The sequence below is a fragment of the Microbacterium xylanilyticum genome (assembly GCF_054654695.1).
In genome coordinates this window covers 3138484-4040808 of the sequence record NZ_BAAIEN010000002.1, presented here as the reverse complement: position 1 = coordinate 4040808, position 902325 = coordinate 3138484, and the positions used below count along the sequence as shown (strand labels likewise).

Sequence of the window (902325 nt, the reverse complement as noted above, 5' to 3'; positions counted from 1 at the left end):
CCAGCGGGGCGGACTTGCCGCCGACGCGCACCGCCGGCGACCCCGCCCAGCGCTGCCCGGCGCGCACGCGCCCGAACACCGCGGAGCCCGGCGCCACCTCGGCGCCGCGGCCGATGCGCGTGCCGGGGGCGAGGGTGCTGCGCGCGCCGACGACAGCGCCGGCGCCGATCCGGATCCCGCCGATGCGCACCACGTCGCCGTCGATCCAGTAGCCGGAGAGGTCGACCTCGGGCTCGATCGCCGCACCCCGGCCGATGTCGAGCATGCCGGTCACCGGGGGCAGCGTGTGCAGGTCCACGTCCGGCCCGATCTTCGCGCCCAGGGCGCGGGCGTAGTAGCTCACCCACGGAGCGCCGGCGAACCCGACGGGGTCGATCTGGTGGCTCACCTGCTCCGCGAGCCAGAGCCGCAGATGCACGCCGCCGCCGCGCGGGTGGTCGCCGGCGCGCACCCCTGCGAGCAGCAGCCGGGCTGCGACCGCCGCGATCGTCATCCGGCCGAACGGCGTCGCGAACACCACCAGGCCCGCGACGATGAGCCACACCGGCGCGGTCGGCAGCCAGTCGAACCCGGGCACGACATGCAGGATCGCGCTCCCCGTCAGCAACCACAGCACCCAGCGGATCCCGCCCAGCACGAACAGCGGGACGCCGAGCACGGTCTGGATCCACTGCATGCGCCGCGGGGTCGGACGCGACTCGTGGAAGTCGCCGGGATCCGGCTCCTCGTCACCCGCCTCCGCCTCGACGGCGTCGGCCATGCGGCGCAGCCGGGGCAGGTCGTACACGTCGGCCATGGTGAACTCGGGTGCACGGGAGCGGATCCGGCTCACGAGCTGCGCGGCCGCGAGGGATCCGCCGCCGAGCTGGAAGAAGTCGGCGTCCTCGTCGAGCGGACGCGTGCCGAGCACGGCGAACCACTGCTCGGCGAGCCAGGCCGCGGTGCCGGTCAGGGTGGAGTCGTCGGCGTCCGGATCCGTCAGCGGCCAGGGCAGCGCCGCCTTGTCGACCTTGCCCGAGGTGCGCACGGGCAGGTCGTCCATGACCGCCAGCAGCGGGATGAGCGGTGCGGGCAGGGTCCCGGCGAGCTCGGCGCGCGCGGTCTGCCGGTCGAAGCCCTCGGTCGGCACGACGTAGCCGACGAGCAGCGGCACGCCGCCCTCGCTGCGCTGCACGGCGACGGTCGCGGCGGTCACCGCGGTGAGGTTCTGCAGGGCGGCCTCCACCTCGCCCAGCTCGATGCGCCGGCCGCCGATCTTCACCTGGTCGTCGGCGCGCCCCTGGAAGACGAGCCCCGCCTCCTCGTACCGCACGAGGTCGCCCGAGCGGTAGGCGCGGTCCCAGCCCAGCGACGGCATCGGCGCGTACTTCTCCGCATCCTTGGCCGGATCCAGGTACCGCGCGAGCCCCACCCCGCCGATCACGAGCTCGCCGACCTCGCCCTCGGCGACGCGGTTTCCCTCGCCGTCGACGACCGCGAGCTCCCACCCGCCCAGGGGCAGGCCGATCCGCACCGGCTCCCCCGCGCGCAGCGCCTCGCCGTCCATCTCGGCCGCGCAGGCGACGACGGTGGCCTCCGTCGGGCCGTAGGTGTTCCAGACCTCGCGATCCTCCCCCACGAGGCGCGCCGCGAGCTCGGGCGGCAGCGCCTCGCCGCCGAAGATGAGCAGCCGGAGGTTCTCGATCGCGTCCTGCGGCCACAGCGCCGCCAGCGTCGGCACGGTCGAGACCACCGTGATGCCGTGCCCGAGCAGCCACGGACCGAGGTCCTCGCCCGACCGCACGAGCGCCCGCGGCGCCGGCACCAGGCACGCGCCGTGACGCCATGCCAGCCACATCTCCTCGCACGAGGCGTCGAACGCCACGGACAAGCCTGCGAGCACGCGATCGCCGGGGCCGATCGGCGCGTGCTGCAGGAACAGATTCGCCTCGGCGTCGACGAAGGCGGCGGCGGAGCGGTGCGTGACCGCGACGCCCTTGGGCACCCCGGTGGATCCGGACGTGAAGATGATCCATGCGTCATCGAGCGGCAGGGGATGCGGCACCGTTCCGATCGCGACGGAGCTGGGATGCGGATCGTCGCCGTCGAACAGGCCGGATCCGGGCCCCCCGGTCCCTGATCCTGTCGCGGCCCCCGTCGCGGTCCCCGAGCCAGCCTCGGTCCCTGAGCCAGCCTCGGTCCCTGAGCCTGTCGAAGGGGCTGAGCCTGTCGAAGGGACGGCAGCCCCGTTCCCTGAGCCCGTCGAAGGGACCGAGCCCGGCACGGGCGCTGCGTCCGCCTCCGCGGCCCCCTCCCCCAGAGGCGTGAACACCCCGCCGGCGCCGATCACGCCGCGCACCTTCGCCTCGCCGAAGACCAGGTCGGCCCGCTCCTGGGGATCGTCGGCGTCGACCGGCACGTAGGCGGCGCCCGCAGCCATCGTGCCGAGGATCGCGAGGTACAGCTCGCGGCCGCCCGAAGGCATCCGGATCCCCACGCGGTCGCCGCGCAGCACGCCCTGCTCGCGGAGCCGCGTCGCGGTGCGCCAGACCTGGGCGAGCAGCTCGGCGTAGCTGAGGGCGCCGGCCGCATCCTCGATCGCGGAGGCGTCCGGGTGCCGCCGCGCGGTGTCGACGAGGATGTCGATCAGCGTGCGCGGCGTCGCCGCGAGCGCGGCGCGATCGAGGATGTCTTGCATCGGGTTCCGTTCCAGCGACGCACGCCGGGCGCGTGCGCGCTCAGGGTACCGCCCGCGGGGAAACAGCAGGTGAAGCGCCCCGGGCGCCGGGTCCGTGCGCTGCGGAACGTCGCTACTGAGGCGCGCCAGGCGCCTTCGCGGGGTCGTCCGAGGGCGGCAGGGCCGGTATGGGTCCCCCGATCACCCCGATGACCTGGATTCCCGCGCCGCCGATGGTGGTCTGCTGATCGGCTGATGTCGAGGACGAGGATGCGTCCACCTGCATCAGAAACGGCCCGACGTAGTGCGCCCCTGTCATCATCTCGCTCGCCGACGTGGACCACGTGCCTGTGAGGGTCACGTTGCGCACCAACAGCAGGGAGAGGGGCTGGCAGCGCACCGTGTCGGGATCAGAAGCCGCGCCGATCAGGTCGCCCGCGCTCATGCCGGGGACGCACCACTGCGTCGCCGCGAGAAGCTCAGGATGCCACCAGTGGATGCCCGAAGCGCTGCGCACGATCGTCACCAGGAGGTGCTCGAAGTGGATGTGCAACGAGCTGTCCTGCGCGGTGAGGGAGGTCGCGGTCGGCGCGTCCTGGAGGTCGTTGCGGTCGATCGTCGTGAGCAGCCGGGCGTCGTCGACCGTCGAGATCGCGTTCGCGACCGTGAAGAGCGAGGTCGCCGAGGCCAGGGCGCGCTCACGCGATCCGAGGACGCCGTCCTCGGATCCTTCGGTCGGCACCGACGCGTCGGGCACGAGGGCCGCCTCCGCGAGGCGGGTCGTGGCGAGTCGGCCCGGATCCGCACGTACCGCCAGCGGAGTGCGCAGCGCCATGGTTGCGATCGGATCGTTCACCGTCGCACCATCGAGCGGCGCTGCGTCGACGAGCGGCGCCGCAACATCGAGCGGCGCCGCGTCGGCGACCGGTGCCGCGTCGGCGACCGATCCGGCGTCGGCAGCCGACTGCGCGATCAGCGTGCGACGGGCGTCGCGCAGTGCGGGCAGGTCGAGCGCCGATGCCCGGTCCGAGAAGTCGATGCGGTCGCGATTGACCAGCACGCGCTGGGCCAGGCTCTCCTTCAGCGACTCCGGGATGGCATGAAGGCGCCAGAGGACCGGATCCGGGCGGCTCGGGGCGGTGATCGTCGAGGAGTCGTCGTGGTGACTCGAGACCACGGTGTCGAACGTCTGCCAGCCGGTCGCATCCGGCTCAGCGAATCCCTCGGGGAGGCAGCCGAAGGGAAGCGCCGCCGCGGAACCCTCGCCGACGTCCTTGCGCGCATCGGCGATCAGCGCCTCGATGCGGGCAAGCCCCGGATCGTCGGCGGCCAGGGTCGGCACGGCGAATCGCGCGGCGAGGGAGTAGCCGGTGCGCAGCGTCATCCCGGTCTGCACCGGCGTCACGATCGACGTGCCCGCGGCCGCCTTGAGGTCGAGGGGGAAGTCGTACAGCTCGCCCAGCCATTGCGACAGCTGCAGCGGGTTCGTCTGGCCGCCCTGCACGATCTCGTCGGGTACGGCCTGACCGGGGAAGAGCGCGAGCGCATGCCGCTCGTCCCCGGCCGGCACGTACGCAGCCGTGAGCGTGTCCAGGATCTGCTGCCCGAGCGCGAGCAGCTGATCGTCGTTCTCGTCCATCGGCTGCTCCTGCTCAGTTCGGAGCGCCCGCGGGCGCCGGTGCGGGGGTCGCTCCGGAAGCGGCAGCGGATCCGGTTCCGGCAGCTGGAGCGGAAGCGCCTCCGGAGGCGGCGCCCGAACCCCCCGGGGTGCCTGCCGCGGCCAGGCCCGGGTCGTCCTTCGCGGGGCTCGCGGGCTGGATCTCGCCGATCCAGCCGACGATCTGCGAACCCATGAGCGACAGCGTTCCGCCCTGCTCGGAGCGCGTGAAGCTCCAGCTGTTGGACGCGTCGGAATGCGAGGTGAACGCCCCGCTGTCCTGCGAGTCCGAGTGCTGGAAATGACCGCCGATGCCGCACCAGCCCACCGAGCCGCCGAAGGTGGTGGAGCTCGAATCGGTCTGCTGCGAGGCCTGATCCGCCGCCGACTGGAAGGCGTCGCCCATCGCGCCCCAGTTGTCCGCCGTGATGGTGACGTTGCGCACCACGAGGAACGCCTTGGGCACCATCGGCAGGATCCGGTCGGGTGCGTCGATCTGGCCCGTGATGGTGCCGTCGCTGATCGCGTTCTGCTTCTGCCCGACCATGTACCAGCCGGGGATGTGCAGCAGATCCAGCAGCGCCCAGTCGCGGATGCAGTTCGCCACGAAGTACTCGAACGTCACCGACGCCGACGTGCTGGAGTCCTGGAAGTGCTGCCAGCCCTGCTGACCGTCACTCTGCTGCCCGTCGTGATGCGCATCGCTGTGGCCCGCATCCGCCGACGCCCCGAACCCGAACATCGAGAAGCCGGCGCCGCCGGAGTTGCTCGAGGACGAGTCGTGGTAGAACGAGTTCGCGAAGCTGCTCGACGTGGACGCCGACGAGGTGGCGTAGTTGTCGCTGCTGGTGTCGATATGGAACACGCCGAAGTCGTTGTCCGTGTGGTCCCACCAGGAGACCGGGTCGATCGCCGACCACGGGATCTTCTCCGCGATCGCTCCGGCCAGGCCGACCTGATAGTCGTCGAACATCCGGCGCGCCTTGGCGATCAGCGCGGCGACCGCGCTGCCGCCCTTGGACTGCAGCGTGTTCATGGCGTCCTCGATCTTCTGGCCGCCCATGTCGCGGTAGTCGTTCCAGGCGTTGTCCACCGCCGCCTGCAGCGCGCCGCTGGCGACCGCCCACGCACCGCCGGCGGCAGGGTTCGCCATGGCGGCCGCATACCCCTGCGCATAGGCGGTGCGGGCGTCCGCGAGCGCCTTAAGGTTGTGACGGTAGGAGAGATACAGCGGGGTGTATCCGGTGTAGTTGCCCTGAGCGTCCATCAGATACAGCACCTGCTCGGCCGCGGCGATGCTCGCCTTCGTCTCATCGGACGGTTCCGGCACCGGCTCCGCCTGCATCCCGGTCAGCACCTCGAAGTACTCGATCGAGACCTTCCGATCCGGCCACGACTTCGCGATCCCCTTGTCGGTGACCATCAGCATGTCGTCGACGAGCCGGGCGGTGTTCATCGCCGAGTTGAGCGCTGTCGCGAGCTGCGCCGACGGCTGTGCCGCGGCCGCCTGCTGCCCGGGAGGGGCGGGCACGCCGCCCGGTGCCGTCGGCGCGGCGTCGGATGCAGCGGGCTGGGTGAACTGCCCGTCGTCGGACGACGCCTGGTAGACGAGGCCGGCGGGCGTCCACGGGTTCGCGTACATCTTGGGGTCGATCGATCGCCCGATCGGCAGGTGCATGTAGACGGCGCTGCCGGAGGGGCTGCCGTCGGGATTGGTCAGCTGCGCCGCGACGGCGCTGTGCAGCTGGTTGAGGGCGTCGAGCAACGCCTTGGTGATGCCTCCGGTGATCTGGAGGCCGTCGGTGACGTCAGGCATGAGATTCTCCGTGAAGTGCGTGATCGGGATGAGGTGCGGCGCCGAGGTCAGAGCTCGACCATCTCGCCGGAGCCGTCGCCGAGGATCTTGAACCCGTAGACCGAGGAGTCGACGACCCCGAAGATCGTCCGGGAGCGGACGACGTTGAAGGTGCCCGTGAGCATCGCCACGGGTTCGGAGCCGATGGGCGTGCCCGACTCGGCGAACTTCGCGGTGACGTCGAAGCTGTACGTCGCGGTGACGGATCCGACCTTCACGTACGCCTCCGCATCCTTGATGAAGCGTCCCTTGCCGTCGACCGATCCGCCGAACGTCCAGATGACGCCGAGGCTGATCACGGTGTCGCTCGCGAACGTCGGATGCAGGGCAGGCCAGGTGATCGTCATCACGAGCGGGTTCGTGACGCGTCGCCAGTTGCCTCCCGTCTTCAGCGGATCGACCCCGCGAGGCAGTGCGGTCGCCAGCGACCCCATGCTCTGCGTCTCGTTCGACTTCAGCAGCGTCACCGCCGATGAGGCGAGGTTGACGATGTCGGTGAGATCGCTCATGATCAGGCCACCCCTTCTTTTCCGTCGCCGATCCAGGACGTGTCGTAGTCGTTGAAGGCGACGGCGTCTTCCGGCAGCGTTCCGATGCTGGCCTGGGACAGGTCGACCTTGGCCGCACCCGTCTCGGTGTTCGTCGCCTGGTCACCGTCGCCGGTCGATGCGCCATCGGACGAGGTGCCGTCGCCGGATGACGTGCCGTCACCGGTCGACGTGCCGTCGGACGAGGTGCCGTCGGACGAGGTGCCGTCGCCGGTCCCGGTGGCGTCCCCGCCCTGCGTGTCGCCGCCGGCGCCGGAAGCGCCGTCCGTCGACGTGCCATCGCCCGTCGACGTGCCGTCGCCGGTCTCCGTCGTGCCGCCCTCGGACGACGTGCCGTCGGACGTGCCGCCGGTCGTCGTATCGTCCTCGGTTCCGGAGTCGCCCTGGGTCCCCGTGTCCGAGCTTCCGCCCGGGTCGGAACCGCCGGCGTCCGACGAGTCCGTCGGCGCCCCTCCGTCGGCCCGAGTCGCGTCCTGGGTGTCCCCGCCGCTCGTCGAGGAATCCTCGGCACCCGGGTCCGGGACATCTGACGTTGATGAATCGCTCACGATGATGCCCTTCCATCCATGGCAGCCGCCCAGTGCGGCTGACGAGGGAGAAGAGCCTCGACAGCAGGATCTGATACAGGATCCGGCGTGCCGCTGCTACCCGGCGGGAGGGGTGCGCTTGGAGTCGGCGAGCTCGTCCACCACCAGCGAGCGCTCGTCGATGGTGCCGTTGCGGTAGGCCTGGCGGCCGACCATGTGCGCCGACAGCGGCGCGGTGGCGAACTGCATGAGGACGACGGGCGCGACGAGCAGCAGCCCCAGCGCGATCCCGATCACCGAGCGCTGCGACAGTGCGATCGCCAGGCAGATCAGCAGCAGGCCGAGCACCTGCGGCTTGGTCGCGGCGTGCAGCCGGTTCGGGACGTCCCGCAGGCGCAGCAGCCCGATCGCTGCGGTCAGGCACAGCAGGGCGCCGATCAGCACGAGGATCCAGACGGCGGCGTCCACCACCGCATCGGGGATCCTCAGCTCGAAGAGGTTCATCGCTCCTCCCTCCTGCCTGCGCTGTTCATGAGGGCGTGTTGTCCCTGCGTGCGACATACCGTGCGACCGAGATGGATCCGAAGACGCCGACCGCGGCCACCACGATGAGCACGGGCAGCGTGCGGGTGTGGTGGTTGATCGCCATGTCGGCCCCGAGCACGCACATCACCTCGGTGAGCAGCACGTCGGCGGCGACTGCACGGTCAAGGATCGACGGACCGATGACGATGCGGATCACGGTGAGGATCGCCGCGACGGCGAAGACGATCATGATCACCAGCAGCAGCGGATTCATCGACGTCCCTCCTTCTCAGCGCGCTCGTCGGCGCGCAGCAGCGCCGCCTGCGCCGGCGAGCCGACCGCGCGGACGATGCGGCGCTCCCAGCGCAGCACGCCGGCGCGCTGCCGCTCCACGTCGTCGAGCGAGCGCACGCCGATCACGTGCAGGTACAGCGTGCGGGTATCGCGCTCCGCCTCCACCACGAGCGATCCGGGGATGAGCGACGACGTCACCGCGACGTGCGTCATGATCAGGTCGTCGGCGTAGCGCAGCGGCACGGCGATGATCGCCGACCGCGGCGCGCGGCGCGGGTTCAGCACCTGCGCGGCGACGCTGAGCGAGCCGTGCACGACCGCGGCGAGGAACTGCACCACCAGCACCGCGGTCCAGAGCAGGTTGATCCGCCCGGACAGCTCGATCGTCGGCAGCCGGAACACGCGGGTCACGATGAGCGCCACCACGACGCCGGTGACCGCCGCGAGCACGGTGACCTGGCCCCACAGCAGCATCCACAGCACGACGAGCCAGAGCAGGAACGGCAGCTGCACGCCGATCTCGCGCCAGCGGGTGCGCTTCACGTCGGGGCTCATGACGACGCCCCGTCCCCGTCGAGCATGTCGAGGTGCACGGGCTGCAGCAGGTTGGCGCCGATCCGCTCGCAGAGCCCGTAGATGGGGCCTGCGAAGACCGTGAGCGCCAGGGTCACGGCGACCATGCCGCCCGTGGCGAAGGTCATGATCGTGGGGATCCGGCGTCGCTCCTGCTGCTCGTCCGCGGCCGGCGCGCTGCCGAGATGGGCGATGCGCTCGTTCTCCATCTCCTCGGGCGTCTCGTCCTTGCTGCGCCAGAACGCGAGGTTCCAGGCGCGCATGAGCGCGTACAGCGTGAGCAGCGAGGTGAGCACCCCGCCGACGATGAGCACCCAGATCAGCGGCGTCGCGACCTGCGCCGCGGCCTGGAACAGGGCGAACTTGCCGATGAATCCTGAGAACGGCGGGAGGCCGCCGAGGTTGATCGCCGGCACGAAGTAGAGCACCGCGATCAGCGGCGCGGCCTTCATGAGCCCGCGCACCTTGAGGATCGACGTGCTCCCCGCCCTGCGCTCCACGAGGCCCACCGCCAGGAACAGCGTGGTCTGCACGATGATGTGGTGCACGATGTAGTAGACCGTCGCGCCGATCGCCGCCGGGGTCGCGATCGCCAGCCCGAACACCATGTAGCCGACGTGGCTGACCAGCGTGAACGACAGGATCCTCTTCAGCTCGGCCTGAGCGACGGCGCCGAGGATGCCGATCACCATCGTCGCGAGGGCCACGATCATGAGCAGCGTGTTGATGCTCGAGACGTTGAACAGCTGCGTCTCGGTGCGGATCAGCGCGTAGACGCCGACCTTCGTGAGCAGGCCCGCGAACACCGCGGTCACCGGCGCGGGCGCGGTCGGATAGGAGTCGGGCAGCCAGAACGACATCGGGAACACGGCCGCCTTGATGCCGAACGCCACCACGAGCATGAGGTGCAGCACGAGCTGCGTGCTCGGCGGGATCTCCTCGATCCGCTCGGCGATCTGCGCCATGTTCACGGTGCCGAGCGCCGCGTAGATCAGCGCGATCGCCACGAGGAAGAGCACCGACGACACGAGCGAGACGACGATGTAGACCGCGCCGGTGCGGATCCGCGATTCGGTGCTGCCGAGCGTGATGAGCACGTACGACGCGACGAGCAGGATCTCGAAGCCGACGTACAGGTTGAACAGATCGCCGGCGATGAACGCGTTGAAGATGCCCGCCGCGAGGATCAGGTACGACGGGTTGAAGATGGAGATCGGCGTCTCCTCGGCGCCGTCCGCGGCGCCCTGGCCCACCGAGAAGAGCAGCACCGCGACGAGCACGATGCTCGACACCAGCACCAGCAGCGCCGCGAGCCGGTCGACGTACAGCACGATCCCGAACGGCGCCGGCCAGCCGCCCACCATCACCGCGATCGGCTTGGCCTGATCGACCGCGACGAGCAGAGTGGCGGCGATCACCGAGACGGCGGCGAGCGTCGCGACGGTGACGATCACCTGGATCCGGGTGTTCCGACCGAAGACGAGGGTGATCGCGGCGCCCAGCAGGGGCAGCGCGACGAGCAGCGGGACGAGGGCGCTCATCGGCCCTCCTCCCCCGGCTCGCGTGGGTCGGCGTCGTCCTGCGGTCCGCCGCCGCCGGGCAGCGGGCCGGGATCCGGCCTGTCCACGGGGGCGTCGTCGAGGAGCGCGGCGTGGTCCTTCGCGTGCAGCACGCGGATCGGCGCGGTCGCGACGCCCACGAAGTCGGTGGTCGCGTCCTCGTCCTCGAGGTCGACCTCGTCGTCCATGAGGTCTTCCTCGATCTCCGTGCGCCCGCGCAGGGCGATGTCGGCCTCGTCGTCCTCGACCGTGTCGGCCTTGCCCAGCTGCCAGGAGCGGTAGATGAGCGCGAGCAGGAAAGCGGAGACCGCGAACGTGATGACGATGGCGGTGAGCGTGAGCGCCTGCGGCAACGGGTCGCTCACGTCGCCGGAGGCGCCGTAGAACGGCGCGCGTCCGGGCCGGCCCATCACGATGAGCAGCAGCAGGTTCACGGCGTTGCCGAGCAGCAGGAATCCGATGAGCACCCGGGTGAGGCTGCGCTCGAGCATCGCGTACACGCCGCAGCCGAACAGCACGGCCATGATCACGATGAGCACGAGGGAGACGTCCATCAGACATCCACCCCCCGCGCGCGCATCTCGAGCGTCTGCCGATCCACCTCGGCACCGAGGCTGCGCAGCACGTCGAGCACCAGCCCGATGACGACGAGGTAGACGCCGATGTCGAAGATCGTCGAGCTGACGAACTCGAGGTGGCCGATGACCGGGATCTCCGCCTCCCACACCGCGCTGGAGAGCGGGGCGAGTCCGAAGAACAGGGGCACGACCGCCGCGCCGACCGCGAGGATGAGTCCGCCTCCGAGCAGCCGCCCGGCATCGGTGGGCGCGGCGGCGCCGAGCTCCCACCGGCCGCCGGCGATGTAGCGCATGACCAGCGCCATGCCGGCGACGAGGCCTCCGGCGAAGCCGCCGCCGGGGGCGTTGTGCCCGGCGAACAGCAGGTAGATCGAGACCACGATGATCGTGTGGAACAGGATCCGCACGATCACCTCGAGCAGGATCGAGCGGTTCTCCGGCTTGACGTTGCCGCCGCCGACGAGCCACGCCCGGGGCGCCGTGTCACCGGCGGTCTGCACGCGCACGCCCTCGGTCGTCTCGACGAGCGGGCCGCGCCGAGCCCGCCGCGGACCCTCGGGCAGCGCCTTCGTGGCGGAGAGCCGGTCGGCGCGGTGGGTGACGAAGACGAGAGACGCGACGCCGGTGGCCGCGAGCACGAGCACCGACAGCTCCCCCATCGTGTCCCAGCCGCGCAGGTCCACCAGGGCCACGTTCACCACGTTCTTGCCGTGCCCGAGCTCGTAGGCGAGCTTCGGGAACGCCTCGGAGATGGGTTCGGCGACCCGGGATCCGGTGGCGACGATCGCCACGAGCGCCATCATCACGCCCGCTGCGATGCCGAGGATCGCGCGCGGCACCCGTCCGACCGACGCGTTGTGCTCCCCCATCCGGGCCGGCAGCCGCCGCAGCACGAGCGCGAACGTCACCAGGGTCACGGTCTCGACGAGGATCTGTGTGAGGGCGAGGTCGGGCGCGCCGCTGGTGCCGAACAGCACCACCATGCCGAGTCCGGTGACCGACACCAGCACGACGCCGGTGTAGCGCTTCTCCGCCCGGATGGCGAGGAGTCCCGCGCCGATCATGATGGGCGCCACCACCAGCTGCACCGGGGTGTGCCATGCGCTCAGCTCGGCGTTCGCGGGGCCGCCGGCGATGAGCGCCGTGGCCTCCCCCGCGATCACCACGACGAAGATGGTGCCGACGTAGATCGGCAGCGAACCGCGCTGCGTGATCGTGGTGGTGACGACGGAGAGCCGGTCGACGTTGCGCATGACGAGGTAGTACGCGTCCTGCGCGGTGAACGGCAGCAGGCGCGGGGCGCGGTCCCAGCCCAGCCGTCGCGAGAGGGGGAACAGGGCGAGACCGAGCAGCACGGCGGCGAGCGAGAGGAGCAGCGCGGGCGCGAGGCCGTGCCACAGCGCGAGATGACCCGGATCCAGCGGCGAGCCGTCGTAGGCGGGAGCCTTCGCGTCGTCGGCGTATCCGTGCAGCGCCAGGCTCACCGCGGACGCCAGCGGCCCGAGTACGACCGTGCCCGCAGAGAGCACGACCGGCGACACCAGGAAGCCGAACGGCGGAGCCGGCCATTCCGTATCGGGCATATACACGCCCCCTGCGTCCTTCTTGCGCCAGAAGGCGCCCCAGAGGAAGCGCGCTCCGTATGCCGCCGTGAGGATGGAACCGAGGATCACGCCGGCGAGCGCGACGATGCCCCACGGCGACCCCCGCAGCGCCTCGTCGAACAGCGCCGCGAGCGTCGACTCCTTCGCGACGAAGCCGATCGTCGGCGGGATCCCCATCATGGACCCCACCGCGAGGAAGCCGGCGGTCGCGAGCAGCGGGGCCTGACGCCCCACGCCGCTGATCTCGGTGACGTCGCGCGTGGAGAGCTGGCGGTCGATGACGCCCACGATGAGGAACAGCGACGACTTGAACAGCGCATGGCTGAGCACGAGGGCCAGCCCCGCGAGCATCGCGTCCGGCGTTCCGTAGCCCAGCACGATCGTGAAGAAGCCGAGCTGGCTCACCGTGCCGAAGGCGAGGATGCGCTTCAGGTCGGTCTCCCGCAGCGCCTGCACGCCGCCCAACAGCATGGTGAAGACGCCGAGTGAGATCGTGATAGGACGCCACGGACCCGACAGGGCGAACACCGGCGCGAACCGGGCGATGAGGTAGATGCCGGCCTTCACCATGGCGGCCGCGTGCAGATAGGCGCTCACGGGCGTGGGCGCGGCCATCGCGCCCGGCAGCCAGAAGTGGAACGGGAAGATCGCCGATTTGCTGAGGGCGCCGACGAGCAGCAGCACGATCGCCGCATCGACGAGAGGGCCCTTCGGCGCGATCTCCAGAATCCGGGAGATGCTCGAGGTGCCGGCGTCGACGGCGAGGAAGACCACGCCGATGAACATGACGAGCCCGCCGAGCGTCGTCACCAGCAGCGCCTGCAGGGCCGCACGGCGGCTCGCGCCGCGGCGGTGGTAGTACCCGATGAGCAGGTACGACAGGATGCTGGTGACCTCCCAGAACATCACCAGCAGCACGAGGTCGTCCGTGGTGACGAGGCCGTACATCGCGCCGGCGAACGCCAGCAGCACGGCGGCGAACTGGCCGAGGCCCTCCTTCGAACCGCGGAAGTACCAGCGGCAGTACAGCAGCACCAGAGCGCCGACCCCGGTGACGATCAGGGCGAGCAGCCAGCTCAGCTCGTCCAGCCGGAAGGAGAGCGCGATGCCGAGCTGCGGGATCCACTCGACCGACTCGTGCGGCAGCACGGCGGGATCCGCGGCGGAGCCGGTCAGCACCCGTGGCGTGAGCGCCACGGTGTGGATGAAGGCCGCGGCGGGGATGAGAGCGGCCACGGCGAACGCGCGCGCACCGATCCAGGCCACGAGCAGCGGCAGCAGCAGTGAGGCGAGGGCGAACACGGCGAGGAGCGTCAGCATGGCGGTCTCCTCTGGCTCGTCGGTCTCTGCAGTCTCGGCGTGGGCCGGGCAGGTCGACACAGGCGGGCGGGTTCGCATCCAGCTTAGAGGCTGAACGTTTCGCGACCGCGGATCCCGTCGTATGCCGGATCCGGAATCTAGCCGGCGGTGACGGGTGCAGGGCCGGTGGTGGTGCCCTCCCGGAAGGCGCAGGTGAAGCGGATCGACGCTGCCGGCTCCCCCGCCAGCAGGCGCGCGATGGCGTCACCCGCCGCGCGACCCTTCTCCACGGCGGGCTGCACGGCGGTGGTCAGGACGTGCTCGCCGAGGCCGTCCACCGCGATGCCGTCGAAGCCCGCCACACTCACGTCCTCGGGCACCCGCAGCCCCGCCTCCTCGGCGGCGCGGATGACCCCGGCCGCGAGCAGGTCGCTCTGGGCGATGACGGCGGTCGGACGGTGCTCGGGGTCGGCGAACAGCAGCCGCCCGGCCAGCACGCCCTCGTCGATGAAGCTGCCGCCCGCCGACACCACGCGGGCGTCGGCGAACACCGACAGCGTGCCGTCCAGTCGGTCCTTGGTGACCGGCGTCGTGATCGCGGCGATGCGCTCGGGCGTCGCGTCGCCCCGGATCCGGTCCCCGTCGAAGGACAGGGTCACCACACCGACGTCGCGATGCCCGAGTGCGCGCAGGTGGTGTGCGATCTGGGTGGCGGCCTCGACGTTGTCGAGCTCGATCCGCGGCACGCCCTCCCCCGCGTCGCCCTCGATCACCACGACCGGCAGTCCCCGGCTGCGCACGGCCTGGAGCGTCGCCCGCATGCGTCCGCTGCACCCGATGAGCACGGCCGCGTCGATCGGCGCCGTGGCGAGGGTCGGGGCGTCCGGCGCCGCATCCGGGTCGTCGCGCAGCAGCAGCACGCCGGCGCCGAGCTCGGCGAGGCCATCGGTGAGGCCGTCCATGGTCGCGGTCTTGACCGGATCCAGGAACGCCGTGCGCAGGTGCTCCTCGACCGTCACGGCGACGATGCCGCTCCGACCCCGGCGCAGCGACGCCGCCCTCGGGTCGGGACCGGTGTAGCCCAGGTCTGCGGCCACAGCGAGCACGCGCTCCCGCGTGGCTTCGGCGACGGGCGCCTTGCCGCTGAACACGACGGACGCCGTCGACGGGCTCACACCTGCGACGCGCGCCACATCGGCGATCGTCGCACGGCGCCGGGGCGCCCCGGCGTCCGGATCCGAGCTCATTCCTCGACAATAACACCCTTGGGAATACAGGCATCGAATCGATTCGATACACTGACCCGATGGACACCGCTCTCACCCGCTCCCAGTTCGTGCGCTGGCGCATCGCGATCTTCGCGATCTTCCTCGCCAGCGGTCTGTCCATCGCCACCTGGGCGTCACGGGTCCCCGACATCAAGGTGGCGCTGCATATCGACAACGCGCAGATGGGCGTCCTGCTGCTCGGAATGGGCATCTCCTCCATCGTCGGCATCTCGACGAGTCCTGCGGTGATGGCGCGCACCGGCGCCCGCCTCGGCATGCTCGTCACCATGCTGACCTTCGCCGTCGGAGTCGGCCTCGTCGGGCTCGGCACCAACGTGCTGAGCTCCCCGGCGGTGGTGATCGCAGGCCTCGTGCTGTTCGGCTTCGGCAACGGATCCCTCGACGTCATGATGAACGTCGAGGCCACCGCGATCGAGCAGCAGATGGGGAAGACGATCCTCCCCGTGTTCCACGCCTTCTTCAGCTTCGGCACGGTCATCGGCGCGGGCATCGGCGCCCTCCTCGTGCAGTCCGGGTGGAACGTCACGGCGCACACGCTGCTCATCGCCGGAGTGATCGCCGTGGTCGCCGTCGCGTGCTGGGCGAACGTGCCGAACCGCGAGGCGGCGCTCGATCCGCAGCCCGAGGAGAAGCCGCACTGGCGGGAACGGATGCACATCGCGCTGGAGGCGTGGCGCGAGCCGCGCACCTACTTCCTCGGCATCGTGATGCTGGGCATGTCGTTCGCCGAGGGCGGCGCCAACGACTGGCTCGCGCTCGGCGTCTCCGAGGACCATCACGCCGGACCGGCGCTCGGCGCCGCGGCTCTGGCCACGTTCTCCGTCGCGATGACGGTCGTGCGGCTGTTCGGCGGCCCCCTGGTGGACCGGTTCGGCCGCGTCGTGGTGCTGCGCACCCTCGCGATCACCGCCGCCGCCGGCATCCTGCTGTTCATCCTCGCGCCCAGCACCCCGCTGGTGTTCGTCGCCGCGGCGCTGTGGGGCGTGGGGGCATCCCTCGGCTTCCCGCTGGGCATGTCGGCCGCCGCGGACGACCCGGCGAAGGCCGCGGCACGCGTGAGCGCCGCCGCGACGATCGGCTACATCGCGTTCCTCAGCGGCCCGCCGGTGCTCGGCTTCATCAGCAACCACATCGGCCTGCTCAACACGCTGTACATCCTCGTGGTGCTGGCGGCGCTGTCCGGCCTGTTCTCCGGCGCCGCACGCCCGCTCCGCGTCGACCAGAAGGTGTCGGCCGACTGAGCGCCGCATCGCCGTCCCACGGAACCGGCTGCTCCCGCGACGTCTGCAGGAGCTGACGACGCGTGCACGACCGGATCCTCGGATCCGTCCCGCAGACGCAACGTGATCGTCCAGGCGTCGCAGCAGGGCGGGCTAGGCTCTTCGGGTGCGTCTCGTCATCGCCCGCTGCGCCGTCGACTACACCGGCCGCCTCAACGCCCACCTGCCCCTCGCCACGCGCCTGCTGGTGCACAAGGGCGACGGCAGCCTGCTCGTGCACTCCGACGGCGGCAGCTACAAGCCGCTGAACTGGATGAGCCCGCCGTGCCGTCTCGAGTCCGAGCAGCCGGGGGAGGAGGAGGCGTCCGCCGGCGTCACCGAGGTGTGGCGCGTGACGCACCAGAAGACCGGCGACGCGCTGCGCGTGCAGATCTACGAGATCCTGCACGACTCCGCCCATGAGCTCGGCGTGGATCCGGGCCTGCAGAAGGACGGCGTCGAGGCGGATCTGCAGCGCCTGCTCGCAGAGCAGGTCGACCGCATCGCCGACGGCGCGACCCTGGTGCGCCGCGAGTACCCGACCGCGATCGGCCCGGTGGATCTCATGGTGCGCGACGCGAACGGCGTCGCCATCGCCGTCGAGGTCAAGCGCCGCGGCGATATCGACGGGGTGGAGCAGCTCACGCGCTACCTCGAGCTGCTCGGCCGGGATCCGCACCTGGCGCCCGTCCAGGGCGTGTTCGCGGCCCAGGAGATCAAGCCCCAGGCGCGCGTGCTCGCCGAGGACAGGGGGATCCGGTGCCTCGTGCTCGACTACGAGGACATGAAGGGCATCTCCTCCGGCGCGCCCCGGCTGTTCTGACGCTTCATTCCGAGAGAGGCATGGACATGTCCGTTCCCCCGTACACCTGCGTCCTCTGGGACGTCGACGGCACGATCGCCGACGCCTCGGCCGGGATCCTGCCCCGCCTCATCGAGGTCTTCGCGTCCTTCGGGCTTCCCGAGCCGGCCGCCACGGAGCTCTCGCAGTGGATCGGCCCGCCCATGTTCGAGTCGTTCCGCGATCGCGCGGGGCTGTCCGTCGAGGACGCCTACATCGCGGTGCGGCGGTATCGCGAGCTCGCCGCCCGCGACGGCTACGCCGCGAGCGTGCGGATCTATCCCGGCGTGGCCGAGGCGCTGCGGGCGGTCAAGGCCGCGGGGGTCCCGCAGGCGACGGCGAGCTCGAAGCCGGAGAATCAGGTGCTCGCGATCCTCGAGCACTACGACCTCATGAACGACTTCGTCGTGGTCGCGGGCGCCCTGCCCGACGCCGCGGGTCTGCACGACGGCAAGGAGGCGGTGCTCCGCCGCGCCCTGCAGCGACTCTCCGACGCCGGCGTCGACATCAGCCGGCCCGTGCTGATCGGCGACCGCAAGCACGACATCGAGGGCGCCGCGCCGCTCGGCGTGCCGGTGATCTACGTGACCTGGGGCTTCGGCGAGCCGGGGGAGTCGGACGGCGCGGTCGCCGAGGTCGCGACACCGGAGCAGCTGCTGCGGCTCCTGCTCCCGCGGGCCTGAGCCGCGCAGGCCGGGCGCCCTGCGCAAAGAGAACTCCCCCGGAGCCGAAGCCCCGGGGGAGTCAGGAGTCCGTGTCGCTCAGAGCGGACGGATGTTCTCGGCCTGCAGGCCCTTGGGGCCCTGCGCCACATCGAACTCGACGCGCTGGTTCTCGTCGAGCGAGCGGTAACCGGACGTCGCAATGGCGGAGTAGTGCGCGAACACGTCAGCCCCACCGTCATCGGGGGAGATGAAGCCGAAGCCCTTCTCCGAGTTGAACCACTTAACCGTGCCCTGAGTCATGTACTGCCTTCTTGCTTGGGCTTACGTCGGAGCAAACGCGCCGACAAGGCTAACGCTATCCGAGAGGCGCCTCATCGCAACACCCCGGGTGACAAGGTGACGCAAATGTTGCACGGCGTGACGGGGCCGTATCCGCGTGGCGGCGGCGCGTGACGGGACGCGGTCCGATGCGGGTTCCCCGGAAATGGAGCGGGTCCCCACCGCGGGGGGAGCGATGGGGACCCAGGACGACCGGAGGGTGCGTCTAAGAACAGCATAACGCATGTTCAGAGAATTTGTCCCCCAAAAGGGGGACAAATTGTGGCCCCCGAGTCTACCATGCAATACATCGGAATACTGGGGACGAAGCGGCCCCCCGGGGTATCCATTGGGGACTGGATGCGCCGAGGGGGCCCATGCACGCACGGGCCGCCGGTCTCTGGGGAAGACCTACCGCCTTCGCTGGGGACGTCAGGCGGGAGCGACCCTCTTCAGGTGCGCGCGGTCCACATTAGGCGAGCGCATGCACGGGTGTCCAGGCGATTCCGTACGACGATCGGAATGCGCTCTCAAACGGTCAACGCGCGCCACTCCGTGGCCAGGAGGCCGTAGTTCATTCCGTCCATCCACTCGCCGCTGCGGTGCAGCGCCGTCTCACGGCTGTGCTCTTCGCGCCGCATGCCGAGGCGCTCCATCATCCGCCAGGACGCCTCGTTCGCCGCGAAGCAGCCGGCGCTGACCCGTCTCAGACCGAGCTCGGTGAAGCATGCGGCGATCACCGCACGCACCGCCTCGGTCGCATATCCCCGGCCCTGGTGCGCGGGATCCATGGCCCAGCCCAGTTCCGCCTGCACGCCGACAGCGCGGTCCCGCACCTCGGCCTGGGACCACGCGTCCTCGACGCGCAGCATGATGTCGCCGATCACGCCGGTGCCGGGCAGCTCCACGAGCAGCGTGACCGCCAGTCGCTCCGGATCCGCGAAGTGCGCACGGAACGCGGCGGCGTCCGGCGGGGCGGTCGTCAGCCACCGGTTGACCTCGTCGAGGCGCCGGTAGCTCCAGACCGCGTCGGCATCATCCGCCGTGCTCGCGCGGACGATGAGCCGTTCGGTGCGCAGCGGCAGGGCGAGCCGCTCCCCGGCGGGGGAGGTCACGCCTCCAGCGTAGGCTCCGGATCCGACATCCGCGCCGACCGCACGTCGACGAGGCCGTCCAGCGCCTGCAGCAGCCGCTCGGCGCCCGGGCGGTCCGGCGTGGTGCGGGTGTGCACGAGCACGTTCATGGCCGCGAGCACGAGGGACACCGCGCGCATCGCCTCGTCGTGATCGGCGGCGCGGCGCTCGGCGAGCTCCACGAGCTGCTCGCGGACGGATCCCATCCACTGCGAGAAGGCGGGCAGCAGCTCGGGGCGCCGCATCAGCAGCTCCTTGATCCGCTGCCGGTCCATGCCGACGTCCATCGAGGATCCCACGACCTCGCAGAGCGCGGGGACGAGTTCTCCCTCCGAACGCAGGAAGCGCGCCTCCACCTCCGCCTCGACGCCCGACTCGGGCAGCTTGAGCGCGGCGGCGGCCTTGGACGGGAAGTAGTTGAAGAAGGTGCGCGGCGAGACGTCGACGGCCTCGCAGATCTGCTCGATCGTGGTGCCGTCCAGGCCCTGCTCCTCGACGAGGCGCAGGGCGGCCTCGTGCAGCGCCTGACGCGTCTGCTGCTTCTTGCGCTCGCGCCGGCCTTCGCCGACGGTGTTCGCGATGCTCATCTTCTTCTCCTCGTGCGCGGAGCCGGGGCGGGACGTGCCCGCCCCGGCTGCATCGCTCAGGCGCTCTGGACCCTGATCGTACCGGTCTCGCTGACGCCGGCGGCGTCCGCCCGCTCCTGCAGCGCCGAGCGCGTCCGCAGCGGGGGCGCCTTGAAGAACCAGGTCAGCACGAAGGCGAGCATCAGCACGCCGAAGCCGACCCAGTAGATGACGTCGATGGCCTGCGTGAAGCCCGCCATGAACGGCTTGGTGAGGGCCGGATCCGCTCCGTTCAGGAAGGACGTGTCACTGACCGACGAGCTGGATCCGCTCGACGCCTTCGACGTGCCCTTGTCGATCTCCTTCACGATGTTCGGCACGAGCTGGTCGACCCAGTAGCTGCGCTGATCCTTGTCGGACCAGTCCACGACGACCTTGCCGTCCTTGACCGTGCCGTGAGCCTTGTCGGCCACGGCCTGCAGAGCCTTGGCCTCGGCGGCGGGAGTCGCCTCGGCGACCTTCTGGTCGATCACGCTCTGCGCGGCGGCCGCGGGGAGCTGCCCGGCGGCGACGGCCTGGTTCACGCCGGCCGTGACGGCGTCGGCGACCGCCTTGCCCGCCGCGGCCTTCGCCTCGGTGGTGCCCTTGTCGAGCTGCGTCTGGATGTTGGCCTGCAGGGGCCCCACGATCGGGTTCCACAGCTGCTTCATCACGGCCTGATTCTTCTTCTCCCCGGCGACGGCGGGATCCAGGGCCGCGTTCAGCGCGCTCGTCAGCGTGGGCTTGTCGGCCATGCTGTGCACGATGTTCGTCGGGAGCAGCGTGAACAGGATGGAGAGCATGATCGCGGTGCCCAGCGTTCCGCCGATCTGGCGGAAGAACGTGGCGGCGCTCGTCGCGACGCCCATGTCCTTGGCCTCGACGGCGTTCTGGCTGGTCATGACCAGGGACTGCATGAGCTGGCCGAGGCCGAGGCCGACCACGAACATGCCGATCATCATGTACCAGATGGAGGTGTTCGCCGAGACGAACGTCAGCAGCAGGAAGCCCAGGGCCATGATCAGCGTCCCCGTGCGCGGGAAGATCCCGTACTTACCGGTGCGCGCGGTGATCTGGCCGGCGGCCATCGAGGAGCCCATGAGACCGAAGACCATGGGCAGCATCGCGAACCCGGACTCGGTCGGAGTGAGCCCGCCGACGATCTGCATGTAGAGGGGGATGGTCATCATCGCGCCGAACATGCCGAAGCCGACGAGAACGCCGATGCCGGTCGCCCAGGAGAACGGGCGCGAGTGGAACAGCCGGATCGGGATGATCGCGTCGTCCTTCATCGCGATCTCGATGAGCACGAACGCGATCGCGCCGAGTCCGCCGATGATGTAGCAGGTGATCGCGCCGAAGGAGCCCCAGCCCCATTCGCGTCCCTGCTCGGCCACGAGCAGCAGCGGCACGAGCGCCACGATCACGGCCGTCGCGCCCCACCAGTCGATGCGCGGGTTCTTGTGCTTGCCGACCTTGGGCAGGTGCAGGAACGCGATCACCATTCCGAGCGCGATGATGCCGATCGGCACGTTGACGAGGAAGACCCAGCGCCAGCCGTTGATCCAGAGGATCTCGTTCGCGCCGGCGAACAGGCCGCCCACGAGCGGGCCGATCAGGGAGGAGACGCCGAACACGGCGAAGAAGTAGCCCTGGTACTTCGCGCGCTCACGCGGCGCGAGGATGTCGGCCATGATCGCGAGCGGCAGCGACATCAGAGCGCCGGCGCCGATGCCCTGGACGCCGCGGAACGCGGCCAGCATGAGCATCGAGGTCGAGAAGCTCGCCAGGATCGAGCCGAGGATGAACACCGAGATGCCGAAGATGAACAGCGGACGGCGGCCGAAGATGTCGCTGAGCTTGCCGTAGATCGGCACCGAGATCGTCGAGGTGATCAGGTAGGCCGTGGTGACCCAGGCCTGCTGGTCGAGACCGTGGAGGTCGTCGCCGATGGTGCGGATCGCGGTTCCCACGATGGTCTGGTCGAGCGACGACAGGAACATGCCGGCCATGAGGCCGTAGATGACGAGCAGGATCTGCCTGTGCGTCATGATCGGGGCGTTCTGCGCGTGCTCGGCGCGCGTCGCCCCTGTGGTTGCGGTTGCGGTGGACATGGAGCCCCTTCGAATGGTTCGAGGACGCCGGAGCCCGTCGTCGGCATGCGATGCGCGGGCGCCGACGTTGGCGGCAAGAATGTTGCAGCTCTGCAAGATTACATGATCGGAAAGGTTGCGCAAACGCAGCTTCGCTATGAGGTTGCTGGGTGCTGCGGTGATCCGTGTACTGTGTCGGTATCCACACGGGGGCCCTCGCAAGGGCTGAGATCGGGCTGACGCGGCCTGCGACCGTTCGAACCTGTCCGGGTAATGCCGGCGAAGGAAGTAGGAGCCCTCATGGGATCTCGCGATTCTGCGCGCTCGCTCGCGCATCTGCACGACTCCGCTCACGACCTGCACGTGCCGGTCACCCGGATCCGGCTGGATCCATCGCCCGACGGGACGGAGAACCCGCCGGTGACGATCTACCGCACCGAGGGGCCGGGCAGCGATCCGGTGGTCGGCCTGCCCGCACTGCGGGAGCGCTGGATCGCCGATCGCGATGACACCGACGAGTACGAGGGCCGGGCGCGGAACCTGCACGACGACGGCCGCTCCGCGATCCGCCGCGGTGCCGCGTCGGCCGAGTGGCGCGGCGCGCGCCGTCCCGTGCGTCGGGCGCGCCCCGGACGCACGGTGACGCAGATGCGGTACGCGCGGGACGGCGTGATCACGCCCGAGATGCGCTTCGTGGCGCTGCGGGAGAGCTGCGATCCCGAGCTCGTGCGCGCCGAGGTCGCCGCGGGCCGGGCGATCATCCCGAACAACGTGAACCACCCGGAGTCCGAGCCGATGATCATCGGCAAGGCGTTCCTGGTGAAGATCAACGCGAACATCGGCAACTCCGCGGTGACCAGCTCGATCGCCGAGGAGGTCTCCAAGCTGCAGTGGGCGACCACCTGGGGCGCGGACACCGTGATGGACCTGTCCACGGGCGACGACATCCACACCACGCGGGAGTGGATCATCCGCAACTCGCCGGTGCCGATCGGCACGGTGCCGATCTACCAGGCGCTGGAGAAGGTCGACGGCGACGCCTCGGCGCTCACCTGGGAGATCTACCGCGACACCGTGATCGAGCAGTGCGAGCAGGGCGTGGACTACATGACGGTGCACGCGGGCGTGCTGCTGCGCTACGTGCCGCTCACCGCCGACCGGGTGACGGGGATCGTGTCCCGCGGCGGGTCGATCATGGCCGGCTGGTGCCTCGCGCACCACCAGGAGAACTTCCTCTACACGCACTTCGACGAGCTGTGCGAGATCTTCGCGCAGTACGACGTGGCGTTCTCCCTCGGCGACGGGCTGCGGCCCGGATCGATCGCCGACGCGAACGACGCCGCCCAGTTCGCCGAGCTCGACACTCTCGCCGAGCTGACCAAGCGGGCGTGGGAGTACGACGTGCAGGTCATGGTCGAGGGTCCCGGTCACGTGCCGTTCCACCTCGTGCGCGAGAACGTGGAGCGCCAGCAGGAGCTCTGCGACGGCGCGCCGTTCTACACGCTGGGCCCGCTGGTGACCGACGTGGCACCGGGCTACGACCACATCACCTCCGCGATCGGCGCGACCGAGATCGCCCGCTACGGCACGGCGATGCTGTGCTACGTCACCCCCAAGGAGCACCTAGGCCTGCCCGACCGCGACGACGTGAAGACCGGCGTCATCACCTACAAGATCGCCGCGCACGCCGCCGACCTCGCCAAGGGCCACCCCGGCGCCCAGGCGCGCGACGATGCGCTCTCCAAGGCGCGCTTCGAGTTCCGCTGGCGCGACCAGTTCGCGCTGTCGCTGGATCCGGACACCGCCGAGGCGTTCCACGATGAGACCCTGCCCGCCGAGCCCGCCAAGACCGCGCACTTCTGCTCGATGTGCGGTCCGAAGTTCTGCTCGATGCGCATCTCGCAGGACATCCGGGACCGGTTCGGCGACGGGGCGGAGCAGGAGCGGATCGCCGGCATGGCGCAGAAGTCGGCCGAGTTCGCGGCGTCCGGGGGACAGGTGTACCTGCCGATGCCGACCGTCGGCGCCCGGTAGCCCGGGATGCTGCGTGATCGCGGCGGCGCGGACGGCGCCGCCCGCGTCGTCGTGGTCGGCGCCGGGATCATCGGGCTGAGCATCGCGTGGCGGATCGCTCAGGCGGGCCGGCCCGTCGTGCTGTGCGATCCGGATCCGGCCAGGGGCGCCACGTTCGCCGCCGCGGGGATGCTCGCGCCGGTCAGCGAGTTCCACTACCAGGAGGACGAGCTGCTGCCGCTGCTGCAGGCGTCGGCGGCGCGCTACCCGGACTTCGTCCGCGCCCTCGCCCCCGCGGGCCGGTCCGCCGCGGAGGCGACCGGCCACCGGCCCGGCGACACCCTGCTCGTCGGCGTGGACCAGGGCGACCGGCGTGCGCTCGCGGATCTGCACGCCGCGCACCTCGCGCGCGGACTTGCGGCCGAGCCGCTCACCGTGCGGGAGGCGCGCGCCCTCGAGCCGCTGCTCGGCCCTCGTGTCACGAGTGCGTACCGGATCCGCGGCGACCATCAGGTGGATCCGCGCGCTCTCGCGGCGCGGCTGCTGGGCGCCCTGGAGGAGCGCGACGCGGTGCGGATCGTGCGGGAGCGGGTGACGGGGCTGGTGCGCGGCGCGGGCGGCGCGGACGGTCCGGCGGCGGCCGCCCCGGCTGGTGCGAGCGCTCCGACGGCGGCGGCCACGGCGGCTGGGGCCGCACCGGGATTCGCGGTCACGGGCGTGCGGCTCGCCGACGGCACGGTGATCGAGGCGGACGAGGTCGTCCTCGCCAACGCGCTCGGCGCCGGTGTGCTGGACGGGCTGCCCCTGGAGCTGCGCGCCGCCCTGCGCCCCGTGCACGGCGACATCCTGCGTCTGCGGGTGCCGGAGCGCCTGCGCCCGCTGCTCGGCATGACCGTGCGCGGTCTGGTGCGCGGCGAGAGCGTGTATCTCGTGCCGCGGCGCGACGGCACGCTCGTGATCGGGGCGACTCAACGCGAGGACGGTCTCGACGGCGTCTCCGCCGCGGGCGTGCACCGTCTGCTCCGCGACGCCCAGGAGGTGGTGCCGGCCGTGGCCGAGCTGGAGCTGCTCGAGGCAACAGCACGCGCTCGGCCGGCGACGCCCGACAACGCGCCGCTGCTGGGGCGCGTGCGCGACGGGACCGGCGGCGACATCGCGGGCCTGGTCGTGGCGACCGGGTTCTTCCGGCACGGCGTGCTGCTCGCCCCGCTGGCCGCCGAGGTGTGCGCGGGCCTCGTCGACGGTCGCGCGGATCCGCTCGCCGCGCCATTCCGGCCCGACCGCTTCGCCGAGGCCGGGGCCGGACGCCCCGGATCCACCTGGCCGCCGCCCGCGGCCGTACCCGCACGAGAACCCGAAGGGATCCTCCGATGATCGCCCTCACCGTCAACGGTGCGCAGCATTCGGCCGCCGCCCCGCTCACCGTGGCCGACCTCGTCGCCGAACGCACCGGGATCCGCGTCACGACCGGGGGAGTCGCCCCCGGTCGCGAGACCCTGGGCATCGCGGTCGCGGTCAACGCCGGTGTCGTGCCGCGCAGCGCCTGGACCACCGCGCACCTGGCCGACGGCGACGCGATCGAGATCGTCACCGCCACGCAGGGAGGCTGAGCCATGGGATCCGACCTGCTCGAGATCGACGGCATCGCGCTGTCGTCCCGGCTGATCATGGGCACCGGCGGCGCGCAGAGCCACGCCGTGCTCGCGGAGGCGCTGGACGCCTCCGGCACCGAGCTGACGACCGTCGCGATCCGCCGCCACGACCCGTCCGCCGGCGGTTCGCTGTTCCGGCTGCTGTCAGACCGCGGCATCCGCCTGCTGCCGAACACCGCCGGCTGCCTCACGGCGCGCGAGGCCGTGATGACTGCCGAGCTGGGGCGCGAGGCGCTCGGCACGCACTGGGTGAAGCTCGAGGTGATCGCCGACGAGGACACGCTGTTCCCAGACGGCGCCGAGCTCGCCGCGGCGACCGAGCAGCTCGTCGCGCGCGGGTTCTCGGTGTTCGCCTACACGAACGACGACCCCGCGCTCGCCCGCCACCTCGAGGAGCTCGGCGCGGTCGCCGTGATGCCACTGGGTGCGCCGATCGGCACCGGCCTGGGGATCCTCAACCCCCACAACATCGCTCTCATCGTCGAACGCGCGTCGATCCCGGTCGTGCTCGACGCCGGCATCGGCACGGCCTCGGACGCCGCGCTCGCGATGGAGCTCGGCTGCGACGCGGTCCTCCTCGCGACGGCGGTGACGCGTGCCCAGGATCCGGTGGGCATGGCCACCGCCTTCCGCCACGCGGTGATCGCGGGCCGGCTCGCGGCGCGGTCGGGGCGGATCCCGCGGCGCGGGCGATCCCTCGCCTCGTCGCCGATGGACGGCAGGCCCGACCTGTGACCGGGATCACCGCGCGGCCGCCGCTCGCCGAGCCGACCGAAGCGCGGCTCGCCGCCGCGGCCGAGCCGTCGCCCACCGCACCCAGCGCGCCGCCGCTCGCCGCGCCGGCCGCGCCGCTGACGGACGAGGAGGCGGACCGCTACTCGCGGCACCTCCTGCTGCCCGAGTTCGGCGTGACCGGCCAGCGGCGGCTGAAGAACGCCCGCGTGCTCGTGATCGGCGCAGGCGGACTGGGCTCACCCGTGCTGCTGTACCTGGCCGCGGCCGGAGTGGGCACGCTCGGCATCGTCGACGACGACCGCGTCGAGCCGAGCAACCTGCAGCGGCAGGTGATGCACACCACCGCCGACGCCGGGCGGCTCAAGGTCGACTCGGCACGCGACGCGCTGCTGGCGCTCAACCCGCTGATCCGCGTGGAGGCGCACCCGGTCCGACTGACCGCCGGCAACGCCGTCGACCTGTTCCGGCGCTACGACCTCGTCATCGACGGCGCCGACAACTTCGCCACGCGCTATCTCGTCGCCGACGCGGCGGCGGCGCTCGGGATCCCGTGCGTCTGGGGTGCGATCCTGCGCTTCGGCGCCCAGGTCAGCGTCTTCTGGGAGCCGCACGGCCCGGGCTATCGCGACCTGTTCCCGGACGCTCCTCCACCCGGATCCGCGCCGAGCTGCGGGGAGGCGGGCGTCCTCGGCATGCTCTGCGGCGCGGCGGGCTCGCTGATGGCGGCCGAAGCCGTCAAACTCCTCACCGGGATCGGGCGGCCCCTGATCGGCCGCCTCTGCACGTTCGACCTCGCCGAGGCGCGCTGGCGGGAGCTGAGGATCGTGCGCGATCCCGCCCGGCAGGCGGGTGCACCGCCGGATCCGGATCTCGCGTGCGACGTGGAGGAGGAGCCACGGATCCTGGGCGTGCCGGCCCTGCGTGCGCTGCTCGCGGAACGGGAGGCCGGGCGGACGGCGTTCGCGCTCGTCGACGTGCGCGAGACGGAGGAGTCGGCGCGGGGGCAGATCCCGGGGTCGCTCTCCGCTCCGCTCAGCGCGCTGAGCGCCGGCGGCGCCCTCGACGGCGTGCCGCCGCAGAGCCGCGTGGTGCTGTACTGCAAGGCCGGGGTCCGCGCCCGCACCGCCGCGCGGATCCTGCGCGCGGCGGGGTACCGCGACCTGGACGTGCTCACCGGCGGCATGACGGCCTGGTCGGCGTCCATCGGCTGAGCCTGGTCGCGCAGCATCAGGCGGGCGACAGCCAGGGCCACCGACGCGAGCGCCGCTCAGGGAACCCGGGGAGAGCGCCAGAGCGCTCGCGCGCCTCAGCCGACGGGGGAGAGCGCGACGGTGCGGGCCGCGACGAGCTGCTCCACGGCCTCGAGCAGCCGCGCGGCACCCGGACGCTCACCGCCCGCGGCGGCGTCGTGCACGATCATGCTGAGCGCCGCCATGGTGAGGGCGACGGCCGCCAGGGCCTCGGTGTCGTCGGCGCGCTCACGCACCAGCGCGTAGTACTGCTCGCGCACACCGCCCATCCACTGCGCGAAGGCCGGCATGAGCTCGGGGCGGCGCAGCACCAGCGCCTTCATGCGCTTGCGGTGCTGAGCGTCGTCCATCGAGGCGCCGATGAGCTCGCACAGCGCCGGCACCAGTTCGCCCTCTGCGGCACGGAAGGCGTCGGCGCCGGCGGGGGAGATGGCGGAGTCGGGCAGGTCGAGGGCGGCGGCGGCCTTCGACGGCAAGTAGTTGAAGAACGTCCGCGGCGAGACGTCCACCGCCTCGCAGATCTGCTCGACCGTGGTGCCGTCGAGGCCGTTCTCGTCCACCAGCCGCAGCGCCGCCTCGTGCAGCGCGTGCCGGGTCTGCTGCTTCTTGCGCTCACGGCGTCCGCACGCCTCCGCGTGCACGTCCGCCGCAGCCGGATCCTCGATGTCCGTCATCTCTCCTGCCTCCCGGGAGGCGGGCGGACGCGCGTCCGCCCGGCCTCTCATGCCGAATGGGTCCTGATCGTGCCGGTCTCGGTGAGGCCGGCCTTGTCGGCCTGCTCCTGCAGGGCGGAGCGCGCGCGCAGCGGCGGCACCTTGAAGAACCAGGTCAGCACGAACGCGAGCAGGATCACGCCGAGCCCAACCCAGTACAGCGTCACGAGGCCCTGGATGAACCCGATCATGAACGGCTTGCTGAGGGTCGCGTCCGCGCCGGTGAGGAACGAGGTGTCGTTGACCGTCGTGTCGGATCCGGATCCGGCGGCGTCGTTCTCCTTCTTCTTGATCTCGTCCTGCAGGGTCGGCACGAGCTGATCGACCCAGTAGGTGCGCTGATCGTGATCGGCCCAGTCGACGGCGACCCGATCGCCCTGCACCGCGGCGTGCGCCTTCTCGGCGACGGTCTTCAGCACCTGCTGGTGCGCCGTCGCCTCGGCCGCGGGCGTCGCCTCGGCCGCCTTCTGCGCGATCACGGCGGGAGCGGCTGCGGCGGGCAGCTGACCCGCGGCGACCGCCTGATCCACGGCCTCGGTCACCGCGGCCGTGACGGCGGCGTCCGCGGCCTCCTTCGCCTTCGCGTCACCCTCGGCCACGCCCTTGTCGAGCTGCTCCTGGATGTTCTTCGTCAGCGGGCCGACGATCGGGCTCCACTGCTGCTTCATGATCGCCGCGTTCTCCGCCTTGCCGGCCTGCGCCGGATCCAGTGCGGTGCCGAGGGCTGCGGTCAGATTCGCCTTGTCCTCGGTGGCGTGCAGGATGTTCGCCGGCAGCAGCGAGAACAGCACGGAGAGCATGACGGCCGTGCCCAGGGTCCCGCCGATCTGGCGGAAGAACGTCGCGGCGCTCGAGGCGACGCCCATCTCGTGCGGGTCGACCGAGTTCTGGCTCGCGAGCGTGAGCGGCTGCATGAGCTGGCCGAGGCCGAGGCCGAGCACGAACATGCCCACGAAGATCTGCCACAGCGGCGTCTCGTACCGGATGAGGGTGAGCGAGAAGAACCCGACCGCGGTGAAGAGCGTGCCCAGCACGGGGAAGATCCGGTACTTGCCGGTGCGCGCGGTGATCTGGCCCGAGGTGAGCGAGGCGAGCATCAGGCCGATGATCAGCGGCAGCATGGACAGGCCGGACTCGGTCGGGTTCATGCCGACGACGATCTGCATGTACAGCGGGATCGTCATCATGGCGCCGAACATCGCGAAGCCGACGAGGAAGCCGAGCACGGTGGCCATCGAGAAGGTGCCGGAGCGGAACAGCTTCAGGGGGATGATCGCGTCATCCTTCATGAGCGCCTCGATCACGATGAACGCGACGAGTCCCGCTCCGCCGATCACGTAGCAGGCGATGGCCGCGGCGGAGCCCCAGCCCCACGCCCGGCCCTGCTCCACCACGATGAGCAGCGGGACGAGGGCCACGATCACCGCGGCGGCGCCCCACCAGTCGATCCGCGGGCCCTTGTGCTTTCCGACCTTCGGCAGGTGCAGGAAGGTGATCACCATGAACAGGGCGAACAGGCCGAGCGGGATGTTGATGAGGAACGTCCAGCGCCAGCCGTCGATCCACAGGATCTCCTTCGCGCCGGCGAACAGGCCGCCGACGAGCGGGCCGATCACGGTCGCGATGCCGAAGACCGCGAAGAAGTAGCCCTGGTACTTGGCGCGCTCGCGCGGGGCCAGGATGTCGCCCATGATCGCGAGCGGCAGCGCCATCAGTGCGCCCGCCCCGATGCCCTGGAACGCACGGAAGGCGGCGAGCATCATCATCGACGTCGAGAAGGCCGAGAGCGTGGATCCCAGGATGAAGACGACGATCCCGAGAATGAACAGCGGGCGGCGGCCGAAGATGTCGCTGAGCTTGCCGTAGATCGGCACGGCGATCGTCGACGTGATGAGGAACGCGGTGGTGACCCAGGCCTGCTGGTCGAGGCCGTGCAGGTCGTCGCCGATCGTGCGGATCGCGGTGCCGAAGACGGTCTGCGCGAGCGACGACAGGAACATGCCGCTCATCAGGCCGTAGACCACGAGCATGATCTGCTTGTGGGTCATGATCGGCTGCGCCGCGCGCGGTGCGGGCGGGGTGACCGTCGCGATGGTGTCGGTGGCGGTTGCCATGAGGTCCTTCCGGGGGAGCAGGGGGATGGAGCGGGGGCGGATCCGCCCGCGGACTCCGTCGATCGACGCGGGCGCCATCGCCGGCGCTAAAACTTGCAACCCTGCAATCTTACACCTTCGCAAGCTTTCCTGCACGCATGGATCGGATCCATGGGTCGGGACGCTCGGCTCGCCCGTGTCGCATGTCGGCGGCATCGACCACGATGGAGGCATGACCGACGGCTACCTGCCCGGATTCCTCGCCCTTCCGGTCGAGCTTCCACGCCCGGCGCGCGGGGTGCGCGAGCTCACCTATCCCCGGTTCACCGTGCTGCTGGACCCGGGCCGGCGGATGGCCGTGGCGACAGGCGTGAACATCGACGGCGCGACCATGCGCGATCTGCCGCGCACCGGCGAGTGGCGGCTGGATCCCCGAATCTCCGAAGACGAGCAGACCGGCCCGGCCGTCTACGCCGGCAACGACCTCGACCGCGGGCACCTGGTGCGCCGACGCGACCTGGGCTGGGGAGAGCCGAGCAAGGCGCGCGCCGCGATGGAGGCCACCTTCGTCTACCCGAACGCGGCCCCGCAGGCGGCTCGGTTCAACCAGGGGCCGGAGCTGTGGCTCGGCCTGGAGGACCACGTGATGGCGTACGCCGAGGCAACCGAGCAGCGGCTTTCGGTGTTCACCGCGCCCGTGCTCGAGGACGACGACCCGCCCTACCGCGGCATCCGGATCCCGCTGCGCTTCTGGAAGATCGCCGCCTGGGTGTCGTCGGGATCCCTCGCCGCCGCCGGGTTCGTGCTCGACCAGTCGGATCTCGTCGACACCCGCAGCGGCCTGCTCGCCGTCGCCCCGCTCGGGGGCTTCCGCACGTTCCAGGTGCCGATCGCGGAGATCGCCGCTCTCGCCGGCGTGGACGTGGGCCCGCTCGCAGCTGCCGACGTGCTCGCGCCGGCCACCGTCCGGGCGGGCGAGTGGCGCCTGCTCCACTCCGCGGACGACATCGTGCTCTGAGCACCGCGGCGCGGGGCGCGGCCGGAGTCATGAGGAGCGGCGGTCAGCCCGCCGGCAGGTGGTCGCAGTCCGGCGTCGGCGCCTTGCCGTCCCACCGGTCGAGGGTCCACTGCTCCAGCTGGGGCGTGAGCGGCGAGTCCGGCCCGACGAGCTCCACGTGCCCGAGGCCCGGATACGTGCGGTAGTCGATCGGGATGCCGGCGTCGCAGCGCCCCTGCACCCAGGCGTGCTGGATCGCGGGCTTCACGAGCGGATCCGCGAGACCCTGCGCGACCAGCAGCGGGGCGGGGAAGGGGCCGGTGGGCTCCTGCTCCTTGAGCTTCTCCCCGAACGGGCCGCCCAGAAGCGTGTTCGGGAAGATCTGGTTCGGCACCTGACTGCCGCGCAGGATCGCGGCGAGGCCGTCGTGCCCGTTGAAGCACAGCCCGCCGATGCGCTCGACCGGGCCGGCGGATCCGGGCGTCAGGTTCTTCTCGACCTCGAGCTCGGGGAACACCCGATCCCAGGTCGCGGCGATGTACGCCGACACCGTCTTGCCCGCCGTCTCGGTCTTGATGGCCTCGGCGAGCGCGTACAGGTCGGAGGCGGGCGCGAAGGCGACGATCCCCTTCACTGTGAACTCCGGCGCGTACGACGACGCGATCTGTCCCGTCCACAGGGAGCCCTGCCCGCCCTGCGAGTGCCCCCAGATCACGGTGTCGGTGGAGACCTTCACCGCGTCGAAGCCGAGCACGGCCTTCGACGCGTCCCAGACGTTGCGGGCCTCGGCGTCGCCGACGAGGTAGGGATGCGGCCCCTTGGTGCCGAGACCGATGTAGTCGCTGGTCACGGCGACCCAGCCGTGCTTCGTGACCATGTCGACCATCGCCGTGCGCGCGCCGTCGGCGGACGGCGCGGCGCTCAGCGAGGGCGCGCAGCCCGGCACGACGCCGACAGTGCCGTGCGCGACGGTGAGCAGCGGCAGCGGATCCGGCCCGGGATCGGCGGGCGCGAGCACGGTGCCGCTGGAGACCGCGGGGGGTCCGTCCGGGTGCGTCGTCGTATAGAGGATGCGCCACGCCTTCGCTCCCGCGGGGACGCCGATCGTCATCGGCTCGGACCGGATGAGCGTGCCCGGTGCGGACGGCACCGTGGCGGGCGGAGTGTAGAACGCGTCCGGCACCGGCAGCGGCGTACCGCCGAGCAGCGCACCGCTGCCCGCGGCGAGCGCGACCGCCAGCACGAGGGCGACGCTCGCGCCGATCGTGCGGAGCCACCGCACGCCACGGCTCGGAGTCGCAGAGTGCGGACGCCGAGACCGCCGCCAGAGCGCTCGCACGACGAGCTGCAGCCCGATGAAGACGAACCACGCGCCGACGCCGAGCCGGAACGCGACCAGGGTCAGCACCGGCCAGAACGCGGTGACCGCGGCGGCGGCCAGTGTCGCGATGGCCGCGATGATGCCCGTGACGCGCTGGTCGGCACCGGGCCGGAACGCCCGTATGGCGGTCGCGACGGCGAAGACGACCAGGGCGATCGTGAGCAGCTGCGCCAGCAGGGGCGCTCCCGCCGCCGGCCACAGCGCCATCCCGGCGCCGAGCAGCACCAGCAGCGCACCGAGCACCCGGCTGACGATCACCGGAAGCGACCGGGATCCGGATCCCTCCGCGCGATCGCCGGGCACGAGCAGCACCGCCACCCCCACGAGGAAGATGCCGAGCCCGGTGACGAGGGCGATCGTCTGCACGGTCATCGACACGAGCAGGAAGGCCACGCCCACGGCGGCGATCGCGAGGCCCAGGATGACCCGGATCGGCGTGCTCAGCCGGGCGAGGGCCTCGGCCGGGCGTCCTGCACGCGCCTGCCGAAGCCCCTCCGGTTCCGACGCTGTTGCGGTCTCGTCTCCGGCCACGGTGCCCCCTTCGCCTCGCGTCGCATCGGCCGCCGGCGCCACGCGCTGCGCGCGAACGCCGCCTCGACCCGGACGCTGAGGCCAACATACTGGCGTGCCGATACCCCTGTGAAGAGCGTGCGGCCAGCGCCCGATCCCGCCCGCGTCGCGCCCGGGATCGGGCGGATCGCGGAGGAAGGCGGTCCCTTCACCGCGGGTCGCTGCGGCCCTAGAATCGGCCCTGTGAAGATCGGGATGGTGCCGGACGCGATGCGCGGCACGACACGGAAGGTTCGCCCGACCGCCCCGTGATCCGCCTGTTCTCCTTCGCCCGATTCAGCGAAGGGAGGTGGATGCATGGACGAGAGGCTTCCCCGCACCGGTGACATGATCACCGCGACCGTGACGAAGACGCTGCCGTTCGGCGTTCTCGTGGAGTACACCGACGTTCCGGGTCTGGTCCGCGGCACGCAGAGCGAACCCGGAGCCCGACTGGCTCTGCGCGTGACCGACGTCGACGACGCGCTGCGCCGTTTCGCCGCCGAGCTCGCCTGAGGTCCCCCTGATCACCGAAACGAAGAAGGCCCGGATCTTACGATCCGAGCCTTCTTCATTCTGTGCGCGAGGGGGGACTTGAACCCCCACGCCGTTGCCGGCACTGGCACCTGAAGCCAGCGCGTCTACCTATTCCGCCACTCGCGCATGTCGGTCCTCGCGAACCAACCTCCCGAGAATATCACGCCCCGGGACCGGGTTCGAACCACGGCCGTCCGCGCTCGTCGCGGCGCCGGACGCCGTCGCGTGCCGCAGCGTGGCGTCCGGCGCTTCAGCGTTTCCTGCATGTCGCGCCGCGCCAGGGGTTCATTCAGGCCGTGTCGCTAACATGGGCCTACCGATCGGTGAGCCATGGGAGCCCAGTGGGACTACTAGACAGCTTTGAGAAGGGTCTCGAGCGTGCTGTGAACAGCGCGTTCGCGAAGACCTTCCGCAGCGGCATCCAGCCCGTGGAGATCGCTTCGGCTCTGCGCCGTGAGATGGACACGAAGGCCGCGGTCGTCAGCCGTGACCGGATCATCGTTCCGAGCACCTTCCTCGTGCACCTCAGCGGCGACGACGCCACCGCCATGCACGGTCTCGGATCCGCTCTCATCGACGAGCTGCACGTCCTCGTCAAGGATCACGCCCGCGCCCAGGGCTACAGCTTCGCGGGCCCGGTGGACATCGCCCTCGAGGCCGACGACAAGCTCGCGACCGGCACCGTGCGCGTGGAGTCCTCGTCGACGGCGACCGGCGGCCGCGTGACCTGGCAGGCCGAGATCGCCACCGGCGGATCGCGATATCCGCTGACCAAGGCCCGCACGGTGATCGGCCGCGGCAGCGACGCGGACATCACCATCAGCGACGCCGGATCCAGCCGCAAGCACGCCGAGGTGCTCTGGGACGGCGATCACGCCATGCTCCGCGACCTGGGCTCCACCAACGGCACCAAGCTGAACGGCCAGCGCGTGCGCGAGGCGCAGCTGGAGAGCGGCATGGTCATCACGATCGGTCGCACGGATCTGACGTTCCAGGTCGTGCCCGTGTCGTCGCCGTCCGGGGGTCGTCCGGCGTGAGCGAACTGACGCTGCTCCTGCTGCGCATCGGCTTCCTCGTGCTGATGTGGTTCTTCGTGTTCGCCGTGGTGTATTCGCTCCGCGCCGACCTGTTCGGCGTGCGGGTGCGCAAGATGCCCGAGGCGGCCGCGGCGAGCGCTCCCGCGAAGCCGGCCGCCCCTCCCGCCACGCCGAAGGCCGCCCCGCGGAGCAAGCCCGGGGGACCGGCGACGACGTCCACCGTCAGCAAACTCGTGATCACCTCGGGTCCCAAGGCCGGCCTCGAGGTTCCGCTCGGATCCGAGCCGATGTCGATCGGGCGCTCCAGCGAGTCCGGGCTCGTGATCCGCGACGACTACACCTCCAGCCACCACGCGCGCCTGATGCTGTGGGGCGACCAGTGGATGCTCCAGGATCTCGACTCCACGAACGGCACGTTCCTCGACGGCCAGCGCGTCGGCGCCCCGGTCGCGGTTCCGGTCGGCGCTCCCATCAAGGTGGGCGCCACGACGTTCGAGCTGCGGGCGTAACCGGCGACCATGGTCTTCGAGGGCTCGAGCGCCGCGATCTCCCACACCGGGAAGGTCCGCTCCAACAACCAGGACTCCGGTTACGCCGGGGCGAACCTGTTCGTCGTCGCCGACGGGATGGGCGGTCACGCGGGAGGCGACGTCGCGAGCAGCATCGCGATCCACCGGCTGCAGAACCTCGACCACGCCTATCCGTCCACGATGGATGCGGAGGCTTCCCTGCAGGCCGCGGCCACCACGGCGGCCGGCGACATGATCCGCGCCGTCAAGGACCGGCCAGAGCTCGCGGGCCTCGGCACCACGCTCGACGCGATCATCATGGTCGACGACTACGCGGTCATCGGCCACATCGGCGATTCGCGCATCTACCTCTACCGCGACGAGACGCTGACGCAGATCACCACGGACCACACGTTCGTGCAGCGGCTCGTCGACTCGGGCCGCATCACGCCGGAGGAGGCGCGCTACCACCCGCGCCGCTCGGTGCTCATGCGCGTGCTGAGCGACATGGACGCCGATCCCGAGCTCGACATGTTCGTCATGCCGACCTTCCCGGGCGACCGCTGGCTGCTCTGCTCCGACGGCCTCAGCGGCGTGGTCGACGAGGCGCACATGATGAAGACGCTGCGGCTCGGCATGGCGCCCGGCCGCACCGCGGACGGCCTGCTGAAGTCGGCGCTCGACGGCGGCGCCCCCGACAACGTCACCATCGTGATCGTCGACGTCGGCGGCCAGCATCCGGTCCGCTCCGGATCCGCGACGATCGTAGGCGCCGCGGCGAACCCGCAGGGCGTCGTGGTGCCGGCCGCCCGTCCGGCCCGCCCGAGCTGGCTGCACCCCGTGCGTCAGGCCGCGAACGAGCCCACGCACTTCGAGCCCGCTGCGGACTACCTTGAGGAGCTCATCGAAGAGGACCACCGCCGCGCCGTGCGCCGCCGGATCGGCTGGATCACCGGTTTGATCGTGGTGATCGCGCTCATGGCGGCCGCCCTGTTCGGCGGTTACGCGTGGACGCAGACGCGCTATTACGTGGGCATCGCGCCGGAGTCCGGCAACGTGGCGATCTTCCAGGGGATCCAGCAGGATCTCGGCCCGTTCCCGCTCTCGCACGTGTACGAGGACACCGGCATCAAGGTGTCGGATCTGCCCCAGTTCTACCAATCCGCCGTCGAGGAGACCACGAGCGCCAGCACGCTCGCCGCCGCACGGGCGACGGTCGAGAGCCTGCGCACCGCCGCAGGGACGGGGAAGACACCATGACCGCCACCGCACCCGCCCCCGGCGGCGTCTCCGCCGACACGGCCGTCCTCCGGGCATTGCGCCGGATCCGCGGCCCGCAGACGCAGCGCAACCGCGAGTTCTGGCTGCTGCTGTTCGCGATGGCCGTCGCGGGGGCCGCGCTCACCCTCGTGCAGCTGGGGGCGCTGCACCACATCGACCCGATGATCCTGATCATCGGCGGCGGCCTCGCCGTGCTCGTCTTCGCGCTGCACGTGGTGCTGCGCTTCGTCGCGAGCGATGCGGATCCGTTCGTCCTCCCGATCGCGACGCTGCTCACCGGCGTCGGCATCGCGGAGATCTACCGGCTCGACATCGCCGCGCACCGCGTCGGCTTCGACGCCTACTCCAACAAGCAGCTGATGTGGATGGCGATCTCGGTGATCGGCGCGATCGCCCTCGTGATCTTCCTGCGGAACTACCGCGTCCTGTACCGCTTCACGTACCTGTCCGGCCTCGCCGGCATCCTGCTGCTGATCCTGCCTTTCGTGCCGGGCCTCGGCGTCGCCGACGCGAACGCCGACGTCTGGATCAACATCGGAGGACTCGGGATCCAGCCCGGCGAGCTCGCCAAGATCTTCCTCGCGATCTTCTTCGCGGGCTACCTGGTGCGCACCCGGGAGAGCCTCTCGTCGGTCGGCAAGCGGTTCGCCGGCATCACCTGGCCGCGCATGCGCGAGCTCGGGCCGGTGATCGTGGTGTGGCTCATCTCTCTGGCCATCATCGTCGCCCAGCACGACCTCGGCACCGGTGTGCTCATCTTCGGCATGTTCATCGTGATGCTCTATGTCGCCACCGGCAAGACGAGCTGGGTGCTCATCGGCGTCGCGGGCGTGGTGGTCGGCGTCGCCATCGTGTCGCAGTTCCTCACCTACGTGCAGAACCGCTTCAACACCTGGATCAACGCGTTCGACCCCGACCTCATGGAGGATCAGAGCTACCAGCTCACGCAGGGGATCTTCGGTCTCGCGCACGGCGGCCTGATCGGCACCGGTCTCGGCCAGGGCCGCCCGCAGATCACGCCGGTCGCGGAGAGCGACTTCATCATCACGAGTCTGGGTGAGGAGATCGGCCTGATCGGGCTGTTCGCGCTGCTCTGCCTCTACATGGTGTTCGTGAGCCGCGGCCTGCGGATCGGCGTCGCCGGTCAGGACGACTTCGGCAAGCTGCTCGCCGTGGGCGTCTCGTTCACGATCGGCCTGCAGGTGTTCATCATGGTCGGCGGCGTCACCCGGGTGATCCCGCTGACCGGCCTCACCACGCCGTTCCTCGCCGCCGGCGGATCCTCGCTCATCGCCAACTGGCTCATCGTCGGCCTGCTGCTGCGGATCTCCGACGGCGTGCGCCGCCAGCCCCGGGTGGTGATCGGATGACCACGATCCATTCGCGGTTCCTGAGCGAGCGCAGCGAGACGAAGGACGCTCAGGGACCGTCGAGCACGACACCCCAGGGGGTGTCGCATGACTAAAGAGCTCCGACGGATCAGCATCCTCGTGCTGGTCATGTTCCTCGCGCTGTTCGGCTCCGTCAGCTGGATCCAGGTGGTGCAGGCCGACGCCCTCGCGCAGAACGACGCGAACCGGCGCACCCGGCTGGACAGCTACGAGATCCAGCGCGGATCGATCATCGCGGGCGGCGCCCCGATCGCGACCTCCGTGCCCTCGAACGACATGTACTCGTTCCAGCGGGTCTACACGGATCCCCAGATGTGGTCCGCCGTCACCGGGTACTACAACCCGGCCCTCGGCAGCGCGACCGGCATCGAGAAGTCGATGAACAGCGAGCTCAGCGGCACGGGCAGCTCGCAGTTCCTGTCGTCGATCGAGCGCATCATCTCCGGCCAGCCGCAGAAGGGCGCGAACGTGATGCTCACGCTCGACCCGGTCGCGCAGAAGGCCGCCTACGACGCGCTGCAGGGCTACCAGGGGTCCGTCGTCGCGATCGAGCCGAAGACCGGCCGGGTCCTCGCCATGGTCTCGACCCCCGGCTTCGACACGAACAGCCTCGCGGTGCACGACTCCAAGGCGGCGAACTCGACGTACGACGCGCTCGTCGCCGATCCGGGCAAGCCGCTGTCGAACCGCGCCATCGGCGGGAACATGAACCCGCCCGGCTCCACGTTCAAGCTCGTCGTGGCCACGGCGGCGCTCGACTCCGGCCGCTTCACGATGCAGTCGACGTTCCCCAACCCCGCCGCATACACGCTGCCCGGCACCAGCACCGCCGTGCACAACGCCTGGGGCGGCACCTGCGGCGACGGGCCGACGGTGACCCTCGCCGACGCGATCCGGCTCAGCTGCAACATCCCTATGGCGGAGCTCGCCGTGGAGCTCGGCGACGACGCCATCCGCGCCACCGCGGAGAAGTTCGGCTTCGACCAGGAGTTCTCGCTGCCGCTGCAGTCCTCCGCCTCGACCTACCCGAAGAACCTGTCCCCGGACAAGACGGGCCTGACCGGCTTCGGCCAGGGCGACGTGCGGGCGACGCCGCTGCAGATGGCGATGGTCGCGGCCGGGATCGCGAACGGCGGAGTGGTGATGAACCCCCGCATGGTCGACCAGGTGGTCGGCGACGACCTGTCCGTGCAGAAGCAGTTCCCGAACACCGAGTTCCGGCAGGCGGCGACCCGCGAGGAAGCGGCCGCGATCAGCGCCGCCATGCAGGCGTCGGTCTCAAGCGGCGCAGCCCAGGGTGCAAGAATAGACGGAGTCGACGTGGCCGGAAAGACGGGCACGGCGGAGAACGGCGACACGGCCCCTTACACGCTGTGGTTCACCGGCTTCGCGCCCGCTTCGAACCCGGAGATCGCCGTTGCGGTCGTCGTCGAAGACGGCGGTGGGCAGGGACAGTCCGGATCCGGTGACACGATTGCGTCACCGATTGCGAAGAAGGTCATGGAGGCGGTGCTGAACAGATGAGGCCGACGCAGGGTGTGCATTTCGGCGGCCGGTACGAGCTGCAGTCTCGGATCGCGATCGGCGGCATGGGCGAGGTGTGGGAGGCGACCGACCACGTCATCGGACGGACCGTCGCGATCAAGATCCTCAAGGACGAGTACATGGGGGACCCGGGCTTCCTCGAGCGCTTCCGCGCCGAGGCCCGGCACGCCGCGCTCGTGAACCACGAGGGCATCGCCAGCGTCTTCGACTACGGCGAGGAGAACGGCTCCGCCTACCTCGTCATGGAGCTCGTGCCCGGCGAGGCGCTATCGACCATCATCGAGCGCGAGGGCGCCCTCAGCGCCGACAAGACTCTGGACATCGTCGCGCAGACCGCGTCGGCGCTGCAGGCCGCGCACGCCGCCGGCCTGGTGCACCGCGACATCAAGCCCGGCAACCTGCTCATCACCCCCGACGGCCGCGTCAAGATCACCGACTTCGGCATCGCCCGCATCGCCGACCAGGTGCCGCTCACCGCCACCGGTCAGGTCATGGGCACCGTGCAGTACCTCTCGCCCGAGCAGGCGTCGGGGCACGCCGCCTCGCCGGCCACGGACATCTACTCGCTGGGCATCGTCGCGTACGAGTGCCTGGCCGGAAAGCGCCCCTTCACGGGCGAGTCGCAGGTCGCGATCGCGATGGCGCAGATCAACGACACCCCGCCGCCGCTGCCGGCCACGGTGCCGCAGCCGGTGCAGAACCTCGTGATGGCGATGATCGCGAAGAAGCCGGCCGACCGGCCGAGCTCCGCCGCCACCGTCGCCCGGGCCGCGCAGGCGCTGCGCCGCGGCGACCTGAACTCCGCCGCGATCGCGGTGCCCGCGGTGATCGCGGGTGTCGTGGGCGGGGCCGCGGCGGCGTCCGGCGACGACGCGATGACGCAGATCCTGGGGGCGACCCAGGGTGCCACCACGATCATGCCGACCACGGCGCAGATCCCGACCGAGGCCGAGCAGGCGCCGGAGAAGAAGAAGCGCAGCCCGTGGACGTGGCCGCTGATCGCGCTCATCGTGCTGCTGCTGATCGTGCTGGGCGGCACGTTGTGGGCGCTCCTGGCGAACCAGAAGGCCCCGGCTCCTGGACCCTCGACGGCGTCCTCGGCACCGGTCGTCACGCCGACGAAGACCACACCCGCACCGACGCCCCGGGTCGACGTCGACGCGCTCGGCCTCGTCGGCCTGACCTGCAGCGACGCCACCGCGAAGGCCACGGCCGCGGGTCTGCAGGCCACCTGCGCGGCCGGCGATCCCGCGCCGGCCGCCGACCAGGTCGGCAAGGTGTACAAGGTCAACCCGACGGGCACGGTGCCGCAGGGCTCGTCGATCGCGCTCACGGCGTACGCCGATCGCACGCAGCCGCCGAAGCCGGGATCCGCGCCGACCTTCTCCGGCGAGATGGTCGCCGGAGGCACGATCACGGTCTCCTGGGGAGCCGATTACGTGTGCCCCAACGGCACGTCCATCACCGGCTACATCGTCACCATCGACGGCGGGTCGTTCATGTCCGGCGGGCCCGAGTTCCCGGCGGGGACCACGAGAACCGAGGTGCGGCTCAGCCAGAGCGGCGACTTCACCGCGAAGTACTCGGTGCGGTGCGGCGACCAGCAGAGCCCCGACTCGGATGCGCGCACCGCGCAGATCCAGTCGCTTCCGACACCGCCGGTGTCCACACCGCCCGTGCCCTGAGCACCCGGGTACGCAGCAGAATCACGAGAACGAGGGGGGTCCTCCGTGACGACGACCACGCGCGTCATGGCCGGTCGCTACCGGGTCGATGACCTCATCGGCCGGGGCGGCATGGCCCAGGTGTACCGGGGGTACGACCTGACGCTCGGCCGCGAGGTCGCCATCAAGATCCTGGACCGGGAGCTCGCGCGCGACACGGCGTTCCGCACCCGGTTCCGGATGGAGGCGCAGGCGGCGTCGCGCATGTCGCACCCGTCGATCGTGCGCGTGTTCGACGCGGGGGAGGACGCCACGCCCGCGGCCGGCGGCAGCACCGCCGAGCCCGTGCCGTTCATCGTGATGGAGCTGGTGCAGGGCGAGCTGCTGAAGGACGTCATCGCCCGCGGCCCGGTGCCGACCGCCGACGCCGTGCGCTACGCCGACGGGATCCTCGAGGCGCTCGAGTACTCGCACCGGGCGGGCGTCGTGCACCGCGACATCAAGCCGGGCAACGTGAAGATCACGCCCGGCGGCACTGTGAAGGTGATGGACTTCGGCATCGCCCGCGCGGTGTCCGACTCGTCGTCCACGGTCGCCGAGACCACCCAGATCATCGGCACCGCCGCCTACTTCTCGCCCGAGCAGGCCAAGGGCGAGCAGGTCGACGCCCGCACCGACCTCTACTCCACCGGTGTCGTGCTGTACGAGATGCTCGCGGGACGCCAGCCGTTCCGCGGGGAGTCCCCCGTCGCCGTCGCCTACCAGCACGTGAGCGAGACCCCGCAGCCGCCGAGCGAGGTGCACGATGAGGAGCACTCCGCCGCCGAGCTCGAGCGCATCCGCGCTCTCGAGCCGATCGTGCTGCGCGCGATGGCGAAGGATCCGTTCCAGCGCTTCCCCGACGCGGCCTCGTTCCGCACCGCGCTCGACAACGCGGTGACCGGCGCGGCGCCCACGAAGAAGCAGCTCTCCTCGCTCACCAGCGAGCTGTACGGTCCCAGCCCCCGGCACGCGCAGGAGACCGCGCGCACGCTGCGCCAGCTCTCCTCCGACACCACCATGACGCGCACCCAGTCCGGACCGCCGGTCGCCTGGGTGTGGGCCGGCATCGCGCTGCTCGTGGTGCTGCTGGCCTCGGTGCTGATCTGGGTGCTGGCGATCAAGCCGACCACCGACGTGCCGGGCGCAGGCCGCACCGTGCCGAACGTGGTCGGTCAGAGCTACGACGCCGCGGTGGCGATGCTCGACAAGAACGATCTGCGCGCGATCCGCATCGAGCAGGCCGATGCGACGGTCGACAAGGGCAAGGTGATCAGCACGGATCCGGCGGCCGGCAGCAGCATGGACAAGGGCCAGTCCGTCACGGTCTACGTCTCCTCGGGTGCCGCAGAGATCGCGGTCCCGACGCTCGAGGGCCTCAGCGCCTCGGCCGCCAAGGATGCCCTGACGAAGGCCGGCCTGCAGCTCGGCTCGGTCACCCAGAAGAACGATCCGCGCACCCAGCACGACACCGTGCTGTCCGCGAGCGTGCCGGCCGGCACGAAGGTCGCGCCGGGCACCGTGGTCGATCTCGTCGTGGCCAGCGGCGTGGTGACGGTCAACGACCTCACCGGCTGGACCCTGGACGCGGCGACGCAGGCGCTCCAGGAGCTGGGACTGACCGCGAACCCGGTGGAGAACCCCGGCTGCAAGGCCACGGATCCGAAGAAGGTCGCCTCCATGTCCGTGGCACCCGGAGACGTGCCCGTGCAGTCGACGATCGACCTCAGCTACTGCACCGGCAAGTGACCCGGTCGTCAGGTCGCCGTCGGCGCCGGCTCGATGCTCACGTCACCGGGTGAGATCAGCGGACTCACCCAGGGGAACACCCAGAACATCAGCGCGTACAGCACGGCGGCGAGCAGGACGAGCAGGATGAGCAGCCGCACCCACCAGGGTCCGGGAAGGATGCGCCACAGCGCCGCGTACATCAGCCCACCGCCTTCAGCGAGGCCGGGGCGCCGAGAGCCCGCGGCTGGAAGCCCTCGAACACCCCGTAGGCCACGATGCGCTCGGCCAGGGAGTACAGCGGCGAGCACGCGGTCAGCGTGATGTAGCGACCGCCGGCGGGCGCGTCGGGCATCTGCGGCACGGGATCCAGCACGTCGACGCTGTCGGGGGTGACGTATTCGAGCGTCCGGAACCGGTAGGTGTACCAGCCCTGCTCGGTCTCGATCACGATGGCGTCGTTCAGGCGCAGCCGGTCGAGCTGGTTGAACGGCTTGCCCCACGTCGTGCGGTGCGCGGCCATCGACAGGTTGCCGACCTGCCCCGGCATCCCCGAGTTCGGGTAGACGCCGATCCAGCCGTGGTCGAGCGTGTCCGCTCGGGTGACGCCGCCCGCGATCGTCACCGCGTAGTCCGCCCCGAACCGGGGCACCCGCAGTACGGCCCCCCAGGGCACGCCGTCCTCGGGTGCCGTCATCTTCGGCGGCGCGTACCGCGGCTGCGCGGCGTCGACGCCGCTGCCGTCGTCGAGCACGGGCGGCAGCGCAGGCGCGGAGGCTCTCGCCCACTCCTGGGTGAGCTGGTGCCCCTTGTCGTTGGCCTCGGCGCTCATGATCAGATCGCCGATCCACATCTGCCACGCCACATAGAGCAGCACCACGACGCCCGCCGTGAGCAGCAGCTCGCCGAGCACGCCCGCGGGCGTCGCCCTGCGCGGCGGGCGTCGGCCGGTGCGACGGGCGGAGGATCGCGTCGCGTCGGTCATGTCGCGATCCTACTCAGCCGAGCTCTCTCTCCGTCCCGCTGTGCGATGCGGCCGTTTGGGTAGACTGTGCGCATGGCACGATCCCGCAAGACCGAAGAGGCCGTCGTCGAGAAGGTCGACGGCGACGCCGCCCCCAATGCCGTCTGGTTCAAGCCCGTCATGGTGGGCTTCATGCTGCTGGGCCTCGCCTGGATCCTGGTCTTCTACATCACGGGCATGCAGTACCCGATCCCGGGCCTGCAGTCCTGGAACCTGCTGATCGGCCTCGGCATCGCGCTGATCGGCTTCCTCATGACGACGCGCTGGCGCTGACGCCGCCGCACCCTTTCACCAGAGACGCCTCCGCTCGCGCGGGGGCGTTTCTGCATTCCGGACCTTTCGCGGACCTTGAGCGTCCGAAGCCGATTCCGCAGGGTTGTCCACGGATCCAGAGGGTTATCCACATTCTGGGGATGGATATGCACACCCGCTCCCCGGAGTTATCCACAGTTCTATCCCCACCTGGGGAGAATTACACCGGTGTTATTCACATCCCGGGGAGACGACGAAGGCCCCCGCCCGAGGGCGAGGGCCATGCGCTCCGAGTCGTCAGTGACCGGCCGTGATGATCAGCGGCGGCACGATCGCGACCACGACGAGCAGCACCAGCACGAGCGCCGCGACCAGCCCGACCCACCAGAACCGCGCGCTGCGACGTCGGGCTGCATTGATGTAGACGAGGGCGACCAGGGCTCCCACCACGAGCCCGCCGAGGTGCGCCTCCCAGGCGATCCCCGTGACGAAGAGCCCGTAGGCGAAGTTGATCACGAGCACGACGAGGATCCCGACCACGTTCGCACCGAGGTGCCGGCCGATGATGAGCAGCGCCGCCATCAGCCCGAAGATCGCGCCCGAGGCGCCGACCGTGGGCTGCCCGGGCGCGATGAGGGCCATGGCGACGGATCCGCCCAGTCCGCTCACGAGATACAGTGTGAGGAACTTCGCCCGACCCAGCAGAGGCTCGAGCTGCTGCCCGAGCATCCACAGGGCCAGCATGTTCAGGCCGAGATGCAGGATGCCGCCGTGCACGAGCAGCACGGTCAGCATCCGCCAGGGTTCGAACGGGAGCCCTGACAGCGCCGGGTACAGGTAGGCCCCGGCGAACTGCAGCGCCAGGGTGATCGACCCTCCGATGCCCGGCACCATCTGCAGCAGGCTCACCGCCGAGGTGAGTCCGAGGATCGCGTAGGTTGCGATCGGGCGCCCGCCGACCGCGGTCATGGATCGCGCGCCCCAGCGCCGCTCGGCCCGGCGCTGGGCCGGGGTGCGGCTGCGCCGCTGCTCCTGCATGCACTCGGGGCAGATCACCCCGACCGGCGCCTGCGTCTGACACTCCGGGCAGATCGTGCGCATGCACCGCTGACACATCACGAAGCTCTGCCGTCCGGGGTGCCGGTAGCAGAAGTTGTCGGGATTCGCGTGGAACTCCGGGGTCGTCATCGGTGCGCTCCGGAGTCCACGTCGACGGGATCGGTGATCAGGATCGGCCGCGATCAGTTCTCGACGATGTCGACGGAGTGCAGCACCACGTCCTCGACGGGGCGGTCGCCCGCGCCCGTGCGCACCGACGCGATCTCGTCCACGACGGCCTTGGACGCGTCGTCGGCGACCTCGCCGAAGATCGTGTGCTTGCCCTGCAGCCACGGGGTGGGGTCGGTCGTGATGAAGAACTGCGAGCCGTTGGTGCCCTCGACCTGGCCGGTGATGGCGTTGCGGCGCAGGCCGGCGTTGGCCATCGCGAGCACGTAGGGCTCGTTGAAGTTCAGTTCGCCGTGGATCTCGTCGTTGAACGTGTAGCCGGGTCCGCCGACACCCTGGCCGAGCGGGTCGCCGCCCTGGATCATGAAGTTCGGGATGATCCGGTGGAAGATGACGTCCTTGTACAGGGGTCCCTCGCCCGGCTTGCCGGTGGCGGGGTGGGTCCAGGATCCGGTGCCGTCGGAGAGGCCGACGAAGTTCTTCACCGTGCGGGGTGCGTGGTCGCCGTAGAGGTTGACGACGATGTCTCCGTGGTTGGTGTGCAGGGTGGCGACGTGAGTGGCGTGAGGCATGGATCCATTCTCGCATCGGAACCCCGGCACCTTCCGATTCCCCTGTGAACTCTCGGACGCACACCCGCCGCACAGGAGCATCTCTGGCAAGATGGGGAGTCCGAACCCCGTTTCGATTGGGAGGGCATCGTGAGCCTGAGCCGCAAGCGTCAGAAGGAACTCCGCAAGCTGCAGAGCGAGGCCGCCAAGCTGTGGGCCGCCCAGCAGGTCGTCGCCGGGGATGCGGCGAGCTTCGCCCGCGAGGCCGGCCGCCAGCTCGACAACTTCCGTCGTGAGCAGGTCGTCCCTGCCGTGCAGGACGTGTACGAGCACCGCGTGGCCCCCGTCGTCGACAAGGGCATCAAGATCTCCCGCGACGTCGTCGACCACAAGGTCGTCCCCGCGATCGGCGGAGTCGTCGGCACCGCCCTCACCGCGTGGGACATCGCCAACGCCAAGCGCACCGGAACCCCGTACACCCCGCGCACCCTGGTCGCGCCGGCCGCCCGCAAGAGCGGTCCCGGGATCGGCAGCGTGATCGCGATCATCCTGGGCGCCGCCGCGGCGGTCGGCGTGCTGGTCGCCGCCTGGCAGGCACTGCGCGCCGACGACGAGCTCTGGGTCGCGGACGACCCGCTGAACGCCCCCGAGGCGTGAGCACCGCCGTCCCCGAGCCGGCCGAGGGGCCGGCCGACGTCGAGGGCCCTGAGCCCGCCGCGGTCCCTGAGCCTGTCGAAGGGCCGCACGCCCGCGTGCGCGACGCCGCCGCCGAGCGCGGCCTCGACATCGAGATCCGTCAGCGCCCCGCGGCCCGCAGCCTGCATGAGGCTGCGGCCCTGCTCGGACTGGATCCCTCCGGCATCGTCAAGACCCTGGTGGTCAAACGCAGCGACGACACCTTCCTGTTCGCGCTGATCCCGGGCGGGCGCAAGATCTCCTGGCCGAAGCTGCGCGCGCTGGTCGGGGTGAACCGGCTGAAGCTCCCGGATCCGGAGGCGGCCCTCGCCGCGACCGGATACGAGCGCGGAACCATCGTCCCGATCGGCAGCACGACGGCCTGGCCGGTCTACGCCGACGAGTCCATCCGCGGGCACCGCATCGCGATGGGCGCCGGCTCCCACGGGTACAGCCTGTTCGTCGATGCCGACGCTCTGATCGACGCATACGACGCGACCGTCGCGGATATCTCCGAGCCCGAGTAGGTCGACGCCTCGCGGATCCGGCGTCAGCCGAGCAGACCGGCCATGCCCAGGGCGATGTCGACGAGCCGGACGCGCTGGAGGCCGCCGATCTCGTCCAGGCGGTACCAGGCCGCCATGTCCGTGGAGCCGTTCTTCTCGAACCGCAGCCGTCCGCCGGTGATGCGCGCGCGGTACACGATCCGCAGGGTGTGCAGCGGATCCGTCGCTCCGGGCGTCACCCGGCGTCGAGGCGGGATCACCCGGGAGTGGATCCCGAGCAGATCCTCGATGACGACCTTGTAGCCGGTCTCCTCGTGCACTTCGCGCCGTGCTGCGACCTGCGGATCCTCACCGGGCTCGAGCCCGCCGCCGGGCATGGTCCACGACACCCGCCGGCCCTCGGTCCACCGCGCCAGCAGCACACGGTCGGCGTCGTCGACGATGACCGCGTATGCCGCCACGCGCATGTCCATGAGTCACACCCTAGGCGGTGCACGGCGGTATGGCGCCGTCGGGCCGGGATCCGGGCGATCCGATCGATCAGTTCTGAAGAAGCGCGGCCGACCGCCCGTTCCTAGGCTGGTGAACGTCCCGGAGGACCGGGGCGATCGAACTGAGGATGACATGACCGAGACCACCGCGCCCGTGCTGAGCGACTTCGAACGCGCCGCCGTCAAGGAGGCCGCGAAGGAGAGCCGCACCCGTGCCGCACGCAAGAAGGCGAGCCCCGAGGAGCTGCGCGCCGCCGGCGAGACCGACGTGCGGGCGAAGATCGCCGAGATGGACGATGAGGACGGCCCCCTCGCCACCGCCCTGGCCCGGCTGGTCGCCGAGAACGCGCCGCACCTCGTGCCCAAGACGTACTACGGCATGCCCGCCTGGGCCAACGCCGCCGGCAAGGTCGTGTGCTTCTTCAAGCCCAAGGCGAAGTTCAAGGTGCGCTACGCCACGTTCGAGTTCGAGTGGCCCGCGCAGCTCGACGACGGCACGGTGTGGCCCGTCTCGTACGCGGTGACGGCGCTCACGCCCGCCGACCTCGCCTTCCTCGGCGAGCGCATCCGCACCGCCGCGCCCGCCGAGTGACGGGTGTTCCGTTCGTTCAGGTCGCACTTTCTGCGCCACCGGCTCCCGGGTGCAGCAGAAAGTGCGACCTGAACGACCGGATCCGGCCTGATCGGATCCGGATCCTTCACTCGCCCCTCAGGTGAGCGGCGGTGAGCTCGGCCATCTCCTCGTCGCTGAGTTCGTCCATGCCGCGCGACTCGCGGCGGTCGGAGCGGATCCACCGCATCATCAGGATGACGAGGATCGGCACGTCGACGATCTCGGCGATGAACCACAGCAGGTCTCCGGAGAGCTGCTGATCGCGCAGCGGGTTCGGGAACCACAGCGGCATCGCCCCGGACGCTGCCCCCGCACGGTCGAACACGACCGTGCCCAGGCGCAGCAGCACGCCCGGGATCGCGTCGAGCACGAGCTCCACGAACGCGAAGAGGAACTCGGCCACGATGAACAGGCTCGTGCGGGCGACCGTGTGCGCCGCCATCGGCAGCACCATCAGCAGCCCCAGCACGGGAACGACCGCGGAGATCGCCCCCTGCGCGACGGGGGAGAACCGCAGCGCCGCCGCGAGCGGGGTGAAGAAGACGGCGAACACGAGGCACGTGAACACCGGCGCCATGATCGCGTTGCCGAAGAACTTCGCGATCCACGATCGCAGGAAGCCGTTCATGAGCGCCCGCGGGCGCGCCGAGAGCACGGTGCGGGCGAGCGACACCGGCTTCCCCAGCGTCACGAGCATCGGCACGACGAAGAGCAGCAGGGCGATCCGGGTGGTGAACGCCCAGCGGAGTTCCGCGCTCCACGCTCCGAGGAAGCCGAACGACACCCACGCGTATGAGCCGAGGCCCAGCAGCAGATACATCAGCGTCAGCCGCAACGGCCAGCGGTGCCCGCGCCGGCGCAGCGCGATGACGCCGCTGAGGTAGAGCGCGGCGGCGACCAGCAGCACGACGAGCGCGGTGGGATCCAGGCTCCAGGTGCGGAGGAAGACGGGGACGGGAGGCGTGGCGGGCTCCGATCTGCAGATGCGGCCGCCGTGAGGCTACGCCCGGCGACTATGCGCGAGGTGGGATGCGCGACGACGGGATCCGGTCCGACCCGTCTTGACCGCCGGTGAACTCTCGCCGTCGAGTGGGCGAAACCCGCTGTCCCTGCACACAGAGCGCGGGATGCTGACCATCATGAGCGCCGAAGTGCTGATCCTCGTCCTGGTGGTCGTCACCGCCCTCGGCTTCGACTTCACCAACGGCTTCCACGACACCGGCAACGCCATGGCGACCTCCATCGCCACCGGCGCCCTCAAGCCCAAGGTCGCCGTCGCGCTCTCGGCGATCCTCAACCTCGTCGGCGCCTTCCTCTCGGTCGAAGTCGCCGCCACCATCACGAAGGACGTGCTGACCATCCAGGGTCCCCACGGCGACCTCGTGCCCGGACTCAACCCGGAGTCCGCGATGATCATCATCTTCGCGGGTCTCGTCGGCGGCATCCTGTGGAACCTCCTCACCTGGCTGCTGGGCCTGCCGTCCAGCTCCTCGCACGCGCTGTTCGGCGGTCTCATCGGCGCGGGCATCGCCGGCGCCGCCACCGTCAACTGGGCCGGCATCCTCGGGAAGATCATCGTGCCCGCTGTGCTCTCGCCGGTCATCGCCGGGGTGGTCGCCGCGGTCGCCACCTGGTTCGTGTACCGGCTCACCCGCACCGTGCACGCCAAGCACCGCGAGGCCGGGTTCCGCTGGGGCCAGATCGGCACCGCGTCGCTCGTCTCGCTCGCGCACGGCACCGGCGATGCGCAGAAGACCATGGGCGTGATCGCCCTCGCCCTCATCGCGCACGGCAGTCTCACCGGAGAGCAGATCCTCACCGAGGGCCTGCCGATCTGGATCATCGTGACCTGCGGCGCGGCGATCGCGCTGGGCACCTACCTCGGCGGCTGGCGGATCATCCGCACGCTCGGCAAGGGACTGGTCGAGATCGAGTCGCCGCAGGGGCTCGCGGCCGAGGCGTCGTCGGCGGCGATCATCCTGACCTCCAGCTCCATGGGCATGGCCCTGTCGACCACGCACGTCGCGACCGGATCCATCCTCGGATCCGGGGTGGGCCGGCCGGGCGCGCGGGTGCGCTGGGGCATCGCGGGTCGCATGGTCACCGCGTGGCTGATCACGATGCCCGCCGCCGGCGTGGTCGGTGCGCTCTGCTTCTTCCTCGCGCACGGCATCGGCGGGCTTGCCGGCGCCCTCACCGTGTTCGTGCTGCTGGTCGCGGCGGCGACGCTGATGTACCTGCGCAGCCGCCGTCAGAAGGTCGATCACCGCAACGTCAACGCCGACTGGGACGGCAGAGTCGTCCCGAGCACCGCCTCGCAGGGCGCGGCGGCCTGAACCGAAGGACGGAAGAGATGAACTTCGACATCGCGCAGATGGCGATCTCCGCCGGCCGCGTGCTGCTGGTCGGCCTGCTGTTCGGCGCCGGCCTGCCCGCGCTGTTCGCGATCGGCATGCGGCTGCAGTCGGCCGGAACCGGAGAGGTCGAGGGCGAAGCGCCCGGAACTCGACGCCCGCTGCTCACCGCGGCCGGGTGGATCCTCTTCGCCATCGTCATCGCGGCGGTGCTCGCCGGGGTGCTCTTCATCACCCGGCTGAGCATCTACCACTACTTCGGCATCTCCCTGTTCGGGGCGGGCAAGTGAACGGCAACGTCCTCACCCGCGTGCTCGATTGGCTGCGCGCCGGCTACCCCGAGGGCGTGCCGCCGAAGGACTACTCGCCGCTGCTCGCTCTGCTGCAGCGCACCCTGACCACGGAGGAGCTCGCCGCGGTGGTGTCCGCACTCGCGCAGCAGGAGACGGATCCGGTGCGCGTCTCGCAGATCCGAGCGGCCATCGCCGACGTCACCTCGGCCACCCCCGGCGAAGACGAGGTGCGCCGGGTCGCCGCACACCTGGCCGAGCGCGGTGTGCCGCTGAGCACGAAGGCGCAGCGGATCGCCGGGGATCGCCGCGTCCTCGCCGAGGCCGAATCCCCGGCGGCCGCGTCCGGGAACGTCGGGTCCGAGGCCGTCGACGCGGCCGATTCCGTCGGCACCGGCTCGGCCGACACCGACCCGAACCCGATCGCCCAGGCGCTGCGCTGGCTGGGCGCCGGCTACCCCGACGGCATCCCCGCCCACGACCGGGTGCCCATCCTCGCGCTGCTGCGCCGCCGCCTCACCGACGACGAGGTGCAGGAGGTGTGCGAGGCGGTGGCGGCGCAGAGCGGTGCGGATCCCGAGGTCTCCGTCGTCGACGCTCAGGTGCTCATGATGAAGGTGCTCGGCGAGCTGCCCGGCGATGACGATGTGGAGCGCGTGCGCGCCCGCCTCGAGGAGTCGGGCTTCACGCTGAGCTGACCATCCGTTCCCTGAGCGACCCCCGGTCCCCGAGCCCGTCGAAGGGCCCGGATCCGCGAGCCGACCTCCGGTCCCTGAGCCTTTCGAAGGGCCCGGGATCCCCCGAGCCGACCTCCGGTCTCTGAGCTCGTCGAAGGGTCCGCATCCCCGAGCGGATCGTCCATCGAGGATCGGCTCGGGAGGCATCGGAGAAGACGAATCCTCCCTCCTCCGCCCCGGGCGCGGCGGTTCATCTCGATCTCGGAATATGTCCCGCCGCGGGCCTGGCGCACCGCGCCGAACGACACGTAGCGTGGAGGGGTGAGCACCCCGTTCCCCGCCTCCGTGTACGCCGCCCGCCTCGACCGCGCCCGCGCGCTGACCGCCGACGCGGGGCTCGACGCGATCGTGGTCGGACCGGGCCCGGACCTGACGTACCTCGCCGGTGTCGAGGGAGACACCATCGAGCGGCTCACGGCGCTCGTGATCCCCGCGACCGGCGAGCCGACCGTCGTCGTCCCGCGCATGGAGCTCGCCAAAGTGCGCGACACCGCCGTGGGCGCGCTCGGACTCGTGGTGGCCGACTGGGTGGACGGCGAGGATCCGTACGCCCTGGTCACCGCGGCGATGGGCGGCGCCGTGGCCCGCTTCGGCGTCGCGGATGCGCTGCCGGCGCTGCATGTGGTGCCGCTGACGGAGCGCCTGGGGGCGCGCCCCGAGCTCGCGACGCCCGTGCTGCGCGAGAGCCGGATGATCAAGGACGCGGCCGAGGTCGCCGAGCTGCGGCGCGCGGGCGACGCGATCGACGCGGTGCACCGCCGGGTGCCCGGCCTGCTGCGCGCGGGCCGCACCGAACGCGAGGTCGCGGCCGACATCGCGGCAGCGCTGGTGGAGGAGGGGCACCGCACGGTCGAGTTCGTGATCGTCGCCTCCGGGCCGAACGGCGCGGATCCGCACCACGAAGTCTCCGACCGGGTGATCCAGGACGGCGACGTCGTGGTGGTGGACATCGGCGGCGCGGTGCCGAGCGGCTACAACTCCGACAGCACCCGCACCTACGCCGTCGGCACGCCGGACCCCGAGATCGCACGCCGGATCGCCGTGCTCCTGCGCGCCCAGCAGGCGGCCGTCGACGCGGTGCGCCCCGGGGTCACCGCAGAGCAGGTCGACGCCGCGGCCCGCGACGTGCTCGCCGCAGAGGGCCTGGCCGAAGCATTCCTGCACCGCACCGGCCACGGCATCGGCGTGACCACGCACGAGGAGCCGTACATCGCGCCCGGCAACACGCTGCCGCTGCGCGAGGGCATGGCGTTCAGCATCGAACCCGGCATCTACTTCCCCGGCGAGTGGGGCGCCCGGATCGAGGACATCGTCGTCGTGACCGCCGACGGCTGCACGAACCTGAACACGACCCCGCACGAGCTGACCCCCGCAGGATCCTGACAGCGCCGCCGACAGCCCCTTGTCGCTCGCCGACCGAGCACGCTGTCCCGGTCGGCAGAACCAATGGCGGGGTCTTCACCTCATGCCCCTCAGGGTGAGCACATGACGGCAGAGCGGACCAGGATCCCTTCACGCGTTCTGGTCGCAACAGGAGCCGCTCTCACGCTCCTGGGGATCTCGGGCTGCGCGGCGGGGAGCGTCACAGCGGACGAAAGCTCCTCTGCGCGACCGTCCGTGACAACGACGTCGCCCGCACCGAGTCCGACGGCCACTCCTGCAGCGACCGACAAGGTCGCCTGCGACACCTACTCGGACATGCTGACCATCCTGCACAACACCGACTACTCCTTCTACCGCGGTGCGATCAGCCCGCAGGAGCGAACCGGCTGATACTCCCTCGCCTTCCGCGTCATAGGACGCGCGCCTGTCGTCGGCGACGGACCGGTCGCCAAGGCGCTGGCGGCGCTGCAGGCGATCCAACCCCCGATGCAGGCCGATTCGACAACCCAGGATCCCACGAGCGTCGCCTGGGGCGAGGCCTCGCTGGCGCTGGCCGCGGCATGCCAGGCCGAGGGCTTCCCGACCGGGTCTCAAGGCTTCGTCGGAGGCTGACCCGACACGCACGCCCCATCCAGGCACATCGCGGAGAACGCCGCCCCGCCATGGGTCTCCCGGTGCGGGCGCAGGGGGCAGGCCCGCACCGGGAAGTCGATGTCGCCCTCAGCGCACCCGGTCGAGCGCCTCGGGGATCTCCGCGCGCCAGGACGCCGGCGCCTCCGACGCGGGAGCCGCGGGCAGCACGCCCTCGCCGTCGGGGTGCGGGATGGCGTCGAGCAGCGCCTCCGTGTAGGGGTGCACGGGGTTCGCCCACACCGCCGGGGTCGCGCCCGACTCCACGATGCGACCGCGGTACATCACGGCGACGCGGTCGGCCATGAGCCGCACCACGGACAGATCGTGCGAGATGAACAGCATCGCCGCACCCGAGGCCACGCAGAGCTCGCGCATCATCGCCGCGACCGACGCCTGCGCCGACGCGTCGAGCGCGGAGATCGGCTCGTCGGCGACGATGAGGTCGGGCTTCGCGGCGAGCGCGCGGGCGATCGCGACGCGCTGCCGCTGACCCCCGGAGAGCTGGTACGGGTAGCGGCTCTCCAGCGCGGGGGAGAGGCCGACCGCCTTCAGCCAGTGCGCGGGCGCCTCGGTGTCCGCACCGCGGGCGCGGGCCGCCCGGGATCCCTCCGCGATCTGCTGCGCCACGCGGATCCGCGGGTTCAGCGACGAGTTCGGATCCTGGAACACCATCTGGATGGCGGTGAGCTCCTTCGGCCGCGTGCGCAGTCCGAGCGGCTGCACGGGGCGATCGCGGTACCGCACCGTGCCGCCGGCCGGCTTCTCCATGCCGATCACGGCGCGGGCGGTCGACGACTTGCCGCAGCCGCTCTCGCCGACCAGGGCGAGCACCTCGCCGGCCGCGATGTCGAACGAGACGCCGTCGACGGCGCGGAACGCCGTGCGTCCGCCGTACTCGACGACGAGGGAGTCGACGTGCAGCACCGGCTTCTGATCGCTCATCGGTTCTCCTCGGAGGCTTCGGGGGACGGTGCGCCCTTCGTCTCGTCGCTGCGCTCCTCGCTCAGGGACCGGAGAGCGGGGCCGGGATCGCTGCGCTCGGCAGCCGCTCCGTCCACGAGCGAGTCCTGCGCGTCGGGCATGGCGTCGAGCAGCTCGCGCGTGTACGGATGCTGCGGATTCTGGAAGATCTGCTGGCGGGATCCGGACTCGACGATGAGCCCGCCGCGCATGACGGCCACCTCGTCGGCGATCGCGCTCATCACGCCGAGGTCGTGGGTCACGAGCAGCACCGCCAGGTCGCGTTCGGTGGCGAGGTCGCGCAGCAGGTGCAGGATGCCCGCCTGCACGGTCACGTCGAGCGCCGTGGTCGGCTCGTCGGCGAGCAGCACCTCGGGCTCGCAGGCCAGCGCGATCGCGATGGCGATGCGCTGCCGCTGCCCGCCCGAGAACTGGTGCGGGTACTTGTGCAGCGCCTCCTCCGGGTTCGGCACCCGGACCAGGGCGAGCAGCTCGGCGGCGCGCGTGCGGGCCTCGGCGCGGGAGAGCCCGAGGTGGGCGCGCATGCCGTCGGCCAGCTGGGATCCGACGGTGATCTGCGGGTGCAGGCTCGCAGAGGGATCCTGGAACACCATCCCCACGCGCCGGCCCCGCACGGTCCGGTAGGCCTTCGCCCCCATGCCGACGAGCTCGGTGTCTTCGCCGAGGACGATGGATCCGGATGCGGCGCCGCCCGCGGGGAGCAGGCCCAGGATCGCCATCGCCGTCATGCTCTTCCCGGATCCGGACTCTCCGGCGAGGCCCTGGATCCGACCGGGGACGAGGTCGAGTGAGATGCCCTTGACCACCTCGGTGCGGTTGCGCTTGCTCTGGCCGAGCTCGACCCGCAGGTCACGGATCGCGAGTGCGGTGGTCACTTCGGCTCCCTCCGGTCGCTCAGTGCGGCGGTCATCGCGCCACCTCCCCGGTCGCGGCCGCGGCCGACACGGCGGTGGGCGCCTCGGCCTCGCGCTCGCGCGCGGCGAGCGGGTCGAGGGCGTCGCGCAGCGAGTCGCCGATGAAGTTGAACGCCATCACGATGCTGAGGATCGCAAGTCCCGGGAACAGTCCGAGCCACCACGCCGAGGTGTTCTGCATGGCCGCCGCGATCATCGTGCCCCACTCGGGCGTGGGCGGCTGCGCGCCGAGCCCGAGGAACGACAGCCCGGACAGCAGCAGGATCGCGGTGCCGATGTCGAGGGAGGCGAGCACGAGCACGGGGCCGGCGATGTTCGGCAGCACGTCGCGCACGAGGGAGCGCAGCGGGGAGGATCCGAGCAGCCGGCCGGCGATGACGTAGTTCTGCGTGCGCAGACCCAGCACCAGTGACCGGGTGATGCGCGCGTACGGCGGCCAGGCCACGATGATGCCCGCGATCACGGCGTTCATGATGGACGGTCCGAGCGACGCGGCGATGACCATGGCGAGGATCACGGTCGGGAACGCCATGACCATGTCGGTGATGCGCATGAGCACCTCGTCGACCCAGCCGCCGAGGTACCCGGCGAGCGCGCCCACGATCGTGCCGACGATCATCGCGCAGACCACGAGCATGAGCGCGAGGGGGATCGTGGCCTGGGCGCCGAGCAGCAGCCGGGAGAAGACGTCGCGGCCGTTGACGTCAGTGCCCATGATCGCCTCGCCGCTGGGCGCGGCCAGGCGGGGCAGGTCCTGGGCGAGCGGGTCGTACGGGGCGATCCACGGGGCGAGGATCGCGACGACGATCCATGCGAGCGCGATCACGGTGCCCACCAGGGCGAGCGGCGTGCGCCAGGCGCGGGGCAGCCAGGGGCGCCGGCGCTTCGGGGCGATGGTCTCGGGGACGACGAGGTTCACGACAGCCTCACTCGCGGGTCCAGCACGCCGTAGAGCACGTCGACGACGAGGTTGATGACGAGGTAGATCACGCCGACGACGAGACCGACGCCGGTGACGGCGAGCAGGTCGAGGTTCTTCGAAGCGTTGTAGGCGTAGGTGCCGAGCCCCGGCCAGGCGAAGACGGCTTCGACGAGCACGGTGCCCGAGAGCAGGCTGCCGAACGCGATGCCGACGAGGGTGAGGATGGGCAGCGCCGCACCGCGCAGCACGTAGCCGATGACGACCCGCCGGCCGCTCAGCCCCTTGGCGCGGGCTGCGCGGGCGTAGTCCATGTCCAGCACCTCGAGCACGCTCGTGCGCACGAACCGGGTGAGGGTCGCAATCGTGAACAGGCTCAGCACGAGCACCGGCAGGGCGAGGTGGCCGGCCGCGTCGAAGAAGCCGACGGAGTCGCCGTTGAGGATGTAGTCGATCGTGTAGAAGCCCGTGATCCGCGGCGGCGGAGTGATCGCGGGGGAGATCCGGCCGGATCCGGACACCCAGTGCAGGTTCATGAAGAACAGCTGGTACGTGAGGATCGCCATCCAGAAGGTGGGGATGCTGAGGCCGATCAGGGTGACGACGCGGACGACCTGGTCGGTGACCTTGCCGCGACGGTAGGCGGCCAGGGTGCCCAGCACGATCGCGACCGCGAGGCTGATGAGGATGGCGTAGAAGGCGATCTCCGCGGTGGCCGGGACCGCCTTCGCGAGGTCGGCCGACACGGGCTGCCCGGTCTTCAGAGACGTGCCGAGGTCTCCGCGCAGCAGGTTGCCGACATAGATGAAGAACCGGATCCAGACGGGCTGGTCCAGCCCGAACTTCTGCCGGAACGCCGCCACGGTCGCGGGGTTCGACGCGGCTCCCTCGCCGAGGGCGGCCCGCACCGGGTCGCCGGGCACGATCACGGTCAGGGAGAACGTGACCAGGACGATCCCGAACAGCAGGATCACGCTCGTCACGGCCCGGCGGGCGAGGAACCGCAGCAGGGTGTGCTGCGACTGCCGCGTCCGGCGGGTGGCGATGGCTTGGGTCTCGGACAAGGTGGGCTTCCAGGTCTGCGAGGCGGTGGCGGGGTGGTGCTGCGGGGCCGGACCGAAGCGGGTCCGGCCCCGAAGGGCTCACTTGTCGGGGTGCAGCGTCCGCAGGTCCAGCGTCCAGGTCACGTTGTACTCGAGACCGGCGACCTTGGTGGAGCTGGCGAGGTTGATGCCGGGCACGATGAGCGGCACGAACGGACCGGACTCCTGCATCGCCTTGGCGTAGTCGCTGAACGCGGCGTTGCGAGCGTCGACCGTCGTCGCGTTCTGCGCCTTGGTCACCAGGCCCGCGATCGCGGTGTCGGCGTCTGCGGGCCAGCCGGCGCGCAGGCCGACCTTCTGGCCCGGGCCGAACGGCAGGAACGAGGACGAGTCGGCGTAGTCGGGGCCCCAGTACCAGAGCGAGAACGCCTCCTGCGCCTTGACGTAGGGCTGCACCTCGGTCGCGAAGGGGGCCGGAGCCAGGGTGGCGTTGATGCCGACGGCCTTCAGCTGCTCCTGCACGCGCTCGGCGACCGGGGTGAACTCCACGCCGCCGACCGGGTTGTCGTTGGGGAACTGCAGCTTGACCTCCTGGCCGGTGTAGCCGGAAGTGGCGAGCGCCGCCTTGGCCTTGTCCAGGTCCTGCTTCACGCCGGACTTGTTCGCGCCGGGGAACATCGGCGGGATGACGCCGGTGGCCTGCACGGATCCGGATCCGGCGAGCTCGAGCAGCTTGTCGTAGTCGAGGGCGTAGCGCACCGCCTCGGCGAACTTCGGGTTGGCGGTGACGCCGCCGACGTTCTTGTCCTGGTTGATGAGCAGGAAGAGCGTCTCGGCCGAGGGCGCGGAGTTCACGGTGAAGCCGTCACCGAGGTTCTTCACCTGGTCGCCGGAGAGGTCGACCGCCACGTTCGAGTCGCCGCCCTTGAGGTTGGTCAGCTGCGTCGAGGACTGCGAGATGTTGCGCACCACGATCTTGTCGTAGGCCGGCTTGTCCTGCCCGTCGTAGGTGTCGTTCTTCACGAGCACGACCTGCGTGGTGAGGTCGAGGGACTGCAGCTTGTACGGGCCGGATCCGGCGGAGTGGCCGTCGAGCCAGCTCTTCGCGCCGTCCTTGTCGTCGGTGGTGCCGCCGTTCTTCTTCACGAGCTTCGAGTTCAGGATCGCGAGCGACGGGTTGGTCACGATCGCGGGCAGCTGCAGCGACGGCGTCTTGGTCGTCAGCTTCACCGTCTTGTCGTCGACCTTGGTGACGGTGATCCCGGCCATCAGGAAGTTCGCCTTGGAGTCGGTGATGCCGGCGACGCGGTCGAGGGAGAAGACGACATCGTCGGCGGTCACCGGGGAGCCGTCCGAGAACTTCCGGCCGTCCTGGATCGTGAACGTGAACTCGGTCGCATCCGCGTTCTGCTTCATCGTGGCGAGGTCGGGCTTCGGAGTGCTCGAGTCGGCGCCCTGGAACGTGAGCAGGGTGTCGTAGACCGCGTGCAGGATCAGGTTGCCGGTCGGCACGTAGTTGCGACCGGGGTCGCCCGTCTCGAGCGAGAACGCGGTGTCGACCACGAGCGTGCCGCCCGAGGAGGATCCGCTCGAGTTGTTGCTCGCGGAGTTGCCGCCGGAGCAGCCGGCGAGCGCGATGGCGGCCGCGGCGATGAGCGCTGCGGCGACGTGGCGGTAGGAACGGGCCACGGCTTTCCTCCTCATTGAAAAATGGACAGGTCAGACGACCGGATCGGGTTTCCCGGCACTATATCCGACATTTCGCCGCGATTTCGAGCAATCCATTGTCACGCTTGCATCACTACGGCAATATGTCCAGCATGACCGAAGATCAGCCCGCCGCGTCTGGACGATCCGCGCCTGCGATCGACGAAATCGCGTACGACATCCTCCGTGCGCTCCGTCGCAACGGACGGATCTCGATCGCGGCCCTCGCTCAGGAGGTCGGCATCTCCCGGGCCAGCGCGTATTCGCGCGTCGAGTCGCTGACCCGTGCCGGCATCATCACGGGGTACACCGCGGAGGTCGACACCACGCGGCTGGGCCTCGGCGTGAGCGCGCTGGTGTTCTGCACGATCCAGCCGCAGTCGTGGACGTCGTTCCTTCAGGCGATCGGTGAGATGCCCGACGTCGAGTCGGCGATGGTCATGACCGGGGAGCACGACGTGATGCTCCTCGTGCGCAGCGTCGACATGGAGCGCATGCAGTCGCTCGTGATCGGGACGATCGCGGACCGCCCGGAGGTCACCAAGGTCGAGACCGCGATCGTGATGGGCGAGGTGTTCCGCCGCCCCTTCGTGCTGCCGGACGAGATCCCGGAGCGAGCCGCGATCGGGGTGGACAGCGGCCTGATGCGGTTCACCCGGACCGACGGCAGTCGCAGCACCCGGATCTGACCCGCCCGTCCCACCGGCTCCTGAGCGAGCCCGGCCCCGCCGGCTCCTGAGCGAGGCGAGCCCCACCGATTCCTGAGCGAGCCGAAGGCGACACGAAGGACGCCCGTCGCGGGCGCAGCGGCGGAAGCTCAGACCTGCAGGCAGATGCTGACGTGGTCGACGCCCTCGACGGCGAAGTCCTCGACGAGCCGGATCCGTCCGTCCTCGGCGCGCTCGGCGCGGCTGACCGCATCACCGCGCACGACGCTGCCATCGCTCACCAGCGCGTGCGCGAACGAGACCCGCACTTCGGCGCCGGCGACCTCGCCGACGAACCGGCCCGCCGCCACGGTGTCACCGGTGTATTCACCCCAGATGAGGCTGCCGTCCTGGTGGTAGTCGAAGGTCGTGGGTGCGTCGGCATCGACGGCGCTCGCGGTCGAGGAGACCATGGCGAAGCGCAGTCCATCGAGGGAGAGCGTGGAAGGCATGACGACGAGTATGGACCCGCGGCCGGGTGTCCGCGCAAACCGGCGGGCGCCCTCCGAGGCCGCGACAGTACCTCGCCTCGAGCGCGAGGCCGGAATCTCCAGGCACCCGGAATGACAATCCGGTTGGCGCCGGAATCTATTAACAGGTTCATCCACATGTGGATTACTCGGGGAATGCGGAAATGATCCCGTCCTCCCGCAGCCGGGGAGGTCGTGCTCCGGTATACCCGCTGTTCACCGGCTGTTTTCTCGTAGGCTCCCGGAAAGTGACTTGCTGCCCGGGAATTGCGCCGACCGATATTCCGGTCTCATGCGCCGGGGCGTGCGATCGGCTCCCTCTCAGGAAATCCGTCGGAAGAGCGAATTGCCCGCGGTCGCCAACGCGCTGCCCACAGCGAGGATCGCTGCGCTGCCCCCCGCGTAGGCGATCTGCAGGTGGCTGCCGTGGTTCTCGACAGTGATGAAGATGATGACGAAGGCGATTCCCGACGCGAGCGCGCTCGCGCCAGCCACCCACCACAGCCCCGGCAGCGAACGCGCCGGGACTGCCGCCTCCGGCACCCGCCACCACACCAGCGCCATTCCTCCGAGACAGCCGCATACCGCGACGAGCATGAACGCGGCGACCACGTCGCTGGGCCTGTGCCATTGCTGGATCACGAGCCCGATGCCCGTCAGCACGGAGAACGCTCCGCCGGCGACGGCGGCGATCGGTCGCCAGCGCGGCGGGCTGACGACGAACACTGCGAAGGCGGCGGCGGCGGCCACCGTTGCATGCCCGGACGGGAATGAGTTGTCGAAGAGGTCGGTGGCGCCGGTCTCCGCGCGCTCCAGGAACACATGCTTGGCGAGCTCCGCGGCGACCACGGCGACGGCGCCCGCGCCGAGCGCCACGACCAGGTGGCGGAAACGCCGAGTCGCGAGGCCGATGCCGACCGAGATCAGGATCCCGCCGCCGACCGCGACGACCGGCACATTGCCCAGAACGACTCCCGCGAGACGGTAGACGGCGTTGTGCTGCCCGGATGCGCCCACGAAGGCGCGCTCATCCACGATCTGTCCGACGTACGTGCGCACGAAGAACCAGTACGTCGCCACGAACGCCGCCGCGAGGACGAGAGCGGACAGCGCGAACGCTCCCGTTCCCCGTCTCGCCGCCATAGGTCCATCATGCAGGGTCCACCTGTGCGGGCGCTCACCCGTCGGCGCGGTCGATCACCAGTCGCTGCGGTCGCGGGCGGCGCGCAGGTCATTGCGGGCGCGCTCGTCGTCGTAGGTCGCGACGCCACCGCGCTGCAGGATCCGACGGGGGAACTGCGCGTCCGCACGGAATCCCCCGGTCGGCGTCCGGCTTTCCGGCGCCGGTGTCCCCGCGCGGCGCGCGCGGCGCGTGTCGAACAGCGGCAGGGCGATGTGCACGAGCGGACCGATCCCGAGGGCGAACACCACGGTGCCGATTCCTACCGTGCCACCCAGCAGCCAGCCGATCACGAGGACGGTCAGCTCCACGGTCAGGCGGGAGACCCAGATCGGCCAGCCCAGACGCGCGTGCATCCCCGTCATCAGGCCGTCCCGCGGCCCCGGACCGAAATGCGCACCGATGTACAGCCCGCTCGCGATCGCGACGACGACCACCCCCGCGAGGAGCACCAGCACCTGCGCCAGGAACCCATGGACCGGAGGGACGACGGTGACGGTCGCCTGGATCGCGGTGCCCACGAGGAGCACGTTCAGCACCGTGCCGAGACCGGGCTTCTGCCGCAGCGGGATCCACAGCAGCAGCACGAGCAGGCCCACGATGTTCGTGATCCAGCCCACGCCGATGCCCGTGTGGCGAGCCAGGCCCTGGGCGAACACGGTCCACGGATCGACGCCCAGACCGGCCGTGATCACGAGCCCGTCGCCCACTCCGTAGAGCACGAGTCCGATCAGCAGCTGCAGCACCCGTCGTGTCATGGATCCATGTTCCCGCACAACTGGACTGTTCCAAACAGTCCAATCGGCCTAAGCTGGCCTCATGAACTCCCGCCTCTCCGCGCGCGCCCTCGTCGACTTGCTCGGCCTGTGGCGGACGAGCGAGCCGGCCTTCGACGCCCTCGCCGACGCGATCCGCCTGCTCTGCCTGGACAACCGCATCGCTCCCGAGACCGCGCTGCCGGCGGAGCGCGAGCTCGCCGCGGCGCTGGGCGTGAGCCGCACCACGGTCGCCGCCGCGTACCGAGCGCTGCGCAGCACCGGACACATCGTGAGCCGGCAGGGATCCGGCAGTGTGACCCGACCGCTGGGACGCACCACCGCGTCGCGCTGGTTCGACCGCGACGGCATCGACCTCCAGCAGGCCAGCCCGCCCGCCTGGCCGGGACTGCCGGGGGTGGTGGCGGAGGTGGCGACAGCGGCGACCGCGCTCGTCTCCCGTTCCGGCTACGACATCCTCGGGCACTCGGAACTGCGGGCGGCGATCGCGGACCGGTACACCCGGCAGGGCATCCGCACGAGCCCGGAGCAGATCATGGTCACCAACGGCGCACAGCACGCCATCAACCTCCTCGCGTCGACCCTGCTGCGGCGTGCAGATCGTGTGCTGCTGGAGACGCCGAGCTACCCACACGCGATGGAGACGTTCCGCCGTGTCGGCGCGCGACTGGTCGGCGTCCCCGTGGACTCCGGTCAGGGCTGGGACCTGGATCGCGCGGCGCAGGCGTTCGCCCGCACCCGCCCGGTCCTCGCGTACCTCATGCCCGAGTTCCAGAACCCGACGGGGCGTTCGATGAGCGACGAGGAGCGGACGCTGTTCGCGCGCGCGGCGCACGACGCCGGATCCGTCCTCGTCATCGACGAGACCACCGCCGACCTCGACATCGACGGGCATCCGCGCCCTCAGCCGCTCGGCGCGGGGAGTGCCGGGACGATCCGGGTGGGCTCCCTGGGGAAGTCGGTCTGGGGCGGTCTGCGGATCGGCTGGATCCGCGCGGCGGACGAGGTGATCCGGCGCCTTCGCGCGGCCCGGACCACGCACGACCTGGGCACGCCCGATCTGGAACAGGCGGTCGCCACGCGCGTGGTGCAGCAGCTCGACGAGATCCTGCCGCAGCGCGCGGCGCTGCTGCGCGCAGGCCGGGACGCCCTGGGCGACGCCCTCGCCCGGGCACTGCCGGAGTGGTCGGTGCCCCGGGTGCACGGCGGGGTGGCGCTCTGGGTGGGACTCGGTGCGCCGCTCAGCTCGGCGCTCGTCATCGACGCCGGAGCGCACGGTCTGCACCTCAGCGCCGGCGGCCGCTTCGCCGTGGAGGGCGGGCAGGAACGGCACCTGCGGATCCCCTTCACCGCCGAGCCGCGTGAGCTGGAGCGCGCGGTCGACATCCTCGCCGCGTCGTGGGCGCGTGTGAGCGCCGGCTCCCCGCGGGTCTCACCGGTCGCGACCCTCGCGGAGGCGGTGGTCTGAGCCGGACCAGGCGCAGCGTCAGCCGGCGAACCACCCGGACGACGTGAGCTCGGCGCCGGTGCGCGGCGCGTACTGATCGAAGTAGATCCGGGAGATCAGCTCGCGACGACTGCGCACGCCTGCTTTGTCGAACACTGCCTTGAGGTGGTCCTGCACGGTGTACACCGACACGTGCAGGCTCGCCGCGATCGCCTTGGTCTCCACACCCTGCAGCACGAGGCGCGTGATGTCGCGCTCCCGCAGAGTCAGCCCGAACGCGGCGACCACGATCTCGATGATCTCCGGAGGGCGGGCCTCCTCGATCGTGACCACCACATCGCCGACGTCGCCATCGCGTCCGAGCAGCGGTGATGCGTGCAGCACGAGCCAGGCGCCGGACCGGGTGCGCACTCGGGAGCGTGGGAGCGGAGCATCGGGGGTGCGCGCCATCCGGCGGGCGGCCGCGACGAGCGCGTGCACGAGTGCGGTCGGATCCACGGCGGCGATTTCGTGTGCGTCGAGCCCCACCCGTTCGCGTCCGCTGCGGGCCAGTTCCACGAGCCGGCGCTCGGCGCTCAGGTTCACCTGCGCGATGCGGTCCTGCCGGTCGACGATGACCACGGCGGGAGCACGGTCCGCCTCTTCGATCTCCGCATCCGCGAGCCGTGTCAGCACGCCGGAGCGGGTGCCGCGGGCGAACGCCCCGGACAGCGTCGCCAGGTACGCGATCTCGTCAGCGGTGTAGGGATGATCGCCCGCGTCGCGGAACAGCGCCACCCCGCCCCACACGCCGTGGCCGTCTCGGAAGAGCATCCGCGACTCATCCGAGAAGCCGAACACGGGACGCACCAGCTTCTCGATGCGCGGGGACGGATCCCGGACCTCCTCGGCCATCCCCACGGCGAGCCGGCCGGCCAGCGCGAGCGAACGGAACGAGGAGAGCTCGTCGTCCTCGTACTCCAGCTGCACGAACTCGCGGTCCCGGGGGGCTTGATCCAGCAGCGCTCCGTACTTGCGCCCTCCCGTGAACATCATCGACACCGGATCCATCGTCGCCACGCAGGCGGCGGCGGAGGGAACGGCGCGCTGCAGCGTCCGGATCGCCTCGGCCAGGAAGTCGTCGAGCGTCAGTCCAGCACGCGACAGCACATCCAGGTCGCTGCGGACCCGCTCCTGCGTCAGCGCGGTGCTCATGGCCTCAGTATCTTCCGTCCGACGACGTTCGACCATCCCAGATTTCTGGAATCCCCGCACCCCTCGGCGCCGGGAAGTGGATTCCCTCCCCTTCTGGGATGGTCCCAGCCGGTGGCACGGCCCAGGCTCGGGTGCTGTGATCTCCACCATCGCCTCCGCCCCGGTCGACGACGACGGCGTCCTGCTGCATGCGGAAGACGCCGTCGCCCAGACCTGTCTGGCCGTGCGCCGCCTCGAAGAGCAACTCGCCACCCGCGGGATCCCTGCGACGGACCTGCGAGCGGTGCGCCTGCTCCTCCCTGCGGCCGTGACGGCCGGCGACATCGTCGGGATCGTGGCGGAGGAACTCTGCCGGCTTCACGCCGCGGCGACGATCGAGGTCGTCCGCGCGGCTCCGGATCCGCCGGGGGCGTTGATCGGCCTGCTGGCCGAGATCGTCGCCGACCATCGCACACCCTCAGGGTCCGACCCAGCGGTCGCACCCGCATCGAAAGGAATCATCATGACCATCCCCGCAACCGACATCAGCGCTCTCATGGCGCTGCGCTGCGTCCTGCTGCCCTGGGACGACGGTTTCGCCGAAGCCGCCCGACCCTGGAACCTCGCCGCACGCCAGGAACCCGCCGCGGTCGCGATACCCGAGAGCATCGCCGACGTGCAGCGCGTGGTGCGCATCGCCGCCGAACTCCGGCTGCGCGTCGTCCCGCAGAGCACCGGGCACCTGGCGACCGCGCTCGGCGACGTCGATCTCGCCAGTACGGTGCTGCTGCGCCTGCATGCCCTCACCGGCGTGACCGTCGACCCCGTCGCCCGTACGGCCCGGGTGCTGGGCGGCACGCTCTGGCAGGACGTGATCGCCGCCGCCGCTCCGCACGGGCTCACCGCCATGCACGGCAGCGCGGGGGACGTCGCCGTTGCCGGCTACGTACTGAGCGGCGGACTGTCCTTCTACGCCCGTGAGCACGGTCTCGCTCACAGCACGGTCCGCGCGTTCGAGGTGGTGACCGCTTCGGGCCTGCTTGTCCGAGCCAGCGCGACGGAGCATCCCGACCTGTTCTGGGCTTTGCGCGGCGGCGGCGGCAACTTCGGCGCCGTAGTGGCCATCGAGCTCGACCTGCTGCCGATCCCGGACATCTGCGCGGGGATGCTGCTGTGGGACCTGGACCGCGCCCCGGAGGTGCTCCCGGCGTGGATCGCGTGGACGAAGACGGCTCCGGAGTCCGCGACGACCAACCTGCGCCTGATGCGGTTCCCGGAGATGCCGGAGCTGCCTCCGTTCCTCTCCGGCCGGCGACTGGTCGTGATCGACGGCGCGGTCCACGAGGACGACGAGACGGCCGCCGCACTGCTGGGTCCATTGCGCGCGCTGGCGCCCGAGATGGACACGTTCACCCGGATTCCCGCGCAGGACCTGCTGCAGGTGCACATGGATCCGCCGATGCCGACCCCCGCCGTGAGCGCGCACCGGCTGCTGCGCACCATCGACGACGACGCGGTCGACGCGCTGCTGGCCGCGGCGGGGCCCACGGCCGACATCCCGCTCATGTTCGCGGAGCTGCGCCACTTGGGCGGGGCGCTGTCGCGGCCGGCCGACGCGGCGCTGTCGCACCTGCCCGGCGACTACGCAGTGCTCGCCCTGCAGATCGCACCGACTCCTGAGCTGGCCGAACTCGGCCGGGTCACCACGTCTGCGGTCGTGGAGGCGCTCTCCGCCTGGGCTCTCCCCGGCGCCGGATACCCCAACTTCGCCGAGCACCCGACGGATGCGGCCTCCATGTACGAGAACGTCGCCTGGGAGCGGCTGATCCGCGTCCGCGGACTCTACGACCCGCGCCGGCTCTGGATCGCCGCGCACTCCGTCGGCGGACGCTGACCTCTGAACCCACCTGACCGACCAACCACGAAAGGAATCACCATGAGAATCACCATCACAGCTGCCGCGACCGCGGTGCTCGCGATCGCGACCATCGCCACGACCGCCTCGGGCGCACAGGCGGCAAGTCCTTCGGACGCGACGACCGAGCAGATGGTGGCGCAGGTCCGCGCCGCCGCGGCGCACCTGAAGACCGCAGAGGACGCGATCGCCGCCGGTTACATCCCCCTCGGCGAGTGCGTCGAGGGGCCCGACGGCGCCATGGGAGTGCACTACCTGAATCCGGCGCTGGTTCATCCCGGTGTCGTCGACCCGTCGTATCCGCCGATGCTGACGTACGGCACGTCGGCGTCGGGACGGACCGAGCTGTGGGCCGCGGAGTTCTACGAGCCGGACCTGGGTCAGCCGACGCCGACGTTCGGCTCCCAGCCGTTCGACGGGCCGATGCCCGGTCACAGCCCGGGCATGCCGACGCACTACGACCTTCATGTGTGGGTCGGTGCGCACAATCCTGCGGGGCTGTTCGCCGACTTCAACCCGGCGGTGCACTGCTGAGAAGCAGGGAGGACGGGGCCGGCGACATCCGCCGGCCCCGTCCTCTGTGCGATAAACGACCCCTGCGGGACGCGGTCCGCGTCCCGCACTGGAAGGCCTCCTATCCGCAGGTCAGGTTCAGCCGGTCCAGGCTCACGCTGACGCTTCCGTCGGCGTTCATCACCCATACCGCCGTGTCGTGCGCCGTGATCGTGGAGCCGTCGGATCCGGTGGCGTGGATCGTGAGCGTGAACTCGCTGTTCGCATTCCTCTCGTTCATGTTGAGGTTGCCCCAGGCCGTGGCCCGGCCGCTGATCGTGGCACCGGTCCCGTCATCGACGCCCCAGATCGTGCCGGTCTCGGTGAACGTGAGCCAGACCTCGTCGCTGGCCGTGAAGAAGGTGATGTGGCCGACCATGTTGCCGTCGAACCGGATCCCTTGGCCGCCGTTGAACGTGTCCCCCGTGCACGGGTTGCTCGCCGCAGGCTCGTAGAAGACGCCGTGGTAGTTCTGCGTCGACGTGACGGTGCTGCCGTTCGGGCTCGCGGCGCTCGCAGGCCCTGCCGCCAGCGTCGCGACCGCGAGGCCCAGAGCTGCGGGCACGCCGATCCATCCCAGTTTTCTCATCGTGATTTCACTCCCCAGTGAGTTGATCTCGGACAACGGCCGGTCTCGATACACGATGTGCTGGATGCGTGATGGGACTGTTCGACTCAGGGGCCGCCCGCGCCCGCGCCCGCTGCGCACAGAATCCACCCGAAGGGATCCTTTGTCAAGAGCTTTTCCCGAGTCAGGGATTCGCGCCCGCGGGCCCGTCCGTTGCGCACCGAACCGGGCGACGAGGGGATCCGGGAACAGCCGCATCCTGCAGGGGAAAGGATGCCGCGGGAGGGAACTGTGGAGCCTAGGAGATTCGAACTCCTGACATCCTGCTTGCAAAGCAGGCGCTCTACCAACTGAGCTAAGGCCCCGTGCCTGAGACGGCGGGTTTCGACCGAATGAGCGGATCCGATTTCTCGGATCCGCTCATGTGTCGGTGGGGCTACCAGGACTTGAACCTGGGACCTCTTCATTATCAGTGAAGCGCTCTAACCGCCTGAGCTATAGCCCCGTATCAACCTCCAAGACTTTACCCGACGGCGGCGCGATCACGAAATCGAGGCGGCTCAGTTCCCCTCGCGGATCGTGATGCTGCCCGCGGACAGCATCGACTCGACCCGGTGCGACGACGACGGGTCGGTCTGGATCCGCGCGTCCAGGTTCCCCGCAGAGGTGTCCTTGGACAGGTCGTACCGCCCGGACGGCAGCGTGACGTCCATGGCCCCCGCGCTGACGTCGAGCCGGACGAGGTCGGGCTGGGACCCGGTGATGACGGCGTTCATGTCGCCGGCCGACATCGACAGATTCGCGGTGGTCACATCCTCCAGGCGCAGCGTCGCGGACCCCGCGCTGATCCGCGTGGTGACCGAGTCGGCACCGCCGTCGACGGTCAGCGATCCGGCGCTCACGGTCGCCGAGAGCGTGTCGAAGCGCCCCTCGGAGGTCAGGGATCCGGCGTCGAGCGACAGGTCGCCGGTCACCTCTCCCTCCAGCTCGCGGGGGAGGGTGAGCGTCATCTGCGGATCCGCCCCGAACCAGCCGCCGATCCACCATCCGAACGGCGCGCCGGGACGATCCACCCGGAGCACGTCGCCGTCGCGGCGCATCCTCCAGTCGCTCGCGCCCTGGCCGTTGACGGTCATCTGCGCCGCTGTCACATCGCCGAAGCGGATGGTCGCGTCTCCCCGGCCGACGTCGACCTTCAGCGTGGTGACGCCGCGGGCGTCAGCGGTCGTGCTGCTGCGGAACGAGCCGTCGCCCGTGGTGACCTGGTTCATCGCCGCGAAGGCCGAGGTGCCTCCGACGGTGACGAGCGCGCCGCCGCCGATGATCGCCGCGGCGATCGTGATGGCGGTGAGAGCGCCGCGAGCAGGCCGGGCCGCGGCCGCCGACGGCACGACCGACGTCTCCGGCGGCGCCGGAGGTGCGTCGTGCTCCGGCGCCTCGGCGCCGAGCGGATCCGGTCCGGGGGCAGGAGGAGTGAGGTTCGTCATCGGGTCGTTCCCGTCTGTGCGTGCCCGGCCGGGCCTGCGCCGAGGCCGGTGCTGGAGATGTGGGCGATCGCGGCGAGCACCCGGCGGTTGCCGGACTCGTCGGGTTCGAGCCCGAGCTTCTGGAAGATGGCGGTGATGTGCTTCTCGACGCTGGCCTCGGAGAGGAACAGCGTGCCGGCGATCGCCTGGTTCGACCGGCCCTCCGCGATCATCGCGAGCACGGTGCGCTCGCGCTCGGTGAGGCTGCGCATCCGGTCGTCCTGGTTGCGCCGGGTGAGCAGCTGCGCCACGACCTCCGGATCCAACACTGTGGACCCGGACGCGATGCGCTCCACCGACTCGATGAACTCGGTCACGTCGGCGACCCGGTCCTTGAGCAGGTAGCCGAGCGGCCCCGCGGCGCCCTGCGCCACGATGAGGTCGGATGCGTACCGCTCCTCGACGTACTGCGAGAGCACGAGCAGCGGCAGCTGCGGGAGGCGCCGGCGCAAGGACAGGGCGGCGCGGATCCCCTCGTCCACGAACGAAGGCGGCAGGCGCACGTCGAGGATGCAGAGCTCGGGGTCGGTGTCATCGACCGTCTCGTCGAGCGCGGTGGCGTCGGGGAGGGCGGCGACCACGGTGTGGCCCGCGTCCTCGAGGAGGCGGACGAGCCCCTCGCGCAGCAGCACGGAGTCCTCGACGATCAGGATGCGCACGGGACGCTCACCTCCAGGCTGGTCGGACCGCCCGACGGGCTGTCCAGGCGGATCGTGCCGCCCGCGGCGAGCACCCGGTTGCCGATCCCGTCGAGGCCGCCGCCGGGCACGACGGTCGCACCGCCCACGCCGTTGTCCTCCACGCGCGCCCACAGCGTGCCGCCGTCGCGCACCCGCACGACCACGCGGCACTCGCTCGCGCGGGAGTGCTTGGCCGCATTCGTCAGCGACTCCGCGATGGCGAAGTACACGGCAGCCTCGGCGTCGCGGGAGCAGCGCCCGTCGAGCCGCACGTCGAGGACGACGGGCACCGGCGACCGGCCGGCCAGCGCCGAGAGGGCAGCGTCGAGTCCGCGGTCGTCGAGCACAGACGCGTGGATCCCCCGCGCGAGCTGCCGCAGCTCGGTGATCGCCGCCTTCGTCGAGGTGTGCGCCTCGGCGATGAGCGCCTTCGCCGCCTCTGGATCCGTGTCGATCTTCTGCTGCGCCATGCCGAGGGTCATCCCCACCGACACCAGCCGCGGCTGGACGCCGTCGTGCAGATCGCGCTCGATCCGGGTGCGCTCCACATCGGCGGCGCGCACGGCGCCGGCCCGCTGCGCGGTGGTGGTGCGCACCTGCTCGCTGAGGTCGAGGTTGCGGTCCGGGGTCGCCACGATCCCACGGGAGATCACGCGGTGCAGCAGCGCCAGGCCGATCATGCCCGCGACCGCCGCGACCGCTCCGGCTCCGCCGATGAGCGGCGCCCAGGCACTCGGGTACCGCGTGCCCCAGCCGGTGTCGACGTCGCCGCCGGTGAACACGGGCGCGAAGGCCGTCACGGCCGACCAGCCGAACCAGGTCATGAGGCGGAGCACGAGGGATCCCAGTGCGCACGCGATGGCGAAGTTCGCCAGCGCCCGCCACATGCGGCCGTTGTAGGCCTGCCGCCAGAGCGAGAGCAGCCAGCCGCCGAAGCCCGGTCGTTCGCGGGGCCGCCAGCGCAGCGCCGGCAGGTCGAACCCGTACAGCCCGTTCAGGCGGGCGATCTCGAACCAGCCGATGCCGAACAGGGCGTACACGAGGCCGACCAGCACGATCAGCCCGACGCCGAAGATGCTCAGACCGAACCCGATGCCGAGGGCGCCGCCGAGGATCCCCACCACGGCAGAGCCGACGACGCCGAGGGCGGCGAGCTCCAAGATCGTGAGGAGCAGGCGCAGCGGGGTGCGCGCAGCCGGTGGGGGAGTCGGACCGGCCGGGGTCACTGGCGGCGGAGCGTAGGACGGTGCTGTAGGCATGGCTCCACGCTACGGGCGCGCCTGCGGGCGTGGAACGGAGGGATCCCGAGGATCGCGTTCGGGTTTTCCGTAAGCGGCGCCGCGGTGCTGAGCCCGTGAAAGCGTCCGCCCCGCGGATGCGGGCCCTTCGACGAGCTCAGGGACCGGATGTCACCGCATTCGTCCGGAACCCGGTCGGTTATGCATGCCTACCCTCGATGGACGAGCGCGCGCACACGTGCTTATTTGGATGCATGCACGCACAGGGCGATCGAGAGGAGGCCGTGGTGAGCCAGACGCACACCGACGAGCCGCACGGCACCGGGCTGGGACAGCGCCTGAACTGGCTGCGCGCCGGGGTGCTCGGAGCGAACGACGGCATCGTCTCGGTCGCGTCCCTCGTCGTCGGCGTCGCCGGTGCGACGACCGACAACGCGGCACTGCTGATCGCGGGCCTCGCCGGCCTCATCGGCGGCGCGATCTCGATGGCGCTCGGCGAGTACGTCTCGGTCAGCAGCCAGCGCGACAGTGAGCACGCCCTGATCGCGAAGGAGCGGGAGGAGCTGCGCACCATGCCGGAGCAGGAGCTCGCCGAGCTGACGGAGCTCTACCGGCAGCGCGGGCTCAGCGAGCAGACGGCGCACCAGGTCGCCGTCGAGCTCACGGCCCATGACGCCCTCGCCGCGCACCTCGAGGTCGAGCTGGGCATCGATCAGGACGACCTCGTGAACCCCTGGCATGCCGCGCTCTCCTCGGCGATCGCGTTCACGGCGGGAGCGATCCTGCCGCTGCTGGCGATCCTGCTGCCGCCGCCCGCGTGGCGTGTGCCGGTGACGTTCGCAGCCGTGCTCGTCGCGCTTGCCGCGACCGGGGCCCTCGCGGCGCGCATCGGCGGCTCCAGCCCGGTGCGCTCGTCGATCCGGCTCGTCATCGGCGGGGCGCTCGCCCTCGCCGCGACGTGGCTCATCGGCACGCTGCTGGGCACCACCGGCGTGGTTTGAGATCCATCGTTCAACCGGCGTGGTGCCGGCCGGGAACGACGAAGGCCCGGACCCCTCGACGAGCTCAGGGACCGGGCCTCCGCGACAGCGTCAGTTCGAGGTGAATCCGACCAGCAGTCCGCCGGTGATCTTCACGGCGAAGTTGTAGATGCCCGCGATGACCGCGCCCATCACGGTGAAGACGATGAGGTTCAGGATCGCGCAGACGGATCCGAAGGCGAGCACCTGAGGCAGGCCGATCACCGCGCTCAGCTTGGCGCCGTCGGCGATGCCCGCGACGAACTCGTCGGCCTTGCCCATCAGCCCGGTCGCATCCACCACCAGGTAGATCAGCAGGAACGACACGAGCGTGACGATCGCGATCGCGATCGCGCCCAGGAACGACAGCTTCACAGCCGACCAGAAGTCGATGTAGACCAGGCGCAGACGCACCTGCTTGCTGGAGGTCTTCCGGGACGACTTCTTCGCGAGCTTGTCGGCTACCGTGCTCATGCGTCAGTTCCTTCGGGGGCTTCGGGGGTTTCGGTCTCGGGGGCGGCACCGGAGTCCTCGGACTCATCGCTGTCGGCCAGGCCTCGCTCGGTGTTCCGGGCGATCGCAAGGATCCGATCGTCCTCGTCGGTCCGGGCGAAAACCACGCCCATGGTGTTGCGACCCTTCGCCGGCACCTCGGCCACGGCAGAGCGTACCACCTTGCCGCTGGCAAGAACCACAAGGACCTCGTCGTCCTCCTGGACGATCAGACCCCCCGCCAGAATGCCCCGGTCATCGTTCAGTTTCGCGACCTTGATGCCTTGTCCGCCGCGGCCCTGCACCCGGTACTCGTCGACCGAGGTGCGCTTGGCGTAGCCGCCGTCGGTGACGACGAACACGAAGCCGCCCTCGGTGACCAGGGACGCGGACAGCAGACTGTCGTCCCCGTTGAACCGCATGCCCTTGACGCCCTCGGTCGCCCGGCCCATCGGGCGCAGCGCCTCGTCGGTGGCGTGGAACCGCACCGACATGCCGTGCCGGCTGATGAGCAGGATGTCGTCGGTGGCGTCGGCGAGGAAGGCGCTGACCAGCTCGTCGTCCTCGCGCAGGCGGATCGCGATGACGCCGCCCTGGCGGTTGGTGTCGTAGTCGCCGAGACGGCTCTTCTTCACCAGGCCGCCGCGGGTGGCGAGCACCAGGTACTGCGCCGCCTCGTAGTCGCGGATGTCGAGGATCTGCGCGATCTTCTCCTCGGGCTGCAGGGCGAGGAGGTTCGCCACGTGCTGGCCCTTGGCGTCGCGGCCGGCCTCGGGGATCTCGTACGCCTTGGTGCGGTACACGCGGCCCTTGTCGGTGAAGAACAGCAGCCAGTGGTGCGTGGTCGTCACGAAGAAGTGCTCGACGAGGTCGTCGGCGCGCAGCTGCGCACCCTTCACGCCCTTGCCGCCGCGGTGCTGCGAACGGTAGTTGTCGCTGCGGGTGCGCTTGATGTAGCCCTCACGGGTGACCGTGACGACCATCTCCTCCTCGGCGATCAGGTCTTCCATCGACACGTCGCCGTCGAAGCCGTGCAGGATGTGCGTGCGACGCTCGTCGCCGAAGCGGTCGACGATCGCAGTGAGCTCCTCGCGGATGATGCCGCGCTGGCGGCCTTCGTCGGCGATGATCTCCTTGTAGTCGATGATCTGGGCCTCGAGCTCGGTGGCCTCGTCGATGATCTTCTGACGCTCCATCGCGGCGAGGCGGCGCAGCTGCATCTGCAGGATGGCTTCGGCCTGGTCGCTGTCGATGTCGAGGAGCTTCTGCAGGCCCTCGTTCGCCTCCTGCGCGGTGGGCGAGCGGCGGATCAGGGCGATGACCTCGTCGAGCGCATCGAGCGCCTTGAGGTAGCCCTGCAGGATGTGCATGCGCGCCTCGGCCTTGGCCAGGCGGAACTTCGTGCGGCGCACGATGACGTCGATCTGGTGGTCGAGCCAGTGCGTGATGAAGCCGTCGAGCGCGAGGGTGCGGGGCACGCCGTCGACGATCGCCAGCATGTTCGCGCCGAAGTTGTCCTGCAGCTGGGTGTGCTTGTAGAGGTTGTTCAGCACGACCTTGGCGACCGCGTCGCGCTTGAGCACGATCACGAGGCGCTGCCCGGTGCGGTCGCTGGACTCGTCGCGGATGTCGGCGATCCCGGTGATCTTGCCCTCGCGGGCCAGGTCGCCGATCTTCACCGCGAGGTTGTCGGGGTTCACCTGGTACGGCAGCTCGGTGATCACCAGGCACGTGCGGCCCTGGATCTCCTCGACGCCGACGACCGCGCGCATCGTGATGGATCCGCGTCCGGTGCGGTACGCCTCGTGGATCCCCTTGGTGCCGAGGATCTGGGCGCCGGTGGGGAAGTCGGGGCCGGGGATGCGCTGGATGAGCCCGTCGAGCAGCTCCTCGCGGGGGAGCCCCGGGTTCTCCAGCGCCCACAGCGCGGCGTCCGCCACCTCGCGCAGGTTGTGCGGCGGGATGTTCGTGGCCATGCCGACCGCGATGCCGATCGAGCCGTTGACGAGCAGGTTCGGGAAGCGCGACGGCAGGACGTCGGGCTCCTCGGTCTGGCCGTCGTAGTTCGGCGAGAAGTCGACGGTCTCCTCTTCGATGTCGCGCACCATCTCCAGCGCGAGCGGAGCCATCTTCGTCTCGGTGTACCGCGGGGCCGCGGCGCCCATGTTGCCGGGGGAGCCGAAGTTGCCCTGGCCCAGTGCGAGCGGGTAGCGCAGCGACCACGGCTGCACCAGGCGGACGAGGGTGTCGTAGATCGCCGAGTCGCCGTGCGGGTGGTACTGACCCATGACCTCGCCGACCACGCGGGCGCACTTGGAGAACGACTTGTCGGGGCGGAAGCCGCCGTCGTACATGCCGTAGATCACTCGGCGGTGCACCGGCTTGAGGCCGTCGCGCACGTCCGGCAGCGCACGCCCGACGATGACCGCCATCGCGTAGTCGAGGTACGACCGCTGCATCTCCGACTGCAGGTCGACCTGGTCGATCTTGCCGTGGTTGTGCTCGGATTCGTTTCGTTCGTCCGTCATGTCTTCTTCTCGTCCTGCCCGCCTGGGGCCCGGGCTCCGGGGTCTCACTGGTCAGGAGCAGAGCGGGTTCCTTCCCGCTTCGCGGGCCCCTCCCGATGCACCTGACCAGTGAGACCCCTGCGCCCTCCTCCGCCACGAAGGAGAAACTCCCGATATTCGCTTGTGTGGTGTGTGGTTGTGGGGGTCAGATGTCCAGGAAGCGGACGTCCTTGGCGTTGCGCTGGATGAAGCTGCGGCGCGACTCGACGTCCTCGCCCATCAGCACGCTGAAGATCTCGTCCGCCGCGGCGGCGTCGTCGATCGTGATCTGCCGCAGCGTGCGCGTGGTGTGGTCCATCGTGGTCTCCCACAGCTCCTTGGCGTTCATCTCGCCCAGACCCTTGTAGCGCTGGATGCCCGCATCCTTCGGGATCCGCTTGCCGTTCGCGAGCCCGTCCTGGAGCAGCGCGTCGCGTTCCGCGTCGGAGTACACGTACTCGTGCGGCGCGTTCGTCCACTTCAGCCGGTACAGCGGCGGCATCGCGAGGAACACGAAGCCGGCCTCGATGAGACCGCGCATGTAGCGGAACAGCAGCGTGAGCAGCAGCGTCGTGATGTGCTGGCCGTCGACGTCCGCATCCGCCATCAGCACGATCTTGTGATAGCGCGCCTTTTCGAGATCGAAGTCCTCGCCGATGCCCGTGCCGAAGGCCTGGATCATCGCCTGGACCTCTTTGTTGGCCAACGCCTTGTCCAGACGCGCGCGCTCGACGTTCAGGATCTTGCCGCGCAGCGCCAGGATCGCCTGGGTGTGCGGGTCGCGGCCCTGCACGGCGGAGCCGCCGGCCGAGTCTCCCTCCACGAGGAAGATCTCCGAGATCGACGGATCCTTGCTCGTGCAGTCCTTGAGCTTGTCGGGCATGGCGGCCGACTCGAAGACGCTCTTGCGCCGGGCCGTCTCACGCGCCTTGCGCGCGGCCAGGCGGGCGGTCGCGGCCTCGACGGCCTTGGTCACCACGTTCCTGGCCTGCTTCGGGTTGCGGTCGAACCAGTCGCCGAGCTGATCGCCGACGACCTTCTGCGTGAACGCCTTCGCCTCGGTGTTGCCGAGCTTGGTCTTGGTCTGCCCCTCGAACTGGGGCTCGCCGAGCTTGATCGAGATGACGGCGGTGAGGCCCTCGCGCACGTCGTCGCCGGTGAGATTGTCGTCCTTCTCCTTGAGGATGTTGTTGGCGCGCGCGTAGCGGTTGACGAGAGTCGTCAACGCCGCGCGGAAGCCCTCCTCGTGGGTGCCCCCCTCGTGCGTGTTGATCGTGTTCGCGTAGGTGAACACGTTCTCGGTGTACCCCGTGGTCCACTGCATGGCGACCTCGAGGGAGATCTTGCGTGCCGTGTCCTCAGACTCGAAGGCGATGATCTCGTCGTTGACCACATCGGCCTTGCGCACGTGGTTGAGGTACTCGACGTAGTCGACGAGCCCGCGCTCGTAGAAGAACACGTCGGAGCGCTGGCGGGTGACGACCGTGCCCTCGACCTCCTCATCGACCGTCGCTCCCTCGCGCTCGTCGTGCAGCTCGATGCGCAGCCCCTTGTTCAGGAACGCCATCTGCTGGAAGCGGGTGCGCAGAGTGTCGTAGTCGAACTCGACCGTCTCCTGGAAGATGCTCGCGTCCGGCCAGAACGTGATCGCCGTCCCGGTCTCTGTCGTGGCCTCGCCCTTCTCGAGCTGCTGCTGCGGGGCGCCGCCGTCGGCGAAGCTGTGCCGCCAGACGAAGCCCTTCTGCTTGACCTCGACCTCGAAGCGGGTGGAGAGCGCGTTCACGACGGAGGAGCCCACGCCGTGCAGACCACCGGAGACCGCGTACGCGCCGCCGCCGAACTTCCCGCCGGCGTGCAGGATCGTCAGCACGACCTCGACGGTCGACTTGGTGGGGTCGGAGGAGTGCGGGTCGACCGGGATGCCGCGGCCGTTGTCGATGACACGGACGCCGCCGTCGGCGAGCAGGGTGACCAGGATGGTGTCCGCGTAGCCGGCCAGCGCCTCGTCGACCGAGTTGTCGACGATCTCGTAGACGAGGTGGTGGAGACCGCGCGGCCCGGTGGACCCGATGTACATGCCGGGACGCTTGCGGACGGCCTCGAGACCCTCGAGGATCTGGATCGAGTCGGCCCCGTACTCCGCGGCCTGGCCTGCGGGAGCACTCGAACTGCTGCCGGTCTTCGCGGATCCGGGTGCTTCAGCCCCCGTCTGGGTCGATTCGTTCGCGTCAGAGGGGGTTTCAGGCGTCATCTGAGGGGTGGCTCCACATCGAAGATCTAGGCGCCCAGTCTATCGGAAAGACCCCTTCCTGTCTCGTTGTACGCGCTTCTGCGCGCCTTAACAGACCTGAAACAGGATGGATCCTGCCTCACCCGTAGGTATCGCGCGGACCGCGCCCTGGAGCGACTCTGGGACCCCATTTCCAGGAAGGGACGTCCGGCCCGACGAAGCGGATGTTCTCGACTCCGGCCTCCGGATACCGCCGACCGATCTCGGTGATGATCACGGCGCGCATATACTGCAGGTTCTTGGCCCAGGCCGTCGAGTCGCACTTCACGGTGAGCATCCCACCCTCGAGCGAGACCGGCTCCGAGTGCTTCGCGGTGTCGGGACCGGCGAGCTCGGCCCACTGCAGCACCAGGTCCTCGCGGCTCAGCGCGGCCTCCCAGCCGGCGTCGCGGGTGAGCTTGGCGAGCACGTCGCCGAGGGATCCCGGATCGCGGCCCGGCGTGAACGGCGCGTTCTCGTCGTCGACGATGCGCTTCTTGCGCTTCCAGTTCTTCGAGCTGGGCTTGAGCCCGCGCAGGCGCAGGTAGGTCGCGACGGTCTCCGGGACCTCGGGTTCGTCGTGCTCAGTCATCGTGCACCTCCCCGTCGTCCAGAGGCGCGGACTCGGTCGCTGAGCCCGTCGAAGCGACGGAAGGCGTGCGCGACGTCCCTTCGACGGGCTCAGGAACCGGGGGCTGATCCCGCTCGTCGATGATGGTGCCCGCGGAGATGCGGACCACATGCCGGTGCAGCACCTCGGGGATGTCCTCCTCGACGGCGGCGGTCACGAGGACCTGCTCGTACCCCGATGTGATGCCGGCGAGCCGCCGCCGGCGCTCGGCGTCGAGTTCGGCGAAGACGTCGTCGAGGATGAGCACGGGATCCCCGGCCGGCGACTCCGCGCGCAGCAGCTCCGCGGACGCGAGCCGCAGGGCGAGGGCGATCGACCAGGACTCGCCGTGCGAGGCGTACCCCTTGACCGGGAGGTCGCGCACCCGCAGCACGAGGTCGTCGCGATGCGGTCCGACGAGCGTCAGACCGCGCTCGAGCTCGGCCGGTCGCTTGGCGGCGAGAGCGGCGCGGAACAGATCCGCGGTGCTTCCGCCGATCTCCTCCGGTCCCTGAGCTTGTCGAAGGTCGTCGCCCTCCTCGGGGTCGCCGCCGCGGATCGACTGGGCCCAGTGCAGCCGCGGATCGTGGTCGGCGCCGGCGATCGTGGCATAGGCGTCGGTCAGTCCGGGCTGCAGATCCGCGGCGAGTCGGGAGCGGGCGTCGATGATCTCGGATCCGAGGGCGATGAGCTTGTCGTCCCAGACGTCGAGCGTGCTCAGGGCGTCGGCCTTGATGCCGCGCGCCCGCGCCGATTTGAGCAGCGCCGTGCGCTGTCGGAGCACGCGGTCGTAGTCGCCGAGCACGGCGGACATCCGCGGAGTGCGCTGGATCAGCAGCTGGTCGGCGAAGCGCCGCCGCGCGGACGGATCCCCCCGGACGATCTGCAGGTCCTCCGGGGCGAAGAGCACGACGTGGGCGTAGCGGGGGAGGTCCGCGGTGCGACCCGGTGCGCCGTTGATCCGCGCCTTGTTGGATCCCTGCCGGTTGATCTGCACCTCGATCAGCACTTTCCGCTGGCCGTGCGCGAGCCGTGCACGGACGATCGCGGCCTCCTGGCCGTCGCGCACCATCGGCGCATCGGACGAGACGCGGTGCGAACCCAGCGTCGCGAGGAAGACGATGGCCTCCGCGAGGTTGGTCTTGCCCTGGCCGTTGCGGCCGACGAGGACGTTCGGACCGCGGTGCAGCGCGAGCTCGGCGGTCGCGTAATTGCGGAAGTCCACGAGGCTGAGGTGCTCCACAATCACCCGAGCAACCTTACCCGCGGCCCCCGACAGCGCGGGGGGCGGATCCGGTGGCCGGGGCGGTGGTGATCACGCCGGCCGCGCGGGAGTCAGAGGTCGCGCGCGACGTAGACCATGCCGCCCTCGCGGCGCGTCTCGGTCATCCCCGCGCGGGCGAGCACGGCGAGCGAGGCCGCGTTGCTCTCCTCGGTGTCCGCGATGGCGCGCACGGCACCGTTCGCGGCGGCGATCCGGAGGCCCTCGACGACCGCCGCGGTCGCGAGCCCTCGTCCGCGCGCCGAGGGCACGAGACCGTAGCCGAACTCGACGGTGCCGCTCTCGTCGGGAGGGCCGAAGAAGCCGAAGCCGCCGACCGCGAGGCCGTCGTCGTCCCGGATCGCGTACAGCGTGAACACCGGATCCGCGCTGTCGCTCGCGGCCAGCGAGCGCAGCGGCACGAGCTCGTCCTCGAACGGGTACTCCGGATGCCAGTCGTCACCGGCGCGCTCTTCCCGGGCGACGATCCGCGCCGCCAACGCGGGATCGATCGGATCCAGCCGCATCAGCGCAGCAGCAGGTTGGGCTGCAGCAGGTACTTGAACGAGTCCAGCCCGGCCTTGTCGACCGAGGTCTGGCTGGTGATCAGTACGGGGCTGAGCTTGTTCGCGTTGTCGGAGGACGTGAACGTGACGCGCACGAACTCGCTCTTCACGGCGCCCAGGGCCTCCAGCAGGTACTGGGGGTTGAGGCCGAGCGTGACGTCCTCGCCGTTCAGGTGCGCGTCGACGGACTCGGAGGCGCGAGCCTGCTCGCCGCCCGACGCGTCCATCGTGACCGACGATGTGTCGAACGTGAACCGCAGCGGTGCGGAGCGGTCCAGCACCAGGGCCACGCGGCGCACCGCCTCGGTGAGGTCGGCGGTGTTGACGACGGCGTGGTGGTCGGTCTGCTCGGGGAAGAGGCGACGCACCGGCGGGAAGTTGCCCTTGATCAGCAGCGAGGTGACGGTCTTGTTGCCCGCGGTGAACGCGATGATCTCGCGGTCGCCGGCACCGGAGAACGAGATCTGGATGGTGCCGGCGTGGCCGAAGGTCTTGCCGACCTCCTGCAGGGTGCGGGCAGGGACGAGCGCGGTCTGCTCGGACGCCTCGCCGTCCCACGGCACGTCGCGCAGCGACACCCGGTAACGGTCGGTGGCCACGAGGCTCAGCGTGTTCTCGCTGACCTCGAGCTGCACGCCGGTCAGCACCGGGGTGACGTCGTCACGGGAGGCGGCGAAGGCGACCTGCGCGATCGCCGTGCCGAACTCCTCGGCCGGGACCAGGCCGCTGGTGCCGGAGACCTCGGGGATCGACGGGTACTCCTCGACCGGCATGGCGGCGAGGGTGAACCGCGCGGATCCGCAGCGCACGGCGACGCCGCCGTCCTCCTCGACCGCGATCTCGATCGGCGCGTTGGGCAGACGGCTCGCGATGTCGGACAGCAGCCGCCCGTGCACGAGGATCGTGCCGGGCTCGTCGACGGTCGCCTCGATGGTGGTCCGCGCCGAAGCCTCGTAGTCGAAGGCGGAGAGGGTGAGGCCGTCGTCGCCCGCCTCGATCAGCACACCGGCCAGGATCGGCTGCGGGTTGCGCTGGGGCAGGAGCTTGACGACGAAGGACACTGCTTCGCTGAAGACATCGCGATTGACCTGGAACCTCACCGGCGCTCCTCCGTCGTCTGAATCCGCGGGGTCGCGTCGAACGCGCCCACGGTCCGCTGGCACACACCAGGGGATCCCATGCTAATGCCACGTGGCGTCGCGTCCAGATCGGAGCCCTCCGGATCCGGATCCATCCCCAGCCCGGCTCCGGGAGGTGATCGATGGCCGGAGATTCGAATGGAGTTCTTAACGGTGTTAACGGCTGTGGATACTGTGGATAACTCTGGGGATGCTTTGCGGCCGTAGGGAACTACACGTCTGTGACTTGTGGAGATCATGCGGAAACACAGGGGTCGCAGGCGACGGCGGCAGGATCCTGTCCGCCGAGTTATCCACAGATCAGGGCATCGTGTGGGGAATCCACGCCGTGCGATCGGGGAGATATCCCCAAGTTATCCACATGTGGACACGCGGAGCGCGGGCATGCCAGAATGCGCCACCCGATCGCTGCTGTCGCGTCCACGGCCCTCCTGGGGCCGTTCGGGGGCGGATCCCTGTGCGAGGGGGATCCCTTCGAGGGCGGCGGGACGCCGTGGATGAGGTCCGGGTCAGCGCCGGCTGAGCTGGGCGGTGATCTCGGTCACCTGGTTGAAGATCGCCCGGCGCTCCTTCATGAGCTCGCTGATCTTCTTGTACGCGTACATCACCGTGGTGTGATCGCGGTTGCCGAAGAGCTGCCCGATCTTCGGCAGGGAGAGGTTGGTGCGCTCGCGGCACAGGTACATCGCGATCTGACGCGCCGTCGCGATCTGCTGCGACCGGCTGGATCCGTACAGGTCGTCCTCGGGGAGCTTGAAGTAGTTCGCCGTGGTGGTGATGATGTCGGTCGGCGAGACGATGCTGTCCTCGTCCTGGTCCACGATGTCGCGGAGTGCCGTCTGCGCGGTGGCGATGTCGAGGGCGGAGCGGTTCAGGTTCGCGAACGCCGTGGCGCGGATGAGGGCGCCCTCGAGTTCGCGGATGTTCGAGGAGACCTTGGTGGCGATGTACTCGAGCACGTCGTCCGGCACGTGCAGCTGCTCGCTCTGCGCCTTCTTGCGGAGGATCGCGATGCGGGTCTCGAGGTCGGGCGCCTGCACGTCCGTGATCAGACCCCACTCGAAGCGGCTGCGCATCCGCTCCTCGAAGCCCGTGAGGTGCTTGGGCGGCACGTCGCTGGTGATCACGACCTGCTTGTTGTGGTCGTGCAGCTGGTTGAAGGTGTGGAAGAACGCCTCCTGGGTCTCCGTACGCCCCTGCAGGAACTGGATGTCGTCGATCATGAGGATGTCGACCTCGCGGTAGCGCGCCTGGAAGGCGGATCCGCGGTTGTTCGCGATCGAGTTGATGAAGTCGTTGGTGAACTCCTCGCTCGACACGTAGCGCACCTTGACCCCGGCGTACAGGGACTGCGCGTAGTCGCCGATCGCGTGCAGCAGGTGCGTCTTGCCGAGACCCGGGCCGCCGTAGATGAACAGCGGGTTGTAGGCCTTCGCGGGCGCCTCCGCCACGGCGACGGCGGTCGCGTGGGCGAACCGGTTGGACTGGCCGATCACGAAGTTGTCGAAGGTGTACTTCGGGTTGAGCCGCGACTCGTGGCGGATCGGCGTCGGCTGCTGCTCGATGGGGGACTCGACGCGGGCCGGCTCCTGCCGGGCGGATGCGAAGTCGGCGACGGGGATGGGCACCGTCTGCTGCTCCACCATGTCGTGGTTCACGGTGACGCGGAAGGAGGTGACCTCGTCGCCGATCCGGGCGAGCGCCTCCATGATCGGGAGTCGGAGGCGCTTGTTGATCTGTCCGGCGGTGAGATCGTTGGGAACCTCGAGGTAGAGCGTCGCGGTCATCACGCCGGCGGGGACCGCGAGGTTGAGGAAGCCCTGCAGCGGGGCGGTGACGCGCTCGTCGCCGGCCAGCTCGGCGAGCAGCTCGTCCCAGATCGGGACGTCGGACGCTGCGGATGCTGACATGGTTCCCCCGGGTGACTCGGCACAGCGGCGGATTTCGATCTCGCTCCTGTGGATAACTGCTCGTGCCACGGTAGTCAGCGCGGGCCCCGAGGGCAAGCTGTGACGGGCGCTCAGCGGCGGCGTGTCCCTGTGGGCGGATCCGTCCACAGGTGTGGATAATGGTGCTTTCGCCCGCTCAGTTTGCGATGTGGGAAGCGACGTCGTAGCCTTAATCGGTTGACTTATGCCATTTCGGCAGTCTTTGTCCACCCGTCTCCGGCCGCATCGATCCCGGTGACAGCTTCCCTTTCCGGAGAAATCATGAGCAAGCGCACGTTCCAGCCCAACAACCGCCGCCGCGCCAAGAAGCACGGCTTCCGCGCCCGCATGCGCACCCGCGCCGGCCGCGCCATCCTGTCGGCACGCCGCTCGAAGGGCCGTGCCGAGCTCTCGGCGTAATCCGTGCTCGCCCGCCCGCATCGACTCACCCGCGGGTCCGACTACCGCACGGTGGTTCGGCGCGGGCGGCGATACGGCGGGCCCCGGTTGATCGTCTCGGTGCTCGACACCGGTGAGCAGCGCCCCGTGCGCTTCGGTTTCATCGTGAGCAAGCAGGTGGGGAACGCAGTGACCCGCAACACCGTGCGGCGACGCCTGAAGGATGCCTGCGCCCGTCAGCTTCCTCTGCCCGACGGCGTCGACATGGTCATCCGCGCTCTCCCGTCCGCGGCTGCGGCGCCCTTCGCCGAGCTGCTGGCGGACGTGGATCGCGCGGTCGCACGGGGTGTGCGATGAGCGCACTGCCGGCCTACTCGCGCGGCACGGCGCATCTGCACGCCGCAGACCTGCTGCGGGCTGCGCCGTTGCTGCCGCGGAACCTTGTGCTGGGCTTCCTCACCGCGTACCGCGCGGTCATCTCGCCGCTCTATGGCGATGTCTGTGCGTACTACCCCAGCTGCTCCGCCTACGCTGTAGGTGCGGTGCAACAGCATGGCGCGGTGAAAGGCGCAGGCCTTTCGGCGTGGCGGATACTGCGCTGCAATCCCTGGAGCCACGGCGGCGTGGACGACGTGCCGCTGCACAAGAACTTCCGACACGCCCTCACGCCTCGAGGATTCGTCGTACCCTCCCGAAAGGACTGATCAGTGGGTTCCGACCTCCTGTTTGCCGCGTCAACGACGCCCGCTGCCTCGAGCGGCGGCTTCGATCTCCTCGGCACCATCATGTGGCCGTTCAAGGCACTGGTCGAGGCGATCCTCGTCGCCTGGCACTGGCTGTTCACGTCGCTCGGGATGCAGGGCTCTGCCGGCCTCACCTGGGTGCTGTCGATCGTCGGCCTGGTGCTGGTGATCCGTGCGGCGGTCTTTCCGCTCTTCGTGCGGCAGATCAAGAGCCAGCGCAAGATGATGGAAATCGCCCCTGAACTGCGGAAAGTTCAGGAGAAGTACAAGGGCAAGCGGGATCAGCTGAGCCGTGAGGCGATGAGTCGCGAGACCATGGCCCTGTACAAGAAGCACGGCACGACTCCGATGTCGAGCTGTCTTCCGCTGCTGGTGCAGATGCCCTTCTTGCTCGGCATGTTCTACACGCTGAGCGACGTCAAGAAGCACGCGGAGGCCGGCGTCGGCGGCGTGTGGCTCCTCACCAAGGAGCTCACCAAGCAGTTCTATGACGCGACTCTCTTCGGAGTGGCGCCGCTGCACACCAGCCTCGTCGACGCGGTGCAGCACAAGCCGGCCGGCTGGGAAGCCACAGTCGCGATCCTCATCGTCCTGGTGGTCCTCATGATCGGATCCCAGTTCTTCACGCAGCTGCAGATCATCTCGAAGAACCTGTCGCCCGAGGCCAAGACCGGCCAGGCGTATCAGATGCAGAAGATCATGCTGTACATCCTGCCGCTGGGCTTCATCTTCTCGGGTCTGTTCTTCCCGCTCGGCGTGGTCATCTACTGGTTCGTCAGCAACCTGTGGACCATGGGCCAGCAGTTCCTGGTTCTGCGGGAGATGCCGACTCCCGGATCCGATGCGGCGAAGGCGCGCGAGGAGCGTCTGGCTCGGAAGGGCAAGGCCATCAACTCCGAGGGCAAGGTCGTCCCGATGTCCGTGTACGAGGCGGAGCAGCGGAAGATGCTGGAGGACGCGGAGCGTCTGCGCGCACAGCAGCCCAAGCGGCAGCAGCCGAAGAGCGCCAAGCGCGCCAAGAAGGAACAGGGGAGCAAGTCCCAGAGCGGAGATCAGTGATGAGCGAGCAGAGCCTGTCTGAGCCGACCGTTTCCGACCTCGAGCACGAGGGCGACGTCGCGGCCGACTTCATCGAGGGACTGCTGGACATCGCCGACATCGACGGCGACCTGACGCTCGACGTCAAGCAGGGCCGGGCTTACGTGTCGGTCGAGGCCGAGGGGGACGGGCTTCGGCTGCTCTCTGCACCCGAGACGGTGCAGGCTCTGCAGGAGCTGACGCGACTCGCGGTGCAGACCAGCACCGGCACGTTCTCCCGCGTGATTCTGGATGTCGCCGGCTCGCGAGACGCACGGCGCAGCCAGCTCGAGCGTCTCGTCGATTCCGCGGTGGCGAAGCTCGACGAGGGGGCGTCCCAGGCGTCGCTGCCGTCGATGTCGAGTTACGAGCGCAAGCTCGTCCACGACATCGTGGCGGAGCGTGGCCTCGTCTCCGAGTCGTACGGCGATGGACCGGCGCGCCACACGGTCATCCGTCGGCACTGACGTTTCACGTGAAACATGGCTGAGGTGGAAACCGACGTGTCGGGGCTCGAGCCCGAGCCCGCGGCCGCTGCAGAGCTGTTCGGCGACCGGATCGATCTCGCACGTGCGTTCACCTCGGCGCTCGCGGAGCAGGGGGAGGAGCGGGGCCTGATCGGCCCGCTGGAGGTCCCGCGGCTGTGGACGCGGCACATCCTCAACAGCGCCATCGCCGCGCCGCTCTTCCATGGGGACGTGGCGGATGTCGGATCCGGGGCAGGCCTGCCTGGAATCGTCCTCGCGATCGCACTCCCGGACGTGAACTGGACGCTCATCGAGCCGATGGAGCGCCGCGTCGCCTGGCTGGATGAGCAGGTGGCCGCGCTCGGCCTCTCGAACGTCACGGTGGTTCGCGGCCGCGCCGAGGACGTCGGCCTCAGCGCTCGCTTCGACATCGTGACCGCGCGCGCGGTCAGCGCACTGCGCACCCTGCTGCCGTGGACCGCGCCCCTGGTGCGCAACGGAGGAGAGCTGGCGCTGCTGAAGGGCGCCAATGCGGAGAACGAGATCACTGCCGCGCAGAAGCAGATCCGCAAGTACCTCCTCAGCGATGTACGCGTGGAGACTCTGGGGGAGGGCGTGCTCTCCGAGACGACTCGCGTCCTCCGCGCCACGGTTCGCGGCTGATCCGCGCCGCCCTGTGCGGCATTGCTGTGCGCGAGATCTCATGATGGCACTTCGGGAAGTCCCGAGTCGCTTCGTCGCGCGGTCTGCCGTACCGGATACTCCGTCGCACGTCCCATAAGAACCACCGCGGGGCCATGGAACGTGTGGCTTCGGAGAGGACAGTGGCATGCTGACCTCGTTCGTGGGACCTCGCCGCATACTCTCCGACGCCACACCCGCTTCACTCTTCCCGATGATCCGCTCTCACTGAGCCCGCCGGCGTGCCGCTCGCGGGCGAGCCGTGAGCGCATCGCTGCGGCGCACCTCACGCATGCAGGGCTTTGCGCTGCAACGTGGAGGTCTTGCAGGCGGCCTCCCGATTCACCGGACGCTTGCGACATTCCTGTTGTCGCAATCCTGCGCTTCTCGAGGGAGCCGCAGCTCCGGCGATTGCTCCCGTGTGGTTCGCCTGGGCGAGGCGCTCGCGCGGGGGCCACGCCCAGGCGCACACCGTTCGCGGCACGTTTCACGTGAAACCGGGTGTTTGGTGCTGGTGCTGGTGCTGGTGCCGGTGCTGATGCTGGTGGTGGTGGTGCGAGGGGCGGTTCCTGCGGGGAGTGGCGCGGCTCGTCGCGGCCGCGGCGCGGAGGCGCTGGTGTCCTGCCCCCGTGGTCGACCTGGTCTACGCGGTCGACCAGATCCATTGGGCTGGCTCGATGAGGCTGCCCCGACTGCTGGGCCCGTGGTGTGACGTCTCCCACGTTGAGTCCCCGTGGGTAGCGCACTCCAGAGTTGATGTGGTGGGGCACGGATGTTTCACGTGAAACGGTGCGTGATGCAGGGGTGCGTCACCGACCTGGTGCAAAACCGTGACCCGCGGCGCGGGTGCCAGGTGCCCTGGCAGTACCAGCAGGAGTGGTAGCCCCAAATGCGCCCGACCACGCGGCGCGCTGCCATGATCAGTCGGCCCCGCGGATCGGCGTCCTGTGTCCGGAGACGACCTGTAGTTGTGGCGTACCGCTTCGTCGTTCCGCAGATTCGTCGGGGCTCGCAGGTCGCGATCAACGTGATCTACCCGCATGGTCTGCACTGAGGTCGTTGCAGGCGAGTGTTTCACGTGAAACATCCATGATGCGGCCGGGTTGGCGGCCAGAGCGCGATCTCTGAGGGAGGATCAGTCGGCGCCGGCCCTACTGCCAGCGGGTCGAAGGTGGGCAGCCGGCGGCCATCGGGGTGGCGCGGTGGAAGCGTGAAGAAGCGAACCAGATCCAGGGACAGGCTCATTCAGTCCGGAACAGGGGTGAGCAGCGAGGGGAAGAGTTGTCTCTGCCGGTGTGTGGCGCGCGCTGCGGAGGGACAGCAGCAAGGTTGCGCACGAATTGTTGCCGGACGCGACAGTGATCGGTCCACACAGTCAGGTTTCACGTGAAACATCGCGCAGATCGCGGTCCGGGGGACGGGATTGTCAGCCGCGCCGGTTAGAGTGGAGATTCCGTCGTTCCCCGTCGGAGATCGTCGAAAGGAGTGGATGTTTCACGTGAAACAGTCCTCGAACACCTCGACTGCTGATTACGGCGTGGACACCCCTCTGGCACGGGAGATCGCGGATCTCGCCGCTCGCCGCAAAGCATTGGAAGCGGTCACCGTCTCATTCGATGGCCCTACACGCATCTTCACGATCTCGAACCAGAAGGGTGGCGTCGGCAAGACGACCACGGCGGTCAATGTCGCGTCAGCGCTGGCGGAACTCGGCGCGAAGGTCCTCGTCATCGACCTGGATCCGCAAGGAAACGCGTCCACAGCACTCGGCGTACCCCACACGGCGGACCTGCAGAGCATCTACGACGTGCTCATCAGTGACGTGCCGCTGGCCGATGTGGTGCAGGTGAGCCCGGAGTCCCCGAACCTCCTGTGCGCACCGAGCACCATCCACCTCGCCGGCGCGGAGATCGAACTGGTTTCCCAGGTCGCACGGGAACACCGCCTGCGCACCGCACTGAACGACTATCTCGCCGGACACCCCACGGACATTGTGATCATCGACTGTCCTCCCTCCCTCGGGCTGCTGACCATCAACGCCTTCACGGCCGCGACCGAGGTGATGATCCCGATCCAGTGCGAGTACTACGCGCTCGAGGGACTGAGCCAGCTTCTCGGCAACATCCGCATGATCCAGAAGCACCTCAATCCGCAGCTCGCGATGTCGACGATCCTTCTGACGATGTTCGACGGCCGCACTCGCCTCGCGCAGCAGGTCGCCGAGGAGGTGCGCGGTCACTTTCCGCACGAGGTCCTGGACACCGTGATCCCGCGTTCCGTCCGCGTCTCCGAGGCGCCGAGCTTCGGCCAGACGGTCATCGCGTACGACGGACAGTCGGTGGGCGCAGTCGCCTACCGCGAAGCAGCAGTGGAGATCGCCCGCCGGGCGAACGACGACAACGAGAAGGGGCACTGATGGCCAAACGCACGGGACTCGGCCGGGGGATCGGGGCGCTCATCCCCACTTCGGATGCAGCGGAGCGTCCCGTCGACGTCTTCTTCCCCGGTGCACGCATCGCCGAGGCGGTGAAGGAGTCCGCCCCGGTGGTGACCGCCACCGAGGAAGCGGATCTCGTCGCTGTTCCCGGCGCTCGCCTGATCCGCGTCGATCCGCGGGACATCGTCCCGAACCCGCGGCAGCCTCGCACCCACTTCAACGAGGACGATCTGGCCGAACTGGTGCACAGCGTTCGCGAGTTCGGCGTGCTGCAGCCCGTCGTGGTCCGCGAGAACGCCGAGGGCCAGTACGAACTGATCATGGGGGAGCGGCGCACGCGCGCCGCGCGCGAGGCCGGCCTCGACTCCATTCCCGCCATCCTCCGTGAGACTGCGGACGAGGATCTGCTGCGTGACGCGCTTCTCGAGAACCTGCACCGGTCGCAGCTGAACCCGCTGGAGGAGGCATCGGCCTACCAGCAGCTGCTCGAGGACTTCGGGATCACCCAAGAGGCCCTTGCCGCACGGATCGGGCGCTCCCGCCCGCAGGTGAGCAACACCATCCGGCTGCTGCGGCTGCCGGTCCCGGTTCAGCAGCGGGTCGCGGCCGGCGTCCTGACCGCCGGTCACGCACGTGCGATCCTGTCGCTCGACGATCCTGAGCTCATGCAGCGGCTCGCTGACAAGGTCGTCAACGAGGACCTTTCGGTGCGCGCCACAGAGGAGGCGGCGAAGACGATCGCCGCCGCCGGCGCCGTCACGAAGTCACCGAAGCCGCAGGCGGGAGCGCGTCGCGCCTATCTCGACGATGTCGCGGGCAAGCTGGGGGATCGCCTCAATACTCGCGTGCAGATCGCACTCGGCGCGAGGAAAGGCCAGGTCAAGATCGAATTCGCATCGATCCAGGATCTGAATCGGATCCTCGCCGAGATCGGTCAGGAGGGCTTCGGAGCCTGACGCCCGAGCACCCCACCTGCACAAGGCCCGGAGGCATTCGCTGAAAGCCGATTCCTTCCGGGCCTTCGTGTCGTCAGCCCCGCGTAGGCTTGGCGGGTGAGTGAATCCCCGACGCGACGCGCAAGCCTGGAAGTGCTGCGCGCGGAAGCGGCGGACGAGCTGGCCGTCCTCGTCCAGGAGCGGCTGCTCGGGGGAGAGGATCCCTGGGCCTTCATGGAAGAGCTGCCCAGCGTAGACGAGCTCGTGGTCTTCCTGCTGCGGGCCGACAAGATCGTCGAGAGCGGTGGCGTCCGCCCCGACGACGCCCGCAACTTCGAGGTCCTGCGCCGCATCGCCCTGGACTACCCGGAGCTGACGCCGATCGTGTGGGGCCTTCTGGGCGATGGTCCGAAGTACCGTCGCTGGGACCTCCTCGCCGACGACGCACGTTCCTAGAACACGCGCGTTCTCCAGCGGGTCATGGTTTCACGTGAAACCAAGTCGGTACCGCGTAGTGCGGCCGGGCTGCGGGGTGCGTACTTCAGGTGCAGAGCGGATTCCTTCCCGCTTCTCGGGCCCCTCCCGATGCCCCGGAGTAAGCGCCCCTCCGCCCCAGCCCGATGCGCGGCGGTGAGCCACACGAGACAGCACTGCGTGGCTGACCGTAGGGATGTTTCACGTGAAACGAACGGGCCGTAGAGTGCGGAACGCGGGGCGAGTGGGAGAAGCATCCACCATCTGTGCGCCACCAGGGAGGACGAGATGCCGGAGCAAGATCGGGTCGTCGTGCCGGACTTCGTCGGTAAGGCAGTCCATGTGGCGAGTGACGAGGCCGCACAGAAGCGCATCCTCACGAGCGACGACCCCGACAGCCCGAGCCTGCATGCGCGAACCTGGCCGGGGCTGTTCCGGGTCACGGCGCAGGACGTCCCTGCCGGCAGCCTCGTCGAGAGCTGGACGCGGGTCGTGGTGACCTATGTCGCGGAGGGCGGCACGCCCAGCGCGGTCGGGGCCCCGCCGAGTGATCCGTCTCCGGCCCTGTCCGCGCACGCGGATCCGGAGGACGACGCATCCGAAGTACGGGAGTAGCCAGCCGGGATGCGCTGCAGGGCACGAAAAAGCCCGCCCTCCAAGGGGAGGGCGGGCTTCATCAGCGTGTCGTCAGCCGAGGAACGCGGCCAGATCCTGCTCGAGCGCGAACTTCGGCTTGGCGCCGATGATCGTGGTCTTGACCTCGCCGCCCTGGAAGACCTTCATGGCCGGAATCGACGTGATCTGGTACTTCATCGCCAGATCCGGGTTCTCGTCCACGTTGAGCTTGAGGATGGTGATCTTGTCCGGGTTCTCCGACTGGATCTCGTCCAGCACGGGCGCGACCATGCGACACGGTCCGCACCACGCGGCCCAGAAGTCGACCAGAACGGGGCCTTCGGCCTGAAGCACGTCCTGCTCCCAGGTCGCCTGGCTGGTTGCCTTGGCAGTCATGATTCTCCTTGTTCGTGTGAGCGCGAGACGCTCGGTGAAGTCAACAGCGAGGGTGTCCGAACTGTTCCCGCTGGTCAGGCGAGCGCAGTTTCCGCCGCAGTTCCGTCCGACAGTGCGGCCAGGAAGTGCTCGACGTCGAGGGCGGCGACGGTTCCGGATCCGGCAGCGGTGACGGCCTGACGGTAGGTCGGGTCGATGACGTCGCCTGCGGCGAAGACCCCGGGCACGGAGGTGCGGGAGCTGCGGCCGTCGACCCAGATCGTGCCCTCGGGCGTGAGGTCGAGTTTGCCGTGCACGAGGTGCGTGCGCGGGTCGTTGCCGATCGCGATGAAGAGGCCGTCGACCGGAAGGTCGGTCACGCTGCCGTCCACCGTGTTGCGCAGGCGCACGCCGGCGGTCGCGTCCTCGCCGAGGACCTCCTCGACCGCGCTGTTCCAGATGAACTCGATCTTGTCGTTCGCGAACGCACGCTCCTGCATGATCTTCGAGGCGCGCAGAGTGTCCTTGCGGTGGATGACGTACACCTTGGAGGCGAACTTCGTGAGGAAGGTGGCCTCCTCCATGGCCGAGTCACCGCCGCCGACGACCGCGATCGTGCGCTCCCGGAAGAAGAAGCCGTCGCAGGTCGCGCACCACGAGACGCCGTGGCCGCTCAGACGCTCCTCACCGGGGATGCCGAGCGTGCGGTAGGCGGATCCCGTCGCGTAGATGATCGAGGCGGCCTCGAGCACCGTACCGCTGCCGAGAGTCACCTTCTTGACGTCGCCGTCGAGGTCGAGCTCGGTGACGTCGTCGTAGAGCACCTCGGTGCCGAACCGCTCGGCCTGCTCCTGCATCTTGGCCATCAGGTCGGGGCCCTGGATGCCCTCGGGGAAGCCGGGGAAGTTCTCGACCTCGGTGGTCTTCATCAGCTCGCCGCCGACCTCGACCGAGCTCGCCACGAGCACCGGGTTCAGGTTCGCGCGGGCCGCGTAGATCGCCGCGGTGAACCCCGCAGGTCCCGAACCGATGATGATGACCTGTCGCATTGCTTCTCCTTGCTGTCGCACGCTTCAACACATGGTACCGGCGCGGCATTCCGCGGACCTGGAGGTCGTCAGCGCACTCACGGCGGCAGGCCGACCCTGAGATTCAGGCGGGGACGTCGACGACGCGCGTGCCGCCGAATGCGGGTGAGAGGGCGCCGGCCGAGAGCGCGGCGAGGTCGTCGACCAGTGCATCGCGATCGGCGGCGGGGATCCACAGGGTGAACGAGGCGGATGCGCCGTAGGCGACATCGCCGAACGACGAGTCGTGCGTGGCAGCCCAGTCCCGCAGGGCGTTGTCGATCCGGCCCGCTTCGGCGTGCGGCACCTCGACGCGCGCCTCGAGGAGCTCCCGGCGGTGCAGCAGCACGGCGTCGTCCAGGGCATCGGAGACCGCGGTCGAGTACGCGCGGATGAGACCGCCCGCACCGAGCTTCACGCCGCCGAAGTAGCGGGTCACCACGGCGACCACATCGGTCAGGCCACGTCGGCGCAGCACCTCCAGCATCGGCATCCCGGCGGTGCCGGACGGCTCACCGTCGTCCGAGGAGCGCGCCTGGTCGCCGCCGAGTCCCGTCACCATGGCGGTGCAGTTGTGGCGGGCATCCCAGTACTGCCGACGCACGGCGGCGATGACGGCCTCCGCCTCGTCGACGGAGCGCACCGGCGCGACGCGCGCGATGAAGCGCGACTTCTTGACGACGAGTTCGCGGACGATCGGCGCGGCGAGGGTGTCGGGGTAGGAGCGCGTCATGGAGGGAGTGCTTCAGCGGCTCGGCACGAACCGGCGTGCGAGGCCCTTGAGGGCGTCGAGCTCGGGAGCGCGGAAGACGGCGAGGATGCCGATGTAGACGACGATCACCACCGCGGCGATGATCGCGCTGCCGAACACAGCCGGGATCTTGTCCGTCGTCGTCCAGCCGTGCGCGCCTCCCAGCAGGAGGAAGACACCCCAACCGGCAGCCGCGGCCGGGACGGCGGCGAGGGCGAACCGGCCGAGCGCGAGAACCCAGCTCGCCGTACCGATGCCCCGCAGACGGCGGTGCAGCAGCGCGCTCGCGACGATCGTCTGCAGGATGCTGGACAACGACTGTCCGAGCGCGAGCGTAGCCGCGAGGACCGACAGCGGGATCACGCCCGCATCGTGCAGAAGCTGGGTGCCGAAGGACGTGGCCACGATGAGCACGCACTGGAAGACCGTGAAGAAGAACGGCGTACGGGTGTCTCCGAAGGCATAGAAGGTGCGCTGCACGATGAACAGCACCGCCAGGGGCAGGAGCGCGACCAGATAGCCGACGAGTACGAGAGCAGCGGCCTGGGCTTCGCTTCGGTCGTCGGTGAAGATGCGTGATGCGGGGATGACCGCCGCGAGAACCGCGGCCAGTGCACCGGTGAGGAAGAACCCGAGCGCCCGGATGCTGCGGCCGATGTCGGTGCGGACGTCGTCGACGCGCTGCGCGTGCGCGTGCTCACTGAGCTGCGTGAAATAGGGGGTGCCGATCGATAGCACGATCACGGAGTAGGGGAGCATGAAGATCAGCCATGCGTTGTTCATGACGGTGAGCGACGCGTTGTCGCCCGATGCGCCGAACGCGACGCTGTGCTGGTAGAAGCCGGCGACGAGGCTGGACAGGGCCATGAGCATGGTCCAGCCGGCCAGCTTGCCGATGTTGCCGAGGCCCACTCCGCGCCAGCGGAAGTCGACGCGCAGTGCCAGGCGGGTTCGCGGCCAGAAGGCCAGGAGCACACCGGCCTGCACCGCGATGCCCAGTGTGGCGGTGCCGCCGAGCCAGGCGATGCGGTCGGCCGGCCAATCCGAGACGGCGGTCAGGGGTGTCCCGAAGAGGTATCCGATGACGAGGAACCCCACGATGGAAACCACGTTGTTCACAACGGGAGCCCAGGTGAACGGACCGAAGATCCTGCGCGCGTTCAGGGTCTCGCCGATCAGCGCGTAGAGGCCGTAGAAGAAGATCTGCGGCAGGCACCAATAGGCGAACGCGAGGGCGAGCTGCTGCTGCGCGACCGATGTACCGGCCTTCATGATGACGCTGATGATCCACGGGGCGGCCAGCATAGCGATCGCAGTCGCGGCGAGCAGCACGACTGTTCCCGCTGTGAAGATCTTCGAGATGAACGCGCTGCCGCCGTCTTCGCCGGCGACCGCCTTGACGATCTGCGGCACCAGGACGGCTGTCAGCACGCCGACCGAGATGATCGAGAACACGTCGTTCGGCAGCTGGTTCGCCAGGGCGAATGCGTCCGGAGCCTTGCCGACGGCTCCGATCACGCCGACAAGCACGATCGTGCGCAACAGGCCGGTGATCCGCGACACCATGGTTCCGGCGGCGAGGACGGCGCTCGCGCGGCCGAGACTACTCATGCGACTCCTCGCGGGGCGATTCGGATCCCGCCGCCGCGGATGACGCCGAAGCGGACCCGGAGGCCTCAGCGGTCAGCGCGCCATCCTCGTCCGGATCATCGTCGGATCCGTCCATGCCTTCGGCGGCATGCTTCTCGGCGGCTGCCTTCCGCCGGCGGATCGTGCGGAAGATGCCGGCGCCGATCAGGAGCAGCCCGAGGGTGCCGAACACGATCAGGCCGATCGTCTCCCACTCCGCGCGGATCGTCAGGCGCGCGGTCTGCTGCGGCCCGATCGCCACGCCGGTCGGGCTGGTCAACGACATGGACAGGGTGATCTCGGCGTTGGCCACGTGCGACTCCAGCGGGAGGCGCACCGGCGTGGTGCTGGACGGCAGCGCCTCGACATCCGTCGTCGGCGGCACGTCGATCCGGGAGTCGCTGGGCACGACGTTCAGCCGCACGCGCACGGGGTACGGCAGGTCGTTGCGCACCCACACCGGTACGTTCACCTTGGGACTGATCAGGATCGGGTTGGACGGCTGGATCCCGACCGCCTTCATGGTCTTCTGCGTCGCGGAACGGTGCGCGCTGAGCGCTGCGGCGAAGTCGTCCGGGCTGGTGTGCACGCCGACGCCGAGCAGCCGCATCATCGAGATCCGCTCACGCACCGTGAGGTCGGCCGGGCGCGCGAGGATCGTCGCGAACTGGGCCAGACGGTCGGCGTCCTGCTGCAGGGCGAGCACCGCCGCAGCGCGGTCTTCGGCGGACTCGGTCGCCACGGTGAGCTCAGCGGGCGGGGCGGACAGCACCCGGTCGAGGCGGCCGTCCAGCCCGCCGCTGAACGCGGTCACCGCGTCGGTCAGCCCCTGCGCCGGACGGCTGTCCGCGCGGGAGAGGCCGGCGAGCACGGTCGAGCCGGGGGCGTCGAACCAGAGCATCGCGTTCGTCGCCGTGAGCGCGTCTCCGCGCGCGGTCGGGTCGGACTGCTCCGCAGCGGCGCTCAGCGCGGCAGAGACTGCATCGTCGGAGACGAGTACGGCGGATCCGCCGACGGTGGCTCGCGGGGCGACCGCGCCACCCTCCGCACCCGCGGTGAAGGTCGTCGACGGGAGGATCGGGATGGTGGCGGATCCGGCCGCGCCGTAGTGCGACATCGTCGCGATCTGGGCGGGCGTCACCTCGCCGCGCGGCCAGAGGATGTCGGAGCGCGCGCCGCTGATCGCATCGGGCGACGACGCGGCGGATGCAGCGGGGTTCGCGGTCGCGGTCGGAGTCGGCGTGGGGGTGGACGGCGGGGTGCCCGCGGGCCCCAGGAACGGGGTGAAGTCGTCGACGGCGAGTGGCGCGGTGAGCCCGGCCGCGGCCTGGGCGGTCGCGTCCGCATCGCCGAACTGCAGGGTGAAGCGCTCGTTGGGCAGCGCTTCGAGGCGCGCCAGCCACGCGGTCGCGGTGGCGGGCGCCGCCGTGCCCAGAACGCGGATCGCGGCGGGGATCGATGGGTCCACCGCGAGCACGGCCGGGGTGCCGGCCACGCCGTTCAGTTGCGCGGTGAGCGCGCCCTCCGGCGCGGTCAGGGCGGTGAGCTCCGCAGCGCTCAGCAGGTCGCCTTCGGGGGCGGCCGTGATCGGCACCACGGTGATGACGGTCGCAGGCGCGCCCTGGGCGACGACCAGCACGGTGCGCGAGTCGGCTGCGGGGGCGGGGGAGCCCGCCGCCGCGGGCGCCTCGAAGCGCGCGCGCAGCGGATACACGCCCGGGGCGAGGGCACCGACGTCGGCCGCGGGCACGACGACCTGTGTGCGGGAGGTGCCACCGGCGCCTACGGCCGTGGTGCGCACGTCACCGATCGGGCTGAGCGCGGGCGCATCCGCGGATCCGTCCAGCCACGCGCTGACGGCGTGCCGGTCGCCCAGGGCGGTGCGCCCGAGTTCCAGGTGGACGGTGCCGGCGCCGAGGCCCGCAGTGGCGTCGTTGCGCAGCGCCAGCGTCGCCGTCAGCGGGGCGCCGGAGAGGTAGGAGCCGTTCGCGTCGGGAACCAGCGCGACCTGCAGGCCCTCGTGCTGGGGCGTCTGCGTGGGACTCGGGGTGGGGGTGCTCTCCGCGGCGGCCGGCGTCGGCACCACGAGCGGCAGTGCCAGTCCCAGTGCCACGGCGACGGCCCCCGCGGCGCGGCGGAGGCGCAGTCGGAGGGGGGAGTTCGCTGTCGTGGTCGCAGTCATGGGGATCCGTCGGGCGCGCGAGGCGCGGCGAGTGCTGGCCCTGAGATTCTAGGCGGCGCGCGCCGCCGATCCCTGGAGGCGGGCAGGGTGCGCGGTGGTGGGATGGGTGCGCATCGCCGGGCACGGTCCCCACGGAAACGACGGGAACGCTTCCGGGACGGTGGGGCTTGCCGCGAGGCCGGGCGGCCGCGGCAACGGGCAACGCCTCAAGGGCCACCGCGGCAACGGGCAGCGCGGCGCCGTTCAGCGCGGAGCCTGCGTCGGCCAGCGGAGCCTGCGCTGTTCCGCGCGTAGGCTGACGCCGTGGCCCGACACCTGACGCCCCGCCCCGACCCGCTGCTGTGCGCGGCGCTCGCCGCCGACCTGGACGCCGCCGATCTGCGCTCGGAGCCGCTGCGCGCCGCCTGGGGTGCGGAGGCCGACGACGCGCTCGCCCGCGGCGTGCGATCCCCGCTGCTGCGGGCCATCGCCGGACGCACCGACGCCCTGGCGACGCTGGGGCGGCTGTTCGTCCTCGGGATGCCGCAGCCGGAGGCGGAGGTCGCGGCGGCCCTCGCCCGCACCGGCATCGACGGCATCGAGGCGCTGGGTCTGGCATACCGTGACGGCGGGCTCGTCGTCCCCGCGGCGCTCATCCGCCCGCAGTCCTTCGTGGATGCGGATGGCGTGGGGGAGTGGTGGATCGCGAGCGATCTCGACGAGCTGGCGCTGCATCACCTCGACGCGGACGGCGTGCTTCCGTCCGATCACGTCCTCGGCGTCGGCGGTGCCTCGCGCACGCTCGCGTCGCTGGTGATGCCGATCGAGGTCGAGCGCGCCCTGGATCTCGGCACGGGCTGCGGGATCCAGGCGCTGCTCGTGTCGCGGCATGCCGGATCCGTCATCGCGACGGACATCTCAGCCCGGGCTCTCGCCTACGCCGAGCTGAACGCGATGCTCGCCGGCGTGCAGAACATCGAGTTCCGCCGCGGCAGCCTGTTCGAGCCCGTGGCGGGCGAGAGCTTCGGTCTGATCGTCTCGAACCCGCCGTTCGTGATCACGCCGCGCGGCGCCGATGTGCCCGAGTACGAGTACCGCGACGGGGGTCTCGTCGGCGATGCGCTCGTCGAGGCGTTCGTGCGCACGGCGCCCGGGCACCTCGTCCCCGGCGGGGCGGCGCAGCTGCTCGGCAACTGGGAGTCGATCGGCGCGGCGCTGGGCATGCGCCGGATCGAGTCGTGGATCGACTCGGCGCTCGACGCGTGGGTCGTGCAGCGCGAGACGCTCTCGCCGCTCGCCTACGCGGAGCTCTGGATCCGCGACGGCGGCACGACGCCCCGCGACCCCGGCTTCGAGCCCCTGCTGGATGCCTGGCTCGACGACTTCGCCGCCCGCGGGGTGACCGAGATCGGGTTCGGGTACGTGCTGATCCGGCGTCCGGACATGGCGGAGCCGGAGGAGGCGACCCCGGCGCCGCTGCGCCGCTTCGAGACGCTCACCCAGCCCGTCACCAGCGCCGGCCGGGCGTTCCGCGACGGGCTCGCCGGTCACGACGCGCTCGCCGACGGCCTGCCGGACGTGCTGCTGGTCGCCCCCGATGTCACCGAGGCCCGTCACCACATGCCGGGTCAGGATGCGCCGAGCGTGATCGAGCTGCGCCAGGGCGGCGGCTTCGGCCGCACCGTGTCGGTGGATCCCGCGCTCGCCGGATTCGTCGGCGCTTGCGACGGCGAGCTCACGGTCACCCAGATCGCCGCGGCGCTCGCCGACCTGTTCGAGGTGCCGCTCGCCGACCTCTGGGCCGATCTCGAACCGAGGCTGCGGACGCTGGTGACCGACGGCTTCCTGATCCCGGCGGGAGGAAGAGCGGAATAGATCCCGTATCTATGCGTTCGAATGGATCATGAAGGCTTTCGGATTCCTCTCCTTCGGACATTACGGCGACGTGCCCGGGTCCACGACCCGCACGGCCGGCGACATGCTGCGCCAGACCATCGAGCTGGCCGAGGGGGCCGACGAGATCGGGGTCAACGGCGCCTACGTGCGCGTGCACCACTGGGCGCGCCAGGCGGCGTCCCCGATGCCGCTGCTGTCGGCGATGGCGGCGCGCACCCGACGCATCGAGGTGGGCACCGGCGTCATCGACATGCGCTACGAGAACCCGTTCCAGTTCGCCGAGGAGGCGGCTGCGCTCGACTGGATCGCGGACGGGCGCATCGCCCTCGGCGTCAGCCGCGGCTCACCCGAGACCGCGCTGCGCGGATATGAGACCTTCGGCTTCCACGACGACGAGGATCCGGAGCGCGGCGGCGTGATGGCCCGCGAGAAGTTCGACCTGTTCCTGCAGGTGATCGATGGGGCCCGAGTGGCTCCCGGTGACCCGCGGATGGTCGGTGCGGGGCACTACCTGGCGATCGAGCCGCAGTCGCCGACGCTGCGCGACCACATCTGGTGGGGAGCGGGTTCCCGCGCCACCGCGGAGGAGACCGGGCGCAAGGGCCTGAACCTGATGAGCTCGACTCTGCTCACCGAGGCCACCGGTCAGCCGTTCCATGAGCTGCAGCGGGAGCAGATCGACCTGTTCCGCGCCGCGTACAAGGAGGCGGGCCACACCGGCGCGCCCCGGGTGTCGGTGAGCCGCAGCGTGTTCCCGCTCGTCTCGGACCGGGATCGCGCGTACTTCGGGCTGCGCTCGGAGGAGAACCACGACCAGATCGGCGTGATCGACGGCTTCCGCTCCACGTTCGGCAAGACCTATGCGGCGGAGCCGGACGTGCTGATCTCGCAGTTGAGCCAGGACGAGGCCGTCATGGCCGCGGACACCCTGATGCTGACGATCCCGAACCAGCTCGGCCCGGAGTACAACCTGCACGTGCTGCAGGCCTTCGCCGAGCACGTCGCCCCGGCCCTGGGCTGGAAGCCGAACACCGAAGGACCCGTGCAGGGCGACCCGGTCTGAGCGGGCTCGGTCGCGATCCAGGATCCGGTGCAGCGCCGCAAGCGCCTCAGCTGTGCGCTGCGACGGATGCAGGATCCGGTGACGCCTGCACGACCGGATCCCGTGAATCCGTCCTGCAGGCGTCGCGCGGTCCTGCAGGCGTGGCAGGCAACCCGGATAGGGTCGGAGGCGTGGCGGAATCGATGGACTACTCGACCGAGGCGCAGGTGCGGCGCATCTCCGCCGACTTCGCGCGCCGGCGGGCTCGGGTGTTCCTCGCGTTCGCGTGCATCGAGGGGCCCGTGCTGCTCGGCGCGATCGTGTTCGTGTACGTGCTGAAGCTGGTGGATCCGCAGTTCGGCCCGTGGATCTTCCTCGGTGTGGCCCTGCTCAGCGGGCTCTGCCTGAGTGCTCTGGTCATCAGCCATGCGAAGGCCGAGCAGCAGGCCATACGCGACGTGGGCGGCACGCCGTTCCCGCCGTCGAGCGGCCCGACCTTCTGACTCCCAGGGGAACGTCCGCCGGTCCCCGGGCCCGACGCCGGCCCGGACGCCCCGGTACCCTGGAACCCATGCTCAACATGGCCGAGTCCCTTGCGCGCCTGGGTGCCCTCGCCGAGGATCCGGTGGTCCGGATCCTCGCCGACGCCTTCGCCGACGCGGGGTTCGACCTCGCGGTGGTCGGCGGTCCGGTGCGCGACGCGCTGCTCGGCCGCGCCACGCACGACCTCGACTTCACCACGAACGCCCGCCCCGACGACATCCTGCGCATCGTCAAGCCGATCGCCACGGCGCACTGGGACATCGGTCGCGAGTTCGGCACGATCGGCGCCCGGGTGCATGGCGAGCAGGTCGAGATCACGACCTACCGCGCCGACGCGTACGACGGCGTGACCCGCAAGCCCGTCGTGGAGTTCGGCGACGACATCGACGGCGACCTGGTGCGCCGCGACTTCAGCGTGAACGCGATGGCGTTCCTGGTTCCGCAGCAGAGGCTCGTGGATCCGACCGGAGGCGTGGAGGATCTGCTCGCCGGGCTCCTGCGCACCCCGACCGACCCGCACGTGAGCTTCGGCGACGACCCGCTGCGCATGCTCAGGGCGGCCCGCTTCAGCGCGCAGCTCGGCTTCGGGATCGAGGAGCGCACCCTGGCCGCGATCGCCGAGCTGCGGCAGACGCTGACGATCGTCAGCCCCGAGCGGATCCAGGCCGAGCTCATCCGCCTGCTCCAGTCCGACGACCCGGTGCGCGGCATCCGCGTGCTCGTCGACACCGGCCTCATCGACGAGTTCCTGCCCGAGGTGAGCGCACTCAAGCTCGAGATCGACGAGCACCACCACCACAAGGACGTCTACGAGCATTCGCTCACCGCGCTGGAGCAGGCCATCGCCCTCGAGCACGCCCGGCATCCCGGTGAGCCGGCCGACGCCGTGCTGCGCCTCGCGGTCCTGCTGCACGACATCGGCAAGCCGCGCACCCGCAAGCTCGAACCCGGGGGTGCGGTGAGCTTCCACCACCACGACGTGGTCGGATCCCGCCTCGCGCGCAAGCGCCTGCAGGCCCTGCGGTTCGACAAGGAGACGACCGACGCCGTCGCGAAGCTCATCGAGCTGCACCTGCGCTTCTTCGGCTACGCCGAGGGGGCCTGGACCGACTCCGCCGTGCGCCGCTACGTGCGCGATGCCGGCGACCAGCTCGAGCGCCTGCACATCCTCACCCGCGCCGACGTCACCACGCGCAACAGGCGCAAGGCCGCGCGGCTCGCCGCCGCGTACGACGACATCGAGCAGCGCATCACCGCCCTGCGCGAGCAGGAGGAGATCGACGCGATCCGTCCCGAGCTCGACGGCAACGACGTGCAGCGGATCCTGGAGATCCCGCCCGGGCGCGAGGTGGGCGAGGCCTACCGGTTCCTGCTGGACCTGCGCCTCGACGAGGGCGTCATCGGGCGAGAGGCCGCCGAGCAGCGCCTGCGCGCCTGGTGGGCCGCGCGGGACTGACACCGTCGCCGGCGGGTCTAGCGTCCCGCCTGCAGGCGGAGACCGGCAAGCAGCAGGTCGAGCCCGCCGAGGAACTGGTCGCGGTCGTCGTGACCGTCGAACTCGTCGAGGATGTGGTGGACGAAGGGGTACTCGGTCGGATCGAGCGCGCGCCACTGCGCGGCGGCCGAGGCCAGGTACTGCTCGCGGCTCACTTCGCCCGACACGACGGCGGCAGGCGGCTCCTGGCCGAGGTCGGCGGCGGTGCCGATCACGTAGCCCACCACCGCAGACGTGGCATGGAACGTCTGGCGCGGCGTGAGGCCCAGCCGCATCACGTGCTCGCCGATCCGCTCGTAGAGCTGCAGGGAGTGGATCTGGCTCGTCGTGTCGCGGAGGGCATAGGCGCCGAGCCAGGGGCGGTCGACGATCGCGTCGAACATGGTGAGCGCGATGGTGCGGATGTCCTCGATCGGATCGGCGCCGCCGACGTCTGCTGTCGCCTCGAGCACGCCGGCGAGCACCGAGTCGGCGGCGAGGTCCAGCAGCTCGTCGCGTCCGGACACGTACCAGTACACGCTCGCGACGCCGCCGCCCAGCCGGGTGGCCAGTGCCCGGATGGTGAGCCCCTGCGCGCCGGACTCGTCCAGGATCTCGACCGCGCCGGCCAGCACCGACTCCAGGGAGTGGGAGGCGCGCGAGCGCGTGCGCGGACCGCGCGGCCGCGAGGGCCCGTCGCTCTGCTGCGGTGTGGATGCCATGGCTCCATCCCACCATGACGGGCCGCTCGGCGCGGGAGGCGCTTGCGCATCATCGAACATCGTTCTATCGTATCGAACGGCGTTCGGTTGTCGAACGTTGTTCGATCCACCTTCCCGATCCGGAGGAATCGCCCATGACTCGTGCATCCGTCCTCGCTCCCGCACGCACCTACTCCTCCCTGCGGGCGGCCTGGATCCCGCTCGCCGCGCTCTGTCTCGCGTTCTTCGTCGAGATGGTCGACAACACGCTCCTGTCGATCGCGCTGCCGACCATCGGACGGGAACTCGGTGGGGACACGACCTCGCTGCAGTGGATCACCGGCGCGTACTCGCTCACCTTCGGCGGTCTGCTGCTGACGGCCGGTTCGATCGCCGACCGATTCGGGCGACGCCGGGTGCTGCAGATCGGCCTGGGTCTGTTCGGGCTCATCAGTCTCGCCGTGCTGCTCATCAACACCACCGGAGAGCTCATCGCGCTGCGCGCTCTGCTCGGCGTCGCTGCAGCCGCGATGGCCCCGATCACCAACTCGCTGGTCTTCCGGCTGTTCGACGACGAGAAGCTGCGGATGCGCGCCATCACGCTCATGATGGTCGTCGGGATGTCCGGCTTCGTCGTCGGCCCGCTCCTGGGCGGCACGATGCTCGCGCACCTGCCCTGGCAGTGGCTGCTGCTCGTGAACGCGCCCATCGCGCTGATCGCCGCCGCGGGCGTCCGCTTCGGCGTGCCCGCCGACTCGGCCGACGGCCTCACCAAGGACCGGCTCGACCTGCCGGGCGCCGCACTCAGCATTCTCACGATCGGCCTCGCGTGCTACCTCCTCACGAGCGGCGTCGAGAACGGCTGGACGTCTCCGATCACTCTGGCGGTCGGGATCGGCGCCGTCATCGCGCTCGTGCTCTTCGTCCTCCGCGAACGGCGGGCGGCCGCGCCGATGCTCGATCTGTCCCTGTTCCGCAGCGGGACCGTGCGGGGCGCGGTCATCGCCCAGATCGGCACCTCGGTCGCGATGGCGGGCGTGATGTTCGCGCTGATCCTGCACTTCCAGTACGCGTGGGACTGGTCGCCGCTGCAGGCGGGCCTGGCCAATCTGCCGCTCATCGCCACGATGATCCTCGCCACGCCCCTCACCGAGTGGCTCGTGCGCAGGTGCGGGCACCGCATCGCGTGCCTCATCGGAGCAGGACTGCTTGCGGCGGGCCTCGGGCTGATGGCCTGGGCGGTCCAGCACGACTACCTGGCGATCGCCATCGCGATGGTGGTGATGACCGCAGGCCTGCGCACCGTCATGACGATCTGCGCCGTGGCGCTGGTCGGTGCGATGCCCGAGAACCGCACCTCGATGGGTGCGGCCATGAACGACACCGCACAGGAGCTGGGCGCCAGCGTCGGCACGGCCGTCGTCGGCACGCTCATCGCCGCGCTCGTGACGGTGTCGCTCCCCGCGGGAGCATGGGCTCCCGCACTCGTCGCGTCGTTCTTCCACGGAGAGCAGGTCGTGTTCGCGGTGCTCGCCGTGGGGGTGGGGGTCATCTCCGGCCTCGGCGCGCTCACCCTGACCGACGCCCGCACGGTCGACGAGCACGCCCTCGAGGACCACGAGCACGAGCCCGCGGTCTGACGGGGAACGCGGCCCTTCGCGGCGCTCCGCCGGCGGCATCGGCGACAGCCGGATCTCGTCGCCGTACACTGGATCCACTCCGTCGCCGACGATCGGAGACCTCGTGTCCTCGCCCTGGCAGCCCTCCCGGGAGCCCTCCCCGGCCGCGTCGCGCCTGCTGATCGAGCGCGCGCACGAGGAGCTCGTGGCAGGCAACATCGACGACCGCCGGCTGCAGAGCGTGCGCTCCCTGGTGCGGGAGTCGTGGGAGCGCTCCTGGCGGCAGCGCGTCGGCGCCGAGGGCCTGCCCCCGCTCGACTTCACCCAGGAGGCGCTCGACGCCTATCGGCGGACGCACCCGCTCGCCGGCGCGATGGACACGATCCGGGCGCTGCTGCTGCCGGGATCCGCGGACGACTCGGGTGTCATCGTCGCCGTCGGCGACCACGCCGGGCGACTGCTGTGGGTCGAGGGGGACCTGAACCAGCGGATCCTGTCGGGCGAGATGGGCTTCGTCGAAGGAGCGAACTGGTCGGAGCGGTCGGTCGGCACCTCCGCGCCCGGAACGGCCCTCGAGCTCGGCGCCCCGGTGCAGATCCACGGGGCCGAGCACTACAACCGGCTCGTGCAGCCGTGGTCGTGCACGGCGGCGCCTGTGTTCGACCCCGAGGACCGGCGCATCCTCGGGGTGATCGACGTGACCGGCGGATCCGAGGCGGCGAGCCCGCACGCTCGCATGCTGGTGGACGCCACCGCGCGGGCCGTGGAGGCGGAACTGCTCGTGGCGCGGCTGCGCGCCAGAGCGGAGCCCGCGCTTCCCGCGTCGGTCCCGCGCCGACGGCATACGCCGGCCCGGGCCGCGCTGCGGGTGCTCGGCCGTGACCGGGCGCGGCTCGAGGTGACCGGCGACGGCGGCGAGCGGTCCGTGGAGCTCAGCGCACGGCACGCGGAGATCCTGCTGCTGCTCGCCGTGCACCGCCAGGGGCTGTCCGCCGAGCGGCTCGCGGAGCTCGTGTACGGCGAAGGATCGTCGGCCGACACGCTGCGGCCCGAGATGGTGCGCCTGCGCAAGGTGCTGGAGCGGATCTGGCCCGCGCTCGTGCCGGAGTCGCGCCCCTACCGGCTGACGGTGCCGCTGGAGACCGACGCGCAGGACGTGCTGTCGCTGCTCGACCGCGGTGCCCACAGGGTGGCGCTGAGCGCCTACCGCGGCCCCGTGCTGCCGGACTCGACGGCGCCGGGCGTGGAGGAGTACCGCGAGTCGGTCCGCTCCACTCTGCGCGAGACCATGCGCACCGAGGCCAGCATCGACGTGCTGCTGAGCTACGCGGAGATCCCCGAGGGCGCCGACGACACCGAGATCCTGCGGCTCTGCCTGGAGCTGCTGCCGGCGCGCTCGCCGAAGCGGGCGGGGCTGGTGAGCCGGATCGAGCGGCTCGAGCAGGACTGACGCCCTTCGTCTCGCTTCGCTCGCTCAGGGACCGAGCGCGTCGGTCGCTGAGCCTGTCGAAGCGGCCGGGGTCGCGGGGTCCCTTCGACAAGCTCAGGCACCGGGGGCGAACGATCCCAGAGAAGCGCGCAACCGGATGCAACGTGACGCACCGGGGTGCAACGGGCGCGCGCCTACCTTCGAGGCACATCAACCCGCGCGGCATCGCAGCCGCGGTACGTCGAAGGAGACGCGATGACCATCATCGAGGAGAGCGTGTCGACCGCCTATGCGGCGCCGGGGCAGCCGGGCGCGCTCGCGAACTACCGCCCGCGCTACGGGCACTACATCGGCGGCGAGTTCGTCGAACCCGTCAAGGGGCAGTACTTCGAGAACGTCAGCCCCGTCAACGGCAAGCCGTTCACCGAGGTCGGCCGCGGCACCAGCGAGGACATCGACCGCGCCGTCGACGTCGCCTGGAAGGCCTTCGCCAGCTGGGGCAAGACCAGCCCGACCGAGCGCGCGAACATCCTGAACAAGATCGCCGACCGCATCGAGGAGAACCTCGAGATCATCGCGATCGCGGAGACCTGGGAGAACGGCAAGCCGATCCGCGAGACGCTCGCGGCCGACATCCCCCTCGCCGTCGACCACTTCCGCTACTTCGCCGGTGTCCTGCGCGCGCAGGAGGGCGGCATCAGCCAGCTCGACGACAACACCGTCGCCTATCACTTCCACGAGCCGCTGGGCGTGGTCGGTCAGATCATCCCGTGGAACTTCCCCCTGCTCATGGCCACGTGGAAGCTCGCTCCCGCGCTCGCCGCGGGCAACTGCGTCGTCATCAAGCCGGCGGAGCAGACCCCCGCGTCGATCCTGTTCCTGTTCGAGATCATCGGCGACCTGCTGCCGGCCGGCGTCGTGAACATCGTGAACGGCTTCGGCATCGAGGCGGGCGCGCCGCTCGCCCAGCACAAGCGGATCCGCAAAGTCGCCTTCACGGGTGAGACCACCACGGGGCGCCTCATCATGCAGTACGCGTCGCAGAACCTCATCCCGGTGACCCTCGAGCTCGGCGGCAAGAGCCCCAACGTCTTCTTCGAGGACGTCGCCTCGGCGAAGGACTCGTTCTACGACAAGGCGCTCGAGGGCTTCACGATGTTCGCGCTCAACCAGGGCGAGGTCTGCACCTGCCCCTCGCGCGCACTCATCCAGCGCTCGATCTACGACGGCTTCCTCGCCGACGGCCTGGAGCGCGTGAAGAAGGTCGTGCAGGGCAACCCGCTCGATCTGAACACCATGATCGGCGCGCAGGCCTCGAACGACCAGCTCGAGAAGATCCTCAGCTACATCGACATCGGCAAGCAGGGCGGGGCGCGCCTCCTCACCGGCGGTGAGCGGGTCGACCTGGGCGGCGACCTCAGCGAGGGCTACTACATCGCGCCGACGGTGTTCGAGGGCACCAACGACATGCGGATCTTCCAGGAGGAGATCTTCGGGCCGGTGCTGTCGGTGACGAGCTTCTCCGACTTCGACGACGCCATCTCGATCGCGAACGACACGCTCTACGGGCTCGGCGCCGGCGTGTGGAGCCGCATCGGCGACACCGCGTACCGCGCGGGCCGGGCGATCGAGGCCGGCCGGGTCTGGACGAACACCTACCACCAGTACCCGGCGCACGCGGCGTTCGGCGGCTACAAGCAGTCGGGCGTCGGACGTGAGAACCACCGGATGATGCTCGACCACTACCAGCAGACGAAGAACCTCCTCGTCTCCTACGCCGAGGGGCCGATGGGCTTCTTCTGATCCGGATCCCCAGGAACGGGCGGGCGCTCTGCGAAAGGGCGCCCGCCCGGCATCACGAGAGGAGCAGGCGATGCCCGAGTTCCACCGGGTCGACGTCACCGCAGAGGCGGCGGCGCTGCTGCGCGAGTTGACTGCGCAGCACGGACCCCTGATGTTCCACCAGTCCGGCGGCTGCTGCGACGGATCCGCACCCATGTGCTATCCGGTGGGGATGTTCCTCACCGGGCCGGGGGACGTGCTCCTCGGCGCCCTGGACATCGGGCTGGACGACGCCGTGCCGGTGTACATGTCCGAGTCGCAGTTCGAGTACTGGAAGTACACGCACCTCACGATCGACGTCGTCGACGGACGCGGATCCGGGTTCAGCGTCGAATCGCCCACCGGGAAGAGGTTCCTGACCCGCTCCCGGATGCTCGATCAGGCCGAGCTCGAGCACTTCGCCCTGACCTGACCGAGCATCCGCAGGTTCAGGCCGCCGCGTCGACGATGGGGTGGTCGGCGGGCGGGGCGACCCGGACGAACCGCGGGCCTTCGGGGCCGTACGCGTCGGCGGGCTCCGGGAACAGCAGCAGCGGGGCCGGGTACAGGATCAGCGCGCAGCCGAGCCCGAGCGGGATCGAGAGGTCGACGCCCCCGGCGAGGTTCCCCAGCGGGCCGACGAACTGCCCGGGCAGGTTCACGAAGCAGAGCCCCACCGCTGCGGAGAACAGCCACGCGCCCAGCCCGCGGAAGTTCCAGCCGTGCGCGAACCAGTAGCGGCCGCCGCGCTGCCGCCGGTTGAACACCTGCAGCGAGTCGGAGTCGTACCAGCCGCGCCGCACGATCCACCCGATCGTCATCACGATCATCCACGGTGCGGTGCACACCACGATCAGCGCCGTGAAGGTCGAGATCGACTGCACCACGTTGAAGGCGAAGCGCCCGACGAAGATGCCGATGATCGCCAGGATCCCGATGAACAGGGTCGCCTGCACGCGACTGAACCGGGGGAACACGCTCGCGAAGTCGAGACCGGTGCCGTAGAGCGAGGTCGTGCCGGTCGACATCCCGCCGATGAGGGCGATCAGGCACACCGGGATGAAGTACCAGTCCGGTGAGATCGCGAGCAGGCCGCCCGCGTAGTTGCCCTCGGCGATGAACTGCGGGTGCGCGCCGGCGATGATCGCCGCGGTGACGATGCCTAACAGGAACGGGATGATCGTGGCGATCTGCGCCGCGAACGTCGCGATCATGAGACGGCGCTTGGGCGTCTTGCGCGGGATGTAGCGCGACCAGTCGCCGAGGAACGCACCGAACGACACCGGGTTCGACATCACCACGAGGACGGATCCGACGAACGCCGCCGCGAAGCCCGGGTCTCCGGGGTTCACCGCGCCGGGGGCGCCGGGGTCGAACATGCCCGCGAAGGCGATCGCGCCCAGCACGAACAGCACGGTCGCCGCGATCACCGCGATCTTGTTCACGAGCAGCATGAAGCGGAAGCCGTAGATGCACACGATCAGCACCAGCACGGCGAACAGGCCGTAGGCGAGGCTGAGCGTGATGTCGTTCGAGGGCACCCCGATGGCGCGGTGAGCGGCGCCGACGAGCACGTCGCCCGACGACCACACCGAGATCGAGAAGAACGCGAACGCCGTCAGCAGCGACAGGAAGGATCCGACGACCCGGCCGTGCACGCCCAGGTGCGCCGAGCTGGACACCGCGTTGTTGGTGCCGTTGCGGGCGCCGAACAGCGACAGCGGGGAGAGGATGAGCGCTCCCAGGACGAGCCCGATCAGCGTCGCGAGCAGTGCGTTCCAGAACGACAGGCCGAACACGATCGGGAAGCTGCCGAGCACCACGGTCGCGAACGTGTTCGCGCCGCCGAAGATCAGCCGGAACAGGTCGATCGGCCGCGCCGTGCGCTCGGCGGCGGGGATCTCCTCGACGCCGTGCGGCTCCACCTCGGTGACGCCGGGCGCCGTGCCGATGGCGACGGTCTCGGTGCGCGGGAGGACGCCCTCCGCCTCGACGGTCATGCCGTCACCTCGGTCGCGGCACCCGCATCGGACGCGGGGTCTCCGGCGTCGGCGCCACTCGCGGGGGAGAGGTGCTCGTGCACGGCGATCAGTCCCGCGTCGGTGCGGGCGAACACGATCGACTCGCGCTCGTGCACGCTCTCGCGGATCCCGTCGATCTCGGTCACGGTGCGCACCGAGTGGGCGAAGACGGCGGTGTCGCCGACGACCGTGACGACGCGGTCGGAGCTCTCGCAGGAGACGACGCGCCATCCGGCATCGACCCACCCCGCCCAGATCCGCTCGTACGCGGCGCGGTCGGGGAGGATCTCCGGCTCGGTGTGGAAGAGGAACGTGGCGTCCTCGTGGAAGCACGCGAAGTACGCGGCGGTGTCGGTGGCGGCGAAGGCGGCGATCAGGCGATCGGCGGCCTCCAGCACCGGGGCGGGGTCGAGCAGGGCATTCATCGGTGAACGCTCCCTTCGGGTCGGGTGTTCGGCGGGTGTTCGGGACGGGTGGAAGGGCTCAGCGGGCGCGGTCGATCTGCATCGCGAGCAGGGTGATGAGCTCGTAGACCGCGTGACTGGCGGCGATGCCGGTCAGCTGCGCGTGGTCGTACGCGGGGGAGACCTCGACCACGTCGGCGCCCACGATGTTCGTGTCGCGCAGGCTCCGCAGGATCCGGAGCAGCTCGCGGCTGGTCAGGCCGCCGGCCTCGGGGGTGCCGGTGCCGGGGGCGTGCGCGGGGTCGAGCACGTCGATGTCGATCGAGACGTAGAGCGGCGCATCGCCGATGCGGGTGAGGATCCGTTCGATCGCGGCTTCGACCCCGTGCTCCTCGATCGCTTCGCTGGTGACGATGGAGAAGCCGAGGCGGGCATCGTCCTCGAGGTCGCTCTTGTCGTAGAGCGGCCCGCGCGTGCCGACGTGGCAGCTCGCGGTCATGTCGATGAGGCCCTCTTCGCTCGCGCGGCGGAACGGCGTGCCGTGCGTGATCGGGGCGCCGAAGTAGGTGTCCCAGGTGTCGAGGTGCGCGTCGAAGTGCAGCACCGCGACGGGACCGTGCTTGCGCGCCACCGCGCGCAGCAGCGGAAGGGCGAGGGTGTGGTCGCCGCCGATGGTGATGAGGCGGGACGCGCGCTCGCCGAGGGCGGTGGCGGCACGGTCCGTCTCCTCGACGGCCTCGGTGATGTCGAACGGGTTGAGGGCGATGTCGCCGGCGTCCACCACCTGGGCGCGGGCGAACGGCGAGAAGTCCTGGGCCGGGTTGTAGGGGCGCAGCAGGCGCGAGGACTCGCGCACGTGCGACGGTCCGAACCGCGTGCCGGGGCGGTAGCTCACGCCCGAGTCGAACGGCGCGCCGACCACGGCGATGTCGGCGTGGTCGACGTCCTCCAGCCGTGGCAGGCGGGCGAAAGTGGCGAAGCCCGCGTAGCGCGGGTTCACGGAGGCGTCGACGGGGCCGATCAGATCAGTCATGGCGTTCTTCCCTCTGGGGCGACAGCGGCCTGCTCGGGATCCGCTTTCGCCGGTGGTTCTCGGTTAGCGAGGATGCTAGGACCGCCGGCGAGTCGTGACAAGAGCAGAAGAACCGGCCAGATGGGTCATCGACCGATGATCTGAACGGCTTTGACGCCACATTTGACACTCTCCGCCAGTCAATCGGATCCTGTACCGTTGTTCTGGACATCATGGCCGTCAACAGCGGCGAATCCGGAGATTTCCGCGGAGTGCGCCAGGGAGGACGCATGGACTTCGACGACGAGCTCATCGCGGCGCTGCACGAAGACGGCCGGATCAGCATCCAGGACCTCTCCCGGTCCCTGGTCAGGCCGCGGGCGGCCGTCGCGGCGCGGCTGAAGGCGATCCTCGACGAGGGTCTGCTGCGGGTCGTGGCCATGGTGGATCCGGCGTTCTCCGGGCAGCAGGTGATCGGGCACCTCTCCCTGCGTCTCTCGGCGCCGGTGGAGCAGGTCGCGGGCACGCTGCGCGCCATGGAGGAGACGGTGCTCGTGTCCGCTGTCGGGGGAGCGCACGACATCGTCAGCGAGGTGCGCGCCCCTGCCCTCACCGCCCTGCAGGAGTCGATCGCCCGCATCCGCGCGATCCCCGGGGTGTCCGCCGTGAACACCCTCGTGTACACCGACGTGGTCAAAGGATTCTTCGTCTCCCGGTACCGCGGCGAGGTGACGATCGACCGTCTGGACGAGGCGATCATCGCCCAGCTGCAGCGCGACGGCCGGATGAGCTACCGCGCACTCGGCGAGGCGGTACGGCTGTCGCCGTCGGCCGTGGCCATGCGAGTGCGCCGTCTGCTCGACGGAGGGGTCATGGCGGTCGTGGCGGTCGAGGCCCGCAGCCTCGGCCACCGGCAGCTGTCGATGGGGGTGGGGCTCACCCTCACTGGCGACGGCGACGCGGTGCTCGCCGCACTGAGCGCGCGTCCGGAGGTCGACTTCGCCACGCGCACGATCGGCCGGTTCGATGCCGTGGTGACGCTGGTGCAGCCCTCGACGGGTGCGCTGCATGCGGCGCTGGAGCGGGTGCGGGCGCTCGACGGAGTGGAGCGGATCGAGACGTGGATGCATCTCTCGGTCACCAAGGAGGACTACACCCGGCCACTGCGTCCGGTCCCTCCGACGGGCTGACGGCCACGCGCCCGCCCGCAGGAAGATCTCCGGCCCAGGTCACGTCTCGGCGACGGAACTCACGCGAATCGCGCGGTCGTGCCTACAATCGGGTGTCCCGTGCGCCGTGTACCCCGACGGCCATGGATGTGTGGCCGCGACCAAGCGCGGCCTGGAACCGATACAGAGGTGTATATGTCATTCCACAGCACTCGAGGCCGTCTGGGCCTCGCGATCGGAGCGCTCGGAGCCACCGCCCTCGTCCTCGCGGGCTGCGCGACGAGCAGCACGGGCGGCGGCGGCTCGACCGGCGGATCCGGCGGCAGCACGATCACCGTCGGCACGACCGACAAGATCACGTTCCTCGACCCGGCCGGTTCGTACGACAACGGATCCTTCGCGGTGATGAACCAGATCTATCCGTTCCTCATGAACAGCAAGTACGGCACGGCAGAGGTCACCCCCGACATCGCGGAGTCGGCGGAGTTCACCTCCGCGACCGAGTACACGGTCAAGCTCAAGAAGGGCCTGAAGTTCGCGAACGGCGACCCGCTGACCTCGGCGTCGGTGAAGTTCTCCTTCGACCGTCAGCTCAAGATCAACGACCCGAACGGGCCGGCGTCGCTGCTGGGCAACCTCGCGAGCACCGAGGCACCCGACCCGACCACGGTCGTGTTCAAGCTGAAGAACGGCAACGACCAGATCTTCCCGCAGATCCTGTCCAGCCCCGCCGGTCCCATCGTCGACGAGAAGGTGTTCTCGGCCGACAAGGTCACCGACGATGACACCATCATCAAGGGCAAGGCGTTCGCCGGTCAGTACGAGATCACGGACTACAAGAAGAACCAGCTCATCGCCTACAAGCCGTACGCCGGCTACCAGGGCGAGCTCGGCAAGCCCGCGAACGCCGGCGTGAACGTCAAGTACTTCGCGGACGCGTCGAACCTGAAGCTCGCGATCGGCAAGGGCGACATCGACGTGGCGTTCCGCAGCCTCTCCGCCACCGACGCCGACGACCTGGCCAAGAACAAGAAGGTCAAGATCGTCGACGGCCCCGGCGGCGAGATCCGCTACATCGTGTTCAACTTCAACACGATGCCCTACGGCGCGACGACTCCTGAGGCCGACCCGGCCAAGGCGCAGGCGGTGCGTCAGGCGGCAGCCGACCTCGTCGACCGCGCGGCGATCGCGAAGGACGTCTACAAGGACACCTACAGCCCGCTGTACTCCTTCGTCGCCGACGGCATGGAGGGTGCCACCCAGCCGCTGAAGTCGATGTACGGCGACGGCAGCGGCGGTCCCTCGCTCGACAAGGCGAAGAAGGTCCTCACCGACGCCGGCGTGACCACCCCGGTGGCGCTGAGCCTGCAGTACAACGGCGATCACTACGGCCCGTCGTCGGGCGACGAGTACGCGGCGATCAAGGCTCAGCTCGAGCAGGGCGGCCTGTTCACGGTCAACCTGCAGAGCACCGAGTGGACGCAGTACTCCAAGGACCGCACGGCCGACGTGTACCCCGCGTACCAGCTGGGCTGGTTCCCGGACTACTCCGACGCCGACAACTACCTGTCGCCGTTCTTCACGACCGACAACTTCCTGAAGAACCACTACGACAACCAGGCCGTCAACGACCTGATCGTCAAGTCGCAGACCGAGACCGACAAGGACAAGCGCAAGGCCGACCTCGCTCAGATCCAGGACATGGTCGCCAAGGATCTGTCGACGCTCCCGCTGCTGCAGGGCAAGCAGATCGCGTTCACCGGGACGGACGTCAAGGGCACCACGCTCGACGCTTCGTTCAAGTTCCGCTACGCGCCGCTCAGCAAGTAGCGCATCCTCAGACGGGGCACCGCCGCACACGCGACGGTGCCCCGTGCTCGTCCGGGCGCAGCGCAGCGCCCACCCTCCTCACGAAGGTTCTCCATGTCCGTTGACGCCATCGCCGCAGACCCCGTGGCGACGCGCCCCGCCTCCTCCGGAGGAGGACTGTGGCGCTACATCCTGATCCGCCTGGTGCTGATCATCCCGACCGTCCTCATCCTGGTCACCCTGGTCTTCTTCCTGATGCGGATCACCGGCGATCCCATCACCGCAGCCCTCGGCGGTCGCCTCCCTCCCGACCAGCTCGCCGCACGCGTGCACCAGGCGGGCTACGACCGGCCCGTCCTGATCCAGTACTTCGAGTACCTGGGCAGGATCCTGCACGGTGACTTCGGCACGACCATCACCGACGGCCAGCCCGTCACCCAGGTGCTGCTGACCTACGGATCCGCCACGCTCGAGCTCGCGATCTACGCGCTCATCGTCGCGTTCGCGGTCTCGATCCCGCTCGGTCTGGTGGCCGCGCACCGCCGCGACAAGTGGCAGGACGCGTCCCTGCGGATCATGGCGATCCTCGCCTACGCCACTCCGATCTTCTTCGTCGGCCTGCTCCTGAAGCTGGTCTTCTCGGTGTGGCTCGGCTGGATGCCCGTCTCCGGCCGCGCCGGCACGCAGACCGAGCTTCTGATGAGCGGGGTGAACACCCCCACCGGCATCTACCTGCTCGACGCGATCCGGCTCGGCAACGGCCCCGCGATCGGCGACGTGCTGTGGCACGCGATCCTGCCGGCGCTCGCGCTCGGCCTGCTCACCGCGGGCATCTTCCTGCGGCTCATCCGCACGAACGTGATCGGCACCCTCGGCCAGCAGTACGTCACCTCGGGCCGCTCCCGCGGCGTGAGCGAGTACCGCCTGGTCACCAAGCACGCCTTCCGTCCCGCGCTCATCCCGATCATCACGGTGATGGGCCTGCAGATCGCGATGCTCCTCGCCGGCGCCATCCTCACCGAGACGACGTTCGAGTGGAAGGGCATCGGCTTCATGCTGAGCGAGTACCTGAAGGCCCGCGACTTCGTGGCCGTGCAGGGCATCGTCGTCATGATCGCGGTGATCGTCGCGGTGACCAACTTCATCGTCGACATCCTCGCCGCCATGATCGACCCGAGGGTGAGGTACTGACCATGACCGTCGACAACACCCCCGAACCCGTGATCGATCGCGACCTCCCCACCCCGGAGACCTCGGCGCTCGCCGCCCAGGCTCCGCGGAAACGGCGCTGGAGCGAGCGGATCCCGGTGGTCTCCCATCTGCGCCAGAGCGTGGGTCTGCAGCGCGGCATGCTGGTCGTCGGTCTCGTCATCACCGGCGTGTTCGTGCTGACCGCGATCCTCGCCCCGGTCATCGCGCCCTACTCCTGGGCGCAGCAGGCCGTGAACGGGGTGAAGTTCGGCACGCAGCAGCCGCCGAACCCCACCAACATCCTCGGCACGACCGTCAGCGGCTTCGACGTGTTCTCGCGCGTGATCTGGGGATCCCAGACCGCGCTGCTCGTGATCCTCGCCGCGATCGCCTGCTCGATCTTCATCGGCATCGCGCTGGGCCTGGTCGCCGGCTACTTCGGGGGCTGGCTCGACCGCACGCTCGTCGTCATCGCCGACGCGATCTACGCCTTCCCGTCGCTGCTGCTCGCGATCGTGATGTCGATCGTGATCAGCCACGGCCAGTCCAACCTGTGGTCCGGCATCATGGCGACCTCGCTGTCGATCACCGTGGTGTTCGTGCCGCAGTACTTCCGCGTCATCCGCGCCGAAGTGGTGCGCGTGCGCGCGGAGCCGTTCGTCGAGTCCGCGAAGGTGATCGGCGTGCCGACCACCCGGATCCTGATCCGCCACGTGCTGCGCAACTCCACGCGCTCGCTGCCGGTCCTGATCACGCTGAACGCCTCGGAGGCGCTGCTGACCCTCGCCGGTCTCGGCTTCCTGGGCTTCGGCATCGAGGCGACCTCGGCCGCGGAGTGGGGCTACGACCTGAACCGCGCCATCGCCGACGTCACCAGCGGGATCTGGTGGACGTCGATCTTCCCCGGCCTCGCCATCGTGCTGGTGGTGCTCGGCATCACCCTCGTCGGGGAGAGCCTGAACGACCTGAGCGATCCGCGACTGCGCACCCGCCGTCGCGCGGGAGGTGCGGCATGACCTTGACCACAGGACTGCCCGACGTGGCGGAGATCCGGAACCTCAAGGTGCGCTTCGCGACGGACGGCGAGCCCGTCGACGCCGTGAAGGGCATCGACATCCAGGCGCACGCGGGCGAGGTGCTCGCGATCGTCGGCGAGTCCGGATCCGGCAAGACCGTCACCGCCAACGCGCTGCTCGGCCTGCTGCCCGAGACCGCCACCATGTCGGGTGCGGTGATCGTGCGCGGTCGCGGCGGCGAGACCGACGTGGTGCACGCGTCGCACGCCAAGCTGCGGGCGATGCGCGGCCGCGACGCGGCGATGGTGTTCCAGGAGCCGTCCACCGCTCTGAACCCCGTGTACACGGTGGGCTGGCAGATCGCGGAGGGCCTGCGGGCGCACGCCGACGGCAAGCTCTCCAAGAAGGCGGCGAAGGCGAAGGCCGTCGAGATCCTCCGCAAGGTGGGCATCCCGGATCCGGACAAGCGCGTCGACGACTACCCGCACCAGTTCTCCGGCGGTCAGAAGCAGCGCATCGTCATCGCGATGGCGCTCGTGCTGAACGCCGGGCTCATCATCGCGGACGAGCCGACCACCGCGCTCGACGTGACGGTCCAGGCCGAGATCCTCGAGCTGCTGCGCGCGTGCCGTGACGAGTTCGGCGCGACGATCGTGCTCATCACGCACAACATGGGCGTCGTCGCCGACCTCGCCGACCGCGTGGTCGTGATGCTCCGCGGCGACGTCGTCGAGCAGGCCCCGGTGCGCGAGCTCTTCGCGAACCCCCAGCAGGACTACACCCGGGAGCTGCTCGCCGCCGTGCCGCACGTCGGCCAGGGCAAGTCGGCGCTGGGGACCACCTCGGGCGCTTCGACGAGCTCAGCGACCGTCGACGCGCCCCCCGCCGGAAGCCTCATCGTGGCGCGGGCGTGCGAGATCGGCTACCCCGGGCGGTTCGGCCGGGGCGGCGTCGTCGCCGTGAAGGGCGTCGACTTCCACGTCGGTCCCGGCGAGGTCGTGGGCCTGGTCGGCGAGTCCGGATCGGGCAAGACCACGATCGGGCGCGCGGTCGTCGGCCTCACCACGGTCGTCGGCGGATCCCTGACCGTGCTCGGCCAGGAGATGAAGGGCGTGAAGCAGCGCCAGCTCGCTCCGCTGCGCCCGGAGATCGGGTTCGTGTTCCAGGATCCGGCGACGAGCTTCAACCCGCTGCTGTCGATCGCCGAGTGCATCGCGGAGCCGCTGGTCGTGCACGGCCGGGCGTCCAGCGTGGCCGCGGCCCGCGCCCGCGTGGATGAGCTGCTCGACGCGGTGCGGCTGCCGACGAACTTCGGCGACCGCTTCCCGCACGAGCTCTCCGGCGGGCAGCGCCAGCGCGCCTCGCTGGCCCGCGCGCTCGCACTGGATCCGAAGCTGCTCATCGCCGACGAGCCCACCAGCGCGCTGGATGTCTCGGTGCAGGCGAAGGTGCTGGAGCTGTTCGTGCAGCTGCAGGCCGAGCTGGGCTTCGCGTCACTGTTCATCAGCCACGACCTCGCCGTGATCGATGCCGTCTCCAACCGCATCATCGTGCTGCAGCGGGGCCGGATCCAGGAGCAGGGCACGACCGCCCAGGTGCTGAACGATCCGTCGAACGCCTACACGCGGGAGCTGCTGGCAGCGCTGCCCGTGCCCGACCCCGTGGAGCAGGCCGAGCGCCGCGCCCTCTGGCAGGCGGTGCGCCGGGGCTGAGGTTCGCCACGCGGCACCCGCGACGCCCTTCGTCTCGTCGCTGGTTCCTGAGCGAGCGTGAGCGAGACGAAGGACTCGCTCAGGGACCGGTCTCCATCGGTCGCTGAGCGAGCGCAGCGAGACGAAGGGCGTTCTGCTGCCCGGGCGACGCGTCAGCGTGCGAACAGCATGCCCATGAGGGGGCCGATGACGTGGAGGAGGACCCAGAGCAGGCCGATCACGAGCGCCACCACGATTCTCCACGAGAAGCCGCGCTTGAGCCGGCGCCCTCCCGGGGCGACGCCGGGCGGGGGAGACCACGGCTGCTGACCGGGTGCCGGCGTGGGAGCCGCGAGCCCCGACGCCAGGAACCCGGCCGGGGCGCCGGGAACGGGCGGAACACCGGGCGCGCCCAGGACGGTGCCGGGACCGGCGGCGAGCTCCTGGCCCTGCGCCGCGGCCTGGCCGAGCCGCTCGTCGCGCCAGCGGGCCCACTGCGCGAGCTTGTCGATCACCGCGCCGACCGTCGCGAACATGCGCGCCCACGTCGCCGGATCCAGCGTCGACACCTGCTGCCGCTGCGCGTACAGGAACAGCCAGTCGTCCACGATCTCGACGTCGAACGCCGCCGCGCTGTCCATGAAGCGCGCCATGATGTCGGGCGTGAACAGGTACAGCGCGTCGCGCTCGTACCCCTCGGGGCAGTACAGCGCGAAGTACCGGTCGAAGTCGCCCTCGAGCGACAGTCGCTGGTGCTTCGCGTAGCGCGCGGGGAGGTTGGATCCGAAGAGTCCGTTGTTGCCGATGGCATCGAGCACGATGTTGGGAAGCGGCACGTCCAGATGGATCGCGATGTAGCCCCACGGGTGGGTCTGGCGGTCCTTGCCGGATCCGGTCGTGTACCGGTAGTTCGCGAACTCGACGAAGCGGGGCGAGGATCCGCGGACGAGGTCGGTGGAGACACGGCCGCTGCCGAGGCTGAAGATCATCCCGGGCAGCGCGGGGTCGCTCAGCGACGGCTCATAGGTCATGCCGTTCGCGGCCGCGAAGGAGGCGAGCCGGTACTGCCTGATCCGCCGGGAGCGCAGCCAGAAGACGATCGCCACCACGACGACGGCCACCGCGATCAGCACCAGCAGCACGGGGATGAGTCCGCTCGCCACGCCCAGCCGCGACGCCAGCATCGCCGCGCCGACCGTGCCGAACATGCCGAGCATCATCACGACGACCACCCCGGCGAAGACGGCGCCGAAGATCTGCGCGCCGCTCACGCCGGACCCGGAGGCCGCGGCCGAGCGTGCGTACGCCGCCAGCGCCGCGCGGTCCACCGGATCCGTCAACGGCCTCGCATCGAACGGATACGAGCGTGCGGGCTGGTTCACCGGGGTCGTCACCGTTCCACGCTATTGCGGGATCCGCGATTGCACAGCGGAAATCGCGGGCATCACTCCCTGCGGGCGATGACCGTGAACGTGCAGGGAACGAGATCGCGCTCCTCGTCCGGCCACACGAAGTCGCCGCCGGACGGCGCCATCCGCGGGGCGAAGCGCCACGGGAGGGTCTTCCCCTCGTCCATGCGCAGGATCCGCAGGCCCGCGCCGATGAGCGCGTTCACGACCTCCGAGATCGGATGCGGCCACTCGTAGGTGCGCGTGTGCGTGACGGTCCCGTCGCCGACGTAGGTGCCGGGCTCGTCCCAGGCCTGGGCGGATCCGTCGCCGAAGTACGGGTAGCGCAGCACGAGCTCGTCGCGGTTCTCGTCGAGGCCGTACAGCACGGGGTGGCCGTCGCGGATGTAGAAGAGCCCGCCGGGGCGCAGCAGGCCGGCGATCTGCCCGGCCCACCGGTCCAGGTCGCGCAGCCAGGTGATCGTGCCGATGCTCGTGTAGACGAGGTCGAAGTCTCCGGTGACGGCCGCGCGGGCGTCGAGCACGTCGGTCTGCACCCAGGCGGCCTCGAGATCCAGGCGCGCGGCGAGGGCGGACGCCGCGTCGAGCGCAGGCCGGGAGAAGTCGACGCCGGTGACTCGCGCGCCGAGCCGCGCGAGCGAGAGCGTGTCGGTGCCGATGTGGCACTGCAGGTGGCACACGTCCAGGCCCGCGAACCCCTCTGGCAGGAACGGGGCGAGGGCCGCCGCATCGGCGCGCACAACGTCGGAGAGATGCGCCGGGTCGTCGAAGGCGTCCAGGCCGTAGGCGTCGACGTGCAGCGCCGCCCGCTCGTCCCAGTTCTGCCGGTTCGCCTCGCGCGCGGGCTCCCACTCGATATCGACATGGTCCATGCGGGTCATGCTATCGACCGCGGACGGATCCGATTCGGCGCATTCAGGAGGATCCGCTAAGCTGTTCAGGTTGCCCGGGTGGATTCTGCCCCGGCACGTGCAACACACCCTCCTGCTTCCGGGAAAGTCCCGGAAGCCGTTCTAGTCCGAAGGAGGTGGGTAAGTGACGCACCAGTACGAGCTCATGGTCATTCTGACCCCCGAGCTGGACGAGCGCCAGGTTGCCCCCAACCTCGACAAGTTCCTGAAGGTCATCACCGCTGATGGTGGCTCGATCGACAAGGTCGACATCTGGGGCAAGCGCCGTTTCGCCTACGAGATCAACAAGAAGACCGAGGGCATCTACGCCGTCGTGAACTTCACCGCGACCAGCGAGGCCACCAACGAACTCGACCGCCAGCTGAACCTCAGCGAGCTCGTGTTCCGCACCAAGGTGCTGCGTGCCGAGGAAGCGATCGCCCAGGTCGCCGCCGAGGCCAAGCGCGTCGAGGAGAAGGCCGCTCGCAAGCCCAAGGTCGCGAAGGCCTAAGGCATCATGGCCGGCGAGACCGTCATCACCGTGGTGGGGAACCTCACCGCCGACCCCGAGCTGCGCTACACGCAGAACGGGCTGCCGGTGGCGAACTTCACCATCGCTTCGACGCCGCGCACCTTCGACCGCCAGGCGAACGAGTGGAAGGACGGCGAAGCGCTGTTCCTCCGCGCGTCCGTGTGGCGCGAGTTCGCCGAGCACGTGGCGGGATCCCTGACGAAGGGCATGCGGGTCATCGCATCCGGACGCCTGCGTCAGCGCTCCTACCAGGACCGCGACGGCAACAACCGCACCGCGATCGAGCTGGAGGTCGACGAGATCGGCCCCTCGCTCCGCTACGCGACCGCCCAGGTCACCCGTGCCGCTTCGAGCGGCGGCGGGAACTTCTCCGGCGGCCAGCAGGGCGGTGGGCGCTCGCAGCAGCGCGACAACGACGAGCCGTGGTCGACCCCCGGCTCCTCGAGCGCGGATGCGTGGAGCACTCCCGGCAGCTTCGGCGACGACACCCCGTTCTGACCCGAAGCAACACAAGATTCCGGATCCTGACGGATCCGAAAACCATTTCTCGTAAGGAAGACTCATGGCTGGAAAGTCGAGCGGCGACCGCCGCAAGCCGCGGAAGGGCGCGAAGAACGCCGCCCCCGCGAAGTCCATCCGCGTGGGTGTCATCGACTACAAGGACGTCGCGACCCTCCGCAAGTTCATCTCGGAGCGCGGCAAGATCCGCGCCCGTCGCATCACCGGTGTGTCCGTGCAGGAGCAGCGCCTGATCGCCAAGGCGATCAAGAACGCGCGCGAGATGGCTCTCCTGCCCTACGCCGGCGCCGGCCGTTAAGGAGCACCGACATGGCAAAGCTGATTCTCACGAATGAGGTCGCCGGGCTCGGTAGCGCCGGTGACGTGGTCGAGGTCAAGAACGGGTACGCCCGCAACTACCTCGTGCCGCAGGGTTTCGCTGTCGCGTGGACGCGCGGTGGCGAGAAGCAGGTCGAGCAGATCCAGGCCGCCCGAAAGGCGCGCGCGATCCACGACCTCGACGACGCGGTGGCGCTGAAGAACGCCATCGAGGCCACCAAGGTCCGTCTCACCGTCAAGGCGGGCGCCGAGGGCCGTCTGTTCGGCTCGGTCAAGACCGCCGATGTCGCCGCCGCCGTCGAGGCCGCGGGCATCGGTGCGATCGACAAGCGCAAGGTGCACATCACCTCGCCGATCAAGTCGGTCGGCGACCACGAGGCCACCGTCCGTCTGCACGACGACGTGACCGCTGTGATCACGCTGCAGGTCGTCGCAGCCAAGTAAGCGCCGACGCCCTGTCAGGGGCCGTCTCCTTCGGGAGGCGGCCCCTTTCGCGTGCCCGGATGGCGGCGCCGGACGCCGGCCCAGGTCACCGTCAGGTCACGGAAGTTTTTCTTAATGACCACAACCGGGGCCGTCCACGACCGGCCAGTACATTCGTCGAGTCCGGCAGCGCTGCCGGCTTCCGCAATCCGGCGAGGACGCCGGTGACACGTGAAAGGCATCTTCCGTGAAGATCTCGACAATCGCCAAGGCTGCCGCGGTGGGCACGGCTCTGCTGCTCGCCCTGACGGCGTGCAGCTCCTCGAAGGCGGACAAGGACGCCGCCGAACCGAGCGCCGCCGCGTTCGTCCCCCTCACCCGCGTCGAGGTGATCGCCCCGGCCGCACCCGGCAGCGGCTGGGATCAGACCGCGCGAGCCGCGCAGGCCGCACTGCAGACCGACAAGATCGCCAGGACGATCACGGTCAACAACGTCCCCGGCGCCTCCGGGACCGTCGCTCTCGCGCAGGTCGCGCCGAAGAAGGGCCAGAAGGATCTGCTGATCATGTCCGGCCTCGCCATGATGAGCGGCGTCGTCACCAACGGCACCTCCGTGTCGCTCGACGATCTCACTCCGCTCGCCCGCCTGGTCGGAGAGCACGAGGCGATCGTCGTGCCCAAGGACTCGCCGTACAAGACCATCGACGACCTGTTCGACGCGATCAAGAAGGATCCGAAGTCGGTCGCGATCGCCGGCGGGTCGGCCGGCTCCGCCGACCACCTCTTCATCGGCCTGCTCGCGCAGCACTACGGAGTGAAGCCGTCCGAGGTCAATTACGTGCCCTACTCCGGCGGCGGTGAGGCGACTACGGCGCTGCTCGGCGGCAAGGTGCAGGCCGGTATCGCCGGAACGGGCGAGTTCGCGGCGCAGATCACCAGCGGCGAGCTGCACGGGCTGCTCGTGTCCTCGCTCGAGAACGACGGCGAGCTGAAGTTCGCCCAGGCGGCGGGCGAGATCGACCCGAAGCTCGAGTTCGCCAACTGGCGGTCCGTGATGGCTCCGGGCGGCATCGACGAGAAGCTGCGGGCGCAGTACCTCGCGGCGCTGGACAAGATGCACGAGGGTGACGCCTGGAAGGCCGAGCTCGAGAAGAACGGCTGGATCGACAACTACATCGCCGGTGACGAGTTCTCCAGCTGGCTCAAGGAGGAGAACACGCGCGTCACGAGCGTCCTGAAGGATCTGGGACTCGCGAAGTGACACCACCCGCGGGAGGAGAGGCGGTGCGCCTCTCCTCCCCGCAACACGCGCGCCGGCCGGACGGGCGGCACACAGGAGAAGGAGATCGGGATGAGCGAGGAATCGTCGCCCGCAGTCCTCAGTGACGAGGACGAGGGCGCCCGCAGCGCGGAGCAGGCCATTGCGCCGCGGACCGGCGCAGGCATCGGCGAGTGGGTCGTCGCCGCAGCGGTGTTCGGCCTCGGAGTGGTCGTGCTGCTGGACGGGCTCGGTCAGCGGCAGTCCACCTCGGCGTCCGGCATCGGCGCCGGCTTCATGCCGATCGTCGTGGGCAGCCTGCTGCTGGCGCTCTCCGTGGCGCTGGCCGTGCAGCTCGCGCGGGGCAAGCACGGGGAGCCGGAGCAGGCCGAGGGCGATGTCGACGTGTCGCGCACCCATTGGGTCGCGCTGGCGATCGCGGCGGCGGGGCTGCTGTTCTTCCTGTTCACCGTGGAGCCTCTCGGGTTCATCCCCGCGACGACCGTGATGTTCTTCCTGATCTCGTTCGCGATGGGATCCCGCCGCTACCTGATCGCGTTGGTGATCGCGCTGGTCACCGCGTGCATCATCTTCTTCTCGTTCACGGAGCTGCTCTCGATCGACCTGCCCGCGGGGATCCTGGAAGGACTGATCTGATGCCCGGTCTCGAAGGACTCATGCACGGGTTCGAGCTGGCCTTCCAGCCGCAGAACCTGCTGTTCGCCCTGATCGGCACGATCGTCGGCACCCTCGTCGGCGTGCTCCCGGGCATCGGCCCGGCCCTCACGATCGCGCTGCTGCTCCCGCTGACCTACACGGTCGACCCGTCGGCGGCGTTCATCATGTTCGCTGGCATCTACTACGGCGCGATGTACGGCGGATCCACGACCGCGATCCTGCTGAAGACGCCGGGGGAATCCGGTTCCGTGATCACCGCGATCGACGGGAACCGGATGGCGCGGATGGGCCGGGGTGCGACCGCGCTCGCGACCGCTGCGATCGGATCCTTCATCGCCGGGACGATCGCGACGATGCTGGTGGCGTTCTTCGCGCCATGGATCGTGGACATCGCCGTGCAGCTCGGTCCGCAGGACTACCTCGCGCTGATGGTGGTCGCGTTCCTCACGGTGAGCGCGCTGGTGGGCAGCTCACCCCTGCGCGGCCTCATCGCCATGGCCGTCGGGCTCGCGATCTCCCTCATCGGCATCGACTTCCAGAGCGGCCAGCAGCGCCTCACGTTCGGCCTGCTCCCGCTGCTCGACGGCATCGACACCGTCGTGCTGATCGTCGCGCTGTTCGCGATCGGCGAGCTGTTCTACGTGGTCGCGCATCAGTCCACGCTGATCTTCAAGGTCATGCCGTTCGCCGGGAGGTGGATGAACCGTGAGGACTGGCGGCGCTCGTGGAAGCCGTGGCTGCGCGGCACCGCGATCGGCTTCCCGCTCGGGGTGATCCCGGCCGGCGGATCCGAGATCCCCACGTTCCTCTCCTACACGCTCGAGCGCCGGCTGTCGAAGCGCCCCGAGGAGTTCGGGCACGGCGCGATCGAGGGCGTCGCCGGCCCGGAGGCGGCGAACAACGCGAACGCCGCCGGCACCATGGTGCCGCTGCTCACCCTGGGCATTCCGACCTCGGCGACGGCCGCGGTGATCCTCGTGGCCTTCCAGCAGTACGGGATCCAGACCGGTCCGCAGCTGCTCGAGACCAACGGACCGCTGGTGTGGAGCCTGATCGCCAGCCTCGTGGTCGCCAACGCGATCCTGCTGCTGCTGAACCTGCCCCTGGTCGGGCTGTGGGTGAAGCTCCTGAAGATCCCGAAGCCGTACATGTTCGCCGGGATCGCGACCTTCGCCGTGCTCGGCGCCTACGCCGCGGGCGGCTCGACCTTCGACGTGGGCCTGCTGCTCGTGCTCGGCGTGCTCGGATATGTCATGCGCCGCTTCGGCTACCCGGTGTCGCCGCTCATCGTCGGCGCCATCCTGGGGCCGATCGCCGAGGTGCAGTTCCGGCGGGCGCTGGACATCGCCGGCGGCGACCCGGTCGCGCTCGTCTCGACGCCGTTCACCTGGGCGATCTACGGGACGCTGGCCGTCGTGTTCATCCTCACCTTCGCGCTGCGCGGGCGCCCGTCGAAGCGGCACGTGCTGGTCGAGGTGAGCGGGCTGCCCACGACGCTCACGCCGACGATCCCCGCGGACGACGGCACCGGCGCGCAGCAGGACGGCCGGGCCCAGCGGTCGGCGCAGGAGCAGCGCGACCCCGCGTGACCGGCAGGCAGACCCGGTCGGCCGGAGCGGCGGCCGGCCGCCGGCGCCGCACGGCCGCGTGGGAGAATGAGGCCGTGCGCCGGACGATGTCGTTGAGCACGCAGATGCTCGTGCTGCAGGTCGCCATCGTGCTGGTGCTCATCGTGGGCACGGGCGCCGTCGCCGCCTTCCTCGCCGCGCAGTCGAACCGGGAAGCGTACCGCGACCGGATGATCGCGATCGCGCAGTCGGTCGCCGGGCTCCCCACCGTCGTCGAGGACCTGCTGGCGAAGGATCCGGAGCACCAGATCCAGCAGATCGCCGAGGCCGTCCGCAAGTCGTCCGGGCTCAGCTACGTCGTCGTGACCGATGACCACGGGATCCGCTACTCGCATCCGAATCCGGAGCGGATCGGGGAGAAGGTGTCGACGGATCCCTCGGTCGCCCTGTCCGGGAAGGTGCAGATCGAGACGCAGACGGGCACCCTGGGCGAATCGTGGCGGGTCAAGGTGCCGATCCACGGGCCCGACGACGGAGTGATCGGCGTGGTCTCGGTCGGGATCTTCGAGGCCGACCTGCAGGCGCAGTTCTTCGACGACCTCCCCGGCCTGGTGATCGCTCCCATCGCGGCGGCCGTGATCGGCGTGATCGGCTCGGTGTGGACCGGGTGGCTGCTGCGCCGCCGGATCTACGGCCTCGAGTCGGAGGAGATCCGCACGATGCTGGAGACCCGCGAGGCGATGCTGCACGGCATCCAGGAGGGATTCATCGCCGTGGACGCCGCCGGGCGTCTCGTCGTGGTGAACGACGCGGCCGCACGCCTGCTGGACGTCGCGCCCGAGGAGATCATCGGCGCGGATGCGGCCGCGGTGCTGGACGAGGAGCTCGCCCGGTTCCTGCTCTCCGGGGAGACCGCCGAGACGCCCGTGCTCTCCGGGGAGCGGGTGCTCGTCGTGCATGGGGCGGCGGTGCGGGTGAAGGGTCAGGACGTCGGTCACATCGCGATGCTGCGCGACCGCACCGAGCTCGAGGAGACGCTGCGGGACCTGCGCGGGGCGCGCAACCTCGCCGACGACCTGCGGGCGCAGTCGCACGAGTTCTCCAACTCCCTGCAGGTGCTCAGCGCGCTGCTGGAGACGGAGCAGCACGAGGCCGCGCTCGCGTTCATCCACCGCATCGGCGGCGGCGGATCCCTGGCCACCGACCAGCTGCGGCACGGCATCGACGACGTGGAGGTGACGGCGCTGGTCCTGGCGAAGTCCGCGCGGGCGCAGGAGCTCGGCATCGAGCTGGAGCTGGATCCGGACTCGCATCTGCGGGAGGTCGAGCACGACGACGACCTGCTGACGATCGTGGGGAACCTGCTGGACAACGCGATCGAGGCCCTCGGCCCGCGCGGAGGCCGGATCGTGCTGTGCATCCGGGACGACATCGCCCCGGAGCGGATCGCCGTGAGCGTCGACGACGACGGCCCCGGGGTCCCGCGGCATCTGCGCGACGCCGTGTTCGAGATGGACGTGTCCGACAAGGGTCGGGTCCCCGGCAAGGAGCGCCGCGGCATCGGGCTCACGATCGTCAAGCGGGTGGCGCAGCGGCTCGGCGGCACGGCGATGGCCGACGCATCGCCCCTCGGCGGCGCCCGGTTCGTGGTGGACGTGCCGTGGCCGAAGGATGCCGAGGTGCGGTGGTGACCCGTGCGCGCGTCGTGATCGTCGAGGACGACCGGATGCTCGCCGCACTCAATGCGACGCTGGTCGACGCGCACAGCGGGTTCGAGGTCGTCGCCGTCGCGCACAGCGCGGCCGCGGGGCTGCGCCAGGTCGAGCAGCATCGGCCGGATCTGCTGCTGCTGGACGTGTATCTGCCGGATCTGAACGGGCTCGAGCTGCTGCGACGGCTGCGTACGATCCGCGCGGAGGCGGAGGTGATCGCCGTGACCGCGGCGCGCGACGTCGAGACGGTGCGGCGGGCGCGGGTGCTCGGCGTGCGGCACTACCTGGTGAAGCCCTTCACGCGTGCCGACCTGCATCGGCGCCTGGACGAGGTGCAGCGGGCGCTCAGCGCCACGGCCGGAGGCGCCGACCTCGATCAGCGCGCGGTGGATCTGATGCTGGGCGGCGCCGTGGGCGCGCCCGCTGCCCCCAAGAGCCTCTCCGCGTCGAGCCTGGGCCGGGTGAGCGCGCTGCTCGACGGCGCGGAGGGCGACATGTCGGCGGCGGAGATCGCGGAGGCGCTGGGGATGTCGAGAGTGAGCGCACGGCGGTACCTCGAGCATCTCGCCTCGATCGGACGGGCGGAGGTCGCACCGCGCTACGGTGCGGTGGGGCGACCCGAGAACCGCTACCGCACGGTCCGCCGCTGAAGAGCCGTCGCGCATCCGGCGGGCCTTCGTCCATGCGGGTCTGGCCGGATCCATTGCCCTCATATCGGAAGATCGGTATCGTTTGGCCCAAAGGTTGCACGGGCTGGGGCGTGGGCAACCGTCGACGGGGTGGGACCCGGCGATCTGGGGGATCGGCGCGTCGATGTGCACTCCGTGGACTTCCGCGCACCCGGATGCATGTGATCACACATCGATCACGAATCCGGGGGTACTGGGGACATGTCTCCGAACAGCAAGAGCGCTGGGGCGCTCCGCAAGGCCGCGTACGCGGCGGGCGCGATGTCGCTCGCGGTCGCGGGAATCCTGATCACGGTGCCGGCCGCCTCTGCGGACGAGGGCACCTGCACGCCGGCCGCCGCATACGACGAGCAGGTGCTCGTCACGCCCGCGGTGCCGGCGACACCGGGCACGCCCGCCGTCACCCACCTCGCGCGGTGCAGCGCTACTCGTGGACGGGCGGCCCGGACGGTCCTGGGGCCGGTGACGTCCCTCCGGGCGAGAACTGGCAGGCGAACACCGAGCACTACAAGGACGGAGAGCCGCTCGGCACGCCGTACCAGGCGGGCACGCCCGGCAACAGCGACTGGTTCTACTGGACGACGGAAGAGGTCGTCGACACTCCGGCCGTCCCGGGCACGCCGGAGATCCCCGCCGTCTACAAGACCGTGCATCATGACGCCGTGACCTGCCCGGTCACCGTCGTCACGCCGCCGACCGAGGTCACGCCGCCCGCGCCGGTCGAGGAGCCGACGCACACGGTGCCCACGACGGTGCAGACCGACGGCGACACCTCGTGGATGTCGATCGCGGCAGGCGGTCTCGGGGCGCTCGCCGCAGCGTCGCTCGGCGGGGCCGGACTGCTCATGCGCGGCCGTCGCAGCTGAGCGGTCCCGGGGGAGAGGAAGGGTCATCGTGATGCGCCGACGCCTCGCGATGGCCCTTCTCGCGGTCGCGGTGCTCGCCGGCGGCGGCGCGGTCGCGCTCGCCGGAGCGACGCGCGGGGTCGGCGCCGTGCCGATGAAGCCCGCGCCCCAGGTGAGCGCCTCGGCCTCGTCGGGGTCGTCTGGGCCGCTGCTCGCCCCGCCGACCGCCTCGCCGAGTCCCGTGCCGGCGGCGGCCGATCCTGCGCCGCTGCAGGACATCGACGGCTCGCCGGTCCACATCGCCGTGCTGGACCAGGGGGTGCCGCTCATCGACGCGGACGTCGACCTGATCCAGCTGAACGGGGACGGCTGGCTGAACCCGGATCCCGGGCTGGCCGGCTGGTACGGCCCGCCGCAGTGGCAGACGGTTCCCGGCAATCTCTCGGGGTATCGAGCCGTGATCGTGGGGCACAACGTCACGGGTGAGGGCATGAAGGACGTCTTCTTCGATCTCGGCCGAGTGAGGGCGGGCGACAGCGTCGTGATCACCTACGCGCTGCGCACCGGCGGCCTGGCCACGGCCCGGTTCGCCGTGGGCGCCGACGCGGTCAGCGCACCCAAGCAGGACGTGGTCGCCCAGGCGACGACCGCGTACCGGTGGGTCTGGCAGTCGGACGGTCCGCAGCGCACCCTCGCGCTCTTCTCCTGCGATCTCGACGCGCCGCACGTCGACGGTCATTCGGTCGACAACTGGATCGTGACGGCCACCCGGGTGTCCTAGCGAGCGGGACCTCCGTCCGCTCCGCTGCGCGCTACTGTCGAGCGGGAGGGGGGAACATGAGCGCCGAGACCGAGGATCCGATCCCGTATCCGCTGCCCGACAACTGGGACGAGCGCGGAATGGCCCCGGTGTCGACGGTCGCCTACGCGATCATGGCGATCACGGCGGCTGTGCTGCTGCTCCTCGGGACCGCGCGGGCTCTGCGGGGCGACACGGGAGGAACCGTGCTGTGGGCCGTCGTCTTCGGGGCCCTCATGGCGTGGCTCTCGGTCTCCCGGGAGGGCCCGCCGAGACGGTACCGGGGCCCTGTGCTGATGAACGCGGTCGCGTTGACGAGAGCCGACCAGCAGCCGCCCGACTCCTGGGTGCACTTCTTCCGGCAGCAGCTCGCGTCGTGGGGTCTCGGCTGGGCGCTGCTGATCGGCGGCGCCGGTTCGGGCGGTCTGCTCGTCGTGGCGGCGATCCGGGCCGTCGAGAGCGCCGGCGGAGGGTGGCTGCTGCTGATCGTGCCGTTGGCGCTGGGGGCGGCGCTGCTGGTGCTGTGCGGGGTGATCGCGCTCGTCGCCGCGTACCGCAGCGGGTCGTTCGGGCGGATCCCGATCGGCATCTCGATGGGGAGCTCCGGGTTCTCCCGGCACTACCTGGACGCGATCGACGTCGTGCCGTGGGAGCAGGTGCAGCGTGTCGTGGCGCTCGCTCGCGAGGAGGGTTCCACCGAAGGCGCACGGCGTGTACGGATCGAGCGCCACGGAAGCGAGCCCTTGGAGCTCAGCGTCGACCGCTACACCGTTCCGCCATGGGTGCTCTACGCGGCGCTGCGGTACTGGCACGAGCATCCCGAGCGCCGCGAGGAGGTCAGCACCACTGTCGCGCAGCAGCGGCTGGAGCGCTGGTGCGCGATGGGTTCGGTCCGCGTTCCGCATCAGGCTGCCGTGCGGCGCTAGCGGACGCGCGAGCCGGTTCCGGGCACCCCGACAGGGGCCGCCTCCCGCTGGGGAGAGGAGACGACCCCCTCATCGCCGCGCCCGGTGCTGGGGACACGGGGCGGGCGGGGGCCCGGTGGCGCGGCGATCACCCTCCGTCGACGCGGCGCGCCACCGGACCGGTCATCGGGTGCTCGTGCGGCGGATGAGCGCTCCCGCGCCCGTCGCAAGGAGCAGGAGCGCCGCGAGCAGCAGCGGCAGCGGCGACGCCCCGCCCGTCTGGGCGAGCCGTGTCGCGGTCTGCGCCATCAGCGCGCTCGGGGCCGACGCGGCGCCGTGACCGCCTGGGGCGCCCGGGGTTCCCGGGGCTCCGGGGGTGCCCGGTGTTCCGGGGGTGCCCGGGGTGCCCGGGGTTCCGGGGGTGCCCGGTGTTCCGGGGGTGCCCGGGGTGCCCGGGGTCCCGGGGGTGCCGGGCGTGCCCGGGGTGCCGGGGGTCACGGTGCTGGTGCCGCCGACGCTCACCGCGTTGCCGCCGATCGTGATCGGCGCGGTCACCGGCAGCACGATCTGAGTGCCGCCGAGGACCGATCCGTTCCCCGAGGTCGTCGCCCCGGGCGCCCCCGCGCTGCCGCCGATCGGGGGGCCGCTGGTGCCACCGCCGGTGACGGTGCTGTCGCCGAGGACCGCGATGGCGTTGCCGCCGACCGTGACCGGGGCGGTGACGGGCGCCACCACCTGGGCGCCGCCGAGGATCGCGTCGTCGCCACTGGTGGACGGGCCTGCGGGTGCAGTGGTGCCGCCGCCGGTGGTGCCGGATCCGGTGGTGGCGGTGCTTTCGCCGAGCACGGACACCGCGTTGCCGCCGACGGTGATCGGCGCGGTGATGGGGGCGACGACCTGGGTGCCCGAGAGGACGCTGTCGTCGCCGCTGGTGGACGGGCCGGACGGGCCGGTGGTGCCGCTGCCGGCGCCACCGCCGGCGGTGCCGGATCCGGTGGTGGCGGTGCTTTCGCCGAGCACGGACACCGCATTGCCGGAGACCGTGACCGGGGCTGTGACGGGCGCCACGACCTGAGTGCCCGACAGCACGCCGTCGTCGCCGCCCGTGCTCGCGGCGGCCGGAGCCGACGCCGTCGGAGTCGCCGCCGGTGCGGTCGAGGTGCTGTCCGCGGTGCCGAGGACGGCGATGGCGTCGTCCGTCACCGTGATCGGAGCGCTCACCGGAGCGACGACCTGGCTGCCGGATGCGGATGCCGTCGTCGCCGGACGTGGTGGCGGCCGGGGCGGGGGCGCTCGCCGGTGCGGCGGGGGCCGAGCCGGTGGACGTCGACAGGCCGAGCGCCGAGATGGCGTCGCCGGTCACAGTGACCGGGATCGATACGGGTGCGACGACCTGGGTGCCGGATCCGATCGCGTCGTCCCCGGAGGTGGTGTCGGCGGCGTTCGCCGCCGACGCGCCGAGCAGGGTGATCCCGCCGGCGATGAGCGTGCCCCAGAGGGCATGCTTCACGAAAGTGCGCATGATGTTGCTCCTGACGTCGAGAGTCGATGGGTTGAGGGCGCGCGTGAGCGCGCGGCTGCAGCTGCCCGCAGCGGGGCAGCACTGATCGACTCAGTCAGGAGAGACGTCGGCGGCGAACACCGGCGAGGACGGCAGAGCGTCGTCGTCCGCGGCGCCGGTCGGCGCGTCGGCGGGAGACGGGAAGACGAACGAGGCCAGGAACGGGGCGAACCACGCCGGCGCACCTGCACCGGAGCCCGCCCCTGGCGAGGATCCCGTGCCGGTCGGTGCTGCCCACGGCTCGGGCAGCACCGGATCCGGGGCCGCCGGAGAGCCCGGCGGCGATTCTGCGGTGCTGAGCAGCGCGGCGCGGGTGAACGCCATGATCGCTGGTCCGCGGGCCGATTGCCAGCGCGAGGCCGCTCCGGGCGGTGCCGAGCCGGCCACGGGCGGGTCGGGAGCGAAGGCCGCCGGCCCGGAGGATGGAGGGATCCCGGGAGGGGAGTCCGTGGGGCCGGTGCCCGGATCGATGCCCACGACGGGAGGGAGGGATCCGGTGAGATCGTCGATCGTGCCGACGAGTCCGCCGATCGCGGGCGCGACCCCGAGCGGTGCGATCGCGTCGCCGACGAGGGGCAATGCGGTCACGGCGTCGACCACGGGCGCGGTGACGGCGCCGAGCTGTCCGGACCCGAGCCCGGTCGACACCGAGGCCAGCACGTCGGGAACGTCCTGCGCGACGATGCCGGCGGTGTCCGCCACGACCTCGGACGGCGACGTGGCCGGATCCGGCGGGACGACGTCAGCGGCGCGCTGCGCCGTCTCCGCGATCGTGGACGCCGCCGATCCGACCAGGTCGGTCGCGGCCGGCACCGCGTCCGGCGCGGGGGTCGGTGCGGATGGGCCGGCAGGGTCCGCGATTCCGGCGGCTGCATGCAGCGTGCTGTCGACCACGGACACTGCGGACGAGCCGGAGTCGCTGAGTAGCCCCGCGGCTCCGTCGAGCAGTCCGCTCCCGTCGTCCGCGTGCGCCGATGACGATCCGAGGATCACGGAGAGCGCCGCCCATCCGAGCGCGAGGCATGCGCCCCCGAGCAGGCTCGCACGAAGCCGGCGACCGCTTGAAACGACCCCTTCCACGTGCATCACCCCCAGAACGTCGCTGTCCCGACCCCCGACGTTTCTTGGCGCAGACTGTACGCCTCGGAGCGGCGCGCGTCCAGGGGCTGTGAGATTTCTTCGGCAGCGGATCCACCGCGAGTCCGCCCTCGCGACACTCGCGAGTCTGAGCGTCGGCCGCGGCGCTGCGTGCTCATCTGAGCGACGCCACTCCCGCCGAACGGCTGACTTGACAAACGGGTGCGCGCGTGCGCCGTGTCCACGGAGTTGTACACATCCGCAGGACTCCCGCCGAACCTTAAAGAGGGACTTTAAACAGATTCTCATCCACAGGGTGAGAAAACAGGAAAACCCAGATCAAAGGGGATAAAAAAGTTGAGATTCCGAACACTCCCCACAGTTATCCCCAGCCGTTCTGCACAGACTCTCCGGACTTTCTCGCAATCCCTCCACACAGTTATCCACAGGCCTCTCGGGCGTGCCGGTAGCGTGGTGCAGCAACCCGATGTCGGTGGTCCGTGGTGCGATGTGCGCGCGGGGGGATGAGCTCCGTGAGACCGGATCCCGACCGGGATGGCCACGCCGGCGGGGTAGGAGAAGGGGGCGCGTGTGTCGATCGCGGATATCGCGGAAGAGCGGCTCGGTGGCGAGCGGGGTCCGGAGCGGACGCCCCCGCACGACCTCATGGCCGAGCAGTCCACGCTCGGCGGCATGCTGCTCTCGAAGGATGCGGTCGCCGACGTCATCGAGTCCTTGCGCGGATCCGATTTCTACATCCCCAAGCACGAGCTGATCTTCGACGCGATCCTCTCGCTGTACTCGCATGGCGAGCCCACTGACGTCATCGCCGTCACCGACGAGCTGATCAAGAACGGCAACCTGTCTCGGGCCGGCGGGGCGGACTACCTGCACTCGCTCACCTCGATCGTGCCGACCGCCGCGAACGCCGGGTTCTACGCCGGGATCGTCTCGGAGCGCGCGATCCTGCGCAAGCTCGTCGACGCCGGCACCCGCATCGTGCAGATGGGCTACGACGGCCAGGGCGATGCGGTCGACCTGGTGAACAGCGCGCAGGCCGAGATCTACTCGGTCACCGGCACCGAGCAGGCCGAGGACTACGTGCCCCTCACAGTCGCCGTCGACGCTGCCGTCGAGGAGATCGAGGCGGCCAGCGGCCGGGACGGATCCATGACCGGTGTGCCGACCGGCTTCCGCGAGCTCGACGAGCTGACCAACGGCCTGCACGGCGGCCAGATGATCGTCGTCGCCGCCCGTCCCGCCATGGGAAAGTCGACGCTCGCGCTCGACTTCGCGCGCGCCGCATCGATCGGGCACAACCAGCCGTCGATCTTCTTCTCCCTCGAGATGGGCAAGGCCGAGATCGCCATGCGCCTGCTCAGCGCCGAGGGCGCCGTGCCGCTGCAGAACCTGCGCAAGGGCACGCTCGACCAGCGCGACTGGACCACGGTGGCCGCGACGCGCGGGCGCATCAACGACGCCCCGCTGTACATCGACGACAGCCCGAACATGACGCTCGTCGAGATCCGCGCCAAGTGCCGCCGGCTCAAGCAGCGCGCGGGCCTGAAGATGGTCATCATCGACTACCTGCAGCTGATGACGAGCGGCAAGCGCGTCGAGTCGCGTCAGCAGGAGGTCTCGGAGTTCTCCCGCGCCCTGAAGCTGCTCGCGAAGGAGCTGCAGGTTCCGGTGATCGCGCTCTCGCAGCTGAACCGTGGCCCCGAGCAGCGGCAGGACAAGAAGCCCGCCATCAGCGACCTCCGCGAGTCGGGATCCATCGAGCAGGACGCCGACATGGTGATCCTGCTGCACCGTGATTCGGTCTACGACAAGGACGTGCGCCCGGGCGAGGCCGACCTCATCGTCGCCAAGCACCGTAACGGCCCCACCGCGACCATCCAGGTCGCCTTCCAGGGCCACTTCTCCCGGTTCGCCGACATGGCCAGCGACTTCCAGGGTGGCGTGTAGGTTCCGCGTGAACTTGGCACTTTCCACGACGAGATGGCATGCACTTGGCATTTGTGCCATCTCTCGTGGACAGCGACGGGACTGGGTTGCGTCCGGCAAGGTGGTGTACGGATCGGGTGACCGTGTCGCTGTGAATGTGGCGACGGTCACCGCGTGATCCTTCGAGAGAACTCTTCACATCCGTCTCGAAAGGAACCACGACGATGACCGTCGTACCCAGTATCGACCCTGCCCGCTTCCTCGAGGAGCACCTGTCCCAAGCCTCACCGGATCTGCTCCGGGAGATGCTGGGCACGTTCATCAATGCGCTGCTGTCCGCCGACGCCGACCAGGTCTGCGGCGCCGCTTACGGCATCGTCAGCGATGACCGGGTGAACCGGCGCAACGGCTACCGCCACCGCGACTTCGACACGCGCGCCGGCACCATCGACGTGAAGATCCCCAAGCTGCGGCAGGGGACCTACTTCCCGGAATGGCTGCTCGAACGGCGGCGCCGCGCGGAGGCTGCGCTGACCACCGTCGTCGCGACCAGCTACCTGCTCGGCGTGTCGACACGGCGGATGGACGACCTGGTGAAGACCCTCGGGATCACGGGGCTGTCGAAGTCGCAGGTGTCGGAGATGGCCCGCGACCTCGACGAGCAGGTCACCGCGTTCCGCACCCGCCCCCTCGACGCAGGCCCGTACTCGTTCGTCGCCGCCGACGCCCTCACTATGAAGGTCCGCGAGGGCGGCCGGGTCGTGAAGGTCGCGGTGCTGGTCGCGACCGGGGTGAACGCCGAGGGCTACCGGGAGATCCTCGGCCTGCAGGTCAACAGCAGCGAGGACGGCGCCGGCTGGCTCACGTTCTGGCGCGACCTCGTCGCCCGCGGCCTCAACGGCGTCAAGCTCGTCACCAGCGACGCGCACGCCGGGCTGGTCACCGCGATCGGGGCGACCGTCGGCGGCAGCTGGCAAAGATGCAGAACCCACTACGCGGCGAACCTCATGTCGGTGACGCCGAAGAGCTCGTGGCCATGGGTGAAGACCCTGCTGCAGACCGTGTTCGACCAGCCCGATAAGAAGAGCGTGCACGACCAGTTCGACAAGGTCCTCGACGCCCTCGAACACAAGCTGCCCCGCTCGTTCGAGCACCTCGAGGCCGCGCGGGAGGAGATCCTCGCGTTCACCGCGTTCGACAAGTCGATCTGGCGACAAATCTGGTCCAACAATCCCAACGAGAGACTTAACCGGGAGATCCGCCGCCGCACCGACGTCGTGGGCATCTTCCCCAACCGCGACGCGATCATCCGCCTCGTCGGCGCCGTCCTCGCCGAGCAGCACGACGAGTGGGCCGAGCAGCGCCGCTACCTCGGCCTCGACGCTCTCGCCGCCGCGCGACGCGTCGGCGAACCCGATACCGAGGAGGTGATCGAACCCGACCTGCGAGCCCTCACCGCATAACCCCCATCAACGAAGGATCACACGATCACCGATACACCACGCCCAAGGGCTTGACCCGGGACTGTCCCATTTCGGTCGAGGCGGAGTACCAGTGAGGGCCGTCGAGGGGGCTGCGCCACGGGTAGGTGTCGGTGCTTCTCCGTAAGGTCGGAGATGAGGATTGGTTTCTGAATCACGCTGGGGGCTGTGATGGGGTCGGATTTTCGGTTGTGGTCGGATGAGCCGTCGGCGACAGATTTACTGTCGTTTGACGCGATCGCGGACACGATTGTTGACGCGTTGTTCGACGTTGCTTTGGACCCAGTTGCCTTGGGTCTCGAAGGCACGTGGGGCAGCGGTAAGACGACGGTGCTTCATCTCATCGAGAAGCGGATCGGCTCGACGAATGACGATGACGAGAAGGTCGTTGTCGTTCGGTCTAACCCGTGGCAGTACGACCCCGCGACCGGTGCCAAGGAGAGTCTGGTCGCTGAGATCCTCGGTGCGTTGACCACGGAGTTCGACGACATGGATCCTGCAGGCAGCGCCGGAAGGGCCGCGCTGCGCGCGCTGGTAAAGCGCGTGAACTGGTCGAAGGCCGTGAAGATGGCTGCCCGGACGGCACTGACGTTGCAGCTTCCCACTATTGACCAGGTGTTCGAGCTGGTGAGTGACGATCCGGAGTCCTTGGACTCTCCGAAGGGTATGGCGTCCTTCAAGGGAGAGTTCGAGAAGCTGCTTGCGGACCCGGCGCTGGCACATGTGACCCGGGTGGTCGTTTTGGTGGATGACCTCGACCGGTGTCTGCCGCCGACCGTGGTCGAGACCCTCGAGACGATCCGGTTGTTCCTCTCTGTTCCCGGAATGTCGTTCGTAGTGGCGGCGGACGAGGCGCGTGTCGCAGAGGCGATACGGATGCAGTTGGGCACGCCGCCAGTCGGCGACGGGCAAGAGAGTATCGCGAGCCTGTACCTGCACAAGATCGTGCAGACGACGGTGCCGGTGCCCGCATTGAGCGCCTTCGACACGCGCGCGTACTTGTTCCTCTTGTTGGCGAGGCAGGAGATGGACGGCGATGCGCTCTTCGACGACCTGGTGCAAGCATGCGGGAAGCTGCGCATCGAAGCTGGGAGCCTGGACGATCTAGAGCTCCCCAAGTCGGGTCCATTGCAGTCGGCGATGCAGAGCGCGGCGCGACTGACACCGATCCTCTACGAGAAGCTCCAGGCGAATCCGCGTCGGATCAAGCGATTCATGAATGATCTGAATGTCAGGCAGTCGATTGCGAGCAGGAGAGGCATCACACTCGCGCCGGACGCTGTCGCGAAGCTGATGGTGCTGGAGCGGACGCTGCTGGCCGACTTCGAAACGTTGCTGGGGTGGCTCAGCGCGGGCGTTCTGCGTCCCCGGCTGGAGCGTCTCGCGGAGATCGCGGAATCCGGGCCGAGCAGGACTGGAGGCGAGGCATCGGGTGAGCCAGAAGATGAGCCGTTCTCCTCAACGATGGTGCGCTGGGCGAAGCTTCCGCCGACACTTGATGCGGCGGCTGTGGGTGGGTACCTCACATTGGCGGCCGCCTTCCACGGCAGACTGTTGGTCGACGAGGGACTGCCCGAGCAGCTGCGGGACATCGCAGCCGCTCTCGCCTCGCGGTCACAGGTAGAGAGGGAGGCTGTCTCGCAGGACGAGCTGCAAGCACTTCCGCTGGGTGATGTCTCCGTGCTGCTCGATCACCTCGGCCGCCGACTCCAGGACGACCCTGCTGTGCAGTTCGCCGCCGTGAACGCGATCATCACGCTGGTGAAGTTGCACCCAGAGGTTCTGCAAGAGGGTGTTGCGGCGCTGGGCCGCCTACGTGCCCCTGATGTGGCCGCGTCGACCGTGATGCTGTTCCGCTCTCTCGAGGGACAGTATGTCGATGTCCTCGAGGGATGGCGAGCGGGCTGTGATGCGGATTCCGATACGTCGAAGGCACTGACGTCGCTGCTGGGGACGGTGTGACCGGTGGGCACAAGCGGCGTATATAAGGGTGGCGGCGGGTCCGATGCGGCCGGGGTGCGAGACGCCCTCAGCGACTGGCTCGACGGCGCGTCCGCGCCATCTGCGCCCGGCACCGGTAATGGCGTCTCACACCTGGATCCGAAAGCGGTGGGTGGGGCGCTGCGCCTATGGTCCGGACCGACCGGCGGCGGTGGGGCGCGACGGACTGGCGGGTCGAGCGGCTCGTCAGGCCGCGGCCGGTCCAGTGGAGGCGCGCAACGCTCGGTCGCGCGTGTAGCGGGACCAGCCGGAAGCGCCGCGACGCTCTCGACCGCGTATCTGCGAGGTGAACGGGCGCCACTGGCGGCTGCTGGTCTCGACCTGGACGAGCTGAGGGCCCTCGACGACCCGCTCGAGGTGCGGCGCCGGATTGTCGATGCGGCATTCCAGACGGAGCCGGACAGCACGATCGCCGATGCCGAGGCCCGACTCGTCGTTGCGGACCTGGTGACATGGACGCTGCAGACGCCGCGGGATCCCGAGCAGATAGTTCGGCACACCGTTGAGCTTATGATCGCGAGGTCGATACTGACCGAAGTAGGCGACACTATTCGGCAGCAGCCCAGTGCCGCCCTGCGGCGGGAAGCCGAGAATGAGATCCGGCTAGCAGCGAAGGCGTGGGCGATGCGGTTCGACGTGACCGCCGTCGCACTCAACGGTCCCTCGATCAGCGCCGCGGTGGCTACGGGCGTGGCAGACCTTCTCGCGATCTACGGGGACGAATCGTGACCAGTATCGAATTGTGCCTGACAAGTGACCAGGCGCAGCGGAGCACCGCCGACGAAGTGTTCCTCTGGGATGGCACTGCGGGCGACTCGTTCCACACAGGCCTGCGCCCCGATCTTCGCCAGTTGGGCATGGTGCCGTCCGCGAACGCCGACTTCGTTCGTCTCGCGCTCACGGTGTACACCGCGGACCACTCGGTGCTCCGGCAGCACGGTGGATCGAACTGGAACGAGCGAGATCTCACGCTCACGGTGCCCGCCGTTCACCACGAGCAGTGGAACGCCGCCGCTGCGGGATTCGAGCGCACACTCGCCTTCCTATCCGGAGACTCGTGGACGTTGCAGTTCGTCCCGCTTCGGCCGCCGTCCGAAGACGCTCTCGTCCCTGACACCGCAGCGCGGACGGTTCTTGTCAGCGGTGGCGCGGACTCCGCCTCGGGCGCACTCGTGTCCGCAGCGACGCTTATGTCAGGACAGACACAGAGGTTGGTGTCTCACTCCAGCTCCGGTTCGGGCGCCAGCGCACCGCAAGCGAGGGTCGCGACAGCATTGGAGCAGTTGTATCCGGGTACGACCCTGCGTCATCACCAGGTGCATCTTCAGCGCAGATCACGGCGGCTGAGCGGCACCCGATTCCGGCAGGAGCCGTCCAGTCGCTCGCGTTCGCTGCTGTTTCTGGCTCTCGGGCTTGCGGTCGCCAGTCAGAGTGGGCGGGGTCTGTGGATTGCTGAGAACGGATTCGCCTCGATCAATCCGCCTTTGGGCCCAGAGCGGGTCGGCGCATTGTCCACGCGAACGACGCAGCCCTGGTTTCTGTGGCGGATCGGTTCGCTGGTGACAGAGCTCGGCGGGTTCGGGCTGATCGAGAATCCCTTCCAGGCGCTCACGAAAGGAGACGAATACCGCCGCGTCGCGGACCTCGTCGGCCGCGCTCGTGCCGCGGCATTCTTGTCAGCGACGAACTCATGCTCCCACAGTGACCAGCAGTACCTGGGCAAAGTGGCGAGTGGCACGCACTGCGGGAAGTGCTTCGGCTGTGTCCTTCGCCGTGCAGCCTTCGTCGCAGCCGACCTTCCGGACGCAACCACCTACCTTGCTGATCTCGGTGGCAAGTATGCCCAGTACGCGGAACAGCGATCAATCGAGAACGCCGTGAGGGACTTCGTCTCCAACGGCGTGGACGAGAGCTTCCTGATGACGACCCCGCTCCCGCCGCAGATGTCTGTCGTTGAGGCGCGGAGTTTGTACGAGCGGGGTCTGGCCGAACTGGGAAGCTATTTGGGATGAGACGTCTGCCACCGCTGGACACGCACGCGCATGTCGCGTTGGATATTGCACCGGTCGAACTCGAGAGGCTCGGGGCCGTGGTTCTCATTGCGACCCGTTCACTCGATGAGTTCCAGACAGTGCAGTCACGCACCGACCGCGCGAGCGTGTGGGGCGTCGGTTGTCATCCGTCACTCGTCGGCGCCCAGCGGGGATTCGATGCAGACCGCTTCGCGACGATGATCCGTTCGACGCCGTATGTGGCCGAGGTTGGATTGGACGGCTCGTCAAGGGTTCCGCGTGACGAGCAGGTCGGGACGTTCGCTGAGATCGTACGCGTGCTCGAGATGTCACCGCGTGTCACTTCGATTCACAGCTATCGTGCCGCGCGCCCCGTGTTGGACGTGCTCGACCAGTCGCGACTGCGAACGGGAGTCGTTCTCCACTGGTGGCTGGGCACAGTCGAGGAGACTCGCGAGGCGGTTGACCTCGGCTGCTACTTCTCGGTCAACTATTCGATGACTCGCTCACTGGAGCACCTCCAGGCGGTTCCGCAGAGTCGTCTCTTGGTCGAGACGGATCATCCGAGCGGCGACCGGTTCTCCCCGCACCCTCGTCGTCCCGGCGCGGTTGAGGCGCTGGAATCCCGGCTCGCGAAGGCGTTCAACGTAGATCCTGAGGCGATGCGCTCGTTGGTCTGGTCGAACTTCGCGACGTTGATTCGCGATACCGGGGTCGCCGCGCTGTTGCCTGGCGCTGTGCGTGAGATGACGCGGTCAGTTAGCTGAGAAGTCAGGGGACTACGAAGCAGTGCGCTCGTCCGGCAGGGTTCTCCGCTCGGCGCGGCGTCGGGCGGCATCCCACCATTCGTTGTCGCGAAGCTGATACAGGATGGTCCGTTCACCGGGTACTCGTTCGACGAACTCGATCCATCGCGCGCGGCGGAGCTTCTGTATGAGGGGGTGGACGATGCCAGGGGACAGGTGCGTGGCATCGGCGATCTGCTTGGAGGAGAACCTCTCGCCGTTCAGGCCGGCGATCTCTACGATGACGGCGGTCATGTGGCTGTTCCCGAAGATCAGCCGCGATTCCTCGGTCGCGCTCGGCTCCACCATCGTCATGTTCTTGAGTGTGACACACCCTGACCGTCAGGGCGCCGTCTTCCTCTATGTTTCCCCCGTATCCAACCCTATATTTGTACGTCTCAGATGCACTTTGTTGTGTATCTCGCATACACTACAGATGACTGTCACAATCATCACCTGATTCGTGACTCCGATATTACGATCAAGGCTGAAAGTCAATGGCTGAATCCTGAATCGTAAACGTCGAATATGTGTCGGATTCACGCATTTCTCTGATGCGTCCCGCGCTCGACGATGGGCCGCATGTTCACCGCTTGCTGGCCCGGCTTCGAAACCTCGCGCGGCAGCCGGGTAGCGCGGACTTGCTGCCCGCGACAAGGATCGCCCCGGCGATGAACGGGCCGACGTCGATGATCCGCATCCGCAAGGCGGAGGATCTGGTCGACGCCGTTCCTCTCGACGATGTGCGCCTCCGCATGTTCCACGCGGCGATCCCATGGCGTGTGTTCCGGTGGTACAAGAAGCAGCGCCACTTCTCGGGCACGTATTGGTCGGCGACGATGGAAGCCCCGGTCGGGTATGAGTCCCGTCTGGAATACGCCAACCTGGTGCTCCTCGACTTCGATCCAAGGGTCGATTTCATCCTGTCCCAGCCGTTCCTCGTCGAGGGCGATGACCATGGCACGGCCCGCAAGCACATCCCGGACTATCTGATTGCGCACACGGACCAGTCGGTCTGCGTGGTGGACGTGAAACCGGCGGACAAGCTCGTCGTGCCGAAGGTGCGCGACTCGCTGGACTGGTCGCGGCGGGTCTTCGAGGGGCACGGCTGGGAGTACCGCGTTCTCTCGGAGCCGGATCCCGTTGTCTTCGCGAACGTGCAGTTCCTGGCCGGCTACCGGCGACCGTTCCAGTTCTCCGAGGCCGAGGTCACCGCGGCCAGCGAGCTGGGAATGCCAATGGCCTTCGGGGAAGCGGTTCGCGCCGTGACTCCGATCGCGGGCGACCCGAGGTTCGCCCGTTCCCTCGTGCTGCATCTGCTGTGGACGCGGCGGCTGCGCACGGACCTCACCCAATTGATGAGTGCACGCAGCGTATTGGAGCCGACATGAACACGAACGAGGACCTCCGCCCGGGAATGCCATTCACCTTCCACGGTGAGCGAATGATCACCGCCCGCATCCTGGGAGAGACCGTCGCGGTCCGAGACAGGAGCGGGCACACCCGTTACCTGTGGGTCAAGCAGGTCCTGGAAGGGGTGGCCGTGGAAGCCGCTCGCGCTGACCAGGCGCGCGCATTCTTCGGGTTCACCCTCCCCACACCGCCGGTCCGAGCGACCACCACCTCACCCACCGCACGCCCTGTACGCGACATTGACGAGCGCAGCACCAACAGCGGTGCGATGAGCCTCGCCGCGGCACGCAGGCGTCGGCATGTCAGGCACATCGTCGCGCCGACCGACAACCCGCCACAGGCCGCGTGACAAGAGAAGGGAGACTGGAGATGAGCAACACGTGGACCCTGCAGCCGGGGTCGGACTTCGTCTACGACGGAGAGCCCTGCACCGTCGTCGAAATCTGCGACGGCGCAGTGATCACCCGCAACCGCGCCGGCAAGATGCGGCGCCTGCGCATGGTGGACGTGCTGCGACCGCGCAGCGAGGGCGGCGCCGCCCACATCCCCGGTCGCACCCGCGAGGAGGAGGAAGCGACGCCGATCGGTGTGATCTGGGCGGACGCGACCGACTCGGTGAAAGCGAAGTCCCTCGAGCGCGCCGACCACATCCGCGAGGTCCTCACCGGATACCGGTCCGGCACGCCGGAGATCGCCCGGGCGGGCGAACCCCGACTCGCCTACCACCCCGAGCGGAGCACAGCCGAGCGGATCGCGGCCAAGGCCGACGAGCTCGGCAAGGGGACCCGCACGATCGCCCGCTGGGTCGCCCAGTACAAGGACGCCGGCGAGGTGGGCCTTGTCGATTGCCGCAGCGCCCAGCCGGGGTATTCACTGGCCAACTTCGACGACCGATGGGTCAGCATCGCCAGAGAGATCGTCGACGAGCAGACCCCGGAGTCGAAGGTCGCGAAGAGCATCATCATCGCCCGCATTGCCGCGCGCGCAGAACGCATCCACGGGCCGGGTGTCGTGACCGCGCCATCGCGGAGCGCCGCGTACAAGGTCCTCGACGAGCTCACCCGCGGGCGGGCGACGTTTTCCGGCAGCACGAAACGGAAGCGGTCGAACGCGAACCGGCCTCCCGCACCGTACGGGCGACTGCATGCCGAGCGGCCTGCGCAGTACGTGCTGATGGACACGACCCCGCTGAACGTGTTCGCGGTCGCCCCTATCACCGGACGGTGGGTGTGCGCCGACCTGACCGTGGCGATGGACCTGTACTCCCGCTGCATCCTCGGTGTCCGGCTCACGCCCGGATCGACGAAATCGATCGACGTTGCCGGGGTGCTGATGGAGGCCTGTCAGCCATTCGAGTCTCCGGCGGACTGGGAGAGTTCGGCACGGTGGCCCTACCACGGGCTCCCGGGCACGGTGCTTGTCGACCCGACACGCACGAAGGTGTCGCGGTTCGTCCGGGCCGGGATCCTTCCCGAGACGGTGATCGTCGACCACGGTGCGCCGTACCTGTCCGACCATGTCACGAGCGCCTGCGCGCGGCTGGGGATCTCGATCCAGCCGGCACGGATCTACCAGCCGACCGACAAGAGCCCCGTGGAACGGTTCTTCAAGACCCTCGACACGTTCCTCCAGGAACTGCCGGGCTACAAGGGCGCCGACGTGTCCGGTCGTGGCGACGACATCGAGGGCGAAGCCGTCTACACGGTCGCGCAGCTGGAGCAGATCATCCGCGAGTGGATCGCCACGGTCTACCACCTGCGCCCGCATCAGTCCCTCAAAGACCCGCAGCTGCCCGGCGTCACGCTCAGCCCCGCGGAGCGGTACGACCAGGGCCTCGCCGTCGCCGGTGCCCTCCGGCTGCCGACCGACCGGAATGTGCTGCTCGAGTTGCTGCCGGTGGTGAAGCGGCAGTTCAACCATTACGGGGTGGAGATCCACAAGCTCCGATACACGGGGGAGTCGGTCGCGAAGTACCGCAACCGGGCGCGGTCCATCCACAAGGACAAGGGCACCCAGTGGCCGTTCGTGGTCAACCCCGACGACCTGTCGCAGATCTACTTCCATGACCCGGAGGACGGCACCTGGCACACCCTCGAGTGGGAGCACAAGGGTGCGTTCGATGTCCCGTTCAGCCTCGACGCCCTGGCCTATGCGAAGAAGATCGCGCTGAAGCAGGGCCGGCCCTCCCAGGTGGACGAGGTCGCCGCGCAGTTGCTCGAGGACTGGGGTGCGGGCCGGGCGCTGACCCCGGCGGAGCGGCGGATGAGCTCCCGGATGGCCGCGCAGCTGAATGACCAGAACCCCGACCCCGACGGGGTGTGGTCGCTGCGCACCGTTCAGAAGCTCCTGGACGCCGAGCTCACCGTGCAGTCCGACCTCGCCACCGAGCTGACCGGGTCCGTTGCCGACCCGCGGAAGCGCGTCGACGTGCCCGACGGGGGCGATGACGACGACGAGGACGACCTCGACGAACCCACCATCCGGCCGGACTACTACTTCGAACCCATGGAGATGCTGCGATGACCCCCAAGACCACACCGCCGCCCGTCCCGGCCGCCCGAGAGCAGCGAAGCCTGTCCACCTACGAGGGATGGGTGGCGTACGCGGAGCGACCCGCCCGCACCCGCCCTGACCAGCTCACGCGGGAACAGCGGGCCGCCCTCCCAGCCGCGCAGCGGACCGGGTACGACGAGGCGCGACGCGGCTGGCATGCGAACATCCTGCTGCGCACCCGGCAGGTGGAGGGCATCTACGAGGACCTGTGGGACCTGGTCGACTCGAACCTGCAGGACGCGGACCGGGTGAAGTCCGCCGCCGCGATCGAGGCACCCCCGGCGCTCGGGAAGTCGACGGCGGTGAACAACTTCGGCCGGATGTTCCATCAGCAGCGGATCGCCGACGCGGGCCGGTACCTGGACCCGGACGGCGACGTGGTGCATCTCCCGGTGTGCCACATCACCCTTCCCGGCCGCACCACGGTGAAGGGGCTGCACATGATGATCCTCGGGTTCTACGCCCACCCGGCCGTCGCGGGCATCTTGCATCGCAGCATGGCCGGCCGTGACCTGGCCCGTGCGGCGGCGGACTGCATCGAACGACACGACACCCGCCTGGTCATCGTCGACGACCTGCACTTCCTGAACATGCGCACCCGCGACGGTGTCGAGGTCGCGAACCAGTTCAAGTGGCTCGCGAACGAGTACAACGCCACGTTCCTGTTCGCGGGCGTCGCGCTGCGCGAACGGGGCCTCGTCGGGGAAGGCAGCACGGCGAAGGATGAGGCCGCGATGGCGCAGACGTTCCGCCGGTGGACGGTTCTCACCATGGATCCGTTTACGCTGCGTGACAAGCCCGGCCGGGAGCAGTGGGAGCGGCTGCTGTGGCACATCGAACAGGCCCTCGTCCTCACGGACGCCCGCGAGGGGATGCTGCTCGACCAGTCGCGGTACCTGTTCGCCCGATCGACAGGGCACATCGGGTCCCTGATGGACTTGATCCGTCGCGGCGCGTCCCGCGCGATCCGCACCGGCCGGGAAGTGTTGGACCGGCAGCTGCTGGACGGGATCCGCATCGACGAGGGTGCGGAGGCCGAGCGCGGCGAGTTGCAGGCACGACTCGACCAGGAGGCGCGCATCCAGAAGCAACGCCGCCGCCGCCCGCGTCCCCAACCGCCTGCCGAGCCGGACGTGCCCGGTCAGTCTGAGCGTCCGGCCGCCTGACATGCCCGCGACCGTGGGGGGTTCCGGTGAGGTGCGGGTGCTGCCGTTCCGGGTGCGGCCACTCCCGGACGAACCCTTCGACTCGTGGGTGGAGGCGATGGCCGCCGCGCACGGGGCGACGATGAACGAAACGGGATTCGCGCTCGGTCTGATCGACCAACGGGAAGGCGTCGCCGCCGCGACGACATCGTGGATGGCCAACGGGTGGGCGACCGAGCTCACCGATGCGCAGACGCGACGGCTGGAGGACGCGACGGGGATCCTGGCGGCCGAGTTCCACGAGATGACGAGGATGCGGTTCGCCCGGCACGCGATCCAGTACACCCGCCAGGGGAGGATCAGCGTCCGGTGCCCTGCCGGGGGAACCTCGGGCCGGTACTGCCCGGAGTGCCTCGCCGACTCCGGGGGCCGGTGGCGGATGTCGTGGCAGTTCCCGTTCGGGTTCGCGTGCCCGCGCCACAACCGCATCCTCGTCGACACGTGCCCGGGATGCGGACAGCCCCCACGCCGGATCGGCCACCCCCTGGCCCTGGTCCCCGTCCCGGGGCTGTGCCACAACCCGGGGCGTGGCGCCAGGACGGGACCCATCGCCGACCGGTGCCGGACCAACCTCACCGCCGGGATCCCCACACTGGCCGCGGGCGTGGCCGTTCTTTCGGCGCAGCGTCGGATGATGCGGATCGTCGCGACCGACCGGGCCTCGTTCGGGATCTACGCGGGCGCACCGCAACCCGCGATCCCGGCCCTGGAAGACATCCGTCTGCTGGCCCGCATGGCCCGGATCGCGCTGGCCGCAGACGACCCGATCGACACGAGCGGCGTCGACGCGGAGCTCCTCGACCTGGTCCGCCGGCAACGTCCGGAGACCGGGTGGACCGGCGCGACCACAGCGGTGGGCGCCGCAGTCGGCAACGCGATCGCTGTCACCGCCCTCGCCGACGCGGATATGGCCACCGATCTGCTCCGCGGCCGCATCGCGACCAGCACCTCCTACACCCAGCACACCCCTCAAGTGCAGACGCTGGTCGCGACCGCGCTGGGCCGGAGCAGGCGGCCCACCGCGTTCCTGCAATCCGCGACCGCCACCGCCGACCCCGTGCAACGCGCCCGGAAGGTGCCCGCCCTGCTGTGGGACGAGTGGATGGCCTGCCATGCCCCGCACCGGAGGAACCAGGCGATCGCCGCGTCGGCATTCGCGGCCGCGGTCGTGTTCACCGGCACCCGGCTCACCCACGCCGCCGCTCTCGCCCTGCTCGACCCCGCCGCCCCGCCGCGGCGGGTGACGCAGATGGTCCGGGAACTCGGCCGCGCACACCACGAGACGGACACCCTCCATGCGCTCCTCCGCCTCGTGGACTACCTCGACACCCACGACGTCCCCATCGACTACGCCCGCCGCCGCACCCTCGACTGCACCGAACTCCTCACCCCGGACCGGTGGGCCGACCTGTGTCGGGACCTGAACGTCCGCCCCGGCGCGGGACCACGATGGGCCCTCGCACGCGCCACCCTGCACCAGACGGTTACCGGCGGCGCACCGGCAACGCCCCATGACCCCGCGGAGCCGGTGCCGTCCCCTATCGAGATCCGGGCCTTCTCTGCCCGGCTGCCGGTCGCGGTACGGGATGCGCTGGCCGCGGAAGGCCGGCGTTTCCTCGCTGAGCACCGGATCGATGAGCCTCTCACCTGGACCCCACCCCTCGATCCTGAGCCGGGCACGGAACACGCGGCGCCTGCAACCCCTCCGGCACCGTGGGCCTCCGCACGTCCCGTACGCGGCGCCCTCACCTCCCAAGCGCGGGTCGCGGCCGACTATGCCGGTGGGGTCTCGACCTACGCGCTGGCCGCACGGGAGGGTGTCTCCCGGCAGACCGTCTCCCGCGCCCTCGCAGCCAGCGGGCAGCCGACCCGCCGCGGTCGGCCCGTGCGGCTGCAGCTCGACATCGAGCACCTCCGTCACTTGTATGAGACGGAACGGCGGAGCACCACCGAGATCGCCGCGGCCGTGGGCTGCAGCGCCATGACCGTCAGTCGCCGCCTCCACGCCGCCGGCGTCCTCCTCAGACCACGCGGAGGACCACACCCGCTGCCCCCATCCACACGGCGGTAGTCAGGCTCGGGCGCGAGCGAGGCGACGTGACTGTCGGGGAGCTTGTGATCGATCAGCCGCGGTGGGCGGTCAGCTGTTCCGTGAGCTGGTCGCGCGCCTGGGCGGTGAGGTATCCCTGGCTGCGGCCGTTGGTGATCGCCTGGCTGAGCAGATAGGTCGGCGTGCCTGACTCGATGCACTGGGCGATCGCGGTGGCCAGCGTCACGACCGGCACCTCCTCCCACCAGGCGAGCTGGGCCGGCTCGAGGTCCTCGAAATGGATCACGTACTGCTCGCTGCCCTGACGGCGCAGCCGACGACCCTTCCCGACGGTTACATCGATCACCGAAGGGTTCACGTCGCACACCTCGCGCACGTCGAGCGCGGTCTCGTGGCTGAGCACCGCCTCCGGCGCGCGCGTCCACAGCACCGCGAGCATGTACGGGGTGGCCCGGGAGAACGGATACCGCGGGAACCGGTAGACACCGAACGCAGCATGCTCCAGGGTGCCTCGCGCAGCGAGCTGATTCAATGCCCGCCGGGTGACCCCAAGATCGCCTGCCTGCTGCGCGGTGACATAACCATGCTGACTCGCTGCGAGCTCCCACAACACATCCCGCGCCAACACAGCCATGGCAGAAGAGTAACGAAACCGTGGACACTCTGACACCAACGCTCGAGAAGATGCCCGACTTCGTGATCTCCATCGGAGGCGGCTCATCGATGTCTAGTGAAATCTAGCGATGTCTAGCGGTCCGCCATACATCACTAGATCTTCCGGGGCGGGGACCTCGATTGGCGCGGAGCTGCTCATTGCAAGGTCTGCCATCCCTGCTGCGTCCCCACGGGCGCGAGGAGACTCGCACCTTGCGGTCCGCTGCCGGCGAGACGGACAACCCTCCCGACCGGGTGGCCCCTTTGCAATGTCGGCGGACGGTGAGAGACTTCTCGGTTCGCCGTCGCGAGGAGGGTGGAGCATGGACGAGGCCGATCAATACCGCAGGATGCTGGAGGAGCTCACGGAGGAGGCGCTGGCATCATCGCCGACGGAACCCGGTCTATACCGGCTCCCGTGCGGCGAATGCTACGTCGACTACTTCCTCACCCCCGGCGGCGACGAACGCTGGCTTATCCCGGGCGAGGAGCGCACCTACACGCGGCGGTCGATCGCCGCGATCTGGCACGGTGAGTTCACGTGGGAGCGCATGTACACCCTCGCCGACGCCGCGGCCGAACTCGCCGCACGCGCCGCACGCGACGATATGGACCTGGCCGCGTTGGTTGCCGGTCTCGCCGCCCGCCGGGGCGATGCCGAGCCGGACAAGGGCGGCGGCTGACAGGCAGGAGATCTCGAGGGCTGCTGCGACCGGTGGGCAACGCGACGGTCACCACTACGCAGACTTGGGCTTGTCGGGGCGTCCTTCGATCGCGTTGAGGAGCTCCTCGAGCACGACCCGCAGGCCGTCGTATCCCTGCATGTAGAACAGCTGGTCCATCTCTGGCCACGGCGTGTTGTCCAGATCGAATATGAGCGTGCGGGCTTCGCGGATCGCCGTCTCGAGCGGGGTCTCGTCTCGCGGGAGGCTCGCCAGCCACTCATCGATCACGGCGAACGGGATCGGGGCGTAGTCGTGCGCGTCGACACCGACGTGGAACTGGTGACCGTCCGCACCGTGAGTGCGGGCGTGCGTATGTCCGTGGATCAGCGGGACGCCCTCGTCATCCGGGCGATGCGTGCTGTGTCGGTCGACTTCCTGTGTATCGCCGCGGTATGGGTAGTGGCAGGCGAGCAGCGGGTATCCGCGCCGCGTGCCCTGGACGATCTCGGGGAGGATCGTCCACCCCGAGTCCTCGTACAGCGCTGTGAACCGTTCGATCGCGTGCTTCGACTGGGTGGCCGGTGAGACGCGGTCGTGGTTTCCCGGGATGAGGAACCGGCGCCCGTTCAGCTGCGCAGTGAGGGGCAGCGACTGGTCGATCGGGCCAAGCGCGACGTCGCCGAGGTGCAGGACGACGTCATCTGGACTAACGATGTCGTTCCAGCGCCGGATCAGCTCGGCATCCATCTCCTCGAGCGTGGCGAAGGGGCGACCAGCGAGCTCGCTGATCCGGGCGTGGCCGAAGTGCGTGTCCGAGGTGACGAAGTCGACCTGATCGAAATCGAACCATACATAGTTGCTCGTGGGTCGCTCCTCACCGGCGCCGTCCATTGGCAATCGATCCTGTCGGCGGGTCAGTTCTCAGCTTGCACGGCGTCGATGATGTCCGACAATGCGCGAGCGACCAGACCGCGAACAGTGTCCCAATCGCCTCCCCACGAGACCGGGATCGGAGTCAGGCCGAAGTGGCTACGTGCTCGTGCGCCCCGCGCGCGAGTCGCGTCCGTGTCGTGCTGAGCGGCAACGCGGAGATCCCGGACATCGCGGATGACACCAAGAGCCGCGCGCACCTGATCGGTATAGGGCGACTCAGTGACAATCTGGCCGAGGGCGTACTCGAGCCGCGCAACCGAACCGTTCGCTCCGCCGAATTGGCGGTTCGCCGTCTCAAGCGGGACGGCCGGGAGGGATAAGTGGTCGATGATCGTCCAGAGGCTACTAATCCGGTTGTCGAAGTCCGCGCCCGTGGCCGCGTCCTGTCCGAGAGCTGCGGCAGCGCTCAGGCTGCGAATCTGGATCAGATGCTCGGGATGTCCGCTAGCCTTCCAATGGTCGGTCGCCTCCAAGACGTATCCGAGGTAGTCGATCGTCTGGATGAGGGTGAGCGGAGACGGAGACACATCGCCGACGGCACGGTCACCGTCTCTCCACGCGACGGCCAGGTACTCCGGAGCCGTCGTCACCCCGAGGAACGGGCGAAGCCTTCGACCGCGAAGGTCGCACCGGTATCCGTCTGCGCTCTCGACAGACCGAACGGGCTCCGATTCGTTGTTGAGGATGGCGGCTATCGACCCGGCGCCGAGCGTCAGTGGGAGGACCGATCCCGGCGAGCGAACCCCCACGGTGAAGTCCATGAGGGGCGCCTGCCACGACGCGGCCTCATACGGCGTCGCAGGGATCTGCCCCGCCTCGCGAGCCAGTGCACCGTAGAAGGTGGCCAGCTGATCGGCCATCTCGCCCAGCTGCGGGTTGTGTGCGCGGACCGCATGGAGACCGGCGATCGTCAGCCCGAACGTGCTGCCGTCATTCGGGACGCCGTCCTGCGTGACGTCGAGGAGCCAATAGAGGCGGTAGGGGCCACGGTCATCGATCGCGCGGCCGATCGGAAGGCTCGCCAGCATCTCTTCCGGAGAATGCTCGGTCCCGTGCTCTCGTGCGAATGTCCGGGCAACGAAGTCCCACACTGGCCATCTTGCAGGCGCACCCAGATGACGGCTCAGACGGAACGGCTCGGCTGCAGCCGCCAACAGTGCCAGCTCATGCCCCGCGAGATCCCGGAACACCGCTTCGACCGCGTCCGTCATGTCGCAATTGTCCACCCGCGGTCGGGCGCGTCCCTGATTCTCAGGGCCGGGGTCGCCGCGATGCTCAACGTCCAGCCCGTTGAGACTCGTCGCTCGGTGCGCGCCGCGAGGCGCTGTGCGATTGTCGAGACCCCGCGCGTCGGACACGCCCTCGGACACGTCATCAGCGAGCATCTCTGGGCGTAGCGCGCACGATGACCGCATTAACCCACCGACTAGCAAGCGAGGCGAGTAGCCAATTGGTACCTCGGCGTCAGATGCGCCAGTCGGGCCGGGAGCTCTGAGCAAGCAGGAACGGGACTCGGAGCTCGAGGTCCATACTGGCCGATCCTCTGACTCGGATTGGTGGCCGCACGAGGTGATCGCCCACCCGCGGCTCCGCGTGGAGGAGCAGGTGTGCTGCGAGGCCGCTGAGATTCTCGTGCCCGTTCAGTCGTTCATGACCACGGAGACCGCGGTGGTGGACACGCCGGTGCGTTCCGCGACGTCGGCCATCGCAACCCTGGTATGTCTGAGTTGGTCCGTACGTCTCACAGTGCCGCGGCTCGACGACGCGGATTCGTTCGTCGCCCTGCGGTGGAGCGAGGTCGAGACCCCGACCAGATGGAGATGTCGAAGCCACGACCGGGTTAAAACCATCCCTGTGTCGACCACGTCGATGCACATGCTCCTCGTCGTTGCCCGCGAGGATTCGCGGGCCCGTCCCGGGAGCAGGAGACGTCCGGGCTCCAGATGACTCAGTCGGCGACTGGGACCCTCCGCCGATGGTCAGTCGGGTGATTCGTGCCGCAGGATTCCCGAATGATGAGCTCGGTCGGGAAGGATCGGTGCTCGTCGCTGGGCGCTGTGGACAGAGCAAGCTCGACCAGGGCGGTGGACATCTCAGCTATCGGTTGCCGCACGGTCGTCAAGGCCGGGATAGCGAATTTCGACTCGGCGGTGCCGTCGAACGAGATCACGGCGATGTCTTCCGGCACGCGCAGTCCGAGCTCGTGCAGGGCGGACAGGGCGCCGACGGCCTGCAGGTCGGAACTGATGAAGACCGCGGTGGGGTGTTCGCGCGCGCTGAACATGCGTTTCGCCGCTTCGTGTCCGCCTTCGCGGCTGAAGGCGGTGCGGATGATGGGCCCGGGGTTGACATGGGCATCGTCCAGCGCGCGAAGCCACCCCTCTTCGCGAGCTTCCAGGCTTGGCGAATTCACTCGTCCAATGATGAGGGCGACGCTTCGGTGTCCATGATCGATGAGGTGCGAGACGGCCGCATATGCGCCCGCAGTGGCATCGACCCCTACTGTCAGGTATCCGGGTCGGGGCATGAACACGTTCAGCAGCACCGTTCGGACGTTCGCCCGCTGCGCGACGGTGACGTCGGGGACGGGAAGAACGCTGCTGAGCAGGAGGCTGTCTACCCCGCGTTCTACGAGATTCTGGATCGCGTCGAGTTCGGTGTGCGGCTCGTTATTGCTGTTGGACAGTAGGACGGCGTAGCCGTGGAGGTTCGCGGCCGCCTCGATACTAAGCGCGACTTCGCTGAAGAATGGGTTGCCGATGTCGGGGAGGATTACGCCGAGCAGGCGGGAGGAGCCGGTCGCGAGGGCGCGGGCGCTGGCGTTGCGGCGGTATCCGAGCACCTCGATGGCGTTCTCCACGCGTTCTCGCGTGGCAGGAGCAACGGGTGCGGGGCCGTTGTTCAGAACGTAGCTCACGACGGCGGTGGACACGCCTGCGAGCCTGGCCACGTCTGCGCGGGTGATCCTGCGCGTGGTTTGCGGGTTTCGCATGGTCTGGCCTCGTGGGTTGTGGTGAGCTCGTCCCTGCGAGAGTAGCCGAGCTCGCCGGACGTGTCGGCTACTCTCGCAGGGCTTCGGTCGCCGCTGACGCTAGTTAGCCGACGGTGCGTCCCCGAAGTCGGGGACGGGGAGGCGTGCTCCGTCTTGGAGTGCGGACTGGTGTGCAACGATCCCCGGGAGTGTGTAGCGGGCGGCGACCCAGGCGTTCACCGGAGGGAGAGTTCGATCGACCATGGCACGGACGAAGTCGTCGACGAGGAAATGGTGGCTGCCTTCGTGCCCGTTAGGCAGCGGGCGCAACTCGACCGGCACTCGCTCGACGTCGTGGATCGGCGCATACCCGGATACGAACGCGCGGCGCAGTTCGGGGTCGACGTGTGCGAGGGACGGATCGTCGAGGTCGACGCTGGGTGCCGCCTCCAGCTGTTCGGACACGTCCACGATGTCGTAGCGGTCTTGCCACAGGCTGACCGTCGCGAGCTGTTCGAAGCTGGCTTCTGTGCCGAAGTAGCGGAACCGGGATTCCCGGATCGGGGCGGGGTAGCCGACACGCCTCATCTCGTTGATTCGCATGACGGTGCCGTTGTCGAGCTCGAACAGGGCGCTGGCGTTGGAGAAGTCGTTGTCGAACTGGCTGACCTGCTTGTCGAACACTCCGTCGCCGCGGTCGTCCTTGATCCCGAGGCAGCTCACGCTGATGGCGTGTCCGGGGATTGCGCCGAGAACTCCGCCGATCGAGTGCGTGGGGTAGAGCATGGGGGGATAGCTAGCGGTCGCGCGCCAGTCGTCGCCCCCGCTGTACTGGTAGGCCGCGTAGAAGCCGAGGTCCATGTCGTGGACGTAGTCGCCCTCCGCGTAGAAGATGCGGCCAAATGCTCCCTCGGCGACCTTCTGTCGTGCCAGGACCGTCGCGGGGTTGTAGTAGCTGGTCTCGCCCATCATGTAGACCAACCCCGTCGATTTCACCGCCTCGATGATCGCGCCGATCTCTTCGACCGAGATCGCCATCGGCACCGCGGAGTACACGTGCTTGCCGGCCTCGAGCGCACGGACCACGAGTGGCCCGTGCGTCCATCGCTGCGTGAACAGGGCGATCGCGTCGACGTCGCTGTCCAGCAGCGCGTCGAACGATTCGAACGTTCCGTCCAGGTCTTCGTGTTCGACGATGTCGGTCGCGCGCTCCGGGACGAGGTCGGTCACGAAGACCTTCTCGATGTCGGGGTGGGCTTTGAAGAGGGCCGCGAACTGGCCGGCGAACTGGCCGGCGCCCACGATTCCGATCGTTGCCATGGTGGTCCTTCCCGCGGGCATGGGCCCGCCTGGGTGGCACCCGACGCCGGGGGTCTGTCCTCGCCGTCGAGTGCGCTGTCAAGTCTTCCGGCGGACAGTCTTACACACAGGTTTATGCGCATCAACCCCTCCACGCGGGAAGTTAGGAGGTCTCAGGATCCTCCATGAGCCCTGTATTTCAGGGGTTCTATTGAGTGTCAGATCAAAGTGTTGCGAACCAGCAGTTTACGCGGGTAAAGTGCTGGACGTCGCCACGTTGGCGGCGGATTGCATCCAGAGACGGAAGGTCCCGACAATGACGTCACGTGTTTCACGCATCGTGTCGATCGCGGCAGTCGCAGCTGCCGGCGCGCTCATGCTCGCCGGCTGCTCAAGCAGCGGCGGCGGAAGCGACAGCGCCACTCTGCAGGTTCAGACCAACATGGCCGCCGGCTCACCCCAGCTGGCGGCGCTCACGAAGATGGCCGACAGCTTCGAGAAGGCGAACCCGGGGGTCAAACTCAACCTGATCCCGTCCACCAACACCTACGAGCAGGACCTGAAGGTGATGCTCGCCGCACACAACGCCCCAGACATCTGGCAGACCCACGGGTGGTCGCGCGACCGCTACTCGCAGTTCCTCGCGCCGCTGCAGGGGGAGAGCTGGAACAAGGACGTGAACAAGATCCTCGACCCGTCGATGCGGGACAGCAGCGGGAACATCTACGCGCTGCCGATGGTCGCGGACGTTACCGGCCTGCTCTACAACGCGGATGTGCTTAAGAAGGTCGGAGTCGACCCGGCCACGCTGACCTCGTGGGACGCGTTCGACGCGGCCGCGGCGAAGATCAAGGCCGCCGGTGTCACGCCGATCGCGGTGTCCGGCAAGGACAACGGACCCGCGGGCAACCTGATCGACTGGATGGCGCCCGGCTTCTACAGCCAGGATCAGCTCGCCAGCCTGAAGAAGGGCACCTTCCAGTCCGACGCCTACAAGCCCATCCTCGACCAGGTGCAGAAGTGGGCGAAGGCTGGATACATCAACCCCGACTACTCGTCGGCCACCTCAGCTGACGTGTCCAAGGCGCTCGGGGCCGGGCAAGCCGCGTTCGTGTTCAGCCAGAACACCTCGGCGCAGAACGCCTTCACGACTTCGCCGGACGCGAACATCGGCTTCTTCCCCATCCCGACCCAGTCCGGCACGCCGTACCTCATCGGCGGTGAGGGCATCGCGTACGGTGCGTCGAAGACGGGGAAGAACCTGGCTGACGCCAAGAAGTTCCTCGACTTCCTCGCTCAGCCCGCCAACCAGGAGACGTTCGCCGTCGCGGCTGGAGGCGTCCCGGGCCTGACCACCGCGAAGGTGGACCTCGGGAAGCTGCAGCCCAGCTACGACCAGTGGGTCGTCAAGGCCAAGTCGCCGCTCGTGCCGTACTTCGACCGGGTCTACCTGCCGAACGGCCTGTGGAACACCCTTGTCACCACCACTGACTCCGTGATCACCGGTCAGTCGACGCCGGCCGCGGGCACGGACCAGGTGGGCAAGGACTTCCAGAGCTTGTACGGGCAGAAGCAATAGGGGAACGGTCATGTCCGTCGCCTCTCGCGCCTCGGCGCCGACCCGGATCGGATCCCCGCGCAAGCGGGGGTCCGGCCCGGGCCGGGTGAGCCTGTTCTACCTCCCGGCGCTGCTGCTGCTGATCGTCTTCACCGCGTACCCGCTCATTCAGGGGTTCATCCTGTCCTTCCAGAACTGGGACGGATACTCGCCGACCTCGTCGTTCGTCGGCTTCGCCAACTACCTCCGCCTGTTCAGCGACCAGGTGTTCGGCACCGCGATGCTCAACACGTTCATCTACGGCATCGGGAGCACGATCATCCAGCAGGCGCTCGGGCTCGGGCTGGCCCTCGCGCTTGACCGCGGCCTGCGTGGTCGGAACACGCTGCGCGCGATCATCTACCTGCCCGTGCTGGTGTCGCCCGTGATCATGGGCACGATGTACTACCTGCTCTTCCAGTACAACGTCGGCACGCTCAACGACATCGTGGTCGCGCTCGGCGGGACCCGGCAGGCGTGGCTCGCCAACTCCACCGCCGCGATCGCGATCATCGTCGCGGTGAACTCGCTGCAGTTCGTCGGCATCTCAATGATCATCTATCTCGCCGGTCTGCAGTCGATCCCGACGATGTACCACGAAGCCGCGATGCTCGACGGGGCCAGCGGCTGGAACCGGTTCTGGCACATCACGATGCCGCTGCTGCAGCCGGCGTTCGCAACCAGCATCGTGCTCAACCTCATCGGCGGACTGAAACTGTTCGACGTCATCAAGGTGATGACCAACGGCGGCCCCGGATACTCCACTCAGTCCGTATCAACGCTGATCGGCAAGGTCTACTTCGACAACCAGGCCGCCGGCTACTCCGCCGCCATGGGCGTCGTCCTGTTCCTCGTCATCGTGCTGTTCACGGTCGTACTCAACGGCGCTCTCAACCGGCGTCGCCTCGAGGAGGTGTGACATGACCGTCGCAACCGAAACCCGTGCCATGATCCTGCCCGACTCGGCGGCCCCGGAACCGCGGCGGGGCTCCGGCCGCGCACTGAACGTGATTCTCTGGGCAGCACTCGTCCTCATGTGTCTCGTGCAGCTGCTGCCGTTCTGGATCGCCGTCACGACCGCATTCAAGTCACCCAGCGACACGTCCCCGCAGATCACGCTGCCGCTGAGCAGCATTACCTGGGAGAACTTCGCCAGCGCCATCACGGACGGCAACATCCTACGGGCGATCTTCAACAGCGTCGTGGTCACCGCGATCGGGACGACCGTCACCTGCGTTCTCGGTGCCTTCGCGGCCTACCCGCTGGCCCGCTACGCGACACGGTTCAACAAGCTCATCTACGCGCTGATCGTCGCACTGATCATGGTGCCGCCGCTGAGCATACTGGTCCCGCTCTACACGCTGATGGCGAACCTTGGGGGAACCAATTCGTACTGGGGTGTGATCGTCGTGATGGTGACCAGCCAGCTGCCGCTCGCGATCTTCCTCTACGCCGCGTTCATCCGGACGATCCCCATCTCGCTGGAGGAAGCTGCGTCGATCGACGGAGCGGGGCACATACGGATCTTCTTCCAGGTGATCTTCCCCCTTCTGAAACCGGTCACCGCCACCGTGATCATCCTCACGAGCGTGAACATCTGGAACGAATACGCCCTATCCGGCTACCTTCTGACCGACCCGTCGATGAGGACGATCGCCCCTTCGATCGCGTCGTTCTTCGCCACCCAGTCAAGCAACCTCGGCGCGGCGGCGGCATCGTCGCTGATCGCGGTCATCCCGGTGGTCGTCGCCTACATCTTCCTCCAGCAGTACTTCATCCGCGGCATGGTCGCCGGAGCAGAGAAGTGATGCCGGCCGTGATACTCCCGGATACCCGCATGCGAGTACTCGGCGCGCTCCCAACCTCAACCCCGCGGGCGTCGTTCGCGGGCACAGAAATGGATGGTGGCCGATGACCTCCCTGTCCTTCGATGTCTTGGCCGCAGGTCGGCTCGGGGTCGACCTCTATCCGCTGCAGAGCGGTGTGGGTCTCGCGGATGTCGACACCTTCGGCAAGTACCTGGGCGGCAGCGCGGCGAACGTTTCCGTTGCCGCGGCCCGGCACGGTCACCACGCGGCGCTGCTCTCTCGTGTCGGCGACGATCCGTTCGGGCGATATCTACTGCGCGAACTCGACCGCCTGGGCGTCGACAACCGATACGTTGCCGTCGACCCGAGCCTGAAGACGCCGATCACGTTCTGCGAGATCTTCCCGCCCGACGAGTTCCCGCTCTATTTCTACCGAGACCCCAAGGCGCCCGACCTCAACCTGGAGCCGTCGGACCTCGACCTTGACGCCGTCCGGCGCGCCCGCATCCTGTGGCTCACGGTGACCGGCCTCAGCCAGGAGCCGAGCCGCGCGGCGCACTTCGCGATGCTCCGCGCCCGCAATGGGGCCCAGCACACGATCCTCGATCTCGACTATCGCCCGATGTTCTGGGCGGATCCGGCCGACGCGGCGCCGCAGGTCGCTCACGCGCTCGAGCATGTGACGGTCGCGGTCGGTAACCGCGAGGAGTGTGAGGTCGCGGTCGGCGAGACCGAGCCGATGCGCGCCGCCGACGCACTGCTGGAACGCGGCGTCGAGCTCGCCATCGTCAAGCAGGGGCCGAAGGGTGTGCTCGCGAAGACCCGCGACGAGACGGTCGAAGTGCCTCCGCTCCCCGTCGACGTTCTGAACGGGCTCGGCGCGGGAGATGCTTTCGGAGGCGCGCTATGCCACGGGCTGCTCTCAGGCTGGGGGCTCGAGCACATCCTCCGCTTCGCAAACGTGGCGGGCGCGATCGTGGCATCGCGTCTGGAGTGCTCCACCGCGATGCCGACGACCGCAGAGGTCGAAGGACTCCTCGCCGTGGAGGTCGGATCATGACCGACGCCCTGGTGACCGACGCCGACTTTGCACGGCTCCGCGAGCTGCGAGCTCTTGAACCGGCGGCGCTTGGTCGGGCGCTCTCATCGCGCGGCCGCCGCGAGCTATCGCGCGGGGACGGGCGTCTGTTCATCGTCGCGGCGGACCACCCTGCCCGTGGAGCGCTCTCGGTTGGCCGTAACGCGACTGCGATGGCCGACAGATATGACCTGCTCGAGCGGATGGCGGTCGCCCTGAGCCGTCCCGGCGTCGACGGTGTGCTCGGCACCCCGGACATCATCGACGACCTCGCCGGCCTCGGACTCCTGGACGACAAGATCGTCGTCGGGTCGATGAACCGCGGCGGTTTGCGCGGTGCGAACTTCGAGATGGACGACCGCTACACCGGGTACGACGTGCCCACGATGGTCAGCAATGGCATCGACTTCGCGAAGACGCTGATGCGCGTGAACCTCGAGGATGCCGGCACCTCACCGACACTGCAGGCGACGGCGGATGCCGTCACGCAGGCGGCATCCGCAGGGCTACCGATCATGCTCGAGCCGTTCATGAGCCGGTGGGTCGACGGTCGCATCGTGAACGACCTGTCGACGGATGCCGTCATCCTGTCGGTCGCGATCGCGTCCGGCCTCGGCACTTCGAGCGCATACACGTGGATGAAGCTTCCCGTGGTTGAAGACATGGAGCGCGTGATGGCGGCCACCACGATGCCCACGCTGCTGCTGGGCGGGGATTCGGGCGTCGCCCCTGACGAGACGTTCGCGGCGTGGGAGAACGCCCTGTCGCTGCCGGGCGTGCGCGGCCTCACCGTCGGACGCACCCTGTTGTACCCGCCGGATGGGAACGTGGCCGCGGCGGTCGATATCGCCGCCGGCCTCGTGCACACCGCACTCTGACTCACCCTCGACGAAAGAAGCACATCCGATGAGCTCCACCCTCACTTCCCCCGTCCTCGCCGACGACCGGGCCGTGCCCGTGCTCGGCCACTGGATCGGCGGGGCGGCCGTGGCCTCGTCCTCGGGCCGCACCGCCCCCGTCTTCAACCCCGCGACCGGTGCCGTGCAGGCGCAGGTGGCCCTCGCGGACGACGCCGAGATCGCCGCCGCCATCGCCTCGGCGAAGGCCGGATTCCAGGTGTGGTCGGGCTACTCCATCGCCAAGCGCCAGGCGGTCCTGTTCAACTTCCGCGAGCTGCTGAACTCCCGCAAGGCCGAGCTGGCCGCGATCATCACCGCCGAGCACGGCAAGGTGCTCTCCGACGCGATGGGCGAGATCCTACGCGGCCAGGAGGTCGTGGAGCTCGCGACCGGGTTCCCGCACCTCATCAAGGGGGCGTACTCGGAGAACGCGTCGACTGGCGTCGACGCGTACTCGATCAAGCAGCCCCTCGGGGTCGTGGGGATCATCAGCCCGTTCAACTTCCCGGCGATGGTGCCGATGTGGTTCTTCCCGATCGCGATCGCCGCGGGTAACGCGGTGGTCGTCAAGCCGAGCGAGAAGGACCCGTCCGCCTCCCTATGGATCGCGGCCCTGTGGAAGGAGGCCGGCCTCCCGGACGGCGTGTTCACGGTCCTCCAGGGTGACAAGCAGGCCGTCGACGGGCTGCTCACGCACCCTGACATCGCCTCCATCTCGTTCGTCGGTTCGACGCCCATCGCGCAGTACATCTATGAGACCGCGTCCAAGCACGGCAAGCGTGTGCAGGCGCTCGGCGGGGCGAAGAACCACATGCTGGTCCTCCCCGACGCCGACCTCGACCTCGCCGCCGACATGGCGGTCAACGCGGGGTACGGGGCCGCCGGCGAGCGCTGCATGGCGATCTCCGTCGTCCTCGCGGTCGAGCCCGTCGCCGACGAACTCATCGCCAAGGTCACCGAGCGCATCGCGAAACTGCGCATCGGGAACGGCGCCTCCGCCCCCGAGCCCGACATGGGGCCGCTCATCACCGGTATGCACCGCGACAAGGTGTCCTCGTACGTCGACATCGCGGAGCAGGATGGCGCGACCGTCGTCGTCGACGGCCGCGGCCTGACGGTGGATGGCGCCGAAGACGGCTTCTTCTTCGGCCCGACACTGCTGGACAACGTGCCCACGACGTCCCGCGCGTACACGGAGGAGATCTTCGGCCCGGTGCTCTCGGTCGTGCGCATCGACACGTTCCAAGAGGGCGTCGACCTCATCAACTCCGGCCAGTTCGGCAACGGCACCGCGATCTTCACGAACGACGGCGGCGCCGCCCGCCGCTTCCAGAACGAGATCCAGGTCGGCATGATCGGCATCAACGTGCCGATCCCCGTCCCGGTCGCCTACCACTCCTTCGGCGGCTGGAAGCAGTCCCTGTTCGGCGACGCCAAGGCGTACGGCGTGCACGGCTTCGACTTCTTCACCCGCGAGAAGGCCATCACCAGCCGCTGGCTCGACCCCGCCACCCACGGCGGCATCAACCTCGGCTTCCCGCAGAACAACTGACCCCGTCCCGCGTCCGGCAGGCGCATCGCCCTGAACCCCTCGAACACAGGGCCGCAGGAGAAGGAAATGACCGAGCAGCACTGGTTCCATCGTCGCGGGCAGCTGGGCCGCGACGGGTGGGAGAGCGTCGTTGACGAGACGACCCCCGGATGGGAGCACACGGGCATCCGCATCGCCGACCTCGCCGCGGGCGATGAGCTCGACCTCGGCGGCCCCGGGGTGGAGCGGGTCGTGGTACCCCTGGCGGGCTCGTTCACGGTGACCCACGGCGGGGGCCGTGCGACGGGCTCAGTGACCACGAGGCTGCAGGGCCGCCCGAGCGTGTTCGCCGGGCCGACCGACGTGCTGTACCTGTCGTCGGATGCAACCGGCCGTCTCACCGGCACGGGCCGGGTCGCCGTCGCCGCGAGCCCCACCGACGTCGTGCGCCCGACGCAGTACATCGCGGCATCCGACACTCCAGTGGAGCTGCGTGGCAAGGGCGCGTCGAGCCGTCAGGTGCACAACTTCGGCACGCCGGCCGCGCTGGATGCCGCCCGTCTCATCGTGTGCGAGGTCATCACGCCGGCCGGGAACTGGTCGTCATATCCGCCGCACAAGCACGACGAGCACGTGCCCGGTCACGAGTCACGGCTCGAGGAGATCTACTACTTCGAGTCCGCGACGGTCGCGGGGGCGGATGCTGCGCCGGAGGCCGCCTTCGGGATGTTCAGCACCTACTCCTCGCCGGCGGGCGAGATCGAGATCGACGCGATGGTGCGCACCGGTGACATCGCGCTCGTCCCGTACGGCTACCACGGTCCCGCTGTGGCGGCGCCCGGCTATGACCTGTACTACCTCAACGTCATGGCGGGCCCTGACCCCGAACGCGTCTGGCTGATCAGCGATGACCCCGCCCACGCGTGGGTGCGGGCGAGCTGGGACGACCAGCAGCTCGACCCGCGCCTCCCCTTCACGAACGACACCCGGAAGGCCCGCACCCATGGCTGAGACCAAACGCATGACGGTCGGCCAGGCGCTGATCGAGTTCCTCGCCCATCAGTGGACAGTCGACGGCGACATCCGGGAGCGCACGATCCCCGGGATGCTCGGGATCTTCGGGCACGGCAACGTGGCCGGGATCGGGCAAGCGCTGAAGCAGGCCAACGTGACTGACCCCGACCTCATGCCGTACTACCAGGCCCGCAACGAGCAGGCCATGGTGCACGAGGCCGTCGGATACGCACGGATGCACCGCCGCCGCGCGACGCTCGCCGCGACCGCATCGGTCGGCCCCGGAGCGGCCAACATGCTCACCGCCGCGGCGCTCGCGACCTCCAACCGCCTGCCCGCCCTGCTGCTGCCCAGCGACACCTTCGCCACGCGCGTCGCCGACCCGGTGCTGCAGCAGCTGGAGCATCCGCACGACATCGGCATCCAGGTCTCCGACGCGTTCCGCCCCTTGTCGCGCTTCTTCGACCGGGTACAGCGTCCCGAGCAGCTCTTCTCGATCGCGCTGGCCGCGATGCGGGTGCTCACCGACCCGGTCGAGACCGGTGCGGTGACGATCGCGCTCCCCGAAGACGTGCAGGCCGAGGCGCTCGACGTGCCGGTGGAGTTCCTGCAGGACCGCGAGTGGCACCTTCGCCGGCCGCTTCCCGAGCACGGACCGCTGGCCCGGGCCGTGGCCGCGATCCGCGGGGCGAAGCGGCCGTTCATCGTCGCCGGCGGCGGGGTGCTGTACTCCGGCGCCGAGGATCGACTGAGGCAGCTCGTCGAGGCCACCGGCATACCCGTCGGCACCTCACAGGCCGGCGGCGGCCTACTTGCCTGGGACCACCCGCAGTACCTCGGCGGGGTCGGCGCGACCGGCACCCTCGCCGCCAACCGCGTCGCCGCGGAGGCGGATGTCGTCATCGGCATCGGCACCCGCTACAGCGACTTCACGACCGGCTCCCGCACCGCATTCCAGAACCCCGATGTCGTGTTCGTCAACATCAACGTCGCCTCGTTCGACGCGTACAAGCACGGCTCGCAGCTGCCGGTGATCGCCGACGCCCGCGAGGCCCTCGCCGAGCTGTCCATGGAACTCGAGGGCTACGAGATCGATGCCGACTACGCCGACCGCATCGTTCGGGAGAAGGCCCAGTGGGATGCCGCGGTGGATGCCGCGTTTGCACCGTCCGGCCTCGCGGTGCCCGGGCAACCCGAGATCATCGGGGCCGTGCAGTCGTCCCTCGACCCGGCCGACGTCATCGTGCAGGCCGCCGGATCCCTCCCGGGCGATCTGCACAAGCTGTGGCGTGTGCGCGACCCGCTCGGCTACCACGTCGAATACGCGTTCTCGTGCATGGGATACGAGATCGCCGGCGGCCTGGGGGCCAAGCGCGGGCTCCTTGCCGACCGCGACGAGCGCGAGGTCGTCGTCATGGTCGGCGACGGCTCGTACCTGATGCTCAACACCGAGCTCGTCACCGCCGTGGCCGAGGGCATCAAGCTCATCGTCATCCTCGTGCAGAACCACGGCTACGCGTCGATCGGGCACCTGTCCGAGACCGTCGGATCGCAGCGCTTCGGCACCAAGTACCGGGCCTACGACCCGCAGGCCCGCAACTTCCAGGGCGAGGACGTGCTCCCCGTCGACCTCGCCATGAATGCGCGCAGCTACGGCCTCGACGTCGTCGAGATCGAGCCCGGGGCATCCGCCATCGCCGACCTGAAGCAGGCGATCGCGTATGCCAAGGCATCCGAGCGCTCGACCTTCATCCACATCAACAGCGACCCGCTGGTCTACGCCCCCGACGGCGCCGGCTGGTGGGACGTGCCGGTGGCCGAGGCATCCACCCTCGAATCCACCCGCCGGGCACGCGCCGAATACGAAGAGCAGGCGGCCGCCCAGCGCCCCCTGCTCGGCTGACACCACCCACGGAGAACACCCATGACCGACACCATTCCCGCAGACGCCGGCATCCGCGTCAATACCGGCGCAGGCCTGCGCATCGGCACCGCCCCCGACTCGTGGGGCGTGTGGTTCCCCGACGACCCGAATCAGGTGCCGTGGCAGCGGTTCCTCGACGAGGTGGTCGCCTCGGGCTACACGTGGATCGAGCTCGGCCCGTACGGCTACCTGCCCACCGACCCGCACCAGCTCGAGGACGAGCTCGGCTCCCGCGGCCTGAAGCTGTCCGCCGGCACCGTGTTCACCGGCTTCCACAAGGGCGACGACCAGTGGCAGCGCGCCTGGGACCAGGCGCTCGCCGTCGCCGGGCTCGCCTCGAAGCTCGGCGCCGAGCACCTCGTCGTCATCCCCGATCTGTGGCGCAGCGATGCCACCAGCGAGGTGCTGGAGGCGCGCACGCTCACCGACGAGCAGTGGCGCAAGCTCGCCGCCGGCCACGACCGTCTGGGTAAGGCGCTGCTCGAGGAGTTCGGGGTGAAGCAGCAGTTCCACTCGCACGCCGACAGCCACGTCGGCACCACGCGCGAGGTGCTCCGCTTCCTCGACGAGACCGACCCGCAGTACACCAACCTGTGCCTGGACACCGGCCACTTCGCCTACTACGGCGGCGACAACGTCACGCTCATCCAGGAGCGCCCCGACCGCATCGGCTACCTGCACCTCAAGCAGGTCGACACGAGCCTGCTGTTCGACGTGCTCAAGAACGACACCCCGTTCGCCGAGGCGGTCGCCGAGGGCATCATGATCGAGCCGCCGCACGGCGTCCCCGACCTCGCGCCCATCATCGAGGCGGTCGCCGCGATCGACCCGGACATCTTCGCCATCGTCGAGCAGGACATGTACGGCTGCGACGTCGACCGTCCGTTCCCGATCGCCCAGCGCACGCGCGACCACATCTTCGCGTGCACCCACTTCGCCCGGCAGCACTGAAAACCTCAGGAGACACTGAAATGACCACGGATCTGCGCGTCGGCGTCGTCGGCGCCGGCCTCATGGGCGCCGACCACATCGCCCGCATCACCAACCGCATCTCGGGCGCCGTCGTCTCGGCCGTCGTCGAGCCGGATGCCGGCCGCGCGGCCGCCGCGGCCGAGAACGCCCCGGGCTCGCAGGCGTTCGGCCGCATCGAAGACGCCCTCGCCGCCGACGCCGTCGACGCGGTGCTCATCGCGACGCCGGGCAAGTTCCACGAGCCGGTGCTGGTTCCCGCGCTCGAGGCCGGGCTGCCGATCCTGTGCGAGAAGCCGCTGACGCCGGATTCGGCATCCTCGTGGCTGATCCTGCAGCTGGAGCAGAAGCTCGACCGCCCGCACATCCAGGTGGGGTTCATGCGGCGGTTCGACGCGCAGTACGCCGCCCTGCGGCAGCTCATCACCTCCGGCGACGAGGGCGAGCTGCTGATGCTCCGCTGCGCGCACCGCAACCCGTCGGTGCCGGAGAGCTACACGCAGGACATGCTCATCACCGACTCCGTCGTGCACGAGTTCGACGTGGTGCCGTGGCTCGCCGGATCCCCCGTCAAGACCGTCGAGGTAAAGTACCCGCGTCGAAACTCGCTGTCGCCGGAGCACCTGCGCGAGCCGATCCTGGTGATCATGGAGCTCGAGAACGGCGTGCTCGTCGACGTCGAGATGAACGTCAGCGTGCAGTTCGGCTACCAGGTCGCCACCGAGGCCGTGTTCGAGCAGGGCATCGCCCGCATCGGCCAGCCCGCCGGTCTCCAGCAGTGGCACGACGGCCGCTTCTCGGTCGGCGAGCACGTGAGCTTCACCACCCGCTTCGCCGACGCGTACGACGCGCAGATCCAGCGCTGGGTGAACGCCGTGCGCGCGGGCACCCTCGTCGACGGCCCGAACGCCTGGGACGGCTACCTCGTGGCCCTCGCGTGCGAGGCCGGGGTCCGTGCCCTGCAGGGCGGCGTGCAGACGGTGGATGCCGCAGCCCGACCGGCGTTCTACGCCTGACCGGAAGCGACCCAGACACCATGGTCCGCATCGCCCTCGACCCGACGCCCTACCACCACGACTTCGGCCTGCTGGAGTTCCCCGAGATCGCCGCGCGGCTCGGCTACGAGCACCTGCAGCTGACGCCGCACGCCGATTTCTCGCCGTTCTTCCGGTACCCGAAGGCCGACGACGATCTCGTCGCGAAGCTCAAGAAGGCGGCCGCGGATGCCGGTGTGAGCATTCCGGCCCTGCTTCCCGTGCAGCGCATCTCGTGGCCCGACGAGCCGCAGCGCGAAGCGGCGGTGCGCAACTACAAGCGCATCATCCAGCTCGCGGTGGAACTCGGGGTGCCGGTCATCAACACCGAGTTCTCCGGCCGGCCGGAACGCGCCGAAGATTCGGAAGCGGCGTTCTACCGGTCGATGGAGGAGCTGCTGCCGATCATCGAGCGCGAGGGGCTGCGCCTGAACATCGACCCGCATCCGGACGACTTCGTCGAAGACGGCCTCGAGGCGTGGCGCGTGCTGCGCGGCCTCAACTCGAGCGCGATCGGCTTCGTGTACGTGGCATCCCACACGTTCCACTACGGCGACCGCGCCACCACCCTCCTGCCCGAGCTCGGCGACCGGCTCGGCGCCGTGTACACGGCCGACACGTTCGACCACCGCCGCTCGCACGGCCTGCGGTACATCTCCAACCCGCCCGGCAACGCGGCCCGCATCCACCAGCACCTCGCCATCGGCGCCGGCGACGTGGACTGGGGCGAGCTGTTCGGCACCCTCGGGGCCATCGGCTACCTCGACCGCGACGACGCCCTGCTGGTGTCGAACGTGTTCGCGGAAGACGAGACCGCCGACGAGGTCTCGCGGTTCCAACTCGTGCGGCTACGCGAGCTCATCGACTAAAACTCCGTACACACACCAAGAATCCGGGGAGTCACGCTCGCTCGCGAGGCCCGAGACCTCTCGGGCGCCGGTTGGTCGCAGCCATCCGCTCGTCACAGAGGCGAATACGGGGGACGTGGAGGCATCCTCACCGGACCAAAACGGTCACGACGGCGACAAGAACTGTGGGCGCGATCACGAACCCGAGCAGGGTTCGCCACCATGGACCGCCGACCACCTACTTTGCGAAGCGACGTGTCGGACGGTCGATGATGGCCAGCTGACTTGTCCTTGCGATTGTTCGATCGGCGAGTGAGTCCACTGTATTCATTCGCGCTTGGCGGCCCGCGCGCGTGAGGTCGATCGCGATCCATACCCAGAAGACGTACGCGATTGCGCCGACCAGTGACGCGAGCAGCGGCCAGAGCTGGCCTTGAACGCTGGCCACGTCGGTGTCGGGCTTCGCTGCAACGCTCAGAGCGATGATCCAGGCAAGGGCGGTGTTGCCAAAGAAGGCGAGTAAGCCGATAGCGAGCTTGCCGAACCCGACGATGTTCTTGCCGAGGATCGAGACGTCGGCCAGCGGCTTCACCGGCGGCAGCTCGATGGCGATCAAGATGCCGATCGGAACTGAGACCAGTGCTACTGCGACAACGCCAATGACGAACAGTAGGTCCAACACCACAGCGAGGCCCGGAACGCTGATGATCAACGACCAGATCGCCGCGATGGTGATGACAGAGGTGGCGGCGACGGTGGCGCTCCGGATTCGCCCGGAGCGGACCGAGTTGTGGTGCCGATCAAGGCTAGGCGATCGGGAGGGAAGCATACGAGCCTTCAAACAGCTTGAGGGTTCCGTCGGCGGCCGTGAGCTGAAGACAGTAGAGCGACCAGTACTTGATCCACAGCACATCGTGAGGCGAGAGGTAGGTGATGTTGAGGCCAAGACCGCGAGCGGTCTCGTGGGAAATCATCTGCCCGTGCGAGTGCCAACGTTTCGTGTCGCTGAGCTGGCGGGCGATCTCGGCGGCTTCGGCTTTGTCCTCGACCATTGCGTCCATCAGGAGTGCTTCGGCGATCGCCTGCGACCGCTTTGTGACGCGCTCAAGCTTCCTCACCGTGGCCGGCTCCATCTTCGAGAGCATCAATCTCGCGACCGGATCGTCAGGATTCTCCTTGAGGTTCTCCGCGTGCAGGTAGAACGCATCGAGGTAGCTCTGGGCAGAGATGGGCTCGAGGTGCCCATTGCCATTTGGCAGCGCAACCTGAGGGTCGATCGCGCCGAGCTCGGAGGAGTCGGACATCAGGATCGTGTCTGCACCGAGGGCGATCAGGGTCGCAGCGCTCTTGGCGTAGTCGGGAATGATCACACGCACAGGTGCCATGCCGGCACGTTTGCGAATGAGCGTGATGAGCTTCTCGGCGGCGTCGATATTCCCGCCTGGCGAGTGTAAGAGGAGGTCGATGGGTGTGCCCGGCTTGGTGTTGTAGAGAAGATCGACCATGCCGACGACGTCGTCACGGCCGATCTCCAGCTGCGGAGAGACATAACAGATCAGCGTCGTCGCCGTGATCTGCTCGATCTCCTTGATCAAGTTTTGGCGGGCGTAACGCGGTGCATTCATGGCTTCGTACAACGGGGTGCGCGAAGGGACTCTGAAAGCGGGCGCGCCACCGGGCGCCGTCGTCGGCGTCCGAACGTAGGCGGGCGTCTGCGCGGACGGCTCTTCTGCAGCACCGTCGAATGCGGGCGTCTCTGATGATGTCATCGGTCTTTCCTTCCGACCCAGTTGATGCGGCCGTTTCGGACAATGTAGTGGCAATGGCCTGCTGGGCTGTGTTCGTCGACACTTGGGATGAGAGTCATCGGCATTGCGGTGACCAACCGCCACCGCGGATGGTGTGCATTGTCGAGATTCAGCATCACGCGGTGGCCCGCACCACAGGGGCAGTCGAAGATCAGCCATTTCGGGTGCGTCGGGGCTCCGACGACGATGGCGTGCCGTGTCCGGATTGCCTCGGGTGCATCGCTGACGGAATCGGCGTGCAGGTCTGCTTTCCACCGCCGCCAGCACCGGAGCCGTCTCAGGATGCCCAATTCAACCCCAGGAACATGTTGTGGTCGCTGCCAGTCTTCCCGCTCGCCGGATCGCAATAGTGCCCGGGTTGGGGCTCCTCGCAGTTGCCGCGGACGCCGCGGTCGTGGATGAACAGGATGAGCTCGGTGGGGCTCGGGGTGTCGCCGTATCCGACGAGGCGTTCGAGGAACTCGCTGACGGCCGTCGACGCAACGAGCGTGGTGAAGGGAACAACGGAGGGCTCGACGCCGGGAAGTGCGGGCGCGTAGCCCTCCTTCTCAAGTTGCTCCTGCTGCTCGCTGCTGCGGACTTCCGCGTCGGCAAGACGAAGGTCGATGCGGTCTCGGCAGATCAGGCACGACGCGCCGTGATGGAGCGTCGTGACGCGTCCGAAGATGCCGTTGATGACACCGTTCGCGTCGGCGTGGATCTGGATCCCGCAGTCGATCACCGGGATGAGGTAGTAGTACGGCAAGCGGGACAGCCGCAGCCGGCCGGCGTTGTCGTCTGTGCAGCCGAAGACCACATCCGCGCCGACCAGTGCGCGGGCTGTCTGTTCGTCGACGATCGAACCCTGAATTCGCTCGGCGCGGACGCCCACCGCAATGCGCTCGAGGTGGTCGCCCAGCACGTCGACCTTCGCCCGACCGACATCGGTGGGACTGGACCCGTACACCCGAGTGACGTTTGACGCCGACAGTGTGTCGGGGTCGACCAGGATGAACGACCGGACCCCGAGGCGGACCAGTTGCTCTGCGGTCGCGGATCCAGTGCCTCCCGCGCCGACGACAGCGATGGTGAGGAGGGAGATCGCGGACTGGATCCCGGTTCCGAAGGCGCGAATGTTCCGGTCGAACAGTTCGAGGTGCTCGGATTGAGGTGTGTCGAAGTCGCTGCGGAAGCTCCAGTGTTCGCCGACGACGGAGAGGCGGTCGATCGGACCGTTGACCGGTCCGGTGATGGCACCGGTGAATGTGAGCGCGCCGTCGCGGTGGCTGACGATGAGGTGCCCGTACTGTCCTGAGCCGGTGCGATCGCCGAACAGTTGCTCTAGCTGCTCGTTGACCTTCATGTCGTGCCGGCTCGGCCGGGGGATCGCGTGGTTCCCGGGGTGGCTGTGCACCCAGATGGCCATCGCTCCGCGCGCGGCTGCGGTCTTCAGCGCGTGGACGTAACCGTCGGACGTGACCTGCAGGGACTGGTCGGTGCGGACTTCGTACGCTTCGTCGGGCACTTCGAGCAGGTCGAGCCCTAGCAGCGCCGACCGGTCATGGTCGGTGGGGACAAGGCTGGCCATGAGCACGGCACCGGTCTCGACCGGGCTGGTCGCCATGGCGACGAGCCGGTCGTGGAGGTCGGTGGTGAGGCGGAGCGTAGCGGTCATGCGGCGGCGCTGCTCAGCTCGGTGCGCAACAGGCGCACGTAGCTTTCGAGACTGTCGATCCCGGACCGCCACGCGGCCGGGTCGAGGTGGCGCGACCAGCGCTGCCAGCTGCGGCCGTCGATGGTCTCGATCACCTCAGTAGCCGGAATGGCGCGTCCGCTGACAGGAGTCAGGTGCGGGATGATCCACCACATGTCGGGCGGGGTGTCCGGGTAGCTCGCGGAGAGGCGGAACAGGATGCTCGCGGTCCGGGCGTTGAGACCATCGGGCACGGGGAAGTCGAGGAGCTCGACGTTCAGCAATCCGTCCGCTTCGAACACCCGGTACGCGATCCCGCTGCGCTCGAGGTACTCGCGGTCCGCGTCGGGGAGCATCACGGGATCATCCCCGGGTTGATCCGTCCGGGGGCAGTGAAGAACCGCATCCCGTCCTTGAGGTGGACGACCTCGTCATCCTGGATCTTGACGTCGCGCTTGTCCGGCACATCGAGCCACAGGTCGCGGTCGGGCGCGACGGGCGGTGTCGGCACATTCCGCAGCTCGAGCCCGGTCATCTTCCGCTGATGCACGACGTACTCGGCGCGATCGATCCGGATCGTGATGCCGTCAGCATCGGTGAAGAACCGCATCCCATCGGATAGGTCGATGGTGCCGGCGGTCTCGAGAAGCTGGTCCTGTGCGTCGTCGATGTCCAGCCAGAGCTGGGCACTGTCGGGCAGGGGAGGCTTCCGGAGCTGCCTCACCGCGGTGACGGGCGTGGGGCCGGCAACGGTCTTGTAGTCCTTCCCGTCGATGTGGATGGTGATCTTGGAAGCGTGGGCTTCGGGATGTGCGCTCAAGGGGTCCTCCTCAGGATCGCGAGCTTGACTGCTTGATACCAAGCTACCACACAGTCACGACACCTTGTCAAGGATCGTGTTTGGTGGCAAGATGGAGGTATGTCGGGACAGAAAGCAATGACCATCCGTCTGTCGGCCGAGCAGGCCGACCAACTCGAGACTGTCGCCAGTGTCGAGAACCAGCCGGTCTCTGACGTGATCCGCGCCGCGATCGCGAGCCACATCGCCACGGTCAGCGAGAGCGAAGAATTTCAGGCCGGCCTACGTCAGCGCATCGAGCGCGCGAAGGGGCTCCTCCGCTGACATCCCTGAAGGATCCGGTCACCCGCGTGTCCGGATCCTTCACCTTTCTGCTCGGGTGCTGCCGCCCGATGAGTGGGCGCTTCAAGCAGCAGTGCGAACGTGAAGGAGGTGCCCGCATGGCGGGACAGCACGATTTCGTCGACCACCTCGATGTCCGGTCGTCGCGAACGATCCAAGGAACCCTGCGCGCTGGAGCGACTGTCCGATCCGGTGTGCAGTTGACCGTCCAGGGCGCGTTCGTTGGACAGGCGGTCGTTGAAGCGGATGCGATCCTGATGGTGCAGGGGAGCTTCAACGGGGACATTCAGCAGAACGACGGCACCGTGATCTTGTACGGCCAGGTGTCGCTCGACCTCACCCGTGCGGTTGGGCAGCTGGCGGTTGGAACTGATTCGCTGATCAGTACAGATAGCGGTCACTTCAGGCTCGCAGGTGACGGCGAGCTCATCGAGGTTCACGGGGGCGGGCCGGCCCAAAGTCTCACCGTCCAGACAGACAGAGTATGCGTGTATGACCAAAGCGAGGGGCGATTCCGCCCGCTCCCGTTCGGTGCGATCTAACGCGTGTCGAAGCGCCGATTCGCCATCTCCCTGAGTGGGTCGACCAGCTCAGCGCGGCCATGGCCCTTCTATTTTGTGCGCGTCGTGGGCGCCAGTCCGCGTCGGCGGTTCACCAGCTTGGCGTGCGCGAGGACCTGCGCGTCGGAAGAGTCGTACAGCAGTCGTAGCGAGAGGCAGAGGAATTCTGCACCCTGGAGCACGTCGGGCACGGTCAGCTGCGACTCGTGAGAGCCACTGTTACCGATCCACTTCACGCTTCCAGAGCGTCTGCGACGTCGCTGCGGGTGTGCCTGTAGCTTTCGATCCGCCGGTGGGTGGTTAGACGTACCCGTTTGCCCCTGCGTGTGGTTGTTGTCTTCGGCACCCGCTTGGCCGTCAGGAGTAGTTCGACTGCCTGCCGAAGGTGGTTGGCGGCACCGCTCGGGCTCAGCCACAGAATATGCGAGGCAGAGGCCAAGGCCTCCTTCACTGCCTCGGGCGTCTTACCGGGCGGCCGAATGATGGGGAAGGCAGGGTTCGCGTACTTGAGTGCGTAGAAGTCCTTGAACGCCTCGTGGCCGTGTTCCGCGTCGTAGTCGCAAGCGTGGATCCAGTTGCCCGCGATCGCGATTCGTGACTCGCACTGGCGGTTGTCGCACCGCAGGGTGCCGGTGAAGCTCCCGCTAAGCTCGTCCGGTGCTTCCAGTCCTCGGCGGACTCGATCCACGAGCTCGAGGGACTCGGCATCCTCGACCTTCTGGGACACTTCGAACGCCACCGAACCCGTCGTGCAGACTGGGCACTCGGTCCGCGGCCAGTCGGTCGAGGTGACCCAGGTCGCCAACGAACTCAGTGGTTGTGCCATGGACTCGACAGTATCGGCAGCCTTGCCAGCCCCCGGCCGCGTGGACGACAGTGAGTCCATGTGGGAACCGCGTGGTGGTCAGCGGAGCCGTGATCGACGAGAGCAGTGTAGGAATTCGCCATCTCTCGTGGAATCCTGTGCCCGAAACCACTGCCAACTGTCGTGGAATCCCGGCGATCTTCGCCATTTCGATCGGGAACCTACATGGCGGCGACTTCCACTGAGGGCAGACGGCTCGGGTTCGCGCGCGTGACCTCCGTCGAGGATCTGGTCGCGAGGATCGCGGATCCGCCCGTTCGTCGCGGAGTTCGCGATCGCGTGGACGCGCGCCGGAAAGAGACCGCCTCCGCAAAGGCGCCCCCCCGGCGACTCCGCGGTCGACCTGCCGCATCGTCGCCGCGTAGCCGTTCCCGCGGTCGCCGTCAAGCCCCTGCACGGGGCCGTGGGTCTCGCCTAACGTGGGCGCCGGGAAGGTTCCACGGCGCATGCGGGGGTCCCCAGGCTTCCGGCCACTCGCCAAGCCGTGGAACGCCGAGGAGCCCGGCCGGCTCGCCACCGGCCGGCTCCTCCTGTCGCGGATGAGCGTCGATCTCGCACGCGCACCTCGCGCCGGCTCAGCGGTATGCCGCGATGAGATCCTCGATCAGGGCGGCAGCCGGAGCGCTGGGCGTGCGGGGGCTGATGACGCTGAGATCCCAGTCGATCTGCTCGGCGAGAGCCACCGTCACGACGCCGTCGACGGGCGGGATGAGCAGCTCCGGCAGGAGCGCGATGCCGAGGCCCGTGGCGACGAACACCGGGATGGCGCTCGTCTCCGTCACCTCAGCCCGGATGTCGCGGACGATGCCCCGCACTGCCAGAGCGGAGTCGAGGACGTCGCGGTTGCCGAAGCCCACAGGCGTGTCCAGGAAGTGCTCCGCGGCGATCTCGGCCAGACCGATCTCCTCCCGCCGCGCGAGCGGGTGGTCCTCGGCGAGGACGACCCGGTACGGGGTCGTGGCGAGCCGATGCACGGCCAGGCCGGGAGCGGCCGCGGCGGGAAGGCCGAAGAGGCTGAGATCCACCCGGCCCCGCCGGACGGATTCGACCAACTCGCCGGATCCGCTCGAGTTCCCGCGCAGGCGGAGCTCCACCAGCGGGTGCGCGCGGTGGAAGGCCCCGATGACGCGCGGGACCGCCATGGAACTGATGCTGGTGAACATCCCCATGCGCAGCAGTCCCCGCAGCTCTCCTCGCGGATCCGCGGCCGCCCTCGCCCGCGCCTCGGCGTCGGCGAGCTCGCGCAGCACAGGCAGGACCGCCTCCCCGGCGGCGGTGATCCGCACGCCGCGCTGGTCGCGCTCGAACAGAGCGGCGCCGAGCTCCTTCTCCAGTGCGCGCACTCCCGCCGAGACGGTCGACTGCGTGGCGTACACGCGCTGCGCGGCCCGGGTGAAGCTCAACTCCTCCGCCACGGCGATGGCGTACGCGGCCTGACGGGTGTCCACGCGACCTCCCGGGTCATCGATCACAGCGATGGCATTGATTGATCATAACCGTTGGACTCGATGACGCCCGCGCCAGGACCATGGAACTGTGACCACCACGACAGCGTCCATCCCCCTCGTCCCCGCCCGGCGGCTCCCGCATCACGCCGGGTTCTGGATCATCGCCGTCGCCTTCCTGACCGAGATGGCCTTCTGCGCCGTGCCCACCCCGCTCTACGCGATCTACCAGCGGCACGACGGCTTCCCGACGATCGTGCTCACCGTCATCTTCGTCGCCTACGCGGTCGGGGTGATGCTGAGCCTGTACCTCGCAGGCCACGTCTCCGACTGGCTCGGCCGACGCCGGGTGATCCTCGCGTCCCTGCTGATCAACGTGCTCGCCGCCGTGCTCTTCCTCGTCTGGACGGACGTGGCCGGACTGATCGTCGCGCGCTTCGTCTGCGGACTGGGCATCGGCATCCTGACCGCGACCGCGACCGCGCACCTCTCCGAGCTCGGCATCGCGGCGGGACGCTCGGCCGGCCGATCGGCCCTCGTCTCCACGTTCGCGAACCTCGGCGGGATCGCCCTCGGCCCGCTCCTCTCCGCGCTCATCGCGACTTCATCGGACCAGCCGCTGGTGGCGCCCTACGGCGTGTTCGCCGTCATCCTCGCGGTCGAAGCCGTCGTCGTGGCCTTCGTGCCGGAGACCGTCGAGCGCCGGGAGGAGCGCCCCGCCTACCGCCCGCAGCGGGTGGCCGTGCCCGCCGCCGGGCGCGCCGCCTTCTGGTCCGCCGCGGCGGCCGCCTTCGGCGCGTTCGCCGTGTTCGGCACCTTCATGGGCCTCTCGTCGACGTTCCTCAGCGGTGTGCTCGGCGTGCACTCGCCGCTGCTTGTCGGCGTCGCGCCGTTCATCCTCTTCATGGCCGCGGCCGCCGCGCAGATGGCGACCACGGCGGTGCCCGCGCGCGTTCAACTGACGGGCGCGATCGTGCTGGCCGTGCTGGGGCTGGCCGGGGTGGCGGTCGGCGCCGCGGTCATGTCGCTGGCGCTGTTCCTGATCGGCAGCGGGGTCGCCGGCGCCGGGATCGGGATCCTGTTCCGCAACGCCCTCACCACCGCGGCTGCTGCCGCCATCCCGGAACGCCGCGGCGAGGCCCTCGCCGCCATCTTCCTCATCGCCTACGCCGGCATGACGCTTCCTCCGCTGCTCGCGGCCGCCGCCCTGAGCCTGTGGTCGGCGGTCGCAGTGCTCATCGGACTCAGCGCCCTCGCCGGCACCCTCGTGGTCGTGGCGGGCTCGAGGATGGCGCTGCGCTGAGGCGCCCGCGGCGTCACGGGTCCCGTGAGCCCGGGCGCCACGCGCCTCACTGGGGGGTGCGGTTCTCGGCGCTGACCATCCAGGAGAGCTGCTCGATCCGCTCCAGGATCGTATGCAGGATGTCGGCCGAGGTGGGATCCTCCTCGTCGACCTGGTCGTGCACCTCGCGGCAGGTGGCGGCGACGTCGTCGAGCCGCTCGGTCATGAGGTCGATCGCATCACGTGTGGCGATCTCGCCGTGCGGGCACTCGGGCAGCGTCGTGGTCTCGGCGACGACGTCGCTGCGGCCGTCGGGCAGCGCGTGCAGGGCGCGCATCCGCTCAGCGACCGTGTCGGCGAAGAGCCGGCTGGCCTCGATGATCTCGTCCAGCTGCAGGTGCGTGTCGCGGAAGTTGGTGCCGACCACGTTCCAGTGCACCTGCTTCCCCTGCAGCGAGAGCTCGATGAGATCCACCAGCACTCGCTGCAGGTTCTCGCTCAGCTTCTGGGAGGCGGTGAAGCCCTTCTCGGCGTTCTCCTCCTCGGTGCGGGCGGCTCCTCGGCCGGCCTTGCGGCGGTTCTTCGTGGTGGCCGTCGTCTGGGTGCTCATGAGACTCCTTCTTCGAAGCGGGCAGGCAGGCGACTCGCCTGCGCTGACCCCGGCAGGCTAAGCGGCCGCCCGGCGGCGACGGAACGGGCTTGCGCTTCCCGCGTTCGCGCACTATCCGCATCGGTTCCGCTGCCGGCGACCCCGGCCTAGACTCCTGCGCGAAGCCGCCGATCGCACCGGATCCCGGAGCGTGGCGGGTGCACGGAGGAGACGACATGCAGACCCTGACGATCGACTTCATCTGCTCCCTCGACGGCTACGGCGCCGCGGAGGGCTGGCCGGGCCTCTGGGGGATGGGCGGTCCCGAGTACTTCGAGTGGCTCGGCACGGCGCCCGACAAGGACTATCCGATCCTCATGGGCGCGACGACCTACCGGCTCATGTCGGCCTTCGCCGCCGCCGGCGAGGAGGGCGTCGACGTGCTCGACCGGATCCCGAAATACGTGTTCTCGTCCACGCTTCCCGACCCCCTCGGCTGGGCCGACTCGATCCTGGTCCGCGAGGATGCGGTGACGTACGTGCGCAGGCTGAAGGAGGAATCGGATCGGCCGCTGCGCACCCTGGGCAGCGTCTCCCTGTGCCGGTCGCTGCTGAACGCCGGACTCGTCGACCGCTACCGCGTCGTGCTCTTCCCCGTGATCACCGGGGCGACCGGCCAGGACCGGATCTTCGACGGCTACCCGGACGTGCGCCTCGACCTCGTCACGTCGCGCACCTTCGACGGGCGGCTCCAGCGGCTCGAGTACGTGCCGACCGTGCTCGACGGCCCGCCCGGCCGCTGATCCGGATGGCCGGGGCGTTCCGGCGGGGTCGGTCGCTCGCTCAGCCCTCCGCCACCGAGGCCGCGGCCTCGACGAGGTCGGCATCGGTCGCCGCACTCAGGTCGATCCGACGCTGGGCGATCACCGCGTCGGCGACCAGCGGGTGGTGATCGCGCAGGCGCTCGAGGAACATCGCCGCGGCGTCCGACTTGCCGTCGCCGTGCCCGAACAGCACGAACCGGCGGCCGAGGTACTCGTCCTGGAGCACCCGCGCCGTCTCCTCGAAGAAGGGCACCAGATCCTGCACGTCGTCGTGCCCGAGGCGGCGCTCGACGGTGCGGAGGTTGCGCGCCCACGGGTCGTCGTTGCGCACCCGCCGCTCCGAGTCGGAGACCGTGCGGCTGTGCAGGTCGAAGTCGAGGATCCGGGCCCGTTCGTCATCGAGGGTGACGACGAGAAGACGCCGCTCGTTCTCCGCTCGGATGTCCGTGTGGTCGGTCATGTCCACTCCCTTCGCTCCGATGCCGCGGGCGTCGCGCTCGCGCGCATCGCTTGGGGGAGGCTACGTCGCCGGTGTTCCGCCGGCGACCCCCTTGCGCGACACCGCTCCTCGGTGCGTGGGCGGCGACGTGCCGGGCCGCGTGAGGCGGAGGCGCGCGCTCGATGGGCGAGCCGGCCGCTCGATGGGTCAGGCGGCATGCCCTGCCCGCGCCCGGCCCGACTCCCGGGCGAGGAGCTCGATCGCCGAGGCGAGACCGCGGGCCGCTTCGGCCGGGTCGATGCGGGCCAGAGCGAACGCGGCGACGACGCTGCTGGTGATCGCGTCGACGAGCCGGTCGCGGTCGGCTGCGTCGAGATCGGGGGCGTATGCCTGCACGCCGCGCGCGAACGCGCCGCGGAGCTCCGCGCGGTAGTCGGCGATCACCCGGGCGACCTTCGGATCCTGTGCGATCGGCGCGCCGGCGGCGTTCACGAGCAGGCAGCCGTGGGACGCCGGCATCGAGGTCAGGGTGCCGAACGCGTCGTGCAGGCCCTGCAGGTAGGCGATGATCGCGTCGCGTGCGACCGGCTCGGCGGACAGCGGCTGGAGGCGGGGCCGGACGACCTCGTCGAGATAGCTCTGCACCGCGGCATCGAACAGGCCCCGCTTGGAGCCGAACGCGTTGTAGATGCTGGAGCGGCTGAGCCCGGTCGCCGACTCCAGCTCGGGGATCGAGGCGCTCTCGTAGCCGACGCTCCAGAACAGCGTGCGGGCCGCGCGGACCACGGTGTCGTGGTCGAAGCTCTGGGTGCGTGCCATGGTCGCTCTTTTCTGTAATGACCGATCCAGTATATATTGGACAGGTCGTTACAGAAAAGGTTTCACGCAGAGGAGTCCCATCATGGTCGTCGCAGGTCTGATCTTCGCCGCAGTCGCGGCGCTCGTGCACGTCTACATCTTCGTCATGGAGTCGCTGGCGTGGACCACGCCCCGGGTGCGCGCGACCTTCGGGACGACCGAGGACGAGGCGCTCGCGACGAAGTCGATGGCGTTCAACCAGGGGTTCTACAACCTCTTCCTCGCGATCGCGGTCTTCGCGGGGATCGTCCTCTTCGCCGTCGGCGCTCCCGTCGTCGGCGCGACGCTCGTGTTCACCGGAGCCGGATCCATGGCCGCCGCCGCGGTCGTGCTGCTGCTGTCCAGCCCGGACAAGCGGGGCGCCGCGCTCAAGCAGGGTGTGATCCCGGCGGTCGCGGCGATCCTCCTCGCGATCGGCCTCGTGCTCTGACGGCTCCCTCACCCCTCATCCGATCTCTCGTCCCATCCGAATCCCCCTCACGAAGGAGTTCCATGTCCCGTGCCCTGAGCACCCAGATCCAGCTCGCGAAGCGCCCGGTCGGCTGGCCGACGCCCGGCGACTTCCAGACCGCGGAGGTGACCTACGAGGCTCCCGCCGCCGGCGAGGTGCGTGTGCGCAACGAGTTCGTCTCCGTCGACCCGTACATGCGGGGGCGCATGAACGACGTCCGCAGCTACGTCCCGCCGTACGCCCTCGGCGAGACGATCACCGGCGGCGCGATCGGACGGGTCGTCGCTTCCAGCGCCGCGGAGCTGCCCATCGGCACGCTGGTGCTGCATCAGCACGGCTGGGCCGACGTGGTCCAGGCCGACGCGTCGACGTTCCGCCCCGTGCCGGAGATCCCCGGGCTCCCGTCGTCGCTGCGTCTGCACATCCTCGGGATGACCGGGCTCACCGCGTACGTCGGCCTCACCGCGATCGCGGGGATGAAGCCCGGCGACACCGTGTTCGTCTCCGGTGCGGCCGGTGCGGTCGGCACCGCGGTCGGCCAGATCGCCAAGCTCCTCGGCGCGGGCCGGGTGATCGGCTCGGCGGGCTCCGCCGAGAAGGTCGCGCTCCTGACCGAGAAGTACGGGTACGACGTCGCCTTCAACTACAAGGACGGCGACGTGCGCGGCCAGCTCGCGGCCGCCGCCCCGGACGGCATCGACGTGTTCTTCGACAACGTCGGCGGCGACCACCTGGAGGCGGCGCTCGACGCGTTCAACGACGGCGGCCGGGCGGCTCTGTGCGGTGCGATCGCGGGATACAACACCACCGACCGCACCCCGGGGCCGGACAACATGGCCAACATCATCACCCGCGGCCTCACCCTGAAGGGCTTCACGCTCGCGGCGCACCTCGGCCTTGCGCCGGAGTTCCAGGAGAAGATGACGGCCTGGTTCGCCGAGGGGCGGATCGCCTACGACGAGACGATCGTCGACGGCATCGAGAACACCGTGGACGCGTTCCTCGACATGATGCGCGGCGCGAACACCGGCAAGATGCTCGTGCGCGTCGCCCCCGCGGACCGCACGGCCGAGCGCGCCTGAGCTCACGGGGCCTGCGGAAGCGGCGGGGATCCCGAAACCCCCGCCGCTTCGGCGTCACTCCGCGAAGAACGCGAGGATGTCGTCGTCCAGCGCGACCTGGTAGTCGCCCCAGATGCCGTGCGACGCGCCCGGGTAGACCTTCAGCGTGCCCTGGGAGACGAGGGTGATCGCCTTCTCCGCCGCCGCGGCGATGGGGACGATCTGGTCGTCGTCGCCGTGCGCGATGAGGATCGGCACCTGCAGTGCCTCGAGATCCTTGGTGAAGTCGGTCTCGGAGAAGACCTTCACGCAGTCGTAGGCGGCGTTCAGGCCGGCCATCATGCCCTGGCGCTGGAAGTCGTCGACGAGGCCCTGCGAGCGCTTCTCCGGCTGGTGGTTGAAGCCGAAGAACGTCTCGGCGAGGTCCTTGTAGAACTGCGACCGGTCGTTGAGCACTCCGGCGCGGATGCCGTCGAAGACCTCGAGCGGCGTGCCCTCGGGGTTGGTCTCGGTCTGCAGCATGAGCGGCGGGACCGCGCCCGCCGTCGCGACCTTGGAGACCCGGCCGGCTCCGAGGGTCGCCGCGTAGCGGACCACCTCGCCGCCGCCCGTGGAGTGTCCGACGAGCAGGATGTCCTGCAGGTCCAGCTGCTCGGCGAGCGAGGCCAGGTCGGCGACATACGTGTCCATGTCGTTACCACGGTACGTGCGCGAGGAGCGGCCGTGACCCCGGCGGTCGTGGGCGATGGCGCGGTAGCCGGCGTCGGCGAAGAGCTTGAGCTCCTTCTGCCAGGCGTCCGAGTTCAGCGGCCAGCCGTGGCTGAAGATCACGGGACGGCCCTCGCCGAGCTCGGTGTAGTAGATTTCGGTGCCGTCGGGCGTGGTGATGTAGGGCATCGTGTGTCCTTTCCTGGGGAGGGGAGTGCGACGCGAGACGGCGACGGATCGCCGCGCCGTCGCGAGACACACGCTAGGCCGGGAGTGGACGCAGGAGGGAGGCCCGCGGAGTACTACCCTCCGGTGGGCCCGGTGGGCCCGGTGGGCCCGGTGGGCTCGGTGGGTCTGGCGGCGGGCGGCGTGGTGTGCGGCGCAGCCGTCGGAGGGGCTGTCTGCGCCGTTCCGGTGGAGAGCGGTACGGATGCGGCGAGGCCGGCGAAGAGCGTCTCGGCCTTCCCGTCGGGTCCGGCGGACAGCACGGTGAGCTGGTAGCCCGGGAGGCTGCGCACGGCGAAGTTGTGCGCATCGATAGCGACGTCGCCGAAGCCCTCGATCGCGATGTGGAACGTCGTGTCCTCCGGGCCCGAGACGTCGTGGCGATCCCAGATGCGGACGAAGTCCGGATCCGCCGAGAGGTCGCCGACCAGCTCGGCCAGGCGGGGCGAATCGGGATGCGCGTCGCGGCGGAGCGTGGCCACGGCGGAGCGGGTCATCTCCTCCCACTCCCGCAGGGTGCTCTTCATCCGGTCGTTGAAGAGCCCGGCGATCTGGTTGGAGCCCACGGCGAGCCCTCCGTGCCCCAGCGCCGTGGCGAGGGCGTTGGCCGCGACAATGTCCCGGTGCGGGTCGGAGATGTACGCGGGCGTGCGGTACCAGCGGGACAGCGTGCGTGCGATGCGCTCGGCGGTCTCCGCGTCGGCGGGCTGCGGTCGGTAGGGGCGTGCCGTGACGAGACGATGCAGGTGTGCGACCGACTCGTCGTCGAGGCGGAGGGCGCGCGCGAGCGCCTCCAGGACCTGCTCCGACGGCCGTCCGACGCGCCCTTGTTCGATGCGCAGGTAGTACTCGGCGCTGATGCCGGCCAGGTCGGCGACCTCCGGGCGGCGCAGCCCCGCGACCCGCCTCCCGGGCTGCCGGGTGAGCCCGACGTCCTCGGGCTGCAGCACTCCGCGTCGCGCGCGCACGTAACGGCCCAGGGCGTTGAGAGAGTCGCTCACGCAGATCCTCGGTCGGGGGCGGGAAGGGGATGCCCCCATTCTCCGTCACGGCATCCTGCACCCGGGCATGTCGAGCCGGAGCCCCGCCGGAGAGTTGAAGGTGCACCGCCCTCGTGACAGGCTGACCCTGCGTCGCGAACGCGCGCGGAGGGGACGGGATCCAGTGGTCACACAGCAGTTCGTCGCACCGCCGGCGCGCGCCGCGCTGTTCCTCGTGCTGACGGTGAACGAGGGCAGCGAAGAGGTCGTGCGCGACGTCCTGGCGGACCTCTCGAGCATCACGCGGTCGGTGTCGTTCCGGGTTCCCGACGACGAGCTGAACTGCGTGCTCGGCATCGGTGCCGACTTCTGGGACCGGATGTTCGCGCTGCCGCGTCCGCAGGGGCTGCACCCGTTCGTGCCCCTGGACGGGCCGCGGCACAGCGCGCCGAGCACGCCGGGGGATCTGCTGCTGCACGTGCGCGCCCACCACATGGATGTGTGCTTCGAGCTGTCGCGCCAGGTGATGGACCGGTTGCGCGGCCACGCCCAAGTCGTCGACGAGACCCATGGCTTCAAGTACTTCGACGAGCGGGATCTGCTCGGCTTCGTGGACGGCACTGAGAATCCGGAGGGCGCTGCGGCGCCGGCCGCCGTGCTCATCGCGGATGAGGATCCGGCGTACGCCGGCGGGAGCTATGTGATCGTGCAGAAGTACCATCACGACCTCGCGGCCTGGGGTGCCCTGTCCGTCGAGGAGCAGGAGCACGTGATCGGGCGCAGCAAGCTCGAGGATGTCGAGCTGCCCGACGCGGTCAAGCCGATCGACTCGCACGTCCACCTCAACACGATCGTCGACGCCGATGGCGTGCAGCGGCAGATCCTGCGGGACAACATGCCGTTCGGCCAGCTGGGAACCGAAGAGTTCGGCACCTACTTCATCGGCTACGCGGCGGATCCGGGCGTGATCGAGCAGATGCTGCGCAACATGTTCCTGGGCAGCCCGCCCGGCAACACCGACCGGATCCTGGACTTCTCCACCGCGCACACCGGCACCCTGTTCTTCGCGCCCTCGCTCGACTTCCTCGACGACGTGCCGCCCGGTCCCGCCGCGGCGATCGCTGCCGCGGCTCCCGCGCAGGAGGCCCCGGCGGCCGATGTCGCGGAGCCTGTTCCGGAAGCCCCGGCGGTCGCTGCCGCGGCGGCCGTCGCTGGGGCGGCCACGGATCCGGGGCTTGGTGACCTGCAAGCGGCTGACGTGCACTGACCGTCGGGCGGGGTCCTCGCGCGGGCGTGATCGCGCGGCCTCGCCTGCGTCAGAACGGTGGCGGCTGGTCGGGTGGTGGATCCGGTTCGGGGATGGTGAAGGTCACCGGTGGGGGTGGCTGGTCGATGTAGCTCGCCCCGGTCGGGCTGGTCCATTCCAGGACTCCCGCGCCGAGCTGTTTCACCGTCCACGCGGTCTGGTGTTTCAGGACGTGGTGGCGTCGGCAGAGCCCGCCCAAGTTCCCTTCCTCGGTCTGACCGCCGTAGGCGGCGTCGATCGTGTGGTCGAGGTCTTGAGTGACGGGTGGGAGCCCGCAGGTCACGAACCGGCACCGGGAGTCCCTTGCGTGCAGGAGCCGCCGCAGGTCGGCGTTGGGCCGGTAGCGGTCGACGGCTAGAATCGCCCCGGTGACCGGGTGGGTGAGCACCCGTTCCCACGCCGCGGCCCCGCCGGCGAGGAGCCGGGCGGTGTCCGTGTCGATGGGTTGCCCACCGGCGAGTTCGGCGGGCTGCTCGCTGCGGACACCGAACGGCGACCGCATAGTGGCGTGAGCACGGCCGGTGTCGGGTGCCATCGCCGTGAACGCCGGGATGGTGACCTCGACCCGCGCCTGGATCGCCGCGAGCAGCCCGGCGGTGGTGTCGTGTCCGGACGGGGTGCCGGTGAGGAGGGTGTCGGCGCAGAGGTCGGCGCGGAGTTGGTCGAGGGTGCGGTCATCGTCCGGGTCGCCGAGCTCGTCCGGGTCCGGGGTGGTTCCCGAGGCGGCGTCCTTCGCGGCTTTCGCGTTGGCGGTCTTGATCAGGCGGGCTTGTTGGGTGAGGCGGTCGTAGATCCCGTCGATCACCGCCGCGGAGTGCACCAGCCCCAGCGCCTTCTGTCCGTCGGGGAGTTCCTCCTGCCACACGGTCCGCTTCTCCTGCGCGGTGCGGTGCCGTTCCGTCAGCGACCGCGGGGCGAGGCGTTCGGCGATGCGTTCCACGATCCGCTTCGCCCGATGCGGCGTCTCACCCTCGCACGCCGCGACCGCGGCCCGTTCGAACTCGGCCCGCACCTCGTCGTCGAGGCGGGCTCCCGTGTCCTGGATCAGCCGCACGTGGGCGGCATTGATCCGCGCGTCGCTGAACGCCTGCATCGTGATCGGGTACCGGGTCATCAGCTCTGCCGCCCGCGCCATCCGGCCTTGCACGACCCGATCCGACATGTGCAGCACCGCCGCCAGCTCGGCAGCGACACTGCGCGCGGCCAGATCCACCGCCTCACCCCGCACCGGGCCGGAAGCCGAAGCGAGGTCCTCCGCGAGGCGTTGCGCGACGGCCAGGTGCGCGTCCCGCACCGCCTGCAGCCGGATGATCGACGCCTCCGTCGCCGCCAGCCCGGATGTCACCATGGCCAGCACGGCGACCGGATCCACCGGGTCCACCCCGGGATCCTCCACGATGCCCGCCGTGTTGGTCATGCCCCTATTCAACTCGGGGCCACCGACATTCCAGGATCGAAAAGGACCTGATCTAGGCGGAAAAGGTCACAACAAGATCACAAGATCCGGCAGCCGATTCCGGGGTGCGTGCGACGCCCTTCGTCTCGCCTTCGGCTCGCTCAGGGACCGGGTCCGCCGGGGCTCGGCCTGCCGCCGACCGCCAACCGGAGGCGTTACGGACGGACGTCGCCGCTGTCCGGCTCGAACCCCTCCTCGACCGTTTCGTCCGGCTCGAAGGAGGCGTCGTCGGTCTCGCTGTCCTCGACGGCGGCCTCGGCCTGCGCCCGCGCCTCCGCGAGCGCGGCCTCCTCGCGCTTCTCCTCGCGCTTCTCTCCGAACATCGCATCTCCTCTGCTCGCCTGCGGTGACCTCGCGGCAACCCTACGCCCGCCGGACCGCTGCCGATATGCTGGCCCGAGCATCGCGTGCCGGTGGCAGACCGTGTCAGGCATGGAGGCGCCGGACGGAAGGAGAGACGATGTCCTCGTCCCACCCTTCGCTCTCGCGTGACTGAGCGCGAGACGGCCAGGCTCATCGCCTGGAGCAGCGAACTGCGGCAGGCGCACGGCCGGCTGCGGGAAGCGCTGAACGTCGTGCACGCGAGCGTGCACGGATTCGAGCCGCAGAGCCCCGGGCGCGATCTGCTGCTGCACTGCCGAGGCTTCTGCACAGCACTCGATCAGCACCATCGCGGCGAGGACCGTGCGCTGTTCCCCGCGATCGAGGCGGCGCATCCGGAGCTCGCGCCCGTGCTCCGCACGCTCTCCGAGGACCACGCCATGATCGACGTGCTGCTCACGGCGCTGAGCGCGGCGATGGATGGCGGCCGTGCGCCGGCGGACCTCGACGGGCACCTCGACGGCATCGGCGCGATCATGGAGAACCACTTCGCCTTCGAGGAGCGGCAGCTGCTGCGGGTGCTCGAGACGCTCGCCCTCGACGCGGATCCGCACGCCGTGCTCGGCAGCCTCTGAGCTCCCTGACCGATCCGCCGTGGTTGATCGGCAGCCACTGAAGGCGATCCGGATCCGGCCCGCGCGGGTGCGGATCCGGATCCGCCGGAGGAGGATGTCGATCGGCGGGTCCTTCGATCGTCACCATGATGTCGACATCCTCACGAAAGGACGGATCATGCGTTACACGCTTCTGCTGCAGTACCCCGAGATGAGCGCCGAGGAGCTCGGCCCGGAGGCTCTCGCCGAAGGCATGCGCGCCTTCGACGTCTACGCGAAGGCACTGGACGAGGCCGGGGTGCTCCGCAGCGCCGAGGTGCTGCATCCCTCGAGCGCGACCACCACGGTGCGCGTGCGCGACGGTCAGCTCGTCATCCAGGACGGCCCGTTCGCCGACACCAGGGAGCAGCTCGGCGGCACCTTCGTCATCGAGGTGGACGACCTCGACACGGCGATCGCCTGGGCCCAGCAGGCCCCCTCGGTCGGCTGGGGCGCCGTCGAGGTGCGGCCGGTCGCGACGCGCTTCGCCGACGGCGCCTGGCAGGGCGCATCGCCGGTGCAGCTGCCCTGATGAGCGCAGCCGAGGAGGCGCGCACCGCCGCCGAACGCGCGGTGCGCGCCTCGTACGGCCGCCTGGTGGCCCTGCTCGCCGCCGGCACCGGCGACCTCGCGCTCGCCGAGGACTGCCTCGCCGACGCCCTGGAACGCGCCCTGCGCTCCTGGCCCGAGTCCGGTGTGCCGGACAACCCGGAAGGATGGCTGCTCACTGTGGCCCGCAACAGACTCCGCGACGTGTGGGGATCGGCGGCGCGCCGCACCAGCGCGCCGCTCGACGACGACGTCTTCCCGGGCGGCGCCCCGCCCGACGCCGGCATCGACGTCGCCGCCCTCGTCGAGCGCGGCGAGGCGATCCCCGACCGGCGCCTCGAGCTGCTGTACGCGTGCGCGCACCCGGCGATCGATGCCGGGATCCGCACGCCGCTCATGCTGCAGACGGTCCTCGGGTTCGACGCGGCGCAAGTGGCCCGGGCGTTCGACGTCGAACCGGCGGCGATGGCGCAGCGCCTCGTCCGGGCGAAGCGCAAGATCCGCGACGCGGGCATCCCGTTCGCGCTGCCGACCCGCGCCGACATGCCCGCCCGCACCGCCGCGGTGCTCGAGGCGATCTACGGCGCCTACGCCCTGGACTGGCTGGGCGAGCACGACGACGTGCGCACCTCGCTCGCCGACGAGGCCCGCTGGCTCGCCGTGCTCACGGCGACCCTGCTGGAGACGGATCCCGAGGCGTGGGGCCTGGCGGCACTGCTCACCCTCGCGCAGTCGCGAGCACCGGCGCGCGTGCCACCGGCGCCGGGGGAGCGCTGGCCCGCGCTCGCCGAGCAGGACCCTGCGCTCTGGGACCGCGCCCTCATCGCCGAAGGCGAGGCGCTCCTGCACCGCGCGGCGCGGCTCAGCGGCATCGCCGAGGGCGGCGCGCCGGGGCGGTTCCAGCTGGAGGCCGCGATCCAGTCGGTGCACTGCGATCGCGCGCGCACCGGGGTGACCGACCGCGAAGCGCTGCTGCGGCTGTACCGCGGGCTCGTGCGCATCGCGCCCTCCCGCGGAGCGGTCGAGGCGCTCGCCGCGGTGGAGGCGGGCGAGTAGCACGGGAGCAGTCCGCTGGATCCGGATCCGGCACATGCGGGATCCGATGCCTCCTCTTGGCGGGATCCGACGCCTCCCGCGTGCGGATCTTCGCCCTACGGGATCAGCAGGTACAGCGCGCCGAGGACGGTCAGGATGAGCACGATCCGGTCGAACAGCGCCTGGTCGATCCGAGGGATGAGCCAGCGGCCGAACAGCGCGCCGATCACCACCATCGGCACGAGCACGGCGTCCATGAGGAGCACGGCCACGGTGATGAGTCCGAGGCTCGCGAGCACCGGCACCTTGACGATGTTCACGATGGCGAAGAACCACGCGGCGGTGCCGAGGAAGACTTTCACGGGCGTGCGCATGGCGAGGAAGTACATCGACATGACGGGCCCGCCCGCGTTGGCCACCATGGTCGTGAACCCGCCCAGCGCGCCGTAGCCGAGCGTGGTGCCGAGATGGGAGGCGCCCTCGGGGGCGCTGCCCGTGCGCCTCCGCCGCCAGAGCGTGATCGCCACCATGGCGAGCAGGATCACGCCGATCACGGGCCGCACGATCGTGTTGCCGGCGAACGCCAGGAACACCGCACCGAGCGCGAGCCCTCCGACGACTGCCGGGGCGAGCCGCAGCAGCGTCGGCCAGTGCGCGTGGCGCCGCCAGGTGAGCAGGGCGAACACGTCGCCGACGATGAGCAGGAGCAGCAGCGCGCCGGTCGACGTGCGCGCGGGCAGCAGCGCCGCGAAGATCGCGATGGAGACGGTGTTCGCGCCCGGCAGCGCGGTCTTCGAGAGCCCGACGACCGTGCCGGCCACCGCCAGCAGGATCCACGCCCACGGCGCGAGATCGATCACGGGCGCACGCTCCGGAGCGGCAGGTGAACGGTCGCGGGGTGCAGGCGCATCCTCGAAACGTATCAGGGGATCTGGGGCAGTCCGGGCCCTTCGACGGGCTCAGGGACCGGGGGTGCGGTCAGGGCCGTTCGACGGGCTCAGGGACCGGGGGTGCGGTAAGGGCCGTTCGACGGGCTCAGGGACCGGGTGGGGCAGTCCGGGCCCTTCGACGAACTCAGGTGTCGGGCGGTGTCAGCGGGCGGTGTCCAGCAGCCCGCGCCGGAACCCCTCGGCGACGGCCGCGGCGCGGTCGCCGACGCCGAGCTTGCCGTAGATGCTGAGCAGGTGGGTCTTGACCGTCGCCTCGCTGAGGTGCAGCCGGTCGCCCGCCGCGCGATTCGTGGCGCCGTCCGCGATGAGGCCGAGGATCTCGAGCTCGCGCGGCGTGAGCAGGCTCGCCTCCGGCGTGCGGACCCGGCCGACGAGCCGCGACGCGACCTCGGGAGCGAGAACCGTCCGCCCGGCCGCTGCGGCGCGGATCGCGTGCAGCAGCTCATCGCGGGAGGCGTCCTTGAGCAGGTACCCGGTGGCCCCGGCCGAGATCGCCGGCAGCACGTCGGCATCCGCATCGAAGGTGGTGAGCACCACCACCCGGCTGGCGATCCCGTGCCGCGCGAACTCGCGCAGCGCCGTGACCCCGTCCATCCGCGGCATGCGCAGGTCCATGAGCACGACGTCGGGCGCGTGCACCTGGGCGAGGGCGATGGCCTCGGCGCCGTCGGACGCCTCGCCGATCACCGTGATGTCCTCGGCGGATCCGACCATGCCGACGATGCCGTCGCGCACCACGGGGTGGTCGTCGACGACGAGCAGCGTGAGCGCGGTCATGCCGGCACCTCCGCGCGCACCACCGTGCCGCGCCCGGGGCGGGAGTCGACCTCCAGCGCACCCGCCGCCGACTCGAGGCGCTCCCGCATCGCGATGAGACCGTATCCGCCCGACCGCCCGGGCTCGCGCTGCACGCGGTCGACCACGTCGAAACCGCGCCCGTCGTCGCGCACCTCGAGGCGCACCCGGCCGTCGTCCAAGCCGAGGGCGACCGTCACGCGGCGGGCGGCGGCGTGGCGCTCCACGTTGGCGAGCGCCTCCTGCGCCGTGCGCAGCAGGGCCACCTCGATCTCCATGGGCAGCGGCCGCGCCGTGCCGGAGACCGACACCGCGGCCGGGATGCCCGTGCGTGCGGACCACGACCGGGCGACGGCGGAGAGCGCATCGGCGAGCGAGGTCTGCTCCAGGGCGGTGGGTCGCAGCGCCTGCACGGAGCGGCGCGCCTCGGCGAGGCCGTCGCGGGCGAGGGCCAGCGCTGCATCGGCGTGACGGCGCCGAGCGTCGTCGTCGGGCGCCTGCTCGGCCGCCTGCAGCTGCGTGATGATGCCGGTGAAACCCTGCGCGAGCGTGTCGTGGATCTCGCGGGCGAGCCGGGCGCGCTCGTCCTGCACGGCGGTGCGGTGCAGGGTCAGCTCGGCCCGGTACACCCCGAACGACAGCCCGCACATCACCACGACGTTGAGCAGGACCACGGCGATCGCTCCGATCCTCCCAGCCGCGTCCGGACCGAATCCCGAGCTCTGCGCGAGGCCCGCCACCACGGCGGTGCCTGCGACGGGGAGCAGCTCCCACGGCCAGTCGGCGAGCGAGTACGCGAAGGAGAAGGTCGCGATCGCCAGGAATCCGAAGGTGCCCTCGCGCATCACCAGCACGAGGTTCAGCACGATCGCGCCGGCGAGGAACACCGCGATCGCGGCCGGCCGGTCCCGCCAGCGGAACGGCAGCGTGCGCATCACGAGCACCCACAGTCCGTAGGCGGCGCACAGGGCGAGAGTCGGCACGAGCCGATCCGGCCGACCCCAGTGGGCGAGGAGCTCGAAGACGACCAGCAGCGCCACCACGACGTACGGGGCGACCGCGAGCACGCTCCGCCAGCGCGAGTCCATCACGCGCCGACTTTAGGCCTTCGGCGCGAACAGCGCCCGCATGCGCGGCAGGTTCACCAGGACGGCGACGGGCAGCAGCAGGAGACCGCAGACCGCCTGCTCGACGCGCACCCAGTCGGGCAGGAATCCGGGGATCGAGACGATCACGACGACCGCCGCGACGATGATCGGGCTCACGATCCTCAGGCGCACCCAGGCGCCGCGGGAGCCGCGGGCGGCGGTGACCGCGATCGCCAGCACGACGACCGCGCTGGCGAGCACGAGCGAGCAGCGGATCCAGATCGCGCTCTCGAACCCGGCGCCGAAGGCGCTCGCGATGCCGAGGAACGCGACCATCGCGGCGCTGACCGCGACGAACGCCCAGGACAGCAGGATGACGGGCCGGAACGCCGCGCGGCGGGCGTGGGCGGAGGAGGAGACGGAGGACGAGGTGTGCAGTGCGGTGTTCATGTCTCCAGCGTCGCCAGCGGCGCACGCCCGGGGATCCACCGTTCGGTCATGGTCCAGCACCGATCGGTGGAGGCGAGCGGCCGCTCACCCGGGCCCTTCGACAGGCTCAGGGACCGGGTGGGGGCTCAGGGACCGGGTGGGGGCTCAGGTACCGGGCGGGGGGCTCAGGGACCGTCGGTGCGGTCAGGGCCGGACGCGCACCGTCCGATCCTCGTAGGCGACCAGGTCGCCGTCGACGAGCTGACGCCCGCGGCGGCGCTCAACCTCGCCGTTCACGCGCACGTATCCGTCGATGATCGCCTCCTTGGCGTCGCCGCCGGAGTCGAGCAGCCCTGCGAACTTCAGGAACTGGCCGAGCCGGATGCTCTCGCCGCCGATGGAGACGTCGTCACTCATGCGGTCCACGGTATCCGAGGATCCCGGCGCCGGGTCACGACGGCGACCGCGGAGCCTACTCCTGCCGGACAGGCAGCGGATCCGTTCGCCCGGATCCGGTGTCGCGCGACGTCACAGAAGCGGTCGGCGTCGTCACAGGATGTCGAAAACCGACACACAACGGCAGCGGATCCGGCACGCGTGCGAACGTGGCACATGCCGCGGCCACCCGTTCCGCGGCGCGTCCCGGCGTCGTACACAGCGCGGCGTCCGGACGGCACCGACCCGCGGTGCGACGACCGAAGGAGGCACCCTATGGCAAAGAACACTCGACGCATCGCGCTCGCCGGTCTCATGGCGGCGACCGCGGCCCTCGCGCTCGCCGGATGCAGTCTCTCCGCCTCGGCGAACGGACCGTCGGCCGGCGCCTCCGCGGGCAGCACCGTGTACTTCGGCGTCTCCTCGGCGACCACCGGCCAGTACGCGCAGTACGGGGAGCAGTTCAAGAAGGCGTTCGACCTCGCCGTCGAAGAGGTCAACAAGGACGGCGGCATCAACGGGCACCCCGTGGCGCTCAAGTACGAGGATTCGCAGTCCGACCCCAAGCAGTCGGTCACCGTGGCGCAGAAGTTCGTCAACGACCCGCAGATCTCGCTCGTGTTCGGCGACTACTCGTCGGCGGCGTCCATCCCGGCCTCCCCGATCTACACCGCCGGCAAGCTGCTGCAGTACGGCTTCAACAACTCCAACCCGGACTTCACGGCCAAGGGCACGCAGTACCAGTGGTCCAGCGCCATCACCACGAGCGCCAGCTACACCTGGACGGCCGACTACATCAAGAAGCAGGGCGTCGACTCGATCGGCGTCACCTACCTGAACACCGCCGACTGGGGGATCCCGGCCTTCCAGGCGTTCAAGGCCGAGGCCGACAAGATCGGCCTGAAGATCACCGACGCGGAGGCGATCGACCCCACCTCCGACGACTACCGTCCGTCGCTGACCAAGGCCGTCGCGGGCAACCCGAAGGCGTTCGCGCACGTCGGCTACGGTCCGGACGCCGCGAAGCTCGTGACGCAGCTGCGCGCGATCGGCTTCACCGGCACGTTCTACGGCGGCCAGGACGAGCAGTCCTTCGACGCGACGCCCGACGCCGAGGGCTCGATCATCGGCACCGAGTTCGTGGCCAGCAGCAAGGCGCCCGAGGTGCAGGCGTTCGTCAAGGCGTTCAAGAAGAAGTACCCGGACGAGAAGGAGGTCACCCTCTTCGAGGCCGGCGCCTACGACGCGCTGCACGTCGCCGTGGCCGCCGCGAAGAAGGGCGGCACCGACCGTGCCGGGATCCTCAAGGGCTTCCAGGAGATCCAGGACGTCCCGAGCGTCGTCTACGGCAAGCTCTCCTTCGACAAGGACACCCGTCGCCCGGCCTCGCCGCAGCTGACCCCCACCGTGCTGAAGAACGGTGCCTGGGTCGCGATCGAGGACTGATCCGCCTCCATGCTCGATACTCTGATCGCCGGCCTGCTCCGGGGGAACGTCTACGCCCTCGGAGCGGTCGGCATCTCTCTCGTCTTCGGCGTCATGAACGTCGTCAACTTCGCGCAGTTCTCCTTCTTCGGGCTCGGTGCGATGCTGGCGTGGTTCTTCGTGGCGCAGCTGCACCAGCCGTTCTGGATCGCCCTGCCGCTGGTGCTCGCGATCTGCGCGGTGCTGGGCCTGGTGATCAACCTCGCCGTGGTGCGTCCGCTCGCCAAGTACCTGCCGCTCGCCGCGATGCTGTCAACGTACGCGGTCGCGCAGATCCTGGACAACGGATCCCAGCTCGCCTTCTCCGCGCAGTTCCGCTCGTTCCCGCAGGTGCTGCCCACCGCGAACCTGCACATCGGGAACATGCGGTTCGGCACCTCGGATCTGGTGATGCTGGGCGTCACCGCCGTCGTCATGATCGCGATGTCGCTGTTCCTCAAGTACGGCCGCACCGGTCGCGCGATCCGCGCCACCGCGCAGGACCAGGAGGCGGCCCTGCAGATGGGCATCCCGGTCGGATCCGTGCAGAACATCTCGTTCGTGATCGCCTCGGCCCTGGGCGGCCTCGCCGGCATCTTCTTCTCGCTGTACATCGGGGTCGTCAACCCCGTCTCCGGGCTCAACATCGGCATGACGGCGTTCGTCGCCGCGGCCCTCGGCGGACTCGGATCCCTCGTCGGCGCCGTCATCGGCGGCTTCGTGCTGGGGATACTCGAGGCGTTCGGCATCTACTGGTTCGGCGACGCCACGCGTCAGATCATCGTCTTCGTCGTGCTGCTGGTGGTGCTGATCGTGCGCCCCGGCGGCCTGCTCGGCAAGGTGCCGCTCATCTCGACCGAACCCCTGACCGGCACCTTCCTCGGCAAGGGGCGCCCGCTGCGCATCCCGCGCTGGGTGTGGATCGCCGGCTTCGTGGTGCTGGGCGTGCTGGTGCCGGTGCTCGCCGACACCTACGTGCTCACCACGGGGACCCAGGTGCTCATCTACGCCATCATCGCCGCCGGGTTCACGGTCACCGCGGGGCAGGCCGGCGTGCTCGCGCTCGGCCAGGCCGGGCCCATCGCGATCGGCGCCTACCTCTCGGCGCTGCTGAGCGTGCACCTGCACCTGTCGTTCTGGCTCGCGCTGCCCATCGCCGGCATCGGGGCGGCCGTGATCGCCTCGGTCCTCGCCTCGCCGATCTGGGGAGTGAAGGGCCATTACATCTCGATCGCCACGCTCGGGCTCGGCATCGCGATCGTCGCCGTGATCCAGCTGCTCGTGCCCCAGGGCGTGTACGGCATCCCGGTGCCGTCGATCGCGGGGATCGACCTGAACACGCCGCTCGCGTACTACCTCATCGACTTCGTGGTGCTCGTGCTCACGCTGCTGGTGATGTGGCGGATCCGCCGATCGCACCTGGGCACGGTGATCGCCTCGGTCGGATCCGACGAGGTGGCCGCGCTCGCCTCCGGCGTGCGGGTGCGCGACTACAAGGCGCTGGCCTTCGCGATCTCGGCCTTCTTCGCCGGCATCGGCGGATCCCTCCTCGCGCATCAGTACACCTACATCGACACCACGATGTTCACGATGCCGATGTCGCTGCTCGTCGTCACGATCGTGATCCTCGGCGGCGTGGGCCTGCCCTACGGTGCGGTCGTGGGATCGGTCGTGCTCATCGGGGCGATGGAGCTGCTCCGGTTCACGCCGGAGTGGCGGATCATCGTCTACGGCCTCGTGCTCATCCTCGTCGTGCGCTTCCGGCCCGGCGGCGTCCTGGTGAGGAACTCATGACCGCCCTGCTCGACGTGAAGGATCTGCAGCGCCACTTCGAGGGCGTGCGCGCCGTGGACGGCGTCTCGTTCCAGGTGCAGCCGCACGAGGTGGTCTCGATCATCGGCCCGAACGGATCCGGCAAGACCACCACGCTCAACCTCGTCACCGGCACGATCCCGTCGCACGGCGGCGCGATCGCGCTCGACGGCGACCGGATCGAGCACGCGAAGACCGTGGACATCGCCGAGCACGGCATCGCGCGCACCTTCCAGAACGGGCGCGTGTTCGCGACGCTCTCGGTCGCCGACAACATCGAGGTCGGGATCCACTCGCAGCTGCGGGCGCACCGGCCGTTCCGTGGGCTCTCGCACGTGTTCCTGCTGCGCTGGATCCCGCTCCTCGCCGAGCTGTTCGTGGCGATCTTCGGAACCCCGGCGGCGCGCAGGGAGCGGGCCGAGATCGACGCCGTCGTCGACCTCGAGGTCGACCGGTTCGAGGCGCGGCTCGGGCCGCGGCGCAACGACCCGGCGTACACGCTCAGCTACGCCAACCGCCGCCGCACCGAGATCGCGCGGGCGCTCGCGCTGCAGCCGAAGCTGCTCGTGCTGGACGAGCCGACGGCCGGCATGAACCAGTCCGAGACCGCCGAGGTGCTCGCGCAGCTGCTCGAGCTGAAGGCCTCGGGGCAGGCGATCCTGCTCGTCGAGCACAAGCTGGATCTCGTGATGACGGTGTCCGACCGGGTCATCGTGATGGACGGAGGGCGGATCATCGCGTCCGGGGATCCGGAGAGCGTGCGCAACGACCCGGCGGTGATCGAGGCGTACCTCGGCCGACGTCGGGACTCCGGATCCGACGCCGCAGGCGAGGGGGGATCCGCATGACGGCGCTGCTGAGCCTGGACGCGCTGAACGTCTACTACGGCCCCTTCCATGCACTGCGCGGGGTGTCGATCGAGGTCGGCGAGGGCGAGATCGTGTCGCTCCTCGGCGGCAACGCGTCGGGCAAGTCCACCACGATGAAGTCGATCCTCGGCCTGAACCGGGTCAAGGACGGGCGGATCTCGTTCGCGGGCGCCGACATCACCCACCGCTCCACGGCGAAGCGGGTGCGGGCCGGCATCGCGAGCGTGCCCGAGGCCCGGCGGGTCTTCCCGCAGATGACCGTGGACGAGAACCTGTACGCCGGCGCCTACACCCGCCGCGACCGCGCGGGCATCGCGGAGGACATCGAGCGGATGCGGGAGCACTTCCCGCGGCTCGCGGAGCGTCGCCGGCAGGAGGCGGGGACGCTCTCCGGCGGCGAGCAGCAGATGCTGGCGTTCGCCCGGGCGCTGATGAGCCGGCCGCGGCTGATCTGCATGGACGAGCCCACCATGGGGCTCTCGCCCAAGCTCGTCGACCAGGTGCTCGACGAGATCGCGCGGCTCAATCGCGAGCTCGGGGTGGCCGTGCTGCTCGTGGAGCAGCAGGCGGAGCTCGCGCTGTCGATCGCGTCGCGCGGCTACGTGCTGGCGACGGGAGAGATCGTCGCCGAGGGATCCGCGCAGGAGCTCCTGCACGATCCCCGCATCCAGGAGGCCTATCTCGGAAGGAGCGGCTCATGACCGCAGCAACCGGCGCGGAACGCGCTTCTTCGGCACGACCCCGGCTCGGGTTCTTCACGCGGGTGCTCGACGACGCCCCGCCCGCCGAGCGCTACCGGCTGGCCCTCGAGCAGATCCGCACCGCGGAGCGGCTCGGCTTCGACTCCGCGTGGGTGGCGCAGCACCACTTCCACGCCGACGAGGGCGGCCTTCCCTCGCCGTTCGTGTTCCTCGCGCACGCCGCGGCCCAGACCACGCGCCTGGTGCTCGGCACGAGCATCGTGACGCTGCCGCTCGAGGAGCCGCTGCGGGTCGCGGAGGATGCGGCCGTGCTGTCGCTGCTCGCGGGCGGACGCTTCGAGCTCGGCGTCGGCAGCGGCGGCACCCCGAGCTCGTTCCCGCCGTTCGGGCACGACCCCAAGGAGCGCGGCGCCATCTACGCGCGGCACCTCGCGCGCCTGCAGGAGGCGCTGCGCGGCGAGCAGCTCACGGCCGACGGCGGCAGCCTGTACCCGGCGGCGCCCGAGGTGCTCGGCACCCTCTGGCAGGCCACCTTCTCGCCCGAGGGGGCGGCGCGCATCGGCGCGGCCGGATCCGGGCTCATGCTGTCGAAGTCGCAGCCGCACACTGCCGGATCCGGCGTCACCGCGCTCGCCGACACCCAGCGGCTCGTGATCGACGCGTACGAGAAGGCACTGCCATCCGGCGTCGCACCGCGCACGTTCGCCTCGCGCGGCCTGGTCGTGGTGGACGACGAGGCCGACGCCGCCCGGCTCGTGCGGCGCGGGATCGAGCGGTCGCTGCCCTCGGCCCGGGCGCTCGGCATCCACGTGCCGGACGGGGCGAGCGACGAGGAGCTGCGGATCCTGTTCGACCTGCACGTGGGCACCCCGGCGCAGATCATCGAAGAGCTCGCGCAGGACCACGTGCTCACCTCGGCCACCGACATCGTGTTCCAGTCGCACCCGGTCGACCCGCCGCACGAGGTGCTGCTGCGCTCGCTCGAGCTCATCGCCGCCGAGGTCGCCCCGGCGCTCGGCTGGAGCCCGGCAGGGTCCGAGGGCCGGACCCTGAGCTCGTCGAAGGGCCCAGACATCGCTTCGGGTGCTTCGACGGGCTCAGCAGCCAGTGACGACACCCTGACCATCGCAGAGGAGAGCCATGTCTGATCTCATCGACGACCTCGTCGGCATCGCGCCGGGCGACCCGCTCGACGCCCTGAGCGCCAAGCGCCCGGTCGCCCGCAGCGACGCCCAGGCCACCTACGACGGGCTCATCACGGCACCCGCCGACCTGACCAGGGCGACGGCGGCGGAACGGGCGGCGATCGGCTACTGGGTGGCGTCGCTGAGCCTCGCCGACCGCCTCGCCGACCATTATCGCGCGCTGCTGGATGCGGTCGACCCGGCGGTGCGGTCGGCGATCGACGACGCACTGCCCGGCGCGCTCACGACCGGCCCGTACGGGTCGTACCCGGAGGGTCCGCTGAGCGTCGAGGACGAGGACGGCCTGCACTGGGTCGCCCGCCCGGAGCTGCGCCACGGCGTGGGGGAGCGGCTCGCGGCGGCGCTCGAGCACGCGCACCTGCTCACCTACCGGCCGCGCGACGCGAGCCCGGACGCCCTGCAGAACCTGCTCGACGCCGGCTGGAGCACCGACGGGGTCGTCACCGTGTCGCAGCTCGTCGCGTTCACCCACTTCCAGCTCCGCGTGATCGCGGGGCTCAGCGTGCTCAAGGATCTCACCGTCGGCAAGGAGGCGATCTGACATGGCCGAGCAGGTTCTGCGTCACCCCGAGGTGACCCCGCCGCACGTCTTCACGCAGGAGGAGCTCGGCTGGGTGCCGTGGCTCGAGCCGAAGCCCGAGGCCGAGCTCACCGAGGACGACTACACCGCCCTCGTCGAGCGCTCCCGTGCGGCCAGCCCGTACTTCCGTCTGCTCGTGCGCGATCCCGTTGTGCTGGGGGCGCGCACCCGCGCCGACAACGACATCTTCTACAACACCGATGCCGGGCTCGGCCGCGCCGAGCGCGAGATCTCCGCCGCCGCGGCGTCGCGCGTCAACGGCTGCCTGTTCTGCGCCTCGGTGCACTCCCGATTCGCCACGATCCAGGCGCCCTCGCGCCGCGACGACGTGCAGCGGCTGCTGGACGAGGGCATCGACGGCGAGCAGGACGAGCGCTGGACCGCGATCATCGAGGCGGCCGCGGCGCTGACCGCCACCCCGTCACGGTTCGGCGCCGCGCACGTGCAGGCGCTGCGCGCGGCGGGCCTGGACGACCAGGCCATCGTCGACGTGGTGCAGAGCGCGGCGTTCTTCAACTGGGCCAACCGGCTGATGCTGTCGCTCGGCGAGCCGACGCCGCCGGCGCCGAAGGCCTGAGCCGGATCCGGGAGCCGGCTGGATCCTCCCGTCTTCCCTGGGGTCGTGCGAGCGCCCCGGGGCGGACGGGTTGCAGTGTCGCCGGGCCGGAGTAGCTTCGGGGCATGAGCACGGCAGCGGATCACCGGGAGCTGGCCGAGGAGCTGCGCGGCGCGGTGTCACGGGGCCTCGACCCCGACGCGACCACCGGCGCGATGCGGATCGGCGCGGGCGGGGAGGCGGACCTGGTGCCGCCGTACGCCGAGCTGGCCCGCACGATCGGCGCCGCCTCGTACAAGGTCACCGACGAGCAGGTCGCCGCGGCGCGACAGCGAGCCGGGTCGGACCGCGGCGCGTTCGAGGTCGTCATGTCCGCGGGCATCGGCGCGGCGCTGCGCCGCTGGAACGCCGCGATCCGCGCGATCGACGAGGCCGGCGATGCGGCTCGCTGAGGTCGAGCGCGGCGACTCCCTCGCGCGCCGGCTGCTGATCCGCGGGATCTCGCGCATGGCCGGGTACCGCCTGCCGGATGCGGCCCGCGTCGCGTTCTACGACCGGGGGTTCGCCGGCCCCGCGCTGGGGCGCTGGACGCAGCGGGCGATGCGCGGGCCGAGCGCGTGGTCGGTGTCGGAGCGCGAGCTCATGGCCGCCATGGTCGCGACCTGGAACGCGTGCCCGTTCTGCGTCGGCGCGCACCGCGCGATCTCGGTGCGGGGGATGGACCCCGCCGTCGCGGACGCGGTGCTCGCCGACTACCGCACGGCGCCGATCGACGAGCGGCTGCGGGCGACCCTCGCCTTCCTCGAGCGGATGACGAAGGATCCGGACGGGCTGTCGGCCGCAGATGCACGCGCCGCGCTCGACGCCGGCGTCACCCCCGCCCAGCTGGAGGACGCGGCGGCGGTCGCCGCGGTGTTCGCGGTGATCACCCGCAACGCCAACGCGCTCGACTTCGAGATCCCGACGTCGGACGAGTTCGACCGCGCCGCCGGCATGCTGCTGCGGCGCGGCTACTCCTGACCCGCACCGCCGGAAACGGCGCCGCCCTCTACTTCTTCTGCGCGGCGAACGGGGTGCCCAGCTGCTGTGCCAGCGCCTGGAAGATGCGGGAGGCGGGCGAGCTGCAGGGCAGGTCCGTCGGATTGTCCGTGAGGGTGCGGGCGTCGCTCGGGCAGCCGCCGGAGGGGATGTCGCTGTTCACCATGGTGACGATCGTGGTGTCGTCCTTCGTGCTGTAGAACATCGCCGTGTTGTACCCGGGAAGCTCGCCGGTGTGTCCGACCCAGCCGTTCTGGCAGCCCCAGCCGATGCCGTAGCCGCCGTTGCCCGGGCCGTTGAACTCGCGGAACGACGTGAGCCGCTCGATCTGCGCCTTCGCCGGCACGAGACCCGCCCCGGTCGCCTCCGCCCGGCCGAAGCGCAGCAGATCCTGCGCGCTGGAGATCAGCTCGCCCGCGGTCCAGCCCCAGGACGGGTTCCAGTTCGTCGTGTTCGCCGGGGCGTCCGGGGTGCCGTGCCCGCCCTGCAGAGTGAAGCCCTGCGCGTGCGGATCCGGGAAAGCACCGGATCCGGCCGGGAAGATCGTGTGCGTGAGGCCGAGCGGGGTGAGGATCTTCTCCGCCAGCACGTCCTGGTAGCTCTTGCCGGTCACCTTCTGGATCACGAAGCCGAGCAGGATCGTGTTGGTGTTGGAGTAGTCGAACGCGGTGCCCGGCGCGAAGTCCTGCGGCGGGAGTGAGATGCCGACCTTGAGCAGCTCCTCGGGCGTCCACACGCGCTCGGTCTCGGAGAAGAAGATCTTCTGCCACGCCGGATCCTTCGTGTAGCTCGTCACGGAGCTGGACATGTTCGCGAGCTCCCGGATCGTCACCTGGTCGCCGCGGGGCACGCCGTCGACGTACTTCGAGATCTTGTCGTCGAGGCTGAGCTTCCCCTCGGCCGCGAGCTGCATCGTCAGGGTTCCCGTGAACGGCTTGGTGATGGATCCGACGCGCTGATAGATGTCGGTCGTCATCGGCGCGCCGGTGGCCGGATCCGCCACCCCGTACGCCTTCAGGAACAGCCCCTTCGGCGACTGCACCGCGACGACCGCGCCCTTCGCCGACGTCTGCGCCCAGGCGGCCTGCGCCGTGCTGTCGAGAGTCGCGGCGAGGTCCGCGGGCGGCTCGGAGGTCGGCAGGTCGGCGGTGCGGGCGACCACGGCGGACGGATCCGCGACGCAGGTCGACACCGCCGGCACCGTCGAGGTCGGCGTGCTGCTGCCCGTCGCCGTGGGCCCGGTCGAGGGCTGCGCGGAGCAGCCCGCGAGCAGGAGCAGGGTGGCCGCGAGCGCCAGCGGCTTCGCGAGACGTGCGGTGACCATGACGGTGTCCCTCCGGCGATCGGCCTCTCCCACTCAGACTCTGGCACGCGCTCCAGGCGGGAGGAATAGACGTAGACCCATTCCGGCGTCGACCCGGCCCCGGGAGACTGGAGCACGCATGGGGATGCTCGAGAGCCGGGGGGTCCGTACCGCACGAGCGGTGCGGTGCAACCGTTCAGGAGGGTCGCGATGAGGGCAGGGGCCAGGAGAGGGGCGGCGTCCGCCACGCTGCTCGCGATCGCGGCACTCGTCGCAGGTTGCGCGGACGGCGGCGCTGCTGCAGGGCCGCCGCCCCCCTCCGCCTCCGCCGCGATCGCCGCCGACGCCGGCGCACTCCGGGCGCAGTTCGAGGGTCTCGCGACCGAGTTGGGCGTGCCCGGTGCGGCGATGCTCGTGCGCACCCCGCAGGGCGAGGTCACCGCCGTGTTCGGGGTGACGCAGCTGCACGGATCCACGCCCGTCTCCCTCGACGACCACATCCGGATCGGATCCAACACGAAGACGATGACCGGAACCGTGATCCTGCAGCTCGTGCAGGAGGGCCGGATCGCGCTCTCGGACAAGGTCGCGAAGTACCGCCCCGATGTGCCGAACGGCAACCGGATCACGATCGAGCAGCTGCTGACGATGCGCAGCGGGCTGGCGAACTACACGACCACGCTCGCGCTCAACACCGCGCTCGACGAGCAGCCGCAGCGGGCGTGGAACCCCGAGGAGCTTGCCGCCATGGGGCTGGCCGAGCCGCCGTTGTTCGCGCCGGGCGAGGGATGGGCGTACTCCAACACGAACACCGTGCTGCTGGGCCTCATCGCGGAGCAGCTCGAGCACAAGCCGCTCGCCGAGATCTTCCAGGAGCGGCTGTTCACGCCCCTCGGGCTGCGGGAGACCTCGTATCCGGCCGCGGACGACGCCTCCCTTCCCGAGCCGTACTCGCACGGCTACATGTACTCGACCAACGTCGCCACCATGCAGACGAGCGAGCTGCCGGCCGATCAGCTCGCCCAGGCGAAGGCCGGCACGCTGCTGCCGAACGACACCACGAACCTCAACCCGTCGTGGGCGGGTGCCGCCGGGGCGGGCATCTCGACCATCCGCGATCTCGCGCACTGGGTCGAGGCGCTCGGCGGGGGAGGCGTGCTCGGCCCCACGCTGCAGAAGGAGCGCCTGGCGAGCGTGCAGCCGGTGCCCATCCCGCTGCCTCCACTGCCCGACCCGCAGTACGGCTGGGGCATCGCCAAGATCGGGCCGCTCTACGGCCACACCGGGGAGCTGCCCGGTTACAACTCGTTCGTGGGGTACGACCCCGTGCAGAAGGTGACGATCGTGGTCTGGACCAACCTCGCTCCCGCCGCCGACGGACGTCCGCCCGCTGCCACGATCGCGACGGCGCTCATGAAGAGCATCTACGGATCCTGACGGTCCGAGGTCGGGGTCGTCCACGGGCTGTCGCGCGGGATCCGCGTCGGCTCAGCGGTACTCCTCGGCGATCGAAGCCAGGAATCGCAGCACCGCGAGAACGCGCCGATGGTCGTCGCCGTCCACGGGCAGGCCCAGCGCCGTGTAGATGTGCGAGGTGTGCTGCACGACCGCCTTTTCGGAGAGGAACAGGTCGCTCGCGATCCGCGCGTTGCTGCGCCCCTGCGCCATGAGCGAGAGCACCTCGAGCTGGCGCGGGGTGAGCGACCCGACGGCGCCGCTCGCGCGGCTCGCCCGGGTGACGAGCACGGCGACGACCTCCGGATCCAGTGCGGTGCCGCCGGCGGCGACGCGGCGCAGGTCGGCGGTGAAGGTGGTCACGTCGGCGATGCGCTGCTTCAGCAGGTAGCCGAACCCGCCGCGGTTCTGGTCGAGCAGCTCGGTCGCGTAGCGCCGCTGCACGTACTGCGAGAGCACGACGACCGCGATGCCCGGATGCGCCTCGCGGATCCGCAGCGCCGCGAGCAGCCCCTCGTCCGTGTGCGTCGGGGGCATCCGGATGTCGGTGATCACGAGCTCGGGCTGCAGCAGCTCCACCTGCTCCAGCAGCGCCACGGCGTCGCCGACGGCGGCGACCACCTCGAACCCGTCCTGCGCGAGCAGATGCCGCAGGCCCTCGCGCAGCAGCACCTCGTCCTCGCCGATGATCACGCGCATGGCAGCTCCACCCTCACCTCGGTGCCGTGTCCCGGATCCGATCGCAGCTCCAGCCGGCCGCCCAGCGCGTCCACCCGGTCCAGCAGGCCGCGCAGGCCGGCGCCCCGATCCAGGCTCGCCCCGCCGATGCCGTTGTCGCGGACGTCGATGTGCAGGCGCCCCGCATCGGCGCGCAGCGTGACGCGCACCCGCGACGCCTTCGAGTGCTTGACCGTGTTCGTCAGCGCCTCAGCGACGATGAAGTACGCCGTGTGCGCGGTCGTCGATGAGATCGCCGCGTCGTCGAGCTCGGCCTCCAGCGTCGCCGGGATCGCGAGCCGGTCCACGAGGTCCTCCGCTGCGGCGGTGAGCCCTCGCTCGGTGAGCGTGACCGGCAGCACGTTGTGCACGAGCCGGCGCAGATCCGCCGCGGCCTGATCGATGCCCTGCCGCAGCCGCGCCGACGCCTCGCTCGTGGCCGGGCTCGCATCGGGTGCATTGGCTATGGTCTGCGCGCCGAGGGCGAGCAGGACGAGCTGCACCTGGATCCCGTCGTGCAGATCCTGCGCGATGCGGGAGCGCTCGCGGTCCGCGGTCTCGACCAGCCGGATCCGGGACTGGCTGAGCGCCTCGTTGCTCGCACGCAGTTCGGCCGTGAGCCGCTCCCGGTCGATCGCGAGGGCGAGCACGTCCCCCGCGCGCCGCACCGGAGCGGGATCCGCGGTCAGCCGCGTGTCGTACATGATCGCCCCGACCAGACGCGGGCCGACGCGGATCTCGCACCAGCCGCGGTCGGCTCCCTGCTGCGCGGGATCGACCGGGACGCCCGTCTCATCGACGTACTCGTCGCGGTCCTCGGACCAGTACACGACGCGCAGCGAGTCGTCGCCGAGGGTGGCGGCCAGGGCGCGGGTGACCGCGGGTCCTCCGGCCCCGGTGGCGCCGAGCCAGGCGCTCAGCGGCTCCAGGTCGCCGGTGCGACGGAAGCCGCCGAGCAGCACTCCCAGCAGGAACGCGACCGGGATCGCGGCGGAGATGATCAGCTGCGCGACACCGCCGATCGCCGGATCCCACCCCAGCGCGCCGACGATCGTGGGCGTGAACGCCAGCAGCAGCACCGCCACGATTCCGTAGCCGAACAGGGGCAGCAGCACCCGGCGGTGGTCCCGGTCGGCGACGGCGAGGCGCCGGGCCAGCACGATAGCCGTCAGCACCATGACGGTGATCCCGAGGATCGTCTGCACGAGCGCGACGGCCGGCATCGCGGCCGGTGCGGTGAGGGACAGGAGCACGAGCGCCAGCTGGAACACCGGGCAGACGATCCAGCCCAGCACCACCGTGGTGACCGAGAGGCGTCCGCGCAGGCGCCCCGAGGGGAACGCGTGCAGCAGGTGCACGGTCATCGCCAGCGGGCTCGTCGCGAACACCGCGCTCAGCAGCGCCAGCCCTTCGACATCGAGGTTGCCGAGCCCGGAGAGGAACAGCGCGACACCGCCGATCACGAGCAGCACCCCGATGGCGTTGTGCGGCCGGCGCCACCACGCCAGCAGCCCCGCGGCCACCCAGACCCAGAACACCCCGGTGAACAGCCCCACCGCCCAGAGCGTGCCGGGGCTGCGCATCCCCACGGCGAGCTCGACCAGGCCCAGCAGGAGGGCGAGCACGGCGATGACGATGAGCGCGGCCGGGAGGGGGTGGCCCGGGCCGTGCCGGGCGGGCGACGCCGGCACGGGGGCGCGGGGCGCGGGTGCGCGGGGTGTGGGTGCGGCGGCGGGGTCGCCGTGCGCGGGCGCGGCGGAGGGCGGATCCACGATCTCCGGATCCGTCATCGCCGCCCCTTCCTCGTCCGGTTCGTCACGGCCTGCGGGTCCGCGGCGCGGCGTTCTGCTGGGGTGCGCGCGTCGGGCACACCCCATGATGTCGCGCCTCGTCGCTGTGGGCCATGGGTCTGAGTCCCGTGGTCACGGAGCCTGCGGGCAGGCCGGCGCAAGGGCTGGCCATCCGGCGAAGGTCAGCCGCGGCGCAAGGGTCGCCTGCGGTGCAGGGGCGCCCGTCAGGCGAAGCGGACCGTCTGCCGGATCCGGGTGCGCAGGTCGAACAGCTCCGTGCCGCCGATGGTGCGGGAGCCGGGCACGCCGGTGCGCAGCAGCGGGCGCAGGGCGCTGCGCCGCACGACCACCATCATGGTGCCGCGGATCGCGCCGAGCGGGGTCACCGCCTGCGCCAGGTCGTCGTCGGGCAGCACGAGGATCCCGCCGCCGAAGCGCACCCGGGCGGCCCGGGCGATCGTGCGGATCTGGGTCACCAGGGCGGTGACCGGGGCCAGGGATCCCGTGCCGTTGCCGATGATCTCGCCGCCGCGGAAGCGCGCGATCTCGCCGAAGTCCGCCGACATCAGGCCGTACAGACCGGAGGGACCGAGCACGATGTGGTCGAGGGTGTCGGGCGCCGCCTCGCGGGCGCCGGGCGCGGGCGCGCTCACCGGCACCGCCACGTCATGCCAGGCGGTGAAGCCCATGCCGAGGTCGGCCACGGTGCGCGCCGTGTGCTCCTCGGCGAGGGCGTTCGCGAGCAGGCGGCGCAGCTCGCGCGGGATCGTGCGCACGAACGCGGGGTCGTACGGATCCGCGACCTCCGCGCCCGCCCACTGCTGCACCTGCGCCAGATACGTGCGGCGGCGACTGTTGCCGGCCTCGCCATACGCCTTCGCCCGTGGCCGGGTGTCGGTGCGCGGCGCGGGAGCGCGCCAGCCGTCCCAGGAGGTCTCGTCGTCGGCGAACCCGTGGCCGCGGTCGTAGGCGGCGCGCAGCTCCGGGGTGCCCACGAGCTCCCACGCCCGCTGCACCTGGATGAAGACGGCCGCATCGCCGCCCGTGTCGGGGTGCGTGCGGCGCAGCTGCAGCCGGTACGCGCGGCGCAGCTCCTCGTCAGAGGCGGTGGCCACGACGCCGAGCACCTCGTACGCGGAGGCGGAGAGCGGGCTGTCGAACATCGCCCTCCTCGGGTCTCAGGCCACGGAACGGCGGGATCCAGGGTATCCCGTCGGTGCGCGGGGGGCGGTTCGGGCCGGCCGCCGCTCCCGCCCGGGTAGCATTCCCGGGTGAGATCCCCGATGAGCCCCGACCATCCGCTGCAGCAGGACTACGAGGTGCGCTTCGACTGGGCGCGGGAGGGGCTGCGCTCCGTCGCGCAGGGCGCCGGCGTGATCGTCGTGGTCGACGCCATCTCCTTCACCACGACCGTGGAGCGGGCCGTGACCGAGGGCCTCGAGGTGCAGCCGTTCCCCGGGAAGCGCCCCGATGCGGAGGCCGTCGCGGCCGCCGGCGGGTTCGGCGACGCGCGCCTGGCCGGTCCCCGCGGCGGGGCCGGGGTGACGCTGTCGCCGTCGAGCCTGACCGCCGAGAACGTCGCCGCGTTCGGCGCGAGCCGCGCGGTCGTGCCCTCGTTCAACGGATCCCGGCTCTCGGCCGCCGCTGCCGGCTTCGGCGTGCCCGTGCTGGCCGCCTCGCTGCGCAACCGCACGGCCGTCGCCCGCTGGATCCTCGACCGCCAGGTGGCGCTGGGGCGCCGGGTGAAGGTCGCCGTGGTCGCCGCGGGCGAGGTGCGCGACGACGACACGGTGCGCTTCTCCGTCGAGGATCTGCTCACCGCGGGGGCCGTGATCGACGCGCTCGGTGCACTCGGCGTCGACGCGTGCTCTCCCGAGGCCGCGGCCGCCTCTGCCGCCTACACCGGGCTCGCTCGGGCCATTCGGCACCTGTTCACCGCCTCGTCGAGCGGTGTCGAGCTGCGCGAGGAAGGCCAGGGCGCCGACGTGGCGCTCGCCGCCGAGGTCGACGTGTCGACGACCGTGCCGGTGCTCGTCGACGGCGTGTTCCGGGTGACGGATCCGGGCGATGTGGCGTAGCTGAGGGACCCACGGTCCTTGGATCCGCCGGAGATTCCATCTCTGAGCCGACGACGACATCTGCCACCACGCGGGCCAGACTGGAGACACCCCGATCGCCGGAAGGAGCCCGCATGCCCGCCACCGTGACGTCGCCGCTCGATGCCGCGCTGCTCGGCCCCGGCGTGCGGGTGGCGTCGCGCACGATCGACCGCTTCGCCCGGGCGCACGACGCGTCGCACTACCTGCTCGTGCCGGACGCGGTGCTCGTGCCCGAGGACGCCGAGGGGGTCGCCAGGGTGTTCGCCGCGGTGCGTGCGGCGGGGCGCTCTCTGACGTTCCGCTCCGGCGGCACGAGCCTCAGCGGGCAGGGCGTGACCGGTGACGTCATGGTCGACACGCGCTCGGCGTTCCGCGGCATCAGCGTCAGCCCTGACGGAACCTCCGTGGCCGCGCAGCCCGGCGCCACCGTGCGGCAGGTGAACACCCGCCTCGCGCGGTTCGGACGCAAGCTCGGGCCGGATCCGGCGAGTGAGATCGCGTGCACGATCGGCGGGGTGGTCGCCGACAACTCCAGCGGCATGGCGTGCGGCATCGTGGAGAACTCCTACCGCACGATCGAGTCGCTGCTGCTGGTGCTGCCCAGCGGCACGATCCTCGACACCGGCGCGCCGGACGCGGCCGAGCGGCTCCGCGAGCGCGAGCCCGAGATCGCCCGAGGGCTCGAGCACCTGCGCGACCGGCTGCGCGCCGACCCGGCCCTGAGCGCCGAGGTCGCACGCCAGTTCTCCCTGAAGAACACGATGGGCTACGGACTCAACTCCCTGCTCGACTTCGACGACCCGGTGCGGATCCTGGAGCACCTCGTGATCGGATCCGAGGGCACGCTCGCCTTCGTCGCCGAGGCGCGGTTCCGCACGATCCCGATCCAGCCCGAGATCTCCACGGGACTGCTCGTGTTCGACACCCTCTCCGACGCCATGGCGGCGCTGCCGGGGCTGACCGCGCTCGGCCTCGCCACGATCGAGCTGCTCGACGCGGCCTCGCTCCGGGTGGCCCAGGGGCTCAGCACGGTGCCGGGCGTGATCGCCGACATCGAGGTGCAGGGCCACGCCGCGCTGCTCATCGAGGTGCACGCCGCCGACGCGGCAGCCCTGTCGGAGCGCGTGGACAGCGTCCTCGCACACCTCGCCACGCTGCCGCTCACCACACCCGCGCGCATGACTCAGGATCCGGCCGAGCGCGGGGAGCTGTGGACGGTGCGCAAGGGGCTGTACACGGCGGTCGCTGGTGCCCGCCCGACCGGTACCACCGCGCTGCTCGAGGACATCGCGGTGCCCGTCGAGGAGCTGCTCAAGGTGTGCGAGGGGCTCACTGCGCTGTTCGCCCAGCGCGGCTACGAGGGATGCGTGGTCTTCGGGCACGCCAAGGACGGCAACGTGCACTTCCTCATCAACGAGCGCTTCGACGACCCGGTGGCGCTGCGGCGGTACGAAGCGTTCACCGAGGACCTGGTCGCGCTCGTGCTCGCGCACGGCGGCACCCTCAAGGCCGAGCACGGCACCGGCCGGATCATGGCGCCGTTCGTGCGGCGCCAGTACGGAGACGCCCTCACCGACATGATGTGGGAGATCAAGGGACTCCTCGACCCGGACGGGATCCTCAACCCCGGCGTCGTGCTGTCGGACGACGAGACCTCGTATCTCGCCGACCTCAAGCTCGTGCCGACCGTCGAGAGCGAAGTCGACCGCTGCGTCGAGTGCGGCTACTGCGAGCCGACCTGCCCCAGCAAGGATGTGACCCTGACGCCGCGGCAGCGGATCGTGCTGCGCCGGGACATGACCGCGGCGCTGCACCGGGGTGAGACCGACATCGCAGCGGACATCGCCCGCGACTACGACTACGACGCGGTGCAGACCTGCGCCGTCGACGGCATGTGCGGCGTGGCCTGCCCCGTCGACATCAACACCGGGGACCTCGTGCGCCGGCTGCGGGCCGAGGAGGCGGGCCGGCTGGAGCAGGGCGTGTGGAATGCCGCCGCGAAGCGGTGGGGCGCCGTCACCCGCGGCGGGAGCGCCGCCCTCGACCTGGCGAAGGCGATGCCGGCGCCCCTGGTGACCGCCGTCACCCGTGCCGGCCGTGCAGTGCTGGGCAGCGACGTGGTCCCGCTGTACGACGAGGGGCTGCCCGGAGGCGGTTCCCCGGCGCTGCCCGCGGCGGATCCGGCCGATGCCGAGGTGGTGCTGTTCGGATCCTGCATCGGGACGATGTTCGGGGCGGAGCAGGATCCGGACGGCGTGCAGGGGGAGGGATCCCGGGAGGCCCTGCGGGTGCTGCTGGAGCGGGCGGGGATCGCGTACAGCGTGCCGCCCGACGCCGGAGGGCTCTGCTGCGGCACCCCGTGGAAGTCCAAGGGCCAGCTCGACGGCTACGCCACGATGACCGCGCGCGTGCTGCCGGCGCTGTGGCGCGCCAGCCGGGAGGGCGCGCTGCCCGTCGTCTGCGACGCGGCATCCTGCACCGAGGGGCTGCACGTCATGCTCGCCAAGGCGGTGGCGGAGCGTCCGGAGTACGCAGGGCTCCGCATCGAGGACGCCACCACGTTCCTCGCCCGCGAGGCGCTGCCGAAGCTGACCGTGCGGGAGCGGATCCGCTCCATCGCGGTGCATCCGACGTGCTCGACGACCCAGCTCGGCGCCACCGGGGCTCTGCGTGCGCTCGCCGCGGCGGTGGCGGACGAGGTGTACGTGCCCGAGAACTGGGGCTGCTGCGCCTTCGCCGGCGACCGCGGCATGCTGCACCCCGAGCTGACCGCGAGCGCGACCGCCGTGGAGGCGGCCGAGGTCGCCGCGGCCGGCGCCGAGCGCGACTTCGACGCCTACGTCTCGGCGAACCGCACGTGCGAGCTCGGCATGAGCCGGGCCACCGGCCGGCCGTACCGGCACGTGGTCGAGGTGCTGGAGGAGCTCACCCGCCCGTGACGATGCCGGGCGTCTGCCTCAGCGGGCGTTCCGGGGCAGGTCGAAGTAGAGGTCCGCGTGCAGGGCGCAGCGCGGGTTGAACGGCGCCGCGCACCGGGGGCAGGCCGTGGCTCCGAGGTACTCGTGGATGGCGAGTTCCTCGCGGCACACGCCGCACAGCACGGCCTCGGCGTCGTGCTCGGCGACCGGCCATGGTCGGGACGGATGCCCCGCCGTCGCCTCGTGGCAGAGATGGCACGGGTAGTACTCGCCGCAGCAGGCGAACCGGATCGCGACGACGTCCAACTCGGTGCGGTAATGCACGCAGCGGGTCTGCGCGTCGACGGGGAGGCCCTTGATCTCGACGCGCTCGCTGCTCACGCCCCGATCCTAGGCGAGCTCCTCATCAGCTCGCGTGCTCGTCCGAGGCGCCGGTGCTGCACCGCGTTCAGGCCCCGTTCAGCAGTCCCAGGCACGGACCGATCACGACGATCCACGCCGCGGCAGCGATGATCAGCACGCCCACGCCGATCCCGCGAGTCTTCGGCCAGATGAGCAGCACCGCGCCGAGGATCAGCGGCAGGACGAACGCGCCGATCGAGAACGCCGTGCCGAGGTTCGCCAGGCCGAAGAACAGCATCAGGGCGATGAGCATGGATCCGCAGCCGACCGCCGTGCCGACGCCGATCCCCGCGCCGAAGCTCAGGCCGGAGCGCGGGGCGGGCGCGCCGGGCCACCCGCCGTGCGGGGCGCCGGGCGTCTGCGGGATGGGAGATGCGGGAGGAGTGGTCGGCGGGATGGGAGGCGCGGGCGGTCCGGTGGGCGGCTGCGGCGGCTCCGAGGGGTCCGGCCCCGGCGCAGGGGCGGGCGCCGGGGCCGGCGCGGAAGGATCCGGGTTTTCCGGCTGCTGCGGATCGGGCTCGGACGGGAGATCAGGCGTGCTGTTCACTCGGAGTCCTCCTTGCGGTGACCGGGAAGGCGCCGCGGCGGGCCTTCCAGACGATGCGGGCGATGAGAAGCGGGATGGTGACGATCAGGAACAGCTGCGGGCGGGTCAGCCCGAGCCAGGCGACGTCGTTGCCGCGGACGAACTCGACGAAGAAGCGGAAGATCCCGTACGCGGCGATGTAGAGGGTGAGGCTCTCGCCCGCGGCGATGTCGCGGTGCCGCAGCCAGAACCAGAGCAGGCAGAACGCGACGGCGTGGAAGACGATCTCGTACACGAAGCTCGGGTGCAGCGGGACACCGGCGGGCGACCCCACGCGGGCGGCCGCCGCCGGGTCGAGGACGATGCCCCAGCCGGTGCCGGTGGGCGATCCGGGGCGCTCGGTGAACAGGCAGCCGAAGCGCCCGATCGCCATCGCGATCGCCACGGCCGGGGCGAACAGGTCGCCGCTGCGCTCCCGGTATCCGACGATCTTCTTCGCCACGTGCACGCCCAGCCAGGCACCCACCAGCGCGCTCAGGATCGAGGCGTTGCCGTGGGTGAGCTGCGAGACGAGATCCCGGTTCTTCGTCAGGTCGATGTGCTGGGCCCAGGTGCCCAGGCGGCTCAGGATCGCGGCGCCCAGCAGCGCACCCAGCACGAGATACGCGATGCGGGGATCCGTCACGGCGCGCCGACGCCGCTCGATGAGGAAGACGATGCCCGCCGCGCCCAGCCCCAGCGCCACGAAGAAGCCGTGCGTCTCGAGCGGGGGCGCCCACGGCCCGAGCAGATCCTGCAGCGTCGGGAACATCAGAACCGCCCGATCCAGAACATCACCCAGAACGGCGTCGCGACGGCCGCGAGCACCGCGAGCACGCTCAGGTACGCGAGCACGAGCCGGGTGTCGCCGAGCTTGCACTTGGAGCGCAGCAGCCCCTGCCGGCGGGCGCGCGCGTACCCGGCGATCGCGATGAGCGCGAAGCCCAGCACCGCGATCGGCCCGAGCAGGCACGCGATGAGCGCCACGGTCGTGAACACGCACAGCCGCAGCGGATCGAAGGGCGGCGCCGGGGATCCGACCGTCTCGTCGTAGCGGTTCAGGCCGGCGAGGTCGAGCGGGGCGATGCCGGCGCCGATCGGTTCTCCGCTCTGCGCGGCGTGGAACGCAGTCGCTTCCGAGGTCTCGCCGGGGGAGCCGGCCGCGGTGGACCGGATCGACGGAGTCTCGGACTTCCGTCCCCGCCCATCGCCCCCCGCGACCATCGGCTCAGCGCCCTACCGTGAGCGGCAGCCGGGTGCGGCCGCCGGCATCGACGCCCGTCTCGGCGGCGCCCTCACCGGAGCCGTCGCCCGCGCGAAGGCCTGCGGATCCGGTCGCGGTCGAGATGCGCGTGCGCGACAGCGGCGCCCACGCCTGCACGGCGCAGAACGGGGCGCACTGGTGCGCGGCGGTCTCCTCGTTCGCGGTCGCGACGTGCACGCAGCACTGCGTGAGGCGCTCCTCGATCATCGTGTTGATGTCCATGAACGGCTTGACCGTGATGCGCTTGACGCGCTCGCCGAGGAACGCGCGAAGCCGCTTGTGCTGGCCGGGCAGGGCCGCCGTGGCGAGCTTGGTGAGCGTGCCGATGCCGAGGTCGCAGCCCGTGCAGATGTCCTTCCAGAGGGATCCGATCGACGGATGCGACAGTGACGACTGCTCGCTGAGCAGGTCGAGCAGCGACTGCTTCACCGACTCCTTGAGCTTCTGGTTGATGCCGCTGTCGGCGATCCGGTTGGCGATCAGATCCGGGTTGAGGTCGAGGAACTCCTTCAGCTTGTCGTGCCCGACGAGCTTGGTGAGGGAGTTCCAGGATCCGGAGTCGTCCTTGAGCAGATAGCCGACCGAGCAGCAGTGCGGGTGGCTGCAGGGCAGCGCGGTGAGGTCGTTCCAGGTGACCTCGCCGTCCGTCTGCGGTGCGAGCCGGGCCAGCACGCCCGTGTGCGTGAGGCGATCGTGCGGATCGATGCCCGCCGACCGGCCGGATCCGAACACCGGCTGGATCGTGACGCCGCCGACGTAGGGGGTCTCCATGGCGCGGCGGATCACCGCGCCGATCTCGCCGTCGTTGACGCCGAGGGCCGCGGTCATGGTCAGCGTGGTGAACACGCCGGCCTCGCTGAGCCGGGCGAGCGCGCGCTCCTTGAAGCGCCGGATGTCGGCGCCGCGGTGATAGGCCGACGCCTCGGCGCTCTCGCCGTCGTACTGCAGGTACACCTCGACCCGCTCGCGGTGCTTCTTGAGCGTCTCGACAAGGGCGTCGTCCTGTGCGATGCGCAGGCCGTTGGAGTTCAGCAGGATCCGCACGACCGGCCGGGCCACCAGGTGCTCGAGCAGCTGCTCCAGCCACGGGTACAGCGTGGGCTCGCCGCCGGAGAGCATGAGCACATCGATGCGGTCGTTCTCCCGCGCGAGGCGCGCGTCGACCGAGGCGAGCACCTCGGCGAGCGGGGCGATCGCGCTCGCGGCCGGGCTGGATTCGGCGAAGCACGTGGGACAGCGCAGGTTGCAGTGGTCGGTGAGGTCTTCGAGAAGGATGCAGGTGTGCTGGGTCTGCATCTCGGGCAGGCCGTCCTCGTACGCCGAGGGCACGGGCTTGAAGTTGCCGGCGAGGTCGGGCTCGTGCGCCTTCGTCGGCGCCGTCCACTGCTCCAGGTAGGTGAGGATCTCCGCCGACTCGTCGTACATGCTCCGCTGCAGCCCGTGATCGGGACAGCCGCGCTCCAGCCAGACCCGGTCGTCGCGCACGGCCAGCCAGCCGCTGAGCCGCCGGACGTCGGCGAGCGGGCGATCCGGATCCTCTTCGTGGCAGGTCGGGCAGAAGGCGTTGACGTAGCGATGGACGCGGTAGTCGCGCAGGGGCTGGCCCGACCCGGCGGGGCGGTGCGCTGACGCGGTGGAGGGCCGCCTCCCTGGGGAAGCGCCCCTCCGTGCGGTGAGGATCAGCGACGCTCAACGGCCTTCGCGACTGCGCCCGCTGCGAGCAGGGCCAGTCCGGCGAAGAGCAGGAACGGGTCGCAGAACCCGGTCTGCGCGAGAGCGCCGTTCCTCATGGTCGCGGCGCGCAGGCTGTGCGCCGCTCCGGTCAGTCCGTGCGCCACGTGGGACACGGCGTGCACCGTTCCGTTGCCGACGCCCGGGAGGGTTCCCCCGATGCCGGCGCCGGGGGTGCCGGTGCCCGGGGTGCCCGATCCGGTGCCGGAGCCCGGCGTGCCGACCCGGTGCCGGGCGTGCCGGTGCCGGGGGTACCCGGGGTACCCGGGGCTCCCGGAACGGTCGGCAGGCCCGGCAGCGAGCCGGTGATCCCGCCGATCGCGCCGGACAGCGTGCCCGCGACCCCCGCGACGACGCCGGAGAGCGTCGCCGGAAGGGATCCGGTGAGACCGTCGACGACGCCGGTGAGGTCGCCGACGGGCAGGGTGGGCAGGCCCGGGAAGGCGCCGCCGTTGCCCGGGGTGCCGGGGTTGCCGGTTCCCGGGAGTCCCGGGAGGTTCGGCAGGCCGGGCACGGTGGGCAGGCCGCCGGTCAGGTTGCCGATGGTCGGCAGCGTGATGGCGGCGTGTCCCGGCGTGGTGCCGGTCGTGGGCAGGGCTGCGTCGACGTAGACGTTGGTGGCGTCGGTGCCGATGCGGGCGGTGGTGCTCACTCCGTGGGGGCCGGCGGTGAGATCCCAGACGTCCTTGATGCCGAGGACGTTCAGGTTCTTGCCGACGTTGAGCCCGTCAGGGGTGGTGCCCGCGTGAATCGTGCCGACTCCAGGGATCGGAACCGTGATCACGCCCGGGGTTCCGCCGGTGCCGGGCAAGCCCGGGACGGACGGAATTCCCGGCAGACCGGGGAGCGACGGGACACCGGGGACGGTGGGCAGGCCGGGCAGGTGTCCGGTCAGTCCGCCGACGGTGTCGGTGACGTCGCCGACGGTGTCGCCGAGGTTCGGCACACCAGGGAGCGACGGGACGCCGGGAAGGCCCGGGAGGCCGCCGTCACCGGGGAGACCGGGGACGGACGGGACACCGGGGACGGACGGGACGCCCGGAAGGTGTCCGGTGAGTCCGCCGACGGTGTCGGTGACGTCGCCGATGGTGTCGCCGAGGTTCGGCAGGCCCGGCAGGGACGGCACACCCGGCAGGGACGGGACGCCCGGGAGACCAGGCAGGCCGCCGTCACCCGGGACACCCGGGACGGACGGGACGCCGGGAAGGCTGCCCGTGACGCCGTCGATCGTGTCTGATACCGGAAGCGGCGGCGTGCGTGACGCCGTCGACGGTGCCGCTGACGCCGTTCCCGGCCGCCTGGGCGACCGCGCCGACCGTGTCCGCAGCGCCACTGGCGGCAGCGTGCGTGACGTCGTCCACCGTGTTCGTCACACCGGTCGTGGCCGCCTCTGTGACGCCGCTGACGGTGTCGGCAGCCCCATCGGTCGCGGCCTCGGCGGCATCGACCACCGGGGTCGTGACGTCAGGGACGGACGGCACCGGCGGCAGTCCCGGACCCGTGCCGCCGTCCGGCGGAACGCTTCCGGTGACGGTGGACACGGTGTCGCCGACGAGATCGGTGACGTCCTGAGTGACCGCGGGAAGACCGCCGGTTCCTCCGCCGCCCTGCGACGGATCGCAGGCGCCGGCTACGAGGTTCGTGACGGTGTTGAGCGTGCTGCTGACGACGCTGCAGCCGCAGTCGGCGCCATTGGGTGGCGCCTCTGCGGCGTTCGCCGCCGTCGCGCCGGCGAGAGTGATCCCGCCCGCGATAAGCGTGCCCCAGAGAGCACGCTTGACGATGCGATTCATGTTCTCTTTCCTTCTGATCTGGGGAATGCGCGCATGCGCGATGACACGTGCCGTCGACGAGGACGGCCGTGCCCCGATCAGTCGGGAGAGGAGTCGTGGTCCGCGACCGGGGATGCCGGCAGGCGGTCGTCGCCTGCGGCTCCGGTGCGGACGGTCGGCAGACGGTCGTCCGCCGACAGGGAAGCGATGGTGCCGAGCAGCCGCAGGTCGGCTCCGCTGCCGCCGGTGGCGGAGCCGGTGCCGGGCGCAGCCGGTTCGAGACCCGGGGATCCGCCCGGCTGTTGTCCGGGCGCGGCGGGCGACGGAGACCCAGCGGGAGACGGCGACGCGACAGACGGGGAGAGCCGCGCGGTGTCGGCGAACCCGTCGAGCACGGGCACGTCGCGCAGAGCTGCGCCTGACGGTGTGGCTGCCGGAACGGGCGGCGAAACGGGGAGGACCGGGCCAGGCAGGCCGCCGGACGAGGCAGAGATCGTCGATCCGGCAGGAGGCGCGGAGACGGGGGGTACCAGGCCCGTCACATCCCGTGCGGTGTCGGCCACGGTGCTCACGGTGCCGTCGAGCGACTCCGCCAGCTGCGGGAGCGTCCCGGTCACCGCGTCGAGGGTCGGCGGCACGCTGTGCAGCACGGTGTCGACTGGTGCGAGCACCGGGGTGAGCGCCGGGGCGAGCGTGCTGGTGGTCGTGGCCACGGCATCGATCGCCGCATCCGCCGTCTGTCCGACGCCCTGCAGGACGGGGACGGCCGCATCCACGACGGGAGCCACCAGCGGCGCCGCGGGCAGTGCGATCTCAGCGGGCGCCGGGCTCGCGTCCGCGACGGGCGCTGCCGTGACCACGTCGGCGACGGGCGCGGGAAGCACCTGGGTGACGGTGTCCTGTACCGCGGACACCGTGTTCTGCACCGTGGCCGGGGCTTCGGCGACCGTGGCCTGGACCGCACCGACCGTGCTCTGCAGTGTGCCGAGGAGGCTCGGCGGCGGCGGAGTCTCAGCGGCCTGCGCGGATCCGGATCCGAAAGCGATCGACAGCGCCACCCAGCCGAGGGCGAGGAATCCGCCCGCGACCGCAGCGGGGGACGAATCCCCGTAGCGACCGCGCGCGACCCCGCATGAATACCCCCCGATATATCGCTGTTACCGCACAAGGTGTTCCTGTGGGGCCGCTGTGTCCAGACATATTTTCTGATGTGTCATGGCGGCGTCATCCGCGGGGCCGCTTCCTGCCGGTCGACCCCGAGCGGCCCGCACTGACGTAGCGTTGATACGTGAGTTCTCCCGCCCTCGATGTGGCCGCCGTCCGTGCGGACTTCCCCCTGCTCGCCGAGTCCGTGAACGGGTCGCCCCTGGCGTACCTCGACTCCGCCGCGACGAGCCAGAAGCCGCGCGTCGTGCTGGATGCCGAGCGCGAATTCCTGGAGCGCTCCAACGCGGCCGTGCACCGAGGTGCGCACACGCTCGCCGCCGAGGCGACCGAGCTCTACGAGGACGCCCGCGCTGCCGTCGCCGCTTTCGTCGGCGCGCACCAGGAAGACCTGGTCTGGACCCACGGCGCGACCGAGGGGCTCAACCTCGTCGCGTACGCGATCGGCAACGCCACCGCCGGCCGCGGAGCTCCGGAGAGCGCCCCCTTCGCCCTGCAGCCCGGCGACGAGCTCGTCGTGACGGAGGCCGAGCACCACGCGAACATCGTCCCGTGGCAGGAGCTCGCGGCCCGCACCGGCGCCGTGCTGCGCGTGATCCGGATCCGCGACGACGGCACCCTCGATCTCGATCACGCCGCCGAGGTCATCGGACCCTGCACGCGCGTGGTCGCCTTCACGCACGTCTCCAACGTGCTCGGCATCGTCAACCCGGTCGCGGAGCTCGTGGCCCTCGCCCAGGGCGTCGGGGCGCTCACCGTGCTCGACGCCTGTCAGTCGGCCCCGCACCTGCCGCTCGATCTGCCTGCTCTCGGCGTCGACCTCGCCGTCTTCTCCGGCCACAAGATGCAGGGACCCTACGGCATCGGCGGACTCTACGGCCGCCGTGAGGTGCTGACCGCGCTGCCGCCGTTCCTCACCGGCGGCTCGATGATCACCCGCGTCACGTTCGAGCGCACCGAGTTCCTGCCGCCGCCGCAGCGCTTCGAGGCGGGCACCCAGCCGGTGTCCCAGGCCATCGCGCTCGCCGCCGCGGTCCGCTACCTCGACGGACTCGGCATGGACGCGGTGCACGCGCACGAGAAGGAGCTCGAACGCCGGATCCGCGAGGGTCTCGCCGCGATCGACGGGGTGCGCCTGCTCGGCGCGGCCGACGGGGCCGAGCGTGTGGCGCTGCAGGCCTTCGTCGTCGACGGGGTGCACGCGCACGACGTCGGGCAGTTCCTCGACTCCCGCGGCGTCGCGGTCCGTGTGGGGCATCACTGCGCCGAGCCGGTGCACGCGCGCCTCGGGGTCACCGCCTCCGTCCGCGCGTCGGCGGCGCTGTACAACACGGCCGACGAGGTCGACCGGATGCTCGACGCCGTCTCCGGCGTGCGGGCCTTCTTCGGCGTCGCCGGATCCCCGGCAGCGCAGGAGGTGCGGGCATGAGCGGCCTCGAGGACCTCTACCAGGAGCTGATCCTGGATCACTCCAAGCGCCCGCACGGCAAGGGCCTGCTCGGCGCCGAGGACGACCCGCACACCGCGGAGTCGCACCAGCGCAACCCGATCTGCGGCGACGAGATCACCCTGCGCGCGCACGTCTCCGACGAGGGCGACCGCATCGCCGCGGTGAGCTGGGAGGGATCCGGCTGCTCCATCTCGCAGGCGTCGGCGTCGATGCTCACGGAACTGGTGGTCGGCAAGAGCCGCACCGAGGCCGGCGAGCTCATCGACGGTTTCCGCGAGGCGCTGCGCTCGCGCGGTGCGATGGAGCTGGACGAGGACGTGTACGGCGACGCCGCAGCACTGACCGGTGTCAGTCGCTACGTGGCCCGCGTGAAGTGCGCGATGCTCGCCTGGGTCGCCCTGGAGGACGCGCTGCTGCGCGCCTGAGCGGGCTCCGGCCGGCGACGGTGACGTGGTCTGCGACGGCCCCGATTCCGGATCCGGATCGCGATGGGGTATCTTGACAGCGTGACCCTGACCTGTCGTTGTTCTCTCTGAGCGCGTTCTGCGCATCTCCGACGACCACAGACAGCCCCGCGCCTCCGCGCGATCACCGTTCAGGACCTCTCCCGTGCGCTACTCCAGCCACGTCGCCGATCTCGTCGGCTCGACGCCCCTCGTCCGTCTCTCCTCCGTCACCGGTGCCACCGCCGACCGTCCCGCGATCCGCGCGACCGTGCTCGCCAAGGTCGAGTACTTCAACCCCGGCGGCTCCGCGAAGGATCGCATCGCCCGGTCGATCATCGACGCCGCCGAACGCGACGGGCTCCTCCGTCCGGGCGGCACGATCGTCGAGGCGACCAGCGGGAACACCGGCGTCGGCCTCGCGCTGATCGCCCTGCAGCGCGGCTACCGCATGGTGTTCGTCGTGCCCGACAAGTTCGATGGCCCGAAGGTCGCCACGCTGCGCGCCTTCGGGGCCGAGGTCGTCGTCACGCCCACGTCGGTGCCGCCCGAGCACCCTGAGTCGTACTACTCGGTCGCCGCGCGCCTCGCCCGGGAGATCCCCGGTGCATTCAACCCCAACCAGTTCGCGAACCAGAACGGCCCGCTCGGGCACTACGAGTCCACCGGACCGGAGATCTGGGCCGACACGGACGGGCGCGTCACGCACTTCGTCGCCGGCATCGGCACGGGCGGCACGATCAGCGGCACCGGACGCTACCTCAAGGAGGTCAGCAAGGGCCGGGTGCGCGTGATCGGCGCGGATCCGGAGGGATCGCTCTACTCCGGCGGTCCGGTGCACTCCTACCTCGTCGAAGGCGTAGGGGAGGACTTCCTGCCGGACACGTTCGACGGATCCGTCGTCGACGGGTACGAGCGCGTCTCGGACGCGGAGTCGTTCGCGATGACGCGCCGGCTCGCACGCGAGGAGGGCCTCCTGGTCGGCGGATCCAGCGGCATGGCCGTCGTCGCCGCCCTCCGGATCGCGCAGGATCTGGGTGAGCACGACGTGGTCGTCGTGCTCCTGCCCGACCACGGACGCGGCTACCTGGACAAGCTCTACGACGACGAATGGATGACCGGGCACGGGTTCGCCGTGGCGGCCCCCGAGCCACGCCCGGTCCCTGAGCTTGTCGAAGGGCCCGGATCCGCGGGCCGGACGCTTCGACAAGCTCAGCGACCGGCAGATTCCGAACCGCAGCCGCTGCCGACACGACCGACCGACCCGAAGGGATCCGAGATGACCATCGAGACCGACAAGACCGCCACCGCCGCCATCCACGCCGGCCAGGCCGCAGACCCGTACACGGGGGCAGTGATCCCGCCGCTGCACCTGTCCACCACCTTCGTGCAGGACGGCATCGGCGGTCTCCGTCAGGGCTACGAGTACGGCCGCAGCGGCAACCCGACGCGGGACGCGCTGCAGCAGCAGCTCGCCGCGCTCGAGGGCGGCACCCACGCGTACTCCTTCGCCTCCGGGCTCGCCGCGGAGGACACCCTGCTGCGCGCGATCCTGCAGCCCGGGGACCACGTGCTGCTCGGCAACGACGTGTACGGGGGCACGTTCCGGCTCATCTCCCGTGTGCTGGGCGGGTGGGGCGTGACGGTGCAGGTGGTCGACATGAGCGACACCGATGCCGTACGGGCGGCGGTCGCGGCCAAGGCGCCGCGCGTGCTCTGGGTCGAGACGCCCTCGAACCCGCTGCTGCGGATCTCCGACATCGCGGCGCTCACCGAGATCGGCCACGTGGCGGGATCCGTGGTCGTGGTAGACAACACCTTCGCCACGCCCGCGCTGCAGCGCCCGCTCTCGCTCGGCGCCGATGTGGTCGTGCACTCCACGACCAAGTACCTCGGCGGCCACTCCGACGTCGTCGGCGGCGCGGTGGTGCTGAAGGATGCGGAGCTCGCCGAGAAGGTCGGCTTCCTGCAGTTCGCCGTGGGGGCCGTGTCCGGGCCGTTCGACGCCTGGCTCACCACCCGCGGCATCAAGACCCTGCCCGTGCGGATGCGCCAGCACAACGCGAACGCCAAGGCCGTCGCGGAGTTCCTCGTCACGCACCCGCGTGTGGCGCGCGTGTACTACCCGGGCCTTCCCGAGCACCCCGGCCACGAGCTCGCCGCACAGCAGATGTCCGGCTTCGGCGGCATCGTCTCGGTCGCCCTGGAGTCGGGGGAGGCCGCTCGCCGCTTCGCCGAGTCGACCCGCGTGTTCCAGCTCGCCGAGTCGCTCGGCGGCGTGGAGTCGCTGGTCAACTACCCCGACGCGATGACCCACGCGTCCGTGCGCGGCACCGAGGCCGCCGTGCCCGTCGAGGTCGTGCGGCTCTCCGTGGGCCTCGAGGACCCGGCGGATCTGCTCGCCGACCTGGAGCAGGCGCTACGGGCCTGACTCGGATGCGGCGAGCGTCGGCACCGCCTGCCGCGGCTTCGAGGAGGCCGTAGCCTGGGCGTCATGACGGACATCGCCTGGTCGGACGGACACTGGACCCACGTCCCCGCGGCGCTCGCCGAGGAGGACGGCGACCTCGTCGTCACCGCGGTCGAGGGCAGCGACGCGTGGCGGTCCACGTCGTACGGCTTCGTGCACGACAGCGAGCACGCGCTGCTCACGCCGTTCGCCGTCGGCACCGCCGTGGAGGTGGAGTTCACCGCGGCGTTCTCGGAGCAGTTCGATCAGGCCGGCGTCTTCGTGCGCGCGTCGGCCGAACGCTGGGTCAAGGCCGGTGTCGAGTTCGCCGACGGTCGCCCGCAGGTCGGCGCGGTCGTCACCGACGGCATGTCGGACTGGTCGCTCGCCCCGGTGCCCGAATGGGCGGACCGCCGGATCCTGGTGCGGGTGAGCCGCGGCGACGACGCGCTCACCGTGCGCGCCGGGGTCGCCGGCGCGCCGCTGCAGCTCGTACGCGTGCTGCCCTTCCCCGCCGGGATCGCCGCCGAGGCCGGGCCGTTCGTGTGCGCCCCGACCCGGGCCGGTCTGGCCGTGCGCATCCACGCCTGGCGGTCGGTGGCCGCGGACGCCGCCTTGCACTGACCCGTCCCGGTTCCGTCTGGCGTGTTCGGGGAAGCCGCTGCACGCGTGCGGGAATACCCCTAGGGGGTATATGGTTGTCGATATCGGATACCCGCATGGGGTATCGGACGAAGGAGACGACATGAGCACCACCGAGTACCAGGTGACCGGCATGAGCTGCGGGCACTGCGAGATGTCCGTGCGCCGGGAGGTCGGCAGGATCGCCGGCGTCGAGAACATCGAAGTGAGCGCCGCCGACGGCTCGCTGGTCATCACGGCGAGCACTCCGGTCGACGACGCGAGCGTCATCGCCGCCGTGGACGAGGCGGGCTACCGGGCGGTCCGAGCCTGATGAACACGGCGGGACGACTGGGTCTGTACGGCGCTGGGCTGGCGGCGGCGTTCGCCGTGGCGTTCGGCGTCGCGGCGCTCGTCGCCCCGCACGGCGCGGCACCGCAGTCCGCGCAGCAGGAGGAGAAGGGCATGAACGGGCACGACATGCACGGGCACAGCACCACGGCACCGGAGTCCACCGGCCACGGCGGGCACGGCGACGGCGCGACCGAGGCGATCTCCGGGGTCTCGCTCTCCGCGGGCGGGTTCACCCTGACGCCCGTGTCCGCGCCGCGCGCGGCAGGAGAGGCCGGTGAGCTGAGCTTCCGGATCCTGGACGGGGACGGATCCCCGGTCACGGCGTACACGCCGCAGCACGAGAAGGAGCTGCATCTCATCGTCGTCCGCGGCGACGGCGCGGAGTTCCGGCACGTGCACCCGGTCCTCGACCGGGCCACGGGGACGTGGAGTCTGCCGTGGACCTGGGACGCGGCCGGCTCGTACCGGGTGTTCACCGACTTCGCCGCCTCGGGCGCGGATCCGGTGACCCTCACCCGCACGGTCGACGTGGCGGGGTCGTTCGCGCCGGCCGCCCCGGCGACGACCGCCGAGACCACCGTGGACGGGTTCGACGCCCGGATCAGCGGCGACCTCGTGCCGGGCTCCGGCTCGGAGCTCACCGTCACGATCAGCCGCGACGGCGCGCCCGTCACGACGCTGCAGCCGTACCTCGGCGCGTTCGGGCACCTCGTCGCGCTGCGCGAGGGCGACCTGGCCTATCTGCACGTGCACCCCGAGGGGGAAGCCCCTGCCGCCGGCGCGCTCTCGGGGCCGGACGTCCGCTTCGCCGCGCACGTGCCGACGGCCGGCCGCTACCTGCTCTACTTCGACTTCCAGGTCGATGGATCCGTGCACACCGCGGCCTTCGTCCTGGACGCGAAGGCGCCGCACGCGCACTGATCGGATCCGCCCCCGAGGGCGGACCGACAACCGAAACGGAAGGAGACGCACCCATGACCGCGAACAGCGTGGAGCTCGAGATCGGCGGGATGACCTGCGCCTCCTGCGCGAACCGCATCGAGAAGACGCTCAACCGGATCGACGGCGTGACGGCGACCGTGAACTACGCGACCGAGAAGGCCCGCATCGACCTCCCGGACGGCCTCGACCCGGCGGTGCTCATCGCCCAGGTCGAGGACATCGGGTACACCGCGGCGCTGCCGGCACCCGCGGAGCCCGCCGCGGCGGACGCCGCAGAGGAGGGGGATGACCCCGAGCTGCGCGCCCTGCGCACGCGGCTCCTCGTCAGCGCGATCCTGACCGTCCCGGTCGTCGCGATGGCGATGATCCCCGCGCTGCAGTTCACGTACTGGCAGTGGGCGTCCCTCGCTCTCGCCGCACCCGTGATCGTGTGGGGCGCATGGCCGTTCCACCGCGCCGCATGGCTGAACCTGCGTCACGGCGCGGCCACGATGGACACGCTCATCTCCATGGGCACGCTGGCCGCGTTCGGGTGGTCGCTGTACGCGCTGTTCCTGGGCACCGCGGGCGTGCCCGGCATGCGGCACGAGTTCACGCTGCTGCCGGAGAGCTGGGCGCTGCGGGCGGGCGACGGCACGGGCAGCATCTACCTCGAGGTGGGCGCCGGCGTGACGGTGTTCATCCTCGCCGGCCGCTACTTCGAGAAGCGATCCAAGCGGCGGGCCGGAGCAGCGCTGCGCGCACTGCTCGAGCTCGGCGCGAAGGACGTCGCGGTGCTGCGGCCCGCGCCCGGCCGGGAAGGCGACGGATCGGCCGGCGACGGATCCACGACGGATGGATCCGGGACCCAGGAGGTCCGGATCCCGATCTCGCAGCTCGCCGCCGGCGACGCGTTCGTCGTGCGGCCCGGCGAGAAGATCGCCGCGGACGGCGTGGTCGTCTCCGGGACGTCGGCGGTCGACGCGTCCATGCTCACCGGCGAGTCGGTTCCCGTCGAGGTCGGTCCCGGCGACGCCGTCGCGGGAGCGACCGTGAACGCGGGCGGGCGGCTCATCGTCCGTGCCACGCGGGTGGGCTCCGACACGCAGCTCGCGCAGATGGCACGCCTCGTCGAGGAGGCCCAGACCGGCAAGGCCGAGGTTCAGCGCCTCGCCGACCGCATCTCCGGCGTCTTCGTGCCGATCGTGATCGCGATCGCGGTGGCGACCCTCGGGGCCTGGCTGGGCGCCGGGTTCCCCGCGACCGCCGCGTTCACCGCCGCCGTCACCGTGCTCGTGATCGCGTGCCCGTGCGCGCTGGGCCTGGCCACGCCGACCGCTCTGCTCGTCGGCACAGGCCGGGGCGCGCAGAAGGGCATCCTCATCAAGGGCCCCGAGGTGCTGGAGTCCACCCGCAAGGTCGACACGATCGTGCTCGACAAGACCGGGACCGTGACGAGCGGCCGCATGGAGGTCACCGACGTCGTTGCTGAGGACGGCACGGATCCGGCGGAGCTGCTGCGCCTGGCCGGCGCGCTCGAGCACGCGTCCGAGCACCCGATCGCGCAGGCCGTGGCCCGTGCGGCCGTCCTGGCGGCCCGGGTTCCGGAGCGCCCTTCGTCTCATCGCTTCGCTCCTCGCTCAGGGACCGCTGCGCGAGACGAAGGGGCGCCGGTCGAGTCGTTCCAGAGCATCGCCGGCCGCGGCGTGCAGGGCGTGGTCGAGGGCCACACGGTGCTCGTGGGCCGCGCGGCGCTGCTCGCCGACTGGGCGCAGCACCTGAGCCCGCGGGTCGCGGCGGCGAAGGCCGAGGCGGAGGCGGGCGGCAAGACCGTCGTCGCCGTGGGATGGGACGGATCCGCGCGCGGCATCATCGTGATCGCCGACACCGTCAAGCCCACGAGCGCCGAGGCGGTCGCCGAGCTGAAGCGGCTCGGGCTCACGCCGATCCTGCTCACGGGCGACAACGAGGCCGTCGCCCGCCGGATCGCCGCCGAGGTCGGGATCGACGAGGTCTACGCGGAGGTGCTGCCGCAGGACAAGGCCGACGTGGTGGCGCGGCTCCAGGGCGAAGGGCGCGTCGTCGCGATGGTCGGCGACGGCGTCAACGACGCCCCCGCGCTCGCCGCAGCCGACCTGGGCATGGCCATGGGCACCGGCACCGACGTCGCGATCGAGGCGAGCGACATCACCCTGGTGCGCGGCGACCTGCGCACCGCGGCGGACGCGATCCGGCTCTCCCGCCGCACGCTCGGCACGATCAAGGGCAACCTGTTCTGGGCCTTCGCGTACAACGTCGCGGCGATCCCGGTCGCCGCCCTCGGGCTGCTGAACCCCATGCTCGCCGGGGCGGCGATGGCGTTCTCGAGCGTGTTCGTGGTCGGCAACAGCCTGCGCCTGCGCCGGTTCCGCTGACCCCGCGGAGGAGGATCCGGCAGGCGGATCCGCGAGGGAATCCTGAATCCCCTATCGCTTCTCCGAATCGATTCGATACCATGGAACAAGGCCCGCCGTGACCGATCACGGTGGGCCTTGTTCCGTCCCCCGCCATCCCCCGCCGAAGAGTCCCCGCATGGCCGTACCCCTCACCACTGGCCGCCCCTGGCGCGTCATCCTCGCGTTCGCCGTCCCCCTGCTGATCGGCAACGTCGTGCAGCAGCTGTACCAGTTCGCCGATGCGATCGTGGTCGGCCGTCACCTCGGCGTGGAATCGCTCGCCGCCGTCGGCGCGACCGGCAGCCTCATCTTCCTGCTCATCGGCTTCGCCTGGGGCCTCAGCAGCGGTTTCGCGATCCCGACCGCGCAGGCGTTCGGCGCCGGCGACCACGCGGCGGTGCGCCGCTCGGTCGCCACCGGCACCCTGCTCACGGCCGTGACCAGCATCATCATCTCGATCGGCGCGCCGCTCGTCACGGAGCCGCTGCTCGCTCTGCTGCAGACGCCGCGGGTGCTCATGCCGGAGGCGACGGCGTTCACGCAGGTCACCTTCATCGGCGGCAGCACGATCATGTTCTTCAACTACCTCTCGGCGGTGATCCGCGCGATCGGAGACTCCCGCACGCCGCTGGTGTTCCTCACCGTGTCCTGCGCCCTGAACATCGTGCTCGTCATCGTCATGGTCGGCACATTCGAATGGGGCGTCGCGGGCGCCGCCTGGGCCACGGTCGTCGCGCAGGGCGTCTCCGTCGTGCTGTGCCTCGTGTACGTGTGGCGCAGGCTCCCCGTGCTGCACGTGCACCGCGCCGACTGGCGGGTGAGCCGCGCCGACCTCGCCGAGCACCTCCGCCTCGGCCTTCCGATGGGCTTCCAGGCCTCGATCATCGCGATCGGCACGATCACCGTGCAGGTGGCCCTGAACGTGCTCGGCGCCGACGCCGTCGCCGCCTACACCACGGCGTCGCGCGTGGACAGCATCGCGGTGGCGTTCCTCTCCTCGCTCGGGCTCGCCGCGTCGATGTACGCGGCGCAGAACCTGGGCGGACGCCGGCCCGACCGGATCCGCCGCGGCGTCTCCGAGGCGATCTGGATGGCCGTCATCACCGCGGTCGTGCTCGGCGCGCTGCTGGTGCTGTTCGGATCCGCGATGGTGCGCGTGTTCATCGGATCCGGATCCGACGAGGTGGTCGCCCTCGCCGCGCTCATGCTGCTCATCAACGGGCTCAGCTACACGGCGCTCGGCGTGCTGTTCGTGCTGCGCGGCGTGCTGCAGGGGCTCGGGCACACCCTCATCCCGACCATCACCGGCGTCATCGAGCTCGTCATGCGCGTGGCCGCCGCGGTCGTGCTCGGCGCCCTCATCGGCTTCCCGGGCGTGGTGCTCAGCAACCCGCTGGCGTGGCTGGGCGCCGTCGCGCTGCTCATCCCGGCGTACGTGAAGGCGCATCGCGAGCTCGGGCGCATGCCCGTGGATCCGCTCCAGGTCACCCCGACGACGGCGATCCCCGTCGTCGGCCCGAGCGACGGCTCCATGGTGGTCGACGCCGTCATCACCGCCCCCGTGCCGGTGGTGAAGAACCGGCTGCGGCTCAAGGTCGGGCGCCGCTGACGGCCGTGCGCGGCTGCGGCAGGTGCCGCTCCGCGGGGCGGATCTTCCCCCGGCGCTTGCGGGGGAGACCCCCCGGCCTCCACCCTGGAGGAGTCCGGGGGGATCATCGACGTGCGAGGAGCTCTCCCTCATGACCCAGCGGATCGTCCCGAACATCTGGTGCGACGGCGACGCCGAGGAGGCGGGCGCGTTCTACGCCTCGGTGTTCGAGCGCGCCACGTCGCGGGTGGTCGCGCGATATCCGCAGGAAGGGCTGCTCGAGTTCCAGCGTCCTCTCGCCGGTCAGCCGCTCACGGTGGAGGTGTCGATCGACGGCTTCCGGATCACGCTCATCAACGCCGGGCCCGAGTTCGCCCCCAATCCGGCGCTCTCCTTCCTGGTGAGCGTGGATCCGCGTCGCTTCGCCGACGCGGATGCCGCGCGCGCCTGGATCAACCGCACCTGGACCGCGCTCGGCGAGGACGGCCTCGTGGTGATGGACATCGGCGAGTACCTGTTCAGCGGCCTGTACGGCTGGGTCGAGGATCGCTACGGGGTGAGCTGGCAGCTGAAGCTGATGGACCGCGACGCCGAGCCGGCGCCCCCGATCACTCCGATGCTGGTGTTCGGCGGACGCGTGCGGAACAGGTCGGAGGAGGCGATCGCGCTGTACGGCGAGCTGCTGCCGCCGTCGGGGATCACCCGCCAGGTGCAGTATCCGGTGACCGAGCCCCCGCACGTCACGGAGCCGATCGTGTACTCGGAGTTCCTGCTCGCCGGCCAGCGCTTCGCGGCCTTCGATTCCCCTGTCGACAGGGACTTCACGTTCACACCGGGGCTGTCCCTGCAGATCGACTGCGACGGACAGGACGAGATCGACCGGATCTGGGCGGCGCTGAGCGCCGTGCCGGCGGCCGAGCAGTGCGGCTGGCTCGTCGACCGCTTCGGAGTGAGCTGGCAGGTCGTGCCGGCGAATCTGGGTGCGCTGATGCAGCGGCCGAACGCCTACGAGCACCTCATGGGCATGAAGAAGATCGTCATCGCCGACCTCTGATCTTCTGCCTGTTGCCGACCCGGATCCTGAATCTGCTCATGTCGCAGTGACTCATCCGTCCAGGTCGCGATAACTGCGCTTCCCGGCGCCCGGAACAGCAGAAATCGCGACCTGAATGGATCCAGCTCGACGGGGTCAGCGCACCGCGAGGAAGCCCAGCACCGCGCTCGCGACGGCCAGCACGGCGAGGACGATCGCCGGGGCCGCCGGCTCCTTGCGACGCAGGTGCACGACGACGGCACCGAGCATGATGATCGCGAGCCCGGTGCCGGCAAGCGGGGTGAGGATCGGGGCGATCCCGGTCGCGAGCGGCAGGATGAGGCCGATCGCGCCGACGACCTCGAGGGCGGCGATCGCCTTGATCGAGCCTGCCGAGAAGTCGTCGGTCCACGCCATCCCGCGTTCGGCGAGCACCGGCTTCGGCGTGAACAGCTTCATCCCTCCGGCGCCCAGCAGGGCGAGGGTGAGCAACGCGTTGATGATCCAGAGGGCGATCAGCATGAGGTTCTCCTTGTTATCGATCGTCACCTTGTTACGATCAGTAAGTAAAGGATGGAGCATCGTGGAGACCCGTACAAAAGGCACATCGGTGTCACCGGCGCACAGCGGCGGAACCGTGACCGACCCGGCGCTCGCCGCCCCCGTGGACCTCTCCGAGTACGAGCGCTCGTGCGAGGGGCAACCTGGCGGCCCCGAGGTCGGGCGCATGATCCGGGACGTCCTCGACCGTGTCGGCGACAAGTGGTCGCTGCTCGTGGTCGCCACGCTGGGCGACGACGTGATGCGGTTCAGCGACCTGCTCCGGCACATCCCCGGCATCTCCCAGCGCATGCTGACCCTGACGCTGCGCCAGCTGGAGCGCGACGGGCTCGTGATCCGCACCGCCTACGCGGAGGTCCCGCCGCGGGTGGAGTATCGGCTCACCGCGCTCGGCAGCACGTTCGTCGAGATCGCGCACACGATCGCGCAGTGGGCGATCGCCAACCACGCGACGATCGAGCAGTCCCGCGCCGACTACGACGCACGCTGAGTCGCGACGTCACGCCCGTAGGACGGGCTTCTGTGATCGTCGACTTCTGAGCTGTTCCCGCAGGTTCCGGAACCGGCCGTCAGCGGTGGTCGCGGTCGTGGTGCTGGCCGGTCTCGTCGCCGGCCGCGACGCGCTCGGCCTCGCGGGCGCGCAGGTCGACCCGGCGGATCTTGCCCGAGATCGTCTTCGGCAGCTCCGGCACGAACTCGATGATCCTCACCCACAGGTGCGGGGAGAGCTGGCCGCGCGCGTGGGCGAAGATCGATCCGGCCGTCGCGACGAGATCCTCGTGCGCCGACGCGGTGAGGCAGACGTACGCCTTCGGCACCGCGAGGCGGGTGGGATCCGGGCTCGGCACGACCGCCGCCTCCATCACGTCCGGGTGCTCGAGCAGGACCGACTCGAGCTCGAACGGCGAGATCTTGTAGTCGGAGGCCTTGAACACGTCATCCGCCCGGCCCACGTAGGTGAGGTACCCCTCGGCGTCGCGGGTGGCGATGTCGCCGGTGTGGTGGAAGCCGCCCTCGCGGGAGCGCGCGGTCGCCTCCGGATCCGCGTAGTAGCCGGCCATGAGCCCCAGCGGGCGCTCGGCGAGGTCGAGGCAGATCTCGCCCTCCGCCTCGCCGTCGGCATCCCCCTCGACCCGTGCGCCCGTGACCGGATCCACCAGCACGACCGGATAGCCCGGCAGCGGGCGGCCCATGGATCCGTCCTTCACCACCTGCCCCGGGGAGTTGCCCACGCAGGCCGTCATCTCGGTCTGGCCGAAGCCGTCGCGGATCGTGCCGCCCCAGGCCTCGCGCACGCGGCCGATCACCTCGGGGTTGAGCGGCTCACCGGCGCCCACGAGCTCGCGCGGCGGGTGCGCGAGGCGGCCGAGGTCGGCCTGGATGAGCATCCGCCAGACAGTCGGCGGCGCGCAGAACGTGGTGACGTGGTGCCGCTCCATGACCTCCATGAGGGCGTTCGCGTCGAACCGGTCGTAGTTGTAGACGAACACCGTGGCCTCGGCGAGGAACGGCGAGTAGAAGCTCGACCAGGCGTGCTTCGCCCACCCCGGCGAGGAGATGTTCAGGTGCACGTCGCCCTCGCGCACCCCGAGCCACCACATCGTGGACAGGTGCCCGACCGGATACGACACATGCGTGTGCTGCACGAGCTTCGGGCGGCTCGTGGTGCCGGAGGTGAAATACAGCAGGCTGGTGTCGCCGGCCGGGGTGGGCCCGTCGGGCTCGAAGGCCTCGGCGGCGCCGTTCGACGCCGAGAAGTCGTGCCAGCCGTCGGACGCCGCGCCGCCCGGGACGTCGGGCACGGCGATGCGCACGAGGTCCGACGGCAGATCGGCGACGCGGTCGGAGAGGGATCCGAGCGTCACGATGCCGCGCGCCTCGCCCTTCTCGGCGCGGTACGCCAGGTCGGCGGGGGAGAGCAGCGTCGACGTCGGGATCGCGACCGCGCCGATCTTGGTGAGGCCGAGCATCGTCTCCCACAGGTCGATCGTGTTGCCGAGCATCACGATCACGTGGTCGCCGCGGCGGATCCCGAGCTCCTGCAGCCAGTTCGCCACCTGGTTCGAGCGGCGTGCCAGCTCGCCGTAGGTCCAGCTGCGGCTGGACAGGTCGGCGGAGACGATCTGCACCGCGGGCCGGTTCGGGGTCTCGCCGGCCACCACGTCGAACCACTCCAGCGCGAAGTTGAACTCGCGCAGCGCCGGCCAGCGGAACGTGGCGCGGGCGCCGGCGTAGTCGGTGGCGTGGGCGAGCAGCAGATCGCGGGCGGAGCGGATCGCGGCGGTCGCCGCGGTGGCGGAACGAGGCTCGGTCATGGAGCCATCCTCGCGCCGATCCCGCGGATCCGCGAGACTCCGTTTCCTGGGTGAGAACACACGCCTGGCGTGGAGTCCCACTCCGGAATGAGAGTCTCGCGGAACCGGGTGGTCCGCCGGCAAGAGGGCGTGCTCGATACGCTGGATCCGTCCCCCGCATCCTTCCCGAACGGAGACCCGCATGAGCGCGCCCGAGACCCCGCTGTTCGTCGAGATCGGCAATGTGCCCCGCGACTACGCCTGGGGACGCGTCGACGGCGTGGCCGGCGTGCTGGGCACGGCGGGCAGCGGCGGCCCCGAGGCGGAGCTGTGGCTCGGCGCGCACCCGGGATCCCCGGCCCGCGCGACCGGCGACGCACCGTGGGCGACGCTCCTGGACTGGGAGCGCGAGAACGGCGCCCGGCTGCCGTTCCTCCTGAAGATCCTCGTCTCCGGCGGGCCGCTGTCGCTGCAGGCCCACCCCACCACCGCGCAGGCGCAGGCCGGGTTCGCCGACGAGAACGCGCGGGGCATCCCGCTGGAGGCGGCGCACCGCAACTACAAGGACCCGTACGCCAAGCCCGAGCTCATCGTCGCCCTGGAGGACGGCTTCGAGGCGCTGTGCGGCTTCCGCCCGGTCGCCGACACCCTCGCCGACGTCGACGTCCTCGCGGCGCGCGCCGGATCCGATGCCCTCGCCCCCTGGCGCGCGGAGCTGGCCGGGCCCGACGGCCTGCGCGCGGGCTTCGCCTGGCTGCTGGGCGGCGGCGCCGAGGTCGACCTCGCCGTGGCGGCGCTCGTGGCCGCGGCCGCGGGCGACGACCGCTTCGAGCTCGTCACGCGCCTCGCCGAGGCGTACCCCGGCGACCCGGGCATCGCGGTCGCCCTGATGCTGCACCACATCACGCTCGCCGCGGGGGAGTCGCTGTGGCTGCCCGCTGGCAACATCCACGCCTACCTGCGAGGCGCGGGCGTGGAGCTCATGGGGCCGAGCGACAACGTGCTGCGCGGCGGACTCACGCCCAAGCACGTCGACGTCGCCGAGCTGAAGCGGGTGCTGACCTTCTCCGCGTCGGACGACGACCGCCTCGTGCCCGTCGAGCTCGCCGAGAACGTGCGCAGCTACCGGCCCCGCATCCACGCGTCCGGCGCCGACGTGCCGTTCGAGCTGCTCGCCGTCACCGGCGACGCCTCGCTCGAGCTGGCCGGCCCCTCGATCGCGATCGCGACGGACGGATCCTTCACGCTCGCCGGCGACGGCGCGACTGCGGCGGTGCCGCGCGGTGCTGCGGTCTTCATCAGCCGTGCCGCCGCAGTGCAGGCGACCGGATCCGGCCGGCTCTGGGTCGCCACCGCCGTGTCGCTGTGAACCGCACCGCCGCCCGCCGTGTGCTCGGGCTGTCGGTGCCGGAGTGGGCGCTCGTCGGCATCACGATGATCTGGGGCGCCACCTTCCTCGTGGTGCACACCGCGATGCAGCACTCCGGGCCGTGGTTCTTCGTGGGCTTCCGCTTCCTCGCCGCCGGGATCTTCGCCGCCGCGATCTTCTGGCGGTCGCTGCACGGCATGACCTGGCGCGAGCTCGGCGCCGGCGCCGCGATCGGCGCCGCGATCTACAGCGGCTACGGGCTGCAGACCGCCGGCCTGCAGACGATCGACTCCTCCACCAGCGCGTTCATGACGGCGTTCTACGTGCCGCTCGTGCCGCTGCTGCAGTGGCTCGTGCTGCGCAAGCCGCCGCGCGCGCTCACGCTGGTGGGCGCGGCGCTCGCCTTCGTCGGCCTGCTGTTCGTCGCCGGCATCGGATCGAAGGGGATCCAGCTCGGCACGGGGGAGATCCTCACCCTCATCAGCACGCTCCCGATCGCCGGGGAGATCATCCTGATCAGCCTCTTCGGCGGGCGGTTCGACGTGAGCCGGCTCACCGTCGTGCAGCTGCTGACCGCGTCGGTCCTGGGCTTCGCGACCATGCCGGTCGCCGGCGAGCAGGTCCCCGCGTTCGACCCCGTCTGGCTGTTCGCCGGCCTGGGCATGGGCCTGGCGAGCGGCCTCATCCAGCTCACCATGAACTGGGCGCAGCGCTCGGTGTCCGCCACCCGCGCCACGATCATCTACACCGGCGAGCCGGTGTGGGCGGGCGTCGTCGGCCGGATCGCGGGGGAGCGGATCCCGCCGCTGGCGATCCTCGGCGCCGGGCTCATCATCGCGGGCACCCTGCTCAGCGAACTGCAGCCGCGGCGCGCCGACGGCGGGACGGCGGAGGATCCGGATCCCGAGGACGCCGAGGACGAGGCGCGTCCGGAGGATCCGGCCCCGAGCGGGCGCCTAGGATCGCCCGCGTAGACTGGGAGGGTCCGCCCGCCCGTCGAGGCGGCGGCGAGCCCGCGATGCTGTTGCCCGGGCTCTCGAAGCTCAGGACCCGAGGATCCGTCATGTCAGCCCCCCGCACGCTCACGCTGCGACACGTGCAGCTCGCGCGCGCAGCTCTCGCCGCGGTCGCGGCGCTGATGATCACCTTCTCTGCGGACCACTCGGCGATCGTCGGGCTCTCCGTGTTCAGCGGCTTCGCCCTGGTCACCGCGCTCATCCACATCGTGGCGGCCTGGCTGGTCGCTCCGACGGGCTGGCGCTGGCCGTTCATCCTGCTGGCCGCGTTCTCGATCCTGACCGGCATGGCCGGGGGAGTGCCCGCATGGCGCTCGACGCCGCTGTTCTTCGTGGTGGTCATCGCCTGGGGTGCGCTGACCGGACTCGTCGAGCTCCTCGCAGGGCTCCGCGCGCGACGGCTCACCCGCACCGGATCCGCACCGGCGGTCGCCGCAGACGGCGCCCGCGATGCGATCCTGGTCGGCGCGCTGGGCCTCGCGCTCGCGGTCGGCCTGCTGTGCGTGCCCACGACCTACGCGCTGCGCTACACCATCACCGGGGCGGGGTCGTTCACCCTGACCGGCATCACCCTGGGCGTCGGGATCTTCGGCGCCTACGCCGCGATCGTCGCGGTGTTCCTGGGCATCGCGGGGCTCAGCCCGCGCCCCCGTGCCTCCGCCGACGAGGGCGCCGACACCGCCGCCGCCGGGACGGCGCCGGCCGAGAACGAAGGATCCGCATGACCGAGAAGACCAGGCGCCGGGATCTGTTCCGGCCCGTGCAGCTGATCGGGCTGTCGCTGCTGTGCGGCGTCTTCGCCGGGGTGGTGACCCTCATCGCGACCGGCGCGTTCACCGACAAGGTGATGCGCATGGTCGACAAGGGCACCTATGCGGGGATCCCGCCGTGGAACCTCGCCTTCATCGTCACCGGCGGCATCTTCATCGCCGCGCTGCTGATCCTGTCGATCCTGATCCTCGCGGTCGACCCCGCGGACTTCACGACGCCGCACGACCGTCCCGTCCTCTACGACAAGGTCGACGACGCGGCCGGCGCGACCGGGGCCGAGGGATCCGCGTCCGATGCATCCGGATCCGGGTCCGACTCGTCCGGACCGGCTGACGACGCCACCGGTTCTGCAGACGGCGACGCGCCGAAGGCGTAGTCGCCGGGAATAGCCGGCGCCCGTCCCGCCTTGATCCCGAGGTGAGCATGACGATCGATCGCGCCTCCGTGGGTCTCCGTTCCGAGCGCGGGCCCGTGCTGCTCTCGCTGATGCTGGCCACCGGCCTCATCGCGATGGACGCCACGATCCTGGCGACCGCCGTCCCCAGCGTGGTGCACGACCTGGGCAGCTACCAGCAGTTCCCATGGCTGTTCTCGATCTACCTGCTCGCGCAGGCGGTCAGCGTGCCGATCTACTCGAAGCTCGCCGACACCGTGGGACGCAAGCCGATCATCCTGATCGGCATCGGGCTGTTCCTGCTCGGATCGATCCTCTGCGGCGTGGCCTGGAGCATGCCCTCGCTGATCGTCTTCCGACTCGTGCAGGGCCTCGGCGCCGGAGCCGTCGCGCCGATGGCGATGACGATCGTCGGCGACATCTACTCCGTGTCCGAGCGCGCGGTCGTGCAGGGCTACATCGCCAGCGTGTGGGCGGTCTCCTCGGTCGTGGGTCCGGCGCTGGGCGGCGTGTTCTCGCAGCTCGACGTGTGGCGGCTGATCTTCCTCATCAACGTGCCGCTCTGCCTCGTCGCCGCGTGGATGCTGCTGCGGCACTTCCACGAGCAGACGGAGCGGCGCCGACACCGCATCGACTACCTCGGCGCCGCGCTGCTCACCGTGGGCCTGACCGGCCTCATCCTCGGCGTGCTCGAAGGCGGCAACGCCTGGGCGTGGCTGTCGGTGCCGAGCGTGCTCTGCTTCGTCGTCGGGGCCGTGGCGCTCACCGTGTTCGCGCTCGTGGAGCGCCGGGCGGCCGAGCCCATCATCGACCTGCGCCTGATCTCCAGCCGGCTGATCCTCACCACGACGCTCGCGTCGTTCGCGATCGGCGCGCTGCTGACCGGCGTGACCAGCTTCGCCCCCGCCTACCTCGAGGGCTCGATCGGCGTGCTGCCGCTGCTCTCCGGTCTCGCCGTGGCCGCCATGACCCTGGGGTGGCCCCTGTCGGCCGCCAACGCCGGGCGGCTGTACCTGCGATTCGGGTTCCGCGTCACCGCCCTCGTCGGGGCGACGATCGCCACCGTCGGCGCGCTCGGGCTCGCACTGATCGGGCCGTACCCCAACGCGCTGTCGCTGGCCGGAATCGCGTTCGTGATCGGCTTCGGCCTGGGCTGGACCGCGTCGCCGACGCTCATCGTGGCGCAGGCCTCGGTCGGCTGGGGCGAGCGCGGCGCGGTGACCGGGATGAACACCTTCGCGCGGTCGGCGGGTGCTGCGGTCGGGGTCGCCGTCTACGGTGCGATCTCCAACGCGGTGCTGGCCGCGGGCGGCGGCGAGCACGACCCGGCGACGGTGGTGCACGCCTCGACGTGGGTGTTCATCGCCGCGGCCGTGACGGCGGCGCTCATGCTGCTGGCGATCCTCGCGATGCCGAAGGACCGCGCCGGCGAGTACTCCGGCGCCCCGGCGGCGGTTCCCGCCGAGGCCTGAGCCGGGCTACTTCGCCAGGGTCTCTGCGAGCCCCACGTACGTCGCCGGGGTCAGCGCGAGCAGGCGCTGCTTGGCCTCGTCGCCGATCTCCAGGCCCTGCACGAACTCGGCGAGCTCCGCGGCGCCCACGCGGTGACCGCGGGTGAGCTCCTTCAGCAGCGCGTACGGATCCTGGATCGTGGAGCGGCCGGCGACGACCTCGGCGCGGATCACGGTCTGGATCGCCTCGCCGAGCACCTCCCAGTTCGTGTCGAGGTCGGCGAGCAGCACGTCGCGGGAGAGCGAGATCTCGTTGAGGCCGCGGCGCAGGTTGTCCAGGGCCAGCAGCGAGTGCCCGAACGCGACGCCGATGTTGCGCTGCGTGGTGGAGTCGGTGAGGTCGCGCTGCAGGCGGCTCGTGACGAGGGTCTGCGAGAGCGAGTTCAGCAGCGCGCCGGACAGCTCGAGGTTCGCCTCGGCGTTCTCGAACCGGATCGGGTTGATCTTGTGCGGCATGGTCGAGGATCCGGTCGCGCCGGCGACGGGGATCTGCGCGAAGTAGCCGAGCGAGATGTACGTCCAGATGTCGGTGGCGAGGTTGTGCAGGATCCCGCCCGCGTGGCGCACGTGGTCGTACAGCTCGACCTGCCAGTCGTGCGACTCGATCTGCGTGGTCAGGATGTTGAAGTCGATCCCGAGGCCCTCGATGTACTCGCGGGCGAGCGCCGGCCAGTCCACCGACGGCTCGGCCGCGAGGTGCGCGGACCAGGTGCCGGTCGCGCCGGAGAACTTCGCGAGGTACTCGGATCCCTGGATCCGCTTCACGACGCGCTCCAGGCGCCACGCGAACACCGCGAGCTCCTTGCCCATCGTCGACGGGGTGGCGGGCTGGCCGTGCGTGCGCGACAGCATCGCCGCGTCCGCGTGCTCGACCGCGAGCTCGCGGAGCTTCGCGATGACGTCCTGCAGGGCGGGCAGCCACACCCGCTCGACCGCGCGCTTGACGGTGAGCGCGTAGGAGGCGGAGTTGATGTCCTCGCTCGTGCACGCGAAGTGCGTGAGCTCGGCGATCGCGTCCAGGCCCAGCGCCGTCAGCCGGTCGCGCACGAGGTACTCGACGGCCTTCACGTCGTGGCGGGTGACCGCCTCCTTCTCGGCCAGCCAGTCGATCTCGGCCTGGCCGAAGTCGCGGTACAGGCCGCGCAGCCGCTCCTTGTCGTCCTCGGAGAGCGGCGAGGTGCCGAACAGGGAGCGATCGGTGAGCGCGATCAGCCACTCCACCTCGACCTCGACGCGAGCCCGGTTGAGGCCGGCCTCGGACAGGTAATCGGCGAGCGGGGCGACCGCGGCGCGGTAGCGCCCGTCGAGCGGGCTGAGGGGCTGGGCGGGGAGCGAGGCGGTCACGGGAGTCTCCGGGAGTCGTGGATCCGGGCCGCCCGTGTCACGGACGCGGCGGTCGGATGGCGGGTTCGAGCTGGCGGAAGAGGCCGTGGCTCGCGCTCTCGATCATACCGAGCACCTCGTCGAAGACCGGGGCGTCGGCGTAGTAGGGGTCCGGCACGTCCAGCGCGCCATGATGCTCGAACGCGCTGTCGGGGTGCTCGAAGGACAGCAGCAGGGTGACCTTGCCCTCCTCGGACTCGTCACGCGCCCACTGCTTCAGGATCCGCTCGTGCGTGCGGTCGAGCGCGACGACGAGGTCGTTGCGGGCGAAGTCCTCGTAGGTGAACTGCCGCGCGCGATGCCCGGAGCCGTCATAGCCGCGACGATCGAGCGCCTCGATCGTGCGACGGTCCGCCTGCTCGCCGACATGCCAGTCGCCGGTGCCGGCGCTCGTGGACACGATGCGGTCGCCGAGCCCCTGTCGCGTCGCGATGTCGCGGAAGACGACCTCCGCCATGGGTGACCGGCAGATGTTGCCCGTGCACACGAAGATCACGCGGAACGGGTCCGACTCGGTCATGGCTCCATTGTGCCGCACCGGTGCCACCGTCCGAGAGCGGGATGCGCCGCGCGCTATCGCCGCCGGCCGTCCTGCCCGCCCTCCGGGTGCGTCCTCCACAGCGCGGAGAGAGCACGCGGATCCCACGGCTTGCACGAACCCCGTCCCGCCGCTCTGCGCTCCGGCGCAGGCTGGGCGACATGTTGACGATCGCTCCTCCCGCCGCCGAAGGATCCTGGATGCTCGCCGAGGCGCTGCTGCGCTGCGGCAGCGTGCGCGAGCGGCTCGACCGGGCCCTCGCCGACTTGGTGGCCCTCTCCGGCGACTGCGCCTGGAAGGCCCGCGCGGTCGAGCTGATGCTCGATCGGTGCGCCGAGCAGCAGCACGCGATCGCGGGCGTGCTCGATCAGCTGGGCTGGGTCGAGTCCGGGCTGCGGGTGGGGTGACCGGTGGGAAGCGATGTGGAGATCTCCCACGGCGGGATCCTCGCTGTGGATCCGGACGCTCTGCGGGCGATGGCCGGGCGGCTGCGTGCGGACGCCGCCGCCGTGCAGATCGCCCGTGACGAGCTGCTCGAGATCCCGGGGCTCGTGGATTCGTCGTGCCTGCCGCCAGGGTCGCGCTCGGGTGCGGTCATGCCGGTGTGGCCGGCGGCGAACCGGCTGGACGCTGTGAACGCGGCGCTGGATGAGATCGCGAGCGGCACCGCCACCATGGCCGACATCTTCGAGATCGCCGAGCTCCGGGCGCAGCGGGCGACCTCGAGCGTGACGGATCCGGAGCTCGTGAAGCAGTCGCTGCATCGCATCGACGAGATCCTGCGACGGAACCCCGGTCTGCGCGCGACCGAGCGCGACCTGCTGCAGAAGTGGGCGCTCGGCGCGTACGACGGGTTCGTCCCTGCCCCGGGCGCTCCGCTCTCGGAGGCGCAGAGCGCGGGGTGGGACCTGCTCTCGACGCTGAGCCCCGGTCTGCAGCTGACGCTCATGAGCGCGGGGTCCGCGGAGGCGGGCGTCGCCCAGGGCGCCCTGATGCTGCTGCGGCTCTGCGCGCCCGGTCTCGGTCAGACGCCGCGCGGGCCGCTCACGCCGACGCCCGGCACGGTCCTCGTCGACGGCGTCCCAGGTCCGGGTGCGCCGGGCCGCGGTGCCGTCGGCCCTCGCCCCGGCGATCTGCTTCTCACCCGGGCCCGGACGCCCGCCCGCGTCTCCATGCCGCCGTCGACCCCCGGCGGTGCGCTGCCCGTGCCGCGGGCGCCGGCGTCCCTGAGCGACGTGGTCGCCCGGATCCCATACGGCGAGACGCCGCAGGTGCGCGTGGAGAAGTACGCCCTGGCGGATGGGTCGACCCGCTTCCTGGCGTACGTCGACGGCACGCGTCCCGGTGGGCCGGAGACGGAGCCCTGGGACATGGAGTCGAACCTTCGGGCGTACCTCGAACGGAAGGAGTCCGATTCCTACAAGGCGACGGTCGCCGCGCTGCGCGCCGCCGGTGCGGACGAGAGGACGCCGGTCGACCTGGTCGGCTACTCACAGGGCGGGATGGATGTCGACCTCGTGGCCCAGTCGCGAGCGTTCGACGTCCAGAGCGTCTACACCGTCGGCTCGCCCACCGAGCCCGCGCTGCCCTCCGACGTCGCGCATGTCGCCGTGCGGCACACAGACGACCCGGTCGCCGGGCTCACCGGCGGCGGACGACCGGACGGGCTGGGATCCACGCAGAGCCTGGTCATCACGCGGACCGCCGCACCGGGGCACGGTATCGATGTGAGCGTCCCCGCGCACCAGCTCGCCGCGTATCAGGAGACCGTGCGGCTGGCCGAGCAGTCCGGCGATCCGCGCATGGACGCGCTCCGGGAGCGGTTCGCCGCCTACACCGGAGCGACCCTGGTCGACTCCACGGACTTCACCGCGGCACGCGTGACGGAGGAGCAGTGACGCTCCGCATCGTCCTCCGGCTCGCGATCTCAGCGGTCGCGGCGGCGCTGACGCTGCGGGCGCAGGATCGCGTTGAAGATCGCGTTGATCACGGCGATGAGGAAGGCGGCGACGATCGTCCAGCCGAAGCCGCCGAGCGCCAGGCCCCACCCCCAGAAGCCGGTGATCCATGCGGTCAGCCAGAGGAGGAACCCGTTGATGACGAGGGAGATGAGCCCCAGCGTCAGGATGTACAGCGGGAACGCCACGATCTTCACCACCGTGCCGACGATCGTGTTCACGACCGCGAACACCGCGCCGATCGCGAGCAGCGTGACGAGCAGCGGCACCATTCCGCCGGGCGGGTACGGGGTGACCGTGACCTCGAGGACGGTGATCAGGCTCACGACCCAGATGGCGAAGGCGTTCACGATGACGCGGATGAGGAACCTCATGAAGCCGATTCTGGCACTCGGATCCGCGATCCGCAGGAGAGTTGCGCGTGGGCCGGTGATGTGGATGGACGTCCGTTCGCCACGGCCCGGCGGCGGGGCCGCGGCAGCCGGTGGTGGGACCGCGGCAGCCGGGTGCGGGCGCGGGCCGCGCATCTAGACTCGACGCGTGAGCGAAGAGATCCTGCCCCGCATCCGCGAAGAGATCGCGGCCCTCCCGCCGTACCGCCAGGGCAAGCAGGCCGGCGCCGACGCGTTCAAGCTGTCCAGCAACGAGAACCCGTTCGAGCCGCTGCCGTCGGTCGTCGCCGCACTGACCGTGGGGACGCCGATCAACCGCTACCCGGATGCCACCGCCGGCGCGCTGCGGGCGCGGCTGGGCGAGCGCTACGGCGTCGCCCCGGACGCGGTGCACGTCGCCTCCGGCAGCGTCGCGATCCTGTACCAGCTCGTGCAGGCCGCCGCCACGGTGGGGGACGAGGTCGTCTACGCGTGGCGCTCGTTCGAGGCGTACCCCGGCCTTCCCCTGGTGGCGGGAGCCACGGGCGTGCAGGTGCCCCTCACCGCCGACTCCCGGCACGACCTCGACGCCATGGCCGCGGCGATCACCGACCGCACCCGCGTGGTCATCGTGTGCACGCCGAACAACCCGACTGGTCCGATCGTGACGAGCGCCGAGTTCGCGGCGTTCGTCGCCCGGGTGCCGCGGGACGTGCTGATCGTGCTCGACGAGGCGTACGCCGAGTTCGTCACGGCCCCCGACGCCGTCGACGGCCTCGCGGAGCGCATCTTCGAGACCCACCCCAACGTCGTCGTGCTGCGCACTTTCTCCAAGGCGTACGGCCTCGCCGGGCTCCGGGTCGGATACGCGATCGGGCACCCGCGCGTTCTGGACGCGGCCCGCACCACGGCGATCCCGCTGTCGGTCACCGCGGCCGCCGAGCGTGCCGCGATCGCGAGCCTGGACGCCGAGGACGAGCTGCGCGCCCGCGTCGCGGTCATCGTCGAGCGCCGCACCGAGCTCGTCGCGGGCCTGCGCGAAGCGGGCTGGGACGTGCCCGACGCGCAGGGCAACTTCGTCTGGCTGCCCACGGGCGAGGCGACGGCCGACGTCGCCGCGGCGTTCGAGGAGGCGGGCCTGATCGTGCGCGCCTTCCCCGGAGACGGGATCCGGATCTCGGTCGGCGAGGCGGAATCGCTGCCCCGCGTCCTGGCCGTCGCCGCCGCGCAGCGCCCCTGATCGCCCGCACGCCGGCTGAACCGGCGACGCCTGCAGGATCGTGCGACGGATGCAGGGCCGAACCGCCGCATCCGGGCCCTGGAGCGCTGGGGCACGCTGAGCCTGGGCGAGGCGCTGAAGCCGGCCATCAAGGTCGCGGACCGCGGCTTCGTGGTGGACGACACCTTCCGGCAGCAGACGCTGGACAACAGGGCGCGCTTCGCGGCGTTCACCTCCACGAGCGCGCTGTATCTGCCGGGCGGGGACGCTCCCGCGGTGGGCAGTGTGTTCCAGAACCACGACCTGGCGGCCACCTACCGGCTGCTCGCGAAGGACGGCATCCAGGCGTTCTACAGCGGGCCGCTGGCGCAGGAGATCGCGCAGACGGTGCAGGCGCCCCCCAAGACGCCCGACACCACCCTGCCGGTGCCCGTCGGCTCGATGACGGCGGCAGACCTCGCCGGCTACTCCGTGGTGGATCAGGATCCGACGCACGTGAACTACCGCGGGCTGGACGTCTACGGCATGGCGCCGTCCAGCAGCGGCGGCACCACGGTGGGCGAGGCGCTCAACATCCTGCAGAACTATCGGCTCTCCGGGATGGACAGCACGCAGGCCCTGCACCACTACTTCGAGGCGAGCTCGCTCGCCTTCGCGGACCGTGGCAAGTATGTGGGCGACCCGGCCTTCGTGGACGTGCCGACCGCGGCGCTGACGGATCCGCTGTACGGCGCCGAGCGCGCCTGCCTGATCGACCCCGCGCACGCGCTGCCGAAGCCCGTCGCGCCGGGAGACGTGACCTCGTACGACGGCGTGTGCCCGGGCGCCGCGGCGTCGCCGGCCTCCGAGAAGGACACGGAGAACATCTCGACGACCAACCTCACCGTGTCCGACCGGTGGGGGAACGTGGCCGAGTACACGCTGACCATCGAGCAGACCGGGGGATCCGGCATGGTGGTGCCGGGGCGCGGGTTCCTGCTGAACAACGAGCTGACCGACTTCTCCACGGTCTGGAACGCCTCGGATCCGAACCGCATCGAGCCGGGCAAGCGACCGCGGTCGTCGATGTCGCCGACGATCATCCTGCAGGACGGCAAGCCGTTCCTGGCCTTGGGATCGCCCGGCGGATCCACGATCATCACCACCGTGCTGCAGACCATCCTGAACCGGGTCGACCTGGGCATGGACGTGTCGCAGGCGATCGCTGCCCCCAGGGCGGCGCCGCGCAACGGCACGAGCGTGGTGGCGGAGCCGGCGTTCATCGAGCAGTACGGCGCCGGCCTGACGGCCCTGGGTCACACGCTCGTGCCCTCGGGCGACTCGTTCACCTCGGCGTCCGAGATCGGCGCGGCCACCGCCATCGAGTTCCGGCCGGACGGCAGCACCTTAGCGGCGGCGGAACCGGTGCGACGGGGCGGCGGCTCGGCGATGGTGGTGTCCCCGACGCCCTGAGGGAGAGGGCCCCCGGGCGCGGGGCCCTGAGCCGAGAGGAACGGCATCCGAACGATGCAAGGCGTCCCACGTAAAAAGCTAGGGGGACCTGGCAAAAATGCGTGGGACGCCTGGATATCCGCGAGCCTGCATGCGTCCGTGGGGATCGTGACAGGACCCCGGGGATCGTTTGTGGCGACCCTCCACTGCACAACCGGAATCCTCGGTTAGCGTAGACAAGGTGACAGACGCCGATATCCCTGTCGTCCGCGTCCTCGACGCCGACGGCAGCTACGCCCCGAACGCCGCGGCCGAGGAGTATCTGCCCCTCATCGACACGCTCCCGGACAGCGAGATCGAGCAGTTCTACCGCGACATGGTCGCGATCCGCGCCATCGACAGCCAGGCCACCAACCTGCAGCGCCAGGGCCAGCTCGCCCTGTGGCCGCCGAGCCGCGGGCAGGAGGCCGCCCAGGTCGGATCCGCCCGCGCCGCCCGCCCGCAGGACACGATCTTCCCGTCCTACCGGGAGCACGTCGTCACGCGGATACGCGGCGTGGATCCGGTCGACATCATCAAGCTCATGCGCGGCACGTCGAACGGCGGATGGGATCCGACCGACCCCCGCAACGGCAACGCCCGCATCTACACGCTCGTGCTCGGCTCGCAGACCCTGCACGCCACCGGCCTCGCGATGGGACTCGTCTTCGACGGCAAATGCGGCACCGGCGACCCCGACCGCGATGAGGCGGTCATGGTCTACTACGGCGACGGCGCATCGAGCCAGGGCGACGTGCACGAGGCCATGGTGTTCGCCGCGAGCTACCGCACCCCCGAGGTGTTCTTCCTGCAGAACAACCACTGGGCGATCTCGGTGCCGGTGAGCACCCAGTCCCGAGTGCCCCTCGTGCAGCGCGGCATCGGCTACGGCATCGAGTCGATCCGGGTCGACGGCAACGACGTGCTCGCCAGCTACGCGGTCACCCGTCGGGCGCTCGACGAGGCGCGCGGCGGCGACGGTCCCCGCGCGATCGAGGCCGTCACCTACCGCATGGGCGCGCACACCACGAGCGACGACCCCACGAAGTACCGCGGCAGCGACGAGGAGCACGAGTGGGCGCTGCGCGACCCGATCGCCCGCATGCGCGCGTACCTCGAGCACCGCGGCGCCGGGGAGTCCTTCTTCGCCGACGCCGACGCCGAGGCGGCCGACGCCGCGGAGGACCTGCGCGTGCGCACCCTCGAGCTCGTCTCGCCCGGACCCGAGGTCATCTTCGACCACGTCTACACCGACCCGCACCCGCTCATGGCCGAGCAGAAGGCCTGGCAGGCGCAGTACGAGGCCTCGTTCGAGGCCGGCGCATGAACGCCGGCGCCTCGGAAAAGAGGATGATCCGCACTCTGCAGGAGATCCAGGACGGATCCGTCCTCGATTCCTGCGATCGTCCTGCAATCGTGAAGGGATCCCGCGCATGACAACCGTGGAGACGGCCGCCCGCATCGAGACGATGCCGTTCAGCAAGGCCCTGAACGCGGGCCTGCGCAAGGCCATGGAGGACGACCCGCGCGTCATCCTCATGGGTGAGGACATCGGCGCGCTCGGCGGCGTGTTCCGGGTCACCGAGCACCTGCAACGCGACTTCGGCCCGCAGCGCGTGCTGGACACCCCGCTCGCGGAGTCGGGCATCGTCGGCACCGCGATCGGCCTCGCGATGGGCGAATTCCGCCCGGTCGTCGAGATCCAGTTCGACGGCTTCGTGTTCCCCGCGTTCGATCAGATCACCACGCAGCTCGCGAAGCTCACCGCCCGCCACCAGGGCGCGGTGTCGATGCCGGTCGTGATCCGCATCCCGTACGGCGGGCACATCGGCGCGGTCGAGCACCACCAGGAGAGTCCCGAGACCTACTTCGCGCACACCCCGGGCCTGCGCGTGGTGTCGCCGTCGACGCCGAACGACGCGTACTGGATGATCCAGGAGGCGATCGCCTCGAACGACCCGGTGATCTTCCTCGAGCCGAAGAGCCGGTACTGGCCCAAGGGCGAGGTCGACCTCGCCGCCCCCGCGCTGCCGCTGCACGCCTCCCGCATCGTGCGCCGCGGATCCGACGTCACGCTCGTCGGGCACGGCGCCATGGTGTCGACCCTGCTGCAGGCTGCCGCGCTCGCCGAGGCCGAGGGTACGAGCTGCGAGGTCGTCGACCTGCGCTCGCTCTCGCCCGTCGACTACGGACCCATCCTCGACTCCGTGCGCTCGACGGGCCGGATGGTCTACGCGCAGGAGGCGCCCGGATTCGTGAGCCTCGGCAGCGAGATCGCCGCGACCGTGATGGAGCGCGCGTTCTACGCCCTCGAGGCGCCGGTGCTGCGGGTGTCCGGCTACGACACCCCGTTCCCGCCCGCGAAGCTCGAGGGCGTCTACCTGCCGGATCCGGACCGGATCCTCGAGGCCGTCGACCGGTCCCTCGCGTACTGAGGCTGTGAAAGGATCCCGACCATGAGCACCCAGACCTTCACCCTGCCGGACGTCGGCGAGGGCCTCACTGAGGCCGAGATCGTCACGTGGAAGGTCGCCCCCGGCGACGCGGTGGCCGTGAACGACGTGATCTGCGAGATCGAGACGGCGAAGTCGCTCGTCGAGCTGCCGTCGCCGCACGCCGGCACCGTCGGCGAGCTGCTCGTGCCGGAGGGGAAGACGGTCGACGTCGGCACCCCGATCATCACGTTCGTGACCGGCGCCCCTGAGCCTGCGGCCCCGGCGGCGCCGTCCGCCCCCGCACCGGCGGAGGGATCCGGATCCGTGCTCGTCGGCTATGGCTCCGGCGCGGAGGCCACGTCGCGCCGCCGTCGTCGGGCCGAGCGCCCCGTGCGCTCCACGGTGGGCGTGATCGCGAAGCCGCCGATCCGCAAGCTCGCCCGCGACCTCGGCGTCGACCTCACCCAGGTCACGCCGACGGGCGCCGACGGCGAGGTCACCCGGGACGACGTCATGAAGCACGCCGAGCAGGCGAGCGTGTTCCGCAACATCCAGACGCCCGAGTGGGGCGACGTGCGCGAGGAGACCGTCCCGGCGCCGCAGCCCGCACCCGTCGGTCTGGCCCGCGGCATCTCGCCCTCGCCGGCGCGCGCCGGAGCGGACGAGAGCCGCACCGAGTCCATCCCGGTCAAGGGCGTGCGCAAGGCCACGTCGTCGGCCATGGTGCAGAGCGCCTACTCCGCCCCGCACGTGACCGTGTGGAAGGAGGTCGACGCCTCGCGCACCATGGAGCTCGTGAAGCGGCTCAAGGCCTCGCCCGACTTCGCCGACATCAAGGTGTCGCCGCTGCTGATCATGGCACGCGCCGTGATCTGGGCCGTCCGGCGGACCCCGATGGTCAACGCCGCCTGGATCGACACCCCCGACGGCGCCGAGATCGCCGTGCGCCACTACGTGAACCTCGGGATCGCCGCCGCGACCCCGCGCGGCCTGCTCGTGCCGAACATCAAGGACGCGCAGGACCTGGGCATGCGCGACCTGGCCCGCGCCCTGAACCGCCTCACCGCCACCGCGCGGGAGGGCAAGACGACGCCCGCCGACCAGCAGGGCGGTACCATCACGATCACCAACATCGGCGTGTTCGGGATGGATGCGGGCACCCCGATCATCAACCCCGGCGAGGCGGGGATCGTGGCCATGGGCACGATCAGCCAGAAGCCGTGGGTCGTGGACGGCGAGGTGCGCCCCCGCTGGGTGACGACCGTGGCCGGATCCTTCGACCACCGCGTCGTGGACGGCGACGGCATGAGCCGCTTCATCGCCGACGTCGCCGCCGTGCTCGAGGAGCCCGCCCTCCTCGTCGACTGACGTGTCGGACCCCGCATCCTCGGATCCGGGTAGGAGAACGGCGGAGCTGCAGGCCGCCTGAGGCGTGTCGTGCCGGGATCTGCGCCCGACACGCCGAGCGCTCCTCGGTTTTCCGACGGTCGCGGACCCCGAGGTCGGCGTCAGCCGTGCAGGCGCCGGGCCGCGAGCCGCGGCAGGCCGACCGTCCGTGCGGCGGCGAGGGCCGTGGAGACCGCGCCGGCGAGCACGATGTCGGCGCCGAGCTGCGAGCGCAGGATCTTCGGCGCCGGCAGGTGCAGCATCGGACGCAGCGCCGTGCGCGCGGCGTCGAGCACGGGCTCGATGGCGTCGGCGATCGCGCCGCACACGATCACGCGCTCCGGGTCGTAGGTGCTCCCGAGCACGGCGACCACGCGCGCCAGGTGGGCGCCGGTGCCGCGCACGACCTCCGCGGCGGCCGGATCCCCGTCGGCCGCGAGGGCGAGGATCCCCTCGGCGCGGAGGCCCTCCGCGGCGAGCCGCGCCAGCGCGCCGTCGGCGGACGCCTCACCCGACGCCAGCAGCTCCCGGGCGATGCGGGTGACCGTGGGGCCGAGGCCGTCGGCCGATCCGACGCCGCGCACGTGGTCCAGCAGCACCATCTCGCCGACGCCGCCGTGCGCGCCGTGCAGCATGTGGCCGTCCACGACGGCGCCGGCGCCGAACCGTTCGCCCGCGATGAGGGCGATGTAGTCGCGGCACCCCACGGCCTCGCCCAGGTCGGCCTCCGCCGCGGCGGCGAGCACGGCGTCGTTCTTCACCTCGACCACGGGAGCCCATCCGGCGAGCACCTCGGCGAGGCCGGGGTTGGTGCGCTCCCAGAACCCGTCGGGGTGCGGCGGGGACGACCCGTTCCGCGTCACCGGCGCGGCGACGCCGGCGCACAGCGCCAGGATCTGCTCCCGCGGCACGCCGCTGTCGGCCAGCGCCGCCTCCAGGTGCTTCAGGATGGCCGTGCGCCGCTGGCCCACGGTGTGCTGCGGATCCAGGTCGGTGCGCAGGTGCGCCAGCGGCGTGCGCGCGAGGTCGGTGATGGTCACGCCGAGATGGGTGTCGCCGGCGTCCAGCGCGATCACGGCGCCGAGGTCGGAGGGCAGCTCGAACCGGCGTGCCGGACGGCCGCCCGAGTACTCGCCGGCGTCCCGGGCGTTCGCCAGTTCCCGGATGACGCCCGCCTCGACGAGGGTGTCGATCGCGTCGATCGTGGTGGACCGGGTGAGCGAGGCCCCGGCCATCGCCTCGGTGGCCGTGAACGGTCCTCGCCCCCAGGCGAAGTCCAGCACCTGGCCGAGGCTCGGACGCCCGACGGCGAACGCGGTCGCCGGGGTGGCGGCATCCGCGCCGGCCGGCGCGAGGGCGTCGCCGCCATCCATGGCGCGGAGCCGGGGCGGCGCGGGCGTTCTGGGCATTTTCTGCTTGACCTCTCGGGTGTACGTCTGTCAGAGTATCCCTCGCCCGAGTTAATTCGGGAACAAAATCTAATGGCCGGAACAAGGATCCGGGTCGTGCCGCGGGGGCAGGACCGGGTGGCGGATCCCGCCGGAAGAGATGAGGACGATGGTGTCTGGCAAGAGAACGCGGACGGCGCGGATGCTCGCGGTCGCCACGGCCCTCGCGATCGCAGGAACGGCTCTCGCCGGCTGCGCGCCCGCCGACGGCCGCGAGACGGTCCGCTTCACGTTCAGCAAGCGCGAGGCGATCGACTTCATGACGAAGGTCGTGGACGACTACAACGCCTCGCAGGACAAGGTGCGGGTGGAGATCGACACGTCCGGCGTTGATGTGGTCTCCGCCAGCTTCGTGCGCGGCAACCCGCCGGATCTGATGCTGGCGAACTACAACTTCGAGGTCGCCCGGTTCGTGCAGCGCTGCGCACTGACCGACCTGTCCGACACGGAGGCGGCGGGACGGATCCGCAAGGACCTCAAGCCGCTGCTCGATCAGTACGGGGTCTGCCCGGGCAAGACCACGGTGCTGCCCTACTCGGTGATGGCCGCCTCGGTGATCTACAACAAGGAGATCTTCGCGAAGTACGGCATCGAGGTTCCGAAGACCTGGGATGAGCTGATCGCCGCGTGCGACAAGCTCAAGGCCGCCGGCGTGGCGCCGTTCTACGCGACGCTGAAAGACAACTGGACGATCGGCCAGGGCTGGTACGACTACGCCGTCGGCGGCGAGGTGCCCGTCGTGGACTTCTTCAAGAAGATGAACGAGGAGGGCACGAACGTCGGCCCGAACTCGGAGACCTCCTTCTCGAAGGACTTCGCGAAGCCCGTCGACCAGATGACCCAGCTCATCAAGAACTACACGCAGCCGAACGCTCCGAGCCAGGCCTACGTCGACGGCAACCTCGCGTTCGCCCAGGGCAAGGGAGCGATGTACCTGCAGGGGCCGTGGGCGTTCGGCGAGATCGCCAAGACGTCTCCCGACCTGCAGCTCGGCAGCTTCCCGCTGCCGATGACCGACGACCCGAAGGACCTCAAGGTCCGCGTGAACATGGACCTCGCGGCCATGATCCCGACCGGATCGCATCACCAGAAGGCGGCCCGCGACTTCCTCGCGTACCTCTACCAGCCCCAGGTGATCGAGGCCTACAACGCGTCGCAGCTCGGCTTCGCGCCGACGACCGGCGCGAAGATGCCGACAGATCCGCGGATCCAGGGGATGATCCCGTACTACACCGACGGTGCGGTCTACCAGGGGGCGTCGGTGCTCGTGCCGAAGACGATCCCCGTCTTCAACTACGTTCAGGCGATCGCCCTCGGCGGCGACGTCAAGAGCACCTTGAGCACGATGGACGCGGACTGGGCGCGCGCCGCCTTCCTCGCCCCGAAGCTCCCGAGTGACACGAAGGGCAGCGCGAAATGAGCACCACGACCACCATCGTCACCCGCGGTGACCGCACGATCCGTCGCAGCAGCAAGCGGGTCGAGCCGATCTACTACCTGTTCCTGCTGCCGACGCTCGTGCTGTTCACGCTGGCGATCACGGTGCCCGCCGTGATGGGCATCTTCTTCAGCTTCACCGACTCGATCGGGATCGGAACCTGGAGCTTCAACGGGCTGACCAACTACATCGCGGCGTTCAGCGACCCGGCCATCCTGCAGAGCTACCTGTTCACGTTCGGGTTCTCGATCGTGACCGTGATCGTCGTGAACGTGCTCGCGTTCCTCCTGGCCGTCGGGCTCGTCTCGCGGATCCGGTTCAAGACCGGCCTCCGTGCGATCTTCGTGATCCCGATGGTCATCTCCGGAATCATCATCGCGTACGTGTTCAACTTTCTGTTCTCGAACTCCCTCCCGGCGCTCGGGACCGCGACGGGGATCCCGTGGCTGTCGACGAGCATCCTCGCCAACCCGGATCTGGCCTGGCTCGGCATCGTGATCGTGACCGCCTGGCAGGCGATCCCGGGCACGCTGCTCATCTACATCGCCGGCCTGCTGTCCATCCCCGGCGACGTGTACGAGGCGGCCGACCTCGACGGGGCGAGCAAGTTCCAGCAGCTCACCCGGATCACGGTGCCGCTCGTGGCGGGCTACTTCGTGATCAACGTCGTGCTCGGATTCAAGGGCTTCCTGAACGCGTACGACATCATCAAGGGCCTCACCGACGGCGGCCCCGGCACTTCCACCCGCAGCGTGGCGATGACCATCATCGCCGGCTTCAACGGAGGCGACTACGCCTACCAGATGGCGAACGCGACGATCTTCTTCGTCGTCGCGATCCTCATCTCCCTGCTGCAGCTGTCCGTGACCCGCGGAAGGAACGCACTCTGATGTCGACGCAGACTCTCCTCACCACCGAGGCCCTGACCACCACCGGCGGGCGCAAGCCGCGGATCCGCATGGAGCGGGTGAACTGGTCGGGCACGATCATCCTGATCCTGTGCACCGTCACCGTCCTGCTCCCGCTGTACGTGACGATCGCCATGTCGTTCAAGACGTCGAAGCAGTCGGTCGACGGCAACGCCTTCTCGTTCCCGGCGCCGTTCACGCTCGACGGGTTCGTGCAGGCGTGGAACCTCACCAAGTTCCCGGTCGGCGCCGGCGTCTCGCTGCTCGTGACCGCGGGAACCGTGTTCCTCACCGTGGTGCTGTCCGCGTTCGCGTCGTACGCGATCGTGCGCAACTGGGACCACAAGCTGTTCCGCTACTCGTTCTTCTACCTGCTCGCGGCGATGTTCATCCCGTTCCCGGTGGTGGCGCTGCCGCAGATCCAGCTCACCGGGCTCGCCCACCTGGACAACCCGTTCGGGGTGATCCTGCTCGCCACGATGTTCCAGCTCAGCTTCAGCGTGCTGCTGTTCACCGCGTTCCTGCGCTCGATCCCGCTCGAGCTGGAGGAGAGCGCGCGCATCGACGGCGCGGGCACCTGGCAGACGTTCTGGCGGATCATCTTCCCGCTGCTCGGGCCGATGAGCGCCACGGTCGGCATCTTCGCCTTCCTGTACGCCTGGAACGACTTCATGATGCCGTCGCTGATCATCTCGGATCCGGCTCTGCAGACCCTGCCGGTGCGGCAGAACCTGTTCCAGAATCAGTTCAGCAGCAACTACAACGTGGCCTTCGCCTCGTACCTCATGGCCATGGCGCCCGCGATCGTCGCCTACCTGTTCACCCAGCGCTGGGTGATGGAGGGCGTGACCCAGGGCGCTGTCAAGGGCTGAGCCCGAACCGGCATCCCCGTGAGAGCCTCGCGCCCGCACACCGAATCCACCAACCGCAGAAACCCGAGATCCAGAAGGGAACTCCTATGACCGTCGCCGCACCCGCTGCAGAGACGTCCTCGATCACCGCCGACGCCACCTGGTGGCGCCAGGCCGTCGTCTACCAGGTCTATCCGCGCAGCTTCGCCGACTCGAACGCAGACGGGCTCGGCGACATCCGCGGCGTCACGCAGAAGGCCGACTACCTCGCCGGACTCGGCGTGGACGCCGTGTGGCTCAGCCCGTTCTACCCCTCCGCACTCGCCGACGGCGGCTACGACGTCGACGACTACCGGAACGTGGATCCGCGACTGGGCACCCTCGCCGACTTCGATGAGATGGTCGCCGCGCTCCACGCCCGCGGCATCAAGGTGATCGTCGACATCGTGCCGAACCACTCGTCGGACCGGCACGAGATGTTCCGGGCGGCTCTCGCCGCGGGCAAGGGCTCGCCCGAGCGCGACCGCTACATCTTCCGCGACGGCCTCGGCGAGAACGGCGAGCTGCCGCCGGCCGACTGGACGAGCGTCTTCGGCGGCCCCGCATGGGAGCCGGTCGGCGACGGTCAGTGGTACTTCCACTTCTTCGCCCGGGAGCAGCCCGACTTCAACTGGGACAACCCGGACGTGCGGTCGGAGTTCCTGCACACGCTGCGGTTCTGGTCGGACCGCGGGGTCGACGGCTTCCGCATCGACGTGGCGCACGGCCTCAGCAAGGACCTGCCCGAGGTGCTGCCGAGCCAGCTCGAGCTCGACGCGCTGGACCGCACCACCGGGCTGCACCCGCTGTGGGACCGTGACGCCGTGCACGACATCTACCGCGAGTGGCGCCAGGTGTTCGACGAGTACGACCCGCCGCGCATCGCCGTGGCGGAGGCGTGGGTCGCGAACGCCGAGCGCCGGGCGAAGTACGCCCGCCCCGAAGGGCTGGGTCAGGCGTTCAACTTCGACCTGCTCGAGGCCGACTTCGACGCGGAGCAGTTCCGCCACATCGTGACCGACAACCTGGCCCAGAGCGAGGCGACCGGATCCAGCTCGACGTGGGTGCTCTCCAACCACGACGTCGTCCGGCACGCCACCCGCTACGGGCTGGCGCCGCTGAACGGGCGCAAGGTCAAGCAGGGCTCCGCCTGGATCCTGGCCGGCGGACCCGCCGATCAGCTCGATCTCGCGCGCGGAAGCCGCCGGGCGCTCGCGGCGTCGCTGTTCCTGCTCGGCCTGCCGGGCAGCGCCTACCTGTACCAGGGCGAGGAGCTCGGCCTGCATGAGGTGGCGGACATCAAGCCCGAGGACCGGCAGGATCCGGCGTTCTTCCGCGGCGCCGACCCCGACCGCGACGGGCTCGGCCGCGACGGCTGCCGGGTGCCGCTGCCGTGGACGAGCACCGGGTCGTCGTTCGGCTTCGGCGCCGACGGCGCGCACATCCCGCAGCCCGCGTGGTTCGCGGACTACGCGGTGGAGGCGGAGGACGCCGATCCGACGTCGTCGCTGAACACCTACCGTCGCGCGCTCGCGCTGCGGCACGAGCTGCAGACCGGCGAGACCCTGGAGTGGATCGAGACGGGCCGCGACGACGTGCTGCGCTTCACCCGCCCGAACGGGTGGCAGGTCGTGACGAACTTCGGCACCGAGCCGTTCGCGCTCGAGCCCGGCGCGCAGCCGGTGCTCGGCGAGCTGGTCGGCGGCGCCGTCGCCGGCGAGACCACGGTCTGGCTCAAGGGCTGACACGCCCGCCGGCGCCGGCGAGGCGTGACGGCGCCCGGGGGTGTGTGCCGCATCGACACGCACCCCCGAGGCGCCTGGCGTCGTCGGACGTTGCCGGTGAATGTGGGGCGGCGGGTGGACCGGTGGGCGCCGACCCACCCGGACACGCTCACAACCGGCCGAGCAGCTTCTGCATCGCGGCGATCTCCGCCGTCTGCGCTGCGATCACCGACTTCGCGAGAGCGATCGCGTCGGGGTTCTGCCCGCCGCGGACCTCCTGCTGGGCCATGTCGACGGCTCCCTGGTGGTGCGCGATCATCTGCGTCAGGAAGAGGCGGCTCGCGTCCTTCCCGTTCGCGGCGTTCAGGGCCGCCATGTCGCCGTCCGACATCATCCCGTCGCCCATCGAGCCGTGATCCATGCCGCCCATGCCGGGGGCGGTCTCCGTGACGCCCCAGGCGGTCAGCCAGCCTTTCATCCGCGAGACCTCGGGCCCCTGTGCGGCCTTGATCTGCTGAGCAAGGTTCGCGACGTCGGGATCCAGCCCGCTCTTGGCGAGCACGATGTCGGACATCTCGATGGCCTGCTCGTGGTGCGGGATCATCATCGTGACGAACATCGTGTCGTCGTCGTTCGCCTTCGTGGACCTCGATGCCGAGGTGGACGTCTCGGTCGTGGTGGGGGCGTTCGCGGTCGAGCATCCGGTGAGGCCGAGGGCAAGGGCGAGCACGCCGGTGCCCACGGCGAGAGGGAGCTTCTTCATGTCTGTTTCCTTCGATCGGTTCGGTTGAGAGTCACGTGCGCAGCGCCGCCTGTGCGGGGCTGCGTGCCGGTGCGGTGCGGACCGGCACGGTGTTTCTCAGGTGCGACTGATCGAGAGGATCAGGAGGGACGGCGGTCTGGGCGGATGGAGCCCGGCTGGCGGGTCGCTGGCCGGGACGCGCAGCAGATGGTGCAGGCCCAGTCGTCCGAGGAGCAGCGGGGGCAGGATCACGAGGAAGCCGGCGAGCAGTGCGAGCACGCACGCGGCGCCCATGGAAGGGTGATTCCCTCCGTGGCCTGTGGCGCACGAGTCATCGCAGTCTTGGGACGCCGCGGTGGCATCCGCCGTCATCGCATGCCTCGAATCGGGCGATCCGTCACGGACGACGGTGTGCGCAGCACTCATGGTCGCCGGGGTGCCGTGCCCCATCGCGTCACCGGTGAAGGTGTGCATGCCCAGGAGGCCGGCGATCAGCAAGACCGCCATCGCCAGGAGGAGCAGCAGCGCGTGCGGCGACGCGGACGCGGGCGCGCGGTGCGCGACGTTCATGCTCGACCTCCTCGGCGCACAGGCTAACACCAAATCCCGGAATACCCCTAGGGGGTATGTGGTTGCATCCTTTGCCCTGACACCGTGGACGGGATCCGCAAGCGGCCAGGGCGCTATCGAGGCCGGCAGAGGACGGGCCGCGAAGGGACGGGAATGATGAACGATCCGCACGACCAGCACGCCGGCGCAGTGGCGGGGCACGACCACGTCCACTCCGGGACCACGCCGTCCCATCCCGGGTCTGACCACCACGATGACGCGCATCGCGCGGAACACGGCGATGCCCACGACGCGCACGGCGCTCACGCCGGACACGGTGGCGACGCCGGCCATGGCGGGCATGCGGGTCACGGCGGGCATGCGGGTCACGGTGATCACGTCGCGCAGTTCCGGCGGCTGTTCTGGATCATGCTGATCCTCGCCGTCCCCACGGTCGCGCTGTCGGGGATGTTCGCGATGATCCTCGGCTACCCGGTGCCGGACGCGCCGGGGGTGTCCTGGGTGTCTCCCGTCCTCGGCACGGTGATGTATGTGTGGGGCGGGAAGCCGTTCCTCATCGGAGGGGCGTCCGAGGTCCGCTCCCGCCGCCCCGGGATGATGCTCCTCATCGCGCTGGCGATCACCGTCGCCTTCTTCGCGTCCTGGGGCGCGACCCTGGGCCTGCTGCATCACGACCTCGACTTCTGGTGGGAGCTGGCGCTCCTGATCGTGATCATGCTGCTGGGGCACTGGATCGAGATGCGCTCCCTCGCGCAGACCACGTCCGCTCTCGACTCCCTCGCCGCGCTCCTGCCCGACGAGGCCGAGCGCCTGGAGAACGGGCAGGTCGTCACGGTCGCGCCGGCCGACCTCGTCGTCGGGGACATCGTCGTGATCCGTCCCGGCGGCAGCATCCCCGCCGACGGCCGCATCGTCGAAGGCCGCGCGTCGATGGACGAGTCGATGGTGACGGGCGAGTCCCGCACGGTCTCCCGCACGATCGGCGACCCGGTCACGGCCGGCACGGTCGCCACCGACTCCGGCCTGCGGGTCGAGGTCACCGCGACGGGCGATGACACCGCGCTGGCCGGGATCCAGCGTCTCGTCGCCGAGGCGCAGAACTCGTCATCCCGTGCCCAGCGTCTCGCGGACACCGCGGCAGGCTGGCTGTTCTGGTTCGCTCTCGGCGCCGCCGCGCTCACCGCGATCGTCTGGTCCCTGATCGGCATGCCGGATGAGGCGGTCGTGCGCACCATCACGGTTCTCGTGATCGCCTGCCCGCACGCTCTCGGCCTTGCGATCCCGCTGGTGGTCTCCATTGCCACCGAGCGTGCCGCGCGGGGCGGAGTGCTCGTCAAGGACCGGCTCGCGCTGGAGAGCATGCGCACCGTCGACACCGTCCTGTTCGACAAGACCGGCACGCTCACCAAGGGTGAACCCGTCGTCTCCCACGTCTCGGTGATCGACGGCGAAGACGCCGACCGGGTTCTCGCGGCCGCTGCCGCCGCCGAAGCGGACAGCGAGCATCCCCTCGCGAAGGCGATCGTGCGCGCCGCGGCGTCGAGGAACCTCGCCGTCCCCCTCGGCCGCGACTTCTCCTCGTCCCCGGCCGTCGGCGTCACCGCCACAGTCAACGGCGCCACCATCCGCGTGGGCGGGCCGCATCTGCTCGCGGAGGAGGCTCAGCCCGAGCTCCCCGTGGCTGAGCAGTGGCAGGCGGATGGGGCGATCATCCTGCACGTCGTGGAGAACGGTCGCGTCATCGGTGCGCTCGAGCTCACGGACGAGGTCCGGGTCGAGTCGCGCGATGCCGTCGACGCCCTGCACGCCCTCGGCGTCCAGGTCGTGATGATCACCGGTGACGCGGAAGCCGTCGCCCGCACCGTCGCCCAGGACCTCGGCATCGACCGGTACTTCGCCGGCGTGCGCCCCGAGGACAAGGCCGCCACCGTGCAGCAGCTCCAGCAGGAGGGGCGCAAGGTCGCCATGGTCGGCGACGGGGTGAACGATGCGCCCGCTCTCGCGCAGGCGGACGTCGGCCTCGCCATCGGCGCCGGTACCGATGTCGCGATCGCCTCCGCCGGAGTCATCCTCGCCGGCGACGATCCCCGCTCGGTCCTCTCGGTGATCGAGCTCTCCCGAGCGGCGTATCTGAAGATGAAGCAGAACCTCTGGTGGGCGGCCGGCTACAACCTGCTCTCGGTCCCGCTCGCCGCCGGCGTGCTCGCCCCGATCGGATTCGTGCTGCCGATGTCCGTCGGGGCCATCCTGATGTCCCTGTCGACGATCGTCGTGGCCGTGAACGCCCAGCTCCTCCGCCGCCTCGACCTGCGCCCGGACGTCACCACGCGCGCGATCCTGCAGCGGTGAAGACGAGTCCGTCGGATCCGTTTTGATAATGATTCTCATTTAACGTACGCTCGAGGCATGACCAAGCCCCTCGCCGTGCTCGCCCTCGCCGCCGCCTCGATCCTGACCCTCGCCGGCTGCTCCGCCTCGGCGGATCCCGCAACCTCGGACGGGACGATCGCCGTGACCGCGTCGACGAACGTGTGGGGGGACATCGCGAAGAAGATCGGCGGCGACCACGTGAAGGTCACCTCGGTCATCGCCTCGCTGTCGCAGGATCCGCACGAGTACGAGGTCACCGCAGCCGACCAGCTGAAGGTGCGCGGTGCGAAGCTGATCCTCGAGAACGGCGGCGGCTACGACGCCTTCTTCGGCGACCTCGTCGCGAAGTCGGGGAGCAGCGCTCCCGTGGTGACCGCGGTGACATTCGCGCCGACCTGGCCGAAGGGCGAGGCCGGCATGAAGACCGTCGAGGGCTTCAACGAGCACGTCTGGTACGACACCGCGGTCGTCGACGGCGTGGCGAAGAAGGTCGCCGAGGAGCTCAGCGGCATCGCCCCCGCGCACAAGGCCGACTTCGAGAAGAACCTCGCGACGTTCGAGAAGGGGCTCGACGGGCTGAACGCCTCGCTCGCGACGATCAAGGGCGCGCACCAGGGCGAGAAGATCTTCGTCACCGAGCCGGTCCCGCTGTACCTGACCGCGGCGGCAGGCCTCGTCAACGTCACCCCCGAGGCGTTCAGCCACGCCGTCGAGGAGGGGCAGGACGTGCCGCCCGCGACGCTGCTCGAGGCGACGAGCCTCGTGGGATCCGGCGACGTCAAGGCGCTGTTCGCCAACGCCCAGGCAGGCGGCGCCGAGACTACCAAGCTCATCGGCATCGCGAAGGAGAAGGGCGTGCCCGTGCAGGAGGTCACCGAACTGCTTCCGGACGGCAAGACGTACCTGACCTGGATGACGGACAACATCGCCACGCTGTCCCGTAATCTCGACAAGTGACCTCTCCCGTCGCCTCCCCGGCAGCCCCGCTCCTGCGGATCCGCGGCGCCGGCATCCGCCGGGACGACCGCGAGCTGTGGAGCGGTCTCGACCTCGACGTCGGCCCGGGCGAGCTCGTGGCGGTGCTCGGACCCAGCGGCACCGGGAAGACCACGCTGCTGCGCGCGATCCTCGGGCTCCAGGAGCTCTCCGAGGGCACCATCGAGGCGATCGGCGAGCCCGTGCGCCGACGCGGGAACCGCCGCATCGGCTACCTGCCGCAGGCACGCCCGCTGCCGGCGGAGACGTCGCTGCGCGGCCGCGACCTCGTCGCGCTCGGCGTCGACGGGCACCGGTTCGGCTTCCCGATCCCGCGGCGCGGCGACCGCGCCCGGATCGACGCGCTGGTCGCGGCCGTGGGGGCCACGGCCTTCGCCGACCGGCCCGCGGGCACGCTCTCCGGCGGCGAGCAGCAGCGGCTGCGCGTGGGACAGGCGCTCGCCGACGATCCCCGGCTGCTGCTCTGCGACGAGCCGCTGACCAGCCTCGACCTGGCCAACAAGCAGGCCGTGGTCGAGCTCATCGACCGGCATCGCCGCACCGGCGCCGCCGTGCTGCTGGTCACCCACGACATCAACCCCGTGCTCGACGTGGTCGACCGGATCCTGTACCTCGCGAACGGCCGGTTCACGCTGGGCACGCCCCGCGAGGTGCTCACCACGCGGGTGCTCTCCGACCTCTACGGCGTGCCCGTGTTCGTGTCGGAGGTCGGCGGCCGCCTGGTCGTGGTCGGCGCGCCCGACGCGGAGAGTGCCGCGCACCACCACGACCACGACGGACCGGGCGGGGAGGCGGTCGCGTGAACCTCCCCGACATCCTCCAGGCCATGTTCGGCGGCCTGCCGCAGTACGGGGAGATCCTCGCCCTCGTCTCGAACTCGGTGTGGGCCGGTGCCGTGCTCGGCCTCGTCGGCGGCCTCATCGGCGTCTTCGTGATGCAGCGCGACATGGCCTTCGCGGTGCACGGCATCAGCGAGCTGTCCTTCGCCGGCGCCGCCGTGGCGCTGCTGGTCGGCGTCGACGTCGTCACCGGATCCATCGTCGGATCCCTCATCGCCGCCGCGATCATCGGCTGGCTCGGCGCCCGCGCCCGCGACCGGAACTCCATCATCGGCGTGCTGATGCCGTTCGGCCTCGGCGTCGGGATCCTCTGCCTGTCGCTCTACAACGGGCGCGCGGCGGGGAGGTTCAGCCTGCTGACGGGGCAGATCGTGTCCGTGCAGTCGGAGCAGCTGGGGTGGCTGGCCGGGATCTGCGCGGTCGTGCTGTTGGGGCTGCTGGTGCTCTGGCGTCCGCTGCGCTTCGACTCGCTCGACCCGCAGTCAGCGGCCGCCCGCGGCGTGCCAACGGTGGGCGTCTCGTTCGCCTTCATGCTGCTGCTCGGCCTCGTGGTGGCCGTCGCCGTGCACATCATCGGCGCGCTGCTCGTGATGGCCCTCGTGGTCACGCCGGCGGCCGCCGCGATGCGGGTGCGCTCCGGACCGCTCGCCGTGCCGGTGCTGGCCGCCGTGTTCGGCGTCGTCTCCGCGGTCGGCGGCATCCTGCTGGCCGTGATGGGCACCCTTCCGGTGAGCCCGTACATCACGACGGTCTCGTTCGCGATCTATCTCGTCTGCCGCGCGATCGGATCCCGCCGCGACCGCGTCGTGCGCGCGGCGCCCCAAGGAGCCTGACCGCCGCGCACCGCCACACGCCGCGGCGTACCGGCCGAACGGGGCGGGCGGGGGAGAATCACCCTGAATCCAGCGAGGAGACCGGCGGTGGGACACGGGCACGGGCATGACGCGGGCGCGCTCCGGCACGTGAGGGTCGCGCCGACGCCCCGGCGCATCCTGCTGATCGCGCTGATCATCGTCGCCGTGGCGACGATCGCCGGGCTGATGCTGCTGTGGCCCGCGGCGGGGCGCCCGGGCGGTCTGGCATCCGCGCCGTCCTCGACCCGGAGCGCGACGACCTATCCGACGGGCGAGATCCTGAAGCTGACCGACTGCGCGGACCTGCGACCGTCCGGCGGCGGCAGCGGCGGCAGCACCGGCGGCAGCGGTGGGACCGGCGGCACGGGCGGGACATCGGGATCCGGCGGCGCGACAGGCCCTGCCGCGGGCGGCGCGGCACCCGCCGCCTGCGCGATGGCGAAGGTCAGGATCGAGAGCGGCGCCCGTGCCGGCGACACCGTCACGATCATGCTGAACGGTCCGTTCGCCCGCGCCGGCCTGCGGCCCGGCGATCGGCTGGAGCTCATGGTGATCGCCCTGCCCGCCCGCCCGGGCATCGTGCAGCCGGGCGGTGTGGATCCGGGGATCTCGGCGTTCGGCGTGGTCAGGACGATCCCGCTCGCCGTATGGGCGGGGCTGTTCGCGCTGATCGTGGTCGTCGTCGGGCTGCTGCGGGGGCTGCTCGCCCTGGTCGGGCTGGTGTTCAGCGGCGCGATGATCGTGATGTTCCTGCTGCCTGCGCTGCTGCACGCGGAACCCGCCCTGGCCGTCGCCCTCGTCGGCGCGTCCGCGATCCTCTACGTCGTGCTGTACCTCGCGCACGGGCTCTCGATGCGCACGAGCGCGGCCCTCGCCGGAACGCTCGCCGGGGTCGCGATCACCGCGGTCCTCGCCCAGGTCGCGGTCGGCACGACCCGGCTCAGCGGCATCGACGAGAGCGCCGGATTCCTGGCTCCGATGGTGCCGCAGGTCGACTTCCAGGGTCTGCTCACGTGCGCCATCATCATCGCGGGTCTTGGCGTGCTCAACGACGTGACCATCACGCAGAGCTCGGCCGTGTGGGAGCTGCGCGCGGTAGCCCCCGAGCTCTCCCGGCGGCAGCTGTTCGGCCGGGCGATGCGCATCGGACGGGACCACATCGCCTCCACGATCTACACGATCGTGTTCGCCTACGTCGGGGCGTCGCTGAGCGTCGTGCTGCTGCTCTACGTCTACGACCAGCCGATGATGAACATGCTCGGGCTCGAGGACATCGCGACGGAGATCGTCCGCACCCTCTGCAGCGGCATCGGGCTCGTGCTCGCCGTGCCGCTCACGACCGCCATCGCCGTCGCCCTGCTGCCACCCGGATCCGCCATGACCGGGGATCCGATGCCCGCCGTCCTCGATGAGGACGACGCCGACACCGTCGCCTGGCTGCGCACGCTGCGCACCGTCGAGGTGCCGCCGTTCCCTCCGGCCGGCCCCCGGGCCTGACGCCTACGCGACCGGCTCGCCGTACCGCGCCGCGATGTCCTGGGAGCTGAGCCAGCGCGAGTAGGTGGGCGCCTGCGGCCAGCCCTCCGGCACGTCCTGCCACGCCTCCTGACGGCCGTAGGGCAGCACGTCGGAGATCGCGAACGCGACGCTGAAGCGCTCCGCGCCGCGGCCGTCCGTGTGCCAGGTGCGGTAGACGTCCTCGCCGTCGCGCAGGAAGACGTTGAAGCCGAAGCCCTCGCCCGGACCGGCGTCCACGTCGGCGCCGAACGACGACTCCGCGGACGAATACCACGTCATCTGGTTGCCGACCCGCTTCTTGTATGCGAGCACCTCGTCCATAGGCCCGTTCGTGACGATGACGAATCGCGCGTCCTGCGCCTCGATCTGCGCGGTGCGGGTCCACTGGGAGGTGAGGCCCGTGCAGCCCGGGCACTGCCAGCCGGCGCCGTCCGTCCACATGTGGTGATAGGTGACGAGCTGGCTCTTGCCGTCGAACACGTCGGCCAGGCTCACCCGGCTGCCGTCCTCGGCGATGAGCGTGTAGGCGGGCAGCTTCACGGCGGGCAGACGCCGCCGGGCGGCCGCGATGGCGTCCAGTTCGCGGGTTGCGGCCTTCTCCCGGATCCGCAGCTTCGCGAGCTCCTCGCGCCAGGTCTGCTCGTCGACGACAGGGGGCAGGGCGGTCATGACATCCTCCGATGGTCGGTCGCTCGGGCGCCGATGTTCACGGCGTCCACATCTGCTATGTTCACACCGTACACATCGTGCCGGGGCGGCTCAAGAGGCGGAAGGGGATCCGATGGCCTATCACCATGGCGATCTCGGCAGCGCCCTGGTCGAGGCGGCCGTCGCGCTGGGACGCGAAGGCGGCCCCGCGGCCATCACGATCCGCGAGGCCACGCGCCGCGTGGGCGTCTCGCCCAACGCGGCGTACCGGCACTTCCCGAACCGCGCCGCGCTGCTGGACGCCACGGCGGCCGCGATCCAGGAGGGTCTCGCGGCGGCGATGACCGATGCGCCGGAGGGCTCGCCGCTCGAGCGCCTGCACCGGATCGGTGCCGCCTATATCGCGTTCGCCCTCGACGAGCCGGGGTGGTTCGCGGTGGTGTTCTTCGGCATCCGGCCGCCGGATCCGGCGACGACCGCACAGGCTCCGGCGTTCCGCGCGCTGACCGCGGCGCTCGACGACCTGGTCGCGGCGGGGGAGCTGCCGTCGGCTCGCCGCGACGACGCCGCCTGGGCGTGCTGGGCCACCGTGCACGGCTTCGCCGAGCTGTGCCTGCGCGGTCCGCTCGCCGGCGTGGACCGGGCCGAGCAGACCCGACGCGGTGACGCGGCGATCCGTGCGGTGATCGCCGGGATCCAGCGCGACGCGGGCTGAGCGGCGGCCGCCGGATCCTGCCGGCTGCTCGTGGGCGCGGTCCGGCCGGATCCGGGAGCCGATCGTCCGCGGACCTCGGCGCGATCGTTCCGCGTCCGCACTCGCTGCCGCCCCCTGCCCACCGACGCGAGCGGGTTAGGATAGTCGGGACTCGCGCGGATCATGGCCCCGCACCCAGGGACGCCGGACGACGCGATCCCCCTCCGCATCCATCCTCTCCGGCGTTCCCCCCGCGCCCGGGAGCAGGAGGGGTGAGCAGAAAGGCGCCACCCGTGGCCGAGGCTACCGAGAACCGTGCACCCGAGGCGCCCCAGGGCGACTTCTTCGATCAGCTGCTGGAGCACCCGTCGACGCAGCAGGCGTTCACGATCGGGTTCCGCGGCTACGACAAGGCCGAGGTCGACGCGCACCTCACCGCCCTCAAGGAGGAGCTGCGCCGTGCCACCGACTCGAACGCGAAGACCGACGCCCACCTGCGCGGCGAGCTGGACAAGGCCGCGGAGAAGCACCGTCGCGAACTGGAGAAGGCCACGGCCGCGCAAGAGGAGCGAGCGGCTCAGCTCGAGTCCGACCTCGCCGCCGCCAACGCGAAGATCGCCGAGTCCGCGCAGCAGATCCAGTCGCTGAGCACCGCGCTCGCCGGATCCCAGGAGGACATCGACGAGGCCACCTCGCGCTCGCAGTTCGAGACCGTGCTGCGCGTCGCCGAGGAGCAGGCCAGCGTGCTCATCCAGAACGCTGCGGTGCAGGCGGAGCGTCTGCTCGAGGCGGCCCGGGACGAGGCCGCCGCCAAGCGCGCCGAGCTCGACGCCGAGGTCGCGCGCATCACCGCTCAGGCGCAGCGCGACGCCGACCAGGTGCGCCTGAAGATGGAGACCGAGTTCGCCGCGCACACCGCGCAGATCGAGCGCGAGGCCGCGCACGCCGCAGAGAAGGTGAACCACGCCGAGCAGGAGGCGCACTCGATCCGCACCGAGGCGGAGAAGGGCGCCGCGGCGCTGCGCGCGATGGTCACGCGGGAGACCACCGATCTGCGCGTGGCCGCCGAGCGCGAGGTGCGCGAGATGAACGCCCGCGTGCTGGAGCTGGAGGAGTCGCTCACCCGCCGCCAGGACGACGCGCAGCAGGAGTTCCTCGTGCTGCACAACCAGGCCGTCGCGCACGCCGAGCGGATCACCGCCGACGCGAACGAGCAGGTCGCGGCGGCTCTCGCGCACGCGGAGCGGATCTCGGCGAAGGCCGACGACTACGAGCGGCTGATGCGCTCGCAGGCCCAGGCGATCGAGGCCGAGGCGCAGGTCCGCGCCCGCGAGACGCTCGACCGGGCCCGCACCAAGTCGCAGAAGATCGTCGACATGGTCACCGCGCACACGGCGAACGTCGTGCGCGACGCCGACGACCGCGCCCGGCAGCTGCGCTGGCAGCAGCAGCAGCTCACCAGCTTCATGGCCGAGGTGCGCGAACTGATCCGCCCCGACGGCGCACTCGGCAGCGAGGGATCCGGATCCGCTCCCGCGGCCGAGGAGCGCGCGGCCGAGGAGCCGGCCGAGGAGCCTGGCGAGGCCTCCGCGGAGCGCGCCGACGCCTGAGTCGCTCGCGAGATGGAGAACGCCGTTCTCCGGTCCCCGGAGGCGGCGTTCTCCATCTCGGAGCGCTCGGAGCCCACGGATACGCCGCTCCCAGCCGCGGGCCAGCGGGCGGATCTAGACTCGAGGCATGGCTCAGCGGAACACGTGGCAGCGCGAACGCGTGCGGGAGGAGCTCTCCGACGCGCGCGGATTCGTCAGCGCGCAGACGCTGCACGCCACCCTGCGCGAGGCCAACACCGGCATCGGTCTCGCGACCGTGTACCGCGCGCTCGCCGGCCTGGCGGCCTCCGGTGAGGCGGACTCGCTGCAGAGCCCGGAGGGCGAGGCGCTGTACCGCGCGTGCAGCAGCACCGGCCACCACCACCACCTGATCTGCCGTTCCTGCGGAGAGACCCGCGAGATCGAGGCCACCGACGTGGAGCAGTGGGCGCAGCGCACCGCTGCGCAGCACGGCTTCCGCGACGCTGAGCACGTCGTCGACATCTTCGGACTGTGCGCGAACTGCGCCGCCGCCCAGGAGTGATCCCCGCGTGACGCTGACGACCCCCGGCCGCCGTGCGACCGCCGCGCGTGACGGGGCGGCCACCCCGCACGCGCTGCGCACGCCGCCGCCCCGACTGACCGGACGCACCGCGGCCATCGGCGCCGTGATCGGCGTCGTCGTGGTCGCCGCGCTCGTCGCGATCGACGTGCTGGCCCCGCACCTGTTCCCGACCCGGCTGCCCAACCGCCTGCAGGACGGGCTCACGCTGGCCCTGAGCGTGCTGTTCGAGGCGCTCCCGTTCGTGATCCTCGGCGTCGTCCTCTCGATCGCCGTGCAGGTGTGGCTTCCCGCCGGCGTGATCGAGCGGATCCTGCCGAAGCGCGGCTGGGCGCGGCGCGCCGTGCTGTCGCTGCTGGGCATGCTGATCCCGGTGTGCGAATGCGGCAACGTCCCGTTCGCGCGCGGCCTGATGATGCGCGGCCTGGGGCCTGCCGAGGCGCTCACGTTCCTCGTCGCCGCGCCCATCGTGAACCCGATCGTCATCCTCACCACGCATGCCGCGTTCGGGTTCGACGGAGGGATCCTCGTCGCCCGGCTCGTCGGCGGCTACCTCGTCGCCAACCTCATCGGCTGGGTCTACAGCCGGCACCCGGATCCGGACGCGCTGCTGACGGAGCGGTTCCGCGACACCTGCGAGGTCGTCGTGCACGAGCAGGGATCCGGGATCCGCCGCAGCCTCGCCCAGTTCCTCATCGAGCTGCGCGCGGTGATGCCCGCGCTGATCGTCGGATCCGCGCTCGCCGGAGCCGTGCAGGTGCTGGTGCCGCGCGATGTGCTGCTCGCGATCGGATCCAACCCGCTGCTGTCGGTCGTCGCGATGATCGCGCTGGCGATCTCGGTCGCGATCTGCTCCAACGTCGACTCCTTCTTCGCGCTGTCCTTCGCGTCGACGTTCTCGCCGGGGGCGATCGTCGCGTTTCTGCTGGTCGGGCCGCTCGTGGACATCAAGATGATGGCGCTGCTGCGCACCACGTTCACCGCCCGCACGCTCGGCGGGATCGTGGGCATCGTGGTCCTCTTCGGGTTCGCGGTGGGGATCGGGGTGAACGTCTTTGCCTGACGCGATCGGATCCCGCGCCTCCCGCGCGCAGGCCCTGGGCACCCGCTGGCTGGGCGCAGGGCTCGCCGCAGCGCTGGCCGTGGCCACGCTCGCCCTCGCGGCGACGGGGCGGCTCACGCTGTACATCAGCCCTGAGACGGTGTGGTTCGCCGTGGCCGCGGCGGTCGCCACCCTCATCGGCGTGGTGTGGTCGTGCGCGCTGCCGCTCGGTGCGGAGCAGGAGCACGGCCACGACCACGGCGGTGCGGGCCACGGCAGCGCCCACGAGCACGGCAGGTCCGGACACGATCACGCCGGGGAGCACGGGCATGATCACGCGGGCTCGCGGCCGTCTGCGCGCCGCGTCGTCGGCACCGTCGCGGGCGCGACCGGCGGGGTGATCGCCACGGGCGTCGTCGCCGGCGCGCTGCTGCTGCCTCCGGCGTCGCTGTCGGTGGATATGGCGATGCAGCGCGCCCCGATGGGCAACGTGCTCTTCGCGGGCGCCGACAACGTGGCCCTGGGCGCCAACACCGACACCAGCACGTTCGGGATCGGCGGCTGGGCGAGCGTGTTCGCCACCGGATCCCGGCCGGAGAAGTACGACGGATCCTCCGTCACGCTCACCGGCTTCCTCACCCCCAGCGGATCCGCGAAGGATCAGGCGCATCTGACCCGCATGGTCATCTCGCACTGCGTGCTCGACGCGCAGCCGGCGTCGGTGCCGGTGCAGATCACCGGCTGGCAGGGCCAGTACGCTGTGGGCGACTGGGTGCAGGTCAGGGGGACCGTCCGCGCGAGCGCCGACGGGAAGCTCTCGATCGTGCCGGCCAGCGTGTCGAAGATCCCGGAGCCGAAGGACCCCTATGAGCACTGACGACGCGGATCGTCCCCTCACCCGCGCCGAACTGCGGGCCCGCCGCGCCGCCGAGGAAGCGGCCGCGGCGACGCCCGAACCGCCGGTCGCTGAGCCCGTCGAAGCGCCCGGCCCGCGGACCGGGGTCCCTTCGACAGGCTCAGGGACCGGAGGCGGAGGCTCAGACCCCGGGACTGGATCCGGGTCCGACTCGCGTTCCGACCCGCGGTCGGCTCGCGCGACGACTCCGGAGGAACCCGAGCCGGCCGCCGCGCCGGAACCCGCCGCTTCGCTCGAACCGGTGTCCGCGGCCTCGGTCACCCCAGACGACACGCCGGTCATCGACCCGCGCGACATGCCCGCTTCGCCGGCGCCCGCCCCTGAGGTGCCGCCCGTTCCCGTGCCGCCCGACCCGGTCGACGTCTCCGCCGGTCCCGGTCCGCGACGCTCGGCGGACGACGCCGCAGGCGGGGCCGGGTCCGACCCGCGCTTCGAGCCGCCGGCGTGGGAGCCGCACCCGACCCCCGAGCCGGTCGAGGCCCGCCGCCGGTTCCCCCTGATCCTGGCGGCCGTGCTCGGTGTCCTCGTGCTCGTGGTCGCCGGATTCGGGGTGATCACGCTCCTGCAGGGTCCACGGATCAGCAGCGTGAAGGTCGACGCCCAGGCGGCGATCGACGCGTCCGGGACCCGGATGATCATCACCGCCAGCCAGCCGTTGGCGAAGGTGGCCGCGTCGCAGGTGTCGGTGAGCCCCAAGACGCCGTTCACGGTCGACACCTCAGGGCGCAACCTCGGGGTCCGCTTCACGGTGCCGCTCGACGACGATACGACCTACACGGTGACGGTGAAGGACGCGACCGGCACCGACAAGCAGCGGCGCAGCACCCTTCAGGCGACTTTCCAGACGCCGAAGTCGACCATGTACCTGCTGCAGCGCAACGCGGACGGCGACGACACGATCTTCCACACCGACCTCGGAGGCAAGAACGCCGTTCCGATGGTGCAGCACGAGAAGATCGACGACTTCCGCGCCACCGCCGATCACCTCGTGGTCGCCACCGAGAAGGACGGCGTCTCGTCCCTGCTCGTGATGGACCGGCAGGGCAAGAGCGAGCGCGAGCTGAAGCTGCCCGGTCCAGGGTTCGTCTCCTCGCTGCAGGTGTCGGAGCGCGGCAACCTCGTCGGCTACACCTTCACGGACAAGGGCGTCAGCGCGACCAGCGGCCGGGCGAGCGTGCTCGTGACCCAGTCGCTGACCGGCGACGGCGACCCGCAGATCGTGAGCCTCGCCGACAAGCAGCCGAGCGTGGGGCAGTGGGCGTTCGTGCCCGACTCCTCCTCGGCGCTGTTCATCGACTTCACCGGTGCGCTGTACGTCGAGGATCGTGCCGACGCGAAGGCCAAGCCCACCGCCCTCGGCGCCGCTCAGACCATCGAGGGCATCAGCCGCGGCACGTACACCGCGATCGTCAGCCGCGGCGCCGACCTGATCGAGCTGAACCTCGCCGACGGATCCGAGAAGCCGCTGGCGGCCTCGACGCCCGACTTCGGGGTTCCGGGCACGATCGCGCCGTTCCCCGGCGGAACGCTGCGCCAGGTCGCCACCCGCGACGCGAGCGGGCTGCCGACCGGGCAGATCGTGACGCGCGTGGCCGACGACGGCAAGGCGGTGAAGCTGTTCAGCGTGACCGGATCCGACGCGATCATGCAGGCCTGCCCGTCGCCGAGCGGCCAGTACAGCGCGATCGTGGTGGCGCCCAAGCTCGTGAACAACCCCTACGACAAGTCGCTGCTGCCGCTGCCCACGACGATGCAGACGCACATCATCGACACCAAGACGGGCAAGGAGCAGGTGGTGCTCGCGGGCTTCGACCCGTCGTGGTGCGCGCAGGCGCCGCACCGGTGATCCCGGCGGGGGACGACCGATGAGCGCAACCGGGGACGGGCTGCGGCGAGCCCGCCGCGAGGATCTCGTCGCGCTGCCCCTCGAGGTCGCGCCGACCCTGCTCGGCGCCCGCCTGCGCACGGTCGTCGACGGAGCGGAGGTGATCCTGCGCATCACCGAGGTCGAGGCCTACCACGGCAAGGGCGTCGGTGACCGGCACGATCCCGGGTCGCATGCGCGGATGGGCCGCACGGCCCGCAACGCCACCATGTGGGGCGAGCCGGGACACCTGTACGTCTACCTCAGCCACGGGATCCACTCCTGCGTCAACGTGGTGTGCGGACCCGAGGGGGTGGCCGGCGGTGTGCTGCTGCGCGCCGGCGAGGTCGTCTCGGGTGTCGACGTGGCGGCCGTGCGGCGGGGACGGCGGGAGCTGCGCGACCTCGCCCGCGGTCCTGGCCGGTTCGGTCAGGCGTCCGGTCTGCGGCATCCGCAGCACGACGGGATCGACGCCGTCACGGGCGCGGAGCTGGCCGGCGCGCGGGCGGAGCTGTGGCTGGGCGAGCCGCTGGCAGACGTCGCGACGGGCCCGCGGGTGGGCGTCGCCGGTCACGCCGGCACCGGCGCGTTCCCGTGGCGGTTCTGGATCCCCGGGGATCCGACGGTCTCGCCGTTCCGCTGGGGGCGGGGAGCGGCCGAGGCCGCGGCGGCTCTGGACACGCCCGGGATCGGATCCGTGCTAGAGTAGCTCTTTGTCTGCGCACACTCCTGTGCGCAGTTCGTATGCCTCCCCTTCTGAGCCGAGTCATCGGGCAGGGGAGAGGCGTGCAGACAAGGGATCTTGGGTGGGGCCGTCCGGCCTCACGGTAATGAAGGAGTCATCATGGCAGCAGTGTGCCAGGTGACCGGTGCTGTTCCCGGCTTCGGTCACAACATCTCGCACTCGCACCGCCGGACGAAGCGCCGCTTCGACCCGAACGTGCAGAAGAAGACCTACTACGTGCCCTCGCTCGGCCGGAAGATCACCCTGAACGTGTCCGCCAAGGGCATCAAGGTGATCGACGCCCGTGGCATCGAGAAGGTTGTCGCGGACCTCCAGGCGAAGGGTGTGAAGCTCTAATGGCCAAGAAGGCTCAGGACATCCGTCCGATCATCAAGCTGCGTTCGACCGCCGGCACGGGTTACACCTACGTGACCAAGAAGAACCGCCGCAACACCCCCGACCGCCTCGTGCTGAAGAAGTACGACCCGGTGGTTCGCAAGCACGTCGAATTCCGAGAGGAGCGTTGATCCATGGCTAAGAAGAGCAAGATCGCGCGCAACAAGCAGCGTCAGGCCGTCGTCGACCGCTACGCGGAGAAGCGCGCCGAGCTGAAGAAGACCCTCGTCGACGCGAACGCGACCGACGAGGCCCGCGAGGCCGCCCGCGTCGGCCTGCAGAAGCTCCCGCGCAACGCGTCGCCGGTGCGCCTGCGTTCGCGCGACGCCATCGACGGCCGCCCCCGCGGTGTCCTCACGAAGTTCGGCATCTCGCGTGTCCGCTTCCGTGACATGGCGCACCGTGGCGAGCTGCCCGGCGTGACCAAGTCGAGCTGGTAAGTCTCACCGTTCCCTGAGCTCGTCGAAGGGACGCAAAGGGCGGGGATCCTCGGATCCCCGCCCTTTCTGCATGTCCGGATCCCTGTCGCCGCTGCGCACGCTCGCCCCGCACTCGCTCGCGCTGATCCGGCGAGTTCTCACGGAGGGGAGGAGGATCCTTCGGGCTTTCTCCCGCTCGGGAGGAGAACTCCTGTTCGGGAGGATGATCGGGTTCTGCATCTCCTCCCGAGCGGGAGAAATCCTCCTGAAGGGGTGAGTGGCGAACGCGCCAGGGTCCCCGGACCCGGACGCGAGGGGCTGATGAGGCGCGACACGCCGCCGGAAAACGTCAAAAACCGCGAAATGACGCGGAAAACCGGGGTTTGGTTGATACATTCAAGGCGGTCGTTCGACCAACGGGGGGCATCCGCCCATCCGGAACTCTGATACGAAGCGACGGGATCCCCGTCGCTGGAGGATGAAATGGCTGACAAGTCCATCACCAAGACCGAGCTCGTCGCGAGCATCGCCAGCGCCACCGGCCAGAGCCAGGCTGCTGTCTCCGGCGTTCTCGACGCCCTGTTCGCCACGGTCTCGGACGCTGTTGCCAAGGGCAGCAAGGTCTCGATCCCGGGTTGGATCTCGTTCGAGCAGGTCGCGACCGCCGCTCGCACGGGCCGCAACCCGCAGACCGGCGCCGAGATCAAGATCCCGGCCGGCAAGCGCGTCAAGGTGACCGCCGGCTCCAAGCTCAAGGCTGCCGTCAAGTAATCCGGCTCCGCCTCGCGAGGCCGTCCCTCCGGGGGCGGCCTTCTGCGTGTCAGCCTGCCGCGGTGGGGCGACTCCCGGACGGCACGCACAGGCGGCGCGCCTAGGCTGGAGGGGTGAATCGCCCCTCCACCGGGGTCCGCCCCCAGGCGGGCGCCGACCGCACGTCCCTGCCCGCCGGATCCGCGACCCTGCGCATCGCCGGGCCTGTGATCCTCGTGGGCGCCGCGATCCTCGCCGTCCTCGCCGGGCTGGCCTTCGGCGGGGGCGCCGCGCCGAACCTCCTCCTCGACCCCGGCCCTGTTGTGCGCTGGGGTCTCCCGGTCGTGACGACGCTGAGCAACCTCGGCGCGGCGGCCATGCTCGGATCTCTCGTGCTCGCGCTCTTCGCGCTGCGCAGCGGGGCGCGATCCTTCGAGATCGCGCTGGACACCGCATCGATCGGCGCAGCCGTCTACACCGTGGCCAGCGCGGTGGCGGGGCTGTTCACGTTCCTGCAGACCCTCGGCGTGAAGCTCAGCGTCGGCCCGGAGTTCGGCGCCCAGCTCGGACGCTTCCTGCTCGAGCTCCCGCTGGGCCAGGCGTGGCTGATGACCGTGCTCGCCGGCGCCGTGATCACGATCGCCGCGTTCGCGTTCCGCGGCTGGACGGCGACGCTGTTCACCGCGGTCCTCGCGGCGGCATCGTTCATCCCCCTCGCGACGCAGGGGCACGCCGGCGACCTCAGCGGGCACGACGCGGCGGTGAACTCCCTGCTGCTGCACACCGTCGGCGCGGCGGTGTGGATCGGCGGACTGCTGCTGCTCATCGTGCTGCGCGGATCCGGCAGCGAGCTGATCGACGCCGTCGGCGCGAAGGCCGGTGCCCGCGGCAGCGCATCGGGCGCGAAGACCGCGAACACGCAGAAGACCGCGAAGGGCAAGAAGCCCCGTGACGGCGTCACCTTCGCGGCGGTCGTGCGCCGGTACTCCTCGCTCGCGCTCGTGGCCTACGTCGTGGTCGCCGTGTCGGGCGTCGCCCGCTCGATCGTCGCGGTGGGCGACTGGGCCGGCATGCTCACCCCGTACGGCGGGATCATCGTCGCGAAGGCGGTCGTCCTGATCCTGCTCGGCGCGCTCGGCGCCCGCTACCGCACCCGGCTCATCCCGAAGCTGGAGTCGGGCGGATCCGGTCCGTTCTGGACCCTCGTGCTGCTCGAGCTCGCCCTGATGGGCCTCGCCTCCGGGCTCGCGGCAGCGCTCGCCCGCACGCCCCCGCCCGCCGGCCTCGAGGCGCCCGCCGTGCGCAGCGCGGCCGAGATCCTCACCGGATCCGCCCTGCCGCCCGAGCTCACGCCGGTGCGCTGGCTGACGACGTGGAACCTCGACCTCATCTGGGCGGTCGCGGCGGTGCTCGGCGTCGTGCTGTACCTGCTCGGCGTGCGCCGCCTGCGGGCGCGCGGCGACGCCTGGCCGATCCACCGCACCGTGTTCTGGATCCTCGGCATGGCCGCGCTGGTCTGGGTCACCGGCGGCGCGATCAACGCCTACCAGGAGTACCTCTTCAGCGTGCACATGCTCGGGCACATGATGCTGTCGATGGCGATCCCGCTGCTGCTGGTCTCGGGCGCCCCGGTGACCCTGGCCCTGCGCGCGATCGACAAGCGCGGCGACGGCACCCGCGGCGGACGGGAATGGATCCTGTGGGCCGTGCACTCGCCGTTCTCCCGCGTCGTCACGAACCCGTTCGTGGCGGCCGCGATCTTCGTGCTGTCGCTGTGGGCGTTCTACTTCACCGACCTCGTGCGCTGGGCGATGACCGACCACATCGGCCACGAGTGGATGACGATGCACTTCCTCATCTCGGGCTACCTGTTCGTGCTCAGCCTGATCGGCGCGGATCCGGTGCCGCAGCGGCTGCCGTACGCGGGGCGTCTCATCACGCTCATCGCGGTGATGGCCACGCACGCCTTCTTCGGCATGGCGATCATGATGCAGTCCGGGCTGATGGTCGCGGAGTGGTTCGGCGCGATGGGGCGCACCTGGGGGGCGACCCCGCTGCAGGATCAGTACGTCGGCGGCGGCGTCGCCTGGTCGGTGGGGGAGATCCCGACTCTGATCCTGGCGATCACCGTCGCGATCCAGTGGAGCCGCAGCGATGCCCGCATCCAGAAGCGTGCGGACCGCGCCGCCGATCGCAGCGGCGATGCGGAGCTCGAGGAGTACAACGCGCGCCTCGCCGAGCTCGCCGAGAAGGACCGCCGCGCCGCCTCGCGCGGGCGCTGAGCGGCGGCCGGGACTCAGCCTTCGGATCCGGGCGGGTTCGCGGACTGCTCCGGCGAGGTGATGCTGATCGAGGCGGATCCGTCCGGCAGGAACCGGATGGATCCGTCCACCTGGAACGGGACGTCCTCGTCGACGTGCGAGACGGTGCCGTTGTAGAGCGACTTCACGTCGAGCGTGACGTGCGCGACGGCGTCGGTGGGCGGGATCTTCCATCCCTCGTCGTCGGGCTCCAGCGTGATGTCCGGAGGGCGCACCATGGTCCAGGTGGGCCCGTCCACGACGCGGTTCTGCACGGTCATGCCGAACGGGCACCCCGTGGGCTGCAGCACGGTCTGCGTCGTGCACTGGTCGAGGAACTCGTGGACCCGCTGCTGCACCACCTTCACGAACTCGGTCGTGGGCTTGGCCTGCACGTCGAGCGGCACCTCCGCGAGGGGCTTGTCGGCCAGCACGCCCATGCCATTCGCGGTGGCGGTCGACGTCTTCACCGACACGGAGTACAGCCCGGGGGAGAACACCAGCATCGGCACGGGCTCGAGGGCCGATGATTCGGCACCCTTAGCGGCCACCTGCCGGCGGTCGAGCTCGAAGCCGTTCACCGAGAAGCGGTCGGATCCGCGCACCGTGAGCGAGATGACGGAGAGCGGGCTCTGCGCGAACTCCCACGACGGTGCGACGCCGATCCAGCCGTCCTGCGCGACCAGGAACGTGCTCGTGCCGGAGTGGCCGCCGGCCTTGTAGTGCACCGTGACGGCGGTGGCATCGCCCTGCGGATGCTCGTCGGTGACCGTGATGTCGGTGAGCGAGCCCAGCGCGGCACGGCGCAGCAGCGCGTCGGAGGCGTTGCGGAAGGTGCTGTTGTCGAGATCGCCGTGTCCGATCGCCACCCCGGGCAGGCGCAGCGCATCGGCGGCGCGGCCCTCGGCGAGCATCGTCAGATACCGCGTGACGAACGCCGAGGGGCTGTAGAACTCCCGGTAGACGGTCAGCCCGCCGGCCGCGAGAGCGGCGACGAGCACGACGCCCACCACGGCGAGCAGGGTGAGGTCGGCCCACAGCGGGGCGCGACGTCGCGCGGTCCGCGCCCGGCGCGTCCGCACACCAGGCGCCAGCACCCCCGCCGACTGCACCATGTGCGTCAGTCTACGAAAGCCCGCCTGCGGGAAGCCCGAGTGCGTCGGACGTGGTCGCGCGATGTCGGCACGGGGGAGAGCCGGCTCGGCCGGGCGCCGGTAGAATCCGAAGACCGTGAGCACGCCGACCCTCTCCGCCGAACAGGAAGAACTGTTCCGGCTGATCGAGGACACCCGGGAGCACGTGTTCATCACGGGCCGTGCCGGCACCGGCAAATCGACGCTGCTGCAGCACTTCGCCTACAACACGCAGAAGCAGATCGCCGTGTGCGCGCCCACGGGCGTCGCCGCGCTCAACGTCGAGGGCCAGACGATCCATTCGCTGTTCCGCCTGCCGATCGGCCTCATCGCCGACAGCGAGATCGACCAGTCGGATGCGACCCGCAAGATCCTGAACGCCATCGACACGCTCGTGATCGACGAGGTCTCGATGGTCAACGCGGATCTGATGGACGCGATCGACCGGTCGCTGCGGCAGGCTCGGGGCCGCAGGGGAGAGCCCTTCGGCGGGGTGCAGGTCGTGATGTTCGGGGACCCGTATCAGCTCGCGCCCGTGCCGCCGCGGGGTGACGAGCTGCGGTACATCCAGGATCACTACCGCTCGTTCTGGTTCTTCGACGCGAAGGTGTGGACCGGCGGTCAGGCCTCCGACGGCCTGCTCGACATCGGGGAGCACGGCGCGCAGCTGCACGTGCGCGAGCTCGTGCACATCCACCGGCAGTCGGATGCCGGGTTCAAGGCCATGCTCAACGCGGTGCGCTACGGCCGGGTGACCGCCGAGATCGCCGAGGCCCTGAACACCGCCGGTGCCCGCACGCCTCCGGATCCGGCCCCCGGCGAGATCCCGATCATCACCCTCGCCACCCGCAACGACATCGTCAACGGCATCAACGCGCGGCACCTGGCGGCCCTCCCCGGCAAGGTGCAGAAGGCGAAGGCCGACATCTCCGGCGACTTCGGCCGCGGCGAGGCGAACTACCCGGCCGACGCCGAGCTGCAGCTCAAGGAGGGCGCGCAGGTGATGTTCCTGCGCAACGACGTCTCCGCCGCCCCCGACCCGCCGCGCTGGGTGAACGGCACGATCGGCACGGTCGTGCGGATCCTGGGCGACACGGTGCGGGTCGAGATCGACGGCGAGGAGGTCGACGTCGAGCCGGCGGTCTGGGAGCGCTATCGCTACATCTACAACCCGGGCACCAAGACGCTCTCGCGGGAGGTGGTCGCCGAGTTCACCCAGTTCCCGCTGCGGCTCGCCTGGGCCGTCACGATCCACAAGTCCCAGGGCAAGACCTACGACCGCGCGATCGTGGATCTCGGATCCGGCGCGTTCGCGCCCGGGCAGACCTACGTCGCCCTGTCGCGGCTCACCTCGCTGGACGGCCTCTACCTCACCCGTCCGCTGCGCCCCCGCGACATCCGCGTCGATGAGGACGTGCGCCGCTTCATGCGCGCCGCCTGGGAGGCCCGCCAGGGCGACTCCACGCTGCAGGTCGGACGCTGACTCGCACGATTCATCGTGGGATCAGGCGATCACGCCGGATCAGGCCGGGAGGATCCGGATCCGCCTGTTCTCGCGCGATCGCCTGATCCCGCGCGGGAGCGAGCAGGTCTCAGCGACCGGCGTGCGCGGAATGGCAGCGCGCGCGGATCTCCACCCGTCGGACGGCGATCTCCACCCGCGGGTGGTGCCGCCGGATCCGGGATCCGAGGAGCATCGAGGACATGAACCTCTCCGTGCTCTCCAACGTCCTGCTGATCCTCCTTGCCGTCGGCATCATCGCCGTGCGGCAGATGACCTGGCGACCCGTGCTCGGCGGCCGCGACTGGATGTTCCCGGGGATCGCCGCCGTGGCCGGCAGCGCCTTCCTGCTGCAGTCGCTGAACGGCCGTTCGCTCGGGGTGATCGACGTCGTCGCGTTCGTGGTCGAGGTGGTCATCGCGCTGGGCGTGGGGCTCGCGATGGGGGCGATCGCGCACATCCGCCCCATCGCCCGGCCGGCCGGCTACGTGGCGGACACCACCGGGCTCTCGGCGAAGGGGGCGGCGCAGGCCGTCGCGGAGTTCGAGACGCGGACGGGGCCGTGGGGTCTCACGCTGTGGGTCGTGCTGATCGGGATGCGCGTGGGGCTCACGTTCGCGTTCGAGAGCCTCGGATCCCACCTGGGCGTCTCCACCGGGCTGATCCTGCTGGTGCTCGCCGCGAACCGTGCCGCGCGCACCGTCGTGCTGCACGGGCGGGTCGACGGGCTGCGCCGCGGCGGCACTCGCGGCGCAGCGGCGCGCATGATGGTCTCGTGACCCCCTTCCGTCTGCCGCCCGTCGCGGGGACGACACCGTGGAGCGCCGGCATCAACCTCGCCGGCGCTCTCGCCGTGCTCTACGGCCTGTGGCGCGGGGCACCGCACTTCGCGCCGTGGGTTCTCGCCGTGACGGCCGCAGGGCTCGTCGCCTGGGTGGCGCGCACGATGCTCGCGGTGCGGCAGGGTGCGCTCCCGCGGCAGGGTGCGCTCGAGTCGGAGGCTCCTGACGCGGGTGCGCACCCCGCAGCGCACCCCGCGCCGCAGAACGCCGCGGTGCGTGTGATCGGGGCGCTGCTGCTGGCGCTCATGCTCCTCGGCGGCGGGTTGACGGCCGTTCCCACGCAGGGCCTCGGCACAGCGCTGCTCGTGGTGGCCGTGATCGTGGTGACGAGCGATCCGGCGAACTCCCCGGTGGTGTGGGGCGCGGCTGCGCTCGCCGCAGGCCTGGCGATCGCAGCGGGGGCCGCGCTCACGATCGCCGGGCTCGCCGGCGCGGGCGGTGTGAACGTCCTGGGCGTGCTCGCCGTGATCGCCGGGCTCGTCCTGGCGGTGGTGGTGGGCCTCGGCCGTAGGGCGCAGCGCGTGCTGGCCGCGGAACGGGAGCGCGCGAACGCCGAAGCCGTGCGGGCGCAGGCCACGGCGCACCGCGTCGCGATCGCCCGGGATCTGCACGACGTGCTCGCGCACAGCCTCGGCGGACTGGTGGTGCAGCTCGACGCGGCGGAGGCGCTGCTCGAAGCGGGCGAGACCGAACGGGCGGCCGCACGTGTGACGGCCGCACGGCGGCTCGCGGTGGAAGGGCTGGACGAGGCCCGCGAGGCCGTGCGCGCCCTGCGCGGACCCGAGCAGGACGAGCCGGGCCCGGCGGCGACGATCCCGGGGGCAGCCGCCGGAACCGCGGCGACGGTGGATCCGTCCGCGCTCTCGGCACGGATCGCAGGGCTTCTCCCCGGGCACGACACGGCGACGGTGCAGGTCGAGGAGCGCGGCGAGCCCCGCGCGGTCTCTGCGGCGCTCGCCGAGGCGTTGGTCCGTGCCGTGCAGGAGGGCCTGAGCAACGCCCGCAAGCACGCGCCCGCCGCCGAGGTGCGGATCCGCCTCGTCTGGCATCCTGACCGGGTGGAGTGCACGATCGAGAACGGGCTTCGGGCTTCAGGCGGCGAGCTGCCCGGGAACGAAGGGGAGAGCCGCGGTGCGCTCGCTGCGACCGGCGGCGGCTTCGGCCTGCGCGGGGTGCGGGAGCGCTTCGCGGCGGTCGGCGGCACGGCGACGGCGGGGACGATCCGCACGGGGAAGGCCGAGCTCTTCCGGCTCCGCGTGGAGGCGCCGGCGTGAGCGCCCGCATCCGGATCGTGCTCGCCGACGACCAGGCGATCATCCGCGACGGACTGGAGACCGTGCTGGGGCTCATCGACGACTTCGAGGTCGTGGGCACGGCGGCCGACGGCGCGGAGGCGGTGGCGCTCATCGCGGCCGAGCGTCCCGACGTCGCGCTCATGGACCTGCGGATGCCCGTCCTGGACGGCGCCGCCGCGACCCGGCGCGTGACGGCCGAGACCCCGGAGACCGCGGTGCTCGTGCTCACGACCTTCGCCGACGACGCCGACATCGTGACGGCCCTCCGCGCCGGCGCTCGCGGCTACCTCACCAAGGATGCGGGCCGCGCGGAGCTCGCTGCGGCGATCCGCGCGGTCGCCGCAGGTCAGAGCACGTTCTCGGATCCCGTGCGCGAGGTGCTGCTGGGCAGGATCGGCGTGTCGTCGACGACAGGACCGGACGCGGTTCCGGGATCCCTTGCGGGACAGGAACCGGGATCCCCGCCGGGTCCGGATCCGCTCTCCGCCGAGGTGCTGGCGAAGCGGTTCCCCGCGCTCACCGCACGGGAGCGCGAGGTCTACGCGCTCGTGCTGCGGGGACGATCGAACGCCGAGATCGCCGCGACGCTGTTCGTCGGGGTCGCGACGGTGAAGACGCACATCAACGCGCTGTTCGCGAAGCTGGGCGTGCGCGATCGGGCGCAGGCGATCGCGCGAGGGCTCGGCACGACGTCGGGTTCCTGATCCGGCGCGTCCGCCGGCGCGGTGCACCGGCCGGCACGCCACGGTCAGAGGCGAGCGCGGTTCGTGACGATCCGTGGCCGCCGAGGCGGATCATCCCCAGGGATGACGTCCGGCGAAGACGGCCCGTTTACAATCGTGAGGAACGTCAGGGGGGCGTATGGGTGGGAAGATGAGGCGGCGAGCCGGCGCGCTGGTCGCCGGCGCGATCGCGGCGGCGCTCGTGCTGAGCGGATGCGCCGGCGACGCGGCCGTCCCCACGTTCAGCCCGAAGCCGCAGGTCGAGGGCGCCCTGCCCTCGGATGTGCAGGATCAGCTGAAGGGCGCCGTCGAACGCGCGATGGCCGCGAGCGGGTCGAGCGGGGCGATCCTGGGCGTGTGGGTGCCGTGGAGCGGTTCGTACGTGACGGGCCTCGGCACCGTGGCGGTCGGGGACAAGACGCCGGTCAGCACCGACATGTCGTTCCGCATCGGCGACGTCACCCGGCTGATGACGTGCGACGTGCTGTACGCGCTCGCCGACCGCGGCACCGTGAAGCTCGACGCCAGCATCACCGAATACGTCTCCGGCGTGCCCGACCTGCAGGGCGTCACCCTGCTCGACCTGTGCAACAGCACGGGGGGCATCGGTTCGTCCGAGCCGACGGTGATGCCGATGTGGCTGAACAACCCGGAGCGCCAGTGGGAGCCGAAGGAGCTCGCCGCGTACGGACTCGCGCAGAACCGCACCCCGCCGCACACGGGATTCCGCGACTCCGATGCCGGATACCTCCTGCTCGGCCAGGCGCTGGAGCGCGCCACCGGGCAGACCGCGGCGCAGCTCATCCGCCAGTACGTGACCGCGCCGCTCGGGCTCAACGCCACGTCGCTGCCCGCGCCCAAGGCGGCTGCTCCGAGCCCGGCGCCCGCGCTGCAGGGCTCCTACCTCGCGCAGGTCGACGGCGCCTATCAGTGCGCCAAGCCCACCGACATCACGGTGAGCTCGTCCAGCAACGGGTACACCGACTCCGGAGTCGTCTCCACGATCAAGGATCTCGGCCGGTACATGCAGGCCGAGGCGGCGCAGGCGCTGCGCCTGAAGAAGACGCCCAAGCGCTTCGGATCCCCGCTCCCCGTCGCCGACGGCGCTCCGAGCTGGTACCAGGCGACCGGAGGCGGCTACCTGGTCGGATCCATGATCGGCCAGCACGGCGGGACGCCCGGCTACCTCACCGCCGCCTACGCCGACCCCGCGACCGGCTTCACCGTCGTGGTGGTGCTGAACGACTCGACCGCCGGATCCGGGTTCATCGGGAATCTCGGCTTCGAGCTTTCCGCGATCGCCTCCAAGGCGGCGGCGGGGAAGGGCCGGGCCGCGCCGGAGTTCGCACTGCCGTTCACCGCGGAGGACTACGCTAAGGCGGTCGACGGCGCGGCCGTCTGTCCGCTGCCGCAGGGCTGACCCGGGCCGTTCGACGCCTCCCTCGCGCCGAGGGGGTCTGTCATCGCCGTCCGCCGTGGAGCCTCTCGGGGCGCGGCGGCCGGCCGCAGCCTCCCGAAGCGCGGCATGACCCGAGGAGCAGCCATGGCCATCGTCGACAACGGCATCTACGTGGACGGTGTCCGCACCGACACCCCGCACACCCTGACCGAGACGTTCCGGCTCATGCGCGATCGCGACGGCATGGGCTGGATCGGCCTGTACCGGCCCAGCGAGATGGAGGTGCGCCAGGTCGCCGCCGAGTTCGGCCTGCACGAGCTGGCCGTCGAGGATGCGCTGACCGGCCATCAGCGCTCGAAGCTCGAGCGCTACGGCGACACCCTGTTCGTCGTGCTGCGACCCGCCCGCTACCTCGACGCCACGGAGGAGGTGGAGTTCGGCGAGCTGCACGTATTCGTCGGGCCGAACTTCGTCGTCACCATCCGGCACGCCGAGACGCCGAGCCTGAGCCGCGTGCGCGGGCGCATGGAGCACGACCCCGAGCTCCTGGCGCGTGGTCCCGAGGCCGTGCTGTACGCGATCCTCGACGAACTGGTCGACGAGTACTCGCCGGTGCTGGCAGGCGTGGAGAACGACATCGACGAGATCGAGGCGCAGCTGTTCGTCGACGACTCCGACGTCACGCAGCGCATCTACGAGCTGTCCAGCGAGGTCATCGACTTCCAGAAGGCGACTCAGCCGCTGCAGCCCATGTTGGAGAACCTGCTGCGCGGATCCGCCAAGTACGCGGTCGACCTCGAGCTGCAGCGCTATCTGCGCGACGTGCTCGACCACATCATCGCGCTCGCCGAGCGGGTGGCGACCTTCCGCGCCAATCTCGACAACGCGCTCACGGTGGAGGCCACGATCGTCGCCCGACGCCAGAACGAGGAGATGCGCCGGATGACCGAGGAGAGCATCCGCCAGGGCGAGGAGGTCAAGAAGATCTCCAGCTGGGCCGCGATCTTCTTCGCTCCGACGATCGTCGCGGGCATCTACGGGATGAACTTCCACGGGATGCCGGAGCTCGCCTGGCCCTTCGGCTATCCGATGGCGATCGGTCTCATGGTCGGCGGCGCCTTCGTGCTGTACCTCGTCTTCAAGAAGCGCGGCTGGCTCTGACGCGCGACGCTCAGCGGCCCGAACCGGTGAGCGCGATCACCGCCAGCGCGGTGGCGGTGACCAGGATCCACAGGATCGCGCCGAGCAGCAGCGGGCGCCAGCCGGCGCGGCGCAGGGCCGCCGCATCCGTGGACAGGCCGATGCCCGCCATGGCCGTCGCGATCAGGAAGCCGCTGACGTGCGCCATCGCTTCGCGGACGCCCGGCGGGATGATGCCGAGGGATCCGAGCACTGCGACGGCGAGGAATCCGACGAGGAACCACGGCACCAGGCCGATCGCCCGTCGCACGGTCATGCGCTGCCCGCTCAGCGAACGGCGCGACTCGATCACGGAGAGCCCGACGGAGATCGGGATGATCATGAGCGTGCGCACCAGCTTCACCACGACGGCGAACCCGAGCGCCGAGGCGCCGAAGACGCTCGCCGTCGCCACCACGCTGCTGGTGTCGTTCACGGCGGTGCCCGCCAGCAGGCCGAACGTGTGCGGATCCATCCCGAGCGCGTGCCCGAGCAGGGGGAACAGCACCACGGCGAGGACGTTGAACACGAAGATCGTGGACACCGCGTAGGAGATCTCGGCGCTCAGCGCGCCGATCACCGGGGACACGGCCGCGATCGCCGAGGCACCGCAGATCCCGGTGCCCACGCCGATCAGCGTGCGCAGCCGCGGGGCGACGCGCAGGGCGCGGCCGATCACCGCAGTGCCCAGCAGGCACACGGTGAGCGTCGCGAGCATGATCGGCAGCGACTCCGCGCCGACCCTCAAGATCGCATCGAGCGACAGCTGCGCGCCCAGCAGCACCACGGCGACCTGCAGCAGGAACCTGCCGGAGTAGTCGATGCCCGGTGCGAACGTCGCGCCGGGCCGCCGGATGACCGCCACCGCCACCCCGATCACGATCGCGGGCAGGGCCGAGCCGAGCACCGGCATCAGGGCTCCGATCACGGTGGACACGGCCGCGATCGGCACGGTGAGCGCGAGCCCGGGCAGCACCTCGGCAGCGCGCATGGCGAGCCGGGACGGCAGCGTGCGTGCGGGACGGAACATCATGTCTCCACGCTCTCGCGCCGCCGCGCCCGGCGGTATCCGGTTAGGCTCGATAGGGATACAGGCGGAGACTGTGGGGTGGCCAGCATGGACGGATCGATGCCGGATCTCGGCTCGCTCGAGCTGCTGGTCGCCGTCGTGCGCACCGGATCCATCTCGGCCGCGGCGCGCGAGACCGGCGTGACCCAGCAGTCCGCCTCCGCACGCCTGCGCGCCGTCGAGCGCCAGCTCGCACTGTCGCTGTTCCACCGCACGCCCTCCGGCACCCGCCCCACGCTCGAGGGCGAGGTGGTCGCGTCCTGGGCCGATGACGTCCTCGCGGCGGCGGGGCGGTTCCAGGCGGCGACGCGCACCCTGCGCGGCGAGAGCACCGCGCGGCTCACGGTCGCCGCGAGCCAGACCGTGTCGGCCCGGCTGCTGCCGCGGTGGCTCGTGGCGCTGCGCCGGCACCAGCTCGCCGCGGGGCGCACGCCCACCGCCGTGCAGCTGCTGTCGGGCAACAGCGCCGACGCCGAGACGCTCGTGCGCGAGGGGCGCGCCGACCTCGCCTTCATCGAGTCGAGCGAGGTGCCGGACGACCTCGGCTCCACCATGGTGGACCGCGACGAGCTGGTGCTCGTCGTGGCCCCGGGGCATGCGTGGAGCAGCCGCGGACCCGTGGCGTTCGAGACGGCCGCCGCGGAACCGCTGGTCGCCCGCGAGCAGGGCAGCGGCACCCGGCGGGCGTGGGAGGACGAGGTGCGCCGACGGCTCGACCGCGCCGCCGCCGAGCCGGCCGTGGTCCTGCCGACCTCCGCCGCGGTGCGCTCGGCGGTCGCCGACGGACTGGGCGCCGCCGTGCTGAGCCGCCGGGAGGCCGCCGACGACATCCGCCTCGGCCGGCTGCGCGCCGTGCGCACGACCGGGGATCCGATCGTGCGGCCCATCACGGCGCTCTGGCGCGGGGGAGCCCGCGACCTCTCCCCGGTCGGACGGGAACTGATCGACGTGGCCGTGCGGACGGCGCGGCAGGAGGCTGCGCCCTCCAGCGCCCGCCCCGCCGGTTCCTGAGCGAGCGCAGCGAGACGAAGGACGCCCGCCCCGCCGGCCCTTCGTCTCGCCTTCGGCTCGCTCAGGGACCGAGGTGCGCCCGCCCCGCACGCCCGGTTCCCGTGCGGGCGCGGCGAGACGAACGACGCCCGCCCTGCGCCGCCGCTCAGGGGTCGGAAGGGGCCTCTCCGCGGTACCCTCTGATCGTCGCCCTGGAAGGAACCGGATGCCCCCGCTCGTGCTCTTCGGCCTCGCCGCCGTGCTGCTGTGGTCGCTGGTGTCCCGGCGCTTCGAGCGGTGGGGCGTCGCGGGGCCGGCCATGCTGCTCGTGCTGGGTGCTGCGACCACGGTGTGGGATCTGACCTCGTACGGCGCCGCGCTCGACGCTCCGCTGACCGAGAAGATCGTGGAGGTCATCCTCTCGCTCCTCCTGTTCGCGGACGCGACCGAGGTGCGCGGCGGGATCTTCGGCGGAGAGGGCCGGATCACCGCCCGGCTCGTGCTCATCGCGCTGCCCCTGTCGCTCCTGCTCACGGCGATCGCGAGCGTGCTGCTCATCCCGGAGTCCTTCGTGGTGATCGGCGTGATCGCCTGCGTGGTCATGCCCACCGACTTCGCCCCCGCAGCCCGGCTGCTGCGCACGAGCCGGCTGCCGGAGCGGATCCGGGGGATCCTCAACGTGGAGAGCGGCTACAACGACGGGCTCGTCTCGCCGATCTTCGGGATGGCCCTGCCGATCGCCGTCGTGCTCGCGCCGGTGTGGCACGAGGCGGTCGCAACAGGATCCGACTCGGTCACCATCACGGACAAGGAGCTGGACCACAACGGCGAGAAGATGGCGGAGGCGTTCCTCAACGCCGTGCCGGCCACGCTCTGGGCGATCGCGATCGGCGTCGTGCTGGGCGGCCTCGTCGGCCTGATCCTGCGCATCGCGCGCGACCGCGGCGTCGCGAGCGAGGGCGGTGCGCGATACGCGATGATGCTGCTGCCGCTCATCGCCTACGGGATCGCGACCATCCCGGCCCTCGAGGCGAACGGCTTCGTCGCCGCGTTCGTCGCGGGGCTGATGTACCGCGTCGCCCGCACCCGCGGCATGGAGGTGCGGGTGATCCCGCACGCCGAACTGCTGCTGGTCGAGGAGGTGGGCACCCTCACCGCGAACTTCGTCTGGTTCATGCTGGGCGGTGCGGCCCTGCTCGCCTTCACCGAGTCGTTCGACTGGCGCGTGCTCGTGCTCGCGCTGCTCGCCCTCACGCTGCTGCGGCTCGGGCCGGTGTACCTCTCGCTCATGGGCAGCTCCGTCGGACGCGGCGACCGGGTGCGGATCGGGCTGCTCGGGCCGCGCGGCACCGCCACGATCGTGTTCGGCCTGCTCGCGTACAACGCCCTCCCCGACGAGGAGGGCGACCTGGTGCTGCTCGTCATGGTCGTCACCGTCGTGGGCAGCATCCTGCTGCACGGGGTCGTCGCGCCGTTCGTGCTGCGGCGGCTCGCTCCGGCCGGCCGTTCCGCCGAGACGGCCGGAGTGCCGTCGCCCGAGGCCTGATCGGCGCCGCGTCGCGTCGCCGGAACCCGGGCGTCCTGGATCCGGCGGTGCTCAGCCCTGCGCGGGCTGCCGCGTGTAGACGCCGCGCATGAGGGGCGCGAGCGCGGCGTCCGCCGGAACAGCGGAGTCCAGCTCGACCGCCAGCCGGTCTCCGTCGGCGCGCAGCCGCATCACCGTGCGGCCCCGGTCGGAGCGGCGCTCGAGCACCAGGTTCTCGTCGACCCACTCTGCGGATCCGGGAGCGGCGGGCGTGAAGCCGTAGGTGTCGAACCACCAGAAACCCGTGCCGGCCACGACCGCGTGGGCCACGAGCGGAGCGCCCTGGGCGCCGTCGCGGGACTCGACGTAGTCGAGCAGGATGCCGTCGGGACCCGGCTCGACGCTGAGCGCCCCGCGGGCCGTGCCGGCCTCCGTCCACGCGGTGGGGAACAGCTCCTCCGTCCCCGTCCAGTCGCCGAGCAGTGCCATCAGCCGAGAATCCGGTGCCATGCTCCGAGCCTACGCGGTGGCGGTACGGCGTTGCCAAGGAGCAAAGATCCGCGTTTCTTTGCGCGTAAAATCCCGAAAAGCCAGGGGATCCGCGCCGCCCCGCTCAGTACTCTGAGCAGGTTGTCCGGCGAGGGTGCCGCATAGTGCGCAGCGCACACCACCCGTCATCGCCGACGGCATGGAGGAGGTAGCTATGGCAGTCATCGGCATCGTCCGTGAGCCCGAGGGCGAGGCGCGCGTCGCCGCGACCCCGGCGACGATCGCACAGCTTCGCAAGCTCGGCCACGAGGTGGTCGTGGAGCGCGGCGCGGGATCGGCCGCATCGTGTCCCGACGACGCCTACGCGGACGCCGGAGCGACCCTCGTCGACCGCGCCCAGGCGTGGGGCAGCGAGGTCGTGCTGGCGATCACCGCGCCCGGCCCTGAGGAGATCGCGCTGCTCGCCGACGGGGCGACGATCATCGCCCTGCTGTCGCCGGCGCTGCGTCCCGACCTCGTGGAATCGCTGGCGCAGCGCGGCATCACCGCCCTGGCGCTCGACGCGGTGCCGCGCATCTCGCGCGCCCAGTCCATGGACGTGCTGAGCTCGATGGCCAACATCGCCGGCTACCGCGCCGTGGTGGAGGCCGCGCACGAGTTCGGCCGGTTCTTCACCGGTCAGGTGACGGCGGCGGGCAAGGTGCCCCCGGCCAAAGTGCTCGTGGCGGGGGCGGGCGTCGCCGGTCTCGCCGCGATCGGCGCGGCCTCGAGCCTGGGCGCGATCGTGCGCGCGACGGATCCTCGCCCGGAGGTCGCCGACCAGGTCACCTCGATCGGCGGCGAGTACCTCCCCGTCGACGTGGCGGTGGAGGAATCCACGGACGGCTACGCCAAGGCGACGAGCGAGGCGTACGACCGCCGTGCGGCCGAGATCTACACGGAGCAGGCCGCAGACGTCGACATCATCATCACCACGGCGCTGATCCCCGGCCGCGCCGCGCCGCGGCTCATCACCGCCTCCGACGTCGCGCGGATGAAGCCGGGCAGCGTGATCGTCGACATGGCCGCCGGCCAGGGCGGCAACGTCGAGGGATCCGTGGCGGGCGAGCGCGTCGTGACCGACAACGGCGTGATCATCCTCGGATACACCGACCTCGCCTCGCGGCTGGCCGCCCAGGCCTCGCAGCTGTACGGCACGAACGTGGCGAACCTCGTGGCGCTGCTCACCCCCGGCAAGGACGGGGTGCTCACGATCGACTTCGACGACGTGGTGCAGCGCTCGGTCACGGTGGTCCGCGACGGCGCCGTGACCTGGCCGCCTCCGCCCGTGCAGGTGGCCGCGGCGCCCGTCAAGGCCCCTGTGGCGTCCCTTCGACAGGCTCAGGGACCGGAGGGGGAGGCGCCCGCGAAGAAGGGCCTCTCGACGGGACGCAAGGTGCTGCTCATCGTGCTCGGCATCGCGGCGCTGTTCGCGGTGAACGCGTTCGCTCCGGCCCCGCTGCCGCAGCACTTCACCGTGCTGACGCTGTCGGTGGTGATCGGGTTCTACGTGATCGGCAAGGTGCACCACGCGCTGCACACCCCGCTCATGTCGGTGACCAATGCGATCTCCGGCGTCATCGTCGTCGGGGCGATGCTCCAGATCACCGATCCGAATCCTGTCGTGCAGCTGATCGCCGCGGTCGCGGTGCTGCTCGCATCCATCAACATCTTCGGAGGGTTCGCGGTCACCCGCCGCATGCTCGCCATGTTCACGAACGGCGGCCAGAAGTGACCGTCGGAGCTCTCTCCACTGCCGCGTACATCGTCGCGGCCCTGCTGTTCATCCTCAGCCTCGCCGGCCTCAGCAAGCACGAGACCGCGCGCTCCGGGGTGGTCTTCGGCATCTCCGGCATGACGATCGCACTGCTCGCGACGGTCTCGCTGACCGTGGCGAAGGCGTGGTCGGCCGGCGCCGTGATCGGGCTCGTGTTCCTCCTCGTCGCCGTGCTCGTCGGCGCCGGCATCGGATTGTGGCGCGCGCGGGTCGTCGAGATGACCGGGATGCCCGAGCTCATCGCCCTGCTGCACAGCTTCGTCGGCCTCGCCGCGGTGCTGGTCGGCTGGAACGGCCACCTCGCGCACGCGGACATCGCCCCGGCTCTGGTCGGGATCCACAACGCCGAGGTCTTCATCGGGATCTTCATCGGCGGCGTGACCTTCACCGGATCCATCGTCGCGTTCCTGAAGCTGTCGGCGCGGATATCCTCCAAGCCGCTCATGCTCCCCGGCAAGAACGCGCTGAACATCCTCGCGCTGGTCGCGTTCGTCGTGCTCACGGTGTGGTTCGTGATCGACCAGCAGCTGTGGCTGCTCATCGCGATCACCGTGCTCTCGTTCGCGCTGGGGTGGCACCTGGTCGCCTCGATCGGCGGCGGCGACATGCCCGTCGTCGTCTCGATGCTGAACAGCTACTCCGGCTGGGCCGCGGCGGCCGCGGGCTTCCTGCTGAACAACGACCTGCTCATCGTCACCGGCGCGCTTGTCGGATCCAGCGGTGCCTACCTCTCCTACATCATGTGCCAGGCGATGAACCGGTCGTTCCTGTCGGTGATCGCCGGCGGCTTCGGGATCGTCGCCTCGGCGTCGGGCGACGAGGAGCAGGGCGAGCATCGCGAGATCACCGCGGAGGGCGCCGCCGACATGCTCACCTCCGCGAAGAGCGTGGTGATCACCCCGGGTTACGGGATGGCGGTCGCGAAGGCCCAGTATCCCGTCGCCGACCTGGTGTCCAAGCTGCGCGAGCGCGGCGTGGACGTGCGCTTCGGCATCCACCCCGTCGCGGGCCGCCTGCCCGGGCACATGAACGTGCTGCTGGCCGAGGCGAAGGTGCCGTACGACATCGTGCTGAGCATGGAGGAGATCAACGACGACCTCGCGCACACGTCCGTGGTGCTCGTGATCGGCGCCAACGACACGGTCAACCCCGCCGCGGCGGAGGACCCGGGCAGCCCCATCGCAGGGATGCCGGTGCTGCGCGTGTGGGAGGCCGAGAACGTGATCGTGTTCAAGCGCTCCATGGCCGCCGGCTATGCGGGCGTGCAGAACCCGCTGTTCTTCCGCGAGAACGCGCAGATGCTGTTCGGCGACGCCAAGCAGCGCGTGGAGGACATCATCGCGGCGCTCTGAGCGGGTCCAATTCGGTGACTCGCGGCTAGGCGATTGCGGATCCCGCCCGGAGGGCGTACGAACGAACCACGGAGTCCGTCGGACGAAGTCATGATCCGGGGGGACCGTGCATCTCGAAGGAGAGGACACGACCATGAGCGAGTTCGCCGCATCCGCCGATGAGCCATCGATCTACGGGGAGGAGGACGTCGGCGACGGCAAGCGCATCGTTCAGATCGCCTCGGTCGCCGCGCTCGGCGGCCTGCTCTTCGGGTACGACAGCGCCGTGATCAACGGCGCCGTCGCCTCGATCAAGACCGCGTTCGGCGTCAACGACGCCCTGCTCGGCTTCGCGGTGGCGTCCGCCCTGCTGGGCGCCGCGGTCGGGGCGATGACGGCAGGGCGCCTGGCCGACCGGATCGGGCGCGTGCGGGTCATGCAGATCGCGGCGCTGCTCTTCCTCATCAGCGCCGTGGTGACCGGCCTCGCGCCGGAGCTGTGGACGCTGGTGATCTTCCGCGTGGTCGGCGGCGTCGCGATCGGCATGGCCTCAGTGATCGCGCCGGCGTACATCGCCGAGACCTCGCCGGCCCGGATCCGCGGTCGGCTGGGATCGCTGCAGCAGATGGCGATCGTCACCGGCATCTTCCTGTCGCTGCTGGTCGACTGGCTGCTCGCGACGGCGGCCGGCGGCGCCGACAAGGCCTTCTGGTTCGGCCTGCCGGCCTGGCGCTGGATGTTCCTCGCCATGGCGGTGCCGTCGATCCTCTACGGTGTGCTGTCGGCGACCATCCCGGAGTCGCCCCGCTACCTCATCGCGAAGCATCGGATCCCCGAGGCGCGCAAGGTGCTGACGATCCTGCTCGGCGAGAAGAACCTCGAGGTCACGATCGGCCGGATCCACGAGAGCATCGACCACGACGTCAAGCCGAGCTGGCGGGACATGCGCAAGCCAGGCGGCGGGGTGTACGCGATCGTCTGGGTGGGCCTGCTGCTGTCGGTGTTCCAGCAGGGCGTCGGCATCAACGTGATCTTCTACTACTCGAACATCCTCTGGGAAGCGGTCGGCTTCAAGGAGAGCGCCTCGTTCGGCATCAGCGTGTTCACCTCGGTCGTGAACATCGCCACCACGATCGCCGCGATCCTGCTCGTCGACCGCGTGGGCCGCAAGCCGCTGCTGATCATCGGCTCCTCGGGCATGATCGTCACGCTGGCCACCATGGCGGTGTGCTTCGGCACGGCGCCGCTGACCCCGCAGGGCGACCCGCACCTCGTCGGCGCCGCCGGGCCGATCGCCCTCGTGGCGGCGAACCTGTTCGTGGTGTTCTTCGGGATGAGCTGGGGCCCGGTGGTCTGGGTGCTGCTCGGCGAGATGTTCCCGAACCGGTTCCGCGCGGCCGCCCTGTCGCTGGCCGCGGCCGGACAGTGGGCGGCGAACTGGGTGATCACCGTCACGTTCCCGCCGCTGAAGAGCCTCTCGCTCGGCCTGGCCTACAGCCTGTACGCCGCGTTCGCGCTGCTGTCGCTGCTGTTCGTGGCGAAGTTCGTGAAGGAGACGAAGGGCATGTCGCTCGAGGAGATGGACGCCGCGACCGGCGTGGTCCCCCTGCACCGCAAGGACGGCGCGGCCGGCGCCGTGGCCGGGGAATGACCGAGGGACGAGCGCGACGACCGCGGCGACCGCGGCGGACGGGAGGAACGCGTACACTGCGGCGGGGTTGACCCCCTTCCGGTACAGGTACTGGCTGCCCGGCACCGTTCGGTACAGGTCCGCGACGTTGATCCTGCCGCGCTGGAGCAGGTAGCAGTCCGTCATGATGATCGCGTACAGCGGCCCGAGGAACGCCGCGAGGCCGCCGAGGAAGTAGTTCACCGCGACCGGGTTGGCGTAAACACTCCACGGCAGGATCAGCACCGACAGGATCGCCGTGATGATGCCGCCGCGCCGGAACGAGATGTGCTTCGGCGCGGCGTTGGCGAGGTCGTAGGCCGGGGAGACGAAGTTCGCGACGACGTTGATGCCGATGGTCGCGATGACGAACGTGATCGCGCCGATCAGGATCGCCACGGTGCTGTCGATCCTTCCGACCAGTTCCACCGGGTCGAAGATGTACTTCCCGAAGATCGCGAGGCTGCCGCCGGTGACGACGACCGACACGATCGAGAACGCGATGAAGTTCACGGACAGGCCCCAGAAGTTCGCGAGCCGCACCGCGCGCGTGTTCGGGGCGAAGCGGGAGAAGTCGCAGTAGTTGAGCATCAGCGTGGAGAAGTACGCGACGGTCAGCGAGATCGACGCGAAGAAGCCGTAGACCACGCCGCCGAAGTCGGCCTGCTTCGTGGAGAAGTTGAAGGCGATGTTGCCGCCGGACTTGACCAGCACCCACACCGCCAGGCCGAGCATGACGACCCAGATCGCGGGTCCGGCGAAGTCGACGAGCTTGCGCACGGCGTTCATGCCGCCGCTGAACAGGGCCAGCTGCAGGGCGGCGAGCACGAGGAACGCGATCCAGCCCAGCGGGGAGAGCCCGAGGACGCTGCCGTGGGTCATCGGCGTGAGCTGCGGCCACACCCGCAGCAGCAGCACGATCAGGGCGACGGAGGCCAGCCAGGTCTGGATCCCGTACCAGAAGACCGCGATCACGGCCCGGACCAGGGCCGGGATGTTGGCGCCGAAGACGCCGAAGCTCGCGCGCGCGAGCACCGGGTACGGCACGCCGGTGCGCTGGCCCGCGTAGCCCATCCAGTTGATCGCCACGTTCACGAGCGCGATGCCGATGATGAGCGCGACGAGCACCTGCCATCCGACGAGGCCGAAGGCGAAGAGGCCGGCGGCGAAGGTGTAGCCGCCGATCGAGTGGACGTCGCTCATCCACATCGCGAAGAGACTGTAGGTCTTCCAGTTGCGATCCTTGGCCGGCGCCAGGTCGTCATTGAGAAGGAACGGGCTCGTGTCCGTCGGCAGCTCGGTGTGGGTCGTCTCTGGCATCGTTTATCCACATCATGGAAATTCAATCTCTCAATGCGGGATCTTGACGCCAAGGGTCGCACCGGCGCCGGTCGCCGTCAAGGGATCCGCGGGCAATTCCGGCCGCAGACTCACTCCCCGGCGTGCCGCGCGACGATCGCCGATGCCGCGCGGGTCGGCACCCCGCCGTAGAGGAACCCGCGCGCCACCCCGGTCCGCGTCGCGACGAAGGCGTCGGCCACCGCCGCCGGGGCGTGGCGCAGCAGCAGCGACCCCTGCAGCGCCACGGCAAGCGACTCGGTGAGCCGGCGCGCCCCCGCCTGCGCCTCGGCGGACGCGGGATCCCGCTGCGCATCCCGGAGCAGCCGCACAGCCTCGTCGACGTGGGCATCGAACCGGGCGTCGGCGCCGCCGGCGAGGCGCACCTCGGCGAGGAACGCGTCGGCCGTCTCCGGCTCGCGGGCGATCGCGCGCAGCACGTCCAGCGCGATGACGTTGCCGGATCCCTCCCACACCGCCATCACCGGCTGCTCCCGATAGCGGCGCGCGAGCGGGAACGCCTCGGTGTAGCCGTTTCCGCCGAGACACTCCAGCGCCTCGTACGCATGGCCGGGCCCGCGCTTGCAGATCCAGTACTTCAGCACGGCGGTCGCCAGCCGCCGGAACGGCTCGTCCGCGGCGGGCGCGTCGGCGTCGTAGGCGGCCGCGACCCGCAGGGATGCGGTGATCGCGGCCTCCGTCTCGACGGCGAGGTCGGAGAGCACCTCGGTCATCGCGGGCTGCTCCACGAGCCGCGCGCCGAACGCCGCACGATGCTGCGCGTGCCAGATCGCCTCCGCCGTCGCCTGCCGCATCCCCGCCGCAGTGCCGAGCATGCAGTCGAGCCGGGTCTGGTTGACCATCTCGATGATCGTGCGCACGCCGCGGCCCTCGTCGCCTACGAGCCAGCCCACGGTGCCGTCGAACTCGACCTCGCTGGAGGCGTTCGCGCGGTTGCCGAGCTTGTCCTTGAGGCGCTGGATGAGGAACGGGTTGCGGGATCCGTCCGGCAGCACCCGCGGCACCAGGAAGCAGCTGAGCCCGCCGGGTGCCTGCGCCAGCACGAGGAAGCCGTCCGACATCGGCGCCGAGCAGAACCACTTGTGTCCGGTGAGGATCCAGGATCCGTCCGCCGCCGCGACGGCGGCGGTGCGGTTCGCGCGCACGTCGGATCCGCCCTGCTTCTCGGTCATCGCCATCCCGAACAGGGCGGAGGTCTTGGCGGGTGAGAGGTCGGGGGAGTAGTCGCGGGAGAGCAGCCGCGGGATCCACCGCTCGCGCAGTTCGGCCGCCGCGAACTGCTGCAGCGCCGGCACGACCGCGTGCGTCATCGAGATGGGGCAGGCGTGGCCGGGCTCGACCTGCGCGAACAGCAGGAACTGCGCTGCCCGCGCCACCTGCGCGCCCGGACGCGGGTCGGCCCAGGCGGCGGTGTGGGCTCCAGCGGCGGCCGCCGCGCCGATCACCCGGTGATAGGAGGGGTGGTACTCGACCTCGTCGATGCGCCGGCCCCAGCGGTCGAACGCGGTGAGCACCGGCTCGTGCGTGTTCGCGAGCTCGGCGTCGCGCTGGAATCCCGCCGACCCGACGAGCCGTCCGGTCGCGGCGAGCTCGGGCTCGGCCCACGAGGCGCCATGACGCCGCACTGCTTCGACGAGGGGCGCGTCCAGAGCGAACTCATCGACGTCGACGCGCGGCGGAGCCTGGTTCGTGACGGTGTGCGTCGCCATGGGGATCCCCTTCGATCACGGTCCGTTCCGACGCTACGCCATCGCAGAGGGCGGACGACGGCGCTGTCAAGACCCTGGGCGCACGGTGGCCCGCGGGGTGACATGGGAGTCCGGCGCCGCACCGGGCGCCGCGAAGGAGGATGAGATGAGCGAGCAGGGCAACCCGACGGATCCGGACGAGGAGACGCGGCGGACGACCGGCTCGGGCGATCCGAACGACGACCGGGCGTATCTGCAGGACGAGCCGCCGGCGCAGGCCGAGGAGCGCCACCCGACGGCGGTCGAGGAGGATGAGGATCCGATCGCGCATGATGCGGAGGCGGCCCAGGAGGGCGGGGCGTGATGGCCATCCACCCGAATCCTCTCGCCGTGCAGGAGCACCTCTCCGGCGTGGCCTACCCGGCGTCGCGGGACGACCTGGTCGCCGCGGCGAAGGACCGCGGTGCCGCCGATGTGATCGTCGATGCTCTCGCCGGCCTGCCCGATCAGCGCTACGAAGGGCCCGTCGAGGTCATCGAGGAGCTGTTCGGCGACCGCTGATCGGTCGCTCCGGCTCAGCGGGCGTCGAGCGCGGCGCGCCACTCGTCGCGGAGCAGACCCATCCGCACGATGTCCTCGTAGTGCCCGCGCACCCAGGCGTGCTCGCGCTGGCGCCCTTCCACGACGAAGCCGGCCTTCTCGTACACCCGGATCGCCCCGGCGTTCGAGGCGATCACCTCGAGGTGCAGGCGGCGCAGGTTGGCGCGCACGAACCCGAACTCGACGATCTGCCGGATCGCCTCCGAGCCGATGCCCCGGCCGCGTGCCGGTGCGGCGAGTGCGATGCCGACCTCCGCCGTGGCGGTGAACCCGTCGATGTCGAAGAGACTCACGGTGCCGACCGCCTCGCCGTCGACGTCGACCACGAAGCTGAGGTTCCCGTCCGGGTCGGCGTCGTACTCGGCGACCCGGGCCTCCCACCCCTTCCGGGTCATCGCCGCGGGGCGGAGCGGGCTGCGCTGCTCCCAGGTGTCGAGTTCGGCGGCGAGCGCGTAGAGCGCGTCGTAGTCCGCGTCGGTGCGTGGACGCAGCGTGACCGCGGGGTCCTGGATCATGAACTACACGCTACCCAGGGGCGCCGACAGCGGGCGTGCCGAGCTCGGATCCTCGTGGGTCTTGTCAATCCCGGGGTCGCGGCATAGCCTGCCGACGAAAGACCGGATCCGGGTCGGCCGCGGCCGATCGACGCCGTTCTGCTCCGGATCCGCCATCGCGAAGGAGGACGGGATGGGACGTGACGAGGACGCCGAAGAGGTCGACGAGCAGCAGGACGCGCTCGACGAGGACATGACGGACGTGGACGAGGAGGGCCGCCCGCTGCCGCCGCCGGACGTGGAGACGACCCTCGGCTTCGAGGGATCGATCGAAGGGCTCTGACGGATTCCGCGCGGCGACTACGCCGGGCGGGACTCCGAGTAGATCCGCTCACGAAGAGCGCTGAGGGCGCGGTTGACGCGGTCGACCTGATCGGCCGTGATGTCATGGCCATTGACGGGGTGGATGATGAGGTCGTTCAGGCTCCCCATGCCGCCGTAGGCGCGCCTCACGACCGACGGATCCGCTCCGGCTGCCACGCGATCGGCCGTGGTCGATGCCCAGCTCGACCAGTGCTTCTCGCCGACCGTATCGAGAAGGGCGGCCAGTTCCCGCAACGACTTCAGCAGACGCTCATCGACTCCCACGAGGAGAGTCTTCCATCCATCCATCCATCCAGCCGCGCCGGCGGCGATATCCGACGAGGTGTCGCTTACCACCCGGGCGGCCGACCTGAACCGCGAGGAGATCGATCGGCTCCGCAGCGACGCCCGCGCCTGAGGATCGCGGGCTCGAGAAGGGCCGCAACCCTTGCGGGGCTGCGGCCCTTCTGTCATGCGGCAGAGCGAGCGCTCAGTGGAACACGCTGAGCTTGCCGAACTTCTCCGCGAGCAGGTAGTAGACCGTGATGCGGCTCTTGGTGCGGTCCGCCTTCATCGTCTCCTTGACCTCGTCGAGCGCGGCGTCGAGCGCCTCGTCCGACTCGGTGAGACCGAGCTTCTTCTTGAGGAAATTGGTCTTGACGGTCTCGAGCTCTGCCGCGTCCGAGAACGCGACGTACGCCGAGTCCTGGCTGCCCATCACGAGCCGGTAGGTCTTGAGCAGACCCTCGATCGCGGCTTCGTCAGCGTTGGGACGGTAGATCTTGACGTCAGCGGCCCAGTCGGCCATAGGGAACTCCTTCGCTCCGGCTCGGCTCGGTTGCGCCGCGCTCGCCAGAGATACTAGACGCCCCGATCGAACGGGAACAGACATCATAGGGAACTGACAGGGAGGCGCCGCGCCGGCATCGCGACGGGTCGTGGCCGCTCGCGATCCGCAGCGTCCGGACGATGAAGAAGGGCCCCCGCCTGCGGCGAGGGCCCTTTTCCGATGGAGGGGCTGACGGGAATCGAACCCGCGCTGTCTGCTTGGGAAGCAGAAGTTCTGCCATTGAACTACAGCCCCGTGCGTCATCGACGCCTGGCCAGCATAACAAACGGCGAGCCGTGCGCGTTCCGGAGTCATCCTCGCGGCTTCCCCCGCGTCATCCTCCAGACGGATGCGATACGGCATGGCCGTTGCGTAGCGTCGAAGGCATGATCACCGCAGAGGGCCTCAGCAAGACATACGGACCCAAGACCGCCGTCGACGACGTGTCGTTCACCGTGCGTCCCGGCACGGTCACGGGCTTCCTCGGCCCGAACGGGGCCGGCAAGTCCACCACCATGCGCATGATCGTGGGGCTGGACCGGCCGAGCGCGGGCCGGGTGACCGTGAACGGTCAGGAGTACCGCGGGTTGCGCGCGCCCCTCACCGAAGTCGGCGTGCTGCTCGACGCGAAGGCCGTGCACACCGGCCGCACCGCCCGCAACCACCTTCGTGCGATGGCGGCGACCCATGGGATCCCCGCTTCCCGCGTGGACGAGGTGATCGAGATCACCGGCATCGGATCCGTCGCGCGCAAGCGCGCCGGCGGGTTCTCGCTCGGCATGGGGCAGCGGCTCGGCATCGCGGCAGCCCTGCTGGGCGACCCGCACACGCTCATCCTCGACGAGCCGGTGAACGGCCTCGACCCGGAGGGCGTGCTCTGGGTGCGCAACTTCGTGCGGCACGCGGCCTCCGAGGGGCGCACCGTGCTGCTGTCCAGTCACCTCATGAGCGAGATGGCGCAGACGGCCGACCACATCATCGTGCTCGGCCGCGGACGGGTGCTCGCCGACGCGCCGCTGTCGCAGCTCGTGGAGCAGTGGACGACCGCACAGGTGCGGGTGCGCAGCCCGCGGGCCGCTGAGCTCGGCGAGCTGCTCGTCGCCGCCGGCGCGGTGGTCACCGCATCCGGATACGACACGATCGAGGTCACCGGCCCGGAGGCGTGGTGGATCGGCGACCTCGCCGCCGAGCGCGGCATCGCGCTGCACGAACTGACCCCTACCAGCGGCTCGCTCGAGGACGCCTACCTCGCCCTCACCGGCGACGCCGTCGAGTACCGCACCCGCGCCGTGCCGGAAGCCGGCGCCCCGATCCCGGAGGTGGTCGCATGAGCGCCGTCGCCCCCGCCGTTCCCGCCGTCGCGGGCGGTCGTCGTCTATCCCTGCCGCGCACACTGCGCAGCGAGGGGATCAAGCTCACCACGCTGCGCTCCACGTGGTGGTCGATCGCGATCACGGCCGCGCTCACGATCGGCATCGGCGTGCTCATCGCGTTCGCCCTCACCTCCTCCGGCGAAGCGCCGCGCGGGCTGAACGGCATCATGGCCGTGGTCTCGCCGATCCAGTTCACGGCGCTGCTGGCCGGGATCCTGGGTGCGATCGCGGTCACCGGCGAATACTCCACGGGCATGATCCGCTCCACGCTCACGGCGGATCCGCGTCGCGGCCGGGTGCTGGTGGCCAAGGCCACAGTCCTCGCCGTCTTCCTGTTCCTCGCCTCGCTGGTCATGTTCCTGATCTCGGCCGTGCTCGTCTCGACGATCCTCGGCGCGCACGGGCAGGGCCTGGAATGGGGGACACCGGACAAGGTGATCCTGCCGATCCTCTCGGCCGCGGTGACGATGTCGGTGTGCGCGCTGATCGGCGTCTCGTTCGGCTTCCTGCTGCGCTCGGGCGCCGGCGCGATCGCCGCCACGGTAGGACTGCTGTTCGTGCTCCCGATCATGTCGACGTTCTTCGCTTTCGCCGGGGAGTCGTGGAAGTGGGTGCTCGACGCCGCGAACTACCTGCCGCTGTCGGCCGCCCAGAACGCGATCATGCCGAGCGACACCGCTCCGCTCTCCGCGGGAGCCGCCTTCCTCACCCTCGCCGCGTGGGTCGCCGCAGGGCTGCTCGGATCCTGGGTGGTGCTGCGCTCGCGCGACGCCTGATCCGCACCTCGGCTAGAAGCGCCGCCGGATTCGCCCTCTTCGCACTGCGCGAAGAGGGCGTCTCCGTGTCCGGATCCACGTCGCCGGGCGCGTTAAGGGATCATCCCCGCGGTTTCAAGGGGGCTGCGGGGATCGGGTCAGGGGGTTGTGTGCCGCGCAGGACCGGGAGAAGTCTGGTGTCCCGGACGGCGCGAGCGCCTCGACGATCATCACCCGCATCGCGCAGACCGCGATCATGGTCTTCTTCGCGATCATGGCGACGCGGCTGCTCGGGTTCCCCGAGATCACCCATCTCCTCGACCAGGTGCTCGTCGTGGCCGGGCGCGTGGTCTTCGGCGGCGCCGTGATCGCCGCCGGGTTCCTCATCGCGTCGATTCTCGGACGGATGCTCGGCACCGGGACCCTGTCGAAGGTGCTGCGCTACACCACCATCGTGCTGTTCGCCGCGATGGGCCTGAAGGCGATGGGTATCGCCGACTCGATCATCAACCTCGCCTTCGGCGCCGTGGTCGTCGGGGCCGGCCTGGCCGCGGCTCTCGCCTTCGGCCTCGGCGGGCGCGAGGCGGCCAGCCGCACCCTGAACCGCCTCGCCGACAGTGCCGAGAAGGCGCCGGCTGCGACCGCGCCCACTTCCCGCCGCTCGGCGCCGGCCGCGAGCACCGGAACCACCGATGCCGGCGGTGCGACCGGAACGGCGGAACCGGGCGGCCCGGCGATCTGATCCGCCCGCCGTCCGTCGCTTCGGCGTCCCGCGCCCGGCCCGTCGGTCGAGGCGCGGGACGTCGATGTGCGCGCCGTCACCGCGCCGTCTCGAGCTCGTCACCGGCCGACTCGCCGGATCCGCACCGGCTACGCTGAGATCGTGCTGCTGAGCGACAGAGACATCAGGGCGGGGCTGGACGCGGGGCGGATCGGGCTGGATCCGCTGCAGCCCAGCATGATCCAGCCGTCGAGCATCGACGTGCGACTCGACCGCTACTTCCGGCTGTTCGACAACCACAAGTACCCGTTCATCGATCCGGCCGAGGACCAGCCCGAGCTGACCCGCCTCATCGAGGTCGATCCGGACGAGCCGTTCGTGCTGCACCCCGGCGAGTTCGCACTGGGCGCCACGTTCGAGCAGGTGACGCTGCCCGACGACATCGCCGCTCGGCTCGAGGGCAAGTCGTCGCTCGGTCGCCTGGGCCTGATCACGCACTCCACGGCCGGCTTCATCGACCCCGGCTTCACGGGGCACGTCACCCTCGAGCTCGCGAATGTCGCGACGCTGCCGATCAAGCTGTGGCCGGGCATGAAGATCGGTCAGCTGTGCTTCTTCCGGCTGTCGTCCCCGGCGGAGAACCCGTACGGATCCGGCCCGTACGGCAATCGCTACCAGGGTCAGCGCGGCCCGACCGCCTCGCGGTCGTTCCAGAACTTCCATCGCACCGATGTCGGGGTCACCGACGCGGGATCCACCGGAGGCTGACATGGCGGGCGACGAGAAGGATCCGATCGCGGGCGGCGAGCCGGCGAAGGAGACCTCTGCGCCGCCGCCCCCGGGGTTCCGGCCGCTCGACGATCCGCCCGTGCCCCCGCCCCCGCCCGCGCCCGCGGTCCCTGCTGGCCCGACCGCTCAGCCGCCTGCGGGCGACACCGAGCTGGCGCCCGCACCGGTCGAGAGCGAGGGGCTCGCCGACATCCTCGCCGACCCCGAGATCGCGCCGGCCGAGGAGAGCGCCGCGCTCGCGGACCTGCTGGCGACGCCCGAGGAGGCCGCGCCTGCCGAGGAGACGCCCGGCCTCGCCGCGATCCTCGCGGACCCGGATCCGGCCCTGTTCGGCGAACCGGCGAGCGAGCCCGAGACGGATGCCGCGACGGGTGACCCGACGCCAGCGGCTGAACCTTCTGCGCCGAGCACGGCCGGGACCACGCCCGCCGCGGAGCCGGCGACGGCGCCTTCGCCGTCACTCGGGGATACACAGGAGCCCGGCACCGGGTCCGCGGCCGCGGAGCCCCCGCAGGGGACGGCGTCGCCGACCGGGCTGCCGCCGCTTCCCGCGCTGCCGCCGGAGCGGCCCGGCCCTGCGCCGGTGCCCCAGCGGGGCGGAGGCGGCTACGGCGGCCTCGTGGCGCTGGTGTTCCTCGTCCTCGCGGTGCTGCTCATCGGCGCGATCGTGCTGATCGCCGTGCTCGTGGCGAACGGCGCCTGGCCGTTCCCCGCCGCCGACTCCGCGCTTCCGGCTGTGGTGCCCCTGGTCTGATCACCGGGGCTGCCGCTGCCTGGCGGCGACCCGGACGATCGGCTGTGCGACACCTGCAGGATCGTGCGACGTCTGCAGGACGTTTCCGCCGGATCCGTCCTGCATTCGTCGCACAGTCCTGCATTCGTCGCACAGTCCTGCATCCGTCGAGTGACAACAGGTCCTGCCGCAGGCCGATCGCGGTCTCGCGTGACAACGGCGCGGTCGCGGGCCAACCGGTCCTGTCGCGGGCCACCTGCCGCGGCAACCGGGGTCGCCGCGGCAGGGAATTGATCCGGACGATCGGTCGGATCGGCCGGACGCATGATCGGGCGCGCAGCCGCCAGACACGGAAGGGTGGAAGCATGACCACGACCGCCCCTGTGCCCCTCGCCTCAGGCGTCCGCCCGCAGCCGATGCGCTACAGCGCGCTGCTCGTCATGATGGCGACGGCCTTCCTGCTCGTGACCGCCGAGTTCCTCCCCGGCGGGTTGCTCACCGACATCGCCGCCGAGATCGGCGTCACGCCGGGGCAGGCGGGGCAGATGGTCACCGTGACGGCGCTCGCCGGGCTCGTCGTCGCGCCCACGATCGGGCTCATGCTGCCGCGCCTGGACCGGCGTTCGCTGCTGGTGTGGATGGCGATCGGCGCGACGGTGTCGAACATCGTGGTCGCGATCGCTCCGAGCCTGCCCCTGCTGCTGATCGCCAGGGTGCTGCTCGGTGGAGCACTGAGCGGCTTCTGGTCGATGTCGGTGACCGTCGCTGCGCGGATCGCCGGGCCGGAGCGCCTCGGCCGGGCCATGATGTTCACGTCCGCCGGGGTGTCGGTCGCGACCGTCGCCGGCGTGCCGCTGGGCGTGCTGCTCAGCCAGGCGCTGGACTGGCGGGGCGTGTTCGCGATCGCGGCTGCCGGCACCGGCCTGCTCGCGGTCGCCCTGCGGGTCGCGCTGCCGAGCGTCCCTGCCGAGGGTGCGGCGCGTCTGTCGACGCTCGTGGAGACGTTCCGCCGCCCGGGCATCGGGCTCGGCATCGTCGGGCACGTGCTGGTGGTGCTCGGGCACTTCCTGGCGTACACCTATATCCGCGTCGCCCTCGAGCGGGTGCACGACGGGGGTTCCGTGATCACGCCGGGCACGATCATCCTGCTGCTCGCGCTGTTCGGCATCGGCGGGTTCATCGGCAACATCGCGATCGGCGTGATCGTCGACCACAGCTACCGGATCCTCGCCGTGATCACCCCCTTCGCGATCGCCGCGATGGCTCTCCTCATGAATGCGTTCACCGGATCCCTCCGGGCCATCGGCGTGGTCGTCTTCGTGTGGGGCTTCTTCTTCGCCTCGTGGCTGCTCATCGTGAACACATGGATCGGCCACCGGATGCCGGACCGGCTCGAGGCGGGCGGGAGCCTGGTCGTGATGGGATTCCAGGCGGCGATCATGACGGCCGCGGCCGTCGGCGGCGTGCTGGTCGATGCCATCGGCGTCACCCAGGTCTACGCGATCGGCGCCGCGGTGCTCGTCGTCGGCGCGGTGCTGTTCGGCCTCTCGGACCGGCTCGGCCGCCGCTGACGCCGCCCGTCGCCGGGGAGCCAGGCCTCAGGCGGTGCGGGCCTCGCGCCAGGCCGTCGGGGTCTGCCCGGTGCGGCGGCGGAACGCGCGGCTGAACCCCTCGTCCGAGCTGTAGCCGAGGTCGCGGGAGATCTCGCTCACCAGGCAGCCGAGCACGAGCCGGTCCTGCGCGGCGCGGATCCGCACCTCCGTCACGTAGCTCGCGGGGGAGGTGCCGAAGGCGACGCGGAACCGTTCTGCGAACACGGTGCGCGACATGGCGCCCACGCTGGCGAGGCCTTCGACGCTCCAGTCCCGGCCGGGGTCGGCGTGGATCGCCTCGACGACCTTCTCCAGGAAGGGGTCGCTCGTGCGCCCCGGCCATCCCGCGGGCGCGCAGCCGTGCGCGGCCCAGGCGCGGATCACCGAGGCGAGCACGGTGTTCGCCATCATGCGGCAGATCACGGCGTCGCCGGCGCGCCCGGAGGCCTCGATCTGCGCCGCGTCGACCGGAAGCGCCGTGAGGTCGAGCCCAACCTGGGAGGCCAGTGCGGCTGCGGCCGGCTCGTGGTGCGCGAAGTCGCGCACGAGCGCCACGTCGGGCAGGGCGTCGGCGACATGCGCGGCGTGCGGCATCAGGGTGAGGGTGGACACGAGGATCCGGCTTGCCGGATCGGTCTTGACCGACATCGGTACACGTCCGGGCGTCAGCAGGGCGTCGCCGTGGGCGAGCGACGTCGGCTTGTCGCCGCAGCGGGTGTGCGCGGCGCCCTCGATCACGTAGACGATCGTCAGCGCATCACGGTCGAGCGCGATGGTCTCGTGCGGATCCGGTGCGATGCGCACCTGCCGACGCAGCCGGACGTCGACCACCGACAGGAGCGCCTCGACGGGACCGCCGGTCGACGCGACCGCGCCCTTCCGCGCCGCCGTGCCCGCCGTCCGTGCGACCGCGTCCGGGACGGCGACATCGGACGATGTCGGGCCGGGAGCGGTGAGCGTCATGTGAAGGAGGAACCGCACCCGCCGGGAGCGTATTCCGGGGAAGACGGATCCGGCCCCCGCCGCGGAGCGCGGACGAGGGCCGGAGGGAGGGGATCAGCCGTCGCGGCGGCCGTGGTGCAGGTGGATGTGGATGTGTTCGGCGCGGCGGTGGTCGCGCCCGCGCGGACCCATGCCGTGCCGGCCCCCGCCACGCGTGTGCTCGCCGTGCTCGTGGCCGCCGCGGAACGGCAGGCGCTCCCCGGGGAACCGGGCATGCTCGCCGTGCTCACCGGGGAACCGGGGGTGCTCGCCGTGCTCGCGGTGCGGCCACTCCCGGCCGAAGCGCGGGTGGCCCACGAAGCGGTCGTGGGCGCGGTGGCCGAAGGGCTCGCCGTGGGGAGAGCCCGCATGCCGGCCGTGCCCGCCGTGGCCGAGACCGTGACGGCGATGGTCGTCGGCGTGGCGACGTCCGCGCCCTCCGTGGGCCCGGTCCGACCCGTCGCCGCGCCGGGCCCCGGGTCGGCGGGGAAGGCGCATGCCGTCCTCGTAGCCCAGGCCGCGGGCGAGCTTCTCGAGCGACGCCGCCATCGCGGTGAATTCGTCGGCGCCGAGGATCCCTGCCACTTCGGCGCGGATCTCTTCGACGGCGCTGCTGAGTCGCGCCTTGGCGGACGTTCCGTCCGGGGTGAGTGCCCAGCCGTCGGCGGTGCGCTCGATCCAGCCGAGGCCGGCGAGACGCTGCAGCTTGCGGTCCCGGAGCGCGCGGCCCGCCGGAACGGAGCCGTCGACGATGTTGAGGATCCGCCAGTCACGGCGGGTGATCCCCTCGTCCTCGAAGGCGGTGGCGAGGCGGGCGGCCGTCAGGCGGTCGACCGCGGTGACCCAGAAGCCGAACGGGCGGCTCTGGTCGGAGGGTGCGTTCTCTGATGTGTTCTCGGAGGTGTTCATGATGATTCCTGTTCTGGTCTGGGGGATGACGTCGGATCGGTCCTTCAGTGGCGCCCGCCACTTCGGGGGCTCAGGTGCGGCGGGGAGGGATCCTATTACTTGTCATGTGTCATGCACATGCAGTGTGACATGCATTCCGGATCCATGTCAAGTCGCATGTAAAATCGGCTCGTGCCCCAGAACGCCGACGCCCAGGATCCCCTCGACGCGATCATCGCCGCGCTGAGTCTGCTGCGCGGGCGTGGACCGCGTCCGTCGCGGGAGCACGGCAACGGCGGCCCTCATGATGGCGAGGCCGCGCACGGCGGCCGGGGTCACCGCGGGCGCGGGCACGGCGGTCCGCACGGCGAGTTCGCCGGGCACGAGGGCATGCCTGGCGCCCACGGGCCGCGCGGCACGGAGCCCTGGGGCGGTCCCTGGGCGGGCCCGCGCGGGGAGGCGCCGGCCCGGGTGCGCATGCTCGAGGCGCTCGCATCGGGGCCGCTCAGTGTGAGCGCGCTCGGCGAGGCGATCGGCGTGGATCAGCCGCGGGCGTCGCGTCTCGTGCAGCAGGGCGTGGAGCGCGGGTGGCTGCGGCGTGAGGCGGATCCGGACGACGCGCGCCGCACGCGCATCGTGCTCACCGATGAGGGGCGGCGCCTGGGCCGCGGTGTCCGGGGCGACCGGCGCGAGGCGCTGCGCCGGGCGATGTCGGCGCTGACCGAGGACGAGCAGGCCGAGTTCGCCCGCCTGCTCGCCAAGGTCGCGGCGAACTGGCGCTGACCGCTCAGGCGGCGCCGGGCCCTCTCGCGGCGCCGGACGCTCTCACGGCGCGGTGATCACCTCGGGTGCCGGTGCCGGTGCCGGTGCCGGTGCTGCCGCAGGTGCGGTTGCCGGTGCCGCGGCTGCCGCCTGCTCGCGCACGGGCCCGGTGACCCGCCGCGCGGGTGCGTTCGTGGAGGTGCCCCGGTCGTGCACGAGGTCCGGCACCGCGTCGAGCACGGCGTCGTCCTGGAGCACGCGGTTGTGGCCGAGGCCCTCGGTGCGCAGCAGCCGGAACCGGCCCGCGTGCGCCGCATGCACCCGCAGCGCATCGGCGTCGGGCATCCTGCGATCGGCGCGGTCGTGCACCACCAGGAGCTCGGTGCCGCGGGGCAGCGGATCGCGCACCGCATCGAAGGCGGCGGTGACCCCCGCGGCGTCGAGTCCGAACCGCGCGGCGAACCGGCGCTCGAAGCGCGCGGCCACGGCCGGGGGCAGGTGGAGCGCCCGGGCGAACTCGGACAGGTACGCGGTCGCCGAGCCCGCGCCCGCGATCACGGCGACGTGCGGGGCCGGCACGGTCGTCCGTGCCGCCGTCAGTGCGGCGAAGCCGCCGAAGGAGTGCCCGACGAGCGCATGGAACGGCCCGTCCGTGCGTTTCAGGAGCTCTGCGGCGGTGACCCAGTCGCGCACGTCGGTGCGGCGGCCGCCGGAGTCGCCGTGCGCCGGTGCGTCGAACGAGATCACGCGGAACCCGTCCGCGACCAGCTCGCGCACGAGTGGTGCGAACTGCGAGGCCCGCCCCTGCCAGCCGTGCAGCAGAAGGACGGTGCGCTCGCCACGGCCCCAGCGGTAGACGACGACCTCGGCGTCGCGCACCCGGATCCGCTCGCGCCGCGCGTCCTCGTGGGTGGCGCGATCGGCATCGCGCACGGACATGCGCGGTGTCGCGGTGAAGAACAGGCTCAGGGCCAGGCGCGCGGACAGCGCCGGGGTGAGCAGGCCGACCGGACGGACGGCGGCGGCGACGAGGCGGGCGGAGGCGGGCATCGGTACTCCTTCGGACAAAGAATACGAACGATCATTCGTATAATAACCGTACGATCGTTCGTACACTAGAGCTATGTCGGATCCTCTCGCCCACGACCGCCTCCGGGAGACCGCGCCGCCGTCGCCGCCGGACGGGCGCCGCCAGCGTGGCGACGCCTCGCGCCGCGCGGTTCTGGAGAGCGCGACCGACCTCGCCTCCGTGGAAGGGCTCAACGGCCTCACGATCGGTCGCGTGGCCGCCGCGTCCGGCCGGGGCAAGAGCAGCATCGCGACCCTGTTCCAGAGCAAGGAGGGTCTGCAGCTCGCGACGATCGCGGCCGCCCGGGAGATCTTCACCGCGCACATCCTCGAGCGGGCCCGCACGGAGCCGCGCGGCGTGCGACGGCTGTCGCTGCTGCTGCGCAACGCCCTGGACTACTCCCGTGATCGCGTCTTCACGGGCGGCTGCTTCTTCGCCGCGACCGCCGCCGACGTGGACTCCAAGCCGGGGCCGGTGCGGGACGCGGTGAGCTCCGCGCTCGCCGACTGGTACGGCTACATCGAGGCGCAGTGCCGGTACGCGATCGAGGCGGGTGAGCTGACGGCGGGCACGGATCCGGAGCTCCTCGCGTTCGAGCTCGCGGCCCTCAACGACGAGGCGAACTCGCGGTCGCTGCTCCTCCAGGACGTGCGGCCGTACGAGCTCGCCGCGCGCGCGATGCACGCTCGGCTGCACACCGCCGGTGCACCGGAGGCCCTGCTGGCGGCGCTCGACGCGTAGCGGATCCGCTTCCGGTCGCGATTTCTGCGGTTCCGCGGCGCTTTTGGCGCCGAAAATGCGACCTGAGCGGAGGGCTCGCGCCCGAAGCGCTACCGCGTCAGGCGGACGCTCTGGCGCGCCTCCTTCACCGGCAGGAGCAGCAGCAGCCCCGCCAGGAGCACGGCGACGATGCCCAGGATCCCGAACTTCGTGTTGCCGGTGAGGACGATGAGCACCGTCCACGCGCCCTGGGCGATCCAGCTGGCCGCGCGGCCGGTGGTGGCGTAGAGGCCGAACACCTCGCCCTCGCGGCCGGCCGGGGTGACGCGGGCCAGGAACGAGCGCCCGGCGGACTGGGCCGGTCCGACGAACGCGCACAGGATCAGCCCGCCGACCCAGTAGGCGATCCGTCCGATGTCCACCAGGGCGAACACCGCGGTGCCCGCGACGCACATGCTGCCGAGCGAGATGAGGATCAGTCGCTTCGGACCCCAGCGGTCGTCGAGGCGCCCGGCGAGGATCGTGGAGACCCCGGCGATGAGGTTCGCGGCGACGCCGAAGATCACGAGCTCGATGAACTTGAATCCGAAGACCGTGCTGGCGATCACGGCGCCGAACGTGAAGACGGCGCCGAGTCCGTCGCGGAACACGGCGCTCGCGACGAGGAACCAGAACGTCGTGCGGGTGCCGGGGTTCCGGTAGAGGCCGATGACGTCCTTCACGAGCAGCGCGTACGACGCGAAGAAGCCCACCTTCCGGTCCGCCCGGCCCAGCGACGGCTCGGGCACGTTCAGGAAGATCGGGATCGAGAACGCGATGGCCCACACCGCGCAGCCGACCGCGATGAGGCGGAAGGGCAGGCCGCCGTCGGCCGACAGGCCGAACCAGTTCGCGACGTAGAACACGATCACGAGCACCAGCGCCACGATGCCGCCGAGGTAGCCGAAGCCCCAGCCCAGGCCCGAGATCCGCCCGACCGTCTTGGGACTCGCGATCGAGATGAGCATTGCGTTCGAGTTGACCGAGGCGATCTCGCTGAACACCACACCCGCCGAGATCAGCGCGACCCCGACCCAGAACAGGGCGGGAGTCGGCGTGACGAACCACAGCCCGAGCATGCAGAGGATCAGGGCGCCGGTGCCGATGCCCAGCCACAGCTTCTGACGCCCCGCGGCGTCGGCGCGCTGGCCGAGCACGGGGGCGAGCAGGAGGATCGCGAATCCGGCGATCGTCCCGCCCAGGCCCAGACCGCTGGTGAGCTCGGCGATGCCCGCCACCTTGGCGGGGTCCTTGTCGGCGAGCGAGGCGAGGTCGGCCGGGAGGAACGCGTCGGTCGTGAGGTACAGCGCCGTGAAGATGAAGGTCAGGATGACCGAGTGGAACGGCTGCGTCGCCCAGTCCCAGAGCGCCCAGGAGTAGATCTGCTTCTTCGGCGCCGGCTCGTCGCCGCGCAGCTCGAGGCCCACCACCGCGACGGCCCCGCTGTTCGCGGTCGCCGGGGGGTCGGGGTGATCGCCGTTGCTCATGCAGGAAGTCTCCCGGGTGCCGGTGAACGAGAGGTAGCGGCGCGCCGGGGCGGGATCCGCGGCGGCTCCGTCCTCGTGGCGGCAGCGCCCGGTACCGTCGGGACATGGTGCTGCCCGTCGTGCTCGTGGAGGGGGAGAGCGACCGTCTCGCTCTCCTGGCCGCCGCCGAGGTGCGCGGAGACGACCTGCGCGCGCACGTCGTCTCCCTCGGCGGGATCACGAACCTGCGGGCGTGGCTGGAGCGGCGGGATCCGGCGGTGCCGCTGCTCGGACTGTACGACGCCGCCGAGCTGCGGTACGTCGTCGGCGCGCTCCGCGCAGGGGGCCTACTCCCGGCGGATCAGGCGGATCAGGCGGATCAGGCGGATCCGGATCCGGATGCGGTGCGGCGGGCGGGCTTCTTCGGCTGCGAGCGGGATCTCGAGGACGAGGTGATCCGCGCGGCCGGCCCGGATCTCGTGCTCCAGACGCTGGCGGACCGTGGGGAGCTCGCGCTGTTCCGGGTCTTCCAGGGGCAGCCCGCGCAGCGGGTGCGCTCGGTCGAGGCGCAGCTGCACCGCTTCGCGAGCACCGCGAGCGGTCGCAAGACGCGCTTCGCCGCCGATGTCGTCGCCGCACTGCCCGCGGACCGGATCCCGGAGCCGCTCACGGCGCTGCTGGACGCGGTCGCGGCGCTCGCATCGCGGGCCTGATTCGACGGGGCGCACGTCAGGCGGCACGCGCTCCTGAGGACTCCTCGCTCTCGGGAGGAGAAGATCCGTGGATCGGTCCTCCCATCCGTGAGAACTCCTCCCGAAGGGTGCGCTGCGGGATCCCCGGACCTCCGGTCAGTGCGCGGTTGCGACGCCGATCGAGTCGTGGATCATCACCGCAGCCACGCGGGCTCCCGCGCCGGCGGCGACGATGAGCTGCTGCGGGCCGGGGGAGGCCACGTCGCCCGCCGCGTACAGTCCGGGCACGCTGGTGCGGCCGGCGCGGTCGACGGCGAGGTGGCCGTGCGCGTCGCGATCGAGGGCCAGCGCCGGCAGGAATGAGAGGTCGGTCTCCCACTCCGGACGAACGAAGCCGCCCTCGACGGCGTGCTCCGTGCCGTCGGCGAGGGTGATGCCGGTCAGCGCCCCGCGCTCTCCGTGCAGCTCGGCGATCGGGCTGCGCTCGACGGCGATCCCGGCGGCCGCGAGCTCGGCCTCCTCCGCGGTGTCGACGGTGTCGGCGCCGTTCGTGAACACCGTGAGGCGCGTGGTCCAGCGGGCGATGAGCCGGGCGCGCGCGGTGAGGTCGGGCGTCTCGCCGATGAGCGCGAGCGGGCGGTCCTGCAGCTCCCAGGCGTCGCACGCGGCGCAGCTGAACAGGGTCACGCCGTAGAAGCCGCGCAGGTTCGGCACCTCGGGCAGCGTCTCGCGCAGGCCGGTGGCGAGCAGCACGCGGTGCGCGCGGACCGTGAGCTCCGGGGCGCGACGGCCGATCTCGGCGGCGAAGCCGGATCCGTCCGCCTCGATCTGGAACACTCGCTCGCGGGAGCGGATGGTGACGTTCGGGTAGGCGGCGAGCTCCGCGCGCGCCAGGCGGCGCAGCTCGTGCGGGGGGATCCCGTCGCGGGTGAGGAAGCCGTGCGAGATGAGGGTCGCCGCGTTGCGCGGACGGTCCGCGTCGACCACGAGCACCCGCGCCAGGGAGCGGGCCAGGTTCAGTGCGGCGGAGAGCCCGGCGGGGCCCCCGCCGACGATGAGCACGTCGTAGACGTCGTCAGCAGTCCCTTCGACGGGCTCAGGGACCGGACCGTCAGTCATGGCCGTCACCCTGCCCTTCGACAGGCTCAGGGACCGGGAGCGCGGCCACGAGCGGGTGGTCGAAGGCGTACGGCCCGACCTTCGCGGCGCCGCCCGGGGATCCGATCTCGTCGAAGAACCCGACGTTCGCGGTGTAGTAGTCGGCCCACTCGTCGGGGAGGTCGTCCTCGTAGTAGATCGCCTCGACCGGGCACACCGGCTCGCAGGCGCCGCAGTCGACGCACTCGTCGGGGTGGATGTAGAGCGAGCGCTCACCCTCGTAGATGCAGTCCACCGGGCACTCGTCGATGCAGGCCCTGTCCTTGACGTCGACGCAGGGCAGGGCGATCACGTACGTCATCGGGCGAGCGCTCCCGTGTCCGACAGTGCGGAGCTGCGCGAGATCTCCACCTGCTCCTCGCGGGGCACGACCTTCACGCGCTCACGGGTGTGCACGTGCGCCGCGCCCAGGGCGCGCTCGTGCGCGTCGAGCGCGAGCCAGCCGTCCCACGTGGTCACCTCGACCTCGCGCTCGGCGAGCAGGTCGAGGATGTCGGCGCTCTCGGTGGGCGCGCTGAGGCGCCCGGCCTCGGCGTCCTCGAGCAGGTGCGCGATGGTCTCGGTGGCGTCGGACTTGGTGTGCCCGATCAGGCCGACCGGCCCGCGCTTGATCCACCCGGTCGCGTACACGCCCGGGGCGCCGTCGACGCGGCCGCCCTCGTTCGGCACCACGCCGCGGCGCTCGTCGAACGGCACGTCCACGATGGGCGAGCCGAAGTAGCCGACCGCCCGGTAGACGGCCGTGACCGGGTAGTCGCGGAACTCGCCGGTGCCGGACACGGATCCGTCGGCGTTCGGCGCGGTGCGCTCGAATCGGATCCCCTCGACGCGCTCGGATCCGGTGATCTCGACCGGTGCGTGCCAGAAGTGCAGGTGCAGACGCCGCGGGTTGCCCGTGGCCTCGCCGCGGTTCTCGGGCCGCTCGCGCCACGCGTTCAGGGTCCGCAGCATGATCTTCAGTTGGTTGGTGGAGGCGGCGGCCGGATCCACGCCCTCGAAGTCGGCGTCGTCGAGGATGATGTCGACGCCGGCGACCTCGCCGAGCTCGCGCAGCTCGATCGGGGTGAACTTGATGTCGGCAGGACCGCGGCGGCCGAACACGTGCACGTCGGTCACGGCCGAGGCCTCGAGGCCGGCGAGCACGTTGTCGGGCACCTCGGTGCTGCGCAGGTTCTCCGGCAGCTTCGCGAGGATGCGCGCGACATCGAGCGCCACGTTGCCATTGCCGATGACGGCGACCTGCTCGTCGACGAGGGGCCAGGTGCGCGGCACATCGGGGTGGCCGTCGAACCAGGAGACGAAGTCGGCGGCGCCGTAAGATCCGGGAAGCTCCACGCCCGGGATGGGCAGGGCGGCGTCGCGGATCGCGCCGGTCGCGAGGACGACCGCGTGGTAGCGGGCCTGCAGCTCGTCGATCGACACGTCGCGGCCGACCTCGATGTTGCCGAGGAGGCGGATCACGCGGCGGTCCGCGCCCTCGGCCTGGGCGTCGAGCATCTCGTGCAGCGAGTTCACGATGCCCTTGATGCGGGGGTGGTCGGGGGCGACGCCGTAGCGGATGAGGCCGTAGGGCGCGGGCAGCGACTCGAACAGGTCGATCTCGACCGAGGATCCGTCACCACGGGCGGCGACGGCGTTCGCGAGGATGTTGCCGGCGTAGATGCCGGCGGGGCCGGCGCCGACGATCGCGACGCGGAGCGGGGCGGAAGGGTGAAGGTGGGTCACGGCTGCAGGGTCTTTCGGTCGGATCGGGTGGAGACATCGGGGCGGGGGACGTCCTTCGTCTCGCTGCGCTCGCTCAGGAACCGGATGTGTTCCGGTCCCTGAGCGAGGAGCGGCGCGACGAGACGAAGGGCGTCCTGCGAGGGGGCGGCGTGCGGGCTCAGCCGCACCACGTCGCCCACCACGACGACAGCGGGGTTGCGCACCTGGCGCACGGCGGCGAGGGCGGCGATCGTGCCGAGGGTGCCGACGGTGACGCGCTCGCCGGGGCCGTAGCCGTCCTCGACGATCGCGACGGGGCAGTCGGCCCCGCGGTCGCGGCGGGCGAGAATCCCGGCGGTGTGAGCGAGGGTGCCGATGCCCATCAGCAGCACGACGGTGTGGTCGGATCCGCCGGGCAGCTGCTCGATCGGGTCGTGCGCGCTGGCGACGGTGAACGCCGTGGCGACACCGCGGTGCGTGAGCGGGATGCCGGCCACGGCGGGCACCGAGATCGCGCTCGTCACCCCGGGGACCACGTGCACGGCGATGCCCTCGGCCTCGCAGTACAGCGCCTCCTCGCGGCCGCGGCCGAGCACGAACGGATCCCCGCCCTTGAGGCGCACGACCTGGCGGCCGGCGCGCGCGTGCCGCACCAGCAGTGCGTTGATCTCGTGCTGCGGCACCGGGTGGTGACCGGGCGTCTTGCCGACGTCGATCACGTCCGCGGTGAGGACCACGCCCTCGTCCGCGAGCTGGTCGAGCACGGCGCGGGCGCCGAGCCGGTCGGCGACGATCACGTCGGCGCGCTCGAGGGCGCGCAGGCCGCGCAGGGTGAGCAGGCCGGCGTCGCCGGGGCCCGCTCCCACCAGGGTGACGGTGCCGAGGGTGGAGGCGGTCATCGGGCACCTCCGAGCAGGAATCCGCGGCGGCGCAGCACGGCGCGCTCGATCGGCGCGAACAGCACCAGCTCGACGAGGATGCCGATCGCCAGGATGAGGAGGATGGTGGCCAGCACGCCGGGCAGGTCGGCGAGCTGGCGCGACTGGTCGAGCATGGATCCGAGTCCGAACCCGATGGATCCACCGGTCGCGATGATCTCCGCGGCCATGAGCGAGCGCCAGGAGAACGCCCAGCCCTGCTTGAGGCCCGCCAGATAACCGGGCAGGGCGGCGGGCAGCACGATCGCGGTGGCGGCCTGCCACCGGTTCGCCCCCAGCACCGTGCCGACCCGGCGCAGCTGCGGCGGCACCTGGTCGATGCCCGCGAGGAGCCCGTTCACGATCGACGGGATCGCACCCATCAGGATCACGAAGTACACGGTCGCGTCGGACAGGACGAACCAGATGATGGCCGCGGGGACCCAGGCGACCGAGGGCAGCACCTGCAGCCCCGAGATGAGCGGACCGGCGGCCCGGCGCAGGAGCTTCCACTCCGCCAGCAGCAGCCCGAGCGGGGTGCCGACGGCGATCGCGATGACGAAGCCGATGCCGCCGCGCTCGAGGCTGGTCAGCACGGCCTCCTGCAGCCGGCCGGCCTGCCACGCGTCGCCGAGCGCACCCAGCACCTGCAGCGGGCTCGGGGCCTTGTCGGGGCGCGGCTGCGCGATGAGGATGTAGAGCTGCCAGGCGGCGAGCAGCACGATGAGCAGCCCGATGGGCGGCAGCACCGCGCGCAGGCGCTCCCGCGTGCGGGATCCGGATCCGGATGCGGTCGCGGTCGTCTGCAGCCGGTCCAGGCCCGCTTCGAGGCGGGAGAGGTCGTCGTCCGTGCGGCGTCCGCCCTTCGTCTCGTCGCTTCGCTCCTCGCTCAGGGACCGGCCCGTGTCAGCGGTCCCTGAGCGCCCTTCGTCTCGTCGCTTCGTTCCTCGCTCAGGGACCGATGCGCGTTCGGGCGGAGTCGGGAGAGTCTTCTCAGTCGGCATTGCGGCGGATCTCCTTCCGCAGCTCGACGGTGATCTCGGCGGCCAGGGCCGAGACCTCGGGGGATTCGATGCGGCGCCCGCGGGTGCGGGTCACCCGCCACTCGCGCGAGATGCGGCCGGGACGGCTGCCGAGCAGCACCACGCGCTGGCCGAGGCGGGCCGCCTCGCGCACGTTGTGCGTGACGAACACGATCGTGCGGCCGGTCTCGCGCCACACGTTCTCCAGCACCTCGTGCAGCAGGTCGCGGGTGATCGCGTCGAGCGCGGCGAAGGGCTCGTCCATGAGCAGCACGGGCCGATCCTGGGCGAGCGCGCGGGCCAGCGCCACGCGCTGCCGCATGCCGCCCGAGAGCTCGTGCGGGCGCTTGTCCGCGGCGTCGGCGAGGTTCACGATCCCGAGCAGCCGCAGGGCCTCTGGCTTCCGATCTGCGCGGGGCACCCCGCGCAGGCGCAGCGCCAGCTCGACGTTGCGCCGCGCGCTCAGCCACGGCATGAGCGCCGCGTCCTGGAACATCACGGCGGCGCCCTCCGCCGGGGCCGTCAGCGATCCGGAGGTCACGGGCTCGAGGCCGGCGATGAGGTTCAGCAGGGTGGACTTGCCGCACCCGCTCGCGCCGAGCAGGCACACGAACTCCCCCGGGGCGATGTCGAGCGACACGTCGTCGAGCACGACAGGTCCGGATCCGTATCGCTTCGTGACGTGCGCGAGGCGCACCGCCGGATCCACCGGATCCGAGACCGGCAGGACGGGGGCGATCGAGTCGAAGCTCGGCGCGAGCGGTGCGGTCATTTCTTCGCGCCCAGCCCGCCGTCGCTCACGGCCTTCTCGCCGCGCTCCTTGAGGAGCGCGTTCAGCGCGGCGAGGTCGAAGAGACCGTCGATCGAGCCCTTGGTCTGGGTGCCCGCGGTGACGCCGTTCTTGACCAGGGTCGCGAACGCCTTCGCATTCGGATCCGGCGAGAACGACACGTTCGCCAGGGACTTCGTCAGCACGGCGTCGGCCAGCGGCTTGCCCGTCGCCTTCTGCAGCGCCGCGTTCACCACGCCGCCGACGTCCTTGGGGTTCTTGGCGATCCAGTCGAGCGCGTCGAGGTGGCCCGCCAGGAGCTCCTTCACCGCGCCGGGGTGCTTGTCGGCGAAGTCCTTGCTGACCAGCAGCACGGTGGTGGGGAACTTCCCGTCCGGCCACAGGTCGCGCTCGTCCTGCAGCACGTGACCGCCGGCCTCGACGACCAGCCGGGACGCCCACGGCTCGGGCACCAAGGCGCCGTCGAGCTGTCCGTTCTTGAACAGCGTCAGCGTCTGCGCGTTCTCGGTCGGCGTGATGTTCACGTCGCCGCCCCCGGAGACGCTGGTCTTCAGCCCCTTCGACGACAGCCAGGTGCGCAGCGCCACATCCTGGGTGTTGCCGAGCTGCGGGGTGGCCAGCGTCTTGCCCTTGAGGTCCGACGCGCTCGTGATGCCGTCGCGCACGACGAGCGACGCGCCGCCGCTGGTGGCGCCGGCGATCACGCGCGCCGAGGCGCCGCCCGACTTGATGAACGTGTTGATGGCCGGGTTCGGGCCGATGTACGCGGCGTCGATCGCCCCGGCGGAGAGCGCCTCGATCGCGGCGGGACCCGCGTTGAACACCTCGGTGTGCAGCTTGGTGGATCCGAGCTCCTTCTGCAGGAAGCCCTTCTCCACGCCCACGAGCGCGGGGGCGTGCGTGACCGTGGCGAAGTAGCCGAGGCGCAGCGTGTCGAGCTTGTCGCCCTTGTCGGCGGCGGCCGCCTGTCCGGAGGCGCAGCCGGCGAGCATCGCCATCGCGAGTCCGAGAGAGGTGAGGGCCGTTGCGATACGGGTCTTGCGATTCACTGTCGCCTCCTTAGGCGTTTCCTGGCGGGGGTTTTCTCGTGGTCGTGTCGCGCCCTTCGTCTCGTCGCTTCGCTCCTCGCTCAGGGACCGCGGACTGGGTCCGGTTCCTGAGCGAGCGAAGCGAGACGAAGGACGCTCGACGACCCCTATGTCGCGGCGACGACGGTCGCGGCGGCCAGGGTCGCACCGTCGACCGGGTGGATCAGCAGCAGTGCGCCGCCCTCCCGGTCGTCGGCGTAGGGCTCCAGGGGCAGGGCTGAGGCGAAGCGGATCCGCACGCGGCCGATCTCGTTCACGGACAGCTCGGCCGCGTCCTCGAGGGCGAGGGTGTCCAGGTCGCGCCGCGAGAGCACCTGGGTGACGATCGCCTGCACGGTCGCGGTGCCGTGCTTCGCGAGCACGCGGGCACCGGGGACGATCGGCCGCACGTCGAGCTGGAAGATCTCCACCTCGGCCTCCTGGTGCCCGGTCGGCACGGTTCCGGCGGCCGCGATGAGGGCGCCGCGGGCGGCGTCGACCTCGTCCGCGAGCGTCACCGCGATCGACTGCGCGGTGTGCGCGGCCTCGGCGGCGCGGCCCGCGACGCGGATGCCGGTGACGGTGGTCTCGTGGCCGCCGGGGAACACCTGCACGCGGTCGCCGACGCGGACGGATCCGCTCGACACGCGCCCGGCGAAACCGCGGTAGTCGCGCAGTGCGGCAGCCTCGTCCGCGTCGAGCAGCGGCGAGACGCCGCCCTGCGGACGGATCACCGTCTGCACCGGCAGCCGGAAGGCCGCGTCCTCCTCGGCCTGGCGGGCGGGGAGCGTCTCCAGCAGTTCGCGCAGCGTCGGACCGTCGTACCAGGGGGTTCGCTCGGACGGATCCACGATGTTGTCGCCCTCGAGGGCGGAGACGGGGATGACGTGCGTGTCGATGAGGCCGAGCTCGGCGGCGACCGCGAGCGCCTGCTCCTCGACGGCGCGGTAGCGCTCCTCGTCGAAGCCGGTGAGGTCGATCTTGTTCACCGCGACGATCACGTGCGGCACGCGCAGCAGCGACACCACGGCGAGGTGCCGGCGGGTCTGCTCCACGACGCCCTTGCGCGCGTCGATGAGCACGACCACGGCGTCGGCGGTCGCGGATCCGGTGACCATGTTGCGGGTGTACTGCACGTGTCCGGGGCAGTCGGCGAGGATGAAGCTGCGCGCGTCGGTGGCGAAGTAGCGGTACGCCACGTCGATCGTGATGCCCTGCTCGCGCTCGGCCCTCAGACCGTCGGTGAGCAGCGCGAAGTCGAACTCGCCATGCGCGAAGCCGCGGTCGGCGGAGGTGCGCGCGACCTGCTCGAGCTGGTCGGCGAGGATCGCCTTCGCGTCGTGCAGCAGCCGGCCGACCAGGGTCGACTTGCCGTCGTCGACGGATCCGGCCGTCGCGAACCGGAACAGGGTGGTGTCGCGCAGCAGCGCCGGAGCGGTCTCGATCGGGGTCATCAGAAGTATCCGTTCTTCTTGCGGTCCTCCATGGCGGCCTCGCTGATCCGGTCGTCGGCGCGGGTGGCGCCGCGCTCGGTGAGCGTGGAGCGGGCGACCTCGGCGACGACCTGGTCGACGGTCGCCGCGTCGGACTCGACGGCGCCGGTGCAGCTCGCGTCGCCGACGGTGCGGTAGCGGACGGTGCGGCGCTCGACCTGCTCGCCTTCGCGGGGCTGGGCGTGCTGGTTCACCGCCCACCACATGCCGTCGCGGCGGAACACCTCGCGCTCGTGTGCCAGGTACAGCGGCGGCAGGGGGATCCGCTCGCGGGCGATGTAGCGCCACACGTCGAGCTCGGTCCAGTTCGAGATCGGGAAGGCGCGCACGTGCTGGCCGGGCGTGTGCCGGCCGTTGTACAGGCTCCACAGCTCGGGGCGCTGGTTGCGCGGATCCCACTGCCCGAACTCGTCGCGCAGGGAGATGATGCGCTCCTTCGCGCGCGCCTTGTCCTCGTCGCGGCGGGCGCCGCCGAAGACCGCGTCGTGCTTGCCGGCGGCGATCGCGTCGAGCAGCGGCTGCGTCTGCAGCACGTTGCGGGTGCCGTCGGGACGCTCGACCAGGCGGCCGTCGTCGATGTAGTCCTGCACACGCGCGACCTCGAGCTTCAGGCCCAGCCGCTCGACGGTCTCGTCGCGGAACCGGATGACCTCGTCGAAGTTGTGCCCGGTGTCGACGTGCAGCACGGGGAACGGGATCCGGCCCGGGGCGAAGGCGCGGGCGGCGAGGTGCAGCACGAGCACGGAGTCCTTGCCGCCGGAGAACAGCAGCACGGGGCGCTCGAACTCGGCGACGACCTCGCGGATGATGTGGATCGCCTCGGCCTCGAGCAGGTCGAGACCCGTGAGGGATCCGGCGTCGGTGGCCGCGGGGGCGGGCAGCGTGTCGATGATGCTCATACGTGGAGTCCGCATTCGGTCTTGGCCAGTCCGGCCCAGCGGCCGGAGCGGGGGTCTTCGCCCGGAGCGACGGGCTTGGTGCACGGGGCGCACCCGATCGAGGGGTACCCGTTCGCGACGAGCGGGTTCACGACGACGTCGTTCTCGGTCGTGTAGGCGATGAGGTCGTCGAAGGACCACGCGGCCACGGGGTTGACCTTGACCAGGCCGTTGCGCTCGTCGAACGTGATCAGCGGCGTGTTCGCGCGGGTGGGCGCCTCGTCGCGGCGGACGCCGGTGAACCACACCTCGTAGCCGCCGAGCGCCTTGTGCAGGGGTGCGACCTTGCGCATCTCGCAGCACAAGGCCGGATCCCGCGCGAACAGATCCTTGCCGAACGCCGCGTCCTGCTCGCGCACGGTCTGCTCGGGCTTCACATCCACGATCCGCACGTCCAGCGTGCGGGCGACCTCGTCGCGGGTGAACGTCGTCTCGAGGAAGTGGTATCCGGTGTCCAGGAACAGCACGTCCACCCCGGGGATGGCCTCGGCCACGAGGTGCGGCAGCGCCGCATCGGCCATGGAGCAGGCCACCGCGGCCAGGCGCGGGGAGACGTTCGCGGCGACCCACGCGACGACCTCGGCGGGGGACGCCTCGTCGGGCGCTCCGCTGCGCAGCTCGGCGGCGCCGCGCTCGGCCAGCGCGCGCAGCTCGTCCAGAGAGCGGCGGGCGGGCCGCAGGTCGAGGTCGACGACGGCGCTCACTGCAGGGCCTCCTCATCGGCGCGGTGCGCCCAGGTGGCGAAGGTCTCGTCGGGGTGGATCCGGTCGGCGAGGTAGCGGCGGATCACGCGCTCGGCGTAGTCGGCGATGCCGTCGGCGGGCACCTTGAGGCCGCGGACGGTGCGGCCGAGGCCCGCCTCGGCGCGGTCCGCGTTGGCAAGGCCGCCGCCGAGGTGCACCTGATAGCCGGGCACCTGTTCGCCGTCGATCGTGACGAGCTGCCCCTTGAGCCCGATGTCGGCGGTCTGGATCCGGGCGCAGGAGTTCGGGCAGCCGTTCACGTGCAGCGTGATGGGGCGGCCGATCTCGGGCTCCAGCGCTCCGAGCCGCTCCTCGAGCTGCTCGATCGCGCGGGCGGCGTTGACCTTGGTCTCCACGATCGCGAGCTTGCAGAACTCGATGCCGGTGCACGCGATGGTGGCGCGGCGGAACAGGCTCGGCCGCGCCTGCAGGCCGAGGGCGTCGAGCCCGGTGATGAGCGGTTCGACCCGATCCTCCGGCACGTCCAGCACGAGCACCTTCTGGTACGGCGTCGTGCGGATCCGGGCGGATCCGTGCTGCTCGGCGAGGTCGGCGAGGGCGGTCAGCGTCGCGCCGGAGATGCGGCCGACGGCCGGCGCCGCACCGACGTAGAACAGGCCGTCCTTCTGGCGGTGCACGCCCACGTGGTCGCCCTGGCCGACCGGCTTCGGGGCGGCCGGGCCGTCGGGCAGCGGGGAGTCGAGGTACTCGGTCTCGAGCACTTCGCGGAACTTCTCGGTGCCCCAGTCGGCGAGCAGGAACTTCAGGCGCGCCTTGTTGCGCAGCCGCCGGTAGCCGTAGTCGCGGAAGATCCTGGTGACGCCGAGCCACACCTCGGTCACGCGGTCGGGCGCGACGAACACGCCGAGGCGCTCGCCGAGCCGCGGGACGGTGGACAGTGCCCCGCCGACCCACAGGTCGTAGCCGATGCCGAGGGTGGGGTGCTCGAGGGCGACGAACGCGCAGTCGTTGATCTCGTGCACCACGTCCTGGCTGGGATGCCCGGTGATCGCGGTCTTGTACTTGCGCGGAAGGTTCGCCAGCGACGGGTCGCCGATGTACTTCTCGGAGATGTCGCGGATCTGCGGGGTCGGGTCGATGAGCTCGTCGGCCGCGATGCCGGCGACGGGGGAGCCGAGGATCACGCGCGGCACGTCGCCGCAGGCCTCGGTCGTGCTCAGCCCCACGGACTCGAGGCGCCGCCAGATCTCCGGGACGTCCTCGATGCGGATCCAGTGCAGCTGGATGTTCTGCCGATCGGTGAGATCGGCGGTGTCGCGGGCGAACTCGGTCGAGATCCCGCCGATCACGCGCAGCTGCTCGGTGGTGAGCTGCCCGCCGTCGACGCGCACGCGCAGCATGAAGTACTCGTCCTCGAGCTCGTGCGGCTCGAGCTGCGCGGTGCGGCCGCCGTCGATCCCGGGCTTGCGCTGGGTGTACAGGCCCCACCAGCGGAACCGTCCGTGCAGGTCGGTCGGATCGATCGACGCGAAGCCGCCGGCCGCGTAGACGGCCTCGATCCGCTCGCGCACGTTGAGGCCGTTGTCGGCGAGCTTTAACTCCTCGTTGCCGTTCAGCGGCTCCGTGCCGTCGACGGCCCACTGGCCGTGCGGCTTGGTGGGCACGCGGGCGGTGCGGGTGCGCGCACCGCGCACGGGCGCGGCGGGCACAGCGGTGGTCGGTTCGGGAGACATGCCGACAAGCTACGTGCGCACCCGCCGGATCCGCCCGTGTGTGTCATCGCCTCCGACACGCAACGTCATTGTTCGACATGGTCCAGTTTCCTCCGGGGAGGATGCGGTTCAATGGAGCGCCCGCTGTGCGGAGCCGCGCCGTCCGGAGCCGCACCGTCCCGCGCGACGCCGCCCGGCGAGAAAGACGGAAGACGCCGCTCCCGCGTGGCGGTGAGCGACGTCTTCCCTGTTCCGATGCCGGGCTCAGTGCGCGACGTACGGGACGCGCTCCCAGCTCAGCACCTGGTCGGCGCCGGGCCGGTTGATCGTGACCCGCAGCCAGTCCTTGTTGTTGGAGGATCCGTCGACCGTCAGACGGGTGAGGTTGTCCGCGGAGCCGGTGACACCGTAGGTGGCCAGCCAGTGCGAGCCCGCGGCGAGCGGGTGGTCGTGGTTGAAGACGTGACTGTCGCCGTTGACGAGGTAGACCTCGCCGTCGAATGCGCTCGACTCGTCCACCAGCGCCTGCACGAGCGGCTGGAACGCCGAGATGTCGCTCCACGCGGGCGTGTAGGTCGGGTCGAACATGTCGGCCTGCAGCAGCACCATCACGGCGCGGTCGTGCTTCTGCTTCGCGGTCGCGAAGGTGCTCTTCACGAGCGAGACCGCGTTCGCCATCCGTGCCTGCTCGGCGGCGAGCTGCTCCGGACGCGGTGCGGTGTCGCCCAGACCGGTCCACGGCTGGACGCCGTCGTTGCTTCCCACGACGTGCACCACGGCGAAGTCGACGCCCTCGCGGCGCAGCGACACGTTCTCGGGGAATCCGGCGGCGGTCTGCGCGTCGACCTTGACGGGGTTCCGGCCCAGGGAGATGCCGGGGTTCGCGAAGAACACCGAGCGGTCGTAGGCCAGGCGCTCCAGCGGGTTGTACGCCCCGTTGTTCGCGCGGTGGCAGTCCGTCCACTCGTTGTCGCCGGGGCTGTAGATCAGCGGGTTCGTGAAGGTGTCGAAATCGCCCTTGATCTGCTGGTACAGCGCATCGTCGCAGCGGCTGGATCCGTTCTTGATGTCGCCGACGTGGAACGTCATCGCGGGATCCGCGGCGTTGATCTCCTGGATCCACTGCGGGAACAGCGCCTGCTGCGCGGCGCCGTAGGGCACGTCGCCGATCACGGCGAACGAGTAGTGGCCGGGCTTGTCCTGGCCGGCGCGTCCGCAGCGAGAGCGGGCGAGGCGCCGGCGGCGACGAGGGCGAGGGCGGCGGCCGATGCCGCCGCGAGGGTGCGGGGGAGGTGCATGCGGTGTCCTTCGTTCGGGGCGTCAGGGCGGACGCCGTACCCACCCTCGCGCTCGCCGGGTCGGGGCGGGTGGACGCCGCGTGAACGGACGGCGAACAATGCCGGTGCGGCACGTGCGCGGTCGCGGCGGACCGTGGCGCGGAGGCCGTCGATTGGCGAGGGACGCGTCGAACGCGTACTCTCCCTGCACCGGCGCGTGCGCCGGAAGCGATGCGCAGGAGGGGGCGGCATGGCGAGCAGGGACGCGAGGTCATTGGGGGAACAGGTCTTCCATCGGATCGCGGAGGCGATCGTGGCGGACGATCTCCCGCCGGGCATGCGCGTGCGGGATGTGGCCCTCGGCCAGCGCTTCCACGTCTCGCGTTCTCCTGTGCGCGAGGCGCTGCATCGGCTGGAGCGCATCGGGCTGGTCGAGATCCTTCCCAGCCGGACCACCCAGGTGACGATCGTGAACGACGAGACGATCGCGCAGACGCTGGCATACGCGGGCTACCAGGCCGGGCTCGCGGTGCGACAGAGCCTGCCCAGGCTCACCCCGTCGGAAAGGCGGCAGGCGCTCGAGCTGATCGATGAGGTGGCGCAGCAGACGGACGACCCGGCGCGCGGGTCCGCCGCCCGGCGGGCGCTCTTCTCCTTCTTCTCCGCGCATTCGGGAAACGCGGTGCATCACGCCCACATGCGCGACATGGAGTACGCGTTCGAACGCACCCTCCGCAGCGCCGTGCTCCCGCTGGGGCCGATCGACCGGCAGTGCCTCGCAGGTCTGCGGGAGGCGACGCGGCGCGGCGACGGCGAGGACGGGGAGCGGTGGGTGCGCGTGCTGCACGGGCTGGCGCCCCTTCCGGACTCGGAAGAGGATCCCGGAATATCGCACGAAGCGCCGGAACCGCCCGCCGTGCGCCCGTAGCATCGAGATCGCCGGGGGGTCGCGTCCGCCTGGGGGACGGGTTCGCCGGGGGACCGTCGCGGACGCGGGTGGGGCCATGGGGACGCGCCCCACCCCCGCGCCGGGGCCGTCATATCCCCGGGTGACCGCGCCGTCAGTCGCGGGCGGTGGTCGCGCCGTCAGTCGCACCGGGTGGTCGCGCCGTCGGTCGCACGCGGTGACCGCGTCGTCAGCCGCACCGGGTGACCGCGCCGTCAGCCGCGCGCGGCGGCGGCCAGCGCGGCGGCTCCTGCCCGGTAGCGGTCGACCACGACGTCCACGAGCGGCGCCGGGGGCTCGCGGTCGTCCAGCAGGGGCTCCGTGAGCACCGCGGATCCGGCGTCGCGGCGCGCCACGTCGAAGAAGTAGCCGTGCGCGAGCAGGTAGGTCGCGACCGGGGCGCCGGGCCGGGCCCGCACCGCATCGGCGAGGCTCGGCTCACGCGCGGCGAGGTATGCCGGCACGACCTCCCGCCCGAGCCGTTCGGCCAGCAGCGCCGCCGCATCCTCGGCGTCCGGCAGGGAGCGCGGGTCACGGGATCCGGCGACGGCCAACACGACCGGGGTCGCATCCGCGGGGTCGCCGGCCTCGGCGAGCCGCAGCGCGAGCACCTCCGCGAGCCGGGGATCAGGTCCGAGCGGATCCGTCACCACGGCGTCCGCACGCTCCGCCGCGGCACGACCGAGGTCGACGCGCACGTGGAAGCCCTGCGACAGCAGCAGCGGAACCACCACCACGGGGCCGGACACCGCGGCGAGGGCGGTGGGGGCGTCGGGCTGCTGGACGTCGACGAATCCGGAGTGCACTGCGACGCGCTGGGCCTCGTCTTCGCTGTGCAGCCGGTCGGCGACCCGCTGCACGAGCAGGGCGATCGCCGCGGCTCCGGCATCGTCGCTCGTCCCGTGCGAGACGGCGAGCAGGGCGGGGCGGGTCATGGTCGGAGTTTACGCGGATCCGGCCGGGCGGTCCGGGCGCCGCGTCATCCGCGGAAAGACGACCCTCTCGAGCTCGCGAGAAACCGGATCCAGCATGAGACCTCATCGCAGGCGTGGTGTCTCATGCCGAAAGTGGTTTCTCGCGGGCGTTCGCCGACCGTACGACGACGCTGCCGCGTCAGAAGCTCGTGACCAGGTCGCCCAGCACCGCGCCGACCTTGGACGGATCCGTCGCGTCGTAGAAGTGCGCGCCCGAGGCCGAGGAGATCGCGCGCAGCGTGTCGGCGTCGGCGTCCGCTCCGTAGGCCAGCGTGAAGATGAGCACCGGCGTCGAGTGGTGCAGCGCGGCGACGTCGTCGAGCATCGTCTGCTTGGGGGTCGTTGGCACCGCGGTCAGGTCGGCCCCGTCGCTGAGCAGCACGACGGTGGTGATCCGGTCGGGGTCGTACGAGGCGGCCATCTGCTTCGCGTACGTGTCGACCGCGGTGTACAGCGGCGTGTACGCGTGCGGTGTGAGCGCCCGGACCGCGGCCACCAGCGACGCGCGGTTCGTGGCGATGTCGGCGACGGGAGCCACGATGCCCGGGGTGATCGTGCCGTCGCCGGCCGAGGAGAAGGCGGCGACGCCGACCTGGTCGCCTGGCGCGAAGTGGTCGAGCGCCTGGATCAGGGCGGCCTTCGCGGCGTCGAGCTTGCTCTGCCCGCTCGGGATCGGATCCGCCATCGAACCCGACACGTCGATGAGGAACAGCGCCGATGCGCGCTTGCGCACCTGCGGGAAGGCCGTGTCGATCGCGGCGATGACGTTCTGGCGCGGGAAGGCCAGCACACCGTGCAGGGTCTCGGTGAGGTGCCCGGTGCTGCGCACGCCGCCGTCGAACTGCCCGTTGAGGTCGCGGTAGCCGGTCTCGCGCACCAGCTGCTGGCCCTGGGCCGTGCCCGCATAGCGGATGAAGTCCGCACCGGCGGCTTTGATGGTGTCGTCGACCCAGTCGCCCTTGAGCACCACCGCGGGGTTGTCCGCGACATAGAAGCCGTCCTTCGGATAGACGGGGACCATGGCCTCCTTGGGCGGGTCGCCCTGCGTGACGGTGACGCCGTCACGGCTGACGATGCCGCGGTCGTAGTCCCAGACGGCCTTCTCGTCGACGATCACGGCGGAGAAGAACTCGGCGGCGGAGCCGGTCTGCTCGGCCTGGCGGGCGTGCCAGAGGAAGTGCTCGGGGGTCGCCATGTAGTGGCTCGTGGCGAGCTCGTTCTTCTTCACGGCGGCGAGGATCTTCGGATCCGCCATCTCGCTCGCCGTGACGCGTCCAACCGAGCCGGAGGCGGCGCCGAACGACGCGAGCAGCGCCGCCTCGCCGGAGCTCGCGACCTGGGGGCTCGTCTTGCCGAGCTTGAACGCGCCCCACTCCGGATGCCCGAGCGTGGACCACACGTCCTTCTTGGCGGACGCCGCGAAGACCTCGGACCAGGTCGGCGCCTTCTTCGTCCACCCGATCGCATCGGCGAGCGGCTTCGGCATGGCGAGCACGATCGCGGACTGCCCGAGGCTCGTGCCCGTGGAGGGCACGGCGGCGGCCCCGTCGGCGCGGGCCGCGGAGAGCCACGAGCTCGCATCCGGGATCCACACGGCCGGCCGGGATGCGGCGGGGAGATCCGAGAAGCCGGCGGCGGCGCGCGTTGCGGCGACGCCGGACTTGTCCTTGGTCGCGACCGCCGTCACGCAGTGCCCGGCCACCGCGCGCGGCTGCGCGTTGTACCCCGTGACGAGCTGCTCGACCATGGCGGCGTTCTCCAGGGAGGACAGCACGGTGAGCGTCGTGCACGGCGAGGGCCCGGCGACGGCCGCGGGCTTGTCCTGCGGGAAGGTCATGGTGGGTGACGGAGTCGGCGTGCCGGACACGCCGTCGGCGTTCGCGTGCGGCTTCTGCATGATCGCGAAGCCGACCGAGCCGAGGGCGATGACGAGCACGGCGATGACCCCGCCCAGCACCCACACCAGCGGCTTCGGCCGCCGCGTCCGCGGTCGGGGCTCGACCATCACCAGGCCGCCGGCGCTCGTGCCGGGCGGATCCGAGGGCACGCGCCCGCCGACCGGCGCCATCGGCTCCGGCGCGGCGCCGGAGGCAGACGGCTGCTCGCTTCGGCGGCGGCGCTGGCCCGGCTCGGGGGTCGCCCCGTCTGCGTCTGTCATCGTCGGCTTCTCCTGGTGTCGTGGGCGGATCCGCGTCGCTGCGGATCCCGTGTCGTCATGCGGGCGCGTGCGCCGCCGTGTTCAGCGTCCCGACCAGCACCGCCGTCCACCAGGCGACCTGGGAGAGCGCTCCGCTCGCGATCGACCACACCCGCAGCCGTCGGGGCGCGCGGCGGAACGGGAGGTCGCCGGGAAGACGGTCGAGCTCGGTCGCGAGCCTCTGCACGGCGACGCCGTTCATGCCCACCAGCAGCACCGCCGCGAGTTTGATCGCGGTGGGCGGGCTGTGCGGGTCCGGTGCCAGCAAGGCTCCGGTCACCAGCAGCCCCGCGTAGCCGGCCCACGCCGGCACGGCGAGGCGCGCCTCCGTGTGCAGCAGCGCCCGCAGCGTGCCCCGTCCGATCACCCAGAGCACGCCCGCGTACTCCACCATGACGGCCGCACCCAGCCCGATCGTCAGCGCCGCCAGGTGCAGCAACAGCACGAACGCGCGCAGTGAGGGGTTCGCCGGGACCGCGTAGCCGACCAGGAGCGTCGCCCACCACCCGAGCATGATCAGCGCATAGCCGATCGCCCGCACACGGCGTGCTCGCCGTCTGCGCTCGCGCAACACGAGCATCCCCAGTCACCGTTCTCCCGCAGACGCGCGGCTCGGGTGCCGCACAGAACTCGCGGATCCCACTCCGCGCACAGCAAACTCTACCGGGCGCGTCGTCTCGCGCCAGCGCCCGCCGGCGCGGAATCGCCGGATGAGCGCCGGCAGCGGCCGTCCGGGAGAAACCGTCCGAAAGGTGGAGGCCGCGGGCAGGCGGGCCGCCGGGCCCCCTCAATACGCTGAGAGCACCCGACCCGAGGAGAGACGTGTTCACCAGTCCCGCCCGCCTGTTCCGCGTGCTCGCGATCGCCGAGGCCATCACCTGGACGCTGCTGATCGGCGCCCTCATCGGCCGCGCCACGGGCCTGCCGCCGGTGCTCGTCACCGTCGCCGGCTCGATCCACGGCTTCGTGTTCCTCTCCTATGCGGCCACGGCGGTGCTGCTCGCGTTCCACCAGCGCTGGGGCGTCGGCGTCGCCGTGCTCGCGATCGCCAGCGCGATCGTGCCCTACGCCACCATCCCCGCCGAGATCTGGCTGCACCGCAGCGGCCGTCTCGCCGGAACCTGGCGCCTCGAGCAGACGGACGACCCGCGCGACGCCGCCTGGTACGACCGCACCATGCGCTGGTTCCTGCGGCGGCCGTGGGTGCTCGCGCTGCTCATCCTCGCCGCGGTCGCCGCGCTGTTCGCGGTGCTGCTGCTGATCGGCCCGCCCGGCGGATCGCACTGAGCACGCCGGCCGGCGGTCCCCGAGCCCGTCGAAGAGTCCGGGGGCGATCGCGGTCAGTGCACGAGGATCGGATCCTTCTCCACGATCTCGTCCGCGACCGTCGAGGCGCTGCCGTCCGTGCAGTCGAGGATGAAGTACAGGCCGACGCCGGCCTTCTCGAACACCCGCGCCTGGATGACCCAGCTCGCCGGGTCGTTGCCGCCTTGCACCGTTCGCGAGTCGATGTCGTAGTCGCCCGTGGTGGCGTTCTTGAGCCCGAGGTCGGACGCCGCCGCGGTGACGTCGTCGATGGTGGCCTGTGTGAGCGTGGCGAGCATGAGATCGCTGGCGCCGCGGTCGTTCTTCGCACCGCTCGACGTCGTGGTGCCCTGCCAGAACTGCACGGTGCACAGGCCGTCGACCGTCGTGTACGACCAGTGCCCGTTGCCGTCGTCCGGCTTGTCGACCTTCCAGCCGTCGTCGGCGATGAGACCGTCCGACCATTCGACGCGGCCTCCCTTCGGCAGGGTGTCGCCGTCGAACGTGAGGCCGCCCGCGCCCGAGGGCTCGTCGGTGGCGGCGTCCGTGCTCGTCTCGCGGGGCTGCGGCGAGGCCGTGCCGTCCTCAGCGCCCACGCGCACCGCGCCGCCGGCGTACGGGGTGAACGGGAATCCGCATGCGCTCAGCGGCAGCGCGGCGGCGAGGAGCAGGCCGGCGGCGCCGAGGCGGAGCGCGGGGGAGGCGATGCGGGAGCGACTCGTCATGAGGGCGATCTTAGGGATCCGCTGAATGCCGCGTCGATGGGGAGCCGGTCCATGCGCATGAGGTGCGGCTTCGATGCGCCGCGGCCTGCGGCCTCGCGCGGGACGCGGCAAAAGTTGAGTGAAGCCGTATCAACTTTGTTGACATCGCTTGACACTGGGCGTATCCTTGAGTCATCGCGACTCAGGTTTAGCGGGGCGTCTCCCCGCGGGCCTTGCGGCCGCGCAGACTTTCCCGTACTTCCGATTGAAGGAGAAACAAATGGCACGTGCTGTCGGTATCGACCTCGGTACGACGAACTCCGTCGTCAGCGTCCTCGAGGGCGGCGAGCCCAAGGTCATCGCGAACGCCGAGGGCTTCCGGACCACCCCGTCGGTGGTCGCGTTCACCAAGGACGGGGAGGTGCTCGTCGGCGAGACCGCGAAGCGCCAGGCCGTCACCAACGTCGACCGCACGATCGCGTCGGTCAAGCGCCACATGGGCACCGACTGGTCGTTCGACGTCGACGGCAAGAAGTGGACGCCGCAGGAGATCTCCGCGCGCATCCTGCAGAAGCTGAAGCGCGACGCCGAGGCGTACCTGGGCGACACCGTGACCGACGCGGTCATCACCGTCCCCGCGTACTTCAACGACGCCGAGCGCCAGGCCACCAAGGAGGCCGGCGAGATCGCGGGCCTGAACGTCCTGCGCATCATCAACGAGCCCACCGCGGCCGCCCTGGCCTACGGCCTCGACAAGGGCAAGGAGGACGAGCTCATCCTCGTCTTCGACCTCGGTGGCGGAACCTTCGACGTGTCGCTGCTCGAGGTGGGCAAGGATGACGACTTCTCCACGATCCAGGTGCGCGCCACGGCCGGTGACAACCGCCTCGGCGGCGACGACTGGGACCAGCGTCTCGTCGACTACCTGATCAAGCAGTTCAAGGACTCCACCGGCGTCGACGTCTCGAACGACAAGATCGCGCTGCAGCGCCTCAAGGAGGCCGCGGAGCAGGCGAAGAAGGAGCTCAGCTCCTCGACCTCGGCGTCCGTCAACCTGCCCTACCTGTCCCTCACCGAGAACGGCCCCGTGTCGCTGAGCGAGACGATCACCCGCGCCAAGTTCGAGGACCTGACCAAGGACCTTCTGGACCGCACCAAGAAGCCGTTCGAGGATGTCATCCGCGAGGCCGGCATCAAGGTCGGCGACATCGCGCACGTGGTGCTCGTGGGCGGTTCGACCCGCATGCCCGCGGTCGCCGAGCTCGTGAAGCGCGAGACCGGCAAGGAGCCCAACAAGGGTGTGAACCCGGACGAGGTCGTCGCTGTCGGCGCCGCCCTGCAGGCCGGTGTCCTCAAGGGTGAGCGCAAGGACGTGCTGCTCATCGACGTCACCCCGCTGAGCCTCGGCATCGAGACCAAGGGCGGCATGATGACCAAGCTCATCGAGCGCAACACGGCCATCCCGACCAAGCGCAGCGAGACCTTCACCACCGCCGACGACAACCAGCCGTCGGTCGCGATCCAGGTCTTCCAGGGTGAGCGCGAGTTCACCCGTGACAACAAGCCGCTGGGCACCTTCGAGCTGACCGGCATCGCGCCGGCTCCTCGCGGCATCCCGCAGATCGAGGTCACCTTCGACATCGACGCGAACGGCATCGTGCACGTGTCCGCCAAGGACAAGGGCACGGGCAAGGAGCAGTCGATGACGATCACCGGCGGATCCTCGCTGTCCAAGGAGGACATCGACCGCATGGTGCGCGAGGCCGAGGAGCACGCGGCCGAGGACAAGAAGCGCCGCGAGTCGGCGGAGACCCGCAACCAGGCGGAGACCCTGTCCTACGGCGTCGAGAAGGTCATCTCGGAGAACGAGGACAAGCTCCCGGAGAACGTCAAGACCGAGGTCAAGGCCGACATCGACGCGCTGAAGACCGCGCTGGCCGGCGATGACGACGAGGCCGTGAAGACCGCGTTCGACAAGCTGACCCAGTCGCAGAGCAAGCTCGGCGAGGCGATCTACGCGTCGCAGCAGGCCGATGCGGCCGCCGACGGCGCCGCGGAGGACGCCGCTCGCGAGTCCGGCTCCGATGAGGACGTCGTGGACGCCGAGGTCGTGGACGACGAGGACGAGAAGAAGTAATGACGGATCCCAAGGACTTCGAGGAGCCCGAAGAGGGCCGCGAGGTCGGCGGTCAGGGGTCGGACGCCCAGGCGTCCGGCCCCGGGCCGGCTCCGACCGGCGGACCCGCGGACGGCGCCGACGACGACGAGCTCACGGTCGACGACATCCTGAACATCGCGCAGAGCGATGACGCGCTCGCTGAGGACGCCGCGGAGGACGCGGCCCTGGCGGATGCCGAGCACACTCTGCTCGTCGACCTCAAGCGCCTGCAGGCCGAGTACGCGAACTACCGCCGGCGCACCGAGGAGCAGCGCGGTGTCGAGATCCAGCGCGCGAAGGGCGAGGCCGCCAAGGGCCTCATCCCCGTGCTCGACGACCTCGACCGCGCCGCCGCCCACGGCGACCTGGAGGAGGGGACTCCCTTCGCCGCGATCGCCGAGAAGATCCGTGCCGTCGTCGAGCGGCTCGGGGTGGTCTCCTACGGCGAGAAGGGCGAGGATTTCGACCCCCAGCAGCACGAGGCGATCTTCCAGCAGCCCACGCCGGGCGTCGAGAAGGCCGTCGTGCTGGAGGTCGTCGAGGTGGGCTACCGACTGGGCGGGATCGAGCTGCGCCCGGCGAAGGTCGTCGTCGCCGTCCCCGTGGAATAGGGGGTGATCGATGGCTAGCCAGGACTGGTTCGACAAGGACTTCTACAAGACGCTCGGCGTCGCGAAGGACGTCTCCGAGGCGGATCTGAAGAAGACCTATCGCAAGCTCGCGCGGAAGTACCACCCCGACTCCAACCCCGGCGACGCCAAGGCGGAGGCGAAGTTCAAGGAGATCAGCGAGGCGTACTCGGTGCTCTCCGACAAGGAGCAGCGCGCCGAGTACGACCAGATCCGCGCCATGGGCGCCGGAGGGGCCCGCTTCACCGCGCCCGGCAGCGCCGGCAACGGCGGCTTCGAGGACGTCTTCAGCGCGTTCAGCCGGGGCCGCGGCGGGCAGTCCGCCGACTTCGACGACATCTTCGCGATGTTCAACCAGGGCGGCAGCTCGTTCGGGTCCGGCCGGTTCGGCCAGGCGTCCGGCGGGTTCCGAGGGTTCGGCGGCCCGACCAAGGGCGCCGACGTCACGGCCCGGACGACGCTGTCGTTCGCGACCGCGGTGAAGGGCGAGACCGTCACGCTGCAGGGCGACGATGGCCGGCCGCTCAAGGTGAAGATCCCCGCCGGCGTGCAGGACGGGCAGAAGATCCGTCTGCGCGGCCGTGGCCGGCCCTCGCCGGACGGCGGGGAGAACGGCGACATCGTCGTGCAGGTCACGGTGCGGCCGCACCCCGTGTTCACGCGGGACGGGCTCAACCTGCGCGTCACCGTGCCGGTCACCTTCACCGAGGCGGCCCTGGGCGCCACGATCGAGGTGCCGACGCTCGGCGGCGACCCGGTCAAGCTCCGGGTCGCGGCGGGAACGCCGTCCGGCCGCGTGCTGCGGGTCAAGGGCCGCGGCGTCACGACCTCGAAGGGCAGCGGCGATCTGCTCGCCGAGGTGCAGGTGGCGGTGCCGGGACACCTGGACGAGGCCGCGCGCGAGGCGCTCGAGCGCTTCCGCGAGGTCGAGCCTGCGGAGAACCCGCGTGCCGAGCTTCTGGCGAAGGCGCGGGCGTGATGCACCTGTGGTCGTTGAGCGTCCTTCGTCTCGTCGCTGCGCTCCTCGCTCAGGAACCGGTTCTCCGGTCCCTGAGCGAGCGCAGCGAGACGAAGGGCGCCTGGCGGCATCGAACGGCAGCGGAGACGCGCCATGGCCGATGAGCGCATGAGCGCCGACACCCCGGTCTTCGCGATCGCGGTGGCGGCCGAACTCGCCAGGATGCACCCGCAGACCCTGCGGCAGTACGACCGGCTGGGCCTGGTCGTGCCGGGCCGCACCCGCGGCGGGTCCCGCCGCTATTCGATGCGCGACATCGAGAAGCTGCGCGAAGTCGCCCAGCTGAGCAGCGAGGGCATGAGCCTGCCCGCGATCGCGAAGCTGCTCGACCTCGAGGACGAGGTGCGCACGCTCCGCCGCCGCGTCGTGGAGCTCGAGCACGACCTGCGCGAGGAGCGCGCCAATCGCCCCGGCGTGCGGGTCTTCGCCGCCGGCGCGACCGGATCCATCATGGCGGTCCCGTCCGGTCGCCGGATCCGGCGGTCCACCGAGATCGTGCTGTGGCGGCCGTGGCTGGGCCGCCCCGAGGCGTCTGACGCCGAGTTCGCCGAAGACCCTGACGACAGCGAGCGCTGACCCCGCTCGCGGGTGACGCGTTGCGCGAGGCGCGCGGCTGGGCTGTCAGCCCAGCGGTTCGACCACGAAGCGGAGGGGCGCGCCCTGGCGGAACGGCTGCACGACCTCGACGTTCTCGAATGCCGGCCCGCCCGGGATCTCCGAAGCGCTCGCCCAGTACGACCAGCGCCCGTTGACCTGCGCGCGCAGATCCGGATCCGGGTCGTCGACCCGCCAGGTCTGTCGCATCCGCTGTCCGATGAAGCGCCAGTGCTCGGCCGTATCGGGCGCGTACGCCGCCGACCACGGGTCGACCTCGTCGCCGACCGCCGCGACGAGCACCGCGTCCCCGTCGCGGACGAGCTCGTCCAGCGCGAACGACGCGTGCTCCGCGAAGCCCGTGCCGGTGAACCCGGGCCAGAGCTCCGCCGGCGTGACGACGCGGTGGGCGAGCTCGAGGCGCCGCAGCCGCGCCCAGTTCCCCATGGTCGCGGTGAGGATCAGCCGCCACTTCCAGTGCATCACCTGGGGCAGGGGAACGACGGCTACGTGTACATCTACGGCACCGGGTTCCAGCGCGACAAGGGCATCGTGCTGTACCGGGTGCCGCAGAACAGCATGACGACCCTGTCGGCGTACCAGCCGTGGGGGTACGCGAACGGCGTCTGGGCCTGGGGCAACCCCGCCACCGAGGTGCTGCCGGGCAAGTTCGGCGAGATGTGTCTGCGTCCGCTCGGCGGCAAGTGGATCCTGACCTGGTTCAACGCCGACGCCTACCGGATCGACGCCATGGTGCTGAACACCCCCACCGACAACCTCTACACGGCGACGAAGACCACCCTGCTGTGGGGCGGGAACTGGGGCGCCGAGGACGCGACGCACGTCGCCCAGCTCTACGGCGGGTACATCATCCCCGGCTCGACCCTGTCGGATCTGCATCTCACCGTGAGCCAATGGAACACGGGCGACAACAGCGTCTACCACGTGGAGCAGTTCCGGATCCAGGGGCTCATCTGACGGCGGTGGTCATCCTGCCGTGCCGACGCGGACCACGGTCGACTGCCATCCGGTCGAGCCGTTCGGTGCGATCGGGGTGCGCTCCTGCTCCTGCATCCGGCCGTGCCGATCGGTCGCGCGGACGACGAGGGTGTGACTCCCGCTCGTCGCGTTCCAGTCGAGGAACCACTGCACCCAGGTGTCGACGCTGACGGGAGCGGACAGCGTGGCGGTCTGCCAGGGGCCGCCGTCGATCTGCACCTCCACGCGGGCGATCCCCACCGTCTGCGCCCAGGCGACCCCGGCGATCCGGGCCGCGCCCGGCGGGATCTCCTTGTCGATGCGCGGGGTGTCGATCCGGCTCGACAGCTTGATCGGTGCCTGCGCGCTGTACCCGCGCGGCGTCCAGTACGCCTGATCCTTCTCGAACGTCGTGACCGTCATCCGGGTGAGCCACTTCGTCGCCGAGACGTATCCGTAGAGCCCCGGCACGACCATTCGCACGGGGAATCCGTGCTCGGGCGGCAGGGGCTCGCCGTTCATGGCGACGGCGAGGATCGCGTCGCGGTGCGGATCCGTGAGCGCATCGAGCGGCGTGCTCGCGGTGAACCCGTCGATGCTGCGCGAGAGGACCATGTCGGCGCCCGTCTCCGGAAGGGCGCGGGCGAGCACCTCGCGCACCGGCACGCCGAGCCAGCGCGCGGTGCCGACGAGGTCGCCGCCCACCTGGTTCGAGACGCAGGTGAGGGTCACGGCGTACTCCCGCAGGCCCATCCGCAGCAGCTCGTCGAAGCTCAGCTCGACCTTCCTGCCGACCATGCCGTCGACCGTCAGCCGCCAGTCCGCCGGGGCGATCGCCGGCACCGAAAGCGCCGTGTCGACGCGGTAGAAGTCGGCGTTCGGAGTGAACAGGGGAGACAGGCCGGGGATGTCCAGCTCGGCGCCGGCGGGCACGGTGACCCGCGACAGCGGCTCCGGCAGCCGCAGCGCCTTGCGTGCGGCCGCGATCGAGGTGGTCGCCGCGGTGCCGAGGCGTGCGCCCACGCCGGCGAGGACGGCGGCGGCGGCCCCGACCGCGGTCAGCACCAGGAAGCGCCGGCGATCCGGGCCTGCCTCGACGCCGGCCGCGGGGACGCGCCAGCGGTGCAGCGCGCGGATCGAGAGGGTCAGGAACGTGCAGCCCGCGATCGCGCCGACGAGCGGCGGCAGGGCGGAGGCGCCGCTCGCCCCCGCGCGCGTCACGGTCGCCAGCAGCCCGGCGACGCCGGCGAGGGCGAACACCGCGACGCCGGCCCAACGGCGCCGACGCTCGAGAAGACCCGCGACCGCCGCGAGCAGGAGCACGCCGACGCCCAGGGTCAGCAGGAGGAAGAGCTTGTCGTTGGCGCCGAAGAGCTCGATCGCCAGCTCCTTCGCCCACTGCGGCACGATGTCGATGACGAACGAGCCCGCCGCGAGCAGCGGACTCGCGTCGCGCGCCACGAGGAAGGCCGTGATCTCGGCGGCGGCGACGAACACCGCGCCGCTCACGACCCCCGCGACCGCGGCCCAGATCCGTGCGCCTGTCTTCCCTGTGCTCTCACCCATGTCCCTGGTTCGTCGCGATCGGCCGATCGGATGGCGATCGGACCGGATCCAATCCGGTGCGGGTGCGGCTCCGAACGCATCGTGTCGGCCGATGAACGGTCGCGATGCACCAGTCAAAGGAGAAAGATCATGCGATCCACTGTTCGCCTGCACGCCAGGGCGTCGCTCGCCGCCGCCAGCCTGCTCGCCGCCGCGGCCCTGGCCCTCACGGGCTGTTCGTCGATGTCGGGCTCGTCGTCCGGCTCGTCCTCGGAGCCCGCCACCAGCGCGCCGGCCGCGTCGCCCACCCAGACGATGGATCCGGCGGCCGACCTGGTCGGTCCGGGATGCGCCGCCTACGCGCAGCAGGTCCCCTCCGGCGCGGGCTCCGTCGCCGGGATGGCGCAGGACCCGGTCGCGACGGCCGCCAGCAACAACCCGCTGCTGACCACGCTGGTCGCGGCGGTCTCGGGCAAGCTCAACCCGAAGGTCAACCTGGTCGACACGCTCAACGGGAGCGAGTTCACCGTGTTCGCCCCCGTCGACGACGCGTTCAAGAAGATCGACCCCGCGACGATCGACACGCTGAAGACGGACGCGGGAGCCGACACGCTCAGCAAGATCCTGACGTATCACGTCGTCGCCGGTCAGATCTCGCCGAAGGACATCGTCGGCACGCACAAGACCGTGGAGGGCGGCGAGGTGACCGTGACCGGCTCGGGCGACAGCCTCAAGGTGAACGACGCGAACGTGATCTGCGGTGGCGTGCACACGGCCAACGCGACGGTGTACCTCATCGACTCCGTCCTGATGCCGCCGGCCCAGTAAGGGCGGCGCTTCGCCGGGCCGCCCGGGCCGCGTCCGCGCAGACATCGTCTGAGCGAGCGGTCCGGTCGGCCGGTGAACGGGACGCGGGAAAGGTTGGCGACGCATTGCCGCGACCAGGCGCGGAGGTGGGGCATGCTGGACTCGATGGTTATCGACGACCGCGAGCACGCGGAGCAGGACGGCGGCGACGACCCCGCGTCCGCGCTGCTGGTGCGCGTCGCGCAGGGCGATCAGTCGGCGTTCGCCGAGCTCTACGACATGCTGTCCTCGCGCGTCTTCGGCCTCATCCTCCGCGTGATCGTGAACCGGGCGCAGAGCGAGGAGGTGCTGCAGGAGGTCTTCCTCGAGATCTGGCAGACGGCGTCGCGCTTCTCTCCCGATCGGGGACGGGGGAGGACCTGGATCCTGACGATCGCCCATCGTCGTGCGATCGACCGCGTGCGGGCCTCGCAGTCCAGCGCCGACCGGGACACGCGGATCGGCGTGCGGGATCTCGACGTCGCGCACGACAGCGTCGCCGAGCAGGCGGAGCTCTCGATCGAAGCCGAACGGGTGGTGGGCGCCCTCTCGGCCCTCCCCGAGACGCAGCGCGAGGCGCTGGTGCTCGCGTACTACGGCGGCTACTCGCAGAGCGAGATCGCCACCATCACGGGTTCGCCGCTGGGAACGGTGAAGACCCGCATGAGAGACGGACTCACGCGTCTGCGGACGCACTGGGGGGTGAACGCATGAACGAGCAGGAGTTCGCCGAGCTGGCCGCAGGGCACAGCCTCGGGTCGCTGTCGGCCGAAGACGAGCGCCGCTATCGGGCCGCGCTCGCCGCGCATCCGGAGTGGGCGCCGATCGCCGAGGACGATGCGGACACCGTGACGCTCCTCGCCGAGGGGGTGCCGCCGGTCGCGCCGCCGCCGGCGCTGCGCGACGCGCTGCTCGCCCGCATCGCCGTGACGCCCCAGGATCCGGATGCCGGTCGCGACGCGGGCGTGGAGAAGCCGGAGCTCGCACCGGCGCCGGGTGTCACGCCGTCGATCGCGCGCCCGGCGAACGACGACACCGCCGACGCGGACGCCGTCGAGGCGGGGACGCGACGCCGCCCGCGCAGGCTCCTGTTCGCGCTCGCCGCGTGCCTCGTGCTGATGGTCGGACTCGGCGCGGGCGCCGCGGTCGTCATCCCGCAGCTGCTGCGCCCCGCGGCCGTCGTGGCGCTGGACCGGATCGAGAGCGCTCCGGACGCGGCGCAGAAGACGGTCTCGCTTCCCACCGGAGGTCGCGCGACGGCGCACTGGTCGGCATCGATCGGCGCGGCCGTCCTCGTCTCCGACGGGCTCGAGCCGCTGGACGGGGCGCGCACCTACGAACTGTGGTTCGTGCGCGGCGACACCCCCGTCTCCGCCGGGGTGTTCGACGCGGAACCCGGGACCACCACGGCGCAGTTGCGCGGGAGCATGCACGCCGGAGACGCGATCGCCGTCACCGTGGAGCAGGCCGGAGGCTCGCCCACCGGCAAGCCCACGACCCAGCCGATCGTCGTCATCCCGACCTCCTGAGGTCGCTCGCCCGGAACGCGCTGTCGCGAGGTGCCGAGCCCGTGTTCAGAGACATGACAGGCGGCGCTCCGTAGCGTGGGAGGACGGGGCGGACGCCCCGAGCCGCGCCCGCCGCGGTGTCCTGCCGCGAAGGAGCTGTCCGGAATGACGAACACCACGAAGCCCGCCGCCTCTCTCGGACTCCTTGTCCTGCGCCTCGTGATCGGCGGCGTCTTCGCCGCGCACGGCGCGCAGAAGGTCTTCGAATACACCCTGCCCGGCACCGTCCAGGCCTTCGCCGGAATGGGCGCGCCGCTGCCCGAGATCGCCGGCCCGGCGATCGCGTTCCTCGAGCTCGTCGGAGGGATCCTGCTCGTCGCCGGGCTGTTCACCCGTCCCGTCGGCGTGCTGCTCGCCGCCGACATGGCGGGCGCCATCGTGCTCGTGCACCTCGGCAACGGCATCTGGGTCGGCGACGGAGGGTGGGAGTTCGCCGCCGTGCTCGGCGCCGGCGTCCTGGCCCTCGTGTTCACCGGCGCGGGTCGCTACGGTCTCGACCGCGCCGTGCTGCGCGGACCGGTGCGCGCCCTGGCCTGAGCCCGGTCGGCGCCGAAAGACGGAAAACGTCGCTCCCGGAGCTGCGGGAGCGACGTTTTCCGTCTCGACGCGGGATCCGTGGACCCGCGAGGCGTCAGGGCACCCGGACGAGCGCGACGTCGTCCAGCTGCATCCAGATGTCTCCGCTGTTCGTCCACACGCCCCCGTAGAGCTGCACGGTGTCGCGGTCGCCGGAGTCGAACGTCACCGTGAAGCGCGTCCACGCGCCCACCGAGACGAAGTGCGCCTCCGAGATCACCGTGCCGTCGAGCGAGCGCGCACCGAAGTAGCCGACATCGCTGTTGACCGAGGTGCGCAGGAAGCCCGTCGGCCGGTAGCTCGTGTGCGGCTGCACGGCCACGTCCTGCCAGAGGTCGCGCCAGCCCTGGTTGTAGCGCACGAACGCGCGGTGGTCGCCCGTGAAACCGCCTGCCGGGACGTTGTCGATCCCCGAGTTCGGCTTGCCGCCCCAGGTGCCGTTCGTGCCGTCGCCGAGTGTCGTCGCGCGTTCGAAGCTCGGATCCGACACCAGGTTCGGATCGACGATCGTGCCGTTGCGATCGATGCGCAGATGCATCAGATACACGTTGTACGGGTTCCACTGCGACATCGTGAATTAGATCTCGCCGTTCTTGTTCCACGGATGGAAGTAGCCGCCGTAGAGCGCGGGGTAGTCGGTCGAGCTCGCCACGGTCTGCGCCGGCGTCCACGGGCCCTCGGGGCTCTGCGCGGTGCGCAGGACGATGTCCTCACCGGACAGCGTCATCATCAGGAACCGCTTGCTGTAGTCGTCCCACTGCACCGACATCTCACTCATCGGCGCCTCGAGGACCGGCTTCGCCGCCGACTCGTCCTTGTTCCAGGAGGAGCCGTCCCAGTACCGGTACGAGGACTTGTCGAGCAGCTTCTGCGCGGGCACCTTGGCCACCGACGCGGGTCCGTTGCGGCCGTTCTGCGTGCCGAAGACGCAGATCGTGCCGCCCTTCTGCGCGTACGCCTGCATCTGGAAGGGATCATGTCCGTCCGGGTTGTCCCAGCGGGTGTCGGACACGGTCCAGGTCTCACCGTCGTCGTCGGAGTAGGCGATGCCGGCATGGTTGGTGTCCCACACGCCGGGCGGACCCCACTGCCGCACCGACATGAACCCGAGGTACTGGCGGCCGCCGACGGAGATGCCCGACGTCGGGATCACGGTGATCTCGTCGCCGTCGATCTTCTTCGACGGGATGATCTGCTTCGCGATCCCCGCCGGATCCTGCACGGCGTGATCGAGCAGCATCCCGTCGGACAGGTCGGTGTCGCTCGAGCGCAGCAGCACGTTGCTGCGCCAGTTCCCGTTGGGCGGCGCACCTCCGCCGGGCCGGTCCAGGAGTTGCCGAACGTGTCGCCGAAGGCGGTGAGCACGTGGCCCGATCCGTCGTCCCACATGATGCCGAGGTCGGTGGCCTTCACGTCCCACTGTCCCCAGGTGTTGCTGGGGGTGTCGGGGCCGGTCACCTTCGCGACCACGGTCGCAGGCGTGCTCGCCGTCGTGGCGACGGCGGATGGCGGCGTCGCTCCCGCGAAGGCGACCGCGGCCAGGGAGGCGACCGCGGCGCCGGCGATCGTCGCGATGGTCGTCAGGGGCTTCATCGCCCTCTCCTTTCTTCGCGTCGCCGGCGCTCGCCGTGCGACGGGGTCAGCTGCGCGGTGCGCGCGGGGGAGTGGATCCGAGGTCGGGCACGGGGGCCGTTCCTAGGTGCACCTCCATGTCGTCGGCCGAGGGCGCCTTCGGGCGCCGTGCCGTCGGACGGTCGAGGTAGAACATCGCGGTGGAGGCGATGTCGTCCCGCAGCGGCAGGTAGCGCCAGCCGCTGCGCCACCCGAGCGCCTGGATGTCGACCTTGGGCAGCCCGGTGGAGAAGTGGATCGGATCCGCGAGGTGCCAGCGGTACATGCCGAAGCGCTGCTGCGACACGTACAGGCCATCGGGGCGGATCACCTGGGGCATGCCGAGGTAGGGGGTCGAGAACTCGGTGTAGCCCTGCCCGGGGATGTCGAAGTTCCACGCGCCGCCGAAGTAGTCCTCGGTGCCGGTGCCGCAGATCGTGGCGTGGTCGGTGTCGTCGTCGAGGTAGAACTTGATCTCGCCCTCGCCCCACCACCCGTTGGAGTTCACGCCCCAGGCGATGTAGGTGCCGACGTACTGGCCCTGGCCCTCGATCCCCTCGAGGATCGTGTGCGGCACGAGCTCCTCGAGCGGGTTCGAGCGACGCCACTGCGCGTGGAAGTAGCCGTCGCCCGCGTAGTCGCCGCCGATCTCGTAGGTCACCTGGTAGTAGACGCGCACGTCGACGACCGAGGTGTTCTCGATGGTGAGGCGCGCTCCTTCGCGGAACGGCATCGGCCAGTACGAGTTGAACCCGCCGTGCGGGTTCGCGGCGATGACCTGCGAGTTCACCTGCGCGAACACGCCCCAGCCGTTGCAGAAGAAGTCGCCGTAGGGCACCTCGACGGCGGGCTCGTCGGCGCCGTCCCAGTACGCCCGCAGGACGAGAGTGCGCCAGTTGTCGGTGTGCGTGGTGATCCAGATGTGCGTGATCTTGCCGGCGCCTTCGATCGCGGCGAGCTCGAAGGTCTCGCCGGCGGCGATGTCCACGCTCGGCGAGATCTTCCAGCCGGGTCCGAGGTCGCGGGCGCAGTCGGCTCACGTGCCCTCGGTGGCCCGGGCGCCGCCGCCGACCGACCCGTCGAAGTTCTCCGGGGAGATCGACCGGGTCTGCACGCGCCGGAGGGCGGAGATCGCGTTCAGGTCGGAAAGAGTCATGGCGGGGGCACGTCCTCGAGTCGGGGGTGGGCGGATCCGTGCGGGATTCCGCAACGGCGTGCGGCCACCCCACCGATTCACGGCGACTGTTGCAATCGATTTCATCGCGATAGTGTGTCCTCACCGACAACAGAAGGCAGGGGCGGGATGGCGACCATCTACGACGTGGCACGCGTCGCCGGCGTGTCCCCTGCGACGGTGTCGCGCGTGTTCAACGGCGTGGGCGTCTCGGAGGAGAAGGTCACGGCGGTGCGCCAGGCGGCCGCGCAGCTGAAGTTCTTCCCGAACCGCACCGCACGGACGCTGCGTCGGCAGAGCTCGGAGGTGATCGCGCTCGTGATCCCCGACATCGAGAACCCGTACTTCACCGAGATGGCGCGCGGCGTCGAGGACGTCGCCTCCGAGGCGGGATACTCCGTGGTGCTGTGCAACACCGACGCCCAGGTCGAGAAGGAGCAGACCTATCTGCGCATCGCGATCGCCGAGCACATGTCGGGCGTGATCCTCGCCGCGGCGTCGGATCGCACGAGTCTCGACGAGATCATGGCGGCCGGGCGCCCCGTGGTCGCGGTCGACCGCACCACGGGTTACGACATCGACGGTGTGATGATGGCGAACCGAGACGCCGGCCGCAGCGCCACCGAGCAGCTCCTCACGGCCGGGTATCGCCGGATCGCGCACATCGCCGGCCCGGAGCACATCGAGACGGCGGTGGAGCGCGCCGACGGCTGGCGTGCGGCGCTGAAGGCGCACGGGCTCCCGGTGGATCCCGATCTGCTGCGGTTCTCGACGTTCCGCGTCGACGGCGGCCGCGCGACCATGGAGGAGCTGCTGGCGCTCCCGGAGCCGCCGGACGCGGTCGTGGCCGGCAACAACCTCATCGGCGTCGGCGCCATCCAGGTGCTCACCGAGCACGGACTCACCCCGCCTGCGGTGGGAGTGGCCGTCATCGGCTCGCTGCCGTTCACGACCCTGTCGCCGAGCGTGGTGACCGTCGTGCGTCTTCCTGCCCGCCACATGGGTGTCACTGCGGCCCGCATGCTGCTGGACCGCATCGGGGGCGATGACCAGCCCGCCCGCACGGTCGTGCTGCGCAACGAGATCCAGGCCGCGACCGTCACCCGCTGAACTCGGTTTCACGAAACCTGAGCCTGGCGCCCGTCTGCCGTACGAGCAGGCCGCGTCGTTTCGCGCGATTGCGCTTGAAATCGATTTCGCGTAATGTGATCGCCGTCCGACCAGGACGAGCGATCGAGGAGGATGCGCGTGCGGTGCACCATCGGTGTCGACATCGGCACCTCCAGCAGCAAGGGCGTTCTCGTGGACGCGCGCGGGGAGATCCTCGCCCAGGCGGCCCGGACGCACGACGTGAGCCGCCCGCGCACCGGCTGGGTGGAGATGGACGGCACGATCTGGTGGGACGAGTTCGTCTCCCTCGCCCGCGAGCTGCTCGCGGCGGCCGCCTCGGTTCCCGGCCCTGTCGAAGGGCAGGGACCGATCGAGGTCGCCGCCGTCGGCGTGAGCGGCATGGGGCCCTGCATCCTGCTCGCCGACGACGCGGGCGCTCCGGTCCGGCCCGCGATCCTCTACGGCGTGGACACTCGCGCCGGTGCGCAGCTCGCCGCGATGACCGAAGAGCTCGGTACGGCCGAGATCACCCGGGTGGGCGGATCCGTGCTCACATCGCAGGCGGGCGGGCCGAAGATCCTCTGGGTCCGGGAGGAGGATCCGGACGCCTGGGTGCGCGCCCGCCGGCTGTTCATGCCGGCCTCCTACCTCGCGCACCGCCTCACCGGCGCCTACGTGCTGGATCACCAGTCGGCCAGCCAGGTCTCGCCGCTGTACGACATCGAGGGCGAGCGCTGGCACGACGCCTGGTGGGAGCGCTACGCGGCACCGGTGGAGCAGCCCGCGCTGCTGTGGGCCGGCGACGTCGCCGGCGCCGTGACGGCCGAGGCCGCCGCCCTCACCGGGATCCCCGAGGGCACGCCCGTGATCGCCGGGACGATCGACGCCTGGACCGAGGCGGTCAGCGTCGGGGCGCACGGCGTCGGAGACCTCATGCTGATGTACGGCACGACCATGTTCCTGGTGGCGACCGGCGAGCAGACGCTGCGCACCCCCTCGATGTGGACCACGGCGGGCGCCTTCGCCGGCACGCGCAACCTCGCCGGCGGTCTCTCGACGTCCGGCGCTCTCACCGGGTGGCTGAAGGGGCTCACCGGCTCCGACTACCCCGAGCTCCTCACCGAGGCCGAGGCGTCGGGGCCGGGCGCGCGCGGGCTCGTGATGCTGCCGTACTTCGCGGGGGAGCGCACCCCGATCCAGGATCCGGACGCGCGGGGCGTGATCGCGGGTCTCACGCTCGCTCACGGGCGAGGCGACCTGTACCGCGCCGCGCTCGAGGCCACCGCGCTCGGCGTGCGGCACAACGTGGACACCATGCGCGCGGCCGGAGCCGACATCCGCCGCATCGTCGCGGTGGGCGGGGGCACGCAGGGCCGGCTCTGGCTGCAGATCGTCTCGGACGTCACCGGGCTCGTGCAGGAGGTGCCGGAGGTGACGATCGGCGCGAGCTACGGCGCGGCCTTCCTCGCGGCCGGTGCTGTCGCGGATCCGGCCCCGAGGATCGAGGAGTGGAACCTGGTCGTCACGACGATCGTCCCGGATCCATGTCTCGCCCCGATCTACGACGCGCTCTACGACCGCTACCTGCGGCTGTACGCCGGCACCGCCGATGTCGTGCACGAGCTGGCCGCGCAGCAGAAGGCCGATGACGCGAAGGAGGCGTCCGCATGACGCGCCGCGCCCGCCCGATCCCGCACACGTCCGAGCGGGCAGCCTTCCTGCTCGGCGGCATCGGCACCGGCAACGTCTCGCTCGGCGCGCGCGGCGAGCTGCGCGACTGGGAGTTGGAGAACCACCCGGACAAGGACCGGCGCAACCCCCGCACGTTCTTCGCGATCCATGCCGCACGGGACGGATCGGATCCGGTCACCCGCGTGCTCGAGGCGCGCGTCACCGGACGGCGCGACTGGGACGCCGGCTTCTCGTTCGACGACCTCGCGGGGCTGCCGCGCCTGGACGCCGCGACCATGCACGGCGAGTACCCCGTGGTCGACATCGACTTCGCCGACCGGGCGCTGCCGGTCGAGGTGTCGCTGCACGCGTTCACCCCGCTCGTGCCCCTCGACGCCGACGCCTCGGGCATCCCCGCGGCCGTGCTGCGCTACCGGGTCGCCAACCCCGGTGCCGTGCCCGTCGCCGTCACGATCGTCGGCAGCGTCTCGCACACGGCCGGACGCGGCGAGCCCGGTCCGGACGCGCCCTGGGGCATGCGCGGCACGCAGACGGTGCGCTGGCGCGACGACGGCGAGGTGCGCGGCCTGGACTTCGGCATCGACCTGCCCGAGGACGACCCGGGCTACGGCACGCTCAGCCTCACCACGACCGACGCGTCCACGACCGTCAAGCCGCAGTGGGTCACCAGCTATTGGCCCGACGGTGCCCGCATGTTCTGGAGCGACCTCACCGCCGACGGCCTGCTCGAGCCCGAGCCCCGGCTGACGCTCGAGGATCGCCCGCGCGGCCTGTTCGCCGAGCCGGGGGACCGGTCCCTGAGCCTGTCGAAAGGCAGGGGCGGGGATCCGGATGCTCCGCCGCTCACCGAGGAGGAGATGCTCGCGAAGCTGCCGCGGCTGCGCACCGGATCCATCGGCATCGTGCACACGCTCGCGCCCGGCGAGGCTCGCGACTTCGAGTTCGTGCTGAGCTGGTCGTTCCCGAACCGGCGCCGCGGGTGGCACGGCCACATCATCATGGACGACGCGCCCGAGGACCGGTCCCTGAGCGAGCGCAGCGAGACGAAGGGCGCCCTGCCGCCGATCGTGCGCAACCACTACGCGACGCTCTGGCCCGACGCCTGGGCGGCCGCCGTGCACCTGCACCGCGAGCTGCCGGCGCTCGAGGCCGCGGGCGCCCGGCGATCCCGTTCGTCTACTCGGACGAGGTGTGGACGGGCGTCGAGCACCAGGTCGCCGCGTCGCTGCTCTACGCGGGGCGGGCCGACGACGCCCTGCGCGTCGAGCGCGCCCTGCGCGCCCGCTACGACGGCGTCCACCGCAGCCCGTGGAACGAGATCGAGTGCGGCAACCACTACGCCCGCTCCCTCGCATCGTGGGCGCTGCTGCTCGCCGCGAGCGGTGCGCAGTGGGACGGGGTCGCCCGGACGCTGTCCTTCGCACCGGTCTCCGGGGCCTTCCTCGAGGGCGACGAGCAGCGCTTCCTCTTCACGACCGGCACAGGGTGGGGGGCGCGCGGACATCCGCGGCGACCGCCTCGTGCTGCACCTCGACGGGGGAGCGCTCCACCTCGCCGAACTGCGGCTGCACGACAGCGTGCTCGCGCGCGACCTGCGGCTGCACGACACCGTGCTCGCGCGCGACCTGCGGCTGCGCGCCGGCGAGTCGCATGCCGCGCCGATACCCACCTCACCGGCGTCCGCCGATCCCAGACCATCACCCAGCAACCGGAGAATCCCATGAGCTACGCCATCCCCGCCCCGACCGAGCGACCCGCCTCCGCGCCGAAGACCGCCTACCTGATCGCCTCCGGAGACCTCCGCGAATCCGCGAACACCGCCGGGTGGGCGACGCAGGTCGAGCTGGAGAAGGGTGTCACCGGCGTCCTGAACGACCTGGGCTGGTCCGTCATCCGGGCCAACGACGTGGATCCGGAGACCGGGCATGGCTTCATCTCCAGCCAGCGCATGGGCATCGAGGTGTTCAAGAACATCCCGGTCGACGCGCCGCTCATCGTCGCCGAGGCGGTCTGGCAGTATTCGCACCACGTGCTCGCGGGACTCCGCACCCATCAGGGCCCCATCCTCACCGTCGCGAACTTCGCCGGCGACTGGCCGGGCCTCGTCGGCCTGCTCGGCCTCAACGCGGGGCTCACGAAGATGGGCAAGCCCTACGCCACGATCTGGTCGGTCGACTTCACCGACGCGTGGTTCCGCGAGGGCCTTGCGGAGTGGACCGAGACCGGGCGCATCACGCATGACGCCTCGCACGTGCGCGCGCTGCCCGAGCTCCCCGACAGCCCGGAGAAGCAGCTCGGCGAGGCGCTCGCCGCAGAGCTGCTCGCGGACAAGGCCATCATCGGCGTGTTCGACGAGGGCTGCATGGGCATGTACAACGCGATCTTCGACGACGAGCTGCTCAACAGGACCGGCATCTACAAGGAGCGCCTGTCGCAGTCGGCGCTGTACGCGGAGATGCTGAACGTCACCGACGCCGAGGCCGACGCCGCCTACGACTGGCTCGTCGCGCACGGCATGACGTTCCGCTACGGCGAGGATCCGGCCACCGAGCTCACCCGCGAGCAGGTGCAGTGGCAGCTGAAGATGTACATCGCCGCGCTGCGCATCGCCGACGACTTCGGCCTCGACGCGGTCGGGATCCAGTACCAGCAGGGACTCAAGGATCTCGTGCCGGCATCGGATCTCGCCGAGGGGATCCTCAACTCGACCGAGCGTCCGCCGGTGACCTCGCGCGATGGATCCCGGATCCTGCACGAGGGCCGCGCGTTCCCGCACTTCAACGAGGCCGACGAGGGCGTCGCGGTCGACGCGCTCGTGACCGACCGGGTGTGGCGGGCGATGGGCCTCGTGCCCGACAACACGCTGCACGACGTGCGCTGGGGCGAGCGGTTCGGCGACGACTTCGTCTGGGTCTACGAGATCTCGGGGTCCGTGCCGGCGTCGCACCTGGGCGGCTGGCAGAACGCGGAGGGCTGGCGGCAGGGGCACGTGTTCTTCCCCGCCGGCGGCGCCACGATCAACGGCGTGTCGAAGCCCGGCGAGGTCGTGCTCTCGCGCATCTACATCGCCGACGGCGTGCTGCAGGCCGACGTGTTCCGCGGCACGGTCGTCGAGCTGCCCGCGGAGGAGACCCAGCGTCGCAAGGACGCCACGAACCCGGAGTGGCCGATCGCGCACGTGGTGCTGCACGGTCAGACCCGCGACCAGTTCATGGCCCGGCACAAGGCCAACCACGCGCAGCTGGTCTACGCGCCCGACGCGGAGACCGCGGACAAGGCGCTCATCGCGAAGGCCGCGATGCTGAACGGCATGGGGATCCGGGTGAACCTCGTCGGCGACGTGAACATCTGACCCGGATCCGGCGGCGAACCGCGGCTGAGCCGCGGTCGCGAGTCTGAGTCCGAGCGACGCCTGCAGGACCGTGGGACGGATGCAGGACGGATCTGCGGATCCGGTCCTGCATCCGTCACCGGGTCCTGCAGGCGAACTGCGGCGAACAGCGAACCGCCGCCGCTCACGCCCGCGGCAGCAGTCCGGCGACGAGCGCGTCCACCACGTCGTCGGTCGGCGTCTCCGGATCGATCGACGACGTGAGCCGGTCGAACACGAGGCCCTCGATCGCGTAGTGGAACAGGGCGATCTCCGCGCGGCCGCCGGGGAGGCCCGCTGCCTCGTTGAACGCGACGTCGCCCTCGAAGCCCGCACGCTGCCATTCCTGCAGGGCCGCGGCGAGGTCGGGCCGCCGCGCTGCCTCGAGCCGCAGCTCGAACAGGGCGAGCGTCACCTCGCGCTCGCCCAGCAGCCGGCGCACGATGTCGCGCATGTAGTCGGCGAACAGGGCGCGACTCGGCCTCTGCGCGGCGCGGTGCGCGAGCTCCTCCGGCGTCGGGGCGAGCCTCTCCCCGATGCGCAGGAACAGGCCGGCGATCAGCGACTCTCTGCTGCGGAAGTAGTTCGAGGCGGTGCCCGTGGGCACTCCGGCTTCGTCGTCGATCGCGCGATGGGTGAGCCCGCGCGATCCCTCTCGCGCGAGCACCGCGATGCCGGCATCGGCGAGCGCGGCGCGGCGGGCTTCGTTCTTGGCCATGGTCTCAGAGTAGCGCAACCACGACACCTGTTGTAGTCTCTGACCACTGCACCTGTCGTGAATGGTGCGCGAGGATCGGAGGACCTATGCGAGAGCTCACCTATTACGTCGCCGTCACCCTGGATGGCTTCATCGCCGGTCCTGACGGGCAGTTCGACGCGTTCGTGTTCGAGGGGGACCACATGGCGGCGATCACCGGCCGGTTCGCCGACGCGATCCCGACATCCTTCGCCCAGGCACTGGGCATCGCCCAGGACCGCTCGACGTTCGACACCGTGCTGATGGGGTGGAACACCTACGCGGTGGGCCTCCCCGACATGCCCTCCCCGTACGCGCACCTGCGCCAGGTGGTCTTCACCCGGCGGGATCCGGATCCGGTCGACGGCGTCGACTTCACGGATGCCGATCCCGTCGAGGTCGTGCGCGAACTCAAGGCGCAGGACGGCGCGGGGATCTGGCTGTGCGGCGGCGGTGCGCTCGCCGCGTCGCTCGCCGGCGAGATCGATCGCCTCGTGCTGAAGGTCAACCCCGTGCTGTTCGGCGACGGGATCCCGCTGTTCGGGCGCAGCGGGTACGCGCCGTCGTCGTTCACCCGCACCGCGGCGACGCCGTTCGACTCCGGCGTGACGCTGCTGGAGTTCGCGCGCGTCTGAGCCGGTGGGGCACAGCCGCGCAGTCGCGGGACGGATGCAGGATCGGGCGACGGATGCACGACGGATCCGGCCTTCAGGTCCTGCACCCGTCGCAGGGTCCTGCATCGGCCGCCCCTTGAACCGCGTCCCGGGCGGGCGGAGGATCGGATCCATGGCGACGATCGACGATGTGCGCGACCTGGTGCTCGCCCTCCCCGGCGTCGAGGAACGGATGGGCGGCCACACCGGCGAGCCGGCCTGGCGCTGCAACGGCGGTCAGATCGCGTGGATGCGGGGGCCGCGGAAGACGGATCTGGCCCAGCTCGCCGAGCTCGGCCGCACCTGGCCGGACGGGCCCGTGCTCGCGGTGCGCACGGAGAACGTCGCGCTCGCCGAGGCGCTGATCGCCGCGGATCCGAAGGTCTTCTTCACGATCCCGCATTTCGCCGGCTACCCGGCCGTGCTGCTGCGCCTCGACGTCATCGCGCGCGACCACCTGGGCGAGCTGCTGGCCGACGCCTGGCTACTGCGGGCGCCGAAGGCGCTCGCCCGTCAGTGGCTGGAAGAGCGCGGGTTCGCCTGACCGCGGCGCCCCGCCTCCGCGGAGGGTCAGGCCGGGGGCAGCCGCAGCACCGGCCCGGACTCGCCGACGGACAGGTCGTCGACGGTGCGCAGGGTGCGCGCGATCTCGTCCACCGCGCCGATCACCGTGCCGAAGCGCTCGCGATCGGCGCACACCGCCTGCAGGGTGATCAGGTGCGTGCCCGTGTCCCAGGTGTAGGTCGCGAACGGCGGTGTGCCGGGCTCGACGGGCAGCGGAACGACGAGCTTCTCGCCCGCGCCGAGGTACGGGTTGCGGAACTCCTCGGTGTCGTCGTACTCCATCGGCATCATGGCGCGGGCGGTGCGCAGCTGCGGGGTGAGCTCCTGCGCGCTCGCCATCGCGACGATGAGCTCGGGCTCCGCCTTCCAGGTCCACACCAGCACGCGCCCGTCGGCCTTGCGCATGAGGAACGGCGCGGCCTGGCTGAGCGCCCACGCGCCGAATCCCGAGCCGGGGCGCGGCGCCGCGCCGACCCCGCCGCTGAGCTGTCCCAGGAGCATCCCGATCGCGGCCCTGCGGTGCCGCCGGCCGCGGAAGCCCAGGGATCCGGTCACGGGGATCCAGCGTTCGGGGTCGGCGTCGGCGGCAAGGCGCATGCTCAGAGCGTACGGGTCGCAGGTGAGCGCGAGCCGTGCGTCCCCGCGGCAACCGTTCTCAGGACGGGTTCGTTCGGAGGGGTCGCGAGCCTGGCCGGATCGCCGTCGAGAGTCGGATCCTGTCCGAGAACGGCCGCCGTGAAATATGTTCACCGGCTCGACTATTCGGATGGGAAAGCGTATACCGTAGGGCGCGAATCCTTCCCCGATCGACCCGGAGGCCGACGATGTCCCCCCTTGAGATGAACCGCCGCACCGTGCTCGGACTGCTCGGAGCAGGCGCACTCGTCACGCTCGCAGGCCAGCCCGCGAGCGCACACACACCCGGAGTCGCCTTCGCGGCGACCGACGATCCGCTCGCGAGCCTCATCGAGCGTCGCCGGATCATGCTCGCGGGGGACGGCAGCGCGGCGTCCGTGCCCGAGCTCGCCGGCGTGCTGAGCACCATGAGCACGAACGCCTCCGCATCGTGGACCGCGATGGTGCGCCCAGCGGCGTCGCCGGGCATCTGGAGCGACCTGCCGCTCGCCGGGGTGAGCGGCACCGTGCTGTCCGGCAACATGGGCGTGACCTTCAACCGCCTCTTCGACCTGGCGCTCGCGTACTCGACGGCGGGATGCGACCAGCACGGCGATGCCGCGCTCGCGGGCGATCTCGTGGCGGCGCTCGCCTGGCTCAGCGCGAACATCTACAAGGCCGGCGCCTCGCCGGTCGGCAACTGGTGGTTCTGGGAGATCGGCGTGCCGCGCAAAGCCGCCGACATCTGCGTCCTGCTGCACGACGCGGTCCCCGCCGACGTGCGCACGGCTCTCCTCGCCGCCGTCCGGTACTTCACCCCCGACCCGAACTGGCGGGGCCGCGGCACGAGCCTCGCCGAGACCGGCGCGAACCGTACCGACAAGGCGCTGTCCTGCGCGCTCCGGGGAATCCTCGACGGACGGGCCGACGAGATCGCGCTCGCTCGCGACGCCCTGAGCGACACGGTGCGGGCGGGGAGGAACAGCGTCTTCGGCTACGTCACGAGCGGTGACGGGTTCTACGCGGACGGATCCTTCGTGCAGCACAGCTATCTGCCCTATGTCGGCACCTACGGCGTGGTCACCCTGGGTGGCATCGCCGAGATCCTGGGCCTGCTCGGCGGCAGCGAATGGGATGTGACGGATCCGAAGAAGTCGGTGATCCTCGACGCGGTCGAGGCCTCGTACGCGCCGTTCATCTGGAACGGCCGGATGATGGAGACCGTGCGCGGCCGTGCCGTGTCGCGGCAGTCCGAGCCGGACTACGTCGACGGCGCGGCGGCGATCACCGCGATCCTGCTGCTCGCCCAGGGGGCTGGCGAGCCGTATCGCGGCCGCTACCTCTCGCTCGTGAAGGGCTGGCTGCAGCGCTGCACCGACGAGAAGCTGTACGGCCTTCCCACGCAGACCGTGGCCAAGTCCCTCCTGGTGACCTCGATCCTCGGCGACGACAGCGTGACCCCGGCCGACCCGCCGGTCTCGACGACGGCGTTCGGCGATCAGGACCGCCTGGTGCACCACCGGCCGAACTTCAGCGCCGTGGTCAACGTGTCCTCCAAGCGGATCGGCCGCTACGAGTGGGGCAACCGGGAGAACAACCTGGGCTGGTACCAGGGCGATGGCATGACGTTCTTCTACAGCCCAGCGGATCCGGCCCAGTACAGCGCCGACTTCTGGCCCACGGTCGATCCGTACCGGCTGCCGGGAACGACCGTGACCGCGGCGCCGCGGTCCAGCGGAGCCGCGGACGGCACGGGCATCCCGCGGGCGTTCCAGGCGTTCGGGGGCGGGCTGGCGCTCGACGGCCGCTGGGGGATCCAGGGCATGGACCACCTCAACTTCGACAAGTCGCTCAGCGCACGCAAGTCGTGGTTCTTCCTCGACGACAAGGTCGTGTGCCTGGGGGCGGCGATCGCGTCGAGCTCCGGGCACGACGTGTTCACGACCATCGACAACCGCTCATTCGCGCCCGGCACCGTGCCGAACGTGCGTACCGACAACCGCAACCGCGTGCTCACCGCGGCGGACGGCGCGATCACGGTGAAGCGCAACGTGCACATCATGGGTCACGGCGGTTACGTGTTCCTCTCGGGCGAGAACGTGAGCGGCACGGTCGACGTGCAGGTCGTGCCGCGATCGGGCGACTGGCAGACCATCAACTCCGGATCCGACACGGGCGGCACGACCGAGGTCAAGAACCGGGACTACGTGACGATCACGCATCACCACGGCACGGATCCCACGGGCGGCGGCTACGCATACCTGGTTCTGCCGAACGTGGAGCACTCGGTGACGTTCACCGAGTCCGACGCGCCGACGGTCGAAGTGGTCGCCAACAATGCGCAGGCGCAGGTGATCCGGGTCACGAGCGAGGGGCTGACGCTCGGCAACTTCTTCCAGGCCACGCCCTCCGATGAGTCGCCCGCGTACGGGGTGACGGTGAGCGGGCCCTGCTCGCTCGCGGTCCGCACCGATGCCGGGCGCACCACGATCGCCGTGTCCGACCCGAGCCGCACGCAGACGACGGCGAGGGTCGTGCTCGCCGGCGTCGCCGAGTCGACGGTGCTCGAGGCGGACGACGGGGTGCGCGTCGTCGGAACGGCGCCGCTCGCGCTCGAGTTCGACCTCGACGGGCACGGGCACGCCAAGCGCATCGTGCTCGGAGCCTGAGCCGGGTCGCGGGGGCGGTGCCGTGCGCGCGCCTCCGCGACCCTTCTCAAGGGCGGGATCACGTGGGCCGCCGAGATCGCCGCCGGATCGGCCTCCCCGGGATCCTCAGGGCGCTCCGGTAGAGTGGCGTGCGCCCGATCCAGGCCACCTCCGCGGCGCACACCGAGCCGTCCGCGGCCCAGCAAAGGCAGCAACCACGTGACTTCATCCGGCGATCATCGCCCTTCGGACACCCCGGAGCCCTCGACCGCAGAACACGCACCCGGCGCGCCCGCGCGCCCGCTGCGCATCCTCATCGGCGCCGACACGTTCTCGCCGGACGTGAACGGCGCCGCCCGGTTCACCGAGCGCCTCGCCGCCGGCCTGGTGCAGCGCGGCCACGACGTGCACGTGGTCGCGCCGAACCAGGTGTACCGCACGGCGAAGCCGCGCACCGAGGTGATCGAGGGCGAGGCGATGACGCTGCACCGGCTGCCGTCGGTGCGCTGGGCGCCGCACGACTGGCTGCGGTTCGTCTGGCCGTGGCGGGCCAAGCACTACGCCCGCAAGGTGCTGGACGAGGTGCAGCCCGACGTGGTGCACATCCAGTCGCACATCGTCATCGGCCGCGGGCTGTCGCGCATCGCGTATCAGCGCGGCATCCCGGTGATCGCCACGAACCACGTGATGGCCGAGAACATCCTCGACCACACGACGATGCCCAAGTTCATCGACGACATCGTGCTGAAGTTCGCCTGGGCCGACGCCGCGCGCACGTTCGCGCTCACCCGCGCCGTGACCACGCCGACCCGTCGTGCCGCCGACTTCCTCGAGCGCACGATCGACGTCGAGGGCGTGATCCCGGTCAGCTGCGGCATCGACCGCACCCAGTACACGCCCGTCATCGGCCCGCGCGAGAAGAACCGCATGGTCTTCGTCGGCCGGCTCACGGCGGAGAAGCAGGTCGAGGTCATCCTCAAGGCGATGGCGAAGTTGGATCCGGCTCTCGACGTGACCTTCGACGTCGTGGGCGGCGGGGATCAGCGCAGGCAGCTCGAGGCGCTCGCGCATCAGCTCGGCCTGGGCGACCGGGTCGTGTTCCACGGACGCACGACCGACGCCGAGCTTCGGGCGCTGCTCAGCCGCGCCTCCCTGTTCGTGATCGCCTCGATCGCGGAGCTGCAGTCGATCGCCACCATGGAGGCGATGGCGTCGGCGCTGCCGATCGTCGCCGCGGACGCGGTGGCGCTGCCGCACCTCGTGCACGACGGCGAGAACGGGTACCTCTTCGAGCCGGGCAACATCAACGAGCTCGCCGCACGTCTCACCGACGTGCTCACCGCGGGTCCCACCGAATACGAGCGCATGCAGCGCGCCTCGCTCGAGGGCGTGGTCGTGCACGACATCAACCGCACGCTGGACACCTTCGAGGCGCTGTACCGCGACGAGCCGCTGCCCGAGTAGGCCGGGATGCACATCGTCTTCTTCGCCGACCAGCACGCCGAGACGCTGGGCGGCGCCCAGGTCTCGATGCGCCTGCAGCGCAAGTACCTGGAGCGCGCAGGGCACACGGTGACGATCGTCGCGCCGAGGACCCACTCGCCGCGACCCGCCCTGCACGGGGCCGACCTCGCGGATCCCGGCTACCTCGACCTGCCGTCGATCCCGATCACGGCCGACCGCGAGTACGCGATGACGTTGCCGGCACGGCGCACCGACCGGTTCCTCGACCGCGCGCTGACGCGGCGCCCCCCGGTCGACCTCGTGCACGTGCAGGCCGACTTCTGGGGCGCGTTCATCGGCCACCGCTTCGCGCACCGCCACGGGGTGCCCGCCGTGCACACCATGCACAACCGCGTCGACGTCGGCATCGCCGCCGTCACCCCGCTGCACCGGCCCGCGCTCGCCGCGCTCAACGGCTGGCGTCGCACGGCGCTCCGCGACGTCGGCGCGCAGCCTGCGGGATCGGACGGGTGGGCGTATCTGACCGGGATCGCCGCGGAGTCCCGCGCGGTGACCGCGCCCTCGGGGCACTTCGCTCGGCGGCTCGAGCAGCGCGGCGTGTTCGGATCCGTCGACGTGATCTGGAACGGCATCGACGACGAGGTGCGGGCCGAGGTGCTCGCCGCCGCGCCGGCCTCCCGCCCGGCCGGGCGGCCGCGCTTCATCTGGCTGGGCCGGATGAGCCCGGAGAAGCGGTTGCTGCCGTTCCTCGAGGCGGTCGTCGCCAGCGACATGGACGCCGACGTCGAGATCGTCGGGGGAGGGGCGCAGCTCCGCGCCGCCGAACGGATCGCCGCCCGTGCGCGGCGCCCCGGGATCCGCTTCGCCGGACGGCTCGGGTACGCGGAGGTGCTGGCGCGGATCGCGGCGGCCGATGCCGTCGTGCAGACCTCGATCGGCTTCGAGACCCAGGGGATGACGCCGTTCGAGGCGGCGACCCTGGGCACGCCGACCGTCGTGAGCGATCCCGACATAGCGGGGGAGCTGCGCGGCGGGCTGTGGGCCGTGCCGGATGCCGGGGCCGATGAGCGACGCCGGATCGCCGCTCTCGCGGACACGCTGCGCATCGCCGCGGCGGACATCGCGGCCGGGCGGGCGCCGGAGCCGGATCCGCAGGTCGCCGCCGACTTCCGGCAGTCGTCGCGCACCGCCGCGATGCTCGCGGTGTACGAGCGCGCGCTGGCCCGCTGAGCCCGGCGGACGCGCCGAACCTGAGGGCGCGCCGGCCCGCTGAGCCGACCGGGACGCGGATCCGCGCTCAGCGGTAGAGCAGCGGCGTCAGCATCGACAGCAGGAAGCCGATAGCGAGGTTGAACACGCCCACGCCCCCGACACCGATCGCGATTCCCGCCATCAGCTTGCGGTCGCCGCGCGCGGCGAGGATTCCCAGTGCGAGCGCCGCGGCGCAGCAGAGGAAGAGGAGGACGTTGGATCCGAGGGTGAGCCCTTCGACGACGTGCAGCGAGAGGCGGAACCGATTCGCCTGGACGTATAAGACGACCCGGACGATCGATGCCAAGGCGGCAAGTGCGACGCTGACGACGGCCAGGATGAACGCGACGCGTGCGACGCCGCCGGAGCCGCTCCGGGTGGGGACGGGGTAGTCGGACTGCGCCGCGCCGCTGGCGGGCCCGGACGGGGCCGAGGCCTGCGGTGCGGTTCCATACGGCGGTGGCACGCGCGACGCTGCCGTGGGCGCGGTGCCGGGCGCGGGCGGGTACTGCTGCTGCGGATCGCTCATGTCGCCGACGCTACCCGCACCGTCGGAGTCGCGGCATGGGCAGAGCTGCCCATGCCGTCCGCCGATGGCCGGTCGGTCGCACGGCCGGCGGCCGGCCGTGCAGGTCATCGGCGGCACCGGTCCGCAGCGTGCGGGCAGCCGCTGGGCCGGGCCCTCGCACCGCGGTCAGGCGATGAGCGCCGCGGCGAGCGCCTCCTCGACGTCCTCGCGCGAGACCGCCGGAGCCTCGGTGAGCATCGACCCGAACGTGCGCGGATCCCAGTCCAGTCCCAGCGCGGCGTTGGCGTCGGTGAGCACCGCGACGAAGCGGTCCACCTCGCCGAATGCCAGCATCCCGCTGAGCAGCCGGGCGCCGCGCACGCCGCGCTGCGAGGTGCCGACGAGCTTCACGGAGCCGCGGGCGTTGATGCTGTATTCGCCGGGGCAGTACTCGCCCGGCACCTCGCCCAGCCGGGCGTCGACGCCGAGCCCGCGCAGGGCGTCGACGACGGTCCGGCCGGCCTGCGCGAACAGCGCGGAGGGGTCGGCATGGGCGTCCTCGCGTTCGACGAGGTCGAAGACGAGGCACGTCTCGTCGTAGGCGACGGCGCGGCCGCCGGTCGGGCGGATCGCCGGCGTGAACCCGAAGAGCTCGGCGGCGACCACGGCGGCGCCGTAACCCGGCATCAGGCTCTCCCGCCGGGTCAGCGCGAGCGTCGGCGCCGGCGTGTAGAGGCGCAGCACCCGTGCGGGGCCGTCTCCGGACGCGACCTGACGCAGCAGGGCGACGGAGTGCTCGAGATCGTCCGGCTGCGGGGAGGCCTGCCGGATCAGCCGGCCCGGGACGAGGGCGAGGCCGGGGCCGGAGTCGGAGGCGAGGCCGTCGGAGGATCCGGTCGGCATCGTCAGCCCCACAGCGCCGGCGCCGGCAGGGTGTGGTCGCGCAGGTCGACGCCTTCGATGCCGATCGCCGCGGTGGCGTAGAGCAGCGACTGCGTGGGGTAGCCGTGCGGACGGTTGTCGCGGATGATCGCGCGGTCGTCGGAGGGATCCAATGTCGCGGTCTCGGCGAGGAGGTGGATCCAGGACTCCGGCCAGTCGTCGGAGTCCGCGGGACGGGCGCGGAACTCCGGCAGCCAGCGGGCGATGCGCGCCGTGCCCGGATCGTCGAGGTCGTCGTGCGCGATCATGTGCACCCCGGCGGGCACGGGCGTCTCGCGCAGCGTCGCCCCGTCCCAGGACAGCACGCGGGCGCCGGCAGGGGAGACCTCGAGCAGGTTGAACCCGTGCATGCGCGGCGAACCCGAGGGCGAGACGCCGGCGACGGAGGCGAGTGCCAGCGTGCCGCGCGAGATCGCCTGGTCGTCGGGGAGGTCGAGCACGTCGGCGCGGTTCAGCAGCACGGCGAGACGGCGGGTCGACGGATCGGCGGCGAGCCAGGCACCACCCGCGCGACGATCGCGGATCCCGACGACTCCGGGCTGATCGGGCCACCACTCGCCGAGCGCATCCCACTCGCGCTGCGGATCCTCGTCCCGCACCGCCAGCAGCCGCGGCCCGGGGCCCCCGGCCCGCTCGGCGGCGCCGACCTGGATCACGACCGTGCACACGCGCCTCAGTCTAGGCACGCGCGGGACCACGGGGCGCGTGCCGGGCGCATCCCCGCCCGGCCGGCGGCCGCGTCGGGTCCCGGCGGAGCAGCGGCCGGCACGCGGGACCCGAATGGCAGAATCGAGGGATGGACATCGTGGTGGGGGTCTCCGGTGGCATCGCCGCATACAAGTCGGTGCACCTGGTCCGGATCCTGGTGAAGGCGGGCCACGACGTCACGGTCGTCCCGACCGAGGACGCCCTGCGCTTCGTCGGCGCGCCGACCTGGGAGGCGATCAGCCGCCACCCGGTCACCACGAGCGTGCACGACGACGTCGCGAAGGTGCGCCACGTCGCCCTCGGCCAGGGCGCCGACCTCGTCGTCGTCGCTCCGGCGACCGCGAACACGCTCGCCCGCATGGCGGCCGGCATCGCCGACAACCTGCTCGGCACGACCCTGCTCGCCACGACCGCACCGGTGCTCGTCGCCCCCGCCATGCACGCGGAGATGTGGACGCACCCGGCGACGCAGGCCAACATCCGCACGCTGGTTGAGCGCGGCGTGCACGTGATCGGCCCCGACGACGGCGAGCTCGCCGGCGGCGACACGGGGCCTGGGCGCATGAGCGAGCCCGAGGCGGTGGCCGAGGCGGCGCTGCGCCTGCTCGCACCGCAGGATCTGGCGGGCCTGCGGGTCGCGGTCTCCGCGGGCGGCACGCGGGAGCCGATCGATCCCGTGCGCTATCTCGGCAACCGCTCCAGCGGCCGGCAGGGCGTGGCACTCGCGGTCGAGGCCGCCACCCGGGGGGCCGAGGTCGACCTCATCGCCGCGAACCTGGCGGGCGACGTGCTCGCTCAGGCGGCGCATCCACGGATCCGGATCCGCCCGGTCGCGACGGCCGCCGAGCTCGCGACGGCGATGAAGGAGACGGCCGCGACGGCGGACGCCGTGGTCATGGCGGCAGCGGTCGCCGACTACCGCCCGGCGCAGGCCGCCGCGCACAAGCTCACCAAGGAGGACGGGATCCTCGATCGGATCGACCTCGTCGAGAACGAGGACGTGCTCGCCGCGCTCGGCGCCGCCCGCCGCGACGGCGCGGGCCCGGACGGGCAGCTCCTCGTCGGGTTCGCCGCGGAGACCTCGGCCGATCCCGAGGCGCGCCGCGAGCGCGCGCGCCGCAAGCGCGAGCGCAAGGGCGCCGATCTGCTCGCGGTGAACCTCGCCGACGCCGAGCACGGGTTCGAGAAGCCCGACAACGCCGTGGAGATCATCGGGCCCGACGGCGAGGTGGTCGCCGAGGTCGCCGGATCCAAGCGCCGCGTCGCCGCCGCCGTGTGGGACGCGGTGCTCTCCCTGCGACGCTGACGCGCGGCGCCGCCGCCCCAGGCTGGCAACCGCGACCCCGTAGCCGTTACTCTTTTCATATCGCAAGAATCAAGTTTCGTAGGATGGAATGAAATGAACGCTCCGCTTCCCCCGGCCGGCCCGCGCGAGATCGCGCCGGAGCTGGCGCGCTCGTGGCTCCTCGTCGCCGCGACCAAGCCGGAGACGTTCGACGACGCCGCGCGCTCCCACGCCGACGCGATCGTGCTCGACGTGGAGGACGCGGTCGACGCGAGCAAGAAGGACTCCGCCCGCGACGACGTCGTGCGCTGGCTGAACGGCTCCGCCGCGGACGGACGGCCGAACCGCGCCTGGGTGCGCATCAACGACGCGACCAGCGAGCACTGGTCGCCCGATCTGGACGGGCTGCGCGACGCCCCGGGGCTCCAGGGCGTGATGCTCGCCAAGGCCGAGTTCGGCGGACAGGTCATGGACACCTACAACCGCCTCGGCGCCAAGGTGCCCGTGGTGGCGCTCGTCGAGTCGGCGGTCGGGATCGAGAACGCCACCGAGATCGCCCGCGCCAAGGGCGTGTTCCGGCTCGCGTTCGGCAGCGGCGACTTCCGCCGCGACACCGGTATGTCGGCCGACCGCGAGGCCATGGCCTACCCGCGGGCGCGCCTGGTGATCTCCAGCCGAGCCGGGGGACTCCCCGGCCCCATCGACGGCCCCACGGTCGGATCCAGCCACCCGATCCTGCGCGAGCAGTCGGCGATCACCGTGTCGATGGGCATGACCGGCAAGCTCTGCCTCTCCGCCGACCAGACGCCGGTCGTCAACGAGGTGATCAGCCCCACCCGCACAGACGTCGACTGGGCGTACGAGTTCCTGGCCGACTTCGACGCGCGCGGCCGCATCGTCCGCGACGGCAGTGACCTGCCCCGCCTCGGCCGCGCCCGCAAGATCATGCAGCTCGCCGAGGCCTTCGGCGTGCTGCCCGTCGTCCCCTGAGCCCGGAACCTGAGCCGTCGAAGCCCGGATCCGCCGATCCGGGCCCTTCGACGGGCTCAGGGACCGGATCCCGACCCACATCCGAACGGAGACATCATGACCACTCGTCTGACCCCCGGTGACACCGCCCCCGCCTTCGCCCTCGAGGACGCCGACGGCGCCCGCGTCGCCCTCGACGACTACCGCGGCCGCAACGTCGTCGTGTACTTCTACCCGAAGGCGGCCACCCCCGGCTGCACCACCGAGGCCTGCGACTTCCGCGACAACCTCTCGTCGCTCGACGCCGCCGGCTACTCGGTGATCGGCATCTCGCCCGACGAGGTCGCCGACATCCGCGCGTTCTCCGACGCCGAGGGGCTGACCTTCCCGCTGCTCGCCGACACCGACGCCGCCGTCGCGAAGGCGTGGGGCGTGTGGGGCGAGAAGACGGTCGGCGACCGCACCTTCGACGGCGTCATCCGCTCCACGTTCGTGCTGGACGGCGACGGCGTCGTGCAGCGCGCCGAGTACGGCGTCGACGCGACCGGCCACGTGGCGCGCCTGCGCGAAGAACTCGGCGTCTGAGCCCGGTCCAGGATTCGGCCCCTGCGGGCCGGATCCTTGATGTCGAAGAGGGAGAACGCACCTCCGGTCCGTCCGGCAGGTGCGTTTTCCCTCTCCCGGGAGCCCGGCGGGGCGTGACTGAAGGGGGACGTCTTTCGGATCCGCTTGACAACTTCACATCCGCTCCGCAGAATAGTTGCACATGCTGAAATAACAGTTCCGAACTATGGAAATCTCCTGGAAAACAGGAGGAGGGATCCTCTCGGTAGGATCCGTCCGTAAGCACGACACGCCGGATGCCAGCATGACTTGAGGATCAAGATGTTGCTCGAGGAGTTCAACACGGCCGACCGCGCCGCCGCGGCCGCTGCTGTGAAGCCCGCACTGGACATCCCCCGCTGGATCGACGCGATCGTGGACGGCCGTCCCTACGCCTCGGTCGATGCGCTCTCCGCCGCCGCACTCGAGGTCGCCGCTCCGCTGAGCGAGGCCGAGCTCGACGGAGCTCTGGCGCACCATCCGCGCATCGGGGCGAAGGTCGACGGCACCAGCGCCGAGGCGGCGCATTCGCGCCGCGAGCAGCCGAGCGTCGACGACGTCACGGCCGCCGCGCTGGCCGAGTGCAACCGCGCCTACGAGGAGCGGTTCGACCGCGTCTTCCTCGTGCGGGCCGCGGGCCGCACCGCCGAGGCGATCCTGGGCCTGCTGCAGCAGCGGCTCGGGCACACCGACGAGCAGGAGCTCGCCGTCGTCGACCAGCAGCTGCGGGAGATCGCGGCCCTGCGTCTCGCGGCGGCCATCCAGACCGAAGGAGCAAGCGCATGAGCGTCTCCCACGTGACCACCCACATCCTGGACACCACTCTCGGGCGCCCCGCGCCCGGTGTCGCCGTCGTGCTCGAAGCCCGCGACGGCGATGCGTGGACCGAGATCGGTTCGGGCTTCACCGATGCTGACGGGCGGGTGAAAGAGCTGGGCCCGGAGCGGCTGGAGAGCGGGATCTACCGCCTCCGGTTCGACACCGCGGCCTACTTCGCCGGCATCTCCACGGACTCCTTCTTCCTGGAGGTGGTGCTGACCTTCCAGGTCGACGCCGGGCAGGCGCACTATCACGTGCCGCTTCTGCTCAGTCCGTTCGCCTATTCCACCTACCGAGGAAGCTAAGAGGAATCCGAGATGACCAACATCATTCTGGGCAAGAACCAGTACGGCAAGGCCGAGGTCCGCGTCGTGCGCGTGACCCGCGACACCCCTCGCCACGAGATCGAGGACCTGAACGTCACGTCGCAGCTGCGCGGCGACCTGGACAGCGCGCACTTCGACGGCAACAACGAGCACGTCGTCCCCACCGACACGCAGAAGAACACGGTCTACGCCTTCGCCAAGGACGGCGTCGGCAGCCCGGAGGAGTTCCTGCTCCGCCTCGGCAAGCACTTCACGAGCGAGTTCGAGTGGATCACCGGCGGCCGCTGGGAGGCCGAGCAGTACACCTGGCAGCGCATCGAGGGCGACAACGGCGAGCACGACCACGCGTTCGTCCGCGGCGGCACCGAGACCCGCACCTCGGTCGTGCAGATCGACGGCGACGACACGGTCATCATCGCCGGCCTGCAGGACCTCAAGGTCCTGAAGTCCACGCAGAGCGGCTTCGTCGGATACCCGAAGGACAAGTACACGACCCTTCCCGAGACCGAGGACCGGATCCTCGCGACCTCGGTCACCGCGAAGTGGCGCTACAACCGCAACGACATCGACTTCAACGAGGTCTACGCCGACGTGCGCCGCCTGCTCCTCGCGGGCTTCTCGCGCAACTACTCCTACGCGCTCCAGCACACGCTGAAGGAGATGGCCGAGGCCGTGCTCGAGGCGCACCCGGAGATCGACGAGATCCGCTTCTCCACTCCGAACAGCCACCACTTCGTCGTGGATCTGACGCCGTTCGGCCTGGAGAACCCGAACGAGGTGTTCTACGCCGCGGACCGCCCCTACGGGCTCATCGAGGCGTCGTTCCTGCGCGAGGGCGCCGACACCGACCACTGGTCGTGGGACGGCATCGCCGGCTTCTGCTGAGCGCACGCCGCTGCCGATTCGAGAATGCGGGGTCCGGTTCGCCGGGCCCCGCATTCGTCGTCTCCGGAGGTTCCGCGGCCGCTCGCAACCTTGACAAGCGGCCCGCGTCGGAGGAGACTAGTTACGCAATCTGAAAGAAAACTTCCAGGATCTGGAATCAACAGGGTCCGGGATCGAGCAGGAGTCCCACGGCCTCGGCAGAGGGGACGCGGGGACGAGGAGGTCCGCCGATGATCGCGAACCCCCGCGGTCCCTCAGCCGCGCCCGCCGAACGGCATCCCGCTCGCGGTGATCGTGAGGGCGCCGATGTTGGCCTCCGGCGGCAGGTCCGCCATGAACAGCACGGTGCGCGCGGCGTCGTCGACGGAGAACGTGGGCTCGACCTTGCGCGTGCCGTCGGCCTGCAGAGCACCGGATCCGACGCCGAGCTCGTCCATGATCTCGGTGCGGGTGTTGCCGATGTCGATCTGACCGCAGGAGATGCGGAACGGCCGTCCGTCCAGGTCGATGGACCGGGTCAGCCCCGTCAAAGCATGCTTGCTCACCGCGTACGCCACGGAGAGCGGGCGGGGAGCCTGAGCCGAGATGGATCCGTTGTTGATGATGCGACCGCCCTGCGGGGTCTGCGCCCGCATCACGCGCATCGCCGCCCGGGCGCAGAGCAGGGCGCCGGTGACGTTCACCGCGATCGTCTGCTCCCAGTCGGCGAGCGCGATGTCCGCCGCGGACACGGCGGGTCCGAACGCGCCGGCGTTGTTGAACAGCACGTCCACGCGGCCCCACTCGCGCACCACGCGGTCGAACAGGGCGTCCACCTCCGCCTCCACCGTCACGTCTGTCGGGAGCACCAGCGCGTGCGGATGCCCGGCCGCCGTCTCCGCCAGCGCAGCCTCGCGCCGCCCGGCGAGCGCGACCCGGTACCCGGCGGCCAGCATGGTGCGCGCCACGGCGCGTCCGATCCCGGATCCCGCCCCCGTCACCACAGCGATGCGCCCGTGCATCCCCACTCCTCCCGACTCGACTGCGCTGCCGGACCGGCAGCACCCTCCATCTAACAGGTCACCCCGACTTCTCACAGAAAGGCCGAAGATGCACGAACAGAGCACCTCCGCCGTCGCAGGATCCGCCACCGCGGATCTCGATCCCGAAGAGACCGCCGAGTGGCTCGAGTCGCTGGACGCGCTCGTCGCGCAGCGCGGACCCGAGCGCGGCGAGCACATCCTGCGCTCGCTCGCGGCCCACGCCGGCTACACGCCGGAGCCGACGGCCACGACCGACTACGTCAACACGATCTCCGCCGCCGACGAGCCCGCCTACCCCGGCGACGAGGAGCTCGAGCGCCGCTACCGCGCGTGGATGCGCTGGAACGCCGCGATCCTGGTGCACCGCGCCCAGCGCCCCGGCATCGGCGTCGGCGGCCACATCTCCACCTATGCGGGCGCCGCGACCCTGTACGAGGTCGGGTTCAACCACTTCTTCCGCGGCAAGGACCACCCCGGCGGCGGCGACCAGGTGTACTTCCAGGGCCACGCCTCGCCGGGCATGTACGCCCGCGCGTTCATGGAAGGGCGCCTCAGCGAGGAGGACCTGGACGGCTTCCGCCAGGAGAAGTCCCGCGAAGGGCACGCGCTGAGCTCCTACCCGCACCCGCGCCTCATGCCGGAGTTCTGGGAGTTCCCCACCGTGTCGATGGGCATCGGCCCGATGAACGCGATCTACCAGGCCCAGTCCAACCGCTACGTGCACAACCGCGGCCTCAAGGACACCAGCGATCAGCACGTGTGGGCGTTCCTCGGCGACGGCGAGATGGACGAGCCGGAGAGCCGCGGCCTGCTGCAGCTCGCCGCCAACGACGGCCTCGACAACCTCACCTTCGTCGTGAACTGCAACCTGCAGCGTCTCGACGGGCCCGTCCGGGGCAACGGCAAGATCATCCAGGAGCTCGAGGGCTTCTTCCGCGGCGCGGGCTGGAACGTCATCAAGGTCGTGTGGGGCCGCGAGTGGGACGACCTGCTCGCCCGCGACACCTCCGGCGCGCTGCTGGACATCATGAACACCACCCGCGACGGCGACTACCAGACGTACAAGGCCGAGTCCGGCGGGTTCATCCGCGAGCACTTCTTCGGCAAGGATCCGCGGGCGCTCGCCCTCGTCGAGAACCTCACTGACGAGCAGATCTGGGGGCTCAAGCGCGGCGGCCACGACTACCAGAAGGTCTTCGCGGCGTACCAGAAGTCCCTCGAGCACAACGGCAAGCCCACGGTCATCCTCGTCAAGACGGTCAAGGGCTACGGGCTCGGGCCGCGCTTCGAGGCGCGCAACGCGACGCACCAGATGAAGAAGCTCACGCTGCAGGACCTCAAGGACTTCCGCGACCACCTGCGGGTGCCGATCAGCGACGCCCAGCTCGAGGCCGACCCCTACCAGCCGCCGTACTACCACCCCGGCCAGGACGCACCCGAGATCCGGTACATGCAGGAGCGCCGCCGCGCGCTCGGCGGGTACCTGCCCGAGCGTCGGCCGAACGCGTCCGGCGAGATCGCCCTGCCCGACGCGAAGGCGTACGAGGTGGCCGCGCGCGGGTCCGGCAAGCAGCAGGCCGCGACCACGATGGCGTTCGTGCGGGTGCTGAAGGACCTCATGCGCGACCCCGAGTTCGGCAAGCGCATCGTGCCGATCATCCCGGACGAGGCCCGCACCTTCGGCATGGACGCGTTCTTCCCGACCGCGAAGATCTACAACCCGAACGGGCAGAACTACCTCGCCGTCGACCGCGACATCGTGCTCTCGTACAAGGAGTCGACGGCCGGACAGATCCTGCACGTGGGCATCAACGAGGCCGGATCCATCGCCGCCTTCACGGCCGCGGGCACCGCGTACGCGACGCACGGCGTGCCGCTCGTGCCGGTGTACGTGTTCTACTCGATGTTCGGCTTCCAGCGCACCGGCGACTCGCTGTGGGCGGCCGCCGACCAGATGGCGCGCGGCTTCCTCATCTCGGCCACCGCGGGGCGCACCACGCTGACCGGCGAGGGGCTGCAGCACGCGGACGGGCACTCGCCGCTGCTCGCCGCGACGAACGCCGCCGTGGTGACCTACGACCCGGCGTTCGGCTACGAGATCGGCCACATCGTGCGCGCCGGCATCGAGCGCATGTACGGGCCGGACTCGACCGACCGCAACGTCATCTACAACCTCATGGTCTACAACGAGCCGATCGTGCAGCCGGCCGAGCCGGCCGACGTCGATGTGGCCGGGATCCTCGGCGGCATCCACAAGATCGCGCCCGTCGAGGCGCCGAAGGCGCACCTGCTCGCCTCGGGCATCGGCGTGACCTGGGCCCAGGAGGCGCAGCAGCTGCTGGCTTCCGACTGGGGCGTGCAGGCGGACGTGTGGTCGGTGACCTCGTGGACCGAGCTGCGCCGCGACGCGGTCGCCGCCGAGGAGGACGAGTTCCTCGGGCGCGGCTCGCGGGAGCCGTTCGTGCGGCAGCAGCTGGCGGACGCGCACGGCCCGATCGTGGCGGTCAGCGACTACGCGAAGGACCTGCCCGACCAGGTGCGCCAGTTCGTGCCGAACGACTGGGCGACCCTCGGCGCGGACGGCTTCGGCTTCTCGGACACCCGTGCCGCCGCCCGACGGTACTTCAAGATCGACGGCCCCTCGGTCGTGGTGCGCACGCTGCAGCTGCTCGCCAAGCGCGGCGAGGTGGATCCGTCCGTCGCCGCGGCGGCTGCGGAGAAGTACCGCCTGCTCGACGTGAACGCCGGCACGAGCGGCACCGACGCGGAGTAACTCCGCGGCTGGGGCCGGCATGACGTCATGAAAAAAGGACGGATGCGATTCCGGAGGACAGGATCCGGGGATCCATCCTGCAGAGTCGCATCCGTCCTTCAGGCTGAGGGCCGTGTGCGGGTCGGCCCGGGCCTACGGCTCCAGGTCGGCTGCGATGGCGGCGGCAGCGTCGCGCAGCAGCGGCACGGCGCGCTGACCGAACTCCTCGGTGACGCGCGCGATCGGGCCGGAGACCGAGACCGCGGTCGGCGTGGGAGCGCCGGGCACGGCCATCGCGTAGCAGCGGACGCCGATCTCCTGCTCCTGCTCGTCGATCGAGTAGCCGCGCTCGCGGATGACGTCGAGCTCCTTCAGCAGCGCGTCGACGGTCCCGATGCTGTACGGGGTCGGGGTCGACATGCCGGTGCGGCCGACGATGCCGCGCACGGTGTCGTCGTCGAGCTGGGCGAGGATCGCCTTGCCGACGCCGGTGTCGTGCACGTTGGCGCGGCGGCCGACCTCGGTGAACATGCGCATGGAGTGCTGCGAGGGCACCTGGGCGACGTAGACGACCATGTCGCCGTCGAGCACGGCCATGTTGGCGCTCTCGCCGAGCGCGTCGACGAGCGTCTTCAGCTGGGGGCGCGCGAGCGCGCCGAACTGACGGGATGCGCCCTCGCCGATCCGGATCAGCCGCGGGCCGAGCGCGTACCGCCGGTTGGGCAGCTGACGTGCGTAGCCGAGGGAGACCAGGGTGCGCAGCAGGCGGTGGATGGTGGGGAGGGGCAGATCCGTCGACGCAGACAGCTCGCTCAGCGTCACGTCGCCGCCGGCGTCGGTCACGAGCTCGAGGAGCTCGAAGACGCGCTCGACAGACTGCACCCCGGATCCTGCGCTCTTGCCCGCCTTCTGACCGGCGTCCTTCGCCTGTGAAATGTCGGTCATCTCTGCTCCCGTCGTCGTGATTATTCCATCATGCGAGAGCCGCGCGCCGGAAATCCGAGTGGATCCGGACCTCGCCTTGCGCAAGACTTCCACGATAGAGATAATAGTGTCCACAATACGAAAGTTGTAAAGAAGTTCATCACCGCAACCAGCGCCCGCGGCTCCGCCCGGGACGCCTCGATGAGGAGGAATCATGGCGAACCCGGGTCCCGGCAATTCGATCACGCTGCGCATCGACGCGCCGTCCAACTTCCACGTGACCAGCGAGCTCGCCGCGGCGGCCGCGGCGGCCGGCGCCGCCGTCACCGCACTCGACGTCGTCGAGTCGCACCCGACCACGATCGTGGTCGACCTGACCTGCAACACCACGGGCGAGGAGCACGCCGAGCAGATCCGCGACGCGATCGAGGCGCTCGAGGGCGTCACCGTGCGCGCCGTCAGCGACCGCACCTTCCTGATGCACCTCGGCGGCAAGCTCGAGGTCGTCCCCAGCGTGCCGCTGCGCAACCGCGACGACCTGTCCCGCGCCTACACGCCGGGCGTCGCCCGCGTCTGCATGGCGATCGCCGAGGACAAGAGCAAGGCCCGCAACCTCACCGTCAAGCGCAACACCATCGCGGTCGTCACCGACGGCACCGCCGTGCTCGGCCTCGGCGACATCGGCCCCGAGGCCGCCCTTCCGGTCATGGAGGGCAAGGCCGCGCTGTTCAAGCAGTTCGCCAACGTCGACGCGTGGCCGGTGTGCCTGGACACCAAGGACACCGAGGAGATCATCAAGATCGTCAAGGCGATCGCCCCGGTCTACGGCGGCGTGAACCTCGAGGACATCGCCGCACCGCGCTGCTTCGAGATCGAGGCCCGCCTGCGCGACGAGCTCGACATCCCCGTCTTCCACGACGACCAGCACGGCACCGCGATCGTCACGCTCGCGGCGCTGCAGAACGCGCTCAAGGTCGTCGGCAAGGCGATCGGCGAGGTCAAGATCGTGGTCTCGGGCGTGGGTGCCGCGGGCAACGCGATCGTGCAGCTGCTGCTCGCCGAGGGCGCCGTCGACATCGTCGCCTGCGGCCGCAACGGCGCGATCCACCGCGACGAGGAGTACGCCGACACGCACCGCAAGGAGCTCGCCGCGACCACCAACCCGCGCGGCGTGAAGGGCACGCTCAAGGAGGTGCTCGTGGGCGCCGATGTGTTCATCGGCGTGAGCGCGCCGAACATCCTGGACGAGGCCGACATCGCCGGCATGGCCGACGACGCGATCGTGTTCGCGATGGCGAACCCGACCCCCGAGGCCGACCCGATCGTCGCCTCCAAGCACGCCGCCGTCGTGGCGACCGGGCGCAGCGACTTCCCCAACCAGATCAACAACGTCCTCGCGTTCCCCGGCTTCTTCCGGGGCCTCCTCGACGCCGGCGTGTCGGACATCACCCCGCCTATGCTGGTCGCAGCCGCGCAGGCGATCGCGGACCGCGTCGGCGACGACGAGCTCAACGCGAGCTTCATCATCCCGAGCGTGTTCGACCCGCTCGTGGCCGGCGCCGTCGCCGAGGCGATCGTGCGCGTCGTCGAGTCGTCGAAGGAGTGAGCCTCTTGTCCGCAGGCACCCTGGGCGAGGACGACCTCGCCGCCGTCGACGCCCGCCTCGCGGGCACCGACACGCTGCTGAAGACCGAGTACCCGGGCGATGACGGATCCCGTCAGCCCGTGCACACCCTGTACGTGCCGGCCGACCGGTTCCGCCCCGACCTGCCCGCCGCGTTCGGGCGCACCGCGGCGGAGGCCGTCGCCGCGTTCGGAGGCACGGTCGCGCTCGCCCAGGCCGTCGGCCTCGGCACCCTCGCCGAGGAGCTCGCGCCCCTCGTGGACGCGAAGCTCGAGCGCGAGCCGATCGAGGATCTGCGCCTCGACTTCGAGGACGGCTACGGCGCCCGCCCCGACGACGAGGAGGACGCGGATGCGGTCCTCGCCGCCGAGCGTGTCGCGCAGGCGGTCGCCGCGGGCGTCGCACCGCCGTTCATCGGCATCCGGTTCAAGTGCTTCGAGGCGCCCACGCGCCGCCGCGGGATCCGCACGCTCGACCTGTTCCTCACGACGCTGGCGAACAACGGCGGGCTCCCGGACGGCCTCGTGCTGACGCTGCCCAAGGTGACCACGGTCGAGCAGGTCGAGGCAATGGTCGCCCTGTGCGAGGTGTTCGAGGAGCGCCTCGGCCTGGCCCACGGGCGCCTGCGCTTCGAGGTGCAGATGGAGACGCCGCAGCTGATCGTGGCGGCGGATGGATCCGTCCCGGTCGCGACGCTGCTTCATCGGGCGGACGGCCGGGTGGGCGCCCTGCACTACGGCACCTACGACTACAGCGCGTCGCTGCAGATCGCCGCCGCGTACCAGTCCATGGAGCACCCTGCCGCCGACTTCGCCAAGCAGGTCATGCAGGTCGCCGTCGCGGAGACCGGCGTGCGCCTCTCGGACGGATCCACGAACGTGATCCCCGTCGGAGAGCCGGACCATGTCGAGGCGGCGTGGAAGCTGCACGCCCGCCTGGTGCGCCGCTCGCTCGAGCGCGGCTACTACCAGGGCTGGGACCTGCACGCCGCGCAGCTGCCGACCCGGTACCTGGCGACCTACGCGTTCTACCGCGAGGGGTTCGCCGCCGCGGCGAAGCGCCTGGACAACTACCTGCACGGCAGTGACGCCACGATCATGGACGAGCCGGCGACGGCGCGCGCCCTGGCGCGGTTCGTCGTGCGCGGTCTGGAGTGCGGCGCGCTCACGGCCGACGAGGTCCGCTCCGCGACCGGATCCGAGCCCGCAGAGCTCGTCCGGCTCGCCCACCCCAAACTCGCAACCAAGGAGGCCGTCTCTTGAGCACCCGCACCTACTACACGCCCGCCGGCGGGTTGCCCCCGCAGACCGACCTGCTGACCGACCGCGCGGTCGTCAAGCTCGCCTACACCTTCATCCCGAAGGGCGTGCTGCGCGACATCGTCACGAGCAGCCTGCCCGGGTTCACCAACACCCGCGCCTGGATCATCGCCCGCCCGACGCCGAGCTCGGCGACCACGTTCTCGCAGCTCATCGTCGAGATCTCGCCCGGCGGGGGAGCGGCCAAGCCCGAGCCCGAGGCCGGCGTCGAGGGCGTCGTCTTCGTCACCACTGGGAAGCTCACGCTCACCCTCGAGGGCGAGAGGCACGTGCTCGAGGAGGGCGGCTACGCGTTCCTCGCGCCGGGGGCGAACTGGTCGCTCGCGAACGAGGGCGACGAGATCACCAGCTTCCACTGGATCCGCAAGGCCTACGAGTGGCTCGAGGGCGTCGACGCCCCCGCGTCGTTCGTCACCCGCGACCAGGACATCGAGCCCGTGCCGATGCCCGACACCGACGGCGTCTGGGCGACCACCCGGTTCGCCGATTCGAATGACATGGCGCACGACATGCAGGTGAACATCGTCACCTTCAAGCCGGGCGGATCCATCCCGTTCGCGGAGACCCACGTCATGGAGCACGGCCTGTTCGTGCTGCAGGGCAAGGCCGTGTACCGCCTCAACGACGACTGGGTGGAGTGCGAGGCCGGCGACTACATGCTGCTGCGCTCGTTCTGCCCGCAGGCCTGTTACGCGGGTGGCCCGGAGGACTTCCGCTACCTGCTGTACAAGGACATGAACCGGCAGATCAAGCTCACCTGATCCGGATCCGGATCCGCGAACGCCGCTCCCGGTCGGGGCGGCGTTCGTCGTTTCCGTGCTCTGGGCGTTGCGCGCTCAGCGACCCCGGCGGGATCCGGATCCGGAGCCGTTGACATCCCGGCCACGTCGGCCTAAACTTTCATCAATCAAGATTTTCTTTCCATAATTCGGAAGAACCCGAGACAGACATCAAGGACGATCTCATGAGCTACACCGTCAACGCCTCGATCCTGCTGACCGAGCTGCCGATCCTCGAGCGCCCGGCCGCCGTGAAGGCTGCGGGCTTTGACGCCGTGGAGTTCTGGTGGCCGTTCTCCGTCGCCGTGCCCGCGCAGGACGAGGTCGACGCGTTCGTCGCGGCGATCCAGGACGCGGGCGTGCAGCTGACCGGACTGAACTTCTTCGCCGGCGACATGCCCGGCGGCGACCGCGGCCTGGTGTCGTGGGTCGGCCGCGAGGACGAGTTCGCCGCCAACATCGACGTCGTCGTCGAGATCGGGCGCCGCCTCGGCACCAAGGCCTTCAACGCCCTGTACGGCAACCGCCTCGAGGGCGTCGACGCGAAGGCGCAGGACGACCTCGCCGTGAAGAACCTCGCCGCGGCCGGTCGCGCGGTGGCCGAGCTCGGCGGTGTCGTGCTGCTCGAGCCGGTCAGCGGCATGGAGACCTACCCGCTGAAGACCGCGGCCGACGCGCTCGCGATCATCGAGCGCGTGAAGCAGGAGGAGGGCGTCGACAACGTCAAGCTCCTGGCCGACTTCTACCACCTCGCCGTCAACGGCGACGACGTGCCCGCGGTGATCGCCGGCCACGCCGCCGAGTTCGGCCACATCCAGATCGCCGACGCCCCCGGTCGCGGCGAGCCCGGCACCGGCGAACTGCCGCTCGCGCAGTGGATCGCCGACGCCCAGGCCGGCGGCTACGACGGCGTCATCGGCCTCGAGTACAAGGCCACCGAGGCGGATCCCTTCGCCTGGATCACCACCGCGGCCGCTCAGGCCTGACCGCACAGACTTCCCGCGAAGGAGCGAAGACATGACCCGCATCGCATTCATCGGCCTCGGCATCATGGGCCTGCCCATGGCCAAGAACCTCGTCACCGCCGGCTACGACGTCGTCGGCTACAACCGCAGCCAGGAGGCGATCGACAAGCTCGTCGCCGCCGGCGGCACGGGCGCGACCGGCATCGCCGACGCCGTGAAGGACGCCGACGTCGTCATCACGATGGTGCCGGACTCCCCGGATGTGGCCGGCGTGGTGCAGGGCCCGGACGGCGTCTTCGCGAACGCCAAGGCCGGCGCGCTGTGGATCGACAACTCCTCGATCCGCCCGGACGTGGCCAAGGAGCTCGCGGAGGAGGCCGTCGCCGCCGGTCTCGGCGCCGTCGACGCCCCCGTCTCCGGCGGCGAGCAGGGCGCGATCGACGCCGTGCTGTCGATCATGGTCGGCGGGTCCCCGGAGGACTTCGCCAAGGCCGAGCCCGTGCTGAACGCGATCGGCAAGACCATCGTGCACGTCGGCCCGTCCGGCGCCGGACAGACCGTGAAGGCCGCCAACCAGCTCATCGTGGCCGTCAACATCCAGGCCCTGGCCGAGGCGGTCGTCTTCCTGGAGGCGTTCGGCGTCGACACGGACGCGGCGCTGACCGTTCTCGGCGGCGGTCTCGCCGGATCCAAGGTCCTCGACCAGAAGGGGCAGAAGATGCTGAACCGCGACTTCGCGCCCGGCTTCCGTCTCGCCCTCCACAACAAGGATCTGGGCATCGTCACCTCGGCGGCGCGTTCGGTGGGGGTCACCGTCCCCCTCGGCGCCGCTGTCGCACAGCTCGTGAACGCCCTCGTCGCCCGTGGCGACGGCGGCCTCGACCACTCCGGTCTGTTCAAGCTCACCACCGAGCTCTCCGGCCGCGACTGAACCACACTTTTCGGGGTCGCCCAGGCGTCCTTCGTCTCGCTCCGCTCGCTCAGGAACCGACCAAGTCCGGTCCCTGAGCGAGGAGCGTCCTTCGTCTCGCTCCGCTCGCTCAGGAACCACGAGACAAGGGCGGCCCCGACCACATCGAACTAAGGAAACTCCCATGACCCGCATGCGCGCAGTGGACGCGATCGTCCAGATCCTCATCAAGGAGGGCGCGGACGAGGCGTTCGGCCTCCCCGGTGCCGCCATCAACCCCCTCTACTCCGCGATGCGCGCCAACGGCGGCATCCGGCACACCCTCGCCCGCCACGTCGAGGGCGCGAGCCACATGGCCGACGGCTACAGCCGCACGGCCGACGGCCGCATCGGCGTGTGCCTGGGCACCTCCGGCCCTGCCGGCACCGACATGATCACGGGCCTGTACGCCGCGATCGCCGACTCCATCCCGATGCTCTGCATCACCGGCCAGGCGCCGGTGGCGAAGCTCGACAAGGAGGACTTCCAGGCCGTCGACATCGCGTCGATCGCGAAGCCCGTCACGAAGTTCGCCAAGACCGTGCTCGAGGGCGCCCAGGTGCCCGGCGTGTTCCAGACCGCGTTCCAGATCATGCGCTCCGGCCGCCCCGGACCCGTGCTCATCGACCTGCCGTTCGACGTGCAGATGACCGAGATCGAGTTCGACATCGACACCTACGAGCCGCTGCCGGTGGCGAAGCCCGTCGCCACCCGCGCGCAGGCCGAGAAGGTGCTCGACCTGCTCGTGGCCGCCCAGCACCCCGCGATCATCGCGGGCGGCGGCGTGGTGAACTCCGGCGCCTCGGAGAAGCTCGTCGAGCTGGCCGAGACCCTCGGCGTGCCCGTGTTCCCGACCCTGATGGGTCGGGGCGTGCTGCCCGACGACCACCCGCTGGCCGCCGGCCTCGTCGGGATCCAGACCTCGCAGCGCTACGGCAACGCGAGCTTCCTGGAGAGCGACTTCGTGCTCGGCATCGGCAACCGCTGGGCGAACCGCCACACCGGCGGCCTGGACACCTACCGCAAGGGCCGCACCTTCGTGCACGTCGACATCGAGCCCACCCAGATCGGCCGCGTGTTCGCGCCCGACTACGGCGTGGTGTCCGATGCGGGCGCGTTCATCGACGCGCTGCTCGAGGCCGCCCGCGACCGCGTCGCCGAGCTGCCCGACTACAACGGCTGGGCGCAGGAGTGCCGCGACCGCAAGGCGCGCCTGCAGCGCAAGACGAACTTCGACAACGTGCCGATGAAGCCGCACCGCGTGTACCAGGAGATGCTCTCGGCGTTCGACCGCGACACCACCTACGTCACCACGATCGGCCTGTCGCAGATCGCCGGCGCGCAGCTGCTGCACGCCTACGGCCCGCGCAAGTGGATCAACGCCGGCCAGGCCGGCCCGCTGGGCTGGACCGGCCCCGCCGCCCTCGGCGTCGTGCGCGGCAAGCCGGGCGAGCAGGTCGTCGCGCTCTCGGGCGACTACGACTTCCAGTTCATGATCGAGGAGCTCGCCGTGGGCGCGCAGCACAAGCTGCCCTACATCCACGTCGTGGTGAACAACAGCTACCTCGGCCTGATCCGCCAGTCGCAGCGCGGCTTCGAGATGGACTACGAGGTGTCGCTCGCGTTCGACAACGTGAACACCCCGCAGGACTCCTCCTCGATCGCCACCGGCTACGGCGTGGACCACGTCAAGGTCGCCGAGGGCCTGGGCGCCAAGGCGCTGCGCGTCGAGCGTCCCGAGGACCTCGCCGCGGGCTTCGCCGAGGCGCAGCGTCTGCGCGACGAGTACCAGGTGCCGGTGGTGGTCGAGGTCATCCTCGAGCGCGTCACCAACATCGCCATGGGCGCGGATCTCGACACCGTGAACGAGTTCGAGGACCTCGCCGCATCGCCCGCCGACGCCCCCGAGGCGATCTACGCGCTGCTCGACTGAACCCTGCCAAGGTAGACGCATGCGCATCCTGATCGCCTCGGACAAGTTCAAGGGCTCCGCCACGGGGCCGGAGGTCGCCGCCGCACTCGCCGCGGGGATCTCGGAGGCCGCGCCGGGCACCGTCATCGACGCGGTCCCCGTCGCGGACGGCGGGGAGGGCACGGTCGACGCCGCGCTCGCCGCCGGGTTCGAGGCGGTCACCGCGACGGTGACCGGGCCCACGGGGCAGCCGGTCGAGGCGCGGTTCGGGGTGCGCGGCGCGCAGGCGATCATCGAGATGGCCGCCGCGAGCGGGCTCGACCTGCTGCCCGGCGGCGTCGAGGATGCGCTCGGCGCCACGAGCCGCGGCACGGGAGAGCTGATCCGCGCGGCGCTCGACCATGGGGCTGTGAGCATCGTGCTCGGGATCGGCGGCAGCGCGAACACCGACGGCGGCGCGGGCATGCTGCAGGCGCTCGGGGTCTCGCTCCGCGACGCCGACGGCGACGAGCTGCCGGGAGGCGGCGGCGCGCTCGCCCGCATCGCGGCGGTCGATGTCTCGGATCTGGATCCGCGGCTCGCCGGCGTCGAGATCGTGCTGGCGAGCGACGTGGACAACCCGCTGCTCGGCGAGCGCGGCGCGGCCGCGGTGTTCGGGCCGCAGAAGGGCGCGAGCCCGGACGACGTGGCCGCGCTGGACGCGGCCCTGGCCCGCTACGCCGCGCTGCTCGAGCAGCAGCCCGGCGTCCGCCCCGCCACTGAGCTGCCTGGCGCGGGGGGCGCCGGCGGCGTCGGCTACGCGGCCCTTGCGGTGCTCGGCGCCCGGCGCGAGCCCGGCGTCGAGGTCGTGCAGCGCCTCACCGGACTCGCCGAAGCGCTCGGCGCCGACGACACCAGGGCCGACCTCGTCATCACCGGGGAGGGGAGCCTCGACGACCAGAGCCTGGGCGGCAAGACTCCGCTCGGCGTCGCCGCGGCGGCGCGCGAGGCAGGGATCCCCGTCATCGCGGTGTGCGGCCGATCCACGCTGACCGCGGAGGCCGCGGCCGCCGCGGGCTTCGAGCGGGTCTACGCGCTCAGCGAGCTCGAGCCGGATCCGGCCCGCAGCATGGCCGAGGCGGTCCGGCTGCTCACCGAGGTGGGCCGCCGCATCGGCGCCGAGATCGGGCAGCTCGCCCCGCAGACCTGAACCGTTCCGCGACGCTGAGCCTGTCGAACCGTCCGGTCCACGTTCTCCGGGCCCTTCGACAAGCTCAGGGACCGGAGGGCGGGCTCAGGGCCGCAGGGCCCATATTCCGACCGGATCCGCCCCGCCGGATCCGGAGCACAATGAAATCCATCCAGTCACGACCGGCTTCTGCCGGAGGAAAGGATCCGACCGACATGTCGCAGGATCAGCACGACCCCTCGGGTACGCACTTCGACCTGGTGATCCGCGGAGAGCGGGTCCTCACCAGCTCCGGGATCCGTCCCCGCGAGGTGGGTGTCCGCGACGGCGTCATCCTCGCCATGGAGCCGCTCGGCAACGGCCTCCAGGGCGACCGGATCATCGAGCTCGCCGACGACGAGACGCTGATCCCCGGGCTCGTCGACACCCACGTGCACGTGAACGAGCCGGGCCGCACGGAGTGGGAGGGCTTCGCGTCCGCGACGAAGGCGGCCGCGGCCGGCGGCGTCACCACGATCCTCGACATGCCGCTGAACAGCATCCCCCCGACGGTCGACGTGGAGGCGCTGGAGATCAAGCGCGATGTCGCCCGCGACCAGGTGCACGTCGATGTGGGCTTCTGGGGCGGAGCCGTGCCCGGCAACCGCGACAAGCTGCGCGGGCTGCACGACGCCGGCGCGTTCGGGTTCAAGTGCTTCCTGCTGCACAGCGGCGTGGACGAGTTCCCGCCCCTGGACCCGGACGAGCTCGAGGAGGACATGCGCGAGCTCGCCACCTTCGACTCGGTGATGATCGTGCACGCCGAGGACTCCCGTGCCATCGACCGCGCCCCCAAGCCCGACGGCGACGACTACGCCAAGTTCCTCGCCTCGCGCCCGCGCGGTGCGGAGAACCTGGCGATCGCGGAGGTGATCGAGCGCGCCCGCTGGACCGGAGCGCGGGCGCACATCCTGCACCTTTCCTCGTCGGACGCGCTGCCCATGCTGCGCTCGGCCAAGCACGACGGCATCAAGCTGACCGTCGAGACCTGCCCGCACTACCTCACCCTCACCGCGGAGGAGATCCCGCACGGCGCGACCGCGTTCAAGTGCTGCCCGCCGATCCGCGAGGCCGGCAACCGCGAGCTGCTCTGGCAGGGGCTGGAGGACGGCACGATCGACTTCATCGTGTCCGACCACTCGCCCTCGACGCTGGATCTCAAGGACCTGGAGAACGGCGACTTCGCGGTGGCCTGGGGAGGCGTCGCGTCGCTGCAGCTCGGCCTGTCGCTGATCTGGACCGAGGCGCGCCAGCGCGGGCTGTCGCTGGAGACCGTCGTCTCGTGGATGAGCGAGAAGCCGGCGCAGTTCGCCGGTCTCACCGGCAAGGGCCGCATCGCGCCGGGCTACGACGCCGACTTCTCGATCTTCGCGGCCGACGACGCCTACATCGTCGACGTCACGAAGCTGCACCACAAGAACCCGCTCACGCCGTACAACGGCAAGGCGCTCGCCGGACGGGTGCGCAAGACCTACCTGCACGGCGAGGAGATCGACTTCACCACGCCGCGCGGCCGCCTGCTGCGACGCGGCATGGCAGAGATCGGCTGACTCCACGGCACTCGGCTCGCCGACGATGCGCGGACAACGGCGTCCCCATCGTCGGTGGATCTGCCGCGGCGGCGGGTTGCCCGCGTCCGCGGCGGTCCTGGGCGTGCGATCGGATCCGAGTCGCTCTCAGATGCAGATCGGATCGCCGAGGTCGATGCTCCTGCCGTCGAGGGTCTCCGACCCGACGGCGCACAAGCGCGTCTGCGGCGAGGGGCGCACGACCAGGGTCGTGTACGCGCTCTGCACGCCGGGCTCCGTGGCGCTTTGCCGATCGGGGCCGTTCGGTGAGGTCTCCGGGTAGATCGCGATCGTCACGGAGTTGCCCTCGGCCTTGCCGTCGTAGCGCGTCACTCGGCCCCAGCCCGCGTAGCACTTGTTCGACCAGATGATCTCGAGCTTGGTGTTGTTCGTGCGGTTCTCCGCGGCGACGACCTTCGCGTCGTTGACGCACGGCGTCTGGGCAGGATCCACCCCGTTCGAGACATTGACCTGCGCGTGCGGGCTGACCGGGGCGTCCAGGATGTCCTTCTTGGCCTGCGCGACCGCCTCGGTGCGGACCTCGTCGACGAGCGTGCTGGCGATGGCGTAGCTCACGCCGCCCGAGATGACGATGCCGACGAGGAACGCCGCCGCGGCGAGGAGCATGACTGTCCGGGGGCGGATCCAGCTCGTCGTGGGCGTCGCGGCCGTCGCGGCGGGCAGCGGCTCCTGGTCCTCTGCAACGGCGTCCGTGCCGTCCCCGGCGGAACCCGTCAGTTGGGCGAGGCGATCGCGCCGTGCGATCCACTCCGTCGGGTCGGCCTCCAGCGCTCGAACGATCCGGTTGACCGTGCGCGCGGTAGGCAGACGCTGTCCGCGGAAGGCGTCGGAGATGGTGGTCTTCGAGATCGACGTCGAGTGCTGCAGGCTGAACAGCGTCGGGCTGCCGGCGCTGAGGCGCAGGGCCCGCAGGTCGGCACCGAAGCGTTCGACGGAATCCGGCCCGTCGGGCGTGCCGGGGTCGTCGGCGGCGGGGGAAACGTCGGAATCGGGGATGTTGCTGGTCATCGGACTGTTCTGGGGGAGGAACGAAGGGGCGCTGGGTCGGCGCCCGCTGAGGTGCGGGTAAACATGTTGTACCACTCGAATGCGTCCAGGACGGGTCGCAGAGCGCGCCGCGCTTCCCTGGATTACGGGGCTTGCGTTCAGCGCCCGGCGTCGAGGACGGTCACCGCGACCGCGGTGGATCGTGTCGGAGTGGTGCGACCGACGGACGCGATCCGGATGTTCCGGATCGGAATTTCCGCATGTTTCCGCACACTTTTCGGGGTCGTCGGGCAACCGGCGCCGGATAGTGTTCCCCGCAGAAGCTCCGAGTGCGCCTCCCGACGCGAAGGAGCAGGGACGAGTGTGCCTCGCGTATGGGGGATATTCCCCATCGCGGTTCGGCGTGCGTTCCGGTTCTGTCGGATCAGAGCATCGCGTGGGGTGATGCGAGAAAGGCTGGGGGGATTCGAGGTGATGCAGATGCCGAGGCTCGTCGGGTGGATGAGGAGGCGGCGGGCGGCGCTGGCCTCGGGCGCGACGCTGACCGCGGCCGCGGTCGTGCTGTCCACCCTCGCCGTGCTCTACCAGGGCATCCCGACGGCGGATCTCAAGCTCGACGACGGCGGTGTCTGGGTCACCAAGTCGAGCGACCTCCTCGTCGGTCACCTCAACTACCCGTCTCGTCTGCTCGACGGCGCCCTGCGCACCACCGCTCCCGACTACGACGTGCTCCAGGACGGCGATCGGGTCGTGGTCTTCGACCGCGCCAACGCCGTGCTCGCGCCGATCGATCCCGCCACCAACGAGTTCACCGGGCAGCAGGCTCTGCCGGGCGGGTCGAAGGTGGTTCTCGGCGGCGACGAGATGGGCGTGCTCGGCGGCGGCCGGGTGTACGCCGTGCCGACCGGCCACGTGATCGGTGCGCGCTTCGAGAAGAAGCACGCGCTGGCGACCGTCGGCGACGGCGCCGCGGTCGCGATCACCCACGACGGCTCGTCGCTGTTCGCGGTCGCGCCGGCTAAGAAGCGGCTCATCACGATCGACACCGCGTCATCGAACGTGCGCACCGACACGCTGGACGGACTGCCGGCCGACGCGCAGGTGCAACTCGCGGCCGTCGGTCAGACGCCAGTCGTGTTCGATGCCCGCAGCGGTGTGCTGCGCGCGAACGGGCGCGCTATCACGATCCCGAAGTCCTCGGGCGCCCGCCTGCAGCAGACATCCGCCGACGGCGACGCCGCCTATCTGGCGACGGGAACCGCGCTGATCCGCCAGCCGCTGGACGGCTCGAAAGCGGAGGTCCTGCGTGCAGCCGATGCCGGGGGCGCCGCTGCCCAGCCCGTGTGGCTGAACGGCTGCGCGTATGCGGTGTGGAGCAACGGGGCCTATCTGCGCCGCTGCGACGGGCAGGCGACCGTGCAGGTCAAGCTCGACGTGCCGGCGACCGCAACCCCGGTGCTGCGAGTCAACCGACGCGTCGTCGTCGTGAACGACACCCGTGGCGGCATGGTCTGGGTTGTCACGAACAAGGCCGAGATCGTCCAGAACTGGGACGATGTGATCCCGCCGCCGGACGACAAACAGCAGCAGGACCAGAGCGACGAGCAGCAGCAACAGCTGGAGCTACCCAAACGCGACGCCGAAAACCACAAACCGACCGCGGTCGACGACTCCTACGGGGTGCGACCCGGCCGCGCCTCGGTGCTGCGGGTCACCGAGAACGACAGCGACCCGGACGGCGATCTGCTCTCGGCGTCTCTCGTCGGCGACCCGCCCGCGGGCATGACGGTCACTCCGGTCCTCGGCGGGGCCGCGCTCCAGGTCGCGGTGCCGGCCGCGGCCACGGGCACCGCCAGCTTCCGGTATCAGGTGGACGACGGTCGCGGCGGCACGGACCAGGCGACGGTGACCCTCACGATCCACCCCCTCTCGGAGAACTCCGCGCCGGTGCTCGAGCGCCCGCAGACGATCCAGGTCGAGGCCGGCGCGAGCATCACCTATGACGCGCTGCAGGGCTGGAAAGATCCGGACGGCGACGACCTGTTCCTGCAGCACGCCGAGGTTGACGGCGGCGACGTGGTCACCACGCGCACGAACGGCGTGATGGAGTTCCGCGCCGCGAGCGGGGTCACCGGGATCAAGGACGTCTCGCTCACCGTGTCGGACGGCCAGGCCACGGCGACCGGCGTGCTCAAGGTCGACGTGCGGCCCAAGGGCTCGCTCGCGCCCGTGGCGAACGCCGACCACTACACGGCCACCGCCGGCGTGCCGATCACGCTCTCGCCGCTCCAGAACGACATCAGCCGCTCCGGGGAGCCGCTGCGCCTCGCGCGCAACGACTACGCGCCCGGCGCCAAGATCACGCCGAACTACAGCACCAACACGCTGTCCTTCGAGGCGGACGCGCCCAACACGTATTACGTGCAGTATCTGGTCACGTCGGGAGCCCAGTCTGCCGCGGGGCTCATCCGCATCGACGTCGTCCCCGCGAGCGGGAACGGGCATCCGCCGATCGCGGTGCGTGACACGGCGCTGCTGCCCACGGGGCGCAGCGTGCTCGTGGATGTGCTCGCGAACGACGAGGATCCGAGCGGCGGCGTGCTCGTCGTGCAAAGCGTGCACCTGCCGCAGGGCTCGCCGGTGTCCGCCGAGGTGCTCGACCACTCCGTCGTGCGGGTGACCGACGTCGGCGGTCTGCACCAGCCGATCACCGTCGGCTACACCGTCTCGGACGGGCTGCAGAGCGCGGAGGGCGAGATCCTCGTCGTGCCGGTGCCCCTGCCGGCGACGCTGCGCCCGCCGGTGACCGTGCCCGATACCGCGGTGGTCCGGGTCGGCGACGTGGTCTCGGTCGATGTGCTCGCCAACGACTACTCGCCCGACAACGACACGCTGAAGCTGCTGCCGGATCTCGTCGATGCGAAGGTCGGCGACGGGGCGGCGTTCGTCGACGGCAACCGGGTGCGCTTCCAGGCCGGGTCCAAACCGGGCCCCGCCTACATCACGTACGAGGTGACGGACGGGCAGGGCAACCGCGTGGCCGGGTACCTGACGATCCAGGTGCTCGCGGTCGACGCTGCGGCGAACTCCGCTCCGCTGCCGAAGCCGGTGATCGCCCGGGTGATCGCCGGGACGACGGTGCGCATCCCGATCCCGCTGGACGGGATCGATCCGGACGGCGACTCCGTCGAGCTCGTCGGCACCTCGTCGAGCCCGGCGCTGGGCCGGGTGACGGTGGGCGACGCCTGGCTGACCTACACCGCCTACGACACCTCGCAGGGGCGCGACACGTTCACGTACGTGGTACGCGATCGGCTGGGTGCCACGGCGGAGAGCACGGTCACCGTAGGCGTCGCACCTCCGGGCGCCGACAACCAGGCGCCGTACGCGGTGAAGGACGTCGTGCAGGTGCGCCCGGGACGAACCGTCGCCGTACCGGTGACGGCGAACGACAGCGACCCCGACGGCGATCAGATCTCGCTGGTGAAGAGCGGGCTCACCGTCCCCGCGGGGATCAAGGCCTCCGTCGCCGGCGGACGCGTGGTCGTCACCGCGCCCGACAAGCAGGGCCAGTACACCCTGACGTACACGATCGCCGACACCTACGGAGCGACGGCACAGGCACCGCTCCTGCTGGACGTCACGAACGATGCGCCGTTGAAGGCCCCGGTCGCCCGCGACGATCACGTGCCCGCCTCGGCCGTGTCGCGCTCCGACAGCGTCAAGGTCTCGGTGCTCGAGAACGACGAGGATCCCGACGGCACCGCCGATCGGCTGGCCGTCAAGACGTTCTCGCCGAACGCGAAGGTGCTCGCCGGCGGCGTCGTGCAGGTGAAGGTCACTCCGGATCCGCAGGTGATCCGCTACCAGGACACGGATCCGGACGGCCTCACGGCGCAGGCGTTCGTCTTCGTGCCCGGTGCGAAGGACGCGGTGCCGACCGTCGCCGACACCACGCCGATCGTCGTGAAGAGCGGCGAGAGCGTCTCGATCGCGCTGGCCGATCACATCGTCGTGCGCAGCGGCAGGTCTCCGCGCGTCGCGGTCGCGGACTCGCTTCGTGCCGGGCACGCCGACGGCTCGCCCCTCATGAAGGACGCGCAGCACCTGCAGTACACGTCGGCGAAGGGCTACTTCGGTCCCGACGCCGTGGGCGTCCGCGTCACCGACGGCACGGGACCCGACGACCCCCAGGGGCTGTCCGCGTACGTGACGATCCCGATCCTGGTGCAGCCGGTCCAGAACCAGTCGCCTACCCTGCGCAACGCCGCGATCAGCCTGGCCCCGGGCGAGGCGGGTGTGACGCTCGATCTGAAGCGGCTCACGACGGATCCGGATGCGGGTGACCTCGACCGCATGCGTTACGCCGTGGACGGTTCCGCGCCGAACGGCATCGACGCCTCGATCTCGGGCAGTTCACTGACCGTGAAGGCGGCCTCCGACCTGAAGCCGGGCGCGACGCTGTCGCTCAAGGTCACGGCGGACGACGGCAAGAGCAAGCCCGGCCAGGGCACGGTGACGATCTCGATCATCACGACCCAGAGGCCGATGCCGGTCGCGAACGACGACCTCGTGCCTGACGCCAAGCAGGGTGTCGCGAGCGCCGTGGACGTGCTCGCGAACGACTTCAACCCATTCCAGGGGGAGAAGCCCCTGAAGATCGTTTCGGTGCACATCGACACCCCCGGATCCCACCGGGCCGTCGTGCAGGGCGACAAGGTGTCGGTGACGCCCGCCTCCGACTTCTTCGGCACGCTCATCGTCACCTACCGGATCGCCGATGCGACGAACTCGCCGGATCGGCAGGCCGAGGCGAAGATCGTGCTCACGGTACGCGGCAAGCCGGGGGCGCCCGGCGTCCCGACGGTGACCTCGATCCAGGACCGCACCGTGGTGCTGTCGTGGGCTCCGCCGTCGAACAACGGCTCGCCGATCACCGGCTACGAGGTGACCTCGCAGAACGGGTACTCGAAGCAGTGCGCATCGACGACCTGCACGCTGGACGGGCTCACGAACAACGTGGTGTACCGCTTCCAGGTGGTCGCGGTGAACGCGATCGGGAAGTCGGACCCGTCCCCGACCTCGGCGGACGCACGGCCGGACGCGCGGCCCGACATGCCCGCGCCGCCGAGCCTGGCCTTCGGCGACAAGAAGCTCGCGGTCGCGTGGACGACGCCGAACTCGAACGGCTCTCCCGTCACGAACTACGACCTGCAGATCACTCCGCAGCTCGGCGCTGCCGGCGACAAGCTCGGCGTCTCGGGCAACAGCCTCACCTGGGAGGGCCTGCAGAACGGCGTCTCGTACCAGGTGCGGATCCGCGCGCACAACCTCGCGCCCGACCCTTCCGAATGGAGCGCGTGGTCGGCGCCGATGGTGCCGGCGGGCGTGCCGGATGCGCCGGGACAGCCGCAGACGTCTCCGGCCACACCGGTCGGATCCCAGGCGCAGATCGCGGTGAGCTGGGCGCCGCCGGGGAACGACAACGGCGACGCCGTATCGGGATACGCGCTGACCGTCAAACAGGGCGGATCCGTCGTGCAGACGATCCCGGTGTCGGGGACCTCGCAGAACGTCGTCGTCGACACGAGCCAGACGGACTACACCTTCTCGGTGACCGCGCACAACAAGGCTGGCGACTCGGCGCCCAGCGCAGACTCCAGCCCGCGTCGTGCGGCGAACGCCCCTGGTGCACCGACCGGGGTGACTCTCAGCCCTGCGGACGGCAGCGCGGTGCTCGCGTTCACGCCCGGTGCGCTGAACGGCAACCGTGACGCGGAGATCACCTACAACTACCGGGTCAATCAGACCGGCGCACAGGGAACCGTGCCGGCGGGCGGCGGGACGATCGGCGGGCTCTCGAACGGCACGTCGTACACCGTGAACGTGTGGGAGACGTCATCGGTGCAGGGCGTCTCGCCGGGGCCCGAGGCGACCTCCACCGCGGCGGTGCCCTTCGGGAAGCCGATCATCAGCCTCCAAGGCATCGATCGGATGGATAACGCTGTGCGGTTCCGCTGGACGGTCAGTAGCAACGGAAGCCCCCTGACCTCGGCCAGCTATGGCCAGGAGGGCTACAACGAGCAGACGGTGACGGGACTCGCGCCCAGCCAGTCGACGTCGATCACCGTGTCGTACGGCAATCAGGCCGGGACGAGTTCGGCGACCTGGAGTGGGCAGGCGAACGATCCGCCGCCCAAGACGATGACTATCGATCAGCCCGGTGGAGGGATCGGTGTACATCTCGCGGTTCAGGGGTTCGAACCGAATCGCACGATGTCGGTCCAATGCTGGGTGACGCCCAACTCGAACGGTCAGGGCGGACACACGATCGGAGCGTTCACGGTGACGACCAACGGCAGCGGCAGTGGCGACTGGAACTGGCCCGCAACGTGCCAAATGACCGGGGGAGGGTATGGAAACCTCCGCGTGGGGCCCAACGAGATCTGGTCGAACACGATTCGACTCAACTAACGAAAGACATCGCGACATGACTCTCACTCAGGAACAGGCCACCTGGTTCTCCCAGACGTTCGCGCAGCTCGCGGAGAACGTCGGGCAGGCGGTGCTCGGCAAGCAGGAGGTGATCCGGCTCGTGCTGACGGCGCTCGTCGCCGAGGGGCACGTGCTCCTGGAGGACGCGCCGGGCACGGGCAAGACGCAGCTGGCCAAGGCGCTTGCGGCGACCGTGCAGGGCACGCACGCACGGATCCAGTTCACCCCCGACCTGCTGCCCAGCGACGTGACCGGCATCACGATCTACGACCAGCAGCAGCATCGGTTCGAGTTCCACAAGGGGCCGATCTTCGCGTCGATCGTGCTCGCGGACGAGATCAACCGAGCCTCGCCGAAGACCCAGTCGGCGCTGCTCGAGGTGATGGAGGAAGGGCGCATCACCGTCGACGGCACCTCGCACGAGGTCGGCCGCCCGTTCATGGTGATCGCGACCCAGAACCCGATCGAGCAGGCGGGCACCTACAAGCTGCCCGAGGCGCAGTTGGACCGGTTCCTGATCAAGACGTCGATCGGCTACCCCGATCTCGCGGCCGCCGCCGAGGTGCTGCGCGGATCCGCCACGAAGAACCGAGCGGCCTCGCTCAAGCCGATGATCACGACCAGCGCGGTGACCGACCTCGCCGAGCTGCTGTCGACGGTGCACGTCGACGACGCGGTGCTGCATTACGTCGCGCAGCTGGCGGAGGAGACCCGGCGCGACCCGAGCACCCGCCTCGGGGTCTCGGTGCGCGGCATGGTCGCGATGATGCGCGCCGCGAAGGTGTGGGCCGCGGCCGAGGGGCGCACCTACGTGATCCCCGACGACGTCAAGGCCCTCGCGGTGCCGGTGTGGGCGCACCGCATCGTCATGGATCCCGACGCCGAGTTCTCCGGGGCGAGCGCCGAGGGCGTCATCGCCCGGGTGCTCGCCGACGTCGCCGCCCCGCAGTCCCGGGCGACCGCGGCATGACCGCCGACGCTCCCGTCGCCTCCCGGGCGGCGTTCTCCGGCACGAGGGGAGGCCGGGTGCTCGCGCGTGCGCGTTCCCTGGCGGGAGCGTCTGCAGAGCCGATCCGCCGTGCAGCAGGCCTGATCGGCCGTCGCCTGCGTATCGCCACCGCGCTCGGATGGGCCCTGGTGGCCGTCGCCGTGGTCGCGCTCACCGGGGGCCTGATCTGGGGCTGGGCCGAGCTCACCGCTGTCGGCGCTGCGTGCGTGCTGGTGCTGCTGCTGGCGATCCCGTTCGTGATCGGGCGCGCGCAGTACGCGGTGGCGATCGAGCTCGCCTCGCCCCGCGTCGTGGTCGGCGAATCGGCCGTGGGACGGGTGGTGGTGCGCGCCGCGGGCCGTCGCGGATCACCCTCCGCCTGGATCGTGCTGCCGGTCGGGCAGGCACGAGCCCAGTTCCGGGTGCCGCGGCTGGCGGCCGACGGCGAGCACGACGAGCTGTTCCAGATCCCGACCCAGCGACGGGCGGTGCTGACGCTCGGCCCGGTGACCTCGGAGCGCACGGATCCGATCGGCGTGCTGCGACGCGAGGTCGCGTGGACGGAGCCGGGCGAGCTGTACGTGCACCCGCGTACCGTGTCGCTGGACGGCGACACCACCGGTCTGCTGCGCGACCTCGAGGGGCTGCCGACCCGCGACCTCGCCGACGACGACGTCTCGTTCCACGCGTTGCGCGAGTACGTGCCCGGGGACGACCTGCGCTACGTGCACTGGAAGTCGACCGCCCGCACGCAGAAGCTCATGATCCGCCAGTTCGAGCAGACCCGGCGCTCGCAGCTCGTGATCGCCCTTTCGACCCGCGCCGACGAGTACGCCGACGACGACGAGTTCGAGCTCGCGGTCTCGATCGCCGGCTCCATCGCCGTGAGCGCGATGCGCGACGGCAAGGATGTGCGCGTCGCGGCGTCGGACCGGCTGCTGCACGCGCCGACCCCGGCTGCCCTGCTCGATCTGCTCTCCGGCGTGGAGCGCACGGCGTCGGCGGCCACGGTCGCGGAGACGGCGCGCACCGTGGCGACGAAGGCGCAGGCCGTGTCGATCGTGGCGTTCGTCGTCGGGTCGACGGTGGTCCTGCAGCAGCTGCGCCGGGCTGCCACCCGGATTCCCCCTGCGGCTCGGGCGATGGCGCTCCGCGCGACCCCCGCCGACGAGCTCTCCCGTCGTGTGGTGGGTGATCTGGTCGCGGTCGACGTGCCCGAGCTCGGCGATCTGCGTCGCGCGATGAACGCGGTGGCGGCATGAGGCCCCGGTCCTGGGCGGACCTCGCGGTCGTCGTCGCCCTGCTCGTGCTGGCACTGGCACCGCTCGCCTCGGCGTTCGAGAGCGTCGGGTTCTGGGTGGCCGCCGGGGCGGGCATCCTGCTCGGTGCCCTCATCGCGCTGCTCGGCGCCTGGCGTCGCTGGGGGGTGCTCGTGGTCGCCGTGCTCGTCGTCGCCGGCTACTTCCTGGTCGGCGGGGCCATCGCACACGGCGACCTCGCGCTGTTAGGCCTGGTCCCCACGCTCGAGGTGCTCGGCGCGCTCGCGCGCGACGCCGTACAGGTGTGGCGGCAGCTGCTGACCCTGCCCGCGCCGTTCGAGGGCTTCGGATCCCTCGTGATCGGCCCGTTCATCGCGGCGCTCATCGCCTCCACCGTGGCGTGCAGCCTGGTGCTGCGCGCCCGCCGTGTGCTCTTCGCGCTGATCCCCGTGGCGGTGCTGCTCGGCTTCGCGATCGCGTTCAGCACGTACCTCGGGTACTTCCCGGTGGCTGTGGGCGTCGCGTTCGCGCTGCTCGCCGTCGGCTGGGCGGCATGGTGCGTGCAGCGGGCTCGACGCACCAATGAGCTGCGCGTCGAGGGCGGTGAGGCTCCACACCGCGCGGGACGCGTGGCTGCGGCGGCACTGGCCGGTGCGATCGTGGTGGCCGCTGCGGCCGGCGGCGGGGCCGTGGCCGCCGTGGCCGCCCCGAACCGCGACGTGCTGCGCGACCACGTCATCCCGCCCCTCGAGCTGCACGACTACGCCTCGCCGCTGATGAGCTTCCGCAAGTGGACGCGGGACGGATCCGACTCCACCCTCTTCGAGGTCAGCGGACTCCCGGACGGGGTGCCGGTGCGCCTGGCGACGCTCGACCTGTACGACGGGATCGTGTACAAGGTCTCCGGCAGCGGCGGACCCGGATCCGGAGTGTTCAGCCGCCTCGGGCGTTCGGTCGACGACACGGCCGCGGGGAAGCACGCGCAGGTCTCGGTCACCATCGACGACCTCGGCGGAGTGTGGATGCCGACCGTCGGCTACCTCGACCGGTTCCGTGTCGGGGGCCGCGTCGACGCGGGGGCCGTGAACTACAACGCAGCGACCGGCACGGCCGTGGTCACCACGGGCCTGAGCAAGGGGTCTCGTTACACCCTCGACGTGACGGTGCCGTCCGCGCCTACCGACGCCCAGCTCGCCAAGGCGCAGATCGCGAAGATCAGCATGCCGACGCCGGCGAAGGTTCCGGATGCGCTCTCCGGCATCATCGGCGACGCGGTGCCGTCGACCGGCACCCCGATCGAGCAGATCAAGGCCCTGGAGGCGTTCTTCCGCAAGGGGTATTTCAGCCACGGCCTGGCGGGGCAGGCGGCCTCGCGCTCGGGGCACTCGCTGAACCGGGAGCAGGCGCTGGTCGGGCAGGAGCAGATGATCGGCGACGACGAGCAGTACTCCGTCGCGATGGCGCTCGCCCTCGCCCAGATGGGCGTGCCCTCCCGTGTCGTGCTCGGCTTCACACCGGCGGCGGGCAAGACCGCCGTGACCGGCAAGGACGTGCACGCCTGGGTCGAGGTGCCCTTCGACGGCGCAGGGTGGGTCGCGTTCCACCCGACGCCGCCGGAAGACCGCATTCCCACCGTGCAGGCCCCCAAGCCGCGTCAGAAGCCGCGGGCGCAGGTGGCTCAGCCTCCGCAGCAGCCGCAGGAGCCGGCGCAGCTGCCGCCCGCCCCGCCCGTCGAGGACTCGCAGAAGGGCAGCCAGCCGCTTGACCTGGCCTGGCTGTGGGCGGCGCTGCAGATCACCGGTATCTCGCTGGTGGTGCTTGTGGTGCTGTTCGGCCCGTCGATCGCCCTCGGCGTCCTGCGCGCCCGACGGCGCCGGGGCCGCGAGGGCAGCGGGGCCGTGAGCCGGGTCGACGGCGGATGGGCCGAGCTCATCGACACCGCGGGCGACGTCGGCTACGACATCCCCCGCGGCGGCACCCGGCGCGAACAGGGTGCCGCACTCGATGCACACGTGCCCGAAGCGGGGGCCGTGGCGCTCGCGCAGAGGGCGGATGCGGCCGTGTTCGGCGCCGGCGAACCGGTCGACGTCGAGGCGTCGCAGTACTGGACCGACGCCGAGCAGGCTCGTGCGCTGCTCGCGCGGGCCATGCCCTGGCATCGCCGCCTGCGCGCCCGGTTGTTCCCCGCATCGGTGCTGCGCGCGATCCGGCGTCCGAAGCTCTCACTCCCGCGCCGGCGTCGACGCTCGGAGCCGTCATGATGCGCCTGAACGGTGTGGAACTCGCCTGGGGATCGGCCTCGGACCGCGGGTTGCGTCGTCAGCGCAACGAGGACGCGCACCTCGCGAAGGCCCCGCTCTTCCTCGTCGCCGACGGCATGGGCGGCCACCAGGCCGGTGCCGAGGCGAGTGCGCGTGCGATCGCCGAGTTCGCCGGGCTCGTCGGGGCCAGGGTCGCACCCGATGCCGTGCAGGAGGCGTTCGCGCGCGCCGTGCGCAGCGTCGACGAACTGGGATCCGGATCCTTCCCTCCGGGCACCACGCTCTCCGGTGCCGTGCTCTGCGAGCAGGGCGGGGAACCGTACTGGGTCGTCCTCAATGTGGGCGACTCGCGTACGTACCGGCTGTGGAACGGCGTGCTCGCGCAGATCAGCGTCGACCACTCCTCGGTGCAGCAGCTCATCGACGAGGGCACGATCTCGCCTGCCGAGGCGGAACGTCACCCGCAGCGCAGCGTCATCACCCGGGCGCTCGGCGCCGGATCCACGGCGACGCCCGACTACTGGCTGCTGCCGGTCGCGGCGGGGGAGCGGCTCCTGGTCTGCTCGGACGGGCTGACGAAGGAGCTCGGCGCCGACGACCTCACCCGAGTGCTTCATGCGGAGTCCTCGCCGCAGGCCGCGGCCACGCGTCTCGTGCACGAGGCGCTGCTGCGCGGCGGGCGCGACAACGTCACGGTCGTGGTGGTGGACGTGGTCGAGGCGCTCGTCGCCGGGGAGGACGAGGACGACACCGCGGGGGTCACCGTTCCGCGCGCGGAGGATCGGGAAGGATCGGAAGGGGTCGCGCATGGTCAGCTATAGCCGCGGTGATTGGAATGCAGTGGTCGGTGCAGGCGCTGCGGGGCTGTTCTCGGCCGAGATGCCCGCTGAATCGGTGCGCGAGATGTGGGCGGCGCTGTCGGCCGAGCCCGGACCGGGAGCCGTGATCCAGGTGCTCGTCGGTTCCTTCGGATCGTCGCTCGGCGCGCTGCCGTCGTTCGCCGTCGCGTTCGCGGATGCGGGCGCCGAGGAGGTGCGGCTGATGGTGCGCGGCACCGCGCGCGTGCGGCTGACCCGCGCCGACGGCTCGACCGAGGAGATCGGCGGCCTCGGGGTGGCGACCTGGAGCGAGCGCACCGTCGCCGACGTCGCGACCGTCGAACTCGCCGGCGCCGGGGACGAGCCCGTGCTGTACCCCCTCGGCGACGGGGTCGCGGCCGCGGGGCGGGTGCGCTGGGAGTTCCAGCGCCTCACGGTCGAGGCCGCCGCGGGGCCGGTCCCAGGCGATGTCGGCGTCGAGGCCGCAGGCGAAGTCGTCGAGGCCGCAGGCGAGCCGGATCCGGATGACGAAGTCGTCGCGGATCCGGATCCGATCGCGGTGATCGATCCCGTTGCGCCGGTCGAGGAGTCCGAACCCGACCCCGAGTCCGAGATCGCTCCGCCGGCGCTCACGCACGAGCCGGATCCGCTCGAGGACGAGCCTGCCCCTGCTGCTGCCCCGGACGAGGCCGCTGCCCCTGCCCCGGACGAGGCCGACGACCTCCCGGCTCCCGTCGAGCAGGCTCCGGCCGAGGCGGCGGACGAGACCCTCGGCGCTGTTCTCGGTCAGACCTACGTCGCCCCGCTCGACGCGACGTTCAGCGAGACCTCCGACGAGGTGCTCGGCGACGTCGTGCGGCCGGGCGACGAGGCCGACGACTTCACCACCGGCTACGACCACCTGCTCTGGGGCGAGACGCGGGCGCAGTCCGTGGAGGCGGCCGCCGTGCGCCCCGACGCCGAGGCGGTCGCACCGGTGATGATCACCGGGATCCCTGCGACGTCCGCAGCGGTGCCGCCGGTCCCCGCCCCGCCGATCCCGCCGGCGGTGCAGCAGGGCGACCACGACGGTGAGACCGTGTCGGCCGAACAGCTGCTCGAACTCCAGCGCCGGATCGCCGGAGGCGACCCCGGTTCCGCGCCGCCCGTGCCGATGCCGTCCTTCGCCGCTCCCACCTCCACGGCCACGCTGGTGGTGTCTTCGGGGGACCGGCTCGTGCTCGACCGCGGCGCGGTCGTCGGACGCCGGCCCCGGGCGGTACGGGCGACCGGCGCGATCCCGCATCTGGTGACGGTCGACAGCCCCAACCAGGACGTGTCGCGCAGCCACGTCGAGCTGCGCGTGGAGGGATCCGACATCGTCGCGACCGACCTCAACACCACCAACGGCACTCGTCTGCTGCGGGTCGGTGCCGAGCCCGTGCGACTGCATCCCGGTGAGGCGACGCTGCTCGTGAGCGGCGACCGACTCGACCTCGGCGACGACATCGTGCTCTCCTTCGAGGGGCTCTGATGGCTCAGCGACCTCCTTCCACGCCCCCCGTCATCCCGGGCTTCGAGAGCATCCGGCTGCTCGGATCCGGCGGCTTCGCCGACGTCTTCCTCTACCAGCAGGCGCACCCGCGCCGGCCCGTCGCGGTGAAGGTGCTCCTCAAGGAGCGCATGGCCGCGTCGACCATCGCGAGCTTCACCGAAGAGGCGAACGTGATGGCGCAGTTCGCCAACCACCCGTCGATCGTCGCCGTCTACCAGGCCGGAGTCTCCGACGACGGCCGGCCGTACCTCGTCATGGAGTACTGCTCCAAGCCCAACCTGCAGATGCGGCATCGCACCGAACGGTTCGGGGAAGCCGACACCCTGCGCATCGGGATCCAGATCGCGGGGGCCATCGAGACCACGCATCGTGCCGGGATCCTGCACCGCGACATCAAGCCCGCCAACATCCTCGTCACCGAGTACGGCAAGCCCAAGCTCACCGACTTCGGCATCTCGGCTGCGGGCGGCCAGGAACTCGTCGGCATGAGCATCCCCTGGTCGCCGCCGGAGTCCCTTGCGGTGCCGCCGACGGGCACCGCCGCCAGCGACGTGTACTCACTGGCGGCGACCCTATACACGCTTCTGGTGAATCGCACGCCGTTCCAGATCGCCGGTGCATCCAACAGCGAGATCGACGTGATCGCGCGGATCCAGACGGCGCCGGTGCCGCCGCTCGGTCGCGCCGACGTCTCGGAGGACCTCGAGGCCGTACTGCGCCGAGCGATGGCCAAGCGCCCCGAAGACCGTTATGCGAGCGCGCTCGAGTTCGCTCGGGCCCTGCAGCGCGTGCAGATCGGGCTGGGCATGCAACCCACCACGATCGACGTCGTCGAGGAGGAGCTGGCCGCGACGCCGCACGAGGACGGCGAGGAGGAGACCCGGTTCCGCGGCATCATGCGGATCGACGCGCAGACCGGGACGACCGCCCCCTCCGGCGCGGCGCCGTCCCTGTCGCCCGCCGGCCCGGGACTCGTGCCTTCCGCGACGCCCGCTGCCGAGGCCGTCGGGAGCACCGAACCGCGCGTGGCTGGATCCGTCCCGTCGGCCTCCATCGGGGACGCGACCGTCGTGCGCCCGGTGGGCTCCGGGCCGCAGGTGCCATCCGTGGCGGGGCAGCACTTCGGCTACGCCGCGGGCCCTGCGCTGGGCGACCCCGGACCGTTCGCCGCCCCGCCCGCGCCCGCGATCGACGCCACGGTGGTGCGCGAGGTCGCCGAGCCGGAGGCCGAGGTGCTCCCCGCGGCGACGGCGCCGAAGCGCGGCCGTGGGCTGAGGACCGGCCTGCTCGTGGGCAGTGTGGTGCTCCTGGCGGGGATCGTCACCACGGCGCTTGTGCTGGCACCGCAGGGCGCCGGCAGTCCGAAGGCGAGTTCCTCGCCCGACCCCATCGACGCAGTCGGCGGCGACCAGCCCGTCGACGTGAAGGATCTGCAGGGAGCCGTCAGCGGAGGCAACGTCGTGTTCACCTGGAAGGATCCGGATCCGAAGACCGGCGACACGTATCGCTGGCGGCCCGTGATCTCCGGTCAGGAACCGCCGGCTTTCCAGACCGCGACCGAGCCGTCCGCCACCGTGCCGGTCGCCGCAGGCGAGCGAACCTGCATCCAGGTGCTGCTCGTGCGCGCATCGGGTGTCGCCTCGGCCGACGGAGTGCAGGGGTGCGCGCCATGACCTCCTCGATCGCGATCGTGACCGACATCCCGGCCGATCCGCAGGAACCCGCGCTGCACGTCGAATACTGCGGAGAGTGGCATCCGCTCGTCGCCGGCGCCAGCATGACGATCGGCCGCGAGGCCGACCTCGTCATCGACGACAACCCGTTCCTGCATCGGCACCTGCTGGACGTGAGGCAGGTGGAGGGCCTCTGGGTGCTCTCGAACGTGGGATCCCGGCTCGCCGTGACCGTCACCGACGGCGCCGGACGTCTGCAGTCCTGGCTCGCTCCCGGTGCCCGGTTGCCGCTCGTGTTCGGGCTGACGACGGTCGTCTTCACGGCCGGCCCGACCACCTACGAGCTCTCGGTGCACCTGGCTGAGCCCGCGTTCGCCGAGGCTGCGCCGAGCCCGCTGCACGGCATCACCACCGTCGGCGATGTCACGCTCACGCCCTCGCAGAAGCTCGTGATCCTTGCGCTCGCCGAATCGATGCTGCTGCGCGACGGCGTCGGCATGGGCGAGATCCCCACAGGCGCGAAGGCCGCGGCCCGGCTCGGCTGGAACGTCACCCGGTTCAACCGCAAGCTCGACAACGTCTGCGACAAGTTCGACCGCCTCGGGGTGCGCGGACTGCGCGGCGGCATGCGCGCATATGCGACCAATCGGCGGATCCGCCTCGTCGAGTACGCGATCGCCGCCCGCATCGTCACGCGCGCCGACCTGCCCCTGCTCGACATGAGCCAGGAGGATACGGAGTGAAGCTCAAGGTCACCCTGCACGCGGCGGGCGCGCGCACCGACCTCGCGATCACCGTGGATGCGACCGCCACCGTCGGAGACGTCGCACGGCGGCTGGTGCTGTCGGATCCGCGTGGGACCGGATCCGTGCCCCCCGCGGGCGAGGTGTCGCTGCGGATCCTGGACGCCGCGGCCCCCCAGAGTGCACGGCTGCTCGCGGCCGACACCACCATCGCCGATGCCGGGCTGCTCTCGGGCATGCACGTCGAGGCCGTGCACGCTCCGACGCAGGAGCGCTTCGCGCCGAGGGACCGCGGCCCCGCAGTTGCTCGGCTGCGCGTGCTCGCGGGCCCCGACACGGGTGCCGAGTTCGCCCTCCCCGAGGGGGCGACGGTGCTCGGGCGCGACCGCGACGTCGACGTGCGCCTCGGTGATCCGCTCGTCTCCAAGCGTCACGCGCGCATCAACGTCGCCGAGCAGATCGAGATCATCGACCTCGGATCCGCCAACGGCATCGTGGTCGAGGGGGCGCGCATCGGCCGGGTGACGGTCGGCCCTACGGACACGTTCACGGTCGGCGACTCGGTGCTGGCCGTCTCGCGGATGCAGCAGGGCGGCGCCGCCGCGACGCCGCAGGTCGACCACATCCGCTCTCCGCGCGTCGTGCCGCGTTTCACCGGGGAGAAGGTGCAGGCGCCGGCGCCGCCGCAGCTGCCGCAGCGCCAGCGCTTCCCGTACATCGCGCTGGCCGCGCCCCTCGTCATGGGGGTGGTGCTCTGGGCCGTGACCGGGCAGCTGCTCGGCGTGATCATGATGGCGATGAGCCCGCTGCTGCTCGTCGGCGCGTTCATCGACCAGTCGCTCGTGGGACGGCGCACCCTCAAGGCGCAGAAGAAGGCGTTCGCGGGGGCCATGCAACTCACCCGCGAACGGCTCGACGCGCTGCACGTGCGTGAGCGCGCTGTGCGCGAGGAGGAGCTGCCGGGGTTCGCGGCGCTGCAGCAGGATGCCCTGCGTCTCGGGCCCCTGCTCTGGACGGAGCGGAGCGAATCCGACACGTTCCTCGCCGTGCGGACCGGAATCGGATCCGATCGCTCCCGCACCGAGGTCGAATCCCCTCCGGTGCAGCAGACCCTGCCGGAGAGCCTGCGCGAACTCGACGAGCTTCGCGAGCACTACGCGACGATCACCGATGTGCCGGTACCGGTGGCGCTGCGCGAGTCGGGGTCGATCGGCGTCGCCGGATCCCTCGCCCGCGACGTCGCGCGCGCGATGCTCGCGCAGCTCGCGATCCGGCACGCGCCCACCGAGGTCGCGATCGCCGCGCTCGTGCCGCCGGCGGCGGCCCCGGAATGGCAGTGGCTGGCATGGCTGCCGCACACCAGCACGGCGCACAGTCCGCTCGGCGGCGTGCACCTCGCCGACGGTCGTGGTGCCCTCGGCGGGGTCCTCTCGCGCATCGAGGAGGCGATCGACGCTCGGATCGAGAAGGTTGCGCTGCGCGGCGCGATCGACGAGTCGAAGCAGTCCGAGCTCCCGGAGCCGCGCGTGCCGGCGCTCATCGTGTTCGTCGAGCACGGGGTGCCTGCGGACCGCGCCCGCCTCACCCGCATCGCCGAGCGCGGACCCGACGCCGGCGTGCATCTGGTGTGGTGCGCCCCGCGCGCCGAGCAGCTGCCCGCCGCGTGCCGGGCCGTGCTGCTCGTCGACGACCACGGCGCCGCGGCGACCGGGCAGGTGCGCCGGGGCACGTTCTCCACCCCGATCCTGCCGGAGCGACTCGACATCGCCGGCGCCGAGTACCTGGCCCGTCAGCTCGCCCCGGTCGTGGATGTGGGCACGCCCGATGTCGACGACTCCGACCTGCCGCGTTCGATCGGCCTGCCGGCGCTTCTGGGCGACGACGTGCTCGACGAGGCCGATGCGATCGTCGACCGATGGCGGCAGAGCGGATCCATCACCGTGCGCGATGCGCCGCCCACGCCGCGCAAACGCGAGGGCACCCTGCGCGCCGTGTTCGGTCATGCCGGATCCGAGCCCTTCTCCCTCGACCTGCGCGCAGACGGCCCGCACGCGCTCGTCGGCGGCACCACCGGCGCGGGCAAGAGCGAGTTCCTGCAGTCGTGGGTGCTCGCGATGGCCGCCGCGCACAGCCCCGATCGGCTCACCTTCCTGTTCGTCGACTACAAGGGTGGCGCCGCCTTCGCCGACTGCGTGCAGCTGCCGCACACGGTGGGCCTGGTCACCGACCTGTCACCGCACCTGGTGCGCCGGGCGCTCGAGTCGCTGCGCGCCGAGTTGCGGCACCGCGAGCACGTGCTCAATGCGGCCGGTGCGAAGGATCTCGCCACGATGGAGCGCAGCGGGGATCCGGCCTGCCCGCCGAGCCTGGTGATCGTGGTCGACGAGTTCGCGGCCCTCGTGCAGGAGGTGCCCGAGTTCGTCGACGGCGTCGTCGACGTCGCCCAGCGCGGACGCTCGCTCGGCCTGCACCTGGTGCTCGCGACGCAGCGCCCGGCCGGCGTCATCAAGGACAACCTGCGTGCCAACACCAACCTGCGCATCGCGCTGCGGATGGCCGACGCGGACGACTCGACCGACATCCTCGGCGACCGGATGGCGGCGTTCTTCGACCCGTCCGTGCCCGGTCGTGGTGCCGCGAAGATCGGACCGGGCCGGCTCATCCCCTTCCAGACCGGCTACGCGGGCGGGCACACCAGCGGCGAGCCGCCGAAACCTCGCATCGACGTGGCCGAACTCGGGTTCGGCGCGCACACCGAATGGGAGGAGGCACAGGTCGAGCAGGTCGCGGTCGACCGCGGCCCGAACGACATCACCCGCATCGTGCGCACGATCGGCGAAGGCGCGGTGCGCGCGGGCATCCCCGCGCCGCGCCGGCCATGGCTCGACGAGCTCGCCGAGGTCTATCGGTTCGATCGGCTGCCCAATCCGCGCACCGATACCACGTTGCCGCTCGGCGTGATCGACCAGCCCGGGTCGCAGGCGCAGCCGGCGTTCTTCTTCGAACCCGACGACGGCAACCTGGTGATCTTCGGCGCGGGCGGATCCGGCAAGAGCACGGCACTGCGCACGATCGCGGTGGCCGCCGCCGCGACCTCCCGCCACGGCGGTCCGACCCATGTCTACGGGCTCGACTTCGGCTCGCGAGGGCTCAGCATGCTCGCCGGGCTGCCGCATGTCGGCGCGATCATCCAGGGTGACGACGAGGAGCGGGTGGTGCGGCTGCTGCGCCTCATCCGCGACATGGTCGACGAGCGCGCGACCCGGTACGCGGCGGTGAACGCGGGATCCATCTCCGAGTACCGCACGCTTGCGCAGGCGCCCGAGGAGCCGCGGATCCTGCTGCTCGTCGACGGGATCGGAGCGTTCAAGGAGCAGTACGAGTTCGGCGCCGCGCACCTCGGGCCGTGGTTCACCGCCTTCGCGCAGATCGCCTCGGACGGCCGAGCGCTCGGCGTGCACGTCGTCGCCACCGCAGACCGGCCGAATGCGCTGCCGACGTCGATCGCGTCGACCATGCAGCAGCGCATCGTGCTGCGGCTCGCGCACGAGGACGACTACCTCATGCTCGGCGCGCCCCGTGACGTTCTGAGCCCGGTCTCGCCTCCGGGGCGCGGCATCGTCCGGGGGCTCGAGGTGCAGATCGCCGTGCTCGGCGCGAGCGGCAACATCGCGGAGCAGGCGCGCGAGATGGAGCGCCTCGGGCGCAGCCTTGGACGCGGGGCAGGACCCCGGCCCGCCCGGATCGGCAAGCTGCCGGAGCAGGTGCTGCTGGCGGATCTGCCGGTGGGATCCGCCGAGACACCCGTCATCGGCGTCGACGACGTCACCCTCGGTGCCGCCACGGTGCGCTCGAACGGACCCTTGCTGCTCGCAGGACCTCCCGGGAGCGGGCGGACCACGGCCGTCGCCACGCTCGGTGCGGCGGTGCGCAGGGCTGATCCGACGCTTCCCACCGTGCTGCTCTCCTCGCGACGCAGCGCACTCGCCGGCGCAGGCTGGAGCCGGCGGGCCGAGGGGGCGGAGGCGGTGCTTGAGCTCGCCTCGGAGCTCGTCCCTCGGGTCGAGGCGAGAGAGCGGATCGCCCTGTTCATCGAGGGGCTGCCGGAGTTCACCGGCACCGAGGCCGAATACGAACTCGACCGCCTCGTGAAGGCCGCGGCGCGTGAGGAGCTCTTCGTCGTCGGGGAGGGCGAGTCGTCCACCTGGTCTCAGGCGTACACGCTCGGGCAGCCGTTCAAAGCCTCCCGAAGGGGGCTGATCCTGGTTCCTGGCGAGATGGACGGGGACATGCTGCTCGGAACACCCCTCGGCCGGATTCGCCGCGCCGATTTCCCCGCTGGCCGGGGATTCCTCATCGCCGGTGGCCGTGCGGCAAAGGTGCAGGTGGCACATGTCTAGGGGTCTTCGGATGGGGCATGTTCTCCATCGACAGCCCCGCCGCGCCGCACCTACCTTGTGGGTATCGCAACCGCGAGAAGACGTCGGATCACCCGATCCGCAGACGAAAGGAACATGACATGGCCGTATGGGGACTCGATGTCCAGCAGGTTCGACAGCTGAGCACACAGCTCAGCCAGAAGGCGTCGGACATCGACTCGATTCTGAGCAGCCTCACCGGCGCGCTCAACAACACGCAGTGGGAAGGACCCGACGCGACGAAGTTCCGCAACGACTGGTCGGGCCAGCACACGTCCGTACTGAAGCAGGTCGCCCAGGCGTTGCGTGACGCGTCGCAGAACGCTCAGCAGAACGCCGCTCAGCAGGAGCAGGCCTCGCAGTAAGCCATCCGGATCCGGTCCGGCAACGGTCCGGATCGGCCCGCCGGGACACCTCCCCGGCGGGCCGGCACGACACAGAAGGGATCGCACCATGGCGATGTACGGTGCGGATGTTACGCAGCTGCGTACCCTGGCTCAGCAGTTCGAGCGCCAGGCGCAGCAGTTGGACGCGCATCGGATGACGGTGGGCAATGCGATCCAGATCTCGGCCTGGGCCGGGCCCGTTGCGGTGCGCTTCCGGCACCAGTGGGAGTCGCAGTACAGCCGTCAGGTCCACAGCGCCGCTGAGCGGCTGCGCGGTGCGGCCGGCGATCTGCGCCGCAACGCGGACGAGCAGGACCGCGCGAGCGCCGCCGACGCGGGGGGCTTCAGCGGCGGCGGTGGAGGAGGCCGGGGCTGGGGAGACACGTCTCGCGAGACCGATCCGTGGTACGTCGACCTGTCGAAGACGTTGCTGCCGGCGCTGGAACGGTCTTACGACTTGCTCTCGAAAGCCGACGGCGGGATGGAACTGATAGACAAAGTAGGAGAGTGGGCGCGGGGCGACAAGGTCACCGCGCTGTCTCTTGCCAAGGTCTCCAAGCTCGGGATTCTCACCTCGGGATACGAGATCGCGCACGGTTGGCCTGAGACGTGGGATGACATCCAGAGTGGAAACATCTGGCGCTTCACCAAGGCGATCTTCCGGACTGGATACACGGCGGCGAAGGCGATTCCGGTGGTCGGACTTGTCGACACCGCGGCAAACGTCGGCATCGATGTGGGCAAGGGCATCATGGACACCTTCCTCGGCCCAGGGGCGAGTGACCGAGCATTCAATGACGTGGGTCGACAGATCGACGGTGTCGGAAACGCGATCAATGATGCGGGCGCCAAGGCGGGGAAAGCTGTTGCGGACAGCATTTCGTCAGGCGTTCGTTGGCTGAAAGGACTCTTCTCATGAATCAGGCGATCGGCGCGGATGCCGGCGTCCGCGAACTCATCTTCACGCCGACCGAGATCGCTTTTCTTGCGGGGGCTGGAGGCGCCACCCGGACCCTTGTGACCGAGATCCTGAGCGGCGAACCGCTGAGCGAAGTGGTGCAGGCTTCGGTGATCGGCGGCCTCATCATCCGGCAGTGGCTGTGGCTGGACGGCGACGAGATGCGTGTTGATGGTGCCTTGAACGGCTTGGCGGACGTCATGGGGCACGCCGAACGTGTTGTCCTGTTGAGCCTTCTTGACCGCGGATCAGCTCTCAACGCGATGCTCTTCCTCAATGAACCGCTGACGGCGGTCGCTATGAGTCGTGGTGCAGGAGTGCTGGAGCTCGCCGCCATGCAGTCCCAGGAGGAAGCGACGGACTTTCTCAGAGCAATGCTGCATGGCGCGGCGACCGGGGGGCTCAAGGCCGTGACCCTGCGCGAGGTGTGCGGCGAGGTCGTGCGTGAGTTTGCGGCCACTTCAATCAACGAAGGCTGGGCTGTCGCAGCGAAGGAAGCGCCCGGGGATGCTGAGCTGGTGAGCAATGCGGACGATGCGGTCGCCCGACTGCTGGGTTTCCTCTGAACGGGCGGGGATACTCCCGGCTCCCGCGCAGAATGAGCGGAGCGATCCGCTGCCGCGTCCTACGTGGGACCGAGCGTCAGGGCGATCGCGACCCGTTCGGCGCTGCGCGCGAACCGGCGGATGTCGTCGATATCGCCGCGCTATCGCAGTGGGATCGGTGTCGGGCGGAAAGTTCGAGTGCCGCGAACTGGGGAATGTTCCCCATCGCACCGCAGCCGCGGTCCTCGCGAGAATGACGGCACTCGGGAAGGAACCTCCGGGTACACGCGTCGAAGGCCGCATGGTCTTCGAACCGCATCGCCCGGCTCCGCAAGCAACCGAGAGCAGCGTCTGAACAAGAAGATGCTCGAGCGCGAGCCGCGGATCGGCTCGCGTGCTGAGAGGAGACCCCGATGACCTACAACAGACCGCCCGCGCCTCCGCTCGACCAGCCGTACTACGGGATCCCGTTCCTCGAGGCGCAGAAGCGCCTCGTGCAGAAGGCGTTCGTGTACACCGGGCGGGCGAGCCCGTCGGAGTACTGGTTCGGGGCGCTGGGGATCTTCCTGGCGATCATCGCGGGCGAGATCGTCTTCGCGCTGCTGACGTCCCTTCTGACGTGGATCGGGTATCAGACCAACTCGTACGGCCTCATGGCGCTGGTCACCGGGCTGCTCGGGCTCTGCCTGTGGATCCTGATCATCGCGCTGGCACTCGCCCAGATCTCGCTGGCGGTGCGGCGTCTGCACGACGCCGGCGATCCGGGCACCTACTACCTGTTCAGCCTGATCCCCTTCGTCGGGGGGATCATTCTGCTGGTCTTCGTCCTGAAAGCGCCGAGTCCGCTCGGCCAGCGGTACGACCTTCCCCCGGGGATGACCCGCGGTTACCTGTTCATCCCGAAGAGCACAGCATCGGTGGCTGGGCAGAGCTTCGGCGTGCCGTCGCCGCAGGGATACTCGGCGACACCGGAGTACGCGGCACCGGCGGTGCCGTCTCAGGGCTTCGCGCCGAGCAGCGGATACACGGCGCCCGTCGTTCCGGCGCCTGCACAGGCGGTCCCTCCGATTCCGATGCCGTCCAGTGCGACAGCCGCCGTCGTTCCGGCGGTCCCTCCGGTTCCGGTTCCACCCGTTCCGGAACCGGGGGCGCTGGTTGTTCCTCCCGTCCCGGCGGCTTCCGCGCAGCTGGTCCCGCCGGTGCCCGCCGCGCCGAGCGTGGCACCGGCGAACCCCGCGAATGCCGCAATTTCGATGCCCGCAGGCCCGATCCAGGCTGTGCCGGGGCTCGCCCCGAGCGTTCCTCCGGTGCCCGTCCCGGCTGCTGCATCCGCGGTGGCCCAGGCGGCTCCGGTCGACGATGACGACCTCGATGCGACCCGGATCACGGCATATCCGACGGGATCGTGGCGGATCGTGCTGGCCGATGGTCGTCAGATCCCACTCGGATCCTCAGCACGACTGGGGCGCGACCCGGGCGCCGATCCGTCCGATCCTTCTGCCCTGCTCATCCCGGTGGACGATCCGGCGAAGTCGATCTCGAAGACGCATGTCTCGGTGACTGTCGTCGATGGCGGAATCCTGATCACCGACCTGCACTCCACGAATGGCACGGTCGTCCGTGCCGCGGACGGCTCGCAGACGGCGCTCGCACCGGGCGCGGCTTACCGGGTCGCGTCGGATGCCGATGTTCGCATCGGCGAATACCCGATCCAACTACGACACGAGGGTGCCTGATGGCAAAGCAGCACAAGCTCGCGAACGCGCGGATCGAGATCGACACCGCGCTGCCGGTCGAGCAGGTCATCCGGATCGCGCGCCAGGCCGTCGGCATTCAGAAGAGCCTGCGGATCACGGGGGAGGCGCCCGACGGGATTCGCGTATCGGTGGGATCGCTTCTGCACTTCACGGTGACCGCCGAGGCGGTCGGGGGCCGCACACGGTCGGTCAGCAACATCGAGCAGTACCGCACGACGCAGACCACCCTGTATTTCGTGATCCCCGTCGGACCGAAGTCGATGGAAGGAATCGGCGTGTATCGCCGGTTCATGGCCGCCTTCGGACAGGCGATGCAGGCAGCGGACCCGACGGCGCAGATCCAGATGATCGAGCGCGAGGACCGAGCGCCCTCCGTCTCGGCGCCGTCCGCCTCCACGCCGACGACGCCTGCGTCCGCGCAGTCCGTGGTTCCCGTTCCGCTCCCGTCCGTTCCCATGCCTCCCGCCTCCCCATCCGCGAACGGCGCGTCGGCGCCGTCAGTGCCCCTGCCGGAGCCGACGGCACCGGTGGTGTCCGCGACCCCTGAGGCGATCCCTCTCCTTCCCGCGCCGACCGGCGCGACCCCTCCGGTCCCTCCGGTCCCCGAACGGTCCGCGCCGGCTGCGCAGGCCGCCGGTGCGGGTGTCTCCGGTAACGGCGTGAGCACCGGGAGGACGGGCAGCGAGTCGAGCGGCCGGATCGCCCAGATCGTCGGCGGCATCATCCTTGTCGCGGGGTTCATCTTCTGGCGGGTGACCCCGGTAGACGTCGTCGTCGGCCCGATCCTGGTGATGGTGCTCGGCGCGATCATCGCGGGAGTGGGCTTCCTCATGGTGCGCAGCGCGAACTCGGCCGCGGCGGACGACCTCGCGGCGAAGCTGCGCCGTGAGCGCGCGCTGAACGGCGCTGAGGGACCGACGGCGGTCCAGCCTGCTGTTGACCCGGTCCAGCCCGGACTGGTGCCCCCGGCCGTCACCCCGCTGCCGAGTGGTGCCTCCTCGTCACCGGTGCAGGAGGCATCTCCGATGCCTGCGCCGACCGGAGCCCCCGTCGCCTTTTCCGTCGGCTCGATCCCGCCTGTCCCGTTGCCACCGGCCGCGGCCGTGGCCGCGCTGTCCGCAGAACCGCAGCCGCTCCCGTCGGCGCTGCAGCCGGTCGCGCCCGCCGTGCAGCCGGTCGTCCAACCGCCCGCGTCGGCCACCCACGCGACAGCACCGATCGCGTCGATCCCCGGCTTCGTCTCTCCGGTCCCGACGCCGGATGCATGGTCGGAGCCTGTACGTGGCGCGTCCGCCGTGGCCGATGACGACGATCTGGAAGTCACCAGGGTCTCTCCGTCGGCAGCCCGCGCGGGCTGGCAGCTCGTTCTGCCCGACGGACGAACGCTGTCGGTCGAGTCCGCTCTGCGCTTCGGTAGGGATCCGATCGGGGACCCGGCGAGTCCCGGTGCGGTCCTGGTTCCGATTCAGGATCCGGCGAAGTCGATCTCCAAGACCCACGCGCAGGTCGAGGTCAGCTCGGGCGAGCTGATCGTGACCGATCTGCATTCGACCAACGGCACCGTGATCGTTGCGGATGGAACCTCTGCGCGGGTCCAGCCCGGTCAGCCGCGCGCTGTCGCCGCTGACGCCGAGCTGCGCCTCGGCGACTATCCGATCCAGGTGCGCAGCACGACGGGTACGCGAGCTCCATGAACATCCCGATGGCTGTGGCGCTCCCCGCAACCCGCCCAGTACGCCGCCTATCACGGTGGCTGAGGAGTTCGCGATGCCGATGAGCCGAGAGGCCGCGTGGGCGGCGCTGCACGACGCTGCCACGCCGGCAGCGAGTCTCGCCGAGATCGCCCGGCAGCACCCGGAGTTCGCCGATGCGATCGCCCGCCATCCGAACAGCTACGACGAGTTGCGGGGGTGGCTCGCGGCCTACGCCGCGGCCGAGGCGGCGCAGCGACCCATGGGCGGGGCCGCGCAGGACTCTGCGACCGCAGCTCCGCATGAGCTTGTGACCGATCCTGCACCGACCGTGGCGGACAGGGCGACCACGCCTGCCGCGCCGTCGGCTCCGCGGTCCCCTGGATCATCGCGTTCGCCGTTCGCCCGCAGACACGTGCTGTTCGCGGCGATCGCCGCAGCGGTGCTCGTGATCGGCGGCGGCACGTGGGCGGCTATCGCCCTCACCGCGTCTGCGGCACCATCGACCGGGTCCGCCGCGCCGGCGACCACGGCAACGACAGAGCCTTCGCCGGAGCCGCTGGTCTGCCCGACGATGAACCCGATCCGACCCGACGGATCGCAGGGAGCGACGGCCTCGCCCGTCGAGACTGTGATCGGACCGGATGCGACACGAGCGGATCTGATCGCGGCGTTGACGCCGCTCACGAAGCAGGGGGCGGGCGTAGCGACGAAGATCGCGGCGTTGCCGGCCGGAATCACCAAAGGCGTCGACGCGCTGCGGGCCGTGATGTTCACGGATCCCGCGTCCGTCCAGACACTGCAGAAACTCGATGGGCGGCTCAGTGGCGAATGCGGAGGGCATCTGGTTGCGGACATCGGCGCTCTGGTCGACCAGGTGCCGACCAAGACCGGGGATCGCGTCACCCACACCGACGAGACCTTCGGGCTGTGCAGCGGATGGAACCAGGGGGACCGAAGTCTTGGATGGACCGGATCCGCACAGGTCTTCTCCTGCCAGACCGGTCTGCTGGCGCTGGACTACGCGAAGCACACACTGTCGAGCTACCTCATCGTGACGAGCGGTGACGCGAAGGACGAGTCGAGTCCCGCCCCGACCCTCACTGGTTCCCGGGTGGTGTGGACGCAGACGACGAAGAAGGAGCAGAGCGGCCTCACTCAGCCGCTGTTCACGGGGACGTTGTACTCGTGGGATCCCGCGACGGCCACACCGCAGTCGGCAGCGGTCTTCACCGACCTGCCGGCGCCGGCGACTCCGGAGTTCTTCGTCACTGCGGCTGGCGACGGGTTCGCGGCACTCGGTGACCGGGGGGACTCGAGCTACTACGGCAACAGTCGGACGGCGCCTCGTGTCCTCTACGACGTGCGCGGGAGTGCGCCGAAGAAGCTCGACCTCGCACTGCCCGATTATCACGGGCAGCAGATCGGATGGGGGCAGTGGGCGGTCGACGGAGCGCTCGTGCCGCTCTGGCAGACGACCGGCGGCGCGATGGTCTATCTCGACTCCGCATCCGAGAAAATCCGCCTGGGTGGCCAGGCCGACTCGCTCAGCGGCAAGATCGACGATGGCGGATGCCAGCGCGTTGCCGCCGCCCGAGATCCCTCGGAATCCGGAAGGCTGAACCTGGGCGACATGCGCAGCGAGAAGTACGAGGCGCTCGTGAACTCGTCAACCGGGCTCGTCGGCGCACAGTTCGCCTGGCAGCACGCGCAATTCGACGAGGCGATCGGCGTCGGATCGGCGGGGCTCCTCGCCAAGACGGATCAGGGCACCAGCCTCGTCGGATTCGACGGCACCGCGCGGTGGTCCATCCCGACGACGGTGGCCACGATGCACACCCGTCTGCTCGGCCGGATCCTGATGACCAACGCGTCGAACAAGGCAGTCGTGGTCGACGAGTCGAGCGGCAAGGAGATCACGGATCCGAAGGACGAGGTGGCCGCGCTCATGCGCGCTGTCGCCGCGGAGACGCCCGACGAGCCCGGATCCGGGAAGTTCGCCGTGGTGCAGGCGGGGGACGAAGTCGTGTTCACCGCGCAGTCAGAGACCGACGGTCAGGTCGCACTGGTCCTTCAGCGCGCATCCCAGTGTCCTGCGGTCACGGTGCCCGGCACCGCCGTGCCGCTCGATCAGCTGCTCCCGGTGACGCCGTGATGAACAAGAAGAAGGAACCATGCCTCTGACCCGCACCGCGCTTGTCTGGACTCTTTCCGCCGTTGCTGCGGCAGCACTCCTGGTCACGGGCGGAGCGGTGTGGGCGATCACAGCTGCACATCCGACGGGCGGCACCACATCTGACGGGCCAGTACCGGACCCCTCGGCGACGAGCGTCCCCGCGCTGTACACCGGCGACGAGTTGGAGTGGTTGTTGCTGCCGGACGACCAGCTTCAGTCGCTGCTGGGCGCGACGGACATCCAGTCCAACGGTGCGTCCTACCTGTCGTCGGGCGAGTCGGAGGGCGTGCACACCGCTCCGGAGGAGTGCTTTCCGCTCGTGATGGAGGACGCCTCGGGGATCATCGGCGTGCGGGGCGAGCGCTGGACGCAGGGGAGCGGCGTGGGCCACCTGACCGTTCGCCAGTTCGCCTCGGCAGCGCAGGCGCAGAGTTGGGCTGCATCGTCCTCGAGCGTCCTCGATCGTTGCGCCTCGTTCGCCGTGCTGTCGTACGACGGTGCCACTATCACCACCGATACGCTTTCCAAGGTGACCAAAGCCTCCGGCGCCGACACCGAGGTCGTCGTCTACGACCACGACGTCACACCGCAGGATCAGTACAACGCGAACGCGCTGGACGCGATCGTCGTGCACGGCAACCTCGTGATGACCCTGTCCACGCCTCCGGCCGACGATCTCGAGCCGAAGAAGCTGGCAGATGCCCTGATGGCGCAGGCCGGGTCCGCCCGCCGCCGGCTGGTTCAGGAACTGGGCTGATCCGACTGACGATCAGGGGTTGTGCCCTGCGCGCCATTGGCGCACGGGCTACTTCGCCCTCCGTGTCCACTGGCCGTTGCTCAGCGTGTGCCGGAACCACCCGGTCGCTGCAGCGACATCGGCGGGGCTCATTTCGTCGTCGTAGATCGGCACTTCGTGGGTGATGATGTCGTGCCCGTCGAGCTGGACGGGGTCCTGCTCGTCGTTGATGAAGAGCCCCTGCGCCCCGGATGCCGTGGCGAAGGATCCTCCGAAGATCGGGTCTCCGATCCTCTTCGGTTCCGGCCCGCTCACGTCCAGTGCGATCACCGCATCCAGGATCGAGGCACGCCCTGCGCAGCATTGCGCCTTGGGCGTTCCGCTGCACTGGATCACCAGGACGGCGTCATCGACACCGTCGCCAGTCAGGTCGACGCCTCCGACCAGCCGGGCGCCGAGGATGCTGGCACCTCCACTTCCATCGCCGGGCGGGAATGCCTCTCCGCTGCCGTCCTGCAGTTGGATCGGCAGGGACTGGTTCCAGCCCACGTCCTTTCCCGAGCCGCAGGATCCGGCCGGGATCAGCAGCTGCTTCGCGTAGTCGGACGTGATGCTCACGCCCGACTTCGGTGCCGGGGTGACGGGCGCCGGGATCGGGCTTGCGGACGAAACCGGGTCGCCCCAGGGATACTGCACCTTCGTGGAATCGGTGAGCTCGAAGCCGCGCACCAGGCTGCTGTCGGGGCCGTCGGGGTTCTGCAGCGGGGCGCCTGCGCCGACCATGGTGAGCGTTGCTCCGCCACGGGTGGCGATCGTGTAGTTGCTGATCCCGGCGGCGAGGATCCGGAAGTTCGTGCCTTGAGGGATGATGTTGCGCACGGTCGCGCCGGTGTCGCCGAGGCGGATCCCGCGCAGGTTCGGGAGCTTCGCGCCCGCGGCACTCAGATCATCGGATCCCGCTGACCAGTCCTGATCCGTCCCGAGGAGGATCGAGACGATCCGTCCCTGGAACCATCGGACGCGCAGGTCGGGCACACCGGGCAGCGGCTGCATGGTCGGCAATGGCTGTCCGGTGCCGGTCTGCACTGCCCCGGAGGGCGCGGAATCGTCTGCCGCGACGGATCCGGGCAGTGCCGCGAGCATCTCCTTCGTCGTCATTCCCAGACGGAGCGGCCCGACACCCGCAAAGGTGATGTCCCAGTCGGCCAATGACGCGGCGGTGCTGATGCCGGTGCAACGGCACAGCACGATCCGCTTGATGGTGCCGCTGCCGTACACCGCATAGCCGTAGGGGCTGCCCGTCGAGACCGCGTACACCTCGTAGGATCCCAGGTCGTCCTTGCCCTTCGCGACGGGGGCGCCGTAGATCTCCACGGCCCTGTCGACCGCTCCGCCGACGGCCAGCCCGTCCAGCGTGGGGGTATCGGCAGCGGGGCGGATCGCGTACACGAGCCCGCCGCGGAACTCGACCGTGCCCCAGCCGCAGTCGACGTACACGATCTCGACGCCGTCAACGGTCTTCTTGCCGGTGACCTTGTACGAACCGCTTCGGGCACGCACCTCGTCCTCGGTCATGCCCAGCCGGACGTCGTGGAAGCCGTCCGCAGAGATGGTCTTCGCGGTGTCGGTGCCTTTCACGGCGGCGGTGATGCGCGAGCTCAGCTGGTCGACGCTGCTGGCGGGCAGGTAGCTGCCGCCGCCGACCTTGCCGATGCAATCGAGTTGCTGCTTGGCCTGCTCGTCCTTGTCGACGCCGAAACCGACGGCATGGATGGTGAGCGCGTCGTTCGCCCCGTGCAGTTCGGACGCGACCTCGCATGCGGGCGGCGGGGAGCAGGTGTCCACGCCGTCGGAGACCAGCACGATCGTACCGGCGGCGTGCTCCGGCAGCATCCGGGCGGCCGTACGCAGCGCCGGGCCGATCGGGGTGTATCCCGATGGCTTCACCGCCTTGATGCTGCCGCCCAGTGCCTTGCGATCGAGCGTACCCAGCGGGGTGACGGTCTTGACGTCGGTGCACCCCGCGGCCTGCTCGGCGTCGCTGTTGCCCGTGCCGGTGCCGAAAACGAGCAGTGCCACCTGGGAGTCGTCGGGAAGATCTTCGACCACCTTGAGCAGCGCGTCGCGCGCGTCGTCCATCCGCGTGCGACCCGGTCTGGTCTCGCGGACCATGGATCCCGAAGCGTCCAGGATCAGCACCACCGGTGCTTGCCCGCCGCCCTTCGCGGCCACGGGTGCCTCGCTTGCGCCCGAGGTCGACCCCGCTCCAGGACTGGAGCTCACTCCGCCAGAACCGGTCGCGGCCGACCCACCGGACGTCGACGAGCCGGACCGGGACCCGGAGCCGGCGACCGGATCCGCTGCGCGATCCGCGGAATCGGCCGTGCTGTGCGTCGCGTCGGGTGCGCGGTTCGCCTGGATCACCGCAGCCGTGGTGGTGATCCCCGCGGTGACGAGGAGGAGGGCGGCGACGCCGGCGAGGACCGGGACGAGCAGCCGTCGACGGGGCGCGTCGCGGGCGGTCAGGGTCCGCGCGGGAGCGTCGGTGGACGCGAGGCTTCCGGGGACCGTCGACGGCCGCGGTGCGTCCCCGACCGCGGATCCGGCGACCGGGGGAGCGGCCTCGAGGAGTGCGGCCTGCTCGCGTTGCCGAGCGAGTGCATCCGAGTACTGTTCGACCCAGGTGACGAGCTCCGGGTAGGCGTTCGGGTGTGCGGCCGCAGTCGGCCCGAGTTGAGGGAACGCCTGCGTGATGTGCGCGAGCGTGGTCGGATCGGTTCCGGGATACGCCAGAGCCCGGCGTGCAGCTTCGAGATCGTCCAGCATGCGGCCCTCCTCCGCTCATCCTTCTCGGCCACGGTGCTTTGCGCGATGGGGGATATTGCCCATCGCGCGGGGTGCGCGGGTGCGGTGAGATCGGGGTCAGAACGACCCCGGGCCAGCAACCGGGAGAGGCGGAGAGATCTGACATGACCACGATCGACGACGCGGCTCGTGAGGCAGCGGACCCGACGACGCCACCGGCGCGGCTGGCCGAACTGCTGAGCACACGGCCCGACCTCGGTGCGATGATCGCGTTGCACCCGCAGGCGTATCCGGAGATGCTCGCGTGGATCGGGCAGCACGGAGAGCCCGCCGCTCGTGCTGCGGTGCTGACCAGGCTGGCCCCGCCGGCCCAGCCGCAGGCGGTGCCTGCGGCGTCTCCCACAGCACAGGCAGCACCGAATCTGCCGGCCGTTCTGGCGGGCGGGGGCGCTTCGGCTGCGCCAGCCCCTGTGATTCCTGCGGCGGGCGACCCGGCGACGTCGAGCGCCGCACCTGCGCGCCGCAAGCTCCGCCGCCCGGCGATCATCGGCATCATCGCCGGTGTGGCCGTCCTTGCCCTTGCCGGCGGGGCGTTCGCGGTTGTGAAGACCCTCACTGGGGGAGCGCCCTCGCCGGAAGCGGCGGCGCAGAAGCTCGTCGACGGAGCGCTCGGCGGCGACCTGCTCTCGCTCGCCACCGCGTTCGCACCGAGCGAGACCCAGTACCTGCGCCCGATGCTGGATGAAGCGGCGAAGATCCCGGGTACCCAAAAGGACGCGCCCGGAGCAGCGGACGCCGTCACCCGGATGCGCGATGCGGCGAAGATCACCGTCAAGGACTTCACCTTCGTGAGCGAGCGCATCGCCGACGGAGTTTCCGTGGTCGAACTGCAGAGCGGCACGGTGCGGATCGACGGCGACCCGAAGGCGTTCGCATCCGCGTTCGTTGACTTCGAGGTCGCTATCGAGCCGACGTCCGCTCGCGGATCCTCCGCCTCGGAGATCGAGCAGCAGAAGGCGGAGATCTCCAACCAGCTGCGCACGACCTTTCCGATCACCTGGGAGGCCAAGGACTTCGTGCAGAAGCAGAAGGCCGATGGCGGGTTCAACCCGCTCCGTGTGGTGGCTGTCGATGAGGGCGGATGGTATGTGAGCCCGCTGCTGACCGCGACGGACTTCTACAACCGCACTTTTCGCAGCCGCTCCGCGTTCGGCGGATCCCCGGACAGTATCCCCGCTCTGGGTGATCGAATCGTTGAGGCGGCTCATTTCGACACCCCCGAGGCTGCGCTCAAGGGGATCGCCGACGGTGTGAAGGCGATGGACGAGCAGGGGGATTGGAAGCCGCTCGCACAGGCGCTCCCGCTGCCCGAGCGCCGGCTGCTCTCCGTCTACGGGCCACAGATCACCAACGGCTGGGAGCAGTCCGCATTGCAGCGCAATGCGCACGCGACGATCACGACAGACGTCGACCGCACCGAGGCTGACGGATCCACGATCCTCATCCCCCGGAGGATCACCGCGACGTTCGCGTCGAACGACAACTCCCAGACGCTCATGATCACGAAGGACTGCGTCTCGGTGACGTGGTCGGGCGGCAACCCGTTCTGCCTCTCGAGCGTGCCGACCCTCGCCAAGCTCGACATCACCGAGTTCCATGTCGTCGCCACGCAGGAGAACGGAGGCTGGCTTGTCAACCCGCTCGCGACGATCTCGCAGCAGGGCGTCCTGTCGATCCGCGCCTACGCGAAGTACGCGGCGGACGGGCGGCTCGACGACCTCTTCGGAGGGAGCGGCGGTGAGTGACGCGGCAGGCGCGGAAGCTCAGCGCGCCGATTGGTATCCGGATCCCCTGGATGCGGGGTCGATCCGCTACTGGGACGGCGCCAGCTGGACGTCGCACACGGCGCCGAGACCGCAGCAGGTCTCCGCGGCAGCGACCCCATTGTTCGAAGAGGTTCTCTCACCCGCAGCGGCATCATCGTCACCGGCCGCGGGCGACGTGTCCGAGCCGCGACGCCCACGCAAGGGTCTCATCGCCCTCATCGTCGTGACCGGCTGTCTGCTGCTGGCGATCGGGGGTGGCCTCATCGCAGCGAAGGTGCTCGACTCCGGGCCGCGGTCAGCCGTCGCCGCCGTGAAGACCTACCTCGATGCGGTGGCCTCAGGGGATGCGAGCACCGCGAATCAGCTGGCCGATCCGGGGGTGCCGGAGGCGTCTCGGAAGCTGCTCACGGATGAGGTCCTGGGCGCCGCGGACGCGCGCATCTCCGTCGGCGACGTGACCCTGATCCGTCAAGACGATTCGAGCGCCACCGTCGACGCCGTGCTCTCGCTCGACGGGAAGGGATCCACCCACCGCTTCACGCTGCGCAAAGAGTCGAACGATCTGCTCGTGCTCGACAACTGGGCGTTGCGCGACGGCCTCGCCCTGCCGGTCCAGACCACGATCGCCGGTCCGGGCACCATCACCGTGGGGTCGCAGCAGGTCTCCGTGGGCAAGCAGTGGATCTATCCGGGCGTGTACACCTTTCACGTCACGAAGAGCGCCTACTTCGAGGAGCGCAGCGAGAAGATCACTGTGGTCCCCGAACGCGGTCAGACCTTGGACGTGACGTTCGACCTCACGCCCACGTCCGCCCTCGTGGACAAGGTGCTTGCCGCCGTGAAGGACCGCGTCTCGGCGTGCGCAGGCGTTCCGACGAACATGGATGACATGTGCCCGGCCGCCGTGCGCAACACCGACCTCGCCGCGCTCTCCGTGGCGACCCAGCCGAGCGGACTGGCTTCGCTGTCGGCGGATCGATTCGAGAGCGAGCAGGCGGAGATCGTCACGCAGTCGAACTCCCACGCGTCGTACACGCCGCCACCGCGGCGCACAGCGTTCACGCTCAGCGGCGAGATCTCGTGGCAGGGCGGGGAGCCCGAGATCAGTTTCGACTCGCAATGAGCGTCTGAGGGCGACGAGCGTCGGGGGACGCACAGGGTGCCGAGGCGGCGAGATCGCTTCGGCACCCTGCTTTGCACGGCCCGCGCCCGACGCGGTCCACCTGACCCGGTCCGCCCGGCGCCGTGGGGGAAGCGGCCGAGCGTCATCGACGCCGCGGCGCCAACGACGGTGCGCGTGCGGGATCCACTCGGCTCCGCCAGGCAAGCCCTTCGCGTGGTCGCCGCCGTTGCCTCTTGTCCACCGGCGGCCGATCCGCTAAACTTGAGTCGAATCAACTCAACTTTGAAGGGCGGACCGGATCCGACTCTTCCGCATCACACGCAAGGAGACTTCAGGAGGACGAATGGCCACCCCTCAGACGGCACAGCAGGACGAGCAGCAATCGGCGCTCGAGCAGTTCGGCATCAATCTCACGGACCGCGCCCGGCAGGGCAAGCTCGACCCGGTGATCGGACGCGACACGGAGATCCGTCGCGTGAGCCAGGTGCTCACCCGCCGCACCAAGAACAACCCGGTGCTCATCGGCGAGCCGGGCGTCGGCAAGACCGCCGTCGTCGAGGGGCTGGCTCAGCGGATCGTCGCGGGGGACGTGGCCGAGTCGCTGAAGGACAAGGAGCTCGTCGCCCTGGACATCTCCGCACTCGTGGCCGGCGCCATGTACCGCGGCCAGTTCGAGGAGCGCCTGAAGAGCGTGCTCAAGGAGATCACCGAGTCGGACGGCCGCATCATCACCTTCATCGACGAGCTGCACGTGCTCATGGGCGCGGGTGGGGGCGAAGGATCCGTCGCCGCCTCCAACATGCTCAAGCCCATGCTGGCCCGCGGCGAGCTGCGCCTCATCGGCGCCACCACGCTCAACGAGTATCGCGAGTTCATCGAGAAGGACGCCGCCCTCGAGCGCCGCTTCCAGCAGGTCTACGTCGGCGAGCCGTCCGTCGAGGACACCATCGCCATCCTGCGCGGCCTGAAGGGCCGCTACGAGGCGCACCACGGGGTGACCATCTCCGACAACGCGCTGGTCGCGGCGGCGGCGCTCTCGAACCGCTACATCCCCAGCCGTCAGCTGCCGGACAAGGCGATCGACCTGATCGACGAGTCGATGTCGCGGCTCAAGATGGAGATCGACTCCAGCCCGGTCGAGGTCGACCAGCTCAAGCGCCAGGTCGACCGCATGAAGATCGAAGAGCTCGCCCTGAAGAAGGAGAAGGATCCGGCGTCGAAGGAGCGTCTCGGGCACCTGCGCGAGCAGCTCGCCGACATGGAGAAGGAGCTCGCCGACCTCGAGGCCCGCTGGGCCCGCGAGCGGCAGGGGCTGAACCGCGTCGGCGAGCTCAAGAAGCAGCTCGACGACGCCATCACGCAGCGCGACCTGGCCATGCGCCAGGCCGACTACGCGCGCGCCTCCAAGCTGGAGTACGAGACCATCAAGCGCCTGGAGCGCGACATCGCCGAAGCCGAGCAGGCCGAGGCCACCGTCGACGCCCAGCAGGGCCGGATGGTCAACGAGCAGGTCACCGACGAGGACATCGCCGCCGTCATCGCCGCCTGGACCGGGATCCCCGTGGGCCGGCTCATGCAGGGCGAGACCGAGAAGCTGCTGCACCTGGAGAGCGAGCTCGGCAAGCGCCTGATCGGCCAGAAGGACGCCGTGCGCGCCGTCTCCGACGCCGTCCGCCGGTCCCGGGCCGGAATCAGCGACCCGGGTCGCCCCACCGGCTCGTTCCTCTTCCTCGGCCCCACCGGCGTCGGCAAGACCGAGCTCGCCAAGGCGCTCGCGGAGTTCCTCTTCGACGACGAGCACGCCATGGTGCGCATCGACATGTCGGAGTACGGCGAGAAGCACACCGTCTCGCGCCTCGTCGGCGCCCCTCCGGGGTACATCGGCTACGAGCAGGGCGGTCAGCTCACCGAGGCGGTGCGCCGGCGCCCGTACAGCGTCGTGCTGCTCGACGAGATCGAGAAGGCGCACCCCGAGGTGTTCGACGTGCTGCTGCAGGTGCTCGACGACGGCCGCCTGACCGACGGCCAGGGTCGCACCGTCGACTTCTCGAACGTGATCCTCATCCTCACCAGCAACATCGGATCCCCGATCCTCATCGACCCGGTGATGTCGCCCGAGGACAAGCGCGAGGCGGTGATGGCGCTCGTGCGGCAGTCCTTCCGCCCGGAGTTCCTGAACCGGCTCGACGACATCGTGATGTTCGCGGCCCTCACCGAGGACGATCTGGCGCAGATCGTGGAGCTCGCGGTGGACCAGTTGCAGCGCCGCCTGCACGATCGCCGGCTCACGCTCGGCGTCACCCCGGATGCGCGGTCGTGGCTCGCCGAGCGCGGCTACGACCCGGTGTTCGGCGCGCGGCCCCTGCGCCGCCTCATCCAGACCGAGGTGCAGAACAAGCTCGCCACCGCGCTGCTCAGCGGCCGCGTGCGCGACGGCGACATCGTGCGGGTGGACGTCGCGGCGGACGGATCCGGGCTCGTGCTCACCAGCGAGGGGCCCGCGGATCCGGTGGCGCCGCCGGCGGATCCTGACGAGGTGATCGAGGCCGAGCTGCTGGACGACTGACGTCGGCATCGGTTCCTGAGCGAGCGCAGCGAGACGAAGGACGAAAGGGGCCCGGATATCCCTGATCCGGGCCCCTTTCGCGTGTTCCGGCGCCGAGGCGATCCGCGCAACAATATCCGGATAATGGAAATCACGATCCGAGATTCGGAAAAAGTTCTTGACTCGCGCGGGGGTGCCGCCGTAGCCTGAGGGAGTCTCCAGAGCCGGAGACGCACCTGGACCCACAGCAGTCCGTCCCGCACGTCGCGACGGACGGAGCGCCCGCGCCGTATCGCCGCACAGGCGCTGCATGCCGGCCGGCGCTCGGCTCACCCGGTGCGCTGCCCCACGACGAAGAGGTCGAAGTGACTACCAAGCAGAAGAAGGAGGTCGCCCGTCCCGAGGACGAGCGACTGCCGATCGGCGCGACCATCGGCTACGGCATCCAGCACGTGCTGACGATGTACGGCGGGATCATCGCTCCGCCGCTCATCATCGGGCAGATCGCCGGCCTCAAGCCCGGCGAGATCGGCGTGCTCATCGCCGCCTGCCTGTTCATGGGCGGTCTGGCCACGATCCTGCAGACCGTGGGCGTCCCGTTCTTCGGATCCCAGCTCCCCCTCGTGCAGGGCGTCTCGTTCGCCGGCGTGGCGACCATGGGCGCCATCGTCACGAACGGCGGCGGGCTGCCGGCGGTGTTCGGATCCGTGATCGCGGCGTCGGTGATCGGCCTGCTGATCGCCCCGGTGTTCGCCACCGTGATCCGGTTCTTCCCGCCGGTCGTGACGGGAACCGTGATCACCACGATCGGACTCAGCCTGCTGCCCGTGGCCGCGGGCTGGATCGTCGGCACCGGCGAGGGCGGGGCCGCGAAGGGTGCGCCCGCCGACAACCTCCTGCTCGCCGGCATCACTCTCGTGATCGTGCTGATCCTCAGCAAGATCCCCGTGGGCGCGATCTCGCGCCTCGCGATCCTGCTGTCGATCGCGCTCGGCACCATCGTCGCGGTCTTCATGGGCAAGGCCGACTTCAGCAAGGTCGGCAACGGCCCGATCTTCGCCCTTCCGCAGATCTTCGGGTTCGGCCTGCCGACGTTCGAGATCGCCGGCATCATCTCGATGTTCATCGTCATCCTGGTGACGCTGACCGAGACCACCGCCGACATCCTCGCCGTGAGCGAGATCGTGGGCACGAAGGTCGACTCCAAGCGCATCGCCGCGGGCCTCCGCGCCGACATGCTCTCCAGCGCCGTGGCGCCGGTGTTCGGCACGTTCACGCAGTCCGCGTTCGCCCAGAACGTCGGCCTGGTCGCGATCACCGGCGTGAAGAGCCGCTTCGTGGTCACCGCCGGCGGTGGCGTGCTCGTCATCCTCGGCCTGCTGCCCGTGCTCGGCCGCGTGGTCGGCGCGATCCCCTCGCCCGTCCTCGGCGGCGCCGGCCTCGTGCTGTTCGGTTCGGTCGCGGCGTCGGGCATCCGCACGCTGGCCCGTGTCGAGTACAAGGACAACATGAACCTCGTGATCGTCGCGACGTCGCTGGCCGTGGGAATGCTCCCGATCGCGGTGCCGTCGATCTACACGCAGATGCCGGCCTGGTTCATCACGATCTTCCACTCGGGCATCAGCTCGGCCGCGGTCACCGCGATCCTGCTGAACCTGCTGTTCAACCACCTCGGCAGCGCCAAGCGCAAGAACGCGTTCGTCTCCGCGCCGACGCGCAGCATCCCGGTCGCCTACCTGGACGCCTTCGAGGACGGCGACTCGATCGTCGACGGCAAGATCGTCGACCGCGACGGCAACGAGGTCCCGGTGGAGCATCCGGCGCACTGACGCCCACCCCGCGGGGGCACCTGGATCAGCAGACAGGTCAACACTGAGCTGGCCCCCGCGGGGCCATCCGGCTCCGCGCTTCCCGTGAAGGAGCCGCACAATGTCCGCACCCACCCGCACCCTCTGGCTGAAGAACCCGCTCGGGATCCACACCGGCGACAGCGCCGACGCCCGGGGCGGCCTCGTCGTCACGGGATCGCGCATCCTCGAGGCGGTGCCCGCCGGAGGCGCTCCCTCCGCTCCCGTCGACGAGACCGTCGATGCGTCACGGCACGTGATCATCCCGGGTCTGGTCAACACGCACCACCACTTCTACCAGACCCTCACCCGGGCCTGGACGCCCGTGGTCAGCGCCGAGCTGTTCACGTGGTTGAAGGGGCTGTACGGGGTCTGGGCGGGGCTCACCCCGCGCGACCTCGAGCTCGCGACCACGGCCGCGCTCGCCGAGCTGCTGCTGAGCGGCTGCACCACGGCGGCCGACCACCACTACCTCTTCCCGGACGGCCTCGAGGACGGCATCGACGTGCAGGTCGACGTCGTCCGCCGGCTCGGCATGCGGGCGACGCTGACGCGCGGATCCATGTCGCTGGGGGAGAAGGACGGAGGGCTGCCGCCGCAGAGCACCGTGCAGGACGCCGACGTCATCCTCGCCGACAGCGAGCGCCTCGTCGGCGCGTATCACGAGCGCGGCGAGGGCGCCTTCGTGCAGATCGGCCTCGCACCGTGCTCGCCGTTCTCCGTCACCACGGGGGTGATGCGCGACACCGCGGCGCTCGCCGAGCGTCTCGACGTGCGGATGCACACCCACCTCGCGGAGACCATCGACGAGGAGGACTTCTGCCGGGAGCGGTTCGGGCTGCGCACCGTGGACTACCTCGACAGCGTCGGCTGGCTGGGGGATCGCACCTGGCTCGCGCACGGGATCCACTTCGACGACGCCGAGATCGCCCGCCTCGGCGCGGCCGGCACCGCCGTCTCGCACTGTGCGACCTCGAACATGCGTCTCGCTTCCGGCGTCGCGCGGGCCGTCGAGCTCGAGGCGGCCGGTGTCGCGGTCGGGCTGGGCGTGGACGGATCCGCGTCGAACGACGGCTCCAACATGATGATGGAGGTGCGCCAGGCGCTGTACCTGCAGCGCCTCCGCTACGGCGCCGCGGCGGTGACGCCGGAGCGGGCGCTGGACTGGGCGACCCAGGGCTCGGCGCGGGCGCTGGGCCGCAGCGACATCGGCGTGCTCGCCCCGGGCAAGCAGGCCGACCTCGCGATGTTCACGCTCGACGAGCTGCGGTTCTCCGGGAGCCACGACCCGGTGGCCGCGCTGCTGCTGTGCGGGGCCGAGCGCGCCGACCGGGTCATGGTGGGCGGCGTCTGGCGCGTGCTCGACGGGCAGATCGTGGGACTGGACGTGCCGCAGCTCATCGCCGAGCACAGCGCGGCCGCGCGGCGCCTGCTCGCCCGCCACGCCTGACAGGTGTTGCCGACGAGGCGTCCTTCGTCTCGTCGCTGCGCTCCTCGCTCAGGAACCGGCGCGCGACTGGTTCCTGAGCGAGCGCAGCGAGACGAAGGACGTCGGTGCGCTCTCGCTCAGGACGCAGTGTGCGGAACGCAGGAGGTGGCCCAGTCCTCCGGTCCGCGCGATCCGGCCGCGTACTCGTCCATCGGCACGGCGCCCGACTTCCAGGCGTCCAGGGCGGGCTGGATGATGCGCCAGCACTGCTCCGCGGCGTCGCCGCGCACCGAGAGCGCCACGTCGCCGTCCAGGATCTCGCTGAGCACCTCGGTGTAGGCGAGCAGGGTGCCCTTGCCGAGCTCGGTGGACAGCACGTCGCGGCGCAGGGCGAACGGGTCGTCGCCGCCGTTCACGTTCAGCTCGAGCTCGATCCGGTCGGGACCGAGGGAGAAGCGCAGCACGCCGCCGTCGTTCGGGCGCCCGGTGAGTCCGCCGGGGATGTGCCGCACCGGCCGGAACGTGACTACGATCTCCGCGCAGCGCTCGCCGAGCGCCTTGCCGCTGCGCAGGGTGAACGGGACGCCCGCCCAGCGCGCGGTGTCGACCTCGCAGGTGATCTCCGCGAGCGTCTCGGTGCCGCGAGAGGGGTCGACGCCCTGCTCGTCGGTGTACGAGGGGATCGACCGGTCGCCGATCGCGCCGGCCGTGTACCGGGCGCGGCGGGTGGAGCGCACAGGGTCCCCGTCGACGATCCGGGTGGCGCGGAGCGCCGCCGCCATCGCGTCGCGCAGATCGATCTCGTCCAGATCCGCGGGCTGCTCCATCGCGAGGATCGCGAGCACCTGCAGCAGGTGGCTCTGGATCATGTCGACCAGCGCGCCCGCCTTGTCGTAATAGCGCGCCCGGTTCTCCAGCGCGAGCGCCTCGTCGTAGCGCACCAGCACCGACTCCACGTGATCGGCCGACCACACCGGCTCCACGAGGCGGTTCGCGAACCGCACGCCCATGATGTTGAGGATCGTCGACCGGCCGAGGAAGTGGTCGACGCGGAACACCTGGTTCTCCGGCACGATCCGCGTGACGAGGGCGTTCAGCGCGGCCGCGCTCTTCTCGTCGCTGCCGAAGGGCTTCTCCAGCGCCAGCACGGTGCCGGCCGGCAGCGGGATGTCGACGAGCTCCTCGCACGCCGCCTCGGTGACCGCAGGGGGAAGCGCGAAGTAGATGACGAGGGATCCCTCGACGCCGGAGATGAGCCCGGCCAGGGCGTCCTTGTCGGTGACGTCGGCCTTCGTGTAGGTGGTGCCGGAGACCCGGGCCAGCTGGTCCTCGGCGTCGACCGTGGCGAACGCGGTGCGCACCGCCTCCTGCCAGCGCTCGTCGGACCAGTCGTCGGATCCGGCGCCCCGCAGCACGAGCGCGCGGTCGGGCTGCCGGCGCAGCAGCTGGGCGATCGCGGGCAGGAGCAGGCGCGAGGTGAGGTCGCCGGAAGCGCCGAGGATGAGCAGCGTCGTGGGGGTGGTCATGCGCCCACGATACGTTCCGAATGAGGATCCGTCCCGGATCTTGACGAGCTGCCGATTAGGGATCCTGAGCCTGTCGAAGGGTTCGGAACGGCGCGGACGGTGCGAGACTGCAGAGGTGCACAACGCTCCGATCGAGGACTACGCGCTGCTGAGCGACGGCCGCACGGCGGCGCTCGTGTCGCGCGCCGGCAGCGTGGACTGGCTCTGCGCGCCGCGGCTGGATTCCGCCTCGCTGTTCGGCGCTCTGCTCGGCGGGCGGGAGCAGGGGCACTGGAGCCTTCGCCCGGACGACCCCGAGGCGACCGCGACCCGCCGCTACGACGAGGACACGTTCTGTCTGGTCACGCGCTGGGAGACGGCCGGCGGCGTCGCCGAGGTGCGGGAGTGGATGCCGATCGTCCCGAGCGGGCCCTACCGGCCGGGCACCGGGCAGCCCGCGCCCGAGCCCGGAGCGCAGGATGTGCCCGCGCCGGATCGGCCCGCGCCGGACCGGTCCGAGCAGGACTCGCCGGGCATGGCGGAGACCGCGCCGGGGGAGCGCACCGACGTGGTGCGCCGCGTCTCGGGGATCCGCGGCACGGTGCGGTTCGTGCAGGAGCTGCGGATCCGCTTCGACTACGCCCGGGCCATGCCGTGGATCCACCAGACCGGCACCGCGCCGGCTCCGGAGATCACGGCGACGGCGGGGCCCGATGCGGTCGTGGTCCGCGGGGCGGCGCTGCGGCCCGCCGGGCACAGCCACACGGGCGAGATCACCGTGGCGAAGGGCGACACCGTCGACCTCGTGCTCACCTGGTTCCCGTCGTACCGCCGCACGCCGGAGCGGTTCGACGTCGACGACTCGCTGCGCCGCACGGCGGCCTGGTGGCGGGACTGGGCGTCCGGCATCGCGCACGCCGGCCCCCATCAGGACGCGGTGCGGCGCTCGCTGCTGATCCTGCGGGCGCTCACGAACCGCGACACCGGGGGCATCGCGGCGGCGGCGACCACCTCGCTGCCGGAGGACTTCGGCGGGGTGCGCAACTGGGACTACCGCTACGTGTGGTTGCGCGACGCCGCGCTGACGCTCGAGGCCCTGCTCGCGCACGGGCTCGCCGACGAGGCCCGCGCGTGGCGGGACTGGCTCGTGCGTGCGGTCGCCGGGGATCCCGCCGACGTGCAGATCATGTACGGGCTCGCGGGCGAGCGTGAGCTGATCGAACGCGTGATGCCCTCGCTGCCGGGCTACGGCGGATCCGTGCCCGTGCGGGTCGGCAACGACGCCGCCCGCCAGTACCAGGCCGACGTGATCGGCGAGGTGATGGTGACGCTCGCCGCGGCGCGCCGGGCGGGGCTCGCGGAGTCCGCGCGGTCGTGGTCGCTGCAGCGGCTGCTGCTGGGGCACGTCGAGGAGCTGCTGGACCGGCCCGACAACGGCATGTGGGAGATCCGTGGGGATCCGCAGTTCTTCACGCACTCGCGGGTGATGCTCTGGGCCGCGTTCGATCGCGGGGTGCGCGCGGTCGAGGAGGAGGCCGCCAGCGGACCCGTCGAACGCTGGCGGCAGGTGCGCGACCGGCTGCGGAGCGAGATCGACGAGCTCGGCGTGCACCACGGCTGGTTCGTCCAGCACCGCGCCACGGACGAGGTCGACGCCTCTCTGCTGCTCATTCCGCGCACCGGCTTCTGCGCGCCCGACGATCCCCGGATGCTCGCGACCGTCGAGCGCATCGAGCAGACCCTGATCCACGACGGGCTCGTGAACCGGTACCGCAGCGGGACCGGGGTCGACGGCCTGCCCGGGGGCGAGCACACCTTCCTCGCGTGCTCGTTCTGGCTCGTCGAACAGTACGCCGCGACGGGCCGGCGGACCGAGGCGCAGGAGCTGATGGACCGGCTGTGCGCGCTGCGCAACGACGTCGGCATGCTCAGCGAGGAGTACGACCCGGTCGGCCACCGACATGCCGGCAACACCCCGCAGGCGTTCTCGCACCTCTCCCTGATCCGCGCCGCCGACGCGCTCGCCTCGGAGCGCCCCCGCAGACGCTGACGTCTGCGCCTGCAGCCCGCGCGGTGGTGCGGGTGGGTGCCCCCCGGATCTGCGGCGACCGAGATCGGGTTGGTCGACCGAGATGAGGTGGATATCTCCGGATCCGCCTGTTCCGGGGCGATTCGCCTGTTCTCCGTCGATTCGGTGCGGCCCGGAACGACGAACGCCCCCTCCGCGTGGGAGAGGGCGTTCGGATCCGGTGATCAGTCGTTGACGATGACGGTCTCGCCGATCGGGCGGCGCTCGCGGGGCGCGTTCTCGCGCTGCTGCATCTCCTCGCTGGCGGTGCGGATGTCGCCGAGCTCGCCGACGGCCATGACCGAGATCGGGGTGAACTCCGCGCCCAGCCCGAAGCCGGCCGAGATCGCGTCGCGGTCGAAGCCGCCCATCTGGTGGGTGGACAGGCCGTTGGCGTGCGCCTGCACGGTGAAGTGCGCGGCGGCCTGGCCGGTGTCGTAGAGCGCCCACGGCATGGGCTGGTCGTCGCGCGTGGTCTCGGCCACGAACACGACGAGCAGGGCGGCGTCGCCGGCCCAGGCGCTGTTGAAGCCCATCAGGCTGCTGAGCACCTTGGCGTGCGCCTCAGAGCCGCGGCGGGCGACGATCGCGCGCCAGGGCTGGGTGTTCGCGGCGGTCGGCGCCCAGCGGGCGGCCTCGAGCGCGCTGGCGAGGGCGTCCTCGTCGATGGCTGCGGTGGCGTCGAAGATGCGGGTGCTCCAGCGCTCGGCGAGGACGTCGAGGATGGGGGCGTCGGTGACCGCGGTGCGGTCCAGGGCGGGCGTGCTCATCGCGATGAGGCCTTTCGGATCGATGGTTCGGATGCCGGACCCCGTCGTCCGCCTGCAAGACCTCAACGATCTATGCCCGTGAATATTCCCGGATCCGGATCCGCATCCGTCACCGCCCTCTCGGCTGCGGTTGCGGCGTCCAGGATCACTCAGCGTCCGGAGAGCGCCTCCGCGAGCTTCACCCGCGCTCCCATGCGCAGCAGCGAGTTCTCGTAGATCTTCGCGGCGACGAGGATGGCAGCCACACAGGTCGCGAGCAGGATCACGAGCGACAGCAGCGGCTCCCACCACTGCGCCTCGCCGACGAACAGCCGCACCGGCATGGCGACCGGCGCCGAGAACGGCACGTACGACAGGATCGTCATCACCACGGGGTTGTCGTTGAAGATGATCACGAGGATGTACGGCGCCATCACCAGCATCGTGATCGGCATGGTCGTGGATCCGATGTCCTCCTGCCGCGACACCAGCGCGGCGGCGGCCGCGAACAGCGATGCCAGCAGCACGAACCCGAACAGGAAGAACACGGCGAACCACACGAGCGGCGAGCCGAGCCCCTGGAGCACCGCGTTCTGCCCGGTGACGATGAGCCCTACCACGGCGATCGCCGCGAGTGCGAGGATCTGCGCCATCGCCAGCACGGTGTTGCCGAGCACCTTGCCGGCCAGCAGCACCCGCGCCGGGATCGCCGCGAGCAGCAACTCCACCACGCGGGTGGACTTCTCCTCGACGACGCTCTGCGCCATGGTCGCGCCGAACGTCGACGCCGCCATGAGGAACACCACGCCGAAGCCGATCGCGACGAGGTAGCGCAGCAGCGGGTTCGTGGTGTCGGGCTCGAGGATCGTCACCTTCGGGGTCTTCGCAAGGAGCGCCTCGAGGCTGCTCGGCGCGTCCTTGAGCACCACGACCTTGTAGCCGAACGCGGTGTCGCCGGAATCCGGGATGAGCGCCGCCTCGACCGTCCCGTCGCGCACGAGTTTCTCGGCGGCGGTCGCGTCGGCGACCTCGGTCGGCTTCAGGCCGGGAAGCCCGTGCACCGCCTGCGCGGTCTCGGCGGTCACGGCGATCTTCGTGTCGGAGACGTTCTTGCTCATGAAGCCGCCGATCAGCACGCCGGCCAGGGCGATGAGCAGCAGGATCCCGGTGGAGATCAGGAAGGCCTTGCTGCGCAGCTTGGATCCGATCTCGCGCTCGGCGACGAGGAGGATGCCGCTGCCGGTGGTGAGGGCGCCCGAGTCGGGGGCGGTGGCGGTGCTCACTGGATGACCTCCTTGAAGATCTGGGCGAGGGAGGGATGCTGCGGGGTGAAGGCGTGCACCGCGCCGTGACCGAGGGCGGCGCGCAGCACGCGCTGGGCGTCCTCGGGGGCGGCCGCGTCGAAGACCGCCGTGCCGCGCTCGAAGTCGACGACCGTGATTCCCGGTTCGGACCGGATCCAGCCCGCGTCGGCGTCGGATACGAGCTCGTAGCGGGGCACGGAGTGCTGGGCGCGGAGCTCCTCGCGCGACCCTGCGGCGCGGATGGTGCCGCCCGCAATGATGACGAGGTCGTCGCACAGGCGCTCCACCACGTCGAGCTGGTGGGAGGAGAACAGGATCGACGCGCCCTGCGCCGCCCGGGACTGCAGCACGCCGGCCACCACGTCGACCGCGAGCGGATCCAGTCCGGAGAACGGCTCGTCGAGGATGAGCACCTCGGGGTCGTGCACCAGGGCGGCCGCGATCTGGGCGCGCTGCTGGTTGCCGAGAGAGAGCGACTCGATCGTGTCGTGCAGGCGCTCGCCGAGGCCGAGCTCGGCCAGCAGCGCCTCGGCACGGGCGGTGGCGTCGGCCTTGCCGAAGCCGTGCAGGCGGGCCAGGTACGCGACCTGCTCGAGCACCTTCATCTTCGGGTAGAGGCCGCGCTCCTCGGGCATGTAACCGAAGTGGCGGCGGTCGGCGGATGCGACCTCGTGTCCGCCGAGGCGCACCGTGCCGGCGTCGGCGCCGAGGACGCCCAGCACGATCCGCATCGTGGTGGTCTTGCCCGCGCCGTTGCCGCCGACGAAGCCGGTGAGGCGTCCGGGCACGACGCGGAACGAGACGTCGTCGAGCACGCGCCGGGATCCGTAGCTCTTGGTGAGGCCCTCGAGTTCGAGCAGGCCGGTGGTCCGGGTCGTGGTTCCCTGGGGGAGCACTGTGGTCATGAGAGCCACGCTATTGAGTGGCAAGTCCCGGGGCATCCCCCGCAAGGCGGATCCGGACGCGGAGTTGCGGATCCGCTGGTCCCGCTTGCGACGGACCGGGTCGGAAAACGGAGAGGGGTGGATGCATCGACGGCGTGTCGCGGTCCACCGCGGGGCGACACGCCGGACCCCCTCTCCGTTTTCCGACGCGCGCCGGAGCGTCGGAAGCGTCCGCAGGGTCGGTCAGCGCCGGCCGAGGTGCAGCGCGGCGCGCACGAGCAGGCCCGCGAGGAGCGCCCAGAACGCGGCGCTCACTCCCCAGAACGCCATGCCGCTCGCGGCGAAGAGGAACGTGACGACGGCGGGGGTGCGCTCGCCGAGGTCGTCGATCGCCTGCTGCACCGCCGAGCCGAACGCGCCGAAAAGGGCGAGGCCGGCGACCGCCGGGATGACCGCGACCGGTGCCAGCACCACGAGCGCGGCGAACGCGGCCGAGAACACGCCGAGCACCAGGTAGGACACCCCGGTGGAGACGCCGGCGATCCAGCGGCGCTTCGGATCCGGCTCCGCGTCGGGCGCGGCGGCGAGGGCGGCGCTGATCGCGGCGAGGTTGATCGCATGCCCGCCGGCGGGGGCGCCGAGGGCGCTGCCGAGGCCGGTCACCAGCATCGCCGGACGCCACGGCACCTCGTAGCCGAAGCTGCGCATCACGGCCACGCCGGGCACGTTCTGCGACGCCATCGTCACGATGAACAGGGGCAGCGCGATGCCGACCAGGGACCCGATCGTGAACGTCGGCATGGTCAGCTCGACGTGCGGCAGCAGCACGGCGGGATCCACGACGGGCCCTGAGTCGGTCGAGGCGCCGGTCGCGATCCCCACGACGATCACCACGGTCGCCGTGAGGAACGCCAGCGGCACGGCCCAGCGCGGCGCCAGCCGGGCGAACACGAGCCAGGTCAGCACGACGGGGATCACGCCCCACGGGTTCTTCGCGAGCCCGGTGATCGGGGCGAGGCAGAGCGGAAGCAGGACGCCGGCGAGCATCGCCTGCGCGATCGACGGCGGGATCGCCGCGATGAGGGATCCGAGCTGCGGCACGAGGGCGGTGAGCAGGATCAAGCCGGCCACGATGAGGAATGCGCCGACCGCCGCCGGCCAGCCTCCGTCGATCGCGCCGCCCGCGCCTGCCGCGCCGCCGCCCGCCACCCCGGTGGCCGCGAGCAGCGCCGCGCCCGGGGTCGACCAGGCCGCGGTGATCGGCATGCGGTAGCGCCAGGCCAGCACGATGCAGGCGACGCCCATCGTGAGGCTCAGAGCGAGCAGTCCGCTCGCGGCCTGCGTGTGGGTCGCTCCGACCGCGCCGAGGCCGGTGAGCACGACTGCGAACGAGCTCGTGAACCCGACGAGCGCGGTGACCACGCCGGCCATGATCGGGCGGGACAGCGGCGTGCGGGGGATCGGCGGGCTCGCGGTTTCGGCCATGGGGAGAGGCTATCGGGCACACGGCATGCGGCCGGCCGGTCGCGGTGGCGCCGGGCGGGGGTCGCGGAGGCGCCGGGCGGGCCCGGGGGTGGCGCCGGGCCCGAAGGCTTACGCCAGGCCGAGCCGGTGCGCGAGCACGACCGCCTGCACGCGGTCGCGCGCGCCGAGCTTCTGCAGGATCCGGGAAACGTGCGTCTTCACCGTGGCCTCGCCGATGAACAGCTCGGCCGCGATCTCGGCGTTGCTCCAGGCCTCGGCGACCAGCCGCAGCACCTCGGACTCGCGGTCGGTGAGCGGCTCCGGCAGTGCGGCGCTGGGCAGGGCGGCGCTGGGCAGGGCCGGCAGGGCAGACCCGGACGCTGAGCTCGTCGAAGCGCCCGAGGCAGACGGGGTCCCTTCGACGGGCTCAGGGACCGGTCCGGAGGGGCGGGTCCCTGCGGCAGGCTGGGGAACCGGTCCGGGGGTGCGAGTCCCTTCGACGGGCTCAGGGACCGATGCCGCGGCGAAGCGCTGCAGCACCCGCCGGGTGACCTCGGGGGCGAGCATGCCGTCGCCGGCGGCGAGCGCGCGCACCGCGGCGACGAGCTCCTCGGGGCCGGCGTTCTTGAGCAGGAACCCGCTCGCGCCGGCATCGAGCGCGTCGAACAGGTAGTCGTCCCGGTCGAAGGTCGTCACGATCGCGATGGATGCGCGGATCCGGTCGTCCGCGCGGATCCGCCGCGTCGCCTCGATCCCGTCCATGTCCGGCATCTGCACGTCCATGGTGATCACGTCGGGCAGCAGGGATCCCGCGAGCGTCACGGCCTCGGATCCGGTGGCCGCCTCGCCGATGACAGCGATGTCGGGCTGCAGGTCGAGGATGGTGCGGAACCCGGTTCGGAGCATGGCGTGGTCGTCGACGAGCAGCACGCGGATCGGTGCGCTCATGCGGTCCCCTCCGCGTCGCCCGAGGTATGGCCCGCGGACGCCGGCACGGGAAGCGTGGCGCGCACCCGGAATCCGCCGGCGGGGCGCGGGACGAGCTCGATCGTGCCGCCGGACGCCGTCGCGCGCTCGCGCATGCCGAGCTGGCCGAGGCCGGGACGCAGCCCGGTGACGAGCCGCCCCGTGTTGACGACCTCGAGCTCGACGGATCCCGGCTCGTACCGGATCCGCACGTCCGCCTCCGCGTCGGGACCGGCGTGTCGCCGCGCGTTCGTGAGCGACTCCTGGGCGATGCGGTACAGGTTCACCGCGGTCACCCGCGGCAGCGGCACCGGTTCACCGATCACCTGAAGGCGCGTGGGCAGGCCGGCCGCCGTGGAGGCCTCGGCGAGCTCGGCGATGTCGTCGACGTCGACCGTGGAGGCGGCCTCCTCGCTGTCACCGGGCGCGCGCAGCGTGTCGAGCAGCTGGTGGAGGTCGCGGATCGCGGCGCGGGCGGATTCCTCGATGCCGGCGACGATCCCGGCGGCGGCATCGGGATCCTGCGGGATCGTCATCCGGGCCGCCCCTGCCTGCACGCCCATGACGGAGACGTGGTGCGCCACCACGTCGTGCAGCTCGCGGGCGATGCGCACACGATCGAGGGCGACGGCCTGGGCGGCGCTCAGGGCGCGCTCCTGTTCGAGCTCGGCCGTGCGCTGCTCGAGCGCGGCACGCTGGCGGGCGGCGTTCCAGCTGCGCTCGCCGAAGTAGTAGGCGCCGCCGAAGTACAGCACGTTCAGCAGCACCTGCAGCATGAGGAACGCCACGAGCGGCGAGAACATCCCGGCGCTGACATCGGCCTTCGCGGCCTGCTCGATCGCCTGCCGGTACATCTCGACGACGAGCCACGCCGCCATCACGACCATGATGCCCGCGCGCACGAAGAACGCCCTGCGGCGGGAGCTCATCCAGGCACCCACCGTGTAGAGGGCGATGAACATCGCGATGTTGCCGCCGTAGATCTCCGGCACGCGCAGCGTGGTGGCCACGACGAACGCGAGCGACACCACGACGGCCACGACAGCCGGCCGGCGGCGGCGCACGGCGAGGGCCGCGGAGAAGACGGCGACGTACGGGATCGCCGTCCACAGCGGGGCCTGCTCCGCGCCGTAGACCTTCGCGATCGCCGACAGCGCCGCACTGAGGATCCCGCCGACGAACAGGATCGCGGCGAGGAGCACGTCCTGCCGGAGCTCGCGCGGCGAGGGCGTGCGGGTGAACGGCATCCCTCCACCGTAGGACGGGCGCCGGTCCGCCGGCATCCCCCGCACGGCGGACCCTTGCCTGTCTCATCGCACCACTTGCTCTTGACAAGCTTGCTTGTTAAAAGCAAGCTTGCAGCATCGGGTCCCGGACAAAGGAGTCATCATGACCGACGTCTTCATCAGCCTGCCCACCTCGGACCTCGAGCGGGCGAAGACCTTCTACACCGCGCTCGGCTTCCGGATCCGCCCCGACTTCTCCGACGAGAACGGCACCTGCTTCGTCGCGGAGGACAACCTCTTCCTCATGCTGATCACGCGCGAATTCTTCGCGACCTTCACCGACAAGCCGATCGTGGATCCGGCCGCGGCGGCGCAGGTGTCGATCAACTTCTCCCGCGATTCGCGCGAGGAGGTCGACGCCATCGTCGCCAAGGGCGTCGCCGCGGGCGGCGCCGAGCCCAAGCCCGCCCAGGACTACGGCTTCATGTACATGCGCGACCTCGACGACCCCGACGGCAACTCGCTCGGCTTCCTCTACTCCGTGCCCGAGGACGAGGCAGCGGACGGCGCCGAGCAGGGCACCGAGGCGCAGCCGCAGCCGGCCGGGGCCTGATGCAGGCGAGGGGCTGACGTGGCCGCGCGCAGTTACGGCCAGTACTGCGGCGTGACGACCGCGGTCGAGCTGATCGGGGAGCGCTGGGCGCTGCTCATCGTGCGCGACCTGCTCGTCGGCTCGCGCCGGTACACCGACCTGAAGCAGGGCCTTCCGCGGATCCCGACGAACATCCTGTCGTCCCGGCTCAAGGAGCTGCAGGACGGCGGGGTGGTGCGGCGGGTGCCGCTGCGCAGCTGCGGGCTCGTGTACGAACTCACGCCGTACGGGCGTGCCCTGGAGCCGATCGTGCTCGCGCTCGGGCGCTGGGGCTTCCAGGCGATGGGCGATCCCGACGTCGGCGACGTGGTCACGCCCGACTCGCTCACCATGGCGCTGCGCACCTCATTCCGGCCGGATCGGACCCGCGACCTCGACATCGAGCTGCACGTCGGCGACGTCGCGCTGCGGGTGATCGTCCGCGACGGGACGCTCCAGGTGGCGCAGCTCGCGCCGCCCGCCCCGCCGATCGGCGGCGTCCTGCCCGCCGGCGAACCAGAGGCCGTCGTGGTGGCCGGGCCCGGGATCCGCCACCTCATCGCGGGCGACGTCGCCCCTGCCGAGGCGATCGCGCAGGATCTGGTCGCGGTCGTGCGGGGCGAGGAGCGGATCCTGGACGCCTTCGCGCAGGCCTTCCACATCGATCCGATCGCGGCGTAGCGTCGCGAAGGGGCACCCACCGCCGGTCCCTGAGCGTGTCGAAGGGCCCGGCCCGCGAACCATCGCCGGTCCCTGAGCACGTCGAAGGGCCCGGCCTACGGAAGAGGACATCATGACCGGACGCATCATCATCGACCTGTTCACCACGCTCGACGGCGTCACCCAGGCGCCGGGAGGCCCGGAGGAGGACCCCTCGGACGGCTTCCGCTTCGGCGGCTGGCAGGCGCCGCTGCCGAGCGAGGCCGTCATGCGCAGCGTGATGGCGGGGATGGAGACCCTGGATGCGCTGCTGCTCGGACGGCGCACCTATGACATCTTCGCCGGCTACTGGCCGAAGCACACCACCGGCCCCGAGGGACCCATCGGGCAGCTGTTCGACCGCGTGCCCAAGTACGTGGCGTCGCGGAACGCCGACATCCAGCTCGGGTGGCAGGGCAGCAGCAGGGTCGGCGCGGATCTGCCGGCCGAGCTCGCCGCACTGCGCGAGAAGCACCAGGACGTGCACGTGATCGGCAGCGTCGATTTCGTGCAGACGCTGCTGGACGAGCAGCTCTACGACGTGCTGCAGCTGTGGGTGTACCCGATCGTGCTCGGCCAGGGCAAGAAGGTGTTCCCCGACGGCGCGACCCCGCACAATCTGCACCTGCTGCATGCCGAGTCCGGCGACGGCGGCACGCTGCTGTTGCGGTACGCGCCGGCTCCCGGCGAGGTGGAGACCGGCACGATGTGAGCACGGTCCGCGTCCGTTTCCCATTCGTGACCGGAATATCGCGGATCCCTCTGGTCGCAGGTGCGCCGTGAAACTACAGTCCTGCTAACGCGTGGGGACGTTGAATGGACAGCCGCACTCTGGGGAGTGCGGCTGTCCCCATGTCCGGGCGATATTCCGGCAGTTCCCTCTTTCCTGGGAGAACACCGGCTCCGTGCGCCGTTCAGCCGGCCAGCATCCGCTCCAGCGCCGCCGCCACGCCGTCGTCCGCGTTCGATGCGGTGAGGTCGTCGGCCGCCGCGAGGGCCTCGGGCTCGGCGTTCGCCATCGCGACACCACGACCGGCCCAGCGCAGCATCTCGACGTCGTTCAGCGCATCGCCGAAGGCGAGCACCTCGGTGCGGTCGATGCCGAGCACGGCGCAGAGCTGCGCGAGCCCGGTGGCCTTGGTGACGCCCTCGGCCATGACCTCCACGAACGGCGCGCCGGAGAGCGTGGCCGCGAAGCCCGACTGATCCAGGGTGCCGAGCACCGCGAAGATCTGCGCGGGCGTCATGGTGCGGTGGCGGATCACGAGCTTCAGGCTGGGCGCGCTCAGCACCTCGGCGAGCGGCACGGCGCCCATCGTCCGCGGATCCCGCTTGTGATCGCTGAGCGTCGCGACCTCGGCGTACCCCTCTTGCGCCACGAACACCTCGCCGGCCTCGCGTACGCTCGCGAACAGCAGATCCGGGATCCGCTCGCCGAGCTCCTGCGCGATCCGCTGCTGCACCGGCACGGCGATCCCGGAGGCGAACAGCTGCTCGTGGGTGCCGAGGTGGATCCCGTACGCGCCGTTGCCGCACAGCGCCCAGCCGTCGAAGCCGGCGTCGGCCGCGATCGCGCGCAACCCGATCGGCTGCCGCGCGGTGACGGGGACCACGACGATGCCCGCGGCGCGCGCGGCGTCGAGCGCGGCTCTGGTGCGGATGGTGACCCGCCCGGACGGGTCGAGGAGAGTGCCGTCGAGGTCGGTCGCGATGAGCCGGATCCGGGATCCGGTCGCTGAGTCTGTCGAAGCGAGCGCCCCTCGACCGTGCGTCCCCTGGACAGGCTCAGGGACCGAGGCGGGGACGGGCTCAGGAGCCGGGGCGGCGTCGGCCGGGTCCGCGACCGTGCTCATCAGGCGAAGATCATCGGCAGATCGTCGTCCTCGGCGGCACCGGCCAGATCGAGGTCGACGACCACCGGCACGTGGTCGCTGGGCTGCTCGCCCTTGCGCTCCTCGCGGTGGATGGAGGCACCCTTCACCGCGTCGGCGAATGCCGGGGATCCCAGCACGAAGTCGATGCGGATCCCCTCGTTGCGCGGGAACTTCAGGCGCTGGTAGTCCCAGTAGGTGTAGCCCTCGGGCAGCAGCGGGCGCACCACGTCCTGCACGCCGGCGGACTCGAGCGCGAAGAAGGCGGCCCGCTCCTCGGGGGAGACGTGGGTGGAGCGGCCCACGACGATGTCCGGATCCCCATTGTCGTGGTCGAACGGGATGATGTTGAAGTCGCCGACGAGGGCGAGCGGCAGGTCGGGCTTGGCGGCGAGCTCGGCCTCGGTCGCGGTGCGCAGGGCATCGAGCCAGTGCAGCTTGTAATCGAGGTGCGGGTCGCCCAGGGCGCGCCCGTTGGGCACGTACAGGCTCCACACCCGCACGCCGTTCACGATCGCGCCGAGCGCGCGCGCCTCCTGCGGGGCGTCCGGTCCCTCGTGGCCCTTGGCGAAGCCGGGCATGCCGTCGAACGCGGTGCGCACGTCGGTCATCGGCTCGCGGCTCGCGATCGCGACGCCGTTCCACTGGTTGAAGCCGTGCACCTCGACGTGGTAGCCGGCCTCCTCGAACGGCGCATAGGGGAACTGCTCCGGCTTGCACTTGATCTCCTGCATCGCGAGCACGTCGATGTCCTCGCGCACGGCGAACTCGACGGTGCGGGCGACGCGGGTGCGGATGGAGTTGACGTTCCAGGTGGCCAGGCGCATGGATCCAGCCTACGGGCGGGTGGGGACACCGATGATCGCCTGCATCGGCGTTCGGGAAGCGCAGGGATCCGGCTCGGAGCCGTTCGGATTCCGTAGGGACCGACGTCGGGGCGACGGAGGCGGCGCACAGTGAGGACATGGTCATCGAACAGCGATCCGTGCCGTCACCGCGTCACCCCGTCGCGCCGGCAGCCCACCGGCCGCGCCCGCACTGGGGGTACCTGTCGCGCTCCGTCAGCCGCTACGGCGTCGTCTCGAGCACGCTCGTCATCTATGCGCCCGACTCCCCGGAGCGGGAACGGCGCTGGGCGGAGCTCGCCCGCGGATACGGGGTCTTCGCCTTCGGCGGCGGTCTGCTGCTCTGGATCGGCTGCGCGGCGGCCGGGGTGGCGCCGCTGGCGGCGATGATCCTGATCGCCGCGGTCCTGACTCCGGTCGGCATCGCGATCGCCGGCCGCACGCGCGGAGTGCGCCGGGCCGCCGCGGTGGTCACCTCGTGCTGCTCGGGGCTGCGAGTCGACGGGGAGGACCGCGACGCTCAGCGCCGGCTGGACGCGCTCGCCGATTCGATCCAGGGCGCCAGCGCCGCCTACCGCGCGGGAACCCTCGACCGCGACGGATTCGAACGCGTATGGCGGGCGGCGTACGCGCACGCCAGGTCCTGACCGCCCCGCGGCCACCGTTCACAGCGCGCAAATGGCTCCATCCGAGGGGCGGATGGAGCCATTTGCGCGCTTCTAAACGGAACGGGTCAGCCCCGCGCGGCCTGCTCGGCCTTCTTCTCCCGGCGCAGGCCGTGCAGCAGCGGCTCGGTGTAGCCGCTGGGCTGTGCGGCTCCCTCGACGATCAGACGGCGGGCCGCGGTGTACGCGATGCCCGGCTCCTCGCCGTCGGCGAACGCGAGCGCCTCGTAGTTCGGGTCGCCGGCGTTCTGCTCATCCACGACCACCGCGAGGCGGCGCAGGCTGTCGTCGACCTGGTCGACGGTGATCACGCCGTGGCACAGCCAGTTCGCGAGCAGCTGGCTCGAGATCCGCAGCGTCGCGCGGTCCTCCATGAGGCCGATGCCGTGGATGTCGGGCACCTTCGAGCAGCCGATGCCCTGGTCGATCCAGCGCACCACGTACCCGAGGATCGACTGCACGTTGTTGTCGAGCTCGTCGGCCACCACCTCGGGCGTGAGCGCGCCCTCGGGTGCGAGGGGCAGCGTCAGCAGGTCGGCGAGGGATGCGCTCTCCTCGACGGCAGGCAGCGTCTCGCGGACGGCGAAGGCGTCGACCTGGTGATAGTGCAGGGCGTGCAGTGTGGCGGCGGTCGGCGACGGCACCCAGGCCGTCGACGCTCCAGAGCGCGGGTGCGCGATCTTCTGCTCGAGCATGTCGTGCATGAGGTCGGGGGCGGCCCACATGCCCTTGCCGATCTGGGCGCGCCCGCTCAGGCCGGAGGCCAGTCCGATCGCGACGTTGCGGGCCTCGTACGCGTCCATGAACGGCGTGCCGCGGAAGTTCGCCTTGGGCGGGAACGGCCCCGCCTCGATGGAGGTGTGCATCTCGTCGCCGGTGCGGTCGAGGAACCCGGTGTTGATGAACACGACCCGGTCGCTCGCGGCGGCGATCGCGGCGGCGAGGTTCGCCGAGGTGCGGCGCTCCTCGTCCATGATGCCGACCTTCATGGTGCGCGCGGGAAGGCCCAGCAGCTCCTCGACCCGGCCGAACAGCTCCACGGCGAACGCGACTTCGTCCGGGCCGTGCATCTTCGGCTTCACGATGTACATGGATCCGGTGCGCGAGTTGGATCCCTTGTTCGCGCCCTCGAGCTCGGGAAGGGATCCGAGCGCGGTCATGATCGCGTCGAGGATCCCCTCGAACACCTCGTCGCCGTTGCGGTCGAGGACGGCAGGCGTGCGCATGAGGTGGCCGACGTTGCGGACGAACAGCACGGCGCGACCCGGCAGGGTCACCTCGCCGCCGTCGGCGGTGCGGTAGGTGCGGTCGGGGTTCAGGGCGCGGGTGAAGGTGCGGTCGCCCTTGGTCACCGTCTCGGTGAGGGTGCCGTCCATGAAGCCGCGCCAGTTGCGGTAGCCGAGGGCCTTGTCGTCGCCATCGACGGCGGCCACGGAGTCCTCGAGGTCGAGGATCGCGGTGAGCGCGGACTCCAGGACGATGTCCTGCACGCCCGCCGCATCGGTGCGGCCGATGGCGCCGGCCCGGTCGATGAGGACCTCCGCGTGCAGGCCGTGGTGCACCAGCAGCACGGTCGCGGGGGCGTCCGGCTCGCCGGTGTAGCCGACGAAGACCGCGGGGTCGGCGAGGCGGCGGTCGCCCGTCGCAGTGGACACGACGAGGCCGTCCGCGTCGACGCGGTACCCGGTGGCGTCGCGGTGCGAGCCCTCGGTGAGCGGGGCGATCTCGTCGAGCAGCTCACGGCCGAACGCGACCACGGCCGCGGCGCGCTTCGGGTTGAACTCCTTGCCCGGGGCCAGCTCGCCGGTGCGCTCGATGGCGTCGGTGCCGTACAGCGCGTCGTACAGCGAACCCCAGCGCGCGTTCGCGGCGTTCAGCGCGAAGCGCGCGTTCAGCAGTGGCACGACGAGCTGAGGGCCGGCCATCGTCGCGATCTCGGGGTCGACGTCCTCGGTGGTGACGGCGACCTTCTCGGGCACCGGCACGAGGTAGCCGATCTCGGTCAGGAACGCGCGGTACGCGTCCGGATCCGGCTGGCCGGGGTGCTGGCGGTGGTACTCGTCGATCTGCTGCTGCAGCTCGTCGCGGCGGGCGAGCAGCGCGGCGTTGCGCGGCACCAGGTCGTGCATGATCTCGCTCACGCCCGCCCAGAACGCGGTGGCGTCGCGACCGGAACCGGCAAGCGACGCTTCAGCGAACTCGACGATCGGCGCGGCGACCGACAGGTCTGCGCGGGAGAGGTACGAGGTCATAGTTCCATTCCTTCTGTGCGTGCGCCGAGGCGCTTCAGGGTTTCCAGGGCGATCTCCGCGTCGAGCGCGGGCGGACCGCCGGCGATGCCGAGGCCGCCGACGTGGTGCTCGCCGAAGAAGATCGGCACGCCCCCGTCGATCGTGGTCATGGTGCCGCCCGTTCCGAGCGGCAGGGTCGCGGCCAGAGCGGCCGGGATCTGCCCCGTGCGGCGGCGGATCGAAGCGCTGCTCTTGGCCTTGCGCTGAGAGGTGTCGGCGCTGTGCGGGGTCGTCCCGTCGGCCATGCCGTAGGCGATGAGGGTCATCGACGGATCCGCCACGGCCGCGACCGTGGGCAGGTCGCGCTCGGCACCGATCTCGAGCGCCAGCGCCACGGCGCGCGCAGCCGTCTCGTACGTGATCGTGACGGTCTGTCGGTGCGTGGACATCGGCGTCTCCTCGGCGTGATTTATCTCGATGTCGAGATTACCTCTCACGAGGAGATTATCACAATGTGAATCTTGGATTCCACATCTCGAAAGAACAGGATCCGGAGGCGTGTCGATCCGGGTCCGCTCAGCGCTCTGCCGGATCCGCCGTCCCGACGAGGATCCCGCGCGCCAGCACATGGAAGTGCCTGTTGAATCCCAGATACGCGGGCGTCTCGTCGCCGCGCAGGTCGATCTCGTCGATGTCCAGCGCGTCGACCGTGATGACGTAGCGGTGCACACCGGTGCCCGCGGGCGGAGCAGCCCCGATGTAGCGCTGCAGGCGCGCCTCGTTGGGCAGGGTGACTGCCTGTGCGGGCAGGGAACCCGGCTCGCCGTCGCCCGCACCCGCGGGGAGGGAGCGCACGTCGGCGGGGAGGTTGGCGACCGCCCAGTGCCAGAAACCGGATCCGGTCGGGGCGTCGGGGTCGTACACGGACAGGGCGAAGCTCTTCGTGCCTGCCGGCGGCTCGCCCCACACCAGGCCGGGGGAGCGGTCGCCACCCCCGCGGGACTCGGACCACGCCCACACCGGCAGCGGTCCGTCCGGGTCGAAGTCGGGGCTGGAGAGCTCCAGCGGCGGCACCGGCTTCAGCCGGGCGAGGGCGGCGTACGTGTCGACGTCGAGCATGCGGGATCCTCCTCGTGTGCACGGATACGGAAACTCTAGACTTGAGCCGTGACGCTCAGCACCCCCGAACTCGAAGCCGACCGCCAGGCGCTCATCGCCCTCATCAAGGACGAGGCGGTGTTCCACGGCGACTTCACGCTGGCCAGCGGCAAGAAGGCGACCTATTACGTCGACATGCGCCGCCTCACCCTCGACCATCGTGCCGCGCCCGCGATCGGCCGCATCGTGCTCGACCTCATGCAGGGCCTCGACGGCATCGCCGCGGTGGGCGGCCTCACGCTGGGCGCCGACCCGATCGCGAACGCGGTGATGCACGAGTCGGTGCGCGCCGGGAAGCCGGTCGACGCGTTCGTGGTGCGCAAGGAGCCCAAGGACCACGGTCGCGGCCGCCAGATCGAGGGCGCCGACGTCGCCGGCAAGCGCGTGGTCGTGGTCGAGGACACCTCGACGACGGGCGGCTCCCCGCTCAAGGCGGTCGAGGTGCTCCGCGCCGCCGGCGCCGAGCCGGTCGCCGTGATCTCGATCGTCGACCGCAAGACCGGGGCCCAGGCCGCGGTCGAGGCGGCAGGTCTGCAGTGGCTCGCCGCGATCGACCTCGACGACCTCGGGCTCGACCCGCAGTGACCGCGGCATCGCGCCCCCTCCGCTGCAACTGCACGATCGCGCGACGGCTGCAGGGCCGATCTGCGGATCCGGTCGTGCAGCCGTCGCGGGATCCTGCATCCGTCGCCGACGCATGACCCCGCTGTGCCCGCCGTTCCATCCCGCTGAGATGAGGAAAGCCGCATGACCGGATCCGCTTCCGAGGACCGTCGCGTCGCCCTGGCCGTCGACGTCGGCGGCACCAAGCTGGAGGCCGCCCTGGTGCGCGCCGACGGGACCGTCGTCGACGGCACCCGCAGCCGCCGCCCGACCGGGCCCGACGCCACGTTCGACTCGCTGAGCGCCGCGGTCGAGGAGGTCGTGGCGCACGCCGTCGCAGGCCGCGGCCCCGAGGACGAGCTCGTCGGCGCCGGCATCGGGAGCGCCGGCCCGGTCGACCGCGAGCAGGGCACGATCAGCCCCGTGAACATGCCGCAGGCGCGCGGGTTCGACCTGCGCGGCGCGGTGCGCGATGCCGCGTCCGCTGCGCTCGGCGGGCCGGTGCCGACGGTCCTGGCCCACGATGGCGGCTGCCTCGCGCTCGCCGAGTCGTGGCTGGGTGCCACCCGGGGTGCGGCGGCGTCGCTGTCGATCGTGGTGTCGACCGGGGTCGGCGGAGGGTTCGTCGTGGACGGGCGGTACCTCCCCGGGTCGTCGGGCAACGCCGGCCACCTGGGCCAGGTGCACGCGACAACGGAACTCACGGTCGAGCAGGTCGCGTCGGGACCCGCCAGCGTGGCCTGGGCCCGCACGCAGGGCTGGACCGGCGCGCAGGGGGAGGACCTGGCCCGGGACGCGGCGGCCGGGGATCCGATCGCCCGTGCCGCGATCGAGCGCTCGGCGCGCACGGTCGGCGCCGCGCTGGCCGACGCGTCGACCCTGGTGGACCTCGAGGTCGTCGCGATCGGCGGCGGCTTCTCCCGGGTCTCCGCCGACTACGTCGAGCTCGTGCAGGCGGCGCTCTCGGCGACCGCTGCGCACGACTACTCCCGCCGCACCCGCGTCGTGCGCTCGGGGCTCGGCGACGAGGGCCCGCTCATCGGCGCCGCCGCGCTCGTGCTGCGGGCGTAAGCGCCGCCCTTCGTCTCGTCGCTGCGCTCCTCGCTCAGGGACCAGCTGCGGTTCCTGAGCGAGCGCAGCGAGACGAAGGACGTTCGCCTGTGCCGGCGTGGTCCGGCACAGGACCCGGCGCGCCCACGGCCAGGCCGTCTCAGTGCTCCCGCGGCGGATCGTCCTCGTCCCAGGGGCCTTCCCACCACGCGCCGCGGTCCCGGGCCGAACCGCCGCGGCGGTTGCGCACCAGCTGCACGATCCACGCGGTGAGCGTGCCGAGCGCGATCACCAGCGCGACCCACAGGATCGGATTCGTGCTCACGGCCGCTTCCCCTCTGCCGCGTCGGCCACGATCTTCGCGATCCGTGCGGCCCTCGTCTCGGGGCGCTTCGCCATGGCGATCTGGGTGAGGCCGAGCTTCTTCGCCGACGGCGGGAACGCGTCCCACCCGGCGCGGCTCGCGGGCGACGCGTCGAGGGCCGCCGCGAGATCGTCCGGTTCGATGCCGGCCTCGGGGCCGTCGAGCACGGTCCAGGCGCCGTTCGCCTTGGCGACCTCGATCGCGCGGATCCCGGCGGCCTCGAGCAGCCCTGCCTCCTCCAGCAGCGCCACGCGGGCCTTGTTCGTCGCGGCCCAGCCGCTCGAGGCCCGGCGCGGGGCGAACCACAGGCCGCCGATGCGGTCGTCGAAGCTGCGCACCGGCCCGTCGACCCACCCGAAGCACAGCGCCTGCAGGATCGCGTCCTCGTAGGGGACGTGCACATCGTCGTTGCCGGGGCGCGGGCGCACCAGCCAGGCCCCGGTCGACGTCGCGTGGTTCTCGGCGAGCCAGGCCCGCCAGGCGGCGACGTCCTCCGCCACCACCCGTACGCCGTCGTCGAGGGCGCCCATCCTCAGCCCTTCGCGGCCTTCCCCGCCTTCTGGGGGATCGTGCGGATCGTGTCCGTGATGCGCGGGATCAGGTCGGCGACCGACTGCACGACCTCGTCCGGACGGAACGGGTACTTCTCGATCTCCGCGGTGTCGCTGATCCCGGTCAGCACGAGCACGGTGTGCAGGCCCGCCTCGATGCCCGCGACGACGTCGGTGTCCATGCGGTCGCCGATCATGCCGGTGCGCTTGGAGTGGGCGCCGATCTTGTTCAGCGCCGAGCGGAACATCATCGGGTTCGGCTTGCCGACGACATACGGATCCTTGCCGGTCGCCTTGGTGATGAGGGCGGCGATCGCGCCGGTGGCGGGCAGCGGTCCGTCAGCGCTGGGGCCTGTGGCGTCGGGGTTGGTGACGATGAACCGCGCGCCGTCGTTGATGAGGCGGATCGCCTTGGTGATCGCCTCGAAGGAGTAGTTGCGGGTCTCGCCGACCACGACGAAGTCCGGGCTGGTCTCGGTCATGATGAATCCCGCGTCGTGCAGGGCGGTGAGGATCCCGGCCTCGCCGATCACGAATGCGGATCCTCCCGGGACCTGCTGCTGCAGGAAGTCCGCCGTGGCCAGCGCGGAGGTCCAGATCCGCTCCTCCGGCACGTTCAGTCCGCTGGTGCGCAGGCGCGCGGACAGGTCGCGCGCGGTGAAGATCGAGTTGTTCGTGAGCACCAGGTAGGGGATGTCGTTGCTCTCCCAGCTGGCGAGCAGTTCGGACGCGCCGGGGATGGCGTCGTTCTCGTGCACGAGCACACCGTCCATGTCGGTGAGCCAGCATTCGATGTCGTCGCGTTGTGCCATGCGCCCAGCCTAGAGGTGCCGGGGTTACGAGCGGATGACGAGGTCGGGATGGGGGCAGGGATCGTCCCGGTCGACCGCTGTCGGGGCGCTTCTCGCTCAGTGCTGCGCCGGAGTCACCTGGCTCATGAGCGCGAGCGTGTGGCCGTCCGGGTCGGTGAAGAAGGCCATCCACTCCTCCATGCCCGATTCGTGGCGGTGGATCAGGTGCGGCGGGTCGGTGAAGACCACCCCGCGCGCGGTGAGGTATTCGCACGCCGCATGGATGTCGTCGACCCGGAAGTACAGGATGGACTCGCCCTTCTCCCCGGCGCCTTCGTCGATCGCGCTGAGGAACAGCCGGGTGCCGCCGGCGTCGAAGAACGCGAGATCGCCGAAGGTGTAGAGATGCGGGAGCCCCAGCACGTCGCGGTACCAGGAGACCGCGGCATCGATGTCGCTCACGCGGCGCGAGATCTGTCCGATGGGTCCGAGCGTCGTGCCGGTCATGTCCTCTCCTTCCGCTCGCGGCGCACGTCCGCGAGCCCCGTCCGGCGTCAGGCGGAGAGCCAGACCACGTCGGTCGCGCCTTCGGGCAGGGCCACCTCGGCGCCGCCGATCCGCAGGCCGTCGGGGATGACGACCACCTCGCCGCCGATCACCAGGCCGGCCGACTCCAGGGTGCGCAGCAGCTCGGGATCCCGGTCGTCCACGCGCAGCACGCGACCGGCGTGACCCGGAGCGGCGTCGGCGAGCAGCACGAACGGCTCTCGCTCGATGCGGCCGGCGGCGTCGGGGATCGCGTCCCCGTGCGGGTCGAAGCGGGGCCGGCCCAGGCGCGCGTCGATCCCCTCGAGCAGGCGGTCGCTGATGGTGTGCTCGAGCACCTCGGCTTCGTCGTGCACCTCGTCCCAGGCGTAGCCGAACTCGCGCACGAGCCAGGTCTCGATGAGGCGGTGCCGCCGGACGATCCCGAGAGCGCGCTGCTCCCCGTCCTCGGTGAGGCGCACGGCGCCGTACGGCACGTGCGAGACCAGGCCTGCGGCGGCCAGCTTCTTCACCATCTCGGTGACGCTCGACGGCGCGATGCCGAGCTTGGCGGCCAGCTGCGACGGGGTGATCGGCGCCGGCTGCCATTCGGTGTGCGCGTACACCGTCTTCAGGTAGTCGTCGGCCGCGGGGGATTCCACGGATCCACCTTAGGGCGTGGTTCAGCCGCCGACCGCTGAGCCTGTCGAAGCGTCCGCCCCGCGGGTTGCGGCCCGCGGCAAGCTCAGGGAGCGTACGCCCTGTTGCTATCCGAGCGAGGACAGCACGGCGAACGCGGCCTGCCCGGCGAAGAACATGATCGCGAACCCGGCGAGGGCGCCCACCAGCGAGAGCCGGCCGTCGAAGCCCTCGATGCCGCGCATCCCGATCGCCCGCGCGCGGAAAGCGAGGATCAGAGTGAGCGCGCCGAGCGCGAGCTGCACCCACGGACTGCCGACCGGCATCAGCTTCGGAACCGCGACGAGGAGGATCCCGAGCACGGCGGTGACGAGTGACGCCCAGGTGCAGATCCGCACGGCGCGGCGGGCGGCGGCCTGCGCCTGCGCCTTCTCGGCGGCGCGCTGCGCGGCGGACGGGCGGCGGGATCGGGCCATCCCTTGAGCCTACCCGCGGCGCCTGTCCGTCCGATCCGGCCGGGGTCCTCCGTTCGGTGGATCCTGTGGCTTCAGGGCGCGCTGAAGGTCCGATTCGTCGGCCGATGCAGCGTTCTGCGCGCTGTGAAACCGTTCCGACTCAGGTGCCGGTCAGCAGCAGCCAGAGCAGCACGGCGTTGAGCGCGATGAGCAGGGCCGCGGCGACGATGCCGGCGATCGTGGTCCAGGGGCGGTTCGCGTAGCGTCCGAGCGTTCCCCGGCGTGCGGTGAGCGCGATCAGCGGGATGAGGGCGAACGGGATCCCGAACGACAGGGCCACCTGGCTGAGCACGAGGGCGAACGTGGGGTCGACGCCGAGGCCCAGGATGAGCAGGGCGGGGATGAGCGTGATCAGCCGCCGCACCGGCATCGGGATGCGCACCCGCAGCAGGCCGTGCATGATCTCGGCGCCCGCATACGCCCCGACGGCGGTCGACGCGAGGCCCGAGGCCAGCAGGCCGACCCCGAACAGGGTGCCGATGAGCGGGCCGAGCTGGGCGGTGATCGCGGCGTGCGCGCCCTCGAGCGAGTCGGTGCCCGCCACCCCGGGGAGCGTGGCGGCGGCGAGCAGCAGCATGCCCAGGTTCACCGCGCCGGCGACGACCATCGCAAGGGTGACGTCCCACCGGGTGACCGTGAGCAGCCGGGCGATCGGGGTGCGCACCAGAGGCTCGGGGTCGCCGCCGGGATGCACGGGCACCGCGCCGAATCGGTCGCGGGCGAGGGCGGAGTGCGCGTAGATCGCGTGCGGCATGATCGTCGCGCCGAGGATCGACGCCGCCAGCAGCACCGAGCCGGAGTCGGCGAAGCGCGGCATCAGCCCGCCCACGGCGGCGGACGGATCCGGCGGGGCGACCAGGAGCCCGGCGAGGAAGCCGACCGTGACGACGGCGAGCAGCCCGATCACGACGAGCTCGAACGGACGCGCGCCGCGCCGACCCTGCACGGCCAGCAGCGCCATCGATACGGCTCCGGTGATCAGGCCGCCCAGGAGCAGGGGGATGCCGAACAGCAGTTGCAGGGCGACCGCGCCGCCGATGACCTCGGCGATGTCGGTCGCCATCGCGACGAGCTCGGCCTGCAGCCAATAGGCGCGGCGGGCGAAACGGTGGTGCAGGCGGTCGCCGAGCAGCTCCGGCAGACTGCGGCCGGTGACGACGCCGAGCTTCGCGGAGAGGTACTGCACGAGCCAGGCGATCACGTTCGCGACGAGCACCACCCACACCAGGAGGTAGCCGTAGCCGGCGCCGGCGGTCATGTTGCTCGCGACATTGCCGGGATCCACGTAGGCGACCCCCGCCACGAGCGCGGGGCCGAGCAGAGCCACGCCGCGCACGGACGCGGGCGCGCCCGGCCGGGGTGCGGCGACGGTCGTGGACGTTTTCGGCATATCGAAAAGCTACCCCATTTTTAGGTCTCCCGAAATATGCGAGCCCGCGCTCACCGTGCTGTTGCGCCCCACCTCGGGCTGAGCGGGCGCGGCGCGACGCGGTGCGCACTCCGGTCCCTGGGCGAGCGCAGCGAGACGAAGGGCGGCGCTGTTCGCAGCACCGCCGCCGGATACGCTGGCGTGATGCAGGATCCCGAGCCCGCCGCCGCATCCGACGCCGAGTCGGCGGCGGCGCCGGAGCCGCGTGCTCAGTCCATGGCCGAGCCCGAGGCGACACCGGATCCCATGCCCGAGCGCGAGGTCGAGGCGGCGCACGGCGTCGGGCCGTGGCCGGGCGGCCCTGCGGAGTGGCCGGCGGGTGAGCGCTTCGACCCCGAGCTGCTCGCCCACGGCGACCGTCGCAACGTCGTCGACCGCTACCGCTACTGGCGCATGGAGGCGATCGTCGCCGACCTCGACGCCCGCCGGCACGCGTTCCACGTCGCGATCGAGAACTGGCAGCACGACATGAACATCGGCTCCATCGTGCGCAGCGCCAACGCGTTCCTCGCGGAGACGGTGCACATCATCGGCCGGCGGCGGTGGAACCGGCGCGGCGCCATGGTCACGGATCGCTACCAGCACGTCGTGCACCACGAGACGGTGGCCGACTTCGCGGCCTGGGCCGCGGCGGAGCGGATCCCGATCATCGCGGTCGACAATCTCGAGGGAGCTGTGCCTGTCGACCGGGCGGAGCTGCCCGAGCGCTGCGTGCTGCTGTTCGGCGCGGAAGGCCCCGGGCTCTCCGACGAGGCGCTCGCCGCGGCCTCCGGGCACGTCGAGATCACGCAGTACGGATCCACGCGCTCGATCAACGCCGGCGCCGCGGCGGCCGTGATCATGTACGAGTGGTGCCGACGGCACGCGGGCTGATGGCGGGCCGGGTCGCGTCACGCCAACCGGGGGACGGCGGATGCGGTCAGTCGCGGTCGATGCCGAACGTGTGCTTCATCAGGGCGTTCACGTCGCGATCCAGGCTGCGGATCTCTGAGCGCAACTCCGCGATGTCCCCCTTGATCTCTGCGCGCAATGAGCCGATCTCGCCACGCACCACCCGGACGAACATGGTCGACACGATCGTGATCATGCCGAACATGCCTGCTGCGAACACGCCGATCAGCGTCCACACCTGCGGTTCGTTCATGGTCAGCACCCCTCCAGTGTCGCTCTGATCCGATCGGGATGCCAGGACGAGTCGCGATCCTGACGGCCGCCGCCGGAACCTGTGCACAGGACGGCACGGATCCGCCCTGTGCGGATCGGATCCGAGCACGCCGCGGTGGAGGATCTCATGCGGTCGGTCCCACGCTTCCCGCGGCGGCAGAGGGGAATGTCGCCGACCTTCCCTGGATGCGGATCATCCTCACGGGTGAGGACGCGGCGCCGGGACCCGTGCCAGCATGGGGACCGTGCGAAGCGCGACGGGGGTGAGCGGTGGCGCGCGCCGCAACGGCGTCGGCGCCCTGATCGTGGCTCTCGTCGCCCTCGTCGTGCTGCTGCCGGTCAGCCTGTCGGCGCTCGCCTGGCCCGGACCGGGCCCGGGCGTCGTCGCGGTCGTGCTCCTCGCCCTCGCGTTCGTCGCGCTGCACGGGGCGTCACTGCTCGCCGTGAGACGTCCCGTCGCCGGCTTCGCGGTCGCGAGCGCCGTGATGCTCGCCCTCGTCGCGTTCCCCGCGGCTCGCGACGCCTCTGCGGCCATGTACCCCTCGGCGCTCGCGTTCGTGCTGTGTCTCGCGCAGGTGGCGGTGCGACGGCGGATCCCCCTGTCCGCGGCGGCGCTCGGCGTCGGCGTGTTGGGGGCAGGGCTCATCGCGCTCGTCGAGCCGGCCTTCGGGACGCCCGCTCCGGGGCTGGATCCGGTGCTGCTGCGACTCGGGGCGTTCCTCGGACTCACCGCGGCGGTCACGGCGGCCTGGGCGTGCGGGCTGCTGATCCGGTCCTCGACGGCGCGGGCGGAGGAGCGCATGCGGATGCGCGTCGAGCAGGCGATCGCCGAGGAGCGGGCGCGCATCAGCGGCGAGCTGCACGACGTCGTGGCGCACGCGATGACCGTGATGATCGCCCAGTCCGAGGTCGCGCGCGCCGTGGTGCGCGAGGATCCCGGCGTCAGCGAGCGGGCGCTCGGCGTCGTCATCTCCACCGGGCGCGAGGCGCTGCGCGGGATGCGCTCCATCGTCGCGGCGGAGGGATCCGCGCCGATCGAGCCGATCCCGACTCTCGACGCGCTGCCGGCGCTCGTCGATGCCGTGCGCAGTCCCACGTGCGAGGCCGTGTTCACGGAGACGGGCGATCGACGGCCGCTCTCCGCGGCGGCCATGCTCGCGCTGCACCGCGCGATTCGTGAGGGGCTCACGAACGCGGTGCGCCACGCGGCTCCGCCGGTGCGGATCGAGGTCGCCGTGACCTGGACGGCCGCTCGCGTCATCGCCGAGATCTCCGACGACGGGGGTTCCGGGGCGGGCGACGCCGGGCTCGGCGCCGGTACGGGTCTCGTGGGCTTGGCCGAGCGGATCCGGCTCGCCGGCGGGGAGTTCCGGGCGGGAGCCGGCGGGTCCGGCGGATGGTCGGTGCGGGTCGAGCTCCCCGTGCTGGAGGGGGACGCGTGAGCGGGCTGCGGGTGCTCGTCGTCGACGATCAGGAGCTGTTCCGGGAGGCGGTCGCGATGATGCTCGGGCGCGACCCGCGCATCGTGGAGGTGGTGACGGCCGCCGACGCGCATGAGGCGATCGCGCACGTGCACGCCCACGTGGTCGACGTCGTGCTCATGGACATCCGGATGCCCGGCATGGACGGGATCAGCGCGACGCGGGAGATCCTGCGGCTGAAGCCCTCGTCCCGGATCCTCATCCTCACGACCTTCGACCTCGACGCATACGTGCTCGACGCGATCCGCGCGGGCGCCAGCGGCTTCCTCACCAAGGACGCGAGCCCGCAGGAGCTCGGCGACGCGATCGCCGCGGTGGCCGACGGGGATGCCGCGATGTCGGCGCGCGCGACGACGGCGCTGCTCGGGTTCGTGCGCGACGGGGCGCCCTCGTCCGACCCGGAGGCGGCGCTGGCGCCGCTCAGCGGTCGCGAGCGGGAGGTCGCTCTGGCGCTCGCCGCCGGATCCTCGAACGAGGAGATCGCGAGGATGTTGTTCCTCTCCGAGAACACCGTGAAGACGCACGTGAAGGCGATCCTCGCGAAGCTCGGCCTCACCGATCGCGTGCACGTCGTGATCTGGGCGTACGAGAACGGCGTACGCTGGCCGGGGCGCTGATCGCGACCCGTGGGCCCTGCGGCCCACGGCACCGCATCGTCCTGGTTCACCCGCGCGGGTGAGGGGGAACCGCCTCGGAGGGCGAGGCGGTGGGTATGCCCGGATCCGTAGCGTGCGGGGCATGAACTCGAGAACCCGCTTCACACTGCTCCTTGTCTCGGCCGCGCTCGGAGCTGTCGCGTCCGTGCTCGGCGCGCTCGCGCTGCTGCTTCCGCAGGTGCTGCCGCACTCGACCATCCCCGGCCTCGCCGAGAGCCTCGTCGGTGTGAGAGCCGCCGCCGTCGTCGATCTCGCCGCCGGCCTCGCGGCCGTCGCGGTCGCCGCGCTCGCCCTGCGTCGGCCGACCGCATCCCCCTCTGCACCGACAGCACTGCGGATCGCTGCCATGACGGTCGCCTTCCTCGTCGCGGCGTGCACGCCCGGTGGGATCATCCCGGCCGCCGGCTACAGCTTCGTGCTCGTCGTCGCGGCAGGGGTGGTGGCGATGCTGGTGCTGCTGTTCCTGCGGCGCCGGCTCATCGGGATCCTCATGCTCGCCGTGGGCGTCAGCGGCGTCGTGCTCGTTTCGCTGTGGCTGCCGCTGGGCGAGTGGCTGCCGCTCGTGCTCGTCTCGCTGGGTCAGCGGGGGCCTCTGCTGCTCGTCTCGGTCGCGCATCTCGCGACGGCCGGCGCGCTGGCCGCTTGGGTGCTCGGTGACCCGCGGGCGCGCAGCGGATTCGCTCGCGGGGTGCGACGGCATCGCACGGTCCTGACCGTCGCCGCAGCGCTCTGCGCCATGCCGTACGCGGTGGCGCGCGCCAGCTGGCTCACGCCGTGGAAGCTGTTCGGGGGCGACGCGGCCGCGCTGCAGCCGATCATGCTGCTGACCGGGCTGCTGCTGGGTTCGGCGATGCTGGCGGCCGGCGTGCTGACGCTGATGCTGTGCCTGCCGTGGAGCGACCGCTTCCCGCGCTGGATGGGCGGGATCGGCGGCCGGCCGGTGCCGGTCGGACTGGTGGTGATTCCGGCGTCGTTCGTGGCCGTGATGTTCACGACCGGCGGCTGGGAGATGGTGTTCTGGCAGATCGGCCGCGCGCCGCTCGGGATCAGCACGGTCGAGCTGCTCCTCGTGCTGCCCTTCTGGCTGTGGGGCCCGCTGCTCGCGCTCGCGACATGGGGGTACGCGCTGCACCGCGGTCACACGAGCGGATCCCGGCAGCAGCGTTCGCCGCGGGCAGTCGGGGATCCGGGACTCTCCGAGGCGCTTCAGGCCCGGGCGACGCGGGAGCTCGAGACGATCGAGCAGCGGGAGCCGCAGCGGGGCTGACCCGCCTCCTGTCGCCGCAGACGGCCGCCCGGACGTCGCCGTCCGGCCGGCCGTTCCGCGGGACCTCTGCGCGCCGAGCTCAGACGTCGATCGCGAGCCAGCGGCCGGTGCGTACGCGGAGTCCGAGAGTGGTCAGGCGCGCGCCGAGGTACACGATGAAGAACGCGATCGCGAGCCAGACCAGCCCTGCCAGGCCCGCCACGCCGGTGGCCACGATGATCGCGAGCGCGGGGAGGAACGGCACGAGGTTGAGGCCGCCGGCGAGGGCCAGGTAGCGGGCGTCTCCGGCGCCCATGAGAACGCCGTCGAGCACGAACACGACGCCGGCGATCGGCTGGGCGACGGCGAGCACGATGAGCGCCGGCTGGATGAGGGCGGCGAGCGCGGCGTCGCCGGTGAAGGCGAGGCCGATGACCGCGGAAAGGGCGGCGATGAGCACACCGACGATCACGCCGAACCACGCGCCCCAGGCGACGGTGCGGGCGAGCACGTGCCGTGCGCCGTCCGGGTCCGCTGCTCCCAGGCTCTTGCCGATGAGGGCCTGCGCGGCGATCGCGAGGGCGTCGAGCGCGAAGGCCGCGGCCGAGAACACGGTGAACACCACCTGCCAGCCGGCGAGCTCGCGGGTGCCGATGTCCGTCGCCACGGCCACCGTCGCCAGCAGGGCGACGCGCAGGCTCACGGTGCGCAGGAACAGCCAGCCTCCGGAGCGTGCGGATCCGCGGATCCCGCCCAGCTCGGGCGAGATCGACGCATCGTGCCGGCGGGCGAGGCGGCCGATCACGATCACGTAGGCGCCGACCATGCCCCACTGCGCGACGACGGTGCCGAAGGCGGATCCGGCGATGCCCCAGCCGAAGCCGTAGATGAAGAGGGCGTTCAGGAGCGCGTTCGCCGCGAACCCGATGCCGGCGATCCACAGCGGCGTCATGGTGTCCTGCACGCCGCGCAGCAGCCCGGTTGCGGCGTAGACGACGAGCATCGCGGGCAGGCCCCACATCGACGGGGCGAGGTAGGCGGTGGCCTGTGCGGCGACGGCCGGGGTCGCGCCGAACAGGGGGATCACGGCGGGCGTCAGCAGGGATCCCAGGACGGCGAGCACGGCCCCGAGCCCGAGCGCGAGCCACATGCCGTCGATGCCGACCGACACGGCGTCGCCGTGCTCGCCGGCGCCGAACCGTCGCGCCACCGCGGGCGTCGTCGAGTACGCCAGGAAGACCATCAGCCCCACGATGGTCTGGAGGATCGCCGACGCGATACCCAGGCCCGCGAGCGGCGTGGTGCCGAGGTGGCCGACGAGTGCCGCGTCGACCATGAGGAACGCAGGCTCCGCCACGAGAGCGCCGAGCGCGGGAACCGCCAGCCGGAGGATCTCGCGGTTCAGCGTGGAGGCCGGCTTCGGGGCCGGCCGTCCGTTCGGGGTTGCGCGCGACGGACGGCCCGGGGTTCCGTTGGGGGTTTCGTTCGGGGTCGGCGAGGGCACCGTTCGAGCCTAGGGGCGAGGACGGACACCCGGGATGCGCGCTGCCGGGATCATCCCGAGCTGGGGCGCCCGGGTGGTGCTCCGGCGTGGGTGAGGTCGCTGTGGATGCGGTGGGGGTCGCCGGTGCGGGTGCGGGGGCGGTGCCAGTCCCGGTAGGGGTCCCACCATGCGGGGCCGCGGAGTTCGGGGACACCGTGGTGCATGCGGATCTGCCATCCGGAGGTTTCGAGGGTGCGGTGGTGGTGCCAGCACAGGGCGACCCCGTTACTGGTGAGTTCGTAATATGACCGTCATGGAGAAGCCACGTTCCGCAGCGGTCTACGCGCGGATCTCGTCCGACCCGACCGGCCTCGCGCTCGGTGTGCAGCGGCAGTTGGAGGATTGCCGCAAGCTTGCCGCGGATCGCGGGTGGACGGTAGGGGCGGAGTATGTCGACAACGACGTGTCCGCGTTCTCGGGCAAGGTCCGCCCGGAGTATGAGCGGATGCTTGCGGATGTACGAGACGGGCTGCGGGACGCGGTGATCGTGTACAACATGGACCGGCTCACGCGCCGTCCAATCGAGTTGGAGCAGTTCGCGCAGGTCTGCAAGGCGGCAGGGGTACATCAGGTCGCGACCGTCACCACAGACGTGGACCTCGGCACGGACGATGGCTTGTTCACCGCGCGCATCTTCGCGGCGTTCGCGGCGAAGGAGTCCGGCCGCAAGTCGGAGCGGTTGCGGCGCAAGGCGCGGCAGAACGCCGAGCAGGGCAGGCCGGGCGGTGGCGCGAATCGTCCGTTCGGGTACGAGGCGGACAAGATCACGATCAACCCAGCAGAGGCGCAGATCGTGCAAGAGATGGCCGATCGGTACATCAGCGGGGAGTCGACGCGGTCGATCGCGACGGATCTGGAAGACCGCAGCGTTCCCACGTCCAGCGGGGCGGCGTGGCGATCCACCACGGTCCGGAACCTGCTGCACAGTGCACGGATCGCGGGGTTGCGCTCGCATCTGGGTGAGGTTGTCGGCAAGGCGATGTGGGATCCGATCATCAGCGTTGAGGACCGCGAGCGAATCCTCGCCGTCGCGGTGGCGAAGAAGGCGGCTGGACGACGAGCCCCGCGCCGTTACCTGTTGTCGGGGATGCTGCGGTGCGGGAAGTGCGGCGGGAAGCTGTTCTCCTCCGCTCGCGGCGATGAACGCCGCTATGTGTGCATGTCGGGTCCGGATCATCGCGGATGCGGCGGGGTTACGGTCGCTGCGCCGCCGGTCGAGGAATGGCTCACCGCTGCCGTGCTGTACCGGCTCGATACGGCCGACATGGAAGCTGTGCTCACCGGCCAGCAGGCGCAAGACACTCGACATGCGGAACTCACCGCCGAGCGGGAGAAGCTGCAGGCGCGGATGGTGGAGTTGAGCGAGATGTTCTCCGAAGGCGAGATCTCACGTATGGAGTGGAAGGCTGCACGGGATCCGTTGGAGCGACAGCTCACGATGATCGATCAGCAGCTCGCCCGCGCCGCTGGGGGCCATGCGCTGGCGCAGATCATCGGCCAGGGCGACGCGTTGCGCGTCGGATGGGCGACCATGAACCTGGAGCGCCAACACGCGATCATCAGGACCGTGCTCGACTACGCCACGATCCAGCCCGCGGAGCGTCTTGGTCGGTTCTATCCCGACCGGATCATCCCGGTGTGGGCGGTGTAGGAGCCACCGGCCGGAGCGCGCCCCTACGGGGCCCCGCTCCCGGCCCGCCGGCTCCTACCACCCTCCGCACCTGGGACAGCACGCCCGGATCAGAAACGAACACCGGCACCCCCTGCGTCTGACAGGTCCGCGCCACCCACGCGGCGACAGCGAGCGGATCGATCGCGGCCATCATCGCCCCCACTGTGCCCAGACCGTCGGCGGGCCCGGCCACTGCTCCGACTCTGCCGAATCCCACACCACACCCGGAGCGGACCCCAAATGCGCGGACGCCTGCTCGAGCACCGCATCCCGGCTGGGGCCTGTGAACCGGACCCGTTCAGGTTGGAATCCCTCCGCGACGTCGTATCGGTGCGAGCCGAGCTCCCGGCCCACCGGGTCAGCGAACGACTTCGCGACGTACTTCGCCAGATACCCGCCCGCGATCCGCGCCTCGGACAGCTTCGTTGATCCGACCGGCAAGTTCCCGAGCAGCTTGATCGAGACGAACCCGTGCGGCCACGCTGCCTCGATCATGCTGCGCTTGATGAACCGGCCTAATGCGAAATGCGCGTGCAGCCCGTGGCCGGTCTTGTGCCACTCCGGCACCCACGCATACGGGAACGAGTCCCCACCGAGCGACGCCCGTAGATCACGGAAGAACGCGCCCAGATGGTCCCGTACTAGCGCCGAATCGTGGTTCCCTTCACCGCGATAGGTGAGGGTCCCAAACCGGTTCAGCACATTCGCGGCGCAGTATCGGCGCAGTTTCGAGCGAGCACGCCGCGCTGCTTCCGCGGCCGCGCGGTCGGGATCGGACGCCTCACCGCGAGCCACGTACTCGGGAACACGTCGGAGAGACGAGCGGAACGAGCCGCCGCCCTCACCGGCAGCAGGGACAAGAGTGAACGACCAACCTGCATCGGGACGAGCCAACGACCAGGAAGCCGGGGACAGCTCGGACACCATCGAGAGACCTCACACAGACAGCACGACAGAGACGCGAACGGCCCACTTGTCATGTCAGGGTTGGCCCGGCTGTGGAGGCCTGCGTTGTTTGTCTGCGTTGTGAGGCTTGTTAGATGCCGAAGCGCTTGAGTTCTTACTCTGTGTGAGTTCCAGCCACCGTTCACCAGCAGGATAGCCAGCGAATCACAGGCGTGTCATTCGAGGAAGGCAAGCTCACAGCGACCGCACAGGCGCCGCGCTGCGGCGCGCCTGCCGCGGAATCGCTCCGCGATTCCTTGCCGACGACGCCACAGTCGCGACCCCGAGTTATGTTGCAGATTCAAGTCCAGGCGCGGCTACGCCGCCCGAGACAATACGCTTGGCTCCATGGCGCTTGGATCCCACAATGAAGTTGCCCTCACGATCGAGGAAGTGAGGAAGCACGCGCGCATCCTCGTAATTGATGATCACGTGTTTCCGGCCGAAAAGACCTTCACACGGGACGGGTACCACGTTGAGCGGTGGCCTTACATAAAGAACCTCTCCCAGTTGACCGACGGTCACTACCAACTCATCCTGCTGGACGTCCAAGGCGTGGGGATGGCAGAGAGTCCGGACAAGCAGGGCCTCGGAATCCTCGAGCACATCAAGAAGACGAATCCAGCTCAGGCGGTTATCCTGTACTCCTCCGACACTTATAGTGTGTCTTCGAGTCGGTACATCATTTTGGCTGACGCATTCCTTGACAAGAGTTCAACTTACGTGGAGTACAAAGACGAAGTCGATCGACTTTTGCTTACACAGTCCTCACCCGGGTACTTTATCTCGCGGATGAATCAACAATTGGGAACGAGCGCGGCGATGGCTCCCAAGGCCGTTCGGTATGCCAATGCAGCTTTCCGAAGTGGAAACACTGCTCGTCTGGAGCGTTACCTCCGCTCCCGTCTTCCTGATGCGACGCAAGTTGACACGGCGCTTCGGGTCGTCACCGTTGGAATCTCGATCATTGCGTTGTTCCTCAAATGAGCGCCGACGTCTGGCAGTTGTTTCCATTTCCGACGCTTGCAGACGGGACGTTCTCTGACGGCACCCTGTTGGATGTACATCCTGATTGCTCGCGATGCCCAACCCGGATGTGCTCCACCGATGACAAGGCGCCTGTCGGAGAGCCGAAGATCTGCCGGTATGGACTCACCTACGCGCGAGTGGACGACAGCCGTCTGGTCGTGGGAGTTCTTGCCACGGATGGCGTCGATCTGGGTTCGCGGGCACGAAAGCGACTTCGTACCGAAGCTGAACGGCGGTTCTCAGCAAGACGAATCGCCCATTCGGTCGAGAGCGCGCGCGCCCTCGGCGCTGGCGTTACAACCGACCTAGATGTACTTAAGGCAGAGGTCCTCGAGAGGCTCGAGCGCGAGCCAGAGATGCACGAAGTTCTCGTCGACCAGCTTAGGCGGGACTTCGAACGAAACGTACAACAGAGTCATGACTTTCTTCAGCTGGCAAAGCTAGTCCAGGGTCACGCTGAAGCTCTCCTGGCAGAGAAGTATCCAGGGATGCCCGCACAAGACGCGGCAGAGCGATCGCCGATCGAAGGGTCGATCTACTTCACGACTCAGTTGATGGTGTTGAAGCTGGATTCGCTGGTTTTTCTGCAGGATCCACAGCGCGCCAACGAGCGGCGCTCTAAGTTCAAGATCCACCCGATGATCCTGAAGTACGCGCGCATCTATCGATATCAAGCAAGTCAGAAGGAACTGAACCTGCGTCTAGAAGGTGAATGCCATGCCAGTGCGACATACAACTCGCAAGCGATTGGTGCCGTCGTGCAGGGGATATTGGACAACCTCGTGAAGTATGCGCCTGGCGGGTCGGATGCGGTAATCCGCTTCGACCAGCACGGCTCCGATGTCGAGATCAGTTTCAATTCCCTTGGACCACGGATTGAACCCTCGGAGCGTAGCCGCATCTTTCTCCCCGGATTCCGCGCCGCGGCCGCGCGCAATGTCGAGAGCACGGGGCAAGGAATCGGTCTCGCTACGGCAGAGCGGGTGTCGGAGGTTCTAGGGCTCGGACTGTCAGTAGATCAATCTGACGACGAGCCTCGACGCTTCCCAGGGACCTACAGCACCACGTTCAAGATGACGATACGCGTCAACGACTAGGGGCGGCTTTCCAACTTGCGCCGTTGCTGGTGTGGGTGGGGCCGCCGTCCGCCCATTCCCGGACGTGGTGGATCTCGCACCAGGTGGCGGGGATGTGGCAGCCGGGGATGATGCATTCCCGGTCGCGGAGTTGGATGGCGCGGCGTTGCAGGGCGGTGAAGATGCGGGCGGTGGTCCCGATGGACACGATCTGCCCGTGCTCGTCGAACAGCACCCGTTGGATCCCGCCGGCGCAGGCGCTGTGCCGGGCCACGGACAACGGAACGTCGTCGCCGGTGCCTTCGATGAACGCCCGCCCGTGTCCGGTCGCGTACGCCTCCGCCGTGACGGACACCACGAGCGTCGGCGCGGCACCACCCAGGTCGGGCATGGCGCCACTCGCTGCAGCCGCGGCGAGGATCATCGTGAGGTTGTCGTGGTTGCGTTGCGCGCGGGTGCGGAGATCGTCCGGGGTCGGAAGCCCATCGATGTCGTCATCGTCAGGGTCGCTGTCGGGTTCGAAGTGCACACCGCCGACGTTCGGGGAACCTTCCGGGCCGTCCGCGTCACCACCGGCCGGGCCGGCATCGGCACCGAGGTCGGGTGACTGGCCCGCGGCGGGGTTGTTCAACGCGTCCAGGAGCCGTTGCAGCAGCCCGGCGACTTCGGGGAGCAGCCCGCCGCCGATCGGGTGGACGCCGCCGCGGAGTCTCCCGATCCAGAACCCGCGATTGCGGTCGGCTTTCGCATCCTCGGGTTCCGCACCGTCCGGATCCAACGCCAGCATCACCGCCCGGGCGTATTCGGCGAGCTCATCCGTCGACGGCGCAGGTCCCGGACGGCCCCGCTCGTCGCGGAGATCCTCACCGCGGGCGGTCGCGGCGAGCAGCGCGTCGACCGCTTCCCGCTCCTCGGCGGTGATCCGGTTCCCGGCGCGTTCCACCGGCCCGATCGCGGCCAGCAGCCCCGGCACGGACACGACCCCGTCCCGCAGGGCAGCGGCCATCGCCGGGTACCGCGCCGGCGCGAGATCACCGCTGGACAGCTGCACGTCCCGGTGGCTGGCTCGGGCGGCACGGACGAACTGCCTGGCGGTCCCGACGTCCGTCCGCAACGCCCTCCGCAGCAGCTCAGTCACATCCCGGCACCCCACCGTCGGGGACACCCGTTCGGCGGACAGGCGACGGTCCCGGTCCTCGACCTGCCCCACCAGTCCGGTGATCACCGCGTCCAGCAGGCGTCGCACGGCGCCGGCGGCTTGCAGTGCCGGCACCAGATCCGCGCCAGTGAGACCGTCGAAGCACGTCGACATCTCCGGTGACGCGCACAGCTCTTCCAGCAGTCCATCCAGCTGCTCGAGAACCTGTGCCGCGGTCGATGTCATACCCCCATTCAAGCGGGGGTCACCGACATTCGAACACCAGATCACATGCCAAAACGGAACCTGTGAAGAACTCGTCCAGATACCCACCTGTGGAGGACAATCGACGGCTACCCGCGGGTCGAGTCAAGCCCTGCAGGGGACCGCGATGTCCCTTCGACAAGCTCAGGGACCGATGAGGCGGCGACCAGTCGGGGAGCGCGACCCCGAGCCCCCGCGGGCCACGCAGCAGCACGTACGCTGGAACGACCCGAGGTCCGACGAGAACCGGAGGAGCGCGATGGTCGACGAGCAACAGCGGCGTCGTTCGCACGCCGAGCGGCTGCTGGGCCGCGGAGCCGGCGAGGCCACGCCCCCGCCGTCCACGCTGAACGCCGAGACCATGCCCGCGATCGTCGAGACGGCGATCCAGGTCGCGATGCGCCAGGGGAAGTTCGACGATCTGCCGGGCGCCGGCAAGCCCATCCCCGGGCTCGGCGATCACCACGATCCGGACTGGTGGATCCGGCGCAAGATCGAGCGCGAGAACCTCACCGGTCTTGGCCCGCCCGCGCTCATGCTGCGCGTGGAGGACCGCGAGCTCGAGGCGCAGCTGGACTCGCTGCACCGCGAGGCGGACGTCCGCGCCGTGCTGGAGGACTTCAACCGCCGCGTGATCGAGGCGCGGCGTCAGCTGCTCGGCGGTCCGCCCGTGGTGACGAAGCCGCGGGACGTGGTCGCCGAGGTCGACGCCTGGCGGGAGCGTCGCGACGCGGCCGCGACGAACGAGCCGGCCGCTGCGGCCGAACCGAAGAAGCGCTGGTTCCGTCGCGGCTGAGCCAGCGCAGACCCGGCGGCGGAAGCCGGGCTCGGGTGGGTGCCGCGTTTCGTCTCGGTCGCGCTGCGCGCGTCCTCGCTCACCGACCCCGGGGGCGGGCCCGGCGTCGCCGCCACAGCCACGCCACCCCGAGCCTGCCGCCCCAGGGCAGGGCCAGCACGACCGCCGACAGCAGCGTCATCACGGGGTACTGCGCGATGAGCTGGTCCGACGACCAGTACAGCATCAGCGTGGCGACGGATCCGAGCGCCGCGAGCGTGGTCAGCACGCGCCCGAACCCGAGCACGAGCAGCACGGCGAGCGCGACCTCGAGGGCAGGGATCGCGAACCCGAACAGCGCGGGCGCGGCCTGCATGAGCGCCCCCAGTGGCCGGAAGTAGAACGGCACCCGGCTGTTGCCGGAGGATCCCTGCGCGACGAGCAGGATGTCGGCGGATCCGAATCCGGCGCGGTACTTCAGCGAGCCCTCGCCGAGCCACAGCACCCCGACCGCGATCCGGGCGAGCGCGCCGACCACCGCCCCCGCGCGGAGCAGGCCCGCCCCGCGCCGCGCCTCCGGCCCGGCCGGATGCGACGGCGCGGCCGAGGGCCCACCCGCGGCCGAGGGCCCACCCGCGGCAGACGGCGCCCCCGCGGCGCCGGTCCCCACGGCGGTCATGACAGCGGAGCGGCCCCGAACACCGCCTTGGCCTTGTCGCAGTGGATGACGACGTCGGTGTACTTCGACGTGTCGACGCCGTTCAACATGAACGACTGGGAGTCCTTGTCGAACGCCACCGGATCGATCTGCATCCCTGCCGAGACCGCGGCCTCGTCGGTGCCGTTCGTCAGGTAGACGTGCAGGTCGGGCCCCTCGTCGGAGGAGAACCCGGCGAGCGTCAGCTCGGATCCCGAGATCGTCACGGTGCCCTTGACGGACTTGCCGTTGAGGCCCATGAACGTGCCGGTCTTCGACATGTGGTCCATCGGCGACGCCGACGGCATCGGCGAGTGGGACATCGTGTCGGCGGAGGGCGAGGATCCGGTCGGCGTCGAGCTGCAGCCCGCGAGGGTCAGCCCGAGGGCGAGGACGGCGACCCCGAGCGAGGCGGGGACGAGTGCGGTCTTGCGCATGATTGCTCCATTCCTGGGGGAGACCGGCGATGGATCCGCCGGTCGAGAACGGATCCGACGCTAGGCACGCCGGAATGGCCGCGGGGGAGTTCTTTCGAGGCCGTAAGGAACTCGGATCCGGCTCTCGCGACAGGGATAGTCTCTGAGCATGGAGACGCCCGGAACCTCCGTGCCCCGGGTGGTGCTCGTCGAGGACGACCCCACCGTGCGGGTCGCGGTCGAGCGCTACCTCGGCGCGAACGGCTACCTCGTCGACGCGTTCGGCGACGGGGTGTCGGCGCGGCGTGCCGTGCGTGCGGATCCGCCCGACGTCCTCATCGTGGACCGCATGCTGCCCGGGATCAGCGGGGACGAGCTGGCCCGCGACGTGCGAGGGCGCTCCGCCGTGCCGATCATCATGCTCACGGCGCTGGGCGAGGTCGAACAGCGCATCGAGGGGCTCGAGAACGGCGCCGACGACTATGTGGTCAAGCCGTTCGCGCTGCGTGAGCTGCTGCTGCGGGTCGACGCGCTGCTGCGCCGGTCGCGGGCAGCGGCGGCGCCGACGCGGGAGATCGTGCGCGGCGACTTCCGCCTGGATCCGGCCCGCCGGCGGGTGCACGTACGCGGCGAGGAGGTGGTGCTGGCGGCGCGGGAGTACGAGCTGCTCGCGCACCTCGTGCAGCACGACGGCGAAGTGCTCTCGCGGGACGACATCCTGCGGGAGGTGTGGGGGTGGTCGTTCGGCGAGGGCTCCACGGTGACCGTGCACGTGCGGCGGCTGCGGGAGAAGATCGAGCGCGATCCGCGCAACCCGGCGCACCTGCTCACCGAGTGGGGCGCCGGGTACCGGTTCTCGGCGGATGGATCCGGGTCGATCCGGCCGGGAACGACCGAGGTGGCCGGGGAATGAGCCGGAGGCGGAGTGTGAGGCGGGGCGTGGAGCAGGGTGTGGAGCGGGGCGAGGAGATGGATTTCGTCGTTCGTGGGGCGTCCGCAGGAGCGTTTTCCATCTTGAGCGCGCCTGCCGGGCGGCGCGGAGATGGATTTCGCTGCTCCGAAGGCGCTGGCAACGGCGTTTTCCATCTCGCCGCCGGCCGGGCGGGCGTGACCGCCGGCGACCCGCGCCGCGCCGCCGACCCGCGCCCCGCCGCCGGCCGGGCGGGCGTGACCGCCGGCGACCCGAGGCACGGAAGCGGAGCGCGCTCATGATGCCGCTCGGCGCGTTCGACGTGCTGCTCATCGTGCTGACCGCACTCGGATGCGCGGCGGTGGTCACGCTCGCCGCCGTGCTGGTGCTGCGCCGGGCGCGGCGGGCAGGGCTCACGTTCCGGCTGGTCGTGGTCGGGGTCGCGTCGGTGCTCGCCCTGGCGACCGGGGTGCTCGCGATCTCTGCCGAGATGTACCTGTCAGCGCACGACTTCACGGTGCTCGTCTGGGTGCTCGGCGCGGCGCTGCTGTGCGCGCTCGCGACGGCCTGGATCACTGCGCGTGCCGCGCGCAGCTCGGTGCAGCACCTATCCGCCGCGGTGCGACGGGTCGGCGAGGGTGACGTCGTCGACGGCGGATCCAGCGGCTGGCGCGAGTTCGACGACCTGTCGGCCGAGCTCGCCGAGGTCTCCGCGAAGCTCAGTGACGCGCGGGCAGAGCTCGAGCGCCTCGACTCCGACCGGCGCCGGTTCCTCGCCTGGATCTCGCACGACCTACGCACCCCGCTCACGGCGATCCGCGCGCTCGCCGAGTCAGCCGAGGCGGGGCTCGCGGATCCAGCCGCGTTCCCCGCGCAGGTGCGCGCCCAGGTCGACACGATGGGGCGGATGGTCGACGACCTGTTCGAGCTGTCGCGCATCACGTCGGGGTCGCTGCGACTGCGCACCGAGCAGGTCGAGCTGCTCGACGTCGTCTCGGATGCGGTCGCCGACGTGCGCGCCGCCGCGGGGCAGCACGGGGTGCGGATCGCGCAGCAGGGGATCGAGGGGCACGTGTTGTGGGCGGATCCGCATCAGCTCACCCGTGTGATCGTCAACCTGCTCACGAACGCCGTGCGGCACGCGCCGGACGGATCCGAGATCCTCGTGTTCGCCGAGGCGCCGTCGCCGCATCGGCTCGTGCTCGTCGTGCTCGATCACGGCAGCGGCGTCGCGGTCGAGGATCTGGACCGGATGTTCGAGGTGGGGTGGCGGTCGGATCCGTCTCGCACCGCGGGCAGCACGCCTGATGCGGTTGCCTCGGGTGCGGGGCTGGGGCTGGCGATCGCGCGTGGTCTCGCGCGGGCACACGGTGGCGACGTGTTCGCCGAGCACACCGACGACGGCTTCTGCCTGAAGGTGGAACTGCCCATCGGGGCGCCCGCGGCCTGACTCCTGACCGTCCGGTCCCTGAGTCCACCGAACGGATCGGTCGACACGCGTCCCCCCGCATCAATCCGAGATAGTATCAATAGAGATACTATGCACGTATGGCGGGGTAGAGAAGCTGCTGATGCAGATGCGCGCCAGTGCTCTCGGAGTGCGGTTCGCGGACCTGGCGAAGGTGTGCGATCACTACTTCGGGGAGCCTCGGCAGCGAGGAACCTCCCATCGGGTCTATCGCATGCCGTGGCAGGGCGATCCCCGGGTGAACATCCAGGACGATCACGGCATGGCGAAGCCCTATCAAGTGCGACAGGTACTCGCCGCAATCGACAAGCTGGAAGGGGAAACGCGATGACCAAGGTGAATGCAGATCACTACACCTATCGGGTCCGCTGGTCGGCTGAGGATCATGCGTTCGTGGGTACCGTGGCGGAGCTGCCGTCGTTGTCGTGGATCGCGGACGTTCAGCGCGAGGCCTTCGATGGCATCCGCGACCTGGTCGCGAGCGTTCTCGAGGATATGGAAGCGGCCGGTGAGAGCGCGCCGGTGCCGGTCGCGGATCGGGCGTACTCCGGCAAGTTTATGGTGCGCTTGACCCCGGAGGCGCACCGTCGGCTTGCGCTCGATGCCGCGGAGCAGCACGTGTCGCTGAACCGCCTCGCGGCGAATCGCCTGATCGGGACCTGATCCGACACCGACTGCATGGATAGCCGCGATTAGTGATGTACCTGGGGAACTCGCACGTCGAATCTCGTGATCAGTCCCGTCAGCGCTCGCCCGGCGTCCAATCTCGAGGGCCGGGCTGCCGGCCGCCCGGCTCCACGAAGCCCGAGCGATCGACCGGGCCGACCGCGCCCACACGGCCCGAGAACGGCTGCGGCGTCGGCGGCAGCGGGCGCGGGACGATGCCGTGCCGCGCAGCGGAGCGGACTGCGCGATTGAGCCGGCGCTGCGCGCTCGGCGCGACGGACCCGACGCGCCGGAGAGTCGCGCACGATCGCGTTGACGACGACGAAGATGGCGAGCGTGGTCAACGCGCCGAGCACCGCTCCGGCGTACACGTAGCCCGCCTCGGCCGTGCGGAGAACTCCCCAGAACTCCATGGGGAGCACCCTAGCGGAAGCGCGCGGCAGGCACACCGCGCCATCGGGTTTGCCCGTCGAGTTCCGCAGCCGCTCGGTCCTCAGAATTCCGAAATAGCGGTTTCGTCATAAGTCTTGCGCTGGGGCTCGATTGGGTCCATTCTGTGTCCAGGATGAGAGCTCGGGACAGCTCGATTCTGAATCTGGGGACCGGAACTATCCGGGCTATTGGCGTAGGGGACGCGCCGGTTCGCAGAGTTGGGCGTGAGGAACGAATCGGTGACAACTGATCGTTAGTGCCGGGAGGCGCTGGCGGGAAGGATGTCATCATGCCCGGTCCCTATCCCAGAGAGTTCCGCGAAGACGTTGTCGCGGTTGCTCGCAGCCGCGAGAGCGGCGTCACCATCAAGCAGGTTGCGACCGACTTCGGTATCAGCGAGGCGACGTTGCAGAACTGGCTCCGTCAGGCCGACGTCGAGGAAGGCAACCGTCCTGGTCAGACCGCCGCGGACGCTGCCGAGGCACGTGAACTGAAGAAGCGGATCCGCCTCCTCGAGCAGGAGAACGAGGTCCTCCGGCGAGCGGCGGCGTATCTGTCGCAGGCGAACCTGAGACTCGGTGGCTCCCCAAAATGACGTACCCGCTCGTATCTGAGCTCGCCGACGCGGGGATTCCCGTGACGGTGTCGTGCCGGGTCCTCAAGCTCGCAAGACAGCCCTACTACCGGTGGCGAAACGATCCCGTCAGGGACGCGGACATGCTCCGCGCGTATCGGATCAACGCGCTGCATGACGCGCATCACGACGACCCGACGTTCGGATACCGATACCTCGCCGACGAAGCCCGCCGGGCGGGATGGCGGATGAGCCGGCGCACGGCGTGGAAGCTGTGCTCGCAGGCCGGGATCCTCTCGTCCGCGCAGCGCCGGCGACGTGGGAAGGGCAAGAAGACCGGCCCGCCGGTGTTCGACGATCACGTGCAGCGGGTGTTCCGCGCCGATGCCCCGAACCGGCTGTGGCTCACGGACATCACGGAGCATCGGACGAGCGAAGGCAAGCTTTACTGCTGCGCGATCAAGGATGTGTTCTCCAACCGCATCGTCGGCTACTCGATCAGCGACCGGATGACCGCGAAGCTCGCCGTCGATGCCGTCCGCAACGCCGTCTCTCGTCGCGGTGAGGTCGCCGGGTGCATCCTGCACGCTGACCGGGGCAGCCAGTTCCGCAGCAGGGCGATGGCCCGCGAGCTGCGCCGTCATGACATGGTTGGATCGATGGGTCGCGTCGGCGCCGCCGGAGACAACGCCGCCATGGAGTCGTTCTGGTCGCTGCTGCAGACGAACGTCCTCAACCAGCAGCGGTGGGCCACCCGGCAGGAACTGCGCCTCGCGATCGTCGTCTGGATCGAGCGGAAGTATCACCGCCAACGAGCACAGGACACCCTCGGCGGGTTGACGCCGATCGACTTCGAAGCCAAGCTAACCGAGCCGCAATCTCTCGCGGCCTAAACCGAATCTGTCACCGATTCCTGCTTCACGCCCGAGTGCACCTCAATGGCGGAACGTTTACCTGCGCACCTATGGGCTGGGATCCGTCATTCAAGAACCTCGCGTGCGGGGTTACCGGAAACGGTGGGATATTCGACCCCAATAAGACGACACAGACGGTGGGCACTACGGTGTCTGCGCAGAGCGAAGGATGATCGCGATGATCGCCTTGCTCCTTGTCTTCGCGGGCCTCTACGGCCTCGTCATCGGGTCCTTCCTCAACGTCGTCGCGTACCGCGTGCCGGCAGGGGTGTCGCTGCTGCGGGAGAGCCGCTGCCCACAATGCAAAGCTCCGATCCGGTGGTGGCAGAACGTCCCTGTGGTGTCGTGGCTCGTGCTGCGCGGGCGGTGTGCGAACTGCCACGCCCGGATCAGCGCGCAGTATCCGGTGATCGAGGCCATGACGGGGGTTGTGTTCGCGGGTGCGACGTGGTGGGTGCTGACCGGAGTGCGTTTCGTGCCGATCGGCACAGGGACGACCTCGCCGCTGAGTCAGCAGGTCTGGATCCGGATGGCGGATCCGTTGTTCTGGATCGTGCTCGTCGCATTCCTGTTCTTCGCCGCCGTGTCGATCGTGCTGACGATCATCGACCTCGAGACGAAGCGACTGCCGGACGCGATCGTGCTGCCGAGCATCGCCGTAGGCGTCGTCTTGCTGGCTATCACCGCCGCTGTCGGAGCGTGGACGCCGCCGGCGCCCGACACGGCTGGGTCGGCGATCGGGTGGGACGACTTCCTCCGGGCCATCGCCGGCGGAGCGATCCTCTACGTCTTCTACTGGATCGTGCGCTTCGTCAGCCTCCGCGGGATGGGCGGCGGCGACGTCAAGCTCGCCGCCCTCGTCGGGCTGTACCTCGGCTGGTCGGGATGGGCGGCGCTCGCCGTCGGCGCATTCGCTGCGTTCGTGTTCGGCGGGCTGTACAGCCTCGTCCTGATCGTGCTTCGCCGAGCGAAACGCAAGACGGCGATCCCGTTCGGGCCGTGGATGATCTTGGGCGCCTGGGCTGGGATCGCGGTGGGTGAGCCGATTGGGCGCTGGTATGTCGGAATGCTGGGACTGAGCTGAACCCGCCTGGGGCGGGAGCGGAGGACTTGGGGAGAGAACATGGCGAGATCGCATGTCGGTGTGGAGATCACCGAAGAGAGCGTGCGCGCGGTGGAGGTGTCCGTTGAGCGACAACCGCAGGTGGTCGCGTACGGCGAGGTGGCGCTGCCGCCCGATGCGGCGCACGACTCCGAGGTGCTCGACCAGGGCGCGGTCGCGACCGCGATTCGCGACCTGTGGAGCGTGGCGAAGATCCGTGCCAAATCGGCAACCCTCGGCATCGCCAATCGCCGCGTGCTCGTGCGTGAGCACAGCACGGCGGCGATCGCGCCCGAGCTGCTGCGCCAGGCGCTGCCGTTCCAGGTGCAGGACCTGTTGCCGGTCCCCGTCGCTCAGGCGGTGCTCGACTACTACCCGACCGGGCAGCAGGGCGATCAGCTGCACGGGCTGCTCGTGGCTGCCGTCTCCTCGACCATCGAGGACATGATCACCGCGTTCGGGCGAGCCAAGATCCGCATCGACGGCGTCGACCTCGCCACTTTCGGCCTTGCCCGTGCCGCTGCGCTCGTCGCTCCGGAAGGAACGGCGGCGGCGATCCACATCGGCGACCACACGACGCAGATCGTGATCCTTCGCGACGGCATCCCCGACTTCGTGCGGATCACGCCGGTCGACCTGGAGACCCTCGCCGTGCGTCGTCGCAACGCCCAGATCGCCCCGGAGGACGGCACCTTCGTGGCGACGCGCGTGGATCCGACCCGCATCGCCGCAGCGGAGCTCGTGGGCGCGGCGGGCATCGTGCCGATGGGCGCGCTGCGCGTCGACGCGAGCAGCAGGCCGGTCACGGAGGTCATCGGCCGGATCCGCAGCACCTTGGCCTTCTACCTGAACAAGGACGGGATGCCTCCGATCAGCCAGGTGCTGGTCACCGGCGCGGGCGCCGCCGTCGATGGCGTCGCGCAAGGACTCGCGGCGACCCTCGACGCACCGCTGCGCACCATCGTGCTGCACGATGTGCTGCCGCTGCAGGTCGCCGACCCGACGGGTGATCTCGCCCTCAACCTGGTGAGCACCGCGGGACTCGCCCTCGGAAAGGACCGCTGATGGCACGCATCACCGTCGCGACCCCGGGCGGTACGCCCCGGGTCGATCTGCTGCCCCGCTCCGAGGTCGAGCGCCGTGAACGCGACGCGCTCGGGCGCACGTGGGTGCGGGTGGGCCTGCTCGCGATCCTGCTCGCCGTCGTGCTCATCGCCGCGGCATTCGCCGCGAACCTGTTCGCGCAGCAGCGCCTTGCCGCCGAGCAGGCGCGGTCGACCCAGCTGATCGGGCAGATCGCGGGCCTCTCCGATGTCAGCAACGCGCTGAAGACCGAAGCCGACCTCACCCGGTTCCGCGCCGACGCGATGGGATCCGACCTGTCCTGGACCTCGATCCTGGATCGGATCCGCGGCACGCTCCCGGCCGACACGAGCCTCGTCGGCTTCGAGCTCACCACCGGCGCCGCTCCCGCTGCCGCCGGCGACGGGAAAGCCGACGACAAGGCGGCGAAGACCGCGGTCGGGCTGACCGGAACCCTCACCCTGGACAGCGGCACGGCGCTCGATCTCGGCGCCTACGTGCGAAGCCTGCGCACGGTCGACGGCGTGCTCACCGCCGATGCCAACTCCACCACCTCGGGCGCGACGGCGGCCGGCCGGTTCACCTACAAGGTCGACATCACGTTCGATCAGACCGTCTACTCCGGCAGCTACACCAAGGCGGTGGCGAAGTGACCAAGTCGCTCATCAACCTCGTCGGCGCTCTCATCACCATCGCCTCGGTGGCGCTCGCCGTCGTCTTCGGGGTGCTGCCGCTGCTCGGCCAGACGTTCACCGCGTTCGGCGACACGGCTCAGGCCGGCGCCACCAACACCGCCTACGAGGCGCAGATCTCGGCTCTGCAGAAGCAGAAGGCGCGCAAGGGCGAGATCGACGCGGCCGTGCAGGACCTACGGGCGCAGATCCCTGCGGTGCCCGACCTGGATCGTGCGTTCGACGTCATCGCCGAGTCGGCTCAGAACTCCGGCGTGGTGATCACCTCGATCGTCCGGGAAGACCTCGCGCCCTATGCGCCGCGCACCGCTCCGGTTCCGGCCGGGCCGGCGTCGGCGGCCGCCGCGAAGGCTCAGGCCGCCCCGCAGCCGACGCCGCAGCCGACGGGCGGATCGGATCCGGTGGGCCAGGCGAAGAACACGGCCGCCCAGGCGAGTGCCAACGCAAACCAGACGTCGCAAACCGCAGGCGCGAACGGGAGCAGCGCGGCCGGCGGCTCGGCGGGAACGGGCGCAGCGGTCGATGCGCGGGAGCAGATCCCGCTCACGGTCACGGCCACCGCCGCCGACCTGACCGCGGTGCAGAGCTTCCTCGACGGACTTCGCGGATCGGGTCGTCTCCTCGGCGTCGACAAGGTCACGGTGCAAGGCGCGAGCGGCAGCCTCACCATCAACCTGGCGCTGCTCGCGTTCGTCGCCCCGGCGACCACGACCGGAGCCTCGAAATGAGCGCCGCAGAGCTCACGGGCATCCTCGCGGTCGGCGCCCGGGCGGGTGCCAGCGATGTGCACGTCACCGCGGGGTTCCCGCCGCTCATGCGCGTCGACGGTGACCTCGTCGCGGTGCCGGGGCACGAGGGGCGGCTCAGCCACGACTGGGTCGAGCAGGCCGCGTACGACCTCATGACCGACTCGCAGCGCGGGGAGTTCGCCACCCGGCGCGAGGTCGACCTCGCCCATGCCGCCGAGGGGGTCGGACGCTTCCGCGTGAACGTGTTCCGCCAGCTCGGTGACATCGCCATGGCGCTGCGGTACATCCCCGACCGGGTGTTCACGCTCGAGGAACTCGGCGCCCCGGCGATCGCGGCCGACCTCGCCCTGCGTCCGCGAGGGCTCGTGTTGCTCACCGGTCCCACCGGATCCGGCAAGTCCACCACCCTCACCGCGATGGTCGACATCATCAACAACACGCGTCCGGTGCACGTCGTGACGATCGAGGATCCGATCGAGTTCCATCACACCAGCAACAAGGCGCTCATCCACCAGCGCGAGGTCGGATCCGACACCGAGTCGTTCGCCGAGGCGCTGCGCCGCGTGCTGCGGCAGGACCCCGACGTGATCCTGGTCGGCGAGCTGCGCGATCCGGAGTCGATCTCAACGGCCCTGTCGGCCGCGGAGACCGGGCACCTCGTGCTCTCCACGCTGCACACTCAGGGGGCGGCAAAGTCGGTCAACCGCATCGTCGACGTGTTCCCGGCCGATCAGCAGCACCAGATCCGGACGCAGCTCGGCGACACCCTGCAGGGCATCATCAGCCAGACGCTGCTGCCCCGCGCGCAGACCGCGGGGCGCACGATCGCGACCGAGGTGCTCATCAACACCCCGGCGGTCGCGAATCTCATCCGCGAGGGCCAGGTGTCGCAGCTGTACTCGACGATGCAGGCGAGCCAGGCCGTTGGCATGCACACGCTCGACCAGGACCTGCGCCGCCTCGTCGGCGAGGGGATGATCGCTGCGCACGTCGCCCGCACCTTCGCCGTGGACCCGAAATCGATCGACGGTGTGCACGTGCAGCCGGCCGATATCGACGCCGAATCGTGGTCGACTTTCGCCGGTGGTTCGCAGCTCAAGGAATGGGGTTCCTGATGGCCGGTGTACGAGAGTACGAATACCAGGCGCTCGACGTCGCGGCCGCTCGCACCGTCAAGGGCTCGATGGACGCATCGAGCGACAGCGTCGTCGCCGCCAAGCTGCGCGCGCAGGGTCTCACGCCGCTGCATGTGGCGCCTGTCGCGAAGACGGGTCTGCACCGGGAGATCACGCTGCCGTCGTTCCGTCGGGGCGTCTCAGCCAAGACCCTGGCGATCTTCTCGCGGCAGATGGCGGCGCTCATCAACGCGGGTCTGCCGCTGCTGCGCACCCTGACCGTGCTCGCCGAGCAGGCCGATGACAAGAAGCTGCAGCAGGTGCTCGTGACCGTGCAGGGTGACGTCGAGTCAGGCTCGTCGCTGTCGGCGTCGATGGCGCGGCACCCGCAGGTGTTCCCGCCGCTCATGGTGTCGATCATCCGGGTCGGGGAGGCCGGCGGCTTCCTCGGCAAGGCGCTCAACTCCATTGCCGAGACCTATCAGAAGCAGGCCGACCTGCACGCGAAGATCCGCGCCGCGACGACCTATCCGCTCGTCGTGCTGATCATCGCGATCCTGGGCGTCACCGCGATGCTGATCTTCGTCGTGCCAGTGTTCAAGAACATGTTCGAGGGCCTCGGCACGGGTCTGCCGCTGCCGACGCAGATCCTGGTCACGGTCTCCGAGAACATGAAGTGGATCGCGCCTGTCGTCGCCGTGCTCGTGATCATCGTGTGGATCTGGTGGGCGCGCAACCGCTACACCGACGCGTATCGCAAGGTGGTGGATCCGTTCCTGCTGAAGCTGCCGATCTTCGGCAAGCTGCTGACCAAGATGGCGGTGGCGCGGTTCACGCGCAACCTGTCGATGATGCTCGACGCGGGCGTGCCGATCATCCAGGCGCTGTCGATCGTGGGGCAGGCGTCGAACAACTGGAAGGTCGAGCAGACCGTGCGCGACATCCAGGAGTCGATCCGCAGTGGACGCTCCTTCTCGGCGCCGCTCGCCAAGGCCGAGGTGTTCCCGCCCATGGTGTCGCAGATGGTCGCGGTGGGTGAGGAGTCGGGCACTCTCGCCGAGATGCTCGGCAGCATCGCCGACTTCTACGAGGACGAGGTGGAGACCGCCACCGAGCAGCTGTCGTCGCTCATCGAGCCGGTGCTGATCGTCGGTCTCGGCATCGTCATCGGCGGCATGGTGATCTCGCTGTACCTGCCGATCTTCACCCTGTACGGAGATCTCGCGAAGCAGCACTGAACGTCAGCGGTACACCTCGCGGCGATGCGCGATGCGGAGGACCAGGATCTCGAGTCGATCATCGATCACGTCGTAAACGATGCGATACTCGCCAACGCGGATCCGAAACTCGCCTTCGCCTCCCGTGAGCTGGAGACAGCCGCTTGGACGTGGCTCGATCGCGAGATGCTCGATGGCATCCTTGATGCGCTGCCGGTCCTGCGGGTGGATTCCTCGAAACGCCTTCGCCGCGGCGCGGCTGTAGAAGATCGCGTAGCCCACGGAGGCGTCAAAGCCCGAGTTCGGTCATCAGGTCCGCATGCGAAACACGCTCGGGGTCTGCGCGCGCCTCGGCGGCGGCTCGGATATCCGCCTGATCCTCCAGCGCCTTTACGGCGCGATCATAGAAGTCCGGGGAGACGACGACGGCCCGGCGCCCAGCGCCGCGCGACGTGATCTCGACGGGCTGACGCTGCGCCAGCGCGATGTAGTCGCTCTGGTTACTGCGGAATTGGGAGAGAGTTGCGGACGTCATTGATTAAGAATACATCTTGTACAAGATGTACTCAACGGTCGCGAGTTGCCTCTCGTCAGGTCACACCGAGACGCGCAGCACCTCTTCGATCGTCGTGATGCCCTGGGCGACCTTGGCCCAGCCGTCGTCGCGGAGCGGGATCATCCCCTGCTCCAGGGCGATCTCGCGCAGCTCGCCGCCGGTGGCGCGGCCGACGAGCGCCTGCTCGATGCGATCGGTGACCTCCATCGCCTCGTGCAGGGCGACCCGGCCGCGGTAGCCGGTGTTGGAGCACACCGCGCAGCCGACCGCGCGGTGCACGGTCGCGTTCTTGATGAGGTGGGCCGGCATCCCCACGCTCTTGAGCATCCCGGGATCGTGATCGAGCGGCTGACGGCACTTGGTGCAGAGCAGACGGGCGAGCCGCTGGGCGACGACCGCGCTCAGCGCAGTGGCCACGAGGAACGGCTCCGTGCCGATCTCGACGAGCCGGGTGAGCGCGCTGGGCGCGTCGTTGGTGTGCAGGGTCGACAGCACGAGGTGACCGGTCAGTGCGGCCTCGACCGAGATCGCCGCGGTCTCCCGGTCGCGGATCTCGCCGACGAGCACCACGTCCGGATCCGCGCGCAGGATCGACCGCAGCGCTGTGGCGAAGGTGAGCCCGGCGCGGGGGTTGACCTGGATCTGTTGATGTCCGGGATCCGGTACTCGACCGGATCCTCGACGGTGATGACGTTGACGCGCGGGTTCGCGACCGCCCGCAGCGCCGTGTACAGGGTCGTGGACTTGCCGGATCCGGTCGGCCCCGTCACGAGCACCATGCCGTGCGGGCGCGAGATCGCCTGCGTGAAGCGCTCCTCGTTGCGCTCCGAGAACAGCAGATCCGACATGAGCATGACCTGGCCGCTGTTGTCGAGGATGCGCATCACGATCTTCTCGCCCCACACCGTCGGCAGGGTCGCCACGCGCAGGTCGACGCTGCGCCCCTCGTGCAGCACCGAGATGCGGCCGTCCTGCGGCACGCGCTTCTCGGCGATGTCGATCGACGACATGATCTTCAGGCGCGAGATCACACCGTCCTGGATGCTGCGGTCGGCCCGCTGCATCTCGTGCAGCACGCCGTCGATGCGGAACCGCACGGTGAGCCGATGCTCGCCCGGCTCGATGTGGATGTCGCTCGCCCGGTCGTTGATCGCCTGCGTGATGAGCAGGTTCACGAACCGCACCACGGGCGCATCCGCGTCCTGGTCGTCGAGCTGCTCGGTGAACACCACGTTCGACGCCCCGGACGCCTCGCCGATCTGCTCCGAGAGATCGGTGAGCTCCTCGTCGGAGCGCAGGTAGCGCTCGAACGCCTGGTTCAGCGCCTCGTCGGTGACGACCACCGGCGTGACGCGCAGGTCGGTGAGGCTGGCGACGTCGTCGAGGGCGATGATGTCGGTCGGATCCACCATCGCGACGGTGAGCTGGTCGCGGTTGTGGCGCAGCGGGATCATCCGGTAGCGGCGGCAGAGCTGCCCCGGCACGAGCGCGATGACCGTGGGATCCAAGGGGTAGGTGGAGAGGTCGACGTATGGCGTGCTCGTCGCCACCGACACCGCCTCGGCGAGCTGCACCTCGTTCACGAGCCCGCGCCTCAGCAGGTAGCCGGGCAGCGCATCCCCGTCGCCGACGGCCGACACGGCGGCGGTCACGTCCTCGGCGCGTGCCGCGCCGGTCAGCACGAGCATCTGTCCCAGACCGCGCATGGGATCCCCAATCCGAGCAGCTCCCCAAAGCCGCTCTCCGCTCATCCTAGAGCGGCGCGGGCCCGCGCGGCAGAGCGATATTCCGGTTGCCTCTCCCGAGTCGTGCGGCCCGCTTCCGCGGGGGCGTCGACGACCCGTCCCGAGGTCTTCCCGCGGCTGCCGCGAGGCAGGATAATCGCCTCATGCCCGCCGCTTCCCGGACGATCGAGATCGCCGCTCCCATCGAGACCGTCTTCGCGTTCTTCACCGATCCGAGCAAGGATCCGTCCTGGCGCAGCGGCGTCAAGGAGATGCGCGCAGAGGGCGCTCCCGCGGCGGGCGGGATCGTGCACCAGGCGATCGCCGGACCCGGCGGGCGCTCGATCACCGCCGACATCCGGATCACCGAGTACGTCGTGCCCAGGCGCTACGCGTTCGTGACGATCGCAGGTCCCGTGCGACCGATCGGCGCCTACACCTTCGCGGAGACGCCGCGCGGCACGAGCGTCACGTTCGAGCTGTCGGCCGAGGTGACGGGGCTGAAGAAGCTGCTCATGGGCGCTGCCGTGCAGAAGAGCATGGACGCGGAGATGGCGGCACTCGACAAGGCGCAGGCGCTGCTCGAGTCCTGACGCTTCGCGGATCGCGATGGCGCCCCCGCGATGTCGACCGCGCCGCATAGGCTGATGCCCATGACCGACGTTCTTCCCTCCGGGCTCGCCATCGGCGACTTCGACCCCGCGATCCGCCCCCAGGACGACCTCTACCGGCACGTCAACCACACGTTCCTCGAGAACACCGAGATCCCCGCCGACAAGGCCCGCTGGGGATCCTTCCACATGCTGGCCGACCAGTCCGAGAAGGACGTCCGCGCCATCATCGAGGAGGCGCAGACGGCCGAGCCCGGCACCGAGGCACGCAAGATCGGCGACCTCTACGCGAGCTTCATGGACACCGAGCGCATCGCCGCGCTCGGCACCGCGCCGCTGGCCGAGCCGCTCGCCGCCGTCGACGCGATCACCACCATCGGCGAGTTCCTCGCGACCGTCGGATCCTTCGATCGCCAGGGCATCGCCGCGCTCATCGGCGTCTTCGTGGAGCCGGATCCCGGCGACCCCGAGCGCTACGTCCCGTTCCTGGTGCAGGCGGGGCTGTCCCTGCCCGACGAGAGCTACTACCGCCTGGACAACTTCGATGGCACCCGCACCGCGTACCGGGCGCACCTCGAGCGGATCCTGACGCTGGCCGGCGTCGCCGACGCTTCCGACCAGGCGGAGCGCGCGTTCGCCCTCGAGCACGAGATCGCCGCGCACCACTGGGACAACGTGGCGAGCCGCGACGCGGTCAAGACCTACAACCTGAAGTCGTGGGCGGAGCTCCAGGAGCTCGTCGGGGTGGACCTCGCCCCGTGGCGCGATGGGGTCGCCGGGCCGGCAGGATCCGCCGCCTTCGACGAGGTCGTCGTCTACCAGCCGAGCTTCTTCGCCGGCCTCGGATCCCTGCTCGCCGCCGAGCGTCTCGACGACTGGAAGGCCTGGCTGCGCGCGAAGGTCGTGCACGGTCTCGCGGCCTACCTCACCGACGACATCGTGCAGGAGAACTTCTCGTTCTACGGCACCGAGCTCACCGGCGTCCCCACGATCCGCGAGCGCTGGAAGCGCGGCGTCTCGCTCGTCGAGGGCTCGCTCGGCGACGCGGTCGGCAAGGTCTACGTCGAGCGGCACTACCCGCCGTCCGCCAAGGCCGCCATGGACGAGCTCATCGCGAACCTGCTCGAGGCGTACCGGCAGTCGATCACGACGCTGGAGTGGATGAGCCCCGCCACCCGCGAGAAGGCTCTCGCGAAGCTCGACACGTTCACCCCGAAGATCGGTCACCCCAAGACCTGGCGCGATTACTCGAGCGTCACGATCGACGCCGGCGATCTGGTCGGCAACGCCGGCCGCGCCGCGCAGTTCGAGCATGACCGCCAGATCGGCAAGGTGGGCAAGCCCATCGACCGCGACGAGTGGTTCATGCCGCCGCAGATGGTGAACGCGTACTACAACCCGCTCATGAACGAGATCGTGTTCCCGGCGGCCATCCTGCAGTACCCGTTCTTCGATGCGGGGCGTGACGCGGCGGCGAACTACGGCGGGATCGGATCCGTGATCGGCCACGAGATCGGCCACGGCTTCGACGACCAGGGCAGTCGCTACGACGGCGACGGCAAGCTGCAGGACTGGTGGACCGACGAGGACCGCGCCGCCTTCGAGCAGCGCACGGCGTCGCTCATCGCGCAGTACGACGCGCTCGTCCCGGAGGGGCTCGCCGCGGAGCACCACGTGAACGGCGCCCTCACGATCGGCGAGAACATCGGCGACCTCGGCGGCCTCGGCATCGCGCTCAAGGCCTACGAGATCGCGCTCGGCGGCCAGGAGGCGCCCGTGGTCGACGGGTACACCGGCGTGCAGCGGCTGCTGCTCAGCTGGGGTCAGGTGTGGCAGCAGAAGAGCCGCGAGGCCGAGACGATCCGCCTGCTCACGATCGACCCGCACTCGCCGAACGAGTTCCGCTGCAACCAGATCCTCCGCAACATCGACGCGTTCTACGACGCGTTCGACGTGACCGAGTCGGATCGGCTCTGGCTCGCCCCCGAGGAGCGCGTCACGATCTGGTGACTGTCCGATCTCGGCCGACGCCGTCCGGGCGCCGACTTCGGCGACGTGCCGGGGCGGCGCTGCGGCGACGACGTGCCGGGGCGGCGCTGCGTCGACGACCCAGACAGCGCACGCCGCAGCTCTGAGCTCATCCCGGATCAGCCCGAGTAGGTGCTGGTGCAACGCGGGCGTTGTACCATGGACGTAGCCCGCCCCGCTGGGGGAAGGGAAGTAGAAGCCGGGACCCCCGCCCCAGTTGGACGGGACCCGGCTTTCGCGTATCTAGAGCTCGATTCGATCGACAGTCGTCGACCGCCGTACGGCGTCGAACCAATCACTCCGTCCGCCGACGAGCGACTCCCCCAGAGCTCCGAGCACCTGGTCGGCGATCCACAGCATCGGCTCGGTGCTGGGCTGCGCGTGGTCAACGCGCAGCCCTTCAGGAAGCGCATGCTTGCTGCGCAGCACGTCGATGGTGCGCCGGTCCTTCTTCATGAGCTCGGAAGGACGTGCCTCGAGCGTGAGAAGCTTCACACCGTGCCCGTCGAGGTGCCAGGCGAGCCGTTCGAGACAGTACGCACGTGCGCGTTCCTGACGGCGCGGATCGACCGGCGCCGCCACGACGACCATGTGGTAGGCGTCGAAGCCGCTGATCGCATCGATGGCCGTGCGCCTCGCTCTGTCGTCCAGGTCCCGCCAGTGCAGCTTCGGCCCGCGGCGAGGCAGCGTGAGCATCTGCTCACGGAGCGCGTCACATGTGGACGGTTCGGCGACCACGGCCCCGAGAAGATACGAGGGACGGTCGATGCGCACGCTGCGCATGCTCTCGTCGCGCTAGGCCTGCAGTACGAACGGATCCACCTGGCAAGCCTCCCACGGCAGACAAGCGCTGTTTTCGCTCATCTCGCCGGCGCCACACCACCATCCCATGGCGATCAACTCGTCGTCGGGAGTCCGCCCCTGCGCGGGGGCGCGGGTCAGTGGGCGCGGCGGATGAGGATGCGCCAGCGCTCGGGGCCGCGGTCGAGGTAGCGCGTCGTGAACGCGTCGCCGGAACGGGCCTCGAGCTGGGTGAGCAGCGGCACCGGGTCGTGCGTGGCGGACACGATCATGCCCGCGCCCGGCCGCATCCCGTCGATCGCGCCGAAGATCGCGGCATGCCGGATCGCGTGCGGAATGGTCTGCACATCGAGCTCGGGCAGCTCCTCGTCGGCCTCGCCGCACGTGCAGCCGGCGGTCGGGTTCTGGTCCACCGCATCGTCGCGCGTGCGGTGGATCTCGATGTTCGCCATCTTCTGCTCCCGTCGTATGGTCGGATCCTGCGAGTTTATTACAATGAAACCCGTGGAAAAGACTTCGGGTGACGAGCGCAGGGTCGCCGCAGGCGGTCGCGTGCACTCCCGCGCGCGGGAGAGCGTGCTGCGCACCGTCGAGGCGCAGCACGCGCCGGTCTCGATCGGCGCGCTCGCGCAGTCGACGGGGCTCCATGAGAACACGGTGCGGGGCCATCTCGAGCAGCTCCTCGCCGACGGCTACGTGCGCCGCGAGCGCGAGCGCGAGCCGCGCACCGGACCGGGCCGGCCCGCGTGGCTGTGGCGCGCGACGCACTCCGCCGGCGACGCGGTCTACGCGGGACTCGCCACGGCCCTCGCCGCGACGGTCGCACGCAGCGCGGATCCGGTCGGCGACGCGCATGCGGCCGGACGCGCCTGGGGTGCGGAGATCGCCCAGCGCCGCGGCGCCGCATCCCCCGCGCCGTCGCCCGGTGACGCCTCCGCCAGCCAGGGCGCCGGACGTGCCGCGGTCGTCGCCGTCATGCGCGAGCACGGATTCGACCCCGTCGACCTCGGCACCGAGGTGCAGCTGCGCCGCTGCCCGCTCATCGAGGCGGCGACCCGCAACCCCGAGGTCATCTGCGCCGTGCACCAGGGCATGGTCGACGGGATCCTCCTCGCGCAGGGCGCCCCCGCCGGCAGCGAGCTGCTGCCCTTCACCGCTCCCGGGATCTGCACGCTCCGACTGCCGAGCGCATCATGACGCCCCCGACCACCGGTGCGGCGCGTGCGGTCGGCACCCGCTCGGGCGCAGCAGGTCATCGTCCCGGCTGGCGGCTCGGCTGGATCCTGCCCGCGGGCCTCGCCCTGCTCGCGGGTCTCGATGCGGCCCTGCTGCTCCTGGGTCTGCCGGCGCCGGTCAGCGGGGCGCGGCTGGCGCAGATGCACGGTGCGTTCATGGTGTTCGGGTTCGTCGGCACCCTGATCGCGCTGGAGCGCGCGAGCGCCCTGGGACGCTGGTACGGCTATCTCGCGCCGGCCCTGCTGGGGTCGGGAACGATCCTGCTGCTCATCGATGCGGTCCCGCTGATCGCGGCGAAAGCGGTGGTGGCGGCGGGGATGGCCGCGTTCACGCTGGTGTACATCCCGCTCTGGCGGCGGCAGTACGACGCGCCCCTGCTGACGCAGCTGCTCGGCGCCGCCCTGGGCTGCGCGGGTGCGGTGATCTGGCTCGGGCAGGAATCGATGGATCGGATCCTGCCCTGGCTCGTCGCGTTCCTCGTGCTCACCATCGCGGCCGAACGCGTCGAGCTGGCGCGGATCACGATGGGACCCGGCGCGGGGACGCGGCTGCTCGCGCACGCGTGGGCCGTCGCGCTCGCCCTGCTGGTGAGCGTCGCGCTGCCCGGCCTCGGCGCGATCGCGCTCGGGATCGCGCTGCTGTCGCTGGTGGCCTGGCTCGTGCGGCACGACGTGGCGCGGCGCACGATCCGCACGACCGGAGCCACCCGGTACATGGCGGCGTGCATCCTGTCCGGCTACGTCTGGCTCGCCGTCGCGGGCATCGCCCTCCTGTTCGGCTGGCCGCGCGACGCGGCGGCCGTCGACGCCGTCGCACACGCGGTGTTCCTGGGCTACACGATCTCGATGATCATGGCGCATGCGACCACGATCCTGCCCGCGGTGCTGCACGTCCGATTGCCGTACACCCGCGCGTTCTGGGTGCCGGCGGCGCTGCTGCAGCTGAGCCTCGTCGTCCGGATCTGGTTCGGCGACATGCTCGCGATGTCCGTCGCCTGGCGGATCGGCGGCGTGCTCGGCGAGATCGCGCTGCTCGCCTTCCTCGGCGTGGCCGTGGCCCGCGCGGTCTCGGGAGGAGGCGGTCGTGCCCGCGCTCGGTCCTGAGCGGCCGGATCCGCCCGACCGGCCGAGGGGCGAGGCGCCGAACCGCCCCGCGGACCGCGTGCCGGACCGTCCCGCGGACCGCGCGCCGAACCGCGGGTTCTCGGCGCTGCGGGACATCCCGACCGTGCTGTGGCTGCTGCTCGTGGTGGCCGCGGCGCTCGTGCACCGCTCGCTGCCGGTCGCCGGCTGGCTCATGCTGCACCTGCTGCTGCTGGGCGCGGTCACGCACGCGATCCTGGTGTGGAGCCAGTACTTCTCGTTCGCGCTGCTGCGCATCGCCCCGCGCGTCGGCGATCGTCGGACCCAGGCGTGGCGACTCGCGTTCGGCAACGGCGGAGCGCTGCTGGTGCTCGCCGGCGTGGTGCTCGGGATCTGGCCCGTCACGCTGGCCGGCGCGGCCCTGCTGGTGGCGGCGGCGACCTGGCACGGGGTAAGCCTGTGGCTGCGGATGCGGCGCAGCCTGCCCGGCCGGTTCGGGCGCACGATCCGCTACTACATCGCCGCGGCCGCGATGCTCGTGGTCGGCGTCGGACTGGGCGCCTGGCTCGCGCGCGATCACGCCGACCACGATCTGGTGCTCTCGCACGCGCTGCTGCACGTGTTCGGGTGGATCGGCCTCACCGTCGCCGGAACCGTGGTCACGCTGTGGCCGACGATGCTGCGCACGCGCGCCGACCCGCGGTCCGCCGCGGGGGCGGTGCGGGCGCTGCCGGTGCTGGCCGGGGGCGTCGCGGTCGCGGCGGCTGGGGCCGCCGCCGGGCTCGCGCCGGCCGTCGCGCTCGGCCTGCTGGCGTACGCCGCGGGGCTCGCGATCATCGCCGTGTCGTTGTGGCGTGCGGCGCGCCAGGCCGTTCCGCACAGCTTCGCCGCGCTGTCCGTCGGCGCCGGGCTGCTGTGGTGGATCGGCTGCCTCGCCGCCCTCGCCGTGGCCGCGATCACGAGCAGCATCCCCGCGGTCGCGCAGTCCGCCGGATCGCCACGCGACGGCATCCGGATCCGCTGCGCCGTCGGCGCTCGATGCTGCGTCGTCGGCGCTCGGCGCCGTGCAGAGCACGCTCGGACCCGTGCAGAGCACGCTCGACGCGGTCGCGCCCTTCCTCGCCGCGGGGTTCGCCGCCCAGGTGCTGATCGGCGCGCTCAGTTATCTGGTGCCCGTGGTGCTCGGCGGCGGGCCGGGCCCGGTGCGGGCCGGCACCGCGGCGTTCGACCGCCGCGGCCCGCTGCGCGTCGTCGTCGCGAACGTCGCGCTGCTGGTGTGCGCGCTGCCGGTCTCCAGCGTCATGCGGGGTCGCCGCCTCGGTGCTCTACCTCGCTTCCGCGGCCTCGTTCCTGCCGATCCTGGTGCTCGCCATGCGCGCCCAGCGGGCGCGCCAAGGCGCGGCCGGTGCCCGCCGACGCGTCCCGCCGCGGACCGATCGTCCCGGAAGGCGCGCAGCCGCCCGGTCGCCGCGCAGGGCAGGCCGTCGCCGGTCTCCTCACGGTCGTCGCGGTGGTGGCGGGTGCCGCCGCGCTCGACCCGCTCTCGCTGGGGTGGTCGGCACCCGCGCCGGTGGTGGCGGCCGACGCTCCGGTGAAGGTCGTGACCGTCCACGCCGCGAACATGCGCTTCACACCGAACCGCATCGAGGTGCCGTCGGGCACGCACCTGAAGATCGCGCTCACCAACACCGACGCCTCCCAGGTGCACGACCTGGTGCTCGCGAACGGCACCGGCGGCACCCGGCTCGCCCCGGGGCAGTCCGAGACGATCGATGCCGGCGTGATCACGGCGCAGCTGGACGGCTGGTGCTCGATCATCGGGCACCGTCAGGCGGGCATGACGCTCACGATCGTCGCGACCGGATCCGGCTCCTCGCCCGCCCCCGACGCGTCGCCCTCCGGCGCCATGCCCGGGATGCCGGGCATGGCGGGATCCGGATCCGGCGCGATCGACCTCAACGCCGAACCCGGATCCGGATTCCGCCCCTACGACGCCGAGCTGAAGCCTCTCGCACCCGCCACGGGGCCGGTCACGCGGCGGGTCACCCTGACCGTCGCGAACCGCGTGGTCGAGGTCGCGCCGGGCGTCACGCAGACCCTGTGGGAGTACGACGGGAGCGCACCGGGCCCGGTGCTGCACGGCAGAGTCGGCGACACGTTCGTGGTGACTCTCGTCAACCACGGCGACATGGGGCACTCGATCGACTTCCACGCGGGGGCGGTCGCGCCGGACCAGCCGATGCGCACGATCCCGCCGGGGCAGAGCCTGACCTACACGTTCACCGCGACCCGATCCGGGATCTGGATGTACCACTGCTCCACGATGCCGATGAGCGCGCACATCGCGAGCGGCATGTACGGCGCTGTCGTCATCGAACCGGCCGACCTCGCCCCGGTCGCCCGCAGCTATGTGCTGGTGCAGGGCGAGTACTACCTCGGCTCGCACGACGGCGGACAGGTCGACACCGGCAAGGTCGCCGCAGGTACCCCGGATCTGGTGGTCTTCAACGGCTACGCGAACCAGTACGACCACACGCCGCTGACCGCGGCCGTCGGCGAGCGGGTGCGGGTGTGGGTGCTCGACGCCGGCATCGAACGGGCCAGCAGTTTCCACGTCGTGGGCGGGCAGTTCGACACCGTGTGGTCGGAGGGGCGCTATCTGCTCGATCACGCGACCGGCACCGGATCCCAGGCGCTCGGCCTGAATCCGGCGCAGGGAGGATTCGTGGAGCTGGCGTTCCCCGAGGCCGGGCACTACCCGTTCGTGTCGCACTACATGGTCGACGCGGAGCGCGGCGCGCACGGGGTCTTCGACGTGAAGGCTCCGCCGCGCCCCGGTTCCTGAGCGCGGTCGTCAAGCGGACGCTCCCCGAGGCGCAGTCCGCGAAGCCTGCGCTGCTCCGATCTCCTGACGCGATCCATCTGGCCACCGCGATCGCGGTCGGCGCGGGAGAGCTCTGGACGTACGACGATCGCCTCGCCGTCGCCTCGGTCTCCGCGGGCATCGCCGTTCGCGCGCCCCGGTGATACGCCGGATCCGCGACGGACATCGCTCCCCGGACGAGGGGCGATGCCTGCCTACGCCGCCGGATTCGCGCCGATAGGATTGACCTGTCCCGAAAGCTCTGTCACAGAGCCGACTTCTGGGACATTCCCCGCCTCCTCGCGACCATTGGAGCCACCGTGGCCGAACAGTCCCGTCTTGACAAGGTCATCGCCCTCGCCCGCCACCGCGGGTTCGTCTTCCAAGCGGGTGAGATCTACGGCGGTTCGCGGTCGGCCTGGGACTACGGACCCCTCGGCACCGAGCTCAAGGAGAACATCCGCCGCCAGTGGTGGCAGACGTTCGTGCGCGGCCGCGGCGACATGGTGGGCCTGGACTCGTCGATCATCCTGCCCAAGCGCGTGTGGGAGGCCTCGGGCCACGTCGAGACGTTCACGGATCCGCTCGTCGAGTGCCTGCACTGCCACAAGCGCTTCCGCGCCGACAACCTCATCGAGGACTTCGAGGCGCGCAAGGGCCGCCCCGCCGAGAACGGTCTGGCCGACGTGCCCTGCCCGAACTGCGGCACCAAGGGGCAGTACACCGAGCCGAAGGCGTTCTCCGGTCTGGTGAAGACGTACCTCGGTGTCGTGGACGACGAGTCCGGCTTGTACTACCTGCGCCCGGAGACGGCCCAGGGCATCTTCGTGAACTTCTCGAACGTGCTCACCGCGAGCCGCAAGAAGCCGCCGTTCGGCATCGGCCAGGTGGGCAAGGCGTTCCGCAACGAGATCACGCCCGGCAACTTCATCTTCCGCACCCGCGAGTTCGAGCAGATGGAGATCGAGTACTTCGTGCCGCCGGCGGAGGCGCAGGAGTGGTTCGAGCACTGGGTGCAGGAGTGCTGGAACTGGTTCGTCGACCTTGGCATCGACCCCGAGAACATGCGCCAGTTCGACGTCCCCGAGGAGGACCGCGCGCACTACTCCGCCGGCACCATCGACGTCGAGTACCGCTTCGGCTTCGCCGGCAAGGAGTGGGGTGAGCTCATGGGCGTCGCCAACCGCACCGACTACGACCTCTCCAGCCACAGCGAGGCGTCGGGGTCCTCGCTCAGCTACTTCGACCAGGCGTCGGGCGAGAAGTACGTCCCGTACGTGATCGAGCCGTCGTTCGGCCTCACCCGCTCGATGATGGCGTTCCTCGTGGACGCCTACGTCGAGGAGGAGGTGCCGAACGCCAAGGGCGGCACCGACGTGCGCACCGTGCTGAAGCTCGACCCTCGCCTGGCCCCGGTCAAGGTCGCCGTGCTGCCGCTGAGCCGCAACGAGCGCCTCTCGCCGCTCGCCCGCGAGGTGGCCGACACGCTGCGCGGCCACTGGGCCATCGACTTCGACGACGCCGGTGCGATCGGCCGCCGCTACCGCCGCCAGGACGAGATCGGCACCCCGTACTGCGTCACCATCGACTTCGACTCGCTCGAGGACGACGCGGTGACGGTGCGCGACCGCGACACCATGGCCCAGGAGCGCGTGCCTCTCGCCGGCCTGGACGCCTACCTGTCGGAGCGCCTCAAGGGCGCCTGAGCGGGCCTGACGAAGGGGCCGCGATTCATCCGGTGAATCGCGGCCCCTTCGCTGTCTCTCTGTGAGAGCTCAGAAGTCCTCGCCCTCGGCCTGCGAGGGGTGCTTCTCGAACCAGACCGGGCGGCCGATGTGCAGCAGCGCGTCGGTGTCGAAGAGTTCGGGGTCGCGTTCCATGGGAATGCTCCTTTGCGTACGGGAGGGGGTCTGGATCCAGTTTCACGCGCATTCGCAGGCTCTTATCGCCGATCTGACTTGAAAGAAGCGCGGATCCTTCGCAATGTGCAAGGAACCACGTCAGCGGGCGAGCGGCGCCGCCGCGTCGAGGGCGGACAGCTTGCCCGGGTTCGCGACGGAGAACACCTGCGTGATGCGGCCGTCCTCGACCGTGAAGCTCACGGCAGCGAGCAGCTCGCCGCCGACCCGGATCCCCGCGGCGAGCATGCCGTTGACCCGCAGCGGCACGACGGTGAACGCCATGTCGAGCTTGGCGATGCTGCCCTGCAGGAACGCCACCACCCGATCCGCGCCGTGCAGCGGGCGGCGTGCCGCGTGCCGCACGAGCCCGCCGCTGTCGGTGACCGACACCACGTCGGGTGCCAGCACGTCCATGAGACCCTGCACGTCGCCGGAGTTCATCACCGCGATGAAGCGCTGCACCGCGAGGTCGTGCTCGGAGGCGTCCACTGCGACCCGCGGGCGCCGGGCGGCGACGTGGTTGCGCGCCCGGTGCGCGATCTGGCGCACCGCCGCCGGAGTCTTGCCGACGGCCTCCGCGATCTCGTCGAACGCGACGTCGAACACCTCGCGCAGCACGAACACGGCGCGCTCGGTCGGTCCGAGCGTCTCCAGCACCGTGAGCATTGCCACGGACACGCTCTCGGCGAGCACCACGTCCTCGGCCACGTCCGCGGTGGTCAGCAGCGGCTCCGGCAGCCACGGGCCGACGTACTCCTCGCGCCGACGCGACGCCGCCCGGAGCAGGTTCAGCGCCTGCCGTGTGACGATCCGCACGAGGTACGCCCGCGGATCCTGGATCCGCTCCCGATCCACCTCGTCCCAGCGCAGCCACGACTCCTGCAGCACGTCCTCCGCGTCGGCCGCGGATCCGAGGATCTCGTACGCCACCGTGAACAGCAGTCCGCGGTGGGTGACGAACGGATCCTCGGACTCGGCCCCCGGCACGCTGGTCATGCCTGCGACGCTACGCCGGTCGGGGCGGCGGTCGCCAGCGGCGCCAGGCCGCACGCGTCCGCGAAGCCGTCGGAGCGGATGCCCAGCGCGATGTTCGTGCGGGCGGTCGCGTTGAGGTAGCCGACCTTCGCGGCGAGCTCGAGAAGCGCCGGGGCGCCGATCTCCGCCAGCAGCGCGTCGGACAGCTCGTCGGTCACCGCGGGCGGGGTCTGACTCATCGCCTCCGAGTACTCCATCACGAGCCGCTCCAGGTGTGTGAACCGCGTCGACTCGCGCCAGATCGGCACCTCGCGGGCCTTGTCCTCGTCGAGGCCGTGGTCGTGCGCCATGAAGTAGTGCAGGTCGAGGCAGAAGCTGCAGCCGACGGTCGCGGCCGCCGCCATGGTCGCCAGCGTCGAGAGCCCCTTGTCGAGCTCGTGCCACTTCTCGGTCTTGCCGCCGAAGCTCATCATGTCCATCATCACTGGGCGGTGCTGCCACATCACCCCGAGCGAGTCGGGCACGAGGCCGAGCTTGCGTCGCGCGATGGTCTTCACCAGCGCACCGAACGGGCCGGTCACCTCGACGGCCGGGATCCTGGTCGTGTTCGTCATGATCTGCTCCTTCCACGGCGCGTCTCTCACGCCTTCGCACATGGAGACACCGCCGGGCGCCGAAGTGTGACATCCGGATCCGGATCCGCCTCATGGGACGATGGATCCGTGGAGACGACGACCTTCGCCGCGACCGACGGCTTCCCGCACACAGCTCTGGTCGGGGTGACGGGCCCCGAGCAGACGCTCGCCGTACAGGGGGATCCGCAGGCCGTCCTGGCCCTCGCATCGGTGACGAAGCCGCTCACCGCCTGGGGCGCGCTCGTCGCCGTCGATCGCGGGCTCGTGGATCTGGATGAGCCCGCCGGTCCGGCCGGTGCGACCGTGCTGAACCTGCTCGACCACACCAGCGGCCTGCCCATGGAGGGGGAGGCGCCGTTGCGCCCGGTCGGTGAGCGCCGGATCTACTCGAACGCCGGATTCGACGCCCTGGCCGCGCACATCGCCGACGCCGCGGGCATGGACTTCGTCGACTGGATGCTCCGCGAGGTGACCCTCCCGCTCGGCCTGGACCGCACCGACGTGACCGGACGGCCGTCCGCGGGCGCACTCGCCTCGATCGAGGACCTGCTGATCTTCGGTCGCGAGGTGCTGCGCCCCACGCTGATCCCGGCGGCGCTGCGGGACCTCGCGCTCACCGTCTCCCACCCGGGCCTGCGCGGCATCGTGCCGGGCTACGGGTCGTACGCCGACAACCAGTGGGGCCTCGGCTTCGAGCTCAAGGGCGTCAAGTCGCCGCACTGGCTGGCCGACACGTTCCCGCCCGAGACCGCCGGGCACTTCGGCGCGCTCGGCAGCTTCCTCTTCATCGACCGCTCCCGCGACATCGCCGCCGCGTTCCTCTCCGGCGTCCCGTTCGGCGAGGAGCACAAGCGGATCTGGCCCGCGCTCACTCAGGAGATCGCCGACCGTTACGGCCGCTGATCAGGATCCGGCCACCGCGCGGGCATACCGCTCCGACAGCACCCGCAGGCGGGGGATCAGCTCCGGCGGCGACTCCACGGTGAAGTCCATCATGAGCATCCCGATGTACGCGGCCACCGTGTCCAGGCTGTCGGCACCGGTCACCAGGACGCAGTGGTCGTCGTCGACGGGTTCGACCACGCCGACGGCAGGGTTGATGCGGTCGAGCACCGTCTGCGCCGAGGCGTCGATCCGCAGACGCGCATGCACCTTCCAGCCGCTCGCCGCGATCGTGCGCATCGCGAAGGCGGTGTAGTCGCCGCCCTCCAGCGGCTGCGGATCGAATCGCCGCCGCGTCGGCATGCGCAGCGACATCCAGTCCACCCGGTAGGTGCCCCAGGCTCCGCTCACCGGATCCCGGGCGACGAGGTGCCAGCGCCGCTGCCAGCTGAGCAGGCGGTAGGGCTCCACGAGCACCGGCTCGCCCTGATAGTCGAAGCGCAGCCATTCCACGTCGCGGATGGCGGCCGCCACGGCGCCCAGCACCGAGGCGTCGACCTCGGGATCCGGGGCGTCGGTGCCGGTGTTCTCCTGGCCGCGGTCGATCGTGGATCCGAGCGCGTCGACCAGGGGTCTCAGGCGCGAGGGGAGCACCTGCTCGAGCTTCGCGAGCGCGCGCGCCCCCGACTCCTCGACCCCGGTCACCCCCGCCGCCATCTGGAGCCCCACGGTGACGGCCTCATCCGGTGAAGACGTATCCGGCTTGCTCGCGCTGTTCCGTGCGTTCGGCCTGGTGCGGCCCCTCGCGGTCGTCTTCCTCGGGGTCCTCGCGATCGTGCTGGGAGTGCGGTCCGAGCCGGGATCCGTGCCCGTGTACTCCTCGGCGAGCTCTTGACCCGTCATCGTGTTGCGGGCGGCGGCCCTCGCCTGCGGCAGGCGGGGTAGCCTCGGATCCGGGCCGGGTCCGGCCCCCCCGCCGCCACCCGAAGGAGATCCGTCATGGCCGAGGTCGAGAGCTTCACCCTGGACCACACCGCCGTCAAAGCGCCCTACATCCGCCTGATCGGCGTGGAGCAGGGGCCGCGCGGCGACGAGATCTCGAACTTCGACGTGCGCTTCGTGCAGCCGAACGAGGGCGAGATCCCGACCGCCGGACTGCACACCATCGAGCACCTGCTCGCGTCGCTGCTGCGCGACCGCGTGGACGGCGTCATCGACATCTCGCCCTTCGGCTGCCGCACCGGCTTCCACCTCATCACGTGGGGACGGCCCGAGGTGCCCGCGCTCGTCGACGCGATCACCGACAGCCTGCGCTTCATCGCCGAGAAGGCCGAGTGGAGCGACGTGCCGGGCGTCAGCGCCGTCGAGTGCGGCAACTACCGCGACCACAGCCTGCACAGCGCGCGCGAGTGGTCGGCGCGGATCGTGGAGCAGGGCATCAGCCGCGACGCCTTCACGCGCGTACTGGGCTGAGCACCACGCGCCGGGCGGACCGCGCCGCAGGACCCGGGAGAAGGACGGGGTGGGCAGCGCTCCCCATCGGCGGCTGACGACGCCCCGGGATACCGTGGTCCGGTGACGAACGAGACGCCCGCCACCCCCGCTCCGAGCAATCCCGCGCCTCAGACGGCGCATGCCCCGAGCGCCGGCGTTGCCGACGCCTCCACGGCGGGCCCGGCCGCTGCCTCTGCGCCGGTCCGCGACGTCCGGGCCGGGCTTGCGCAGCTCCGGGGACGCGTGGGCCCGGCGGTTGGCGGCGCGGATGTCGCGAAGCGCCTGCGCGCCTTCGAGGACGGCACGCTCTACATCGACTCGACGAGTTCGGCGGCGTTCGTCGCGTGGCTCGTCGACGCGGTCCTCGTCAACGGCATGGCCATCGGCCTGGCCGTCCTCTACGGCATGCGGTCGACGGATCCGTATGCCGCGGCCGGGGCGGGCGTGATCGCGCTCGCGCTGCTGGTGCTGCTGCCCCTCTGCTACGGCTGGGCATACCGGAACGGCCGCGCCCTCGGCGGGCTCCTCACCGGCACGCGCCTGGTGCGGATGAAGGACGGATCCCGGATCGGCTTCGCGAAGGCCGGCTGGGCGATGCTGATCCGCACACTGCTCATGCCGATCGCGTTCTGGGCGACGCTGGACGGCCTCAGCCAGGTGCGCGTCAGCATCGATGACGCCGCGACCCAGCGGCTCCGCGCCGCCGGCTTCGACCGCCTTCCCGCGTAGCCCCCGGGTCGGCCTCGCGGCACGTCCTCTCTGTCCGCCGAAACCCCCACGGTCCCCCGAAACCCCCACGCTCGCTCGCGCGCACGTGGGGGTTCCGGCGGGGCGGAGGGGTCTCGGCGGGTCAGGCGCGGGCGATGCGCAGCGTGCGCACCTCGAAGGGCCGCAGCGACAGCGCTTCGCCGGTGCGCGGCGTCTCCAGCTCCTGCTCGATCAGCGACACCTCGCGGATCCCGCCGTGATCGAAGCCGACCGACACGGATCCGCTCGCGCGCCGGCCGAGCGACTCGTACACACGCACGATCACGTCGCCGGAGCGGTCGTCGGCGAGCTTCACGCTCGACACCACGATGCCCTCGCCGTCCACGGAGACCAGCGGCTCGACCTCGTTCGCACCGCGGACGACGGTTGCCGGCGCGTTCAGCGCGATGCCCTCGGCGGTCGCGATCGCGGCGTCCGCGCCGATCACCAGACCCACTCGGATCTCGTGCCGGCCGTGGTCGGTGTCCGGGTCGGGGAAGCGCGGGGCGCGCAGCAGCGACAGCCGCACCGTGGTGGTGACATCGTCGCCGTCGACGTCGCGCGTCGTGTCGTACCCGTAGATCGAGTCGTTCACCAGCGCGGCGCCGAACCCGCCGTCCTCCTGCACGAGCACGAAGCGGTGCATCGAGGTCTCGAACTTCGCGGCCTCCCAGCTCGTGTTCACATGCGTGACGCGGCGCTGGAAGCCGAACTGCGTCTCGGCGGCCGTCTCCCGCGCGAACACGTCCAGCGGGAACGCCAGCTTCAGCAGCTTCTCGGTCTCGTGCCAGTCGATCTCGTTGCGCAGGTGCACGGTGCGGGATCCGGGAGCCAGCGTGATCGTCTGTCGCAGGCTGGACTGCGAGAACGGCCGCTCCACCACGACCGTCGCGACGCCGTCCTCGACCGACGCGGAGATCGACGCCACGGCGGTGAGGTCGTCCACGCGGTTGCGGTAGTACTTGTCGATGTCCCACGCGTCCCACATGTTGGGGAAGTCCTGGTGCAGCTGGAACAGGTTCGCCGGACGGCCTGCGGGGATCGTCTCGCGACCCGACGCCTTGTCGATCGCCGAGGTGATGAGGCCCTCGGCGGAGATCATGACGGTGACGAGGTCGTTCTCGAGACGGAAGCTGGATCCGGTCTCCGTGAGGGAGACGCCCTTCGTCTCGCTGCGCTCGCTCAGGGACCGGGCCGCGGCGCCGAGCGCGCGGGCGCCGGATCCGACGCCGACGGACGTGGGCGTGAACACCAGCTCCACTTCGCCGGATCCCGCCAGCGCCGCACGGGCGGCGTCGGACAGCGCGCGCGCCTCCGCGAGCACACCGGACAGCACCGCGACGGCCTCCCGGTGCACCCAGGCGATCGACGTGCCCGGCAGGATGTCGTGGAACTCGTGCAGCAGCACGGTCTGCCACAGCCGGTCGAGCGCGTCGTGCGGATACGCCGTGCCGAGGCGCACCGCGGCGGTGGTCGCCCACAGCTCCGCCTCGATGAGCGCCTGCTCGGCCCAGCGGTGCAGCGCCTTCGTGGCGTGCTGGCTGGTGAGGGTGCCGCGGTGCAGCTCGAGGTAGAGCTCGCCGACCCACACGGAGGGATCCGGCAGCTCCGCCTTGGCGGCGTCGAAGAACTCGTCGGGATGGATCCACTCCACCCGCGCGCTGCCCTCGAGGTCGGCGAGGCGGGCGGCCTTGCCGGTCATCTCGCGGGTCGTGCCGCCGCCGCCGTCGCCCCAGCCGACCGGGGCGATCGAGCGGGTCGCGACCCGGTTCTCCTTGAACTGACGGGAGGCCTTGGCGACCTCCATGCCGCTCAGCTGCGAGTTGTAGGTGTCCATCGGCGGGAAGTGCGTGAAGATCCGGGATCCGTCGATGCCCTCCCAGTCGAACGTGTGGTGCGGGAACACGTTGCGCTGGTTCCAGGAGATCTTCTGCGTGAAGAACCACTCGAACCCGGCCCGGCGCATGAGCTGCGGCAGGGCGGGGGAGTAGCCGAAGCTGTCGGGAAGCCAGACGCCCTTCGAGCGGATCCCGAACTCGCGCTCGAAGAACCGCTGCCCGTGGGAGAACTGGCGCACCAGCGACTCGCCCGTCGGCATCACGGTGTCGGACTCGACCCACATGCCGCCCAGCGGCAGGAAGCGGCCCTCCGCGACGGCGGCCTTGATCCGCTGCCACACCTCCGGGCGGTGCTCCTTCATCCACGCGTACTGCTGCGCGCTGGACATGCCGTAGCGGAACTGCGGCTGCTCCTCGATCAGGCTCGTCATCGACGACGTGGTGCGGGCGACCTTGCGCACCGTCTCGCGCAGCGGCCACAGCCAGGCGGAGTCGATGTGCGCGTGCCCGATGGCGGCGATGCGGTGCGCGCTCGCGTCTGCGGGCGCGGCCAGCACCTCGGCCAGCTGCCCGCGGGCCTCGCCGGCGGTCTCCACGATGCTCTGCAGATCGAGCACGTCGAGGGCATTGTCGAGCGCCTGCAGGATCCGCATGCGGCGTGGGCTGGTCTCAGGCAGCTCCGCCTGCAGCTCGAGCAGCACCTCGAGGTCGAGGGAGAGTTCGAACACCTCGGCCTCGAACACGGCGAGATCCATGTGCCGGACGCGGTAGAGCGGATCCGGGGAGGAGGTGAGGATGTCGCCCTCCTGCGTCGGCAGGAAGGGGTGGTAGTCCAGCAGCACGGGGTTGGACGCTCCCTCGAGGAACAGCTCGACGGTCTCGCCGCCCTCGGCTGCCTCGGCGATCGGCAGCCACTGGTTGCGCGGGTTCAGGCTCTTCACCGGCACGGGCTCACCGTCGGGTCCGATGCGATAGGCGAGCGCCTCGCACTGGAAGCCGGTCATGTTGATGTCGAAGCCGAGGTCGACGAGCGCCTCGACGCGCTTGCCGGCCCAGTCGGCGGGAACGGTGCCGCGGAGCCGGAACCAGGTGGTGCCCCACGCGGGTCCCCACTGCTGACCCGCGGCGAAGGGCGCGTAGTCGAGCGCGAGTCCGTCGGCGGGCGCGATGGGTTCGCCGGGGAGGGCGTGCGCGGCGATCTCCAGCGGGACGCGGGCGGAGTGGACGGCGGGGCGCACCCGCTCGGTGAGCACGCGGATGACGCGGCCGACGGTGAGCGAGGTCTCTTCGTGCACGGGGGTGCTCCTTCGCGGTGCGAGAATGTGAGGACGCCGGGGCATCCTGTTCCCCAGGTCCAACTAAAACGATCTAGTACGGTGAGTCTATGTCACAGGCGAAGCGCATCACCATCGCCGATATCGCGCGCCTCGCCGGTGTGTCGCCGGGCGCCGTCTCGTTCGCGCTGAACGGGCGCCCCGGTGTCAGCGAGCAGACGCGGCAGCGCATCCTCGAGATCGCCGAGCAGCACCAGTGGCAGCCGAGTTCGGCCGCCCGCGCACTGGTCGGATCCCGCGCCGGGGTCGTCGGCTTCGCCGTCAACCGCCCTGCGCGCACCCTCGGCACCGAGGCGTTCTTCACCGACCTCATCGTCGGCGTGCAGTCCGCGCTCGCCCTGCACGGCATCGCCCTGCAGCTCGTCGTGGTTTCCTCCATCGAGGAGGAGATGGCGACCTACCGGCGCTGGCGCAGTGCGAACCAGGTCGACGGCGTGATCGTCATCGACCCGCGCGACGACGACCCGCGCCTGGCGCTGCTGCCCTCCCTCCCGCTGCCGGCCGTCGTGATCGGCAGCAGCGACTCCGCCGGCGATCCGCCGACGATCTGGCTCGACGACGAAGCAGCCGCGCACGCCCTGTTCGACTACCTCGCCGCGCTCGGGCACCGCCAGATCGCCTACGTCTCCGGCCCGGCCGAGTTCCAGCACACCCGGATCCGCTCCGACGTGCTCGCCGCGCTCGCGGGTCGCGGCGTGACGGGGGAGACCCTCGTCACCGACTTCTCCCCGGCGGCGGCGACCGCGGCCACGCGCACGCTGCTGAGCCGTGCCGCGAGGCCCAGCGCCATCGTCTACGACAACGACGTGATGGCGATCGCGGGCCTCAGGGTCGCCCAGGAGATGGGCGTCGCTGTGCCGCGCGCGCTGTCGGTGGCGTCGTTCGACGACTCCGTGGTCACTGGGCTGGTGCACCCGTCCATCACCTGCCTCACCCGTGACACCTTCGCCCTCGGCGAGCAGGCGGCGACCTTCCTGCTGGAGCGGATCGGATCCGCCGAGCCGCTGCCCTCGCGCCGCGGCACCGCGCCCGCCCTCACGATCCGCGAGAGCACGGCCGCGCCCGCGGAGTGACGCGGCGCGGGCCGAGGGCTGCCGCGTCGGGCGCTTCCGGGAGGCGGCCGCTCTCCGGAAGCGTGCGGGCCGGTCGGATAGGATCTCCCTACGCCCGACGAGAGGAACCGCAGATGACGCCGGACGCCGCGAAGAAGCACCAGGACTACAACCCGGGCCCGCGCGTGGGGATCACGTTCTCCACCTTCGACCTGCTGCACGCAGGCCACATCATGATGCTCGCCGAGGCCAAGCGGCAGTGCGACTACCTGATCTGCGGTCTGCAGATGGATCCCACGCTCGACCGCCCGGAGAAGAACGCCCCCACGCAGACCGTGGTCGAGCGCTACATCCAGCTCCGCGGCTGCGAGTACGTCGACGAGATCGTGCCGTACTCCACCGAGCAGGACCTGGAGGACATCCTCCGCTCCTTCAAGCTCGACGTCCGCATCGTCGGCGACGAGTACCAGGACCGCGACTTCACCGGCCGCGCCTACTGCGAGGAGGCGGGCATCGAGCTGTACTTCAACCGCCGGGACCACCGCTTCTCGAGCTCCGGCCTGCGCAAGATCGTCGCGGCCAAGGAGGCCGAGCGGGTCAACGGATCCGCCGGAGCCTGACCACCGGACCCCGTCAGGATCCGGTTCGGGCCTCCACGACGGTGTTGTTCGAGGAGTAGGTCCCGGATCCGGTGCTCAGGTCGGGTCGGATCAGCTCGGTGATGCCGCGCGCGGCGAGGGCTGCAGGATCCGCCGCGACGTGCGAGGTCACGAACGCGGGGTCGAGACCCGATCCGCACGCGTCGACCCAGGCCTGGAAGATCGCGCCGCCGGGGCTCATCGCGGCACGGCTGACCGGTACCTCCTGCTCGTCGACCTCGACCACGATCGCGGTCGGGCGTGCAGGCGCGGGACGTCGCTCGCGCAGCTCGGGGATGATCTCGGCGAAGCGACGCCCGATCGGCTTCGCCGTCCCGGTCTGATCGATGAGCCCGAGGGAGTACTCCAGCTCCGGGTAGTCGGCGAGCGCACGGCTCACATCGTGCGAGCACCACCACGTGACGCCCCAGAGGTTCTCCGTGCGCGCTGCCGCCCGCACCGTCGCCTCGAGGAAGCCGGGGGTCTGCTCGGGCTCCAGGCAGTTCGACGGGGCGCCGACCTCCTGCAGCCACACCGGGCGGTGCGGATCCGTCGCGAACGCCCGGGAGAGCTCGATCATGTACTCCGCGTGCCGGTCGCTCGCGGCGCTGCGCCCGCCGTAGCGCTGCGCGGTGCCGTTGAAGATCCAGGAGTGCACCGTGGTCATCGCGCCGATGCGGCTCGCATGCGTCGGCACGAACCCGTGCCCGTCCATGTACCACGCGGCGTCGTACTCGCTGTGCACGTGCGGCAGCCCGGGCGCCGAGCGCTGGGCGGCGTCCAGCAGCGTGGTGAGCCAGCCCGCCGCCTCGTCAGGGGTGACCGGCCACGGGTGCGGGTGGACCGCGGCCGAGAACTGGTTCACCTCGTTGCCGAGCGTGAAGCCCAGGAAGCCCGGGGCGTCGCGCAGGGCCTCGCCCAGGCGCTCGACGAGCGCGACCTGGCCGCTCAGCGCCTGCGGGTGGGTGAACAGGTTCTTGTCGTGCCAGGTGAACAGCCACGACGGGATGAAGTCGAAGCTCGACAGATGCCCCTGGATGACGTCGACGCTCGCGTCCAGACCGAACTCGGAAGCCGTGTCGACCACCGCTCGCACATCGGCGATCGCCTTCTCGCGGATGAGGGTGCGGTTGGGCTGCAGCACGGTCCACAGCGGGAAGATCCGCACATGGTCCAGGCCGAGCGCCGCGAGCCCGGCGAAGTCGCGCCGCACGGCGTCGAGGTCGAGGTCGAGCCAGGCGTGCATCCACTCCTGCGACGGCGTGTAGTTCGCACCGAACCGCACGGGGGTATGGGCAGTGGCGGGCGTGGTCACGCGGGGTCCTCTCGGAGACGTCCAGGCCTGTGAGCGTAGTGCATCGGCGCGGGGGCGGAGATCCATCAACTATAGGGGTTTAGTCACCATCTGGGTCAAATGACCCAAGGCTAAGGATGTCGTCATCGGTCGCAATGACCAGCAGAACGCGGGAAATCAGGGATTGTTCGACGGGGTGCAAGCTGCGACTGGACGAGGCATTCCGGGTGTGGCAAGGTTTCGGCTATAGCGTTTCAGTATGTACGTCGCCCTCCCGGCGACCTGCACATCGACCTGGTCCCGTCCCTGGACATGCCGGGGCACCTGCGGCACGTGCTGACCGCGCATCCGGAGCTGTGGCTGCCGGAGGCGCCCGGCCTCGCCACCGATCATGCCCTCGACATCACCCGCAAGGATCCGATCCGCTTCGCCCTCGCGCTCATCGACGACCTGATCGCCGTGTTCCCGCACAGCACCCGCTGGAACTTCGGCGGCGACGAGTTCGTCGATTTCGACCGTATGGCCGAGTTCCCCGGTCTCGCGGCCGCGGCGCGGGAGCGGTACGGGCCCGCCGGGACCGGCTTCGACCTGCTCACCGCCTTCGCGAACCGCGTCGCCGCCCATCTGCGCGACCGCGGCCTCGAGGCGCGCGCCTGGAACGACGGCCTGCTGCGCAGTGCGGTCGAGCTCCTGGATCCGGAGATCGTGCTGACCTGGTGGACGAACTGGCACGCGCACATGCGCCCGGTCGCCGATGCGCTCGCCGCGGGCCACCGGATCGTCAACGTCAACGACGCGCTGTTCTACTACGTGCTCGGCGAGAACGCCGGCTACCGGTACCCGACGGCCGCGCGGATCTGGGCGGCGGACTGGCATCCGGGGGTGTTCCCGGCACTCTGGGGTCCCGCGGGGCAGAGCACCGTGCCGCAGGAGTTCCCGCGGCCGTACCCGGACTGGCTGCTCGGCGTGTCGTTCGCGGTGTGGTCCGACCGGCCCGAGGCGCAGAGTCTCGCGGAGGTCGCCACGGGCATCCGCGCTCCGCTGCGGGCGATCACTGAGCGCGCGTGGAACGCCGGATCCGCCCTGTCCCTGACCGAGTTCGAGCAGCTGGACGCCGCGATCGGCTCGGTCGCGACCGCGGTCTACGCTGAGACCCTGTGACCCCCATCTCCGCGCAGACCGCGGCGCTGTGCCCCACGCCCGCTCAGCTGCGGTGGCAGCGCGCGGGCACGGGCGTGTTCCTGCACTTCGGGCTCAACACGTTCTTCGGAGTCGAGTGGAGCGACGGCACCCTGCCCGCGTCCGGCTTCGATCCGGCGCAGCTGGACGCCCGCCAGTGGGTGGCCGCGGCGCGCACCGCGGGCGCAGCTTACGTCGTGCTCACCGCGAAGCACCACGACGGCTTCTGCCTGTGGCCGACCGCGACGACCGACTACTCCGTCGCGTCGAGCCCGTGGCGGGACGGCCGCGGCGACGTCGTCCGGGAGCTGGCCGATGCCTGCGCCGAGGCAGGGATGGGTCTCGGCCTGTACCTCTCGCCTTGGGACCGCCACGACCCCCGCTATCCGGATCCGCAGGCCTATGACGACGTCTACTGCGCTCAGCTCACTGAGCTCGTCACGCAGTACGGCGACCTCGTCGAGGTGTGGTTCGACGGCGCGGGATCCGCTGGCCGCGTCTACGACTGGGAGCGGATCGCCGGCATCGTCCGCCGGCACCAGCCCGATGCCGTGATCTTCAACATGGGCGATCCCGACATCCGGTGGGTCGGCAACGAAGACGGTCTCGCGACCGATCCCGTCGAGTACGTCGTCGACGTCACGCCCAACGACGTGCACACCGACGCGATGCTCGGCCTCGGCGGGGCGCGCTACCTGCCGCCGGAGTGCGACGTGTCGCTGCGGCACGGCTGGTTCTGGCAGCCCGGCGACGAGCCGAAGGGTCTCGAACACCTCCTCGGGATCCATTACCGCTCGCTCGGCCTCGGCGCGAACCTGCTGCTGAACGTGCCCCCGAACCGCGATGGTCTCATCGACCCGGCCGATCTCGCGCGGCTCGGCGAGTACGCGGCAGAGCTGAGCCGGCGCTTCGGCTCTCCCCTCGAGGCCGCGCTCACGCCGTTCGGCGACGGACGCTGGCGCGTCGACTTCGGCGCGGACGTCATGATCGACCACCTCGAACTCGTCGAGCGCCTCGAGAACGGGCAGCGGATCGTCGGGCACCGTGTGACCGACGAGGGCGACGAGGTCTGCGGTGGGGGAACCGTGGGGATCCGCCGGCTGCACGCCTTCCGCCGCCGCACCGTCCGCACGCTCGAGATCGTGCTCGACGGTCCTGCTCCCGTGCTCGCCGCCGTGCGCGGCTATCTCACCGGCGCCGAGTCGGAGCCGGCCATCCCCGCGACCGAGGAGTACCGCGCCCACGACGGCGACATGGTCATGATGTGAGCGCGATCAGGCCTTCGCCTTGGCGGCGGCCTTCATCGCGCGCTTGTGCTCGCGGACCTTCGCGAGCGACTCCGGCGAGACGATGTCGGCGACCGAGCGGAAGGATCCGTCCTCGCCGTAGGGTGCCGACGCCTCCCGCCAGCCCGCTCCGGTGAAGCCGTACTGCTTGCCGAGGAGTGCGAGGAAGATCTTCGCCTTCTGCTCGCCGAAGCCCGGGAGGGTCTTCAGGCGGCGCAGCACCTCGGGGCCGTCCGGCCCGGTCTCCGAGCCCGTCGAGGGGCGGGTCCACAGGTTCGCGGCGTCGCCGCCCCAGTCGTCCACGAGCGTCTGGCACAGCGTCTGCACGCGCGCCGCCATCGAACCGGGGAAGCGGTGCACCGACGGCGACTGCTTGAACGCCGCGAGGAATTCGTCCGGGTCGTAGGACGCGATCGTCGCCGCGTCGGTCGCGCCGGTGCGCTGCTCGATCTTGAGCGGGCCGGCGAACGCGGTCTCCATCGCGACCTGCTGGTCCAGCAGCATCCCCACGAGAAGGGCGAGCGGGTTGTCGGTGAGCAGGGCGTCGGCGGCGGTGTCTCCGGTGATGTGAAGGGCCATGGATCCAGTCTCCCATCGCCGCCGGATCCGTGAAGAAGAAGTGCTTGACATATTCGTCTAGACGAATGCATCATGGATCCATGAACGAGATCATCGAACGCACCGTCACCGCCACCCCCGAGCGCGTCTGGGAGCTCTGGACCACTCCCGAGGGCATCTCGCGCTGGTGGGCGCCGGACGGCTTCCGCACCGACGTGACCACTCTCGACCTGCGTCCCGGGGGCGCGCTCGAGTACACCATGACCGCCGTGGCACCTGAGCAGGTGGCCTTCATGGAGCAGAACGGGATGCCGCTGTCGACCCCGTCGCGCAAGCGTTTCACCGAGATCGAGGAGCCGACCCGGCTCGGCTACGCCTCGATCATCGACTTCGTGCCGGGCCACGACGAGTACGAGCAGCTCACCGAGATCGAGCTGCACGCGACCGACGACGGCGGCACCCGCATCGTCATGCACGTCGAGCCGCTGCACGACGAGGTGTGGACCCAGCGCCTGCTCGCCGGCCGGGCGAACGAGCTCGAGAACCTCGCCGCCCTCGTCGCTGCGGAGTGACCGTGGCCCGATCGTCGTCCGAAGTCGCGGGTGCGCCGGAGCCCGGGCCCGCGGGTGCGCCGGAGTCTGCGGGTGGGCCCGTCGCCGGGCCGGATCCGGCGCTCACTGCCGACCACCGATCCGGAGATCCCGACCCGCAGCGCGCGTTCGCCGCGATGGGGGAGCCGACCCGCTACCGCATCCTCGAGGTGCTCGCGCAGAACGCCAGCACCGTCGGCGGAGTCGCGGAGGCGATCGGCGCGCTGCAGCCGCAGACCACCAAGCACCTTCAGGCGCTCGAGGCGGCCGGGCTGATCACGGTGCACAAGCTGGGGCGGCGCCGTGTCGCCCAGTTGGACCGCGCCGCGTTCGCGGCCCTGTCCGCGCACCTGGGCGCGTGGTCCCGGGACGACGCCGATGACGACGCACTCGCCGCGTACGCACAGGGGATCGCTCGCGAGGACGCGGATCCCGGTCGTGCCCGCGCGCTGACCCTCCGCACCGGAGTTCCCGCATCCGCCGACGCCGTGTGGCGAGCCTGGACGGACCCGCGCCAGGCCGCGCGATGGTGGGCGCCTTCGCATTTCGAGGTGCGCGAGCTGGAGATCGCGCCGGAGTCCGGTGCGCCCATCCGGTTCGCCCTCGGCGAGCCCGGCGGGGCGACCTACCGCTCCGAGGGGCGCGTGCTCGAGGTCGAGCCCTGCCGGCGCCTGGTGTTCGCGCTCGCGCCCCTCGACGAGGCGGGGCAGGCGCTGTTCGACGCCGTCTACTCGGTCGAGCTGGACGACGAGGGCGCTTCGATCGCATCGAGTGGCGACGGCGCTGCCACGGCGGTCGCGCTGCGCATCGACGTCGACGGCGTTCGCGCGGGTGCCGCCGAGGCGGTCGCGGGACTCGAACCCGGATGGACGCAACTGTTCTCCGGGCTCACCGCGCTTTTCGCCGGCGGATCCGCGGACTGACGGTCAGTTGATGATCTCGCCGCGCTCGTCGTCGAGGACGGCGGCGAGCCGGTCGCGCCAGGCCTGCAGCGCCTCGGCGCTCAGGCGGGGCCAGTCGTGCACCTCTGCGACCACCCGCAGCGGCTCGGTGCTGCGGTAGGAGCGGGTCGGGTTGCCCGGGGACTTCTTGTCGGTGACGTTGGGGTCGTCCTCGAACGGACCTGTCGGCTCGACGAGATAGACCCGCGGCTCGCCGTCGCCCGCCGCGAGCTCGGCGGCGAGGCCGGCGCCGTCGCGCAGCGCCGTGAAGTAGATGTGGTTCATCACGATCTCGGGGCGGTAGTTCGAGCGGAACCCCGCCGTGAGGAGGTCGCCCGGCTGGAGGTCGGCCCTGGTGCCGTGGAGGAACGGTCCCTCGTCTGTCACGTCGCTCACCGTCCCAGGCTAACCGGGCGTGGGCGACGCGGTGCGCGCCCATGTCGGGTTCGTCGGCGATCCGTCTCGCCGCACCGATCCGCGAGATGCAGGAGCGGATGCGCGAAATGCAGGATCAGTCCGCGGGCCTGATCAGGCCGTGGCGGCGTCGGCCTGCCCGGAGTCGCGCTCTGCCGCAGGTTCGGCGGTGAGCCCGTAAAGCGTCTCGACGGCGGCGATGAACTCGGATCCGCGGCCCTGGGCGGCGAGCTCGTGCGCGCGGCTGGTGGGCGTGTGAAGGAGCACACCGGCGAGGTGGCGCATGGCCTGCTCCACCCGGCCGTCCTCGTCGCCGCGGCGACGCGCGCGCTCGATCTCCGCCTCCAGCAGGTCGAAGATGTGCCCCCGCAGGGCGACGACGGCCGGGGTGACGCTCTCGCGGGCGCGCACTTCGTGGAACGTCGCGGCCGCGGCGCGCACGATCGACCGCGCGGCGTCGGTGGCCTGAAGCTCCTCGAGCGGCGCGTGCAGACGGATGGTCTCGAGGTCGAGCAGGGCGACGCCCTCCACCTCCGCGACATCGAGGGAGACGTTGCGCGGCATGCCGAGGTCGACGATCAGCTGCGACGGCGCGGATCCGGCGGCGCCATGATCGGGAACCGGGCACTCGGCGGCGGCCTCGGCGGGCAGCGCCGCGAGAGCGGGGGCCCGGCCTGCGCGCAGGATCGCGGCGTCGAGCACCGGATGCTCTGCGCTGGTGCAGGTGATGACGATCGTGGCGTTCGCCGCGGCGCGGGCGTACTCGGCCTTCGGCAGTGCGCGGATGCCGTGCTTGGCGGCGAACGCCGCTCCGCGGCCCGAGGGGGAGTGCACGCTGATGTCGTGCGCACCGCGCTCCCGCAGCGTCGCCAGCGTCACCGCGGCGTAGGCCCCGGTGCCGACGAGCAGCACGCGGGCGGCGCTCCAGTCGGCGATGCGGCTGTCGGCGAGCTCGAGCGCCAGGCGGACGAGTGAGCGACCGGCGCGACCCAGGGCGGTGTCGTTCTTGACCTTGCGCTGCGCCTCGCTGGCGCGCTGGAACAGCCGCTCCAGTTCAGGGGAGGTGGTGCCGTGCTTGCGGGCGGAGGTGAGCGCGCGGCGCACCTGTCCGGCGATCTCGCCCTCGCCCGACACGACCGACTCGAGTCCGGACGCCACCGAGAAGAGGTGCTCCACGACGCGCGGGCCGGAGTGCACCGACGACGACGCGGTCAGGGTGTCGGCGGGGATCCCGCTGCGGTCCGAGACGGTGCTCAGGATCCGGGCCACGTCGCGCTCGTCGGCCGTTCCCTCGACGTCGACATAGGCCTCGAAGCGGTTGCAGGTCGCAAGCACGACGGCGCCCTTGGATCCCTCGGCAAGGGACCCGGCCAGGTCATCCGGGGTGCGACTGAGTCGTTCGAGGAGGTCGAAGGGGGCCGTCTTGTGATTGGCCGTGACGCAGAGCAGCACTCTGTCAGTGTACGCGCCGCGTGCTTTGCGGATCCTGGAAGCGGTCGGCGGCGACGTCCGGGTTCCGCGCCCATCCGCCGCTAAGCAGGCGTCGGGGAGAATGGATCCATGCCCCTCGACGACGCCCCGCTGCTGCGCGCCCTTGCCGGAACCCGCCCCGAGACGACCCCGGTGTGGTTCATGCGCCAGGCAGGGCGCTCGCTGCCCGAGTACCGCGACCTGCGCGTGGGCACCCGCATGCTGGACGCCTGCCTCACCCCCGACCTGGCGGCGGAGATCACGCTGCAGCCGGTGCGCCGGCACGGCGTCGACGCGGGCATCTTCTTCAGCGACATCGTGGTGCCGCTGAGGCTCGCCGGCGTCCAGGTCGAGATCGAGCCCGGCCGCGGCCCGGTGTTCGCCGACCCGGTGCGCACGGCGGCCGACGTCGCCCGGATCACGGCGATCGATCCCGCATCCCTCGACACGACGCAGATCGAGGAGGCCGTGCGGCTCGTCGTCGCCGAGCTCGGCGATCGCACGCCGCTGATCGGCTTCGCCGGTGCGCCGTTCACCCTCGCCGCGTACCTCGTCGAGGGAGGCCCGTCCAAGGAGCACCTGCGCGCACGCGCCATGATGCACACGGATCCGGAGTCGTGGAACCGGCTCGCGGGCTGGCTCGCCCGGGTGTCGCAGACGTTCCTCGCGGCGCAGCGCGCGGCCGGTGCGAGCGCCGTGCAGCTGTTCGACTCGTGGGCGGGATCCCTCAGCCCCGCCGACTACCGCACCTTCGTCGCGCCGCACTCGGCGGCCGCGGTGGAGGGCATCGACGCGCCGGTGATCCACTTCGGGGTCGGCACGGGGCCGTTCCTCGCCGACATGCGCCTGGGCGGGCGTGCCGACGCGGTCGGCGTGGACTGGCGCCTGCCGCTGGACGAGGCCGCGGCACTGCTCGGTGGCGACGTCACCGTGCAGGGCAACATCGACCCGGCGCTGCTGACGGCGCCGTGGCCCGTGCTGGAGGCGCACGTGCGCGAGGTCCTGCGGCGCGGCACGGCGGCGCGGGCGCACGTCCTGAACCTCGGGCACGGCGTGCCGCCGGAGACGGATCCGGCCGTGCTCACCCGCATCGTGGAGCTCGTGCACGCCGTGCGCATTCAGCCCGTCGGGGCGCTGTGATGACCGACCCGCGTGCGGTGCCCGGCGACGGGGAGGACGGGGGCGTGCCCGCAGAGGCTCAGCAGGCCGGCGCACCCGCCCTCGAGCTGGCTGAGCGCGCCGCACGCCTGCGGGTCGCCGTGGTGGGTGGCGGCATCGCCGGGCTCGTCGCAGCCGAGTCCGTGGCCGCGATCGGCGCGCACGTGACCGTCTTCGAGGCGCAGGATCGCGCAGGTGGCGCCGTGCAGGCGGGCGAGGCGGACGGGCTCGTGTTCGACGCCGGAGCGGAGAGCTTCGCGGTGCGCGGCGGCCACGTGCGCGCGCTCATCGACGACCTCGGCCTCGGGGCCCGCGTGGTGTCGCCCGAGCCCGGCGGCGCGTGGGTCGCGGGCATCCCGGGCGGAGCGGCTCCGCTGCCGAAGGGCGGGCTGCTCGGCATCCCCGCCAATCCTTTCGCGGAGGACGTGCGCCGTGTGATCGGCTGGCGCGGCACGTGGCGCGCGTGGGTCGATCGGCTGCGCCCGCCGCTCACGATCGGGCACGACCACAGCCTCGGGCGGCTCGTGCGCAAGCGCATGGGCGCCCGCGTGCTCGACCGTCTGGTGGCCCCCGTCGGCACCGGCGTCTACTCGGCGCACCCCGACGAGATCGACGTCGACGTGGCGGCGCCCGCGCTGAACGCGGCGCTGACCCGGGCCGGCTCGCTCTCCGGCGCCGTCGCCGAGCTCACCGGCGGATCAGGGCGCGCCCCGGGGGCTGCAGTGCAGGGGCTCGACGGAGGCATGGCGGGGCTCGTCGACGCGCTCATCGCGCGCATCGAACTGCTCGGATCCGAGGTGCGCACGGTCGCGCCGGTCGAGCGCCTCGACCGCGACGGCGACAGCTGGATCGTGCATCTGGACCCGTCAGCGTCGCCGATCGAGGACGGAGATGAACGGGACGACGCGTCCTCGACCATCGGAGCCGAGGAATCCGCGCCATTCGACGCCGTGATCGTGGCCGCCGACGAGGCGACCGCCCGCCTTCTGCTCGCGCCGCACGTGCCCGAGCTCGCCGCGGTGGCGGCCGGATCCTCTCCGCGCATCGAGATCGTCACCCTCGTGCTCGACGCCCCGGAGCTCGACGCCGCCCCGCGCGGATCCGGTGTGCTCACCGTTCCCGGCACGCACACCGCGAAGGCGCTCACTCACAGCACCGCGAAGTGGGCGTGGCTGCGCGAACGGGCCGGATCCCGGCACGTCGTGCGGGTGTCGTTCGGCTCCCAGGATGAGGAGCCGGCCACCGCCGCGCTCGACGACGAAGGCGCCGCCGCGCTCGCGCTCGCCGAGGCGTCCGCACTGCTCGGAGTCCCGCTGCGCCCCGACCAGCTGCGCGGCAGCCACCGCTCCCGCTTCGTGCAGGCGCAGCCGTCCGCGGTGCTCGGGGCGGCCGAGCGCAGGACGGCCGCGGCCACCGCGATCGCCGCCGTGCCGGGCGTCGCCGCGACCGGGGCATGGCTGAGCGGCACCGGACTCGCCCAGGTCGTCCCGCACGCCAGGGCCGAGGCGGAGCGGATCCGACACGCACTGCTCTGGGGCTGAGCCGCACCGGATAACGGCCCCGTGCAGCGTTCAGGTCGCAGAATCTGCGCCACCTGCAGGCGGGAACCGCAGATTTCGCGACCTGAACGCTGGATCCAGTGCGTGCGAGGGCCGAATAACGGCGGCTGACGGACGATAGATGCCGAGAACGGCATACAGGGTTACGCTGGAGGTCCGGAAAGACCGACCACAACGTGAGGGGACCCCATGAAGGGGAAGATCGGACTCGTCGTCGGACTCGGCGTCGGCTACGTGCTGGGCACCCGTGCAGGGCGCGAACGGTACGAGCAGATCAAGAAGCAGTGGCTCAAGGTGTGGCACCTCGACCCGGTGCAGGCGCAGGTGCACAAGGTGCAGGACTTCGCGAAGTCGCAGGCGGCGGCCGTGCCGCAGGCGCTGTGGACCGGCGCGGTCAAGATCGTCAAGGCGGCGACGTCCGACGGCACGCCCGGCCAGCGCGTGGACTCGACGATCGCCAGCGGCAAGACGGTGGCGGCCGAGGTCAAGCAGGCCGCGGAGGAGACCGTCGCCGCCGCGGAGGCCACGGTGGCCGCGGCCGACGGCAAGCCGCGTTCGACCGCTCGCAAGAGCGCGCCGAAGAAGCCGGCCGCAGAGGCCTGACATGGTCAAGGACTACCGGGACCGCGCCGACGACAGCCTGCTGACGCTGCTCGGCGATCTGCCCGAACTCGTCACCAACCTCGTCAAGGCGGAGATCGACGCCGCGAAGACCTGGGTCGCGCGCACCTCGAAGGACGCCGGGATCGGCAGCGTCTGGTTCCTCGTCGCGCTGTTCTTCCTGTTCTGGGCCGTTCCGGTCGTGCTCGTGTTCTCGATCGCCGGGCTCTCCTCGTGGTTCCCGGTGTGGCTCTCCGCGATCATCACGTTCGGGATCCTGCTGCTCGCCGTGCTCGTGTTCGCGCTGCTCGGGATCCTGAAGTTCCGCCGGGTGCTGCGCCGGGAGAACCCCGCGCAGGCCGTGGCCACCGACGTCCGCATCGTGAAGGAGGCCGGCGATGGCCGTTGATCCGGTGAACATCCCGCGCACGGCGGTGCCCGCAGGCATCGTCGACCCGGTGGCCTCGGCACGCGCCGAGCTGAAGGCGGCGCTGCTCGCCATCGAGGACAAGACCAACGTGCCGCGCCAGCTGCAGAAGGCCGGGGGCAGGGCGCGCACGTTCGCGCAGCGCAACCCGGTCGGAGCCGTGGCGGCGGCCGCCGGCGTCGCCGTGGTCGTCGGCGGCCTGGTCTGGGCGATCGCCCGCAGCATCGCGCGCTGATCCGACCGCGCGCGGATCCGGTCGGATCCGGTCGGATCCGTCATGCGCCCCTGCCGCATAGGCGGAGGGGGCAGACTGGTAGCCATGGCTGAAGCTGCAGAAACACCCGTGCTCGCCGCCGACTCCGACGCCTCTCCGCAGGGCTACGCCCTGTGGGCCGTGTGGCGCCGCGACCCCGCCGCACCCGTTCTCGAGACCGACTCCACCGAGCTGGAGGACATCGTCCGCCACATCGAGGACGGCGGCATCAGCGTCCGCGGCTTCTACGACGTGTCCGGTCTGAAGGCCGACGCCGACCTCATGGTGTGGCTGCACGGCCCGAGCCCGGAGGAGCTGCAGAAAGCGCTGCGCCGCCTGCGCCGCACCGAGCTGCTGCGCAGCCTCCTGCCGACCTGGAACGTGATGGGCGTGCACCGCGACGCCGAGTTCAACCGCGCCCACGTGCCCGGCTTCCTGCGCGGCGTCGAGGCCAAGGGCTGGCTGTGCCTGTACCCGTTCGTGCGAACCCCGGAGTGGTACCTCATCGAGGAGGACGAGCGCCGCCGCATGCTCGCCGAGCACGGACGCAAGGGCGCCGCGTTCCGCGGGGTCATCGCCAACACCGTCGCCGCGTTCGCGCTGGGCGACTACGAATGGCTGCTGCCGCTCGAGGCCGACGACCCCACCGAGCTCGTCGACCTCATGCGCGACCTCCGCTACACCGACGCGCGTCGGTATGTGAAGGAGGAGGTGCCGTTCTACACCGGTCGCCGGCTGCGGTTCGACGAGATCGCCGAGGTCCTGCAGTGACCTCTGCCGCCGGCGCGATCCGCCTCGGCACCCGCCGCAGCGCGCTCGCCCAGGCGCAGTCCGGGCAGGTGGCCCGGGCACTGGAGGAGGTCTCCGGCCGCCGCGTCGAACTCGTCCCGATCACGAGCGAGGGCGACACGAACCGCGCGTCGCTCAGCGAGATCGGGGGCCGCGGCGTGTTCGCCACCGCGCTCCGCGAGGCGCTGCTCCGCGGCGAGTGCGACTTCCTGGTGCACTCCCTGAAGGACCTGCCCACGGCCGTGCCGGACGGGCTCGTCATCGCGGCCACCCCTGCCCGCGCCGACGCTCGCGATGTCGCGATCACCCGAGACGGGACGCCCCTGCACGAGCTGAAGAGCGGATCCGCGATCGGCACCGGCTCGCCGCGCCGCATCGCCCAGGTGCACGTGCGCAACCCGCACCTGCACACCGTGGACCTGCGCGGCAACGTCGACTCCCGCGTCCAGCGGGTCGCGAAGGGCGAGCTCGACGCCGTGATCCTCGCCGCCGCCGGGCTGTACCGGCTGGGTGACGGCCAGGAGGAGACCGGTGTCCTCGGCGACCTCAGGGCGGAGCCCCTCGGCCTTGCGGAGTGGCCGACCGCGCCGGGACAGGGCGCCCTCGCCGTGGAGACCACGGCCGACGCGCCGGCCGAGCTGCTCGCGGCACTGGCCGCGCTCGACGATGAGGCGACGCGCATCGCGGTGACCGCGGAGCGGGCCGTGCTGGAGGGGCTGGACTCCGGCTGCCAGGCGCCGATGGCCGCGCACGCCGAGCTGTCCGGCGGCGATCTGCGGGTGCGCGCGGTGGTGTACGCGCCGCACGACGGCTGGCGGATCGGGATCGACGTCACCGAGGCGCTGCGTCCAGGAAGCGTTGAGGCAGCGGGCCTGGCCGAGGAGTATATTCATCGGGACGGCAGGGGCAACGGTGCGGACTCTGCCGATGGTGCAGACCCGATCTCCGCAGCTCGTGAGATCGGGTTGTCTGTTGCCCGTCGGCTGCTCGAACGTGGGGCGGCCGATCTTCTTCCGCGCCCCTGAACCCGATGATGATGACTGAATCGAAGCAAGAGGCCAAGCCGCTCACCGGCTGGCGCGTGCTCGTACCGCGCGGCGGTCCCTGGGGCGACGGTGTCGCCGCGAGCCTGCGGGCCCAGGGGGCGGTGCCCGTCGTCGCGCCGCTGATCAACTTCGCGCCCACCAACGACCAGGCCGCTCTCGACGATGCGCTCGTGAAGCTCGCCGCCGGCGAGTTCGACTGGCTCACGGTCACCAGCGCCACCACCGTGGACGTGCTCTTCGCGCACCGCGCCGAGATCCCCGCGTCCACCAAGATCGCCGCCGTCGGCGAGACCACGGCCGCGGCCCTGATGGCGGTGGGCTACCACGTCGACCTCGTGCCCGAGGACGACAACTCCGCGGAGGGGATGGCCAGGCAGATCATCGCCCTCGAGCCGGAGCCCAAGCGGATCCTGACCCTGCGCAGCGAGATCGCGAAGCCGCTGCTGACCAAGTCGCTCAAGAAGGCCGGGCATCACGTGTCCAGCGTGGTGGCCTACCGCACGGTCGGCGTGCCGGTCACCGAGCGGATCATGCGCGATGTGCAGAACGGGCGCATCAACGCGATCCTCGTCACCAGCGGCTCCGTGGCGCAGCAGGTGCGCGAGCAGTTCCCGGACATCCCGGACACGACGCTGCTCGCGGCGATCGGCCCGCGCACCGCGAAGGACGCGAAGAAGGCCGGCCTGCCGATCACGGTCGTCGCCGACGCGCAGACCGTGGACGCGCTCATCGACGCTGTCTCGCAGTTCACCCTTCCGCACGCGGCAGACGAGTTCGCACCGTGACCGGCGGACTTCGCTCCGGCGCCGCCGGGCTGGGCGCGTCGGCCGGCTTCCCCGACGTCCGCCCCCGCCGTCTGCGCCAGTCCGCCGCGGTGCGCTCGCTCGCCCGCGAGACGGACGTGCTCCCGCGGCACCTCGTGCTCCCCGCCTTCGTGCGCGAAGGCATCACCGAGCCCACGCCCATCGGATCCATGCCCGGCGTGCAGCACCACACGGTGGATTCGCTGCGCCGCGCTGCCGTGGAGGCGGCCGAGGCGGGCGTCACCGGGATCATGCTGTTCGGCGTGCCGACGGTGCACGACGCGATCGGATCCGGGGCGGATGACCCCGACGGGATCCTGAACGTCGCGACTGCGGCGGTCGCCGCGGAGGTCGGCGACGTGCTCGTCGTGCAGACCGACCTGTGCCTGGACGAGTTCACCGACCACGGGCACTGCGGGGTGCTGGCGGCCGACGGCTCGGTCGACAACGACGCCACTCTGGAGCGGTACGTCGCCATGGCTCTCGCCCAGGCGCGGGCCGGATCCCAGCTGCTCGGCCTGTCCGGCATGATGGACGGCCAGGTCTCCGTGGTGCGCCACGCGCTGGACGCCGAGGGCTTCCAGGACGTGCTGCTGCTCGGCTATGCCGCGAAGTTCGCGAGCGCCTTCTACGGCCCGTTCCGCGAGGCCGTCGACTCCCAGCTGCAGGGCGACCGCCGCGCCTACCAGATCGACCCGGGCAACCGGCGCGAGGGTGTGCGCGAGGCGTTGCTGGACGAGGCCGAGGGCGCCGACGTCGTCATGGTGAAGCCGGCGATGGCGTTCCTGGACGTGCTGCGCGAGGTGCGCGACGCCGTGCACGTGCCGGTGTGGGCGTACCAGGTCTCCGGCGAGTACGCGATGATCGAGGCCGCCGCCCGCAACGGTTGGCTCGACCGGGAGCGCACGATCCTGGAGTCGCTGCTGTCGATCCGCCGCGCCGGCGCCGACGCCGTGCTGACGTACTGGGCGACCGAGGCCGCCCGCTGGATCGCCCGCGGCTGAGCCGATCCACGTGCTTTCGAAGCGCGCAAATGGTTGGCTCCGGGGCCTGGATGGAGCCAGTTGCGCGCATGGAAACGATGAGGAGCGGCACAGGCTCCCTAGAAAGAATGGATCCATGACCGACCGCAATGACGACCTGTTCGACGCCGCCCGTGCCGTGATCCCCGGCGGGGTGAACTCGCCCGTGCGCGCCTACGGCTCCGTCGGCGGCACGCCGCGGTTCCTGGCGAGCGCCGAGGGGGCGACGGTCACCGACGCCGCGGGCAACCGCTACCTCGACCTGGTCGCCTCCTGGGGACCGGCGCTGCTCGGGCACGCCCACCCCGAGGTCGTCGCGGCGGTGCAGGAGGCGGCGACCCGCGGCCTGTCGTTCGGGGCGCCCACCGAGGGCGAGGTCGAGCTCGCCGCGATCATCGCCGACCGCGTGCGGCACGGCGACGTGCGCCCCGTCGAGCGCGTGCGCCTGGTCTCCACCGGGACCGAGGCCACCATGACGGCGATCCGGCTCGCCCGCGGCGTGACCGGACGCGACCTGCTGGTCAAGTTCGCCGGGCACTACCACGGGCACTCGGACGGGCTGCTGGCCGCGGCCGGATCCGGTGTCGCCACGCTCGCGCTGCCGGGATCCGCGGGAGTCCCCGCCCCGATCGCGGCGCAGACGCTCGTCATCGACTACAACTCGCCGGAGGCGCTCGAGGCGGTGTTCGCCGAGCACGGCGACCGGATCGCGGCGGTGATCGTCGAGGCCTCCGCGGCGAACATGGGTGTGGTCGCCCCGGAGCCGGGCTTCAACCGCCTCATCGCGGAGACCGCGCACGCGCACGGCGCCCTGATGATCCTGGATGAGGTGCTCACCGGCTTCCGCGTGCACTCCGCCGGCTTCTGGGGTCTGCAGCAGCAGGCCGGAGAGCAGTACCTGCCCGACATCATCACGTTCGGCAAGGTCGTGGGCGGCGGCATGCCCCTCGCGGCCCTGGGCGGCCGCTCCGAGGTCATGGACCAGCTCGCGCCGACGGGTCCGGTGTACCAGGCCGGCACCCTGAGCGGGAACCCGCTCTCGGTCGCCGCGGGCCTGGCGACCCTGCGGCTGGCGACGCCCGAGGTGTACGCCGGGATCGACGCCGCAGCCGCGCGCCTGTCCGCGGCGCTCGACAGCGCGCTCACCGCGGCGGGCGTCGTGCACGCGGTGCCCCGCGCGGGCAACCTGTTCGGGGTCGCGTTCGCCGACGCGGCGCCGCGCGACTACACCGAGGCCCAGGCGCAGCAGGCGTTCCGCTACGCCCCGTTCTTCCACGCCATGCGCGAGCAGGGGGTGGCGCTGCCGCCGAGCGTGTTCGAGGCGTGGTTCCTCACCGCCGCGCACGGCGATGCCGAGCTCGCCGCGATCGAGGCCGCGCTCCCGGCGGCCGCCGAGGCCGCGGCCCGCGCGACGGCCTGACAGCCCGGCCGAGGTCGCCCTGGCCGCGGATCCGGATTGTGGATCCCGGCCAGCGCGATCGTTGCCGTCCTGTGAGATGCCTCGCGGGCGGATCCGAGACGACGCTGGCAGACTGGAGGAATGGTGACGCTGCTGCTGGATCGGACCCGCCTCGAGGTGGAGCTGTCTCCGCTCGAGCGCGCCGTCTCGTTCCGCCGCGACAACCTGCACATCGCCCGCGAGGCGATCGTCAAGGTGCAGCTCACCGATGATGCCTGGACCTGGCTGCGCGGCGTCGGCAGCCCGGGCACCCACGTGCCGCTCGTGCTGGCGGCGGGAACCTGGAAGTCCGCGAACGGCAACGACTTCGTGCTGATCAGACGGCACAAGCCGAGCGTGGTGATCGACCTCGAGGGCGCGGAGTTCCAGCGGCTGATCCTCACCACCCGGCACGGACTCGCGCTGGCGCAGGCGCTGCGCCTCGACGCGACCAGCGAGCTCGCCGAGGTCACCGACATCGCCGCCACCGGTGCGATCCCCGTCGTCGAGCCGGCGCACCCGGCCCGCAAGCGCAAGCCGGCGGTGCGTCCGGCCTGAGCGCCGCGGGCGCCGGGGCGCCGCCGGGCGCGCGCTCCCCGGCACGTCCCCGGTGCGTGCCCCCATGCGTGCGGTCCGTGCAGTGCCGACCGTGGTTCGCCCGGAGAACGCCGAAGCGGCGACCGTCCTCAGACGATCGCCGCTTCGCACGCGGAACGCGGATCAGCTCCCGTGGTGCTCGTGGTGCTGGTCGCCGTCGTGGTGCCCGTCGTGGTGGTGCTCGTCGCCGTCGTGGCGCTCACCGTCGCGCTGCTCGTCGTCGCCGTGCGGCTCCGCGGTCGGCCGCTCCTCGGCGTCCTCGTCGCGGGTGGGCCCCCGGGGTGTACGAGGGAGCGTCATCGGTGAAGAACGCCCGCGCGGCCGCGGCCAGCGACGCGCTGACGGCGGCGGCACGCGGATCCTCGTCGTGGTGGATCTCGCCCTGGGTCACGTCGTCCTCGAGGTCATCGTCCTCCTCCGGGGTGTCGCCGAGGATGACCTGGATCTCCTGGGTGCGCCCCTCCTCGAGCGCCGCGAAGATCTCGATGCCGGCGATCTCGGTGGTCTCCGTGGTGGGCTCGGGCGTGACGAACTCGTCCTCGGCCGGCGGCGTGGTGATCACCGTGGTCGCGGCTGTCGGGGCGTCGTCCACCGCATCCTGCCCGGCGTCGTCGCCGGCGTCGTGCGGCGCGTCGTCGTCCTGCTTCTGCGCGGCGTCGTCCTGCGCCTGATCGCCCTGCGCGTCCTCGCCCCGTCCGTCCGCGCCGTCGGTGTCGGCCTCGCCAGTCTCCTGCACGGCGGAGGGCACGCCCGTGATCAGCTCGTCGAACGACACCGGGGTCGCGGCGGAGGGGATGGTCAGCGCGGCGGTCTCGAAGGAGCCGAGCGCCACGCCCTGCTCGTCCGTGTCCTCGGCGGCGTGGGTGAGCGGAGCCTCGGGACCGTCGCCGGAGCCGTCCTGACGATCGTCGGCGCCCTCCGCCTCGGCCGCGTCGGTGTCGGCGTGCGGCTCGCCGGGCGTGTAGTCGGCCACGATCGGAGCGGTGAGCGCGACCCCCGCGGCGATCGCGCTGCTCTCGTCCGTGGTCTCGCCGTCGGCGCGCTCTGCGTCGGCCTCCTCGACGGAGTCGCGGGGCTGCTCCTCGGGGGCCACCTCCGCCGTCTCAGTCTCTCCGCTGGACGGGATCTCCTCGGATCCGCTCTCGTCCTGCGTCTCGATCTCGCCGGTGTCGTCGTGAACGGATCCCTGTGACTCCTCGGAGCCGTCCGCGTCGCCCTGCGAGCCTTCGACGTCGGAGCCCTCGGCCGTCACGTCGGCAGCGCCCTCGGCGTCTTCGGTGGCCTCGCCCGCAGCCTCGGTCGTCTCCGCCTCGGTCGCGTCGCCCTGCGCGGCGTCGGCCTCGCCGGAGTCCGGAGCCTCGGATCCGTGATCGCCAGGCTCATCCGTCGTCACCGACTCGCCTTCGGGCTCGCCGCCCTCGGCTCCCGTGTCGGCGGCGCCCGCACCCGCAGCGCCCTCATCACCGGCGGCGCTCTCCTCGGCGATCCCCTCGCCAGCCGTGTCCGCGCCCTCGGCGGCGCCTTCGTCGGTTCCATCGGCCCCGGCCCGCTCGGCGTCCTGGGCGCTCTGCGCGGCGGCGAACTCGGCGGCCTCACGGCGCGTGGTCGGGATCGCGACGGTGCCCGCCTCGGCCGAACCCGCCCCGAACAGGCCGGCGACCCCGGCGCCCGCGGCGGCGACCACCGGCGCGGCGGCGGCGCCGAACAGCCCGGCTGTGGGTGCGTCGCTCTCGCCGGTACCCTGCTCGTCGGTGTCCTGGGCGGGAGCGGTCTCGTCCGCGCTCCGGTCACGCGATGCGCCCTCTGCCGCGGCGCCTCCGTCGGAAGCGTCCGCGGAGGCCTCGGCTGCGTTGCCACCGTCCGAACCCTCCGCGGAGCCCGCGTCGGGCGCGGTCAGCACGGGGATCGACCCGGTGAGCGGGTCGCGGCGGCCGTGCACCAGGTCGAGGAAGACCTCCTCGAGGCTCGGTCCGCGCTGCTGCAGCGTGTGAGCGCCAGCCCCGCGGCCGCGGCGACGGCGCCGACCGCGGCGGCGTCGGTGTTGTGCACCGTCAGGCCGGAGCGCAGCACGTCGAAGCTCAGTCCCGCCTTGCCCAGCGCAGCAGTGAGGGCGTCGCGGTCCTCGGCGTCGACGACCACGGAGCCCGTGGTCGGATCCGACAGTGTGCCGATGCTGCCCGCGTACACCAGACGGCCCTTGGAGAGCACGAGCACGTTGTCGGCGATCTGCTCGATCTCGCTCAGCACGTGCGAGGAGACCAGCACCGTGCGTCCCTCGTCGGCGAGGCGCCGCATGAGCAGGCGCATCCAGCGGATGCCCTCGGGATCGAGGCCGTTCGCGGGCTCGTCGAGCACGAGCGCGCCGGGGTCGCCGAGGAGCGCGCCCGCGACGCTCAGCCGCTGGCGCATGCCGAGCGAGTAGGCGCCGATGCGCGTCTCGGTCTCGTTCTGCAGGCCCACCAGGGCGAGCACCTCGTCGACGCGCGAGAGGGGGATGCCGTTCGCCTTCGCCGCGATCGTCAGCTGGCGAGGCGCGGTGCGCCGGGGCGGTAGACCGCCTCCTCGAGCACGGATCCGATGGTGCGCAGCGGGTGGCGCAGCTCGGAGTGCGGCACGCCGCCGATGGTCGCGGTGCCGGAGGTCGGACGGATCTGCCCGAGCAGCATCCGCAGCGAAGTCGTCTTGCCTGCGCCGTTCGGCCCGAGGAACGCGGTCACCGCGCCGGGCTCGATGCGGGCGGAGAGGTCGTCGACAGCGGTGAGAACGCCGAAGCGCTTCGTCGCATGCGAGAACTCGAGCACTTGTCCGTCGGTCATCCGCGGCCTCTCATAGATACAGCAGTACCCCTCTATCCTGCCGGATGGGGAGTGAAAACGCAGGTTGATCCGGGCCATTCCGGCTGATTGCGCGGGGTAACGTGGCATCCGTGAGCACTGTCGAAGACGCCCCGTCCGCCGCCGTCGAACCCGAGGTGCTCGTGCGCGCCGAGGGGGCGCTGGGCAGGATCACGCTGAACCGGCCGCGCGCGCTGAACGCGCTGAACGTCGGGATGATCCGCGCCGTGCACGCGGCGCTCGACGCCTGGCGCGACGACAGCGACGTGGAGATCGTCCTCATCGACGGCGCGGGGGAGCGCGGCCTGTGCGCCGGCGGCGACGTGCGCGCGCTGCGGGAGCAGATCCTCGCCGGCCGCAGTGACGACACCGTGGAGTTCTTCCGCGAGGAGTACGCGATGAACGCGGCCATCGCGGAGTACCCCAAGCCGATCGTCGCCATCGCCGACGGCATCACCATGGGCGGCGGCATCGGCGTCGCCGGTCACGCGGCGATCCGCGTCGTCACGGAGCGGTCGCAGCTCGCGATGCCCGAGGTGCGCATCGGATTCACGCCCGACGTGGGCGGCACCTGGCTGCTCGCCCACGCCCCCGGCCGCCTCGGCGAGTACCTGGCGCTGACCGCCGGCACGATGGACGGCTCCGACGCGCTCTACGCCGGGTTCGCCGACTTCTTCGTGCCGTCCGAGCGCCTCGACGCGCTCCGCGACGCCCTCGCGCATCGGGCGGATCCCACCGGGACGAGCGAGATCGTGATGTTGTTCGACGAGACGCCGGATCCGTCGCCGCTCGCGGCCGCGCGCGCGTGGGTCGACGAGGCGTTCTCGGCCGACACCGTGCCGGAGATCGTCGCCCGGCTGCGGGCGATGCCGGACGACCTGGACGGTCCCGCGGCCACCGCCGACCTGCTCGAGTCGCTCGCCCCCACCGCGCTCGTCGTCACGCTCGACGCCGTCCGCGAGGCCCGTGCGATGGCCTCGGTGCGCGACGCGCTGGCGGGGGAGTACCGCCGAGTGCTGTGGTTCGTGCACCACCACCCGGATCTCGTCGAGGGCATCCGCGCCCAGCTCGTCGACAAGGACCGCCATCCGCACTGGGACCCGCAGACCCTCGCGGATCTCGCACCGGACGCCGCGGCCGAGGCCCGCGACTACGTGCCGCCGGTGCCCCTCTGGGCCTGAGCGTCGGCCCCGACCGCAGGCGCGGCCTCACGTCGCCGCACCTCGCCCTCGGGCGTTGAGGCCGAAACCGCCAGTTCTTCGCCCGATCCGGAAATAGCACCGGAGCAGGGATTCGTTCGCCCTCAGCGAAGATCGCCGCGGATCCTCCTCATGGGGGATGTGAATGTCCGAGCCGCGTGGCAGGGTGTGTCGTGGCCGACTTTCGGCTCATCCCCTTCTTCCCTCCGGGAAGTCCGCTCCCACAAGGAAAGTGCGCCTGTGCTCGGAAAGATCCTGTTCCGCTACCTGTCGCGGTACAAGTGGCTGCTGCTCGGCGTGCTGGTGTTCCAGTTCGCCAGCGCGCTCGCCTCGCTGTACCTGCCACGGCTCAACGCCGACATTATCGACAAGGGCGTCGCGCGCGCCGACACCGGGTTCATCTGGTCGCACGGCGTCCTGATGCTCGCCGTGTCCCTCGGCCAGATCATCGCCTCGATCATCGCCACCTACTTCGCGGCGCGCGCCGCGATGGGAGCCGGCCGTGACATCCGCGCCGACGTGTTCTCCCGCGTCAGCGGCTTCTCCGAGCGCGAGGTGTCGCAGTTCGGCGCCGGATCCCTGATCACCCGCAACACGAACGACGTGCAGCAGGTGCAGATGCTGGCGATGATGGGCTCGACGATGTTCGTCACGGCTCCGCTGCTCGCGATCGGCGGCATCGTCATGGCGGTGCAGACCAACCTGCAGCTGAGCTGGCTCATCGCGGTCTCGGTGCCCGTGCTGCTGATCGTGGCCGGCCTCATCATCGGCCGCATGGTCCCGCTGTTCCGCAGCTACCAGGGCAAGCTCGACAACGTCAACCGGATCATGCGCGAGCAGCTGACGGGCGTGCGCGTGGTGCGGGCGTTCGTGCGCGAGCGCATCGAGGAGGAGCGCTTCCGCGGCGCCAACACCGACATCATGGTCGTCGGGCGCAACGTCGGATCCCTGTTCGTGCTGCTGTTCCCGCTGTTCATGCTGATCCTCAACGTCACCATCGTGGGCGTGATCTGGTTCGGCGGCATCGAGGTCGACAAGGGCGACGTCGAGGTCGGCACGCTGTTCGCGTTCATGCAGTACATCGGCCAGATCATGATGGGCGTGATCATGTCCAGCTTCATGGCCATGATGATCCCGCGCGCGGCGGTCTCCGCGGAGCGCGTGGGCGAGGTGCTCGACGCGGAGCAGACGATGACCCGTCCGGTCGACGGCGTGGTCCGCTTCCCGGCCCCGGGCGCCGTCGCGTTCGACGACGTCGAGTTCACCTACCCGGGTGCCGAGTCGCCGGTGCTGACCGGCATCAGCTTCGGCGCCGAGCCCGGCGAGACCGTCGCGATCGTGGGATCCACCGGCGCGGGCAAGACCACGCTCGTCTCGCTCATCCCGCGTCTGTTCGACGTGACCGGCGGCGTCGTGTCCGTCGGCGGCACGGGTGTGCGCGAGGCCGACGTCGACGCGCTGTGGCAGAGCATCGGGCTCGTGCCGCAGCGGCCGTTCCTGTTCAGCGGCACCGTGGCCTCCAACCTGCGGTTCGGCCGGGAGGACGCCACGGACGACGAGCTGTGGGCCGCGCTGGAGATCGCCCAGGCGAAGGACTTCGTCTCGGAGATGCCGAAGGGGCTCGACTCGCCGATCGCGCAGGGCGGCACGAACGTGTCCGGCGGCCAGCGTCAGCGCCTGGCGATCGCCCGCGCGATCGTGCACCAGCCCGAGATCCTCGTGTTCGACGACTCCTTCTCGGCGCTCGACCTCACGACCGACGCCCGGCTGCGCCAGGCGCTGTGGCGGGAGCTGCCGCACGTCACCAAGATCGTCGTCGCGCAGCGCGTGTCGACCATCACCGACGCCGACCGCATCGTCGTGCTCGAGGGCGGCACCATGGTCGCCGTCGGCACGCACGAGCAGCTGCTCGAGACCAGCGACACCTATCGGGAGATCGTCGAGTCGCAGCTGGGGGTGGACGCATGAGCGACAACGTGGACAAGAAGGCCGCACGCGCCGCACGCATGGAGGCGCGCCGCGCCAAGTACGCCGGCGGCGCCGCGACCGCGACGGCCGAGATGACCGACGAGGAGCGCGAGGAGGCCGAACGCGCCGAGAAGGCGCGCCTGCAGGGCGGCGGCATGTTCGACGGTCCCGCACCGGGCAAGGCGAACCAGTTCGGGCCCAGCTTCAAGCGCATGATCGGGCTGCTCAAGCCGAGCGCCGTGTGGTTCGTGCTGGTGTCGGTGTTCGGCGCTCTCGGCGTCGTGCTCTCCGTCGCCGCGCCCAAGGTGCTCGGCAACGCGACGAACATCATCTACGAGGGCGTGATCTCCAAGACGCTCGGCCAGCCCAACGGCGACTTCCCGGGATTCCCCGCGGGCACGCCGAAGAGCCAGGTGGTCGAGACGCTGCGCCAGGCCGGGCAGAACCAGTTCGCCGACATGGTGGCCGCGTTCGGCGACTTCCGCGTCGGCGACGGCATCCACTTCGACCAGCTGCGCTGGGTCATCACCGCGGTCTTGGCGATCTACGTCGGGTCCGCGCTGCTGAGCTGGATCCAGGGCTACGTGATCAACGTGATCATGGTGCGCACCATGTGGCGCCTGCGCGAGCAGGTCGAGGCGAAGATCAACCGCCTGCCGCTGTCGTACTTCGACAAGGTGCAGCGCGGCGAGCTGATCTCGCGCGTCACCAACGACATCGACAACATCACGCAGACCATGCAGCAGTCGCTGTCCGGGGCCCTCACCTCGGTGCTCACCGTGATCGGCGTGCTGATCATGATGTTCTCGATCTCGTGGCAGCTGGCGCTCGTCGCGCTCGTCGCACTGCCCCTGATGGGCGTGATCTTCGGGGTCATCGGCCCGCGCTCGCAGAAGGCGTTCGGGATCCAGTGGAAGAAGGTCGGCCGCCTGAACGCCCGCGTCGAGGAGGCCTTCTCGGGCCACGCGCTGGTCAAGGTGTTCGGTCGCGAGAAGGACGCGCTGGAGAAGTTCCAGACCGAGAACGAGGAGCTGTACCAGGCCGCGTTCAAGGCGCAGTTCCTCTCCGGCATCATCATGCCCGCCATGACGTTCGTCGGCAGCCTGACCTACGTGGGCCTGGCCGTCCTCGGCGGGCTCATGGTCGCCAGCGGCCAGATCCGCCTCGGCGACGTGCAGGCGTTCATCCAGTACTCGCAGCAGTTCAGCCAGCCGCTCAGCGAGCTGGGCGGCATGGCGGCGGTCGTGCAGTCCGGCACCGCCTCGGCCGAGCGGGTCTTCGAGCTGCTGGACGCGGAGGAGCAGGATCCGGACGCCGAGGACGCGCCCACCGTCACCGACGGTCAGGGCGTCATCGAGTTCCAGCACGTCGCGTTCTCGTACAGCGAGGACCGCCCGCTCATCACGGATCTGTCGTTCCGTGTGGAGCCGGGTCAGACGGTCGCGATCGTGGGCCCGACCGGTGCCGGCAAGACCACGCTGGTGAACCTCATCATGCGGTTCTACGAGCTGAGCGGCGGTCGGATCCTCCTGGACGGGCAGGACATCGCGGAGATGACCCGCGAGGACCTGCGCTCGCGCACCGGAATGGTGCTGCAGGATCCGTGGCTGTTCGCCGGCACCATCCGGGAGAACATCCGGTACGGCAAGTCGACGGCCACCGACGAGGAGATCATCGAGGCGGCTAAGGCGACGTACGTCGACCGGTTCGTGCACGCCCTCCCGGAGGGCTACGAGACGACCCTCGACGAGGACGCGTCGAACGTGTCCGCCGGTGAGCGCCAGCTGATCACGATCGCCCGCGCGTTCGTCGCCCAGCCGTCGATCCTCATCCTGGACGAGGCCACGTCGGCCGTCGACACCCGCACCGAGCTGCTGCTGCAGCACGCCATGGCGGCGCTGCGGCACGGTCGCACGTCGTTCGTGATCGCGCACCGCCTGTCCACGATCCGCGACGCCGACCTGATCCTGGTGATGGAGCACGGCGACATCGTGGAGAAGGGCACGCACGAGGAGCTCATCGCGGCCGAGGGCGCGTACTGGCGGCTGTACCAGTCGCAGTTCGAGCAGGCCGCGAGCGACGCCGACGCGGACGCCGCACTGGTCACCGGCACCGTCACGGTTCCCGCGGACGGCGCGGCCGGGTCGGTCTCCGCGCTCGTCGAAGGGGCGGAAGCCGGCTCGGCCGCAGTCCCCGGCGCAGGCTCGGCCCCGGTCGCCGTCGCCGAGCGCATCGCGGAGTCCGCGGAGACCCCGGACGCCCCGGCGGTAGAGTTCGGCGACGACAAGGTCTGACCCGCGGTCCCACGACGAAGCGCCGTCGTCCTGCTCATCCAGGGCGGCGGCGCTTCGTCGTTGCGTCGTCCCGTCGGTGCGAGGTGCGGGATCGATGCCGCTCAGGTCGCACTTTCTGCGCTTCCCGGCGGCTCTTGACGCAGAAAGTGCGACCTGAACCAGGGCAGGGCCTCTCGGCATCGGCCAGGGGGATCCGAGTCCTATCTGGTCAGGCCGAACAGCTCCAGGGGGTGGGTCAGCCGCCACCACAGGCTCGGCCCCTTGAGCGCGGTCCGCAGCTCGAGCGGCACGGTGGTCGCATCGAGCGGGCCCTTGAGGGCGAGCGTCCCGGCCTTCGCGCCGGCCTTCCAGTTCTCGCCGAGTGCGAACTTCGTCGTCGCCGATGCGGAGGCGCCGTTCCACAGCGTCACTCGGCCGTCCGCGCCGGCGACGATCTGCGACGTCTCACCCCAGGCCGTGTCGACCGTGCCGAGCGTGGCGCCCTTCGCCACCGTCTGCGGCTGGTTCTTCAGCGCCGCCTCGACGCCCGCGTAGAGCGTGCGCGACACGTCGACCCGGCCCTCGTCGCTGTCCTGCCCGAGGGCCGCGACGTAGATCCGCACCCTGGTGTCCCCGTCGGTCACGTCCTTGGCGGAGAGCAGGTTGTAGCGGGTGGCGTCGCCGTCGCCGATCGTGCCGGTCTTGATCCCGACGATGCCGGCGTCGCCGATCAGGCCGTTCGTGTTCTCCACGGTTCCGGCGCCGGGCAGCTCGACGCTCTTCTGCTTCACGATCTCCGCGATCACCGGGTTCTTCTCCGCGATCTCGCCGAGCTGGATGAGCGCACGCGGGGTCGCGACGTTGCCGAAGTCGAACCCGGACGGGGTCACCACCCGGATCTCCCCGAGGTCGTGCTGGCTCAGCCACTGGTTCGCGGCGGCGGCATAGTTCTCGTCCGAGCCCCAGACCTCGCGCGCGAGACGATCGGCGTAGTTGTTCGCCGAGCCCAGCAGGATCCCCTCGAACAGCTGATACTGCGTGAGGGATCCGTCCACGGGGACGTCCAGCGCCGATTGATCCCGCCGCAGGTAGCTCCAGTAGTCGTCGCTGTCGGCCTGCGTGAACGCGAACGACCGGCCCTGCTCGCCGGGCTTCAGCGGCAGCTTGTCGAGGGCGGCGAGCACCGTCACGAGCTTGGTGATGCTCGCCATGGGCACCTGCTGCTCCGCGGAAGCCACCGTGCCGATTCCCTGCACGCTCACCGCGGCGCTTCCCGTGCTGGGCCACGCGACGGCGGCGGCCGGTGCGGCTGCCGGCTGGAACGCCACAGCTGTGGTCACGGGACGGACGGCGTTGAGCGGCCAGAGCGCCGTGGTGGCGCCGTATGCGAGGGCGACGACCAGCAGGCCGGCGGGCGGAAGGAGAACGGCCGGCCGGACGAGGCTGCGCCGCGGTGCGTCGTCGAGCAGCGTGCGTGTCGCGGCGGGCTCCGGGGCGCCCGCCGACGCGCCCACGCGCGTGACGTCGACCCACGCGAGAGCCGCCGTCGGGGTGCGGTCGGGCCCGCGGACGAGGGGGGCGGAGGGCAGCGGCCGGGCCTCGGGGCGAGGAGCGGGGATGGTCGCGGCGGCGGCGGCGGGGGCGGCGTCGGCGGCCGCGGCACCGGGGGCGGGGGCGGTCGCCGGCGCGGACGCGGGGAACAGCGGCGGCTCGACCGGGCCGTCGTGTCGCGGGAACAGAGGACCGGCCTCCGGCAGAGGCTTCGACACCGGGAACAGCCCCGCGGGTTCGACGGCATCCTCAGGGGAGGTGTCCCGCTCCGCCCCCGGGGCGGCGTGGTCCGACGTCGTGTCCGAGTCCGGGTCGTCCGATGCGCGGTCGGACGCCGTGTCCAGGTCCGCGCCGTCCAGCGCGGCGTCGACGGCGGTCGCGACCTCCGCCTCGGTGGCCGCGGGAGCGTTCAGCGTGGCGACAGCCGGGCCTGCTTCACCCCCGGCCGTCTCGACCGGCGCGTCGACGAGCTCCGGCACGCCCGGAGCGGCCGCCGGGCCGTCGTCTTCGTTCACGCTCCTACCGTATCGGGCGCCCGCGCGGTTCGGCCGTATCCCGGGCTCCCGCCGCGGGGAGGGGGGGCAGGGGCGGGCAGCAGCGCACGCGATGTCATCCTGGCGACGATCGGTCGCGGTGCATCCGTGACGGGGCTAAAATGAGCGGATCACCACGGGAGTCCGGCGAGCCGGGCTGAGAGGGAGCGAATCGCGCTTCGACCGTCGAACCTGATCCGGATCATGCCGGCGCAGGGAGGAGTTTCCATGATGCATTCAACGGCAGCCGCACCGAACGCGAACAGCGGGGCGGTCGCACCAAGGCTCACCTGGCGGGTCGTCGACATCGTCGTCGCCGCGGTGCTGGGCGTCGTGATCGGCCTGGTCTTCTGGGTCTGGAACACGATCGGCTACGCCTGGTTCACCGCTGCCGACGGCCTCACCCCGGGGCTCGGCGGCATCGCCGTCGGGATCTGGCTGCTGGGCGGCGTGGTCGGCGGGCTCGTCATCCGCAAGCCCGGCGCAGCCCTCGTGGTCGAGGTCGTGGCAGCGGTCGTGTCGATGCTGATCGGCAACATCTGGGGCGTCTCGACGGTGCTCGAGGGCATCGCCCAGGGACTCGGCGCCGAGCTCGTCTTCGCCCTCTTCCTGTACCGCCGGTTCTCGCTGCCGGTCGCGGCTCTCGCCGGCGTGGGCGCGGCGGCCGGGGCCTGGCTGTTCGAGCTCTTCTACGGCAGCTCGCCGAACATCCTGAAGTCGGCGGTCTTCAACGGGATCTACCTCGGCACCCTCGTCGTCTCGGGCGCGGTGCTGGCCGGCGTGCTCGGCTGGCTGCTCGTGCGCGCGCTCGCCGCGACGGGCGCGCTCAGCCGCTTCGCCGCCGGACGCGAGCTGCGCCACGAGGTCTGACATGACCGCGGGTGCGGCCCGCGTCGTCGCGGACGGGTGGGGCTGGCGCTACGCCGGCCGCCGTCTGCCCGCGGTCAGCCAAGTGTCGTTCACGATCGAACCCGGGGAGCGCGTGCTGCTGCTCGGCGCATCCGGCGCCGGCAAGTCCACGCTGCTCACCGGGATGGCGGGTCTGCTCGGGGATGCCGAGGAGGGGGAGCGCACCGGCACGCTCCTCGTCGACGGCGCCGCCCCCGAGAGCCGCCGCGGCCGCATCGGCCTCGTGCTGCAGGATCCGGATGCCGGCGTCGTGCTGAGCCGGGTCGGCGACGACGTCGCGTTCGGCTGCGAGAACCTCGGCGTCCCCGCGGAGCGGATCCCGGCGCGCGTGCGCGAGGCGCTCGACGCGGTCGGCCTCGAGGTGCCCCTGGACCACCGCACGGCCGCGCTGTCGGGCGGACAGAAGCAGCGGCTCGCCCTCGCCGGCGCCCTCGCCATGCGCCCGGGTCTGCTGCTGCTCGACGAGCCGACCGCCAACCTGGATCCGGACGGGGTGCGCGAGGTCCGCGCCGCCGTCGAGCGGGCGGTCGAGGCCACGGGCGCCACGCTCGTCGTCATCGAGCATCGCACCGCGGTCTGGGCCGACCTGATGACACGCGTGATCGTGGTCAGCGCCGACGGCGGCCTCCTCGCCGACGGCACCCCGGAAGACGTCTTCGGCGTGTACGGCGACGCCCTCGCGGATGCCGGGGTGTGGGTGCCCGGGCACCCGGTGGACCTGCCCGTGCTCCCCGCGATCGAGGTTGCTCCCGCGGGTCGCGACGGTGCCGTGCTCACCACCCGCGACCTCGCGATCACGCGCGACCGCCGCGCGGCCGTGCAGACCGGGCTCGATCTCTCGGTGCCGGACGCCGGGGCGACCGTGATCGTCGGCCCGAACGGCGCGGGCAAGTCCACGCTCGCCCTCACGCTCGCCGGCCTGCTGGATCCGCTGCACGGCAGGGTCGAGGCGGCGGAACGGCTGCGCGGGCGGCGCGGGCTGGATCCGGTCCGCTGGACTTCGCGCGAGCTGCTCACCCGCATCGGGACGGTGTTCCAGGATCCGGAGCACCAGTTCCTCACGCAGACCGTGCGGGACGAGCTCGCCGTCGGTCCTCGGGCGCTCGGGTGGGACGCTGCCCGTGTGGACGCCGTCGTGGACGCGCTGCTCGAGCGGCTCGGCCTGACCGCGCTCGCCGCGGCGAACCCGTTCACGCTGTCGGGCGGGCAGAAGCGGCGGCTGTCGGTGGCGACGGTGCTCGCCGCCGCCCCCGCCGTCGTGGTGCTGGACGAACCGACGTTCGGGCAGGACCGCCTGGGCTGGATCGGCATCGTGAGCCTGCTGCAGGAGGAGATCGCCCGGGGCACCGCGGTCATCGCGGTGACCCACGACGTCGAGGTGATCCATCACCTCGGCGGGCACCGCATCGAACTGGTGCCCGCCGTGGCCGGATCCGCGGGGGTGGCGGCATGAGCACCGGGTTCGAAGAGCGCAAAACGCTCGATATGTCGACCGGAAGCAGCCAATTGCGCGCTTCGAAAGCGGAGCCGGCCTCGCCGGCATGGATCGACGGCGTGAACCCGGTCACGCGGGTCGGTCTCTCGCTGCTGCTGTCGATCCCGCTGTTCGCGTCGATCGACGTCACCAGCGGACTCGTCGCGATCGGGCTGCAGCTGCTGTGCCTCCCGCTCACCGGGCTGCGTCTGGGCACGGTGCTGCGCCGGCTGGCGCTGCTGCTCGCCGTGGCTCCGGTCGCGGGCGTGAGCATGCTGCTGTACGCGGCGCCGGGCGGGCACGTCTTCTTCAGTCTCGGCGTCGCGCACATCAGCGAGGCGTCGATCCAGCTCGCGATCGCGGTGTCGATCCGCGTGGTGGCCCTCGGACTGCCGAGCATCCTGCTGTTCGCCCGGATGGATCCGACCGAGCTCGCCGACGCGCTCGCACAGGTCGCGCACCTGCCGAGCCGGTTCGTGCTGGGCGTGCTGGCCGGCACGCGCATGCTGGGGCTGTTCCTCGACGACTGGCGCACGATGTCGCTCGCGCGCCGCGCCCGCGGAGTGGGCGACCGCGGGGTGCTGCGCCGGTTCTTCACGATGTCGTTCGTGCTGCTCGTCTTCGCCGTGCGCCGCGGCACCAAGCTCGCCCTCGCGATGGAGGCGCGCGGATTCGGATCCGACATCCCGCGCACCTGGGCGCGCCCGTCCCGGCTGAGCGGACGGGATGCGATCGCGCTCGCCGGAGGAACCGGCATCATGGCGCTGTCGATCGCGGCGGCTGTGCTGCTCGGCACGTTCCGGTTCGTCTGGTCCTGATCGGGGGCGACGAGCGTCCTTCGTCTCGCTGCGCTCGCTCAGGAACCGGCGGCGCGACGAAGGACGCTCGACGACCTCGGGGACCTCAGAGGGACAGGCCGTGCCCGAACCGGAAAAGCGGGTCGGCGGTGTCGAACGGCACGTCCGAGCGCGAGGCCACGACGCCACGCGCGCGCGGGGAACGGCGTGCCCAGGATCTCCTGGTCGGTGACCAGGCCCCAGTCGGTGCAGACGATCCCGTCGAAGCCGTAGCGCTCGCGCAGCAGGCCCGTGAGCACCGACCTGTTGAAGCCGAAGCCGACTTCCTCGTACTGCGTGCCGACCGGCATGCCGTAGTAAGGCATGATCTGGCGGCCCCCGGCCTCGAAGATCTTCTCGAACGGCGTCAGGTGGTGCTCGAAGTTGTCGCCGGGGTAGACCTGCTCGCGGCCGTAGGCGAAGTGCGGGTCCTCGCCGTCCAGCTGCGGGCCGCCGCCGGGGAAGTGCTTGGTCATGGTCGAGACGGATCCGGATCCGAAGGCGGAGCCCTGGAAGCCGCGCACGTATGCGGCGCCGAGCGTGCCGGACAGCTCGGCGTCCTCGCCGAAGGTGTGCAGCTGGCGGGCCCAGCGGGGCTCGGTCGTGAGGTCGACCTGCGGGTGCAGGGCGACGCGGATCCCGACGGCGAGGTACTCCTGGCGGGCGATGTCGCCGAAGCGTTCGACGAGCTGGGGATCGGCGGTGGCGGCGAGGCCGAGTGGCTCGGGCCACTGCGAGAACGGGCCGGCGAGCAGGGCGGCATCGGGGTTCTCGGTGAACCCGTGCCGCGGATCCGTCGAGATCGTCACGGGGATCCCGAGCCGGGTCGCGAGCGCGGCCCGCTGCAGCTCGTTGTACCAGCGGGCGAGAGCGCTCGCGGTGGCGGGCACGCTGAGCAGGTTGAAGTGCGACATGTGCCGGCCGGTGAGGTACTCGTCGGTCGACGGCAGGCCGAAGGCCGCGTCGCCCTCGGACAGCCCGCCGTCGGGTCCGACCATGATCATCGTGTGGAAGAACAGCCCGGCCTTCTCCTCGAGCGTCATCGCGCCCAGCAGCAGCTCCACGCGCTCGTCGACGGGAAGGGCGGCGTCGAGCCAGGGCTTCTCGATGTCGGTCATAGGGTTCGCTCTCCCGCTCTCGGGCATCGGCGCGATGCCGTCTGCTGGGAGCCTAGTGGCGAAACCCTGAACGTGGAAGGTTTTCAGGATGCGGGCAGCCAGAGCGTCATCCGCACGCCGTCCTCCGGCAGGTGCAGCACCTCGTAGCGCCGCGCGGTGACCGTGCCATCGGCGCTGCGCACGTGCGTGATGTCGCCGCGCCGCCGCTGCACGAGGTGGCCGCTCCACCAGGTGCGGAACAGCGGGCTGGCAACGCTCAGCTCCTCGACGAGGGCGACGAGCTGTGGATCCTGCAGGTCGTCCACGTTCGCTGCGCGCAGGTGCGCGACTGCGCCGCGGGCCAGCTCCTCCCATTCCACGAAGGTCTCGCGGGCACGGGGGTCGAGCAGCAGCGACCGGCAGGTGTTGCGCTGCGCCGGCGGGAGGTCGGCGAGGCCCTCGTGCAGGGCGAGGCCCTCGGGGTTCGCGGCGACGACCGTGCTGAGCCGGTCCAGCACGTACGCCGGATTCGGGCGCACCGCATCGACCAGCATCGTCATCCGGGCCACGAGCGCCTCGTCGTCGGCCGGGCTGGTGGCGGCGTCGGGGCGGGTCGCGCCGGGGTGGGCGTCGCGCAGCCGCCGCAGGTGATCGGCGGCGTCCCGGTCGAGTTGCAGGGCGCGGGCCAGGGCGTCGAGCACGGCGTCGCTGGGGTGCGTCTCCCGGCCCTGCTCCAGGCGCGTGTAGTAGTCGGCGCTGATGCCGGCGGCGGTCGCGACCTCCTCGCGGCGCAGCCCCGTGGTGCGACGGCGGCCACCGGACCGTGGCGCCCCGGCCTGCAGGCGGGCGTCGGTGCGCCGGGCGCGCAGGAAGTCGCCGAGTGCGTTCGACATCCACAGCCTCCGGTGCTCAGCAGGACGGGATCCGCGCCGCGGGGGAGGGTGCGGCGCTCCTAGGAAGACTACGGTCTTCCCGCGCCGTGCATCGAACCGGGACGCTGGGGTGGAAGACCCGACCCGGAGGAGAGCCGATGGCCGCCTACACCCACGGACACCACGAATCGGTGCTGCGATCGCACCGCGGGCGCACCGCGCAGAACTCGGCCGCGTATCTGCTGCCGCACCTGCGCGCGACCGATCGTCTGCTCGATGTCGGCGCCGGGCCGGGCACGATCACCGCGGACCTCGCCGGCCTGGTGTCCGAAGTCGTGGCGACCGAGATCGGCGAGGCCGAACTGCAGCTGAGCCGCACCACCGCCGCCGACCGGGGCCTGAGCAACATCGACTTCCGCGTCGCCGATGTGCACGCCCTCGACTTCCCGGAGGACAGCTTCGACGTGACCCACGCGCACCAGGTGCTGCAGCACGTCGCGGATCCCGTGCAGGCGCTGCGCGAGCTCGCCCGGGTGACGAAGCCGGGCGGGATCATCGCGGTGCGCGACAGCGACTACGGCGGCTTCCGGTGGTGGCCCGCCGTGCCGGCGCTGGACGACTGGCTCGACCTCTACTACCGCGCCGCCCACGCGAACGGCGGCGAACCGGACGCCGGGCGGCGGCTGCTGGCGTGGGCGCACGCGGCAGGTCTCACCGACGTCGTCGCTACCTCGAGCACCTGGTGCTATGCGAACGCGGAGGACCGCGCGTGGTGGGGCGGCATGTGGGCGGATCGGATCCTGGGCTCCGCGATCGCACCCCAGCTGCTGGAGTCCGGCGCCGCGACGCGCGAGGACCTGGAGCGCATCAGCGACGGCTGGCGGGAGTGGGCCGCGTCGGACGACGGCTGGATCTCGCTGCTGCACGGCGAGATCCTCTGCCGCGTGGGCTGAGCGCACTGGATCCGGTTAGCGGCACCGAGAGATGGAAAACGCCGCTCGGGACGGGATCCGAGCAGCGAAAAGCATCTTCTGCGTGTCGGACGTCGCCGCTGAAGCGGGGAACGTTGCTCCGGGTCGCCGCAGAGCAGCGAAAGGCATCTCCGGGCGGATCCGGGGTTCAGTGCCGACTCAGTCGCCCGCCGCCGCGGCAGCGGAGCGCTCGCCGTCGTGTGTGGCGGCCCAGGACGCGAGCAGACGGAGCCGCTCGGCGGAAGGGGATCCGGGTTCGGCGGTGTAGACGAGCATCACGTTGCCGGCCTCGGCGGTGAGAGCCAGCTCCTCGTACGCGAGCGTCAGCTCGCCGACGGCGGGGTGGTGGAAGCGCTTTGTTCCCGCGCCGTGGCGACGCACATCGTGCGCGGCCCACAGCCGGCGGAACACCTCGCTCCGGGTCGACAGCTCGCCGACGAGCTCCTGCAGCGCCGCGTCGTGGGGATCCCGCCCGGCCTCGGCGCGCATGACGCCGACGCACATGTGCGCCATCACGTCCCAATCCGGGTAGAAGTCACGCGAGGCGGGATCCAGGAACTGGAAGCGGGCGAGGTTGGGCGTGCGGCCGCCGTCGCCGATCACCGGCGCGTAGAAGGCGCGGCCCAGGGCGTTGGTCGCGAGCAGGTTCTGGCGTGGATCGCGGACGAACGCGACGGCGTCGGTGATGGAGGACAGCGCCCACTGCAGGCTCGGCCGCAGCGGTCCCGGGCGGTTGGCGCGCCGTCGCGCGCGCCCGCTGGTGGGAATGCCGTCGGCGGCGCGGGCGAGGTCCAGCAGATGCGCGCGCTCGGCGTCATCCAGCCGCAGGGCGCCGGCGAGCGCATCGAGCACCGCAGCGGAGGCGCCGGCGATCGCGCCGCGCTCGAGCTTCGCGTAGTACTCCACGCTCACGCCGGCGAGCGCTGCGACCTCGCTGCGCCGCAGCCCGGCGACGCGCCGGTTCGGGCCCGCCGGGATCCCCGCCGCGTCTCGGGAGACACGCGCGCGACGCGTCATCAGGAACTCGCGCACCTCGGCCCTGTTGTCCATGAACAGCAGGCTATGCCGATCCGGTGCTGCCCGGGGTGCCCTGTCGGTACACCTCTCGCCAGGGACTCCCGCGCCTGCGTGCAGACGAGGACAGTGGAAGCCATGACCACTCCCGACACCACCCGCACCGCGCATTGGGGCGGCGTCTTCGCCATGACACTCTGCGTCTTCGCGCTGATCGCGGCGGAGTTCATGCCGGTGAGCCTGCTCACCCCGATCGCCGCCGGTCTGCAGGTCACGGAGGGAGCCGCTGGGCAGGGGATCGCGATCTCGGGCTTGCTCGCAGTGATCACCAGCCTTTCGATCTCACGGCTCGCCGGCGGGTTGAACCGCAAGACCCTGCTGCTCCTGCTCACCGCCGTGATGACGCTGTCGAGCGCGGTCATCGCCGTGGCGCCGTCCTATCTCGTCTACATGATCGGCCGGGCTCTGATCGGCGTCGTGATCGGCGGGTTCTGGTCGATGTCGATCTCCGCGGCGATGCGGCTCGTCCCCGACCATCACGTGCCCCGGGCGCTCGCGATCTTCAACGGCGGGAACGCCCTCGCGGCCGTCGTCGCCGCCCCGATCGGCAGCTTCCTCGGCGCTGCCATCGGCTGGCAGGGGGCGTTCTGGTGCCTCGTCCCGGTGTCGCTGCTGGCACTCGCCTGGCAGTGGATCAGTCTGCCCTCCATGCCGGCGCCGCCGCGGACCGCTGCGCATGTTTTCGGCGGGCTCCGCTCCCGGACGGTCGCCCGAGGCATGGCCGCCTGCGGAGCGTTCTTCGCCGGTCAGTTCCTGCTGTTCACGTACGTCCGACCGTTCCTCGAGCGCGTCACCCGGCTCGACCCGACGGCCGTCGCGCTCGTCCTGCTCGCCGTCGGCATCGGCGGCCTGCTCGGAACCGTGCTGATCGATCGGGTCCTTCGACACGGGCTGCACGCCGCCCTCGTGGTGATTCCCGTGCTCATGGCGCTCATCGCGACGGCCCTCGTGCTGGTCGGATCCTGGCTCGCCCCGGTCGCCGTGCTGCTCGCACTATGGGGCGTGCTGGGCACCTCCGCTCCGGTCGGCTGGGCCAGTTGGGTCGCACGCACCATGACCGAGGATCCCGAGGCGGGCGGTGGGCTCCAGGTGGCCGTGATCCAGCTGTCGATCGCCTTCGGATCCACCGTCGGCGGCATGATCTTCGATCAGCTCGGCCACCTCGCCACGTTCCTGACCAGCGCCGCGGTGCTGCTGCTCTCCGCAGCGCTCGCGGCGTCCCTCCGACCCCGCCGAGGTGCCAAGACCGGTGCCCCCGCGGTCACCACCACGATCTGAAGGAGAACACCATGCGTGGAGTCGTCCTGCACGCCCCCGGCGATGTCCGGACCGAGGAACTCGAGATGCCCGTCATCGTCGAACCGACCGATGCCATCATCCGCGTCACCGCCACCTGCATCTGCGGATCCGATCTGTGGCCCTACCGGGGCGCCGAGCCGATCCATGGTGGAGGGCAGCGGATGGGACACGAGTACATCGGCGTCGTCGAGAGCGTGGGAGGCGCCGTGACCCGGATCCGCCCGGGTGATCACGTCGTCGGATCCTTCGTCGCCAGCGACAACACCTGTGAGATCTGCGCGGCGGGCTATCAATCCCGCTGCGTGCACCAGGTGATGATGGGTTCGATCGGCACCCAGGCGCAGTACGCCCGCATCCCGCTGGCCGACGGAACGCTCGTGGCGACGCCCGGAGAGCCGCCGGCGGATCTCGTGCCGTCGCTGCTGGCCGCCTCCGACGTGCTCGGCACCGGGTGGTTCGCCGCAGTGGCCGCCGAGGCAGGGCCGGGTAAGACGATCGCGGTGGTCGGCGACGGTGCGGTCGGCCTGCTCGGCGTGCTCGCGGCGAAGCATCTCGGTGCGGAGCGGGTCATCGTGATGTCGCGCCACGCCGACCGCCAGGCGCTGGCCCGGCGCTTCGGCGCGACCGACATCGTCGAGGAGCGCGGAGACGCCGGGATCGCGCGCATCAAGGAGCTCACGGAAGGGCTCGGCGCGCACTCCACGATCGAGGCCGTCGGCACCCAGGAGGCGATGGACCAGGCGATCCGCGCCACCCGGCCCGGCGGTCACGTCGGGTTCGTCGGGGTGTCGCACGACGTGTCGCTCGACGGGTCGGAGCTGTTCTTCTCGAGCGTGCACCTGCACGGCGGACCCGCGCCGGTCCGCCGATTCCTGCCCGAGCTCATCGCGTTGATCTGGGAGCGCCGGATCGATCCTGGCGCCGTCTTCGACCTCACGCTCTCGATCGAGGACGCCGCAGAGGGCTACCGCGCGATGGACGAGCGCCGCGCCACCAAGGTGCTGCTCACCACCTACTGATCGACGAACTGAAGGAGGATCCGTCGTGCAGATCGAAGCCATCACTCCCACCGTCAAGAACCCGCCGGATCAGTTCCACGGCGACGTCTGGCTCGAGCGCATCGCGGCACCGCACACCGCGGATCAGCGGATGACCGTCGCTCTCGTACGCTTCGCCCCGGGCGCGCGCACCGCGTGGCACTCCCACGCCCGGGGGCAGTACCTGCGCGTCGTCAGCGGCGTCGCCCTCGTCGGCACTCGCGACAGGGCCGTCGTCCAGGTGCGCCCAGGACAGACGCTCTACACCCCGCCGGGTGAGGATCACTGGCACGGTGCGGCCGCGGACTGCTTCATGGAACACCTTGCAATGCTCGAAGCCGGAGACGATCCGGCGACGACGACCGTGTGGAAGGAGCACGTGACAGACGCCGAGTACGCGGCACGCTCCTGACCGGCGGGCCCGCCGCCGCGACAGCGACATTCCGCACACGATCGCCTCCCGACGTCCCTCTCCGCAATCCCTGCCGAACAGGGTTCTCGCCAGAGGTGGCCGGGAGGCGATCATTCGAGACGGTTCAGGCCTTCTCACCCTGGTCGTCGTCGATCAGCGCGAGAAGATGCTTCAGCGCGTCCTCGATGCTGCGGTGGTGATACTGGCCGGCGCGGCTCTCGCCGGAGATCACGGCGCAGCGATGCACGTCGGTGAAGTCGCCGTACGGGAACAGATGACGGCCCTTCGTGCCCTCGTTCTCGTCGGTGTCCTCGCCGAGGAACCAGAGCGCGTACTCGTCCATGCCGTGCGCATCGATGTACTCGTTGCCGTCATCGGCGCTGGGCGCGTGTTCGCTCCAGTCGTCCCGCTGATCGTGCACCACGTGCTTGTCCCGCACGAGCGATTGCGCGTGGTGCAGAGCCTTCTCGTTGAGCTTCACGGTCATCGGCGGCTCCTTCCGCGTCTCGTCGGATGGCGGTCAGGGCGTACGGCTCCCGGTGATCGAGCGGATCAGCCACGCGATCACGGCGAGGACGAGCAGCACCAGTCCCACCCAGAGCAGGAAGTTCAGGGACTGCACGAGCCCACCGGTGATGGCCAGGATGATGGCGACGACGATGATGATGATGAAGAGGATGTTCATGACGGACTCCTTCCACGGGGCCGCGGGTGCGACCGACGATTCACCGTAGGCGGCGGCCGGGCCGCTCGCCCAGGGGCTTGACGGCGGGGGTCTCGCGGTGGCAAGGGGCCCGGGTCAGGCGGGTTCGCCCGCCAGATCGGCCGAGGACGGGGCGCTGCGCACGGCTTCGAGCACATCGGCGACCGTCGCGTAGCGGCGTCGAGCCGTGACGGGCCGGAGCCAGACCACCTCGACCTGGTCCGCCGACACGCGGCTCACGCACGCGACGGTGTGCCGCGCATCCGTGCAGTCGAATCGGTCATCCAGGATCAGCCACTCGCTCTCCGTGAGGCGGCGCATCTCGAATCGGGGGCTTGTCATCGTCGACATGTCGTTCCCATCTGTTGGGGCCAGCATGAGCCGGCAGGGCCGTCGACGTTATGCCTCTTGACAGCGCTCCCCGGCGAGGGCTACCGGTGCACGCACACCCGGACGACGGCGCTCACCGGAGGTCCTCTCCCTCCTCGTCGTCAGCCCGATCCGCCGCCTCGAGCGCCTCGTCGATCGCGCGCTCCCTCTTCGCCCGCTCCTCCTCATCGGCGCCCCGGGCCTCCAGATCCTCGTCGCCGAGCACCCTGTCGATCTCGCGCTTGGTCCTGCCGGCGAGTTCCTCCACCCGATGCCGGGCCTCATCACGCAGTGCCATGTCGCTCCCTTCGTCTCGTCGCCCACGGTCGCACCGTGCGGGTGGCTGCGCGAATGGGTTGACAGGATCCGCCGCCGCGTCCTCCGTCCCCTACGCATCGCCCGCGCGGGCGTCAACCCCCTCGTAGGGCGCCGCCCGTGCGCTTAACGTGCCGGGCATGAGCCACAGGACCATCGATTCGCGCACCATGACCGATCCACGAACGAAGTACGCCCCGCTGGCGGATCCCCTGGAACCGGGGAACAACCAGCCGGGGCTGCTGGACGAGACCCATCCGCGGCCCGACCACGGTGAGGAGAGCTACCGCGGGTCCGAGCGACTGCCCGGGCGCCGCGCACTGATCACCGGAGGCGACTCCGGGATCGGGCGAGCGGTCGCCATCGCCTTCGCCCGCGAGGGGGCGGATGTCGCTCTCAGCTATCTCCCCGAGGAGCAGGAGGACGCGGAGGAGACCGCGGAGTGGATCCGCAAAGCGGGACGTCAGGCCGTCCTGCTTCCGGGGGACCTCACCGAGGAGCAGCAGTGCCAGGAGGTGATCGCCGACGCTGCGGAGAGCCTCGACGGGCTCGACATCCTCGTGCTGAACGCCGGGTATCAGCGCAGCCGCGGGGAGGTCGACGAGATCCCGACCGCCGAGTTCGACCGCGTGATGCGCACCAACCTCTACGCGCCGTTCTGGCTGGCCCGCTCCTCGCTGCCGCACCTGCCCGCCGGGGCCTCCATCATCGTGACCACCTCGATCCAGGGGTACGACCCGTCGCCCGGTCTGTTCGACTACGCGTTGACGAAGGCGGCCCTCGTCGCATTCGTGCAGATGCTCGCCGAGCAGCAGGGCCCGCACGGCATCCGGGTGAACGGTGTCGCACCCGGCCCGATCTGGACGCCGCTGATCCCTGCGACGGGGTGGCCGAAGAAGCTGCCCACGTTCGGAGAGGACACCCCGCTGGGGCGCGCCGGACAGCCCGCCGAGCTCGCCGGCGCCTACGTGTACCTCGCCTCTGAGGATGCCTCGTACGTCTCCGGCGGCATCATCCCGGTCACGGGAGGACGGCATCTCTGAGCCCGCACAGACCCCCGACGTTCCACGCGCCCGTCTCGGCGATCCACGGAAGGAAGACGACATGAACGACACCCAGGAGCAGACCGGACCGACGACGCACGCGGGATGGGGCGCGGGACACCCCCGCCTGCTGGTCTCGTCGCAGGACAGCCGTCTCGTGTTCGACATCCCCGACGACGGGGCACGGATCGGCTCGGCGCAGGACTGCGATCTCTGTCTTCCCGGCACCGATCCGGTGCACGCCTCGATCCGCCACGACTCCAACGACGAGTACGTGCTCTCCATGCACGGAGAGGGCGAGACGAGCGCGAACCTGGAGAAGGCGCAGGACGAGGAGCGCCGCAGTGACGAGATCCTGCGCACCGGAGCCCGGTTCACGCTGGGACCGTGGCGCCTCGTGTTCATGCGCGACGAGTTCGCCGACCATGGCCGGCCCTTCGGCGGCCGACTGGGCGGCGAGTACTCGGACCAGACCATCCAGCCGCCCCGCCCCGACTACCGGGAGCAGTCGCCCGGCGCCCGCGCCGCCTCGCGCGAGGAGCAGGGCGAGGTGGCGGACGGGGAAGGCCCCGCCGACCCGGACGCGGGCCGGCCGTAGCCGAGCGGTCGCCGTCAGCAGTCGCAGGTGATCGCGTTCAGCGGCGCGGTCAGCGGGTCCTTGGCGCGGACGACCGGACCGTGGTCGTCCTCCACCGGGTAGCCTTCCCGGGCCCAGTACTCGAAGCCGCCGATCATCTCCTTGACCTGGTATCCGAGCTTCGCGAACTCCAGCGCGGCGCGGGTGGAGCCGTTGCAGCCGGGACCCCAGCAGTACGTCACGACCGGCACGTGCGGCGGGATTTCCCGCGGTGCGCGGTCAGCGATCTCCGCCGTCGGCACGTGCACCGCGCCCACGATCCGTCCCTGCGCCCACGCGGCCTGGCCGCGGGAGTCGACCAGGGCGAATGCGACACCGCTCTCCTGGTCGGCGTGCACGTCGGACGCATCGGTCTCGAAGGACAGCTTGCCGGCGAAGTGGGAGATGAGCAGGTCCGTGGGGAGGGCGGTGATCGTCATGGCTGAAACGCTATTCACGCACCCGCGCGATCTGAAGGCCCGATCCACGGCAGACGGAGCGGATCGGCGTGGATTTGATGGCAGTCTTTCCTCATGGCCGTGAATCTCCCGTTCGAGCCCGACAAGGTCGACACCGCGATCCTGAAAGCCCTGCAGGCCAACGGCAGGCAGAGCATCGCGGACCTCGCCCGCGGGATCAACATGAGCCACAGCGCTGCCGCGGAGCGGGTGCGCCGGCTCGAGGAGGCCGGGGTCATCAGCGGCTACGCGGCACAGGTCGACCCCGAACGGCTCGGCTTCACGATCCTCGCCTACCTGCGCCTGCGCTATCCCAGCAGCGTCTACGAGCCGCTGCACACCCTTCTCGCCGGGATCCCGGAGGTCGTCGAGGCGCACCACGTCACGGGCGACGACTGCTTCATCATGAAGGTCGTGGCGACCGGGATGAAGCACCTCGAACAGATCAGCGGCCGGATCGGCACGCTCGGCAGCGTCACCACGAGCGTGGTCTACTCATCACCGCTGCCGCCGCGTCCCCTGCTCCCGCCCGGTTGAGCACTCCGGGGTCGCCGCGGTCATCGCGGCACCCGTCAGTCGACCATCTCCTGCTGGGTGCGGATGAACCTGCGGTCGCCGTCGCTGAGCCGCGCCGACGGATCGACGGTCGCGCCGGTGATCCGCTCGATCTCCTCGCGGACCTCGTCGGGCACCTGGCCCTCGTCCGCATCCTCGAGCAGCTGCTTGGAACGGGCGGACAGCCGCGGCCACCACTGGTGGATCTCGGGCAGCATCGGGATCTCTGGCTGGGACATGGTGTGCTCCTCTCGTGGCGGGACCGGGGCGTTCACAGCGGGACGGGCGGCTCGGACTCCTGGCCGTCCTCGACGCGATGCTTGAACTCCAGCAGGTCGCGTTCCGCGATCTGCCGATCGATGCCGAGCCGGGCGCCGGTGCGCTCCAGGAACGACTCCGGCACCCACACCAGGCGCAGCTCGAGGCGGGTGCGATCCGGGCCCAGGGGAGTGAACATCACGATGCCGTTGTGCTGCTTGCCTGCGTCGCTGGTCCAGCTGATCTGCTGGTTGGGGATGTCCTCCACGGTCGTGGCATAGAAGGATCGGCGCAGCCCGCCGACCCGGGCATCCCAGTGCGTGACGTCGTCGTCCACGCGCTCGACGCGCTCGACGCTGGGCAGAAGGGCGGGGAGATCCTCGAAGTCGGTCCAGCGGCGGTACACCTCGTCCGCCGGCTTCGCGATTTCCACCGCGGCATCCATCGTGCTGATCATGATGCTCTTCATGGCGCCACGCTAGGCCCCGACGCCGCTTCGCGCGCAGGGGTTCCGGTGGGCGGCGGGGCGACGTATCATCGCCAATCCGAAGGTCTAGCCCGAAGCGCTTCGCAGATCAACCCCCTGTCCGGCCAACTGCAGTCCTGCCATCGTGCGGTTCACACCCCGACGGAAAAACGGATGATGAGAGCTCGGGCAGGGCGGAAGGCGGGAGCCGTCGCGGTGCTGGCGCTGGCGATGATCGCGAGCGGCTGCGCCGTCGGAACGGGCGGCGCCTCAGGCGGCGACGTGAAGTACTCGCGGGATGAGGCGCTGCACGGCGACCTGACGATCATGGGGTTCTCCGGCGTCGACGAGATCGCGACGACGCCAAGAAGGGCCTCGGCGGCGTGACCGTCAAGGCCGCGGAAGGCGACTTCGATCTTCAGCAGTTCCTCTCGGCGGTCGCGGCAGGGAAGCCGCCGTCCCTCATCTACGTGAGCCGCAACCAGGTCGGATCCCTCGCGGCGCGCCGTGCGATCCTCCCGCTGGACGCGTGCGTCGACGGGGAGAAGATCCCGAAGGACGACTTCATCCCCTCCGCCCTCGCGCAGGTCACCCTCGACGGGCACGTGTACGGGATCCCCGAGTTCGACTCGGTGCAGATCGTGATGGCCAACCGCTCCCTGCTCGACAAGGCGGGCAAGAAGCTCTCCGACGTGAACGGCAGCGACTGGGAGGCCATGAGCAAGGCGGCCACGGCGCTCACCGCGCACGCGGGATCCGGGCTCTCCGTCATCGGCGTCGACACCAAACTGCCCGAGTTCCTGCCGCTGTGGGCGAAGGCCAATGGGGCGGACCTGATCTCGGCCGACGGCCGGAAGGCGCAGCTCGACGATCCGAAGGTGGTCGAAGCCCTCACCTGGGCGGCCTCGATCTACAAGGACGAGGGCGGGTTCGGCGCGGTCAAGGCGTTCCGCGACTCGGCCGACTTCTTCGGCGCAGGCAACCAGTTCGCGACCGGCACGCTCGGTGCCATGCCGATGGAGCAGTGGTACGTGAACGTGCTCAACGAGGTCTCGCCGAACGCGCCGATGGCCTTCGACACGGTGCACGCGCGCAAGGGCGGCCCGATCGCCTTCGCCTCCGGATCCGCCTGGGCCATTCCCGCCAAGAGCGCGAACCCGCAGGCCGCGTGCCGGTTCGCCCGCATCATGACCTCGACGCAGGCGTGGATGGATGCGGCGAAGGCGCGCGCGGACGCCCGGACGAAGGGCGGCAAGGCCTTCACCGGCGTGCTGACCGGCAACCGTGCCGCCGACGAGAAGATCAAGCCGATGACCGAGGGGGCGGGCGAGCCCTGGGCGTCCGCGATCTCCGCGATGTACACGGCGGACCAGCACACCTTCTCGCTCCCGGCGAATCCGGCGGACGCGGAGTTCACGGCGGCGATGAACGACGCCGTCAACGCCGTGCTGAACGGCCAGAAGTCGCCGAAGGAAGCGCTCGCCGCGGCCCAGAAGCAGGCGCAGCAGGCGCTCGACAAGGGCTGGGCGGCGCTGGAGAAGAAGAAGTGACCACCGGTGCCGCCGCGCTCGTCGCGGCCGCGCCGCGGTCCGCGCGACGCCGCACGCCCCGCGAGAGCCGTGGGCGTCGCGGCCGCGGCCGGCGCCGCGACACCGCTGCGGCGTTCCTGTTCCTGTCCCCGTGGCTCGTCGGCTTCTGCGTGTTCACCGCCTGGCCGCTGCTGTACAGCGTGGTGCTCTCGTTCACCGACTACGACGTCATCCAGGACCCGTCGTTCGTCGGCGGGGAGAACTACGCGCAGCTCGTGGCGGATCCGAAGGTGCTCACCTCGCTGGGCAACACGTTCGTCTACACGGCGCTCATGGTGCCGCTGCACGTCCTCGCCGCGCTCGCTCTGGCGCTGCTGCTGAACCGCGCGGGCCGGACCGCGGGCTTCTTCCGCACCGCGTTCTTCCTGCCGAAGATGACGCCGCCGGTCGCCGTCGGCGTGCTCTTCCTGCTGCTGTTCAACGGGCAGAAGGGCGTCATCAACGGGGTGCTGTCCTGGTTCGGGATCCAGGGACCCGCGTGGACGACGGATCCGGCATGGGTCAAGCCGGGCCTGGTGCTGATGAGCCTGTGGAGCGTGGCGGCGTCGGTCGTCATCCTGCTCGCCGCGCTGCAGGCGGTGCCGCAGGAGGTGCTCGACGCCGCGGCCGTCGACGGCGCCGGATTCTGGCGCCGCACGTTCGGGGTGGTCGTGCCGATGATCAGCCCGGCGCTGTTCTTCGTCATCGTGGTCAGCACGATCGCGGGCCTGCAGACGTTCGACGAGGCCTACGCCGCGTTCTTCGGCGCAGGCAACACCACCTACGGCAACGACGCGGCGCTGTTCTACGTCATCTACCTCTTCCAGCAGGCGTTCCAGTTCCTGCACATGGGATACGCCTCCGCCATGGCCTGGCTGCTGTTCGTGCTCATCATGGCCGTCACCGCCGTGCAGGTCGTGCTGTCGCGCCGCCTGGTGCACTACGAAGGGCGCGAGTCATGGTGAGCACGACAGCGGCACCCCGGGTGGGGCCGGCGACCCCGTCGGAGCCCGCCGCCACGAGCCTGGCGCCGCGGGCGCGACGGCCGCGCCTGCGCCGCCTCGTCGGGCGCGTCCTCACGCTGACCGCGCTCACCGCGCTCGCGGTCGTCTTCATCTACCCGTTCCTCTGGCTGATCAGCGCCTCGCTGAAACCGCGCGGCGATGTGTTCGACAACCGGCTCATCCCGCGCACGCTCACGCTGGACAACTACGTGCGGGTCTGGCAGGAGGCGCCGGTCGGGCTGTGGCTGCTCAACACGGTGATCGTGACGGTGCTCGCCGCGACGACCGTGACGCTGAGCAGCGCGATGGTCGCCTGGGCCTTCGCCTACTACCGGTTCCCCGGGCGGAACCTGCTGTTCGGCCTGGTCCTGGCGACCATGATGCTGCCGGGCGCAGTCACGATGATCCCGACCTTCCTCATCTGGAACGCCGTGGGGGCCGTCGGCACCCTGGTGCCGCTGTGGGCGCAGAACCTCTTCGGCAGCGCGTTCTACATCTTCCTGCTGCGGCAGTTCCTGCTCGGGATCCCGCGCGACTACTTCGATGCCGCGCGCGTGGACGGCGCCGGCCACCTCACCGTGTTCTGGCGCATCGTGCTGCCGCTGGCGCGTCCGGCCCTCGCGGTCACCGCCGTCTTCGAGGTGCAGGCGGCGTGGACCGACCTCATGCGCGGGCTCATCTACCTGCGCGATTCCTCGACGTACACGATCCCGCGGGGGCTGAAAGCCCTGATCGACGCGTTCGGATTCGGCGGAGAATGGCACTGGGAGATCATCGTGACCGCCAGCGTCATCACCACCGTGCCGCTGCTCGTCCTCTTCGCCATGGCACAGCGGCAGATCGTGCAGGGGCTCAGCGCGGGCGGTCTGAAGGGCTAGCAGGAAGGATCCGACATGAGCATGAACAACCTCGACGACGAGCGGCCGGCCGATCCGGATGCGGATCTCCGTCCCGCCGACGAGCGCGAAGCCTTCGTCGACGACGAGCGCCGGGACGGGCTGCCGGATCAGGATCCGGCCGACGTGCCGCCGCTCGACGAGTCGGAGTCGCCCGACGACCTCTGAGTGGAGGTCTTGCCGCGGAGCACGTGCTCGGGCTTGAGCGCGATGCCCCCGGAGGTGTTCGCAGAGGCGGCGAGATCGCGGATCAGCGTCGCGTCCAGCTCCGGCCCGACGGGCTCGTCGAAGACGAAGCGGAGCGGGATCGACGGGTGCAGCCAGATCGTGGTGCGCCCCCTCGGCTCGCCTTCGCCGTGCTGGAAGGAGAGGGTGAAGCTCTCGTTCCGGCGCAGCTTCGTGGCGATCACGATCTTGAGGTGCGCCAGCACGCCGTCCTCGATGTGGATCGGCGTCTCCGCGCCGCCGTAGTAGATGACTCCCATCACGACCTCCTGTCGGGCTGCGGTTCTCGTTCCCCATCTGGGGTTCTCATCTTCTGACGCGATCTGCGTCTCCCGCGCGCGAATAGCACGCGGGTGGATGGGCCGCCGAGGGGCTGTCGGGTCGACGGCGGCCGGACCAAGATAGAAGGCGGGGATCGCGGCCGATGCGTGGGTGAGTGAGGAGACAGAGAACGACAATGGGCAGATTCAGTTATGAGGGGCAGACGCACGTCGATCTCGACGATCGGGCACTCGCACATCTGCAGATGGTCGTCGCCAACAAGCTCCGCCGGGGCGAGCCGTTCTACTTCACGTGGAAGGACGACCCCAGCATCGGCCACGGCCGCACCTCGGTGTGGGTGCACCCCGGCTGCAACATGGTGTTCACGTACCACGGAGGCCGCCGCCCGCCGCTCAACCGGGTCTGGATCGAGGCGCTCAGCCAGCTCGCGAACACACCCGCGGGACTGCGACTGATCCCCGAGCCCGCCCAGGTCGACGAGATGCAGTTCGACGACAGCGGCCACGTCCAGTGACCCGCGGGTCCCGGGGCGGTCAGTCCGGCGGCTCCGCCGTTCCGGCCGTCCCGGTGCCCGAGGTGCCGGTTCCCACGGCGCCCGTCGCGTCCGTTCCGCCTTCGCCCGCTTCTCCGTCGTCGGAGGAGCGTTCGGGCTTCGGGGCGGTCGTCGCCGGCTCGGCGGGCTCGGCATAGGGGTCGTCGCCCTCGGTGGCGTACGGATCGTCCGTGCCGCCCTGGCCCCCGCGCCGCGCATCGCCCGCAGGTTGCCGCGCCGCATCGTCCTGGCGCGGATCCTCCCGGGGCTCGACGTCCTCCTCGACGCGTTCGCGGTCCGCCTCCTCATCGGGGCGATCCGGCTTCTCCGGCCGCGCGTGGTGCACGTTCGGGGGCAGCAGCCCCTCGTCGTAGATCTCGCTCATGATCGGTCCTCCCTCGTGTCGTCCGTCTCGACCCGCTCGCACCAGGATCCGTGATCGCCGACATCACCGCGAGGACCTTGACAACGGGGCGCGCTCCGTCACGGCCGTCTCGTGCCCGTGCTTCGAACGCCAGACGTGCGCATGCGCCGGCAGCACCCAGATGAGGATCCCCGCGATCAGTGCGATGACGCCGGCGACGAGGGCGGCGACGCCGCCGAGCACCACGTCGAAGATGAACACCGCCACGCCGATGGCGAGCAGCGTGACCAGCAGCAGCAGGGCGATGAGGATCCGCGAGCACGTCGCGACGAGCCGTCGGTCGGGGTCGCGTTCCGACCGTTTGCGATGCTGCACGACCGGGAGCAGCCCCAGCAGGGTCGCGACGCAGGCGAGCACCACGAGCACGAGGTAGATCGCCCTGGCGTGCCCGGGGAGCTTCGTGAACATCTGCTGGAACGCGACGGAGAGCAGGAATCCGGAGATGATCTGGGTGCCGGTCTGGGTGACCCGCAGCTCCTGCAGGATCTGCTCCCAGCGCCGCGAGACGTCCTCCTGAGACGCTCCCGCCAGTGCGGTGACACGCGGGCGGATCATGATCCGGTCACCAGTGCGTAGATGCCGAACGCGCCCGCGATGCACATGATGACCGCGGTCGCCCAGCCGAGGATGTGTGCGAGAGGCCCGTTGCGGTGCTCGCCCATGAGCCGTCGGCTGCCGGTGACGAGCATCAGCACGATCACGAACGGCCCCGCCGCGATGGCGTTGATGACGGCGGCGACCACGAGCAGGCTGATCGGATCCACGCCGATGAGCGCCAGCACGATGGCCGCGACGAGGCTCACCAGCAGGAGCGCGTAGAACGTCTTCGCCTTGTGCGGGGGCCGGTCCAGGCTCCACGGCTTGTCCAGGAGTGCGGCGAACCCCGCCGACCCGGAGGCGGCGAGCACCGGCACGGCGAGCATTCCGGATCCGATGAACCCGAGCGCGAACAGGATCGAGGCGTAGTCGCCGGCGATGGGCTGCAGCGCCTTGGCGGCCTCCGCCGCCGAGGTCACCGTCTTGTGATGCGCTCCCAGCGTGGCCGCCGAGCCGACGATGATCGCGAACATGATCGCCACCGAGAACAGCATGCCCGTGATGACGTCGAGCCGGCCGAGGAGCAGCATGCGACGCGCCTTGGCGGGCGGCCGCTCGTCGAGGCGGGGCGGATCGTCGCCCTTGGCGCCCTTGCGCAGCATCTCCTCGCGTTCCTCGGTCTGCCAGAAGAACATGTAAGGGCTGATCGTGGTGCCCAGCACCGCCGCGACGAGGGCGAGATACCCCGTGTCCCAGCGGAACCCGACGCCGAGCAGGCCCGCGCCGACGTCTCCCCAGTCGACATGCGCCACCGCGAGCACGGCCACGTACGCGAAGAGCACGAGGCAGAGCCACTTGAAGATCCGGGCGATCCATTCGAACGACCCGCGCACCACGACGATGCCGATCACGATGCCCAGGATGAGCGACCACAGCGGTGCGGGCCCGGCGTGCAGCAGCTGCATGCCCTGGCCGATCGCGACGAGGTCCGCGGCAGCGTTCACGGTGTTCGAGACCAGCAGCGCGGCCACCAGCACGGCGACCCAGGTGCGCGTGCCGCGACGGAAGCGCTTGCGGATGAGGGCTCCGAACGAGTCGCCCGTCGCGAGCGTCATCCGCTCGCATGCCTCCTGCACCACGATCATCAGCGGCAGGGTGAGCGGCACGGTCCACAGCAGCGCCGAACCGTACTTCGCGCCGGCCTGTGCGTATGTCGCGATGCCCGAGGGGTCGTCATCGGCCGCGCCCGTGACGACGCCCGGTCCGAGGCTGCGCAGCACACCGGAGATCCGTCCCGGCTTCCGGCTGGCGTCGTCGGCGTTCCGGTCGTTGTCGTCGCCGCGGCCGGTGTCGGCGTCGTCCGGTCGGTCCGCGGGCGGGCGCTCTGTCGCAGTGGGGTCTTCCATGGCGTCAGGCTGGCCCGCGACGCCGCGCTCCACCAGCGTCTTGACGCACGCCGCGCGACGTGGCAAAGGGGCGGCCCGGTTTGTCAACCCCGTCGCAGCCCCGAGCGGGCCTCCGTAGCGTGGCGAGCCCACGAGAGGAAGGAGATCGGCATGCCCCGTCAACCGGAGCTCAAGGACCCCGAGCTCTACGAGAAGCTGCGCGACGAGGGGAACTCGAAGCAGAAGGCGGCCCGCATCTCGAACGCGGCCGCCAAGGAGGGCCGCGGCACCGTCGGACGGCGCGGCGGCGAGTCCGGCTCGTACGACGAGTGGACCGTCGAGGAGCTGAAGCATCGCGCCAAGGAGCTCGGCCTGCACGGCTACTCCGACAAGCGGAAGCAGGAGCTCATCCACCTGCTGCGCGATCACTGAGCACGTCGGGCCGGATCCGCGGATCCGGCCCGAGAGAACGAGAACGCGAGAAGGAGAATCAGCATGACCACCGCTCAGGACATCATGACGCCCGCGCCGCAGTGCGTCCGTCACGACCAGACCCTCGTCGACGCCGCCCGGATGATGGCGACCATGGATGTGGGTTCGCTGCCGATCTGCGGCCCCGAGGGCAAGCTCGTCGGCATGCTCACCGACCGCGACATCGTGGTCCGGTGCCTCGCGGCCGGAGACGATCCGAGCGCCGTCACGGCCGGGGAGCTCGCCGAGGGCAAGCCGACCTACGTCGCCGCGGACGCCGACATCGGCGAGGTGCTCCGGGTCATGCAGGAGCAGCAGATCCGCCGGGTCCCCGTCATCGAGGACCACGAGCTCGTCGGCATCATCAGCCAGGGCGACATCTCGCTGAGCGCCGCGCCGTCGGCGACCGGGGAGACCGTCGCCCAGATCTCGCAGTGATGCGAGCGCCGGTAGCGGTTCGCCGGAACGCGACCGGGCGGATCCGTCAGGTCGCGTTCCAGAGGTCGCGGTAGTAGGCGAGGCGCTCGGGGTCCGGCTCCACGCCGTACGCCTCGATGAGCAGGTCCTCGTACCCGGGGCCGTAGTTCCAGCCCGTGCTCATCGCGGCGACGGCGATGTCGGCCCAGCGGTCGGCCACGCCGAGCGCGGCGAGGTCGACGTGCGCGACGGGGCGGCCCTCGTCGTCGAGCAGGGTGTTCGGGGCGCATGCGTCGCCGTGGCAGACCACGAGGCGGTCGATCGGGGGTGCGTCGTGCAGCCGCGTGGGGACGACGACGCCGCGCCGCGCCGCGTTCTCGAGCCGGTCCGCCACGTGCCAGCTCCAGGGGCACTCCGCGACGGGCAGGGCGTCGTGCAGCCCGCGCAGTGCCGCGCCGAGCGTGCGCACCGCGATCTCGGGGCGGGCGACCCAGTGCGGATCCACGGCGGAGCGCGCCGGCAGCGCCGCCGTGACGAGGTACTCCTCGTCGGCGGTCTCGCCGTGGTCGAGCACCTCCGGGACGGCCGTCCATGCCGCCGCCCAGCGCATCCGCTCCGCCTCGGCGGCCATCGAGGCCTCGAGGTTGCGCGGACCCCACTTGATGACACGTCCGTCGTCGGTGCGGAAGGTGAGACCGCCGATCGCGTTCTCCCACACCGGGGTGAGCGCGGCGGATCCCGCCAGGCTCCTCACCCGGTCGGGCACGGGCAGCGAGCCGGCGGGGATGGTCATGGGTCCATCCTGCCGTGCTCCCGGCTCGGGCCGTGCTGCCGTTGCGCAGCGTCAGCCGTCGAGCGCGCCGCGCAGCGCCTGCTCGAGCACGACGGCGTGATTGTGCACGGGGTCGTGCGCGGCATACACCAGGGTGACGACCGGGTGCGGACGCAGGGCGTCCGCGAGCGCGGCGAGTGCCGGGGCTGACTCGTGCGCGAGCTCGTCGCGGTAGCGATCCGCGTACGCCTGCCACTCGGTCGCCGGGGCGTGGTGCCACTCCGTGCGCAGCTGCGGCGACGGCGCCGTGTCCTTGGCCCAGAGGTCGATCTCCGCGCGCTCCTTGGAGATCCCGCGCGGCCACAGGCGGTCCACCAGCACTCGGAAGCCGTCGTCCGCGGCCGCGGGGTCGTAGGCTCGTTTGCGACGCAGATCCATGTGCTCATCAAACACCCGATTCACCGTCCGCGCGAGCGCGGATCGTGCCGGAGTGAGACCCAGACTCACGTAAGCTGAGACTCAGTTGCAGGTTCGAAGGAGAACAGACATGCAGATCCAGGGATCCGGAGCGCTCGTCACGGGCGGTGCCTCGGGACTCGGCCTCGCCACCGCGCGCCGCCTCGCGGCTGCCGGGTCGACCGTGACGATCGTCGATCTGGCGAGCTCGCCGGGCGCCGAGGTCGCGGCGGAACTCGGCGGGGTGTTTGCGCCGGCAGACGTCACGAGCGTCGAGGAGGTGGCCGCGGCCGTCGCCGCGGCACAGGCCGCCGCACCGCTGCGGATCGTCGTCAACTGCGCGGGCATCGCGCCGCCCGCGAAGGTGCTGGACCGCGACGGCAAGCCCGCCGACGTGGCGGCGTTCGAGCGGATCATCCGGATCAACCTCATCGGCACGTTCACCGTGATCGCCCAGGCCTCCGCGGTCATCGCGAAGAACGATCCGACCGAGAGCGGCGACCGGGGCGTCATCGTGAACACCGCGAGCGTCGCCGCGTTCGACGGCCAGATCGGCCAGCCCGCGTACTCGGCGTCGAAGGGCGGCGTGCACGCGATGACGCTGCCGATCGCCCGCGAGCTCGCTCGCCACGCGATCCGCGTGTGCACGATCGCCCCCGGCATCATGGAGACCCCGATGCTCGCCGGGCTGCCGCAGGCCGCGCAGGACTCCCTGGGCGAGCAGGTGCCCTACCCGGCCCGGCTCGGCCGCCCCGACGAGTACGCGTCGCTCGTGCAGCAGATCGTCGAGAACGGCTACCTCAACGGAGAGACGATCCGCCTCGACGGCGCGATCCGGATGGCGCCGAAGTAAGCCGTTCCTCTCGTTCAGGTCGCAGAATCTGCTGTTCCCGCCGCGGATTGGAGCAGAAAGTGCGACCTGAACGGAGGCGGGGGAGCCGCCGGCGCTGAGACGAACACCACGAATCCGAGGAAGACATGACCGAGAACAAGCCCCTCGCGGGCAAGACCATCCTGATGTCCGGCGGCAGCCGCGGCATCGGCCTCGCGATCGCCCTGCGCGCCGCTGCCGACGGCGCCAACATCGCGCTGCTCGCGAAGACGGACGCCCCGCACCCCAAGCTCGAGGGCACCGTGCACTCCGCGGCGGAGCAGATCCGGGCCGCCGGCGGCAAGGCGCTCCCGATCGTCGGCGACGTGCGCGACGACGAGAGCGTCATCGACGCGGTCCTGAAGACGCAGGGCGAGTTCGGCGGCATCGACATCGTCGTCAACAACGCCAGCGTGATCGACCTGTCCGGATCCCTCGATCTCGCCGCGAAGAAGTACGACCTCATGCAGGACGTCAACGTCCGAGGCACGTTCATGCTCTCGCGGGCGGCGGTGCCCGTGCTCAAGGAGGCGCCGAACCCGCACATCCTGTCGCTGTCCCCGCCGCTGAACATCACGCCCCGCTGGCTCGGCGCGCACACCGGCTACACGCTCGCGAAGTACGGCATGACGATGGCGACGCTCGGGCTCGCGGCGGAGTTCGCGACCGATGGCATCGCCGCGAACACCCTGTGGCCGCGCACCACGATCGCCACGGCCGCGGTGCAGTTCGCGCTCGGCGGGGACCGCATGATGAAGGTCAGCCGCACGCCGGAGATCTACGCCGACGCCGCCTACGCCGTGCTCACCAAGCCCGCGCGCGAGTACACCGGGCAGACGCTCATCGTGGAGGATGTGCTCGAGGCCGACGGCGTCACCGACTTCTCGGGCTACGCGGCCGTGCCCGGCACGCCGGACGATCAGCTGTTCCCGGACATCTTCCTGGACTGAGGACCCGGCGGGCCCGGTCCCTGAGCCTGTCGAAGGGCCGGACCCGCGCGTCCCGGGCGCTTCGACAGGCTCAGCGTCCGGCCGCTCGCTCAGGAACCGAGACGGGCTCCGGCCTTGTCGATCTCGGCGACGATCGCGCGGTAGCCGCGGGCGGCGGCGAGGTCGCGCGGCAGCACGCCGTCGCCGTCGCGGATGGTGACGTCGGCGCCGCCCGCGACGAGCGTGCGCACGATGTCGACGTAGGTCTGCGAGCCGTCGCCGAGCACGATCGCCTCGTGCAGGGCGGTCCAGTGCAGGTTGTTGATGTGGTTCGGATCCACGCCCGCGGCGAGCAGGATCTGCACGGTGCTGAGGTGCCCGCGCTCGGAGGCGGGGATGAGCGCGGTGCCGCCGTAGCGGTTCGTGCTGCGCAGGTCGGCGCCGTGGGCGAGCGTCGCCCGCAGGATCTCGTCGTGCCCGCGCGCTCCCGCGTAGAGGTAGGCGGAGTCGACGATGTCGTCCTTGGCGTTGACGTCGGCGCCGGCGTCGATGAGCGCGAGGGCGGCATCGATCCGGTTGCCCTTGGTGGCGGCGATGAGCGGGGTCATCCCGCCCGCGCCGCGCGACTCGAGGTCGGCGCCCTCGGCGACGGCGGCGCGCACGGCGGAGGCGTCGCCTTCGGACGCGGCGGCGAACAGGCGGGAGTTCAGTGCGGTCATCTCGGCCTCGGTTCTCGGCGCGGTGGGGGAGGGGGTCGCGATCGCGGGCGGCGTGCTGGTGACGGTCGGAGTGGCCGCGGGTGCCGTGGAGCTGCACCCGGCGAGCAGCAGCGCGGCCGCGGCCAGCGCCGCCACGCCGGTGGCGCGCGTCCGGATCGGCAAGGGGAAGATCATGGAAAATGGTATACCACGATGGGTCCGGGAATCCGCTGAGCGGGAGGATCCGTAGAATCGAGCGGATCCGGCGAGGATGCCGAACGCGACCCGACGAAGGAACCCGCATGCTCAACGGCGACGTCTCGCACTGGTGGCACCAGCTCGGCGCTCCGAGACCGCGCCCGGAACTGCCCGGAAATCTCACGGCCGACGTGGCGATCGTCGGCGCCGGCTACACCGGGCTGTGGACGGCGTACTACCTGAAGCAGGCGCAGCCCGCGCTGCGGATCGCGATCATCGAGCAGCGGCACGCCGGCTACGGCGCGTCCGGCCGCAACGGCGGCTGACTCACGAACTCCGTCACCGGCGGCCGCGAGCAGTACGAGCGGACGCACGGACGCGACGCCGCCGAACGGCTCCAGCGCGCGCTCAACGACACCGTCGATGAGGTGATCCGCGTCGCCGCGGAGGAGGGCGTCGACGCCGACATCGCCAAGGGCGGCGAGTTCACCGTAGCCCGGACGCCGGCTCAGGAGGCGCGGCTGCGGGCGTTCGCCGCCGCCGAGCAATCCTGGCGATACACCGACGTCGCTCTGCTCGAGGCGGCGGAGGCCACGGCGAAGATCGATGTGCGCGGCACCAGGGCCGCGGTGTGGCATCCGCACGCCGCCCGGATCCAGCCCGCGAAGCTCGCCGCAGGGCTCGCCGACGTCGTGGAACGGCTCGGCGTGGAGATCTACGAGCGCACCACCGTGCACGAGATCGCGCCGTACCGGCTGCACACGGATCACGGCACCGTCACGGCGGACCACATCGTGCGCGCCACGGAGGGCTTCACGGCGAACCTGAAGGGGCTGCACCGCCTCTGGCTGCCGATGAACTCGTCGCTCATCGCGACCGAGCCGCTGCCGGCCGCCGTGTGGGACGAGCTGCACTGGAGCGAGGGCGAGGTGCTCGGCGACTTCGCGCACGTGTACATGTACGCCCAGCGCACCGCGGATGACCGGATCGCGATCGGCGGCCGGGGGAAGCCGTACCGCTACGGATCCCGCACCGACACCGACGGACAGACGCCGGCGTCCACGGTGCGGACGCTCGAGGGCATCCTGCATCGGTTCTTCCCCGCGACCGCGGGTGCTGAGATCGCGCACGCCTGGTCGGGCGTGCTCGGCGTTCCCCGCGACTGGGCGGCCACCGTCGGGCTGGACCGGCGCACTGGCATCGCCTGGGGCGGCGGATACGTGGGCACCGGCGTGACCGCGACGAACCTCGCCGGTCGCACGATCACCGACCTCATCCTGGAGCGCGACACCGAGCTCGTGAGCCTGCCGTGGGTGAACCACCGGGTGCGCCGCTGGGAGCCCGAGCCGCTGCGCTGGATCGCGACGACGGGACTGTATGCCGCGTACGGCATGGCGGCTCGGGCCGAGGCCGCCGGGAGGGCGAAGACGTCGCCGATCGCCCGCGTCGCCGACGTGATCACCGGGCGGCACTGATGCGCGGAGCTGCTCGCTCGGAGAGTGAGACGGATCCCCTCCGGTCGCGGGCGCCGGTGGGATCCCGGGTCAGCGCCAGGAGTCGACGGCGTCCTTCGCGTCCTTGAGGCCGAGACCGGTCGCCTGGCGCAGCGCCTTGATCGCGAGGATCTTCTGACCCGCCGCGACCAGCCGGTCGATCTCGGCGCGTTCGGCGGGGGAGAGGTGCGTGAGCGCGTCCGCGGCGGGCATGCCGTCCGCGTACGAAGGCGCTCCCGCGGGCCGGGACGTGGAGCCGACGAGCGACACCGGCACAGCCTCCGCCGTACCGGACGCCGACGGCACCCATGCGTCGATCTGGTCCTTGGCCTCGCGCAGGGACAGGCCGGAGTGCTCGCGCAGCACCTTGATCGCCGAGATCTTCTGCTCGTTCGCGACCAGCGCGTCGATCTCGGCGATGACGGCCGGGCTCAGCGGATCCGCGGGGATCGGGGCCGGGCGCCGAGGCGGCTGGACCGCGGCGGAGGCCGGTGACAGGGGGGCGAAGGCCGTGTCGAGGGGCTCCGGCGCCTTCGGACGGATCGCGCGCAGGGTCGTCACGATCACAACGACCAGGACGACGATCACCGCGGCCAGGAGGATCCAGATCCACAGCTCCATGCCGCCAGCGTACGGCGTCGTCGCGCGCAGGTTCGCGGGCAAGGCGCCCAGGACCTTCGCAACCGCGAGGCTCTACCCTGGAAGACATGTCCGACACTCCTGCGTCCGTGCGCTCCGGCGCGCCCTCGAAGCGCGCCCAGGTGCGCCCCGCCACCGAAGGATGGACGCAGAAGAAGGACGCCGAGGGGCGCCCGCTGCTGCAGTTCGCCAGCCCGCGCCGCGGCAAGCCACCGGTGCACCTCGCCGACCTCACGCCCGCCGAGCGCATCGAGAAGGTGAAGGAGCTGGGTCTGCCGGGCTTCCGCGCCAAGCAGCTCGCCACGCACTACTTCACGCACTACACGTCGGATCCGGCGCAGATGACCGATCTGCCGGCCGGCCAGCGCGACGAGCTCGTCGCGGGCATGCTGCCGCCGCTGCTCACCGAGGTGCGCCGGCTCGAGACCGACCGCGGAGACACGATCAAGTTCCTCTGGCGGCTGCACGACGGCGCCCTCGTCGAGTCGGTGCTCATGCGCTACCCCGGCCGCATCACCTTGTGCGTGTCCAGCCAGGCCGGCTGCGGCATGAACTGCCCGTTCTGCGCGACCGGGCAGGCCGGCCTCACTCGCAACATGTCGACCGCCGAGATCGTCGAGCAGATCGTGCGCGCCAACCGCCTCATCGCCGAGGGCGGACTCGGCGGCAAGAAGGCGGGCGACCACTCGATGGAGCGCGTGAGCAACATCGTGTTCATGGGGATGGGCGAGCCGCTCGCGAACTACAAGCGGGTGATGGATGCGGTGCGCGTCATGATCGCCCCGCAGCCCGACGGTCTCGGGATGAGCGCTCGCGGCATCACCGTCTCGACGGTCGGCCTGGTGCCGGCGATCAACAAGCTCGCCGACGAGGACATCCCGGTCACGTTCGCGCTGTCGCTGCACGCGCCGGACGATCAACTCCGCGACGAGCTGATCCCGGTGAACTCGCGGTGGAAGGTCGACGAGGCGCTGGACGCCGCCCGCGGCTACTTCGAGAAGACCGGACGCCGCGTCTCGATCGAGTACGCGCTGATCAAGGACATGAACGACCACGCCTGGCGTGCCGACCTGCTCGCTGAGAAGCTCAACGCCCGCGGTCGCGGCTGGGTGCACGTGAATCCGATCCCACTGAACCCGACCCCCGGATCCATCTGGACCGCGTCGGAGAAGCACGTGCAGGACGAGTTCGTCCGGCGCCTCAACGACGCCGGGATCCCGACCACCCTGCGCGACACCCGGGGCAAGGAGATCGACGGCGCCTGCGGCCAGCTGGTCGCCACGACCGAGGACGAGGCCGCGGCAGCCGCGATGGCCTGAGTCGCGCCTGTCGGCTGCTGAGCGGGCGCCCCGTCCCGTCGCATCCTCTCTGCCTGCCGCCGAGCCCGCCGGTCCCGCCCCGGGCCCCTGGTCCCGCCCCTTCGGCACCTCCGCCGAAACCCCCGCAGAGCGCCCGAACCCCCACGCACATACGTCGCCGCGGCGGGGTTTGGGCAGCGCGTGGGGGTTTCGGCGGACGCGGCGTCGGCTCGGCGGATGCGGCGTCAGCTCGGCGGATGCGGCGTCAGCTCGGCGGATGCGGCGTCAGCTCGGCGGACGAGGCTCTCAGTCGTGCGGGGTGCGCAGGAGGCGCAGCCGGCCGGATCCCTCGATCAGCTCGGCCCAGGAGTCCACATCGACGGCGCATTCGGCGACCGCGCAGGTCGGGAACTCGACGTACGAGCCGGTGAGCTCGGCGACCGCGTGGGTCATGCCCGGGTTGTGACCCACGAGCATCGCGATCCCGATCTCGTCGGGCAGGCCGCTCGCGACCTGCAGGATCGTCGAGGCCGTCGCCCCGTAGAGCTCCGGCTCCTGGATCACCGAGAGCCCGAAAGCCACCGCATACGCCTCCGCCGTGCGGCGCGCCCGGACGGCGGTGCTCGATACGACCCGCTGCACCGCGACCCCCTCGTCGCGCAGGCGCCGGGCCATCGCGGGGGCGTCCTGGAGGCCGCGCGCATTCAGCGGCCGTTCGTGGTCGCGCAGGCCCACGGCGTCCCAGTCGGACTTGGCGTGGCGGGCCAGGAGCAGCGTCTTCATGGTCACCAGAGTGCCACCGGGGCGGCTCCGGCGCACCCTGTTCCGGGCGTCGTCACGGTCGCCCGCCGAGCAGCTGCGGGCGGACCTCCTCCAGCCGCGCCTGCAGTGCCTGGAGGAACGCGGCGATCGCGGGCTGGTTCAGCGCCTCGGGGCGCGCGATGAGCCAGTACGGCAGCCGCTCGTCGATCCGCTCGGGCAGCACGCGCACCAGGTCGTCGTGCTGATCGGCGAGGAAGGCGGGCAGCAGACCGTATCCGGCGCCGCCCCTGGTCGCGTCGACGTGCACGTACACATTGGTGCTCGCGACCGAGTCGACCATCCCCGGCACCGCCCGGCGCGCGTCGTCGAGGGAGTCGACGTGCAGCATCGACTCGATGAAGTAGACGAGCGGCTGCCCGGCCAGCTCCTCGGGATCCCGCGGGGCGGGATTCCGCTCCAGCCAGTCGCGGCTGGCGTACAGCCCCAGCGCGTAGTCGGCCAGGTGGATGGCGCGAGCGCGGCGCACCTGCGGCCGCCCCACCACGACCTCCAGGTCGGCGCCTGTGCGCTGCTGCGACGCCTGCCGGGTGGACGTGATGACCTCCAGCGACACGTCGGGGTGGATGCGGCGCAGCGCCGCCATCGCGGGGGCCGCCACGAATCCGCTGAAGCCGTCGGTCGCGGAGAGCCGGATCAGCCCGCCGATGCGGCCTCCGTCGCGGTCGTCCAGGCGACCGAGCGCGCGCTCCACGCCCTCGGCGGCCGCGAGCGCGCGCGACCCGAGCGGGGTGAGCTCCCAGCCCGCGCCCTCGCGGGAGAGCACGCGCCCGCCGAGCTGCGTCTCGAGTGCCGCGATGCGCCGGGCGACGGTCGTGTGGTTCAGTCCGAGCTGCTGACCTGCGGTGGTGAACCGGCCGCTGCGGGCCACGGCGAGGAGCACGAGCAGGTCGTCGGCGCTGAGCGGCGGTGCGGGGAAGTGCGTGTCCATATGTGCAGTTTTGCATAACCGGATCCCTTCCTCGCGTGCGCTTGCGTGAAGTACCGTGCTGAGCATGGCGGAACAGCGAGGCCCCGGCAACAGCACGGATCTGGCGGGGCGCACCGCGCTCGTCACGGGAGGCGGAAGCGGGATCGGGGCTGCGTGCGCGCGGGCGCTGGCGCGCAGCGGCGCGCACGTCGTCGTGATCGACCGGGATGCCGACGCGGCCGCTGCCCTTGCCGCCGAGATCGACGGGGAGGCTCTCGCGCTGGACCTCGGCGACCTGGACGCCCTGGCCGTGCGCAGCTTCGACGCCGACATCCTCGTGAACAACGCGGGGATCCAGACCGTCGCGCCGATCGTCGACTTCGACCCGGCGACGTTCCGGCGCATGCTCGACATCATGGTGACCGCGCCGTTCCTGCTGACCCGCGCCGTCCTGCCGGGCATGTACGAGCGAGGCTGGGGGAGGATCGTCAACATCAGCTCGGTGCACGGCCTGCGCGCGAGCGAGTACAAGTCCGCCTACGTGACCGCCAAGCACGCGCTGGAGGGGCTCTCCAAGGTCACCGCGCTCGAGGCCGGCCCGCACGGAGTGACGAGCAACTGCCTCAACCCCGGGTACGTGAACACCCCGCTCGTGCAGAAGCAGATCGCCGACCAGGCGCGCACCCACGGCATCCCCGAGTCGGAGGTCATCGAGAAGGTCATGCTCGCCGAGTCGGCGATCAAGCGCCTGCTCGAGCCGGGGGAGGTGGCGGATCTCGCCCTCTGGCTGTGCGGGCCCATGGCCGCATCCGTCACGGGGGCGTCGTACACGATGGACGGCGGGTGGAGCGCGCGCTGAGGCATAGCCCGCCCTACGGATCCGCTGGGCTCCCGTCCAGGGTTCGCCCACCGGTTCCCCAGGCGGTTTTTCGTACTGTGGAGGGATGTCCTACTCCGCTCATCGACCCGGTCGCATGGATTCCCAGGGCCGGATCGCCTTCGACGTCGACGGACAGACCGACCTCGAGAACCCCGCCGACCCGACGGCGGAGGATCCGTTCATCTTCGTGCGCGACTACACGCCGACCGGCTCCGAGCGGGCCGAGGCAGACGTCGCGACGACTCCGATCGAGCCTGTCGCGCCGGCCCGCCCGCCCGAGCCGCAGGCCGTGGCGGAGCGCGCTGCGGTCGTCGCGGATCCCGCTCCGGCGGTCGCGGCGCCCGTCGCCGCCCCGAAGCCCGTGAAGCCCCCGAAGCAGCCTCGGCCGCCGCGGCCGCAGGGCTGGTTCTGGCGCCGGCTCGCGATCCTCGGCGGCGCCGACGGCGCGATCCTCGACCGCGTGCCGAGCGAGCAGCCGCGCTTCGTGCAGATGTTCTTCGTGCTGGCGGGCACCGCCCTCGTCTCGGCGCTGTCGATGCTGTTCGCGCTCACGACCGGTGTACAGGTGCTGGTGTGGATCGCGGTCCCGCTCGCCGTGGTGTGGGCGCTGCTGATCTTCAACCTCGACCGCTTTCTCACCTCCACCATGCGCTCCACGCGGAGCGTGTGGCGGCTGCTCGGGCTCGCGATCCCGCGTGTGCTGATGGCGGCCATCATCGGATTCGTCGTGGCCGAGCCGATCGTGCTGCAGGCGTTCCACAACGACATCGCCCGCGAGGTCACCGCGACCAATCTGGTGCAGGCGCAGAGCGACCAGAAGGCCGTCACCAGCGGCCCCGAGAAGAAGGCGCTGGATGCCGCATCCCAGCGCCTCGCCGATCTGCAGAACCAGGCCTCCACGGGAATCGTCAAGGGCACGTCGAGCGACTCCGCCTCGCAGAAGGCCGCGCAGGACACGGTCGCCAAGATCACCGCGCAGATGGCCGATCAGCAGAAGGTCATCGACCAGGCTCGCGCGCTCTACCAGTGCGAGCTCACCGGCCAGGGCGCCGGCACCGTCCCCGGATGCACGGGCGTGCAGGGCAACGGCGCCAGCTCCGACGCCGCCAAGTCCCAGCTCGACCAGGCGCAGCAGACCTACGACGCGCTCGCCGCGCAGCTGCGCCAGGCGAACACCGACCTCGAGTCGGCCGACGCGTCGTCCAAGTCGGCCACCTCGGCCTCGGAGGCGCAGAACCGTCAGCAGGCGAAGGACCAGCTCCCCGCCGCCGAGCAGGCGTACAAGACGGCGCTCGACGCGTACAACGCCCGCGCGGCGGAGGTCGCCGGGACGAACGCCGGCGCCGTGGGCCTGCTCAGCCAGATCTCCGCGCTGGACCGCCTCTCCGCGAAGGAGCCGGTGCTCGGCTTCGCGCACTGGCTCATCGCCGCGCTGTTCTTCATGATCGAGCTGCTGCCGGTCATCGTGAAGGTGCTCACCAGCTGGGGCGACCCGTCGCTGTACGAGAAGGCCGAGGCGATCGCGAAGCAGGTCGAACTCGACCGCGTGACGTCGAAGGGCTACCGCGACCGCGCCGCGATCATCGCCGAAGAGGCGAAGGACCGCGCCTTCGCCGACGCGCACGAGGCCGAGGTCACGGCTGCGTCGGCGGATCCGGCTCCTGCGCCGGTCCCGGACGCCGACGTGGCGGCGTCGCCTGCGGCAGCCCACGACGGCACCCCCTCGCATGTCGCCACGCCGCCGCGCGTCGCCACCGCGCCCTCCTGGCCGGTGCCCGCGCATCCCGGCGCCGCCGCGGCGCATCCCGCTCCGGCATCCGCGCACCCGAGCGCGCCCGCCGGCCGCACCGCCCCTGCGGAAGCCGCCCAGGCCTGATCCTGTGAGCGGATCCGACCCGGCCGTGACCGGACACACCTAGCATGGAGCCATGGTCAACTATCGATACCTGGGCAACAGCGGTCTGAAGGTCTCCGAGATCACCTACGGCAACTGGGTCACGCACGGCTCGCAGGTCGATGACGGCGCGGCGATCAAGACCGTGCACGCCGCACTCGACGCCGGCATCACCACGTTCGACACCGCCGACACCTACGCGAACACCGCCGCGGAGGTCGTACTCGGCAAGGCGCTCGAGGGGCAGCGCCGGGAGAGCCTCGAGATCTTCACCAAGGTCTACTTCCCGACCGGCCCCAAGGGGCCCAACGACACCGGCCTCAGCCGCAAGCACATCCTCGAGTCGATCAACGGATCCCTGAAGCGTCTCGGCACCGACTACGTCGACCTCTACCAGGCGCACCGGTTCGACTACGAGACACCGCTCGAGGAGACGTTCCAGGCGTTCGCCGACGTGGTGCGACAGGGCAAGGCGCTCTACATCGGCGTCTCCGAGTGGACCGCGGAGCAGCTGCGCGAGGGGCACGCCCTGGCCAAGCAGCTCGGCGTGCAGCTCATCTCGAACCAGCCGCAGTACTCGATGCTGCACCGCGTGATCGAGGGCAAGGTCGTCCCCGCCTCCGAGGAGCTCGGGATCTCGCAGATCGTCTGGTCGCCGATGGCGCAGGGCGTGCTGAGCGGCAAGTACCTGCCCGGCCAGCCCGTCCCCGAGGGCTCCCGCGCCACGGATCCGCACTCCGGCGCGCACTTCATCCAGCGCCTCCTGCAGGACGACATCCTCACCGCGGTGCAGCGGCTCAAGCCCATCGCCGCACAGGCCGGGCTCACGATGCCGCAGCTCGCGATCGCATGGGTGCTGCAGAACAAGAACGTGGCCGCGGCGCTCGTGGGCGCCTCGCGCCCGGAGCAGCTCGCCGACACGGTCAAGGCGTCGGGCGTGGTGCTCGATGCGGACACCCTCGCCGCGATCGACGAGGCGCTCGCGGGCGTCGTGAACGACGACCCCGCCGACACGTACGACGTGTCGCCCAAGGAGCGCCTGGTCTGAGGGCACGCCGCCCTTCGTCTCGTCGCTGCGCTCCTCGCTCAGGGACCGGTTGGTCGGTTCCTGAGCGAGCGCAGCGAGACGAAGGACGCCCCTCAGCCGACGGTGATGTCGACCTGGAGGTCGTGCGCGATCCGCTCCAGGGCGCTGCGCAGCGCCTCGGGATCCGCGTCAGCCGGCACCCGGGCGACGATCGACGCCTCGAACAGGCGGCCCCCGGCCATCGCGGCGTCCCGGGTCTCCGTGGTCATGCTCTCGATGCTCAACGCGCTCGCGTTCAGCACCGACGAGATCTCGCGCACGATGCCCGGCTGGTCGTTGCCGAGCACGCGGATCGACAGCTCCTGCGGGGTGTGCGTCGGCTCGGAGCCGGATCCGGGATGCACCGCGATCGTCAGCAGTCCTTCGAGGCCGCTGAGCGACGCGCGCAGCTCCTCGACGCGGTCGATCGGCACCGACACCTGGATCACGCCCGCGAACGTGCCTGCAAGCTCCGCCAGCCGGCTGTTCTCCCAGTTGCCGCCGTGCTCGTCGACGATGTGGGCGACGGTCGCGACGAGGCCGGGGCGGTCGGATCCGACGACGGTGAGGATGAGCGTGGTCATGCCGCCAGCGTAGCGAGCGGGATCCGCGCGGTCACGCCCGGATCCCCGATCGCCGCGGCCCCGTCGCTCGCGCCCAGTGAGGGGGCGCCTCGGGAGGGCGGACTCAGTCCTCGGCCCACTCGCCGGTGGCGAGGAAGCGCTCCATCCGCTCCCGGTGCGGAGCGAGGTCCCAGCCGCGGCCGGCGACCCACTCATCGGAGTAGTACGTGCCGAGGTAGCGCGCGCCGCCGTCGCAGATGAGGGTGACCACGCTGCCGCGCTCGCCGTCGCGCAGCATCCGGGCGATCAGCTGGAAGGCGCCGACGAGGTTGGTGCCGGTGGATCCGCCCGCCCAGTGCAGGGTGCGCTGCTTGAGCAGCCGGATCGCAGCGATGGATGCGGCGTCGGGCACCGGGATCATCTCGTCGATCACCCCGATGACGAACGACGGCTCCACACGCGGGCGCCCGATGCCCTCGATGCGGCTCGGGGTCCCGGTGGTGTGCGTGCGGTCGTCGTCGCGCCAGCCGCCGTAGAAGGCCGAGCCCTCCGGATCCACGACGGCGATGCGGGTGGGGTGGCGGCGGTAGCGCACGTACCGTCCGAGCGTGGCGCTCGTTCCGCCGGTGCCGGCGCCGACGACGATCCAGCTCGGGATGGGATGACGCTCGCGCGAGAGCTGGCTGAAGACGCTCTCGGCGATGTTGTTGTTGCCGCGCCAGTCGGTCGCGCGCTCCGCGAACGTGAACTGGTCCAGGTAGTGCCCGTTGCACTCCGAGGCCAGGCGCTCCGCCTCCGCGTACATGTCCTCGGCCCTGTCCACGAAATGACAGCGTCCGCCGTAGAACTCGATGAGGTCGATCTTCTCCTGGCTCGTCGTGCGGGGCACGACGGTCACGAACGGCAGGCCGAGCATCCGCGCGAAGTAGGCCTCGGACACGGCGGTCGAGCCGCTGGACGCCTCCACCAGGGTGGTGTCCTCGCGGATGCAGCCGTTGACGAGCCCGTACAGGATCAGCGAACGGGCCAGGCGGTGCTTGAGGGATCCCGTGGGGTGCACGGACTCGTCCTTGAGATAGAGGTCGATGCCCCACTCCGCCGGCAGCGGGAAGACGTGCAGATGCGTGTCGGCGCTGCGGTTCGCATCCGCCTCGAGCAGGGCGATGGCGGATCCGGTCCAGTCGGAGGTCATGTCTCGAGCGTAGCCGGACGGGGATCGGCGCCGTTCGGGACCGGCGCCCCGCGCGCGGCTACTGCTCGGGGCCCTCGTTGTAGCGCTCCAGGAGGGCGGCGAATCCGGCGATCTCCTCGGCGGTCCAGTCGCGCATCCGCGCGGCGGTGACGGCGCGGATCTCGGCGGCACGGTCGGTCAGGAGCTGCTCGCCGGCGGGGGAGAGCCGCAGCGGCTGACCGCGCCGGACTTCGCCTCCGTCGTCGGCGGCGTCCGCGATCAGTCCCGCCGTGCTCAGCGCGCCGATCTGGCGGGAGACCGTGGAGCGGTTGAAGCCGAAATGCTCCGCGATGTCGATCGCCCGCGTGCCGGGGTGCTCCGCGATGAACCGCAGCAGGGACTGGTCGACGGGTGACACCGCGTCCTCCCGGCGCACCCGCGCGGAGCCCCGTCGGGCGATGGTCGTCAGCGCGGTGTGCACGCGCTCGATGGCGGGGATGCGTCCGGCGGGCGGAGGGATGCGGGACATGGATCCACTGTAGGCGCCTGTGTTGCAGCATGCAACGGTGTAGACGTATGATGCATAATGCAACGAAACAGAGAAGAGGTCCGGTGACCGCCGTTCAGCACTCCCCCCAGCCGTCCCTGCGTGCGATGGGAGCGGGTCGCCCCCGCCCCGCGGCGCGGATCCCCTCCGCCGCGACCTGGCGTGCGATCGGCGCGCACCTGATGATTCCGCTGTTCCTCGCACTGGGGATGGCGTTCGCCTACCTCGGCGCCTTCCACGCGCCGTCGCCGAGCCACGTTCCGGTGGCCGTCGTCGGCGAGGGCCCGCAGACCGCGGTGTTCGCGCAGGCCATGAACGACGAGGCGGACGGCCGGCTGGCCGTGCGCACCGTCGCCGATGCGGCGCAGGCGAAGCGGCTGATCCTGGACCAGAAGATCGTGGCCGCGTACGCGGTCGACGGGGCGAACGCGACGCTCTACGTGTCGAAGGCGGCCTCCGAGGCGGGCGCGTCCGTCGCGCAGACGGTCTTCCTGCCGATCGCGTACCAGCAGCACCTGCCCGTGAACATCGTCGACGTCCGTCCCGGCACACCTCAGGACCCCGGTGGGCAGACCCTGTTCTTCCTGCTCGTGGCGCTCAGCGTGGGCGCATACGCGAGCGCGGTCGCGATCGCGGCGGCGACGGCGCGGCTCGCCGTGGGCTGGCGGCTCGGCATCGGGGCCGTCGTCGCGATGGCGATCTCCGCGATCGGCGTCCTCATCGCCGGCGCGGTGTATCACGCCCTGAACGGCAACGAATGGAACATCTGGCTGCTCGGCGGGCTCTACGTCTTCGGAATCGTCTCGATCGGCATCGGACTGCATCCGTTCCTCGGCAAGTGGACGACGCCGGCGCTGACCCTGCTGTTCGTGATGCTGAACTTCACGAGCTCGGGCGGTGTCTATCCGGCCTCGCTCGCCCCCGGCTTCTTCGCGGCGCTGAACAGCTTCTGGAACGGCGCAGCCTGGCTCGACGCCGCCCGCGGTCTCACCTACTTCCCGCAGCAGAGCATCGGCTTCGACGCCCTCCGACTGGCGCTGTGGGCCGTCGCCGGCGTGGCCCTGGTCGTGGTCGCGGCGCTCGCCGAGCGCTCGCGCCGCGCCGTCGCCGATGCGTCCCGGGATGCGCAGAGCGCGGAGACGGACCTCCTCGTCGCGGGCTGACGCGGATCAGGCGCCCGGGGGCAGGCTCACCAGACGTGCCTGCGAGTGCTCCTCGCCGAGCGAGAACTCGAAGCGCGACCGGTCGCCGCGGTGGTGTGCAATGAAGAACTCGATCGGACGGTCGTCGGCGCCGCGGCTCACACTGCGCAGCCGCAGCAGCGCGGATCCGGCGCTGACGCCGAGGAGCAGGGCCTGATCGTGCGTCGCGACGGTCGCTTCGGCCGACCGTACGCCATGGGTCGCACGGATGCCGTGCTGCTCGAGCAGCCCGTACAGCGAGATGTCGCCGAGGTCGGCACCGAGGGTGACCCGGCCGACCTCCTCCGGCATCCAGGTCGTCGACAGCGACCACGGCTCGCCGTCGACGAGGCGCAGGCGCTCCAGCAGGACGACCGGGCTGCCGACGGGGACGGCGAGCGCGTCCGCGACCTCCTCATCCGCGGAGACGACCTCATGGCGGCGCACATCGCTGTGCACATGTCCACCGCGGCGTGCGACGTCGTCGTACAGGCCGATGAGCGTGTGTACGAGCGATTCGCTGGTGCGAGGGGGCGCGACGAACGTGCCCTTGCCCTTCACCCGTTCCACGATCCCCTCGTGCTCGAGCTGCGCCAGAGCCTGGCGCACGACGGTGCGCGAGATCCCGTACTGCTCGCACAGTCGGTGCTCGCCGGGCAGCGGGTCGCCAGGCTGCAGCCCGTCTTGCGCGATGCCGTCGATGATCAGTCGGCGCAGCTGGTCGTACATCGGAGCCGCAGAGCGGCGGTCGATCGCGTCGTCGAGTGCCGCGGACATCAGTACGCCACCCCGGCGTGCAGGATGACGTTGGCGTAGGGCGTGAACTCGCCCGAGCGCACGAACGCCCTGGCGGACGCCGTGCGCCTCTTGAACTCGCCGTGCGGGACGAGCTCGATCTCGAAGCCCTGCCCGGCGAACCGCTCGCGGAGGGCGGCCAGGATCTCGGGGCTCGCGTCGGCGACCTCGGCGGAGACGGTCGCGCCTTCGACGACGAGCTCGCCCAGCACGGTGTCGAGCACGTCGAGGAACGCGGGCGCCCCGGGGCGGTAGGCGAGGTCGATCCGTTCGGATCCCGGAGGGATCGGCAGGCCGGCGTCGGTCACGACGATGAGGTCGGTGTGGCCTGTCTCGCTGATCACGCGGGACAGGGCGGGATTGATCGTGGTGGCGGTCTTTCGCATGGCGGATCCTTCTCGGACGGCTCAGGAGACGGCGGCGCGGAGTGCGCGGCTCTCGGGGTGTTCGGCGCGGAGCGCGTCGACCTCGGCGCGGGAGGGGATGCTCGGCGACGCGCCCTGGCGGGTGACGGCGAGGGCTCCGGCTGCCGCGGCGATGCCCGTGGCCTCCGCGAGGCTCCGGCCCTCCGCGAGCGCCGCGCCGAGGTAGCCGGCATAGGCGTCGCCCGCCGCCGTCGTGTCCACGGCCTCGACCGGGATAGGCTCGACGAGCGCGGATCCCTCGGGCGTGACCACGACGGATCCGCGCTCCGCGAGAGTGATCACGGCTGCGCCGACGCCCTGGTCGAGGAACCAGCGTCCGGCCTGTTCGGCCGAGGCCGGGTCGGTCACCGCGATGCCGGACAGCAGGCTCGCCTCGGTCTCGTTCGGGGTGACGATGTCGACGTTGCGCCACACTTCGGCGTCCAGCGGAGCGGCCGGGGCGGGGTCCAGCACGACGGTCATGCCGAGCTCCCGGCCTCGCGCGGCGATGTGCCTGGTGAGCGCCGACGGGGTCTCGAGCTGGGTGAGCAGCACCGAGGTGCACGGGGCGAGTGCCTCGAGCGCGGCGTCGACCTGTGCCTCGTCGAGGAAGTCGTTGGCGAGCGGGACCATCACGATGTCGTTCTGCGCCGAGGCGTCCACGCGGATGTGGGCGATGCCTGTGGGGCCGGGAACCGTGCGCAGGTGCGCCAGGTCGACGCCTGCGGCGGAGAGCCCGTCCACGATCAGGTCGTGGAAGAGGTCGTCGCCGACGCAGCCGACGAAGCTCGTGCGCGCTCCGGCGAGGCCGGCGGCGACCGCCTGATTGGCGCCCTTCCCGCCGAGCAGCAGCGTGAACTGCTCGCCGAGGATGGTCTCGCCGCGCGCGGGGAGCCGCTGCGAGAAGGTCGTGACGTCCGCCGTCACGCTGCCGACGATGACGACGCCGGAGCGATCCTGGGTCTCGGCCATGGGCACGTGTCCTCCGATCGGACGAGGGAGTGCGCTCCGTCGCCTTTGACGTGGACGGAGCCCTGTCATTACATTATCCGCATCGCGACCTGTAACGACAGGTCGCCGGAGGGAGATCCCGCTCATGTCCGCTCACGCCGTGGGAGCCCCGCGCCTGTATGTCGACAGCGCCGACACGGGGCGCGTCGGCGCCCTGCTGCGCTCCGGCCTGGTGCACGGGGTGACCACCAACCCGACGATCCTCGAAAGACACGGTCACCGTGTCGCCGACCTGCCGGAGCTGTACCGGCGCTGGGTGGAGGAGGGCGCCCGCGAGGTGTTCTTCCAGGCCTGGGGAGAGGACGCCGCCGAACTGCGTGCCTGTGCCGAGCAGATCGCCGGGCTGGGGGAGCGCGTCGCCGTCAAGATCCCCGCCACGCCGGAGGGCTTCGCGGCCGCCGCGGCGGTCGTCGCCGGCGGCACGCCCGTGCTGCTGACCGCGGTCTACTCGGTCGCGCAGGCGCTCGCCGCGGCGAGCATCGGCGTCGCCTACATCGCGCCCTACCTGGGAAGGATGCGGGACGCGGGGATGGATGCGGATGCGATGATCCCCGCCATGCAGGCCGTGTGCGCGGGAGCGGGCACCGACGTGCTGCTGGCCAGCCTGCGCACACCCGCCGATGTCGTCGCGATGCGCCTCGCCGGCATCCGCCTGTTCACCGCCGCGCCCGACGTACTCGATCAGATGCTGCAGCACGAGGTGAGCGCGTCGTCGGCCGTGGAGTTCGAGGCGGCGATGCGGCGCATCGGAGGCTGAGCGGCTCCGTCTGCGGGCTGCGGGGTCAGACTGCACGGCCGGCTCGGCTGGCCGCGCCGCGTCACGGCGCCTTGGGGGAGCCGACGGTCGACTCGCGCACCACGAGCTCGGGGGCGAACGGAGTCACCGACGGCGGGGGTGCGGCGGGGTTCGCGAGCTGCTCCAGCAGCGAGCGCGCCGCCGCCGCGCCGATCTCGTATCCGGGCTGGCGGATCGTGGTGAGGGGGATCACGGCCTGGTGCGCCTGGTCGACGTCGTCGAAGCCGATGATCGCGATGTCCTCGGGAACCCGCACGCCGGCGCGCAGGAAGGCGGTGAGCGCGCCGATCGCGAGCATGTCGTTCGCGGCGAAGACCGCATCCGGGCGCTCCTGAGGTGCGCGGGCCACGATCTCCTGTCCCGCGGCGATCCCCGCTTCGATCGTGAGACCCTCGGCGCGCACGGTCGACACCGCCGGTCCCGCGGCGTCGATGAGGCCGGCGAGGCGGTCGGCCGTCTGGCTGACCGTGCCGGGGTCGCCGAGGAAGGCGATGCGCCGACGCCCGAGCTCGTGCAGGTGGGTGCCGGCGAGACGCCCGCCGGCGCGATCGTCGAAGAGCACGGATCCGACCCGCTCGGACGCGATCGAGGGTCCGATGACGACCGACCGGACGCCCTTGTCCGCGAGGCGCTCGAGCGCCGGCACGACGTCGCCGAGCGGGTAGATCACGATGCCCTGAGCGCGATGGGCCTCGAACATCTCCAGATTGCGGGCCTGGACCCCCTCGTCGCGCGCGCTGTTGCTGAAGAACAGCGACCAGCCGCCGGCGCGCAGCACGTCCTCCACGCCGCGGGAGAGCTCGTTGAAGTAGGGCAGCCAGGCGTCCAGGAGGATCAGCGCGATGGCCTTCCCGGCGCCCGCGCGGAGTTGGCGCGCGGATTCGTTCGGCACGAAGCCGAGCTGCTCGATCGCGGCGCGCACGCGCTCGCCGGTGGCAGGGCTCAGCACGTGGGGATGGTTCAGATAGTTCGACACCGTCGAAGCGGACACGCCGGCGAGCGCGGCGACGTCCTTGACGCTGGCGGACATGCAGTGACTCCCGGGTGCTGATGCGGACCCGCTCAGACTAACCCACGGCCGGGGCATCGACCGCACGGTCGGATTTCCCGGGAAAACAGCTATTGACACGTTGCAAGAGCGTGCCGTACGGTGTCCCTCATCAGCAATTGCAACGTGCCAAATGCACGATCGAGCAAGGGAGCTCCTCTCATGAACATCGGATGTCACGCCCTCGTCTGGACCGGGGAGTTCGATGCGTCCGGCATCCGCTCCGCGGCCGAGCGCACGCGCGCCGCCGGCTTCGACCTCATCGAGTACCCGCTGATGGATCCTTCCGCCTTCGACGCGGCCGTCGCGGCGGATGCCGTCGCCGAGCATGGTCTGGCGGTCAGCGCGTCGCTCGGACTGGCGGAGGCGACCGATGTGACGAGCGAGGACCGCGCCGTCGTCGCCGCGGGCGAGGCCCTGCTGCTGCGCGCGGTCGACGTGGTCGCGGAGATGGGCGGCGGGCACTTCTGCGGCGTGCTGTACAGCGCGATGAAGAAGTACATGCAGCCCGCCACCGCACGAGGACTGGAGAACAGCCGACGCGCGATCGCCCGCGTCGCCGACCATGCCGCCGAGCGGGGGATCCGCGTCTCCCTCGAAGTCGTCAACCGCTACGAGACCAACGTGCTGAACACGGCCCGCCAGGCGCTCGCCTATCTCGCGGACGTCGACCGGCAGAATCTCGGGATCCACCTCGACACGTATCACATGAACATCGAGGAGTCCGATATGTTCGCGCCCGTCCTCGATGCCGCGCCCCACCTGCAGTACGTGCACATCGGCGAGAGCCACCGCGGCTACCTCGGCACGGGGTCCGTGGACTTCGGCACGTTCTTCAAGGCGCTGGGCCGGATCGGCTACGACGGTCCGATCGTGTTCGAGTCGTTCTCTTCAGCGGTCGTCGCACCGGATCTCAGCCGCATGCTGGGGATCTGGCGCAACCTCTGGACGAACGGCGACGAGCTGGGTGCGCATGCGAACGCCTTCATCCGCAACAAGCTCGTCGCGATCGACTCCCTTCGGCTGCACTGAGCCGACGGAGCGCCCCAGGCGGGCGGCGAGGGGTCGCCGGCCGCCGAGACCGAACCGTGATGAACCTGTTATTACAGGTCATCGCGGAGTGGAACGTCAATAGATACATTTAGATACAACTTGCATCGGCCGTCAACGGCCGTCAAGATTGATCCGATGTTTGAAAAGGATTTCAAACGATTCGGATCCGACCTTCAAGGAAGCAGGTGAGGCGATGAGCGAGCCCATCCTCGTGGTGGAAGGCATCAGCAAGGGATTCCCCGGTGTACAGGCGCTCAAGGGGGTGAACCTGGAAGTGCGTGCCGGTGAGGTGCTCGTCCTCGTCGGTGAGAACGGCGCCGGCAAGTCGACGCTGATGAAGATCCTCTCGGGCATCTACGCCAAGGACGAGGGCACGATCACGTTCGAGGGGCGGGAGGTCGAGCTGACCAGCCCGCTGCAGGCGCAGCATCTAGGGATCACGATCATCCACCAGGAACTCAACATGATGCCCGACCTCACGGTCGCGCAGAACATCTACGTCGGTCGCGAGCCGCGCACCGGGCCGTTCCTGTCGGAACGGCGCCTGAACGAGCAGGCCGCCGAGTTGCTGAAACGACTCGGCATCGACCTCGACGCGAAGCGCCGCGTCGGCGACCTCACCGTCGCGGAGCAGCAGATGGTCGAGATCGCCAAGGCGCTCTCGTTCAACGCCAAGGTGCTCATCATGGACGAGCCGACCTCCGCGCTCACCGACGCCGAGGTCGAGACCCTGTTCCGCCTCATCGAGCAGCTCAAGGCCAAGGGCACCGGCATCGTCTACATCTCGCATCGCATGGACGAGCTGCGCCGGCTGGCGGACCGGGTCACGGTGCTGCGCGACGGCGCCTACATCGGCTCGCTCGAGAAGGCCGAGATCGACATCTCGAAGGTCATCGAGATGATGGTCGGCCGCCATGTCGACGAGTCGACCCGGCCCGCCGTGAAGGACTTCAGCGCGGAGCCCGTGGTGCTCGAGGTCGAGGGGCTCAGCACGAAGAGCCTGCTCGCCGACGTCTCCTTCGACCTGCGCCGGGGCGAGATCCTCGGCTTCGCAGGCCTGATGGGGGCGGGGCGCACCGAGACGGCGCGGGCCGTGATCGGAGCCGACCACCGGGACGGCGGCACGATCCGCATCGCGGGACGCCCCGTGCGGATCCGTCAGCCCGAGGACGCCGTCAAGCACGGAGTCGGCTACCTGTCCGAGGACCGCAAGCTGCTCGGACTCATGCTCGACCAGGACGTCACGTTCAACACCGTGCTCGCCTCGCTCAGCTCGTACACGAACGCGCTGGGGTGGATGGGCGACCGCAAGGCGAAGAACCAGACGAAGCAGTACGTCCAGCAGCTCCGGGTGAAGACGCCCTCCGTCAACCAGGTCGTCAAGCTCCTCTCCGGAGGCAACCAGCAGAAGGTCGTCATCGCCCGGTGGCTGATGCGCGACTGCGACATCCTCATCTTCGACGAGCCGACCCGAGGGATCGACATCGGCGCGAAGGAGGAGATCTACCGGCTCATGCAGCAGCTCGCTGACGCCGGGAAGTCCATCATCGTCATCTCGTCGGAGCTCCCGGAGATCCTGCGCGTCGCGAACCGCATCGTGGTGTTCGCGAACGGGCGGATCAAGGGGACGCTGCGCAACGAGGAAGCAACCCAGGAGAAGATCATGCACCTTGCAGCCCACGGGGAGGAGAACCGATGAGCGCTCCCGAGCCCTCTGGCTCCACGACCAACGTCATCCAGCAGGCCGTCACCGAGAACACCGACAAGCGCGACTTCGGCGCCGTGCTGAAGCGGCAGCTGCAGCAGTCGCTGGCCTTCGGCACACTGATCGTGCTGGTGGTGTTCTTCTCGCTCGCCAGCGGCCACTTCTTCGAGTGGTCCAACCTGTCCGGGATCCTGCTGTCCACCGCCGTGATCGGCATCCTGGCCCTCGGCACCACGTTCGTCATCATCACCGGCGGCATCGACCTCTCGATCGGCACCGGCATGGCCCTGTGCGCGGTCATGGTCGGCGTGTTCGTGCAGAACCTCGGACTCCCGGTCTGGCTCGGCGTGATCGGCGGCATCCTCACCGGCGTGCTGATGGGGCTCATCAACGGCCTGAACGTGACCTTCCTGCGACTGCCTCCGTTCATCGCGACGCTGGCGATGATGATGGTCGCCGGCGGCCTGGCGCTGATCGTGTCGGGCGTGCGCCCGATCTACTTCACCAAGGCGCCCGACTTCCAGAAGATCGCGCTCGGCACCCTCATCCCCGGCCTGCCCAACGGCGTGCTGATCACGGCGGTCCTGGCGGTGTTCGCCGCGATCGTGCTGTCGAAGACCCTCCTCGGCCGCTACACGTTCGCGATCGGCTCCAACGAGGAGGCCACCCGGCTCAGCGGTGTGAACACGCGGCGCTGGACGATCTTCATCTACATGTTCGCGGGCGCCTTCACCGGCGTCGCGGGCGTGGTCATCGCCTCCCGCCTCGGCTCCGCCCAGCCGCAGATCGGCACGGGCTACGAGCTGCAGGCCATCGCCGCCGTCATCATCGGCGGGACCTCGCTGCTCGGCGGCCGCGGATCGATCCTCGGCACCGTGATCGGCGCGCTCATCATGAGCGTGCTCGTCAACGGCCTGCGGATCCTGTCCATCCAGCCCGAGTGGCAGAACGTCGTCGTCGGCATCGTGATCCTCATCGCGGTGTTCTTCGACTCGCTGCGCAACCGGCAGCGGACCTGATGCGTCGGTCTGGCCGGACGGTCACCCGTTCGGCCGGACCGCTCGGCCCCGGCCGAACCGCGGAGCGATCCGCAAACCCCTCACCCGAATGTCCACAAACAACGGAGTTCTCATGAAATTCGGCAAGAAGACCGCTTTCGCGGCCGTCCTGGCCGCCACGGCGATCGCGATCGCCGGGTGCTCGAGCAGCGGATCCACCGGCGGCGGCTCGTCGTCCGGCGGCGGCAGCGGCAAGATGACGATCGCGCTCGTCTCCAAGGGCTTCCAGCACCAGTTCTGGCAGGCCGTGAAGAAGGGCGCCGACGAGGAGGGCCAGAAGCTCGGCGTCGACGTCACCTTCGACGGACCCCCCGCCGAGACCGATATCGACCAGCAGTTGCAGATGCTGCAGACCGCGATCGACAAGAGCCCGGCGGCGATCGGCTACGCCGCGCTCGACCCCGAGGCGTGTGTCGCCCCGCTGCAGCAGGCCAAGGAGAAGAAGATCCCCGTGGTCTACTTCGACGCCCCCTGCAACGGCGATGCGGGTCTGAGCCTCGCCGCGACGGACAGCAAGAAGGCGGGTGCCCTCGCCGCCGAGCACATGGCCGAGCTGATCGGGAAGAAGGGCGAGGTCGCGATCGTCGGCCACTCCCAGATCAACTCGACGGGTGTGCAGCGCCGTGACGGCTTCGTCAACAAGATGAAGAGCGACTACCCCGACATCAAGATCGTCGACATCCAGTACGGTGACGGCGACCACCTGAAGTCGGCCGACATCGCCAAGGCGATGATCGCTGCTCACCCGAATCTGAAGGGCCTGTACGGCACGAACGAGGGCTCGGCGATCGGAATCGTCGACGCGGTCAACGAGCTCGGTCTGGCCAAGGGCAAGATCACGATCGTCGGCTTCGACTCGGGAGCCGCGCAGATCAACGCCATCAAGGACGGCACGATGGCCGGAGCCATCACTCAGGACCCGATCGGCATCGGCAAGCGCACGGTCGAGTCGGCCGTCGCTGCCGCGAAGGGCGAGAAGATCGAGAAGTTCTACGACACCGGTTCGTACTGGTACGACAAGAGCAACATCGACGACCCGAAGATCGCCGCGGTGCTCTACCAGTGATCTGACAGATGCGGAAGAACGGCCCCCTCTCGCGAGGGGGCCGTTCTGACGTCCGCGCCGTTCAGATCCGCTGCAGGAAGGTGAGCTGCGAGGAGGGCTCGACGATGAGCTCCTGCAGCGCGGCGTTGAACGGTCCGCCTGCGGGGTTGGCGAGGTGCGCCTGGAACGCCGACTCGTCGCGGTAGACCTCGTACACGAAGAACCGGTCGGTGTCGTCGACGAGGCGAGTGGCGTCGAAGACGACGCATCCCTCCTCGCGGCGCACCTCCTCGGCGAAGCCGGCGAGCAGCGCGGCGATCCGTTCGGCCGAGCCGGGGCGGGCGGTGAACGTGGCGTGCAGGATCGTGGGGTCGGTCATGGGATCTCCTTCGGATGGGGGCGGAGCGGCGCCTGATCGGGCGACGAACCCGCCCGATCACCGCGGCGCGCGCGAGGATCGGGCGAGGAAGAGGGATCAGCCGGCGCGACAGGCGGCCAGCGCGGAGGAGAAGCGCCGGGCGCGCGCTTCGAGGTCGTCCCAGTCGCCTGCGGCGATCGAGGCGCTGTTCGCGAGGTCGCCGCCGGCACCGACCGCGACGGCGCCGGCCCCGAACCAGTCGGCGAGGTTGTCCGCGGTCACACCGCCGGTGGGCATGAGCGGCGCGTGCGGGAACGGTCCGCGCAGCGCGCTCAGGTATGCGGGGCCGCCGAGGGAGGCAGGGAAGATCTTCACCACGTCGACCTCGAGTCGCAGTGCCGTCATCACCTCGGTCGGGGTGAGCGCGCCCGTCATGATCACGGCGCCCGTGGCGCGCATCGCCGCGGTGAGGTCGGGGAGCGTGCCCGGGCTCACCAGGAAGGCCGCACCGGCGTCCGCCGCCGCCTCGGCTTCGGCGGACGTGGTCACCGTGCCGGCGCCCACGTAGGCGCCCTCGCCGTGCCGGGCGATGAGCTCGCGGATCACCGCCGGCGCATCCGGGGTCGAATAGGTCACCTCGATCCCCGTGACCCCGCCGCGGATGAGCGCGTCGGCGGTGTGCAGTGCCGCGTCTGCGGAGGGGGTGCGGAGCACGGCGAGCACCCCGGTGGCGCGGGCGCGGGCGAGACGGTCGGTCATGGATCCTCCGGATCGGGTCGGTCGGGTCGGGTCGGTCGGGTCGAGTCGGGTCGGGTCAGCGCGACAGGGTCAGCAGGCGCGCCGGATTGGACACGAGCATCGTGTTGGCGGCGGCGTCGCCGATCTCCGCCCGCAGCCGGGGCAGATAGCGCTCGCCGAGGTACGCGAGCCCTGGCATCCCGCCGTACGCGATGTAGCGGGTGCGGCGGGCGACGTCGCCGCCGAGGAGCACCCGGTCGCCGGCGCCCGCGGCGACCACCGCGGCGGTGAGCGTGAGCAGCTCCGCGTCGCTGCGGGTGCGCGGGCGTGCGAACCCGTCGTAGCCGAGGTACGCCCCGCGTTCGGCGAGCGCGACGTGGAGCCCCGGATCCGGGTCACGGTCCGCGTGCGCGAGCACCACCCGCTCTGCCGGGACGCCCTCCGCGGCGAGCAGATCGAGCACCTCGTGCGCCGCGGTGCAGAACTCCAGGTGCACCATGATCGCGGCGCCCGTGGCCCGATGCGCGGCGGCCAGGGCGAACAGCGTGGTGCGCTCGAACGGACTGATCCGCCAGTAGTCGACGCCGCCCTTGAGGATCCCGGCGCGCACGGGCGAGCCGTCGGGGGAGAGCGCGACGGGGCCGTTCGGATCCGCATCGTCGCGGGGCTGGCCATGCGCGATCTCGGCGACGAGGCGCCGCTCCAGCGTCGCGGCGTCGTCCGCGCGGGTGGGGTGGCCCGGCGTGTAGTGCGCCTCGCGATGGCGCCCCGCGGCCGCCACGATGCGCAGACCGGTGGCCGCGGCGATCCGGGCGACGCCCGCGGGGTCGCGGCCGAGCCCGGACGGGGTCGCGTCGATCATCGCCGCGAACCCGCTGTCGCGCAACAGCTCGGCCTCCCGCGTCGAGGCGGGTTCGTCGTCGAGCTCGTCCCCCGGCAGCAGCGGCGTGACCTGGAACAGGTGCTCGTGGTAGTCCGTCGGTCCCCAGTCGGCGGCGTCGACATCGCCGAGCACCGTGCGGATGACGCCGCCGGTGCTCATCGCCGCACCGACTCCGCGGCCTCGGCGAGCCGCTCGACGGTGGAGGCGTCGAGGTCGAGCTCGAACACGTCGGCGACGACCTGCGACCAGCCGTGGATGAAGTAGCGCCAGCCGTCCACCACGGTCAGCTCGCGCGATCGCCGCTGGGCCGTGGCCTGGTGCAGGAACTCGAGGGATCCGCGGTAGTTGAACTCCCAGACCACCGCCCGCTCCGGGAACACCACGGCGTCGGTCAGCGGGGATCCGGGGCGGTCCTTGCCGAGCCCGGTGGCGTTCACGATCACGGATCCGGCCGGGGCGGCGGCGACGATCGCGTCGGCATCCTCCGGCGTGGCGGTGCGCACGCACCGGATCAGGCCCTCCGGTGTGCCGTGCTGGCGGTGCACCTCGCGCAGGTGGTCGAGTTTGTCCTCGCTGCGGGCCGTCACCGTGATCAGCGCGGGGGCGTCGGCGCGCTCGGCCAGTGCCCAGCTCAGCGCGGTGCCGGAGCCGCCTGCGCCGAGGATCACGACCTCCGCACCGGTGCGGGCGAAGTAGTCGTCAGGGATGATCTCGCGCAGAGCGAGATCGACGGTGAGCGGATCCTTCGCCTGACCGATCAGCCGATCGGCGCCGTCCGGACCGGGGCGCTTGGAGATGCTGGAGATCTCCGAGCAGGACACCGCGAACGGATCCAGCTCGTCGAACAGGTCGGAGGCCGCGGCGAACACGTTCATCTTGTGCGTGGTGACCAGCGCGCCGCGGTGATGCGGATCATCGCGGATCTGCTCGACGAGCTCTCGGTACCGCTCGGGTGCGGCATCCATCGGCAGGTCGTGCCCGACGAGGGTGCGCGTGGGCAGCCCGAGCACGTCGGCCCACAGCGGGAACACGCTCATGATCGAGGAGGATCCGGTGGTCACGCCGACGAAGCCCATGCGAGCGGCGGCGGGGGTGTCGGCAGGGGCGGGGATGCGGGTCATTCGGGCTCCAGCGGGTGGGGCGGTCAGCGGACCGGGTGGATCGGATCCTCGCCGCGCAGGATGGCGAGGGCGTTGTCGAGGGCCATCCGGCCCATGTTGTCGACGGCCTGGGTGGTCTGCGCCCCGAGATGAGGGGTGACGGTGACCCGGTCGTCGAGATCCGCGGCGAGGAGCGGGCTCGCGCTCGCCGCGGTGTCGCCGTCCAGCGTGTCGGCGGCGTACGCGGCGAGCCCTCCCGTGCGCAGGGCCGTGGCGAGCGCCGCCTCGTCCACGAGGTCGGGGCGGGCGGTGTTGACGATCACGGTGCCGGGGCGGAGCGCGGCGAGCCGTGCCTCGTCGACGAGGCGCTGTCCGCCGGGGGCGTGCAGCGTGATCACGTCCGCAGCGCGGAACAGGTCGTCAAGAGGTGTGGGCTCGGCGCCGGCACCTCGCACGGCATCGTCGGGGAGGAATGGATCCGAGGCCAGGACCCGGGATCCGAATCCGCTCAACCGCTTCGCGACGCCCTGGCCGATGCGGCCGAAGCCGACGATCCCGACGGTCGCGGCGCCGAGCTCGCGCCCGCGGCGCACGGCCCAGTCGCCCGCACGCACGCGGCGGTCGCCGTCGGCGATGCCGCGCAGGGCCGCGAGCATGAGACCCACGGCGTGGTCGGCGACGGCGTCCGCGTTGGCGCCTGGGGTGTTGGTGACCGGGATGCCGCGGCCGCGTGCGGCGGCGAGGTCGACGGCTTCGGTGCCGACGCCGTAGCGTGCGATCACCGCGAGCCGAGGTGCGGCGGCCAGGTGCTCGGCGGTGACCGGGCCGGTGCCGGCGATCCAGGCGTCCGCGTCGCGCAGCAGGGGGCGCAGCTCGGCGAGGTCGTGGTGCGCGGGGCCGCGCACCACACGATGGCCCGCGGACGCGGCACGGGAGACGAGGTCGAGTTCGCCGTCGGAGAACGAGCGGCTGGTGACGAGGATGACGCCCATCAGACCTCCCCGTCGCCGACGTGACCGGCGAACCACGGAGCGAGCGCGGTGTACGCCTCGGTGAAGCGCCGGTGCCGTCGCTCGTGCTCGGCGTGCCGGGTCGGATCCGGGAGGAACTCGGCGGTGATCTCGCTGAGACTGCGGGCGACGGAGAAATCGGCGAGGTCCAGTCCGACCGCGGCGGTGACCGCGGCGCCCAGGCTGTTGGCCTCCTCCACGATCGTGCGCCGGCGCACGGGCACGCCCCAGACGTCGGCGAGGACGGCGAGCCACGCATCGGACTGCGCCCCGCCGCCGACCGCGTCGATGCGGTCGATCACCGCACCGGACTCGCGGAAGGCCTGCAGGCAGGTGAAGAGGTTGTATGCGACGCCCTCCAACACCGCGCGTACGAGGTGCTCTCTGCGGTGGTGGCGGCCGATGCCGACGAAGGCGCCGCGTGCGTGCGGATCCCACAGCGGCGACCGCTCGCCGAGCAGGTATGGAAGGAAGTACAGTCCCTCGGTGTCGAGGTCGCCTCCCGCGTCGGCTGTAAGGCGCGCGGTCTCGGGGTGCGACGGGTCCGGGCTGAGCGCCTCGGCGATCCACTGCACCGAGGCTCCGCCAGCCTGCATGGTCGCGGTCGGCACGTAGCTGCCCGGCACCACATTGTCGAAGGTCATCGTGCGCATGCCGGCGTCGTGCAGCGGTGCGCCGGCGGCGAAGGAGATCCAGGACGACGTGCCCAGACACACGTACGCGCCGTCCTCCGGCGCCACGACGCCGGATCCGACCGCGGCCATTGGGCCATCGCCTCCGCCCATCACGACACGGGTCGACACGGGCAGGCCGAGCGCGACGGCCGCGTCCGGGGTGAGCGTGCCGACGACGGACGTCGACGCGAGGATCTCGGGGAACAGGGCCGGATCCAGGCGGGCGGCGGCGAGCACCTCACCCGACCAAGCCCCCGCGATCTGGTCGTAGGCGTTGGTGCCGCTCGCGTCCGAGCGGTCTGTGGCGAGACGTCCGGTCAGGCGCAGCACGATGAAGTCCTTCGCGACGCACACGCGCCGCACGCGCTCCCAGTTCTCGGGTTCGTTGTCGCGCACCCACATGACCTTCTCGACGGAGTAGGTGGGGTTCAGGCGATGCCCCAGGATCCGATACGCGTGCTCCATGCTCAGAGCGGACTCGAGTTCGCGCTGCTGGGCATCTGAGCGGGTGTCGGCCCAGATGATCGCAGGGCGGACCGGCGCGCCCTCGCCGTCGAGCAGCACGGCGCCCATCATCTGGCCGCTGACCACGACGCCCGCCACGTCGGACGGCGTCGTGCCGGTGCGGGCGAGCAGGTCGCGGGTGGCGGCGACGACGGCGTTCCACCAGTCCTCGGGGTTCTGCTCGGCGACGCCCCCGTCGGCGAAGTGCGCCGGATAGGCCACGGTGACGGCGGCGACGAGGCGCCCGTCATCGTGATGCAGGGACGCCTTGTTCCCCGTGGTGCCGAGGTCGTGTGCGATGAGCATGGCGCGGTCTCCGCTCAGGCGCCGGCGTACGGGCGCAGCTCCACGCCGTCGGCGGTGCGGTGCGCGCGGGCCCCCATGCCGTGCTCAAGCACCCAGCCGTAGTCGTGGCCGGCTCCGCCGGGGTATACGGCGAGGAAGGCGTACGGCTCGTCGCCCGTGTTCACGGAACGGTGCGCCCAGCCCGGCGGGATGTATCCGATCGTGCCGGGAAGCATGTCCAGCCACTCTGTGCGCTCGCCGTCGAACATGAGGAGGCCGCCCGTGCCTTTCAACGCGAGGTAGATCTCGCCCTGGTGGTCGGGGTGCTGGTGTCCCTTCGTCATCCACAGCTCGCCGGCCGTGGTGCCGGGCATGATCGTGGTGATGGACTGGGGCAGTTCTCGGCCGAGCTCGGGGACGGGGGAGCTGGTCACGGTGTAGACGACGGGGTTCTCGCCCTCGGCGGCCTCTCGCCATGCCCGCTCATCGAGGAACAGCCCCTCCAGGTCGGACATGCGACGGGTGAGTGTGGGCCCCTCGGGCGAGAGCGTCAGCGTCTCAGCGTCGAACGTGATCGCGAACGGCGCGATCGGTGGGGTGCGGAACGCGGGCATCGTTACCTCCGGGCCGGGCGCGACGCGCCTCCTGTCATTACAAGTGAGAGCATACCTGTTATTACAGGTTGGTGTCCAGCGTCCTGCCGGGCCCACCGCATCGGTCGCGGCCGTGCGCGCTGCGCGGCATCCCCGTCAGCGCGGTGCGAGATCCACGCCCCGAGAACGGGCCAGCCGATGCGCGCCGCGCGCCTGGTCCAGGTGCGCCCGCCCGGCTTCCTCGAACTCGCGCGTCAGACGCTCGCGCCCGGGGTACACGGCGTGGCCGGCCGGCAGCACGGCGAGCTCGAGCGGGCCCGCGGACCGGGCCACCGCGTTCGCGATCGCGAACTGGCCCTGCGGCGGGACGTTCGCATCCCAGAGGGCCGCTTCCACGCGCACCGGGATCCGGTTCAGCAGCATCGCCGTGGAGGCGTCGAACAGCCGCAGCACGTCGCGGGCGGCAGGGTGGGCCTGCACGTGCCGGCGCAGGGCCTCGCCGCTGCCCAGACATCGCACGGCGAGCCGTTCGTCGTGCTGCCCGAAGCTCGGCACGATGAGCGTCGCCGCGATGTAGCGGTCGTCCCAGGGCAGCGCCAGCGCGCCGATCCCGCCGCCGAAGCTCTCGCCGACGTACGCGAGAGGCAGCGGCCCGGCGAGCGTGCACAGCGCATCGGCGGCGAGCCACAGGTCGCGCGCGCACAGCCCCAGCACGGACCGGTCGGGATCCTCGAGTCCGGCGACGACGTGGTCGTCCCGCGTCGAGGGGGCGCCCACGCCGGTGTTGAGCGCGCCGAGACCCCGCGCGACGGGGAAGATCACGGCCGCGTCGTCGGGCACCCGGGCGAAGTCGGGTGCGGCCCGCCCGCCGTAGCCGTGCCCGTGCACGACGCCGATCCGCGCCGGGCCGTCGATCGGCTCGGCGAGCCAGGCGCGCAGCCGGGTGCCGTCGGCGCCGGCGTGCTCCACGATCGACAGGCGACGGCCGTCCTGCTCGCCGACAGGGGTGCGCTCCGGCGAGGCGTCCATGCGCTGCGCCTGCGCGCGCCACGCCCGCCAGCGGTCCGCGAAGCCGTCCGGCACCGGCACCGGCTCCACGCGTCGCAGTGCGGGCAGATCGAAGCCGTAGGTGCCGTCGAGCTCCGCCTCGGGGAACCAGTCGCGATACGGGGCGGGGATCGTCATGGGCGGATCCTCCCGGTCCGAGCCAGGGCCGGCGGCCGCATGGCGGAGCCGGCGGCGCATGCGCCACGGCTCGCCGAACCGCGGGGCGGGCGCATGGCAGACTGGAGCCGCGATCGGAAGGAGCGCAGGTGCTGGTATCGGAGCGACGTGAGCGCATCCTCGCGCACGTCCGCGAGCGCGGCACTGCGACGATCCCCGAACTGGCCGGGATCCTCGGCGTGAGCCCGATGACGATCCGCCGCGACATCGACCTGCTGGCCGACGAGGGCGCCGTGCGCAAGGTGCGCGGCGGGGTCAGGGCCGCGCCGCACGCCGGATCGCTGCGTGCGTCGGCAGGAACGGTCAGCGCGGAGCGCCGGGCCGTGGCGGCGCTCGCCGCGGGTCTCGTCGAGCCGGGCATGGCCATCGGGATCTCCGGCGGGACGATCTCGCTCGCGCTCGCCGAGGCGCTCGCCGGGGTGCCCGAACTGACCGTGGTGACCAACTCCCTGCCCGTGTCGGAGCTGTTCGCCGGGCCGGAGCGCGCCGACGAGCCCTACACCCAGACCGTCGTGCTGACGGGCGGGGTCCGCACGCCGGCGCAGGCGATGGTGGGTCCCGTGGCCGTCCGCGCGCTCGAGCAGCTGCACTGCGACGTCGTGTTCCTCGACGTGCACGGCCTGGACGTGCAGGCCGGGATGACGACGATGAACCTGCTCGAGGCGGAGACGGATCGGGCTTTCATGGCCGCAGGGCGCGAGGTCGTCGTGCTCGCCGACCACGGACGCTGGGGAACCGTGGGACTCACGACCATCGCCGACCTGGACGAGATCGACCGCCTGGTGATCGACGCCCGGCTCGAGGAGAGCGCACGGGCGCAGCTCGCCGAGCACGTGGGGGAGCTGCTCATCGCAGACCTCGGCGAGGGCTGAGCGCGCGGCGGTCATCCTCGGCTGGAGCTGGAGCTGGAGCTGGAGCTGGAGCTGGAGCGCGCGTCCGGTTCGGCATGTGCACCCGAGCCGGTGCGTGCGCGTCGACGGCCCGGCTCGGATCCCCCGACCGTGCTCCGGCGCTCGATCAGCCGGAAGCCGACGGTGACGTGCCGCACGGGCAGGTCCGCACCGGGCGGAGCGGTCAGCTGACGCTCCAGTTCCGTGAACGCGGCGTTCACGAGCTGCTCGTGATCGGGGGCGACCGTGGTGAGGGCCGGGATCGCGAAGCGTGCCGCGCGGATGTCGTCGATGCCGGTCACGGCGACGTCGTCGGGCACGGTGCGCCCCGCGGCGTGCAGTGCGGCCAGCGCGCCGAGCGCCACCGAGTCGTTCGCGCAGACGATGCCGTCGAGGTCGCCGATCACGCCCAGCATCTCGGCCGTCGCCCGTTCGCCCTCCTCGGCCGAGAACGCGGCCACCTGGGCGACGGCTGCCGGATCCACGCGCACGCCGGCTGCCTGCATGCCCTCCATGTACCCGGCGTGGCGGCGATCGGCGGCGTCGGAGGGGCGCGCGTCGCGGCGACCGATGAACGCGATCCTGCGGCGGCCGAGACCGAGCAGGTGCTCCGTGGCGAGGCGGGCGGCGGCGCGGTTGTCGATCGTGACGTGCGTGAACGGGCTCGCCTGGATGTGCTCGCCGAGCAGGACCAGGGGGCCCGGGGCCGTGCGCCGGGTGAGGTCGCTGACCGTCAGCGACCGGGGGATGTGGATGAGCCCGTCGATCGGGGGCAGTCCCACGCCGTCGGCCACGGCGATCTCGCGGGCGTGGTCGCCCTCGGTCTGCACGATGAGCACGGCGAGCCCGCGCTCGTCGGCGCGGCGCACGAGCAGCGACGTCAGCTCCGCGAAGTACGGTTCCTCGAGGTCGGGCACGGCGAGCGCGACGAGCCCGGTGCGCGGGGCCCGGATCACCGGAACGGCGCGCTGCGCATCGGTCCGGTGCGGGTCGGTGGAGCGCATGACGGGCCTCCTCGCGGTCGTGCGTCGCGCCGGGAGCGATCGCCCGGCGCCCCTCACGTTAGCGCCGTCGGTCACGACTGCACCCGGAACGCGATCACGCGGGCCTCCGGCGCGCCGTTCGTGGACGTCACCACGAGCCGGGCCGCGACGAAGGGACCGGTCCCGTCGGGGATCGGGTGCACGCGGAGCCGATGCCGGTTCGCCGTCTCCTCGGCGATGACCGTCCACTCGTCGGATCCGGCCCGCCGCACCTCGACGCGGTAGTCGCGCACGAGCTGCGGCAGGATCTCGTCCGGGCTGCGGTGGTGGTGCAGCGTGTTCAGCTCGAGGTCGACGTCGTCGTCGAAGACGAGGCGCACCTCGCGCGCGGTGACCGGATCCGGCCAGTCCAGCCGCAGCCACGCAGGCTCGTCCGCGAGGGGAGCGGACGCCCACATGTTCGGGCCGCCGAACGGGCGGTTGAAGCCCGACACGGCGCGGGCGGGCGCGAGCGCCTCGCTCTCCGGCTCGGCGCGGAACACGACCGCGCGCCCGCGCAGCGGCTTCGTCGGCCACTGCACGAGCAGCTCGTCCTGGCTGATCTGCACGTTCTGGTCGTCGTTGTCGGGCCGATGCACGAGCGTGAGCACGCCCGGCGCGAGCGGGACGCCCTTCGGCGTGAGGTGGACCCGCACGGCCGGGTTCGCGCGCAGCACCACCACGGCGTTCTCGGGCGTGGCCGGGGCGAACGGCGTGTCCACCCGGATCCAGCCGGGTCCGCCTGCGGGCATCCGGACCGTCGTGGCGTGCTCGAGCCGCGCAGGGATCACGTTCTGCTTGCGCCCCGTGGAGTGCACCTCGACGGTGAGCTCGGTGTCCTCGTCCGCGGAGAGCAGCAGCTGCACCGCGTCCAGCCGCGGGTGCGCCGGCATCACGAGCCCGAGGTCGTCGAGGAGCGGATGCGCCTCGGGATCCGGCGCCTCGGCGGCGATCACGGATCGCGTCGACGACGCCGTGACCTCGGCGATGCGCGCGAGGTCGTCCGGATCCTCGTTCGCGACTCCGATGAGGCTCGCGTCGGCGCGCAGCAGCAGCTGCCGCAGCTCGCCGCGGCGGGTGGCGTGCAGCTCGCGCGGCGTGAGGGCGTGCTCCACGCACATCGCCGCGGCCGTGCCGGCGGCCTCGCCCATCGCCGCGCAGGTCGCCATCACCCGCGCGGCGCCGAACGCGATGTGCGTCGCGGACACGTTGCGCCCTGCCATGAGCAGGTTCTCGACGTTCACCGAGTACAGCGAGCGGAACGGGATCTCGAAGACGCCCTCGCTGAAGCGCTGCAGAGCCCCGGCGCCGGTGGCGTACATGCCGTCGGCGGGGTGCAGGTCGATCGACCAGCCGCCGAACGCCACGCCGTCGTCGAAGGAGGTCTGGCCGAGCACGTCGTTCTGGGTGAGCGTGTGGTCGCCGATGAAGCGCCGGTACTCGCGCTTGCCGGGCAGGTTCCCGATCCACTCCAGGGTGAGGTTGTCGGCGTCGAACTCGCCGGAGTTCTTGATGTGATCCCAGATCCCCAGGATCACCGAGCGCAGCTCGTCCCGGATCCGCTCGTTGTCGTGGACGATGTCGAGGCGCCCGCCCCACTCGATCCACCAGTAGTGCGCGCCGCTGTCGCCGGAGCGGATGATGCGCGACGACGGGATGGGGGTCGTCGTGATGTCCTTCGCGGATTCCGGGGCGACGTACTTCACCGGATGCCCGACGTCCTTCGTGTAGAAGAGCAGGGTCGATCCGAGGAACTCGCGCTCCGGCTCCTCCGGCGCCCACTCCTCGCCGAACTCGTCCCGGCCCTCCTTGCCCAGGCGGTGCCGCGCGCCCACGAGCGCGCCGACGAGACCGTCTCCGGTGCAGTCCAGGAAGATCGGCGCGGTGAAGGTCGTGCGGATCTCGGATCCGAGCGTCCAGCCGGTCACGGAGCGCACCCGCCGGGCGTCGTCGGGGCCCTCGGCGCTCGCCTCGATCACCTCCGTGTTCAGGAAGAGGTCGATGCCGGGCTCCCGGCGCACGGCGTCGAGCACCACGTCGTCCCAGTAGACGGGGTTGCCGTCGGGGTTGCGGTACTGGTTCTCCCGGTACAGCTCGCCGATGATCCCGGTCTCGCGCGCCCAGCGCTGGTTGCCGTGCGCGGTCGCGCCGCACACCCACACCCGCACCTCCGACGACGAGTTGCCGCCCAGCACGGGGCGGTTGTTGATCAGCACCACGCGGCGTCCGAGCCGGGCCGCGGCCACCGCCGCGCTGACGCCGGCGAGTCCTCCTCCGACGACGACGATGTCGGCATCGACGGTCTGCGTGCGCATGGGTTGTGCTCCTGAAGGGTCTGGTTCGCGTAGGGAGGGGGAGCGCGGGCGCCGGTGGGCGGCGCCCGCGCTCGGGGTCATGGCGCCACGGCGATGGCCTCGACCTCGTACACGCGCGCCACGTTCGTGGTCGACGCGGAGGGGGTCTGGATCACCAAGCGCACCGCGTCGGCGACGACGCCGCCGGCGTTCGCGGTGACGGTGCCGGCGGTGTTCCCCGTGAACGATCCGATCTGGGTCCAGCCCGCCGCGGTGCGCACCTCGACGGCGAAGTCCCTGAGCACGGACAGTGCGGGGTCGCCCACGGAGTAGCCGCTGCGCACCCGTACGAGCTCGAGGGGCTGCGCCTGCGCCCAGGTGACCGTGAAGGTCGGGTGCGCGTCGCCGGTCGCGGAGATCCACCGGCTCGCGTCGGTGCAGACGCCGTCGATCGCGCGCTCCGGGCCGGTGTCGGTGCGCAGCTGGGAGGACGCCGTCGCCGTGCCGGTGCGGGCGAGATTCACGCCGCCCGAGTCGCCGCGGATCCCGGCCACGACGTCCGCCACGGTCGCGGACGACGACGGGGTGCCGGTGCGCGGCACGCGAGCGTAGGTCAGCGTGCCCTTCTCCGGCGCGGAGAGGTAAAGCACGTCGCTGCCGTCGGCGGCGGTGGCGGCACGCAGGCGCTGCTGGCCGGACACCGGGGCGCCGATCGCCGTCGCCGACCATGCCGACCCCGTCGAGGACAGCATCACGACCTGGCTGCGGGCCGTGCCGCAGTCCGGCATCGACAGGACGGCGTAGACGCGGGTCTCGGAGCCGGAGTGGGTGGCGTCCACGGCGGCAATGGTGTCGATCCCGCCCCCGAGGGCGTGGGTGTCGATCAGCGTCTGGTCCGTCCAGCCCGCGCCGCTCCACGTCGCCCAGTGCACGTCGAACGCCGTGGAGCCCTGCTGCGCGTAGCGATACGAGACGCCGACGAGCTGTCCGTCGGCGATGGCCATCTTCGCCGTCTGCACCGCGGGCGCATCCGGAGAGACGGTGTTCACCGTCTCTCCGGGCGCGAACGTCCGCCACACCGTCGCGCCCGGATCCGTCGGCCGCACGGGCGCGGTGAGCGCCGTGCCGGCGACGTCGCGGAAGACCTTGGTCGCCGGGTCGTAGACGACGTACGAGCCGAGGTGGCGGTACGGTCCGGCCGGCCAGGGCCCCCACTCCCAGAGGATGTGCACGCGGCCGCTGCCGTCGACGGTGAGGTCGTCGGCGTAGAACGAGTAGCCCACGGCGGACGCGATCATGGTCTCCCTGGTCCACGTGCCGGTGGCGAGCGAGTAGTGGTACAGCACGCCGTCGCGGCGCCCCTGCGGGTCGGCTCCGACGCGCACCATGAGCCAGGCGTCGCCGTTCGCGCCGGGCGCGGTGACCGGATAGGAGATCGCGGCGCCCTGGTCGGGCATCTCGGCGCTCACGTCGACGAGCGAGGTCACGTCGCCCGCGACCGTCGAGCGGAAGTAGTGCCATGGTTCGTGATGCATCGAGACGAACGCGTGGATCCGGCCAGAACCGTCCACGACGATCGAAGGCTGATTGTGCCCGTTGTCGTCGAGGAAGTCCGCGCAGGCGCCCGCGGTCGTGCGCAGGCATCCGGTCGTCCAGGTGCCGTCGGCGGCGCGGGCCGCCAGATGCACCTGGTGCCGGCCGGTCGTGGCCGTGACGTTGTACGCGAAGTACGTGGTGTCGCCGACCACGGCGAGCGGGTTCCACCAGCCGGACTGGTTCGAGGCGTCGACGGTGACGGGCACGGTCTCCAGGGACGGGGAGGACGGATCGGCGACCGCCGCGGGAGCGGCGAGCACGGAGAGTGCCACGACGGCAGCGGCCGCGATGCCGCCCCAGGTGCGCAGAGTCATCGCGAGCCTCAGCCGATCAGCTTCTGGGCCGCCTCGCCCGCCTGCGCCATCGCGTCCTTCGGGCTCTGCTGGCCGATCAGCACCGCCTGCACCCGCTCGGCGACGACCGTCTCGACCTGCGCGTACTGCGCGTACACCCAGAACGGGTTGGTGGTGGCCGTCTTCGTGATCCGGTCGGCGAACTGCTTGCCGAACGTGTCGGCGGTCACGGTGGGCGAGGACTGCGCCTCCTTCGTGACCGGCGGCAGGCCCCGCATCTTGTAGTCGCCGAGCACGGCGTCGAGGTCGCTCGTCGACCACTGGCCGAAGTCGGCCGCGGTGCGGGTGCCCTTGTCGTCGCCGACGATCACGACCGCTCCGCCCCAGACGAGGGCGCGCGGCGTGTCGCCCTTCTTCAGCACCGGACGCGACTGCGCGACCAGCTTGCTCGCCAGGTCCTTGTCCGGGGAGTCCTTGGTGACGGCCGCGCGCCCGACCGGGGCGTCGTCGTAGATCGCGGTGCGGCCCTGGGCGAACAGCGAGCGGGCGTCGAAGCGGTCGACGTCCGCCGCGATGAGGCCCTGGTCGTACAGCGCCTTGTACCAGGTCACGGCTTCGACGCTCTCATCGTCGCCGATCGTGACCTTGCCGTCCTTGACGAGGGGGCTGCCGAAGGTCTGCATCCAGATCAGGATGTCCTTGAGCTGCGCCGCCTTGGTCGAGGCCGCATAGGGGATCAGCCCGTTGCCGAGCGCCTTGAGCTTCTTCAGCGCCGCCTCGTAGTCGTCGACGGTGACGGGGAACTCGTCGACGCCCGCCTTGGCGAGCAGCTCGGAGTTCGTGACCAGGCCGATCGCGCCGATCGTCCACGGGAACCCGTACTGCACGCCGTCGAACTGCGCCGCCTTGAGGGCGGCCTCGGTGTAGCCGCGCCCCTTCGTCAGACCGGACACGTCCTGCAGCTTGCCGAGGGCGGCGAGCGAGGCGAGCCATGCCACGTCCACATGGGCGGCGCCGGTGAACTGCCCGCCGCGCACCTGCAGCATGAGCTGCTTGAAGTACTCGTTGTAGGGGAACGAGACCTCGGTGATGGAGACCTTGTGCGTGGCCTTGTAGCCGTCCAGCAGGGCCTTGATCGCCGGCGCGGCGGCCTCTTCCGTGAGCGACCAGCTTGCGAAGGAGAAGTCGGCGGGGGTGAAGGATCCGGCGGCGAGGCCCGACGGGGCCGCGCTCGGGCCGGCCGCGGCGCCGCCGCTCGGCATGCAGCCGGCGAGTGCGATGCCGGCTGCGCCGAGCCCGGCGAGGGAGAGCAGCTGGCGGCGTGAGATCGGGGTGGAGGACATGCGTTTCTCTCTTCTTCGAGGGGGCGGGTCGGCCAGCCCTTGACGGCGCCGGCGGTGAGGCCGCCGACGAGGTACCGCTGCAGGGCGATGAAGGCGATGGCGACCGGGAGGGACACCACCAGGGAGGCGGCCATCAGCTCGGGCCAGGCGGTGGCGGCCTCTCCGATGAACGTGTTCACGAGCCCCGGCGGCAGGGTCTGCTTGTCGGGACCGGCGAGGGTGAGGGCGAAGATGAAGTCGTTCCAGCCGCGGACGAACGCGAACAGCCCTGCGGCGACGAGCCCGGGCGCGGCCAGGGGCATCACGACGGAATGGATGATCCGCAGACGCGAGGCGCCGTCCATCCGTGCGGCCTCGATGAGCTCGTCCGGGATGGTGTCGAAGAAGCCCTTGAGCATCCACACGCACAGCGGCAGCGTGAAGGTGGTGAACGACAGCACGAGCGCCGTGTACGTGTTCAGCAGGCCGTACGCGGAGAACACGGCGTACAGGGTGATCAGCAGCAGGGCCTGAGGGAACATCTGCGACGCCAGCACGAAGTACATCAGGCTGCGCCGGCCGCGGTAGCGGAACTTCGAGAAGGCGTAGCCCATGTACGCGGACACGATCACCGAGAGCACCGCGGTGATCACCGACACCACGACGCTGTTGCGCAGGTAGCCGAACAGCGCGGGGTTCGCGGCGAGGGCGGCGTAGGCGTCGAACGTGATCTCGGCCGGGAACGGCTTCGGCGGATAGGAGAACACCTGACCGCGAGGCGTGAGCGACGTCGCGAGCAGCCAGTACACCGGCAGCAGGGCGAACCCGCCGAAGACGACGATCGCGATCCAGGCGCTGACCGTGACGGCGCGGCGGTCGCTGCGGCCGCGGCGACGGCGGGGCGCGGGGGCGGTGGGCGCGGCGGCAGGAGCGTGCTGCTCGAGGACGGCGGTCATCGCTTCTCCCCTCTCTCCGAGAAGCGGACGTAGACGACGACGAGGCCGAGGAGCAGGATCATCCAGAGCAGGCCGATGGCGCCCGCGTGCCCGAGGTCGAATCCCGTGAAGGCGGTCTCGTAGACGGCGGTGGCGAAGGTCTGGGTGGCGCCGGCGGGGCCGCCGCCGGTGAGCACATAGATGATGTCGAAGTGCTGGAAGTTCCAGATGAACTCCAGGAGCAGGACGAGGCCGATGATGCCCCGCATCTGCGGCACGGTGATGGCGAAGAAGCGGCGGATCGTGCCGGCGCCGTCGATCTCGGCCGCCTCGTGCAGCTCGTGCGGCACGGTCTGCAGGCCGGCCAGCAGCATGACCATCATCCAGGGGAACGACTGCCACGTCTTCGCGACGATGACCGCGATCATGGCGGTCGCGGGATGCGCGAGCCACGCCTGCGGCTTGTCGATGAGCCCGACGCCCTCGAGCAGCGCGTTCATCACGCCGTAGTTGGCGTTGAAGATCCACATCCAGAGGAAGGACACGACGACGCCCGGGATGAGCCACGGGATGAGCATGACGCCGCGCAGCACCTTGGTGCCGCGGATCTTCGTGCTGAGGGCCAGGGCCAGGCCGAATCCGATCACGAACGGCGCGAGCGTCGTGCCCATGGTGAACACGAGCGTCTGCCCGAGCAGGCGCAGGAAGTCTCCCTGCAGCACGTCGACGATGTTCTGCAGTCCGACGAACTCACGGCCCGGCGTGACGAGGCTCTGCTTGAAGAACGCGGTCACCAGGGCCGTGATCAGCGGATAGACCACGACGGCGAGAAGCAGCGCGAGGCCGGGAACCGTGAGCAGGAACGCGAACATCCCATCGCTGAGGCGACGAGGCTTTGTACGTGATGCAGAGTGTGAAGAAATGGTTGCTTCTGTCATCGAGGACATCCTTGGCCGGGAGAGGGATGAGCGGCGGGTCGGGTGCCGCTGCTCGGTTTCCTCAGTATTTCCGGCAGTGCTTGTTCACGTCAACATGGAATGGTCACGATAAGGTAACGAGCAAATGTGGTAACTCGACTGTGAAGTCTGTGATCTTCTGTTGCGATGCGTCTCGCAGGCAGACGATCTCACGCCTGGTGCGACCAGTCGGCTCAGATCGATGCTTGATCGTCGATTATCGATTGCGCTAAGGTCCTGAACGTCGCGAAGATGCCACGACCGGCCGGCCGGATCCTGGCGCGGAGCGACGGCAGTCCCTTCCAGACCGGTACCGCCCCCCAGACATCGGAGACGCGATGAAGCGTGCACTGACCACCCTCGCCCTCGCCGCCCTGCTCGGCACCGCCCTCGTCACCGGCGGCACGGCCGCCGCGGCCGCCGCCGCAGACGGCGCCCTGTACATCGCGCCGGGCGGGGACGACACCGCCAGCGGTGCGATCGACGCCCCGCTCGCGACCCTCGAGGGCGCGCGCGACCGGATCCGCACGCTCAAGGCGTCCGGCTCCCTGCCCGGCGGAGGCACCACCGTCTACCTCCGCCAGGGCACGTATCAGCGCGACGCGTCGTTCCAGCTCGACGCGCAGGACTCCGGCACCGCGGATGCCCCGATCACCTATCGCTCCTATCCGGGCGAGCGCGCGACGCTCAGCGGCGGCAGGACGCTGCCCCGGGACGCCTTCACCGGCGTGACGGATGCGGCCGTGCGCGACCGCATCGTCGAGGCGTCGGCGCGCGACAAGGTGCAGCAGATCGACCTGCGCGCCCTGGGCATCACCGACTACGGACAGCTCAGCCGGCACGGCTACTGGAAGGCGAACGACGTCAGCACCACCCCGCCGATGGAGCTCTACATCGAGGGACAGGGGATGACGCTCGCGCGCTGGCCGAACGCGGACGCCGTCAAGCCCACGGTGCAGATGGGCGACATCGTCGACCCCGGCCCCACCAGGAAGGACGCCGACCTGCAGGATCGCGGCGGAACCTTCACCTACGGCTACGACCGGCCGAAGTACTGGACCCAGGCCACGGACGTGTGGCTGGACGGGATCTTCGGCTACAGCTGGGAGTGGTCGTACAACAAGATCCAGGCGATCGACACCGAGAAGAAGACGATCACGCTCCGCTACGGGGAGATGAGCGGACTGCTGAAGAGCTGGTTCCCCGACTTCCACTTCGCGCAGAACCTGCTCGAGGAGCTGGACGCGCCCGGCGAGTACTACATCGACCGGGACAGGGGCGTGCTCTACCTCATGCCCAACGCGGCCTTCGCCGCCGGTCGCGGAGACATCACGGTCACCACGCTGAAGGATCCGATGCTGCGCACCGACGGCGCCTCGTACGTGACCTTCGACGACCTCGTCCTCGAGTACGGGCGCGCCACGGCCGCCGTGATCCTCGGCGGGTCGCACGTGACCGTGTCGCACAGCGACATCCGCAACTTCTCCGACGGCGGCGTGCTCATCAACTCGCCCGGCCGATACACCTACGACGGCATCCCGGTGAACCGCGGCGGCGTCGACCACGCGGTGACCGACAGCCGGCTCACGCACATCGGCGGCATCGGCGTGGTGCTGCAGGGCGGCGACAAGACGACGCTCGCGCCCGGCCGCAACCGCGTGGAGAACTCCGAGATCGCCGACTTCGCGTACTACCACAAGGCCTACAACCCGGGTGTGATGTTCGACGGCGTCGGGAACATCGCGAAGAACAACAAGATCCACGACGCGCCGCACCCGGGCATCATCGTGTACGGCAACGACCACCTGTTCGAGCGCAACGAGGTCTACGACGTCTGCAAGCAGTTCCACGACCTCGGGGCGATCTACATGAACTCGGGCAAGACGCCCCAGCAGCGCGGCCACGTCTTCCGGGAGAACTACTTCCACGACATCGGCGTCGGCATGGCCGGCGTGGAGGGCATCTACGCCGACAACTTCACCTGGGATCTGGAGATCACGAAGAACATCTTCGTGAACATGGGCAACTCGGGGATCAAGAGCGGCTCCGCCGACTACATCGAGGCGCGCAACAACATCTTCATCGACAACCTCGTGCCCTACGACAACTACGAGCAGTGGATGGGCGACCAGGAGGGCAACGTGGTCGACCGAGACTACATGCCCGCGTGGAAGCAGGTCTTCGCCGACAACAACGACTTCGTCGGCACCCCGTATCTGGAGAAGTATCCGGAGCTCGCGCACTTCTTCGAGGACAACCACTACTACCCCGACCACAGCACGTTCGCGCACAACGTGGTGTGGAACCCGCACCGCACACCCTCGGGACTGAACGCCCAGGGCGCCAAGGACGGCAAGAACCTGCTGAACTACGACACCAACATGGTCGCCACCTCCGATCCCGGCTTCGTCGACGCCGCGCACGGCGACTACCGGCTCAAGCCGGACGCGGCGGTGTTCACGCAGATCCCGGGGTTCCAGGACATCGCCTTCGACAAGATCGGGCTGCAGGGGAGGGTCGGGCAGTCCCAGTCCCCGGAGCGGGTCGCGCTCGAGGCGATCGCATTCCAGACCGACGCGGTGCGCGTCGACGTCGGGCACGACGTGCGCGCGGCGGCCGTGCCGCTGCCCTGGAACGCCGCCGACGCCGCGGTGACCTACGCCTCCGCCGACACCACGATCGCGACCGTGCGCGCCGACGGCACGATCACCGGGGCCGCTCCGGGGACCACGACCGTCACGGCGACGTCCGTCGCGAACCCCTCGCTCACGGCGACCATCGCGGTGACCGTGGATGAGGGCGACGGCGTGCTGCACTTCACCGACTTCGAATCGGGCGCGAACGGCTGGCCGACCGACCCGAACCGCAAGATCGTCGACGACGGCACGGGCGATCACGTCTACCGGATCGTGAAGGGCGCCAATGCGCAGCTGCCGAGGGACTTCACCTCCTTCGTCCTCGACGTCGACGTGACCACGCCCGCCGGAGCCGCACCGGCCGGATCCGGCTTCGTGATCTACGACCGCAACGGCAAGGGCGGCGGATACATCCGGTACCGCAACGCCGCCGCGGGCCCGACCTGGACGATCTTCGACGACGCCTGGAAGGTCGTCGCCGAGAACGTGCTCCCCGCCGATCAGGCGCTGCCCGACGGGAAGACCTCGCACGTGCGGGTGGCGGTCCAGGACGGCAGGATCCGCATCTCGGTCGGCGGCGCGCTCGTGATCGACGGCGCGGACCCCGCCCCCGGTGCCGCCGGACGGGTCGGGTTCTACGTGGAGGGGTACCCGTCGCTCGACTTCGACGACATCGGCTTCTCGATCTCCGCGGTGCCGGTGACGGGGCTGACCGTCGACGTCGCCTCCGCCGCGATGAACGTCGGGGAGCGCCGCACGGTGACCGCCAAGATCGCTCCGGAGGACGCGAGCGACCTGCGCGTGGCCTGGAGCAGCGCCGACCCGTCGATCGCGACGGTCGACGCGGCCGGCCGCATCACCGCGGTCGGGCCGGGCTCGACGACGATCACGGCCGCCTCGGTCGCGGAGCCCAGCGCCACGGCCTCGGTCGCGGTGACGGTCGTGGACGCGGTCTATCCGACGACCCGGCTGGACGCGCAGCTCAAGGACGCGGCGAACTGGAGCGCCTCCAGCGTCATCTCGGTGACCGACGCCGGCGTCTCGATCACCGGCCAGGGCGTGCACGGCTACAAGGCGGAGCGCTTCGGCGACACGCTCCTGCAGTTCGACGCCGACTTCGGCGCCTTCGACGGCGGCTGGTACGGGTTCCAGGTGCGATCGGACCAGACCGGGATCCCGGCGTGGCAGAACTCGAACACGGGCTACCTGTTCCTCATCAAGCAGGACACCTTCGAGTTCCAGAGCTGGACGCCCGGCCAGACGATGCTCGACGTGATCCCGAACACCGTCATCGCGCCGAACAGCACGCACCGGATTGAGGTCGGCGCCCTCAAGGAGGACGCGGGCACCCGCCTGGTGCTGCGGGTCGACGGCAAGACCGTGTGGAACACGCTCGACGCCCGCCAGAACCTACGCATCGGAGCGGACGGCTACTTCAACCTCTATCACTACGCCAAGACGAACACCCTCACCGTGCGGCCCACGCCGGTCATCACAGGCATCTGCTGGGCGGCCGAGGCGGATCCGAAGACCCGCTACGCGGTCGGCGATCCGCTCGACGTCACCGGCATGGTGCTGGGCGTGCGCTGGAGCGACGGCAGCCTCACGACCGCGCAGGTCGCGGAGGATATGGTGAGCGGATTCGACAGCAGCAGGGTCCACCCGCGCCAGACGCTCACGATCGCCTACGAGGGGCAGTCGACCACGCTGGACATCTCGGTGCGGCCCAAGGTCAAGCAGGACGAAGCGGAGGTGCCCCGATGCGGGTGACGTTCATCGGAGACTCGATCACGGACGCGGGCCGGGACAGGACGGATCCGGGCTCCTTCGGCGACGGCTACGTGTCGCTGCTGGCGCCGGGGCTGACGGCGGGCGGCGCGATCGTGCGCAACCTCGGCATCGCCGGTGACCGCGTGGCCGATCTCGCCGCCCGGTGGGATGACGAGCTCATGCCGACCGCTCCGGAGCTGCTGACCGTGTACGTCGGGATCAACGAGGTCTGGCGGCGCTTCGACAGCGGCGACCCCACGCCCACGGCGGTGTTCGAGGAGACGTACCGCTGGCTGCTCCGACGAGCCGCAGAGGTGCACGCCCCGAAGCTCATCCTCATGGAGCCCTACCTGCTCCCGGTGCGGGCCGAGCAGGAGGGCTGGCTCGACGAGCTCGCGGAGAAGCGGGCGGCCGTCGCGCGACTCGCCGCGGAGTTCGGCGCGGCGCACGTGCCGCTGCACGACGTGCTCACCGCGGCGGCTGACGGGCGCGACCCGGCCGAGCTCGCACCCGACGGGGTGCATCCGACACCGGCAGGATCCCGTCTCATCGCGGACGCTTGGACGGCCGCGTCGGGCATTAGCGATAGTCGATAATGGATCTAGAATGAGCAGCATGACGGATGCGCTGGCCTCGACGACCCTGCAGCGGGGGCTGCTGTCGGATCAGATCTACTCGATGATCAAGGGGATGATCAAGGACTCCACCCTGGCCCCGGGGGAGCAGCTCGTGGAGTCGCAGCTGGCGCGCCAGCTGCAGGTGAGCCAGGCACCCGTGCGCGACGCGCTGAAGCGGCTCACGCACGAGGGGCTGGTGTCGCAGGTGCGGCACCTCGGCAGCTTCGTCGCGAGCTACTCCCCGGAGGAGGCGGCGCAGGCAAAGGTCGCCCGGGTCGAGCTGGAGGCGCTCGCGGGCCGGCTGGCCTGCGGGGCGCTGGACGAGGAGCGGCGCGGCACGCTCGCCGCCCTCATCGCCGAGATGCACGAAGCCGCCGAGGTCGCCGACCTCTCGCGCTTCCGCGAGCTGGACTTCGTGTTCCACCGCACCGTGATCGAGGCCAGCGGCAACGTGTACCTGCCGCGCATGTGGGATCTGCTGGAGCCGAGCCTGCGCGTCATGCACGTGCTCGGCGACCCGGCCTTCACCGGCGACTGGCACGAGGTCGCCGACTGGCACAAGGGCCTGCTCGACGTGCTCGACGGCGGCGACGCCGAGGCGGCCTCCGCGCTGTTCCGCGCGCACGCAGCCGGCACCCTGCTGAACGACTGACCCCCGCCGCCTCGGCGGTCCTGCGCCCCGCCGGGGCGCGCCGTCGGGGCGTTCGGCTGCTGGCGCGGGAGCGTCAGAGTCGGTACAGCCGGGCGGCCGTGCCGGACCAGAGCGCCGCGGCACCGGCGGAGGAGAGCGGCGGCAGGGCGTCCGCGATGCGTTCCGCGATCTCGGCGTAGGGCGTGTGCCGCGCCGAGATCGGCCAGTCGCTGCCGTGCAGGAGACGGTCCGGGCCGAACGCGTCGAGGGCAGCGTCGAGGAGGCGCCCGAGCTCCGCCGGACCGCGTCCGGGGTGGACGAGCCCTGACGTCTTGGCGTGCGCGTTCGGCTCCGCCGCGACGGCGGCGAGGTCGCGGAACCACGCCGCGTCCGGATCCGCCGTCCCGAGCCCCAGATGGCACACGACGAACGTCGTGGCCGGGTGGCGGTGCGCCAGCGCGGCCGCACCCGGCAGCTGCTCCGGACGCAGCAGGAGCTCCAGCACGAGGCCGGCCTCCCCGACCGCCGCAGCGAGGGCGTCGAGCCCGGCGACATCGGACAGGTCCGCCGCGAACTGCGGCACGGCCGCGCGGAGGCCGGCGACGGCGGGCGCGCCGGGGTGCGTCGCGGACGCGAGCATTGCGGCCGTGCGCCCGAGCGGCAGGCCCGGCGCCTGCTCGTACTGCAGCACCGCGCGGCGCACGAGCGGATGCGCGACGGCGATCCCGGTTAGCCACTCGGCCTCGGCCACGGAGTCGGCGGCCTGCACGGCGACCGCGGCCGAGACGCCCGATGCGCTCAGCAGCGCACCGAGGGTCCCCGGCAGGGCGTGGCGGGGGAGGCCCAGGTCCTCGCGGAACCAGGGCAGCGGGACGACGTCGACGTCCCAGAGGTGCACGTGCGCGTCGATGATCCGCATCAGGCCGCGGCGGTCCCGTCCTGGCCGAGCCGGTCGAGCTCCGGCCACAGCGCCTCGGGGATCGCGACGTCGCGCCCGTGGACGAAGGCCGCCACCTCCGCGGGGGTGCGCGCCCCGATGACGACGCCTTCCGCGCCCCGGCGCAGCGGGAACCGGGCGGCCGCGTCGGCCAGTTCGACGCCGTGGGCGCGGCACGCCTCCTGCAGGGCCAGGGCCCGGGCGACGAGCGCGGGCGGCGCGGGCTTGTATTCGTAGTACGGCGCGGTCTGCGGTGCGACGAGGATCCCGGTGTTGTACACGCCGGCGGCGATGATGCCGACCTCGCGCGCGGCGGCGAGGGGCATGAGCTCGTCCTCCGCGGTGCGGTCCAGCAGCGTGAGCCGGCCCGCCTCCATGATCACGTCGACCGGCGCCTCCGCGGTGAAGCGGATCAGCGGCGGGAGCTTGCCCATGCCGACCCCGATGGCGCGCACCACGCCCTGATCGCGCAGCTCGACGAGTGCGGCCATCGCCCCGGCGAGGCCCGCGTCGACGTCGAGCGGGTCGTGCAGGTGCAGCAGATCGATCCGGTCGGTGCCCAGGCGCGTCAGGCTCGCCTCGAGGCTGCGGAGCACCCCGTCGCGGCTCAGGTCGGCGATCGTGTCATGACCGCTCGCCGACCCGGGGACCGGATCCCCGGACGCGTCGACGATCCGGCGGCCCACCTTGGTGGCCAGCACGTAGTCGTCGCGCGGCACGCCCTGAAGCGCGAGCCCGAGCCGGCGCTCGCTCTCGCCGGCGCCGTAGTGCGGGGCCGTGTCGAAGTAGCGGACCCCGGCGTCGAGCGCCGCGCGCACGGTCGCCACCGCGTCGTCGTCGGCGACCGGCGTGTAGAGGTTGCCGATCGGCGCGCAGCCGAGGCCCAGGTCGTCCCGCAGCGGGACGCCGCCGACCGGGGCGGGATTCAGCGGACGGAGCTCTGCACGGAACGCCATGCCTCGTACTCCTCGCGGGTGTCGGGGGTGAGCGGGTAGTAGTCGCTCAGCCGGGCGCCGTCGTCGAGGCGCGCGCGGCTGAACACCTCCCACTCCTCATGATCGCGCGCGGAGTCGATCACCTGGGGAGCCATCGCCTGCGGCACCACGACCGGGCCATCGTCGTCGGCCACGACCAGGTCGCCCGGCATGCAGAGCGCGCCGCCGACGGCCACGGGCACGTCGTACGCCCAGGGCACGAGCTCCGACTGCGACGCGTAGTGCGGCGTCGTGCCGGTGGACCACACCGGGATCCCCAGCTCGCGGATGCGGCGGGCGTCGCGGATGCGGCCGTCCACGACGATCCCGGCACCGCCCTTGCGCGCGAAGTAGCGCGCGAGGATGTCGCCGATGCAGCCGGAGAAGCGGCTGCCGTACGCCTGGATCACGAGCACGTCGCCCGGCTGCACGGCCTCCAGCACGTGCCAGAGCGCGGTGTGCCGCTCCGCGTACTCCTGCCCCTGCCCGGACGCCATGTCCTCGCGCTGCGGCATGAACTGCAGGGTCAGGGCGGATCCGACCACGCGGCTGCCCGCCGTGAGCGGCTCGGGTCCGTCGATGTAGCTGCGACGGATCCCGAGACCGTGCAGCTTGGCGCACGCGGTGGCGGAGGAGATGCCTTCGAAGTCGTCGAGCAGCTCACGACCGGGACGGGCGTACGCCGCCCCGCGGACGGGCAGGGCGAAGTCGGGGCGGATCAGGTCGGTGCTCATGCGGCTCCTCCGGAGGGGTGCAGGCGGGGCGTTCCGGCCCCGCGGGCGATGGTCAGGTCGAGGTCGGCGCCGTGCGCCGGGGGCAGCTCGATGACGACGTCGTCGTCGCAGCCCCAGGTGATGGTGCGCGGGGGGTTCTCGGGGGCGCGGTACGAGCCGGACGGGCCGGGGAAGCTTCCCGGGGTCTCGGCGGTCGCGGACACCCGCACGATGCGGTCGGCGCCGAAGCGGCCGCCGCGGATCCGCACCGTGCGGGTGTGCACGACGGACGTGTTGACCAGGCGCAGGCCGATCCCGGAGCCGTGGATGGTGTGCACGAGCGCGGCCACGTCGCGCGGGAGGCCGGGGCGGCCGCGCTGGACGTCCTCGTAGCGCAGCGCCGTGAACGGCAGGCCGCCGTTGTAGAGCATCTGCGGGGCGCCGCCGACGAGCTGCGTGAGCACCTCGGTCACCACGGGGTTCACGCGCTGCCAGAAGTGCAGGTGGGCGGCGTCGGGGTCCGCGTCGTCGCCGAGCATCATCGCCACACGCCGCGACACCTGGCCGAGCGCCATCTCGAGCGCCCGCTCCGGATACTCCGGCAGCTCGCCGCTGAGGTACGCGATCCATCCGGCCTCGTGGCCGGCCTCCTCCTTGTCGCGGAACGGCGCCACGAGGTCGGTGCCCGGGGGCAGGCCCGCGATGGCCCGGTCGAGCATCACGCGGTCGTCCTGGCTGCGGCTCCACCACCACAGCCACACCGGCACGTCGAGCTGCAGCGGGCCGAAGTCGAACCAGCCGTCGATGCCGTGGCGGTACGGCACCAGCACGCCGGGGGTCGCCGCGGCGGCTCCGAGACGGGCGCGCCAGCCCCCGCGCAGGCTGTAGGTGGAGTCCTCGACGGATCCGATCTGCGCGTGCGCCAGCACGGTGTCGAGCGCGGGGCGCACCAGGTCGAGGGCGTCGTCGCGACCGGTGACGAGGGAGTGGTTGATCGCGCCGATCAGGGCGCTCATGGCGACGGAGTGGAAGCCGTGCGGCCAGGCCCATCCGTAGTGGCCGCCCCACCAGCGGCCGTCCTGCAGGGCGCCGACCGTGCCGTCCGGCCCGACGTTGTCGGGCACGAGGCCGCCGTTCGCGCGGGCGCGGGCGAGCCACCCCTCGACGTAGCGGCGGATCCACGCGGCGGACTCCTCGTCGCCGTCGTCGAGCCAGCGCAGCGCGGGCAGCGAGGTCGCGGCGAGGTTCACCGGCACGTCGCCCGCCGCGCGGCGCTGCATCTCGTCCGCCATGCGCTGCGCCTTCTCCGGGTCCGCGAGGTCCTCCCACACGGCGATCCCGTCGAGGCCGTGGATGGGCAGCCCGTAGGGGCGCATCTCGGCGCGGTCGGCGGAGTAGGGGCGCACCCGGCCGGCGAGCGGGGTGCCCTCCGGCTGCGGATCCTCGAGGCCCTCCCTAGCGCCCAGCGCGCCGTTGTGCGGGGCGCGGATGATGTTGCGCTCGGCGTCGTAGTTGCCGTGCGCGGGGTCGGTGAACAGCGCGGCGAACCGGCGCGCGCGCTCGGCGAACGCGGCGTCGCCGGGGTCTGCGGCCCTGATCCCGGCGAACAGCAGCACCGACTCGCCCTGATGGAACCAGTCGTAGCCGTTCTCGTACTCGTCGGTGAGCATGCCGGCCTCGGCGAGCTGGGCGGTCACGCCCTCCCAGCAGCGCTTGGCGTCGGCGAGCGCCGCGTCGTCGCCGCCGAGCGCGTAGAACGCCGGCCAGTTGAAGAACGGCTCGTAGAGGTCGTCCACGCCGTCGCGGTCCTCGAACTCCGCGACGCCGCGGAGCCGGCCGTCGGGCAGCGTGTACCGCTCGGCGAACAGGCGCCTGGCCTCCTCGACCTCGTCGAACAGGCGGCGCTGCAGCACGGCCCAGGCGGGGATGGCGCGCAGCGGCGTGGTGATGGGATCCGTCATCGTCAGCCCTTCGTGGCTCCGGCGGCGAGCCCGCCGATGATGTGCTTCTGCATGAGGACGAAGAAGATCAGGGCGGGAGCGATGGCGAGCAGCAGCGTGGGGAACACCTGCGTGTAGTCCGTGGAGAACTCGCCGACCGCCGCGTACACGCCGGTCGTCACCGTGTAGATGCCCGAGCTCGGTCCGAGGATGATCTGCGGGCTCACGAAGTCGTTCCACACGCCGATCGAGTTCAGCACCACGACGGTGGCGACGACGGGGCGCATGATCGGGAAGATGCAGGTCCAGAACGCGCGGATCCGGCCGGCGCCGTCGAGCGCCGCGGCCTCGTCGATGTCGCGCGGCACCGAACGCAGATAGGCGGAGAACAGGAAGATCGTCACCGGGAGGGTGGCCGCCGTCTCGAACAGGATGAATCCGGGGATGGTGTTGATGAGCCCGAGCACGCGCAGCACGAACACCACGGGGATGAGGGTGACCTGCCCGGGGATGAACAGACCGGAGACGAACAGCAGCAGCAGGCCCATGTGCCACTTCGAGCGGCCGCGGGCGATCACATAGGCGACCGGGGCCGACAGCAGGATGCAGCACACGTTGACGAGCACGACGAACAGCAGGGTCACGCCGTACGCGGCGATCACGTTGAACTTGCTGCTCGTGATGGCGGCCCAGAGGAACTCCGGCGTGAAGCTCTGCGGCGTGATCAGCAGCGGGTTCTCGATGATCTCCTTCTGCGGCTTGAACGCGTTGATCACCATCGTGTACAGCGGCACGACCATGACGACCGCGACCGCGGTCAGCACGATCCAGCGGGCGAGCCGGGCGACGAGCGGCGCCCTGGTGCGGCCGCCGGAGCGACGGGATCCGGTCCGCTGCCGAGAGCCCTGCGGGCGCACGGCGGGGTTGAGGCTGGTGGCGGTGCTCATCAGTCGTCCACGACCTTCTGCTCAGCACGGCGGCGCACGAGGGTGACCGCCAGGCCCACCGCCGCCGTGACGATGAGCAGGATGACGGACTGCGCCGCGCCCATGCCCAGGGCCGAGCGCGCGAACGAGTCCTTGAGGATCTGGTACACGATCGTCTGCGTGGATCCTGCCGGCCCGCCGTCGGTGAGGGCCAGCACGACGTCGTACGCCTTGAGCAGGCCGACGAGCGTCAGCACCAGGTTGACCGTGAACACCGGCGCGATGAGTGGGAACGTGATGCTGCGGAACTGCTCGCCGCGCCCCGCGCCGTCGACCGTCGCGGCCTCGTAATACTCCGCCGGCACCGACTTGATGCCGGCGAGGAACAGGATCATGTTGAAGCCGAAGTGCGACCACACGATCGTGAGGATGACGCTCGTCTTGGCGAAGGCGGGGTCCGTGAGGAACGGCAGCGGGCCGAGGCCGATCGCCCCGAGGACGCCGTTGACCGCGCCCTGCGGAGCGAGCATCGCCGACCACAGGAAGCCGATGATCAGGCCGCTGATCACGTAGGGATAGAAGAACACGGTGCGCAGGAGCGCGTTCGCGCGACCGGATCCCGAGATCAGCGCGGCGATCGCGAGCCCGACGCCGTTGCACAGGATCGTTCCGGTGATCGCGATCACCCCGGTGAACAGCGCCGCCTGCGCCGAGCGCGGATTGCGGAACGCGTGGACGTAGTTCTCCCAGCCGATGAAGGTGAAGCGCAGGCTGTAGCCGTTCCAGTTGGTGAAGCTCAGCACGCAGGCCAGGATCATCGGGATCACGAACATGGCGATGAACACGGCCACCGCCGGGGCGCTCATGAGGAACCCGGGCAGGGCGCGCTGCAGACGGCGTGCCGTGTTCACCCGCCGGTGCGCCGGGGCGGTCGCAGGGGTGCGTGCAGCGCTGCTCATGGGCTCCTCCTCGGGTGCGGTGGCCCGGGGGCGGGCAGCCGTGGCCGTCCCGCCCCCGGATGAACGTGTCATCGTCACGATCTCATCGCTTCCCGGCGTCAGTTCGCGTTGGCGGCGAACCAGTCGTCCATGCTCTTGAGCACGTCGGCCGCGGGCGCACCGCCCAGCAGCGCCTGGGTCTGCGTGTTGATCTCACCGGAGTAGCCGGTCGGCATGGTGCGCTCGCCGTAGCCGCCGCCCGTGGGGGTGTACGACGACGCCTTCGTGTCGGAGACGATCTTCTGCAGCTCCTCGCCGAGCGGGGTCATCTCGTAGGTGTAGCCGTCGCGGTAATTGCCGTCGACCTTGAGCTGCGAGACGACGGCCTCCTTGTCGGTGGTGAGGTACTCGATGAGCTTCGCCGCGGCGTCCTGGTGCTTGCTGGTGTTCAGGATGGAGTACGGGCTCGCGATGTTCGCGCCCATCGCGGGCGTCTCCGAGCTCTTCTCGGCCGGGGCGCGGAACACGCCGATCTCCGCCGAGCCGGCGGCCTTGGCCTGGCTGCCGACGAACCAGCTGCCCATCGGGTAGATCGCGCTCTTGCCGCTGAGGAAGGCCTGCTCGGCGTCCGGGTACTTGATGCCCAGGGCCTCCTTGGGGATGTATCCCTTGGACACCCACTCGGCGTAGGTCTCGACCGCCGGTCCGTACGCCTTGCTGAACGTGGTCCTGCCGCTGGAGATGTTCTGGAAGAACTTCGGATCCTTCGACACGATCGTCGGCAGCCCGAGCACCTGGAGCGTGTGGCTGGTCATCCAGTCGCCGCCCGTCTGCACCGGGACCCCCCAGCCCGCGGCCTTTATCTTGCCGAGGTCCTCGGTGAGCTCGTCGACCGTCTTCGGCGGGGCGGAGATGCCGGCGTCGGCGAACGCCTTCTTGTTGTAGAAGATGAGGCTCTGCAGCTGGACGCCGATGCCCGCCATGTAGTTCTTGCCGTCGATCGAGTACTGGTCGGCGAGCGGGCTCTTCTTCGCCCACGCGTACTTGGACAGGTCGACCAGCTCGGGGGCGAGTTCGGTCGTGGGCACGAGGGACTGCACCACGTCGGGGGCGTCGCCCGACGCGAGCAGACGCGGGACCGCCGCGGCGACGCCCTCCGCGCCGGGGTTCTGGATGACGACGTCGATGTTCGGGTTCTTCTTCTCGAAGGGCTTGACGAGGGAGTTCCAGTACTCCTCGGTGAGGTTGGGGGTGACGTTCACGAGCATGTGCAGCGACACCTTCTCGGTGCCGGACGCGTCCGAGCTCGAGGGCGCGGCGGCGCCGCTGCAGCCGGCGAGCGCGACGGCGGCGATGGTGGCGATGCCGGCGGCGGGGATGAGGCGGCCCTTGATCATCGTTGATCCTTCCTGATGCGGGTGGTGGGACACCGGCGACGATACACTAATCGATAATCGTTTGTGAAGACGTGGCGCGAAATTTGGTAAGCGTTTTCCCGCGGATCCGCGTGTGGTGTGCCGGCGCGGCACCTGTCGCTGCAAGGGGCGCCGCTCGGGTGGGGCCCGACGCGAGCGCGCGGAACCGCCCGAGCCTCGGGGCGCGGACCGGCTCAGGCCTCGGCGCGACGTGCGCGGTACGCGGCGACGGCGTTGCGGTTGGCGCAGACCGTGGAGCAGTAGCGCTTGGAGCGGTTGCGCGACAGGTCGAGTGCGATCGCCTCGCAGGTCTCGTCGGCGCACACGGAGATGCGCGAGCCCTCCTCGGCGCGGATCACGTCGATGAGCGCCATCGCGGTCTCGGCGAGCACGCGCTCGGGAAGTGGCCGGTCGTCCGCCACGGCGTGCAGGTGCCAGTCCGTGTCGCCATGCCGGGTGAGGCGGAGCGCCAGCGGGATGTCGGCCAGGGCGGCGTTGGCGGCGACGGCCATGTCGTCGCGCGGCGCCAGCAGCATCCCGCGCAGGCGCGGGCGCAGGGCGCGCAGCCCTGCCACCTCGGCCTCGTCGCGATCGATCCGGCCGGTGTAGCCGAACTGGCTCAGGAAGGCCTCCTCGTCGGCGGGCGTGATGAGGCCGTCGGGATCCTCGGCCGAGTTGACGAGCCAGACGGCGGCCCGCAGCGACTCCTCGGTGTCATCCGTGAAGATCATGTTGACATCTTACAGGTGCCGCGAGTAGTGTCACATGTCATGAGCACTATGGCGAATGACGCGCGTACGGTCGGCGGACGCTCCGGCCTCGTCTTCGCGATCGGGGCCGCGCTCTCCTTCGGGATGAGCGGGGCCTGGGCGCGCGGGCTCATGGATGCCGGGTGGAGCCCCGGCGCCGCCGTGACCGCGCGCATGTGGGTCGCGGCGCTGGTGCTGCTCGTGCCGACGCTGCTCGCCCTGCGCGGACGCTGGGGCGCGGTGCGCAGGAACGCCGGCATGATCCTCGGCTACGGGCTGCTCGCCGTCACCGCGGCGCAGCTGTGCTTCTTCCAGGCCGTCGCCGTGCTGGACGTCGGCATCGCGCTGCTCATCGAGTACACCGCGCCGATCGCGGTGGTGCTCTGGCTCTGGCTGCGGCGCGGGGAGCGGCCCGGTGCCCGCGGCATCGTCGGGGCCGTGATCGCGTTCGTGGGCCTGGTGCTCATGCTGGAGATCTTCACCGGATCGCGGGTCGACCCGATCGGCATCCTGTGGGCGCTCGGCGCGATGGTCGGCGCGGCCACCTACTTCCTGCTGTCCGGGCGCGGCGACACCGGGCTGCCGCCGATCGCCCTGGCCGGGCTCGGCCTGCTGATCGGCGCGACCGGCCTCAGCATCGCCGGCGCGGTCGGGGTGCTGCCGATGACGTGGAACACCCACGACGTCGCGTACCGCTTCGGCAGCCTGCCGTGGTTCGTGCCCGTGCTCGCCGTCGCCGTGATCGCGACCGCCCTGGCCTACGTGCTCGGCATCGTGTCGACCCGCCTGCTGGGTTCGCGCGTGGCGTCGTTCGTGGCGCTGTCCGAGGTGATCGCGGCGCTCCTGTTCGGCTGGCTGTTCCTGGGCCAGCTGCCGGATCTGGTCCAGGCGTTCGGGGGAGCGCTCGTGCTGGTCGGCGTCGTGCTCGTCAAGCTCGGCGAGCCGGTCGTCGACGAGGTGGATCCGGACGCCGTGCCCGAGCCGGTGGAGGCGCTGCGCTGACGCGCAATGTATACGAAGGCCGCGTGGATTCGGATCCGGATCAACCATCGAGCGATTTTGTGTATACACTGACGGCGTGACCATCATCGCCGAAGGCATGCGCGCGGGGGAGTTCGCCTATCGCGCCCTGCTCGAGGAGATCCAGTCCGGATCCCTCGCCGCCGGCACCGTCCTCGGCGAGGTGGAGCAGGCGGAGCGGCTCGGAGTGAGCCGCACGCCGCTGCGCGAGGCGCTGCGCCGGCTGACGGCGGACGGCCTCGTGGAACAGGTGTCGCCGCGCGTCACCGTGGTCGCGGCGATCGACGCCGCCGACATCCGCGACCTGTTCGTGCTGCGCCGCGCGCTGGAGGAGACCACCGCGCGCGCCGCCGCCGCAGCTCCCGACAGGGCGGAGTTCACCGCGCTCGCCGGCCGCTTCGCCGAGGCTGCACGCGCGCTCGGCGACGAGGACGGGCGGGCGCGCTACTACGCGCTCATCGCCCGCTTCGACGAGGCGCTCGACGCCGCCGTCGCGAACGACTACCTCACGGCCGCGCTGCGCACCGTCCGCACGCACCTCGTGCGCGTGCGCCGCATGGCGAAGGACAAGCCGGACCGCCTTGCCGCGAGCGCCGGGGAGCACCGGCTCATCGCCGAGGCGATCGGCGCCGGCGACGCCGACCTCGCCGCGCACGCCACGCACGTCCACCTGCACAACGCGCTCGCGAGCATCCTCGAGTCGCTCGGCCACCCCGGTGCCGAGCGCCCTGCGACGGGCTCGCGGAGTGCGCAGCGCGACGAAGGATCCCCCACGACCGAAGGAAAGAAGGCCGGAGCATGACCGTCATCCACCACCTCCGTGTGCACCGCAGCGACGAGCAGCTCGCCCGCGAGGGGCAGCTCGCCTGGCGCATCGCCGAGCTCGCCGCCGACCCCGTGGAGGTCGACGCGGACGTCGTCGACATGATCATCAACCGGGTCATCGACAACGCGGCGGTCGCGGCCGCCTCGCTCACCCGCGCCCCCGTCAGCGCCGCCCGCCAGCAGGCGCTCGACCACCCCGTCTCGGTGAACGGATCCGGATCCACCGTGTTCGGCTGCGCGCTCGAGCGCCGTACCAGCCCGGAGTGGGCGGCGTGGGCCAACGGCGTGGCGGTGCGCGAGCTGGACTACCACGACACGTTCCTGGCCGCGGAGTACTCGCACCCGGGGGACAACATCCCGCCGATCCTCGCGGTGGCGCAGCACGTCGGCGCCGACGGGCGGGCGCTGGTACGGGGCATCGCCACGGGCTACGAGATCCAGGTCGATCTGGTGAAGGCGATCAGCCTGCACGCGCACAAGATCGACCACGTCGCGCACCTCGGCCCCTCGGCCGCGGCCGGCATCGGCACGCTGCTGGGACTGAACGTCGAGACGATCTACCAGGCCGTCGGCCAGGCGCTGCACACCACCACCGCCACCCGGCAGAGCCGCAAGGGCGAGATCTCCACGTGGAAGGCGCACGCCCCCGCGTTCGCCGGGAAGATGGCGGTCGAGGCCGTCGACCGGGCGATGCGCGGCGAGACCTCGCCGAGCCCGATCTACGAGGGCGAGGACGGCGTGATCGCCTGGATGCTCGACGGGCCCGACGCGGCGTACGAGGTGCCCCTCCCCGCCGACGGCGAGCCGAAGCGCGCGATCCTCGACACGTACACGAAGGAGCACTCGGCCGAATACCAGGCGCAGGCGTGGATCGACCTCGCCCGCAAGCTGCACAACGAGCGCCCCGAGCTGGCCGACCCGGCGAACGTGGAGTCGATCGTCATCCACACCAGCCACCACACGCACTACGTGATCGGATCCGGCGCGAACGACCCGCAGAAGTACGACCCGCACGCCTCCCGGGAGACGCTGGACCACTCCATCCCGTACATCTTCGCGGTGGCGCTGCAGGACGGCACCTGGCACCACGTCGACTCCTACGCGCCCGAGCGCGCGCAGCGCGAGGACACCGTGGCCCTCTGGCGCAAGATCACCACGGCGGAGGATCCGGAGTGGACCCGCCGCTACCACTCGATCGAACCGGCCGAGAAGGCGTTCGGCGGACGCGTGGAGATCCGCCTCACCAACGGCGAGACCGTGACCGACGAGATCGCGGTGGCCGACGCGCACCCGCTCGGGGCGCGTCCGTTCGCGCGCGAGGACTACATCCGCAAGTTCCGGATCCTGGCGGAGCCGGTGCTGGAGCCGGGCGAGATCGAGCGCTTCCTCGGGCTCGCGCAGCGCCTGCCCGAGCTGACCGCCGACGAGGTGGGCCAGCTGTCCATCGTCGCGAAGCCCGGCGTGCTCGCGTCCGCCCCCGCCCCGAAGGGGCTGTTCTGATGCTGTACTCCACCACGCCCGCCGCCGAGAAGCGGCGGATCGTGCGCGAGCGGCTCGCGGCGGGGGAGCTGCTGCGCTTCCCCGGCGCGTTCAATCCGCTGAGCGCGCGGCTCATCGAACGCAAGGGCTTCGACGGGGTGTACATCTCGGGCGCCGTGCTCTCCGCCGATCTTGGGCTGCCCGACATCGGCCTGACCACGCTCACCGAGGTGGCGGGACGCGGACAGCAGATCGCCCGGATGACGGAGCTGCCGGCGATCATCGACGCCGACACCGGCTTCGGCGAGCCGATGAACGTCGCCCGCACGATCCAGACCCTGGAGGACGCGGGCCTCGCCGGCACGCACATCGAGGACCAGATCAACCCCAAGCGCTGCGGCCACCTCGACGGCAAGGCGGTGGTGGACGAGTCGACGGCGACGAAGCGGATCCGCGCCGCGGTCGACGCCCGGCGGGATCCGAACTTCCTCATCATGGCGCGCACGGACATCCGCGCCGTGGAGGGCATGGATGCCGCGGTCGACCGAGCGAAGGCCCTCGTCGACGCCGGCGCCGACGCGATCTTCCCCGAGGCCATGCGCACGCTCGCCGAGTTCGAGCGCATGGCGTCCGAGCTCGACGTGCCGATCCTCGCCAACATGACCGAGTTCGGCAAGAGCGACCTGTTCACGACGCAGCAGCTGAAGGATGCCGGCGTGAGCATCGTGATCTGGCCGGTCTCGATGCTGCGGATCGCGATGGGTGCGACCGGGCGCGCGCTGGATACGCTGAACGCGGAAGGGCATCTGACCTCGAAGCTCGGCGAGATGCAGCACCGGGCCGACCTTTACGACCTCATCGACTACGAGTCCTACAACCACTTCGACACGAACGTCTTCAACTTCACCATCGACAAGGAGCTCGGTCTCTGAGCCTTCTCGGAGACCGCGCACGAAGGAGTGACATGAGCGACCCCGACATCAAGAAGGGCCTCGCGGGCGTCGTCGTCGACACGACGGCGATCTCGAAGGTCAACCCCGAGACGAACAGCCTGCTCTACCGCGGCTACCCCGTGCAGGAGCTCGCCGCGACCCAGCCGTTCGAGGCCGTCGCCTACCTGCTCTGGAACGGCGAGCTGCCCACCGCGGAGCAGCTGGCCGACCTGCGCGCCACGGAGCGGCAGCATCGCGCGCTCGCCGAGAACGTCAAGGCCGCGATCGATCTCGTGCCGGTCGAGGCGCACCCGATGGACGAGATCCGCACCGCGGTGAGCCTGCTCGGCGCCTCGGACGCGGCGGGATCCGGATCCGTCCTCGACGCGAGCGGGACGCCTGAGCAGAACCTGGAGCGCAGCGTCCGCCTGTTCGCTGCGCTCCCGGCGATGGTCGCCTATGGACAGCGCCGCCGCCGCGGCGAGGAGCTCGTGCCGCCGCGCGACGACCTGGACTACTCCGCGAACTTCCTCTGGATGACGTTCGGCACCGAGCCGGATCCGGTGGTCGTCGACGCGTTCAACCGCTCGATGATCCTGTACGCGGAGCACTCCTTCAACGCCTCGACGTTCACGGCGCGCGTGATCACGTCGACCCTGAGCGACCTGTACTCGGCGGTGGTCGGCGCGATCGGCGCGCTCAAGGGGCCGCTGCACGGCGGCGCCAACGAGGCCGTGCTGCACATCTTCGACGAGATCGGCGAGGCGTCGAACGTGAACGCCTGGCTCGACACGGCGCTCGCGGAGAAGCGCAAGATCATGGGCTTCGGGCACCGCGTGTACAAGAACGGCGACTCGCGGGTGCCGACCATGAAGGCCGCGCTCGACACGCTCGTGGAGCACTACGACCGCCCCGACGTGGAGGAGCTGTACACGACGCTCGCCGACGAGTTCGTCGCGCGGAAGGGGATCCACCCCAACCTCGACTACCCCTCGGGGCCCGCGTACAACCTCATCGGCTTCGACACGCTGACCTTCACGCCGCTGTTCGTCGCCTCGCGGGTGACCGGCTGGACCGCGCACGTCATGGAGCAGGCCGCATCCAACGCGCTGATCCGCCCGCTGTCCGCCTACGACGGGCCCGCCGAACGGCACGTCCAGGTCTGACGGGACAGGTCTGCGAGCCTGACGCGTTCACAGGACGATCGTCATTCTGCAGGAGGATCCGAGAGGATCCGTCCTGCGGAATGGTGATCGTCCTCTGTTCTTGACGCCCGCGATCAGCTGTTCAGCCAGCGGCGCAGTGAGCGGGTGACGAAGGGCAGCACCCAGTACGTCATGATCGGGGTGAGCACGACCGTGGTCGCGAGCACGCGCAGCCAGATCGGCAGGCCGTTCCAGCCCGGCACGGGGCTCATCAGGTAGCTGAAGACGAGGTTCACCGGGAAGAACCCCAGCCAGATCGACACGGCCTGCTTCCAGCGCGGCGGCGACGGCGCCACCATGACCGTGGTCGTGCCGGTCGTCGTCGGCAGGGAGATCGTCTCGGTGGACGGCTCGTCGAACCACCCCTCGATTCCGGTGCGGCGACGCACGTGCGCGCTGCGCACGAACGGCTCGCCCATCGACAGCCACCAGGCGCGCTCGCTCGACGCCTCCCACGCGTCGAGGGCCTTCTCGTCGGCGAAGCGGTAGAGCATGTGCCAGTGGTGCGAGTCCTCGCCGTCGCGTACCCAGCCGGATCCGAGGAAGCCCGGGTGGGCGCTGGCGAGGTTCACCCCGGTCTGCACCCAGGCCGTGGCCTCGGCGATGCGGGTGGGGTCGACCTCGCGGCGGATCGACACGGTGATGGGTGCGGATGACGGCGTACCGGACATGGGGTGGGTCCTTCGGGGAAAACGTGCTTGTGGCGTCCCCGAGTGTACGCATCCCGTGTTTCCCGGATGTTGCCGATGCCCGGACCGGACGCAGGGCTGCCGGGCGCTGGCTGATGGATCCGGTCCCGTTGATGGCGTTCAGGTCGCATTTTCGGCGCCAAAACGAGCATCTTGGCGCCGAAAATGCGACCTGAACGAGAGGTGCCCCCCACTGGGGCTCCTCACGGGGAGTCCTGCGGCGGCGGTCAGTGCGCCTGCGCGACGGCGGCGGCCTGCCGGGCGGCGCCGAGCGCGACGTACTCGCCCGGCTCCGGGACCTCGACAGGCACGCCGAGGATCTCCGGCGCGATCCGGCGCACCGCCTCGGACTGCGCACCCCCGCCGATGAGCAGCGCGCGCTCGAGCGGGATGCCGAGGCCGCGGAGGGCATCGAGCCCCGCTCCGAGCCCCCGGAGCATGCCCTCGACGGCCGCGCGGGCGAGGTTCGCCCGCGTGGTGGACGCGAGCGTCATGCCGGTGAGCGACGCGGTGGCGTCGGGGAGGTTCGGGGTGCGCTCGCCCTCGAAGTACGGCAGCAGGGTGAGTCCCTCGGCGCCGGGCGGGGCCTCCAGGGCGAGGTCGCTGAGCTCGTCGTGCCCGACCGCGAGCAGGGCCGCGGTGACGTCCAGGACCCGGGCCGCGTTCAACGTGGCGACGAGCGGGAGGAAGTTCCCCGTGGCATCTGCGAAGCCCGCGACCGTGCCGGAGGGATCCGCGATCGGGGTGCGGCTGACGGCGCACACCGTGCCCGAGGTGCCGATCGATACGACCACGTCGCCGGGCTGCGCGCCCAGGCCGAGCGCGGCGGCGGCGTTGTCCCCGGCCCCGGGAGCGACCCGGCGCCCGGCCGCATCCGCGACCCGATCGGCCGGGCCCAGCACGCGCGGCAGCACGGCGTCGTGGCCGAGCGCGGCGACCAGCAGGGCGCGGTCGTAGCTGCCGTCGGCGGGGTTCCAGTAGCCCGTGCCGCTCGCATCGGAGCGGTCGGTGACGAGCTCCTCCAGCACCGGGCCGAGCGGCGACGCCCCGGCCGGGCCGTAGCCGCGCAGCCGCCAGGTCAGCCAGTCGTGCGGCAGCGCGACGGCGGCCACGCGGGCGGCGTTGTCCGGCTCGGCGTCGCGCAGCCAGCGCAGCTTGGTGATGGTGAACGACGCGACCGGCACGAGGCCCGTGCGGGCGGCGAGGTCCTGAGCGCCGAACTCGGCGATGAGGTCGGCGGCCGCCCCGGCCGAGCGGGTGTCGTTCCACAGCAGCGCATCGCGGATCACGGATCCGGACGCGTCGAGTGCGACCAGGCCGTGCTGCTGGCCGCCGATCGACCATGCCGCCACGTCGTCCAGGCCGCCGGCCTCGGCGATCGCCGAGTTGAGCGCCTGCCACCACGCCTCCGGGTCGACCGCCGTGCCGGCCGGATGCGCCGCCCGCCCGGTGCGGACGACGGATCCGGTCTCGGTGTCGATGACGACGACCTTGCACGACTGCGTGGACGAGTCCACGCCCAGCACGAGCGGCATGTCGGGTTCCTTCCGTGGAGTTCGATGGATCGAGACCCCTCCGTGGCGCCGAGACCCCCTCTGCGCAACGCGTCTGCGTGGGGGTTTCGGCGCTAGGTGGGGGTTTCGGCGCCGGGTGGGGCCGCGGGACTCAGCGGGCGCCGAGGAGGTGCTCGGTGGCCAGCTGCTGCAGGCGCACGAAGCCGAAGCCCTTGCCGCCGAAGTAGGCGTTCGCGTCGAAGTCCTCGTAGGCCGAGCGGTCGGCGAGGAAGTCGTCGTAGCTCTCGCCCTGCCCGAGGGTCGGGGTGGACAGTTCGTCGACACGGGCGGCCGCCAGCGCCTCCTGCACCTCGGGGTCCGCGCGGAAGGCCGCGGCGCGCTCCTTGAGCAGCAGGTAGGTGCGCATGTTCGCGCTCGCCGAGTCCCAGACGCCGTTCTCGTCCTCGGTGCGGGAAGGCTTGTAGTCGAAGTGACGCGGGCCGTCGTAGGCGGGGACGCCGCCGGGGCCGCCGTTCTCGAGCAGGTCGACGAGGGCGAACGCGTTGTGCAGATCGCCGTGGCCGAACACCAGATCCTGGTCGTACTTGATGCCGCGCTGGCCGTTCAGGTCGATGTGGAAGAGCTTGCCGTGGTACAGCGCCTGCGCGATGCCGGCGGCGAAGTTGAGCCCGGCCATCTGCTCGTGGCCGACCTCGGGGTTGAGGCCCACGAGCTCGGGGCGCTCGAGCGAGTCGATGAACGCGAGCGCGTGCCCGAGGGTGGGGAGCAGGATGTCGCCGCGGGGCTCGTTCGGCTTCGGCTCGATCGCGAAGCGGATGTCGTAGCCCTTGTCCGTCACGTAGTCGCCGAGCAGGTTCACGGCCGCGCGGTAGCGCTCCAGCGCCGCGCGGATGTCCTTCGCGGAGTCGTACTCGGCACCCTCACGGCCACCCCACATGACGAAGGTCTTGGCGCCCAGCTCGGCGCCGAGGTCGAGCTGGCGCAGCACCTTGCGCAGCGCGTAGCGGCGCACGGCCCGGTCGTTAGAGGTGAAGCCGCCGTCTTTGAAGACCGGCGCGCTGAAAAGGTTGGTGGTGACCATCGGCACCACGAGGCCGGTGTCGGCCAGCGCCCCCTTGAGGCGGTCGATCTGGGTCTGCCGCTCCGCCTCGGTGGATCCGAACGCGAACAGGTCGTCGTCGTGGAAGGTCAGGCCGTAGGCGCCGAGCTCGGCGAGCTTCTCGACGACGTGCACGACGTCGAGCGCCGGTCGGGTCGGTCCGCCGAACGGGTCGGCGCCGTTGTAGCCGACGGTCCAGAGTCCGAACGAGAACTTGTCCTCGCGAGTGGGGGTGAGTGCCATGATGATCCGCCTTCAGCGTCCTCGATGAAAAGTTGTAGTTGAGAACATATCAGGGGATCCGGGCGCTCGCAACGCCGTCTCGCGCCGCGTTCCAACGCGCCGCGCTTGGCCGGCCGCGTTCGGCCGCGAGACTGCATCTGCGCGACGAGACTGCCGTCGACTGTCGCAGTCTCGTCGCGTGGTTGCAGTCTCGCGGTCTGAGGGGGCGCGACCGGGGCGAAGCGTCAGCGCGTGGGGGAGGCCGTCGAGCCGCGGACGATGAGCTCGGCCGGCATCCGCACCTGCTCGTGCGTTCCGCCCTCGAGCGTCGCCAGCAGCAGGCGCACCGCCTCGGCGCCCATCGCTGCGAGCGGCTGGCGCACCGTGGTGAGCTGCGGCGTGTGCGCGGTCGCCTCGGGCACGTCGTCGAAGCCCACCACGGAGAGATCCTCCGGGACCCGCAGCCCGCGCTCCACGGCGACGCGGATCATCTCCATGGCGGACAGGTCGTTGGCGGCGAACACCGCTGTGGGTGCGTCGGGGAGCTCGAGGAGGGCGTGTGCGCCCGCCGTCGTCACGGCGGCGCGATAGCCGCCGTCGACCACGAGCGCGGGATCGAAGGGGATCCCGGCGGCGTCGAGCGCGCGCCGGTAGCCGCGCTCGCGCTGGTGCGCCGAGGCGAGGTCGGTGCGCCCGCGCACGTGCGCGATCCGGCGGTGCCCCAGTGAGACGAGGTGCTCGGTCGCCGCGTACCCGCCCTCCTCATTGCGCACGCTGACCGTCGCCGGGCCCTCGTCCGTGCCCGCGGAGGGGTCTATGGCCACGAACGGCACCGGGGCCTCGGCCGGCATCGTCGTCGGCGTGACGAGGATGGCGCCGTCGATGAGCGTGCCGCCGAGGCGGGACAGTGAGCGGCGCTCCCATCCGAGGTGCTCTCCCGCGGAGACGCTTCCCGCGTACGCGAGCACGTCGAACCGGGTCCCGTGCAGCGCGGAGGAGACGCCCTGTAGCAGCTGGACGGCGAAGGGCTCGAACTCCGCGACCAGCACGCCGATGACGTCGGTCCGGCGTCGCCGCATGGATGTCGCCACGAGTGAGCTCTCGTAGCCGAGGCGTGCGACGACCTCCTGCACGTGCTCCAGTGTCGCGGGGGAGACGCCGTCGCGGCCGTTGATCGCCTTCGAGACGGTCGCCACAGAGACGCCTGCCGCCTGGGCGACGTCATGGATCGTGATGCGTCGGCTCATGGATCCAACTTAGCGATGGAAAACGTTATCGATATCGTTTGACATGCGCGGGATCGCGGTGTCAGAGTAGGTCCACGGCACATTCGCTGTAGCTGACAACAAATTGTCGGCCGCGGTGCTGGAACTCGACGATGAGGAGAAACACAGCATGAAGATCCGCAAGGTGCTGACCGCCGCCGTGGCGCTCGCGGCCGTGGGGGCGATCACCCTCACCGGCTGCTCCGGAGGCTCCGGCAGCGGCAACGAGGGCGGCAAGCAGACGCTGACCCTGTGGCAGAACTCGACCACGGGCGACGGCAAGAAGTTCTGGACCGACGCGGCCGAGGCGTTCCACAAGGCCAACCCCGACGTGACGATCAAGGTCACCTCGATCCAGAACGAGGACATGGACGGCAAGCTGCAGACCGCCGTCAACTCGGGTGACATGCCCGACATCTTCATGGCCCGCGGCGGCAGCAAGCTCGCCGACGTCGTGGCCGCCGGCAAGGTCAAGGACCTGACGGACAAGATCGACCCCGACGTCAAGAAGGCGATCGGCGACGCGGCCTTCAGCGCCTTCACGGTCGACGGCAAGATCTACGGCGTCCCCACCGCGGTGCTGCCGGGCGGCATCTTCTACAGCAAGGACCTGTTCGCCAAGGCTGGCATCACCGAGACCCCGAAGACCCTGGACGACCTCGAGGCCGACATCACCAAGCTCAAGGCGGCCGGCATCGCCCCGATCGCCCTGGGGGCGAAGGACGCCTGGCCGGCCGCGCACTGGTACTACTTCTTCGCGGTGCGCGCCTGCGGCAAGGACCTCATCACCAACCTCGCCACGAAGAAGGACTTCAAGGACGGCTGCTGGCTGACCGCGGCGGACAACCTGCAGAAGTTCGCGCAGGTCGAGCCCTTCAACGAAGGCTTCCTCACCACGTCGGCGCAGCAGGGCGCCAACTCGTCGGCCGGCCTGGTCGCGAACCACAAGGCGGCGATGGAGCTCATGGGCGCCTGGGATCCGGGCGTGATCGCCAGCCTGACCCCCGACCAGAAGCCGCTCGCGGATCTGGACTGGTTCCCGTTCCCCGAGGTCTCCGGAGGCAAAGGCGAGGCGGGTGCGATGATGGGCGGCCTCGACGGCTACTCGTGCTCCGAGAAGTCGCCGTCCTCCTGCGAGAAGTTCCTCAACTTCGTCTCGTCCAAGGAGTGGCAGGAGAAGTACGCCGTCGCGTTCCAGACCATCCCGGCCAACCAGGACGCCAAGGGCGCCGTCGACAACGCGTCGCTGAAGCCCCTGATGGCGGCCTACGGCGAGGCCCCGTACGTCGCGCTCTGGCTCGACACCGCCCTGGGGCAGAACGTCGGCAACGCGCTGAACACCGGCGTGGTCGAGATGCTCGCAGGGCAAGGCGACCCGAAGACCCTCATCCAGAAGATCACCGACGCTGCGGCGAGGGGCTGAGCAAGAGCGATGACTGGCACCCAGGCGATGGCCGGGGCCGTGGCGGAGAGCGGCCGCCGCACCGGGACGGGGACCTCCCCGGCTCCGGTGCGGCGGACTCGCGCCGACTGGCGCAAGCGCGGGGAGATCGCGCTGCTCTCCGGACCCGCCCTGCTGATGTTCGTCGGATTCGTCATCCTCCCTGTGGTGATGGCGTCCGTCTACGGCTTCTTCAAGTGGAACGGTTTCGGCTGGCCGACGCAGTTCGTCGGCTTCGACAACTACATCCACATGTGGCAGGACCACACGTTCCGCGACGCGGTCGTGCACAACTTCGTGATCGTCGTGCTCTCGCTCGTGCTGCAGGGGCCGATCGCGATCCTGTTCGCGCTGCTGCTGAACCAGAAGTTCCGCGGGCGCTCGCTGATCCGGGTGCTGATCTTCGTGCCGTACGTGATCTCCGAGGTCATCGTCGGCACCGGCTGGAGCCTGATGATGCAGGACTCCGGCGCCGTGAACTCGCTGCTCGGGAAACTCGGCCTCGGGTTCCTCAAGCACTCCTGGCTGGCGGATCCGAAGCTCGCCCTCTGGACGCTGATGATCATCATCACCTGGAAGTACATCGGCTTCGCGGTCATCCTCATGCTCGCCGGAATGCAGTCCATCCCTGAGGAGCTGTACGAGGCCGCGGCCATCGACGGCGCGGGGTTCTGGAAGATCCAGTGGCACATCACGGTGCCGCTGCTCGGGCCGACGATCCGGATCTGGGCGTTCCTGTCGATCATCGGCGCGCTGCAGCTCTTCGACCTGGTCAACATCATCTGGGGTCAGTACATCGCGGCCACGGCCGGCACCTCGACCATGGCGACCTACATGTACCAGAACGGGCATCTCGCCGGCAGCTACGGCTACGGCAACGCCGTCGCCGTGATGCTCTTCCTGATCACCCTCGTCGTCGCGCTGATTTATCAGCGGTTCGTGCTGCGGCGCGACACCGAAGGCGCCCTCACGGGCGACAGCCGAAAGGGCCGCAGATGACCACCGACACCCTCCGCACCACGGCGATCGTGCAGCCGCGCGACCGCAGGGGCGCCCGCCGCTCGCCCAAGGCCCCGTGGGGCAGCCCCGGGCTGTACCTGATCGCGATCGTGCTCGTGACGATCTGCATCACGCCGGTGCTCTACATCATCATCGGCGGCTTCCGCACCAACTCGCAGATCACCAAGGATCCGTCCGGCTTCCCGGCACCGTGGCAGTTCGGCAACTACTCGGACGTGCTCGCCGGATCCGAGTTCTGGACCGCCCTGGTCAACTCGACCATCGTGGCGATCGGCACGACCCTCGGCGCGGTGCTGCTCGGCGTGATGGCGGCGTACGTGCTCGCCCGGTACGAGTTCGCCGCCAAGCCGGTCATGTACGCCCTGTTCGCGGCGGGGCTGATGTTCCCTGTCACGGTCGCGATCACCCCGCTGTACCTGCTGATCCGCAACCTCGGACTGGTGAACAGCCTCGCCGGGATCATCGTGCCGCAGATCGCGTTCGCGCTTCCCGGCACCATCGTCATCCTCGTGCCGTTCCTGCGCGCGATCCCGAAGGAGCTCGAGGAGGCGGCGGCGATCGACGGCGCCTCCCGCCTCGGCTTCTTCTGGCGGATGGTGGTCCCGCTGAGCCTGCCGGGCGTCATCACGGTCGGCATCCTCGCGTTCGTCGGATCCTGGAACGGGTACATGCTGCCGCTGTTCATCCTCAACGACCCGAGCCTGTTCACCCTGCCGCTCGGCGTGCAGAACTTCTCCTCGCAGTACTCGGTCGACACCGCCCGCGTGCTCGCCTACACCTCGCTGTCGATGCTGCCCGCGCTCATCTTCTTCAGCCTCTTCGAACGCCGCATCGTGGGCGGCCTGACCGGCGCGGTGAAGGGCTGAGCATGACTTCGGACACGTCGCTGGAGACCGTCGTCGCGGGCGAGGAGCTTCCCGCCTTCCCGATCGCCGGTGAGCGGGTCGGCGAGCTGCTCGCCCGGATGACCCTCGAGGAGAAGGCCGCGCAGCTCGTCGGATACTGGCTCGACCAGGGCGGCGAGGTCGTGGCTCCGCTGCAGAACGAGATGGCGGCGGCGGGCCGCCACGACACGCTCGCCGAGGTCACCCGCGACGGCATCGGCCACTACACCCGCGTGTACGGCACTCGGCCCGTCGAGCCTGCGGAGCGCGCAGCGTGGCTCTGGTCCGAGCAGCGCCGGCTGAAGCGCGAGACGCGGCTCGGCATCCCCGCGCTCGTGCACGAGGAGTGCCTGACCGGACTCGCCGCGTGGAAGGCCGCGACCTTCCCGACGCCGCTGGCGTGGGGCGCCTCGTTCGATCCCGATCTGGTCGCCGAGATGGGTGCGCTCATCGGGGAATCGATGCGCGGCCTCGGCATCCACCAGGGGCTCGCGCCGGTGCTGGACGTCGTGCGCGACCCGCGGTGGGGGCGCGTCGACGAGTGCATCGGCGAGGACCCGTATCTCGTCGGCACCATCGGCACCGCCTACGTCCAGGGCCTGCAGTCGGCCGGGGTGCACGCCACCCTGAAGCACTTCCTCGGGTACTCCGGCTCCGGCGCCGGCCGCAACCACGCTCCGGTGCACGCAGGGCCGCGCGAGGTGGCGGACGTGTTCCTGCCGCCCTTCGAGATGGCGATCCGCGACGGCGGCGTGCGCAGCGTGATGAACAGCTACGCCGAGATCGACGGCGTGCCGGTGGCGTCGGATCCGGCGCTGCTCACCGGCCTGCTCCGGGAGCGGCTCGGCTTCGACGGGGTCGTCGTCGCCGACTACTTCGCCGTGGCCTTCCTCGAGGTCATGCACGCCGTCGCCGCGGACCGCGGCGAGGCCGCGGCGCTCGCGCTGCGGGCCGGGATCGATGTCGAGCTGCCGTCGGGTGACGCCTACCTCGAGCCGCTGGTCGAGCGGGTGCGCAGCGGCGCGATCGCCGAGGCATACCTCGACCGGGCCGTGATCCGGGTGCTGACGCAGAAGGAGCAGCTCGGCCTCCTCCACCCCGGCGCCTTCGAGGACGAGCCTCCCGCCGAGATCGACCTCGACACGCCACGGCACCGCGACGTCGCCCGGCGGCTGGCCGCGGAATCGCTCGTGCTGCTGTCGAACGACGGCGTCCTGCCGTTGGCGGCGTCCGCGCGGCGCATCGCGCTGATCGGTCCGAACGCCGACCGCTCCGACGCCCTGCAGGGCTGCTACTCCTTCGCGAACCACGTGCTCGCGCACCACCCCGAGTTCGAGACGGGGATCGCCATCCCGACGGTGCGCGAGGCGCTCGCCGCCGCCGTGCCCGACGCGGAGCTCGTGCACGTGCGCGGCGCCGACGTCGAGGGCGCCGACACCTCGGGCTTCGCCGAGGCGGAGCGCGCCGCCGCCGACGCCGACGTCGCGATCGTCGTGGTCGGCGACCAGGCCGGTCTCTTCGGGCGGGGCACCGTGGGCGAGGGCAACGACGCGGAATCCCTCGACCTCCCCGGCGTGCAGCGCGAGCTGGTCGAGCGCGTCGTGGCGACGGGAACGCCGGTCGTCATGGTCGTGCTCTCCGGCCGCCCCTACGCCATCGGCTGGGCGCTCGACGACGGCGCGGCGCGCCCCGGCGCCGTGCTGCAGGCCTTCTTCCCCGGCGAGGAGGGCGGCACCGCGATCGCCGACGTGATCACCGGCGCGGTCTCGCCGTCGGGGCGGCTTCCGCTGAGCCTGCCGCGATCCTCGGGCGCGCAGCCGTACAGCTATCTGCATCCGATCCTCGGCGGTCCGTCGGAGGTGACCTCGGCGGATCCGACGCCGCTGCGGCCGTTCGGGTTCGGGCTGTCGTACACGAGCTTCGCCTACGAGGGGTTCGCGGTCTCGGCCGAGGCCCGCACCGACGGCGCCTTCACGGCGACCGTGACCGTCGCGAACACCGGCGCGCGGCGCGGTGCCGAGGTGGTGCAGCTGTACGGACGCGACGTCGTCGCGAGCGTCACCCGGCCCGTGGCGCAGCTGCTCGGCTACGCCCGCGTGGAGCTCGACCCCGGCGAGCGCCGCACGCTGCGCTTCGACGTGCCGGCCGCGCGGTTCGCGTTCAGCGACCGCACCCTGGCCCGGGTCGTCGAGCCCGGCGATGTGCACGTCTGGGCGGCGGCGCACGCCGAGGCCTCTGCGCCCGCCCCTGGGACCGAGAGCGCCGAGGTCGGCGACGTCACCGGAGGCGCCATCTCCAACGAGCGGGCGCAGGTGCACCGGGTGCTCCCCGGCGCGGCCACGGCGCCGCTGCCGGTGCAGCTGACCGGCGATGTGCACGAGGTCGGCGCGGCGGACGCCCGGCAGGTGGCGGTGTCGATCGCGTGATCCAGGTCGCGAACCCCATCCTCTCCGGCTGCCATCCGGATCCGTCGATCTGCCGGGTGGGCGAGTGGTACTACCTGGTCACCTCGACCTTCGAGTACCTGCCGGGACTGCCGGTGCTGCGCTCGCGGGATCTGGTGCGCTGGGAGACCGTCGGGCATGTGATCGACCGCCCCGGGATGCTGGACTTCGACGGGATCGGATCCTCCGGCGGCCTCTACGCACCGACCATCCGGCACGGGCGCGGACTGTTCTGGGTCGCGTGCACGCTCGTCGACCGGGAGGATCCGTCCCGAGGCGGCAACTTCCTCGTGACGGCGACCGACCCGGCGGGCCCGTGGAGCGATCCCGTGATGCTCGACGCCGTGGGCATCGATCCGTCGATCGCCTTCGACGACGAGGGGCGCGTCTGGGTGCACGGCACCCGCCTCGCTGCCGAGCCCGAGTGGCACCACCAGACCGAGGTCTGGGTGCGCGAGTACTCGCCGGAGCAGCGGGCCCTCATCGGCGACGAGCACGTGATCTGGCGCGGCGCCGTGCGCGGCGCGGTGTGGGCCGAGGGTCCGCACCTGTACCGGCTCGACGACGGCTGGCTCCTGCTCGCGGCCGAGGGCGGCACCGAGTTCCACCATGCGGTGAGCGTGGCGCGCGCCGACGAGATCACCGGTCCGTACGGCGGCAACCGCGCGAACCCGGTGTTCACGCATCGGCACCTGGGGCGGACGAGTCCGGTGATCGGCGCCGGTCACGCCGACCTGGTGCAGGCGCCGGACGGATCCTGGCTCGCCGTGATGCTCGCGATGCGCGCCGAGGACGGCCGGCACTACCCGCTCGGCCGGGAGACGTTCCTCTGCCCGGTGGCGTGGGAGGACGGCTGGCCCGTGTTCGCCCCGGGCGAGGGGCTGCTGCCCGCGACGGTGCCGATCCCCTGGGCGAGCGAGGACGCGCCGTCCGGATCCTGGCAGCCCGACGACCGCGTGGCGGGCGTCGTCACCCCGTCCGATCCCCGGTGGACGGCGCTGCGCGTCCTGCCTGCGGAGGTCGCGGCGGCGGACGGCGACGCCTGGCGGATGCCTGTGCGCGCGGCGACCCTGCACGACGCGTCGTCGCCGGCGTTCCTCGGGGTGCGCCAGCAGCACGCGGACGTCGACGTGCGCTGCGTGCTGGACGTGCGCGGTCTCGCCGAGGGCGAGAGCGCCGGCCTCGTGCTGCGGCAGTCGGAGCAGGACCACGTCGCGGTCGCCGTCACCCGCACGCCGGACGGACTGCGCCTCGCGTCCGACCGCTGCCACGGCGGGGAGACCGAGCAGCGGGAGATCGGCGCGCTGCCCGAGGCGGACGAGGTGGAGCTGTCCCTGCGCGGCCGGGGGTTCGACTACGCGCTCCGCTGCGGAGATGCCGACGTGATCGAGGCCGACGGGCGCGAGCTCGACGCCTCGTCGACGGGCGGGTTCCTCGGGCTGTGGATCGGGGTCTGCGCCACGAGCGCCGGCGCGGAGCCGCGGGGCGAGGTGCGCATCACGCGGTTCGAGTACGCGCCTGCGCGCGGGGGGAGCGGCGATCGGTAGCCTGGAGTCCCACCGCGTGCAGGAAGCGAGACGACGCATGAACCAACGCGCCACGACCGTCGAAGGGGTGCGGCGCACCAATCTCGCCGAAGTCCTGCGTCTCGTGCATCACTCGGGGCCGCGGTCGCGGGCCGTGATCACCGGGGAGACCGGGCTGAACCGCTCCACCGTGTCCGATCTGGTCGGGCGGCTGGTCGAGGCGGGCCTCGTCGAGGAGCACGAGCCCGATCCCACGCGGCGTGTGGGGCGCCCGTCGCCGGTCGTCGTGCCGAGTCCGGACGTGGTCGCGATCGGCGTCAACCCCGAGATCGACGCCGTCGAGATCGGCGCGGTCTCACTCGGCGGCGCGGTGCGGGAGCGGGTGCGGATCCCGGTCGAGCAGCCGGAGGTCGCGGACGTCGTCGAGATCGTGGACCGCGTCGTGGGCGAGTGGCGCGGCGGAGTGCTGCGCGGTTGCCGCATCGCGGGCGTCGGCGTCGCCGTCCCCGGGCTCGTGCGCGCGTCGGACGGCCTGGTGCGGTTCGCCCCGCACCTCCTCTGGCGCGACGCCGACATCGCCGGCCCCCTCCGCGCCGTCCTGGGCGTCGACGTCGTCGTGGGCAACGATGCCTCGCTCGGCGCGCGTGCCGAGCGGCTGTTCGGCGCGGCCAGGGAGCACGAGGACGTGGTGTACCTGAACGGCGGCGCGAGCGGCATCGGCGGCGGCCTCATCCTGCACGGCACGCTCATCGGCGGCGTCGGCGGGTACGCGGGGGAGTGGGGCCAGACCGCCGCGAGCGTCGCGGACGCGGCGGACCGGCGCGCGGAGGGCGGCGTGCTCGAGGACGAGGTGAATCGTGCGCGGCTGGTGCAGGCGACGGGTCTCGCCGAGCCGGACGACGAGGAGCTCCGGGCGACGCTGGCGGGCTCCGGTGCGGGCTCCGGTGCGGCCGCCGAGGTCGCGCGGCAGCGGCGCATCCTCACCGCCACGCTCGGCAACGCGGTGAACGTGCTGAACCCGGCGATGATCGTGCTGGGCGGCTTCCTCGCGATCCTGCGGGACCTGGATCCGGAGGCCTTCGACGACGAGGTCCGGCGCCGCGCGCTCGCCGCATCGGCCGAGGGCCTGCAGATCTCCGCCGCCGCGCTCGGCGCGGACCGCCTGCTGATCGGCGCCGCGGACGCGGCCTTCGAACGGCTGCTCGCGGATCCGCTCGGCTGACCCCTTCCGGGGGCGTCGGGCGTCCTTCGTCTCGCTGCGCTCGCTCAGGAACCGGGCGTTTCAACCGGTCCCTGAGCGAGGAGCGCAGCGACGAGACGAAGGGCGTGGCCGGGTCAGCTCCGGGTGACGTCGAACTCCACCGCCGACCAGGACAGCGCAGGCAGGGTCAGGCGCACCGCGCCGTCATCGACGGCCACGCCGTCCAGCGGCCGCAGGCCGACCGCGTCCGGCGTCTCCTCGAGGTTCGCGGTGAACCGGTCGCCGCCCTCGGGCACCGTGAGCACCTCCGCCGAGCGGACCGCGGTCGCGCGCAGGCCCTGCAGGTCGAGGTCGACGGTCGCCTCCGAGTCCAGCGAGCGGTTCGCGATGAACAGGGCGAGCCGGCCCGACGCCTCGTCCCACGTCGCTACGGCATCCACCTCGTCCACGTCGCCGTACTTCTCGGTCGCGCCCTTCGTGGACGATACGGCGAGTCGCATGATCCGGCCCTGCGCCATCCGCGCCATCCGGGCGAACGGCCAGAACGTCGTCTGCCGCCACGCGGGCCCGCCCTCCTCGGAGCGGATCGGCGCGATGACGTTGACGAGCTGCGCCTGGTTCGCGATCTTCACCCGGTCGCCGTGCCGCAGCAGGCTGTGCAGGAAGGTGCCCACCACCACGGCGTCCGTGACGTTGTACGTGTCCTCGATGAGGCGGGGATGCTCGCGCCAGCCGGCCGCGGCCACCTCGCCCTCCTCGACGTCGTTGAACCGATCGAAGTCCCACACGTTCCACTCATCGAAGGAGATGTTCACCTCCTTCGAGTGCTTGCCCGCCGCCTTGACCGCGTCGATGGTGGCGACCACGCCGTCGATGAACGCGTCCATGTCGACGGCCTCGGCGAGGAACGACGCGGCGTCGCCGCTCTGCTCCCGGTAGTACGCGTGCATCGAGATGTAGTCCACCTCGTCGTAGGCGTGCGTGAGCACGGTGTGCTCCCAGGTGCCGAAGGTGGGCATGCCGCGGTTCGAGGATCCGACCGCGACGAGCTCGATCTCAGGATCCACGAGCTTCATCGCCTTGGCGGTCTCCTGTGCGAGCCGGCCGTACTCGTGCGCCGTCTTGTGCCCGATCTGCCACGGGCCGTCCAGCTCGTTGCCGAGGCACCACAGCTTGATGCCGAACGGATCCTCGGCGCCGTTGCGACGGCGCAGATCCGACCAGTACGTGCCGCCGGGGTGGTTCGCGTACTCGACGAGCGAACGCGCCTCCTCGACGCCGCGGGTGCCGAGGTTGATGGCCTCCATGACCTCGACCTCGGCCTCCCGCGACCAGTCCATGAACTCGTGCAGGCCGAACGCGTTCGTCTCGATGGTGTGCCAGGCGCCGTCCATGCGCACGGGGCGATCGGCTACGGGGCCGACCCCGTCCTCCCAGCGGTACCCGGAGACGAAGTTCCCTCCGGGGTAGCGGACCACCGTCGGGCCGAGCTCGCGCACGAGCTCGAGCACGTCGGTGCGGAACCCGCGCGCGTCCGCCGTCGCATGTCCGGGCTCGTAGATGCCGGTGTAGACGCAGCGGCCCATGTGCTCGACGAACTGGCCGAACAGGCGGCGGGGGACCTCGGCGATCGTGAAATCGCGGGCGATGGTGATGCGTGCGTGGGCCATGGGGATCCTTTCGGGTCGGGTCACTGACCGCCGAAGCCGCTGGTCGCGACTCCCTTGACGATCTGCTTCTGGAAGATGAGGAACACGATGATCAGCGGCAGTGCGGCGAGCACGGCCTGCGCCATGACCTGGGCGTACTGCACGCCGTAGGCGCTGATGACCGTCTGCAGGCCGACCGGCAGGGTCATCAGGCTGGTGTCGTTGATCACGAGGAACGGCCACAGGAAGTTGTTCCATGCGCCGATGAACACGAAGATCGCGACGGAGGCGAGGATGGGGCGGCTGAGCGGCAGCACGATCGACCAGAACACCCGCAGCCTGCTGGCTCCGTCGACGCGTGCCGCATCCTCGAGCTCGATCGGGATCGCGTCGAAGAACCGCTTCAGGATGAACACCATCGCCGGCGCCACGACCTGCGGCAGGATGAGGCCCCAGTGCGTGTCGACGAGGTTGAAGGCGAGCATCTCGTAGAACAGCGGGATGATCAGCACCTGCGGCGGCACCACGATCGCGGCGATGATGACGACGAACAGCCACCTCCGCCCGCGGAAGTCGAGCCGGGAGAACGCGTAGGCGGCCAGGGCCGAGATCGTCACGGTGAGGACGGTCACGGCGGTCGCGGTCCACAGGCTGTTCCACGCCCACAGGTACACGTTGCCCTGCGTGAGGATCGCGGAGAACGCCTGCACGGTCGGTCCGCTCGCGCCGATCCAGCCGGGGTCGCCGGAGGCGGCGTCGGTCTCGGTCTTGAACGCCGTCGCGACCGCCCACAGGAACGGCAGCAGCCAGCCGATCGCGAGGATCAGCAGCACCGCGAACGCGAGAACGGTCAGGACGGTGAAGCGGCGGCCGATCGGCCGGCGGGTGCGGACGCGCGCGGCGCCCGGGGCGACGAGGGTGCGGGTCGCAGTGGTCATCGGGCGTCCTTCCGCCGACGGGTGATCAGCGCCTGCGCGACGCCGAGGATGATGATGATCGCGAAGAACACGTACGAGATCGCGGCGGAGTAGCCGAACCGGTAGCCGACGAAGCCGGTCTCGTAGATGTACTGCACGATCGAGCGGGTGGTGTCGCTGGAGAGGCCGCCGAGCATCTGGTACGCCTGGTCGAACAGCTTGAGCGACGCGAGGATCTGCAGCAGCGCGATGAGCGTCGTGGCAGGTCCCAGCTGGGGGAGCGTGATCGACCAGAACTGCCGCCAGCCGCCCGCGCCGTCCAGGGACGCCGCCTCGTACTGCTGCTGCGGGATGTTCTGCAGGGCCGCGAGGTAGAGCAGGAAGTTGAAGCCCACCGTCCACCACACCGTGGCGATCACGATCGCGAGCATGTTGACTTTCGGATCCTGCAGCCAGGCGATCGGCTCCAGGCCGAAAGCCTTCAGCACGTTGTTCGCCGCGCCGATCTGCGGGTTGAAGATCCAGATCCAGATCTGCGAGATGACCGTGGAGGCCAGCAGATACGGCATGAAGAACGACAGCCGCCACAGCCACTGGCCGGGAAGGCCGCGGTCGACGAGCACCGCCATCAGCAGCGCTATCACGACGAGCGGGATCGTCGACAGCAGCGTGAACCACACCGTGTTGCCGAACGCGCCCCACATCACCGGATCGCCGAGGGCCTCGACGTAGTTCGCGACGCCGACGAAGCCGCCGCCGGATCCGGTGAGGGACTGGTCGGTGAAGCTCAGATACAGGCCGTGCAGGATCGGCCAGACGAGGAACAGGGCGAACGCGATCAGGAACGGCGCGAGGAACGCCCAGCCGATCAGCTGCTCGCCGCGGTGGCCGCCGCCGGCGTGCCGGCGGGTGGCGCGGGTCGCCGCGCGCCCGGTGACGATGGTCGTGGTGGTGGGAGCCGTCGTGGTCATCTCCGTGCTCCTTCCGGGTCGGCGGGGTTGGGTTGGGCGAGGAAGCGCTTCACCGCGTCCTCGAAGCGGGACACGGCGTCGGCGGCGCTGCCCCCGCCGAGAAGGGCGGGCTGCGCGGCTGCGCCGAACTGGCCCTGGAAGTTGGATCCGGATCCGGTGAACCACGCGGGCGGGTCGTAGCGGACGAACTTCGCGGCTTCCGCGTAGTGCGCCTGGGGCAGCAGGTCCGCGTACTTCGGCGCCTGGGTGACCGGCAGGTACGCGGGGATGTGCCCCGCCTCCGCCCAGCCGTAGGAACCCTTGAGCAGGTCGGCCACGAAGCGGTAGACGAGGTCGCGGCTCGCGGCGTCGGGGTGCGACTGGTGCGGCAGCACGAACGAGTGCGAGTCGGCGTAGGCGGTGCGGGTGCCGAACACGGGCGGGATCATCGCGATGTCGAGGGGGATCTTCGCGGCCTGCATCGTGCGCAGCTCCCACACGCCGCTGAGGAACATGCCGCTCTTGCCGCCGGCGAACTCCGCCACGGCGGTGCCGTAGTCGGCCTGCTTCGCCGCGCGCTTGCCGTCGAGGAGCTTCTGCATGAACTCCAGCGACGCGACGGCCGCATCCTTGTCGATCACCGCAGGACCACCCTGCGGCATCTCCATCTCGATCCCGTGCTGCGTGTAGAACGTGTAGAACAGACGCCACATCTGGGACCCGTCGCCGAGGTACCCGTAGGAGAGGCCGTGCCCGCCGGTCACGCCGGCGACCGCGTCGACCATGGCGAGGAACTCGTCAGGGCTCGTCGCCTCCTTGAGTCGGCCGTCCGGGCCGAGCATTCCGGCCTTGCGGCAGATGTCCGTGTTGTACATCAGGACGAAGGGGTGGGCATCGAGCGCGATGCTGAGACGCTTCCCGTCGACCTCGCCCTTCTTCCAGATCGGATCCGGGAAGGTCGACGCGTCGACGCCGAGATCCGCCAGGCGCGTCGTGTCCCAGGCGTCCAGCAGGCCGCCCGGTGCCCAGCCCAGCACGCGCGTGGCGTGCATGATCGCCACGTCCGGCGCCCGGCCGCCGGCCGCGGCCATGGCGAGCTTCGTGTAGTACGGCGTGCCCCAGGCGAGCACGGTGGGGCGGATCCGGTAGGCGGATTGCTTGCCGTTCGCCGCGTCGAGCAGGCCCGACATGGTGACGCCGTCGCCGCCGGACAGCAGGTGCCAGAACTGCAGCGTGCGCGGTCCGGTGGTGGCCGCAGCGGGGGCGCAGCCGGCGAGCAGCGCCGCGGAGGCGGTGAGACCGGCGGCGCCGAGGAACTGCCGCCGGTTCAGATCGAGAGGTGGGGTCATCGTCACTCCTTCGTGGACGATCGGGGGAACTCCGACATCATTACATCGATGAAATGGGCGACGCAAGACTTCTTCTGAGACCGGTCACGGACCCGTGTCGCCCGGGCGGCCTTCCCCGGGGGCGGTCCGGATCCGTTCAGGTCGCGAAATCTGCGGTTCCTGGGGAGTTTTGCCGCCGAAAGTGCGACCTGAGCCGGGGCGGGATCCCGCTGGTCAGTGCTCCGGGGTCCAGCCGCGAGGCGAGGCGGCGGTGCTGTCGCGGATGAGGAGCCGGTGCGGCACGGTGACGGAACGGGGCGTGCCGGTCGGATCCGCGATCCGCTCGACGAGCAGGTCCACCGCGGCGGTCGCGAACAGGGCGCGGTCGATCTGCACGGTCGACAGCGCGGGCCCGGTGAAGCGGGAGAGCTCCACGTCGTCGAAGCCGGTCACCAGGACGTCGTCCGGCACGCGGATCCCGCGCTCATGCAGCACGTGCAGCGCGCCCGCGGCGAGGGTGTCGGTGAAGCCGATGACGGCGTCGAACGGGATGCCCCGATCGAGCAGCTCGGTCATCGCCGCCGCTCCGCCGCTCATGGTCCAGTCCGCGTGGTTCGCGGTGAGCCGGGGATCCGCGGGAAGCCCCGCCTCGGCGAGGGCCTGGCGCACGCCCTGCAGCCGGAGCCGGCTCGTGGCGGTCGCGATCGCGTGCTGGTCGTCGCCGCCGACGACCGCGATGCGGCGCGCGCCGCGGGCGATCACGTGCCCGGTCATCTCCGTGGCGCCGGCGACGCTGTCGATGCCGACATGGTCGGCGAGCTGGTGCTCGACCTCGCCGATGAGCACCACGGGCAGCTGGCGGTCGTCGTCGGTGAGGGCGCTGTCCTCCAACCGGATCGGGTTCAGGATCAGGCCGTCGACGAGGTGCGCGCGGGCGCGGGAGAGCAGCTCGCGTTCGCGACGCGGCTCGGATCCGGTCTGCTCGACCTGTACGGCGAGGCCCTTGACGCGCGCGGCCTGCACGATGTGGTCGAGCAGCTCCGCGGAGAACGAGGTCGCCAGGTAGGGGAGTGCGAGGGCGATCACGCCGGAGCGCCCGTTGCGCAGGCTCCGGGCGCTCAGATTGGGGACGAAGTCGAGTTTGCGCATCGCCTGCTCGACGCGCTCCCGGGTGTCGTCGCGCACGAAGGCGGCGCCGGTGACGACGTTCGACACGGTCTTCGCCGAGACGCCGGCCAGCGATGCGACGTCGCGCATGGTTGCGCGCGTGCTGCCTCCCATGCGCTCAGCCTATGCCCGCGGGACGCGCGGACCCGGCTACGCGGCTTCTATCGATGTAACACGCGATCTGCAGGGAGGGTGTCGGCCCCTAGGATGTGCCGATGGGCAACGAGACGAACTGGGCCGGAAACGTGTCGTACCGCGCGGCGGCAGTGGTGCGCCCGCGCACCCGCGACGAACTCGATCGAGCACTCGAGACACCGGGTCCGCTGCGTCCGCTGGGGTCTCGCCACAGCTTCAGCGGCATCGCCGACACCACGGGCACCCTCATCGACCTCGGCGCCATGCCCGCGGTCGTGGAGCAGACGGCGTCCGACGTGGTGCGCGTGTCCGGCGGGATGCGCTACGGCGAGCTCGGCGCGGAGCTGCACCGTCGCGGGCTCGCCCTCGGCAACCTCGCCTCGCTGCCGCACATCTCGGTGGCCGGCGCGGTCTCCACCGGCACGCACGGATCCGGCGACGCGATCGGATCGCTCGCCACGGCCGTCCGCGCGGTCACCTTCGCCGGCCCCGACGGCGAGCGCACGCTGCGCCGGGGCGACGCCGACTTCGACGGCGCCGTCGTCTCGCTCGGCGCGCTCGGGCTCATGGTGGAGCTGGAGCTCGACGTGGAGCCGACGTACGACGTCGCGCAGACCGTGCACGAGGGGCCGGACTGGGATGCGCTCCTCGCCGAGTTCGACCGGGTCACCGCGCTCGGCACCAGCGTGAGCGTCTTCAGCCGCTGGACCGACCGCGACCGCGCCGACCAACTGTGGGTCAAGAACCGCGCCGACGGCGCCGCCCTCGATGAGGCGCTGCTGGCACGGCTCGGCACGACCCCGGCCACGGTCGCGCGGCATCCGATCCTCGGTGCCCCGGCGGAGGCGTGCACCCCGCAGCTGGGGGAGGCCGGGCCGTGGCACGAGAGGCTGCCCCACTTCCGTCTCGCGTTCACGCCGTCGGCGGGGGAGGAGCTGCAGAGCGAGTACCTCGTGCCCCGGCGCGACGCGGTGCGCGCGATCGAGGCGGTGCGCGGTCTGTCCGACCGGATCGCGCCGCTGCTGCTCGTGAACGAGATCCGCACCGTCGCCGCCGACGACCTGTGGCTGAGCTCGTCCTACGGCGAGCCCGCGGTCGGTCTGCACTTCACCTGGCGCCGCGATCAGCCGGCCGTCGAGGCGCTGCTGCCGGCGATCGAGGCGGCGCTGCCCGACACCGCCCGCCCGCACTGGGGCAAGGTCTCCACGCTGGATCCGGCCGAGGTCCGCCGCCGCTACCCGCGCTGGGACGACTTCGCCGCCCTCGTGGGCCGCATGGATCCCGCCGGCCGCTTCCGAAACGCGTACCTGGAGCGGCTCGGGCTCTGACGCCGATCCTCTCGGGTCCGGTGGATCCTCTCGGATCCGGGATGCTCTCGGATCCGGGGATGCTCTCGGTCCCGTGGATCCGTTCAGGTCGCAATATCTGCTCTTCCAGCACGTGGTTTGCCGCAGAAAGTGCGACCTGAAGCGACGGATGATCGATAGGCCGGATCCATGACATCGTGTGCCGGACCGTCCGCAGGGCGGCGCCCCGGGCCCGTACACTCACAGGCGTGAGTGAGTCGAAGCCGCAGCGCGCCGTCGGAGTGCGCGACGTCGCAGCGCGCGCGGGCGTCTCGCGGCAGACGGTGTCCCGCGTGCTCAACGATCATCCGGATGTGGCGCCCGAGACGCATGCTCGCGTCGTGGCGGCGATGGAGGAGCTCGGCTACCGCATGAACAACGCGGCGCGCGCGCTCGGCACGCACCGCACCCGCACGATCGGCGTGCTCGCGTCGGACGCGCTGCAGTACGGTCCGTCACGGAGCATGGCCGCGATCGAGGCCTCCGCACGCGCGGCCGGCTATTGGATCACGGCGGCGTTCGCCGACTCCGGCGACGAGGCGTCGGTGACCGCCGCGATCGAGCACCTGCGGGCGCAGTCCGTGGACGGGCTGATCGTGTTCGCGCCGCACGCGCGGACCCTGGACGTGCTGGACGCCCTGCGCACCGGGATCCCCACCGTGATCCTGCACGCCGCCGAGCGTGCGGACTTCACCGTGGACCAGCGGGCCGGCGCACGCCTGGCGGTCGCGACGCTGGCGGATGCCGGCCACGAACGGATCGCGCACCTCGCCGGCCCCGCGGACTGGCTCGAGGCGGAGGCCCGGGCAGCCGGGTTCGCCGAGGAGCTCGCCGCGCGCGGCCTGCCCGCCGGGGCGGTGTTCGACGGCGACTGGAGCCCGCGCTCCGGGCACGAGGCGGCATCCGCCGTGATCGCGTCGGGCGCGACCGCGGTGTTCGCCGCGAACGATCAGATGGCGCTCGGGCTGATCGGCGGCCTGCGTGCCGCCGGCGTCGCGGTGCCCGAGCGGATCAGCATCGTCGGCTTCGACGACGTGCCCGAGGCCGCCTACGCCTGGCCGCCCCTGACAACCGTGCGGCAGGACTTCGAGGAGCTCGCGCGGCGCGCGGTGGCCCGCGTCATCGCCGACAGCGGATCCGGCCCGGCGACCGTCCCGACCGAGGTGAAGGCCGATGCGTCCGCGGCCACGGCGGCCGAGGCGGATGCGGCCGCGGTCGCGGCAGTGGCGGATCCGATCGCCCCCGTGCTGATCGCGCGCGATTCGGTGGTTCCGCCCTCGGCCTGAGCCGACGCCATACGACGCTCAGGTCGCACTTTCGGCTGTTCCCGAAGGCGGTTGGAGCAGAAATTGCGACCTGAACGCGGCGGCGGACGTCTTCCTGTGGACAACCCGCACGGGCCCGCCGGAACTGCCACGGTGGAGGGGTGCCGCGCCGTATTCCACTCCCCGATGATCTGGGGCCAAGCTTCACGATCCGTGATGCTCGGGCGGCTGACATCAAGCCAGGGCGGCTGCGCAGCGCCGACCTGACCCGGCCGTTTTCGGGAGTGCGGGCACGTCCTGCCTCGATGGGCCTCGCGCACGATGAGGATCCTTTCGCCGCCCAGCGCCGGGAGCGCATAGAGCGGGCGGTGCTTTACGCGCCGCGCCTCCGGCCGGGCCAGTACTTCAGCCACGACACGGCGGCTGCGATCTACGGGGCGCCCCTTCCCCTCGAGCGGACGAGCGACGGCGAGATCGCGCGCGGCGACGACCTTGCGCTGCACGTGAGCACCATGGGCGACCGGCCGCTGGTGCGGACGAACGGGGTCGTGCACCATCGCGGCGACCCACGCCTCGTCGTGGTCACCGCGCACGCCGGCCTCGCCGTTCCGACCGCTTCGTCGACCTGGGCGCAATCGGGGGCGCACTCGGTGTCGGCGCTCGTCGCGCTCGGCGACTACTTCTGCCGGGCTTGGCGGCCCGGGGTGGGGCGCCGTGATGTGGGCCGCGCGCCGTTCGCGACGGTCAGCGAACTGAACGCCGCGATGTCGGCAGGGCGCAGGATCGGCGCCGCGCGGCTTCGGGAGGCGATCATGTGGATCCGCGAGGACGCTTGGTCGCCTCGCGAGTCGGAACTGAGATATCTGCTCGTGAGTTCCGGGATCCCCGAGCCGGCGCTCAACATCGACCTCTTCGATGAGGACGGCGGGTTCCTCGGTTGCTGGGACATGGTCTTCTTCGCGCAGAAGGTCGCGGTCGAGTATCACGGTCGGCAGCACGCGGATTCGTGGGGTGCGGATGTCGAACGGGCGGCACGACTGCGCGCCGCCGGATGGGTCATCATCGATGTGACGGCGGAGTCGCTGAGGTCGCCTGAGGCGCTTCTCCGGCGGATATGCCGGGCGCTCAGCCGCTGATTCGACGGGTCTCGTGGCACGTTCCGCGGCCCTGTTTCGGCTGTTCGTCGGCCTTCAGGTCGCAATTTCGGCTCTACCCGGGAGCGGGAACCGCAGTTATTGCGACCTGAACGATTCCAGCGCCCTGCCACCCTCGCGGTCTTGACGTGCCGGTCGCGGCGGTGTCACAATGACCGTGACCGGTCACAGTCGCCCAGGACGAGCCTCGGCCGTCACGAGAGGATCCGCATGACCCCCTTCGCCCCCGAGGTCGAGCAGGCCATCGCCGCCGTGCGCGCCGACGTCGCCCGGCTGCACGCCGAGCTGGTCCGCTACGGGCTGGTGGTCTGGACCGGCGGCAACGTGTCGGGGCGGGTCCGCGTGGGCGACGACCCGAGCCAGGATCTGTTCGTCATCAAGCCCTCCGGTGTGAGCTACGACGACCTGGCGCCGGAGAACATGATCCTCTGCGACCTCGACGGCGCCGCGATCCCCGGCACTCCGGGCAGCGACCGCAGCCCCTCGAGCGACACCGCCGCGCACGCCTACGTCTACCGGCACATGCCCGAGGTCGGCGGGGTCGTTCACACCCACTCCACCTACGCCGTGGCCTGGGCGGCGCGCGGCGAGGAGATCCCCTGCGTGATCACCGCGATGGCCGACGAGTTCGGCGGGCCGATCCCCGTCGGCCCGTTCGCGATCATCGGCGACGACTCGATCGGCCGCGGGATCGTGCAGACTCTGCGTGAGCACCGCAGCCGTGCGGTGCTCATGCAGAACCACGGACCGTTCACGATCGGCGTGGACGCGAAGGACGCGGTCAAGGCCGCCGTCATGGTCGAGGACGTCGCGCGCACCGTGCACCATGCGCGCGAAGCCGGCCCGCTCATCCCGCTGCCGCAGGACGCGATCGACAGCCTCTTCGACCGCTACCAGAACGTGTACGGCCAGAACACGGACGCCCGCCGATGACCCTGCGACGCAGCTCAGGGAGCGCCCGCGACGACATCCTCGCGGGACGGACGAGCCTCGGGATCGAGCTCGGATCCACCCGCATCAAGGCGTGCCTGATCGGATCCGATCCCGCCGTCGTGCTGGCGAGCGGATCCTCCTCCTGGGAGAACCGGCTCGAGGACGGGCTGTGGACCTACGACGTCGACGCCGTCTGGGCCGGGCTCCAGGAGGCCTACGCCGCCCTGGTCGCGGACGTCCACGACCGCTACGGCGTGCGGCCGACGACGTTCGGCGCGCTCGGGATCTCCGCCATGATGCACGGCTACCTCGCCTTCGACGCGGCCGGCGAGCTGCTCGTGCCGTTCCGCACCTGGCGCAACACCAGCACGTCGGTCGCGGCGGCCGAGCTCGCCGACCTGCTCGGCGTCAACATCCCGCTGCGCTGGTCGATCGCGCACCTGCACCAGGCCGTCGTCGACGGCGAGGAGCACGTGCCGCGGATCGCGAGCGTGAACACCCTCGCCGGCTACGTGCACGAGCGCCTGACCGGGCGGCGCGTGCTCGGGGTCGGCGACGCGTCCGGCATGTTCCCGATCGATGCGGTGACCGGTGGCTACGACGCCGCCATGGTCGCCGCCTACGACGCGCTCGCCGGGGCGCGGCTGCCCGCCCCGCTCGTCGAGCTGCTGCCCGCGGTGCTGCCTGCGGGTGCCGAGGCCGGCACGCTCACGGCAGAGGGCGCGCTGCTGCTGGATCCGTCCGGTTCCCTCGCCCCCGGGATCCCGCTGTGTCCGCCCGAGGGCGATGCCGGCACAGGCATGGTCGCCACCAACGCGGTCGCCCCGCGCACCGGCAACGTCAGCGCCGGCACGAGCATCTTCGCCATGGTCGTGCTGGAGCGTCCGCTGGCCGGAGTGCACCACGAGATCGACCTCGTCACCACGCCGTCGGGCGACGCCGTCGCCATGGTGCACTGCAACAACGGCGCCAGCGAGCTCGCCGCCTGGGCGGGGCTGTTCACGCGCTTCGCCGCGGCGGCCGGCGCGCCCGTGAGCGACGACGCCGCGTTCGAGGCGCTGTTCCGCGAGGCGCTCTCCGGCGAGGCGGACGCCGGCGGCGTGCTCGCCTACAACCACCTCGCGGGGGAGCCGATCGCCGGCCTCACCGAGGGGCGGCCGCTGGTCGTGCGCACGCCCGGCAGCGCCTTCACCCTCGCGAACTTCATGCGGGCGCAGCTCTACGGCGTGTTCGGCACGCTCGCGCTCGGCATGCGCACGCTCGCCGCCGAGGGCGTGCGACTCGACCGGATGTTCGCGCACGGGGGCATGTTCCGCACGGCCGGGGTCGCGCAGCGGTTCCTCGCCGGAGCCCTGGGCGCGCCCGTCGCCGTCGGCGAGGCCGCGTCCGAGGGAGGGGCGTGGGGGATCGCCGTCCTCGCGTCGTACCTCGCGCACGCCGACGCGCTGAGCCTCGGCGACTACCTCGACCAGCGCGTGTTCGCGTCGGCGGACATCGCCGTCGCGGATCCGGATCCGGTCGACGTCTCCGGATTCGCCGCCTACCTCGACCGCTACGGCGCCGGCCTCGCCGTCGAGGCGGCCGCGGTGAGCGCCCTCTGAACCATCCACGACACGAACGACGATCGTGCGGATCCGTGATCCGCATCCCATGAACGGAAGACCCCGATGACCCGCACCCCGCTCACCACCTCCCTCGACGGCTACGAGGTCTGGTTCCTCACCGGCAGTCAGCACCTGTACGGCCCCGAGACGCTCGCGCAGGTCGCCGAGCAGTCGCAGCAGATCGCCGGGATCCTGGATGCGGCCGGGGACGTGCCGGTGCACATCGTCTGGAAGCCGGTGCTCACCGACTCCGCCGCGATCCGGCGCACCGCGCTCGAGGCGAACGCCGACGACCGCGTGATCGGCCTGATCGCCTGGATGCACACCTTCAGCCCCGCGAAGATGTGGATCGCGGGCCTGGACGCGTTGCAGAAGCCGCTCGCGCACCTGCACACCCAGGCCAACGTCGAGCTGCCCTGGGCCGACATCGACTTCGACTTCATGAACCTGAACCAGGCCGCGCACGGCGACCGCGAGTTCGGCTACATCCAGACGCGGCTCGGGGTGCCGCGCAAGACGATCGTCGGCCATGCGTCCGACCCGCGCGTGCAGCGCGAGCTCGGCACCTGGCAGCGGGCGGCGGCCGGTCTCGCCGCGAGCCGCGACCTCAGGCTCGCCCGCTTCGGCGACAACATGCGCTACGTCGCCGTGACCGAGGGTGACAAGACCGAGGCCGAGCTGCGCTTCGGCGTGCAGGTGAACACGTGGGGCGTGAACGAGCTCGCCGAGGCGGTCGCCGCGGCGGGCGAGGCCGACATCGACACGCTCGTCGCCGAGTACGAGGAGCTCTACGACGTCGTGCCCGAGCTGCGCAAGGGCGGCGAGCGGCACCAGTCGCTGCGCGACGGCGCGGCGATCGAGCTGGGTCTGCGGTCGTTCCTCGAGGAGGGCGGGTTCAGCGCGTTCACCACGTCGTTCGAGGACCTGGGCGCCCTGAAGCAGCTCCCGGGCCTCGCCGTGCAGCGGCTCATGGCCGAGGGGTACGGCTTCGGCGCCGAGGGCGACTGGAAGACCGCGGTGCTCGTGCGCATCGCGAACGTCATGGGCGCAGGTCTGCCCGGCGGTGCGAGCCTCATGGAGGACTACACCTACGACCTCACCCCCGGGGACGAGCTCATCCTGGGCGCCCACATGCTCGAGGTCTCGCCGTCGCTGACCACGCAGAAGCCGTCGCTGGAGATCCACCCGCTCGGCATCGGCGGCAAGGACGACCCGGTGCGGCTGGTGTTCACCGCGGATCCGGGATCCGCCGTCGTCGTCGCGCTCAGCGACATGCGCGACCGCTTCCGCCTCACTGCGAACATCGTGGAGAACGTCGCCCCGCGCGCCGCCCTGCCGAAGCTGCCGGTCGGCCGCGCCGTGTGGAAGCCGCAGCCCGACTTCACCACGTCGGCAGCCGCCTGGCTGACCGCGGGCGCCGCGCACCACACCGTGATGTCGACGGCGGTGGGGATCGAGGCGTTCCGCGACTTCGCGGAGATGGCCGAGGTCGAGCTGCTCGTGATCGACGAGAGCACCACGCTGCCGGCGTTCCAGCAGCAGGTGCGCTGGAACCAGGCGTACTACCGCCTGGCTCAGGGGCTGTGACGATGACGGATCCGGCGCTCCCGGTCCCTGAGCCTGCGCTCCCGGTCCCTGAGTCTGCACTTCCGGTCCCTGAGCCTGTCGAAGGGACGCCGCGCGCTGTGAATGCTGCGACGGGTGCGGCGTCGGAGGCCCTGATCCCGCGCTCCGGACGGCAGATCCGGCTCGCGGCGCACGGCTATGAGGCCGACATCGCCTCGGTGGGCGCGACGCTGCGCGCGCTGCGGTTCGAGGGGCGCGACCTCGTCGTGCCGTTCGCGGCAGACGAGGTGCGACCGAACTACCGTGGAGCGACGCTCGCGCCGTGGCCGAACCGCATCGTGGACGGGCGCTACCGCTTCGCCGGCGTCGAGCATCAGCTGCCGCTCACCGAGCCCGAGCGCGGTCAGGCGCTGCACGGGCTCGTCGCCTGGAGCGCGTTCGAGGACCGCATCGTGGATCCGGATCGTGTGGTGCTCGCGACGACCATCGAGCCGCAGGCCGGGTACCCGTTCCGCGTCGAGGTCGTCGTGGAGTACCGTCTGGGCCCGGACGGTCTCACGCAGACCGTGACCGGACGCAACCTCGGTGCGAATTCCGCACCCTGGGGCACCGGACCGCATCCCTACCTGGTGGCAGGGCCCGCCCGCGACGACTCCGCACCCGTGAACGGGTGGACGCTCCTGCTCCCCGCATCGGCCGTGCTGACGGTCAGCCCCGACCGGCTGAGCCCGGTGGCCCTCGAACCGGTCGACGCTCATCCGGAGTGGGACTTCCGCACTCCGCGGCGCATCGGCGACACCTTCATCGACCACGCGTTCACCGCCCTGGCGAGCGCCGACGGCGTCACGACCGTGGAGGTGCGCGACGGCGACGGCGGTGGCGTCGCCCTGCACTGGGACACGGCCTGTCCGTGGGTGCAGATCCACACGGCGGACACTCCGGCGGACGCCGCCACGCACCGGATCGGGCTCGCGGTCGAGCCGATGACCTGCGCGCCGGACGCGTTCACCTCGGGCGCCGGGCTCGTGGTGCTCTCCCCGGGCTCCGAGCACCGCGCCTCCTGGCGCATCCAGGCCCTCCAGCGGTGAGGCGGGTACGCGGCGGCGGCTCCGCGGGGCGGGTAGAGCTGCCCATCGAGCCGCGCCGCCGCGCTGAGTATCGTGGATCCCATGGCAACTGAGGGGGAACCGCTGCAGGGCGGGCATGAACTCGATTTCGGATCCGCGTCGCACGATCAGACGCCGCCGCAGCCCGAAGCGCCGGCGGTTCCACCCGCGGACGCACCGGCACCGGCCGACGCGACCCCGCAGGCCGGCACCGGCGAGGAGGCTGCTGCCCCGGAGCCCGCCGCGGAAGCTGCTGCCGTTCCCGAAGCCGCAGCGGAGGCCGCACCTGCCGCGGCGCCGGAGAACCCGACCGAGGCCTATCCCACGCAGGCGTTCCCGCCGCCCGAGGCGCACCCGGCGCAGGGTCAGGAGTACGGGGCGCAGGCGTACCCGGGGCAGTCGTATCCCGATCAGCAGCACGGTGTGCAGCCGGGTCCGGTCGCCCCGGGCCAGGCCGCCCCGGGGCAGTCGTACGGCGCGCAGCCGGGGCAGCCCGCTCAGCCGTACCCGGGACAGGCGTACCCCGGGGAGCCCTATGCCGGGCAGCCGTACGGTGCGCAGCCCTACGGCACGCCGTCGGCGCAGCCCGGGCAGCCGTATCCCGGCCAGGCCTACGGCACGGCGCCGGGACAGCCCGGGCAGCCGTATCCCGGCCAGCCGTATCCGGGCCAGCCTTACGGAGCCCAGGCGGGCCAGCCCTATGGCGCGCAGCCGGGCCAGCCCTACGCCGCCCAGCCCGGCCAGGGCTACGGCGGGCAGCCGCCGAAGAAGACCTCGAAGGGCCTGATCTGGGGCCTCGTCGGCGGTGGCGTGGCCGTGCTGCTCGCGGTGATCCTGGTCGTCGCCCTGGTCGTGGTGCCCGCGATCACCCGCTCCTCGGTCTCCGCGGCCGACACGGTGAAGGCATACCTCACGGCCGTCTCCACGGGCGACGCGAAGACCGCGCTGGGCTACCTCGCGAGCGTCCCGAACAAGGACCTCCTCACCGACGCCGTGCTGAAGGAGTCGAACAAGCTCGCGCCCCTGGCTCACATCTCCGTCGCGCAGGGCTACAAGGGCTCGTCTTCGAGCACGGTCGCCGCGACGTTCACGCTCGGCGGCAAGACGGTCGCCGCCGAATACAACGTGTACAAGGTGAAGGACCAGTGGCGGATCTCCAACGGCGTCCAGCCGCTTCCGCTGGACGAGCTGAAGGGCGTCGGCGCCACGATCAACGGCGTCTCGGCGGACAAGCTCAGCGATCCGTACGTATTCCCGGGGACGTACGAGCTGTCGCTGTCGTCGAAGTACTTCTCGATCGATGGTGACGCGACCTTCACCGTCGTCCGCGACAACGACGGATCCGCGCTGTACGACGTGCGCACCAAGCTCAACGACGCGGGCGTCTCCGAGTTCCGCTCGCTCGTGCGCTCCGCGGTCGAGGCCTGCGTCGCCATGAAGACGCTGTCGACTCCGTGCGGCATGGACATCACCGCGATCGACCTCTCCGGTGCGAGCCCCGTCGAGGGCACCGTCACCCGCACGCTCACGACCGAGGGGAGCGCAGCGCTCGACTCCCTGCAGCCCGAGAGCAACGGCTCCTCGCCGACGGTCGTGTCGGCCTACGACTACATCTCGGTCGACATGGAACTGCAGGGCAGCGACGGGCAGACCTACACGGTCACTCTCGGCGGATCCCTCGACACCCCGACTGTCGACCTCGGCGCGTCGGATCCGCAGGTCACCTGGCAGTAGCCACCCGAACGCCGTGAACGAGAGGACCCCCGCCGACCCGATTCGGCGGGGGTCCTGGCGGTTCGTGACCGCTGGATGCCCGGCGAGACGGCCGAGCGGATCCCATCGTGCGCGGGAAGACGAGGCCCCCGATCCGGTCAGCGTCTGCGTCCTGCGCGTCATCCGTTGTACGTGCCGAAGGTGACGGGCAGGTGAACTCGCCGTCAGATCTCGATGAATTACATGGAAGCCCTACTAACTAGATGGATGGCCATGTAATCTGGATCCAGCGTCGACGACGACGCAGAACCAGGAGCACACGATGGTCCGCGACATCACCCATTTCATCGGAGGATCCGCGATCCCCGGCAGTCCGGAGGCGAACGGCGGGCGCTGGGGCGACGTGTTCGATCCGTCGACCGGCGCCGTGCAGGCGCGCGTCCCGCTGGCGAGCGCGCACGAGGTGCGGGCCGCGATCGCCGACGCCGAGGCGGCGCAGCCGGAGTGGGCGGCGACGAATCCGCAGAAGCGCGCCCGCGTGTTCATGCGGTTCCTGGAGCTGCTCCGCGACGAGGCCGAGGAGCTGGCGGCGCTGCTCTCCAGCGAGCACGGCAAGACGCTCGACGACGCCAAGGGCGACATCCAGCGCGGCGTCGAGGTGATCGAGTTCTGCATCGGCGCCCCGCACCTGCTGAAGGGGGAGTACTCCACAGCGGTCGGCACCGGCATCGACGTGTATTCGCTGCGCCAGCCGCTGGGCGTGGTCGCCGGCATCACGCCGTTCAACTTCCCGGCGATGATCCCGCTGTGGCAGATGGGGCCGGCGATCGCCGCGGGAAACGCGTTCATCCTCAAGCCCAGCGAGCGCGACCCGTCCGTGCCGGTGCGGATCGCCGAGCTGTTCCTGAAGGCGGGTCTTCCGGCCGGGATCCTCAACGTCGTGCACGGCGACAGGGAGGCCGTCGACGTGCTGCTCACCGATGAGCGGGTGCGGGCGATCGGGTTCGTCGGATCCACGCCGATCGCGGAGTACATCTACACGACGGCGACCGCGCACGGGAAGCGCGCGCAGTGCTTCGGCGGTGCCAAGAACCACCTCGTCGTGATGCCGGACGCCGACCTGGATCAGGCGGCGGATGCGCTCATCGGCGCCGGCTACGGCTCGGCGGGGGAGCGCTGCATGGCGATCTCGGTGGCGGTGCCGGTGGGCGAGGACACCGCCGACGCGCTCACGGCGAAGCTCGTCGAGCGCATCGCGAAGCTGAAGGTCGGTCCGTCGCGCGAGCCGGGGATGGACTACGGTCCGCTGGTGAACGCCGCCGCGGTCGAGCGCGTGACCGGCTACATCCAGCAGGGGATCGACGCCGGCGCCGAACTCGTCGTCGACGGCAGAGGGTTCACGGTTCCGGGGCACGAGGAGGGCTTCTACCTCGGCCCGACCCTGTTCGATCGCGTCACCACCGACATGTCGATCTACCGCGAGGAGATCTTCGGCCCCGTGCTCGTCATCGCCCGCGCGGCGGACTACGAGGAGGCGCTGCGGATGGCGTCCGAGCACGAGTACGGCAACGGCGTGGGCATCTTCACCCGCGACGGCGACGCCGCGCGCGACTTCGTGGCCCGGGTGAACGTCGGCATGGTGGGCGTGAACGTGCCGATCCCCGTGCCGATCGCGTACTACACCTTCGGCGGCTGGAAGCGCAGCGGGTTCGGCGACCTCAACCAGCACGGCGCCGACGCCTTCCGCTTCTACACGAAGACCAAGACCGTGACGAGCCGCTGGCCCGCCGCCGGCGTCCGCGAAGGCGCCAGCTTCGTCATCCCCACGATGCACTGATCCGGCCCCCACAAGGAGCAGACCATGACCACCGTCACCACCCCCGTCACGATGACCGCCGAGGAGCGCGCCGCCATCCTCGGCGCCGTGCGCGAGTTCGCCGAGACCGAGCTCGCCCCGTTCGCCGCCGAGCGCGACGAGAAGCACATCTTCCCCCGGGACACCCTGCGCCGTGCCGGCGAGCTCGGCCTCGGCGGCATCTACGTGCGCGAGGAGTCCGGCGGCACCGGCCTGCCGCGCGTCGACACGGTCGCGATCTTCGAGGAGCTCGCCAAAGGCGACCCCACGATCGCCGCGTACATCTCCATCCACAACATGGTCACCTGGATGATCGACACCTATGGCACGGATGCCCAGCACGAGCGCTGGCTGCCCGAGCTGATCGGGATGGAGGGCGTCGGCAGCTACTGCCTCACCGAGCCGGGAGCCGGATCCGACGCCGCCGCCCTCGCGACGAGCGCGACCCGCGATGGCGACGAGTACGTGCTCACCGGCGTGAAGCAGTTCATCTCCGGCGCCGGCGAGGCGGCGGTCTACATCGTCATGGCCCGCTCGGGCGGGCCCGGCCCGCACGGCATCTCCGCGTTCCTCGTGCCCGGCGACGCCGCGGGGCTGAGCTTCGGCGCGCCGGAGAAGAAGATGGGCTGGCACGCGCAGCCCACCCGCCAGGTGATCCTGGACGGCGTGCGCGTTCCCGCGACCAGCATGCTCGGATCCGAGGGGCAGGGCTTCGCGATCGCGATGAGCGCCCTCAACGGGGGGCGGCTGAACATCGCCGCCTGCTCGCTCGGCGGGGCGCAGTGGGCGCTGGACCGGGCCGTGCAGTACGTGCACGAGCGCGAGGCGTTCGGCGAGCCGCTCGCCGAGAAGCAGTCGATCCTGTTCGCGGTCGCCGACATGCGCACCGACCTGCAGGCCGCGCGGCTCATGGTGCGCGACGGCGCGCAGGCGGTCGATGACAAGGCCCCGGACGCCACGATGCGCTGCGCGATGGCGAAGCGCTTCGCGACCGATGCCGGATTCGACGTCGCGAACCGTGCCCTTCAGCTGCACGGCGGCTACGGGTACCTTCAGGACTACGGGATCGAGAGGGTCGTCCGTGATCTGCGGGTGCATCAGATCCTGGAAGGGACGAACGAGATCATGCGACTCATCGTCGGACGCGAGATGCTGCGTCCCGCCGGGTCCGCGTCGATGCGATCCGCGGCGCCGGCCGAGATGCGGAGCGCATCATGACGCGCATCGCCTTCCTTGGCCTCGGCCACATGGGCCTTCCCATGGCGAAGAACCTCCTCAAGGCGGGGCACGACGTCGTCGGTTTCGACGTGGTCCCCGCCGCGGTCGATGCCGCCTCGGACGCCGGCGTCCCCGTCGCCCAGTTCGGGGTGGACGCGGTCGCGGGCGCCGAGGTCGTCATCACGATGTTCCCCGCCGGCAAGCACGTGATCGCCGCCTACCAGGACGAGCTGCTCGGCGCCGCGGATCCGGGCACGCTCTTCATCGAGAGCTCCACGATCGCTGTCGACGAGGCGCGGACGGCGCACGCCCTCGCGGTCGAGGCGGGCCACCGCAATATCGACGCGCCGGTGTCGGGCGGCGTCGTGGGTGCGGAGAACGGCACGCTCGCCTTCATGGTCGGCGGCTCCGACGAGGACTTCGCCGAGGCCCTGCCGCTGCTCGAAGTGATGGGCAAGCGGATCGTGCACTGCGGCGGGCCGGGGCTCGGGCAGGCCGCCAAGGTGTGCAACAACATGATCCTGGGCGTCTCCCAGATCGCGGTCGCCGAGGCGTTCGTGCTGGGCGAGCGGCTGGGGCTCGAGCACCAGGCGCTGTTCGACGTGGTGTCGCAGGCGTCCGGTCAGTGCTGGGCCCTCACGACGAACTGCCCGGTCCCCGGGCCGGTGCCGACCAGCCCGGCGAACCGCGACTACCAGCCCGGTTTCGCGGGTGCGCTCATGGCGAAGGATCTGGGACTCGCGCTGCAGGCGATCGAGGGCACCGGCACCGAGGCGCGGATGGGGCGCCTCGCGCAGGAGATCTACGCGGCGTTCGCGGCCGGCCCCGGCGCCGGCCGCGACTTCTCCGGCATCATCACCGACATCCGCGACGCGTCCTGACGCCTGCCGGATCCGCGACGCGTCCTGACACGCGCCGGATCCGCGACGCGTCCTGACACGCCGGGTCTGGGGTGCGTCGCTCGGATCCGCCCGTTCCTCTCGCGGCCGCCGTTCGCCGAAACCCCCGTCTGGCGCCGAAACCCCCACGGACAGACGCGGCCAGGTGGGGGTCTCGGCGCTCAGCGGGGGTCTCGAGTCGAGCGGGCAGGCCTGGCTGGTGGAGGGGGACGGCGCGGGAAGCGCGGCCAGGAGGGTGCGCGGACACCGTCCGTTCACCGGCATCGGGGATACTGGAAGAGCCACGAAGAAGCGGCGAAGGGATGGACATGGCCGAGTACGAGACGATCCTCACGGAGCAGCGCGGACGAGTCGGCTGGATCACCCTGAACCGTCCGCAGGCGCTGAACGCGCTGAACGCGCAGATCGCCGAAGAGGTCACGGCGGCCGCCACCGCGTTCGATGCGGATGAGAGCGTCGGCGCGATCGTGGTCACCGGGTCGGAGAAGGCGTTCGCCGCGGGTGCCGACATCAAGGAGATGGAGTCGATGTCGGCCGCTGAGATGGTGGAGACCGACCACTTCGGCATCTGGCGCGACTTCGCCGCGGTGCGCACGCCCGTGATCGCCGCCGTATCGGGCTTCGCCCTCGGCGGCGGCTGCGAGCTCGCGATGATGTGCGACATCATCCTGGCCGCCGACACCGCGAAGTTCGGGCAGCCGGAGGTGAACCTCGGGGTGATCCCCGGCATGGGCGGAACGCAGCGGCTCATCCGCGCGGTCGGCTACTACAAGGCCGCCGAGCTCGTGCTGTCGGGCCGCATCATGGGCGCCGAGGAGGCCGAGCGGGCGGGACTGGTCTCGCGCATCGTGCCCGCGGCCGAGCTGCTGGCCGAGGCGTCGGCGCTGGCCGAGACGATCGCGTCCAAGTCGCTGCCGTCAATCCTCGCCGCCAAGGCCGCCCTCGATGCGGCGATGGAGACCCCGCTCGCGGCCGGGCTCGACATCGAGCGCGAGGCCTTCGCCGCGCTGTTCGACACCGTCGACCAGAAGGAGGGCATGGCCGCCTTCCGTGAGAAGCGCCCGCCGCAGTTCGTGAACCGGTGATCGACATGGCAGACATCCGCGCACTCGGATCCACTCCGGATCCGCACCGGACCGCATCCCTCGACGCCTTCGCGGAGGCGTCGAACGTGGTGCCGCTGTTCGCCGACGGCGCGCTGCCCGACGTCACCGACCTGCGCCTCAGCGAGGACGACCGGCGCGAGCTGGTCGGCTGGACCATCGCGTGTGCCGAGCGGCTGCTGCCGCTGTTCCAGGCGGAGCGGCCCGACGACGACCGTCCGCGGGAGGCGCTCGCCGCAGCGGAGGCGTTCCTGCGCGGCGAGCTCGATATCGACGCCGTCCGCGAGAAGGCCTTCGCCTGCCACGAGGCCGCCCGGCAGGCGCGGGATCCGAGCGCCGTGGCCGCTGCCCGCGTGTGCGGGCAGGCCGTCGCCGTCGCGCATCTCGCCGGGCACAGCCGCCAGGTGCCGCGGCACACGGCGCGCGCGTTCCCCGGCGATCGCTCCCGCCGCGACGAGGAGCTCGCCTGGCAGCGGATGAACATACCGGCGCGGTTCGACGCCTACGTCTACGAAGGAGACTGAGCGCGCCGGGTTCACGCACGCGCCCCTCTCCGTTTTCTGGCGGAGAGGGGCGCGTGGACCGGGTGTCAGGACGCGGGATCAGTCTTCGGAGACGACGACCGTCACCTCGATGTTGCCGCGGGTCGCGTTCGAGTAGGGGCACACCTGGTGCGCGGCGTCGGCGAGTGCCTGGGCCTGCGCGAGCTCGAGGCCGGGGAGCACGACGTCCAGGCGCACGGCCAGCTGGTAGCCGCCCTGGCCGTTCGGGCCGATCTGCACGCGGCCGGCGACCGAGGAATCGGCGATGGCGACCTTCTGGGTGCGGGCGACGGCCTGCAGCGCGGAGTGGAAGCAGGCGCTGTATCCGGCCGCGAAGAGCTGCTCGGGGTTGGCCCCGTCGCCGGATCCGCCCATCTCGCGCGGGATGGCGAGGTCGAGGTCGACGCGGCGGTCGGTGGTGACGACGCGGCCGTTGCGGCCGGCTCCCGTCGCGATGGCTTCGGCGGTGTAGAGGACGTCCATGGGTGATCTCCTTCTGATCGGGGTGCGGATGCGAGGACTCAGTCCTCTGCCATGCGCGCGGCGACCGCGTGCATGGAGGAGGAGATGTCGTGCAGCCGGCGGATGAGGTCTTCGGCGGTGGTGCGGTCGGGGAGGGCGAACCCTTCCGCGATCTGCCGGGGGATGTCGCGGAGCTCCGTGCGCAGGCGCCGCCCGCGCTCGGTCACGGCGATCGAGACGACGCGCTCATCGGGGGAGCGGCGTTCGCGCACGATCAGGTCGTTCTGCTCCATCCGGCGCAGCAGCGGGGACAGCGTGCCCGAGTCGAGCTGCAGGCGCTCGCCGAGCGAGGACACGGTCTGCTCGCCGTCCAGCCAGAGCGTCACCAGCACGAGGTACTGCGGGTAGGTGAGGCCCCAGGGGGCGAGCAGCGCCCGGTACGCCTGGGTCGTGGCGCGCGTCGCGGCGTAGAGCGCGAAGCACACCATCTCGTCGGTTGCGGCCATGAGGAAAGCATTGCACACAAGAGAGTTTTGCACAACTTAACGGGGATCCATGGTCGTCGGCTGAGATGGATGGTGGCAGTGCGTCCTCAGCCCCGGAGCTCGTCCAGCGCCTTGGCGATGCGGCGCTCGCGGGTCGCCTCCTGCTTGGCGTCGGCGACGGAGCGCGCGATCTCCTTGCGCTGCGTGTAGTTCAGCGCCTCATAGGCGGCGGTCAGCCCGGCGTCGGCGAGGGCGGAGGTCAGCGCTTCGGGAACGTCGACCGTGCGCTCCGCGGTGTCGGCGGTGATCACGGCGTCGAACTCGTCGCCGAGCTCGAGCCCCACCGCGGCGCGGTTCGCCTTGCTGAACCCGATGAGATTCCTTCCGCCCATCCGGGCCAGGCGCAGTCGTGCGGTCTTCTCGCCGACGATGACCGCGACCGGGAACGCCTTCGCGCTGCTGAGCTCGGCGACCTGGGCGTCGGTGAGCACGATGGCTCCGGCAGGGCCCATGGGCTCGAGGGTGGTGCGGATCCGGAGTTCGCTCATGCCGGCCAGCCTACGGCTGCTCCGCCTGGCGGGCGAGGGCGTCGTTGCGCTGCTCGATGAGCCGGATGAGATGCCGCCGCATCACGAGCGCGTCGACGAGCCGCCCGAGCGGGCCCAGCGGCGACCGGAAGTCGATCTCGTCGCGCATCAGGGTGCCATCGGGCGCGGGCGTGAACGTGTGCCGGTGCCGGAAGGCGGCGAACGGGCCGCGGGAGAGTGCGAACACCCGCTCCGCGGGTGCGGCGATCATCCGCTCGAGGGCGAACGACGCCATCAGAGCGGATCCGGCTGCGGGCGCGGGTCGGCGAAGTCGCCCGCCGCCTTGCGCATGCGCGCCACGATCGCCACCAGATCGGCGGTGTCCTGCGCGGAGATGCCCGGATTCGCGAACACCTCGTCGTTGAGCGCTGCAGTCGCGCGCTCGACCAGGTCGCGCCCGGTATCGGTGAGCTCGAGCAGCGCGGCGCGTCCGTCGTGGGGGTCGCGGTGCCGCGCGATGAGGCCGTCGCGCACGAGCCGGTCAGCGGTGCTGGAGACGCTGGTCGCGTGCACCTGGAGGCGCGCCACGACGCTGGACAGCGGGAGGGTGCCGGTGCGGCTGAATGCGAGCAGGCGCAGCACCTCGTACCGGGCGAACGACAGCGTGAACGGCCGCAGCGCCGCATCGACGCGGGCCAGCAGCAGCTGCTGCGCGCGCATCACGGAGGTGACGAGCGACATGCCGTCGGCGGCCTCGGTCCAGCCGTGCGCCAGCCACTGCCGCTTCGCCTCGGCGAGCGGGTCGATGGGCAGCGGGTGCGGGCGGGCCATGCCCCTACGTTACCGGGGTCGACGCCGGTTCTCCGTTGCCTCGCGGAGGTGCTGCGGGTGGTCGCAGAACGACGTTCCGGATCCTGTTCGGTGAGACTGAATGTCATGGATCTTGAGATCGAATGCCACGCATGATGCCCGCTAGACTCGTCACAAGCGCAACGGAGGTTCGATGAAGATCTACGTCCTGGTGAAAGAGGTGCCCGACACGTACGGGGACCGCAAGCTCGACCTGGAGACGGGTCTGGCCGACCGCGGCGCGGGCGAGGTGGTGCTCGACGAGATCACCGAACGCGCGCTCGAGGTGGCGCTGAGCTACGCCGACGCGAATCCGGGCACCGAGGTGGTGGCGCTGACCATGGCGCCCGAGTCGGCGACCGCATCGATCCGACGGGCTCTCGCCATCGGCGCCGGATCCGCCGTGCACGTCGTCGACGACGCGCTGCGGGGCGCCGATCTCGGGCTCACGGCCGCGGTGCTCGCAGCGGCCATCCGGCGCGGCGAGCCCGACCTCGTGATCACGGGCAACCTCTCCACCGACGGATCGGGCGGGGTGATCCCCGCGATGCTCGCGGAGCACCTCGGGTTCGCAGAGGCCACCGCGCTGAGCGCGGTCACGATCGGCGCCGACGCCGTCACCGCGACGCGGGCGACCGATTCCGGATCCCAGCAGGTGACGGTTCCGCTGCCGGCGGTGATCTCGATCACGGAGGCGCTGCCCGACGCGCGCTTCCCGAACTTCAAGGGCATCATGGCCGCCAAGAAGAAGCCGCTCGAGGTGCTCTCCCTCGCCGACCTCGGCGTGAGCGCGGACCCGGCCGAAGCGCCGCAGACCATCCTCACGGCGGTGGCGGAGAAGCCGCCGCGCGCGGCGGGTGTGAAGATCACGGACGAGGGCGACGCGGCCGCGCAGCTCGTCGAGTTCCTGGTGCAGAACAGGCTGGTGTGACCATGGCGTACCCCGACAACGCGATCCTCGTCCTCATCGACGTGACGCCCGCGGGCGCCGCGTCGCCGTCGACCGCGGGCCTCCTCGGCGCCGCCGCGCAGCTCGGCGCCCCGGTGGCGCTGGTGGCGGCCCCCGCCGGGACCGCCCAGGCCGCCGTGGACGCGGCCGTCGCCGCCGGCGCGCAGGTCGTGCTGACGGCCGAGATCGACGGCGGTGCGGTGACCGTGCCCGTCGTCGACGCGCTGCAGGCGGCGTACCGCGCGGTGCGTCCGGACGCGGTGCTCGTGTCGAACTCGATCGCCGGCCGCGACGCCGCGGGGCGGCTCGCCGTGCGCGAGCACCTGGCGCTGTCCGTCGACGCGATCGGCGTCTCCCGCGACGACGACGGCGTTCTCGCGCACCACTCCGTCTACGGCGGAGCGTTCCTCACCGACTCCGCGCCCACGTTCGGCGCTCCCGTCATCACGGTGCGCCAGGGGGCGATCGACGCCAGGGCCGAGGCCGCCCCCGATGCCCGCGTCGAAGCGCTCGCCGTGGAGCCCTCGGGTGCACCGGCGGCGACTGGCGAGGCGATCGAGGCCGTCGAGGCGGCGTCCTCCCGCCCCGAGCTGCGCGGCGCCAAGGTCGTCGTCTCGGGCGGCCGCGGACTCGGATCCAAGGAGAACTTCGCGCTCGTGGAGGAGCTCGCCGACGAGCTGGGCGGCGCGGTCGGGGCCTCCCGGGCAGCCGTGGACGCGGGGTACATCCCCTACGCGCACCAGGTCGGGCAGACCGGCGTTTCCGTCTCGCCGCAGCTCTACATCGCGCTCGGCATCTCCGGCGCGATCCAGCACCGCGCCGGCATGCAGACCGCGAAGACGATCGTCGCGATCAACAAGGATCCCGACTCGCCGATCTTCGACGTCGCGGACTTCGGCATCGTGGGCGACCTGTTCACGGTCGTGCCGCAGGTGATCGAGCAGCTGCGCGCGCGGAAGAAGTAGCCATGACGACCTTGCGCAGGGGACTGCCGCGCACCCGCGGCGGCGAGCCCTGGCCGCCCGCCGTCGAGATCTCGGGGGACGCCTCGGTCGCACCCTCATCGGTCCCTGAGCTCGTCGAAGGGGCCTCGCTCCGGTCGGAGCCGATGGCGGACCCGGCCCCCGTCCTGGCCCCGGGCGCTTCGCTCCCCACGTCCCCCTCCGAGACGCGTGGGCCCGGCTCAGCGACCGGGCACGTGACTGCGCGCGGATCCGCCTTGCGCCGCGGCCTTCCCCGGCTCGCGGGCGGGGAGCCGTGGCCGCCCGCCGGCGCCGCACCTGGTGCGAGCTCTCCGACCGCGATGCCCATCCCGGTCCCTGAGCTTGCCGAAGGGAGACGGCTGCAACCCGAGCAGCCGCCCGCTGCGGCTCCGGCTGTGGTCGCGGGCGCTGCGACGGGCTCAGCGACCGAGGGTGTCCCCGCACCGGCAGCCGAATCCGCCCTCCGCCGCGGACTGCCGCGCGTCTCCGGCGGGGAGCCGTGGCCGCCCGCCGGCGTCGCGTCCCGCTCCACGGTCCCTGAGTTTGTCGAAGGGACCTCGCCGCGCGCGGAGGCGGAGGCTGCCGTCGTGCTCCCCAGCGCTGCGGCGGACGCAGCGACCGGGTCACCGGCGACCGCCGTCGCCCGGCGCCCCGACGTGTCGGCGCCGCTGCCGTTCACCCGCACCGTGTGGAACGGCTCGGCGCCGCGTCACGTGGCCGCCGAGCCGGCGCCCTCGAAGCTCCGGCCGACCTGGCCGCAGGCACTGGGCGGGCTGTTCGCGGCGGCGGGTCTCGCCGTGCTCGCGGGCGCGGCGATCGCGATCGTGCGCGCGTTCCTCAGCCTCCCGTTCATGCAGGACTTCCTCGCGGCGTACCCGGGGGAGTACCACCTGCCCGCGGGCGCCCCGGTGGGCCTGCCCGGATGGGTCGGCTGGCAGCACTTCTTCAACGTGTTCCTGATGACCCTGATCATCCGGTCGGGCCTGCGGGTGCGCACGGAGAAGCGGCCGACCGCGTTCTGGACGCCGCGCGGCAATCCGAAGGGCAAGATCAGCCTCACGCTCTGGTTCCACCAGGCGCTGGATCTGCTCTGGATCCTGAACGGCGCGATCTTCATCGTGCTGCTGTTCGTCACCGGGCAGTGGATGCGGCTCGTGCCGACGAGCTGGGAGGTGTTCCCGAACGCCCTCTCGGCGGCGCTGCAGTACGTCTCGTTCGACTGGCCGACGGAGAACGGCTGGGTGAACTACAACAGCCTGCAGCAGCTCGCCTACTTCAGCGTCGTGTTCCTGGCGGCCCCCGTCGCGATCGCCACCGGATTCCGCATGTCCGGGCTGTGGCCGAAGAAGGCCGCGGGGCTCTCCAAGGCGTACCCGATCGAGCTCGCCCGCGCCGTGCACTTCCCGACGATGCTGTTCTTCGTGGCGTTCATCGTGGTGCACGTCGCTCTCGTGCTGCTGACGGGCATGCTGCGCAACCTGAACCACATGTTCGCGGCGCAGGACGCCGTGACCTGGACCGGCTTCTGGGTGTTCCTGCTGTCGCTCGCGGTGATCGCCGGCGGCTGGGTCGCCGCGCGTCCGCTCGTGCTCGCCCCGATCGCGAAGCTGTTCGGCCAGGTCTCCGGGCGCTGACCCCGCGGCACAGGATCCGCCCGCGCACCGGCCTCGCAGGATCACCAATGCCGAAACCCCCACGACGCGCCGAAACCCCCATCGAGCAACGCGGCTCAGAGGGGTTTCGGCGGGCTGTGGGGGTTTCGGCGGATCGCGGAGGAGGGGCGGCGAAGCGGCTCCGTCGAGGAAAGCGGCTCAGCGGACGAAGCGGACTTCCTTGATCGTCTCGCCGAGGAACGGCTCCTGCTGCGAGGCGCCGTCCAGTGTGAACCCGTTGCGGGCGTAGAAGCGGTGCGCGCGGGGGTTGTCCTCGGCGACCCAGAGGTAGCAGTGCTCGTCGGCGGCGACCGCGGCATCGAACAGGCGCTGGCCGATGCCGCTGCCGTGCCAGGCGTCGAGCAGGTAGATGAAGAACAGTTCACGCTCGGCCGGAGGGTTCTCGTCGCGGGCAGGTCCGGATCCGACGAATCCGACGATCTCGCCGTCGACGAGAGCCGCGCTCATGCGGTACTCGGGACCCTGCGACGCCCAGTGCGTCCACAGCTCCGCGAGGCGCTTCGGCGACACCGCTTCGAGGGTCGCGGTGCTGATCAGGTGGTCGTAGGTCTCGTGCCAGCACTTCGCGTGCACACGGCCGAGCGCTTCGGCATCCACATCGCGAACGGGCCGGACGGTGACGTTGGGAAGGGCTTCGGCGCTCATGATCGTGACTCTACGCGCGCGGTGCGCTGACGCGAAATCGAGGGTGGCACTCTGTTTCGCGGTGGTTTCCGCCTCTTCATCGGCTGTGCGGATCCGACAAACGTTTCCCGGGATCCGTGCCGGATTCACTACGCTCCCGGTGTGAACGTGATCTGGCGCACCCTCCTCGTCTTCCTCGCCGCACGCCGGCGCGTCCGCCGCGGCCTCTCGCTCGCCCCGACGGCGGTCAGCCGCGTGCGCCTGACCACACTCCCCACGGACATCGATCTCCTCCGGCACATGAACAACGGCCGGTACCTGTCGCTGTTCGATCTGGGCCGCTGGGATCTGATGGTGCGCACCGGGCTGTTCGACGCGATGAGGGAGCGCGACTGGTACGCCGTCGTCTCGAACGAGACGGTGACCTTCCGCAAGTCGCTGGAGCTGTGGCAGCGCTTCGAGGTCGAGTCCCGCTTCATCGGCCACGACGACAAGGCGATGTTCATGGAGCACCGCGCCGTGGTCGACGGAGAGGTGTACGCCCGAGCGATCGTGCGCGCGCGCATGCTGCGTCGCGGCGGCGGCACGGTCCCGCACGAGGAGTTCTTCGGCGCCGTCGGCCGCCCCGACGACGTGCCCGGCGTCGAGGACTGGATCCACGACTGGGCCGCAGCCTCCGCACTGCCTCCGACCAAGGCTGCCGCGCCCAGCGTCTGGGACGACTGAGCCCCCTGCGGGCCCGTCCCCGCGCGGTAATCTGTGCCCGTGGGGGCGATACTCAGGACGACCGGGCGGGTGCTGTGGATGCGCTGGCCGGCGCTGCTCGCCTGGTACCTCGCAGGCACTCTGGGGCACTACTGGGTGAACGAGCTGGCGGGCTTCGTCGGCGCGTACACCTCCGTCGGCGGCCTGCTGATCCTGCCGTTCGCGGTGCTCGCGCGACTGATCAGCCTCGTCGGCATGCTGCTGGCGATGCGCGACGGCCTGCGCGCACTGCAGACCGTGGCGCCGGTGCCCGAGTCGACCGCGGAACGGCGCCGCAGCTTCCTCACCGCCCTGCTCGCCAGCATCCTGCCGTTCTTCGCCGTGTACGCCGCCCAGGGCCTGCTGCGTGAGGACATCCAGGACTACGGCCTGCGCGCGCTCGCGAAGAACACCGAGGAGATCGGCGCCACCCTCGGCACGGATCGCACCTTCGACCCGGGCGACAACGTGCTCGAGCTGTCGTTCAACGTCTGGACGGTGCTGATCATCGTGGCGGCCTTCGCCGCCCGCTGGGCCTGGGGGCGCTGGTCGAGCCGGCTGCCCCGCGCTCTCGCGCTGCTGGCGGTCTATTGCGAGGTCGTCTGGGTCTTCTTCTCGGTGCTGCTGCTGAAGGACATCACCGATGCCGCGACGGCGTGGATCGACAGCCGGGCCGCCATGGTGTGGCTGGGTGAGGTGCGCACCGCCCTGGCGGGCTGGCTGCCGCCGGTCGTGTGGATCGGCGACGGCGTCGGCTGGCTGATCGCCCAGGCGGGGCCGGTGCTGCTCGCACCACTGGCGTGGCTCACTGTCGCCGGCGTCGTCTACGGGCAGGCGATCGTGGCGGAGAAGCTGCAGATCCAGCACCGCCTCGTCGCGCAGATGCGCGAGCGCGTCGCCCGCGTGCCCAATCCCGTGATGCGTCGGCTGCGCGACTTCGGCACCGAGCTCGGATCCCGGTTCGTGCCCATCTGGCGCGCGATCCTGCTGATGTGGCGCGCGGGGCCCCTGATCATCGCGTCCTACGCGCTGCTGTACGCCGTGGTGATCGTGGCGCAGTCGTGGCTGCGCTACGGGGTGAGCCGCTGGATCGGCCCGCACGACACCGACCTGTTCTGGGCGGTGTACTGGCCGGTGATCTTCCTCATCCCGCCGCTGATCATGGAGCCGATCCGGCTCGCCCTGGTCGCGGGCGCCTACGACACCACCTTCGGGATGCTGCGGCGCGCCCAGGAGGCGCGGACGGATGCGGCGGCGCCCCGGACGGAGGAGGAGGCGGATGCCGCGGCCATCACCGCGGCCGCCGGCGCCCTGCCCACCGCCGCCCCGCGCACCACCCCCGCGGTGCCCCACGCGGTGCTGCCGCCCGGGGCTCCGGTGCCGCCCGCGGTGCCGCCGGCCTGAGCGGTCCCCGGAGCGGGCGGCCCGGCGCCACCGGCAGGATGCCGCCGCCTGGCACCACCGGTACGACGACACCGGCACGGAGCCACCGGCAGGGAGTCGCCCGGGCCGAGCGCGCTCAGGGGTCGACGCTGAAGCGCACGTACCTGGACTTGGCGAAGAGCGGTTCCACGTCGACCCAGAACGGCCCGTCCACGTCGTCGGGTACGACGTACGGCAGCACCAGCTGGTACGGCGCGGCACTCTCGCCCTCCAGCGTGGGCACGCAGCGTTCGGGCTCCTCGTCGTTCCACAGCAGGCCGAGCTGCGTCCGCGCCGAGAGCCACACGTGCCCCGTGCTCTTCTGCACGAGCTTCGGCGACGAGCATCCCGGGCCCTTGTCGCCGGTGGCATCGACGGGGACCACCACGAGGATGAGCTTCGCGTGCTTCGGCATGTCGAGGCCGCTGGTGTCGGTGATCTCCTTGGCCTTGACCGGACCCCAGACCGCGCCCTGCAGCCGGACCGTGCCCGACTTCCCGGGCTCGACGGCCCACACCGGCATCCCCGAGTCGGGGTACGCGTACTTCCACTTCCACCAGCCGATGCCCAGCACCGTGGCGGGCAGCAGCACCGCCAGCACGCAGAGCGCGAGCGCGTTGCTGCGCCACCAGCCGCGTCGCACCTGCGTCGCCTCGCCCGTCATCTCGCCCAACCCATCGGATCCAGTTCCGCCTCGTTCTGCAGGGGCACGTCGTCGAGATCGACGTCGACCTGGATCACGCCGTCCGCGGTGGTGCTGTAGTCCGAGGCGAACTCGAGCGTCGCCGCGCCCTCGAGCGAGCCCTCCGGCACCTCGAAGGCGATGCTGCCGTGCCGGGGGACGCCCGTGATGAGGACCATGCCCTTCGCAGTGTCGCCGCGTTCCGTGGCGGAGTAGACGCGGTCGCCGAGGTGGAGCTCCGCCGTGGCGAGGAGTGCCCCGAACTGGTCCTCGACGGCCGCGGCGTCGAGATCGACCACGAGCCAGGTGCCGTCGGCGTGCCAGCCCTTCCCGTCGGACACCGCGTGCGCCGCGCGGACCCGTGTGACGGTCACGGCCAGGTTGCGGGTCGCGGCGGGTGCGCCCACCGTGCTGCGGCTCACGAAGCTCTCGTAGGGGGCGTCCTCCGGCTGCTGCACCTGGGTGAGGCCCCATGCCGCGACGACCAGGGCGAGCGACAGCGCCCAGACGCCGGCGGTGCGCAGGCGCGTACGCCGGCGGTCGGATGGCGACGCGGCGGGCGGCACGGCGGGCGGCGGAGCGGGCATGGCGGGCGGCGGCGGAGGGACGGTCATGACGGCGCCTCGTCCTCGGACGGCAGCTCGTCGACCCGGACCGCGGCGTACGCGCCCGGCCGGACGTCGGTCCAGTAGTCGCCGCGGGTGAACAGCTGGCCGACCGCGTGCGTCGAGTCCGGCAGCACCACGCGGATCTCGTCCCCCGGGGCGACGTCGGCCGCATCCACCAGCCAGGCGATCCGCACGCGCGTGGGGACGTCCGGCTGGAGATAGGAGACGTTGCTGCCGTCGGCGACCCGGTCGGCGCTGAAGCCGTCGAGCGTCACATCCTTCACGGCGACGCCCTTCAGCGCGTCCTTGCCGGAGGCGAGTCGTGGCTTGCGGAACACGTTCTCGACGTCGAGCACGACGACCAGCGTGCGCTGGCCCGCGGCAGGGGAGAGGTTCGTGCCGCGCACCTCTCCGCCGACCGCGGCGCTCACCACAGACATGTCCAGATCGGATCCGACGAAGTGCTGCCCGGTGTGCAGCTCGGGCGGCGCGGGCTTCGGCACGTCGGCGAGGCCCCCGAACGCGGCGGTCGAGGCGAGCAGCACGGCGCCGGCGCCGCTGATGAGCCAGCCCGTCGGCACACGGTCGGCCATCTTCCTGGCCCACGTCGTGAGGCGCGCCTCCGATGCCGCGCGCGTGGCCGCCTCCGCCGCGTCCTGCGACGCCGGCTGCGGCTGGTCCCGTTCCCCCACGCGTACAGCATATTCAGGGTGCGCAGGCGGGCGTGCCGCGTCTTTCTGCGGCCCTCAGGGCGCCATGCTGGAGGTGAGCACTCGCGCACCCACCCGTCAGCGCGAGGAGGGAGGACCCCAGCACATGCCGCAGTGGCTGAACGCCGCGCAGACCGAGCGCGCCCGCCGGGCCGTGGCCCTCGCACAGCGCTGGATCGACGAGGCCGCCGCGGCGCATGCGGATCCGGCCGCGGAGCGCCTGTCCGGTGTGCTGCAGGACCCGCACGGACTCCCGTTCACGCTGGGATTCGTGGACGACGTGATGCGCCCGGAGAGCCTGGGAGCGGTCGCCTCGGGGCTGCACCGCGTGGCGCCGCTCGTGCCGGGCTTCCTGCCCTGGTACCTGCGCGCCGCGGTGCGCGCCGGCGGGCTGGTGGCGCCGGGGCTGCCCTCGCCGACCGTCCCGATCGCCCGCACCGTGCTGCGCGAGCTGGTCGGGCACCTCATCGCCGACGCGCGCCCCGCCAAGCTGGGCCCGGCGATCGCGAAGCTGCGCGCCGGCGGCGCCCGGCTCAACCTCAACCTGCTCGGCGAGGCGGTGCTCGGCGAGGAGGAGGCGCAGCGCCGACTGGACGGGATCCACGAGCTGATCCGCCGGGACGACGTCGACTACGTGTCGGTGAAGGTCTCGTCCGTGATGAGCCGCATCTCGATGTGGGCTTTCGACGACGTCGTCGAGCGGGTCGCCGAGAGGCTGATGCCGCTGTACCTGTCGGCCGCGGGTGATTCACGGCCCTCCACGAGCCCGAAGCGCGTGCAGACGTTCATCAACCTCGACATGGAGGAGTACCGCGACCTCGACCTGACCATCGCGGTGTTCACCCGGATCCTGGAGGATCCGCGGCTGAAGCACCTCGAGGCGGGGATCGTGCTGCAGACCTACCTGCCCGATGCGCTTCCCGCGCTGCGCGAGCTCACCGCCTGGGCGAAGGACCGCGTCGACCACGGCGGCGCCCCGATCAAGGTGCGCCTGGTGAAGGGCGCCAACCTCGCCATGGAGCGGGTGGAGGCCGCCCTGCACGGCTGGACCCCGGCGCCCTACGACACCAAGATCGACACGGACGCGAACTACCTGCGCTGCCTGGATGCGGCGCTCACCCCGGAGGCCGTGCGCGCGGTGCGCATCGGCGTCGCCGGGCACAACCTCTTCGACATCGCGTACGCCTGGCTGCTGGCCGGCGACCGCGGCGTGCGCCCCGATCCGCTCCCGCCGGTCCCTGAGCCTGTCGAAGGGCCCGGAAACCCTGCCACCCCTTCGACGAGCTCAGGGACCGGAGACGGCAGCTCAACGACCGCGAGATCCGGATCCGCGCCGCTCGAGTTCGAGATGCTGCTCGGCATGGCGCAGGGACAGGTCGAGGCGGTGAGCCGGGAGGTCGGCCACGTGCTGCTCTACGTGCCCGTGGTGAAGCCGAGCGAGTTCGACGTCGCGATCAGCTATCTCGTGCGCCGGCTCGAGGAGAACGCGTCGAAGGAGAACTTCCTGTCGTCGGCCTTCCGGCTGCATGAGGATCCGGACGCGCTGGACCGCGAGATCAACCGGTTCGCGCTCTCCCTGGAGCGCTCGGCCGATCCGGCGCTGCCCACCGGCCCGCGACGCCGGCAGAACCGGCTCGCCCCCGTGCACGAGTCCGCCGCGCTCACCACGGATCCGGACACCCAGGCTGCCGCGCTCACCCAGGCCGTGCTGGGGATCGCCGAGGCCGCCGACCCCGGCGACACGTTCGTGGAGACCGCCGTCTTCGCCGCACGGGAGGACGACTCCGCCGTCGCCACCGGCGCCCCCGGCTTCCGCAACACCGCCGACACCGACCCGGCGCTCCCGGCGAACCGGGAATGGGCGCGGGGCATCATCGCCCGCATCCCCGGCAGCGCCGCGGGGGTGGGCCTCGTCCAGAGCGCGCGCGTCGCCGACCCGGCCGAGCTCGAGCGCATCATCGCCCGGGTGCGCGCGGCGGCGCTGGCCTGGGGCACCCGCCCCGCCGTCGAGCGCGGCGAAGTGCTGCTCCGCGTCGCCGCCGTGCTCGAGTCGCGCCGTGCGGAGCTCATCGAGGTCGCCGCCGCGGAGACGGGCAAGGTGCTGTCCGAGGGCGACGTCGAGGTGAGCGAGGCCGTCGACTTCGCCCGGTACTACGCCGCCCGGGCCAGGGAGCTCGACGCCGTGCCCGGTGCCGCCTTCGTGCCGTCGCGGCTCACCGTCGTGGCGCCGCCGTGGAACTTCCCGCTGTCGATCCCCGCGGGAGGAGTGCTGGCCGCGCTCGCCGCAGGATCCGGTGTCGTGTTCAAGCCGGCCCCGCAGGCACGGCGGTCGGCGGCGGTGATCGCCGCGGCGCTCTGGGACGCGGGCATCCCGCGCGACCTGCTGGCCTTCGTCGACATCGCCGAGGACGAGCTCGGCAGGGAGCTCATCGCCCACCCCGATGTGGACCGGGTGATTCTCACGGGATCCTTCGAGACCGCGGCCCTGTTCCGCAGCTGGCGGCACGACCTGCCGCTGCACGCCGAGACCAGCGGCAAGAACGCGATCGTGATCGCACCCTCCGCCGACCTGGACCTCGCGGTCGCCGACCTGGTCAAGAGCGCCTTCGCCCACGCCGGGCAGAAGTGCTCGGCGGCGTCGCTGGCCATCCTGGTGGGGCCGGTCGGGCGCTCCAAACGGTTCGCGCGGCAGCTGCTCGACGCCACCCGCTCCCTGCACGTGGGCTGGCCGGAGGATCCGCTCTCGGAGGTCGGCCCCGTGATCGAGCCGCCTCAGGGCAAGCTGCACTGGGCGCTCACCGAGCTCGACGCCGATGAGAAGTGGCTCCTGAAGCCGCGCGAGATCCTCGGATCCGACGGTAGGCTGTGGACCCCCGGGATCCGCCTCGGCGTGCAGCCGGGATCGCGCTTCCACCGTGAGGAGTTCTTCGGGCCCGTGCTCGGCATCATGCACGCCCCCACGCTGGCGCGCGCGATCGAGCTCCAGAACGCCGTCGAGTACGGCCTCACCGCGGGGCTGCACACGCAGGATCCCGACGACCTCGCCCTCTGGCTCGACCGCGTGCAGGCGGGGAACCTGTACGTGAACCGCGGCATCACCGGCGCGATCGTGCAGCGCCAGCCGTTCGGCGGGTGGAAGCGCTCCTCGGTCGGGGGCGGTGCCAAGGCCGGCGGGCCGAACCACCTCATCGGGCTGGGCTCGTGGCGCGACACGGGCGGCGCCGGATCCAGCACCCTGCATCTGCGCGGGCTCGACTCGCGCATCACCGCGCTGATCGAGGCCGCCCAGCCGTCGCTGGACTACACGGCGTTCGAGTGGCTGCGCCGCGCGGCGCTGTCGGACGCACTCGCCTGGGACCGCGAGTTCGGGCGGGTGCGCGACGTGTCGCGCCTGGGCGTGGAGCGCAACCTGTTCCGCTACCGCCCCGTGCCGGTCGCCGTGCGCGCGACCGGCACGGCGCCGCTGCGCGTCCTGCTGCGGGTGGCGATCGCGGCGATCCGCAGCGGTGGCGCGTTCACGCTCTCGTCCCCGGTGGGGCTGCCGGCCGCGGTGCGGCGCGTGCTGGGCGAGGCCGGGGTCACCGTCTTCGTGGAGAGCGACGAGGAGTGGATCCAGCGGTTCACCGCGCCCCGGGCGGCCGAGCCCGTGGCCGCGTCCGGCCCGCTCCCGTGGCAGAAGGCGCGGGTCGCTGATGCGCAGGCAGGCGGGGATCATCACGGCGAGGCGGAGGCACCGCAGCGCCCCGAGCGGGTGCGCATCGTGGGGACCGCGGAGGATGTCGCCGCCCTGCACGCCGCACTCGCGGAGGCGGTGCAGGGGGATCCGGACCTGGCGATCTTCGCCGGCGAGGTGACGACGGCAGGACGCATCGAGCTGCTGCCGTTCCTGCACGAGCAGGCGATCGCGATCACCGCGCACCGGTACGGCAACCCCGACGACTGGAGCGCCGGGGTGATCTGACCGGCACGAACGCGGCGAGCTGGCCACGCTCAGACTCGGGTGCGACAATGGACGACGGCGTGCCCGTGTCGCATCTTCTCCGCACAACGGATCGAAGGACCGCCGGGCCTGAGGACAGCGTCCGCCGCATCCAGGATTCCGAGGAGCCTCATGTCGACGCCCGACACCGCCACCACGACCGCCCCGGCCCGCACCGCGCACCACCGCCGGTACCTGATGTGCAAGCCGGAGCACTTCACGGTCAACTACAGCATCAACCCGTGGATGGAGCCGGCGAACCCGACCGACACCGCGAAGGCCGTCGCGCAGTGGCAGAAGCTGTACGACCTCTACCTCGAGCTGGGCCACGAGGTCGAGCTCATCGAGCCGCTCGCCGGCTACCCCGACATGGTCTACACCGCCAACGGCGGCTTCGTCATCGACGGCCGCGCCTACGTGCCGTCGTTCCGCTTCGTCGAGCGCCAGGGCGAGGCCCCCGCGTTCGCCGAGTGGTTCCGCACGCACGGCTTCGACACCGTGCTGCCCGAGGAGGTCAACGAGGGCGAGGGCGACTTCCTGCTCGCCGGCGACGTGATCCTCGCCGGCACGGGGTTCCGCTCCACGGGTGACAGCCACCGCGAGGTGGGCGAGGTGTTCGGCCGCGAGGTCGTGTCGCTGAACCTCGTCGACCCGCGCTTCTACCACCTCGACACCGCGCTCGCCGTGCTCGACCCCGTGGTGGGCGAGGAGAACGGCGGCCCGGCCGCCGCGAACATCGCGTACCTGCCGCACGCCTTCGACGACGCCAGCCGCGCGATCCTCGAGGAGCGCTTCCCCGACGCGATCCTCGTCTCGGACGAGGACGGCGCCGTGTTCGGCCTGAACTCGGCGAGCGACGGTTACAACGTGATCATCTCGCCGCGCGCCAAGGGCTTCGAGAAGCAGCTGCGCGAGCGCGGCTACAACCCGATCACGGTCGACCTCAGCGAGCTGCTCCTCGGCGGCGGCGGCATCAAGTGCTGCACGCTGGAACTGCGGGGTGTCAAGTGACAGCCGCTGAGCTCACCGTCGACGCCGCCGCGACCGCGGCGGAGCCCCACGTCGCGCGCAACTACGCGCCGCTCGACGTGACGATCGCCCGCGGCGAGGGCGCCTGGGTGACCGACGTCGAGGGCAAGCGCTACCTCGACCTGCTCGCGGCGTACTCGGCCGTGAACTTCGGCCACCGTCACCCCGCGCTCGTCGCGGCGCTCGAAGAGCAGCTGGGCCGTGTCGCGCTCACCAGCCGCGCGTTCCGCAACGACCGGCTCGAGCCGTTCGCCGCAGCGCTCGCAGAGCTGTGCGGCAAGGACCTGGTGCTGCCGATGAACACCGGCGCCGAAGCGGTCGAGACCGGCATCAAGGTCGCCCGCGCCTGGGGCTACCGGGTCAAGGGCGTGCGCCCGGACGCAGCCCGCATCATCGTGGCGCACGGCAACTTCCACGGCCGCACCACGACGATCGTCGGCTTCAGCGACGACGAGTCCGCGCGCGACGGCTTCGGACCGTTCGCCCCCGGCTTCGACGCCGTGCCCTATGGCGACGCCGACGCCATCGCAGCCGCGATCACCGACGACACCGTCGCCGTGCTCATCGAGCCGATCCAGGGCGAGGGCGGCGTGATCATCCCGCCCGACGGGTACCTGCGCCGGATCCGCGAGATCTGCGACGAGCGCAATGTGCTGTTCGTCGCCGACGAGATCCAGTCGGGTCTCGGCCGGGTGGGCGAGACCTTCGCCTGCGACCGTGAGGGCGTCGTTCCCGACCTGTACCTGCTCGGGAAGGCGCTCGGCGGCGGGATCCTGCCCGTCTCGGCCGTCGTCGGCAACGAGGACGTGCTGGGCGTGATCCGCCCCGGCGAGCACGGATCCACGTTCGGCGGCAACCCGCTCGCGGCGGCCGTCGGGCTGCGCGCGGTCGAGATGCTGGCCTCGGGGGAGTTCCAGGAGCGCGCGAAGGCGCTCGGCGCGCACCTGCGCGCGGGCCTGGACGCGCTCATCGGGCACGGCGTCACCGCGGTGCGCTCGGCCGGCCTGTGGGCGGGCGTCGACATCGACCCGTCGCGCGGGACCGGACGCGAGATCGCGGAGAGGCTCCTCGACCGCGGTGTGCTCGTGAAGGACACGCACGGCCAGACCATCCGCATCGCGCCGCCCATCGTGGTGCGCGCGACCGAGCTGGACTGGGCGCTCGAGCAGCTCCGCCTCGTGCTCGAGGGCTGAGGCGCAGTCCGACCCCGCCGCGGCGCCCGCTGGTGCGCTGCCCCGAGGGCCCCGCTGCCCGACATCGCCAGACCCCCACGGCGCGTCGCCCGGACGCCCGCTGCCTCGACATCGCCGAGACCCCCACGGCGTGTCGAAACCCCCACACGCGAGCGCCGCTGCGCGGGGGTTTCGGCGCCACGTGGGGGTTTCGGCGCAAGGAAGGCGCACGTAAGCGCAAGGAGGGAAGCCCCGGCCTCACTCGGTCAGGCGGCGCTCCGCGCGGTACGACTCCCACTCGTCCACGAGCTCGGGCATCCGGCGCGCCATGAAGCGGAAGAACTCCGCCATCTCCGAGGCGCGGTCGCGGGCGGCGTGATCCTCGTCGTGCTCCGCGCCGATCGCCTCGATGTGCGCGGCGAGCCGCTCGTAGATCGGGCCGTTGTTGGTCATCAGCCCGTACCAGGTGTCGGGGATGATGACGTAGTGGTCGCGGCGGCGATCCGGCCGGGAGACGCGGCGGATGACCTGGATCGTCTGCAGGTAGCGCACCGCGCCCGACACCGCGGCTGCGCTGACGCCCAGCCGGTCCGCGAGCTCCGCCGCCGTGTAGCCGTCCGCCGGGGCGGCGATGAGCGCCATCATCACGCGCCCCGGCATGCGGGGGAAGCCTACGGCGGTGATCATCGCCGCCGCCTCCTCCGCGGCGTCGACTCCGTGATGCACCGGCGGGGCCGGATCCTGCGCGCTCATGACCCCATCATCCCGCGGGCTGCAGCTCGCGACGGCGCATGAGGGCGAGCGATGCGGCGGCCCCCGCCACGACCACGAGCACCAGCCACACGGTGCCGCGCAGGTCGGTGTCGCCGTTCGAGACGATCGGGGTGACCGAGAACGGCGAGAACCGCGTGGTCCACTCCGGCAGCCCGAACAGGGGGCCGAAGAGCCCGAACACCGTGGCGAGGAGCACGAGCGCCCAGGCGATGCCGACCGTGCCGCGGGGGAGCAGCACGAACACGAGCCCGGTGAGGACCGTGAACACGCAGGCGGCGAGGCCCTGACCGAGCCCGACGACGACGACCACCTGGGCGAGCGACGACACGTGCGCGTTGCCGGCGAGCCCGGCGAAGGCGGCGAGCATCGCGGCCGCCACGATGATCGCGATCGCGAACGTCGCCACGAGCAGGTAGTCGGCGAGCCACCGCACCCGTCCTACCGGCAGCGCCAGCACGTTCTCCGCCGTGCCGTGCGCCTCCTCCTGCCGGGCGCGCACGACGATCTGCACGGCTGCGCAGGCAGCGAGGATCCCCAGCATCGTGAAGAACACGGAGACCACGGTCTCCTCGAGGTTCCCCGCCTTGCCGATCTTGTCGAGGATCTGCTGCACCGCGGGGTTCTGCCCGGAGATCTCGCCCGCCAGGCCCGAGAGCTTCGTCGCCAGCAGTCCGGTGAGCGCGCCGCCGACGGCCCAGCCGACGATGGCGCCGTTCGTCAGCCGCCACACCAGTGCGTGCGGCGTCGACAGCGCGGGCCGGGCGTGGATGCGGCCGGGTCGCGCCGGGATGAAGCCCTCGCCGATGTCGCGCGCGGACTGCAGCGCCACGGCCACGATCGCGAGGACGAGGCCGAACGCGACCCCGAGCAGCGCCGGCCAGCCGTCATCCGTGTCGTAGGGGCGCGCCTGCTCCGCCCAGCCGAACGGCGACACCCACACGAGTCCGGAGCTGGTGATGCGGGTGAGGTCGTCGCTCGGGGTTCCCGCGACGTTGCCGATCCCGTTGATCAGGAACGTGCCGACGAGGATCCACACGGTGAGCGCGTTCGCCCCGCGGGAGGTGCGCATGAGCTGCGCGGCAATGAGGCCGATGCCGAGGAACGCGATCCCGGTCGTCGCCGAGGTGGCGCCCATGAGCCAGGAACCGGTGGCGTCGAGCTTCGAGCCGATCAGCGAGAGCGCCACCAGCACCCCGAGGACGAGGTTCGCCGCGACGCCGTGGATGATCGTCGCGATCGTCGGCAGGGCGCGGCCCAGCGCGGTCGTGGCGACGAGCTCGGTGCGGCCCGCCTCCTCGTCGCCGCGGGTGTGCCGCACGGCGAGGAACGTGCTCATGAGTGCGGCGAGCATCGTCAGCCACGGCAGGACCTCGAAGGAGAGGAACTGCCCCTCGGAGGCCCCCGACGGGAGGCCGCGGAACATCATGATGACGGGGTTCGCCATCACCGCGGCGAGCACCTCGACGCGGTCCTTGACCGTCGCGTAGGACTGGGTGACGCCCGCGAAGCCCGAGTACGCCATCAGCACGGTGGCGAGGATCCAGAGCAGCAGCTGCAGCCAGTCCCGGCGCAGGCGCTGCCGCAGTAGGGTGGCCAGCATCATGACTCCCTCGCGGCGACCCGCCGGGACGTGCGGGTTCCCGCACCGGCCGAGCCGTCGTCCTCGGCGGTCCGGAGCGCGGCGAGGTCGTCGCCGTAGTGCCGCAGGAACAGCTCCTCGAGGGACGGCGGCTCGATCCGCAGACCGGCCACGCTGCGCTGGGCGAGCACCGGCAGCACCGCGGGGACGGCGTCGCTGTCGACGGTGAACCGGGCCCGCCCGTCGTCCAGGACGCCGTCGTGCGCGCCGGGGATCCCGGCGAGGGCGGAGGCGTCCGTCGCCTCGAAAGACACCTCGGTGCGGGTGAGGTGACGCAGCTCCTGGAGCGTGCCCGATTCGACGATGCGTCCGGCCCGGATGATGCTCACCCGATCGCACAGCAGCTCCACCTCGGAGAGGATGTGGCTGGAGAGCAGCACCGTCGCTCCGTCGCGGCGGATCCGCTGCACCTCGTCGCGGAAGACGACCTCCATGAGCGGGTCCAGTCCGCTCGTCGGCTCGTCGAGGATGTACAGGTCCGCGGGCACGGCGAACGCCGCGATGAGCGCGACCTTCTGCCGGTTGCCCTTGGAATAGGCCCGGCCCTTCTTGCGCGGGTCGAACTGGAACGCCGTCATCAGCCGCTCCCGCTCGGCGCGGTAGGCGGGATCCTTCGTCCTCGCACCCCGCAGCCGCGCCAGGAAGTCGATGGCCTCGCCGCCGGACAGGTTCGGCCAGACGCTGACGTCGCCCGGCACGTAGGCGACCCGGCGGTGGATCTGCACGGCGTCGCGCCAGGGATCCTGGCCGAAGACCGCCGCGGATCCGCCGGTCTTGCGGGCGAGGCCGAGCAGGATCCGGATGGTGGTGGACTTGCCGGCCCCGTTCGGGCCGAGGAAGCCGTGCACCTGGCCCTCGTCGACGCTGAGATCCAGTCCGTCGAGCGCATGCACGCGGCCGTAGTGCTTGGTGAGGCCGTCGGTGCGGATGATCGTGTTCATGGCGGCGATGCTACGCCGATTTCACAAATTCGTGAAGGAAGTGAAGCGCATGGATTCCGTGAGGATCGCGTCGGACTCAGCGGCTCGGTGCTGTGGCGTCCGCGGAGTCTGGATCGCTTCGGTCTGTGGAGAGCAGATCGCGACGTCGGATGGCCGGAGTAGCGTTCAAGCAATCGATGAGGGGGCTGGATGGACGACGGCGACGTAAGAATCGAGATGTACGAAGGTGCGGGCCTGACCATCGAGGTTCGTGCAGAGGAGGACAGTGTGTGGCTGTCCTTGGACCAGCTCTCGGCGCTGTTCGCGCGCGACAAATCGACCATTTCGCGTCACGTGCGCAACGTCTTCGCGGAGGGTGAGGTTGAGCGTGAGGCAGTTGTTGCAGATTTTGCAACAACTGCCTCGGATGGCAAGACCTATCGCGTCACGCACTACAACCTCGATGTCATCATCTCGGTCGGATACCGGGTCAAGTCCGCAGAAGGCGTCAAGTTCCGGCAATGGGCGACCGGGATACTTAAGGCCTACATGCTCGAAGGAGTCGTTCGCAACGAACGGCGACTCGAGGAACTCGGATCCATCGTCCGGGTGCTCGGGCGCTCGTCGGACGATGTCGTGGCGGGAATTGCCGACATCGTCTCCGGCTACCTGCCGAGCCTGCGGACTCTGCGCGACTTTGATGCAGGCGCGATCGACTCGGCGGCCGGCGCGCCCGAAGTTTGGGTCCTGACGATCGAGGAAGCGCGTCGTGTGATCGACGGCATGCGCGAGGAGTTCCCTGACGACACTCTCCTCGGCAAGGAGCGCGGCGAGGGTCTGGCCGGAGTGATCGGCGCGATCTACCAGGGATTCGCTGGTCAGCAGATCTATCCGACAGTGCAGGAGAAGGCCGCCAACCTGCTCTATCTGATCGTAAAAGACCATCCCCTTACCGACGGGAACAAGCGATCGGCGGCGGCGCTCTTCGTGCACTTTCTCGCCAAGAACGACGCACTCCTGGACGAGGCCGGAGAAACCCGCGTATCGAACAATGCGCTTGCGGCGCTCACGCTCTTGATCGCCATGAGCGATCCAAAAGAGAAGGAGTTGTTGATCGCGCTCGTGCTGCGCATGCTCAACGGCGAGCCCGTCTGACCTCGGGACTGCCCGTGCGTGGGCCGTCAGGCGTTCACGGTCACGCTGACGCTGTGCCAGCCCGTCGCGCCGTCGGGCGCCGGGGGAGCGGTGTCGGCGGTCTGCACGGTGCCGTCGGCGCCGGTCGCACGGCAGCGGAGCGCGTGCTGCCCCGTCGTCGCGTGCCAGGGGAGCCGCCACTGCACCCAGGTGTCGGCGGAGATCGCCGGCGCGAGCTCGGCGCGCTGCCACGGCCCGTCGTCGACCTGCACCTCGACCGCGGAGACGCCCACGTGCGGCTGCCAGGCGACGCCGGCGACGACGGTGTCGCCGGCGGGGATGGTGCGGCCGGCGCGGGGCACGTCGATGCGCGACTCCAGCTTGATCGGGCCCCGGGCGGACCAGCCGCGCGACGTCCAGTACGCCGTGGCGCGGTCGAAACGGGTGACCTCGAGGTCGGTGACCCATTTCGTCGCGGAGACGTAGCCGTAGAGGCCCGGCACGACCATGCGCACGGGGAAGCCGTGCTCGACGGGCAGCGGCTCGCCGTTCATGCCGATCGCGAGCAGCGCGTGGCGGTCGTCGGTGAGCGCCTCGAGCGGAGTGCCCGCGGTGAACCCGTCCACGGAGGTGGAGAGCACCATGTCGGCGTCGGCCGCGGGCTGCGCCTTCGCGAGCAGCTCGCGGATCGGATACCCGAGCCACACGGCGTTGCCGATGAGGTCGCCGCCGACTTCGTTCGACACGCAGGACAGCGTGGCGGGGGCCTCCACGAGGGGGAGCGCGAGCAGCTCGTCCCAGGTGAGCGTCACCTCGTGGCCGACCAGGCCATGGATCCGCAGCCGCCACTGCGTCGGATCCACCTGGGGCACGACGAGCGCCGTGTCGATGCGGTAGAAGTCGGCGTTCGGGGTGATCAGCGGGCTGAGGCCGTCGACCCTCAGAGCGGCGCCCGCGGGGATCGGTGCCGAGGGCACGGCCGGCTTCGGCAGGCGCAGGGCGCTGCGCACGGTGGCGACGGCGACGGATCCGGCTCGCCCGGCGGTGGCCGCCACCGCCGCGAGGACCCCGAGGGCCGCCGTCGCCCCCGTCCAGGCGAGGAAGCGCCGCCGGGACGGCCCGTCCGGGGCGGCGGACGGAGGGTCGGTCGATCGTGCGGCATCGACGGACCGCGAGACTGCACCTGCGCGACGAGACTGCAGCAGAGAACGGCTGTCTCGTCGTGCCGTTGCCGTCTCGCGGTCAGGGAGGGTCGTCTCGGGGGCGGGGAGGGCCGTCTCGGGGGCGGGGAGCCGCCGCATCAGGGCGCGCAGGCAGAACGCCGCCACGACGCCCGCCACGAGCGCGGGCAGCCAGGACAGCGCCACGGCGCCGGCGCGCAGCGGCGCCAGCAGGGCGACCGCCGCGCCGAGCACCACGAGACCGGCGACGCCGACATGGCGCCAGCGCCGTTCGCACACGCCGAGTGCGCCCGCGACGACGACGAGCACCACGGCGATCCCGGTGAGCAGCGCCGCCTTGTCCCCCGTGCCGAACAGGGCGATCGCGGTGTCCTTCGCCCACGCCGGCGCGGCGTCGATGAGCACGCCGCCGACGACGGCGAACGGACTGGACTGCGGCGCCACCAGCGTCGCGACGAGCTCGCCCGCGCCGATGCCGAGCAGCGCAGCGGCGATCCCGGCGGCGGCCGCCCGCGCCCTGCGTCGCCACGCGGATCCGGTCATGACCTCAGCGTAGGAACCGCGCGGGGGCGGGCGGCGCGAAGATCACGGATTCGTAAGAAGTTCGCGGAATCGGATCCGGTTCACTCGTCATCCGCGCCGCGGCGGCGTTCCGGCAGGGTGTCGCGCGACGGGGTCGCCTCCTCCGTGCGGATCGGCGTGGTCGCGCTGGTGATCGGCGGGGTGGCGGCGCGCTCCATCGCATCCACCACACGCAGGGGGCGGGTCTCGTCCAGGGTGAGCAGGAAGCGCGCGTTCTCACGGCGGTGCAGGCGGCCGGAGTACGCCATCCAGCCCGCGCCGATGGCGAAGGCGAGCAAGCCCGCTGCCGCGCCGACGGTGATCGCGGCGCGCGGCCCGAAAGCATCGGCCACCCAGCCGGCGATCGGCGCGCCGATCGGGGTCGCGCCCATCACGACCGCCATGTACAGCGCGAGCACGCGCCCGCGCAGGGCCGGATCCGTCGTCGTCTGCACGTAGCCGTTCGCGGTGGTGAGCATGGTGACGGTGGAGAAGCCGACGAAGACCAGGGTGATCGCGTACGCGACGTAGGTCGGCATCTGCGCCGAGATGAGCGACGCGACCCCGAACCCGCCCGCGGCGAGCATGAGTACGCGCACCCGCGCGCGGTCGCGTCGCGCCGCCAGCAGGGCGCCGGTCAGGGATCCGATCGCGAGCACCGAGCTGAGCACGCCATAGCCGTCCGCCTGCCGGTGGAACTCCAGCGCCATCGTGGAGGCGAAGATCGGGAAGTTCATGCCGAAAGCGCCGATGAGGAACACCATGACGAACACGACCATCAGATCCGGCCGGCTGCGCACGTAGCGCAGGCCCACGAGGAGCCCGCCCGCCCGCCGGTTCTTCGGGCGCGGGATGAGCTCGCGGGTGCGGATGAGCAGCAGCGCCACGATCATCGCGAGGAACGTCGCCGCGTTCGCGACGAACACCCATCCGGATCCGAGGGCGACGATCGCCAGGCCGCCGACCGCGGGCCCGATCAGCCGGGCCATGTTGAAGGAGGCCGAGTTCAGGGCGACCGCGTTCGACGCGTTCTCCATCGACACCATGTCGGAGACGAATGCCTGGCGCGCCGGGGCGTCGAACGCGTTCGCGATGCCGAAGCAGGCCGCGAAGGCCAGCATCAGCGGGAGCGTCATCACGTGCGTGAGCAGCAGCACGGCGACGCACAGCGCGAGCACCATGAGCGTCGACTGCGTGACGAACAGGATCCGCCGCCGGTCGAACCGGTCCGCCACGCGGCCGGTCAGGCCGACCAGCACCAGGGGAGGGCCGAACTGCAGCGCCATCGTGGCACCCATCGCCGTGGCGTCGTTGTGGGTGAGCTCGGTCAGCACCACCCAGTCCTGCGCGGTGGACTGCATCCAGCCGCCGATGTTCGAGATGATCGCGCCGAAGAACCAGATCCGGTAGTTGAACGCCGCGAACGAGCGGAACATCTGGCTCACAGCTCGGCCAGCTTCCGCATCAGGATGCTCGCGCGGTGCAGCAGGTCGAGCTCGTCGACCGTGAAGTCGAGCTCGGTGATCTCGGCCATGAGCAGGCGGGTGCGGCGCTCGAACGTCTCCGCGACCACCTGCTCGCCGGCCGGGGTGATCTCGACGTGCACGCGGCGCCGGTCCTGGTCGTCGGGGATCCGGGTGACGTAGCCCTGCTCCTCGAGGCCCGTCACGAGCGCGCTCATCGTGGGGGCGGTCACCCGCTCGCGATCGGCGAGCGCGGTGAGGGAGTGCCTCCCGTGCGCGCGCAGCGCTGCCAGGGCGCCGAGCTGGGCGTCGCTCATCGCGGTGTTGCGGCTGTCCACGGCGCGCACCGAGCGCAGGCGGCGGGCGAGACGGAATGTGGCGAGACGCAGTTCGGTCGCGGTCTCGTGCAGTCTCTCGTCGTCCATCGCTTAGATAGCCTAACTAAGTTTCTGGAGAATCGGATCCTGATCCGCCATGTCGCAGGCGCGTCATCCGCCGACGCCGAACCGCGGGCGCGGTGCCGGATCCGTAGACTCGGGGGCATGGCTGAGTCCCGCACCGCCGAGTTCACCGACGCACACGGCATCGCGATCGTCTACGACGTGCACCCCGTCCCCGACGGCGTGACCCCGAGAGGCGTCGTGCAGCTGCTGCACGGGGTGGGGGAGCACGCGGGCCGCTACGGCGCGCTGATCGCCGACCTCACCGCCGCGGGCTTCATCGTGTACGCGGACGACCACCGCGGGCACGGCCGCACCGGCATGAAGCAGCACGGCGACGCGTCCCGGCTCGGCCGGCTCGGTCCCGGGGGACTGCGCGCGGTCGTCGCCGACGAGTGGCAGCTCACCGAGCTCATCCGTGCCGAGAACCCCGGACTCCCGCTCGTGCTGCTCGGGCACTCCTGGGGCTCGTTCCTGTCGCAGATGGTGCTCGACGCGCACCCTGACGCGTACGACGCAGTGATCCTCTCCGGCACCGCGCACCGCACGCCGCGCGACCTGAACTCCCTGCCGTTGAACGCCCGCTGGAAGGGGCCGGACGCCCACGGACTGGAGTGGCTGTCCCGCGATCCCGCGGTGTGGGCCGACTTCCGCGCCGACCCGCTCACGACCGAGGTGCCGCTGCTCAAGCTCTTCGGTCCGATCGAGGCCGCGCGCCTGTACGGCCGCCCGGGCAAGGACTACCCGCGGGACGTGCCGGTGCTGCTCATGGTCGGCCGCGACGACCCGGTCGGCGGGCCGCGCAGCGTGCACCGCCTGGCCGACGACTACCGCAACCGCTCCGGCCTCAGCGACGTCACGACGCTGGTGTATCCGGACGCCCGCCACGAGATCTTCAACGAGCTGCAGCAGGCCGAGGTGCGGGCGGACCTGCTCGCCTGGCTCGACAAGCACGTCCCTGCTCGCGTCTGAATCGCCGAGCGGATCCGCGCCGCCGCCGTGCGGAACCGTGCGCAGGGCTCGGCCTGCGGATCCGTGCGCGCACGCCGCCGCGTAGGCTGGAGCGGTGCACGGTGAGTACAAGGTTCCTGGCGGCAAGCTGGTCGTCGTCGACTTCGAGGTGACCGACGGTGCGATCGCCGATTTCCGGCTCGCGGGCGACTTCTTCCTCGAGCCGGATGACGCGCTCGACGACATCAACGCCGCGGTGACCGGCCTCCCCGTCGAGACCGACGCCGCCGCCATCGCCGCCGCCGTGCGAGCAGCCCTTCCGGCGGGTGCCCAGCTCCTCGGCCTCACGCCCGAGGCGGTCGGCACTGCCGTGCGCCGCGCCCTCGTGACCGCGCCCGGCTGGCGCGACTTCGACTGGGAGATCCTGCACGAGAAGGCGGTCTCCCCGCGCATGAACCTGGCGCTCGACGAGGTGCTCACCACTCGGGTCGGCGAGGGGCGGCGCCGTCCGACCCTGCGGATCTGGGAGTGGGACGAGTCGGCGGTCGTGATCGGATCGTTCCAGTCGTACCGCAACGAGGTGGATCCGGCCGGGGCCGCCAAGCACGGCTTCGACGTGGTCCGGCGGATCTCCGGCGGCGGCGCGATGATGATGGCCGCGGGCCAGATCATCACCTACTCGCTGTACGTGCCCGCGTCGCTCGTGCAGGGCATGACCTTCGCCGACTCCTACGCGTTCCTCGACGACTGGGTGCTGCAGGCGCTGCGCTCGCTCGGGATCGACGCCACCTACCAGCCGCTCAACGACATCGCCGGCCCCAGCGGCAAGATCGGCGGCGCCGCGCAGAAGCGGCTCGCCAACGGCGGGGTGCTGCACCACGCCACGCTGTCCTACGACATCGACGGCCAGATGATGACCGAGGTGCTGCGGATCGGCCGCGAGAAGCTCAGCGACAAGGGCACCGCCTCGGCGGCCAAGCGCGTGGATCCGCTGCGCAGCCAGACCGGCCTCACCCGCGCCGAGATCATCGAGCGCTTCAAGGACACCTTCCGCGGCGTCACCGGTGCCGAGGACGGCACGATCGCGGACGACGAGTACGCGGCGGCCGAGGAGCTGGTGCGCACCAAGTTCGGCACCGAGGCGTGGCTGCACAGGGTTCCGTGAGCCCGGAGGCTAAGGCGAAGGCATCGGTCGCTGAGCCTGTCGAAGCGCCCGCCGAGGGTTCTGCGGTCGCTGAGCCTGTCGAAGCGCCCGGGGCCGGCGGGGTCCCCTCGGCGGGCACAGGGACCGGAATCGGCGCCGTCGAGATCGTGCACGGGGAGGCGCTCGACGTCGCCCGCACCCTGCCGGACGGATCCTTCACCCTCGTCTACCTGGATCCGCCGTTCAACACCGGCCGCACGCAGGAGCGGCATGCCGTCTCCAGCCGTCGTGCCGACCGCCCGGCTGACGCAACGCAGGATGGATCCGCCGAACCGGCCGATTCCGGGCCTCGGAACGGCTCCTCGATGAAATCCATCCTGAATTCGGTCGGGTCATCGGAGGCGACCCGCGCCCCCGAGGTGAACCACGGCTTCCACGGGCACCGCTACGAGCGGGTGCGCGAGCTGCTGCACGCCTACGACGACCGCTTCGACGACTACGGCGACTTCCTCATGCCGCGGCTCGAGGAAGCCTGGCGGCTGCTCGCCGACGACGGCACGCTGTACCTGCACCTCGACTACCGCGAGGCGCACTACGCCAAGGTCATGCTGGACGCCGTGTTCGGCCGCGACTGCTTCCTGAACGAGATCATCTGGGCCTACGACTACGGCGCGAAGCCGCGCACCCGCTGGCCCACGAAGCACGACACGATCCTCGTCTACGTGAAGACCCCCGGCGGGCACGTGTTCAACGTCGACGATGTCGAGCGCGAGCCCTACATGGCGCCGAGCCTGGTCAGCGCCGCCAAGCGCGAGCGCGGCAAGCTCCCCACCGACGTGTGGTGGCACACGATCGTGCCCACCACCGGGCGCGAGAAGACGGGATACCCGACGCAGAAGCCCGAGGGGATCCTGCGCCGCATCGTGCAGGCGTCCAGCCGCCCGGGCGACCGGGTGCTCGACCTCTTCGCCGGATCCGGCACCACGGGCGCCGTCGCCGCGGCGCTCGGCCGCGACGCCCTGCTCGTCGACGTCAGCCCCGAGGCCGTGCGCGTGATGCGGCACCGCCTCCCGCACGCGACCGTTCGCGAGGGCTGAGCGCCCGGGTGTCGGCGCCCCGGCCGTTCAGGCGCCGCTCGACGTTCGAGCGTCGGCTGGCCGTTCAGGTCGCAATTTCGGCGCTTCCCGAGGTCTGTTGGCGCAGTTCTTGCGACCTGAACGCACGTGTGGCGGCTCAGTGACGCCGGCCCAGGTCAGGCGGCCCGCCCCGGTCGCCGGTGCTGCGCGAACGCCTCCATCAGGGCCGCGCGGACGGCGCCGATCGCCTCGGAGCCGCGCGCCGACTCCCGCACGGCCGTGAATACCTCGCGCACAGGGTATCCGGGAAGCTCCGCCAGGGTGACGCCGGCCGGGGCGTCGCCCCAGATGAGATCCGGCAGCATGCCGACCGCGTGGCCCGCCTCGATGAGGCGCACGTGCGCGGTGAGGTCGGCGGCCTCGAACCGCACGTCGGGCTCGAACCCGGCCGCCCGGCACTGCTGCACCGCCCACTGCCGTGCCGCGGATCCGGTCGGCTCCATGACCCACGGGCGATCCCGCAGCCGGTCGAGCGAGAGCGCGGGCTCCCCGGGCGGCAGGACGAGGCGGATCCGATCCTCGCCGATGAGCTCGTGCACGTTGCCCGGGTGCCGCTCGCGGGTGTGCCCTGGGTACTGCTCGGCGATCACGAGGTCGAAGCGCCGGGCGGTGAGCTCGAACAGCCCCTCCTCGGGCGGCGCTTCCGTCATCTCGACGCGCAGCTGCGGATGCGTCACCGTGAGGGCGGTCAGGGCGGCGGGCACGATCGTCTCGGCGGCGGTCGGCATGGCGCTGATCCGCACCGCCTCGGCCGGAGCCTGGCTGAGCGCCTGCCTGGCCTGCTCGTCGAGCTCCAGGGCGCGGGCGGCGTGTGCGGCGAGCACCCGGCCCTCGGCGGTCAGCCGGATCCGGCGTCCATCGGGCTCCAGCAGCGCGACCCCGGCCTCGCGTTCGAGGAGCGCGAGCTGCTGCGACACGGTGGACGGGCTGTACGACAGCGATCGCGCCACCTCGGCCACCGTGCCGCGCAGGGCGAACTCGTGCAGCAGCCGCAGCCGGCGCAGCTCGAACACGGGTGCTCCTCTCTCTCCGCGCCCGTTGTCGGCGTCACCTGACGGCCAGACGGCAACTCCGCGACGAGACTGCGACTCTCGGGTGCAGTCTCGTCGTTCAGCTGCAGTCTCGCGGTGAGGGGGACCGACGCGAAAGCATCGATTCTATCGAATAATATCCGTCATAAAACGTTGCTTTTCCTGCAGGGAGATCGGATCCATCCTGGGAGCATCCCCGCGCGCGTGCGCGATCCCGAACCCCACGAGGAACCATGACCGCCACCGAAACCGCGACCGGCGCCGCCGCCGGCCTCGACGATCTCTCCGCCCTCGCCGACGACGCCGTCGCGCTCGTGAAGACCTGGCTCGTGGAGAGCCGCGAGGTTCCCGTCGACGCGGCCGGACAGCGCCTCGCCGGCGTGCTGCGCGACCCGAACGGCCTCGACTTCACGGTCGGCTTCGTCGACGGCGTCGTCCGCCCCGAGGACCTGAAGGTCGCCGCAGCCAAGCTCAAGGAGCTCGTGCCGCTGACCCCCGGCTTCCTGCCCGCGCCGATGAAGGCCGCGATCGGTCTGGGCGGCGCGACCGCCGGCATGGTCCCCGGCGTCGTCGTTCCCGCCGCACGCGCCGTGCTGCGCCAGATGGTGCGCCACCTCATCGTCGATGCGCGCGACGAGAAGCTCGGCAAGGCCATCGCGCACATCCGCGAGACCCAGGGCGTGAAGCTCAACATCAACCTGCTCGGCGAGGCGATCCTCGGCCGCGAGGAGGCGAAGCGCCGCCTCGAGGGCACGCGCCGTCTGCTCGAGCGCGACGACGTCGACTACGTCTCGATCAAGGTGTCCTCCACCGTCGCCCCGCACAGCCCGTGGGCGTTCGACGCGGCCGTCGCCGACGCCGCCGAGGCGCTGCTGCCGCTGTACCGGATCGCCGCGAAGGGCATGCCCGACGGCTCGCCGAAGTTCATCAACCTCGACATGGAGGAGTACAAGGATCTCGACCTCACGATCGCGGTCTTCACGTCGATCCTCGACCGCCCCGAGTTCAAGGGCCTGGAGGCCGGCATCGTGCTGCAGGCCTACCTGCCCGACGCGCTCGGCGCCATGATCCGCCTGCAGGAGTGGGCCGCGAAGCGCGTGGCCGACGGCGGCGCGCCGATCAAGGTGCGCGTCGTCAAGGGCGCGAACCTGCCCATGGAGACCGTCGACGCCGAGTCGCACGGCTGGCCGCTGGCGACCTGGTCGACCAAGCAGGAGTCGGACGCCTCCTACAAGGCCGTGCTCGAGTACGCGCTGCGCCCCGAGCACATCGGCAACCTGCGGATCGGCGTGGCGGGCCACAACCTCTTCGACATCGCTCTGGCCTGGCTGCTCGCGCAGAAGCGCGGCGTCACCGAGGGCGTCGAGTTCGAGATGCTGCTCGGCATGGCCTCCGCGCAGGCGCAGGTCGTCAAGCGCACCGTCGGATCCCTGCTGCTCTACACGCCGGTCGTGCACCCGGACGAGTTCGACGTCGCGATCGCATACCTCATCCGCCGGCTGGAGGAGGGGGCGTCGCAGGAGAACTTCATGTCGGCGGTCTTCGACCTCGACGCGGATCCGAAGCTGTTCGAGCGCGAGAAGGAGCGCTTCCTCGCCTCCGTCCGCAGCATGCCGACCGAGGTCCCCGGCCCGAACCGCGTGCAGGACCGCACCGCTCCGGCGCCCGCGACCGACCCCGCCGACTACGTGTTCGAGAACACCCCGGACACCGACCCGTCGCTCGCCGCGAACCGCGCCTGGGGCGACGCCATCCGCGCCCGCATGGCCGACTCCGCGCTCGGGAACGACACCGTCGCGGCGAACACGCTCACCACGCCGGAGCAGGTCGACGCAGCCATCGCCACCGCGGTCGCCGCGGGCGAGGCCTGGCGCGCACTGGGCGCCGAGGGGCGTGCCGCGATCCTGCACAAGGCCGGCGACGTGCTCGAGGCGCGCCGCGCCGAGCTGCTCGAGGTCATGGGATCCGAGGCCGGCAAGGTCATCGAGCAGGGCGACCCCGAGGTGTCCGAGGCGATCGACTTCGCGCACTACTACGCCGAGAGCGCCCGCAAGCTCGCCGACGTCGACGGCGCCGTCATGCAGCCCGTCGGGCTCACCGTGGTCACCCCGCCGTGGAACTTCCCCGTCGCGATCCCGGCCGGATCCACGCTGTCCGCGCTCGCCACCGGATCCCCGGTGATCATCAAGCCCGCCCGCCAGGCCCGCCGCTCCGGTGCGGTCATGGTCGAGGCGCTGTGGGAGGCCGGCGTGCCGCGCGACGTGCTGAAGTACGTGCAGTTCGACGGCCCCGCCCGCAACGACCTGGGCGCGAAGCTCGTGAGCGACACGGCCGTGGGGCGCGTGATCCTCACCGGCGGCTACGAGACCGCGGAGATGTTCCGCGGCTTCCGCAAGGATCTGCCGCTGCTCGCCGAGACCAGCGGCAAGAACGCGATCATCGTGACGCCGTCGGCCGACCTCGACCTCGCCGCGAAGGACGTCGCGTACGCCGCCTTCGGGCACGCCGGGCAGAAGTGCTCCGCTGCGTCGCTCGTGGTGCTCGTGGGCTCGGCGGCGACCTCCGAGCGGTTCCGTCGCCAGCTCGTCGACGCCGTGCGCGCCTACGACGTGGGCTCGCCCGAGGACGGCTCCAACCGCATCGGCCCGCTCATCGGCCCGGCCGAGGGCAAGCTGCTGAGCGCGCTCACCACGCTGCATCCGGGGGAGAGCTGGCTGCTGAAGCCGGAGAAGCTCGACGACACCGGGCAGCTGTGGCGCCCCGGCATCCGCGACGGCGTGAAGCGCGGATCCGAGTTCCACCGCGTCGAGTACTTCGGCCCGGTGCTCGGCATCATGACGGCTGGATCCCTCGCCGAGGCGATCGACATCGTCAACGACATCGACTACGGCCTGACGAGCGGACTGCACTCCCTCGACGAGGACGAGATCCAGCAGTGGCTCGCCTCGATCCAGGCCGGAAACGTCTACGTCAACCGCGGCACCACCGGTGCGATCGTGCAGCGCCAGCCGTTCGGCGGCTGGAAGAAGGCCGCCGTCGGCGCCGGATCCAAGGCCGGCGGTCCGAACTACCTCGTCGGACTGTCGGAGTGGGTGGATGCGCCCGTCGCCACGACCCGCGAGCTCGACGGTCTCGCGACCTCCGCGGTCGGCGCGCTCGCCGCGTCCGGCACGGCCGACGACGACATCGCCTGGCTGCGCGGCGCGCTGGCCACCGACATCGACGCGTGGGCCGACGAGTTCGGCGTCGTCCGGGACGCCACCGGGCTGGTCACCGAGCAGAATGCGCTGCGCTACCAGGCCGTCCCGGTCACGGTGCGCTTCGAGGGCGCGCGCATCGCGGAGCTCGTGCGCGTGGTCGCCGCCGGACGCCGTGCCCGCGCGCGCGTCACGGTCTCGACGCTCGCGCCGCTGCCCGGTGCCGTGGCCACGTGGCTGGGCACCCAGGACGTGGCGGTGGCCACCGAGGACGCCGCCGCCTGGGCCGCGCACGCGCAGCGCCTCGCCGCGCGCGGGGGCCGGGTGCGCCTGATCGGCGCCGGCCCGGCGTCGACGGCCGAGGCCGTGGACGGATCCCCCAGCCTCGCGCTGTACGCCAACCCGGTCGTCGCGGCGGGCCGTGTGGAGATCCTCCCCTTCCTGCGCGAGCAGGCGGTCTCGGTCACCGCGCACCGCTTCGGCACCCCGCACCGCCACGAGATCCCGATGCTGGATCCGATCGACTGACCGGATCCCCCCCGAACCCGCCGCCCGGCTCCCATGGGCGGCGGGTTCGTCGTGTTCGCGCCTCCGCCGCCGTCCCGCCCCGCGGAACTTCCCGCCGTCGGAAAACCGGGGAGGGGTTCGGCGTGTCGGGCGCCGAAGGACCCTTCTAGCCCCGACGCGCCGAGAAGCGTCTCGGTTTTCCGGACTGGACCTCCTTTCCCGTGTGGGGTTCGTGGCGCCGATCGCTACTCGAGTGGGAACAGCGCGGCCCAGGCTGGCCCCGTCTCCGATTGCACAAGCCGCTCCCGAGGAACGGACTCGTCGTGTATGGGATCGATTCGCGCAGTGTCTACGAGAGGTCGACCGCTTGGAACAGTCCTCGATCGTCGCGTTCGAGCCTTCCGGTCTCGAGCCCGCGCTGAAGTCCGGCGTCCAATCTTGACGAGACGCCGTCGGTGAGGCGCTTGCCGCCGAAGAGCGCTAGCGCCTGTCTCTTGAGCTCGTCCTCGTTCATGCCACCCCCGAGTTCGGCGACGATGGCCATAGCGTTGGCGATCTCCTCCAGCGGAACGTGGTCGATGTTGCGACGGTCTCCCGGGTTGCTTCGACGTACATCTCGCCAATTGAGCGGATCGAGTCCTGTCGGCCACGCACAGGAGCGGTCGGTCGTGCGGAGATTCTCGTGTGGCAGGCAGCGCAGAATCGCATCCGCGCGGGCTGCTGCGACTCGATTCAATCCGAACGCCTCAGCGGCAAGCCTCGCCAGCCGCATCTTGTGAATGGGGCCCTCCTTCTGCACGATCTCGCGCAGTACTGAGCGCACCTTCTCGGCTGCGGCGTCGTGCGGCAAGCGATCGAGCGTGTCGGTGGTGCCAAATCGCTTCGGCTCCCACTCGACGTACTGTCGCAGACGCGGATGGTGCAGCCCTGCGCCGATCGGAGCGGCCGCATCGCTCGGAGAAGCCGAACGGAGCAGTGCTGTCGAATCGGCAGCTGCGTGCGGAACGACGGGATCGGCTGTAAAAGACGTCACGGAAGCCGGGCCAGTGTTGGCCTTCGATTGTTCGAGCCGCAGCGCAGCGCCAGCCTTCAGGACAGCTGCGGCGAGCCGTGCGAGCGTCAGGTCACGTTCCTGCAACCACTCCGGCAACCACACCCGCTCGACACAGGGCCACTTCATCAGGCCCTTGAGAACTTCGACCGGGAGACCATCGCGGTCCGCAACCGTCCGGCGGGCGCGCCAGCTCTCGCCGTCAAGGAGCACTGCGACTAGGGGGCGCCCCGGGTCGGCTGCGTCGGCGATCGAAATGTCGACACGGAAGTCGGACAGTCCGATGTCAGTCTCGACGGCAAACCCGCGATAGCGCAGCTCGTTCGCGATCTCGTCCCGGTGCCGATCGACCAGCCGATCGCGATGCGCGCTTTCGGTTGTCGATCCAACCCCGGATGCGGCGAGCTCTAGGTATCCCTTGAGGTGCTTGATCCCGATCGACGCCGTCTCTTCTGCGCGCAACTCGGATGGGTCGAAACTGGCGAACAGAATCACCTGCCTGCGCGCGCGTGTGATCGCCACGTTGAGCCGCCGCTCGCCGCCAGCGCGAGAGAGCGGACCGAAGTTGAGGGGGATCGCTCCTCGTTCGTTCGCGCTGAACGCAACGGAGAACAGAATGGTGTCGCGCTCGTCACCTTGCACATTCTCGAGGTTCTTGACGAATAGGCCGTCTCGTTCGTCCAAGGCATGAGCGATCCGGTCGTCTGGAGTCTCCCGCAGCAGAGTTTCTATGAGGGTGCGCTGTTGGGCGTTGAAGGTGATGACTCCTAGGGATGGTGTGTGATCCGGCGAGTTCGCGAAGCGTCGCACCACTTCCCGGACGATGGCTTCGGCTTCGACGGCGTTTGTTCGGAGGTCCCGGCCTCGCCCAGAGCGATTGAAATGACCCGCGACCCGCACAAGGGAGATTCCGTGGTCGGGATCGATAGCGGAGTCTTCCGCGGGCCATGGAGCAGGAAAGGATGAGAGCCGACTGTCGTAGTACGCGTGGTTACTGAACGCGATGAGCGCCTCGTCCTGACTGCGGTAGTGCCACGACAGCCACTTGCGCGGGACGCGCGCCTGCACGCACTCGGAGAGGATGGACTCCTCATCGGCGACGACATCGGCGATAGGCGAGGCGTCCATATCGATGTCGGTGCTTACCTCGGCGAAGTTGGACGGTGGCATCTGCTTGCTGTCTCCCACGACAACGACTGAAGAACCGCGGCCCATCGCCCCGACGGCGTCTGCTACGCGGATCTGAGAGGCTTCATCGAACACGACGATGTCGAACATCTTCGCCCTCGCGGGGAGGAAACGGGCCACTGACTCGGGGCTCATGAGAACGCAGGGGGCGATCTGAGTGATGAGATCGCTGTAGTTCTCGAAGAGTGCTCGTACCGTCATCCCACCGCGCTGGCGTCCGAGCTGTCGCTTGAGCTCGCCCATCATTCCGCCTTCATACGCAGGGTCGATCCGCCGGTTGGCGATAATCTCGGCGGGGATCCACCGGGGCAGAGCGTCTCGAATTGCAGTGGTGCTCGAGGTGAACCGATCGATCGTGCGATTGTGCGCGGCGACGTCGAATGCAACCATCGCCTGCGAGTCCGCTCGCTCTGCAATCGATGCTTGGGCGATGCCCTTGTCGAAGGAGAGAGAAGCGAGGTCCGCGGGCAGTGCGCCAGTGAGGAGCGCATCATGTGCGGTCGTCATACCGAAGCGGATAAGCGGCTCAAGATGCCGTCGGAAGGCAACCCATCGATCCAGAGTGACGGGCTCGATCGTCGTGAGGTTGCGGGCATCGGCCGTGGCCTTCCACGTGGCGAAGAAGCCCTCCGAACGCGCCCAGCTGGCGAAGACGTCCGTTCCGTCCCCCGAGGGCTCTACTACGCCACTCGCTGCGGCGAGCGCTCGCCACGCGATCGCGACTCGGGTGAGGGCGTTGGCAAGGTCAGGATCTGGGCGACTGGCCGAGTAGTACCTTCGGAGCGCTTGACGAAGGTCTGGGTTTCCGTTTCCAGATGACAACACAGAGCTCAACCAGACTCCCCACGCCAGGGCTGCCTTCGCCGGCTCCACGCCTTCTCGAAGGTAGGGATTCCAGTCAGGCGACACGAGGGGAAGCGGCAGGGTTGCGAGGGCCGCGCGCAAGGCCCCGATCTCATCAGCTGCGCGTGCCACCTCGGCGGTGAGCGGTGTGACGTCGCGTGCGGGGAACGAGCGGGCGTCAGCCCGCAGGGCTGCGCCGTAGCCTGCGAGGACTGCGCGCTGACGCTTGCGACGTCCGAAGAAGCCCGAGGCGTCCGCGGCTGCCGCCGCCCGGTGGACGGAGTGGACGTCTCCATCCAGTGCCTCAGGGCTCACGGTGGAAAACCACGGGCGAGCGGCGTTGCTGGTGATCAGCCGACTCTGCAGAGACTGCACCTCGCCGGACAGGGCACGCGCATGCAACGCGTCGATCGCGTCAAGCGGGTGTCGGGGCGCGTTAGCCAGTGTTGCCCAGCATTCGAGGTGCCACGGCGCGGACGTGAGAGCGACTAGCTCGGGATCCGGCTGGCGAGCGGTGAGGACGCTGAGCGCATCGTCGAAGTCGCGCGCCGCGTGGTGGAGTCGGCGCGTATCGAGCGGGTTCGCTGCGGTGCTCGTCACAAAGCCCCACGGATGCAACGGGGCCGGATGAGCGAGATCGGCAGTCTCGGGCAATGTGCGCAACAGCCGGCGAAGGTACTCGAACTGTTCTTCGGTGCCTTCCGCGACCAGCGTCGCCGGGACGTCGAGCGGGTCAAGGTCTTCCGCCGCCGCCAGAAGTTGAGCGCGCGCAGAGTAGAGCGACAAGCCTGCCGAATTCGGCTCGTGGAGCCGATTCGCATATCGTTTGAGTGCTCCACGACTCGTCGCGGCAGTCTCCGTATCTGCCTTGAGCGCCGCGCCGTCCGGCCGGGCGATTGCGTCGATGGCCGCGCGGATCTGCGCGCGTACTGCGGTCGGACGTGCGCCCTTGTCATGCAGGTCGAGCGAAAACGGTCCGAGACCAACGGCATCCAACCGGTCTTTGACCACATCGAGGGCTGCGCGCTTCTCCGCCACGAAAAGCACCCGCTTTCCGTTGGCGAGCGAGTGCGCGAGCAAGTTGGTGATCGTCTGCGACTTTCCCGTGCCAGGAGGGCCTTCGAGCACGAACGTGCGTCGTGCTTCCGCCTCGGCAACAGCTTCAAGCTGCGAAGAGTCTGCCGGCACCGGGACTGCGTTATTCAGTGCGTCGAGGTCGACCGAGGCCGGCGCCGAGAACGGGTCGACGAACTCTGCAGTCGGCGTATGGATCAGGTGGTTTACGAGAGAATTGCTGGCTAGGTCCTGCCAGTTCTCGTCCAGATCCTTCCACAGTCGATATTTCGCGAACTGCAGGATCGAGAGATCAACCGTATCTTCGACAGTGAATGACAGGCGGGCCGACGCGAGGGCCTGCCGCGTTGCGGCGAATGCGGCGGCTAAGTCGATCCCCGATTCATCCTTCAATGGATTGGCGAGCCCGGGGATGTCGAGGCCGAAGGTAAGCCGCAACTTCTCCAGGAGGCAGTAGTTCGGCGTGGACTCTCCGGATTCATCGATTCGCAGGCGGAACGTGTTGCCGCCACCGGTCGCCTCCAAGCTGACGGGCACCAGGACGAGCGGCGAACGCAGTTCGCGGTCGTTGAACGTCCAGCGCAGCATCCCGAACGCCATGTACAGGTTGTTGGCGCCCGTCTCTTCGATGATCGTGCGTGCCTTGTAGGCCAGTGCCCGCAGCCCTGTCGTGTACGTGGCTCCCGTGACGCCGATGAAGACTTGTTTCCGCTCGGACAGCATTCCTGCGCGGGAGGACTCCGGGAGGTCCTGACCGAAGCGGATGCCACGACTGCCGTCAACCACTGGTATCCGGTCGTTCGGCACCAGCGTGACTGCGGCGCCGCTGTTGATCATGTCCTCGAAGCTCGCGAGTGACGGCTGCGGTACAGCGAGCGGGTACCCCGACTTCTCCCCGTAGTTGATGAGTCTGTTCCGCAGACTCAAGTCGAGCAACGCGTTCTTCCAGAGCGCGACTCGAGGAGGGATGTCGCGCGCGACTCCCCCGGCAACCGCATGGGCGGATGGCGCGTAATGCAAAGCCTCCGGCACCTGAGCGACGGTGTACTCGAAGATCCGTACTTCACCCGATTCGTCGACCGCGCGACTCGGTAGGGGATAGATCCTGGCAAGCCGCGCTTGCATGATGTCAGTGATTCCCTGGACCGACGTGACGTCGCCGGCGAGCGTGGTGATGTGATGTTGCCGGCGCGCCTCGGCGAACGGTTTCGACGCAGAGCCACCGGTGAGGAACGTCGTTTCGACGACCTCGATCTGTCCGATACCGACGTAGTTCACCGCCTCGGCCGGATCCAGCTGGGCCGGCCCGTCGAGGCTGGCCTCATCGCGCCAGTACCCGAGGAAGATGTGCCCGGGCAGGAGCCACAAAGTTGAGTTGATACCGGCTTCCTCAAGAGCCGCCGCGAGCGTGACGGTGGTATCGAGACATGTGCCGAGTCGCCCTTCGAGCACGTCTGCTGGAGTGCGCACCTTCTGACCTTCGAGTCCCCAGCTCGCCGGCGGCTCGGCATAGCGGATATCGCGAGCGCGCATGCTTTCATAGATGGACTCAACGATTGCGTCTACTCGCTCCCGCGAGCCTTGCTGATAGCCGTCGAGTGCCGGATTACCTGTCTTCTGCTGCAGGCGGTCTGAAGCCTCCACCAGCAATGGCTCGATGGCAGGCGAGTTGGGCTGCACAAAGGACGCAAGCAGCTCGAGGCTCAGCTGCGGGGGATTTGCGCGCCACTGATTAGCGGCGAGCACCGTGACGGCTGTGTCACGGTGTGCAATCACTGTACCCATGGCGTCGCGCAGTGTGACTCGCACAACCCCCTGGGTGGGGTATTCAATCGCCAACATCCGTGCTGGATCGAGCACGAGGTCGGCATTGCGCAGCGTTGTCGGAGTGGTCCCGTCGAGATCTGCGATGACGATCTTCGGGTCCCCCAGGGACCCGAGCTTGGAGATCGCTTCCACTTCGACTGAGGCTCCGCGCAACTCCTCGCCTTGATAGTCGACCGTGATTTCGTCGACGATCGCGATCGAGTTGCGCGCATGGGCGTAGCTCAGGTCAGGAAGCACGCTGATCGAGATCGCTGCGGTCCTGCCGGGGGAGGAGGGAGCCACGGCCTCTTCGAAGACAGGAGCGGCGACGGACGTAGTTGTTTCGGCGAGCGGAATCGCGGGATCGTCCCTGGGTGCGCCGAGCGCGGGCGCGGGGATCGCGGCACTCGAATCCGCAGCCATCGCCGCGAGCACCGGCGTTTTGAGCGCCTGCACCCGGCCCGCTTGCGCGTCGGCCCCGAGGCTGCGAAGGAGCATCTCCGCCGTATCGAGCGCGCGATATGTTTCCGCGACTGTGAACTCTTCGTGGTGGGCCCAGCCGTTGCGAACGTTGCGGAGTTCGCTCGCCCAATTCTGCGCCTGGCGGCCTACGATTCCGGCGAACGCATACCCAATCGAGCCGAACGACTCGGTAAACGCGCGGAGGAGCAGGGATAGATCTCGGGGGTTGTATCGACTGAAGCTGCGCCCCGCTTGCCGGTCCTTCTGAGCGAGGATGTCAGTCCAGTCAGCGACCGAAGGCGCGAGTTCCTGGAAGCGTGCCGTCACCAGCGGGCGGAGTCCTTCGCTCAGGGCCTCGAGCGCTCCTTCGATCTGGTCTCGAGCATCGAACTCTGCCATCGCACTCCTAGCAAACTCAACCCAGGGTATCCCGGTGGCGGCATCATCGCCGGATCCCATATTCACGCATACATTGCCTACGGCGCGAAAGGCGTACGTTCTGGACGGGCGCTCAGGCCAGCGGCAGCGCGCCGTCGTAGGCCGTGTTCGACACGGCCGGCTCAGCGGGGCCGGCGCCGAAGACGCGGCTGAGCCCGGGATCCGTGCGCCACTGCGGCCAGCCGGGGTCGCCCTCGGCGACGAACCGCACGGCGGTGGCGTGCATCTCGGTGGCGAGGTGCTGCGGGGGCGTGGGCCCGGCGAGGCGCTCCACGAACGGGTCGTCGAGCACGTCGAACCAGAACGGCACGTCGAGGCAGTGGCACGACCACCCCTTCGTGGGTGACACCCAGGCGAAGCGGTACGCCCAGGTGGCGGCGTCACCGCGGGCCTGGGCCGTGCGCACCACGAGCGCGCGGAACACCCGGTCGCTCACGAACCGTCCGATCAGGGCGGGCGTGCCGCGGCGGCGCTGCACCCGGTTCGCGGCGAGGTAGGAGCGTCGCATCGCGCGGTCGCGGCTGAGCAGGAGCAGCGCGAGGGCGGCCGGCACGAACCGCAGCACCCCGGGCGCACGGTCGAGCGTCATCGTGAACTCGTCGTCGGTGGCGCCGATCAGCAGCGGCTTGTCGGATCCGATCCCGTCGCGCAGCGCCTGCACGGCCGGCCGCGGCAGGACGTCGCCGTCGATCACGGGGCCCCAGGGCAGGCCGTCGACGAGCGGTGCCAGCAGCGCGCGCAACCGCGTCGCCCCGAGCAGGGCGGCCTTCGGCTGGGTGCGCTGCAGCGTGCGCTCGGGCACGGTGCGGAAGCCGTCGGCGTCAGGAGCGCACTCGAGCAGCTCGCCCAGGGTGCGGGTGCGCCGGCGCGCGAGATCGGGGTCGATGTCGGCGAGCGCGGGGGAGAACGCCATCGCCGCGTGGAACAGGTGCTGAGCGCGCTCGAGGCCGAGGAGCGTGAGCACCGCGCCGCCGCCGGCCGACTGCCCGGCGATCGTGACGCGGCCGGGGTCGCCCCCGAACGCCGCGATGTTGCGCTGCACCCACTCGAGTCCCGCGATCCAGTCCAGCACGCCGCGGTTCGCGGGCGCGCCGTCCATGAGCCCGAAGCCGTCGAAGCCGAGGCGGTAGGAGATCGACACGGTGACCACGCCGTCGCGGTTGAACGCGGCGCCGTCGTACCAGGGGCTCGCCGGGGAGCCGTCGACGTAGCCGCCGCCGTGGATCCACACCATGACGGGCAGTCCGGACCTTTCGACGGGCGCGGGGCCCGGCAGCGCCGGGGTGAAGACGTTCACGTTCAGCGTCGAGGATCCGGGGATGCTGGGCTCCGGGATCAGCGTCTCGCCCTTGTCGCCGCGCTGCGCGGTGGGCCCGTAGGCCGTCGCGTCGCGCAAGCCGGTCCAGGGCTTCGGTGGCTGGGGCGCGGCGAAGCGGCGCTCGCCGACGGGCGCGGCCGCGAACGGGATCCCGAGGAAGGCGGCGGACGCTCCTGGCGTTCCGGGCTCGCCCCGCCAGAACCCGCGCACGGCACCCGTGTCGGTCTGGGCGACGGGCGCGTCGGCGGTCACTGCGTCGGCGGTCACCCGTTCAGCGTATCCGGCCGCCACGATGGGTTCGCCGCGCCCTTCGTCTCGCTGCGCTCGCTCAGGGGCCGGCCATCGCGGGACACCCGAACCCGGTCCCTGAGCGAGGAGCGCAGCGACCAGACGAAGGGACGCGCTCAGGCCCGCAGCAGGGCGAAGAACTGCTCGACGTCGGCGGCCATGTCGATGGTCGGATCCAGCATCCACGCGTTCTGCAGCCCGTCGGCGAGGGCGTGCCCGGCGCGGATAATCCACTCGGGATCCAGGTCCGCACGGATGAGCCCCTCTTGCTGCTGCGCGAGGATCGTGGCACGGGCCGCGGCGTGCACCGTCTCGGTGCGTTCCAGGAAGTACGCGCGGGCGGGGTGGTCGGGGTCGCCGACCTCGGCCTGCAGCTGGGTGTAGAGCTGGACGAGCCCGGGGACGTCGCGGTTGTGCCGCATCACCGCGAGGAACGTGGTGAAGAAGTCGCCGTCGTCCTCGGTCTCGATGTCGTGCTGATCTCGGGCGCGCAGGATCTCGACGAAGAGCTGCTCCTTGGTGCCGAAGTAGTGCAGCAGGCCGGCGGGGCTCAGCCCCACGGCATCGGCGATCTCGCGCACGGAGGCGTTGCGGTAACCGAACCTGCCCACGATCTCGAGGGCCGCCTCGAGGATCTCCTCGCGCTTGACGACGCCTTTCGCGTATGCGCCTCGTCTGGCCATGGAGCCAGGGTAGCCGCCGCCGGCGAAACACGAACGCCGATCGGGTTGTTCCGGCAAAACCCTTGCACTGTTCGGTTTTCGGTGCCACAATCGTCCCGATTCAGATTCCAAACATCGTTCGGTATTCGGATCCGCCGGGATCCGCGCACCGCCGCCCTCCGTTCCCGATCCGCTCAATGAGGAGCCGTCATGACCATCACCCCGCAGGATCCCGCCGCGGACATCGCGCCGACCGGCGTCATCCGCACCGAAGCGCCCGCGGCGGGAGAGCCCGCCGCCAGTCCTCCGGCGAACCGGCGACTGCTGCCCAGCCTGCTGATCGCGTCGATGACCCTGTTCGCGACCTACGGCGGGCTCATCGCGATCCTGCTGCCCACGCAGATCCTGCTGCTCGACGAGAAGCACAAGGTCGCGAACCTCGCGATCGTGACCACCACGTCGTTCGTGTTCACGCTGTTCGCGCAGCCGATCGCGGGCGCGCTCAGCGACCGCACCCGCTCGCCGTTCGGCCGGCGCATCCCGTGGATGGTGCTCGGCGCGCTCGTTGGAGGCGTCCTGCTGCTCGGCATGGGCTCGCTGCAGGACCTGATCTGGATCACCGTGTTCTGGGTGGTGATCCAGGTCGCCCTGAACTTCCTGCAGTCGCCGCTCACCACCATCACGGCCGACCGGTTCCCGCGCGCCAAGCGGGGCGGCGCGAGTGCCATGATCGGCCTCGGCACGCAGCTCGGCATGACGGTCGGCGTCATGCTCGCCGTCGGGCTCGGTGCGCAGCTGGGACTCGGCTATGCGGTCTTCGGCGTCGCGGTGATCGTCGTGACGATCCTGTTCGCGCTGCTCAACAAGGACTGGTCCTCGAGGGATGCGGTCGTCGAGCCGTTCCGCTGGGGCGCGTTCTTCCGCGGTTTCTGGATCAACCCGCGCCGCCATCCCGACTTCTTCTGGGCGTTCACCGGCCGCTTCCTGCTGATCCTCGGCTACTTCGTCGTCTCGGCGTACCAGCTCTACATCCTCACCGACTACATCAAGCTCCCGCTGCAGGAGGCCCAGGGCGCGGTCATGACCCTGACGCTCGTGGCGTTCGTGCCCACGCTCATCGCGATCGCGCTCTCCGGATGGTGGAGCGACCGGGTCGGCCGCCGCAAGGTGTTCATCTACGCCGCCACCGTCATCATGGCGGCAGGGCTCGCCTTCCCGCTGATCATGCCGACCATGACCGGGATGATCCTGATGAGCATCGTCAACGGCGTCGGCTTCGGCCTGTACATGTCGGTGGACGCGGCGCTGATGACCGAGGTGCTGCCGAACGAGGGCAGCTCGGCCGGCAAAGACCTCGGCATCCTCAACGTCGCGACCAACATCCCGCAGGCCCTCAGCGCGCCGATCGCCGCCGTCATCATCGGATCCCTCGGCGGCTATCCGGTGCTGTTCGTCTTCGCGATCGTGTTCGCGGTGCTCGGCGCGATCGCCATCGCCCCGATCAAGGGCGTCAAGTAGCACGGCCCGCCCGCGGCCGGTCCGCCGCCGCGCTTCCGCCTCCACGAAAGGACTCCCGATGGAGAACACTCAGACCGCCGCTCTGGACGACACGGCGGCCGATGCCCTGACGCACCCCGAGGTGCAGACCCTCGCCGGCCGCGTGCGCGGACGCTGGCGCGACACCACCGCGCCCGGAACCGGCCCGCGCGGCCACCTGCGCTCCGCGGCGTTCCTCGGGATCCCGTTCGCCGAAGCCCCGGTGGGCGAGCTGCGGTTCGCCGCGCCCGTGCCCAAGGCGCCGTGGCAGGGCGTCCTCGACGCCGCGGAGTTCGGGGCGACCGCGCAGCGCGGCGACCCCGGCGTGACGCTCATCCCCGAGCCCAGCATCGAGGGCGATGCCACGCTGAACGTCAACGTGTACACGCCGGCGATCCCCGCGGGCGACGGGACGGATGGACCTAGCATGCCCGTGCTCGTGTACATCCACGGCGGCGGCTACTTCGCCGGATCGCCGGCCAGCCCCTGGTACGACGGACGCAACTTCACCCGCGACGGCGTCGTGACGGTCACGATCTCCTACCGGCTCGGCTTCGACGGCTTCGGCTGGATCCAGGACGCCCCGTCGAACCGCGGCGTGCGCGACTGGCTGCTGGCGCTGGAGTGGGTGCAGCAGAACATCGCGGCGTTCGGCGGCGACCCCGCGCGTGTGACCATCGCCGGACAGTCCGCCGGCGGCGGGGCGGTGCTGACGCTGCTCGGCATGGAGCAGGCGCAGCACCTGTTCCACGGCGTGTACGCGATCTCCGGCGCCCTCGCCGACGTGCCGGCCGAGCGCGCGGAGGCGTTCGGCCGGTCGCTGGCGGAGGCTGCGGGGGTCGCGCCCACCCGCGCCGGCTGGTCGACGCTGGACGAGGACCGCGTGCTCGCACTGCAGAAGAAGGCGACCGCCTTCGAGGGCGGCGACATGGGTGACATCGTCGAGAACGGCCTGCCGCTCGGTCCGGTCGTCGACGGCGACCTCATCCCGCGGCCCACTCCCGAGTCGTTGCGAGCCGGAATCGGATCCGACAAGCCGCTCGTGCTCGGCGCCACCGACGACGAGTTCACGATGGCGATGGGCGACGCCGCGAAGGCGCTGCGCTGGGTGCCGACGGGCCTGCTGCTGGGCAAGCTGGGTGTCGCGAAGCCCGCGCGGAAGGCGTACCTCGCCGCGAACGCCGACGTCGTGGCGAAAGGCAAGGCGCGCCTGGCCGGACGGGTGCTCACCGACAGGATGTTCCGCCGCGCGATCCTGCGCGTCACCGCCGATCGCGGCACCGCGCCGACCTGGGTCTACCGGTTCTCCTGGCCGTCGGGTGCCTTCGGGTTCGCCGAGCACTGCCTCGACGTGCCGTTCTTCTTCGACTGCCTGGACGGACCGGCCATCGAGCCGCTCGCCGGGGCCCACCCTCCGCAGGCGCTCGCCGACGAGGTGCACGCCGCCGCGGTCGCCTTCATCGCGGGCGGGGATCCGGGCTGGCCGCGGTACGACCGCGACGGCATCGCCCGGGTGTTCGACACGCCCTCGCACGATCTGCCCGACGCCTACGCGTCCGTGCGACCGCTGCTGTGAGGATGACGGCGTCCTTCGTCTCGTCGCTGGTCCCTGAGCGAGCGCAGCGCCCGCCCGGTTCCTGAGCGAGCCGAAGGCGAGACGAAGGACGGGGTCCTGCCTCGCGTCAGCCGGCGTTGCGGCGGGCCTCCCAGCCGGAGCGCACCATCTCGTCGACGGTGTGGCGCATCTTCCAGTCCAGGTCGCGCGCGGCGAGCTCGCCCGTGGCGACGATCCGGTCGGGGTCGCCGGGGCGGCGCGGCCCGATCTCGGGCGTGAAGGCGATCCCGGTCACGCGCGCCATGGCGTCCATGATCTGGCGCACCGAGAGGCCGTCGCCGGATCCGAGGTTGTAAGCGGGCTCGATCGGCTCGCCTGCGATCATGCGCTGCGCCGCCGCGACGTGGGCCAGCGCGATGTCGCCGACGTGCACGTAGTCGCGCACGTTGGTGCCGTCCGGGGTGGCGTAGTCGTCGCCGTTGATCCTCGGGGTCTCACCCGCGAGCAGCTTCTCGAACACGATCGGGAACAGGTTGTGCGGGCTCACGTCATACACCGTCGGATCCGCGGATCCGACGACGTTGAAGTAGCGCAGCGAGGTGTGCACGAGAGGCGTGTCGGATCCGGCCGTCGCGACGGCCTGGTCGCGCAGCAGCCACTCGCCGATGAGCTTGGACTCGCCATAGGGGCTCGCCGGACGCTTCTCGGTGTCCTCCACGACGAGCGGCACGTCGGGCGTGCCGAAGACGGCGGCGCTCGAGGAGAACACGATGTTCGCGACGCCGGCGGCGGCCATCGCCTCGAGGATGACCCGGGTGCCCTCGACGTTCTGCGCGTAGGTGTGCAGCGGACGCTGCACCGAGACGCCGGCGTACTTGAACCCGGCGACGTGGATGACGCCCTCCACCGCGTGCTCCCGCAGGGTGCGCTCCACGAGGTCGCGGTCGAGGATGCTGCCGCGCACGAACGCCACGCCCTCGGGCACGAACGACGCCACGCCGCTGGACAGGTCGTCCAGCACGACCGGGGTGAGCCCGGACTGCGACAGTGCGCGCACGACGTGCGATCCGATGTAGCCGGCACCGCCGGTGACAAGCCAGGACATGGGTCTCCTTCCGTTGCGCGTGTGCGCGGGTCTCATTCTGGCAGGGGCCTTGCTGGGGGAACGCCGGGGCGGAACAGGGATCCGGGATGCGCCCCGGGGCCGTCAGACGTCGCGACGCGGGCCGTCGGAGGGGACGACCGTGAACAGGTGCGGCTCGGCGAAGCCGGCTGCGGCGAAGGCCGCGCGAACGGCGTCGGACACCGCGGCGACGCGATCGTGGTCGACGAGTGCGATCGCCGCTCCGCCGAAGCCGCCGCCGGTCATCCGCGCGCCGGCCGCCCCGTGCGCGAGCGCGGTGTCGACGGCGGTGTCGAGCTCCGGGATCGAGATCTCGAAGTCGTCCCGCATCGACGCGTGCGACGCGACCAGGAGATCGCCGATCGCGCGCGGTCCGTCCGCGGCGAGGGCGGCCACGGTGTCGAGCACGCGCTGGTCCTCGGTCACCACGTGGCGCACGCGGCGGAAGTCGACGTCGTCGAGCAGCTCCGCAGCGCGCGGCAGATCCGCCGGAGTCACATCGCGCAGCGCGGCGACGCCCAGGGCGGCGGCGCCGCGCTCGCACGAGGCGCGGCGCTCGCCGTAGCCGCCGGTGGAGTGCGCGTGCTTCACGCCGGTGTCGATCACGAGCACCTCGAGCCCGGCCCCGGCGAACCCGAGCGGGACCGAGTGGGTCTCCAGCGAGCGACAGTCCAGGAACACCGCGGCGTCGGCGTGGCCGAGCATCGACGCCATCTGGTCCATGATCCCCGTCGGGGCGCCGACCGCCTCGTTCTCGGCGCGACGACCGACCTGCGCGAGCGTGACCGGATCCAGGCCCAGACCCCAGAGCTCGTTCAGCGCGGACGCCGCGGCTCCCTCGATCGCGGCGGACGACGACAGCCCGGCACCGACCGGCACATCCGAGGCGATCGCGAGGTCAACGCCGGGCAGTGTGCCGCCGGCCCAGTCCGGGATCAGCGCACGCAGCGCCCAGGCCACGCCGAGAGGGTACGCGGCCCATTCCGGAACCGAGGGAACCGCGGACGCGGCGGGCGCACCAGGCGCACCGGCCCCTCGGCCCCCTGCGGGGAACAGCGCGTCCAGGTCGGCGAGCGCGACCTGGACCGGCTCGGCCGCGAGGGTGGATGCGACGCGGATCCGCCCGTCGGCGCGCAGCCGGGCCGCGGCGGCGGTGCGGTGCTGGATCGCGAACGGGAGCACGAAGCCGTCGTTGTAGTCGGTGTGCTCGCCGATGAGGTTCGCGCGCCCGGGTGCGGACCAGACGCCCTCCGGCTCGGACCCGGTGAGGGAGCGGAACAGGTCCGTGGCGCCGGCGACGGCCTCGCCGGCGGGGGTGCGGGTGGCGGCGGGGCCGGTCATCGGGTCTCCTCGGCGGGCTCGGGGACGGAGGCGATCGCGTCGCGCAGGCGCGCGGCCGCATCCTCGGGCAGGATCTCGGCGGTCCACGCCGACATGGCGGCCTCGGATCCGGCGAGGAACTTCAGCTTGTCCGCGGCGCGGCGGGGGCTGGTGAGCTCCAGGCGCATCCGGATCGTGTCGCGGCCGACGTGCACGGGGGCCTGGTGCCAGGCCGCGATGTAGGGCGTGGGCGAGTCGTAGAGCGCGTCGACGCCGCGCAGCAGGCGGAGGTAGAGCGGCGCGAGCTCGTCGCGCTCGGCGTCGTCCAGGGCGGCGAAGTCGGGCACGTGGCGGTGCGGGAGCAGCTGCACCTCCAGCGGCCAGCGCGCCGCGAACGGCACGAACGCGGTCCAGTGCTCGCCCTGCAGCACGACGCGCTCTGATCCCTGCTCGGCGTCGAGGATGCGCGCGAACAGGTCGTCGCCGGCCCGGGCGATGCTCTCGCGCAGCCGCTGCGTGCGCGGCGTGACGTAGGGGTATGCGTAGATCTGGCCGTGCGGGTGGGGCAGCGTCACCCCGATCGCCTCGCCCCGGTTCTCGAACGGGAACACCTGCTCGATGCCGGGCAGGGCGGAGAGCGCGGCCGTGCGGTCGGCCCAGGCCTCGATCACCGTGCGGGCGCGGGTGACCGACTGGGTGCCGAACGAGCCGGAGTGCTCGGGGCTGAAGCAGACGACCTCGCACCGGCCGACGCTGGTGCGGGTGCGCCCGAGCCCGAGCGACTCGAGGTCGGCGAGACCCTGCGGCGGATCGACCGCCTCCGGGGCGGTTCCGACGGCCTCGGCGAGGGCGGGACCGAACGACGGGGAGCGGTTCTCGAACACGGCGACGTCGTAGCGCGACGGCACCTCGGACGGGTTCGTCGCCGACTGCGGTGCGAGCGGATCCGCATCCGCGCTCGGCATCATCACCCGGGTCTGGCGCTTGGTGGCGAAGGTGATCCAGTCGCCGGTGAGCACGTCCTGCCGCATGGTCGCAGTCTCGGGACGCGGATCCAGGATCCGTGCATCGACGCTCCGCTGCGGGTCGAGGGCGGTGCCCGGGTCGTCGTAGTAGACGAGATCGCGTCCGTCGGCGAGGCGCGTGGAGCGCTTCACGACGCCGGCGCCGAGCGTGGTCACGGCGAGGACGGCGTCGGTCGCTGAGCCGTCTCGCGATGCGCCATCGGTGCTGGGGACGGCGGCCGATCCGGCCGCGCCGATCTCAGGAGAGGGATCCATGTTCACGTAAACACGATAGGGCATGTCGCGTGATAGCGTCAACACTCCGGAGAACGGTACGCTCGGGACCGGCAGGGGAGAGGCGGGGCGATGGCGAAGGACGACGACGAGCTCGAGGAGCTGCGCCGGATCGCCGACGGCGTTCCCGATGGCGCTCCGGCGGGTCGCTCCCGTCGCGGACCCAAGCCCAGCGGCCGGGTGTCGATGGCGACGGTCGCCGCGCGCGCCGGGGTCTCCGGCCAGACCGTGTCGCGCGTCGTGAACGACAGTCCGCGAGTGGATCCGGCCACGCGGGAACGGGTCGAGGCGGCGATGGCCGAGCTCGGCTACCGCCCGCACCGGGCTGCACGCGCCCTGCGCACCGGGCGGTCGATGACGATCGGCGTGGTGGCGCAGACGCTCGCCACGGTCGGCAACTCCGCGCTGCTGCAGGCCGTCGCTCAGTCGGCGGAGGCGCGCGGCTACGCGCTCGCCGTGGTGACGCTCGGCGCGGCCGGTCGCATCGGCGACGCCTTCGACCGGCTCCACGACCAGGGCGTCGACGGTGCCATCGTGCTGAACGAGGCGTCCGCACTGGCCCGCGACGCGGATCCGGCCGGCCTCGCGCTCGTCGTCGTGGACGCCCCGGCCGACCCGCGGTTCACCGTCATCGGCACCGATCACGCCGAGGGCGCCCGCATCGCCACCGCGCACCTGCTCGACTGCGGCGCTGCGACCGTGCACCACCTGGCCGGCCCGGCCGATTCGTTCGCCGCGGCGGAGCGCGAGCGCGGCTGGCGCGAGGAGCTGGCGGCGCGCGGTGCGCGGATCCCGGAACCGCTGCGCGGGGATTGGAGCGCCGGCTCCGGGCACGCGCTGGGAGAGGCGCTCGCCGCGGACCTCGCGGTGACCGCGGTCTTCGCGGCGAACGACCAGATGGCGCTCGGGGCGCTGCGCGCCTTCGCCGACGCCGGGCGCCGCATCCCCGAGGACGTCGCGGTGCTCGGGTTCGACGACATCGCCGACGCCGCGCAGTTCCGCCCGCCGCTGACGACGATCCGGCAGGACTTCGCCGCCCTCGGCGAGCGGGCCGTGCGGATCCTCATCGACCGGGTCGAGGGTCAGGACGTATCGGATCCGGCGCTGCTCGTGCCGACGCTGGTCGTGCGCGCGAGCGCCTAGCCGTTCGCCCGCCCCTTCCGGGTCGATCACCTGCCTTCAGGTCGCACTTTCTGCTCTTCCCGCGGATTCTTGGCGCAGAAATTGCGACCTGAACGCCAGTGGCGCCCGCGTGGGTTGCCGACCACCGTGGCGACGCCGGCCCCGGAACCACAGTCCGCGCCCCGCCGGCGCTTGCGGAAAGCGCATTCCTATGTCACCATGGCTCAGAAGGGAAAGCGCTTACCCATCCGGCGACCGAAGAGCGGATCGCCCGGAGCGCACGAGACGGAGGAACCATCGTGGCGGAGAGCACCACCCGCGAGATCGGCATCATCATGAACGGCGTCTCCGGGCGCATGGGCTACCGGCAGCACCTGGTGCGCTCGATCCTCGCGATCCGCGAGCAGGGCGGCGTCGAGCTGCCCGACGGATCCCGGGTCACCGTCAAGCCGCTCCTCGTCGGCCGCAGCGAGCAGAAGCTCGCCGAGCTCGCCGCCAAGCACGGCATCGCCGACTACACCACCGACCTCGACGCGGCGCTCGCGGATCCGCAGTGGGAGATCTACGCCGACTTCCTCGTGACCAAGGCGCGCGCGACCGCGATCCGCAAGGCCATCGCCGCAGGCAAGGCGATCTACACCGAGAAGCCCACGGCCGAGTCCGTCGAGGAGGCGCTCGAGCTCGCCCGCCTCGCCCGCGAGGCCGGCGTCAAGACCGGCGTCGTGCACGACAAGCTCTACCTGCCGGGCCTGCAGAAGCTGAAGCGGCTCGTCGACTCGGGCTTCTTCGGACGGATCCTGTCGGTGCGGGGAGAGTTCGGCTACTGGGTGTTCGAAGGCGACTGGCAGCCCGCGCAGCGCCCCAGCTGGAACTACCGCGCCGAGGACGGCGGCGGCATCATCAGCGACATGTTCCCGCACTGGAACTACGTGCTGGAGAACCTGTTCGGCGAGGTGAAGAGCGTGTACGCGCAGGCCGCCACGCACATCCCCGAGCGCTGGGACGAGAAGGGCGAGCGCTACACGGCGACGGCCGAGGACGCCGCGTACGGCATCTTCGAGCTCGACGGCGGCATCATCGCCGAGATCAACTCGTCCTGGACCGTGCGCGTGAACCGCGACGAGCTCGTCGAGTTCCAGGTGGACGGCACCCACGGATCCGCCGTCGTTGGCCTGTTCGGCGCCAAGATCCAGCACCGCAACGCCACCCCGAAGCCGGTGTGGAACCCCGACCTCGCCGACGACCATGACTACGACGCCGACTGGGCCGAGGTCCCCACGAACGACGTGTTCCTCAACGGCTTCCGGCAGCAGTGGGAGGAGTACCTGGCCTCCTACGTGCTGGGCACCGACTACGCCTTCGACCTGCTCGCCGGCGCACGCGGCGTGCAGCTCGCCGAGGCGGGCCTGCAGTCCTCCGCCGAGGGGCGCAAGATCGCGCTGCCCGCGCTGAGCCTGGCCGCGCCGAACGAGCACTGAGGCCTGCCATGACGACGATCCGGCTCCTCTCCGCCGACGGCGCGACCTCCGACGTCGCGCTCAACGACTCGGGCGCGTACACCCGCCCCTCCGCTCCGCTGCAGAGCCGCGTCGCCTACGCCGCCGCGCATGTGGTGCCGAAGGTGCACGCCGACAACACCCCGGGGCAGCCCGCCGACATCGACTGGGACGCCACGCTCGCGTTCCGCCGCAACGTGTACTCGTGGGGGCTCGGCGTCGCCGACGCCATGGACACCGCGCAGCGCAACATGGGCCTCGACGCGGCCGCGACCCGCGAGCTCATCGCCCGCAGCGCCGAGGTGGCGCGGGAGGAGGGCGGATCCGTGGTCGTGGGCGTCAACACCGACCACGTCGACGAGGAGCGGATCCCGCTGTCGCAGGTGATCGACGCCTACGTCGAGCAGCTGCACTTCACTGAGGAGCAGGGCGCCGGCCCCGTGCTGATGGCCTCGCGCCATCTCGCCCGGGTGGCGGAGTCGCGCACCGACTACCTGCGCGTGTACGCCGCGGTGCTGCAGCAGGCGACGACCCCGGTCGTGCTGCACTGGCTGGGCACGGCGTTCGACCCGCAGCTGGAGGGCTACTTCGGATCCTCCGACTGGCGCGAGGCCTCGGCCGCGCTGCTGCGCATCATCGCCGAGAACCCGGGCAAGGTCGCCGGCGTGAAGATGAGCCTGCTGAACGCCGAGTCCGAGGTCGCGGTGCGCGAGCAGCTCCCCGAGGGCGTGCGCATGTTCACCGGCGACGACTTCAACTACGTCGGCCTGATCGGGGATTCGGTCCCTGAGGCTCTCGAAGGGCCCGCATCGCCGCGCCGCAGCCACTCCGACGCGCTGCTGGGCGCATTCGCCGCGATCACACCGGTCGCTTCGGCCGCGATCCAGGCGCTCGACGCCGGGGATCCGGCCCGGTACCTGGAGCTCCTCGGGCCGACCGAGGAGCTCAGCCGCCAGGTGTTCGCCGCGCCCACGTTCTACTACAAGACCGGCGTCGCCTTCCTGGCGTGGCTGAACGGCCACCAGCCCGCGTTCCAGATGGTCGGCGGGCTGCACTCCGCGCGCAGCCTGCCGCACCTCAGCCGCATCGTCGAGCTCGCCAACGTGTCGCTCGCGCTGGAGGATCCGGAGCTCGCGCGCGAACGCTGGCACGGCATGCTGCGACTGAACGGGGTGGACGCATGACCGCCGCCGTGGATCCGCGCCTGTCCATCAACCAGGCCACGATCAAGTACGCCGATCTCGCCACCGCGTTGCGGGTCACCGCCGAGGCCGGCGTGCAGGGCATCGGGCTGTGGCGCGAGCCGGTGAACGAGGTCGGCCTCGACGTGGCCGCGCGCATGCTGGCGCATTCCGGCCTGCGGTTCACGACGCACTGCCGCGGCGGGTTCTTCACCCTGCCCGAGGGCCCGGAGCGCGTCGCCGCGCTCGACGACAACCGGCGCGCGATCGAGGAGACCGCGACGCTCGCCGCCGCCGGGGCCGACGGGTCGACGGCCGTGCTCGTGCTCGTCGCCGGAGGGCTGCCCGAGGGCTCGCGCGACCTCATCGGCGCGCGGGAGCGGGTGCGCGACGCGATCGGCGTGCTGTCCGCCGACGCGCAGGCCGCGGGCGTCACCCTCGCGATCGAGCCGCTGCACCCGATGTACGCGTCGGACCGTGCGGTCGTGTCCACGCTGGGCCAGGCGCTCGACATCGCCGCCGACTTCGACCCCGCCGTGGTCGGCGCGGCCGTCGACACGTTCCACATCTGGTGGGATCCGCAGGTCCTCGAGCAGATCGCCCGCGCCGGTCGCCAGGGCCGCATCGCGACCTACCAGGTGTGCGACTGGAAGACGCCGCTGCCCGCCGACGTGCTGCTCAGCCGGCACTACCCGGGCGACGGGGTCATCGACTTCGGATCCCTGACCCGGGCGGTCGTCGCGACCGGCTACGACCGCGACATCGAGGTGGAGATCTTCAACGCCGACATCTGGGCGCAGGATCCGGCCGAGGTCGTGCGCCGCACCGCGGAGACCTTCGGAGCGGCGGTCTCGCCGCACCTGGCCTGACCCGCCCTCCGTCGCGCGCCCGAACGCATGAGAGGCTGACCCCATGAGCATCCGACCCGGACTGTGCTCCGTGACCTTCCGGCAGCTGGATCCGGCCGCGATCGCGGCGCTCGCGGCCGCCGCCGGACTCGAGGCGATCGAGTGGGGCGGCGACGTGCACGCGCCCGCCGGGGACACGGCGCGCGCGGCCGAGGTGGCGCGCATCACCGCCGACTCGGGCCTCGCCGTCGCCTCCTACGGCTCGTACTTCCGCGCCGACGCGGGGGAGGAGATCGTCCCCGTGCTCGACGCCGCGGAGGCCCTCGGGGCCGACCGGATCCGGGTCTGGGCGGGGCGGATCGGATCCGCCGACGCGACGGCGCAGGAGCGGGCGGCGACGATCGACGCGCTGGCGGCCGCTGCCGAACGGGCCGGTGCGCGCGGGATCTCGCTCGCGCTCGAGTTCCACGGCGGCACCCTCGCCGACGACGCGGAGCAGACGCTGCGCGTGCTGGACGAGGTCGGCAGCCCGCACCTGTCCACGTACTGGCAGCCCACGGTCGGCGCCCCCGATGACGTCGCCGTGGCCGGGTACCGGCGGCTGGCCGACTGCGTCTCCGCCGTGCACGTGTTCTCGTGGTGGCCCGCCGCCGAGCGCCTCACACTCACCGCGCGCGACGGGCTGTGGCGGGCGTTCGCCGCCGCCGCGTACGCCGCCCCGGTGCCACCGCGCGACGCGCTCCTCGAGTTCGTGCCGGAGGACGACCCGGCAGCGCTCGCCGCCGAGGCCGCCGCCCTGCGCGCCTACCTCGACCCGCAGGGTCTCCCCGGCGCCCCCGCGGGAACTATGCTCGGGGCATGACACCGGAAAGCCCTTCCCTGCGCACCGGATCCGGTGCCGCGCACGCGGTGACACTGCAGGACGTCGCCCGCGAGGCCGGTGTCTCCCTCGCCACGGCCTCGCGCGTGCTGAACGGCTCGGAGCGCAAGGTCGCCGAGGGCTACCGGGAGCGGGTCGAGCGGGTCGCCCAATCGCTCGGGTACACGCCCAACATGTCGGCCCAGGCGACCGCCCGTGGGCATTCTCCGATCATCGCGCTCCTCGTGGCGGACATCGCCGACCCCTACTTCGGCCAGATCGCGGCGGGTGTCGCGCGCGGCGCGGACGAGCGCGGCCTGGTCGTGACGATCTCCATCACCGAGCGGGATCCGGAGCGCGAGAACCGGATCCTGCGCGCCCTGCGCGGACAGCGGCCGCAGGGGATCATCCTCGCCGCGTCCCGCGCGGACCGCGGTGTCGAGGAGGGCGCGGCGGACGCCGCCGACGCCGAGCTGGCGGCGTTCGAGCGCTACGGCGGGCGCGTGGTCGCATTCGGGGAGCGCCCCGGCGGCAGCGGCACGCGCGCGATCGTGATCGACAACGCCGGCGGGGCGGAGGAGCTCGGCCGCCGGATGGCCGCGCTCGGTTACCGCACGGCGATCGGCATCGGCGCCGCGGAGGGCGTGCGCACCTCCGACGACCGCCTGAACGGCTTCGCCCGCGGGTTCGCTTCGGGCGGGGGCCGCATGGAGCGGATCCATCGCGGCGACTTCCGGCGCGAATCGGGGGCCGCGGCGATGGCGGCGGCACTGGCGGAGGGTGTCGAGCCCGGCACGCTCGTGTTCGGGATGAGCGATGTGGTGGCCCTCGGCGCGATGTCGACGATCCGCGACGCGGGCCGCGAGGTGGGTGCGGACATCGCGGTGTGCGGGTTCGACGACGTCTCCGCGAGCGGCGACGTCAGCCCCGCGCTGACGACCGTGCGGGTGCCGCTCAACGACGCCGGGTACCAGGCGTTCCGCGCCGTCGTCGACGAGGACTGGACCCAGGCGCCGCTGCCGGTCGAGGTGATCGTGCGCGGCAGCACCCCCGGCATCCGCTGATCGTCCTTCGTCTCGCTGCGCTCGCTCAGGAACCGCTCGATCGCGCCCAGCTGGCGCCGGCGAACACCGGTCCCTGAGCGAGCCGAAGGCGAGACGAAGGGCGCTCGACGACCCCGGGGGCCGGACGCGCCTCAGCCGCCGAGCGCGGCGCTGACGACCGCGCGGGCCTCCTCCTGCACCCGGGCGAGGTGCTCCGCCCCGAGCAGCGACTCCGCGTAGAGCTTGTACACGTCCTCCGTGCCCGAGGGGCGCGCGGCGAACCAGGCGTGCTCGGTCTGCACCTTGAGGCCGCCGATCGCCGCGCCGTTGCCCGGCGCGTGCGAGAGCTTCGCCGTGATCGGCTCGCCGGCGAGCTCCGTGGCCGACACCGACTCCGGCGACAGCTTCGACAGCGCGGCCTTCTGCTCCGGCGTGGCGGGGGCGTCGACGCGCTGGTAGGCGGAGGCGCCGAAGGCCTCCTCGAGCTCGCGGTAGCGCTCGGACGGCGTCTTGCCCGTCACGGCGATGATCTCCGCGGCGAGCAGGCAGAGCAGGATCCCGTCCTTGTCGGTCGACCACACGGATCCGTCCTTGCGCAGGAACGAGGCGCCGGCCGACTCCTCGCCGCCGAACGCGACCGAGCCGTCGAGCAGACCCGGCACGAACCACTTGAACCCGACGGGCACCTCGAGCAGGCGCCGGCCCAGTGACTCGGCCACGCGGTCGATGATCATCGACGAGACCAGGGTCTTGCCGATGGCCGCGTTGCGGTCCCAGCCCTCGCGGTGCGAGAAGAGGTAGTCGATGGCGACGGCCAGGTAGTGGTTGGGGTTCATCAGCCCGGCGTCGGGGGTGACGATGCCGTGCCGGTCGGCGTCCGCGTCGTTGCCGGTGAGCACGTCGTAGTCGCCCTTCTTGGCGACCAGCGACGCCATCGCCGACGGCGACGACGGATCCATCCGGATCTTCTCGTCCCAGTCCAGCGTCATGAAGCGCCAGGTCGGGTCGACCTCGGGGTTCACCACGGTGAGGTCGAGGCCGTGCATCTCGCCGATGAGCGCCCAGTACTCCACCGAGGCTCCGCCGAGCGGATCCGCCCCGATCCGGACGCCGGCCTTCTTGATCGCCTCCACGTCGATGATCGACGGCAGGTCGCGCACATAGGCGTCGCGGAAGTCGTAGGTGCCGAGGCTGCCGGTGTCGATGTCGGCGAAGCGGGTGCGCTTGACGCCCTCGAGGCCGGCCTCGATGAGCTCGTTCGCGCGGTTCGCGATCCACCCGGTCGCGTCGGTGTCGGCGGGGCCGCCGTGCGGCGGGTTGTACTTGAAGCCCCCGTCGCGGGGCGGGTTGTGCGACGGGGTGACCACGATGCCGTCGGCGCGGCCGGGCTCGTCGTCGCTGCGGTCGCGGTTGTAGGTGAGGATCGCGTGGCTGAGCGCCGGCGTCGGCACCCACGCGTCGCGGGAGTCGACGAGCACGTCGATGCCGTTCGCGACGAGCACCTCGATCGCGCTGCGCTCGGCCGGGCGGCTCAGTGCGTGCGTGTCGCGGCCGAGGAACAGCGGACCCGTGATGCCCTGCGCCGTGCGGTAGTCGACGATCGCCTGCGTCGTGGCGAGGATGTGCTGCTCGTTGAAGCTGCCGCTCAGCGACGAGCCGCGATGGCCGCTCGTGCCGAACACCACTCTCTCCGTGGACACTTTCGGATCGGGGATCCGGTCGTAGTAGGCGGCGATCAGCTCGTCGACGTCGATCAGGTCGCTTTCCTCCGCGGGGAGGCCGGCACGGCTCGTCATGCCGACAGTCTGCCGCGTCGGGACGAGGTTCGCATCATGATTTCCGCGCGCACGCCGCCGAACGGCCGATCTTGCGTCGAACGGATCCGGGCCGGTCATGGACGCCGGAGCGTCCGGCGGCGCGGACTAGGCTGAACGCCGTGACCGATGCCGCCCCCGCCCGCCGCACCTACAGCTATCTGGGTCCCGCGGGCACCTTCACCGAGGCTGCGCTGGACCAGGTCCCGGAGGCGCGCGGGCAGCACTGGCGCCCGGTGCACAACGTCGGCGAGGCGCTGTCGGACGTGCTCGAGGGGCGCAGCGACGCGGCGATGATCGCGATCGAGAACTCCGTCGAGGGCGGGGTCACCACCACCCTCGACGCGCTGGCGACGCTGCCGGGGCTGCGGATCGTCGGCGAATACCTGGTGAAGGTGGACTTCGTGCTGGTCGCCGCCCCCGGGACGCGCATCGACGACGTGACCGTGATCGCCGCGCATCCGGTGGCCTATGCGCAGTGCTACGGCTGGCTCGGCGAGCATCTTCCGCGGCACCAGCACGTGCCCGCCGCGAGCAACGTCGCCTCGGCCCTGGGGATCCTGGACGGATCCCTGCCCGCCGACGCCGCGATCGCCGCGCCCGGCATCGTGCAGCACCACGAGCTGGAGCTGCTGGCCGACGGCATCGGCGACAACGACAACGCCGTCACCCGCTTCGTGCTCGTGGCCCGGACCGTGGCCCCGGCGCCGCCGACGGGCGCCGACAAGACGTCGCTCATCGTCGAGCTGCCGGAGGACCACGCCGGTGCGCTGCTCGAGCTGCTGGAGCAGTTCTCCACCCGCGGCATCAACCTGTCCCTGCTGCAGTCCCGCCCGATCGGCGACGAGTTGGGCCGGTACCGCTTCGTGCTCGACGCGGACGGGCACATCCAGGACGAGCGCATGGCCGACGCACTGCTCGGCATCCGCCGGTTCAGCCCGCGCGTCGTCTACCTCGGCTCGTACCCCCGGGCCGACCGCCGCATCGTGAAGTACCCCGAGCGCTACGCCGACGACGTGTTCGTCGAGGCGCGCGACTGGCTGCGGGGCCTCATCGCCGGCGAGCCCGAGGCGTAGGATCCGGGTCCGCGGGTAGCACCGGCGTTCAGGTCGCAATTTCTGCGGCAAGGCGCTGGGTTTGGAGCAGAAAGTGCGACCTGAACATGGATCCGGAGTCGCTGACCCCCGAGTCCGTCCTCTGGGGTCGTTGAGCGAGGCCGCTGCAGGCGACCGAGACGAAACGCGGCAACCCGACGCTGCCGCGTTCAGCGCACCGGCACGATCAGATCCGCCTCGTCCTTGCGGGCGCGGATCCGCTGCGCGTTCGGCTCGTCGACCGATGCGACCCAGGCCTCCGCTTCGGGGAGCGACTTGCCGAACGCGAGGTGCCGGGCCACGAGGCGCCGGATCCGCAGATCCTGCGGGACGTCGGCGTACCAGATCTCTGCGGCGACCTCGCGCACGAGCGGCCACGGTTCGGTCTCGTCGAGCAGGTAGTTGCCCTCGGTGAGCACGAGCGCGGCGCCAGGCGGGATCACCCGGTCGGCGGCGATGGGCTGCTCGAGCGTGCGCTCGAACCCCGGCACGTAGACGGGGTGGTCGATCTCGGTGAGCACGCGCCGCAGCGTCGCGAGGTAGCCCCAGCCGTCGAAGGTCTCCACCGCGCCCTTTCGCCGGCGCAGCCCGAGGGCGTCGAGGCTGCCGTCGCCGAGGTGGAAGCCGTCCATCGGCAGCCACGCCGCCGAGACGCCGCGGGCGGTGAGCGCCGCGAGCAGCGCCGTGGTCAGCGTGGTCTTGCCGGCCCCGGGCTCGCCGACGATGCCGAGCACCACCCGGTCCGCGCGCTCTGCGAGCGCAACCGCGCGGTCGACGAGGGCGGGGTCGAGCTCGATCACGCTCGCACTCTAGCGGGCGCGGCGCATCTGTGGAGGAGTCGGATCTCGCGGATCAGCCGGCGAGCAGCTCCAGGGTCTGGATGCGGCCGGGCGTGCGGTGCGGATCCTCGGCGGAGAAGGATCCGGCGACGGGCGAGATCATGATCTCGTCGACGCCGTGCTGCGCGGCGAAGGCCTCCAGCGACGCGCGCACCGAGGCGGCGTCGCCGACGAACCAGTTCGCGAGCGCTGCGGCGTGGATCTGCTCCTCCTGCGGATCCGGGTTCGCGGCGAGGGCGGCCCGGGCCTGCTCCACGGTCTCGAGCGCGGTGAGCGGACGGTTCAGCCGCAGCCGCGCCATCATGCGCAGCTGCGGGATGGCGCGCTCGGCGGCCTCCTCGGCGGTGGGTGCCGCGACGACGTTCGCGGTGAGGAAGGTGCGCGGCTCGGGGTGCGCCTCGGTGGGGCGGAAGCCGTCGCGGTACAGCGACAGGGCGCGGTCGAGGCCGTGGCCGGAGAAGTGGTTCGCGAACACGTACGGCAGGCCGAGCGAGGCGGCGAGCTGCGCCGAGTAGTCGCTGGATCCGAGCAGCCACACCTCGGGCGCGCCGGTGGCGGCGGGCGTCGAGCGCACCGCGTACTCGCCGCCCGACGTGAACTGCGCTGCGTTGTTGAAATGCACAACGGCGCCCTCGGGCTGCAGCATGAGCGCGATGTCCTGCACGTGGTCGGGGAAGCGCTCCACATCGCCGGCCGTGCCGGAGGCGCGCAGAAGCTGGGTGATCACGGGGTCGCTGCCCGGGGCGCGGCCGATGCCGAGGTCGATGCGGCCCGGGGCGATCGCCTCGAGCGCGGCGAACTGCTCCGCGACGATGAGCGGCGCGTGGTTGGGCAGCATGACCCCACCGGACCCCACGCGGATGCGCTGCGTGCGCGCCGCGGCGGCGGCGATGAGCACCGGCGGGGCGGTCGAGGCCACGGCCGGCATGTTGTGGTGCTCGGCGAACCAGTACCGCCGGTAGCCGAGTTCGTCGGCGCGCACGGCGAGGGCGAGCGACGCCGCCACCGCCTGGGCGCTGGTCTGCCCGGTGCGCACCGGGACGAGATCGAGGACGGAGAGCGCGAGAGAAGACATCCCTCGTGGCAACGCGACCGGATCCCGGGGCATTCCGGATCCGGTCGGGTCTGCCGGGCCCTCAGTCCCTTGACCCCGCCGCGCCGTCGGCGTAGTCCGGAGGCATGGACCGCTTCGTGGATCGCGCCGACGCCGGACGCCGACTCGGCGCGCGGCTTGCCGCCGACCCGGCGTGGAACGGCGCGCGCCTTGCCGCCGACCCCGCGTGGAAGGGCGCCGCGGGCGCGGGTGCTGCAGCAGGCGCGGCCCCGGCCGCCCCGACGCCGGGCGCCGCCACACCGCAGCCCGTCGTGCTCGGCCTGCCCCGCGGCGGGGTGCCCGTCGCGGCCGAGGTGGCGCGGGCGCTCGACGCTCCGCTCGACGTGCTCGTGGTGCGCAAGGTCGGCGTGCCCTGGCAGGCGGAGGTCGCGATGGGCGCCGTCGGCGAGGAGGGCGCGACCGTCCGCAACCCCGAGGTGGTGCGCGTCGCCGCGGTCGACGAGGAGACCGTGCGCGCGGGGGAGCGCCGCGAGCGCGCCGAGGTGGAGCGCCGAGCCCTGCTGTTCCGCGGCGGGCGCCCTCCGGTGCCGCTGACCGGACGCACCGCGCTCATCGTCGACGACGGCATCGCGACGGGGGCCACCGTGCGTGCGGCCTGCGCGATCGCGCGCGCCCGGGGCGCCGCGCGGGTCGTGGTGGCGGTGCCGGTCGCCGCGCCCGACGCGCTCGCCGCGCTGCGCGCCGGCCCGGATCCCGACGCCGATGCCGTGGTGAGTCTCGCGGCGCCCGACGACTTCATGGCGGTCGGCATGCACTACCTCGACTTCCGCCAGACCTCCGACGAGGAGGTCATCCGGATCCTCGCCGCGGAGACCGGAGGCTGAGGCGGAGACCATCCGGCTCCTCGCCGCCCCACAGCGAGGGAACCGGATCTCGAGCCGCCGGCTTCGGGATCCTCGCCGCCCCACCTCGCCGAGCGTCCTTCGTCTCGCTGCGCTCGCTCAGGAACCGGAGCGCGCGCGACACCGGAGCCGGAGACAGCACCACGACACCGGAGCCGGAGACAGCACCACGACACCGGAGCCGGCGACAGCGCCGCGACGGCGGAGCCGGCGACAGCGCCGCGACGGCGGTGCGACGGAGCCGCCCCGGTAGCCTGGCGCCATGGACGCCGAGATCTTCTACGTGCTGGTCGGATCCGTCATCGTCGCGGCCGTCGCCCGCTGGCGCGGCTGGCCGGCGCCGCTGCTCGTCACGGTCGTGGCGCTCGCGGTGTCGTTCATCCCCGCGGTGCCGAACCTGCGCATCGAAGGGCACGTGCTGCTGGCGTTCGTGCTGCCGCCGCTGCTCTACTCCGCGTCGCTCGACGTGTCGGTCGTGAGCTTCCGGCGCAGCCTGCCGCAGATCCGTCGGCTCGGCGTCGACCTCGTGATCGTCACGACCGCGGCCGTCGGCCTCGTGGCGTGGCTGATCATGCCGTCGCTGACGCTGCCCGGCGCACTGCTGCTCGGCGCGATCGTGGCGCCGCCCGACGCGGTGTCCGCCGCCGCGATCGGTCGCCGGCTCGGTCTTCCCCGCCGGGTGATGACGGTGCTGTCGGGGGAGAGCCTCATCAACGACGCGACCTCGCTGACCCTGTACCGGGTGTTCGCGCTGATCCTCGCGGGCACCACCGTGACGGTGGGCAGCGGCCTGAAGGACTTCGTCGTCGCCGTGGTCGCCGGCGTCGGCATCGGCATGGTCGCCGGTCTCGGCATGCACCAGCTGCGCATGCGGATCTCGGATCCGGTCGTGATCGGCACGTTCGGGCTGCTCGCCCCGTTCGGCGTGTACGCGATCACGGAACACCTGGAGGGATCCGGGGTGCTCGCGGTCGTCGCGATGGGGCTGGTCGTCGGTTACAACGCGCCGCGCACGAGCTACGCGACGCGGATGCAGGAGACGCCGATCTGGTCGTCGGCGGACTTCCTGCTGGAGTCGTTCGTCTTCGCGTACATCGGCCTGCAGCTGCCGCCCGTGCTCGCCGAGCTCGGCGCGACGCAGGTGGGCGGCGTCCTCTGGCTCGCCGCGGCGGTGTTCGTCGTGGTGCTGCTGGTGCGGCCGATGTTCGTATACCCGGCGTCGGCGTGGGGCGCGTTCTGGTCGTGGCTGCGGCTGCGCCGGTTCGAGAAGGCGCTGGCGTCGGGGGAGCTCCAGAAGCGCGTCGACGCGGTCGCCGAGAAGCAGCGGCGGCTGGGGCGACCCGGTCGCCGCGCGACGGAGGCGGAGCTGCGCGAGCGCTTCCGGGAGTCGCAGCTGACCTGGCGCGACAACGCGGTGATCTCGTGGGCCGGGATGCGCGGCGTGGTGACCCTGGCGACCGCGCTCGCCGCGGCCGACCTCGCCGGGCTCGACACCGAGGCGTCGCACGCGATCGTCGTCGTCGCGTTCCTGGTGACGGTGGGCACGCTGCTGCTGCAGGGGCTGACGCTGCCGCTGCTCATCAAGGGGCTCGGCGTGGCCGACGTCACCGACGAAGAGGAGGAGGACCGCCGTCAGCTGGCGCAGGTGCGCGCCCGCACGCGGGAGGCCGGCAAGGTCTTCCTGGACGAGAAGCGCGCCGCGTGGGAGCAGCAGCACGGGGCGGCGTCGCTGGGCTGGTTCGACCGCTTCGCACAGCGGTTCACCCGGGTGGAGCGCGACACCGAGCCCTTCGACAGGCTCAGGGGCCGGCAGCGCGACGAGGACCGCATGCCGCGCCCGAGCCGCGACGAGCTCGTCGGCCTGTCGAAGGGCTGGCTGCAGGTGCGCCGCGACGTGCTCATCACCGAGCGCGACGCGGGCACGTTGAACGAGGAGGTCATGCGCGAGCTGGTCCACGCGATGGACGCCGAGGAGCTCGCCCTCGACGCTCGGGTCGCGACCGGTCCCGCCGAGCGCTGACGCCGGATCCGGATCCCTCCCCGTCGTTCAGGTCGCACTTTCGGCGCCAAACGACGCCGGGAAGCGCAGAAATCGCGACCTGGAGCCATCCGGGACAGCAGGTGACCCCCGGATCCGGAAGGATCCGAGGGTCGCATGCCGTGTGCGCTCAGGCCATCGCGGGGACGCGCTCGAACGCGCTCCCAGCGCGGGACAGCGCGTGGCGCACGTGCCAGCGGGCGCTGTAGGTGCCATCGGGCAGGGTGCTCAGCAGGTCGCGGTCGGCGAGAGCGAGGCCGTCGTGCAGGGCCTCACGCATCAGGTCGTCTCGCGACGCCGGGTACTCCATGCCCGCGAGGAACCGGTCGAGTGTGGATGGAAGCACCATCTCTCTTCTCCTCTCGTGGTGGGCAGATCGCGGTCAGGCGTCGATCTGCTGCTGGTCCAGGGAATTCACGGCGATGCGGCGCGGCTTGGCGCGCTCGCTCACCGGGATGATCACCGTCAGGACGCCGTTGTCGTAGGAGGCGTTGATGCCGTCGAGGTCGACGCCGTCGCCGAGGGCGAATTGCCGGAGGTACGAGCCCGCGTCGCGCTCGCGCGTGAACCAGCGCACGTTCGCCTGCCCGCCCATGGTGCGCTGGGCGCGGATCGAGAGCTGCCCGCCGTCCACATCGACGTCGATGGAGCCCGGGTCGACACCCGGCATGTCGGCGTGCAGCACGTACCGGTCGCCGTCGCGGTAGAGGTCCACGGGCATGCGCCGGAGCGCGCGCGGGGAGTCGAACACGCTTGCTGCGAAGCGATCGAGCTGGCTGAGAGGATCGAAACCGAGGGTCATGTCTACTCCTTTCCTGTGCGGCCCGTCAGGGCGTGCGGTCGTGAGGATGCAGGAGCTGCACGAGGATGCAGGATCTGCATCTGAAGGTGTAGATTTGTTATAGAACAGTGTTTGGAAAGTTGCAAGTGCTGAGGAGAACCCGCATGGCAGAGCGCGATTCCACGACCCCCGTGTACGGCATCGCCGTGGCTGCGGAGCTCGCGGACATGAACGCGGCGAGCCTGCGGCTGCTCGAGCAGAAGGGCCTGCTGACCCCGGCCCGCAGCCACGGGGGCACGCGCCGGTACAGCGACGACGATGTCGCCCGCCTGCAGCGTGTCGCCCGCCTGCGGGACGAGGGCATGAACATCGCGGGGATCGGGAGGGTGCTCGCCCTGGAGGACGAGAACGCGGGCCTGCGGGACGAGCTCGCGGCCGAGCGCGCGGAGAGCGCCGAGCTGCGCCGCCGCGCGTCCGAGCAGGCCTGACTCGCGGCCGCGGTGGCTCCGGCGCGGAGCATCCCAAAGCGGGATGCAGGAGAATAGAATGGCTGCATGAGCACTCAGATCGCTGTGCGGCTGCCGGATCCGGTCGTCGCGTTTCTCGACGAGGAGGTCGCTGCGGGCCGCGTCAGCAGCCGCGCCGCGCTGGTCGCATCCGCACTGGAGCGCGAGATGCGCCGGCTACTCGCCGAGCGCGATGTCGAGATCCTGCAGACAGACGGCGTCGCGGATGACCTCGACGGCCTGGTGGACTGGTCGGCGAATCACCTGGACGTCGGCGACTGATGCGGGAGATCTGTCTCGCCCGGCTGGACAAGACCCGGCCGGTGCTGGTGCTCACTCGAGAGGTGGCACGGCACGCGATGACCAAGGTGACGGTCGCCCCGATCACCTCGACGGTCAAGGGCCTCAGCAGCGAGCTGCCGGTGGGGCCGCGCAACGGGCTCGATCACGACTGCGCGGTGTCGCTCGACAACACCCTGACAATCCCGGTGGACCGGCTCGGTCGCACCATCGGATACCTCGGCGAGGAGCAGGAGCGCCTCCTCGCTCGCGCCGTGGTGCTGGCGTTCGACCTCGATATGCCTCTCATGGAGTCCTGAGGCCCCGGCCGAGCCCAGCCGGATCCGCCCCACTCGGTCCCTGAGCCTGTCGAAGGGACGGGAGCCACGGCTTGCCGACCTCACCGCACGAGGCCGCCGGATCGCGAGAGATCCGGGGGCCTCGTATAAGAAGGAGCGTCAGCGCGTCGCGGATCCGACCGCCGCCTCGTCGGCGGCGGACTCGACGGCCTCGGGCGCCTCGTCCTCGATGTCCTCGGCGAACGGCAGACCGTTGCGGGGAGCGTCGTAGAGGTCGAGGTCGAGGATGCCCTCGCGCTTGGCGACGATCGTCGGCACCAGGGCCTGGCCCGCGACGTTGACCGCGGTGCGGCCCATGTCGAGGATCGGGTCGATCGCGAGCAGCAGGCCGACGCCCTCGAGCGGCAGACCCAGCGTCGACAGGGTGAGGGTCAGCATCACGATCGCGCCGGTGGTGCCGGCGGTCGCGGCGGATCCGACCACCGAGACGATGACGATGAGCAGGTACTGCATGATGCTCAGGTCGATGTGGAAGAACTGCGCGACGAAGATCGCGGCGAGCGCCGGGTAGATCGCGGCGCAGCCGTCCATCTTGGTGGTGGCGCCGAGCGGCACCGCGAACGAGGCGTAGCCGCGGGGCACGCCGAGGTTGCGCTCGGTGACGCGCTCGGTGAGGGGCAGCGTGCCGATCGAGCTGCGGCTCACGAACGCGAGCTGCACGGCGGGCCACACACCGGAGAAGTACTGCTTGATGGAGAGGCCGTGCGACTTCACCAGGATCGGGTAGACCACGAACAGCACCAGGGCGAGTCCGAGGTAGATCGCGCCGGTGAACCAGGCGAGCGAGGTGAGCTTGTCCCAGCCGTAGTTGATGACGGCGGATCCGATCAGGCCGAACGTGCCGAGCGGGGCGATGCGGATGATCCACCACAGCACGCGCTGGATGACCTTGAGCAGCGACTCGGTGAAGGCCAGGAACGGCTCGGCCTTGCGGCCCGCCTTGAGCGCGGCGATTCCCACCGCGACAGCCACCACGATGACCTGCAGGATGTTGAAGCTCACGCCCGAGACGAAGGTGCCCTCGGCGGGGCCGGCGGTGGTGTTGACCGCGAGGCCGAGGAAGTTCTGCGGGATGAGGCCGAGGAGGAAGTTCCACCAGGTGCCGACGGTGGGCGGGGCGCCCTTGGCGAGGTCGGTGCCCGCGTGCGCGCCCGGCTGGATGGTGATGCCGAGCACGATGCCGATGGACACGGCGATGAATGCGGTGATCGCGAACCAGAGCAGCGTCTGGCCGGCGAGGCGCGCGGCGTTCTGCACGCGGCGCAGGTTGGAGATGCTCGCGACGATCGCGGTGAAGATGAGCGGCACCACGGCCGCGCGCAGCAGCGTGACGTACGAGCCGCCGATCTTGTCGAGCGTGTCGGACAGCACCGTGTGGTTGTCGTGCGTGGCGCCGAGTTGGCGGCCGATGAGGCCTGCGGCGATGCCGAGCACGAGCGCGGCGATGATCTGGAAGCCGAAGGACGTCAGCAGCTTGCGGACGGGTCCGCGCGTGTCCGGCGCCTTCGGGCGCCGTGCGGTGGTGTTGGTGCTCATGAAGACTCCAAGTCGGTGCGCTGGGTGCGCCGGGAGGATCGGCGCCGTTCGCGCCGGGACGATGGGCGCCGTGGCGCCGGATGTCTTCAACGCTATGAGTCCGCTGGTATTCCATTCGCGGCTATGACGAACGATGACGATCCGTAGCTCCCTGAGCCTGTCGAAGGGCCCGCCCCGGCCCACCGCCGGTCCCTGAGCTCGTCGAAGGGCCCGGCCCGCGCCGCTTCCGGGGTCGTTGAGCGAGCACCGGCGCAGCCGGCGCGAGACGAAACGCCGCGCGTCGCGGATCCGTCCGGCCCCGGTCCCTGAGCGAGCCGAAGGCGAGACGAAGGGCCACCGCCCCAGGCGGGCGCTACGCCGTCGTGCCCGCGGTCGGGATCCCCAGTGCCGACCACGCCCGCAGCAGCGTGCGGTCGCCAGAGACCGCGACGAAGTCCTGCGTGTCCACCGCGAGCGCTGTGGCGCAGTGCATCGCGTCGTACCCGCGCAGCCCGTGGGCCGCGGTGAGGTCCGCGGCGGTGCGGATGATCGCCTCGGACGGAGAGACGTGCGCCATCGCCGTCCACCGCTCGTCGAAGACCGCAACGGCAGCGCGACGGCGGGCGTCGTCGATGCGACCCATTCGCTGCGCCAGAGCCAGCGCGGCATGCACTTCGACGAGCGTCAGCGCCGAGGTGACGACCAGATCCGCGGCATCCCACAGCTGCGCACAGCGCTCGCTCGCAGGCTCGGCGATGATCAGCGGCACCACGGCCGACGTGTCGAAGTACGCGAGCACTCAGTACCTGCCTGAGCTCTCCGCGATCAGGTCGCTTACGAGCCCGTCGGTGGCGATCGGGGCCGTGAAGTCGGTGCGCCGCGGTCCCGCGGGCATCGTGGCGAGGCCCGCGCGGGCGAGTGCCTCGATGCCGGATTCCGTGGTGAACGGGACGATGCGGGCGATCGGTCGGCCGTGATCGGTGACCACGATCTCATCGCCGTGGCGCACATCCGCGAGGTGCCGGCTGAGCGCGTCGCGAAGCTCCCGGATCCCGATTGTGGCGACATTCATAGGCCAATTGTAGCCACACATCAGATGCGTTGGACCTGCGGCGACCATCGGATGTCGTCGTCCGGCTGGACGTAGTGCCGGTCAGCTCGCGCGACGCCGCTTGTCCGTCGTTGATGCCGGGAACATGTCGAGCGTGAGGTCCTCGAGGAAGTAGCCCGCCGGCGTCTTCAGCGCCTCCGCGAGCCGCACGAGCGTCTGCACGTTCGGCAGCGCACGCCCCGCCTCGTATGCCCGCACGTTCGACGAGTCGATGTCGCTGTACGCCGCGAGCTGGTCCTGCGTCATCGTCGACGACTCCCGCGCCCGCCGGATCCGAGCCCCGATGTGGGCTGCAGCGGCGGACGGGACTCGAGGCACCCCTCAAGCGTCGGGATTGTCCGTGACTTGTGCCAGGGTTAACGCACCCGGGTACAAGTACCGCGCCCGGGTGAGGACTCGTGCATTCCCCGCACTCCTCTGTCGCCGCGCAGGAGGAACGAACATCCATGTCACCGACGACCAAGGAAGCGCAGCGGGCTGAGCTGCACAAGACGATCTGGCGCATCGCGAACGACCTGCGTGGATCCGTCGACGGCTGGGACTTCAAGAGCTACGTGCTCGGCTTGCTCTTCTACCGGTTCATCTCCGAGAACTTGACCGCGTATATCAACAAGGGGGAGCACGACGGGGGCGACCTCGAGTTCGACTACGCGCACCTTCCCGACGAGGCCGCCGAGTTCGGCCGCCGGACTACGGTCGAGGAGAAGGGCTTCTACATCCTGCCGTCGGAGCTCTTCGTCAACGTCCGGGCACATGCGGCCGGCAACGCGAACCTGAATGAGACGCTCGAGCGGGTCTTCCGGGACATCGAGGCATCCGCGCTCGGCACCGCCAGCGAAGACGACTTCAAGGGGCTGTTCGACGACATCGATGTGAACAGCAACAAGCTCGGTGCCACGGTCGCGAAGCGGAACGAGAAGCTGGTGAAGCTGCTCGACGCGATCGGCGATCTGCCGCTCGGCAACCTGCAGGACAACACGATCGATCTCTTCGGTGACGCCTACGAGTACCTCATGCAGATGTACGCCGCAAACGCGGGTAAGTCGGGCGGTGAGTACTACACGCCGCAGGAGGTTTCCGAGCTGCTCGCGCGGATCACGGTGTTCGGCAAGACCGAGGTGAACAAGGTCTACGACCCTGCCTGCGGCTCCGGATCCCTCCTGCTGAAGTTCGCGAAGGTGCTTGGTGAGAAGAACGTCCGCCAGGGCTTCTACGGCCAGGAGATCAACCTGACCACGTACAACCTCGCGCGGATGAACATGTTCCTGCATGACATCGACTACGAGAAGTTCGATATCGCGCATGGGGACACGCTTCTGGATCCGATGCACCGGGATGCGGAGCCGTTCGAGGCGATCGTCTCCAACCCGCCGTACTCGGTGAAGTGGGATGGTGATGCGGATCCGCTGCTCATCAACGACGAGCGCTTCGCCCCTGCCGGTGTGCTCGCGCCGAAGTCGAAGGCTGACCTCGCCTTCACCATGCACATCCTGAACTCGCTTTCAGTCAACGGGACCGCGGCAATCGTCGAGTTCCCCGGTGTTCTCTATCGCGGCGGCGCCGAGCAGAAGATCCGCAAATACCTCATCGACAACAACTACGTCGATGCGGTGATCCAGCTGCCGCCGGATCTTTTCTTCGGCACGACGATTGCGACGTGCGTCATCGTGCTGAAGAAATCGAAGTCCGACAACGCCGTGTTGTTCATCGACGCATCCGCCGAGTTCACGCGCGTCGGCAACAAGAACAAGCTCACGCCGGACCACCAGCAGAACATCATCGACCTGTTCGGTGCAAGGCGGAGCGTCGACCACGTTGCGGCCCTCGTGTCCAACGCCGACATCGGGGAGAACGGGTACAACATCGCGGTGTCGAGCTACGTCGAGGCGCGGGATACGCGTGAGGTGATCGACATCACGGAGCTGAACGCTGAGATCGAGCGCATCGTCGCGCGGCAGGCGGAACTGCGGCGCTCGATCGACGCGATCGTCGCCGAACTGGAGGGCGCACAGTGACCACGGAGATGCCCAACTGGGAAGGATTCATGATCCCGACCCTTCGGGTCCTCAGCGACGGGGGCGTCAGGCACTGGCGAGAGTTCCAGCCGCTCGTGGCGGACGAGGTGAAGCTCACTGACGAGCAGCGCAAGGAGATGCTGCCGTCGGGGAGCCAGGTGAAGTTCGAGAATCGCATCGGATGGGGCGTCTCGTTCTTGACGAATGTCGGCGCCCTCGATCGCCCAAAGCGCGGCCACTACGTGATCACCGACGCGGGCCAACAGCTCCTCGCGATGTTCCCGAACGGGGTGCGAGAGCGAGACGTTCAGGCGCTAGGCAAAGACCCGAACTCCCCGATTAGGGAGTACCAGAAAGCAGAGCACAAGAAGTCGGACGGCGCTACGCGGTCGGTAGCGGGTGAATCGATGACGCCTACCGAGCAGGTGTTGCAGGGCATAACCCGCATCAATGACGAGGTCGCCGCCGAGTTGCTCTTGCGCTTGCAGGGCAAGGAGCCAGGCTTCTTCGAACAGGCCGTGGTGCAGTTGCTTCTGGCTATGGGATATGGCGGCACGACGGGCAGCGGCAATGTCACACAATTGAGTAACGACGGCGGCATCGACGGTGTGATCGACCAGGACGTTCTCGGCCTCAGCCGTGTCTACATTCAGGCGAAGCGCTACGCGGACGACAACGTCGTTGGTCGTCCCGACTTGCAGGCGTTCGTCGGAGCGCTCGCGGGCAAAGCGGATGGAGGCGTCTTCATCACGACCAGTCGGTTCTCTGAGGGCGCGCGAACGTACGCCGATGCGATTCCGGCGCGCATCATCCTGATCGACGGCAAGCGCCTCACGAGCCTCATGATTCGCTACGGCGTGGGGGTGCAGGTGCGCAACACCTACAAGATCGTCGAGATCGACGAGGGGGACTGCTGCACGGATAGGTGACAGGTTATAGTCACGCCGCCAGTGCGACGGTCGTGTTCATGATGGTCTCGAACTCGATGGGCGTCAAACGGCCCAGGCGTGCCTGGCGTCGGCGACGGTGGTAGGTCCGTTCGATCCAGGTCACCATCGCGATGCGGAGTTGCTCGCGGGTGGTCCAGGTTCGGCGGTTGAGGACGTTCTTCTGCAGCAGCGCGAAGAACGATTCCATAGCTGCGTTGTCTCCGCTGGACCCTACTCTGCCCATGCTCCCGACCATGCGATGCCGGCTGAGGGCGCGGAGCATCTTCCGGCTTCGGAACTGAGATCCCCTGTCGGAATGCACGATGCATCCGGCGACGTCGCCGCGCATCGCAACAGCGTTCTCGAGGGCTTGGACGGCCAGACGGGACTTCATCCGGGAGTCGATCGAGTACCCGACGATCCGTCCCGAGTAGACGTCCTTGATGGCGCAGAGGTAGAGCTTGCCCTCCGCGGTCCGGTGTTCCGTGATGTCGGTCAGCCACAGTTCGTTCGGCGCCTCCGCTGTGAACACGTGCCGCACACGCCCGTCCTCGTCGACGACCGCGCACAGGTCGTCGTGGACGGGAGGGCCGGGTCGGCGGCCCTTGCCGCGCTTGGGCTTGCCGAACGCGCTGAACCAGCCGTTACTCGACGCGATCCGCCACGCCGTCCGATCCGACATCGCCTCTCCGTTGTCGCGGGCCTCGTCGGCGAGGAGGCGGTGCCCGAACTCGGGGTCGTCCTGGTGCGCGTCGAATAGCGCGTTCGCGCGATACGCCTCCACCACCTCACTATCGGTGATGGGGTTCGCCAGCCAGCGGTAGTAGGGCTGGCGGGAGAGCTTCAATACCCGGCACGTCACCGTCACAGGAATCCCTGCGGCGGCGAGCTCCGTCACGAGCGGGTAGAACCTTTTCCCGGCAGGTTCGCCTGCGACAGATACGCCGCCGCACGCCGCAGGACCTCGTTCTCCTGTTCGAGGAGCCGGTTTCGCTTCCGCAATTCGCGGATCTCGGCCGCCTCGGTTCGGGACTGGCCGGGCTTGGCTCCCTCGTCGATGTCGGCGCGACGCATCCACTTCTGCAACGTCATGGGGTGAACACCGAAGTCTTTCGCGATCTGCTCGATCGTCACACCGGGCTCACGATTTCGCGCGACGCGCACGACATCGTCACGGAACTCAGTGGGGTAGGGCTTCGGCACAGCAACATCCTTCCAGGCCAACCCCTCGGGCAAGCCAGATCAGATGTCACCTATTCGTGCAGCAGTCCCATCTCATCCGAGAGCACGGTCGTCGCCGAGTACGTTCCCGAGCCGCAGGACGCGACCGCATACCAGTCGGAGGCGGAACTCGAGCGGGAGACGATTCGGCTCCTGCAATCGCAGGCGTACGATTACCTTCCGATCACCACGGAGGCGCAGCTTGTCGCGAACCTGCGCACCCAGCTCGAGCTTCTCAACGACATCACGTTCAGCAACGGCGAATGGGAGCGATTCTTCACCGACAAGCTCGCCAGCAAGAACGACGGGATCGTCGAGAAGGCCGTGCGGATCCAGGAGGATCACGTCCAGATCCTCAAGCGTGATGACGGTTCGACGAAGAACATCACGCTCATCGACAAGACGAACGTCCACAACAACCGTCTGCAGGTCATCAACCAGTACGAAATCGGCAGGGGCGGCGACGGCGGCGGGAAGTACGCGAACCGCTACGACGTCACGGTGCTGGTGAACGGCCTGCCGATGGTGCACATCGAACTGAAGCGCCGAGGCGTCGACCTGCGTGAGGCGTTCAACCAGATCGATCGCTACCAGCGGGACAGCTTCTGGGCCGGATCCGGTCTCTTCGAGTACGTGCAGCTGTTCGTCATCAGCAATGGCACACTCACGAAGTACTACTCGAACACCACCCGCACCCGTCATCTCGACGCAGACAAGAAGGCAAGGCGCGGCAAGAAGAGCAGCAACTCCTTCGAGTTCACGTCATGGTGGGCCGATGCGCAGAACAAGCCAATTCAGGAGTTGACCGCGTTCGTAAGGACCTTCTTCGCGAAGCATGCCTTGCTCAATATCCTCACTCGTTATTGCGTGCTCACCGAGGACAAGAGCCTGCTCGTCATGCGTCCGTACCAAATCGTCGCGACAGAGCGGATCCTGCAGCGCATCGAGATCGCGACCAACTACAAGCGCCTAGGGACTGTTGCCGCGGGCGGGTATGTCTGGCACACCACCGGTTCGGGGAAGACGCTGACCTCGTTCAAGACAGCTCAGCTCGCCTCGAAGATGCCGAGTGTCGACAAGGTGCTGTTCGTCGTGGATCGCAAGGATCTCGACTACCAGACCATGCGCGAATACGACCGGTTCGAGAAGGGCGCCGCGAACTCCAACGGATCCACCGCTGTGCTGAAGAGGCAGCTCGAGGATTCGGGCGCGCGGATCATCATCACGACGATTCAGAAGCTGTCCAACTTCGTCCGGGCAAACAAGGGCCATGAGATCTACTCCGGCCACATCGTGCTCATCTTCGACGAGTGCCATCGGTCGCAGTTCGGCGACATGCACTCCCAGATCACGCGCGCGTTCCGACGCTACAACCTCTTCGGCTTCACCGGTACGCCGATCTTCTCGGCCAACGCCGGAACCGGTGGAAACCCGCTTCTGAAGACGACGGAGCAGGCGTTCGGCGACAAGCTGCACACCTACACAATCGTCGACGCCATCACGGACAAGAACGTCCTGCCGTTCCGGATCGACTATCTCAACTCAGTGCAGGTCGGCGCGGTCATCGACAAGGAAGTTGCCCGTATCGACAGCGAGAAGGCGCTGCTGGACTGGGATCGCATCGGCAAGATCGTCGCCTATACACTCGAGCATTTCGACCAGAAGACGCGACGATCCTCGAGCTATGAGCACGCCGTCGTGATGAATGTCGCGGATGCAGTGCGAAGGCGGCAGAAAGTCGAAGCGATCATAAAGCCCCGGCGTGTGAGGGGGTTCAACGCGATCTTCGCAACGGCGTCGATCGACGCGGCTCGTCGCTATTACACGCAGTTCCAGCTTCAGCAGGAAGAGTTGCCGCCGGCGCGCAGGCTCAAGGTCGGACTCATCTATTCATACGGCGCGAACGACGCCGTTGATGACGTGTTCGACGACGAGGAGTTCGACACCGAAGGTCTGGCCGGCGACGCGCGCGACTTCCTCGAAGACGCCATCCAGGACTACAACGACATGTTCGGGACGAGCTACGACACGAGCGCGGAACGTTTCCAGAACTACTACAAGGATCTGTCGCAGCGGATGAAGAACTGCGAGATCGACCTGGTCATCGTCGTCAACATGTTCCTCACTGGTTTCGACGCCACGACCCTGAACACCCTCTTCGTCGACAAGAACCTGCGATCGCACGGCCTGATCCAGGCGTTTTCGCGCACGAACCGGATCCTCAACTCGGTGAAGACGTACGGCAACATTGTGTCGTTCCGAAATCTCGAGGAACAGACCAACGCCGCACTGGAACTCTTCGGGAACAAGGACGCCCGAGGTGTCGTGCTCCTGAAGCCTTACCGGGAGTATTACGACGCGTACACGGAGAAGGTCGCGACCCTGGTGCAGGCATTCCCGCTCGGGCAGCCGATCATCGGCGAGGCAGCGCAGAAGGAGTTCATCGAGCTGTTCGGCGCCATCCTGCGGCTGCAGAACATCCTCGTCTCGTTCGACGAGTTCGCGGAGCAGGATCCGCTGTCGCCACGCGAAGCGCAGGATTACCGGAGCATCTATCTCGACCTCTACGCCGAGTTCCGCAAGAACCGGGACGCCGACAAGGAATCGATCAATGATGATGTCGTCTTCGAGATCGAACTGATCAAGCAGGTCGAGATCAATGTCGACTACATTCTCCTGCTCGTCGAGAAGTACCGTGCGAGTTCGGGGGACGGCGAGGACAGGGAGATCCGTGCGCAGATATCGCGCGCCGTCGATTCGAGTCCGACCCTTCGCAGCAAACGCGACCTTGTCGAAGACTTCGTCAACTCCATCACCATGGACGGTGCCGTGGACGATCAGTGGCAGCGATTCATCGCGGCCAAGCGCGAAGCCGAACTGGAAGCGCTCATCTCTGAACAGGGACTGCGTGCCGAACAGACGCGGGCGTTCGTCGAGTCGGCCTTCCGCGATGGCCGGTTGAGCACCTCCGGCACGGCGATCACCGCGATCCTGCCGCCCGGGTCACGATTCGCGCCTGAGGGCGGCCACGGCGAGAAGAAGCGGCGCGCGATCGATGGGCTCACGAGATTCTTCGAGCGCTTCCTCGGGTTGGGAGCCGCGGCCGAGGACGAAGTCGGATGAAAGTCATCCTGCTCCATTCGGTTCGGACCAGGCCGTACGGAAAGCTCGAGCCCGTTGGCGTCTGGGAGATCGCAGACGAAGGCCATCGGTGCTTCTACCCGGATGGCAACGAGAAATACGAGGCTCGGGGCTCGAAGGCGCTCTTTGACCAGCCACACGTTCCTCCGGTCGAATGGGCGCTCTATCGTGCGGACACCTCTCCGAACTGGCGAATTCTTCCGCCCGCGGACGCGCTGTTCGATGAAGATAGGCCGGTCGATTTGGCAGCGCTGCTCGAGGAAGCGAAGGGAAAGTTCCAGCAGGCTGTCGTGCCTTCGCGTTACCCCTTGCGACCACAGGCCGTGCCACACCTCGCCGCGTCCTCGGAAGCGAAGTCGGTTAACGATGCGCGCACCGTCGCGAACTCCTGGTGGCTTGCGGGGGAATTGGTGCGCCGGCACCCGGAACTCGTCGCGTATGAGATGCATCCAGGTGGCGGAATGTACGACGTGCTGAGGGTCGCTCATCCTCGTGAGGTGTCTCCCGGAGCGACCCGCGAGGGGCCGCAAATTGTCATGAACCGAGCGGGATCGTTGCACTTGAGTGCTCCTGCAGGCGAGGGAAAGAACATCGACTGGGCGGCCGTGGACGAACGTCGCTATGACGTCCTGCCGAAGTTGGAGGAGGCCCTGGGCTTCGTCCCGAGTGCACCCGCTGCGGCAACCGGACGCAGCCTGGCATATCGCTTCTTCGCCAGCGCGCTCGACCTGTTTGTAACCGACGGGCACTGGTGGGATGTTCGCTGCGAGTTCCTCGACACGTCAGATGCGTATGGGAACGACGATCCAGGGCACATCCGTGAATTTCCGTCAGCTGTGAGGGATCAGCGCTCGATCGAGCAATTGGGCATCTACGGTGAGCCGCTGAGCCACTTCTTCACATTGCTGCGTGACGGCGATCCCGTCGCAGTCGTCTCGCTGGAAGGGCGCCTCTATTGGAAGAAGGGTGCCCCAGTCGATCTCGCACTGGCTTACGCCAAGCATGATCGCCGGGTCCGTTGGATGACGGCGTCGCTGCTTCGCAACTGGCTGTAGCCAGGCCCTACGATTGCAACATTCGCCCCATGCATCCTCGGTCCCCTCGGCGTCCGGAGTTCGCTATCACCGCGGCGGTCGCGCTGCTCCACGAGCGCGGGATGCAGGGCGTCCGGATCAACGCGAACTTCTACGCGACCGGGCACTGGCGTTGCCGCGTATTCGTGCCGGAGCCGGGCGACGCGGAAGAGCGCAACGTCGTGCTGAGCTACTCGAACGCGTCCCGATGGGAACCGTTCCCCGAGCCGAAGGTTGATGGAATCGCGGACATGCTGGCGCTGGCGGTGGGCGAATACCCTGGGCACGTCGGGCGGATCCGGAGTACGTCGCCTGGCTAGCGGAGCTGCGGGAACGCACCGGTGGCGGGAGCTTCGTCATGTGGGAGGACGCCTTCACCGCGGAGCGGATGTGGCCGCAGCGCGGGCTGGTGCGCCTGCTCTACGCGGATCCTGACACCGCACAACGCGACAGAGCCGCGCACGATGGGGTGGACGAGTATGGATGGTCGCTCGCGGGAACGATGCCGGTGCCGCCGGTGTGACGAGGGCGAGGGAGGGCGATTAACCCGGGTTAATCGCCCGCGAGGCCGGCCCGAGAGGTTGCCGCGTTTCGTCCGCTCCCTCGCTCAACGACCTCGGTGAACGGCCCCCGGAAGCAGTGTCCGATAGCGCGCTACGGGAACAGCTGCTCCAGCGTCGGCCAGTCGCCGTCGTCCAGAGCCTTCGTCGCTGCGGCCTGGGCTTGGGGTGAGACGTGACCGGAGAGCGCCTTCGCCCAGAGTGCGCGAGCCGCATCCAGGTCGTGGGTGCGCACCGCCGCCCCGATCTCATAGATCGTGCTGTTGTACTCCACCGTGTTCGTGCCCGCCACGGCGTCGAAAGGGGCGTACGGATGGATGAACGGGATCGTCGGATCCGGACGAAGGATCAGCTGCGCGCCGGGTTGGATCGCGTTGCTCAGCACGTGATTGAAGAAGCGCAGCGACGTGAAGTCGAAGCAGAGGCGCTCGTCGATCGAGATCAGATTGTCGTTCGGGACGACGATGTACGCGAACATCTCATCGCCGTGCCACACCACCTCTCCGCGAGCACCCGGCCGAGAGCCGTTGTCGCGCATCGCCTCCGGGTTGATCAGCTTCGGGATGACGGGCGCGTCGCCCTGGGACTCGAACAGGAGCGATGCCTCGCTCGCGCACCCGCCGGCGCTCGAGGTCGGCGACGGCGTCGGTGACGGGGACGTCGTTGGATCGGCGACCGGCGCGGAGGTCGACTCGGTCTCCGTGGCCGCGCGGCTGACCCCCTGTTCGAAGCTCCTGATCGCGGCGAATGCGGGGTAGGCGAGCGCGACGAGGCCGGCGACGACGACCGCCGCGCCGATTCCGGTGGCGATCTTGGCTGCGCGGCTCACGAGGATCAACGTACAGCGGCAGCGGATCCCGACGCCAGGGTTGTTGGCGCGGGAACCAGACAGGGCGTTTCGTCCCACTTCGCTCGCTCAACTTCCAGTGGAAGCGGATCCTCCTCCTGCGACGACAGCTCGGCCAGGCGACCGTCTCACTCCTCGCCGTCGCGTGCATCGAGGGCTTCCTCGAGGAGGTCGTGAACGTCTTCCCACTCCTCCGGGTCGCGCGAGTTCTCGATGCGGAAGTGCACGTAGGCGTCGAGCGCCTCCAGCGCCTCGTCGAAGAGATCCGGATCCGCACCTCCTGCCGCGTCGTCCGCGAACATCAGCTCGATGAGCTTCTCCATGTGTTGCGGGACATCGGGCCGCAGCCCCTCATCGCGCATCACGACCAGGATGCTCTCGAACATGTTCATCGTGTCTTCGAAGAACTCAGGGGTGAAATCGGGCTGATGCACGAGCCACCTGGCGAACTCGTGGGCAGACGGACCGAACTGCGGCTGGCTCGATGGCGGCACGAACTGCGCGCCGGCGGCTCCGGTATCCGCGGCCGCGCTCGGCTCGGATCCGGCGTCGTCGGCGGATCCGGCGGGCTTGCGCCGGGGCTCGTCGCCGGGATCGAGTTCGTCGGACGGGTCGGTCATCAGGTCAGCGTAGGACGACCGGCGGTCGCGTCGGAGCGCCTGTGCACAACCTCGCCTCTCTGCCTGTGCTCCCGGTGGGCGGCATCGATTCGCGGGGCCTGACCCCTGACGGTTGATCCAGACCGAGTGAGCGTCCTGCCGCCCAGATGCTGGGCGGGAAGGCTCGACAAGGACATGGCAACCAGAAAAGGCCCAGCCCGGAGCAGGTCCAGCGGTCTTTGCCGCTGCCTGCGCCCGCCGGTGATCAACGCTGCTCAAGCCCGAGCCGCGTGCGCCTGTGAGGGCGTGAGAAAGTGGTGGCATGAGTTCGCCCCAGACGCTGAGCGAGGCAGACCGGCGGGTCCTGGCCGCGTGGGCGGCCGACTGTGCAGAGCGGGTGCTGGCCGTGTTCGAGGCGGAAGCCGCCGGTGACGACCGCCCTCGCGACGCCATCGCCCGGGCTCGGGCATATTCGCGCGGCGAGCTGGACACCGCCGGCGAGATCCGCCGGCGATTCGTCGCTGGGCGTTCGGCCCGAGACGTTCGCGCTCCCGCCGCAGTGGCGGCCGCCCACGCCGCCTCCCACGCCGCAGCTGTCGCCCACATGGGTGCACACGCACTCGGCGCCGCCGCGTACGCTGCGAAGGCCGCTGGACTGGCAGCCCCAGACCATCCGGACGCCGCCGGCGAGGAAATCCGCTGGCAGCTCGCCCACCTGTCGGGCACAGCCAGGGCCGCCCTGAAACAACTGCCGCCGGTCGGTGAGAACTCCTCAGGCCCGCTCGGACCCGGCCTGCTTTCCGCCGGCGTTCTCGGCTCGATAACCGGCGAACTCCAAGCCGCGCTGACCGACCGCAGCGACTGACAGGCTACGACGCGACCGGTTGATCGACTCTCAAACGATGTGGACCGGGCTCCGGGGTCCGGTCAACAGGACATTCCCAGGATCCAGCCTGTGGATAAATGTTCGAATGTCGGTGGTCGCTGAGATCATGAGATATGGCTTCCTTCGACGAGATCGCATCGCTGATCCCCACCCTCCGGGGTCGGCTCGGCGCGGGTGCGAGCCTCGAAGACGCGTTGTCCGTGATCCTCGGGTTGAGCGATGAGGAGCTGGTGCCGACGATCGGGGAGACAGCCGAGCTCGGTGTGCTGATCGAGCAGCTGCAGGCGATCGAGGCGGGCGTGCTCCACGCGCGGTCGTCGTGGCGGGCGGGACATGAGGGGCTCGCACAGCGGCTGGGGCATCGGTCGGCGGCGTCGCTGATGCAGGACCTCGGCGGCATGAGCAAGGCGGAGGCGTCCCGGCGTGTGCGCGTGGGCGAGGCGCTTCTCGATGAGGGGCCGGAGCCGGAACCCGAGAGTGCGGCGGACGCGGATCCAGGGTCTCAGGGCGGGGACCCGGGGCCGGGGCCGGACGGCGAGGATGCGGGGCCGGAGCCGAACTTTGGAGCAGATCCGGGGTTCGAGGGTGCGGACGAGCCGGCGGCGCCGCGGCCGGATTCGGATCCGGTGCTGCCCTGGTTCGAGTCGTTGCGCGCGGCACTGCGGGGCCGGAGCCTCACCTCGGCGCAGTTCGACGCGATCCGTCGCGGGCTGGGCGAGCCGCCCGCGGGGTCCGAGGAGGCGTGGTCGGCCGCGGCGGCCCAGCTGGTGGCGGAAGCTTCGAGGCGCACCGTGGAGGAACTCATCGCACACGCCCGGTGCGTGCGGGACCTGCTGGATCCGGTCGGCGCCGAGGAACGGGCGCAGGCGCGGTACGAGAGGCGGGCGTTCCGCACGTGGCTCGACGCCGAGGGCACCCGACGCGGGAGCATGGTGTTCGACGACGAGGGCGGTGCGTTCTTCGAGGCGATCTTCGCTGCGGCGTTGCGGCCGCGGCGGGGTGGTCCGCGGTTCGTCGACGCGGACGAGCAGGCCGCCGCAGCCGACCTGACCGCGGACACCCGCACCAATGATCAGCTCGCCTACGACCTGCTGCTGGACGTGGTGCGCGCCGGCGTGCTGGCCGACGCGTCGACGGTGTTCGGCGCCAGGCAGGCCGGTCTTCGGCTCGTGCAGACCCTCGGCCGCGACGGCGCGTTCGGGCGCGTGGCGGTCGCGGAGGACGGCCTCACCGTGGTGCCTGCCGCGGTCGCCGAGCGGCGGCTGTGCGAGGCGGGTGCGATCGTGGTGACGGTCGACTCCTGCGGCAACCCGCTCGATGTGGGCCGGGAGGAGCGCCTGTTCACGCCCAGGCAGCGCATCGGGCTGGCCATGCGCGACGGTGGATGCCGATGGCCCGGGTGCGACCGGCCGTCGTCGTACTGCGAGGCGCATCATATCGACGAGTGGCATCGCGATCAGGGCCGCACGCACATCGACCGGGGGATCCTGCTCTGCAGGTTCCACCATATGGAGCTGCATCACGGCGGGTGGCGGATCACCCGCGAAGGGACTGGCGACTTCGTGCTGCGCGGCGCCGACGGGAGCGCCACGACTCTGGTCCAGCGGCTGCCGCTGCGGTACCTGTGGGGCGACATCGACCCGCCGCCGAAACGGTTCCGCCCCGCCGCCTGACCGCACCCGAGAAGGGCCCGCGGCCGGGCGGGCCGGAGTGTGTTCGGCCGGGGCGGGTCCCCTCGGCGAGGTCAGCGACCGGGAGCGCAACGGGCCGGGCGCGGTCCGTTCGGCGAGGTCAGGGGTCGGGGTGCGCGACGGCCGGGGCGGGCCGGGGTCCCTTCGACGGGCTCAGGGGTCGGGGTGCGCGGCGGCTGGGCGGGTCCCTTCGACGGGCTCAGGGACCGGGGTGCGCGGCGGCTGGGCGGGTCCCTCCGACAAGCTCAGAGAGCGGGGTACGCGGGAACCGCAGGGCTCAGTTCACGCAGGGGACGTTCCCCGACTGCAGCGGCGTCGACGAGTCCGTGTAGACCGGGTGCGGCGCCGGCGTCGAGCCGGACGGCCCGGAAGAACCAGAACCCGAAGACGGCGAACCGGATCCGGAAGCCGACGGCGTCGGAGAAGCAGTCGGCGTCGCCGTCGGCGGGTTCAGCAGATCATGCACCTGCGCGCGGATCGCATCCAGGTCGACGATGTTCACGTCCTGACCATCGACCGTGTCGAAGTGATCGATCGGCAGGGTCACGAACGAGATGTTGCCGCCGGCCAGACTCTGCGCCTGCTGGGCGAACGACAGCAGATCCAGATCCGAATCGAGCGCCACATCCTTCTTCGCCACGTCGATGAGCTTCTGCAGCTTGCCGAAGTCGGTGAACGTCGACGCCTGCTTGAGCTTCACCGCCAGCGACACGATGAACGCCTGCTGGCGACGCGTCCGATCCAGATCCGTCAGCTCGAAATCACTCGACGTGGTGTCGCGACGCTGCCGCACGAACGCCATCGACTGCGCAGCGTTCAGCTGCTGCACGCCGGCGGGGAAATCAGCCCCCGAGAACGTGTCGGCAGTCGCGTGGTTCAGACAGACTGTGATCGGCTGCACCGCCTCGGCCACCTCGTAGAAGGCGGCCATCGTCACCTCGACGAAGTGATCGATCCGCACCCCGCCGAGGAACGCCGACACCGTCTTGATCGTGCTCTGACGAGCCGCCGTGCGGGACTGCTGATACGCGTCCGCCTCCGGCACGCCCTTGTCCGCGAGCTTCTGCAAGGAGGCGTTCATGGCGTCGCCGTACGCCTCCTTGATCTTCCCCTTCTCGACACCACCCGGCGCATCCGGGAAGTCCACGTAGTCGTCGCGCGGGATCGAGATCCCGACGGCCTTGCCGCCGTTCGCCGGGATGTGGATCAGCATCAGCACGTTGGTGTTGTACCCGCCGACCGACGCGTCCTCCGCGTGGATCTGGTCGTAGATCGCCTGCGGGAACGGCTTGCCGTTTTCATCCACCCGGCTGTCCAGCCCCATGATCAGGATGTTCGACTCACCCGTGTTCTGCTTCGGGCCGGTCACGCCGGCGATCGACGAGCGGCGGATCCCGTTGTTCGCATCCACATAGGTGATCACGGCGAACGCCGCCGCCGCGATGAGCGCGAGCACGATGACCGCGACGATCCCCACGATCCAGCAGCGTCGTCGGTACATGCGGCGCCGGGCTGCGTGCTGCGGGCTCATCGTCATCGTCCGGATCCGTTCCTGTCGGCGGACTTCGAGCCTCTCGCGCCCACCTGTGCGGATTCCGGGAGGAGGGATGCGCCGGATCCACCGCCCGTGCCACGATGAGCGCATGTTCATGGTGACGACCAACGACGTTCCCGGCTACCGCGTGACCCAGGTGCTCGGCGAGGTGATGGGCCTCACCGTGCGTTCGACGAACTTCGGACAGGGGTTCACGGCCGGATTCCGAGCCCTCGGCGGCGGCGAGATCCCCGAGTTCACGAAGCTCATGTACGAGAGCCGCTACGAGGTGATGAACCGGATGTGGGCCGAAGCCGTGCAGCGCGGCGCCAACGCCGTGATCGCCATGCGCTTCGACTCCGGATCCCTCGGCAGCTTCAGCGAGATGTGCGCCTACGGCACCGCCGTGCTGATCGAGCCGATCGCCGCGCCCGCACCCGCCGCGGCGCAGCCGGCCCCCGCCGCGCAGCCCGCCCCGCCCGCACCGGCACAGCCCGCGCCTCCGGCTCCGCCCGCCCCGCCCGCCGCCTGATCCGCGACGCTCCTCAGGACGATCGCAACTCCGCAGGACGGATCCGCTCGGATCTTCCTTCCGAGTTGCGATCGTCCTGCGTTCGTGAGGTGGATCCGGGTCTGCTCACGGGATCCGTCCCTTCGACATGCTCAGGGACCGGAATAGGCCATAGCCCCTCACTTCGAGGCTCAGGGACCGAAAAGGGCCTGGGCCCGTCCCTTCGACAGGCTCAGGGCCGGATCCGTCACGATCCGTCGCAGGGGTCAGCCCACGGCGAACAACGGCATCCGGCTCTCGCGCGGTCGTTACTCTCGATGTATCCGGCACGAACTGTGCCATCGCCCGCACCACGGGCAACGAACAAGGAGTGACATGTTCGAGAGATTCACAGACCGAGCCCGTCGTGTCGTCGTCCTCGCCCAGGAAGAGGCGAAGATGCTCAACCACAACTACATCGGCACCGAGCACATCCTCCTCGGCCTCATCCACGAGGGCGAGGGAGCCGCGGCAAAGGCACTGGAGTCGCTGGGCATCTCCCTCGAGTCCGTGCGCGAGCAGGTGCAGGACATCATCGGCCAGGGTCAGCAGCAGCCGACCGGCCACATCCCCTTCACGCCGCGCGCGAAGAAGGTGCTCGAGCTGAGCCTGCGCGAAGCGCTGCAGCTCGGCCACAACTACATCGGCACCGAGCACATCCTCCTCGGCCTCATCCGCGAGGGCGAGGGCGTCGCCGCCCAGGTGCTGGTCAAGCTCGGCGCCGACCTGAACAAGGTGCGCCAGCAGGTGATCCAGATGCTCTCCGGATCCCCGGGGCGCGAGCCCGCCGCCGTCTCCGGCGCCGCGCACGACAACGCCCAGCAGGCTGCGCAGGGGTCGCAGGTGCTCGACCAGTTCGGGCGCAACCTCACCCAGGCCGCGCGCGAAGGCAAGCTCGACCCGGTGATCGGGCGCGAGAAGGAGATCGAGCGGGTCATGCAGATCCTCTCCCGCCGCTCCAAGAACAACCCGGTGCTGATCGGCGAGCCCGGCGTCGGCAAGACCGCCGTCGTCGAGGGCCTGGCCCAGGCGATCGTGAAGGGCGACGTGCCCGAGACGCTGAAGGACAAGCAGCTCTACTCGCTCGACCTCGGATCCCTCATCGCCGGATCCCGCTACCGCGGAGACTTCGAGGAGCGCCTGAAGAAGGTCACCAAGGAGATCCGCACGCGCGGCGACATCATCGTCTTCATCGACGAGATCCACACCCTCGTGGGTGCGGGTGCCGCCGAGGGCGCGATCGACGCCGCGTCGATCCTGAAGCCGCTGCTCGCCCGCGGTGAGCTGCAGACGATCGGCGCGACCACGCTCGACGAGTACCGCAAGCACTTCGAGAAGGACGCGGCCCTCGAGCGCCGCTTCCAGCCGATCCAGGTGAACGAGCCGAGCCTGCCCCACGCGATCAACATCCTGAAGGGCCTGCGCGACCGCTACGAGGCGCACCACAAGGTGCAGATCACCGACGGCGCGCTCGTCGCCGCGGCGAACCTCGCCGACCGCTACGTGTCGGACCGCTTCCTTCCGGACAAGGCCATCGACCTGATCGACGAGGCCGGCGCCCGCCTGCGCCTGTCGATCCTGTCGTCGCCGCCGGAGCTGCGCGAGTTCGACGACAAGATCGCGAAGGTGCGCGAGGAGAAGGAGCAGGCCTCCGAGGAGCAGGACTTCGAGAAGGCCGCCGCCCTGCGCGACCAGGAGAAGGAGCTGCTCGCGGAGCGGCTGCGCCTGGAGAAGCAGTGGCGCTCGGGTGACGTCGCGACCAACGCGGTCGTCGACGAGGGCCTGATCGCCGAGGTGCTGGCGCAGGCCACGGGCATCCCGGTGTTCAAGCTCACCGAGGAGGAGTCCAGCCGCCTCGTCTTCATGGAGAAGGCGCTGCACCAGCGAGTCATCGGCCAGGAGGAGGCGATCGCCGCACTGTCCAAGACGATCCGTCGTCAGCGCGCCGGCCTCAAGGACCCGAAGCGCCCCTCGGGCTCGTTCATCTTCGCCGGCCCCACGGGCGTCGGAAAGACCGAGCTCGCCAAGGCGCTCGCCGAGTTCCTGTTCGACGACGAGGGCGCGCTGATCTCCCTCGACATGTCGGAGTTCGGCGAGAAGCACACCGTCTCGCGGCTGTTCGGAGCCCCTCCCGGGTTCGTCGGCTTCGAGGAGGGCGGCCAGCTCACCGAGAAGGTGCGCCGCAAGCCGTTCTCCGTGGTGCTCTTCGACGAGATCGAGAAGGCCCACCCGGACATCTTCAACTCGCTGCTGCAGATCCTCGAGGAGGGTCGTCTCACCGACGGCCAGGGCCGCGTGATCGACTTCAAGAACACCGTGATCATCATGACCACGAACCTCGGTTCGTCGGCGATCGCCGGTGGTCCGGTCGGCTTCCAGATCGAGGGCAACGCGCAGAGCACCTACGAGCGGATGAAGGGCAAGGTCGACGAGGAGCTCAAGCGCAACTTCAAGCCCGAGTTCCTGAACCGTCTCGACGACGTCATCGTCTTCCCGCAGCTGAACAAGAACGAGCTGCGCCAGATCGTGGGCCTGTTCACGAAGCGCCTGAGCGACCGTCTGCTCGACCGCGACATGACGGTGGAGCTGACGGACGCTGCGAAGGACCGCCTCATCGAGCTGGGCTTCGACCCGACGCTCGGCGCCCGGCCGCTGCGCCGTGCGATGCAGCGCGAGGTCGAGGATCAGCTGTCGGAGAAGATCCTGCACGGCGAGCTCAACCCCGGCGACCACGTGCACGTGGACGCGGTGGACGGGAAGTTCGTCTTCACCACCGGTCCGCGCGGCGAGAAGGTCTCCGTCGGCGTGAACACCGCCGGGACCATCCCGACCACGCCGGACCTGGCGGCAGGAGCCTGATCGGATCCGGTTCGGGATCGAGATTCGGTTTCGGCTTCGGATCGGGATCCGGTATCGCAGAGAGGGGCGGGTGCTTCGGCACCCGTCCCTCTCGCGTGTCCAAGCCCCGGCTGGGCTCAGCGGCTCCGCGAGGCGGACGGGCGACGCCGGTTCCGGGCCGAACGGCGCGGGCGATGCGGGGTCGCCGCGGATCCGGCAGATGCGCCGAGGGACTCCCGCGCGCCGCGGGACGCGCCGAGGGACTCCAGCGCGCTGCGGGCGGCGGAGAGGGACGGGTAGCTGCCGAGGCGGCGGCTGTGCCGATCGTGCAGGACGTGGCTGGTGCCGTCGACGGCCACGAAGCCGGCGTACTCGCCGTCGGTGGTCGCGACGTACACGTCGTGATCGGCCTGTTTCCAGGTGATGTTCATGGTGATGCTTCTTCAGGTGCTCCGACCGCGCAGGGCAGCCGGGAAAACGGGTTCCGGCCCGGACGCGCGACCACGCATCGGTGCGGATCGCGGATGTCACTCCGGGGCGGGCGGTCCTCGAGATCTTCAGGGACCGGGGTGGCGCGGCGCCGAAGAGACGTCGGCGGGCCAGGCGCGCAACCCCTCACGATAGCAGAACGCCGTCCGCGCCGCGAACCGGGGACACCGGATGACGCGGCTCGCCGCCGCTCGGGAACGGTCGCACGCCCTAGGCTGGGAGGATGAGCGACTACCTCGTCCGGCCCGCGAGGGCCGGTGACGTCCAGGGCATCTACACGCTGCTGGGGCCGCTCGTGGAGCGACGGATCCTGCTCGGCAAGGACATCGCCGTGCTCTACGGCGCCGTGCAGGAGTTCGTGGTCGCCGAGGCCGACGGGGAGCTCATCGGCTGCGGCGCCCTGCACGTGATGTGGGAGGACCTCGGTGAGGTGCGCACCCTGCTCGTGAAGGACGAGTGGAAGCATCACGGCGTCGGCCGCGCGATCGTCGATCAGCTCGAGGCGCACGCCAAGATCCTGGGCCTCAGCCGGCTGTTCTGCCTGACGTTCGAGGTCGCCTTCTTCGAGCGCCGCGGCTTCGCGCCGATCGGGGAGCAGGTCGTGGATCCGGACGTCTACACCCAGCTGCTGCGCAGCGGCGACGAGGGCGTCGCGGAGTTCCTCGACCTCGCGCACGTGAAGCCGAACACGCTCGGCAACACCCGGATGCTCAAGCACCTGTGACCCTGCCGCCGAGCGGGGTGCCGTCCAGGATCCGGCAGGGCGCGCCGCATAACCTGGAAGCATGACCCCTCGCCAGTCCGCCGCCGTCTATCGCCGACGCCGGATCGTGGCCCTCGGGATCGTCATCGTCGTGCTGGCGCTGCTGATCGCGCTGGTGTGGGCGCTCACCGCGCGCGGCGGATCCGGACCGGCTCCCACGCCGAGCCCGTCGACGTCCGCGCCGAAGACCAGTTCGCCGCCGACCACGCCGGATCCGACCGCCGACGCGAGCCCCGATCCGAGCGCGACCCCCACACCCACGAGCACGCCGGACGCCGGTCCGGTGCCGTGCACGGCCGGGCAGGTGCAGGTGACGGCGGTCACCGATCACGACACCTACTCGGCGGACGAGAACCCGCAGCTGTCCATCTCGCTGACCAACAGCAGCACGAAGGACTGCACGATGAACGTCGGCACCTCCACGCAGGTGTTCACGATCACGAGCGGCAGCGACACCTGGTGGCGCTCGACCGACTGCCAGCAGACGCCGAGCGACGCGATCCAGACCATCAAGGCGGGTGCGACGATCACCAGCTCGACGCCGGTCGTGTGGGACCGGACGCGCTCCAGCGTCGACACCTGTCAGGCGACGGACCGGCAGCGCGCACCGGGCGGCGGTGCGGCCTATCGGCTGACCGTCGAGATCGGCGGCTTCAAGAGCACCAATCCGCAGCAGTTCCTGCTCAACTGACCCTGGCGGGGCCCGCGCGACGCGCGCGGGCGGTGCGGGAAACTGGAGAACTGATGAGAAACGGTCGACCCTGACCGCCGTCTGGGATACCATAGAGGAAGTCTTCGACATCGTGACGGGTCGCCATCCCCAGTGGCTTCGACATCTCAGCGTCCCCAGCGCATCGTCGTCCGTCTTCGAAGACGCGAGGACCTCTTCGTCATCTGTCCCCAAGCGATGGACGAAGGGGTCCTCCTCTCGTTTCCGGCGGAGTGCTCCGGTCTGCGCGGGCGCGCCCGTCTCGTAAGGTGGAACGATGGCCGCGAAGAAGTCGAAGAAGAAGGCTCCCGCCGCCTCGGACTTCCGCTCCGAGGCCCTCGCCCAGGCGCTCGAGAAGCAGGACATGGCTGCCGTCGCCCTCGCCCTGCGCAACGGCAACACGGTCGTGCCGCTCATCCGCCCCGGTGCCCGGGACAATCCGCTCGACGGCGGCGAGGTGTGGACCTACCGGGATCCGGCCACGGGCGACGTCGCGCTGCTGCTGTTCAGCGACGCGAAGAACAAGCCCGCCAACCTGCCTCCCGGTGTCGGGATCTACTCGCCCGCGTGGCTGCGCTCGTTCCTCACCGCGCACCGCGACGTGATCAGGACGGTGTTCCTGGACATCGCCGGCCCGCACCCGATGCAGGCCCCGCCCGCCGAGCTGCTGCGCGCGCTGGAGGCCTGACCGGATCCGGTTGCGCGGGCGTCCTTCGTCTCGCTGCGCTCGCTCAGGAACCGGGTGCGCGGGCGTCCTTCGTCTCGCTGCGCTCGCTCAGGAACCGGGGCCCCGCTCAGAACGCCGGCACCTCGTCGTCCAGCCGTCGCGCCGCCGGCACCCGGGGCGCACGGTGCGCCTTGACGTCGCGGAGCGCGCCGCGCAGGGTCGCCGAGCGGTCGTCGACCACGTGCGCGTAGCCGAGGCGCGCGGCCTCGGAGCGTCGCTGCGACGACTGCGTCACCGGGCGCACCTCGCCGGCGAGGCTGAGCTCGCCGACCGCGGCGAGGGTGCGCGGCACCGCGTCCTCGGTGAGGGACCCGGCCACCGCGATCGCGATCGCCAGGTCCGCCGCCGGTTCGGTGAACCGCACCCCGCCGACGGTGGAGACGTACACGTCCTTGTCGCTGGTCTTCACGCCCGCGCGCCGCTCGAGCACGGCCAGCACCATCGCGACGCGTGAGGAGTCCAGCCCGTTCACCACGCGACGCGGATTCGGCGCCTGCGTGGGGATCGTCAGGGCCTGCACCTCGACCGGCATCGCCCGCCGGCCCTCCAGGGCGATCGCCACGCAGGTGCCCGGTTCGGGCCGCCCGCGAGACAGGAACAGGCTCGACGGATCCGGCACCTCCGCGATCCCGGATCCGGTCATCTCGAAGCAGCCGACCTCGTCGGTCGGGCCGAACCGGTTCTTCAGTGCGCGGATGAAGCGCAGCGACGTCTGCCGGTCGCCCTCGAAGTGGCAGACGACGTCGACGAGGTGCTCCAGGATCCGGGGGCCGGCGACCTGACCGTCCTTGGTGACGTGGCCGACGATGACGATCGGCAGATCCCGCTCCTTCGCCACCCGGATGAGCGCCGCGGCGACCTCGCGCACCTGCGCGGGCTGCCCCGCGGCCCCGTCGGACAGCGCGGACGCCACCGTCTGCACCGAGTCGACGATCACGAGCTCGGGGGACACCTCGTCGATGTGGCCGAGGATGGTGCCGAGGTCCGTCTCAGCCGCCAGGTACAGCTCGTCGTGCAACGCGCCGGTGCGCTCGGCGCGCAACCGCACCTGAGCGGTCGACTCCTCGCCGCTCGCGTACAGCACGCGCCGCCCCGCGCGGGCGGCGGACGCGGCCACCTCCAGCAGCAGCGTCGACTTGCCCACGCCCGGCTCGCCGCTGAGCAGGATCGCCGCGCCCGGCACGATGCCCCCGCCCAGAACGCGGTCGAACTCGGCCACTCCGCTGGAACGCCGCGGCGACTCCTTCGACGTGAGCGCCGTGATGGGGCGCGCCCGCCGGCCGGCCGCGGGTGCGGTCGCCTCGACCCGGCGCACGATGCCGGTCTGCGCCGCCTGCTCGGCGACGGTGCCCCACTGCTGGCACTCGCCGCACCGCCCCACCCACTTCGCCGTCGTCCAGCCGCACTCGGTGCAGACGTACGCGGGGGCGGAGGGTTTCCGGGAGGCCATGGAGCAAGGCTAGCCGGGCCCGCCGACAGTGGAGCGGGGGCCGTCTCCCGCGGTGCGTCGCCGCACCGGCCGGTAGCCTCGGAAGCACACACGAGGGAGCGCGCATGGGGCACGGCAGCACGTACCGCACGGTCGAGGAGCAGCAGGAGCGGGTGCTCGCCGCGGTGCGACCGCGAGAGCCCGAGACCGTGCCGATCGCGGAGGCGGGCGGACGGGTGCTCGCCGAGGACGCGCGCGCCTCGAACCCCGTGCCGGCGTTCGACAACTCCGCCATGGACGGCTTCGCGGTGCGGTTCGCCGACGTCGCCGACGCGACCGAGGATGCGCCGGTCACCCTGCGCGTCACCGCGGACCTCCCCGCGGGCAGCCCCGCCGATCCGCCCGTCGCGCCGGGCTGCGCGGTGCGCATCATGACCGGAGCTGCGCTGCCGACCGAGGCCGACACCGTGGTGCCCTTCGAGGATACGGCCGGCGGGCTCGCCGACTCCCTGCAGACCGCTGTGGTGCGGCGCGCGCCGCAGGCCGAGGGCGCGCACGTGCGGCGGGCGGGCGGCGACGCAGCCGCGGGGGCCGTGGTGCTCGCCGCGGGCACCCTGCTCGGGCCGCGGCAGCTGTCGGCGCTCGCGTCGGTCGGCGTCGCCGAGGTGCCGGTCGCGCCCCGCCCGCGTGTGGTGGTCGTCTCGACCGGATCCGAGCTGGTGCCGCCGGGCGCGCCGCTGGAGCGCGGCCAGATCCCGGAGTCGAATTCGCTGCTGCTGTCGGGGCTCGCCGCCGAGGCCGGCGCGGAGGTAGTGCTGCGCACCGTAGTCCGCGACGAGGGCGACGGCCCGGCCGAGGTCGTCGCGCACGCCACGCGGCTCGGCGCCGATGTCGTGATCTTCTCCGGCGGGGTGAGCGCGGGTGCCTATGAGCCGGTGCGGCAGAGCCTCGCCGGTGCGATGGAGTTCGGGCCCGTGGCGATGCAGCCGGGCAAGCCTCAGGGCTTCGGGGCGACCGCGGAGGGCGTGCTGCTGTTCGGCCTGCCCGGGAACCCGGTCAGCGCCGCCGTGTCGTTCGAGGTGTTCGTGCGCCCGGCGCTGCTGCGGCTGCAGGGGCGCGCCGAGGTGTTCCGGCCGCTGCGGCGCGTGCCGGCCGGCGCTGCCTGGCGCACGCCTCCGGGCCGGCGCCAGTATCTGCCCGCGGCGATCGTGGACGGCGCGGTCGTGCCGGCGACGCGTGGCGGATCCGGTTCGCACCTCAGCGTCGGGCTCGGCGCGGCGACGGCGTTCGCCATGGTTCCCGCCGAGGTCGACGAGGTGCGGGTGGGCGACCTCGTCGACGTGATGGAGCTGAGCTGAGCGTCGTGGCCGGATCCGCGGGCGCGCCGACGTCCGGATCCGCGGGCACGCCGGCCTCTGGGTCCGCGGGTTCGCCGGCACCCGCGACCGCGTCTGTGGCGGCGGTCGTGCTCGTGGGCGGACGGGCCCGCCGGATGGGCGGCGCGTCGAAGCACCTGCTCGCGCTCGGCGGATCCACGCCGTGGGATCGCACGCGGGGCGCGCTCGCCGAGTGCGGGATCGCAACGGTCGTCGCCGTCGGGGATCCCCCGGACCGCGGCGGGGCCGATGCCGGGCCCGGGGAAGCGGCCGCCGTGACCTGGGTGCGCGAGGAGCCGCCGTTCGGAGGTCCGGTCGCGGCGCTCGCCGCAGCCCTGGCGTGCCCCGAGCTCGCCCAGGCGGAGGAGCTCCTGCTCCTCGCTGGAGACCTCGCGCGCCCCGGGGCCGTGATCGCGCGCCTCGCGGAAGCGGAACCCGGCTCGGATCCCGTCGACGCCGTCGTGTTCCGGGCCGAGGGACGGCCGCAATGGCTCGCCGGGCGCTACCGCGTCGCCGCCGTGCGTGCGGCGCTCGCGGCCCTCGGCGAGGTCGACGGCGCCTCGTGCCGGGCGCTTCTCGGCGGGCTTCCGATCCGCTGGATCCCGGACGAGGATGGGACCACGGCCGACATCGACACCCCCGACGACCTGGAACGCGCCCGCGCCGAGGCCGCCGGATCCGCCCCACGATCAGAGGAGTCCTCATGACCGAGAACGATCGCACCCTGCCCCCGGAGGCTCTCGACGACTGGGCGGCCGTCCTGCGCGAACGGTTCGGCCTCGCCGAGGAGGACCTGCCGATCGCCCTGATCCTCGACCTCGCCCGCGACGTCGCGAACGGCGTCGCCCGCCCCGCCGCGCCGTTCAGCGCATTCGTGGCCGGCCTCGTCGCCGGCCGTGCGGGCGGCAGCCCCGGCGACGTGCGCGCCGTCGTCTCCGTGATCTCCGAGCTCGCGCAGGCCCACCGGGCCGAGTAGAGCGACGCCGCGGGGCCTGGATCCGCGATCCGCATGGTCGCGATCCGAAGCTCCTATCACCACGGGCATTATTCACGGCCCTGCAGCGCATCGGCATGCACCGCCGATGCGAGTATGGAGCCATGGCCAGCGCCGGGCCCGTCTGCGGGCCGATCTCCAGCTATTCGCGCGTGCGGATCCTGCATCTCGTGCAGTCGAGGTCCCACCGCACGATCGGCGAGCTGTGCGAGGCCACCGGGCTGCACCCGAACACGGTGCGCGAGCACCTGCAGCGCCTGATCGAGGGCGGCTACGTCGTGCAGGCCACCGAGCACCGCACGACGAGGGGGCGGCCGCGCGTGCTCTACAGCGCCGCCACCGGTGCGCCCGGAGCGACCAGTCCCGTCGCGAAGCAGAAGGCGGGTGACGCGGCGCGGCGCGGCGACCTGCTGCGCCGCATGCTGCGCACCGACCCGTCCGGGCTCGGGCAGAGCGCCACGTACCAGCTCGACGCCCTCGTCGAGCATCTCGAGGAGAGCGGCTTCGAGCCGGTGATCGACGAGGACCGCCTCACGGTGGAGCTGACCCCGTGCCCGCACGCGGCCGCCCGCCCCGAGCACCGGCCGGTGCTGTGCCAGGTGCACCTCGGCCTCATGCAGGGGGTGCTGGCGCAGGCCGGCGGCCCGCTCGCCGCGGGCTGCGTGCGCACGACCGAGCGGCCGGAGGAGTGCACCGTCGAGCTCCTCCGCGTCGAATCGACCACGGCCGGACCGAGCACGGCCGGATCCGGCACGGCAGGATCCGACATGACGACCGGATCCGGCACGAGAGCAGGATCCGCGAACACAGGAGGCGTCGCGCATGGACTGGCTTGATCCCCTCGTCCTCTCCCGATGGCAGTTCGGGCTGACGACCGTCTACCACTACCTGTTCGTGCCGCTCACGATCGGCATGGCGACGGTGACCGCGATCTTCCAGACCGTGTGGGTGCGTACGGGGAAGATCGAGTACCTGCACCTCACCCGGTTCTTCGCGAAGATCTTCCTCATCAACTTCGCCATGGGCGTGGTCACCGGCATCGTGCAGGAGTTCCAGTTCGGCATGAACTGGTCGGACTACTCGCGCTTCGTCGGCGACGTGTTCGGCGCGCCGCTCGCGTTCGAGGGCCTGCTCGCCTTCTTCCTCGAGGCGACGTTCATCGGGCTGTGGATCTTCGGCTGGGACAAGCTGCCCAAGAAGGTGCACCTGGCCACGATCTGGGGCACCGCGATCGGCACGATCCTCTCGGCGTACTTCATCATCGCCGCGAACGCCTTCATGCAGAACCCGGTCGGCTACACCTACAACGCCGCGACGAACCGCGCGGAGCTCACCGACTTCTGGGCGCTGCTGACCAACAAGGTCGCGCTCGCCGCGTTCCCGCACACGATCTTCGGCGCGCTCATGTTCGCCACCGGTGTCGTGATCTCGGTCTCGGCCTGGCACATCTCCCGCGGGCAGCACGTCGACACGCTGCGTCCGGCGCTGAAGTTCGGCCTGTGGGGCATGCTCGTCGCGACGGCCGGCGTCGTCCTCTCCGGCGACCAGCTGGGGCTCGCGATGGTGAGCACGCAGCCGATGAAGATGGCCGCCGCCGAGGCGATGTTCAACTCCAGCTGCGGGGCGGACGCCTCCTTCTCACTGTTCTCCATCGGCACGCCCGACGGCACCGGGGAGATCTGGTCGCTGCGCGTGCCGTATCTGCTCGCGTTCCTGTCGACGCACGAGCTGAACGGCTGCGTCGAGGGCATCAACGACCTCAACGCCCAGTACGCCCACCAGTTCGCCTCGACCGGCCTCACCGAGTTCACCCCCGTGCTGTGGATCACCTACTGGGCGTTCCGCTGGATGATCGGCCTCGGCATGCTGCACGCCTTCATCGCCCTCGTCGGCCTGTGGATCACGCGCAAGAGCGCCAAGAAGCCGCCGGCGCCGTGGATGTGGAAGATCGCCATCTGGTCGTTCCCGCTCGCGCTCGGCGCCAACATCGTCGGCTGGGTGTTCACGGAGATGGGCCGGCAGCCCTGGATCGTGTTCAGCCTCATGACGACCAAGAACGGCGTCTCGCCCGGCGTGAGCGGGGTCGAGGTGCTCATCTCGCTCATCGCCTTCACGCTGATCTACGCCTCCCTCGCCGTCGTCGAGGTCGGGCTCATCATCCGGGCCGCCCAGAAGGGGCCCGACACCACCGAGAAGCACGACGAGGACGCCCCCGTCCCGTCGGTCGTGTACTGAGGACGGAGACGGACATGGATCTCGCCACGCTCTGGTTCTGGATCGTCGCCCTGTTCTTCGTGGGCTACTTCGTGCTCGACGGCTTCGACTTCGGCGTCGGCATGTCGCTGCCGTTCCTCGGCCGTGACGACGTCTCGCGCCGCCAGGCGATCAACACGATCGGCCCGATCTGGGACCTCAACGAGACCTGGGTGATCGTGGCGGGCGCGTGCCTGTTCGCCTCGTTCCCGGAGTGGTACGCCTCCCTGTTCAGCGGCTTCTACCTGCCGCTGCTGCTGATCCTGCTCGCGCTCATCCTGCGCGGCGTCTCGTTCGAGTACCGGCACCAGAAGGACGACCCGCGCTGGCGGAACCGCTTCGACACCATGATCGTGATCGGATCCGCCGCCCCCGCGCTGCTGTGGGGCGTCGCCTTCGGCAACATCGTGCAGGGCGTCGCGCTCGACGAGAAGCACGTGTTCCGCGGATCCCTGCTCGACCTGCTGAACCCCTACGGTCTGCTCGTGGGCGTCACCACGCTGCTGCTGTTCTTCCTGCACGGGCTGTACTTCGTGGCGCTGAAGACCGACGGCATCGTGCACGAGCGCGCCCGCCGGGTGGCCCGGGTGGCGGCTCTGCCGACCGTGCTCGCCGCGGCGGGAACCGTGGTGTGGACGATCGTGATCGCCGCGGGACGGCCCTCGCTGCTGGGCGCGGTGATCGTCCTCGGCGCCGTGGCGGCGGTGTTCCTCATCGCGTCGGTGATCCTGTCGCTGCGGGGACGGGACGGCTGGGCCTTCGCCGCCGGGGTGGTCACGATCCTCGCGGCCGTGCTCATGCTGTTCTCGGCGCTGTTCCCGAACGTGCTGCCGTCGACCATCGACCCGGCGAACTCGCTCACCATCCAGAACGCGTCGAGCACGCCGCTCACGCTGCAGATCATGAGCTGGACGGCGCTCATCGCGATGCCGCTCGTGCTGGCGTACCAGGCATGGACGTACTGGGTGTTCCGCAAGCGCGTGCGCCGGTCGACGATCGAGGCGGCGCCCGCGCACGCATGAAGTCGACCGACCTCGTCCCGGGGACGTTGAGCGAGGACGCGCGCAGCGCGACCGAGACGAAACGCGGTGCCCTCCGATGAAGCCGATCGATCCGCGGCTGCTGCGGTGGGCACCGGCCGCCCGGGCGTACCTCGCGGTGTCGGCCGGCATCGCCCTCGCCCAGACCGCGGTCACCCTCGCGTTCGCCGGGCTGCTCGCGGCGGGGATCACGGCGGTCGCCGATGGGCGCTCCCCGCTCCCGCAGCTGCCGTGGCTCGCGCTCGTGGTGCTCGTGCGCGCCGTGCTGCTGTGGGCCTCCGAGGCGTGGGGCGCCCGGGCCGCCGCACAGACGGGGCGCGAGCTCCGGGCCGCGCTGATCGACGCGATCGCCCGTCGCGGGCCGGAGTGGCTGGGCACCCGCAACCGCGCCGCGCTCGCCGTGACCGCGGGGCACGGACTGGACGCGCTGGATCCGTACTTCGCCCGCTACATCCCGCAGCTCGTGCTCACCGCGATCGCGACGCCGGCGCTCGTCGCCGTGATGTGGTGGCAGGACTGGCCGAGCGGCCTGGCGGCGACCGTCACCCTGCCGCTGATCCCGCTGTTCCTCGTGCTCATCGGGCTCGCGACCCGCGGGGTGCAGCGCCGGCAGCTCGCCGTGCTGCAGACGCTGGCCGCGCGGTTCGCGGACACCATGCAGGGGCTGGCGACCCTGCGCCTGTTCGGCCGGGAGCGGCGCGCCGCCGTCCGCATGCGGGAGACCGCGGAGCAGTACCGCCGTGAGACCATGCGCGTGCTGCGGTACTCGTTCCTGTCCGGCTTCGCCCTGGAGCTGCTGTCGTCGCTCGCCGTCGCGATCATCGCGGTGTCGGTCGGGCTGCGGCTGCTGAACGGGGAGCTGGGGCTCGGCGTCGGGCTGTTCGTGCTGCTCCTCGCGCCCGAGGCGTTCCTGCCGCTGCGCCAGGTGGGCGTGCAGTTCCACGCCGCGGCGGAGGGCGTGGCCGCGACCGAGGACGTCTTCGAGATCCTGGACGCGGATCCGGATCCGGATCCTTCGGTCCCTGAGCCTGTCGCAGGGACTCCGGCGCCCGTCGTCCCGACCGGTGCGGCCGCCCGCGCGCGTGTGACATTCCACTCCGTCGCCGTGCGGCACGGGGAGCGGATCCTCCCTCCGGTGTCGTTCACCGCGGAGCCGGGCACCGTCACGCTGCTCGAGGGACGGAGCGGATCCGGCAAGTCCAGCCTGCTCGCGGCGCTGCGCGGTGCCGCTTCTTACGACGGGACCGTCGAGGTCGAGGGCGTCGCGGATGCGGATCCGGCCGCGTGGCTCTCCTGGGCCGGCCAGCGCCCCGGGCTGATCCGGGGGACGATCGCCGCGAACGTCGCCCTCGGCGACCCTGCGCCCGCCGCCGCCCGGGTGCGCGCCGCCCTCGCCGACGCTGCGGCGGCCGACCTGTATCCGGAGCAGGAGCTCGGTGTGCAGGGGGCGGGGCTGTCCGGCGGGCAGGCGCAGCGCGTCGCCGTGGCCCGCGCGCTGTACCGACTCGCATCCGGGGCACGTGTGCTCGCGCTCGACGAACCGTCCAGCGCCCTCGACGCCGCCACGGAGGAGCGCCTCTGGCAGACGATCCGCCGCGTCGCCGACGACGGAGTGACGGTGCTGCTGGTGTCGCACCGGGCCACCGCCCGTGCGATCGCGGACCAGGTGGTGCGGATCTCTCCGCTGGCCGCAGCCCCCGAAGCCGCATCCACCTCCGCTCAGGTCGCACTTTCTGCTCTTCCGGACGTGCGGGAAGAGCAGAAAGTGCGACCTGAACGCGGGAATGAGCCCGGAAACGACCCCGAGCACGCGGATCCGGATCCGATCCCCGACCTTCCGGCGTCGGCTGGAGGGATCCTGCGGATGGCGATGCCGCGGGCGCGCCGGTTCGCCCCGGCCGTGCTGGCCGGCATCGCGTCGGCCGCGGCGGCGGTGGGCCTGCTGCTCGTGAGCGGCTGGCTCATCGTCACCGCGTCGCTCGTCGACAACCTGGTGCCCTTGTCGGTCGCGATCGTCGGGGTGCGGTTCTTCGCGGTGACCCGCGCGGTCACCCGGTACCTCGAGCGCCTCGCCGGGCACGACGCCGCGCTCGGCCGTCTCGCCGACCTGCGCGCCGCGGTGGTGCGCCGGCTCACGCCGCTCGCCCCGGCGGGGCTCGGATCCACCGACCGCGGCGCGGTGCTCACCGCCCTCGTCGACGACGTGGAGAATCTGCAGAACCTGCCCCTGCGCGTGGTGCAGCCGCTGCTCACCGGCGGCGTGGTCGCGGTCGTGTCGATCGGCGTGCTGGCGCTCATCGCCCCGTCGGCCGCGCTCGCCCTCGCCGTCTGCCTCGTGGTCGCGGTCGCCGGCGCCGTGATGCTCGGCGGCATCGTCGGCGCCCGCGCGGAGCGCACGCTCAGCCGCGATCGGGCGGCCCTCGCCGGCGCCCTCGTCGACGAGCTCACCGCCCTCGACGTGCTGCAGGCGTACGGCGCCGAGCCCGCGGCGCGCCAGCGGATCCGCGCCGCCGACGACGCCCTGCGGCGCACGGTCACCCGCACGGCCGCTGCGCAGGCCCTGTCGTCCGCCGTGATCTCGCTCGCCGCGGGTGCGGCCTCGATCGCGGCGCTCGCCCTCGCGGCCCCGGGGCAGCCGGGCGGCGCCGTCGACGCACCGTGGTTCGCGGTCGCCGTGCTGCTGCCGATGGCCGTGTTCGACGTGTTCTCCGCGGTGCCGCAGGCGGCCTCGGCCTGGCGCGGGGTGCGCGCGAGCGCGGAGCGGATCCACGCGCTGCTGCCGGCCGAGCTCCCCGCCGAGGTGCGCGGCGACGCGGGGGAGGGACGGATCCCCGAGCTCCCCGCCGAGGTGCGCGGCGGCGCGGGCGAGGGACGCATCGACGGCGGGGCAGTGCGGCTGCGCGGGGTGACGGCGTCATGGCCGGGCGCGGCGGCGCCCGCGCTGCAGGGTCTCGACCTCGACGCGGCCCCGGGGGAGCGCATCCTCGTGACCGGGTCCAGCGGCGCCGGCAAGTCCACCCTCGCCGCGGTCCTCGTCGGGTTCCTGCGCTTCGACGGCGATTACCGCATCGGCGCCGGTGACGCCGGCCGCGTGCCGGGGCCGGAGCTGCGCCGCCACGTCGGCCTGTGCGAACAGGATCCGATGCTCTTCGATGAGGACCTGCGGCAGAACCTCCTTTTCGCGCGCGACACCGCGACCGACGCCGAACTCCTCGCGGTGCTCGATCGCGTCGGGCTCGGCGCGTGGGTGCGCGAGCGGGGCGGGCTCGACGCGCGGGTGGGGGAGCGCGGCGCCCTGGTCTCCGGCGGGCAGGCTCAGCGCATCGCGCTCGCCCGGGCCCTTCTGCGCGGGTTCGAGGTGCTCGTGCTCGACGAACCCACCGCGGGGGTGGATCCGGACGCCTCCGATGCGCTCCTGCGCGACCTGCTCGGCGCAGCCGGATCCCAGACGGTCATCCTCATCTCGCACGTGGCGCCGCCCGCGGGGACCATCGACCGGACCGTCCGGCTCGACGACGGCCGGATCCTGTCCGTCCGCAACTCCTGAGGCCGGCCCCGGCCACGGATCGCCGCGCGCGTCGCCGCTCTGGCCGCCGGTCCTGGCCGGTGCGTAGGCTGAGGCGCGTGGACGAGGGGGATCGCATGACGGATCAGACACGGGTGGAGTCGACGACGGCGAGCGGACGCAGATTCTCGGTTCCGCGGATCGTGATCGGCGCGCTGACGGTGGCCCTGCTCGTCGCCGGAGAGCTCCTCCCGTTCGTGGTGTCTCCGCTGGGGGAGGGGCGGCACCTCGCTGTATCCGCGTTCACCGCGGCGACCCTGCTCGGCCAGGACGAGGAGGAGCAGCTGATCCGCATCGGCTTCATCGGTCTGCTGATCGTCGTCGCCCTGCTGATCATCGTGGTGTTCCTGGTCATGTTCGCGGAGCGGGTGAGCGTGCTCCTGCGCGTGCTCGCGATCGTGCTGGGTATCCTCGGCGGGATCGGGGCGTGCGTGGTCTTGGGGTTGACCGGGATGGCGATGAACAACGTCTCGGCGACCCCGTGGGCGGGCGGGCCGGTGCTGCTGGTCGCCACGGTCATGGCGACCGTGCTCGTCGCGGTCTCCGGGGTGGGCGGCCGCGCGACGACGCCTGCGACGGGCTGAAGCGCTCTACGCTTTCAGCATGACGAACCCCCGCGGAGCGCTGCTCGTCGGCAGCGTGAACTACGACGACGCCGAGACCACGATGCGCACCGCGGCGGAGCTCCTCGGACCGCGGCTCAAGCGCATCCCCGACGGCGAGGTCGGGATCCGGTTCCACTGGATCATGTTCCAGCCGGATGTGCTCGGCCAGGCCGAAGGGATCGAGCGGGTCGGCGCGGAGCGGATCCCGTTCGGCGCAGGCCTCGACGCCCGGCCGCTGCGGATCGCCGACGGCGTGGACGCGGCGACGATCGCGCTGCCCCCGCTCGGCTACGCCGCCGCAGCGCGCGAGTCGTACGAGATCTTCCGGCGGCTCCGCGACGAGGGCGCGATCGCTGAGGGCGTGCGCTTCCAGGTGTCGCTGCCCACGCCGCTCGCCGTGATCGCGTCGTTCTTCTCCGGCGACGACCGCGCGGCGATCGAGCCCGTGTACACGGCCGCGATGCTGCGCGAGCTCGACGAGATCCTCGCTGCGATCCCGCACGCCGACCTCGCGATCCAATGGGACGTGGCGAGCGAGATCGGCATCATCGAGCGCGCCGCCGGCTACGGGAAGGTCATGGAGGCGTGGTGGCCGGGCGACCCGTTCGGCGGTCTCGTCTCCCGGCTCGCGGCGCTGATCGACGCGGTGCCCGCCGACGTCGAGGCCGGTGTGCACCTCTGCTACGGCGACGCCGCCGAGCGGCACTTCATCGAGCCGGCCGATGCGGGAACGCTCGTGCGCTACGCGAACGCAGTGGTGGCGGCGGTGCATCGCCCGCTCACCTGGCTGCACCTGCCCGTGCCGATCGAACGCGACGACGATGCGTACTTCGCCCCGCTCGACGGGCTCGCCCTGGGGGAGGGCACCGAGCTGTATCTCGGTCTCGTGCACCGCGAGGACGGCCCAGAGGGCGCCGCGCGCCGCATCGCGGCCGCCTCGGCGCATGTCGCGGAGTTCGGTGTCGCGACGGAGTGCGGCATCGGCCGCGCGCCCGCCGGATCCACGGAGGGTATCCTCCGCACGCACGCCGAGGTCGCCGCGGTCTGGTGATGGGGCAAGGAACGAAGGGATGAGGGACATGAACGAGGATCCGATCGGCCGGCCGCTCTCTGCGGAGGTCGAGGGCCTGCGGCTCCAGGAGTGCTGGGCTGCGCTCGCCTCTCAGACCGTGGGGCGTCTCGCGGTGCTGGGCAAGGACGGAGCGCCCGACATCTTCCCGATCAACTACCTGGTGCACGACGAGCGGATCTATCTGCGCTCGGCTCCCGGGGCGAAGCTCGTCGACATCGTGCGCGATGCCCGGGTGGCCTTCGAGGTCGATGCGATCGCGGATGGCATCGCCTGGAGCGTCGTCATCCGCGGCATGGCCGCACGGCTCGACACCGACGACGAGATCGTCGCCTCGGGCGTGCACGATCTGGTCAGCGCCAACCCCACGGCGAAGTACAACTACGTCCGGATCGACCCGCGGGAGATCATGGGGCGGCGCTTCCGCGTGCGGGCCGACTGATTGATTCACGACGCGCCCGGCCGGATCTGCTCGATTCGCGATCGATCCCGGCGTCGCGTAAGCTTGTCCGCGGTGACGTGTCCGAGCGGCCGAAGGTGCAACTCTCGAAAAGTTGTGTAGGGTAACCCCCTACCGTGGGTTCAAATCCCACCGTCACCGCCACCGTGCGAGGCCCCGACATCCCAGTGTTTTCAAGGGATGACGGGGCCTCTGCTGTTGGGTTGAGGCAGCTCGTGGGACAGAATTGGGACACTTTCCCGACGAATTGTTGTCTGGAACATGCTCTCGGACGCGCTGCGGCGTGCTGCCTCGAGAGATAGGGCGACCGTGTCCAGATCGTCCTCGAAGAGGTCTGCGTAGGTGTCGAGCGTCATAGCCGCGGATGCGTGGCCGAGCATGCGCTGTACGGCTTTGACGTTAGCTCCCGAGCTGATCGCAAGACTCGCTGTCGTGTGCCTGAGGTCGTGCGGTGTAACACGTAGAAAGCGTGCGTCCTTTCGCTGGCATCGCCGTACCGCGGCAGCGAACCAGCCATCCTGCGAGTTCGGCAGGATCAGGGTCAAGTCCTTGGACGTGGTGTATCTGATTCGTGATCCTTCGATGCTTGTGTGTCAGGCGGTGAGGGCGCGGAGGTCGGGTTCGATCACCTCGTCGGTGGGTTCGCCGACGCGTCGTGCGGCGGCGAGGGCGTCGAGTCCGAGGTAGCGGCGTTGCTCGGCCCATTCGTCGTGTTGCTCGGCGAGGACGGCACCGACGAGGCGGATTATCGCGTCGCGGTTGGGGAAGATCCCGACGACGTCGGTGCGTCGGCGGATCTCTCGGTTGAGGCGCTCGTTCGGATTGTTGGACCAGATTTGACGCCAGATGCTCTTGGGGAACGCGGTGAACGCGAGGATCTCCTCGCGTGCGGCGTCGAGGTGCTCGAAGCTGCGCGGGAGCTTGTGTTCGAGGGCGTCGAGGACACGGCCGAACTGGGCGTGCACCGCGTCAGCGTCGGGCTGGTCGAACACCGTCCCGAGCAGCGTCTTCACCCATGGCCAGGAGCTCTTCGGGGTCACGCTCATCAGGTTCGCGGCATAGTGGGTGCGGCATCTCTGCCAGGAGCCGCCGACGGTCGCGCCGATTGCGGCGACCAACCCCGCGTGCGCGTCGCTGGTGACGAGCTTGACGCCGGTCAGGCCGCGTGCGACGAGGTCTCGCCAGAACGTGAGCCAGCCGGCTCCGTCCTCGGTGCTGTTGACCTGCAGGCCCAGGATCTCGCGGTATCCGTCCGCGTTCACGCCCGTGGCGACCAGCACCGCGACCTTGACGACCCGGCCGCCTTCGCGGACCTTCATCGTGAGCGCGTCGGCGGCGACGAACGAGTACGGGACGGCGTCCAGGGGACGAGTGCGGAACGCGGTGACTTGCTCGTCGAGATCCTTCGCCATCTCGGAGACCTGCGACTTGCTGAGCCCGGTGATCCCGAGCGTCTTGACCAGGTCGTCCATCCGCCGGGTGGACACGCCCAGCAGGTAACTGGTCGCGACGACGGTGGTCAGTGCGGCCTCCGCGCGGCGGCGCCGTTCCAGCAGCCATTCCGGGAAGTACGTCCCCTGCCGCAGCTTGGGGATCTTCAGGTCGAGCGTGCCGGCGCGGGTGTCGAAGTCGCGGTGCCGGTAGCCGTTGCGCCGGTTGATTCGGTCGTCGCTGATCGTGCCATAGGAGGCGCCGCAGACCTGGTCCGCGTCGGCGGAGAGCAACTGGTTGATGAACGTGCCGAGCATCTCCCGCAGCAAGTCCGGGGAGGCTTGCGCGAGATGGTCTTAGAGGAAACGGGCAGGGTCGATATCGTGGGGTGCGACGGTCATCGTCGTGGTTCCTTTCGAGATGGATGTGAAGAGTTCTCTCGAAGGATCACACGGTGACCGTCGCTTCTTTCAGAGCGACGCGGTCACCGCGATCCGTACACCACCCTGCCGGACGCAACCGCACAGACCGCCTGCGCGCGTTCGCGCTGGACGAATACGTGGGTCTTGCCGCCGGACACGCGGAGAGCTACCGCAGCGTGCTCGAGCGGGGGTTCGTCGAGCCCCTCGGGGTTCCGGCGGAGCGGCTGCACCTCCCGTCCGGGGAGGTGGACGACCCCGCCGCGGCGGCCGACGCATACGAGCGGGAGATCCTCCTCGCGGGAGGCATCGACCTGCAGCTCCTCGGCATCGGGCGCAACGGTCACATCGGCTTCAACGAGCCGGGAAGCGACTTCCGGTCGCTGACCCGCGTGGTGGAGCTCACCGCATCCACCCGGACCGCGAACGCGCGGTTCTTCGCGGACGCCGCCGAGGTCCCGGTCCTGTCGATCAGCCAGGGTCTCGCCACCATCATGCGCGCCCGCTCGATCGCGCTCGTCGCGACCGGCGCCGACAAGGCGGAGGCCGTGCGGGCGGCACTGACCGGACCCGTGGACACCGGGATGCCGGCATCCATCCTGCAGCGCCACCGCCGCCTCCGGGTCTACCTGGACGACGCGGCCGCCGCAGGGCTGGATCTGCCGTTCCTCGGCACGTTCGCCGTCGTCCAGGACTGGCGGGATGCAGAAGCGGAGGCGACCCGATGACCTTCACGGTCGCGGTGCTCGGCACGGGCGCCTTCGCGCGCGAGCACCTGCTCGCCCTGCGCCGCATCCCCGAGGTGCGCGTGAGCCATATCGCGGGGTCCGATCTCGGCCGCGCGAGCGACCTCGCCGCGCTCGTTCCCGGGGCCGTGGCGACGACGGACCTCGGCCGCGGTCGTCACCGACCCCGACGTCGACGGCGTCGACATCTGCAATGCGACGCCCGACCACGCCCCGTGGACGATCGCGGCCGGAAACGCCGGCGGGCAGACCGTCCGGTTCCAGCCGGTGGTCGCCGAGCTCCAGGCGCAGGCCGCGGCCGGCGCCGTCGGGGACCCCGGACTCCTCCACCTCACCTGGTACACCGGTCACGTGTGGCCGGGCGGCTGGCGCGGCTGGCAGCAGGACATCGCGAAATCCGGGGGGCACCCGGTGCACAACGGCACGCACGCGCTCGACCTCGCCGTGTGGCTGATGGGCTCCCAGCCCGTCGAGGTGTTCGCCCGGGACTTCCCGACCTTCGCCGCCGAGATGCCGATGCCCGACAGCTTCCAGCTGCTCGTCCGGTTCGCAAGCGGGGCTCTCGCGACAATCGAGCTCTGCTACGCGCTGACCCAGCCGGGGCGGTTCCTGCGCCGCGTGCTGCTGGCGGGCAGCGCGGGGACAGTTCTGCACGACACCGACGCGGAACCCGGGCTCGCCTCGCCGCGTCATGCCGCACCGCCGTCGTCGCTCGATGACGCGCTCCTGCGCCAGCTGGAGCACTGGGTGCGTGCCGCTCAGGGAAGGGAGCCGATGATCGTCACGACAATCCAGGCACGTCAGGCGCTGGCTGCTGCGGTCGCAGCCCAAGAGTCGCTGCGCACCGGATTGCCCGTCCGTGTCGCAGAGGCGGCACGATGAGCGGCCGGCTGCGGGTCGCGTTCGCGAGCGGCGTGCGACACGCCGGCTCGTACCTCGACGAATTGGCCCGCGATCCACGCGTCGAGATCGTCGGCGTGGCGGAAGAGGCGGATGCCGACGCGTGGATGCGTGCAGACAGCCGGCGCGCGGCGGAGGCGGCACAGGTTCCGTGGCTCGACGACATCCGCGCCGCATCCGACCCCGACCGCGTCGACGTCACGGTCATCTGCAGCGAACCCACCCGCCACGCACGCCTCGCCGCCGACGCGATGTCGGCCGGAGTTCACGTCATGGTCGACAAACCGGTCGCCACGACCCTCGCCGACGTCGACGCGCTGATCGCGCTCGAGCGCACGACGGCGGGCACCGTTTCGGTCGTCAATCGCACGCACGCCGCGGCACTGCGGCGCACACGCGGGTGGATCGACGCGGGTCACCTCGGGTTCCCTCGGCACGTGGATGCGGAGTTCCTCGCGAGCGGCGCGTTCTTCGCGTCGTCGGTCGAACGGCCGGAGCTCGTGGTCGACCCGGCGCTCAGCGGCGGAGGAGAGATGCTGAACTTCCTCGGCTACTGCGCCGATGCGGTCCTCTATCTGACCGGCCTTGCGGTGGAGAGCGTCTACGCCATGACCGGGTCGCTGTTCGCGGCAGGCCACGCCGCGCACGCCGTCGAAGACACCGCCGTGGTGTCGCTCGACCTCCAAAACGGTGTGACCGCGACGATCACCGTCGGGCGCATCCCGTTCGCCCCCGGCTTCGGCCCCACGAGCAGCTCGCTACGCGTCCTCGGATCGCACGGCCACGCGACCGCGGACGACGACCAGCCTGCCGTGCTGCACTTCGGAGCGGGCGGTGTGGGCGCGCACGCGGTCGGCGGAGGCGGGGGAGTGGCACCGTTGCGCGCCTGCCTCACGCATGTGGTGGACAGCCTGCTGGCAGGTCGGGCGCCGGACTACGGGTTGCGCGAAGCGCGCGCATCCCTCGCCATCATCGACGCCGCCTACCGATCCGTCGCGGCCAGGACTCCCACAGAGACGCTATAGCACGTCTACGTGGCGGCCCACACACCGCCGACACCGGAACTTGGACGTCAGCGTCGGCACGATCGAAGTCGCAACGATCGAGGCCGGAGCGTCGTGACGCAGCCTGTTCGCCGAACCCGATCGATGCGTCCCTGGACGCATCGAGGCCACCGGGAAAGCATTCCCTCAAGCTTCCAGCGCCGCCGCCGGGGGTTGATGCCCCATCGGCGACGCCGCGTGCGCCGGCGTCACCGTATCGCGCGGTGTCCTGGCGCGCCCTCGCGCCGCAGATCTTCGATCCGCCCGTAGAGTTCCGGGCTGATCGGGACCGGCACCCCGCTCTGGATCTGATAGGTGATCAGCGGCAGTGCCAACGTGGGATCGTTCGTCCCGTCTGGATAGCTGAGAGGGGTCTGGTCGCCGTTACCGAAAAAGTAGGTGCCGTTGAGACCGCGGTATAGCCCTTCACGAAGCGCTCGGACCGTGCCCTCCGGGTCAAGGCTGCCGTTCTGCATCCACCCCCACGCGAGCAGACGTGCCTGGTCGTATGCGGCGCTCGCCTGCGAGAGCCCCGGAGGTGCCGCGAACCTGCGCTGGTAGTTGCGTCGGAACGCGGTAGCCGCATCCGACCGGGAGAGCGTTGTGGTCGAACTCCAGAGCACTCCTTCGGCGAGAGGGCCGAGCTTCTGGCTGAATGTCGGATGGGACGCGGTGTACGCGTAATACGTCAGGCCAGCGAACCCCGCCTCCGCGAGTTCGCGCTGCATCTCGATCGCCTCCGCCGGAACGAAGTGGGTGACCATGACGATATCGACGCGGTCGTCGAGCGCCTTCCGGACCGTATCGCTCCAGTCGACCCCGGTCGCGGACACCGTCTGCCGGAAGCGGATCGTCCAGCCGATGTCCGCTAACGATGTCGCGAACTCCGGTGAGGCGATCCGCGCACTGGGAACGTCCATTTCGACGACAGCCACCCGCCTGCCCTCCGGCGCCAAGCCGGACTGGTCGAGTTCGGTCAGGAGCCTGCAGAACGCCTTCGCGTAATAGATTTCAGACGGGCAGGTCTGATAGACCATCCCATACCTCGCCGGGTTGTCACGGACGAGCGCTGCGTGCGTCTCGAAAGTATCGAGGTGCAGCAGCGGGCGACCGTACGCCGCAGCCATGTCGAAGAGGAACGGATGCTCGGCGCTGATGTGGCTGCCCGTGATCGCGTCCACCCCCGACGTCGTGAGCTGATCCATCGCCTGACGCACAGATGCCGGATCGGCGACGTCGGCTGCAGCGACGACGTGCTCGACGCGACGCCCCAGGACACCCCCGCCGGCGTTGATCTCCTCGATCGCCAACGCCGTGCCACGCATGTGCTCCAGCGCGTCCTCGCTCGAGTATCCCGAGAGAGCCGCGAGAGTGCCGAGGAAGACCGGTCGTCTCGGCAGCCGTCGGGGAATCGCCTCCATAGTGAAGGTGCGCACGCCGGTTTTGAGGGCGTGCGCCATCCGCTCGAGTGTGATCGCGGCGACGGCGTTCAGACCTTCCGATCCGCCAGGGATCGGTAGTGCGATCAGCTGCGCATCGACGGCGAGCGCGGCGAGACTCGCCCTCGAGTGCTGGTCGAACTTCTTCATGACACGATCGACCTGGGTCGTGACAGTCCGCGGGCTCGTTCCCAGACGCTCAGCGATATCCGCGTTGCGGAGGCCGGCAGCGAGGAGGGTGAGGATCTCCACCTCCCGCTTCGTTATGCCGTCGGGTAGCGTGAGCGGTCCGACGGTCACGGAGGCATGTTCGGCATCCCTGGTGCGGGTCGTGCTGCGCTCGATGCGGACCGAGAGCCAGGTGTCGCTGCGGTAGAGGAACTCGATCTCCTGGCGATTCAGGAGGAGAAAGGCGCGTGCGTAGCCGGCGAGCTCCTCTTGCGGGGGCGCACCCCGCAGCACCCGCACCCGACCGTGTTGGTCGACCAGGAACTCGCCGTGCGTCAGCACGAAGTCGGTCCAGTTCTCGCCCACCCGCTCATTATTGTCGCTCCGCCCCCGCGCGGTCTCAGCGCGGTTCCGGCACCAGGGAAACGGCCTCTGCGGCCGCGTGGACCGCTTCCCGCTGCCACTCCTCCAGCCCCCGTTGCGGATAGGAGGCGAAGAACGCGAGGTATGGGTCTGCGACACCGGAATCCACGCCGGTCAGCTCCTCCAGCACCGCCATGCCACAGAAGGGCACGTAGTGCGCCGAATAGCCACCCTCGTGGGCGAACACGACCCGGCCGCCGCAGAGTCGCTCAGCTGCGTCGATCACCAGTCGAGACATCCGACGGAATCCGTCACTTGTCACGACCATCCGACCGAGCGGGTCGGTGGCCGCGGCGTCCATCCCGCTGCCCACGATGATCAACTCGGGGCGGAAACGGTCGAGCGCAGGCAGCACGACCTCCTCGATGGCGTGCACATACCCACCATCTCCGGTGCCGGCCGGAAGCGGGACGTTCAGAGCCGCGCCCCGCGCGCCCGGACCGCCAGACTCGTCGCGTCGACCGCTGTCAAGTGGGTAGAGGCCGTCCTGGTGCAACGAAATCGTGAGGACGTCCGGGTCGTCCCAGAACACGCTTTGCGTTCCGTTGCCATGGTGCACATCCCAGTCGACGACGGCGATCCTCTTCAGACCGAATTCGGCGCGGGCGATGTGGGCGCCGATCGAGGTGTTCGCCAGGATGCAGAAGCCACGCCCGCGATCGGGTTCAGCGTGGTGGCCGGCGGGGCGCACGAGCGCGTACGCGTTGTGGACCTCGCCGGACAGCACCGCGCGGACCGCGTTGCCGACCGCTCCGGCGGCGAGGCGCGCAATGCTGAGGCCATGCGGCCCGAACTCCGCGTTCTCTCCGGCGTCGCCGCCTGTGCGGTCGAGGTCGTTCAGCCGTTCGAGATACTCGGGCGTGTGAACGCGCAGGATCTCGACGTCACTGACCGCCGTGACTGGGATGCGCGCGAGCTCGGCGGAGAACCCGCTCACCTCGACGAGCGCCGCGAATCGTCCCTTGGTCTCTGGGCTGTCGAAGGCGTGATAGGGCTGCACGAACCCGCCCGGCGGGAAGAAGCCGGAACCATTCCCTGTGTTGTGCCAATTGAAGGCTTCGTGCCATGCCCACCCTGTGATCTTCATCTTCTCTGGCTCTCTCTCATGGTTGTCAGTTGCGCGGCCGACATCATGCCGCCGGGCGCCGCGATGAAATGGTGTCCAGCTGCTCTTCCGACGCCGCGCTTTGGCTGCGGGCGAGCGCGGCGCGACCCCGAGCCTCCCACGACTTCGCGACGATCTGCTGGATCGACTTGTCGAGCGCGACCGCGATGACCAGGGTGAGACCGACGATCACCGTTTGGAGGAACGGAGAGGCCTGCAGGAAGACGAGGCCGTTGCGGAGGACTCCGAAGAACAGGAGACCGGCGACGACACCGCTGACACGACCCGATCCGCCGGCGAAGGCGACGCCACCCAGGAGCACGACGGTCAGTGCGCTCATCTCCATGTTCAGACCCGTGGCCGGGCTGACCGACTGCACTTTGGCCGCGAGCATGATTCCCGCGATCGCCGCACAGGCGCCAGTGACCACATAGAGGCTGAAACGCACCCGGACGACCCGCAAGCCCATCAGGTACGCGGCGCGCTCGCTTCCACCGATGGCGTAGATTGCGCGGCCGACCCGATTTCTGCTCAGCATGTACCACGTGATGGCGATCGCCACGACGAAGAGGACGAGTCGGAGAGGGACCGGACCGATGGTGAGCGCGCCGAGCTGGCCGAACCCAGGAGGAAGCTCGCTCATCGTGATCGTCCTCCCGCCGGTCAGCAGCATCGCACCGCCGCCCCACACGCTCAGGAACCCCAGCGTCACGACGATCGGGTTGAGTCCGAGAACGGCGACGAGGAATCCGTTGATCGTGCCGGCGGCGACACCTGAAGCGACGCCGGCGACCAGCCCAAGGAGCACAGACTGCGTCGACGCCATCACGAGCCCCGCAACGACCGCAGAGATCGAGGCGATGGAGCCGATCGAGAGATCAACGACGCCAGCGATGAGAAGCAGTGCCAGGGGCAACGCGACGATGCCGAGCTCGGAGATCTGAAGCACGACGTTGACGGCGTTGCCCGGCGTCAAGAACCGCGGATTCATGAAGGTGAAAAACGCGATCAGCAGAAGCAGAGCGAGAAAGATGCCGTTCTTCGCGACCAGCGACTTCACGTCGGACAAGGTTGTCTTCATCGGTCGACTCCTTTGTGCGTCGTTTCGGAAAGTGAGAGCAGGGCCGCGACAAGAGCACCGCCGAAATCGGTTCCGTCAGCACGTTCCACGAGAACGGCACGGTCCTCGTAGAGGACGTAAGCGCGGTCGCAGAGCAGCGCGACCTCGTCAGATTCGGCCGACGCGATCAGGACGACGGCTCCGTCTGCGGCCGCCTCGCGCACCGCTTTCGCGATGTCAACGCGTGCGCCAACATCCACACCCTGAGTGGGCTGTGCCATCAGAAGCAGTCGTGGACGTTGCACGTGCATCCAACGTGCAACCAGGTGTTTCTGACGGTTCCCGCCGCTGAACTCGTCGATCGGGGCTCCCCCTTCTGGGCCAGCCACGTTCAGCTCTCGCCGGGCTCGCCCGTATGCCTCTCGGCCGGTGCGGGGTCCGATCCAGCTCCCGCGTCCTCGGGTGCGCCCGTACCACGGCAGGAAGACCGTGTCGATCGCGGACGCTCCCGAGATCAAGCCGTCACGTTCCCGATCGGCCGGGACTAGATGTACACCCTGGCGCACCGCGGTGGCGGGCGAGTCAATGCTGATGTGCGATTCGCCAAGGCTGAAGGTGCGCGCTCCGTTGATTCCGAACAACCCCTCGAGCAGCCCGAACTGGCTGCCTGCAGCCATCCCGAAAAGGCCAAGCACCTCGCCGGCGTAGGCTTCGATCTCCGAAAACGCGCCCTCGAGCCGAAGACCGCCGCCAGTGGCTACCGCACGCTTTTCGAGCGTGTCAAAGGTGGCGCCTGGCGCGAGTGCGCGAGAAAGAGAAGGTCCATCGAAGTCCCCCGCAGATCCGTCGACTTCGAGTCGACCCGCCCGCAGGATGAGGATGCGGTCGCACACATCGAGGATGTCCGGGAGCCGGTGGGACACATACACGATCGTCACACCGTCTGCTGCAAGGCTCCGGATCAATGAATGCAGAGCGATAGTCTCCGTTCGACCGAGGGCCGCGGTCGGCTCATCGAGCATGAGGATCTTCAGCTCGCCGCGGACAAGCCCGCGCGCAAGATCGACGAGTTGACGCTCGCCGAGCCCGAGTGACCCGACTTCTCTGGACAGATCGACATCGGAACCAACGCGAGCGAGCGCTGCGCGCGCCTGAGCAGTCCAGTCCCCGCGCGGGACCAGCCGCTCCTGCCCGAGGAACAAGTTGTCGATCACGCTCAGGTTCGGCGCCAGCGCGGGCTCCTGGTGGATGACGGTGACGCCGAACTTCGCCATCTCGGCGGGGTTCGTGTGTTCAGGCGCCCGCACTCCGTCGATGATCACCCCGCCGCTGGTCGCCGGGAGAACGCCGGATACGACGTTGAACAGGGTGGACTTCCCGGCGCCGTTGTGGCCGAGTAGACCCACGATCTCGCCGGCTCTCAGGGTCGCGCTCACCGATTCCAAGGCGCGTGTCGGTCCGAATTCCACTTGGACGGCGTCGAACACAAGACGCGCGGGCGGGGTACCTACTCGCGCCGGCGTCGCCGCTGCGTCACTTGGTGTAGAACGAGTCGACATTGTCAGCGGTGATCGGAGTGGACTTCATGGTGATGTCCGTGAGCTTCTTGTGCTCGGCGGCCGCAACGATGAGCTTGACGTTGTTCGCGGCGAGCTCCTTGGCGGGCAGGATGTAGGCAAGCCGCCAGATGCTCTCCTTCTTCTTGATGATGTCAAGAGCCTCGTTGGTGGCGTCGAGGGCACCGAGGAGGACGTCGGGGTCGTCGGCCTTGACGCCGTGCTGGATCAGGCTCCGATAGGCCCCGATCATCTGGTCGGAGCTCACCGACAGCCACACCTTCGTCGTCGGGTCTGCCGCCAGTTGAGTCGTCGCAAGGTCGGAGCCGTTCTGGACAGTCAGGGCGGGCATGTCGCTGATCTTCACCTTGGCGCCCGCCTTTGCCAGCCCGTCCTTGATGCCGTTCGACCGCTCGCGTCCGAGATCGTTGTCGTAGTAGCTGAACAGACCCACTGGCACGGTGGTCGACCCATACTTCTTGACGATCCATTCCCCCGCGGCTTTGCCGAGCGTGAAGCCGTCCGAGTAGTTGTCGATCAGCATGGTCGCCTTCACGCCCTTCCATTTGGTGGCGTAGGCAACGACGGGGATGCCAGCCGCGGTCGCGTCGGCCGTGACGGCATCCATCGAGTCGGACTGAACCGGGTAGCCCATGATGGCCTTCACATCACCGCGCTGGATCCACGACTCCCAGCTGTTCACCTGATTCTGGACGTTCCATTGCGGGTCATCACTGAGCAGCTCATAACCCTGGCTTGCGAGGTCGGCCTTCATGTATTTGAGCTCGTCCACCCAGATCTGGATATCCATACCGGCGAAGCTCATGGCGACGATGCCCTTGTCGGCCACCTTCGCGTTGGAACCTGCGGCCGCGCCCGCGGCGCAGCCACTGAGCAGGGCGGACGCCGCGAGCGCCGCCACAAGCGCCCCTGCAATGGTGCGTTTCTTCATCTTGTGCCTCCAGAGATCAATTGCGGGCCGTGCGGCCCGCCACGACCACGCCCTCGTGGCTGTGCTGACCTACTCCAGCGCACTTGGGCCAAGGGCACATGCGATGAATTACGTATTACTGTTTGTGCGAGCTTCGTATGAAGAAGTTCGTACGATAGGGACTGCTGCACGAATAGGTGACATCTGATCTGGCTTGCCCGAGGGGTTGGCCTGGAAGGATGTTGCTGTGCCGAAGCCCTACCCCACTGAGTTCCGTGACGATGTCGTGCGCGTCGCGCGAAATCGTGAGCCCGGTGTGACGATCGAGCAGATCGCGAAAGACTTCGGTGTTCACCCCATGACGTTGCAGAAGTGGATGCGTCGCGCCGACATCGACGAGGGAGCCAAGCCCGGCCAGTCCCGAACCGAGGCGGCCGAGATCCGCGAATTGCGGAAGCGAAACCGGCTCCTCGAACAGGAGAACGAGGTCCTGCGGCGTGCGGCGGCGTATCTGTCGCAGGCGAACCTGCCGGGAAAAGGTTCTACCCGCTCGTGACGGAGCTCGCCGCCGCAGGGATTCCTGTGACGGTGACGTGCCGGGTATTGAAGCTCTCCCGCCAGCCCTACTACCGCTGGCTGGCGAACCCCATCACCGATAGTGAGGTGGTGGAGGCGTATCGCGCGAACGCGCTATTCGACGCGCACCAGGACGACCCCGAGTTCGGGCACCGCCTCCTCGCCGACGAGGCCCGCGACAACGGAGAGGCGATGTCGGATCGGACGGCGTGGCGGATCGCGTCGAGTAACGGCTGGTTCAGCGCGTTCGGCAAGCCCAAGCGCGGCAAGGGCCGCCGACCCGGCCCTCCCGTCCACGACGACCTGTGCGCGGTCGTCGACGAGGACGGGCGTGTGCGGCACGTGTTCACAGCGGAGGCGCCGAACGAACTGTGGCTGACCGACATCACGGAACACCGGACCGCGGAGGGCAAGCTCTACCTCTGCGCCATCAAGGACGTCTACTCGGGACGGATCGTCGGGTACTCGATCGACTCCCGGATGAAGTCCCGTCTGGCCGTCCAAGCCCTCGAGAACGCTGTTGCGATGCGCGGCGACGTCGCCGGATGCATCGTGCATTCCGACAGGGGATCTCAGTTCCGAAGCCGGAAGATGCTCCGCGCCCTCAGCCGGCATCGCATGGTCGGGAGCATGGGCAGAGTAGGGTCCAGCGGAGACAACGCAGCTATGGAATCGTTCTTCGCGCTGCTGCAGAAGAACGTCCTCAACCGCCGAACCTGGACCACCCGCGAGCAACTCCGCATCGCGATGGTGACCTGGATCGAACGGACCTACCACCGTCGCCGACGCCAGGCACGCCTGGGCCGTTTGACGCCCATCGAGTTCGAGACCATCATGAACACGACCGTCGCACTGGCGGCGTGACTATAACCTGTCACCTATCCGTGCAGCAGTCCCATACGTAATTGATCGCATGCCACGTCGTCCGCATGGGGGAAGAATCGAGCCCTCGGCACACAGGGAGAGACCTCGCGCCGATCGGATGCAACGGGAGAACGATGCACACCATCTCATGGCCGGAGGGACGCCGCTTCGCTGCGACGGTCAGTTTCGACTTCGACGCCGAGGAGGTGTGGATCGGCGAGAACCCTGCCAACGCTCATCGACCAGGCGTCTTGTCGCAGGGCGCGTACGGCCCCCGTGTTGGAGTCCCGCTCATCCTCGACCTGCTTGACCGGCACGGGGTCACCGCGACCTTCTTCGTGTGCGGTCGGGACGCGGAGCGCCATGACGCGTCCGTACGCTCGATCATCGCCGCAGGACATGAGGTTGCCCACCACGGTCATACCCACACGAATCCCACAGAGCTCAGCCATGAGGAGCAGACGGCCGAGATCGTCGATGGCCTTCGTGTCCTTCGGGGTCTGGGAGCGAAGGTCGTCGGCTACCGTTCACCGTCCTGGGAGCTGACCGATCACACGCGGGAGCTGCTCGCATCGAACGACTTCATGTACTCGTCGAACAGGCTGGACGCTCTCGTGCCGTACGTCGACGACGACGGGCTCATCGAGGTCCCGGTGTCGTGGATCCTCGACGATGCGCCGCACTTCTGGTTCGCAAACGACACGTGGGACAAGACGATCCGGTCTACGCGCGAAGTGCTTGACGTGTGGCTTCCCGAGATCGACGGCGTCGCGCGACTCGGCGGGCATGTCATGCTCACGATGCATCCCATGCTCATCGGCCGCCCGTCGCGACTCGACATGCTCGATCAGGTGCTCGAACACTTGACGCAGCGGGGCGCGTGGTTCTGCACGGCCGCCGAGGCGGCGGCCGCCGTGGCGGCCCCGGTGGCGGCGTGATGGCCCGGGTTGCGATCGTCACTGGCGCAGCGAGGGGCCTCGGCGCCGGGATCGCACATGCACTCCTTGCCGCCCGATACAACGTTACGGTAGTTGACGCGCTGCCCGCCGTGCACGACGTCTTCGCGGAGGCCGTGTCCGACGGTAGGGTCCTGGCTCAGTGCGTCGATCTGTCGGTTCCGGGAACCGAACGGCGGCTCTTGGAGGAGACGCTCAATGCCTTCGGGCGCTGTGACGCCGTGGTCAACAACGCGGGGATCGGTGGTCCTCACCTGAAGGTCGCGGACCTCGACGACGCGTCGGTCCACGACGTGCTCGCGATCAACCTGCTCGCCGCACTGCGGCTATGCCGCGCAGCCCTGCCGGCGCTCCGCCAGTCGGGCAGCGGCCGGGTGGTGAACATTGGCTCGGTCTTCGCTGAACGGCCCTCCGTCGCCGATGCAGCCTACGGCATGTCCAAGGCCGCGCTCGCTGCGCTGACGCGCTCCCTCGCCCTGGAAGAGGGTGCACACGGCATCACCGCCAATACTGTCGCACCGGGTTACATGCTGACCGAGATGCACCGCGAGGAGGCCACGCGGATGGCGGCTGCTGCAGCCACCAGCGTCGATCTACAGCTTGCTGAACTCCGCAATCGCGTTCCGGTGCCACGACACGGAACCGCAGACGACGTCGGCAGCCTCGTGACGTGGCTGCTCTCACCTCATGCCGGATACGTGTCGGGGCAGGTCCTCCGCGTCGACGGCGCCCTCTCGATCGCTTAGGACCCACCATGCGCATCACGCCCAGAACATTGCCACACATCCGCATCAGCGGCGCGCCCAGGCAGCGCGGCCGAATGTATGGCGAGTTGGCCCGCGCTGAGGTCCACGCTGGCCGCGACGGCTACGCCCGGAATTTCGCCGCGAGTGGCATCACCTGGCCGCAAGCGACGGCACATGCGATGAAGTACCTGGACGCCATCCACCGAGCCTCCCCGGACATCGTGGCGGAACTCGAGGGCATCGCGGACGGTGCAGCGCTCCCCTTCGTGGACGTGCTGGCGATGAACTGCCGCACCGAGATCATGTGGGCGCAGGTCAACCGTGACGCGCCCAAGACCTCCGCCCTTCGTGGCGAGTGCAGCTCCTTCGGCCTCCACCCCGACAACACTGGGACGGGGCATACACTGGTCGGCCAGAATTGGGATTGGCTCGTGCATGCTGCGGACAGCGTCATCCTCCTCGAAGTGGAACCCGATGACGGGCCAAACTTCGTCACTGTCGTAGAAGCCGGGTTGCTCGCGAAGGCGAGCCTGAACGCCGAAGGCGTCGGCATCGCGGTGAACACCCTCGCGACCAGCCACGACGGAGAGGTCAGCGGGGTGCCGTTCCACGTCCTTCTCCGCCTCCTAACCGCGAGCACGACTGCATTCGACGCGTTGGAAATCCTCGCCTCGCACGCGCGAGCATCCTCGGGGCATTTTCTCGTCGGCGCCGCCGGAGGCGCTCTCCTCAGCATCGAGTGCGAACCGGGCGGAATCGGTGGCGTCCACGTGCGCACACCGGACGACGGCATGCTCGCACACACCAATCACTTCGTCGGCAACCCCCACGGTGACGATCTCGCACCGTTCGTCATGGCCGACAGCTACATACGTCAACAGCGCCTCACCGACCTCCTCCGGGGTCATCACGAGGCGACCATCGAGTCGCTCAACACTGCGCTGTCCGACCACACCGACGCCCCCGGATCCATCTGCACCCATCCCGACCTGCGCGCGGACCCCACCAAGCGATGGTGCACTTTGGCCTCACTCATCTTCGATCTCGAACGCCGCGTCGTGCACCTCTCCGACGGAAATCCATGCAGCACACAACGTCGCGAGCTCGACTTCGCGGAATTCCTTCGCCCGCGCGCCGAGGATGGGGTGCCCTCTGAGCTGGTCATCTCGGCATGAGCGCCGTCATCGTCGTCACCGGGGCCGCATCGGGTATCGGTGCCGCTGTCCGCCGACAGGCGCTGTCCCACGGTGACATCGTCCTCGCGCTCGACCAGTTACCGCCTCGTGAGGACGGGGAGCCCGGGACATTCTGGGAGCAGTGCGACGTCACAGACCGGAACGCCGTGGAAGGCGCCCTGTTGAGCGGTTTCGAGAGGATCGGGAAGCCGCCCGCGGCCCTGGTGCACTGCGCGGGGATCTACCTGACCTCACCGAGCGAAACAGCCGATCTCTCCGTGTGGGAACGCGTGCTCGCGGTGAACGCAACGGGCTCATTCCAACTGGCTTCGCTCGTCGGCCGACACATGCTCGCGGCTGGCTCCGGCAGCATTGTGCTCCTGAGCTCCATCGCGTGGGCGCTCGGCGACAACACGGAGCCGAGTGCTGCGTACGCCGCCAGCAAGGGGGCGGTCGTGTCGCTCGGGCGCCAACTCGCAACCGAGTGGGGACCGCGAGGGGTGCGAACGAATGTTGTAGTTCCAGGTGTCATCGACACCGGGATGACGACCATCATCAAAGACGAAGCCGGATTCCGGTCAGCCGTCGGCTCGATCCCACTGGGGCGCATCGGCACCGCGGACGAGGTCGCACACGTTTGCCGGTTTCTCGCTTCCACAGACGCATCCTTCGTCAACGGCGCCGTGATCCCCGTGGACGGCGGCCAGCTGGTCATGTGACGGAAAGCCCAGTGGGACTGCTGCACGAGTAGGTGACAGGTTGTAGTCACGCCGCCAGTGCGACGGTCGTGTTCATGATGGTCTCGAACTCGATGGGCGTCAAACGGCCCAGGCGTGCCTGGCGTCGGCGGCGGTGGTAGGTGCGTTCGATCCAGGTGACCATCGCGATGCGTAAGTGATCCCGGGTGGTCCAGGACCGGCGGTTGAGGACGTTCTTCTGCAGCAACGCAAAGAAGCTCTCCATAGCGGCATTGTCCCCGCTGGACCCGACTCTTCCCATGCTTCCGACCATGCGATGACGGGCCAGGGCGCGGAGCATCTTCCTGCTTCGGAATTGAGAGCCGCGGATGCTCTCCTAAGAGTCAAGCGGCAATTTTGGCGGGTTTCGTGTTCGGGGTGATGTGTTCGATGCCGGGGTTGAGGAGGAAGTAGACCTCGCGGGCGAGGTAGCGCTTGAGGCAGCGGATGATCTCCATCTTCGAGTGGCCTTCGGCGGTCTTCTTCGCGGCGTAGGCCTGCGTCTTGGGGTCGATTCTGAGGCGGCTGATCACCGCGAGATGCAGGGCCCGGTTCGCCTGCCGGTCGCCACCGCGGTTGAGCCTGTGCCGCTGGGTCATTCCGGACGAGGCGGGAAGCGGGGACACGCCGCAGAGCATCGCGAACGAGGCTTCCGAGCGCAGCCGGTCCGGGTTGTCGCCGGCGGTGACGAGGAGTTGTCCGGCGACTTCGATGCCGATTCCGACGCGTTCGAGCAGCTGCGGGGCGAGAGCTTCGACGATGGGGTTGATCAGGTCATCGAGGCCGACGATCTCGTCGGTGAGCTCGAGGTAGCGGCGACCGAACGACTTCAACGCGACCCGGTAGGCGACGACGGGGTCGGTCGCGTTGGAGACGTCGGGGCGCCAGGCGGCGAGGTGGCGGATCAGCTGCATGCGGGTGAGGTTTCGGACCTGGTCACGGACTTCGTCGGGCGCGGAGACGATCGACATGCGCAGCAGCTGCAGCGTGTTGCGGCGTTCCCGGACCGCTTGAGCGCGGGCGACGCGCAGGATCCTGAGGGCCTCGACCGCGCCGTCCTTCGACTTCGGGATCGTGGTGCGCCGCTCATGCAGTGCGGCGCGGGCGGCGTTGATCGCATCCAGATCGTCGTCCTTGCCTTTGCGTCGGCGGTCGGAGCGGTCGGGCCGGTCGACCTCGAGAACGACGACGTCGTTCTTGGCGAGGTGGCGGGTGAGACCGGCGCCGTACGATCCGGTGCCCTCGATCCCGATCCTGACGAGTTCTCCGTGGCTGTGCACCCACGCCAGCAACGCCCGGTAGCCGGCACGGGTCGTGGAGAAACTGTGTGTGCCCATCACGGTGCCGGCCGCGTCCACGACGGCGGCGACGTGGATCTCCTTGTGCGTGTCGACTCCTGCGAACACGGGCGGGTGGGATTGAGGTGGTCGTGTCGTGTCGTGGATGATGGTCATGTCGTGCTCCGATCTGCTCGCGTGGGGGTGGGGAACGGCACCGCGCACCACCAGACCGGCGGACAAGACAGTGATGAGCACCTGTTGGCGCAGGCTCTCCTTAGGTCACTCCGGCGGCGAGGCGTGACGCCTCACCGGGCGTTCTCAGGGGACCGACAGATCCGAGGAAAGACAGCACAAGTCGATCGGAGTGAGAGTCAGGAACCCCTGAGAACACTCGGCACCAGCATCCTTGCGCGTCCATCGCTGTGAGGGTCAGGACCCCTGAGAACACCAGCACGAACAGTCTCACTGTCAGAGTGGACCACGCAGCCGGAGACGTCGCCGCGCATGGCGACGGCGTTGTCGAGCGCCTGGACGGCCAAACGGGACTTCATTCGCGAGTCGATTGAGTAACCGACGATCCGGCCGCTGAACACGTCCTTGATCGCGCAGAGGTAGAGCTTGCCTTCGGCGGTCTTGTGCTCGGTGATGTCCGTCAGCCACAGCTGGTTCGGCGCATCGGCGGCGAAGACGTGCCGAGTGCGGCCGTGCTCGTCGACAACGGCGCACAGGTCGTCGTGAACGGGCGGCCCTGGCCTACGGGCCTTGCCCCGCTTGGGCTTCCCGAACGCGCTGAACCAGCCATTGCTCGAAGCGATCCGCCACGCCGTCCGGTCCGACATCACCTCCCCGACCTGACGGGCCTCGTCGGCGAGCAGCCGGTGCCCGAACTCGGGGTCGTCCCGGTGGGCGTCGAACAGTGCATTCGCGCGATATGCCTCGGCCACTTCGGCATCGGTGATGGGGTTCTTCAGCCACCGGTAGTAGGGCTGTCGGGAGAGCTTGAGAACCCGACACGTCACCGTCACAGGGATCCCTGCCTCGGCGAGCTCCGTCACGAGCGGGTAGAGCCTTTTCCCGGCAGGTTCGCCTGCGACAGATACGCCGCCGCTCGCCGGAGCACCTCGTTCTCCTGCTCCAGCAGCCGGTTGCGCTTCTTCAGCTCCCGGATCTCGGCCACCTCGGTCCGCGACTGGCCGGGCTTGGCGCCTTCGTCGACGTCGGCACGGCGCAGCCACTTCTGGAGTGTCATCGGGTGGACCCCGAAGTCTTTCGCGATCTGCTCGATGGTCACTCCGGGCTCGCGGCCTCGGGCAACGCGCACGACGTCGTCACGGAACTCGCTCGGGTAGGGCTTGGGCACAGCAACATCCTTCCAGGCCCACCCCCTCGGGCAAGCCAGATCAGATGTCACCTATCCGTGCAGCAGTCCCGCGACATACCCCTTAATAACTGCTTGCTGGATCGACCGCCGGTGCCCGCACTGTGACGTGCGGACCCGGTGGCGGGTGACCTATCGACGGCAGGTCAAGAGTCGAAGCCGATCCCGATCCGCTCGAGATTGCGCAGGAGCAGCCCCGGCCGCCCGCCGTTCTCGTCGGCCTTCGCCACCGCGCGGCGCACAGTTTGGATGATCGGATCTGCCAGCGGCTCCGGCGGCACCGGGAAGGGGCGCCCCGTCGCGAGCGCGAGGCGCGTGCGGTCGGATTCCCTCCCGTCGAGCATGTCCAGCATGACCGCTGCCCCGAATCGCGTCGCGGCGACCCCGAGCCCTGTGTAGCCGAGGCTGTACGCGACCTTCCCGGCGAACGCGGTGCCCTGGGTGGACACGAGACGGGTCGACATGTCGATCATCCCACCCCACTTGTGCGTGAACCGGACGTCGCGAAGAGCGGGGAAGGTCGTGAAGAAGTGGTCTGCGAGCCGCTCGAACGTCTCGGGACGCTGGTCGTAGCCGGGCTCGATCCGCCCTCCGCGGTGGTAGACCGCATCGAAACCGCCCCACAGGATCCGGTCGTCGGCGGTCTTGCGCGAGTAGTGGAACTGACGGCCGGCGTCGGTGAGCCCGTTCCGGCCCACCCATCCGATCGCCTCGAACTGGGCGGGGGATAGGGGCTCGGTGACAAGCGCATAGTCGTACACCGGGACCGTCCACCGGCGCGCCCGGCGGACCAATGAACGGAATCCGTTCGTCGCCAGCGCGACGCGCCGTGCGGCGACCGCGCCGTCGGGGGTGCGGACCCGCATCCCCTCGGCCGTGCGCCGCATCGACAAGGCGGGAGTGGCTTCGTGAATGCGGACCCCCAGCTGCAGGCATGCTCGGGTCAGCTCGTCGACCAGGCGTGCTGGGTTCAGCAGCGCATAGCCGTCGGTCTTCAGCAGCCCCGCACGGTAGACCGGCGAACGCACGAAGGCTCCCAGGTCCTCCTTCGCGAGCCAGCGCGTGCCGGGCGCGCCCTCGGCCTCGCGAAGCTCGCCCACCTGGTGCTCCTCGGTCGCCACGGTGAGCACCCCGGCATCTTCGAACTCGACATTCATGTCGTAGCGGTCGAGCGTCTTCCGCAGCCCCGTGAAGTTCTCGTGTTCGATCTCGCGGATCCGATCGAGCTCGTCGGCGAACCGGAATCGCCCGTTGGCGGCTCCGTGCGTCAGGCTCGCCTCGCAGAACCCGCCGTTGCGGCCGCTGGCCGACCACCCGAGGCTGCGGGACTCGATCAGCAGGACGTCGCGACCCGGGTCGCGCTCCTTGGCCAGCAGCGCCGTCCACAGTCCGCAGAACCCGCCGCCGACCACGAGCAGGTCGGTGGTCTCGTCGGTGCGGACCGGCGACAGCGCGTCACGCGTCGGTTGGCGGTCCAGCCAGTACGGTATGGGGCGCGCATCGCGCAGAGACTCCTCGAGGAGCGCGGGATCGTTCCTGCGGGCGAGCCCGTATACCGGCCCAGCTGAGGGGGCGACGGCGGCCGGCGCGGTCACAGGCGGCCGTCCTTCTCGTCTGCGGCTCGCAACAGGGGGTCGCGCAGCGCGGGGTCGCCGTAGCCGCCCCCGCCCGCGGTCTCCACGCGCACGACCGTGCCCGCGAGGAGGGTCGTGGATGCCTTGGAGGGCGCGGCGTGTTCGAGGCCCGCCGGGTCGATGAGCGTGATGGTGGTGGCGGCGCCGTCCGTGCCTCCCGCGGCTCCCGCGGGCCGGAAGTCCTCGTGGGTCTGTTCGGAATAGAACGTCACCCGCTGGTCGTGGTCGAGGATCTGATACTCCCGCCGCAGTCCGAGACCGCCGTTGAACTGCCCGAGGCCTTGGGATCCGGGGAGGAACTCGGTCTTGAGCACGCGGATCGAGTAGTTCGTCTCGACGACTTCGGCCGGCATCACGCCGACGTTTGACATGTACGTGTCCACGCCGTCGATGCCGTCTCCGGTCGGCGTCGCGCCGGTGCCGCCTCCGACGACGTCCGCCATGACGGCGGGGCGCCCGGTGAACGGGTCGGTGCTGCCCGCGTTGAAGCAGAAGAAGCTGACGGTGCTGCTGCCGACCGCCTTCTGCGGCCAGAGGTCGGTCATCGCCCGGATCAGCGTGTCGGCGAAGCGCTGGCAGGTGTTGTGTCGAATCGACACCGCCGCCGGGGCGATCGGGTTCAGGACGCTCCCCTTCGGCGCGACGATGTCCACCGCGCGCAGGAGTCCGTCGTTCGCGCCGAGGTCGGGGGCGACCACGGCACGCACCGCATACACGATGCCCGCGCGGGCGCTCGCCCAGGGCACGTTCATGGCGCCGGCGGTCTGCGGGTCGCTGCCGGACAGATCGATCGTCAGGCGGTGGCCGGACTTGCGCACCTTGACGTGGATGCGGGTGGGCGGGCCGTCCCGACCATCGTCGTCGAGGAAGCCCTCCGCCTCACCGATCCCGTCCGGAAGGTCCGACAGCGCAGTCGTCACGCCGCGCTCGACGCTGTCGAGCATGGCGGCCATGACGTCGATCAGCGTCTCGCGGCCGTAGCGGCCAGCGAGTTCGATGACGCGCTGGCTGCCCAGATGGCAGGCGGCGCGCTGAGCGCGTAGGTCGCTCACGGTGCTGAGGGGATCGCGGATGTTGTCGCTGAGGAGGGCCACGAGGTCCTCGTTCTCGACACCTGCGACCGACAGCCGGATCGGCGGGATCACGACGCCCTCGCCGAACAGGTCCTGCAGCTCGGGTCCTTCGCTGCCGGGGTTGACTCCTCCGACGTCGATGTGGTGCGCGGCGGTTCCGGTCCACGCGACGAGCGCGTTGTCGATGAACACCGGTGCGACGATGTTGATGTCGGGCAGGTGCATCGCGCCGAGGTACGGGTGGTTGCAGATGAACACGTCGCCGTCGTGGATTCGACCGCCCCAGCGGTCGATGACGGCCTTGACGACGAGGGACATCGCGCCCAGTTGGGCCGGAATGTAGTCGGCCTGCGCGACGAGGTCGCCGGTGTCGGTGAAAAGCGCGCAGGAGAAGTCGTCCATGTCTCGGATGATCGGGCTGTAGCTGGATCGCTTGAGGACGCTGCCCATCTCCTCGGCCGCCGACTGGAGTCCCGCCGCGGCGATCTCGAAGGTGACCGGGTCCATCCGGGTGCCGAGGGTCGTCCTCGTCGTGGTGTCGCTCATCGGTGAGCCTCCGTCACAATCAGGTCGCCCTGCGGGGCGACGGTCATCAACTGGTCGTCGAGGATGAAGGTCGTCGAATCCATCTGCGCGACGATCGCGGGGCCTTCGTAGGTTGTGCCCGGCAGCATCCGCGCGCGGTCGTAGACCGGCAGCTCCGACCACCCCGAGCCGGGGATGCGCACGGTGCGACGGGCGATGAGCGGCTCGGTGTCGTCCGACGCCACAGCGGCGCGTCGCCGACCCCTGCGCCCCCCGTAGGCGCCCGTCACGGCGATGCGGACGGTGACCAGCTCCACATCCTCGGCGCGGTTCGCGTGCCCGTACAGCTCTTCGTGGGCGGAGTGGAACAGGTCCGCGGCCACACTCAAGGATGCCTCGTCGTGCCCGGGCAGCGGGATGGTCAGCTCGTAACCCTGACCCCGGTAGCGACAGTCGGCCGAGGCGAGCACGGTGATCGCGTCGGGGGAGACACCGTCGAGCACGAGCTGATCGCGTCCGGACGCCGCGGCCCGCCCATACCAGTCGGCCAGTTCGGCGAGAGCGTCGGCGTCGAAGCTCTTGAGCACTGTCCGGGAGTCGTCGAAGCGCAACCCAGCCACCAGCAGGCCATCGGCCGAGAACAGCCCCGGCTGCTGCGGCACGATCACTGAGCACACGCCGAGATGACGCAGCAGCATCCCCGCGTGCAGCGGCCCGGCACCGCCGAACGGCACCAGCGCGAACTCCTTGGGATCCAAGCCCCGCTCGACGCTGACCTTGCGCACGGCCTGCACCATGTGCGCCAGCCCGATCGCCAGAATCGCCTCGGCGGTCTCCTCGGGCGTGAAGCCGAGGCGGTCGCCGACTCGGCGCATCGCCTCCACCGCCGCGTCGCGGTCGAGAGACAGTCCGTCGGCAAGCTCGTCGCCGCCGAGGGTGCCCAGCACCACATGGGCGTCGGTGATCGTAGGCTCCACGCCGCCGCGGCCGTAGCACGCGGGCCCCGGTATCGCCCGGGCCGAACGCGGACCGACGCGCAGGCGACCGGTCTGATCGACCCACGCGATGCTGCCGCCGCCGGCGCCGATCGTATGGATGTCGACGGTCGGGGCCAGCAGCGTGTGATCCTGGACGCGCTGCTCCCTTGCGAACGGCGCGAGCCGGTGTCGGACGAGGCAGACATCCGTCGAGGTGCCACCCATATCAAGGCTGATCAGATTGTCCAGGTCGTGCTGCGCGGCGAGGTCCACCAGCCCTGCGACCCCGCCCGCGGGGCCGGACAGCACGAGCTGGTGCGCCTGCCGTTCGGCCCGCTCGGCCGGGACACTGCCGCCGTTGGACTGCATGACCACGAACGGTGACTCGAGGCCCGCCTGCTCGACAGCACCCTTCGCGCGGGTGAGATACCGTCCGACGATCGGGCGCAACGCCGCGTTGATCACGGTTGTCGCCGTGCGGGGGTACTCGCGGAATTCGCGGGCGACCTCGCTAGAGAGCGTCACCGGCACATCGGGCAGGGCCGCTTCGAGCGCCTGGCCGATCTGCTTCTCGTGCGCGTCGTTGAGATAGCTGAACAGGAAGCTCACCGCGACGGCGCGCGGGCGCTGCGCCGCGACCTCGGCCACAACGCGATCGACCTCGTCGGCGGTGAGCGGGGTGAGGACGCGCCCATGGCTGTCCATCCGCTCGTCGGCCTCGATGCGGGCGTGCCGCGGGACGAGATCTTTCGGGCGCTCGGGTGACAGACTGTAGACGTCCGGGCGGCTGCTCTGCCGGTACCCCATCACGTCGCGGAATCCGCGCGTAGTCACCAGCGCGATGTCGGCGAGTTCATCGGTGAGGATGGCGTTCGTCGCCACCGTGGTCCCGTGGCACAGTAGGCTCACCGCGTCCAGAGGCAGTCCCTCACGCGCCAAAGCGGAGATAGCGTTGCTCAGTCCCTCTGAGGGGTCGTGCGGGGTCGAGGCCACCTTGGCCACCCGCACGTCACCTTCATCGGACCGTGCGATCGCATCGGTGAAGGTTCCGCCAGCATCGATGCTGACCGTCCAGTTCGCGGTGGTCACGTCCTCGTCTCCCATCGGCCACGTGCTCCAGCCGGCCATCCCGACTGCGAGAACAGCAAATCCTGCCGCAAGACGCCGCATCATGCGTCATTCGACGTATCATCGCCGTCATGGCATCGGGCATCGGCGACGCGACCACCGACGAATTCGTCGTCGAACTCACCCGTGGTGACGACGGTGACCCTCAGCTGTGCGACCTCGCCCGCGGGTTCATTGTCACGGGTCGTGAGAGTGCGAGGTTCCTGTGGCAGCAGGGCCGTACTTGGTATGCGGTGACACTGATCCGCCAGCGCGGCGGAGACGGCGAAGGATCCGCACTCGTGGTGCGCTCCCGTGCGGTCCTTCCTCGCGGAATCACCCCACGGGAGGCGCAGGTGCTGACCCTCGTCGCGTTGGGGCTCACCAACGGTGAGGTGGCCGGGCGGCTGGGCACCCGGCCCCGCACGGTCTCGACCCAGGTCGAGCGGTTGTTGGGGAAACTGGGGCAGCCGAGTCGCGCAGGACTGGCGGCAATGGCGGTCGATGCCGCCCTGATCGTGCTGCCGCTGCCCGGCGGACCGATCGGGAACACCTCGATCGCGCAGGCAGAGATCCAGCAGGCCGCGATGACGATGGCCCGCGGCACGGACCCCACTGCTTCGGTGGAGGTGGGCTTCACCCGCCGCCGCCCCTTGCTCCTCGGCACGATCGCCCCGTTGCGGGGGTCGGCGTCGTCCGACGGCCTCGAGCTCGTACGTGGGGCATCGATCGCCGTGCGCGAGATCAACGAGCGCGGCGGGATCGACGGCCGGCTCATCGAGCACATCGTCGAGAAGGTCGACATCTTCAACGGCGATTCCGTCACCCGGGCTGTGGCGCGTCTCGCCTCCGCGGACGTCGACGCAATCCAGACCAACTACGTCACCGCCGAGAACCCTGCGGCGCTCGAGCTGGTGTCGCGGTTCGGCCGTCCATTGCTGCACACAGCGACCCTCGAGTCGCAGGTGGAGCTCGTGCGCGACGAGCCCGAGCGGTACGGGATGATCTTCCAGACCTGTCCGTCCGAGGAGAACTATCGGCTCGGCTTCGTGACGTTCCTGCGCGACCTTGTGCACGAGGGGCTGTGGGATCCGCCCGGCCGGGACGTGGTCAGCCTCGAGGTCGAGAGCGAGACGAGCGTGATCGCGAACGAGGTGCTCGGCGAACTGCTGTCGGAGGCGGGATGGCGGCACGCGCACGCCCTGCGGGTGCCGGTGAAGGCCCCGCACTGGGAGGATGTCGCAGACCGCATCCTCCGGCACGCGCCCGCTGTGCTCTTCGTCTCGCACTTCCTGCCCGATGTCGCCGAACTTCAGCGCATTCTTGCGTCGCGCCGCTTCCGCGGTCTTGTCTATTACGTCTACGCCGCGTCCATTCCCCGGTTCCAGAAGGTCGCCGGCCGCTCGGCGGAGGGGATCGTGTGGTCGAGCGTGACCGCGCGATACGACGACGCGATGGGTGAACGATTCCAGCGCCAGTTCATGCTCCGCTACGGCGAGGCACCGGGCTGGTCGCAAGCGAGCGCGGCCTACGACCAGGTGATGCTGCTCGCCTCGGCATGGACAACCACGGGCACGTCCGGTGCGCAGGCGGTGATCGAGCACCTGCGCTCCACCATCCTGCGCGGCCTGAACGGGGTGTACTACCTCGGCAGCCCGGGACAGGCCGCACTGTGCTACCCCTACCAGACGAAGGACTCCTCGCTTGGGCAGGCGCTGCTGGTATACCAGGTGCAGGACGGTGTGCCCGTCGCCCTGGCACCGACACCGAAGGGCGACCTGCGCAGATTCCGACCTCCCAGAAATGCCGCGTAGACGTACGTCGAACGACGTAAGCACGGCTGCGCACCGCTCTTTCATAATCGGGGCGACCGAAGCCAATGGAGGCACTATGACTAGCAACGACGCACCCAACCCGCACCTTCGCCGCGTGCTGGGCCTGGGCTCCACCGTAACGTTCGGGCTCGCGTACATGATCCCGCTGACGGTGTTCACGACGCTCGGCATCGCCAACGTCATGACCCGCGGAAACTTGGTGGCCGCGTACGCGATCACGCTGGTCGCGATGTGCTTCACGGCGTTCAGTTATGCCGCGATGGTCAGCCGGTTCCCGGTGGCGGGATCCGCCTACGCCTTCGCCCGACGCGCGTTCGGCCCGCACATCGGATTCCTCACCGGCTGGGCGCTGCTGCTCGACTACCTCCTGCTCCCGATGGTCACCTACCTCGTGATCGGCATCTACCTGAACGCGACATTCCCCGCGGTGCCCGCGTGGGTGTTCTTCCTCGCTTCGCTCGTGATCGTCACGACGTTGAACATCCTCGGGATCCGGCTGCTGTCCGGGGTGAATCTGGCTCTGCTCGGTCTGCAGTTCGCCTTCATCGCGGTGTTCCTGTTCGTCGCCTTCGCGGCCGCCTCCGGCATCCACCTCCCGAGCCTGGCCAGTGTGTTCCTCAACAACCAGGCGAACCTCGCCCTGATCCTGTCGGGCTCCGCCTTGCTCTGCTTCTCGTTCCTCGGCTTCGACGCGGTCTCGACCCTGGCGGAGGAGACAAAGCGCCCGGAGCGAACGATCCCTCGTGCCATCATCATCGTCACTGTGTTCGGCGGTCTGCTGTTCATGCTGCTGTCGGCCGCGTCCAACGCCGTGATGCCCGACATCGCCCGCTACACGTCGATCGACGCCGCATCGCTCGACGTCATGCGCACCGCCGGGGGACAGGCGCTCGCAACATTCTTCACCGCCGCGTACATCGCCGGCTGCGTAGCCTCTGTGCTCGCCTCCCAGGCCACCGTGTCGCGCATCCTGTACTCAATGGGCCGCGACCGACTCCTGCCGGCATCGGTGTTCGCGTTCGTGCACCCCCGGTTCCGCACCCCCGCCGGAGCCACCCTTGTAGTCGCCGCCGTCTCGCTCATCGGCCTGGCGCTGGACCTCACCACCCTGTCGAGCCTCATCAGCTTCGGCGCCCTGGTCGCCTTCAGTGCGGTGAACCTGACCGTGATCAAGCACTATCTCATCGACTCCCGGCTGCGCGGGACGAGCGCAGTGATCCGCTACGGCATCCTGCCCGGGATCGGCTTCCTGCTCACCGCGTGGCTGTGGACGAGCCTGAGTCAGTCGGCGCTCATCGTCGGGCTGAGCTGGGCCGCAGCCGGGCTTGTGTACCTGCTCGCGATGACCCGCTTCTTCCGGCGCCGCCCGCCGGAACTCGACGTGAGCGAGGCTCCGCTGCAGGTCGTCGAAACCTGACGACCTGGCCCCGCCATCCGGGAGAGGCTGCCGACCGCTGCGGTGCGGAGCCTGGTCGCGCGCCGCTGGCCCGGTAACGTTCGGGAGCTGGCATCCGTCCTCGAATCCGGGGCGGACCGCGCGGTCGGCGGGACGATCGGCCTCGACCATCTGCTCCCGGGTATCGCGACGTCGGCGCGGCGAAGACCCGGCGAGCTCCCGCCGCCGCAGCTCGGCCCGACCGATATTCTGGTGCAGATGGAAGCGAGCGAGGTCAGTCGGGTGATCTCTTCGTACGGTCGGGCGCGTATGCGACGCCGACGCCGTTCCCGTTCATTGTGGGCCGCGACCTCGTCGGCAGCGTCGTAGCCGCAGGACGCCGGGGCGGCGGGATTCGCCGCCGGCGACCGCGTATGGACGAACAGCCTCGGGCATGCGGGCGCCCGCTGGCAGGGCCGATTTGGGGGAACAACTTGGGAACAAACGAGACGAAATCTGCATCGCTGATCCTCATCGAACCTTGCCCAACGCGACTTCAGCACCCCATGAATCCGTGTGAAGTCCACGGAGTCGTGCTGAGTGGCATCCAACTCGGCGTTCTGGATAAGAGTTCAAATCCCACCGTCACCGCCACAGAAAACCCCGAGAGATCTGCGGTTTCTTCGTACCTGCGCGCGGCCGTGCCGCGGATCGGCAAGGGAGTGCACATGGACGAGCCGCAGTCCGCGCCGGCGGAGAGGTCGCCCGGGCGCACGCTGCTCGTCGGCTGCGGGAAGCTCGGAATCCGGCTCGGCGAAGGACTGCTCGCCGACGGTCACGATGTCCTCGCCATCCGGCGCACGCCGGAAGCGCTCCCCGCCGGCTTCGTCCCGATCGCCGTGGACCTGCGGTTCGCGTCGCCGCGCGCCCTGCCCGACTGCGACTCCGTCGTCATCACGCTGCCCCCGGGCGTCGACGACGACGGCGAGGACCTCTACGCGGCGGCGCTCACCCATCTCGCCGACGCGCTGCCGTCGCGCCCCTCGCGCGTGGTGTTCGTCTCCTCGACCCGGGTGTTCGAGGGCCGGCCGGGGCCTCGGCCGCTGACCGAATCGGATCCGCCCGCGCCGGTCGGTCCCCGCGCGCGGGCACTGCTGCGCGGCGAAGAGCTCGCCGTGCAATTGCTCGGCGCGTGCGTGGTCCGCCCGGCCGGCATCTACGGCCCGGGCCGGGACTCGGTGATCCGACGGGTTCGCGCCGGGTCGCCCGTCGACTACTCCCGCCGCACGAACCGCATCCACGAACACGACCTCGTCCAGCTGCTCGACCGGATGCTCCGCGCCGAGGATCCGCCAGCGCTCGTCCACGCGGTCGATGAGGCGCCGGTGCCGATGGGCGAGGTCGTGACGTTCGTCGCAGAGCGGATCGGTGTCGGCGCACCGCCGCGCGTCGAGCCGGAGAGCGACGGCGGCACCGTGCTCGACGGGGCGCTGATGCGGGAGGTCGTCGGCGCCCTCCGCTACCCGTCCTTCCGGGAGGGCTACGCCGAGCTGCTGGTGAACGGGGCGTAGCCGCGATATCTCGGTGCGATCACGATCCGGCAGAATCCGCTCCACTGTCCGAGTCTATGGATCTGCTCGGAATAGGGTGGAGGAGCAATCACGGCTGTCGCGCCCTCACGGACCGGCAGCCTTTTCCATGGAGAGACCGGAGAGCTCTGATGAACAAGGCAACCCTGACCCGGATCGGCGGTGTGGCCGCAGCGATCGCCCTGGCCGCCACGATGACCGCCTGCTCGGGCGGGCAGAGCGTCGCCGACGCGTGCAAGGTCGCACAGGACGAGATGCAGAAGGCGACCTCGAGCATGTCGAGCGATGTCAACGATGCGATGCAGAAGGCGACCGCGGGGGAGAAGGTCGATTTCGCGGGTCTGTTCGCCCCGGTCCTCGAGAGCCTCGACGTCGCGGACAAGAAGATCACGAACGAGTCCGTGAAGAAGCCCCTCGAGGCGTTCTCCGCCGAGTACAAGAGCTTCGTCAAGGTCTTCGACGGCTTCGAGATCCCCGACGTGAAGAGCATCGACGCCACCGACCCGGCGGCGATGGACAAGCTCACCGAGGCGCAGAACAAGATGAAGGATGTCTCGACGAAGGTCCAGGACGCCAGCACGAAGCTGATGGACCAGGCCAAGAAGCTGCAGGACGTCTGCACGAAGGGCTGAGCCCCGTCGCACGCTGAAGCTCCGCGGGGGCGCCGCACCGGGATTCCCCGGAGCGGCGCCCCTCGCTCGTCCCCGGGAAGGTGCCTCGCCGCGACGCCGGGTCGATAGGGATCTCCTCCTGCGATCTCAAGCCCCCTGCGGCTGGGGCCTCCCGCCGGCACACTGGCGGAACGCGACGACGCTGCCGCACCGGCCGCGCAGCTCGCGGAGGAGGAGAGTGCGGACATGGCATCGACACCCGAGACCCCGACGGGGAACAGTGCGGACGCGGTGCGGCCGCTGCGAGACCGCGACGCGACGGCCGAGGCGGATCCCCGCGACGATCCCGCCGAGGCGGAGTGGGAGCGGACGGACGCGCAGGACGCCGGCGTCGGCGACGACGACCTGGATCCGGCCACGGCGACGGGAGCGGATCCCGACGAGATCCCTGCGCCGGATGACGATGTGCCGGCGGAGGATCAGCCGCGGAGCGGACTGCAGCCCGAGAGCCAGGGCGACGACCCGCTCATCGCCGAGCTCGGCGAAGACGGCGACGGGGACCTCGCGCCCGAGGACACGTGATCCCCGACGAGGGAGCCGAAGGCATCGGGCTCTCTCGCGCCGCACCACCGAAGCGCCACTTGGACGCGGTCTTCCGAGTGGCGCTTCGCCGCGCCCCGGGTCGTGTCGTTCGCGGCAGAATTTTCGCGTTCTCAGGCGATTCTTTTCCCTCGCATAGGATTTTCACGGTAAACGTGGGTCTTGTGCGTCCGACCGGCGCATGACATCCGCATCACCGCGGGAACCCCCGCGGTGATGCCTGGAGGGAGAATCAATGTCAGAGAAGAGCGCCCGCGCACGACGACGTGTCGCAGCGACGACATCGGCGTTCGTGCTCGCTGCGGCGGGGGTGGCGACGTTCGGGGCCGTCCCGGCTGTCGCCGCGTCGTCGAGCACCTCGTCCGATCCGGCCGGGACGACGGTCACGCGTTCCGCGGCCGAGGGGTCCGGATCCGCCGATCACTACATCAACTACGTCGCGCCCGACGTCGAGGGCATCACCGATGCGTCCGACGACGAAGCCGTCGCGGGAGCGGACGGCAGCAGCGTCCGCTCGGTGAGCGGCGCCGCCTTCGAGCGCGCCAAGGAGAACGACCAGAAGCACGCCCAGGGCAACCCCGTGGCGGCCCAGCAGCTGGCCGAGACCGAGGCGAAGGCGGTCAAGACCGGGAAGAGCCCCAAGAACCTCAAGAAGTCCAAGACCGCCCAGCAGGCGAAGCTGCTGACCATCCTGGTCGAGTTCGGCGGCACTGAGGACTTCTCCGACCTTCAGGTGCCCACCTCCTTCGGAGCGACCGACTGCAAGCCCGGCGACGTGCAGGGGCCGACCCTGCACAACAACATCCCGGATCCCGCCACGGCGGCGCAGCCCGACAACAACACCATGTGGGTGCCGGACTTCTCGAGCGACTTCTACAACAAGATGCTCTTCTCGAAGGAGGGTGTCACCGAGCGCGTGCGCACCGACCTGACGGGCCTGGACGGCAAGCCCGGGTTCGACATCTCCGGCAACACGATGAAGAACATGTACGAGGAGATGTCGCGCGGCGCGTACAGCCTCACCGGTGAGGCCACCGCGTGGGTCACCGTGCCGCACTCCGAGGCGTACTACGGCGCCACGGTCTGCCACATCAACCCGGAGACCGGCGCCTACGAGGCGGGCCCGATGCAGGACATGCAGGGCCATCCGGACAACCCCCTCGGCCCGGGCCAGCTGCCGATCGACGCCGTCGCGGCGCTCGCCCAGCAGAACCCGGACTTCCCGTGGGCGGACTACGACATCGAGGACCAGGGCGACCGCGACGGCGACGGCAACGTGAACGAGCCCGACGGGATCATCGACCACGTCGTGCTCGTGCACGCCGGTGAGGACAAGTCGGGCGGCGGCGGCAAGGAGGGCACCTACGCGATCTGGGCGCACTCGTCCGACGTCGCGGGCGGAGCCTCCATTCCCGGCACCGACTTCAAGATCCAGAACTACATCGTGCAGCCGGAGAACTCCGGCGTCGGCGTCTTCGCCCACGAGTACGGCCACGACCTGGGCCTGCCCGACCTGTACGACACGTCGAACGCCGGCAACTCCGACGTCGACTTCTGGGATCTGATGAGCTCGGGCTCGCACTCCGGCCCGATCTTCCAGTCGCAGCCGACCCACATGGGGATCTGGGACAAGTGGATCCTCGGCTGGGCCGACCCGAAGGTCGTGAACCCGGGCGACGCGAAGCAGACGATCAAGGTCGGTCAGACCTCGCGGCCCGCGAAGGGCACCGAGGACGGCATCAAGGTCAACCTGCCGGACAAGACGATCGTGCTCGCTGAGCCGCACAGCGGGTCGGAGATGTGGTACTCGAACTCCGACCAGAGCTGGGCGGACGCCACGCTCACCCGCACGATCGACAACGTTCCGGCGGGCGCGACCTTCTCGATGTGGAACAACTACGCCATCGAGGAGGACTGGGACTACGGCTTCGTGGAGGTCTCGGCCGACGGCGGCAGCACCTGGACCGAGCAGAAGGTCTACGACGAGACCGGCGCGCTGGTCTCCACGGACGACGGCTACAGCGACCCGAACGGCCGCATGAAGGACTTCGGCGGCAAGAAGTACGGGCTCACCGGATCCTCGGATGGCTGGCGCCACGACCACGTCGACCTGTCGGCGTACGCGGGGCAGAACATCCAGATCCGCCTGCGCCAGGCCACCGACGCGGCGTTCCAGGAGCGCGGCTGGTTCTCGGACGACTTCGCTCTGAGCGCCGGTGGCGCCGATGTCTGGACGGACGACGTCGAGAACGGCGACAACGGCTGGACCGCGGCGGACGGCACCTTCACCGACACCACCGGCGCCGGCTGGGCCCGCGACACCGGGACCCAGATCAAGGCGCAGTTCTACCTGGTGGAGTGGCGCAACTTCGACGGCTTCGACAACGGTCTGAAGTACGGCTACACCACGGTGTACAGCGCCGACGGCTGGAAGGTCGAGAAGGTCCCATACAACGCGCCGGGCGCGCTGATCTGGTACCGCGACACCACCTACGGGTCGGCGAACCACGTCGCCAACCAGGTCGCCGCGAACCAGACCAGCCTGCCGAGCTACGGCGCCAAGGGCGGGCTGCTGCTGGTGGACAGTCACTTCGACCCGCTGCGTCGCACCGGTGCGGAGGCTGCCCTGGACCCGTCGCTGCTGAAGAACGTCTCCAGCCGCGCGCAGTCGTCGAACGCCGCATTCGGCCTCACGCCGACCCTGCCGTTCAAGGACTGCCTGGTCGACGCGAACTACCAGAACGAGGCGTGCACCGACATCGCGGCCCAGGCCCCGGTGAGCACCTTCACCGACGACAAGGGCTGGGTGGCCGGCCTGGAGGTGCGTGACGGCAGGCTGTACAACCGCCTGCGCGACGCCTCGGTGGTCGTGCCGTCGGTCGGCAACGCGCCGTACAGCACGCGCGTCGTCAACCCGGACGGCACCCCGGCGACGGACCTGTACGGTCTGGATCTCGGATTCACCGTCCTCGGCACGGGCAACCCCGCCGACGCGGGCGTGGGCTACGGCACCGTCATCTCGGTGAAGAAGTCGATGCAGAACAACACGGCGGCCCTCATCGAGGTGACCGCACCCCGCAAGGGCTGAGTCCCTCGGGGGCGTACCCGCAACGGGACGACCCGCCGGCAGCGCCGGTCCTCGCCAGTCGAGGGCCGGCGCTGCGTCGTCCGGCGCGGATCACGCCGTGAGGGCGAGCTCCGCGTCCAGCAGCTCGAGCAGGAGGGAAGCGGACGCCGTGGGCGGGGTCCCTGTGATGGCGGACACGACCCACTGCGGGGTCGTCCTCGGCGGCAGTGACAGGGTCACCAGCCCCGCCGCCTGCGGCTTCGCGGCGATGTGCTGCGGGACGAGCGCGATCCCCAGCCCGCGGTGCACGAGGTCCAGCAGCGTGTGCACGTCGTTCACCGAGCAGCTCACGCGGCGCGCGACGCCGTTCGCCGCGCACGCGTCATCGTTCAGGGAGCGGATGGCCCACGAGTCCTGGAAGTCGACGAAGTCCGACTCGCGCAGGTCGGCCCAATCGACCCGCTCCCGCGCCGCGAGCGGGTGCTGCGGCGGACACAGCAGCACGATCCGGCGGCGCCCGAGCTCGTTGTGCTGGAGGCGTGAGAACCGTTCGTGTCCCGCCACGAAGGCCACGTCGAGGCTGCCGTCGCGCACCCGTGCCGCCAGGTCGTGCGAGCCCGCCTGAGTGAACTGGAGCTCGACGAGCGGGTAGCGCAGATGCACGCGCTCGAGCAGAGCGGACACGTCGACGAGGCCGAGGCACTGCTCCGCTCCGACGAACAGGCTTCCGGAGAACTGGTGCGTCGCGCGGACGACCGCGTCGCGTGCGGCGGCGGACTGGGCGAGCATCATCCGCGCGTGGGGGAGCAGCGCCAGCCCCGCCTCCGTCGGCGCAACGCGTCGCGTGGTGCGATGGAAGAGGGCGGTGCTGAGCTCCTCCTCGAGACTGCGGATCGCAGCGGACAGGCCCGACTGGGACACGTGGCAGGCGGCTGCGGCGCGCGTGAACTGCTGCTCATCCGCGAGGGCGACCAGGTACTCCATCTGTCGAAGGTCCATTCATCTGCCCGTCTTCTGAATGCCATGAGAACTAGTTGTTGGACTTCTAGTTTCCCGGTTCCTATCGTGAAGGTGCAAGAGCCGGAGCGCTCGCACCGGAGATCCATGTCGCCGAGCGCTCTTCACCACTGCGATGACGAGGAATCCTTCATGAGCGAGACATCGAGACCGGACACGTACCGCACCCTCGGAGCCGGCGGCGCCGTCGTGTTCGCGCAGGCCCTCGGGACGATGACGTTCGGCGCAGAAGCGGACGAGGCCACGTCCCACGACATCCTCGACGCCTACGTGGCGGCGGGAGGGAACTTCATCGATACGGCGGACGTCTACTCCGCCGGCGAGAGCGAGCGGATCATCGGGCGATGGCTCGCCGCGCATCCGACGGAGGCCGAGCAGATGGTCATCGCCACCAAGGGCCGGTTCCCGATGGGAGCCGGACCGAACGACCTCGGCACCTCTCGACGGCATCTGCGGAGAGCCCTGGACGACTCTCTGCGCCGACTCGGCGTCGAGCACATCGACCTCTACCAGCTGCACGCGTGGGATGCGGTCACGCCGCTCGAGGAGACTCTGCGTTTCCTCGACGACGCGATCGGCCAGGGCAAGATCGGGTACTACGGCTTCTCCAACTTCACCGGCTGGCAGCTCACCAAGGCGAGGATGCTGGCCGCGCAGCACGGATGGGCTCGCCCGGTGACGCTCCAGCCCCAGTACAGCCTGCTGGTGCGCGGCATCGAGCACGAGATCGTCCCCGCGGCGCTGGATGCGGGCATCGGACTGCTGCCCTGGTCGCCGCTCGGCGGGGGCTGGCTCAGCGGCAAGTACCGCAGGGATGTGCCTCCGACGGGGGCCACGCGCCTCGGCGAGAACCCGGAGCGGGGCATGGAGGCCTGGGAGCGCCGGAACGCGGACGAGCGCACGTGGCGGATCATCGACGCGGTCACGGCGGTGGCGGAGGCTCACCGGGCATCGCCCTCGCAGGTCGCGCTCGCCTGGCTGTCCGCGCAGCCCGCGGTCACCTCGGTGATCCTCGGAGCGCGGACGGTCGAGCAGCTGCGCGACAACCTGGGTGCGCTCGAGCTCGAGCTCAATGCGGGAGAGCTGGAGAGCCTCACCGCGGTCAGCAACCCGCCGGCGGACGACTACCCGTACGGCGCGCCGGGGCGGGCTCAGCGGCACCGGAACATCGGAGGGGGCAGGTGAGCCTGATGAGGATCGCGGTGACCGGCGGGTCGGGCAAGCTCGGCCGGACGGTGGTGCGCGTGCTCCGGGAGGAGGGGCACGACGTGCTCAATCTCGACCGGACCGGCGAACGGGGATCCGGGTTCGTGCAGGTCGATCTGACGGACTACGGACAGACCATCGATGCGCTGATGGGCGTCGACGAGCACTCCGCCGGCTTCGATGCGGTCGTGCACCTGGCGGCGGTGCCCGCTCCGGGGCTGCTGCCCGACGTCGCCACGTTCCACAACAACATGACGGCGACGTACAACGTCCTCCGTGCAGCCATCCGGGCCGGGGTCAGGACGATCGTCACCGCCTCCAGCGAGACCGTGCTGGGGCTTCCCTTCGACACGCCGCCGCCGTACATCCCTGTCGACGAGGACTGCACGAGTCCCGAGTCGAACTACTCGCTGTCGAAGCACCTCGAGGAGCAGCTGGCGATCCAGCTCGTGCGCTGGCATCCGGACGTCTCCATCCAGGCGCTGAGATTCTCCAACGTGATGGATCCGGAGGACTACGCCGCGTTCGCGTCCTTCGATTCCGACCCGCGGCTGCGCAAGTGGAACCTCTGGGGCTACGTCGATGCCCGCGATGGTGCACAGGCGGTGCTCAAGGCGATCCAGCGCGGGCGGCGCGAGCCCGGCTTCGAGCGGTACATCGTGGCGGCCGCCGACACCGTCATGTCGCGCCCCAACGCGCAGCTCGTGGCGGAGGTGTTCCCCGGCGTCGAGATCCGCGGCGACCTCGGGGTCAACGACACGCTCCTGTCCATCGAGAAGGCACGCCGCCTGCTGGGATACGAACCGGCTTACTCCTGGCGTTCGTGAGAATGATGCGGGCCGCCGCCGGGATGCGGTGACGCGCTCCGCTGCGCCGTGAGGATTCCGTGAGGAGCGCCGGTTCGCACGGGCACGGGCTCTAGGCTTCGTCTGTGAACAGCCAGGCAGCGATCGATCAGAAGGCTCCCGCCGCGACCCGCAGTCCCCTCCGGTTCGCCCTCGTGATCGGCGCCCTCGGGGTGGTGTTCGGCGACATCGGCACGAGCCCCATCTACACGCTGCAGACGGTGTTCGACCCGGGCGACCCGCATCCTGTGCCGCTCACGACGGAGAACCTGTTCGGCGTGGTCTCGCTCATCGTGTGGTCGGTGATCCTCATCGTGACCATCACGTACGTGTCGCTCGCGATGCGGATGGACAACGACGGCGAGGGCGGCATCATGGCCCTGCTCACGCTGCTGCGTCGCTGGGCGCCGAAGGGTCGCCGCACCCGCACGGTCGCCGTGCTGTCGGGTCTCGCCGTGCTGGGTGCAGCGCTGTTCCTCGGCGACAGCATGATCACGCCCGCCATCTCGGTGCTCTCCGCGATCGAGGGCTTGAAGACGATCGACCCGGGGTTCGCGGAATGGGTCGTGCCGATCACGGTCACGATCCTGCTGGTCCTCTTCCTCATCCAGAAGTTCGGCAGCTCCGTGGTCGGGCGTCTGTTCGGGCCCATCACCGCCTTGTGGTTCGTGGTGATCGCAGCCCTCGGCATCGGAGGGATCGCGCAGAACCCGCGGATCCTGCTGGCGCTGCTGCCGACCTACGCGATCGGCTTCATGGTCGGCCATTTCCACATCGCCTTCTTCGCGCTCGCGGCCGTGGTGCTGTCCTTCACCGGTGCCGAAGCCCTGTACGCCGACATGGGTCATTTCGGGCGCCGCCCGATCTCGCTCGGGTGGCTGTTCCTGGTCTTCCCCGCACTCGCCCTGACCTACATGGGTCAGGGAGCGCTCGTCCTCCAGGACAAGGCCAACGTCTCTGCGCCGTTCTTCCTGCTGGCGCCGGGATGGGCGAGGATCGGGCTGATCGTCCTGGCCACCGCAGCCACCGTCATCGCCTCGCAGGCGACGATCTCGGGAGCATTCTCGGTCGCAGCGCAGGCCTCGGGTCTCGGGTACCTGCCGCGGCTGCGCGTGACGCACACCTCCTCCGAGACGCACGGCCAGATCTACGTGCCGTGGATCAACTGGCTCCTGATGGTGTCGGTGATCACTCTGGTGTTCGCGTTCCGCAGCTCGGCGTCCCTCGCCTTCGCCTACGGCATGGCCGTGACCGGAACCATCACGATCACCACGATCCTGTTCTTCTACCTCGCGCGTCAGCGCTGGCGCCGGGTCCCGCTGTGGCTCCTCGTGGCGGGGGCCGCGGTGCTGCTGACCGTCGACCTGCTCTTCCTCGCGGTGAACCTGACCAAGTTCACGCACGGCGCCTGGCTGCCGCTCGCGATCGGCCTCGCCGCATTCACCGTGATGACGACGTGGCAGCGCGGGCGCGAGCTCATCACCGCGCGCCGCACCGAGGCGGAGGGCTCGCTCACCGACTTCGTGCGGAACCTGCGCACGCACCCGAAGCTCGTCGACCGCGTGCCCGGCACCGCGATCTTCCTCAACCCGGGCGGAACCACGACGCCGCTCGCCCTGCGCGCCAACGTGGAGCACAACCACGTGCGTCACGCCCGGGTGATCATCCTGTCCGTGGACATCCAGAACATCCCGCGGGTCCCGCAGTCGAAGCGCTGCACGGTCGACGATCTCGGGGATCCGACCGATGGGATCCTCTACATCTCCACGAGGTTCGGCTACGCCGAGAACCCGGACATCCCGCGTGCGCTGCGCACGATCCCCCCGCACAAGACCCAGGGCTGGCTGGATCTCGACAACGCCACGTACTTCCTGTCGAAGATCGAACTGCGCGAGGGCCGCAGGGGCGGCATGGCGCGGTGGCGGAAGCGCCTGTTCCTCGCGGCGTCGCACATCACCACCGACGCGAGCGACCACTTCGCGCTGCCGCGCGACCGGGTCATCGTGATGGGGTCCCAGATCGAGCTGTGAGCCGGGCGCCGCGGGGCGGCGGTCAGATCACGGCGAGCGCGTCGATCTCGACGAGCATCTCCTCGCGGGGAAGGCCCGTGAAGACCGTGGTGCGGGAGGGCAGCACGCCGCTCGGGGTGTACGCCGCGACGAACGCGCCGTAGGCCTCGTTCATGGCGGCGAAGTCCTCGCGCTTCGTCAGGTACACGCGCAGCATCACGATGTCGTCGAAGGCCGCCCCCGCCGCCTCGACGATCGCCCGCACGTTCTCGAGGGTGCGGACGGTCTGCGCAGCCACGTCGCCGGGGTGCAGGTACGCGCCCGTCTTCGGATCCACGGGCCCCTGGCCGGACACCTGCACGATCGGACCCTTGCGCACACCCTGCGAGAACACGTGCGCCGGGGCGGGGGCGTCGGCGGTGAGAACGCGGGTCTTCTGCGTCATGGTCGTTCCTCTCGGTCGGCGGTGCTTCTCGGTGGAGCCTCTCGGGCGAGCTTCTCGGCGCGCGAGGCGCTCACGGCGATCGCGTGACATCGTACGCGACCCGTCAGCGGGGCCGGAGCGCCATCATGGAGGGGTGCAGACGTCATCGAGTGCCGCCCGCCCGCTGTCCGTGCGGGACAAGTCCTTCCCGCCGTCCGCGCACGGCCGCACGCCGGAGGAGTTCCTCGCCACGGCCCCGAGGCGCTCCGACTTCGCCACGCCGCTGCTCACGCTCGACGCCGGCGCGATGGTCCACAACGTCGCGCGGATGGCCGACTGGGCGCAGCACGCCGGGGTGCTGCTCGCGCCGCACGGCAAGACCACGATGGCCCCGGCGCTGTGGCAGCAGCTGCTCGACGACCGGCCCCGGGGCGCGGGTGCCTGGGGGCTGACGCTCGCCACCGCCTGGCAGGCGCAGGTCGGGCGCGCGTTCGGCGTGCGCCGCATCCTCATCGCGAACGAGGTGGTGGATCCGGTCGGTCTGCGCTGGATCGCCGGCGAGCTGGCGGCGCACCCCGAGGCGGAGATCCTCAGCTGGGCGGACGGCGTGGACGTCGTGCGCGCCGTGGAGGCGGGCCTCGGCGGGCCGGTGGCCCGGCCGCTCCGGGTGATGGTCGAGCTCGGCGGTGCCGGCGGCCGCACCGGCGCACGCGATCGCGGGGCGGCGCTCGCGGTCGCCGGGGCCGTCGCCGCGTCGCCCGTGCTGCAGCTCGCGGGCGTCGGCGGCTACGAGGGCGCTCTGGCGCATGACGCGGGCGCCGAGGCGATCGCCCGGGTCGACGGCTATCTCGGCGAGCTCGCGGCCGTGCACCGTGCGATCGCCGAGGCGGGCCTGTATCCCGAGGGTGCCCGCCCCGTGGTGACGGCGGGCGGCAGCGCGTACTTCGACCGCGTGGGCGCCGTGCTGCCGGCGCTGTGCCCGGACGCCGACGTCGTGGTGCGCTCCGGCGCGTTCCAGATCCACGACGACGGCTTCTACGCGGGCATCAGCCCGATGGGGCGCACGATCGGCGACGTGCCGTTCCGCTCGGCGATGCACGTCTGGGCGCGGGTCCTGTCCCGGCCGGAACCGGGGCTCGCGCTGCTCGACTGCGGGCGCCGCGACGCCTCGTTCGACGAGGGGCTGCCCGTCGCACAGCGCGTCGCGGGCCGCGCCGGAGACGACGTGGTGCTCGCGGGCAGCCGGGTCACGGCGCTCAACGACCAGCACCTGTTCCTGCGGCTCGCCGACGAGGTCGTCGCCTCCGGAGCGGCCGCCCGGCTGGCGGTGGGCGACGTGGTGCGGCTCGGCCTGTCGCACCCGTGCACGGTGCTCGACAAGTGGCGCCTGATCCCCGTGGTCGCCGACGCCGACGCGCCCGACCCGGTCGTCGTGGACCTCGTCGAGACCATCTTCTGAGCGCCCTCTTCGCCCGCCGTCGCGGTGCGCCCCGCCAGGCTCCGGTGCCCGGATGACGCCTCGCGCGGCACGGATCCGGCCGTCGCACGAGGCGGCCCGGGCGCGACGGCGAGACCTGTCGGCGACGGCCGGCGCCTGTGGTGCGTCCCCCATAATGAGCTTGAATCGATGAGCTCGACCGACTTGCGGAGCGGAGGTGCGCGTGGCTGTGGACGGTGAGCCGCCTCGCGCCCTGAACATCCGCGACGTGGCGCGCGAGGCCGGCGTCTCGTATCAGACCGTGTCGCGGGTGCTGAACGGCAGCGACCGGATCCGTGAGGCGACCCGCGAGCACGTGCAGTCGGTGATCGACCGGCTCGGCTACCGCCCCAACCCCGTCGCACGGGCGCTGTCGACGAATCGCTCGCGCACGATCGGCGTGCTCACGGCGCAGAGCGCGCTGTACGGCCCCGCCACGGCGATCACCGCGATCGAGTTCGCGGCGCGCGACGCGGGCTACCGGCTGTCCATCGCGAACCTGCGCTCGAGCGACCCGACGGCCGTGCGCGCGAGCATCGACGATCTGCTCAGCCACGCCGTCGAGGCCATCATCGTGATCGCGCCGCAGCAGCAGGTGCTCACCGAGGTCGGCGACATGAGCGTGGACGTGCCCATCGTGGCGCTCGGCCCGAGCGGGGAGCGGCACTCGATGGCGATGGATCAGATCGCGGGCGCCCGGGCCGCGGTGGGGCACCTCGCCGAGCTCGGGCACGAGTTCATCGTGCACCTTGCGGGCCCGCAGGACTGGACCGAGGCCGAGGCCCGCATGGTCGGCTATCTGCGCGAGCTCGACGCCCGGGACCTGCGCGTGCGTGCGCCGCTGCTGGGGGACTGGACGGCGCAGTTCGGCTACGAGGCGGGGCTGAGCCTGCTGCGCATGCCCGACTTCACCGCGGTCTTCGCGGGGAACGACTCCATGGCCCTCGGCTTCCTGCACGCCTGCCGGGAGCTCGGCGTGCGCGTGCCGGAGGACATCAGCGTGGTCGGCTTCGACGACATCCCCGACGCCGCGCACTTCTTCCCTCCGCTCACCACCGTGCGTCAGGACTTCGAGGAGCTCGGGCGTCGCACGATCCGCATGCTGCTCGCCCAGCTGAACGGCGAGGAGCTGCCGCAGGAACCCCTGATCCCGCAGCTGATCGTGCGCTCGTCGACGACCGCTCCTCGTTCTCTCTGACGGCTTCGCGGCCACGACCGGAACCGCCGGCGACGAGGCGGGGACGCGTCCATCTTCGATCCGGCTCTTGACAAATGTGACCGGTTCGCCAGAAGATCGCTCGTGCGGGTGTGATCGGTCACAGCCGCGGGCGACGAAGAGGTCGGAATCCGATCCTCCTCGTCACCGAGCAGGAGGTCGGCGGCCATCGGCCTCCCGCGAACAGCACCACGAACCGGCGGGCGCAGCGATGCGCGCGCCACCCTCACCCGCGCCCCGCGTCCTCGGGGCGGGGGCCCGGAACGGGCGACCCGATCGTGCCATCGGCGCGCCCGCTGCTGTCCTGAGCGCGCCATGGCGGCGCGTTCGACGAAAGGAATCACATGAAGTTCTCCCGACTGGCTCTCGGCGCTGCTGCCGTGGCCCTCGCCCTGACCGTGACCGCGTGCGCGGGCACCCGCGGAGGCGGATCCTCGACCGCCGAGCCCGGCGCGAACAAGGGCGCGCTCGTCGGCGTCGCCATGCCGACGAAGACCTCCACCCGCTGGATCCACGACGGCGACGCCGTCAAGGCGGGGCTCGAGAAGCTCGGCTACAAGGTCGACCTCGAGTACGCCGACGACGACATCCCCACCCAGGTGCAGCAGATCTCCAACATGCTCACCAAGGGCGCCAAGGTGCTCGTCATCGCCTCGGTGGACGGGACGGCGCTGTCCAGCCAGCTCGACCAGGCCGCGTCCAAGGGCGTCAAGGTCATCGCCTACGACCGGCTCATCAACGGCAACAAGAACGTCGACTACTACACGACGTTCGACAACTACAAGGTCGGCGTGCAGCAGGCCACCAGCCTCCTGGAGGGCCTGGGCGTGCTGGACAAGAGCGGCAAGGACACCGGCGCCGCGGGCCCGTTCAACATCGAGCTGTTCGCCGGCAGCCCCGACGACAACAACGCCACGTTCTTCTTCAACGGCGCGATGGACACCCTCAAGCCCTACCTCGACAAGGGCGTGCTGAAGGTCGGCAGCGGCCAGACCGGCTTCACCCAGGTCGCCACGCAGGGCTGGCAGGCCGACGTCGCGAAGAAGCGCATGCAGGACCTCATCGCCTCGACGTACTCGAATGGGCAGACCGTGAACGGCGTGCTCTCGCCCTACGACGGCCTCTCGATCGGCATCATCTCGGCCCTCACCGGCGCCGGCTACGCCACCGACAAGCTCCCGATCATCACCGGCCAGGACGCGGAGATCCCGTCGGTGAAGTCGATCATCGCGGGACAGCAGTACTCGACCATCTACAAGGACACCCGCAAGCTCGCGGGCGAGGCCGTGAAGATGACGGACGACCTGCTCAACGGCAAGAAGCCCGAGGTCAACGACACCAAGTCCTACGACAACAAGACCAAGGTCGTGCCGACGTTCCTGTTCCAGCCCGTGGTCGTCACGAAGGACAACTACAAGGAAGCCGTCATCGACACCGGCTACTACACCGAGGACCAGCTCAAGTAAGGCACTCCCTCGACACAGGGTGGCTGCGGACGCTCCCGCAGCCACCCTCCTCTGACGAAAGGAGAGCGAGATGAGCGACAACATCCTCGAGATGCGCGGGATCACCAAGACGTTCCCGGGCGTGAAGGCCCTGCAGGACGTGTCGATCACCGTGCAGCGCGGCCATGTCCATGCGATCTGCGGCGAGAACGGGGCCGGCAAGTCCACGCTGATGAAGGTGCTCTCGGGCGTCTACCCGCACGGATCCTATGACGGAGAGATCCTGCTGGACGGCGAGCCGGTCGCGTTCAAGAGCATCAACGAGTCCGAGCATGCCGGAATCGTGATCATCCATCAGGAGCTGGCGCTGAGCCCGTACCTGTCGATCGCGGAGAACATCTTCCTCGGCAACGAGCGCCAGTCCCGCGGCTGGATCGACTGGAACACCACGAACCAGGAGGCGGCGCGGCTGCTGCGCAGCGTCGGGCTCGACGAGAACCCCGCGACGAAGATCGCAGACATCGGCGTGGGCAAGCAGCAGCTGGTGGAGATCGCGAAGGCGCTCTCCAAGAGCGTGCGGCTGCTGATCCTGGACGAGCCCACCGCGGCGCTCAACGACGACGACTCGGCGCACATGCTCGAGCTCATCCGGAGCCTGCGCGACGAGGGCATCACCTCGATCATCATCAGCCACAAGCTCAACGAGATCCGCGCGATCGCCGACGAGGTGACCGTCATCCGCGACGGCCGCAACATCGAGACCCTCGAGATGCGCACGGACGACGTCAGCGAGGATCGGATCATCCGCGGCATGGTCGGCCGCGACCTGGCCAGCCGGTTCCCCGACCGCACGCCCAAGATCGGCGGCGAGCTGCTGCGGATCGAGGACTGGACGGTGCACCATCCCCTCGACCACGAGCGCAAGGTCGTGGACGGCGCGAACCTCTTCGTGCGCGAGGGGGAGATCGTCGGCATCGCGGGGATCATGGGCGCGGGGCGCACCGAGCTCGCGATGAGCGTGTTCGGGCGCAGCTACGGCGTGAACATCTCCGGCCGGGTCTACAAGCGCGGATCCGAGATCTCCACGAAGACCGTCTCGGAGGCGATCGACCACGGCCTGGCGTATGCCACGGAGGACCGCAAGCGGTACGGGCTGAACCTCATCGACGACGTCGAGCGGAACATCACCGTCGCGGCCCTCGACCGGATCGCCAAGATCGGCTGGGTCAACGAGAGCCGGGAGCGGATCGTCGCCGAGTCGTACCGGAAGAGCATGAACATCAAGACCAGCTCGGTCGAGGCGATCGTCGGCAAGCTCTCCGGCGGCAACCAGCAGAAGGTCGTGCTGTCGAAGTGGATGAACACGTCCCCCGACGTGCTCATCCTCGACGAGCCCACGCGCGGCATCGACGTGGGGGCGAAGTACGAGATCTACGGGATCATCAACCGGCTCGCGAGCGAGGGCAAGGGCGTCATCGTCATCTCCAGCGAGCTTCCCGAGCTGATCGGTCTCTGCGACCGCATCTACACCCTGGCCGAGGGGCGCATCACCGCGGACGTTCCGCGAGCGGAGGCGACGGCCGAGAACCTCATGCGTTACATGACCCAGGAGAAGGAGGTGGGCTCCGCATGAGCGGCTCATCCATCACCCCGACGACGAGCTCGATGCGCGGCGCGCTCGAGTTCCTCACCAGCCAGCTGCGTCAGATCGGGCTGTTCATCGCGCTCATCGTGATCGTGATCTTCTTCCAGATCACGACCGGCGGGATCACGCTCGCCCCGATCAACGTGTCGAACCTGATCATCCAGAACAGCTACATCCTGATCCTCGCGATCGGCATGGTCATGGTGATCATCGCCGGCCACATCGACCTGTCGGTCGGATCCGTGGTGGCGTTCATCGGCGCGGCCGCGGGCGTGCTGATCACCAAGATGGGCGTGCCCTGGCCGGTCGCCGTCGTGCTGTGCCTCGTGCTGGGCGCGCTGATCGGCGCGTGGCAGGGCTTCTGGATCGCGTACTTCAAGATTCCGGCGTTCATCGTCACGCTCGCGGGCATGCTCACCTTCCGCGGCCTCACCGAGATCACCCTGCAGAACACGGCGATCTCGCCGTTCCCCGACGGCTTCCGGGCCATCGGCGCGGGGTTCCTCCCCGACCTGGGGGGCGGGCAGACGGTCGTCGAGCCGCTCACGGTCATCCTCGCGGTGCTCGTCGTGCTCGGGATGATCGGTTTCGGGATCCGCGGGCGCATGACCCGCCGGAAGTTCGCCGTCGAGGATGAGCCGCTGTGGTGGTTCATCGCGAAGCTCGCGTTCACGAGCCTGCTGATCGCCCTCGTCGCCTACCTGCTCGCCAGTTACAACGGCACCCCGATCGCGCTCGTGATCCTCGGCGTGCTGACCGTCGTGTACTCGGCGATCATGGCCCGCAGCGTCTGGGGCCGGCACGTCTACGCGATCGGCGGCAACCCGCTCGCGGCGAGCCTGTCCGGGGTGAAGACGCAGCGGGTGACCTTCACGCTGTTCGTCAACATGGGTGTGCTGTCCGCGCTCGCGGGGCTCGTGTTCACGTCGCAGCTGAACCTCGCCAGCCCCCGCAACGGCGACGGGTTCGAGCTCGACGCGATCGCGGCCGTGTTCATCGGCGGTGCGGCGGTCACCGGCGGCATCGGCAAGATCACCGGTGCGATCATCGGCGGTCTGATCATCGGCATCCTGAACAACGGCATGTCGATCCTCGGTGTCGGCACCGAGTTCCAGGCGCTCATCAAGGGCCTGGTGCTGCTCGCCGCCGTCGCGTTCGACGTGTTCAACAAGCGTCGCTCCGGCCGCTGAGCCAAGCGCCACGGGAGCCCCGGTCGCACGCTGCGGCCGGGGCTTCGCGTCTGCGCATCTCGAACCGTTTCGGCTGATCCGCGACGGATCCCGAGGCCCTTCGGACGATTGGTTCCGGAATCGCCCGCGAAAGCGCGAAACTCTCAGCGGGTGCATAGCTTCCCGGAACAGCCGCGAAATCGAGATCTGATCCGCTAGGTGCACGGATGCCGGGGGTGCTAACGTCCCTCTGTCATCCCCCACACCCGACGATGAGACAGGGGACATAGAGTGACCCGGAATCCACTCGAGACGGACACGTCTCTGCAGCGTGCGATCGACTACCAGGAGCACGCACTGCAGGCCGGCGGAGTGTCCAAGGCCGGTTCGGCGCTGATGGCCGTCGCGGGCAGCGCGCCCGCCTACTCCATCGCGGCCAGCACGGCCCTTCTGATCGGAGCCGCCGGCGTCGGCGCTCCGGCCGCACTGCTCTGGTGCGGCATCCCGATGCTCGGCATCGCCTTCGCCTTCGGCTACCTCGCCAGGGTCGACACGCACGCGGGCGCGTCGTTCTCCTGGGTGGCACGCGGGCTCCACCCGATCCTCGGCTTCCTCGCCGGCTGGGCGGTCGTGATCTCGGCGACCATCTTCATGGTGGCGGGAGCCCTCCCGGCCGGCCAGATGACGGTCGCGCTGTTCGCCGGCGACAAGGTCGCGAACGAGAACACGCTGCTCGTGACGCTCGTGGGAGCCCTGTGGTTCCTGGTGATGGCGGCCGCGGTGATCTTCGGCGTGCACACCACGGAGCGCGCGCAGTGGATCATGTCGGTCATCGAGGTCGGGATCCTCGTGGTGTTCGCGGCCATCGCGATCCCGCGCGCGATCACGACCTACCACCACGGCGAGACCTTCTCCTGGGACTGGTTCGGCTTCGGCCACCTCACCGGCGCGGGCGTCTTCGTCGCCGCGGCCCTGATCGCGGCCTTCTACTACTGGGGCTGGGACGTCACGGCCAACCTCGGCGAGGAGACCAAGAACGCCCACAAGACCACGGGACTCGCGGGCATCATCGGCATCGTCATCGTGTTCATCCTGTTCGAGATCTACACGACCACGACCCTGGTGATGCTCCCCGGCAAGACCATCGAGGAGAACAGCGGCAACGTGCTGAGCGTCCTGGGCGACGCCATCATGCCCGGCATCGGCGGCAAGATCCTCATCGTCGCCGTGGCGTTGTCCACGATCGCGACCCTGGAGACCACGCTCGTGCAGGTGAGCCGCACCCTGTTCGCGATGGGACGCGACCGCACCATCCCGTTCGCGTTCGGCAAGATCAACCGCAAGTGGAAGACGCCCGTCTTCGCGACCCTCGTCGTCGTGGGCGTCTCGCTCCTGCTGTTCGTGCTGGCGAACGTCTTCGGTGACAGCGTGGGCCAGATCCTCGGCTGGGCGATCTCGTCGATCGGCCTGCAGATCGCGTTCTACTACTCGCTCGCGGGATTCGCGCTGATCATCGGCTTCCGGAAGGTGATCTTCCGCTCGGTGAAGAACTTCCTGCTGATCGGCCTCTGGCCGTTCGTGGGAGCCGTGTTCATGCTGTACATCTTCTTCGCCGCGATCCCGAACAACGAGCCGGTCGTGAACATCCTCGGCCTCGGCCTCATCGCGATCGGGGTCATCCCGCTCGCGCTGTTCTACCGCAAGGCGAAGGATGCCTACTTCTCGCGGCGCCCGCTCGAGGTGCCCGAGGACTTCTCCGCCTGAGGCCGGACGGGATCGGGACCGGGGGGGCCGCGTGCCCGCCCCGGTCCTGTCGTCTGCGCGGCGGTGGTCCCGCGCCGAGGGCGGGCGGCCACCGGTCGTCCTGGTGATCCGGATCCGGATCCGAATCCGCCTCGCGCCGAGCCGGGTCCGGGGCTCGCGATTGTCGGAGCATCGGGGGAGGATGGCGCCATGCAGATGAACGGTCGGGCCGGCGCGCCCTGCCACTCGACGGTCGGGAGGCGCCCATGATCCTCGCCGGTTTCGTGCTGCTCGCCGTCGGAGTCGCCGACGTGCTGCGCGGGTTCCTGCGCGGCCGCGCGTTCTGGATCGGATCCGGGATCGCCGCCGTCCTGCTGCTCGTCGTGGGAGCGCTCGGCGGCGCCTACGTGTACGCGGCCGTGGGCATCGTGCTGGCCGCCGTGTGGGCATGGCTGCTGCCGCTCGAGGGGCGTCCCCGGCTGTCGTTCTGGCCGGCCGTGGTGCTCGCGCTGCTCGCGGTCGCGGGGGTCGCGCTCCTGCCGGCCCGCACGTCGGCAGGGCTGCTCTCCGGCGCGCCGCTCCCGACGCCGATCGGCCGGGTCGGGTTCGATCTGGCGGTGCTCGCCGTGGGCGTGTTCGCGGTGCTGCTCGAGACCGGGAACGTGATCGTGCGCGCCGCTCTGGTCAGCGAGAAGGCGGAACTGCCCGCCGACGTGGAGCCGGGACAAGCGCCACCCGCGGAAGCCGTGCACGGGCTGGTGCCGGCGGCGGTGCTCGACCCGGGCACGCCGACGGGACCGGAGCCGGCTCTCCCGGCGGCGGCGGTCGATTCCGGCTTCCGCGGCGGGCGCCTGATCGGGCCGCTCGAGCGCGTGATCGTGCTGCTGCTCACGCTCTTCACGGCGTACCCGCTGCTCGCGGCGATGCTCGCGGCCAAGGGCATCGTGCGCTTCCCGGAGATCTCCCGTGACGGCGCGAACGGCGGCCGTGCCGAGTACTTCCTCGTGGGCAGCCTGGTCAGCTGGGTGGTCGCGCTCGGAGGAGCGCTGCTGCTGTGGTGGGCGACGCACACGACGGCCTGAGCACGTCGCGCGCACCGCGAATCCGCACTCCGGTTGCCGGGCGGGCGCATCACGCGGGATCCTTGTCCGAGGTGGGCGTGCCCTCGCGCGTCCTCTCCCTATGATCGTCCGCAGGAGGAGTCATGACCGAGAAGCCTCGGTTCTCGCTGGAAAGCACGCTCGGCGAGATCCTCGACGATCCGCAGGCGCGCGCCGTGCTCGACGAGATCGTGCCCGGTGTGTCGAACCACTCGCTGGTGTTCCTGGCACGAGGGATCACCCTGTCCGACGGCGCCGCCCGCCTCGGATCCATCGAGCCGGAGCGTCTCGCCGAGCTCGACGCGAGACTGCGCTCCCTGGGCTGAGCGCCCTCCGCCTCGCAGGCTCTTAGGCTCCGCGAGGCGAAGGGCGCCCGGCTCAGCCCTCGCTCTTGCGGCCGCGAGCGAGAGCCCACGCGCCCGCGCCGACGCCCACGAGCACGACCGCGCCGATGCCGAGCCCGACCCACAGTCCCGGATCCGCGGCGGCGCCGACGGCGGGAGCCTCGGTCTCGGCGGACGCGGCGGGGCCGCACACCGGCTTCGCCGACCCCGAGGCGGCGGGCGTGGCCGAGCCACCCGGGGAGTACGAGAACGTGTAGCTGCCCGAGATCGGGTGTCCGTCCGACGACACCACGCGCCAGAGCACCTCGTACGTCCCCGCTTCGCCCAGGGCGACCGGTGACGACACCACCGGGCCGTTCAGATCCGGGCACGCCGACTCGTAGTACCGCTTGTCCGGGCCGATCACCTGGATCACGGCCGCCCCGTCGGTGCCGAGCGGGTCGGCGCTGAAGCTGAGCGACACCGCCGTCAGGCTCGTCACGGTCGCACCCTGGGCCGGATCCGTGCCGTCGAGCGTGTCATGCGCGCTGGCGACCGCGGCGCCTGCGGTCGCGAGGATCGTCCCGACCCCGGCAGCGGCGATGAGCGCGGCGAGCCGGTCGCGCAGCCTCATGCGCCGGCCCTCCGGCGCCCGAGGGCGAAGCCGCCGAGCAGCGCACCGCCGGCCGCGACCACGAGGGCCGCGATGCTCAGCCCCAGGGCCAGCCCGCCCTGGCCGTCGCCGGGCGCCGTCGCCGCCGGGTGCGGAGCGGCCGTCGCGCCGACGCCCCCGTGGTGGTCGGCCGGGGGAGCGTCGTTCACCCACAGCACGGGCGCGGGCTCGAGGGTGTCGTCCTTCGCGACCTGCTCGGGCGTGGCCGACCACTCCACCACCTTGCCGTCGGAGTAGGTCTGCGTCGCGGGGATCACGATGTGCCCGGTGTCCGGCACCGGGCCGAGCGACAGCGTGAACGTCTGGAACTGTCCCGGGGCGATGCCGCCCGCATCGGCGGTGAAGCTGACCTGGGTCGCGGCCTCGGTGATGGTGTTGCCCTCGACCTTCACAGGCTTCGCGAGAGTGGTCTTCGTCGTGGCACCGGTCCAGCCCGCGGTGGGCTGGTAGCTGACGCTCGTGAACGGAGTGTCGCCCGGCAGGTGGATGTCGAGCTTGACCGTGCTCGCCGTCGCGGACTCGTTCGGCACCCGGAAGGTGACGTAGGTCCAGGAACCGGCCTCGGCCTGGTTCGGCGTCGCGGTCACGTGGGCGGATGCGGCGAGGGGCGCGGCGAGGGCGAGAAGGGAGCCGGCGGCGAGCCCCGCGAGCGCGCGGGAGAGAGGGGTGTTGCGCATGGTTCGAGTGTCTTTCTGAGGTCGTGTGAGTGCACCGGTGCGCCGGGAACGGCGCCTGTGCGCGGTGCAGGAGAGGATGGGGAGCTCACGCCGCGAGCGGCGGGCCCCTCCTCGACACGACGGTCAGGACGAAGCGCGATCGCCGTACCGGGACGACGACGCCCCGTGCGGACGGGATGCGGTGCGCGGGCGTCGGCGACGCGGTGAGCAGCCGTGCGACGAGGTTCCAGCCGGTGAGCGCGAGGAGTGCGCGCAGGGCCTGCTCGCCGCGGCCCAGCGCCAGCACGGTGAGCACCGCCGCGATCGCGTGGGCGACCCACATGGCCGGCTGCAGGTGCAGGGCGTGCCCCGCGTCGACTGTGGTCGGACCGAGCGCGCCGGCGAGCTCGGCACCGTGCAGGTGACCGTCGAGGCCGGTCGTCGCGGACCCGGATCCGGATCCGACCCCGATCAGCAGCAGACCGTGGAACGCGAACTGGCTCAGCGCCACCGCGATCGACAGGCGGATCCAGCTCAGCCGCCGGCCGGCCAGCGCGATGCACACCGGAGCGGCGAACAGCAGCGCCAGCACGATCCCGATCACCGGGGCGGGGGTGCCGTCGGCAGTGGAGTGCGAGACGGAGGCGACGAACGTCGCGACCAGGGCGGCGATGAGTCCCCGGACCGTGCGACCCGCGCGCGTTCCCCACACGCTTCCAGCCTAGCCGGACGCTTCCGGCGGGCCGAGCGGGACGATCCGCGCTGATACCCTGATCCGGTGTCGAACCCATCCCTGACGATCGCGGCACCGGCCATCGACCCCACCTTCGAGAACGTGTGGGACGAACTGGTCTGGCGCGGACTCGTCCACGTGTCCACGGATCCGGAGGCGCTGCGCGCCCTTCTCGCAGGACCCGCGATCACGTATTACTGCGGCTTCGACCCCACGGCGCCGAGCCTGCACCTCGGCAACCTGGTGCAGCTGCTGACCCTGCGCCGCATCCAGCTCGCCGGGCACAAGCCGCTCGGCCTCGTCGGCGGATCCACCGGCCTCATCGGCGATCCGCGTCCCACCGCGGAGCGCACTCTCAACACGCGCGAGACGGTCGAGGAATGGGTCGGTCGCCTGCGCGCGCAGGTCGAGCGCTACCTCAGCTTCGAGGGTGACAACGCCGCCCGGATCGTGAACAACCTCGACTGGACGGCGCCGCTGTCCGCGATCGACTTCCTCCGTGAGATCGGCAAGCACTACCGCGTCGGCACCATGCTGAAGAAGGACGCGGTCGCGGCGCGGCTGAACTCCGAGGCGGGCATCAGCTACACCGAGTTCAGCTACCAGATCCTCCAGGGCCTGGACTTCCTGGAGCTGTACCGCCAGTACGGCTGCGTGCTGCAGACGGGCGGATCCGACCAGTGGGGCAACCTCACGAGCGGCACGGACCTCATCCACCGCGTCGAGGGCGTCTCCGTGCACGCGATCGGCACGCCGCTGATCACGAACAGCGACGGCACCAAGTTCGGCAAGAGCGAGGGCAACGCGATCTGGCTCGACGCCGAGATGTGCAGCCCGTACCGGATGTACCAGTTCTGGCTCGGCACGGCGGACGCGGACGTGATCGACCGGCTCAAGGTTTTCACGTTCCTCACCCGTGCGGAGATCGAGGAGTACGCCGCGCTGGTGGAGGCGGAGCCGTTCCTCCGCGCCGCGCAGAAGCGCCTCGCGCTCGAGGTCGTCGCCACGGTGCACGGCGTCGAGGCGGCCGCCGCCGTGATCGCGGCGTCGGAGGCGCTGTTCGGGCAGGGCGACCTGTCCGCGCTCGACGCCGCGACGCTGCGCACGGCGCTGGAGGAGCTGCCGAACGCGTCCGTCGCCGCCGGAACCTCGGTGGTCGACGCCCTCGTCGCGACCGGCCTCGTCTCCAGCGCCTCGGAGGCGCGCCGTGCCATCGCCCAGGGCGGCGTCTCCGTCGACGGCGAGCGGGTGGAGTCCGACGAGGCGACCGTGCCGCTGGGCCTGCCCGGCGGCGTCTCGGTGCTGCGCCGCGGCAAGAAGACCCTCGCGGGCCTCCTCCCCGCCTGACCGCCGGATCCGGATCCCCTCCGGTCGCCGAGCCTGTCGAAGCGCCCGGATCCGAACCCTCCGGTCGCTGAGCCTGTCGAAGCGCCCGGATCGCGAGCTGCGGCCCTCCGTCTGTGCGCGACACACGGCGAAACGCAGTTCGCGGGCTCCGGCATGGCATGATCCACTCGGACATGCGGGAGCCCGAACCAGCCCGCATGCACGTCCACTCTGAACGGAGTCCTCCATGTCCCACCGTCGCCTCGCCCGGATCGCCGTCGGCCTCGCCGCGTCGGCTCTCGTCGTCACGCTCGCCGCCTGCTCCGGGGGCGCGTCCTCGAAGCCGTCGGAGACCGCAGCGGCGGACAGCGCGTCCTACGGACTCGTCAAGCCCGGCACTCTCACGGTCGCCACCGAAGGCACCTACAGCCCGTTCACGTATCACGAGAACGGCGGAGCCGGCGAGCTCATCGGCTACGACGTCGACGTCGCGCGCGCGGTCGGGAAGGAGCTCGGCCTCAAGGTCGAGTTCCAGGAGACGCAGTGGGACGGCATCTTCGCGGGCCTCGAGGCTGGGCGGTTCGATGTCATCGGCAACCAGGTGTCGATCAACCCTGAGCGCCAGGCGAAGTACCTGTTCTCGACGCCCTACACGGTCTCGCCGAGCGTGGTGGTCGTGAAGAAGGGCGACACGTCGATCAAGAGCTTCGCGGACCTCAAGGGCAAGACCACCGCGCAGTCGCTGACGAGCAACTTCTACAAGCTCGCCCAGGACGCGGGCGCGAACGTCGAGGCGGTGGAGGGCTGGGCGCAGGCCGTCGCTCTCCTCGAGCAGGGCCGCGTGCAGGCCACCGTCAACGACAAGCTCACCTACCTCGATTACGTGAAGCAGCACCCGGACGCGAAGCTGGCAGTCGCGGCGCAGACGGATCCGGCGCAGAGCGCGTTCGCGTTCACGAAGAAGAAGGACGCGCTCGTCAAGGCGGTCGACAAGGCGCTGGCCAAGCTCGAGTCCGACGGGACCCTCGCGAAGCTCGGCAAGAAGTACTTCGGCGAAGACGTCTCGAAGTAGCGCGCCATGCCCGACGGGCTGCACCTCTTCCTGGACTCGCTCGGGCCGATCGTGTGGGGCGGGATCAGCGGAACGATTCCGCTGGCCCTCGCCTCCTTCGCGATCGGCCTGGTGATCGCGCTGATCATCGCGTTGATGCGCCTGTCGGCGTCGCGCCCCCTCGCCGCCATCGCCCGCGGCTATGTGTCGGTGATCCGGGGCACGCCGCTGCTGGTTCAGCTCTTCGTGATCTTCTACGGCCTGGGCGCGGTCGGCATCGTCATCGACCCGTGGCCGTCCGCGATCGCCGCCTTCTCGCTCAACGTCGGCGGCTACGCGGCGGAGATCATCCGCGCTGCGATCCTCTCGGTGCCGGCCGGGCAGTGGGAGGCCGGCTACACGATCGGCATGTCGCGGGGGCAGACCCTGCGCCGGATCATCCTTCCGCAGGCGGCGCGCGTCTCGGTGCCGCCGCTGTCCAACACGTTCATCTCGCTCGTCAAGGACACGTCGCTGGCGTCGCTGATCCTGGTCACCGAGCTGTTCCGCGTCGCCCAGCGCATCTCCGCGGCCACCCAGGAGGTCATGCTGCTGTACCTGGAGGCGGCGCTCGTGTACTGGGTGTTCTGCCTCGTGCTCTCCGGCGCGCAGGGTCTCGTGGAGAAGAGGCTGGATCGCTATGTCGCCCACTGATGCACCCACGCCCCTGCTGCGTGCGACCGGCCTGACGAAGGCGTTCGGCACCCACGAGGTGCTCAAGGGCTTCGACCTGGAGGTGCGGCGCGGCGAGGTCGTGGCGCTCATCGGGCCCAGCGGCTCCGGCAAGACGACCGTGCTGCGGTCGCTGAACGGGCTGGAGACCCCCGACGCCGGGGTGCTCGCCTTCGACGGCGGCCCGGTCGTCGACTTCGCGAACCTCGGTGATCGGCGCTCCGCCGAGCGATCGCGGCGGGCGCTGCGCGACCGCTCCGCCATGGTCTTCCAGCACCACAACCTCTTCCCGCACATGACCGTGCTGCAGAACGTCATGGAAGGTCCGGTGCAGGTGCAGCGCGTGCCGAAGCAGCGCGCACGGGAGGAGGGCCTGGCCCTGCTCGACCGCGTGGGGCTCGCCGACAAGCGCGACGCCTACCCGTTCCAGCTGTCCGGAGGTCAGCAGCAGCGGGTCGGGATCGTGCGCGCGCTCGCTCTGAAGCCGGACCTGCTGCTCTTCGACGAGCCCACCAGCGCCCTGGATCCCGAGCTCGTCGGCGAGGTGCTCAGCGTCATCTCGGAGCTCGTCGCCGAGGGATGGACGATGGTCATCGTCACGCACGAACTCGCCTTCGCGCGGCAGGTGGCCGACGAGGTCCTGTTCATGGACGGCGGCGTCGTCGTCGAGAGGGGCGCTCCGTCGCAGGTGTTCACCGCGCCGGTGCACGAGCGCACCCGGCGCTTCCTGGATCGGATCCTCCGGCCGTTCGAGTGACGGGGCTCGCGCGGTAGCGTCGGGACATGCCGTTCACCCCCAGCCACGCGGTCGTCGCGCTGCCGTTCCTGTGCACTCCGCTGGTGCCGGCGGCCCTCGCGGTCGGAGCGATGACGCCCGATCTGCCGCTGTTCACCCGGGGACTGGCCGTCGACTACGCGGTGACGCACGACCTCCGGTGGCTGCCGGTGACCGTGCTCGTCGCGCTGGCGCTGCTGCTGATCTGGCGGATCCTGCTGCGGCCCGCGACGCGCTTGCTCGCGCCGCGCTACCTGGGGTCCCGGCTGCCCGAGGAATGGGACCGCGGCGTGCGGTCCGCCGTGCGGGAGACGTTCGGCACGCCCGTCCGGACGCTGCTCCTCCTGGTCGCCCTCGCTGTCGGCGTGCTCTCGCACATCCTGTGGGACGCGTTCACGCACGAGGGGCGCGCCGGCGTCTCTCTGATCCCGGTGCTCGGTGACCACTGGGGCCCGCTGCTCGGATACAAGTGGCTGCAGTACGGCTCGAGCATCGGCGGACTCGTGGTGCTCGTGATCACCGGCGTGCTCTGGCTGCGCGGGCGTGCGCCGGGCGCCGTCGATCCGGCGCCGCTCGGTGTGCGGGCGACGTGGTGGCTCTCGCTGCCGGCGGCCCTCGCCCTCGCAGTGGTGATCGGCCTCGCCGTGTACGGTCCCCTCACCGCGGAGTTCACGGCACAGCACCTCGCCTACCGCACGCTGCCCGGCGCCTGTGGGGTCTGGGCGCTGCTCACGTTCGTGCTGGTGATCGTGCTGCGGATCCGCCGCGGTCAGCGCCAGACCGGCTGATCCCCGCCCCACGGGCGCGGAGGAGCGAACCGGGTCGGCCCGCCGGCCCAGGCGACTGCGGGGACCACGGTGCGCACCTCGACGCCGTCGAGGTCGAAGCTCTGCGTCTCCGGATCCGCCGGGGGTGCGTCGCTGGACGGTTCCTCGTTCCGGGGGAGTGCGAGCAGCTCCGCGGCGATCCGGCGGAGCGACGTCTCCACGATCCAGCCGCCGCCCTCCTCCGCACGACGTCGCAGCGCGGTGGCGATGGCGGCGGCGAGGAGGTAGCCGGCCGTGTGGTCGAGCGCCTGAGCCGGCAGCGCTCCCGGTGCGCCGTTCTCGTCGCGCTCGATGAGCGCGATGCCCGAGGCCGCCCGCACCAGGCTGTCGAAGCCCCGCCGCTCGGGCGCGCCCCACGCCGAGAGCTGCGCGACGATGAGATGCGGGAAGGCGGACAGCAGCCGACCGGGCGACAGGCCCAACCGTTCCAGCCCGGCCGGCCGATAGCCGAGCACCACGACGTCGGCATCGGCGAGCAGGGCGTCGAGCCGGTCGCGCTGCGCGGCGGCGTCCAGCAGCGCGGACCGCTTGCCGTGCCCGGTGTCGAGGTGCTGCCAGCCGAACTCCGCGAGCCGCGGCGGGTCGATCCGCAGCACGTCGGCGCCCGCGAGCGCCAGCGTCCGCGTGCAGACCGGGCCGGCGATCACGCGGGTCAGGTCGAGGACCCGGATCCCCGCCAGCGGTGCCGCGGCGGTCGGTCCGGGCAGCGGCCGCTTCGCCGCCGCGTGCCCCCGCCGCCAGCGGATGACCGGATCCACGCGCAGCGCGGCGTCCTCGGCGGGCCGCTCCGTGCGTACCGGGACGCACAGCCCGCCCTGCTCGGCGACGGCGGCGACGACCGCGGCGGTGCTGCGCTCGGCGAGGCGGGTGCCGAGAGCGGACGCCGTGGGTTCGTGCAGGGAGAGCGCGCGCACGAGCGCGGACGCGTGGGCGGGGTAGTTGCCGTGTGTGCGCACCCACCCGTCGGTGGTGCGCCAGAACCCGGACAGCGGCGACCACACGGCAGGCGCGGAGCCGTTGATGAGCAGGTGGCGGTCGCTGCGGTAGGCCGCGGCGATGCGCGCCGCGTCCAGAGACACCAAGGCGGCGCCGGCAAGGGCGCCGAGGGCGCGCGAGGCGATCTCGACGGCGGCCCACGCGAACGCGCCGACGGGAAGACGTGCCGGCAGCGGCACGTCGGGCACGACGCCCTCGATCGCGGTCGAGGGCTCGCCCAGGGCTGCCCGGAAGCCGGCCAGAGTCGACTGCGCGGTAGCGTCGCTCATGTCGGCATCGTAGGCCCCAAGGCCGTCGACGGGCGGGCAGGACGGAGCGGATCGTGTGCCGACACGCCCGAGGGGAGGGCCCGATTTGCCGGGACCCGTGGATCCGCGTAAGTTATTACCTGTTCGCCCCAAGCGGTAGAGCGAAGGGCCGGAAGGCCTGACTCCCCAAGCGGCGAACAATCACCCACCTTCTTCCCCGGAAGAAGGTTCCTCTTCGCGAGTTCTCCTCGCGGCGGGGGTCAAGCGCGTGCGCTTGGGAGGGTGACCGTCCGCCAGGATCGTCGATTTGACAGACTGGCCGGGAGGGCTAAGCTAGAGAAGTTGCCTCGGAAACGAGGAAGCGGATCCGGTTTTGAACCTCACGGCGTGTCGATTTGACAGCCTGAGCGACACGGATAAGATAGAGAAGTTGCACTGAAGGGAAGGCCGAGAGGCCGGAACGCAGGAGCATCCGATCCTTGAGAACTCAACAGCGTGCACTTGTCAAATGCCAATTTATTCCTCGTCCAGTCTTAGGGCTGGTTGAGAAATTCCTTTGGATCAAAGACCAATCCTTTCGGGGGTTGGCATTCGGATGAAGTCAGCAATGATGTCATCTCTTTGGTCAGTTTCAAACTCGCTGCGTGCCGGTTTTTCCCCGGTGTGCATGCATTTCTTTTTTACGGAGAGTTTGATCCTGGCTCAGGATGAACGCTGGCGGCGTGCTTAACACATGCAAGTCGAACGATGAACCCGAAGCTTGCTTTGGGGGATTAGTGGCGAACGGGTGAGTAACACGTGAGCAACCTGCCCCTCACTCTGGGATAAGCGCTGGAAACGGCGTCTAATACTGGATACGAGTTGGAGCCGCATGGTTACCAACTGGAAAGATTTTTTGGTGGGGGATGGGCTCGCGGCCTATCAGCTTGTTGGTGAGGTAATGGCTCACCAAGGCGTCGACGGGTAGCCGGCCTGAGAGGGTGACCGGCCACACTGGGACTGAGACACGGCCCAGACTCCTACGGGAGGCAGCAGTGGGGAATATTGCACAATGGGCGGAAGCCTGATGCAGCAACGCCGCGTGAGGGATGACGGCCTTCGGGTTGTAAACCTCTTTTAGCAGGGAAGAAGCGAAAGTGACGGTACCTGCAGAAAAAGCACCGGCTAACTACGTGCCAGCAGCCGCGGTAATACGTAGGGTGCAAGCGTTATCCGGAATTATTGGGCGTAAAGAGCTCGTAGGCGGTTTGTCGCGTCTGCTGTGAAATCCCGAGGCTCAACCTCGGGCCTGCAGTGGGTACGGGCAGACTAGAGTGCGGTAGGGGAGATTGGAATTCCTGGTGTAGCGGTGGAATGCGCAGATATCAGGAGGAACACCGATGGCGAAGGCAGATCTCTGGGCCGTAACTGACGCTGAGGAGCGAAAGGGTGGGGAGCAAACAGGCTTAGATACCCTGGTAGTCCACCCCGTAAACGTTGGGAACTAGTTGTGGGGTCCTTTCCACGGATTCCGTGACGCAGCTAACGCATTAAGTTCCCCGCCTGGGGAGTACGGCCGCAAGGCTAAAACTCAAAGGAATTGACGGGGACCCGCACAAGCGGCGGAGCATGCGGATTAATTCGATGCAACGCGAAGAACCTTACCAAGGCTTGACATACACCAGAACACCGTAGAAATACGGGACTCTTTGGACACTGGTGAACAGGTGGTGCATGGTTGTCGTCAGCTCGTGTCGTGAGATGTTGGGTTAAGTCCCGCAACGAGCGCAACCCTCGTTCTATGTTGCCAGCACGTAATGGTGGGAACTCATGGGATACTGCCGGGGTCAACTCGGAGGAAGGTGGGGATGACGTCAAATCATCATGCCCCTTATGTCTTGGGCTTCACGCATGCTACAATGGCCGGTACAAAGGGCTGCAATACCGTGAGGTGGAGCGAATCCCAAAAAGCCGGTCCCAGTTCGGATTGAGGTCTGCAACTCGACCTCATGAAGTCGGAGTCGCTAGTAATCGCAGATCAGCAACGCTGCGGTGAATACGTTCCCGGGTCTTGTACACACCGCCCGTCAAGTCATGAAAGTCGGTAACACCTGAAGCCGGTGGCCTAACCCTTGTGGAGGGAGCCGTCGAAGGTGGGATCGGTAATTAGGACTAAGTCGTAACAAGGTAGCCGTACCGGAAGGTGCGGCTGGATCACCTCCTTTCTAAGGAGCATCTGGAGGCTTCGGTCTTCCAGGCGCCAGATCAGCACCGAATGTGTGCTGCTGGTTAGCTCATGGGTGGAACATTTGACATGGCTCTCGAGTCAATGGTCTTGCTTAGTACGCTGCTTCGGCAGTGGGAACGGTGGGGTCGGCGATGCGGGGGCCTGCACGCTGTTGGGTCCTGAGGGACCGGGTGTGGGAACACATGCGGTACTTCTGGCCTTCATGCCTCACGCCGGTTGGTGTGGGGGTGGGGGACCGCCCGTACTTTGAGAACTACACAGTGGACGCGAGCATCTTAAAGAGATGATCCTTCGGGATTGTTTCGAAACGATAGATACGGCCCCGATTTTCCTGTCGGGGTCGGCTCATGTGATTTCAAGTCTTTAAGAGCAAACGGTGGATGCCTTGGCATCTGGAGCCGAAGAAGGACGTAGCAATCTGCGATAAGCCTCGGGGAACTGATAAGCGAGTTTTGATCCGAGGGTGTCCGAATGGGGAAACCCCGCTGGGCGGCGTGCCGACCTAGTGACTCCCGCCTGAATATATAGGGCGGGTAGAGGGAACGTGGGGAAGTGAAACATCTCAGTACCCACAGGAAGAGAAAACAACATGTGATTCCGTGAGTAGTGGCGAGCGAAAGCGGATGAGGCTAAACCGGGTGTGTGTGATAGCCGGCAGGCGTTGCATGCCCGGGGTTGTGGGACTTTCCGTGTCATTCTGCCGAGTGACGAGCGTGACAAGCTGGTATAGGCGAACCGCATTGAAAGGCGGGTCATAGAGGGTGCCAACCCCGTAGCCGAAATGCCAGGTCTTGGCGTGGAGAGTATCCCAAGTAGCACGGGGCCCGAGAAATCCCGTGTGAATCTGTCAGGACCACCTGATAAGCCTAAATACTCCCAGATGACCGATAGCGGACAAGTACCGTGAGGGAAAGGTGAAAAGTACCCCGGGAGGGGAGTGAAATAGTACCTGAAACCGTTTGCTTACAAACCGTTGGAGCCTCCTTAGCAGGGGTGACAGCGTGCCTTTTGAAGAATGAGCCTGCGAGTTAGTGATACGTGGCGAGGTTAACCCGTGTGGGGCAGCCGTAGCGAAAGCGAGTCTGAATAGGGCGATTCAGTCGCGTGTCCTAGACCCGAAGCGAAGTGATCTATCCATGGCCAGGCTGAAGCGACGGTAAGACGTCGTGGAGGGCCGAACCCACTTAGGTTGAAAACTGAGGGGATGAGCTGTGGATAGGGGTGAAAGGCCAATCAAACTTCGTGATAGCTGGTTCTCTCCGAAATGCATTTAGGTGCAGCGTTGCGTGTTTCTTGCCGGAGGTAGAGCTACTGGATGGCCGATGGGCCCTACAAGGTTACTGACGTCAGCCAAACTCCGAATGCCGGTAAGTGAGAGCGCAGCAGTGAGACTGTGGGGGATAAGCTTCATAGTCGAGAGGGAAACAACCCAGACCACCAACTAAGGTCCCTAAGCGCGTGCTAAGTGGGAAAGGATGTGGAGTTGCTGTGACAACCAGGAGGTTGGCTTAGAAGCAGCCACCCTTGAAAGAGTGCGTAATAGCTCACTGGTCAAGTGATTCCGCGCCGACAATGTAACGGGGCTCAAGCACGCCACCGAAGTTGTGGCATTGACATTAATGGTAGGCCTTCGTGGTCCAGCCGTGTTGATGGGTAGGAGAGCGTCGTGTGGCGAGTGAAGCGGCGGAGTGATCCAGCCGTGGACGCTACACGAGTGAGAATGCAGGCATGAGTAGCGAAAGACGTGTGAGAAACACGTCCTCCGGAAGACCAAGGGTTCCAGGGTCAAGCTAATCTTCCCTGGGTAAGTCGGGACCTAAGGCGAGGCCGACAGGCGTAGTCGATGGACAACGGGTTGATATTCCCGTACCGGCGAAGAACCGCCCACATGAAATCAGGAGTGCTAAGCATCCCAAGACACGGGGATCCCTTCGGGGACGATCGTGTGGCGGCATGCGACCCCATCTGGTGGAGTGAGCGTATTAACAGGTGTGACGCAGGAAGGTAGCCCAAGCCAGGCGATGGTTGTCCTGGTGCAAGTGCGTAGGCCGAGAGATAGGCAAATCCGTCTCTCATCAAGGCTGAGACACGATGCGGATGAAAAGTGGGTGATCCTATGCTGCCGAGAAAAGCATCGACGCGAGGTTCTAGCCGCCCGTACCCCAAACCGACTCAGGTGGTCAGGTAGAGAATACCAAGGAGATCGAGAGAATCGTGGTTAAGGAACTCGGCAAAATGCCCCCGTAACTTCGGGAGAAGGGGGGCCACCCGCTTATTAGGATTTACTCCGAAAGGGTGTGGTGGCCGCAGAGACTAGTGGGTAGCGACTGTTTACTAAAAACACAGGTCCGTGCCAAGTCGCAAGACGATGTATACGGACTGACGCCTGCCCGGTGCTGGAAGGTTAAGAGGACGGGTTAGCTTCGGCGAAGCTCAGAATTTAAGCCCCAGTAAACGGCGGTGGTAACTATAACCATCCTAAGGTAGCGAAATTCCTTGTCGGGTAAGTTCCGACCTGCACGAATGGCGTAACGACTTCCCAACTGTCTCAACCGCGAACTCGGCGAAATTGCATTACGAGTAAAGATGCTCGTTACGCGCAGCAGGACGGAAAGACCCCGTGACCTTTACTACAGCTTGGTATTGGTGTTCGGTGTGGCTTGTGTAGGATAGGTGGGAGACTTTGAAGCGGTGACGCCAGTTACCGTGGAGTCATTGTTGAAATACCACTCTGGTCACTCTGGATATCTAACTTCGAACCGTGATCCGGTTCAGGGACAGTGCCTGGTGGGTAGTTTAACTGGGGCGGTTGCCTCCCAAAAAGTAACGGAGGCGCCCAAAGGTTCCCTCAACCTGGTTGGCAATCAGGTGTCGAGTGTAAGTGCACAAGGGAGCTTGACTGTGAGACTGACAGGTCGAGCAGGGACGAAAGTCGGGACTAGTGATCCGGCAGTGGCTTGTGGAAGCGCTGTCGCTCAACGGATAAAAGGTACCTCGGGGATAACAGGCTGATCTTGCCCAAGAGTCCATATCGACGGCATGGTTTGGCACCTCGATGTCGGCTCGTCGCATCCTGGGGCTGGAGTAGGTCCCAAGGGTTGGGCTGTTCGCCCATTAAAGCGGTACGCGAGCTGGGTTTAGAACGTCGTGAGACAGTTCGGTCCCTATCCGCTGCGCGCGTAGGAAGTTTGAGAGGATCTGACCCTAGTACGAGAGGACCGGGTTGGACGAACCTCTGGTGTGCCAGTTGTTCCGCCAGGAGCACCGCTGGTTAGCTACGTTCGGGATGGATAACCACTGAAAGCATCTAAGCGGGAAGCCGGCCTCAAGATGAGACTTCCATGCCCCTCGGGGCGAGAGGCTCCCAGCCAGACTACTGGGTTGATAGGCCAGATGTGGAAGCGTGGCAACACGTGCAGCTGACTGGTACTAATAAGCCGATGACTTGATAACACACCGTTCCTGGTGCTTGCGTCCACTTTGTGGTTCTCGACGTACGGTCGAAAACCAAACAACAACACACATGCTTGTGTTTGTTTGAGACACGTCAATAGTGTTTCGGCGGCCATAGCGTGAGGGAAACGCCCGGTCACATTCCGAACCCGGAAGCTAAGCCTCACAGCGCCGATGGTACTGCAGGGGGGACCCTGTGGGAGAGTAGGACACCGCCGGACTTCCTTTAACAGAAAGGCCACCCAACGCAGGGTGGCCTTTCTGCATTTCTGCCGCAAGACAGATCCAGGCCGCCCTCCGGGCGGCCTTTTTCGTGCGCTCACCGCCCCGCGACCTCCGCCGCTGCGCGGCGGGATTCGCGTGCCGGCACGCACCCGCGCAGCTCACCCGCTCGACCGGATTCGGCATCGACGCGGAGGCACGACGGGGCTACGCTGTCGTCAGACGGGTTGATCGCCCGCCTCCTGGTGAACCGAAGGAGCTCGCGATGGACGCGATGATGATGGATTCGATGAAGAACATGGACATGATGCCCGGCATGCAGGCCATGGACATGTCGCTCATGCAGGCATGCATGGACGCGTGCTCGGCGTGCGAGCAGGCCTGTACCGTGTGCTCGACCCAGATGATGGACTGCTCGCCCGCGTGCATGAACTGCGCGGACATGTGCAACACCATGATGCGGTCGATGATGCGGATGCAGGGCATGACGCCGGCCGTCATGATGTCGATGCTCGATGCCTGCATGGCGATGTGCCAGCTCTGCATGGACATGTGCATGCAGCACGAAGCCCACAGCGAGGTGTGCCGGATGTGCGCCGCGGCGTGCAAGGCGTGCATGGACGCCTGCATGGCGATGCGCGATTCCATGATGCCGGCCTGACCTGAAGGCTGCCCCGCGACTCTCGAAGAACCGAGGTGTCGTAGGATTGGAGCATGCTGTTCGTTCGTGACGCCCTCACGGCGTCGAAGGAGGTACCCGGCGCTTTCCGCGCCGGTGACAGAGGCTGACGCCCCCGCCGACGAGTCGTCTCGTCGGCCTGTTCGTCGCGCCCGCGTGAGCATTCCGCGGGTCTCCTCCGACTGCCATCGGCAGTAGCCTCCTCCGCTGTCCGGCGGACGAAACGACATCGCACAGAGAGCACGACATGCTTCCCATCGACGAGCGCGCCATCCGCGCGTCCTTCCGCAACGCCTCCCGCAAGGAGGCATCCTCCCTCACCCTGCCGCCCGGCTTCGCCGACCTGGACTTCTCCGTCCTGGACTACCTGGGCTGGCCTGATCCCAAGCTGCCCCGCCGGTCCTACATCGTGGCGCACCGCGCCGACGGCACCCCGATGTCGGTCCTGCTGCAGCAGGCGGAGCAGCGCACCCTGGCACGCGCGCAGTGCTCGTGGTGCGAGGACGTCACGCTGCGCAACGACGTGCAGTTCTTCGCGGCGCGCAAGGCGGGCGCGTCAGGTCGCAACGGCAACTCCCTCGGCGTGCTGATCTGCGCGAACTTCGGCTGCTCGGCCAACGTCCGCCGGCTGCCGCCGCTCGCCTATGAGGGCTTCGACCGCGAGGCCGCACGCGAGATGCGGATCCTGCGACTGCAGGAGCACGTGCAGGGCTTCCTCCGCGAGCTTGAGGCCTGAGCCTTCCGTCGCGGGTGGCGTGATCGTCGCCCGCGACGGGGCGCGGCCTTCTGCTCGGGGCGTCAGGCGCGTGCGACGTTGTAGCGCAGCGCGCCGATCGCGAGCACGTCCCACCGGGTGTGCACGGCGACCGGCTGTCCGAGCTCCACCTCGAGTGCGGCGCCGCCGGCGTTCCACAGCGAGAGCGCCTCGCCCTCGAGGGTGACGACCTCCACGATGCCGGCCGAGCGGTCGACGTCGGTCACCAGCGCATCGGTCCAGCCGGCGGTCGTCGCGGCCGCGAGGCGCGCTTGGATGAGGTGCAGCGCGTGCCCCGGAGCGAAGGAGGAGCAGACGTCGCCGTGGTCGCACATGCACGCCGCAGCCTGTCGCGCCGGAACGGGCGAGAGCTGAGCGCGGGGCGTGGTCACGGTGGTCTCCTCACAGGATCGGTCCGATCAGGGTACGTCCGGGCGTGTCGTCGGCGAAACGACCCTGAAATGTGCCGACACACAAGCGGCTCCGCGGGCCTGAGCCCACGGAGCCGCTGAGCCGGCGCCGGCGCGATCAGAGACGAGGCGTGCGCGGCGGCGTGGTGCGACGGTCTCCGGTCGCCTCGAACGCGGCAGCGAGCTGCAGCAGTCGGGTGTCGTCGTAGGCGCGGCCGGAGATCGTCAGCCCAACGGGCATACCGATGTCCGCCAACGTGCCCATCGGCACCGTCACGGAGGGGATGCCGAGGTGGCGCGGCACGATGTTGCCGTTGGCGACCCAGACGCCGTTGCGCCAGCCCTGGTCGGCCGAGACGGGGTTGACGTCCATGTCGGCGGGGCCGATGTCCGCCATGGTCGGGTGGATCACGGCATCCAGCCCGAGCCGATCCATCCACTCCTCGAAGTCGATTCGGCGCGTCTCCTCGAGGCCGCGAAGACCCTCCTCCATGTGCGGGATGGTCGTCATGTCGGTGACCGGGTGCGCCCGGAACAGGTCGGGCAGCTCGTTGATGTCGTCGTCGAAGCCGGTGTAGCGATCGGGCAGCGCGCCCGGGGGCGCGGGGAAGATCTGGGCGCCATCGACCTGCGCCAGCGTGTGGAGCGCGGGATCGCCGTTCGCCTGCAGGAAGTCGTCCCACCCCCACGCGCACAGCTCGATGACCTCGCTGCGCAGGAAGTCCGCGGGAACGATGCCGCGGGTGGTGATGGTCGGCGCGCCCGCGCGATCCCCCTCGTAGTTGGTGACGGCGGGGAAGTCGACCTCGACCACTTCGGCGCCGGCCGCCTCGAGGGCTGCGCGGGCGTCGCGCCACAGGTCCATGATCGACGGGCGGGTCTCGATGCGCTGCCCGGTCGGGCCGCCGATGCCGGTGCCGGTGCCGGCCTCCGGATCCGCGTTGATGTACATCCGCGGGACGCCGAAGCGCTTGCCGCGGAGATCCGCTGGCGGCAGGGCGGCATACGACTCGGGTCGCACGTCCGAGGCCCGGGGCAGCGGCACCCACGGCTGCGCCCGCCAGAAGTCACCGCGCGTGGTGTCGTCATCGGCGACGACGACGTCGAGGATCTCGAGCAGGTCCGCGATGGTGCGGGCGTGCGGCACGACGATGTCCTGCGTCGGGACCAGCGGCCAGTTGCCACGGACCGAGATGACACCGCGGCTCGGGCAGTAGGCGACGAGCGCGTTGTGGGATGCGGGCGCCCGTCCGCTGGACCAGGTCTCCTCGCCCAGCCCGAAGGCGGCGAAGGACGCGGCGGTCGCCGTGCCGGATCCGTTCGACGACCCGGATCCGAACGCGCTCGTGAGCCAGTCCGCGTTGTAGGGGCTCTCCGCGCGACCGTAGACCCCGCGCTGCATCCCGCCGTTCGCCATGGGCGGCATGTTCGTGAGGCCGAGGCAGATCGCGCCGCCGGCCCGCAGCCGCTCGACGGTGAACGCGTCGCGCTGCGCGACGAGGTCGGCGAAGGCGGGGGAGCCGGCGGCCGCCGTCAGCCCGCGCACGAGGTAGCTGTCCTTCGCGGTGTACGGGATGCCGTCGAGCGGGCCGAGGGTCTCACCCCGGGCGCGCCGGGCATCCGAGGCCTCGGCCTCGGCACGCGCCTCGGGGTTGCGCACGACGACCGCATTCAGCGCGGTCTCGGTGTCGGGGCCGTCATAGGCGTCGATGCGGGCGAGGTAAGCCTCGACGAGCTCGACGGCCGTGGTCTCGCCGGCCTCGAGGGCCGCGCGCAGGCGGGCGATGGGGGTCTCGACGACGTCGAACATGGGCGGATCCTTCGAAGGGTCAGGCGGTGCGAGGGCTTCGGCGGCCGGGTGGGACGGGCGCGCTCAGCGGGCCAGCGTGGGCTGCTGCTGGGTGATGCAGTGGATGCCGCCGCCGCGGTCGAACAGCGGCCGGGCGTCGACAGTGACGACGCGGCGTCCGGGGTAGGCGTCGGCGAGGATGTCGCGGGCACGCGCGTCCGCGACATCGTCGTCGAACCCGCAGGCGATGACGCCGTCGTTCGTGACCAGGTGGTTCACGTAGCTCCAGTCGACGAACCCCTCTTCGTCGCGCAGGGTGGAGGGCGCGGGCAGGTCGACGATCTCGAAGGCGCGACCTGCGGCATCCGTCTGCCCGGCGAGGTGCTCGCGCAGGGCGGCCGACACCTCGAAGTCGGGGTGCTCGGGATCCTGCTGCGCGTGCAGGAGGATCCGGCCGGGGGAACTGATCGCGGCGACGATGTCGACGTGGCCGTTGGTGCCGAACTCGTCGTAGTCGCGGGTGAGACCGCGGGGCAGCCACACCGCCTTCGTCGCGCCGATCGTGCGGAGCATCTCGGCCTCGACGCGCTGCCGGTCGAGGTACGGGTTGCGGCGCGGGTCGAGCTGCACCGTCTCGGTGAGCAGGACCGTGCCCTCGCCGTCGACGTGGATGCCGCCGCCCTCGTTGACGAGCATGGAGCTGACCAGCTCGGCGCCGACCTCGGCGGCGATGATGCGCGCGTGCTCGCCGGACTTCGTCCACGACGCCCAGGAGTTCGCGCCCCAGCCGTTGAACACCCAGTCCACGGCCCCGAGCACGCCGGGGCGCTCGGCGTCGACGACGAAGGTGGGGCCCGAGTCGCGCATCCAGAACTCGTCGACCGGGGCCTCGAGGATCGTGATGTCGGAGGAGAGCATGCGGCGGGCGCGGGTCAGCTCGCTCGGATCCACCAGCATCGTCACGGGCGTGAACTCGGACACGGCGTGCGCCACTGCGGTCCAGGTCGCGTAGCCCTCCTCGCGCAGTGCGTCGGTGTCGCCGAGGGTCTCTCCTTCGGCGGGGAACGCCATCCAGACGCGGTCGTGGCGGGCGGTCTCGCTGGGCATCTGCCAGGGCATCGGTGCTCCTCGGATCGGGTTCGCGGCGCTTATTGAACAAGCGACCAACTAGCGATACGGTATAGCCTCATGAGCACCTCGTCAAGCCCTCGTCCGAAGCGGATGCCGCCGGAGCAGCGCGAGCGGGCCATCCTCGACGCAGCCGTCGCGCTCGCTCGCCAGAACGGGATCGCGGGACTCACCGTGCGCACCGTCGCGGCTGCAGCAGGGGTGACCCCGGCGCTGGTGGCGCACTACCGGCCCAGCATGGACGCGTTCGTGGCCGACGTGTTCGGCACGATCGTGGGGGCCGAACGCGAGGAGGTCATGGCCGCCGGCAGGGTGGCCCAGGGCCTGCGGGAGCGCATCACCCGCATCGTGGAGATGCTCCTGGACGGCGACCGCGACGACGTGACCCTGATCTGGGTGCAGGCGTGGGCGGCCGGTGCGCGCAACGACGAGCTCGCGGCGCGGGTGCGCACCGAGATGGACCGCTGGCAGCAGGACCTCGAGGCCGTCGTGGCCGAGGGCGTGGAGGAAGGCGAGATCTCCGCCGCGCAGGCAGAGGGAGCCGCGTGGCTGCTGCTCGCCACGGTGGACGGCATGAACGCGCACTCGCTCGTGAAGTGGGCGCCCGAAGACCGGGCCGGTCTCGCGCGGCGCACCGTCGCCGCCGTCCTCGGCTGACCGCGTCGCGCGGCACCCCGCGGGCGCGGATCCCCGCACGACCGGATCCGCGAGACGGCAACTGCACGACGAGACTGCAGCAGACTGTCGCAGTCTCGTCGCGTCGTCGCAGTCTCGCGGTTCACGCCAGGGCTCAGGGGCGCAGGAGCCGGAGCGCCGTCCCGGTGTCCGACACCGTGAGCTGCGGCGGGTAGAGCCCCATGACTGCGAGCGCGGCGGCGTGGTTCTCCGGCGTCGACCCCGCGCAGGCGTCGGCGGCGATCGTCACACGGGCGCCCGCGTCGGCGGCGGCCAGTGCCGTCGAGATCACGCAGCAGTCGGTGGAGACCCCGGTCAGCACGACAGGTGCGGATCCGATCCGCCGCTCGAGCTCGGCGCCCCATTTGCCGAAGGTGGGGAGGTCGAGCGTCGGGTGCGCCGACAGCTCCCGCACTCCCGGCACGAGGTCGTAGAGCGGGTCATCGGCGGGACGGTCGGCGAACGGCCAGGCCGCGAAGTAGTCCCCCCACGAGGTGCTCCGATCGGCGGTGGGCAGCCAGCGGGTGATGAGCACGCGCCCGCCGGCCGCATCGGCCAGGCGGCGGATGTTCTCCAGCGCCGCGGGGAACATCGGGGATCCCCACGCCGAGTCGGCCGCCGCGAAGATGTGCTGCGGGTCGACGACCACCACCCACGGGTCCTTCGTCTCCCTCTGCTCGCTCAGGGACCGGGACGCGCGGGGGCCACTTGCCGTCCCTTCGACGGGCTCAGGGACCGGGGAGCCTGTCACGCCTGTTCCTGCCGGCGGATCCTGCTGGCGCGGGCGAACCAGGTCACGACGAAGCCGAGCACGAGCGCGAAGAACACGCCGAGGTTGGCGTACGCCCACTCGCCGTCCTTGCCGCCGATGAGGCCGAGGAAGTACCCCTGCCAGTTGTTCCACGGGGCGGCCTCAGCGAACGTGTTGATGACGAATCCCCAGCCGATCACCGAGGCGACGACGAGCGTGAGGATCGAGACGCCGTCCCAGGCGCCGTAGCGGCCGCGGGCGTCGAACAGCGCCGCCTCGTCGTAGTCCTTCCTGCGGCGCAGGATGTCGGCGATGAGGATCCCGGCCCACGCCGCCATCGGCACGCCGAGCGTGATGAGGAAGGACTGGAACGGCCCGAGGAAGTCCTGCGCGAAGAACACGACGACGATGGTGCCGATCGTGAGGATCACGCCGTCGACCGCCGCGGCGGCGGGCCGGGGGATCCGGATCCCGAGGCTGAGCAGCGTCAGCCCCGACGAGTAGATGCCCAGCACCGCGCCGGAGACGAGGGTGAGGATCGCCACGATGAGGAACGGGAACAGCGCCCAGGCCGGCAGCAGCGTCGCGAGCGCGCCGATCGGATCCGCCGCGACCGCCGCGCTCAGCTTGTCGTCCGAGCCGGCGAGCAGGAGACCGAAGAAGACCAGGACGATGGGCGCGACGGATCCGCCGATCGTGTTCCAGGCCACGATCTGCGTGTCGGAGGCGGTGCGCTTCTGATAGCGGGACCAGTCGGCGGCGATGTTGATCCAGCCGAGCCCGAACCCGGTCATGACCATGACGAGGGCGCCGATCGTCTGCGCGAGGGTGCCGTCGGGGCGCGCGAACGCCTTCGTCCAGTCGATGCTGTTCACGGTGAGGATGAGGAACAGCACCGTGAACGCGCCGGTGAGCCAGGTGAGCACCGACTGCAGCTTCATGATCGTGTGATAGCCGAGCACCGAGGCGCCCACGATGAGCGCCGCGACGAGCACGGTCGCGATGAGGTGCACCGCGACGTCGCCGCCGGCGCCCACCCACCCCAGCGCGTGCAGCACCGTGGTGGTGGCGAGCACGGCGGTGATCGTGAGCGACGTCTCCCAGCCGATCGAGGTCAGCCACGAGACGATGCCGGGGATCTTCTGACCCTGCACGCCGAACGCGGCGCGGGAGAGCACCATGGTCGGTGCGGACCCGCGCTTGCCCGCGATCGCGATGAGCCCGCACAGGGCGAACGACACCACGATGCCGATGACGGCGACGACCGTCGCCTGCCAGAGCGAGATCCCGAAGCCGAGCAGGAAGGATCCGTACGACATCCCGAACACGGAGACGTTGGCCGCGAACCAGGGCCAGAACAGGTCCCGGGGGCGCCCGGTGCGCTCGGACTCGGGGATGATCTCGATCCCGTTGCGCTCGATCAGTGCGGGAGCTGCGGTGCTGCTTTCGGGTGACATGCTGCCTCCGGGTGAAGCCGCGGTCGTCGCGGATTGCTCCCATCCTGGCACTGCGCGCGCCCATGGTCTCGGAAGGGCGGGTCCGGTACGATATCGCCGACCCGTTGATCCGGCGCGGCATTCTGCTCGTCGCCGGGCGCCCGTAGGCTTCCGGGTCGGAAGGATCCTTCATGGACGCCGCGCGCATGCATGCCGCCTCGCCCGAATCCGCCGCGATCGTCGACGCCGTGCTCGACTACTCCCGCCGACGGATGCTCGCCACCGATGTGCCGCTGGACAAGCCGCAGCCCGAAGCCGAGCTGCGCCGTCTCGTCGGCACGACCATCACCGACCAGGGCCTCGGCGCGCAGCGCGCGCTGAGCGTGTTCGAGCACATCCTCGCCCCGGCCTGCCTCACCACGAGCCACCCGAACTACCTGTCGTTCATCCCGAACGCGCCTACGGTGGCCGCCATGGCGTTCGACCTCGTCGTCTCCGCCTCCGGCCTCTACGGCGGCAGCTGGCTCGAGGGAGCCGGCGCCGTGCACGCCGAGAACGAGGTCCTCGCCTTCCTCGCCGCCGAGTTCGGACTGCCCGCCACCGCCGGCGGCGTGTTCGTGCAGGGCGGCACGATCGGCAACCTGTCCGCGCTCGCCGCGGCCCGCGAGACCGCGAAGGAGCGGCTGCTCGCCGCCGGCCGCGAACTGCCGCCGCGCTGGAAGCTCATCTGCAGCCTGGAGGCGCACTCCTCGAACAAGTCCGCCGCGAAGATCATGGACGTCGACGTCGTGGCCGTCCCCGCGGGGGACGACGGCGTGCTGCGCGCGGATGCCGTGCGCGCCGCGCTCGAGGAGCACGGCGACGCCGCGTTCGCGGTCGTCGCGACCGCCGGATCCACGAACTTCGGCATTCTCGACGACATCGCCGGCATCGCCGCGCTCAAGGACGAGTTCGACTTCTGGCTGCACGTCGACGGCGCCTACGGGCTCACCGCGATGCTCGCACCCGAGGCACGGGACTGGTTCGCCGGCGTCGAGCGCGCCGACTCGCTCGTCGTGGATCCGCACAAGTGGCTGTTCGCGCCGTTCGACTGCTGCGCGCTGCTCTACCGCGACCCGGAGACCGGCCGCCGTGCGCACACCCAGCACGCCGAGTACCTCGACACCCTCACCGACACCGATGAGTTCAGCCCCTCGGACTACTCGATCCAGCTCACCCGGCGTCCCCGTGGCCTGCCGCTGTGGTTCTCGCTGGCCACCTACGGCGTCGACGCGTACCGCGCCGCCGTCAGCGAGACGCTGGCGCTGACCCGCCGGATCGCGGACGAGATCGCCTCGCGCCCGGAGCTGCGGCTCGTGCGCGACCCGCAGCTGTCGGTGGTCGTGTTCGAGCGCGAGGGCTGGGAGCGCGCCGATTACGACCGCTGGTCGGACGAGCTGCTCGAGACGCAGCGCGCCCTGGTGGTGCCGAGCTCGCACGCCGGCCGGGTGAACACGCGCTTCGCGATCCTCAACCCGCTGACCACGTTCGAGGACCTCGTCGGGATCCTCGACACCATGCGCTGATCGCCCGCGCCGGGGGCGTTGAGCGCCCTTCGTCTCGACCGGTCCCTGAGCGAGCGGAGCGAGACGAAGGGCCTGCGCGGCCTCAGCTCGCGAAGAACGCCCGTGCGACGGCCGCGAGGTCGTGCAGGTCGCTGACGCCGGCGAGCTCCCGGGCGGAGTGCATCGACAGGATCGGGATCCCCACGTCGACCGTGCGGATCCCGAGCCGGGTAGCGGTGATCGGGCCGATCGTGGAGCCGCAGGGCACGTCGTTGTTCGAGACGAACTCCTGCGTCACCACGCCGGCGGCGTCGCACCAGCGGTGCCACGCGGCGGCGCCCACGGCGTCGGTGGCGTAGCGCTGGTTCGCGTTGATCTTCAGGATCGGGCCGGATCCGAGCACGGGCTGCACGACCGGGTCGTGCTTGCCGGCGTAGTTCGGGTGCACCGAGTGGCCCACGTCGCTGGACAGGCACCACGACGCGGCGTACGCGCGGTGCACGTCGACCGCGTCGGCGTCGAGCCCGGCGTAGATGCGCTCGAGCACGTCCTCCAGGATGGGGCCGGCGGCACCGGAGCGGGAACCGGATCCGAGCTCCTCGTGGTCGAAGGCGGCGAGCACGGCGATCGCCTGCGGGTCGCCGTGCGCCGCGACCTCGCCGAGCGCCACGACGCCGGCGTGCACGGAGGCGAGGTCGTCGAGGCGGCCGCTCGCGAAGAAGGCGTCGTCCTTGCCGAAGACCGCACCCCGGGCGCTGTCGGCGATGACGACGTCGAAGCCGCGGATCTCGAGCGGATCCACCCCGGCGGCGCCGGCGAGCTCGCCGAGGATGTCGGCCGACTCGGGGTCGCCGAGACCCCATACGGGCTGCGTCTCGACCTGCTTGTCCAGCGCGAGGCCGTTGTTGACGCTGCGGTCGAGGTGGATCGCGAGCTGCGGCAGGCGCAGCAGCGGCCCGGTCGCGGCGAGCACGACGCGTCCGTCGGCCAGCGCGAGCCGGCCGCCCAGGCGCAGTTCGCGGTCGAGCCACGAGTTCAGCAGCGGACCGCCGTACACCTCGACGGCCGCCTGCAGCCAGCCGCGGGATCCGGTGGTCGGGCGGGGCTTGAGCTTGAAGCCCGGGGAGTCGGTGTGGGCGCCGAGCACGTTCACGGGCGTCGTGGCGGTGGCTCCGGCAGGCACGATCCAGGCGATCGCGGCGCCGTCGCGCACGATGACGAACCGGCCACCCGCCTGCGCCGGCCAGGCCTCGGACTCGTCGAGGCGAGTGAAACCCTGCTCCTCGAGGCGGCGGGCGACCTCCTCGGCCGCGTGGTAGCTCGACGGCGATGCGGCGACGAAGTCGGCGAGGTCCTCGACGTGGGAGCGGGCGGAGGCGGCGTGGGACATCAGGATCCTTCCGAGGCGAGGTGCGACCGTCCAGGCGGCGCAGCAGCACTTTCGATCGTAGCCGCGCGGCCCAAGCCCTGACGCGGCCGCTTCCGTGCTCAGGTCGCGATATCTGCTCTTCCGGCCACCGTTTTCGCGCCGAAAGTGCGACCTGAACGGGTGCGGCATGAGGAAGGGAGCGGGTCCTGGCGGACCGCTCCCTGCACTTCCAGGATACCGGAGGGGGTGGGGCTTGCGGCAAGGGCCCCCTGCCGGGGCAGACTGGGTGGCTTCGCCCAGGAACCGGAGGATCCGTGCGCCCTGAAATCCGCCCTGAAACCCACCCCGACATCCGCTCCGAAGCTCGCCCCGAGACCGCGGTGAGCACCCCGGCCGGTCCGGCAGATGCCGTCGCCCCGCCGACGGCCGCGCGCCATGCGTCGGTGTTCGCGCTTCCGCCCACCCTCGCCCGCAAGGCCGCCCCCGCGCTCATCGCCGCGGACGACGCCCACCTCGCCGCCGTGCGCGACCGGCTCGCCGAGGAGATCGCCGCCCTGGAGGAGCGGCTCACCCGCCTGCGCTCCGTCCACGCCCGCCTCGGGCAGGAGGCGCTGGACCGCGACCTGGAGATCCACCGCTCGACCTCGCGCTTGCAGATGCTGCGGCGGTTCGGGGTGGACCTCTGTCTCGGCCGCATGGTGGTCGGGACGGCGAGCGGCACGGAGGCGGTCTACATCGGTCGCATCGGCCTGTCGGATGCGACCGGGCGCCGGCTGCTCGTCGACTGGCGCGCCCCCGCGGCGGAGCCGTTCTTCGCCGCCACCCACGCGGATCCTGCGGGGCTGGTGAGCCGGCGCCGCTACCGCTGGTCGGCGGGCCCCGGGAACGAGCGGCGGATCACCGACTACTGGGACGAGGTGTTCGACGCTGCCGCGTACGCCCGGGCGGGGCTCGACGGCACCGCCGCGCTCGACGACCAGTCGGCGTTCATCGCGAGCCTCGGTGCCTCGCGCTCGCCGCGGATGCGGGATGTTCTCAGCACCATCCAGGCCGACCAGGATGCGATCATCCGCGCCTCGTCGCGCGATGCGCTCGTCGTCGACGGCGGTCCCGGAACCGGGAAGACCGTGGTCGCGCTGCATCGCGCCGCCTACCTCATGCACGCCGAGCAGCGGCTCAGCCACGGCGGGATCCTGTTCGTCGGCCCGCACCGGCCGTATCTGGCCTACGTGGAGGACGTGCTGCCGAGCCTCGGCGAGGACAGCGTGCAGGTCTGCACGCTGCCCGACCTCGTGCGGGAGGGACGCGACGGGGATCGCATGGCGGAGGAGCAGGATCCGCTCGCCCGCGCGCTGAAGTCGGGTGCGCGTCTGCTCGATGCGGTCACCGCGGCCGTGCGCTACCACGAGCACGCGCCCGCCGAGCCGCTGCTCGTCGAGACGCCGTGGCGGGACGTGATCGTGGAGCCCTCCGCGTGGACCGAGGCGTTCGACGCCCCCGCGCCCGGCACGCCGCACAACGACGCCCGCGACGAGGCGTGGGAGGCGCTGGTCGGTGTGCTCGTGGAGGAGAACGCCGACGAGGACGTGCCCCCGCGCCAGCTCGACCGGGCGCTGCGGCAGAGCACCGCGCTGCAGCGCGCCTTCGTGGCGGCATGGCCGGTGCTGGATCCGGCCGGCGTCGTCGCCGACCTGTGGGCGACGCCGGCCTACCTGCGCATCTGCGCGCCGTGGCTCGACGACCACGAGCGGGCGTCGCTGCGGCGCTCCCCGGAGGACGGTGCGGACCCGCGCGTGTGGACCCGGCAGGACCTGCCGATCCTCGACGCGGCGCGGGCGCTCATCGGCGACCCCGAGGGCACCCGCCGGCGACGGCGGCGCGAGGCGGTCACCGCGGAGGAGCGCGAGTACCGCGAGCGGGTGCTCGACGAGTTGCTCGCCGCCGACGACGATAAGGAGAGCGCGATCACCGGGTTCTTCTTCGGTGACGACAGCGCGGGCGTGCGCGAGATGCTCCTCGACGAGGACGCCCTTCCGCGCCGGGATCCGGACACGCTCGCGGGCCCGTTCGCGCACGTGATCGTGGACGAGGCGCAGGAGCTCAGCGACGCGGAATGGGCGATGCTGCTGCGCCGGGTGCCCTCGCACAGCCTGACGATCGTCGGCGACCGTGCGCAGGCGAGGCACGGCTTCGGCGAGACGTGGACCGACCGGCTCGGGCGAGTGGGCCTGCGCCGCATCGAGCACGCCTCGCTGCGCATCAACTACCGCACGCCCGAGGAGGTGATGGCGGTCGCCGAGCCCGTGATCCGCGCCGCGCTGCCCGATGCGAACGTGCCCGTCTCGGTGCGCTCCAGCGGGATCCCGGTGCGGTACGGGACGCCGGAGGAGCGCGATGGGATCCTCGCCGAGTGGCTCGCCGGACACGAGGAGGGGATCGCCTGCGTGATCGGCGACGACCGTCCGTATCCGGATCCCCAGGGCGCGGCGGGGCAGCGGGTGCGGCTGCGCACGCCGGTGACGGCGAAGGGGCTCGAGTTCGATCTGGTCGTGCTCGTGGATCCGGAGCGCTTCGGCGACGGCATCGAGGGGGCCGTGGACCGCTACGTGTCCATGACCCGCGCGACCCAGGAGCTGCTCGTGCTGACGTCGGACGGCCGCTGAACGTCCTTCGTCTCGCTGCGCTCGCTCAGGAACCGGGAGCGGTCGGTCCCTGAGCGAGGAGCGTCCCGGTCCCTGAGCGAGGAGCGCAGCGACGAGACGAAGGGCGCTCCGCTCGCTCAGGAACCGAGAGCGGTCAGAGTGCGGCGCCGACCAGGGCCTCGCCGAGCGGGGTGCGCAGGTGCATCATCCGCGAACCGTCGCGGCTGCTGACCACCAGGCCGGCGTCGCGCAGCACGGTGAGGTGATGGGAGGCGGTCGACCGTGCGATCCCCGCCTCCTCCGCCACGCGGGGGCGAGGTGGCGTTCACGGTCGGCGAGCACATCATCACGGCGACCGCGGGCGATACGGTCACCGGGCCCGCTTTCGTTCCCCACAGATTCGAGAACGTCGGATCCGGAACCATGCACCTGATCGGGATCCATGCCTCCGCCGTCATCATCCAGACCGTGGTCGAGTGACCACGACCCTGCAGGAGAAGAACATGTTCTTCCAGGCATATCTCGATGCCGTCGAGACGAAGACCGGGCTCACGCCCCGGCAGATCGTCGATCTCGCCGCCGCTCAGGGCTTCGGGCCGGAGACCGAGGCGACGCCGATCCTCGAGTGGCTGAAGACCGAGTACGGTCTCGGGCGCGGCCACGGCATGGCCGTCGTCCACGTCATCACGAAGGGCCCGACGATCAGCACGAAGCATGTCGGAACCGATGGCGCGCACCGCGACGCCACCGATACGCTCTGGCTCGACGGCAAGGACTCGGATCCGCACCGCGCCTGACACCGCGGCTCCGCCACCCGCCGCCCCTCGACCCCTCGTCCTCGACCAGCAAGGATCCGCTCCATGGCCGTTCGCGCAGACCTCAACATCTCCCTCGACGGCTATGCGTCGACCACCGACCAGACGCCGGAGAACCCGTTCGGCGAGGACTGGGGCCGCCTCGTCGCCGCCTACACGGCGACGCGCACGTTTCGTGAAAGGGTGCTCGGCGACCGGTCCGGCGGCGGGACGACCGGCGTCGACGACCGCTACGGCGCCGCCTACTTCGAGAACATCGGCGCCGAGATCATGGGCGCCGGCATGTTCGGCCTGCACAACTTCCCCGACGACCCGGACTGGCGCGGCTGGTGGGGCGAGGAGCCGCCGTTCCACTGCCCCGTCTTCGTGCTCACGCACAGAGCGGAGCGGGATCCGATCTCCTTCGCCAACGGCACGGAGTTCCGCTTCCTCGACGCCACTCCGGCCGAGGCCCTGGCGCTCGCGACCGAGGCGGCCGGCGGCGCGGACGTCCGCATCGGCGGCGGCGTCGACACGGTCCGCGAGTTCCTCGCTGCCGGCCTCATCGACCGGCTCCACGTGGGCATCAGGCCCATCCTGCTCGGCCGCGGCCAGAACCTCTGGGCCGAGCTGCGCGGGCTCGAGAACGGCTGCACGGTCACCAGCGAGGTCGCCGAGAGCGGCGTCGTGCACGTGACGTTCGCCCGCGACTGAGACGAAGTCAGGCCCGTGTCGGAGACGCAGGTGCGGCGGGCTGTCGCCACACCTGCGGTGTCGTCAGGCGGCGTCGCGGGTGCCGTCGGCTCCGGAGCCGTCTCCGTCGGCGGGACTCTGCGCGTCCTCCACATCCTCATCGGACGGTGCGGACGCGCTCTTCGCGGACCGCTTCTCGTAGATCGCGCGCGACGCCTCGGAGAGGGGATTGCGCAGGAACAGCAGCGAGATGCTGATGCCGATGAGGGCGGCGAACAGCGCGGCGAGCCACCAGAATTCGCGGAAGATGGGGAAGAAGAACCACAGGATCCCCAGCGGCACGAGGAACGCCAGCAGGCGCAGCACCGAGTACACGAGCAGGGGAGGAAGTTTCACGGTTTCAGTCTAGGAGGAGCCGTTCTGGGCGCGCTGTGAGGGCCCTATGCCGTCGGTCCCGATCGGGTGGGCAGGAGCCGTGCGATCGCGGCCGACGGATCCCCGTGAGAGCGCACGACCTAGACTGGAACCGTGGCACGTTTCCTCGTGATCGGCGGTTTCCTGGCCGCGGTCTTCTGGGTGTTCAGCATCGTCGACTGCGTCGTGCAGCCGGCGAGCCGGCACCGCGGCGTGCCCAAGGGCGTGTGGATCGCGATCGTGGTGGTGATCCCCGTGATCGGCGGAGTCCTCTGGTTCACGGTCGGACGCACCCGCCGCGGCCACGACGCCGAGGACGAGCGCTATCTGCCGCTGGACGACGTGGATCCGGACCGCACCGGGGCGAGCCGCCCGGTGCGGCGCATCAGCCCCGCCGAGCAGGAGCGGCTGATCCGGGAGCTCGAGGACGAGCTGTCCCGCCTGGATGACCGCGGCGACACCGATTCCCCCGGCTCGCGCCCGTGACGGCGCCCGCGCACTCGCCCGCCACCGACGCCGCCGTGCGGCTGCTGACCGTGCTCGTGGAGCACGGCGTCCGCGACATCGTGCTCTCGCCGGGTTCCCGGTCCCAGGCGCTCGCGCTCGCAGCAGCGGCCCTGGCGCGCTCGGGAGCGGTCCGCGTGCATGTGCGCATCGATGAGCGCGTCGCCGGGTTCACCGCCCTCGGTCTCAGCCGCGAGTCCGGCGCCCCAGCGGCTCTGGTCTGCACGTCCGGCACCGCGACGGCCGGGTATCTTCCGGCGGTGATGGAGGCGTTCCACGCCGGTGTGCCCCTGATCCTGCTCACCGCCGACCGTCCCCCCGAGCTGCGCGGCGTGGGAGCGAATCAGGCGACGATCCAGCCGGGGATGTACCGCCCATGGGCGCGGCTCAGCGTGGACGCGCCCGTCCCGGGAGACGCGGATCCAGGGGTGTTCGGCGCGCTCGCCGTCGACGCGGTGGCCGCCGCGGTCGGCGCCGCCGGGGAGGGGCTCGACGGCGTCGCCGGACCCGTGCACCTGAACCTGCCGTTCCGCGAGCCGCTCTCCGGCGCTCTCCCGGATCCGCTCAGCGCGACCCGCGGACCGCTGCCGCGGCCCGCCTCCGGGGAACCGTTGCGGTTGGGCGCGGGCCTGCGCACCGTCGTGGTGGCAGGCGCCGATGCCGGCCCCGACGCCGCGCGGATCGCCCGCGACGGCGGGTGGCCGCTGATCGCCGAGGTCGTGAGCGGCGCCCGCACCGGAGAGCGCCTCGTGCCCGCGTACCGGGAGCGCCTGCGCGACGCCGCGCTCGCCGACCGGATCCAGCGGGTCGTCGTGCTCGGGCACCCCACGCTCAGCCGTGAGGTCGCGGCCCTGCTGCGCCGCACGGACCTCGAGATCGTGGCCGTGCGCCGTGGCGGGGAGCGGCTGAACCCGTCCGGCACCGCCGTGGATGCGGGGTCGATCGAGGTCGAGCCCGGGCCCGTGGATGCGGAGTGGCTGGCTTCGTGGACCGACCCGCTCGGTGGTTCGACGGCGGGGGCGGCGTCCCGCGATTCGACGGCCGGGGAGGCGCCCGACGGCGGCAGCTCGGAGGGCCCGGTGGACCGTGCCGCTCTGGTCCGCGCCGTATGGGGGGCGAGCACGGCCGAGGACCGCCTGCTGTTCGGGTCGTCGCGGATCGTGCGCGTGGCGGATCAGCTCGTCGACGGCGGCGACGTGCGGGTGCACGCGAACCGTGGGCTCGCCGGCATCGACGGCACGATCGCCACGGGCATCGGCGTCGCGCTCGCCGCGCAGGCCGGGGGAGAGCCCGGCACGGTCCGGGTGCTCCTCGGCGACCTCTCCTTCCTGCACGACGTCGGATCCCTGCTGCTGCCGGCCGACGAGCCGGCCCCGCGGATCCAGGTCGTCGTCGGCAATGACGGCGGCGGCACGATCTTCGACGGGCTCGAGGTGGCGGGCACCGCCCCCGCCGGCGATCTCGACCGCGCCTTCTACACGCCGCAGTCCGTCGCCCTGGAACCGCTGGCCGCCGCGTACGGCTGGACGTATGTGCGCACACGCACCGTGGCCGAGCTGGAGCAGGCGCTCGCCGCCGAGGTCACGGGACCGCAGCTCATCGAGGTCCCGCTCGCGCGCTGAGGCGCGATGCGGCCGCCGGCCCGGACGCAGCGGGCCGGATCGCCGTCGCTTCCGGCCGCCATCCGGCGGCCCGCGGAACACGGGCGGGTTCTGACGGAGTTCCGTCCATCGTCCGGTCGGATCCGCCATCATGGGGACCATGAGCCAGCACTCCGCCGGGTGGACCGCACCGGCTGCCGATGTCCTCCGTGTGACCTCCGCGGGACTCGCGGGAGTGGATCCCGACTCCACCCCCGGGTACGAGGGCGGCAAGTCGGATGGTGCGGCGTCGCTCGCCACCGGGCTGGAGGCGCTCGGCGAGCTGCAGGAGCGGCTGTTCGCCCGCTCCGCGGTCGGGGAGGCGCAGGCCAGCGTGCTGCTCGTGCTGCAGGCGATGGACTCGGCGGGCAAGGGCGGGATCGTGCGTCACGTGGTGGGCGGTGTGGATCCGCAGGGCGTCGAGCTCGCCGCGTTCAAGGCACCGACGGCCGAGGAGCTGCAGCACGACTTCCTGTGGCGCATCGAGAAGCGCCTGCCGGGCGACGGCAAGATCGGCGTGTTCGACCGCTCGCACTACGAGGACGTGCTCATCGCCCGGGTGCGCTCGCTCGCGCCCACCGAGGAGATCGAGCGGCGCTACGACGCCATCGTCGACTTCGAGCGGCGCGTGGCCGCCGCCGGCACCCGGATCATCAAGGTCATGCTGCACATCTCGCGCGATGAGCAGAAGGAGCGCCTCATGGAGCGGCTGGAACGCCCCGAGAAGAACTGGAAGTTCAACCCGGGCGACACCGATGAGCGCCTGCTCTGGGACGACTACATGGCGGCGTACGACACGGCCTTCGCGCGCACCTCGACCGATGAAGCGCCGTGGTACGTGATCCCGGCGAACCGCAAGTGGTACGCGCGCCTGGCCGTGCAGGAGCTGCTGCTCGCCGCGCTCGAGGACATCGATCCGCAGTGGCCGGTCGCCGACTTCGACGTCGAGACCGAGAAGAAGCGCCTCGCCGCGAGCTGAGGCGAGGTCGCTCCCACGACCCCGCCGGGGACTCAGGCGAGCGCGTCGACGATGGGGCGGAACTTGACCCGCGTCTCCAGCAGCTCCGCCTCGGGGTCGCTGCCGGCCACGATGCCCGCACCGGCATATGCCGTCAAGGCGGTCGGCCGGTCGGATCCCGAGCCGCTCACATCGAACTGGGCGCAGCGCAGCGCGATCGCCCATTCGCCGTTGCCCGCCGCGTCGATCCAGCCCACGGGCCCGGCGTAGCGCCCGCGGTCGAACGGCTCCAGCTCGCGGATGGCCGCCACCGCCGCGTCGGTCGGAGTGCCCGCGACCGCCGCCGTGGGGTGCAGCGCCGCCGCCAGATCGAGGGCCGAGGCGCCGTCGCTGAGCTGCGCCCGCACGTCGGTGGCGAGGTGGAACAGGTTCGGCAGCTCCAGGATGAACGGGCCGCCGTCCGCGTCGAGCGCCGTGGTGTGCGGGGCGAGCGCGGCGACCACGCTGCGCACGGCGAACGCGTGCTCGTCGTTGTCCTTGGGGCTGTCGGCCAGGGACGCCGCGGCACGCGCGTCGGTCACGGCGTCGGCGCCGCGCGCGGTCGTGCCGGCCAGCACCCGGGCCGTCACCACGCCGTCCTGCACCGTGACGAGGGTCTCCGGGCTCGCGCCGATGAGGCCGTCGACGGCGAACGCCCAGGTGTCGGGGTACTCCGTGCTGAGCGCGCGCACCAGCCGGCGCAGGTCGGACCCGGCCGGCACCGTGCCGACGAGATCGCGCGCGAGCACGACCTTGCCGTACCGCGCGTCGGCGATCGCGGACAGCGCCGCCCGCACGGACGCCTGGTAGCCCTGCGCCGTCTGCGCGCCCGGGCCGAGGGTGCCCGCCCAGTGCGGTCCGAAGGCCGTGGGCGCGGGATCGGCGGCGGGACCGGTAGTCGCGGCGGCGTCCTCGGTGGAGGCACCGGACGCGCTGCCGGTGTCCTCCGGGGAGGTGCCGGAGGCGGCGCCGGCGTCCACGATGCGGGTGATCCACGTGCGGCCGCCGTGCCGGCCGATCACGGTGCGCGGCACGATCAGCACGCTGTCGGCCGACGACTCCTCGTCGAACACGAGCGCCGCGAACGCCACGAGGCCGGTGCCGGGCAGCCGCAGCGGATCATCGACCCGGGCGTCGGCGCGGATGTCGTCCCAGGCGCGGCTCAGCGCCGCCGTGCGCGGCCCGACGCCGGGGCCGACGCGCACGATCCGGGCGATCTCGGCGCCGACTGCGACGATCCCGTCGCCGCGGCGCAGCCACGCACGCGGGTCCGCGGGATCCGCGTAGGCGAGCAGGTCGTCGGCGAGGTCGAACTCTCGCGTCTGAACGACCAGGCCGGCACTCACGGATCCAGCCTATTGCGTGTCCGCAGCCCGCCCGTGCGGAGGCGGGGCCCGGGCGAGCACCCGACGCGGAGCTGCGCGCACGGCACCCCGGGCAGTCCACCCGCATAGAGTGTGACCGTGACCCCCGCACGTCCCGCAGCCGGAACCGAGATCGTCTTCCAGTGGCGCAAGTGGGACGGATCCCCGCACTGGCGCCACGAGTGCGTGTATCTCGGATCCGACCAGTGGGGGGACTGGGTCGGCCAGCCCGCGGGCTGGGGGAGCGAGCGCCCGGGGCGGACCTTCACGGCGACCGCGCCCAACGTCACCCTGGTGCCGCCGGGCGGCGACTACGCGCTGACCGTCAACCGCGACCATCCCAAGGGGATGCGCATCTACATCGACCTCGCCTGGGATGTGCGCGCGGTGCCGGTCGACGACGCCCCCGGCGCGGACGACGTGCCCGTGCTGTTCACGGGCATCGATATGGATCTCGACGTGGTGCGGGTCGAGGGGGAGCGCGGCACCTGGATCGACGACGAGGACGAATGGGACGAGCACCGCGTGCAGTACGGCTACCCCGCCGACGTGCAGCAGCACCTCGAGGCGCTCGCCGCCGACCTCGAGCGCCGGGTGCGCGCACAGCTGCCGCCGTTCGACGACGCCACCGCCGACGTGTGGCTGGACCGGCTCGCGGAGCTCCCGCTGCCCGCACGTCGGCCGTTCTGACCCGGGGGCAGGAGGCGGGCCGCACGCGCGTAGGCTGGACGGGTGACCCCGTCTGAGCCCAACCGCGCCGACCTCGGCAAGGATCCGTCCCGCGTCAGCGGCATGTTCGACCAGGTCGCCGCCGGCTACGACCGCACGAACACCGTGATGACAGTCGGCAACGACGCGCTGTGGCGCGCCGCGACGACCCGCGCGGTCGCCCCGAAGAAGGGCGAGCGGATCCTCGACCTCGGCGCGGGAACGGGATCGTCCTCCGCCTCGCTCGCGCGCAGCGGGGCCGAGGTCGTCGCGGCCGACTTCTCGCCCGGCATGCTCGCGGAGGGCCGGCGCCGTCACGGGCACATGCCGAACCTCAGCTTCGTCGAGGCCGATGCCACGAAGCTCCCCTTCGAGGACGACTCCTTCGACGCCGTCACGATGTCGTACAGCCTGCGCAACGTGCAGGATCCGAAGAAGGCGATCGCCGAGCTGTACCGGGTGACCAAGCCCGGCGGCCGCGTCGTGATCAACGAGTTCTCCACGCCCCCGGCGAAGCTGGTGCGTGCCTTCTACCGGATCTACAACGCGCAGGTGCTGCCGCGGGTGGCGCGCATCGCCGGGACCAACGGCGAGGCGTACGACTACCTCAACGAGTCGATCCGGGAATGGCCCGACCAGCGCACCCTCGCGTCCTGGCTGCGCGAGGCGGGCTGGATCGATGTGGCCTGGCGCAACCTGTCCTTCGGCATGGTCGCCCTGCACCGCGCGCGCAAGCCGCGGGCCTGACCGGCGCGCTCAACCACCCCGGTGATCGCGGGTAGGCTGGATGCCGTGACTTCGAGCTCCGCCGCCACGGGTTCGCGCCTCGCGAGCCGTCTCGGCTTCAGCGACCGCGTCTTCGGCGGCCCCGCCGCGCGCAAGCTCGCCCGCGAGGTCGAAGCGGGGCTCGACCTGGTCGAGGAGGGCCTCGCCGAGGACCTGCACGTCGCGGACTCGCTCGCCGACGCGACGAGCCGCTACCTGTACGAGGCCGGCGGCAAGCGGGTGCGGCCGGTGCTCGCGCTGCTCACCGCGCAGCTCGGCGGCGGCAACCTGCCCGCCGTGATCGACATCGCCAAGGCACTGGAGCTCACCCATCTCGGCTCGCTGTACCACGACGACGTCATGGACGGCGCCGACCGTCGTCGCGGCGTCCCCGCCGCCCACGCGGTGTGGGGCAACAACGTCGCGATCCTCACCGGGGACATCCTGTTCTCCCGGGCGCTCAAGCTCATGAGCGGCCACGGCGACCGCGCGATCCGGCTGCAGGCCGACACCTTCGAGCGTCTCGTGCTCGGGCAGATGCACGAGACCGTGGGACCGCAGCCCGGCGACGATCCGATCGACTTCTACATCCAGGTGCTCGCGGACAAGACCGGATCCCTGATCGCGGCCGCCACACAGGCCGGCGCCATCTTCTCCGGTGCCCCCGCCGAGTTCGAGGAGCCGCTGCGCGTCTACGGCGAGAAGGTCGGCGTCGCGTTCCAGCTGCTGGACGACGTGATCGACCTGTCCGCGAAGCCCGAGGACACCGGCAAGGTGCCCGGCACCGACCTCCGCGCCGGGGTGCCGACCATGCCCTCGCTGCTGCTGGGCGTCGAGACGGATCCGGAATCGGTCGCGCTCGCCGCCGAGATCGATGCCGGTGTGCAGCGGATCGCCGCCGGCGAGGATCCGGCGATCCTCGACGACGCCCTCGCGCGCCTGCGCGACCACGACGTCACCCGCAAGACGCTCGAGCTGGCCCGCAGCTGGACCCAGGGCGCCATCGACGAGCTCGCCGTGCTGCCCAAGGGCGCCGTGCGCGAGGCGCTGACCCGGTTCGCGGAGACGCTCGCGGACCGCAGCAGCTGACCGCTGCCGAAAGGAACACCATGACCAAGCTCAGGCTTGCCATCGTCGGCGCCGGCCCCGCCGGCATCTACGCCGCGGACCTCCTGCTCAAGGCCGAGCGCCGCTTCGACGTGTCGATCGACCTGTTCGAGCAGCTCCCCGCCCCCTACGGCCTGGTCCGCTACGGGGTCGCCCCGGACCACCCGCGCATCAAGGGCATCATCACCGCCCTGCGCGACGTGCTGGATCGCGGCGACATCCGCCTGTTCGGCAACGTGAACTTCGGCACCGACATCACCCTCGACGATCTGAAGCGCCACTACAACGCCGTGATCTTCGCGACCGGCGCGCGCCGCGACACGGATCTGGACATCCCCGGCATCGACGCGGTCGGATCCTACGGCGCCGCCGACTACGTGAGCTGGTTCGACGGACACCCCGACGTGCCGCGGGAGTGGCCGCTGGACGCGCAGTCGGTCGCCGTGATCGGCAACGGCAACGTGGCGCTCGACGTGTCCCGCATGCTCGCCAAGCACGCCGAGGATCTGCTCGTCACCGAGGTGCCGGCGAACGTCTACGAGGGGCTGAAGAGCAGCGCCGTCACGGACGTGCACGTGTTCGGCCGCCGCGGACCCGCGCAGGTGAAGTTCACCCCGCTCGAGCTGCGCGAGCTCGGCGAGCTGCGGGACGTGGACATGGTCGTCTACGACGAGGACTTCGACTACGACGACGCCTCCCGCGACGCCATCGCGAGCAACAAGCAGGTCATGGTCATCGACCGCGTGCTGCAGTCGTGGCGCAAGCGCGGGTCCGTCAACAACGCCGGCGGATCCGCGTCGCGCCGGCTGCACCTGCACTTCTGGGCGCGCCCCGTCGAGATCCGCACCGACGAGAGCGGCCGGGTCTCCGCCCTGGTCTACGAGCGCACGAAGCCCGACGGCACCGGCGGCGCCGTGGGCACCGGCCAGCTGCGCGAGGTGCCCATCCAGGCGCTGTACCGCGCGGTCGGCTACTTCGGCTCGCCGCTTCCCGGCGTGCCGTTCGACAAGAAGCACGGCGTGATCCCGAACCGCGAGGGGCAGGTGCTCGCGAAGGACTCGAACCAGCGGGTGCCCGGCATCTACGCGACCGGCTGGATCAAGCGCGGCCCGGTGGGTCTCATCGGCCACACGAAGTCGGACGCGATGGAGACCGTGCGCCACCTCATCAACGACCAGGGATCCTGGTGGCAGCCAGAGGACCCGTCGGAGGAGGCGGTCCCCGCGCTGCTCGCAGAGCGCGGCGTGCGCTGGACCGACCTCGACGGCTGGCACCGCCTCGACGAGCACGAGATCGCCCTGGGGGCGGCCGAGGAGCGCGCCCGCATCAAGGTCGTCCCTCGCGAGGACATGGTGCGGATCTCCCGCGGGGAGTGACGCGTCCGCGGCATTCGGTCCCTTCAGCCTGTCGAAGGGACGCCGGGCGCTCGACCCCGTCTCGCCGTCCTCGTCCGCGTGGATACGCTGAGGTCATGACCGCCGCACCGGATCCGCAGGGGTGGAAGCCCGATGTTCTGGGTGACGAGTTCGCCCAGCTGACCCTGCCGCTGGGATCCGATGACGAAGGCGAGGTCGTCGCGACCCTGGTGCGCGCTCTGCCGGAGCGCACCGCGTGGCAGCGCCTGTTCGGCGACCGTCGGCAGCTCGCCGACACCGACGTGCTCTACGTGCACGGCTGGTCGGACTACTTCTTCCAGAAGCGGCTGGCCCGGTTCTGGACCGCCCGAGGGGCGCGCTTCTACGCGCTCGACCTGCGCAAGTACGGTCGCAGCCTGCGGCCCGGACAGACGCCGGGGTACATCGCCGACCTCGCCGAGTACGACGAGGACATCGCGGCCGCGCTCGCCGCGATGCAGGCCGGACAGGGCGCGGGCGTGCGGCGCCTGGTGCTGCTGGGCCACTCGACGGGCGGCCTGACCCTGAGCCTGTGGGCGGCGCGACACCCCGGGACGGCCTCGGCGGTGATCCTGAACAGCCCGTGGCTGGAGTTCCAGCTGCCCCGGTTCACGCGCGAGACGATCGCGCCGCTCGTGGGGCTGCAGGCCAAGCGGCGTCCGCTCGACCGCGCGCCGCAGGTGGATCTCGGCTTCTACACCCGCGCGCAGAACGAGGTCGCCGATCCGGACGATCCGATGGAGGTGAACCTCGACTGGCGGCCGGCGCAGACGATGGCGGTGCACGCCGGATGGCTGCATGCGATCCTCGCCGGCCACGGGAGCATCGCCGCCGGCATCGACATCGCCGCTCCGGTGTGCGTGATGCTCTCCGCGCACAGCGCCTATCCCACGGCGTGGTCGGAGGATCTGACCCGTGCCGACAGCGTGCTCGTCGTCGACGACATCGCCCGCGCCGCGCTCAAGCTCGGGCGCTCGGTCACGGTCGAATGGATCGACGGCGCCCTCCACGACGTGTTCCTCTCGCGGCACGAGGCCCGGGAGGAGGCGTACGCGCGCCTGGGGCGCTGGGTCGACGGCTGGGCCGCCGCGGACCGGACCGCGCGCACCGCGACGGCGCCCGCCTCCACGGCACCGACGCCGGCGGCGCCGTCGCCGGGCTGACAGCCGCCGTCACGGTCGGCGTTCTCGCGACCCGGTCCGGTGAAGCCCGGGGGAGGGCGCCTCAGTCGACGTGGTGCAGCTTGCGCAGCAGATGCTCCGCCGCGTGACCGTCGCCGGCGAGGATCGCGTCGGCGAGGGCTGCATGGAGCTCCCGCATGCCCGTGCGCTCGGCATCGTCGACCGCCCACGGGCGGAGATTCCGCGAGAGCGGCATGCTCGTCTGGTCGAGGACCGCATCGAGGATCTCGTTGTCGGAGTGCCGGGACAGGTACAGCAGGAGGTCCGCGCGTCGTGCGGCGAGGATCGCCGGGTCGTCGAGGCCGTCGTCGAGGGCGTGCGCGAGCGCCGCCGCCTCCTCGCGTTCCGCGGCGTTCATCCGGGGCACGGCGATCGCTGCGACCGCGCCGCCGAGGTACCCCGCGTATTCGAGGGTCTTCTCGGTGAGCTGCGGAGGCACCTCGGTGACCTGCGTGTACCGGCTCGGATGCATCTCGACCAGTCCGACCCGTTCCAGGCGCTGCAGCGCCTCCCGGATCGGCATTCGCGAGACGCCGAACTTCTCGGCCAGTTCCGCGTCTCTGATCCGGTGGCCGGGGGGCAGGGTGCCGTCGATGATCGACGCCCCGACCCTCTGATACACCTCGTCGGCGAGAAGCTGTTTCGGCGCTCCCAGCAGCGCCCGGCCCACGCCGGATTGCGGACCGCGTTCGTCCATAACTACCCCCAAAGTAGTTTCCCCAGAAGAGCACTATCCCACCCAGACCGGTCAAACCCAAATATCGGTCCGGTGCGCCGCAGCGAACAGGCGTTCTGCGACGTCGGAGGTGGTTTCTGCGACGCGGAAGGGCGCCGCGGGCCTTCACGGCCTCCGCGGCGCCCGGAAGGATCAGCTGCGCCGGCGGGTCAGGTGCACCGTCACTTCCTCGCCTTCGGTGCGGCCGATCGCCCGGCGGACGGCGGCGGAGACCGGCAGCTTGTGCGTGCCGTCGCCGAGCGCCATGAACGCGCCGTCGAACGGGTGGCCGTCGACGGTGCCTGAGACCTTGACCAGGCCCCGGGTGCCGAAGATCCGCGCCGAGTCCGGCATCTGCACGCAGATCCAGGTGTCGCCCTCGCGCACGCGCCCCAGCGTGGCGGTGAAGGTGATGTCCAGAGGTCCGGCGGCGCTCATGAGCCCGCCCCCGCCGTCGCAGGCGCCGTCCCGGTGATCGAGAAGGCGTTGCCGTCCGGATCCCGCCAGGCGAACATCGGGGGCACGCCCGGCCAGCGCAGGATCTCGTCCGCGTCGACGCCCGCCGCGAGCATGGCCGCGTGTGCGGCGTCCACGTCGTCCGAGGTGAACCGGATCCCGATCGCCCCGCGGTGCACCTGCGGATCCGCCGGTTCCAGCGTGAGGACGACATCCGCACTGCCCGGGGCGAGTTCGATCCACCGCCCGCCGCTGGGCGTCGGAATGTCGCGCAGCACCTCGAAGCCCAGCCCGCGGTAGAAGCGCAGCGCGTCGTCCTGGTCGTTCACGGGGATGCTCACCGCGCGGATGCCGGTGATGGGGGAGCCGTCCATGATGTGTCCCTTCGGAGGTCGTCGGTTCCGTTCATGGAGGTGACGAACGAGGGGACGTGCGATCGACAGGTCCGCCGGAGATTCTCTCCGGGCGGCGTCAGCGGAAGTTGATGAATCGCAACCCCAGCAACGGGCGATGACGGGACCTAGCGCGATCCGCGGAAACACGCGGAAATAGGCGACGGCTGACAACGGGTCGTAACGGGCTGGCGCGGACTTTCTGCGGACTCGCTGCGGACTCACGCACGTGTAGGACTTCCAACGTTGCGCCTCAGCGGACTGGTGACCCGTCGGGGTTCGTGACGCCAAGTGCTTCGGCCAAGCTCCCGAGCAGCGACCTTGCACTTTCGACGGTCTCTTCCTGCGCGAACATCGCGTTGGATCTCTCGAGGGCCGAGACGCCGAAGAGGAGTGCGTTCAGGCTTGCGGCGAGGTCTCGCAGGTCGCGGATGGGGAGCTCGTCGACGGTGACGAATCGTTCGCCGCCTTTCCCGTCCTTCACGAGTGCTTTCCAGCCGCCGTCGGGGCGGTACTGCATGCGGTCGAGCAGTGCTTCGATCTGGGAGTAGATCCTGTCGGTGATCTGTTGGCGGCGGGATGCCCTTGAGACGACGGCGGAGCGAACGGCGACGGCGGTTTGGGTTCGGTCGAAGTCGAGGCCTTCCTTCGCCGCCCACCGGCTGATCGTGGAGGGGTGCACGCCGACCTGTTTGGCGATAGCGGAACAGCCGAGCCCCTGATCGTGGAGCTCGGCCGCCTGCGCTTTCTGCTGCTCGTTCACTGACGCAGCCTGTCGCCTTCCGCGAGGAGGGCCCGTGCGGTGCGACGGATCACGTAAGCGAAGCGCAGTACGCCCAGGCCGGGGTAATACCACCCCATGACGATCACTCGCGCCAGACACGAGAGCACGATCGCGGCGGTGGCATAGAACACGACCAGGATGGTTCTCACCGTGGGTCCTTTCGATTGGTTATGCGGAGGTTAGACGGGACCGCTGACGTCCTAGACCAGGAACAAGATCGAGCCGGAGACGCTCACGCTCTGCACCGTGTACGTGTCGGCGAACGACACGAACGCGCCGACATTGATCGTGCCACCGCTGAGACCCGTGAGCAGCTGCGTGGCCGACGACTCCACCGACCCGAACTGCCCGCCTGGGACCGAGATGCGACGGGTATTCGCGCCGGCGCCCCCGATCCCCGGGGAAACGATGAGGTTGGCCCATGATCCCGCAGCCCCGCTGTTCGAGAGCCCTGCGGACGCGATGACGGTGACGATCGCACGAGAACATCCGGCCGGCACAGGGGTCGAGATCGTCGCGAACTCCGTCAAGGTCGCGGTGATCGTCGGCGTGACGAGACTGTTCAGCCCCACCGGCACCACAGTGGCGCCTTGCAGCGCGTCAGCGTGTCCGGTCGTCCCATAGATCTGGGTCGCGGTCGGCCGCTCAAGCTCCGACAAGCGCCGTTCGATCGACTGGAAGAGTACCCGCCAACGATCCTCGTCGCCCAGGTAGCCCGGTGTGTAGCCGTTTCCCATCGTTCCTCCTAGAAGATCCCGCCGAAACCGGGCATGCCGGCTAGACCGCGCCGCATGCGGGTGCCGAGCACTGCGCCGAGCACGTTCGGGTCGGTCTGCTGCACACCCGTGACATGGAAGTGCTGCTCGACCTTCGCACCCGCACCCGCTCGCACCTCGGCGAGAGCACGCTCGGGGTCGTCGTTGTACGTGCGGATGAACTGAGGGTCGTAGTCCGCCGACTTGCGCCGGATGACCATCTCGCCCGGGGTCAGCATCGCCGGGACCGTGTCCGTGCCCTGCGGCTGGAACAGGCCCGTACCCCCACCGGCCAGGTAGGCGGGGATGCCACCGCCGCCGGCGCGATACACGGGGCCACCTGTGCTGTACGTTCCCATGCGTCCGCTACCAGAGACAGACCCGTTGAGATCCGACATCGCCGACCGGACGTCCCGGATACTCGTAAGCGCATGCTGAATGTTCAACTGAACATCCGTCTCCACCCTCGTGGGGATCGACTTCACCTGGTCGATGTACGCGGCGACCTCCGGAGTCAGGTCGCCGAGAGCGGCGAGCTGGTTCTTCAGCGCCTGCTTGCCGTCCTCGAGCGCCTTGTTTCCCTGCTCCTGCGACGCGGTCTGAGTGACCACAGCGTTCGACACGTTCTCGATTGCCTGCAGGGCCTGCTCGAGCGACTGCCGGTTCGCGATCCCGGACTGGGTGTTCGTGTCCAGGGTTGCCCCGTTCTGCTGGAACGACTTCGTCGCGTTCATCGTCGCCGACGCGAGCGCCGTCTGCGCCATGCTCACGTTCAGCGCCCCGTTGTTCATCAGCTGCATGGTCTGGTTGAAAGCCTGCGCCGCGGCGTTCTCGATGTTCAACTGGGTCGACGCCCACGCCGTCTGCTGGGCGAGCTGCTGCTGCTCACGGGTCGCGGACGCGATCTGGTCCGCGGTCAGACCGAACGCCGCCTGCACGAGCCCCTGCTGCGTGATCTGCGTCTGCGCCTGCCCGGCAAGGATCCCGATCGCGCCGACCTGGGCCTGGTACTCCGATACGGCCTTCTCGATCGCGTGAGACTGATCGTTGATCGTGTCCGTCAACGCCTTCGCACTGTGCCCTTGGACGGTCATCACGTTGGCGTGCTGACCGCGAGCCCCGGTGAGGTGCACCGTCGCGTCGGAAGTCTTCTGCAGGCTCGCGATCAGGTCGTCCCGGGCGCTCCCTCCCTGCACGATCGCTGCTGTGACCGCAGCCTCGGAGATCCCGAGCTCCTTCGCCTTACCGATCGCGTCGGACGTGACGAGGTTCTTCGCGAGGACCGCCTGCGTCGCATCGCCGACGACGCCCTTGTCCTGCTGCACGGCGCCGGAGTAGTCCTGCAGCGCCGTCGACGCTGCACCGGCCGCGTCCGCGCCGGCGGTGAGCCCTGCGGCGAGGACACCAACGGCCGCGGATGCGGCGAGCATCACCCATCCGGCAGGACCAGATGCAGCCTCCACGGCCTTCATTCCTGCGGCGTAGGCATCTTCGGCGGACGCCCCGGCGGCGAGGGCGGCGTTCACGGCGATCGTGCGCGCTTCGGCGGCAGCCTGTGCGCCAGTGAAGTCGAACACGCCCTGCGTCACCTTGTCGAGGATCGGTGCGATGGTGTCGAAGTTGTGGAACGCCGCCACCGCCGCAACCGCTCCGAGCGCGATCGGCGGGAACATCGGCCCCAGCGACGCAAGCCACTGCAGCACGTGCGCGGCCCCGTCCGCTGTTGCAAGCATGGCGGTACCGAGCGGCTGCAGATCCCCGACGATCTTGAGCACCGCGTCGCCGAGAGTGCCGAGCGTGTCCGTCACCAGCGGGAACACTCGCTGCACATCGTCGCCCCACTGCTGCAAACCGCCGTTATGGATCCAGCGATCCCACTGGAATGCCATGCCCTGGATCCCAGCCTCAGCCTCGTTGAACAACGGGTTCAGAATGTGGAAGCCTGTCACGATTCCGTCGACCGTGGTCCCTGCGATCGTGCCGAGGCCCGACGCGAATCCGCTGATCTCCGCGTTCAGTTGCGGCATCTGCGAGTCGATCGCGCGCATCGACGCCTCGACACCGGTGAGGATGCCCGAGGCCGCGGTCTGTTCGAGGGCGTCAAGGTCCTCGTGCAGTCGGGCGACGACGGCCGAGTAGATGCGGCCCTCGTCCGACCCGGACGCCATCTCTCCCTTGATCCCGGCGATAGCGGCGACACCTGCAGCGCCGAGGCCGAGGAATGCGCCCGTGCCGGCCGCTGCCGCGCCTACTAGATCAGCGAGCATCGGGAGAGTGGACGCGATACCGATCGCCCATCCGCCGTAGTAGCCGACGCCACCACCGCTGCTGGCGGGCGCCTTGCCATCGGTCTTGGCATCCGCGGTTGGTGTCTCACCAGGAGGAACAGCCTGCACGTTGCGGAGAGCGATCTCCGCGGCGATCTGCCGCTGCTCCGCGGCCTCCGCGTTCCGTGACGCGCGAGCGACAGCCTCGTTCGCGGCAGCCAGCTGGTACGCGGACGCGGTGCCCTTCTCCTGGATCTCCGCGAGCCGCAACTCGGCAAGGTACTGCGACGACGCGGCGTTCGCTGCCGCACGGGCGGCAGCATCCAGGCGTGTCTCAGCCCGGGTGAGTTCGTTCGTCTTCGACGCGACCTCGTCGATCTTCGCCAGAGCGGTCGCGACATCCGCGTGCACGTTGACCGTCGGGTCGGACCGGCCAAGCTCCTCCGCGGTCGCCTGAGCGCGCCGCATCTTCTCCTGGTAGTCGTCGTCGTCCGCGCCGATGTACGCGACGATCGAACCTTCGGAGACAGGACCGTTCGACATCAGCTCAGCCCAGGAAGATCACCAGTCACGTTCCGCGTCTGCTGCGCGACCTGCGCCGGCGAGGGATTCCCCTGTGCCACGTCTTGAAGCTGCCTGGTCAGCCAGTCGACGCCGAGGGTGTCGTAGATCGCCTGCTGCTGCTGGTTGACGCCTGCCCACCGCTCCTGCGAGCCGGCGAGAGCGACCGCGGCCCTGGGGTCGTCGAACGTGAGAGCCTCGCCGTTGACGACCACGCGGTCGCTGCGCTGATCGATGACATCAACTTCGCCCATGAGCAGGGGGCCCTTCACCAGCTGGAAGAAGTCCGGGCTGTCGAGCTGCTGCCGGGTCACCACTCGGCTCGTCAGCTCGACCGCACGAGACTGCACCGGCCACCCGTTGATGTTCTGCCAGGTCCGGCCCCACTGATCGGTGAACAGATCAGCCATGATCGTTAGCCCTTCCGGTTCGATGCGTGCAGCTGCTGGAAGTCCGCGAGGTCCTTCTGGTACTTGCGCTGGGCGATGAGCTCCTCCGGGGTGAACGTCACCTGCGGATCCCAGGCGCCGAACAGATGCGGGTGCTTCTCACGCGCCTGCTCCTCCGTGATGACGGTGATCCCGGGAAGGGGGAAGACACCGCCGTCGACGCCGCGCGCGGTCAGGAACTTCTCGTAGTGCTCTTCGGTGACGGAGTGGACGGCGCCGAGCTCGTTCTCGATGTAGATGGTCATGATGATTGCCTTTCAGGTAGTGGTGGTCAGAGGCGGACGGACAGGTCGTCGGCGATCCGCTGCAGCAGTTCACGGAGGGGAACGACACGCCCGGAACGGTCGCCGAGCGTGAAGCTGGCCACCTCCGGAGCTGCCGCTCCGTGTCCGAACAGCGCCTTCGCGGCCGGCGTCTCCGTGAACGTGTTGATCGGGTCGCCACGGTGTGCAAGTGCGTACACGTGCCGGTTACGGTCCATGAGCCGATCGTTCAGTGCGCGAATCATCCCGACGATGTTCTGAAGCTCTCCGGTGATCTCCGCATCGCTGATGCCAGCGTCGATCCCGTCGAGATGCTTCTTCACGAACGCGTCGAACTCTTCGGCGGCGAGCTGCTCCGCGAGCGCCGCGGCCTTCTTCTCCGCGGCGTCCTTCCGCAGCTGCGCGAACCGTGCCAGTCCTCGAGCCTTCTCGATCTGTTCGACATCGACGGAGCTGTCGCCGTCGCGGACGCGCTGCTCGAGGGTGTCGACGAGCGCTTCGGCGTCCGTGACCTCCTGAGCCGCGTCGGCGAGGATCTGCTTGGGGCTGCTCGGCACTTCGGCCGGCTGGTTGGTGGCCATGTCACTCCTTCAGGTCTGTGACGTCGATCAGATAGATCAGCCCGACCCGGCGGGAGGGGATCTTCCCCCTACGAGCGAGTTCCCTCACCCACCGGGCCGAGCATCCAAGCAGCGGAGCCGCTTCCATGACCGACACCCACAGCCTTTCAGGGCGCTGACCTGGTACTTCCGCCCCGGGAAGTACCTCACGGATCCGGACGGACTCACCGACCGCGTAGACGAAATCCATCAGCAGCGGCGACCCGACCCCGTCACGGCGTTCGACGTCTTCCCGGTACTTGCGTTGCATCCAACCGAGCACGCGCCGCAACGCCTCCGGGTCCGACACGATCGACCCGTCCGGCCGGATGTCGAAGTCCTTCACCCCGGTTCGCCGCCCTCCAGGCCGTCGATGATGCCAGCGAAACGCACATCGTCGGCGATCGCACGCATCAGGCGTTGACCGCCCGCCGGGTTGACCGTCGCATAGTGCAGGCCGATGAACGTGCCGACGGTGTCGAGGACGTTGAGGACGTCGACGATGCCGAACTCGAGGCCAGGCCGGTTCCCCTCGACCTGCAACCGCTGCCAGACGTGATCGCGGAGATCCGTCGCCGGGTCCGCGACCTTTCGGTTGACCAGGTCGAGCGCGACCTCCCGAATCCACTCCACGTCGACGCTCACGACGCACCGCCGCGCGCACTTTGGTTGCGCTGGTACCCGGCCACCTCGAGCGCATCTGACGACCGCCGGCCGGCAGACGGACCCAGCCGTGTTGCCAGCTCGTCATCCCCAGCCAGCGGCGCCGGGAGGCGGCGCAATAGTGAGCAGGCTGGAACGTGACGTCGGCGGGTCGCCGCGTCCACAACTCGTTCCCCCCTCCCGTCCCCCTCCGGGGGAGCGTCGAGCGGCAGAGCCGCCCGACCACGATGATTTCCCTTCGGATGATCGAGAGTTTCGAAGACGTGCTCCGGCCCGGCCGAGCCGGGGCGCGCAAGAGCACGCACCCCAAGCCCGGCAGAGCGACCAACGAGAGTAGTTACTACCTTCGTGGCAACAGAGTTACCTGTAGCGATTACCCCGTTACGGGCGCAATAGTTGCCCATAACTGCGGCCAGATATGGGTTACACAGTTGCCCGTAAATATGACGGCAGCGTGATGCGGTATCGAGTCGATCGACGAGGACCACCCGGTTCCATGATCTCGACGATGCCCTTGTCAACGAGGACGCCGAGGGCCTTCCGAACACCAAGACGAGACATGCCGAGGTCGTGCGCGAGTCGCTCCTGCGAGGGGTAGCACTCGCCTCTCGCGTCCGACCTGTCGGCCAAAGCGAGAAGGACAAGTCCCTGCCCAGGTGTGAGCTCGTGCTGAGCGATTGCTTGGCTGCGGAGTATCTGACGGAGCGATGTGCGCGCCACACGGCCTACACCTCCTCGTCGACGGGCGCCGGCCGCCGCAGGTTGCGCATCCGCTCGGCCGCAGCCTTACGCTGAGCCGCAGACACGGTCCGGAGCGCGCGAATCGCAGAGAAGATCTTGAAGTTCTGGATCTTGACCCGGAAGTCGCCCCAGTCATCGCCTCCCTCGACCTTGCGCACGAAATCGTGTGACTTCGACAGGGATTCGAGCTTCCGCAGGTGCGGGAGGTTCGACGTGTAGATCGACACCTCCGCGTCGTCCCGGTACCAGGTGATCGTTGTCTCCTGGGCCTCCCGGGCGGTCATCGGCTCATCACCGCCCCTGACGCCTCGAGCCCCGGATGCCGCGACAGCCATGAGCGGATCTCAGCCCGCGCGTGCACCAGCGACACCAGCCATTCGTCGATGTCGCGATCGAAGTTGGTCGAGGTGCTCGCCCACTCGTCGACCGGGTGCAGGGAGAACTCCCACCGCGCGGAGTCCACTCCCTCGACGAGCGTGATCCGCAGCGTCATCGGCAGCCGGTCTCCGACCGTGATGCTGGTCGTGTGCGAGCCGTCCCGAACCGGACCATGACCGCGACACCAGTCGAGCCGGTCGCAAGGCACGATCGCGGTCGACGTCCCGTCCGTCCACGTGTAGTCCTCAGGAGTCGCGTCGGGGCCGTTGAGCCAATCCGCGCCGATCTGCGCGATCGGCTTGTTCTGGAACCGTGCGACGCGACCGGTGGCGTTGTCGCGGATGTCGGTTCCCACGACGACATAGCGAGGTCCCGAGGCGCTCATGCGGTTGCTCCGATCGCACGGGCAGCGTTCGCACGCTCGCACTCGGCACGCATCCAGTTGAGGTCGTTCACGAATGCGGCGACGTCGGCCGGGTTGCCAGCGAAGTCATCCGCGTGCACGTCCACGAACCAGGGTTCCGTGCCTTCCAGCGGTCGGCGCACCCCGATCGCCCACGACTTCCCCGCGGTGGCACTCACGGCCTCGTCGAGGACGTGATATTCCCAGTCGGGGTGCCACTTCGCGGTGCACAGTGGCTCATCGCAAACGACCGCGTCCGGGGAACGGTCGATCATCGAGTACGGATCTCCATACGGCCGAGAAGCCGTCCCCGTCGTGAACGTGAACTCGTCGGCCCAGTCGGCGTCGACGTGCTCCCAGATCTGGCCGAAGCCCTCCCCGCGGCGCGCGACGTCTACCATCCAGAGCAAGAAGTTCATGTCATCGACGTTCGCGCCCTTGTACAGGGTCACCACGAAGCGACGTTCCCCATCGGCAGGCGCCCACTTCTGAATGTGGACCACGCCGCCCTGACGCCACTGTTCACCGTCCACGGTGCGCCAGACCCGCGCCCGCCGCCCGGTGCTGGTGCGGCGCACGATGACAGGGGTGATCTGCAGCTCTTCACCGAGCACGCGCAGGCCTCGTGGGGGCGCCCCCGACTTGAGCTTCCCGCCTGTGGCGATCGTGGCCACCGTCGGCGCGTCCTCGATCACGATCCGTCGGTCTGCGGCGACTGTCCCGCGGCGCGCTACCTTCGCGCGAGCATGCCGGGTAGCCTTGTCACTGACCGAATCCGTACCCGGCTTCTTGGTCGTGCCCTCGCCCTGGCCGGCGAGGGCTTCCTTCATTTCGGTCATGCTCAGTTCGCCTCCTCGAAGGCGGCAGCGATGAACGCGTCGACATCTGACTCCCGCCAGCAGCGCCGCCCGGCGATCATCGCGCTCCTCGGCGCTGTGCCCCTCTGGATCATCCAGCGCAGTTGTGCTTCGCTTCGACCGAGTCGCTCAGCGACCTCCGGGGCGAAGATGATTCTCGTTCGTGCGGCATCAAGCCGCGGGGTATCAACCATCCGTCTACTCCTGTACTTGCGTTACAACGCAGCTTCTCTGCGCTGTACGGCAACATACTGGCACTTGCGTTAGAAGTCAACTACGCTCATCTACATGGCAGATCCTCAGCGCCCTAGAGAGCGCGGCAATCCGATCGGGCCGACTGCTCGCACCGTCGGCGAGAACATCAAGCGCCTGCGTGGGGACATGGGAGTCACCCAGGCAGAGCTCTCGAAGCGCCTTGCCGCGAACGGGCGCCCGATCCCGGTTGCGTCGATCGGTCGAATCGAGAGCGGCGATCGTCGCGTCGAAGTAGACGACCTTGCTGCGATTGCGATTGCTTTGGGCGTCGGCCCGTTGGCACTGCTACTGCCTGACACGAGGTTGCCTGTCGACGTGGTCGAGATCACGGGCTGGGGAAAGGCCCAGGCGCGTGAGGCATGGTTCTGGGGAGCGTCCGGCGTACCGCTGACAGAACTTGACGGCTCGATCGAGGACATGCAATCCGAGGTGGAGTGGGCTCATCAGAGGTCATCGCCTTGGTGGCTGGTGGCGCCGTATGTCAGCGTCACTGACATGTCGGCACAGGACCAGGCACGCATGATCGCCTCATGGGGGATGCGCGAGGTGGGGCGACTGCTCGACGACTCTCCCGACGCTGAAGCCGTGATCTACGATCCTGACTCCGGCGAGGTGACGTTCCGTAGGCGCAATCCAATCGACGGAGACGATCATGGCGAGCATCCGGCAACGTCCTGATGGCGTCTGGCGGGCCCGCTACCGCGACGACACCGGCAAAGAGCATGCTCGTCACTTCAAGCTGAAGCGGGACGCGCAACGGTGGCTCGACGAGGTCACGACATCCGTCGTCACCGGCATGTACGTCGACCCCCGCGCCGGCTCAGCACTCTGGTCCACATGGACGGACGCTTGGATCGAACGGCAGGCGTGGGCAGACGGCAGCGTCGAGACCGCCCGGACAGCCGTGCAGAGCGTTTCGTGGCTGAATGATCCCATCGGGAATGTGAAGCCCTCCCACGTGCAGGCATGGGTGAGCGCGGAACAGAAGCGTGGGCTTGCTGCGTCAACGATCCGGACTCGCCTGAACTTCGTTCAGATGGCATTCCGGGCCGCGGTGCTCGACAAGGTCATCCCGACGAGCCCAGCCCTGGGGATCAAGCCGCCCCGAGCCCGCAAGGTCGAGGCAGGCATGCAGATCCTGACCGCGGAGCAGGTTGCGACGGTGCTCGCTGTGGCCGGCGGGTTCCGCCCTTTCGTCGAGGTGTGCGTGTTCGCCGGGCTCCGGCTTGGTGAAGCGGCCGGCCTGCAGCTCGGCGACGTGAACTTCCTCAGGCGGACGATCAGCGTCCGCCGCCAGGTGCAGGGGTCGACGAACAAGGCGGCGAAGATCGTCCCGCCGAAATATGGATCCGTGCGCACGGTCTTTGCGCCGGCAGAGCTCATGACGGCGCTGTCCGCGCACGTCGCAGCCGAGGGTCTCACGGAGCCCGATGAGCAGATGTTCCGCACTCCATTGGGGCGACTTTGGCAGCGAAACAGCGCGGGGGGCGAGTGGCGGCGGATCCGCACCGAGGTAGGGCTGCCAGACGAGGTCACGTTGCACACGCTCCGGCACACGTTCGCGTCGAACCTGATCGCGTCCGGGTGCGATGTGGTGACCGTGCAGCGCGCTCTCGGACACGCTCAACCGTCGATCACGCTCAACACGTACTCGCACCTGTGGCCGTCCGCTGAGGACAAGACCAGGGCAGCGACAGCCGAGTTCATGACCGCGACGCGTGAGGCTGCGCCGCGGCGTGCAAGCGGCTGATGCGCGTGCTACGGCTTGAACGGTGCGTCGCACTCCGGATGCGCCGGATCCGGCAGCGTGATCGTCCGTGAGGGCTGCTTCGAAGCATGGCTCGACGGGGAGAAGTGCGAGCACCAGCGCGGCAACGTGACTCCGATCCGGAGGGCAGATCGCTGAGCACGGCCGCTGCTCGAAAAGCTGGGTTGATACCAAGGTGTCCGCACTAGGCTTGCTACCCTCACGAGCAACAACAGGAACACCGACAACGAAGAATTCGTTGATATCTCTGAAGATGACTCGTCATACTTGGGTTGATTCTCAAGTAGCTGAATAGGGATGAGATGAGTGACCATGGCCAAGAAGCTTCGCCAGGTAGCGAAGAACGGGGTCTACGCGATCCGCAAGATGCCCAAGACGCCGAGAGTGCTTCCCCCAGACGCAACGTTCTTCATCGACTCCGAGGTCCAGCTGGAACTGCTGAAGCGAGAGTTGGAGCGAACAGCGCACCCGGCACCGACGAGCCGAACAACGACATCCGAAACGAGGGTGGCGAGCAGCGTGTTGCCTCCGACGATGGCGAGCCTGGTCTAGATCTCGATCGCGCCGAGTCCGCGGTCGTCGCGGAACTTGTGGAGGACGTCGCCGAAATTCGGCAGATGCTCCAGATGACCTACTTCTCGGGTCCATTGCCTGAGTCGGACGACCTCTACAAGTACACGCCCGACCATCAGGAGCGCATCTTTCGCATCGCTGAGGCGAGCTCCTCAGATGAATCAGCTCGCCGAGATCGCGTCACGGACGCGCAGATCAAGCAGAGCAACCGTGCCCAGTGGATTACTCCCGTGCTTCTGGTCGGCTTCGGTGGTGCAGCGGCCACCTTCTACGCGCTAGGTCAGCCTTGGGCTGGCCTGGCGTTCTTGGCGATGCCGGTACTCAGGTTCCTGGGAACATTCGTTTCGGCTTTCGCCATCCGCCGAGACCGAAAGAGCGACGACGACGAGAGCAAGTAGCGTTCTTCGCCACTCGGACCTTGTCGTCGCTAATGGACTTCCGCTAGGCCAGGAGGAGCGCCGAACCCGGATGTGCTGTGCGTGTGCAGGTTGCGCCGATGCTCTCCGATTTTGATCGCGTCGTCCATGTCCAGCGGGAGTGCACGTAGAGCCGTGGTCAGGGTGATCGTGTGCTGGTCCTCGTAGAACCCCACCCACCGGCCGACCTCCGCGGCGAGGAGGTCGATCCTGTTGCCGGCGATCTCGTACAGCTCGGCGACCACCGGACCCGGTTCTTGCGTGTACTGGTTGCGGTGCATGGTGGCACTGAGGCGCACGCAGAGTGCGGTGTCGGGGGCGAGGGGACGGGACGGCATGCGGTCAGGCTACGCGACAGCGCCGACATCACGGCCGCCCGATAGAGTGCGCGCATGGATTCCGGTTGGGCGGTTGTTCTTGGTGCCGTGATCGCATTGGCTGGGTCGGCGATCATTCCTTGGATTCGCGAAGGGACTGAAGCTCAGCGGGCGCGTGCCGAAGCACAGAAGGAGGGTCTCCAGAGTGCGATCGTCGAGCTGCTGAGCGTCAACGCCGAGATGGCGGTCGCGGTGGTCGCGAATGACGATGCAGAGTTGAGAAGCACCTACAGCAAGCGGCAGAGGGCAACTGCTCGGCTGCTGTTCCAGGTCAGGAGCCTCGAACGTCAAGCAATCAGTGATCTCCTCGCGAATACTCTCCCGACGCCTCCACGCGCCTTTGGCGCAGATCCTGGGATACTTCACATACCTTCATCTCGCGAGTAGGCTCCGCGCGTGGGACTGATCTGGGAGTTGCTTGAGCTGCTCGTCAAGCTGGCCGTGCTGCTGTCGTGGTTCACGGTGCTTGTCATTGTCAACGTCGGTTGAAAACTGACCCCTTTTCGTCGGCGAAAGTTGACCCCCTCGGGTTGTGTGGTTAGTGGTCCGCGCCCGGTGTGGGCGGGGTCTTGAGGAGCTCGCGTCGGGCCCTTGTTCGGTAGGAGTCGCCGCCGAGGGTGAGGACCTCGGCGTGGTGGACGAGGCGGTCGATCATCGCGGCGGCGACGATGTCGTCGGCGAAGATCTCACCCCACCGGCCGAACGGCATGTTCGAGGTGACGAGGATCGAGCCCTGTTCGTAGCGGTGCGCGATGAGCTGAAAGAACAGGTTCGCGGTGTCGGCGTCGAAGGGCAGGTAGCCGACTTCGTCGATGATCAGCAGTCGGTAGCGGCGCAGTCGTTTCAGTTCGTGCTCGAGCCGGTTGTCGCGGTGCGCAGCGTGCAGGCGGGCGGCCCATCCGGTGGCGGTGTCGAACGCGACCGGGTAGCCGGCGTGGCAGGCCTTGATCCCCAGCGCGATGCCGAGATGGGTCTTGCCGACACCGGGCGGGCCGAGCAGCACCACGTTCTCCGCTTTCGGAACCCAGGTCATCGTGGCCAGGTGCGCGAGCACGTCGCGGCGCAGCGTGGGCTGGTGGTCGACGTTGAAGTCCTCAAGGGTCTTCACCGCGGGGAAGTGCGCGCCGGAGATCCGCAGGCTGGTGCCCGACGCTTCCCGATCGGCGACCTGGCGTTGCAGCACCGCGGTCAGATACTCCTCGTGCGACCAACCCTCCGCTCGCGCCGTGACAGCCAGCTGCTCCCAGACCCGCCCGATCGTGGGGGTCTTCAGCGCCCGGGCGAGGTAGCCCATCGTCGCGGCGATATCGGTGGCGGGCATCAGAACACCTCCCCGGTAGTGGGGTCGAAGTCCACGCCGAACAGCACGTCGTAGTCGGAGGTGTCCCGGAACATCACCCGTTGCGCCGGCAGGACCCGGCCCGCCCGCTCCCGGTCGCGTTTCGCTGCGGAGTACTGCGAACGCAGCCCCTTCGCGATCATCACGTGGGCAGGGTCGGTGACCACCGCGCCGGTCGCCCAGCAGCGGTCGTGGTCGGCGACCGCGGTGCCGTCGCAGACCACGATCACCCGCTCAAGGGTCGCGGTGACATCCACCAGCCGGCCGATCACCCGTGGGTCGACGGAGTAGTCGTTCCCGTCGACACGGACGTAGTAGTCCCTCCCCAGCCGGACCCGCGTCTGCAGGCCCGTCGCCGGCGGACGCGGCGGCAGCGCCGTCATCGCCGCGATGTCCCGGTCCAGCACCTCGATCGGCCTTCCGCTGAGCGAGCGGACCGTCCGGCTGTTCGCGACGGGCAGCCAGTCCGCGAGTTGGGTGTTGAAGTCCGCCGGCGAGGCGAACTGCCGGCCGGGGAGAAACGAGGTCTCCAGGAACCCGTTGTTGCGTTCGGTCATGCCCTTGAACTCCGGATCCCGCGGCGGCGCCAACACCACCCTGGTTGCCAGCGTCCCGGCGAACGCGGCTGCCGCGGCCGTCACCACCCCCTTCCCGCCGATCGCGGCCTCCCGATCCCAGACCAGCGTCTTGGACACCGCGCCGACCTGCGAGATCAGCTGCCACATCCCCGCCAGAAGGTCCCCGGCCTGCCGGGACGGCAACATCAACGCGGACAGGAACCTCGAATAGGTGAGCGTCATCACCAGCACCGGCAGCATCGCCGCCTGCCCGAACCCGACCGGGACCCGCGGCTCCGGGAACCACAAGTCCATCTGCGCCGCCTGCCCCGGCTCATGCACCAACCGGTCCGCCGGGTCGACACCCGCGTACTCCGGGCGGATCTGCCGGATCCGGTCCTTCAGGATCGTCAGCGAGTGCTGCCACCCGATGCGCTGCGCGATCACCGTCGCCGGCATCTTCGCGTCCACCATCAACAGCTTGCGGACCTCGGGCTCGACCGCGTCGACCAGCGACTGCTTCCCGGCCCGCTGATACTTCGGCGGCGCGTCAGACGCGAGCGCGGACCGGACCGTGTTCCGCGCGATCCCCAACCGCCGCGCGATCGCCTTGATCGGCACGTTCTCCGCCCGATGCAACCGACGAATCTCTGCCCAGTCTTCCAAGTTGATCACCCTCCAAGAGTGCTCGGAGGGGGTCAAGATTCCCCGACGCTACGGGGTCAGTATTCACGCGTCGCCGACAGTCATCGTCGGTTCCGGCTGGCTACTCATCGTGCTTGTGCAGGTGTTCATGCGGCGACGGATGTCCAGATTCCCGCGGGAGCTCTCCCGGATCACGTCGCATCTGATCAGGTGGACGTTCTGACGGCGTTACGGATACAGGATCTGAGCGTCTGCAGCGTCCGTGCGAGGCGGCTAGACCAGGCCGGTCCTGTCCGGATGCCCATCCTTTGATGCGAGACTCCGGAAGGTGCCTTTCGCGGGGACATCGTCCCGGTTGAGTTCGACCACAGCGCGGTCGAACTGGTCGATCAGTGGAGCGCGACGCACGGTCGGCTCCGAGGTTGTCGGGCGCGTGTAGGTCTTCCCATCCAGGCCGGTGACCTTCACGGGCTTCGAGGGGGAGACATCTGTCTCTACCTGGGCCTTCTCGATCGCTCGGAAGTCACGCTGTATGGTGCGCTCGGGAACGTCCACGGCCGTCGCGATCGCGGCGCGACTCAGTCCCTCACCGGAGAGGTATCCGACGAGTTCCTGCCGCTCTTCACGACCCAAGCGCATCGGCTCGTCCGCGAGCGTGTCCGCCAGATACGCGGTCCACGGTCTGAGCACGCGCTCACGCTCTTCAAGCGGCGGCTGCCTGGGTGCCGAGGTGCCGGATCTCCGCGGGTGTCATCCCGGCCCACATGCCAGCGGTCGGTTTCCCGGCGATCGCGAACGTCCTGCAGAGCTCCAGCAGTGGGCAGGCATGGCAGATGCCGCGCATCATCTCCGTCTGTTCAGGGTCGAAGAACCGGTCGTGCGTGAACATCTCGAGGCCGTCGCACGCTGGGGGAGTGTCTTCCATTGCCCGGACGAGGGCCGCATGCTCGGGCTGACCGATGAACTCGGGGAGCTCGGCGATCACATCAGCGAGCGTTGGGCCGGATCCTGCGGTGGACTCGTCAGAATCACCCGCGGGAACCTCACTGGTCGGTGTCTCAGCGCGTGGGCGGCGCTTGAACCGGTCGGGCACCTCCGGGACCGTCATCCCAGCATTCACGGAGGCTTTCCGCATCCGGTAGAAGTGCACCGGAGAAGCCTGCATCTGGTCCCGCCACCATGTGAGGAGAACCTGCTCGTCGACAACTCGGACGCGCTGCCCCGTCTCGTCGACCCGCCAATGCATCGGCATGCCCTGCCGGCGCCACCGCTTGATGGTGCGATCGCTGCTCTTCGTCCGTCTCGCTGCCTCGAGGTACGTCAACCAGACCTGATCACTCACGCGACAGTCTTAACACCCCACAGCGACAATCGTGGTGATCAGCCCTCGTAGCGCTCCTGCTCTTCGATCCACGCGTCGACCGAGGCCTGCTTCCATCGCAGATATTTGCCGACTTTGATCGCTTGCGGTCCCTTCGCAGGGCGCGCGGTCCGCCAGAAATACAGCGTCTTTGGTGAGACCCCGATCTGCTCTCCAACCTCCTCGATCGTGAGGAGCCGGCCGCGGGCGCGGTTCACGGCAACATCGGGCTGAGGCGGTACGGGCGCCGGTCGATGGCTGTCAGCGTATTCGGCGGCAGCGAGTAGCGCCCGCGCCAGGTGGTCGGCAATCTCGCGGATGGTGCGTTCACGTTGATCCATGCGGCAAGACTCTCGCGGCTCGCTATCAACTGACGCGGGAGATCGCCCACTCGTCCGGCTTCACGAACCGGGCCGGCGCGTGCCCGTGCTCGTCGACCTGCGCGGCGAGGTCGTGCACGAGCAGACCGCCGTCGGCCGTCCCTGCCACGATGCCGCGAATCTCGTCGGTCCCGTCGATCCGGCTTGCCAGCACGTCGGTCCCGTGCCCCAGCGTGCTCCAATCCGGCTCGGTCGCGTAGGTCATTTCGACCCCTCTCTCACCAGTTTTGCGGACTCCCTGCGGACTGAGGAAGAGAAACCCCAGGTCAGAAGCACCCTTTACCGGAAGTTGATGAACTGCAGATCCAGGTCGAGGTCGGATCCCTTGAGCAGGGCGATCACGGCCTGCAGGTCGTCGCGGCTCTTGGACTGCACGCGCAGCTCGTCGCCCTGGATCTGCGACTTCACCGACTTGGGGCCCTCGTCGCGGATGATCTTGCTGATCTTCTTCGCGTTCTCCGAGCTGATGCCCTCCTTGAGGGTGGACTCGAGGCGGAACTCCTTGCCGCTCGCGGTGGGTTCGCCCGAGTCGAGGCTCTTCAGCGAGATCCCTCGCTTGATGAGCTTGGACTGGAACACGTCCAGCACCGCGCGCGCACGCTCGTCCGAGTTCGCGAGGATCACGATCTTGTCGCCGCTCCAGGCGATCGACGCGCCCACGCCCTTGAAGTCGTAGCGCTGCTCGATCTCCTTGCGGGCCTGGTTGAGGGCGTTGTCGGCCTCCTGGCGATCCACCTTGGACACGATGTCGAATGAGCTGTCAGCCATACAGGCAGTGTAACGAGCGACGACGTCAGGCGGTTCCGTGCACGGCGCCGCCGGGGCGCGCCGTGGAGGAGCGCACCACGAACCGCGGCGTGAGGGTGCGGTGCTCGGGCGCGGCTCCCGGGTTGTCGAGCTGCGCGAGCATGAGGTGCGCGGCGAGGCGGCCCTGACCCGCAGGGTCCTGTGCGAGCGTGGTCAGTCCGAAGAACGCGGAGAGCTTGTGGTCGTCGATCCCGACGACGGAGAGGTCGTCGGGCACGCGCAGACCGAGGTCGCGGGCGGCGAGGATGCAGCCGATCCCGATCTCGTCGCTCGCGGCGAAGATCGCCGTGGGGCGGTCGTGCGCGAGCAGGGCCTTCGCCGCCGCGTAGCCGGACGGGATGTCGAAGTCGGCCTCCCAGAAGCCCGACTCCTCCCTGTCGAGCCCCGCTGCGCGCATCGCCGACAGCCAGCCGTCGTAGCGGGCATCGCCGAGTTGGAAGGCGCTGGCGATCGTGCGGCCCGCGCCGACGTACGCGATCCGCGTGTGTCCGAGTGAGAGCAGGTGCTCGGTGGCGAGCGTCGCCATCCGCGCGTTGTCGACGTCGACCGCCGTGGCGCCCTCGATGTAGCCGCCCACGGTCACCACCGGCTTGCCGAGCGCGCGCAGCGCCCGGATCTCGTCGCCGGTGAGTTCGATGCTCGCAGCGATGAGGCCGTCGATGCTGGCGCGGCGCAGCGAGCTGCCGAAGACCTGGTCGCGCTGGGAGTCGTTGCCCTGCAGGTCGTACAGTGTGACGTCGTACCCCTGGCTGAGCAGCACCGACTCGATGCCGGTGAGCAGGTCGGTGAAGAACCAGCGGTCGATGAACGGCACCATGAAGCCGATGTGTCGGGTGCGCCCGGAGGCGAGCCCCGAGGCGTTCGACGAGATGACGTACCCGAGCTCCGAGGCCGCGGCGAGGACCTTCTCCCGGGTGGCCGCCGACGCGGTCTTGCCGTTCAGCGCGCGCGACACGGTCGCGGTGGAAACGCCGGCGAGCCGCGCCACATCGGCGATGTCAGCCACGCTGCCTCCTGGGGGGATCGGATCAGGGAAGAGTATCGGGCCGGAGCGCCGAACCGGGACGTCGAGCATGCAGTTGACGCTCGGTTCGCAACATTGTTGTAAACGTTTGCGAGTAGCGCAACCCCGGCACTGTGCAGAGGATCCGTGATTTTTCGGGGGCTCAAGGACGCCGTGCTGAGATCTTTACAGAAACAGGCATTGCGCAGAGGCTGACTTCGTCGCATACTGTAAACGCTTGCAACATGCAGGCGAAGCGCGCCGCACCCGAGCGGGACGCCGATCGTCGTTGATCCGCGCTTGAACAGCACCGAGAGAGGTACACCGATGAAGGTGAACAAGAAGAGCGTCGTCGCATTCGCCGCACTCCTCGCGGCCGGCGCACTGGCGCTGACCGGCTGCGGCGGCAGCAGCAGCGGCGGAGGCTCGACCGCAGGAAGCGACAAGTCCACGAGCTCGCTCACCGTCTGGGTCGACTCCAACCGTGCGGCCGCCATGAAGCAGGTCGCCGCCGACTTCCAGAAGGACAAGGGCATCAAGATCAACCTGGTCGTCAAGGACTTCGGGAAGATCCGCGACGACTTCACCGCCCAGGTCCCCACCGGCAAGGGCCCCGACGTCACGATCGGCGCCCATGACTGGATCGGCTCCTTCGTGAAGGACGGTCTCGTCGCTCCCGTCGAGCTCGGCGACAAGGCGTCGAAGTTCGAGAAGGTCGCCATCTCGGCCGTCACCTATGACAGCAAGGTCTACGGCCTGCCCTACGCGATCGAGAACATCGCGATCCTGCGCAACACCGCGCTCGCCGACTCCACGCCGGCCACCTACGACGAGATGATCGCGAAGGGCAAGGCCGCGGGCACCAAGTACCCGTTCCTGATCGGACTCGACGCCACCACCGGCGACGCGTACCACACCTACCCGTTCGAGACGTCGTTCGGCGGTCAGGTCTTCGCGCAGAACGCCGACGGCAGCTACGACGCCAAGAAGCTCACCATCGGCGACGAGGCGGGCCAGAAGTTCGCCACCTGGCTGGGTGCACAGGGTGCGGCGGGCATCTTCAAGCCCGGCCTGACCGGAGACCTCGCCAAGGCCGCGTTCAACGCGGGTGAGTCGCCCTACTTCATCACGGGCCCGTGGAACCTGCCCGACGCCGAGAAGGCCGGCATCAAGGTCTCCGTCGACCCGATCCCGAGCGCCGGCGGCCAGGAGGCCCGTCCGTTCGCCGGCGTGCAGGCGTTCTTCGTGAACGCGAAGTCGAAGAACACGATCGCCGCGAACGAGTTCCTGGTGAACTACCTCGCCACCCCGTCCGTGCAGACCGCGCTGTACAAGGCCGGCGGCCGTCCGCCGGCACTGACCGAGTCCTTCGACGCCGCGCAGTCCGACCCGGCCGTGGCCGGCTTCGCCAAGGTCGGCGCCAAGGCCGTGCCGATGCCGTCCGTGCCTGAGATGGGCTCGGTGTGGGACGACTGGGGCAAGGGCGAGGTCTCGATCATGAAGGGTGCCGACCCGGTCAGCACCTGGACCACGATGACCCAGAACATCCAGTCGAAGATCGGCTGATCCGGCACTGAACCACGGTGCGGGAGGCGCGCCATACGGCCGCCTCCCGCACCCATAACCCGCAGTCGTCATTGTTGAAGGGGTCGAGATGACGGGTCCTGTCGTGCAGGAGAAGCAGGAAGCGCAGCAGGCGAGGGCGATGTCCGTCGAGGACAGGGCCCGGCACCGCAGGCAGCGCCGCGCTGCCGCCTACGCTGAGGCGGCAGCGGCCGGCTGGAAGGTCTGGATCGTCAAGATCCTCGCGCTCGCCATCGTCGACGCGATGGCCGTGTATGCGGTGTTCGCGCTCGCGTCCAGCGAGCAGTGGATCGCGGCGGCGCTCGTTGCGATCGGCGTGGTCGCGATCAACGCCGTCTACCTCATTCCCGGGCTGCTGCCGGCGAAGTACCTGACCCCGGGTCTGGTCTTCCTGTTGATCTTCCAGATCTTCGTGGTCGTGTACTCGGGCTACATCGCGTTCACGAACTTCGGATCCGGTCACAATTCGAGCAAGGAGGATGCGGTCAGCGCGCTCCTGCTGCAGTCGCAGACCCGCGTCGCGGATTCGCCGACCTACCCCGTCAAGATCCTGGAGAAGGACGGGAAGTTCTTCCTGCTCACCGCGGATCCCGACACCGGCAAGACGGAGCTCGGCGGCGCCGCGCAGCCTCTGGCGAGCGTGCCCGGTATCAGCTCCTCCGGCGCCCCCGGCTACACCACCCTCGACTTCCAGGGCGTGATCGCGCACCAGGACGACATCGCCAAGCTCGCGGTGCCGATCGCGAAGGACGTCAACAAGGGCTACCTGAAGACCACCGACGGATCGAACGCGTACCTGTTCACGTCCACGCTGAAGTGGGATCCGAAGGCCGACACGATGACCGACACCAAGACCGGCGTCGTCTACAGCGACACCGGCCACGGGGCGTTCACGGCCGAGGACGGCACGAAGCTGCTGCCCGGTTGGCAGGTCTGGGTGGGCGGCGAGAACTTCGTCCGCGCCTTCAGCGACCAGTCCATCCGCGGCCCGTTCTTCGCCGTGCTGCTGTGGACGTTCGCGTTCGCGATCCTCTCCGTCGCCACCACCTTCATCCTCGGGCTGTTCCTCGCGATCGTGTTCAACGATCCGAAGATGCGCAGTCGCAAGTACTACCGGGTCATCATGATCCTGCCGTACGCGTTCCCCGCGTTCCTGTCGGCGCTGGTATGGGCAGGCCTGTTCAACACCGACTTCGGCTTCATCAACCAGACCGTGCTCGGCGGTGCCTCGATCCCGTGGCTCACGGACCCGTGGCTCGCCAAGATCGCGATCCTCATCGTGAACCTCTGGCTCGGCTTCCCGTACATGTTCCTCGTGACCACGGGCGCGCTGCAGTCCCTGCCGGACGACGTCGTCGAGGCGGCCAGAGTGGACGGCGCGAGCGTGTGGCAGACGTTCCGCCTGATCAAGTTCCCGCTGCTGCTCGTGGCGGTCGCGCCGCTGCTGATCGCCTCGTTCGCGTTCAACTTCAACAACTTCGGGCTGATCTTCCTGCTCACCGGCGGAGGACCTCAGATCGCGGGGGCGAGCATCAACGTGGGCTCGACCGACCTGCTCATCTCGATGGTCTACAAGGTCGCCTTCGTCGGCAGCGAGCGGGACTACGGCCTCGCGAGCGCTTTCTCGATCATCATCTTCGTCCTCGTCGCCGTGATCTCGTTCATCGGGTTCCGGCAGACCAAGGTGCTGGAGGACCTGAACTGACATGACCACCCAGATCGCTTCCCCCGAGACATCCGCCGTCGTCGCGACGGGACCCGTGCTCCACCAGCGCCGTCCGTTCGGCCGCTGGTTCCGCGAGACCGGCTGGCGCCACATCATCGGCATCGTGATGCTCGTGTTCGCGGCCTTCCCGCTCGTCTACGTGCTCAGCGCCTCCCTCAACCCCGGCGGCACGCTGCTCAGCACGAACGGACTGTTCTCCAAGATCAGCCTGCAGAACTACGTGCAGCTGTTCCAGGATCCGATCCGTCCCTACGGCGCCTGGTTCCTGAACACGATCTTCATCGGCCTGCTGGCTTCGCTGTTCAGCGTGCTGCTGTGCGCGCTCGCCGCATATGCCTTCTCGCGCATGCGCTTCCGCGGACGCCGGGCGGGGCTGATGACCCTGCTGCTCGTGCAGATGTTCCCGCAGCTGCTCGCGATCGTGGCGATCTTCCTGCTCATGTCGGCGATCGGCGACATCTTCCCGGCGCTGGGGCTGAACTCGCAGATCGGCCTGATCCTCGTGTACCTCGGCGGCGCGCTGGGGGCCAACACGTTCCTCATGTACGGGTTCTTCAACACCATCCCCGCCTCGATCGACGAGGCCGCCAAGATCGACGGCGCCGGCCACGCGCGGATCTTCTTCACGATCATCCTGCGTCTGGTGGCGCCGATCCTCGCCGTCGTCGGCCTGCTCGCCTTCATCGGCATCACCGGCGACTTCCTCATCGCGTCCACGGTGCTCATCTCCCCCGAGAAGCAGACCCTCGCCGTGGGCCTGTACCAGTACGTGTCCACCGACGCGAAGAACTACGCCGTGTTCGCGGCCGGCGCCGTGCTCGCGGCGATCCTGCCGATGGTGCTGTTCCTGTCGCTGCAGAAGTACATCGTCGGCGGGCTCACCGCCGGCAGCGTCAAGTAGCGCGCACTGCTCCCGCCGGGTCGCGGAGGCAGCGACCCGGCGGATCCGGCACAATCGAAGAACAACTCAAGGGCTCTGTCACGGCACCCGGCTGTGCAACCACGTCGACCATCGGCGGGCTGCCGCCGCATCCACAGAAAGGCCCTGACATGACCGCTCTCCTTCCGCATCACGACGGATCCCCGCTGTACGTCTCGGACGACGCCCCCGCGCTCGGCGACGTCGTCCACGTGCGTCTGCGCGTACCCGCGGGCTACGGCCCGCTGGCCGCGGTGCGCACCCGCTCGAACCCCGACCACGAGCCGGAGTGGACCGACGCCGCGCGCATCGGCGCCGTCGACGGCTGGGACTGGTGGGAGGCGCCGGTCACGGTGCGCAACCCCCGCCACGGCTACCGCTTCCTGCTGCAGCACGAGGACGGCGGCATCGAGTGGCTGAACCAGACCGGGATCCACCGGCTGGAGACCCTCGACGCCGAGGACTTCGCTCTCGTCGCCGAGCCCGCGCCGCCGGCGTGGCTGCGCGAGTCCGTGATGTACCAGGTCTTCCCCGACCGGTTCGCCCGCTCCGCGCAGGCCGACGAGCACCCGACGCCGGACTGGGCGATCCCCGCGGACTGGGACACGCCGGTGGATCCGGTGATGCCCGCCCGGGCTCTGCAGTTCTACGGCGGCGACCTGCCCGGCGTCATCGAGCACCTCGACCACCTCGTGGAGCTCGGCGTGAACCTGCTCTACCTGACGCCGGTGTTCCCGGCCGCGTCCAACCACCGCTACGACGCTTCGAGCTTCGACCGGATCGATCCGCTGCTGGGCGGCGACGAGGCGTATGTGCGGCTCATCGCCGAGGCGCACGCCCGCGGCATCAAGGTGATCGGCGACCTCACCAGCAACCACTCCGGCGATCGTCACGAGTGGTTCCGCGCGGCCTACGGGCACCCCGGCGCTCCGGAGGAGGAGTTCTACTACTTCACCGACGAGGGCAACACCGCGTACGAGTGCTGGATGGGCGCGGAGAGCCTGCCCAAGTTCGACTGGGCGAGCGAGGAGCTGCGCGAGCGGTTCATCACGGGGGAGGACTCCGCCGTGGCGCACTGGCTCAAGCCCCCGTACGGCGCCGACGGCTGGCGCGTGGACGTGGCGAACATGACCGGGCGCCTCGGGGCGATCGACCTGAACGCCGACGTGCGCCGGCTGCTGCGCGACACCGTGCGGGGCATCAACCCCGACGCGATCCTGCTCGGGGAGTCCACCAACGACGCCACGAGCGACCTGCAGGGCGATGGCTGGGACGGCGCCATGACGTACCCGTCGTTCACGCGCCCTGTGTGGGCCTGGCTCAGCGAGCCGACCGGCGCGCCGTACCTGGACGCGGAGGGGGAGGAGCGCACCGAGAGCTGGTTCTTCGGGATGCAGATCGGCGGGATCCCGCGCTACACCGCGCGCGACTTCGTGGACTCGATCACCCGGTTCACCGGCGGCATCCCGTGGCGGGTGCGGCTCGGCAACATGCAGCCGCTGGACACGCACGACACGGCGCGGTTCGCGACGAACGCGGCGCCGGGCACGGTGCCCGTCGCCGTGGGCCTGTCGATGACGCTGCCCGGTGTGCCCGTGGTGTTCGCCGGCGATGAGTTCGGCCTCACCGGCGTCGACGGCGAGTCCAGCCGCACTCCGATCCCGTGGGGCACGGAGGGGCAGCCGGAGACGGCGGAGCGCATCGCGCTGTACCGCGACCTGGTGGGGCTGCGCCGTGCGCACCCCGTGCTCGGCACCGGCGGACTGCGGTGGCTGCACGTCGATGACGCGAGCGTGGTCTTCGTGCGGGAGTCGGCGCAGGAGTCGGTGCTCGTGCTCGCGACGCGCGGTGACGCCGACGTCGCGCTCCCGGCCGGGGCCCTGACGGGGCCTGCCGCGGCGGAGGCGCTGTTCGGCGACGCGACGCTCGCGGTCGCTGCGGACGGCGCTGTCGCGCTTGCTGCGTCGGGCCCCGCGTTCGCCGCGTGGGCGCTGCCGGGGGTGACGACGCCCGACGCGGGCTGAACCGCCTCCCGCGCATTCCGGACGGGCGCGCGCTCTCGGGCGTGCGCCCGTCCTTGGGCGCGCCCGTCGTGGGGTGCGCCCGTACGCGCTTCCTGCCGTGCGCGTTTCCTGGCGTGCGCCCGTCCTGCCGTGCGCGCTTCCTGGCGTGCGTGCTTCCCGCCGCGTGCCGTCCCGGGAGGAGACCGATCCCCTCGTACGCTCGGAGCATGGCTCGGATCGGAGGACGCAGCACGCCCCTGGCGTGGCTCGGCGGCGTGGTCTGCGCCGGCGTGGTCGCGGGCCTGGTGTACCTCGCGGCGCCGATGGGGCCCGTGATGCTGAGGTACTTCGGCGATCTCCTCGGGCGCTGATCGGCGCGGGGTCGCCCGCGCCCTTCGCCCGGTTCCCGCGCCGCCGCCAGCGAGACGGAGCTCCCGGGTTCCTGGCTTTCCGGCACGCCTTCGCCGTCCCGCCGCGCGCCGGAGTTAGCCTCGGAGCACCGCATCCCTATGGAGGAGCCCCCATGAGTGACCACGAGGTTTCGAAGCCGGCGCAGGCGCACGACGTCGACGACGCCGTGGCCACCGCGCCCGAGCAGGACGCCCAGGACGCCGTCGGGACGCCGGACGCCGACCGGGCCGCGCAGGACGCGTCCGCCCCCTCCGGGGAGGCCGCGCCGACGTCGCACGCGGACGCGGAGCCCGTCGCCCAGCCCGACCACGCCGCCGTGGCGCAGAGCGCGAACGCGAGCCTCGCCGAGGCCGAACGCGCCGCCGACGATGCCACCGCACCCGCGGCCGACGCCGCCCCGCAGGCCGCCGCCGACCGCAAGCCCGACGCGGATCCCGATCTCGCCGCGTTCGAGGAGGCCGAAGCGGCGTACCCCGGCACCTTCGGCGGCACGTTCACGCCGCCCCCCGCCGGCGTCACCGCGGAGACCACCGTGCTCGAGAGCGCGGCGACGCGCCCCGAGCCCGCAGACGACGCCCGCACCCAGGTGCTCGCCCCGCCGCCCGCCGCCGTGGCCGCGCCGACCTCGGTCGTCGAGGCGCCCCCGATCTTCGTGCAGGCCCCGGAGCCCCCGCGCGAGCGCGGCAACCGCGGCGCGATCTTCGGCATCGGCCTGCTCGCGGCGATCGCGTTCGCGATCCTGTACCTGGGCACGGCCCTCGGCATCGCGGCGATCGAGGGCGATGTCACGTCGGCGGACGGCGTGGTCCCGGTTCTGCTGGACCATCTGCGCAGCGCCGGTCTCTGGGTTCCCGTGGCCGCGTTCGCGGTCGGGTTCTGGCTGCTCGGCGGCATCATCAACCGCGGGCGCTGGGGCTTCTGGGTCATCTTCGGCATCATCGTCGGCGCCTTCGCATACGGCGGGCACGTGCTCGGCGCGATCGGATCCGTGGAGTTCTGGAAGCTGGGCGGATCCGAGCTCGCGGGCCTCGCCAACGCGCAGCTGCTCTCGCCGCTCGCGATCGCGGCGTTCATCTTCGGACGCGAGCTCACGATCTGGTTCGGCGCGTGGGCCGCGCGCACGGGCGCTCGCCGCACCGCGCAGAACGAGGAGGCGCAGCGCGAGTACGAGCGCGTCCTCGAGGCCGGTCCGCAGCTGCCGTAGCGGCCGGGCCCGTCAGGGCAGGAGATCATCACGGACGACATCACGCCGAACCCCCGCGAGCCCCGGCCCGCGGGGGTTCGGCCTGTCCTCGCCTGGGTCATCGGCGTCGTGTCGTTCTTCGCGCTCACCATCATGGGCCTGGGCGCGCTGAGCCTGTTCGCCGAGCACGACATCATCTCGGTGCCGCGGCTGGGACAGATTCCCGGCGCGGTGGGCATGGTGCTCGCGGTGCTCGTGTTCGCGCTCGCGCTGTGGGCGGTGCTCGCCGATCGACGGCCGTCCTTCGTCGCGACGGTGTTCCTCGCGCTCGGCGCCGCACTCGCGCACCTCGGCGGCGTGTGGGGCGCCGCGGTGGCGGAGGGCGCCGGCGCCGTCGACGCCACCGCCGCGGCCGGTCAGCTGGTGCTCGGCGGGGCGAGCGCGGTCATCGTGGTCGCGGCGCTGATCGCGGCGTGGGTGGCGATCGCCCTGCGCCGCACGGCTGCGCGGGCGCCGCACTGGCCCTGGGAGAACGGCGACGACGACGGGCCGTGACCCCCTGCCGCGCACCCGCGCGCGGCGCTGAGATCAGGTGAACGCGCCGAGATGAGGAGGATCCGGGCGGATCCGCCTCATCTCGGTCGGTCGACCCGATCCCGGCACCGCCGACGCGCCTCCGCACGCACTCCCGGCCGACGCCCGCGATCTCGCGCGCCGCTGCCGCCCGGGCGTGTCCGCGCCGTACGCTGGTTGTGTGGAGCGCTCGTTGGAGACGCAGGTCGACCAGGCCGTCGAGGCATGGCTGCGCTGGGTGCCGCGGTGGGAGCCTGCGACGCACCGCGGGCGGGTCGCTCCGTGCCGGCGCTGCATGGGGTCGCCGGTGCTTTCGGCGGCGGGAATCGGCGCGAACGTCCCGCACGGCGTGCAGCACGGGCTGTCCACCCGGATCAAGACCATCGTCGACCACGCGGTCGCCGAGTACACGGCGCGGAACCTGCCGATGCTGCAGAGCGAGCTCGACCATCAGGCCGCGCGCAACCGGGCTCGCGCGTACCGGCCGACGGAGGACCTCGAGCCCGAGTACGAGGGCATGCCGCTGGATCCGGATCCAGTGCCGGGAGCGCCGTTCCTGTTCACGCTCGCCGGCATGGCCGACGAGGACGCGGGGGAGCTGCCGCCGCTGCCGCCGCTCAGCGATGAGGCGAAGGCGGCGCTGCGCCGCGAGGTGGCGCTGGCCGACGACTACGCGAACGTGGTGGGCCGCGAGATCTGCGGCCTGCTGCTGCGGCACCGGCTGCGCGTGCAGGCGGCGATCAGCGAGTACGTCGAGCCCCAGATCGAGGCGCTGCTCGCCGAGCTCACCGAGGCGCTGGACTCGCCCTTCGACCCCGACACGTTCTGATCCCGACGTCCGGCGCGCCGCGTGCGCTCCATTTGACCGGCGTGTTACCGCGCATTACCATAGAGCGGGTATGCGTGTGTCTTGACGCGCGCGTATCGGGCACCGGCACTCGCCGGCTCCGCCCCCACGGCATACCCACCATTCACACGAACGCCGTTCTCGGCGTGCGGGCGGGTCTGATGTGAAACCCATCACGCTGTCACCGTGCAGCACAACAAGGAGAAGCAGTGCCAACTATTCAGCAGTTGGTTCGCAAGGGTCGTTCGCCGAAGGTCTCCAAGACCAAGGCTCCCGCTCTGAAGTCGAACCCGCAGCAGGCCGGCGTGTGCACCCGTGTGTACACCACCACCCCGAAGAAGCCGAACTCGGCGATGCGCAAGGTCGCTCGTGTGAAGCTCCGCAACGGCACCGAGGTCACCGCGTACATCCCCGGTGAGGGCCACAACCTGCAGGAGCACTCGCTGGTGCTCGTGCGCGGTGGTCGTGTCAAGGACCTCCCCGGTGTCCGCTACAAGATCGTCCGTGGCGCCCTGGACACCCAGGCTGTCAAGAACCGTAAGCAGGCTCGTTCCCGCTACGGCGCGAAGAAGGGTTGAGTTAGATGCCTCGTAAGGGCCCCGCCCCCAAGCGCCCCGTCGTCAACGACCCGGTCTACGGCGCTCCGATCGTCAGCCAGCTGGTCAACAAGATCCTCATCGACGGCAAGAAGTCGCTCGCTGAGGCCATCGTCTACGGCGCCCTCCGCGGCGTCGAGGCGAAGAGCGGTCAGGATGCCGTCGCGACCCTGAAGAAGGCGCTCGACAACATCCGTCCGACCCTCGAGGTCAAGAGCCGCCGCGTCGGCGGCTCGACCTACCAGGTCCCGGTCGAGGTGAAGCCGCACCGCGCGAACACCCTCGCCCTCCGCTGGCTCGTGGGCTACGCCAAGAGCCGTCGTGAGAAGACCATGACCGAGCGTCTCCAGAACGAGATCCTGGACGCCTCGAACGGCCTGGGTGCCGCGGTCAAGCGCCGCGAGGACACCCACAAGATGGCCGAGTCGAACCGCGCCTTCGCGCACTACCGCTGGTAATCAGCCAGTCGGGCCGGAGCCGGCGCTTCGACAGGCTCAGCGACCTGTCGGGGATCCGGCTCCGGCACCCCAAACTTTCCTTCGTCGCATAACGACAGCAAGAAGATAAGGACACCCCCGTGGCACAAGAAGTGCTCACCGACCTGAGCAAGGTCCGCAACATCGGCATCATGGCGCACATCGATGCCGGTAAGACCACGACGACCGAGCGCATCCTGTTCTACACGGGTGTGAACCACAAGCTCGGCGAGACCCACGACGGTGCGTCGACGACCGACTGGATGGAGCAGGAGAAGGAGCGCGGCATCACGATCACGTCGGCCGCCGTGACCTGCTTCTGGAACAAGAACCAGATCAACATCATCGACACCCCCGGTCACGTGGACTTCACGGTCGAGGTGGAGCGCTCGCTCCGCGTCCTCGACGGCGCGGTCGCCGTGTTCGACGGCAAGGAGGGCGTGGAGCCCCAGTCCGAGACCGTGTGGCGCCAGGCCGACAAGTACAACGTCCCCCGCATCTGCTTCGTCAACAAGATGGACAAGCTCGGCGCGGACTTCTACTACACGGTCGACACCATCGTGAACCGCCTCGGCGCCAAGCCCCTCGTGCTGCAGCTGCCGATCGGTGCCGAGAACGACTTCGTCGGCGTCGTCGACCTCATCGAGATGCGCGCGCTGGTGTGGCCCGGCGACGCCAAGGGTGACGTGACCATGGGCGCCTCGTACGAGGTGCAGGAGATCCCGGCCGACCTCAAGGACAAGGCCGAGGAGTACCGTCACGCGCTGCTCGAGACCGTCGCCGAGTCGGACGACGTGCTGCTGGAGAAGTACTTCGGCGGCGAGGAGCTGACTGTCGCCGAGATCAAGGGCGCCATCCGCAAGATGGTCATCGCCAGCGAGATCTACCCGGTGCTGTGCGGCTCGGCGTTCAAGAACCGCGGTGTGCAGCCGATGCTGGACGCCGTCGTCGACTTCCTGCCGTCGCCGCTGGACATCCCGGCGATCGAGGCGCACGACCCGAAGGACGAGGAGAAGATCATCGAGCGTCACCCCGACGCCAAGGATCCCTTCGCCGCCCTGGCCTTCAAGGTCGCCGTGCACCCGTTCTTCGGTCGTCTCACCTACGTGCGCGTCTACTCGGGCGAGCTCGAGTCCGGCGCCCAGGTCATCAACTCGACCAAGGGCAAGAAGGAGCGCATCGGGAAGATCTTCCAGATGCACGCCAACAAGGAGAACCCGGTCGACAAGCTGACCGCCGGCAACATCTACGCCGTGATCGGCCTGAAGGACACCACCACCGGTGACACCCTCGCCGCGATCGACGCGCCGGTCGTCCTCGAGTCGATGACGTTCCCGGAGCCGGTCATCGAGGTCGCCATCGAGCCGAAGACCAAGGCTGACCAGGAGAAGCTGGGCACCGCGATCCAGAAGCTCGCCGAAGAGGACCCGACGTTCCGCACGGAGCTCAACCCCGAGACCGGTCAGACGACCATCAAGGGCATGGGCGAGCTGCACCTGGACATCCTCGTGGACCGCATGAAGCGCGAGTTCAAGGTCGAGGCCAACGTCGGCAAGCCGCAGGTGGCCTACCGCGAGACGATCAAGAAGGCCGTCGAGAAGCACGACTACACCCACAAGAAGCAGACGGGTGGATCGGGCCAGTTCGCGAAGATCCAGTTCACGCTCGAGCCGCTCGAGGTGACCGCGGAGCAGAGCTACGAGTTCGTCAACCAGGTCACCGGTGGGCGCATCCCGCGCGAGTACATCGAGCCGACCAACCAGGGCTTCCAGGACGCCATGGCCACCGGTGCCCTCGCGGGCTACCCGATGGTCGGTGTCAAGGCGATCCTGATCGACGGCGCGTCGCACGACGTCGACTCCTCGGAGATGGCGTTCAAGATCGCGGGCTCGATGGGCTTCAAGGAGGCCGTCAAGCGCGCGAACCCGGTGCTGCTCGAGCCGCTGATGGCCGTCGAGGTCCGTACTCCGGAGGAGTACATGGGCGACGTCATCGGCGACCTGAACTCGCGTCGTGGCCAGATCCAGTCGATGGAGGACGCCCAGGGCGTCAAGGTCGTGCGCGCGTCGGTCCCGCTGTCCGAGATGTTCGGCTACATCGGCGACCTGCGCTCGAAGACCTCGGGCCGCGCCGTGTACTCGATGGAGTTCGACAGCTACGCCGAGGTCCCGAAGGCCGTCGCCGACGAGATCATCCAGAAGACCAAGGGCGAGTAAGCCCTAGGAGCCTGGCGGATCCGGTCCCTGCCCGAAGAAGGGATCCCGGGGTCCCGGATCCGCCAGGCACTCAGACAACTTCACATCGCCTCTCTACTAAACTGAGAATCTGAACCCGTAGGAAAGCGGTCACAATCCAGTGCCCGGTGCCCCTACATGACGTCCTGAGGAGGACCCAGTGGCTAAGGCCAAGTTCGAGCGGACCAAGCCGCACGTGAACATCGGAACGATCGGTCACGTCGACCACGGCAAGACCACGCTCACCGCCGCGATCTCGAAGGTGCTCGCCGACAAGTACCCGTCGGCCACCAACGTGCAGCGCGACTTCGCGTCGATCGACTCCGCTCCCGAGGAGCGTCAGCGCGGTATCACGATCAACATCTCGCACGTCGAGTACGAGACCCCGAAGCGTCACTACGCTCACGTCGACGCGCCCGGTCACGCCGACTACATCAAGAACATGATCACCGGTGCGGCGCAGATGGACGGCGCGATCCTCGTGGTCGCCGCCACCGACGGCCCGATGGCCCAGACCCGCGAGCACGTGCTGCTCGCCAAGCAGGTCGGCGTGCCGTACCTGCTCGTCGCGCTGAACAAGAGCGACATGGTCGACGACGAGGAGATCCTGGAGCTCGTCGAGCTCGAGGTTCGCGAGCTGCTGTCGTCGCAGGACTTCGACGGTGACAACGCCCCCGTCGTGCGCGTCTCGGGCCTGAAGGCTCTCGAGGGCGACGAGAAGTGGGTCCAGTCGATCGTCGAGCTCATGGAGGCCGTCGACGAGTCCATCCCGGACCCGGTGCGCGACAAGGACAAGCCGTTCCTGATGCCGATCGAGGACGTCTTCACCATCACCGGTCGTGGCACGGTCGTCACGGGCCGCGCCGAGCGCGGTACCCTCGCGATCAACTCCGAGGTCGAGATCGTCGGCATCCGCCCGACGCAGAAGACCACGGTCACGGGTATCGAGATGTTCCACAAGCAGCTCGACGAGGCGTGGGCCGGCGAGAACTGCGGTCTTCTCCTCCGCGGCACCAAGCGCGAGGACGTCGAGCGCGGCCAGGTCGTGGTGAAGCCGGGTTCGATCACCCCGCACACCGAGTTCGAGGGCACCGCGTACATCCTGTCCAAGGACGAGGGTGGCCGCCACAACCCCTTCTACACGAACTACCGCCCGCAGTTCTACTTCCGCACCACGGACGTGACCGGCGTCATCACGCTGCCCGAGGGCACCGAGATGGTCATGCCCGGTGACACCACGGACATGAAGGTCGACCTCATCCAGCCGATCGCCATGGAAGAGGGCCTCGGCTTCGCGATCCGTGAGGGTGGCCGCACCGTCGGCGCCGGCACGGTGACCAAGGTCATCAAGTGAGTCGGGCCGGCTCAATGCGTCAGCGTTGAGCCGGCATCGACTCAGGTTGAGCGAGCACTGCGAAGCAGAGCGAGTCGAACCTGCGTCATCCCACACAGGGGTCGAGCCTTCGGGCTCGGCCCCTCTGTCGTCTCTGCCGGATCCCGGTCCGGATCCGCTCTTGTCGGCGTTGCATCCGGCGTGCAGAATGGCCACGTGCGGGCCGACAGCCGGCTCGATCGAGGGAGGGAGCCCCATGGGTCTCGGAGACGCCATCAACGACGCGGTGAACAAGGGCAAGGAGTTCTTCGAGGAGAACAAGGACAAGGTCGAGGAGCTGCTGCACAGCGAGCAGGCTGAGGGCATCAGCGACACGGTTCTGGGCGGCGCGGCCGACCTCGCCAAGAGGGTCGCCCCCGGTGCGGCCGAGCAGATCGACGGCGTGCGCGACACCCTCGACAAGCAGGTCGGCAACGAGTGACCCGAAGGCACTACAGCTCTGAACGGATGATCTGACATCCACGCAGGCCGTCGGCGACGCGCGTCGCCGACGGCCTGCGTCGTGTCAGGGCGAGCCGCGCAATTTCCGGGTGCGGTAGTCGGTCGAACGGAGTAGTATGTCGGAATCGAGGTCGGCTTTGGGGGTCGATCTGCGCAACGCCTGCTGGGGAGGCTTTGATGATGATGCGCAAATTTTCCGTTCTGTTGACGGTCGCCGCACTGCTGGTATTGGGACCAGCCGCAGGGGCGAATGCGGCGGACGAGGTTCCGCCGTCGCCAGGATCGACCGACAACTACACGCCGACGCAGCACGAGCTCAATCTGAACGGATCCTCTGCGGTCGCGCAGTGCATCTCGGGCGCGCCGTGGATCACGTTCTCGGTCACGCTGATCGATCCCGACAACGTGTCGACCGGGCATGTCGCCCACCTGATCCTGAGCGACGGCACGAACACCGATGACATCGTGCTGGGACCGCTCGTGAACAACACGATCTCGGGACGGATCCTGTGGCCGGGTGCTTCCGTCGACGCGCAGGGCAAGGCGAACGGCTGGCCCGGCTGGGAAACCCAGAACGGGCAGCTGGTGTCGACGAACGGCAACTTCGCCTGGACCAGGGGTGACATCACCGCGGAGATCAAGGTGAATCCCACCGCGACGGTCTCGTTGCACTACCCGCCGGCCACGGTGGGCTGCACCGATCCTGCGGGCCACGGTTCGGACGCGGCGGCCCTCGCCACGACCGGTATGAGCGGAATCGTGCTGCCGATCGGTATCGTGGGAGTCGTGACCGCAGTGGCGGGTGCAGCGGCGATGCTGATCGCGCGTCGCCGGGTTGGTCGACACTGACGGATGCCGGCCGTGGTGGCGACCCCGGGCAGGCAACGCCGCCGTCGACGTCGCGCCGTGTGGATCTGCGCCCTCGGCGTCCTGGTCGTGCTGGTGGCGTGCGGGGCCTGGGTGGGCATCCGCGCGCTGCTGGCCAAGGGCGAACTCGAATCGCTCGCCCCACTGGTGAGCGAGGTCGAATCTGCCGCGCACTCGGGAGACCTCAGGGCGATCCGCGCGACGGTCCTGAAGGCCGACGAGCACGCCGGTCGTGCGGCAGAACTCACCGGGGATCCGATCTGGGCGGTAGCCGAGCATCTCCCGCTGCTCGGCCCGGACCTGACCGCAGCCCGCGTCACCGCCCGGCAGACCCACGCGATCGCCTCCGTCGCGGTGCTGCCGGCGCTCGACGCCGCGACGTCGCTGGAATCGGTGCACGGCGTCTCTGCGCAGCTGAAGGCGCTGCGGGCGGCGAGCCCGGCGCTCGGCCGCGCCGCGGACACGATGCGAACGGCGGATCGTGCACTCGCCGACGTCGGCCTTGGCGGCGTGCAGACGCAGCTGTCCGACGCGGTGGCGAAGCTGCATCGCGCGGTCCAGGAGGCGGAGCCAGGATTCGAGGCCGCGGCGGGCGTCGCGAAGGTGGCGCCGGCGATGCTGGGTGAGGACGGGGCGCGCCGGATCCTGGTGGTCCTGCAGAGCAACGCCGAGCTGCGCACCGGCGGCGGCATCTCCGGGCAGTTCCTCGAGCTCGACGCGCACTCCGGGACGGTCACGCTCGGCGCTGCCGCCGCGTCGTCCGCCTTTCCGACCGCCTCGGAAGACGTTTACCCGGTGCCTTCTTCGACGCGCGACCTCTTCGGCGACAAGGTAGGGCGGTTCGTGCAGAACACGACGCAGACGGCCGATTTCACGGTAACCGCTCGGCTGGCATCGGCGTGGTGGCAGCGCATCGGACATGCCGCACCCGATGCGGTCGTGAGCGTGGACCCGCTGGTGCTCCGTGCGCTGCTGCAGGTGACGGGTCCGATCGCACTGCCGGACGGCACGCAGCTGACCGCCGCCGACGTCGCGCGCAAGCTGCTCATCGATCCGTACCTCGACCTCGACGCGGGTGCACAGGACGCGTACTTCGCGATGGCCGCAGGTTCGATCTTCTCGGCGCTGCTGAGCGATCATGCCGGGCTGCCCGATCTCGCACAAGCGATGCAGCAGCCGATCGCCGAGGGCCGGGTCTCGGTCTGGAGCGCTCACGCCGCCGAGCAGGCGGTCATCGCCGTGAGCGAGGTCGGCGGCCCGGCGATCCGCCATGCGCTGGCCGGATCCTCCGCGTTCGCGGTGTACTTCAACGACGCCACGGGCGCGAAGATGGACAGCTTCCTCGATGTCGCGATCGCAGCGGGGACGAAACGATGCGGTGCGGGAGGCGCGCGAGATGTCGAGGTCGCCGTGACCCTGACCAACACCGCGCCTGCCGACGCCGGGCGGATTCTGCCGGGGCGGATGACCGGCTACGGCCTCTCCGGCACGCCGATGGGGCACATCGCGACGGAAGTCGCGGTTGCGGCCCCGGCGGGCGCCGTCTCCGACGGCGTGCAGATCGGAGGTGCACCCATCGCCGACGTGCAGACCACCGAGGGCGCGTTCCCCACGACGATGGGCTGGGTCTCGCTCGCGCCCGGTGAGAGCCGGACGCTGGTGTTCCGGTTCACCGCGGCGCAGGACGGGGATTTCGTCCCAACGATCCTGCACACTCCGTTGGTCAACGACGTCGCCGGCTCCGGCCTGACGCCGACCTGCCGATAGCGCGTGGGGGGAGAGCCCGGCGGACGGGACACGCCGGGACACGCCGTCGGCGACACGCCCGAGTTTGCGACACGCCCGGGCTGCACGTACACTATTGAGGTTCCACATTCCGGCGCGCGTCCCGACGTGCGCTGGATCACTGCCAGGGCAGTGCACAGACGGCGCCCTTCCTCCGGGAAGCGGGCGCAGGGATCTGGGCCGCGGGCAGCAGAACACACAACCGACACCTCCTCACCGAGGCCCCGTCATGTGCGGGGGTCGGCTTCCGCGAGTCGCAAGGCTTCGGGCTGACAGCAGAACAGTGGTGCGCCCCTTCGAGAGACCAGGTCCGCGAGGATCCGGTCAGGAGGAGGAGTGCGAAGGCGCAGAACGCGCCGTCGCGCGTCCAATGCCCCCGGACCACCCGGTCCGGGCAGGTACGACGCTTAATGAGAGAGAGCAGACAATGGCGGGACAGAAGATCCGCATTCGCCTGAAGTCGTATGACCACGAGGTCATCGACACGTCGGCCCGCAAGATCGTCGACACCGTGACCCGTGCGGGCGCGACCGTCGTCGGCCCGGTGCCGCTTCCGACCGAGAAGAACGTCGTGTGCGTCATCCGGTCGCCCCACCAGTACAAGGACAGCCGCGAGCACTTCGAGATGCGCACCCACAAGCGTCTGATCGACATCGTCGACCCGACGCCGAAGGCCGTCGACTCGCTCATGCGCCTCGACCTTCCTGCCGACGTCAACATCGAGATCAAGCTGTAAGGGGATCACGATGGTCGACATCAACGCAAAGATTTCCAAGGGCCTGCTCGGCACCAAGCTCGGCATGACCCAGGTCTGGAACGAGAACGGCAAGCTGATCCCGGTCACCGTGATCGAGCTGGCCCCGAACGTGGTCACCCAGATCCGCACCCCCGAGAAGGACGGCTACAACGCCGTTCAGATCGCGGCCGGTCAGATCGACCCGCGCAAGGTCACGCAGCCCCTCGCCAAGCACTTCGAGGCCGCCGGGGTCACCCCGCGCCGTCACGTCACCGAGATCCGCACCGCGGACGCCGGCGACTACACCCTCGGCCAGGAGCTCACCGTTGAGGGCACCTTCGAGGCCGGCCAGCTGGTCGACGTCGTCGGCACCAGCAAGGGCAAGGGCTTCGCGGGTGTCATGAAGCGCCACAACTTCAAGGGCGTCTCCGCCTCGCACGGTGCGCACCGCAACCACCGCAAGCCCGGTTCCATCGGTGCTTCGTCGACCCCGAGCCGTGTCTTCAAGGGCATGCGCATGGCCGGTCGCATGGGTGGCGAGCGCGTGACCGTCCTCAACCTCACGGTGCACGCCGTCGACGCCGAGAAGGGTCTGCTGCTCGTCAAGGGCGCCGTCCCCGGTGCGCGCGGTCGCATCGTCTACGTCCGCAACGCAGTGAAGGGTGCCTGAGTCCCATGGCTGACACCACTCTGACGCTCGACGTGTTCGCCGGCGGCAAGAAGACCGGTACGGTCGACGCCCCCGCCGCGATCTTCGACGCCAAGACCAACGTTCCGCTGATCCACCAGGTCGTCGTCGCGCAGCTCGCCGCGGCTCGCCAGGGCACCCACTCGACCAAGCGTCGTGGTGAGGTCTCCGGTGCCGGTCGCAAGCCCTTCAAGCAGAAGGGCACGGGTAACGCCCGTCAGGGCTCCATCCGCGCGCCGCACATGACCGGTGGTGGCATCGTCCACGGCCCGAAGCCGCGCGACTACTCGCAGCGCACCCCCAAGAAGATGATCGCCGCCGCCCTCGCGGGTGCGCTGAGCGACCGCTTCCGCGGTGAGCGCCTGCACGTCGTCGAGTCCTTCGGCATCGAGGGCAAGCCCTCCACCAAGACGGCTGCCGCCTACCTGAACGCTCTCCCGGGCAAGAAGGTCCTCGTGGTCATCGACCGCGGCGACGACACCAACGCCCTGAGCATCCGCAACCTGGCCGACGTGCACGTGCTGTACTTCGACCAGCTCAACGCCTACGACGTGGTCAACTCCGACGACATCGTCTTCACCAAGGCGGCCTTCGACGCGTTCGTCGCGCTGAAGTCCGGCGCAACCGAGGAGGTCTCCGCATGAGCGACAACATCCTCGCCGCGGCTGCCAACAAGGACCCGCGCGACATCATCCTGAAGCCGGTCGTCTCCGAGAAGAGCTACGGCCTGATCGACGAGGGCAAGTACACCTTCCTGGTGGACCCCCGCGCCTCCAAGACCGAGATCAAGCTCGCGATCGAGAAGATCTTCGACGTCAAGGTCGCCAGCGTCAACACGATCAACCGCGTCGGCAAGGCTCGTCGCACCCGCTTCGGCACGGGCAAGCGCAAGGACACCAAGCGCGCGATCGTGGCCCTGAAGTCGGGCACCATCGACATCTTCACGGCAGTGAACTGACCGGGGGATAAGGACAGAACATGGCTATTCGCAAGTACAAGCCCACGACCCCGGGTCGCCGCGGCTCGTCGGTGGCCGACTTCGCCGAGATCACCCGATCGACGCCCGAGAAGTCGCTGCTGCGTCCGCTCAGCAAGACCGGTGGCCGCAACAACCAGGGCCGCATCACGACCCGTCACATCGGTGGTGGCCACAAGCGCCAGTACCGCGTCATCGACTTCCGTCGCAATGACAAGGACGGCATCGACGCCAAGGTCGCTCACATCGAGTACGACCCCAACCGCACCGCGCGCATCGCGCTGCTGCACTACTTCGACGGCGAGAAGCGCTACATCCTCGCGCCGAACAAGCTGAAGCAGGGCGACGTCGTCGAGTCGGGTGCCGCCGCGGACATCAAGCCGGGCAACAACCTCCCGCTGAAGAACATCCCGACGGGTACCGTCATCCACGCGATCGAGCTCCGCCCCGGCGGCGGCGCGAAGATCGCCCGCTCGGCCGGCGCCTCCGTGCGTCTGGTCGCGAAGGACGGCCCCTACGCGCAGCTGCGCATGCCCTCGGGCGAGATCCGCAACGTCGACGCGCGCTGCCGCGCGACCGTCGGCGAGGTCGGCAACGCCGAGCAGTCGAACATCAACTGGGGCAAGGCCGGCCGCAAGCGCTGGAAGGGCGTGCGCCCGACCGTCCGCGGTGTCGCGATGAACCCGGTGGACCACCCGCACGGTGGTGGTGAGGGCAAGACGTCCGGTGGTCGTCACCCCGTCACCCCCTGGGGCCAGGCTGAGGGACGCACCCGTCACGCCAACAAGGAAAGCGACAAGTACATCGTGCGTCGCCGTAACGCTGGCAAGAAGCGCAAGTAGGAGTAAGAGAAGATGCCTCGCAGTCTCAAGAAGGGCCCCTTCGTCGACGAGCACCTGCTTCGCAAGGTGATCGGTCAGAACGAAGCCGGCACGAAGAACGTCATCAAGACCTGGTCGCGCCGGTCGATGATCATCCCCGCCATGCTGGGACACACCATCGCCGTGCACGACGGACGCAAGCACATCCCCGTGTTCGTGTCCGAGACCATGGTCGGTCACAAGCTGGGCGAGTTCGCGCCCACCCGCACCTTCCGCGGCCACGAGAAGGACGACAAGAAGGGGCGGCGCCGCTAATGGTCGAATCCATCGCACGCGTGAAGCACATCCGCGTGACCCCGCAGAAGGCTCGTCGTGTCGTCGCCCTCATCAAGGGCAAGCAGGCGCAGGAAGCCCTCGCCATCCTGAAGTTCGCGCAGCAGAGCGCCTCCGAGCCGATCTACAAGCTCGTGCACTCCGCGATCGCCAACGCTCAGGTGAAGGCCGACCGCGACGGCGAGTTCCTCGACGAGCAGGACCTGTACGTCAAGAACGCCTTCGTGGACGAGGGGACGACGCTGAAGCGTTTCCAGCCCCGCGCCCAGGGCCGCGCGTTCCAGATCAAGAAGCGCACGAGCCACATCACGGTCGTGCTGGCCACCCCCGAGGTCGCCAAGAACGAGAAGGCGAGCAAGTAATGGGACAGAAGGTAAACCCGTACGGCTTCCGCCTCGGCATCACCACGGACCACGTGTCCCGGTGGTTCTCTGACTCGACCAAGCCGGGTCAGCGCTACGCCGACTACGTCGCCGAGGACATCAAGATCCGCAAGCTCCTGCAGACGCAGCTCGACCGCGCCGGCGTGAGCAACATCGAGATCGAGCGCACCCGCGACCGCGTGCGTGTGGACATCCACACCGCTCGTCCGGGCATCGTCATCGGCCGCCGCGGCGCCGAGGCGGAGCGCATCCGTGGCGACCTCGAGAAGCTCACGGGCAAGCAGATCCAGCTGAACATCCTCGAGGTGAAGAACCCCGAGGCCGACGCTCAGCTCGTCGCCCAGGGCATCGCCGAGCAGCTCTCTGCTCGCGTCGCCTTCCGTCGCGCCATGCGCAAGGGCCTCCAGGGTGCCCAGCGCGCCGGCGCCAAGGGCATCCGGATCCAGGTCTCGGGCCGCCTCGGCGGCGCGGAGATGAGCCGGTCGGAGTTCTACCGCGAGGGTCGTGTGCCGCTGCACACGCTGCGCGCGAACATCGACTACGGCTTCTACGAGGCGAAGACCACCTTCGGCCGCATCGGCGTGAAGGTCTGGATCTACAAGGGCGACCTCACCAACAAGGAGCTTGCTCGCGAGCAGGCCAACGCACCGAAGTCCCGTCGTGACGACCGTGGCGACCGTCGCCGTGGTCCGCGCAACGAGGCTCCCGTCGCAGAAGGAGCGTCTGCCTGATGCTTATCCCTCGCAAGGTCAAGTACCGCAAGCAGCACCACCCCAAGCGTGATGGCCAGGCCACCGGCGGCACGAAGGTCTCCTTCGGCGAGTTCGGCATCCAGGCCCTCACCCCCGCTTACGTGACCAACCGTCAGATCGAGTCCGCTCGTATCGCGATGACCCGTCACATCAAGCGTGGTGGAAAGGTGTGGATCAACATCTACCCCGACCGTCCGCTCACGAAGAAGCCGGCCGAGACCCGCATGGGTTCCGGTAAGGGTTCCCCCGAGTGGTGGGTCGCCAACGTCAAGCCCGGCCGCGTCCTCTTCGAGGTCGCCGGTGTCAACGAGCAGCTCGCCCGTGAGGCGCTGCAGCGGGCAATTCACAAGCTGCCGCTCAAGGCACGCATCATCAAGCGCGAGGAGGGCGACGCGTAATGGCGATCGGCACCAAGGAGCTCGGTGTGACCGAGCTCGACACGTTCGAAGACCAGCGCCTCGTCGAGGAGCTGCGCAAGGCCAAGGAGGAGCTGTTCAACCTCCGTTTCCAGTCGGCCACCGGCCAGCTGGAGAGCCACGGCCGCATTCGCGCCGTCAAGCGCGACATCGCGCGCCTCTACACCGTGATCCGTGAGCGCGAGCTCGGCATCCGTGCGACGCCGGCTCCGGTCGAGGCTCCGGCCAAGAAGGCGTCCAAGGCAAAGGCGAAGAAGGCCGACGAGGCTGACGCGCCGAAGGAGGAGGCCGAGTAATGGCTGAGAAGAAGGCTGCTGCCGCCGAGGCGGTCGTCGAGCACGCCGCGCACGACGTGCGCGACGCCGACGCCCGTGGCTACCGCAAGTCGCGCCGCGGCTACGTCGTCAGCGACAAGATGGACAAGACCATCGTCGTCGAGGTCGAGGACCGCGTGAAGCACCCGCTGTACGGCAAGGTCATCCGCCGTACGACCAAGGTCAAGGCGCACGACGAGAACAACACCGCCGGCATCGGCGACCTCGTTCTCATCAACGAGACCCGCCCGCTGAGCGCCACCAAGCGCTGGCGTCTGGTGGAGATCCTGGAGAAGGCAAAGTGATCCAGACCGAGTCCCGACTCAAGGTCGCCGACAACACCGGCGCCAAGGAGCTGCTCACCATCCGCGTGCTCGGCGGCTCCAGCCGCCGCTACGCGGGCCTGGGCGACATCATCGTCGCCACGGTCAAGGACGCGATCCCGGGTGGGAACGTCAAGAAGGGTGACGTCGTCAAGGCCGTCATCGTCCGCACCGTGAAGCAGACCCGCCGTCCCGACGGCTCGTACATCAAGTTCGACGAGAACGCCGCCGTGATCCTGAAGAACGACGGGGAGCCCCGCGGCACCCGCATCTTCGGTCCGGTCGGCCGCGAGCTTCGTGACAAGAAGTTCATGAAGATCGTCTCGCTCGCCCCGGAGGTGCTGTAACTCATGGCGAACATCAAGAAGGGTGACCTGGTCCAGGTCATCTCCGGCCGCAAGCAGGACAAGGGCGGCGACCGCGGCAAGCAGGGCAAGGTCCTCGAGGTCCTTCCCGAGTCCAACCGCGTGATCGTGGAGGGCGTGAACTACGCCACCAAGCACACCCGTGTCGGACAGACGCAGCGCGGCACCAAGACGGGCGGCATCGAGACCATCGAGGCCCCCATCCACATCTCGAACGTCGCCCTGGTCGACCCCGAGACGAAGAAGCCGACCCGTGTCGGTCACCGCGTCGAGGAGCAGGTCAAGGACGGCGTGAAGCGCACGGTCCGCGTGCGCTACGCGAAGAAGAGCGGTAAGGACCTCTGATGGCGGCTGCTGACGCCGCGGGCGCTGTCAAGGTGCAGCCCCGCCTGAAGGCGAAGTACAACAACGAGATCAAGAAGGCTCTGCAGGACGAGTTCGGCTACGAGAACGTCATGCAGATCCCCGGCCTGGTCAAGGTCGTCGTCAACACCGGTGTCGGTGAGGCGGCGCGCGACTCCAAGGTGATCGAGGGTGCGGTCGACGACCTCACCAAGATCACCGGCCAGAAGCCGATCGTGACGAAGGCCCGCAAGTCCATCGCGCAGTTCAAGCTGCGCGAGGGTCAGCCCATCGGCGCCCACGTCACCCTCCGCGGTGACCGCGCCTGGGAGTTCGTGGACCGCCTCGTGAACCTCGCACTGCCCCGTATCCGCGACTTCCGCGGTCTCTCGGACAAGCAGTTCGACGGCAACGGCAACTACACCTTCGGTCTCACGGAGCAGAGCGTGTTCCACGAGATCGACCAGGACAAGATCGACCGCGTCCGCGGTTTCGACATCACTGTCGTCACCACGGCGAAGAACGACGACGAGGGCCGCGCGCTCCTGCGCCACCTCGGCTTCCCGTTCAAGTCGAACGACGTCCAGGCGTAATCGACTGAAGGCGTCCTTCGTCTCGCTGCGCTCGCTCAGGAACCGGGTTCTCGGATCCGGTTCCTGAGCGAGGAGCGCAGCGACGAGACGAAGGACGCGTGACGTACAATTGAAAATTGCGTGCTCATCGCAGGCCGTCTGCCCTGTAACGGCAGCCGGAACCTCATGAACGAAAGAAGAAAACTATGACGATGACAGACCCGGTCGCAGATCTGCTGACCCGTCTGCGCAACGCGAACTCGGCGCACCACGACTCCGTGACGCTGCCGTCGAGCAAGCTGAAGACCCACATCGCCGAGATCCTCCAGCAGGAGGGCTACATCGCCGGCTGGGAGGTCACCGACGCCCGTGTCGGCAAGAACCTCACCATTTCGCTGAAGTACGGCCCGAACCGCGAGCGGTCGATCGCCGGCATCAAGCGCGTCTCCAAGCCCGGTCTCCGCGTGTACGCGAAGTCGACCGAGCTTCCCAAGGTCCTCGGCGGCCTCGGCGTCGCGATCCTGTCCACCTCCTCGGGGCTCCTCACGGACCGCCAGGCAGAGCAGAAGGGCGTGGGCGGAGAAGTTCTCGCCTACGTGTGGTGATCTGAAAATGTCGCGTATTGGACGACTTCCCATCGAGATCCCCGCGGGCGTGACCGTCACGGTCGACGGCCGCGAGGTGACGGTGAAGGGCCCGAAGGGCGAGCTCTCGCTCACCGTGGCCTCCCCCATCGAGGTGTCGGTCGAGGAGAACCAGGTTCTCGTCACCCGCCCGGACGACGAGCGCGCCTCGCGTTCGCTGCACGGTCTGACCCGCACCCTCATCAACAACGACATCATCGGCGTGACCCAGGGCTACTCCAAGGGCCTCGAGGTCGTCGGCACCGGTTACCGCGTGCAGCAGAAGGGCAGCTCGGTCGAGTTCGCCCTCGGCTTCTCGCACCCGGTCCTGGTCGACCCGCCCGCCGGCATCACCCTGACGGTCGAGGGCACCAACAAGCTCACCGTCAGCGGCATCAGCAAGCAGGCCGTCGGCGAGGCGGCTGCGAACATCCGCAAGATCCGCAAGCCCGAGCCGTACAAGGGCAAGGGTGTGCGCTACGCCGGCGAGGTCGTGCGTCGCAAGGCCGGAAAGGCTGGTAAGTAACCATGGCTGTGAAGTCGAAGTCCGACGCCCGCTCGCGTCGTCACGCCCGCCTTCGCAAGAAGATCCAGGGCACCGAGGTGCGTCCGCGCCTGGTCGTCACCCGTTCGGCCCGCCACGTCTTCGTGCAGCTGGTCGACGACAGCAAGGGCCACACCGTGGCCAGCGCCTCCACCCTCGAGACCGACCTGCGTGCGTTCGACGGTGACAAGACCGCCAAGGCCCGCAAGGTCGGCGAGCTCGTCGCCGAGCGTGCCAAGGCCGCCGGTGTCTCGGAGGCCGTGTTCGACCGCGGCGGCAACCGGTACGCCGGTCGCGTCGCGGCCATCGCCGAGGGCGCCCGTGAAGGGGGTCTGGCACTGTGAGTGACATCAAGGAGAACGAAGTGACCGAGACGGCTCCTGCAGCCGAGAACGCGGCCGGTTCCGAGGCCCCGCAGCGCGACGAGCGCCGCGGCGGTCGTGGTGGCCGCGACCGCGGCCAGGGCGGTCGTGACCGCAACTCCCGCGACCGTGGGGACAACCAGTTCCTCGAGCGCGTGGTGACCATCAACCGCGTGTCGAAGGTCGTCAAGGGCGGCCGTCGCTTCAGCTTCACCGCGCTCGTCGTGGTGGGTGACGGCAACGGTCTCGTGGGCGTCGGGTACGGCAAGGCCCGCGAGGTCCCCCTCGCCATCTCGAAGGGTGTCGAGGAGGCCAAGCGCAACTTCTTCCGCGTGCCGCGCTCCGCGAGCACCATCCCGCACCCGGTGCAGGGTGAGGCCGCTGCCGGTGTCGTGCTGCTGCGTCCGGCTGCCGCCGGTACCGGTGTTATCGCCGGTGGTCCGGTCCGCGCCGTGCTCGAGTGCGCCGGCATCCACGACGTGCTGTCCAAGTCGCTCGGCTCGTCGAACACGATCAACATCGTGCACGCGACCGTGGAGGCCCTGAAGCAGCTCGAGGAGCCCCGTGCGGTCGCCGCGCGTCGTGGCCTCGAGTTCGACCAGGTCGCCCCGGCGCGTCTCGTCCGCGCAGAGGCTGACGCCATCGCTGCGCAGAAGGCAGGTGCCTGATGGCTGCGCGTCTGAAGGTCACGCAGGTCAAGTCCAAGGTGAGCGAGAAGCAGAACCAGCGCGACACGCTGCGTTCGCTCGGCCTCAAGCGGATCGGCGACTCGGTCGTCCGTCCCGACGACGCCCAGACCCGCGGCTACGTCCGCGCGGTCGCTCACCTCGTCAAGGTTGAGGAGATCGACTAATGGCTGAGAAGAAGGAAGCGGCCACCAAGACCGCAGCCAAGAAGCCGGCCGCCAAGAAGGTCGAGGAGACTACGGTCTCCCGTCCCGGCGTCCTGAAGGTGCACCACCTGCGTCCGGTCCCCGGCGCCAACACCGCCAAGACCCGCGTGGGTCGCGGTGAGGGCTCCAAGGGCAAGACGGCCGGTCGCGGCACCAAGGGCACCAAGGCCCGCAACACCGTTCGCGTCGGTTTCGAGGGTGGGCAGATGCCGCTGCACATGCGCACCCCGAAGCTGCGCGGCTTCAAGAACCCGTTCCGCGTGGAGTACCAGGTCGTGAACCTGGACAAGCTCGCCGAGCTCTACCCGGCCGGTGGCGACGTGACCGTCGCCGACCTGGTCGCCAAGGGCGCGGTCCGCAAGAACGAGAAGGTCAAGGTCCTGGGCAACGGCGACATCGCCGTGGCGCTGACCGTGTCGGTCGACAAGGTCTCCAGCTCCGCGGAGCAGAAGATCGTCGCCGCCGGCGGATCCGTCAAGTAAGTGCTGGCCTCGTAGAGGCCCGTCGAGAGGGGCCGGAGATTTCTCCGGCCCCTCTTGCGTTACCCTGGGTAATTGACTGTCCCTCGTCGGGCATCATCCCTTTTCAGGAAGGCAAGCTTTTGTTCAGCGCCATCGCGCGGATCTTCCGCACGCCGGATCTTCGACGGAAGATCGGCTTCACGATCGCGATCATCGCGATCTACCGCCTCGGATCCACCGTGCCCGCTCCGTTCGTGAGCTTCCCCAACGTCTCCGAGTGCCTCGCCCAGAACAGCGGCACCCAGGGCCTGCTCGGGCTCGTCAACCTCTTCTCCGGCGGCGCGCTGCTCAAGCTGTCGATCTTCGCGCTCGGCGTCATGCCGTACATCACGGCCTCGATCATCACGCAGCTGCTGCGCGTCGTCATCCCGCACTTCGAGGCGCTGCACAAGGAGGGCCAGGCCGGACAGGCCAAGCTCACGCAGTACACCCGCTACGTGACGATCGCCCTCGCGCTGCTGCAGTCCACGACCCTCGTCACGGTCGCGCGCACCGGCCAGCTGTTCGGGCAGACCGGCGTCGCCGCCTGCAACCAGCTGCTCACCAACGACGTGTGGTGGGCGCAGCTGCTGCTCATCGTGACGCTGACCGCCGGCACCGGCCTCATCATGTGGTTCGCCGAGCTCGTCACCGAGAAGGGCATCGGCAACGGCATGTCGCTGCTCATCTTCACCTCGATCGCCGCGACCTTCCCCGGCGCCATGTGGGCGATCTGGCAGACGAAGGGCTTCGAGGTCTTCCTGCTCGTGCTCCTCATCGGCATCGTGGTGATGACGCTGGTCGTCTTCATCGAGCAGTCCCAGCGCCGGATCCCGGTGCAGTACGCCAAGCGCATGGTCGGCCGTCGCACCTACGGCGGCACCAACACCTACATCCCGATCAAGGTGAACATGGCGGGCGTGATCCCGGTCATCTTCGCCTCGTCGCTGCTGTACATCCCGATGCTGGTGGCGCAGTTCAACATCCCGCAGAACGGCAAGCCGGCTCCGGCCTGGGCCACGTGGATCCTCACGTACTTCGTGAAGGGCGACCACCCGCTGTACATGGTCGTGTACTTCCTGCTGATCATCGGGTTCACCTACTTCTACGTCGCGATCACGTTCAACCCGACCGAGGTCGCGGACAACATGAAGAAGTACGGCGGGTTCATCCCCGGCATCCGCGCGGGCCGGCCCACCGCCGAGTACCTCGACTACGTGCTCACCCGGATCACGCTGCCGGGATCCCTGTACCTCGGCATCATCGCGCTCATCCCGCTGATCGCTCTGGCCACGGTCGGCGCGAACCAGAACTTCCCGTTCGGCGGCGCCTCGATCCTGATCATCGTCGGCGTCGGCCTGGAGACGGTCAAGCAGATCGACGCGCAGCTGCAGCAGCGACACTACGAAGGGCTTCTCCGATGACGGCATCCGCAACCTCCACCGCACGCCTGCTGATCGTGGGCCCGCAGGGCTCCGGCAAGGGCACGCAGGGAGTGCGGATCGCCGAGGCGTACGGCATCCCCGTGGTCTCCACGGGCGACATCTTCCGCGCCAACATCAAGGAGGGCACGGAGCTCGGCAAGCAGGTCACGGCCATCCTCGATGCCGGCGACCTGGTCTCCGACGAGCTCACGGGTGCGCTGGTGCGCGACCGGCTCTCGCAGCCCGACGCGGAGGCGGGGTTCCTGCTCGACGGCTACCCGCGCAACGCGGCGCAGGTCGAGGACCTCGACGCGTTCCTGGGGGAGCAGGGCACCGCCCTCGACGCTGTCATCCTCCTCGACGTGCCGCGCGAGGAGAGCATCGCCCGCATCACCGTGCGTGCGGCCGAGCAGGGACGCGGCGACGACACCCCGGACGCCATCGAGAAGCGCCTGGACATCTACGAGGCGCAGACCGCGCCGATCCTCGAGGTGTACGGCTCCCGCGGCATCGTCGACCGGATCGACGGCGTCGGCGGCCTGGACGAGATCACCGAGCGCATCTTCGCGGCGCTGAGCGCCCGCGACCTCGTGCGCACGGCTGCGGTCTGACGTGGCGTTCCGCCGCTCCATCTACAAGAGCCGCGCCCAGCTCGAGGCGATGGTCGAGCCCGGGCTCATCACCGCCGCCGCGCTGGCCGCGGTGCGCGAGGCCGTGCGCCCCGGGATCACCACCGCCGAGCTCGACGCGATCGCCGACCGCGTGATCACGGATCGCGGCGCCGAGTCGAACTTCAAGCTCGTGCGCGGGTACCGGCACACCACATGCATCTCCGTGAACGACCAGGTCGTGCACGGGATCCCCGGATCCCGCGTGCTGCAGCCGGGCGACATCGTCTCGATCGACTGCGGGGCGCAGTACCGCGGCTGGAACGGCGACAGCGCCATCACCGTCAACGTCCCGGGCTCCGACGACGCGGCACTCACGGGCATCCGCCAGGCGCTGTCGGACGTGACCGAGGGATCCATGTGGGCCGGCATCGCCGCGATGGCGACGGCGTCGCACCTCGGAGACATCAGCGCGGCCGTCGAGGACCGCATCCTCGCCGCCGGTCCCTCGCCGGTGTCCGGCAAGCCGTACGGCATCCTGCGGGAGTACGTCGGCCACGGCATCGGCCGCAAGATGCACGAGGCGCCCAGCCTGTTCAACTACCGGACGTCCGACCGCGGCGCCGAGGTGCGCCCCGGCCTGGTGCTGGCGATCGAGCCCATGGTCACCGCGGGCTCGGAGCGCACCTACGTCGAGGACGACGACTGGACCGTCACCACGACCGACGGCTCCGACGGCTCGCACTGGGAGCACAGCGTCGCGCTGCACGAGGACGGCATCTGGGTGCTCACCGCCGCGGACGGCGGCGCCGCGGGCCTCGCGCCGTTCGGGATCACCCCCGCGCCGATCGCGTAGGCGCGGCGGGTCGTCTCCCACGGGCCTCAAAGGCTGCGCACGGCACAATGGGAAGACATAGCTGAGCGGATCCGCGGCGCGGGTCTGGACAAGGAGACACACACATGGCCGCTGCCAAGGGCAGGACCAACGGGTTCGCCATCGGAATCACCGCCGCCGTCGTCGCCGTGCTCATCGCACTGGTCGGCGTCGTCGTGTGGCTGAACAACAAGGCCACGGATGCGGGTCCGGCGCCCAAGAGCTCGATCGTCAACTCCGACACCGGAGCCGTCACGACGGGCACCGGCAAGGACAAGGTCGCGCTGTACGTCGACTTCCAGTGCCCGATCTGCAAGCAGTTCGAGACCGAGTACGGATCCACTCTGCAGTCGCTCGCCAAGGAGAACAAGATCACGCTCGAGTACCACCCGATCGCGATCCTGGACCGCTACTCGCAGGGCACCAACTACTCCTCCCGCGCCGCGGCCGCGGCCTACGCCGTCGCGCAGGAGAACCCGGACAAGTTCCTCGACTACCTGAACATCCTGTTCGAGAACCAGCCGACCGAGAACACTCCGGGCCTCACCGACCAGCAGCTGATCGACTACGCGAAGCAGGTCGGCGCCGACAAGGCCGAGGCGACCATCAAGGCGGGGACCTTCTTCAAGTACCCGACGGCGCAGGCCACCGCGCACAAGATCCAGGGGACGCCGACCATCGAGATCAACGGCGAGCGCCTCGACACCACCAAGCAGGCCGACGTGGCGAAGCTGCAGAAGATCGTCGACCAGAAGTAAGCTCCGCATTTTGCGGATCCGCGGATCCGAACTACCATAGATCTTTGGTGCTTTGCGCCGTGGTCCGGCGTGTCCGGATCCGCATTCACCACACCACCCACCCACCGCAGATCGACCGGTCTGCACAAGCGTCAGCGAGGCTATGGCTAAGAAAGACGGTGTCATCGAGATCGAGGGCGTCGTGTCCGAGGCGCTGCCCAACGCGATGTTCCGCGTTGAGCTCACGAACGGGCACAAGGTCCTTGCAACGATCTCCGGAAAGATGCGGCAGAACTACATCCGCATCATCCCCGAGGATCGCGTCGTCGTGGAGCTCTCGCCCTACGACCTCACGCGCGGCCGCATCGTCTACCGCTACCGCTAGGCCGGTCGAGAAGTAACGACCGCGTTCATCCTGGTCCCTGAGCTTGTCGAAGGGCAGGGACCGATCACGGTACGAAGACAGCGATAAGGAAACAACATGAAGGTCAACCCCAGCGTCAAGCCGATCTGCGACCACTGCAAGGTGATCCGTCGCCACGGCCGCGTCATGGTGATCTGCAAGAGCAACCCGCGCCACAAGCAGCGCCAGGGCTGACGTGAGTCGTGTCAATGCGGCGCAGCCGCGTTGACACGCGAACGTCAAGGTTGAGCGAGGACGCCGAAGGCGACCGAGTCGAAACCCCTTGCAGGAACAACTCAATATCTGAAACAGGCAGGATCAGATCCTGCTCCGCCCCGGGCCCTTCGACAGGCTCAGGGACCGGAGCGGGGGACACCTCGGGCGGAGGCCCGGGCACCGATCCTGCTCCACACCTCCACAACACTCCAGGAGTTACCGCATGGCACGTCTTGCCGGCGTCGACATCCCGCGCGACAAGCGCGTGGTGATCGCCCTCACGTACATCTACGGCATCGGCCGTACCCGCTCGGTCGAGATCCTCAAGGCCACCGAGATCGACGAGTCGATCCGCGTCAAGGACCTCACCGACGACCAGCTCGTCGCCCTCCGCGACCACATCGAAGGCACCTACAAGGTGGAGGGTGACCTCCGTCGCGAGGTCGCCGCCGACATCCGCCGCAAGGTCGAGATCGGCTCCTACGAGGGTCTCCGTCACCGCCGTGGCCTGCCGGTCCGCGGTCAGCGCACCAAGACCAACGCGCGCACCCGCAAGGGCCCGAAGCGCACCGTCGCCGGCAAGAAGAAGGCCCGCTAAGCGGCCAGGGATTAGGAGAACACTTTCATGGCTGCACCCAAGGCCGCCGCGCGCAAGCCGCGCCGCAAGGAGAAGAAGAACATCGCGCTGGGCCAGGCCCACATCAAGTCGACGTTCAACAACACCATCGTCTCGATCACCGACCCGTCCGGCGCTGTCATCAGCTGGGCCTCGTCCGGTGGCGTGGGCTTCAAGGGCTCGCGCAAGTCGACGCCGTACGCCGCCGGCATGGCCGCGGAGTCCGCTGCCCGCCAGGCGCAGGAGCACGGCGTCAAGAAGGTCGACGTCTTCGTGAAGGGTCCGGGCTCCGGCCGCGAGACCGCGATCCGCTCGCTGCAGGCCGCCGGCCTCGAGGTGGGTTCGATCCAGGACGTGACGCCGCAGGCGCACAACGGCTGCCGCCCGCCGAAGCGCCGCCGCGTCTGACGCTTTCTGTCCTCGGTCCCTGAGCTCGTCGAAGGGCCCGAGGACAGGCGTGTGGATCCGGACGCTTCGACAAGCTCAGCGGCCGGATCCACACCCGCGTTCTTCCACAACTCAAGACCTCACCCACACGTGTCATATAGCGGGCACGTGATCGAAAGGAACACACAGTGCTCATCGCACAGCGTCCCACTCTCACCGAGGAAAAGATCTCCGAGAACCGCAGCCGGTTCGTCATCGAGCCGCTCGAGCCCGGTTTCGGCTACACGATCGGCAACGCGCTGCGTCGCAGCCTGCTCTCGTCGATCCCCGGTGCGGCCGTCACGAGCGTCCGCATCGACGGCGTCCTCCACGAGTTCAGCACCATCCCCGGTGTGAAGGAGGATGTCACCGAGATCATCCTCAACATCAAGCAGCTGGTCGTCTCCTCGGAGCGCGACGAGCCCATCACCGCCTACCTGCGCAAGACGGGCGCCGGTGAGGTCACCGCGGCGGACATCTCCGCTCCGGCCGGCGTCGAGGTGCACAACCCCGAGCTGGTCATCGCGACCCTCAACGACACCGCCAAGTTCGAGCTCGAGCTCACCATCGAGCGCGGCCGCGGCTACGTGTCGGCGGCGCAGAACCGCAGTGAGTACGCCGAGGCGGGCCAGATCCCGATCGACTCGATCTACTCGCCCGTGCTCAAGGTCAGCTACCGCGTCGACGCCACCCGCGCCGGCGAGCGCACCGACTTCGACAAGCTCGTGCTGGACGTCGAGACCAAGAACTCGATCCTCCCGCGAGACGCCGTCGCCTCGGCCGGTCGCACGCTGACCGAGCTGTTCGGCCTCGCCCGCGAGCTGAACGTCGAGGCCGAGGGCATCGAGATCGGCCCCGCGCCGGTCGAGGCCGTGCTCTCCAACGAGCTGTCGATGCCGATCGAGGACCTTGACCTGTCGGTCCGCTCGTACAACTGCCTCAAGCGCGAAGGCATCAACACGGTGTCGGAGCTCGTCGCCCTCTCGGAGACGCAGCTCATGAACATCCGCAATTTCGGACAGAAGTCGGTGGACGAGGTGCGCGACAAGCTCGTCTCGCTCGGCCTGTCGCTGAAGGATTCGGTGCCCGGTTTCGACGGCGCCCACTTCTACGGCGGCTCCGAAGACGAGTCCTTCTGACCTATCCGGTCTGTCAGCTGGCAGAGGCCAGCTGACCCGAACCTTTCCGATCCAGGAGCTAGAGAACAATGCCCAAGCCCACCAAGGGTCCCCGCCTCGGAGGCGGCCCCGCCCACGAGCGTCTGCTGCTTGCGAACCTGGCCGCCCAGCTGTTCGTGCACAAGTCGATCAAGACCACCGAGACCAAGGCCAAGCGCCTGCGTCCGCTGGCTGAGCGCCTCGTCACCTTCGGCAAGCGCGGCGACCTGCACGCGCGCCGTCGCGTGCTGTCCGTGCTGCGCAACAAGGAGGCGACGCACGTGCTGTTCGCCGAGATCGCGCCGCTCGTCGCCGAGCGTGAGGGCGGCTACACCCGCATCACCAAGGTCGGCAACCGCAAGGGTGACAACGCCCCCATGGCCGTGATCGAGCTCGTCCTCGAGCCCGTCGCCCCGAAGGTGAAGAAGGCCGCCGCGAAGCCCGCCAAGGCTGAGGCGCCCAAGGCCGAGACCCCCGCCGAGGAGGTCGTGGAGGAGATCGTCGAGACCCCCGCCGCCGAGGCCGAGGTCGTCGAGGAAGCCCCCGTCGCCGACGAGGCCGCCGCTGACGCCGCCGCGGAGGAGAAGGCCGAGTAAGGCCTCCCGCTCGTTCGAAGCCCGTCGCCCCCTGTGGGGGTGGCGGGCTTCGTCGTTGGCGGATCCGATCGTGCTGGTTCGCGGATCCGATCGTGCTGTCAGTGCTGTGTCAGTGCGCCGGGCAGAGGTTGACGCCGGGGGCGGGCGTGACGACCGGGGCCCCCGACGGGCATTCGCCGCCGAGGAGGACCGGTGCGTCCTTCATCGCCGGGGCGTCCGCGAGGCCGACGTGCGCGCCCGCGAGCACGATGAGCGGCACGACGGCTCCCCAGGGCTGCGCGCCGATCCAGGAGACGTCATGCGAGCGCGCCCAGTCTCCGATCGGCGCGGCGATCGCGCGCTGCTCGGACAGCGGCTGCGCGGTGGACGGCAGCACGGCGCGTCCGACATCGCCGAGGGCGCCGCCGCCCACGACGGCCACGAGCAGCAGCGCCGCTGTCGCGGTGACGAGGCGGACCGGCACCGTCGCACCGGAGGGCCCGCGGCGGCGCCAGAGGGCCGCCGTGGCACGGACGGTGATCGCGGCGAGCACGGGGGCGAACGCGAAGACCCCGACCGAGGGATGCCGCACCCAGAGCGGGAGCTGCGACGCCTGCGCCCACCAGCCGACGAATGCGAGCAGCCCGACGACGGATCCGAATCCGAGCGCGAGCAGCTGCGGGTCGCGACCCCACCAGCGTCGGGCGGGTGCATCGTCCGCGGGGACCGCGCGCCGGCTCGGCACCGCGGCCCAGACGACGATGACCGCCGCCGCCACCACGGCCGCGGCGACCAGCCATCCCGGCACGAACCAGGATCCGGCGAGCGTGGACAGTTTCTGCGGGATCGTGGTCGGCTCGTAGTGCTGCCCGCCACTACGGACGAACGCGAGGAGCGCGCGCAGATGGCCGACATAGCCGGTGACGCCGAGCGACAGCAGCGCACCGAGCTCGACCAGCAGCGTCGGCACGGCCACCAGCAGCACCGCCGGCACGGCTCGACGCAGGGCGACCAGGAAGCGCTGACGGAACGGCGCCACCGGCGTCAGCAGGAACAGGGCCACCGCGAACGCCGGCAGCGCGAGCAGGGCGATGAGCTTGGCCTGCACGGCGAGCCCGAACAGGAGACCCGCGAGCCAGGCCCGACGCGGGAGCACGATCAGCGCCCACACGAGGAGGGCCGCCGCGGCGATCTCGCCGAGCAGGTCGGCCGGACCCTGGATCGGGGACACGCTGTCCGCGGTGTTGAACGCGAGCGGCAGCGCCGCGGCGACCAGCGCACCGGGACGGCCGGCGAGGCGCCGCCCGAGCACCGCGCACCCGATCAGCAGCAGCACCCAGTAGGCGAGCGGAACGAGCCGCGCGCCGATCACCGGATCCGCGCCCAGCGCCAGCACCCCCGCGACGGGCAGCAGCACCACCGGTCCCGTCGAGATGCGCGGGTCGAAGGGCGTGAGCGTCGAACCCGACAGGGCGCCGTCGCTCGTGTAGCCGAGCCCCGCGACCAGATTGCGGGAGACCGTGAGGTTGAAGGCCTCGTCCTCCCAGAACCGCAGCACCGTCAGGCTGTGCCACATCACGATCGCGTTCGCGATGACGAGCAGCGCGAGCAGGATCCAGAACGCGGTTCCGGCGAGGCGGCGGATCACGCGGATCCGGACCCGTCGTCGGTGCGGACCCGATCGGGTCCTTCGAGTGAGAGCGCCCGCAGCGGGGCGCCCGGGCGGAGCGACCAGGTCCACACCTCGCGCAGCGCGTCGATCGCGAAGCGCACGAGCTTCTTCGGCGGCAACGACGGGCGGGTGACCCTTCCCCACATGGTCCCGGTGCTCGACGAGCCGCGCCGCGGGATGCTCCGCACCCGCAGATAGCGCACCGCGAGCCCCGCTCGCACCTCGGCGAGTGAGAAGTGCACGTGCGGCACGAGGGCGTCGGAGGGCACCGCGTTCACCAGGAGCTGCAGCCCCTCCGGGCGGTACACGCGCAGGGGCGTGTTCACGTCGGGCACGCCCCGACCCACGAACGTCGCGATCAGCAGCCGCACGCAGGCGGTCAGGATGCGCCGGTACCAGGCATCGGTGCGGGAGTGCCGCACGCCGTGCACCACGTCGGCGCCGGTGTCGGCCAGGGCGCGCGCGGCGGCCGCGATCTCCGCCCCGAGGAACTGTCCGTCGCCGTCGACGTGCACGATCGCATCGGGCGCGAGCGCGAGGCCCGCACGATAAGCGGCCAGGGCGGTCGGGCCGTGCCCGCGGTTCGCCGGCTGGACCTGCACGTCGACGTCGGCGATGCCGGCGAGGGCCGTGGCGATGCCGTCGGTGGAGCGGTCGTCGGCGATGACGAACGTCACGCGCTCGGCGAGCGGGGCCACGGCGGCGCGGATCTCGTCGATGAAGCCGCCGATGCCCTCGGCCTCGTTGTAGGCCGGCATCACGACGGCCAGGTGGGCGTACTGCACTAGCACCTCAGGTCTCGGCTGGTGGGGAGACGTCCAGGCTGCGTCGTCCTCCCGGGTATTCTAGTAGCGCTATGGATCGCCGCTCTCGGTTGCGCCGTCTGGCGGGTGTCGGCGCCCGCTTCCTCATCGTCGGCGGTATCAGCACCCTCATCGAGGTCGGCGCCTTCAACCTCTTCGTCTACGTGTTCGGGTGGGACCTCGTCGTCGGCAAGATCGCCGCTTCCCTGGTCGCGCTGGTCAACGCCTACTTCGGCAACCGCGAGTGGGCGTTCCGGCACCGGGACCGCCGCGGACGCGTCGCCGAGATCGTGCTCTTCCTCGGCGTGAACCTGGTGTGCACGCTGCTCGGCGCGGGTCTCGTGTGGCTCGGCGCCGAGGCGGTCGAGGCGCTCACCGGGCGCGCCCCCGGTGCGGCGCTGGTCAATGTGGTGAACCTCGGCAGCATCGCCGTGATCGTGGTGGTGCGCTTCCTGCTGTACCACTACGTGGTCTTCCGGCACGCGCCCCCGCGCACTTCCACCGAAGCCTCGCGCTGACGCCGTCCAGCGCCGGGCCGCTCAGCTCGCCCGGGCGCGCAGGTCCTTGCGGAGGATCTTTCCCGACGCGGACTTCGGGATCACGTCGATGAACTCGACCAGGCGCACCTTCTCGTGCGGAGCGACGTGCGCCGCGACGTGCGTCTTCACGCCGTCCTCGTCCAGGGAAGCGCCGGACTGCAGGACCACGAACGCCTTCGGCACCTCCTGACCGTCCTCGTCGGGCGCGCCGATCACGGCGGCGTCGGCGATCGCCGGGTGCTCCAGGAGCACCGCCTCGAGCACGGCGGGCGCCACCTGGTAGCCCTTGTACTTGATGAGCTCCTTGAGGCGGTCCACGATCCGGAACACGCCCTCGGCCGTCACGGTGGCGACGTCGCCGGTGTGCAGCCAGCCGTCGGCGTCGAGCATCTCGGCGGTGGCGTCGGGGCGGTTCAGGTAGCCCTTCATGACCTGCGGGCCGCGGATCAGCAGCTCGCCGGGCTCGCTCGCCCCGTCGGCGGGGACGACGACGTCGGATCCGTCCTCCGCCAGCAGCCGGGCCTCGGTGTTCGGAATGAGCAGGCCCACCGAGGACAGGTCGATGTCCTCGCGCTCGACGGGGATCGTGTGGGTCACCGGGCTGGTCTCGGTCATGCCGTAGCCCTGACGCACGAGGCAGTCGAGCCGGTCGGCGACCGCGTGGGCGAGCGCGCCGTCCAGCGGCGCGGCGCCGGAGAAGACGACCTTCACCGAGCTCATGTCGTACTGGGCGACCAGGGGGTGCTTCGCGAGCGCGACGGCGATCGGCGGCGCGATGAACAGCCAGCTGGTGCGCTGCTCCGCGATGATGCGCAGGAACTCGACGAGGTCGAACTTCGGCATCGTGACGAGCGTCGCGCGCAGGCGCACGGCCAGGTTGAGCAGCACGGTCATGCCGTAGATGTGGAAGAACGGCAGCACGGCGAGGACCCGATCGTCCGCGTTCAGGTCGATCGAGATGGTGCTCTGGGCGACGTTGGCGATGAGGTTGCGGTGCGTGAGCATGACGCCCTTGGGGCGGCCGGTCGTGCCGGAGGAGTACGGCAGCACGGCGACGTGGGTGGCGGGATCGAACGACACCTCCGGTGCGTGGTGGCCCTCCGCGAGCAGGTCGCGCAGCGACGGGTGCCCCTCGGCCCCGTCGAGCACGATCAGATGGTCGGCGGGCAGCCCGAGCTGCGCCGCGGCGGCCTCGGCCTGCGGCAGCAGCGGGCTGACGGTGATGAGCCAGGATGCGGAGGCGTCGCGCAGCTGGTTCGCGATCTCGTCCGCCGTGTACAGCGCATTGATCGTCGTGGCCGTGGCACCGGCGCGCAGGATCCCGTGGAACACCGTCGCGAACGCGGGCGTGTTCGGGCAGAGCAGGCCCACGGCGTCGCCCACGCCGATGCCGCGCGCGGCGAGGGCGCCGGCGAAGAGGTCGATCTGCCCGATGAGCTGACGGTACGTGGTCTCCGCCCCGGACATCCCGTCGACGAGCGCGACCCGGCCCAGGTCGTCCTCGGAGATGCCGCCGAAGAGGTACTCGTGGATGGAGACCGCGGGGATCTCGACATCCGGGAACGTGCTGCTGACCATGGGATCTCCTTCGATCTCGGTCGTCGCCGCCGGCTCGGGCGCCGGCGCTGGCTTCCTGCGATTCAGTGTCGCACATATTGAGACTGAGTCCCAGCGCGGATCCGGATCCCGTTCCGTTCCCGACACCGCCCTGGAGCGACATTCTGCCGCACCGTGGCGCGCCTCGCACTCGGTACCCTGGATCCGTGCGCATCCGTCTCGACATCGCCTACGACGGCACTCATTTCCGGGGCTGGGCGAAGCAGCCGGGGCTGCGCACCGTGCAGGGCACGCTCGAGGCGGCTCTCGCCCGGATCGTCGGACCGGGGCCGGGTTCCGAACCCGGCGACCCGCACGCCGGGCCGCGGCTCGTCGTCGCCGGCCGCACGGACGCGGGCGTGCACGCCACCGGCCAGGTGGCGCACGTCGACCTGGATGAGCGGCAGTGGGCACGCGTCGTCACGCGCAACGGGCGGGGCGCGGCCGATCCGGCCGGCTCCCTGGCATCGCGCATCCGTGGAGTGCTGGGGCAGTACCCCGACGTCACGGTCTCGCGCACCTCGCTCGCGCCGGAGGGGTTCGACGCCCGCTTCTCGGCGGTGTGGCGACGGTATCGGTACCGCCTCGCCGACGCCCGTGCCGGATACGATCCGCTGCTGCGGCACGACACGACGACGATCCGGGCGGCGCTCGACGAGGCCGCGATGGACGCCGCCGCGCAGACGCTGATCGGCCTGCACGACTTCGCCGCGTACTGCAAGCCGCGCCAGGAGGGCACCACCATCCGCACGCTGCTGGACTACCGGTGGACGCGGGATCCGGCCGGCGTGCTGGTCGCCGAGGTGAAGGCCGACGCGTTCTGCCACAGCATGGTCCGTGCGCTCGTGGGTGCCTGCGCCGCCGTGGGGGAGGGGCGCCTCGAGATCGGCGACCTGGTGCGGCTGCGCGACGAACTCACCCGCACCAGCGCGTTCAAGGTGCTCGCCGCGCGCGGGCTCACCCTCACCGAGGTGGGCTACCCGGCGGACGAGCTGCTGGCCGCGCGCGCCGAGCAGACCCGCAACCGCCGCGACAACGACGACGACTGACGCGGACCCGCCTCTGCCTGGTCCCTGAGCCTGTCGAAGGGACCTCGCGTGCGCTGGCGCGTCGACAACCTCAGCGACCGGATCCGGATCCGCAACATCCGATGAACTCCGGCTTCTGCTCAGCAAGGCGGCGACGCGCGCGAGTACCGTGGGGGCGTGCGGATCATCTCCTACAACCTGCGCAAGCATCGCGCCGCGCATGAGCTCGACGACCTCGTCGACGCGCATGACCCGGACGTGCTGTGCCTGCAGGAGGGGGACACCGCGTCGCTGCCGGAGCGCACGGGCGATCTGGTGCTCGCGCACACCACGCAGCGCAACCGGCTGGGCCTCGCGATCTACTACCGCGAGAACCGGTTCCGGCTGGTCGACATGGCCGCGGTCTCGGTGAAGAAGTCGCTGCACGACCACGTGCTGCGCCCGGCGCACGAGCGGCTGCTCGGCGTGCGCCTCAGGGACATCGACGCCGGGAGCGACTTCCTCGTCGCATCCCTGCACGCGGCGCCGCTCACCGCCCGGAACGCTCTGCGGCGGGATCAGATCCGTGCCGCACTGTCCGAGCTCTCGGAGCTCGGCTGGGGCCTGCCGCAGCTCATTGTCGGCGACTTCAACTACCCCGTGTTCAAGGAGCGGCTCAGCGAGCACATGCGCGACGTGGGGTACGAGCTCGTGATGAGCGACCAGCACACCTACACGCGGTACCGGGTGTTCCGCGGCTTCTACGACTTCGCCGCCGCATCCGGGTTCGTCGTGGAGTCGGTGCGCACGCTGCCGCAGGGGGAGTCCGACCACCTGCCGATCCTGGTCACCGCGACCCCGAAGTAGCCCGGATCCAGGTGAGGATCCGGGTGGCCTGAGACGTTCGGTGGTCGCGAAATGCGACTTCGAGACAGGGTAAGTCGCACTCTGCGACCATCGAACGATGGGTGGATCCGGATCCGGGTGGGCTGAGATGTTCGAGCCACTGGAGGCCCCAGGTGGAGTTCAATGGTTTGACTCATGGGAAACATACTCTGGGCGTATGCTTCCGATGAGCCAAGGGGAACATGTGGACGACATTGAAGTGCTGCGGGCGGTCGCCGGTGCGCCAATGCGCACTGTCAGGTCGAGGGATCTGGACCGGGAGGGGCTGAACACGTGGCGTACGCTCGCTCGGCTGGTCGACCAGGGAGCGCTGAAGAAGCTGATCCACGGGGTCTACACGGCCCCACCAGACGGCAGAGACGCGCGAACGTGGAAGCCGGCGTTCGAGGATGCAGCATTGGCGATCGCCGTCGCCCGTTTCGGCGCGCGGAACGCTGCTCTCATGGGGCTCACCGCCGCCCGTCATTGGGCTGCGCTCCCGCGGGCCATCGCTACGGCGGCCGTCGCGGTGCCCCGCACGGGGTATCCGGAGACCGAGTACGGGGGAGGGAGGATCCGCTTCGTGGCGAGGGACATGAAACGCTTGGATCTCGTGCTCGTCGACACGATGCTGGGGAAGGGGCTTGTGACGACCCCGACGCAGACGCTCTACGATCTTCTCGCCCGCCCGGCTCTTCCGGGTTTGCAAGGCGAGACGGAAGCAACGGCACGCAACCTCGTACCCCAAGCGGACGCAGAGGAGTTCGCGGACATCGTCGGAAGGCACAGGCGTGCGAACGACGCCGTGCGCGAGATGCAGAAGGAACTGGAGGTGCGCGATGTCAGGGGATGATCAGTCGCACCTCGGAGACAATGGTCGGCAGTTCGCCAGCAGAGTGAAGAGCACGCGCGAGGCTGGTGTCCGCCCCGCTGTGCCGGGAGTGCTTGACGAAGACGAGCGGCTCTCGGTTGAGCTCGCATTCGCAGTCGATTCCTCTCAGGTGCAGCGCGACCACGTCATCTCTCACGCACTGGCCGCCATCTCGACGATCGGCACAGACGATGTGCTCTTCTTCGGCGGCACAGCATTGTCGCGCACCCACTTCCCCGACCTGCGACTGTCCGAGGACATCGATCTGATCGCGCTCGGCGACCGCAAAGAAATCGGCGACCGAATCGAATCCGCGATCAAGAAGGAGCTCCGTCGTTCTCTCGGTACGGTCGCGTTCGCACCACGGATCCGTGACACCAACCACCCCGAGCCCAGTGCGATGACCGTGAGCGGAGTGAGGATACAGATCCAGCTCCTCGGATCAGATGGATATCCCGAGTGGCCGACAGAAGTCGTCCAGATCGAGCAGAGATACTCCGATGCCCCACCAGCAACCCTCCGAGTGCCAACCGGCGCCGGCTTCGTCGCCTCGAAGCTCGCTGCCTGGAACGACCGGGGAGCCGCACGTGATCTCTACGATCTCTGGGCGATGGCGGAAGACGGAATGATCGACGCCGACGCGGCCGCCGTCTTCGGCAGGCTCGGCCCGGTTACACGTGCGAGCGCCGTGTCTTTTGCACGAATCCCATCACGGCTCGAATGGGACGCCGCCCTCGCGCACCAGTGCGTCGTGCAAGTGTCGGCAGACCGAGCGGCCGCACGCGTCCGGCTCGCTCTCCAGAGTCTTTAAAAGCACGGTCGCGCGACGCGGAAGCAACCCGGATCCGCCCCCGCGTTCAGGTCGCGATTTCGGCTGGTCCCGTCGACGGGAAGCGCCGCTTTCGCGATCCGCACCGAGAGAGGGGATCGAGCCCGGCAGCGGACGGGATCCGGCATCGAGCCCGGCGCCACCCCAACCGTTCACCGGGTGGTCGCCGGCCCGACGCCCGCCGGTCGGGTGCCGGTGAGACGGGCGCGGTGGGGTGTCTTCATGCGGATGTCGGTGATCGGCTGCGGGTATCTCGGTGCGGTGCACGCGGCGGCGATGGCGTCGATCGGCCACGACGTGGTCGGCGTCGACACGGACCCCGACCGGCTCGCCGCGCTCGCCGCAGGGCGCGCGCCGTTCTTCGAGCCCGGGCTGGACGACCTGCTCGCGGCGGGCGTCGCCGGGGGACGGCTGACCTTCACCGCCGACATCGCCGACGCGGCCGGATCCGCGGTGCACTTCCTCGCCGTGGGCACGCCGCAGCAGCCCGACGGATCCGCGGCCGACCTCCGCTACGTGCATGCCGCTGTCGACGCGCTGCTCCCGCACCTGCGCCCCGGCGACGTGGTGGCCGGCAAGTCCACCGTGCCCGTGGGCACCGCCGCGGGGCTCGCCGAGCGCGTGGCCGCCGTGGGGGCGACGCTGGTCTGGAACCCGGAGTTCCTCCGCGAGGGCTGGGCCGTGCGCGACACGCTGCACCCCGACCGGCTCGTGGTGGGCGCCGCCGCGGGCGCCGCAGGGGAGCGCGCCGTGGAGACGCTGCGGGAGGCGTACGTCGACGCGATCGCCGGGGGGAGCCCGTTTCTCGTCACCGACCTGGCCACCGCCGAGCTCGTGAAGGGCGCGGCGAACGCCTTCCTCGCCACGAAGATCTCGTTCATCAACGCGATGGCGGAGATCGCCGAGGCCGCCGGCGCCGACGTCACCCGGCTCGCCGACGCGATCGGGTACGACGAGCGGATCGGGCGGCGCTTCCTCGGCGCGGGGATCGGGTTCGGCGGCGGATGTCTGCCGAAGGACATCCGTGCGTTCGCGGCGCGCGCGGAGGAGCTCGGACGCGGGGCGTCGGTGGGTTTCCTCCGCGAGGTCGACGCGATCAACCTGCGCCGGCGGGAGCACGCGGTGCGCCTCGTGGTCGAGGCCTTCGGCGGCAGCGTCGTGGGCAAGCGGATCACGATGCTCGGGGCGGCGTTCAAGCCGCACAGCGACGACGTGCGCGACTCGCCGGCGCTCGAGGTGGCGATCCGGCTGCGCGGGATGGGCGCGAAGGTGCGGGTGACGGATCCGGAGGCGCTCCGCAACGCCGCGGCCGTACACCCGCAGCTGAAGTACGTCGCCGACCGCGACAAGGCGCTGAAGGGCGCGGACGCGGTCGTGCTGGTGACCGAGTGGGATCAGTACCGCCGCGAGCTGGCGCCCGAGCACGCGTCGACGCTCGCGCGCGGTCGGATCATCGTGGACGGACGCAACTGCCTGGATCCGGATGCGTGGCGAGCCGCGGGCTGGACGTACCTGGGGATGGGCAGGCCGTAGCTGGATCGCCGGAGATGGGGCGTCAACGCCTGCGGGCGCGTTCGCGACTGATCACCGTGACGGCCTCGACGATCAGAAGCCCGATGCAGGCGCCGACCGTGTTCGCCACGAGATCCGACACGCTGGCGGTGCGTCCGGGCAGGAACAGCCCCTGGACGGTCTCGATGACGCCGGAGACGAAAAAGCCGATCGCGACCACGAGATACCGTCGGCGCGTGATGAGGATCCGCAGCAGGATTCCGACCGGCACTAAGAGCAGGACGTTCGCGCAGAACTCGATGCGCGTGTAGGTGAGGACCGGAAGGACCGAGGTGACGCGGTGCAGCACGGAGCCCATGCCCCTGTCGACGTGCTGCGGCCAGAACGCGATGAGGATCAGCGCCACCGCGTACACGAGCAGCCAGGGCAGCGCCCGGCGCATTCGAAGCTGTCCGGGCGCTGCCGCTGCGGAGTCGTCAGAGCGCGAGGCGCTCACGCACCACCTCGGCGAGCTGGTGCGCGTACTCGTGGGCGGACGCCTCGTCGGCGGCTTCGACCATCACGCGCACGAGCTGCTCGGTGCCGGAGGGGCGCAGCAGCACCCGGCCGGTGTCGCCGAGCTCGGCCTCCACCGCGCGCACAGCCTGCTGCACGTGCTCGTCGTCGGTCTTGGTGCGGTCGACGCCCTTGACGTTCACGAGCTTCTGCGGGAAGACGGTCATGATCGAGGCGAGCTCGGCCAGCGTCTTCTTCTGGCGCGCCATCTCGGCGACCAGGTGCAATCCGGTCAGCACGCCGTCGCCGGTGGTGGCGAAGTCGCTCATGATGACGTGGCCGGACTGCTCCCCACCGAGGGAGTAGCCGCCCGCGTTCATCTCCTCGAGCACGTACCGATCGCCGACGGCGGTCTGCAGCACGGTGATGCCGTGCTCCTTCATCGCCACGTGCAGACCGAGGTTGCTCATCACGGTCGCGACCAGCGTGTCCTGAGCGAGACTTCCGCGCTGCTTCATGGCCACGGCGAGGATCGCCATGATCTGGTCGCCGTCGACGATGTTGCCGTCGGCGTCGACCGCGAGGCAGCGGTCCGCGTCGCCGTCATGCGCGATGCCCACGTCGGCGCCGACCCGCACGACCTCGGCGGCCAGCTTGTCGAGATGCGTGGATCCGACACCGTCGTTGATGTTGATGCCGTCCGGATCCGCTCCGATCACGGTCACCTTGGCGCCCGCGTTGCGGAACGCCTCGGGGGACGCGCCGCTCGCCGCGCCGTTCGCGCAGTCGAGCACGACATGGATCCCGTCGAGCCGATGCGGCAGCGACGACAGCAGGTGGATGACGTAGCGGTCCTCGGCGTCCGAGAACCGGCTCACGCGCCCCACGTCCGCACCGGTGGGGCGCAGCTTCTCGCCGGCCATCGCCTCTTCGATGCGCTCTTCGACCACGTCGGGGAGCTTGACCCCGCCGCGGGCGAAGATCTTGATGCCGTTGTCGGGCGCCGGGTTGTGCGACGCCGAGATCATCACGCCGAAGTCGGCGTCGATGTCGCCGATGAGGAACGCCGCGGCCGGGGTCGGCAGCGTGCCCGCGTCGAGCACATCCACGCCGGAGGAGGCGAGGCCCGCCTCGACCGCGGCGCTGAGGAAGTGTCCCGAGATGCGCGGGTCGCGGGCGACCACGGCGGTGAGACGTTTGCCGGCGGCCTTGCGAGCCTCGGCAATACGGCCCTGGCACAGGACGACGGCAGTCGCCTGGGCCAGGGTGAGCGCGATATCGGCGGTGAGGGGGCCGTTGGCCAGCCCCCGCACCCCGTCCGTACCGAACAGAGCCATAGAGGACTGTGCGGTTTAGCGCTTCGAGTACTGAGGCGCCTTGCGGGCCTTCTTGAGACCGGCCTTCTTGCGCTCCTTGACGCGAGCGTCGCGCGAGAGGAAGCCGGCCTTCTTCAGGGTCGGGCGGTTGTTCTCGGCGTCGATCTCGTTCAGCGCGCGGGCGATGCCCAGGCGCAGGGCGCCGGCCTGGCCCGAGGGGCCACCACCGGAGATGCGGGCGATCACGTCGTACGCGCCCGCGAGGTTCAGCACCGTGAACGGGTCGTTGATCAGCTGCTGGTGCAGCTTGTTCGGGAAGTAGTCCTCGATGGTGCGGCCGTTCACCGTGATGGTGCCGGAGCCCGGGACGAGGCGCACGCGGGCGATGGCCTGCTTGCGACGACCCACGGCAGCGCCGGGGACGTTGAGAACGGGACGCGGAGCGGTCTCGACGGCGGCGGCCTCAGGGGTCTCGGTCGAGAAGTTCTGCGGGAATTCGGTGGTGTCGATGTCAGCCACGAGTATGTCCTTATTCGTAACGGCGCTTACTGGGCGACCTGGTCGAGGGTGTACGTCTTCGGCTGCTGAGCGGCGTGCGGGTGCTCGGAGCCGGTGTAGACCTTGAGCTTGGCCAGCTGCTGGCGGCCCAGGCTGTTCTTCGGGAGCATGCCGCGGATCGCCTTCTCGACGGCGCGGACAGGGTTCTTCTCGAGCAGCTCGGAGTACGCGACGGCCTTGAGCCCGCCCGGGTGACCGGAGTGGCGGTAGGCGATCTTCTTCTGGAGCTTCTGGCCCGTGAGCGCGACCTTGTCGGCGTTCACGATGATGACGAAGTCACCCGAGTCGATGTGGTTGGCGAAGGTGGCCTTGTGCTTGCCGCGCAGGAGCGCTGCGGCGTGCGAGGCGAGGCGACCGAGAACGACGTCGGTGGCGTCGATGACGACCCAGTCACGCTGGACCTGCCCGGCCTTGGGGGTGTAAGTGCGCGTCACAATAGTGCTGCTTTCTTGATCGAACGGAGAGGTTCGTGAATCCCACTCCGGGGTGGTTCCGGTCTGGACGTTGAGCGAGCGCCGCCGAAGGCGGAGCGAGACGAAACGCCGAACAGGAACACGCCAGTGGAGGGCTCACGTTCGTGCGCGCGACCAGCAGTGATCGCACACCAAAGAGAAAGCTTACGGTATGGTCCCGTCCTGTTCAAATCCGCGGATCCCCGATCGAAGCCGCAGCACGCGGACGGATGGCCGGCACCGATAGGATCCGTCCTGAGGCTGGGGGTTCCGATGGCGACGACAGGCAAGGACCCGGTCGTGGGCACCACGGCCGGGACGGTGCTCGCGCACGACTATCTCACGCAACGCGGCGGTGCGGAGCGCGTCGCGCTCTCCCTCGCCCGCGCATTCCCCGGTGCTCCCCTGCACACCACCCTTTACGAGCCGGGATCCACGTTCCCCGAGTTCGCCGACGTCGATGTGCGGCCGCTGCCGATCAACCGCTGGCGGATCCTGCGCCGGCACCACCGGCTCGCGCTTCCGTTCCTCGAGGAAGCCGTGTCGCGGCACACGATCGAGGCGGACGTGCTCGTGGCGAGCTCGAGCGGGTGGGCGCACGGAATGGCCACGACCGGGCGCAAGGTCGTGTACTGCCATGCGCCGGCGCGGTGGCTCTACCAGACCGATCGCTACGCGGAGGGAGCCCAGGGGGCGACGATGCGGTCGCACGCCGTGCGCCTGGCCGAGCGGGTCCTCGGATCGGGGCTGCGCGAGTGGGATCAGCGTGCCGCGCACACCGCGGATCGCTACCTCGTCAACTCGACCGTGGTGAAGCGCGCCGTGGCGGAGGTGTACGGCATCGACGCCGAAGTGCTGCCGCCTCCCCCCGCGCCCCTGGCTCTCGCGGGCACCTCGGAGCCGATGCCCGGTGTGGAGCAGCCCTTCCTCCTGTGCGTGGCGCGTCTGCTGCCGTACAAGAACGTCGACGTGGTGATCGAGGCGGTGGCCGAACTCCCGGGGCTCGGTCTCGTCGTCGTCGGCGACGGACCGGAACGCGCCCGCCTGCAGCAGCAGGCGACCCGGGCCGGATCCACCGTGCTGGCGGGGCGTGTGAGCGATGCGCAGCTGCGCTGGCTGTACGCGAACTGCGCCGGCCTCGTCGCCGCATCCTACGAGGACTTCGGGCTCTCGCCTCTGGAAGCCGCGACCTTCGGCAAGCCCACGGCGGCCCTGCACGACGGCGGATATCTCGACACGGTCGTCGAGGGCGCGACCGGCGTCTTCTTCGAGCGGCCCGATGCGGAGGCGGTCGCGACCGCGCTCGACGGGATGACCCGGCGCTCCTGGGACGCCGACGGCATCGCGACGCATGCGGAGACGTTCTCGGAACAGCGCTTCATCGCACGCATCCGCGATGTCGTTCGCTCCGAACGGGCGCTCGGCTGAGATGCCCGCTGTCTCGGCGCGTGCCGCGTCCGCCCTCCGTGCCGCCGCCCACGCCGGCGCCTTCGGGGTCGTCTACCTCGTCTTCGTGTGCACGGAGACCGGGCAGGGCGTGGACGCGGCCACCCTGGGAGCGTTTCCGCTGCTCCAGGGCGAAGGCTGGATGCGCGTGTACGGGATCCGCGACGTCCTTCCGGTCGTGCTCATGGTGCTGGTCGCGATCCTCGCCGTGGTCTCGATCGTGTGCCGGAGGATCTGGGCGGTCGTTGCGGCGTCGGCGCTCGTGATGGGGGTGTTCGGTCTGGCCCGCCTGTTCGACGCTCTGCCGCGGCCGCAGTTCGGTGCGTTCGGCTATCCGCAGAACACCTTCCCGAGTGGCCATGTCGCGGTGTGCCTGGCGTGCGCCGTGGCGATCGGGTGGCTGGCGCCCGCGGCGGGCCGGCGTATGCTGGCCGCTGTCGCGTTCGGGATCACCCTGATCGTCGCCGCGGCCTCCCTGCTCTCCCTGGCGCACCGCGGCAGCGACGTGGTCGGCGGCGCGCTGCTGACCGGTGCCGCGGCGGGCGCGGTCTCGACGTTCGGCGGGCTCCCGGCAGATCCTCTGCCCGCGCAGGAGCCACTCCGGCGCCGCCTGGGTCTCGCGATCGTGGTCGCGGCGGGCTGCGCCGCGCTCGGCATCGTCGTCGGGCCCGAGGTCCGCGCGCCGCTCGCCGGGGCGGCGAGCCTCGTCGCCGTGACGGCGATCGCAGGCGTCGTGGTCCTCGATTCGCAGTGCTCGCCCGTGCCCGGTCTGCTGCGCGGCGGACACGGGGCGCGACGTTCAGCGGGCTGAATGTGTAGCGTGATACCCATCAATTGTCGGAGGCCGGGGTCAGGAGCCTCCGCAGAGGCCGTCAGCGAGTGCGAAACCGCGCGTGGCGTCGAGACGGGCCGCGTGCAGGAGCGGTCGGGGGAGGAGTTTCGAAGATGACCTTTCGTCAGATTCTCGCCGTGCTGTGGGCGCGCAAATGGATCGTCGTCGTCATCGTCCTCTTCGCGCTGATCGGCGCGGGCGGATACATCATGCTGCGCACCGTGACCTACATGTCCGAGGAGACCGTGCGCATGAACACGGTGATCTCCGGCGGCGCGACCTCGGACGACGTCGGGGGGGTCGCGGTCAGCTTCGGCGCCGAGACGATCGTGTCCCCGGACGTGCTCGACGCCGCGGGAACCGCCATCTCGGAACGGGGATCCGACCTCGTCGGCATGGTCAAGGGGAGCCTGGTCGACGACGGCCACGCGACCAACGTCGTCGTCAGCGCGACCGGTGCGACGCCGAAGATAGCGCAGCAGCGCGCCGCCGCGGTGGTCAAGGCCTATGAGGATCACATCGGCAAGGAGATGGCCCGTGTCCTCGAGATCCTGCAGAAGCGCAAGGACGATGCGATCGCGCAGGCGCAGGTGCTGCAGGGCCAGGTGCGCGCGGATCCGTCGAACTCCATCGCCGCCACGAACCTCGCCACCGAGCTGTCCCGGATGAGCTCGATCTCCACGCAGATCGACAGCATCAACAACTCCGGCGCGCCCACGTCGACTCTGATCGCCGCGCAGCCCGGAACGCCCACCGTGCCCAGTGCTCTCGTGGTGGTCCTGCTGGCGCTGAGCACAGGACTGATAGTCGGGATCGCGGCCGCCCTCATCCGCGACCAGTTCGACAACCGGATCCGCGACGAGGAGGACGTGGAGGCACTGCTCGACGTCCCGGTGATCGGCAGCTTGACCTGGGACCGCGACGTGTCCCGGATGGCGGTTCCGCTGCCCGTCGCGAGCAATGACCGCACCAACCTGGGTGAGGGGCTGCGCACCGTGCGCTCGACCCTGCAGGTGCTCGTCCCACCCGGGGGAGCATTTGTCGTCACCAGCGTGGAACCCGGCGACGGGAAGTCGTTCGCGTCGGCCAACCTCGCGCTGGCCTGGGCCCGCGCGGGCAAGCGCGTCATCCTCGTCGGCGGCGACCTGCGCCGGCCGGACCTGTCGAAGTACTTCGGCGAGGACGCCGATGGAGAGGGGCTCTCGGAGATCCTGAACGAGTACGATCAGGGATCCCGGATGCTCGAGGACGCCCTGCTGCGCCGCCTGAACAACACCCGGTATCGGCGGCTGCGCATCCTCGCCGCCGGCTCCGAGCCGGCCGAACCCGCGGACCTCCTGGCCCGTGCGGGCACCGCGGAGGTCGTCGCCGCACTGCGCGGACTCGCCGACGTCGTCGTGATCGACACGCCGCCCGCGATGGGCATGTCGGACTCGTCGCTGTTGGCCTCGCACACGGACGGCGCGGTCGTGATCGCGACGGAGGGGCGCACGGATCGGGCGAGACTCGCCGAGACGATCTCGGGCCTCGTCTCGAACGGCGTCTCGGTGCTCGGGGTCGTGATCAACCGGAGCAGGCGCAAGCTTCCCCGGACCTACGCGTCCTACTACCTGCGCGAGCGCCGTTCCGAAGCCTCGGGTCAGGATGGGGGGTCCGACGCGCACGATGCCGAGCTCGGCGGCGCCGTGGCGTCTCCGAAGGCGTCCGGGCGCGGGCGTCGCAGGTATCACGCGGAGGCGGCCCCGCGCCACCGCGCCGACCTCGCGACCGGCGACGTGCAGGGGGCGGCGGAGACGGTATGACCCGGGTGCTCATGGTGTGCCGCGCGAACCGCTGTCGGTCGCCGTACGCCGCGGAGATCCTGTCGCGCGCGACGGGCGGTCACGTGACGGTCGAATCCGAGGGCTTCCTCTCCGGGGGCAAGACGATGCCGGCCGAGGGGCAGAGGGTGGCGACGGAGTTCGGCATGGACTTCTCCGCGCACCGCAGCCGGGAGTTCAGCGCCGCCCGCGCCGGAGATTTCGACGTGGTGCTGACGATGGCGCGCGATCTGTCCCGCGATGTGGTCGCGGCCGCACCCGACACCTGGCCGCGCGTGTTCACCGTTCGCGAGTTCGGGCCATGGCTGCGCGCCCACCCGGTTCCGCGCGGTCGACGTCTCGGCGATTGGGTGGCCGAGGCCGCGCACGACCGGCGCCGACAGGAGCTCGTCGGGCGAGGCAAGGATGAGATCGCGGACCCGTTCGGGTCGCCGGAGCCGGCCTGGCGGTCGATGGTGGCCGAGCTGACGCCGCTGCTGACCGACATCGCCCAGCGCATCCGCCCCGCCGAGGCCGATCAGAGGGCGTCGAGCACGCTCGCGAACTGACGCCACGACCACGCCCAGTCGTGGTCGAGAGCGCGGCGGCGTGCGGAATCGCCGAGAGCGCGGCGCAGTGTGGGGTCGCCCGCGAGACGATCGAGCGCCGCGGCGACCTCGTCGACGGAGCCCGCCTCGGTCAGCAGGGCGGTGTCGCCCACCACGTCGGGGATGCCGCCGGTCGCGCTCGTGATCACTGCGAGCCCCGTCGCCATCGCCTCGCCGAGGGTGAGCCCGCTGGGTTCGGCCCACCGCGACGGCGCGGCGAACACGTCGGCGGAGCGCATCAACGGGCCGAGCTCCTCCCGTGCCACGAACGGGCGGAACGTCACCGGGGCGGACACGCGTTCGGCCAGAGCGCGCAGCCGCCGCTCGTACGGGCTGAGCGGCGCATCGGGGTCGAAGCCGGCGCTGCCGACGAGCACGTACTCCAGGTCGTCCCGCTTCGATGCCGCGGCGGCCCGGAGCAGCACGTCCGGACCCTTCTCCTCGACCATCCGTCCCACGAACATCACTCGCAGACGCTCGCGCCGCGCGGCGCCGTCCGCGGGCGCGAAGGCGGTCGGATCCACGCCGTTCTGCACCACGTGCACCCGCGAGGCGAGCGCTGAGGGCAGCCGCGACGCGGTGCGCTCCGCCAGGTCGCGGCTGACGCAGACGATCGCCCGCACGGCGCGGAGCCGGTCGATCTCGAGGCGGGTGCTGCTGCGCAGTATGTCGTTGTGCGCGTACAGGATCACGGAGTGCGGCTGCCGGCGCATCAGCCAGGGCAGCGCGGGCGCGTTGTGCGCGACGACGATCGCGGGCGGGTGCCCGGCGAGGGCCTCGGCGACGGGGCGGAAGGCGCGCGTCGCCGCAGGGCGAGGCAGTCCCAGGCGTGCGAGAGCGGCGTCCCGGCCGCGCGCGGCGAGCGACGGGTACGGGGCGCCGTCATACTCGACGACATCGGCGCTCGGATATCGATCCGGGTAGGTGGAGCGCTCCAGCACGACCGCCTGACGCTGCGGCGGCTGAACGTGCGACGCGGCGCGTGCCAGTCCGTCCACGACCGTCGGGATGGCGGATCCGGTGCGCGGCGAGAAGTGGTCACCGGGCGTGAGCACGTGCAGGATCATGCGAGGTTCCGCAGGCCCGAGCGCCGGAACAGCGTCTGCACCGGATGCGGGACCCAGACCAGATCCTGGGCGCGGTTGCGCTCGCGCACGCCGTAGCAGATGCCGGCGATGATCCAGAGGATGGAGGACTGCCCGGCCACCCAGTACAGGTCGAACTGCCCCTGCACCAGCCGCGCCGCGATCACGGCGAACGCGAGCGTGCCGTACGCCGGATCCATCCTCGCGGTCAGCCACATCGAGGCGCCGAACATCAGAAGGAACCCGACGAGACCGACGATGCCGACCGTGGTCAGCACCTCGAGCTCCGCGTTAGGCGGCTGGAAGCCGCTGAACCCGGTGTATCCCGCCACCCACCATCTATGGCCCACCCCGAACAGCGGCGACATCTTCCACACTGTGATCGAGTCGGCGTACCAGGCCAGCCGCTGGGCGGACGAGTTGAAGGCGTCCGCGCTGTCGGCCAGCTGAGCGGTGACCTCGACGTACACGAAATACGCGGCGGGAACCAGCGCCAGCCAGATCCACCGCGACCTCTTGCCGTTGTGGTGCCGCGGGCGGCTGCCGATGATCACGACCCCGATGAGCAGGCCGATGATCGCCTGCCGCGACTGCGCGGCGAGGATCCCGCCGCCGCACAGTGCGAACGCTGCATAGCCCCACACCGGCCGCCACCGCAACCACGGCGGATTGGCGAACACGATCAGCGCCGCGACCATGAGGATCCCGCCGATGGCGTTCTTGTGCAGCATACCGAGGTAGACGGGCGGCCCGAACCCCTCTTGGAAGGCCACCACGATCGTCGTCGCTGCGATCCCGCAGCCGATCAGCGCATACGAGCTCAGCGCGAGCCGTGCGCGGCCGTCGCGACCGATCACGAAGCCCACCACCATGCTGCCCACCACCAGGACGAGTTCGTGGGCCCACTCGATCGCGTTGCCGAGATAGGGGTTGAGGATGAGCTGGGGTGCGGTCAGCGCCATGTAGATCGCCCCCGCCCACAGCAGCGGCTGCATCGCCGCTGCCCCCTTGCCGCGCAGCAGGAGCAGGGCGATCACGGTCGCCCCGCCGAGCACGAAGTCGGAGATGCTCATCGGCCCGACGCGATCCATCACCATGGTCGCGGGCACCGCGACGACGGGGATGAGCGAGAGGTCCAGGACCGAGACGGCGGCGAACAGCGCCCCGAGCCCGAGCAGCACGGCCCAGGTCGTGCCCTGCGCGCTGCCGACTCCGACCATCAGGCCGATCGCGGCGAACACGAACGCGCCGCCGACCGCCCGTGGCCAAGACGCGACCGCTCGTCCCCATGCCTGAACCGTCACAGACGACATCGTAGGACGCCGGCGCGATCCCTGCCGAACGATCTCGGGCGTGCGGGCTGTATAGTCCGAGGGTGCGGGCCCCCAGTCGTGTGCTTATCGTCACTCACGCCGCGGAGATCGGCGGCGCGGAGATCGCGCTGCTGCGCCTGATCGGTGCGATGGATCCGGAGCGCTTCGACGTGATCGTGTGCGTGTTCGCCCCCGGAGCACTGCAGCGCGAACTGGTCTCCCGCGGCATTCCGGTCGTCCTGCTGGAGTCCGGCGGGATCAGCCGGGTCACGCGTGCCGACGCCGCTGCGGCCAGGGGAATGACGCGCAACGCCGCCCGTTCGCTGCGCCTCGCCCGGCGCCTGCGTGCCGTCATCGCCCGGGAGCGCGCCGACGTCGTAGTCGCCAATTCGCTGAAGGCGGCGGTGATCACCGGGCTCGCGTCCGTCGGCCGGCCCTGGGTGTGGCACCTCCACGACCGGCTCGCATCCGACTACCTGGCGCGGCCGCTGGTGCTCGCGCTGAGAACGCTGGCACGGATCGGGCCGCACCGGGTCGTGGCGAACTCGGAGGCGACCGCAGCCACTCTGGGCGGGAGTCGCGGGCGCCGCGTGGTCGTCGCGTACCCGGGCCTGACGCAATCGGCGTTCGAGGATCCCCGTCCTGACGGTGCCACGGGGTCGATCGGCATGGTCGGGCGGGTCAGCGAGACGAAGGGGCAGCGGCAGTTCCTGGACGCGATGGAACTCCTCGCGGCGCAGGGTCGCCATGAGGACTGCCGGATCGTCGGTGCGGCGCTGTTCGAGGACGGCGCGGTCGAGCGGGAACTGCGCGATCGCACCCGCCGGACCCCGGCGCTCGATGCCGTGCAATGGGTCGGATGGGTCGACGATCCGGGGCGGGCGCTGCGGGAGCTGCGTCTGCTGGTGCACGCATCGCCGATCCCGGAGCCGTTCGGACAGGTCGTGATCGAGGCGATGGCCGCGGGTGTCCCCGTGATCGCCACGGACGCCGGCGGGGTCCCGGAGATCCTCGCGCCCGATGGCACGACCGCGCCGATCGCGCCCGGCGTGCGCCGCGGTGCGTGCGGACTCCTCGTCGCGCCCGGGGATCCGGTCGCGCTCGCCGCGGCGATCGGGTGGGCCCTCGATCACGCTGCGGAGACCACCGAGATGGCCGCGATCGCCCGTGCGCAGACCCGCGAGCGATTCCCGATCGAGCGGGCCGCGACCGTGGTCGCGCGCGTCTGGGACGAGTCCCGCCGTTCCGCAGGGAATCCGCGAAAGAAGACCCTGTCTGAAACACCCCGCGACGCGATATGATGGTGCGTCGGTGTGTGGGGCACTGAGTTGGGGTAGGGGATATGCCTGATCGGCGTGCGAGCGACCGCAAGAGGTCCGACGCGAACAAGTCCGACGTGCCATCGCGTCCTGGGAAGCGACGGCCGTCGCGGGTACACACCTGGATGAGCCTGTCGCTCGTCGGTGCGCTGGCCGTGTCGGCGCTGGTCTTCGCGCTGATGGGCGGCACCACGGCGGGACAGGTGCATGCCGCCAGTCTCGTCCCCGGCATGCCGGACCCCGGCGAGACGTCGGATCCGAACCCGGTGCCGCAGTCCTCTTCGCGGGACGCGAAGTCGATCGGCGGCGCGAACGGGCAGGACATCCTGCCGAACTTCCCGAAGTCCTCGAAGCTGCAGAAGATCGCCGTGCCGTCGCTGTGGTGGTCGTGGACGGCGCCGGCGGACGCCACGGTGAGCTTCTCGTCTCCCGGATCCGAGGTCCCGGTCAAGCTCGTGGTCCGTCAGGGGTCGCCGACCGGAACCGTGGTCGCGACCGGTGTGGCAGGTCAATCCGTGGTGGTTCCGACCACGGCCGGGACCACCTACAGCGTGCAGGCGGCGTCCACGCAGACCGCGCCGACCGCCGGGCTCGTGGTGCTGTCCTGGCAGACGGTCCCGACCACGACCCAGACGCCCTCGGCAGAGCCCTACATCGCGCCGGAGATCCCGCTGGTCGGCACGACGGCGCAGAAGCCGCAGTCGAAGCTGTGGCAGGCGCACGGCGCCTGGTGGGCCGTGATCCCCTCGTCCAGCACGACTCCCGCGGGGACCTGGATCTGGCGGCAGGATCCCACCGGCTGGTCCGCCGTCACCCAGCTGACGACCAACACCGACGTCGAAGCCGACACCTTGCAGGTCGGCGACGTGGTGCACGTGCTGATCCACGGATCCTCCTCCGCGTTCTTCGACGGGATCAGCACGCCGCCGACTCCGCCTCCTGGATCCGTGGCGCCTCAGCTGATCTCGGTGCAGTACGACTCCGCCACGAACACCTACGTGCCGTGGGCGACCCGCCCGGCGCCCACGATGCTGCCCTCGACCCTGTCCAACGTCGAGACGGCGACCATCGCTCTCGACTCGACCGGCCGGATGTGGCTCTCCTCCGGCGACGGGTCGAACGTGCTGGAGTACTGGGCGGATGCGCCGTACTCGTCGTTCTCGGCGCCCGTCACGATCGCGTCCGGAGTGGAGGTCGGCGACCAGTCGGCCGTCGTGACCCTGCCGAACGCGATCGGCGTGCTGTTCTCGAACCAGAACAGCACGAAATACTCGTTCCGCACGCATGCCGACGGCACCGACCCCGCGTCCTGGACGGCGGTGGAATACCCCGACTCGCCCGGACTCAGCATCGGCCGCGGGCTGGCTGACGACCACATCAACGTGAAGGTCAGCTCGAACGGCACGCTCTACGCCGCCGTCAAGACGTCGTACGACACGGCCGGCTATCCCAGCCTCGGGCTGATGGTGCGCCACCCGAACGGCACCTGGGACCCGTTCCGCGTCGTGGCCGTGCACCCGGCCGGAACGGATCAGCCGACGCGTCCGATCGTGCTGATCGACGAGGCGACCGACTCGCTGCGGGTGCTGTATACCGCGACGGAGTACCTCGACGACATCATGATGAAGACGACGTCGCTCAGTGCACCTGACTTCTCCCAGCCCGCCACGGTCGCGATGACGGGCGGTCACAACAACGTCACCAGCACGAAGGCCAATTCGCCGGGTGCGGTGATGGTCGCCGCCGGCGGCGCCAGCACCGTGGGAGTGACGACCCTGCAGTGGACGGTGCCCGGCGCGCCGACGACGGGCAACTCCACGGCGATCACCACGACGGGCAACGCGGTGACGGCGAACCTCAACGTCTCGGGCGGCACCGTCACCAGCTCGCAGGTCGCGACCGCCCCCGCGCACGGAACCGTCACGTTCCCGACGCCGACCTCGTTCACCTTCACGCCGGCCGCCGGATACACCGGCGTGG

The 902325-nt window shown here is 70.4% G+C and carries 848 protein-coding genes, 5 tRNA genes, 3 rRNA genes, 15 pseudogenes and 2 riboswitches (2 of these 873 cut by a window edge); of the genes and pseudogenes, 515 read left to right on the top strand and 356 right to left on the bottom strand.

The features are described 5' to 3' along the window. The 12 genes from ACYQ1L_RS20015 to ACYQ1L_RS19960 all read right to left on the bottom strand — a co-directional run. A protein-coding gene (locus tag ACYQ1L_RS20015) for a Pls/PosA family non-ribosomal peptide synthetase (RefSeq protein WP_460005718.1) crosses the window boundary here: on the bottom strand, nucleotides 1–2677 show its 5' portion. Its footprint begins 1439 nt before the window's first position; 2677 of the gene's 4116 nt are visible here — the first part of the coding sequence; the start codon lies at nucleotides 2675–2677; its stop codon lies beyond the left edge, outside the window. A gap of 112 nt (nucleotides 2678–2789) precedes the next feature. Beyond that, complete coding sequence (locus tag ACYQ1L_RS20010) at nucleotides 2790–4295, bottom strand: hypothetical protein (RefSeq protein ID WP_460005717.1); 1506 nt, start codon at nucleotides 4293–4295, stop codon at nucleotides 2790–2792. Nucleotides 4296–4308: 13 nt separating this feature from the next. Next, nucleotides 4309–6129, bottom strand: coding sequence for a hypothetical protein (locus tag ACYQ1L_RS20005; protein WP_460005716.1), 1821 nt, complete (start codon nucleotides 6127–6129; stop codon nucleotides 4309–4311). Nucleotides 6130–6176: 47 nt separating this feature from the next. Then, entirely contained in the window at nucleotides 6177–6677 is a 501-nt protein-coding gene (locus tag ACYQ1L_RS20000; protein WP_460005715.1) for a hypothetical protein, read from the bottom strand. Between the two features lie 2 nt (nucleotides 6678–6679). Next, the gene (locus tag ACYQ1L_RS19995) at nucleotides 6680–7264 is read right to left on the bottom strand and encodes a hypothetical protein (RefSeq protein ID WP_460005714.1); all 585 of its coding nucleotides are present in this window, start codon (nucleotides 7262–7264) and stop codon (nucleotides 6680–6682) included. 96 nt (nucleotides 7265–7360) lie between these two features. After that, nucleotides 7361–7747, bottom strand: coding sequence for a monovalent cation/H(+) antiporter subunit G (gene mnhG, locus ACYQ1L_RS19990; protein ID WP_460005713.1), 387 nt, complete (start codon nucleotides 7745–7747; stop codon nucleotides 7361–7363). 25 nt (nucleotides 7748–7772) lie between these two features. After that, on the bottom strand, nucleotides 7773–8042 hold the full coding sequence (locus tag ACYQ1L_RS19985; RefSeq protein WP_460005712.1) for an MrpF/PhaF family protein: 270 nt from the start codon (nucleotides 8040–8042) through the stop codon (nucleotides 7773–7775). Continuing rightward, on the bottom strand, nucleotides 8039–8617 hold the full coding sequence (locus ACYQ1L_RS19980) for a Na+/H+ antiporter subunit E (protein WP_460005711.1): 579 nt from the start codon (nucleotides 8615–8617) through the stop codon (nucleotides 8039–8041). Before ACYQ1L_RS19980 ends, ACYQ1L_RS19985 begins: the two co-directional genes overlap by 4 nt. Beyond that, nucleotides 8614–10176, bottom strand: coding sequence for a Na+/H+ antiporter subunit D (locus ACYQ1L_RS19975; protein ID WP_159575092.1), 1563 nt, complete (start codon nucleotides 10174–10176; stop codon nucleotides 8614–8616). Before ACYQ1L_RS19975 ends, ACYQ1L_RS19980 begins: the two co-directional genes overlap by 4 nt. Continuing rightward, entirely contained in the window at nucleotides 10173–10748 is a 576-nt protein-coding gene (locus tag ACYQ1L_RS19970) for a Na(+)/H(+) antiporter subunit C (protein ID WP_460005710.1), read from the bottom strand. Before ACYQ1L_RS19970 ends, ACYQ1L_RS19975 begins: the two co-directional genes overlap by 4 nt. After that, complete coding sequence (locus ACYQ1L_RS19965) at nucleotides 10748–13696, bottom strand: Na+/H+ antiporter subunit A (RefSeq protein WP_460005709.1); 2949 nt, start codon at nucleotides 13694–13696, stop codon at nucleotides 10748–10750. Before ACYQ1L_RS19965 ends, ACYQ1L_RS19970 begins: the two co-directional genes overlap by 1 nt. A gap of 137 nt (nucleotides 13697–13833) precedes the next feature. Then, on the bottom strand, nucleotides 13834–14922 hold the full coding sequence (locus ACYQ1L_RS19960) for a LacI family DNA-binding transcriptional regulator (protein ID WP_460005708.1): 1089 nt from the start codon (nucleotides 14920–14922) through the stop codon (nucleotides 13834–13836). Between the two features lie 59 nt (nucleotides 14923–14981). Here ACYQ1L_RS19960 and ACYQ1L_RS19955 point away from each other — a divergent pair, with 59 nt between their 5' ends. From ACYQ1L_RS19955 to ACYQ1L_RS19945, 3 genes are all read left to right on the top strand, one after another. After that, nucleotides 14982–16205 carry an MFS transporter gene (locus tag ACYQ1L_RS19955; RefSeq protein WP_460005707.1) on the top strand — a complete coding sequence of 408 codons (1224 nt, stop codon included), beginning with the start codon at nucleotides 14982–14984 and terminating at the stop codon, nucleotides 16203–16205. Nucleotides 16206–16350: 145 nt separating this feature from the next. After that, nucleotides 16351–17046, top strand: coding sequence for an endonuclease NucS (gene nucS, locus ACYQ1L_RS19950; protein ID WP_159575097.1), 696 nt, complete (start codon nucleotides 16351–16353; stop codon nucleotides 17044–17046). A gap of 26 nt (nucleotides 17047–17072) precedes the next feature. Then, a complete protein-coding gene (locus ACYQ1L_RS19945) occupies nucleotides 17073–17747 on the top strand; it encodes an HAD hydrolase-like protein (protein ID WP_460005706.1) in 675 nt (224 codons plus the stop codon). A 78-nt stretch (nucleotides 17748–17825) separates the two neighbouring features. Here the strand turns inward: ACYQ1L_RS19945 and ACYQ1L_RS19940 are convergent, their stop codons facing one another. The 4 genes from ACYQ1L_RS19940 to ACYQ1L_RS19925 form a co-directional block, all read right to left on the bottom strand. Beyond that, nucleotides 17826–18029: a cold-shock protein gene (locus tag ACYQ1L_RS19940; RefSeq protein ID WP_159575099.1), complete on the bottom strand. Its 204-nt coding sequence runs from the start codon at nucleotides 18027–18029 to the stop codon at nucleotides 17826–17828. Between the two features lie 548 nt (nucleotides 18030–18577). Beyond that, on the bottom strand, nucleotides 18578–19162 hold the full coding sequence (locus tag ACYQ1L_RS19935; protein ID WP_460005705.1) for a GNAT family N-acetyltransferase: 585 nt from the start codon (nucleotides 19160–19162) through the stop codon (nucleotides 18578–18580). After that, nucleotides 19159–19767 carry a TetR/AcrR family transcriptional regulator gene (locus ACYQ1L_RS19930; protein WP_460005704.1) on the bottom strand — a complete coding sequence of 203 codons (609 nt, stop codon included), beginning with the start codon at nucleotides 19765–19767 and terminating at the stop codon, nucleotides 19159–19161. Before ACYQ1L_RS19930 ends, ACYQ1L_RS19935 begins: the two co-directional genes overlap by 4 nt. A 56-nt stretch (nucleotides 19768–19823) precedes the next feature. Further along, complete coding sequence (locus tag ACYQ1L_RS19925) at nucleotides 19824–21899, bottom strand: MDR family MFS transporter (RefSeq protein WP_460005703.1); 2076 nt, start codon at nucleotides 21897–21899, stop codon at nucleotides 19824–19826. Nucleotides 21900–22074: 175 nt separating this feature from the next. Next, a riboswitch (TPP riboswitch) is annotated at nucleotides 22075–22183 on the top strand. Here ACYQ1L_RS19925 and thiC point away from each other — a divergent pair. The 5 genes from thiC to moeB all read left to right on the top strand — a co-directional run bounded on the left by thiC (nucleotide 22179) and on the right by moeB (nucleotide 27489). Further along, nucleotides 22179–23912, top strand: a complete 1734-nt coding sequence (gene thiC / locus ACYQ1L_RS19920; RefSeq protein WP_460005702.1) for a phosphomethylpyrimidine synthase ThiC — start codon at nucleotides 22179–22181, stop codon at nucleotides 23910–23912. (Overlaps the previous riboswitch by 5 nt.) A gap of 6 nt (nucleotides 23913–23918) precedes the next feature. Beyond that, complete coding sequence (locus ACYQ1L_RS19915) at nucleotides 23919–25265, top strand: FAD-dependent oxidoreductase (protein WP_460005701.1); 1347 nt, start codon at nucleotides 23919–23921, stop codon at nucleotides 25263–25265. Next, complete coding sequence (gene thiS, locus ACYQ1L_RS19910; protein WP_460005700.1) at nucleotides 25262–25501, top strand: sulfur carrier protein ThiS; 240 nt, start codon at nucleotides 25262–25264, stop codon at nucleotides 25499–25501. The genes ACYQ1L_RS19915 and thiS overlap by 4 nt, the downstream gene beginning before the upstream one ends. Nucleotides 25502–25504: 3 nt before the next feature. Continuing rightward, nucleotides 25505–26278 (top strand): thiazole synthase, encoded by a 774-nt coding sequence (locus ACYQ1L_RS19905; protein ID WP_460005699.1) that lies wholly within the window; start codon nucleotides 25505–25507, stop codon nucleotides 26276–26278. Next, nucleotides 26275–27489 (top strand): molybdopterin-synthase adenylyltransferase MoeB, encoded by a 1215-nt coding sequence (gene moeB, locus ACYQ1L_RS19900; protein WP_460005698.1) that lies wholly within the window; start codon nucleotides 26275–26277, stop codon nucleotides 27487–27489. The genes ACYQ1L_RS19905 and moeB overlap by 4 nt, the downstream gene beginning before the upstream one ends. 95 nt (nucleotides 27490–27584) lie before the next feature. Here the strand turns inward: moeB and ACYQ1L_RS19895 are convergent, their stop codons facing one another. After that, nucleotides 27585–28202 (bottom strand): TetR/AcrR family transcriptional regulator, encoded by a 618-nt coding sequence (locus ACYQ1L_RS19895; protein WP_460005697.1) that lies wholly within the window; start codon nucleotides 28200–28202, stop codon nucleotides 27585–27587. Nucleotides 28203–28249: 47 nt separating this feature from the next. Further along, nucleotides 28250–30355, bottom strand: a complete 2106-nt coding sequence (locus tag ACYQ1L_RS19890) for an MDR family MFS transporter (RefSeq protein ID WP_460005696.1) — start codon at nucleotides 30353–30355, stop codon at nucleotides 28250–28252. Between the two features lie 211 nt (nucleotides 30356–30566). On the opposite strand from ACYQ1L_RS19890, the gene ACYQ1L_RS19885 reads away from it, so the two are divergent. Continuing rightward, a complete protein-coding gene (locus ACYQ1L_RS19885; RefSeq protein WP_460005695.1) occupies nucleotides 30567–31352 on the top strand; it encodes a DNA/RNA non-specific endonuclease in 786 nt (261 codons plus the stop codon). A gap of 43 nt (nucleotides 31353–31395) precedes the next feature. Here ACYQ1L_RS19885 and ACYQ1L_RS19880 read toward each other — a convergent pair whose 3' ends face one another. Next, a complete protein-coding gene (locus tag ACYQ1L_RS19880) occupies nucleotides 31396–33243 on the bottom strand; it encodes a lipase family protein (protein WP_460005694.1) in 1848 nt (615 codons plus the stop codon). A gap of 336 nt (nucleotides 33244–33579) precedes the next feature. On the opposite strand from ACYQ1L_RS19880, the gene ACYQ1L_RS19875 reads away from it, so the two are divergent. Continuing rightward, nucleotides 33580–33777: a hypothetical protein gene (locus ACYQ1L_RS19875; RefSeq protein WP_460005693.1), complete on the top strand. Its 198-nt coding sequence runs from the start codon at nucleotides 33580–33582 to the stop codon at nucleotides 33775–33777. A gap of 63 nt (nucleotides 33778–33840) precedes the next feature. On the opposite strand, the gene ACYQ1L_RS19870 is transcribed toward ACYQ1L_RS19875, so the two are convergent. After that, nucleotides 33841–33924, bottom strand: a tRNA-Leu gene (locus ACYQ1L_RS19870). Nucleotides 33925–34094: 170 nt separating this feature from the next. On the opposite strand from ACYQ1L_RS19870, the gene ACYQ1L_RS19865 reads away from it, so the two are divergent. The 7 genes from ACYQ1L_RS19865 to pknB all read left to right on the top strand — a co-directional run bounded on the left by ACYQ1L_RS19865 (nucleotide 34095) and on the right by pknB (nucleotide 43013). Then, nucleotides 34095–34835, top strand: a complete 741-nt coding sequence (locus tag ACYQ1L_RS19865) for an FHA domain-containing protein (RefSeq protein ID WP_460005692.1) — start codon at nucleotides 34095–34097, stop codon at nucleotides 34833–34835. Continuing rightward, the gene (locus ACYQ1L_RS19860; protein WP_460005691.1) at nucleotides 34832–35344 is read left to right on the top strand and encodes an FHA domain-containing protein FhaB/FipA; all 513 of its coding nucleotides are present in this window, start codon (nucleotides 34832–34834) and stop codon (nucleotides 35342–35344) included. Before ACYQ1L_RS19865 ends, ACYQ1L_RS19860 begins: the two co-directional genes overlap by 4 nt. Before the next feature lie 9 nt (nucleotides 35345–35353). Next, the gene (locus ACYQ1L_RS19855) at nucleotides 35354–36604 is read left to right on the top strand and encodes a PP2C family protein-serine/threonine phosphatase (protein WP_159575105.1); all 1251 of its coding nucleotides are present in this window, start codon (nucleotides 35354–35356) and stop codon (nucleotides 36602–36604) included. Then, nucleotides 36601–37995, top strand: a complete 1395-nt coding sequence (locus ACYQ1L_RS19850; RefSeq protein WP_460005690.1) for an FtsW/RodA/SpoVE family cell cycle protein — start codon at nucleotides 36601–36603, stop codon at nucleotides 37993–37995. Before ACYQ1L_RS19855 ends, ACYQ1L_RS19850 begins: the two co-directional genes overlap by 4 nt. An 87-nt stretch (nucleotides 37996–38082) precedes the next feature. Beyond that, complete coding sequence (locus ACYQ1L_RS19845; protein WP_460005689.1) at nucleotides 38083–39540, top strand: peptidoglycan D,D-transpeptidase FtsI family protein; 1458 nt, start codon at nucleotides 38083–38085, stop codon at nucleotides 39538–39540. Continuing rightward, a complete protein-coding gene (locus tag ACYQ1L_RS19840) occupies nucleotides 39537–41246 on the top strand; it encodes a serine/threonine-protein kinase (protein WP_460005688.1) in 1710 nt (569 codons plus the stop codon). Before ACYQ1L_RS19845 ends, ACYQ1L_RS19840 begins: the two co-directional genes overlap by 4 nt. A gap of 66 nt (nucleotides 41247–41312) precedes the next feature. Beyond that, nucleotides 41313–43013 carry a Stk1 family PASTA domain-containing Ser/Thr kinase gene (gene pknB / locus ACYQ1L_RS19835; RefSeq protein WP_460005867.1) on the top strand — a complete coding sequence of 567 codons (1701 nt, stop codon included), beginning with the start codon at nucleotides 41313–41315 and terminating at the stop codon, nucleotides 43011–43013. Nucleotides 43014–43021: 8 nt separating this feature from the next. Here the strand turns inward: pknB and ACYQ1L_RS19830 are convergent, their stop codons facing one another. After that, nucleotides 43022–43195: a hypothetical protein gene (locus ACYQ1L_RS19830; RefSeq protein WP_460005687.1), complete on the bottom strand. Its 174-nt coding sequence runs from the start codon at nucleotides 43193–43195 to the stop codon at nucleotides 43022–43024. Then, nucleotides 43195–43977 carry a class E sortase gene (locus ACYQ1L_RS19825; RefSeq protein ID WP_460005686.1) on the bottom strand — a complete coding sequence of 261 codons (783 nt, stop codon included), beginning with the start codon at nucleotides 43975–43977 and terminating at the stop codon, nucleotides 43195–43197. The genes ACYQ1L_RS19830 and ACYQ1L_RS19825 overlap by 1 nt, the downstream gene beginning before the upstream one ends. A gap of 72 nt (nucleotides 43978–44049) precedes the next feature. On the opposite strand from ACYQ1L_RS19825, the gene ACYQ1L_RS19820 reads away from it, so the two are divergent. Beyond that, nucleotides 44050–44289 (top strand): cell division protein CrgA, encoded by a 240-nt coding sequence (locus ACYQ1L_RS19820; protein WP_460005685.1) that lies wholly within the window; start codon nucleotides 44050–44052, stop codon nucleotides 44287–44289. Between the two features lie 276 nt (nucleotides 44290–44565). Here the strand turns inward: ACYQ1L_RS19820 and ACYQ1L_RS19815 are convergent, their stop codons facing one another. Both ACYQ1L_RS19815 and ACYQ1L_RS19810 read right to left on the bottom strand, forming a co-directional pair. Next, nucleotides 44566–45456 carry a rhomboid family intramembrane serine protease gene (locus tag ACYQ1L_RS19815; RefSeq protein WP_460005684.1) on the bottom strand — a complete coding sequence of 297 codons (891 nt, stop codon included), beginning with the start codon at nucleotides 45454–45456 and terminating at the stop codon, nucleotides 44566–44568. 53 nt (nucleotides 45457–45509) lie between these two features. Next, nucleotides 45510–46067: a peptidylprolyl isomerase gene (locus ACYQ1L_RS19810; RefSeq protein WP_159575113.1), complete on the bottom strand. Its 558-nt coding sequence runs from the start codon at nucleotides 46065–46067 to the stop codon at nucleotides 45510–45512. Nucleotides 46068–46196: 129 nt separating this feature from the next. Between ACYQ1L_RS19810 and ACYQ1L_RS19805 the strand changes: the two genes are divergently transcribed. Then, a complete protein-coding gene (locus ACYQ1L_RS19805; protein WP_460005683.1) occupies nucleotides 46197–46703 on the top strand; it encodes a DNA helicase in 507 nt (168 codons plus the stop codon). A 95-nt stretch (nucleotides 46704–46798) separates the two neighbouring features. Further along, nucleotides 46799–47248 carry an aminoacyl-tRNA deacylase gene (locus ACYQ1L_RS19800; RefSeq protein ID WP_460005866.1) on the top strand — a complete coding sequence of 150 codons (450 nt, stop codon included), beginning with the start codon at nucleotides 46799–46801 and terminating at the stop codon, nucleotides 47246–47248. A gap of 23 nt (nucleotides 47249–47271) precedes the next feature. On the opposite strand, the gene ACYQ1L_RS19795 is transcribed toward ACYQ1L_RS19800, so the two are convergent. Further along, entirely contained in the window at nucleotides 47272–47700 is a 429-nt protein-coding gene (locus ACYQ1L_RS19795; protein ID WP_460005682.1) for an NUDIX hydrolase, read from the bottom strand. 151 nt (nucleotides 47701–47851) lie between these two features. Between ACYQ1L_RS19795 and ACYQ1L_RS19790 the strand changes: the two genes are divergently transcribed. Next, complete coding sequence (locus tag ACYQ1L_RS19790; protein WP_460005681.1) at nucleotides 47852–48310, top strand: hypothetical protein; 459 nt, start codon at nucleotides 47852–47854, stop codon at nucleotides 48308–48310. A gap of 106 nt (nucleotides 48311–48416) precedes the next feature. Here the strand turns inward: ACYQ1L_RS19790 and ACYQ1L_RS19785 are convergent, their stop codons facing one another. Beyond that, nucleotides 48417–49238 (bottom strand): cytochrome c oxidase assembly protein, encoded by an 822-nt coding sequence (locus tag ACYQ1L_RS19785; RefSeq protein WP_460005680.1) that lies wholly within the window; start codon nucleotides 49236–49238, stop codon nucleotides 48417–48419. 232 nt (nucleotides 49239–49470) lie between these two features. Between ACYQ1L_RS19785 and ACYQ1L_RS19780 the strand changes: the two genes are divergently transcribed. The 5 genes from ACYQ1L_RS19780 (at nucleotide 49471) to ACYQ1L_RS19760 (ending at nucleotide 53485) form a co-directional block, all read left to right on the top strand. Then, complete coding sequence (locus ACYQ1L_RS19780) at nucleotides 49471–50667, top strand: inorganic phosphate transporter (RefSeq protein WP_460005679.1); 1197 nt, start codon at nucleotides 49471–49473, stop codon at nucleotides 50665–50667. A 17-nt stretch (nucleotides 50668–50684) separates the two neighbouring features. After that, nucleotides 50685–50975 carry a hypothetical protein gene (locus ACYQ1L_RS19775; RefSeq protein WP_460005678.1) on the top strand — a complete coding sequence of 97 codons (291 nt, stop codon included), beginning with the start codon at nucleotides 50685–50687 and terminating at the stop codon, nucleotides 50973–50975. Beyond that, nucleotides 50972–51673, top strand: a complete 702-nt coding sequence (locus ACYQ1L_RS19770; RefSeq protein WP_460005677.1) for a DUF3349 domain-containing protein — start codon at nucleotides 50972–50974, stop codon at nucleotides 51671–51673. The genes ACYQ1L_RS19775 and ACYQ1L_RS19770 overlap by 4 nt, the downstream gene beginning before the upstream one ends. 300 nt (nucleotides 51674–51973) lie before the next feature. Next, entirely contained in the window at nucleotides 51974–53095 is a 1122-nt protein-coding gene (locus ACYQ1L_RS19765; protein ID WP_460005676.1) for a M24 family metallopeptidase, read from the top strand. Nucleotides 53096–53329: 234 nt separating this feature from the next. Then, nucleotides 53330–53485 carry a hypothetical protein gene (locus ACYQ1L_RS19760; protein ID WP_460005675.1) on the top strand — a complete coding sequence of 52 codons (156 nt, stop codon included), beginning with the start codon at nucleotides 53330–53332 and terminating at the stop codon, nucleotides 53483–53485. Between the two features lie 330 nt (nucleotides 53486–53815). Here ACYQ1L_RS19760 and ACYQ1L_RS19755 read toward each other — a convergent pair whose 3' ends face one another. The 5 genes from ACYQ1L_RS19755 to ACYQ1L_RS19735 form a co-directional block, all read right to left on the bottom strand. Next, complete coding sequence (locus ACYQ1L_RS19755; protein WP_460005674.1) at nucleotides 53816–54670, bottom strand: ABC transporter ATP-binding protein; 855 nt, start codon at nucleotides 54668–54670, stop codon at nucleotides 53816–53818. Then, on the bottom strand, nucleotides 54667–55584 hold the full coding sequence (locus ACYQ1L_RS19750) for an ABC transporter ATP-binding protein (RefSeq protein WP_460005673.1): 918 nt from the start codon (nucleotides 55582–55584) through the stop codon (nucleotides 54667–54669). Before ACYQ1L_RS19750 ends, ACYQ1L_RS19755 begins: the two co-directional genes overlap by 4 nt. A gap of 31 nt (nucleotides 55585–55615) precedes the next feature. Then, nucleotides 55616–56542: an ABC transporter permease gene (locus ACYQ1L_RS19745; protein WP_460005672.1), complete on the bottom strand. Its 927-nt coding sequence runs from the start codon at nucleotides 56540–56542 to the stop codon at nucleotides 55616–55618. After that, entirely contained in the window at nucleotides 56539–57606 is a 1068-nt protein-coding gene (locus ACYQ1L_RS19740) for an ABC transporter permease (protein ID WP_460005671.1), read from the bottom strand. Before ACYQ1L_RS19740 ends, ACYQ1L_RS19745 begins: the two co-directional genes overlap by 4 nt. Before the next feature lie 78 nt (nucleotides 57607–57684). Continuing rightward, nucleotides 57685–59274 (bottom strand): ABC transporter substrate-binding protein, encoded by a 1590-nt coding sequence (locus tag ACYQ1L_RS19735; protein WP_460005670.1) that lies wholly within the window; start codon nucleotides 59272–59274, stop codon nucleotides 57685–57687. 131 nt (nucleotides 59275–59405) lie between these two features. Here ACYQ1L_RS19735 and ACYQ1L_RS19730 point away from each other — a divergent pair, with 131 nt between their 5' ends. Next, nucleotides 59406–59981, top strand: a complete 576-nt coding sequence (locus ACYQ1L_RS19730) for an Lrp/AsnC family transcriptional regulator (RefSeq protein WP_460005669.1) — start codon at nucleotides 59406–59408, stop codon at nucleotides 59979–59981. Between the two features lie 128 nt (nucleotides 59982–60109). Here the strand turns inward: ACYQ1L_RS19730 and ACYQ1L_RS19725 are convergent, their stop codons facing one another. The 3 genes from ACYQ1L_RS19725 to yczE all read right to left on the bottom strand — a co-directional run bounded on the left by ACYQ1L_RS19725 (nucleotide 60110) and on the right by yczE (nucleotide 62407). Further along, on the bottom strand, nucleotides 60110–60451 hold the full coding sequence (locus tag ACYQ1L_RS19725) for an avidin-fold protein (protein ID WP_460005668.1): 342 nt from the start codon (nucleotides 60449–60451) through the stop codon (nucleotides 60110–60112). A gap of 339 nt (nucleotides 60452–60790) precedes the next feature. Continuing rightward, a complete protein-coding gene (locus ACYQ1L_RS19720) occupies nucleotides 60791–61612 on the bottom strand; it encodes a phosphatase PAP2 family protein (RefSeq protein WP_460005667.1) in 822 nt (273 codons plus the stop codon). Nucleotides 61613–61666: 54 nt separating this feature from the next. Beyond that, nucleotides 61667–62407 carry a membrane protein YczE gene (yczE, locus tag ACYQ1L_RS19715; protein ID WP_460005666.1) on the bottom strand — a complete coding sequence of 247 codons (741 nt, stop codon included), beginning with the start codon at nucleotides 62405–62407 and terminating at the stop codon, nucleotides 61667–61669. A 61-nt stretch (nucleotides 62408–62468) separates the two neighbouring features. On the opposite strand from yczE, the gene yczR reads away from it, so the two are divergent. Next, nucleotides 62469–63893, top strand: coding sequence for a MocR-like transcription factor YczR (yczR, locus tag ACYQ1L_RS19710; RefSeq protein ID WP_460005665.1), 1425 nt, complete (start codon nucleotides 62469–62471; stop codon nucleotides 63891–63893). Nucleotides 63894–63911: 18 nt separating this feature from the next. Here yczR and ACYQ1L_RS19705 read toward each other — a convergent pair whose 3' ends face one another. Then, complete coding sequence (locus ACYQ1L_RS19705; RefSeq protein ID WP_460005664.1) at nucleotides 63912–65066, bottom strand: helix-turn-helix transcriptional regulator; 1155 nt, start codon at nucleotides 65064–65066, stop codon at nucleotides 63912–63914. A 136-nt stretch (nucleotides 65067–65202) separates the two neighbouring features. Between ACYQ1L_RS19705 and ACYQ1L_RS19700 the strand changes: the two genes are divergently transcribed. Continuing rightward, nucleotides 65203–66939, top strand: a complete 1737-nt coding sequence (locus tag ACYQ1L_RS19700) for an FAD-binding oxidoreductase (protein ID WP_460005663.1) — start codon at nucleotides 65203–65205, stop codon at nucleotides 66937–66939. Between the two features lie 42 nt (nucleotides 66940–66981). Further along, nucleotides 66982–67494 (top strand): hypothetical protein, encoded by a 513-nt coding sequence (locus ACYQ1L_RS19695; RefSeq protein ID WP_460005662.1) that lies wholly within the window; start codon nucleotides 66982–66984, stop codon nucleotides 67492–67494. 100 nt (nucleotides 67495–67594) lie between these two features. On the opposite strand, the gene ACYQ1L_RS19690 is transcribed toward ACYQ1L_RS19695, so the two are convergent. From ACYQ1L_RS19690 to ACYQ1L_RS19665, 6 genes are all read right to left on the bottom strand, one after another. Continuing rightward, a complete protein-coding gene (locus ACYQ1L_RS19690; protein ID WP_460005661.1) occupies nucleotides 67595–68077 on the bottom strand; it encodes a hypothetical protein in 483 nt (160 codons plus the stop codon). A gap of 295 nt (nucleotides 68078–68372) precedes the next feature. Beyond that, nucleotides 68373–68445 (bottom strand) — tRNA-Ala (locus tag ACYQ1L_RS19685). Nucleotides 68446–68511: 66 nt separating this feature from the next. Continuing rightward, nucleotides 68512–68585: transfer RNA gene (locus ACYQ1L_RS19680), tRNA-Ile, on the bottom strand. Between the two features lie 55 nt (nucleotides 68586–68640). Further along, nucleotides 68641–69567 carry a DUF4097 family beta strand repeat-containing protein gene (locus ACYQ1L_RS19675; protein WP_460005660.1) on the bottom strand — a complete coding sequence of 309 codons (927 nt, stop codon included), beginning with the start codon at nucleotides 69565–69567 and terminating at the stop codon, nucleotides 68641–68643. Further along, a complete protein-coding gene (locus tag ACYQ1L_RS19670; protein ID WP_460005659.1) occupies nucleotides 69564–70265 on the bottom strand; it encodes a LuxR C-terminal-related transcriptional regulator in 702 nt (233 codons plus the stop codon). Before ACYQ1L_RS19670 ends, ACYQ1L_RS19675 begins: the two co-directional genes overlap by 4 nt. Then, nucleotides 70253–71545, bottom strand: coding sequence for a sensor histidine kinase (locus ACYQ1L_RS19665; protein ID WP_460005658.1), 1293 nt, complete (start codon nucleotides 71543–71545; stop codon nucleotides 70253–70255). Before ACYQ1L_RS19665 ends, ACYQ1L_RS19670 begins: the two co-directional genes overlap by 13 nt. A 233-nt stretch (nucleotides 71546–71778) precedes the next feature. On the opposite strand from ACYQ1L_RS19665, the gene ACYQ1L_RS19660 reads away from it, so the two are divergent. Continuing rightward, the gene (locus tag ACYQ1L_RS19660) at nucleotides 71779–72525 is read left to right on the top strand and encodes a VIT1/CCC1 transporter family protein (RefSeq protein WP_460005657.1); all 747 of its coding nucleotides are present in this window, start codon (nucleotides 71779–71781) and stop codon (nucleotides 72523–72525) included. A gap of 90 nt (nucleotides 72526–72615) precedes the next feature. Here the strand turns inward: ACYQ1L_RS19660 and ACYQ1L_RS19655 are convergent, their stop codons facing one another. From ACYQ1L_RS19655 to dnaA, 8 genes are all read right to left on the bottom strand, one after another. After that, nucleotides 72616–73017, bottom strand: coding sequence for a DUF3566 domain-containing protein (locus tag ACYQ1L_RS19655; RefSeq protein ID WP_159575129.1), 402 nt, complete (start codon nucleotides 73015–73017; stop codon nucleotides 72616–72618). Further along, nucleotides 73014–75563, bottom strand: a complete 2550-nt coding sequence (gene gyrA, locus ACYQ1L_RS19650; RefSeq protein ID WP_460005656.1) for a DNA gyrase subunit A — start codon at nucleotides 75561–75563, stop codon at nucleotides 73014–73016. The genes ACYQ1L_RS19655 and gyrA overlap by 4 nt, the downstream gene beginning before the upstream one ends. 184 nt (nucleotides 75564–75747) lie before the next feature. After that, nucleotides 75748–77832 carry a DNA topoisomerase (ATP-hydrolyzing) subunit B gene (gyrB, locus tag ACYQ1L_RS19645; RefSeq protein WP_460005655.1) on the bottom strand — a complete coding sequence of 695 codons (2085 nt, stop codon included), beginning with the start codon at nucleotides 77830–77832 and terminating at the stop codon, nucleotides 75748–75750. 118 nt (nucleotides 77833–77950) lie between these two features. Further along, complete coding sequence (locus ACYQ1L_RS19640; RefSeq protein ID WP_460005654.1) at nucleotides 77951–78442, bottom strand: DciA family protein; 492 nt, start codon at nucleotides 78440–78442, stop codon at nucleotides 77951–77953. Then, the gene (gene recF / locus ACYQ1L_RS19635; protein ID WP_460005653.1) at nucleotides 78435–79709 is read right to left on the bottom strand and encodes a DNA replication/repair protein RecF; all 1275 of its coding nucleotides are present in this window, start codon (nucleotides 79707–79709) and stop codon (nucleotides 78435–78437) included. Before recF ends, ACYQ1L_RS19640 begins: the two co-directional genes overlap by 8 nt. Nucleotides 79710–79795: 86 nt before the next feature. Further along, nucleotides 79796–80248: a GNAT family N-acetyltransferase gene (locus ACYQ1L_RS19630; protein ID WP_460005652.1), complete on the bottom strand. Its 453-nt coding sequence runs from the start codon at nucleotides 80246–80248 to the stop codon at nucleotides 79796–79798. Then, the gene (gene dnaN, locus ACYQ1L_RS19625) at nucleotides 80248–81387 is read right to left on the bottom strand and encodes a DNA polymerase III subunit beta (RefSeq protein WP_159575135.1); all 1140 of its coding nucleotides are present in this window, start codon (nucleotides 81385–81387) and stop codon (nucleotides 80248–80250) included. The genes ACYQ1L_RS19630 and dnaN overlap by 1 nt, the downstream gene beginning before the upstream one ends. Nucleotides 81388–81935: 548 nt before the next feature. Next, nucleotides 81936–83336, bottom strand: a complete 1401-nt coding sequence (dnaA, locus tag ACYQ1L_RS19620; protein ID WP_460005651.1) for a chromosomal replication initiator protein DnaA — start codon at nucleotides 83334–83336, stop codon at nucleotides 81936–81938. Nucleotides 83337–83636: 300 nt separating this feature from the next. On the opposite strand from dnaA, the gene rpmH reads away from it, so the two are divergent. The 10 genes from rpmH (at nucleotide 83637) to ACYQ1L_RS19570 (ending at nucleotide 91182) form a co-directional block, all read left to right on the top strand. Continuing rightward, a complete protein-coding gene (rpmH, locus tag ACYQ1L_RS19615; protein ID WP_045250217.1) occupies nucleotides 83637–83774 on the top strand; it encodes a 50S ribosomal protein L34 in 138 nt (45 codons plus the stop codon). A gap of 3 nt (nucleotides 83775–83777) precedes the next feature. Further along, nucleotides 83778–84110, top strand: a complete 333-nt coding sequence (rnpA, locus tag ACYQ1L_RS19610; protein WP_460005650.1) for a ribonuclease P protein component — start codon at nucleotides 83778–83780, stop codon at nucleotides 84108–84110. Continuing rightward, nucleotides 84107–84457, top strand: coding sequence for a membrane protein insertion efficiency factor YidD (yidD, locus tag ACYQ1L_RS19605; RefSeq protein WP_159575138.1), 351 nt, complete (start codon nucleotides 84107–84109; stop codon nucleotides 84455–84457). Before rnpA ends, yidD begins: the two co-directional genes overlap by 4 nt. Nucleotides 84458–84460: 3 nt before the next feature. Next, the gene (yidC, locus tag ACYQ1L_RS19600) at nucleotides 84461–85555 is read left to right on the top strand and encodes a membrane protein insertase YidC (protein ID WP_460005649.1); all 1095 of its coding nucleotides are present in this window, start codon (nucleotides 84461–84463) and stop codon (nucleotides 85553–85555) included. After that, nucleotides 85555–86040: a Jag family protein gene (locus ACYQ1L_RS19595; protein ID WP_159575140.1), complete on the top strand. Its 486-nt coding sequence runs from the start codon at nucleotides 85555–85557 to the stop codon at nucleotides 86038–86040. The genes yidC and ACYQ1L_RS19595 overlap by 1 nt, the downstream gene beginning before the upstream one ends. Nucleotides 86041–86055: 15 nt before the next feature. Next, a complete protein-coding gene (rsmG, locus tag ACYQ1L_RS19590; RefSeq protein WP_460005648.1) occupies nucleotides 86056–86703 on the top strand; it encodes a 16S rRNA (guanine(527)-N(7))-methyltransferase RsmG in 648 nt (215 codons plus the stop codon). A 1507-nt stretch (nucleotides 86704–88210) separates the two neighbouring features. Beyond that, nucleotides 88211–89137 (top strand): ParA family protein, encoded by a 927-nt coding sequence (locus ACYQ1L_RS19585; RefSeq protein ID WP_460005647.1) that lies wholly within the window; start codon nucleotides 88211–88213, stop codon nucleotides 89135–89137. After that, nucleotides 89137–90114 (top strand): ParB/RepB/Spo0J family partition protein, encoded by a 978-nt coding sequence (locus ACYQ1L_RS19580; protein ID WP_460005646.1) that lies wholly within the window; start codon nucleotides 89137–89139, stop codon nucleotides 90112–90114. Before ACYQ1L_RS19585 ends, ACYQ1L_RS19580 begins: the two co-directional genes overlap by 1 nt. Nucleotides 90115–90210: 96 nt before the next feature. Further along, the gene (locus ACYQ1L_RS19575; protein WP_460005645.1) at nucleotides 90211–90549 is read left to right on the top strand and encodes a single stranded DNA-binding domain-containing protein; all 339 of its coding nucleotides are present in this window, start codon (nucleotides 90211–90213) and stop codon (nucleotides 90547–90549) included. 306 nt (nucleotides 90550–90855) lie between these two features. Beyond that, on the top strand, nucleotides 90856–91182 hold the full coding sequence (locus ACYQ1L_RS19570; RefSeq protein WP_460005644.1) for a hypothetical protein: 327 nt from the start codon (nucleotides 90856–90858) through the stop codon (nucleotides 91180–91182). A 72-nt stretch (nucleotides 91183–91254) separates the two neighbouring features. Here the strand turns inward: ACYQ1L_RS19570 and trxA are convergent, their stop codons facing one another. The 5 genes from trxA to ACYQ1L_RS19545 all read right to left on the bottom strand — a co-directional run bounded on the left by trxA (nucleotide 91255) and on the right by ACYQ1L_RS19545 (nucleotide 97186). Beyond that, complete coding sequence (trxA, locus tag ACYQ1L_RS19565; protein ID WP_159575146.1) at nucleotides 91255–91578, bottom strand: thioredoxin; 324 nt, start codon at nucleotides 91576–91578, stop codon at nucleotides 91255–91257. 74 nt (nucleotides 91579–91652) lie between these two features. Beyond that, the gene (trxB, locus tag ACYQ1L_RS19560; RefSeq protein WP_460005643.1) at nucleotides 91653–92606 is read right to left on the bottom strand and encodes a thioredoxin-disulfide reductase; all 954 of its coding nucleotides are present in this window, start codon (nucleotides 92604–92606) and stop codon (nucleotides 91653–91655) included. 103 nt (nucleotides 92607–92709) lie between these two features. Continuing rightward, a complete protein-coding gene (locus ACYQ1L_RS19555; RefSeq protein WP_460005642.1) occupies nucleotides 92710–93357 on the bottom strand; it encodes an IMPACT family protein in 648 nt (215 codons plus the stop codon). A gap of 12 nt (nucleotides 93358–93369) precedes the next feature. Then, nucleotides 93370–94986, bottom strand: a complete 1617-nt coding sequence (gene murJ / locus ACYQ1L_RS19550; RefSeq protein ID WP_460005641.1) for a murein biosynthesis integral membrane protein MurJ — start codon at nucleotides 94984–94986, stop codon at nucleotides 93370–93372. Next, nucleotides 94979–97186, bottom strand: a complete 2208-nt coding sequence (locus ACYQ1L_RS19545) for a DUF6049 family protein (RefSeq protein WP_460005640.1) — start codon at nucleotides 97184–97186, stop codon at nucleotides 94979–94981. The genes murJ and ACYQ1L_RS19545 overlap by 8 nt, the downstream gene beginning before the upstream one ends. Before the next feature lie 303 nt (nucleotides 97187–97489). On the opposite strand from ACYQ1L_RS19545, the gene ACYQ1L_RS19540 reads away from it, so the two are divergent. The 4 genes from ACYQ1L_RS19540 to ACYQ1L_RS19525 all read left to right on the top strand — a co-directional run bounded on the left by ACYQ1L_RS19540 (nucleotide 97490) and on the right by ACYQ1L_RS19525 (nucleotide 102102). Continuing rightward, entirely contained in the window at nucleotides 97490–99040 is a 1551-nt protein-coding gene (locus tag ACYQ1L_RS19540; protein ID WP_460005639.1) for a DUF7059 domain-containing protein, read from the top strand. Nucleotides 99041–99068: 28 nt separating this feature from the next. Beyond that, the gene (locus ACYQ1L_RS19535) at nucleotides 99069–100124 is read left to right on the top strand and encodes an LLM class flavin-dependent oxidoreductase (protein ID WP_460005638.1); all 1056 of its coding nucleotides are present in this window, start codon (nucleotides 99069–99071) and stop codon (nucleotides 100122–100124) included. A 170-nt stretch (nucleotides 100125–100294) separates the two neighbouring features. Next, a complete protein-coding gene (locus tag ACYQ1L_RS19530) occupies nucleotides 100295–100606 on the top strand; it encodes a hypothetical protein (protein WP_460005637.1) in 312 nt (103 codons plus the stop codon). Between the two features lie 68 nt (nucleotides 100607–100674). Further along, nucleotides 100675–102102, top strand: a complete 1428-nt coding sequence (locus ACYQ1L_RS19525; RefSeq protein WP_460005636.1) for a CCA tRNA nucleotidyltransferase — start codon at nucleotides 100675–100677, stop codon at nucleotides 102100–102102. Between the two features lie 17 nt (nucleotides 102103–102119). On the opposite strand, the gene ACYQ1L_RS19520 is transcribed toward ACYQ1L_RS19525, so the two are convergent. After that, entirely contained in the window at nucleotides 102120–102842 is a 723-nt protein-coding gene (locus tag ACYQ1L_RS19520; protein WP_460005635.1) for a TetR/AcrR family transcriptional regulator, read from the bottom strand. Nucleotides 102843–102976: 134 nt separating this feature from the next. On the opposite strand from ACYQ1L_RS19520, the gene ACYQ1L_RS19515 reads away from it, so the two are divergent. From ACYQ1L_RS19515 to ACYQ1L_RS19500, 4 genes are all read left to right on the top strand, one after another. Then, on the top strand, nucleotides 102977–104461 hold the full coding sequence (locus ACYQ1L_RS19515) for an MFS transporter (protein WP_460005634.1): 1485 nt from the start codon (nucleotides 102977–102979) through the stop codon (nucleotides 104459–104461). Nucleotides 104462–104564: 103 nt separating this feature from the next. Next, the gene (locus tag ACYQ1L_RS19510) at nucleotides 104565–105890 is read left to right on the top strand and encodes a GAF domain-containing protein (protein WP_460005633.1); all 1326 of its coding nucleotides are present in this window, start codon (nucleotides 104565–104567) and stop codon (nucleotides 105888–105890) included. Nucleotides 105891–106124: 234 nt separating this feature from the next. Continuing rightward, nucleotides 106125–107672: an acetaldehyde dehydrogenase ExaC gene (gene exaC / locus ACYQ1L_RS19505; RefSeq protein WP_159575159.1), complete on the top strand. Its 1548-nt coding sequence runs from the start codon at nucleotides 106125–106127 to the stop codon at nucleotides 107670–107672. A 70-nt stretch (nucleotides 107673–107742) separates the two neighbouring features. Beyond that, nucleotides 107743–108123 (top strand): DUF779 domain-containing protein, encoded by a 381-nt coding sequence (locus ACYQ1L_RS19500; RefSeq protein WP_460005632.1) that lies wholly within the window; start codon nucleotides 107743–107745, stop codon nucleotides 108121–108123. 16 nt (nucleotides 108124–108139) lie between these two features. Here the strand turns inward: ACYQ1L_RS19500 and ACYQ1L_RS19495 are convergent, their stop codons facing one another. The 3 genes from ACYQ1L_RS19495 to speB are packed head-to-tail and all read right to left on the bottom strand — an operon-like array spanning nucleotide 108140 to nucleotide 111148. Further along, nucleotides 108140–109690 (bottom strand): purine-cytosine permease family protein, encoded by a 1551-nt coding sequence (locus ACYQ1L_RS19495; protein ID WP_460005631.1) that lies wholly within the window; start codon nucleotides 109688–109690, stop codon nucleotides 108140–108142. Then, nucleotides 109687–110136 carry a nuclear transport factor 2 family protein gene (locus ACYQ1L_RS19490; protein ID WP_460005630.1) on the bottom strand — a complete coding sequence of 150 codons (450 nt, stop codon included), beginning with the start codon at nucleotides 110134–110136 and terminating at the stop codon, nucleotides 109687–109689. Before ACYQ1L_RS19490 ends, ACYQ1L_RS19495 begins: the two co-directional genes overlap by 4 nt. A gap of 58 nt (nucleotides 110137–110194) precedes the next feature. Continuing rightward, on the bottom strand, nucleotides 110195–111148 hold the full coding sequence (gene speB / locus ACYQ1L_RS19485; RefSeq protein ID WP_460005629.1) for an agmatinase: 954 nt from the start codon (nucleotides 111146–111148) through the stop codon (nucleotides 110195–110197). Nucleotides 111149–111360: 212 nt separating this feature from the next. Here speB and ACYQ1L_RS19480 point away from each other — a divergent pair, with 212 nt between their 5' ends. The 5 genes from ACYQ1L_RS19480 to ACYQ1L_RS19460 all read left to right on the top strand — a co-directional run bounded on the left by ACYQ1L_RS19480 (nucleotide 111361) and on the right by ACYQ1L_RS19460 (nucleotide 118024). Next, nucleotides 111361–112317: an Lrp/AsnC family transcriptional regulator gene (locus tag ACYQ1L_RS19480; protein WP_460005628.1), complete on the top strand. Its 957-nt coding sequence runs from the start codon at nucleotides 111361–111363 to the stop codon at nucleotides 112315–112317. Between the two features lie 174 nt (nucleotides 112318–112491). Further along, nucleotides 112492–114126, top strand: a complete 1635-nt coding sequence (locus ACYQ1L_RS19475) for an ABC transporter substrate-binding protein (protein WP_460005627.1) — start codon at nucleotides 112492–112494, stop codon at nucleotides 114124–114126. A 93-nt stretch (nucleotides 114127–114219) separates the two neighbouring features. Continuing rightward, a complete protein-coding gene (locus ACYQ1L_RS19470) occupies nucleotides 114220–115296 on the top strand; it encodes an ABC transporter permease (protein WP_460005626.1) in 1077 nt (358 codons plus the stop codon). A 2-nt stretch (nucleotides 115297–115298) separates the two neighbouring features. Continuing rightward, entirely contained in the window at nucleotides 115299–116312 is a 1014-nt protein-coding gene (locus ACYQ1L_RS19465; protein WP_460005625.1) for an ABC transporter permease, read from the top strand. Further along, on the top strand, nucleotides 116309–118024 hold the full coding sequence (locus tag ACYQ1L_RS19460) for a dipeptide ABC transporter ATP-binding protein (protein ID WP_460005624.1): 1716 nt from the start codon (nucleotides 116309–116311) through the stop codon (nucleotides 118022–118024). Before ACYQ1L_RS19465 ends, ACYQ1L_RS19460 begins: the two co-directional genes overlap by 4 nt. Nucleotides 118025–118176: 152 nt before the next feature. Here the strand turns inward: ACYQ1L_RS19460 and ACYQ1L_RS19455 are convergent, their stop codons facing one another. Continuing rightward, nucleotides 118177–119397 (bottom strand): hypothetical protein, encoded by a 1221-nt coding sequence (locus tag ACYQ1L_RS19455; protein ID WP_460005623.1) that lies wholly within the window; start codon nucleotides 119395–119397, stop codon nucleotides 118177–118179. A 50-nt stretch (nucleotides 119398–119447) separates the two neighbouring features. Continuing rightward, complete coding sequence (locus ACYQ1L_RS19450) at nucleotides 119448–120284, bottom strand: class I SAM-dependent methyltransferase (protein WP_460005622.1); 837 nt, start codon at nucleotides 120282–120284, stop codon at nucleotides 119448–119450. Nucleotides 120285–120447: 163 nt separating this feature from the next. Here ACYQ1L_RS19450 and rpsF point away from each other — a divergent pair, with 163 nt between their 5' ends. From rpsF to ACYQ1L_RS19390, 12 genes are all read left to right on the top strand, one after another. Then, the gene (gene rpsF, locus ACYQ1L_RS19445; RefSeq protein ID WP_460005621.1) at nucleotides 120448–120813 is read left to right on the top strand and encodes a 30S ribosomal protein S6; all 366 of its coding nucleotides are present in this window, start codon (nucleotides 120448–120450) and stop codon (nucleotides 120811–120813) included. 6 nt (nucleotides 120814–120819) lie between these two features. Further along, complete coding sequence (locus tag ACYQ1L_RS19440) at nucleotides 120820–121332, top strand: single-stranded DNA-binding protein (RefSeq protein WP_460005620.1); 513 nt, start codon at nucleotides 120820–120822, stop codon at nucleotides 121330–121332. 64 nt (nucleotides 121333–121396) lie between these two features. After that, nucleotides 121397–121651 carry a 30S ribosomal protein S18 gene (rpsR, locus tag ACYQ1L_RS19435; RefSeq protein WP_040168021.1) on the top strand — a complete coding sequence of 85 codons (255 nt, stop codon included), beginning with the start codon at nucleotides 121397–121399 and terminating at the stop codon, nucleotides 121649–121651. A gap of 11 nt (nucleotides 121652–121662) precedes the next feature. After that, the gene (gene rplI, locus ACYQ1L_RS19430; protein WP_460005619.1) at nucleotides 121663–122115 is read left to right on the top strand and encodes a 50S ribosomal protein L9; all 453 of its coding nucleotides are present in this window, start codon (nucleotides 121663–121665) and stop codon (nucleotides 122113–122115) included. Nucleotides 122116–122341: 226 nt separating this feature from the next. Next, nucleotides 122342–123355 (top strand): Bug family tripartite tricarboxylate transporter substrate binding protein, encoded by a 1014-nt coding sequence (locus ACYQ1L_RS19425; protein WP_460005618.1) that lies wholly within the window; start codon nucleotides 122342–122344, stop codon nucleotides 123353–123355. Nucleotides 123356–123445: 90 nt separating this feature from the next. After that, on the top strand, nucleotides 123446–124009 hold the full coding sequence (locus ACYQ1L_RS19420; protein ID WP_460005617.1) for a tripartite tricarboxylate transporter TctB family protein: 564 nt from the start codon (nucleotides 123446–123448) through the stop codon (nucleotides 124007–124009). Then, a complete protein-coding gene (locus ACYQ1L_RS19415; protein ID WP_460005616.1) occupies nucleotides 124009–125619 on the top strand; it encodes a tripartite tricarboxylate transporter permease in 1611 nt (536 codons plus the stop codon). The genes ACYQ1L_RS19420 and ACYQ1L_RS19415 overlap by 1 nt, the downstream gene beginning before the upstream one ends. Further along, nucleotides 125616–127289, top strand: a complete 1674-nt coding sequence (locus ACYQ1L_RS19410) for an ATP-binding protein (protein ID WP_460005615.1) — start codon at nucleotides 125616–125618, stop codon at nucleotides 127287–127289. The genes ACYQ1L_RS19415 and ACYQ1L_RS19410 overlap by 4 nt, the downstream gene beginning before the upstream one ends. Next, the gene (locus ACYQ1L_RS19405; protein WP_460005614.1) at nucleotides 127286–127960 is read left to right on the top strand and encodes a response regulator; all 675 of its coding nucleotides are present in this window, start codon (nucleotides 127286–127288) and stop codon (nucleotides 127958–127960) included. Before ACYQ1L_RS19410 ends, ACYQ1L_RS19405 begins: the two co-directional genes overlap by 4 nt. A 455-nt stretch (nucleotides 127961–128415) precedes the next feature. Continuing rightward, the gene (locus ACYQ1L_RS19400; RefSeq protein WP_460005613.1) at nucleotides 128416–128865 is read left to right on the top strand and encodes a hypothetical protein; all 450 of its coding nucleotides are present in this window, start codon (nucleotides 128416–128418) and stop codon (nucleotides 128863–128865) included. 31 nt (nucleotides 128866–128896) lie between these two features. Beyond that, nucleotides 128897–129625, top strand: coding sequence for a class F sortase (locus tag ACYQ1L_RS19395; RefSeq protein WP_460005865.1), 729 nt, complete (start codon nucleotides 128897–128899; stop codon nucleotides 129623–129625). A gap of 56 nt (nucleotides 129626–129681) precedes the next feature. Beyond that, on the top strand, nucleotides 129682–130569 hold the full coding sequence (locus ACYQ1L_RS19390) for a hypothetical protein (RefSeq protein WP_460005612.1): 888 nt from the start codon (nucleotides 129682–129684) through the stop codon (nucleotides 130567–130569). A 162-nt stretch (nucleotides 130570–130731) separates the two neighbouring features. Here ACYQ1L_RS19390 and ACYQ1L_RS19385 read toward each other — a convergent pair whose 3' ends face one another. Continuing rightward, nucleotides 130732–131769: a chaplin family protein gene (locus tag ACYQ1L_RS19385; RefSeq protein ID WP_460005611.1), complete on the bottom strand. Its 1038-nt coding sequence runs from the start codon at nucleotides 131767–131769 to the stop codon at nucleotides 130732–130734. Between the two features lie 29 nt (nucleotides 131770–131798). Between ACYQ1L_RS19385 and ACYQ1L_RS19380 the strand changes: the two genes are divergently transcribed. Beyond that, the gene (locus ACYQ1L_RS19380; protein WP_460005610.1) at nucleotides 131799–132155 is read left to right on the top strand and encodes a hypothetical protein; all 357 of its coding nucleotides are present in this window, start codon (nucleotides 131799–131801) and stop codon (nucleotides 132153–132155) included. A 5-nt stretch (nucleotides 132156–132160) separates the two neighbouring features. Here the strand turns inward: ACYQ1L_RS19380 and ACYQ1L_RS19375 are convergent, their stop codons facing one another. After that, nucleotides 132161–133198 carry a hypothetical protein gene (locus ACYQ1L_RS19375; RefSeq protein ID WP_460005609.1) on the bottom strand — a complete coding sequence of 346 codons (1038 nt, stop codon included), beginning with the start codon at nucleotides 133196–133198 and terminating at the stop codon, nucleotides 132161–132163. A 579-nt stretch (nucleotides 133199–133777) separates the two neighbouring features. On the opposite strand from ACYQ1L_RS19375, the gene dnaB reads away from it, so the two are divergent. The 6 genes from dnaB to ACYQ1L_RS19345 all read left to right on the top strand — a co-directional run bounded on the left by dnaB (nucleotide 133778) and on the right by ACYQ1L_RS19345 (nucleotide 141394). Beyond that, the gene (gene dnaB / locus ACYQ1L_RS19370) at nucleotides 133778–135154 is read left to right on the top strand and encodes a replicative DNA helicase (protein ID WP_460005608.1); all 1377 of its coding nucleotides are present in this window, start codon (nucleotides 133778–133780) and stop codon (nucleotides 135152–135154) included. Nucleotides 135155–135357: 203 nt separating this feature from the next. Then, nucleotides 135358–136596 carry an IS256 family transposase gene (locus ACYQ1L_RS19365; RefSeq protein ID WP_460005607.1) on the top strand — a complete coding sequence of 413 codons (1239 nt, stop codon included), beginning with the start codon at nucleotides 135358–135360 and terminating at the stop codon, nucleotides 136594–136596. Nucleotides 136597–136785: 189 nt separating this feature from the next. Continuing rightward, nucleotides 136786–138576, top strand: coding sequence for a KAP family P-loop NTPase fold protein (locus ACYQ1L_RS19360; protein ID WP_460005864.1), 1791 nt, complete (start codon nucleotides 136786–136788; stop codon nucleotides 138574–138576). A gap of 54 nt (nucleotides 138577–138630) precedes the next feature. Then, nucleotides 138631–139344 (top strand): hypothetical protein, encoded by a 714-nt coding sequence (locus ACYQ1L_RS19355; RefSeq protein ID WP_294982386.1) that lies wholly within the window; start codon nucleotides 138631–138633, stop codon nucleotides 139342–139344. Further along, nucleotides 139341–140627, top strand: coding sequence for a 7-cyano-7-deazaguanine synthase (locus ACYQ1L_RS19350; protein WP_294982384.1), 1287 nt, complete (start codon nucleotides 139341–139343; stop codon nucleotides 140625–140627). The genes ACYQ1L_RS19355 and ACYQ1L_RS19350 overlap by 4 nt, the downstream gene beginning before the upstream one ends. Next, nucleotides 140624–141394 (top strand): TatD family hydrolase, encoded by a 771-nt coding sequence (locus tag ACYQ1L_RS19345; RefSeq protein ID WP_460005606.1) that lies wholly within the window; start codon nucleotides 140624–140626, stop codon nucleotides 141392–141394. Before ACYQ1L_RS19350 ends, ACYQ1L_RS19345 begins: the two co-directional genes overlap by 4 nt. A 12-nt stretch (nucleotides 141395–141406) precedes the next feature. On the opposite strand, the gene ACYQ1L_RS19340 is transcribed toward ACYQ1L_RS19345, so the two are convergent. Further along, nucleotides 141407–141727 (bottom strand): hypothetical protein, encoded by a 321-nt coding sequence (locus ACYQ1L_RS19340; protein WP_460005605.1) that lies wholly within the window; start codon nucleotides 141725–141727, stop codon nucleotides 141407–141409. Nucleotides 141728–141966: 239 nt separating this feature from the next. On the opposite strand from ACYQ1L_RS19340, the gene ACYQ1L_RS19335 reads away from it, so the two are divergent. Genes ACYQ1L_RS19335 through ACYQ1L_RS19315 form a run of 5 tightly spaced genes read left to right on the top strand, consistent with a single transcriptional unit; the run spans nucleotide 141967 to nucleotide 148654 of the window. Beyond that, nucleotides 141967–142803 carry a TnsA-like heteromeric transposase endonuclease subunit gene (locus ACYQ1L_RS19335; protein WP_460005604.1) on the top strand — a complete coding sequence of 279 codons (837 nt, stop codon included), beginning with the start codon at nucleotides 141967–141969 and terminating at the stop codon, nucleotides 142801–142803. Next, on the top strand, nucleotides 142800–143174 hold the full coding sequence (locus ACYQ1L_RS19330; RefSeq protein WP_460005603.1) for a hypothetical protein: 375 nt from the start codon (nucleotides 142800–142802) through the stop codon (nucleotides 143172–143174). Before ACYQ1L_RS19335 ends, ACYQ1L_RS19330 begins: the two co-directional genes overlap by 4 nt. Before the next feature lie 20 nt (nucleotides 143175–143194). Then, nucleotides 143195–145348, top strand: a complete 2154-nt coding sequence (locus ACYQ1L_RS19325; RefSeq protein WP_294981493.1) for an integrase — start codon at nucleotides 143195–143197, stop codon at nucleotides 145346–145348. Further along, nucleotides 145345–146544 (top strand): AAA family ATPase, encoded by a 1200-nt coding sequence (locus tag ACYQ1L_RS19320; protein WP_294981491.1) that lies wholly within the window; start codon nucleotides 145345–145347, stop codon nucleotides 146542–146544. The genes ACYQ1L_RS19325 and ACYQ1L_RS19320 overlap by 4 nt, the downstream gene beginning before the upstream one ends. 1 nt (nucleotide 146545) lies before the next feature. Beyond that, nucleotides 146546–148654 (top strand): TniQ family protein, encoded by a 2109-nt coding sequence (locus ACYQ1L_RS19315; RefSeq protein WP_294981490.1) that lies wholly within the window; start codon nucleotides 146546–146548, stop codon nucleotides 148652–148654. Nucleotides 148655–148706: 52 nt separating this feature from the next. Here ACYQ1L_RS19315 and ACYQ1L_RS19310 read toward each other — a convergent pair whose 3' ends face one another. Continuing rightward, nucleotides 148707–149267: a type IV toxin-antitoxin system AbiEi family antitoxin domain-containing protein gene (locus tag ACYQ1L_RS19310; protein ID WP_294981488.1), complete on the bottom strand. Its 561-nt coding sequence runs from the start codon at nucleotides 149265–149267 to the stop codon at nucleotides 148707–148709. Between the two features lie 343 nt (nucleotides 149268–149610). Here ACYQ1L_RS19310 and ACYQ1L_RS19305 point away from each other — a divergent pair, with 343 nt between their 5' ends. Beyond that, on the top strand, nucleotides 149611–149970 hold the full coding sequence (locus ACYQ1L_RS19305) for a hypothetical protein (RefSeq protein WP_294981486.1): 360 nt from the start codon (nucleotides 149611–149613) through the stop codon (nucleotides 149968–149970). Nucleotides 149971–150024: 54 nt separating this feature from the next. Here the strand turns inward: ACYQ1L_RS19305 and ACYQ1L_RS19300 are convergent, their stop codons facing one another. From ACYQ1L_RS19300 to ACYQ1L_RS19285, 4 genes are all read right to left on the bottom strand, one after another. Further along, complete coding sequence (locus ACYQ1L_RS19300; RefSeq protein ID WP_294981484.1) at nucleotides 150025–150843, bottom strand: metallophosphoesterase; 819 nt, start codon at nucleotides 150841–150843, stop codon at nucleotides 150025–150027. A gap of 23 nt (nucleotides 150844–150866) precedes the next feature. Then, entirely contained in the window at nucleotides 150867–152096 is a 1230-nt protein-coding gene (locus ACYQ1L_RS19295; RefSeq protein WP_294981482.1) for a hypothetical protein, read from the bottom strand. 737 nt (nucleotides 152097–152833) lie between these two features. Continuing rightward, a complete protein-coding gene (locus ACYQ1L_RS19290) occupies nucleotides 152834–153877 on the bottom strand; it encodes a LacI family DNA-binding transcriptional regulator (protein ID WP_294981480.1) in 1044 nt (347 codons plus the stop codon). A gap of 99 nt (nucleotides 153878–153976) precedes the next feature. Then, complete coding sequence (locus ACYQ1L_RS19285) at nucleotides 153977–155176, bottom strand: Gfo/Idh/MocA family protein (RefSeq protein WP_294981478.1); 1200 nt, start codon at nucleotides 155174–155176, stop codon at nucleotides 153977–153979. A gap of 295 nt (nucleotides 155177–155471) precedes the next feature. Between ACYQ1L_RS19285 and ACYQ1L_RS19280 the strand changes: the two genes are divergently transcribed. From ACYQ1L_RS19280 to ACYQ1L_RS19230, 11 genes are all read left to right on the top strand, one after another. Then, nucleotides 155472–156734 carry an ABC transporter substrate-binding protein gene (locus tag ACYQ1L_RS19280; protein ID WP_294981477.1) on the top strand — a complete coding sequence of 421 codons (1263 nt, stop codon included), beginning with the start codon at nucleotides 155472–155474 and terminating at the stop codon, nucleotides 156732–156734. A gap of 10 nt (nucleotides 156735–156744) precedes the next feature. Next, nucleotides 156745–157671, top strand: coding sequence for a carbohydrate ABC transporter permease (locus ACYQ1L_RS19275; RefSeq protein ID WP_294981476.1), 927 nt, complete (start codon nucleotides 156745–156747; stop codon nucleotides 157669–157671). 1 nt (nucleotide 157672) lies between these two features. Beyond that, nucleotides 157673–158560: a carbohydrate ABC transporter permease gene (locus ACYQ1L_RS19270; RefSeq protein WP_294981475.1), complete on the top strand. Its 888-nt coding sequence runs from the start codon at nucleotides 157673–157675 to the stop codon at nucleotides 158558–158560. A 103-nt stretch (nucleotides 158561–158663) separates the two neighbouring features. Then, nucleotides 158664–159620: a 5-dehydro-2-deoxygluconokinase gene (iolC, locus tag ACYQ1L_RS19265; protein ID WP_460005602.1), complete on the top strand. Its 957-nt coding sequence runs from the start codon at nucleotides 158664–158666 to the stop codon at nucleotides 159618–159620. Continuing rightward, a complete protein-coding gene (locus ACYQ1L_RS19260; protein ID WP_460005601.1) occupies nucleotides 159617–160516 on the top strand; it encodes a class I fructose-bisphosphate aldolase in 900 nt (299 codons plus the stop codon). The genes iolC and ACYQ1L_RS19260 overlap by 4 nt, the downstream gene beginning before the upstream one ends. A gap of 28 nt (nucleotides 160517–160544) precedes the next feature. Beyond that, nucleotides 160545–162089 (top strand): CoA-acylating methylmalonate-semialdehyde dehydrogenase, encoded by a 1545-nt coding sequence (locus ACYQ1L_RS19255; RefSeq protein WP_460005600.1) that lies wholly within the window; start codon nucleotides 160545–160547, stop codon nucleotides 162087–162089. A 66-nt stretch (nucleotides 162090–162155) separates the two neighbouring features. Beyond that, complete coding sequence (iolB, locus tag ACYQ1L_RS19250) at nucleotides 162156–163079, top strand: 5-deoxy-glucuronate isomerase (protein ID WP_460005599.1); 924 nt, start codon at nucleotides 162156–162158, stop codon at nucleotides 163077–163079. Next, nucleotides 163072–164985, top strand: a complete 1914-nt coding sequence (gene iolD, locus ACYQ1L_RS19245; RefSeq protein WP_460005598.1) for a 3D-(3,5/4)-trihydroxycyclohexane-1,2-dione acylhydrolase (decyclizing) — start codon at nucleotides 163072–163074, stop codon at nucleotides 164983–164985. Before iolB ends, iolD begins: the two co-directional genes overlap by 8 nt. A gap of 21 nt (nucleotides 164986–165006) precedes the next feature. Next, the gene (locus ACYQ1L_RS19240; RefSeq protein WP_294978984.1) at nucleotides 165007–165957 is read left to right on the top strand and encodes a sugar phosphate isomerase/epimerase family protein; all 951 of its coding nucleotides are present in this window, start codon (nucleotides 165007–165009) and stop codon (nucleotides 165955–165957) included. Between the two features lie 20 nt (nucleotides 165958–165977). Then, a complete protein-coding gene (locus ACYQ1L_RS19235; RefSeq protein ID WP_294978986.1) occupies nucleotides 165978–166991 on the top strand; it encodes a Gfo/Idh/MocA family protein in 1014 nt (337 codons plus the stop codon). Between the two features lie 20 nt (nucleotides 166992–167011). After that, nucleotides 167012–167878: a sugar phosphate isomerase/epimerase family protein gene (locus tag ACYQ1L_RS19230; RefSeq protein WP_294978989.1), complete on the top strand. Its 867-nt coding sequence runs from the start codon at nucleotides 167012–167014 to the stop codon at nucleotides 167876–167878. Nucleotides 167879–168095: 217 nt separating this feature from the next. On the opposite strand, the gene ACYQ1L_RS19225 is transcribed toward ACYQ1L_RS19230, so the two are convergent. From ACYQ1L_RS19225 to ACYQ1L_RS19200, 6 genes are read right to left on the bottom strand one after another with little or no spacing between them, the layout of a single operon-like run. Beyond that, nucleotides 168096–168686, bottom strand: a complete 591-nt coding sequence (locus ACYQ1L_RS19225) for a hypothetical protein (RefSeq protein WP_460005597.1) — start codon at nucleotides 168684–168686, stop codon at nucleotides 168096–168098. Then, nucleotides 168664–169626 (bottom strand): SDH family Clp fold serine proteinase, encoded by a 963-nt coding sequence (locus tag ACYQ1L_RS19220; RefSeq protein WP_294978994.1) that lies wholly within the window; start codon nucleotides 169624–169626, stop codon nucleotides 168664–168666. Before ACYQ1L_RS19220 ends, ACYQ1L_RS19225 begins: the two co-directional genes overlap by 23 nt. Continuing rightward, nucleotides 169623–169955: a ubiquitination-like system serine protease family protein gene (locus ACYQ1L_RS19215; protein WP_460005596.1), complete on the bottom strand. Its 333-nt coding sequence runs from the start codon at nucleotides 169953–169955 to the stop codon at nucleotides 169623–169625. The genes ACYQ1L_RS19220 and ACYQ1L_RS19215 overlap by 4 nt, the downstream gene beginning before the upstream one ends. Continuing rightward, a complete protein-coding gene (locus tag ACYQ1L_RS19210) occupies nucleotides 169943–171319 on the bottom strand; it encodes a ThiF family adenylyltransferase (RefSeq protein WP_294978997.1) in 1377 nt (458 codons plus the stop codon). The genes ACYQ1L_RS19215 and ACYQ1L_RS19210 overlap by 13 nt, the downstream gene beginning before the upstream one ends. Continuing rightward, on the bottom strand, nucleotides 171316–171693 hold the full coding sequence (locus tag ACYQ1L_RS19205) for an E2/UBC family protein (RefSeq protein WP_294979000.1): 378 nt from the start codon (nucleotides 171691–171693) through the stop codon (nucleotides 171316–171318). Before ACYQ1L_RS19205 ends, ACYQ1L_RS19210 begins: the two co-directional genes overlap by 4 nt. Continuing rightward, complete coding sequence (locus tag ACYQ1L_RS19200) at nucleotides 171693–172157, bottom strand: multiubiquitin domain-containing protein (protein WP_294979002.1); 465 nt, start codon at nucleotides 172155–172157, stop codon at nucleotides 171693–171695. Before ACYQ1L_RS19200 ends, ACYQ1L_RS19205 begins: the two co-directional genes overlap by 1 nt. Before the next feature lie 117 nt (nucleotides 172158–172274). On the opposite strand from ACYQ1L_RS19200, the gene ACYQ1L_RS19195 reads away from it, so the two are divergent. Beyond that, nucleotides 172275–172460, top strand: coding sequence for a ribbon-helix-helix protein, CopG family (locus ACYQ1L_RS19195; RefSeq protein WP_294979004.1), 186 nt, complete (start codon nucleotides 172275–172277; stop codon nucleotides 172458–172460). A 116-nt stretch (nucleotides 172461–172576) separates the two neighbouring features. Beyond that, nucleotides 172577–173020 carry a hypothetical protein gene (locus tag ACYQ1L_RS19190; protein ID WP_460005595.1) on the top strand — a complete coding sequence of 148 codons (444 nt, stop codon included), beginning with the start codon at nucleotides 172577–172579 and terminating at the stop codon, nucleotides 173018–173020. Between the two features lie 250 nt (nucleotides 173021–173270). Here the strand turns inward: ACYQ1L_RS19190 and ACYQ1L_RS19185 are convergent, their stop codons facing one another. Both ACYQ1L_RS19185 and ACYQ1L_RS19180 read right to left on the bottom strand, forming a co-directional pair. Continuing rightward, a complete protein-coding gene (locus tag ACYQ1L_RS19185; RefSeq protein ID WP_294979009.1) occupies nucleotides 173271–173864 on the bottom strand; it encodes a hypothetical protein in 594 nt (197 codons plus the stop codon). Between the two features lie 614 nt (nucleotides 173865–174478). Beyond that, a complete protein-coding gene (locus tag ACYQ1L_RS19180) occupies nucleotides 174479–175351 on the bottom strand; it encodes a LysR family transcriptional regulator (protein WP_460005594.1) in 873 nt (290 codons plus the stop codon). An 88-nt stretch (nucleotides 175352–175439) separates the two neighbouring features. Here ACYQ1L_RS19180 and ACYQ1L_RS19175 point away from each other — a divergent pair, with 88 nt between their 5' ends. After that, complete coding sequence (locus ACYQ1L_RS19175) at nucleotides 175440–176651, top strand: MFS transporter (protein WP_460005593.1); 1212 nt, start codon at nucleotides 175440–175442, stop codon at nucleotides 176649–176651. Nucleotides 176652–176697: 46 nt separating this feature from the next. On the opposite strand, the gene ACYQ1L_RS19170 is transcribed toward ACYQ1L_RS19175, so the two are convergent. Next, nucleotides 176698–177240, bottom strand: coding sequence for a Dps family protein (locus ACYQ1L_RS19170; protein ID WP_460005592.1), 543 nt, complete (start codon nucleotides 177238–177240; stop codon nucleotides 176698–176700). A gap of 215 nt (nucleotides 177241–177455) precedes the next feature. Between ACYQ1L_RS19170 and ACYQ1L_RS19165 the strand changes: the two genes are divergently transcribed. Next, on the top strand, nucleotides 177456–178022 hold the full coding sequence (locus tag ACYQ1L_RS19165) for a dihydrofolate reductase family protein (RefSeq protein ID WP_460005591.1): 567 nt from the start codon (nucleotides 177456–177458) through the stop codon (nucleotides 178020–178022). 40 nt (nucleotides 178023–178062) lie between these two features. Here the strand turns inward: ACYQ1L_RS19165 and ACYQ1L_RS19160 are convergent, their stop codons facing one another. After that, complete coding sequence (locus tag ACYQ1L_RS19160) at nucleotides 178063–178503, bottom strand: hypothetical protein (protein ID WP_460005590.1); 441 nt, start codon at nucleotides 178501–178503, stop codon at nucleotides 178063–178065. 186 nt (nucleotides 178504–178689) lie between these two features. Next, nucleotides 178690–179301 carry a TetR/AcrR family transcriptional regulator gene (locus tag ACYQ1L_RS19155; RefSeq protein WP_460005589.1) on the bottom strand — a complete coding sequence of 204 codons (612 nt, stop codon included), beginning with the start codon at nucleotides 179299–179301 and terminating at the stop codon, nucleotides 178690–178692. A gap of 82 nt (nucleotides 179302–179383) precedes the next feature. Here ACYQ1L_RS19155 and ACYQ1L_RS19150 point away from each other — a divergent pair, with 82 nt between their 5' ends. Next, complete coding sequence (locus tag ACYQ1L_RS19150) at nucleotides 179384–179770, top strand: DUF1304 domain-containing protein (protein WP_460005588.1); 387 nt, start codon at nucleotides 179384–179386, stop codon at nucleotides 179768–179770. A gap of 62 nt (nucleotides 179771–179832) precedes the next feature. Beyond that, entirely contained in the window at nucleotides 179833–180873 is a 1041-nt protein-coding gene (locus ACYQ1L_RS19145) for an NADP-dependent oxidoreductase (protein ID WP_460005587.1), read from the top strand. Between the two features lie 54 nt (nucleotides 180874–180927). On the opposite strand, the gene ACYQ1L_RS19140 is transcribed toward ACYQ1L_RS19145, so the two are convergent. Next, on the bottom strand, nucleotides 180928–181749 hold the full coding sequence (locus ACYQ1L_RS19140; protein WP_460005586.1) for an alpha/beta fold hydrolase: 822 nt from the start codon (nucleotides 181747–181749) through the stop codon (nucleotides 180928–180930). Nucleotides 181750–181862: 113 nt separating this feature from the next. After that, entirely contained in the window at nucleotides 181863–182786 is a 924-nt protein-coding gene (locus ACYQ1L_RS19135) for a helix-turn-helix transcriptional regulator (RefSeq protein WP_460005585.1), read from the bottom strand. Between the two features lie 163 nt (nucleotides 182787–182949). Here ACYQ1L_RS19135 and ACYQ1L_RS19130 point away from each other — a divergent pair, with 163 nt between their 5' ends. Further along, on the top strand, nucleotides 182950–184032 hold the full coding sequence (locus tag ACYQ1L_RS19130) for a Dyp-type peroxidase (protein WP_460005584.1): 1083 nt from the start codon (nucleotides 182950–182952) through the stop codon (nucleotides 184030–184032). A 49-nt stretch (nucleotides 184033–184081) separates the two neighbouring features. Here the strand turns inward: ACYQ1L_RS19130 and ACYQ1L_RS19125 are convergent, their stop codons facing one another. Together ACYQ1L_RS19125 and ACYQ1L_RS19120 are read right to left on the bottom strand one after the other, a co-directional pair. Next, nucleotides 184082–185488: an HNH endonuclease signature motif containing protein gene (locus ACYQ1L_RS19125; protein WP_460005583.1), complete on the bottom strand. Its 1407-nt coding sequence runs from the start codon at nucleotides 185486–185488 to the stop codon at nucleotides 184082–184084. 194 nt (nucleotides 185489–185682) lie between these two features. After that, the gene (locus tag ACYQ1L_RS19120) at nucleotides 185683–185850 is read right to left on the bottom strand and encodes a hypothetical protein (RefSeq protein WP_460005582.1); all 168 of its coding nucleotides are present in this window, start codon (nucleotides 185848–185850) and stop codon (nucleotides 185683–185685) included. A gap of 165 nt (nucleotides 185851–186015) precedes the next feature. On the opposite strand from ACYQ1L_RS19120, the gene ACYQ1L_RS19115 reads away from it, so the two are divergent. From ACYQ1L_RS19115 to ACYQ1L_RS19105, 3 genes are all read left to right on the top strand, one after another. Further along, complete coding sequence (locus tag ACYQ1L_RS19115; protein ID WP_460005581.1) at nucleotides 186016–186483, top strand: hemerythrin domain-containing protein; 468 nt, start codon at nucleotides 186016–186018, stop codon at nucleotides 186481–186483. Nucleotides 186484–186640: 157 nt separating this feature from the next. Continuing rightward, complete coding sequence (locus ACYQ1L_RS19110; RefSeq protein ID WP_460005580.1) at nucleotides 186641–187033, top strand: YciI family protein; 393 nt, start codon at nucleotides 186641–186643, stop codon at nucleotides 187031–187033. Beyond that, a complete protein-coding gene (locus tag ACYQ1L_RS19105; RefSeq protein ID WP_460005579.1) occupies nucleotides 187033–188106 on the top strand; it encodes an RNA polymerase sigma factor in 1074 nt (357 codons plus the stop codon). The genes ACYQ1L_RS19110 and ACYQ1L_RS19105 overlap by 1 nt, the downstream gene beginning before the upstream one ends. Nucleotides 188107–188201: 95 nt before the next feature. On the opposite strand, the gene ACYQ1L_RS19100 is transcribed toward ACYQ1L_RS19105, so the two are convergent. The 5 genes from ACYQ1L_RS19100 to ACYQ1L_RS19080 all read right to left on the bottom strand — a co-directional run bounded on the left by ACYQ1L_RS19100 (nucleotide 188202) and on the right by ACYQ1L_RS19080 (nucleotide 191764). Then, nucleotides 188202–188945 (bottom strand): sulfite exporter TauE/SafE family protein, encoded by a 744-nt coding sequence (locus ACYQ1L_RS19100; protein ID WP_460005578.1) that lies wholly within the window; start codon nucleotides 188943–188945, stop codon nucleotides 188202–188204. A gap of 231 nt (nucleotides 188946–189176) precedes the next feature. After that, nucleotides 189177–189812, bottom strand: a complete 636-nt coding sequence (locus ACYQ1L_RS19095) for a response regulator (RefSeq protein WP_460005577.1) — start codon at nucleotides 189810–189812, stop codon at nucleotides 189177–189179. Then, nucleotides 189809–190918, bottom strand: coding sequence for a sensor histidine kinase (locus ACYQ1L_RS19090; protein ID WP_460005863.1), 1110 nt, complete (start codon nucleotides 190916–190918; stop codon nucleotides 189809–189811). The genes ACYQ1L_RS19095 and ACYQ1L_RS19090 overlap by 4 nt, the downstream gene beginning before the upstream one ends. Nucleotides 190919–190930: 12 nt before the next feature. Further along, nucleotides 190931–191368 (bottom strand): hypothetical protein, encoded by a 438-nt coding sequence (locus ACYQ1L_RS19085; protein ID WP_460005576.1) that lies wholly within the window; start codon nucleotides 191366–191368, stop codon nucleotides 190931–190933. A 183-nt stretch (nucleotides 191369–191551) separates the two neighbouring features. Next, nucleotides 191552–191764, bottom strand: coding sequence for an RNA-binding S4 domain-containing protein (locus ACYQ1L_RS19080; protein ID WP_460005575.1), 213 nt, complete (start codon nucleotides 191762–191764; stop codon nucleotides 191552–191554). 294 nt (nucleotides 191765–192058) lie between these two features. Here ACYQ1L_RS19080 and ACYQ1L_RS19075 point away from each other — a divergent pair, with 294 nt between their 5' ends. The 9 genes from ACYQ1L_RS19075 (at nucleotide 192059) to ACYQ1L_RS19035 (ending at nucleotide 199989) form a co-directional block, all read left to right on the top strand. Beyond that, nucleotides 192059–193228: an ABC transporter substrate-binding protein gene (locus ACYQ1L_RS19075; RefSeq protein WP_460005574.1), complete on the top strand. Its 1170-nt coding sequence runs from the start codon at nucleotides 192059–192061 to the stop codon at nucleotides 193226–193228. 9 nt (nucleotides 193229–193237) lie between these two features. Continuing rightward, nucleotides 193238–195040 (top strand): ABC transporter permease, encoded by a 1803-nt coding sequence (locus ACYQ1L_RS19070; protein ID WP_460005573.1) that lies wholly within the window; start codon nucleotides 193238–193240, stop codon nucleotides 195038–195040. Next, a complete protein-coding gene (locus ACYQ1L_RS19065; protein ID WP_460005572.1) occupies nucleotides 195037–195906 on the top strand; it encodes an ABC transporter ATP-binding protein in 870 nt (289 codons plus the stop codon). The genes ACYQ1L_RS19070 and ACYQ1L_RS19065 overlap by 4 nt, the downstream gene beginning before the upstream one ends. Next, nucleotides 195903–196628 carry an ABC transporter ATP-binding protein gene (locus tag ACYQ1L_RS19060; protein WP_201298535.1) on the top strand — a complete coding sequence of 242 codons (726 nt, stop codon included), beginning with the start codon at nucleotides 195903–195905 and terminating at the stop codon, nucleotides 196626–196628. Before ACYQ1L_RS19065 ends, ACYQ1L_RS19060 begins: the two co-directional genes overlap by 4 nt. Then, nucleotides 196625–197776 carry a putative FMN-dependent luciferase-like monooxygenase gene (locus tag ACYQ1L_RS19055; protein ID WP_460005571.1) on the top strand — a complete coding sequence of 384 codons (1152 nt, stop codon included), beginning with the start codon at nucleotides 196625–196627 and terminating at the stop codon, nucleotides 197774–197776. The genes ACYQ1L_RS19060 and ACYQ1L_RS19055 overlap by 4 nt, the downstream gene beginning before the upstream one ends. Further along, complete coding sequence (locus ACYQ1L_RS19050; protein WP_460005570.1) at nucleotides 197769–198374, top strand: CMD domain protein; 606 nt, start codon at nucleotides 197769–197771, stop codon at nucleotides 198372–198374. Before ACYQ1L_RS19055 ends, ACYQ1L_RS19050 begins: the two co-directional genes overlap by 8 nt. 1 nt (nucleotide 198375) lies before the next feature. Then, nucleotides 198376–198990 (top strand): alkylhydroperoxidase domain protein, encoded by a 615-nt coding sequence (locus ACYQ1L_RS19045; RefSeq protein WP_460005569.1) that lies wholly within the window; start codon nucleotides 198376–198378, stop codon nucleotides 198988–198990. A 104-nt stretch (nucleotides 198991–199094) separates the two neighbouring features. After that, nucleotides 199095–199421, top strand: a complete 327-nt coding sequence (locus tag ACYQ1L_RS19040) for a hypothetical protein (protein ID WP_460005568.1) — start codon at nucleotides 199095–199097, stop codon at nucleotides 199419–199421. Then, on the top strand, nucleotides 199408–199989 hold the full coding sequence (locus ACYQ1L_RS19035; protein ID WP_460005567.1) for a carboxymuconolactone decarboxylase family protein: 582 nt from the start codon (nucleotides 199408–199410) through the stop codon (nucleotides 199987–199989). The genes ACYQ1L_RS19040 and ACYQ1L_RS19035 overlap by 14 nt, the downstream gene beginning before the upstream one ends. Before the next feature lie 28 nt (nucleotides 199990–200017). Here the strand turns inward: ACYQ1L_RS19035 and ACYQ1L_RS19030 are convergent, their stop codons facing one another. After that, nucleotides 200018–201331, bottom strand: a complete 1314-nt coding sequence (locus ACYQ1L_RS19030; RefSeq protein WP_460005566.1) for a serine hydrolase domain-containing protein — start codon at nucleotides 201329–201331, stop codon at nucleotides 200018–200020. 189 nt (nucleotides 201332–201520) lie between these two features. On the opposite strand from ACYQ1L_RS19030, the gene ACYQ1L_RS19025 reads away from it, so the two are divergent. Further along, nucleotides 201521–202747 carry a serine hydrolase domain-containing protein gene (locus tag ACYQ1L_RS19025; protein WP_460005565.1) on the top strand — a complete coding sequence of 409 codons (1227 nt, stop codon included), beginning with the start codon at nucleotides 201521–201523 and terminating at the stop codon, nucleotides 202745–202747. A 51-nt stretch (nucleotides 202748–202798) separates the two neighbouring features. Here the strand turns inward: ACYQ1L_RS19025 and ACYQ1L_RS19020 are convergent, their stop codons facing one another. The 3 genes from ACYQ1L_RS19020 to ACYQ1L_RS19010 all read right to left on the bottom strand — a co-directional run bounded on the left by ACYQ1L_RS19020 (nucleotide 202799) and on the right by ACYQ1L_RS19010 (nucleotide 206435). Then, nucleotides 202799–203464, bottom strand: coding sequence for a response regulator (locus ACYQ1L_RS19020; protein ID WP_460005564.1), 666 nt, complete (start codon nucleotides 203462–203464; stop codon nucleotides 202799–202801). After that, entirely contained in the window at nucleotides 203455–205272 is a 1818-nt protein-coding gene (locus ACYQ1L_RS19015) for a sensor histidine kinase (RefSeq protein ID WP_460005563.1), read from the bottom strand. The genes ACYQ1L_RS19020 and ACYQ1L_RS19015 overlap by 10 nt, the downstream gene beginning before the upstream one ends. Nucleotides 205273–205496: 224 nt before the next feature. Beyond that, nucleotides 205497–206435: a J domain-containing protein gene (locus ACYQ1L_RS19010; protein ID WP_460005562.1), complete on the bottom strand. Its 939-nt coding sequence runs from the start codon at nucleotides 206433–206435 to the stop codon at nucleotides 205497–205499. Nucleotides 206436–206543: 108 nt separating this feature from the next. On the opposite strand from ACYQ1L_RS19010, the gene ACYQ1L_RS19005 reads away from it, so the two are divergent. Both ACYQ1L_RS19005 and ACYQ1L_RS19000 read left to right on the top strand, forming a co-directional pair. Then, nucleotides 206544–207350 carry a 2-phosphosulfolactate phosphatase gene (locus ACYQ1L_RS19005; protein WP_460005561.1) on the top strand — a complete coding sequence of 269 codons (807 nt, stop codon included), beginning with the start codon at nucleotides 206544–206546 and terminating at the stop codon, nucleotides 207348–207350. A 113-nt stretch (nucleotides 207351–207463) separates the two neighbouring features. Continuing rightward, entirely contained in the window at nucleotides 207464–210310 is a 2847-nt protein-coding gene (locus ACYQ1L_RS19000; RefSeq protein WP_460005560.1) for an FAD-binding and (Fe-S)-binding domain-containing protein, read from the top strand. 18 nt (nucleotides 210311–210328) lie between these two features. Here the strand turns inward: ACYQ1L_RS19000 and ACYQ1L_RS18995 are convergent, their stop codons facing one another. The 9 genes from ACYQ1L_RS18995 to ACYQ1L_RS18955 all read right to left on the bottom strand — a co-directional run bounded on the left by ACYQ1L_RS18995 (nucleotide 210329) and on the right by ACYQ1L_RS18955 (nucleotide 217081). Further along, the gene (locus ACYQ1L_RS18995; protein ID WP_460005559.1) at nucleotides 210329–210670 is read right to left on the bottom strand and encodes a CHY zinc finger protein; all 342 of its coding nucleotides are present in this window, start codon (nucleotides 210668–210670) and stop codon (nucleotides 210329–210331) included. A 67-nt stretch (nucleotides 210671–210737) separates the two neighbouring features. Beyond that, nucleotides 210738–211238 carry a hypothetical protein gene (locus tag ACYQ1L_RS18990; protein ID WP_460005558.1) on the bottom strand — a complete coding sequence of 167 codons (501 nt, stop codon included), beginning with the start codon at nucleotides 211236–211238 and terminating at the stop codon, nucleotides 210738–210740. Next, nucleotides 211222–212028: a prolipoprotein diacylglyceryl transferase gene (locus ACYQ1L_RS18985; RefSeq protein ID WP_460005557.1), complete on the bottom strand. Its 807-nt coding sequence runs from the start codon at nucleotides 212026–212028 to the stop codon at nucleotides 211222–211224. The genes ACYQ1L_RS18990 and ACYQ1L_RS18985 overlap by 17 nt, the downstream gene beginning before the upstream one ends. Further along, nucleotides 212028–212480 carry a hypothetical protein gene (locus ACYQ1L_RS18980; protein WP_460005556.1) on the bottom strand — a complete coding sequence of 151 codons (453 nt, stop codon included), beginning with the start codon at nucleotides 212478–212480 and terminating at the stop codon, nucleotides 212028–212030. Before ACYQ1L_RS18980 ends, ACYQ1L_RS18985 begins: the two co-directional genes overlap by 1 nt. A gap of 4 nt (nucleotides 212481–212484) precedes the next feature. Then, nucleotides 212485–214116: a radical SAM protein gene (locus tag ACYQ1L_RS18975; protein WP_460005862.1), complete on the bottom strand. Its 1632-nt coding sequence runs from the start codon at nucleotides 214114–214116 to the stop codon at nucleotides 212485–212487. A gap of 83 nt (nucleotides 214117–214199) precedes the next feature. Beyond that, the gene (locus ACYQ1L_RS18970; RefSeq protein WP_460005555.1) at nucleotides 214200–214367 is read right to left on the bottom strand and encodes a hypothetical protein; all 168 of its coding nucleotides are present in this window, start codon (nucleotides 214365–214367) and stop codon (nucleotides 214200–214202) included. Next, a complete protein-coding gene (locus ACYQ1L_RS18965) occupies nucleotides 214343–215377 on the bottom strand; it encodes a hypothetical protein (RefSeq protein ID WP_460005554.1) in 1035 nt (344 codons plus the stop codon). Before ACYQ1L_RS18965 ends, ACYQ1L_RS18970 begins: the two co-directional genes overlap by 25 nt. 43 nt (nucleotides 215378–215420) lie before the next feature. Next, nucleotides 215421–216044 (bottom strand): hypothetical protein, encoded by a 624-nt coding sequence (locus ACYQ1L_RS18960; RefSeq protein ID WP_460005553.1) that lies wholly within the window; start codon nucleotides 216042–216044, stop codon nucleotides 215421–215423. 77 nt (nucleotides 216045–216121) lie between these two features. Further along, complete coding sequence (locus tag ACYQ1L_RS18955; protein ID WP_460005552.1) at nucleotides 216122–217081, bottom strand: hypothetical protein; 960 nt, start codon at nucleotides 217079–217081, stop codon at nucleotides 216122–216124. Between the two features lie 230 nt (nucleotides 217082–217311). Between ACYQ1L_RS18955 and ACYQ1L_RS18950 the strand changes: the two genes are divergently transcribed. The 10 genes and pseudogenes from ACYQ1L_RS18950 (at nucleotide 217312) to ACYQ1L_RS18905 (ending at nucleotide 228502) form a co-directional block, all read left to right on the top strand. After that, complete coding sequence (locus tag ACYQ1L_RS18950) at nucleotides 217312–218616, top strand: SufS family cysteine desulfurase (RefSeq protein ID WP_460005551.1); 1305 nt, start codon at nucleotides 217312–217314, stop codon at nucleotides 218614–218616. Next, nucleotides 218613–219062, top strand: a complete 450-nt coding sequence (sufU, locus tag ACYQ1L_RS18945) for a Fe-S cluster assembly sulfur transfer protein SufU (protein ID WP_460005550.1) — start codon at nucleotides 218613–218615, stop codon at nucleotides 219060–219062. The genes ACYQ1L_RS18950 and sufU overlap by 4 nt, the downstream gene beginning before the upstream one ends. Before the next feature lie 184 nt (nucleotides 219063–219246). Continuing rightward, nucleotides 219247–220092 (top strand): annotated as a pseudogene (locus tag ACYQ1L_RS18940) (PLP-dependent cysteine synthase family protein); the annotation flags it as partial. A 267-nt stretch (nucleotides 220093–220359) separates the two neighbouring features. Next, a complete protein-coding gene (locus ACYQ1L_RS18935; RefSeq protein ID WP_460005861.1) occupies nucleotides 220360–221511 on the top strand; it encodes a cystathionine gamma-synthase in 1152 nt (383 codons plus the stop codon). Between the two features lie 63 nt (nucleotides 221512–221574). Next, nucleotides 221575–222153: a DUF1349 domain-containing protein gene (locus ACYQ1L_RS18930; RefSeq protein ID WP_460005549.1), complete on the top strand. Its 579-nt coding sequence runs from the start codon at nucleotides 221575–221577 to the stop codon at nucleotides 222151–222153. 121 nt (nucleotides 222154–222274) lie between these two features. Beyond that, on the top strand, nucleotides 222275–222484 hold the full coding sequence (locus ACYQ1L_RS18925) for a heavy-metal-associated domain-containing protein (protein ID WP_460005548.1): 210 nt from the start codon (nucleotides 222275–222277) through the stop codon (nucleotides 222482–222484). Then, the gene (locus ACYQ1L_RS18920) at nucleotides 222484–223425 is read left to right on the top strand and encodes a heavy-metal-associated domain-containing protein (RefSeq protein ID WP_460005547.1); all 942 of its coding nucleotides are present in this window, start codon (nucleotides 222484–222486) and stop codon (nucleotides 223423–223425) included. Before ACYQ1L_RS18925 ends, ACYQ1L_RS18920 begins: the two co-directional genes overlap by 1 nt. Nucleotides 223426–223478: 53 nt before the next feature. Beyond that, nucleotides 223479–225839: a heavy metal translocating P-type ATPase gene (locus ACYQ1L_RS18915; protein ID WP_460005546.1), complete on the top strand. Its 2361-nt coding sequence runs from the start codon at nucleotides 223479–223481 to the stop codon at nucleotides 225837–225839. Between the two features lie 157 nt (nucleotides 225840–225996). After that, a complete protein-coding gene (locus ACYQ1L_RS18910; RefSeq protein ID WP_460005545.1) occupies nucleotides 225997–227469 on the top strand; it encodes an MATE family efflux transporter in 1473 nt (490 codons plus the stop codon). A gap of 130 nt (nucleotides 227470–227599) precedes the next feature. Beyond that, entirely contained in the window at nucleotides 227600–228502 is a 903-nt protein-coding gene (locus tag ACYQ1L_RS18905; protein ID WP_460005544.1) for a VOC family protein, read from the top strand. Nucleotides 228503–228637: 135 nt separating this feature from the next. Here ACYQ1L_RS18905 and ACYQ1L_RS18900 read toward each other — a convergent pair whose 3' ends face one another. Beyond that, a complete protein-coding gene (locus ACYQ1L_RS18900) occupies nucleotides 228638–229030 on the bottom strand; it encodes a DoxX family protein (protein WP_460005543.1) in 393 nt (130 codons plus the stop codon). Nucleotides 229031–229064: 34 nt separating this feature from the next. On the opposite strand from ACYQ1L_RS18900, the gene ACYQ1L_RS18895 reads away from it, so the two are divergent. Continuing rightward, the gene (locus ACYQ1L_RS18895) at nucleotides 229065–229532 is read left to right on the top strand and encodes a winged helix-turn-helix transcriptional regulator (RefSeq protein ID WP_460005542.1); all 468 of its coding nucleotides are present in this window, start codon (nucleotides 229065–229067) and stop codon (nucleotides 229530–229532) included. A 79-nt stretch (nucleotides 229533–229611) separates the two neighbouring features. Here the strand turns inward: ACYQ1L_RS18895 and ACYQ1L_RS18890 are convergent, their stop codons facing one another. Next, nucleotides 229612–231357: an AMP-binding protein gene (locus tag ACYQ1L_RS18890; RefSeq protein WP_460005541.1), complete on the bottom strand. Its 1746-nt coding sequence runs from the start codon at nucleotides 231355–231357 to the stop codon at nucleotides 229612–229614. Between the two features lie 181 nt (nucleotides 231358–231538). On the opposite strand from ACYQ1L_RS18890, the gene manA reads away from it, so the two are divergent. The 5 genes from manA (at nucleotide 231539) to ACYQ1L_RS18865 (ending at nucleotide 236358) form a co-directional block, all read left to right on the top strand. Beyond that, a complete protein-coding gene (gene manA, locus ACYQ1L_RS18885; protein ID WP_460005540.1) occupies nucleotides 231539–232705 on the top strand; it encodes a mannose-6-phosphate isomerase, class I in 1167 nt (388 codons plus the stop codon). After that, nucleotides 232702–233679 carry a DMT family transporter gene (locus tag ACYQ1L_RS18880; RefSeq protein WP_460005539.1) on the top strand — a complete coding sequence of 326 codons (978 nt, stop codon included), beginning with the start codon at nucleotides 232702–232704 and terminating at the stop codon, nucleotides 233677–233679. The genes manA and ACYQ1L_RS18880 overlap by 4 nt, the downstream gene beginning before the upstream one ends. Nucleotides 233680–233768: 89 nt before the next feature. Then, nucleotides 233769–234446, top strand: a complete 678-nt coding sequence (locus ACYQ1L_RS18875) for an acyl-CoA synthetase (protein WP_460005538.1) — start codon at nucleotides 233769–233771, stop codon at nucleotides 234444–234446. Continuing rightward, the gene (locus tag ACYQ1L_RS18870) at nucleotides 234443–234868 is read left to right on the top strand and encodes a hypothetical protein (protein ID WP_460005537.1); all 426 of its coding nucleotides are present in this window, start codon (nucleotides 234443–234445) and stop codon (nucleotides 234866–234868) included. Before ACYQ1L_RS18875 ends, ACYQ1L_RS18870 begins: the two co-directional genes overlap by 4 nt. A gap of 47 nt (nucleotides 234869–234915) precedes the next feature. Continuing rightward, nucleotides 234916–236358, top strand: a complete 1443-nt coding sequence (locus ACYQ1L_RS18865) for an MFS transporter (RefSeq protein ID WP_460005536.1) — start codon at nucleotides 234916–234918, stop codon at nucleotides 236356–236358. A 6-nt stretch (nucleotides 236359–236364) separates the two neighbouring features. On the opposite strand, the gene purB is transcribed toward ACYQ1L_RS18865, so the two are convergent. Further along, on the bottom strand, nucleotides 236365–237741 hold the full coding sequence (gene purB / locus ACYQ1L_RS18860) for an adenylosuccinate lyase (RefSeq protein WP_460005535.1): 1377 nt from the start codon (nucleotides 237739–237741) through the stop codon (nucleotides 236365–236367). A 37-nt stretch (nucleotides 237742–237778) separates the two neighbouring features. Next, nucleotides 237779–238300 (bottom strand): low molecular weight protein-tyrosine-phosphatase, encoded by a 522-nt coding sequence (locus ACYQ1L_RS18855; protein WP_460005534.1) that lies wholly within the window; start codon nucleotides 238298–238300, stop codon nucleotides 237779–237781. Between the two features lie 179 nt (nucleotides 238301–238479). Between ACYQ1L_RS18855 and ACYQ1L_RS18850 the strand changes: the two genes are divergently transcribed. Both ACYQ1L_RS18850 and ACYQ1L_RS18845 read left to right on the top strand, forming a co-directional pair. Beyond that, nucleotides 238480–238725: a hypothetical protein gene (locus tag ACYQ1L_RS18850; protein WP_460005533.1), complete on the top strand. Its 246-nt coding sequence runs from the start codon at nucleotides 238480–238482 to the stop codon at nucleotides 238723–238725. Between the two features lie 15 nt (nucleotides 238726–238740). Next, nucleotides 238741–240216 carry a lipase family protein gene (locus ACYQ1L_RS18845; protein WP_460005532.1) on the top strand — a complete coding sequence of 492 codons (1476 nt, stop codon included), beginning with the start codon at nucleotides 238741–238743 and terminating at the stop codon, nucleotides 240214–240216. 29 nt (nucleotides 240217–240245) lie between these two features. Here ACYQ1L_RS18845 and ACYQ1L_RS18840 read toward each other — a convergent pair whose 3' ends face one another. Beyond that, nucleotides 240246–240650, bottom strand: a complete 405-nt coding sequence (locus ACYQ1L_RS18840) for a phage holin family protein (RefSeq protein ID WP_460005531.1) — start codon at nucleotides 240648–240650, stop codon at nucleotides 240246–240248. 166 nt (nucleotides 240651–240816) lie between these two features. Between ACYQ1L_RS18840 and ACYQ1L_RS18835 the strand changes: the two genes are divergently transcribed. The 5 genes and pseudogenes from ACYQ1L_RS18835 to ACYQ1L_RS18815 all read left to right on the top strand — a co-directional run bounded on the left by ACYQ1L_RS18835 (nucleotide 240817) and on the right by ACYQ1L_RS18815 (nucleotide 247139). Beyond that, complete coding sequence (locus ACYQ1L_RS18835) at nucleotides 240817–241887, top strand: histidinol-phosphate transaminase (RefSeq protein ID WP_460005530.1); 1071 nt, start codon at nucleotides 240817–240819, stop codon at nucleotides 241885–241887. Nucleotides 241888–241959: 72 nt separating this feature from the next. Further along, nucleotides 241960–243318 (top strand): annotated as a pseudogene (locus tag ACYQ1L_RS18830) (gamma-glutamyltransferase family protein); the annotation flags it as partial. Nucleotides 243319–243538: 220 nt separating this feature from the next. After that, on the top strand, nucleotides 243539–244663 hold the full coding sequence (locus ACYQ1L_RS18825) for a thiamine pyrophosphate-dependent dehydrogenase E1 component subunit alpha (RefSeq protein ID WP_460005529.1): 1125 nt from the start codon (nucleotides 243539–243541) through the stop codon (nucleotides 244661–244663). A 106-nt stretch (nucleotides 244664–244769) separates the two neighbouring features. Then, complete coding sequence (locus tag ACYQ1L_RS18820) at nucleotides 244770–245771, top strand: alpha-ketoacid dehydrogenase subunit beta (RefSeq protein WP_460005528.1); 1002 nt, start codon at nucleotides 244770–244772, stop codon at nucleotides 245769–245771. Nucleotides 245772–245792: 21 nt separating this feature from the next. After that, a complete protein-coding gene (locus tag ACYQ1L_RS18815) occupies nucleotides 245793–247139 on the top strand; it encodes a dihydrolipoamide acetyltransferase family protein (RefSeq protein WP_460005527.1) in 1347 nt (448 codons plus the stop codon). 140 nt (nucleotides 247140–247279) lie between these two features. Here ACYQ1L_RS18815 and ACYQ1L_RS18810 read toward each other — a convergent pair whose 3' ends face one another. Continuing rightward, nucleotides 247280–248566, bottom strand: a complete 1287-nt coding sequence (locus tag ACYQ1L_RS18810) for an ROK family protein (RefSeq protein ID WP_460005526.1) — start codon at nucleotides 248564–248566, stop codon at nucleotides 247280–247282. Between the two features lie 148 nt (nucleotides 248567–248714). Between ACYQ1L_RS18810 and ACYQ1L_RS18805 the strand changes: the two genes are divergently transcribed. The 4 genes from ACYQ1L_RS18805 (at nucleotide 248715) to ACYQ1L_RS18790 (ending at nucleotide 253586) form a co-directional block, all read left to right on the top strand. Further along, on the top strand, nucleotides 248715–250025 hold the full coding sequence (locus tag ACYQ1L_RS18805; protein WP_460005525.1) for an ABC transporter substrate-binding protein: 1311 nt from the start codon (nucleotides 248715–248717) through the stop codon (nucleotides 250023–250025). Continuing rightward, nucleotides 250022–250933 carry a carbohydrate ABC transporter permease gene (locus ACYQ1L_RS18800; RefSeq protein WP_460005524.1) on the top strand — a complete coding sequence of 304 codons (912 nt, stop codon included), beginning with the start codon at nucleotides 250022–250024 and terminating at the stop codon, nucleotides 250931–250933. The genes ACYQ1L_RS18805 and ACYQ1L_RS18800 overlap by 4 nt, the downstream gene beginning before the upstream one ends. Further along, nucleotides 250933–251823 carry a carbohydrate ABC transporter permease gene (locus ACYQ1L_RS18795; protein WP_460005523.1) on the top strand — a complete coding sequence of 297 codons (891 nt, stop codon included), beginning with the start codon at nucleotides 250933–250935 and terminating at the stop codon, nucleotides 251821–251823. The genes ACYQ1L_RS18800 and ACYQ1L_RS18795 overlap by 1 nt, the downstream gene beginning before the upstream one ends. An 86-nt stretch (nucleotides 251824–251909) precedes the next feature. Continuing rightward, nucleotides 251910–253586 (top strand): glycoside hydrolase family 13 protein, encoded by a 1677-nt coding sequence (locus ACYQ1L_RS18790; protein ID WP_460005522.1) that lies wholly within the window; start codon nucleotides 251910–251912, stop codon nucleotides 253584–253586. A 148-nt stretch (nucleotides 253587–253734) separates the two neighbouring features. Here the strand turns inward: ACYQ1L_RS18790 and ACYQ1L_RS18785 are convergent, their stop codons facing one another. Then, nucleotides 253735–254328 carry a DUF305 domain-containing protein gene (locus ACYQ1L_RS18785; RefSeq protein ID WP_460005521.1) on the bottom strand — a complete coding sequence of 198 codons (594 nt, stop codon included), beginning with the start codon at nucleotides 254326–254328 and terminating at the stop codon, nucleotides 253735–253737. 96 nt (nucleotides 254329–254424) lie between these two features. Beyond that, entirely contained in the window at nucleotides 254425–254877 is a 453-nt protein-coding gene (locus tag ACYQ1L_RS18780) for a DUF6153 family protein (protein WP_460005520.1), read from the bottom strand. Between the two features lie 153 nt (nucleotides 254878–255030). On the opposite strand from ACYQ1L_RS18780, the gene ACYQ1L_RS18775 reads away from it, so the two are divergent. The 5 genes from ACYQ1L_RS18775 to ACYQ1L_RS18755 all read left to right on the top strand — a co-directional run bounded on the left by ACYQ1L_RS18775 (nucleotide 255031) and on the right by ACYQ1L_RS18755 (nucleotide 261433). Beyond that, entirely contained in the window at nucleotides 255031–257226 is a 2196-nt protein-coding gene (locus ACYQ1L_RS18775; protein ID WP_460005519.1) for a heavy metal translocating P-type ATPase, read from the top strand. A gap of 57 nt (nucleotides 257227–257283) precedes the next feature. Continuing rightward, complete coding sequence (locus tag ACYQ1L_RS18770; protein WP_460005518.1) at nucleotides 257284–258204, top strand: metal ABC transporter solute-binding protein, Zn/Mn family; 921 nt, start codon at nucleotides 257284–257286, stop codon at nucleotides 258202–258204. After that, nucleotides 258201–259046 carry a metal ABC transporter ATP-binding protein gene (locus tag ACYQ1L_RS18765; protein ID WP_460005517.1) on the top strand — a complete coding sequence of 282 codons (846 nt, stop codon included), beginning with the start codon at nucleotides 258201–258203 and terminating at the stop codon, nucleotides 259044–259046. The genes ACYQ1L_RS18770 and ACYQ1L_RS18765 overlap by 4 nt, the downstream gene beginning before the upstream one ends. Next, complete coding sequence (locus tag ACYQ1L_RS18760; RefSeq protein WP_460005516.1) at nucleotides 259043–259915, top strand: metal ABC transporter permease; 873 nt, start codon at nucleotides 259043–259045, stop codon at nucleotides 259913–259915. The genes ACYQ1L_RS18765 and ACYQ1L_RS18760 overlap by 4 nt, the downstream gene beginning before the upstream one ends. Before the next feature lie 87 nt (nucleotides 259916–260002). Continuing rightward, nucleotides 260003–261433, top strand: coding sequence for a YibE/F family protein (locus ACYQ1L_RS18755; protein WP_460005515.1), 1431 nt, complete (start codon nucleotides 260003–260005; stop codon nucleotides 261431–261433). A gap of 3 nt (nucleotides 261434–261436) precedes the next feature. Here the strand turns inward: ACYQ1L_RS18755 and ACYQ1L_RS18750 are convergent, their stop codons facing one another. Continuing rightward, nucleotides 261437–262123 carry a DUF899 family protein gene (locus ACYQ1L_RS18750; protein ID WP_460005514.1) on the bottom strand — a complete coding sequence of 229 codons (687 nt, stop codon included), beginning with the start codon at nucleotides 262121–262123 and terminating at the stop codon, nucleotides 261437–261439. Between the two features lie 112 nt (nucleotides 262124–262235). Here ACYQ1L_RS18750 and ACYQ1L_RS18745 point away from each other — a divergent pair, with 112 nt between their 5' ends. The 12 genes from ACYQ1L_RS18745 (at nucleotide 262236) to ACYQ1L_RS18690 (ending at nucleotide 273340) form a co-directional block, all read left to right on the top strand. Next, complete coding sequence (locus tag ACYQ1L_RS18745) at nucleotides 262236–262817, top strand: TetR/AcrR family transcriptional regulator (protein ID WP_460005513.1); 582 nt, start codon at nucleotides 262236–262238, stop codon at nucleotides 262815–262817. Nucleotides 262818–263089: 272 nt separating this feature from the next. Beyond that, the gene (locus ACYQ1L_RS18740) at nucleotides 263090–264406 is read left to right on the top strand and encodes a coiled-coil domain-containing protein (RefSeq protein WP_460005512.1); all 1317 of its coding nucleotides are present in this window, start codon (nucleotides 263090–263092) and stop codon (nucleotides 264404–264406) included. Nucleotides 264407–264533: 127 nt separating this feature from the next. After that, complete coding sequence (locus ACYQ1L_RS18735) at nucleotides 264534–264929, top strand: Fur family transcriptional regulator (protein ID WP_460005511.1); 396 nt, start codon at nucleotides 264534–264536, stop codon at nucleotides 264927–264929. Nucleotides 264930–265023: 94 nt separating this feature from the next. Next, nucleotides 265024–266010, top strand: a complete 987-nt coding sequence (locus tag ACYQ1L_RS18730) for a permease (RefSeq protein ID WP_460005860.1) — start codon at nucleotides 265024–265026, stop codon at nucleotides 266008–266010. Continuing rightward, the gene (locus ACYQ1L_RS18725; protein WP_460005510.1) at nucleotides 266003–266866 is read left to right on the top strand and encodes a TIGR03943 family putative permease subunit; all 864 of its coding nucleotides are present in this window, start codon (nucleotides 266003–266005) and stop codon (nucleotides 266864–266866) included. The genes ACYQ1L_RS18730 and ACYQ1L_RS18725 overlap by 8 nt, the downstream gene beginning before the upstream one ends. Beyond that, a complete protein-coding gene (locus ACYQ1L_RS18720; RefSeq protein WP_460005509.1) occupies nucleotides 266856–268751 on the top strand; it encodes a TolB-like translocation protein in 1896 nt (631 codons plus the stop codon). Before ACYQ1L_RS18725 ends, ACYQ1L_RS18720 begins: the two co-directional genes overlap by 11 nt. A gap of 19 nt (nucleotides 268752–268770) precedes the next feature. After that, nucleotides 268771–269478 carry a DNA-3-methyladenine glycosylase gene (locus ACYQ1L_RS18715; RefSeq protein ID WP_460005508.1) on the top strand — a complete coding sequence of 236 codons (708 nt, stop codon included), beginning with the start codon at nucleotides 268771–268773 and terminating at the stop codon, nucleotides 269476–269478. 135 nt (nucleotides 269479–269613) lie between these two features. After that, nucleotides 269614–269850 (top strand): 50S ribosomal protein L28, encoded by a 237-nt coding sequence (gene rpmB, locus ACYQ1L_RS18710; protein WP_159574405.1) that lies wholly within the window; start codon nucleotides 269614–269616, stop codon nucleotides 269848–269850. After that, entirely contained in the window at nucleotides 269850–270020 is a 171-nt protein-coding gene (rpmG, locus tag ACYQ1L_RS18705; protein WP_045250846.1) for a 50S ribosomal protein L33, read from the top strand. Before rpmB ends, rpmG begins: the two co-directional genes overlap by 1 nt. Before the next feature lie 3 nt (nucleotides 270021–270023). After that, a complete protein-coding gene (gene rpsN, locus ACYQ1L_RS18700) occupies nucleotides 270024–270329 on the top strand; it encodes a 30S ribosomal protein S14 (protein WP_159574406.1) in 306 nt (101 codons plus the stop codon). Between the two features lie 462 nt (nucleotides 270330–270791). Beyond that, nucleotides 270792–271079, top strand: a complete 288-nt coding sequence (locus tag ACYQ1L_RS18695; RefSeq protein ID WP_045250850.1) for an HU family DNA-binding protein — start codon at nucleotides 270792–270794, stop codon at nucleotides 271077–271079. Nucleotides 271080–271285: 206 nt separating this feature from the next. After that, on the top strand, nucleotides 271286–273340 hold the full coding sequence (locus tag ACYQ1L_RS18690; RefSeq protein ID WP_460005859.1) for a bifunctional copper resistance protein CopD/cytochrome c oxidase assembly protein: 2055 nt from the start codon (nucleotides 271286–271288) through the stop codon (nucleotides 273338–273340). Nucleotides 273341–273354: 14 nt separating this feature from the next. Here ACYQ1L_RS18690 and ACYQ1L_RS18685 read toward each other — a convergent pair whose 3' ends face one another. Then, a complete protein-coding gene (locus tag ACYQ1L_RS18685) occupies nucleotides 273355–274473 on the bottom strand; it encodes a hypothetical protein (RefSeq protein ID WP_460005507.1) in 1119 nt (372 codons plus the stop codon). Nucleotides 274474–274588: 115 nt separating this feature from the next. Between ACYQ1L_RS18685 and ACYQ1L_RS18680 the strand changes: the two genes are divergently transcribed. The 6 genes from ACYQ1L_RS18680 (at nucleotide 274589) to ACYQ1L_RS18655 (ending at nucleotide 281411) form a co-directional block, all read left to right on the top strand. Beyond that, nucleotides 274589–275974, top strand: coding sequence for an ATP-dependent DNA helicase (locus ACYQ1L_RS18680; RefSeq protein ID WP_460005506.1), 1386 nt, complete (start codon nucleotides 274589–274591; stop codon nucleotides 275972–275974). Nucleotides 275975–276195: 221 nt separating this feature from the next. Further along, the gene (locus ACYQ1L_RS18675; RefSeq protein ID WP_460005505.1) at nucleotides 276196–276771 is read left to right on the top strand and encodes a hypothetical protein; all 576 of its coding nucleotides are present in this window, start codon (nucleotides 276196–276198) and stop codon (nucleotides 276769–276771) included. Then, entirely contained in the window at nucleotides 276768–278108 is a 1341-nt protein-coding gene (locus ACYQ1L_RS18670; protein WP_460005504.1) for a sensor histidine kinase, read from the top strand. Before ACYQ1L_RS18675 ends, ACYQ1L_RS18670 begins: the two co-directional genes overlap by 4 nt. Beyond that, the gene (locus tag ACYQ1L_RS18665) at nucleotides 278105–278833 is read left to right on the top strand and encodes a response regulator (protein ID WP_460005503.1); all 729 of its coding nucleotides are present in this window, start codon (nucleotides 278105–278107) and stop codon (nucleotides 278831–278833) included. The genes ACYQ1L_RS18670 and ACYQ1L_RS18665 overlap by 4 nt, the downstream gene beginning before the upstream one ends. Before the next feature lie 169 nt (nucleotides 278834–279002). Then, nucleotides 279003–280271 (top strand): serine hydrolase domain-containing protein, encoded by a 1269-nt coding sequence (locus ACYQ1L_RS18660; protein ID WP_460005502.1) that lies wholly within the window; start codon nucleotides 279003–279005, stop codon nucleotides 280269–280271. A gap of 123 nt (nucleotides 280272–280394) precedes the next feature. Next, complete coding sequence (locus ACYQ1L_RS18655) at nucleotides 280395–281411, top strand: magnesium and cobalt transport protein CorA (RefSeq protein ID WP_460005501.1); 1017 nt, start codon at nucleotides 280395–280397, stop codon at nucleotides 281409–281411. A gap of 10 nt (nucleotides 281412–281421) precedes the next feature. Here the strand turns inward: ACYQ1L_RS18655 and ACYQ1L_RS18650 are convergent, their stop codons facing one another. Further along, on the bottom strand, nucleotides 281422–282462 hold the full coding sequence (locus tag ACYQ1L_RS18650; RefSeq protein ID WP_460005500.1) for a YeiH family protein: 1041 nt from the start codon (nucleotides 282460–282462) through the stop codon (nucleotides 281422–281424). Between the two features lie 84 nt (nucleotides 282463–282546). Here ACYQ1L_RS18650 and ACYQ1L_RS18645 point away from each other — a divergent pair, with 84 nt between their 5' ends. Then, entirely contained in the window at nucleotides 282547–283509 is a 963-nt protein-coding gene (locus tag ACYQ1L_RS18645; RefSeq protein WP_460005858.1) for a LysR family transcriptional regulator, read from the top strand. Nucleotides 283510–283714: 205 nt separating this feature from the next. Continuing rightward, the gene (locus ACYQ1L_RS18640; RefSeq protein WP_460005499.1) at nucleotides 283715–285034 is read left to right on the top strand and encodes a cation:proton antiporter domain-containing protein; all 1320 of its coding nucleotides are present in this window, start codon (nucleotides 283715–283717) and stop codon (nucleotides 285032–285034) included. 51 nt (nucleotides 285035–285085) lie between these two features. On the opposite strand, the gene ACYQ1L_RS18635 is transcribed toward ACYQ1L_RS18640, so the two are convergent. Next, complete coding sequence (locus ACYQ1L_RS18635; protein ID WP_460005498.1) at nucleotides 285086–285523, bottom strand: hypothetical protein; 438 nt, start codon at nucleotides 285521–285523, stop codon at nucleotides 285086–285088. Between the two features lie 193 nt (nucleotides 285524–285716). Here ACYQ1L_RS18635 and ACYQ1L_RS18630 point away from each other — a divergent pair, with 193 nt between their 5' ends. The 3 genes from ACYQ1L_RS18630 (at nucleotide 285717) to ACYQ1L_RS18620 (ending at nucleotide 290300) form a co-directional block, all read left to right on the top strand. Next, complete coding sequence (locus tag ACYQ1L_RS18630; protein ID WP_460005497.1) at nucleotides 285717–287276, top strand: Re/Si-specific NAD(P)(+) transhydrogenase subunit alpha; 1560 nt, start codon at nucleotides 285717–285719, stop codon at nucleotides 287274–287276. Then, a complete protein-coding gene (gene pntB, locus ACYQ1L_RS18625) occupies nucleotides 287273–288670 on the top strand; it encodes a Re/Si-specific NAD(P)(+) transhydrogenase subunit beta (RefSeq protein WP_460005496.1) in 1398 nt (465 codons plus the stop codon). Before ACYQ1L_RS18630 ends, pntB begins: the two co-directional genes overlap by 4 nt. A 133-nt stretch (nucleotides 288671–288803) precedes the next feature. Next, nucleotides 288804–290300 carry a sugar porter family MFS transporter gene (locus ACYQ1L_RS18620; protein ID WP_460005495.1) on the top strand — a complete coding sequence of 499 codons (1497 nt, stop codon included), beginning with the start codon at nucleotides 288804–288806 and terminating at the stop codon, nucleotides 290298–290300. Between the two features lie 75 nt (nucleotides 290301–290375). Here ACYQ1L_RS18620 and ACYQ1L_RS18615 read toward each other — a convergent pair. Continuing rightward, nucleotides 290376–291521: pseudogene (locus ACYQ1L_RS18615) on the bottom strand (NCS1 family nucleobase:cation symporter-1); the annotation flags it as partial. Nucleotides 291522–291748: 227 nt separating this feature from the next. Then, nucleotides 291749–293386 (bottom strand): acyl-CoA dehydrogenase family protein, encoded by a 1638-nt coding sequence (locus ACYQ1L_RS18610; protein ID WP_460005494.1) that lies wholly within the window; start codon nucleotides 293384–293386, stop codon nucleotides 291749–291751. Between the two features lie 145 nt (nucleotides 293387–293531). On the opposite strand from ACYQ1L_RS18610, the gene ACYQ1L_RS18605 reads away from it, so the two are divergent. Both ACYQ1L_RS18605 and ACYQ1L_RS18600 read left to right on the top strand, forming a co-directional pair. Then, complete coding sequence (locus tag ACYQ1L_RS18605; RefSeq protein WP_460005493.1) at nucleotides 293532–293729, top strand: hypothetical protein; 198 nt, start codon at nucleotides 293532–293534, stop codon at nucleotides 293727–293729. Further along, nucleotides 293729–293926, top strand: a complete 198-nt coding sequence (locus ACYQ1L_RS18600; protein ID WP_460005857.1) for a DUF2795 domain-containing protein — start codon at nucleotides 293729–293731, stop codon at nucleotides 293924–293926. Before ACYQ1L_RS18605 ends, ACYQ1L_RS18600 begins: the two co-directional genes overlap by 1 nt. A gap of 14 nt (nucleotides 293927–293940) precedes the next feature. Here ACYQ1L_RS18600 and ACYQ1L_RS18595 read toward each other — a convergent pair whose 3' ends face one another. Further along, entirely contained in the window at nucleotides 293941–294480 is a 540-nt protein-coding gene (locus tag ACYQ1L_RS18595; protein ID WP_460005492.1) for a GNAT family N-acetyltransferase, read from the bottom strand. Nucleotides 294481–294652: 172 nt separating this feature from the next. Here ACYQ1L_RS18595 and ACYQ1L_RS18590 point away from each other — a divergent pair, with 172 nt between their 5' ends. Next, entirely contained in the window at nucleotides 294653–294802 is a 150-nt protein-coding gene (locus ACYQ1L_RS18590) for a hypothetical protein (protein WP_460005491.1), read from the top strand. Nucleotides 294803–294819: 17 nt separating this feature from the next. On the opposite strand, the gene ACYQ1L_RS18585 is transcribed toward ACYQ1L_RS18590, so the two are convergent. From ACYQ1L_RS18585 to ACYQ1L_RS18575, 3 genes are all read right to left on the bottom strand, one after another. Then, nucleotides 294820–295107, bottom strand: a complete 288-nt coding sequence (locus ACYQ1L_RS18585; protein ID WP_460005490.1) for a DUF6966 domain-containing protein — start codon at nucleotides 295105–295107, stop codon at nucleotides 294820–294822. Between the two features lie 205 nt (nucleotides 295108–295312). Continuing rightward, nucleotides 295313–295630 (bottom strand): DUF2853 family protein, encoded by a 318-nt coding sequence (locus tag ACYQ1L_RS18580; protein ID WP_460005489.1) that lies wholly within the window; start codon nucleotides 295628–295630, stop codon nucleotides 295313–295315. Nucleotides 295631–295832: 202 nt separating this feature from the next. Continuing rightward, nucleotides 295833–295906: transfer RNA gene (locus ACYQ1L_RS18575), tRNA-Gly, on the bottom strand. A 131-nt stretch (nucleotides 295907–296037) separates the two neighbouring features. Here ACYQ1L_RS18575 and ACYQ1L_RS18570 point away from each other — a divergent pair. The 6 genes from ACYQ1L_RS18570 (at nucleotide 296038) to ACYQ1L_RS18545 (ending at nucleotide 301593) form a co-directional block, all read left to right on the top strand. Next, on the top strand, nucleotides 296038–296982 hold the full coding sequence (locus ACYQ1L_RS18570; protein ID WP_460005488.1) for an ABC transporter ATP-binding protein: 945 nt from the start codon (nucleotides 296038–296040) through the stop codon (nucleotides 296980–296982). After that, nucleotides 296979–297800, top strand: coding sequence for an ABC transporter permease (locus tag ACYQ1L_RS18565; protein ID WP_460005487.1), 822 nt, complete (start codon nucleotides 296979–296981; stop codon nucleotides 297798–297800). The genes ACYQ1L_RS18570 and ACYQ1L_RS18565 overlap by 4 nt, the downstream gene beginning before the upstream one ends. A gap of 145 nt (nucleotides 297801–297945) precedes the next feature. Next, nucleotides 297946–298521: a mechanosensitive ion channel gene (locus ACYQ1L_RS18560; RefSeq protein ID WP_460005486.1), complete on the top strand. Its 576-nt coding sequence runs from the start codon at nucleotides 297946–297948 to the stop codon at nucleotides 298519–298521. 141 nt (nucleotides 298522–298662) lie between these two features. Continuing rightward, nucleotides 298663–299268: a dCTP deaminase gene (dcd, locus tag ACYQ1L_RS18555; RefSeq protein WP_460005485.1), complete on the top strand. Its 606-nt coding sequence runs from the start codon at nucleotides 298663–298665 to the stop codon at nucleotides 299266–299268. 1 nt (nucleotide 299269) lies between these two features. Next, nucleotides 299270–300043 (top strand): hypothetical protein, encoded by a 774-nt coding sequence (locus ACYQ1L_RS18550; protein WP_460005484.1) that lies wholly within the window; start codon nucleotides 299270–299272, stop codon nucleotides 300041–300043. A gap of 344 nt (nucleotides 300044–300387) precedes the next feature. Next, nucleotides 300388–301593, top strand: a complete 1206-nt coding sequence (locus ACYQ1L_RS18545; protein ID WP_460005483.1) for an MFS transporter — start codon at nucleotides 300388–300390, stop codon at nucleotides 301591–301593. A gap of 27 nt (nucleotides 301594–301620) precedes the next feature. On the opposite strand, the gene ACYQ1L_RS18540 is transcribed toward ACYQ1L_RS18545, so the two are convergent. Further along, a complete protein-coding gene (locus ACYQ1L_RS18540; RefSeq protein WP_460005482.1) occupies nucleotides 301621–302595 on the bottom strand; it encodes a helix-turn-helix transcriptional regulator in 975 nt (324 codons plus the stop codon). A gap of 75 nt (nucleotides 302596–302670) precedes the next feature. Further along, entirely contained in the window at nucleotides 302671–303504 is an 834-nt protein-coding gene (locus tag ACYQ1L_RS18535; RefSeq protein ID WP_460005481.1) for a hypothetical protein, read from the bottom strand. A gap of 171 nt (nucleotides 303505–303675) precedes the next feature. On the opposite strand from ACYQ1L_RS18535, the gene ACYQ1L_RS18530 reads away from it, so the two are divergent. Beyond that, the gene (locus ACYQ1L_RS18530; protein WP_460005480.1) at nucleotides 303676–304266 is read left to right on the top strand and encodes a MarR family winged helix-turn-helix transcriptional regulator; all 591 of its coding nucleotides are present in this window, start codon (nucleotides 303676–303678) and stop codon (nucleotides 304264–304266) included. 42 nt (nucleotides 304267–304308) lie between these two features. Here the strand turns inward: ACYQ1L_RS18530 and ACYQ1L_RS18525 are convergent, their stop codons facing one another. Then, nucleotides 304309–305295 (bottom strand): alpha/beta fold hydrolase, encoded by a 987-nt coding sequence (locus ACYQ1L_RS18525; RefSeq protein WP_460005479.1) that lies wholly within the window; start codon nucleotides 305293–305295, stop codon nucleotides 304309–304311. Between the two features lie 73 nt (nucleotides 305296–305368). On the opposite strand from ACYQ1L_RS18525, the gene ACYQ1L_RS18520 reads away from it, so the two are divergent. Then, nucleotides 305369–306055: a TetR/AcrR family transcriptional regulator gene (locus ACYQ1L_RS18520; RefSeq protein WP_460005478.1), complete on the top strand. Its 687-nt coding sequence runs from the start codon at nucleotides 305369–305371 to the stop codon at nucleotides 306053–306055. 89 nt (nucleotides 306056–306144) lie between these two features. Here the strand turns inward: ACYQ1L_RS18520 and ACYQ1L_RS18515 are convergent, their stop codons facing one another. Next, nucleotides 306145–307560 (bottom strand): MFS transporter, encoded by a 1416-nt coding sequence (locus ACYQ1L_RS18515; RefSeq protein ID WP_460005477.1) that lies wholly within the window; start codon nucleotides 307558–307560, stop codon nucleotides 306145–306147. A 104-nt stretch (nucleotides 307561–307664) separates the two neighbouring features. Here ACYQ1L_RS18515 and ACYQ1L_RS18510 point away from each other — a divergent pair, with 104 nt between their 5' ends. Next, on the top strand, nucleotides 307665–308252 hold the full coding sequence (locus tag ACYQ1L_RS18510) for an ATP-dependent endonuclease (RefSeq protein WP_460005476.1): 588 nt from the start codon (nucleotides 307665–307667) through the stop codon (nucleotides 308250–308252). A 135-nt stretch (nucleotides 308253–308387) separates the two neighbouring features. Here the strand turns inward: ACYQ1L_RS18510 and ACYQ1L_RS18505 are convergent, their stop codons facing one another. From ACYQ1L_RS18505 to ACYQ1L_RS18445, 13 genes are all read right to left on the bottom strand, one after another. Continuing rightward, nucleotides 308388–309350, bottom strand: coding sequence for an NAD(P)/FAD-dependent oxidoreductase (locus ACYQ1L_RS18505; RefSeq protein WP_460005475.1), 963 nt, complete (start codon nucleotides 309348–309350; stop codon nucleotides 308388–308390). Continuing rightward, entirely contained in the window at nucleotides 309343–309690 is a 348-nt protein-coding gene (fdxA, locus tag ACYQ1L_RS18500) for a ferredoxin (RefSeq protein ID WP_460005474.1), read from the bottom strand. The genes ACYQ1L_RS18505 and fdxA overlap by 8 nt, the downstream gene beginning before the upstream one ends. Next, entirely contained in the window at nucleotides 309687–311114 is a 1428-nt protein-coding gene (locus tag ACYQ1L_RS18495; protein WP_460005473.1) for an FAD-dependent oxidoreductase, read from the bottom strand. The genes fdxA and ACYQ1L_RS18495 overlap by 4 nt, the downstream gene beginning before the upstream one ends. Continuing rightward, nucleotides 311111–311992: a uroporphyrinogen-III C-methyltransferase gene (cobA, locus tag ACYQ1L_RS18490; RefSeq protein WP_460005472.1), complete on the bottom strand. Its 882-nt coding sequence runs from the start codon at nucleotides 311990–311992 to the stop codon at nucleotides 311111–311113. The genes ACYQ1L_RS18495 and cobA overlap by 4 nt, the downstream gene beginning before the upstream one ends. Further along, the gene (locus ACYQ1L_RS18485; RefSeq protein WP_460005471.1) at nucleotides 311989–313014 is read right to left on the bottom strand and encodes an ABC transporter permease; all 1026 of its coding nucleotides are present in this window, start codon (nucleotides 313012–313014) and stop codon (nucleotides 311989–311991) included. The genes cobA and ACYQ1L_RS18485 overlap by 4 nt, the downstream gene beginning before the upstream one ends. After that, a complete protein-coding gene (locus ACYQ1L_RS18480; RefSeq protein WP_460005470.1) occupies nucleotides 313004–313804 on the bottom strand; it encodes an ABC transporter ATP-binding protein in 801 nt (266 codons plus the stop codon). Before ACYQ1L_RS18480 ends, ACYQ1L_RS18485 begins: the two co-directional genes overlap by 11 nt. Then, nucleotides 313801–314871 (bottom strand): ABC transporter substrate-binding protein, encoded by a 1071-nt coding sequence (locus ACYQ1L_RS18475; protein ID WP_460005469.1) that lies wholly within the window; start codon nucleotides 314869–314871, stop codon nucleotides 313801–313803. The genes ACYQ1L_RS18480 and ACYQ1L_RS18475 overlap by 4 nt, the downstream gene beginning before the upstream one ends. Before the next feature lie 146 nt (nucleotides 314872–315017). Further along, a complete protein-coding gene (locus ACYQ1L_RS18470) occupies nucleotides 315018–316343 on the bottom strand; it encodes a sulfate adenylyltransferase subunit 1 (protein WP_460005468.1) in 1326 nt (441 codons plus the stop codon). Beyond that, nucleotides 316343–317281, bottom strand: a complete 939-nt coding sequence (gene cysD / locus ACYQ1L_RS18465) for a sulfate adenylyltransferase subunit CysD (RefSeq protein ID WP_460005467.1) — start codon at nucleotides 317279–317281, stop codon at nucleotides 316343–316345. The genes ACYQ1L_RS18470 and cysD overlap by 1 nt, the downstream gene beginning before the upstream one ends. Then, entirely contained in the window at nucleotides 317278–318024 is a 747-nt protein-coding gene (locus tag ACYQ1L_RS18460) for a phosphoadenylyl-sulfate reductase (protein ID WP_460005466.1), read from the bottom strand. Before ACYQ1L_RS18460 ends, cysD begins: the two co-directional genes overlap by 4 nt. Beyond that, nucleotides 318021–319757, bottom strand: a complete 1737-nt coding sequence (locus ACYQ1L_RS18455) for a nitrite/sulfite reductase (protein ID WP_460005465.1) — start codon at nucleotides 319755–319757, stop codon at nucleotides 318021–318023. The genes ACYQ1L_RS18460 and ACYQ1L_RS18455 overlap by 4 nt, the downstream gene beginning before the upstream one ends. A 243-nt stretch (nucleotides 319758–320000) precedes the next feature. Further along, a complete protein-coding gene (locus ACYQ1L_RS18450; RefSeq protein WP_460005464.1) occupies nucleotides 320001–320909 on the bottom strand; it encodes a hypothetical protein in 909 nt (302 codons plus the stop codon). Further along, a complete protein-coding gene (locus tag ACYQ1L_RS18445; protein ID WP_460005463.1) occupies nucleotides 320906–321034 on the bottom strand; it encodes a hypothetical protein in 129 nt (42 codons plus the stop codon). The genes ACYQ1L_RS18450 and ACYQ1L_RS18445 overlap by 4 nt, the downstream gene beginning before the upstream one ends. 229 nt (nucleotides 321035–321263) lie before the next feature. Between ACYQ1L_RS18445 and ACYQ1L_RS18440 the strand changes: the two genes are divergently transcribed. Continuing rightward, nucleotides 321264–321941, top strand: coding sequence for a GntR family transcriptional regulator (locus ACYQ1L_RS18440; RefSeq protein WP_460005462.1), 678 nt, complete (start codon nucleotides 321264–321266; stop codon nucleotides 321939–321941). Between the two features lie 233 nt (nucleotides 321942–322174). Here the strand turns inward: ACYQ1L_RS18440 and ACYQ1L_RS18435 are convergent, their stop codons facing one another. The 3 genes from ACYQ1L_RS18435 to ACYQ1L_RS18425 form a co-directional block, all read right to left on the bottom strand. Beyond that, a complete protein-coding gene (locus tag ACYQ1L_RS18435; RefSeq protein WP_460005461.1) occupies nucleotides 322175–322894 on the bottom strand; it encodes a sirohydrochlorin chelatase in 720 nt (239 codons plus the stop codon). Between the two features lie 178 nt (nucleotides 322895–323072). Beyond that, complete coding sequence (locus tag ACYQ1L_RS18430) at nucleotides 323073–325091, bottom strand: vWA domain-containing protein (RefSeq protein WP_460005460.1); 2019 nt, start codon at nucleotides 325089–325091, stop codon at nucleotides 323073–323075. 55 nt (nucleotides 325092–325146) lie between these two features. Next, a complete protein-coding gene (locus ACYQ1L_RS18425) occupies nucleotides 325147–325710 on the bottom strand; it encodes a hypothetical protein (protein ID WP_460005459.1) in 564 nt (187 codons plus the stop codon). 242 nt (nucleotides 325711–325952) lie between these two features. On the opposite strand from ACYQ1L_RS18425, the gene ACYQ1L_RS18420 reads away from it, so the two are divergent. Beyond that, the gene (locus ACYQ1L_RS18420) at nucleotides 325953–326417 is read left to right on the top strand and encodes a DUF3817 domain-containing protein (protein ID WP_460005458.1); all 465 of its coding nucleotides are present in this window, start codon (nucleotides 325953–325955) and stop codon (nucleotides 326415–326417) included. A 53-nt stretch (nucleotides 326418–326470) separates the two neighbouring features. Here ACYQ1L_RS18420 and ACYQ1L_RS18415 read toward each other — a convergent pair whose 3' ends face one another. Further along, nucleotides 326471–327160 carry a hypothetical protein gene (locus ACYQ1L_RS18415; RefSeq protein WP_460005457.1) on the bottom strand — a complete coding sequence of 230 codons (690 nt, stop codon included), beginning with the start codon at nucleotides 327158–327160 and terminating at the stop codon, nucleotides 326471–326473. A 259-nt stretch (nucleotides 327161–327419) separates the two neighbouring features. Between ACYQ1L_RS18415 and dnaK the strand changes: the two genes are divergently transcribed. The 4 genes from dnaK (at nucleotide 327420) to ACYQ1L_RS18395 (ending at nucleotide 331520) form a co-directional block, all read left to right on the top strand. Next, on the top strand, nucleotides 327420–329276 hold the full coding sequence (gene dnaK, locus ACYQ1L_RS18410) for a molecular chaperone DnaK (protein ID WP_460005456.1): 1857 nt from the start codon (nucleotides 327420–327422) through the stop codon (nucleotides 329274–329276). Beyond that, nucleotides 329276–329908, top strand: a complete 633-nt coding sequence (locus tag ACYQ1L_RS18405) for a nucleotide exchange factor GrpE (RefSeq protein ID WP_460005455.1) — start codon at nucleotides 329276–329278, stop codon at nucleotides 329906–329908. The genes dnaK and ACYQ1L_RS18405 overlap by 1 nt, the downstream gene beginning before the upstream one ends. A 10-nt stretch (nucleotides 329909–329918) precedes the next feature. After that, entirely contained in the window at nucleotides 329919–330905 is a 987-nt protein-coding gene (locus ACYQ1L_RS18400) for a DnaJ C-terminal domain-containing protein (protein ID WP_460005454.1), read from the top strand. Nucleotides 330906–331037: 132 nt separating this feature from the next. After that, entirely contained in the window at nucleotides 331038–331520 is a 483-nt protein-coding gene (locus ACYQ1L_RS18395; protein WP_460005453.1) for a heat shock protein transcriptional repressor HspR, read from the top strand. 45 nt (nucleotides 331521–331565) lie between these two features. Here ACYQ1L_RS18395 and ACYQ1L_RS18390 read toward each other — a convergent pair whose 3' ends face one another. After that, nucleotides 331566–332024 (bottom strand): hypothetical protein, encoded by a 459-nt coding sequence (locus tag ACYQ1L_RS18390; protein WP_460005452.1) that lies wholly within the window; start codon nucleotides 332022–332024, stop codon nucleotides 331566–331568. 24 nt (nucleotides 332025–332048) lie between these two features. Between ACYQ1L_RS18390 and ACYQ1L_RS18385 the strand changes: the two genes are divergently transcribed. Then, a complete protein-coding gene (locus ACYQ1L_RS18385) occupies nucleotides 332049–332516 on the top strand; it encodes a DUF4185 domain-containing protein (protein WP_460005451.1) in 468 nt (155 codons plus the stop codon). A gap of 9 nt (nucleotides 332517–332525) precedes the next feature. Here ACYQ1L_RS18385 and ACYQ1L_RS18380 read toward each other — a convergent pair whose 3' ends face one another. Beyond that, nucleotides 332526–334082: a molybdopterin-dependent oxidoreductase gene (locus ACYQ1L_RS18380; RefSeq protein WP_460005450.1), complete on the bottom strand. Its 1557-nt coding sequence runs from the start codon at nucleotides 334080–334082 to the stop codon at nucleotides 332526–332528. A 129-nt stretch (nucleotides 334083–334211) separates the two neighbouring features. On the opposite strand from ACYQ1L_RS18380, the gene ACYQ1L_RS18375 reads away from it, so the two are divergent. The 4 genes from ACYQ1L_RS18375 to ACYQ1L_RS18360 all read left to right on the top strand — a co-directional run bounded on the left by ACYQ1L_RS18375 (nucleotide 334212) and on the right by ACYQ1L_RS18360 (nucleotide 337012). Continuing rightward, nucleotides 334212–334889 (top strand): fasciclin domain-containing protein, encoded by a 678-nt coding sequence (locus ACYQ1L_RS18375; RefSeq protein WP_460005449.1) that lies wholly within the window; start codon nucleotides 334212–334214, stop codon nucleotides 334887–334889. A 132-nt stretch (nucleotides 334890–335021) separates the two neighbouring features. Continuing rightward, a complete protein-coding gene (gene sigK / locus ACYQ1L_RS18370; RefSeq protein ID WP_460005448.1) occupies nucleotides 335022–335621 on the top strand; it encodes an ECF RNA polymerase sigma factor SigK in 600 nt (199 codons plus the stop codon). Next, on the top strand, nucleotides 335618–336436 hold the full coding sequence (locus ACYQ1L_RS18365) for an anti-sigma factor (protein ID WP_460005447.1): 819 nt from the start codon (nucleotides 335618–335620) through the stop codon (nucleotides 336434–336436). Before sigK ends, ACYQ1L_RS18365 begins: the two co-directional genes overlap by 4 nt. Before the next feature lie 144 nt (nucleotides 336437–336580). Then, nucleotides 336581–337012, top strand: coding sequence for a DoxX family protein (locus ACYQ1L_RS18360; RefSeq protein WP_460005446.1), 432 nt, complete (start codon nucleotides 336581–336583; stop codon nucleotides 337010–337012). A 94-nt stretch (nucleotides 337013–337106) separates the two neighbouring features. On the opposite strand, the gene ACYQ1L_RS18355 is transcribed toward ACYQ1L_RS18360, so the two are convergent. The 4 genes and pseudogenes from ACYQ1L_RS18355 to ACYQ1L_RS18340 all read right to left on the bottom strand — a co-directional run bounded on the left by ACYQ1L_RS18355 (nucleotide 337107) and on the right by ACYQ1L_RS18340 (nucleotide 339650). Next, the gene (locus ACYQ1L_RS18355) at nucleotides 337107–337622 is read right to left on the bottom strand and encodes a hypothetical protein (protein ID WP_460005445.1); all 516 of its coding nucleotides are present in this window, start codon (nucleotides 337620–337622) and stop codon (nucleotides 337107–337109) included. Between the two features lie 6 nt (nucleotides 337623–337628). Next, nucleotides 337629–338438 carry a glycoside hydrolase family 183 protein gene (locus ACYQ1L_RS18350; protein ID WP_460005444.1) on the bottom strand — a complete coding sequence of 270 codons (810 nt, stop codon included), beginning with the start codon at nucleotides 338436–338438 and terminating at the stop codon, nucleotides 337629–337631. Next, nucleotides 338399–338644, bottom strand: a pseudogene (locus tag ACYQ1L_RS18345) (DUF4185 domain-containing protein); the annotation flags it as partial. The pseudogene ACYQ1L_RS18345 and the gene ACYQ1L_RS18350, both read right to left, overlap by 40 nt. 46 nt (nucleotides 338645–338690) lie before the next feature. Next, nucleotides 338691–339650: a glycoside hydrolase family 172 protein gene (locus ACYQ1L_RS18340; RefSeq protein ID WP_460005443.1), complete on the bottom strand. Its 960-nt coding sequence runs from the start codon at nucleotides 339648–339650 to the stop codon at nucleotides 338691–338693. Between the two features lie 315 nt (nucleotides 339651–339965). On the opposite strand from ACYQ1L_RS18340, the gene ACYQ1L_RS18335 reads away from it, so the two are divergent. The 4 genes from ACYQ1L_RS18335 to ACYQ1L_RS18320 all read left to right on the top strand — a co-directional run bounded on the left by ACYQ1L_RS18335 (nucleotide 339966) and on the right by ACYQ1L_RS18320 (nucleotide 345990). Then, a complete protein-coding gene (locus ACYQ1L_RS18335) occupies nucleotides 339966–340946 on the top strand; it encodes a LacI family DNA-binding transcriptional regulator (RefSeq protein WP_460005442.1) in 981 nt (326 codons plus the stop codon). A 132-nt stretch (nucleotides 340947–341078) separates the two neighbouring features. Then, the gene (locus ACYQ1L_RS18330) at nucleotides 341079–342617 is read left to right on the top strand and encodes an FGGY-family carbohydrate kinase (protein WP_460005441.1); all 1539 of its coding nucleotides are present in this window, start codon (nucleotides 341079–341081) and stop codon (nucleotides 342615–342617) included. After that, complete coding sequence (locus ACYQ1L_RS18325) at nucleotides 342614–344362, top strand: GH116 family glycosyl-hydrolase (RefSeq protein ID WP_460005440.1); 1749 nt, start codon at nucleotides 342614–342616, stop codon at nucleotides 344360–344362. The genes ACYQ1L_RS18330 and ACYQ1L_RS18325 overlap by 4 nt, the downstream gene beginning before the upstream one ends. Continuing rightward, nucleotides 344359–345990: a fucose isomerase gene (locus tag ACYQ1L_RS18320; protein ID WP_460005439.1), complete on the top strand. Its 1632-nt coding sequence runs from the start codon at nucleotides 344359–344361 to the stop codon at nucleotides 345988–345990. Before ACYQ1L_RS18325 ends, ACYQ1L_RS18320 begins: the two co-directional genes overlap by 4 nt. A 163-nt stretch (nucleotides 345991–346153) precedes the next feature. Here ACYQ1L_RS18320 and ACYQ1L_RS18315 read toward each other — a convergent pair whose 3' ends face one another. Continuing rightward, complete coding sequence (locus ACYQ1L_RS18315) at nucleotides 346154–346726, bottom strand: TetR/AcrR family transcriptional regulator (protein WP_460005438.1); 573 nt, start codon at nucleotides 346724–346726, stop codon at nucleotides 346154–346156. An 86-nt stretch (nucleotides 346727–346812) separates the two neighbouring features. Here ACYQ1L_RS18315 and ACYQ1L_RS18310 point away from each other — a divergent pair, with 86 nt between their 5' ends. Together ACYQ1L_RS18310 and ACYQ1L_RS18305 are read left to right on the top strand one after the other, a co-directional pair. Beyond that, nucleotides 346813–347379: a dihydrofolate reductase family protein gene (locus tag ACYQ1L_RS18310; RefSeq protein ID WP_460005437.1), complete on the top strand. Its 567-nt coding sequence runs from the start codon at nucleotides 346813–346815 to the stop codon at nucleotides 347377–347379. Between the two features lie 151 nt (nucleotides 347380–347530). Further along, the gene (locus ACYQ1L_RS18305; protein ID WP_460005436.1) at nucleotides 347531–347941 is read left to right on the top strand and encodes an MmcQ/YjbR family DNA-binding protein; all 411 of its coding nucleotides are present in this window, start codon (nucleotides 347531–347533) and stop codon (nucleotides 347939–347941) included. A 26-nt stretch (nucleotides 347942–347967) separates the two neighbouring features. On the opposite strand, the gene ACYQ1L_RS18300 is transcribed toward ACYQ1L_RS18305, so the two are convergent. Further along, entirely contained in the window at nucleotides 347968–348558 is a 591-nt protein-coding gene (locus ACYQ1L_RS18300; protein ID WP_460005435.1) for a hypothetical protein, read from the bottom strand. A 227-nt stretch (nucleotides 348559–348785) separates the two neighbouring features. Here ACYQ1L_RS18300 and ACYQ1L_RS18295 point away from each other — a divergent pair, with 227 nt between their 5' ends. The 3 genes from ACYQ1L_RS18295 to ACYQ1L_RS18285 all read left to right on the top strand — a co-directional run bounded on the left by ACYQ1L_RS18295 (nucleotide 348786) and on the right by ACYQ1L_RS18285 (nucleotide 353918). Beyond that, nucleotides 348786–351245 carry a polysaccharide lyase 8 family protein gene (locus ACYQ1L_RS18295; protein ID WP_460005434.1) on the top strand — a complete coding sequence of 820 codons (2460 nt, stop codon included), beginning with the start codon at nucleotides 348786–348788 and terminating at the stop codon, nucleotides 351243–351245. 198 nt (nucleotides 351246–351443) lie between these two features. Next, nucleotides 351444–352688 (top strand): glycosyltransferase, encoded by a 1245-nt coding sequence (locus ACYQ1L_RS18290; protein WP_460005433.1) that lies wholly within the window; start codon nucleotides 351444–351446, stop codon nucleotides 352686–352688. A gap of 6 nt (nucleotides 352689–352694) precedes the next feature. Continuing rightward, nucleotides 352695–353918: a glycosyltransferase family 4 protein gene (locus ACYQ1L_RS18285; RefSeq protein WP_460005432.1), complete on the top strand. Its 1224-nt coding sequence runs from the start codon at nucleotides 352695–352697 to the stop codon at nucleotides 353916–353918. A gap of 67 nt (nucleotides 353919–353985) precedes the next feature. Here ACYQ1L_RS18285 and ACYQ1L_RS18280 read toward each other — a convergent pair whose 3' ends face one another. The 3 genes from ACYQ1L_RS18280 to ACYQ1L_RS18270 form a co-directional block, all read right to left on the bottom strand. Further along, entirely contained in the window at nucleotides 353986–354468 is a 483-nt protein-coding gene (locus ACYQ1L_RS18280; protein WP_460005431.1) for a hypothetical protein, read from the bottom strand. Nucleotides 354469–354633: 165 nt separating this feature from the next. Further along, nucleotides 354634–355350 (bottom strand): lipoate--protein ligase family protein, encoded by a 717-nt coding sequence (locus ACYQ1L_RS18275; RefSeq protein ID WP_460005430.1) that lies wholly within the window; start codon nucleotides 355348–355350, stop codon nucleotides 354634–354636. Nucleotides 355351–355352: 2 nt separating this feature from the next. Next, the gene (locus ACYQ1L_RS18270) at nucleotides 355353–356057 is read right to left on the bottom strand and encodes an NRDE family protein (RefSeq protein WP_460005429.1); all 705 of its coding nucleotides are present in this window, start codon (nucleotides 356055–356057) and stop codon (nucleotides 355353–355355) included. 128 nt (nucleotides 356058–356185) lie between these two features. Here ACYQ1L_RS18270 and coaBC point away from each other — a divergent pair, with 128 nt between their 5' ends. From coaBC to pucL, 6 genes are all read left to right on the top strand, one after another. Next, the gene (gene coaBC / locus ACYQ1L_RS18265) at nucleotides 356186–357403 is read left to right on the top strand and encodes a bifunctional phosphopantothenoylcysteine decarboxylase/phosphopantothenate--cysteine ligase CoaBC (RefSeq protein WP_460005428.1); all 1218 of its coding nucleotides are present in this window, start codon (nucleotides 356186–356188) and stop codon (nucleotides 357401–357403) included. Between the two features lie 93 nt (nucleotides 357404–357496). Then, nucleotides 357497–358372: an HpcH/HpaI aldolase/citrate lyase family protein gene (locus tag ACYQ1L_RS18260; protein ID WP_460005427.1), complete on the top strand. Its 876-nt coding sequence runs from the start codon at nucleotides 357497–357499 to the stop codon at nucleotides 358370–358372. Nucleotides 358373–358468: 96 nt separating this feature from the next. Beyond that, nucleotides 358469–358936, top strand: a complete 468-nt coding sequence (gene bcp, locus ACYQ1L_RS18255) for a thioredoxin-dependent thiol peroxidase (protein WP_460005426.1) — start codon at nucleotides 358469–358471, stop codon at nucleotides 358934–358936. Nucleotides 358937–359236: 300 nt separating this feature from the next. Next, complete coding sequence (uraD, locus tag ACYQ1L_RS18250; RefSeq protein WP_460005425.1) at nucleotides 359237–359740, top strand: 2-oxo-4-hydroxy-4-carboxy-5-ureidoimidazoline decarboxylase; 504 nt, start codon at nucleotides 359237–359239, stop codon at nucleotides 359738–359740. Beyond that, on the top strand, nucleotides 359737–360078 hold the full coding sequence (uraH, locus tag ACYQ1L_RS18245) for a hydroxyisourate hydrolase (RefSeq protein ID WP_460005424.1): 342 nt from the start codon (nucleotides 359737–359739) through the stop codon (nucleotides 360076–360078). Before uraD ends, uraH begins: the two co-directional genes overlap by 4 nt. Before the next feature lie 12 nt (nucleotides 360079–360090). Then, nucleotides 360091–360984: a factor-independent urate hydroxylase gene (gene pucL, locus ACYQ1L_RS18240; protein WP_460005423.1), complete on the top strand. Its 894-nt coding sequence runs from the start codon at nucleotides 360091–360093 to the stop codon at nucleotides 360982–360984. Between the two features lie 254 nt (nucleotides 360985–361238). Here pucL and ACYQ1L_RS18235 read toward each other — a convergent pair whose 3' ends face one another. Then, entirely contained in the window at nucleotides 361239–361985 is a 747-nt protein-coding gene (locus ACYQ1L_RS18235; protein ID WP_460005422.1) for an SDR family oxidoreductase, read from the bottom strand. Nucleotides 361986–362073: 88 nt separating this feature from the next. Between ACYQ1L_RS18235 and aceE the strand changes: the two genes are divergently transcribed. Further along, nucleotides 362074–364779, top strand: a complete 2706-nt coding sequence (gene aceE, locus ACYQ1L_RS18230; protein ID WP_460005421.1) for a pyruvate dehydrogenase (acetyl-transferring), homodimeric type — start codon at nucleotides 362074–362076, stop codon at nucleotides 364777–364779. A gap of 132 nt (nucleotides 364780–364911) precedes the next feature. On the opposite strand, the gene ACYQ1L_RS18225 is transcribed toward aceE, so the two are convergent. Then, on the bottom strand, nucleotides 364912–365703 hold the full coding sequence (locus ACYQ1L_RS18225; protein WP_460005420.1) for an IclR family transcriptional regulator: 792 nt from the start codon (nucleotides 365701–365703) through the stop codon (nucleotides 364912–364914). Nucleotides 365704–365896: 193 nt separating this feature from the next. Between ACYQ1L_RS18225 and ACYQ1L_RS18220 the strand changes: the two genes are divergently transcribed. From ACYQ1L_RS18220 to allB, 8 genes are all read left to right on the top strand, one after another. Next, entirely contained in the window at nucleotides 365897–367288 is a 1392-nt protein-coding gene (locus tag ACYQ1L_RS18220) for an NAD-dependent malic enzyme (protein WP_460005419.1), read from the top strand. 5 nt (nucleotides 367289–367293) lie between these two features. Next, nucleotides 367294–368568: a DUF6986 family protein gene (locus ACYQ1L_RS18215; protein WP_460005418.1), complete on the top strand. Its 1275-nt coding sequence runs from the start codon at nucleotides 367294–367296 to the stop codon at nucleotides 368566–368568. Next, nucleotides 368565–369386 (top strand): bifunctional allantoicase/(S)-ureidoglycine aminohydrolase, encoded by an 822-nt coding sequence (locus tag ACYQ1L_RS18210; protein ID WP_460005417.1) that lies wholly within the window; start codon nucleotides 368565–368567, stop codon nucleotides 369384–369386. Before ACYQ1L_RS18215 ends, ACYQ1L_RS18210 begins: the two co-directional genes overlap by 4 nt. A 203-nt stretch (nucleotides 369387–369589) precedes the next feature. After that, complete coding sequence (locus tag ACYQ1L_RS18205; RefSeq protein WP_460005416.1) at nucleotides 369590–370390, top strand: hydroxypyruvate isomerase family protein; 801 nt, start codon at nucleotides 369590–369592, stop codon at nucleotides 370388–370390. 31 nt (nucleotides 370391–370421) lie between these two features. Then, entirely contained in the window at nucleotides 370422–371300 is an 879-nt protein-coding gene (locus ACYQ1L_RS18200; protein WP_460005415.1) for a 2-hydroxy-3-oxopropionate reductase, read from the top strand. A 163-nt stretch (nucleotides 371301–371463) separates the two neighbouring features. Beyond that, nucleotides 371464–373251: a glyoxylate carboligase gene (gene gcl, locus ACYQ1L_RS18195; protein WP_460005414.1), complete on the top strand. Its 1788-nt coding sequence runs from the start codon at nucleotides 371464–371466 to the stop codon at nucleotides 373249–373251. 19 nt (nucleotides 373252–373270) lie between these two features. Then, nucleotides 373271–374419 (top strand): glycerate kinase, encoded by a 1149-nt coding sequence (locus ACYQ1L_RS18190; protein WP_460005413.1) that lies wholly within the window; start codon nucleotides 373271–373273, stop codon nucleotides 374417–374419. Nucleotides 374420–374613: 194 nt separating this feature from the next. Further along, nucleotides 374614–375987 carry an allantoinase AllB gene (gene allB / locus ACYQ1L_RS18185; RefSeq protein ID WP_460005412.1) on the top strand — a complete coding sequence of 458 codons (1374 nt, stop codon included), beginning with the start codon at nucleotides 374614–374616 and terminating at the stop codon, nucleotides 375985–375987. Nucleotides 375988–376113: 126 nt separating this feature from the next. Here the strand turns inward: allB and ACYQ1L_RS18180 are convergent, their stop codons facing one another. Beyond that, the gene (locus tag ACYQ1L_RS18180) at nucleotides 376114–377034 is read right to left on the bottom strand and encodes a DUF2690 domain-containing protein (protein ID WP_460005411.1); all 921 of its coding nucleotides are present in this window, start codon (nucleotides 377032–377034) and stop codon (nucleotides 376114–376116) included. Between the two features lie 459 nt (nucleotides 377035–377493). Here ACYQ1L_RS18180 and ACYQ1L_RS18175 point away from each other — a divergent pair, with 459 nt between their 5' ends. From ACYQ1L_RS18175 to ACYQ1L_RS18100, 16 genes are all read left to right on the top strand, one after another. Beyond that, nucleotides 377494–383487, top strand: coding sequence for an Ig-like domain-containing protein (locus ACYQ1L_RS18175; protein ID WP_460005410.1), 5994 nt, complete (start codon nucleotides 377494–377496; stop codon nucleotides 383485–383487). Nucleotides 383488–383503: 16 nt separating this feature from the next. Further along, nucleotides 383504–384478: an AAA family ATPase gene (locus ACYQ1L_RS18170; RefSeq protein ID WP_460005409.1), complete on the top strand. Its 975-nt coding sequence runs from the start codon at nucleotides 383504–383506 to the stop codon at nucleotides 384476–384478. Further along, nucleotides 384475–385758: a DUF58 domain-containing protein gene (locus tag ACYQ1L_RS18165; protein WP_460005408.1), complete on the top strand. Its 1284-nt coding sequence runs from the start codon at nucleotides 384475–384477 to the stop codon at nucleotides 385756–385758. The genes ACYQ1L_RS18170 and ACYQ1L_RS18165 overlap by 4 nt, the downstream gene beginning before the upstream one ends. Beyond that, on the top strand, nucleotides 385755–388016 hold the full coding sequence (locus ACYQ1L_RS18160; protein ID WP_460005407.1) for a transglutaminase-like domain-containing protein: 2262 nt from the start codon (nucleotides 385755–385757) through the stop codon (nucleotides 388014–388016). Before ACYQ1L_RS18165 ends, ACYQ1L_RS18160 begins: the two co-directional genes overlap by 4 nt. Beyond that, the gene (locus ACYQ1L_RS18155; RefSeq protein ID WP_460005406.1) at nucleotides 388013–388837 is read left to right on the top strand and encodes a PP2C family protein-serine/threonine phosphatase; all 825 of its coding nucleotides are present in this window, start codon (nucleotides 388013–388015) and stop codon (nucleotides 388835–388837) included. Before ACYQ1L_RS18160 ends, ACYQ1L_RS18155 begins: the two co-directional genes overlap by 4 nt. Beyond that, nucleotides 388824–390347, top strand: a complete 1524-nt coding sequence (locus tag ACYQ1L_RS18150; protein ID WP_460005405.1) for an FHA domain-containing protein — start codon at nucleotides 388824–388826, stop codon at nucleotides 390345–390347. Before ACYQ1L_RS18155 ends, ACYQ1L_RS18150 begins: the two co-directional genes overlap by 14 nt. Then, nucleotides 390347–392041 carry a serine/threonine-protein kinase gene (locus ACYQ1L_RS18145; protein WP_460005404.1) on the top strand — a complete coding sequence of 565 codons (1695 nt, stop codon included), beginning with the start codon at nucleotides 390347–390349 and terminating at the stop codon, nucleotides 392039–392041. Before ACYQ1L_RS18150 ends, ACYQ1L_RS18145 begins: the two co-directional genes overlap by 1 nt. Further along, nucleotides 392038–392784 (top strand): FHA domain-containing protein, encoded by a 747-nt coding sequence (locus tag ACYQ1L_RS18140; protein WP_460005403.1) that lies wholly within the window; start codon nucleotides 392038–392040, stop codon nucleotides 392782–392784. The genes ACYQ1L_RS18145 and ACYQ1L_RS18140 overlap by 4 nt, the downstream gene beginning before the upstream one ends. Then, nucleotides 392781–397184: a type VII secretion EssC family protein gene (locus tag ACYQ1L_RS18135; protein WP_460005402.1), complete on the top strand. Its 4404-nt coding sequence runs from the start codon at nucleotides 392781–392783 to the stop codon at nucleotides 397182–397184. The genes ACYQ1L_RS18140 and ACYQ1L_RS18135 overlap by 4 nt, the downstream gene beginning before the upstream one ends. Before the next feature lie 119 nt (nucleotides 397185–397303). Then, on the top strand, nucleotides 397304–397567 hold the full coding sequence (locus ACYQ1L_RS18130) for a WXG100 family type VII secretion target (protein ID WP_460005401.1): 264 nt from the start codon (nucleotides 397304–397306) through the stop codon (nucleotides 397565–397567). Nucleotides 397568–397655: 88 nt separating this feature from the next. Next, entirely contained in the window at nucleotides 397656–398507 is an 852-nt protein-coding gene (locus ACYQ1L_RS18125) for a WXG100 family type VII secretion target (protein ID WP_460005400.1), read from the top strand. Then, a complete protein-coding gene (locus tag ACYQ1L_RS18120) occupies nucleotides 398504–399112 on the top strand; it encodes a hypothetical protein (RefSeq protein WP_460005399.1) in 609 nt (202 codons plus the stop codon). The genes ACYQ1L_RS18125 and ACYQ1L_RS18120 overlap by 4 nt, the downstream gene beginning before the upstream one ends. 392 nt (nucleotides 399113–399504) lie before the next feature. After that, nucleotides 399505–400827 (top strand): DUF805 domain-containing protein, encoded by a 1323-nt coding sequence (locus tag ACYQ1L_RS18115; RefSeq protein ID WP_460005398.1) that lies wholly within the window; start codon nucleotides 399505–399507, stop codon nucleotides 400825–400827. Further along, nucleotides 400827–402542 (top strand): FHA domain-containing protein, encoded by a 1716-nt coding sequence (locus ACYQ1L_RS18110; RefSeq protein ID WP_460005397.1) that lies wholly within the window; start codon nucleotides 400827–400829, stop codon nucleotides 402540–402542. Before ACYQ1L_RS18115 ends, ACYQ1L_RS18110 begins: the two co-directional genes overlap by 1 nt. Before the next feature lie 73 nt (nucleotides 402543–402615). Next, complete coding sequence (locus tag ACYQ1L_RS18105) at nucleotides 402616–404694, top strand: variant leucine-rich repeat-containing protein (RefSeq protein ID WP_460005396.1); 2079 nt, start codon at nucleotides 402616–402618, stop codon at nucleotides 404692–404694. A 19-nt stretch (nucleotides 404695–404713) separates the two neighbouring features. Further along, nucleotides 404714–405472 (top strand): sensor domain-containing protein, encoded by a 759-nt coding sequence (locus ACYQ1L_RS18100; protein WP_460005395.1) that lies wholly within the window; start codon nucleotides 404714–404716, stop codon nucleotides 405470–405472. A 48-nt stretch (nucleotides 405473–405520) separates the two neighbouring features. Here the strand turns inward: ACYQ1L_RS18100 and ACYQ1L_RS18095 are convergent, their stop codons facing one another. Continuing rightward, nucleotides 405521–408277 carry a VWA domain-containing protein gene (locus ACYQ1L_RS18095; protein ID WP_460005394.1) on the bottom strand — a complete coding sequence of 919 codons (2757 nt, stop codon included), beginning with the start codon at nucleotides 408275–408277 and terminating at the stop codon, nucleotides 405521–405523. Between the two features lie 143 nt (nucleotides 408278–408420). Between ACYQ1L_RS18095 and ACYQ1L_RS18090 the strand changes: the two genes are divergently transcribed. The 5 genes from ACYQ1L_RS18090 to ACYQ1L_RS18070 all read left to right on the top strand — a co-directional run bounded on the left by ACYQ1L_RS18090 (nucleotide 408421) and on the right by ACYQ1L_RS18070 (nucleotide 417047). Continuing rightward, entirely contained in the window at nucleotides 408421–410061 is a 1641-nt protein-coding gene (locus ACYQ1L_RS18090; protein ID WP_460005393.1) for a variant leucine-rich repeat-containing protein, read from the top strand. Continuing rightward, entirely contained in the window at nucleotides 410054–411205 is a 1152-nt protein-coding gene (locus tag ACYQ1L_RS18085; RefSeq protein ID WP_460005392.1) for a DUF2510 domain-containing protein, read from the top strand. The genes ACYQ1L_RS18090 and ACYQ1L_RS18085 overlap by 8 nt, the downstream gene beginning before the upstream one ends. 343 nt (nucleotides 411206–411548) lie before the next feature. Then, nucleotides 411549–413771 (top strand): ATP-dependent Clp protease ATP-binding subunit, encoded by a 2223-nt coding sequence (locus tag ACYQ1L_RS18080; RefSeq protein ID WP_460005391.1) that lies wholly within the window; start codon nucleotides 411549–411551, stop codon nucleotides 413769–413771. A 344-nt stretch (nucleotides 413772–414115) separates the two neighbouring features. Beyond that, the gene (locus tag ACYQ1L_RS18075) at nucleotides 414116–415579 is read left to right on the top strand and encodes a nucleobase:cation symporter-2 family protein (RefSeq protein ID WP_460005390.1); all 1464 of its coding nucleotides are present in this window, start codon (nucleotides 414116–414118) and stop codon (nucleotides 415577–415579) included. Nucleotides 415580–415679: 100 nt separating this feature from the next. Further along, complete coding sequence (locus tag ACYQ1L_RS18070) at nucleotides 415680–417047, top strand: 8-oxoguanine deaminase (protein ID WP_460005389.1); 1368 nt, start codon at nucleotides 415680–415682, stop codon at nucleotides 417045–417047. Between the two features lie 116 nt (nucleotides 417048–417163). Here ACYQ1L_RS18070 and ACYQ1L_RS18065 read toward each other — a convergent pair whose 3' ends face one another. Then, entirely contained in the window at nucleotides 417164–418552 is a 1389-nt protein-coding gene (locus ACYQ1L_RS18065) for a glucose-6-phosphate dehydrogenase (protein WP_460005388.1), read from the bottom strand. 115 nt (nucleotides 418553–418667) lie between these two features. Between ACYQ1L_RS18065 and ACYQ1L_RS18060 the strand changes: the two genes are divergently transcribed. Further along, the gene (locus ACYQ1L_RS18060; protein WP_460005387.1) at nucleotides 418668–420581 is read left to right on the top strand and encodes a glycoside hydrolase family 15 protein; all 1914 of its coding nucleotides are present in this window, start codon (nucleotides 418668–418670) and stop codon (nucleotides 420579–420581) included. A 203-nt stretch (nucleotides 420582–420784) separates the two neighbouring features. On the opposite strand, the gene ACYQ1L_RS18055 is transcribed toward ACYQ1L_RS18060, so the two are convergent. The 6 genes from ACYQ1L_RS18055 to ACYQ1L_RS18030 all read right to left on the bottom strand — a co-directional run bounded on the left by ACYQ1L_RS18055 (nucleotide 420785) and on the right by ACYQ1L_RS18030 (nucleotide 427213). Next, nucleotides 420785–421369: a nitroreductase family protein gene (locus tag ACYQ1L_RS18055; RefSeq protein ID WP_460005386.1), complete on the bottom strand. Its 585-nt coding sequence runs from the start codon at nucleotides 421367–421369 to the stop codon at nucleotides 420785–420787. Between the two features lie 149 nt (nucleotides 421370–421518). Continuing rightward, a complete protein-coding gene (locus ACYQ1L_RS18050) occupies nucleotides 421519–422631 on the bottom strand; it encodes an ABC transporter permease (protein ID WP_460005385.1) in 1113 nt (370 codons plus the stop codon). Beyond that, nucleotides 422628–423512: an ABC transporter ATP-binding protein gene (locus tag ACYQ1L_RS18045; RefSeq protein WP_460005856.1), complete on the bottom strand. Its 885-nt coding sequence runs from the start codon at nucleotides 423510–423512 to the stop codon at nucleotides 422628–422630. Before ACYQ1L_RS18045 ends, ACYQ1L_RS18050 begins: the two co-directional genes overlap by 4 nt. 267 nt (nucleotides 423513–423779) lie before the next feature. After that, nucleotides 423780–425021, bottom strand: a complete 1242-nt coding sequence (locus tag ACYQ1L_RS18040) for a benzoate/H(+) symporter BenE family transporter (RefSeq protein ID WP_460005384.1) — start codon at nucleotides 425019–425021, stop codon at nucleotides 423780–423782. A 108-nt stretch (nucleotides 425022–425129) separates the two neighbouring features. Further along, nucleotides 425130–425948 (bottom strand): response regulator, encoded by an 819-nt coding sequence (locus ACYQ1L_RS18035; protein ID WP_460005383.1) that lies wholly within the window; start codon nucleotides 425946–425948, stop codon nucleotides 425130–425132. Beyond that, the gene (locus ACYQ1L_RS18030; protein WP_460005382.1) at nucleotides 425945–427213 is read right to left on the bottom strand and encodes a sensor histidine kinase; all 1269 of its coding nucleotides are present in this window, start codon (nucleotides 427211–427213) and stop codon (nucleotides 425945–425947) included. The genes ACYQ1L_RS18035 and ACYQ1L_RS18030 overlap by 4 nt, the downstream gene beginning before the upstream one ends. 142 nt (nucleotides 427214–427355) lie before the next feature. Here ACYQ1L_RS18030 and ACYQ1L_RS18025 point away from each other — a divergent pair, with 142 nt between their 5' ends. From ACYQ1L_RS18025 to ACYQ1L_RS18015, 3 genes are all read left to right on the top strand, one after another. Next, nucleotides 427356–427805, top strand: a complete 450-nt coding sequence (locus ACYQ1L_RS18025) for a VOC family protein (RefSeq protein WP_460005381.1) — start codon at nucleotides 427356–427358, stop codon at nucleotides 427803–427805. A gap of 18 nt (nucleotides 427806–427823) precedes the next feature. Further along, nucleotides 427824–428504, top strand: coding sequence for a winged helix-turn-helix transcriptional regulator (locus ACYQ1L_RS18020; protein WP_460005380.1), 681 nt, complete (start codon nucleotides 427824–427826; stop codon nucleotides 428502–428504). Between the two features lie 112 nt (nucleotides 428505–428616). Next, entirely contained in the window at nucleotides 428617–429234 is a 618-nt protein-coding gene (locus ACYQ1L_RS18015; protein WP_460005379.1) for a dihydrofolate reductase family protein, read from the top strand. Nucleotides 429235–429436: 202 nt separating this feature from the next. Here the strand turns inward: ACYQ1L_RS18015 and ACYQ1L_RS18010 are convergent, their stop codons facing one another. Then, entirely contained in the window at nucleotides 429437–430375 is a 939-nt protein-coding gene (locus ACYQ1L_RS18010; protein WP_460005378.1) for an HAD family hydrolase, read from the bottom strand. Further along, nucleotides 430375–431220: an exodeoxyribonuclease III gene (locus ACYQ1L_RS18005; protein WP_460005377.1), complete on the bottom strand. Its 846-nt coding sequence runs from the start codon at nucleotides 431218–431220 to the stop codon at nucleotides 430375–430377. Before ACYQ1L_RS18005 ends, ACYQ1L_RS18010 begins: the two co-directional genes overlap by 1 nt. A 137-nt stretch (nucleotides 431221–431357) precedes the next feature. Between ACYQ1L_RS18005 and ACYQ1L_RS18000 the strand changes: the two genes are divergently transcribed. After that, nucleotides 431358–431885: a DUF6611 family protein gene (locus ACYQ1L_RS18000; RefSeq protein WP_460005376.1), complete on the top strand. Its 528-nt coding sequence runs from the start codon at nucleotides 431358–431360 to the stop codon at nucleotides 431883–431885. Between the two features lie 86 nt (nucleotides 431886–431971). Here the strand turns inward: ACYQ1L_RS18000 and ACYQ1L_RS17995 are convergent, their stop codons facing one another. The 3 genes from ACYQ1L_RS17995 to ACYQ1L_RS17985 form a co-directional block, all read right to left on the bottom strand. Further along, a complete protein-coding gene (locus ACYQ1L_RS17995) occupies nucleotides 431972–434155 on the bottom strand; it encodes a malate synthase G (protein WP_460005375.1) in 2184 nt (727 codons plus the stop codon). Beyond that, nucleotides 434152–434583 (bottom strand): GlcG/HbpS family heme-binding protein, encoded by a 432-nt coding sequence (locus ACYQ1L_RS17990; protein WP_460005374.1) that lies wholly within the window; start codon nucleotides 434581–434583, stop codon nucleotides 434152–434154. The genes ACYQ1L_RS17995 and ACYQ1L_RS17990 overlap by 4 nt, the downstream gene beginning before the upstream one ends. A gap of 127 nt (nucleotides 434584–434710) precedes the next feature. Next, on the bottom strand, nucleotides 434711–435253 hold the full coding sequence (locus ACYQ1L_RS17985; protein ID WP_460005373.1) for a YbhB/YbcL family Raf kinase inhibitor-like protein: 543 nt from the start codon (nucleotides 435251–435253) through the stop codon (nucleotides 434711–434713). 48 nt (nucleotides 435254–435301) lie between these two features. On the opposite strand from ACYQ1L_RS17985, the gene pyrE reads away from it, so the two are divergent. Then, nucleotides 435302–435877, top strand: coding sequence for an orotate phosphoribosyltransferase (gene pyrE / locus ACYQ1L_RS17980; protein WP_460005372.1), 576 nt, complete (start codon nucleotides 435302–435304; stop codon nucleotides 435875–435877). A gap of 162 nt (nucleotides 435878–436039) precedes the next feature. Next, nucleotides 436040–436966 (top strand): ROK family protein, encoded by a 927-nt coding sequence (locus ACYQ1L_RS17975; protein WP_460005371.1) that lies wholly within the window; start codon nucleotides 436040–436042, stop codon nucleotides 436964–436966. A 139-nt stretch (nucleotides 436967–437105) separates the two neighbouring features. On the opposite strand, the gene ACYQ1L_RS17970 is transcribed toward ACYQ1L_RS17975, so the two are convergent. The 7 genes from ACYQ1L_RS17970 to ACYQ1L_RS17940 form a co-directional block, all read right to left on the bottom strand. After that, complete coding sequence (locus ACYQ1L_RS17970) at nucleotides 437106–437270, bottom strand: hypothetical protein (RefSeq protein ID WP_460005370.1); 165 nt, start codon at nucleotides 437268–437270, stop codon at nucleotides 437106–437108. Next, nucleotides 437267–437839, bottom strand: coding sequence for a YdeI/OmpD-associated family protein (locus ACYQ1L_RS17965; RefSeq protein ID WP_460005369.1), 573 nt, complete (start codon nucleotides 437837–437839; stop codon nucleotides 437267–437269). The genes ACYQ1L_RS17970 and ACYQ1L_RS17965 overlap by 4 nt, the downstream gene beginning before the upstream one ends. 2 nt (nucleotides 437840–437841) lie before the next feature. Beyond that, nucleotides 437842–438672, bottom strand: a complete 831-nt coding sequence (locus ACYQ1L_RS17960) for an HAD-IIA family hydrolase (RefSeq protein WP_460005368.1) — start codon at nucleotides 438670–438672, stop codon at nucleotides 437842–437844. Between the two features lie 96 nt (nucleotides 438673–438768). After that, complete coding sequence (locus ACYQ1L_RS17955) at nucleotides 438769–439158, bottom strand: VOC family protein (RefSeq protein ID WP_460005367.1); 390 nt, start codon at nucleotides 439156–439158, stop codon at nucleotides 438769–438771. 47 nt (nucleotides 439159–439205) lie between these two features. Further along, a complete protein-coding gene (locus ACYQ1L_RS17950; RefSeq protein ID WP_460005366.1) occupies nucleotides 439206–439838 on the bottom strand; it encodes a metal-dependent transcriptional regulator in 633 nt (210 codons plus the stop codon). 105 nt (nucleotides 439839–439943) lie between these two features. Continuing rightward, nucleotides 439944–440291 (bottom strand): hypothetical protein, encoded by a 348-nt coding sequence (locus ACYQ1L_RS17945; RefSeq protein ID WP_460005365.1) that lies wholly within the window; start codon nucleotides 440289–440291, stop codon nucleotides 439944–439946. A 139-nt stretch (nucleotides 440292–440430) separates the two neighbouring features. Further along, nucleotides 440431–441720: an Nramp family divalent metal transporter gene (locus ACYQ1L_RS17940; protein ID WP_460005364.1), complete on the bottom strand. Its 1290-nt coding sequence runs from the start codon at nucleotides 441718–441720 to the stop codon at nucleotides 440431–440433. Between the two features lie 255 nt (nucleotides 441721–441975). Between ACYQ1L_RS17940 and ACYQ1L_RS17935 the strand changes: the two genes are divergently transcribed. After that, nucleotides 441976–442632 carry a TrmH family RNA methyltransferase gene (locus tag ACYQ1L_RS17935; RefSeq protein WP_460005855.1) on the top strand — a complete coding sequence of 219 codons (657 nt, stop codon included), beginning with the start codon at nucleotides 441976–441978 and terminating at the stop codon, nucleotides 442630–442632. A gap of 46 nt (nucleotides 442633–442678) precedes the next feature. On the opposite strand, the gene ACYQ1L_RS17930 is transcribed toward ACYQ1L_RS17935, so the two are convergent. Then, nucleotides 442679–442903 carry a hypothetical protein gene (locus ACYQ1L_RS17930; RefSeq protein WP_460005363.1) on the bottom strand — a complete coding sequence of 75 codons (225 nt, stop codon included), beginning with the start codon at nucleotides 442901–442903 and terminating at the stop codon, nucleotides 442679–442681. Nucleotides 442904–443159: 256 nt separating this feature from the next. Here ACYQ1L_RS17930 and ACYQ1L_RS17925 point away from each other — a divergent pair, with 256 nt between their 5' ends. The 3 genes from ACYQ1L_RS17925 to ACYQ1L_RS17915 all read left to right on the top strand — a co-directional run bounded on the left by ACYQ1L_RS17925 (nucleotide 443160) and on the right by ACYQ1L_RS17915 (nucleotide 446327). Beyond that, nucleotides 443160–444365, top strand: a complete 1206-nt coding sequence (locus ACYQ1L_RS17925; protein ID WP_460005362.1) for a sensor histidine kinase — start codon at nucleotides 443160–443162, stop codon at nucleotides 444363–444365. Next, the gene (locus ACYQ1L_RS17920) at nucleotides 444362–445021 is read left to right on the top strand and encodes a response regulator (RefSeq protein ID WP_460005361.1); all 660 of its coding nucleotides are present in this window, start codon (nucleotides 444362–444364) and stop codon (nucleotides 445019–445021) included. The genes ACYQ1L_RS17925 and ACYQ1L_RS17920 overlap by 4 nt, the downstream gene beginning before the upstream one ends. 121 nt (nucleotides 445022–445142) lie before the next feature. Continuing rightward, complete coding sequence (locus tag ACYQ1L_RS17915; RefSeq protein WP_460005360.1) at nucleotides 445143–446327, top strand: hypothetical protein; 1185 nt, start codon at nucleotides 445143–445145, stop codon at nucleotides 446325–446327. 79 nt (nucleotides 446328–446406) lie between these two features. Here the strand turns inward: ACYQ1L_RS17915 and ACYQ1L_RS17910 are convergent, their stop codons facing one another. Next, nucleotides 446407–447711, bottom strand: coding sequence for an MATE family efflux transporter (locus ACYQ1L_RS17910; RefSeq protein ID WP_460005854.1), 1305 nt, complete (start codon nucleotides 447709–447711; stop codon nucleotides 446407–446409). A 391-nt stretch (nucleotides 447712–448102) separates the two neighbouring features. On the opposite strand from ACYQ1L_RS17910, the gene ACYQ1L_RS17905 reads away from it, so the two are divergent. Next, a complete protein-coding gene (locus tag ACYQ1L_RS17905; RefSeq protein WP_460005359.1) occupies nucleotides 448103–449500 on the top strand; it encodes a recombinase family protein in 1398 nt (465 codons plus the stop codon). A gap of 171 nt (nucleotides 449501–449671) precedes the next feature. On the opposite strand, the gene ACYQ1L_RS17900 is transcribed toward ACYQ1L_RS17905, so the two are convergent. Beyond that, nucleotides 449672–450448 carry a rolling circle replication-associated protein gene (locus ACYQ1L_RS17900; protein WP_460005358.1) on the bottom strand — a complete coding sequence of 259 codons (777 nt, stop codon included), beginning with the start codon at nucleotides 450446–450448 and terminating at the stop codon, nucleotides 449672–449674. Nucleotides 450449–450814: 366 nt separating this feature from the next. Between ACYQ1L_RS17900 and ACYQ1L_RS17895 the strand changes: the two genes are divergently transcribed. Both ACYQ1L_RS17895 and ACYQ1L_RS17890 read left to right on the top strand, forming a co-directional pair. Then, nucleotides 450815–451453: a response regulator gene (locus tag ACYQ1L_RS17895; RefSeq protein ID WP_460005357.1), complete on the top strand. Its 639-nt coding sequence runs from the start codon at nucleotides 450815–450817 to the stop codon at nucleotides 451451–451453. Next, a complete protein-coding gene (locus ACYQ1L_RS17890; protein WP_460005356.1) occupies nucleotides 451450–452592 on the top strand; it encodes a sensor histidine kinase in 1143 nt (380 codons plus the stop codon). Before ACYQ1L_RS17895 ends, ACYQ1L_RS17890 begins: the two co-directional genes overlap by 4 nt. Here the strand turns inward: ACYQ1L_RS17890 and ACYQ1L_RS17885 are convergent. After that, nucleotides 452582–453955 carry an HNH endonuclease signature motif containing protein gene (locus ACYQ1L_RS17885; protein WP_460005355.1) on the bottom strand — a complete coding sequence of 458 codons (1374 nt, stop codon included), beginning with the start codon at nucleotides 453953–453955 and terminating at the stop codon, nucleotides 452582–452584. The genes ACYQ1L_RS17890 and ACYQ1L_RS17885 overlap by 11 nt on opposite strands. Nucleotides 453956–454232: 277 nt before the next feature. Here ACYQ1L_RS17885 and ACYQ1L_RS17880 point away from each other — a divergent pair, with 277 nt between their 5' ends. Beyond that, complete coding sequence (locus ACYQ1L_RS17880; RefSeq protein ID WP_460005354.1) at nucleotides 454233–454769, top strand: DnaJ family domain-containing protein; 537 nt, start codon at nucleotides 454233–454235, stop codon at nucleotides 454767–454769. Between the two features lie 79 nt (nucleotides 454770–454848). Here ACYQ1L_RS17880 and ACYQ1L_RS17875 read toward each other — a convergent pair whose 3' ends face one another. After that, nucleotides 454849–455427 carry a hypothetical protein gene (locus ACYQ1L_RS17875; RefSeq protein WP_460005353.1) on the bottom strand — a complete coding sequence of 193 codons (579 nt, stop codon included), beginning with the start codon at nucleotides 455425–455427 and terminating at the stop codon, nucleotides 454849–454851. Then, the gene (locus ACYQ1L_RS17870; protein WP_460005352.1) at nucleotides 455424–455882 is read right to left on the bottom strand and encodes a DM13 domain-containing protein; all 459 of its coding nucleotides are present in this window, start codon (nucleotides 455880–455882) and stop codon (nucleotides 455424–455426) included. Before ACYQ1L_RS17870 ends, ACYQ1L_RS17875 begins: the two co-directional genes overlap by 4 nt. A 148-nt stretch (nucleotides 455883–456030) precedes the next feature. Here ACYQ1L_RS17870 and ACYQ1L_RS17865 point away from each other — a divergent pair, with 148 nt between their 5' ends. From ACYQ1L_RS17865 to ACYQ1L_RS17815, 11 genes are all read left to right on the top strand, one after another. Then, nucleotides 456031–456774, top strand: coding sequence for a response regulator transcription factor (locus ACYQ1L_RS17865; RefSeq protein WP_460005351.1), 744 nt, complete (start codon nucleotides 456031–456033; stop codon nucleotides 456772–456774). Nucleotides 456775–457069: 295 nt separating this feature from the next. Beyond that, nucleotides 457070–458221 carry a sensor histidine kinase gene (locus ACYQ1L_RS17860; RefSeq protein ID WP_460005350.1) on the top strand — a complete coding sequence of 384 codons (1152 nt, stop codon included), beginning with the start codon at nucleotides 457070–457072 and terminating at the stop codon, nucleotides 458219–458221. Nucleotides 458222–458342: 121 nt separating this feature from the next. Continuing rightward, nucleotides 458343–458570, top strand: a complete 228-nt coding sequence (locus ACYQ1L_RS17855) for a toxin HicA (protein WP_460005349.1) — start codon at nucleotides 458343–458345, stop codon at nucleotides 458568–458570. Beyond that, nucleotides 458567–458902 (top strand): type II toxin-antitoxin system HicB family antitoxin, encoded by a 336-nt coding sequence (locus ACYQ1L_RS17850; protein ID WP_460005348.1) that lies wholly within the window; start codon nucleotides 458567–458569, stop codon nucleotides 458900–458902. The genes ACYQ1L_RS17855 and ACYQ1L_RS17850 overlap by 4 nt, the downstream gene beginning before the upstream one ends. A 724-nt stretch (nucleotides 458903–459626) precedes the next feature. After that, nucleotides 459627–460804, top strand: a protein-coding gene (locus ACYQ1L_RS17845; RefSeq protein ID WP_460002701.1) for an IS3 family transposase whose coding sequence is annotated in 2 segments (ribosomal slippage) — nucleotides 459627–459893 and nucleotides 459896–460804 — 1176 coding nt in all. Because the reading frame shifts where the segments join, the coding sequence is not laid out codon by codon here. Nucleotides 460805–461003: 199 nt separating this feature from the next. After that, complete coding sequence (locus ACYQ1L_RS17840) at nucleotides 461004–461909, top strand: prepilin peptidase (RefSeq protein ID WP_460005347.1); 906 nt, start codon at nucleotides 461004–461006, stop codon at nucleotides 461907–461909. A gap of 39 nt (nucleotides 461910–461948) precedes the next feature. Then, nucleotides 461949–462992, top strand: coding sequence for a type IV pilus biogenesis protein PilM (gene pilM / locus ACYQ1L_RS17835; RefSeq protein WP_460005346.1), 1044 nt, complete (start codon nucleotides 461949–461951; stop codon nucleotides 462990–462992). Next, complete coding sequence (locus ACYQ1L_RS17830) at nucleotides 462992–463663, top strand: hypothetical protein (RefSeq protein WP_460005345.1); 672 nt, start codon at nucleotides 462992–462994, stop codon at nucleotides 463661–463663. Before pilM ends, ACYQ1L_RS17830 begins: the two co-directional genes overlap by 1 nt. After that, on the top strand, nucleotides 463660–464430 hold the full coding sequence (locus ACYQ1L_RS17825; RefSeq protein WP_460005344.1) for a hypothetical protein: 771 nt from the start codon (nucleotides 463660–463662) through the stop codon (nucleotides 464428–464430). The genes ACYQ1L_RS17830 and ACYQ1L_RS17825 overlap by 4 nt, the downstream gene beginning before the upstream one ends. Next, entirely contained in the window at nucleotides 464427–465566 is a 1140-nt protein-coding gene (locus ACYQ1L_RS17820; RefSeq protein ID WP_460005343.1) for a type IV pilus twitching motility protein PilT, read from the top strand. The genes ACYQ1L_RS17825 and ACYQ1L_RS17820 overlap by 4 nt, the downstream gene beginning before the upstream one ends. Further along, nucleotides 465566–466804 (top strand): type II secretion system F family protein, encoded by a 1239-nt coding sequence (locus ACYQ1L_RS17815; protein ID WP_460005342.1) that lies wholly within the window; start codon nucleotides 465566–465568, stop codon nucleotides 466802–466804. Before ACYQ1L_RS17820 ends, ACYQ1L_RS17815 begins: the two co-directional genes overlap by 1 nt. A 3-nt stretch (nucleotides 466805–466807) precedes the next feature. Here the strand turns inward: ACYQ1L_RS17815 and ACYQ1L_RS17810 are convergent, their stop codons facing one another. The 3 genes and pseudogenes from ACYQ1L_RS17810 to ACYQ1L_RS17800 form a co-directional block, all read right to left on the bottom strand. Then, nucleotides 466808–467065 carry a type II toxin-antitoxin system RelE family toxin gene (locus ACYQ1L_RS17810; RefSeq protein WP_460005341.1) on the bottom strand — a complete coding sequence of 86 codons (258 nt, stop codon included), beginning with the start codon at nucleotides 467063–467065 and terminating at the stop codon, nucleotides 466808–466810. A 7-nt stretch (nucleotides 467066–467072) separates the two neighbouring features. Further along, on the bottom strand, nucleotides 467073–467318 hold the full coding sequence (locus tag ACYQ1L_RS17805; protein WP_460005340.1) for a type II toxin-antitoxin system Phd/YefM family antitoxin: 246 nt from the start codon (nucleotides 467316–467318) through the stop codon (nucleotides 467073–467075). A 60-nt stretch (nucleotides 467319–467378) separates the two neighbouring features. Next, nucleotides 467379–469027, bottom strand: a pseudogene (locus ACYQ1L_RS17800) (GspE/PulE family protein). Between the two features lie 200 nt (nucleotides 469028–469227). On the opposite strand from ACYQ1L_RS17800, the gene ACYQ1L_RS17795 reads away from it, so the two are divergent. Both ACYQ1L_RS17795 and ACYQ1L_RS17790 read left to right on the top strand, forming a co-directional pair. Continuing rightward, nucleotides 469228–469656, top strand: coding sequence for an SRPBCC family protein (locus tag ACYQ1L_RS17795; RefSeq protein ID WP_460005339.1), 429 nt, complete (start codon nucleotides 469228–469230; stop codon nucleotides 469654–469656). 60 nt (nucleotides 469657–469716) lie between these two features. Continuing rightward, the gene (locus tag ACYQ1L_RS17790; RefSeq protein WP_460005338.1) at nucleotides 469717–471684 is read left to right on the top strand and encodes a M13 family metallopeptidase; all 1968 of its coding nucleotides are present in this window, start codon (nucleotides 469717–469719) and stop codon (nucleotides 471682–471684) included. A gap of 261 nt (nucleotides 471685–471945) precedes the next feature. On the opposite strand, the gene ACYQ1L_RS17785 is transcribed toward ACYQ1L_RS17790, so the two are convergent. Next, the gene (locus ACYQ1L_RS17785; protein WP_460005337.1) at nucleotides 471946–472476 is read right to left on the bottom strand and encodes a hypothetical protein; all 531 of its coding nucleotides are present in this window, start codon (nucleotides 472474–472476) and stop codon (nucleotides 471946–471948) included. A 164-nt stretch (nucleotides 472477–472640) separates the two neighbouring features. Further along, nucleotides 472641–472955, bottom strand: a complete 315-nt coding sequence (locus ACYQ1L_RS17780) for a DUF2249 domain-containing protein (RefSeq protein ID WP_460005336.1) — start codon at nucleotides 472953–472955, stop codon at nucleotides 472641–472643. A gap of 52 nt (nucleotides 472956–473007) precedes the next feature. Here ACYQ1L_RS17780 and ACYQ1L_RS17775 point away from each other — a divergent pair, with 52 nt between their 5' ends. The 4 genes from ACYQ1L_RS17775 (at nucleotide 473008) to ACYQ1L_RS17760 (ending at nucleotide 479390) form a co-directional block, all read left to right on the top strand. After that, nucleotides 473008–473700 carry a helix-turn-helix transcriptional regulator gene (locus ACYQ1L_RS17775; RefSeq protein WP_460005335.1) on the top strand — a complete coding sequence of 231 codons (693 nt, stop codon included), beginning with the start codon at nucleotides 473008–473010 and terminating at the stop codon, nucleotides 473698–473700. Further along, the gene (locus tag ACYQ1L_RS17770; protein WP_460005334.1) at nucleotides 473697–474842 is read left to right on the top strand and encodes a hypothetical protein; all 1146 of its coding nucleotides are present in this window, start codon (nucleotides 473697–473699) and stop codon (nucleotides 474840–474842) included. The genes ACYQ1L_RS17775 and ACYQ1L_RS17770 overlap by 4 nt, the downstream gene beginning before the upstream one ends. Then, on the top strand, nucleotides 474823–477666 hold the full coding sequence (locus ACYQ1L_RS17765) for a multicopper oxidase domain-containing protein (protein ID WP_460005333.1): 2844 nt from the start codon (nucleotides 474823–474825) through the stop codon (nucleotides 477664–477666). Before ACYQ1L_RS17770 ends, ACYQ1L_RS17765 begins: the two co-directional genes overlap by 20 nt. Before the next feature lie 338 nt (nucleotides 477667–478004). Continuing rightward, a complete protein-coding gene (locus ACYQ1L_RS17760; RefSeq protein WP_460005332.1) occupies nucleotides 478005–479390 on the top strand; it encodes a glycine--tRNA ligase in 1386 nt (461 codons plus the stop codon). A 294-nt stretch (nucleotides 479391–479684) separates the two neighbouring features. On the opposite strand, the gene ACYQ1L_RS17755 is transcribed toward ACYQ1L_RS17760, so the two are convergent. Then, nucleotides 479685–480581, bottom strand: a complete 897-nt coding sequence (locus tag ACYQ1L_RS17755) for an RNA polymerase sigma-70 factor (protein WP_460005331.1) — start codon at nucleotides 480579–480581, stop codon at nucleotides 479685–479687. After that, a complete protein-coding gene (locus tag ACYQ1L_RS17750; protein ID WP_460005330.1) occupies nucleotides 480578–481174 on the bottom strand; it encodes a carboxymuconolactone decarboxylase family protein in 597 nt (198 codons plus the stop codon). The genes ACYQ1L_RS17755 and ACYQ1L_RS17750 overlap by 4 nt, the downstream gene beginning before the upstream one ends. 108 nt (nucleotides 481175–481282) lie before the next feature. On the opposite strand from ACYQ1L_RS17750, the gene ACYQ1L_RS17745 reads away from it, so the two are divergent. Then, nucleotides 481283–482098, top strand: coding sequence for a serine hydrolase domain-containing protein (locus tag ACYQ1L_RS17745; RefSeq protein ID WP_460005329.1), 816 nt, complete (start codon nucleotides 481283–481285; stop codon nucleotides 482096–482098). Here ACYQ1L_RS17745 and ACYQ1L_RS17740 read toward each other — a convergent pair whose 3' ends face one another. Continuing rightward, a complete protein-coding gene (locus ACYQ1L_RS17740; protein WP_460005328.1) occupies nucleotides 482099–482806 on the bottom strand; it encodes a helix-turn-helix transcriptional regulator in 708 nt (235 codons plus the stop codon). 1 nt (nucleotide 482807) lies between these two features. Here ACYQ1L_RS17740 and ACYQ1L_RS17735 point away from each other — a divergent pair, with 1 nt between their 5' ends. The 3 genes from ACYQ1L_RS17735 (at nucleotide 482808) to ACYQ1L_RS17725 (ending at nucleotide 484300) form a co-directional block, all read left to right on the top strand. After that, on the top strand, nucleotides 482808–482972 hold the full coding sequence (locus ACYQ1L_RS17735) for a hypothetical protein (protein ID WP_460005327.1): 165 nt from the start codon (nucleotides 482808–482810) through the stop codon (nucleotides 482970–482972). A 104-nt stretch (nucleotides 482973–483076) separates the two neighbouring features. After that, nucleotides 483077–483550 (top strand): S-ribosylhomocysteine lyase, encoded by a 474-nt coding sequence (locus ACYQ1L_RS17730; RefSeq protein WP_460005326.1) that lies wholly within the window; start codon nucleotides 483077–483079, stop codon nucleotides 483548–483550. A gap of 102 nt (nucleotides 483551–483652) precedes the next feature. Then, complete coding sequence (locus tag ACYQ1L_RS17725) at nucleotides 483653–484300, top strand: RDD family protein (protein ID WP_460005325.1); 648 nt, start codon at nucleotides 483653–483655, stop codon at nucleotides 484298–484300. A 121-nt stretch (nucleotides 484301–484421) separates the two neighbouring features. Here the strand turns inward: ACYQ1L_RS17725 and ACYQ1L_RS17720 are convergent, their stop codons facing one another. After that, the gene (locus ACYQ1L_RS17720) at nucleotides 484422–487451 is read right to left on the bottom strand and encodes an alpha-mannosidase (RefSeq protein ID WP_460005324.1); all 3030 of its coding nucleotides are present in this window, start codon (nucleotides 487449–487451) and stop codon (nucleotides 484422–484424) included. A gap of 89 nt (nucleotides 487452–487540) precedes the next feature. Between ACYQ1L_RS17720 and ACYQ1L_RS17715 the strand changes: the two genes are divergently transcribed. Then, a complete protein-coding gene (locus ACYQ1L_RS17715; RefSeq protein WP_460005323.1) occupies nucleotides 487541–488563 on the top strand; it encodes a LacI family DNA-binding transcriptional regulator in 1023 nt (340 codons plus the stop codon). Nucleotides 488564–488676: 113 nt separating this feature from the next. Further along, entirely contained in the window at nucleotides 488677–489162 is a 486-nt protein-coding gene (locus tag ACYQ1L_RS17710) for an adenylyltransferase/cytidyltransferase family protein (protein ID WP_159574580.1), read from the top strand. Nucleotides 489163–489175: 13 nt separating this feature from the next. Here the strand turns inward: ACYQ1L_RS17710 and ACYQ1L_RS17705 are convergent, their stop codons facing one another. Next, entirely contained in the window at nucleotides 489176–490495 is a 1320-nt protein-coding gene (locus tag ACYQ1L_RS17705; protein ID WP_460005322.1) for a glycoside hydrolase 5 family protein, read from the bottom strand. 162 nt (nucleotides 490496–490657) lie between these two features. Between ACYQ1L_RS17705 and ACYQ1L_RS17700 the strand changes: the two genes are divergently transcribed. Further along, a complete protein-coding gene (locus ACYQ1L_RS17700) occupies nucleotides 490658–491635 on the top strand; it encodes a family 20 glycosylhydrolase (protein WP_460005853.1) in 978 nt (325 codons plus the stop codon). Continuing rightward, complete coding sequence (locus ACYQ1L_RS17695) at nucleotides 491632–492921, top strand: alpha-L-fucosidase (protein WP_460005321.1); 1290 nt, start codon at nucleotides 491632–491634, stop codon at nucleotides 492919–492921. The genes ACYQ1L_RS17700 and ACYQ1L_RS17695 overlap by 4 nt, the downstream gene beginning before the upstream one ends. 6 nt (nucleotides 492922–492927) lie before the next feature. Here the strand turns inward: ACYQ1L_RS17695 and ACYQ1L_RS17690 are convergent, their stop codons facing one another. Next, nucleotides 492928–493518: an HhH-GPD-type base excision DNA repair protein gene (locus ACYQ1L_RS17690; RefSeq protein WP_460005320.1), complete on the bottom strand. Its 591-nt coding sequence runs from the start codon at nucleotides 493516–493518 to the stop codon at nucleotides 492928–492930. Between the two features lie 80 nt (nucleotides 493519–493598). Here ACYQ1L_RS17690 and ACYQ1L_RS17685 point away from each other — a divergent pair, with 80 nt between their 5' ends. Then, nucleotides 493599–494069: an SRPBCC family protein gene (locus tag ACYQ1L_RS17685; protein ID WP_460005319.1), complete on the top strand. Its 471-nt coding sequence runs from the start codon at nucleotides 493599–493601 to the stop codon at nucleotides 494067–494069. Nucleotides 494070–494071: 2 nt separating this feature from the next. Beyond that, on the top strand, nucleotides 494072–495010 hold the full coding sequence (locus tag ACYQ1L_RS17680) for a metalloregulator ArsR/SmtB family transcription factor (protein ID WP_460005318.1): 939 nt from the start codon (nucleotides 494072–494074) through the stop codon (nucleotides 495008–495010). Between the two features lie 3 nt (nucleotides 495011–495013). On the opposite strand, the gene arr is transcribed toward ACYQ1L_RS17680, so the two are convergent. Both arr and ACYQ1L_RS17670 read right to left on the bottom strand, forming a co-directional pair. Next, a complete protein-coding gene (arr, locus tag ACYQ1L_RS17675) occupies nucleotides 495014–495424 on the bottom strand; it encodes an NAD(+)--rifampin ADP-ribosyltransferase (RefSeq protein ID WP_460005317.1) in 411 nt (136 codons plus the stop codon). Nucleotides 495425–495556: 132 nt separating this feature from the next. Next, a complete protein-coding gene (locus ACYQ1L_RS17670) occupies nucleotides 495557–496894 on the bottom strand; it encodes a glutamyl-tRNA reductase (RefSeq protein WP_460005316.1) in 1338 nt (445 codons plus the stop codon). A gap of 108 nt (nucleotides 496895–497002) precedes the next feature. Between ACYQ1L_RS17670 and hemE the strand changes: the two genes are divergently transcribed. The 11 genes from hemE (at nucleotide 497003) to ACYQ1L_RS17615 (ending at nucleotide 506565) form a co-directional block, all read left to right on the top strand. Continuing rightward, entirely contained in the window at nucleotides 497003–498052 is a 1050-nt protein-coding gene (gene hemE, locus ACYQ1L_RS17665; RefSeq protein WP_460005315.1) for a uroporphyrinogen decarboxylase, read from the top strand. After that, the gene (locus tag ACYQ1L_RS17660) at nucleotides 498052–499611 is read left to right on the top strand and encodes a protoporphyrinogen/coproporphyrinogen oxidase (RefSeq protein WP_460005314.1); all 1560 of its coding nucleotides are present in this window, start codon (nucleotides 498052–498054) and stop codon (nucleotides 499609–499611) included. Before hemE ends, ACYQ1L_RS17660 begins: the two co-directional genes overlap by 1 nt. A 207-nt stretch (nucleotides 499612–499818) precedes the next feature. Then, complete coding sequence (locus ACYQ1L_RS17655) at nucleotides 499819–500232, top strand: hypothetical protein (RefSeq protein ID WP_460005313.1); 414 nt, start codon at nucleotides 499819–499821, stop codon at nucleotides 500230–500232. Between the two features lies 1 nt (nucleotide 500233). Continuing rightward, complete coding sequence (locus tag ACYQ1L_RS17650; RefSeq protein ID WP_460005312.1) at nucleotides 500234–500638, top strand: phage holin family protein; 405 nt, start codon at nucleotides 500234–500236, stop codon at nucleotides 500636–500638. Beyond that, a complete protein-coding gene (locus ACYQ1L_RS17645; protein WP_460005311.1) occupies nucleotides 500628–500891 on the top strand; it encodes a hypothetical protein in 264 nt (87 codons plus the stop codon). Before ACYQ1L_RS17650 ends, ACYQ1L_RS17645 begins: the two co-directional genes overlap by 11 nt. 84 nt (nucleotides 500892–500975) lie before the next feature. After that, a complete protein-coding gene (gene hemQ / locus ACYQ1L_RS17640) occupies nucleotides 500976–501680 on the top strand; it encodes a hydrogen peroxide-dependent heme synthase (RefSeq protein WP_460005310.1) in 705 nt (234 codons plus the stop codon). Further along, a complete protein-coding gene (gene hemC, locus ACYQ1L_RS17635; protein WP_460005309.1) occupies nucleotides 501677–502723 on the top strand; it encodes a hydroxymethylbilane synthase in 1047 nt (348 codons plus the stop codon). The genes hemQ and hemC overlap by 4 nt, the downstream gene beginning before the upstream one ends. 11 nt (nucleotides 502724–502734) lie before the next feature. Continuing rightward, a complete protein-coding gene (locus ACYQ1L_RS17630; protein ID WP_460005308.1) occupies nucleotides 502735–503529 on the top strand; it encodes a uroporphyrinogen-III synthase in 795 nt (264 codons plus the stop codon). A gap of 29 nt (nucleotides 503530–503558) precedes the next feature. Beyond that, nucleotides 503559–504551 carry a porphobilinogen synthase gene (hemB, locus tag ACYQ1L_RS17625; protein WP_460005852.1) on the top strand — a complete coding sequence of 331 codons (993 nt, stop codon included), beginning with the start codon at nucleotides 503559–503561 and terminating at the stop codon, nucleotides 504549–504551. Between the two features lie 115 nt (nucleotides 504552–504666). After that, nucleotides 504667–505989: a glutamate-1-semialdehyde 2,1-aminomutase gene (gene hemL / locus ACYQ1L_RS17620; RefSeq protein ID WP_460005307.1), complete on the top strand. Its 1323-nt coding sequence runs from the start codon at nucleotides 504667–504669 to the stop codon at nucleotides 505987–505989. A gap of 120 nt (nucleotides 505990–506109) precedes the next feature. Continuing rightward, complete coding sequence (locus tag ACYQ1L_RS17615) at nucleotides 506110–506565, top strand: hypothetical protein (RefSeq protein ID WP_460005306.1); 456 nt, start codon at nucleotides 506110–506112, stop codon at nucleotides 506563–506565. Between the two features lie 238 nt (nucleotides 506566–506803). On the opposite strand, the gene ACYQ1L_RS17610 is transcribed toward ACYQ1L_RS17615, so the two are convergent. The 3 genes and pseudogenes from ACYQ1L_RS17610 to ACYQ1L_RS17600 all read right to left on the bottom strand — a co-directional run. Continuing rightward, nucleotides 506804–508543 carry a hypothetical protein gene (locus ACYQ1L_RS17610; RefSeq protein ID WP_460005305.1) on the bottom strand — a complete coding sequence of 580 codons (1740 nt, stop codon included), beginning with the start codon at nucleotides 508541–508543 and terminating at the stop codon, nucleotides 506804–506806. Further along, nucleotides 508498–509283 (bottom strand): annotated as a pseudogene (locus tag ACYQ1L_RS17605) (AAA family ATPase); the annotation flags it as partial. The pseudogene ACYQ1L_RS17605 and the gene ACYQ1L_RS17610, both read right to left, overlap by 46 nt. Continuing rightward, a pseudogene (locus ACYQ1L_RS17600) lies at nucleotides 509217–509420 on the bottom strand (ATP-binding cassette domain-containing protein); the annotation flags it as partial. The pseudogenes ACYQ1L_RS17600 and ACYQ1L_RS17605, both read right to left, overlap by 67 nt. 110 nt (nucleotides 509421–509530) lie before the next feature. On the opposite strand from ACYQ1L_RS17600, the gene ACYQ1L_RS17595 reads away from it, so the two are divergent. From ACYQ1L_RS17595 to ACYQ1L_RS17585, 3 genes are all read left to right on the top strand, one after another. Then, nucleotides 509531–510619, top strand: a complete 1089-nt coding sequence (locus ACYQ1L_RS17595) for an enoyl-CoA hydratase/isomerase family protein (protein ID WP_460005304.1) — start codon at nucleotides 509531–509533, stop codon at nucleotides 510617–510619. Between the two features lie 258 nt (nucleotides 510620–510877). Further along, entirely contained in the window at nucleotides 510878–512605 is a 1728-nt protein-coding gene (locus tag ACYQ1L_RS17590; RefSeq protein ID WP_460005303.1) for an ABC transporter ATP-binding protein, read from the top strand. A 38-nt stretch (nucleotides 512606–512643) separates the two neighbouring features. Next, a complete protein-coding gene (locus tag ACYQ1L_RS17585; protein WP_460005851.1) occupies nucleotides 512644–514899 on the top strand; it encodes an ABC transporter ATP-binding protein in 2256 nt (751 codons plus the stop codon). A 200-nt stretch (nucleotides 514900–515099) separates the two neighbouring features. Here the strand turns inward: ACYQ1L_RS17585 and ACYQ1L_RS17580 are convergent, their stop codons facing one another. Next, nucleotides 515100–516944, bottom strand: coding sequence for a D-alanyl-D-alanine carboxypeptidase family protein (locus ACYQ1L_RS17580; protein WP_460005302.1), 1845 nt, complete (start codon nucleotides 516942–516944; stop codon nucleotides 515100–515102). Between the two features lie 144 nt (nucleotides 516945–517088). Then, nucleotides 517089–517198: riboswitch (TPP riboswitch) on the top strand. On the opposite strand from ACYQ1L_RS17580, the gene ACYQ1L_RS17575 reads away from it, so the two are divergent. The 3 genes from ACYQ1L_RS17575 to ACYQ1L_RS17565 all read left to right on the top strand — a co-directional run bounded on the left by ACYQ1L_RS17575 (nucleotide 517194) and on the right by ACYQ1L_RS17565 (nucleotide 520163). After that, entirely contained in the window at nucleotides 517194–517832 is a 639-nt protein-coding gene (locus tag ACYQ1L_RS17575; RefSeq protein WP_460005850.1) for an ECF transporter S component, read from the top strand. It overlaps the preceding riboswitch by 5 nt. A 1-nt stretch (nucleotide 517833) precedes the next feature. Then, nucleotides 517834–519324 (top strand): ABC transporter ATP-binding protein, encoded by a 1491-nt coding sequence (locus tag ACYQ1L_RS17570; protein ID WP_460005301.1) that lies wholly within the window; start codon nucleotides 517834–517836, stop codon nucleotides 519322–519324. A 32-nt stretch (nucleotides 519325–519356) separates the two neighbouring features. Beyond that, the gene (locus ACYQ1L_RS17565) at nucleotides 519357–520163 is read left to right on the top strand and encodes an energy-coupling factor transporter transmembrane component T family protein (protein WP_460005849.1); all 807 of its coding nucleotides are present in this window, start codon (nucleotides 519357–519359) and stop codon (nucleotides 520161–520163) included. A 164-nt stretch (nucleotides 520164–520327) separates the two neighbouring features. On the opposite strand, the pseudogene ACYQ1L_RS17560 reads toward ACYQ1L_RS17565, so the two are convergent. Then, nucleotides 520328–521326: pseudogene (locus ACYQ1L_RS17560) on the bottom strand (glycoside hydrolase family 3 protein); the annotation flags it as partial. Nucleotides 521327–521382: 56 nt separating this feature from the next. Further along, nucleotides 521383–522171, bottom strand: a complete 789-nt coding sequence (locus tag ACYQ1L_RS17555) for a helix-turn-helix transcriptional regulator (RefSeq protein WP_460005300.1) — start codon at nucleotides 522169–522171, stop codon at nucleotides 521383–521385. A gap of 137 nt (nucleotides 522172–522308) precedes the next feature. Between ACYQ1L_RS17555 and ACYQ1L_RS17550 the strand changes: the two genes are divergently transcribed. Continuing rightward, nucleotides 522309–523103, top strand: coding sequence for a class I SAM-dependent methyltransferase (locus ACYQ1L_RS17550; protein WP_460005299.1), 795 nt, complete (start codon nucleotides 522309–522311; stop codon nucleotides 523101–523103). 177 nt (nucleotides 523104–523280) lie between these two features. Here ACYQ1L_RS17550 and ACYQ1L_RS17545 read toward each other — a convergent pair whose 3' ends face one another. After that, entirely contained in the window at nucleotides 523281–524171 is an 891-nt protein-coding gene (locus tag ACYQ1L_RS17545) for a helix-turn-helix domain-containing protein (protein ID WP_460005298.1), read from the bottom strand. A 102-nt stretch (nucleotides 524172–524273) separates the two neighbouring features. Between ACYQ1L_RS17545 and ACYQ1L_RS17540 the strand changes: the two genes are divergently transcribed. From ACYQ1L_RS17540 to ACYQ1L_RS17530, 3 genes are read left to right on the top strand one after another with little or no spacing between them, the layout of a single operon-like run. Then, nucleotides 524274–525473, top strand: coding sequence for an MFS transporter (locus tag ACYQ1L_RS17540; protein WP_460005297.1), 1200 nt, complete (start codon nucleotides 524274–524276; stop codon nucleotides 525471–525473). An 11-nt stretch (nucleotides 525474–525484) separates the two neighbouring features. Beyond that, on the top strand, nucleotides 525485–526513 hold the full coding sequence (locus tag ACYQ1L_RS17535) for a zinc-dependent alcohol dehydrogenase family protein (RefSeq protein ID WP_460005296.1): 1029 nt from the start codon (nucleotides 525485–525487) through the stop codon (nucleotides 526511–526513). Nucleotides 526514–526538: 25 nt separating this feature from the next. Then, nucleotides 526539–526943: a (R)-mandelonitrile lyase gene (locus tag ACYQ1L_RS17530; protein WP_460005295.1), complete on the top strand. Its 405-nt coding sequence runs from the start codon at nucleotides 526539–526541 to the stop codon at nucleotides 526941–526943. 124 nt (nucleotides 526944–527067) lie between these two features. Here the strand turns inward: ACYQ1L_RS17530 and ACYQ1L_RS17525 are convergent, their stop codons facing one another. From ACYQ1L_RS17525 to ACYQ1L_RS17510, 4 genes are all read right to left on the bottom strand, one after another. Next, entirely contained in the window at nucleotides 527068–527430 is a 363-nt protein-coding gene (locus ACYQ1L_RS17525; RefSeq protein WP_159574614.1) for a hypothetical protein, read from the bottom strand. Nucleotides 527431–527463: 33 nt separating this feature from the next. Continuing rightward, nucleotides 527464–527628: a hypothetical protein gene (locus tag ACYQ1L_RS17520; protein ID WP_201298556.1), complete on the bottom strand. Its 165-nt coding sequence runs from the start codon at nucleotides 527626–527628 to the stop codon at nucleotides 527464–527466. A gap of 114 nt (nucleotides 527629–527742) precedes the next feature. Continuing rightward, nucleotides 527743–527997, bottom strand: coding sequence for a hypothetical protein (locus ACYQ1L_RS17515; protein ID WP_460005294.1), 255 nt, complete (start codon nucleotides 527995–527997; stop codon nucleotides 527743–527745). Between the two features lie 112 nt (nucleotides 527998–528109). Next, a complete protein-coding gene (locus tag ACYQ1L_RS17510; RefSeq protein ID WP_460005293.1) occupies nucleotides 528110–528313 on the bottom strand; it encodes a hypothetical protein in 204 nt (67 codons plus the stop codon). 157 nt (nucleotides 528314–528470) lie between these two features. On the opposite strand from ACYQ1L_RS17510, the gene ACYQ1L_RS17505 reads away from it, so the two are divergent. Both ACYQ1L_RS17505 and ACYQ1L_RS17500 read left to right on the top strand, forming a co-directional pair. After that, nucleotides 528471–529373 carry an SDR family oxidoreductase gene (locus ACYQ1L_RS17505; RefSeq protein WP_460005292.1) on the top strand — a complete coding sequence of 301 codons (903 nt, stop codon included), beginning with the start codon at nucleotides 528471–528473 and terminating at the stop codon, nucleotides 529371–529373. A 61-nt stretch (nucleotides 529374–529434) separates the two neighbouring features. After that, nucleotides 529435–529971 (top strand): FHA domain-containing protein, encoded by a 537-nt coding sequence (locus ACYQ1L_RS17500; protein WP_460005291.1) that lies wholly within the window; start codon nucleotides 529435–529437, stop codon nucleotides 529969–529971. 14 nt (nucleotides 529972–529985) lie between these two features. On the opposite strand, the gene ACYQ1L_RS17495 is transcribed toward ACYQ1L_RS17500, so the two are convergent. After that, entirely contained in the window at nucleotides 529986–530429 is a 444-nt protein-coding gene (locus tag ACYQ1L_RS17495; RefSeq protein ID WP_460005290.1) for a rhodanese-like domain-containing protein, read from the bottom strand. 93 nt (nucleotides 530430–530522) lie between these two features. Between ACYQ1L_RS17495 and ACYQ1L_RS17490 the strand changes: the two genes are divergently transcribed. Continuing rightward, the gene (locus ACYQ1L_RS17490) at nucleotides 530523–530984 is read left to right on the top strand and encodes an Lrp/AsnC family transcriptional regulator (protein WP_460005289.1); all 462 of its coding nucleotides are present in this window, start codon (nucleotides 530523–530525) and stop codon (nucleotides 530982–530984) included. Between the two features lie 35 nt (nucleotides 530985–531019). On the opposite strand, the gene ACYQ1L_RS17485 is transcribed toward ACYQ1L_RS17490, so the two are convergent. Both ACYQ1L_RS17485 and ACYQ1L_RS17480 read right to left on the bottom strand, forming a co-directional pair. Further along, the gene (locus tag ACYQ1L_RS17485) at nucleotides 531020–531241 is read right to left on the bottom strand and encodes a hypothetical protein (protein WP_460005288.1); all 222 of its coding nucleotides are present in this window, start codon (nucleotides 531239–531241) and stop codon (nucleotides 531020–531022) included. A gap of 32 nt (nucleotides 531242–531273) precedes the next feature. After that, complete coding sequence (locus tag ACYQ1L_RS17480; RefSeq protein WP_460005287.1) at nucleotides 531274–531729, bottom strand: SRPBCC family protein; 456 nt, start codon at nucleotides 531727–531729, stop codon at nucleotides 531274–531276. Between the two features lie 171 nt (nucleotides 531730–531900). On the opposite strand from ACYQ1L_RS17480, the gene ACYQ1L_RS17475 reads away from it, so the two are divergent. From ACYQ1L_RS17475 to ACYQ1L_RS17455, 5 genes are read left to right on the top strand one after another with little or no spacing between them, the layout of a single operon-like run. Continuing rightward, entirely contained in the window at nucleotides 531901–532113 is a 213-nt protein-coding gene (locus ACYQ1L_RS17475; RefSeq protein WP_460005286.1) for a hypothetical protein, read from the top strand. Then, nucleotides 532110–533276, top strand: coding sequence for an ABC transporter substrate-binding protein (locus tag ACYQ1L_RS17470; protein WP_460005285.1), 1167 nt, complete (start codon nucleotides 532110–532112; stop codon nucleotides 533274–533276). Before ACYQ1L_RS17475 ends, ACYQ1L_RS17470 begins: the two co-directional genes overlap by 4 nt. Further along, nucleotides 533273–534259, top strand: coding sequence for a carbohydrate ABC transporter permease (locus ACYQ1L_RS17465; protein ID WP_460005284.1), 987 nt, complete (start codon nucleotides 533273–533275; stop codon nucleotides 534257–534259). Before ACYQ1L_RS17470 ends, ACYQ1L_RS17465 begins: the two co-directional genes overlap by 4 nt. Continuing rightward, a complete protein-coding gene (locus ACYQ1L_RS17460) occupies nucleotides 534253–535176 on the top strand; it encodes a carbohydrate ABC transporter permease (RefSeq protein WP_460005283.1) in 924 nt (307 codons plus the stop codon). Before ACYQ1L_RS17465 ends, ACYQ1L_RS17460 begins: the two co-directional genes overlap by 7 nt. A gap of 15 nt (nucleotides 535177–535191) precedes the next feature. Further along, complete coding sequence (locus ACYQ1L_RS17455; protein ID WP_159574626.1) at nucleotides 535192–535362, top strand: hypothetical protein; 171 nt, start codon at nucleotides 535192–535194, stop codon at nucleotides 535360–535362. On the opposite strand, the gene ACYQ1L_RS17450 is transcribed toward ACYQ1L_RS17455, so the two are convergent. Continuing rightward, nucleotides 535305–535679: a DUF7882 family protein gene (locus tag ACYQ1L_RS17450; protein WP_460005282.1), complete on the bottom strand. Its 375-nt coding sequence runs from the start codon at nucleotides 535677–535679 to the stop codon at nucleotides 535305–535307. The genes ACYQ1L_RS17455 and ACYQ1L_RS17450 overlap by 58 nt on opposite strands. 197 nt (nucleotides 535680–535876) lie before the next feature. On the opposite strand from ACYQ1L_RS17450, the gene ACYQ1L_RS17445 reads away from it, so the two are divergent. Next, nucleotides 535877–536215, top strand: a complete 339-nt coding sequence (locus ACYQ1L_RS17445) for a DUF7882 family protein (protein ID WP_460005281.1) — start codon at nucleotides 535877–535879, stop codon at nucleotides 536213–536215. A 19-nt stretch (nucleotides 536216–536234) separates the two neighbouring features. Here ACYQ1L_RS17445 and ACYQ1L_RS17440 read toward each other — a convergent pair whose 3' ends face one another. The 3 genes from ACYQ1L_RS17440 to ACYQ1L_RS17430 form a co-directional block, all read right to left on the bottom strand. Beyond that, the gene (locus ACYQ1L_RS17440) at nucleotides 536235–536618 is read right to left on the bottom strand and encodes a hypothetical protein (protein ID WP_460005280.1); all 384 of its coding nucleotides are present in this window, start codon (nucleotides 536616–536618) and stop codon (nucleotides 536235–536237) included. A gap of 63 nt (nucleotides 536619–536681) precedes the next feature. Further along, a complete protein-coding gene (locus ACYQ1L_RS17435; protein WP_460005279.1) occupies nucleotides 536682–537212 on the bottom strand; it encodes a DUF6328 family protein in 531 nt (176 codons plus the stop codon). Further along, on the bottom strand, nucleotides 537209–538600 hold the full coding sequence (locus ACYQ1L_RS17430; RefSeq protein ID WP_460005278.1) for an Nramp family divalent metal transporter: 1392 nt from the start codon (nucleotides 538598–538600) through the stop codon (nucleotides 537209–537211). Before ACYQ1L_RS17430 ends, ACYQ1L_RS17435 begins: the two co-directional genes overlap by 4 nt. 150 nt (nucleotides 538601–538750) lie before the next feature. On the opposite strand from ACYQ1L_RS17430, the gene ACYQ1L_RS17425 reads away from it, so the two are divergent. Next, on the top strand, nucleotides 538751–539011 hold the full coding sequence (locus tag ACYQ1L_RS17425) for a DUF7218 family protein (RefSeq protein WP_460005277.1): 261 nt from the start codon (nucleotides 538751–538753) through the stop codon (nucleotides 539009–539011). Nucleotides 539012–539074: 63 nt separating this feature from the next. Then, nucleotides 539075–539488, top strand: coding sequence for a CBS domain-containing protein (locus tag ACYQ1L_RS17420; RefSeq protein ID WP_460005276.1), 414 nt, complete (start codon nucleotides 539075–539077; stop codon nucleotides 539486–539488). 46 nt (nucleotides 539489–539534) lie between these two features. Here ACYQ1L_RS17420 and ACYQ1L_RS17415 read toward each other — a convergent pair whose 3' ends face one another. Further along, a complete protein-coding gene (locus ACYQ1L_RS17415) occupies nucleotides 539535–540260 on the bottom strand; it encodes a phosphotransferase (RefSeq protein WP_460005275.1) in 726 nt (241 codons plus the stop codon). 51 nt (nucleotides 540261–540311) lie between these two features. Next, nucleotides 540312–540677, bottom strand: coding sequence for a DUF488 domain-containing protein (locus tag ACYQ1L_RS17410; protein ID WP_460005274.1), 366 nt, complete (start codon nucleotides 540675–540677; stop codon nucleotides 540312–540314). A 109-nt stretch (nucleotides 540678–540786) separates the two neighbouring features. On the opposite strand from ACYQ1L_RS17410, the gene ACYQ1L_RS17405 reads away from it, so the two are divergent. Further along, a complete protein-coding gene (locus tag ACYQ1L_RS17405) occupies nucleotides 540787–541548 on the top strand; it encodes an SDR family NAD(P)-dependent oxidoreductase (RefSeq protein ID WP_460005273.1) in 762 nt (253 codons plus the stop codon). Nucleotides 541549–541673: 125 nt separating this feature from the next. Then, a complete protein-coding gene (locus ACYQ1L_RS17400; protein ID WP_460005272.1) occupies nucleotides 541674–542516 on the top strand; it encodes an SDR family oxidoreductase in 843 nt (280 codons plus the stop codon). A gap of 89 nt (nucleotides 542517–542605) precedes the next feature. On the opposite strand, the gene ACYQ1L_RS17395 is transcribed toward ACYQ1L_RS17400, so the two are convergent. Continuing rightward, the gene (locus tag ACYQ1L_RS17395) at nucleotides 542606–543388 is read right to left on the bottom strand and encodes an ankyrin repeat domain-containing protein (protein WP_460005271.1); all 783 of its coding nucleotides are present in this window, start codon (nucleotides 543386–543388) and stop codon (nucleotides 542606–542608) included. 107 nt (nucleotides 543389–543495) lie between these two features. Between ACYQ1L_RS17395 and ACYQ1L_RS17390 the strand changes: the two are divergent. Further along, nucleotides 543496–544866, top strand: a pseudogene (locus ACYQ1L_RS17390) (NAD(P)/FAD-dependent oxidoreductase). Nucleotides 544867–544935: 69 nt separating this feature from the next. Here ACYQ1L_RS17390 and ACYQ1L_RS17385 read toward each other — a convergent pair. Then, nucleotides 544936–545505 carry a ribosomal protein L7/L12 gene (locus ACYQ1L_RS17385; protein ID WP_460005270.1) on the bottom strand — a complete coding sequence of 190 codons (570 nt, stop codon included), beginning with the start codon at nucleotides 545503–545505 and terminating at the stop codon, nucleotides 544936–544938. A gap of 86 nt (nucleotides 545506–545591) precedes the next feature. On the opposite strand from ACYQ1L_RS17385, the gene rlmN reads away from it, so the two are divergent. Then, entirely contained in the window at nucleotides 545592–546842 is a 1251-nt protein-coding gene (gene rlmN / locus ACYQ1L_RS17380; protein ID WP_460005269.1) for a dual-specificity RNA methyltransferase RlmN, read from the top strand. Between the two features lie 285 nt (nucleotides 546843–547127). On the opposite strand, the gene ACYQ1L_RS17375 is transcribed toward rlmN, so the two are convergent. Together ACYQ1L_RS17375 and ACYQ1L_RS17370 are read right to left on the bottom strand one after the other, a co-directional pair. After that, the gene (locus tag ACYQ1L_RS17375) at nucleotides 547128–547604 is read right to left on the bottom strand and encodes a SixA phosphatase family protein (protein WP_460005268.1); all 477 of its coding nucleotides are present in this window, start codon (nucleotides 547602–547604) and stop codon (nucleotides 547128–547130) included. A 52-nt stretch (nucleotides 547605–547656) separates the two neighbouring features. Then, nucleotides 547657–548571, bottom strand: coding sequence for a LysR family transcriptional regulator (locus ACYQ1L_RS17370; protein WP_460005267.1), 915 nt, complete (start codon nucleotides 548569–548571; stop codon nucleotides 547657–547659). Nucleotides 548572–548635: 64 nt separating this feature from the next. Between ACYQ1L_RS17370 and ACYQ1L_RS17365 the strand changes: the two genes are divergently transcribed. The 3 genes from ACYQ1L_RS17365 to ACYQ1L_RS17355 all read left to right on the top strand — a co-directional run bounded on the left by ACYQ1L_RS17365 (nucleotide 548636) and on the right by ACYQ1L_RS17355 (nucleotide 552372). Continuing rightward, nucleotides 548636–549409 (top strand): 3-hydroxybutyrate dehydrogenase, encoded by a 774-nt coding sequence (locus tag ACYQ1L_RS17365; protein WP_460005266.1) that lies wholly within the window; start codon nucleotides 548636–548638, stop codon nucleotides 549407–549409. A gap of 85 nt (nucleotides 549410–549494) precedes the next feature. Next, nucleotides 549495–551306 carry a DUF4407 domain-containing protein gene (locus ACYQ1L_RS17360; RefSeq protein ID WP_460005265.1) on the top strand — a complete coding sequence of 604 codons (1812 nt, stop codon included), beginning with the start codon at nucleotides 549495–549497 and terminating at the stop codon, nucleotides 551304–551306. A 52-nt stretch (nucleotides 551307–551358) separates the two neighbouring features. Next, nucleotides 551359–552372 carry an aldo/keto reductase family protein gene (locus tag ACYQ1L_RS17355; RefSeq protein WP_460005264.1) on the top strand — a complete coding sequence of 338 codons (1014 nt, stop codon included), beginning with the start codon at nucleotides 551359–551361 and terminating at the stop codon, nucleotides 552370–552372. Between the two features lie 92 nt (nucleotides 552373–552464). Here the strand turns inward: ACYQ1L_RS17355 and ACYQ1L_RS17350 are convergent, their stop codons facing one another. The 3 genes from ACYQ1L_RS17350 to ACYQ1L_RS17340 form a co-directional block, all read right to left on the bottom strand. Further along, nucleotides 552465–552974, bottom strand: coding sequence for a glycine cleavage system transcriptional repressor (locus ACYQ1L_RS17350; RefSeq protein ID WP_460005263.1), 510 nt, complete (start codon nucleotides 552972–552974; stop codon nucleotides 552465–552467). Between the two features lie 103 nt (nucleotides 552975–553077). Next, nucleotides 553078–554145 carry an L-cysteine desulfhydrase Cds1 gene (gene cds1, locus ACYQ1L_RS17345; RefSeq protein WP_460005262.1) on the bottom strand — a complete coding sequence of 356 codons (1068 nt, stop codon included), beginning with the start codon at nucleotides 554143–554145 and terminating at the stop codon, nucleotides 553078–553080. A 58-nt stretch (nucleotides 554146–554203) separates the two neighbouring features. Further along, complete coding sequence (locus ACYQ1L_RS17340; RefSeq protein ID WP_460005261.1) at nucleotides 554204–554653, bottom strand: MarR family winged helix-turn-helix transcriptional regulator; 450 nt, start codon at nucleotides 554651–554653, stop codon at nucleotides 554204–554206. Nucleotides 554654–554736: 83 nt separating this feature from the next. On the opposite strand from ACYQ1L_RS17340, the gene ACYQ1L_RS17335 reads away from it, so the two are divergent. Then, nucleotides 554737–555834: a hypothetical protein gene (locus ACYQ1L_RS17335; protein ID WP_460005260.1), complete on the top strand. Its 1098-nt coding sequence runs from the start codon at nucleotides 554737–554739 to the stop codon at nucleotides 555832–555834. Nucleotides 555835–555840: 6 nt separating this feature from the next. On the opposite strand, the gene ACYQ1L_RS17330 is transcribed toward ACYQ1L_RS17335, so the two are convergent. From ACYQ1L_RS17330 to ACYQ1L_RS17320, 3 genes are read right to left on the bottom strand one after another with little or no spacing between them, the layout of a single operon-like run. Continuing rightward, nucleotides 555841–556629: a GntR family transcriptional regulator gene (locus tag ACYQ1L_RS17330; protein WP_460005259.1), complete on the bottom strand. Its 789-nt coding sequence runs from the start codon at nucleotides 556627–556629 to the stop codon at nucleotides 555841–555843. Next, nucleotides 556629–557033 (bottom strand): D-ribose pyranase, encoded by a 405-nt coding sequence (gene rbsD, locus ACYQ1L_RS17325; protein ID WP_460005258.1) that lies wholly within the window; start codon nucleotides 557031–557033, stop codon nucleotides 556629–556631. Before rbsD ends, ACYQ1L_RS17330 begins: the two co-directional genes overlap by 1 nt. A gap of 21 nt (nucleotides 557034–557054) precedes the next feature. After that, nucleotides 557055–558023 carry a ribokinase gene (locus tag ACYQ1L_RS17320; protein ID WP_460005257.1) on the bottom strand — a complete coding sequence of 323 codons (969 nt, stop codon included), beginning with the start codon at nucleotides 558021–558023 and terminating at the stop codon, nucleotides 557055–557057. Between the two features lie 124 nt (nucleotides 558024–558147). Here ACYQ1L_RS17320 and ACYQ1L_RS17315 point away from each other — a divergent pair, with 124 nt between their 5' ends. Beyond that, nucleotides 558148–558819 carry a transaldolase family protein gene (locus ACYQ1L_RS17315; RefSeq protein ID WP_460005256.1) on the top strand — a complete coding sequence of 224 codons (672 nt, stop codon included), beginning with the start codon at nucleotides 558148–558150 and terminating at the stop codon, nucleotides 558817–558819. Nucleotides 558820–558880: 61 nt separating this feature from the next. Here ACYQ1L_RS17315 and ACYQ1L_RS17310 read toward each other — a convergent pair whose 3' ends face one another. After that, complete coding sequence (locus ACYQ1L_RS17310; RefSeq protein WP_460005255.1) at nucleotides 558881–559888, bottom strand: LacI family DNA-binding transcriptional regulator; 1008 nt, start codon at nucleotides 559886–559888, stop codon at nucleotides 558881–558883. A gap of 180 nt (nucleotides 559889–560068) precedes the next feature. On the opposite strand from ACYQ1L_RS17310, the gene ACYQ1L_RS17305 reads away from it, so the two are divergent. The 4 genes from ACYQ1L_RS17305 (at nucleotide 560069) to ACYQ1L_RS17290 (ending at nucleotide 564788) form a co-directional block, all read left to right on the top strand. Next, the gene (locus ACYQ1L_RS17305; RefSeq protein WP_460005254.1) at nucleotides 560069–560938 is read left to right on the top strand and encodes a sugar phosphate isomerase/epimerase family protein; all 870 of its coding nucleotides are present in this window, start codon (nucleotides 560069–560071) and stop codon (nucleotides 560936–560938) included. 214 nt (nucleotides 560939–561152) lie between these two features. Beyond that, nucleotides 561153–562658, top strand: coding sequence for a sugar ABC transporter ATP-binding protein (locus ACYQ1L_RS17300; RefSeq protein ID WP_460005253.1), 1506 nt, complete (start codon nucleotides 561153–561155; stop codon nucleotides 562656–562658). Then, nucleotides 562655–563683, top strand: coding sequence for an ABC transporter permease (locus tag ACYQ1L_RS17295; protein WP_460005252.1), 1029 nt, complete (start codon nucleotides 562655–562657; stop codon nucleotides 563681–563683). Before ACYQ1L_RS17300 ends, ACYQ1L_RS17295 begins: the two co-directional genes overlap by 4 nt. Nucleotides 563684–563795: 112 nt before the next feature. Further along, entirely contained in the window at nucleotides 563796–564788 is a 993-nt protein-coding gene (locus tag ACYQ1L_RS17290; protein ID WP_460005251.1) for an ABC transporter substrate-binding protein, read from the top strand. Between the two features lie 61 nt (nucleotides 564789–564849). Here the strand turns inward: ACYQ1L_RS17290 and ACYQ1L_RS17285 are convergent, their stop codons facing one another. From ACYQ1L_RS17285 to ACYQ1L_RS17250, 8 genes are all read right to left on the bottom strand, one after another. Then, the gene (locus tag ACYQ1L_RS17285) at nucleotides 564850–565146 is read right to left on the bottom strand and encodes a putative quinol monooxygenase (protein WP_460005250.1); all 297 of its coding nucleotides are present in this window, start codon (nucleotides 565144–565146) and stop codon (nucleotides 564850–564852) included. Nucleotides 565147–565242: 96 nt separating this feature from the next. Next, the gene (locus tag ACYQ1L_RS17280; RefSeq protein ID WP_460005249.1) at nucleotides 565243–565884 is read right to left on the bottom strand and encodes a bifunctional 4-hydroxy-2-oxoglutarate aldolase/2-dehydro-3-deoxy-phosphogluconate aldolase; all 642 of its coding nucleotides are present in this window, start codon (nucleotides 565882–565884) and stop codon (nucleotides 565243–565245) included. A gap of 55 nt (nucleotides 565885–565939) precedes the next feature. Then, nucleotides 565940–566905: a phosphotriesterase family protein gene (locus ACYQ1L_RS17275; RefSeq protein WP_460005248.1), complete on the bottom strand. Its 966-nt coding sequence runs from the start codon at nucleotides 566903–566905 to the stop codon at nucleotides 565940–565942. Further along, the gene (locus tag ACYQ1L_RS17270; protein WP_460005247.1) at nucleotides 566902–567867 is read right to left on the bottom strand and encodes a shikimate dehydrogenase family protein; all 966 of its coding nucleotides are present in this window, start codon (nucleotides 567865–567867) and stop codon (nucleotides 566902–566904) included. The genes ACYQ1L_RS17275 and ACYQ1L_RS17270 overlap by 4 nt, the downstream gene beginning before the upstream one ends. 23 nt (nucleotides 567868–567890) lie before the next feature. Continuing rightward, entirely contained in the window at nucleotides 567891–568838 is a 948-nt protein-coding gene (locus ACYQ1L_RS17265) for an NAD(P)-dependent oxidoreductase (RefSeq protein WP_460005246.1), read from the bottom strand. Next, nucleotides 568838–570340, bottom strand: a complete 1503-nt coding sequence (xylB, locus tag ACYQ1L_RS17260) for a xylulokinase (protein WP_460005245.1) — start codon at nucleotides 570338–570340, stop codon at nucleotides 568838–568840. The genes ACYQ1L_RS17265 and xylB (ACYQ1L_RS17260) overlap by 1 nt, the downstream gene beginning before the upstream one ends. A gap of 14 nt (nucleotides 570341–570354) precedes the next feature. After that, nucleotides 570355–570933 carry a glucose-6-phosphate isomerase family protein gene (locus ACYQ1L_RS17255; protein ID WP_460005244.1) on the bottom strand — a complete coding sequence of 193 codons (579 nt, stop codon included), beginning with the start codon at nucleotides 570931–570933 and terminating at the stop codon, nucleotides 570355–570357. Nucleotides 570934–571068: 135 nt separating this feature from the next. Further along, nucleotides 571069–572097, bottom strand: coding sequence for an acetylxylan esterase family protein (locus ACYQ1L_RS17250; protein WP_460005243.1), 1029 nt, complete (start codon nucleotides 572095–572097; stop codon nucleotides 571069–571071). Between the two features lie 128 nt (nucleotides 572098–572225). On the opposite strand from ACYQ1L_RS17250, the gene ACYQ1L_RS17245 reads away from it, so the two are divergent. Further along, nucleotides 572226–573008, top strand: a complete 783-nt coding sequence (locus ACYQ1L_RS17245; RefSeq protein WP_460005242.1) for a DeoR/GlpR family DNA-binding transcription regulator — start codon at nucleotides 572226–572228, stop codon at nucleotides 573006–573008. An 11-nt stretch (nucleotides 573009–573019) separates the two neighbouring features. On the opposite strand, the gene ACYQ1L_RS17240 is transcribed toward ACYQ1L_RS17245, so the two are convergent. The 6 genes and pseudogenes from ACYQ1L_RS17240 to ACYQ1L_RS17215 form a co-directional block, all read right to left on the bottom strand. Continuing rightward, nucleotides 573020–574030 (bottom strand): LacI family DNA-binding transcriptional regulator, encoded by a 1011-nt coding sequence (locus tag ACYQ1L_RS17240; RefSeq protein WP_460005241.1) that lies wholly within the window; start codon nucleotides 574028–574030, stop codon nucleotides 573020–573022. A gap of 71 nt (nucleotides 574031–574101) precedes the next feature. Then, nucleotides 574102–576363, bottom strand: a complete 2262-nt coding sequence (locus ACYQ1L_RS17235; RefSeq protein ID WP_460005240.1) for an FAD-dependent oxidoreductase — start codon at nucleotides 576361–576363, stop codon at nucleotides 574102–574104. A 77-nt stretch (nucleotides 576364–576440) separates the two neighbouring features. Beyond that, the gene (locus ACYQ1L_RS17230; RefSeq protein WP_460005239.1) at nucleotides 576441–578252 is read right to left on the bottom strand and encodes a BNR-4 repeat-containing protein; all 1812 of its coding nucleotides are present in this window, start codon (nucleotides 578250–578252) and stop codon (nucleotides 576441–576443) included. Nucleotides 578253–578260: 8 nt separating this feature from the next. Further along, on the bottom strand, nucleotides 578261–579493 hold the full coding sequence (locus ACYQ1L_RS17225) for an extracellular solute-binding protein (protein ID WP_460005238.1): 1233 nt from the start codon (nucleotides 579491–579493) through the stop codon (nucleotides 578261–578263). 158 nt (nucleotides 579494–579651) lie between these two features. Next, nucleotides 579652–580509, bottom strand: a pseudogene (locus ACYQ1L_RS17220) (carbohydrate ABC transporter permease); the annotation flags it as partial. Continuing rightward, nucleotides 580506–581360 (bottom strand): carbohydrate ABC transporter permease, encoded by an 855-nt coding sequence (locus tag ACYQ1L_RS17215; protein WP_460005237.1) that lies wholly within the window; start codon nucleotides 581358–581360, stop codon nucleotides 580506–580508. The pseudogene ACYQ1L_RS17220 and the gene ACYQ1L_RS17215, both read right to left, overlap by 4 nt. A 422-nt stretch (nucleotides 581361–581782) precedes the next feature. Between ACYQ1L_RS17215 and ACYQ1L_RS17210 the strand changes: the two genes are divergently transcribed. Genes ACYQ1L_RS17210 through ACYQ1L_RS17200 form a run of 3 tightly spaced genes read left to right on the top strand, consistent with a single transcriptional unit; the run spans nucleotide 581783 to nucleotide 587119 of the window. Next, nucleotides 581783–585850 carry an Ig-like domain-containing protein gene (locus ACYQ1L_RS17210; protein WP_460005236.1) on the top strand — a complete coding sequence of 1356 codons (4068 nt, stop codon included), beginning with the start codon at nucleotides 581783–581785 and terminating at the stop codon, nucleotides 585848–585850. Then, the gene (locus ACYQ1L_RS17205) at nucleotides 585841–586446 is read left to right on the top strand and encodes an SGNH/GDSL hydrolase family protein (RefSeq protein WP_460005235.1); all 606 of its coding nucleotides are present in this window, start codon (nucleotides 585841–585843) and stop codon (nucleotides 586444–586446) included. The genes ACYQ1L_RS17210 and ACYQ1L_RS17205 overlap by 10 nt, the downstream gene beginning before the upstream one ends. 19 nt (nucleotides 586447–586465) lie before the next feature. Next, nucleotides 586466–587119: a GntR family transcriptional regulator gene (locus ACYQ1L_RS17200; RefSeq protein ID WP_460005234.1), complete on the top strand. Its 654-nt coding sequence runs from the start codon at nucleotides 586466–586468 to the stop codon at nucleotides 587117–587119. Between the two features lie 73 nt (nucleotides 587120–587192). Here the strand turns inward: ACYQ1L_RS17200 and ACYQ1L_RS17195 are convergent, their stop codons facing one another. The 8 genes from ACYQ1L_RS17195 to ACYQ1L_RS17160 form a co-directional block, all read right to left on the bottom strand. Beyond that, nucleotides 587193–588017 carry an amidohydrolase family protein gene (locus ACYQ1L_RS17195; protein ID WP_460005233.1) on the bottom strand — a complete coding sequence of 275 codons (825 nt, stop codon included), beginning with the start codon at nucleotides 588015–588017 and terminating at the stop codon, nucleotides 587193–587195. After that, the gene (locus ACYQ1L_RS17190) at nucleotides 588017–588991 is read right to left on the bottom strand and encodes an aldo/keto reductase (RefSeq protein ID WP_460005232.1); all 975 of its coding nucleotides are present in this window, start codon (nucleotides 588989–588991) and stop codon (nucleotides 588017–588019) included. Before ACYQ1L_RS17190 ends, ACYQ1L_RS17195 begins: the two co-directional genes overlap by 1 nt. Continuing rightward, a complete protein-coding gene (locus tag ACYQ1L_RS17185; RefSeq protein ID WP_460005231.1) occupies nucleotides 588961–589743 on the bottom strand; it encodes an RraA family protein in 783 nt (260 codons plus the stop codon). The genes ACYQ1L_RS17190 and ACYQ1L_RS17185 overlap by 31 nt, the downstream gene beginning before the upstream one ends. Then, on the bottom strand, nucleotides 589740–591683 hold the full coding sequence (locus ACYQ1L_RS17180; RefSeq protein WP_460005230.1) for a DUF8034 domain-containing protein: 1944 nt from the start codon (nucleotides 591681–591683) through the stop codon (nucleotides 589740–589742). Before ACYQ1L_RS17180 ends, ACYQ1L_RS17185 begins: the two co-directional genes overlap by 4 nt. 2 nt (nucleotides 591684–591685) lie before the next feature. After that, nucleotides 591686–592609: a carbohydrate ABC transporter permease gene (locus tag ACYQ1L_RS17175; RefSeq protein WP_460005229.1), complete on the bottom strand. Its 924-nt coding sequence runs from the start codon at nucleotides 592607–592609 to the stop codon at nucleotides 591686–591688. Further along, nucleotides 592609–593547, bottom strand: coding sequence for a carbohydrate ABC transporter permease (locus ACYQ1L_RS17170; protein ID WP_460005228.1), 939 nt, complete (start codon nucleotides 593545–593547; stop codon nucleotides 592609–592611). Before ACYQ1L_RS17170 ends, ACYQ1L_RS17175 begins: the two co-directional genes overlap by 1 nt. 98 nt (nucleotides 593548–593645) lie before the next feature. After that, nucleotides 593646–594923, bottom strand: a complete 1278-nt coding sequence (locus ACYQ1L_RS17165; protein WP_460005227.1) for an ABC transporter substrate-binding protein — start codon at nucleotides 594921–594923, stop codon at nucleotides 593646–593648. Between the two features lie 212 nt (nucleotides 594924–595135). After that, a complete protein-coding gene (locus ACYQ1L_RS17160) occupies nucleotides 595136–595672 on the bottom strand; it encodes a CGNR zinc finger domain-containing protein (protein WP_460005226.1) in 537 nt (178 codons plus the stop codon). Between the two features lie 39 nt (nucleotides 595673–595711). Between ACYQ1L_RS17160 and ACYQ1L_RS17155 the strand changes: the two genes are divergently transcribed. From ACYQ1L_RS17155 to ACYQ1L_RS17135, 5 genes are all read left to right on the top strand, one after another. Further along, the gene (locus ACYQ1L_RS17155; protein ID WP_460005225.1) at nucleotides 595712–596692 is read left to right on the top strand and encodes an EamA family transporter; all 981 of its coding nucleotides are present in this window, start codon (nucleotides 595712–595714) and stop codon (nucleotides 596690–596692) included. Nucleotides 596693–596789: 97 nt separating this feature from the next. Beyond that, nucleotides 596790–597512: a GntR family transcriptional regulator gene (locus tag ACYQ1L_RS17150; RefSeq protein ID WP_460005848.1), complete on the top strand. Its 723-nt coding sequence runs from the start codon at nucleotides 596790–596792 to the stop codon at nucleotides 597510–597512. After that, nucleotides 597509–599035 carry an MmgE/PrpD family protein gene (locus ACYQ1L_RS17145; protein ID WP_460005224.1) on the top strand — a complete coding sequence of 509 codons (1527 nt, stop codon included), beginning with the start codon at nucleotides 597509–597511 and terminating at the stop codon, nucleotides 599033–599035. Before ACYQ1L_RS17150 ends, ACYQ1L_RS17145 begins: the two co-directional genes overlap by 4 nt. Further along, entirely contained in the window at nucleotides 599035–599946 is a 912-nt protein-coding gene (gene prpB / locus ACYQ1L_RS17140; protein ID WP_460005223.1) for a methylisocitrate lyase, read from the top strand. The genes ACYQ1L_RS17145 and prpB overlap by 1 nt, the downstream gene beginning before the upstream one ends. A 32-nt stretch (nucleotides 599947–599978) precedes the next feature. Then, a complete protein-coding gene (locus tag ACYQ1L_RS17135) occupies nucleotides 599979–601112 on the top strand; it encodes a bifunctional 2-methylcitrate synthase/citrate synthase (RefSeq protein WP_460005222.1) in 1134 nt (377 codons plus the stop codon). A gap of 113 nt (nucleotides 601113–601225) precedes the next feature. Here ACYQ1L_RS17135 and ACYQ1L_RS17130 read toward each other — a convergent pair whose 3' ends face one another. The 4 genes from ACYQ1L_RS17130 to ACYQ1L_RS17115 all read right to left on the bottom strand — a co-directional run bounded on the left by ACYQ1L_RS17130 (nucleotide 601226) and on the right by ACYQ1L_RS17115 (nucleotide 605922). Then, entirely contained in the window at nucleotides 601226–601822 is a 597-nt protein-coding gene (locus ACYQ1L_RS17130; RefSeq protein WP_460005221.1) for an antibiotic biosynthesis monooxygenase, read from the bottom strand. A 245-nt stretch (nucleotides 601823–602067) separates the two neighbouring features. Then, nucleotides 602068–603375 carry a xylulokinase gene (gene xylB, locus ACYQ1L_RS17125; protein WP_460005220.1) on the bottom strand — a complete coding sequence of 436 codons (1308 nt, stop codon included), beginning with the start codon at nucleotides 603373–603375 and terminating at the stop codon, nucleotides 602068–602070. Nucleotides 603376–603505: 130 nt separating this feature from the next. Then, complete coding sequence (xylA, locus tag ACYQ1L_RS17120; RefSeq protein ID WP_460005219.1) at nucleotides 603506–604696, bottom strand: xylose isomerase; 1191 nt, start codon at nucleotides 604694–604696, stop codon at nucleotides 603506–603508. A gap of 224 nt (nucleotides 604697–604920) precedes the next feature. After that, nucleotides 604921–605922, bottom strand: a complete 1002-nt coding sequence (locus ACYQ1L_RS17115) for a LacI family DNA-binding transcriptional regulator (RefSeq protein WP_460005218.1) — start codon at nucleotides 605920–605922, stop codon at nucleotides 604921–604923. A gap of 148 nt (nucleotides 605923–606070) precedes the next feature. Here ACYQ1L_RS17115 and ACYQ1L_RS17110 point away from each other — a divergent pair, with 148 nt between their 5' ends. From ACYQ1L_RS17110 to ACYQ1L_RS17085, 6 genes are read left to right on the top strand one after another with little or no spacing between them, the layout of a single operon-like run. Further along, entirely contained in the window at nucleotides 606071–607363 is a 1293-nt protein-coding gene (locus ACYQ1L_RS17110; RefSeq protein ID WP_460005217.1) for an extracellular solute-binding protein, read from the top strand. 9 nt (nucleotides 607364–607372) lie between these two features. Next, nucleotides 607373–608380, top strand: coding sequence for a carbohydrate ABC transporter permease (locus ACYQ1L_RS17105; protein ID WP_460005216.1), 1008 nt, complete (start codon nucleotides 607373–607375; stop codon nucleotides 608378–608380). Next, nucleotides 608377–609267: a carbohydrate ABC transporter permease gene (locus ACYQ1L_RS17100; protein ID WP_460005215.1), complete on the top strand. Its 891-nt coding sequence runs from the start codon at nucleotides 608377–608379 to the stop codon at nucleotides 609265–609267. Before ACYQ1L_RS17105 ends, ACYQ1L_RS17100 begins: the two co-directional genes overlap by 4 nt. A 2-nt stretch (nucleotides 609268–609269) precedes the next feature. Further along, entirely contained in the window at nucleotides 609270–611711 is a 2442-nt protein-coding gene (locus ACYQ1L_RS17095) for a beta-xylosidase/alpha-l-arabinosidase (protein ID WP_460005214.1), read from the top strand. After that, nucleotides 611708–613276: a glycoside hydrolase family 43 protein gene (locus ACYQ1L_RS17090; RefSeq protein ID WP_460005213.1), complete on the top strand. Its 1569-nt coding sequence runs from the start codon at nucleotides 611708–611710 to the stop codon at nucleotides 613274–613276. The genes ACYQ1L_RS17095 and ACYQ1L_RS17090 overlap by 4 nt, the downstream gene beginning before the upstream one ends. A 37-nt stretch (nucleotides 613277–613313) precedes the next feature. After that, nucleotides 613314–614477: an ROK family transcriptional regulator gene (locus ACYQ1L_RS17085; protein WP_460005212.1), complete on the top strand. Its 1164-nt coding sequence runs from the start codon at nucleotides 613314–613316 to the stop codon at nucleotides 614475–614477. 113 nt (nucleotides 614478–614590) lie between these two features. Here the strand turns inward: ACYQ1L_RS17085 and arfA are convergent, their stop codons facing one another. The 5 genes from arfA to ACYQ1L_RS17060 form a co-directional block, all read right to left on the bottom strand. Then, nucleotides 614591–616126, bottom strand: coding sequence for an arabinosylfuranosidase ArfA (gene arfA / locus ACYQ1L_RS17080; RefSeq protein WP_460005211.1), 1536 nt, complete (start codon nucleotides 616124–616126; stop codon nucleotides 614591–614593). Between the two features lie 20 nt (nucleotides 616127–616146). Next, on the bottom strand, nucleotides 616147–617043 hold the full coding sequence (locus ACYQ1L_RS17075; RefSeq protein WP_460005210.1) for a carbohydrate ABC transporter permease: 897 nt from the start codon (nucleotides 617041–617043) through the stop codon (nucleotides 616147–616149). After that, nucleotides 617040–617993 (bottom strand): carbohydrate ABC transporter permease, encoded by a 954-nt coding sequence (locus ACYQ1L_RS17070; protein ID WP_460005209.1) that lies wholly within the window; start codon nucleotides 617991–617993, stop codon nucleotides 617040–617042. The genes ACYQ1L_RS17075 and ACYQ1L_RS17070 overlap by 4 nt, the downstream gene beginning before the upstream one ends. Beyond that, complete coding sequence (locus tag ACYQ1L_RS17065; protein ID WP_460005208.1) at nucleotides 617990–619321, bottom strand: extracellular solute-binding protein; 1332 nt, start codon at nucleotides 619319–619321, stop codon at nucleotides 617990–617992. The genes ACYQ1L_RS17070 and ACYQ1L_RS17065 overlap by 4 nt, the downstream gene beginning before the upstream one ends. 213 nt (nucleotides 619322–619534) lie before the next feature. Next, on the bottom strand, nucleotides 619535–620581 hold the full coding sequence (locus ACYQ1L_RS17060; protein WP_460005207.1) for a LacI family DNA-binding transcriptional regulator: 1047 nt from the start codon (nucleotides 620579–620581) through the stop codon (nucleotides 619535–619537). 101 nt (nucleotides 620582–620682) lie between these two features. Between ACYQ1L_RS17060 and ACYQ1L_RS17055 the strand changes: the two genes are divergently transcribed. From ACYQ1L_RS17055 to ACYQ1L_RS16995, 13 genes are all read left to right on the top strand, one after another. Continuing rightward, entirely contained in the window at nucleotides 620683–621930 is a 1248-nt protein-coding gene (locus ACYQ1L_RS17055; RefSeq protein WP_460005206.1) for an FAD-binding protein, read from the top strand. A gap of 227 nt (nucleotides 621931–622157) precedes the next feature. Further along, nucleotides 622158–623234: a LacI family DNA-binding transcriptional regulator gene (locus tag ACYQ1L_RS17050; protein ID WP_460005205.1), complete on the top strand. Its 1077-nt coding sequence runs from the start codon at nucleotides 622158–622160 to the stop codon at nucleotides 623232–623234. Nucleotides 623235–623518: 284 nt separating this feature from the next. Next, complete coding sequence (locus tag ACYQ1L_RS17045) at nucleotides 623519–624349, top strand: hypothetical protein (protein WP_460005204.1); 831 nt, start codon at nucleotides 623519–623521, stop codon at nucleotides 624347–624349. Between the two features lie 228 nt (nucleotides 624350–624577). Further along, a complete protein-coding gene (locus ACYQ1L_RS17040) occupies nucleotides 624578–625300 on the top strand; it encodes an L-ribulose-5-phosphate 4-epimerase (RefSeq protein WP_460005203.1) in 723 nt (240 codons plus the stop codon). Then, nucleotides 625297–626901: a xylulokinase gene (locus ACYQ1L_RS17035; protein WP_460005202.1), complete on the top strand. Its 1605-nt coding sequence runs from the start codon at nucleotides 625297–625299 to the stop codon at nucleotides 626899–626901. Before ACYQ1L_RS17040 ends, ACYQ1L_RS17035 begins: the two co-directional genes overlap by 4 nt. Before the next feature lie 66 nt (nucleotides 626902–626967). Next, nucleotides 626968–628491: an L-arabinose isomerase gene (gene araA, locus ACYQ1L_RS17030; protein ID WP_460005201.1), complete on the top strand. Its 1524-nt coding sequence runs from the start codon at nucleotides 626968–626970 to the stop codon at nucleotides 628489–628491. A gap of 98 nt (nucleotides 628492–628589) precedes the next feature. Continuing rightward, complete coding sequence (locus tag ACYQ1L_RS17025) at nucleotides 628590–629558, top strand: aldose 1-epimerase family protein (RefSeq protein ID WP_460005200.1); 969 nt, start codon at nucleotides 628590–628592, stop codon at nucleotides 629556–629558. Between the two features lie 81 nt (nucleotides 629559–629639). Further along, complete coding sequence (locus tag ACYQ1L_RS17020) at nucleotides 629640–631310, top strand: hypothetical protein (protein WP_460005199.1); 1671 nt, start codon at nucleotides 629640–629642, stop codon at nucleotides 631308–631310. 301 nt (nucleotides 631311–631611) lie between these two features. Further along, on the top strand, nucleotides 631612–633126 hold the full coding sequence (locus ACYQ1L_RS17015; protein ID WP_460005198.1) for a CoA-acylating methylmalonate-semialdehyde dehydrogenase: 1515 nt from the start codon (nucleotides 631612–631614) through the stop codon (nucleotides 633124–633126). Between the two features lie 24 nt (nucleotides 633127–633150). Further along, nucleotides 633151–634362, top strand: coding sequence for an acyl-CoA dehydrogenase family protein (locus tag ACYQ1L_RS17010; protein WP_460005197.1), 1212 nt, complete (start codon nucleotides 633151–633153; stop codon nucleotides 634360–634362). Then, entirely contained in the window at nucleotides 634359–635243 is an 885-nt protein-coding gene (mmsB, locus tag ACYQ1L_RS17005; RefSeq protein WP_460005196.1) for a 3-hydroxyisobutyrate dehydrogenase, read from the top strand. The genes ACYQ1L_RS17010 and mmsB (ACYQ1L_RS17005) overlap by 4 nt, the downstream gene beginning before the upstream one ends. A gap of 326 nt (nucleotides 635244–635569) precedes the next feature. Continuing rightward, nucleotides 635570–636346: an enoyl-CoA hydratase-related protein gene (locus ACYQ1L_RS17000; protein ID WP_460005195.1), complete on the top strand. Its 777-nt coding sequence runs from the start codon at nucleotides 635570–635572 to the stop codon at nucleotides 636344–636346. Nucleotides 636347–636351: 5 nt separating this feature from the next. Next, complete coding sequence (locus tag ACYQ1L_RS16995; protein ID WP_460005194.1) at nucleotides 636352–636888, top strand: putative immunity protein; 537 nt, start codon at nucleotides 636352–636354, stop codon at nucleotides 636886–636888. A gap of 78 nt (nucleotides 636889–636966) precedes the next feature. Here the strand turns inward: ACYQ1L_RS16995 and ACYQ1L_RS16990 are convergent, their stop codons facing one another. The 5 genes from ACYQ1L_RS16990 to ACYQ1L_RS16970 all read right to left on the bottom strand — a co-directional run bounded on the left by ACYQ1L_RS16990 (nucleotide 636967) and on the right by ACYQ1L_RS16970 (nucleotide 639211). After that, nucleotides 636967–637389: an organic hydroperoxide resistance protein gene (locus ACYQ1L_RS16990; RefSeq protein ID WP_045250925.1), complete on the bottom strand. Its 423-nt coding sequence runs from the start codon at nucleotides 637387–637389 to the stop codon at nucleotides 636967–636969. Nucleotides 637390–637427: 38 nt separating this feature from the next. Beyond that, entirely contained in the window at nucleotides 637428–637874 is a 447-nt protein-coding gene (locus ACYQ1L_RS16985; RefSeq protein WP_460005193.1) for a MarR family winged helix-turn-helix transcriptional regulator, read from the bottom strand. An 86-nt stretch (nucleotides 637875–637960) separates the two neighbouring features. Next, nucleotides 637961–638401 carry a YdeI/OmpD-associated family protein gene (locus ACYQ1L_RS16980; protein WP_460005192.1) on the bottom strand — a complete coding sequence of 147 codons (441 nt, stop codon included), beginning with the start codon at nucleotides 638399–638401 and terminating at the stop codon, nucleotides 637961–637963. A 10-nt stretch (nucleotides 638402–638411) separates the two neighbouring features. Beyond that, a complete protein-coding gene (locus ACYQ1L_RS16975) occupies nucleotides 638412–638675 on the bottom strand; it encodes an SRPBCC family protein (RefSeq protein WP_460005191.1) in 264 nt (87 codons plus the stop codon). Next, the gene (locus ACYQ1L_RS16970) at nucleotides 638675–639211 is read right to left on the bottom strand and encodes a MarR family winged helix-turn-helix transcriptional regulator (protein ID WP_460005190.1); all 537 of its coding nucleotides are present in this window, start codon (nucleotides 639209–639211) and stop codon (nucleotides 638675–638677) included. Before ACYQ1L_RS16970 ends, ACYQ1L_RS16975 begins: the two co-directional genes overlap by 1 nt. A gap of 172 nt (nucleotides 639212–639383) precedes the next feature. Here ACYQ1L_RS16970 and ACYQ1L_RS16965 point away from each other — a divergent pair, with 172 nt between their 5' ends. From ACYQ1L_RS16965 to ACYQ1L_RS16955, 3 genes are read left to right on the top strand one after another with little or no spacing between them, the layout of a single operon-like run. Then, nucleotides 639384–640160 (top strand): electron transfer flavoprotein subunit beta/FixA family protein, encoded by a 777-nt coding sequence (locus tag ACYQ1L_RS16965; RefSeq protein WP_460005189.1) that lies wholly within the window; start codon nucleotides 639384–639386, stop codon nucleotides 640158–640160. A gap of 2 nt (nucleotides 640161–640162) precedes the next feature. After that, nucleotides 640163–641143, top strand: coding sequence for an electron transfer flavoprotein subunit alpha/FixB family protein (locus ACYQ1L_RS16960; RefSeq protein WP_460005188.1), 981 nt, complete (start codon nucleotides 640163–640165; stop codon nucleotides 641141–641143). A gap of 2 nt (nucleotides 641144–641145) precedes the next feature. Next, nucleotides 641146–642795 carry a cytochrome b/b6 domain-containing protein gene (locus ACYQ1L_RS16955; protein ID WP_460005187.1) on the top strand — a complete coding sequence of 550 codons (1650 nt, stop codon included), beginning with the start codon at nucleotides 641146–641148 and terminating at the stop codon, nucleotides 642793–642795. Between the two features lie 177 nt (nucleotides 642796–642972). Here ACYQ1L_RS16955 and ACYQ1L_RS16950 read toward each other — a convergent pair whose 3' ends face one another. Then, a complete protein-coding gene (locus tag ACYQ1L_RS16950) occupies nucleotides 642973–643479 on the bottom strand; it encodes a GNAT family N-acetyltransferase (RefSeq protein ID WP_460005186.1) in 507 nt (168 codons plus the stop codon). Between the two features lie 141 nt (nucleotides 643480–643620). On the opposite strand from ACYQ1L_RS16950, the gene ACYQ1L_RS16945 reads away from it, so the two are divergent. Together ACYQ1L_RS16945 and ACYQ1L_RS16940 are read left to right on the top strand one after the other, a co-directional pair. Further along, nucleotides 643621–644184, top strand: coding sequence for an acyl-CoA thioesterase (locus ACYQ1L_RS16945; RefSeq protein WP_460005185.1), 564 nt, complete (start codon nucleotides 643621–643623; stop codon nucleotides 644182–644184). Nucleotides 644185–644223: 39 nt separating this feature from the next. Then, nucleotides 644224–645606, top strand: a complete 1383-nt coding sequence (locus tag ACYQ1L_RS16940; protein WP_460005184.1) for a hypothetical protein — start codon at nucleotides 644224–644226, stop codon at nucleotides 645604–645606. A 115-nt stretch (nucleotides 645607–645721) separates the two neighbouring features. Here the strand turns inward: ACYQ1L_RS16940 and ACYQ1L_RS16935 are convergent, their stop codons facing one another. From ACYQ1L_RS16935 to ACYQ1L_RS16925, 3 genes are read right to left on the bottom strand one after another with little or no spacing between them, the layout of a single operon-like run. Then, nucleotides 645722–646288 (bottom strand): hypothetical protein, encoded by a 567-nt coding sequence (locus tag ACYQ1L_RS16935; RefSeq protein WP_460005183.1) that lies wholly within the window; start codon nucleotides 646286–646288, stop codon nucleotides 645722–645724. Further along, a complete protein-coding gene (locus ACYQ1L_RS16930; RefSeq protein WP_460005182.1) occupies nucleotides 646285–646920 on the bottom strand; it encodes a hypothetical protein in 636 nt (211 codons plus the stop codon). The genes ACYQ1L_RS16935 and ACYQ1L_RS16930 overlap by 4 nt, the downstream gene beginning before the upstream one ends. Next, nucleotides 646917–647606 (bottom strand): hypothetical protein, encoded by a 690-nt coding sequence (locus tag ACYQ1L_RS16925; RefSeq protein WP_460005181.1) that lies wholly within the window; start codon nucleotides 647604–647606, stop codon nucleotides 646917–646919. The genes ACYQ1L_RS16930 and ACYQ1L_RS16925 overlap by 4 nt, the downstream gene beginning before the upstream one ends. Nucleotides 647607–647730: 124 nt before the next feature. Here ACYQ1L_RS16925 and ACYQ1L_RS16920 point away from each other — a divergent pair, with 124 nt between their 5' ends. The 3 genes from ACYQ1L_RS16920 (at nucleotide 647731) to rocD (ending at nucleotide 653825) form a co-directional block, all read left to right on the top strand. Further along, complete coding sequence (locus ACYQ1L_RS16920) at nucleotides 647731–651585, top strand: proline dehydrogenase family protein (RefSeq protein WP_460005180.1); 3855 nt, start codon at nucleotides 647731–647733, stop codon at nucleotides 651583–651585. Between the two features lie 150 nt (nucleotides 651586–651735). Then, nucleotides 651736–652614, top strand: coding sequence for a dimethylargininase (gene ddaH / locus ACYQ1L_RS16915; protein ID WP_460005179.1), 879 nt, complete (start codon nucleotides 651736–651738; stop codon nucleotides 652612–652614). Continuing rightward, nucleotides 652611–653825 carry an ornithine--oxo-acid transaminase gene (gene rocD, locus ACYQ1L_RS16910; protein WP_460005178.1) on the top strand — a complete coding sequence of 405 codons (1215 nt, stop codon included), beginning with the start codon at nucleotides 652611–652613 and terminating at the stop codon, nucleotides 653823–653825. The genes ddaH and rocD overlap by 4 nt, the downstream gene beginning before the upstream one ends. 237 nt (nucleotides 653826–654062) lie before the next feature. Here the strand turns inward: rocD and ACYQ1L_RS16905 are convergent, their stop codons facing one another. The 3 genes from ACYQ1L_RS16905 to ACYQ1L_RS16895 are packed head-to-tail and all read right to left on the bottom strand — an operon-like array spanning nucleotide 654063 to nucleotide 657158. Continuing rightward, entirely contained in the window at nucleotides 654063–654557 is a 495-nt protein-coding gene (locus ACYQ1L_RS16905) for a GbsR/MarR family transcriptional regulator (RefSeq protein WP_460005177.1), read from the bottom strand. 7 nt (nucleotides 654558–654564) lie between these two features. After that, on the bottom strand, nucleotides 654565–656178 hold the full coding sequence (locus ACYQ1L_RS16900) for an ABC transporter permease (RefSeq protein ID WP_460005176.1): 1614 nt from the start codon (nucleotides 656176–656178) through the stop codon (nucleotides 654565–654567). After that, nucleotides 656178–657158 (bottom strand): ABC transporter ATP-binding protein, encoded by a 981-nt coding sequence (locus ACYQ1L_RS16895; protein ID WP_460005175.1) that lies wholly within the window; start codon nucleotides 657156–657158, stop codon nucleotides 656178–656180. The genes ACYQ1L_RS16900 and ACYQ1L_RS16895 overlap by 1 nt, the downstream gene beginning before the upstream one ends. 189 nt (nucleotides 657159–657347) lie before the next feature. Between ACYQ1L_RS16895 and ACYQ1L_RS16890 the strand changes: the two genes are divergently transcribed. After that, on the top strand, nucleotides 657348–658292 hold the full coding sequence (locus ACYQ1L_RS16890) for a virulence RhuM family protein/type II toxin-antitoxin system death-on-curing family toxin (RefSeq protein WP_460005174.1): 945 nt from the start codon (nucleotides 657348–657350) through the stop codon (nucleotides 658290–658292). Between the two features lie 26 nt (nucleotides 658293–658318). Here ACYQ1L_RS16890 and ACYQ1L_RS16885 read toward each other — a convergent pair whose 3' ends face one another. The 3 genes from ACYQ1L_RS16885 to ACYQ1L_RS16875 all read right to left on the bottom strand — a co-directional run bounded on the left by ACYQ1L_RS16885 (nucleotide 658319) and on the right by ACYQ1L_RS16875 (nucleotide 661901). Further along, a complete protein-coding gene (locus ACYQ1L_RS16885; RefSeq protein ID WP_460005173.1) occupies nucleotides 658319–659995 on the bottom strand; it encodes a molybdopterin-dependent oxidoreductase in 1677 nt (558 codons plus the stop codon). 80 nt (nucleotides 659996–660075) lie between these two features. After that, nucleotides 660076–661449, bottom strand: coding sequence for an MFS transporter (locus ACYQ1L_RS16880; RefSeq protein WP_460005847.1), 1374 nt, complete (start codon nucleotides 661447–661449; stop codon nucleotides 660076–660078). Between the two features lie 5 nt (nucleotides 661450–661454). Continuing rightward, a complete protein-coding gene (locus ACYQ1L_RS16875) occupies nucleotides 661455–661901 on the bottom strand; it encodes a MarR family winged helix-turn-helix transcriptional regulator (RefSeq protein WP_460005172.1) in 447 nt (148 codons plus the stop codon). A gap of 117 nt (nucleotides 661902–662018) precedes the next feature. Between ACYQ1L_RS16875 and ACYQ1L_RS16870 the strand changes: the two genes are divergently transcribed. From ACYQ1L_RS16870 to ACYQ1L_RS16860, 3 genes are all read left to right on the top strand, one after another. Continuing rightward, nucleotides 662019–662888 (top strand): alpha/beta fold hydrolase, encoded by an 870-nt coding sequence (locus ACYQ1L_RS16870; protein WP_460005171.1) that lies wholly within the window; start codon nucleotides 662019–662021, stop codon nucleotides 662886–662888. Nucleotides 662889–662982: 94 nt separating this feature from the next. Continuing rightward, entirely contained in the window at nucleotides 662983–664032 is a 1050-nt protein-coding gene (lplAB, locus tag ACYQ1L_RS16865) for a lipoate-protein ligase LplAB (protein ID WP_460005170.1), read from the top strand. Between the two features lie 128 nt (nucleotides 664033–664160). Beyond that, nucleotides 664161–665108, top strand: coding sequence for a DNA-methyltransferase (locus ACYQ1L_RS16860; protein ID WP_460005846.1), 948 nt, complete (start codon nucleotides 664161–664163; stop codon nucleotides 665106–665108). A 155-nt stretch (nucleotides 665109–665263) separates the two neighbouring features. On the opposite strand, the gene ACYQ1L_RS16855 is transcribed toward ACYQ1L_RS16860, so the two are convergent. Continuing rightward, nucleotides 665264–666160 (bottom strand): LysR family transcriptional regulator, encoded by an 897-nt coding sequence (locus tag ACYQ1L_RS16855; protein ID WP_460005169.1) that lies wholly within the window; start codon nucleotides 666158–666160, stop codon nucleotides 665264–665266. A gap of 251 nt (nucleotides 666161–666411) precedes the next feature. Here ACYQ1L_RS16855 and ACYQ1L_RS16850 point away from each other — a divergent pair, with 251 nt between their 5' ends. Beyond that, nucleotides 666412–669903: a bifunctional proline dehydrogenase/L-glutamate gamma-semialdehyde dehydrogenase gene (locus tag ACYQ1L_RS16850; RefSeq protein WP_460005168.1), complete on the top strand. Its 3492-nt coding sequence runs from the start codon at nucleotides 666412–666414 to the stop codon at nucleotides 669901–669903. A gap of 328 nt (nucleotides 669904–670231) precedes the next feature. Here ACYQ1L_RS16850 and proA read toward each other — a convergent pair whose 3' ends face one another. The 3 genes from proA to ACYQ1L_RS16835 all read right to left on the bottom strand — a co-directional run bounded on the left by proA (nucleotide 670232) and on the right by ACYQ1L_RS16835 (nucleotide 679033). Further along, nucleotides 670232–676705: an anti-phage protein ProA gene (proA, locus tag ACYQ1L_RS16845; protein ID WP_460005167.1), complete on the bottom strand. Its 6474-nt coding sequence runs from the start codon at nucleotides 676703–676705 to the stop codon at nucleotides 670232–670234. A gap of 112 nt (nucleotides 676706–676817) precedes the next feature. After that, complete coding sequence (locus ACYQ1L_RS16840; RefSeq protein ID WP_460005166.1) at nucleotides 676818–678329, bottom strand: carboxylesterase/lipase family protein; 1512 nt, start codon at nucleotides 678327–678329, stop codon at nucleotides 676818–676820. Between the two features lie 137 nt (nucleotides 678330–678466). Then, nucleotides 678467–679033, bottom strand: a complete 567-nt coding sequence (locus tag ACYQ1L_RS16835) for a TetR/AcrR family transcriptional regulator (RefSeq protein ID WP_460005165.1) — start codon at nucleotides 679031–679033, stop codon at nucleotides 678467–678469. Nucleotides 679034–679222: 189 nt separating this feature from the next. Here ACYQ1L_RS16835 and ACYQ1L_RS16830 point away from each other — a divergent pair, with 189 nt between their 5' ends. Together ACYQ1L_RS16830 and ACYQ1L_RS16825 are read left to right on the top strand one after the other, a co-directional pair. Next, entirely contained in the window at nucleotides 679223–680530 is a 1308-nt protein-coding gene (locus ACYQ1L_RS16830; protein ID WP_460005164.1) for an MFS transporter, read from the top strand. A gap of 58 nt (nucleotides 680531–680588) precedes the next feature. Continuing rightward, a complete protein-coding gene (locus ACYQ1L_RS16825) occupies nucleotides 680589–682124 on the top strand; it encodes a carboxylesterase/lipase family protein (protein WP_460005163.1) in 1536 nt (511 codons plus the stop codon). Between the two features lie 106 nt (nucleotides 682125–682230). On the opposite strand, the gene galE is transcribed toward ACYQ1L_RS16825, so the two are convergent. From galE to galT, 3 genes are all read right to left on the bottom strand, one after another. Then, nucleotides 682231–683208 carry a UDP-glucose 4-epimerase GalE gene (gene galE, locus ACYQ1L_RS16820; RefSeq protein WP_460005162.1) on the bottom strand — a complete coding sequence of 326 codons (978 nt, stop codon included), beginning with the start codon at nucleotides 683206–683208 and terminating at the stop codon, nucleotides 682231–682233. 102 nt (nucleotides 683209–683310) lie between these two features. Then, the gene (galK, locus tag ACYQ1L_RS16815) at nucleotides 683311–684567 is read right to left on the bottom strand and encodes a galactokinase (RefSeq protein ID WP_460005161.1); all 1257 of its coding nucleotides are present in this window, start codon (nucleotides 684565–684567) and stop codon (nucleotides 683311–683313) included. Next, a complete protein-coding gene (gene galT / locus ACYQ1L_RS16810) occupies nucleotides 684564–685832 on the bottom strand; it encodes a galactose-1-phosphate uridylyltransferase (RefSeq protein ID WP_460005160.1) in 1269 nt (422 codons plus the stop codon). The genes galK and galT overlap by 4 nt, the downstream gene beginning before the upstream one ends. Nucleotides 685833–686030: 198 nt before the next feature. Between galT and ACYQ1L_RS16805 the strand changes: the two genes are divergently transcribed. The 6 genes from ACYQ1L_RS16805 (at nucleotide 686031) to ACYQ1L_RS16780 (ending at nucleotide 692414) form a co-directional block, all read left to right on the top strand. Then, the gene (locus ACYQ1L_RS16805; protein WP_460005845.1) at nucleotides 686031–686987 is read left to right on the top strand and encodes a LacI family DNA-binding transcriptional regulator; all 957 of its coding nucleotides are present in this window, start codon (nucleotides 686031–686033) and stop codon (nucleotides 686985–686987) included. 314 nt (nucleotides 686988–687301) lie between these two features. Beyond that, nucleotides 687302–688444 carry a Gfo/Idh/MocA family protein gene (locus ACYQ1L_RS16800; RefSeq protein WP_460005844.1) on the top strand — a complete coding sequence of 381 codons (1143 nt, stop codon included), beginning with the start codon at nucleotides 687302–687304 and terminating at the stop codon, nucleotides 688442–688444. An 8-nt stretch (nucleotides 688445–688452) separates the two neighbouring features. Then, nucleotides 688453–689646, top strand: coding sequence for a dihydrodipicolinate synthase family protein (locus ACYQ1L_RS16795; protein ID WP_460005159.1), 1194 nt, complete (start codon nucleotides 688453–688455; stop codon nucleotides 689644–689646). Next, complete coding sequence (locus tag ACYQ1L_RS16790; RefSeq protein WP_460005158.1) at nucleotides 689643–690512, top strand: sugar phosphate isomerase/epimerase family protein; 870 nt, start codon at nucleotides 689643–689645, stop codon at nucleotides 690510–690512. Before ACYQ1L_RS16795 ends, ACYQ1L_RS16790 begins: the two co-directional genes overlap by 4 nt. Before the next feature lie 43 nt (nucleotides 690513–690555). Further along, a complete protein-coding gene (locus ACYQ1L_RS16785) occupies nucleotides 690556–691353 on the top strand; it encodes a sugar phosphate isomerase/epimerase family protein (protein WP_460005157.1) in 798 nt (265 codons plus the stop codon). Continuing rightward, complete coding sequence (locus ACYQ1L_RS16780; protein WP_460005156.1) at nucleotides 691350–692414, top strand: LacI family DNA-binding transcriptional regulator; 1065 nt, start codon at nucleotides 691350–691352, stop codon at nucleotides 692412–692414. The genes ACYQ1L_RS16785 and ACYQ1L_RS16780 overlap by 4 nt, the downstream gene beginning before the upstream one ends. A gap of 131 nt (nucleotides 692415–692545) precedes the next feature. Here the strand turns inward: ACYQ1L_RS16780 and pgm are convergent, their stop codons facing one another. Beyond that, nucleotides 692546–694189, bottom strand: coding sequence for a phosphoglucomutase (alpha-D-glucose-1,6-bisphosphate-dependent) (gene pgm / locus ACYQ1L_RS16775; RefSeq protein WP_460005155.1), 1644 nt, complete (start codon nucleotides 694187–694189; stop codon nucleotides 692546–692548). A 131-nt stretch (nucleotides 694190–694320) separates the two neighbouring features. Here pgm and pheA point away from each other — a divergent pair, with 131 nt between their 5' ends. Next, nucleotides 694321–695283, top strand: coding sequence for a prephenate dehydratase (pheA, locus tag ACYQ1L_RS16770; RefSeq protein ID WP_460005843.1), 963 nt, complete (start codon nucleotides 694321–694323; stop codon nucleotides 695281–695283). 188 nt (nucleotides 695284–695471) lie between these two features. On the opposite strand, the gene ACYQ1L_RS16765 is transcribed toward pheA, so the two are convergent. Together ACYQ1L_RS16765 and ACYQ1L_RS16760 are read right to left on the bottom strand one after the other, a co-directional pair. Then, nucleotides 695472–696101, bottom strand: coding sequence for a nucleoside/nucleotide kinase family protein (locus tag ACYQ1L_RS16765; RefSeq protein ID WP_460005154.1), 630 nt, complete (start codon nucleotides 696099–696101; stop codon nucleotides 695472–695474). 52 nt (nucleotides 696102–696153) lie between these two features. After that, nucleotides 696154–697215 (bottom strand): LLM class flavin-dependent oxidoreductase, encoded by a 1062-nt coding sequence (locus tag ACYQ1L_RS16760; RefSeq protein WP_460005153.1) that lies wholly within the window; start codon nucleotides 697213–697215, stop codon nucleotides 696154–696156. Nucleotides 697216–697319: 104 nt separating this feature from the next. Here ACYQ1L_RS16760 and ACYQ1L_RS16755 point away from each other — a divergent pair, with 104 nt between their 5' ends. Then, nucleotides 697320–698078, top strand: a complete 759-nt coding sequence (locus ACYQ1L_RS16755; protein WP_460005152.1) for a phosphoribosyltransferase — start codon at nucleotides 697320–697322, stop codon at nucleotides 698076–698078. A 280-nt stretch (nucleotides 698079–698358) separates the two neighbouring features. Beyond that, on the top strand, nucleotides 698359–700116 hold the full coding sequence (locus ACYQ1L_RS16750) for a cation:proton antiporter (RefSeq protein ID WP_460005151.1): 1758 nt from the start codon (nucleotides 698359–698361) through the stop codon (nucleotides 700114–700116). Between the two features lie 148 nt (nucleotides 700117–700264). On the opposite strand, the gene ACYQ1L_RS16745 is transcribed toward ACYQ1L_RS16750, so the two are convergent. Both ACYQ1L_RS16745 and ACYQ1L_RS16740 read right to left on the bottom strand, forming a co-directional pair. Beyond that, nucleotides 700265–700483, bottom strand: a complete 219-nt coding sequence (locus ACYQ1L_RS16745; RefSeq protein WP_159574758.1) for a DUF2795 domain-containing protein — start codon at nucleotides 700481–700483, stop codon at nucleotides 700265–700267. Nucleotides 700484–700516: 33 nt separating this feature from the next. Beyond that, on the bottom strand, nucleotides 700517–700936 hold the full coding sequence (locus ACYQ1L_RS16740) for an Hsp20/alpha crystallin family protein (RefSeq protein ID WP_460005150.1): 420 nt from the start codon (nucleotides 700934–700936) through the stop codon (nucleotides 700517–700519). 143 nt (nucleotides 700937–701079) lie between these two features. On the opposite strand from ACYQ1L_RS16740, the gene ACYQ1L_RS16735 reads away from it, so the two are divergent. From ACYQ1L_RS16735 to ACYQ1L_RS16725, 3 genes are all read left to right on the top strand, one after another. Continuing rightward, a complete protein-coding gene (locus ACYQ1L_RS16735; RefSeq protein WP_460005149.1) occupies nucleotides 701080–701403 on the top strand; it encodes a MerR family transcriptional regulator in 324 nt (107 codons plus the stop codon). A gap of 66 nt (nucleotides 701404–701469) precedes the next feature. Further along, nucleotides 701470–701703 (top strand): ribbon-helix-helix domain-containing protein, encoded by a 234-nt coding sequence (locus ACYQ1L_RS16730; RefSeq protein ID WP_460005148.1) that lies wholly within the window; start codon nucleotides 701470–701472, stop codon nucleotides 701701–701703. Continuing rightward, the gene (locus ACYQ1L_RS16725) at nucleotides 701703–702020 is read left to right on the top strand and encodes a type II toxin-antitoxin system PemK/MazF family toxin (protein WP_460005147.1); all 318 of its coding nucleotides are present in this window, start codon (nucleotides 701703–701705) and stop codon (nucleotides 702018–702020) included. Before ACYQ1L_RS16730 ends, ACYQ1L_RS16725 begins: the two co-directional genes overlap by 1 nt. Before the next feature lie 138 nt (nucleotides 702021–702158). On the opposite strand, the gene ACYQ1L_RS16720 is transcribed toward ACYQ1L_RS16725, so the two are convergent. The 4 genes from ACYQ1L_RS16720 to ACYQ1L_RS16705 all read right to left on the bottom strand — a co-directional run bounded on the left by ACYQ1L_RS16720 (nucleotide 702159) and on the right by ACYQ1L_RS16705 (nucleotide 705003). Then, the gene (locus tag ACYQ1L_RS16720) at nucleotides 702159–703595 is read right to left on the bottom strand and encodes a dicarboxylate/amino acid:cation symporter (protein ID WP_460005146.1); all 1437 of its coding nucleotides are present in this window, start codon (nucleotides 703593–703595) and stop codon (nucleotides 702159–702161) included. A 352-nt stretch (nucleotides 703596–703947) separates the two neighbouring features. Beyond that, on the bottom strand, nucleotides 703948–704373 hold the full coding sequence (locus ACYQ1L_RS16715) for a type II toxin-antitoxin system VapC family toxin (protein WP_460005145.1): 426 nt from the start codon (nucleotides 704371–704373) through the stop codon (nucleotides 703948–703950). Next, nucleotides 704374–704646, bottom strand: coding sequence for a type II toxin-antitoxin system Phd/YefM family antitoxin (locus ACYQ1L_RS16710; RefSeq protein ID WP_460005144.1), 273 nt, complete (start codon nucleotides 704644–704646; stop codon nucleotides 704374–704376). It abuts the gene before it with no gap. An 81-nt stretch (nucleotides 704647–704727) separates the two neighbouring features. Continuing rightward, nucleotides 704728–705003 carry a helix-turn-helix domain-containing protein gene (locus ACYQ1L_RS16705; RefSeq protein ID WP_460005143.1) on the bottom strand — a complete coding sequence of 92 codons (276 nt, stop codon included), beginning with the start codon at nucleotides 705001–705003 and terminating at the stop codon, nucleotides 704728–704730. Between the two features lie 128 nt (nucleotides 705004–705131). Here ACYQ1L_RS16705 and ACYQ1L_RS16700 point away from each other — a divergent pair, with 128 nt between their 5' ends. Then, the gene (locus tag ACYQ1L_RS16700) at nucleotides 705132–706700 is read left to right on the top strand and encodes a type I restriction-modification system subunit M (RefSeq protein ID WP_460005142.1); all 1569 of its coding nucleotides are present in this window, start codon (nucleotides 705132–705134) and stop codon (nucleotides 706698–706700) included. Between the two features lie 29 nt (nucleotides 706701–706729). Beyond that, nucleotides 706730–707629 (top strand): restriction endonuclease, encoded by a 900-nt coding sequence (locus ACYQ1L_RS16695; protein WP_460005141.1) that lies wholly within the window; start codon nucleotides 706730–706732, stop codon nucleotides 707627–707629. Nucleotides 707630–707639: 10 nt separating this feature from the next. Here ACYQ1L_RS16695 and ACYQ1L_RS16690 read toward each other — a convergent pair. Beyond that, nucleotides 707640–708832, bottom strand: a protein-coding gene (locus ACYQ1L_RS16690) for an IS3 family transposase (protein ID WP_460002364.1) whose coding sequence is annotated in 2 segments (ribosomal slippage) — nucleotides 707640–708545 and nucleotides 708548–708832 — 1191 coding nt in all. Because the reading frame shifts where the segments join, the coding sequence is not laid out codon by codon here. Between ACYQ1L_RS16690 and ACYQ1L_RS16685 the strand changes: the two genes are divergently transcribed. From ACYQ1L_RS16685 to ACYQ1L_RS16670, 4 genes are read left to right on the top strand one after another with little or no spacing between them, the layout of a single operon-like run. After that, entirely contained in the window at nucleotides 708725–711973 is a 3249-nt protein-coding gene (locus tag ACYQ1L_RS16685; RefSeq protein WP_460005140.1) for a type I restriction endonuclease subunit R, read from the top strand. The genes ACYQ1L_RS16690 and ACYQ1L_RS16685 overlap by 108 nt on opposite strands. Continuing rightward, a complete protein-coding gene (locus ACYQ1L_RS16680; RefSeq protein WP_460005139.1) occupies nucleotides 711970–713046 on the top strand; it encodes a TY-Chap2 family putative peptide chaperone in 1077 nt (358 codons plus the stop codon). Before ACYQ1L_RS16685 ends, ACYQ1L_RS16680 begins: the two co-directional genes overlap by 4 nt. Nucleotides 713047–713075: 29 nt before the next feature. Next, complete coding sequence (locus ACYQ1L_RS16675; protein ID WP_460005138.1) at nucleotides 713076–713384, top strand: hypothetical protein; 309 nt, start codon at nucleotides 713076–713078, stop codon at nucleotides 713382–713384. Nucleotides 713385–713422: 38 nt separating this feature from the next. Further along, on the top strand, nucleotides 713423–713587 hold the full coding sequence (locus ACYQ1L_RS16670; RefSeq protein ID WP_460005137.1) for a hypothetical protein: 165 nt from the start codon (nucleotides 713423–713425) through the stop codon (nucleotides 713585–713587). Between the two features lie 131 nt (nucleotides 713588–713718). Here ACYQ1L_RS16670 and ACYQ1L_RS16665 read toward each other — a convergent pair whose 3' ends face one another. Next, the gene (locus tag ACYQ1L_RS16665; RefSeq protein ID WP_460005136.1) at nucleotides 713719–714453 is read right to left on the bottom strand and encodes a hypothetical protein; all 735 of its coding nucleotides are present in this window, start codon (nucleotides 714451–714453) and stop codon (nucleotides 713719–713721) included. A gap of 146 nt (nucleotides 714454–714599) precedes the next feature. Then, complete coding sequence (locus ACYQ1L_RS16660) at nucleotides 714600–715091, bottom strand: hypothetical protein (RefSeq protein WP_460005135.1); 492 nt, start codon at nucleotides 715089–715091, stop codon at nucleotides 714600–714602. A gap of 301 nt (nucleotides 715092–715392) precedes the next feature. Here ACYQ1L_RS16660 and ACYQ1L_RS16655 point away from each other — a divergent pair, with 301 nt between their 5' ends. Then, entirely contained in the window at nucleotides 715393–715935 is a 543-nt protein-coding gene (locus ACYQ1L_RS16655; RefSeq protein ID WP_460005134.1) for a putative immunity protein, read from the top strand. Between the two features lie 134 nt (nucleotides 715936–716069). Then, a complete protein-coding gene (locus ACYQ1L_RS16650; RefSeq protein WP_460005133.1) occupies nucleotides 716070–717629 on the top strand; it encodes an HNH endonuclease signature motif containing protein in 1560 nt (519 codons plus the stop codon). Nucleotides 717630–717924: 295 nt separating this feature from the next. Here ACYQ1L_RS16650 and ACYQ1L_RS16645 read toward each other — a convergent pair whose 3' ends face one another. After that, nucleotides 717925–719178, bottom strand: a complete 1254-nt coding sequence (locus tag ACYQ1L_RS16645; RefSeq protein ID WP_460005132.1) for an LCP family protein — start codon at nucleotides 719176–719178, stop codon at nucleotides 717925–717927. Between the two features lie 112 nt (nucleotides 719179–719290). Here ACYQ1L_RS16645 and ACYQ1L_RS16640 point away from each other — a divergent pair, with 112 nt between their 5' ends. Then, on the top strand, nucleotides 719291–719713 hold the full coding sequence (locus ACYQ1L_RS16640; RefSeq protein ID WP_460005131.1) for a YbjQ family protein: 423 nt from the start codon (nucleotides 719291–719293) through the stop codon (nucleotides 719711–719713). Nucleotides 719714–720067: 354 nt separating this feature from the next. After that, nucleotides 720068–722590, top strand: a complete 2523-nt coding sequence (locus ACYQ1L_RS16635; RefSeq protein ID WP_460005130.1) for an ATP-dependent Clp protease ATP-binding subunit — start codon at nucleotides 720068–720070, stop codon at nucleotides 722588–722590. Nucleotides 722591–722706: 116 nt separating this feature from the next. Here the strand turns inward: ACYQ1L_RS16635 and ACYQ1L_RS16630 are convergent, their stop codons facing one another. Then, complete coding sequence (locus ACYQ1L_RS16630) at nucleotides 722707–723000, bottom strand: hypothetical protein (protein WP_460005129.1); 294 nt, start codon at nucleotides 722998–723000, stop codon at nucleotides 722707–722709. Between the two features lie 281 nt (nucleotides 723001–723281). Here ACYQ1L_RS16630 and ACYQ1L_RS16625 point away from each other — a divergent pair, with 281 nt between their 5' ends. From ACYQ1L_RS16625 to ACYQ1L_RS16615, 3 genes are all read left to right on the top strand, one after another. Next, nucleotides 723282–723782: an amino-acid N-acetyltransferase gene (locus ACYQ1L_RS16625; RefSeq protein ID WP_460005128.1), complete on the top strand. Its 501-nt coding sequence runs from the start codon at nucleotides 723282–723284 to the stop codon at nucleotides 723780–723782. A gap of 61 nt (nucleotides 723783–723843) precedes the next feature. Further along, nucleotides 723844–724512 carry a hypothetical protein gene (locus ACYQ1L_RS16620; protein WP_460005127.1) on the top strand — a complete coding sequence of 223 codons (669 nt, stop codon included), beginning with the start codon at nucleotides 723844–723846 and terminating at the stop codon, nucleotides 724510–724512. Between the two features lie 295 nt (nucleotides 724513–724807). Then, entirely contained in the window at nucleotides 724808–725218 is a 411-nt protein-coding gene (locus tag ACYQ1L_RS16615; protein WP_460005126.1) for a dehydrogenase, read from the top strand. A 106-nt stretch (nucleotides 725219–725324) separates the two neighbouring features. Here the strand turns inward: ACYQ1L_RS16615 and radA are convergent, their stop codons facing one another. Continuing rightward, the gene (radA, locus tag ACYQ1L_RS16610) at nucleotides 725325–726707 is read right to left on the bottom strand and encodes a DNA repair protein RadA (protein WP_460005125.1); all 1383 of its coding nucleotides are present in this window, start codon (nucleotides 726705–726707) and stop codon (nucleotides 725325–725327) included. 104 nt (nucleotides 726708–726811) lie between these two features. Here radA and ACYQ1L_RS16605 point away from each other — a divergent pair, with 104 nt between their 5' ends. From ACYQ1L_RS16605 to ACYQ1L_RS16550, 12 genes and pseudogenes are all read left to right on the top strand, one after another. After that, on the top strand, nucleotides 726812–728044 hold the full coding sequence (locus ACYQ1L_RS16605) for a molybdopterin molybdotransferase MoeA (protein ID WP_460005124.1): 1233 nt from the start codon (nucleotides 726812–726814) through the stop codon (nucleotides 728042–728044). Nucleotides 728045–728049: 5 nt separating this feature from the next. Then, the gene (gene mobA, locus ACYQ1L_RS16600) at nucleotides 728050–728769 is read left to right on the top strand and encodes a molybdenum cofactor guanylyltransferase (protein WP_460005123.1); all 720 of its coding nucleotides are present in this window, start codon (nucleotides 728050–728052) and stop codon (nucleotides 728767–728769) included. Beyond that, nucleotides 728766–729038 carry a DUF6457 domain-containing protein gene (locus ACYQ1L_RS16595; RefSeq protein ID WP_460005122.1) on the top strand — a complete coding sequence of 91 codons (273 nt, stop codon included), beginning with the start codon at nucleotides 728766–728768 and terminating at the stop codon, nucleotides 729036–729038. The genes mobA and ACYQ1L_RS16595 overlap by 4 nt, the downstream gene beginning before the upstream one ends. Nucleotides 729039–729160: 122 nt before the next feature. Then, nucleotides 729161–729892, top strand: a complete 732-nt coding sequence (locus tag ACYQ1L_RS16590; protein ID WP_460005121.1) for a helix-turn-helix transcriptional regulator — start codon at nucleotides 729161–729163, stop codon at nucleotides 729890–729892. After that, complete coding sequence (locus ACYQ1L_RS16585; RefSeq protein WP_460005120.1) at nucleotides 729879–731291, top strand: cytochrome ubiquinol oxidase subunit I; 1413 nt, start codon at nucleotides 729879–729881, stop codon at nucleotides 731289–731291. The genes ACYQ1L_RS16590 and ACYQ1L_RS16585 overlap by 14 nt, the downstream gene beginning before the upstream one ends. 14 nt (nucleotides 731292–731305) lie before the next feature. Next, nucleotides 731306–732331: a cytochrome d ubiquinol oxidase subunit II gene (gene cydB, locus ACYQ1L_RS16580; protein WP_460005119.1), complete on the top strand. Its 1026-nt coding sequence runs from the start codon at nucleotides 731306–731308 to the stop codon at nucleotides 732329–732331. 76 nt (nucleotides 732332–732407) lie between these two features. After that, nucleotides 732408–734012: pseudogene (gene cydD / locus ACYQ1L_RS16575) on the top strand (thiol reductant ABC exporter subunit CydD); the annotation flags it as partial. Between the two features lie 201 nt (nucleotides 734013–734213). Continuing rightward, nucleotides 734214–735896: a thiol reductant ABC exporter subunit CydC gene (gene cydC / locus ACYQ1L_RS16570; protein ID WP_460005842.1), complete on the top strand. Its 1683-nt coding sequence runs from the start codon at nucleotides 734214–734216 to the stop codon at nucleotides 735894–735896. Between the two features lie 95 nt (nucleotides 735897–735991). Next, nucleotides 735992–736498, top strand: coding sequence for a hypothetical protein (locus ACYQ1L_RS16565; protein ID WP_460005118.1), 507 nt, complete (start codon nucleotides 735992–735994; stop codon nucleotides 736496–736498). Between the two features lie 19 nt (nucleotides 736499–736517). Then, nucleotides 736518–737570 carry a hypothetical protein gene (locus ACYQ1L_RS16560; protein ID WP_460005117.1) on the top strand — a complete coding sequence of 351 codons (1053 nt, stop codon included), beginning with the start codon at nucleotides 736518–736520 and terminating at the stop codon, nucleotides 737568–737570. Between the two features lie 19 nt (nucleotides 737571–737589). Next, the gene (locus tag ACYQ1L_RS16555; protein ID WP_460005116.1) at nucleotides 737590–738030 is read left to right on the top strand and encodes a pyridoxamine 5'-phosphate oxidase family protein; all 441 of its coding nucleotides are present in this window, start codon (nucleotides 737590–737592) and stop codon (nucleotides 738028–738030) included. A gap of 71 nt (nucleotides 738031–738101) precedes the next feature. Beyond that, a tRNA-Ser gene (locus tag ACYQ1L_RS16550) sits at nucleotides 738102–738192 on the top strand. Between the two features lie 29 nt (nucleotides 738193–738221). On the opposite strand, the pseudogene ACYQ1L_RS16545 reads toward ACYQ1L_RS16550, so the two are convergent. Beyond that, nucleotides 738222–738563, bottom strand: a pseudogene (locus ACYQ1L_RS16545) (tyrosine-type recombinase/integrase); the annotation flags it as partial. Nucleotides 738564–738641: 78 nt separating this feature from the next. Then, nucleotides 738642–739880, bottom strand: a pseudogene (locus ACYQ1L_RS16540) (IS256 family transposase). A 53-nt stretch (nucleotides 739881–739933) separates the two neighbouring features. Between ACYQ1L_RS16540 and ACYQ1L_RS16535 the strand changes: the two are divergent. The 3 genes from ACYQ1L_RS16535 (at nucleotide 739934) to ACYQ1L_RS16525 (ending at nucleotide 742569) form a co-directional block, all read left to right on the top strand. Further along, entirely contained in the window at nucleotides 739934–740626 is a 693-nt protein-coding gene (locus tag ACYQ1L_RS16535) for a glucosamine-6-phosphate deaminase (protein WP_460005115.1), read from the top strand. Between the two features lie 285 nt (nucleotides 740627–740911). Next, on the top strand, nucleotides 740912–741526 hold the full coding sequence (locus ACYQ1L_RS16530) for a Gfo/Idh/MocA family oxidoreductase (RefSeq protein ID WP_460005114.1): 615 nt from the start codon (nucleotides 740912–740914) through the stop codon (nucleotides 741524–741526). Next, on the top strand, nucleotides 741523–742569 hold the full coding sequence (locus ACYQ1L_RS16525; protein ID WP_460005113.1) for a Gfo/Idh/MocA family protein: 1047 nt from the start codon (nucleotides 741523–741525) through the stop codon (nucleotides 742567–742569). The genes ACYQ1L_RS16530 and ACYQ1L_RS16525 overlap by 4 nt, the downstream gene beginning before the upstream one ends. Nucleotides 742570–742796: 227 nt before the next feature. Here ACYQ1L_RS16525 and ACYQ1L_RS16520 read toward each other — a convergent pair whose 3' ends face one another. The 5 genes from ACYQ1L_RS16520 to ACYQ1L_RS16500 all read right to left on the bottom strand — a co-directional run bounded on the left by ACYQ1L_RS16520 (nucleotide 742797) and on the right by ACYQ1L_RS16500 (nucleotide 749290). Continuing rightward, on the bottom strand, nucleotides 742797–744326 hold the full coding sequence (locus ACYQ1L_RS16520) for an ABC transporter substrate-binding protein (RefSeq protein ID WP_460005841.1): 1530 nt from the start codon (nucleotides 744324–744326) through the stop codon (nucleotides 742797–742799). Nucleotides 744327–744594: 268 nt separating this feature from the next. Beyond that, nucleotides 744595–745704, bottom strand: a complete 1110-nt coding sequence (locus tag ACYQ1L_RS16515; RefSeq protein ID WP_460005112.1) for a class II histone deacetylase — start codon at nucleotides 745702–745704, stop codon at nucleotides 744595–744597. Between the two features lie 43 nt (nucleotides 745705–745747). After that, a complete protein-coding gene (locus ACYQ1L_RS16510; RefSeq protein ID WP_460005111.1) occupies nucleotides 745748–746803 on the bottom strand; it encodes an ABC transporter permease in 1056 nt (351 codons plus the stop codon). After that, nucleotides 746800–748251: an ATP-binding cassette domain-containing protein gene (locus ACYQ1L_RS16505; protein ID WP_460005110.1), complete on the bottom strand. Its 1452-nt coding sequence runs from the start codon at nucleotides 748249–748251 to the stop codon at nucleotides 746800–746802. The genes ACYQ1L_RS16510 and ACYQ1L_RS16505 overlap by 4 nt, the downstream gene beginning before the upstream one ends. 64 nt (nucleotides 748252–748315) lie before the next feature. After that, on the bottom strand, nucleotides 748316–749290 hold the full coding sequence (locus ACYQ1L_RS16500) for a sugar ABC transporter substrate-binding protein (RefSeq protein ID WP_460005109.1): 975 nt from the start codon (nucleotides 749288–749290) through the stop codon (nucleotides 748316–748318). A gap of 226 nt (nucleotides 749291–749516) precedes the next feature. On the opposite strand from ACYQ1L_RS16500, the gene ACYQ1L_RS16495 reads away from it, so the two are divergent. The 5 genes from ACYQ1L_RS16495 (at nucleotide 749517) to ACYQ1L_RS16475 (ending at nucleotide 754305) form a co-directional block, all read left to right on the top strand. Then, nucleotides 749517–750709 (top strand): IS3 family transposase gene (locus tag ACYQ1L_RS16495; protein WP_460002364.1). Its coding sequence is split into 2 segments (ribosomal slippage): nucleotides 749517–749801 and nucleotides 749804–750709, totalling 1191 coding nucleotides; the frame shifts between segments, so codons are not numbered across the junction. Between the two features lie 134 nt (nucleotides 750710–750843). Beyond that, entirely contained in the window at nucleotides 750844–751647 is an 804-nt protein-coding gene (locus tag ACYQ1L_RS16490; protein WP_460005108.1) for a polysaccharide deacetylase family protein, read from the top strand. After that, the gene (locus ACYQ1L_RS16485; protein WP_460005107.1) at nucleotides 751647–752411 is read left to right on the top strand and encodes an SDR family NAD(P)-dependent oxidoreductase; all 765 of its coding nucleotides are present in this window, start codon (nucleotides 751647–751649) and stop codon (nucleotides 752409–752411) included. The genes ACYQ1L_RS16490 and ACYQ1L_RS16485 overlap by 1 nt, the downstream gene beginning before the upstream one ends. A gap of 8 nt (nucleotides 752412–752419) precedes the next feature. Continuing rightward, the gene (locus ACYQ1L_RS16480; protein ID WP_460005106.1) at nucleotides 752420–753586 is read left to right on the top strand and encodes a C45 family autoproteolytic acyltransferase/hydrolase; all 1167 of its coding nucleotides are present in this window, start codon (nucleotides 752420–752422) and stop codon (nucleotides 753584–753586) included. Beyond that, nucleotides 753583–754305 carry an SDR family NAD(P)-dependent oxidoreductase gene (locus ACYQ1L_RS16475; RefSeq protein WP_460005105.1) on the top strand — a complete coding sequence of 241 codons (723 nt, stop codon included), beginning with the start codon at nucleotides 753583–753585 and terminating at the stop codon, nucleotides 754303–754305. Before ACYQ1L_RS16480 ends, ACYQ1L_RS16475 begins: the two co-directional genes overlap by 4 nt. 46 nt (nucleotides 754306–754351) lie before the next feature. Here the strand turns inward: ACYQ1L_RS16475 and ACYQ1L_RS16470 are convergent. The 7 genes and pseudogenes from ACYQ1L_RS16470 to ACYQ1L_RS16440 all read right to left on the bottom strand — a co-directional run. Next, a pseudogene (locus tag ACYQ1L_RS16470) lies at nucleotides 754352–754657 on the bottom strand (integrase core domain-containing protein); the annotation flags it as partial. Between the two features lie 10 nt (nucleotides 754658–754667). Beyond that, on the bottom strand, nucleotides 754668–755777 hold the full coding sequence (locus ACYQ1L_RS16465) for an IS110 family RNA-guided transposase (RefSeq protein WP_460003972.1): 1110 nt from the start codon (nucleotides 755775–755777) through the stop codon (nucleotides 754668–754670). Between the two features lie 197 nt (nucleotides 755778–755974). Continuing rightward, the gene (locus tag ACYQ1L_RS16460; protein WP_460005104.1) at nucleotides 755975–756658 is read right to left on the bottom strand and encodes a DDE-type integrase/transposase/recombinase; all 684 of its coding nucleotides are present in this window, start codon (nucleotides 756656–756658) and stop codon (nucleotides 755975–755977) included. Continuing rightward, the gene (locus ACYQ1L_RS16455) at nucleotides 756655–756963 is read right to left on the bottom strand and encodes a transposase (protein ID WP_460005103.1); all 309 of its coding nucleotides are present in this window, start codon (nucleotides 756961–756963) and stop codon (nucleotides 756655–756657) included. Before ACYQ1L_RS16455 ends, ACYQ1L_RS16460 begins: the two co-directional genes overlap by 4 nt. Before the next feature lie 164 nt (nucleotides 756964–757127). Continuing rightward, on the bottom strand, nucleotides 757128–758576 hold the full coding sequence (locus ACYQ1L_RS16450; RefSeq protein WP_460005102.1) for an NAD(P)/FAD-dependent oxidoreductase: 1449 nt from the start codon (nucleotides 758574–758576) through the stop codon (nucleotides 757128–757130). Further along, the gene (locus ACYQ1L_RS16445; protein WP_460005101.1) at nucleotides 758573–760234 is read right to left on the bottom strand and encodes a hydantoinase B/oxoprolinase family protein; all 1662 of its coding nucleotides are present in this window, start codon (nucleotides 760232–760234) and stop codon (nucleotides 758573–758575) included. Before ACYQ1L_RS16445 ends, ACYQ1L_RS16450 begins: the two co-directional genes overlap by 4 nt. Beyond that, on the bottom strand, nucleotides 760231–762279 hold the full coding sequence (locus ACYQ1L_RS16440; protein WP_460005100.1) for a hydantoinase/oxoprolinase family protein: 2049 nt from the start codon (nucleotides 762277–762279) through the stop codon (nucleotides 760231–760233). The genes ACYQ1L_RS16445 and ACYQ1L_RS16440 overlap by 4 nt, the downstream gene beginning before the upstream one ends. A 110-nt stretch (nucleotides 762280–762389) precedes the next feature. On the opposite strand from ACYQ1L_RS16440, the gene ACYQ1L_RS16435 reads away from it, so the two are divergent. The 7 genes from ACYQ1L_RS16435 (at nucleotide 762390) to ACYQ1L_RS16405 (ending at nucleotide 771395) form a co-directional block, all read left to right on the top strand. Continuing rightward, a complete protein-coding gene (locus ACYQ1L_RS16435; RefSeq protein WP_460005099.1) occupies nucleotides 762390–764111 on the top strand; it encodes an ABC transporter substrate-binding protein in 1722 nt (573 codons plus the stop codon). Between the two features lie 76 nt (nucleotides 764112–764187). After that, a complete protein-coding gene (locus ACYQ1L_RS16430; RefSeq protein ID WP_460005098.1) occupies nucleotides 764188–765549 on the top strand; it encodes an APC family permease in 1362 nt (453 codons plus the stop codon). Nucleotides 765550–765564: 15 nt separating this feature from the next. Continuing rightward, nucleotides 765565–765897: an AAA-type ATPase lid domain-containing protein gene (locus ACYQ1L_RS16425; RefSeq protein WP_460005840.1), complete on the top strand. Its 333-nt coding sequence runs from the start codon at nucleotides 765565–765567 to the stop codon at nucleotides 765895–765897. A gap of 338 nt (nucleotides 765898–766235) precedes the next feature. Next, entirely contained in the window at nucleotides 766236–767078 is an 843-nt protein-coding gene (locus tag ACYQ1L_RS16420) for a sugar nucleotide-binding protein (protein WP_460005097.1), read from the top strand. Nucleotides 767079–767227: 149 nt separating this feature from the next. After that, nucleotides 767228–767728: a hypothetical protein gene (locus tag ACYQ1L_RS16415; RefSeq protein ID WP_460005096.1), complete on the top strand. Its 501-nt coding sequence runs from the start codon at nucleotides 767228–767230 to the stop codon at nucleotides 767726–767728. 225 nt (nucleotides 767729–767953) lie between these two features. Then, nucleotides 767954–768289 (top strand): sugar ABC transporter ATPase, encoded by a 336-nt coding sequence (locus tag ACYQ1L_RS16410; RefSeq protein WP_460005095.1) that lies wholly within the window; start codon nucleotides 767954–767956, stop codon nucleotides 768287–768289. A gap of 253 nt (nucleotides 768290–768542) precedes the next feature. Continuing rightward, nucleotides 768543–771395, top strand: coding sequence for an immune inhibitor A domain-containing protein (locus ACYQ1L_RS16405; RefSeq protein WP_460005094.1), 2853 nt, complete (start codon nucleotides 768543–768545; stop codon nucleotides 771393–771395). A 90-nt stretch (nucleotides 771396–771485) separates the two neighbouring features. Here ACYQ1L_RS16405 and ACYQ1L_RS16400 read toward each other — a convergent pair whose 3' ends face one another. After that, nucleotides 771486–772373 carry a LysR family transcriptional regulator gene (locus ACYQ1L_RS16400; protein ID WP_460005093.1) on the bottom strand — a complete coding sequence of 296 codons (888 nt, stop codon included), beginning with the start codon at nucleotides 772371–772373 and terminating at the stop codon, nucleotides 771486–771488. A gap of 150 nt (nucleotides 772374–772523) precedes the next feature. On the opposite strand from ACYQ1L_RS16400, the gene ACYQ1L_RS16395 reads away from it, so the two are divergent. The 3 genes from ACYQ1L_RS16395 (at nucleotide 772524) to ACYQ1L_RS16385 (ending at nucleotide 776472) form a co-directional block, all read left to right on the top strand. Then, nucleotides 772524–773576: an aldo/keto reductase gene (locus ACYQ1L_RS16395; RefSeq protein ID WP_460005092.1), complete on the top strand. Its 1053-nt coding sequence runs from the start codon at nucleotides 772524–772526 to the stop codon at nucleotides 773574–773576. A gap of 5 nt (nucleotides 773577–773581) precedes the next feature. Further along, nucleotides 773582–774424, top strand: a complete 843-nt coding sequence (locus ACYQ1L_RS16390) for an NAD-dependent epimerase/dehydratase family protein (protein WP_460005091.1) — start codon at nucleotides 773582–773584, stop codon at nucleotides 774422–774424. Between the two features lie 104 nt (nucleotides 774425–774528). After that, on the top strand, nucleotides 774529–776472 hold the full coding sequence (locus ACYQ1L_RS16385; RefSeq protein ID WP_460005090.1) for a potassium transporter Kup: 1944 nt from the start codon (nucleotides 774529–774531) through the stop codon (nucleotides 776470–776472). Between the two features lie 22 nt (nucleotides 776473–776494). On the opposite strand, the gene ACYQ1L_RS16380 is transcribed toward ACYQ1L_RS16385, so the two are convergent. Next, on the bottom strand, nucleotides 776495–776896 hold the full coding sequence (locus ACYQ1L_RS16380; protein ID WP_460005089.1) for a RidA family protein: 402 nt from the start codon (nucleotides 776894–776896) through the stop codon (nucleotides 776495–776497). A 133-nt stretch (nucleotides 776897–777029) separates the two neighbouring features. Here ACYQ1L_RS16380 and ACYQ1L_RS16375 point away from each other — a divergent pair, with 133 nt between their 5' ends. The 8 genes from ACYQ1L_RS16375 (at nucleotide 777030) to ACYQ1L_RS16340 (ending at nucleotide 786996) form a co-directional block, all read left to right on the top strand. After that, the gene (locus tag ACYQ1L_RS16375) at nucleotides 777030–778334 is read left to right on the top strand and encodes a type III PLP-dependent enzyme domain-containing protein (protein WP_460005088.1); all 1305 of its coding nucleotides are present in this window, start codon (nucleotides 777030–777032) and stop codon (nucleotides 778332–778334) included. A 202-nt stretch (nucleotides 778335–778536) separates the two neighbouring features. Then, nucleotides 778537–779550, top strand: a complete 1014-nt coding sequence (locus ACYQ1L_RS16370) for a LacI family DNA-binding transcriptional regulator (protein WP_460005087.1) — start codon at nucleotides 778537–778539, stop codon at nucleotides 779548–779550. Between the two features lie 362 nt (nucleotides 779551–779912). Further along, nucleotides 779913–781034 (top strand): multiple monosaccharide ABC transporter substrate-binding protein, encoded by a 1122-nt coding sequence (chvE, locus tag ACYQ1L_RS16365; protein ID WP_460005086.1) that lies wholly within the window; start codon nucleotides 779913–779915, stop codon nucleotides 781032–781034. A gap of 70 nt (nucleotides 781035–781104) precedes the next feature. Then, nucleotides 781105–782646 carry a multiple monosaccharide ABC transporter ATP-binding protein gene (mmsA, locus tag ACYQ1L_RS16360; RefSeq protein ID WP_460005085.1) on the top strand — a complete coding sequence of 514 codons (1542 nt, stop codon included), beginning with the start codon at nucleotides 781105–781107 and terminating at the stop codon, nucleotides 782644–782646. Continuing rightward, on the top strand, nucleotides 782643–783848 hold the full coding sequence (mmsB, locus tag ACYQ1L_RS16355; RefSeq protein ID WP_460005084.1) for a multiple monosaccharide ABC transporter permease: 1206 nt from the start codon (nucleotides 782643–782645) through the stop codon (nucleotides 783846–783848). The genes mmsA and mmsB (ACYQ1L_RS16355) overlap by 4 nt, the downstream gene beginning before the upstream one ends. Before the next feature lie 270 nt (nucleotides 783849–784118). Further along, the gene (locus ACYQ1L_RS16350; RefSeq protein WP_460005083.1) at nucleotides 784119–785591 is read left to right on the top strand and encodes an APC family permease; all 1473 of its coding nucleotides are present in this window, start codon (nucleotides 784119–784121) and stop codon (nucleotides 785589–785591) included. Nucleotides 785592–785836: 245 nt separating this feature from the next. After that, the gene (locus tag ACYQ1L_RS16345) at nucleotides 785837–786652 is read left to right on the top strand and encodes a hypothetical protein (protein WP_460005082.1); all 816 of its coding nucleotides are present in this window, start codon (nucleotides 785837–785839) and stop codon (nucleotides 786650–786652) included. A 122-nt stretch (nucleotides 786653–786774) separates the two neighbouring features. Next, a complete protein-coding gene (locus ACYQ1L_RS16340) occupies nucleotides 786775–786996 on the top strand; it encodes a hypothetical protein (RefSeq protein WP_460005081.1) in 222 nt (73 codons plus the stop codon). A gap of 52 nt (nucleotides 786997–787048) precedes the next feature. Here ACYQ1L_RS16340 and ACYQ1L_RS16335 read toward each other — a convergent pair whose 3' ends face one another. From ACYQ1L_RS16335 to ACYQ1L_RS16325, 3 genes are all read right to left on the bottom strand, one after another. Continuing rightward, complete coding sequence (locus ACYQ1L_RS16335; protein ID WP_460005080.1) at nucleotides 787049–787627, bottom strand: copper resistance CopC family protein; 579 nt, start codon at nucleotides 787625–787627, stop codon at nucleotides 787049–787051. Continuing rightward, a complete protein-coding gene (locus ACYQ1L_RS16330; RefSeq protein ID WP_460005079.1) occupies nucleotides 787624–788343 on the bottom strand; it encodes a YcnI family copper-binding membrane protein in 720 nt (239 codons plus the stop codon). The genes ACYQ1L_RS16335 and ACYQ1L_RS16330 overlap by 4 nt, the downstream gene beginning before the upstream one ends. Nucleotides 788344–788428: 85 nt before the next feature. After that, complete coding sequence (locus tag ACYQ1L_RS16325; protein WP_460005078.1) at nucleotides 788429–789034, bottom strand: hypothetical protein; 606 nt, start codon at nucleotides 789032–789034, stop codon at nucleotides 788429–788431. A gap of 66 nt (nucleotides 789035–789100) precedes the next feature. Between ACYQ1L_RS16325 and tyrS the strand changes: the two genes are divergently transcribed. The 5 genes from tyrS to ACYQ1L_RS16300 all read left to right on the top strand — a co-directional run bounded on the left by tyrS (nucleotide 789101) and on the right by ACYQ1L_RS16300 (nucleotide 793706). Next, a complete protein-coding gene (gene tyrS, locus ACYQ1L_RS16320) occupies nucleotides 789101–790402 on the top strand; it encodes a tyrosine--tRNA ligase (RefSeq protein WP_460005077.1) in 1302 nt (433 codons plus the stop codon). Nucleotides 790403–790628: 226 nt separating this feature from the next. After that, nucleotides 790629–791453 carry an amino acid ABC transporter substrate-binding protein gene (locus ACYQ1L_RS16315; RefSeq protein WP_460005076.1) on the top strand — a complete coding sequence of 275 codons (825 nt, stop codon included), beginning with the start codon at nucleotides 790629–790631 and terminating at the stop codon, nucleotides 791451–791453. A 6-nt stretch (nucleotides 791454–791459) separates the two neighbouring features. Further along, on the top strand, nucleotides 791460–792125 hold the full coding sequence (locus ACYQ1L_RS16310) for an amino acid ABC transporter permease (RefSeq protein ID WP_460005075.1): 666 nt from the start codon (nucleotides 791460–791462) through the stop codon (nucleotides 792123–792125). Then, nucleotides 792112–792900 carry an amino acid ABC transporter ATP-binding protein gene (locus tag ACYQ1L_RS16305; protein WP_460005074.1) on the top strand — a complete coding sequence of 263 codons (789 nt, stop codon included), beginning with the start codon at nucleotides 792112–792114 and terminating at the stop codon, nucleotides 792898–792900. Before ACYQ1L_RS16310 ends, ACYQ1L_RS16305 begins: the two co-directional genes overlap by 14 nt. Nucleotides 792901–792926: 26 nt before the next feature. Further along, nucleotides 792927–793706: a DUF4184 family protein gene (locus ACYQ1L_RS16300; RefSeq protein WP_460005073.1), complete on the top strand. Its 780-nt coding sequence runs from the start codon at nucleotides 792927–792929 to the stop codon at nucleotides 793704–793706. Here the strand turns inward: ACYQ1L_RS16300 and ACYQ1L_RS16295 are convergent. Beyond that, nucleotides 793688–795010: a CoA transferase gene (locus ACYQ1L_RS16295; protein ID WP_460005072.1), complete on the bottom strand. Its 1323-nt coding sequence runs from the start codon at nucleotides 795008–795010 to the stop codon at nucleotides 793688–793690. The genes ACYQ1L_RS16300 and ACYQ1L_RS16295 overlap by 19 nt on opposite strands. 658 nt (nucleotides 795011–795668) lie before the next feature. On the opposite strand from ACYQ1L_RS16295, the gene ACYQ1L_RS16290 reads away from it, so the two are divergent. The 5 genes from ACYQ1L_RS16290 (at nucleotide 795669) to ACYQ1L_RS16270 (ending at nucleotide 802306) form a co-directional block, all read left to right on the top strand. Then, nucleotides 795669–797193, top strand: a 16S ribosomal RNA gene (locus ACYQ1L_RS16290). Between the two features lie 376 nt (nucleotides 797194–797569). Then, a 23S ribosomal RNA gene (locus ACYQ1L_RS16285) occupies nucleotides 797570–800669 on the top strand. Between the two features lie 104 nt (nucleotides 800670–800773). Beyond that, a 5S ribosomal RNA gene (gene rrf / locus ACYQ1L_RS16280) occupies nucleotides 800774–800890 on the top strand. The 16S, 23S and 5S rRNA genes sit together here, the layout of an rRNA operon. Before the next feature lie 266 nt (nucleotides 800891–801156). Further along, entirely contained in the window at nucleotides 801157–801552 is a 396-nt protein-coding gene (locus ACYQ1L_RS20135; RefSeq protein WP_488199508.1) for a four-helix bundle copper-binding protein, read from the top strand. 265 nt (nucleotides 801553–801817) lie between these two features. Continuing rightward, nucleotides 801818–802306 (top strand): FBP domain-containing protein, encoded by a 489-nt coding sequence (locus tag ACYQ1L_RS16270; RefSeq protein WP_460005070.1) that lies wholly within the window; start codon nucleotides 801818–801820, stop codon nucleotides 802304–802306. A 62-nt stretch (nucleotides 802307–802368) separates the two neighbouring features. Here ACYQ1L_RS16270 and ACYQ1L_RS16265 read toward each other — a convergent pair whose 3' ends face one another. The 3 genes from ACYQ1L_RS16265 to ACYQ1L_RS16255 all read right to left on the bottom strand — a co-directional run bounded on the left by ACYQ1L_RS16265 (nucleotide 802369) and on the right by ACYQ1L_RS16255 (nucleotide 805642). Beyond that, nucleotides 802369–802716: a hypothetical protein gene (locus ACYQ1L_RS16265; protein WP_460005069.1), complete on the bottom strand. Its 348-nt coding sequence runs from the start codon at nucleotides 802714–802716 to the stop codon at nucleotides 802369–802371. 136 nt (nucleotides 802717–802852) lie between these two features. Continuing rightward, the gene (locus ACYQ1L_RS16260; RefSeq protein ID WP_460005068.1) at nucleotides 802853–804544 is read right to left on the bottom strand and encodes an amidase; all 1692 of its coding nucleotides are present in this window, start codon (nucleotides 804542–804544) and stop codon (nucleotides 802853–802855) included. 63 nt (nucleotides 804545–804607) lie between these two features. Continuing rightward, on the bottom strand, nucleotides 804608–805642 hold the full coding sequence (locus tag ACYQ1L_RS16255) for an agmatine deiminase family protein (RefSeq protein ID WP_460005067.1): 1035 nt from the start codon (nucleotides 805640–805642) through the stop codon (nucleotides 804608–804610). Between the two features lie 69 nt (nucleotides 805643–805711). Between ACYQ1L_RS16255 and ACYQ1L_RS16250 the strand changes: the two genes are divergently transcribed. After that, a complete protein-coding gene (locus ACYQ1L_RS16250) occupies nucleotides 805712–806308 on the top strand; it encodes a TetR/AcrR family transcriptional regulator (protein ID WP_460005066.1) in 597 nt (198 codons plus the stop codon). A gap of 133 nt (nucleotides 806309–806441) precedes the next feature. On the opposite strand, the gene ACYQ1L_RS16245 is transcribed toward ACYQ1L_RS16250, so the two are convergent. Next, on the bottom strand, nucleotides 806442–806975 hold the full coding sequence (locus ACYQ1L_RS16245) for a cysteine hydrolase family protein (protein ID WP_460005839.1): 534 nt from the start codon (nucleotides 806973–806975) through the stop codon (nucleotides 806442–806444). A gap of 98 nt (nucleotides 806976–807073) precedes the next feature. Further along, nucleotides 807074–808534 (bottom strand): purine-cytosine permease family protein, encoded by a 1461-nt coding sequence (locus ACYQ1L_RS16240; protein WP_460005065.1) that lies wholly within the window; start codon nucleotides 808532–808534, stop codon nucleotides 807074–807076. 170 nt (nucleotides 808535–808704) lie between these two features. Between ACYQ1L_RS16240 and ACYQ1L_RS16235 the strand changes: the two genes are divergently transcribed. After that, on the top strand, nucleotides 808705–810078 hold the full coding sequence (locus ACYQ1L_RS16235; protein ID WP_460005064.1) for a pyridoxal phosphate-dependent decarboxylase family protein: 1374 nt from the start codon (nucleotides 808705–808707) through the stop codon (nucleotides 810076–810078). Between the two features lie 82 nt (nucleotides 810079–810160). Here the strand turns inward: ACYQ1L_RS16235 and ACYQ1L_RS16230 are convergent, their stop codons facing one another. After that, nucleotides 810161–811447 carry a M18 family aminopeptidase gene (locus ACYQ1L_RS16230; RefSeq protein WP_460005063.1) on the bottom strand — a complete coding sequence of 429 codons (1287 nt, stop codon included), beginning with the start codon at nucleotides 811445–811447 and terminating at the stop codon, nucleotides 810161–810163. 293 nt (nucleotides 811448–811740) lie between these two features. Here ACYQ1L_RS16230 and helR point away from each other — a divergent pair, with 293 nt between their 5' ends. Then, nucleotides 811741–814089 carry an RNA polymerase recycling motor ATPase HelR gene (gene helR / locus ACYQ1L_RS16225; RefSeq protein WP_460005062.1) on the top strand — a complete coding sequence of 783 codons (2349 nt, stop codon included), beginning with the start codon at nucleotides 811741–811743 and terminating at the stop codon, nucleotides 814087–814089. Nucleotides 814090–814222: 133 nt separating this feature from the next. Here helR and ACYQ1L_RS16220 read toward each other — a convergent pair whose 3' ends face one another. Further along, entirely contained in the window at nucleotides 814223–814375 is a 153-nt protein-coding gene (locus ACYQ1L_RS16220; RefSeq protein ID WP_460005061.1) for a helix-turn-helix domain-containing protein, read from the bottom strand. An 11-nt stretch (nucleotides 814376–814386) separates the two neighbouring features. Here ACYQ1L_RS16220 and ACYQ1L_RS16215 point away from each other — a divergent pair, with 11 nt between their 5' ends. The 3 genes from ACYQ1L_RS16215 (at nucleotide 814387) to ACYQ1L_RS16205 (ending at nucleotide 815576) form a co-directional block, all read left to right on the top strand. Continuing rightward, nucleotides 814387–814548 (top strand): cupin domain-containing protein, encoded by a 162-nt coding sequence (locus ACYQ1L_RS16215; RefSeq protein WP_460005060.1) that lies wholly within the window; start codon nucleotides 814387–814389, stop codon nucleotides 814546–814548. A 23-nt stretch (nucleotides 814549–814571) separates the two neighbouring features. Then, the gene (locus ACYQ1L_RS16210; RefSeq protein ID WP_460005838.1) at nucleotides 814572–814865 is read left to right on the top strand and encodes a DUF4287 domain-containing protein; all 294 of its coding nucleotides are present in this window, start codon (nucleotides 814572–814574) and stop codon (nucleotides 814863–814865) included. 63 nt (nucleotides 814866–814928) lie between these two features. Continuing rightward, nucleotides 814929–815576 (top strand): dihydrofolate reductase family protein, encoded by a 648-nt coding sequence (locus ACYQ1L_RS16205; protein ID WP_460005059.1) that lies wholly within the window; start codon nucleotides 814929–814931, stop codon nucleotides 815574–815576. 63 nt (nucleotides 815577–815639) lie between these two features. On the opposite strand, the gene ACYQ1L_RS16200 is transcribed toward ACYQ1L_RS16205, so the two are convergent. Beyond that, the gene (locus tag ACYQ1L_RS16200; protein WP_460005058.1) at nucleotides 815640–815951 is read right to left on the bottom strand and encodes a DUF4229 domain-containing protein; all 312 of its coding nucleotides are present in this window, start codon (nucleotides 815949–815951) and stop codon (nucleotides 815640–815642) included. 132 nt (nucleotides 815952–816083) lie between these two features. Between ACYQ1L_RS16200 and ACYQ1L_RS16195 the strand changes: the two genes are divergently transcribed. The 3 genes from ACYQ1L_RS16195 (at nucleotide 816084) to ACYQ1L_RS16185 (ending at nucleotide 819092) form a co-directional block, all read left to right on the top strand. After that, the gene (locus tag ACYQ1L_RS16195; RefSeq protein WP_460005057.1) at nucleotides 816084–816455 is read left to right on the top strand and encodes a PLDc N-terminal domain-containing protein; all 372 of its coding nucleotides are present in this window, start codon (nucleotides 816084–816086) and stop codon (nucleotides 816453–816455) included. Next, entirely contained in the window at nucleotides 816452–818095 is a 1644-nt protein-coding gene (menD, locus tag ACYQ1L_RS16190; protein ID WP_460005056.1) for a 2-succinyl-5-enolpyruvyl-6-hydroxy-3-cyclohexene-1-carboxylic-acid synthase, read from the top strand. Before ACYQ1L_RS16195 ends, menD begins: the two co-directional genes overlap by 4 nt. A gap of 139 nt (nucleotides 818096–818234) precedes the next feature. Then, a complete protein-coding gene (locus tag ACYQ1L_RS16185) occupies nucleotides 818235–819092 on the top strand; it encodes a polyphosphate kinase 2 family protein (RefSeq protein ID WP_460005055.1) in 858 nt (285 codons plus the stop codon). 32 nt (nucleotides 819093–819124) lie between these two features. Here ACYQ1L_RS16185 and ACYQ1L_RS16180 read toward each other — a convergent pair whose 3' ends face one another. After that, nucleotides 819125–820456 carry an isochorismate synthase gene (locus ACYQ1L_RS16180; RefSeq protein ID WP_460005054.1) on the bottom strand — a complete coding sequence of 444 codons (1332 nt, stop codon included), beginning with the start codon at nucleotides 820454–820456 and terminating at the stop codon, nucleotides 819125–819127. A gap of 117 nt (nucleotides 820457–820573) precedes the next feature. On the opposite strand from ACYQ1L_RS16180, the gene ACYQ1L_RS16175 reads away from it, so the two are divergent. The 5 genes from ACYQ1L_RS16175 (at nucleotide 820574) to ACYQ1L_RS16155 (ending at nucleotide 825611) form a co-directional block, all read left to right on the top strand. Next, nucleotides 820574–821164 carry a DUF402 domain-containing protein gene (locus tag ACYQ1L_RS16175; protein ID WP_460005053.1) on the top strand — a complete coding sequence of 197 codons (591 nt, stop codon included), beginning with the start codon at nucleotides 820574–820576 and terminating at the stop codon, nucleotides 821162–821164. A gap of 42 nt (nucleotides 821165–821206) precedes the next feature. Continuing rightward, nucleotides 821207–821929: a class I SAM-dependent methyltransferase gene (locus tag ACYQ1L_RS16170; protein WP_460005052.1), complete on the top strand. Its 723-nt coding sequence runs from the start codon at nucleotides 821207–821209 to the stop codon at nucleotides 821927–821929. A 45-nt stretch (nucleotides 821930–821974) separates the two neighbouring features. After that, nucleotides 821975–823036, top strand: a complete 1062-nt coding sequence (locus ACYQ1L_RS16165) for a polyprenyl synthetase family protein (protein WP_460005051.1) — start codon at nucleotides 821975–821977, stop codon at nucleotides 823034–823036. Between the two features lie 20 nt (nucleotides 823037–823056). Continuing rightward, nucleotides 823057–824430, top strand: a complete 1374-nt coding sequence (locus ACYQ1L_RS16160) for an FAD-dependent oxidoreductase (RefSeq protein WP_460005050.1) — start codon at nucleotides 823057–823059, stop codon at nucleotides 824428–824430. 95 nt (nucleotides 824431–824525) lie between these two features. Continuing rightward, nucleotides 824526–825611, top strand: a complete 1086-nt coding sequence (locus ACYQ1L_RS16155) for an alpha/beta hydrolase (protein ID WP_460005049.1) — start codon at nucleotides 824526–824528, stop codon at nucleotides 825609–825611. 61 nt (nucleotides 825612–825672) lie between these two features. Here the strand turns inward: ACYQ1L_RS16155 and ACYQ1L_RS16150 are convergent, their stop codons facing one another. From ACYQ1L_RS16150 to ACYQ1L_RS16070, 17 genes are all read right to left on the bottom strand, one after another. Beyond that, entirely contained in the window at nucleotides 825673–826326 is a 654-nt protein-coding gene (locus ACYQ1L_RS16150) for a GntR family transcriptional regulator (protein ID WP_460005048.1), read from the bottom strand. Between the two features lie 171 nt (nucleotides 826327–826497). Further along, entirely contained in the window at nucleotides 826498–826782 is a 285-nt protein-coding gene (locus tag ACYQ1L_RS16145; RefSeq protein WP_460005047.1) for a DUF1905 domain-containing protein, read from the bottom strand. Continuing rightward, a complete protein-coding gene (locus ACYQ1L_RS16140; protein ID WP_460005046.1) occupies nucleotides 826779–827174 on the bottom strand; it encodes a VOC family protein in 396 nt (131 codons plus the stop codon). Before ACYQ1L_RS16140 ends, ACYQ1L_RS16145 begins: the two co-directional genes overlap by 4 nt. A gap of 271 nt (nucleotides 827175–827445) precedes the next feature. After that, complete coding sequence (locus ACYQ1L_RS16135; RefSeq protein WP_460005045.1) at nucleotides 827446–827955, bottom strand: helix-turn-helix domain-containing protein; 510 nt, start codon at nucleotides 827953–827955, stop codon at nucleotides 827446–827448. Next, the gene (locus tag ACYQ1L_RS16130) at nucleotides 827952–828125 is read right to left on the bottom strand and encodes a hypothetical protein (protein WP_460005044.1); all 174 of its coding nucleotides are present in this window, start codon (nucleotides 828123–828125) and stop codon (nucleotides 827952–827954) included. The genes ACYQ1L_RS16135 and ACYQ1L_RS16130 overlap by 4 nt, the downstream gene beginning before the upstream one ends. 51 nt (nucleotides 828126–828176) lie before the next feature. After that, complete coding sequence (locus ACYQ1L_RS16125) at nucleotides 828177–828713, bottom strand: hypothetical protein (RefSeq protein WP_460005043.1); 537 nt, start codon at nucleotides 828711–828713, stop codon at nucleotides 828177–828179. A gap of 8 nt (nucleotides 828714–828721) precedes the next feature. Continuing rightward, the gene (locus tag ACYQ1L_RS16120; protein WP_460005042.1) at nucleotides 828722–831541 is read right to left on the bottom strand and encodes a hypothetical protein; all 2820 of its coding nucleotides are present in this window, start codon (nucleotides 831539–831541) and stop codon (nucleotides 828722–828724) included. Beyond that, nucleotides 831541–831969: a hypothetical protein gene (locus ACYQ1L_RS16115; RefSeq protein WP_460005041.1), complete on the bottom strand. Its 429-nt coding sequence runs from the start codon at nucleotides 831967–831969 to the stop codon at nucleotides 831541–831543. The genes ACYQ1L_RS16120 and ACYQ1L_RS16115 overlap by 1 nt, the downstream gene beginning before the upstream one ends. 5 nt (nucleotides 831970–831974) lie before the next feature. Further along, nucleotides 831975–832253 carry a hypothetical protein gene (locus tag ACYQ1L_RS16110; protein WP_460005040.1) on the bottom strand — a complete coding sequence of 93 codons (279 nt, stop codon included), beginning with the start codon at nucleotides 832251–832253 and terminating at the stop codon, nucleotides 831975–831977. Nucleotides 832254–832279: 26 nt separating this feature from the next. After that, the gene (locus ACYQ1L_RS16105) at nucleotides 832280–832852 is read right to left on the bottom strand and encodes a hypothetical protein (RefSeq protein ID WP_460005039.1); all 573 of its coding nucleotides are present in this window, start codon (nucleotides 832850–832852) and stop codon (nucleotides 832280–832282) included. Between the two features lies 1 nt (nucleotide 832853). Next, nucleotides 832854–833216, bottom strand: a complete 363-nt coding sequence (locus tag ACYQ1L_RS16100) for a helix-turn-helix domain-containing protein (RefSeq protein WP_460005038.1) — start codon at nucleotides 833214–833216, stop codon at nucleotides 832854–832856. Next, nucleotides 833213–833515, bottom strand: coding sequence for a hypothetical protein (locus ACYQ1L_RS16095; RefSeq protein WP_460005037.1), 303 nt, complete (start codon nucleotides 833513–833515; stop codon nucleotides 833213–833215). The genes ACYQ1L_RS16100 and ACYQ1L_RS16095 overlap by 4 nt, the downstream gene beginning before the upstream one ends. Nucleotides 833516–833956: 441 nt before the next feature. Continuing rightward, nucleotides 833957–834253: a helix-turn-helix domain-containing protein gene (locus tag ACYQ1L_RS16090; RefSeq protein WP_460005036.1), complete on the bottom strand. Its 297-nt coding sequence runs from the start codon at nucleotides 834251–834253 to the stop codon at nucleotides 833957–833959. Nucleotides 834254–834258: 5 nt separating this feature from the next. After that, nucleotides 834259–834558 (bottom strand): hypothetical protein, encoded by a 300-nt coding sequence (locus ACYQ1L_RS16085; RefSeq protein ID WP_460005035.1) that lies wholly within the window; start codon nucleotides 834556–834558, stop codon nucleotides 834259–834261. Next, complete coding sequence (locus tag ACYQ1L_RS16080) at nucleotides 834555–835037, bottom strand: hypothetical protein (protein WP_460005034.1); 483 nt, start codon at nucleotides 835035–835037, stop codon at nucleotides 834555–834557. The genes ACYQ1L_RS16085 and ACYQ1L_RS16080 overlap by 4 nt, the downstream gene beginning before the upstream one ends. Beyond that, complete coding sequence (locus ACYQ1L_RS16075; protein WP_460005033.1) at nucleotides 835034–835894, bottom strand: hypothetical protein; 861 nt, start codon at nucleotides 835892–835894, stop codon at nucleotides 835034–835036. The genes ACYQ1L_RS16080 and ACYQ1L_RS16075 overlap by 4 nt, the downstream gene beginning before the upstream one ends. Before the next feature lie 2 nt (nucleotides 835895–835896). Further along, entirely contained in the window at nucleotides 835897–836106 is a 210-nt protein-coding gene (locus tag ACYQ1L_RS16070) for a helix-turn-helix transcriptional regulator (RefSeq protein ID WP_460005032.1), read from the bottom strand. Between the two features lie 94 nt (nucleotides 836107–836200). Here ACYQ1L_RS16070 and ACYQ1L_RS16065 point away from each other — a divergent pair, with 94 nt between their 5' ends. From ACYQ1L_RS16065 to ACYQ1L_RS16050, 5 genes and pseudogenes are all read left to right on the top strand, one after another. Then, on the top strand, nucleotides 836201–836845 hold the full coding sequence (locus ACYQ1L_RS16065) for a helix-turn-helix domain-containing protein (protein ID WP_460005031.1): 645 nt from the start codon (nucleotides 836201–836203) through the stop codon (nucleotides 836843–836845). After that, nucleotides 836820–836891 (top strand): annotated as a pseudogene (locus tag ACYQ1L_RS20130) (hypothetical protein); the annotation flags it as partial. The gene ACYQ1L_RS16065 and the pseudogene ACYQ1L_RS20130, both read left to right, overlap by 26 nt. A gap of 312 nt (nucleotides 836892–837203) precedes the next feature. Then, on the top strand, nucleotides 837204–837917 hold the full coding sequence (locus ACYQ1L_RS16060; protein ID WP_460005030.1) for a tyrosine-type recombinase/integrase: 714 nt from the start codon (nucleotides 837204–837206) through the stop codon (nucleotides 837915–837917). A gap of 330 nt (nucleotides 837918–838247) precedes the next feature. Then, on the top strand, nucleotides 838248–838487 hold the full coding sequence (locus ACYQ1L_RS16055; protein WP_460005029.1) for a hypothetical protein: 240 nt from the start codon (nucleotides 838248–838250) through the stop codon (nucleotides 838485–838487). A 65-nt stretch (nucleotides 838488–838552) separates the two neighbouring features. After that, the gene (locus ACYQ1L_RS16050; protein ID WP_460005028.1) at nucleotides 838553–838906 is read left to right on the top strand and encodes a hypothetical protein; all 354 of its coding nucleotides are present in this window, start codon (nucleotides 838553–838555) and stop codon (nucleotides 838904–838906) included. Nucleotides 838907–838935: 29 nt separating this feature from the next. Here ACYQ1L_RS16050 and ACYQ1L_RS16045 read toward each other — a convergent pair whose 3' ends face one another. Next, nucleotides 838936–839262 carry a hypothetical protein gene (locus ACYQ1L_RS16045; RefSeq protein WP_460005027.1) on the bottom strand — a complete coding sequence of 109 codons (327 nt, stop codon included), beginning with the start codon at nucleotides 839260–839262 and terminating at the stop codon, nucleotides 838936–838938. A gap of 54 nt (nucleotides 839263–839316) precedes the next feature. Here ACYQ1L_RS16045 and ACYQ1L_RS16040 point away from each other — a divergent pair, with 54 nt between their 5' ends. Continuing rightward, on the top strand, nucleotides 839317–839688 hold the full coding sequence (locus ACYQ1L_RS16040) for a hypothetical protein (RefSeq protein WP_460005026.1): 372 nt from the start codon (nucleotides 839317–839319) through the stop codon (nucleotides 839686–839688). A 151-nt stretch (nucleotides 839689–839839) separates the two neighbouring features. Here the strand turns inward: ACYQ1L_RS16040 and istB are convergent, their stop codons facing one another. From istB to ACYQ1L_RS16000, 8 genes are all read right to left on the bottom strand, one after another. Next, a complete protein-coding gene (istB, locus tag ACYQ1L_RS16035) occupies nucleotides 839840–840622 on the bottom strand; it encodes an IS21-like element helper ATPase IstB (protein WP_460002272.1) in 783 nt (260 codons plus the stop codon). Continuing rightward, nucleotides 840622–841872 carry an IS21 family transposase gene (gene istA / locus ACYQ1L_RS16030; protein WP_460002271.1) on the bottom strand — a complete coding sequence of 417 codons (1251 nt, stop codon included), beginning with the start codon at nucleotides 841870–841872 and terminating at the stop codon, nucleotides 840622–840624. The genes istB and istA overlap by 1 nt, the downstream gene beginning before the upstream one ends. A gap of 243 nt (nucleotides 841873–842115) precedes the next feature. Continuing rightward, nucleotides 842116–842532, bottom strand: a complete 417-nt coding sequence (locus ACYQ1L_RS16025) for a hypothetical protein (RefSeq protein WP_460005025.1) — start codon at nucleotides 842530–842532, stop codon at nucleotides 842116–842118. A 13-nt stretch (nucleotides 842533–842545) separates the two neighbouring features. After that, nucleotides 842546–842827, bottom strand: coding sequence for a WhiB family transcriptional regulator (locus ACYQ1L_RS16020; RefSeq protein WP_460005024.1), 282 nt, complete (start codon nucleotides 842825–842827; stop codon nucleotides 842546–842548). Between the two features lie 395 nt (nucleotides 842828–843222). Next, nucleotides 843223–843543, bottom strand: coding sequence for a helix-turn-helix transcriptional regulator (locus ACYQ1L_RS16015; RefSeq protein WP_460005023.1), 321 nt, complete (start codon nucleotides 843541–843543; stop codon nucleotides 843223–843225). A 25-nt stretch (nucleotides 843544–843568) separates the two neighbouring features. Continuing rightward, on the bottom strand, nucleotides 843569–843787 hold the full coding sequence (locus ACYQ1L_RS16010; protein WP_460005022.1) for a hypothetical protein: 219 nt from the start codon (nucleotides 843785–843787) through the stop codon (nucleotides 843569–843571). A 74-nt stretch (nucleotides 843788–843861) separates the two neighbouring features. Next, a complete protein-coding gene (locus tag ACYQ1L_RS16005) occupies nucleotides 843862–844350 on the bottom strand; it encodes a YajQ family cyclic di-GMP-binding protein (protein WP_159574835.1) in 489 nt (162 codons plus the stop codon). Between the two features lie 25 nt (nucleotides 844351–844375). Further along, nucleotides 844376–845395 carry a LacI family DNA-binding transcriptional regulator gene (locus tag ACYQ1L_RS16000; protein WP_460005021.1) on the bottom strand — a complete coding sequence of 340 codons (1020 nt, stop codon included), beginning with the start codon at nucleotides 845393–845395 and terminating at the stop codon, nucleotides 844376–844378. Nucleotides 845396–845719: 324 nt separating this feature from the next. On the opposite strand from ACYQ1L_RS16000, the gene ACYQ1L_RS15995 reads away from it, so the two are divergent. The 45 genes from ACYQ1L_RS15995 (at nucleotide 845720) to rplQ (ending at nucleotide 879429) form a co-directional block, all read left to right on the top strand. Next, on the top strand, nucleotides 845720–846958 hold the full coding sequence (locus ACYQ1L_RS15995; RefSeq protein ID WP_460005020.1) for a sugar ABC transporter substrate-binding protein: 1239 nt from the start codon (nucleotides 845720–845722) through the stop codon (nucleotides 846956–846958). An 88-nt stretch (nucleotides 846959–847046) separates the two neighbouring features. Continuing rightward, a complete protein-coding gene (locus tag ACYQ1L_RS15990) occupies nucleotides 847047–848681 on the top strand; it encodes an ABC transporter permease subunit (RefSeq protein WP_460005019.1) in 1635 nt (544 codons plus the stop codon). Nucleotide 848682: 1 nt separating this feature from the next. Further along, entirely contained in the window at nucleotides 848683–849603 is a 921-nt protein-coding gene (locus ACYQ1L_RS15985) for a sugar ABC transporter permease (RefSeq protein ID WP_460005018.1), read from the top strand. A 149-nt stretch (nucleotides 849604–849752) separates the two neighbouring features. Continuing rightward, complete coding sequence (locus ACYQ1L_RS15980; protein WP_460005017.1) at nucleotides 849753–851645, top strand: glycoside hydrolase family 13 protein; 1893 nt, start codon at nucleotides 849753–849755, stop codon at nucleotides 851643–851645. A gap of 206 nt (nucleotides 851646–851851) precedes the next feature. Beyond that, nucleotides 851852–851995 carry a hypothetical protein gene (locus ACYQ1L_RS15975; RefSeq protein WP_460005016.1) on the top strand — a complete coding sequence of 48 codons (144 nt, stop codon included), beginning with the start codon at nucleotides 851852–851854 and terminating at the stop codon, nucleotides 851993–851995. Between the two features lie 152 nt (nucleotides 851996–852147). Continuing rightward, entirely contained in the window at nucleotides 852148–853239 is a 1092-nt protein-coding gene (locus ACYQ1L_RS15970; RefSeq protein WP_460005015.1) for an ABC transporter, read from the top strand. A gap of 108 nt (nucleotides 853240–853347) precedes the next feature. Then, nucleotides 853348–853773 (top strand): DUF6121 family protein, encoded by a 426-nt coding sequence (locus ACYQ1L_RS15965; protein ID WP_460005014.1) that lies wholly within the window; start codon nucleotides 853348–853350, stop codon nucleotides 853771–853773. Nucleotides 853774–853972: 199 nt separating this feature from the next. Next, nucleotides 853973–854620 (top strand): spermidine/putrescine ABC transporter substrate-binding protein, encoded by a 648-nt coding sequence (locus tag ACYQ1L_RS15960; RefSeq protein WP_460005013.1) that lies wholly within the window; start codon nucleotides 853973–853975, stop codon nucleotides 854618–854620. Between the two features lie 227 nt (nucleotides 854621–854847). After that, on the top strand, nucleotides 854848–855216 hold the full coding sequence (gene rpsL, locus ACYQ1L_RS15955) for a 30S ribosomal protein S12 (RefSeq protein WP_013584051.1): 369 nt from the start codon (nucleotides 854848–854850) through the stop codon (nucleotides 855214–855216). 5 nt (nucleotides 855217–855221) lie between these two features. After that, nucleotides 855222–855692: a 30S ribosomal protein S7 gene (rpsG, locus tag ACYQ1L_RS15950; protein WP_159574843.1), complete on the top strand. Its 471-nt coding sequence runs from the start codon at nucleotides 855222–855224 to the stop codon at nucleotides 855690–855692. A gap of 119 nt (nucleotides 855693–855811) precedes the next feature. Then, a complete protein-coding gene (gene fusA, locus ACYQ1L_RS15945) occupies nucleotides 855812–857926 on the top strand; it encodes an elongation factor G (RefSeq protein ID WP_159574844.1) in 2115 nt (704 codons plus the stop codon). 178 nt (nucleotides 857927–858104) lie between these two features. Then, entirely contained in the window at nucleotides 858105–859298 is a 1194-nt protein-coding gene (gene tuf / locus ACYQ1L_RS15940; protein ID WP_159574845.1) for an elongation factor Tu, read from the top strand. A gap of 235 nt (nucleotides 859299–859533) precedes the next feature. After that, a complete protein-coding gene (locus ACYQ1L_RS15935) occupies nucleotides 859534–859758 on the top strand; it encodes a hypothetical protein (RefSeq protein WP_460005012.1) in 225 nt (74 codons plus the stop codon). A gap of 200 nt (nucleotides 859759–859958) precedes the next feature. After that, entirely contained in the window at nucleotides 859959–860627 is a 669-nt protein-coding gene (locus tag ACYQ1L_RS15930) for an LPXTG cell wall anchor domain-containing protein (RefSeq protein WP_460005011.1), read from the top strand. A 12-nt stretch (nucleotides 860628–860639) separates the two neighbouring features. Next, nucleotides 860640–862412, top strand: coding sequence for a DUF4012 domain-containing protein (locus tag ACYQ1L_RS15925; RefSeq protein ID WP_460005010.1), 1773 nt, complete (start codon nucleotides 860640–860642; stop codon nucleotides 862410–862412). Between the two features lie 445 nt (nucleotides 862413–862857). After that, nucleotides 862858–863166, top strand: a complete 309-nt coding sequence (gene rpsJ, locus ACYQ1L_RS15920) for a 30S ribosomal protein S10 (protein WP_460005009.1) — start codon at nucleotides 862858–862860, stop codon at nucleotides 863164–863166. 10 nt (nucleotides 863167–863176) lie between these two features. Continuing rightward, entirely contained in the window at nucleotides 863177–863836 is a 660-nt protein-coding gene (gene rplC / locus ACYQ1L_RS15915; protein WP_045249926.1) for a 50S ribosomal protein L3, read from the top strand. 5 nt (nucleotides 863837–863841) lie between these two features. Further along, on the top strand, nucleotides 863842–864498 hold the full coding sequence (gene rplD / locus ACYQ1L_RS15910) for a 50S ribosomal protein L4 (protein ID WP_460005008.1): 657 nt from the start codon (nucleotides 863842–863844) through the stop codon (nucleotides 864496–864498). After that, nucleotides 864495–864812, top strand: a complete 318-nt coding sequence (gene rplW / locus ACYQ1L_RS15905) for a 50S ribosomal protein L23 (RefSeq protein ID WP_045249924.1) — start codon at nucleotides 864495–864497, stop codon at nucleotides 864810–864812. Before rplD ends, rplW begins: the two co-directional genes overlap by 4 nt. A 20-nt stretch (nucleotides 864813–864832) precedes the next feature. Then, nucleotides 864833–865672, top strand: coding sequence for a 50S ribosomal protein L2 (gene rplB / locus ACYQ1L_RS15900; RefSeq protein WP_460005007.1), 840 nt, complete (start codon nucleotides 864833–864835; stop codon nucleotides 865670–865672). Between the two features lie 12 nt (nucleotides 865673–865684). After that, the gene (gene rpsS, locus ACYQ1L_RS15895; RefSeq protein WP_045249922.1) at nucleotides 865685–865966 is read left to right on the top strand and encodes a 30S ribosomal protein S19; all 282 of its coding nucleotides are present in this window, start codon (nucleotides 865685–865687) and stop codon (nucleotides 865964–865966) included. After that, nucleotides 865966–866346: a 50S ribosomal protein L22 gene (rplV, locus tag ACYQ1L_RS15890; RefSeq protein WP_159574850.1), complete on the top strand. Its 381-nt coding sequence runs from the start codon at nucleotides 865966–865968 to the stop codon at nucleotides 866344–866346. The genes rpsS and rplV overlap by 1 nt, the downstream gene beginning before the upstream one ends. Beyond that, on the top strand, nucleotides 866346–867098 hold the full coding sequence (gene rpsC, locus ACYQ1L_RS15885; protein ID WP_045249920.1) for a 30S ribosomal protein S3: 753 nt from the start codon (nucleotides 866346–866348) through the stop codon (nucleotides 867096–867098). Before rplV ends, rpsC begins: the two co-directional genes overlap by 1 nt. Further along, nucleotides 867098–867517 carry a 50S ribosomal protein L16 gene (rplP, locus tag ACYQ1L_RS15880; RefSeq protein WP_159574851.1) on the top strand — a complete coding sequence of 140 codons (420 nt, stop codon included), beginning with the start codon at nucleotides 867098–867100 and terminating at the stop codon, nucleotides 867515–867517. The genes rpsC and rplP overlap by 1 nt, the downstream gene beginning before the upstream one ends. Beyond that, on the top strand, nucleotides 867517–867831 hold the full coding sequence (gene rpmC, locus ACYQ1L_RS15875) for a 50S ribosomal protein L29 (RefSeq protein ID WP_045271047.1): 315 nt from the start codon (nucleotides 867517–867519) through the stop codon (nucleotides 867829–867831). The genes rplP and rpmC overlap by 1 nt, the downstream gene beginning before the upstream one ends. Beyond that, entirely contained in the window at nucleotides 867831–868154 is a 324-nt protein-coding gene (rpsQ, locus tag ACYQ1L_RS15870) for a 30S ribosomal protein S17 (RefSeq protein ID WP_159574852.1), read from the top strand. Before rpmC ends, rpsQ begins: the two co-directional genes overlap by 1 nt. Next, entirely contained in the window at nucleotides 868151–868519 is a 369-nt protein-coding gene (rplN, locus tag ACYQ1L_RS15865) for a 50S ribosomal protein L14 (RefSeq protein WP_045249917.1), read from the top strand. Before rpsQ ends, rplN begins: the two co-directional genes overlap by 4 nt. 3 nt (nucleotides 868520–868522) lie before the next feature. Beyond that, complete coding sequence (gene rplX / locus ACYQ1L_RS15860) at nucleotides 868523–868882, top strand: 50S ribosomal protein L24 (RefSeq protein ID WP_159574853.1); 360 nt, start codon at nucleotides 868523–868525, stop codon at nucleotides 868880–868882. Further along, entirely contained in the window at nucleotides 868882–869472 is a 591-nt protein-coding gene (gene rplE, locus ACYQ1L_RS15855; RefSeq protein WP_159574854.1) for a 50S ribosomal protein L5, read from the top strand. Before rplX ends, rplE begins: the two co-directional genes overlap by 1 nt. Nucleotides 869473–869657: 185 nt before the next feature. Beyond that, a complete protein-coding gene (gene rpsH / locus ACYQ1L_RS15850) occupies nucleotides 869658–870056 on the top strand; it encodes a 30S ribosomal protein S8 (protein WP_159574855.1) in 399 nt (132 codons plus the stop codon). Nucleotides 870057–870063: 7 nt separating this feature from the next. Continuing rightward, nucleotides 870064–870600, top strand: coding sequence for a 50S ribosomal protein L6 (gene rplF / locus ACYQ1L_RS15845; protein ID WP_159574856.1), 537 nt, complete (start codon nucleotides 870064–870066; stop codon nucleotides 870598–870600). A 2-nt stretch (nucleotides 870601–870602) separates the two neighbouring features. Then, the gene (rplR, locus tag ACYQ1L_RS15840) at nucleotides 870603–870962 is read left to right on the top strand and encodes a 50S ribosomal protein L18 (RefSeq protein ID WP_159574857.1); all 360 of its coding nucleotides are present in this window, start codon (nucleotides 870603–870605) and stop codon (nucleotides 870960–870962) included. Then, nucleotides 870959–871648 (top strand): 30S ribosomal protein S5, encoded by a 690-nt coding sequence (gene rpsE, locus ACYQ1L_RS15835; protein WP_045249911.1) that lies wholly within the window; start codon nucleotides 870959–870961, stop codon nucleotides 871646–871648. Before rplR ends, rpsE begins: the two co-directional genes overlap by 4 nt. After that, nucleotides 871648–871833: a 50S ribosomal protein L30 gene (gene rpmD, locus ACYQ1L_RS15830; protein ID WP_045249910.1), complete on the top strand. Its 186-nt coding sequence runs from the start codon at nucleotides 871648–871650 to the stop codon at nucleotides 871831–871833. Before rpsE ends, rpmD begins: the two co-directional genes overlap by 1 nt. Continuing rightward, nucleotides 871833–872354 (top strand): 50S ribosomal protein L15, encoded by a 522-nt coding sequence (gene rplO / locus ACYQ1L_RS15825; RefSeq protein ID WP_460005006.1) that lies wholly within the window; start codon nucleotides 871833–871835, stop codon nucleotides 872352–872354. The genes rpmD and rplO overlap by 1 nt, the downstream gene beginning before the upstream one ends. Before the next feature lie 119 nt (nucleotides 872355–872473). Then, nucleotides 872474–873796, top strand: a complete 1323-nt coding sequence (gene secY, locus ACYQ1L_RS15820; RefSeq protein ID WP_460005005.1) for a preprotein translocase subunit SecY — start codon at nucleotides 872474–872476, stop codon at nucleotides 873794–873796. Further along, entirely contained in the window at nucleotides 873793–874407 is a 615-nt protein-coding gene (locus tag ACYQ1L_RS15815; protein WP_460005004.1) for an adenylate kinase, read from the top strand. Before secY ends, ACYQ1L_RS15815 begins: the two co-directional genes overlap by 4 nt. Nucleotide 874408: 1 nt before the next feature. Beyond that, nucleotides 874409–875260: a type I methionyl aminopeptidase gene (map, locus tag ACYQ1L_RS15810; RefSeq protein WP_460005003.1), complete on the top strand. Its 852-nt coding sequence runs from the start codon at nucleotides 874409–874411 to the stop codon at nucleotides 875258–875260. Between the two features lie 104 nt (nucleotides 875261–875364). Beyond that, on the top strand, nucleotides 875365–876036 hold the full coding sequence (locus ACYQ1L_RS15805) for a DsbA family protein (RefSeq protein ID WP_460005002.1): 672 nt from the start codon (nucleotides 875365–875367) through the stop codon (nucleotides 876034–876036). Between the two features lie 142 nt (nucleotides 876037–876178). Further along, nucleotides 876179–876400 (top strand): translation initiation factor IF-1, encoded by a 222-nt coding sequence (infA, locus tag ACYQ1L_RS15800; RefSeq protein WP_005050493.1) that lies wholly within the window; start codon nucleotides 876179–876181, stop codon nucleotides 876398–876400. A 96-nt stretch (nucleotides 876401–876496) separates the two neighbouring features. Continuing rightward, entirely contained in the window at nucleotides 876497–876613 is a 117-nt protein-coding gene (gene rpmJ, locus ACYQ1L_RS15795) for a 50S ribosomal protein L36 (protein ID WP_005050492.1), read from the top strand. Nucleotides 876614–876857: 244 nt separating this feature from the next. Next, nucleotides 876858–877232 carry a 30S ribosomal protein S13 gene (gene rpsM, locus ACYQ1L_RS15790; protein WP_067242101.1) on the top strand — a complete coding sequence of 125 codons (375 nt, stop codon included), beginning with the start codon at nucleotides 876858–876860 and terminating at the stop codon, nucleotides 877230–877232. Nucleotides 877233–877259: 27 nt separating this feature from the next. Then, nucleotides 877260–877658 carry a 30S ribosomal protein S11 gene (gene rpsK, locus ACYQ1L_RS15785; protein WP_045249905.1) on the top strand — a complete coding sequence of 133 codons (399 nt, stop codon included), beginning with the start codon at nucleotides 877260–877262 and terminating at the stop codon, nucleotides 877656–877658. A gap of 167 nt (nucleotides 877659–877825) precedes the next feature. Further along, a complete protein-coding gene (locus ACYQ1L_RS15780; RefSeq protein WP_159574865.1) occupies nucleotides 877826–878815 on the top strand; it encodes a DNA-directed RNA polymerase subunit alpha in 990 nt (329 codons plus the stop codon). Nucleotides 878816–878883: 68 nt separating this feature from the next. After that, complete coding sequence (rplQ, locus tag ACYQ1L_RS15775) at nucleotides 878884–879429, top strand: 50S ribosomal protein L17 (RefSeq protein ID WP_460005001.1); 546 nt, start codon at nucleotides 878884–878886, stop codon at nucleotides 879427–879429. Between the two features lie 109 nt (nucleotides 879430–879538). Here rplQ and ACYQ1L_RS15770 read toward each other — a convergent pair whose 3' ends face one another. Together ACYQ1L_RS15770 and ACYQ1L_RS15765 are read right to left on the bottom strand one after the other, a co-directional pair. Then, on the bottom strand, nucleotides 879539–881056 hold the full coding sequence (locus tag ACYQ1L_RS15770; RefSeq protein ID WP_460005000.1) for a hypothetical protein: 1518 nt from the start codon (nucleotides 881054–881056) through the stop codon (nucleotides 879539–879541). Next, on the bottom strand, nucleotides 881053–881865 hold the full coding sequence (locus ACYQ1L_RS15765) for a glycosyltransferase family 2 protein (protein WP_460004999.1): 813 nt from the start codon (nucleotides 881863–881865) through the stop codon (nucleotides 881053–881055). The genes ACYQ1L_RS15770 and ACYQ1L_RS15765 overlap by 4 nt, the downstream gene beginning before the upstream one ends. A gap of 71 nt (nucleotides 881866–881936) precedes the next feature. Between ACYQ1L_RS15765 and ACYQ1L_RS15760 the strand changes: the two genes are divergently transcribed. Beyond that, the gene (locus ACYQ1L_RS15760; protein ID WP_460004998.1) at nucleotides 881937–882401 is read left to right on the top strand and encodes a GtrA family protein; all 465 of its coding nucleotides are present in this window, start codon (nucleotides 881937–881939) and stop codon (nucleotides 882399–882401) included. A 21-nt stretch (nucleotides 882402–882422) separates the two neighbouring features. Here the strand turns inward: ACYQ1L_RS15760 and ACYQ1L_RS15755 are convergent, their stop codons facing one another. Further along, a complete protein-coding gene (locus ACYQ1L_RS15755; protein ID WP_460004997.1) occupies nucleotides 882423–884000 on the bottom strand; it encodes an AMP-binding protein in 1578 nt (525 codons plus the stop codon). Nucleotides 884001–884185: 185 nt separating this feature from the next. Here ACYQ1L_RS15755 and truA point away from each other — a divergent pair, with 185 nt between their 5' ends. The 5 genes from truA (at nucleotide 884186) to ACYQ1L_RS15730 (ending at nucleotide 889143) form a co-directional block, all read left to right on the top strand. After that, entirely contained in the window at nucleotides 884186–885067 is an 882-nt protein-coding gene (gene truA, locus ACYQ1L_RS15750) for a tRNA pseudouridine(38-40) synthase TruA (RefSeq protein WP_460004996.1), read from the top strand. A 156-nt stretch (nucleotides 885068–885223) separates the two neighbouring features. Continuing rightward, nucleotides 885224–885892, top strand: a complete 669-nt coding sequence (locus tag ACYQ1L_RS15745; protein WP_460004995.1) for an endonuclease/exonuclease/phosphatase family protein — start codon at nucleotides 885224–885226, stop codon at nucleotides 885890–885892. A 223-nt stretch (nucleotides 885893–886115) separates the two neighbouring features. Then, nucleotides 886116–886763 carry a type IV toxin-antitoxin system AbiEi family antitoxin domain-containing protein gene (locus ACYQ1L_RS15740; protein ID WP_460004994.1) on the top strand — a complete coding sequence of 216 codons (648 nt, stop codon included), beginning with the start codon at nucleotides 886116–886118 and terminating at the stop codon, nucleotides 886761–886763. After that, nucleotides 886750–887592: a nucleotidyl transferase AbiEii/AbiGii toxin family protein gene (locus ACYQ1L_RS15735; protein WP_460004993.1), complete on the top strand. Its 843-nt coding sequence runs from the start codon at nucleotides 886750–886752 to the stop codon at nucleotides 887590–887592. The genes ACYQ1L_RS15740 and ACYQ1L_RS15735 overlap by 14 nt, the downstream gene beginning before the upstream one ends. A gap of 240 nt (nucleotides 887593–887832) precedes the next feature. Continuing rightward, complete coding sequence (locus ACYQ1L_RS15730; protein WP_460004992.1) at nucleotides 887833–889143, top strand: UDP-glucose dehydrogenase family protein; 1311 nt, start codon at nucleotides 887833–887835, stop codon at nucleotides 889141–889143. Between the two features lie 22 nt (nucleotides 889144–889165). On the opposite strand, the gene ACYQ1L_RS15725 is transcribed toward ACYQ1L_RS15730, so the two are convergent. The 4 genes from ACYQ1L_RS15725 to rplM are packed head-to-tail and all read right to left on the bottom strand — an operon-like array spanning nucleotide 889166 to nucleotide 891925. Then, on the bottom strand, nucleotides 889166–889618 hold the full coding sequence (locus ACYQ1L_RS15725) for a VanZ family protein (RefSeq protein ID WP_460004991.1): 453 nt from the start codon (nucleotides 889616–889618) through the stop codon (nucleotides 889166–889168). Further along, nucleotides 889599–890954 carry a phosphoglucosamine mutase gene (gene glmM / locus ACYQ1L_RS15720; RefSeq protein ID WP_460004990.1) on the bottom strand — a complete coding sequence of 452 codons (1356 nt, stop codon included), beginning with the start codon at nucleotides 890952–890954 and terminating at the stop codon, nucleotides 889599–889601. Before glmM ends, ACYQ1L_RS15725 begins: the two co-directional genes overlap by 20 nt. 15 nt (nucleotides 890955–890969) lie before the next feature. Then, on the bottom strand, nucleotides 890970–891452 hold the full coding sequence (gene rpsI, locus ACYQ1L_RS15715; protein WP_159574879.1) for a 30S ribosomal protein S9: 483 nt from the start codon (nucleotides 891450–891452) through the stop codon (nucleotides 890970–890972). Between the two features lie 26 nt (nucleotides 891453–891478). After that, on the bottom strand, nucleotides 891479–891925 hold the full coding sequence (gene rplM / locus ACYQ1L_RS15710) for a 50S ribosomal protein L13 (protein ID WP_045249783.1): 447 nt from the start codon (nucleotides 891923–891925) through the stop codon (nucleotides 891479–891481). 291 nt (nucleotides 891926–892216) lie between these two features. Between rplM and ACYQ1L_RS15705 the strand changes: the two genes are divergently transcribed. The 4 genes from ACYQ1L_RS15705 (at nucleotide 892217) to ACYQ1L_RS15690 (ending at nucleotide 896589) form a co-directional block, all read left to right on the top strand. Next, the gene (locus ACYQ1L_RS15705; RefSeq protein ID WP_460004989.1) at nucleotides 892217–893371 is read left to right on the top strand and encodes a glycosyltransferase; all 1155 of its coding nucleotides are present in this window, start codon (nucleotides 892217–892219) and stop codon (nucleotides 893369–893371) included. Continuing rightward, complete coding sequence (locus ACYQ1L_RS15700) at nucleotides 893340–894200, top strand: phosphatase PAP2 family protein (protein ID WP_460004988.1); 861 nt, start codon at nucleotides 893340–893342, stop codon at nucleotides 894198–894200. Before ACYQ1L_RS15705 ends, ACYQ1L_RS15700 begins: the two co-directional genes overlap by 32 nt. 134 nt (nucleotides 894201–894334) lie before the next feature. Beyond that, nucleotides 894335–896023 carry a tyrosine-protein kinase domain-containing protein gene (locus ACYQ1L_RS15695; RefSeq protein ID WP_460004987.1) on the top strand — a complete coding sequence of 563 codons (1689 nt, stop codon included), beginning with the start codon at nucleotides 894335–894337 and terminating at the stop codon, nucleotides 896021–896023. Then, nucleotides 896020–896589 carry an arsenate-mycothiol transferase ArsC gene (locus ACYQ1L_RS15690; RefSeq protein ID WP_460004986.1) on the top strand — a complete coding sequence of 190 codons (570 nt, stop codon included), beginning with the start codon at nucleotides 896020–896022 and terminating at the stop codon, nucleotides 896587–896589. The genes ACYQ1L_RS15695 and ACYQ1L_RS15690 overlap by 4 nt, the downstream gene beginning before the upstream one ends. Here ACYQ1L_RS15690 and ACYQ1L_RS15685 read toward each other — a convergent pair. Then, complete coding sequence (locus tag ACYQ1L_RS15685; protein ID WP_460004985.1) at nucleotides 896559–897695, bottom strand: glycosyltransferase family 4 protein; 1137 nt, start codon at nucleotides 897693–897695, stop codon at nucleotides 896559–896561. The genes ACYQ1L_RS15690 and ACYQ1L_RS15685 overlap by 31 nt on opposite strands. Next, nucleotides 897692–899017: an O-antigen ligase family protein gene (locus tag ACYQ1L_RS15680; protein ID WP_460004984.1), complete on the bottom strand. Its 1326-nt coding sequence runs from the start codon at nucleotides 899015–899017 to the stop codon at nucleotides 897692–897694. Before ACYQ1L_RS15680 ends, ACYQ1L_RS15685 begins: the two co-directional genes overlap by 4 nt. A gap of 71 nt (nucleotides 899018–899088) precedes the next feature. Here ACYQ1L_RS15680 and ACYQ1L_RS15675 point away from each other — a divergent pair, with 71 nt between their 5' ends. Together ACYQ1L_RS15675 and ACYQ1L_RS15670 are read left to right on the top strand one after the other, a co-directional pair. Beyond that, nucleotides 899089–900327 (top strand): glycosyltransferase, encoded by a 1239-nt coding sequence (locus tag ACYQ1L_RS15675; protein WP_460004983.1) that lies wholly within the window; start codon nucleotides 899089–899091, stop codon nucleotides 900325–900327. A 143-nt stretch (nucleotides 900328–900470) separates the two neighbouring features. Then, nucleotides 900471–902325, top strand: partial view of a LamG-like jellyroll fold domain-containing protein gene (locus ACYQ1L_RS15670; protein WP_460004982.1) — the start only. It continues 2270 nt past the right edge of the window; 1855 of the gene's 4125 nt are visible here — the first part of the coding sequence; the start codon lies at nucleotides 900471–900473; the stop codon falls past the right edge of the window.

Coding starts and splice junctions, on each gene's coding strand:
- ACYQ1L_RS16720 (WP_460005146.1), bottom strand. CDS start 703,595: ATGAGCACCAACACCACCGCACGGCGCCCGAAGGCGCCGGACACGCGC.
- ACYQ1L_RS18220 (WP_460005419.1), top strand. CDS start 365,897: ATGGCGAACCCGGGTCCCGGCAATTCGATCACGCTGCGCATCGACGCG.
- ACYQ1L_RS18100 (WP_460005395.1), top strand. CDS start 404,714: ATGCCTCTGACCCGCACCGCGCTTGTCTGGACTCTTTCCGCCGTTGCT.
- rplE (WP_159574854.1), top strand. CDS start 868,882: ATGGCGGCTGCTGACGCCGCGGGCGCTGTCAAGGTGCAGCCCCGCCTG.
- ACYQ1L_RS19260 (WP_460005601.1), top strand. CDS start 159,617: ATGACCGACGCCCTGGTGACCGACGCCGACTTTGCACGGCTCCGCGAG.
- rplX (WP_159574853.1), top strand. CDS start 868,523: ATGGCGAACATCAAGAAGGGTGACCTGGTCCAGGTCATCTCCGGCCGC.
- ACYQ1L_RS16730 (WP_460005148.1), top strand. CDS start 701,470: ATGAGCACTCAGATCGCTGTGCGGCTGCCGGATCCGGTCGTCGCGTTT.
- ACYQ1L_RS18400 (WP_460005454.1), top strand. CDS start 329,919: ATGGCTAGCCAGGACTGGTTCGACAAGGACTTCTACAAGACGCTCGGC.
- ACYQ1L_RS17450 (WP_460005282.1), bottom strand. CDS start 535,679: ATGGGAGTCATCTACTACGGCGGCGCGGAGACGCCGATCCACATCGAG.
- ACYQ1L_RS16005 (WP_159574835.1), bottom strand. CDS start 844,350: ATGGCTGACAGCTCATTCGACATCGTGTCCAAGGTGGATCGCCAGGAG.
- ACYQ1L_RS19080 (WP_460005575.1), bottom strand. CDS start 191,764: ATGAGTGACGACGTCTCCATCGGCGGCGAGAGCATCCGGCTCGGCCAG.
- ACYQ1L_RS17855 (WP_460005349.1), top strand. CDS start 458,343: ATGCAGATGCGCGCCAGTGCTCTCGGAGTGCGGTTCGCGGACCTGGCG.
- ACYQ1L_RS18640 (WP_460005499.1), top strand. CDS start 283,715: ATGCCCCCGCTCGTGCTCTTCGGCCTCGCCGCCGTGCTGCTGTGGTCG.
- ACYQ1L_RS16010 (WP_460005022.1), bottom strand. CDS start 843,787: ATGACCTACGCGACCGAGCCGGATTGGAGCACGCTGGGGCACGGGACC.
- ACYQ1L_RS19305 (WP_294981486.1), top strand. CDS start 149,611: ATGGACGAGGCCGATCAATACCGCAGGATGCTGGAGGAGCTCACGGAG.
- ACYQ1L_RS16140 (WP_460005046.1), bottom strand. CDS start 827,174: ATGGACGGCTCCCCCATCACCGGCATCCGCGCGGTGAGCATCCCCGTG.
- ACYQ1L_RS18535 (WP_460005481.1), bottom strand. CDS start 303,504: ATGAACACCTCCGAGAACACATCAGAGAACGCACCCTCCGACCAGAGC.
- ACYQ1L_RS17820 (WP_460005343.1), top strand. CDS start 464,427: ATGAGCGCCGCAGAGCTCACGGGCATCCTCGCGGTCGGCGCCCGGGCG.
- ACYQ1L_RS16800 (WP_460005844.1), top strand. CDS start 687,302: ATGAACGGCGTCTCCGGGCGCATGGGCTACCGGCAGCACCTGGTGCGC.
- mnhG (WP_460005713.1), bottom strand. CDS start 7,747: ATGAACCTCTTCGAGCTGAGGATCCCCGATGCGGTGGTGGACGCCGCC.
- ACYQ1L_RS17890 (WP_460005356.1), top strand. CDS start 451,450: ATGAGCGCCGACGTCTGGCAGTTGTTTCCATTTCCGACGCTTGCAGAC.
- ACYQ1L_RS16070 (WP_460005032.1), bottom strand. CDS start 836,106: ATGGTTGATACCCCGCGGCTTGATGCCGCACGAACGAGAATCATCTTC.
- ACYQ1L_RS18685 (WP_460005507.1), bottom strand. CDS start 274,473: ATGGTGCAGTCGGCGGGGGTGCTGGCGCCTGGTGTGCGGACGCGCCGG.
- ACYQ1L_RS17375 (WP_460005268.1), bottom strand. CDS start 547,604: ATGAAGACGCTGCTCCTGGCCCGCCACGCCAAGTCCGACTGGGACGCC.
- xylB (WP_460005245.1), bottom strand. CDS start 570,340: ATGCTCATCGCACACGACCTCGGCACCACGGGGAACAAGGCGTCCCTG.
- ACYQ1L_RS16970 (WP_460005190.1), bottom strand. CDS start 639,211: ATGGCCCGCCCGCACCCGCTGCCCATCGACCCGCTCGCCGAGGCGAAG.
- xylA (WP_460005219.1), bottom strand. CDS start 604,696: ATGGCACTCACCCCCACTCGCGAGGACAAGTTCTCGTTCGGACTCTGG.
- ACYQ1L_RS17175 (WP_460005229.1), bottom strand. CDS start 592,609: ATGAGCACCGCCACCAGCCTCAACCCCGCCGTGCGCCCGCAGGGCTCT.
- ACYQ1L_RS19085 (WP_460005576.1), bottom strand. CDS start 191,368: ATGAACACCGCACTGCACACCTCGTCCTCCGTCTCCTCCTCCGCCCAC.
- ACYQ1L_RS16555 (WP_460005116.1), top strand. CDS start 737,590: ATGAGGGACATGAACGAGGATCCGATCGGCCGGCCGCTCTCTGCGGAG.
- uraH (WP_460005424.1), top strand. CDS start 359,737: ATGAGCGTCTCCCACGTGACCACCCACATCCTGGACACCACTCTCGGG.
- ACYQ1L_RS17150 (WP_460005848.1), top strand. CDS start 596,790: ATGCGCGCGGGGGAGTTCGCCTATCGCGCCCTGCTCGAGGAGATCCAG.
- ACYQ1L_RS18005 (WP_460005377.1), bottom strand. CDS start 431,220: ATGCGCCTGGCCACCTGGAACGTCAACTCCATCCGCACCCGCGTCGCC.
- ACYQ1L_RS17830 (WP_460005345.1), top strand. CDS start 462,992: ATGGCACGCATCACCGTCGCGACCCCGGGCGGTACGCCCCGGGTCGAT.
- ACYQ1L_RS18175 (WP_460005410.1), top strand. CDS start 377,494: ATGCCGAGGCTCGTCGGGTGGATGAGGAGGCGGCGGGCGGCGCTGGCC.
- ACYQ1L_RS17540 (WP_460005297.1), top strand. CDS start 524,274: ATGACCACTCCCGACACCACCCGCACCGCGCATTGGGGCGGCGTCTTC.
- ACYQ1L_RS19980 (WP_460005711.1), bottom strand. CDS start 8,617: ATGAGCCCCGACGTGAAGCGCACCCGCTGGCGCGAGATCGGCGTGCAG.
- ACYQ1L_RS16060 (WP_460005030.1), top strand. CDS start 837,204: ATGGCATTCCGGGCCGCGGTGCTCGACAAGGTCATCCCGACGAGCCCA.
- ACYQ1L_RS17780 (WP_460005336.1), bottom strand. CDS start 472,955: ATGGCGAACATCGAGATCCACCGCACGCGCGACGATGCGGTGGACCAG.
- ACYQ1L_RS18285 (WP_460005432.1), top strand. CDS start 352,695: ATGCACATCGTCTTCTTCGCCGACCAGCACGCCGAGACGCTGGGCGGC.
- ACYQ1L_RS16315 (WP_460005076.1), top strand. CDS start 790,629: ATGTCCCACCGTCGCCTCGCCCGGATCGCCGTCGGCCTCGCCGCGTCG.
- thiS (WP_460005700.1), top strand. CDS start 25,262: ATGATCGCCCTCACCGTCAACGGTGCGCAGCATTCGGCCGCCGCCCCG.
- ACYQ1L_RS17965 (WP_460005369.1), bottom strand. CDS start 437,839: ATGGGCGCCCTCGACGACGGCGTACGGGTGGTGGCGGAGGACGTCGCC.
- ACYQ1L_RS19395 (WP_460005865.1), top strand. CDS start 128,897: ATGCGCCGACGCCTCGCGATGGCCCTTCTCGCGGTCGCGGTGCTCGCC.
- ACYQ1L_RS18770 (WP_460005518.1), top strand. CDS start 257,284: ATGACCAAGCCCCTCGCCGTGCTCGCCCTCGCCGCCGCCTCGATCCTG.
- ACYQ1L_RS17165 (WP_460005227.1), bottom strand. CDS start 594,923: ATGATCAAGGGCCGCCTCATCCCCGCCGCCGGCATCGCCACCATCGCC.
- ACYQ1L_RS16395 (WP_460005092.1), top strand. CDS start 772,524: ATGAGCGAGACATCGAGACCGGACACGTACCGCACCCTCGGAGCCGGC.
- ACYQ1L_RS15705 (WP_460004989.1), top strand. CDS start 892,217: ATGGCGACGACAGGCAAGGACCCGGTCGTGGGCACCACGGCCGGGACG.
- ACYQ1L_RS19190 (WP_460005595.1), top strand. CDS start 172,577: ATGGCGGGACAGCACGATTTCGTCGACCACCTCGATGTCCGGTCGTCG.
- ACYQ1L_RS17385 (WP_460005270.1), bottom strand. CDS start 545,505: ATGGAGCTGTGGATCTGGATCCTCCTGGCCGCGGTGATCGTCGTCCTG.
- ACYQ1L_RS16525 (WP_460005113.1), top strand. CDS start 741,523: ATGAGCGGCCGGCTGCGGGTCGCGTTCGCGAGCGGCGTGCGACACGCC.
- ACYQ1L_RS15980 (WP_460005017.1), top strand. CDS start 849,753: ATGACCGCTCTCCTTCCGCATCACGACGGATCCCCGCTGTACGTCTCG.
- ACYQ1L_RS17295 (WP_460005252.1), top strand. CDS start 562,655: ATGAGCGCTCCCGAGCCCTCTGGCTCCACGACCAACGTCATCCAGCAG.
- ACYQ1L_RS19830 (WP_460005687.1), bottom strand. CDS start 43,195: ATGTACGCGGCGCTGTGGCGCATCCTTCCCGGACCCTGGTGGGTGCGG.
- ACYQ1L_RS19195 (WP_294979004.1), top strand. CDS start 172,275: ATGACCATCCGTCTGTCGGCCGAGCAGGCCGACCAACTCGAGACTGTC.
- ACYQ1L_RS16490 (WP_460005108.1), top strand. CDS start 750,844: ATGCACACCATCTCATGGCCGGAGGGACGCCGCTTCGCTGCGACGGTC.
- ACYQ1L_RS17395 (WP_460005271.1), bottom strand. CDS start 543,388: ATGATCTTCCCCTTGCCGATCCGGACGCGCGCCACCGGCGTGGCGGCG.
- ACYQ1L_RS16825 (WP_460005163.1), top strand. CDS start 680,589: ATGGAGAACACTCAGACCGCCGCTCTGGACGACACGGCGGCCGATGCC.
- ACYQ1L_RS20135 (WP_488199508.1), top strand. CDS start 801,157: ATGGACGCGATGATGATGGATTCGATGAAGAACATGGACATGATGCCC.
- ACYQ1L_RS15995 (WP_460005020.1), top strand. CDS start 845,720: ATGAAGGTGAACAAGAAGAGCGTCGTCGCATTCGCCGCACTCCTCGCG.
- ACYQ1L_RS17235 (WP_460005240.1), bottom strand. CDS start 576,363: ATGCGCACGCAGACCGTCGATGCCGACATCGTCGTCGTCGGAGGAGGA.
- ACYQ1L_RS18145 (WP_460005404.1), top strand. CDS start 390,347: ATGGCTCAGCGACCTCCTTCCACGCCCCCCGTCATCCCGGGCTTCGAG.
- pilM (WP_460005346.1), top strand. CDS start 461,949: ATGGCGAGATCGCATGTCGGTGTGGAGATCACCGAAGAGAGCGTGCGC.
- ACYQ1L_RS17755 (WP_460005331.1), bottom strand. CDS start 480,581: ATGACCAGCGTGCCGGGGGCCGAGTCCGAGGATCCGTTCGTCACCCAC.
- ACYQ1L_RS18960 (WP_460005553.1), bottom strand. CDS start 216,044: ATGAATCGCATCGTCAAGCGTGCTCTCTGGGGCACGCTTATCGCGGGC.
- ACYQ1L_RS17460 (WP_460005283.1), top strand. CDS start 534,253: ATGGTGAGCACGACAGCGGCACCCCGGGTGGGGCCGGCGACCCCGTCG.
- ACYQ1L_RS18065 (WP_460005388.1), bottom strand. CDS start 418,552: ATGACCACCCCCACGACGCTGCTCATCCTCGGCGCTTCCGGCGACCTC.
- ACYQ1L_RS16710 (WP_460005144.1), bottom strand. CDS start 704,646: ATGAATGTCGCCACAATCGGGATCCGGGAGCTTCGCGACGCGCTCAGC.
- ACYQ1L_RS18905 (WP_460005544.1), top strand. CDS start 227,600: ATGACCCAGCGGATCGTCCCGAACATCTGGTGCGACGGCGACGCCGAG.
- ACYQ1L_RS16975 (WP_460005191.1), bottom strand. CDS start 638,675: ATGGCGTCGTTCGCCCTCGAGCGGATGATCGCCGCACCCGCGGAGCGG.
- ACYQ1L_RS15975 (WP_460005016.1), top strand. CDS start 851,852: ATGGCTCGGATCGGAGGACGCAGCACGCCCCTGGCGTGGCTCGGCGGC.
- ACYQ1L_RS19695 (WP_460005662.1), top strand. CDS start 66,982: ATGAGAATCACCATCACAGCTGCCGCGACCGCGGTGCTCGCGATCGCG.
- ACYQ1L_RS17685 (WP_460005319.1), top strand. CDS start 493,599: ATGAACGAGATCATCGAACGCACCGTCACCGCCACCCCCGAGCGCGTC.
- ACYQ1L_RS19105 (WP_460005579.1), top strand. CDS start 187,033: ATGAGCGCAGCCGAGGAGGCGCGCACCGCCGCCGAACGCGCGGTGCGC.
- ACYQ1L_RS16430 (WP_460005098.1), top strand. CDS start 764,188: ATGACTAGCAACGACGCACCCAACCCGCACCTTCGCCGCGTGCTGGGC.
- ACYQ1L_RS18820 (WP_460005528.1), top strand. CDS start 244,770: ATGACAACCGTGGAGACGGCCGCCCGCATCGAGACGATGCCGTTCAGC.
- ACYQ1L_RS16445 (WP_460005101.1), bottom strand. CDS start 760,234: ATGAGCGACACCACGACGAGGACGACCCTCGGCACCCGGATGGACCCG.
- ACYQ1L_RS18405 (WP_460005455.1), top strand. CDS start 329,276: ATGACGGATCCCAAGGACTTCGAGGAGCCCGAAGAGGGCCGCGAGGTC.
- ACYQ1L_RS17900 (WP_460005358.1), bottom strand. CDS start 450,448: ATGGTGTCCGAGCTGTCCCCGGCTTCCTGGTCGTTGGCTCGTCCCGAT.
- ACYQ1L_RS19490 (WP_460005630.1), bottom strand. CDS start 110,136: ATGAATGCCCTGCTCGACCCCGCCCCGGTGCTGGAGGCCGCCGATCGC.
- ACYQ1L_RS17365 (WP_460005266.1), top strand. CDS start 548,636: ATGGCGGAACAGCGAGGCCCCGGCAACAGCACGGATCTGGCGGGGCGC.
- ACYQ1L_RS18805 (WP_460005525.1), top strand. CDS start 248,715: ATGGTGTCTGGCAAGAGAACGCGGACGGCGCGGATGCTCGCGGTCGCC.
- ACYQ1L_RS17905 (WP_460005359.1), top strand. CDS start 448,103: ATGGAGAAGCCACGTTCCGCAGCGGTCTACGCGCGGATCTCGTCCGAC.
- ACYQ1L_RS18630 (WP_460005497.1), top strand. CDS start 285,717: ATGGCAGTCATCGGCATCGTCCGTGAGCCCGAGGGCGAGGCGCGCGTC.
- ACYQ1L_RS18850 (WP_460005533.1), top strand. CDS start 238,480: ATGTTGACGATCGCTCCTCCCGCCGCCGAAGGATCCTGGATGCTCGCC.
- ACYQ1L_RS16405 (WP_460005094.1), top strand. CDS start 768,543: ATGTCAGAGAAGAGCGCCCGCGCACGACGACGTGTCGCAGCGACGACA.
- ACYQ1L_RS19145 (WP_460005587.1), top strand. CDS start 179,833: ATGTCCCGTGCCCTGAGCACCCAGATCCAGCTCGCGAAGCGCCCGGTC.
- ACYQ1L_RS18015 (WP_460005379.1), top strand. CDS start 428,617: ATGACCGGACGCATCATCATCGACCTGTTCACCACGCTCGACGGCGTC.
- coaBC (WP_460005428.1), top strand. CDS start 356,186: ATGGACATCGTGGTGGGGGTCTCCGGTGGCATCGCCGCATACAAGTCG.
- ACYQ1L_RS17095 (WP_460005214.1), top strand. CDS start 609,270: ATGACTTCGGACACGTCGCTGGAGACCGTCGTCGCGGGCGAGGAGCTT.
- ACYQ1L_RS19905 (WP_460005699.1), top strand. CDS start 25,505: ATGGGATCCGACCTGCTCGAGATCGACGGCATCGCGCTGTCGTCCCGG.
- ACYQ1L_RS17480 (WP_460005287.1), bottom strand. CDS start 531,729: ATGAAGAGCATCATGATCAGCACGATGGATGCCGCGGTGGAAATCGCG.
- gyrB (WP_460005655.1), bottom strand. CDS start 77,832: ATGACGCCTGAAACCCCCTCTGACGCGAACGAATCGACCCAGACGGGG.
- ACYQ1L_RS17285 (WP_460005250.1), bottom strand. CDS start 565,146: ATGACCGACCCCACGATCCTGCACGCCACGTTCACCGCCCGCCCCGGC.
- rplO (WP_460005006.1), top strand. CDS start 871,833: ATGGCTGAGAAGAAGGAAGCGGCCACCAAGACCGCAGCCAAGAAGCCG.
- ACYQ1L_RS18855 (WP_460005534.1), bottom strand. CDS start 238,300: ATGACCGAGTCGGACCCGTTCCGCGTGATCTTCGTGTGCACGGGCAAC.
- trxB (WP_460005643.1), bottom strand. CDS start 92,606: ATGCGACAGGTCATCATCATCGGTTCGGGACCTGCGGGGTTCACCGCG.
- ACYQ1L_RS19495 (WP_460005631.1), bottom strand. CDS start 109,690: ATGACCGTCGAGGCGGAGGGCGTCCTCCCGCGCACCGAGACCGTCGCC.
- ACYQ1L_RS17935 (WP_460005855.1), top strand. CDS start 441,976: ATGGCCGAGCCCGAGGCGACACCGGATCCCATGCCCGAGCGCGAGGTC.
- ACYQ1L_RS19155 (WP_460005589.1), bottom strand. CDS start 179,301: ATGGCACGCACCCAGAGCTTCGACCACGACACCGTGGTCCGCGCGGCC.
- ACYQ1L_RS16625 (WP_460005128.1), top strand. CDS start 723,282: ATGAGCGACTACCTCGTCCGGCCCGCGAGGGCCGGTGACGTCCAGGGC.
- ACYQ1L_RS16995 (WP_460005194.1), top strand. CDS start 636,352: ATGGCAGACATCCGCGCACTCGGATCCACTCCGGATCCGCACCGGACC.
- ACYQ1L_RS18620 (WP_460005495.1), top strand. CDS start 288,804: ATGAGCGAGTTCGCCGCATCCGCCGATGAGCCATCGATCTACGGGGAG.
- ACYQ1L_RS16780 (WP_460005156.1), top strand. CDS start 691,350: ATGACACCGGAAAGCCCTTCCCTGCGCACCGGATCCGGTGCCGCGCAC.
- ACYQ1L_RS18745 (WP_460005513.1), top strand. CDS start 262,236: ATGGCCTATCACCATGGCGATCTCGGCAGCGCCCTGGTCGAGGCGGCC.
- ACYQ1L_RS17350 (WP_460005263.1), bottom strand. CDS start 552,974: ATGACCACGCTCATCCTCACCGTCGTCGGATCCGACCGCCCCGGCCTC.
- ACYQ1L_RS17955 (WP_460005367.1), bottom strand. CDS start 439,158: ATGACCGGCACGACGCTCGGACCCATCGGACAGATCTCGCGCCGCGTG.
- ACYQ1L_RS18000 (WP_460005376.1), top strand. CDS start 431,358: ATGGTCATCGAACAGCGATCCGTGCCGTCACCGCGTCACCCCGTCGCG.
- ACYQ1L_RS17985 (WP_460005373.1), bottom strand. CDS start 435,253: ATGCTCGACGTCGACACGTACGCCGCCCTCGCCCGGCTGAAGCCGGTG.
- ACYQ1L_RS17895 (WP_460005357.1), top strand. CDS start 450,815: ATGGCGCTTGGATCCCACAATGAAGTTGCCCTCACGATCGAGGAAGTG.
- ACYQ1L_RS18190 (WP_460005413.1), top strand. CDS start 373,271: ATGCGCATCCTGATCGCCTCGGACAAGTTCAAGGGCTCCGCCACGGGG.
- ACYQ1L_RS19965 (WP_460005709.1), bottom strand. CDS start 13,696: ATGCTGACGCTCCTCGCCGTGTTCGCCCTCGCCTCACTGCTGCTGCCG.
- ACYQ1L_RS18590 (WP_460005491.1), top strand. CDS start 294,653: ATGGGACGTGACGAGGACGCCGAAGAGGTCGACGAGCAGCAGGACGCG.
- ACYQ1L_RS19810 (WP_159575113.1), bottom strand. CDS start 46,067: ATGCCTCACGCCACTCACGTCGCCACCCTGCACACCAACCACGGAGAC.
- ACYQ1L_RS16230 (WP_460005063.1), bottom strand. CDS start 811,447: ATGTCCCACGCCGCCTCCGCCCGCTCCCACGTCGAGGACCTCGCCGAC.
- ACYQ1L_RS16935 (WP_460005183.1), bottom strand. CDS start 646,288: ATGACGGGCGAGGCGACGCAGGTGCGACGCGGCTGGTGGCGCAGCAAC.
- ACYQ1L_RS18480 (WP_460005470.1), bottom strand. CDS start 313,804: ATGACCGCACCGCTCGCGCCGAGCTTCGACTCGATCGCCCCCGTCCTG.
- ACYQ1L_RS16700 (WP_460005142.1), top strand. CDS start 705,132: ATGTCACCGACGACCAAGGAAGCGCAGCGGGCTGAGCTGCACAAGACG.
- ACYQ1L_RS19075 (WP_460005574.1), top strand. CDS start 192,059: ATGGCAAAGAACACTCGACGCATCGCGCTCGCCGGTCTCATGGCGGCG.
- ACYQ1L_RS17330 (WP_460005259.1), bottom strand. CDS start 556,629: ATGTCCGCGGCACTCGACGACGCGATCGACCGCCGCTCTGCGGCTCCG.
- rplQ (WP_460005001.1), top strand. CDS start 878,884: ATGCCCAAGCCCACCAAGGGTCCCCGCCTCGGAGGCGGCCCCGCCCAC.
- ACYQ1L_RS18635 (WP_460005498.1), bottom strand. CDS start 285,523: ATGGCACCGGATTCTCGGCTGATGGCACTGCTCGGCGACTGGACGGGG.
- ACYQ1L_RS19840 (WP_460005688.1), top strand. CDS start 39,537: ATGAGGCCGACGCAGGGTGTGCATTTCGGCGGCCGGTACGAGCTGCAG.
- ACYQ1L_RS19555 (WP_460005642.1), bottom strand. CDS start 93,357: ATGACGCGCTCCTACCCCGACACCCTCGCCGCGCCGATCGTCCGCGAA.
- ACYQ1L_RS18365 (WP_460005447.1), top strand. CDS start 335,618: ATGAACGAGCAGGAGTTCGCCGAGCTGGCCGCAGGGCACAGCCTCGGG.
- ACYQ1L_RS16905 (WP_460005177.1), bottom strand. CDS start 654,557: ATGAGCGCGCAGGATCCGGCCCCGCCGGTGCATCACGGAGTCGACGCC.
- ACYQ1L_RS16205 (WP_460005059.1), top strand. CDS start 814,929: ATGGCCGTTCGCGCAGACCTCAACATCTCCCTCGACGGCTATGCGTCG.
- ACYQ1L_RS19535 (WP_460005638.1), top strand. CDS start 99,069: ATGAAGGCTTTCGGATTCCTCTCCTTCGGACATTACGGCGACGTGCCC.
- ACYQ1L_RS16760 (WP_460005153.1), bottom strand. CDS start 697,215: ATGTCTTCTCTCGCGCTCTCCGTCCTCGATCTCGTCCCGGTGCGCACC.
- ACYQ1L_RS19290 (WP_294981480.1), bottom strand. CDS start 153,877: ATGCGAAACCCGCAAACCACGCGCAGGATCACCCGCGCAGACGTGGCC.
- fdxA (WP_460005474.1), bottom strand. CDS start 309,690: ATGACGTACGTGATCGCCCTGCCCTGCGTCGACGTCAAGGACAGGGCC.
- ACYQ1L_RS18335 (WP_460005442.1), top strand. CDS start 339,966: ATGGCGACCATCTACGACGTGGCACGCGTCGCCGGCGTGTCCCCTGCG.
- infA (WP_005050493.1), top strand. CDS start 876,179: ATGGCTAAGAAAGACGGTGTCATCGAGATCGAGGGCGTCGTGTCCGAG.
- ACYQ1L_RS16260 (WP_460005068.1), bottom strand. CDS start 804,544: ATGTTCGACGTCGTCGAGACCCCCATCGCCCGCCTGCGCGCGGCCCTC.
- ACYQ1L_RS15970 (WP_460005015.1), top strand. CDS start 852,148: ATGAGTGACCACGAGGTTTCGAAGCCGGCGCAGGCGCACGACGTCGAC.
- ACYQ1L_RS17550 (WP_460005299.1), top strand. CDS start 522,309: ATGGCCGCCTACACCCACGGACACCACGAATCGGTGCTGCGATCGCAC.
- rplC (WP_045249926.1), top strand. CDS start 863,177: ATGGTCGACATCAACGCAAAGATTTCCAAGGGCCTGCTCGGCACCAAG.
- ACYQ1L_RS17370 (WP_460005267.1), bottom strand. CDS start 548,571: ATGGACACGCACTTCCCCGCACCGCCGCTCAGCGCCGACGACCTGCTC.
- ACYQ1L_RS16330 (WP_460005079.1), bottom strand. CDS start 788,343: ATGCGCAACACCCCTCTCTCCCGCGCGCTCGCGGGGCTCGCCGCCGGC.
- ACYQ1L_RS17410 (WP_460005274.1), bottom strand. CDS start 540,677: ATGGATCTGCGTCGCAAACGAGCCTACGACCCCGCGGCCGCGGACGAC.
- ACYQ1L_RS19045 (WP_460005569.1), top strand. CDS start 198,376: ATGGCCGAGCAGGTTCTGCGTCACCCCGAGGTGACCCCGCCGCACGTC.
- ACYQ1L_RS19060 (WP_201298535.1), top strand. CDS start 195,903: ATGACGGCGCTGCTGAGCCTGGACGCGCTGAACGTCTACTACGGCCCC.
- ACYQ1L_RS19185 (WP_294979009.1), bottom strand. CDS start 173,864: ATGGCACAACCACTGAGTTCGTTGGCGACCTGGGTCACCTCGACCGAC.
- ACYQ1L_RS17430 (WP_460005278.1), bottom strand. CDS start 538,600: ATGGAAGACCCCACTGCGACAGAGCGCCCGCCCGCGGACCGACCGGAC.
- ACYQ1L_RS17545 (WP_460005298.1), bottom strand. CDS start 524,171: ATGGACAACAGGGCCGAGGTGCGCGAGTTCCTGATGACGCGTCGCGCG.
- ACYQ1L_RS18985 (WP_460005557.1), bottom strand. CDS start 212,028: ATGTTCCCGACGCTGCAGGATCTGCTCGGGCCGTGGGCGCCCCCGCTC.
- ACYQ1L_RS18915 (WP_460005546.1), top strand. CDS start 223,479: ATGACCGCGAACAGCGTGGAGCTCGAGATCGGCGGGATGACCTGCGCC.
- ACYQ1L_RS19585 (WP_460005647.1), top strand. CDS start 88,211: ATGTTTCACGTGAAACAGTCCTCGAACACCTCGACTGCTGATTACGGC.
- ACYQ1L_RS18425 (WP_460005459.1), bottom strand. CDS start 325,710: ATGCTCGTGTTGCGCGAGCGCAGACGGCGAGCACGCCGTGTGCGGGCG.
- ACYQ1L_RS19090 (WP_460005863.1), bottom strand. CDS start 190,918: ATGGACTCGCGCTGGCGGAGCGTGCTCGCGGTCGCCCCGTACGTCGTG.
- hemQ (WP_460005310.1), top strand. CDS start 500,976: ATGGCTGAAGCTGCAGAAACACCCGTGCTCGCCGCCGACTCCGACGCC.
- ACYQ1L_RS16870 (WP_460005171.1), top strand. CDS start 662,019: ATGGCTGAGTCCCGCACCGCCGAGTTCACCGACGCACACGGCATCGCG.
- ACYQ1L_RS19720 (WP_460005667.1), bottom strand. CDS start 61,612: ATGGCGGCGAGACGGGGAACGGGAGCGTTCGCGCTGTCCGCTCTCGTC.
- ACYQ1L_RS16790 (WP_460005158.1), top strand. CDS start 689,643: ATGACCGCCGCCGTGGATCCGCGCCTGTCCATCAACCAGGCCACGATC.
- ACYQ1L_RS18750 (WP_460005514.1), bottom strand. CDS start 262,123: ATGACCGCCCTGCCCCCTGTCGTCGACGAGCAGACCTGGCGCGAGGAG.
- ACYQ1L_RS16475 (WP_460005105.1), top strand. CDS start 753,583: ATGAGCGCCGTCATCGTCGTCACCGGGGCCGCATCGGGTATCGGTGCC.
- iolB (WP_460005599.1), top strand. CDS start 162,156: ATGACCGAGCAGCACTGGTTCCATCGTCGCGGGCAGCTGGGCCGCGAC.
- bcp (WP_460005426.1), top strand. CDS start 358,469: ATGACCACTCGTCTGACCCCCGGTGACACCGCCCCCGCCTTCGCCCTC.
- ACYQ1L_RS17880 (WP_460005354.1), top strand. CDS start 454,233: ATGGTCGACGAGCAACAGCGGCGTCGTTCGCACGCCGAGCGGCTGCTG.
- ACYQ1L_RS18655 (WP_460005501.1), top strand. CDS start 280,395: ATGGCCATCGTCGACAACGGCATCTACGTGGACGGTGTCCGCACCGAC.
- ACYQ1L_RS16885 (WP_460005173.1), bottom strand. CDS start 659,995: ATGACCGGATCCGCGTGGCGACGCAGGGCGCGGGCGGCCGCCGCCGGG.
- ACYQ1L_RS16075 (WP_460005033.1), bottom strand. CDS start 835,894: ATGACCGAAATGAAGGAAGCCCTCGCCGGCCAGGGCGAGGGCACGACC.
- ACYQ1L_RS17805 (WP_460005340.1), bottom strand. CDS start 467,318: ATGACGTCCGCAACTCTCTCCCAATTCCGCAGTAACCAGAGCGACTAC.
- ACYQ1L_RS16420 (WP_460005097.1), top strand. CDS start 766,236: ATGGACGAGCCGCAGTCCGCGCCGGCGGAGAGGTCGCCCGGGCGCACG.
- ACYQ1L_RS19940 (WP_159575099.1), bottom strand. CDS start 18,029: ATGACTCAGGGCACGGTTAAGTGGTTCAACTCGGAGAAGGGCTTCGGC.
- ACYQ1L_RS16340 (WP_460005081.1), top strand. CDS start 786,775: ATGACCGAGAAGCCTCGGTTCTCGCTGGAAAGCACGCTCGGCGAGATC.
- ACYQ1L_RS19380 (WP_460005610.1), top strand. CDS start 131,799: ATGCCGTCGTCGCCGGACGTGGTGGCGGCCGGGGCGGGGGCGCTCGCC.
- hemL (WP_460005307.1), top strand. CDS start 504,667: ATGACCGACCGCAATGACGACCTGTTCGACGCCGCCCGTGCCGTGATC.
- ACYQ1L_RS16515 (WP_460005112.1), bottom strand. CDS start 745,704: ATGAAGATCACAGGGTGGGCATGGCACGAAGCCTTCAATTGGCACAAC.
- chvE (WP_460005086.1), top strand. CDS start 779,913: ATGAAGTTCTCCCGACTGGCTCTCGGCGCTGCTGCCGTGGCCCTCGCC.
- rplV (WP_159574850.1), top strand. CDS start 865,966: ATGGTCGAATCCATCGCACGCGTGAAGCACATCCGCGTGACCCCGCAG.
- radA (WP_460005125.1), bottom strand. CDS start 726,707: ATGGCCTCCCGGAAACCCTCCGCCCCCGCGTACGTCTGCACCGAGTGC.
- rsmG (WP_460005648.1), top strand. CDS start 86,056: ATGGCTGAGGTGGAAACCGACGTGTCGGGGCTCGAGCCCGAGCCCGCG.
- ACYQ1L_RS16785 (WP_460005157.1), top strand. CDS start 690,556: ATGAGCATCCGACCCGGACTGTGCTCCGTGACCTTCCGGCAGCTGGAT.
- ACYQ1L_RS17690 (WP_460005320.1), bottom strand. CDS start 493,518: ATGGCCCTTCACATCACCGGAGACACCGCCGCCGACGCCCTGCTCACC.
- sigK (WP_460005448.1), top strand. CDS start 335,022: ATGCTGGACTCGATGGTTATCGACGACCGCGAGCACGCGGAGCAGGAC.
- rplW (WP_045249924.1), top strand. CDS start 864,495: ATGAGCGACAACATCCTCGCCGCGGCTGCCAACAAGGACCCGCGCGAC.
- ACYQ1L_RS17215 (WP_460005237.1), bottom strand. CDS start 581,360: ATGTTCGCGTTCCTGCTCACGGTTCCCGGCCTCGCGCTGCTTCTCGCC.
- ACYQ1L_RS16380 (WP_460005089.1), bottom strand. CDS start 776,896: ATGACGCAGAAGACCCGCGTTCTCACCGCCGACGCCCCCGCCCCGGCG.
- ACYQ1L_RS17420 (WP_460005276.1), top strand. CDS start 539,075: ATGACCACCGCTCAGGACATCATGACGCCCGCGCCGCAGTGCGTCCGT.
- ACYQ1L_RS20010 (WP_460005717.1), bottom strand. CDS start 4,295: ATGGACGAGAACGACGATCAGCTGCTCGCGCTCGGGCAGCAGATCCTG.
- ACYQ1L_RS17850 (WP_460005348.1), top strand. CDS start 458,567: ATGACCAAGGTGAATGCAGATCACTACACCTATCGGGTCCGCTGGTCG.
- ACYQ1L_RS17995 (WP_460005375.1), bottom strand. CDS start 434,155: ATGACCTCGTACCTCTCCCGCGCAGACCTGTCGGTCGCCGCGCCGATC.
- ACYQ1L_RS16485 (WP_460005107.1), top strand. CDS start 751,647: ATGGCCCGGGTTGCGATCGTCACTGGCGCAGCGAGGGGCCTCGGCGCC.
- ACYQ1L_RS19070 (WP_460005573.1), top strand. CDS start 193,238: ATGCTCGATACTCTGATCGCCGGCCTGCTCCGGGGGAACGTCTACGCC.
- ACYQ1L_RS17570 (WP_460005301.1), top strand. CDS start 517,834: ATGACCGCGGGTGCGGCCCGCGTCGTCGCGGACGGGTGGGGCTGGCGC.
- ACYQ1L_RS16650 (WP_460005133.1), top strand. CDS start 716,070: ATGGCTTCCTTCGACGAGATCGCATCGCTGATCCCCACCCTCCGGGGT.
- ACYQ1L_RS18130 (WP_460005401.1), top strand. CDS start 397,304: ATGGCCGTATGGGGACTCGATGTCCAGCAGGTTCGACAGCTGAGCACA.
- mmsB (WP_460005084.1), top strand. CDS start 782,643: ATGAGCGGCTCATCCATCACCCCGACGACGAGCTCGATGCGCGGCGCG.
- ACYQ1L_RS19925 (WP_460005703.1), bottom strand. CDS start 21,899: ATGTCCACCGCAACCGCAACCACAGGGGCGACGCGCGCCGAGCACGCG.
- ACYQ1L_RS16270 (WP_460005070.1), top strand. CDS start 801,818: ATGCTTCCCATCGACGAGCGCGCCATCCGCGCGTCCTTCCGCAACGCC.
- ACYQ1L_RS18875 (WP_460005538.1), top strand. CDS start 233,769: ATGTCAGCCCCCCGCACGCTCACGCTGCGACACGTGCAGCTCGCGCGC.
- cobA (WP_460005472.1), bottom strand. CDS start 311,992: ATGACCGCCTCCACCCTCGGCACCGTCACCCTGGTGGGAGCGGGCCCC.
- rpsJ (WP_460005009.1), top strand. CDS start 862,858: ATGGCGGGACAGAAGATCCGCATTCGCCTGAAGTCGTATGACCACGAG.
- ACYQ1L_RS18325 (WP_460005440.1), top strand. CDS start 342,614: ATGACGCGCCGCGCCCGCCCGATCCCGCACACGTCCGAGCGGGCAGCC.
- ACYQ1L_RS16875 (WP_460005172.1), bottom strand. CDS start 661,901: ATGGACGACGAGAGACTGCACGAGACCGCGACCGAACTGCGTCTCGCC.
- ACYQ1L_RS16695 (WP_460005141.1), top strand. CDS start 706,730: ATGATCCCGACCCTTCGGGTCCTCAGCGACGGGGGCGTCAGGCACTGG.
- ACYQ1L_RS15690 (WP_460004986.1), top strand. CDS start 896,020: ATGACCCGGGTGCTCATGGTGTGCCGCGCGAACCGCTGTCGGTCGCCG.
- ACYQ1L_RS17210 (WP_460005236.1), top strand. CDS start 581,783: ATGAAGCGTGCACTGACCACCCTCGCCCTCGCCGCCCTGCTCGGCACC.
- ACYQ1L_RS17915 (WP_460005360.1), top strand. CDS start 445,143: ATGAACTCGAGAACCCGCTTCACACTGCTCCTTGTCTCGGCCGCGCTC.
- ACYQ1L_RS18675 (WP_460005505.1), top strand. CDS start 276,196: ATGAACCTCTCCGTGCTCTCCAACGTCCTGCTGATCCTCCTTGCCGTC.
- ACYQ1L_RS17615 (WP_460005306.1), top strand. CDS start 506,110: ATGGTGACGCTGCTGCTGGATCGGACCCGCCTCGAGGTGGAGCTGTCT.
- ACYQ1L_RS15930 (WP_460005011.1), top strand. CDS start 859,959: ATGATGCGCAAATTTTCCGTTCTGTTGACGGTCGCCGCACTGCTGGTA.
- ACYQ1L_RS19500 (WP_460005632.1), top strand. CDS start 107,743: ATGCCCGAGTTCCACCGGGTCGACGTCACCGCAGAGGCGGCGGCGCTG.
- ACYQ1L_RS17945 (WP_460005365.1), bottom strand. CDS start 440,291: ATGGCCCGATCCCGCCGCCCGTCCGCCGCGCAGCGCGCCGCCGAGAAG.
- ACYQ1L_RS19285 (WP_294981478.1), bottom strand. CDS start 155,176: ATGGCAACGATCGGAATCGTGGGCGCCGGCCAGTTCGCCGGCCAGTTC.
- ACYQ1L_RS17275 (WP_460005248.1), bottom strand. CDS start 566,905: ATGAGCACCGGCGGCGTCATCCGCACGGTGCTCGGCGATGTCGACGCC.
- ACYQ1L_RS16655 (WP_460005134.1), top strand. CDS start 715,393: ATGAGTTCGCCCCAGACGCTGAGCGAGGCAGACCGGCGGGTCCTGGCC.
- ACYQ1L_RS18080 (WP_460005391.1), top strand. CDS start 411,549: ATGGCCACCCCTCAGACGGCACAGCAGGACGAGCAGCAATCGGCGCTC.
- ACYQ1L_RS16930 (WP_460005182.1), bottom strand. CDS start 646,920: ATGACCGTCCCTCCGCCGCCGCCCGCCATGCCCGCTCCGCCGCCCGCC.
- cysD (WP_460005467.1), bottom strand. CDS start 317,281: ATGAGCATCATCGACACGCTGCCCGCCCCCGCGGCCACCGACGCCGGA.
- sufU (WP_460005550.1), top strand. CDS start 218,613: ATGAGCGGCCTCGAGGACCTCTACCAGGAGCTGATCCTGGATCACTCC.
- ACYQ1L_RS18280 (WP_460005431.1), bottom strand. CDS start 354,468: ATGAGCGATCCGCAGCAGCAGTACCCGCCCGCGCCCGGCACCGCGCCC.
- ACYQ1L_RS19095 (WP_460005577.1), bottom strand. CDS start 189,812: ATGACCGCGCTCACGCTGCTCGTCGTCGACGACCACCCCGTGGTGCGC.
- ACYQ1L_RS18320 (WP_460005439.1), top strand. CDS start 344,359: ATGAGCTACGCCATCCCCGCCCCGACCGAGCGACCCGCCTCCGCGCCG.
- ACYQ1L_RS17865 (WP_460005351.1), top strand. CDS start 456,031: ATGGAGACGCCCGGAACCTCCGTGCCCCGGGTGGTGCTCGTCGAGGAC.
- ACYQ1L_RS15755 (WP_460004997.1), bottom strand. CDS start 884,000: ATGGTCAGCAGCACGTTCCCGGATGTCGAGATCCCCGCGGTCTCCATC.
- ACYQ1L_RS16640 (WP_460005131.1), top strand. CDS start 719,291: ATGTTCATGGTGACGACCAACGACGTTCCCGGCTACCGCGTGACCCAG.
- ACYQ1L_RS18310 (WP_460005437.1), top strand. CDS start 346,813: ATGCGAGAGCTCACCTATTACGTCGCCGTCACCCTGGATGGCTTCATC.
- ACYQ1L_RS17520 (WP_201298556.1), bottom strand. CDS start 527,628: ATGAACATCCTCTTCATCATCATCATCGTCGTCGCCATCATCCTGGCC.
- ACYQ1L_RS16185 (WP_460005055.1), top strand. CDS start 818,235: ATGAGCCAGCACTCCGCCGGGTGGACCGCACCGGCTGCCGATGTCCTC.
- ACYQ1L_RS17200 (WP_460005234.1), top strand. CDS start 586,466: ATGACGGATGCGCTGGCCTCGACGACCCTGCAGCGGGGGCTGCTGTCG.
- ACYQ1L_RS16895 (WP_460005175.1), bottom strand. CDS start 657,158: ATGAACACGATCATCCGCACCGACGGCCTCACCAAGCACTACGGCCGC.
- ACYQ1L_RS19675 (WP_460005660.1), bottom strand. CDS start 69,567: ATGACGAACCTCACTCCTCCTGCCCCCGGACCGGATCCGCTCGGCGCC.
- ACYQ1L_RS16250 (WP_460005066.1), top strand. CDS start 805,712: ATGAGCACCTCGTCAAGCCCTCGTCCGAAGCGGATGCCGCCGGAGCAG.
- ACYQ1L_RS18870 (WP_460005537.1), top strand. CDS start 234,443: ATGACCGAGAAGACCAGGCGCCGGGATCTGTTCCGGCCCGTGCAGCTG.
- ACYQ1L_RS17130 (WP_460005221.1), bottom strand. CDS start 601,822: ATGTCCGGTACGCCGTCATCCGCACCCATCACCGTGTCGATCCGCCGC.
- ACYQ1L_RS18165 (WP_460005408.1), top strand. CDS start 384,475: ATGACCGCCGACGCTCCCGTCGCCTCCCGGGCGGCGTTCTCCGGCACG.
- ACYQ1L_RS16055 (WP_460005029.1), top strand. CDS start 838,248: ATGGCCAAGAAGCTTCGCCAGGTAGCGAAGAACGGGGTCTACGCGATC.
- ACYQ1L_RS16740 (WP_460005150.1), bottom strand. CDS start 700,936: ATGACCCTCGGTTTCGATCCTCTCAGCCAGCTCGATCGCTTCGCAGCA.
- ACYQ1L_RS17870 (WP_460005352.1), bottom strand. CDS start 455,882: ATGCGCAAGACCGCACTCGTCCCCGCCTCGCTCGGGGTCGCCGTCCTC.
- ACYQ1L_RS16500 (WP_460005109.1), bottom strand. CDS start 749,290: ATGAAGAAACGCACCATTGCAGGGGCGCTTGTGGCGGCGCTCGCGGCG.
- ACYQ1L_RS17110 (WP_460005217.1), top strand. CDS start 606,071: ATGAAGATCCGCAAGGTGCTGACCGCCGCCGTGGCGCTCGCGGCCGTG.
- ACYQ1L_RS17250 (WP_460005243.1), bottom strand. CDS start 572,097: ATGACGATCCCCGCCCCGTATCGCGACTGGTTCCCCGAGGCGGAGCTC.
- ACYQ1L_RS18380 (WP_460005450.1), bottom strand. CDS start 334,082: ATGGGTGAGAGCACAGGGAAGACAGGCGCACGGATCTGGGCCGCGGTC.
- ACYQ1L_RS19815 (WP_460005684.1), bottom strand. CDS start 45,456: ATGACGACCCCGGAGTTCCACGCGAATCCCGACAACTTCTGCTACCGG.
- ACYQ1L_RS19015 (WP_460005563.1), bottom strand. CDS start 205,272: ATGACGGATCCGGAGATCGTGGATCCGCCCTCCGCCGCGCCCGCGCAC.
- rpmB (WP_159574405.1), top strand. CDS start 269,614: ATGGCAGCAGTGTGCCAGGTGACCGGTGCTGTTCCCGGCTTCGGTCAC.
- ACYQ1L_RS15985 (WP_460005018.1), top strand. CDS start 848,683: ATGACCACCCAGATCGCTTCCCCCGAGACATCCGCCGTCGTCGCGACG.
- rpsH (WP_159574855.1), top strand. CDS start 869,658: ATGACGATGACAGACCCGGTCGCAGATCTGCTGACCCGTCTGCGCAAC.
- ACYQ1L_RS17445 (WP_460005281.1), top strand. CDS start 535,877: ATGGGCAGATTCAGTTATGAGGGGCAGACGCACGTCGATCTCGACGAT.
- ACYQ1L_RS16480 (WP_460005106.1), top strand. CDS start 752,420: ATGCGCATCACGCCCAGAACATTGCCACACATCCGCATCAGCGGCGCG.
- ACYQ1L_RS19325 (WP_294981493.1), top strand. CDS start 143,195: ATGAGCAACACGTGGACCCTGCAGCCGGGGTCGGACTTCGTCTACGAC.
- ACYQ1L_RS18980 (WP_460005556.1), bottom strand. CDS start 212,480: ATGGTCGCGGGGGGCGATGGGCGGGGACGGAAGTCCGAGACTCCGTCG.
- ACYQ1L_RS18275 (WP_460005430.1), bottom strand. CDS start 355,350: ATGCCGACCGGATCCTCCGACGGCCTCGCCTCCGACTCCGGCCCCGGC.
- rpmG (WP_045250846.1), top strand. CDS start 269,850: ATGGCCAAGAAGGCTCAGGACATCCGTCCGATCATCAAGCTGCGTTCG.
- ACYQ1L_RS18305 (WP_460005436.1), top strand. CDS start 347,531: ATGGCGACGATCGACGATGTGCGCGACCTGGTGCTCGCCCTCCCCGGC.
- ACYQ1L_RS19220 (WP_294978994.1), bottom strand. CDS start 169,626: ATGACATCATCAGAGACGCCCGCATTCGACGGTGCTGCAGAAGAGCCG.
- ACYQ1L_RS17155 (WP_460005225.1), top strand. CDS start 595,712: ATGAGCACTATGGCGAATGACGCGCGTACGGTCGGCGGACGCTCCGGC.
- ACYQ1L_RS17075 (WP_460005210.1), bottom strand. CDS start 617,043: ATGACCACTGCGACCCGCACCCTCGTCGCCCCGGGCGCCGCGCGCGTC.
- ACYQ1L_RS18565 (WP_460005487.1), top strand. CDS start 296,979: ATGAGCGCCGTCGCCCCCGCCGTTCCCGCCGTCGCGGGCGGTCGTCGT.
- ACYQ1L_RS17925 (WP_460005362.1), top strand. CDS start 443,160: ATGGGGACCGTGCGAAGCGCGACGGGGGTGAGCGGTGGCGCGCGCCGC.
- ACYQ1L_RS19140 (WP_460005586.1), bottom strand. CDS start 181,749: ATGCCCTACATCACCACGCCCGACGGCACCGAAATCTACTACACCGAG.
- istB (WP_460002272.1), bottom strand. CDS start 840,622: ATGCCCGCCACCGATATCGCCGCGACGATGGGCTACCTCGCCCGGGCG.
- ACYQ1L_RS19985 (WP_460005712.1), bottom strand. CDS start 8,042: ATGAATCCGCTGCTGCTGGTGATCATGATCGTCTTCGCCGTCGCGGCG.
- ACYQ1L_RS18115 (WP_460005398.1), top strand. CDS start 399,505: ATGACCTACAACAGACCGCCCGCGCCTCCGCTCGACCAGCCGTACTAC.
- allB (WP_460005412.1), top strand. CDS start 374,614: ATGTCGCAGGATCAGCACGACCCCTCGGGTACGCACTTCGACCTGGTG.
- mmsB (WP_460005196.1), top strand. CDS start 634,359: ATGACGCGCATCGCCTTCCTTGGCCTCGGCCACATGGGCCTTCCCATG.
- ACYQ1L_RS19640 (WP_460005654.1), bottom strand. CDS start 78,442: ATGACTGAGCACGACGAACCCGAGGTCCCGGAGACCGTCGCGACCTAC.
- ACYQ1L_RS16045 (WP_460005027.1), bottom strand. CDS start 839,262: ATGCCGTCCCGTCCCCTCGCCCCCGACACCGCACTCTGCGTGCGCCTC.
- prpB (WP_460005223.1), top strand. CDS start 599,035: ATGCTGTACTCCACCACGCCCGCCGCCGAGAAGCGGCGGATCGTGCGC.
- ACYQ1L_RS19480 (WP_460005628.1), top strand. CDS start 111,361: ATGGCCGTCAACAGCGGCGAATCCGGAGATTTCCGCGGAGTGCGCCAG.
- ACYQ1L_RS17270 (WP_460005247.1), bottom strand. CDS start 567,867: ATGACCCGCATCCCCGCCCCTGCCGACACCCCCGCCGCCGCTCGCATG.
- ACYQ1L_RS16660 (WP_460005135.1), bottom strand. CDS start 715,091: ATGACCGACCCGTCCGACGAACTCGATCCCGGCGACGAGCCCCGGCGC.
- ACYQ1L_RS19945 (WP_460005706.1), top strand. CDS start 17,073: ATGTCCGTTCCCCCGTACACCTGCGTCCTCTGGGACGTCGACGGCACG.
- ACYQ1L_RS16210 (WP_460005838.1), top strand. CDS start 814,572: ATGTTCTTCCAGGCATATCTCGATGCCGTCGAGACGAAGACCGGGCTC.
- ACYQ1L_RS19655 (WP_159575129.1), bottom strand. CDS start 73,017: ATGAGCACGGTAGCCGACAAGCTCGCGAAGAAGTCGTCCCGGAAGACC.
- aceE (WP_460005421.1), top strand. CDS start 362,074: ATGCACGAACAGAGCACCTCCGCCGTCGCAGGATCCGCCACCGCGGAT.
- ACYQ1L_RS18355 (WP_460005445.1), bottom strand. CDS start 337,622: ATGTCGCAGTGGAACCCGTACAACGTGTATCTGATGCATCTGCGCATC.
- ACYQ1L_RS16830 (WP_460005164.1), top strand. CDS start 679,223: ATGACCATCACCCCGCAGGATCCCGCCGCGGACATCGCGCCGACCGGC.
- ACYQ1L_RS18375 (WP_460005449.1), top strand. CDS start 334,212: ATGCGATCCACTGTTCGCCTGCACGCCAGGGCGTCGCTCGCCGCCGCC.
- ACYQ1L_RS19300 (WP_294981484.1), bottom strand. CDS start 150,843: ATGGACGGCGCCGGTGAGGAGCGACCCACGAGCAACTATGTATGGTTC.
- ACYQ1L_RS17975 (WP_460005371.1), top strand. CDS start 436,040: ATGACCGGATCCGCTTCCGAGGACCGTCGCGTCGCCCTGGCCGTCGAC.
- ACYQ1L_RS17010 (WP_460005197.1), top strand. CDS start 633,151: ATGACCACCGTCACCACCCCCGTCACGATGACCGCCGAGGAGCGCGCC.
- ACYQ1L_RS17490 (WP_460005289.1), top strand. CDS start 530,523: ATGGCCGTGAATCTCCCGTTCGAGCCCGACAAGGTCGACACCGCGATC.
- cydC (WP_460005842.1), top strand. CDS start 734,214: ATGGCGATGCCGCGGGCGCGCCGGTTCGCCCCGGCCGTGCTGGCCGGC.
- ACYQ1L_RS17320 (WP_460005257.1), bottom strand. CDS start 558,023: ATGGCCGAGACCCAGGATCGCTCCGGCGTCGTCATCGTCGGCAGCGTG.
- ACYQ1L_RS18025 (WP_460005381.1), top strand. CDS start 427,356: ATGACCGACGTCTTCATCAGCCTGCCCACCTCGGACCTCGAGCGGGCG.
- ACYQ1L_RS15685 (WP_460004985.1), bottom strand. CDS start 897,695: ATGATCCTGCACGTGCTCACGCCCGGTGACCACTTCTCGCCGCGCACC.
- ACYQ1L_RS17185 (WP_460005231.1), bottom strand. CDS start 589,743: ATGAGCACCGACCTGATCCGCCCCGACTTCGCCCTGCCCGTCCGCGGG.
- ACYQ1L_RS18235 (WP_460005422.1), bottom strand. CDS start 361,985: ATGCACGGGCGCATCGCTGTGGTGACGGGGGCGGGATCCGGGATCGGA.
- ACYQ1L_RS16805 (WP_460005845.1), top strand. CDS start 686,031: ATGGCGACGGTCGCCGCGCGCGCCGGGGTCTCCGGCCAGACCGTGTCG.
- arfA (WP_460005211.1), bottom strand. CDS start 616,126: ATGGCCCACGCACGCATCACCATCGCCCGCGATTTCACGATCGCCGAG.
- ACYQ1L_RS17585 (WP_460005851.1), top strand. CDS start 512,644: ATGGAGGCGCGCCGCGCCAAGTACGCCGGCGGCGCCGCGACCGCGACG.
- glmM (WP_460004990.1), bottom strand. CDS start 890,954: ATGGCTCTGTTCGGTACGGACGGGGTGCGGGGGCTGGCCAACGGCCCC.
- ACYQ1L_RS19035 (WP_460005567.1), top strand. CDS start 199,408: ATGCGGCTCGCTGAGGTCGAGCGCGGCGACTCCCTCGCGCGCCGGCTG.
- ACYQ1L_RS17875 (WP_460005353.1), bottom strand. CDS start 455,427: ATGACCGCCGTGGGGACCGGCGCCGCGGGGGCGCCGTCTGCCGCGGGT.
- ACYQ1L_RS16410 (WP_460005095.1), top strand. CDS start 767,954: ATGGCATCGACACCCGAGACCCCGACGGGGAACAGTGCGGACGCGGTG.
- ACYQ1L_RS17650 (WP_460005312.1), top strand. CDS start 500,234: ATGGTCAAGGACTACCGGGACCGCGCCGACGACAGCCTGCTGACGCTG.
- ACYQ1L_RS18720 (WP_460005509.1), top strand. CDS start 266,856: ATGAGCACTGACGACGCGGATCGTCCCCTCACCCGCGCCGAACTGCGG.
- ACYQ1L_RS19825 (WP_460005686.1), bottom strand. CDS start 43,977: ATGACCGACGCGACGCGATCCTCCGCCCGTCGCACCGGCCGACGCCCG.
- ACYQ1L_RS19030 (WP_460005566.1), bottom strand. CDS start 201,331: ATGGTCACCGCACGTCTCGCGAAGCCGCTGGCGCTCGCGGCCACCCTG.
- ACYQ1L_RS18865 (WP_460005536.1), top strand. CDS start 234,916: ATGACGATCGATCGCGCCTCCGTGGGTCTCCGTTCCGAGCGCGGGCCC.
- ACYQ1L_RS18435 (WP_460005461.1), bottom strand. CDS start 322,894: ATGACCCGCCCCGCCCTGCTCGCCGTCTCGCACGGGACGAGCGACGAT.
- ACYQ1L_RS18140 (WP_460005403.1), top strand. CDS start 392,038: ATGACCTCCTCGATCGCGATCGTGACCGACATCCCGGCCGATCCGCAG.
- ACYQ1L_RS18395 (WP_460005453.1), top strand. CDS start 331,038: ATGGCCGATGAGCGCATGAGCGCCGACACCCCGGTCTTCGCGATCGCG.
- ACYQ1L_RS19225 (WP_460005597.1), bottom strand. CDS start 168,686: ATGCTTCCCTCCCGATCGCCTAGCCTTGATCGGCACCACAACTCGGTC.
- ACYQ1L_RS16630 (WP_460005129.1), bottom strand. CDS start 723,000: ATGAACATCACCTGGAAACAGGCCGATCACGACGTGTACGTCGCGACC.
- ACYQ1L_RS17710 (WP_159574580.1), top strand. CDS start 488,677: ATGACGCCGGACGCCGCGAAGAAGCACCAGGACTACAACCCGGGCCCG.
- ACYQ1L_RS18095 (WP_460005394.1), bottom strand. CDS start 408,277: ATGCTGGACGATCTCGAAGCTGCACGCCGGGCTCTGGCGTATCCCGGA.
- ACYQ1L_RS18440 (WP_460005462.1), top strand. CDS start 321,264: ATGGCGAGCAGGGACGCGAGGTCATTGGGGGAACAGGTCTTCCATCGG.
- ACYQ1L_RS19040 (WP_460005568.1), top strand. CDS start 199,095: ATGAGCACGGCAGCGGATCACCGGGAGCTGGCCGAGGAGCTGCGCGGC.
- ACYQ1L_RS19630 (WP_460005652.1), bottom strand. CDS start 80,248: ATGCGGCTGGATCCGATCGATCCCGCGTTGGCGGCGCGGATCGTCGCC.
- uraD (WP_460005425.1), top strand. CDS start 359,237: ATGTTGCTCGAGGAGTTCAACACGGCCGACCGCGCCGCCGCGGCCGCT.
- ACYQ1L_RS17225 (WP_460005238.1), bottom strand. CDS start 579,493: ATGCCGAGCGGCGGCGCCGCGGCCGGCCCGAGCGCGGCCCCGTCGGGC.
- rplF (WP_159574856.1), top strand. CDS start 870,064: ATGTCGCGTATTGGACGACTTCCCATCGAGATCCCCGCGGGCGTGACC.
- ACYQ1L_RS16670 (WP_460005137.1), top strand. CDS start 713,423: ATGTGGGAGGACGCCTTCACCGCGGAGCGGATGTGGCCGCAGCGCGGG.
- ACYQ1L_RS19970 (WP_460005710.1), bottom strand. CDS start 10,748: ATGGACGTCTCCCTCGTGCTCATCGTGATCATGGCCGTGCTGTTCGGC.
- ACYQ1L_RS19665 (WP_460005658.1), bottom strand. CDS start 71,545: ATGCCTACAGCACCGTCCTACGCTCCGCCGCCAGTGACCCCGGCCGGT.
- ACYQ1L_RS17135 (WP_460005222.1), top strand. CDS start 599,979: ATGAGCGACCCCGACATCAAGAAGGGCCTCGCGGGCGTCGTCGTCGAC.
- ACYQ1L_RS17015 (WP_460005198.1), top strand. CDS start 631,612: ATGGTCCGCGACATCACCCATTTCATCGGAGGATCCGCGATCCCCGGC.
- ACYQ1L_RS19730 (WP_460005669.1), top strand. CDS start 59,406: ATGACCGAAGATCAGCCCGCCGCGTCTGGACGATCCGCGCCTGCGATC.
- ACYQ1L_RS17645 (WP_460005311.1), top strand. CDS start 500,628: ATGGCCGTTGATCCGGTGAACATCCCGCGCACGGCGGTGCCCGCAGGC.
- ACYQ1L_RS18520 (WP_460005478.1), top strand. CDS start 305,369: ATGTCGGATCCTCTCGCCCACGACCGCCTCCGGGAGACCGCGCCGCCG.
- ACYQ1L_RS18550 (WP_460005484.1), top strand. CDS start 299,270: ATGGCGGGCGACGAGAAGGATCCGATCGCGGGCGGCGAGCCGGCGAAG.
- ACYQ1L_RS19000 (WP_460005560.1), top strand. CDS start 207,464: ATGCCCGCCACCGTGACGTCGCCGCTCGATGCCGCGCTGCTCGGCCCC.
- rpsK (WP_045249905.1), top strand. CDS start 877,260: ATGGCTGCACCCAAGGCCGCCGCGCGCAAGCCGCGCCGCAAGGAGAAG.
- ACYQ1L_RS19885 (WP_460005695.1), top strand. CDS start 30,567: ATGACCGACGGCTACCTGCCCGGATTCCTCGCCCTTCCGGTCGAGCTT.
- ACYQ1L_RS18910 (WP_460005545.1), top strand. CDS start 225,997: ATGGCCGTACCCCTCACCACTGGCCGCCCCTGGCGCGTCATCCTCGCG.
- ACYQ1L_RS16465 (WP_460003972.1), bottom strand. CDS start 755,777: ATGACCATCATCCACGACACGACACGACCACCTCAATCCCACCCGCCC.
- mmsA (WP_460005085.1), top strand. CDS start 781,105: ATGAGCGACAACATCCTCGAGATGCGCGGGATCACCAAGACGTTCCCG.
- ACYQ1L_RS18605 (WP_460005493.1), top strand. CDS start 293,532: ATGAGCGAGCAGGGCAACCCGACGGATCCGGACGAGGAGACGCGGCGG.
- ACYQ1L_RS16150 (WP_460005048.1), bottom strand. CDS start 826,326: ATGGACGAACGCGGTCCGCAATCCGGCGTGGGCCGGGCGCTGCTGGGA.
- ACYQ1L_RS18660 (WP_460005502.1), top strand. CDS start 279,003: ATGAGGCGGCGAGCCGGCGCGCTGGTCGCCGGCGCGATCGCGGCGGCG.
- ACYQ1L_RS17795 (WP_460005339.1), top strand. CDS start 469,228: ATGCCCGCCGCTTCCCGGACGATCGAGATCGCCGCTCCCATCGAGACC.
- ACYQ1L_RS19390 (WP_460005612.1), top strand. CDS start 129,682: ATGAGCGCCGAGACCGAGGATCCGATCCCGTATCCGCTGCCCGACAAC.
- ACYQ1L_RS17355 (WP_460005264.1), top strand. CDS start 551,359: ATGGTCAACTATCGATACCTGGGCAACAGCGGTCTGAAGGTCTCCGAG.
- ACYQ1L_RS19420 (WP_460005617.1), top strand. CDS start 123,446: ATGAGCGAGGAATCGTCGCCCGCAGTCCTCAGTGACGAGGACGAGGGC.
- ACYQ1L_RS16750 (WP_460005151.1), top strand. CDS start 698,359: ATGGACGCCGAGATCTTCTACGTGCTGGTCGGATCCGTCATCGTCGCG.
- ACYQ1L_RS17475 (WP_460005286.1), top strand. CDS start 531,901: ATGATGAGAGCTCGGGCAGGGCGGAAGGCGGGAGCCGTCGCGGTGCTG.
- speB (WP_460005629.1), bottom strand. CDS start 111,148: ATGACTGATCTGATCGGCCCCGTCGACGCCTCCGTGAACCCGCGCTAC.
- ACYQ1L_RS18090 (WP_460005393.1), top strand. CDS start 408,421: ATGACCACGATCGACGACGCGGCTCGTGAGGCAGCGGACCCGACGACG.
- ACYQ1L_RS18120 (WP_460005399.1), top strand. CDS start 398,504: ATGAATCAGGCGATCGGCGCGGATGCCGGCGTCCGCGAACTCATCTTC.
- ACYQ1L_RS17565 (WP_460005849.1), top strand. CDS start 519,357: ATGTCGACCGGAAGCAGCCAATTGCGCGCTTCGAAAGCGGAGCCGGCC.
- ACYQ1L_RS19725 (WP_460005668.1), bottom strand. CDS start 60,451: ATGCCTTCCACGCTCTCCCTCGATGGACTGCGCTTCGCCATGGTCTCC.
- ACYQ1L_RS19545 (WP_460005640.1), bottom strand. CDS start 97,186: ATGACTGCGACCACGACAGCGAACTCCCCCCTCCGACTGCGCCTCCGC.
- ACYQ1L_RS16115 (WP_460005041.1), bottom strand. CDS start 831,969: ATGGCTGATCTGTTCACCGATCAGTGGGGCCGGACCTGGCAGAACATC.
- ACYQ1L_RS17770 (WP_460005334.1), top strand. CDS start 473,697: ATGACGCCCCCGACCACCGGTGCGGCGCGTGCGGTCGGCACCCGCTCG.
- ACYQ1L_RS17065 (WP_460005208.1), bottom strand. CDS start 619,321: ATGACCCCACCTCTCGATCTGAACCGGCGGCAGTTCCTCGGCGCCGCC.
- ACYQ1L_RS16745 (WP_159574758.1), bottom strand. CDS start 700,483: ATGGTGCTTCCATCCACACTCGACCGGTTCCTCGCGGGCATGGAGTAC.
- rplI (WP_460005619.1), top strand. CDS start 121,663: ATGGCAAAGCTGATTCTCACGAATGAGGTCGCCGGGCTCGGTAGCGCC.
- ACYQ1L_RS18170 (WP_460005409.1), top strand. CDS start 383,504: ATGACTCTCACTCAGGAACAGGCCACCTGGTTCTCCCAGACGTTCGCG.
- ACYQ1L_RS17105 (WP_460005216.1), top strand. CDS start 607,373: ATGACTGGCACCCAGGCGATGGCCGGGGCCGTGGCGGAGAGCGGCCGC.
- ACYQ1L_RS19755 (WP_460005674.1), bottom strand. CDS start 54,670: ATGAGCGATCAGAAGCCGGTGCTGCACGTCGACTCCCTCGTCGTCGAG.
- ACYQ1L_RS18570 (WP_460005488.1), top strand. CDS start 296,038: ATGATCACCGCAGAGGGCCTCAGCAAGACATACGGACCCAAGACCGCC.
- ACYQ1L_RS19010 (WP_460005562.1), bottom strand. CDS start 206,435: ATGTTCGACAGCCCGCTCTCCGCCTCCGCGTACGAGGTGCTCGGCGTC.
- ACYQ1L_RS17415 (WP_460005275.1), bottom strand. CDS start 540,260: ATGACCATCCCCGCCGGCTCGCTGCCCGTGCCCGACCGGGTGAGGAGC.
- ACYQ1L_RS19320 (WP_294981491.1), top strand. CDS start 145,345: ATGACCCCCAAGACCACACCGCCGCCCGTCCCGGCCGCCCGAGAGCAG.
- ACYQ1L_RS17400 (WP_460005272.1), top strand. CDS start 541,674: ATGACCGAGAACAAGCCCCTCGCGGGCAAGACCATCCTGATGTCCGGC.
- ACYQ1L_RS19795 (WP_460005682.1), bottom strand. CDS start 47,700: ATGGACATGCGCGTGGCGGCATACGCGGTCATCGTCGACGACGCCGAC.
- ACYQ1L_RS18920 (WP_460005547.1), top strand. CDS start 222,484: ATGAACACGGCGGGACGACTGGGTCTGTACGGCGCTGGGCTGGCGGCG.
- rplP (WP_159574851.1), top strand. CDS start 867,098: ATGCTTATCCCTCGCAAGGTCAAGTACCGCAAGCAGCACCACCCCAAG.
- ACYQ1L_RS17575 (WP_460005850.1), top strand. CDS start 517,194: ATGCATTCAACGGCAGCCGCACCGAACGCGAACAGCGGGGCGGTCGCA.
- ACYQ1L_RS17115 (WP_460005218.1), bottom strand. CDS start 605,922: ATGAGCCGACGCATCACGATCCATGACGTCGCCCAGGCGGCAGGCGTC.
- ACYQ1L_RS18790 (WP_460005522.1), top strand. CDS start 251,910: ATGACCGTCGCCGCACCCGCTGCAGAGACGTCCTCGATCACCGCCGAC.
- ACYQ1L_RS16795 (WP_460005159.1), top strand. CDS start 688,453: ATGACGACGATCCGGCTCCTCTCCGCCGACGGCGCGACCTCCGACGTC.
- ACYQ1L_RS17815 (WP_460005342.1), top strand. CDS start 465,566: ATGGCCGGTGTACGAGAGTACGAATACCAGGCGCTCGACGTCGCGGCC.
- ACYQ1L_RS19845 (WP_460005689.1), top strand. CDS start 38,083: ATGACTAAAGAGCTCCGACGGATCAGCATCCTCGTGCTGGTCATGTTC.
- ACYQ1L_RS19255 (WP_460005600.1), top strand. CDS start 160,545: ATGAGCTCCACCCTCACTTCCCCCGTCCTCGCCGACGACCGGGCCGTG.
- ACYQ1L_RS20000 (WP_460005715.1), bottom strand. CDS start 6,677: ATGAGCGATCTCACCGACATCGTCAACCTCGCCTCATCGGCGGTGACG.
- ACYQ1L_RS16125 (WP_460005043.1), bottom strand. CDS start 828,713: ATGGGAAACGGCTACACACCGGGCTACCTGGGCGACGAGGATCGTTGG.
- ACYQ1L_RS17505 (WP_460005292.1), top strand. CDS start 528,471: ATGAGCCACAGGACCATCGATTCGCGCACCATGACCGATCCACGAACG.
- ACYQ1L_RS19960 (WP_460005708.1), bottom strand. CDS start 14,922: ATGAGCTCGGATCCGGACGCCGGGGCGCCCCGGCGCCGTGCGACGATC.
- ACYQ1L_RS19660 (WP_460005657.1), top strand. CDS start 71,779: ATGCACGCACAGGGCGATCGAGAGGAGGCCGTGGTGAGCCAGACGCAC.
- ACYQ1L_RS19705 (WP_460005664.1), bottom strand. CDS start 65,066: ATGAGCACCGCGCTGACGCAGGAGCGGGTCCGCAGCGACCTGGATGTG.
- ACYQ1L_RS19930 (WP_460005704.1), bottom strand. CDS start 19,767: ATGAGCATCGCGAACACCGTCGGCGAAGGCCGGCGCGAGCGCAAGAAG.
- ACYQ1L_RS16980 (WP_460005192.1), bottom strand. CDS start 638,401: ATGAGCGAACTCCGGATCCGCACCACCCTCGAGCCCATGGGCCCTGCC.
- ACYQ1L_RS17060 (WP_460005207.1), bottom strand. CDS start 620,581: ATGGGAGGCAGCACGCGCGCAACCATGCGCGACGTCGCATCGCTGGCC.
- ACYQ1L_RS16235 (WP_460005064.1), top strand. CDS start 808,705: ATGGACGCCGCGCGCATGCATGCCGCCTCGCCCGAATCCGCCGCGATC.
- ACYQ1L_RS19470 (WP_460005626.1), top strand. CDS start 114,220: ATGTCCGTTGACGCCATCGCCGCAGACCCCGTGGCGACGCGCCCCGCC.
- ACYQ1L_RS16920 (WP_460005180.1), top strand. CDS start 647,731: ATGCCGCAGTGGCTGAACGCCGCGCAGACCGAGCGCGCCCGCCGGGCC.
- exaC (WP_159575159.1), top strand. CDS start 106,125: ATGACCATCATCGAGGAGAGCGTGTCGACCGCCTATGCGGCGCCGGGG.
- ACYQ1L_RS17145 (WP_460005224.1), top strand. CDS start 597,509: ATGACCGTCATCCACCACCTCCGTGTGCACCGCAGCGACGAGCAGCTC.
- cydB (WP_460005119.1), top strand. CDS start 731,306: ATGGATCTCGCCACGCTCTGGTTCTGGATCGTCGCCCTGTTCTTCGTG.
- iolC (WP_460005602.1), top strand. CDS start 158,664: ATGACCTCCCTGTCCTTCGATGTCTTGGCCGCAGGTCGGCTCGGGGTC.
- ACYQ1L_RS16065 (WP_460005031.1), top strand. CDS start 836,201: ATGGCAGATCCTCAGCGCCCTAGAGAGCGCGGCAATCCGATCGGGCCG.
- ACYQ1L_RS16620 (WP_460005127.1), top strand. CDS start 723,844: ATGACCCCTCGCCAGTCCGCCGCCGTCTATCGCCGACGCCGGATCGTG.
- ACYQ1L_RS18735 (WP_460005511.1), top strand. CDS start 264,534: ATGGCTCAGCGGAACACGTGGCAGCGCGAACGCGTGCGGGAGGAGCTC.
- ACYQ1L_RS19050 (WP_460005570.1), top strand. CDS start 197,769: ATGTCTGATCTCATCGACGACCTCGTCGGCATCGCGCCGGGCGACCCG.
- ACYQ1L_RS17790 (WP_460005338.1), top strand. CDS start 469,717: ATGACCGACGTTCTTCCCTCCGGGCTCGCCATCGGCGACTTCGACCCC.
- ACYQ1L_RS16120 (WP_460005042.1), bottom strand. CDS start 831,541: ATGTCGAACGGTCCTGTCTCCGAAGGTTCGATCGTCGCGTACATCGGC.
- ACYQ1L_RS16725 (WP_460005147.1), top strand. CDS start 701,703: ATGCGGGAGATCTGTCTCGCCCGGCTGGACAAGACCCGGCCGGTGCTG.
- yczE (WP_460005666.1), bottom strand. CDS start 62,407: ATGACACGACGGGTGCTGCAGCTGCTGATCGGACTCGTGCTCTACGGA.
- ACYQ1L_RS18645 (WP_460005858.1), top strand. CDS start 282,547: ATGGACGGATCGATGCCGGATCTCGGCTCGCTCGAGCTGCTGGTCGCC.
- iolD (WP_460005598.1), top strand. CDS start 163,072: ATGGCTGAGACCAAACGCATGACGGTCGGCCAGGCGCTGATCGAGTTC.
- ACYQ1L_RS17300 (WP_460005253.1), top strand. CDS start 561,153: ATGAGCGAGCCCATCCTCGTGGTGGAAGGCATCAGCAAGGGATTCCCC.
- ACYQ1L_RS16645 (WP_460005132.1), bottom strand. CDS start 719,178: ATGAGCCCGCAGCACGCAGCCCGGCGCCGCATGTACCGACGACGCTGC.
- rbsD (WP_460005258.1), bottom strand. CDS start 557,033: ATGCGAAAGACCGCCACCACGATCAATCCCGCCCTGTCCCGCGTGATC.
- ACYQ1L_RS17085 (WP_460005212.1), top strand. CDS start 613,314: ATGAACCAACGCGCCACGACCGTCGAAGGGGTGCGGCGCACCAATCTC.
- ACYQ1L_RS19790 (WP_460005681.1), top strand. CDS start 47,852: ATGACCGAGACCACCGCGCCCGTGCTGAGCGACTTCGAACGCGCCGCC.
- ACYQ1L_RS18780 (WP_460005520.1), bottom strand. CDS start 254,877: ATGAACGTCGCGCACCGCGCGCCCGCGTCCGCGTCGCCGCACGCGCTG.
- ACYQ1L_RS18360 (WP_460005446.1), top strand. CDS start 336,581: ATGACGAACACCACGAAGCCCGCCGCCTCTCTCGGACTCCTTGTCCTG.
- ACYQ1L_RS17510 (WP_460005293.1), bottom strand. CDS start 528,313: ATGGCACTGCGTGATGAGGCCCGGCATCGGGTGGAGGAACTCGCCGGC.
- ACYQ1L_RS16085 (WP_460005035.1), bottom strand. CDS start 834,558: ATGACCGCCCGGGAGGCCCAGGAGACAACGATCACCTGGTACCGGGAC.
- dnaA (WP_460005651.1), bottom strand. CDS start 83,336: ATGTCAGCATCCGCAGCGTCCGACGTCCCGATCTGGGACGAGCTGCTC.
- ACYQ1L_RS17425 (WP_460005277.1), top strand. CDS start 538,751: ATGCCCCGTCAACCGGAGCTCAAGGACCCCGAGCTCTACGAGAAGCTG.
- ACYQ1L_RS18800 (WP_460005524.1), top strand. CDS start 250,022: ATGAGCACCACGACCACCATCGTCACCCGCGGTGACCGCACGATCCGT.
- pknB (WP_460005867.1), top strand. CDS start 41,313: ATGGCCGGTCGCTACCGGGTCGATGACCTCATCGGCCGGGGCGGCATG.
- ACYQ1L_RS19110 (WP_460005580.1), top strand. CDS start 186,641: ATGCGTTACACGCTTCTGCTGCAGTACCCCGAGATGAGCGCCGAGGAG.
- ACYQ1L_RS16955 (WP_460005187.1), top strand. CDS start 641,146: ATGACGACCTTGCGCAGGGGACTGCCGCGCACCCGCGGCGGCGAGCCC.
- ACYQ1L_RS19465 (WP_460005625.1), top strand. CDS start 115,299: ATGACCGTCGACAACACCCCCGAACCCGTGATCGATCGCGACCTCCCC.
- ACYQ1L_RS19570 (WP_460005644.1), top strand. CDS start 90,856: ATGCCGGAGCAAGATCGGGTCGTCGTGCCGGACTTCGTCGGTAAGGCA.
- ACYQ1L_RS15695 (WP_460004987.1), top strand. CDS start 894,335: ATGACCTTTCGTCAGATTCTCGCCGTGCTGTGGGCGCGCAAATGGATC.
- ACYQ1L_RS18260 (WP_460005427.1), top strand. CDS start 357,497: ATGAACGCTCCGCTTCCCCCGGCCGGCCCGCGCGAGATCGCGCCGGAG.
- ACYQ1L_RS17070 (WP_460005209.1), bottom strand. CDS start 617,993: ATGACCACGACGGCTCCCACCACCACGACCATCGTCACCGGGCGCGCG.
- ACYQ1L_RS15805 (WP_460005002.1), top strand. CDS start 875,365: ATGGCCGCTGCCAAGGGCAGGACCAACGGGTTCGCCATCGGAATCACC.
- ACYQ1L_RS19205 (WP_294979000.1), bottom strand. CDS start 171,693: ATGCTCCCCGACGCGGACCGCGAGTACCTCGAGCGCAGCGGGATCGCG.
- yidD (WP_159575138.1), top strand. CDS start 84,107: ATGAGCGCACTGCCGGCCTACTCGCGCGGCACGGCGCATCTGCACGCC.
- ACYQ1L_RS18935 (WP_460005861.1), top strand. CDS start 220,360: ATGACCATCGAGACCGACAAGACCGCCACCGCCGCCATCCACGCCGGC.
- ACYQ1L_RS16960 (WP_460005188.1), top strand. CDS start 640,163: ATGGCGTACCCCGACAACGCGATCCTCGTCCTCATCGACGTGACGCCC.
- ACYQ1L_RS19360 (WP_460005864.1), top strand. CDS start 136,786: ATGGGGTCGGATTTTCGGTTGTGGTCGGATGAGCCGTCGGCGACAGAT.
- ACYQ1L_RS16110 (WP_460005040.1), bottom strand. CDS start 832,253: ATGACCATCTACATCGAGAACGAGCTCGGCGCCGTCCACTCCGTCACC.
- ACYQ1L_RS18180 (WP_460005411.1), bottom strand. CDS start 377,034: ATGACCAGCAACATCCCCGATTCCGACGTTTCCCCCGCCGCCGACGAC.
- ACYQ1L_RS17405 (WP_460005273.1), top strand. CDS start 540,787: ATGCAGATCCAGGGATCCGGAGCGCTCGTCACGGGCGGTGCCTCGGGA.
- ACYQ1L_RS19055 (WP_460005571.1), top strand. CDS start 196,625: ATGACCGCAGCAACCGGCGCGGAACGCGCTTCTTCGGCACGACCCCGG.
- ACYQ1L_RS17310 (WP_460005255.1), bottom strand. CDS start 559,888: ATGTCCGCCAGCGTCAAGGACGTCGCCGCGCTCGCCGGCGTGTCCGCT.
- ACYQ1L_RS18485 (WP_460005471.1), bottom strand. CDS start 313,014: ATGCCGACTGAGAAGACTCTCCCGACTCCGCCCGAACGCGCATCGGTC.
- ACYQ1L_RS17205 (WP_460005235.1), top strand. CDS start 585,841: ATGCGGGTGACGTTCATCGGAGACTCGATCACGGACGCGGGCCGGGAC.
- ACYQ1L_RS19365 (WP_460005607.1), top strand. CDS start 135,358: ATGACCGTCGTACCCAGTATCGACCCTGCCCGCTTCCTCGAGGAGCAC.
- ACYQ1L_RS17280 (WP_460005249.1), bottom strand. CDS start 565,884: ATGACCGACCGTCTCGCCCGCGCCCGCGCCACCGGGGTGCTCGCCGTG.
- rplD (WP_460005008.1), top strand. CDS start 863,842: ATGGCTGACACCACTCTGACGCTCGACGTGTTCGCCGGCGGCAAGAAG.
- thiC (WP_460005702.1), top strand. CDS start 22,179: ATGGGATCTCGCGATTCTGCGCGCTCGCTCGCGCATCTGCACGACTCC.
- ACYQ1L_RS18610 (WP_460005494.1), bottom strand. CDS start 293,386: ATGGCGACGCACACCGTCACGAACCAGGCTCCGCCGCGCGTCGACGTC.
- ACYQ1L_RS18600 (WP_460005857.1), top strand. CDS start 293,729: ATGGCCATCCACCCGAATCCTCTCGCCGTGCAGGAGCACCTCTCCGGC.
- ACYQ1L_RS19855 (WP_159575105.1), top strand. CDS start 35,354: ATGGTCTTCGAGGGCTCGAGCGCCGCGATCTCCCACACCGGGAAGGTC.
- ACYQ1L_RS17730 (WP_460005326.1), top strand. CDS start 483,077: ATGGCCGAGGTCGAGAGCTTCACCCTGGACCACACCGCCGTCAAAGCG.
- ACYQ1L_RS20005 (WP_460005716.1), bottom strand. CDS start 6,129: ATGCCTGACGTCACCGACGGCCTCCAGATCACCGGAGGCATCACCAAG.
- ACYQ1L_RS18155 (WP_460005406.1), top strand. CDS start 388,013: ATGATGCGCCTGAACGGTGTGGAACTCGCCTGGGGATCGGCCTCGGAC.
- ACYQ1L_RS16990 (WP_045250925.1), bottom strand. CDS start 637,389: ATGGACGTCCTCTACACCGCCGAAGCCATCGCGACGGGAGCCGGCCGC.
- ACYQ1L_RS17485 (WP_460005288.1), bottom strand. CDS start 531,241: ATGTCCCAGCCAGAGATCCCGATGCTGCCCGAGATCCACCAGTGGTGG.
- ACYQ1L_RS17535 (WP_460005296.1), top strand. CDS start 525,485: ATGCGTGGAGTCGTCCTGCACGCCCCCGGCGATGTCCGGACCGAGGAA.
- cds1 (WP_460005262.1), bottom strand. CDS start 554,145: ATGACCTCCGACTGGACCGGATCCGCCATCGCCCTGCTCGAGGCGGAT.
- ACYQ1L_RS19415 (WP_460005616.1), top strand. CDS start 124,009: ATGCCCGGTCTCGAAGGACTCATGCACGGGTTCGAGCTGGCCTTCCAG.
- ACYQ1L_RS17100 (WP_460005215.1), top strand. CDS start 608,377: ATGACCACCGACACCCTCCGCACCACGGCGATCGTGCAGCCGCGCGAC.
- ACYQ1L_RS16735 (WP_460005149.1), top strand. CDS start 701,080: ATGGCAGAGCGCGATTCCACGACCCCCGTGTACGGCATCGCCGTGGCT.
- ACYQ1L_RS18890 (WP_460005541.1), bottom strand. CDS start 231,357: ATGACCGAGCCTCGTTCCGCCACCGCGGCGACCGCCGCGATCCGCTCC.
- ACYQ1L_RS17440 (WP_460005280.1), bottom strand. CDS start 536,618: ATGAGCGAGATCTACGACGAGGGGCTGCTGCCCCCGAACGTGCACCAC.
- ACYQ1L_RS16850 (WP_460005168.1), top strand. CDS start 666,412: ATGACCGCCACCGAAACCGCGACCGGCGCCGCCGCCGGCCTCGACGAT.
- rpsM (WP_067242101.1), top strand. CDS start 876,858: ATGGCACGTCTTGCCGGCGTCGACATCCCGCGCGACAAGCGCGTGGTG.
- ACYQ1L_RS17240 (WP_460005241.1), bottom strand. CDS start 574,030: ATGCGCTCCACCGACCCGCACCGGACCGATGCGCAGCGCGCCGTTCCG.
- ACYQ1L_RS19065 (WP_460005572.1), top strand. CDS start 195,037: ATGACCGCCCTGCTCGACGTGAAGGATCTGCAGCGCCACTTCGAGGGC.
- ACYQ1L_RS17990 (WP_460005374.1), bottom strand. CDS start 434,583: ATGTCCACGCACCGACAGACCGTCACGATCACGTACGAGACGGCTGCG.
- ACYQ1L_RS17500 (WP_460005291.1), top strand. CDS start 529,435: ATGAACGACACCCAGGAGCAGACCGGACCGACGACGCACGCGGGATGG.
- ACYQ1L_RS18545 (WP_460005483.1), top strand. CDS start 300,388: ATGACCACGACCGCCCCTGTGCCCCTCGCCTCAGGCGTCCGCCCGCAG.
- ACYQ1L_RS19280 (WP_294981477.1), top strand. CDS start 155,472: ATGACGTCACGTGTTTCACGCATCGTGTCGATCGCGGCAGTCGCAGCT.
- ACYQ1L_RS16900 (WP_460005176.1), bottom strand. CDS start 656,178: ATGCTGGCCACCCTACTGCGGCAGCGCCTGCGCCGGGACTGGCTGCAG.
- ACYQ1L_RS18160 (WP_460005407.1), top strand. CDS start 385,755: ATGAGGCCCCGGTCCTGGGCGGACCTCGCGGTCGTCGTCGCCCTGCTC.
- pucL (WP_460005423.1), top strand. CDS start 360,091: ATGACCAACATCATTCTGGGCAAGAACCAGTACGGCAAGGCCGAGGTC.
- ACYQ1L_RS16635 (WP_460005130.1), top strand. CDS start 720,068: ATGTTCGAGAGATTCACAGACCGAGCCCGTCGTGTCGTCGTCCTCGCC.
- ACYQ1L_RS16435 (WP_460005099.1), top strand. CDS start 762,390: ATGGCATCGGGCATCGGCGACGCGACCACCGACGAATTCGTCGTCGAA.
- ACYQ1L_RS18205 (WP_460005416.1), top strand. CDS start 369,590: ATGAGCTACACCGTCAACGCCTCGATCCTGCTGACCGAGCTGCCGATC.
- ACYQ1L_RS19270 (WP_294981475.1), top strand. CDS start 157,673: ATGACCGTCGCAACCGAAACCCGTGCCATGATCCTGCCCGACTCGGCG.
- ACYQ1L_RS18510 (WP_460005476.1), top strand. CDS start 307,665: ATGGTGCTGCCCGTCGTGCTCGTGGAGGGGGAGAGCGACCGTCTCGCT.
- ACYQ1L_RS18580 (WP_460005489.1), bottom strand. CDS start 295,630: ATGGCCGACTGGGCCGCTGACGTCAAGATCTACCGTCCCAACGCTGAC.
- ACYQ1L_RS19315 (WP_294981490.1), top strand. CDS start 146,546: ATGCCCGCGACCGTGGGGGGTTCCGGTGAGGTGCGGGTGCTGCCGTTC.
- ACYQ1L_RS17195 (WP_460005233.1), bottom strand. CDS start 588,017: ATGCGGATCATCGACGCGCACGTGCACCTCTGGGACGTCGACGTCGTC.
- ACYQ1L_RS17750 (WP_460005330.1), bottom strand. CDS start 481,174: ATGACGAACACGACCAGGATCCCGGCCGTCGAGGTGACCGGCCCGTTC.
- ACYQ1L_RS16050 (WP_460005028.1), top strand. CDS start 838,553: ATGCTCCAGATGACCTACTTCTCGGGTCCATTGCCTGAGTCGGACGAC.
- ACYQ1L_RS17190 (WP_460005232.1), bottom strand. CDS start 588,991: ATGGCGTTCCGTGCAGAGCTCCGTCCGCTGAATCCCGCCCCGGTCGGC.
- ACYQ1L_RS18785 (WP_460005521.1), bottom strand. CDS start 254,328: ATGAAGAAGCTCCCTCTCGCCGTGGGCACCGGCGTGCTCGCCCTTGCC.
- ACYQ1L_RS16835 (WP_460005165.1), bottom strand. CDS start 679,033: ATGGCCAGACGAGGCGCATACGCGAAAGGCGTCGTCAAGCGCGAGGAG.
- rlmN (WP_460005269.1), top strand. CDS start 545,592: ATGTCCGACACTCCTGCGTCCGTGCGCTCCGGCGCGCCCTCGAAGCGC.
- ACYQ1L_RS17340 (WP_460005261.1), bottom strand. CDS start 554,653: ATGTCCCGCATCCCTCCGCCCGCCGGACGCATCCCCGCCATCGAGCGC.
- ACYQ1L_RS19310 (WP_294981488.1), bottom strand. CDS start 149,267: ATGGCTGTGTTGGCGCGGGATGTGTTGTGGGAGCTCGCAGCGAGTCAG.
- ACYQ1L_RS16300 (WP_460005073.1), top strand. CDS start 792,927: ATGCCGTTCACCCCCAGCCACGCGGTCGTCGCGCTGCCGTTCCTGTGC.
- ACYQ1L_RS19955 (WP_460005707.1), top strand. CDS start 14,982: ATGGACACCGCTCTCACCCGCTCCCAGTTCGTGCGCTGGCGCATCGCG.
- ACYQ1L_RS17305 (WP_460005254.1), top strand. CDS start 560,069: ATGAACATCGGATGTCACGCCCTCGTCTGGACCGGGGAGTTCGATGCG.
- dnaK (WP_460005456.1), top strand. CDS start 327,420: ATGGCACGTGCTGTCGGTATCGACCTCGGTACGACGAACTCCGTCGTC.
- ACYQ1L_RS17035 (WP_460005202.1), top strand. CDS start 625,297: ATGACCCTGCGACGCAGCTCAGGGAGCGCCCGCGACGACATCCTCGCG.
- ACYQ1L_RS19020 (WP_460005564.1), bottom strand. CDS start 203,464: ATGCGCGTGATCATCGGCGAGGACGAGGTGCTGCTGCGCGAGGGCCTG.
- hemE (WP_460005315.1), top strand. CDS start 497,003: ATGCCCCTCGACGACGCCCCGCTGCTGCGCGCCCTTGCCGGAACCCGC.
- ACYQ1L_RS18505 (WP_460005475.1), bottom strand. CDS start 309,350: ATGACTGACGGTCCGGTCCCTGAGCCCGTCGAAGGGACTGCTGACGAC.
- ACYQ1L_RS18300 (WP_460005435.1), bottom strand. CDS start 348,558: ATGCGCCTTGCCGCCGACGCCGACCCCGAACGCTGGATCCCCGTGACC.
- ACYQ1L_RS15730 (WP_460004992.1), top strand. CDS start 887,833: ATGCGGATGTCGGTGATCGGCTGCGGGTATCTCGGTGCGGTGCACGCG.
- ACYQ1L_RS17180 (WP_460005230.1), bottom strand. CDS start 591,683: ATGACGGATCCCATCACCACGCCGCTGCGCGCCATCCCCGCCTGGGCC.
- ACYQ1L_RS16605 (WP_460005124.1), top strand. CDS start 726,812: ATGGGGCACGGCAGCACGTACCGCACGGTCGAGGAGCAGCAGGAGCGG.
- ACYQ1L_RS18030 (WP_460005382.1), bottom strand. CDS start 427,213: ATGCCGTTCACCCGCACGCCCTCGCCGCGCGAGCTCCGGCAGGACGTG.
- araA (WP_460005201.1), top strand. CDS start 626,968: ATGACCCGCACCCCGCTCACCACCTCCCTCGACGGCTACGAGGTCTGG.
- ACYQ1L_RS16310 (WP_460005075.1), top strand. CDS start 791,460: ATGCCCGACGGGCTGCACCTCTTCCTGGACTCGCTCGGGCCGATCGTG.
- gcl (WP_460005414.1), top strand. CDS start 371,464: ATGACCCGCATGCGCGCAGTGGACGCGATCGTCCAGATCCTCATCAAG.
- ACYQ1L_RS18470 (WP_460005468.1), bottom strand. CDS start 316,343: ATGACCCCGATCGAGACCGCTCCGGCGCTGCTGCGCGACACCACCCTG.
- proA (WP_460005167.1), bottom strand. CDS start 676,705: ATGGCAGAGTTCGATGCTCGAGACCAGATCGAAGGAGCGCTCGAGGCC.
- ACYQ1L_RS17660 (WP_460005314.1), top strand. CDS start 498,052: ATGACCGACCCGCGTGCGGTGCCCGGCGACGGGGAGGACGGGGGCGTG.
- ACYQ1L_RS16985 (WP_460005193.1), bottom strand. CDS start 637,874: ATGGCCGCAACCGACGAGATGGTGTGCTTCGCGCTCTACGCCGCGACG.
- ACYQ1L_RS16585 (WP_460005120.1), top strand. CDS start 729,879: ATGGACTGGCTTGATCCCCTCGTCCTCTCCCGATGGCAGTTCGGGCTG.
- ACYQ1L_RS19160 (WP_460005590.1), bottom strand. CDS start 178,503: ATGACCGACCACACGGACATCCGAGCGGAGAACGAGCGGCGTCTTCTC.
- ACYQ1L_RS19915 (WP_460005701.1), top strand. CDS start 23,919: ATGCTGCGTGATCGCGGCGGCGCGGACGGCGCCGCCCGCGTCGTCGTG.
- ACYQ1L_RS19125 (WP_460005583.1), bottom strand. CDS start 185,488: ATGACCAACACGGCGGGCATCGTGGAGGATCCCGGGGTGGACCCGGTG.
- yczR (WP_460005665.1), top strand. CDS start 62,469: ATGAACTCCCGCCTCTCCGCGCGCGCCCTCGTCGACTTGCTCGGCCTG.
- ACYQ1L_RS19340 (WP_460005605.1), bottom strand. CDS start 141,727: ATGACGATGGTGGAGCCGAGCGCGACCGAGGAATCGCGGCTGATCTTC.
- ACYQ1L_RS19230 (WP_294978989.1), top strand. CDS start 167,012: ATGGTCCGCATCGCCCTCGACCCGACGCCCTACCACCACGACTTCGGC.
- xylB (WP_460005220.1), bottom strand. CDS start 603,375: ATGCCGCTCGTGCTGGGCGTGGACTCGTCCACGCAGTCGTGCAAGGTC.
- manA (WP_460005540.1), top strand. CDS start 231,539: ATGAGCGCGCCCGAGACCCCGCTGTTCGTCGAGATCGGCAATGTGCCC.
- ACYQ1L_RS17255 (WP_460005244.1), bottom strand. CDS start 570,933: ATGCCCGCGTTCCGCACCCCACCGATCGCGCCGTTCGCGATCACGTTC.
- ACYQ1L_RS18200 (WP_460005415.1), top strand. CDS start 370,422: ATGACCCGCATCGCATTCATCGGCCTCGGCATCATGGGCCTGCCCATG.
- ACYQ1L_RS19210 (WP_294978997.1), bottom strand. CDS start 171,319: ATGACCGCTACGCTCCGCCTCACCACCGACCTCCACGACCGGCTCGTC.
- ACYQ1L_RS18295 (WP_460005434.1), top strand. CDS start 348,786: ATGTCCCCCCTTGAGATGAACCGCCGCACCGTGCTCGGACTGCTCGGA.
- ACYQ1L_RS18415 (WP_460005457.1), bottom strand. CDS start 327,160: ATGACGAGTCGCTCCCGCATCGCCTCCCCCGCGCTCCGCCTCGGCGCC.
- ACYQ1L_RS19595 (WP_159575140.1), top strand. CDS start 85,555: ATGAGCGAGCAGAGCCTGTCTGAGCCGACCGTTTCCGACCTCGAGCAC.
- ACYQ1L_RS17525 (WP_159574614.1), bottom strand. CDS start 527,430: ATGACCGTGAAGCTCAACGAGAAGGCTCTGCACCACGCGCAATCGCTC.
- ACYQ1L_RS18810 (WP_460005526.1), bottom strand. CDS start 248,566: ATGCCCAGAACGCCCGCGCCGCCCCGGCTCCGCGCCATGGATGGCGGC.
- ACYQ1L_RS17055 (WP_460005206.1), top strand. CDS start 620,683: ATGGGCAACGAGACGAACTGGGCCGGAAACGTGTCGTACCGCGCGGCG.
- ACYQ1L_RS15935 (WP_460005012.1), top strand. CDS start 859,534: ATGGGTCTCGGAGACGCCATCAACGACGCGGTGAACAAGGGCAAGGAG.
- ACYQ1L_RS17290 (WP_460005251.1), top strand. CDS start 563,796: ATGAAATTCGGCAAGAAGACCGCTTTCGCGGCCGTCCTGGCCGCCACG.
- ACYQ1L_RS16400 (WP_460005093.1), bottom strand. CDS start 772,373: ATGGACCTTCGACAGATGGAGTACCTGGTCGCCCTCGCGGATGAGCAG.
- ACYQ1L_RS19850 (WP_460005690.1), top strand. CDS start 36,601: ATGACCGCCACCGCACCCGCCCCCGGCGGCGTCTCCGCCGACACGGCC.
- ACYQ1L_RS15815 (WP_460005004.1), top strand. CDS start 873,793: ATGACGGCATCCGCAACCTCCACCGCACGCCTGCTGATCGTGGGCCCG.
- ACYQ1L_RS18315 (WP_460005438.1), bottom strand. CDS start 346,726: ATGGCCAAGAACGAAGCCCGCCGCGCCGCGCTCGCCGATGCCGGCATC.
- ACYQ1L_RS17160 (WP_460005226.1), bottom strand. CDS start 595,672: ATGATCTTCACGGATGACACCGAGGAGTCGCTGCGGGCCGCCGTCTGG.
- ACYQ1L_RS16145 (WP_460005047.1), bottom strand. CDS start 826,782: ATGAGCGCCGCCGGACCTCTGGACATCACCTTCACCGCCACGCTGGGG.
- ACYQ1L_RS16335 (WP_460005080.1), bottom strand. CDS start 787,627: ATGAGGCTGCGCGACCGGCTCGCCGCGCTCATCGCCGCTGCCGGGGTC.
- ACYQ1L_RS19520 (WP_460005635.1), bottom strand. CDS start 102,842: ATGGCATCCACACCGCAGCAGAGCGACGGGCCCTCGCGGCCGCGCGGT.
- ACYQ1L_RS19235 (WP_294978986.1), top strand. CDS start 165,978: ATGACCACGGATCTGCGCGTCGGCGTCGTCGGCGCCGGCCTCATGGGC.
- ACYQ1L_RS16255 (WP_460005067.1), bottom strand. CDS start 805,642: ATGCCCTGGCAGATGCCCAGCGAGACCGCCCGCCACGACCGCGTCTGG.
- ACYQ1L_RS18445 (WP_460005463.1), bottom strand. CDS start 321,034: ATGCACCTCCCCCGCACCCTCGCGGCGGCATCGGCCGCCGCCCTCGCC.
- ACYQ1L_RS18840 (WP_460005531.1), bottom strand. CDS start 240,650: ATGAGGTTCCTCATCCGCGTCATCGTGAACGCCTTCGCCATCTGGGTC.
- ACYQ1L_RS19780 (WP_460005679.1), top strand. CDS start 49,471: ATGAGCGCCGAAGTGCTGATCCTCGTCCTGGTGGTCGTCACCGCCCTC.
- ACYQ1L_RS19975 (WP_159575092.1), bottom strand. CDS start 10,176: ATGAGCGCCCTCGTCCCGCTGCTCGTCGCGCTGCCCCTGCTGGGCGCC.
- ACYQ1L_RS18775 (WP_460005519.1), top strand. CDS start 255,031: ATGATGAACGATCCGCACGACCAGCACGCCGGCGCAGTGGCGGGGCAC.
- ACYQ1L_RS18225 (WP_460005420.1), bottom strand. CDS start 365,703: ATGACCGACATTTCACAGGCGAAGGACGCCGGTCAGAAGGCGGGCAAG.
- ACYQ1L_RS18070 (WP_460005389.1), top strand. CDS start 415,680: ATGTCCGCACCCACCCGCACCCTCTGGCTGAAGAACCCGCTCGGGATC.
- ACYQ1L_RS15735 (WP_460004993.1), top strand. CDS start 886,750: ATGTCAGGGGATGATCAGTCGCACCTCGGAGACAATGGTCGGCAGTTC.
- ACYQ1L_RS16415 (WP_460005096.1), top strand. CDS start 767,228: ATGAACAAGGCAACCCTGACCCGGATCGGCGGTGTGGCCGCAGCGATC.
- ACYQ1L_RS19895 (WP_460005697.1), bottom strand. CDS start 28,202: ATGACGGACATCGAGGATCCGGCTGCGGCGGACGTGCACGCGGAGGCG.
- ACYQ1L_RS17455 (WP_159574626.1), top strand. CDS start 535,192: ATGAGCATGAACAACCTCGACGACGAGCGGCCGGCCGATCCGGATGCG.
- ACYQ1L_RS17940 (WP_460005364.1), bottom strand. CDS start 441,720: ATGCCGAAAACGTCCACGACCGTCGCCGCACCCCGGCCGGGCGCGCCC.
- ACYQ1L_RS16880 (WP_460005847.1), bottom strand. CDS start 661,449: ATGTTCCGCTCGTTCGCGGCGTTCAACTACCGGATCTGGTTCTTCGGC.
- ACYQ1L_RS19775 (WP_460005678.1), top strand. CDS start 50,685: ATGAACTTCGACATCGCGCAGATGGCGATCTCCGCCGGCCGCGTGCTG.
- ACYQ1L_RS16755 (WP_460005152.1), top strand. CDS start 697,320: ATGGACCGCTTCGTGGATCGCGCCGACGCCGGACGCCGACTCGGCGCG.
- ACYQ1L_RS18105 (WP_460005396.1), top strand. CDS start 402,616: ATGCCGATGAGCCGAGAGGCCGCGTGGGCGGCGCTGCACGACGCTGCC.
- ACYQ1L_RS16105 (WP_460005039.1), bottom strand. CDS start 832,852: ATGGCCACCAACCAGCCGGCCGAAGTGCCGAGCAGCCCCAAGCAGATC.
- ACYQ1L_RS17840 (WP_460005347.1), top strand. CDS start 461,004: ATGATCGCCTTGCTCCTTGTCTTCGCGGGCCTCTACGGCCTCGTCATC.
- ACYQ1L_RS16595 (WP_460005122.1), top strand. CDS start 728,766: ATGACCGAGAACGATCGCACCCTGCCCCCGGAGGCTCTCGACGACTGG.
- galE (WP_460005162.1), bottom strand. CDS start 683,208: ATGTCCTGGCTTGTCACCGGCGGTGCCGGCTACATCGGATCGCACGTC.
- ACYQ1L_RS17000 (WP_460005195.1), top strand. CDS start 635,570: ATGGCCGAGTACGAGACGATCCTCACGGAGCAGCGCGGACGAGTCGGC.
- rplB (WP_460005007.1), top strand. CDS start 864,833: ATGGCTATTCGCAAGTACAAGCCCACGACCCCGGGTCGCCGCGGCTCG.
- ACYQ1L_RS18035 (WP_460005383.1), bottom strand. CDS start 425,948: ATGAGCGCACCGATCCGCGTGCTGCTCGTCGACGACCACGCCATGCTC.
- ACYQ1L_RS18595 (WP_460005492.1), bottom strand. CDS start 294,480: ATGATCCAGGACCCCGCGGTCACGCTGCGTCCACGCACCGACGCGGAC.
- ACYQ1L_RS19525 (WP_460005636.1), top strand. CDS start 100,675: ATGCTCAACATGGCCGAGTCCCTTGCGCGCCTGGGTGCCCTCGCCGAG.
- ACYQ1L_RS16295 (WP_460005072.1), bottom strand. CDS start 795,010: ATGAGCGACGCTACCGCGCAGTCGACTCTGGCCGGCTTCCGGGCAGCC.
- ACYQ1L_RS17960 (WP_460005368.1), bottom strand. CDS start 438,672: ATGGCACAACGCGACGACATCGAATGCTGGCTCACCGACATGGACGGT.
- ACYQ1L_RS19120 (WP_460005582.1), bottom strand. CDS start 185,850: ATGTTCGGAGAGAAGCGCGAGGAGAAGCGCGAGGAGGCCGCGCTCGCG.
- ACYQ1L_RS19440 (WP_460005620.1), top strand. CDS start 120,820: ATGGCCGGCGAGACCGTCATCACCGTGGTGGGGAACCTCACCGCCGAC.
- ACYQ1L_RS18430 (WP_460005460.1), bottom strand. CDS start 325,091: ATGACAGACGCAGACGGGGCGACCCCCGAGCCGGGCCAGCGCCGCCGC.
- ACYQ1L_RS16160 (WP_460005050.1), top strand. CDS start 823,057: ATGACCAAGCTCAGGCTTGCCATCGTCGGCGCCGGCCCCGCCGGCATC.
- rpsG (WP_159574843.1), top strand. CDS start 855,222: ATGCCTCGTAAGGGCCCCGCCCCCAAGCGCCCCGTCGTCAACGACCCG.
- ACYQ1L_RS17885 (WP_460005355.1), bottom strand. CDS start 453,955: ATGACATCGACCGCGGCACAGGTTCTCGAGCAGCTGGATGGACTGCTG.
- ACYQ1L_RS18695 (WP_045250850.1), top strand. CDS start 270,792: ATGGCTGACAAGTCCATCACCAAGACCGAGCTCGTCGCGAGCATCGCC.
- ACYQ1L_RS16965 (WP_460005189.1), top strand. CDS start 639,384: ATGAAGATCTACGTCCTGGTGAAAGAGGTGCCCGACACGTACGGGGAC.
- ACYQ1L_RS16565 (WP_460005118.1), top strand. CDS start 735,992: ATGACGGATCAGACACGGGTGGAGTCGACGACGGCGAGCGGACGCAGA.
- ACYQ1L_RS19295 (WP_294981482.1), bottom strand. CDS start 152,096: ATGACGGACGCGGTCGAAGCGGTGTTCCGGGATCTCGCGGGGCATGAG.
- ACYQ1L_RS18125 (WP_460005400.1), top strand. CDS start 397,656: ATGGCGATGTACGGTGCGGATGTTACGCAGCTGCGTACCCTGGCTCAG.
- ACYQ1L_RS16240 (WP_460005065.1), bottom strand. CDS start 808,534: ATGTCACCCGAAAGCAGCACCGCAGCTCCCGCACTGATCGAGCGCAAC.
- ACYQ1L_RS17515 (WP_460005294.1), bottom strand. CDS start 527,997: ATGTCGACGATGACAAGCCCCCGATTCGAGATGCGCCGCCTCACGGAG.
- ACYQ1L_RS17630 (WP_460005308.1), top strand. CDS start 502,735: ATGACTGAATCGAAGCAAGAGGCCAAGCCGCTCACCGGCTGGCGCGTG.
- ACYQ1L_RS16675 (WP_460005138.1), top strand. CDS start 713,076: ATGCATCCTCGGTCCCCTCGGCGTCCGGAGTTCGCTATCACCGCGGCG.
- ACYQ1L_RS18330 (WP_460005441.1), top strand. CDS start 341,079: ATGCGCGTGCGGTGCACCATCGGTGTCGACATCGGCACCTCCAGCAGC.
- ACYQ1L_RS19580 (WP_460005646.1), top strand. CDS start 89,137: ATGGCCAAACGCACGGGACTCGGCCGGGGGATCGGGGCGCTCATCCCC.
- ACYQ1L_RS19890 (WP_460005696.1), bottom strand. CDS start 30,355: ATGGCAACCGCCACCGACACCATCGCGACGGTCACCCCGCCCGCACCG.
- ACYQ1L_RS16950 (WP_460005186.1), bottom strand. CDS start 643,479: ATGAGCGCCGAAGCCCTTCCCAACGTCACCGTCCGGCCCGTTCGCGAT.
- ACYQ1L_RS19150 (WP_460005588.1), top strand. CDS start 179,384: ATGGTCGTCGCAGGTCTGATCTTCGCCGCAGTCGCGGCGCTCGTGCAC.
- ACYQ1L_RS18040 (WP_460005384.1), bottom strand. CDS start 425,021: ATGGCCGAAACCGCGAGCCCGCCGATCCCCCGCACGCCGCTGTCCCGC.
- ACYQ1L_RS19475 (WP_460005627.1), top strand. CDS start 112,492: ATGTCATTCCACAGCACTCGAGGCCGTCTGGGCCTCGCGATCGGAGCG.
- ACYQ1L_RS16305 (WP_460005074.1), top strand. CDS start 792,112: ATGTCGCCCACTGATGCACCCACGCCCCTGCTGCGTGCGACCGGCCTG.
- rpsC (WP_045249920.1), top strand. CDS start 866,346: ATGGGACAGAAGGTAAACCCGTACGGCTTCCGCCTCGGCATCACCACG.
- ACYQ1L_RS17315 (WP_460005256.1), top strand. CDS start 558,148: ATGTCCGCTCACGCCGTGGGAGCCCCGCGCCTGTATGTCGACAGCGCC.
- ACYQ1L_RS18715 (WP_460005508.1), top strand. CDS start 268,771: ATGAGCGCAACCGGGGACGGGCTGCGGCGAGCCCGCCGCGAGGATCTC.
- ACYQ1L_RS16890 (WP_460005174.1), top strand. CDS start 657,348: ATGGACGACGGCGACGTAAGAATCGAGATGTACGAAGGTGCGGGCCTG.
- ACYQ1L_RS16015 (WP_460005023.1), bottom strand. CDS start 843,543: ATGGATCAACGTGAACGCACCATCCGCGAGATTGCCGACCACCTGGCG.
- ACYQ1L_RS18110 (WP_460005397.1), top strand. CDS start 400,827: ATGGCAAAGCAGCACAAGCTCGCGAACGCGCGGATCGAGATCGACACC.
- ACYQ1L_RS18525 (WP_460005479.1), bottom strand. CDS start 305,295: ATGCCCGCCTCCGCCCGCCTCGTCGCCGCCGCCGTCCGTCCGGTCGGC.
- ACYQ1L_RS18010 (WP_460005378.1), bottom strand. CDS start 430,375: ATGAGCACGGTCGCGGACCCGGCCGACGCCGCCCCGGCTCCTGAGCCC.
- ACYQ1L_RS17715 (WP_460005323.1), top strand. CDS start 487,541: ATGTCACAGGCGAAGCGCATCACCATCGCCGATATCGCGCGCCTCGCC.
- trxA (WP_159575146.1), bottom strand. CDS start 91,578: ATGACTGCCAAGGCAACCAGCCAGGCGACCTGGGAGCAGGACGTGCTT.
- rplR (WP_159574857.1), top strand. CDS start 870,603: ATGGCTGTGAAGTCGAAGTCCGACGCCCGCTCGCGTCGTCACGCCCGC.
- ACYQ1L_RS16590 (WP_460005121.1), top strand. CDS start 729,161: ATGGCCAGCGCCGGGCCCGTCTGCGGGCCGATCTCCAGCTATTCGCGC.
- ACYQ1L_RS17435 (WP_460005279.1), bottom strand. CDS start 537,212: ATGATCCGCCCGCGTGTCACCGCACTGGCGGGAGCGTCTCAGGAGGAC.
- ACYQ1L_RS17230 (WP_460005239.1), bottom strand. CDS start 578,252: ATGACTCTGCGCACCTGGGGCGGCATCGCGGCCGCTGCCGTCGTGGCA.
- murJ (WP_460005641.1), bottom strand. CDS start 94,986: ATGAGTAGTCTCGGCCGCGCGAGCGCCGTCCTCGCCGCCGGAACCATG.
- ACYQ1L_RS16510 (WP_460005111.1), bottom strand. CDS start 746,803: ATGAAGACAACCTTGTCCGACGTGAAGTCGCTGGTCGCGAAGAACGGC.
- ACYQ1L_RS17860 (WP_460005350.1), top strand. CDS start 457,070: ATGATGCCGCTCGGCGCGTTCGACGTGCTGCTCATCGTGCTGACCGCA.
- ACYQ1L_RS18795 (WP_460005523.1), top strand. CDS start 250,933: ATGTCGACGCAGACTCTCCTCACCACCGAGGCCCTGACCACCACCGGC.
- ACYQ1L_RS17495 (WP_460005290.1), bottom strand. CDS start 530,429: ATGACGATCACCGCCCTCCCCACGGACCTGCTCATCTCCCACTTCGCC.
- ACYQ1L_RS19460 (WP_460005624.1), top strand. CDS start 116,309: ATGACCTTGACCACAGGACTGCCCGACGTGGCGGAGATCCGGAACCTC.
- ACYQ1L_RS17170 (WP_460005228.1), bottom strand. CDS start 593,547: ATGAGCAGCGCTGCACGCACCCCTGCGACCGCCCCGGCGCACCGGCGG.
- ACYQ1L_RS19165 (WP_460005591.1), top strand. CDS start 177,456: ATGCAGACCCTGACGATCGACTTCATCTGCTCCCTCGACGGCTACGGC.
- ACYQ1L_RS19275 (WP_294981476.1), top strand. CDS start 156,745: ATGTCCGTCGCCTCTCGCGCCTCGGCGCCGACCCGGATCGGATCCCCG.
- ACYQ1L_RS16155 (WP_460005049.1), top strand. CDS start 824,526: ATGACCGCCGCACCGGATCCGCAGGGGTGGAAGCCCGATGTTCTGGGT.
- ACYQ1L_RS19170 (WP_460005592.1), bottom strand. CDS start 177,240: ATGAGCACCCAGACGACGGCCACCACGAAGAACCGCCGCAAGGCCGGC.
- rpsQ (WP_159574852.1), top strand. CDS start 867,831: ATGGCTGAGAAGAAGGCTGCTGCCGCCGAGGCGGTCGTCGAGCACGCC.
- rpmJ (WP_005050492.1), top strand. CDS start 876,497: ATGAAGGTCAACCCCAGCGTCAAGCCGATCTGCGACCACTGCAAGGTG.
- ACYQ1L_RS16615 (WP_460005126.1), top strand. CDS start 724,808: ATGGCCGCGAAGAAGTCGAAGAAGAAGGCTCCCGCCGCCTCGGACTTC.
- ddaH (WP_460005179.1), top strand. CDS start 651,736: ATGTCGACGCCCGACACCGCCACCACGACCGCCCCGGCCCGCACCGCG.
- ACYQ1L_RS18650 (WP_460005500.1), bottom strand. CDS start 282,462: ATGATGTTCCGTCCCGCACGCACGCTGCCGTCCCGGCTCGCCATGCGC.
- ACYQ1L_RS17360 (WP_460005265.1), top strand. CDS start 549,495: ATGTCCTACTCCGCTCATCGACCCGGTCGCATGGATTCCCAGGGCCGG.
- ACYQ1L_RS16390 (WP_460005091.1), top strand. CDS start 773,582: ATGAGGATCGCGGTGACCGGCGGGTCGGGCAAGCTCGGCCGGACGGTG.
- rpsS (WP_045249922.1), top strand. CDS start 865,685: ATGCCTCGCAGTCTCAAGAAGGGCCCCTTCGTCGACGAGCACCTGCTT.
- rpsR (WP_040168021.1), top strand. CDS start 121,397: ATGGCTGGAAAGTCGAGCGGCGACCGCCGCAAGCCGCGGAAGGGCGCG.
- ACYQ1L_RS16560 (WP_460005117.1), top strand. CDS start 736,518: ATGACGAACCCCCGCGGAGCGCTGCTCGTCGGCAGCGTGAACTACGAC.
- ACYQ1L_RS18055 (WP_460005386.1), bottom strand. CDS start 421,369: ATGAGCACGCCCGCCCTGGACCGCACCGCGGTCACCGACGCCCCCATC.
- ACYQ1L_RS18515 (WP_460005477.1), bottom strand. CDS start 307,560: ATGAGCAACGGCGATCACCCCGACCCCCCGGCGACCGCGAACAGCGGG.
- rpsN (WP_159574406.1), top strand. CDS start 270,024: ATGGCTAAGAAGAGCAAGATCGCGCGCAACAAGCAGCGTCAGGCCGTC.
- ACYQ1L_RS19820 (WP_460005685.1), top strand. CDS start 44,050: ATGGCACGATCCCGCAAGACCGAAGAGGCCGTCGTCGAGAAGGTCGAC.
- ACYQ1L_RS16680 (WP_460005139.1), top strand. CDS start 711,970: ATGAAAGTCATCCTGCTCCATTCGGTTCGGACCAGGCCGTACGGAAAG.
- ACYQ1L_RS16040 (WP_460005026.1), top strand. CDS start 839,317: ATGGATTCCGGTTGGGCGGTTGTTCTTGGTGCCGTGATCGCATTGGCT.
- pgm (WP_460005155.1), bottom strand. CDS start 694,189: ATGACGAGCCGTGCCGGCCTCCCCGCGGAGGAAAGCGACCTGATCGAC.
- ACYQ1L_RS18930 (WP_460005549.1), top strand. CDS start 221,575: ATGACGGACATCGCCTGGTCGGACGGACACTGGACCCACGTCCCCGCG.
- ACYQ1L_RS19345 (WP_460005606.1), top strand. CDS start 140,624: ATGAGACGTCTGCCACCGCTGGACACGCACGCGCATGTCGCGTTGGAT.
- ACYQ1L_RS19450 (WP_460005622.1), bottom strand. CDS start 120,284: ATGGACCATGTCGATATCGAGTGGGAGCCCGCGCGCGAGGCGAACCGG.
- rpmD (WP_045249910.1), top strand. CDS start 871,648: ATGGCTGCGCGTCTGAAGGTCACGCAGGTCAAGTCCAAGGTGAGCGAG.
- rpmC (WP_045271047.1), top strand. CDS start 867,517: ATGGCGATCGGCACCAAGGAGCTCGGTGTGACCGAGCTCGACACGTTC.
- ACYQ1L_RS18150 (WP_460005405.1), top strand. CDS start 388,824: ATGGTCAGCTATAGCCGCGGTGATTGGAATGCAGTGGTCGGTGCAGGC.
- ACYQ1L_RS19330 (WP_460005603.1), top strand. CDS start 142,800: ATGAACACGAACGAGGACCTCCGCCCGGGAATGCCATTCACCTTCCAC.
- gyrA (WP_460005656.1), bottom strand. CDS start 75,563: ATGACGGACGAACGAAACGAATCCGAGCACAACCACGGCAAGATCGAC.
- ACYQ1L_RS16080 (WP_460005034.1), bottom strand. CDS start 835,037: ATGAGCGCCTCGGGACCTCGCTATGTCGTCGTGGGAACCGACATCCGC.
- ACYQ1L_RS17930 (WP_460005363.1), bottom strand. CDS start 442,903: ATGAACGAACCGCAGGTGTGGACGCTGATCGGCGTGTTCGCAGCAGGC.
- ACYQ1L_RS15990 (WP_460005019.1), top strand. CDS start 847,047: ATGACGGGTCCTGTCGTGCAGGAGAAGCAGGAAGCGCAGCAGGCGAGG.
- rpmH (WP_045250217.1), top strand. CDS start 83,637: ATGAGCAAGCGCACGTTCCAGCCCAACAACCGCCGCCGCGCCAAGAAG.
- ACYQ1L_RS15700 (WP_460004988.1), top strand. CDS start 893,340: ATGTCGTTCGCTCCGAACGGGCGCTCGGCTGAGATGCCCGCTGTCTCG.
- ACYQ1L_RS17045 (WP_460005204.1), top strand. CDS start 623,519: ATGGGCCTCGCGCACGATGAGGATCCTTTCGCCGCCCAGCGCCGGGAG.
- ACYQ1L_RS18455 (WP_460005465.1), bottom strand. CDS start 319,757: ATGTCTCCCGAACCGACCACCGCTGTGCCCGCCGCGCCCGTGCGCGGT.
- ACYQ1L_RS19515 (WP_460005634.1), top strand. CDS start 102,977: ATGACTCGTGCATCCGTCCTCGCTCCCGCACGCACCTACTCCTCCCTG.
- ACYQ1L_RS16345 (WP_460005082.1), top strand. CDS start 785,837: ATGATCCTCGCCGGTTTCGTGCTGCTCGCCGTCGGAGTCGCCGACGTG.
- ACYQ1L_RS17655 (WP_460005313.1), top strand. CDS start 499,819: ATGAAGGGGAAGATCGGACTCGTCGTCGGACTCGGCGTCGGCTACGTG.
- ACYQ1L_RS17265 (WP_460005246.1), bottom strand. CDS start 568,838: ATGGGCGTCATCCTCGTCACCAGCCGCTCGTTCTCCGACGGCGAACTC.
- ACYQ1L_RS17040 (WP_460005203.1), top strand. CDS start 624,578: ATGACCCCCTTCGCCCCCGAGGTCGAGCAGGCCATCGCCGCCGTGCGC.
- ACYQ1L_RS18925 (WP_460005548.1), top strand. CDS start 222,275: ATGAGCACCACCGAGTACCAGGTGACCGGCATGAGCTGCGGGCACTGC.
- ACYQ1L_RS18815 (WP_460005527.1), top strand. CDS start 245,793: ATGAGCACCCAGACCTTCACCCTGCCGGACGTCGGCGAGGGCCTCACT.
- galK (WP_460005161.1), bottom strand. CDS start 684,567: ATGACCGGCCCCGCCGCCACCCGCACCCCCGCCGGCGAGGCCGTCGCC.
- ACYQ1L_RS17020 (WP_460005199.1), top strand. CDS start 629,640: ATGGCAACTGAGGGGGAACCGCTGCAGGGCGGGCATGAACTCGATTTC.
- ACYQ1L_RS19025 (WP_460005565.1), top strand. CDS start 201,521: ATGAGGGCAGGGGCCAGGAGAGGGGCGGCGTCCGCCACGCTGCTCGCG.
- ACYQ1L_RS19240 (WP_294978984.1), top strand. CDS start 165,007: ATGACCGACACCATTCCCGCAGACGCCGGCATCCGCGTCAATACCGGC.
- ACYQ1L_RS19875 (WP_460005693.1), top strand. CDS start 33,580: ATGGACGAGAGGCTTCCCCGCACCGGTGACATGATCACCGCGACCGTG.
- ACYQ1L_RS19335 (WP_460005604.1), top strand. CDS start 141,967: ATGCGTCCCGCGCTCGACGATGGGCCGCATGTTCACCGCTTGCTGGCC.
- ACYQ1L_RS17555 (WP_460005300.1), bottom strand. CDS start 522,171: ATGTCGAACGCACTCGGCGACTTCCTGCGCGCCCGGCGCACCGACGCC.
- ACYQ1L_RS15760 (WP_460004998.1), top strand. CDS start 881,937: ATGGATCGCCGCTCTCGGTTGCGCCGTCTGGCGGGTGTCGGCGCCCGC.